Origin of the sequence: Thermobifida alba (assembly GCF_023208015.1) — a bacterium.
GTDB classification, from domain to species: Bacteria; Actinomycetota; Actinomycetes; order Streptosporangiales; family Streptosporangiaceae; genus Thermobifida; species Thermobifida alba.
The window spans coordinates 3,822,903-4,734,544 of record NZ_CP051627.1 but is presented as its reverse complement, the minus strand read 5'-3'; the positions used below and the strand labels follow the sequence as shown (position 1 = coordinate 4,734,544).

The 911,642-nt window shown below is 71.4% G+C and carries 812 protein-coding genes, 11 tRNA genes, 1 other RNA gene, 10 pseudogenes, 2 CRISPR repeat arrays and 5 riboswitches (2 of these 841 cut by a window edge); of the genes and pseudogenes, 375 read left to right on the top strand and 459 right to left on the bottom strand.

The genetic code is table 11. The features are described 5' to 3' along the window. Window positions 1-40: the start of a fumarylacetoacetate hydrolase family protein gene (locus FOF52_RS21150; RefSeq protein WP_248591637.1), read on the bottom strand. It extends 758 nt beyond the left edge of the window; 40 of the gene's 798 nt are visible here — the first part of the coding sequence; the start codon lies at window positions 38-40; its stop codon lies beyond the left edge, outside the window. Between the two features lie 570 nt (window positions 41-610). Here FOF52_RS21150 and FOF52_RS21145 point away from each other — a divergent pair. The 3 genes from FOF52_RS21145 to FOF52_RS21135 all read left to right on the top strand — a co-directional run bounded on the left by FOF52_RS21145 (window position 611) and on the right by FOF52_RS21135 (window position 4,002). After that, complete coding sequence (locus FOF52_RS21145) at window positions 611-2,443, top strand: glycoside hydrolase family 6 protein (RefSeq protein WP_282573783.1); 1,833 nt, start codon at window positions 611-613, stop codon at window positions 2,441-2,443. A 306-nt stretch (window positions 2,444-2,749) separates the two neighbouring features. After that, the gene (locus FOF52_RS21140; protein ID WP_248591636.1) at window positions 2,750-3,100 is read left to right on the top strand and encodes an antibiotic biosynthesis monooxygenase family protein; all 351 of its coding nucleotides are present in this window, start codon (window positions 2,750-2,752) and stop codon (window positions 3,098-3,100) included. 191 nt (window positions 3,101-3,291) lie between these two features. Continuing rightward, window positions 3,292-4,002, top strand: coding sequence for a DUF3152 domain-containing protein (locus FOF52_RS21135; protein WP_248591635.1), 711 nt, complete (start codon window positions 3,292-3,294; stop codon window positions 4,000-4,002). A gap of 104 nt (window positions 4,003-4,106) precedes the next feature. Here FOF52_RS21135 and cimA read toward each other — a convergent pair whose 3' ends face one another. From cimA to gatB, 9 genes are all read right to left on the bottom strand, one after another. Then, window positions 4,107-5,690: a citramalate synthase gene (cimA, locus tag FOF52_RS21130; protein ID WP_248591634.1), complete on the bottom strand. Its 1,584-nt coding sequence runs from the start codon at window positions 5,688-5,690 to the stop codon at window positions 4,107-4,109. 283 nt (window positions 5,691-5,973) lie between these two features. Continuing rightward, entirely contained in the window at window positions 5,974-7,089 is a 1,116-nt protein-coding gene (locus tag FOF52_RS21125) for a branched-chain amino acid aminotransferase (protein WP_248591633.1), read from the bottom strand. Between the two features lie 207 nt (window positions 7,090-7,296). Next, on the bottom strand, window positions 7,297-8,361 hold the full coding sequence (locus FOF52_RS21120; protein ID WP_248591632.1) for a 3-isopropylmalate dehydrogenase: 1,065 nt from the start codon (window positions 8,359-8,361) through the stop codon (window positions 7,297-7,299). 679 nt (window positions 8,362-9,040) lie between these two features. Then, window positions 9,041-10,627, bottom strand: coding sequence for a phosphoglycerate dehydrogenase (serA, locus tag FOF52_RS21115; RefSeq protein WP_248591631.1), 1,587 nt, complete (start codon window positions 10,625-10,627; stop codon window positions 9,041-9,043). Between the two features lie 242 nt (window positions 10,628-10,869). Next, window positions 10,870-11,865 carry a ketol-acid reductoisomerase gene (gene ilvC / locus FOF52_RS21110; protein ID WP_248591630.1) on the bottom strand — a complete coding sequence of 332 codons (996 nt, stop codon included), beginning with the start codon at window positions 11,863-11,865 and terminating at the stop codon, window positions 10,870-10,872. A 117-nt stretch (window positions 11,866-11,982) separates the two neighbouring features. Then, window positions 11,983-12,507, bottom strand: a complete 525-nt coding sequence (gene ilvN, locus FOF52_RS21105; protein WP_248591629.1) for an acetolactate synthase small subunit — start codon at window positions 12,505-12,507, stop codon at window positions 11,983-11,985. 12 nt (window positions 12,508-12,519) lie between these two features. Further along, the gene (locus FOF52_RS21100) at window positions 12,520-14,289 is read right to left on the bottom strand and encodes an acetolactate synthase large subunit (protein WP_248591628.1); all 1,770 of its coding nucleotides are present in this window, start codon (window positions 14,287-14,289) and stop codon (window positions 12,520-12,522) included. Window positions 14,290-14,637: 348 nt separating this feature from the next. After that, window positions 14,638-17,295, bottom strand: coding sequence for a putative bifunctional diguanylate cyclase/phosphodiesterase (locus FOF52_RS21095; RefSeq protein WP_248593966.1), 2,658 nt, complete (start codon window positions 17,293-17,295; stop codon window positions 14,638-14,640). Between the two features lie 467 nt (window positions 17,296-17,762). Continuing rightward, window positions 17,763-19,316 (bottom strand): Asp-tRNA(Asn)/Glu-tRNA(Gln) amidotransferase subunit GatB, encoded by a 1,554-nt coding sequence (gene gatB, locus FOF52_RS21090; RefSeq protein ID WP_248591627.1) that lies wholly within the window; start codon window positions 19,314-19,316, stop codon window positions 17,763-17,765. Window positions 19,317-19,676: 360 nt separating this feature from the next. On the opposite strand from gatB, the gene FOF52_RS21085 reads away from it, so the two are divergent. Both FOF52_RS21085 and FOF52_RS21080 read left to right on the top strand, forming a co-directional pair. Beyond that, window positions 19,677-20,849, top strand: coding sequence for a thioester domain-containing protein (locus FOF52_RS21085; protein ID WP_248591626.1), 1,173 nt, complete (start codon window positions 19,677-19,679; stop codon window positions 20,847-20,849). A gap of 604 nt (window positions 20,850-21,453) precedes the next feature. After that, the gene (locus FOF52_RS21080) at window positions 21,454-22,638 is read left to right on the top strand and encodes a thioester domain-containing protein (protein ID WP_248591625.1); all 1,185 of its coding nucleotides are present in this window, start codon (window positions 21,454-21,456) and stop codon (window positions 22,636-22,638) included. A gap of 166 nt (window positions 22,639-22,804) precedes the next feature. Here the strand turns inward: FOF52_RS21080 and gatA are convergent, their stop codons facing one another. From gatA to mnmA, 7 genes are all read right to left on the bottom strand, one after another. After that, on the bottom strand, window positions 22,805-24,301 hold the full coding sequence (gatA, locus tag FOF52_RS21075) for an Asp-tRNA(Asn)/Glu-tRNA(Gln) amidotransferase subunit GatA (RefSeq protein WP_248591624.1): 1,497 nt from the start codon (window positions 24,299-24,301) through the stop codon (window positions 22,805-22,807). Next, window positions 24,298-24,597 (bottom strand): Asp-tRNA(Asn)/Glu-tRNA(Gln) amidotransferase subunit GatC, encoded by a 300-nt coding sequence (gatC, locus tag FOF52_RS21070; RefSeq protein ID WP_248591623.1) that lies wholly within the window; start codon window positions 24,595-24,597, stop codon window positions 24,298-24,300. The genes gatA and gatC overlap by 4 nt, the downstream gene beginning before the upstream one ends. Window positions 24,598-24,639: 42 nt before the next feature. Continuing rightward, window positions 24,640-26,742 (bottom strand): putative bifunctional diguanylate cyclase/phosphodiesterase, encoded by a 2,103-nt coding sequence (locus FOF52_RS21065; protein ID WP_248591622.1) that lies wholly within the window; start codon window positions 26,740-26,742, stop codon window positions 24,640-24,642. A gap of 336 nt (window positions 26,743-27,078) precedes the next feature. Further along, the gene (gene ligA, locus FOF52_RS21060) at window positions 27,079-29,274 is read right to left on the bottom strand and encodes an NAD-dependent DNA ligase LigA (protein ID WP_248591621.1); all 2,196 of its coding nucleotides are present in this window, start codon (window positions 29,272-29,274) and stop codon (window positions 27,079-27,081) included. Window positions 29,275-29,290: 16 nt separating this feature from the next. Next, complete coding sequence (locus FOF52_RS21055; RefSeq protein ID WP_248591620.1) at window positions 29,291-30,319, bottom strand: methionine synthase; 1,029 nt, start codon at window positions 30,317-30,319, stop codon at window positions 29,291-29,293. A gap of 117 nt (window positions 30,320-30,436) precedes the next feature. Further along, complete coding sequence (locus FOF52_RS21050; RefSeq protein ID WP_248591619.1) at window positions 30,437-30,955, bottom strand: DedA family protein; 519 nt, start codon at window positions 30,953-30,955, stop codon at window positions 30,437-30,439. 108 nt (window positions 30,956-31,063) lie between these two features. Then, window positions 31,064-32,146 (bottom strand): tRNA 2-thiouridine(34) synthase MnmA, encoded by a 1,083-nt coding sequence (gene mnmA, locus FOF52_RS21045; RefSeq protein WP_248591618.1) that lies wholly within the window; start codon window positions 32,144-32,146, stop codon window positions 31,064-31,066. 113 nt (window positions 32,147-32,259) lie between these two features. On the opposite strand from mnmA, the gene FOF52_RS21040 reads away from it, so the two are divergent. Further along, window positions 32,260-33,414 (top strand): DUF695 domain-containing protein, encoded by a 1,155-nt coding sequence (locus FOF52_RS21040; RefSeq protein WP_248591617.1) that lies wholly within the window; start codon window positions 32,260-32,262, stop codon window positions 33,412-33,414. 89 nt (window positions 33,415-33,503) lie between these two features. On the opposite strand, the gene FOF52_RS21035 is transcribed toward FOF52_RS21040, so the two are convergent. After that, entirely contained in the window at window positions 33,504-34,676 is a 1,173-nt protein-coding gene (locus tag FOF52_RS21035; protein ID WP_248591616.1) for a cysteine desulfurase family protein, read from the bottom strand. 348 nt (window positions 34,677-35,024) lie between these two features. Between FOF52_RS21035 and FOF52_RS21030 the strand changes: the two genes are divergently transcribed. The 4 genes from FOF52_RS21030 to FOF52_RS21015 all read left to right on the top strand — a co-directional run bounded on the left by FOF52_RS21030 (window position 35,025) and on the right by FOF52_RS21015 (window position 39,288). Beyond that, entirely contained in the window at window positions 35,025-35,678 is a 654-nt protein-coding gene (locus FOF52_RS21030) for a Crp/Fnr family transcriptional regulator (protein WP_248591615.1), read from the top strand. Between the two features lie 106 nt (window positions 35,679-35,784). Continuing rightward, window positions 35,785-36,558: a hypothetical protein gene (locus tag FOF52_RS21025; protein ID WP_248591614.1), complete on the top strand. Its 774-nt coding sequence runs from the start codon at window positions 35,785-35,787 to the stop codon at window positions 36,556-36,558. Then, on the top strand, window positions 36,558-38,486 hold the full coding sequence (locus tag FOF52_RS21020) for a hypothetical protein (protein ID WP_248591613.1): 1,929 nt from the start codon (window positions 36,558-36,560) through the stop codon (window positions 38,484-38,486). The genes FOF52_RS21025 and FOF52_RS21020 overlap by 1 nt, the downstream gene beginning before the upstream one ends. 190 nt (window positions 38,487-38,676) lie before the next feature. After that, the gene (locus tag FOF52_RS21015; protein ID WP_248591612.1) at window positions 38,677-39,288 is read left to right on the top strand and encodes a hypothetical protein; all 612 of its coding nucleotides are present in this window, start codon (window positions 38,677-38,679) and stop codon (window positions 39,286-39,288) included. A 59-nt stretch (window positions 39,289-39,347) separates the two neighbouring features. On the opposite strand, the gene FOF52_RS21010 is transcribed toward FOF52_RS21015, so the two are convergent. From FOF52_RS21010 to glgP, 9 genes are all read right to left on the bottom strand, one after another. Continuing rightward, window positions 39,348-40,292 carry an electron transfer flavoprotein subunit alpha/FixB family protein gene (locus tag FOF52_RS21010; protein ID WP_248591611.1) on the bottom strand — a complete coding sequence of 315 codons (945 nt, stop codon included), beginning with the start codon at window positions 40,290-40,292 and terminating at the stop codon, window positions 39,348-39,350. A gap of 27 nt (window positions 40,293-40,319) precedes the next feature. Further along, a complete protein-coding gene (locus FOF52_RS21005; RefSeq protein ID WP_248591610.1) occupies window positions 40,320-41,099 on the bottom strand; it encodes an electron transfer flavoprotein subunit beta/FixA family protein in 780 nt (259 codons plus the stop codon). A gap of 242 nt (window positions 41,100-41,341) precedes the next feature. After that, a complete protein-coding gene (locus FOF52_RS21000) occupies window positions 41,342-43,156 on the bottom strand; it encodes a serine/threonine-protein kinase (RefSeq protein ID WP_248591609.1) in 1,815 nt (604 codons plus the stop codon). Window positions 43,157-43,546: 390 nt separating this feature from the next. Continuing rightward, window positions 43,547-44,089 carry a YbaK/EbsC family protein gene (locus FOF52_RS20995; RefSeq protein ID WP_248591608.1) on the bottom strand — a complete coding sequence of 181 codons (543 nt, stop codon included), beginning with the start codon at window positions 44,087-44,089 and terminating at the stop codon, window positions 43,547-43,549. A 3-nt stretch (window positions 44,090-44,092) separates the two neighbouring features. After that, window positions 44,093-44,881, bottom strand: a complete 789-nt coding sequence (locus FOF52_RS20990) for an enoyl-CoA hydratase/isomerase family protein (RefSeq protein WP_248591607.1) — start codon at window positions 44,879-44,881, stop codon at window positions 44,093-44,095. 240 nt (window positions 44,882-45,121) lie between these two features. Then, entirely contained in the window at window positions 45,122-45,901 is a 780-nt protein-coding gene (locus tag FOF52_RS20985) for an energy-coupling factor transporter transmembrane component T family protein (protein WP_248591606.1), read from the bottom strand. After that, a complete protein-coding gene (locus tag FOF52_RS20980) occupies window positions 45,898-47,439 on the bottom strand; it encodes an ABC transporter ATP-binding protein (protein WP_248591605.1) in 1,542 nt (513 codons plus the stop codon). The genes FOF52_RS20985 and FOF52_RS20980 overlap by 4 nt, the downstream gene beginning before the upstream one ends. Before the next feature lie 4 nt (window positions 47,440-47,443). Then, window positions 47,444-48,049 carry an ECF transporter S component gene (locus FOF52_RS20975; protein ID WP_248591604.1) on the bottom strand — a complete coding sequence of 202 codons (606 nt, stop codon included), beginning with the start codon at window positions 48,047-48,049 and terminating at the stop codon, window positions 47,444-47,446. Window positions 48,050-48,151: 102 nt separating this feature from the next. Further along, window positions 48,152-48,257, bottom strand: a riboswitch (TPP riboswitch). A 126-nt stretch (window positions 48,258-48,383) separates the two neighbouring features. Next, window positions 48,384-51,005 carry an alpha-glucan family phosphorylase gene (gene glgP, locus FOF52_RS20970; RefSeq protein ID WP_248591603.1) on the bottom strand — a complete coding sequence of 874 codons (2,622 nt, stop codon included), beginning with the start codon at window positions 51,003-51,005 and terminating at the stop codon, window positions 48,384-48,386. Between the two features lie 568 nt (window positions 51,006-51,573). On the opposite strand from glgP, the gene FOF52_RS20965 reads away from it, so the two are divergent. The 4 genes from FOF52_RS20965 (at window position 51,574) to glgB (ending at window position 59,128) form a co-directional block, all read left to right on the top strand. Continuing rightward, window positions 51,574-53,541, top strand: coding sequence for an alpha-1,4-glucan--maltose-1-phosphate maltosyltransferase (locus FOF52_RS20965; RefSeq protein ID WP_248591602.1), 1,968 nt, complete (start codon window positions 51,574-51,576; stop codon window positions 53,539-53,541). A 76-nt stretch (window positions 53,542-53,617) separates the two neighbouring features. Further along, complete coding sequence (gene treS / locus FOF52_RS20960; RefSeq protein ID WP_248591601.1) at window positions 53,618-55,453, top strand: maltose alpha-D-glucosyltransferase; 1,836 nt, start codon at window positions 53,618-53,620, stop codon at window positions 55,451-55,453. Between the two features lie 21 nt (window positions 55,454-55,474). After that, entirely contained in the window at window positions 55,475-56,869 is a 1,395-nt protein-coding gene (locus FOF52_RS20955; RefSeq protein ID WP_248591600.1) for a maltokinase N-terminal cap-like domain-containing protein, read from the top strand. Window positions 56,870-56,950: 81 nt separating this feature from the next. After that, window positions 56,951-59,128 carry a 1,4-alpha-glucan branching protein GlgB gene (glgB, locus tag FOF52_RS20950; RefSeq protein WP_425265509.1) on the top strand — a complete coding sequence of 726 codons (2,178 nt, stop codon included), beginning with the start codon at window positions 56,951-56,953 and terminating at the stop codon, window positions 59,126-59,128. Between the two features lie 35 nt (window positions 59,129-59,163). Here glgB and FOF52_RS20945 read toward each other — a convergent pair whose 3' ends face one another. After that, a complete protein-coding gene (locus FOF52_RS20945) occupies window positions 59,164-59,925 on the bottom strand; it encodes a hypothetical protein (protein ID WP_248591598.1) in 762 nt (253 codons plus the stop codon). A 106-nt stretch (window positions 59,926-60,031) separates the two neighbouring features. Between FOF52_RS20945 and FOF52_RS20940 the strand changes: the two genes are divergently transcribed. The 3 genes from FOF52_RS20940 to FOF52_RS20930 all read left to right on the top strand — a co-directional run bounded on the left by FOF52_RS20940 (window position 60,032) and on the right by FOF52_RS20930 (window position 63,507). Next, the gene (locus FOF52_RS20940) at window positions 60,032-61,231 is read left to right on the top strand and encodes a glycoside hydrolase family 18 protein (RefSeq protein ID WP_248591597.1); all 1,200 of its coding nucleotides are present in this window, start codon (window positions 60,032-60,034) and stop codon (window positions 61,229-61,231) included. A gap of 75 nt (window positions 61,232-61,306) precedes the next feature. Further along, window positions 61,307-63,019, top strand: a complete 1,713-nt coding sequence (gene sppA, locus FOF52_RS20935; protein ID WP_248591596.1) for a signal peptide peptidase SppA — start codon at window positions 61,307-61,309, stop codon at window positions 63,017-63,019. Then, window positions 63,016-63,507, top strand: a complete 492-nt coding sequence (locus tag FOF52_RS20930) for a flavin reductase family protein (RefSeq protein ID WP_248591595.1) — start codon at window positions 63,016-63,018, stop codon at window positions 63,505-63,507. The genes sppA and FOF52_RS20930 overlap by 4 nt, the downstream gene beginning before the upstream one ends. Window positions 63,508-63,592: 85 nt before the next feature. On the opposite strand, the gene FOF52_RS20925 is transcribed toward FOF52_RS20930, so the two are convergent. Both FOF52_RS20925 and FOF52_RS20920 read right to left on the bottom strand, forming a co-directional pair. Next, window positions 63,593-64,249 (bottom strand): HAD family hydrolase, encoded by a 657-nt coding sequence (locus FOF52_RS20925; RefSeq protein ID WP_248593965.1) that lies wholly within the window; start codon window positions 64,247-64,249, stop codon window positions 63,593-63,595. Between the two features lie 57 nt (window positions 64,250-64,306). Continuing rightward, window positions 64,307-65,011, bottom strand: coding sequence for an NUDIX hydrolase (locus tag FOF52_RS20920; protein WP_282573782.1), 705 nt, complete (start codon window positions 65,009-65,011; stop codon window positions 64,307-64,309). Window positions 65,012-65,185: 174 nt separating this feature from the next. Between FOF52_RS20920 and nadA the strand changes: the two genes are divergently transcribed. The 5 genes from nadA (at window position 65,186) to FOF52_RS20895 (ending at window position 71,428) form a co-directional block, all read left to right on the top strand. Next, on the top strand, window positions 65,186-66,184 hold the full coding sequence (gene nadA, locus FOF52_RS20915; protein ID WP_248591594.1) for a quinolinate synthase NadA: 999 nt from the start codon (window positions 65,186-65,188) through the stop codon (window positions 66,182-66,184). 237 nt (window positions 66,185-66,421) lie between these two features. Continuing rightward, window positions 66,422-67,879: an RNA polymerase sigma factor gene (locus tag FOF52_RS20910; RefSeq protein WP_248591593.1), complete on the top strand. Its 1,458-nt coding sequence runs from the start codon at window positions 66,422-66,424 to the stop codon at window positions 67,877-67,879. A gap of 386 nt (window positions 67,880-68,265) precedes the next feature. Continuing rightward, window positions 68,266-69,543, top strand: a complete 1,278-nt coding sequence (locus FOF52_RS20905; RefSeq protein ID WP_248591592.1) for a glycosyltransferase family 4 protein — start codon at window positions 68,266-68,268, stop codon at window positions 69,541-69,543. Between the two features lie 74 nt (window positions 69,544-69,617). Continuing rightward, complete coding sequence (locus tag FOF52_RS20900) at window positions 69,618-70,349, top strand: class I SAM-dependent methyltransferase (protein WP_248593963.1); 732 nt, start codon at window positions 69,618-69,620, stop codon at window positions 70,347-70,349. Then, complete coding sequence (locus FOF52_RS20895) at window positions 70,346-71,428, top strand: prenyltransferase/squalene oxidase repeat-containing protein (RefSeq protein WP_248591591.1); 1,083 nt, start codon at window positions 70,346-70,348, stop codon at window positions 71,426-71,428. Before FOF52_RS20900 ends, FOF52_RS20895 begins: the two co-directional genes overlap by 4 nt. A gap of 76 nt (window positions 71,429-71,504) precedes the next feature. Here FOF52_RS20895 and FOF52_RS20890 read toward each other — a convergent pair whose 3' ends face one another. From FOF52_RS20890 to FOF52_RS20870, 5 genes are all read right to left on the bottom strand, one after another. Beyond that, a complete protein-coding gene (locus FOF52_RS20890; RefSeq protein ID WP_425265508.1) occupies window positions 71,505-74,912 on the bottom strand; it encodes a transglycosylase domain-containing protein in 3,408 nt (1,135 codons plus the stop codon). 160 nt (window positions 74,913-75,072) lie between these two features. Beyond that, window positions 75,073-75,705: a class I SAM-dependent methyltransferase gene (locus FOF52_RS20885; protein WP_248591589.1), complete on the bottom strand. Its 633-nt coding sequence runs from the start codon at window positions 75,703-75,705 to the stop codon at window positions 75,073-75,075. 68 nt (window positions 75,706-75,773) lie between these two features. Further along, window positions 75,774-76,949 carry a pyridoxal phosphate-dependent aminotransferase gene (locus FOF52_RS20880; RefSeq protein ID WP_282573781.1) on the bottom strand — a complete coding sequence of 392 codons (1,176 nt, stop codon included), beginning with the start codon at window positions 76,947-76,949 and terminating at the stop codon, window positions 75,774-75,776. Between the two features lie 77 nt (window positions 76,950-77,026). Continuing rightward, window positions 77,027-77,407: a BlaI/MecI/CopY family transcriptional regulator gene (locus FOF52_RS20875; RefSeq protein ID WP_248591588.1), complete on the bottom strand. Its 381-nt coding sequence runs from the start codon at window positions 77,405-77,407 to the stop codon at window positions 77,027-77,029. 189 nt (window positions 77,408-77,596) lie between these two features. After that, window positions 77,597-78,466: an SDR family NAD(P)-dependent oxidoreductase gene (locus FOF52_RS20870; protein ID WP_248591587.1), complete on the bottom strand. Its 870-nt coding sequence runs from the start codon at window positions 78,464-78,466 to the stop codon at window positions 77,597-77,599. A gap of 609 nt (window positions 78,467-79,075) precedes the next feature. On the opposite strand from FOF52_RS20870, the gene FOF52_RS20865 reads away from it, so the two are divergent. The 4 genes from FOF52_RS20865 to FOF52_RS20850 all read left to right on the top strand — a co-directional run bounded on the left by FOF52_RS20865 (window position 79,076) and on the right by FOF52_RS20850 (window position 84,882). Beyond that, window positions 79,076-82,768, top strand: a complete 3,693-nt coding sequence (locus FOF52_RS20865; RefSeq protein ID WP_248591586.1) for a multifunctional oxoglutarate decarboxylase/oxoglutarate dehydrogenase thiamine pyrophosphate-binding subunit/dihydrolipoyllysine-residue succinyltransferase subunit — start codon at window positions 79,076-79,078, stop codon at window positions 82,766-82,768. Window positions 82,769-82,780: 12 nt separating this feature from the next. Further along, a complete protein-coding gene (locus FOF52_RS20860; RefSeq protein ID WP_248591585.1) occupies window positions 82,781-82,957 on the top strand; it encodes a DUF6104 family protein in 177 nt (58 codons plus the stop codon). 204 nt (window positions 82,958-83,161) lie between these two features. Then, window positions 83,162-84,016 carry a DUF4097 family beta strand repeat-containing protein gene (locus FOF52_RS20855; protein WP_248591584.1) on the top strand — a complete coding sequence of 285 codons (855 nt, stop codon included), beginning with the start codon at window positions 83,162-83,164 and terminating at the stop codon, window positions 84,014-84,016. Then, entirely contained in the window at window positions 84,013-84,882 is an 870-nt protein-coding gene (locus tag FOF52_RS20850; RefSeq protein WP_341849702.1) for a PadR family transcriptional regulator, read from the top strand. The genes FOF52_RS20855 and FOF52_RS20850 overlap by 4 nt, the downstream gene beginning before the upstream one ends. A 143-nt stretch (window positions 84,883-85,025) precedes the next feature. Here FOF52_RS20850 and FOF52_RS20845 read toward each other — a convergent pair whose 3' ends face one another. Next, entirely contained in the window at window positions 85,026-86,204 is a 1,179-nt protein-coding gene (locus FOF52_RS20845; RefSeq protein WP_248591583.1) for an NAD(P)-dependent malic enzyme, read from the bottom strand. A gap of 437 nt (window positions 86,205-86,641) precedes the next feature. Here FOF52_RS20845 and FOF52_RS20840 point away from each other — a divergent pair, with 437 nt between their 5' ends. From FOF52_RS20840 to FOF52_RS20815, 6 genes are all read left to right on the top strand, one after another. Continuing rightward, entirely contained in the window at window positions 86,642-87,526 is an 885-nt protein-coding gene (locus FOF52_RS20840; RefSeq protein ID WP_248593961.1) for an ABC transporter substrate-binding protein, read from the top strand. Between the two features lie 9 nt (window positions 87,527-87,535). Then, window positions 87,536-88,501 (top strand): amino acid ABC transporter permease, encoded by a 966-nt coding sequence (locus FOF52_RS20835; protein ID WP_248591582.1) that lies wholly within the window; start codon window positions 87,536-87,538, stop codon window positions 88,499-88,501. Between the two features lie 9 nt (window positions 88,502-88,510). Further along, a complete protein-coding gene (locus tag FOF52_RS20830; RefSeq protein ID WP_282573780.1) occupies window positions 88,511-89,299 on the top strand; it encodes an amino acid ABC transporter ATP-binding protein in 789 nt (262 codons plus the stop codon). 118 nt (window positions 89,300-89,417) lie between these two features. After that, window positions 89,418-89,900 (top strand): GNAT family N-acetyltransferase, encoded by a 483-nt coding sequence (locus FOF52_RS20825; RefSeq protein ID WP_248593959.1) that lies wholly within the window; start codon window positions 89,418-89,420, stop codon window positions 89,898-89,900. A 340-nt stretch (window positions 89,901-90,240) separates the two neighbouring features. Beyond that, window positions 90,241-90,666 carry an ATP-binding protein gene (locus FOF52_RS20820; protein ID WP_248591581.1) on the top strand — a complete coding sequence of 142 codons (426 nt, stop codon included), beginning with the start codon at window positions 90,241-90,243 and terminating at the stop codon, window positions 90,664-90,666. Further along, a complete protein-coding gene (locus tag FOF52_RS20815) occupies window positions 90,663-91,466 on the top strand; it encodes an RNA polymerase sigma factor SigF (RefSeq protein WP_248591580.1) in 804 nt (267 codons plus the stop codon). The genes FOF52_RS20820 and FOF52_RS20815 overlap by 4 nt, the downstream gene beginning before the upstream one ends. 51 nt (window positions 91,467-91,517) lie before the next feature. Here the strand turns inward: FOF52_RS20815 and FOF52_RS20810 are convergent, their stop codons facing one another. After that, a complete protein-coding gene (locus FOF52_RS20810; protein ID WP_248591579.1) occupies window positions 91,518-91,919 on the bottom strand; it encodes a hypothetical protein in 402 nt (133 codons plus the stop codon). 108 nt (window positions 91,920-92,027) lie between these two features. Here FOF52_RS20810 and FOF52_RS20805 point away from each other — a divergent pair, with 108 nt between their 5' ends. After that, window positions 92,028-92,963 carry a diacylglycerol/lipid kinase family protein gene (locus FOF52_RS20805; RefSeq protein WP_248591578.1) on the top strand — a complete coding sequence of 312 codons (936 nt, stop codon included), beginning with the start codon at window positions 92,028-92,030 and terminating at the stop codon, window positions 92,961-92,963. Window positions 92,964-93,308: 345 nt separating this feature from the next. Continuing rightward, window positions 93,309-93,572: a WhiB family transcriptional regulator gene (locus tag FOF52_RS20800; protein WP_248591577.1), complete on the top strand. Its 264-nt coding sequence runs from the start codon at window positions 93,309-93,311 to the stop codon at window positions 93,570-93,572. Between the two features lie 20 nt (window positions 93,573-93,592). Here the strand turns inward: FOF52_RS20800 and FOF52_RS20795 are convergent, their stop codons facing one another. After that, complete coding sequence (locus FOF52_RS20795) at window positions 93,593-95,155, bottom strand: sensor histidine kinase (protein WP_248591576.1); 1,563 nt, start codon at window positions 95,153-95,155, stop codon at window positions 93,593-93,595. A 163-nt stretch (window positions 95,156-95,318) separates the two neighbouring features. Between FOF52_RS20795 and FOF52_RS20790 the strand changes: the two genes are divergently transcribed. Continuing rightward, entirely contained in the window at window positions 95,319-96,065 is a 747-nt protein-coding gene (locus FOF52_RS20790) for a GntR family transcriptional regulator (protein ID WP_248591575.1), read from the top strand. Between the two features lie 139 nt (window positions 96,066-96,204). After that, on the top strand, window positions 96,205-97,866 hold the full coding sequence (locus FOF52_RS20785) for an acetolactate synthase (RefSeq protein WP_248591574.1): 1,662 nt from the start codon (window positions 96,205-96,207) through the stop codon (window positions 97,864-97,866). A 15-nt stretch (window positions 97,867-97,881) separates the two neighbouring features. On the opposite strand, the gene FOF52_RS20780 is transcribed toward FOF52_RS20785, so the two are convergent. The 6 genes from FOF52_RS20780 to FOF52_RS20755 form a co-directional block, all read right to left on the bottom strand. Continuing rightward, window positions 97,882-98,268 carry a thioesterase family protein gene (locus tag FOF52_RS20780; RefSeq protein WP_248591573.1) on the bottom strand — a complete coding sequence of 129 codons (387 nt, stop codon included), beginning with the start codon at window positions 98,266-98,268 and terminating at the stop codon, window positions 97,882-97,884. Window positions 98,269-98,299: 31 nt separating this feature from the next. Continuing rightward, the gene (locus FOF52_RS20775) at window positions 98,300-98,512 is read right to left on the bottom strand and encodes a biotin/lipoyl-binding carrier protein (RefSeq protein WP_248591572.1); all 213 of its coding nucleotides are present in this window, start codon (window positions 98,510-98,512) and stop codon (window positions 98,300-98,302) included. A gap of 179 nt (window positions 98,513-98,691) precedes the next feature. Beyond that, window positions 98,692-100,017, bottom strand: a complete 1,326-nt coding sequence (locus FOF52_RS20770) for an HD-GYP domain-containing protein (protein WP_248591571.1) — start codon at window positions 100,015-100,017, stop codon at window positions 98,692-98,694. Beyond that, window positions 100,014-101,417 (bottom strand): HD-GYP domain-containing protein, encoded by a 1,404-nt coding sequence (locus FOF52_RS20765; protein ID WP_248593958.1) that lies wholly within the window; start codon window positions 101,415-101,417, stop codon window positions 100,014-100,016. Before FOF52_RS20765 ends, FOF52_RS20770 begins: the two co-directional genes overlap by 4 nt. A gap of 737 nt (window positions 101,418-102,154) precedes the next feature. After that, window positions 102,155-102,439, bottom strand: coding sequence for a mycothiol system anti-sigma-R factor (gene rsrA, locus FOF52_RS20760; protein WP_248591570.1), 285 nt, complete (start codon window positions 102,437-102,439; stop codon window positions 102,155-102,157). Further along, window positions 102,436-103,065 carry a sigma-70 family RNA polymerase sigma factor gene (locus FOF52_RS20755; protein WP_282573779.1) on the bottom strand — a complete coding sequence of 210 codons (630 nt, stop codon included), beginning with the start codon at window positions 103,063-103,065 and terminating at the stop codon, window positions 102,436-102,438. The genes rsrA and FOF52_RS20755 overlap by 4 nt, the downstream gene beginning before the upstream one ends. A 450-nt stretch (window positions 103,066-103,515) precedes the next feature. On the opposite strand from FOF52_RS20755, the gene FOF52_RS20750 reads away from it, so the two are divergent. After that, window positions 103,516-104,379, top strand: coding sequence for a methyltransferase domain-containing protein (locus tag FOF52_RS20750; protein WP_248591569.1), 864 nt, complete (start codon window positions 103,516-103,518; stop codon window positions 104,377-104,379). A gap of 269 nt (window positions 104,380-104,648) precedes the next feature. Here FOF52_RS20750 and FOF52_RS20745 read toward each other — a convergent pair whose 3' ends face one another. After that, the gene (locus FOF52_RS20745) at window positions 104,649-105,506 is read right to left on the bottom strand and encodes an SOS response-associated peptidase (protein WP_248591568.1); all 858 of its coding nucleotides are present in this window, start codon (window positions 105,504-105,506) and stop codon (window positions 104,649-104,651) included. A gap of 168 nt (window positions 105,507-105,674) precedes the next feature. Here FOF52_RS20745 and FOF52_RS20740 point away from each other — a divergent pair, with 168 nt between their 5' ends. Further along, window positions 105,675-106,202 (top strand): DoxX family membrane protein, encoded by a 528-nt coding sequence (locus FOF52_RS20740; protein WP_248591567.1) that lies wholly within the window; start codon window positions 105,675-105,677, stop codon window positions 106,200-106,202. A 57-nt stretch (window positions 106,203-106,259) separates the two neighbouring features. On the opposite strand, the gene FOF52_RS20735 is transcribed toward FOF52_RS20740, so the two are convergent. After that, window positions 106,260-106,745, bottom strand: coding sequence for an OsmC family protein (locus tag FOF52_RS20735; RefSeq protein ID WP_248591566.1), 486 nt, complete (start codon window positions 106,743-106,745; stop codon window positions 106,260-106,262). A gap of 125 nt (window positions 106,746-106,870) precedes the next feature. Here FOF52_RS20735 and aroA point away from each other — a divergent pair, with 125 nt between their 5' ends. From aroA to FOF52_RS20705, 6 genes are all read left to right on the top strand, one after another. Beyond that, entirely contained in the window at window positions 106,871-108,145 is a 1,275-nt protein-coding gene (gene aroA / locus FOF52_RS20730; RefSeq protein WP_248591565.1) for a 3-phosphoshikimate 1-carboxyvinyltransferase, read from the top strand. Beyond that, the gene (gene rsgA, locus FOF52_RS20725; RefSeq protein WP_248591564.1) at window positions 108,142-109,197 is read left to right on the top strand and encodes a ribosome small subunit-dependent GTPase A; all 1,056 of its coding nucleotides are present in this window, start codon (window positions 108,142-108,144) and stop codon (window positions 109,195-109,197) included. Before aroA ends, rsgA begins: the two co-directional genes overlap by 4 nt. 67 nt (window positions 109,198-109,264) lie before the next feature. Beyond that, window positions 109,265-110,071: a histidinol-phosphatase gene (gene hisN, locus FOF52_RS20720; protein WP_248591563.1), complete on the top strand. Its 807-nt coding sequence runs from the start codon at window positions 109,265-109,267 to the stop codon at window positions 110,069-110,071. A 153-nt stretch (window positions 110,072-110,224) separates the two neighbouring features. Then, window positions 110,225-111,418 carry an ABC transporter permease gene (locus tag FOF52_RS20715; protein ID WP_248593956.1) on the top strand — a complete coding sequence of 398 codons (1,194 nt, stop codon included), beginning with the start codon at window positions 110,225-110,227 and terminating at the stop codon, window positions 111,416-111,418. A 13-nt stretch (window positions 111,419-111,431) separates the two neighbouring features. After that, entirely contained in the window at window positions 111,432-112,442 is a 1,011-nt protein-coding gene (locus FOF52_RS20710) for a permuted SH3 domain-containing protein (RefSeq protein WP_248591562.1), read from the top strand. 4 nt (window positions 112,443-112,446) lie between these two features. Continuing rightward, window positions 112,447-113,157, top strand: coding sequence for an ABC transporter ATP-binding protein (locus tag FOF52_RS20705; protein ID WP_248591561.1), 711 nt, complete (start codon window positions 112,447-112,449; stop codon window positions 113,155-113,157). A gap of 95 nt (window positions 113,158-113,252) precedes the next feature. Here the strand turns inward: FOF52_RS20705 and FOF52_RS20700 are convergent. Beyond that, window positions 113,253-113,326: transfer RNA gene (locus tag FOF52_RS20700), tRNA-Met, on the bottom strand. Window positions 113,327-113,592: 266 nt separating this feature from the next. Here FOF52_RS20700 and FOF52_RS20695 point away from each other — a divergent pair. Next, window positions 113,593-114,078 (top strand): DUF4383 domain-containing protein, encoded by a 486-nt coding sequence (locus FOF52_RS20695; protein WP_248591560.1) that lies wholly within the window; start codon window positions 113,593-113,595, stop codon window positions 114,076-114,078. Between the two features lie 70 nt (window positions 114,079-114,148). Here FOF52_RS20695 and FOF52_RS20690 read toward each other — a convergent pair. Then, window positions 114,149-114,222 (bottom strand) — tRNA-Met (locus FOF52_RS20690). A gap of 136 nt (window positions 114,223-114,358) precedes the next feature. Beyond that, window positions 114,359-117,376, bottom strand: coding sequence for a UPF0182 family membrane protein (locus FOF52_RS20685; protein ID WP_248591559.1), 3,018 nt, complete (start codon window positions 117,374-117,376; stop codon window positions 114,359-114,361). A gap of 374 nt (window positions 117,377-117,750) precedes the next feature. On the opposite strand from FOF52_RS20685, the gene FOF52_RS20680 reads away from it, so the two are divergent. Next, window positions 117,751-118,272 (top strand): PPA1309 family protein, encoded by a 522-nt coding sequence (locus tag FOF52_RS20680; RefSeq protein WP_248591558.1) that lies wholly within the window; start codon window positions 117,751-117,753, stop codon window positions 118,270-118,272. A gap of 88 nt (window positions 118,273-118,360) precedes the next feature. On the opposite strand, the gene FOF52_RS20675 is transcribed toward FOF52_RS20680, so the two are convergent. From FOF52_RS20675 to FOF52_RS20665, 3 genes are all read right to left on the bottom strand, one after another. Further along, entirely contained in the window at window positions 118,361-119,404 is a 1,044-nt protein-coding gene (locus FOF52_RS20675) for a YlbL family protein (protein WP_248591557.1), read from the bottom strand. A 56-nt stretch (window positions 119,405-119,460) separates the two neighbouring features. Continuing rightward, window positions 119,461-119,892, bottom strand: coding sequence for a molybdenum cofactor biosynthesis protein MoaE (locus FOF52_RS20670; RefSeq protein ID WP_248591556.1), 432 nt, complete (start codon window positions 119,890-119,892; stop codon window positions 119,461-119,463). Between the two features lie 85 nt (window positions 119,893-119,977). Next, window positions 119,978-121,048: an NAD-dependent epimerase/dehydratase family protein gene (locus FOF52_RS20665; protein WP_248591555.1), complete on the bottom strand. Its 1,071-nt coding sequence runs from the start codon at window positions 121,046-121,048 to the stop codon at window positions 119,978-119,980. 115 nt (window positions 121,049-121,163) lie between these two features. Between FOF52_RS20665 and FOF52_RS20660 the strand changes: the two genes are divergently transcribed. The 3 genes from FOF52_RS20660 (at window position 121,164) to FOF52_RS20650 (ending at window position 124,558) form a co-directional block, all read left to right on the top strand. Then, a complete protein-coding gene (locus FOF52_RS20660) occupies window positions 121,164-122,573 on the top strand; it encodes a zinc-dependent metalloprotease (RefSeq protein ID WP_248591554.1) in 1,410 nt (469 codons plus the stop codon). Beyond that, window positions 122,570-123,127, top strand: a complete 558-nt coding sequence (locus tag FOF52_RS20655; protein ID WP_248591553.1) for an NUDIX hydrolase — start codon at window positions 122,570-122,572, stop codon at window positions 123,125-123,127. Before FOF52_RS20660 ends, FOF52_RS20655 begins: the two co-directional genes overlap by 4 nt. A 129-nt stretch (window positions 123,128-123,256) precedes the next feature. Then, window positions 123,257-124,558 (top strand): cryptochrome/photolyase family protein, encoded by a 1,302-nt coding sequence (locus tag FOF52_RS20650; protein ID WP_248591552.1) that lies wholly within the window; start codon window positions 123,257-123,259, stop codon window positions 124,556-124,558. Here the strand turns inward: FOF52_RS20650 and FOF52_RS20645 are convergent. The 6 genes from FOF52_RS20645 to FOF52_RS20620 form a co-directional block, all read right to left on the bottom strand. Beyond that, complete coding sequence (locus tag FOF52_RS20645) at window positions 124,531-125,175, bottom strand: glycosyltransferase family protein (RefSeq protein ID WP_248593955.1); 645 nt, start codon at window positions 125,173-125,175, stop codon at window positions 124,531-124,533. The two genes, FOF52_RS20650 and FOF52_RS20645, sit on opposite strands and share 28 nt — an antisense overlap. 30 nt (window positions 125,176-125,205) lie before the next feature. Continuing rightward, window positions 125,206-125,766 (bottom strand): M48 metallopeptidase family protein, encoded by a 561-nt coding sequence (locus FOF52_RS20640; RefSeq protein WP_248591551.1) that lies wholly within the window; start codon window positions 125,764-125,766, stop codon window positions 125,206-125,208. A gap of 486 nt (window positions 125,767-126,252) precedes the next feature. Then, a complete protein-coding gene (locus FOF52_RS20635; protein ID WP_248591550.1) occupies window positions 126,253-126,531 on the bottom strand; it encodes a WhiB family transcriptional regulator in 279 nt (92 codons plus the stop codon). A gap of 208 nt (window positions 126,532-126,739) precedes the next feature. Continuing rightward, window positions 126,740-126,973, bottom strand: a complete 234-nt coding sequence (locus FOF52_RS20630) for a hypothetical protein (protein WP_248591549.1) — start codon at window positions 126,971-126,973, stop codon at window positions 126,740-126,742. 166 nt (window positions 126,974-127,139) lie between these two features. After that, window positions 127,140-128,036: an acyl-CoA thioesterase II gene (tesB, locus tag FOF52_RS20625; RefSeq protein ID WP_248591548.1), complete on the bottom strand. Its 897-nt coding sequence runs from the start codon at window positions 128,034-128,036 to the stop codon at window positions 127,140-127,142. Then, complete coding sequence (locus FOF52_RS20620) at window positions 128,033-130,114, bottom strand: ATP-dependent DNA helicase UvrD2 (protein ID WP_248593954.1); 2,082 nt, start codon at window positions 130,112-130,114, stop codon at window positions 128,033-128,035. The genes tesB and FOF52_RS20620 overlap by 4 nt, the downstream gene beginning before the upstream one ends. Window positions 130,115-130,515: 401 nt before the next feature. Here FOF52_RS20620 and FOF52_RS20615 point away from each other — a divergent pair, with 401 nt between their 5' ends. Next, window positions 130,516-130,776, top strand: coding sequence for a mycoredoxin (locus tag FOF52_RS20615; RefSeq protein WP_248591547.1), 261 nt, complete (start codon window positions 130,516-130,518; stop codon window positions 130,774-130,776). Window positions 130,777-130,842: 66 nt separating this feature from the next. Further along, a complete protein-coding gene (locus tag FOF52_RS20610; protein WP_248591546.1) occupies window positions 130,843-131,337 on the top strand; it encodes an ANTAR domain-containing protein in 495 nt (164 codons plus the stop codon). Between the two features lie 35 nt (window positions 131,338-131,372). On the opposite strand, the gene nudC is transcribed toward FOF52_RS20610, so the two are convergent. The 8 genes from nudC to moeZ all read right to left on the bottom strand — a co-directional run bounded on the left by nudC (window position 131,373) and on the right by moeZ (window position 143,990). Next, entirely contained in the window at window positions 131,373-132,353 is a 981-nt protein-coding gene (gene nudC / locus FOF52_RS20605) for an NAD(+) diphosphatase (protein WP_248591545.1), read from the bottom strand. Beyond that, window positions 132,353-133,750: a dipeptidase gene (locus FOF52_RS20600; protein WP_248591544.1), complete on the bottom strand. Its 1,398-nt coding sequence runs from the start codon at window positions 133,748-133,750 to the stop codon at window positions 132,353-132,355. The genes nudC and FOF52_RS20600 overlap by 1 nt, the downstream gene beginning before the upstream one ends. Before the next feature lie 128 nt (window positions 133,751-133,878). Beyond that, window positions 133,879-134,634 carry a VIT1/CCC1 transporter family protein gene (locus FOF52_RS20595; protein WP_248591543.1) on the bottom strand — a complete coding sequence of 252 codons (756 nt, stop codon included), beginning with the start codon at window positions 134,632-134,634 and terminating at the stop codon, window positions 133,879-133,881. Window positions 134,635-135,249: 615 nt separating this feature from the next. Further along, a complete protein-coding gene (locus FOF52_RS20590) occupies window positions 135,250-138,573 on the bottom strand; it encodes an ATP-dependent helicase (RefSeq protein ID WP_248591542.1) in 3,324 nt (1,107 codons plus the stop codon). 150 nt (window positions 138,574-138,723) lie between these two features. After that, the gene (locus FOF52_RS20585) at window positions 138,724-141,864 is read right to left on the bottom strand and encodes an ATP-dependent helicase (protein ID WP_248591541.1); all 3,141 of its coding nucleotides are present in this window, start codon (window positions 141,862-141,864) and stop codon (window positions 138,724-138,726) included. Between the two features lie 69 nt (window positions 141,865-141,933). Continuing rightward, window positions 141,934-142,251, bottom strand: a complete 318-nt coding sequence (locus FOF52_RS20580; protein WP_248591540.1) for an MGMT family protein — start codon at window positions 142,249-142,251, stop codon at window positions 141,934-141,936. Window positions 142,252-142,298: 47 nt separating this feature from the next. Next, the gene (locus FOF52_RS20575) at window positions 142,299-142,703 is read right to left on the bottom strand and encodes an SPW repeat protein (RefSeq protein ID WP_248591539.1); all 405 of its coding nucleotides are present in this window, start codon (window positions 142,701-142,703) and stop codon (window positions 142,299-142,301) included. Between the two features lie 126 nt (window positions 142,704-142,829). Continuing rightward, complete coding sequence (gene moeZ / locus FOF52_RS20570) at window positions 142,830-143,990, bottom strand: adenylyltransferase/sulfurtransferase MoeZ (protein ID WP_248591538.1); 1,161 nt, start codon at window positions 143,988-143,990, stop codon at window positions 142,830-142,832. Window positions 143,991-144,244: 254 nt separating this feature from the next. Between moeZ and FOF52_RS20565 the strand changes: the two genes are divergently transcribed. The 3 genes from FOF52_RS20565 to FOF52_RS20555 all read left to right on the top strand — a co-directional run bounded on the left by FOF52_RS20565 (window position 144,245) and on the right by FOF52_RS20555 (window position 146,237). Then, entirely contained in the window at window positions 144,245-144,469 is a 225-nt protein-coding gene (locus FOF52_RS20565; protein WP_248591537.1) for a hypothetical protein, read from the top strand. A 167-nt stretch (window positions 144,470-144,636) separates the two neighbouring features. Next, entirely contained in the window at window positions 144,637-145,257 is a 621-nt protein-coding gene (locus tag FOF52_RS20560; RefSeq protein ID WP_248591536.1) for a TetR/AcrR family transcriptional regulator, read from the top strand. A 164-nt stretch (window positions 145,258-145,421) separates the two neighbouring features. Then, on the top strand, window positions 145,422-146,237 hold the full coding sequence (locus tag FOF52_RS20555; protein ID WP_248591535.1) for a mechanosensitive ion channel family protein: 816 nt from the start codon (window positions 145,422-145,424) through the stop codon (window positions 146,235-146,237). Between the two features lie 86 nt (window positions 146,238-146,323). Here FOF52_RS20555 and FOF52_RS20550 read toward each other — a convergent pair whose 3' ends face one another. Beyond that, the gene (locus FOF52_RS20550; RefSeq protein WP_248591534.1) at window positions 146,324-146,566 is read right to left on the bottom strand and encodes a hypothetical protein; all 243 of its coding nucleotides are present in this window, start codon (window positions 146,564-146,566) and stop codon (window positions 146,324-146,326) included. A 287-nt stretch (window positions 146,567-146,853) separates the two neighbouring features. Beyond that, window positions 146,854-147,558, bottom strand: a complete 705-nt coding sequence (locus FOF52_RS20545) for a ferritin-like fold-containing protein (RefSeq protein WP_248591533.1) — start codon at window positions 147,556-147,558, stop codon at window positions 146,854-146,856. A 534-nt stretch (window positions 147,559-148,092) separates the two neighbouring features. Here FOF52_RS20545 and FOF52_RS20540 point away from each other — a divergent pair. Then, a complete protein-coding gene (locus tag FOF52_RS20540) occupies window positions 148,093-149,610 on the top strand; it encodes a DEAD/DEAH box helicase (protein WP_248591532.1) in 1,518 nt (505 codons plus the stop codon). 108 nt (window positions 149,611-149,718) lie between these two features. Beyond that, window positions 149,719-150,591: an alpha/beta fold hydrolase gene (locus FOF52_RS20535; RefSeq protein ID WP_248591531.1), complete on the top strand. Its 873-nt coding sequence runs from the start codon at window positions 149,719-149,721 to the stop codon at window positions 150,589-150,591. Window positions 150,592-150,656: 65 nt separating this feature from the next. Here the strand turns inward: FOF52_RS20535 and FOF52_RS20530 are convergent, their stop codons facing one another. The 4 genes from FOF52_RS20530 to FOF52_RS20515 all read right to left on the bottom strand — a co-directional run bounded on the left by FOF52_RS20530 (window position 150,657) and on the right by FOF52_RS20515 (window position 154,239). After that, window positions 150,657-151,496 carry an MBL fold metallo-hydrolase gene (locus FOF52_RS20530; protein ID WP_248591530.1) on the bottom strand — a complete coding sequence of 280 codons (840 nt, stop codon included), beginning with the start codon at window positions 151,494-151,496 and terminating at the stop codon, window positions 150,657-150,659. A 196-nt stretch (window positions 151,497-151,692) separates the two neighbouring features. Continuing rightward, on the bottom strand, window positions 151,693-152,553 hold the full coding sequence (locus FOF52_RS20525) for a PHP domain-containing protein (protein ID WP_248591529.1): 861 nt from the start codon (window positions 152,551-152,553) through the stop codon (window positions 151,693-151,695). A gap of 26 nt (window positions 152,554-152,579) precedes the next feature. Then, window positions 152,580-153,236: a DUF6758 family protein gene (locus FOF52_RS20520; protein WP_248591528.1), complete on the bottom strand. Its 657-nt coding sequence runs from the start codon at window positions 153,234-153,236 to the stop codon at window positions 152,580-152,582. A gap of 46 nt (window positions 153,237-153,282) precedes the next feature. Continuing rightward, window positions 153,283-154,239 carry a CPBP family intramembrane glutamic endopeptidase gene (locus tag FOF52_RS20515; RefSeq protein ID WP_248591527.1) on the bottom strand — a complete coding sequence of 319 codons (957 nt, stop codon included), beginning with the start codon at window positions 154,237-154,239 and terminating at the stop codon, window positions 153,283-153,285. Window positions 154,240-154,558: 319 nt separating this feature from the next. Here FOF52_RS20515 and FOF52_RS20510 point away from each other — a divergent pair, with 319 nt between their 5' ends. Next, the gene (locus FOF52_RS20510) at window positions 154,559-155,698 is read left to right on the top strand and encodes an Mrp/NBP35 family ATP-binding protein (RefSeq protein WP_248591526.1); all 1,140 of its coding nucleotides are present in this window, start codon (window positions 154,559-154,561) and stop codon (window positions 155,696-155,698) included. A gap of 82 nt (window positions 155,699-155,780) precedes the next feature. On the opposite strand, the gene FOF52_RS20505 is transcribed toward FOF52_RS20510, so the two are convergent. The 6 genes from FOF52_RS20505 to FOF52_RS20480 form a co-directional block, all read right to left on the bottom strand. Continuing rightward, window positions 155,781-157,250, bottom strand: a complete 1,470-nt coding sequence (locus FOF52_RS20505; protein WP_248591525.1) for a trypsin-like peptidase domain-containing protein — start codon at window positions 157,248-157,250, stop codon at window positions 155,781-155,783. Between the two features lie 118 nt (window positions 157,251-157,368). Then, window positions 157,369-158,445 carry a sigma-E factor regulatory protein RseB domain-containing protein gene (locus FOF52_RS20500; RefSeq protein ID WP_248591524.1) on the bottom strand — a complete coding sequence of 359 codons (1,077 nt, stop codon included), beginning with the start codon at window positions 158,443-158,445 and terminating at the stop codon, window positions 157,369-157,371. Next, complete coding sequence (locus tag FOF52_RS20495) at window positions 158,442-159,074, bottom strand: anti-sigma factor family protein (RefSeq protein ID WP_248591523.1); 633 nt, start codon at window positions 159,072-159,074, stop codon at window positions 158,442-158,444. The genes FOF52_RS20500 and FOF52_RS20495 overlap by 4 nt, the downstream gene beginning before the upstream one ends. After that, on the bottom strand, window positions 159,071-159,646 hold the full coding sequence (gene sigE / locus FOF52_RS20490; RefSeq protein ID WP_248591522.1) for an RNA polymerase sigma factor SigE: 576 nt from the start codon (window positions 159,644-159,646) through the stop codon (window positions 159,071-159,073). Before sigE ends, FOF52_RS20495 begins: the two co-directional genes overlap by 4 nt. Window positions 159,647-159,822: 176 nt before the next feature. Beyond that, window positions 159,823-161,322: a leucyl aminopeptidase gene (locus tag FOF52_RS20485; RefSeq protein ID WP_248591521.1), complete on the bottom strand. Its 1,500-nt coding sequence runs from the start codon at window positions 161,320-161,322 to the stop codon at window positions 159,823-159,825. 134 nt (window positions 161,323-161,456) lie between these two features. Then, window positions 161,457-161,624 (bottom strand): DUF3117 domain-containing protein, encoded by a 168-nt coding sequence (locus FOF52_RS20480; RefSeq protein WP_248591520.1) that lies wholly within the window; start codon window positions 161,622-161,624, stop codon window positions 161,457-161,459. Between the two features lie 341 nt (window positions 161,625-161,965). On the opposite strand from FOF52_RS20480, the gene FOF52_RS20475 reads away from it, so the two are divergent. Then, a complete protein-coding gene (locus FOF52_RS20475) occupies window positions 161,966-162,757 on the top strand; it encodes an enoyl-CoA hydratase-related protein (RefSeq protein WP_248591519.1) in 792 nt (263 codons plus the stop codon). A 21-nt stretch (window positions 162,758-162,778) separates the two neighbouring features. Here the strand turns inward: FOF52_RS20475 and FOF52_RS20470 are convergent, their stop codons facing one another. The 7 genes from FOF52_RS20470 to FOF52_RS20440 form a co-directional block, all read right to left on the bottom strand. Beyond that, the gene (locus FOF52_RS20470; RefSeq protein WP_248591518.1) at window positions 162,779-164,170 is read right to left on the bottom strand and encodes a serine/threonine-protein kinase; all 1,392 of its coding nucleotides are present in this window, start codon (window positions 164,168-164,170) and stop codon (window positions 162,779-162,781) included. A gap of 64 nt (window positions 164,171-164,234) precedes the next feature. Next, complete coding sequence (locus FOF52_RS20465) at window positions 164,235-164,795, bottom strand: hypothetical protein (RefSeq protein ID WP_248591517.1); 561 nt, start codon at window positions 164,793-164,795, stop codon at window positions 164,235-164,237. A 205-nt stretch (window positions 164,796-165,000) separates the two neighbouring features. Further along, window positions 165,001-165,660 carry a DNA-3-methyladenine glycosylase I gene (locus FOF52_RS20460; protein ID WP_282573777.1) on the bottom strand — a complete coding sequence of 220 codons (660 nt, stop codon included), beginning with the start codon at window positions 165,658-165,660 and terminating at the stop codon, window positions 165,001-165,003. Further along, window positions 165,657-166,130, bottom strand: a complete 474-nt coding sequence (locus FOF52_RS20455; RefSeq protein WP_248591516.1) for a hypothetical protein — start codon at window positions 166,128-166,130, stop codon at window positions 165,657-165,659. The genes FOF52_RS20460 and FOF52_RS20455 overlap by 4 nt, the downstream gene beginning before the upstream one ends. Window positions 166,131-166,185: 55 nt before the next feature. Beyond that, on the bottom strand, window positions 166,186-166,995 hold the full coding sequence (locus FOF52_RS20450) for an LOG family protein (protein WP_248591515.1): 810 nt from the start codon (window positions 166,993-166,995) through the stop codon (window positions 166,186-166,188). A gap of 84 nt (window positions 166,996-167,079) precedes the next feature. Beyond that, complete coding sequence (dapE, locus tag FOF52_RS20445; RefSeq protein ID WP_248591514.1) at window positions 167,080-168,144, bottom strand: succinyl-diaminopimelate desuccinylase; 1,065 nt, start codon at window positions 168,142-168,144, stop codon at window positions 167,080-167,082. Between the two features lie 91 nt (window positions 168,145-168,235). Further along, the gene (locus FOF52_RS20440; RefSeq protein WP_248591513.1) at window positions 168,236-169,072 is read right to left on the bottom strand and encodes a 2,3,4,5-tetrahydropyridine-2,6-dicarboxylate N-succinyltransferase; all 837 of its coding nucleotides are present in this window, start codon (window positions 169,070-169,072) and stop codon (window positions 168,236-168,238) included. Between the two features lie 243 nt (window positions 169,073-169,315). Between FOF52_RS20440 and FOF52_RS20435 the strand changes: the two genes are divergently transcribed. Next, a complete protein-coding gene (locus tag FOF52_RS20435; RefSeq protein ID WP_248591512.1) occupies window positions 169,316-170,161 on the top strand; it encodes a hypothetical protein in 846 nt (281 codons plus the stop codon). A 39-nt stretch (window positions 170,162-170,200) separates the two neighbouring features. Here FOF52_RS20435 and dapC read toward each other — a convergent pair whose 3' ends face one another. Both dapC and fdxA read right to left on the bottom strand, forming a co-directional pair. Then, a complete protein-coding gene (gene dapC, locus FOF52_RS20430; protein WP_248593952.1) occupies window positions 170,201-171,313 on the bottom strand; it encodes a succinyldiaminopimelate transaminase in 1,113 nt (370 codons plus the stop codon). A gap of 203 nt (window positions 171,314-171,516) precedes the next feature. Then, window positions 171,517-171,837, bottom strand: coding sequence for a ferredoxin (gene fdxA / locus FOF52_RS20425; RefSeq protein ID WP_248591511.1), 321 nt, complete (start codon window positions 171,835-171,837; stop codon window positions 171,517-171,519). Between the two features lie 232 nt (window positions 171,838-172,069). On the opposite strand from fdxA, the gene FOF52_RS20420 reads away from it, so the two are divergent. From FOF52_RS20420 to FOF52_RS20410, 3 genes are all read left to right on the top strand, one after another. After that, complete coding sequence (locus FOF52_RS20420; protein WP_248593951.1) at window positions 172,070-172,321, top strand: putative acetyltransferase; 252 nt, start codon at window positions 172,070-172,072, stop codon at window positions 172,319-172,321. 52 nt (window positions 172,322-172,373) lie between these two features. After that, entirely contained in the window at window positions 172,374-173,708 is a 1,335-nt protein-coding gene (locus tag FOF52_RS20415) for a hypothetical protein (RefSeq protein ID WP_248591510.1), read from the top strand. A gap of 105 nt (window positions 173,709-173,813) precedes the next feature. Then, entirely contained in the window at window positions 173,814-174,650 is an 837-nt protein-coding gene (locus FOF52_RS20410; RefSeq protein WP_248591509.1) for a site-2 protease family protein, read from the top strand. On the opposite strand, the gene FOF52_RS20405 is transcribed toward FOF52_RS20410, so the two are convergent. Both FOF52_RS20405 and mshB read right to left on the bottom strand, forming a co-directional pair. Next, the gene (locus FOF52_RS20405) at window positions 174,616-175,107 is read right to left on the bottom strand and encodes a hypothetical protein (RefSeq protein ID WP_248591508.1); all 492 of its coding nucleotides are present in this window, start codon (window positions 175,105-175,107) and stop codon (window positions 174,616-174,618) included. The two genes, FOF52_RS20410 and FOF52_RS20405, sit on opposite strands and share 35 nt — an antisense overlap. A 53-nt stretch (window positions 175,108-175,160) precedes the next feature. Further along, complete coding sequence (gene mshB / locus FOF52_RS20400) at window positions 175,161-176,021, bottom strand: N-acetyl-1-D-myo-inositol-2-amino-2-deoxy-alpha-D-glucopyranoside deacetylase (RefSeq protein WP_248591507.1); 861 nt, start codon at window positions 176,019-176,021, stop codon at window positions 175,161-175,163. Between the two features lie 110 nt (window positions 176,022-176,131). Between mshB and FOF52_RS20395 the strand changes: the two genes are divergently transcribed. The 3 genes from FOF52_RS20395 (at window position 176,132) to FOF52_RS20385 (ending at window position 180,186) form a co-directional block, all read left to right on the top strand. Further along, window positions 176,132-178,267: a S9 family peptidase gene (locus FOF52_RS20395; RefSeq protein ID WP_248591506.1), complete on the top strand. Its 2,136-nt coding sequence runs from the start codon at window positions 176,132-176,134 to the stop codon at window positions 178,265-178,267. A gap of 240 nt (window positions 178,268-178,507) precedes the next feature. Further along, window positions 178,508-179,653, top strand: coding sequence for a S1 family peptidase (locus FOF52_RS20390; RefSeq protein WP_248591505.1), 1,146 nt, complete (start codon window positions 178,508-178,510; stop codon window positions 179,651-179,653). 158 nt (window positions 179,654-179,811) lie between these two features. Further along, on the top strand, window positions 179,812-180,186 hold the full coding sequence (locus FOF52_RS20385) for a DUF3054 domain-containing protein (protein ID WP_248591504.1): 375 nt from the start codon (window positions 179,812-179,814) through the stop codon (window positions 180,184-180,186). A 61-nt stretch (window positions 180,187-180,247) separates the two neighbouring features. Here the strand turns inward: FOF52_RS20385 and FOF52_RS20380 are convergent, their stop codons facing one another. Then, entirely contained in the window at window positions 180,248-180,946 is a 699-nt protein-coding gene (locus tag FOF52_RS20380) for a hypothetical protein (RefSeq protein ID WP_248591503.1), read from the bottom strand. Window positions 180,947-180,958: 12 nt separating this feature from the next. Further along, window positions 180,959-182,407: a C2 family cysteine protease gene (locus FOF52_RS20375; RefSeq protein WP_248591502.1), complete on the bottom strand. Its 1,449-nt coding sequence runs from the start codon at window positions 182,405-182,407 to the stop codon at window positions 180,959-180,961. A 1,071-nt stretch (window positions 182,408-183,478) separates the two neighbouring features. Between FOF52_RS20375 and FOF52_RS20370 the strand changes: the two genes are divergently transcribed. Beyond that, entirely contained in the window at window positions 183,479-186,616 is a 3,138-nt protein-coding gene (locus FOF52_RS20370) for a DEAD/DEAH box helicase (protein ID WP_248591501.1), read from the top strand. Window positions 186,617-186,696: 80 nt separating this feature from the next. Here FOF52_RS20370 and FOF52_RS20365 read toward each other — a convergent pair whose 3' ends face one another. Continuing rightward, the gene (locus tag FOF52_RS20365) at window positions 186,697-186,972 is read right to left on the bottom strand and encodes a GntR family transcriptional regulator (RefSeq protein ID WP_248591500.1); all 276 of its coding nucleotides are present in this window, start codon (window positions 186,970-186,972) and stop codon (window positions 186,697-186,699) included. 151 nt (window positions 186,973-187,123) lie between these two features. Between FOF52_RS20365 and FOF52_RS20360 the strand changes: the two genes are divergently transcribed. Both FOF52_RS20360 and FOF52_RS22065 read left to right on the top strand, forming a co-directional pair. Continuing rightward, on the top strand, window positions 187,124-187,510 hold the full coding sequence (locus FOF52_RS20360) for a hypothetical protein (protein WP_157080030.1): 387 nt from the start codon (window positions 187,124-187,126) through the stop codon (window positions 187,508-187,510). Then, window positions 187,510-187,935, top strand: a complete 426-nt coding sequence (locus tag FOF52_RS22065) for a hypothetical protein (protein ID WP_341849700.1) — start codon at window positions 187,510-187,512, stop codon at window positions 187,933-187,935. Before FOF52_RS20360 ends, FOF52_RS22065 begins: the two co-directional genes overlap by 1 nt. A gap of 53 nt (window positions 187,936-187,988) precedes the next feature. Here the strand turns inward: FOF52_RS22065 and FOF52_RS20350 are convergent, their stop codons facing one another. The 11 genes and pseudogenes from FOF52_RS20350 to ychF form a co-directional block, all read right to left on the bottom strand. Then, window positions 187,989-189,137, bottom strand: coding sequence for a zeta toxin family protein (locus tag FOF52_RS20350; RefSeq protein WP_248591499.1), 1,149 nt, complete (start codon window positions 189,135-189,137; stop codon window positions 187,989-187,991). Between the two features lie 36 nt (window positions 189,138-189,173). Further along, the gene (locus tag FOF52_RS20345) at window positions 189,174-189,896 is read right to left on the bottom strand and encodes a hypothetical protein (protein WP_248591498.1); all 723 of its coding nucleotides are present in this window, start codon (window positions 189,894-189,896) and stop codon (window positions 189,174-189,176) included. Next, a complete protein-coding gene (locus tag FOF52_RS20340) occupies window positions 189,889-191,052 on the bottom strand; it encodes a C40 family peptidase (RefSeq protein WP_248591497.1) in 1,164 nt (387 codons plus the stop codon). The genes FOF52_RS20345 and FOF52_RS20340 overlap by 8 nt, the downstream gene beginning before the upstream one ends. Next, the gene (locus FOF52_RS20335) at window positions 191,052-191,699 is read right to left on the bottom strand and encodes a hypothetical protein (RefSeq protein ID WP_248591496.1); all 648 of its coding nucleotides are present in this window, start codon (window positions 191,697-191,699) and stop codon (window positions 191,052-191,054) included. Before FOF52_RS20335 ends, FOF52_RS20340 begins: the two co-directional genes overlap by 1 nt. Window positions 191,700-191,784: 85 nt before the next feature. Further along, a complete protein-coding gene (locus FOF52_RS20330; protein ID WP_248591495.1) occupies window positions 191,785-194,145 on the bottom strand; it encodes a type IV secretion system protein in 2,361 nt (786 codons plus the stop codon). Then, a complete protein-coding gene (locus tag FOF52_RS20325; RefSeq protein WP_248591494.1) occupies window positions 194,142-196,625 on the bottom strand; it encodes an ATP-binding protein in 2,484 nt (827 codons plus the stop codon). Before FOF52_RS20325 ends, FOF52_RS20330 begins: the two co-directional genes overlap by 4 nt. 46 nt (window positions 196,626-196,671) lie before the next feature. Beyond that, window positions 196,672-198,909 (bottom strand): hypothetical protein, encoded by a 2,238-nt coding sequence (locus FOF52_RS20320; RefSeq protein ID WP_248591493.1) that lies wholly within the window; start codon window positions 198,907-198,909, stop codon window positions 196,672-196,674. A gap of 941 nt (window positions 198,910-199,850) precedes the next feature. Further along, window positions 199,851-200,096: pseudogene (locus tag FOF52_RS20315) on the bottom strand (conjugal transfer protein); the annotation flags it as partial. A gap of 12 nt (window positions 200,097-200,108) precedes the next feature. Then, window positions 200,109-200,420 carry a hypothetical protein gene (locus FOF52_RS20310; RefSeq protein WP_248591492.1) on the bottom strand — a complete coding sequence of 104 codons (312 nt, stop codon included), beginning with the start codon at window positions 200,418-200,420 and terminating at the stop codon, window positions 200,109-200,111. Between the two features lie 97 nt (window positions 200,421-200,517). After that, window positions 200,518-201,495, bottom strand: coding sequence for a conjugal transfer protein (locus tag FOF52_RS20305; RefSeq protein ID WP_248591491.1), 978 nt, complete (start codon window positions 201,493-201,495; stop codon window positions 200,518-200,520). 813 nt (window positions 201,496-202,308) lie between these two features. Further along, on the bottom strand, window positions 202,309-203,403 hold the full coding sequence (gene ychF, locus FOF52_RS20300) for a redox-regulated ATPase YchF (RefSeq protein ID WP_248591490.1): 1,095 nt from the start codon (window positions 203,401-203,403) through the stop codon (window positions 202,309-202,311). 114 nt (window positions 203,404-203,517) lie between these two features. On the opposite strand from ychF, the gene FOF52_RS20295 reads away from it, so the two are divergent. Further along, window positions 203,518-204,807, top strand: coding sequence for a DNA recombination protein RmuC (locus FOF52_RS20295; RefSeq protein ID WP_248591489.1), 1,290 nt, complete (start codon window positions 203,518-203,520; stop codon window positions 204,805-204,807). 28 nt (window positions 204,808-204,835) lie between these two features. Beyond that, complete coding sequence (locus FOF52_RS20290) at window positions 204,836-205,351, top strand: DUF6542 domain-containing protein (RefSeq protein ID WP_248591488.1); 516 nt, start codon at window positions 204,836-204,838, stop codon at window positions 205,349-205,351. A 4-nt stretch (window positions 205,352-205,355) separates the two neighbouring features. Here the strand turns inward: FOF52_RS20290 and FOF52_RS20285 are convergent, their stop codons facing one another. Further along, window positions 205,356-206,357 (bottom strand): 4-hydroxy-3-methylbut-2-enyl diphosphate reductase, encoded by a 1,002-nt coding sequence (locus FOF52_RS20285; RefSeq protein ID WP_248591487.1) that lies wholly within the window; start codon window positions 206,355-206,357, stop codon window positions 205,356-205,358. Window positions 206,358-206,615: 258 nt separating this feature from the next. Here FOF52_RS20285 and FOF52_RS20280 point away from each other — a divergent pair, with 258 nt between their 5' ends. The 4 genes from FOF52_RS20280 (at window position 206,616) to FOF52_RS20265 (ending at window position 209,924) form a co-directional block, all read left to right on the top strand. Further along, window positions 206,616-207,377: a DUF8129 domain-containing protein gene (locus FOF52_RS20280; RefSeq protein ID WP_248591486.1), complete on the top strand. Its 762-nt coding sequence runs from the start codon at window positions 206,616-206,618 to the stop codon at window positions 207,375-207,377. A gap of 205 nt (window positions 207,378-207,582) precedes the next feature. Then, a complete protein-coding gene (locus FOF52_RS20275; protein ID WP_248591485.1) occupies window positions 207,583-208,410 on the top strand; it encodes a patatin-like phospholipase family protein in 828 nt (275 codons plus the stop codon). Window positions 208,411-208,458: 48 nt separating this feature from the next. Then, window positions 208,459-209,682 (top strand): exodeoxyribonuclease VII large subunit, encoded by a 1,224-nt coding sequence (gene xseA / locus FOF52_RS20270; RefSeq protein ID WP_248591484.1) that lies wholly within the window; start codon window positions 208,459-208,461, stop codon window positions 209,680-209,682. Continuing rightward, window positions 209,679-209,924, top strand: a complete 246-nt coding sequence (locus FOF52_RS20265; RefSeq protein WP_248591483.1) for an exodeoxyribonuclease VII small subunit — start codon at window positions 209,679-209,681, stop codon at window positions 209,922-209,924. Before xseA ends, FOF52_RS20265 begins: the two co-directional genes overlap by 4 nt. 792 nt (window positions 209,925-210,716) lie before the next feature. On the opposite strand, the gene FOF52_RS20260 is transcribed toward FOF52_RS20265, so the two are convergent. The 5 genes from FOF52_RS20260 to FOF52_RS20240 form a co-directional block, all read right to left on the bottom strand. Further along, window positions 210,717-211,622: a hypothetical protein gene (locus tag FOF52_RS20260; RefSeq protein ID WP_248591482.1), complete on the bottom strand. Its 906-nt coding sequence runs from the start codon at window positions 211,620-211,622 to the stop codon at window positions 210,717-210,719. A gap of 34 nt (window positions 211,623-211,656) precedes the next feature. Further along, a complete protein-coding gene (locus FOF52_RS20255; protein WP_248591481.1) occupies window positions 211,657-211,902 on the bottom strand; it encodes a hypothetical protein in 246 nt (81 codons plus the stop codon). Then, window positions 211,878-212,561 (bottom strand): hypothetical protein, encoded by a 684-nt coding sequence (locus FOF52_RS20250; RefSeq protein ID WP_248591480.1) that lies wholly within the window; start codon window positions 212,559-212,561, stop codon window positions 211,878-211,880. The genes FOF52_RS20255 and FOF52_RS20250 overlap by 25 nt, the downstream gene beginning before the upstream one ends. Window positions 212,562-212,663: 102 nt before the next feature. Further along, window positions 212,664-213,236 carry a DUF4245 domain-containing protein gene (locus FOF52_RS20245; RefSeq protein WP_248591479.1) on the bottom strand — a complete coding sequence of 191 codons (573 nt, stop codon included), beginning with the start codon at window positions 213,234-213,236 and terminating at the stop codon, window positions 212,664-212,666. Window positions 213,237-213,303: 67 nt separating this feature from the next. Continuing rightward, window positions 213,304-213,909 (bottom strand): TetR/AcrR family transcriptional regulator, encoded by a 606-nt coding sequence (locus tag FOF52_RS20240; protein ID WP_248591478.1) that lies wholly within the window; start codon window positions 213,907-213,909, stop codon window positions 213,304-213,306. 160 nt (window positions 213,910-214,069) lie between these two features. Between FOF52_RS20240 and glpX the strand changes: the two genes are divergently transcribed. Further along, complete coding sequence (gene glpX / locus FOF52_RS20235) at window positions 214,070-215,095, top strand: class II fructose-bisphosphatase (RefSeq protein ID WP_248591477.1); 1,026 nt, start codon at window positions 214,070-214,072, stop codon at window positions 215,093-215,095. Between the two features lie 416 nt (window positions 215,096-215,511). Further along, a complete protein-coding gene (locus tag FOF52_RS20230; RefSeq protein WP_248591476.1) occupies window positions 215,512-216,918 on the top strand; it encodes a DUF3352 domain-containing protein in 1,407 nt (468 codons plus the stop codon). Window positions 216,919-217,066: 148 nt separating this feature from the next. On the opposite strand, the gene FOF52_RS20225 is transcribed toward FOF52_RS20230, so the two are convergent. Both FOF52_RS20225 and FOF52_RS20220 read right to left on the bottom strand, forming a co-directional pair. Then, complete coding sequence (locus FOF52_RS20225) at window positions 217,067-217,888, bottom strand: ABC transporter permease (protein WP_248591475.1); 822 nt, start codon at window positions 217,886-217,888, stop codon at window positions 217,067-217,069. Next, window positions 217,885-218,844: an ABC transporter ATP-binding protein gene (locus tag FOF52_RS20220; RefSeq protein WP_248591474.1), complete on the bottom strand. Its 960-nt coding sequence runs from the start codon at window positions 218,842-218,844 to the stop codon at window positions 217,885-217,887. The genes FOF52_RS20225 and FOF52_RS20220 overlap by 4 nt, the downstream gene beginning before the upstream one ends. A gap of 86 nt (window positions 218,845-218,930) precedes the next feature. On the opposite strand from FOF52_RS20220, the gene FOF52_RS20215 reads away from it, so the two are divergent. Together FOF52_RS20215 and FOF52_RS20210 are read left to right on the top strand one after the other, a co-directional pair. Next, window positions 218,931-219,521, top strand: coding sequence for a DUF1707 SHOCT-like domain-containing protein (locus FOF52_RS20215; RefSeq protein WP_425265563.1), 591 nt, complete (start codon window positions 218,931-218,933; stop codon window positions 219,519-219,521). Between the two features lie 108 nt (window positions 219,522-219,629). Beyond that, window positions 219,630-221,018 carry a class II fumarate hydratase gene (locus tag FOF52_RS20210; RefSeq protein WP_248591472.1) on the top strand — a complete coding sequence of 463 codons (1,389 nt, stop codon included), beginning with the start codon at window positions 219,630-219,632 and terminating at the stop codon, window positions 221,016-221,018. 115 nt (window positions 221,019-221,133) lie between these two features. On the opposite strand, the gene FOF52_RS20205 is transcribed toward FOF52_RS20210, so the two are convergent. The 4 genes from FOF52_RS20205 to FOF52_RS20190 all read right to left on the bottom strand — a co-directional run bounded on the left by FOF52_RS20205 (window position 221,134) and on the right by FOF52_RS20190 (window position 225,313). Further along, entirely contained in the window at window positions 221,134-221,784 is a 651-nt protein-coding gene (locus FOF52_RS20205) for an aggregation-promoting factor C-terminal-like domain-containing protein (RefSeq protein WP_248591471.1), read from the bottom strand. A 346-nt stretch (window positions 221,785-222,130) separates the two neighbouring features. Beyond that, window positions 222,131-223,396 (bottom strand): RNA 5'-3' helicase PhoH2, encoded by a 1,266-nt coding sequence (locus tag FOF52_RS20200; protein ID WP_248593949.1) that lies wholly within the window; start codon window positions 223,394-223,396, stop codon window positions 222,131-222,133. 348 nt (window positions 223,397-223,744) lie between these two features. Next, the gene (locus FOF52_RS20195; RefSeq protein WP_248591470.1) at window positions 223,745-224,509 is read right to left on the bottom strand and encodes an isoprenyl transferase; all 765 of its coding nucleotides are present in this window, start codon (window positions 224,507-224,509) and stop codon (window positions 223,745-223,747) included. Window positions 224,510-224,713: 204 nt separating this feature from the next. Further along, complete coding sequence (locus FOF52_RS20190) at window positions 224,714-225,313, bottom strand: RNA polymerase sigma factor (RefSeq protein ID WP_248591469.1); 600 nt, start codon at window positions 225,311-225,313, stop codon at window positions 224,714-224,716. A 195-nt stretch (window positions 225,314-225,508) separates the two neighbouring features. On the opposite strand from FOF52_RS20190, the gene FOF52_RS20185 reads away from it, so the two are divergent. Next, window positions 225,509-226,903, top strand: a complete 1,395-nt coding sequence (locus tag FOF52_RS20185; protein WP_248591468.1) for a serine/threonine-protein kinase — start codon at window positions 225,509-225,511, stop codon at window positions 226,901-226,903. Window positions 226,904-227,257: 354 nt separating this feature from the next. Here the strand turns inward: FOF52_RS20185 and FOF52_RS20180 are convergent, their stop codons facing one another. From FOF52_RS20180 to mca, 4 genes are all read right to left on the bottom strand, one after another. Next, entirely contained in the window at window positions 227,258-227,905 is a 648-nt protein-coding gene (locus FOF52_RS20180; protein ID WP_248591467.1) for a hypothetical protein, read from the bottom strand. 217 nt (window positions 227,906-228,122) lie between these two features. Further along, entirely contained in the window at window positions 228,123-230,120 is a 1,998-nt protein-coding gene (locus tag FOF52_RS20175) for a thioredoxin domain-containing protein (protein WP_248591466.1), read from the bottom strand. A 102-nt stretch (window positions 230,121-230,222) separates the two neighbouring features. Beyond that, complete coding sequence (locus FOF52_RS20170; RefSeq protein ID WP_248591465.1) at window positions 230,223-230,450, bottom strand: hypothetical protein; 228 nt, start codon at window positions 230,448-230,450, stop codon at window positions 230,223-230,225. 10 nt (window positions 230,451-230,460) lie between these two features. Beyond that, window positions 230,461-231,333, bottom strand: a complete 873-nt coding sequence (gene mca, locus FOF52_RS20165; RefSeq protein WP_248591464.1) for a mycothiol conjugate amidase Mca — start codon at window positions 231,331-231,333, stop codon at window positions 230,461-230,463. A 156-nt stretch (window positions 231,334-231,489) separates the two neighbouring features. On the opposite strand from mca, the gene FOF52_RS20160 reads away from it, so the two are divergent. From FOF52_RS20160 to FOF52_RS20150, 3 genes are all read left to right on the top strand, one after another. Further along, window positions 231,490-231,921 (top strand): DUF4307 domain-containing protein, encoded by a 432-nt coding sequence (locus tag FOF52_RS20160; RefSeq protein ID WP_248591463.1) that lies wholly within the window; start codon window positions 231,490-231,492, stop codon window positions 231,919-231,921. 211 nt (window positions 231,922-232,132) lie between these two features. Next, the gene (gene greA, locus FOF52_RS20155) at window positions 232,133-232,636 is read left to right on the top strand and encodes a transcription elongation factor GreA (protein ID WP_248591462.1); all 504 of its coding nucleotides are present in this window, start codon (window positions 232,133-232,135) and stop codon (window positions 232,634-232,636) included. 582 nt (window positions 232,637-233,218) lie between these two features. Beyond that, window positions 233,219-233,809: an RDD family protein gene (locus FOF52_RS20150; protein ID WP_248591461.1), complete on the top strand. Its 591-nt coding sequence runs from the start codon at window positions 233,219-233,221 to the stop codon at window positions 233,807-233,809. A 42-nt stretch (window positions 233,810-233,851) separates the two neighbouring features. Here FOF52_RS20150 and FOF52_RS20145 read toward each other — a convergent pair whose 3' ends face one another. Beyond that, window positions 233,852-235,012 carry an FIST signal transduction protein gene (locus FOF52_RS20145; RefSeq protein WP_248591460.1) on the bottom strand — a complete coding sequence of 387 codons (1,161 nt, stop codon included), beginning with the start codon at window positions 235,010-235,012 and terminating at the stop codon, window positions 233,852-233,854. A gap of 208 nt (window positions 235,013-235,220) precedes the next feature. Between FOF52_RS20145 and FOF52_RS20140 the strand changes: the two genes are divergently transcribed. Then, window positions 235,221-236,633 carry a sigma 54-interacting transcriptional regulator gene (locus FOF52_RS20140; protein ID WP_248591459.1) on the top strand — a complete coding sequence of 471 codons (1,413 nt, stop codon included), beginning with the start codon at window positions 235,221-235,223 and terminating at the stop codon, window positions 236,631-236,633. An 18-nt stretch (window positions 236,634-236,651) separates the two neighbouring features. After that, complete coding sequence (locus FOF52_RS20135) at window positions 236,652-238,592, top strand: vWA domain-containing protein (protein ID WP_248591458.1); 1,941 nt, start codon at window positions 236,652-236,654, stop codon at window positions 238,590-238,592. 9 nt (window positions 238,593-238,601) lie between these two features. On the opposite strand, the gene FOF52_RS20130 is transcribed toward FOF52_RS20135, so the two are convergent. Further along, window positions 238,602-239,345, bottom strand: a complete 744-nt coding sequence (locus tag FOF52_RS20130) for a hypothetical protein (RefSeq protein WP_248591457.1) — start codon at window positions 239,343-239,345, stop codon at window positions 238,602-238,604. Window positions 239,346-239,552: 207 nt separating this feature from the next. Here FOF52_RS20130 and FOF52_RS20125 point away from each other — a divergent pair, with 207 nt between their 5' ends. Beyond that, window positions 239,553-239,846, top strand: coding sequence for a hypothetical protein (locus tag FOF52_RS20125; protein WP_248591456.1), 294 nt, complete (start codon window positions 239,553-239,555; stop codon window positions 239,844-239,846). A gap of 69 nt (window positions 239,847-239,915) precedes the next feature. Here FOF52_RS20125 and FOF52_RS20120 read toward each other — a convergent pair whose 3' ends face one another. The 4 genes from FOF52_RS20120 to FOF52_RS20105 all read right to left on the bottom strand — a co-directional run bounded on the left by FOF52_RS20120 (window position 239,916) and on the right by FOF52_RS20105 (window position 242,783). Beyond that, window positions 239,916-241,061 carry a cystathionine gamma-synthase gene (locus tag FOF52_RS20120; RefSeq protein WP_248591455.1) on the bottom strand — a complete coding sequence of 382 codons (1,146 nt, stop codon included), beginning with the start codon at window positions 241,059-241,061 and terminating at the stop codon, window positions 239,916-239,918. 92 nt (window positions 241,062-241,153) lie between these two features. Further along, window positions 241,154-241,828, bottom strand: coding sequence for an acyltransferase (locus FOF52_RS20115; RefSeq protein ID WP_248591454.1), 675 nt, complete (start codon window positions 241,826-241,828; stop codon window positions 241,154-241,156). Between the two features lie 131 nt (window positions 241,829-241,959). Next, the gene (locus FOF52_RS20110) at window positions 241,960-242,451 is read right to left on the bottom strand and encodes an ATP-binding protein (protein WP_248591453.1); all 492 of its coding nucleotides are present in this window, start codon (window positions 242,449-242,451) and stop codon (window positions 241,960-241,962) included. Further along, window positions 242,451-242,783, bottom strand: coding sequence for a hypothetical protein (locus tag FOF52_RS20105; protein WP_248591452.1), 333 nt, complete (start codon window positions 242,781-242,783; stop codon window positions 242,451-242,453). Before FOF52_RS20105 ends, FOF52_RS20110 begins: the two co-directional genes overlap by 1 nt. A 211-nt stretch (window positions 242,784-242,994) precedes the next feature. On the opposite strand from FOF52_RS20105, the gene FOF52_RS20100 reads away from it, so the two are divergent. Beyond that, a complete protein-coding gene (locus FOF52_RS20100) occupies window positions 242,995-243,843 on the top strand; it encodes a helix-turn-helix domain-containing protein (protein WP_248591451.1) in 849 nt (282 codons plus the stop codon). After that, window positions 243,836-244,048, top strand: coding sequence for a DUF397 domain-containing protein (locus tag FOF52_RS20095; RefSeq protein WP_248591450.1), 213 nt, complete (start codon window positions 243,836-243,838; stop codon window positions 244,046-244,048). The genes FOF52_RS20100 and FOF52_RS20095 overlap by 8 nt, the downstream gene beginning before the upstream one ends. Window positions 244,049-244,240: 192 nt before the next feature. Here the strand turns inward: FOF52_RS20095 and FOF52_RS20090 are convergent, their stop codons facing one another. Next, on the bottom strand, window positions 244,241-245,608 hold the full coding sequence (locus FOF52_RS20090; RefSeq protein ID WP_248591449.1) for a cystathionine beta-synthase: 1,368 nt from the start codon (window positions 245,606-245,608) through the stop codon (window positions 244,241-244,243). A 245-nt stretch (window positions 245,609-245,853) separates the two neighbouring features. On the opposite strand from FOF52_RS20090, the gene FOF52_RS20085 reads away from it, so the two are divergent. The 3 genes from FOF52_RS20085 to FOF52_RS20075 all read left to right on the top strand — a co-directional run bounded on the left by FOF52_RS20085 (window position 245,854) and on the right by FOF52_RS20075 (window position 248,681). After that, complete coding sequence (locus tag FOF52_RS20085; RefSeq protein ID WP_248591448.1) at window positions 245,854-246,900, top strand: SGNH/GDSL hydrolase family protein; 1,047 nt, start codon at window positions 245,854-245,856, stop codon at window positions 246,898-246,900. 77 nt (window positions 246,901-246,977) lie between these two features. Next, on the top strand, window positions 246,978-248,201 hold the full coding sequence (locus FOF52_RS20080) for an acetyl-CoA C-acetyltransferase (protein ID WP_248591447.1): 1,224 nt from the start codon (window positions 246,978-246,980) through the stop codon (window positions 248,199-248,201). 234 nt (window positions 248,202-248,435) lie between these two features. Further along, window positions 248,436-248,681, top strand: coding sequence for a DUF4287 domain-containing protein (locus FOF52_RS20075; RefSeq protein ID WP_248591446.1), 246 nt, complete (start codon window positions 248,436-248,438; stop codon window positions 248,679-248,681). A gap of 84 nt (window positions 248,682-248,765) precedes the next feature. On the opposite strand, the gene FOF52_RS20070 is transcribed toward FOF52_RS20075, so the two are convergent. From FOF52_RS20070 to eno, 9 genes are all read right to left on the bottom strand, one after another. Further along, window positions 248,766-249,680 (bottom strand): Bax inhibitor-1/YccA family membrane protein, encoded by a 915-nt coding sequence (locus FOF52_RS20070; protein WP_248591445.1) that lies wholly within the window; start codon window positions 249,678-249,680, stop codon window positions 248,766-248,768. A gap of 84 nt (window positions 249,681-249,764) precedes the next feature. Continuing rightward, entirely contained in the window at window positions 249,765-250,721 is a 957-nt protein-coding gene (locus FOF52_RS20065) for a proline dehydrogenase family protein (RefSeq protein ID WP_248593948.1), read from the bottom strand. A gap of 24 nt (window positions 250,722-250,745) precedes the next feature. Then, window positions 250,746-252,374, bottom strand: a complete 1,629-nt coding sequence (gene pruA, locus FOF52_RS20060) for an L-glutamate gamma-semialdehyde dehydrogenase (protein WP_248591444.1) — start codon at window positions 252,372-252,374, stop codon at window positions 250,746-250,748. Window positions 252,375-252,686: 312 nt separating this feature from the next. Then, window positions 252,687-252,760: transfer RNA gene (locus tag FOF52_RS20055), tRNA-Leu, on the bottom strand. Between the two features lie 129 nt (window positions 252,761-252,889). Continuing rightward, window positions 252,890-254,266: an NAD(P)/FAD-dependent oxidoreductase gene (locus FOF52_RS20050; RefSeq protein WP_248591443.1), complete on the bottom strand. Its 1,377-nt coding sequence runs from the start codon at window positions 254,264-254,266 to the stop codon at window positions 252,890-252,892. 366 nt (window positions 254,267-254,632) lie between these two features. After that, window positions 254,633-255,622: a Ppx/GppA phosphatase family protein gene (locus tag FOF52_RS20045; protein ID WP_248591442.1), complete on the bottom strand. Its 990-nt coding sequence runs from the start codon at window positions 255,620-255,622 to the stop codon at window positions 254,633-254,635. Beyond that, entirely contained in the window at window positions 255,619-256,188 is a 570-nt protein-coding gene (locus FOF52_RS20040) for a DUF501 domain-containing protein (RefSeq protein WP_248591441.1), read from the bottom strand. Before FOF52_RS20040 ends, FOF52_RS20045 begins: the two co-directional genes overlap by 4 nt. Window positions 256,189-256,242: 54 nt before the next feature. Next, window positions 256,243-256,581, bottom strand: coding sequence for an FtsB family cell division protein (locus tag FOF52_RS20035; protein ID WP_248591440.1), 339 nt, complete (start codon window positions 256,579-256,581; stop codon window positions 256,243-256,245). Between the two features lie 177 nt (window positions 256,582-256,758). Beyond that, window positions 256,759-258,042 carry a phosphopyruvate hydratase gene (gene eno, locus FOF52_RS20030; protein WP_248591439.1) on the bottom strand — a complete coding sequence of 428 codons (1,284 nt, stop codon included), beginning with the start codon at window positions 258,040-258,042 and terminating at the stop codon, window positions 256,759-256,761. Between the two features lie 412 nt (window positions 258,043-258,454). On the opposite strand from eno, the gene FOF52_RS20025 reads away from it, so the two are divergent. Together FOF52_RS20025 and FOF52_RS20020 are read left to right on the top strand one after the other, a co-directional pair. Then, window positions 258,455-259,357 carry a sulfite exporter TauE/SafE family protein gene (locus tag FOF52_RS20025; protein WP_248591438.1) on the top strand — a complete coding sequence of 301 codons (903 nt, stop codon included), beginning with the start codon at window positions 258,455-258,457 and terminating at the stop codon, window positions 259,355-259,357. A 112-nt stretch (window positions 259,358-259,469) separates the two neighbouring features. Next, window positions 259,470-260,918: an FtsW/RodA/SpoVE family cell cycle protein gene (locus FOF52_RS20020; protein ID WP_248591437.1), complete on the top strand. Its 1,449-nt coding sequence runs from the start codon at window positions 259,470-259,472 to the stop codon at window positions 260,916-260,918. On the opposite strand, the gene FOF52_RS20015 is transcribed toward FOF52_RS20020, so the two are convergent. After that, window positions 260,860-261,603, bottom strand: coding sequence for a MazG family protein (locus FOF52_RS20015; protein WP_248591436.1), 744 nt, complete (start codon window positions 261,601-261,603; stop codon window positions 260,860-260,862). The genes FOF52_RS20020 and FOF52_RS20015 overlap by 59 nt on opposite strands. A gap of 44 nt (window positions 261,604-261,647) precedes the next feature. Next, window positions 261,648-263,132 carry an adenylyl-sulfate kinase gene (gene cysC / locus FOF52_RS20010; protein ID WP_248591435.1) on the bottom strand — a complete coding sequence of 495 codons (1,485 nt, stop codon included), beginning with the start codon at window positions 263,130-263,132 and terminating at the stop codon, window positions 261,648-261,650. A 316-nt stretch (window positions 263,133-263,448) separates the two neighbouring features. On the opposite strand from cysC, the gene mfd reads away from it, so the two are divergent. Both mfd and FOF52_RS20000 read left to right on the top strand, forming a co-directional pair. After that, complete coding sequence (gene mfd / locus FOF52_RS20005) at window positions 263,449-267,033, top strand: transcription-repair coupling factor (protein WP_248591434.1); 3,585 nt, start codon at window positions 263,449-263,451, stop codon at window positions 267,031-267,033. Between the two features lie 122 nt (window positions 267,034-267,155). Next, entirely contained in the window at window positions 267,156-267,464 is a 309-nt protein-coding gene (locus FOF52_RS20000) for a hypothetical protein (protein ID WP_248591433.1), read from the top strand. A 65-nt stretch (window positions 267,465-267,529) separates the two neighbouring features. On the opposite strand, the gene FOF52_RS19995 is transcribed toward FOF52_RS20000, so the two are convergent. Both FOF52_RS19995 and FOF52_RS19990 read right to left on the bottom strand, forming a co-directional pair. Then, a complete protein-coding gene (locus FOF52_RS19995) occupies window positions 267,530-268,714 on the bottom strand; it encodes a globin domain-containing protein (protein WP_248591432.1) in 1,185 nt (394 codons plus the stop codon). A 124-nt stretch (window positions 268,715-268,838) separates the two neighbouring features. Then, entirely contained in the window at window positions 268,839-269,291 is a 453-nt protein-coding gene (locus FOF52_RS19990) for an RrF2 family transcriptional regulator (RefSeq protein ID WP_248591431.1), read from the bottom strand. A 120-nt stretch (window positions 269,292-269,411) separates the two neighbouring features. Between FOF52_RS19990 and FOF52_RS19985 the strand changes: the two genes are divergently transcribed. Further along, the gene (locus FOF52_RS19985; RefSeq protein ID WP_248591430.1) at window positions 269,412-269,876 is read left to right on the top strand and encodes a hypothetical protein; all 465 of its coding nucleotides are present in this window, start codon (window positions 269,412-269,414) and stop codon (window positions 269,874-269,876) included. A gap of 15 nt (window positions 269,877-269,891) precedes the next feature. On the opposite strand, the gene cysN is transcribed toward FOF52_RS19985, so the two are convergent. The 8 genes from cysN to FOF52_RS19945 form a co-directional block, all read right to left on the bottom strand. Continuing rightward, window positions 269,892-271,160: a sulfate adenylyltransferase subunit CysN gene (gene cysN, locus FOF52_RS19980; RefSeq protein ID WP_248591429.1), complete on the bottom strand. Its 1,269-nt coding sequence runs from the start codon at window positions 271,158-271,160 to the stop codon at window positions 269,892-269,894. 57 nt (window positions 271,161-271,217) lie between these two features. Next, entirely contained in the window at window positions 271,218-272,147 is a 930-nt protein-coding gene (gene cysD, locus FOF52_RS19975) for a sulfate adenylyltransferase subunit CysD (protein WP_248591428.1), read from the bottom strand. A 46-nt stretch (window positions 272,148-272,193) separates the two neighbouring features. Continuing rightward, window positions 272,194-272,985 carry a 3'(2'),5'-bisphosphate nucleotidase CysQ gene (locus FOF52_RS19970; protein WP_248591427.1) on the bottom strand — a complete coding sequence of 264 codons (792 nt, stop codon included), beginning with the start codon at window positions 272,983-272,985 and terminating at the stop codon, window positions 272,194-272,196. 148 nt (window positions 272,986-273,133) lie between these two features. Continuing rightward, window positions 273,134-273,712 carry an aminoacyl-tRNA hydrolase gene (gene pth / locus FOF52_RS19965; RefSeq protein WP_248591426.1) on the bottom strand — a complete coding sequence of 193 codons (579 nt, stop codon included), beginning with the start codon at window positions 273,710-273,712 and terminating at the stop codon, window positions 273,134-273,136. Between the two features lie 110 nt (window positions 273,713-273,822). Continuing rightward, window positions 273,823-274,407 (bottom strand): 50S ribosomal protein L25/general stress protein Ctc, encoded by a 585-nt coding sequence (locus FOF52_RS19960; RefSeq protein ID WP_248591425.1) that lies wholly within the window; start codon window positions 274,405-274,407, stop codon window positions 273,823-273,825. Between the two features lie 263 nt (window positions 274,408-274,670). After that, a complete protein-coding gene (locus FOF52_RS19955; RefSeq protein ID WP_282573756.1) occupies window positions 274,671-275,639 on the bottom strand; it encodes a ribose-phosphate diphosphokinase in 969 nt (322 codons plus the stop codon). Window positions 275,640-275,720: 81 nt separating this feature from the next. After that, window positions 275,721-277,175, bottom strand: a complete 1,455-nt coding sequence (gene glmU, locus FOF52_RS19950; RefSeq protein ID WP_248591423.1) for a bifunctional UDP-N-acetylglucosamine diphosphorylase/glucosamine-1-phosphate N-acetyltransferase GlmU — start codon at window positions 277,173-277,175, stop codon at window positions 275,721-275,723. 558 nt (window positions 277,176-277,733) lie between these two features. After that, a complete protein-coding gene (locus FOF52_RS19945; RefSeq protein WP_248591422.1) occupies window positions 277,734-278,693 on the bottom strand; it encodes a hypothetical protein in 960 nt (319 codons plus the stop codon). Window positions 278,694-279,071: 378 nt separating this feature from the next. Between FOF52_RS19945 and FOF52_RS19940 the strand changes: the two genes are divergently transcribed. The 4 genes from FOF52_RS19940 (at window position 279,072) to FOF52_RS19925 (ending at window position 282,313) form a co-directional block, all read left to right on the top strand. Further along, the gene (locus FOF52_RS19940; RefSeq protein WP_248591421.1) at window positions 279,072-280,022 is read left to right on the top strand and encodes an acyl-CoA desaturase; all 951 of its coding nucleotides are present in this window, start codon (window positions 279,072-279,074) and stop codon (window positions 280,020-280,022) included. Window positions 280,023-280,036: 14 nt separating this feature from the next. Further along, the gene (locus FOF52_RS19935; RefSeq protein ID WP_248591420.1) at window positions 280,037-280,696 is read left to right on the top strand and encodes a TetR/AcrR family transcriptional regulator; all 660 of its coding nucleotides are present in this window, start codon (window positions 280,037-280,039) and stop codon (window positions 280,694-280,696) included. A gap of 51 nt (window positions 280,697-280,747) precedes the next feature. Continuing rightward, a complete protein-coding gene (locus FOF52_RS19930) occupies window positions 280,748-281,242 on the top strand; it encodes a MarR family winged helix-turn-helix transcriptional regulator (protein ID WP_248591419.1) in 495 nt (164 codons plus the stop codon). A gap of 177 nt (window positions 281,243-281,419) precedes the next feature. After that, window positions 281,420-282,313, top strand: coding sequence for an SGNH/GDSL hydrolase family protein (locus tag FOF52_RS19925; RefSeq protein WP_248591418.1), 894 nt, complete (start codon window positions 281,420-281,422; stop codon window positions 282,311-282,313). A gap of 78 nt (window positions 282,314-282,391) precedes the next feature. Here the strand turns inward: FOF52_RS19925 and FOF52_RS19920 are convergent, their stop codons facing one another. Beyond that, window positions 282,392-284,170: an ABC-F family ATP-binding cassette domain-containing protein gene (locus FOF52_RS19920; protein ID WP_248591417.1), complete on the bottom strand. Its 1,779-nt coding sequence runs from the start codon at window positions 284,168-284,170 to the stop codon at window positions 282,392-282,394. A gap of 141 nt (window positions 284,171-284,311) precedes the next feature. Between FOF52_RS19920 and soxR the strand changes: the two genes are divergently transcribed. Continuing rightward, complete coding sequence (gene soxR / locus FOF52_RS19915) at window positions 284,312-284,773, top strand: redox-sensitive transcriptional activator SoxR (RefSeq protein ID WP_248591416.1); 462 nt, start codon at window positions 284,312-284,314, stop codon at window positions 284,771-284,773. Between the two features lie 30 nt (window positions 284,774-284,803). Here soxR and FOF52_RS19910 read toward each other — a convergent pair whose 3' ends face one another. Next, window positions 284,804-285,727, bottom strand: coding sequence for a 4-(cytidine 5'-diphospho)-2-C-methyl-D-erythritol kinase (locus FOF52_RS19910; RefSeq protein WP_248591415.1), 924 nt, complete (start codon window positions 285,725-285,727; stop codon window positions 284,804-284,806). A 241-nt stretch (window positions 285,728-285,968) separates the two neighbouring features. On the opposite strand from FOF52_RS19910, the gene FOF52_RS19905 reads away from it, so the two are divergent. Continuing rightward, a complete protein-coding gene (locus FOF52_RS19905) occupies window positions 285,969-287,840 on the top strand; it encodes a serine/threonine-protein kinase (RefSeq protein ID WP_248591414.1) in 1,872 nt (623 codons plus the stop codon). Window positions 287,841-287,868: 28 nt separating this feature from the next. Here FOF52_RS19905 and rsmA read toward each other — a convergent pair whose 3' ends face one another. Continuing rightward, a complete protein-coding gene (gene rsmA, locus FOF52_RS19900; protein WP_248591413.1) occupies window positions 287,869-288,732 on the bottom strand; it encodes a 16S rRNA (adenine(1518)-N(6)/adenine(1519)-N(6))-dimethyltransferase RsmA in 864 nt (287 codons plus the stop codon). A 34-nt stretch (window positions 288,733-288,766) separates the two neighbouring features. Next, window positions 288,767-289,090, bottom strand: a complete 324-nt coding sequence (locus tag FOF52_RS19895) for a CU044_2847 family protein (RefSeq protein ID WP_248591412.1) — start codon at window positions 289,088-289,090, stop codon at window positions 288,767-288,769. Between the two features lie 156 nt (window positions 289,091-289,246). On the opposite strand from FOF52_RS19895, the gene FOF52_RS21985 reads away from it, so the two are divergent. Beyond that, window positions 289,247-289,579 (top strand): DUF397 domain-containing protein, encoded by a 333-nt coding sequence (locus tag FOF52_RS21985; protein WP_341849699.1) that lies wholly within the window; start codon window positions 289,247-289,249, stop codon window positions 289,577-289,579. Window positions 289,580-289,641: 62 nt separating this feature from the next. Here FOF52_RS21985 and fxsT read toward each other — a convergent pair whose 3' ends face one another. From fxsT to FOF52_RS19870, 4 genes are read right to left on the bottom strand one after another with little or no spacing between them, the layout of a single operon-like run. Continuing rightward, window positions 289,642-294,102 carry an FxSxx-COOH system tetratricopeptide repeat protein gene (fxsT, locus tag FOF52_RS19885; protein WP_282573747.1) on the bottom strand — a complete coding sequence of 1,487 codons (4,461 nt, stop codon included), beginning with the start codon at window positions 294,100-294,102 and terminating at the stop codon, window positions 289,642-289,644. Then, window positions 294,099-295,265, bottom strand: a complete 1,167-nt coding sequence (locus tag FOF52_RS19880; RefSeq protein ID WP_248591409.1) for a MoxR family ATPase — start codon at window positions 295,263-295,265, stop codon at window positions 294,099-294,101. The genes fxsT and FOF52_RS19880 overlap by 4 nt, the downstream gene beginning before the upstream one ends. 29 nt (window positions 295,266-295,294) lie before the next feature. Next, a complete protein-coding gene (locus FOF52_RS19875) occupies window positions 295,295-296,803 on the bottom strand; it encodes a VMAP-C domain-containing protein (protein WP_248591408.1) in 1,509 nt (502 codons plus the stop codon). Beyond that, window positions 296,800-297,756: a trypsin-like peptidase domain-containing protein gene (locus FOF52_RS19870; RefSeq protein WP_248591407.1), complete on the bottom strand. Its 957-nt coding sequence runs from the start codon at window positions 297,754-297,756 to the stop codon at window positions 296,800-296,802. Before FOF52_RS19870 ends, FOF52_RS19875 begins: the two co-directional genes overlap by 4 nt. Before the next feature lie 291 nt (window positions 297,757-298,047). On the opposite strand from FOF52_RS19870, the gene FOF52_RS19865 reads away from it, so the two are divergent. Then, window positions 298,048-299,145 carry a CaiB/BaiF CoA transferase family protein gene (locus tag FOF52_RS19865; RefSeq protein WP_248591406.1) on the top strand — a complete coding sequence of 366 codons (1,098 nt, stop codon included), beginning with the start codon at window positions 298,048-298,050 and terminating at the stop codon, window positions 299,143-299,145. A 22-nt stretch (window positions 299,146-299,167) separates the two neighbouring features. Here the strand turns inward: FOF52_RS19865 and FOF52_RS19860 are convergent, their stop codons facing one another. Continuing rightward, the gene (locus FOF52_RS19860) at window positions 299,168-300,088 is read right to left on the bottom strand and encodes a TatD family hydrolase (protein WP_248591405.1); all 921 of its coding nucleotides are present in this window, start codon (window positions 300,086-300,088) and stop codon (window positions 299,168-299,170) included. A 111-nt stretch (window positions 300,089-300,199) separates the two neighbouring features. Between FOF52_RS19860 and FOF52_RS19855 the strand changes: the two genes are divergently transcribed. From FOF52_RS19855 to FOF52_RS21980, 3 genes and pseudogenes are all read left to right on the top strand, one after another. Beyond that, entirely contained in the window at window positions 300,200-301,273 is a 1,074-nt protein-coding gene (locus FOF52_RS19855; RefSeq protein ID WP_248591404.1) for an AAA family ATPase, read from the top strand. 386 nt (window positions 301,274-301,659) lie between these two features. Continuing rightward, window positions 301,660-302,889, top strand: a complete 1,230-nt coding sequence (locus FOF52_RS19850; RefSeq protein ID WP_248591403.1) for an AAA family ATPase — start codon at window positions 301,660-301,662, stop codon at window positions 302,887-302,889. A 191-nt stretch (window positions 302,890-303,080) separates the two neighbouring features. Next, window positions 303,081-303,191: pseudogene (locus FOF52_RS21980) on the top strand (HNH endonuclease); the annotation flags it as partial. Between the two features lie 323 nt (window positions 303,192-303,514). Here the strand turns inward: FOF52_RS21980 and metG are convergent. Then, complete coding sequence (gene metG, locus FOF52_RS19840) at window positions 303,515-305,332, bottom strand: methionine--tRNA ligase (protein WP_248591402.1); 1,818 nt, start codon at window positions 305,330-305,332, stop codon at window positions 303,515-303,517. Between the two features lie 187 nt (window positions 305,333-305,519). Here metG and FOF52_RS19835 point away from each other — a divergent pair, with 187 nt between their 5' ends. After that, window positions 305,520-305,903 (top strand): hypothetical protein, encoded by a 384-nt coding sequence (locus FOF52_RS19835; protein ID WP_248591401.1) that lies wholly within the window; start codon window positions 305,520-305,522, stop codon window positions 305,901-305,903. A gap of 80 nt (window positions 305,904-305,983) precedes the next feature. Beyond that, window positions 305,984-308,719, top strand: coding sequence for a protein translocase subunit SecD (gene secD, locus FOF52_RS19830; protein WP_248591400.1), 2,736 nt, complete (start codon window positions 305,984-305,986; stop codon window positions 308,717-308,719). A gap of 67 nt (window positions 308,720-308,786) precedes the next feature. Here secD and rsmI read toward each other — a convergent pair whose 3' ends face one another. Further along, window positions 308,787-309,656, bottom strand: a complete 870-nt coding sequence (gene rsmI, locus FOF52_RS19825) for a 16S rRNA (cytidine(1402)-2'-O)-methyltransferase (RefSeq protein WP_248591399.1) — start codon at window positions 309,654-309,656, stop codon at window positions 308,787-308,789. A gap of 350 nt (window positions 309,657-310,006) precedes the next feature. On the opposite strand from rsmI, the gene FOF52_RS19820 reads away from it, so the two are divergent. Both FOF52_RS19820 and FOF52_RS19815 read left to right on the top strand, forming a co-directional pair. Further along, window positions 310,007-311,827 carry a dolichyl-phosphate-mannose--protein mannosyltransferase gene (locus FOF52_RS19820; protein WP_248591398.1) on the top strand — a complete coding sequence of 607 codons (1,821 nt, stop codon included), beginning with the start codon at window positions 310,007-310,009 and terminating at the stop codon, window positions 311,825-311,827. A 307-nt stretch (window positions 311,828-312,134) separates the two neighbouring features. Next, window positions 312,135-312,338, top strand: coding sequence for a cold-shock protein (locus tag FOF52_RS19815; RefSeq protein WP_068687417.1), 204 nt, complete (start codon window positions 312,135-312,137; stop codon window positions 312,336-312,338). Here FOF52_RS19815 and FOF52_RS19810 read toward each other — a convergent pair. Further along, entirely contained in the window at window positions 312,335-313,267 is a 933-nt protein-coding gene (locus FOF52_RS19810; protein WP_248591397.1) for an ion transporter, read from the bottom strand. The genes FOF52_RS19815 and FOF52_RS19810 overlap by 4 nt on opposite strands. A 257-nt stretch (window positions 313,268-313,524) precedes the next feature. Between FOF52_RS19810 and FOF52_RS19805 the strand changes: the two genes are divergently transcribed. Together FOF52_RS19805 and FOF52_RS19800 are read left to right on the top strand one after the other, a co-directional pair. Beyond that, window positions 313,525-314,295, top strand: a complete 771-nt coding sequence (locus tag FOF52_RS19805) for a phosphatase PAP2 family protein (RefSeq protein WP_282573737.1) — start codon at window positions 313,525-313,527, stop codon at window positions 314,293-314,295. Window positions 314,296-314,339: 44 nt separating this feature from the next. After that, window positions 314,340-314,660, top strand: coding sequence for a sec-independent translocase (locus FOF52_RS19800; RefSeq protein ID WP_248591396.1), 321 nt, complete (start codon window positions 314,340-314,342; stop codon window positions 314,658-314,660). A 27-nt stretch (window positions 314,661-314,687) separates the two neighbouring features. Here the strand turns inward: FOF52_RS19800 and FOF52_RS19795 are convergent, their stop codons facing one another. From FOF52_RS19795 to galU, 9 genes are all read right to left on the bottom strand, one after another. Beyond that, a complete protein-coding gene (locus FOF52_RS19795) occupies window positions 314,688-315,197 on the bottom strand; it encodes a transcriptional regulator (protein ID WP_248591395.1) in 510 nt (169 codons plus the stop codon). Window positions 315,198-315,552: 355 nt separating this feature from the next. Next, window positions 315,553-315,774 (bottom strand): hypothetical protein, encoded by a 222-nt coding sequence (locus FOF52_RS19790; protein ID WP_248591394.1) that lies wholly within the window; start codon window positions 315,772-315,774, stop codon window positions 315,553-315,555. 637 nt (window positions 315,775-316,411) lie between these two features. Continuing rightward, a tRNA-Ala gene (locus tag FOF52_RS19785) sits at window positions 316,412-316,485 on the bottom strand. Between the two features lie 133 nt (window positions 316,486-316,618). Next, a complete protein-coding gene (gene sepX, locus FOF52_RS19780) occupies window positions 316,619-317,176 on the bottom strand; it encodes a divisome protein SepX/GlpR (RefSeq protein WP_248591393.1) in 558 nt (185 codons plus the stop codon). 460 nt (window positions 317,177-317,636) lie between these two features. Further along, window positions 317,637-318,320: a GNAT family N-acetyltransferase gene (locus FOF52_RS19775; protein ID WP_425265507.1), complete on the bottom strand. Its 684-nt coding sequence runs from the start codon at window positions 318,318-318,320 to the stop codon at window positions 317,637-317,639. Window positions 318,321-318,410: 90 nt separating this feature from the next. Beyond that, window positions 318,411-318,920, bottom strand: a complete 510-nt coding sequence (locus FOF52_RS19770) for a MogA/MoaB family molybdenum cofactor biosynthesis protein (RefSeq protein ID WP_248591391.1) — start codon at window positions 318,918-318,920, stop codon at window positions 318,411-318,413. Then, complete coding sequence (gene moaC / locus FOF52_RS19765; protein WP_248591390.1) at window positions 318,917-319,405, bottom strand: cyclic pyranopterin monophosphate synthase MoaC; 489 nt, start codon at window positions 319,403-319,405, stop codon at window positions 318,917-318,919. The genes FOF52_RS19770 and moaC overlap by 4 nt, the downstream gene beginning before the upstream one ends. Window positions 319,406-319,446: 41 nt before the next feature. Further along, on the bottom strand, window positions 319,447-320,679 hold the full coding sequence (gene glp / locus FOF52_RS19760) for a molybdotransferase-like divisome protein Glp (protein ID WP_248591389.1): 1,233 nt from the start codon (window positions 320,677-320,679) through the stop codon (window positions 319,447-319,449). Window positions 320,680-320,709: 30 nt separating this feature from the next. After that, the gene (gene galU / locus FOF52_RS19755; protein ID WP_248591388.1) at window positions 320,710-321,639 is read right to left on the bottom strand and encodes a UTP--glucose-1-phosphate uridylyltransferase GalU; all 930 of its coding nucleotides are present in this window, start codon (window positions 321,637-321,639) and stop codon (window positions 320,710-320,712) included. Between the two features lie 146 nt (window positions 321,640-321,785). Between galU and FOF52_RS19750 the strand changes: the two genes are divergently transcribed. Beyond that, on the top strand, window positions 321,786-322,373 hold the full coding sequence (locus tag FOF52_RS19750; protein ID WP_248591387.1) for a 5-formyltetrahydrofolate cyclo-ligase: 588 nt from the start codon (window positions 321,786-321,788) through the stop codon (window positions 322,371-322,373). A 189-nt stretch (window positions 322,374-322,562) separates the two neighbouring features. Continuing rightward, the gene (locus tag FOF52_RS19745) at window positions 322,563-322,823 is read left to right on the top strand and encodes an FmdB family zinc ribbon protein (RefSeq protein ID WP_425265506.1); all 261 of its coding nucleotides are present in this window, start codon (window positions 322,563-322,565) and stop codon (window positions 322,821-322,823) included. A gap of 96 nt (window positions 322,824-322,919) precedes the next feature. Here the strand turns inward: FOF52_RS19745 and FOF52_RS19740 are convergent, their stop codons facing one another. Then, window positions 322,920-323,207 carry a DUF1540 domain-containing protein gene (locus tag FOF52_RS19740; RefSeq protein WP_248591385.1) on the bottom strand — a complete coding sequence of 96 codons (288 nt, stop codon included), beginning with the start codon at window positions 323,205-323,207 and terminating at the stop codon, window positions 322,920-322,922. A 256-nt stretch (window positions 323,208-323,463) separates the two neighbouring features. Between FOF52_RS19740 and FOF52_RS19735 the strand changes: the two genes are divergently transcribed. Both FOF52_RS19735 and mscL read left to right on the top strand, forming a co-directional pair. Next, on the top strand, window positions 323,464-324,111 hold the full coding sequence (locus FOF52_RS19735; protein ID WP_248591384.1) for an SAF domain-containing protein: 648 nt from the start codon (window positions 323,464-323,466) through the stop codon (window positions 324,109-324,111). Between the two features lie 78 nt (window positions 324,112-324,189). Continuing rightward, the gene (mscL, locus tag FOF52_RS19730) at window positions 324,190-324,597 is read left to right on the top strand and encodes a large conductance mechanosensitive channel protein MscL (RefSeq protein WP_248591383.1); all 408 of its coding nucleotides are present in this window, start codon (window positions 324,190-324,192) and stop codon (window positions 324,595-324,597) included. Window positions 324,598-324,664: 67 nt separating this feature from the next. Here mscL and FOF52_RS19725 read toward each other — a convergent pair whose 3' ends face one another. Further along, window positions 324,665-325,774 (bottom strand): M15 family metallopeptidase, encoded by a 1,110-nt coding sequence (locus FOF52_RS19725; protein ID WP_425265505.1) that lies wholly within the window; start codon window positions 325,772-325,774, stop codon window positions 324,665-324,667. Window positions 325,775-326,134: 360 nt separating this feature from the next. On the opposite strand from FOF52_RS19725, the gene FOF52_RS19720 reads away from it, so the two are divergent. The 6 genes from FOF52_RS19720 (at window position 326,135) to FOF52_RS19695 (ending at window position 331,923) form a co-directional block, all read left to right on the top strand. Beyond that, window positions 326,135-326,207, top strand: a tRNA-Arg gene (locus FOF52_RS19720). A gap of 630 nt (window positions 326,208-326,837) precedes the next feature. Continuing rightward, a complete protein-coding gene (locus tag FOF52_RS19715) occupies window positions 326,838-328,223 on the top strand; it encodes an MFS transporter (protein ID WP_248591381.1) in 1,386 nt (461 codons plus the stop codon). A gap of 124 nt (window positions 328,224-328,347) precedes the next feature. After that, the gene (locus FOF52_RS19710) at window positions 328,348-328,875 is read left to right on the top strand and encodes a methylated-DNA--[protein]-cysteine S-methyltransferase (protein WP_425265562.1); all 528 of its coding nucleotides are present in this window, start codon (window positions 328,348-328,350) and stop codon (window positions 328,873-328,875) included. A 93-nt stretch (window positions 328,876-328,968) separates the two neighbouring features. Continuing rightward, window positions 328,969-329,421 (top strand): type II toxin-antitoxin system PemK/MazF family toxin, encoded by a 453-nt coding sequence (locus FOF52_RS19705; RefSeq protein WP_248591379.1) that lies wholly within the window; start codon window positions 328,969-328,971, stop codon window positions 329,419-329,421. A gap of 34 nt (window positions 329,422-329,455) precedes the next feature. Continuing rightward, window positions 329,456-330,082 carry a hypothetical protein gene (locus tag FOF52_RS19700; protein ID WP_248591378.1) on the top strand — a complete coding sequence of 209 codons (627 nt, stop codon included), beginning with the start codon at window positions 329,456-329,458 and terminating at the stop codon, window positions 330,080-330,082. A gap of 200 nt (window positions 330,083-330,282) precedes the next feature. After that, window positions 330,283-331,923: an alkyl sulfatase dimerization domain-containing protein gene (locus FOF52_RS19695; protein ID WP_248591377.1), complete on the top strand. Its 1,641-nt coding sequence runs from the start codon at window positions 330,283-330,285 to the stop codon at window positions 331,921-331,923. A gap of 273 nt (window positions 331,924-332,196) precedes the next feature. Here the strand turns inward: FOF52_RS19695 and FOF52_RS19690 are convergent, their stop codons facing one another. The 6 genes from FOF52_RS19690 to FOF52_RS19665 form a co-directional block, all read right to left on the bottom strand. Next, window positions 332,197-332,862 carry a hypothetical protein gene (locus FOF52_RS19690; RefSeq protein WP_248591376.1) on the bottom strand — a complete coding sequence of 222 codons (666 nt, stop codon included), beginning with the start codon at window positions 332,860-332,862 and terminating at the stop codon, window positions 332,197-332,199. A gap of 190 nt (window positions 332,863-333,052) precedes the next feature. After that, complete coding sequence (locus FOF52_RS19685) at window positions 333,053-333,685, bottom strand: DNA primase (protein WP_248591375.1); 633 nt, start codon at window positions 333,683-333,685, stop codon at window positions 333,053-333,055. Between the two features lie 24 nt (window positions 333,686-333,709). Then, a complete protein-coding gene (locus tag FOF52_RS19680) occupies window positions 333,710-335,131 on the bottom strand; it encodes a hypothetical protein (protein WP_248591374.1) in 1,422 nt (473 codons plus the stop codon). 782 nt (window positions 335,132-335,913) lie between these two features. Further along, window positions 335,914-336,390 (bottom strand): DUF3592 domain-containing protein, encoded by a 477-nt coding sequence (locus FOF52_RS19675; RefSeq protein ID WP_248591373.1) that lies wholly within the window; start codon window positions 336,388-336,390, stop codon window positions 335,914-335,916. Between the two features lie 71 nt (window positions 336,391-336,461). Then, entirely contained in the window at window positions 336,462-337,250 is a 789-nt protein-coding gene (locus FOF52_RS19670) for an SDR family oxidoreductase (protein ID WP_248591372.1), read from the bottom strand. Window positions 337,251-337,374: 124 nt separating this feature from the next. Beyond that, a complete protein-coding gene (locus tag FOF52_RS19665) occupies window positions 337,375-338,370 on the bottom strand; it encodes an NADPH:quinone oxidoreductase family protein (protein ID WP_248591371.1) in 996 nt (331 codons plus the stop codon). A gap of 133 nt (window positions 338,371-338,503) precedes the next feature. Here FOF52_RS19665 and FOF52_RS19660 point away from each other — a divergent pair, with 133 nt between their 5' ends. After that, window positions 338,504-340,132 (top strand): peptide chain release factor 3, encoded by a 1,629-nt coding sequence (locus FOF52_RS19660; protein WP_248593946.1) that lies wholly within the window; start codon window positions 338,504-338,506, stop codon window positions 340,130-340,132. A gap of 61 nt (window positions 340,133-340,193) precedes the next feature. On the opposite strand, the gene FOF52_RS19655 is transcribed toward FOF52_RS19660, so the two are convergent. Beyond that, entirely contained in the window at window positions 340,194-340,991 is a 798-nt protein-coding gene (locus tag FOF52_RS19655; protein WP_248591370.1) for a dioxygenase family protein, read from the bottom strand. A gap of 102 nt (window positions 340,992-341,093) precedes the next feature. Then, window positions 341,094-342,026 carry a S1C family serine protease gene (locus tag FOF52_RS19650; protein ID WP_248591369.1) on the bottom strand — a complete coding sequence of 311 codons (933 nt, stop codon included), beginning with the start codon at window positions 342,024-342,026 and terminating at the stop codon, window positions 341,094-341,096. A gap of 159 nt (window positions 342,027-342,185) precedes the next feature. Between FOF52_RS19650 and FOF52_RS19645 the strand changes: the two genes are divergently transcribed. From FOF52_RS19645 to FOF52_RS19625, 5 genes are all read left to right on the top strand, one after another. Beyond that, complete coding sequence (locus FOF52_RS19645; RefSeq protein WP_248591368.1) at window positions 342,186-343,088, top strand: universal stress protein; 903 nt, start codon at window positions 342,186-342,188, stop codon at window positions 343,086-343,088. A gap of 118 nt (window positions 343,089-343,206) precedes the next feature. Beyond that, window positions 343,207-343,572, top strand: coding sequence for a hypothetical protein (locus FOF52_RS19640; protein ID WP_248591367.1), 366 nt, complete (start codon window positions 343,207-343,209; stop codon window positions 343,570-343,572). Then, on the top strand, window positions 343,565-344,017 hold the full coding sequence (locus FOF52_RS19635) for a hypothetical protein (protein WP_248591366.1): 453 nt from the start codon (window positions 343,565-343,567) through the stop codon (window positions 344,015-344,017). The genes FOF52_RS19640 and FOF52_RS19635 overlap by 8 nt, the downstream gene beginning before the upstream one ends. Window positions 344,018-344,026: 9 nt before the next feature. Continuing rightward, entirely contained in the window at window positions 344,027-344,884 is an 858-nt protein-coding gene (locus FOF52_RS19630; RefSeq protein ID WP_248591365.1) for a sulfurtransferase, read from the top strand. A 233-nt stretch (window positions 344,885-345,117) separates the two neighbouring features. Further along, the gene (locus FOF52_RS19625) at window positions 345,118-346,791 is read left to right on the top strand and encodes a S1C family serine protease (protein ID WP_248591364.1); all 1,674 of its coding nucleotides are present in this window, start codon (window positions 345,118-345,120) and stop codon (window positions 346,789-346,791) included. Here FOF52_RS19625 and FOF52_RS19620 read toward each other — a convergent pair. Both FOF52_RS19620 and FOF52_RS19615 read right to left on the bottom strand, forming a co-directional pair. Continuing rightward, window positions 346,693-347,778, bottom strand: a complete 1,086-nt coding sequence (locus FOF52_RS19620) for a DMT family transporter (protein ID WP_248591363.1) — start codon at window positions 347,776-347,778, stop codon at window positions 346,693-346,695. The two genes, FOF52_RS19625 and FOF52_RS19620, sit on opposite strands and share 99 nt — an antisense overlap. 237 nt (window positions 347,779-348,015) lie before the next feature. After that, window positions 348,016-348,459 carry a MarR family winged helix-turn-helix transcriptional regulator gene (locus tag FOF52_RS19615; RefSeq protein ID WP_248591362.1) on the bottom strand — a complete coding sequence of 148 codons (444 nt, stop codon included), beginning with the start codon at window positions 348,457-348,459 and terminating at the stop codon, window positions 348,016-348,018. Between the two features lie 117 nt (window positions 348,460-348,576). Between FOF52_RS19615 and FOF52_RS19610 the strand changes: the two genes are divergently transcribed. The 6 genes from FOF52_RS19610 to mnhG are packed head-to-tail and all read left to right on the top strand — an operon-like array spanning window position 348,577 to window position 355,162. Next, window positions 348,577-351,516, top strand: a complete 2,940-nt coding sequence (locus FOF52_RS19610) for a Na+/H+ antiporter subunit A (RefSeq protein ID WP_248593945.1) — start codon at window positions 348,577-348,579, stop codon at window positions 351,514-351,516. Further along, on the top strand, window positions 351,513-352,322 hold the full coding sequence (locus tag FOF52_RS19605) for a Na(+)/H(+) antiporter subunit C (RefSeq protein WP_248591361.1): 810 nt from the start codon (window positions 351,513-351,515) through the stop codon (window positions 352,320-352,322). The genes FOF52_RS19610 and FOF52_RS19605 overlap by 4 nt, the downstream gene beginning before the upstream one ends. 2 nt (window positions 352,323-352,324) lie before the next feature. After that, entirely contained in the window at window positions 352,325-353,959 is a 1,635-nt protein-coding gene (locus tag FOF52_RS19600) for a Na+/H+ antiporter subunit D (RefSeq protein WP_248593944.1), read from the top strand. Continuing rightward, the gene (locus FOF52_RS19595) at window positions 353,956-354,531 is read left to right on the top strand and encodes a Na+/H+ antiporter subunit E (RefSeq protein ID WP_248591360.1); all 576 of its coding nucleotides are present in this window, start codon (window positions 353,956-353,958) and stop codon (window positions 354,529-354,531) included. The genes FOF52_RS19600 and FOF52_RS19595 overlap by 4 nt, the downstream gene beginning before the upstream one ends. Beyond that, window positions 354,528-354,818 (top strand): monovalent cation/H+ antiporter complex subunit F, encoded by a 291-nt coding sequence (locus tag FOF52_RS19590; RefSeq protein WP_248591359.1) that lies wholly within the window; start codon window positions 354,528-354,530, stop codon window positions 354,816-354,818. The genes FOF52_RS19595 and FOF52_RS19590 overlap by 4 nt, the downstream gene beginning before the upstream one ends. Continuing rightward, window positions 354,815-355,162, top strand: a complete 348-nt coding sequence (gene mnhG / locus FOF52_RS19585; protein WP_248591358.1) for a monovalent cation/H(+) antiporter subunit G — start codon at window positions 354,815-354,817, stop codon at window positions 355,160-355,162. The genes FOF52_RS19590 and mnhG overlap by 4 nt, the downstream gene beginning before the upstream one ends. 90 nt (window positions 355,163-355,252) lie before the next feature. Here the strand turns inward: mnhG and FOF52_RS19580 are convergent, their stop codons facing one another. The 3 genes from FOF52_RS19580 to FOF52_RS19570 are packed head-to-tail and all read right to left on the bottom strand — an operon-like array spanning window position 355,253 to window position 356,099. Next, window positions 355,253-355,402 (bottom strand): hypothetical protein, encoded by a 150-nt coding sequence (locus FOF52_RS19580; protein ID WP_248591357.1) that lies wholly within the window; start codon window positions 355,400-355,402, stop codon window positions 355,253-355,255. Then, complete coding sequence (locus FOF52_RS19575) at window positions 355,399-355,653, bottom strand: hypothetical protein (RefSeq protein ID WP_248591356.1); 255 nt, start codon at window positions 355,651-355,653, stop codon at window positions 355,399-355,401. The genes FOF52_RS19580 and FOF52_RS19575 overlap by 4 nt, the downstream gene beginning before the upstream one ends. Beyond that, window positions 355,653-356,099, bottom strand: a complete 447-nt coding sequence (locus tag FOF52_RS19570; protein WP_248591355.1) for a hypothetical protein — start codon at window positions 356,097-356,099, stop codon at window positions 355,653-355,655. Before FOF52_RS19570 ends, FOF52_RS19575 begins: the two co-directional genes overlap by 1 nt. Before the next feature lie 341 nt (window positions 356,100-356,440). Here FOF52_RS19570 and FOF52_RS19565 point away from each other — a divergent pair, with 341 nt between their 5' ends. Then, entirely contained in the window at window positions 356,441-357,181 is a 741-nt protein-coding gene (locus FOF52_RS19565; RefSeq protein ID WP_248591354.1) for a GntR family transcriptional regulator, read from the top strand. Window positions 357,182-357,261: 80 nt separating this feature from the next. Here the strand turns inward: FOF52_RS19565 and FOF52_RS19560 are convergent, their stop codons facing one another. After that, window positions 357,262-358,716, bottom strand: a complete 1,455-nt coding sequence (locus FOF52_RS19560; protein ID WP_248591353.1) for a HAMP domain-containing sensor histidine kinase — start codon at window positions 358,714-358,716, stop codon at window positions 357,262-357,264. After that, a complete protein-coding gene (locus tag FOF52_RS19555) occupies window positions 358,713-359,411 on the bottom strand; it encodes a response regulator transcription factor (RefSeq protein WP_248591352.1) in 699 nt (232 codons plus the stop codon). Before FOF52_RS19555 ends, FOF52_RS19560 begins: the two co-directional genes overlap by 4 nt. Before the next feature lie 142 nt (window positions 359,412-359,553). On the opposite strand from FOF52_RS19555, the gene FOF52_RS19550 reads away from it, so the two are divergent. After that, window positions 359,554-359,979 (top strand): hypothetical protein, encoded by a 426-nt coding sequence (locus FOF52_RS19550; protein WP_248591351.1) that lies wholly within the window; start codon window positions 359,554-359,556, stop codon window positions 359,977-359,979. Between the two features lie 54 nt (window positions 359,980-360,033). On the opposite strand, the gene FOF52_RS19545 is transcribed toward FOF52_RS19550, so the two are convergent. Continuing rightward, complete coding sequence (locus FOF52_RS19545) at window positions 360,034-360,990, bottom strand: HpcH/HpaI aldolase/citrate lyase family protein (protein ID WP_248591350.1); 957 nt, start codon at window positions 360,988-360,990, stop codon at window positions 360,034-360,036. Between the two features lie 123 nt (window positions 360,991-361,113). Between FOF52_RS19545 and FOF52_RS19535 the strand changes: the two genes are divergently transcribed. From FOF52_RS19535 to FOF52_RS19500, 8 genes are all read left to right on the top strand, one after another. Further along, window positions 361,114-363,444, top strand: coding sequence for a molybdopterin guanine dinucleotide-containing S/N-oxide reductase (locus FOF52_RS19535; RefSeq protein ID WP_282573724.1), 2,331 nt, complete (start codon window positions 361,114-361,116; stop codon window positions 363,442-363,444). 57 nt (window positions 363,445-363,501) lie between these two features. Next, window positions 363,502-364,788 carry a hypothetical protein gene (locus FOF52_RS19530; RefSeq protein WP_248591349.1) on the top strand — a complete coding sequence of 429 codons (1,287 nt, stop codon included), beginning with the start codon at window positions 363,502-363,504 and terminating at the stop codon, window positions 364,786-364,788. 159 nt (window positions 364,789-364,947) lie between these two features. Continuing rightward, window positions 364,948-366,033, top strand: a complete 1,086-nt coding sequence (locus FOF52_RS19525; protein ID WP_425265561.1) for a FecCD family ABC transporter permease — start codon at window positions 364,948-364,950, stop codon at window positions 366,031-366,033. Then, window positions 366,030-367,070, top strand: a complete 1,041-nt coding sequence (locus FOF52_RS19520; RefSeq protein WP_248591348.1) for a FecCD family ABC transporter permease — start codon at window positions 366,030-366,032, stop codon at window positions 367,068-367,070. The genes FOF52_RS19525 and FOF52_RS19520 overlap by 4 nt, the downstream gene beginning before the upstream one ends. A 16-nt stretch (window positions 367,071-367,086) precedes the next feature. Further along, window positions 367,087-367,923 (top strand): ABC transporter ATP-binding protein, encoded by an 837-nt coding sequence (locus FOF52_RS19515; RefSeq protein ID WP_248591347.1) that lies wholly within the window; start codon window positions 367,087-367,089, stop codon window positions 367,921-367,923. Window positions 367,924-368,020: 97 nt separating this feature from the next. Next, on the top strand, window positions 368,021-368,509 hold the full coding sequence (locus tag FOF52_RS19510; protein WP_248591346.1) for a DUF6069 family protein: 489 nt from the start codon (window positions 368,021-368,023) through the stop codon (window positions 368,507-368,509). An 86-nt stretch (window positions 368,510-368,595) separates the two neighbouring features. Then, on the top strand, window positions 368,596-370,953 hold the full coding sequence (locus FOF52_RS19505) for a hypothetical protein (protein WP_248591345.1): 2,358 nt from the start codon (window positions 368,596-368,598) through the stop codon (window positions 370,951-370,953). A gap of 381 nt (window positions 370,954-371,334) precedes the next feature. Next, complete coding sequence (locus FOF52_RS19500) at window positions 371,335-371,685, top strand: STAS domain-containing protein (RefSeq protein ID WP_248591344.1); 351 nt, start codon at window positions 371,335-371,337, stop codon at window positions 371,683-371,685. A 25-nt stretch (window positions 371,686-371,710) separates the two neighbouring features. Here the strand turns inward: FOF52_RS19500 and FOF52_RS19495 are convergent, their stop codons facing one another. From FOF52_RS19495 to FOF52_RS19480, 4 genes are all read right to left on the bottom strand, one after another. Next, on the bottom strand, window positions 371,711-372,427 hold the full coding sequence (locus FOF52_RS19495) for a M50 family metallopeptidase (RefSeq protein WP_248591343.1): 717 nt from the start codon (window positions 372,425-372,427) through the stop codon (window positions 371,711-371,713). 135 nt (window positions 372,428-372,562) lie between these two features. Next, window positions 372,563-373,486: a DUF4097 family beta strand repeat-containing protein gene (locus tag FOF52_RS19490; RefSeq protein WP_248591342.1), complete on the bottom strand. Its 924-nt coding sequence runs from the start codon at window positions 373,484-373,486 to the stop codon at window positions 372,563-372,565. Window positions 373,487-373,517: 31 nt separating this feature from the next. Then, on the bottom strand, window positions 373,518-374,177 hold the full coding sequence (locus FOF52_RS19485) for a response regulator transcription factor (protein ID WP_248593941.1): 660 nt from the start codon (window positions 374,175-374,177) through the stop codon (window positions 373,518-373,520). Window positions 374,178-374,179: 2 nt separating this feature from the next. Next, window positions 374,180-375,487, bottom strand: coding sequence for a sensor histidine kinase (locus tag FOF52_RS19480; RefSeq protein ID WP_248591341.1), 1,308 nt, complete (start codon window positions 375,485-375,487; stop codon window positions 374,180-374,182). Window positions 375,488-375,654: 167 nt separating this feature from the next. Between FOF52_RS19480 and modA the strand changes: the two genes are divergently transcribed. Genes modA through FOF52_RS19465 form a run of 3 tightly spaced genes read left to right on the top strand, consistent with a single transcriptional unit; the run spans window position 375,655 to window position 378,288 of the window. Further along, on the top strand, window positions 375,655-376,422 hold the full coding sequence (modA, locus tag FOF52_RS19475) for a molybdate ABC transporter substrate-binding protein (RefSeq protein WP_248591340.1): 768 nt from the start codon (window positions 375,655-375,657) through the stop codon (window positions 376,420-376,422). After that, a complete protein-coding gene (locus tag FOF52_RS19470) occupies window positions 376,400-377,230 on the top strand; it encodes an ABC transporter permease (protein ID WP_248591339.1) in 831 nt (276 codons plus the stop codon). Before modA ends, FOF52_RS19470 begins: the two co-directional genes overlap by 23 nt. Further along, the gene (locus FOF52_RS19465; RefSeq protein WP_248591338.1) at window positions 377,227-378,288 is read left to right on the top strand and encodes an ABC transporter ATP-binding protein; all 1,062 of its coding nucleotides are present in this window, start codon (window positions 377,227-377,229) and stop codon (window positions 378,286-378,288) included. The genes FOF52_RS19470 and FOF52_RS19465 overlap by 4 nt, the downstream gene beginning before the upstream one ends. A 540-nt stretch (window positions 378,289-378,828) precedes the next feature. On the opposite strand, the gene FOF52_RS19460 is transcribed toward FOF52_RS19465, so the two are convergent. From FOF52_RS19460 to FOF52_RS19430, 7 genes are all read right to left on the bottom strand, one after another. Continuing rightward, window positions 378,829-379,269: an SRPBCC family protein gene (locus FOF52_RS19460; RefSeq protein ID WP_248591337.1), complete on the bottom strand. Its 441-nt coding sequence runs from the start codon at window positions 379,267-379,269 to the stop codon at window positions 378,829-378,831. A gap of 50 nt (window positions 379,270-379,319) precedes the next feature. After that, window positions 379,320-380,129, bottom strand: a complete 810-nt coding sequence (locus FOF52_RS19455; RefSeq protein WP_248591336.1) for a TrmH family RNA methyltransferase — start codon at window positions 380,127-380,129, stop codon at window positions 379,320-379,322. Window positions 380,130-380,146: 17 nt separating this feature from the next. Further along, complete coding sequence (locus FOF52_RS19450) at window positions 380,147-381,130, bottom strand: NUDIX hydrolase (protein WP_248591335.1); 984 nt, start codon at window positions 381,128-381,130, stop codon at window positions 380,147-380,149. Continuing rightward, entirely contained in the window at window positions 381,123-383,180 is a 2,058-nt protein-coding gene (locus FOF52_RS19445; RefSeq protein ID WP_248593940.1) for an RNA degradosome polyphosphate kinase, read from the bottom strand. Before FOF52_RS19445 ends, FOF52_RS19450 begins: the two co-directional genes overlap by 8 nt. A gap of 203 nt (window positions 383,181-383,383) precedes the next feature. After that, a complete protein-coding gene (locus FOF52_RS19440) occupies window positions 383,384-383,521 on the bottom strand; it encodes a hypothetical protein (protein ID WP_248591334.1) in 138 nt (45 codons plus the stop codon). A 132-nt stretch (window positions 383,522-383,653) separates the two neighbouring features. Then, a complete protein-coding gene (locus FOF52_RS19435; protein ID WP_248591333.1) occupies window positions 383,654-384,571 on the bottom strand; it encodes a CPBP family intramembrane glutamic endopeptidase in 918 nt (305 codons plus the stop codon). A gap of 84 nt (window positions 384,572-384,655) precedes the next feature. Continuing rightward, window positions 384,656-385,135 (bottom strand): flavodoxin family protein, encoded by a 480-nt coding sequence (locus tag FOF52_RS19430; RefSeq protein WP_248591332.1) that lies wholly within the window; start codon window positions 385,133-385,135, stop codon window positions 384,656-384,658. A 215-nt stretch (window positions 385,136-385,350) separates the two neighbouring features. Continuing rightward, a riboswitch (cobalamin riboswitch) is annotated at window positions 385,351-385,522 on the top strand. Window positions 385,523-385,553: 31 nt separating this feature from the next. Here FOF52_RS19430 and FOF52_RS19425 point away from each other — a divergent pair. The 4 genes from FOF52_RS19425 to FOF52_RS19410 are packed head-to-tail and all read left to right on the top strand — an operon-like array spanning window position 385,554 to window position 389,155. Further along, entirely contained in the window at window positions 385,554-386,555 is a 1,002-nt protein-coding gene (locus FOF52_RS19425) for an ABC transporter substrate-binding protein (protein WP_248591331.1), read from the top strand. Between the two features lie 8 nt (window positions 386,556-386,563). Continuing rightward, on the top strand, window positions 386,564-387,616 hold the full coding sequence (locus tag FOF52_RS19420; protein ID WP_232306561.1) for a FecCD family ABC transporter permease: 1,053 nt from the start codon (window positions 386,564-386,566) through the stop codon (window positions 387,614-387,616). Further along, window positions 387,609-388,415 (top strand): ABC transporter ATP-binding protein, encoded by an 807-nt coding sequence (locus tag FOF52_RS19415; RefSeq protein ID WP_232306562.1) that lies wholly within the window; start codon window positions 387,609-387,611, stop codon window positions 388,413-388,415. Before FOF52_RS19420 ends, FOF52_RS19415 begins: the two co-directional genes overlap by 8 nt. Beyond that, window positions 388,412-389,155, top strand: coding sequence for a (2Fe-2S) ferredoxin domain-containing protein (locus tag FOF52_RS19410; RefSeq protein WP_068753576.1), 744 nt, complete (start codon window positions 388,412-388,414; stop codon window positions 389,153-389,155). The genes FOF52_RS19415 and FOF52_RS19410 overlap by 4 nt, the downstream gene beginning before the upstream one ends. Window positions 389,156-389,162: 7 nt before the next feature. Here FOF52_RS19410 and cobF read toward each other — a convergent pair whose 3' ends face one another. Together cobF and cobN are read right to left on the bottom strand one after the other, a co-directional pair. Then, a complete protein-coding gene (cobF, locus tag FOF52_RS19405) occupies window positions 389,163-389,954 on the bottom strand; it encodes a precorrin-6A synthase (deacetylating) (RefSeq protein WP_068753578.1) in 792 nt (263 codons plus the stop codon). Further along, window positions 389,951-393,571 carry a cobaltochelatase subunit CobN gene (cobN, locus tag FOF52_RS19400; RefSeq protein WP_248591330.1) on the bottom strand — a complete coding sequence of 1,207 codons (3,621 nt, stop codon included), beginning with the start codon at window positions 393,569-393,571 and terminating at the stop codon, window positions 389,951-389,953. Before cobN ends, cobF begins: the two co-directional genes overlap by 4 nt. 106 nt (window positions 393,572-393,677) lie before the next feature. Beyond that, window positions 393,678-393,871, bottom strand: a riboswitch (cobalamin riboswitch). Window positions 393,872-393,905: 34 nt separating this feature from the next. Between cobN and cobG the strand changes: the two genes are divergently transcribed. The 3 genes from cobG to FOF52_RS19385 are packed head-to-tail and all read left to right on the top strand — an operon-like array spanning window position 393,906 to window position 397,275. After that, on the top strand, window positions 393,906-395,078 hold the full coding sequence (cobG, locus tag FOF52_RS19395; protein WP_068754499.1) for a precorrin-3B synthase: 1,173 nt from the start codon (window positions 393,906-393,908) through the stop codon (window positions 395,076-395,078). After that, complete coding sequence (locus FOF52_RS19390) at window positions 395,075-395,749, top strand: precorrin-8X methylmutase (protein WP_248591329.1); 675 nt, start codon at window positions 395,075-395,077, stop codon at window positions 395,747-395,749. Before cobG ends, FOF52_RS19390 begins: the two co-directional genes overlap by 4 nt. Beyond that, window positions 395,746-397,275, top strand: a complete 1,530-nt coding sequence (locus FOF52_RS19385) for a precorrin-2 C(20)-methyltransferase (RefSeq protein ID WP_248591328.1) — start codon at window positions 395,746-395,748, stop codon at window positions 397,273-397,275. Before FOF52_RS19390 ends, FOF52_RS19385 begins: the two co-directional genes overlap by 4 nt. A 659-nt stretch (window positions 397,276-397,934) precedes the next feature. Here FOF52_RS19385 and cobM read toward each other — a convergent pair. After that, complete coding sequence (gene cobM / locus FOF52_RS19380; protein ID WP_068753587.1) at window positions 397,935-398,705, bottom strand: precorrin-4 C(11)-methyltransferase; 771 nt, start codon at window positions 398,703-398,705, stop codon at window positions 397,935-397,937. Further along, window positions 398,702-399,919, bottom strand: a complete 1,218-nt coding sequence (cbiE, locus tag FOF52_RS19375; RefSeq protein WP_248591327.1) for a precorrin-6y C5,15-methyltransferase (decarboxylating) subunit CbiE — start codon at window positions 399,917-399,919, stop codon at window positions 398,702-398,704. Before cbiE ends, cobM begins: the two co-directional genes overlap by 4 nt. 73 nt (window positions 399,920-399,992) lie before the next feature. Then, a riboswitch (cobalamin riboswitch) is annotated at window positions 399,993-400,187 on the top strand. A gap of 81 nt (window positions 400,188-400,268) precedes the next feature. On the opposite strand from cbiE, the gene FOF52_RS19370 reads away from it, so the two are divergent. Genes FOF52_RS19370 through FOF52_RS19360 form a run of 3 tightly spaced genes read left to right on the top strand, consistent with a single transcriptional unit; the run spans window position 400,269 to window position 404,249 of the window. Then, window positions 400,269-402,218 (top strand): VWA domain-containing protein, encoded by a 1,950-nt coding sequence (locus tag FOF52_RS19370; RefSeq protein ID WP_198156320.1) that lies wholly within the window; start codon window positions 400,269-400,271, stop codon window positions 402,216-402,218. Then, window positions 402,218-402,832, top strand: coding sequence for a cob(I)yrinic acid a,c-diamide adenosyltransferase (gene cobO, locus FOF52_RS19365; protein WP_068753592.1), 615 nt, complete (start codon window positions 402,218-402,220; stop codon window positions 402,830-402,832). Before FOF52_RS19370 ends, cobO begins: the two co-directional genes overlap by 1 nt. Continuing rightward, entirely contained in the window at window positions 402,822-404,249 is a 1,428-nt protein-coding gene (locus tag FOF52_RS19360) for a cobyrinic acid a,c-diamide synthase CobB (RefSeq protein WP_248591326.1), read from the top strand. The genes cobO and FOF52_RS19360 overlap by 11 nt, the downstream gene beginning before the upstream one ends. A gap of 86 nt (window positions 404,250-404,335) precedes the next feature. Here FOF52_RS19360 and FOF52_RS19355 read toward each other — a convergent pair whose 3' ends face one another. The 12 genes from FOF52_RS19355 to ectA form a co-directional block, all read right to left on the bottom strand. Further along, complete coding sequence (locus tag FOF52_RS19355; RefSeq protein WP_068753594.1) at window positions 404,336-405,079, bottom strand: cobalt-precorrin-6A reductase; 744 nt, start codon at window positions 405,077-405,079, stop codon at window positions 404,336-404,338. Then, a complete protein-coding gene (locus FOF52_RS19350) occupies window positions 405,076-406,581 on the bottom strand; it encodes a cobyric acid synthase (RefSeq protein WP_068753596.1) in 1,506 nt (501 codons plus the stop codon). The genes FOF52_RS19355 and FOF52_RS19350 overlap by 4 nt, the downstream gene beginning before the upstream one ends. Next, window positions 406,578-407,384, bottom strand: a complete 807-nt coding sequence (locus FOF52_RS19345; RefSeq protein WP_083947906.1) for a CbtA family protein — start codon at window positions 407,382-407,384, stop codon at window positions 406,578-406,580. Before FOF52_RS19345 ends, FOF52_RS19350 begins: the two co-directional genes overlap by 4 nt. Next, window positions 407,375-407,575: a CbtB domain-containing protein gene (locus FOF52_RS19340; RefSeq protein WP_068753598.1), complete on the bottom strand. Its 201-nt coding sequence runs from the start codon at window positions 407,573-407,575 to the stop codon at window positions 407,375-407,377. Before FOF52_RS19340 ends, FOF52_RS19345 begins: the two co-directional genes overlap by 10 nt. A 272-nt stretch (window positions 407,576-407,847) precedes the next feature. Further along, window positions 407,848-408,657, bottom strand: a complete 810-nt coding sequence (gene ehuA, locus FOF52_RS19335) for an ectoine/hydroxyectoine ABC transporter ATP-binding protein EhuA (RefSeq protein ID WP_248591325.1) — start codon at window positions 408,655-408,657, stop codon at window positions 407,848-407,850. Next, a complete protein-coding gene (gene ehuD, locus FOF52_RS19330; protein WP_248591324.1) occupies window positions 408,644-409,282 on the bottom strand; it encodes an ectoine/hydroxyectoine ABC transporter permease subunit EhuD in 639 nt (212 codons plus the stop codon). Before ehuD ends, ehuA begins: the two co-directional genes overlap by 14 nt. Beyond that, window positions 409,282-410,007 carry an ectoine/hydroxyectoine ABC transporter permease subunit EhuC gene (gene ehuC / locus FOF52_RS19325; protein ID WP_248591323.1) on the bottom strand — a complete coding sequence of 242 codons (726 nt, stop codon included), beginning with the start codon at window positions 410,005-410,007 and terminating at the stop codon, window positions 409,282-409,284. The genes ehuD and ehuC overlap by 1 nt, the downstream gene beginning before the upstream one ends. 14 nt (window positions 410,008-410,021) lie before the next feature. Next, window positions 410,022-410,912, bottom strand: coding sequence for an ectoine/hydroxyectoine ABC transporter substrate-binding protein EhuB (gene ehuB / locus FOF52_RS19320; RefSeq protein WP_248591322.1), 891 nt, complete (start codon window positions 410,910-410,912; stop codon window positions 410,022-410,024). Between the two features lie 182 nt (window positions 410,913-411,094). Continuing rightward, a complete protein-coding gene (gene thpD / locus FOF52_RS19315) occupies window positions 411,095-412,003 on the bottom strand; it encodes an ectoine hydroxylase (RefSeq protein WP_248591321.1) in 909 nt (302 codons plus the stop codon). A 61-nt stretch (window positions 412,004-412,064) separates the two neighbouring features. Then, window positions 412,065-412,469, bottom strand: a complete 405-nt coding sequence (locus tag FOF52_RS19310; RefSeq protein ID WP_248591320.1) for an ectoine synthase — start codon at window positions 412,467-412,469, stop codon at window positions 412,065-412,067. A 168-nt stretch (window positions 412,470-412,637) separates the two neighbouring features. Further along, entirely contained in the window at window positions 412,638-413,903 is a 1,266-nt protein-coding gene (ectB, locus tag FOF52_RS19305) for a diaminobutyrate--2-oxoglutarate transaminase (protein ID WP_248591319.1), read from the bottom strand. Between the two features lie 75 nt (window positions 413,904-413,978). Continuing rightward, a complete protein-coding gene (gene ectA, locus FOF52_RS19300; RefSeq protein WP_282573721.1) occupies window positions 413,979-414,485 on the bottom strand; it encodes a diaminobutyrate acetyltransferase in 507 nt (168 codons plus the stop codon). A gap of 720 nt (window positions 414,486-415,205) precedes the next feature. Between ectA and FOF52_RS19295 the strand changes: the two genes are divergently transcribed. Both FOF52_RS19295 and FOF52_RS19290 read left to right on the top strand, forming a co-directional pair. Further along, window positions 415,206-415,472, top strand: a complete 267-nt coding sequence (locus tag FOF52_RS19295) for a WhiB family transcriptional regulator (protein WP_248591318.1) — start codon at window positions 415,206-415,208, stop codon at window positions 415,470-415,472. A 207-nt stretch (window positions 415,473-415,679) separates the two neighbouring features. Further along, window positions 415,680-416,303 (top strand): copper resistance CopC family protein, encoded by a 624-nt coding sequence (locus FOF52_RS19290; RefSeq protein WP_248591317.1) that lies wholly within the window; start codon window positions 415,680-415,682, stop codon window positions 416,301-416,303. A gap of 64 nt (window positions 416,304-416,367) precedes the next feature. On the opposite strand, the gene FOF52_RS19285 is transcribed toward FOF52_RS19290, so the two are convergent. Together FOF52_RS19285 and FOF52_RS19280 are read right to left on the bottom strand one after the other, a co-directional pair. Further along, complete coding sequence (locus FOF52_RS19285; RefSeq protein ID WP_068753613.1) at window positions 416,368-417,132, bottom strand: PP2C family protein-serine/threonine phosphatase; 765 nt, start codon at window positions 417,130-417,132, stop codon at window positions 416,368-416,370. A 405-nt stretch (window positions 417,133-417,537) separates the two neighbouring features. Continuing rightward, on the bottom strand, window positions 417,538-418,353 hold the full coding sequence (locus FOF52_RS19280) for an SDR family oxidoreductase (protein WP_248591316.1): 816 nt from the start codon (window positions 418,351-418,353) through the stop codon (window positions 417,538-417,540). A gap of 448 nt (window positions 418,354-418,801) precedes the next feature. Here FOF52_RS19280 and FOF52_RS19275 point away from each other — a divergent pair, with 448 nt between their 5' ends. Both FOF52_RS19275 and FOF52_RS19270 read left to right on the top strand, forming a co-directional pair. Then, window positions 418,802-420,043 (top strand): glycosyltransferase, encoded by a 1,242-nt coding sequence (locus tag FOF52_RS19275; protein ID WP_248591315.1) that lies wholly within the window; start codon window positions 418,802-418,804, stop codon window positions 420,041-420,043. Window positions 420,044-420,112: 69 nt separating this feature from the next. Beyond that, window positions 420,113-421,066 (top strand): sensor histidine kinase, encoded by a 954-nt coding sequence (locus tag FOF52_RS19270; protein ID WP_248591314.1) that lies wholly within the window; start codon window positions 420,113-420,115, stop codon window positions 421,064-421,066. A 16-nt stretch (window positions 421,067-421,082) separates the two neighbouring features. Here the strand turns inward: FOF52_RS19270 and FOF52_RS19265 are convergent, their stop codons facing one another. Further along, window positions 421,083-421,424, bottom strand: a complete 342-nt coding sequence (locus tag FOF52_RS19265) for an STAS domain-containing protein (RefSeq protein ID WP_248591313.1) — start codon at window positions 421,422-421,424, stop codon at window positions 421,083-421,085. A gap of 280 nt (window positions 421,425-421,704) precedes the next feature. After that, window positions 421,705-422,454: an ANTAR domain-containing response regulator gene (locus FOF52_RS19260; RefSeq protein ID WP_248591312.1), complete on the bottom strand. Its 750-nt coding sequence runs from the start codon at window positions 422,452-422,454 to the stop codon at window positions 421,705-421,707. Between the two features lie 230 nt (window positions 422,455-422,684). Here FOF52_RS19260 and FOF52_RS19255 point away from each other — a divergent pair, with 230 nt between their 5' ends. From FOF52_RS19255 to FOF52_RS19230, 6 genes are all read left to right on the top strand, one after another. After that, complete coding sequence (locus FOF52_RS19255) at window positions 422,685-423,821, top strand: GAF domain-containing protein (RefSeq protein WP_248591311.1); 1,137 nt, start codon at window positions 422,685-422,687, stop codon at window positions 423,819-423,821. A gap of 116 nt (window positions 423,822-423,937) precedes the next feature. After that, window positions 423,938-424,909, top strand: coding sequence for an ABC transporter ATP-binding protein (locus FOF52_RS19250; RefSeq protein WP_248591310.1), 972 nt, complete (start codon window positions 423,938-423,940; stop codon window positions 424,907-424,909). Window positions 424,910-424,928: 19 nt separating this feature from the next. Then, window positions 424,929-425,777 carry an ABC transporter permease gene (locus FOF52_RS19245; RefSeq protein ID WP_248591309.1) on the top strand — a complete coding sequence of 283 codons (849 nt, stop codon included), beginning with the start codon at window positions 424,929-424,931 and terminating at the stop codon, window positions 425,775-425,777. An 80-nt stretch (window positions 425,778-425,857) separates the two neighbouring features. After that, window positions 425,858-427,135 carry a sensor histidine kinase gene (locus FOF52_RS19240; protein ID WP_248591308.1) on the top strand — a complete coding sequence of 426 codons (1,278 nt, stop codon included), beginning with the start codon at window positions 425,858-425,860 and terminating at the stop codon, window positions 427,133-427,135. After that, the gene (locus FOF52_RS19235; RefSeq protein ID WP_248591307.1) at window positions 427,132-427,737 is read left to right on the top strand and encodes a response regulator transcription factor; all 606 of its coding nucleotides are present in this window, start codon (window positions 427,132-427,134) and stop codon (window positions 427,735-427,737) included. Before FOF52_RS19240 ends, FOF52_RS19235 begins: the two co-directional genes overlap by 4 nt. 160 nt (window positions 427,738-427,897) lie before the next feature. After that, complete coding sequence (locus tag FOF52_RS19230) at window positions 427,898-428,311, top strand: ester cyclase (protein WP_248591306.1); 414 nt, start codon at window positions 427,898-427,900, stop codon at window positions 428,309-428,311. 21 nt (window positions 428,312-428,332) lie between these two features. On the opposite strand, the gene FOF52_RS19225 is transcribed toward FOF52_RS19230, so the two are convergent. Continuing rightward, on the bottom strand, window positions 428,333-430,525 hold the full coding sequence (locus FOF52_RS19225) for a SpoIIE family protein phosphatase (protein ID WP_248591305.1): 2,193 nt from the start codon (window positions 430,523-430,525) through the stop codon (window positions 428,333-428,335). Between the two features lie 300 nt (window positions 430,526-430,825). Between FOF52_RS19225 and FOF52_RS19220 the strand changes: the two genes are divergently transcribed. Both FOF52_RS19220 and FOF52_RS19215 read left to right on the top strand, forming a co-directional pair. Further along, window positions 430,826-435,073 carry a HAMP domain-containing protein gene (locus FOF52_RS19220; RefSeq protein ID WP_248591304.1) on the top strand — a complete coding sequence of 1,416 codons (4,248 nt, stop codon included), beginning with the start codon at window positions 430,826-430,828 and terminating at the stop codon, window positions 435,071-435,073. 2 nt (window positions 435,074-435,075) lie between these two features. Continuing rightward, window positions 435,076-435,696, top strand: coding sequence for a response regulator (locus tag FOF52_RS19215; protein ID WP_248593938.1), 621 nt, complete (start codon window positions 435,076-435,078; stop codon window positions 435,694-435,696). Window positions 435,697-435,760: 64 nt separating this feature from the next. Here FOF52_RS19215 and FOF52_RS19210 read toward each other — a convergent pair whose 3' ends face one another. The 6 genes from FOF52_RS19210 to FOF52_RS19185 all read right to left on the bottom strand — a co-directional run bounded on the left by FOF52_RS19210 (window position 435,761) and on the right by FOF52_RS19185 (window position 442,933). Further along, a complete protein-coding gene (locus FOF52_RS19210) occupies window positions 435,761-437,182 on the bottom strand; it encodes an NAD(P)/FAD-dependent oxidoreductase (protein ID WP_248591303.1) in 1,422 nt (473 codons plus the stop codon). A 41-nt stretch (window positions 437,183-437,223) separates the two neighbouring features. Then, on the bottom strand, window positions 437,224-438,051 hold the full coding sequence (locus FOF52_RS19205) for an ABC transporter permease (RefSeq protein ID WP_248591302.1): 828 nt from the start codon (window positions 438,049-438,051) through the stop codon (window positions 437,224-437,226). Beyond that, window positions 438,048-438,911, bottom strand: coding sequence for an ABC transporter permease (locus tag FOF52_RS19200; RefSeq protein WP_248591301.1), 864 nt, complete (start codon window positions 438,909-438,911; stop codon window positions 438,048-438,050). The genes FOF52_RS19205 and FOF52_RS19200 overlap by 4 nt, the downstream gene beginning before the upstream one ends. A 7-nt stretch (window positions 438,912-438,918) precedes the next feature. Then, on the bottom strand, window positions 438,919-440,157 hold the full coding sequence (locus FOF52_RS19195; RefSeq protein WP_425265504.1) for a polyamine ABC transporter substrate-binding protein: 1,239 nt from the start codon (window positions 440,155-440,157) through the stop codon (window positions 438,919-438,921). A gap of 68 nt (window positions 440,158-440,225) precedes the next feature. Continuing rightward, entirely contained in the window at window positions 440,226-441,377 is a 1,152-nt protein-coding gene (locus FOF52_RS19190; protein WP_248591300.1) for an ABC transporter ATP-binding protein, read from the bottom strand. Between the two features lie 101 nt (window positions 441,378-441,478). Beyond that, window positions 441,479-442,933 carry a gamma-aminobutyraldehyde dehydrogenase gene (locus tag FOF52_RS19185; protein WP_248591299.1) on the bottom strand — a complete coding sequence of 485 codons (1,455 nt, stop codon included), beginning with the start codon at window positions 442,931-442,933 and terminating at the stop codon, window positions 441,479-441,481. Between the two features lie 238 nt (window positions 442,934-443,171). Here FOF52_RS19185 and FOF52_RS19180 point away from each other — a divergent pair, with 238 nt between their 5' ends. After that, window positions 443,172-444,560, top strand: coding sequence for an aspartate aminotransferase family protein (locus FOF52_RS19180; RefSeq protein WP_282573709.1), 1,389 nt, complete (start codon window positions 443,172-443,174; stop codon window positions 444,558-444,560). A 102-nt stretch (window positions 444,561-444,662) separates the two neighbouring features. Here the strand turns inward: FOF52_RS19180 and FOF52_RS19175 are convergent, their stop codons facing one another. Further along, the gene (locus FOF52_RS19175) at window positions 444,663-444,926 is read right to left on the bottom strand and encodes a hypothetical protein (RefSeq protein WP_248591297.1); all 264 of its coding nucleotides are present in this window, start codon (window positions 444,924-444,926) and stop codon (window positions 444,663-444,665) included. Between the two features lie 197 nt (window positions 444,927-445,123). Next, on the bottom strand, window positions 445,124-445,615 hold the full coding sequence (locus FOF52_RS19170; RefSeq protein ID WP_248591296.1) for an ATP-binding protein: 492 nt from the start codon (window positions 445,613-445,615) through the stop codon (window positions 445,124-445,126). A gap of 179 nt (window positions 445,616-445,794) precedes the next feature. Between FOF52_RS19170 and FOF52_RS19165 the strand changes: the two genes are divergently transcribed. The 3 genes from FOF52_RS19165 (at window position 445,795) to FOF52_RS19160 (ending at window position 447,151) form a co-directional block, all read left to right on the top strand. Continuing rightward, window positions 445,795-446,664 (top strand): helix-turn-helix domain-containing protein, encoded by an 870-nt coding sequence (locus tag FOF52_RS19165; RefSeq protein WP_248591295.1) that lies wholly within the window; start codon window positions 445,795-445,797, stop codon window positions 446,662-446,664. A 1-nt stretch (window position 446,665) separates the two neighbouring features. Next, window positions 446,666-446,857 carry a DUF397 domain-containing protein gene (locus FOF52_RS22215; protein WP_425265503.1) on the top strand — a complete coding sequence of 64 codons (192 nt, stop codon included), beginning with the start codon at window positions 446,666-446,668 and terminating at the stop codon, window positions 446,855-446,857. 81 nt (window positions 446,858-446,938) lie between these two features. Continuing rightward, window positions 446,939-447,151 (top strand): DUF397 domain-containing protein, encoded by a 213-nt coding sequence (locus tag FOF52_RS19160; RefSeq protein WP_341849698.1) that lies wholly within the window; start codon window positions 446,939-446,941, stop codon window positions 447,149-447,151. A 166-nt stretch (window positions 447,152-447,317) separates the two neighbouring features. On the opposite strand, the gene FOF52_RS19155 is transcribed toward FOF52_RS19160, so the two are convergent. From FOF52_RS19155 to FOF52_RS19135, 5 genes are all read right to left on the bottom strand, one after another. After that, window positions 447,318-448,175 (bottom strand): phosphotransferase, encoded by an 858-nt coding sequence (locus FOF52_RS19155; protein ID WP_248591294.1) that lies wholly within the window; start codon window positions 448,173-448,175, stop codon window positions 447,318-447,320. A 9-nt stretch (window positions 448,176-448,184) separates the two neighbouring features. Continuing rightward, a complete protein-coding gene (locus FOF52_RS19150; RefSeq protein WP_248591293.1) occupies window positions 448,185-449,060 on the bottom strand; it encodes an aldo/keto reductase in 876 nt (291 codons plus the stop codon). Continuing rightward, window positions 449,057-450,265 carry a cupin domain-containing protein gene (locus tag FOF52_RS19145; RefSeq protein WP_248591292.1) on the bottom strand — a complete coding sequence of 403 codons (1,209 nt, stop codon included), beginning with the start codon at window positions 450,263-450,265 and terminating at the stop codon, window positions 449,057-449,059. The genes FOF52_RS19150 and FOF52_RS19145 overlap by 4 nt, the downstream gene beginning before the upstream one ends. A 288-nt stretch (window positions 450,266-450,553) precedes the next feature. After that, window positions 450,554-451,357, bottom strand: coding sequence for a helix-turn-helix domain-containing protein (locus FOF52_RS19140; protein WP_248591291.1), 804 nt, complete (start codon window positions 451,355-451,357; stop codon window positions 450,554-450,556). Beyond that, window positions 451,305-451,997, bottom strand: a complete 693-nt coding sequence (locus tag FOF52_RS19135) for a DUF6879 family protein (RefSeq protein ID WP_341849697.1) — start codon at window positions 451,995-451,997, stop codon at window positions 451,305-451,307. Before FOF52_RS19135 ends, FOF52_RS19140 begins: the two co-directional genes overlap by 53 nt. A 968-nt stretch (window positions 451,998-452,965) precedes the next feature. Here FOF52_RS19135 and FOF52_RS19130 point away from each other — a divergent pair. Continuing rightward, window positions 452,966-453,124 (top strand): LPXTG cell wall anchor domain-containing protein, encoded by a 159-nt coding sequence (locus FOF52_RS19130; RefSeq protein WP_248591290.1) that lies wholly within the window; start codon window positions 452,966-452,968, stop codon window positions 453,122-453,124. 75 nt (window positions 453,125-453,199) lie between these two features. On the opposite strand, the gene FOF52_RS19125 is transcribed toward FOF52_RS19130, so the two are convergent. Together FOF52_RS19125 and FOF52_RS19120 are read right to left on the bottom strand one after the other, a co-directional pair. Continuing rightward, complete coding sequence (locus FOF52_RS19125; RefSeq protein ID WP_248591289.1) at window positions 453,200-453,964, bottom strand: crotonase/enoyl-CoA hydratase family protein; 765 nt, start codon at window positions 453,962-453,964, stop codon at window positions 453,200-453,202. A gap of 11 nt (window positions 453,965-453,975) precedes the next feature. Continuing rightward, a complete protein-coding gene (locus FOF52_RS19120; protein ID WP_248591288.1) occupies window positions 453,976-454,749 on the bottom strand; it encodes an SDR family NAD(P)-dependent oxidoreductase in 774 nt (257 codons plus the stop codon). Window positions 454,750-455,079: 330 nt separating this feature from the next. On the opposite strand from FOF52_RS19120, the gene FOF52_RS19115 reads away from it, so the two are divergent. Together FOF52_RS19115 and FOF52_RS19110 are read left to right on the top strand one after the other, a co-directional pair. Next, the gene (locus tag FOF52_RS19115; protein ID WP_248591287.1) at window positions 455,080-455,913 is read left to right on the top strand and encodes a hypothetical protein; all 834 of its coding nucleotides are present in this window, start codon (window positions 455,080-455,082) and stop codon (window positions 455,911-455,913) included. An 11-nt stretch (window positions 455,914-455,924) separates the two neighbouring features. Continuing rightward, on the top strand, window positions 455,925-457,022 hold the full coding sequence (locus tag FOF52_RS19110; protein ID WP_248591286.1) for an ROK family glucokinase: 1,098 nt from the start codon (window positions 455,925-455,927) through the stop codon (window positions 457,020-457,022). On the opposite strand, the gene FOF52_RS19105 is transcribed toward FOF52_RS19110, so the two are convergent. Beyond that, window positions 456,993-458,336 carry a KamA family radical SAM protein gene (locus FOF52_RS19105; protein WP_248593935.1) on the bottom strand — a complete coding sequence of 448 codons (1,344 nt, stop codon included), beginning with the start codon at window positions 458,334-458,336 and terminating at the stop codon, window positions 456,993-456,995. The two genes, FOF52_RS19110 and FOF52_RS19105, sit on opposite strands and share 30 nt — an antisense overlap. 408 nt (window positions 458,337-458,744) lie before the next feature. On the opposite strand from FOF52_RS19105, the gene plsX reads away from it, so the two are divergent. From plsX to FOF52_RS19085, 4 genes are all read left to right on the top strand, one after another. Further along, window positions 458,745-459,833 (top strand): phosphate acyltransferase PlsX, encoded by a 1,089-nt coding sequence (gene plsX, locus FOF52_RS19100; RefSeq protein WP_248591285.1) that lies wholly within the window; start codon window positions 458,745-458,747, stop codon window positions 459,831-459,833. Window positions 459,834-459,902: 69 nt separating this feature from the next. Then, window positions 459,903-461,210 carry a hypothetical protein gene (locus tag FOF52_RS19095; protein ID WP_248591284.1) on the top strand — a complete coding sequence of 436 codons (1,308 nt, stop codon included), beginning with the start codon at window positions 459,903-459,905 and terminating at the stop codon, window positions 461,208-461,210. Between the two features lie 70 nt (window positions 461,211-461,280). Beyond that, entirely contained in the window at window positions 461,281-463,011 is a 1,731-nt protein-coding gene (gene argS / locus FOF52_RS19090; RefSeq protein ID WP_248591283.1) for an arginine--tRNA ligase, read from the top strand. A 158-nt stretch (window positions 463,012-463,169) separates the two neighbouring features. Then, window positions 463,170-463,769, top strand: coding sequence for a YceI family protein (locus FOF52_RS19085; protein WP_248591282.1), 600 nt, complete (start codon window positions 463,170-463,172; stop codon window positions 463,767-463,769). A 58-nt stretch (window positions 463,770-463,827) separates the two neighbouring features. Here the strand turns inward: FOF52_RS19085 and FOF52_RS19080 are convergent, their stop codons facing one another. Beyond that, window positions 463,828-464,745 carry an alpha/beta hydrolase gene (locus FOF52_RS19080; protein WP_248591281.1) on the bottom strand — a complete coding sequence of 306 codons (918 nt, stop codon included), beginning with the start codon at window positions 464,743-464,745 and terminating at the stop codon, window positions 463,828-463,830. 148 nt (window positions 464,746-464,893) lie between these two features. On the opposite strand from FOF52_RS19080, the gene FOF52_RS19075 reads away from it, so the two are divergent. Then, window positions 464,894-465,625 carry a TetR family transcriptional regulator gene (locus FOF52_RS19075; protein WP_248591280.1) on the top strand — a complete coding sequence of 244 codons (732 nt, stop codon included), beginning with the start codon at window positions 464,894-464,896 and terminating at the stop codon, window positions 465,623-465,625. Between the two features lie 131 nt (window positions 465,626-465,756). Here FOF52_RS19075 and FOF52_RS19070 read toward each other — a convergent pair whose 3' ends face one another. The 4 genes from FOF52_RS19070 to FOF52_RS19055 all read right to left on the bottom strand — a co-directional run bounded on the left by FOF52_RS19070 (window position 465,757) and on the right by FOF52_RS19055 (window position 467,348). Beyond that, window positions 465,757-466,089, bottom strand: coding sequence for a hypothetical protein (locus FOF52_RS19070; protein WP_248591279.1), 333 nt, complete (start codon window positions 466,087-466,089; stop codon window positions 465,757-465,759). 38 nt (window positions 466,090-466,127) lie between these two features. Further along, the gene (locus tag FOF52_RS19065; RefSeq protein ID WP_248591278.1) at window positions 466,128-466,457 is read right to left on the bottom strand and encodes a hypothetical protein; all 330 of its coding nucleotides are present in this window, start codon (window positions 466,455-466,457) and stop codon (window positions 466,128-466,130) included. Next, a complete protein-coding gene (locus tag FOF52_RS19060; protein WP_248591277.1) occupies window positions 466,454-466,735 on the bottom strand; it encodes a hypothetical protein in 282 nt (93 codons plus the stop codon). The genes FOF52_RS19065 and FOF52_RS19060 overlap by 4 nt, the downstream gene beginning before the upstream one ends. Window positions 466,736-466,919: 184 nt before the next feature. Continuing rightward, window positions 466,920-467,348, bottom strand: coding sequence for an ATP-binding protein (locus FOF52_RS19055; protein WP_248591276.1), 429 nt, complete (start codon window positions 467,346-467,348; stop codon window positions 466,920-466,922). A 407-nt stretch (window positions 467,349-467,755) separates the two neighbouring features. Here FOF52_RS19055 and FOF52_RS19050 point away from each other — a divergent pair, with 407 nt between their 5' ends. The 3 genes from FOF52_RS19050 (at window position 467,756) to FOF52_RS19040 (ending at window position 469,153) form a co-directional block, all read left to right on the top strand. Next, entirely contained in the window at window positions 467,756-468,610 is an 855-nt protein-coding gene (locus FOF52_RS19050; protein ID WP_248591275.1) for a helix-turn-helix domain-containing protein, read from the top strand. Between the two features lie 5 nt (window positions 468,611-468,615). Then, window positions 468,616-468,807: a DUF397 domain-containing protein gene (locus FOF52_RS19045; protein ID WP_425265502.1), complete on the top strand. Its 192-nt coding sequence runs from the start codon at window positions 468,616-468,618 to the stop codon at window positions 468,805-468,807. 94 nt (window positions 468,808-468,901) lie between these two features. Continuing rightward, window positions 468,902-469,153, top strand: coding sequence for a DUF397 domain-containing protein (locus FOF52_RS19040; RefSeq protein ID WP_248591273.1), 252 nt, complete (start codon window positions 468,902-468,904; stop codon window positions 469,151-469,153). A gap of 55 nt (window positions 469,154-469,208) precedes the next feature. Here FOF52_RS19040 and FOF52_RS19035 read toward each other — a convergent pair whose 3' ends face one another. From FOF52_RS19035 to FOF52_RS21975, 3 genes are all read right to left on the bottom strand, one after another. Then, window positions 469,209-469,595, bottom strand: coding sequence for a restriction endonuclease subunit S domain-containing protein (locus FOF52_RS19035; protein WP_248591272.1), 387 nt, complete (start codon window positions 469,593-469,595; stop codon window positions 469,209-469,211). 401 nt (window positions 469,596-469,996) lie between these two features. Then, on the bottom strand, window positions 469,997-470,431 hold the full coding sequence (locus FOF52_RS19030) for an ATP-binding protein (protein WP_248591271.1): 435 nt from the start codon (window positions 470,429-470,431) through the stop codon (window positions 469,997-469,999). Next, window positions 470,428-470,550: a hypothetical protein gene (locus FOF52_RS21975; protein WP_282573703.1), complete on the bottom strand. Its 123-nt coding sequence runs from the start codon at window positions 470,548-470,550 to the stop codon at window positions 470,428-470,430. The genes FOF52_RS19030 and FOF52_RS21975 overlap by 4 nt, the downstream gene beginning before the upstream one ends. Before the next feature lie 228 nt (window positions 470,551-470,778). Between FOF52_RS21975 and FOF52_RS19025 the strand changes: the two genes are divergently transcribed. The 3 genes from FOF52_RS19025 (at window position 470,779) to FOF52_RS19015 (ending at window position 472,118) form a co-directional block, all read left to right on the top strand. Continuing rightward, window positions 470,779-471,588 (top strand): helix-turn-helix domain-containing protein, encoded by an 810-nt coding sequence (locus FOF52_RS19025; RefSeq protein WP_248591270.1) that lies wholly within the window; start codon window positions 470,779-470,781, stop codon window positions 471,586-471,588. Further along, window positions 471,585-471,773: a DUF397 domain-containing protein gene (locus tag FOF52_RS19020; RefSeq protein WP_248591269.1), complete on the top strand. Its 189-nt coding sequence runs from the start codon at window positions 471,585-471,587 to the stop codon at window positions 471,771-471,773. The genes FOF52_RS19025 and FOF52_RS19020 overlap by 4 nt, the downstream gene beginning before the upstream one ends. 93 nt (window positions 471,774-471,866) lie before the next feature. After that, complete coding sequence (locus FOF52_RS19015) at window positions 471,867-472,118, top strand: DUF397 domain-containing protein (protein ID WP_248591268.1); 252 nt, start codon at window positions 471,867-471,869, stop codon at window positions 472,116-472,118. Between the two features lie 1,032 nt (window positions 472,119-473,150). Here FOF52_RS19015 and FOF52_RS19010 read toward each other — a convergent pair. After that, window positions 473,151-475,208, bottom strand: coding sequence for an N-6 DNA methylase (locus FOF52_RS19010; protein ID WP_248591267.1), 2,058 nt, complete (start codon window positions 475,206-475,208; stop codon window positions 473,151-473,153). 229 nt (window positions 475,209-475,437) lie between these two features. Here FOF52_RS19010 and FOF52_RS19005 point away from each other — a divergent pair, with 229 nt between their 5' ends. Next, window positions 475,438-476,055: a DUF4352 domain-containing protein gene (locus FOF52_RS19005; protein ID WP_248591266.1), complete on the top strand. Its 618-nt coding sequence runs from the start codon at window positions 475,438-475,440 to the stop codon at window positions 476,053-476,055. A gap of 707 nt (window positions 476,056-476,762) precedes the next feature. Here the strand turns inward: FOF52_RS19005 and rbsK are convergent. Continuing rightward, window positions 476,763-477,662, bottom strand: a complete 900-nt coding sequence (gene rbsK, locus FOF52_RS19000) for a ribokinase (RefSeq protein ID WP_282573702.1) — start codon at window positions 477,660-477,662, stop codon at window positions 476,763-476,765. Between the two features lie 25 nt (window positions 477,663-477,687). Continuing rightward, window positions 477,688-478,482 carry an exodeoxyribonuclease III gene (locus FOF52_RS18995; protein WP_248591265.1) on the bottom strand — a complete coding sequence of 265 codons (795 nt, stop codon included), beginning with the start codon at window positions 478,480-478,482 and terminating at the stop codon, window positions 477,688-477,690. A 347-nt stretch (window positions 478,483-478,829) separates the two neighbouring features. On the opposite strand from FOF52_RS18995, the gene FOF52_RS18990 reads away from it, so the two are divergent. The 4 genes from FOF52_RS18990 to FOF52_RS18975 all read left to right on the top strand — a co-directional run bounded on the left by FOF52_RS18990 (window position 478,830) and on the right by FOF52_RS18975 (window position 483,109). After that, window positions 478,830-479,552, top strand: coding sequence for a response regulator transcription factor (locus tag FOF52_RS18990; RefSeq protein WP_248591264.1), 723 nt, complete (start codon window positions 478,830-478,832; stop codon window positions 479,550-479,552). Beyond that, on the top strand, window positions 479,549-480,973 hold the full coding sequence (locus tag FOF52_RS18985) for a sensor histidine kinase (protein ID WP_248591263.1): 1,425 nt from the start codon (window positions 479,549-479,551) through the stop codon (window positions 480,971-480,973). Before FOF52_RS18990 ends, FOF52_RS18985 begins: the two co-directional genes overlap by 4 nt. Before the next feature lie 364 nt (window positions 480,974-481,337). Continuing rightward, window positions 481,338-481,859 (top strand): hypothetical protein, encoded by a 522-nt coding sequence (locus FOF52_RS18980; protein WP_248591262.1) that lies wholly within the window; start codon window positions 481,338-481,340, stop codon window positions 481,857-481,859. 38 nt (window positions 481,860-481,897) lie between these two features. Further along, window positions 481,898-483,109 carry a winged helix-turn-helix domain-containing protein gene (locus FOF52_RS18975; RefSeq protein ID WP_248591261.1) on the top strand — a complete coding sequence of 404 codons (1,212 nt, stop codon included), beginning with the start codon at window positions 481,898-481,900 and terminating at the stop codon, window positions 483,107-483,109. Window positions 483,110-483,152: 43 nt separating this feature from the next. On the opposite strand, the gene FOF52_RS18970 is transcribed toward FOF52_RS18975, so the two are convergent. Continuing rightward, window positions 483,153-484,295 (bottom strand): acetyl-CoA C-acetyltransferase, encoded by a 1,143-nt coding sequence (locus tag FOF52_RS18970; RefSeq protein WP_248591260.1) that lies wholly within the window; start codon window positions 484,293-484,295, stop codon window positions 483,153-483,155. A 272-nt stretch (window positions 484,296-484,567) separates the two neighbouring features. On the opposite strand from FOF52_RS18970, the gene FOF52_RS18965 reads away from it, so the two are divergent. Both FOF52_RS18965 and FOF52_RS18960 read left to right on the top strand, forming a co-directional pair. Further along, the gene (locus tag FOF52_RS18965) at window positions 484,568-484,738 is read left to right on the top strand and encodes a hypothetical protein (protein WP_248591259.1); all 171 of its coding nucleotides are present in this window, start codon (window positions 484,568-484,570) and stop codon (window positions 484,736-484,738) included. An 83-nt stretch (window positions 484,739-484,821) separates the two neighbouring features. Continuing rightward, complete coding sequence (locus tag FOF52_RS18960) at window positions 484,822-485,817, top strand: YihY/virulence factor BrkB family protein (RefSeq protein WP_248591258.1); 996 nt, start codon at window positions 484,822-484,824, stop codon at window positions 485,815-485,817. A 61-nt stretch (window positions 485,818-485,878) separates the two neighbouring features. Here FOF52_RS18960 and FOF52_RS18955 read toward each other — a convergent pair whose 3' ends face one another. From FOF52_RS18955 to pdxH, 3 genes are all read right to left on the bottom strand, one after another. Beyond that, window positions 485,879-488,128, bottom strand: a complete 2,250-nt coding sequence (locus FOF52_RS18955; RefSeq protein WP_248593933.1) for an ATP-binding SpoIIE family protein phosphatase — start codon at window positions 488,126-488,128, stop codon at window positions 485,879-485,881. Window positions 488,129-488,314: 186 nt separating this feature from the next. Then, window positions 488,315-489,025, bottom strand: coding sequence for an iron-dependent transcriptional repressor DtxR (locus FOF52_RS18950; RefSeq protein WP_282573701.1), 711 nt, complete (start codon window positions 489,023-489,025; stop codon window positions 488,315-488,317). A gap of 254 nt (window positions 489,026-489,279) precedes the next feature. After that, on the bottom strand, window positions 489,280-489,945 hold the full coding sequence (pdxH, locus tag FOF52_RS18945; protein WP_248591257.1) for a pyridoxamine 5'-phosphate oxidase: 666 nt from the start codon (window positions 489,943-489,945) through the stop codon (window positions 489,280-489,282). Between the two features lie 140 nt (window positions 489,946-490,085). Here pdxH and FOF52_RS18940 point away from each other — a divergent pair, with 140 nt between their 5' ends. Next, window positions 490,086-491,192 (top strand): citrate synthase 2, encoded by a 1,107-nt coding sequence (locus tag FOF52_RS18940; RefSeq protein ID WP_248591256.1) that lies wholly within the window; start codon window positions 490,086-490,088, stop codon window positions 491,190-491,192. Between the two features lie 51 nt (window positions 491,193-491,243). Here the strand turns inward: FOF52_RS18940 and FOF52_RS18935 are convergent, their stop codons facing one another. Next, a complete protein-coding gene (locus FOF52_RS18935) occupies window positions 491,244-493,445 on the bottom strand; it encodes an ABC transporter substrate-binding protein (protein WP_248591255.1) in 2,202 nt (733 codons plus the stop codon). Beyond that, on the bottom strand, window positions 493,391-494,413 hold the full coding sequence (locus FOF52_RS18930) for a hypothetical protein (RefSeq protein ID WP_248591254.1): 1,023 nt from the start codon (window positions 494,411-494,413) through the stop codon (window positions 493,391-493,393). The genes FOF52_RS18935 and FOF52_RS18930 overlap by 55 nt, the downstream gene beginning before the upstream one ends. A gap of 240 nt (window positions 494,414-494,653) precedes the next feature. On the opposite strand from FOF52_RS18930, the gene serC reads away from it, so the two are divergent. The 3 genes from serC (at window position 494,654) to FOF52_RS18915 (ending at window position 497,600) form a co-directional block, all read left to right on the top strand. Continuing rightward, window positions 494,654-495,775: a phosphoserine transaminase gene (gene serC, locus FOF52_RS18925; RefSeq protein ID WP_248591253.1), complete on the top strand. Its 1,122-nt coding sequence runs from the start codon at window positions 494,654-494,656 to the stop codon at window positions 495,773-495,775. A gap of 94 nt (window positions 495,776-495,869) precedes the next feature. Continuing rightward, on the top strand, window positions 495,870-496,865 hold the full coding sequence (locus tag FOF52_RS18920; RefSeq protein WP_248591252.1) for a glycerophosphodiester phosphodiesterase family protein: 996 nt from the start codon (window positions 495,870-495,872) through the stop codon (window positions 496,863-496,865). 144 nt (window positions 496,866-497,009) lie between these two features. Further along, window positions 497,010-497,600, top strand: coding sequence for a Uma2 family endonuclease (locus FOF52_RS18915; protein ID WP_248591251.1), 591 nt, complete (start codon window positions 497,010-497,012; stop codon window positions 497,598-497,600). 3 nt (window positions 497,601-497,603) lie between these two features. On the opposite strand, the gene FOF52_RS18910 is transcribed toward FOF52_RS18915, so the two are convergent. The 5 genes from FOF52_RS18910 to FOF52_RS18890 all read right to left on the bottom strand — a co-directional run bounded on the left by FOF52_RS18910 (window position 497,604) and on the right by FOF52_RS18890 (window position 502,960). Next, a complete protein-coding gene (locus tag FOF52_RS18910) occupies window positions 497,604-498,653 on the bottom strand; it encodes an esterase-like activity of phytase family protein (protein ID WP_248591250.1) in 1,050 nt (349 codons plus the stop codon). Window positions 498,654-498,948: 295 nt separating this feature from the next. Continuing rightward, entirely contained in the window at window positions 498,949-499,500 is a 552-nt protein-coding gene (thpR, locus tag FOF52_RS18905) for an RNA 2',3'-cyclic phosphodiesterase (RefSeq protein WP_248591249.1), read from the bottom strand. Between the two features lie 9 nt (window positions 499,501-499,509). Next, window positions 499,510-500,772, bottom strand: a complete 1,263-nt coding sequence (locus FOF52_RS18900; RefSeq protein ID WP_248593931.1) for an MFS transporter — start codon at window positions 500,770-500,772, stop codon at window positions 499,510-499,512. Between the two features lie 143 nt (window positions 500,773-500,915). After that, the gene (locus FOF52_RS18895; RefSeq protein WP_248591248.1) at window positions 500,916-501,365 is read right to left on the bottom strand and encodes a MarR family winged helix-turn-helix transcriptional regulator; all 450 of its coding nucleotides are present in this window, start codon (window positions 501,363-501,365) and stop codon (window positions 500,916-500,918) included. Between the two features lie 143 nt (window positions 501,366-501,508). Beyond that, window positions 501,509-502,960, bottom strand: coding sequence for an NCS2 family permease (locus FOF52_RS18890; protein WP_248591247.1), 1,452 nt, complete (start codon window positions 502,958-502,960; stop codon window positions 501,509-501,511). A gap of 161 nt (window positions 502,961-503,121) precedes the next feature. Here FOF52_RS18890 and FOF52_RS18885 point away from each other — a divergent pair, with 161 nt between their 5' ends. The 3 genes from FOF52_RS18885 to FOF52_RS18875 all read left to right on the top strand — a co-directional run bounded on the left by FOF52_RS18885 (window position 503,122) and on the right by FOF52_RS18875 (window position 508,209). Further along, window positions 503,122-503,472, top strand: coding sequence for a DUF2530 domain-containing protein (locus FOF52_RS18885; protein ID WP_248591246.1), 351 nt, complete (start codon window positions 503,122-503,124; stop codon window positions 503,470-503,472). Window positions 503,473-503,512: 40 nt separating this feature from the next. Next, window positions 503,513-504,997 (top strand): DUF7059 domain-containing protein, encoded by a 1,485-nt coding sequence (locus FOF52_RS18880; protein ID WP_248591245.1) that lies wholly within the window; start codon window positions 503,513-503,515, stop codon window positions 504,995-504,997. Window positions 504,998-505,149: 152 nt separating this feature from the next. Beyond that, entirely contained in the window at window positions 505,150-508,209 is a 3,060-nt protein-coding gene (locus tag FOF52_RS18875; protein ID WP_425265501.1) for a sacsin N-terminal ATP-binding-like domain-containing protein, read from the top strand. A 10-nt stretch (window positions 508,210-508,219) separates the two neighbouring features. Here FOF52_RS18875 and FOF52_RS18870 read toward each other — a convergent pair whose 3' ends face one another. The 4 genes from FOF52_RS18870 to FOF52_RS18855 form a co-directional block, all read right to left on the bottom strand. Further along, window positions 508,220-508,879 (bottom strand): AIM24 family protein, encoded by a 660-nt coding sequence (locus FOF52_RS18870; protein WP_248591244.1) that lies wholly within the window; start codon window positions 508,877-508,879, stop codon window positions 508,220-508,222. Window positions 508,880-508,956: 77 nt separating this feature from the next. After that, complete coding sequence (locus FOF52_RS18865) at window positions 508,957-509,823, bottom strand: alpha/beta hydrolase family protein (protein ID WP_248591243.1); 867 nt, start codon at window positions 509,821-509,823, stop codon at window positions 508,957-508,959. Between the two features lie 69 nt (window positions 509,824-509,892). Then, window positions 509,893-510,711, bottom strand: coding sequence for a DUF3027 domain-containing protein (locus FOF52_RS18860; protein ID WP_248591242.1), 819 nt, complete (start codon window positions 510,709-510,711; stop codon window positions 509,893-509,895). 134 nt (window positions 510,712-510,845) lie between these two features. Then, window positions 510,846-511,229: a cold-shock protein gene (locus tag FOF52_RS18855; RefSeq protein WP_248591241.1), complete on the bottom strand. Its 384-nt coding sequence runs from the start codon at window positions 511,227-511,229 to the stop codon at window positions 510,846-510,848. 596 nt (window positions 511,230-511,825) lie between these two features. On the opposite strand from FOF52_RS18855, the gene FOF52_RS18850 reads away from it, so the two are divergent. From FOF52_RS18850 to FOF52_RS18835, 4 genes are all read left to right on the top strand, one after another. Then, on the top strand, window positions 511,826-514,018 hold the full coding sequence (locus FOF52_RS18850; RefSeq protein WP_248591240.1) for a helicase-associated domain-containing protein: 2,193 nt from the start codon (window positions 511,826-511,828) through the stop codon (window positions 514,016-514,018). A gap of 93 nt (window positions 514,019-514,111) precedes the next feature. Continuing rightward, complete coding sequence (locus tag FOF52_RS18845; RefSeq protein ID WP_248591239.1) at window positions 514,112-514,519, top strand: hypothetical protein; 408 nt, start codon at window positions 514,112-514,114, stop codon at window positions 514,517-514,519. 61 nt (window positions 514,520-514,580) lie between these two features. Continuing rightward, entirely contained in the window at window positions 514,581-514,982 is a 402-nt protein-coding gene (locus FOF52_RS18840) for a hypothetical protein (protein WP_248591238.1), read from the top strand. A gap of 135 nt (window positions 514,983-515,117) precedes the next feature. After that, complete coding sequence (locus FOF52_RS18835; RefSeq protein ID WP_248591237.1) at window positions 515,118-516,767, top strand: DNA repair helicase XPB; 1,650 nt, start codon at window positions 515,118-515,120, stop codon at window positions 516,765-516,767. A gap of 232 nt (window positions 516,768-516,999) precedes the next feature. On the opposite strand, the gene FOF52_RS18830 is transcribed toward FOF52_RS18835, so the two are convergent. Further along, the gene (locus FOF52_RS18830; RefSeq protein ID WP_248593929.1) at window positions 517,000-517,236 is read right to left on the bottom strand and encodes a hypothetical protein; all 237 of its coding nucleotides are present in this window, start codon (window positions 517,234-517,236) and stop codon (window positions 517,000-517,002) included. 214 nt (window positions 517,237-517,450) lie between these two features. Here FOF52_RS18830 and FOF52_RS18825 point away from each other — a divergent pair, with 214 nt between their 5' ends. Continuing rightward, on the top strand, window positions 517,451-517,876 hold the full coding sequence (locus tag FOF52_RS18825; protein ID WP_248591236.1) for an NUDIX hydrolase: 426 nt from the start codon (window positions 517,451-517,453) through the stop codon (window positions 517,874-517,876). Between the two features lie 82 nt (window positions 517,877-517,958). Here the strand turns inward: FOF52_RS18825 and groL are convergent, their stop codons facing one another. The 3 genes from groL to thrC all read right to left on the bottom strand — a co-directional run bounded on the left by groL (window position 517,959) and on the right by thrC (window position 521,513). Further along, window positions 517,959-519,584 (bottom strand): chaperonin GroEL, encoded by a 1,626-nt coding sequence (gene groL, locus FOF52_RS18820; protein WP_248591235.1) that lies wholly within the window; start codon window positions 519,582-519,584, stop codon window positions 517,959-517,961. A gap of 328 nt (window positions 519,585-519,912) precedes the next feature. Further along, the gene (locus FOF52_RS18815; protein ID WP_248591234.1) at window positions 519,913-520,191 is read right to left on the bottom strand and encodes a MoaD/ThiS family protein; all 279 of its coding nucleotides are present in this window, start codon (window positions 520,189-520,191) and stop codon (window positions 519,913-519,915) included. Between the two features lie 53 nt (window positions 520,192-520,244). After that, window positions 520,245-521,513 carry a threonine synthase gene (gene thrC / locus FOF52_RS18810; RefSeq protein ID WP_248593928.1) on the bottom strand — a complete coding sequence of 423 codons (1,269 nt, stop codon included), beginning with the start codon at window positions 521,511-521,513 and terminating at the stop codon, window positions 520,245-520,247. 11 nt (window positions 521,514-521,524) lie between these two features. Then, a riboswitch (SAM riboswitch) is annotated at window positions 521,525-521,664 on the bottom strand. Between the two features lie 267 nt (window positions 521,665-521,931). On the opposite strand from thrC, the gene FOF52_RS18805 reads away from it, so the two are divergent. Together FOF52_RS18805 and FOF52_RS18800 are read left to right on the top strand one after the other, a co-directional pair. Continuing rightward, entirely contained in the window at window positions 521,932-523,371 is a 1,440-nt protein-coding gene (locus FOF52_RS18805; protein ID WP_248591233.1) for an alpha,alpha-trehalose-phosphate synthase (UDP-forming), read from the top strand. Window positions 523,372-523,498: 127 nt separating this feature from the next. Continuing rightward, window positions 523,499-524,116, top strand: a complete 618-nt coding sequence (locus FOF52_RS18800; RefSeq protein WP_248591232.1) for a Uma2 family endonuclease — start codon at window positions 523,499-523,501, stop codon at window positions 524,114-524,116. Window positions 524,117-524,138: 22 nt separating this feature from the next. Here the strand turns inward: FOF52_RS18800 and otsB are convergent, their stop codons facing one another. Together otsB and FOF52_RS18790 are read right to left on the bottom strand one after the other, a co-directional pair. Further along, window positions 524,139-524,957, bottom strand: coding sequence for a trehalose-phosphatase (otsB, locus tag FOF52_RS18795; RefSeq protein ID WP_248591231.1), 819 nt, complete (start codon window positions 524,955-524,957; stop codon window positions 524,139-524,141). Between the two features lie 129 nt (window positions 524,958-525,086). After that, a complete protein-coding gene (locus FOF52_RS18790; RefSeq protein WP_248591230.1) occupies window positions 525,087-525,407 on the bottom strand; it encodes a DUF3263 domain-containing protein in 321 nt (106 codons plus the stop codon). 71 nt (window positions 525,408-525,478) lie between these two features. On the opposite strand from FOF52_RS18790, the gene FOF52_RS18785 reads away from it, so the two are divergent. Together FOF52_RS18785 and FOF52_RS18780 are read left to right on the top strand one after the other, a co-directional pair. Then, window positions 525,479-526,324, top strand: coding sequence for an SAM hydrolase/SAM-dependent halogenase family protein (locus tag FOF52_RS18785; protein ID WP_248591229.1), 846 nt, complete (start codon window positions 525,479-525,481; stop codon window positions 526,322-526,324). 71 nt (window positions 526,325-526,395) lie between these two features. After that, complete coding sequence (locus FOF52_RS18780) at window positions 526,396-527,616, top strand: S8 family serine peptidase (RefSeq protein ID WP_248591228.1); 1,221 nt, start codon at window positions 526,396-526,398, stop codon at window positions 527,614-527,616. Here the strand turns inward: FOF52_RS18780 and FOF52_RS18775 are convergent. Continuing rightward, on the bottom strand, window positions 527,606-528,625 hold the full coding sequence (locus tag FOF52_RS18775; RefSeq protein WP_248591227.1) for a serine hydrolase domain-containing protein: 1,020 nt from the start codon (window positions 528,623-528,625) through the stop codon (window positions 527,606-527,608). The genes FOF52_RS18780 and FOF52_RS18775 overlap by 11 nt on opposite strands. Before the next feature lie 317 nt (window positions 528,626-528,942). Between FOF52_RS18775 and FOF52_RS18770 the strand changes: the two genes are divergently transcribed. Continuing rightward, window positions 528,943-529,248, top strand: coding sequence for a nucleoside triphosphate pyrophosphohydrolase family protein (locus tag FOF52_RS18770; RefSeq protein ID WP_248591226.1), 306 nt, complete (start codon window positions 528,943-528,945; stop codon window positions 529,246-529,248). A gap of 1,623 nt (window positions 529,249-530,871) precedes the next feature. Here the strand turns inward: FOF52_RS18770 and FOF52_RS18765 are convergent. The 3 genes from FOF52_RS18765 to cysS all read right to left on the bottom strand — a co-directional run bounded on the left by FOF52_RS18765 (window position 530,872) and on the right by cysS (window position 533,444). Then, window positions 530,872-530,947, bottom strand: a tRNA-Thr gene (locus FOF52_RS18765). A gap of 40 nt (window positions 530,948-530,987) precedes the next feature. Continuing rightward, entirely contained in the window at window positions 530,988-531,962 is a 975-nt protein-coding gene (rlmB, locus tag FOF52_RS18760; protein ID WP_248591225.1) for a 23S rRNA (guanosine(2251)-2'-O)-methyltransferase RlmB, read from the bottom strand. A gap of 81 nt (window positions 531,963-532,043) precedes the next feature. Then, entirely contained in the window at window positions 532,044-533,444 is a 1,401-nt protein-coding gene (cysS, locus tag FOF52_RS18755) for a cysteine--tRNA ligase (protein ID WP_248591224.1), read from the bottom strand. Between the two features lie 304 nt (window positions 533,445-533,748). Here cysS and FOF52_RS18750 point away from each other — a divergent pair, with 304 nt between their 5' ends. Continuing rightward, a complete protein-coding gene (locus tag FOF52_RS18750) occupies window positions 533,749-535,023 on the top strand; it encodes a DUF2637 domain-containing protein (protein ID WP_248591223.1) in 1,275 nt (424 codons plus the stop codon). A 78-nt stretch (window positions 535,024-535,101) separates the two neighbouring features. Here FOF52_RS18750 and FOF52_RS18745 read toward each other — a convergent pair whose 3' ends face one another. From FOF52_RS18745 to dnaK, 12 genes are all read right to left on the bottom strand, one after another. Then, the gene (locus tag FOF52_RS18745) at window positions 535,102-536,925 is read right to left on the bottom strand and encodes an acyl-CoA dehydrogenase (RefSeq protein ID WP_248591222.1); all 1,824 of its coding nucleotides are present in this window, start codon (window positions 536,923-536,925) and stop codon (window positions 535,102-535,104) included. Between the two features lie 114 nt (window positions 536,926-537,039). Continuing rightward, entirely contained in the window at window positions 537,040-537,561 is a 522-nt protein-coding gene (locus FOF52_RS18740) for a hypothetical protein (protein WP_248591221.1), read from the bottom strand. A 115-nt stretch (window positions 537,562-537,676) separates the two neighbouring features. Next, complete coding sequence (locus FOF52_RS18735) at window positions 537,677-538,441, bottom strand: ABC transporter permease (RefSeq protein ID WP_248591220.1); 765 nt, start codon at window positions 538,439-538,441, stop codon at window positions 537,677-537,679. Further along, a complete protein-coding gene (locus tag FOF52_RS18730; RefSeq protein ID WP_248591219.1) occupies window positions 538,438-538,647 on the bottom strand; it encodes a hypothetical protein in 210 nt (69 codons plus the stop codon). The genes FOF52_RS18735 and FOF52_RS18730 overlap by 4 nt, the downstream gene beginning before the upstream one ends. After that, entirely contained in the window at window positions 538,635-539,402 is a 768-nt protein-coding gene (locus tag FOF52_RS18725; RefSeq protein ID WP_248591218.1) for an ABC transporter ATP-binding protein, read from the bottom strand. The genes FOF52_RS18730 and FOF52_RS18725 overlap by 13 nt, the downstream gene beginning before the upstream one ends. 163 nt (window positions 539,403-539,565) lie before the next feature. Then, the gene (locus FOF52_RS18720) at window positions 539,566-539,874 is read right to left on the bottom strand and encodes a winged helix-turn-helix domain-containing protein (protein WP_248591217.1); all 309 of its coding nucleotides are present in this window, start codon (window positions 539,872-539,874) and stop codon (window positions 539,566-539,568) included. A gap of 406 nt (window positions 539,875-540,280) precedes the next feature. Then, a complete protein-coding gene (locus FOF52_RS18715; RefSeq protein WP_248591216.1) occupies window positions 540,281-540,484 on the bottom strand; it encodes a hypothetical protein in 204 nt (67 codons plus the stop codon). A gap of 242 nt (window positions 540,485-540,726) precedes the next feature. Next, on the bottom strand, window positions 540,727-543,333 hold the full coding sequence (gene clpB / locus FOF52_RS18710; protein WP_248591215.1) for an ATP-dependent chaperone ClpB: 2,607 nt from the start codon (window positions 543,331-543,333) through the stop codon (window positions 540,727-540,729). A gap of 92 nt (window positions 543,334-543,425) precedes the next feature. Beyond that, entirely contained in the window at window positions 543,426-543,860 is a 435-nt protein-coding gene (locus FOF52_RS18705) for a heat shock protein transcriptional repressor HspR (protein ID WP_248591214.1), read from the bottom strand. 5 nt (window positions 543,861-543,865) lie between these two features. Continuing rightward, complete coding sequence (gene dnaJ, locus FOF52_RS18700) at window positions 543,866-545,005, bottom strand: molecular chaperone DnaJ (RefSeq protein WP_248591213.1); 1,140 nt, start codon at window positions 545,003-545,005, stop codon at window positions 543,866-543,868. 90 nt (window positions 545,006-545,095) lie between these two features. Further along, window positions 545,096-545,836, bottom strand: coding sequence for a nucleotide exchange factor GrpE (gene grpE, locus FOF52_RS18695; protein WP_248591212.1), 741 nt, complete (start codon window positions 545,834-545,836; stop codon window positions 545,096-545,098). Window positions 545,837-545,865: 29 nt separating this feature from the next. Beyond that, window positions 545,866-547,707 (bottom strand): molecular chaperone DnaK, encoded by a 1,842-nt coding sequence (dnaK, locus tag FOF52_RS18690; RefSeq protein ID WP_248591211.1) that lies wholly within the window; start codon window positions 547,705-547,707, stop codon window positions 545,866-545,868. Window positions 547,708-548,151: 444 nt separating this feature from the next. On the opposite strand from dnaK, the gene FOF52_RS18685 reads away from it, so the two are divergent. Then, window positions 548,152-550,296 (top strand): (Fe-S)-binding protein, encoded by a 2,145-nt coding sequence (locus tag FOF52_RS18685; RefSeq protein WP_248591210.1) that lies wholly within the window; start codon window positions 548,152-548,154, stop codon window positions 550,294-550,296. A 191-nt stretch (window positions 550,297-550,487) separates the two neighbouring features. Further along, window positions 550,488-550,652 (top strand): DUF397 domain-containing protein, encoded by a 165-nt coding sequence (locus tag FOF52_RS18680; protein ID WP_248591209.1) that lies wholly within the window; start codon window positions 550,488-550,490, stop codon window positions 550,650-550,652. A 207-nt stretch (window positions 550,653-550,859) separates the two neighbouring features. Here the strand turns inward: FOF52_RS18680 and FOF52_RS18675 are convergent, their stop codons facing one another. The 3 genes from FOF52_RS18675 to FOF52_RS18665 all read right to left on the bottom strand — a co-directional run bounded on the left by FOF52_RS18675 (window position 550,860) and on the right by FOF52_RS18665 (window position 553,319). Continuing rightward, on the bottom strand, window positions 550,860-552,116 hold the full coding sequence (locus FOF52_RS18675; RefSeq protein ID WP_248591208.1) for a tetratricopeptide repeat protein: 1,257 nt from the start codon (window positions 552,114-552,116) through the stop codon (window positions 550,860-550,862). A gap of 95 nt (window positions 552,117-552,211) precedes the next feature. Continuing rightward, window positions 552,212-553,045, bottom strand: a complete 834-nt coding sequence (locus tag FOF52_RS18670; protein ID WP_248591207.1) for a tetratricopeptide repeat protein — start codon at window positions 553,043-553,045, stop codon at window positions 552,212-552,214. A gap of 103 nt (window positions 553,046-553,148) precedes the next feature. Beyond that, complete coding sequence (locus tag FOF52_RS18665) at window positions 553,149-553,319, bottom strand: hypothetical protein (protein ID WP_248591206.1); 171 nt, start codon at window positions 553,317-553,319, stop codon at window positions 553,149-553,151. Window positions 553,320-554,047: 728 nt separating this feature from the next. Between FOF52_RS18665 and FOF52_RS18660 the strand changes: the two genes are divergently transcribed. From FOF52_RS18660 to FOF52_RS18650, 3 genes are all read left to right on the top strand, one after another. After that, window positions 554,048-554,476 (top strand): hypothetical protein, encoded by a 429-nt coding sequence (locus FOF52_RS18660; RefSeq protein ID WP_248591205.1) that lies wholly within the window; start codon window positions 554,048-554,050, stop codon window positions 554,474-554,476. 73 nt (window positions 554,477-554,549) lie between these two features. Further along, the gene (locus FOF52_RS18655; protein WP_248591204.1) at window positions 554,550-558,944 is read left to right on the top strand and encodes an HAD-IC family P-type ATPase; all 4,395 of its coding nucleotides are present in this window, start codon (window positions 554,550-554,552) and stop codon (window positions 558,942-558,944) included. 91 nt (window positions 558,945-559,035) lie between these two features. Beyond that, on the top strand, window positions 559,036-559,176 hold the full coding sequence (locus FOF52_RS18650) for a hypothetical protein (RefSeq protein WP_248591203.1): 141 nt from the start codon (window positions 559,036-559,038) through the stop codon (window positions 559,174-559,176). A gap of 73 nt (window positions 559,177-559,249) precedes the next feature. Here FOF52_RS18650 and FOF52_RS18645 read toward each other — a convergent pair whose 3' ends face one another. Continuing rightward, window positions 559,250-559,789, bottom strand: a complete 540-nt coding sequence (locus tag FOF52_RS18645; protein WP_248591202.1) for a gamma carbonic anhydrase family protein — start codon at window positions 559,787-559,789, stop codon at window positions 559,250-559,252. 339 nt (window positions 559,790-560,128) lie between these two features. On the opposite strand from FOF52_RS18645, the gene FOF52_RS18640 reads away from it, so the two are divergent. After that, complete coding sequence (locus tag FOF52_RS18640; protein ID WP_248591201.1) at window positions 560,129-561,220, top strand: hypothetical protein; 1,092 nt, start codon at window positions 560,129-560,131, stop codon at window positions 561,218-561,220. Between the two features lie 66 nt (window positions 561,221-561,286). Here FOF52_RS18640 and FOF52_RS18635 read toward each other — a convergent pair whose 3' ends face one another. Continuing rightward, window positions 561,287-561,736, bottom strand: coding sequence for a GNAT family N-acetyltransferase (locus FOF52_RS18635; RefSeq protein WP_248591200.1), 450 nt, complete (start codon window positions 561,734-561,736; stop codon window positions 561,287-561,289). A 699-nt stretch (window positions 561,737-562,435) separates the two neighbouring features. Here FOF52_RS18635 and FOF52_RS18630 point away from each other — a divergent pair. The 3 genes from FOF52_RS18630 to FOF52_RS18620 all read left to right on the top strand — a co-directional run bounded on the left by FOF52_RS18630 (window position 562,436) and on the right by FOF52_RS18620 (window position 564,795). Further along, window positions 562,436-563,014 (top strand): C40 family peptidase, encoded by a 579-nt coding sequence (locus FOF52_RS18630; RefSeq protein ID WP_248591199.1) that lies wholly within the window; start codon window positions 562,436-562,438, stop codon window positions 563,012-563,014. 163 nt (window positions 563,015-563,177) lie between these two features. Next, window positions 563,178-564,197, top strand: coding sequence for a sugar kinase (locus tag FOF52_RS18625; protein WP_248591198.1), 1,020 nt, complete (start codon window positions 563,178-563,180; stop codon window positions 564,195-564,197). 4 nt (window positions 564,198-564,201) lie between these two features. Then, a complete protein-coding gene (locus FOF52_RS18620) occupies window positions 564,202-564,795 on the top strand; it encodes a bifunctional 4-hydroxy-2-oxoglutarate aldolase/2-dehydro-3-deoxy-phosphogluconate aldolase (protein ID WP_248591197.1) in 594 nt (197 codons plus the stop codon). 64 nt (window positions 564,796-564,859) lie between these two features. On the opposite strand, the gene FOF52_RS18615 is transcribed toward FOF52_RS18620, so the two are convergent. Continuing rightward, a complete protein-coding gene (locus tag FOF52_RS18615) occupies window positions 564,860-565,216 on the bottom strand; it encodes a hypothetical protein (protein ID WP_248591196.1) in 357 nt (118 codons plus the stop codon). A gap of 214 nt (window positions 565,217-565,430) precedes the next feature. Between FOF52_RS18615 and hemC the strand changes: the two genes are divergently transcribed. The 3 genes from hemC (at window position 565,431) to yidC (FOF52_RS18600) (ending at window position 567,597) form a co-directional block, all read left to right on the top strand. Beyond that, complete coding sequence (hemC, locus tag FOF52_RS18610) at window positions 565,431-566,378, top strand: hydroxymethylbilane synthase (RefSeq protein WP_248591195.1); 948 nt, start codon at window positions 565,431-565,433, stop codon at window positions 566,376-566,378. Between the two features lie 99 nt (window positions 566,379-566,477). After that, window positions 566,478-566,765: a DUF6412 domain-containing protein gene (locus FOF52_RS18605; protein ID WP_248591194.1), complete on the top strand. Its 288-nt coding sequence runs from the start codon at window positions 566,478-566,480 to the stop codon at window positions 566,763-566,765. Window positions 566,766-566,865: 100 nt separating this feature from the next. Then, the gene (gene yidC / locus FOF52_RS18600; protein WP_248591193.1) at window positions 566,866-567,597 is read left to right on the top strand and encodes a membrane protein insertase YidC; all 732 of its coding nucleotides are present in this window, start codon (window positions 566,866-566,868) and stop codon (window positions 567,595-567,597) included. 42 nt (window positions 567,598-567,639) lie between these two features. Here the strand turns inward: yidC (FOF52_RS18600) and FOF52_RS18595 are convergent, their stop codons facing one another. The 3 genes from FOF52_RS18595 to FOF52_RS18585 form a co-directional block, all read right to left on the bottom strand. Continuing rightward, window positions 567,640-567,792: a DUF7554 family protein gene (locus FOF52_RS18595; RefSeq protein ID WP_248591192.1), complete on the bottom strand. Its 153-nt coding sequence runs from the start codon at window positions 567,790-567,792 to the stop codon at window positions 567,640-567,642. An 18-nt stretch (window positions 567,793-567,810) separates the two neighbouring features. Beyond that, a complete protein-coding gene (locus FOF52_RS18590; RefSeq protein WP_248591191.1) occupies window positions 567,811-569,661 on the bottom strand; it encodes a BCCT family transporter in 1,851 nt (616 codons plus the stop codon). A 75-nt stretch (window positions 569,662-569,736) separates the two neighbouring features. Next, window positions 569,737-570,489 (bottom strand): exonuclease domain-containing protein, encoded by a 753-nt coding sequence (locus FOF52_RS18585; RefSeq protein ID WP_248591190.1) that lies wholly within the window; start codon window positions 570,487-570,489, stop codon window positions 569,737-569,739. Window positions 570,490-570,618: 129 nt separating this feature from the next. On the opposite strand from FOF52_RS18585, the gene FOF52_RS18580 reads away from it, so the two are divergent. Then, window positions 570,619-570,852: a hypothetical protein gene (locus FOF52_RS18580; RefSeq protein WP_248591189.1), complete on the top strand. Its 234-nt coding sequence runs from the start codon at window positions 570,619-570,621 to the stop codon at window positions 570,850-570,852. Between the two features lie 91 nt (window positions 570,853-570,943). Here FOF52_RS18580 and FOF52_RS18575 read toward each other — a convergent pair whose 3' ends face one another. From FOF52_RS18575 to FOF52_RS18560, 4 genes are all read right to left on the bottom strand, one after another. Then, on the bottom strand, window positions 570,944-572,299 hold the full coding sequence (locus FOF52_RS18575) for a dihydrolipoamide acetyltransferase family protein (protein ID WP_248591188.1): 1,356 nt from the start codon (window positions 572,297-572,299) through the stop codon (window positions 570,944-570,946). Between the two features lie 10 nt (window positions 572,300-572,309). After that, window positions 572,310-573,293: an alpha-ketoacid dehydrogenase subunit beta gene (locus FOF52_RS18570; RefSeq protein WP_248591187.1), complete on the bottom strand. Its 984-nt coding sequence runs from the start codon at window positions 573,291-573,293 to the stop codon at window positions 572,310-572,312. Beyond that, window positions 573,290-574,402 (bottom strand): pyruvate dehydrogenase (acetyl-transferring) E1 component subunit alpha, encoded by a 1,113-nt coding sequence (gene pdhA, locus FOF52_RS18565; protein WP_248591186.1) that lies wholly within the window; start codon window positions 574,400-574,402, stop codon window positions 573,290-573,292. The genes FOF52_RS18570 and pdhA overlap by 4 nt, the downstream gene beginning before the upstream one ends. 388 nt (window positions 574,403-574,790) lie before the next feature. Continuing rightward, a complete protein-coding gene (locus FOF52_RS18560; RefSeq protein WP_425265500.1) occupies window positions 574,791-575,390 on the bottom strand; it encodes a sigma-70 family RNA polymerase sigma factor in 600 nt (199 codons plus the stop codon). Between the two features lie 452 nt (window positions 575,391-575,842). Between FOF52_RS18560 and purS the strand changes: the two genes are divergently transcribed. The 6 genes from purS (at window position 575,843) to FOF52_RS18530 (ending at window position 579,597) form a co-directional block, all read left to right on the top strand. Then, window positions 575,843-576,085, top strand: a complete 243-nt coding sequence (gene purS, locus FOF52_RS18555; protein WP_248591185.1) for a phosphoribosylformylglycinamidine synthase subunit PurS — start codon at window positions 575,843-575,845, stop codon at window positions 576,083-576,085. A 108-nt stretch (window positions 576,086-576,193) separates the two neighbouring features. After that, window positions 576,194-576,637 (top strand): ATP-binding protein, encoded by a 444-nt coding sequence (locus tag FOF52_RS18550; protein WP_248591184.1) that lies wholly within the window; start codon window positions 576,194-576,196, stop codon window positions 576,635-576,637. 84 nt (window positions 576,638-576,721) lie between these two features. After that, on the top strand, window positions 576,722-577,549 hold the full coding sequence (locus tag FOF52_RS18545; RefSeq protein ID WP_248591183.1) for an SDR family NAD(P)-dependent oxidoreductase: 828 nt from the start codon (window positions 576,722-576,724) through the stop codon (window positions 577,547-577,549). Between the two features lie 121 nt (window positions 577,550-577,670). Then, window positions 577,671-577,934 carry a phosphoribosyl-ATP diphosphatase gene (locus FOF52_RS18540; RefSeq protein WP_248591182.1) on the top strand — a complete coding sequence of 88 codons (264 nt, stop codon included), beginning with the start codon at window positions 577,671-577,673 and terminating at the stop codon, window positions 577,932-577,934. 81 nt (window positions 577,935-578,015) lie between these two features. Continuing rightward, complete coding sequence (hisG, locus tag FOF52_RS18535; protein ID WP_248591181.1) at window positions 578,016-578,870, top strand: ATP phosphoribosyltransferase; 855 nt, start codon at window positions 578,016-578,018, stop codon at window positions 578,868-578,870. 28 nt (window positions 578,871-578,898) lie between these two features. Beyond that, the gene (locus FOF52_RS18530; RefSeq protein ID WP_248591180.1) at window positions 578,899-579,597 is read left to right on the top strand and encodes a spermidine synthase family protein; all 699 of its coding nucleotides are present in this window, start codon (window positions 578,899-578,901) and stop codon (window positions 579,595-579,597) included. On the opposite strand, the gene FOF52_RS18525 is transcribed toward FOF52_RS18530, so the two are convergent. After that, on the bottom strand, window positions 579,587-580,801 hold the full coding sequence (locus FOF52_RS18525) for an FAD-dependent oxidoreductase (protein ID WP_248591179.1): 1,215 nt from the start codon (window positions 580,799-580,801) through the stop codon (window positions 579,587-579,589). The genes FOF52_RS18530 and FOF52_RS18525 overlap by 11 nt on opposite strands. A gap of 76 nt (window positions 580,802-580,877) precedes the next feature. Here FOF52_RS18525 and FOF52_RS18520 point away from each other — a divergent pair, with 76 nt between their 5' ends. Next, entirely contained in the window at window positions 580,878-581,387 is a 510-nt protein-coding gene (locus FOF52_RS18520) for a MarR family winged helix-turn-helix transcriptional regulator (RefSeq protein WP_248591178.1), read from the top strand. A 31-nt stretch (window positions 581,388-581,418) separates the two neighbouring features. Here the strand turns inward: FOF52_RS18520 and trxA (FOF52_RS18515) are convergent, their stop codons facing one another. After that, complete coding sequence (gene trxA, locus FOF52_RS18515; protein WP_248591177.1) at window positions 581,419-581,799, bottom strand: thioredoxin; 381 nt, start codon at window positions 581,797-581,799, stop codon at window positions 581,419-581,421. Between the two features lie 201 nt (window positions 581,800-582,000). Here trxA (FOF52_RS18515) and FOF52_RS18510 point away from each other — a divergent pair, with 201 nt between their 5' ends. Together FOF52_RS18510 and FOF52_RS18505 are read left to right on the top strand one after the other, a co-directional pair. Further along, a complete protein-coding gene (locus FOF52_RS18510) occupies window positions 582,001-582,372 on the top strand; it encodes a YidH family protein (RefSeq protein WP_248591176.1) in 372 nt (123 codons plus the stop codon). Continuing rightward, window positions 582,369-582,713, top strand: a complete 345-nt coding sequence (locus FOF52_RS18505) for a DUF202 domain-containing protein (RefSeq protein ID WP_248591175.1) — start codon at window positions 582,369-582,371, stop codon at window positions 582,711-582,713. Before FOF52_RS18510 ends, FOF52_RS18505 begins: the two co-directional genes overlap by 4 nt. A 51-nt stretch (window positions 582,714-582,764) precedes the next feature. Here the strand turns inward: FOF52_RS18505 and FOF52_RS18500 are convergent, their stop codons facing one another. The 3 genes from FOF52_RS18500 to FOF52_RS18490 form a co-directional block, all read right to left on the bottom strand. Beyond that, window positions 582,765-583,724 (bottom strand): NAD-dependent epimerase/dehydratase family protein, encoded by a 960-nt coding sequence (locus FOF52_RS18500; RefSeq protein WP_248591174.1) that lies wholly within the window; start codon window positions 583,722-583,724, stop codon window positions 582,765-582,767. A gap of 83 nt (window positions 583,725-583,807) precedes the next feature. Then, a complete protein-coding gene (locus FOF52_RS18495; protein ID WP_248591173.1) occupies window positions 583,808-584,521 on the bottom strand; it encodes a PIG-L deacetylase family protein in 714 nt (237 codons plus the stop codon). Between the two features lie 89 nt (window positions 584,522-584,610). Further along, window positions 584,611-585,318 (bottom strand): WbqC family protein, encoded by a 708-nt coding sequence (locus FOF52_RS18490; protein ID WP_248591172.1) that lies wholly within the window; start codon window positions 585,316-585,318, stop codon window positions 584,611-584,613. A gap of 363 nt (window positions 585,319-585,681) precedes the next feature. Here FOF52_RS18490 and FOF52_RS18485 point away from each other — a divergent pair, with 363 nt between their 5' ends. Continuing rightward, window positions 585,682-587,232: a glycosyltransferase family 2 protein gene (locus tag FOF52_RS18485; protein ID WP_248591171.1), complete on the top strand. Its 1,551-nt coding sequence runs from the start codon at window positions 585,682-585,684 to the stop codon at window positions 587,230-587,232. Between the two features lie 165 nt (window positions 587,233-587,397). After that, a complete protein-coding gene (locus FOF52_RS18480; protein ID WP_248591170.1) occupies window positions 587,398-587,817 on the top strand; it encodes a DUF3817 domain-containing protein in 420 nt (139 codons plus the stop codon). Here the strand turns inward: FOF52_RS18480 and FOF52_RS18475 are convergent. After that, window positions 587,787-588,620 carry an SURF1 family protein gene (locus FOF52_RS18475; RefSeq protein ID WP_248591169.1) on the bottom strand — a complete coding sequence of 278 codons (834 nt, stop codon included), beginning with the start codon at window positions 588,618-588,620 and terminating at the stop codon, window positions 587,787-587,789. The two genes, FOF52_RS18480 and FOF52_RS18475, sit on opposite strands and share 31 nt — an antisense overlap. 769 nt (window positions 588,621-589,389) lie before the next feature. Between FOF52_RS18475 and FOF52_RS21970 the strand changes: the two genes are divergently transcribed. Next, entirely contained in the window at window positions 589,390-591,237 is a 1,848-nt protein-coding gene (locus FOF52_RS21970) for a serine/threonine-protein kinase (RefSeq protein ID WP_341849696.1), read from the top strand. Window positions 591,238-591,332: 95 nt separating this feature from the next. Further along, complete coding sequence (locus FOF52_RS18465; RefSeq protein ID WP_248591168.1) at window positions 591,333-592,118, top strand: alpha/beta fold hydrolase; 786 nt, start codon at window positions 591,333-591,335, stop codon at window positions 592,116-592,118. A 33-nt stretch (window positions 592,119-592,151) separates the two neighbouring features. Here FOF52_RS18465 and FOF52_RS18460 read toward each other — a convergent pair whose 3' ends face one another. Next, window positions 592,152-592,544: a VOC family protein gene (locus tag FOF52_RS18460; protein ID WP_248591167.1), complete on the bottom strand. Its 393-nt coding sequence runs from the start codon at window positions 592,542-592,544 to the stop codon at window positions 592,152-592,154. 196 nt (window positions 592,545-592,740) lie between these two features. Here FOF52_RS18460 and FOF52_RS18455 point away from each other — a divergent pair, with 196 nt between their 5' ends. The 8 genes from FOF52_RS18455 to FOF52_RS18420 all read left to right on the top strand — a co-directional run bounded on the left by FOF52_RS18455 (window position 592,741) and on the right by FOF52_RS18420 (window position 602,425). After that, window positions 592,741-593,709, top strand: a complete 969-nt coding sequence (locus FOF52_RS18455) for an ABC transporter ATP-binding protein (RefSeq protein WP_248591166.1) — start codon at window positions 592,741-592,743, stop codon at window positions 593,707-593,709. Between the two features lie 5 nt (window positions 593,710-593,714). Continuing rightward, the gene (locus FOF52_RS18450) at window positions 593,715-594,572 is read left to right on the top strand and encodes an ABC transporter permease (protein WP_248593926.1); all 858 of its coding nucleotides are present in this window, start codon (window positions 593,715-593,717) and stop codon (window positions 594,570-594,572) included. A gap of 7 nt (window positions 594,573-594,579) precedes the next feature. Next, window positions 594,580-594,840 carry a helix-turn-helix transcriptional regulator gene (locus FOF52_RS18445; protein ID WP_248591165.1) on the top strand — a complete coding sequence of 87 codons (261 nt, stop codon included), beginning with the start codon at window positions 594,580-594,582 and terminating at the stop codon, window positions 594,838-594,840. Window positions 594,841-595,217: 377 nt separating this feature from the next. Then, entirely contained in the window at window positions 595,218-596,675 is a 1,458-nt protein-coding gene (locus tag FOF52_RS18440) for an aldehyde dehydrogenase family protein (protein WP_248593925.1), read from the top strand. A gap of 66 nt (window positions 596,676-596,741) precedes the next feature. Continuing rightward, window positions 596,742-598,304, top strand: a complete 1,563-nt coding sequence (locus FOF52_RS18435) for a GMC family oxidoreductase (RefSeq protein ID WP_248591164.1) — start codon at window positions 596,742-596,744, stop codon at window positions 598,302-598,304. Between the two features lie 134 nt (window positions 598,305-598,438). Further along, window positions 598,439-599,476, top strand: a complete 1,038-nt coding sequence (locus FOF52_RS18430) for a quaternary amine ABC transporter ATP-binding protein (protein WP_248593924.1) — start codon at window positions 598,439-598,441, stop codon at window positions 599,474-599,476. Between the two features lie 12 nt (window positions 599,477-599,488). After that, window positions 599,489-601,405 (top strand): ABC transporter permease, encoded by a 1,917-nt coding sequence (locus FOF52_RS18425; protein ID WP_248593923.1) that lies wholly within the window; start codon window positions 599,489-599,491, stop codon window positions 601,403-601,405. A 45-nt stretch (window positions 601,406-601,450) separates the two neighbouring features. Next, window positions 601,451-602,425 (top strand): ABC transporter substrate-binding protein, encoded by a 975-nt coding sequence (locus FOF52_RS18420; protein ID WP_248591163.1) that lies wholly within the window; start codon window positions 601,451-601,453, stop codon window positions 602,423-602,425. A gap of 54 nt (window positions 602,426-602,479) precedes the next feature. On the opposite strand, the gene FOF52_RS18415 is transcribed toward FOF52_RS18420, so the two are convergent. Next, window positions 602,480-602,710: a hypothetical protein gene (locus FOF52_RS18415; RefSeq protein WP_248591162.1), complete on the bottom strand. Its 231-nt coding sequence runs from the start codon at window positions 602,708-602,710 to the stop codon at window positions 602,480-602,482. 82 nt (window positions 602,711-602,792) lie between these two features. After that, the gene (locus tag FOF52_RS18410; RefSeq protein WP_248591161.1) at window positions 602,793-603,905 is read right to left on the bottom strand and encodes a baeRF2 domain-containing protein; all 1,113 of its coding nucleotides are present in this window, start codon (window positions 603,903-603,905) and stop codon (window positions 602,793-602,795) included. Between the two features lie 253 nt (window positions 603,906-604,158). Here FOF52_RS18410 and FOF52_RS18405 point away from each other — a divergent pair, with 253 nt between their 5' ends. Beyond that, window positions 604,159-604,344, top strand: a complete 186-nt coding sequence (locus FOF52_RS18405; RefSeq protein ID WP_248591160.1) for a hypothetical protein — start codon at window positions 604,159-604,161, stop codon at window positions 604,342-604,344. A gap of 89 nt (window positions 604,345-604,433) precedes the next feature. Here the strand turns inward: FOF52_RS18405 and purL are convergent, their stop codons facing one another. From purL to purQ, 3 genes are read right to left on the bottom strand one after another with little or no spacing between them, the layout of a single operon-like run. Continuing rightward, entirely contained in the window at window positions 604,434-606,734 is a 2,301-nt protein-coding gene (gene purL / locus FOF52_RS18400; RefSeq protein ID WP_248591159.1) for a phosphoribosylformylglycinamidine synthase subunit PurL, read from the bottom strand. A gap of 40 nt (window positions 606,735-606,774) precedes the next feature. Next, the gene (locus tag FOF52_RS18395; protein ID WP_248591158.1) at window positions 606,775-607,251 is read right to left on the bottom strand and encodes a hypothetical protein; all 477 of its coding nucleotides are present in this window, start codon (window positions 607,249-607,251) and stop codon (window positions 606,775-606,777) included. 36 nt (window positions 607,252-607,287) lie between these two features. Continuing rightward, a complete protein-coding gene (purQ, locus tag FOF52_RS18390; RefSeq protein ID WP_248591157.1) occupies window positions 607,288-607,995 on the bottom strand; it encodes a phosphoribosylformylglycinamidine synthase subunit PurQ in 708 nt (235 codons plus the stop codon). A 191-nt stretch (window positions 607,996-608,186) separates the two neighbouring features. Between purQ and FOF52_RS18385 the strand changes: the two genes are divergently transcribed. Both FOF52_RS18385 and FOF52_RS18380 read left to right on the top strand, forming a co-directional pair. Further along, window positions 608,187-609,149 carry an alpha/beta hydrolase gene (locus FOF52_RS18385; RefSeq protein WP_248591156.1) on the top strand — a complete coding sequence of 321 codons (963 nt, stop codon included), beginning with the start codon at window positions 608,187-608,189 and terminating at the stop codon, window positions 609,147-609,149. Between the two features lie 36 nt (window positions 609,150-609,185). Then, complete coding sequence (locus tag FOF52_RS18380) at window positions 609,186-609,875, top strand: class I SAM-dependent methyltransferase (RefSeq protein ID WP_248591155.1); 690 nt, start codon at window positions 609,186-609,188, stop codon at window positions 609,873-609,875. 139 nt (window positions 609,876-610,014) lie between these two features. Here FOF52_RS18380 and FOF52_RS18375 read toward each other — a convergent pair whose 3' ends face one another. The 9 genes from FOF52_RS18375 to FOF52_RS18335 all read right to left on the bottom strand — a co-directional run bounded on the left by FOF52_RS18375 (window position 610,015) and on the right by FOF52_RS18335 (window position 619,052). Then, complete coding sequence (locus tag FOF52_RS18375; RefSeq protein WP_248591154.1) at window positions 610,015-611,364, bottom strand: pectate lyase family protein; 1,350 nt, start codon at window positions 611,362-611,364, stop codon at window positions 610,015-610,017. 256 nt (window positions 611,365-611,620) lie between these two features. Continuing rightward, complete coding sequence (locus tag FOF52_RS18370; RefSeq protein ID WP_248591153.1) at window positions 611,621-611,860, bottom strand: hypothetical protein; 240 nt, start codon at window positions 611,858-611,860, stop codon at window positions 611,621-611,623. A gap of 35 nt (window positions 611,861-611,895) precedes the next feature. Further along, the gene (locus FOF52_RS18365) at window positions 611,896-612,210 is read right to left on the bottom strand and encodes an SHOCT domain-containing protein (protein ID WP_248593983.1); all 315 of its coding nucleotides are present in this window, start codon (window positions 612,208-612,210) and stop codon (window positions 611,896-611,898) included. A gap of 105 nt (window positions 612,211-612,315) precedes the next feature. Further along, window positions 612,316-613,146: a class I SAM-dependent methyltransferase gene (locus FOF52_RS18360; protein ID WP_248591152.1), complete on the bottom strand. Its 831-nt coding sequence runs from the start codon at window positions 613,144-613,146 to the stop codon at window positions 612,316-612,318. A gap of 106 nt (window positions 613,147-613,252) precedes the next feature. Next, on the bottom strand, window positions 613,253-613,825 hold the full coding sequence (locus FOF52_RS18355) for a hypothetical protein (RefSeq protein ID WP_248591151.1): 573 nt from the start codon (window positions 613,823-613,825) through the stop codon (window positions 613,253-613,255). A gap of 310 nt (window positions 613,826-614,135) precedes the next feature. Then, entirely contained in the window at window positions 614,136-614,936 is an 801-nt protein-coding gene (locus FOF52_RS18350) for an SURF1 family cytochrome oxidase biogenesis protein (protein WP_344983806.1), read from the bottom strand. A gap of 65 nt (window positions 614,937-615,001) precedes the next feature. Beyond that, window positions 615,002-616,981: an endonuclease/exonuclease/phosphatase family protein gene (locus FOF52_RS18345; protein WP_248591149.1), complete on the bottom strand. Its 1,980-nt coding sequence runs from the start codon at window positions 616,979-616,981 to the stop codon at window positions 615,002-615,004. Between the two features lie 225 nt (window positions 616,982-617,206). Next, entirely contained in the window at window positions 617,207-617,992 is a 786-nt protein-coding gene (locus tag FOF52_RS18340) for a chaplin (protein ID WP_248591148.1), read from the bottom strand. A 640-nt stretch (window positions 617,993-618,632) separates the two neighbouring features. Next, window positions 618,633-619,052 (bottom strand): Fur family transcriptional regulator, encoded by a 420-nt coding sequence (locus FOF52_RS18335; protein WP_248591147.1) that lies wholly within the window; start codon window positions 619,050-619,052, stop codon window positions 618,633-618,635. A 264-nt stretch (window positions 619,053-619,316) separates the two neighbouring features. Here FOF52_RS18335 and FOF52_RS18330 point away from each other — a divergent pair, with 264 nt between their 5' ends. Further along, window positions 619,317-620,459, top strand: a complete 1,143-nt coding sequence (locus FOF52_RS18330) for a CapA family protein (RefSeq protein WP_248591146.1) — start codon at window positions 619,317-619,319, stop codon at window positions 620,457-620,459. Between the two features lie 48 nt (window positions 620,460-620,507). Here FOF52_RS18330 and add read toward each other — a convergent pair whose 3' ends face one another. After that, the gene (add, locus tag FOF52_RS18325; RefSeq protein ID WP_248591145.1) at window positions 620,508-621,536 is read right to left on the bottom strand and encodes an adenosine deaminase; all 1,029 of its coding nucleotides are present in this window, start codon (window positions 621,534-621,536) and stop codon (window positions 620,508-620,510) included. A 436-nt stretch (window positions 621,537-621,972) separates the two neighbouring features. Here add and FOF52_RS18320 point away from each other — a divergent pair, with 436 nt between their 5' ends. After that, complete coding sequence (locus FOF52_RS18320; protein ID WP_248593922.1) at window positions 621,973-622,554, top strand: TetR/AcrR family transcriptional regulator; 582 nt, start codon at window positions 621,973-621,975, stop codon at window positions 622,552-622,554. 309 nt (window positions 622,555-622,863) lie between these two features. After that, complete coding sequence (locus FOF52_RS18315; RefSeq protein ID WP_248591144.1) at window positions 622,864-623,763, top strand: alpha/beta hydrolase family protein; 900 nt, start codon at window positions 622,864-622,866, stop codon at window positions 623,761-623,763. On the opposite strand, the gene FOF52_RS18310 is transcribed toward FOF52_RS18315, so the two are convergent. Beyond that, window positions 623,757-625,130, bottom strand: coding sequence for an FAD-dependent oxidoreductase (locus tag FOF52_RS18310; RefSeq protein ID WP_282573684.1), 1,374 nt, complete (start codon window positions 625,128-625,130; stop codon window positions 623,757-623,759). The genes FOF52_RS18315 and FOF52_RS18310 overlap by 7 nt on opposite strands. Before the next feature lie 221 nt (window positions 625,131-625,351). Between FOF52_RS18310 and FOF52_RS18305 the strand changes: the two genes are divergently transcribed. Continuing rightward, window positions 625,352-625,978, top strand: a complete 627-nt coding sequence (locus tag FOF52_RS18305) for an HD domain-containing protein (RefSeq protein WP_248591143.1) — start codon at window positions 625,352-625,354, stop codon at window positions 625,976-625,978. Between the two features lie 10 nt (window positions 625,979-625,988). Here the strand turns inward: FOF52_RS18305 and FOF52_RS18300 are convergent, their stop codons facing one another. Both FOF52_RS18300 and FOF52_RS18295 read right to left on the bottom strand, forming a co-directional pair. Beyond that, window positions 625,989-626,741 carry a sulfite exporter TauE/SafE family protein gene (locus FOF52_RS18300; RefSeq protein WP_248591142.1) on the bottom strand — a complete coding sequence of 251 codons (753 nt, stop codon included), beginning with the start codon at window positions 626,739-626,741 and terminating at the stop codon, window positions 625,989-625,991. Between the two features lie 114 nt (window positions 626,742-626,855). After that, window positions 626,856-627,641, bottom strand: a complete 786-nt coding sequence (locus FOF52_RS18295) for an ABC transporter ATP-binding protein (protein ID WP_248591141.1) — start codon at window positions 627,639-627,641, stop codon at window positions 626,856-626,858. Window positions 627,642-627,752: 111 nt separating this feature from the next. On the opposite strand from FOF52_RS18295, the gene FOF52_RS18290 reads away from it, so the two are divergent. From FOF52_RS18290 to serB, 4 genes are all read left to right on the top strand, one after another. Next, window positions 627,753-628,538, top strand: a complete 786-nt coding sequence (locus FOF52_RS18290) for a hypothetical protein (protein WP_248591140.1) — start codon at window positions 627,753-627,755, stop codon at window positions 628,536-628,538. An 81-nt stretch (window positions 628,539-628,619) separates the two neighbouring features. Next, the gene (locus FOF52_RS18285) at window positions 628,620-629,246 is read left to right on the top strand and encodes a DUF1707 SHOCT-like domain-containing protein (protein WP_248591139.1); all 627 of its coding nucleotides are present in this window, start codon (window positions 628,620-628,622) and stop codon (window positions 629,244-629,246) included. A 29-nt stretch (window positions 629,247-629,275) separates the two neighbouring features. Next, window positions 629,276-629,902 carry a DUF1707 SHOCT-like domain-containing protein gene (locus tag FOF52_RS18280; protein ID WP_248591138.1) on the top strand — a complete coding sequence of 209 codons (627 nt, stop codon included), beginning with the start codon at window positions 629,276-629,278 and terminating at the stop codon, window positions 629,900-629,902. Window positions 629,903-630,065: 163 nt separating this feature from the next. Next, window positions 630,066-631,289 carry a phosphoserine phosphatase SerB gene (serB, locus tag FOF52_RS18275; RefSeq protein ID WP_248591137.1) on the top strand — a complete coding sequence of 408 codons (1,224 nt, stop codon included), beginning with the start codon at window positions 630,066-630,068 and terminating at the stop codon, window positions 631,287-631,289. Window positions 631,290-631,347: 58 nt separating this feature from the next. On the opposite strand, the gene FOF52_RS18270 is transcribed toward serB, so the two are convergent. From FOF52_RS18270 to FOF52_RS18250, 5 genes are all read right to left on the bottom strand, one after another. Then, entirely contained in the window at window positions 631,348-631,821 is a 474-nt protein-coding gene (locus FOF52_RS18270) for a SixA phosphatase family protein (RefSeq protein ID WP_248591136.1), read from the bottom strand. Between the two features lie 229 nt (window positions 631,822-632,050). Then, complete coding sequence (locus tag FOF52_RS18265; RefSeq protein WP_425265560.1) at window positions 632,051-634,375, bottom strand: sodium-translocating pyrophosphatase; 2,325 nt, start codon at window positions 634,373-634,375, stop codon at window positions 632,051-632,053. A 528-nt stretch (window positions 634,376-634,903) separates the two neighbouring features. Then, on the bottom strand, window positions 634,904-635,401 hold the full coding sequence (locus FOF52_RS18260) for a DUF309 domain-containing protein (RefSeq protein ID WP_248591134.1): 498 nt from the start codon (window positions 635,399-635,401) through the stop codon (window positions 634,904-634,906). Continuing rightward, window positions 635,382-636,317 (bottom strand): alpha/beta fold hydrolase, encoded by a 936-nt coding sequence (locus FOF52_RS18255; protein ID WP_282573683.1) that lies wholly within the window; start codon window positions 636,315-636,317, stop codon window positions 635,382-635,384. The genes FOF52_RS18260 and FOF52_RS18255 overlap by 20 nt, the downstream gene beginning before the upstream one ends. Continuing rightward, window positions 636,314-636,748 (bottom strand): phage holin family protein, encoded by a 435-nt coding sequence (locus tag FOF52_RS18250; protein WP_248591133.1) that lies wholly within the window; start codon window positions 636,746-636,748, stop codon window positions 636,314-636,316. The genes FOF52_RS18255 and FOF52_RS18250 overlap by 4 nt, the downstream gene beginning before the upstream one ends. A 185-nt stretch (window positions 636,749-636,933) precedes the next feature. Here FOF52_RS18250 and FOF52_RS18245 point away from each other — a divergent pair, with 185 nt between their 5' ends. The 8 genes and pseudogenes from FOF52_RS18245 to FOF52_RS18210 form a co-directional block, all read left to right on the top strand. Then, window positions 636,934-637,746: a Fic family protein gene (locus tag FOF52_RS18245; RefSeq protein ID WP_248591132.1), complete on the top strand. Its 813-nt coding sequence runs from the start codon at window positions 636,934-636,936 to the stop codon at window positions 637,744-637,746. 736 nt (window positions 637,747-638,482) lie between these two features. Beyond that, complete coding sequence (gene ssd / locus FOF52_RS18240) at window positions 638,483-639,577, top strand: septum site-determining protein Ssd (protein WP_248591131.1); 1,095 nt, start codon at window positions 638,483-638,485, stop codon at window positions 639,575-639,577. Continuing rightward, on the top strand, window positions 639,574-640,770 hold the full coding sequence (locus FOF52_RS18235; protein ID WP_248591130.1) for a TadA family conjugal transfer-associated ATPase: 1,197 nt from the start codon (window positions 639,574-639,576) through the stop codon (window positions 640,768-640,770). The genes ssd and FOF52_RS18235 overlap by 4 nt, the downstream gene beginning before the upstream one ends. After that, complete coding sequence (locus FOF52_RS18230) at window positions 640,767-641,525, top strand: type II secretion system F family protein (RefSeq protein ID WP_248591129.1); 759 nt, start codon at window positions 640,767-640,769, stop codon at window positions 641,523-641,525. The genes FOF52_RS18235 and FOF52_RS18230 overlap by 4 nt, the downstream gene beginning before the upstream one ends. Next, window positions 641,522-642,277, top strand: coding sequence for a type II secretion system F family protein (locus tag FOF52_RS18225; protein WP_248591128.1), 756 nt, complete (start codon window positions 641,522-641,524; stop codon window positions 642,275-642,277). The genes FOF52_RS18230 and FOF52_RS18225 overlap by 4 nt, the downstream gene beginning before the upstream one ends. A gap of 542 nt (window positions 642,278-642,819) precedes the next feature. Further along, window positions 642,820-643,020, top strand: coding sequence for a DUF4244 domain-containing protein (locus FOF52_RS18220; protein ID WP_248591127.1), 201 nt, complete (start codon window positions 642,820-642,822; stop codon window positions 643,018-643,020). A 3-nt stretch (window positions 643,021-643,023) separates the two neighbouring features. Further along, entirely contained in the window at window positions 643,024-643,425 is a 402-nt protein-coding gene (locus FOF52_RS18215; protein ID WP_248591126.1) for a TadE family type IV pilus minor pilin, read from the top strand. A gap of 24 nt (window positions 643,426-643,449) precedes the next feature. Continuing rightward, window positions 643,450-643,776 (top strand): annotated as a pseudogene (locus FOF52_RS18210) (Rv3654c family TadE-like protein); the annotation flags it as partial. A gap of 48 nt (window positions 643,777-643,824) precedes the next feature. On the opposite strand, the gene FOF52_RS18205 reads toward FOF52_RS18210, so the two are convergent. Continuing rightward, window positions 643,825-646,110, bottom strand: a complete 2,286-nt coding sequence (locus tag FOF52_RS18205) for a DEAD/DEAH box helicase (RefSeq protein ID WP_248591125.1) — start codon at window positions 646,108-646,110, stop codon at window positions 643,825-643,827. 219 nt (window positions 646,111-646,329) lie between these two features. On the opposite strand from FOF52_RS18205, the gene FOF52_RS18200 reads away from it, so the two are divergent. Both FOF52_RS18200 and FOF52_RS18195 read left to right on the top strand, forming a co-directional pair. Then, window positions 646,330-646,683 carry an STAS domain-containing protein gene (locus FOF52_RS18200; RefSeq protein WP_248591124.1) on the top strand — a complete coding sequence of 118 codons (354 nt, stop codon included), beginning with the start codon at window positions 646,330-646,332 and terminating at the stop codon, window positions 646,681-646,683. Between the two features lie 7 nt (window positions 646,684-646,690). Continuing rightward, window positions 646,691-647,236 carry an ATP-binding protein gene (locus tag FOF52_RS18195; protein ID WP_248591123.1) on the top strand — a complete coding sequence of 182 codons (546 nt, stop codon included), beginning with the start codon at window positions 646,691-646,693 and terminating at the stop codon, window positions 647,234-647,236. A gap of 100 nt (window positions 647,237-647,336) precedes the next feature. On the opposite strand, the gene FOF52_RS18190 is transcribed toward FOF52_RS18195, so the two are convergent. Genes FOF52_RS18190 through nth form a run of 3 tightly spaced genes read right to left on the bottom strand, consistent with a single transcriptional unit; the run spans window position 647,337 to window position 649,891 of the window. Beyond that, window positions 647,337-648,515 carry a MarP family serine protease gene (locus tag FOF52_RS18190; RefSeq protein ID WP_248591122.1) on the bottom strand — a complete coding sequence of 393 codons (1,179 nt, stop codon included), beginning with the start codon at window positions 648,513-648,515 and terminating at the stop codon, window positions 647,337-647,339. A 36-nt stretch (window positions 648,516-648,551) separates the two neighbouring features. Next, entirely contained in the window at window positions 648,552-649,217 is a 666-nt protein-coding gene (locus FOF52_RS18185; protein ID WP_248591121.1) for an NUDIX hydrolase, read from the bottom strand. Beyond that, on the bottom strand, window positions 649,214-649,891 hold the full coding sequence (gene nth / locus FOF52_RS18180; protein WP_282574081.1) for an endonuclease III: 678 nt from the start codon (window positions 649,889-649,891) through the stop codon (window positions 649,214-649,216). Before nth ends, FOF52_RS18185 begins: the two co-directional genes overlap by 4 nt. Before the next feature lie 358 nt (window positions 649,892-650,249). On the opposite strand from nth, the gene FOF52_RS18175 reads away from it, so the two are divergent. Then, window positions 650,250-650,936 carry a Crp/Fnr family transcriptional regulator gene (locus tag FOF52_RS18175; RefSeq protein ID WP_248591119.1) on the top strand — a complete coding sequence of 229 codons (687 nt, stop codon included), beginning with the start codon at window positions 650,250-650,252 and terminating at the stop codon, window positions 650,934-650,936. A 174-nt stretch (window positions 650,937-651,110) separates the two neighbouring features. Here FOF52_RS18175 and FOF52_RS18170 read toward each other — a convergent pair whose 3' ends face one another. The 4 genes from FOF52_RS18170 to sp36 are packed head-to-tail and all read right to left on the bottom strand — an operon-like array spanning window position 651,111 to window position 653,576. Further along, window positions 651,111-651,926 (bottom strand): MBL fold metallo-hydrolase, encoded by an 816-nt coding sequence (locus FOF52_RS18170; RefSeq protein ID WP_248591118.1) that lies wholly within the window; start codon window positions 651,924-651,926, stop codon window positions 651,111-651,113. Window positions 651,927-651,964: 38 nt separating this feature from the next. Continuing rightward, window positions 651,965-652,894, bottom strand: coding sequence for an NUDIX hydrolase (locus FOF52_RS18165; RefSeq protein ID WP_248591117.1), 930 nt, complete (start codon window positions 652,892-652,894; stop codon window positions 651,965-651,967). 44 nt (window positions 652,895-652,938) lie between these two features. After that, window positions 652,939-653,406, bottom strand: coding sequence for a RidA family protein (locus FOF52_RS18160; protein WP_248591116.1), 468 nt, complete (start codon window positions 653,404-653,406; stop codon window positions 652,939-652,941). Then, window positions 653,403-653,576, bottom strand: a complete 174-nt coding sequence (gene sp36, locus FOF52_RS18155) for a Sp36 family protein (RefSeq protein ID WP_248591115.1) — start codon at window positions 653,574-653,576, stop codon at window positions 653,403-653,405. Before sp36 ends, FOF52_RS18160 begins: the two co-directional genes overlap by 4 nt. A 123-nt stretch (window positions 653,577-653,699) precedes the next feature. On the opposite strand from sp36, the gene bagA reads away from it, so the two are divergent. Continuing rightward, window positions 653,700-654,719 (top strand): ATPase BagA, encoded by a 1,020-nt coding sequence (gene bagA, locus FOF52_RS18150; RefSeq protein WP_248591114.1) that lies wholly within the window; start codon window positions 653,700-653,702, stop codon window positions 654,717-654,719. After that, window positions 654,716-655,855: an ATPase BagB gene (gene bagB / locus FOF52_RS18145; RefSeq protein ID WP_248591113.1), complete on the top strand. Its 1,140-nt coding sequence runs from the start codon at window positions 654,716-654,718 to the stop codon at window positions 655,853-655,855. The genes bagA and bagB overlap by 4 nt, the downstream gene beginning before the upstream one ends. Before the next feature lie 269 nt (window positions 655,856-656,124). On the opposite strand, the gene FOF52_RS18140 is transcribed toward bagB, so the two are convergent. Further along, window positions 656,125-656,433, bottom strand: coding sequence for a WhiB family transcriptional regulator (locus tag FOF52_RS18140; RefSeq protein WP_248591112.1), 309 nt, complete (start codon window positions 656,431-656,433; stop codon window positions 656,125-656,127). A 453-nt stretch (window positions 656,434-656,886) separates the two neighbouring features. On the opposite strand from FOF52_RS18140, the gene FOF52_RS18135 reads away from it, so the two are divergent. Further along, entirely contained in the window at window positions 656,887-659,262 is a 2,376-nt protein-coding gene (locus FOF52_RS18135) for a penicillin-binding protein (RefSeq protein WP_248593919.1), read from the top strand. 103 nt (window positions 659,263-659,365) lie between these two features. Here the strand turns inward: FOF52_RS18135 and FOF52_RS18130 are convergent, their stop codons facing one another. Then, window positions 659,366-659,818, bottom strand: coding sequence for a GatB/YqeY domain-containing protein (locus tag FOF52_RS18130; protein WP_248591111.1), 453 nt, complete (start codon window positions 659,816-659,818; stop codon window positions 659,366-659,368). Window positions 659,819-659,958: 140 nt separating this feature from the next. Between FOF52_RS18130 and FOF52_RS18125 the strand changes: the two genes are divergently transcribed. The 6 genes from FOF52_RS18125 to FOF52_RS18100 all read left to right on the top strand — a co-directional run bounded on the left by FOF52_RS18125 (window position 659,959) and on the right by FOF52_RS18100 (window position 669,356). Continuing rightward, entirely contained in the window at window positions 659,959-660,894 is a 936-nt protein-coding gene (locus FOF52_RS18125; protein WP_248591110.1) for a metallophosphoesterase, read from the top strand. A gap of 68 nt (window positions 660,895-660,962) precedes the next feature. Then, a complete protein-coding gene (locus FOF52_RS18120) occupies window positions 660,963-662,990 on the top strand; it encodes a SpoIIE family protein phosphatase (protein ID WP_248591109.1) in 2,028 nt (675 codons plus the stop codon). A 131-nt stretch (window positions 662,991-663,121) separates the two neighbouring features. After that, window positions 663,122-665,254 carry a SpoIIE family protein phosphatase gene (locus tag FOF52_RS18115; RefSeq protein ID WP_248591108.1) on the top strand — a complete coding sequence of 711 codons (2,133 nt, stop codon included), beginning with the start codon at window positions 663,122-663,124 and terminating at the stop codon, window positions 665,252-665,254. A 40-nt stretch (window positions 665,255-665,294) separates the two neighbouring features. Continuing rightward, window positions 665,295-666,323, top strand: coding sequence for an NAD(P)-dependent alcohol dehydrogenase (locus FOF52_RS18110; RefSeq protein WP_248591107.1), 1,029 nt, complete (start codon window positions 665,295-665,297; stop codon window positions 666,321-666,323). A 144-nt stretch (window positions 666,324-666,467) separates the two neighbouring features. Beyond that, window positions 666,468-666,544, top strand: a tRNA-Pro gene (locus FOF52_RS18105). A 360-nt stretch (window positions 666,545-666,904) separates the two neighbouring features. Then, window positions 666,905-668,460: direct repeats of the CRISPR family, unit length 29 nt; unit sequence CGGACCATCCCCACGTGCGTGGGGAGCAC. 350 nt (window positions 668,461-668,810) lie between these two features. Further along, a complete protein-coding gene (locus FOF52_RS18100; protein WP_248591106.1) occupies window positions 668,811-669,356 on the top strand; it encodes a helix-turn-helix domain-containing protein in 546 nt (181 codons plus the stop codon). On the opposite strand, the gene FOF52_RS18095 is transcribed toward FOF52_RS18100, so the two are convergent. The 4 genes from FOF52_RS18095 to FOF52_RS18080 form a co-directional block, all read right to left on the bottom strand. Further along, window positions 669,316-669,543, bottom strand: a complete 228-nt coding sequence (locus FOF52_RS18095; RefSeq protein ID WP_248591105.1) for a hypothetical protein — start codon at window positions 669,541-669,543, stop codon at window positions 669,316-669,318. The genes FOF52_RS18100 and FOF52_RS18095 overlap by 41 nt on opposite strands. After that, window positions 669,536-669,799, bottom strand: a complete 264-nt coding sequence (locus FOF52_RS18090) for a hypothetical protein (protein WP_248591104.1) — start codon at window positions 669,797-669,799, stop codon at window positions 669,536-669,538. The genes FOF52_RS18095 and FOF52_RS18090 overlap by 8 nt, the downstream gene beginning before the upstream one ends. Window positions 669,800-669,880: 81 nt before the next feature. Then, window positions 669,881-671,068, bottom strand: a complete 1,188-nt coding sequence (locus tag FOF52_RS18085; protein ID WP_248591103.1) for a helix-turn-helix domain-containing protein — start codon at window positions 671,066-671,068, stop codon at window positions 669,881-669,883. 495 nt (window positions 671,069-671,563) lie between these two features. Continuing rightward, window positions 671,564-672,994 (bottom strand): DHA2 family efflux MFS transporter permease subunit, encoded by a 1,431-nt coding sequence (locus tag FOF52_RS18080; RefSeq protein ID WP_248591102.1) that lies wholly within the window; start codon window positions 672,992-672,994, stop codon window positions 671,564-671,566. 358 nt (window positions 672,995-673,352) lie between these two features. On the opposite strand from FOF52_RS18080, the gene FOF52_RS18075 reads away from it, so the two are divergent. Beyond that, a complete protein-coding gene (locus FOF52_RS18075) occupies window positions 673,353-675,041 on the top strand; it encodes an ABC-F family ATP-binding cassette domain-containing protein (protein ID WP_425265559.1) in 1,689 nt (562 codons plus the stop codon). Window positions 675,042-675,127: 86 nt separating this feature from the next. On the opposite strand, the gene FOF52_RS18070 is transcribed toward FOF52_RS18075, so the two are convergent. From FOF52_RS18070 to FOF52_RS18050, 5 genes are all read right to left on the bottom strand, one after another. Beyond that, window positions 675,128-675,880 carry an ABC transporter permease gene (locus FOF52_RS18070; protein ID WP_248591100.1) on the bottom strand — a complete coding sequence of 251 codons (753 nt, stop codon included), beginning with the start codon at window positions 675,878-675,880 and terminating at the stop codon, window positions 675,128-675,130. A gap of 15 nt (window positions 675,881-675,895) precedes the next feature. Then, window positions 675,896-676,687: an ABC transporter permease gene (locus FOF52_RS18065; protein ID WP_248591099.1), complete on the bottom strand. Its 792-nt coding sequence runs from the start codon at window positions 676,685-676,687 to the stop codon at window positions 675,896-675,898. Then, window positions 676,684-677,400: an ABC transporter ATP-binding protein gene (locus tag FOF52_RS18060; protein ID WP_248591098.1), complete on the bottom strand. Its 717-nt coding sequence runs from the start codon at window positions 677,398-677,400 to the stop codon at window positions 676,684-676,686. Before FOF52_RS18060 ends, FOF52_RS18065 begins: the two co-directional genes overlap by 4 nt. Before the next feature lie 72 nt (window positions 677,401-677,472). Next, on the bottom strand, window positions 677,473-678,132 hold the full coding sequence (locus tag FOF52_RS18055) for a response regulator transcription factor (protein ID WP_248591097.1): 660 nt from the start codon (window positions 678,130-678,132) through the stop codon (window positions 677,473-677,475). After that, complete coding sequence (locus FOF52_RS18050) at window positions 678,129-679,268, bottom strand: sensor histidine kinase (RefSeq protein WP_248591096.1); 1,140 nt, start codon at window positions 679,266-679,268, stop codon at window positions 678,129-678,131. Before FOF52_RS18050 ends, FOF52_RS18055 begins: the two co-directional genes overlap by 4 nt. A gap of 161 nt (window positions 679,269-679,429) precedes the next feature. Between FOF52_RS18050 and FOF52_RS18045 the strand changes: the two genes are divergently transcribed. Continuing rightward, window positions 679,430-680,056, top strand: a complete 627-nt coding sequence (locus tag FOF52_RS18045) for a class I SAM-dependent methyltransferase (RefSeq protein WP_248591095.1) — start codon at window positions 679,430-679,432, stop codon at window positions 680,054-680,056. 72 nt (window positions 680,057-680,128) lie between these two features. Next, window positions 680,129-680,518 (top strand): MmcQ/YjbR family DNA-binding protein, encoded by a 390-nt coding sequence (locus tag FOF52_RS18040; protein ID WP_248591094.1) that lies wholly within the window; start codon window positions 680,129-680,131, stop codon window positions 680,516-680,518. A 45-nt stretch (window positions 680,519-680,563) separates the two neighbouring features. On the opposite strand, the gene FOF52_RS18035 is transcribed toward FOF52_RS18040, so the two are convergent. The 5 genes and pseudogenes from FOF52_RS18035 to FOF52_RS18015 all read right to left on the bottom strand — a co-directional run bounded on the left by FOF52_RS18035 (window position 680,564) and on the right by FOF52_RS18015 (window position 689,407). Continuing rightward, window positions 680,564-682,636, bottom strand: a complete 2,073-nt coding sequence (locus FOF52_RS18035) for a WD40 repeat domain-containing serine/threonine protein kinase (RefSeq protein WP_248591093.1) — start codon at window positions 682,634-682,636, stop codon at window positions 680,564-680,566. Between the two features lie 549 nt (window positions 682,637-683,185). After that, a complete protein-coding gene (locus tag FOF52_RS18030) occupies window positions 683,186-685,384 on the bottom strand; it encodes a WD40 repeat domain-containing serine/threonine protein kinase (protein ID WP_248591092.1) in 2,199 nt (732 codons plus the stop codon). Window positions 685,385-685,701: 317 nt separating this feature from the next. Next, a complete protein-coding gene (locus FOF52_RS18025) occupies window positions 685,702-686,553 on the bottom strand; it encodes a WD40 repeat domain-containing protein (protein WP_248591091.1) in 852 nt (283 codons plus the stop codon). Between the two features lie 502 nt (window positions 686,554-687,055). Further along, a pseudogene (locus FOF52_RS18020) lies at window positions 687,056-687,709 on the bottom strand (serine/threonine-protein kinase); the annotation flags it as partial. A 216-nt stretch (window positions 687,710-687,925) separates the two neighbouring features. Beyond that, on the bottom strand, window positions 687,926-689,407 hold the full coding sequence (locus FOF52_RS18015; RefSeq protein WP_248591090.1) for a PucR family transcriptional regulator: 1,482 nt from the start codon (window positions 689,405-689,407) through the stop codon (window positions 687,926-687,928). Between the two features lie 213 nt (window positions 689,408-689,620). Here FOF52_RS18015 and speB point away from each other — a divergent pair, with 213 nt between their 5' ends. The 3 genes from speB (at window position 689,621) to FOF52_RS18000 (ending at window position 694,157) form a co-directional block, all read left to right on the top strand. Further along, complete coding sequence (gene speB / locus FOF52_RS18010; protein WP_248591089.1) at window positions 689,621-690,571, top strand: agmatinase; 951 nt, start codon at window positions 689,621-689,623, stop codon at window positions 690,569-690,571. A gap of 209 nt (window positions 690,572-690,780) precedes the next feature. Further along, window positions 690,781-692,175: an FAD-binding oxidoreductase gene (locus tag FOF52_RS18005; protein WP_248591088.1), complete on the top strand. Its 1,395-nt coding sequence runs from the start codon at window positions 690,781-690,783 to the stop codon at window positions 692,173-692,175. Window positions 692,176-692,450: 275 nt separating this feature from the next. Continuing rightward, on the top strand, window positions 692,451-694,157 hold the full coding sequence (locus FOF52_RS18000; protein ID WP_248591087.1) for a BCCT family transporter: 1,707 nt from the start codon (window positions 692,451-692,453) through the stop codon (window positions 694,155-694,157). 110 nt (window positions 694,158-694,267) lie between these two features. Here FOF52_RS18000 and FOF52_RS17995 read toward each other — a convergent pair whose 3' ends face one another. Together FOF52_RS17995 and FOF52_RS17990 are read right to left on the bottom strand one after the other, a co-directional pair. Beyond that, window positions 694,268-694,690 carry a hypothetical protein gene (locus FOF52_RS17995; protein WP_248591086.1) on the bottom strand — a complete coding sequence of 141 codons (423 nt, stop codon included), beginning with the start codon at window positions 694,688-694,690 and terminating at the stop codon, window positions 694,268-694,270. Window positions 694,691-694,924: 234 nt separating this feature from the next. Continuing rightward, window positions 694,925-695,116: a UTRA domain-containing protein gene (locus FOF52_RS17990; protein ID WP_248591085.1), complete on the bottom strand. Its 192-nt coding sequence runs from the start codon at window positions 695,114-695,116 to the stop codon at window positions 694,925-694,927. Between the two features lie 361 nt (window positions 695,117-695,477). Here FOF52_RS17990 and FOF52_RS17985 point away from each other — a divergent pair, with 361 nt between their 5' ends. After that, window positions 695,478-696,281, top strand: a complete 804-nt coding sequence (locus FOF52_RS17985; RefSeq protein ID WP_248591084.1) for a hypothetical protein — start codon at window positions 695,478-695,480, stop codon at window positions 696,279-696,281. 59 nt (window positions 696,282-696,340) lie between these two features. On the opposite strand, the gene FOF52_RS17980 is transcribed toward FOF52_RS17985, so the two are convergent. The 4 genes from FOF52_RS17980 to FOF52_RS17965 form a co-directional block, all read right to left on the bottom strand. Then, a complete protein-coding gene (locus FOF52_RS17980; protein ID WP_248591083.1) occupies window positions 696,341-696,871 on the bottom strand; it encodes a tetratricopeptide repeat protein in 531 nt (176 codons plus the stop codon). 932 nt (window positions 696,872-697,803) lie between these two features. Continuing rightward, entirely contained in the window at window positions 697,804-698,475 is a 672-nt protein-coding gene (locus FOF52_RS17975) for a hypothetical protein (protein ID WP_248591082.1), read from the bottom strand. A gap of 25 nt (window positions 698,476-698,500) precedes the next feature. Then, a complete protein-coding gene (locus FOF52_RS17970) occupies window positions 698,501-699,076 on the bottom strand; it encodes a DUF6879 family protein (RefSeq protein WP_248591081.1) in 576 nt (191 codons plus the stop codon). Between the two features lie 18 nt (window positions 699,077-699,094). Then, on the bottom strand, window positions 699,095-699,310 hold the full coding sequence (locus FOF52_RS17965; protein WP_248591080.1) for a hypothetical protein: 216 nt from the start codon (window positions 699,308-699,310) through the stop codon (window positions 699,095-699,097). 486 nt (window positions 699,311-699,796) lie between these two features. On the opposite strand from FOF52_RS17965, the gene FOF52_RS17960 reads away from it, so the two are divergent. Beyond that, window positions 699,797-700,276 (top strand): hypothetical protein, encoded by a 480-nt coding sequence (locus FOF52_RS17960; RefSeq protein ID WP_248593982.1) that lies wholly within the window; start codon window positions 699,797-699,799, stop codon window positions 700,274-700,276. Window positions 700,277-700,350: 74 nt separating this feature from the next. Here FOF52_RS17960 and FOF52_RS17955 read toward each other — a convergent pair whose 3' ends face one another. From FOF52_RS17955 to FOF52_RS17940, 4 genes are all read right to left on the bottom strand, one after another. Further along, window positions 700,351-700,659 carry a transcriptional regulator gene (locus FOF52_RS17955; RefSeq protein WP_248591079.1) on the bottom strand — a complete coding sequence of 103 codons (309 nt, stop codon included), beginning with the start codon at window positions 700,657-700,659 and terminating at the stop codon, window positions 700,351-700,353. After that, complete coding sequence (locus tag FOF52_RS17950) at window positions 700,656-701,105, bottom strand: hypothetical protein (protein WP_248591078.1); 450 nt, start codon at window positions 701,103-701,105, stop codon at window positions 700,656-700,658. The genes FOF52_RS17955 and FOF52_RS17950 overlap by 4 nt, the downstream gene beginning before the upstream one ends. 97 nt (window positions 701,106-701,202) lie before the next feature. After that, complete coding sequence (locus FOF52_RS17945; RefSeq protein ID WP_248591077.1) at window positions 701,203-701,355, bottom strand: hypothetical protein; 153 nt, start codon at window positions 701,353-701,355, stop codon at window positions 701,203-701,205. Further along, on the bottom strand, window positions 701,352-701,975 hold the full coding sequence (locus FOF52_RS17940) for an SDR family NAD(P)-dependent oxidoreductase (protein WP_248591076.1): 624 nt from the start codon (window positions 701,973-701,975) through the stop codon (window positions 701,352-701,354). Before FOF52_RS17940 ends, FOF52_RS17945 begins: the two co-directional genes overlap by 4 nt. A 236-nt stretch (window positions 701,976-702,211) precedes the next feature. Here FOF52_RS17940 and FOF52_RS17935 point away from each other — a divergent pair, with 236 nt between their 5' ends. Next, on the top strand, window positions 702,212-702,976 hold the full coding sequence (locus tag FOF52_RS17935; protein WP_248591075.1) for an enoyl-CoA hydratase: 765 nt from the start codon (window positions 702,212-702,214) through the stop codon (window positions 702,974-702,976). Window positions 702,977-703,039: 63 nt separating this feature from the next. Here the strand turns inward: FOF52_RS17935 and FOF52_RS17930 are convergent, their stop codons facing one another. Then, the gene (locus tag FOF52_RS17930; RefSeq protein ID WP_248591074.1) at window positions 703,040-704,215 is read right to left on the bottom strand and encodes an acyl-CoA dehydrogenase family protein; all 1,176 of its coding nucleotides are present in this window, start codon (window positions 704,213-704,215) and stop codon (window positions 703,040-703,042) included. 78 nt (window positions 704,216-704,293) lie between these two features. On the opposite strand from FOF52_RS17930, the gene FOF52_RS17925 reads away from it, so the two are divergent. Beyond that, window positions 704,294-704,899, top strand: coding sequence for a TetR/AcrR family transcriptional regulator (locus FOF52_RS17925; RefSeq protein ID WP_248591073.1), 606 nt, complete (start codon window positions 704,294-704,296; stop codon window positions 704,897-704,899). A gap of 198 nt (window positions 704,900-705,097) precedes the next feature. Here the strand turns inward: FOF52_RS17925 and FOF52_RS17920 are convergent, their stop codons facing one another. The 4 genes from FOF52_RS17920 to FOF52_RS17905 form a co-directional block, all read right to left on the bottom strand. Continuing rightward, a complete protein-coding gene (locus FOF52_RS17920) occupies window positions 705,098-705,430 on the bottom strand; it encodes a DUF4333 domain-containing protein (protein ID WP_248591072.1) in 333 nt (110 codons plus the stop codon). A 151-nt stretch (window positions 705,431-705,581) separates the two neighbouring features. Further along, window positions 705,582-705,995 (bottom strand): hypothetical protein, encoded by a 414-nt coding sequence (locus FOF52_RS17915; RefSeq protein ID WP_248591071.1) that lies wholly within the window; start codon window positions 705,993-705,995, stop codon window positions 705,582-705,584. Between the two features lie 1,579 nt (window positions 705,996-707,574). Then, window positions 707,575-708,132 carry a bacterial proteasome activator family protein gene (locus tag FOF52_RS17910; protein WP_248591070.1) on the bottom strand — a complete coding sequence of 186 codons (558 nt, stop codon included), beginning with the start codon at window positions 708,130-708,132 and terminating at the stop codon, window positions 707,575-707,577. 51 nt (window positions 708,133-708,183) lie between these two features. Continuing rightward, window positions 708,184-709,185 carry an NAD(P)H-quinone oxidoreductase gene (locus tag FOF52_RS17905; protein ID WP_248591069.1) on the bottom strand — a complete coding sequence of 334 codons (1,002 nt, stop codon included), beginning with the start codon at window positions 709,183-709,185 and terminating at the stop codon, window positions 708,184-708,186. Between the two features lie 216 nt (window positions 709,186-709,401). Here FOF52_RS17905 and FOF52_RS17900 point away from each other — a divergent pair, with 216 nt between their 5' ends. The 7 genes from FOF52_RS17900 to FOF52_RS17870 all read left to right on the top strand — a co-directional run bounded on the left by FOF52_RS17900 (window position 709,402) and on the right by FOF52_RS17870 (window position 717,295). Continuing rightward, a complete protein-coding gene (locus tag FOF52_RS17900; RefSeq protein WP_248591068.1) occupies window positions 709,402-711,210 on the top strand; it encodes a MinD/ParA family ATP-binding protein in 1,809 nt (602 codons plus the stop codon). A 322-nt stretch (window positions 711,211-711,532) separates the two neighbouring features. Then, window positions 711,533-712,717: a substrate-binding domain-containing protein gene (locus FOF52_RS17895; RefSeq protein ID WP_248591067.1), complete on the top strand. Its 1,185-nt coding sequence runs from the start codon at window positions 711,533-711,535 to the stop codon at window positions 712,715-712,717. Between the two features lie 4 nt (window positions 712,718-712,721). Then, entirely contained in the window at window positions 712,722-713,516 is a 795-nt protein-coding gene (locus FOF52_RS17890; protein ID WP_248591066.1) for an ABC transporter ATP-binding protein, read from the top strand. Further along, window positions 713,513-714,265, top strand: a complete 753-nt coding sequence (locus FOF52_RS17885) for an ABC transporter ATP-binding protein (protein WP_248591065.1) — start codon at window positions 713,513-713,515, stop codon at window positions 714,263-714,265. The genes FOF52_RS17890 and FOF52_RS17885 overlap by 4 nt, the downstream gene beginning before the upstream one ends. Then, window positions 714,262-715,158: a branched-chain amino acid ABC transporter permease gene (locus tag FOF52_RS17880; protein ID WP_248591064.1), complete on the top strand. Its 897-nt coding sequence runs from the start codon at window positions 714,262-714,264 to the stop codon at window positions 715,156-715,158. Before FOF52_RS17885 ends, FOF52_RS17880 begins: the two co-directional genes overlap by 4 nt. Beyond that, on the top strand, window positions 715,155-716,282 hold the full coding sequence (locus FOF52_RS17875; RefSeq protein ID WP_248591063.1) for a branched-chain amino acid ABC transporter permease: 1,128 nt from the start codon (window positions 715,155-715,157) through the stop codon (window positions 716,280-716,282). Before FOF52_RS17880 ends, FOF52_RS17875 begins: the two co-directional genes overlap by 4 nt. Before the next feature lie 143 nt (window positions 716,283-716,425). Further along, window positions 716,426-717,295 carry an alpha/beta hydrolase gene (locus FOF52_RS17870; protein WP_248591062.1) on the top strand — a complete coding sequence of 290 codons (870 nt, stop codon included), beginning with the start codon at window positions 716,426-716,428 and terminating at the stop codon, window positions 717,293-717,295. Here FOF52_RS17870 and FOF52_RS17865 read toward each other — a convergent pair. Both FOF52_RS17865 and FOF52_RS17860 read right to left on the bottom strand, forming a co-directional pair. Then, on the bottom strand, window positions 717,233-719,176 hold the full coding sequence (locus FOF52_RS17865; protein ID WP_248591061.1) for a helix-turn-helix domain-containing protein: 1,944 nt from the start codon (window positions 719,174-719,176) through the stop codon (window positions 717,233-717,235). The genes FOF52_RS17870 and FOF52_RS17865 overlap by 63 nt on opposite strands. Beyond that, window positions 719,161-719,979: a 3-hydroxybutyrate dehydrogenase gene (locus FOF52_RS17860; protein ID WP_282573664.1), complete on the bottom strand. Its 819-nt coding sequence runs from the start codon at window positions 719,977-719,979 to the stop codon at window positions 719,161-719,163. The genes FOF52_RS17865 and FOF52_RS17860 overlap by 16 nt, the downstream gene beginning before the upstream one ends. 235 nt (window positions 719,980-720,214) lie before the next feature. Here FOF52_RS17860 and FOF52_RS17855 point away from each other — a divergent pair, with 235 nt between their 5' ends. Continuing rightward, window positions 720,215-721,462: an extracellular catalytic domain type 1 short-chain-length polyhydroxyalkanoate depolymerase gene (locus FOF52_RS17855; protein ID WP_248591060.1), complete on the top strand. Its 1,248-nt coding sequence runs from the start codon at window positions 720,215-720,217 to the stop codon at window positions 721,460-721,462. A gap of 480 nt (window positions 721,463-721,942) precedes the next feature. Next, window positions 721,943-723,757, top strand: coding sequence for a phosphoenolpyruvate carboxykinase (GTP) (locus FOF52_RS17850; RefSeq protein ID WP_248591059.1), 1,815 nt, complete (start codon window positions 721,943-721,945; stop codon window positions 723,755-723,757). 112 nt (window positions 723,758-723,869) lie between these two features. Here FOF52_RS17850 and FOF52_RS17845 read toward each other — a convergent pair. The 4 genes from FOF52_RS17845 to FOF52_RS17830 all read right to left on the bottom strand — a co-directional run bounded on the left by FOF52_RS17845 (window position 723,870) and on the right by FOF52_RS17830 (window position 725,305). Further along, window positions 723,870-723,959: transfer RNA gene (locus FOF52_RS17845), tRNA-Ser, on the bottom strand. 247 nt (window positions 723,960-724,206) lie between these two features. Continuing rightward, window positions 724,207-724,641: an ATP-binding protein gene (locus FOF52_RS17840; protein WP_248591058.1), complete on the bottom strand. Its 435-nt coding sequence runs from the start codon at window positions 724,639-724,641 to the stop codon at window positions 724,207-724,209. Continuing rightward, window positions 724,638-724,892, bottom strand: a complete 255-nt coding sequence (locus FOF52_RS17835) for a hypothetical protein (protein ID WP_068754044.1) — start codon at window positions 724,890-724,892, stop codon at window positions 724,638-724,640. Before FOF52_RS17835 ends, FOF52_RS17840 begins: the two co-directional genes overlap by 4 nt. Beyond that, window positions 724,892-725,305 (bottom strand): hypothetical protein, encoded by a 414-nt coding sequence (locus FOF52_RS17830; RefSeq protein ID WP_248591057.1) that lies wholly within the window; start codon window positions 725,303-725,305, stop codon window positions 724,892-724,894. The genes FOF52_RS17835 and FOF52_RS17830 overlap by 1 nt, the downstream gene beginning before the upstream one ends. Window positions 725,306-725,502: 197 nt before the next feature. Here FOF52_RS17830 and FOF52_RS17825 point away from each other — a divergent pair, with 197 nt between their 5' ends. After that, on the top strand, window positions 725,503-726,333 hold the full coding sequence (locus FOF52_RS17825; protein WP_083947938.1) for a helix-turn-helix domain-containing protein: 831 nt from the start codon (window positions 725,503-725,505) through the stop codon (window positions 726,331-726,333). Window positions 726,334-726,347: 14 nt separating this feature from the next. Beyond that, window positions 726,348-726,539 carry a DUF397 domain-containing protein gene (locus FOF52_RS17820; RefSeq protein ID WP_068754048.1) on the top strand — a complete coding sequence of 64 codons (192 nt, stop codon included), beginning with the start codon at window positions 726,348-726,350 and terminating at the stop codon, window positions 726,537-726,539. A 177-nt stretch (window positions 726,540-726,716) separates the two neighbouring features. Here the strand turns inward: FOF52_RS17820 and FOF52_RS17815 are convergent, their stop codons facing one another. After that, the gene (locus FOF52_RS17815) at window positions 726,717-727,448 is read right to left on the bottom strand and encodes a PIG-L deacetylase family protein (RefSeq protein ID WP_068754050.1); all 732 of its coding nucleotides are present in this window, start codon (window positions 727,446-727,448) and stop codon (window positions 726,717-726,719) included. A gap of 111 nt (window positions 727,449-727,559) precedes the next feature. On the opposite strand from FOF52_RS17815, the gene FOF52_RS17810 reads away from it, so the two are divergent. The 3 genes from FOF52_RS17810 (at window position 727,560) to FOF52_RS17800 (ending at window position 731,492) form a co-directional block, all read left to right on the top strand. After that, complete coding sequence (locus FOF52_RS17810) at window positions 727,560-728,015, top strand: DUF4442 domain-containing protein (protein WP_248591056.1); 456 nt, start codon at window positions 727,560-727,562, stop codon at window positions 728,013-728,015. A 1,145-nt stretch (window positions 728,016-729,160) separates the two neighbouring features. Further along, complete coding sequence (gene dnaN / locus FOF52_RS17805) at window positions 729,161-730,294, top strand: DNA polymerase III subunit beta (protein WP_248591055.1); 1,134 nt, start codon at window positions 729,161-729,163, stop codon at window positions 730,292-730,294. Between the two features lie 205 nt (window positions 730,295-730,499). Then, complete coding sequence (locus FOF52_RS17800; protein ID WP_248591054.1) at window positions 730,500-731,492, top strand: malate dehydrogenase; 993 nt, start codon at window positions 730,500-730,502, stop codon at window positions 731,490-731,492. 82 nt (window positions 731,493-731,574) lie between these two features. Here the strand turns inward: FOF52_RS17800 and FOF52_RS17795 are convergent, their stop codons facing one another. From FOF52_RS17795 to FOF52_RS17785, 3 genes are all read right to left on the bottom strand, one after another. Continuing rightward, entirely contained in the window at window positions 731,575-732,063 is a 489-nt protein-coding gene (locus FOF52_RS17795; RefSeq protein ID WP_248591053.1) for a PPOX class F420-dependent oxidoreductase, read from the bottom strand. Between the two features lie 139 nt (window positions 732,064-732,202). Beyond that, window positions 732,203-733,015 (bottom strand): DUF2786 domain-containing protein, encoded by an 813-nt coding sequence (locus FOF52_RS17790; RefSeq protein WP_248593917.1) that lies wholly within the window; start codon window positions 733,013-733,015, stop codon window positions 732,203-732,205. Between the two features lie 172 nt (window positions 733,016-733,187). After that, window positions 733,188-733,607, bottom strand: a complete 420-nt coding sequence (locus FOF52_RS17785) for a hypothetical protein (protein ID WP_248591052.1) — start codon at window positions 733,605-733,607, stop codon at window positions 733,188-733,190. A gap of 355 nt (window positions 733,608-733,962) precedes the next feature. On the opposite strand from FOF52_RS17785, the gene FOF52_RS17780 reads away from it, so the two are divergent. Both FOF52_RS17780 and FOF52_RS17775 read left to right on the top strand, forming a co-directional pair. Continuing rightward, complete coding sequence (locus tag FOF52_RS17780; RefSeq protein WP_248591051.1) at window positions 733,963-734,928, top strand: ABC transporter ATP-binding protein; 966 nt, start codon at window positions 733,963-733,965, stop codon at window positions 734,926-734,928. Beyond that, window positions 734,925-735,725 (top strand): ABC transporter permease, encoded by an 801-nt coding sequence (locus FOF52_RS17775; RefSeq protein WP_248591050.1) that lies wholly within the window; start codon window positions 734,925-734,927, stop codon window positions 735,723-735,725. Before FOF52_RS17780 ends, FOF52_RS17775 begins: the two co-directional genes overlap by 4 nt. A gap of 43 nt (window positions 735,726-735,768) precedes the next feature. Here FOF52_RS17775 and FOF52_RS17770 read toward each other — a convergent pair whose 3' ends face one another. The 3 genes from FOF52_RS17770 to FOF52_RS17760 form a co-directional block, all read right to left on the bottom strand. After that, window positions 735,769-737,055, bottom strand: a complete 1,287-nt coding sequence (locus tag FOF52_RS17770) for an alpha/beta hydrolase family protein (RefSeq protein WP_248591049.1) — start codon at window positions 737,053-737,055, stop codon at window positions 735,769-735,771. A gap of 77 nt (window positions 737,056-737,132) precedes the next feature. Further along, the gene (locus tag FOF52_RS17765; protein WP_248591048.1) at window positions 737,133-737,807 is read right to left on the bottom strand and encodes a response regulator; all 675 of its coding nucleotides are present in this window, start codon (window positions 737,805-737,807) and stop codon (window positions 737,133-737,135) included. Window positions 737,808-737,866: 59 nt separating this feature from the next. Then, the gene (locus tag FOF52_RS17760; RefSeq protein ID WP_248591047.1) at window positions 737,867-739,501 is read right to left on the bottom strand and encodes a sensor histidine kinase; all 1,635 of its coding nucleotides are present in this window, start codon (window positions 739,499-739,501) and stop codon (window positions 737,867-737,869) included. Window positions 739,502-739,591: 90 nt separating this feature from the next. Here FOF52_RS17760 and FOF52_RS17755 point away from each other — a divergent pair, with 90 nt between their 5' ends. Continuing rightward, window positions 739,592-740,395, top strand: coding sequence for a PhzF family phenazine biosynthesis protein (locus FOF52_RS17755; protein ID WP_248591046.1), 804 nt, complete (start codon window positions 739,592-739,594; stop codon window positions 740,393-740,395). Between the two features lie 10 nt (window positions 740,396-740,405). Here the strand turns inward: FOF52_RS17755 and FOF52_RS17750 are convergent, their stop codons facing one another. Next, the gene (locus FOF52_RS17750; protein ID WP_248591045.1) at window positions 740,406-741,287 is read right to left on the bottom strand and encodes an NUDIX hydrolase; all 882 of its coding nucleotides are present in this window, start codon (window positions 741,285-741,287) and stop codon (window positions 740,406-740,408) included. Window positions 741,288-741,960: 673 nt separating this feature from the next. Between FOF52_RS17750 and FOF52_RS17745 the strand changes: the two genes are divergently transcribed. Continuing rightward, window positions 741,961-744,303, top strand: coding sequence for a Tex family protein (locus FOF52_RS17745; RefSeq protein ID WP_248591044.1), 2,343 nt, complete (start codon window positions 741,961-741,963; stop codon window positions 744,301-744,303). 71 nt (window positions 744,304-744,374) lie between these two features. Here FOF52_RS17745 and FOF52_RS17740 read toward each other — a convergent pair whose 3' ends face one another. After that, on the bottom strand, window positions 744,375-745,118 hold the full coding sequence (locus tag FOF52_RS17740) for a DUF2306 domain-containing protein (RefSeq protein ID WP_248591043.1): 744 nt from the start codon (window positions 745,116-745,118) through the stop codon (window positions 744,375-744,377). A 134-nt stretch (window positions 745,119-745,252) separates the two neighbouring features. On the opposite strand from FOF52_RS17740, the gene FOF52_RS17735 reads away from it, so the two are divergent. The 4 genes from FOF52_RS17735 to FOF52_RS17720 all read left to right on the top strand — a co-directional run bounded on the left by FOF52_RS17735 (window position 745,253) and on the right by FOF52_RS17720 (window position 748,180). Continuing rightward, window positions 745,253-745,885, top strand: coding sequence for a MerR family transcriptional regulator (locus FOF52_RS17735; protein ID WP_248591042.1), 633 nt, complete (start codon window positions 745,253-745,255; stop codon window positions 745,883-745,885). A gap of 126 nt (window positions 745,886-746,011) precedes the next feature. After that, the gene (locus FOF52_RS17730; protein ID WP_248591041.1) at window positions 746,012-746,188 is read left to right on the top strand and encodes a hypothetical protein; all 177 of its coding nucleotides are present in this window, start codon (window positions 746,012-746,014) and stop codon (window positions 746,186-746,188) included. Window positions 746,189-746,813: 625 nt separating this feature from the next. Next, on the top strand, window positions 746,814-747,023 hold the full coding sequence (locus FOF52_RS17725; protein WP_248591040.1) for a hypothetical protein: 210 nt from the start codon (window positions 746,814-746,816) through the stop codon (window positions 747,021-747,023). A gap of 707 nt (window positions 747,024-747,730) precedes the next feature. Next, window positions 747,731-748,180 (top strand): DoxX family protein, encoded by a 450-nt coding sequence (locus FOF52_RS17720; RefSeq protein WP_248591039.1) that lies wholly within the window; start codon window positions 747,731-747,733, stop codon window positions 748,178-748,180. A 453-nt stretch (window positions 748,181-748,633) separates the two neighbouring features. Here FOF52_RS17720 and FOF52_RS17715 read toward each other — a convergent pair whose 3' ends face one another. The 12 genes from FOF52_RS17715 to FOF52_RS17660 form a co-directional block, all read right to left on the bottom strand. After that, complete coding sequence (locus tag FOF52_RS17715; RefSeq protein WP_248591038.1) at window positions 748,634-750,034, bottom strand: DUF6177 family protein; 1,401 nt, start codon at window positions 750,032-750,034, stop codon at window positions 748,634-748,636. Between the two features lie 12 nt (window positions 750,035-750,046). After that, window positions 750,047-754,024: a type VII secretion protein EccCa gene (gene eccCa, locus FOF52_RS17710; RefSeq protein WP_248591037.1), complete on the bottom strand. Its 3,978-nt coding sequence runs from the start codon at window positions 754,022-754,024 to the stop codon at window positions 750,047-750,049. 493 nt (window positions 754,025-754,517) lie between these two features. Beyond that, entirely contained in the window at window positions 754,518-755,111 is a 594-nt protein-coding gene (locus FOF52_RS17705; protein ID WP_248591036.1) for a hypothetical protein, read from the bottom strand. Between the two features lie 542 nt (window positions 755,112-755,653). After that, a complete protein-coding gene (locus FOF52_RS17700; RefSeq protein ID WP_248591035.1) occupies window positions 755,654-756,124 on the bottom strand; it encodes an antitoxin YezG family protein in 471 nt (156 codons plus the stop codon). A gap of 42 nt (window positions 756,125-756,166) precedes the next feature. Continuing rightward, window positions 756,167-756,670 (bottom strand): hypothetical protein, encoded by a 504-nt coding sequence (locus tag FOF52_RS17695; RefSeq protein WP_248591034.1) that lies wholly within the window; start codon window positions 756,668-756,670, stop codon window positions 756,167-756,169. Between the two features lie 493 nt (window positions 756,671-757,163). Then, entirely contained in the window at window positions 757,164-758,126 is a 963-nt protein-coding gene (locus FOF52_RS17690; protein WP_248591033.1) for a hypothetical protein, read from the bottom strand. A 495-nt stretch (window positions 758,127-758,621) separates the two neighbouring features. After that, window positions 758,622-759,101, bottom strand: a complete 480-nt coding sequence (locus FOF52_RS17685; protein ID WP_248591032.1) for a toxin-antitoxin system YwqK family antitoxin — start codon at window positions 759,099-759,101, stop codon at window positions 758,622-758,624. A gap of 80 nt (window positions 759,102-759,181) precedes the next feature. Next, window positions 759,182-760,129 (bottom strand): hypothetical protein, encoded by a 948-nt coding sequence (locus FOF52_RS17680; protein ID WP_248591031.1) that lies wholly within the window; start codon window positions 760,127-760,129, stop codon window positions 759,182-759,184. Continuing rightward, window positions 760,126-760,719: a hypothetical protein gene (locus tag FOF52_RS17675; RefSeq protein WP_248591030.1), complete on the bottom strand. Its 594-nt coding sequence runs from the start codon at window positions 760,717-760,719 to the stop codon at window positions 760,126-760,128. The genes FOF52_RS17680 and FOF52_RS17675 overlap by 4 nt, the downstream gene beginning before the upstream one ends. A 7-nt stretch (window positions 760,720-760,726) precedes the next feature. Further along, the gene (locus FOF52_RS17670; RefSeq protein ID WP_248593981.1) at window positions 760,727-763,948 is read right to left on the bottom strand and encodes a hypothetical protein; all 3,222 of its coding nucleotides are present in this window, start codon (window positions 763,946-763,948) and stop codon (window positions 760,727-760,729) included. Between the two features lie 175 nt (window positions 763,949-764,123). Then, on the bottom strand, window positions 764,124-764,468 hold the full coding sequence (locus FOF52_RS17665) for a DUF6507 family protein (RefSeq protein WP_248591029.1): 345 nt from the start codon (window positions 764,466-764,468) through the stop codon (window positions 764,124-764,126). Window positions 764,469-764,536: 68 nt separating this feature from the next. After that, window positions 764,537-764,875, bottom strand: coding sequence for a hypothetical protein (locus FOF52_RS17660; protein ID WP_248591028.1), 339 nt, complete (start codon window positions 764,873-764,875; stop codon window positions 764,537-764,539). A gap of 200 nt (window positions 764,876-765,075) precedes the next feature. Here FOF52_RS17660 and FOF52_RS17655 point away from each other — a divergent pair, with 200 nt between their 5' ends. The 6 genes from FOF52_RS17655 (at window position 765,076) to FOF52_RS17630 (ending at window position 770,828) form a co-directional block, all read left to right on the top strand. Continuing rightward, window positions 765,076-765,417, top strand: coding sequence for a hypothetical protein (locus FOF52_RS17655; protein WP_248591027.1), 342 nt, complete (start codon window positions 765,076-765,078; stop codon window positions 765,415-765,417). Between the two features lie 25 nt (window positions 765,418-765,442). Beyond that, the gene (locus tag FOF52_RS17650) at window positions 765,443-765,748 is read left to right on the top strand and encodes a pore-forming ESAT-6 family protein (RefSeq protein WP_248591026.1); all 306 of its coding nucleotides are present in this window, start codon (window positions 765,443-765,445) and stop codon (window positions 765,746-765,748) included. A gap of 116 nt (window positions 765,749-765,864) precedes the next feature. Next, window positions 765,865-766,857, top strand: a complete 993-nt coding sequence (locus tag FOF52_RS17645) for a TNT domain-containing protein (RefSeq protein WP_248591025.1) — start codon at window positions 765,865-765,867, stop codon at window positions 766,855-766,857. Between the two features lie 60 nt (window positions 766,858-766,917). Continuing rightward, the gene (gene eccD / locus FOF52_RS17640) at window positions 766,918-768,240 is read left to right on the top strand and encodes a type VII secretion integral membrane protein EccD (RefSeq protein ID WP_248591024.1); all 1,323 of its coding nucleotides are present in this window, start codon (window positions 766,918-766,920) and stop codon (window positions 768,238-768,240) included. A gap of 27 nt (window positions 768,241-768,267) precedes the next feature. Next, complete coding sequence (locus FOF52_RS17635) at window positions 768,268-769,170, top strand: MinD/ParA family ATP-binding protein (protein WP_248591023.1); 903 nt, start codon at window positions 768,268-768,270, stop codon at window positions 769,168-769,170. 851 nt (window positions 769,171-770,021) lie between these two features. After that, on the top strand, window positions 770,022-770,828 hold the full coding sequence (locus tag FOF52_RS17630; RefSeq protein ID WP_248591022.1) for a hypothetical protein: 807 nt from the start codon (window positions 770,022-770,024) through the stop codon (window positions 770,826-770,828). Between the two features lie 163 nt (window positions 770,829-770,991). Here the strand turns inward: FOF52_RS17630 and FOF52_RS17625 are convergent, their stop codons facing one another. After that, entirely contained in the window at window positions 770,992-771,276 is a 285-nt protein-coding gene (locus tag FOF52_RS17625) for a hypothetical protein (protein WP_248591021.1), read from the bottom strand. A 14-nt stretch (window positions 771,277-771,290) separates the two neighbouring features. Continuing rightward, window positions 771,291-771,701, bottom strand: coding sequence for a hypothetical protein (locus FOF52_RS17620; protein WP_248591020.1), 411 nt, complete (start codon window positions 771,699-771,701; stop codon window positions 771,291-771,293). A 200-nt stretch (window positions 771,702-771,901) separates the two neighbouring features. Here FOF52_RS17620 and FOF52_RS17615 point away from each other — a divergent pair, with 200 nt between their 5' ends. The 3 genes from FOF52_RS17615 (at window position 771,902) to FOF52_RS17605 (ending at window position 773,494) form a co-directional block, all read left to right on the top strand. Further along, window positions 771,902-772,744, top strand: coding sequence for a helix-turn-helix domain-containing protein (locus FOF52_RS17615; protein WP_248591019.1), 843 nt, complete (start codon window positions 771,902-771,904; stop codon window positions 772,742-772,744). Window positions 772,745-772,754: 10 nt separating this feature from the next. Beyond that, window positions 772,755-772,946, top strand: coding sequence for a DUF397 domain-containing protein (locus tag FOF52_RS17610; protein WP_248591018.1), 192 nt, complete (start codon window positions 772,755-772,757; stop codon window positions 772,944-772,946). A 416-nt stretch (window positions 772,947-773,362) separates the two neighbouring features. Next, window positions 773,363-773,494 carry a DUF397 domain-containing protein gene (locus FOF52_RS17605; protein ID WP_425265558.1) on the top strand — a complete coding sequence of 44 codons (132 nt, stop codon included), beginning with the start codon at window positions 773,363-773,365 and terminating at the stop codon, window positions 773,492-773,494. A gap of 90 nt (window positions 773,495-773,584) precedes the next feature. On the opposite strand, the gene FOF52_RS17600 is transcribed toward FOF52_RS17605, so the two are convergent. From FOF52_RS17600 to FOF52_RS17575, 6 genes are all read right to left on the bottom strand, one after another. Continuing rightward, window positions 773,585-775,390 (bottom strand): site-specific integrase, encoded by a 1,806-nt coding sequence (locus FOF52_RS17600; RefSeq protein ID WP_248591017.1) that lies wholly within the window; start codon window positions 775,388-775,390, stop codon window positions 773,585-773,587. Window positions 775,391-776,962: 1,572 nt separating this feature from the next. After that, entirely contained in the window at window positions 776,963-777,412 is a 450-nt protein-coding gene (locus FOF52_RS17595; protein WP_248591016.1) for an NUDIX domain-containing protein, read from the bottom strand. 216 nt (window positions 777,413-777,628) lie between these two features. Further along, entirely contained in the window at window positions 777,629-778,126 is a 498-nt protein-coding gene (locus tag FOF52_RS17590) for an NUDIX hydrolase (protein WP_068754125.1), read from the bottom strand. A gap of 25 nt (window positions 778,127-778,151) precedes the next feature. After that, window positions 778,152-778,766, bottom strand: a complete 615-nt coding sequence (gene tmk, locus FOF52_RS17585; RefSeq protein ID WP_083947944.1) for a dTMP kinase — start codon at window positions 778,764-778,766, stop codon at window positions 778,152-778,154. Then, entirely contained in the window at window positions 778,763-780,226 is a 1,464-nt protein-coding gene (locus FOF52_RS17580; RefSeq protein ID WP_248591015.1) for a B12-binding domain-containing radical SAM protein, read from the bottom strand. The genes tmk and FOF52_RS17580 overlap by 4 nt, the downstream gene beginning before the upstream one ends. Beyond that, entirely contained in the window at window positions 780,201-780,767 is a 567-nt protein-coding gene (locus FOF52_RS17575) for a DNA glycosylase family protein (protein ID WP_248591014.1), read from the bottom strand. The genes FOF52_RS17580 and FOF52_RS17575 overlap by 26 nt, the downstream gene beginning before the upstream one ends. Window positions 780,768-781,295: 528 nt before the next feature. On the opposite strand from FOF52_RS17575, the gene FOF52_RS17570 reads away from it, so the two are divergent. Then, window positions 781,296-781,805 (top strand): NsdA family TPR-like regulatory protein, encoded by a 510-nt coding sequence (locus FOF52_RS17570; RefSeq protein ID WP_482258133.1) that lies wholly within the window; start codon window positions 781,296-781,298, stop codon window positions 781,803-781,805. Here FOF52_RS17570 and FOF52_RS17565 read toward each other — a convergent pair. Further along, window positions 781,799-781,945 carry a hypothetical protein gene (locus FOF52_RS17565; protein WP_248591012.1) on the bottom strand — a complete coding sequence of 49 codons (147 nt, stop codon included), beginning with the start codon at window positions 781,943-781,945 and terminating at the stop codon, window positions 781,799-781,801. The two genes, FOF52_RS17570 and FOF52_RS17565, sit on opposite strands and share 7 nt — an antisense overlap. A gap of 124 nt (window positions 781,946-782,069) precedes the next feature. Here FOF52_RS17565 and FOF52_RS17560 point away from each other — a divergent pair, with 124 nt between their 5' ends. After that, window positions 782,070-783,440 (top strand): helix-turn-helix domain-containing protein, encoded by a 1,371-nt coding sequence (locus FOF52_RS17560; RefSeq protein WP_248591011.1) that lies wholly within the window; start codon window positions 782,070-782,072, stop codon window positions 783,438-783,440. Window positions 783,441-783,505: 65 nt separating this feature from the next. Further along, window positions 783,506-784,357 carry an aminoglycoside phosphotransferase family protein gene (locus FOF52_RS17555; RefSeq protein WP_248591010.1) on the top strand — a complete coding sequence of 284 codons (852 nt, stop codon included), beginning with the start codon at window positions 783,506-783,508 and terminating at the stop codon, window positions 784,355-784,357. A gap of 88 nt (window positions 784,358-784,445) precedes the next feature. Here the strand turns inward: FOF52_RS17555 and FOF52_RS17550 are convergent, their stop codons facing one another. From FOF52_RS17550 to FOF52_RS17520, 8 genes and pseudogenes are all read right to left on the bottom strand, one after another. Continuing rightward, window positions 784,446-785,105 (bottom strand): hypothetical protein, encoded by a 660-nt coding sequence (locus FOF52_RS17550; protein WP_248591009.1) that lies wholly within the window; start codon window positions 785,103-785,105, stop codon window positions 784,446-784,448. Next, window positions 785,102-786,343, bottom strand: coding sequence for a methyltransferase, FxLD system (fxlM, locus tag FOF52_RS17545; protein WP_248591008.1), 1,242 nt, complete (start codon window positions 786,341-786,343; stop codon window positions 785,102-785,104). The genes FOF52_RS17550 and fxlM (FOF52_RS17545) overlap by 4 nt, the downstream gene beginning before the upstream one ends. A gap of 134 nt (window positions 786,344-786,477) precedes the next feature. Then, complete coding sequence (gene fxlM, locus FOF52_RS17540) at window positions 786,478-787,689, bottom strand: methyltransferase, FxLD system (RefSeq protein ID WP_248591007.1); 1,212 nt, start codon at window positions 787,687-787,689, stop codon at window positions 786,478-786,480. Beyond that, window positions 787,686-788,372 carry a lanthionine synthetase LanC family protein gene (locus FOF52_RS22210; RefSeq protein ID WP_425265557.1) on the bottom strand — a complete coding sequence of 229 codons (687 nt, stop codon included), beginning with the start codon at window positions 788,370-788,372 and terminating at the stop codon, window positions 787,686-787,688. Before FOF52_RS22210 ends, fxlM (FOF52_RS17540) begins: the two co-directional genes overlap by 4 nt. Beyond that, window positions 788,291-788,914: pseudogene (locus FOF52_RS17535) on the bottom strand (lanthionine synthetase LanC family protein); the annotation flags it as partial. The gene FOF52_RS22210 and the pseudogene FOF52_RS17535, both read right to left, overlap by 82 nt. Continuing rightward, window positions 788,911-789,741, bottom strand: coding sequence for a thiopeptide-type bacteriocin biosynthesis protein (locus FOF52_RS17530; protein WP_282574080.1), 831 nt, complete (start codon window positions 789,739-789,741; stop codon window positions 788,911-788,913). The pseudogene FOF52_RS17535 and the gene FOF52_RS17530, both read right to left, overlap by 4 nt. Window positions 789,742-789,957: 216 nt before the next feature. After that, window positions 789,958-791,957: pseudogene (locus FOF52_RS17525) on the bottom strand (lantibiotic dehydratase family protein); the annotation flags it as partial. 81 nt (window positions 791,958-792,038) lie between these two features. After that, window positions 792,039-792,209: an FxLD family lanthipeptide gene (locus FOF52_RS17520; RefSeq protein ID WP_248591005.1), complete on the bottom strand. Its 171-nt coding sequence runs from the start codon at window positions 792,207-792,209 to the stop codon at window positions 792,039-792,041. 395 nt (window positions 792,210-792,604) lie between these two features. Here FOF52_RS17520 and FOF52_RS17515 point away from each other — a divergent pair, with 395 nt between their 5' ends. Next, window positions 792,605-794,164, top strand: a complete 1,560-nt coding sequence (locus FOF52_RS17515; RefSeq protein ID WP_248591004.1) for an NsdA family TPR-like regulatory protein — start codon at window positions 792,605-792,607, stop codon at window positions 794,162-794,164. Window positions 794,165-794,181: 17 nt separating this feature from the next. Beyond that, a complete protein-coding gene (locus FOF52_RS17510; protein ID WP_248591003.1) occupies window positions 794,182-794,559 on the top strand; it encodes a hypothetical protein in 378 nt (125 codons plus the stop codon). 387 nt (window positions 794,560-794,946) lie between these two features. Continuing rightward, window positions 794,947-795,583: a CRISPR direct-repeat array (repeat unit 29 nt; unit sequence CGGTCGTCCCGCGCGCGTAAGGCCCGCAC). A gap of 29 nt (window positions 795,584-795,612) precedes the next feature. Here the strand turns inward: FOF52_RS17510 and FOF52_RS17505 are convergent. Next, a pseudogene (locus tag FOF52_RS17505) lies at window positions 795,613-795,900 on the bottom strand (zinc ribbon domain-containing protein); the annotation flags it as partial. Window positions 795,901-796,004: 104 nt separating this feature from the next. Further along, window positions 796,005-796,089, bottom strand: a tRNA-Ser gene (locus FOF52_RS17500). Between the two features lie 126 nt (window positions 796,090-796,215). Here FOF52_RS17500 and ffs point away from each other — a divergent pair. After that, window positions 796,216-796,311: signal recognition particle sRNA small type (gene ffs / locus FOF52_RS17495), an RNA gene on the top strand. Between the two features lie 131 nt (window positions 796,312-796,442). Further along, complete coding sequence (locus FOF52_RS17490) at window positions 796,443-798,533, top strand: DNA polymerase III subunit gamma and tau (protein WP_248591002.1); 2,091 nt, start codon at window positions 796,443-796,445, stop codon at window positions 798,531-798,533. A gap of 12 nt (window positions 798,534-798,545) precedes the next feature. Here FOF52_RS17490 and FOF52_RS17485 read toward each other — a convergent pair whose 3' ends face one another. Beyond that, the gene (locus FOF52_RS17485; RefSeq protein WP_248591001.1) at window positions 798,546-799,334 is read right to left on the bottom strand and encodes a sporulation protein; all 789 of its coding nucleotides are present in this window, start codon (window positions 799,332-799,334) and stop codon (window positions 798,546-798,548) included. 255 nt (window positions 799,335-799,589) lie between these two features. On the opposite strand from FOF52_RS17485, the gene dnaE reads away from it, so the two are divergent. Further along, window positions 799,590-803,150 carry a DNA polymerase III subunit alpha gene (gene dnaE, locus FOF52_RS17480; protein WP_282573652.1) on the top strand — a complete coding sequence of 1,187 codons (3,561 nt, stop codon included), beginning with the start codon at window positions 799,590-799,592 and terminating at the stop codon, window positions 803,148-803,150. Here dnaE and FOF52_RS17475 read toward each other — a convergent pair. Beyond that, the gene (locus FOF52_RS17475) at window positions 803,144-805,051 is read right to left on the bottom strand and encodes a glycoside hydrolase family 15 protein (protein WP_248591000.1); all 1,908 of its coding nucleotides are present in this window, start codon (window positions 805,049-805,051) and stop codon (window positions 803,144-803,146) included. The genes dnaE and FOF52_RS17475 overlap by 7 nt on opposite strands. Then, window positions 805,048-805,413, bottom strand: a complete 366-nt coding sequence (locus FOF52_RS17470) for a hypothetical protein (protein WP_248590999.1) — start codon at window positions 805,411-805,413, stop codon at window positions 805,048-805,050. Before FOF52_RS17470 ends, FOF52_RS17475 begins: the two co-directional genes overlap by 4 nt. Before the next feature lie 209 nt (window positions 805,414-805,622). Here FOF52_RS17470 and FOF52_RS17465 point away from each other — a divergent pair, with 209 nt between their 5' ends. The 8 genes from FOF52_RS17465 (at window position 805,623) to FOF52_RS17430 (ending at window position 811,534) form a co-directional block, all read left to right on the top strand. Then, entirely contained in the window at window positions 805,623-805,955 is a 333-nt protein-coding gene (locus tag FOF52_RS17465; protein WP_248593914.1) for a YbaB/EbfC family nucleoid-associated protein, read from the top strand. A gap of 90 nt (window positions 805,956-806,045) precedes the next feature. Then, window positions 806,046-806,645 carry a recombination mediator RecR gene (recR, locus tag FOF52_RS17460; RefSeq protein WP_248590998.1) on the top strand — a complete coding sequence of 200 codons (600 nt, stop codon included), beginning with the start codon at window positions 806,046-806,048 and terminating at the stop codon, window positions 806,643-806,645. 223 nt (window positions 806,646-806,868) lie between these two features. Continuing rightward, window positions 806,869-808,140, top strand: coding sequence for an aspartate kinase (locus tag FOF52_RS17455; RefSeq protein ID WP_248590997.1), 1,272 nt, complete (start codon window positions 806,869-806,871; stop codon window positions 808,138-808,140). Continuing rightward, the gene (locus FOF52_RS17450) at window positions 808,137-809,198 is read left to right on the top strand and encodes an aspartate-semialdehyde dehydrogenase (protein WP_248590996.1); all 1,062 of its coding nucleotides are present in this window, start codon (window positions 808,137-808,139) and stop codon (window positions 809,196-809,198) included. The genes FOF52_RS17455 and FOF52_RS17450 overlap by 4 nt, the downstream gene beginning before the upstream one ends. Before the next feature lie 496 nt (window positions 809,199-809,694). Further along, entirely contained in the window at window positions 809,695-809,922 is a 228-nt protein-coding gene (locus FOF52_RS17445; RefSeq protein WP_248590995.1) for a hypothetical protein, read from the top strand. A gap of 299 nt (window positions 809,923-810,221) precedes the next feature. Beyond that, entirely contained in the window at window positions 810,222-810,452 is a 231-nt protein-coding gene (locus FOF52_RS17440) for a hypothetical protein (protein ID WP_248590994.1), read from the top strand. Between the two features lie 310 nt (window positions 810,453-810,762). Then, on the top strand, window positions 810,763-810,990 hold the full coding sequence (locus tag FOF52_RS17435) for a hypothetical protein (RefSeq protein ID WP_248590993.1): 228 nt from the start codon (window positions 810,763-810,765) through the stop codon (window positions 810,988-810,990). Window positions 810,991-811,306: 316 nt separating this feature from the next. Beyond that, window positions 811,307-811,534 (top strand): hypothetical protein, encoded by a 228-nt coding sequence (locus FOF52_RS17430; protein ID WP_248590992.1) that lies wholly within the window; start codon window positions 811,307-811,309, stop codon window positions 811,532-811,534. A gap of 529 nt (window positions 811,535-812,063) precedes the next feature. Here FOF52_RS17430 and FOF52_RS17425 read toward each other — a convergent pair. Beyond that, window positions 812,064-812,900, bottom strand: a complete 837-nt coding sequence (locus FOF52_RS17425) for a GntR family transcriptional regulator (protein WP_341849695.1) — start codon at window positions 812,898-812,900, stop codon at window positions 812,064-812,066. Window positions 812,901-813,080: 180 nt separating this feature from the next. Next, window positions 813,081-813,683 carry an HXXEE domain-containing protein gene (locus tag FOF52_RS17420; protein WP_248590991.1) on the bottom strand — a complete coding sequence of 201 codons (603 nt, stop codon included), beginning with the start codon at window positions 813,681-813,683 and terminating at the stop codon, window positions 813,081-813,083. Between the two features lie 207 nt (window positions 813,684-813,890). Between FOF52_RS17420 and FOF52_RS17415 the strand changes: the two genes are divergently transcribed. Next, the gene (locus tag FOF52_RS17415) at window positions 813,891-814,487 is read left to right on the top strand and encodes a PLD nuclease N-terminal domain-containing protein (RefSeq protein ID WP_248590990.1); all 597 of its coding nucleotides are present in this window, start codon (window positions 813,891-813,893) and stop codon (window positions 814,485-814,487) included. A 72-nt stretch (window positions 814,488-814,559) separates the two neighbouring features. Here FOF52_RS17415 and FOF52_RS17410 read toward each other — a convergent pair whose 3' ends face one another. Further along, window positions 814,560-814,745: a hypothetical protein gene (locus tag FOF52_RS17410; RefSeq protein ID WP_248590989.1), complete on the bottom strand. Its 186-nt coding sequence runs from the start codon at window positions 814,743-814,745 to the stop codon at window positions 814,560-814,562. A 248-nt stretch (window positions 814,746-814,993) separates the two neighbouring features. Between FOF52_RS17410 and serS the strand changes: the two genes are divergently transcribed. Both serS and FOF52_RS17400 read left to right on the top strand, forming a co-directional pair. Next, window positions 814,994-816,262 (top strand): serine--tRNA ligase, encoded by a 1,269-nt coding sequence (serS, locus tag FOF52_RS17405; protein ID WP_248590988.1) that lies wholly within the window; start codon window positions 814,994-814,996, stop codon window positions 816,260-816,262. A gap of 395 nt (window positions 816,263-816,657) precedes the next feature. After that, entirely contained in the window at window positions 816,658-816,969 is a 312-nt protein-coding gene (locus FOF52_RS17400) for a type II toxin-antitoxin system VapB family antitoxin (RefSeq protein WP_248590987.1), read from the top strand. Here FOF52_RS17400 and FOF52_RS17395 read toward each other — a convergent pair. Then, window positions 816,936-817,853 (bottom strand): LysR family transcriptional regulator, encoded by a 918-nt coding sequence (locus FOF52_RS17395; protein ID WP_248590986.1) that lies wholly within the window; start codon window positions 817,851-817,853, stop codon window positions 816,936-816,938. The two genes, FOF52_RS17400 and FOF52_RS17395, sit on opposite strands and share 34 nt — an antisense overlap. A gap of 83 nt (window positions 817,854-817,936) precedes the next feature. Between FOF52_RS17395 and FOF52_RS17390 the strand changes: the two genes are divergently transcribed. Continuing rightward, window positions 817,937-819,004, top strand: a complete 1,068-nt coding sequence (locus FOF52_RS17390) for an aminotransferase class V-fold PLP-dependent enzyme (protein ID WP_248590985.1) — start codon at window positions 817,937-817,939, stop codon at window positions 819,002-819,004. A gap of 255 nt (window positions 819,005-819,259) precedes the next feature. After that, the gene (locus FOF52_RS17385) at window positions 819,260-819,712 is read left to right on the top strand and encodes a macro domain-containing protein (RefSeq protein ID WP_248590984.1); all 453 of its coding nucleotides are present in this window, start codon (window positions 819,260-819,262) and stop codon (window positions 819,710-819,712) included. A gap of 28 nt (window positions 819,713-819,740) precedes the next feature. On the opposite strand, the gene FOF52_RS17380 is transcribed toward FOF52_RS17385, so the two are convergent. Genes FOF52_RS17380 through FOF52_RS17365 form a run of 4 tightly spaced genes read right to left on the bottom strand, consistent with a single transcriptional unit; the run spans window position 819,741 to window position 822,932 of the window. Then, entirely contained in the window at window positions 819,741-821,885 is a 2,145-nt protein-coding gene (locus FOF52_RS17380; RefSeq protein ID WP_248590983.1) for a serine/threonine protein kinase, read from the bottom strand. A gap of 14 nt (window positions 821,886-821,899) precedes the next feature. Next, window positions 821,900-822,265, bottom strand: a complete 366-nt coding sequence (locus tag FOF52_RS17375) for a hypothetical protein (protein WP_248590982.1) — start codon at window positions 822,263-822,265, stop codon at window positions 821,900-821,902. Window positions 822,266-822,286: 21 nt separating this feature from the next. Beyond that, the gene (locus FOF52_RS17370) at window positions 822,287-822,580 is read right to left on the bottom strand and encodes a WXG100 family type VII secretion target (RefSeq protein ID WP_248590981.1); all 294 of its coding nucleotides are present in this window, start codon (window positions 822,578-822,580) and stop codon (window positions 822,287-822,289) included. Window positions 822,581-822,593: 13 nt separating this feature from the next. Then, on the bottom strand, window positions 822,594-822,932 hold the full coding sequence (locus tag FOF52_RS17365; protein WP_248590980.1) for a hypothetical protein: 339 nt from the start codon (window positions 822,930-822,932) through the stop codon (window positions 822,594-822,596). Window positions 822,933-823,219: 287 nt separating this feature from the next. Here FOF52_RS17365 and FOF52_RS17360 point away from each other — a divergent pair, with 287 nt between their 5' ends. After that, a complete protein-coding gene (locus FOF52_RS17360; RefSeq protein WP_248590979.1) occupies window positions 823,220-823,432 on the top strand; it encodes a hypothetical protein in 213 nt (70 codons plus the stop codon). 200 nt (window positions 823,433-823,632) lie between these two features. Next, window positions 823,633-826,191 carry a TPR repeat domain-containing protein gene (locus tag FOF52_RS17355; protein WP_248590978.1) on the top strand — a complete coding sequence of 853 codons (2,559 nt, stop codon included), beginning with the start codon at window positions 823,633-823,635 and terminating at the stop codon, window positions 826,189-826,191. A gap of 348 nt (window positions 826,192-826,539) precedes the next feature. Here FOF52_RS17355 and FOF52_RS17350 read toward each other — a convergent pair whose 3' ends face one another. The 3 genes from FOF52_RS17350 to eccD (FOF52_RS17340) form a co-directional block, all read right to left on the bottom strand. Continuing rightward, window positions 826,540-828,369 carry a PQQ-binding-like beta-propeller repeat protein gene (locus FOF52_RS17350; protein ID WP_248590977.1) on the bottom strand — a complete coding sequence of 610 codons (1,830 nt, stop codon included), beginning with the start codon at window positions 828,367-828,369 and terminating at the stop codon, window positions 826,540-826,542. Between the two features lie 68 nt (window positions 828,370-828,437). Continuing rightward, window positions 828,438-829,544, bottom strand: coding sequence for a PQQ-binding-like beta-propeller repeat protein (locus FOF52_RS17345; protein ID WP_248590976.1), 1,107 nt, complete (start codon window positions 829,542-829,544; stop codon window positions 828,438-828,440). A 478-nt stretch (window positions 829,545-830,022) separates the two neighbouring features. Continuing rightward, window positions 830,023-831,342: a type VII secretion integral membrane protein EccD gene (eccD, locus tag FOF52_RS17340; RefSeq protein WP_341849842.1), complete on the bottom strand. Its 1,320-nt coding sequence runs from the start codon at window positions 831,340-831,342 to the stop codon at window positions 830,023-830,025. A 289-nt stretch (window positions 831,343-831,631) separates the two neighbouring features. Here eccD (FOF52_RS17340) and eccCa (FOF52_RS17335) point away from each other — a divergent pair, with 289 nt between their 5' ends. Further along, window positions 831,632-835,513, top strand: coding sequence for a type VII secretion protein EccCa (gene eccCa, locus FOF52_RS17335; RefSeq protein ID WP_248593912.1), 3,882 nt, complete (start codon window positions 831,632-831,634; stop codon window positions 835,511-835,513). A gap of 188 nt (window positions 835,514-835,701) precedes the next feature. Here eccCa (FOF52_RS17335) and FOF52_RS17330 read toward each other — a convergent pair. From FOF52_RS17330 to FOF52_RS17315, 4 genes are all read right to left on the bottom strand, one after another. Continuing rightward, window positions 835,702-835,789, bottom strand: a tRNA-Ser gene (locus FOF52_RS17330). A gap of 10 nt (window positions 835,790-835,799) precedes the next feature. Continuing rightward, window positions 835,800-836,285: a nucleoside deaminase gene (locus FOF52_RS17325; protein ID WP_248590974.1), complete on the bottom strand. Its 486-nt coding sequence runs from the start codon at window positions 836,283-836,285 to the stop codon at window positions 835,800-835,802. Then, the gene (locus FOF52_RS17320) at window positions 836,282-836,773 is read right to left on the bottom strand and encodes a tRNA adenosine deaminase-associated protein (RefSeq protein WP_248590973.1); all 492 of its coding nucleotides are present in this window, start codon (window positions 836,771-836,773) and stop codon (window positions 836,282-836,284) included. The genes FOF52_RS17325 and FOF52_RS17320 overlap by 4 nt, the downstream gene beginning before the upstream one ends. A gap of 64 nt (window positions 836,774-836,837) precedes the next feature. Next, entirely contained in the window at window positions 836,838-837,341 is a 504-nt protein-coding gene (locus FOF52_RS17315) for a tRNA adenosine deaminase-associated protein (RefSeq protein WP_248590972.1), read from the bottom strand. A 306-nt stretch (window positions 837,342-837,647) separates the two neighbouring features. Here FOF52_RS17315 and upp point away from each other — a divergent pair, with 306 nt between their 5' ends. The 4 genes from upp to FOF52_RS17295 all read left to right on the top strand — a co-directional run bounded on the left by upp (window position 837,648) and on the right by FOF52_RS17295 (window position 839,767). Further along, window positions 837,648-838,301, top strand: coding sequence for a uracil phosphoribosyltransferase (gene upp / locus FOF52_RS17310; RefSeq protein ID WP_248590971.1), 654 nt, complete (start codon window positions 837,648-837,650; stop codon window positions 838,299-838,301). 397 nt (window positions 838,302-838,698) lie between these two features. Continuing rightward, the gene (locus tag FOF52_RS17305; protein WP_248590970.1) at window positions 838,699-838,923 is read left to right on the top strand and encodes a hypothetical protein; all 225 of its coding nucleotides are present in this window, start codon (window positions 838,699-838,701) and stop codon (window positions 838,921-838,923) included. Window positions 838,924-839,068: 145 nt separating this feature from the next. Further along, complete coding sequence (locus FOF52_RS17300) at window positions 839,069-839,236, top strand: hypothetical protein (protein ID WP_248590969.1); 168 nt, start codon at window positions 839,069-839,071, stop codon at window positions 839,234-839,236. A 15-nt stretch (window positions 839,237-839,251) separates the two neighbouring features. Beyond that, window positions 839,252-839,767, top strand: a complete 516-nt coding sequence (locus FOF52_RS17295; protein ID WP_248590968.1) for a PH domain-containing protein — start codon at window positions 839,252-839,254, stop codon at window positions 839,765-839,767. Window positions 839,768-840,310: 543 nt separating this feature from the next. Here FOF52_RS17295 and dnaB read toward each other — a convergent pair. Both dnaB and FOF52_RS17285 read right to left on the bottom strand, forming a co-directional pair. Then, entirely contained in the window at window positions 840,311-841,660 is a 1,350-nt protein-coding gene (dnaB, locus tag FOF52_RS17290) for a replicative DNA helicase (RefSeq protein WP_248590967.1), read from the bottom strand. Window positions 841,661-842,301: 641 nt separating this feature from the next. Beyond that, window positions 842,302-843,102, bottom strand: coding sequence for a hypothetical protein (locus FOF52_RS17285; protein WP_248590966.1), 801 nt, complete (start codon window positions 843,100-843,102; stop codon window positions 842,302-842,304). Between the two features lie 325 nt (window positions 843,103-843,427). On the opposite strand from FOF52_RS17285, the gene FOF52_RS17280 reads away from it, so the two are divergent. From FOF52_RS17280 to FOF52_RS17265, 4 genes are all read left to right on the top strand, one after another. Then, entirely contained in the window at window positions 843,428-844,843 is a 1,416-nt protein-coding gene (locus FOF52_RS17280) for an LCP family protein (RefSeq protein ID WP_248590965.1), read from the top strand. Between the two features lie 425 nt (window positions 844,844-845,268). Further along, window positions 845,269-846,534, top strand: coding sequence for a mannose-6-phosphate isomerase, class I (gene manA, locus FOF52_RS17275; RefSeq protein WP_248593911.1), 1,266 nt, complete (start codon window positions 845,269-845,271; stop codon window positions 846,532-846,534). Between the two features lie 67 nt (window positions 846,535-846,601). Further along, window positions 846,602-847,633, top strand: coding sequence for a hypothetical protein (locus FOF52_RS17270; RefSeq protein ID WP_248590964.1), 1,032 nt, complete (start codon window positions 846,602-846,604; stop codon window positions 847,631-847,633). After that, complete coding sequence (locus FOF52_RS17265; RefSeq protein ID WP_248590963.1) at window positions 847,630-848,895, top strand: DUF6716 putative glycosyltransferase; 1,266 nt, start codon at window positions 847,630-847,632, stop codon at window positions 848,893-848,895. The genes FOF52_RS17270 and FOF52_RS17265 overlap by 4 nt, the downstream gene beginning before the upstream one ends. Window positions 848,896-849,136: 241 nt before the next feature. Here the strand turns inward: FOF52_RS17265 and FOF52_RS17260 are convergent, their stop codons facing one another. The 3 genes and pseudogenes from FOF52_RS17260 to FOF52_RS17245 all read right to left on the bottom strand — a co-directional run. Continuing rightward, on the bottom strand, window positions 849,137-849,709 hold the full coding sequence (locus FOF52_RS17260; RefSeq protein ID WP_248590962.1) for a hypothetical protein: 573 nt from the start codon (window positions 849,707-849,709) through the stop codon (window positions 849,137-849,139). A 201-nt stretch (window positions 849,710-849,910) separates the two neighbouring features. Further along, window positions 849,911-853,036: a hypothetical protein gene (locus FOF52_RS17255; RefSeq protein WP_248590961.1), complete on the bottom strand. Its 3,126-nt coding sequence runs from the start codon at window positions 853,034-853,036 to the stop codon at window positions 849,911-849,913. 382 nt (window positions 853,037-853,418) lie between these two features. Further along, window positions 853,419-854,495, bottom strand: a pseudogene (locus FOF52_RS17245) (glycosyltransferase family 4 protein); the annotation flags it as partial. An 825-nt stretch (window positions 854,496-855,320) separates the two neighbouring features. Here FOF52_RS17245 and FOF52_RS17240 point away from each other — a divergent pair. The 3 genes from FOF52_RS17240 to FOF52_RS17230 all read left to right on the top strand — a co-directional run bounded on the left by FOF52_RS17240 (window position 855,321) and on the right by FOF52_RS17230 (window position 856,826). Continuing rightward, on the top strand, window positions 855,321-855,671 hold the full coding sequence (locus FOF52_RS17240; protein ID WP_248590959.1) for a hypothetical protein: 351 nt from the start codon (window positions 855,321-855,323) through the stop codon (window positions 855,669-855,671). Continuing rightward, window positions 855,668-855,814: a hypothetical protein gene (locus FOF52_RS17235; protein WP_248590958.1), complete on the top strand. Its 147-nt coding sequence runs from the start codon at window positions 855,668-855,670 to the stop codon at window positions 855,812-855,814. The genes FOF52_RS17240 and FOF52_RS17235 overlap by 4 nt, the downstream gene beginning before the upstream one ends. A 253-nt stretch (window positions 855,815-856,067) precedes the next feature. Further along, window positions 856,068-856,826 carry a metal-dependent hydrolase gene (locus FOF52_RS17230; RefSeq protein WP_248590957.1) on the top strand — a complete coding sequence of 253 codons (759 nt, stop codon included), beginning with the start codon at window positions 856,068-856,070 and terminating at the stop codon, window positions 856,824-856,826. Between the two features lie 6 nt (window positions 856,827-856,832). Here the strand turns inward: FOF52_RS17230 and FOF52_RS17225 are convergent, their stop codons facing one another. The 5 genes from FOF52_RS17225 to FOF52_RS17205 all read right to left on the bottom strand — a co-directional run bounded on the left by FOF52_RS17225 (window position 856,833) and on the right by FOF52_RS17205 (window position 863,489). Then, window positions 856,833-858,920: an acyltransferase family protein gene (locus FOF52_RS17225; RefSeq protein WP_248590956.1), complete on the bottom strand. Its 2,088-nt coding sequence runs from the start codon at window positions 858,918-858,920 to the stop codon at window positions 856,833-856,835. A gap of 122 nt (window positions 858,921-859,042) precedes the next feature. Beyond that, window positions 859,043-860,368 (bottom strand): alpha-2,8-polysialyltransferase family protein, encoded by a 1,326-nt coding sequence (locus tag FOF52_RS17220; protein ID WP_248590955.1) that lies wholly within the window; start codon window positions 860,366-860,368, stop codon window positions 859,043-859,045. A gap of 2 nt (window positions 860,369-860,370) precedes the next feature. Continuing rightward, on the bottom strand, window positions 860,371-861,333 hold the full coding sequence (locus tag FOF52_RS17215) for a glycosyltransferase family 2 protein (RefSeq protein WP_248590954.1): 963 nt from the start codon (window positions 861,331-861,333) through the stop codon (window positions 860,371-860,373). Window positions 861,334-861,419: 86 nt separating this feature from the next. Further along, window positions 861,420-862,331, bottom strand: a complete 912-nt coding sequence (locus FOF52_RS17210) for an N-acetylneuraminate synthase family protein (protein ID WP_248590953.1) — start codon at window positions 862,329-862,331, stop codon at window positions 861,420-861,422. 6 nt (window positions 862,332-862,337) lie between these two features. Next, entirely contained in the window at window positions 862,338-863,489 is a 1,152-nt protein-coding gene (locus FOF52_RS17205; protein ID WP_282573624.1) for an acylneuraminate cytidylyltransferase, read from the bottom strand. A 324-nt stretch (window positions 863,490-863,813) separates the two neighbouring features. Between FOF52_RS17205 and FOF52_RS22060 the strand changes: the two genes are divergently transcribed. From FOF52_RS22060 to FOF52_RS17185, 6 genes and pseudogenes are all read left to right on the top strand, one after another. Beyond that, a complete protein-coding gene (locus tag FOF52_RS22060; RefSeq protein WP_341849694.1) occupies window positions 863,814-864,563 on the top strand; it encodes a helix-turn-helix domain-containing protein in 750 nt (249 codons plus the stop codon). Then, window positions 864,470-865,134: pseudogene (locus FOF52_RS22205) on the top strand (MmyB family transcriptional regulator); the annotation flags it as partial. The gene FOF52_RS22060 and the pseudogene FOF52_RS22205, both read left to right, overlap by 94 nt. Window positions 865,135-865,411: 277 nt before the next feature. Then, window positions 865,412-865,816: pseudogene (locus FOF52_RS22200) on the top strand (MFS transporter); the annotation flags it as partial. A gap of 16 nt (window positions 865,817-865,832) precedes the next feature. Then, window positions 865,833-866,771 carry an MFS transporter gene (locus FOF52_RS17195; protein ID WP_282574079.1) on the top strand — a complete coding sequence of 313 codons (939 nt, stop codon included), beginning with the start codon at window positions 865,833-865,835 and terminating at the stop codon, window positions 866,769-866,771. A gap of 630 nt (window positions 866,772-867,401) precedes the next feature. Beyond that, the gene (locus FOF52_RS17190; RefSeq protein ID WP_248590951.1) at window positions 867,402-868,352 is read left to right on the top strand and encodes a sensor histidine kinase; all 951 of its coding nucleotides are present in this window, start codon (window positions 867,402-867,404) and stop codon (window positions 868,350-868,352) included. 160 nt (window positions 868,353-868,512) lie between these two features. Continuing rightward, the gene (locus tag FOF52_RS17185; protein WP_248590950.1) at window positions 868,513-868,899 is read left to right on the top strand and encodes an ADP-ribosylation/crystallin J1; all 387 of its coding nucleotides are present in this window, start codon (window positions 868,513-868,515) and stop codon (window positions 868,897-868,899) included. A gap of 516 nt (window positions 868,900-869,415) precedes the next feature. Here the strand turns inward: FOF52_RS17185 and FOF52_RS17180 are convergent. The 9 genes from FOF52_RS17180 to dnaA all read right to left on the bottom strand — a co-directional run bounded on the left by FOF52_RS17180 (window position 869,416) and on the right by dnaA (window position 881,881). After that, a tRNA-Ile gene (locus FOF52_RS17180) sits at window positions 869,416-869,489 on the bottom strand. Between the two features lie 162 nt (window positions 869,490-869,651). Next, window positions 869,652-870,338: a DUF3566 domain-containing protein gene (locus FOF52_RS22195; protein WP_248590949.1), complete on the bottom strand. Its 687-nt coding sequence runs from the start codon at window positions 870,336-870,338 to the stop codon at window positions 869,652-869,654. A gap of 203 nt (window positions 870,339-870,541) precedes the next feature. Then, the gene (gene gyrA, locus FOF52_RS17170) at window positions 870,542-873,082 is read right to left on the bottom strand and encodes a DNA gyrase subunit A (protein WP_282573618.1); all 2,541 of its coding nucleotides are present in this window, start codon (window positions 873,080-873,082) and stop codon (window positions 870,542-870,544) included. A 56-nt stretch (window positions 873,083-873,138) separates the two neighbouring features. Continuing rightward, a complete protein-coding gene (gene gyrB, locus FOF52_RS17165) occupies window positions 873,139-875,076 on the bottom strand; it encodes a DNA topoisomerase (ATP-hydrolyzing) subunit B (protein WP_282573615.1) in 1,938 nt (645 codons plus the stop codon). A 360-nt stretch (window positions 875,077-875,436) separates the two neighbouring features. Next, window positions 875,437-875,913, bottom strand: a complete 477-nt coding sequence (locus FOF52_RS17160; protein ID WP_248590947.1) for a DciA family protein — start codon at window positions 875,911-875,913, stop codon at window positions 875,437-875,439. Window positions 875,914-875,950: 37 nt separating this feature from the next. Then, complete coding sequence (recF, locus tag FOF52_RS17155) at window positions 875,951-877,081, bottom strand: DNA replication/repair protein RecF (RefSeq protein ID WP_248590946.1); 1,131 nt, start codon at window positions 877,079-877,081, stop codon at window positions 875,951-875,953. A 101-nt stretch (window positions 877,082-877,182) separates the two neighbouring features. Then, on the bottom strand, window positions 877,183-878,064 hold the full coding sequence (gene gnd, locus FOF52_RS17150) for a phosphogluconate dehydrogenase (NAD(+)-dependent, decarboxylating) (RefSeq protein WP_248590945.1): 882 nt from the start codon (window positions 878,062-878,064) through the stop codon (window positions 877,183-877,185). Window positions 878,065-878,125: 61 nt separating this feature from the next. Then, complete coding sequence (gene dnaN / locus FOF52_RS17145; protein WP_248590944.1) at window positions 878,126-879,268, bottom strand: DNA polymerase III subunit beta; 1,143 nt, start codon at window positions 879,266-879,268, stop codon at window positions 878,126-878,128. Window positions 879,269-880,033: 765 nt separating this feature from the next. Continuing rightward, window positions 880,034-881,881, bottom strand: coding sequence for a chromosomal replication initiator protein DnaA (dnaA, locus tag FOF52_RS17140; protein WP_282573610.1), 1,848 nt, complete (start codon window positions 881,879-881,881; stop codon window positions 880,034-880,036). Window positions 881,882-882,678: 797 nt separating this feature from the next. Between dnaA and rpmH the strand changes: the two genes are divergently transcribed. The 8 genes from rpmH to FOF52_RS17100 all read left to right on the top strand — a co-directional run bounded on the left by rpmH (window position 882,679) and on the right by FOF52_RS17100 (window position 888,308). Next, complete coding sequence (gene rpmH / locus FOF52_RS17135; RefSeq protein WP_248590943.1) at window positions 882,679-882,822, top strand: 50S ribosomal protein L34; 144 nt, start codon at window positions 882,679-882,681, stop codon at window positions 882,820-882,822. Window positions 882,823-882,906: 84 nt separating this feature from the next. Beyond that, a complete protein-coding gene (gene rnpA / locus FOF52_RS17130; RefSeq protein ID WP_248590942.1) occupies window positions 882,907-883,350 on the top strand; it encodes a ribonuclease P protein component in 444 nt (147 codons plus the stop codon). Continuing rightward, entirely contained in the window at window positions 883,347-883,664 is a 318-nt protein-coding gene (yidD, locus tag FOF52_RS17125; protein ID WP_248590941.1) for a membrane protein insertion efficiency factor YidD, read from the top strand. Before rnpA ends, yidD begins: the two co-directional genes overlap by 4 nt. A 26-nt stretch (window positions 883,665-883,690) precedes the next feature. Next, window positions 883,691-884,620: a membrane protein insertase YidC gene (gene yidC, locus FOF52_RS17120; protein ID WP_248590940.1), complete on the top strand. Its 930-nt coding sequence runs from the start codon at window positions 883,691-883,693 to the stop codon at window positions 884,618-884,620. Window positions 884,621-884,797: 177 nt separating this feature from the next. After that, a complete protein-coding gene (locus tag FOF52_RS17115; RefSeq protein ID WP_248593907.1) occupies window positions 884,798-885,292 on the top strand; it encodes a Jag family protein in 495 nt (164 codons plus the stop codon). Window positions 885,293-885,557: 265 nt separating this feature from the next. After that, window positions 885,558-886,271 (top strand): 16S rRNA (guanine(527)-N(7))-methyltransferase RsmG, encoded by a 714-nt coding sequence (gene rsmG, locus FOF52_RS17110; protein ID WP_248590939.1) that lies wholly within the window; start codon window positions 885,558-885,560, stop codon window positions 886,269-886,271. A gap of 215 nt (window positions 886,272-886,486) precedes the next feature. Continuing rightward, complete coding sequence (locus FOF52_RS17105) at window positions 886,487-887,320, top strand: ParA family protein (RefSeq protein WP_248590938.1); 834 nt, start codon at window positions 886,487-886,489, stop codon at window positions 887,318-887,320. 34 nt (window positions 887,321-887,354) lie between these two features. After that, window positions 887,355-888,308 (top strand): ParB/RepB/Spo0J family partition protein, encoded by a 954-nt coding sequence (locus FOF52_RS17100; RefSeq protein WP_248590937.1) that lies wholly within the window; start codon window positions 887,355-887,357, stop codon window positions 888,306-888,308. Between the two features lie 152 nt (window positions 888,309-888,460). On the opposite strand, the gene trxA (FOF52_RS17095) is transcribed toward FOF52_RS17100, so the two are convergent. From trxA (FOF52_RS17095) to FOF52_RS17065, 7 genes are all read right to left on the bottom strand, one after another. Then, window positions 888,461-888,784, bottom strand: coding sequence for a thioredoxin (gene trxA / locus FOF52_RS17095; RefSeq protein WP_248590936.1), 324 nt, complete (start codon window positions 888,782-888,784; stop codon window positions 888,461-888,463). 70 nt (window positions 888,785-888,854) lie between these two features. Continuing rightward, a complete protein-coding gene (gene trxB / locus FOF52_RS17090; protein ID WP_248590935.1) occupies window positions 888,855-889,787 on the bottom strand; it encodes a thioredoxin-disulfide reductase in 933 nt (310 codons plus the stop codon). A gap of 164 nt (window positions 889,788-889,951) precedes the next feature. Then, the gene (locus FOF52_RS17085; protein WP_248590934.1) at window positions 889,952-890,815 is read right to left on the bottom strand and encodes an anti-sigma factor family protein; all 864 of its coding nucleotides are present in this window, start codon (window positions 890,813-890,815) and stop codon (window positions 889,952-889,954) included. Then, window positions 890,812-891,441: an RNA polymerase sigma factor SigM gene (sigM, locus tag FOF52_RS17080; RefSeq protein WP_248590933.1), complete on the bottom strand. Its 630-nt coding sequence runs from the start codon at window positions 891,439-891,441 to the stop codon at window positions 890,812-890,814. The genes FOF52_RS17085 and sigM overlap by 4 nt, the downstream gene beginning before the upstream one ends. Beyond that, the gene (locus FOF52_RS17075) at window positions 891,438-892,958 is read right to left on the bottom strand and encodes a protein kinase family protein (protein WP_248590932.1); all 1,521 of its coding nucleotides are present in this window, start codon (window positions 892,956-892,958) and stop codon (window positions 891,438-891,440) included. Before FOF52_RS17075 ends, sigM begins: the two co-directional genes overlap by 4 nt. Window positions 892,959-893,504: 546 nt before the next feature. Further along, window positions 893,505-895,247: a murein biosynthesis integral membrane protein MurJ gene (gene murJ / locus FOF52_RS17070; RefSeq protein ID WP_248590931.1), complete on the bottom strand. Its 1,743-nt coding sequence runs from the start codon at window positions 895,245-895,247 to the stop codon at window positions 893,505-893,507. A 111-nt stretch (window positions 895,248-895,358) separates the two neighbouring features. Next, window positions 895,359-897,794 carry a DUF6049 family protein gene (locus FOF52_RS17065; RefSeq protein ID WP_248590930.1) on the bottom strand — a complete coding sequence of 812 codons (2,436 nt, stop codon included), beginning with the start codon at window positions 897,792-897,794 and terminating at the stop codon, window positions 895,359-895,361. A gap of 382 nt (window positions 897,795-898,176) precedes the next feature. On the opposite strand from FOF52_RS17065, the gene FOF52_RS17060 reads away from it, so the two are divergent. The 8 genes from FOF52_RS17060 to FOF52_RS17025 all read left to right on the top strand — a co-directional run bounded on the left by FOF52_RS17060 (window position 898,177) and on the right by FOF52_RS17025 (window position 906,885). Further along, window positions 898,177-899,628, top strand: coding sequence for a CCA tRNA nucleotidyltransferase (locus FOF52_RS17060; protein ID WP_425265556.1), 1,452 nt, complete (start codon window positions 898,177-898,179; stop codon window positions 899,626-899,628). A 664-nt stretch (window positions 899,629-900,292) separates the two neighbouring features. Continuing rightward, a complete protein-coding gene (locus FOF52_RS17055; protein WP_248590928.1) occupies window positions 900,293-901,717 on the top strand; it encodes a sensor histidine kinase in 1,425 nt (474 codons plus the stop codon). Then, window positions 901,714-902,136, top strand: coding sequence for a roadblock/LC7 domain-containing protein (locus FOF52_RS17050; RefSeq protein ID WP_248590927.1), 423 nt, complete (start codon window positions 901,714-901,716; stop codon window positions 902,134-902,136). The genes FOF52_RS17055 and FOF52_RS17050 overlap by 4 nt, the downstream gene beginning before the upstream one ends. A 35-nt stretch (window positions 902,137-902,171) precedes the next feature. Further along, window positions 902,172-902,537 carry a DUF742 domain-containing protein gene (locus FOF52_RS17045; RefSeq protein WP_248590926.1) on the top strand — a complete coding sequence of 122 codons (366 nt, stop codon included), beginning with the start codon at window positions 902,172-902,174 and terminating at the stop codon, window positions 902,535-902,537. Continuing rightward, window positions 902,512-903,108, top strand: coding sequence for a GTP-binding protein (locus tag FOF52_RS17040; RefSeq protein ID WP_248590925.1), 597 nt, complete (start codon window positions 902,512-902,514; stop codon window positions 903,106-903,108). Before FOF52_RS17045 ends, FOF52_RS17040 begins: the two co-directional genes overlap by 26 nt. 15 nt (window positions 903,109-903,123) lie before the next feature. Next, window positions 903,124-904,353 carry a styrene monooxygenase/indole monooxygenase family protein gene (locus FOF52_RS17035; RefSeq protein ID WP_248590924.1) on the top strand — a complete coding sequence of 410 codons (1,230 nt, stop codon included), beginning with the start codon at window positions 903,124-903,126 and terminating at the stop codon, window positions 904,351-904,353. Between the two features lie 22 nt (window positions 904,354-904,375). After that, entirely contained in the window at window positions 904,376-905,623 is a 1,248-nt protein-coding gene (locus FOF52_RS17030) for a styrene monooxygenase/indole monooxygenase family protein (protein WP_248590923.1), read from the top strand. A gap of 35 nt (window positions 905,624-905,658) precedes the next feature. Continuing rightward, entirely contained in the window at window positions 905,659-906,885 is a 1,227-nt protein-coding gene (locus tag FOF52_RS17025; RefSeq protein ID WP_248590922.1) for a styrene monooxygenase/indole monooxygenase family protein, read from the top strand. A gap of 25 nt (window positions 906,886-906,910) precedes the next feature. Here the strand turns inward: FOF52_RS17025 and FOF52_RS17020 are convergent, their stop codons facing one another. The 5 genes from FOF52_RS17020 to FOF52_RS17000 form a co-directional block, all read right to left on the bottom strand. Next, the gene (locus tag FOF52_RS17020; RefSeq protein ID WP_248590921.1) at window positions 906,911-907,723 is read right to left on the bottom strand and encodes an alpha/beta hydrolase; all 813 of its coding nucleotides are present in this window, start codon (window positions 907,721-907,723) and stop codon (window positions 906,911-906,913) included. 65 nt (window positions 907,724-907,788) lie between these two features. Then, a complete protein-coding gene (locus FOF52_RS17015) occupies window positions 907,789-909,093 on the bottom strand; it encodes an MFS transporter (RefSeq protein ID WP_248590920.1) in 1,305 nt (434 codons plus the stop codon). 18 nt (window positions 909,094-909,111) lie between these two features. Continuing rightward, window positions 909,112-909,717, bottom strand: coding sequence for a hypothetical protein (locus FOF52_RS17010; RefSeq protein ID WP_248590919.1), 606 nt, complete (start codon window positions 909,715-909,717; stop codon window positions 909,112-909,114). A gap of 418 nt (window positions 909,718-910,135) precedes the next feature. Further along, window positions 910,136-911,215 carry an inositol-3-phosphate synthase gene (locus FOF52_RS17005; RefSeq protein ID WP_248590918.1) on the bottom strand — a complete coding sequence of 360 codons (1,080 nt, stop codon included), beginning with the start codon at window positions 911,213-911,215 and terminating at the stop codon, window positions 910,136-910,138. Window positions 911,216-911,309: 94 nt separating this feature from the next. Beyond that, window positions 911,310-911,642 carry the 3' portion of a PadR family transcriptional regulator gene (locus tag FOF52_RS17000; protein ID WP_248590917.1) on the bottom strand. It continues 234 nt past the right edge of the window, so 333 of the gene's 567 nt are visible here — the last part of the coding sequence; its start codon lies off the right edge, out of view; its stop codon occupies window positions 911,310-911,312.

Sequence of the window (911,642 nt, the reverse complement as noted above, 5' to 3'; positions counted from 1 at the left end):
AACCGACCTCATCACCGGCCGAGAATCTCGCGATGCGCACGGGATTCCCCCTCATCCTTCAGGTGCTGTTGGTTCCCCCAAGGCTACCGACGCCCCTATTTCGGACCGCTATTTCTGGCAGCCAACGATGTCCGTATCCCCTTTCTCCGCTCTCCGGGGACGGAGACTCGCGAACCCCCAGGGGAAGCACGTGGAGAGACGGGACGGATACGGTGCGCTTCGCCCACCAACCGTATAAGCCCATTTAACGGAGTATTTACATCCGGTCATGAAGTGGCTACCCTCTTTTGGGAGCGCTCCCGTGCAGCCCGTCACACAAAGGAGTGAACGGCGTCACGGAAGGGCTCACGTGTGACACGCATTTTGGACCCTCCCTTTGGGTCCGTGGGTGGGAGCGCTCCCAGACACGGACCTCCTCCCGGCCCGGACCGTCCGACCTCGCTCCCCTCCCCCGTTCCCAGTCGGAGGCAGCAGTGTTCAGCATCCCCCGCGCCCCTCCGGGGCGCCCGACTGTCCGCGCCCCACGCGGGCCAGTCACCCGAACGCCGTTGCGTCCGGTTCTCGACTGACCCCCTAGCGAGAACATCCACCAACCAAGGAAGACACCAAGATGAGTAAAGTTCGTGCCACGAACAAGCGTTCGTGGGTGCGGCGCGGCCTGGCAGCCGCCTCCAGCGTGGCGCTCGGCGCCTCGATGGTGGGGCTCGCCGCTCCGGCCCACGCCGCCGGCTGTTCGGTGGACTACCAGGTCAACTCCTGGGGCTCCGGCTTCACCGCCAACGTGACCATCACCAACCTGGGCAGCGCGCTCAGCAACTGGACCCTGGAGTGGGACTTCCCGGGCAACCAGCAGATCACCAACCTGTGGAACGGCTCCTACTCGCAGTCCGGCCAGCACGTGTCGGTGAGCAACGCCCCGTACAACGGCTCCGTTCCCGCCAACGGCAGCGTCGAGTTCGGGTTCAACGGCTCCTACTCGGGCAACAACGACGTCCCCACCTCGTTCTCCCTGAACGGTGTGACCTGTGACGGCTCCAGCGACCCGGGCGGCGGCGACCCCGGCGGCGGTGACCCGGGCGGCGGCGACCCCGGTGGCGGTGACCCGGGCGGCGGCGACCCCGGTGGCGGCGACCCCGGTGGCGGCGACCCCGGTGGCGGCGACCCGGGCAACCCCGGTGACAAGGTCGACAACCCGTTCGCGGGCGCCAAGGGCTACGTGAACCCGGTCTGGTCGGCCAAGGCCGCCGCCGAGCCGGGCGGCGCCGCGGTCGCCAACGAGTCCACCGCCCTGTGGCTGGACCGCATCGGCGCCATCGAGGGCAACGACAGCCCCACCACCGGCAACATGGGTCTGCGCGACCACCTGGACGAGGCCGTCAACCAGGCCAACGGCGAACCGCTGGTCATCCAGGTCGTCATCTACAACCTGCCCGGCCGCGACTGCGCCGCGCTGGCCTCCAACGGTGAACTCGGACCGGATGAGCTCGACCGGTACAAGAACGAGTACATCGACCCGATCGCCGACATCATGTGGGACTACGCGCAGTACGACAACCTGCGCATCGTCAACATCATCGAGATCGACTCGCTGCCGAACCTGGTCACCAACACCACCGACAACGCCGGTGGCACCGAGCTGTGCGACCAGATGAAGCAGAACGGCAACTACGTCAACGGTGTCGGCTACGCCCTGAACAAGCTGGGCGAGATCCCGAACGCCTACAACTACATCGACGCCGCCCACCACGGCTGGATCGGCTGGGACTCCAACTTCGGTCCCTCCGCCCAGATCTTCTACGAGGCCGCCAACGCCTCCGGCGCCACCGTGGACGACGTGCACGGCTTCATCGCCAACACGGCGAACTACTCCGCCCTGGAGGAGCCGTACATCAACATCAGCGGCACCGTCAACGGCCAGATGATCCGCCAGTCCGACTGGGTCGACTGGAACCAGTACCTCGATGAGCTGACCTTCGCCCAGGACCTGCGGCAGGAGCTGATCTCGATCGGCTTCAACTCCGACATCGGCATGCTCATCGACACCTCCCGCAACGGCTGGGGCGGCCCTGACCGGCCCACCGGCCCGAGCTCGTCGAACGACCTGAACACCTTCGTCAACCAGAGCCGCATCGACCGCCGCATCCACCCCGGCAACTGGTGCAACCAGGCCGGTGCGGGTCTGGGTGAGCGTCCCACCGCCAACCCCGAGCCCGGCATCGACGCCTACGTGTGGGCCAAGCCTCCGGGCGAGTCCGACGGCTCCAGCGAGGAGATCCCGAACAACGAGGGCAAGGGCTTCGACCGGATGTGCGACCCGAGCTACGGGGGCAACGACCGCAACGGCAACAACCCCTCGGGTGCGCTGCCCAACGCGCCCATCTCCGGCCACTGGTTCTCCGCCCAGTTCCAGGAGCTGCTGGCCAACGCCTACCCCCCTCTGTAACGAGGAGCCAGGCGCGAGCTGACAGTCCCTTCGGGAACTGATCGGTACCGGGAACCGGAACAGGCGCCCGCCCACCGCGACGGTGGGCGGGCGCCGCCCTGTGACGGCCCGTGTCCCGCGGTGCGCGGGACACGGGCCGTCCTGCCTGTTTCGGCGATGTCGGACACGGTGACCTACCACACGGAAACGCCGAGAAGGTCCGCCCTGAAACGGTCCTCTCCCAACGCTGCATTAGGTTGGGCCGGAGTCCGACCCACCAGCAACGACCGGGCCGGAATCCGACCCACCGTCAATGAGAGGTGTCGCATGGCCAGTGTGGTGAAATTCAACGTTCTGACGGTGCCCCCGGGCGCCGGTGCCACTCTGGAGGAGCGTTTCGCCAAGCGCGCGGGCCTGGTGGAGAACCAGCCCGGCTTCGAGGAGTTCCAACTGCTGCGACCCGTCGAGGGGACCGACAAGTACCTGGTCTACACGCGCTGGCGCTCCGAGGAGGACTTCCAGAACTGGCTGAACAGCCAGTCCTTCCAGCAGGGGCACGCCCAGGCGGCCGAGGAGTCCCGCCAGAGCGGCCACGGTCACGGCCACGGCGGACCGGCCGCGACCGACAGCGAACTCTGGAGCTTCCAGGTCGTCCAGCACGTCCGGGCTCGGGACTAGCCCTGCCCACCGGTCCCCGGCCCGATGCCGGGGACCGCTCTCCCGCTCTCCCCTTCTCCCTCCCCCGCACCCCTCTGACCTGCAATGATGGAATGATTTGCAACTTTCGAGAAAGGCCGATCTTGTCCATGACTGCGCAGAAGGCAGGACGACCGCGCCGTGCCGGTCGGCACCGACGGCGCCAACTGCCGGTGGGGACGATTGCGGGGCTGGTCGTCGCTCTGTCGGGGCTGGGAATCGTGTCGGCCAACGTGTTTCCCCTGGAACCGTCCGAACCGGCGTCGGCGGTCCCCGCCACGTCGCGCGACAGCGGTTCCCCGCACGCTGCCGCCCCCTCCCCGTCCCCGGTGCCTCCGCTGCTGCGCTCGGTGGAGGAGGAGGTGACCGGTGCGAGCGGCAGGCTGCGCGTGGTCGAGGGCGAAGGGGAGGTGGCCGGTGACGGCACACTCCTGCGCTACCTGGTGGAGGTCGAGGAGGGGCTCCCCGGGGACCCCGCGGACTTCGCGGCCGCGGTCGAGCAGGTGCTGAGCGATCCCCGGAGTTGGACCCACGACGGCGCGCTGGCCCTGCAGCGGGTGGACGAGGGGCCGGTGGACTTCCGGGTCACCCTGGCCTCCCCCGAGACCGTGGACGAGCGGTGCGCGCCGCTGCAGACCAACGGCTACGTCTCCTGCTTCTCCGGGGAACGCGCGATGATCAACCAGAACCGCTGGGTCTCGGGAGTGCCGCACTTCGAGGGCGACCTGGAGACCTACCGCACCTACGTGATCAACCACGAGGTGGGCCACGCCCTGGGCTACGGCCACGTGGACTGCCCCGCTCCCGGGGAGCCCGCGCCGGTCATGCAGCAGCAGACCTTCAGCCTCCAGGGCTGCGAGGCGAACGGATGGGTGAACCCCTGAGCGGCCGTGCGTCTCCACTCCACGGGGGCGCGGCGGCCCGGCCGTCCTGACCGCTCGGCGCGGCCGGCGGCCGGGCGGAGCACCGTCCCGGCCGCCGGCTCCGCTCAGATCTGCTGGTAGCCCCTGCGCAGCAGCCCGTAGGTGAGGGCCTGCTCCAACGCGGTCCACGACGCCTCGATGACGTTCTCTCCCACCCCGACGGTGGTCCACTCGCCGTGCCCGTCACTGGAGTCGATGAGCACCCGGGTGACCGCGTCGGTCCCGGAGGTGCCCTCCAGGATGCGGACCTTGTAGTCGGTCAGCTCCATGGTGGCCAGGTCCGGATAGACGCCCTCCAGCGCCGAGCGCAGTGCCCGGTCCAGGGCGTTGACCGGGCCGTTGCCCTCGCCCGTGGCGATCACCCGCTCGCCCTTGACGTGCAGTTTCACCGTGGCCTCGCTGACGCTGGACCCGTCGGGGCGGCGCTCGGAGATGGTGCGCCACGACTCCACCTCGAAGTAGCGCACCGGCTTCCCGATCTCCTCGCGCAGCAGCAGCTCCAGCGAGGCGTCGGCCGCCTCGAAGGTGTACCCGGCCAGTTCCATGTCCTTGACCCGCTCCACGATCCGGCCCAGGGTCCCGCGGTCGCCGGACAGGTCCACGCCGAGCTCCTTGGCCTTCAGCTCCACCGAGGCGCGTCCGGCCATGTCGGAGACCAGCATGCGCATGTCGTTGCCGACCAGGGCCGGGTCGATGTGCTGGTACAGGTCCGGGTCGACCTTGATGGCGGAGGCGTGCAGCCCGGCCTTGTGCGCGAAGGCGGAGACGCCGACGTAGGGCTGGTGGGTGGCCGGGGCGATGTTGGCGATCTCGGCGATGGCCTGGGAGACCCGGGTCATCTCGCGCAGGCAGCCCTCGGGCAGCACGCTGCGGCCGTGCTTGAGGACCAGGGCGGGGACCACCGAGAACAGGTTGGCGTTGCCGACCCGTTCGCCGTACCCGTTGGCGGTGCACTGCACGTGGGTGGCGCCCGCGTCGACGGCGGCCAGCGTGTTGGCCACCGCGCAGCCGGAGTCGTCCTGGGCGTGGATGCCCAGCCGCGCCCCGGTGGCCTGGCGGACCTCGGTGACGATCTGGAAGACGTCGGAGGGCAGCATGCCGCCGTTGGTGTCGCACAGCACGACCACGGAGGCCCCCGCCTCGGCCGCGGTGCGGACCACGCTGAGCGCGTAGTCGGGGTTGTGCCGGTAGCCGTCGAAGAAGTGCTCGCAGTCGACGAAGACACGCTGCCCCTGTTCCCGCAGGTAGGAGACGGTGTCGGCGATCATCGCGAGGTTCTCGTCGAGCGTGGTGCGCAACGCCAGCTCGACGTGGCGGTCGTCGCTCTTGGCCACGAGGGTGACGACGGGGGCCCCGGAGTCGCGCAGCGCGAGCACCTGGGGGTCCTCCGACGCCTTGGTCCCGGCCCGCCGGGTCGATCCGAACGCGGTGAGTTGGGCGTGTTGCAGTGACAACTCTGTTCGCGCCCGCCGGAAGAACTCCGTGTCCTTGGGGTTCGCGCCGGGCCAGCCGCCCTCGATGAAGCCCACGCCGAACTCGTCGAGCAGCTTCGCGATCGCCAGTTTGTCGGCGACGGTGAGGTTGATGCCCTCGCGCTGTGCGCCGTCGCGCAGTGTGGTGTCGAATACGTGGAAACCGTCGTCCAGCATGTGGGAACTCCCGGGATCGGTCTGTGTCACCTGGTGGCCGGTCCCGCCAACAAAAAAGACCCCTCGTGGACACGAGAGGTCAGCGCGCTGGCGGGGTCCGTTTCAGCCAGCGCGCCTCACGATAATGATCGCCTGAGGCAGCATGGCACCAAGTCTGCCACACGCGCCTCACCGAGCGCACCCGGGGGCTTCCCCCGAGCAGTGCCGCTCGGGGGAAGCCCGCGGGACCGTCGCGGTCGGCGTCCGTTGCGGACGCTCGTCGGCTCGGGCAGCGGCCCGGCGGTCAGAACCTGCGGACCCAGCCGTGGCTGTCGGGGCGGCGTCCGTACTGCAGGCCGACGAGTTCCTCACGCAGCCGCAGGGTGACCGGACCGGGCTGGCCGTCGCCGATCCGGAACTCGCCCTCACGGCCCTTGACGTGCGAGACCGGGGTGATGACGGCGGCGGTGCCGCAGGCGAACACCTCGGTGAGCTCTCCGCTGAGCGCGGCGTCGCGCCACTGGTCGGTGGAGATGCGCCCCTCCTCGACCTGGAGGCCGAGTTCGGGGGCCAGCTTCAGCAGCGAGTCGCGGGTGATGCCGGGCAGCAGGGTGCCGGTCAGTTCCGGGGTGAGCAGCCGGGCGTCCTCACCGGAGCCGAAGACGAAGAAGAGGTTCATGCCCCCCATCTCCTCGACCCAGCGGTGCTCCACGGCGTCGAGCCAGACGACCTGGTCGCAGCCCTGCTCGACCGCCTGGGCCTGGGCCAGGAAGCTGGCCGCGTAGTTGCCGCCGAACTTGGCCGCCCCGGTGCCGCCGGGCGCGGCCCGCGTGTAGTCCTCGCACAGCCAGACGGTGACCGGCTTGACCCCGCCGGAGAAGTAGGCCCCCGACGGTGAGGCGATGAGGACGAACAGGTAGCTGCCGGACGGGCTGTTGACGCCCAGACCCACGTCGGTGGAGATCATGAAGGGGCGGAGGTACAGGCTGGTGTCGGCCTGGGTGGGGACCCAGTCGCCGTCGTGGGCGAGCAGGGTCTCGATCGCCCCGAGGAACAGCTCCTCGGGCAGTTCCGGCATCGCCATGCGCGCGGCGCTGGTGTTGAACCGCGCCGCGTTGGCCTCGGGCCGGAAGCAGGCGATGGCGCCGTCGGGGTGGCGGTAGGCCTTGAGTCCCTCGAAGATCTCCTGGGCGTAGTGCAGGACCGAGGTGGCCGGGTCCAGCGACAGCGGCCCGTAGGGCTGGAGCCGGGCGTCGTGCCAGCCCTTCTCCGGGGTGTAGCGGATGGTGACCATGTGGTCGGTGAACACCTTGCCGAACCCGGGGTTCTCCAGGATCGCCTCTCGCTCCTGCGGGGTCCTCCGCTCGGTGGAGAGTTGGATGTCGAACGTCAACCCGCTTGTGGTGGTGCCGTTGCTCATGTGCTGCCGATCCTCTCGGATACTTCGGAACGGCGACACTGCCGTTCCGAGAACTAGTGTGACGGAAACGACGCACCCGGAGCCAGAGCCAGACCCGAAGCTGTGGACACGGCGACGGGCGCGCCAGGGGCGCGCCCGTCGCATCAAGGGGTACTCGTGCTCAGCCGCGCCGCGCGAAACCAGCAGGGCGTGAGCGGTGGTGTCCGCCTAGCCCTGCTCCGCTACTCGCTGCGCGATGTCGTCGCCGATCTGGACGGTGGAGCGGGATCCGCCGTCCTTGGCCCGTGCCTGCAGGTCCTCGGCCACGGCCTGCTCCACCTGGGCCGCGGCCTCGGCGTAGCCCAGGTGGTCCAGCATGAGCGCCGCGGACAGGATGGTCGCGGTGGGGTCGGCCTTGCCCTGCCCCGCGATGTCGGGGGCGGAGCCGTGCACGGGCTCGAACATGCTGGGGAAGTCCGCCTCGGGGTTGATGTTGCCGCTGGCGGCCAGGCCGATGCCGCCCGCGACGGCGGCGCCGAGGTCGGTGATGATGTCGCCGAAGAGGTTGTCGGTGACGACCACGTCGAAGCGCCGCGGCTGGGTGACGAAGAACATGGTGGCGGCGTCGACGTGCAGGTAGTCGACCTCGACCTGGGGGTACTCGGCGCCGACCTCGCGGACCACGCGCTGCCACAGCTCACCGGCGTAGGTCAGCACGTTGTCCTTGTGGACCAGGGTGAGCTTGCGGCGGGGGCGCTCGGCGGCCTTGGCGAAGGCGTAGCGGACGACGCGCTCGACCCCGAAGCGGGTGTTGACGCTGTCCTGGGTGGCGATCTCGCCGGGGGTGCCCCTGCGCAGCACTCCGCCCATCCCGGCGTAGGGGCCCTCGGTGCCCTCCCGCACGACCAGCATGTCGACGTCCTCGGGCGCGACGCCGGCCAGCGGGGTGGTCACCCCCGGGTAGAGCCGGACCGGCCGCAGGTTGACGTAGTGCGAGAAGTTGAAGCGCAGCCGCAGCAGCAGCCCGCGCTCCAGCACACCGCTGGGCACCGTGGGGTCGCCGACCGCTCCGAGGAGGATGGCCTCGTGCTGGCGCAGCTCCTCCTCCACCGAGTCGGGCAGGGTCTCGCCGGTGGCGTGCCACCGGCGGGCGCCCAGCTCGTACTCGGTGGTGTCGAGGGCGAGTCCGTGCCGGGGGGCGACGGCGGCGAGGACCTTGAGCCCCTCGGCGACGACCTCGGGGCCGATGCCGTCACCGGGGATCACGGCCAACTTCACGGTACGAGCGGACATATGGAGCCTTGCCTTCGGGATTGACGGTGTCTCGGCTGCGCGTCCGGCGCGCCGGATCTCTCCGGGGCGCGGTGGGCGCGACCTCGTGTCTCATGTGTTGAGACAGCTGACAACAGGGATGAGACAAGGGTACCGAAGCGGAACACCACTCGGGAGGTCAGCACGCTCCCGGCCCCGGTACGGAATCGCCGGGGCCGTCGGCACGCCGCGGAGCGGGACGGGCTGCGCAGGCCGTCAGTGGCCCGCCGGTCCCCCGTTGTCCCGCCGGTCGAGTGCGGTCTGCAGGGCTTCGCGGGCCTCCTCGGCCCCGTCGGTGGTCGTGGTCTCGTACATGGTCGGTCCTCGATTCGCGATCCGGGCGGCCCCGGAACAGGGCGCGCCCACGGCGGGGTCGTGGCGCTCCGGCCGGACTCCGGGATCGCGGACACGGCCGGCTCGGGCGGGAAGACGCCTCCGGTGGGATCACCTGACCGGTACGGAGTGCCGACGTCCTGGTCGAGGCGGCGGCACGGCGTTCCGCGGTCTCGGCGACCACTGTGCGGTCGCACAACCGGACGGAACGCTGTCTACTAGGAAGACAGAATATCGGAAGGCCAACTAAAAAGCCCTCGGCGGGGGCCGGAAAAACCGGAAAGGGCCCGGTTCCCGCAGGGGGCCGGGCCCTGGACGCCTGCGACGGTCAGTCGACCAGGTCCACCCGGCTGATCTCGGCGCCGATCTCGGCGGAGATGGTGCTGAGGGTCTCGTCGGGAATGGCCGAGTCGACGGTCAGCGCGATGAGCGCCTCGCCCCCCTCCTTGTCCCGGCTGACCTGCATGCCCGCGATGTTCACCTGGGCCTGGCCGAGCAGCTGGCCGACCACGCCGACCACGCCGGGGCGGTCGTCGTAGGAGAAGAACGCCATGTGCTCGCTGGGCGCGATCTCCATGGTGTAGCCGTTGACCTCGACGATCTTCTCCAGCTGGCGCGGGCCGGTCAGGGTGCCCGACACCGAGACGCGCCGGCCGTCGGCGAGGATGCCGCGCACCGTGATGAGGTTGCGCCAGTTGGGGCTCTCCTCCTCGGTGGTGAGGCTCACCTCCACGCCGCGCTCCTTGGCCACCAGCGGCGCGTTCACGTAGGTCACGGCCTCTTCCACGATGTCGGTGAAGAGGCCCTTGAGCGCGGCCAGCTCGATGATCTTGACGTCGTGGGCGACGATCTCGCCGCGGACCTCGACCTCGACGCGGGTCACCGCGCCGTCGGCGAGCGCGGCGAGGATGCGGCCGAGCTTCTCCGCCAGCGGCAGGCCCGGCTTGACGTCCTCGGCCACGCCCTTGCCCTGGATGTTGACGGCGTCCGGCACGAACTCGCCGGCCAGCGCGAGCTTGACGGACCGGGCCACCTGCGTGCCGGCCTTCTCCTGCGCCTCGTGCGTGCTGGCGCCCAGGTGCGGGGCCACCACGACGTTCTCCAGCTCGAACAGCGGGCTGTCGGTGCACGGCTCCTTGGCGAACACGTCGAGGCCCGCGCCGGCGACCCGGCCCTCCTTGAGGGCGTGGTAGAGGGCGGTCTCGTCCACGATCCCGCCGCGCGCGGCGTTGACGATGCGCACGCTCGGCTTGACCTTGCGCAGCGCCTCCTCGCCGATGAGGCCGATCGTGTCCTTGGTCTTGGGTAGGTGCACCGTGATGAAGTCGCTGCGCTCCAGCAGCTCGTCCAGTTCGACGAGTTCGACGCCCAGCTGCGCGGCGCGGGCGGGCTGCACGAAGGGGTCGTAGGCGATCAGCTTGGTGCCGAACGCTTCGAGCCGCTGGGCGACGAGCACGCCGATGCGCCCCAGCCCCACGACGCCGACGGTCTTGTCGTACAGTTCGACGCCGGTGTACTTGGAGCGCTTCCACTCGCCCCGCACCAGGGCGGCGTGGGCGGGAGCGGTGTTGCGGGCCGTCGCCAGGAGCAGGTTGATGGCCTGCTCGGCCGCGCTGATGATGTTGGAGGTGGGCGCGTTCACGACGAGCACGCCCGCCTTGGTCGCGGCCTCGACGTCGACGTTGTCCAGTCCGACGCCCGCACGCGCCACGACCTTCAGGGCGGGTCCCGCGGCCAGCGCCTCGGCGTCCACCTTGGTGGCGCTGCGCACGATCAGCGCGTCGGCTCCGGCGAGCGCGGGGAGGAGCTGGGAACGGTCGGCGCCGTCGACGGTTCGGACCTCGAAGTCCTCTTCCAACAGCGCGATTCCGGCGGGCGAGAGTTCTTCCGCGACCAGGACGACTGGCTTGGGCACAGCGAATTCCTTAGAGGGAGTGCGTGTGGTTCGACTGCGGCGGCACCGCAGTCATGGCATGACGGCGTCGGCTCCGACCAGGCGCCAGAACGAGGAGAAGTCTAGCGCCGGGTTGCTCCGCTGTTACAGGAACTCCAGCTTAACCGACCCCCGACCGCGTCCACTGGTGTGGACCACCGCGGAAGCGGAGCGGGGCCGTGGGGCGCGCGGGCGCCCCGGAACCCCGCTCCGTTCCGGTTCGGTCAGCCCTTCAGCCAGCTCATGAGCGGACGCAGTTCGGCGCCGACCTTCTCGATCTGCTCGCCCTGCTCGGCCTCACGCCGCTTGAGGAAGTTCGGACGGCCGTTGTCGAACTCCTCGACCAGCTCGCGGGCGTAGGTGCCGTCCTGGATCTCGCGCAGGATCTTGCGCATCTCCTCGCGGGTGGCCTCGGTGATGACGCGCGGGCCGCGGGTGTAGCCGCCGAACTCGGCGTTGTCCGACACCGACCAGTACATCTTGGAGATGCCGCCCTCGTACATGAGGTCGACGATGAGCTTCATCTCGTGCAGGCACTCGAAGTAGGCCACCTCGGGCTGGTAGCCGGCCTCGACCAGGGTGGCGAACCCGGCCTTGATCAGCTCGGACACCCCACCGCACAGCACGGCCTGCTCACCGAACAGGTCGGTCTCGGTCTCCTCGGTGAAGGTGGTCTTCAGCGCGCCGGCGCGGGTGCCGCCGATGGCCTTGGCGTAGGACAGCGCCAGGTCCCAGGCGGAACCGGAGGCGTCCTTCTCCACGGCGACCAGCACCGGGACGCCGCGTCCGGCCTCGAACTGGCGGCGGACCAGGTGGCCGGGGCCCTTGGGGGCGACCATTGCCACGTCGACCCCCGCCGGCGGCTCGATCAGGCCGTAGCGGATGCTGAAGCCGTGCCCGAAGAACAGCGCGTCGCCCTCGTTGAGGTGCGGAGCGATCTCGTTGGCGTACAGGTCGCGGTGGATGTGGTCGGGCACCAGGATCATGATGAGGTCGGCCTCCTGGGCCGCCTCCGCCGGGGTGACGACCCGCAGGCCGTCCTCGGCGGCCTTGGCCCGGCTCTTGGACCCCTCGGGCAGGCCGACCCGCACGTCGACGCCGGAATCCCGCAGCGACAGCGCGTGCGCGTGCCCCTGGCTGCCGTAACCGATGACGGCGACGGTGCGTCCCTGGATGAGGTTCAGGTCGGCGTCGTCGTCGTAGTACATCTGTGCTGCCACTTCGGCTTAACTCCTTGCTGAGAGATCTGTCGTCTGCGACGCGGCGGACGGAACCGGGCCGGACGCCGCCGCGCCGGGACGTTCGGGGTCCCCGGCGGGAATCCCCGGGATACAGGGTCAGGCGCTGCGCTCGACCGCGCGCAGCGACCGGTCGGTGATGGACCTGGGACCGCGGCCGAGGGCGACCACCCCCGACTTCACCAGTTCCTTGATCCCGAACGGCTCCAGGTTGCGGATCAGCGCTTCGAGCTTGTCGGGCTGGCCGGTGGCCTCGATGACGACCACGTCCGGGTTCACGTCGACGACGTTGGCGCGGAACAGTTGGGCCGTCTCCAGCACGTGGGACCGGTTGCTCGGGTCGGCCTTGACCTTGACCAGCAGCAGTTCCCGGCGCACCGACGCCTCGGGGTCCATCTCGACGATCTTGATGACGTTGACCAGCTTGTTGAGCTGCTTGGTCACCTGCTCCAGGGGATGGCGGTCGCAGTTGACCACGATCGTCATGCGGGACAGTCCCTCGTACTCGGTGGGTCCCACCGTGAGGGAGTTGATGTTGAAGCCGCGACGGGAGAACAGGGAGGCTGCGCGGGCGAGCACTCCGGGCGTGTCCTCCACCAGGACGGACAGCGTGTGCAGACTCATCCGGAACCTCTCCTATTCCTCGTCGTCGTCCCAGTCGGGCGCCATGTCGCGCGCGTACTGGATGTTGTCGTTGCTGACTCCGGCCGCGACCATCGGCCAGACCATCGAGTCGTGGTTGACGGTGAAGTCGATCACCACGGGCACGTCGTTGATCGCCATGGCCTTCTCGATGGTGGCGTCCACGTCCTCCGCGCGGTCGCAGCGCAGTCCGACACAACCGTACGCCTCGGCGAGGCGGGCGAAGTCCGGAATGCGCACCTTCTTGGTCTCCGGCAGCGGCGCGGTCTGCAGGTCGGTGTTGGAGTAGCGGCCGTCGTAGAACAGGGTCTGCCACTGCCGGACCATGCCGAGGTTGCCGTTGTTGACCACCGCGACCTTGATCGGGATGTCCTCCACCGCGCAGGTGGCCAGCTCCTGGTTGGTCATCTGGAAGCAGCCGTCGCCGTCGATCGCCCAGATCGCCCGGCCGGGGTCGCCGACCTTGGCGCCGAGGGCGGCCGGGACCGCGAAGCCCATCGTCCCGGCGCCGCCGGAGTTGACGAAGGAGCCGGGGCGCTGGTGGTCGATGAACTGGGCGGCCCACATCTGGTGCTGGCCGACCCCGGCGACGTAGGTGGCGTCGGGGCCGACGATCTGGCCGATGCGCTGGATGACGTGCTGCGGGGCCAGGGAGCCGTCGCCGGGCTCGTCGTAGCCCAGCGGGTAGGTCTCGCGCATCCGGTTGAGCTGGTCCCACCACGCGGCGTAGTCGCCCTGGCGTCCGGCGGCCTGGTCGGCGCGGACCGCCACGACCAGGTCGGCGATGACCTCCCGGCAGTCGCCCACGATGGGCACGTCGGCGTGCCGGTTCTTGGAGATCTCCGCCGGGTCGATGTCGGCGTGCACGATCTTGGCGTGGGGGGCGAAGGAGTCGAGCCTGCCGGTGACGCGGTCGTCGAAGCGGGCGCCCAGCGCCACGATGAGGTCCGCGCGCTGCAGGGCGCCGACCGCGGCGACGGTGCCGTGCATGCCCGGCATGCCGAGGTTCTGGGGGTGGGTGCTGGGGAAGGTGCCCAGCGCCATCAGGGTGGTGACGACCGGGATGCCGGTCAGTTCGGCCAGTACACGCAGTTCCTTGGCGGCGCCCGCCTTGAACACGCCGCCGCCGACGTAGAGGACCGGGCGCTTCGCCTCGGCGATCATCCGCGCGGCCTCGCGGACCTGCTTGCCGTGCGGTTTGGTGACCGGGCGGTAGCCGGGCAGGTCCAGCCGCTGCGGCCACTCGAAGCGGGTCTGGGCCTGGAGCGCGTCCTTGGCGATGTCGACCAGGACCGGGCCGGGGCGGCCGGTGGAGGCGATGTGGAAGGCCTCGGCGATGGTGCTGGCGATCTTGGCGGGGTCGCGGACCAGGAAGTTGTGCTTGGTGATCGGCATGGTGATGCCGCAGATGTCGGCTTCCTGGAACGCGTCGGTGCCGATCGCCGGGCCGGCCACCTGTCCGGTGATCGCGACCATCGGGACCGAGTCCATGTAGGCGTCGGCGAGCGGCGTCACCAGGTTGGTCGCCCCGGGGCCGCTGGTGGCCATGCACACGCCTGGTCGTCCGGTGGCGTAGGCGTACCCCTCAGCGGCGTGCCCGGCCCCCTGTTCGTGGCGCATGAGGATGTGGCGCACCTTCGCGGAGTCGTACAGCGGGTCGTAGGCGGGGAGGATCGCCCCCCCGGGGATTCCGAACACGACATCGACGCCGACGTGCTCCAGCGACCTGATGAGCGATTGGGCTCCGGTCATCTGCTCGGTCATCACTTGATCCTTCAGAGAGGGCGGGTAACGCGTGACTGGCAACAAAAAACCCCCCACCGCCCAGGCGGTTGAGGGGAGCGCGCAGCATCGACTCGGTCAGCGGGCTGCGCGCTGACCAAGTACGAGAATCAGGAAGTTGCTCTGCACGTCATCAACAATGACCGAGCCGGGGGCGCCACGTCAAACAGAACACTGTTTCATCTCAGGATGTGAGATATTTGGATCACCATTCGAACCGCTGCGGGCGCGCCGGGACGGTGTGCCGCGACGGCCTTCCCATCATGCCATCCCGGCCGGTCGCGAGCGTGCACCGGGCCCGCCGACACGGCTTCGCGCGTGGCGGGAATCTCACAGCGCGGTGGCGCTCGTCTCTCCGCCGACCAGGGCCTCCACCCCCGCGGCGTCCATCGGCCGCCCCACCAGGAACCCCTGCCCGTAGGCGCAGCCCATCTCCCGCAGCCGACGCAGCTGCCAGTCGTGCTCGACGCCCTCGGCGACCACCTGCACCCCCAGGTCCTGCCCCAGGCGGATGATGGTCCTCGTCAGCAGGGTGACGGTGTCGTCGGAGTCCAGCTCCCGGACGAACGACGGGTCGATCTTGATCTCGTCCACCCGCAGCCGACGCAGGTGGGACAGCGAGGCGTGGCCCCGCCCGAAGTCGTCGACGGCCAACCGGACCCCCAGCCCCCGCAGCTTGGTGAGGCGCTCCACCGCGACGACCGGGTTCTCCAGCAGGATCTCCTCGTCGACCTCCACCGTCAGCGCCTCGGCGCCCAGCCCGCTCTCGGCGAGCACGTCCTCCACGCTGCGCACGAACCCCGGCGACAGGACCTGCCGCACCGACACGTTCACCGACAGGCCGATGTCCAGCCCGGTGGTGGCGCGCCACACCGCGACCTTCTGGCAGGCCTCGCGCAGGATCCACTCCCCCAGCGGAACGATCAGCCCGGACTCCTCGGCGGGGCCGATGAACTCCTCCGGCGGCACCAGCGTCCCGTCCTCCCGCTGCCACCGCACCAGCGCCTCCACCGCGGTCACCTGGGACGTCTCCAGACTGACCACCGGCTGGTACTCCAGGACGAACGTGCGGTCGGCGAGCGCCCGGCGCAGCTCGGCCTGCAACTCCAGCCGCCCCACCACCTGGGCGTGCATGTGCGCGGCGTAGACCTCCACGTGACCGCCGCCCTGCTCCTTGGCCCGCGCCATGGCCATGTCGGCGTTGCGCAGCAGCTCCGCCCCGTCGACCCCCGGTTCGGCGAAGGCCACGCCCACGCTGGCCGTCACCACCACGTCGCGTTCGGCCACCTGGAACGGCTCGCCCCCGATCACCCGGATCATCCGCTCCGCCAGGTCGACCACGCTGTCGGCGCGGGGACGCTCCTCGACCAGCGCCACGAACTCGTCGCTGCCCCACCGGGCCAGCGTGTCGCCCGCCCCCAGGACCGCGCGCAGCCGGTGGCCGACCTGGGCGAGCAGGTAGTCGCCGAAGGCGTGCCCGGCCGAGTCGTTGACCGCGGTGAAGCCGTCCAGGTCCAGGAAGACCACGGCGGTCTGCGACGCCTGCTGGCCCTCCCCGGCCTCCGCGCGCCTGCCCAGCACCTCGCGGACGCGCTCCTCCAGGTAGGCGCGGTTGGGCAGGCCGGTCACCCCGTCGTGGAAGGTGAGGTGGTCGACCTGCTTCTGCAGTTCCACCTGGGCACTGATGTCGCGGGTGGTCAGCAGGAAGCGGTTGGGCTCACCGGGGCGCTCGTACAGCGAGGCGGTGGACGTGGTGTGCCGCCACGTACCGTCGGCCGCGCGGACCCGGGCCCGCACCCGTACGCTCTCCGCGCCGCGCCGGAACTCGGCGGCCGCGGCGGCCAGGCGGGGCAGGTCCTCCGGGTGGACGAGCGAGGTCACGGGATTGTCGAGCAGCGGATCTCCGCTGCGGTACCCGAACATCTCGACGGCGCCGGGACTCATGTAGAAGATCCGGCCGTCCGCCTCCAGGATCACGATGATGTCGCCGCTGTTCTCGGCCAACTCGTGCAGGTGCCGCTCCCTGGTGTGCACGATCCGCCCCAGGACGGCCGCCTCCTCCATCATGCCGGCCACCCGCACCACCAGTACGAGGACGGCCGACCCCACGGCCAGCGGCAGCACCGGCGCGATCCCGTCCGCGCGCAGTCCGGCGACGGTCATGACCAGCGCGGCGATGCTCAGGGCCGTGACGGCGGCGATCTCCGGGGCCACCCGGTACAGGCCGCGGCCCGTGATCCGCCGCGGTGTCGTTCCCGCGTTCTTCCTGATCATCCAGGGAACCGCGGCCAGGAGCAGGAAGCCGAGCAGCCGCACCGGGTACTCGATGCCCCCCGCCACCGGTTCCCCGGAGAGCCGGCTGACCGCCCCGATGAGGTCGGCGGCGCAGATGGTGACGAACGCGCCCGCCGCCAGCAGCACCGCGCGCCTGGTGCTGTGCGGCGAGGTGAGCACCAGCGGCCCCAGCAGGCACAGCACGGCGATGTCGGCGACCGGATAGACCAGCGCGAACGCCACGACCCCCGCGCCGTCGCCCAGGTCCTGGTAGAGCGGTTGGAAGAGCAGCAGCCACACGACGCTGAACACCGCGGCCGCGCACACGTAGCTGTCCGTGAAGTGCCGGACCAGCGAACGCGCCCGCCGGGGCAGCGGCGCGAACCGGAGGAAGCCCAGCGTGAACAGCGGCAGCGCCACCAGGGAGAACAGGTCTCCGAAGGTCAGTGAGAAGGCACCGGCGTTGAGCAGGCCGGTGACCCCGTAGGTGATCGCGCCCGTGCACCAGGCCAGGGCGGCGAAGCCGAACAGCCGTAACGCGGCGGCGCTGTCGGAGTCCTCGGTTCCCTCCGCCCCGTCGGCGCGCGTCTGCGACCGGGCGGCGTGCAGCAGCGCCGCCGCCGCGACGGCGGCGGCCGCCGCCGTCGGCCAGGTCCCCGCCCAGACGGCCAGGGACACCCCGCCGACCTGGGGAAGAGTGCCCAGCGCGTACATCAGGAACAGTCCCAGGATCGCGCCGAGCCACACCCGTGTACCGCCCCTCACGGCGCCCTCCTCGACCGGAGACTCCCCCGAGGTACGCACGCGCCCCCGCGAAGGTGTCTCCTGGTGTTGCCGACCGCAGCCATGGGCACCCCTCCGTTGACGGCACTGGAGTCCTGCGGACTCACACTCCGGGATGCGCACCGACGCACCGCCGGGGATCGGATCCGGGTGGTCTGCCGGGCTCACGTCGCTTCGTCCGGCCCTGCGGGACCGAAGGCCGCGGGGCCGGGCAGACCGCGCGCCCGATGCGGGGTGCGAGGTCCTCTCACGGCTTCCTCAGTCCCCTCACGCTATTCGACCAAGGTCACGGAGAGGTTGAGAGCACGACGAGAGTCGGTGACACATTGATCACCGTCAGTAGCCGCCCTCTCGGGTGCTCCGGTCCCTCCCCGGACCGGTGCGGCGGTGTCGGCCCCTCAGCCCGCGACCCCCAGGCGCTCCAGGATGAGCTGCCGCGCCCGTCCCGCGTCGGCCTGTCCGCGGGTCGCCTTCATGACCGCGCCGACCAGCGCGCCCACCGCGGCGACCTTGCCGTTGCGGACCTTCTCCGCGGCGTCGGCGTTGTCGGCGATCGCCTGGTCGACGACCGCCCCCAGGGCGGAGTCGTCACTGACGACGCGCAGTCCGCGCGCTTCCACCACCTCGTCCGGCTCCCCCTCGCCGGCGAGCACGCCGTCGATGACCTGCCGGGCCAGCTTGTTGGTGAGCGTGCCCTCGGCGACCAGCGCCACGACGCGGGCCACCTGGGCGGGCGTGATGGGCAGCGCGTCCAGCCCGGTCCCGGTCTCGGTGGCGCGCCGGGACAGCTCGTTCAACCACCACTTGCGCGCCTCGGCCGGAGCGGCGCCCGCCGCGACGGTCTGCTCGACCAGGTCGACGGCGTCGGCGTTGACGAGGTCGCGCAGCTCCTCGTCGGTCAGGTTCCACTCGGCCTTGACCCGGCGCCGCTTGGCCGAGGGCAGTTCCGGCAGGGTGTCGCGGAGCTTCTCCACCCACTCCCGGTCGGGCGCGACCGGAACCAGGTCGGGGTCGGGGAAGTAGCGGTAGTCCTGCGCCTCCTCCTTGCTCCGCCCCGAGGTGGTGGTGCCGGTGTCCTCGTGGAAGTGCCGGGTCTCCTGCACCACGCGCCCGCCCGCGGCCAGCACCCCGCCCTGGCGTTCGATCTCGTGGCGTACGGCACGCTCGATCGAGCGCAGCGAGTTGACGTTCTTGGTCTCGGTCCGGGTCCCCCACTCCGCGGAGCCGCGCGGCATCAGCGAGACGTTGACGTCGCAGCGCAGCGAGCCCTCCTCCATGCGCACGTCGGAGATGCCGAGGGCGCGGATCAGGTCGCGCAGTTCGCTGACGTAGGCGCGGGCCACCAGGGGGGCCAGGTCGCCGGTGTGCTCGATGGGCTTGGTGACGATCTCCAGCAGCGGAATACCCGCGCGGTTGTAGTCGACGGTGGAGTACTCGGCGCCGTGGATGCGGCCGGAGGCCCCGCCGACGTGCGAGGTCTTGCCGGTGTCCTCCTCCATGTGGACCCGTTCGATGTCGACCCGGAACTCGCGCGGCCCGTCCGGGGTGTCCACCGTGACGTCGATGTGGCCGTCGTAGCACAGCGGCTCGTCGTACTGGGAGATCTGGTAGTTCTTCGGCATGTCCGGATAGAAGTAGTTCTTCCGGGCGAACCGACACCACTCGGCGATGGAGCAGTTCAACGCGAGTCCCAGGCGGATCGCGCTCTCCACGGCCGCGCCGTTGACGACCGGCAGCGCGCCCGGCAGCGCCAGGCACACGGGGCAGACCTGGGTGTTGGGGGCGGCGCCGAAGTCCGTGGCGCAGGAGCAGAACATCTTCGAGCGGGTGCCCAACTCGACGTGGGTCTCCAGTCCCAGCACCGGCTCGTACCCGCGCAGCACCTCGTCGTAGGGCATAAGCGCCGGAGCGCCGCCCGTGGCGGAGTGGTTACTCGTCACCGCGCTACCCATCGCCGCACAACCCGCTTCCGTTGTTCCCGAACCGTTCCCGTCCGGCGCTGCCCCACCGAACAGGACACTCGTCGTCCAGCACACGTGGCCCGCCGTCCTGGGCAGCGCACCGACGGGCACCCTTCCGAGCCTACCGATGCCCGGGCGTGCAGGTGACCCTCCGGGCCGCCGCGTCCGGGTTCTGGAGATGTTACGGGAAGCACACGATTGTTCTGCGGTTTCGTTGGTTCCGCGATCGTCCGGCGCCCCTGCGGTTAGGCTTTTGGCGGACTCTCCCGACCCGTGTCGGCCCGTCCCGCGGCCCCGTATCGGGGCACCGCGCATCCCCTGCCACCGGATCGCTCTCCTCTGGAAGACATCGTGTCAAGCCTCCTGTCCCGCGTGCGGCGCGGACTGGCCGCCTCGGCCGCGGCCGTCCTCGTCTGCTGGGGGTGTCCGCTCCCCGCGGCGGCCGAGTCCACCTCCATCGCGCGCGTGGACCGCAACGGCGTCCCAGGCGAGAACGTCCACTTCACCTCCGGGGAGTCGGCCGCCACCACGCTGTTCGACCTACGGGTCGACGGTGCCACGACGGTGGCCGCCTACTGCGTGGACGTCAGCCGCAACGTCGACCACCGGGCCGCCTACGCCGCGGCCCGGTGGGAGGACCTGCCCGGGGCCGCCCACTCCGGCGAGATCGTCTGGATCGTCCGCAACTCCTACCCCGTGCTGCCGTTGGAGCGGGTGGCCGCGGAGAGCGGGATCACCGACCTCAGCGCCGCACAGGCGATCGCCGGCACCCAGGCGGCGATCTGGCACCTCAGCAACGGCACGCGACTGCGGTCCGACGGTCCGGGCGGTCCCAACTCCCAGCAGGTGCGCGCGCTCTACCAGTACCTGCTGGACAACGCGACCGACGCGGCCGAGCCGGACAGCGCGCTGGGGCTCACCCCCGCCGAGGTCGTGGGCGAGGACTCCGCGCCGCTGGGGCCGCTGACCGTGCGCACCACGAGCGAGGAGCCGGTGTGGCTGACCGTGAACGGGGCCGGGGAGGCCTCCCTGGTCGCTCCCGACGGCTCCCCGGTCACCCAGGCCCGCGACGGCGAGGAGTTCCTGCTCGTCCCGCCCGTGACCGAGGAGACCGGAGCGGCCACCGTCTACGCGCACGCCAAGGAGGCGGAGATCCTGCCCGGCCTCGTCTACTCGGGCAAGGACGGGGTGCAGACCCAGCCTCTGGTGGTCGCCGGCAGGGCGACCGTCTCGCTGACCGTCTCGGCGAAGGTGAGCTGGAACGCGGCCGACCCCTCCCCGGCGGCCTCCCCCTCCGGTTCCGCCCCTGTCGCGCCGACGGCGCCGCCGACGCCGTCGGCCTCCGCGGCGCCCTCCGCCGCGTCCCCGCCCGCGCCCGCTCCTCCGGTCGTCGCCGAGGACAAGCGCGTCGAGGCGGACCTGCCCCTCACCGGGACCTGGCTGGGGGCGGTGGTGGTCGCCGCGCTGGTGCTGCTGGGCGCGGGGACGGCGGTGGTGCTGCTGACCCGGCGCAGGCGGCGCTGACCCGTCCGGCGGGCCCGGCAGGCCGGAACCGGTCACCCTCCCGACGGCTCCGCGACAGAAAACGACAACTTCCGGTAATCCATCGGTCTCTTTCGCGCGTCCTCTTCTCTCGGAGCTCAGGCTGCATCATAAAAATTGATGACGCCACTCCGTGGAAGCCCGCAGTTTGACATTCTTCGATCCCACGTCTTCGCAGTTCGGAGCGGGAGACGAAAAACCGGAACCGGTTCATCGGCCAATAGCACTCCACCGCCTGCGCCACAAGAGCCAAAAGCTCGTCCGGAATTTTTTCCGCTCCGCCTTGGAAAGATCGGATAAAGATCGCTATTATCTGGCGGTGCGGTGATCGACCGCCTGGCGCCTCCGGTGTCGGTGTGCTGGCGAACGACGACTGACGTCACACGCAACGACAACCACTGTCCTTCTACTCCAATCGGACGCCCCTACCGAGACATCGGGCACCGGACCGCCCCTCTGGCGTGATCCCCGCGCGAGCAGTCGCCGCACGCAGCGTCCCGCGCGGCTGGACCGCCTGTCCACCCCCTCAACAACTCTGGGATACGACTTGTTGACCACAGATTCTTCCTTCCGCCCCCGTCACGGTGTGCGGCGTGCGCTGATCACCGCCGCCACCGCCACGACGGCCGCGTTCCTCGCCTTCGGCATGTCGGCCGCCCCCGCCCTCGCCGAGCCCACCCCCTACTCCGGCGGCGCCGACGCCAAGTACACGGGCAACGCCGAGAGCGGCCACTCGCTGAAGTTCGACCGCGGCCGGGTCGGCACCACCCTGTTCGAGCTGACCTTCACCGACGGAAACAAGATCTCCGCGTACTGCATCGACTTCGAGACCCCCATCCGCGGCGGGGCCAAGTACGTCGAGGGCGACTGGAGCGAGTACCCCGGCGAGGGCGAGTTCGCCAGCTCCCAGCCCGGCAAGGTGCTGTGGATCCTGCAGAACGGCTACCCCGAGCTCTCCGCCGAGGAACTGGCCGAGAAGTCGGGTGTGGCGGGGCTGAGCAGCAAGGACGCACTCTCCGCGACCCAGGCCGCCATCTGGCACTTCAGCAACGGCGTGAACCTGACGAAGGACAACCCCAAGAAGGTCCGGGACCTCTACGCCTACCTGCTGGAGAACGCCACCGAGATCGAGCAGGCCCCCGCCTCCCTGGCGATCAGCCCGAACGAGGCGTCCGGCGAGTCCGGCGGCCCCATCGGCGAGTTCACCGTCTCCACCACCGCCGACTCGGTTCCGCTGACCCTGAACGGCCCCGAGGGCGTCCAGACCGTCGACCTCGACGGCAACCCGGTGTCCCAGGCCGGCGACGGCGACCAGTTCAGCGTCCTGGTCCCGGAGGGCACCGAGGACGGCGAGGCCACCGTCAGCGCCTCCGTGACCGCGACCGTCGAGATCGGCCGCCTGTTCCAGGGCCTGCCGGGCGACCCGAAGACCCAGACCCTCATCACCGCGGACGAGTCCTCGACCGAGGCCAGCGCCGAGGTGAAGGTCACCTGGACCGCTCCCACGGCCCCGCCCGAGGAGCCCACTCCGACCCCGACCACGCCCGAGGAGCCCACTCCGACCCCGACCACGCCCGAGGAGCCCACTCCGACCCCGACCACGCCCGAGGAGTCGCCGAAGCCCACTCCCCCGGCTGACGACAAGCCCGGTCTGCCCGTGACCGGTGCCGCGCTGGGCGGTCTGATCGCCGCCGCGGTCGTCGCGGTCGGCGGTGGCGGCACCGCGATGTTCCTGGCCCGCCGGCGCAAGAGCAACGCCGACGACGCCTGATCCGCTCCGCCGGCCCGGCCGGTGACGCGGGTTGAGCCCCGGGGGCCCCGCCGCTGATGCGGCGGGGCCCCCGTCGTGTCGGCGGGCTCCCCGGCCGGGGAGCCCGCCGACACGACGGCGCCCCCGGGGAGATCCCCGGGGGCGCCACGGTATCCGCGTCCGGCCGTCAGACCGCGTAGGAGCACCGGGACAGCAGGTCGCCGCCCCACCGGTCGCGCAGCGCCGCCTCCACGGCCGCGCCCACCTGGTAGGCGCGGTCGTCGGCCAGCGTCGGCGCCATGATCTGGAGCCCCACCGGCAGGTCGTCCTCCGGGGCGAGCCCGCACGGCACCGACAGCGCCGCGTTGCCCGCCAGGTTCGTCGGAATCGTGCACAGGTCGGCCAGGTACATCGCCATCGGGTCGTCGGTGCGCTCGCCCAGCCGGAACGCCGTCGTCGGCGTGGTGGGCGAGACCAGCACGTCGACGTGCTGGAAGGCCGCGTCGAAGTCGCGCTTGATGAGCGTGCGCACCTGCTGGGCCGAACCGTAGTAGGCGTCGTAGTAGCCGCTGGACAGCGCGTAGGTGCCCAGGATGATGCGGCGCTTCACCTCCGGCCCGAAGCCCTCGGCGCGGGTCAGCGACATGACCTCCTCGGCGCTGCGGGTGCCGTCGTCGCCGACCCGCAGGCCGTAGCGCATCGCGTCGAAGCGGGCCAGGTTGGACGAGCACTCGCTGGGCCCGATGATGTAGTACGCCGCGAGCGCGGCGGTGAAGCTCGGACAGGACACCTCGACGACCTTGGCGCCCAGGGACTCCAGCAGCTCGACCGCCTCGGTGAAGCGCTGGAGGACACCCGGCTGGTAGCCCTCGCCGGACAGCTCCTTGACCATGCCGATGCGCATGCCGGAGACGTCGGCGCGCCGGGCCGCCTCGACCACCGGGGGAACCGGCGCGTCCACCGAGGTGGAGTCGCGCGGGTCGTGCCCGGAGAACGCCTCGTGCAGCAGGGCCGCGTCCAGGACGTTGCGGGCGAACGGGCCCGGGGTGTCCAGGGAGGAGGCGTAGGCGATCACGCCGTGCCGCGAGGAGCTGCCGTAGGTGGGCTTGACCCCGACGAGGCCGCACACGGCCGCGGGCTGGCGGATGGAGCCGCCCGTGTCGGTGCCGGTGGCCAGCGGGGCCTCGAACGCGGCCACGGCGGCCGAGGAGCCGCCCGAGGAGCCGCCGGGGACGCGGTCGGTGCTCCACGGGTTGCGGGTGGGGCCGTAGGCGGAGTTCTCCGTGGAGGACCCCATGGCGAACTCGTCCATGTTGGTCTTACCGAGGATGACGAGTCCGGCGTCCCGCAGGCGTTCGGTGACGGTGGCGTCGTAGGGCGGCTGCCAGCCCTCCAGGATCCTGGAGGCCGCGGTGGTGGGCATGTCCTTGGTGGTGAACACGTCCTTGTGGGCGACGGGCACCCCGGCCAGCGGGCCGAGTTCCTCGCCCGCGGCGCGCCGGGCGTCCACCGCGCGGGCCTGGTCCAGCGCCTTTTCGGCGGCAACGTGCAGGAACGCGTGGATCTGGCCGTCGACCGCCGCGATCCGGTCCAGGTAGGCCTGGGTGGCCTCGACCGCGGAGGTCTCCCCCGAGGCGATGGCCGCGCCGAGTTCGGCGGCGCTCAGCCTGATCAGCTCGGTCATTCTTCCTCCCCCAGGATCTGCGGCACCCGGAACCGGCCGTCCTCCACCGCTGGGGCCTCCGCCAGCGCCTGGTCGTGGTCGAGACCGGGCCTGACCTCGTCAGGACGGTAGACGTTGGTCAACGGCAGGGCGTGCGAGGTCGGCGGGACGTCGCCCTTGGCGACCTCCTGCACCTTGGCCACAGCGGAGATGATCACATCGAGCTGGGCGGCGAGCTGGTCGAGCTCGTCCTCGGGCAGCGCCAGCCGCGCCAACCGGGCGAGGTGCGCGACCTCATCGCGGGTGATGGCGGACATGGATTGCAAACCGTTCCTTCGGCAGATTCGGACAGGTCAATCCTATGGCTGCCGCGGGGTGGTCGGTGGTCTCACGCCGCTCCGGGGCCAGGCCGGGCCGGCGTGGCCCGTCGTCGGAGAGGTCTCCAGGCCGCCGTGTTCGAGCAGCCATCCGGTGACGGCTCCGGCGTCCAGCGGCGGGGTGAAGTACCGGCCCTGCGCCGCGTAGCAGCCCAGGGAGCGCACGGCCGCGGCCTGTTCCGCGTTCTCCACCCCCTCGGCGATGGCGCGCAGCCCCAGGGCGTTCATCAGGTCCACGGCGGCGGCCACGACCACCTTGCCGTCGGAGTCGTCGGTCACGTGGCGGACGAACGACCCGTCCACCTTGACCTCGGTGACCGGGAGCCCGTTGAGCCGGGCCAGGGTGAAGTAGCCGGTGCCGAAGTCGTCCAGGGTCACCGCGACACCCAGTTCCGCCAGGGCCACGATGACGGGGACGACCGCCTCGGCGTCGGAGACCAGGACGCGTTCGCTGATCTCCAGCCGCAGCGCCCTCGGCTCCAGCCGGTGCCGCCGCAGCCCGGCCTCGATGCTCTCGGGCAGGGTCGGGTCGAGCAGTTCCCGGGCGGACAGGTTGATCGCCACCGGGAGCGCGATGCCCTCGCTCCACCAGCGGGCGGCCTGTGCGCAGGTCTGCTCGATGACCTCGTGCGTGAAACTGCGCATCAGGTAGGACTGCTCGATCATGGGGACGAACTCCTCCGGCGGGAGGACGCCCCGGCTGCTGTGCCGCCAGCGCACCAGTGCCTCCAGCGCCACGACGCGTTCGTCGTCCAGGGAGACGATCGGCTGGTAGAACATCTCCAGCTCGCCCTCGATGAGCGCGCGGCGCAGTTCACCGAACAGGCTCAGCCTGGCGGTGGAGTTGCGGTCCTTGTGCGGGGCGTACACCTCGACCCCGGTGCGCTGCTCCTTGGCCACGTACATGGCCACGTCGGCACGCTGCATCAGCAGTTCGAAGTCGGGGGCGTGGTTGGGGTACAGCGCGATGCCGATGCTGGCCTCCAGGTCGAAGTCCATGCCGTCCAGGCGCATCGGTTCGGCCAGCGCGACCCGCAGCCGGGCGGCGACCTCCCGGGCCGAGGCGGTGTCGCGGATCTGGGGCAGCAGCACCGCGAACTCGTCGCCGCCCAGCCGCGCCACCAGGTCGCCGGGGCGCACGCTGTGGGTGAGGCGGTGCGCGACCGTCTGCAGCAGCCGGTCGCCGGTGGGATGGCCGAGGGTGTCGTTGACCTCCTTGAAGCGGTCGAGGTCGAGCAGCAGCAGACCGACGCGCTGCCTGCGCTCCTGGGCCTCGACGAGCGCCTCCTGGGTGCGCAGGATCAGCAGTTTGCGGTTGGCCAGTCCGGTGAGTTCGTCGTGGTTGGCCTGGTACTCGCGTTTCACCGACAGCGAGGCGCTGCTGTACAGCGCGGCCAGCGGGAAGAAGAACAGCGGGACCAGCCAGACCGAGTGCGCCATGGCGACGACCACCAGCGGCGCCAGGCTGAGCAGGACGCCGGCGACGAAGAGGCGGTAGCCGAGGTCCTTCGTCAGCACCCGGTGCAGCGGGGTGCGTTCGTGCATGGCGACCGCGCACTCGACCAGGAGCAGGTTGGCGACGAAGTAGGCGCCCGCGGCCAGGACGAGCACCACCAGTCCGACGCCCTCGGGCACCCAGGGCACCAGCGGGGAGCGGGGGTAGGCCAGCTGGATGACGGCGTCGGCGACGCCGAAGCTCAGCGTGTACTGGGCGATGTTGAAGGCGATGCGGTGCGGCGCGTGGCCGCGGGCCGCACCGGCCAGCAGGGAGCCCACCGCCTGGGCCAGTCCGGCGACCGGCAGCCCGTAGTAGATGACGAGGGCGAAGGCGAAGGGCAGCGAGGTGGGGGCGCTGCCGCCCGCGGGCCGTTGCGCGGCGATGGGACGCAGTTCGCCGATGATCACCATGCACAGCAGGACCCACACGAGCGGCTCGGTAGCGAACACCTGGAGTCGGTCGGCCCCCAGCCAGATCAGGGACACGACGAGGAGAACGCAACCAGCCACCGTGGTACTGGCAAAGTACAGCCACAGCGGCGTCCCGACCCGGGGGCCGACATCCCGGGTGCTGTTGGGATCTTTCATGACGTCCTCGGGATGGTTCATGGAACGCGCGGACGGCTGAGTTCCCCCTCCGCCCCCTCGCGCCCCGCACGGGTTCTGACTCGACGGTTCCGGCCATCCCCCATGGCCGGAAACGGTCGTGAACGGCTTGTACCGCTGCTGGTCAGCTTACGCCGTTTCGTCACGAGGTGTCGCCGGTCGCAGACTTTAGGTAAACCGAAGACCGCTGCGGACAAGCCCCTCCCTCCACGGCGGCACCGGCTGGGTGATCTTCTGAACGCGTATCGTATTACTTCACTGGCCAGGTCAAACCGGCCCCCGGGAGTCCGGGGGCCGGTTTGTTCCGAAAAGGACGGTTCAGTCCTCGGGGGTCTCCCCCACGGCCAGCCGTGCCGCCGTGGCCGCTTCCGGCCCCTGGGTGAGCAGCACCCGGAACCCCGCCTCGTCGAGGACCGGCACACCGAGCTTGACAGCCTTGTCGTACTTGCTGCCGGGGTTCGCGCCGACCACCACGAAGTCGGTCTTCTTGGACACCGATCCGGTCACCTTGCCGCCGAGTTCCTGCACGGCCTCCTTGGCCCCGTCCCGGCTGTAGTCCTCCAGCGAACCGGTGACGACCACGGTGACGCCGTCCAGCAGCCGGGGGCCCTCGTCGGCGCCCTCCTCCGCCATGCGGACCCCGGCGGCCCGCCACTTCTCGACGATCTCGCGGTGCCAGTCGACCGCGAACCAGTCGACGATGGAGCGCGCGATGGTCGGGCCGATCCCGTCGACCGCCACCAGCTCCTCCTCACTGGCCTGGGCGATGGCGTCCAGGGAGCGGAAGTGGCGGGCGAGGTCCTCGGCCGCGCGGGGGCCGACGTGCCGGATGGACAGCGCGACCAGCACCCGCCACAGCGGGCGCCGCTTGGCCTCCTCCAGCTGCTCGAACAGCTTCTCGACGGTCTTCTTCGGCTCGCCCTTCTGGTTGGCGAAGAAGGTCACCACCTTGGGCTCGCCGGTTTTCGGGTCGAGTTTCGGCTCGGCGGTGTCGGGGTCGAGGACCAGGGTGCGGATCGGCAGCAGCTGCTCGACGGTGAGGTTGAACAGGTCGCCCTCGTCGCGCAGCGGCGGCTCGGCCGGTTCCAGCGGCTGGGTCAGGGCGGTGGCCGCCACGTAGCCCAGCGCCTCGATGTCGAGGGCCTTGCGTCCGGCGATGAAGAACAGCCGTTCACGCAGCTGCCCCTTGCAGTAGCGGGTGTTGGGGCAGCGCAGGTCGACGTCGCCCTCCTTCTGCTGGCCGAGCGGGGTGCCGCACTCGGGGCACTCGGCGGGCATCACGAAGGGCCGCTCGGCCCCGGTGCGCTTGTCCAGCACCGGCCCCACGACCTCCGGGATGACGTCCCCGGCCTTGCGCACCACCACGGTGTCGCCGATCAGCACGCCCTTGCGGGCCACCTCCTGGGCGTTGTGCAGGGTGGCGAACTCGACCTCGGAGCCGGCGACCCGCACCGGCTCCAGCACCGCGTACGGGGTGACCCGGCCGGTGCGGCCCACGCTGGTCTTGATGTCGAGCAGCGTGGTGGTGACCTCCTCGGGCGGGTACTTGTAGGCGATCGCCCAGCGCGGGGCGCGGCTGGTGGAGCCGAGGCGGCGCTGCAGCGCGACGTCGTCGACCTTGACCACGACGCCGTCGATCTCGTACTCGGGGTCGTGGCGGTGCTCGGCGTAGTGGGCGATGTAGGCGCGGACCTCGTCGAGGCTGGAGACCACCCTGGTGCGGTCGCTGACCGGCAGCCCCCAGGCCGCCAGCATCTCGTAGGACTGCGACTGGTGGGTGAAGGCGACCCCGCGGTGCGCGCCGACGCCGTGCACCAGCATGCTCAGCGGCCGGGAGGCGGTGACCCGCGGGTCCTTCTGCCGCAGCGACCCGGCCGCGGCGTTGCGGGGGTTGGCGAACGGCGGTTTGCCCTCGTCGGCGAGCCGGGCGTTGAGCTCCTCGAACGCCGTGGCGGGCAGGAACACCTCACCGCGCACCTCCAGCAGCTCGGGCGCGGGGTGCACGGACTCGTCCAGGCGGAGCGGGACCGCGTCGATGGTGCGGATGTTGAGGGTGATGTCCTCGCCGACCCGGCCGTCCCCGCGGGTGGCGGCGCGCACCAGGCGGCCCTTCTCGTACACCAGGTCCACGGCCAGGCCGTCGATCTTGAGTTCGCACAGGAACGCCTCGACCGGGACCTCGGCGCCGACCCGGTGCGCCCAGGCCGTCAGCTGCTCGTCGTCGAACGCGTTGTCCAGGCTCTGCATCCGCTCCAGGTGCTCGACCGGCGCGAACTCGTTGCTGATGGGGGCGCCGGCCTTCTGGGTGGGCGAGTCCGGGGTGACCAGCGACGGGTACCGGTCCTCCAGCTCCCGCAGCTCCGCCATCATCCGGTCGTACTCGGCGTCGGAGACGATCGGCGATCCGAGGTAGTAGCGGTAGCTGTGGTCGTCGAGGTCCTGGCTCAGCCGCGCGTGCCGTTCCCGCACGTCGGCGGGGATGTCGTCGGCGGGGGTCGGGTGTGGTGCGCTCACGCACGCGTCCTTTCGTTCACTGCCGGGCCCGCGGCTCCTCGCGCAGCACCCGCGCTGCCTCGCGGCACAGGTCGAGTGCGGCACGGGCATGGCCCGGCGAAGCCCCGGCCAGCCCGCACACGGGGGTGATGACCACGTCGCGGGTGGCCTGTTCGGGGTCGAAACCGATCCGGTGCCACAGTTCACGTACTGGTTCGACAGTATCGACAGGGGGTGACAGCCGCCGGTCGACGGCGGGGACCACGCCGAGCAGGAGGCCCACCCCAGACTCCACCGCCACCCCGAGGGGCTCGTCGGACTCGCGGGTCAGGTGGGTGGCGTCGAGGCTGAGGGCGCGCGCCCCGGAGCGGCGCAGCAGGTCGACGGGGACCCGGGGGGCGCAGCAGTGCGCCACGGGATGGCCTCCCGCGTCGCCGATCGCGGTGAACAGCGCGCGCAGCCGCTCCTCGACCACGACCCGGTCCACCGCGCGCAGCCGGCCGTAGCCGCTGGCGGTGGGCACCGATCCGGTGAGCACGGCGGGCAGGGACGGCTCGTCGACCTGGACGAGCAGGTCCGCTCCGGGCACCCGGGCCCGCACGTCGGCCAGGTGCGCGAGCAGCCCCTCGACCAGCGACTCGCACAGGTCCGCGACGGCCCCGGGGTCGGCCAGCATCTTCTCGCCGCCGCGCAGCTCCACCGAGGCGGCCATCGTCCACGGCCCCGCCACCTGGATCTTCAGTGGTCCGGTGTACTCGGCGGCCTGCTCCTCCAGGGCGTCCAGGTCCCAGGAGAGGAAGCTGCGCGCCCGCACCAGGTCGCGTCCCGCGCGCTGGGTGACCCGCCACCCCGAGGGCTGCACCTCGACGGGCAGTTCCACCAGCAGTGCCCCGGTGCGGCCGATCATGTCGGCTCCGGCGCCCCGGCCGGGCAGTTCCGGCAGGTGCGGCAGGAGGGGGAGTTCCCCCAGGACGGTGCGGACGGCTTCGGCCGGGTCGGTGCCGGGCCAGGACCCGATTCCGGTGTAGGACCCCGGCTGCCAGGGGTGGCGCTGCTGCTCGTTCACGAGGCATCAGACTAGACGACTCACGCCCGGGAACCGCGACGTCCGGGTCCTCGGGGCCATGCTCGACCGCGGGGCATGGCCCTGCGGACACGATCACCGACGGCGGGCGCGGCTCCGCTACTCCGCCGGGGCGGTCGCCGGTTCCGTCCGCCCGGTGCCGGCGGGCTCCTCGGGCGGCCTGCGGCGCCGCCACGCGACGAAGGCCGCGGCCGCGGCGAGGACCAGGACCGTGGCGGCCGCGGCCAGCCACGGCGAGTGCAGGAACAGCCCCCACCAGGCGGCGAGGACCGCCATGCCGCCGAGGCTGTAGATCGCGGCCCAGGCCAGGCAGCCCGGGAACATCGCGGCCAGGTAGCGGGTGAAGCGCATACGCATCGCGCCGGAGGCGAGGTTGACCGCGGTCTGGACGCCGACCGTCAGGAAGCAGAGGGTGACCGCGGGCGGGCCGAACCGGTTGATGAGGTTCTCCGCCCGGGCCAGGCGGGGACCGATGCGCCGGCCGATCCGGGAGCGGTGCACTCCGGCGCCGAGCCCCCGGCCGAGCCAGTAGGTGGCCTGTGCCCTGGCGAAGACGATGCCGAGCAGGGAGAGGTAGACCACCCAGAACGGACGCCCCTCCAGGAACTCGTACGGCACCGCAACCCTCCCTACACTCGGGAGAACTATGCTATGCCTTACCTAACTTGAATGACAGAGCCGGAGGAAAGGAACATCCGGGACTTTTGACATGGTCCGCCCGGCGGTTCAGCCCACCGCTGCCCGTTCCGCCCGTGAGGTGGCGGCGATCGTCGCCGACCCCATCACCACGTCGCCGTCGTAGAGCACCGCGGCCTGCCCCCGGGCCACCCCGGTGGCGGGCGTGTCGAGCAGGATCTCCACCTGTCCGTCGTGCTCCCGGGCCCGGCAGGAGTACACCTCGCCGTGGGCGCGCAACTGGACGGTGAACGGCGTCCACTCCCCCGGCGGCTCGCACCCGGACCACACCGGCCGCTCCCCGACGATGCGGTCCACCGCCAGCGCCTCGCGCGGTCCCACGGTCACCGTGTTGCTCACCGGCTCGATCGACAGCACGTACCGGCGGTTGGGCGCCCCGCTGAGGTTGAGCCCCCGGCGCTGGCCGACGGTGAAGGCGTGCGCGCCGTTGTGCTCGCCCACCACCTGGCCGGTCTCGTCCACGATGGGACCGGGGGCACTGCCGAGCCTGCGCTCCAGGAAACCGCTGGTGTCGCCGTCGGCGATGAAGCAGATGTCGTGGCTGTCTGGCTTCTCGGCCACGGCCAGGCCCCGGCGCGCGGCCTCGGCGCGGACCTCCGCCTTGGTGCAGTCGCCCAGCGGGAACATGGAGTGCGCGATCTGCTCGCGGGTGAGCACCGCCAGCACGTAGGACTGGTCCTTGGCCGCGTCCACGCTGCGCCGCAGCCTTCCGTTGTCCAGCCGCACGTGGTGCCCGGTGCACACCGCGTCGAAGCCGAGCGCCAGCGCCCGCTCCAGCACCGCCTGGAACTTGATCTTCTCGTTGCACCGCAGGCACGGGTTGGGGGTGCGTCCGGCCGCGTACTCGGCGACGAAGTCCTGGACGACGTCGCGGTCGAACTCCTCGGCCATGTCCCAGACGTAGAACGGGATGCCGATCACGTCGGCGGCCCGGCGCGCGTCCCGGGAGTCCTCGACGGTGCAGCAGCCGCGCGCACCCGTCCGGTAGGACTGTGGGTTGGCCGACAACGCCAGGTGCACGCCGGTGACGTCGTGCCCGGCCTCGACGGCGCGTGCGGCGGCCACAGCGGAATCCACGCCGCCCGACATGGCGGCCAGTACTCGCAGAGTCATAGCGGTTCCAGCCTAAGCGCTCCCCCGGACCGCACCCACCCATTCGGCGTCCGCAACGCGGCGGCACGCCGCCCACGGCCGGAAGCACCCGGGGACTCTGCGAAAATCGAGGTATGGCTCTGTTCCGTCGCCGCCGCTCAGCCGACTCCGAGTCCGCCGTCGCCATCGACGACTTCTGGTCCGCCTGGACCGACGTCCGCGACGCCCTGGCCTCGTCCGTGGACGAAGGGGCCCCCGTCGCCGCCGAGGCTGCCCAGCGCCTCGACGAACGGGTGCGGCGCATCCACCCCTCCCTGTCCTGGGAGGTGTCGCGCGCCCCCGAACCGGGTCCCACCGACCTGGCCTCCCTCGGCTCCCTGGACAGCCCCGAGGCGCTGCTGGCCAGCCTGGAGGACGAGCCCGCCTCGGCGCGTGCGTCGTACGCGCTGACCCTGCGCGCCGGGGCCGACGACGAGGCCCGCGTCCTGGCCGAGCGCTGGTACCGCGCCGCCCCCGAGGACGCCGACTGGGCGTTCTTCCCCGCGCGTCCCGCCGACCACGCCCAGCTCACCCGGGCGACGACCTGGGACGACCACGAACTCGACCTGGCGCACACGTCGGTGTCGCTGCGCGTGGACCACTCCAGCGGACAGATCGAGGTCGGGGTCTACCACCCGGACTTCATGTTCCTGCCGGAGGAGACCCGGCGCGAGGTCGCCGAGCACGTGGTGCTGCTGGCCGTGGGCGAGGACGACCTGGTGCGCTGGATCGGCTCGGTGCACCCGCTGGTGGAGAAACCGCTGGACCCGCTGCCGCCGACCTCGATGCCCTCGGTGGTGCGGCAGCTGTCCGGGATGGGCGGCGGAGGCGGCTGGGTGACCCTGCAGGGCCGGATTCCGCTGCGGGGGGCGCTGCAGTTGTCGGCGCGCTATCCGCTGCACCGCCGCGACTACCCCGCGCTCACCCTGTACGCGCAGGTCATGGTCTCCTACGCGGAGACCGACGAGGACCGCCTGCCCACCGGGGCGTCGGCCTCGGCGCTGGAGGCCTACGCCCTCGGGCTGCGCGAGATGCTCGGCTCCAACGGCGCGCTGTTCGCCGTGCAGACGGTCGGCGGCCAGCGGGTCCTCCACTTCTACCTGGACCCGGAGTCGGGCATCCTGCCCGAGTTCGAGAAGGCCGCCCGGGGCTGGTCGGAGGGCCGGGTGTTCGTCACCAGCGCGCTGGACCCCGAGTGGCGCACCATCGACCAGATCCTCAAGCCCATCCGCAAGCAGTTGGGGCGCTGAGCCCCGCCGGGGCGCCGCGCCGCCGGCGGTCCGGTCCCCGGAGCCGTTTCCGGCCCTCCCGATGACGTCGGGACCAGGGTCGTGGCCGGTCAGCTCCGGCGGCGGGCGCGGGCCTCCCGCGCCCGTGCCACGGCCGGGCCGATGGCCTCCGCCAGGGCCTTGACGTCGGCGGAGGTGGAGCCGCGGCCCAGGGAGAAGCGCAGCGCCTCCCGCGCGGTGTCGGGATCGGCGCCCATCGCCAGCAGCACGTGGCTGGCTTGGGAGACCCCCGCCGAGCAGGCCGAACCGGTGGAGCAGCAGATGCCCTGGGCGTCCAGCAGCATGAGCAGGGCGTCGCCCTCGCAGCCGGGGAAGCCGAGGTTGGCGATGCCCGCCAGGCGCTCGGCGGGGTGGCCGTTGACCCGGACGTCGGGGACCGCCGCGCGCACCGCGTCGACCAGTTCGTCGCGCAGTGCCGCCAACTGGGCCGCGTGCTCGGCGCGTTCGGCGACCGCCAGGCGCACCGCGGTGGCGAAACCGCGCAGCAGCGGGGTGGTCAGCGTCCCGGAGCGGACGTCGCGTTCCTGGCCGCCGCCGTGCAGCACCGGCACCGGGTCGACGCCGCGGGCCAGCAGCAGCGCCCCCACGCCGACCGGTCCGCCCAGTTTGTGCCCGGTGACAGTGAGCGCCGACACCCCGCTGGCGGCGAAGTCGACCTCTTCGACGCCCACCGCCTGCACCGCGTCGGTGTGGAACCAGATGCCGTGCTCGGCGGCGACCGCGGCGAGTTCCGCGACCGGCTGGACGGTGCCGACCTCGTTGTTGGCCCACATCACCGAGACCAGCGCGACGCTCGCGGGGTCGCGTTCGATCGCCGCGCGCAGCGTCTCGGGGGAGAGCCGCCCGCAGGCGTCCACGGGCAGCTCCTCGACGAGCGCGCCCTGGTGGTCGGCCATCCAGTGGGCCGGGTCGAGGACGGCGTGGTGCTCAACCGCGCTGACCAGGATGCGCCGCCGCGCCGGGTCCCGGGCGTGCCGCGCCCAGTACAGGCCCTTGACCGCGAGGTTGTCGGCCTCGGTGCCGCCGCTGGTGAACACCACCTCGTGCGGGGTGCAGCCCAGGGCGTCGGCGAGGGTCTCGCGGGCCTCCTCCACCACCCGCCGGGCCTGCCGCCCGGCTCCGTGCAGGGAGGACGCGTTTCCGAGAACGCCGAACCCGTCCGTCAGGTCCGCGAGCACCTCGGGACGCACCGGAGTCGTGGCGGCGTGGTCGAGATAAACCATGACTTCTCCAGGATACGGCCGAGAGCCGGACGGGGGGTTTTCGACCTCATGGCGGACGGCAGACCCCGCGGGCTGTTCCGTTCGACCAGGTTTCCGGCCTCCCCTCCCCGGCGTACCGCTGCGATCGCAACGCGTTCGGCTTCCCCGTGCCACCACACCGATGTCCTGACGAGCCCCGACGAGTGCTCTGAAGGGCCGATGACGGCACACCTGAAGTCAATTTGACAACCGAAAACCGGTTTTTCTCCTCAGGCGAAATCTGGAACTCCATCCGAATTCACCATGTTTGTCGGCCCGCCCTGGCAGAATCTTCTGTAATTTCCTCGTCGTCCCGGAGATCCGGCATCCATGAAGCTGCGCCAATTGATCCCCCCTGAAACCTGGGATGAACTGCTCCGCATCGGCACACGTCGCGTGTTCAGGGCCGATTCCCCACTCATGCTCCAGGGAGAGCCGCCCACCTTCGTCCTGGCCCTGACCGAAGGAACCGTCAAGATCACTGAAGACACCGACGATGGCCGACAGGTTCCTCTGGCTCTACGCGGCCCCGGCGACCTCTTCGGTGAGACCGGAGTGCTCCTCGAACAACCTCGCAGCGCAACGGCGTGGACCACCACCAGGTGCGTCGGCCATGCCATTCCCGCACCAACGTTCCGCTCCTTCGCCGAGCGCTGCAAACTGCACACCGACATCTACCGCCTGTCCGTGGCCCGTTTCCTGCAGCGCGAAGAGCACCTGAGCAACCTGCTGTGTCACACACCCGACGTACGCATGGCCCGTCTGCTCGGCCACCTGGCTGACGAGGTGGGAGAACCGCAGGGTGCCAACGTGGTCATCCACATCGGCATGAGCCGCGAAGAACTCGGACTCATGGTGAGGATGAGCAGGGCCACGGCCATCGACACCCTCCACCGGCTCCAGTCCCTCGGGCTCATCAGGTGCGGCAGGAAACGGATAGAGGTACTGAACCGAAGCGCTCTCCAGCGTTATTCCTCCGACTGACCCCGTGGTGTGATCCGACCCACTCGACAGGGTCCAGAATTCGACGGTCCCGCCAACAGATCCGGGAGACCCTCTTTTCACCCAACAGAACGGTTTGGAGGAAGACGTGAGTATTCCCCACTGGGAGAAACTGCCGCCCTACCGCGCCGTGGTCGCGGTGGACGCCCGCGACTTCAGTTCCCTGGACAGTGCCGGCATGCAGCGGGTCAACGAGAGTATCCGGGGCCTGCTCGCCCAGGCCATGTCCGCCATCGGCCTCAGTTCCTCCTGGGAAAAGCACTACTTCGGCCAGCACACCGGTGACGGGTACGTGGCGGGGCTCGACCCCGAGTACCTGCCCGCACTGGTCGGTTGCTTCCCGGAGGCACTGTGCGCCCTGCTCCGCGAGCACCCGCGTCCCGACGGGAAATCCTTCCAGCTGAGAGTGAGCCTCCACATCGGCCCGCTGCCGGACGACGGCCTCGGCGTGCCGATGGTGGAGACCCACCGTCTCCTGGATGATGACGGCCTCCGCCGCCTCCTGGCCCGTGCCACCCCGCGGCGCACCCCTTTGGCCATGATCGTCTCCGACCGGGTGTACGAGGACGTGTTCTCCAGCGGCCGGGCCACGGGCGGTGTGAGCGCGGAGGAGTTCACCCGGCATCTGGTCCGGGTCAAGACCTTCGAGAAACCCGCCTGGGTCCACATTCCGGGCATCGACTGGAACCTGGTCGACCGCGGACTGCTGCTCTCCGGCTCTCCTTCCCAAGAAGACCGGGGGCAGAAAGTGTCTCCCCCGGAAGGACCACAGCAGGCGCCATCGGCGGGGGGCATCGTCGCGAGCCGCGGCGACCGCAACTTCGTGGGCTACAACCAGACCATCCACGGTGGAGGCCACTGATGAGCGACGACCTCACCCCGTCCCCCGCTAATCCCAGCGGCGTTCACGACCACCCAACGGTCTACGCCCGGGGAGACAACAACATCCTGGGTATCAATCAGGAGATCAGGCAGTACATCTTCGACCAGGGTTTTCTTCCTGTCACGGAGATCTCGGACACCGCGTTGGCCCCGATCCGCGAGGGCCTCTACGTGGCGCCCCGCTCCACCGAGAACTGGGACGACCTTCCCGAACTCCTGGCTGCTCACGGGGTCCTGGTGCTGGTCGCCCCTCCCGGAACTGGTCGGCGTACCACCGCGCTGCACCTGCTGTCCGAACTCCTCCCCGAGGATCCGACCGTGGAGTTCTGGGCTGACTGGGACAAGCCCGAGGTGAAACGCCTCCCCTCACTCGACGGACACGGATGTGTCCTCGACCTCTCCTCGATCAACGAAACCCCGGACGTCCGTTTCGGACAGGCCCTCGCCGAGTACGGCGGGGAGAAGCGCGAGAACCGGCTCCTCGTCGTCCTCACCACTCCCGAGACCTGGCGTGGCCAGTGGACCGAAGGAACTCATGCCTTCACGGTCGAGCTCGCCCCTCCCGACGCGCGTGAGCTGGTTCGCCGTCGACTCCTCTTCCACCGCCGGGACGACCTCCTGCCCTACCTCGACAGCGAGCAGCTCAAGCAGGTGTGGCAGGAGAGCCTGCGTGCGGGCGAAGCCACGGAGCTCAGCGATCACCTGCTCCGTCTGAAGCACCCGACCGAGCTTGACCACCTCAAGGAGCGGTTCACCGGCTGGCGCGCACGCGTCGAGAAACTACTGACTCCGCCAAACGACTTCGACAGGCTCCGACACGGTCATGTCGTCGCCCGTTCCGTCGTCTGGTCAGGTGCTCTCCACGAGGGCTGCCGAACCCGTTCGGTCATCCTCGGCTCAGAGGACTTCCTGGCCACGGCGGGGGTGGAGAGAGAGTCCGCGACAGTCTTCGCCGAACCCACGTCGAGGCGCAAGCTCGAACTGGCGGAGATGACCGAGGAGAACGGTCTCGCCTGCTTCAAGGACCGTCCGGCAGGACTCGACCAGGCAATCCTGAACCACCTGTGGAGGGGATACCCGAAGCAGCACCCCCTGCTCAACGAATGGATCAGGAGGGTGCTGGAATCCGGCGAGCTGAACAGCAAGGAGACCGCACTGGTCGCGCGGCGCGTGCTCAACCTCGCCGTCACGCACTCCGACACCAAACTCCTCGACTCCCTGCGCTCCTCCCTCGGCGAAAAGCACCGTCCGCTGGCGGTGGAACTCTTCACCGACGCGGCCCTGTCCCCCTCCGCTGGTGGGTCCTTCATGCGCCTCCGGCTCTACAACTGGGCCAAACACTCCGATCCCGAAACCCTCGCCCTCGTCTCCGAGATCTGCGGTGGCAAGCTCGGCGTCCAGATGCCGAAAATCGCGCTGACCAGGCTCACCCGGGTGGCAGAGAACGCTCCGTTCGGTTTTGCCCCCCTCCAGGACGCTCTCTCTACGTTGTTGGCGGAACAACCCCGCATCGCCGAACTGCTCGACCGGTGGCTGTGGAGGAGCGACACGGACACCGACCCTGTCCGGCTCCGTTTCCTGCTCGCTCTCGCCCACAGCGACGCGGGTCCCAGACTCCTCCTCGGGGACAACGCCGAACACGTGGCGGACCCTGCCAAGCGGAAGATCCTCGTCTCCTCCTTCCGGAGACTCATCAGCAGCCGGGACTCCGGTCCCAGCACACAGACGGCCGTGGACCGGTGGGGGGAACTGGAGAAAGCCGGACACCTCGGCCCCGAAATCACCGAACTGCTCGTCGACATCTACGACACTCCCCTGCCCCCCTCGGTCAGTGCGGCCTACCGGTACAACGACCCCTACTGGCGCCGCATCTGGGACCGGATCGTCGAGCGCAACCTGAGGGAATGACCCGGACACCGGAATGAGCATGTCCGTTACCAGGGCCTTGGGCGGGCGCGCACGGATCCGTACGCGCCTGCCCACCGCAATCCCCGGCGTCTCCGTGCGACTGCGCGGTGTTGCCCGCTACCGAGTGGAACCTGAGCGGCGGCTGACCCGCTCTGCCCGCTCAGAGCTGCGTCTGGTCGCGGTCCAGTCGGTGTACCTGATCGCCCGCGGCCTCACCCGGACCGCTGTCCCCGGAGAGGACCACGACATCGGCAACCGGGTCTCCCTGGCTCTGGCTCTCTGGCGGCAGCCGCCCTTCGGGGAACACCCCGATCTTCGGGAGCACCCCGCGTTTCAGAAGTATCCCGGCCTCCAGGTCTGTGCCCGGGTACGGCTGGGTCTGTCGCGCGCGGACCGAAAGCGGGTGTCCAGCTACCATGCGGAGCGCCGCCTCAAGCACAGTGAGGTGGCTTTCCACCGCGACCGACTCGACTACCTCCTGCGCGACACCGCCACCGCCCGGGCGTGGTGGACCGACCGTCACGGGATCTCCGAGGAGTCCCAGGAAGTGTTCGACCGGTTCTTCCTCCCCCTGCTCCGCGACGGGAGCGAACCCCGGGACAAGGCCATCAGGATCTCCGCCATCCTTGCCTCAGCCATCCGTCGCCTGGAGAACTCGTCGGCTGACTATCCGGGGTTCCTTCGAACCGCAGACGCGCTTCTCCGGCGTTACGGCCAGACGGACCTGGCCGACCAGCTCCCCGGCCTCTCCCAAGAGGCGGAAGGACTCGCCACACCCCGTTTCCCCGAAGAGCTCGACTGACAGGCGGCGGCCCCGGACGGAGGATCCGTCCGGGGCCGCCGCCGTGGAACGTGGCGCGCCTACTTGCGCTTGTTGATCTCCTCGGTCAGCTGCGGGGCGACCTTGTGCAGGTCGCCGACGACCGCGAAGTCGGAGATCTCCAGGATCGGAGCCTCGGGGTCCTTGTTGACCGCGACGATCGTCTTGGAGGTCTGCATGCCCGCCCGGTGCTGGATCGCGCCGGAGATGCCCAGGGCGATGTAGAGGTTAGGCGAGACGGTCTTACCGGTCTGGCCGACCTGGAAGGCGTGCGGGTACCAGCCGGCGTCGACGGCGGCCCGGGAGGCGCCCACGGCGCCGCCGAGCGCGTCGGCGAGGTTCTCCACGACGGAGAAGTCCTCACTGCCCACACCGCGGCCACCGGAGACCACGACAGCGGCCTCGGTGAGCTCCGGACGGGCGCCCTTCTCCTGCTTGACGCGGTCGGTGATCCGCGCGGCCTTGGCGGCGTCGGAGATCTCGATCTCGACGGCCTCCACCGCGGCGGCCCCGGAGGAGGGCTCGGCCGGAATGGCGTTGGGGCGTACGGCCACCACGGGGACGCCGCTGGTGACCTTGGCGTGGGTGATGACGGCGCCACCGAAGATGGAGTGCTCCGCGACCACCTCGGGGGTGACGTCCACCACGTCGGTGAGGACACCGGAACCCAGTTTGACGGCGGTGCGTCCGGCGACCTCCTTGTTCTCGGCGGTGGCCGAGACGAGGACGGCGGCGGCGGACTTGTCGGCGGCGAGCTTGGCCAGCAGTTCGGCCTTGGGCGCCACGACGTAGTCGTCGATCTCGGCGGGGGCGGTGTAGATCTTCTCCGCGCCGTACTCGCCGAGCTTGGCCTTCAGCTCGTCGGTGGCCTCTCCCACGACCACCGCGGAGGGCTCTCCGATGCGGCGGGCCGCGGTCAGCAGCTCCAGCGTGACCTTCTTGACCTGTCCGTCGACGTGGTCGACGAGGACGAGGACCTCAGCCATGTTCTCTATCCCTCTCTCGTCTCGCCGTTACACGAACTTCTTGCTGGCCAAGAAGTCGGCGATCTGCACGCCGCCGCTGCCCTCGTCCTTGACGACGGTGCCCGCGGCACGCGGCGGAGCCGGCGCGAAGTCGACGACCTGGGTGGTGGCGTTGGCCAGGCCGACCTTGGCCGCGTCGATGCCCGCGTCGGCGATGCCGAGCTTGGCGACCGGCTTCTTCTTCGCGGCCATGATCAGCTTGAACGACGGGTAGCGCGGCTCGTTGATCTTCTCGACCACCGAGATGACGGCCGGCAGGGTGGCCTCGACCACCTGGTAGCCGTCGTCGGTCTGGCGCTGGATCTTCACCGAGGAACCGTCGATGTCGACCTTGTTGGCCAGGGTGAGCTGCGGCAGCCCCAGGTACTCGGCCAGGGCCGCACCCACCACGCCGGTGCGCGCGTCGGTGGACTCCGACCCCAGGATGACCAGGTCGTACTCAAGGGTGCCCAGCGTCTGCGCGATCGCGTAGGCGGTCTGCAGCGCGTCGGAGCCGGCCAGCGCGTCGTCGCTGACGTGCACCGCCTTGTCCGCGCCCATGGAGAGGGCCTTGCGGATGGAGTCCGTGGCCTGCTCGGGGCCGACGGTGAGGATGGTCACCTCGCCGCCGTGCTTCTCCTTGAGGAGCAGCGCCTCCTCGATGGCGTACTCGTCGAGTTCGTTGATCACGCCGTCGGACGCGGCACGGTCGACCGTGCTGTCCGCCGGGTTGAGTTTGCGTTCGGTCTCGGTGTCCGGGACCTGCTTGACCAAGACGACAATATTCATGTCGGTGGTCGACCTCCCTGCCCTTGTCTGCGCCGCCCTCGTGGACGGTCGGGGACGCGGGCGCGTCCGTGGTTTCTCCCCAAGAGTGCCAAACACCCGAACGGAATTCGGAGGCGGGTGGGCATTAACGCCCTCCCCTACCGCGGTGTCCTGTGCTCTTGCTCTCCACACCAAATGTTACTGGCTAGTAGCATTTGGCGCGACCGCACTCCGCACACCCTTATGGGAAGGATATGACCAGGTCAGGAGCCGAACCACTCCGACGGTCCGGAGATCGGGTCCCAGGCCGGAACCAACTGCACCCCGAACACCACCAGGAACAGCGCGACCAGGCTGACCGCGACGATGGTGCCCCAGTAGACGTAGGGATTGCGGATGGTGATCTTGCTGACAAGCCACCGCGACTGGCGCTGCGCTCCCCGGGCGTGCGGACCGAACAGGAAGTTCATCAGCACCACGACGCCCAGCGCCCAGGCCCCCACCGCGTTCGCCGAACTGTTCCCGCTGACCATCCCGATCGCGATGCCCACCACGATCCCGGCGAGCAGGTAGCCCAGGCCGTAGAGTGCCGCGTGCCCCAGGGTGCGCAGCAGCGCCCACGGCATGCTCAACGCCACGACCACGTTGTCGGAACTGCGCGGACCGCGCTCGTGCAGCCGGCGGGCGTGCTCCCGCCTGGCGAGGTCCAGACCCCCCAGGACGGTGACCGCGAGGGTGCCCAGGAACAGGCCGATGGTCGGCAGCATGAGGGTCAGGCCGACGATGCCCAGCGCCACCGGGATCACCATCACCCACGGCAGCCGCCTGGCCTCCTGCTCGTCGTAGTACCCGTCGTCCTCGTCGTCCCCGAAGTAGTCGGAGATCCGGTCCTCGCCCCTGCGCCGGGCGCGGAACCGCTCCAGCAGGCTCGGCGGCTCGTCGTCGTAGTCGCCGCCCCGGTTCCGCCCGTCGTAGTCGACGGGGGTCAGGATGTCGCGGAACTCCTCGGGATGCAGCGTGGCGTCGTAGTAGTGGGCGTCGGAGCGGCGGCCTCTCCCGCCGTCGTCCTCGTCCTCCTCGGCGAAGCCCTCCGGGGCGACCATGGTGCTGTCCGGGGCCGCCACCTCCGCCACCGCGGTCCGGGGGCCCGGGTTCTCCTCGGGGTCCGCTTCCGGCGCGCGCTCCGGCAGGTCGGCGGCGACCGTGTGCGTGCCGGTGGCCCCGGACGGCCGGTACTCCTCCTCCATCCAGGGCAGGTCGAGGTTGAGCTGCTCGGTCTGGGCCACCAGCTCGGCCGCGGTGGGACGGGACCGGGGGTCGCGCCGCACCGCGGCCTGGACGATCGGGCGCAGCGCGTCCGGCACCCCGTCGAGGGTGATCTCGCCGTTGAGGATGCGGAAGAAGATCACCTCGAAGGCGCCCGCGCCGTACGGCGGGTTGCCGGTGGCGGCGAACGCGACGGTGGCGCCCCAGGCGTGGATGTCGGTGGCCGGGCTCAGGTCCGAGCCCTCGATGACCTCGGGCGACAGGTAGCTGGGAGTGCCGACGAAGGTGCCGGTCTGGGTGAGCTTGGAGCCGTCCACCGCGTACGCGATGCCGAAGTCGATGATGATCGGCTCGCCGTTGGAGATGATCACGTTGCCGGGCTTGAGGTCGCGGTGGATGACCTCGGCCTCGTGGATGTCGCGCAGCGCCCGGGCCAGGCCGGTGACCAGGCGGGTCAGCGCGCGGCCGCGCAGCGGACCGTGGTTGGTCACGGTGGAGTCCAGGGTGGGGCCGGGGATGTACTCGGTGACCACCCAGGGCAGGGGCGCGGTGGTGTCGGCGTCGATGACCTCGGCGACGTTGCGGCTGCGCACCCGCTGCATGGTCATGACCTCGCGGGCCAGCCGCGCGCGGGCGATGTCGTCCCCCGCCACCTCCGCACGCAGCACCTTGACCGCGACCAGCCGGTCCTGGGGGTCTACGGCTTGATACACGACACCCATGCCGCCGTGGCCGATGCGCCGACGGATCTTGTACGGGCCGATGTACTCCGGCAGCTCCTCACCGTCGGGGAAACCTGCCGCCATTGCCATAGTGATCTCATCCCCTCGAACACCGCTTGGTGCAGCCTATCGGCCGGGATCCCCCGGACTCGTGCGGTAATGCCCGACTGCTCGGGAGCCGTGACCGCACAGGCCCGACGACACATCTTCTCGGTGACACCGGACTGACGGCGCGGTACCACCGCGGTCTCTCACGCTAGCCGGATCGCGTACAGCCGCAAAGGGTGCGTTCGTGCGGCCTCACCCGTCCGGTGGAGTTGACTCCATGAGTATGACGGAAAAACCCGGGACGGGGTTCCGCCCGATCCCGCCGTCCGACCGTCCCGTTCCGGCCTCCCCGCCCCTGGCCTGCGGCCGGTACGTGCGGTAGGGGGATTCTCATCCTGGGTGAGGGGAGGGGCGGGGCGTCCGCCCCTCCCGTCAGGCCGGTCGGGCCAGGCCGTCGACGACCTCCGCGCCCGGCAGTTCGGCCAGGGCCGTGCCCGGCAGGACGAGCTTGGAGCGGCGCAGCCCGCTGCCGACCACCACGAAGGGCTGGGCGACCACGGCGGCGTCGACCAGGATCGGCCACTCCTCCGGCAGGCCCACCGGGGTGATGCCGCCGTACTCCATGCCGGTCTGGCGCACCGCCTCCTCCCGGGGGGCGAAGCTGGCCTTGCGCGCCTCCAGCCTGCGGCGGACCACCCCGTTGACGTCGGCGCGGGTGGTGGCGAGCACCACGCAGGCGGCCAGCCGGGCCTCCCCGCCGCGCCGGGCGGCGATGACGACGCAGTTGGCCGACGCCTCCAGGGGCACCCCGTAGGCTTCGCAGAAGTTCGCGGTGTCGGCCAGTTCCGGGTCGATGGCGGCGACCCGGAGCCGCTCCACCGGGGTGGTGTGCTTCCACGCGGCGATCGCGGCGGCGACCGGATCGGCCAGCAGGTCGGGCCGGTCAGCGGCGGCGTGGTCGGTCAGCTGCCACATGGCTCACCTCCCGGAGAACTCGGCCTTGCCGGGGCCCTGCTCCATGAAGCTGCGCATGCCGGTCTTCTGGTCCTCGGTGGCGAACAGCGCGGAGAACTGCAGCCGCTCGATCTCCAGGCCGGTGTCCAGGTCCACCTCCAGTCCGGCGTCGATGGCCTGCTTGGCGGCGCGCAGCGCGACCGCCGGACCGCCCGCGTAGCGGGCCGCCCGGGCCACCGCCGTGCGGTACACCTCCTCGGCGGGCACCACCTCGTCCACCAGGCCGATCCGCAGCGCCTCCGCGGCGTCGACGTGCCGCCCCGTGTAGATCAGGTCCTTGGCCTTCGCCGGGCCGATGAGCCGGGGCAGCCGCTGGGTGCCGCCGGCGCCGGGGATGATGCCGAGCTGGATCTCGGGCTGGCCGAGCTTGGCGTTGTCCGCGGCGATTCGGAAGTCGGCGCACAGCGCCAGTTCGCAGCCGCCGCCGAGGGCGTACCCGGTGATCGCGGCGATGACGGGCTTGGGGATGCGGGCCACGGCGGTGAAGCAGTCCTGCAGCGTGCGGGAGTGCGCGGACATGGCGGCGTAGTCCATGTCCGCCATCTCCTTGATGTCGGCTCCGGCGGCGAACACCCGCTCACCCCCGTAGATGACCGCTGCGGCCACCTTCGGGTCCGCGCCGACCTGGGCGGCGGCCTCGGCGATCTCCCGCTGGACCTGGCTGTTGAGCGCGTTCATCTTGGGCCGGTCGAGTCTGATGACGGCGACCGCCGGGTGCTCGGTGTCGGTCTCCACCCGTACGAACTCCCCCATGTGTCGCTCCTCTCTCTCGGTTCTTCGGTCCCTGCCGTTTCTGCCCTTCTCCCTATCACCTGCGGTTCCGCGGTCAGGGCAGCGCCCCACCCCGACGGGGGAACGCCAACGGTTGGCCCGGTCTGTCCCCCGAAACGGTCACCGGCGGGTGCGGCCGCTTCGCGGGGTCCGGCCCCGTGGACAGAATCGCGGGGAGGGGACGCCCCCGGTCCGGTGACCCCGGGGGCGTCCCCTCCCTGCTCAGCCGAACAGCAGACGCAGCGTGCCCAGGTGGGCCGAGACCGCGTAGGCGGCTCCGAGCAGCAGCGGGCCGGCGACGACGAGCAGGGTGTCGGCGGTCCGCCAGCGGCTGACCCGGGCGTGCGACCGCGGACCGGTGCCGAACGCGCGGGCGTCCATCGCCGTCGCCAGCAGTGTGCCGGTGCGAATGGCGCGGACCAGCAGCGCGAACAGCTTGCCCAGGAAGATCGAGAGCGCGGCCAGCGGGTTGCGTCCGGCTTCCAGGCCGCGGGCCCGGCGGGCCAGGGTGACGGTGCGCCACTGGTCGGCCAGCAGCGGCGCCAGACGCAGCGCGGCGAGCACGCCCATCGCGGGCCGCTCCGGCACCCTGAGCCGCTGCACCAGGGCGTCGGCCAGGTCGGTGGGGTCGCTGCTGGCCGCGGCCAGCAGCCCGGGCAGCGCGATGGCCAGCAGGCGGACCGCCGCGCCGAACGCGCCCCAGGCGCCCTCCTGGCCGTAGAGCAGGTTGACCACTCCGGTGGAGACGCCCATGAGCAGGAACGGAACGCTCAGGACCAGCAGGGTGGACCGGCCGATGCCGCTGAACGGCACCACCGCGGCCGTGACGGCCAGCACCACTCCGCCGGTCACCGGGTCCACCGCGGGGATCAGGCCGAGTGAGAGGACGACCGCCGTGATCAGCTTGGCCGCCGGGTTGACGCCGAGCAGCCAGGACCGGACGCCGCCCGGCCGGCTCCGCCCGGAGGGCGGACCGGTCTCGGTCAGGGGTGCGGAGTTCACCGTGTGTTCTCCGTTCCGGTGCGCAGGACCTCGGTGACCGCGCCGTCGGCGACCCGCAGTTCGACGTCGGCGAGGTGGCGCAGCAGCAGCGGGTCGTGGGTGGCCAGCACGATCGCCCGGCCCTGGGCGCGCAGTCCGTCCAGCAGTTCCACGAGTTCCACCCAGGTGCGGGTGTCCTGCCCGAACGTGGGTTCGTCGAGCACCAGCACGTCGGGGGCGTGCCGGGGGCCGGAGCTGAGCGCGGTGGCCACCGACAGCCGCCGCTTCTCCCCGCCGGACAGGGTGTAGGGGTGCTTGTCGGCGAGGTGGGCCAGCCGCATCCGGTCCAGCAGCTCGTCCGCCCGCGCGGCGGCCTCGGCCTCGTCCGCTCCCGCGCGCAGCGGCGCGAACCGCAGTTCGTCGCGCACGGTGGCGGTGACGAACTGGTCCTCGGCGTGCTGGAACACCGTGCCGACGTGCCGGGCGAGGCGCCGCGCCGGCCACCTGACCAGCGGGCGCGGGTCGGCGTCGGCGAGCGGGCCGCGCGGCAGCACCTGCCCCGCGGCCGGTTTCGCCAGCCCGGCCAGCGCCGTCAGCAGGGTGGACTTGCCCGCGCCGTTGGCCCCGGTGAGCGCGGTGGCGCTGCCCGCCGCGACCGTGACGTCCACGTCGCGCAGCACGGTCGCGGCCCGCCTCCGCCGTCCCAGGGGGGCCGGGGTGCGCAGGGCGCAGCCCACGGCCTCGACGAGGGCGGGACCGCCGGGGGCGCGCCCCGTCCGGGGGGCGGGGTCGACGCCGGGCACCCACACGCCCCGCTCGGCCAGGGCGCGGCCGTGGTCGGCGAACACGGTGCGGGGCGCCCCGTCGGCGACCACCCCGCCTCTCGGTTCCACCACCACGACCCGGTCCACCAGGTCCACCACGTCGGCGACGCGGTGTTCGACGAGCACCAGGGTGGCCCCGGTGTCGGCGAGCAGGCGGGCGAGGACGCCGCGGACCAGCCGCGCGCCCGCCGGGTCGAGGTTGGCGGTGGGTTCGTCCAGCAGCAGCAGGCGGGGGCGCATGGCGAGCACCCCGGCGATGACCAGGCGCTGCTTCTCCCCTCCGGACAGCGCCGCCGTGGGGTGGTTCCGCCCGTGGGGGAAGCCGACGCGGGCGAGCGCCTCGTCCACCCGGGCCCAGATCCGCTCGCGGGGCACGCCGAGGTTCTCCAGCCCGAAGGCGACGTCGTCCCCGGCGCGGGCCATCACCAGTTGGCTCTCCGGGTCCTGCGCGACCAGGCCGACCGCGCCGCGCCGCCGGTTCGCCGGTTGCCCGTCGACCAGCAGCCGCCCCTCCTCCTCCCCGGTGAGGGCGCCGTCGGGTCCGGTGAGTCCGGCGAGCGCGTGCAGCAGGGTGCTCTTGCCCGCTCCGGAGGAGCCCAGCAGCAGCACGCGTTCGCCCGGCTCGATCACCAGGTCGACGCCGCGCAGCGCGTACTCGGCGCGTCCGGCGTGCCGCCATCCCCAGCCGGACAGTTCGACGCGCGCGCCGGCGCCGTCGTGGTTCGCGGTGCGCATCGGACTACCCCCGCGCCGAGGGGAAGGGGGCCAGCGCCCCGGCCGCGGCCAGGCGCGTGGTGAGCAGCCGCGACCCCGCCCCCGCGATGACTCCCGCGCTGATCAGCACGATCACCCCGTAGGTGACCTGGTGGGACAGCGGCCAGGTGATGTGGGAGGTGAGGTTGTCCCGGATGGCGGGGGAGATGCCCCCGGCGACTCCCGCCAGCACGGCCACGCCCATGCCCCAGTGGCGGTAGCGGAAGGCGAGGAAGGTCAGCTCGCTCAGCAGTCCCTGCAGGGCTCCGGAGACGAGGACGGACACTCCCCAGCCGGTGCCCAGCAGCATCTCCAGGGAGGCGGCCGCGAGCGAGGTCAGCAGGGCGGCGCCGGGTTTGCGGATGACGAGTCCGCCGAGGACTCCGGGGACCAGCCACATGCCGTAGAGGACGGCCTGGGCCGGAGGGAAGAAGGCGAACAGTCCGGTGGTGGCGCTCCACAGGGCGCTCCACAGCCAGAAGACGAGGCCGACGGCGACACCGATGACGGCGGACACCACGATGTCCACGGTGCGCCAGTGCAGCGGGGTGGTGCGGTCGTGCCCGGGCCGGGGGGCGGCGGGGCTGGTCATGGTCGTGATCCCTTCGCGTATCACGGAGGGCTCTGCGGCCAAGAGCGCACACCGGTGAGCCGGCGCCCGCCGGAGGAACCGGCGCGCGGGCGCACGCCACCGGCGGCGGTTCCCACGACTTCCTTCGCTGGCATTACCCAGATCAGGTGTGTAAGGGTCTGCGGCTGTGCCGCACTCTCAGCGCTGAGGCGCTCCCCTGTCGTTCGTTGTGCTCCCCCATTATGGCCACGGGGGAGCAACCGGGACCAGTGGCCTCCGCCGTACCGGGGCCGGCCACGTGCCCGGGCGGGCCGCGTCCCGGCTGCCGCCCCGGACACGGCCGCGGTCCTCCCCGTCAGCGCAGCACCAGTCCGCCGATTCCCGTGGCGGGCTCGGGCACCACGGCCAGCCCCGTCTCGGCCGGGTGGGTCAGCAGCGGGTGCCGGGGGCGCACCCGGACCGTGTAGCCGCAGGCGCCCGCACGGTCCAGCGGGACCGTCCCGGTGAAGCGGACCAGCGGCCGCGCGACGTCCTGGGTCTCCAGCGGCGCCAGTTCGGTGTAGGAGGGGTCCACCAGTTCGTCGGACTCGTCGACGCGGCCCAACGCCACCTCCACGCACAGGTCGTCGGGGTCGACGTCCCCCAGCACCAGGGTGGCGCGCACCACCAGTTCCCCGCCCAGCTGCGGCGGCTCCCCCTTGCCGGACACCTCGACGTGCTCGATGCGCACCCCCGGCCAGGCCCGGCGCACCTTCCGCTTCCAGGCGGCCAGTTCCCGGGCGCCGCGCTGCCCGTCGGCGGCGAGCCGCCGCGCGGAGAGCGCCGCGGGCTGGTAGAGCCGTTCCACGTACTCGCGGACCATGCGGGTGGCCAGCACCTTGGGTCCCAGCGAGACCAGGGTGTGCTTGACCATCTCCAGCCACCGCCTGGGCAGCCCCGCCTCGTCGCGGTCGTAGAACAGCGGCGCGACCTGCTCCTCGAACAGGTCGTACAGCGCCGCGGCCTCGATGTCGTCGCGCCGTTCGGGGTCGCCCACCCCGTCGGCGGTGGGGATCGCCCAGCCGTTGGAGCCGTCGAACCACTCGTCCCACCAGCCGTCGCGGACCGACAGGTTGAGGCCGCCGTTGAGCGCGGACTTCATCCCGGAGGTGCCGCACGCCTCCAGCGGACGCAGCGGGTTGTTCAGCCACACGTCGCAGCCGCGCACCAGCGCCCCGGCCAGCGCCATGTCGTAGTCGGGCAGGAAGACGATCCGGTCCCGCACCCGGGGGTCGTCGCTGAAGCGCACGATCTCCTGGATGAGCCGCTTGCCGCCCTCGTCGGCGGGGTGCGCCTTGCCGGCGATGACGATCTGGACGGGGCGTTCCGGGTGGCGCAGCAGCGCGGTGAGCCGCTCGGGGTCGCGCAGCATCAGGGTGAGCCGCTTGTAGGAGGGCACCCGCCGGGCGAAGCCGACGGTGAGCACCTCCGGGTCGAGCGCCTCGTCGATCCAGGTGAGTTCCGCCTCGGTGGCCCCGCGCTGCCGCCAGGAGGCGCGCAGCCGCCGCCGGGCCTCGACGACCAGCCGCTCCCGCAGGGTGCGGCGCATCCGCCAGAGCTCCTCCCCGTCCTTCTCGACGATCCGCTCCCAGCCCTGCGGCGTCTCGAACTCCTCCGGGTCGGTGACCAGGGACCGGGCCGTCTCCAGGGCCTCCTCCGCCACCCAGGTGGCGGCGTGCACCCCGTTGGTGACCGAGGTGATGGGGACCTCGTCGACGTCGAACCCCGGCCACAGCCCGCCGAACATCTCCCGGCTGACCGCCCCGTGCAGCCTGCTGACCCCGTTGACCCGCTGGGCGAGCCGCATCCCCATCACGGCCATGTTGAACACGTCGGGGTCCCCGCCCGGGTAGGTCTCGGCGCCCAGTGCCATGACCCGTTCCACCGGCAGGCCGGGGAGTGCGACGGGGCCGCTGAAGTGGCGTTCCACCAGTTCCCGGGGGAAGCGGTCGATGCCGGCGGGCACGGGGGTGTGGGTGGTGAACACGGTGCCCGCCCGGGTGGCTTCCAGCGCCTCGTCGAAGTCCAGGCCGGCGGTCTCGATGTACTCGCGCAGCCGCTCCAGGCCCAGGAACCCGGCGTGCCCCTCGTTCATGTGGAAGACCTCGGGTTCGGGGTGCCCGGTGCGGGCGCAGTAGGTGCGGACCGCGCGCAGCCCGCCGATGCCCAGCAGCAGTTCCTGGCGCAGCCGCTGCTCGTTTCCGCCGCCGTAGAGGCGGTCGGTGACGCCGCGCAGCTCCGGTTCGTTGTCCTCCTGGTAGGTGTCCAGCAGCAGCAGCGGCACCCGGCCCACGCGCACCACCCACACGTGCGCGGTCAGCAGGTGGTCGTCGGGCAGGGCGACGGTGACCCCGACCGGGTTGCCGTCGTCCTCCAGGCGGGTCATGGGCAGGCCGCGCGGGTCGATCTCGGGGTAGCGCTCCAGCTGCCACCCCTCGGGCGACAGCGACTGGGAGAAGTAGCCGTGCCGGTACAGCAGTCCCACGCCGATCACCGGGACGCCCAGGTCGCTGGCGCTCTTGAGGTGGTCCCCGGCGAGGATGCCCAGTCCCCCGGAGTACTGCGGCAGCGCGGCGTCGAGTCCGTACTCGGCGGAGAAGTAGGCGACCGCCGCCGGCGGCGTGGCCTGGGCGCCGTCGGCGAACCGCTGGTACCACAGCGGGGCGTCGAGGTAGCGGTCCAGGTCGGCGGCGGCCTCGTCGAGACGGGTTCGGAACTCCGCGTCGCCGGAGAGCTCCCGGAGGCGTTCCGGGGGGACCTCGCCGAGCAGCCGGACCGGGTCGTGGCCCACGGACTCCCAGAGTCCGGGGTCGACCGCGGCGAACACGGCACGCGTGGGGGCGTGCCACGCCCAGCGCAGGTTGGCGGCGAGCCTGCCCAGGGCAGCCAGCTCGTCGGGCAGAACGGTGCGGACGGTGAACCTACGAATGGCCTTCACGAAACGGGAGGCTAACCAACAGACCGACCGCATGCGAGCCTTCCACGCCGCCGCACCGCAGATGTCGGCAAATCACGCCTCCCGCCTGGAAATCGCCACACCGGAGATCCTTCGGGAAAAAGATTTACCGCCGCTTTGAATGATCGTGGCAGAAGCGTGAAGAACAGCCGGAGGCAGCGTCGGAACACCTCTTATGTGACATGAAGAATTCCTCTGTGTTTCGAGCTGTTTACCCGTAGATCACGTTGATCACGCAGATGGGAGGGGAGGGGTTGGGGGTCCCGCTTCTCCTGCTCCCTTCCGCCCTTTTTGCTTCCCTACCCTTCGGGTGTGCTACTTGCCCACCGGGCGGATATGTGACTAGCCTCACAAAAATAAATCCGTTCGGACTGTCGGAGAGTGGAGAATTCAGCCCGACTATAGACACAGGAGCGACTCACCCACACTCAGCCCCAAAGCACCTCTTGAAGGTTTCTTGGGCGATTTTTGACAGCTAGGCCCGCCCTCTGCCGCACAACCGCCACAACCCGCCAAACCACCCGGACCTCAACATCTCGATGGTGCACCCGTGATCGGACGATTTCCCATTCTCGACGTCTCGCCCGTGGTCGAGGCCGGGACGGCCAAGGCCGTCGTCGGCGAGACCTTTCCCGTGCGTGCGACCGTGTTCCGCGAAGGCCACGAGGCACTCGGTGCGGGCGTGGTCCTCTACACCCCCGAGGGGCAGCGCCGGCCCCTCGTCCCGCTCCGCGAGGTCGCCCCGGGCACCGACCGCTACGAAGCCGAGGTCACCGTCACCTCGGAGGGGCGCTGGCACTTCGTCATCGAGGCGTGGGGCGACCCGTACGCGACGTGGCGCCACGACGCCGAGATCAAGATCCCGCTCGGCCAGGACGTCGACCTGATGCTGGAGGAGGGCGCCCGCCTGCTCGACCGCATCGCCCGCCGCGTCCCGCGCCGTCCCGCGATCGCCGAGATCGCCGCCGCCCTGCGGGACGAGTCCCGCCCCGCCCACGAACGGCTGGAACTCGCCGTGTCCGACCTCGTCCTCAGCGAACTGGCCGAGCGCCCGCTGCGGGAACTGGTCACCCGGTCCAAGCGCTTCCCCGTGGTGGTCAGCCGCCGGCGCGCGCTGTTCGGCTCCTGGTACGAGTTCTTCCCGCGCTCCGAGGGCGCGGTGCTCGACACCGAGGACGGCGAACCCCGCTCTGGCACGTTCGCCACCGCGGCCAGGCGCCTGCCCGCCATCGCCGACATGGGGTTCGACATCGTCTACCTGCCGCCCATCCACCCGGTGGGCCACTCCTTCCGCAAGGGGCGCAACAACTCGCCCCTGGCCCAGCCGGGCGACCCCGGGTCGGTGTGGGCGATCGGCTCCTACGAGGGCGGCCACGACGCCGTCCACCCGGACCTGGGCACCATCGAGGACTTCGACGCCTTCGTGGCCCGCGCCCGCGAACTCGGGCTGGAGGTCGCCCTGGACCTGGCCCTCCAGGCCTCCCCCGACCACCCGTGGGTCAAGGAGCACCCCGAGTGGTTCACGGTCCGCGCCGACGGCTCGATCGCCTACGCGGAGAACCCGCCCAAGAAGTACCAGGACATCTACCCGCTCAACTTCGACAAGGACCCCGAGGGGATCTTCGCCGAGGTGCGCCGGATCGTGCGGTACTGGATGTCGCACGGTGTGCGCGTCTTCCGCGTGGACAACCCGCACACCAAGCCGGTGTCGTTCTGGGAGCGCCTGCTGGCCGACATCGCCGCGACCGATCCCGACGTCATCTTCCTCGCCGAGGCGTTCACCCGGCCGGCGATGATGCACACCCTGGCCAGGATCGGGTTCCACCAGTCCTACACCTACTTCACCTGGCGCAACACCAAGCAGGAACTGGAGGAGTACCTCACCGAGCTCACCGGTGAGGCGGCCGCCTACATGCGCCCCAACTTCTTCGTCAACACCCCTGACATCCTGCACGCCTACCTGCAGCACGGCGGGCGCCCGGCGTTCGAGGTCCGGGCGATCCTCGCCGCCACGCTCTCCCCGACCTGGGGCATGTACTCCGGCTACGAACTGTGCGAGAACCGCGCGCTGAAGCCGGGCAGCGAAGAGTACCTCGACTCGGAGAAGTACCAGTACCGGCCGCGCGACTGGGACGCGGCCGAGGAGGCCGGGATCACCATCACCCCGCTGATCCGCAAGCTGAACTACCTGCGGCGCAGCCACCCGGCCCTGCAAGAACTGCGCAACCTGCGGTTCCACCACGCCGACCAGCCCGAGATCATCTGCTACTCGAAGCGGTTGGCCTCCGCCGACCAGGGGCGTGACGACACCGTCCTGGTCGTCGCCAATCTCGACCCGCACCACACGCGCGAAGCGACCGTCTGGCTCGACATGCCGGCGCTCGGCTTCGCCCCCGGCGACCACATCACGGTCACCGACCAGTTGTCGGGAGATTCGTATCACTGGGTAGAGGCCAACTACGTCCGCCTCGACCCGCACGTTCAGACCGCTCACGTATTCACAGTCACCTCTGCCTAGGGCCCCGAACCGAATCACGCCCGCATCCGGGGTCCTGTGGGAACGCAGTGGACAGCCAACACAGGTGGAGAAGTCGATGACCACACCCGAGCCGGTTCCCGGCACCAGCCGCACACCCCTCGTGTCCGTCCCGGACACGTTCACCCATGAGAAGCCGCGCGATCCCTACTGGTACAAGCACGCGGTGTTCTACGAGGTCCTGGTCCGCGGCTTCTACGACTCCAACGGAGACGGCACCGGCGACCTGCGCGGGCTCATCGAGAAGCTGGACTACCTCCAGTGGCTGGGCATCGACTGCCTGTGGCTGCTGCCGATCTACGAGTCCCCGCTGCGCGACGGCGGCTACGACATCTCCGACTACATGAAGATCCTGCCGGAGTTCGGGCAGATCGCCGACTTCATCGAACTGGTGGAGAAAGCCCACGAGCGCGGGATCCGGGTCATCACCGACCTGGTCATGAACCACACCAGCGACCAGCACCCGTGGTTCAAGGCCTCCCGGGAGGACCCCGACGGCCCCTACGGCGACTTCTACGTCTGGTCCGACACCACCGAACGGTACGCCGACGCGCGCATCATCTTCATCGACACCGAGCAGTCCAACTGGGCCTACGACGAGGTGCGCGGGCAGTACTACTGGCACCGCTTCTTCTCCCACCAGCCCGACCTCAACTTCGAGAACCCGGCGGTGCAGGACGCCATCCTGGAGGTGATGCGGTTCTGGCTGGACCTCGGCATCGACGGGTTCCGCCTGGACGCCGTGCCCTACCTGTACGAGCGTGAGGGCACCAACTGCGAGAACCTCAAGGAGACCCACGAGTTCCTCAAGCGGATCCGCGCCGAGGTGGACCGCCTCTACCCCGACCGGGTGCTGCTGAGCGAGGCCAACCAGTGGCCCGCCGACGTCGTCGACTACTTCGGCGACTTCGAGTCCGGCGGCGACGAGTGCCACATGAACTTCCACTTCCCGCTGATGCCGCGCATGTTCATGGCGGTCCGCAGGGAGCAGCGCTACCCCATCTCCGAGATCCTCGCGCAGACCCCGCGCATCCCGCGCAACTGCCAGTGGGCGATCTTCCTGCGCAACCACGACGAGTTGACGCTGGAGATGGTCAACGACGAAGAACGCGACTACATGTACGCCGAGTACGCCAAGGACCCGCGGATGCGCGCCAACGTGGGCATCCGGCGCCGCCTGGCCCCGCTGCTGGAGAACGACACCAACCAGATCAAGCTGTTCACCGCGCTGCTGCTGTCGCTGCCCGGCTCCCCGGTGCTGTACTACGGCGACGAGATCGGCATGGGCGACAACATCTGGCTGGGCGACCGCGACAGCGTGCGCACCCCCATGCAGTGGACGTCCGACCGCAACGCCGGGTTCTCCCGCTGCGACCCGGGCCGGCTGTACCTGCCGCTGATCATGGACCCGATCTACGGCTACCAGGCGATCAACGTCGAGGCCCAGCTGGACAACCCCAGCTCCCTGCTGAACTGGACGCGCAAGATGATCCAGATCCGCAAGCGGCACCCCGTCTTCGGCACCGGGCAGTTCACCGAACTGCACGCGAGCAACCCCAGTGTGCTGGCGTTCGTCCGCGAGTACGGCAACGACCGGATGCTGTGCGTCAACAACCTGTCCCGTTTTCCGCAACCGGTCGAACTGGACCTCCGCCGCTTCGAGGGGGTCACGCCGATCGAGTGCACCGGAGGAGTGCATTTCCCCCCCATCGGGGAACTGCCCTACCTGTTGACTCTTCCCGGGCACGGCTTCTACTGGTTCCAGCTTCCGCCGGTCCCCGAGGAGCAGCCCCTGGCCAGTCCCGTGACCGCTATCACGGCCGTCCTGCCGGAGCCCGGCGCCGCGGACGACACGGCGTCCGACCCGACCCAGCGGTCCGCACAACGGTCCTGAGGAGAAACGGATCTGTCTGTCATGACTCGGCTTGAGGAGCTACTGACCACCTGGCTTCCGACCCAGCGCTGGTTCGCGGGCAAGGGGGTGGCCGTCGACGCCCTGCGGATCGAAGCCGCGCACGTCGTCGTCCCCGGCCTCCCCGGCCTGCGCATACTGGTGGTGGCGGTCACCCAGGACGGCAGAACCGACCGCTACCAGGTGCTCCTCGGGCTGCGCAGTCCCGGCGCGGTTCCGGACGAACTCGCACACGCCGTCATCGGCGTGTGCGAGTCCCCCGCCGGCCTGGACGGCCCGTCGACCGTGGCGGCCTACGACGCCGCGCACGACACGGTCATGACGGCGCACCTGCTGTCCGGGATCGCGGAGAACCGCGACGTCGGCGCGGTGCGGTTCCGCACCACGCCCGGGACCGGGGTGCACACCGGGCTGCGCAGCCTGGTGCTGACCGGTGAGCAGTCCAACACCACCCTCGTCTACGGCGAGGAGTACGTGCTCAAGACGTTCCGGCGGCTGTGGCCGGGACTCAACCCGGACCTGGAGCTGACCTCGGCGCTGGCCGGGGCGGGATCGGAGTTCGTCGCCCGGCCCCACGGCTGGATCGAGGTCGACGTGGCCGACCCCGCCACCGGACGGACCACGCCCACCACGCTGGCGATGCTCCAGGAGTACCTGCGCAGCGCCACCGACGGCTGGGTGCTGGCCGCGACCAGCGTGCGCGACCTGTACGCCTCCCCGGGGCTGCCGCCCGGCGAGGCGGGCGGCGACTTCGCGGGCGAGGCCCAGCGGCTGGGCGCCGCCACCGCCGCGGTCCACCGGGACCTGGCCCGCGTCCTGCCCACGGACGTGCTCGGCTCCGAGGCCCAGTCGCGCCTGGCCGACGCCATGACGGCCCGGCTGCACACGGCGGTGGCCGAGGTGCCGGAACTGGCTCCGCACGCACAGACGCTGTACGCGGCGTTCGAGGCGCTGCGCGACTCCCACGCCGACCTGCCGGTGCAGCGGGTCCACGGCGACTACCACCTGGGCCAGGTGGTGCGCACCGACTCCGGGTGGGTGCTGCTGGACTTCGAGGGCGAACCCGCGGTCCCGGTCGGCGAACGGCAGAAGCTGTCCAGTCCGCTGCGGGACGTGGCGGGCATGCTGCGGTCGTTCGACTACGCCGCCCGGTACCAGCTGGTCGGCCATACCGACGATGCCGCCCTGGTCACGGCGGCACGGGCGTGGGCGCAGCGCAACCGCGAGGCGTTCTGCGAGGGCTACGCCTCCGGCGGCGGGGTCGACCCGGAGAAGCACCAGGTCGTGCTGCGCGCGTTCGAGTACGACAAGGCGGTCTACGAGGTGATGTACGAGGCCCGCCACCGACCGCACTGGATCAGCATTCCACTGGACTCGATCACGGCACTGACCGGGTGATCCCGGTCTCCCTGGTCCGTCCCGTCCTCTCCGCGGGGCTCCGACCCCCTTCTCCCGATCCTTCGACCGTTACGGATGACCATGACCGACGCACTCCTCGCCGAGATCGACACCCTCGTCTCCGGAGCACACCACAACCCGCACGGCCTGCTCGGAGCCCATCCGGGACCGGAGGGGGTCCACGTGCGCGCCCTGCGCCCGCTGGCCCGCTCCGTGCACGTCCTGCTGCCGGACGGCAGCCGGGTCGAACTGCCCCACCTGCGCAGCGGGGTGTTCGCCGGCACGGTGCCGGGCACGCAGGTCCCCGACTACCGACTGGTGGTCCGCTACTCCGACGACGGCGAGGAGCTCGTCGTCGACGACCCCTACCGGCACCTGCCCACCCTCGGTGAACTGGACATCCACCTCATCTGCGAGGGGCGGCACGAAGAACTGTGGCGGGCCTTGGGCGCCCACACCAGACGTTTTCCCTCGGTCTTGGGCGAGACCGCCGGGACGGCGTTCGCGGTGTGGGCGCCCAACGCCCGCGGCGTGCGTGTCGTCGGGGACTTCAACCACTGGGACGGCACCGGGCACCCGATGCGCTCCCTGGGCGCCTGCGGCGTGTGGGAGCTGTTCGTTCCGGGGGTCGGCGACGGCACCCGCTACAAGTACCAGGTGCTGGGCGCCGACGGCGTGTGGCGGGAGAAGGCCGATCCGATGGCGTTCGCCACCCAGGTGCCGCCGGAGACCGCGTCGGTGGTGTTCACCTCCCGCCACGAGTGGCACGACGACGCCTGGCTCGCCGAACGCAAGACCGCAGACCTCACCCGGGAGCCGGTGAGCGTCTACGAGGTGCACCTCGGCTCGTGGCGGCCCGGCCTGTCCTACCTGGAGCTGGCCGACCAGCTGGTGGACTACGTCCGCGAGATGGGCTTCACGCACGTGGAGTTCCTGCCCGTCGCCGAGCACCCGTTCGGCGGGTCCTGGGGCTACCAGGTCACCTCCTACTACGCGCCCACCTCCCGCTTCGGTTCCCCCGACGACTTCCGGCACCTGGTGGACCGGCTGCACCAGGCGGGCATCGGGGTGCTGCTGGACTGGGTTCCCGCGCACTTCCCGCGGGACGAGTGGGCGCTGTCCCGCTTCGACGGCACCGCCCTGTACGAGCATCCCGACCCGCGGCGCGGCGAGCACCCCGACTGGGACACGCTCATCTTCAACTACGGCCGGACCGAGGTGCGCAACTTCCTGGTCGCCAACGCGCTGTTCTGGCTGGAGGAGTTCCACGTCGACGGGTTGCGGGTGGACGCCGTGGCCTCGATGCTCTACCTGGACTACTCCCGCGATTCGGGCCAGTGGGAGCCCAACGCCTACGGCGGCCGGGAGAACCTGGAGGCCATCGACTTCCTCCGCGAGCTGAACGCCACCGCCTACCGGCGCAACCCGGGGATCACCATGATCGCCGAGGAGTCGACGGCCTGGCCCGGGGTGACCCGCGCCACCGACACCGGCGGCCTCGGCTTCGGCTTCAAGTGGAACATGGGCTGGATGCACGACACCCTGGCCTACCTGCGACACGACCCGGTGCACCGGCAGTACCACCACAACGAGATCACCTTCTCGATGGTGTACGCCCACAGCGAGAACTACGTGCTGCCGCTCTCCCACGACGAGGTGGTGCACGGCAAGGGCTCCCTGCTGTACAAGATGCCCGGGAACGAGTGGCAACGCTGCGCCAACCTGCGGGCGCTGCTGGGGTACATGTGGGCGCACCCCGGCAAGCAGCTGCTGTTCATGGGGGCCGAGATCGCCCAGGGCGAGGAGTGGTCGCACGACGCCGGGGTGCCGTGGTGGCTGCTGCGGTACCCGCACCACGCCGGGGTGCGCCGTCTGGTGGCCGATCTCAACCGGCTGTACCGGGACACTCCGGCGCTGTGGAGCCAGGACACCGTTCCCGAGGGCTTCACCTGGCTGGACGGCGGCGACGCGGGCGGCAACACGCTGTCGTTCCTGCGGTGGGGCGACGACGGCTCGGTGCTGGCCTGCCTGGTGAACTTCAGCGGCGGTCCGCACCCGGAGCGCCGGGTCGGCCTGCCCCGCGCGGGCCGGTGGCGGGAGGTCCTCAACACCGACGCCGTGCTCTACGGCGGCAGCGGGGTCTCCCAGCCGGGGGTCATCGAGGCCTCCGAGGAGACCCCGTGGCAGGGCCAGCCCGCCTCCGCCCTGGTGACCTATCCGCCGCTGGGGGTGTCCTGGCTGGTGTTCGACGGGGAGTGAGCCCCGGGGAGGCGGCCGCCTCCCCGGGCGCCCCGCTAGTCGTCGTCGCGGTCCTCGTCCTCGTCTTCGTCCCGCCGTTCCTGCTCGCTGTTGCGCTGCTTGTACTCGGTGACGTCCATCGACTCGGCGACCGTGAGGTAGAGGCTGTCGTAGCGCTGGTCCACCGACCAGGCGTAGACCAGCACGTCACTCTCCGGGAGGAACCACAGCCGCACCTCGAAGACGTCGTCGTTCTCGCAGGTCACCTTCCAGGTGGAGTAGTGCGACCGGAGTCCGTCGGCGTGGGTGGTCAACCCGTCGCCGACCAGGTTCAGCTTGGACTCCCTGATCCCGACGTTCCCGGCCTCGGCGGTGTTCAGGCTGCGGCAGGTGTCGGGTTCCGCGGCCCAGCCGTCGTCCTTGTGGAAGGCGCTGTCCTTCTTGGGCCAGTTGGCGGGGTGCCGCTCGGCGGCCTTGGGCCGCACCTCGATCGCACCGTAGCCGCAGGTCGCCTGCCCGGGGGGACGCATGCACAGCACTCCCTCCCCCTGGTCGACCTCCCATCCCTGGGGTGCGTTGATCTTGACCCCCTCGATGTTGAGGGGGGTGAACCCCGCGGGCGGGGGAGCCTCGGCGGCCGTGAGGACACCGCCGTACGTGGCGTCGGGTTCGGGAACGGGGGGACGCTCCGACGAGGCCGAGTCGGAGCCGCCGCACCCCGTCACGGCCAGCGTCGCGGCGGCCAGGGCCGCCGCCGCACGGACGGGGGGACGCTTCCGAGGGGCTTCGAACCGCGCTCGGCTGGGGATGCCGGACATGCGATTCCCTTCTCTACACGCTTGACCTCAACGACGATAGCGGGCGAATCTGGCGTTCTGCGCCACACTCCGTGACACCGACCGCCCAGACGCGAGAGGACCCCCGGTGCGCATCATCGGCTACTTTCCCCAGTGGGGCATCTACGACCGTCACTACTTCCTGCGTGACGTCCACTCCAGCGGACAGGCCGCCAAACTCACCCACCTCACCTACGCCTTCGGTGAGTTGGACGAGCAGGGCGTCTGCGTCATGACCGACGAGGCGACCGGGGACGCCTGGGCGGACTACCAGTGCCGGTTCAGCACTTCGGAAAGCGTAGACGGCAGGGGCGACTCCTATGAACAGCCCCTGGCCGGAAACTTCAACCAGCTGCGGAAACTGAAGAAACGGCACCGGCACCTCAAGGTCGGCATCTCCTTCGGCGGCTGGAACGCCTCCAAGTACCTGTCCAACGCCGCGCACACCCCCGAGTCGCGGGCGGCCTTCGCCTCCTCACTGGTCTCCCTCTACTTCGACGGCAACCTCCCGGTGCTGCCGGGCGAGCCGCAGGGCGGTCCGGGAACCGCCGCGGGGATCTTCGACTACGTCGACTTCGACTGGGAGTGGCCGGGCTCCGACGGGCACGAGCACAACGTGGTCCGCCCCGAGGACCGGCGCAACTACACGCTGCTGCTCGCTGAGACCCGCCGCCAGCTGGACGACTTCACCGCGCGGACGGGCCGCCCGGTGGAGATCAGCGCCTACCTGCCCGCCGACGCCGAGCGCATCGCGGCGGGAATCGAACTGGAACTGTTCGACTACCTGGACTTCGGGATCGTGCAGGGCTACGACTTCAACGGCGACTGGGACCTGACCACCAACCACGCCTCGCAGCTGTACACCCCCCGCGACGATCCCTCGCCGCGGAAGCTCAGCCTGGACACCGGCGTGGTCAACTACCTGGAACTGGGCGTGCCCCCGGAGAAGCTGGTCATCGGCGTCCCCGGGTTCGGGCGGGGCTGGCGCGGCGTCCGCGGCCGCCGCAACGGCCTCTACCAGCGCGCCCGGGAGGTGGCCCCGGGCACCTGGGAACCGGGCGATGAGGACTACCGGACCCTGGCGCGCCGCCCCGGCAGGCGGTTCCGCGACCGCGAGCACGGGGCGCTGTGGCTGTACGACGGGGACGAGTTCTGGAGCTACGACGATCCCGAGGTGATCCGGCAGAAGGCCGCCTACGCCAAGGACCTGGGACTGGCCGGGCTGAGCCTGTGGTCGCTGGACAACGACGACTCGCACGGCTCCCTGGTGCGCGCCATGCACGGGTGAGCGGCCGCGCGCGCCGCCCAAGCCCGGTCCCGTTCCGGAGATCTCGGGAGGAACCGCTCGTCTAGGCTGAGGACCATGGTGGATGTCGCGAAGCTGTTCGACCCCGTGACCGCGATCCGGCGGCGGCGCAGTGCCCCGCTGGTCCTCGAACTGGACCTGACCGAGGGAATCACCGACGAACCGCCCGGTGATCCGCTCGGCCAGCTCATGGCGATGCGGCGGCAGCGGCTGTTCGACGTCGTCGAGGGCATCCGGCGCGGCGCCCGCGACCCCCGGGTCCGGGCGCTGGTCGTCAAGATCGGCTCCCACCCGATCGGCATGGCCAAGGTGCAGGAACTGCGGCAGGCCGTCGCCGTGTTCCGCCGCGCCGGCAAGGCCACGGTGGCGTGGAGCGAGTCGTTCGGGGAGTTCGGCCCCGGCTCCCTGCCCTACTACCTGGCCACGGCGTTCGAGGAGATCGTGCTGCTGCCCTCGGGGTCGGTGGGGCTCACCGGGGTGAGCGCGGAGAACACCTTCTTCGGCGAGGCCGTGGAGAAGCTCGGCGTCGAGTACCAGGCCGGGGCGCGGCACGAGTACAAGACCGCCGTCAACGTGTTCACCGAGCGCGGCTTCACCGAACCGCACCGGGAGGCCAGCGGCCGGATCGTCGAGTCCTTCACCGAACAGCTCGTGGCGGGCATCAGCGCCGGCCGCGACCTGACCGAGGACACGGTGCGCGCGCTCATCGACCGGGGCCCGTTCCTGGCCGCCGAGGCCCTGGAGAGCCGTCTGGTCGACCGGATCGCCTACCGCGACGAGATCTACACGGAGCTGCTGGACCGCTGCTCCGCCCCCGGCGCCCCCGCCCACCTGCAGTACGTCTCCCGCTACCAGCGGACCCGCTCCCTGGCCGACCGGGTCCCGGCCGCGCACCGCGGCGGCTACGTGGCGCTGATCTCCGGGGTGGGGCAGATCGTGCCCGGGCACAGCCGCCGCTCGCCGCTGGGCGGGGGCGCGGCGATGGGCTCGGAGACCGTGGCGGCGGCGTTCCGCGCGGCCCGCCGGGACCCGCACGTGCGCGCGGTGGTGTTCCGGGTGAACAGCCCCGGCGGCTCCTACACCGCCTCCGACGTGATCTGGCGCGAGGTGGTGCTGACCAGCCGGGCGGGCACCCCGGTCGTGGTGTCGATGGGCGAGGTCGCCGGCTCGGGCGGCTACTTCGTCGCCGCGGGCGCCGACGTGATCGTGGCGCAGCCGGGCACGATCACCGGTTCGATCGGCGTGTTCGTGGGCAAGGCGGTGCTGTCGGGCCTGCTCGACCGGCTGGGGATCGCCAGCGACGCCGTCGACGGCGGCCGCCACGCGGGCATGTTCAGCAGCAACCGCCCGTTCAGCGACACCGAGTGGGAGCGCGTCAACACGATGCTCGACCACATCTACGACGACTTCGTCGGCCGGGTCGCCGAGGGGCGGGGGATGACCCGCGAGCAGGTGCACGAGGTGGCCCGGGGCCGGGTGTGGACCGGCCAGGACGCGCTGGCCAAGGGCCTGGTGGACGAGGTGGGCGGACTGGAGACCGCGGTGCGGCTGGCCCGCGACCGGGCCGGTCTGCCGCCGTTCGCCCCGGTGCGGCACTTCCCGCGGCTGGGGCCGCTGGAGCGGCTGGTTCCGGCCGAGTCGAGCGAGGACAGGGCGGCGCAGGCACGGCTGCGGCTGAGCGCGTGGGGTCCGCTGGCCGACCTGTCGGCCCGGCTGGGGCTGCCCGCGGCGGGTCCGCTGGTGATGCCGGGGACGTGGGAGATCCGGTGATCACGAGCGCGGAGTTCACCGAGACCCTGGCCCGTTTCGCCACCGGGGTGACCGTGGTGACCATCGCCGAGGGCCGCGACGACATCGGCAGCACGATCAACGCGTTCGCGTCGATCTCGGCGGATCCGCCGATCGTCATGGTGAGCGTCACCTCGACCAGTTACCTGGCCGAGGTGATCGACCGGCAGGGGCGGTTCGCGGTGAACGTGCTCAGCGCCCGCCAGAAGGCCATCGCGGGCCGGTTCGCCGCCGCGGGCCGTCCCAGCGCGCGGCTGCTGCTGGCGTCGGAGCCGCACCACCGGGGGGAGCGGACCGGCGCGCTGGTGCTGTCCGCCGCGGCCGCCGCGTGCGAGTGCGAGGTGGCGCAGCGCATCGTCGCGGGCGACCACACCGTCTACCTCGCCTCCGTGGTGGCCCTGCCCCGGGTGACCGGGGAGGCCGACGGTCCGCTGGTCCGCTACGGCCGCCGCTACCGGACGCTGGGCTGAGCGCCGCCCGACCGGGCTCGGACCGCGCCGCCGGTGGGCGCGCAGGCGCGGCCTCCCGGGAGGGCGGGGGGTGCCGGGGGCGGGTTCACCGGACGTTCGCCGCCAGCCAGTCCGCGAGTTCGGCCAGGCTGGACACGATCACGTCGGCCTGGGCGGCCTCGGGGCGCTCGGCGTGCAGGTAGCCCCAGGGGCCGCGGCGGAGCAGGGCGGTGCGCAGGCCGGCGGCGCGGGCCGGGATGACGTCGTTGTCGACGCGGTCGCCCACGTAGAGGATCTCCTCGGCGGCGTGTCCGGCCTCCTCGATCACCCGGGTGAAGAACGCCCGTTCGGGTTTGGCCACGCCCCACGCGGCCGAGACGTGGATCTCCTCGACCGGAAGGTCCATGGCGCGCAGCGCGTCCTCCGCCTGGGCGGGCTGGTTGCCCGCGACGAGCACGCGCAGGCCCTGGGCGCGCAGCCGCTCCAGGGTCGGACGGACGTCGGGGTAGAGGTCGTCCGCGTCGAAGTTCTCCCGCAGCGAGTGGGGTTCGTCCCGCTGCCACGCGGTGATCTCGGCGTCCAGGTCGAAACCGGGCTTGACCAGCCGGAAGGCGTCGAGCATCGGGCGCCCCTCGGCGAGTACCCCGCCCAGGGTGCCGAAGAAGGTGAGGTGGGGGACCCCGAGGCGGTCGGCCCAGCGGCCGAAGATCCGGGTTTCGTCGATCAGGGTCTCACCGACGTCGAAGACCACGCTGCGAATCATCACAAAAAGGACGCTAACACAACGCCTTCCCAGGTGGTCCGCCTGTGCGGGAGGCGGTCAGCTCGGCGGGCGCAGCACCGCGAAGGCGTCGGTGATCTCCAGTTTGCGGGTGCGGAACCGGAAGAGCGCCGCGGGACGGCCGCCGGAGCGTCCCGAGGGCACGCTTTGGCCGGTCTCCTCGATCTGCCCCCGGCGCAGCAGTACCCGGCGCAGGTTGGTGGCCGCGACGTCGTGGCCCAGGGCGGCGCGGTAGTAGCGGGCGAGCTGGGACATGGTGAACTCGGGCGGAGCGAGCGCGAACCCGATGTTGGTGTAGGAGAGTTTGGCGCGCAGCCTCCGTCTGGCCGCGCCGACCATGACCGCGTGGTCGAACGCCATGGGCGGCAGTTCCGAGACCGGCCACCACTCGGTGTCGTCGGGGACGAGCGGGTCGATCCCCGCGGGCACCAGGCCGAGGTAGGCGGTGGCCAGGACGCGGCCGAAGGGGGCGCGGTCGGGGTCGCCCCAGGTCTCCAACTGCTCCAGGTGGGCGAGTTCCCGCACGTCGACCTTCTGGGCGAGCTGGCGGCGGATCGACTCGCCCAGCCCCTCGGTGGTGCCGAGCCGTCCGCCGGGCAGCGCCCACAGCCCCTCGCACGGAGGGCGGCCGCGCCGCCAGACCAGCACGCACAGGCGGTCGTGGCGGATCTGGAAGACCACGGCCAGCACCTCGTGGGCGCTCCCGGGGTCGCCCCCGGTCGGATGCGCCTGGGCGGGTCTCACGAGACTTCCTCCGACCCCGTCCAATATCCACCCCCGGTTCCTTCCGTCCACTGGGAATCATGTTAAGCTTCCCCGAGTTTTTGCCTATGAGACAAAAACCATCCGGCCCACCGGCACCCGACAGCCCGCCCCACCGGGCGGGCGCCCGGTCCATCTGAAGGAAGAAGCACCGACATGGCAACGGTCACCGCCCCCGCGGACACCATGACCCGACAGGAGTGGGCCGAGGAGGTCCGCCGCCTGGCCAGGGAACGCGACGCGGTCATCCTCGCGCACAACTACCAGCGCCCCGAGATCCAGGACATCGCGGACCACACCGGCGACTCCCTGGCCCTGTCCCGCCTGGCGGCCAGCGTCGAGGCGAGCACCATCGTCTTCTGCGGCGTGCACTTCATGGCGGAGACGGCCAAACTGCTCTCCCCGGAGAAGACGGTCCTGCTGCCCGAGCCCGAGGCCGGCTGCTCCCTGGCCGACACGATCACCGCCGAGGACGTGCGCGCCTGGCGTGCCGAACACCCCGACGCGGTCGTGGTCGCCTACGTCAACACCACCGCCGCGGTCAAGGCCGAGACCGACATCTGCTGCACCTCCTCCAACGCGGCCGACGTCATCCGCTCGATCCCCGAGGACCGGGAGATCCTGTTCCTGCCCGACCAGTTCCTGGGGGCGCACGTCAAGCGGGTCACCGGCCGCGACAACATCCACGTGTGGATGGGCGAGTGCCACGTGCACGCCGGGATCGACGGCCACACCCTGCGGGAGCGGGTCGAGGCCGAACCCGACGCCGAGCTGTACGTGCACCCCGAGTGCGGCTGCGCCACGTCGGCGCTGTACCTGGCCGCCTCCGGCGCGGTGCCCCAGGAGCGGGTCAAGGTGCTGTCCACCGGCGGCATGCTCAGCGCCGCGGAGAAGACCGACGCGCGCAAGGTCCTCATCGCCACCGAGACCGGCATGCTGCACCAGCTGCGCGCGGCCAACCCCACGACCGTCTTCGAACCGGTGAACTCCCGGGCGGAGTGCCACTACATGAAGATGATCACCGCCGAGAAGCTGCTGTCGTCCCTGCGCGACGGCACCACCGAGATCACGGTGCCCGAGGACGTGGCGGCCCGGGCCCGCACGTCGGTGGAGCGCATGATCGCCATCGGCTCGCCCTCGCGCGGCGGCGAGTGACCCCCGTCGCGGCGGGGCCGGCACGGGTGACCGGCCCCGCCGCGACGCCGGAGAAACCACGACACCCCTTGCTTTTTAGACAAATATTCCGAAAAGCAGAGACAAGCCCCGCCCTGGTCGCTACCGTCTCAAAGAACCCCGGCTTTTCCCTCGATTAGGGACAGACCGGAAAGCGACCGAGGAAGCGATGCGAGCGGAGGGGCTTTGACTGCGTCGCAGAGACCGGACCGACAGCGGGTGAGCGAGGACCACGCGTTCGCGACGCTCCTGCGGGAGGGGCAGGGGTACGAGCGGTGCTACGACGCGTTCGCCGCCTCGCTCTACCGCTACTGCTGGACCCTGCTCGGACCGCGGAGCGAGCAGGAGGAGGACGCCGTAGCGGCGGCCGTGCACGAGACCTTCCTGGCCGCGGTCGAGCTGCTTCCCCAGCTCCAGGACCTCGACCTGTTCCGCTCCTGGCTCTTCGCGCTGGCCAGGGCCGCGTGCGAACGGCGCGGACTCACCCCGGACTCCCCGTACGCCCTGCTCTCCGTCCACGAGGAGGAGCAGCCCTTCGTCGAGGTGCTGGGCACGCTCCCGCCCAGCCAGCGGGAACTGCTGGAGCTGTCCCTGCGGCACAGCCTGTCGCACACCCAGACCGCCGTCGTGCTGGGCCTGGACCCGGAGACCGTGAGCGACCTGTGCCGGTCCGCCGCCCAGCGGGTCGCGGACCTGGTCACCGAGAAGAACCAGGCCGAGGACGGCTCCGGGGCCCGGTGGATCATCGCGGACGTCCCGCTGGCCCTGAACTCGGTCGCGCTGCCCGGGCCGCCGCGGCACCTCCGCGAGCAGGTCGTCGCCGACTGCTCCGCCTCCGAGGCGGCCCCCCGGCGCCAGGCGGCGGCCGCCCTGGTCCGCCCCCTGGGCGCCAACGGCTTCCCCCTCCAGCGGGTCCGCGGGACCGACCCCGGCACGGCCGGTCCCGACGGTCCGGAGGCGGCGGCGGCCCCGGAGGAGCACACGGCCCCCGCCTCCTCGCTCGACGCGGACGCCGAACCGCTGTCCGCCCCCGCCGCCGCTCAGGCCTCCGAGGAGCCCCAGCGCCTGTCCGGATGGCTGCTTCCGGCCACGGCCGGGCTGGTCACCGCACTGGTCGCGTTCACCCTGTGGGGGCTCGGCGCCTTCCTGAACAGCTCCGACGACACCCTCGCGGGGGCGCTGCCGCCCGTCGACGGGGTGACCGCCAGTCCCATGTCCGAGCACGCGCCCCAGAGCACCGAACCCGACTCCGGCGGTGCGCCCCCCGTCGAGGTCTCCGAGCCGGCGTTCGAGCCCCCGCCCGCGGTGGAGCCCGAGCCCGCCGCCGAACCCGAGCCGGCACAGCCCGGCGGAGCGGACGGCGGAACGGGCGGCGGGACAGACAGCGGGACGGGTGGCGGTGCAAGCGGCGGTGCGGGCAGCAGCACGGGCGGCGGTGCGGAGTCCGGCGGCTCCGCCCCCTCGACCGGGGGAGCCGAGCCCGCGGCTCCTCCCGCGCCCCCTCCCGCACCGGCCGCCCCGCAGGAGCCGGTGTCCGAACCCCGGGAGGAGCCGGTGTCCCAGCCCGAACCGGCTCCCGCCCCCGCCCCGGAGGAGTCCCCGCGCCGGCCGGGCAGCGGGGTGGTCTCGCTGCTGGAAGGGGTGCTGGGGCTGCTGGGTCTGAGCGGCAGGCGCTGACCGCTCCACTTCCGGCGGGCGGCCCCGAGCTCCGGCTCGGGGCCGCCCGGCCGTCTTCCGGACCGCTGCCCCGCGGCCCGGGCCTCCCCCGAGCCGATGTTTTCGGTGAGCGACCGGAGGGTAACGGAGGTAGCCTCCGCCCCCGGCCGTCCGGTACCCCCGGGAAGAGCCCGGGAGCGAACTGGTGGGTAATATGCGAGGCGGGTGACGGACAGGTGGCTTGTCGACAGTGTCGGAACGGGGGGCAGCCAACACGTCGCGTCATGGACACCGCCCGACGTCCCCACCGCCCCGAGTGACTCCGCCGCCATCGTGAGCGTGCGGGACCCCGCCCGACGCCAACGGGTCGGCCCGCGGCTCCTCGCCTGTGATGGGTTGTCTGCCACATGCCTCTTGACCGTCCTCTGCGCATTGCCCTGCTCTCCTACCGAAGCAAGCCGCACTGTGGCGGCCAGGGTGTCTACGTCCGACACCTCTCCCGAGAACTCGCCGCGCTCGGACACCAGGTGCGGGTGCTGTCCGGCCAGCCCTACCCCGTTCTCGACGACGGCGTCGCACTGGACCGGATCGCCAGCCTGGACCTGTACAACGACGCCCACCCGTTCCAGGCCCCGCCGATGCGCCAGTGGCGGGACTGGATCGACGCGCTCGAAGTCACCACCATGTGGACCGCGGGCTTCCCCGAACCGCTCACCTTCTCCCTGCGGGCCCTGCGCGAACTACGGGCCCGCCGTGACGAGTTCGACGTGGTGCACGACAACCAGACCCTCGGCTACGGCCTGCTCGGCGTCCAGGCGGCCCTCCCCCTCGTCACCACCATCCACCACCCCATCACCGTGGACCGCCGCATCGAACTGGAGTCCGCCACCGGCTGGCAGCGCCTGTCCAAACGCCGCTGGTACAGCTTCGTGAACATGCAGGGCCGGGTGGCCCGTCGGCTGCGGTCCATCCTGGTTCCCTCGCGCTCCTCCGCCGAGGACGTCGCCCGCGAGTTCCGGGTGCGCCCCTCCGTCATCGACGTGGTCCCGCTCGGCGTGGACACCAGGTTCTTCCACCCCCGTCCCGACGTCTCCCGTGTCCCCGGCCGGATCGTCTGCGTGGCCAGCGCCGACAGTCCGCTCAAGGGGGTCGCGACGCTGCTGCGGGCCGTCGCCAAACTCGCCACCGAACGCGACGTCGAACTGACCGTCGTCAGCAGGCCCCAGCCGGGAGGCCCCACCGAGCAGCTCGTCGACGAACTGTCGCTGCGGGACCGCGTCACCTTCGTCAACGGCATCGACGACACCGAGCTGGCCTGCCTGCTGTCCAGTGCCCAGATCGCGGTGATCCCCTCGCTGTACGAGGGCTTCTCCCTGCCCGCCGTGGAGGCCATGGCCACCGGGACCCCGCTCGTGGCCAGCCGGGCGGGCGCCCTGCCCGAAGTGGTCGGTGAGGACGGCGCCGGACGCCTGGTGCCTCCCGGCGACGCCGAGGCGCTCTCCGCAGCGGTGGCCGAACTGCTGGACAACGACGCCGAACGCGCCCGGATGAGCGAGGCCGCCTGGCGGCGCGTCCAGGAACGCTTCACGTGGCGGGCGGTGGCCGAGGCGACCGCCCGCCACTACGTCTCCGCCATCGAGGCCGCCCGACACACCCGGACGGACCGCTCCGCCCGGGCCTCGTAGTTTCCCGTGACCCCACCGTGAACGCGTGTTCTCCGCACACGTGACACCGCAGGTACGACCAGAAGGAGCGTCCTCTGATCACCGTTGACTTCACTCTGTTCCCCGTCGGTCCCGGCAAGCGGGTGTTGGACCTGGGCTGCGGTGGCGGCCGGCACGCGTTCGAGGTCTACCGCCGAGGAGCCGACGTGGTGGCCTTCGACCAGAACGAGAACGACCTGGCCGAGGTCTCCGCCATGTTCGCCGCCATGCGCGCCGAGGGGGAGGCCCCCGCCGAGGCCGCGGCCGAGACCGTCAAGGGCGACGCGCTGGCCATGCCCTTCGACGACAACTCCTTCGACCGGGTCATCGCGGCCGAGATCATGGAGCACATCCCGCACGACACCGCCGCCATGGCCGAGATGTACCGTGTGCTCCGCCCGGGCGGCATCGCCGTCGTCACCGTGCCGAGCTGGCTGCCCGAACGTGTCTGCTGGGCGCTGTCGGAGGAGTACCACACCGTCGAGGGCGGCCACATCCGCATCTACACCCGGGCCGAACTGGAGGCCAAGCTCAAGGCCACCGGGTTCGAGATCGGCCCGCACCACCACGCGCACGCCCTGCACTCGCCCTACTGGTGGCTCAAGTGCGCGGTGGGCACCGACAACGACTCCCACCCGCTGGTGCGCGCCTACCACGACCTCCTGGTCTGGGACATGCTCAAGGCCCCCCGCCTCACCCGCCTCACCGAACGCGCGCTCAACCCGCTGATCGGCAAGAGCGTCGTCGTCTACCTCCGCAAACCACGGCACGGCGGGGACACCGGATGAGCGCGCACGACCTTCCGGAACTGCCCGGCGTCCTGCGGGCCGACGACCTCGTGCGCAGCGCCGACTACCTGCTCAACACCCAGGAGCCCTCCGGGGCGATCCCGTGGTTCCCCGGCGGCCACCTGGACGTGTGGGACCACGTCGAGTGCGCCATGGCGCTGTCCACGGTCGGCCACCACGCGGCGGCCGTGCGCGCCTACGACTGGTTGACGACGGTGCAGAACCCGGACGGCTCCTGGCCCGCGAAACTGCGCCAGGGCAGGGTCGTCGATCCCCTCCGGGAGGCCAACCACGCCGCCTACGTCGCTGTCGGCGTCTGGCACCACCTGCTGGTCAGCGGTGACGACGCGGTCGCGGAGCGGCTGTGGCCCACCGTGCGCGCCGGGATCGGTTTCGTGCTGGGCCTGCGCACCGAGCGGGGAGAGATCCTCTGGGCACGCGACACCGACGGCCGTCCGGGCGACCACGCACTGCTCACGGTGTGCGCGAGCATCCACCACTCGCTGCGCTGCGCCGTCGCGCTCGCCGAGTACCTGGACCGCCCCCAGCCGGACTGGGAGTTGGCCGCCGCGCGCCTGGCGCACCTGATCTGCGACCACGAGACGGTCTTCGCCGACCGCAGCCGCTACTCGATGGACTGGTACTACCCGATCCTGGGCGGCGCGATGCGCGGCGAGCGGGCCGAGGAGCGCCTCGCGGAGCGTTGGGACACCTTCGTGGTGCCCGGTCTGGGCATCCGCTGCGTCAGCGACCAGCCGTGGGTCACCGGGGCCGAGACCTCGGAGCTGGTGCTCGCGCTGGCCGCGGTCGGCGAGTACGACCGGGGGGCCGAACTGCTCGACTCGGTCCAGCACCTGCGCGACCCCGACGACGGCGCCTACTGGACGGGTTACCAGTTCGTCCACGACGTGCGTTGGCCGGTGGAACGCAGCACCTGGACCACCGCCGCGATGATCCTGGCCGTCGACGCGCTGTGCGGGGCCACTCCCGGAGCCCGGGTCTTCACCGCTGTCCCCGGTGCGGCGGAGCAGAGCGCCGAGGGCTGCTGCGACCGGCCGGTGGCGCTTCCGGTCAGGTGACCGGCCGGCTCCGGTGCCGGGACCGTGCAACAGGGTGCGGGCCGCCTCCCCTCCCGGGAGGCGGCCCGCACCCCTGTCAGCCTGTCGGCGACCACCCCTCGGTCGTTCCGCTTCCGGGGTCTCCGGGGGGCGGGATGCCGGGCTGGGGCACCTCGGGCTCGGGGACCACGGGCTCGGGGACCACGGGCTCGGGAACCACGGGCTGGGGCACCTCGGGTGCGGGGACCGCGGGCTGCCCGTTCTCCGGAGCCGACTCCTCGGAGGTGCTCTCGTCCGTCGTGGTTTCCTCCGGTTCGGGCGCCGGCGCCCAGTTCGGCGATGATCCGCCGAACGTCGGCGAGGGGAAGTCCTTGACGGGTTCGCCCTCCAGTGCCTTCTGCATGAAGGTGCGCCACACCGTCGCCGGGAGGGTGCCGCCGGACAGGGTGCCCCAGCCGGGCACGGAGAACCTCTCGTTGTCGCCGCTGTAGATGCCCACCGCCGCGGACAGCTGCGGCGTGTAGCCGACGAACCAGGCGGCGACGCTGCCGTTGGTGGTCCCGGTCTTGCCCGCCGCGGGGCGTCCGATACCGGCCGCGGTGCCGGTACCCGAGTTGATCACCTGGCGCATCGCATAGGTGGCGTCGGCCGCCTGCTCCTCGGTGAGCACCCGCTTGCGTTCCGGTTCGGGGCGCTCCTCCTCCCCTTCCTTGTTGATGATGGAGGAGACGACGTGCGTCTCGATGTGCTCGCCGCCGTTGGCGAAGGTGGCGTAGCCGCCCGCCTGGTCGGTGGGGCTCACGCTGTTGGCGCCCAGCGGCAGCACCGGCACCAGGTCGATGCTGCCCTCGGGCAGCCCCATGTCGTAGGCGGTCTCGGCGACCTTCTCCAGTCCGACCCGCTCGGCCAGGTCGATGTAGCCGAGGTTGTTGGAGACGGTGGTGGCCTGGATGAGGTTCATCGCGCCACCGGGGGCGTTGCCCGCGTTCTGGATCATGGTGCCGTTGATGTACCGCGGCCCGTTGCCGTTCACCACGGTGTACAGCCCCAGCCCGTCCTTGAGGGCGGCGGCCAGCACGTACGGCTTCATCGCCGACCCCGCCTGCGCGGTGCCCAGGAACGCGCTGTCGTACTGGTTCTCGAAGTAGTCCTGGCCCCCGTAGAAGGCCACCACTCCTCCGGTGGACGGGTCGACCACGCTGAGTCCGACCCGCACCCCCTCCGGCAGGTCGTCGACGGGCACGGTCTCCTGCACGGCCTCGTAGGCCGCCTCCATCAGGTCCGGGTCGAAGGTGGTGTGGATCTCGTAGCCGCCCCGGTTGATGTTGTCCTCGCTGTAGCCGAGCTCCTCCAGCTCCTTCATGGCCTGCTGGAACATGTAGCCCTTGTAGCCGCTCAGGTCGATGTTGTCCTGGGGCCGTTCCGGCAGCGGCTTGGGGAACTCGTACTCCGCGGCCTCGGCCTCGGTGATGGACCCCATGTCCACCAGGCCGTTGACCACGTACTCCCAGCGGTTCTCCATCTCGGGCGTGGTGTCGCTGTCGGCGAACCCGAACTTGGTGGGCTGCTGGATGGCCGCGGCCAGGAACGCCGCCTCGTCGGGGGTGAGGTCGCCGACGTTCTTGTCGTAGTAGGCCTCGGCTGCGGCCTGGATACCGTAGGCGTTGCGCCCGAAGTAGATGGTGTTGAGGTACTGCTCCAGGATCCACTCCTTGGGCTGGGAGCGGTCGACCTTGAGCGCGATGATGATCTCCTTGAGCTTGCGCTCGATGGTCTGCTCCTGGCTGAGTCCCTCGTAGTAGTTGCGCACGAACTGCTGGGTGATGGTGGACCCGCCCTGGACCTGCTTTCCGGTGACGGTGGACCAGACCGCGCGCGCCGTACCGGTGAGGGAGACGCCCGGCTCGTCCCAGAAGCCGCGGTTCTCCGCGGAGAGGATGGCGTTCTGGACGTGTTCGGGAACGCTGTCGAGGGAGACGGGCTTGCGGTTGACGCCGCGTTCGGTGAGGACCGAGCCGTCGGCGTAGTAGAAGACGGAGCCCTGCGCGGTGGCGTCGGCCTGGGCGGCGTCGGGGACCTCGAAGGCCGTGTAGGCGTAGGCGAAGCCGCCGGCCACGAGGCCGACGAGGAGCACCGCCGCGATCAGCCCGACACGGGTGATGCGCCACCACAGCGGTTTCTTGCGTTTGGGTTTGCCCTTCTTGTTCTTGCCTTTGCCGTCAGGGCCGGCGCCGCCCGCCGCGGTGGTGGTGGGCGGGGGCGGGGTGGCGGGTCCGGAGTCGCCCGTCCGCCCGGCCGACTTCATGAAGCGTGGGGGCAGGGGGCGCCGTCGGGAACCGGGGTCGGCCGGGTTGTGGCTGAAGACCGCGGTGGTCTCGGAGGTCGGTGCGGAGGGGGGTGCGGGCTGTTCCGGGGCCGCTCCCACGGCCGGGACCTGGATGGTGGCCTCGTCGAGGCCGGAGGACTGTCCGGCGGCCGGTGCGGACGGCTGGATCCGCTCAGTCTCCTCCTCATCGACCGACCCGGAGCCCGAACCGATCCGCTCAGTCTCCTCCTCGTCAACCGACCCGGAGCCCGAACCGATCCGCTCAGTCTCCTCCTCATCGACCGACCCGGAGCCCGAACCGATCCGCTCAGTCTCCTCCTCATCGACCGACCCGGAGCCCGAACCGATCCGCTCAGTCTCCTCCTCGTCAACCGACCCGGAGCCCGAACCGATCCGCTCAGTCTCCTCCTCGTCAACCGACCCGGAGCCCGAACCGATCCGCTCAGTCTCCTCCTCGTCAACCGACCCGGAGCCCGAACCGATCCGCTCAGTCTCCTCCTCATCGACCGACCCGGAGCCCGAACCGATCCGCTCAGTCTCCTCCTCGTCAACCGACCCGGAGCCCGAACCGATCCGCTCAGTCTCCTCCTCGTCAACCGACCCGGAGCCCGAACCGATCCGCTCAGTCTCCTCCTCATCGACCGACCCGGAGCCCGAACCGATCCGCTCAGTCTCCTCCTCGTCAACCGACCCGGAGCCCGAACCGATCCGCTCAGTCTCCTCCTCGTCAACCGACCCGGAGCTCTCGGCCTCCTGGTCGGTGTCCTCCGCCGGCGGCGTGGTCCCGGCCGGTCCGTCCTGGTCGTCGGACCGCTGCTCGTCCCCGCCGTCGGCGTTCACGGGATCGGTACCCTTCCCTCCGTTCTCGTCGAAGTCGAGTCCGTACTCCTCGGCCAGGCTGCGTGCCACCCTGTCCCGGAAGAAGCTGCCGCTGTCCTTGAAGGCGCTGGCCTCAAGGTAGGGGGAGTCGCCGTCCGAGGCGAACCATTCGGGCTCGCCTTTGTCCTCGGTCGCGTCTCCGTCCTCGGCGACACGGTCGGCGTCGTCCTCGGAACCGGACTCGTTGCCGTTCACATCGTCTCTTGTCACGGAAGAATCGGCGACAGTCGCTTCCTCGGTCTCAGGGCGCGGAATGTTGTCGCCGTTGCTGCTCTCGCTCAGTTCGTCGCCCCCTGGCATCGTCGCTCCCCACACTTTGCAAGCGCTAACGATTTGACGCGCAGACGGGGGCGATGGGTTCACGAAAAGGTCGTTTTGAGACAGGCGTTACTGGGGGCCGCCTGCTCCCTGCCGTTTACGATACCGGCCTTCGGTGACGGAGCGGCCATCCTGCTGTTACTCAGCGTTGACGATGCAGCACCCGTAGCGATCCCTGGGCCCGTACCTCGACGAACTCCCCGGAGTCCAACGCCCGCCGGTAGATGTTGTAGGGCGGCCGTCCGCCGTCCGCCGGATCGGGGAACACGTCGTGGATGACCAGGGCGCCTCCGGGGCGCACGTGCGGACTCCACCCGGCGTAGTCGGCCTGGGCGGCCTCCTCGGTGTGCCCGCCGTCGATGAAGAGCATGCCCAGCGGGGTGTTCCACAGGCGCGCCACCTCGGCGGAGCGGCCCACCACCGCGATCACCTGGTCCTCCAGGTCGGCGGCCGCCATGGTCTCCCGGAAGGCGCCCACGGTGTCCAGTCGTCCGGTCGTCGGGTTCACCAGGGAGGGGTCGTGGTACTCCCAGCCCACCTGGTGCTCCTCGGAGCCGTGGTGGTGGTCCACGGTGACGACGACGCCGCCGACCTGGCGGACGGCCGCGCCCAGGAACACGGTGGACTTGCCGCAGTAGGTGCCGATCTCCAGCACCGGCCCCAGGTGGGCGTGGGCCAGCGCGGTCTCGTACAGGACGAGCCCTTCGTCCGTCGGCATGAAGCCCTTGGCGTCCTCGGCCACGCGCAGCAGGTGGTCGGGCATGGGTGTGGTCACGGCCGTCCTCTCGTCCCCGGTCCGCCGCGTCCCGCCGGCGGACCCGCGGTCCTCTTCCGCCGGGTACGCTACCGGCCGCCCCACGAACGCAGTCGGGCGGCGGCCTCGTCCAGCACCTCGTCCCGTTTGCAGAAGGCGAACCGGACCAGGTGGCGCCCCTCGCGTTCGTCGGCGTAGAAGACCTGCGCCGGTACGGCCGCGACCCCGGCCTGGCGGACCAGGGAGCGGACCAGCCGGGCTCCGTCGTCGTGGCCGAGCGGGCGGATGTCGGCCATCACGAAGTAGGAGCCCTGGGTGCGTCCCACCCCGAAGCCCGCGGCGGCCAGTCCGGCGGCCAGCCGGTCGCGTTTGGCCTGGAGCGCGTCGCGCTGGGCGCGCACCCAGTCCATCCCGTCGCGCAGTGCGTCGGCGACGGCGAGCTGCTGGGCGCCGTTGGCCGCGTAGGTCAGGAACTGGTTGACGGTGCGCACCGCCCGCACCAGGGGTTCCGGTCCCGTGACCCAGCCGACCTTCCATCCGGTGACGGAGAAGGTCTTGCCCGCCGAGGAGACGCTGAGCGTGCGCTCGGCCATGCCGGGAAGCGCGGCCAGCGGCAGGTGCGCCACCCCGTCGAAGGTCAGGTGTTCGTAGACCTCGTCGGTGAGCGCGATGACGTCGTTCTCCCGGCACAGCTGCGCGATCAGCGTCAGCTCCTCCGCGGTGAACACGGTGCCCGTGGGGTTGTGCGGGGTGTTGACGATGATCATCCGGGTGCGGGGGGTGATCGCGGCGGCCAGTTCGTCGGGGTCGAAGGTGTACCTGGCGTCGTCCGCGGACGGCCGCAGCGTCACCGGGCGTCGCACTCCCTGGGCGAGTGCGATGACGGCGGAGTAGGAGTCGTACATCGGCTCGAACAGCACGACCTCGTCGCCGGGTTCGACCAGGGCGAGCACGCTCGCGGCGATTCCGGCGGTGGCTCCGACGGTGACGTACACCTCGGTCTCGGGGTCGTGGGTCAGGCCGTAGCGCTCCGCGCGGTCCGCGGCGACCGCGGCGCGCAGTTCGATCCGCCCGTACCCGGGCGGATACTGGTTGACTCCCTCCCGGATGTGCCGGGCCGCCCCCTCCAGCAGGGAGTCCGGTCCGTCGGTGTCCGGGAAGCCCTGTCCCAGGTTGATGGCGCCGGCCTCCTCGGCCAGCCGGGTCATCTCGGCGAAGACGGTCTCGCCGAACCCGCTCATCCGCGTCACCAGAGGTTCGTCCACGGCCCCACCCTAGTCCGCCTCTCCCCCGGACCGGGTTGTGTGCCGCGGCGGTCCGGTGCGGGCCTACCGCGTCCCGGTCACGACGCGATCCCCCGGCGCAGGCGGACCTCGGCGAGCGCCTCGTGCAGGCGCGCCATCTCCTCGTCGCTGAACCCCTCGATGAGGCGGATCATGGTCGCTTCGCGGTCCCCTCCCTCGCGCAGCACTTCGCTCATGACCCGCGCGGTGTGCTCCTCCCGGCTCTCCCGAGGCTGGTACCGCCACGCCCGCCCCACCTTCTCGCGGTGCAGCACCCCCTTGTTGAACAGGATGTTGGCGACGGTCATGACGGTCGTGTAGGCGACATCGCGCCGGTAGGTCATGGTTTCACGGATCTCGCGGACCGCGAGTGCGCGGTCCGCGGTCCACAGGGCGTCCATGATGGCGGCCTCCAACTCGCCGAACTCCCTCGTCTTCATTTGTCCCCACCTCCAGGGCAGCATGCTAGAAGCGGGGATGCGCCAATCAGGGCGGAACGCGGCCTGGCGCACCGATCCGTGCCCTTCTCCGGACAGAACCGCCGTTTTCACCGTCGCGGGGGCGATCCAGCCCGTGAATTCGGGAACCGGGGACGCGTTTCCGTGCCCCGCCCGGCGGCCGGGGCCCCCTCAGAGCAGTCCCCGGATGTGGAGGTCGGTCTGCTCCGCCAGGTTGCGCGGGATGACGTAGGGGCGTTCGGCGTTGATGTCGGGCCAGTTGTCCTGGACCTCCTCGGCGGTACCGCGCTCCAGCACCACGCCCGGGCCCTCGGCCACGAACACCCGGGCGATCCGGCCGCCGCCCACCGAGTAGACCTCTCCGGTGGTGGGGCAGTCCTCGTGGGCCAGCCACAGCACCAGCGGGGTGACCTTCTCCGGGCTGAGCACGGCCGCGGCGTCCGCGGGGAACAGGTCCTCGGTCATCCGGGTGTAGGCGATGGGGGCGATGGCGTTGGCGTTGATGTCGTACTTGGCGCCTTCGATCGCCAGGGTCTTGGTGAGTCCGACGACGCCCATTTTGGCGGCCGAGTAGTTGCTCTGCCCGAAGTTGCCGAACAGCCCCGAGGGCGAGGTGGTGTTGACGATCCGGCCGTAGCCGTACTCCCGCAGGTGTCCGAAGGCCGCGTGGGACACCAGGAAGGAGCCGCGCAGGTGGACGGCCAGCACCTCGTCCCACTCCCGGGGGGAGATGTTCTTGAAGGACCGGTCGCGCAGGATTCCCGCGTTGTTGACGATCACGTCCACCCGGCCGAAGGTGTCGGTGGCCTTCTCGATCAGCGACTGCGCGCCCTCCTCGGTGGAGATGTCCGCGGTGTGGACCAGGGCGCTGCCCCCGTGGGTGCGGATGCGGGCCGCCACCGTGGCGGCGGCCTGCGCGTCGAGGTCGTTGACCACCACCTTGGCCCCGCGCGCGGCGAACCCGAGGGCGTGGGAGCGGCCCAGTCCGTGTCCGGCTCCGGTGATGACGGCGACTCTTCCGTCGAACCGCAGCTCGCCCATTGCTTCCTCCTCCGTGAGGCGTCCGGGATCGGGGTTCCCCGGGCGCGGGGTCGGGGAAACCGGCCGGTCGCCGGTCGTCCCCTCGCGGTGCGCGGGCGCGGTCGGCGCAGCACCGCCGTCCGCCGCGGCACCACGGGGCCAGAGGAAAGTACCCGATCCGCGCCCGGTGCGCGGTCGTTTTGGGACACGGTTTCGACACGGGGCGCTCCGCCCCGGGCGGGACGCGCCGGAACCGGCGCGATGTCCGCTTTTGAGCTGCTTCGACGGCCCTCCCCCACCACCTGTGCAAAAATGTGAAGCAGATCACAGGATTAGCCGCAAGCGGAGGTGGGGATGTTGCACGGGACACCGCCCAACTCCGCTCTCCAGCAGCAGGGCACCGGCGATCCTCGCTGGTGCCTCCCTTGATTTGTGAATAAATGTTAGGTATATCCCAGCGTGGCACTGTGCTGGAGGTGCCGCGGGTGCCTCTGGCAAAGTAGCCTGTTACCACGAGACGGGCCGCTGGGGCCTGCCCTGGCGTGGTCACACGCAGTACAGCCACATCCACCTGACCACCCGTCTCACCATCAATTCACAAGCGAGCTGCGGAAGAGGGCGATCTCCGCCGTGTCGTCTGAGGCATCCCAACCCCTGACCGATTTCGGCCCGAACGAGTGGTTGGTCGACGAGCTTCACCGGAAGTACCTCGCCGACCCCAACTCTGTTGACAAGGCATGGTGGAACTTCTTCGCGGACTACAAGTCCGGATCCGCCGCCGACGGGGCAACCTCCCCTGCCAAGGGCACCTCATCCGTCGGAAACGGTGCCAGCGGCGCGGCCAAGGCCGCGGCCCCGAAGGCAGCCACCGGCGGCGCGGCCAAGGCCTCCCCCGCCCGATCTGCCGCGACCACGTCCGCATCCGCCACGAAGCCCGAGGGCGCTGCCGGTGAGGCGCTCGCGGTGTCCGAGGAACGGCTCCGCGGAGCGTCGGCGCGCACCGCCGCCAACATGGAGTCCAGCCTCGCCCTGCCCACCGCCACGAGTGTGCGGTCGGTGCCGGTGAAGCTGCTGTTCGACAACCGCATCGTGATCAACAACCACCTGCGGCGCGGACAGGGCGGCAAGGTCTCCTTCACCCACCTGATCGGCTACGCCATGGTCAAGGCGCTGGAGTCGGTCCCGGTGATGAACTACTCCTACACCGAGATCGACGGCAAGCCCGCCGTGGTCAAGCCCGAGCACGTCAACTTCGGGCTGGCGATCGACCTGGCCAAGTCGGACGGCTCCCGGCAGCTGGTGGTGCCGAACATCAAGGCCGCCGACACCATGAACTTCAAGGAGTTCTGGAGCGCCTACGAGGAGGTGGTGCGCAAGGCCCGCACCAACAAGCTCACCGTGGCGGACTTCCAGGGCACCACCATCAGCCTCACCAACCCGGGCGGTATCGGCACCGTGCACTCGGTGCCGCGGCTGATGCCGGGCCAGGGCACCATCCTGGGCGTGGGCGCCATGGAGTACCCGGCCGAGTTCCAGGGCGCCTCCCCGGAGACCCTGAACGACCTGGCCATCAGCAAGGTCATGACGCTGACCTCCACCTACGACCACCGCATCATCCAGGGTGCGCAGTCGGGCGAGTTCCTGCGCACCATCCACCAGCTGCTGCTCGGCGAGGACGGCTTCTACGACGAGATCTTCGAGGCCCTGCGCATCCCCTACGAACCGGTGCGCTGGGTGCAGGACATCTCGATCAACCGGGACAGCCAGCTCGACAAGGCCACCCGGGTCCAGGAGCTCATCCACGCCTACCGCGTGCGCGGGCACCTGATGGCCAACACCGACCCGCTGGAGTACAAGCAGCGCCGCCACCCCGACCTCGACGTCCTGGAACACGGCCTCACGCTGTGGGACCTGGACCGCGAGTTCCCCACCGGCGGCTTCGGCGGCAAGCCGGTCATGACGCTCCGCGAGATCCTGGGCGTGCTGCGCGACACCTACTGCCGCACGGTGGGTATCGAGTACATGCACATCCAGAGCCCCGAGGAACGGGAGTGGATCCAGGCCCGCGTCGAGCGGGAGCCGGAGAAGATCAGCCGCGAGGAGCAGCTGCACATCCTGCGCCGCCTCAACAGCGCCGAGGCGTTCGAGACCTTCCTCCAGACCAAGTACGTGGGTCAGAAGCGCTTCTCCCTGGAGGGCGGAGAGTCCCTGATCCCGCTGCTGGACGGGGTGATCTCCAAGGCCGCCAAGGCCCAGCTGGACGAGGTCGTCATCGGCATGGCGCACCGCGGCCGCCTCAACGTGCTGGCCAACATCTGCGGCAAGTCCTACGCGCAGATCTTCGGCGAGTTCGAGGGCAACCTCGACCCGCGCAGCGCCCACGGGTCGGGCGACGTCAAGTACCACCTGGGCACCGAGGGCACCTTCACCACGCCCGACGGTGAGAAGATCGCGATCACGCTGGCCGCCAACCCCAGCCACCTGGAGACCGTCAACCCGGTCGCCGAGGGCATCGTGCGCGCCAAGCAGGACGTCCTCAACAAGGGCTCCAACGGCTTCACCGTCCTGCCGATCCTGATCCACGGCGACGCCGCGTTCGCCGGTCAGGGCGTGGTGGCCGAGACCCTGAACCTGTCGCAGCTGCGCGGCTACCGCACCGGCGGCACCGTGCACATCATCGTCAACAACCAGGTGGGCTTCACCACCTCGCCCAAGGACAGCCGCTCCAGCGTCTACGCCACCGACGTGGCCCGCATGGTCCAGGCGCCGATCTTCCACGTCAACGGGGACGACCCCGAGGCCGTGGTCCGGGTGGCCCAGCTGGCCTTCGCCTACCGGCAGGCGTTCAACAAGGACGTCGTCATCGACCTGGTCTGCTACCGGCGTCGCGGGCACAACGAGGCCGACAACCCCTCGTTCACCCAGCCGCTGATGTACGACGTGATCGACGCCAAGCGGTCCACCCGCAAGCTGTACACCGAGGCGCTGATCGGCCGCGGCGACATCTCCGTGGAGGAGGCCGAGCAGGCGCTGCGCGACTACCAGGAGCAGCTGGAGCGCGCCTTCACCGAGACCCGCGAGGCCGCGAAGAACCCGATCGAACCGGGGTCGGTGATCAAGCCCGAGGTGTTCACCGAGGGCAGGATCGACCACTCCGCCACCGAGACGGCGGTCAGCGAGGAGGTCATCAAGCGGGTGGTGGAGACCCAGGTCTCGCTGCCGGAGGGCTTCACCGTGCACCCGAGGCTGCTGCCCCAGCTGCAGCGCCGCGTCCGGATGGTCGAGGAGGACGCGATCGACTGGGCGCTCGGCGAGACGCTGGCGTTCGGCTCGCTGCTGATCGACGGCCACCCGGTGCGCCTGGTCGGCCAGGACAGCCGCCGCGGCACCTTCGGCCAGCGGCACGCCGTCCTGGTGGACCGCAAGACCGGTGCGGAGCACACCCCGCTCAAGGCCTTCGACCGGGGCACCTCGAAGTTCTACGTGCACGACTCGCTGCTGAGCGAGTACGCGGCCCTGGGCTTCGAGTACGGCTACTCGTTGGAACGCCCCGACGCCCTGGTCGCCTGGGAGGCGCAGTTCGGCGACTTCGTCAACGGCGCGCAGACCGTCATCGACGAGTACATCAGCTCGGGTGAGCAGAAGTGGGGCCAGCGCTCCAGCGTCACCCTGCTGCTGCCGCACGGGTACGAGGGCCAGGGACCGGACCACTCCTCCGCGCGCATCGAGCGCTTCCTGCAGCTGTGCGCGCAGGAGAACATGACGGTCACCATCCCGACGACCCCGGCGAACTACTTCCACCTGCTGCGCTGGCAGGTGAAGTCGCCGTACCAGCGTCCGCTGATCGTGTTCACGCCCAAGTCGATGCTGCGGCACAAGGCGGCGGTCTCGGCGGTCTCGGAGTTCACCTCCGGATCGTTCCAGCCGCTCATCCCGGACACCAGCGGTATCGCGCCGGACGACGTGCGGCGCGTGGTGCTGTGCTCCGGCAAGCTCTACTACGAGCTGGACGCCGCCCGGAAGAAGACCGGGGACACCCACACCGCGATCATCCGGGTGGAGCGGCTCTACCCGCTGCCGATCGACGAGATCCGCCAGCAGCTCAAGGCCTTCCCCAACGCGGGCGAGGTGCTGTGGGTGCAGGAGGAGCCGGCGAACATGGGGCCGTGGCCGTTCGTGGCGCTGGTCTTCTCCGAGCAGCTCGACCGCCCGTTCACCCGGGTGTCGCGTTCCGCGAGCTCCTCTCCCGCCGCGGGTTCCGCCAAGCGGCACGAGGTGGAGCAGCAGGCTCTGGTGAACACCGTCTTCCCGCCGACCGCCTGAGGCAGGAGGCCGATGTACTTCACCGATCGCGGAATCGAGGAGTTGGAGAAGCGCCGCGGCGAGGAGGAGGTCAGTCTGGCGTGGCTCGCCGAGCAGCTGCGGACCTTCACCGACCTGCACCCGGAGTTCGAGACCGCCGTCGACCGGCTGGCCACCTGGCTGGCCCGCGACGATGAGGACGACGAGTAGCGCGGCCTCCGCGTGACTCTCCAGGCCCCCGGCCACTGCGGCCGGGGGCCTTTCGCGTTCTCGGGGCGAGGCCGTCCCCGGTCCGGGGTAGGGGACTCCCGGAGGGGAGGTCGGGGACTTCCCCGGTATCTCGCGACATATCTTGAGACTGGCGCCATCGCGACATATCGTGTTTCCAGAGGCGCTTACCAGAAGGGGACCGCGATGGCACGTTGGACCATCGACCAACCAACCACACGCACACTCGACGGGATCGTGGCCCTGCGCGTGCGCGTCATCGGCGGCCACGTCAACATCCTGCCGACGGACGACCCGGTGACCTTCGAGGTCTCCGAACTCTCGGGCGAACCGCTGCTGGTCTCGCACGAGGCCGGAATCCTCACCATCACCTACGACGACCTGACCCGCGACGGAGTCCTGGACCGGTTGAAGCCGATCCAGCTGGGCAGCTACCGGGACCTGCCCCGCCGCAGCGCGACCGTCAGCGTCCGCGTTCCGCACGACTGCCCGGTCGAGGTCACCGCGGCCACCGCGTCGGTCGTGGTCGCCGGGATGAGTGCCAAGACCCAGCTGCGCGGCGGATCGGGCGACGTCACCCTGGACGGCGTGGGCGGTGAGATGGAGGTCAGCACCGTCTCCGGAGACCTGGAGGCACGCAACCTCACCGGCAGGCTCTCCTACAAGAGCGTCAGCGGCGACCTGGAGGTCGCCGGCGGTCAGTTCGCCGAGCTGTCCGCCAAGACCGCCTCGGGGGAACTGCTCGCCGACGTCGACCTGGCCCCGGCCGCCCGGGTCGCCCTGGGGACCGTCTCCGGCGAGGTGGCCCTGCGCCTGCCCGCCGACACCTCCGCCACGGTCGACCTGCGCTCCGCCACCGGGACCCTGGACTCGGCGTTCAGTCTGGACCGGAAGGACGCCCGCGGACTCAGCCGGCTCAGCGGCACGATCGGCTCGGGGATCGACCCCGCCACCGTCACCACGACCACCGTCTCCGGCGCCGTCTCACTGCTGCGCCGTGCGGCCGACACTCCGGCCGCAATCCCGAAGGGGGACGCATGAGCACCATCTTCGGCCACGGCCGACTCCGCCTCTACCTGTTGAAACTGCTGGACGAGAGCCCCCGCCACGGTTACGAGATCATCAGTCTGCTGCGGGACCGGTTCCTCGGCATCTACTCCCCCTCCCCCGGCACCATCTACCCCCGCCTCGCCCGCCTGGAGGAGGAGGGGCTGGTCACCCACGAGGAGGTCGACGGACGCAAGGTCTACCGGCTCACCGACAAGGGCCGCGCCGAACTGCGCGACCGCAGCCGGGACCTGGAGGACCTGGAACGGGAGATCACCGAGTCGGTCCGCGACATCGCACAGGCCGTGCAGCGCGACGTCCGCGACACCATCAGCCACCTGCGGGAGGAGTTGAAGTACGCGGCCCAGAGCACCCGGCGCGTCCGCTCCGAACAGCAGAAGGCCGGGAAGGCCGGAAAAGCCGGGAAGACCGGTGACGTCTGGAGCCGGGTCGCCGACGAGGAGGAGCGGACCGGCGGGGACCGCCGACGGGACCGGGGGGAACGCGAGCACGGCTTCCAGTGGGGCCGCGAGTGGAGCCGCGAGTGGGAGAAGTTCGCGCACGGCTTCGGCTGGGTCTCCTGGGGCCGGGGCCCCCGGGAGCGCGCGGCGTTCGGCGACTTCGAGCAGACCCTGCACGACTTCACCGAACGGGTCCGCGGCCTCGTCCGCGAGGCGGGCAGCGTCAGCGAGGCCGCCGTCGCCGACCTGCGCCGCATCCTGGACGAGACCTTCGAGGTCATCCGCCGGGACACCGCCAACTGGGGGCCTCCGGCCCCCGACTCCGCCTCCCGGCGCTCCACCGAGGGCACGGAGGGGGCGGACGGCTCCGAGAAGGGAACGGACGACTCCACGAGCTGAGCGGCACGCACCCGCGGCCCGCTCCGAGGAACCGTGACCCCCGGGGGCCGGGGAGGGCCCGCCCCGGCGGTCCGGTGCCCGTGACGGGGAACGGCCCGGAGGGAGAACCCTCCGGGCCGTCCGCTGCTCCGGACTTCCGGGCGTCAGGCCCGGGCCACCCCGTCCTTGCGGGCCTGGTCGGCGACGGCCGCGGAGACCGCCGGGACGACCCGCTCGTCGAACGGGCTGGGGATGATGTAGTCGGGCGCGAGGTCGTCGCCGACCAGGTCGGCCAGCGCGGTGGCCGCCGCGAGCTTCATGTTCTCGGTGATCTGCGTGGCCCGCACCTCCATCGCGCCGCGGAAGACGCCGGGGAACGCGAGCACGTTGTTGATCTGGTTCGGGAAGTCGCTGCGCCCGGTGGCCACGACCGCCGCGTACCGGTGGGCCACCTCCGGGTGGACCTCCGGGTTGGGGTTGGCCATGGCGCAGATGATGGCGTTGTCGGCCATCGTGGCGACGACCTCCTCGGGCACCTCGCCCGCCGACAGGCCGACGAACACGTCGGCTCCGACCAGCGCGGACTCGATGGACCCCTGAAGTCCGGCCTTGTTGCTGATCGCGGCGAGCTCCGCCTTGTACTGGTTGAGCCCGGGCCGACCCTCGTAGATGAGGCCCTTGCTGTCGGCCACCGCGATGTCGCCGATCCCGCCCCTGATCAGCATGCGGGAGACCGCGATCCCCGACGCCCCGGCTCCGGACACCACGGCCCGCAGCTCGCCGAGCTCCCGACCGGTGACCCGGGCCGCGTTGCGCATCGCGGCCAGCGCCACGATGGCGGTGCCGTGCTGGTCGTCGTGGAAGACGGGGATGTCGAGACGCTCCCGCAGCCGCCGCTCGATCTCGAAGCAGCGCGGAGCGGAGATGTCCTCCAGGTTGATCCCGCCGAAGGACGGCGCCATGCGGACCACCGTCTCGACGATCTCGTCGACGTCGGTGCAGGCCAGCGCGATCGGCACCGAGTCGACCCCAGCGAACTGCTTGAACAGCAGCGCCTTGCCCTCCATGACGGGCAGGGAGGCCTCCGGGCCGATGTCCCCCAGTCCGAGCACGGCGGTGCCGTCGGTGACGACGGCGACGACCTTGTTCTTCCAGGTGTAGGTGTCCACCAGTTCCGGGTTGTCGGCGATGGCGGTGCAGACACGCGCCACACCCGGTGTGTAGGCCAGGGACAGGCCCTCCTGGTCCCTGACCTCGATGGTGGAGTGGACTTCCAGCTTGCCGCCGCGATGCAGAGCAAACGCGGGATCGTCGTCAAGCCGGGAACTGTGGTCGCTGGTCACGTGAAAACCCCTCAGTGAATCCGTGCGCGTCCCCCTCGGCGTTGACGGGGACAGTGATGCGGTGGGAAGCAGCGAGCGGAGAGGGTCGAAGAGGCGTGTGGGGGGACTCGTCCACACCGATCGTCTGCGACCGGTTGCGGCGGTCGGACTCTCCGCAACGGTTGTGCGGAAGCGCTGCCAGCGGTACGGGGGGTGGCCCGTTACTCAATCATCTCACAACGGTGACCCCAGACCCATGCCAGGAGGGGACGATTGACATCTATCACCCCACAACTCGGTGTGCCATGCGACGCTCTCACAGCTTCCGCACGCGACAGATCGGCCCGCTCACCGGCAGGCCGGCACCTCAGAAGGAGGAAACCGACGTGAAGGACCTGCGGTACCCCGCGGAATCCGCGACAGACCGGGACACGCAGCTCTCCGCTCTCCGCAGCCGCCTGCCCTACCTGGTGGCGTTGCCCACGGCGGCCGTGCTGACGCTGAGCGCCTGCGGAGGCGGAGGCGAGGAGGCGGCCGAGGGAGGCGGCTCCCCGGCGGTGGCCGTCGACGAGGAACTCGCCGCGATGGTCCCCGAGGAGATCGCCGGGCGGGGCGTCATCACCATCGGTGTGGACAGCGAGTACCCGCCGGCCGAGTTCCTGGACACCGACGGGCAGACCGTCCTCGGTTTCGACGTGGAGCTGTTCGACGCCGTCGCGGGCAAGCTCGGTCTGGAGACCAAATGGCAGTCCGCCCAGTTCGACTCCATCATCACCGGCGTGAACTCCGGCAAGTACGACGTCGGGGTCTCCTCGTTCACGATCACCGCCGAACGGCTGGAGAACGTGACCATGGTCAGCTACCTCGTCGTGGGCACCCAGTGGTTCGGGCTGGCGGGCAACCCCGAGGGGGTCGACCCCGACGACGCCTGCGGCAAGCGGATCGCGGTCCAGGCCGGCACCATCCAGGTGGACGACATCGAGGCGCGCAGCGACAAGTGCGTCGACGAGGGCAAGGACCCCATCGAGATCCAGCAGTTCGAGAGCCAGACCCAGGCGACCTCGTCGGTGGTGTCGGGGCAGAGCGACGCCAGCCTCGCCGACCTGCCGGTGGCCGCCTACGCGATCGAGCAGACCGGCGACAAGCTGGAGACCTACGGGGAGCAGTACGAGGCCGCCCCCTACGGCGTGGTGCTGCCCAAGGAGGAGACCGAACTGGCCGAGGCGATCCGGGCCGGCTTCGCCGCCATCATGGAGGACGGCACCTACGACGAGATCCTCGCTGAGTGGGGCATCGCCAGCGGCGGTATCGAGACGCCCGAAGTCAACCCGGACGCGGAGTAACGGTCGACTGTGAACACGCGAACCGGTCCGTCCCGGGCGGAGACCTCCCCGCCCGGGACGGGCGCCCCCGAACTCATCCGGGCCGTTCCGGTCCGGCACCCCGGCCGCTGGGTCGCCGCCGGGGTGCTGCTGGTGCTCACCGCCATGTTCGTGCACATGCTCGTCACCAACGAGGCGTTCAACTGGCCGTTCATGGCGGCGAACATGTTCTCCGAGCCGGTGCTCCTCGGGGTGCGCACCACGCTCGTGCTGACCGTGCTGGCGATGCTCATCGGCGTCCTGGTCGGTGTCGTCGTCGCGATCATGCGGCTGTCCGGCAACCCGGTGCTGGCCGGGGTCGGCTGGCTGTACACCTGGTTCTTCCGGGCGGTGCCGCGCCTGGTGCTGTGCGTGCTCTTCGGCAACCTGGGAGTGCTCTACAACCGCATCGACCTGGGCCTGCCGTTCGACCACTACTGGGCGCCGCTGCTGGGCCTGGACACCGGTGCCCGGTTCTTCTCCTTCGACACCCGGGACCTCCTCACCCCCTTCGTCGCGGCCCTGTTGGCGCTCGCGCTGTCGGAGGGCGCCTACATGGCCGAGATCGTGCGGGCGGGCCTGCAGTCGGTGGACCCGGGCCAGACCGAGGCCGCCCAGGCACTGGGCATGCGGCGGTTCACGGTACTGCGCCGGATCACGCTGCCGCAGGCGCTGCGGGTGATCGTGCCGCCGACCGGCAACGAGGCCACGGCGATGCTCAAGGACACGTCCCTGGTCGCCTACGTGCCGCTGACCACGGAGCTGTGGTTCCAGTTGCAGGCCATCGGCAACCGTACCTACGACCCGTTCCCGATGCTGGTCGCCGCGTGCCTGTGGTACCTGGCGATCACCAGCGTGTTCATGATCGGCCAGTACCTGCTGGAGCGCTCCTTCACCAAGGGCGACCGGCGGGCGGGGGCCGGGGTGAGGCTGCTGCGGGTCCAAGCCAGGAATTGAGGCGCTTCGATGGTCGAAGACAACACTTCCGCGGCGGACAGCCGCATGGTGGTGGCCGACAACGTCCACAAGCACTACGGGCGGACCCACGTGCTGCGCGGGATCGACCTGGAGGTGCGGCGCGGCGAGGTGTGCTGCGTGATCGGGCCGTCCGGCTCGGGCAAGTCCACCTTCCTGCGCTGCATCAACCACCTGGAGAAGATCAGCGCCGGCCGGCTGTGGGTCAACGGCCAGCTGATGGGCTACCGGGAGAAGGGCGGCAGACTCCACGAACTGCGCGAGTCGGAGATCGCCGCGCAGCGCCGGGAGATCGGCATGGTGTTCCAGCGGTTCAACCTGTTTCCGCACATGTCGGTACTGGCCAACGTGATGGAGGCGCCGGTCCAGGTCAAACGGGTGCCCCGGGACGAGGCCCGCGGCATCGCGATGGACCTGCTGGAGCGGGTCGGCCTGGCCGACCGGGCCACCGCCTACCCGGAGCAGCTGTCGGGCGGACAGCAGCAGCGGGTGGCGATCGCCCGGGCCCTGGCGATGAGCCCCTCGCTGATGCTGTTCGACGAGCCCACCAGCGCGCTCGACCCCGAACTGGTCGGCGAGGTCCTGGACGTGATGAAGGACCTCGCCGAAGGGGGGATGACCATGATCGTGGTGACCCACGAGATGGGCTTCGCCCGCGAGGTCGGCGACACCCTCGTCTTCATGGACGGCGGTGTGGTGGTGGAGCGCGGCACTCCCCGGGAGGTCCTCGGCTCCCCGCAGCACGAACGGACCCAGGCGTTCCTGTCCAAGGTGCTGTGAGGCCCGTCGGGGCCGCGGGGGCGGCGGGAAGCCGCCGCCCCCGCGGCCCCGACCGCCCGGCACCGGGGTTAACGTGGACGGGTCGTCGGCACCGACTCGTCATGCTGTGAGGTCTGCTGTGATCCGTCCCGCCCGGCCCGAGGACGTTCCCGTCATCGCCCAGCTGGTTCGCGATCTGGCGGAGTACGAGAAGGAACCGGAGTCCGCGACGGCCACCGAGGAGGACTTCGCCGCCGCACTGTTCGGCGCGCATCCGGCGGCCTTCGCGCACGTCGCCGAGCACACCGCTGAGGACGGCTCCACCGAGGTCGTGGGGATGGCCCTGTGGTTCCGCAACTTCTCCACCTGGACCGGACGCCACGGCATCTACCTGGAGGACCTGTACGTGCGCCCCGAGTTCCGGGGGCTCGGCTACGGCAGGGCGCTGCTGACCGAACTGGCCCGGATCTGCGTGGCCCGCGGATACCGGCGGCTCGAATGGTCGGTACTCGACTGGAACGCCCCGTCCATCGAGTTCTACAGGTCGCTCGGCGCGGTCCCCATGGACGGGTGGACGGTCTACCGCCTCGACGGGGACGCACTGCTCAAGCTGGGACAGTAGCCGACCCCGGCGCGGCTGCCCCGGGAAGCACCTCCCCGGGGCAGCGGTCGGGAAGCCGCTCGCGCGCGGTTCCCGGACGGCCCGCCGGGCCGCGGCACCGTCCCGCTCTCGCGTCTCCCGCTCGACGAACGCCTCGCGGGCCGCGTGCATGCTCCGTGGCGGTGGTCCGGGAAACCCCCTCCCGTCGACGCTCCGGCCCGCGGCCCCAGCGGATGGCGCCCGCGGCGCAGACCTCCTCACCCTGCGTGAGCGGAAACGGATCAGCGCGCACCTGTCACGCACCCGGGGGGAACAAGATAGATTGCTTACAAGCGGCAATCTCGCTTCCCTAAGGAGGGACGTGACCGAAGACACCGCTGTACCGACGGCGGACGCCATGAGCGTGAGAGACACGGTGACGGTCCGTATGCCCGCGGACAGCGCCTATCTCTCCGTGCTCCGCACGGCCACAGCAGGGCTCGCCGCCCGTCTCGATTTCACGCTGGACGAGATCGAGGATCTGCGCATCGGTGTGGACGAGGCGTGCGCGATGCTCCTCACTCAGGCACTGCCCGGTACAGACCTGACCACGGAGTTCGAACTCACCGGGGACGGGATGCGCATCAGCGTTTCGGTGCTGACCACGGACGGTCGGCCGCCGGCGCGCGACACCTTCGCATGGACCGTGCTCTCGGCGTTGGCCGGTGACGTCGACGCTGTCGTCGGCTCTGATGACCGGGTATCCATCGTCCTGCACAAACGCCGCGACCCGGTGGAGTCGGTGTGAGTGAAAGGGGGCCCGCTCTGACGGCGCAAACGGAACACTCAACGCCTGACCGGGCCCGTGCGCGGGAGCTGTTCGAACGTCTGGGAGAACTCGACCCGGACTCGCCGGAACGCCAGCGCATCCGGGACGAACTCGTCGAATTGCACCTTCCCCTGGTGGAATACCTCGCCCGGCGGTTCCGCAACCGGGGCGAGTGGCTCGATGACCTCACCCAGGTGGCCACGATCGGGCTGATCAAGTCCATCGACCGCTTCGACCTGAGCCGCGGGGTGGAGTTCTCCACCTACGCGACCCCGACCATCGTCGGCGAGATCAAGCGGCACTTCCGGGACAAGGGATGGGCGGTGCGGGTTCCGCGCCGTCTCCAGGAGCTCAAGCTCTCGCTGACCAAGGCCGTCAGCGAACTGTCCCAGCGGCAGGGCCGCGCTCCCACGGTCGCCGAACTCGCCGAGTACCTCAAGATGACCGAGGAGGAGGTGCTTGAGGGGCTGGAGTCGGCCAACGCCTACTCCACCGTGTCCCTCGACGCCCCCGACAACGGTGACGAGGACGCTCCCGCGGTCGCCGACTCGCTGGGGATCGTGGACGAGTCCCTGGAGGGCGTGGAGTACCGGGAGTCCCTCAAGCCGCTCCTGGAACGGCTGCCTCCCCGGGAGAAGCGCATCCTGCTGCTGCGTTTCTTCGGCAACATGACCCAGTCGCAGATCGCCGCGGAACTCGGCATCTCGCAGATGCACGTGTCCCGGCTGCTGGCGCGCACGCTCGCGCAACTGCGTCAGGCTCTCACCACAGACGACTGACCGATACGTTCCGCCCGCGTCACGGTCACCGGCGCCCGTGGCGCGGGTCTGTCATCTCCGGTTGCGGGAACCGCCCTCCGCCGGGAAGAGGGTCGCCGTCGTCGGCGGGGCCAGCACCAGGGCCAGGGTGAGGAGCGCGAAGGCCCCCAGGCCGAGGCTCATCCGGGGCTGCTCGCTGGTCCACAGGTAGTAGGCGACCACCAGGGCGAAGATCTGGGTCAGCACGACCGGGGTGCGCGCCCAGTCCCTGAGGTTGAACAGGCCCCAGGAGACGTAGCAGAGCGCGGCGCCGCCGCCGAAGGCGAACACCGCCAGGGGAAGCGCGAAGCTGATGTCCGTCGCATGGCCCAGCAGCGTGTTGACCAGGACGTAACCGCCGAGGACGAGCAGCAGCAGCCCGAGCAGCGCTTCACACGCCACGGCGAGGACAAGGGTGATCGGTCGTCGGGACACGGCTTCACTGTAACCCGCTCCCTCCGGCCCCCGTGACGGGACCTTCGGCCCCCCGAGGGGGTCCCCTGCCCGTGCCCCGTGCCCGCGGGCGGTCAATAGACTGGCCGGGTGCGCGCCCTGTTCATCTCCAACCCCCAGGCCACCACGACGACCCCTCGTTCGCGTGAGGTGATCGTCCGTGCGCTCGCCAGCGACATCAAACTCGACACCGCCCTGACCGAGTACCGGGGCCACGCCGTGGAACTGGCCAGGCGGGCCGCCGAGGACGGCTACGACATGGTGATCAGTTTCGGCGGCGACGGGACTGTGAACGAGGTGGCCAACGGCCTGCTCGCCGTTCCCGAGGAGCAGCGGCCGATCTATGCCGCCCTGCCGGGCGGCAGCGCGAACGTGTTCGTCCGCGCCCTGGGGCTGCCCGTCGACCCCGTGGAGGCCACCGGGGCGATGCTGGAGGCGCTGCACACCGGGTCGCGGCGCACGGTGAACCTGGGGCACATCGACGGTCCGGACGGGGGGCGCTACTTCACCTTCTGCGCGGGGTTCGGCTGGGACGCCGACGTGGTGCACGAGGTCGAACGGCAGCGGCGGCGCGGCCGCCGGGCCTCCCCCGCCCTGTACGTGGCCATCGCGCTGAACCTGTTCCTCCGGGGCGGTGTGGGCGGCGACCCGTCGCTGAGCGTGCGGATGCCGGGGCGCCCCCCGGTGCCGGACCTGTACTTCGCGCTGGTGACGAACACGACCCCGTGGACCTACGCGGGGCCGTCCCCGGTGCAGCCGACACCCCGGTCGCGTTTCGAGCTGGGCCTGGACGTGTTCGCGTTGACCAGGGTGGACACGATGACCACGGCCAACGTGCTGCGCATGATGTTCTCGGCGAAGGGGGTGCCGCCCCGGGGGAGCGGCTACCTCACCTGGCACGACCGCGCGGAGTTCACGATCCAGTCGCGGCGGCCCCGAGCGTTTCAGATCGACGGAGAGTACCTCGGGCACCGACAACAGGTCAATTTCCGATCGGTTCCGAAGGCGTTACGAATTGTGGCTTAAGGGGACATAAAACCGCAGGTCAGGGCGCCTGTGACGTACGCGACACCCTATAACGGGCTTTAGTGCGCCATCTCTCTTGAAAGCTTCTCTTAACCCTGCCACGCTCAAAGTATCGCCGCACGTTACGGGCACGTTAACGGTTGGTTCCGGGTTCGACGGTCGCGGATTCCTCGGCATCCGCGCGTAGCGACCGTCGCAGACCACCGCGACGTCCCGTGTGGGGCGTGCGAAGAAAGGGAGCGGGGACCGTTGGACACACCATCACTGCGGCCCCGAAGCGCCCTGCTTCGTGAACTGTTTCACAAGGTTGACGCCCCGACCGCCTCACCGTGAGGAGTGACCCGCATGGACTGGCGCCATCACGCTGCCTGCCGTGACGAAGACCCCGAACTGTTCTTTCCGATCGGCACCTCCGGTCCGGCTCTGATCCAGATCGAAGAGGCCAAAGAGGTATGCCGCCGTTGCTCTGTCAGCACCGCCTGTCTGCAATGGGCTCTGGAGACCGGCCAGGACGGCGGAGTCTGGGGCGGTATGAGCGAGGACGAGCGCCGCGCCCTGAAGCGCCGCCGCTCCGTCCTTCCCGCCGCCCGACTGCGTACCGCGGTCTGACCAGTCCGTCTCGTCTCGTCTCAGTTGTAGTACTGGACCTCGTGGTCCACCGGCAGATCCAACAGGACCTTGGTGCCGCCGCCCTCCTGGGGAGTCATCTCCAGACGGCCCGCGAGTTCGCCCGTCACCAGGGTCCGAACGATCTGCAGTCCAAGGCTACTACTGGTTTCCAGGTCGAAGTCGGCGGGGAGGCCTGATCCGTTGTCGACGACCTCGATGATCAGTCGCCCCGTCCCCCTCCCACCGTCGTCCGTTCCCGGCACCGGCGCCTGACGGCGCACCCGCACCTCGATGGTGCCGGGACCGTACTCCAGTCCGTGCTCGACCGCGTTCTGCACCAGTTCGGCCAGGACCATGGACAGCGGGGTCGCGACCAGTGCGGACAGCAGGCCGAAGTGCCCCACCCGGCGCGGCGCCACCGCCGCGCCGGTGGAGGACACCTCCGCGGCCATCTCGATGACGCGGTCGGCGATGTCGTCGAAGTCCACCGTCTCGTCCGGGGTGTGGGAGAGCATCTCGTGGACGATCGCGATCGACCCGACCCTGCGCACCGCCTCCTCCAGCGCCGCCCGGCCCTCGGGGTTGTGCAGCCGGCGGGCCTGCAGCCGCAGCAGGGCCGCGACGGTCTGCAGGTTGTTCTTCACCCGGTGGTGGATCTCCCGGATGGTGGCGTCCTTGGTCATCAGCTCCCGCTCCCGGCGGCGCAGCTCGGTGACGTCGCGCACCATGACCAGCGCCCCGATCCGCTCCCCGCTGACGGTCAGGGGGATGGCGCGCAGCTGGACGGTGGTCCCGCGGGCCTCCACCTCCGCCTCCAGCGGCACCCGGCCGCCCGCGGTCCAGCTCAGGGATTCGTCCCGGGGGTCGGGGTCCGCGGACAGCTCCACGGTGGTGCGCGCCAGCGACGTTCCGACCAGGTCCGTGGCCAGCCCCAGACGGCGGTAGGCGGACAGGGCGTTGGGACTGGCGTAGACCACCCGGCCCTCGCGGTCCAACCGGAGCAGGCCGTCCCCGACCCGGGGGGAGCGGACCATCAGCGGCCCCTGCTCACTGAACGGGAAGCCGCCCTCGGCGATCATCTGCGCCAGGTCACTGGCGCTCTGCAGGTAGGTGAGTTCCAGGCGGCTGGGAGTGCGTGCGGCGCTGAGGTTGGTGCTGCGCTGGATCACCCCCAGCATGATCCCGTCCCGACGCACCGGGATCGTCTCCTCCCGTACCGGGACGCCTCCCGACCAGTCGGGGTCGCCCTCCCGGCAGATCCGTCCCTCGCGCCAGGCGCGGTCGATCAGCGCGCGCTTGGTCCGCATCGGCGGGGGCACGGGGTCCTGCTCCTCCGGGCCCTCGGGCGCGTCGGGCAGGACCGTCTCGACGAGGTCGTCCTGGAAGGCGGTCGGCCCGGTGGTCGGCCGCATCTGGGCGACCGCGATCCACCCGTCGTTCTCGCGCAGCCGCGTCCAGAGCAGCAGATCCGCGAAGGACAGGTCGGCGAGCAGCTGCCAGTCGGAGACCAGGGCGTGCAGCCACTCCAGGTCAGCCGTGGTGAGCGCCGTATACCGTCGGATCAGATCGCTGAGGTGAGGCACTCACAAATCATCCCACGGGGGAAGGCATACTCAAGAGATGCATCTTTCTACCAATGGCCTAGACCAGTCGCCGCCTTCCGGCGTCCCGACTACGCGTCGGACCGCCGGCACTGCGAAGATGCGTCAAACGCCGAACGGGCGGGGAGTGGTGGAGGAAATCGACGTGACGGGTCAGCGAACTGTTGAGGACAGCCCCCGGGTTCCGAAGTACTACCAGGTCAAAAAACAGCTCCTGGAACTGATCGAGACGATGCCCGCCGGCAACCCGGTGCCACCGGAGCGTACGCTGGCGACCCAGTTCGGCACGTCCCGCACGACGGTGCGGCAGGCGCTCACCGAGATGGTGGTGGAGGGACGCCTGCTGCGTATCCAGGGCAAGGGGACCTTCGTCGCCAAACCGAAGGTGACCCAGGTGCTGCAACTGACCAGCTACACCCAGGAGATGCGCTCGCACGGCCTCCATCCGGACACCCGGATCCTCGACGTCAGCTATGTCAACGCGGACGAGGAGCTGGCCGGCCTGCTGGCCATCCGGCTCGGCGGCCGGGTGCTGCGCATCGAGCGGCTGCGGCTGGCCAACGGCGAACCGATGGCCGTGGAGACCGCCCACCTGCCCGCGCGCCGGTTCCCGGGACTGCGCCGCCGCCTGGACCGGCACGCCTCGCTGTACGAGGCGCTGGCGACCGTCTACGACGTGCACCTGGCCGAGGCCGAGGCGACGATCGAGACCGTGCTGGCCACCCCCAGCGAGGCCCGGCTGCTCGGGGTGGACGTCGGGCTGCCGCTGGTCCTGCACTGCCAGCACAGCTTCGACGCCGAGGGCCACCCGGTGGAGTGGGTGCGGTCGCTGTACCGCGGCGACCGGTACAAGTTCGTCACCCGCCTGCGCCCCCCGAAGGAGCGGAACTAGGGGACGGATCCCGCACGGCTCCCGGGGGACCGAATCCTGTGAGGCACCTCACCCACGAGTGCTACTCACTGGTAATTTACTGGTGGGCGGACCTCTTCCGCCCCCATTCGGTTACCGCACCCAAGGAGCGTGACGGCACATGGGCTCCTCTCCCTTCTCCGGGCGACTCACCGGCCACGGCGGCAGGCACGCCGTGGAGGTCGCCCGCCACCACGGCGTGGACACCATCTTCACGCTCTCGGGCGGGCACGTCTTCCCGGTCTACGACGGCGCGGTCCAGGCCGACCCCCCGATGCGCCTGCTGGACGTCCGCCACGAGCAGACCGCCGTGTTCGCCGCCGAAGCCGTCGGCAAACTCACCCGACGGGCCGGCTGGGCGGTGCTCACCGCCGGGCCGGGAGTCACCAACGGCGTCAGCGGGGTGGCCACCGCACACTTCAACGGCTCCCCCCTGGTCGTGGTCGGCGGACGGGCGCCGGACAGCCGCTGGGGCCAGGGCCTGCTCCAGGAACTGGACCAGCCGCCGCTGTTCTCCCCGATCACCAAGCGCGCGTGGACCGTCCACGACCCCGCACTGATCGGCCCGGCCCTGGACGAGGCGTTCACCCTCGCCAACGCCGCGCACCGGGGCCCGGTGTTCCTGGACATCCCGATGGACCGCCTCTACGACCAGGCCGAGGTCACCCTGGAGGGAGACGGCTCCGCGGCCGACCGCTCCCCCGACCCCGACGCGGTGGCCGCCGTCGCCCGCCTGCTCGGCGAGGCACGGCGACCGGTGCTGGTGTACGGCTCGGACGTGTGGCTGGACGGTGCCGAACAGGTCGCCCTGGAGGCCGCCGAGGAACTGGGCGTCCCGGTGATCACCAACGGCCAGGGACGCGGCGTGCTCCCCGCCGGACACCCGCTGCTCGCCACCCGCGCCCGGGGGCTGGCCCTGGGGAGTGCCGACCTGGTCGTCGTCGTGGGCACCCCGCTGGACTTCCGGCTCAACCACGGCCTGTTCGGCGGCCGCGACGGCGCCCCACTGGCGCGCACCGTGCACATCACCGACTCCCCCGCCCAGCTCGCCACGCACCTCACCCTGGCGGGAGCGGTCTGCGGCGACCTGGCACAGATCCTGCGCGCCCTGGCCGAACAGGCCAGGCCCCGCCCCGAGGTCGCCCAGTGGCGGACGGAGGTGGCCGAGGCGGCCGCCGCGACCGCGGCCAACGACCGCGAGGCCCTGAACAGCGACGCCTCCCCCATCCACCCCGCCCGCATCTACGGCGAACTGAACCGGATCCTGGACGACGACGCGGTGGTGATCGGCGACGGCGGCGACTTCGTCTCCTACGCGGGCAAGTACGTGGAGCCGCGCCGCCCGGGCCACTGGCTGGACCCGGGACCGTTCGGCTGCCTGGGCACCGGGATGGGGTACGCGATCGCCGCCCGCCTGACACACCCCTCCTCCCAGGTGGTGGCCCTGTTCGGGGACGGCGCCCTGGGCTTCTCCCTGGCGGACGTGGACACCCTCGTCCGGCACGACCTGCCGGTGGTCATGGTGTGCGGCAACAACGGCATCTGGGGCCTGGAGAAGGCGCCGATGCAACTGGTCTACGGCTACGACGTGGTCGCCGACCTGGCCCCGCAGACCCGCTACGACCAGGTGGTCACGGCGCTGGGCGGCGGCGGGGAACTCGTCACCGACCCCGCCGAGATCGGTCCGGCGCTGCGCCGCGCCTTCGACTCGGGCGTCCCCTACCTGGTCAACATCGTCACCGACCCGGAGAACGTCTACCCCCGCAAGACCATGGGCGTGTGAGCTCCGGGGCCGGGCTCACTCGCCGCGGCGCGCCCCGGCGAGGAAGCGTTCGCGGTGGACGACGACGCGCTCGACGGTTCCCACGGCCACCTGGCGGCCCTCCTGGGTGACGGCGACCTCGAAAGCCAGCCGTCTGCCCTCGACCCGGACCAGGTGCGCCGTGGCCACCACCCGCGCCCCCACCGGCGTGGGCGCGGTGTGGGCGAGCCGGACCTCCGTGCCCACCGTCGTCCGCCCGGCGTCCAGGCGCCCGGCGAGCGCGGCGACGGTGGCGGCCTCGGCCAGCGCCAGCACCCGCGGGGTGCCCAGGACGGGAACGTCTCCGCTGCCCAGCGCCGCGGCGGTGTCGGCGTCGGTGACCGTCAGTTCCGCGGTGCCGGTCAGTCCGGCGTCGATCGGCATGGGGCCGCCTTCCACTCGTGTGCCGTGCTTCCTACTCGACCACCGCGAGCAGGTCGCCCTCCCGGACGACGTCGCCCTCGGCGACGGCGATGTCGACGATCCTGCCCGGATCCTCGGCCAGTACCGGGATCTCCATCTTCATGGACTCCAGGATCAGCAGCGTGTCGCCCTCGGCGACCGTGTCGCCCGCCCGCGCCGTCACCTTCCAGACGCTCGCGGCCGTCTCCGCGCGGATCTCGGCCATCGCCCGCTTCCCTCCCGTGTTCGTCGGCCGGTCGGTTCCGGGGGATCCGGGGGACACCTGTCGTCGGCTGCTTCCCGCGAGGGCGGAGGCGGGTGGGCCGCACCGCGTCGGGCCCCAGCATAGCGACGCGCCCTCCGCTCCCCGCCTCCCACAGCGCCCGCGGCGCGGGCGCTGTGGCCTCAGTCGCCCCGCCAGTGGAAGTCCGGCCGCTGCAACACCGTCGCCAGCGCCTCGACCACCACGGGGTCGTACTCGTGCCCGGTGTCCATGCGCAGCCGCTGCAGCACCGCCTCGACGCGGTCGCGGTCCGCGGAACCGCCGACCAGGTCGTCGAAGGCGTTGGCCACCTTGATGATCCGGCTGCCCAGCGGGGGCGGCCCCGCCTCGCCGTCGCCGGTGTACGGCTCGCACTGGCGGCGGACCAGTTCGGCCACTCCGTCGAGCACCCCGGTCTCGCGGACGATCGCCGCACCGAGTTCGGCGATGCTGCGCTGCTCCCGGGGGGAGGCCAGCACGGTGGCGCCGCTGGGGATGGGATCGCGCAGCGACAGCTGGCCGATGTCGTGCATGAGGGCGGCGTACTCCAGCTCCAGCAGCTCCGACTCCGACATCCCCAGCTCGCGGCCGATCCCCTGGGCCAGCCGGCTGACCCGGTGGGAGTGCCCCGTCTCGACGTAGCCGCCGACCTCGGTGACCCGGGACAGCGCCCGCACCGTCTGCAGGTAGGTGAGCCGGATCTGGGCGTAGCGCCGGAAGGCCACCTGGGTGACCAGCAGCGGCGCGGTGAACACCAGCAGCGTGGTCAGTCCCATGACGTGGACGGACAGCGCCATCAGGATGGCCGAGGCCCCCACCGCCATGCCGATGGCCACCTGGGCGCGCATCTCGTCGCGCACCGTGACCCCGAAACGGGTGCGCAGGCGGTCGGCGCGGATCGCGGCGGCGGCCACCGAGTCGGCCGCCCACACCCCCACCACGATCACCGCCATGAGGAGCAGGGTCATCCACCACAGCGGCCCCTCCAGGTCGATGAGGGCCACCAGGGGGCGGAAGAGCAGGGCGATGATCGCGACGTTGAGCAGCCTGCGGGCCAGGTCCCCCCAGTGCGGCGGGCGGCCCACCATGACGTGCGGCAGTTCCCCGAGCGCCATGCCCACCGCGACCACCGCCACGACCTGCACCCCCGAATGGGGGACGGGGTCGCCGGCGATAGTGAAGAGGAAGGCGTAGGACATGGCGGAGGCCGAGGCGATGGGGGCGGCCTCGCGTCCGCCGGGCAGTGCGATGCGCGCGAACTCCCCCAGGGCGACCAGGACTCCGAAGGCCAGCGTGACCCGCGGCTGTTCGAAGCCGCTCACGGCGGCCGTCCACAGCAGTGAGCCCGCCGCACTGACCAGCGCCGCCCCGATCAGCAGCGGGCGGGTCCAGCCGACGGCCCGCCACTGCCTGCCGTGGCGGGCTCCCCGGGATCTGTGCGGTGAGACGGTCGGCGCGCTGTTCATCATGATCCGGCCGTCTCCTCCACGACCCCGACCGCGACGTCGGCTCCCGTCTCGGCCGCGCCCGCCGGCACGACCTCGGCCGGCGCCTCCTCGGCTCCGCCCTCCGCCCCGGTCGGCGGCGTCTTGGCCGCGAGGCTCTCGCACTCGTCCTTCAGCGGCTCGACGAGGTCGGGCACCTCCCAGCCCTCTCGTTCGACCGCGCGGACCAGGGCCTCGACCATCCGCGGATCGAACTGGGTGCCCGCGCACCTGCGCAGTTCGGCGATGGCGTCCTCGGCGCTCCACGCCGTGCGGTAGGAGCGCGTGGAGGTCAGGCAGTCGAACACGTCGGCCACCGAGACCAGCCGGGCTGCCTCGGGGATGTCCTCGCCCGCCAGTCCCTTCGGGTACCCGCCGCCGTCCATGCGCTCGTGGTGGTGCAGGATTCCGGCCAGCGCCTCGTCGAGGAAGCCGATCTCCCGCACGATCTCGTAGCCCCGCATGGGATGCAGTTGGATGGCCGCGAACTCCTCCTCGGTGAGCTTCCCGGCCTTCTGGAGGATCTTGGTGGGCACGCCGAGCTTGCCGATGTCGTGGAGCATGCCCGCGTAGCGCATCGTCTGCACCCGCTCGGCGGACATGCCCAGCTCCTCCGCGATCATCGCGGCGGCCTTGGCCACCCGCATGCAGTGGCCCCGCGTGTAGTAGTCCTTGGTCTCCACCGCCTGGCACAGCGTGGCCAGGGTGGCCTCGTGGGCGCGCTGCTGGAAGACGTACTGGTCGAAGGCCCAGCGTGCGATGAACAGCGGAAGCAGGACCAGCAGCACGGCGAACGGGCCGACCGCGCCCCAGATGGCGGCGATGAACAGGCCGAGCATGGCGTAGCCGATGGAGGACAGCTCCAGGGTGGCCAGCGGCCGCCACCGCATGTGGCGGGGGCGTTTCAGCCGCAGCTCACCCAGGGACCGCATCAGCCCGGTCATCAGCAGTGTGTTGCACAGGGAGAACGTCAGGACCGCTGCGGTGAAGGGGAGGATGATCCACGGGAACATCTCCGGTTCCGGGACCCCCATCCTCCCACCGAGCAGTTGGAACACCGTCCCCGAGGCGTATCCGGCGACCACGAACTGCGCTCCGTTGAAGAGCCGTTTGACGAGGTCCTGTCTCCGGATGACCAGCCCCGAGGCGATACCGACAACGGCGGCGCCCACCGGTCCCACCAGGACGACAGCGGCAAGAGAGGCCGCCGAGGCCGGCGAGATCCCCGTCTTGCCGCTGTCGACCATCGTGGCGATCGATTCGGCGATCACGAACAGGATCGCCAGAAGCAGGAGAGTGCCCAGGTCGACCTCTGCTATGGGGCCGAGGAGCACTCCCAGGAGTATGACGGTGGCGGCACCGAGCACGACAAGGCCCACGTACAACCGCGCGGCCACGGGTAGGGCACGCAATTCCCGCTCCTTCTCGTCGTCCTGCAGCCGACCATTCCGCCATGCTCCCAGAGATCCGGACCTACCACCAGGTCCATCCGGTGACCGTCGTGACGAACATGGCCACGGCGGCCAGGTGCAGCATGAGACCGTTGAACAACCAGAACATCCCTATCCCCGCCTTTCTAGCGCCCCCCGCGCTTTTCGCCTCGCAAACGAAGGCATGAAATTTCCTCCCTGAAGGGGATGTGGCGGCTAGTTTAACGGCAATCGCGGCGTGCGACATTCAATCGCCCCGAACTCACCCCGATCGGTGGCGAAGAAGCGCGGTTCCGCTTCCAAATTACGGAATTACGAATCTGCTTCGTAATGAGCGGAGTGACGCTCCGCAATCAGTCAACTATTTAAAGATAGCTCAATATCGCCCCTCCGGACGCACTCCCCCAGGGCAGCGGAAGGACCGGTGGACCACCGGATATCACTCTGCGTAGCAGAATGTAACTTTCCAGCCAAGAACCGGTCGGACCCTTTCTCGGCGGGGCTCCGCCGTCCGCCGTGCGGGACCGGGACGACACGCCCGTCCCGGAAGGAGGGGCCAGAAAACCAGACACCACCCCACCCACCCGACAATCACCACAAAACAGTCACCCAATAACAAAAGCCGGGGCGCCGTGCGGATGGTCCGCACGGCGCCCCGGCTTCTCCTCCGGCCTCCCGGAGGATCGGCGGGGTTACTCGACCACGCTCTCCGGCTCGCGCAGGCCGGACCGGGCCTGCTCCAACTGCGCCAACAGCCTGGCCCGCAGCTGCACCGGGGCCGGATCGCACCCGCAGCACTTGGCCAGGACCTTCTTCACGGCCTCTTCCAGGCCGTACTCCTCCAGACAGGGGGCGCACTCCTCCAGGTGCTGCCGAATGTCGTCGCAGTTGGCCTCCTCCAGTTCGCCGTCGAGGTAGGCGTAGACCTTGTCCAATACCTCACTGCACGGGGTGGCGTGCGGTTCCTCGCAGCTCATCGCCGGTCCTTCCCACCATTCGCCGCGCCCACGGACTCCCTCTCCGAAGCGGAGAGGAAACCGCGCTCCAACGCGTACTCCTCCAACAGAGAACGCAGCTGACGTCTGCCGCGATGCAGCCGGGACATCACGGTGCCGATCGGAGTGTCCATGATCTCGGCGACCTCCTTGTAGGCGAAACCCTCGACATCGGCGAGATAGACCGCGATGCGGAAGTCCTCCGGCAACTCCTGGAGAGCCCGCTTGACATCGGTGTCCGGAAGGTGCTCCAGCGCCTCGGCCTCGGCGGACTTCAGTCCGCTGGAGGTGTGGGAGGCCGCTTGGGCGAGCTGCCAGTCCTCGACGTCCTCGGTGCCGGCCTGCCGCGGCTCACGCTGCTTCTTGCGATAGGAGTTGATGAAGGTGTTGGTGAGAATCCGGTAAAGCCACGCCTTGAGGTTCGTTCCCTCCTTGAACTGGTGGAACGACCCGAACGCCTTGGTGAACGTCTCCTGCACGAGGTCCTCGGCGTCCGCCGGGTTGCGCGTCATGCGCAACGCGGCCGAGTACAACTGGTCCAGAAGCGGCATGGCGTCCCGCTCGAACCGAGCCACCCGTTCGTCGATGGTCTCCTGCCTCTGACTCAACCCCGTCGGCCTCCTAGCACGGTTCTCCCTGGTGGCAACCGCAACCTCACCATATGTGGGGAGCGATTCGAACCGCACATGCGCCGGGCCGGCCGCACCCGCGGACCGCTCCCGTTCCAGGGTTCCCGTGGAAACCGACATCAACCACTCCCGCGCCGCGCCCCACCGTCCGGATGGGGATGTTTCCCGATGACGTGGATAGGAACAACATCGGGGACGGCCTGATTCCTGGTCCGCCGCGGCTCGTCCGACGACCCGGTACCGCACGACACCCACAAGATTCTTCCGGCATCGGCTGTATCCGCCGGTCACATCGTGCGAAAGTGGGGTGAGACCCCCAGACGGCGACATTCGGCGAGGTCCGACAGGGCGGGCCCCGACCCCGTGCGCGGGGTACGGCCGTCTGGGGCGTCGGGCGCCCCGTGCCCACCGGACAGGAGAGGAGTGTGCGTGCGTCTCACCGGTTCCGCACCCCAGCCTGCGACATCACAGCTGTCCGCCGACTCCGCGGCCGACACCACGATCTCCCGCCTCACGGCGAGCCATCCCGCGACGGCCGGCTCCCCATCGGCCTACTGGAGGTTCTACTGGGCGGTGGCCGCCGCCCAACTCACCCGCTGGCTCCCCCGTGAGCCGGGGCGTATCCTCGACCTCTCCGGCCCCGGCTTCCGCGCCTCCTCGCGCGCGGTGGCCGCCGGACACGACGTCGTCGCCCTGCTGCCCTCGGTGGACTCGGCCCCGAAGCGGACGCTGACCCTGGTCAACGGCCACGCCCCCGTCCGCCCCGACCGCCGCCCGGGCCGCCTCCGCTCGGTCGTGGGCGACTCCGCCCTGCTGTCCGGCTTCGCCTCGGAGGTCTTCGACGGCGTCATCGCCGACAACCGGGTGCTCTCCCAGCACCTGGTGGCGGAGGCGAGCCTGGCCGAGATCGCGCGGGTCCTGCGTCCGGGAGGCCGCGTCCTGCTGTGCGTGGACTCGGTGGTGCTCGGCATGGCCGTGCTCGCCGAACAGGACTGCTGGCCCGAACTCAGCTACGCGCCCAACGCCGACGTCCTCCTGGTGCCCTGGCCGGACGGCACCATCACCCGGTGCTTCACCGGTGAGCAGCTCGGCGAACTGCTCACCGAGGCGGGCCTGGAACTGGAGTGGATCAAACCCCGCACCGTCCTGTCGGCGTCCACCGTGGAGAAGGTGCTGAACGACCACCCCAGGGCCCTGAACCGGCTGGTGGAGATGGAACTGAAGGCCGCCGACTCCGGCGAGGGCGAGGACGTCAGCATGCACCTGCTGGCCAGCGCCCGCAAACCCCGGTGAGCCGCCTGCCGTGACCGGCTCCGGTCCACCGCTGAAAGACCGGAGCCGACCACGCGATCCGCCCGGCGCGGCGCTCGAACACCGGTTCCGGACAAGGGAACGGCGACCCTCGGCGCCACTCCTCCGGGCGTGGCCACCCTACTGCGGCCCCCGTCCGGGATTCCACCGCTCCCCCCGCCCCGGCGGCGCCCCGACACGGCGCGGGCCACGGTTTCCGCAGCTCACCCAGGGAAGGGAAAATCCTGGTAAAAAGCTTGCCGGGGTCCTCGTCAGAACAGTGTCCCCGAACCGCCTTCGGATTCCGTGGCAGCCGGGGCGAGCAGGTGCGGGCCGTTGTTGCGCACCGTGTTCACCTCGGGGCCCACCTCGTAGACGGTGAAGTCCGCCACCGGCGTGGCGTCCAGGACCGGCAGCAGGTCGTCGGGGGTCGCCTCGGGGTCCAGCCAGACGTCCCAGTCGCGCTCCCCCACGACCACCGGCATGCGCTCGTGGATGTGCGCGAGTTCGGGCGCGGCCTGGGTGGTGACGACCGCGAAACTCCACAGCCAGGCGGCGGGGTCCTCCTCGGGGAGGCCCGGATCGCGCCACCGCTCGAAGATCCCCGCCAGAGCCAGCGGCGCGTCGTCGGCGTAGCGGACCGCGAACGGGCGCTTGCGCGTCTTCGCCTTGCGCGACCGGTGCTGGGGGTCGGTGGCCGGGGAGGTGCCCGGCTGCGCCTCACCGGAGGAGTGCAGCAGCTGCCACTCGTAGTAGGCGTCGGCGGGCAGCAGGCAGCGGCGGCGCGCGAACGCCGCCCGGAAGGCCGGCCGCTCCATGACGGTCTCGGCCCGGGCGTTGATCATCCGGTAGCCCACGTTGGCGTCCTTGGCCCACGACGGCACCAGCCCCCAGCGGAGCGTGGCCAGGTGCCGCGGCCCGGGCCGCCCGGCGTCCGGCTCGCCCGGAGCCCGTCCCAGCACCGCGTAGGCGTGCTTGCCGGGGGCGACGTTGTAGTCGGGCGCGAGTTCCTCCCGGGGCGGCCAGGCCCTGGGTGCGTCCGCACCGGGCACCGGGGCCTCCGACTCCGTGAAGCCGAAGGCGAGCTGGATCTCGTCCCTGCCCCGCGCCAGGGCGTACCTACCGCACATGCTCCCAGCTTAAGGACCGGGCGACGGCGTTCGGTCAAAACCCCGGCAACCTCTGCCATGACACACCCGGCGGACGCGGATGTTCCCGGCGCAGGCGGGTAGAGCGGTGTCCATCACCCCGGTGCGCACCGGGGTCCCCGTCCTGCCCGCGTCAAGGAGAGAGACACCGTGGGAGTACTACGCACCCAGGCCCGGCGCCTGCTCGCCGTCCCGTTCGTCCTGGAGGGGATCACGGTCCTGCGCGACCCCGTCCCGCGCGCCAAACAGCTCGCGCCGGTCGTCCGCGGCCTCGCCGCCCGCTACCCGAGCGTGCCGGAGGCCCCCGAGGCCCTGGTCCGCCTCCAGGGCGTACTGGGCGTCGCCGGCGGGGCGCTGCTGCTGGCCGGCCGCGCGCCCCGCACCGCCTGCGTCCTGCTGGCGGTGCAGTCGGTGCCGACCGTGCTGGCCGAGCTGCGTGAGGCCCGCGAGGGAGACCCCGACGACCTCGGACGGCGCCGCTCGACCGCGGTCAAGGACCTCAGCCTGTTCGGCGCGCTCGTGCTGTCGGCCACCGAACCGAAACGGCGTCCCTCCCGGCTGCGCCGCCAGGCCGCCGAGGCGGTCGGACAGCTCCGCACCGGGCCCGCCCGCTCCCGCCGCCGGGCCCGGCACCGCACCCGCCCGGTCCCCGTGCGGGTCCCGCGGCCGCGGCGGTGACGTCCGGCTCCGCGCCGGAACGGCGCTCCGGCGCGGAGCCGTGCCCGCGGCCGCGGCTCACCCCGCCGCGCGGACCGTCGGCTCGTGGTGGACGGGGAAGTCCAGCGACCTCGCGACGAAGCAGAGCTCGCGGGCCCGGTCGTGCAGCCCGCGCGCCGTCTCGACCATGTCCGGGGAGGCCACCGTCACCGCCGGACGCAGGGTGGCCGAGGTGAACTCCCCCGACCCGTCCGGATGGGTGACCATCTCGGCGGTCGCGGTGTCGGCGTAGTCGACCACGACGACCTCGGACGCCGCGGCCACCGCCAGGTAGGACAGCATCTGGCACTGCGACAGCGCGGCCACCAGCAACTCCTCCGGGTTCCACCGGGAGGGGTCGCCCCGGAAGGCCGAGTCCGCCGATCCCGGAATCGTCGGCTTCCCGGCGGCCGCGACGTCGTGGGAGCGCTCGTATCCCCGGTAGCTGCCGGTCCCCTCCCCGGTGTTGCCGGTCCAGCGGACCCTGACCTCGTAGTGGTGCTGCTTGGCCCTGCCGATCACCACGGCGGCCCCCTTCCCTGTCCGAACGGGCTGGCTTCCGCCCCCCGACTACCACCCGCCGGCCCTCCCTATCCACAGCTCCCCGTCCGCTTTCCCCGCCGGGCCGCGTTCCCGGATAACCTTCAGGCATGGCTGAAACCGCGTCGCACTGGCCCGCCCCGACCGTGTCCCGTCCCGTGGACGCCACGGTCAGCCTGCCCGGCTCCAAGTCGATGACCAACCGAGCGATGATCCTGGCCGCGCTGTCGGAGACCCCCAGCGTGGTCCGCCGCCCCCTGTACAGCCGCGACACCGTCCTGATGGCGGGGGCGCTGCGCGCGCTCGGCATCGCGGTGGACGAGGTGGACGGGGACTGGGCGGTCACCCCCGCGCCGCTGGCCGGCCCTGCCACCGTGGACGTCGGCAACGCCGGGACGGTGATGCGGTTCGTGCCGCCGGTGGCCGCGCTGGCCCGCGGCGACGTGTCCTTCGACGGTGACCCGCGGGCCCGGGAGCGGCCCGTCGGCCCCCTGCTCGCGGCGCTGCGCGCGCTGGGCGCCGACATCGACGACGGCGGACGCGGCGCGCTGCCCATGGTCATCCGCGGCCGGGGCGAACTGCCCGGCGGCGCGGTCACCCTGGACGCCTCCGGCTCCTCCCAGTTCGTCTCCGCCCTGCTGCTCAGCGGCGCGCGGTTCGCCAAGGGCGTGGAGGTGCGGCACGTGGGGCCGCCGGTCCCCTCCCAGCCCCACCTGGACATGACCGTGGAGATGCTGCGCGCGGCCGGGGTCGAGGTGGACACCGACACCCCCGACGTGTGGCGGGTCGCCCCGGGAGCGGTCCGGGTCACCGAGATCGCGGTCGAACCCGACCTGTCCAACGCCGCACCGTTCCTGGCTGCCGCCCTGGTCACCGGCGGACGGGTGACGGTCCGCGACTGGCCGCAGCGCACCACCCAGCCGGGGGACGCGCTGCGCTCCCTGTTCACCGAGATGGGCGGCCGTGTGGAACGCACCGCCGAGGGACTGACCCTGCACGGCACCGGCGAGGTCCGCGGGATCACCGTCGACCTGCACGACGTCGGCGAACTCACCCCGACGATCGCGGCCGTGGCCGCGCTGGCGTCCACCCCCTCGCGCATCACCGGTATCGCGCACCTGCGCAGGCACGAGACCGACCGGATCGCCGCGCTGGTCCGTGAGATCAACCGGCTCGGCGGCGACGCCGAAGAACTCCCCGACGGCCTGGTCATCCGCCCCCGCCCGCTCCACGGCGGCGTGTTCCACTCCTACGACGACCACCGGATGGCCACCTCCGGCGCTGTCATCGGGCTCGTGGTGCCCGGGGTGGAGGTGGAGAACATCGCGACCACCGGCAAGACCCTGCCGGACTTCCCCGGCCTGTGGAGCGGAGTCGCCTCTTGAGGGACGGCCGCCACCTCGACGAGGACGATGTCCGGGTGCGTGCCCGGGGAGGTTCCCGACCACGCACCCGCAGGCGTCCCAAGCACGAGAACGCCCAGCCGGCGTTCGTGACCGGCGTGGACCGCGGACGGTACCGCTGTCTGGTGGGCGACCGGTCCGTGGTGGCCATGAAGGCCCGGGAACTCGGCCGGGGCAGCATCGTCGTGGGCGACATCGTCGCTCTGGTCGGCGACCTCTCGGGACGGCCGGGCACCCTGGCGCGGGTGGTGCGGGTCGAGGAGCGCTCCTCGGTGCTGCGCCGCACCGCCGACGACACCGACCCGGTGGAACGGGTCATCGTCGCCAACGCCGACCAACTGGTCATCGTGGTGGCCCTGGCCGACCCGGACCCGCAGCCGCGGTTCATCGACCGCTGCCTGGTGGCGGCCTACGAGGCGGGACTGGACCCGCTGCTGTGCCTGACCAAGTCCGACCTGGCCCCGCCCGATCCCCTGGTGGAGACCTACGCCCCCCTGGGGCTGCGCTGGGTGGTGACCCGCCGGGACGGCGACCTCTCCGCGCTGCGCGCCCACCTGACCGGCCGGATCAGCGTGTTCGTCGGCCCCTCCGGAGTGGGCAAGTCGACCCTGGTGAACCTGCTGGTCCCCGAGGCGCGGCGGGCCGTCGGCCACGTCAACGCGGTGACCGGACGGGGACGGCACACCTCGACCTCGGCGGTGGCGCTGCCCATCGGCGCTCCGGCCAGCGCCGAGAGCCTGGAACAGCTGCGCGCGGCCCGCGAGGGCACCGTCGACCGGGAGGAACTCGACCACGGCTGGATCATCGACACCCCGGGGGTGCGCAGCTTCGGGCTGGCCCACGTCTCCCCCGACGACCTGGTGGCGGCCTTCCCCGACCTGGTGGACGCGGTGACCGAGTGCCCGCACCACTGCTCCCACCTGGACGGCGACTGCGCCCTGGACCGTTGGCTGGCCGACAGCAGGCTCACCCCGGACCGCGTCGCCTCCTTCCGCCGCCTGCTCGCCAGCCGGGAGGGCGACCTCCAGCGCTGAGTCCGTGTCCGCGCCACGCGGGGCGGACCTGGCCGCCGTCCGGGGAAGGACGGTAGCGTTACCGGCCATGGCGGCCTTTGATGATGACCTGCGTCTCGCCCACGTCCTCGCCGACGCGGCGGACGACCTCTCGCTCCGGCACTTCCGCTCCCTCGACCTGAAGGTCGACACCAAACCCGACCTGACCCCGGTGACCGAAGCCGACCGGGCCGTCGAGGAGACCCTGCGTTCGGTCCTCTCCCGTGCCCGTCCCCGGGACGCGGTGGTCGGCGAGGAGTACGGCAGAACCGGACACAGCGCCCGCTGCTGGGTGCTGGACCCGATCGACGGCACCAAGAACTACGTGCGCGGGGTCCCCGTGTGGGCGACGCTGATCGCGCTGCTGGAGGGCAACCAGCCCGTGGTGGGCGTGGTGTCGGCGCCCGCCCTGAACCGCCGCTGGTGGGCCTCGAAGGGCGGCGGCGCCTGGACCGGCCGCAGCCTCACCAAGGCCACCCGCTGCCAGGTGTCCGCGGTCTCCCGCCTGGAGGACGCGTCGCTGTCGTTCTCCTCGCTGACCGGCTGGGAGGAGCAGGGGCGCCTGGACTACTTCCTGGACCTGACCCGGTCGGTGTGGCGCACCCGCGCCTACGGCGACTTCTGGTCGCACGTGATGGTCGCCGAGGGCGCCGTGGACCTGTCCATGGAGCCGGAGCTGTCGCTGTGGGACGCCGCCCCCCTCCCGCTCATCCTGGAGGAGGCGGGCGGCCGGGCGACGGACCTGCGCGGCGGTCCGTTCACCGACGGAGGGCCACTGGTGTGCAGCAACGGAGTGCTGCACGACGCCGTGCTGACCCAGCTCAACGGCGGCCCCACCCCGCTGCGGCCGGTCTGAGCCCTGCGGCCGGGCCGGTTGTCGGGGACACGCACCGCGCACGTTCCACTACTCTGATTCGTGCTCGGGGCTGCCGTGCCCACGCAGCCCCGGCAGCGTGCCCCCTGGGGCCCCGTGCCTCCTGCGCCCCGGCCGAGAAAGGGCTTCCTCGACGTGCTGCGCTCCATCACCGCCGGGCTGGTACTGGCTTTCGCCGGCTCCCGCGCCAACGTGGCCCGCACGATCCTGTCCTGCGCCGGGATCGTCATCGGCATCGGCGCCCTGATCACCGTGGTGACGGTCGGCGACGTCGGCGAACGCTACGCGCGGGCCTACAGCGAAGCCGTCGCCGGCCGGGCCGCCACGCTCCAGGTGGATCTCATGGTCCGCCCCGGGAACCTGGAGGCGTTCGAGGCGGACCTGCTGCGCGCCGGGGGCAGCGCGGTGTCGCTGGACACCTGGCTGGGCGGTCCACTGATCCGCAGCGCCGGCACGACCGTGCCGGAGGCCTCGATCACCGCCGTCGACGCCTCGCTGAGCGACATCCGCAGGCTGGAGATGGTGCGGGGGCGCTGGTTCGCCGAGCAGGACCGGGCGTCCCTCGTCCCGATGCTGGTGGTCAACGAGGAGCTGGCCGACATCCTGGGGGACGGGACCGACGTGCAGATCGGCTCCCGGCGCTGGCTGGACGCCCGCGTGGTCGGGGTGGTGGAGTCGAACGCCTTCTCCTCCTACCCTCAGGCCTACCTGCTCCGCGCGCCCGCCTCCGCGGAGCTGCTGTCCTCCTCCGAGGAGGACATGCAGTCCTACAGCGTCCTGCTCCCGCCGGACGACGCCGACCCCGAGGCCTTCCTGGCGCGTCTGGAATCGGCCGCATGGCGCTGGGACCTGCCGGCGTCGAGCGTCCGCGAGGCGGTGTCGGTCTGGCGCTCCGACGACGCCGCGGAGGTCCAGGAGATACTCGACTACCTGTCGCTGGGACTGCTGGGAGTGGCTTCCATCACCCTGTTGACCGGGCTGTTGGGGGTTCTCAACGTCGGCCTGGTCACGGTCCGCGAACGCCGTCGGGAGCTCGCGACCTACCGGGCGCTGGGCGCCAGTTCGCTGACCCTGTTCGTCGCGGTCGTCACCGAGGCCGTCGTCGTCTCGGTGGTGGCCGGGGCGATCGCGCTCGCCCTGTGTCTCGCGGGTGCGTGGGGCGTCGACCTCCTCGCCTCCCCGTACCTGCCCTCTGACGTGTCGGTCTCCGTACCGCCCGAAGCGGCCCTGGTGGGCCTGTCCGGAGCGGCGTTCGTCGGCCTGCTGGCCGGAGTCATCCCCGCCTGGCGTGCGCTGCGCGCGTCCGTGGTGGCCGGGCTGCGGGAATAGGAACGGTGGAAACGTGAAGAAGTGGATCACTCTCGGCCTGACCGTGGCCGTGCTCCTGGGCGGTCTGGGATTCGGCGGCTACGTGCTGTTCTCCTCGGTCGTCCCCCCGCCCGAGCCGGATCCCCCCGGAACCGAGCCCCTCACCGAGGGGCAGCCGGTCGAGGTACGGCGCGCGGACATCGAGTCCCGCATCGTGCTGGACGCCACGATCGTCGCGGAGCCCGGGGTCGCGGTGAAGGTCCGGACGGCGGGAACCGTGGCCCGCGTGTGGCTGGCCGACGGGCAGCGGGTCGAGCGGGGCGCCCCTGTCGTGACTCTCACCGTGCCGGCCGCGGACGGGGAGGCGGCCGGTGCGGAGGATTCCGGGGTCGCCCCCACCACCGAGACGGTCGTTCGGGCCCCCGCCAGCGGGACCCTCTCCGGGCTGGGCGACCTCGCGGTCGGCGACCCGGTGGACCCCGGGGAGATCGCACAGATCACCGAGGACGAGTTCCGCGCGGTGGCCTCGATCGCCCCCAACGACGTCTACCGGTTCTACGAGGAGCCCGAGGAGATCCTGCTGCAGATCGACCGGGGTCCGGCTCCCGAGGCCTGCGAGTTCCTCTCGCTGGAGGCGGGCGGCACCGTTGCGGAGGACTCCGGGGACGGCGGGCCGGGCGGCGGTTCGGCGGGGGCGCTCGAACTGGCCTGCCGGGTCCCCGACGGGCTGCGGGTGTTCCCCGGCGTGCGGGGCCAGCTGTCGGTCGTGACCGGTCAGGCGAGGAACGCGCTGGTCATTCCCCTGACGGCGGTACGGGGGTCGGTGGACGAGGGCGAGGTCCTCCTCGTCTCCGAGGACGGGTCGACCCAGGTCCGCGAGGTCGCGTTGGGCATCTCCGACGGGGAGGACGTCGAGGTGCTCTCCGGGTTGAGCCTCGGCGACCGGGTGGTGGACCCGATTCCGCTGGTCGAGGAGTTCGACGTGCCGACCTTTCCCGGCGCCGAGGAGTACGGGGAGCCGGACCTCTGGACGTCGGAGGAGTGACCCGGTGGACGATCTCTTCGCCTTCGAGGAGCCGGAGGTTCCGTCCGGCCCCCTGTTGCGCCTGCACGACCTGCGGCGCAGTTTCACGGTCTCGGGGACCACGATCGACGTTCTCAAGGGATGCTCTCTGGAGGTCGCCCGGGGCGAGGTCGTGGCCGTGGTCGGACAGTCCGGGTCGGGCAAGTCCACGCTGCTCAACATCATCGGGCTGCTGGACAGCGCGGATTCGGGAGAGCACCTGTTCGACGGTGTCGACGTGTCCCGGCTGCGTGAGGGGCAGCGGGCCCGGCTGCGCAACGAGCGGATCGGTTTCGTGTTCCAGCAGTTCCACCTGCTGGAGCGGCGCAGCGCACTGGCCAACGTGAGCGTCCCCCTGGTGCTGGCGGGGGTGCCGCTGGTCCGGCGCCGTGCGCTCGCCCGGCAGCTGCTGGAGTCGGTCGGACTGGGGGAGCGCCTCTCCTCCCAGCCGCACCAGCTGTCCGGCGGTGAGCAGCAGCGGGTGGCGCTGGCCCGGGCGTTGAGTCTGAACCCCGCGCTGATCCTCGCCGACGAGCCCACGGGCGCCCTGGACCGGGACAGCAGCACGATGATCATGGACCAGTTGCTCGGCCAGGCCCGTTCCCGCGACACCGCTGTGATCGTGGTGACCCATGATCCGGAGGTGGCCGCCCGTGCCGACCGGACCGTCACCATCGTCGACGGGGTCATCCGCTAGCCACCGCGGCCCCCGGGCTCTTGGACGTTTCCTCCCCGGGCCGCCGACACGACTCGGGCCGACCGCGATACCGCGATCGGCCCGAGTCCGCTGAGTAGCGGGGACAGGATTTGAACCTGCGACCTCTGGGTTATGAGCCCAGCGAGCTACCGAACTGCTCCACCCCGCGTCGGTGTGCTCACCACATTAGACGCGGTTTCCAGCAGACGCAAATCAGGAACCGCGGCGGCCCCTCCCGCCCCCGCCGGCCGCATAACGCCCCACCCCGGGGGTAGAGGGGACACGCCGACACCGGCAGACGGACAGCACGTCCCCCGCACGCTCTCCCCGGACCCTGCTGACCGCCGACCGGCGGCGATCCGCGCCGCCCTCCTGCGACGGCACGTCCGACGCACACAACGGTGAACGACGATCATCACTGTGAGGGAGAAGCAGATGTCAGTTCCCGGAGCAAACCGTGGCTTCTCGGCCTTCGACTCCCCGGTCCAGAAGGCGGCGCTCGCGTTCAGCGCGGTCTTCCTCCTGATCGGTGTCCTGGGGTTCATCCCCGGCATCACCACCAACTACGACCAGATGCAGTTCGCCGGACACCACTCCGAGGCGATGCTGCTGGGACTGTTCCAGGTGTCGGTGCTGCACAACATCGTCCACCTGTTGTTCGGGGTCGTCGGCCTGGCCCTGGCCAGGTCCTTCAACGGGGCCCGGGGCTTCCTGATCGGCGGCGGCCTGGTCTACCTGGTGCTGTGGCTGTACGGCCTGGTCGTCGGCGAGGAATCGGCGGCGAACTTCGTGCCGCTGAACAACGCGGACGACTGGCTGCACCTCCTGCTGGCCATCGGCATGCTCGCCCTGGGGTTCTACCTGGGACGGCGTTCCGTGGGCGCAGGACCGAAGCGCACCCCGGCGGCTCCGCGCATGTAGGGAGGAGCGTGGAAAACACCGTGGCCCCCACGATGTCGTGGGGGCCACGGTCGTGCCCGGGGCACTGTCGTAGCGGGGACAGGATTTGAACCTGCGACCTCTGGGTTATGAGCCCAGCGAGCTACCGAACTGCTCCACCCCGCGTCGGTGTTTCCCAACGTTAGCGCGCTCCGGCGCCAACGCCAAATCGATTCCGCCGCGGGGCGCCCGGCTCCGGGGCTCCCGCGGTGGCGTGGGGAGCGGCTCCCCACGCCACCGCGGCCGGACCGGTGGGGGAGGGCTACTCGCCCCCTCCTCCGTCTCCGGCTGCCGCCTCGGCGCGGTCCAGCGCCTCCTTCAGCCGTTCGTTGGCCTCGCCGTAGGCCGCGAAGTCGCCTTCGCGCAGCGCGGTCTGGCCGTCCTCGTACGCCGCGGCGGCGTCCTCCAGGGCCTGGGCGAGGTCGCCGTCGGCCGGAGCCTGCTCGCCCTCCTCGGCGGTCCCCTCCTCGGTCGTGGGCTCCTCCAGCGGCGCCTCTCCCCCGTCGAAGAGGTTGTTCAGCGCCTCCTGGAGGTTGCTGCCGATGGCGACCTGGTCTCCGAAGCCCACGAGGACCTGCTGCAGCAGCGGGTAGGAGGCATCGCTGCCGCCGGCCTGCACGTAGAGCGGTTCGACGTAGAGCAGGCCGCCCGCGAACGGCAGGGTGAGCAGGTTCCCGTAGGTGACCTGGGCGGAACTCTGCTCCAGGGGGAGCAGCACCTCACGGACCTCCGCCGAGGACTGGAAGGTGTTCTGGATCTGCCCCGGCCCCTGGACCGCGGTGCTCCGCGGCAGCTCCAGGACGCGCAGCTGGCCGTAGCCCTCGGAGGTGGCGTCGCTGTTGACCGCCATGAACGCCGCCAGGTTCTCCCTGCCCCGCGGAACGAAGGTCGAGGTCAGCGAGTACATGGGCGCCTCGTCGCCGGGGAAGCGGATGGTCTGGCGGTAGGGCGGCTCCGGGTTCTCCCCGGCCTGGGGCTTCGGGTCGTTCGGAACGGTCCAGAAGTCCTGCCCGCCGTAGAAGGCGTCGGCGTTGGTGATGTGGTAGCGCTCCAGGATCTTGCGCTGCACCTTGTACAGGTCGTCCGGGTAGCGCAGGTGCGACAGCAGGGTGTCGCTGATCTCACCCCGGTCGGTGACGACTCCGGGGAACGCCTTGGACCAGGTCTGCAGGACCGGGTCCGTCTCGTCCCAGCCGTACAGGGTCACGGTGCCGTCGTAGGCGTCGACGGTGGCCTTGACCGAGTTGCGGATGTAGTTCACCTGGTTGCCCGGCAGCGCGTTGACCGCCGTGGTGTTCTCGGTGAAGGTGTCCGTGGTGGCCTGGGCCAGGTCGATCGGGGTGGAGTACGGGTACCGGTCGGAGGTGGTGTAGGCGTCCACGATCCACACGATCTTGCCGTCCACCACCGCCGGGTACGCCTTGCCGTCCACGGTGAGGAAGGGAGCCACCTTCTCGACGCGCTCGGCGGGGTCGCGGACGTAGATGATCTGCGACTCGTTGCTGATCGCGTTGTTGAGCAGGATGTTGACTTCCTGGTACTTCACCGCGTACATGAGCTTGTCGAAGAAGCTGCTCAGCTGTACGCCGCCCGCGCCGTCGTAGTAGTTGTTGGCCTGCCCGCTGCCCCCGCCGGGCTGCTCGGAGGAGCCGGGCTGCTCCGCTTCGGGGCTCGGCTGCTCCTCCTCACCCGCCTGCTCCTGCGCGGGCTGCTCCTCCTGGCCGTCGGCGGGCGCCCTGGCCTCGTCGGCCTCGGGCGAGGGGGACGGCGTCGGGGTGACCGCGTCCTCGGTCGTGGGGACCTCCGGCGCCTCGGAGTCGACCGGGTAGTCGTACTCGGCCTCGGCGTTGACGATCACGTAGTCGGCGCCCTCGCGGCCGAAGTAGATGCGCGGCTCGTAGCCCTCCCCGGTCTGGGACAGCTCACCGGTGGGCGGGATGTTGTACTCCAGGAACACCGGGCGGCCCTCGGAGTCCACCTGGTTGCCCGCGGCGGCGACCATGCCGAAGCCGTGGGTGTAGACCAGGTGCCGGGTCAGCCACCGGTCCTCCTGGCTGGGCGGGCCGTCGAGCTCACGGGCGGCCACGATGGTGTCGACCGTCTCGCCCTCCGAGGTGGTGTAGCGGTCGACCTCCAGGACCTGCGGGAACTGGTAGAAGCCGCGGACCTGCTGGAGCTGCTGGAAGGTCTGGGAGACCACGGCCGGGTCCACCAGGCGCACGCTGGGGATGGTCTCGGCCTCCGCGGCCAGTTCGGAGGTGGTCAGCTCGGTCTGCGCGTCGTAGTCGATCACCTCGATGTCGTCGACGCCGTACGCGCTCCGGGTGGCCTCGATGTTGCGCTGGATGTAGGGGTTCTCCAGCCGCTGCTCGTTGGGGGAGACCGTGACCTGCTGGACGATCGCCGGGTAGACGCCGCCGATCAGCACCGCGGAGAGGAGCAGCAGCCCCAGGCTGACCAGCGGCACCATGGCGTTCTTGAAGTAGATGTTGGCGAAGAACAGCACCGCGCACACCAGCGCGATGATGAACAGGATGATCTTGGCGTACAGGACCGCGTTGACGTCGGTGTAGGAGGCACCGAAGGTGTAGCCGCGAGTGGAGAAGACCAGGCCGTACTGCTCCAGCCAGTAGTCGGCGGCCCGCAGCAGCACGAAGACGCCCAGCAGGACGGACAGGTGCACGCGGGCCGCCGGGGTGACGCGCTGCCCCTGCGACTGCAGTCGCACCCCGCCGTACAGGTAGTGCACCACCACACCGGCGATGAACGCGATGACCACGGCGGTGTACAGGTAGCCGAGGAGCACCTGGAGGAACGGGTAGACGAACGTGTAGAACGAGATGTCCCACCCGAACTGGGCGTCCTGGGAGCCGAAGTCGGTGGAGTTGGCGAACTGCAGGTAGGTCTGCCACTCGGCGGTCGCGGAGGCCCCGGTGAGCAGCGCGAGGCCGCCGACGAGCCCCCAGAAGAAGACCTTGCGGTGGGGGTCGATGGAGGACCGGTAGCGGTCCAGCCCCTGCTGTTCCAGGCTGAACGGCCGGTAGGCGGGTCTGGTCCGGTAGGCGAAGTAGACGCTGAGGCCGACGGCGAGGGCCATCAGCAGCGCTCCCCCGACGAAGAGCAGCGCCCGGGTGCGCAACTCCGTCCAGAAGACCGTGGTGTAGCCGACCGAGTCGAACCACCGGTACTCGGTCCAGAAATTCGCGGCGAACATGATGCCCGCGATGATGACGACCACGGCCGCGCCGACCGGCGCGAGCAACCGGGACCGTCGGGGCATGCGCGCGGTCGGCGCGCCTGGCGATCGGAAGCTCACGCCTCCCCCTCGTTCCTACTGGTTATCGTTGCACTGGTCCCCGGGAGGAACCGGAGGCGGACCGGGCCGTACGGCCGTCCGCCCTCGCCTCCGCCGGGGGACTCGGTGCTGGTCGAATGTGCGGACATGGCGTCCCCTATACAGTGGCAACTTACCGAGACCCCGTCGGGTTCCCGCTTCACCGCGTCGAAACCTGGCCGAGACGGCTTCGACACCCCGTCCGCGAGGATGGCTGAGTCCCCTGGGACGACCCTTCACCTCGACCATACTTCGCACCGCACGGGAACGTGTGCCGATCCGTCCCCCGACAACCGCTCCGAGGGCAGGAGACAGAACAGGTGTCCTTCAACATTCGCGAAGCCGTGCTGAGCCTGGAACGCCACGCGTCCGAGCAGGGATGGGACCAGCCCATCCGGATGTACGCGCTGGTGCCGACCGCCGACCTGGTGGCGCGGGAGCCCCACCTCGCCGAGATGCTGGGCCTCCCCGGGGAGGCGGACCCCGGCGACCTGACCCCGGTGGAGCAGGAGCCGCTGCCCGGCGACGTGCCGCTGGAGGAGGTCCTGGGCAGGATCATGTGGCCCGAGGCGGTGGCGGGCTGCGCGCTGGTGATGGAGCGGCTGGTCGTCCGGGGGTCGGACGAGACCCTGGACCCGCCCCGGGAGGGCGACGCCGCGGCCTGGGCCAGGGAGCAGCCGGGGGCCGAGGAGGTCCGCATGGTGGCGGGTGTGCTCCGGGACGGCGGCCGGTACTCGGCCCTCCGGATGCGCGCCCACGACTCCGCGGACCAGGTGCTCAACGGGGAGGACCTGATCCCCGGCCTGACCGCGGCGCTGGCCCTGACCTTCGAGGAGGACTGACCGGGGCGGCGCGGGCCGACGCGCCGGCGGTGCCGAGAGGCCGCGGGGCGCGGCCGGGCGGGCCCACCGGGGCGGCGCGTCCGGTGGGTCAGCAGCGGGGGAGCGCGTCGGTGTCGCCCGCGCGGATGGCCTCCAGCGCGTCCACGGCCTCGCCGAGCGTCTCCACCCGGACCACCTCGATCTGGCCGGTGACCGCGGACTCGAAGGTCTGGTCGCAGCTCTCCGCGGCGACCAGGAAGTACTCGGCGCCCTCGCGTTTGGCGCTGACCATCTTCTGCTGGACCCCGCTGACCCCGCCCACGTTGCCCTGGGGATCGATCGTCCCGGTGCCGGCGATCCGGTGCCCCCCGGTGAGCCCCTCGGGGTCGAGCCGGTCCATGATCCCCAGCGCGAACATCATCCCCGCGCTGGGGCCGCCGACCCGGCCGACGCTGATCTCGACCTCGAAGGGGAAGGTCATGTCGGTCTCGACCGTGACACCGATCACCGGCTCCCCGGCGCCGGACTCGACGGTGCCGACCTCGACCTCCTCCTTCCCGCCGTCGCGTTCGACGAGGAGGCGGACCGGGTCTCCGGGGGAGCGGTCCTTGACCGCCGCCACCACCTCGTCCTTGTCGGCGACGGGCTCGCCGTCGACCTCCACGATGACGTCGCCCGGGCGCAGGACCCCCTCGGCCGGGTGGCCCTGGCTGACCGTGTGCACCGTCGCGGCGGTCTCGTAGGCGATCCCCAGCTCGTTGAGCGCCGCGGCCACGGCCGCGTCCTGGGAGTTGTCCATCTGGGCCGCCTGGGTCTGGGTGACCTCCTCGGCGCTGGTGTCGGGCGGGAACACCGCCTCCTCCGGCAGCACGGCCTGGCTCGGGGACAGCCACGCGCTCAACGCGGTGAACAGGTTCATCCGCGCGTCGGGGCCGCCCGAGTACTGGACGGTGACCATGGACAGCGCTCCGTCGTGCTCGTGCACGGGGTGCCCCTCGATCTGGATGACCTGCTCCCCGTCGAGTTCACCGAGCGTGTTCAACGCCAGCCCGGGGGAGGCCACCACGTACGGGACGGGGACGGCCAGCGCTGCGAGCGTGAACCCGACCAGCAGGACCGCGGACACGATCAGAGTCATCGCACGACGGAGCATGGCCGCAAGCCTATGCGGACCGGCCTTCCGCCGTGACACCGTGGCGGGGTCGGGCGTCAGCAGGCCCCCACCCATTCGCTGTCGCCCCCGGTGAACGTCTGGTGCTTCCAGATGGGCACCTCCGCCTTGATGTCGTCGACGAGCCGGCGGCAGGCCGCGAACGCCTCCTCCCGGTGGGAGGCCGCGGCGGCGACCACGACCGCCAGGTCGCCCACCGCGAGGTCGCCGACGCGGTGCAGGGCCGCGACCCGGTGGAGGGCGCCCTCCCCGGCGTCGGCCACGACCTTCTCCATGACCTCGCGCATCCGCTGCCCGGCCGTGGGATGGGCGGAGTAGGACAGCGCGGTCACCCCGCGACCGCGGTCGTGGTCGCGGACGGTCCCGACGAAGAACGCGGTGCCTCCCGCCCGGGGGTGTGCGACGGCCGTGAGGACCTCGTCGACCGAGAGCGGGGTGTCGCGGATCTCCGCGAGTGCGATGGCTTCCACGCCCCAGACAGTACCAATCGCCCCCGCGGACGCGCCGACACGCCGCGGGGGTGTGGACGGCGCGGCGCGCCGGGACGGCCCAGCCTCAACTCCTGCGCCGTTTGCGCAGGTGGTGGGCTGCGACCGCGGTTCCGATCGCGGCGACCGCCGCTCCGGCCGCCCCGGCCGCGGTGATGGTGACCTCCTTGCGGCCGAGGGTGCGGCCGACCAGGGCGGGGGTGCCGGAGCGGTGGTCCAGCAGCGTCCGCAGCGCCCCGACGTTGTCGTGGGCGGGGCGCCACCCCGCCTCGTGCAGCGTCGCGCAGTCCACCACGCACGGGTAGACCAGGAACTTCAGTTCGCTGGCGGGCGCAGGCGTGATGCCCACCCGGTGCAGTCGCTGGGTGGCGCCGAAGGCCAGGTTCGCGGGGAGTTCGAAGGAGCGCATCTGGGCGATCTCCTCGACCTCCGCGTGGTCGAGGAAGCCGTCGCAGCCGACGGCGAGCGCCCCGCCCTTGCCCTCGGTCTCGGTGCGCACCACGAAGGCCAGGGCGCTGGCCAGGTCCTCGACGTGGCAGAACTGCCACTTCGGCGCGCACCCCTTGACGGTGAGCAGCCGGGGCGCCGAGAAGTGCCTGCTGAGCAGGGTGTCCATGCCGGGGCCGACCAGCGGGGCGGGGCGCAGCACGGTGACCGACAGCCCCGGGTGGGCCCGGCGGGCCAGGGCCGCCAGCTCCTCGATCTCGACGAGGTCGCCGACCAGGCCGGGTTCCGCCTCGCTCTGGAACGGAAGGGTCTCGTCGAGCGGGACCTCGTTGTCGGGGGCGGCCCCGTAGACCATGGTGCTGGTGACGAGGACCACCCGGGGGACCCGCTGCGCGGCCGCGGCGGTCAGCACGGTCTGGGCCGCGCGGATGTTGTGGGTACGGCGTTGCCGGTGCGGAGTCTCCAACGAACGGTCGACGTCGGTGTGGACGAGCACGTCGACCCCGGTCAGCAGGGTCGCCAACCGCGGGTCGCACACGTCGGCGACGTGCCAGGAGACGCCGTCGGCATCCCCCCGCCGCGAGTCGATGCCGACGACTCGGGCGATTCTCCTGGAACCCTCGTCGGTCAGCAGACGTTCCACCAGTAGACGGCCGACGCCGGAGGCCGCGCCCGTCACCGCGACGACCAAGCCTTCGGTGGACCGGCTGTGCTGTGGGCGAACCTGGCCAGATTGAGTATTCACTCCGGGCGGCTCCCAGCTAACGTGACAGTGGAGACGTTCCTATCCTGCCCGAGGTCTGATCGTGAGCGACCTACCTTTCGGTTTCAGCATGTCAAACGATCCGGACGACGAGTCCGGCCGTGGCCCGAACGATCCCGGCTCGGGGGCCGGCCGAGGCGGCTCGGGCGGTGATTTCCCCAATATGCCGCCGGGCGGCTTCCCGTTCGGGGACCCCCAGCAGATCGCCCAGATGCTCCGCCAGTTCGCCGACATGATGTCCGCCGCGCAGCCGGCCTCCGGACCGGGGCAGGAGTCCGGTGCGGGCGGGGTCAACTGGGCTGCCGCCACGAACATCGCCCGGCACGTCGTCTCGCGGTACGGCGACCCGAGCGTCGGCCCGGTCCACTACGCGCAGGTCCAGGAGGCGCTGCGGCTGGCCGACCTCTGGTTGAACGAGGTCACCGCGCTGCCGTCGGGACTGCACACGATGGAGGCGTGGAGCCGGGCCGAGTGGGTCGAGAAGACCATGCCGACGTGGGCGAAGCTGTGCGAGCCGCTGACCGGGCGGGTCGTCGAGTCCATGGGCCAGAACCTGCCGCAGGAGATGGCGGCGATGGCCGGTCCCCTGCTGGGGATGCTCCGGCAGATGGGCGGCGCGCTGGTCGGCCAGCAGGCGGGCCAGGCCATCGGCGAGCTGGCCCGTGAGGTGGTGGGCTCCACCGACGTGGGGCTTCCGCTGGCGGGCGAGGGCCGCGCGGCGCTGCTGCCCGAGGGGGTCAAGGAGTTCGGCGAGGGCCTGAACGTCCCGCTGGACGAGGTCCGCCTGTACCTGGCGGCCCGGGAGGCCGCCCACCACCGGCTGTTCGGTCATGTCCCGTGGCTTCGCTCCCACCTGTTCTCCCTGGTCGAGGAGTACGCGGCGGGCATGTCCTTCGACGCGAGCGGGTTGGAGGAGCGGCTGGGCCGCCTCGACATCACCAACCCCGAGTCGTTGCAGGAGGCCCTGTCCAGCCTTGAGGGCCAGGGGCTGTTCCAGACCGAGGACACCCCGCGGCAGAAGGCGTCGCTGGCCCGCCTGGAGACGACCCTGGCACTGGTCGAGGGCTGGGTGTCGACCGTGGTCGACGCGGCGGTGTCCCAGCGGCTGCCGCAGTCCGCGGCCCTGGGCGAGGCGCTGCGCCGCCGCCGGGCCTCGGGCGGTCCGGCGGAGCACACCTTCGCCGCCCTGGTGGGGCTGGAGCTGCGGCCCCGCCGGCTGCGCGACGCCGCGGCGCTGTGGGGCGCCCTCACCGAGGCGCGCGGCATCGACGGACGCGACGCCGTCTGGGAGCACCCCGACCTGATGCCCTCCGGCGCGGACCTGGACTCCCCGGACGCCTTCGTCCGCGGTCCCGACTCCTCCGAGCACCTGGACCTGTCCCGGCTGACCGAGGACCCGTCGCCCGAGGAGCGGCGCGGCCAGGACGACGGAGACGACGAGGACGGCCGTTGAGCCTGCACGCCGACGCCCGCGCGGTGCTGGCGTCCTGGACCGCCCCGGACCCCGCCCAGGAGCAGCTGCGCCGCGCCTACCTGGACCACCTCGACCGCTATCCGGACGCCCTGTGGCGGTCCTGCCGGCCGGGGCACCTCACCGCGAGCGCGGCGGTCCTGGACTCCTCCGGGAGGCGTACGGTGCTCACCCTGCACCGCAAGATCGGACTGTGGCTGCAACTGGGCGGGCACTGCGAGCCCGGCGACTCCTCGCTGGCCGCGGCGGCGCTGCGCGAGGCCACCGAGGAGTCGGGGATCCCGGGCCTGCGCCTGCTGCCCGTGCCGGTCCGGTTGGACCGGCACGCGGTGCCGTGCGGCGGCGGGTCGTGGCACCTGGACGTGCAGTACGCGGCGATCGCCCCGGCGGGCGCTGAACCCGTCCTGGACGCGGCCGAGTCCGACGCTCTGGCCTGGTTCGACGTGACCGCGCTGCCCGAGCCCTCCGACGACGCCTGCCGCGCCCTGGTCGCCGCGGCCGTCCGGGCGGTCCGCGCCGCCGAGGGGGTGCGCTGACCCCGGGGCCTGCCGGTCCCGGCTCCCGGACGCGGGTTGTCCACAGCCGCCCGGAACGCGTGGTGCGGGCGGCTGCGGTTCCGGTTCACTGGGTGGGCGCAACCGGATTCCGCGCCCCTCGGAGGAACCGTGTCCACGATCGTCGTCCTGTTCACCCGTGATCTCCGGCTGTCCGACCATCCCGCCCTGCACGCCGCCGTCGCCGAGGCCGACCGGGTGGTGCCGTTGTTCGTCCTCGACCCCGCCCTGTTGCGCGTCTCGGCGCGCAACCGGATCGCCTACCTGGTCGAGGCCCTGGCCGAGCTGCGCACCCTGCTCCGCGAACGCGGCGGGGACCTGGTGGTCCGGCGGGGCGACACGGCGGCCGAGACCGCCCGTGTGGTGGCCGAGACCGCTGCCCGGGCGGTCCACCTCAGCGAGGACGTGGGCGCCGTGGCGGTGCGGCGGGAACGGCGGCTGTCGCAGGCCGTGGGCGCCTCGGGGGCGCGGCTGCGCACCTTTCCGGGGGTGACCGTGGTGCCGCCGGGCTCGCTGCGGCCCGCGCACGGCGACCACTACCGGGTCTTCACCCCCTACCTGCGCGCCTGGGAGTCGGCCCGGTGGCGTGCCCCGCTTCCCGCCCCCGAGCGGATCGCCCTCCCCGACGCCCTGGCTCCGGGGCCACTGCCCGGACCCGACCTCGTCCGCACCGGGATCGGAGTGCTGTCGCCGCACCGGCCGCGGGGCGGGGCCGGCGCGGCCCGGGCCCGGCTGCGCGCGTGGCTCTCCGCAGCGGCGCACGCCCGGGGCCGTCCCGGCTCCTCCGCCGCGGAGGAGGACTCGCGGCTCGGCTGCCACCTGCGGTTCGGCTGTGTCTCCCCGCTGGAGGCGGCCCTGCTGGCACGGGACCGGCCCCACGGTGCGGCGTTTCTGCGACGGTTGGCGCTGCGGGACTTCCACCACCAGACCGCCCGGGCCTTCCCCCGGCTGAACCGGGTGGACTGCCGCCCCGGGCCGACCCGCTGGCGGCGTGACGACTCCGGGTTCGCGGCCTGGTGCTCCGGCACGACCGGGGTGCCGATCGTGGACGCGGGCATGCGCCAACTGCTGCGGGAGGGGTATCTGCCGGGGCGCGTCCGCACGATCGCCGCCGCCTACCTGACCCGGGTGCTGCGCATCCACTGGAAACGGGGGGCGGACCACTTCCACTCCCTGCTGGTCGACGGTGACGTCGCCGTCAACTACGGCAACTGGCAGCAGGTCGCGGGCACCGGGGGTGTTCCGCGGCCCGCGCACCGCTTCGACCCGCTGCGGCAGGCCCGGCGCTACGATCCCGACGGCGTCTACGTGCGCCGTCACGTGCCCGAACTCCGCGGGATCGCCGGAGGCCAGGTCCACGACCCGCCTCTGCCGCGCCCCGGAGGCTATCCGCCGCCGCTTTCCCGGCCGTGAGGCCGTCCTGTCGACGCCGCCGGTGCGAGCAGCGCGCGGGTCGCCTCCCAGCCCTCCAGGCCGGGGTCGAGCGCGGCCAGGTCCTCGGGGCTGCGGATGCGGTGCCATCCCGGTGCGGTGGCCAGGGCCCGACCGTCGGGGCAGGCCGCGGCCAGTTCGCGGACCGCGTCGGGGTGGTCCAGGGTGGCGGGGGCGAGCCATCCGGGCAGGGGGAGTCGCACGGCCAGCGCCACCAGACCGCCGCCGCGGGCCGGGCAGAGCGCCGCCTCGGCGCTGCCCAGGGCCCGGAAGAGTGCGCCCACCAGCAGCGGCGGCAGGTCGGGGGCGTCGGCGGCGAGGAACACCGCCTGGTCGACACCGCTGTCGGTGAGCACGGCGCAGGCGTCGCGGAGGGGATCGGCGGCGCGCACGGCGAACACCGGGGTGTCCGGCCAGGTGAACTCGGCGGCGCGGGCGGTGAACCCGGCGTCTCCGCAGCAGGCCAGCGCGGTGCCGCTCAACCGGACCTCGGCGGCCGTCTCGTAGACGTCCTCGGCCATCGCCAGCCGGAACTCGACGGGGTCGACCTCCGGCGGGCAGGCCGGGGACGGTTCGGCGGTCACGACGACCACGGTCATGCGTCTCACGTCGCGCTCCAGGAGGCTGGGTCAGTCCCCTCCGTCGTCCCCGGTGTCCGGGGCGTGTTCGTCCCGTCCCCGCTCCTCGGCGATCAGCCGCGGTGCGTCGCTGACGCCTTCCAGGTAGCCGCGGGCCCGCTCGCTGCGGGGATAGCGGTTCACGAGCTGCCAGAACTCCGGTCCGTGGCCGGGGACGGCGAGGTGGGCGAGTTCGTGGATGAGCACGTAGTCGACGACCCAGCCGGGCATGCGCGACAGCCTGCGCGAGATCCGGATCGATCCGTCGGCCGGGGAGCACGAGCCCCAGCGGGTGTTCTGGTTGTCCACCCACCGCACGCTGGAGGGGCGCACCTGTCCGCCCAGGTAGCGTTCGGCGAGCTCCAGCGCCCGGGTGCGCAGCGCCGTGTCGCTGGGGCGGCGGTGCGCACCGTTGCGCAGCCGTCGCAGCATGAGTTCCACCCACCGCTGCTCTTCGGCGGCGGACAGGCCCGCCGGCACCAGGACGACCGTCCTGTCCCCGTCGCGATAGGCCGAGACGGTCCGCCGACGACGGGAGCTCCGGCGCACCTCAACTCGCGGTTCTGGAGGCACGGTTTTCACGTTAGCCCAGAGTCGTGCGGCCCTCCGGGGGCGAGGGCGCCGTCCCGGCCGGATCGCCGTGACCGTGTCCGGCAGGAACGCGTGTCCCGCACCGCCTCGGGTGCTCCGGACCGGTGGCCGTTTTCCGTTCCCTTCCGCCGGGGCCGATTCCGGCCACGTTCGAGTGTGTCGAAAATCTCTTTTTCTGACAGGGCGATAGGAGGAGGTGGGACGGTCGTGGACCGTCCCACCCGTTCGGCGGTGACAGCAGCGGCGTCAATACCGGTGTGTCACCCGTGTTTGTACGGTCTGCCTCTCGGTACGGCGCCGCTCCCGCAGCAGGGCGCGCAGCTGCCGGGCCCCGATTCGGCGGCGTTGACGTTGTGCTCCGAGGTCGGAGGTTCTCTGCTGGGACCGGTTGAATTCGTGCAGCGGCATGGTGGCTCTCTTTCGTGGCTTGGTCGTGGGGCGTCGTGGACAACCGAGAAACGCTGGAGACTACGCGGCGATCGGTTCGGCGTTCTTGCGGGGACGGCCGCGCGGGCGCTTGCGGGCGACCACCTGGCCGCTCACCAGCAGCTGTCCTCCCCACACTCCCCAGGGCTCACGGCGCTCCAGCGCACCGGCGAGGCACTGTTCCCGGACCGGGCAGTCCACGCACAGCGCCTTGGCCGCCTCGACGTCGGCCGGCGCCTCGGCGAAGAAGAGGTCGGGCTGGGAGCGGCAGGGGATCTCGACCCCCTCCAACCACGGGGACTCAAGGACCGACGCAAGCATCGGCGTCCTCCCTGTTTTTTCTTTGGTATCAACGCGGTAGGCAACAAGGACACCGGGCCTTTTCGGCCCGGTTTTCCGGGGCCTCGGCCTACACGCGTTCCGACACTTCCGCTCTTTCGCTGGAGAGGGAGGATTCGGAACACCAAAAAGGCCGCGGCCCCGTGTGTGGGGACCCGCGGCCACTGGGAGGACTACCCGGCCTGGACCGTCAGACCGGATGTCTCAGTGGACACTTCCCCACTGCGCCCCGGGGGCGCCGGGCTCCTGCAAACTGCTGCGTCTCCTGGCGGTGCTTGACGCGGAGGCTTCCCGACTCTTCCGGTTCACCGGTGGTCGAGATCCTGCCGGACGCATACGACACATTCGCGCGCGCACCACTGCCGATGGCGGTGCTCCAGGCATCGCCCATGGGCATATCGAGACCATTGATCAGCGTTGCCATTTGATCGGAGCACCTCCTTTGCTGTGCGGTCACCGGGATCTTCTCCCGTGACGGGCGCGGACTCGATGAGTTCAGACTAGAACGGGTCGCCGAAAATCGGCAACCTATTTTTGACCTGGGACAGTGTCCGGATCCGGCCGCGGAATCACCCCCGCCGCCACCGGCGTCACTCGTCGTCCACGATCCTGATGAGCCCCTCCTGGACGACCGAGCAGACCAGTTCTCCGGAGCGGGTGTAGACCAGCCCGCGCGCCAGTCCGCGCGCTCCGCTGGCCACCGGGGTCTCCTGGGCGTACAGCAGCCACTCGTCCGTGCGGAACGGGCGGTGGAACCACATGGCGTGGTCCAGACTCGCCATGGAGATGCCGGAGAAGGTGCGTCCGTGCGCCAGCAGGACCGTGTCGAGCAGGGTCATGTCCGACGCGTAGGTCATCAGGCAGACCTGGAGCAGCGGGTCGTCGGGCACCTTCCCGTTGACCTTGAGCCAGACCGGGTTCTCGGTGCGGATGAGGCTCCGGTCACGCTGCACCTCGTAGGAGAGCGGACCGACCGGGCGCCACTCGATGGGATGCCAGTCGGCCGACTTGGGCACCCGGCCGAGCACCTGGAGCAGCCGCTCCCGCATGGTGGGCAGTTCCTCGGGCGGAGGCACCTGCGGCATCGGGACCTGGTGCGACAGCCCAGGTTCGGACCGGTGGAAGGAGGCCGACAGGGTGAAGATCGCCTTGCCGTGCTGGATCGCGGTGACCCGGCGGGTGGTGAAGGAACGCCCGTCCCGAACCCGGTCGACCTCGTAGATCACCGGGACGGAGGGGTCCCCGGGGCGGATGAAGTAGGCGTGCAGCGAGTGGACGAACCGCTCCTCGGTGACGGTGCGTCCCGCCGCGACCAGCGCCTGCCCCGCGACCTGTCCGCCGAAGATCCGCTGCGGCCCCTCGGCGGGGCTGCGGCCGCGGAAGATGTTCACCTCGATCTTCTCCAGATCGAGGATGTCCAGCAGTTCCTGCAGGTCCTGGTTGGGCTCGGCGGGGTGTGCGGACTCCCGCCCCGGTGGTTCGCTCACGGCGTCTCCTCTCTGTCGGCCTTGCTGACCTGCTCGGGCGTAGCACCCGCACAGAGCGCCAGGATTGCTTCACCGTAGCGTTTCAGTTTCGCCTCCCCCACACCGGATATCCGCGCCAGCTGCGCCGTGTCGGGCGGCTCCTGCTCGGCGATCGCCTGCAGGGTGGCGTCGGTGAAGACGACGTAGGCCGGCACCTTCTGCGCGGCGGAGACCTCGCGCCGCCACTGCCGCAGCCGTTCCAGCAGCTCCTCGTCGTAGGGGGACGGGCAGTCCAGGCAGCGCCCCAGTTTGCGTTCGGCCGCCTCCAGCAGGGTCGCGCCGCACACCCGGCACCGCAGCACGCGGTCCTTCCTCCTGCGGGGTTCGCCACGCCGGCCGGCCGGGGACGGCGACTCGGGCCGCAGCCCGTCCAGGAAACGCGAAGGCTTGCGGGTCCGGCGGCCGCCCGGGGAGCGGGCCAGCGACCACGACATGTGCAGGTGCTCCCGGGCCCGGGTGACGCCGACGTAGAAGAGGCGGCGCTCCTCCTCGACCTGCTCGGGGGTCTCCGCGTAGACGATCGGCAGCATGCCCTCGGTGAGTCCCACCAGGAACACCGCGTCCCACTCCAGGCCCTTGGCCGCGTGCAGCGAGGCGAGGGTCACCCCCTCGAACCCGGGGGCGTGCTCGGTGGCCGCGCGGGCCTGGAGTTCGGCGACGAAGTCCGCGAGCCCCGCCCCGGGCCGCTGGGCGGCGACGTCCTCGGCGAGCTGGGCGAGCGCGGCCAGCGACTCCCACTTCTCGCGCGCCTGGCGGCCCTCGGGGGGCTGCTCGGTCAGGCCGAGCGGCTGCAGCAGGTGCCGGACGGTGGCGACCATCGGCGCGCCGTCGTCGCCCCGGGCCGCGCCGTGCAGCGTGTGCAGGGCCGCGCGGATCTCGGGACGGTCGAAGAACTGGGCGGCGCCGCGCACCGTGTAGGGCACTCCGGCGTCGCCGAGCGCCTGCTCGTAGGCGGCGGACTGGGCGTTGGTGCGGAACAGCACCGCGATCTCCCGGGCGGGCACCCCCGAGTCGATGAGCGCGCTGATCTTCCCGGCCACCGAGGTGGCCTCGGCGGGCTCGTCGTCGTACTCGGTGTAGGAGGGCTCGGGGCCGTCGGGGCGCTGGGCGACGAGTTCGATGCGGTGCTCGCGGGGGGCCGCGCCGGAACCGGCCGCCCGGAGCACGGTGTTGGCGACCCTGACCACCTGCGGCGTGGACCGGTAGTCGCGCACCAGCCGGACGAACGTGGCGTGCGGGTAGGCCTCCCGGAAGCCGGTGAGGTAGGCGGGGGTGGCTCCGGCGAAGGTGTAGATGGTCTGGCTGGGATCGCCGACGACGCAGATGTCGTCGCGGTCCCCCAGCCAGGCGTCCAGCAGCAGCTTCTGCAACGGGTTGACGTCCTGGAACTCGTCGACCACGAAGTAGCGGTACTGGCTGCGGATCCGCTCGGCGATGTCCGGCCGCTCGTGGATCATCGCCGCGGTGAGTTCCAGCATCGACTCGAAGTCGAGCAGGTTGTGCTCGCTGCGCAGCTCCTCGTAGGCCTCGTAGACGCGGGCGACGTCGCGCGGCGGCATCGGCGGGGTGCGCCCCTCCTTGGCGACGGTGTTCTCGTAGTCGACGGGGCGCGTCTGGGTGACCTTCGCCCATTCGATCTCGGTGGCGAGGTCACGCAGTTCGGAGCGGTCGACCTGGAAGCCGCAGGAGCGCGCGGCCGAGGCGACCGTCCTGATCTTGCTGTCGATGAGGGTGGGTCTGGGGCCGCCGACCGCGTCGGCCCAGAAGTAGGAGAGCTGGCGCAGCGCGGCGGCGTGGAAGGTGCGGGCCTGCACCCGGGGGGCGCCCAGCGCCCGCAGCCTCCCCCGCATCTCCCCCGCGGCCCGCGTGGTGAAGGTCACGGCGAGGACCTGCTGTTCGGGGACGACACCGGTGGCCACGGCGTAGGCGATGCGGTGGGTGATGGCCCGGGTCTTACCGGTTCCGGCCCCGGCGAGGATGCACACCGGGCCGCGCACCGACCGGGCCGCCTCCAGCTGTTCGGGGTCGAGGCCGCGCAGGAGCTCCTCCGCGGAGGGCGTCCCTCCCCGCGGGACGGCCGTGTCCGCCGAGGCTCCCGTCGGACGTGGCACACCCGCTCCGTCTGACCCCATGAACGCCCCTCTCCCTCCGTCCGGTTCGGTCCGGGCCCCTGCGACCGACACACGCTCCGCATCCGTCGCCGCGCCCCGACCGTCCGCCCAGCCCCTCCAGTATCCCCGTGTTCCACGGTGCGCCGGTGTCACTTCGGCGGCCTGTGGACACCGCGGTCGCCGAGGGCAATTCGTCGGAACCGCAGCGCGACCAACGGCGTCAGACAGGGCATGCGAACCGCTCGGGGAAGCGGAACGTGGTGGTTCGTGTTGGGGCAATTGGCGTCCAACGCCGAAACCAGGTGACAGCAAAGGAGAGCCGACACGCTATGGCGACCCCCACCACCGCACAGATCACCATGTACACGACTCCCTGGTGCGGCTTCTGCAAGAGACTGAAGAGCCAGCTCGCGCGCGAGGGCATTCCCGTCACGGAGGTCGACATCGAGCGCGACCCAGAGGCGGCGGAGGTCGTGATGCGGGTCAACGGCGGCAACCAGACCGTTCCGACCCTGGTCTTCGCCGACGGTACGGCGCTGACCAACCCGTCGCTGGCCGAGGTCAAGCAGAAACTCGCAGCCCAGTCGTGAGGGTGTGCCGCCGCCCGGTGCCGGGCGGCGGCACCCCACCGCCGCAGAGGTACGGGGAGGGAAGGCGTGACAACACACACATCGGCTCGCCGCGGACATGACCGCAGGACCGCAACCCGGGGTGCTCTGATCCGTCGGGAGTCGACGGGCTGGCGGGTCGACGGCACCGAGGAGGAACTCCCCGATCTGCTCAACGCCATGATCCTCGCCGACCTGCTGGCCGACGGGGTCTGGTCGACCGGCCTTCCCACACCGCCCAAGGCGACGTCCGGCCTGTCCGAGACGGAGCGGCTGCGGGTGACGGTGCTGCAGCTGGAGCACGCGCTGCGCACCCGGGTGGCGGTCGAACAGGCCATCGGGGTGCTCGCCGAACGGCACCGGATCTCCCCGCGCACGGCCTTCGAACGGCTGCGCCGCGCCGCCCGCTGCCGGGGGAAGAAGGTGGCCGTACTGGCCCAGGAAGTGGTGGACAGCACCCGCAACCCGCTCATCGCCCTTCCCGAGGAGTTGGCCCGGGAGGGGTCGGCGGTCCAGGCGCGGCAGTCGCGCCGCGCCGGCTAGGCGGGTGCCGCGCCGCCTCCCGTCCCGGCGGCCCCCTACCGGCTCGTCCACTCGCTGTGCGGGAGCCGCCCCCCGTACCAGCGTTCGATGAGCTTGTGGGCGATGGAGACGGGGCCGGGCAGCAGGATCTCGCCGCGCTCGACCGCGTCGCGCAGTTCCTCCCGGGCGAACCAGCGGATGTCGGCGATCTCCTCGTGGTCGGTGCGGGGCGCGCTGCCCACGGCCCGGGCGAAGTAGCCGACCATCAGGCTGCGCGGGAACGGCCACGGCTGCGACCCCGCGTAGACGGGGCCGGCGACCGCGATCCCCACCTCCTCGGCGACCTCCCGGGCCACGGCCTGCTCCAGGGACTCGCCGGGTTCCACGAATCCGGCGAGGACCGAGTAGCGCCCCTCGGGCCAGGCCGGGTTGTGGGCGAGCAGGCACTGTTCGACGCCGTCGACCTCCCGGTGGACCAGCATGATCACGGCCGGGTCCATCCGGGGGAAGTGCTCGCCGCCGTCCCTGTCGCAGATCCGCACGTGTCCGGCGGCCTCGATCCGGGTGGGCGATCCGCACCGGGAGCAGAAGCCGTTCTCCGCGTGCCAGTTGGCGAGCGCCACGGCGTGGGTGGCCAGTCCCGCGTCGCGTCCGCTGAGGAGCGCGCCGACACGGCGCAGCGAGGCGGGTTCGGTTCCCGGCGGGATGTCCGGCTCCGTTCCCGGTTCGGCCCGCACCGCGAAGTAGGCGGTGCCGTCGGTGTCCTCCGCCAGCAGGTAGCGCTCTCCTTCGGGGGCCTGCGCGGGACTGCGGAACACCAGTTCGGGGTGGGGGGTGCCGGTGGTGACCAGGAAGCGGGCGTGGCGTTCCAGGGCCCGCCGCCAGCCGTACCGCTCCGGGTCGCCGCGTTCCAGCACCAGGACGCGGGTGCGCTCGTCGGCCCAGGCATCGGCCAGCCACCGCTCGTCCCTGCGTCGGCTTCCGGCGCTGTCCAGCGTTCCCCGGGACAGGGCGGGGAGCAGGAGCTGTTCGTCCATCATCTCCCCCCGTCCCGGCCGCGCAGCACGGTGGCGTAGGAGTCCCACAGGTAGGCGACGGTCTCGGCGCCCTTGAGCAGCAGCGGGATCTCCACCTTCTCGTTGGGGGCGTGGATGCGGTCGGAGTTGAGGCCCGCCGCGACGAACACCAGGGGCGCTTCCAGGATGTCGGCGAGGTCGGCCTCGGGGCCGCTGCCGCCCTCCCGGGTGTAGTGGACCTCGGTGCCGAACGCCCGGCTCATGGCCTCCCGGGCGGCGCGTACCGCCGCCGAGTCCAGGTCGGAGGCGCACGGACGCACCCCGGGGCCGTGGAAGCGGACCTCGGCGCGCACCCCCGGCGGCAGGTTGTCGTGCACGTAGCGGCGGACCCGTTCCTGGATGAGCGCCGGTTCCTGGTCGGGGACGAGGCGGAAGCTGAGCTTGGCGTGGGCCGAGCGCGGCACGATCGTCTTGCCGCCCTGCCCGGTGTACCCGCCCCATACGCCGTTGACCTCGGCGGTGGGCCGCAGCCAGACCCGTTCCAGGATGCTGTAGCCCTTTTCGCCGACCGCCGCGTCGCTGGCGGCGTCGGCCAGCCATTCGGACTCGTCGAAGGGGAGTGCGGCGATGCTGGCGCGCTCGGCCTCGGAGGCCTCGACGACCTCGTCGTAGAAGCCGGGGATGGCGACCCGGCCGTCGGCGTCGTGCAGTCCGGCCAGCAGCGCGGCCAGGGCGCGCGCCGGATTGGGGGCGGCTCCGCCGAAGGAGCCGCTGTGCAGGTCGGTACGGGGGCCGTAGACGTCGATCTGGCAGTCGGTGAGTCCGCGCATGCCCACGCACATCGACGGGGTGTCCGCCCCCCACATGGTGGTGTCGGAGATCACCACGACGTCGCAGGCGAGCCGGTCGCGGTGGCGGGTGAGCAGGTCCGCGAAGTGCGGTGAGCCGGACTCCTCCTCGCCCTCCACCAGGAGTCTGATCGTGACCGGCGGGGCGTCGGCCCCGGAGGCGGCCAGGTTGGCGCGCAGGCCCAGGGTGTGGAAGAGGACCTGCCCCTTGTCGTCGGAGGCGCCGCGGCCGACCAGTTGGTCGCCGCGCACCGTGGGGGTGAACGGGTCGGTCTGCCACGCCTCGACGGGGTCGACCGGTTGCACGTCGTGGTGTCCGTAGACGACGACGGCGGGGGCGTCGGGGTCGGCCGCGGGCCACTCGGCGAAGACCGCGGGCAGTCCGGGGGTCTCCCAGATCTCGACCGTGGGGAAGCCGGTCCGCCTGAGGTGGTCGGCCAGCCATTCGGCGGAGCGGCGCACGTCGCCGTGGTGGGCGGGGTCGGCGGAGATCGACGGGATGGCGAGCCACTCGCTGAGCGTGGCGACGAACTCGTCCCGGTTCGCCTGGATGTGGGCTCGCACGTCCATCGTGTCGTCTCTCCTCTCGGTACGGCGCCGGTGCCGTACCGAGCCTACGACCGGTCGGAGCGTGCGACGGACCGCGCCCCCGCGCCTGGGGCGGCGCGGGGAGCGGCCGCCGGCGTCGTGCGGGACGGTCAGACGACGCCGGCGGTGCCGAGCAGCGACCCGATGAGGTAGGTGGCGGCCAGGGCCAACGCGCCGCCGACGGTCACCCGTGCCGCCGCGCGCAGTTGCGAGCCGCCGCCGATGCCGGCGGCCACCGCTCCGGTCAGCGCCAGGCCCAGCAGGGTCGCGCCGAACGCCACCGGCACCCGCAGTTCGGGGGGCGGCAGCAGGATCGCGAGCATCGGCAGCAGCGCGCCGACCGTGAAGGCCAGGAACGAGGCGAGTGCGGCGTGCCAGGGGCTGGTGACCTCGTCGGGGTCGATGTTGTGCCGCTCGCGCATCTGGGCTTCCAGGGCGTCGCGGGCGAAGAGCTCCTCGGCGGCGCGCCGCGCGGTGGCCGCCGAGATGCCGCGTTCCTCGTAGCTGCGGGCCAGGGCACGCAGTTCGCCCTCGGGGTCGGCGGCCAGGGCCCGGCGCTCCCGCTCGATGAGGTGGCGTTCGCTGTCGCGCTGGCTGCTGACGGAGACGTACTCGCCGAGCGCCATGGACACGGCGCCGCCGATCGAGGCGGCGAGGCCGGCCGTGAGGATCGGCCCCGTGTCGGTGGTGGCTCCGGCCACGCCGACGACGACGGCCGCGGTGGAGACGATGCCGTCGTTGGCGCCGAGGACCCCCGCACGCAGTGCGTTGAGCCGCTGTGCGAGTCCGCCGGTACGGGTCCCGCGGTGGTCACCGGTCTGCACGGTGGTGTCCGGACGTTCTGTGAGCTGCACGGTCCCCTTCATGTCTGCGCTGCGTTTCCCTTCTCCTCCGGGCCCGGGCAACGCGTCCCCGACGCGGCCCCGGGCGGTTCCCGGAACCACCGGGAAACCACCCCTCGGACTCTCTGTGAAAATAACACGGAAAAAGAAATGGAGAAAGCGGGGGAATAATGATTCCTGCCACTGAGGAAAGCCTTTGTTAACTGTTTTCAGGATAGGCGAACCAAAGTTAGGCAAGCCTGGTCGAAGTTCTTTCTCCGCGACGGCCGCGCGAGGTGCCCCGCTCCTCGACTGCCCCGAGAAAACCGGGAGGAGCTGGGCTCACGGGGCTCCGTCGGGCACACTCCGTCGGGCGCGGGCCGCTGCGGAGACCTCCCGCGCAGCCTCTTCCCGCTTTTTCTTCCGTTTTTTGGACGATACCCGGGGACAACGCGGGTACACATTTTCTCCAGGACGTCAGGAGGCGCCGGAACCCCCGCCCGGGAAAACCCAGTCCCGGTCAGGCAAGGCTCACCTCAAAAAAGCAGGGCTTTCCCTGTCCGGTCGTGCCGGCGGGATTCTCGCGCGGCGTCGGGGACGCCCGGTCGGCTTCGGAACCGGGCCGCCGCGCCCCGGTCGGCGGGGCGGGACCGGAGGCCCTCAGCCGTCCGCCGGCCCGTCCCCGTCCCCCGGTCCCGCTCCGGGTTCGGGGACCGCGTTGATGAGCGCGGCCAGGCCCGCGGCGTCCAACAGGTCCGCGGGGCGGACCGTCTCGTCGTGGCGGACGTAGTGGAAGGCGGCGCGCACCCGGTCCAGGGGCACGTCGGCGATCCGGGCCCAGGCCACCCGGTAGGCGGCCAGTTGCACGGCCACCGCGCGGCGCTCCCGGGCCGTGGTGGGCGGCTGCCCGGTCTTCCAGTCCACCACGTCGTAGACGTCGTTCTCCGGGTCGTGGAAGACCGCGTCCATCCGGCCCCGCACCAGCCGGTCGCCGATGCCGGTCTCGAAGGAGACCTCCACGTCCAGCGGGGTGCGGTCGGCCCACTCGCTCTGCTCGAAACGGCGCTGCAACTCCTCCAGCTCGGTGTCGACGTCCACGGGGCCGTCGGCGGCGCCGGGCAGTTCGTCGGGGTCGACCAGGCTCTGCTGGCCGAAGCGCCGTTCCAGCCAGGTGTGGAAGGCGGTGCCCCGGCGGGTGTGCGGCGCCGGCGGCCGCGGCAGCGGACGGCGGATCTGCCGGGCCAGCGCGGCGGGGTCGCGGGCCAGCGACACCAGCGCGGACACGGTCAGGTGGGCGGGCAGCTCCACCTCGACGGCCCGCCCGTCGTGCGGCTCGGCGGCGCGGTGGCGCAGCAGCAGCTCCACGTCGCGCGCCCAGTCGCGGATCCGGCGGCGCGCCGCCGGCCGCAGCACGGCGCGGTCCAGCAGGCCCAACTCCCGTTCCCAGGCCCCGTTCCGGTAGCGCGTCACCAGGTCGGCGGCCCGTGCGGCGGCGTCGCGGCGGGTGTCCCCGTCCGACGGCCAGACCACGGGGGCGTCCTCGACCAGTTCGGGGTTGTGCTCGTCGTCGCCGGGCGGGTCGGTCCACAGTGCGACGCGGCCCGCGCCCGCCTCGCACACCTCCCGCACCTCCTCCAGGAAGACCGAGGGGCCGCGTCTGCGCTGGGCCTGCCGCCCCCACCAGTGCCCGGTGCACAGCAGCGCGAACGCGGCGCGGGTCACCGCCACGTAGGCGAGGCGGCGCTGCTCCATCAGCTCGCGGTCGCGTTCGGCCGCGGTGAAGCGCTTGAGGTCCTCGGCGGTCACGTCCGGCAGGTCGGGCAGGCCCGCCCGGTCGCCGCGCAGCGCGAACGGCAGTTCCGCGGCCTTGCCGGTCCAGCTCTTCACGGTTCTGGCGACCCCGGGGAACTGGCCCTGGCTGAGCCCGGGCACGACCACCACCGGCCACTGCAGCCCCTTGGCGGCGTGCACCGTCATGAGTTTGACGGTGTCGCTGGAACCGATCCGCTCGCCGGGGGCCAGGCCGTGCTCGGTGTCCTCGGCGGAGTCCAGGTAGGCGAGGAACGCGTGCAGGGTGGGCGCGTCGGTGGAGCCGGAGAAGCGCACCGCGGCGTCCACGAACGCGTCCAGGTCGGCGCGGGCGGCGGCCTGGTCCCGGCCGGGCCGTGCGCCCACCTCCACGTCGAGGCCGAGGACCCGCTCCACCTCGGTGATCAGGTCGGGCAGCGGTTGGGCGACCTGGCCGCGCAGCGTCCGCAGCTCCTCGGCGAGGGCGCGCAGCCGCCGGTAGCCCGCCTCGGAGTAGCGTTCGGCGGGGCCGAGGTCGTCGAGCGCGTCGACGAGGCTTCCCGTCTCGGCGGTCAGGTCCAGCACGGTCCGCCGCAGCGGGTCGGCCTCCTCCTCGGCCTCCTGCGCGGCCGGGCCGCGCAGGTCGCGGCGGGCCTCCCGGGCCAGCTCCACGGCGCGCTTGTTGAGCGCGACCAGGTCGCGCGGCCCCAGCCGCCAGCGCGGCCCGGTGAGCAGCCGGGCGAGTTCGTGCCCGGCGGTGGGGTCGTGCAGCACCCGCAGGGTGGCGACGATGTCGCGCACCTCGGGCACCTCGATGAGCCCGCCCAGCCCGACGACCTCGACGGGGATGCCGCGCTCCTCCAGCGCGTGGCGGATCACGGGGAACTGGGAGCGTTTGCGGCACAGCACCGCGACGTCGCCGTAGCCGAGCGGCCCCCGGGCCTCCTGTTCGGGCCAGGGCAGGCCGTCGGGCGCGGTGTGCCGGTCCGCCGACTCCCGCAGCGCCAGGTCGATCTGCTCGGCGATCCAGGCGGCCTCCTCGGTCTCGGTGCGCAGCAGGGCGCAGGTGACCCGGCCCCGGCCGACGCGCGCCGGCCCCGGGTAGAGCACGGGGACGTCCTCGGCCTCGGCGCGCAGCGGCTCGGCGATGCGCTTGGCGACCTCCAGCACCCGTTCGCCGTTGCGGAAGCTGGTGGACAGCTGGCGGACCGCCGCGGGCCTGCCGGGCCGCTCCGGGAAGTGGGTGGGGAAGCTGACCAGGTTGCCCGCGCTGGCGCCGCGCCAGCCGTAGATGGACTGGCAGGGGTCGCCGACCGCGGTGACCGGGTGGCCGTCTCCGAACAGCGACCGCAGCAGCACGAGCTGGGCGTGGCTGGTGTCCTGGTACTCGTCGAGCAGCACCACCTGGTAGCGGCCGCGTTCGATCAGGCCGACCTCGGGGTGGCGCTGCGCGATGCGGGCGGCCAGCGCGATCTGGTCGTCGTAGTCCATCACCTCGCGGTCCGCCTTGAGCTGGGCGAACCGCTCCAGCAGCGGGAGCAGCTGCTCGCGGTGGTTCTGGGTGGCGAGCAGGTCGCGGACGGGGGCGGGGATCTTCTTCAGGCCCGCGGCGCGCGAACGCAGCCAGGAGCCGAACTCGCGCACGTCGTCGGGGGTGCGCAGGTGTTCGGCGAGTTCCCCGGCCAGGGCGAGGACGTCGCGGACCACGGTGGAGGGGGCGGAGGTGACCGCGTCCATCGGCCCGTCGTAGGTGCTGACCACGCGGTGGGCGAGCTGCCAGGCCACGGCCGGGGAGACCAGGCGGGTGTTCGGTTCCACGGCCTCGCGCAGCGCGTGGTCGCCGACCAGGCGGATGGCGTAGGAGTGGTAGGTGGCGACGGTGGGTTCGCCGTCGAGCACCTCGTCGGGCACCGCGCCCGCGCCGCGCAGCTGGTCGAGCCGTTTGCGGACGCGTTCGGCGAGTTCGGCGGCGGCCTTGCGGGTGAAGGTGAGGCCGAGCACGTGCTCGGGGCGCACGTGCCCGTTGGCGACCAGCCACACCACCCGGGCGGCCATGGTCTCGCTCTTGCCGGAGCCGGCCCCGGCCACCACCAGCCCGGGACGCAGCGGTGCGGCGATGACGGCGGCCTGCTCCGGGGTGGGTTCGGGCAACCCGAGCAGCCGCGCGAGCTGCGCGGGTCCGTAGACGTCGGTCATGGGGGGTCCTGCCCTGTCTGCTGTGCTGACCCGGGCATTCTCGCAGACCACTCCCCGGCGGGCACCGGTCGGCGGTGATCAGGGCCCCGGAGCCGGGAACGCCGCCGGTTCCGGTTCCAGGGCCGTGACCACTGTCCTTCGGGGCCCGCGTCACTCCACGCGGTCGCCCTCGCTCTGGGCCGGGCAGCTGGCGCGGACCGAGCAGTGGCGGCACGAGGGGCCGGCCGTCGCCCGGAACCGCGCCCCCGCCATGCCGGAGGCCACCTCGCGGACCAGCCGCTTCGACCAGTCCGGGTCCGGGTCCTCGGCCAGTGCGGGCTGCGCCTGCTCCTTCGCGGTCCGGCGCCCGTCGCCGATCTGCACCAGGGCCGCGCCGCCCGAATCGGTCAGGCCGTAGTGCTCGAACGCCGACATCAGCACCGCCAGCTGGTAGACGCCGAGCTGCGGGTGGCGGCCGATCTCCCGGTCCGGCACCGCCGTCCCGGTCTTGATGTCGACGACGACGCCGCGCCCCTGGTCGTCGCGTTCCAGCCGGTCCACCCGGCCCACGATCTCGATGCCGTCGACCTCGACCCGGAACCCCTCCTCGGTGGCGACCAGCTCCCGGGGGTTCTCCTTCTGCCAGCCCAGGAACCGCCGCAGCATCTCCTCGGCCCGCTCCCGCTGCTTCTCCGCGTACCAGGGGCCGCCGAAGTCCAGGTCCGACCAGATCTGGTCCATGCGCCGCAGGATCTCCGGCAGGCCGGCGTCCTCGGCGGCCAGCACCGTCAGGGCGTGCACGATGCTGCCCAGCCCGGAGGAGGTGTGCGGTTTCTGCGCGCCCGCCGCCGTCTCCAGCATCCACCGCAGCTCGCAGGCGCCGAACTTCTCCACCTGGGACGGGGAGACGCGGATCTGCTCGCCGTCGAGCACCAGCGGGGAGTCGTCGGACAGTTCGGTGAGGGCGTACCACTCGGCGGGATCGGCCCCCCGCACCCCCTCGTCGGCCAGCCGGGCCAGGTGGGCGGCCGCGGCACGGCGCACCGGCGCCTCGCTGCGCGGGTCGAGCAGGGCCGAGCGCAGGTCGGCGACCAGTGCGGGCAGCGACAGCCACCGCCGTCCCGGCGCCAGCCGTTCGGGGTCGCCGAGGCCGAGCTCGGCGAGGAAGCGGGAGGGCCGCTCCTCGGTGTCCTCGCCGCCGACCGCGGTGACCACCAGTTCCCGCCGGGCCCGGGTGAGCGCGACGTAGAACAGCCGCCGCTCCTCGTCCAGCAGCTTGGACACCACCGCGGCCGGGGAGGTCTCGGCGAACCCGGAGACCGTGTCCAGCAGGTGCTCGACACCCAGCAGGGAGCCGCGCAGCCGCAGGTCCGGCCAGTCGCCCTCCTGCACCCCGGCCACCACGACCAGGTCCCACTCCAGTCCCTTGGAGCGGTGCGCGGTGAGGATGCGCACCGCCTCGCCCTGGGGGGCGTGCTCGGCGAGCGTGTCGCCGGGGATCTCCTGGGCCTCCAGGTCCTCCAGGAACCCCTCCGGGGTGCCGGGCGGCAGCCGGTCGCAGTAGCGCGCGGCGTTCTCGAACAGCGCCACCACCGAGTCCAGCTCCCGGTCCGCGGCCGCACCGCGCCGCCCGCCCGCCTGGCTGGCCCGCAGCAGCCGGTCGGCCAGCCCCGAGTGGTGCCACATCCGCCACAGCACCTCCTCGGCGGAGGCGCCCTCGGCCGTGCTGTCGCGGACCAGGCGCAGCAGGGTGGCGACACGGTCGGCGGGCGCCCGCACCTCGGGGTCGACCATCACCAGGTCGCGGGGGTCGCGGAGGATCTCGGCGAGCAGGGCCGCGGCGGGGCGGTTGCCTCCGGCGTCCAGTTCCAGCCGCCGCAGCGCCCGGCCGAGCCGACGCAGCCTGATGCCGTCGGCCTCCCCGAACGCGCTGGTCAGCAGTTCGCGGGCGGCGTTCTCGTCGAGGCTGTCGGGGTGCAGCGCGCAGCGCAGGAGCAGCAGCATGGACCGCACCAGCGGTTCGGCGGCCAGCGGCAGTTCGTCGCCGCTGACGACCACCGGGACGTCGGCGGCGATCAGGGCGCGGCGCAGCACCGGCACCTGCCGTGTGGCCGAACGTACCAGCACCGCCATACGCGACCACGGCACGCCGTCGATGAGGTGGGCGCGGCGCAGGATGTCGGCGATGACGGCGGCCTCCTGGGCGGGGCTCTCTGCGAGCAGCACCCTGGCCCGGCCCGGTTCGGCGTCCTCGACGGGGACGAGCCGGCGGTGGGCGTTGACCCCCTCCCCCTCGGGGCCGGGCACGGCGGGCAGCCGCTGGGCGAGGCTGCGGGAGGCTTCCAGCAGTGCGGGGCCGCTGCGGCGGCAGGTGCGCAGCGCCACCACGGGGGCGGGGTCGCCCGCCGCGGTGCGGAACCGGTCCGGGAAGTCCAGGATGTTGCGCACGTCGGCGCCCCGGAAGCCGTAGACGGACTGGTCGGGGTCGCCCACCGCGACCAGGTCGCGCCCGTCCCCGGCCAGCGCGCGCAGCAGCTCCTCCTGGGCGGGGTCGGTGTCCTGGTACTCGTCGACGAACACGATCTGCCGCGCGGCGCGCTCCCGCGCCTGCACCTCGGGGTCGTTGAGCAGGTTGGCGGCGATGCGGACCAGTTCGGCGTAGTTGAAGGTGGGCACCGGGGCGACGTCGAACCGCCCGGTGTAGCGCTCCAGGAAGCTCCCGGCGGCGATCCAGTCCGCCCGCGCGTGGCGGCGTCCGAGCTCCCGGATGTCGTCGGCGCCCAGTCCGCGTTCCTGGGCGCGCATGAGGAAGTCGCGCAGCTCCTCGGCGAAGCCGCGGGTGTGCAGCATGGGACGGAGCCGTTCGGGCCACTCGGCGGCGCCGTCGGCGAGTTCGCCCCGCAGGAGTTCGCGGACCTCCATCAGCTGTTCGGGGCCGGACAGCAGGCGGGGCGCCTGGTCGCCCGCGAGCTGGAACTCGCGGCGGATCAGGGCGTAGGCGTAGCTGTGGAAGGTCAGGGCGAGCGGTTCGCGGGTGGTGCGCCGCAGCCGCGCGGTGATGCGCTGCCGCAGTTCCTGGGCCGCCTTGCGGCTGAAGGTGAGCACGAGCACGCGCGAGGGGTCCACGCCCCGGCGGTCGACGCGGTCGACGACCGCCTCGACGATCGTGGTGGTCTTCCCGGTTCCCGGTCCGGCGAGCACGAGCAGCGGACCGCCCCGGTGGTCGACCACCCGGCGCTGGTCGTCGTCGAGGTCCGGGGCGGGTGCGGCGCGCTGGGCCCGGCGTACGAGGCGGTACGGGGGGGTGTTCACCCGACCTAGTTCACCAGACGGCGACGACAACCGCGTCGTGTCCCCGTCCCACCCGGGAGTCGGGCGGGTTCAGGGCCTGCCGTCCCAGCGGGCCCGGCCCAGGTCGACCCGGGTCCGGTCGGCGAGCAGCGGGGTGTCCTCCGCCGTGTAGCGCCGCAGCGCCCGCTCGGGGCGGCTGGAGGGCGGGGTGCCGTCCGCGAACACCACCCGCCACCAGGGCGCGTCCGCTCCCCAGGCGGCCATGACCGCCCCCACCGAGCGGGCGCTGCCCGCGCCGAGGTACTCGGCGACGTCGCCGTAGGTCATGACCTTCCCCGCCGGGATGGTCCGGACGAATTCGAGGACCCGCTCCGCGTACTCGCTGGGACAACCGTCGGATCGTGGCATGCCGCACACTGTAGTGCGGGCCGCCGACGGAAACGGGCGCCGAATCCTCAGACCGGGGCGACCGGGGAGTGCGCCGTCGGCGAGCGTGTCCACGACCCGTCGGGGCCGTGCGGTTCCTGGGTGCGGCGGGCCCTGCGGCTCGGCGGCAGCCCCACCACTCCCATGACCGCGATGACGGCTCCGGTGATCCAGGCGGTCCACGCTCCGACGGGCTTCCCGGCGAAGCCGATCAGCCAGGGAGTGAGGAACACCAGGACGCCCAGCGCCGCCAGGAGCGCCTCGCCGAGGACCAGTCCCGGCCGGGTGAGGCAGATCGTCGCGGTGAACACCGTGGCCAGGCCGAGCAGGAACAGCGCGACCATGGCCGGTCCGAACATGCCGTGCCAGATCCAGCTGAGGGCCGTCGCGATCCCCGCCGCCAGGGCCGCCCAGTCGCTCCAACGTCCGCCCATCGTGCACCTCCCGGTCCGTACTCCCGTCGTCGACGGCAGCTACCCGGATCGGCGCGGAACTCACGTCGGCGGACACGAGCACGTGGGGCCGCCGCGGTGTGCGGCGGCCCCACGCCACGGCCGGTGTCAGTACCGGGGCAGGCTCGGGTCGACGGTCTCGATCCAGGACAGCACGCCGCCGCCGACGTGCACGGCGTCGGCGAAGCCCGCGTTCTTGACCGCGGCCAGGGCCTCGGCCGAGCGGCCGCCGGACTTGCAGTGCAGGATGATCTGCTTGTCCTGGGGCAGCTTGGCGAACGCCTCACCGGTGAGGAACTCGCCCTTGGGGATGAGGACCGCGCCCGGGATGTTGACGATCTCGTACTCGTTCTTCTCCCGGACGTCGACGAGGAAGAAGTCCTCGCCCTTGTCCATCTTCTCCTTGAGTTCCTTGGCGGTGATGGTGGAGCCCATCGCGGCCTGCTGGGCCTCCTCGGGGATCGTCCCGCAGAACGCCTCGTAGTCGATCAGCTCGGTGATCGGCTCGGCGTTGGGGTCCTTGCGGATCTTGACGGTCCGCCAGGTCATCTCCAGGGCGTCGTAGATCAGCAGGCGGCCGACCAGCGGATCGCCGATGCCGGTGATCAGCTTGATCGCCTCGTTGGCCATGACCGACCCGATCGCGGCGCACAGCACCCCCAGGACGCCGCCCTCGGCGCAGGAGGGGACCATTCCGGGCGGCGGCGGCTCGGGGTACAGGTCGCGGTAGTTGGGTCCGTGCTCGTTCCAGAACACGCTGACCTGGCCGTCGAAGCGGTAGATCGACCCCCACACGTACGGCTTGTTCAGCAGCACGGCGGCGTCGTTGACCAGGTAGCGGGTGGCGAAGTTGTCCGTTCCGTCCAGGATCAGGTCGTAGCCCGCGAAGATCTCCAGGGCGTTGCCGGAGTCCAGGCGCTCCTGGTGCAGGGCGACCTTGACGTACGGGTTGATCTCCTCGATGCTCTCCCGGGCGGACTCGGCCTTGGGCTTGCCGAGGTCGCTCTGGCCGTGGATGACCTGGCGTTGCAGGTTGGACTCGTCCACGACGTCGAAGTCGATGATGCCCAGGGTGCCCACGCCGGCGGCGGCCAGGTACAGCAGCGTGGGGGAGCCGAGCCCGCCCGCCCCCACGACCAGGACCTTGGCGTTCTTCAGACGCTTCTGACCGTCCATGCCGACGTCGGGGATGATCAGGTGGCGTGAGTACCGTTGCACCTCGTCAACGGTCAGCTCGTCGGCTGGTTCGACCAGCGGCGGCAGCGACACAACAGCTCCTCAAACGATCGGTGACGCGGCGTGCCCACGGCGGGCGCGGACCTTCACCGCCTCGCACGCTACGGGCTTGCTCATTATCCCAACCCACGGGGTGGGGTTTATCATTCCCGGGTGGGGATACGGGAACGGAAGCGTTACCCGCCTGACTGTTTCCCCGCAGGTCACCACCGATTCGTGGTACCCCGCCGGCCCACGGGGCGGCGGGGCGGCAGCGATGTCGACCAGCGCCCACCACGGGAGGCCCCATGCCGGATGAAGCGGAGCGTCCCCGCGTCGCACCGAACGTCCCCGACGACGAACACCCCCTCGAAGCGCCTGAGGCCGACGTCGTGGACCAGCGGACCGCCGACGACGAGGAAGAGTCCTTCGACCTCGCCGCGGAACTGGAGAGGGGGTGGGAGGTCCCCGAGGCCGACGCGGTCGAACAGGCGTTGGAGGTCCCCGAGGACGAGGACGACTACTACCGCTGAGCGGTGAGCCGGATTCCCGTCCGCGACCTGGGCAGACCGGCCCAGCTCATTACGGCCGAGTAAGATGGCCCGGTACGCACTCTGGCCGCCGGCGGGCTTCGGGCCCGTCGGGACGGCCAGACCAGGACGCGGCGCACGGCGCCGCGAACAGTTCGGAGGGTGTGGCGGTGACGGCTCCTTCAGAAGCCCGCCCACGGGGAAACCGGCTCCCCCGGGTGGCCCGGCGACGGCAACTGCTCGCCGCGGCCCAGCAGGTCTTCGTGGAACGGGGATACCACGCCGCGGCGATGGACGAGATCGCCGAACGCGCCGGGGTCTCCAAACCCGTGCTGTACCAGCACTTCCCCGGGAAGCTGGAACTCTACCTGGCGCTGCTGGAGCAGCACTCCGAGGCCCTGGTCGAAAAGCAGCGTGCTGCGCTGCAGTCCACCGACGACAACCGTCAGCGGGTCGTCGCGAGCTTCCAGGCGTACTTCGACTTCGTCTCCGGCGAGGGCGAGGCGTTCCGCCTGGTCTTCGAGTCCGACCTGCGCAACCTCCCGGCGGTGCGGGAGAAGACCGAACAGACCACGCTCCGCTGCGCGGAACTCATCGGCGAGGTCATCCGGCAGGACACCAGCGTCTCCGACGAGGAGGCGCACCTGCTCAGCATCGGCCTGGTCGGCATGGCCGAGACCAGCGCACGCTACTGGCTGAGCAGCGGCACCATCCCCAAGGACGCCGCCGAGCAGCTCATCGCCCGCCTGGCCTGGCGCGGCATCAGCGGGTGGGACCTCACCCGCAGCTGACCCCGCTCCCCGCTCCTCCCCACGGCCCGATGGTTCACCGCCTGTTTCCCGGGTAGCCGCCGGACGACAGGCGTTCTCCCGGTTCGGTCGGGCACGACGGCACGCCGTCGGGAGACTTCCCGGCTGCCGCCGACCGGCGGAACCGCTTCGGGGGAGGAGATGAGATGTTCACACCACTGGCCGTGACCGACCTCGGGCAGGGCGTCGGCAATGTCTGGGGGACCGTGGTGTCCTTCATCCCCAGGCTCGCCGTCTTCCTCGTCGTCCTGATCCTGGGCTGGCTGATCGCCAAACTCGTCGGCCGCCTGGTCGCCAAGGGCCTGGCCCGGGTCGGCCTCGACCGGGCCCTGGAGCGCGGCGGGCTGGGCAGCTACTTCCAGCGCAGCCGGTTCAGCGCCAGCGACCTGGCGGGGAAGTTCGTCTACTACGCGGGTGTGCTGATCGTCCTGCAGTTGGCGTTCAGCGCGTTCGGCCCCACCAACCCGATCACCCAGCTGCTCAACAACGTGGTCGCGTGGCTGCCGCGGCTCGCCGTGGCGCTGATCATCGTGGTGGTGGCGGCGCTGATCGCGCGGGCGGTCCGCGACCTCGCCGCGGACGCGCTCGGCGGTCTCGGCTACGGCAGGCTGCTGGCCAACACCGCGGGTGTGTTCATCCTCGGTCTCGGCGTCATCGCCGCACTGAACCAGATCGGCGTGGCCACCACGGTGACCCTGCCGGTGCTCATCGCGGTGCTGGCCGCGGTGGTGGGCATCCTCGTCGTCGGGGTCGGCGGCGGTCTGATCCGCCCGATGCAGCAGCGCTGGGCCGACTGGCTGGACCGCGCCGAGAACGAGACGCAGCGCCTCCGCCAGCAGGGCGGCGGCCGGGTCGGTGAGACGGTGGCCGCCCCGCGGCAGGAGACGGCGCCGACCGAGCGGGTCGCGCCTCCTCGGCGGAGCGAGTCCGGTACGTACCAACGCCGCCACGAGCGCCGCTGAGCCGGGACACGCTCCGCCCGACGCCGTCGCGACGGCGTCGGGCGGAGCCTTCGGGCACGGTCCGCGCCCCCGGCGGGGCGGGATGGTCAGAGCAGGTCGTCCCCGGCGAGTTCCTCGCGGGCCAGGCGGTCGATACGCCGGAAGAAGAGGACGACACCGGCGAACAGCAGCAGGAAGCACAGCCAGAAGGCCAGGCTGCCGGGCCCCGTGGCGACCATGATGACCAACGCGATCACCGCCTGCAGACCGTAGATGGAGAAGTCGACGCGATCCCGGTGGATCAGGACTCCGATCGGTGGACGCGCTGCTCCGTGCCGACCGCTCCCCATTCGTTTTTCCTTTCTCGCGGCGCGCTGGTGGCCGCCTCTCGGTCGTCGGGCTGGAAGTCCCAGCCTGTCGCGGCGGAGTTCACCTCTGGTCCGCGCCGTCCCGTCCCCCTCCCACGGGCCGGTAGGAAGGCGCGGCCGTGTGCGGACAGGGCTTAGCGTACGCCTACCGCGGGAGACTTTGTCGCCACTTCACAGATCGCCACGGTGACATTCGCGGCACGAACCGCAGAACCTCCCCGGCGGGGCCCCGTTCCCCGGCCGGTCGACCGACCGCTCCGGAAGGCCCGTCAGCCCGCCAGGCCCATCGCCTGCAGCCGGGAGTTGTGCGCGTCGGTGAGCCTCGCGAAGATCCGGCTGACCGCGGCCAGGTCCCCGTTGCGCCCCGTCTCGCCCGACTCCCCCTCGGCCAGCAGCTCGGCGAGCCGGGGGCGGTCGACGGCCACCCGCTGCGCCTGGCTGAGGGCCTCACCGACCAGGCGGCGCGCCCACAGCGCGAGCCGTCCGGCCAGCGTGGGGTCGTCGGTCACCGCCTGCTTGACCTTGGCCGCGATGAACTCGGCCCGCCCCTCCTCGGAGAGCACTCCGGCGACCAGTTCCCGGGTCTCCTCGTCGGTCAGCTCGGCGATCTGCCGGTAGAAGTCCGCCGCGATCCCGTCCCCGATGTACGCCTTGACCAGGCTCTCCACCCAGGTCTGCGGGGTGGTGCGGGCGTGCCAGGCGTCCAGGGGGGCGACGAACGGCCGCATCGCGTCCTCGGGATCCACCCCCAGCTCCACGAGCCTGCGCCGCAGCAGCTGGTGGTGGGCCTGCTCGGTGGCCGCGAACGCCGCGAGCTCGGCCTTGTCCTCCAGGGTGGGCGCGAGTTCGGCGTCGGAGGCCAGCCGGAAGAACGAGACCAGCTCGGCATAGGCCAGCAGTCCCAGCAGGTCGATCACGCCGCGCTCGGCGGGGGCGGCGGCCCGGCTGGGGTCGGGAGCGGCTGCGGAACTCATGTCCCTCAGCCTAGCGCCCCCGCCGGCGGCCTCCCTCCGGCTGCCGGGGCCCGGGACTATTCGAGTGTCCTTCCGCGTTCTCCTCCACAGGTGGACAAGGCACGGAAGTCGCGTTCTATCCAGCATTGATCACGCAGGCTAGACTCGTAGCCGTGGTCGGCGCCCGCCGGTCGCACGTCAAGCGCCCCGTCGCAGCCGGTCGCCCCGCTACGGAGGCCCGCGCAGTGATGATGCACCGACCTGTTCGGCAGCGGCTCTGTGCCCCGGTGCGAGCGCACAGAACCGCGGCAGGGAAGAGGACGCCGCTTCCCCCGGCGGCAGCCGCTTCCGCCGAGGGCGGCAGCACACCGTGGACAGACAACGACAAGCGGACGGCCCGGGACCGGTCGCGTACCACACCCGACGGCCCCGCCCAGGAGCACCGCGGCGCCGCGCGGACTCCCAGATCCGACGAACCGCGCCGACCCGCCGCGACCACGGCGTGTCCGCCGCCGAACCCGTCCGCCCGATCCGCCGCGTACGCGGCCCGCCCAGATGGAGGCATGGACCCTGACCACCACCGAAAACACCACAGGTAAAGAACAGACCACCTTCCGTGACCTCGGTGTCATCGACGACATCGCCGACGCCCTCGAAGCCGAGGGCATCGTCACTCCCTTTCCGATCCAGTCCCTGGCCCTGCCCCTGGCGCTGACCGGGACCGACATCATCGGCCAGGCGCGCACCGGCACCGGCAAGACCTTCGCGTTCGGCCTCCCCCTGCTCCAGCGGGTCCACGCCCGGCCCGGCTCGGCCAAGCGGCCCCGGGCCCTGGTGATCGTGCCGACCCGCGAACTCGCCATCCAGGTGGCCGCGGACCTGACCACCGCGAGCAAGCGCACCGACGCCCGGATCGTCACCGTCTACGGCGGCCGCGCCTACGAGCCGCAGATCACCGCGCTGCGCGACGGCGTGGACGTCGTCGTGGGCACCCCGGGCCGCCTGCTGGACCTGGAGAAGCAGCGCCACCTCGACCTGTCCGACGTGGCCGCGCTCGTGCTGGACGAGGCCGACAAGATGCTCGACCTGGGCTTCCTGCCCGACATCGAGCGCATCCTCGCCAAGACCCCCGAGCAGCGGCAGACCATGCTCTTCTCGGCGACGATGCCGAGCGAGATCGTGGCCCTGTCCCGCAGGTACCTGCGCCGCCCCACCCACGTGCGGGCCGAGGACGACACCGGGCAGTCCGACTCCGAGCAGGTCACCCAGCACGTCTTCCGCACCCACCCGCTGGACAAGCTGGAGATGCTCGCCCGTCTGCTCCAGGCCCGCGACCGCGGTCTGACCATGGTGTTCTGCCAGACCAAACGGGTCTGCGACCAGGTCTCCACCGCGCTGCGCGGACGCGGTTTCGCCGCCGCGGCCGTCCACGGCGACCTCGGGCAGAGCCAGCGCGAGCGGGCGCTGCGGGCGTTCCGCAACGGCAAGGTCGACGTGCTGGTCGCCACCGACGTGGCCGCCCGGGGCATCGACGTCGACGACGTGACCCACGTGGTCAACTACGAGTGCCCCGAGGATGAGAAGACCTACACGCACCGGATCGGCCGCACCGGCCGGGCCGGGCGGTCGGGCACCGCCGTCACGTTCATCGACTGGCAGGAGGTCGCCCGCTGGAAGCTGATCAACAAGGCGCTGGGGCTGCCCTTCACCAACCCGGAGGAGACCTACTCCACCTCCGCCCACTTCTTCGAGGCGCTGGGGATCCCGTCGGACGCCAAGGGCGTGCTCGCCCAGGAGCAGCGGGAACGCGCCGGCCTGGAGGCCGAGGAGGTGGAGGACATCGGCGAGACCGGACGGGCCTCCCGCGACCGGGGCGGGCGGGAACGCCCCCGGCAGCGGCGGTCCCGCAACCGCAGGCGCACCCGGCGCGGTGTGCCCACCGCGCCGTCGACCACGGAGGCCGCCGGCGAGCAGACCGCCGCGGCCGAGGGGGACGCCCCCGCCCGCCCCCGCAGGCGCACCCGACGCCGCAGCCGGGGCGGCGCCGGAACGGGCGGCGAGCAGAAGAACTGAGCCACCGGAACCGCCGGTGCACCGGGCCGGGTCCCCGCCGCCGCGCGGTGCGGCCCGGCGTGGCACGGACGCCGTCGCGCGCACCGTGTTCGTCTAGGGTGAGTGCACGTGAGCACTCCTCGGTTCCTGACCCTCCCGCCCGGGGTCCGACGTGTCGACGTCTCCACTCCGTCCGGACCGATCGCGGCTCTGGCGGCCGCTCCGGTCGTCGGGGGGTGCGAACTCCACGCGGCGGTCCTGGTCCCCGGGTTCACCGGGAGCAAGGAAGACTTCATCGCGCTGCTGCAGACGCTGGCCCAGGCGGGACGCCGGGTGTACGCGATCGACCTGCCGGGCCAGTACCAGTCGCCCGGCAGCGACCACCCGGACGCCTACTCGTGCGCGGCGCTGGGCCGGGTCGTCGCCGACGTCGTCGACGCCGTCGGCCAGGGACCGGTCCACCTGCTCGGGCACTCCTTCGGCGGCCTGGTCACCCGCGAGACCGTGCTCGCGGGCACGGCCCCGCTGCTCTCCCACACCCTGATGAGTTCGGGCCCCTCCGGGGTGGAGGGCCCCCGCCGCACCGAGGCCCAGCGGCTGATCTCCGTGCTCGGCGGCTCCCCGACCCGGGAGCTGATCAACCAGGTCTGGTGGGCGCACTTCGAGGAGCCGCAGAAGGCCCGGGGGCTTCCCGAGGAGATCCACGTGTTCCTGCGGGAGCGGATGCTCGCCAACCACCCGCTGGGACTGCTCCGCATGGCGCAGGAGGTGACCTCCGCGCCGGACCGCACCGCCGAACTGGCCGCGGTCGACCTTCCCCAGCTGGTCCTCTACGGCGAGAACGACGACGCCTGGTCGCCGGGGACCCAGTCGGAGATGGCCGAGCGGCTGGACGCGCGCCGCGTGGTCATCCCCGCCGCGGCCCACTCGCCCAACGTGGAGGCCCCCGAGGCCACCGCGGCCGCCCTCACCGACTTCTGGAACCGCGCGGAACCCCGGTGAGGTCCGCTCCGGCCGTGGCACCGGCGACGGCCGGTCGAAACCGCCGGCGCCACGGCCGTCCGGACTCACTCCCCGGCGACCCAGGCGTCGAAGTTCTGGGACTCCGCGCCGATGGTGGTCTCCTCGCCCGTGGAGGGCAGCACCCGGGTCTGCTCGGGCAGCGCCAGCAGGACCTCGCCGACGGAGGCGAGCTGGGTGGTGTAGTCCATGTAGCCGTCGCCGACCGTGCCGAGCTTCCCGGCGAGCAGGGTGTCGCCGCTGCACACCGCCTTCAGGTGGGGGAAGTAGTAGGACAGCGAGCCGGGAGCGGTGCCGGGGGTGGGCAGGATCTCCAGCTCGACGTCGCCGATGGTCAGCCTGCCGCCGCCCTCGGCCTCGATCTCGGGGGTGTGCTCCACACCGTGGACCTTGCGCCAGCGGCGCAGCTCCTTGGGGTGCACGGCGATCGGCGCCTCGTCCCGTTCGGCGACCTCCACCGCTCCGGCGATGTGCGGCCGGTAGCCGTTGGTGCAGGCCACGAGGTAGATCTCGCGGTCGCCCACCGCCTCCAGGACGGCCTTGGCGTCCTGGCCGGGGTTGACGACGACCACGCCGTCCTCGTCGATCTGGACGATCCAGGTGTTGGTGACGACCTCGTACTCCTCGCCGTCGACCTCCAGGGTCCCGGACATCTCGATCCGCTCGACGGGGAGGTCGCCGTCGGAGCCCTCGGCCGCGGACTCCGCCTCCTCGGCGGCGTCCCCGTCCTTTCCGGCCTCCGCCTGCTCACCGCCCGCGGCGTCCTCGGCCGCCCCGGCCGCACCGTCGGAGTCGGCCTCCGCGGCCTCGTCCGCCTCCTTGACGGTGGTCGCAGCGGCGTCCGCCTCGGCCTCGTCCTTCTTCTTGGCCTTCCGCTTCCAGAACACGTGCCGCCCCTTCGGTTCGCTTACGGCTCACAACTGGTGCGGGCCTATTGTGGCGGCCGGACGCCGTTCATGGGTATCCGCCGAGGTCGCGCGGGGATGCCGGGCAGGCGTCCGGGCTCGTCGCGACCCGTGTCCGACCAGTCCGGAGCCAGTATCGGATGGAATGGTTAAAAGTACTCAAGAGTCCCCGGCGGCGTCAGCCCGTGTACGGAGCGGCCCCGGTCGCCTGGGCCACCAGCGCGGCGTAGGCGTCGGGGTCGGTGGTGGAGCAGCCCAGCCGGCGGCCGGTCAGCTCGCCGTGGTCGTCGCTGGAGCCCGTGACCACCAGGCCCAGTTCCGCGGCGCGCCGCCGCCAGTGGGCCCGCTCGGCCTCGTCGTGCGAGGGGTGGTCGGCCTCGATCCCGTTGAGCCCCGCCTCGGCCATGCGTTCCACCAGTTCGTCGGGGACCGCCCTGGTCAGCTCGCCCTCGCCGCGGGCCGGGTGCGCGAGCACGCACACCCCTCCGGCCGCCCGGACCAGCCGCACCGCCCGCACCGGGTCCAGGGCGTAGCGGGTCACGTGGGCGGGCTTGCCCGACCCGATCCACCGGTCGAAGGCGTCCTGCACGTCCTCGGCCGCCCCGGCCTCGACGAGGGCCCGGGCGATGTGGGGGCGTCCGACCACGTCCCGGCCGTCCACGTCCCCGGCGATGGCGCGGACCCGGTCCCAGGTGACCGGCACCCCCAGGTCCCGCAGCCGCTCGACCATGGTCCTGGCGCGCACGACCCGGTCGTCCCGGACACGCCGCAGCTCGGCGGTCAGCTCGGGGTCGTCCGGGTCGAACAGGTAGCCCAGCAGGTGCACGCTGGAGCCCCGGTGGGCGCAGGACAGCTCGATGCCGGGGACCAGGGTGAAACCGGGCGGCAGGTGCGCGGCGGCCTCGGCGATCCCGGCCGTCGTGTCGTGGTCGGTGAGCGCCAGGACGTCGACTCCGGCGGCGACGGCGTGCTCGACGACGGCCGCGGGGGCGTCGGTGCCGTCGGAGACGGAGCTGTGGGAGTGCAGATCGATGCGCATCGCCCCGATCATAGGCCAGCGTCGTCTCAGCCGACCGGTTTGAGCGCCTCGGTCAGGAACGGGGACGGCGCCCCGAAGGGAAGGGCGGGAAAGGGGCCGACGTCGCGGGCGTCGCGCAGGTCGCGGACGGAATCGATCTCGCACATGAGAATCCCGGCGTCAGCCGGGCTGAAGACGAACCACAGCCACTGCGCCATCGCCTCCCCGACGTAGAGGGCGCGCTCCGGTCCCGTGTCGACGCTCCACAGCGGGATCTCGTGGCCGTCGTTGCGGACCTTGGCGTCCGGCGGGTCGCGGTCGAACCCCTCTCCCGGATCGGGGCCGTCGACCCGCGCGATCCGGGCGGCCAGGCCGATCCCCGGCTCCTCGGCGACGATCACCAGTTCCCCGACGCCGCCCAGCGGGGCCGGCCCGGACAGGGCGACCGCGGCGGCGAGGGTGCCGGTGCGTTCCTCACCGACGTCGGCGAAACCGGTGATGACCCAGCCGTTCGGCAGCGGCCAGGGCAGCCAGACGGGCACCCTCGCCTCGTCGAGCACGATCTCCAGGGAGGTCACGCTGGGTTCGCGTACCCCCTGCAGGGGCGTCACCGGTCCGTGCGCGTCGCACCGCCACGCGCTCGACCACAGATCGGGTTCGTGGACGGCGCGCCCACAGCGCGGGCACGAAGGAGCAGTCTTCATGGTCCTCCGGGTGCTACCCGGAGGACCAGGGAGGAAACGTGACGCCTCAGTACGGGCGGGAACCGGAGGGGACGGTGTCGGCCGGCTGGGGAGCGGGGCCGCCCGCCGTGGTGTGGCGCACCCCGTACCTGCGCCGCATCCAGACCACCACCAGGCAGAACAGTCCCACCTCGACCACGGTGGCGAGCAGTCCCTGCCAGCTTCCGCTGGTGCCCGACTGGTCGAGCTCCCCCGCGTAGGCGGCGAAGGAGAACGCCACGACGTTGTGGATCACGTGCAGCGCGATCGCCGCCTCCAGCCCGCCGGTGTACCAGGTGATCCAGGCCATGGCCAGGCCGAACACCGCGACGTCCGCCAGCGCCCAGTCGAAGTAGTCGTGCATGACGGTGAAGACCAGGCCGCTCACCAGGATCGCGGGCACCGGACCGGCGAAGACGCGGTTGACCCAGGCGGCCGGCGCGGACCTGCGGGGCCTGGACGCGTCCCCGTAGCCGCCGACCAGCTGCATGAGGAACCCGCGCAGGGCGTACTCCTCCGCGGCGGCCTGGAAGGGCACCAGCAGCACGACGACCACCATGGTCGAGACGAACAGGCCGGTCCCCACGTACTCGCCGAGCACGTCCTCGCCCGGTTCGGTGACCAGCAGCAGCGCGACGAGTCCGGCGAAGGAGAGCGTGACGCACAGCGCGGCCACCGCCGTACAGCGCAGCAGCCACCGCCAGCGCAGCCGCCCCTCCACCGAGGACAGCGAGCCGCCCCGGCGCTTCTGCACGAACCGCACCGCGAACAGCACCGCCGGGATGAGCAGGACGACCAGCAGCAGTTCGAACGCGAGGTCGGCCACGGGGTGCCCGGTCTCCGCGACGTCGGCGGGGATGCGCTGGACGGCCTTGCCCAGTTCCACCACGATCACCAGGAGGATGTTCAGCCCCAAAAACAGCGGTACCGCGCAGCCCAGGGCCAGCGGCGGCCGCCACCAGCGGTGCCGCTCGGTGCGGGCCATCCGGTGGTAGGGGACGCCCGGCGGCGGCTCGTCCGTGCGCGGCCGGGGCGGCTGGACGGGCGGCGGCCACGCCCACACCGTGTTCGGTTCCCCCGGGCCCGCCGCGCGGCCGGGCGACGCCCACGTCTGGGAATACTGCGGAACCGACCGCTCCTGCGGATCGGGTTCGGACGGCCATGGTGGTGACACATTTCCCATCGTCCGTCCGACACTACTAGCGGACCGTGTATCACCGGCGTTAAGAACGCTCCGCCGCGGCCCGTCACCGGGGCGAGGCCGCCTGCACGTTTCACACCTGGGCTTTCGTACCATTGATGGCATGTCCACCACACCCACCACCGAGCAGGTGAACGCGGCTCTGGCCACCGTCCAGGACCCGGAGATCCACCGCCCCATCACTGAACTCGACATGGTCAAGAGCGTCGAGATCAACGACGACGGCACAGTCGCTGTCGGCATCTACCTCACGGTGGCCGGCTGTCCCATGCGCGGTCGCATCGAAAAGGACGTCGCCACCGCGGTCGGCAAGGTGCCCGGTGTGACCGGCGTGCGCGTCACGCTCGACGTCATGAGCGAGGAGCAGCGCAAGGCCCTGCAGGCCAAGCTGCGCGGCGGCCAGGCGGAGAAGGAGATCCCGTTCGCCAAGCCGAACTCGCTCACCAAGGTGTTCGCCGTCGCGTCCGGCAAGGGCGGGGTCGGCAAGTCCTCGATCACGGTGAACCTGGCCGCCGCCATGGCCGCCCAGGGGCACAAGGTGGGCGTTGTGGACGCCGACATCTACGGCCACTCCGTGCCCCGGATGCTGGGCGCCAGCGACCGCCCCACCAAGGTCCAGGACATGATCCTGCCGCCGACCGCGCACGGCATCAAGGTCATCTCGGTCGGCATGTTCACCCAGGGCAACCAGCCGATCGTGTGGCGCGGCCCGATGCTGCACCGGGCGCTGCAGCAGTTCCTCGCCGACGTCTACTGGGGTGACCTGGACGTCCTGCTGATGGACCTGCCCCCGGGCACCGGCGACGTCGCGATCTCGGTGGCCCAGCTGCTGCCGAACGCCGAGATCCTGGTGGTGACCACGCCGCAGCAGGCCGCCGCCGAGGTCGCGGAGCGCGCCGGGTCGATCTCCGCGCAGACCCACCAGCGGGTCGCGGGCGTGATCGAGAACATGTCCTACTACCAGGCGCCCGGCAGTGACGAACGGGTCTACCTGTTCGGGGAGGGCGGCGGTCAGGCCGTCTGCGACGGGCTGTCCCGGACCCTGGGCACCAAGGTTCCGCTGCTGGGGCAGGTGCCGCTGGAGGTGGCGCTGCGTGAGGGCGGCGACCGGGGTGTCCCGCTGGTGATCGACGCCCCCGACAGCGAGGCCGGCAAGGTGCTGCGCTCCATCGCCGAGGAGCTCGTCGGCAAGCCGCGCGGCCTGGCCGGAATGATGCTGGGGCTGAGCCCCACCCGCCGCTGACCGAAGGACCACGGAGTCCGCGGCCGGGGTCGCGGGTCCCGCCTCGCGGGCCTGCGACCCCGGCCGCGTGGCGTGGGCGGCCTCAGCTGTTGGACGACCCCAGGGTCATGACCGTGGTGCGCTCCTCCCCGTCGCGGACGTAGCGGATGTGCACCCGGTCCCCGGGGGCCTTGGTGTGGATCAGGGTGACGAGCTGGTTGGCGTCCCGGACCGGGGTGTCGTCGAACTCCACGATGACGTCGCCGGGGCGCAGCCCCGCCTGGTCGGCCGGCCCTCCCCGCACCACGGTCTCCTCGTCCCGCCCCTCCCGCGGCTCCATGATCAGCGCACCCTGCTCCGGGTACCGCAGGTCCAGGACCGCGCCGATGACCGCGTGCGGCGCCTCACCGGTCTCGATGAGCTGCTCCACCACCCGCGAGGTCTGGTTGGACGGGATCGCGAACCCCAGGCCGATGCTGCCGCTCTGCTCCCCGAACGCTCCGCCCATGGTGGCGATCGCCGAGTTGACCCCGATCACCATGCCCTGCTCGTTGACGAGCGGTCCCCCCGAGTTCCCGGGGTTGATGGCTGCGTCGGTCTGGATCGCGCTGATGTAGGCCTCCTGACCGCCCTCGCCGACCGTGACGGGACGGTTCAGGGCGCTGACGATTCCCGAGGTGACGGTGCCCTCCAGGCCGAGCGGCGCGCCGATCGCGATGACGGTGTCCCCGACGGTCACCTCGTCGGAGTCGCCGAACTCCAACGGCTCCACGTCCAGCGGGTCCATCAGGCGCAGGACCGCCAGGTCGGAGGAGGCGGCCGCGCCCACCACCTCGGCCCGGCTGACGTGGCCGTCGCTGTAGACGACCTCGATTCCGCCCTGTTCCACCGCGTCGACGACGTGGTTGTTGGTGACCACGTAGTCGTCCTCGATGACGAACCCGGAACCGTTGCCGCTGAGCTGCGGGCTGGTACTGCGGATGGACACCACGCTCGGGCTGACCCGCTGCGCGACCCCGGCGATGGTGTCGGGGGCGCGGCTGGGCACGTCGCTGGGCACGTCGTTGTTCAACGCGTTGGCGCCCTGCGGCGTCGGGGCGTCCTCCCCGGTCAGGGAGGCCCCCACCACGCCGCCCACCCCGGCCGACACCGCCGCCACGACCGCGACGACGAGCAGCACCGCCCACAGGGGGAGGCCGCCGCTGCGGTGCCGCGGCGCCGACGCGTGGGAGCCGTGGGGCGTCGCCGCGGCGGGCCACGGCCCGGTGGGCGGCCCGTACGGGGGCTGCCACGGCCCGGGCCCGCCCGCCGAGACGGGAGTGGGCCCCCAGGTCTGGACGGGCGGGTGGGGTCCCGCCGCTCCCGTCTCGGGGGCGGGCCCCCAGGGCGCGGCGGACTGGTCCGGTTCGGCGGACCGGGACGGTTCCTGAGGTTCCCCGCCCGGTCCGGAGGACGGGAGGTGCCCTCCGAGGGCCGGCGACGGTCCCGAGTGCGGCTCGGGCTGCCGCGCCGGGCCACCCACCGGGTCCTCCGCTTCTCCCCCGAGGTCGCGGCGTCCGGTTTCGTCGGTCATCTGCTCTCCGTCTGTCGCTGCCCGATCCATCCTGGCGCGCACCACATAAACGTCGGTTAACGGGGTCCGACGGGGCCGGAGCGCCCGTCTGCCCGCACCTCCCCCGCTGGGACGCGCACTACCCCAGCCAGGTTCCCATCCGCTCCAGTCCTCTGCCGATCCTCGCCCAGAAGCCGGCGCCGTCCGGCGGGGGCAGCGCCTCCAGGGCGTCGGACACGATCCCCGCGGGGGCGTCGGCGAGCACGGTGTGGACGAACCCGTCCGCCTCCCACATCCGCTGGTGCTGACCGCCCTCGTCGGCGACGTGGACGGGCGCGCCGTCCCATTCGGCCTCGCGCAGTCCGGCGACCGCACCGCCGCCCAGGCTGCCGCGCTGGGTGAACACCGAGATCACGCTGATCCCGTCGGAGTAGGTCAGGTGGGTGACCCGGTCGTTCCCGCTGCCCGTGGAACGCGCCTCGACCAGTACGAACCCCCAGAACAGCTGTTCGGGCAGGGTCCAGCCCTCGTCGCGCAGCAGGGCCAGCTCGTGCGGGTCGAGCCGGTCCCCCCAGGGTCGGCTCACCACGTCGGGCCGTGCCGTCTCACCGGTGTCGGCGACCGCGTCGGCTCCGAACCGGACCGACTCGAAGACGCTGGTCTGGGCCACTTCCCCGGTGATGTCGTACACCTCCCGGCGCAGCAGCAGCCCGGTCCGCTCGTCGACCCAGAAACGGGCCGCGACCTGCCCGCTGTCGCGGTGGACGACGACCCGCAGCGCGGGGCGTCCCCCGACCGTCGCCGCCCCGTCGGCGTGCACCCAGAAGTTGGCCTCCAGCACCGCGAGCACCTCCTCGCCGGTCTCCTCCCAGGACCCCGCGCCGACCAGGACGTCGGCGCCCCCGGCGGTTCCGTGGAGCGGACTGACCAGCAGCCCCACCCCCGGCCGGTGCAGGACGTCCAGTCGGGCCGTCCCGGTGCGGCCCGCGCTGTCCACCCAGGACACCGAGCGCACCCCCTGGTAGTGGAGCCGGACGCTGTTCTCCGCCGCGCGGCGCAGGATCTCCATCCCGTCTCCACCGCGTCGTTCGGCGGGCCGGAAGCCGGGCGAGTCCGCGGCCGCGGTGACGGCGACGAGGCACAGCAGCAGGCACAGCACGGCCGCCGAGGCCGTCGCGGGCCACCGGGGTCCGGCCCCGTCACGGCCCCCGCTCACCGGTGACTGGAGGTGTCCGGCCGTGTCGCGTCGCTGTTGACCGGTTGCACGCCCCGGACCGCCGTGCCCTGCGGGGACGTCGGTGCGACCACCGGAACCGTGACGGGGTCGCCCAGCGGGGTCTGCCCGGACACGGCCGCGTGCTCGATCGCGTAGTCGGTGAGCGCCGGGGTGACCACGGGCTGCTCCGCGCGTTCCCCTCCGGCGACGAAGGCCGTCCCCAGGGTGACCGCCACGATCGAGACGCCGGCCACCGCGTAGCGGGCCCGTCCCCATTCCGGACGGAACCGGGAGAGTCCGCGGGGCGGGGCGGGGCGCGGCTCCGCCAGGCGGGCGGGCGCGCCGCCGAGGGGGCGGCCCGAGCCCAGCGGAGGGGTCGTTCCGAATCCTCCGCTGTTCGGGGGGCCGCCGGGGAAGGTGTCGCCGGGTGGGGAGAGCAGCCGGCCGAGGAAGTCGGGGGCGGGCTCCGGGGTGCCCAGGGCGCACAGCCGCTGCTTGATGCGGCGCAGCATCTCGGCCTCGAACCGGCAGGTCTCGCATCCGGCCAGGTGGCTGAGGACCCGTTCCCGGTCGCTGTGGCCCAGTTCGCCGTCGACGAAGGCGGACAGCCGCTCCTCCAGGTGGCTCATGCTTCCGTGACCTCCCCCGCTCGTTCGGCGGCCAGCCGGCGGTGTTCCAGCGCGGCGCGCAACTGGGCCCTGCCGCGGTGGATGCGGCTGCGCACCGTGCCCAGCTTCACTCCCAGGGTGGCCGCGATCTCCTCGTAGGAGAGGCCCTCGATGTCGCACAGCACCACGGCGGCGCGGAATTCGGGAGGCAGGGCGTCGAGCGCGGCCTGCACGTCGGCGTCGAAGTGGCGGTCGTCGTAGGCCTGCGCCGGGGAGGGCTCGCGGCCTTCGAGGCGGTCGTCGGCGGACTCGGCCAGTCCCTCGAAGCGGATCCGGGCGCGGCGGCGCGCCATGTCGAGGAACAGGTTGGTGGTGATGCGGTGCAGCCACCCCTCGAAGGTGCCGGGCGTGTAGTTGGCCAGCGACCGGAAGACCCTGATGAAGACCTCCTGGGTGAGGTCCTCGGCGTCGTGCTGGTTACCGGTCAGCCGATAGGCGAGCCGGTAGACCCTGGCCGAGTGGGTGCGGACGACCTCTTCCCAACTGGGCGGCTCCCAATGGCCGAAGTCGGCGGCAGAAACGGGATCTGCCACTGGCGCTCCCTTCGTTCGGCGCTCGGTCCACGCGGCAGAGCCGGGGCGTGGTCAACCTTTCTGCCTTTCTAACACCGCGGCGGGCGATTAAGTTCCACACCCCGCGCACCAGCGGCTTTCCGGACCGGTCCGGGCGGACCGCGCGGGGCGCGTGCGCGCCCCGCCGCCGGGTGGGGCTACCGCTCGGCCAGCCAGCGCAGCAGCAGGCGGGTGCTGAACGCGGTGCCGCCCTTGCTGAGCACGCCCTCCTCGCTCGTCGACCGCCCCGGTCCGGCGATGTCCAGGTGCGCCCAGGGCACGGAGCCGACGAACTCGCGCAGGAACAGCGCGGCCTCGGTGGCTCCGGGGTGGCCGTAGTCGGTCTTGACGCCGATGTTGGCGAGGTCGGCGACCGGCGAGTCGAGCGTGTCGCGGTACTCCTCCTGCAGCGGCAGCCGCCACAGCGCCTCGCCCGACCGTTCGCCCGCGTCGAGGAGGGCGGCGGCCAGGTCGTCGTCGGTGGCGAACAGCGCGCCGATCCCGGTGCCCAGCGCGACCTTGGCCGCGCCGGTGAGCGTGGCCACGTCCACCAGGACGTCCGGCGCCAGTTCGGCCACGGCGTAGCCGATCGCGTCGGCGAGCACGAGACGTCCCTCGGCGTCGGTGTTGAGCACCTCGACCGTGCGGCCGCTGTAGGTGGTCAGCACGTCGCCCGGCCGGGTGGAGCTGCCGGAGAAGGCGTTCTCCGCGATCGCCATCAGCCCGGTGACCGCGGTCCGCACCCCCAGGTCGCGCAGGGCCGCGAGCACGGCCAGGACGATTCCGGCGCCGCTCATGTCGGTCTTCATGAGCTTCATGTTGTCGTTGGGCTTCAACGACAGTCCGCCGGTGTCGAAGGTGATGCCCTTGCCGACCAGCACCACGTGCCCCGTGGCGTTCTCCGGACGGTAGGAGAGCTCGACCAGCCGCGGCGGCCGGGCCGCCCCCTGGCCGACCGCCAGGATCGCGCCGAACCCCTCGTGTTCCAGGGCGGCCTCGTTCCGGATCCGGACGGACAGGCCCGCCTCCCCGCCGATCTCCTCGGCCCGGGTCGCGAGCCAGGCGGGGCTCTTCTCCGCGGCGGGCGTGTTGATCAGGTCCCGGGCCGTGGCGGTGGCCCGGGCCAGGAGCGTGCCGCGCCTGACCGGTTCGGCGGCCTCCCCCGCTGCCGAACCGGTCAGGTCGATCCGTGCCGCGGGCGCGGCGCCCTTGGCCGTCTCGGTCAGGGTGAACGTGTAGGAGGCCAGCAGCGCCCCCTCCACGAACGCGGTCAGCGCGGCCGGGTCGTGCTCCGCCGTGGCGGCGTTGACCGCCGCCCGGGTGCCTCCCCTGACCGAACGCGCGAACGCCGCCCCCGCCCTGCGCATCTCCTCGGGTGCGGCGTCGCCGATCCCGAGGAAGGACAGGCGGACCAGCCCCCTGCCGAGATCCACCGGGAACTCGACGACCTGCCCCGGTCTCCCGCTGAAGTCGTAGGTGTCGAACAGCTGCGCCACCGGGGCGGGGAGTCGGGCGTCGAGATCGGTCGGGCTCAGCCCCGCCCCGTCCACGACGGGCCGCGGCCCGTCCGCTCCGGTGCGGACGACGAGCGCGAGACGGTCAGCCGTGGAGTCGGCGAGGACGCCTTCGACCGGGTGGATCTCCGTTGCGAGAGGCACGGACACTCCCAATCTTCGTGGACTCGGGTATCGCGTGGCCGGGACGGACGCCCGCGCCGGCTCCTGAGGTGGGGGCGGAGGCCGCGCAGGTCCGGTTGCCCGGCAGCACGCTGGGACAATGGTGGGACCGGTCGTTAACCGACGACTTCGTTGAGTGCGTTGGCGAGTTCACCGGCCTCCGCCGGGGTCAACTCGACCACCAGACGCCCACCGCCCTCCAGCGGAACCCGCATGATGATGCCGCGACCCTCCTTGGTGACCTCCAACGGTCCATCTCCGGTCCTCGGCTTCATCGCCGCCATGCCGTATCCCCTTTCCTAGACGATGGTCGCGCGTGTGTGTGAGTCGGTCCATCGGCGTCCCGGATCGCCGCGACGAGTCCGGAGTGCGGAGCGGGCCGAATCCGCGTGACTCAGTGAACGAATCACTGATCTGTCATTATCTCGGTTTTGGCCCCTGGTTGGAAACGACCGGGAGCCCGCGAACCGAACGAAACCCGAAGATCGCACGACGGTTACTGTGGTAGCCCCGCTGTCCGAGGACTTCTCCGGCCCCGTTGGCTCCCTGGCCCCCACCAGGCGGGACGGTCCCAGACGCGGACCGCACCTCGTGATTTCCGGACCCACCGCAGCAGGGAGTGTTCATGTCCGACAAAGAAAGCGTCCGTTACGGGACTTCCGACGGGGTCGCCACCATCACGCTGAACCGGCCGGAGTCGCTGAACGCGCTCACCGTCGAGGCCAAGGAGCAGCTGTTGGAGTGCCTGGAGCGGGCCCGCGCCGACGCCGCGGTCCGGGCGGTCCTGCTCACCGGTGCGGGACGAGCGTTCTGCGCCGGACAGGACCTGGACGAGCACGGTCGGCGGCTCAGTGAGAACGAGGGCCTCGGGGACACCGTGCGCAGGTACTACAACCCCATTGTGTTGACGATGACCCGGATGCCCAAACCGATCGTCGCCGCGGTCAACGGCGTGGCCGCGGGCGCGGGCGCGGGCCTGGCGTTCGCCGCCGACCTGCGGATCGCCTCCACCCGGGCGTCCTTCCTGACGGCCTTCGCCAACGTGGGCCTGGGCGCGGACTCGGGGACCTCGTGGACGCTGCCGCGCCTGGTCGGGCAGGCGCGGGCCATGGAGATGCTCCTGCTGGGCGAACCGGTCACGGCGGACCGGGCGCTGGAGATCGGCCTGGTCACCCGGGTGGTCGAACCGGAGGACCTGGAGCGCACCGCTCGGGAGTTCGCCGAACGGCTGGCCTCCGGGCCGACCGTGGCCTACTCCGCGATCAAGGCGGAGGTGGCGTTCGGCGCGGCGCTGGACCTGCCGGGAGCGCTGGACATCGAGGCCAACCTCCAGGACCAGTGCGTCGAGACCGCCGACCACCTGAACGCCACCCTGGCCTTCCTGGAGAAGCAGCGGCCGACCTTCCGGGGGCGCTGACCGGGCGCCGCGGCCGGCGCCTCAGCCGAGGTTGCCGATCGCCAGGAACACCAGGATGAAGAGGAGCACCCCCACCACGACGGCGACGGCGACGATGCCGATCACCATGCCGGTGCCGGTGCCCTCGGGCTGCTGCGGGTAGGGCAGCTGCCCGGGATGGTCGGGATAGTGCGGCTGCTGCGGCGCCGGGGGGTAGCCCGGGGGCGTCGGCGGCCCGGGGGCCGGCGTCCAGGGCTGGACGGGCGGGTAGGGGCCGCTCGGCTGCGCGGAGGGCGGGACCGTGCCCGGGGGCTGGAGCGTCGGATACCCGGGCTGCTGCGGGCCGGTCGGATACGGGTATCCGGCCCGCTGCGGCCCGGTCGGGTGCTGGGGCGGCTGCGGTCCGGTGGAGTACGGGAGCCGCGGGTGCCCCGGCGGCGCGGGCGGCGGTCCCACGGGCCTTCCGGCGGCCGGGGAGGGGTGCACCGGCGGGTAGGAGCGGTAGAGCTCGGCCGCCGCGCTCTCCTGCTCCCCGGTGTCGGCGGCGGCGATCGCGCCGGCCACGAGGGTCTGGTGGGCCACCGGCACGGCCGTGCCGGTGGCGGGCTCCTCGGGCGGCGGCTCCTCCTCGACCCCGAGGACCAGCATCAGCGTCTCGGCCGCGGTGGGGCGCTGGGCCGCGTCCTTGTCCAGGCAGCGCTCGGCGATCTCCCGCAGCGGCCCGCCCAGCTCCCCGAGGTCCGGCTCCTCGCTGATCACCCGGTTGACCACGGCTTTCAGCGAGTCGTGCCCGAACGGGCCGCGCCCGTTGGCCGCGTAGACGATGGTGGCGCCCCAGGCGAACATGTCGACGGCGGGTCCCAGCGGGCCGCCGGTGATCTGCTCGGGGGCCATGTAGGCCGGCGTCCCGGCGATCCTGCTGGTCAGGATCGCCGTGCCTTCCAGCGCCCGGGCGATGCCGAAGTCGATCACCCGGGGCCCGCCCGGCGCCATCAGCACGTTGCCCGGTTTGAAGTCGCGGTGCACGATTCCGGCCTGGTGGATGGCGGCCAGCGCGGTGAGGGTGCCGACCGCGAGCCGTTCCAGGGAGGCTCCGCCCAGTGGTCCCTCCTGGCGGACCACGGCCTGCAGCGTCCGGCCCTCCACGTACTCGCTGACCACGTAGGGCGGGTCGGACTCCAGGTCGGCGGCGAGCACCTGCGCGGTGCAGAACCGCGCGACCCGGCGGGCCATCTCGACCTCCTCGGCGAGCTGGGCGCGCAGGCCGGGCAGGTCGAGGGCGTCGGCGTGCAGCGTCTTGACCGCCACCCGGGTCCCGTCGGGGCCGCTTCCGAGGTACACGACTCCCTGACCTCCCTTCCCGAGCCTCCCGAGCAGCGTGTACTCCCCGATTCGGGTGGGGTCGGTGTCGATCAAGGGGGCCGGATCGGCCATCGGTCCTCCCGGTCGTGTGGGCCCGCCGCCGTACTCCTGGGTGCGCGGCGGGCATGGGACGAACCTACTTGAGGGTACCCGTGGAGGTCATCACGGTCCCCTCGCGCGAGGTCCCCTCCCACTCGGCCTCCAGGGCCCCCGGGATGCGTTGGCGCAGGGTCAGGACGCTCTCGTCGATGCAGCGGTCCTCGGGGTCGTAGGTCTCCGCGTACTCGAACACCAGGGAGCGGTCGGTCTGCTCGGTCAGGACGATGCTGCCCCGGCAGTCGAGGGGGATCAGCTCCGCGCTGCCCCGGTCGGTCCCCTCGTCGAGTTTGAGGCGGACCACCCATTCGGCGACCGGTTCGCCGTTCTCGTCGCGCTGGGCCATCTCCCCGCTCCAGCTTCCCGCGTAGCTCTCGGGGATGCCGTCGGTGACGGCGGCCTGCTCCGGCTCGGGGCGCAGCGCCCAGAGCACGCCGCCGGCCACGGCGGCCAGCGCCACCGCGGCCGCGCCGAAGACGAGCGGCAGCCTGCCCCGTCGGCTGCTGTGCCGGGTGGACCGCGGCGGGGGCCACAGCGACATCTCCCGGATCGGGGAGGCCGCGGGGCGGGCGCTCCGCTCCGAGTCGGGGGGCGCGGTCACCGCTGTTTCCTGGGGGGCGGTTCGGGGCGAGGACTCCGGCGCGAATCGATCATCGCTTCCTCCAACGGTGCGAACGTGCGCTGAAGGGCCGTTCGCGATACAGCGAATCAGGATAAGCCACGCGAACCACCCCCACGCCGTCCAATACTGTGACGAAAGCCACACGGCAGGGTGGTCGAGGTCTACTCCCGTACGGCGGCGCTGCTCAGCGCAGCGCACCAGCGGCGGGACCGTCCACCGCCGCGGCGACGCCCCGGCGGTGGCAGTCCGCCAGATGGTCGTCGACCATGCCCACCGCCTCCATCATCGCGTAGGCGGTGGTCGGGCCGACGAAGCGGAAACCGCGCCGCTTCAGCGCCCCGGCCAGGGCCGTGCTCTCCGGGGTGAACGCGGGGACCTCGGCGGCGGTTCTCGGCGCGGGCGGCGCGACGGCGGGCGCGTACCGCCACACGAACTCCGCCAGCCCTTCCGGCAGCTCCAGGGCGGCGCGGGCGTTGCCGACCACCGCCTCGATCTTGGCGCGGCTGCGGATGATCCGCGCGTCGGCGAGCAGCCGTGCGACGTCCCGTTCGGTGAAGGCGGCCACCTCCGGGAGGTCGAAGCCGCGGAAGACCTCCCGCAGCGCCGCACGTTTGCGCAGCACGGTCAGCCACGACAGCCCGGCCTGGAACGCCTCCAGGCTGATCCGTTCGAACAGGCCCCGGTCGTCGCGGACCGCGACCCCCCACTCCAGGTCGTGGTAGCGGGTCAGATCCGCGGCGCCCAGCGCCCACGGGCAGCGGCGCAGCCCGTCCGCTCCGCTGCGGGCCGCGCCCTCGGGAACGTCCGCCCCGGCCGCGGGCCGGGGCGGGTCGCCTGCGCTCACCGCCGGCCACCCCCGACCCCGTGGTGCCCCTCGGCGTACTCGGCGCCGTGCTCCGGGACCGGCCAGGGGTCGGCGTCGGACTCCTCGGGATCAGGGGTCTGCCGCCCCTCCTCCTCGGCGGAGGCCTCCCGGGGGGAACGCGGGTACCACACCCGCGGCCGCTCCGGGAAGGAGATGTGGCCCCCCAGCCTCGCCTCAAGTTGGGCGATGCGCGCGTCGCGCTCCTCGATGTCGGTGGCCATCCGGTCCAGCACCTCGTCCACGGCGCGCACGTGGTACCCCCACAGCGCCAGGGGAAGCCGGATCCGCGCCACGTCGCGGCCGGTCACCGGACGGTCCGTGGGCAGGGCGAGCGGGGGGTGGTCGGCCTCGAACCGCGCCAGTTGCCCGCCGTACCCCATGACCAGCGCCGCCACGGCGACGAGCACCGCGAAGGCGGCCAGTGCCGTCAGGATCAGGATGGCTATCACAGTGTCGATCGTGCCATATCCGCTCCCCCGGAGGGGAGGGCGCGCGGTCGGCCGGTCAGGCGCTCTCGGCCTCGTGCAGCGCCTCCTCCAGTTCCGCCACCGCCTCTTCCTCCTCCAGCGCCCGCGCCCACTCGGCGTGCGCCTGCCGGATGGTCTCGACGACCTCGTCGGGGTCGTCGGTGAGGCAGAACAGGTCGGGGTCGTGCGGGGAGATCATCCCCTCGGCGAGCAGCCGCTCGTGGATCCACTCCACCAGGCCGCCCCAGAAGTCCGTGCCCACCAGGATCACCGGGAAGCGGGTGACCTTGCCGGTCTGCACCAGGGTGATCGCCTCGAACAGCTCGTCGAGCGTGCCGAAGCCGCCCGGCAGCACCACGAACGCCTGGGAGTACTTCACGAACATCGTCTTGCGGACGAAGAAGTACCGGAAGGTGACGCCCAGGTTGACGTACTCGTTGAGGGACTGCTCGAACGGCAGCTCGATGCCCAGGCCGATCGAGGTCCCCCCGGCCTCGGCCGCCCCCTTGTTGGCGGCCTCCATCAGCCCCGGCCCGCCGCCGGTGATCACCGTGTACCCGGCCTGCACGAGCTTGTCGCCGATGGTCTCGCCCAGCTTGTAGTAGGGGCTTCCGGGCTTGATCCGGGCCGAGCCGAACACGCACACGGCCCGGCCCACCTCGGAGAGCATGCCGAAGCCCTCGACGAACTCCGACTGGATGCGGAGCACCCGCCAGGGGTCGGTGTGCACCCAGTCCGTGGGGCCGCGGCGGTCCAGCAGCCGCTGGTCGGTGGTGCTCCTGGGAATCTCCTTGCCCCGGTAGGTGAGGGGGCCTGCCTGTCGTTCCACTGATCGAGAATCCGTCATGTCGCAACGTTACCCACTCCAGGTTCTCCCGCACCGAAGTCCAGGTCACGTTGCGGTGTCCGGATGCGGTCCGATCAGCACAGGTCAGGCCGCTCCGGTCAGCCAGGCGGCCATCCGCCGCTCCGCGGTGACGACCTCCGCCAGGTCCACCCACTCGTCCCTGGTGTGCGCCAGCATGGGGTCGCCGGGGCCGTAGTTGACCGCGGGAATGCCCAGCTCGGCCATGCGCGCCACATCGGTCCAGCCGAGCTTGGCACGGGCCTGTCCGGCGCCGACGGTCGCCACGAACGCGGCCGCCGTGGGATGGTCCAGCCCCGGGCGGGCCCCCGCCGCGACGTCGGTGACCCGCACGTCGAACCCGTCGAACACCTCCCGCAGGTGCGCCTCGGCCTGCTCCGGCGTGCGGTCGGGGGCGAACCGGTAGTTGACGGTGACGATGCAGGAGTCGGGGATGACGTTGCCCGCCACGCCCCCGGTGATGCCGACCGCGTTGAGCCCCTCGTGGTACCGCAGGCCGTCGACCTCGGGCCGGCGCGGCGTGTAGGCGCGCAGCACGTCCAGGATGCGTCCGGCCTCGTGGATGGCGTTGCGGCCGGCCCAGGACCGGGCGCTGTGGGCGCGGACCCCGCGCGCGGCCACCTCCACCCGCATGGTGCCCTGGCAGCCGCCCTCGATCTGGCCTCCGGTGGGCTCCAGCAGCACCGCGAAGTCCCCGCGCAGCCACTCGGGGTGGCCGGCCGCCAGGCGCCGCAGCCCGTTGCGCTCCGCCTCGACCTCCTCGCAGTCGTAGAAGACGAAGGTGAGGTCGTGGACCGGCTCGGTGACGGTCGCGGCCAGCTTGAGCTGCACCGCCACCCCGCTCTTCATGTCCGAGGCGCCGCAGCCGTAGAGCCTGCCGTCCACCACGCGGGAGGGCACGTTGTCGGCGGTCGGAACGGTGTCGAGGTGGCCGGCGAGCACCACGCGGCGCTCCCGTCCCAGCTCGGTGCGGGCCACCACCGCGTCGCCGTCGCGCAGCACGGTCAGGTGCGGAAGGGGCCGCAGCGCCTGTTCGACCGCGTCGGCGAGGGGTTTCTCCGCCCCGCTGACCGACTCGATGTCGATGAGGCGTGCGGTGAGGTCGCGGACGTCCGCGGTGAGATCCAGCATGGCTGCGCTTCCGGTCTGGGTCGAAGGGGCGGGCGGACGCCGGTCCCGGCCCGTCGCGCGAGGCGGTCGGGACCGGCGGGAAGAGGAGCGGTCAGGCGTTGACGCCGTGCTCGCGGAGCAGGTCGTTGAGCGCGAGCTTGTCGTGCTCCTGGCCCTCCTCCAGGCGCTTGAGGACCAGCAGGCAGGGCATGCCGAAGTCGCCGCCGGGGAAGCTCTTGACCCGGTTGGCGGTAACGCACACCGACCACGCCGGGGCCTCGCCGCGCTTGAGTTCCTCACCGGTCTCGGCGTCGAACACGCGGGTGGAGGCGGTGAGGATGGTGCCCGCGCCGAGTTTGGCGCCGCGGCGCACCCGCGCCCCCTCCACGACCATGCTGCGCGAGCCCAGGAACGCGTCGTCCTCGATGACGACCGGGGAGGCCTGCGGCGGCTCCAGGACGCCGCCGACGCCGACGCCGCCGGACAGGTGCACGTTCTTGCCGACCTGCGCGCAGGAGCCGACCGTGGCCCAGGTGTCGACCATGGTGCCGGAGTCGACGTAGGCGCCGATGTTGGTGAACGACGGCATCAGCACCACGCCGGGCGCGAGGTAGGAGCCCCACCGGGCGATCGCGCCGGGCACCACGCGCACCCCGTCCAGGCGGGTCTTCAGCGGGATGCGGTCGTGGTAGTGGAAGCCGCCCACCGTGGCCTCCTCCATGCCCAGCACGCGGAAGCTCAGCAGGATCGCGCGCTTGGCGCGCTGGTCCACGACGACCTCGTCGGTGGCGGCGTCCACGTGGGCGACGCGGGCCTTGCCGGTGTCGATCTGGTCGACCGCGCCCACGATGACGTCGCGGGCCTCGGTGTCGTCGGGCGTGAGTTCGGCGCGGCGCTCCCAGAGCTCGTCGATGCTCTCGGGCAGCGGACTGGTGTACGAGGTGGTCATGGCTGGGAGCCTACTGGGTTCCGCCCTGACCGGGAAAAACCGGACGCGCCCCGTGGTGTCGGTCACGGTGTTCCCCCGCCACCGCGCCGGTCGGACCCGTACCATCGACCATGGAAACCCCTGAGCCGCGGCGGGTGCGGACCCGTGCGTCCGTCCCGGACCTCCGCCGTCCGGACCCCTGTCGCGCCGGGGAAATTTATCGTCTCATAGCAGGATTTCATCCGAAATCTATATGGTCAGCTCGTGCCCAGAAAGCGTCGAAGGATTTCCGCGTTCGTCAAGATCCTGATCGTCCTGGCCCTCACCTGCGGTCTGCTGGTCGCCGCAGGTATCTACGCCATACGCTCGATCAAGCCTCTTGACCTGTCCCCACCGCCCCCCGAGGAGGGCTGCCGGCTCGCCACCGAGGAGGACACCGACACGCTGGAGGTGGAACAGGCCGCCAACGCCGCCACCGTCTCGGGCGTGGCCTTCGCCCTGGACCTCCCCCCGCACGCCGTGGTCGTCTCCTACGCGACGGTGTGGCAGGAGTCGAAGTTCTACAACATCGAGTACGGCGACCGCGACTCACTGGGCCTGTTCCAGCAGCGCCCCTCCATGGAGTGGGGCTCCCCCGAGGAGATCATCGACCCCGTCTACGCCAGCACCCAGTTCTACGAGGAGCTCGTGCAGGTCGAGGGCTACCTGGACCTGCCGGTCTACGAGGCGGCCCAGGCCGTGCAGCGCAGCGCCGACGGCTTCGCCTACGACCAGCACGAATCCCGCTCCCGGGTCATGGCCGACGCCTTCACCGGCGCCGAGGGAGCCGTGGTGACCTGCTGGTTCCCCGAGGAGCAGGCGGGCGACACCGACGTGGCCGCGGCCGTCGAGGAGATGCGGCGCGTCTTCGGCGTCGGCCCCGAGGAGGTGCCGATCGCGCAGCGCCAGACCGGCGACCTCGGCTGGGCGATGGCCCAGTGGGCGGTCGCCCACGCCGCCACCTACGGCCTCACCTCGGTGACCTATCTCGACCGGCAGTGGACCGCCGCCTCCGGCGAGGAGGGCTGGCAGGCCACGGAGACGGTCTCGGAGGAACTCGTCCTGCGGTGACCCGCGCGGCCCCGGCAAGCTGCTGCCGGGGCCGCGGTGTCACAGCTGCGCGAGGCGTTTGGCCGCCGCCGCCACCCGCTCGTCGGTGGCGGTGAAGGCCACCCGGACGTGCCGGGCGCCCGAGGGGCCGTAGAACTCCCCGGGAGCCACCAGGATCCCCTGCTCCGCCAGCAGCCGCACCGACCCCCACCCGTCGTACTCGGGGTGGCTGGCCCACAGGTACAGGCCGGCCTCCGAGTGGGTGATGCGCCAGCCCGCGCCCTCCAGCGCGTCGCGCAGCAGGGTGCGGCGGGCCGCGTAGCGCCGCTTCTGCTCCGCCGCGTGCGCGTCGTCGTCGAGCGCCGCGCGCATCGCCGCCTGCACCGGGGCGGGCACCATCATCCCGGCGTGCTTGCGCGCCGCGAGCAGCCGCTGCACCAGGTCGGCGTCGCCGGCCACGAACCCCGCCCGGTAGCCGGCCAGGTTGGAGCGCTTCGACAGGGAGTGCACGGCGAGCAGCCCCTCGTGGGAGCCGCCGCACACGTCGGGGTGCAGGATCGACAGCGGCCGCTCCCCCTCCCAGCCCAGGTCCAGGTAGCACTCGTCGGAGGCGACGACGACGCCGCGCTCCCGCGCCCAGGCCACCACCTTGCGCAGGTGCTCCACGCCGAGGACCCGGCCGGTGGGGTTGGCCGGGGAGTTGATCCACAGCAGTCCGGGACGCGCGGGCCCCAGCTGCGCCAGTCCGTCGGCCGCGACCGGGGTGGCCCCCGCCAGGCGCGCACCGACGTCGTAGGTGGGATAGGCCAGTTCCGGGAAGACCACGGTGTCGCCCGGTCCGAGTCCGAGCAGGGTGGGCAGCCAGGCCACCAGCTCCTTGGAGCCGATGGTCGGCAGGGTGGCATCAGGGTCCACCCGTACCCGGTGGCGGCGCTCCAGCCAACCGCTGACGGACTCGCGCAGCGCCCGCGTGCCGTAGGTCTGCGGATACCCGGGCGCGTCGGCGGCCTCGGCCAGCGCCGCGCGCAGTCCGTCGGGCACCGGGTCCACCGGGGTGCCCACGGACAGGTCCACGATGCCGTCCGGATGCCCCGCCGCGGTCTCCTTGTACGGAGCCAACCGGTCCCACGGGAAGACCGGCAGCCGGTCGGCCACCGGACGCCGCTCGGCCATGATCGCCACGTCCCCTCATCACGCCGCTTCCCGCGCCGTTTCCGCCGGTGGGAGCGGGCCCTGCTCTGTCTTCTGCCGTGTCCGCCCCGCTTCGGGGCACAGACCGGCCACGCCGCCGCCCTGGTCCGCTGCGCACTGCGGGGACCGGCGACGGCGTGGCCGCCGCTCGGCCACCGCGAAGGCGGCGGCCGGACCCGTACCGGTTACTCGCCCTGGGGCGGAAGGGCCACGATCAGCGGGTGGTCCCGGTCGATCTTGCCGACCTTGGAGGCGCCGCCGGGGGAGCCGAGCTCGTCGAAGAACTCGACGTTGGCCTTGTAGAAATCCGACCACTCGCTGGGCAGGTCGTCCTCGTAGTAGATGGCCTCCACCGGGCACACCGGCTCGCAGGCGCCGCAGTCGACGCACTCGTCGGGGTGGATGTAGAGCATGCGCCCGCCCTCGTAGATGCAGTCGACGGGGCACTCCTCAATGCACGCCTTGTCGAGTACGTCGACACACGGCTGCGCGATGACGTAGGTCACGTCGTATTCCTCCTCGGTCTCGCCACGTGGACCGCGTAAGTGGCTGCTACGTCGCGATACTTCTGACCGACCACCACCGAAGTGGGCTACCGGGGCTTGGCGCGCTCGCGGGACGGCCAACGCGGAAGAACCGGTAGCGTCCCGGAACGGGTCTCACGGCCAGAGGACACGGGTACCGCTGTCTCTAGTATTGCGGTGCAAGAAGCGTGGATCACAATCGGGGGTGGCGACATTGGGATACGTCGCTCGACTGGTTCACTCCGTGACCAAGGACGACGTCGGTCAGCGCGTCACCGTGCGTTTCCGGCTGCCTGACGGGAGATTCCGGGATATCGTCGGGGTACTGGAGTCATGGCACGACGACGTTCTGGTCCTGCGCCGCCGCGACGGGTCCGTGGCGCAGGTCGCCGCCGGGGACGTGGCCGCCAGCCGGGTCGTGCCGCGACAGCCGCCCCGACGCCGCGGCGCACCGGATTCCCCGTGATCCGGAACGGCCGGCCCGGGGCGGGACGAGGCAGGAGGTGGGGGACCGCGTCATGCAGGAGACCGTGGCAGCCGCCATCGCCCACCTCGCACGCACCGATCCCGCCGCGGCACGCACCGCGGAGAGCGCACTGGACACCCTCGTCTCCGGGCGGCGGCTGGAGTCGCTGACCCAGCGCGCGGTCCAGGAGTTCTGCTGGCACGTGCTCCCGGTGCGGTTCTCCTCCGAACCCAGCGAGTGGCAGTTCGTCACCGACTCGCTCAGCTGCCTGTTCCGCCTGCTCGACCTGGACCGCTACGCCGACATCTGCGTCTCGGAACGCACCCGCGAGGTGCTGCGCGCCTACGCGGTGTCTTACGACACCGGGGTGGCGGCCTACGAGCGCAGCATGCGCTCCTCCGGGGTCACCCCGCCCGACCTGCCCGAACTGACCTGGGGCACCGCCCTGGGCAGCGCCGAGATCGAAGCGTACCGGGAGACGTCGGCGGCGCTGGAGCTGGCGATCGCCGCGGGCGAGGTGCGTCCGGGGGCGCGGGGGTGGCGATCCGCCCAGGAGGAGCGCGCCCGCAGCTTCCTCACCCAGCCCGACCCGAGCGGGCTCAGCTACCTGGACAAGATCCGCCAGGAGCGGGTGGCCGAGTGGCTGGCCTCCCGCTCCCACCCGCACCGCGAACACCTGATCCCGCTGCGCGGCCAGCTCGCGGCGGGCGCGGAGGTCCCGCACGACGCGCCCAAGGCGCTCGCCCCGGTGCGGCGGCTGCTCGACTACGCCGCCGAGGGCATCAGCCTCACCCAGATCGGCTACATGTCGCCCACCGTGGTGCGGGCGCTGTGCGAGGAGTTCGACTGGGAGACCTCGCCGTCGCCGCCGCGCAGCGAGACCGACGCCATGCAGCTCATCGCGCTGCACAAACTGCTGCGCACCATGCGGGCGGTACGCCGGTCGGGCCGCCGTCTGGTGCTGACCCGGCACGGCCGGCAGCTGCGCGAGGACATCGACGAACTGTGGCGGGCGGTCGCCGAGAGCGTGCTGATGACCGACGGTTTCGAGCAGGCCGCCACCGAGACCCTGCTGGGGCTGCTCCTGCTGCGCTCCCCGCGTTCGGTGGTCACCCCGCGCCGGGACGAGGACGTCGACATCGCTGACGAGGCCTGCAAGCTGCTGATCCAGGCCGGCTGGGAGGACGACGTCACGGGCGGCCGGCCGCGCACCGACCAGGTGCGGTCGGTGCTGATCACCGTGGTGTGGCTGCTGGAGATCCTGGGCTGCGTGGCCGGCCCCGACCTGCTCGGCGAGGGGCGCGCCAAACGGTTGACCAAGGTGGGGCGGGCCTTCGCGCTGACCGCGATCCACCTGTCGGCGACGTCCCCGTCGGCGTCCATCTGAGCTCCGGTTCGGTCCTCCCGGACGCGGCGCGCCGCCGGGACCCTCTAGCCTGGCAGTAGTCCCCTTCCTGTCCGTTCCATCCGTTTCGTGACCAGCGGGAGCAGCATGTCCACGCCTGATCCGGCACCGCAGTCGGCGGCCGAGGAACCGACGGCCGCCGCGCCCGACCCCGCCCCCAGCAGGACGGACTTCCTGCCCAGCCCGGTGTTCCTGCTGCTGGTCGGGGTGACCGCGCTGGCCGGGTGGCTGTCGTGGACCCGCGCCGAGGAGACCGTGCTCGGCTGGGGCAGCGCCTTCGCCCCGTTCCTGTTCATCCTGGGCGGCTGGGTGGTCTGCCTGACCCTGCAGCAGTACGTGCGCTCGCTGCTGGCCCACCGGTTCGGCGACCGGGCCCTGCGCGGCAGCGGCTACCTGCGGCTCAACCCGTTCGCGTTCCGGGAACTGGGCGCCACCCTGGTACTCCCGGTCGCGTTCCTGCTGGTCGGCACGTTCGGTCTGAACGGTCCCGCGGTCCAGGTGGACCGCTCGGCCATCCGGGGCCGCTCCCGCCGCGCCCTGGTGGCCCTGGGCGGCCTGCTGACCAACGCCGTGCTGGCCGCGGCGCTGGCCGTCGCGGTGATGCTGCTGGCGCCGGAGGGGTCCATCACGAACAACTGGACCATCGTGGCCCTGATGTTCCTGTGCTTCCTCAACGCCAGCGCGGCCCTGCTCAACCTGCTGCCCGTGCCCGGCACCGACGTCTACGACGCCCTCGCCGAGGCGCTCGACCGGTGGCGGCCCAGCCGCAACGCGGCGATCTTCGGCACGGTGGCGCTCTTCGCCGTGGTGTGGTGCCCGCCGGTCCACGCCGTCTTCATGGACGGGATGTTCGCCCTGTTCGACCTGATCGGGGTGAACGCGCTCTACCTCAGCTGGGGGCAGACGTTCGTGCGTCCCTGGTGACCTCCCGGCCCGTCTCGGGGGTGAGCACGGTGCCCAGGATCACCGCCCCCACCCCGCCGTAGAGGAACAGGTAGTTGGGGACGGCGGAGGTCACCAGGACGTCGCCGCCGGAGCTGTACCCGGTCAGGGCGACGCCGGCGAGCAGCCAGCCCGCCGCGAACGTCCCCGGTCCCCACTTCGCACCGGTCGCCCAGCCGACCGCCCGGGTCCCGGAGAAGAGGACCGCCAGGAACAGCAGGACGGTGACCACGCCGAGGACCCGGCCGACCGTCCCGGTCAGCCACAGCCACGACGTCCAGCTGGCGCACAGGCCCAGCACGATCCCGCCGGCGAAGCCCAGCGCCGCCAGGAAGACGCCGTTCAGCACGGCCAGCGCGCCGTGCAGGCGGCGGTCGAACGCCTCGGTGTCCGCCGCGGCCTCCGGTCGTGGACTGGTGTGCTCTGCCGAGGAAGTCACACCTGGCAGCCTAGCCGCTCCCCGGGCCGCGGCCCGGTTCCTCCCGGGCCGCCTCAGGCGAACAGGTCGGTCTCGTAGCCGTCGGCCTCCGGGCGGGGCGCGGGGCCGCGCAGCAGGGTGAAGTACTCCACGGCGTGGATCTCCTGGGCGATGTCGTTGGACAGCGCGAACCGCTCCCCCGCCACGGTGATCTGGGTGGCGTGCGCGCGCATGGCCGCCGCCTTGGCCGCCCAGTGCGCGGAGGCGTCGACACGGGTGGTCACCTGGTCGTCGGGGGTGCCGGGGGCGACGTCCTCGACGGCCTTGGGCGCGGTGAAGGGGCCGGGGTCGGCCTGCATGCGCGCCACCGACTCCTCCAGCAGCGTCCGGGGCTGGGCGATCGCGTACAGTTTGCGGGTCCGCCAGGGGGTGCCGGCCAGGGAGCGGTCGGCGGCCAGGTCGAAGGCGCGCACGGTCACGCGGTGCGTCTGGATGTGGTCGGGGTGCCCGTAGCCGCCGTTGGCGTCGTAGGTGACGACGACGTCGGGGCGGACCTCGCGGATGATCAGGGCGAGTTCGTGCGCGGCGGTCTCCACGTCGGCGCGCCAGAAGCACGCGGGATGGTCGTTGGTGGGCGCGCCCATCATCCCGGAGTCGCGGTAGCGGCCCCTGCCGCCGAGGAACCGCTGGTCCCGGACGCCCAGTTCGGCGCAGGCGCGGCGCAGTTCGGTGACGCGGTACTCGCCCAGCCCGCCCTCCCGGTCGCTGGCCAGGTGCGCCAGTTCCGGCGGGATGACCTCGCCCTCCTCACCGAGCGTGCAGGTCACCAGGGTCACGTGGGCTCCTTCGGCCGCGTACTTGGCCATGGTCGCCCCGGTGACGATGGTCTCGTCGTCGGGGTGGGCGTGCACCAGCAGCAGGCGACGGTCTCTCATGCCGGTGACGATACCCGCGCCGCCCCGTGCTCTCCCGGACGCACCGCGCCGAAACGCCAGCGGCCCGCGGGCGCCCCGGGCCGCCGTCCCGGGCTGTCAGAATTCGGTGCATGAGCTTCCCACGTCAGTACGCCCGTACCCAGCGTTTCAGCATCGGCGTGCCCCGTTCGTTCCAGATCTCCCCCGACGGCCGGCGGGTGGCGTTCCTGCGGGGCCGGCACGGCACGGACACCGCGACCTGCCTGTGGGTCGCCGAGCCGGACGGCACGGAGCGGGTGGTCGCCGACCCGCGCACGATCGGCGACACCGGTGAGGACCTGCCGCCGGAGGAGCGGGCCCGGCGGGAACGGCTGCGCGAGGCGGGCGGCGGCATCGTCTCCTACAGCGTCGACGAGGCGTTCACCCGCGCGGTCTTCACCCTGTCCGGCAAGCTCTACAGCGTGGAGCTGGACGGCTCGGCCGCTCCCCGGGAGCTGCCCGCGGCCTCCCCGGTCATCGACCCGGTGCTGGCGCCCACGGGCCGGTCGGTGGCCTACGTCAGCGGCGGCGCGGTCCACGTGCTGGACGTCGCCGACGGCGGCGACCGGGTCGTGGCCGCCCCCGACGGGCAGAACGTCACCTGGGGCCTGGCCGAGTTCATCGCCGCCGAGGAGATGGGCCGCTACCGGGGCCTGTGGTGGTCCCCGGACGGGACCTTCCTGCTCGCCGCCCGCGTCGACGACACCCCGGTGCGGCGCTGGCACATCAGCGACCCGGGCAGCCCGGAGACCGCCGCGCAGACGGTCGCCTACCCGGCGGCGGGCACGGACAACGCCGAGGTGCGGCTGGCGGTGCTGCGCGCGGACGGCTCCGGGGAGCCGGTGTGGGTGGAGTGGGACCGTGCGGAGCTGCCGTACCTGGTCACCGCGGGGTGGACGGACCGGCTGGACGGCGCCGCGACGGTGGTCCTCACCGTGCAGGACCGCGCCCAGCGCACCCTGCGCGCGTTCGCCGCGGACCCGCTGACCGGCTCCGTGCGGGACCTGTGGACGGAGACCTCCGACGTCTGGGTGGAGATCATGCCGGGCGTCCCGGCGTTCGACGCCTCGGGCGCGGCCCTGCGCTTCGGGGTGGACGCCTCCGGCGAACGGGTGCTGTACCGGGGCGACCGGGTGGTGAGCGCTCCCGGCCAGTACGTCCGGGCGGTGCTGGACGTGGACGGCTCCCGGGTGCTGTACTCGGCGTCGCCGCCGCAGGAGCCGCAGGACGTGCGGCTGTGGCTGTACGACGGCCGCGAGGACACCCGCGTCGAGGTGGGCTTCCCCGGCGCCGACGACCCCGCCGGGGTGCACTCGGGGCGGCTGCGCGGCGGCACCCTGGTGGTGCAGCGCCGCGACCTGTCCGCCCCGGGGGTGCGCACCGCGATCGTGCGGGGCGCGGCGGCGGAGCAGCCGGTCGTCGAGGTGGCGAGCCTCGCCGAACGCCCCGAACTGCCGGGGGTGAACGTGCGGCTGCGGCGGCTGGGCGAGCGGCGCATCCCCGCCGCGCTGGTGCTGCCGTCCTGGCACACGCCCGACTCCGATCCGCTGCCGGTGCTGCTGGACCCCTACGGCGGTCCGCACGCCCAGCGCGTGCTCGGCGCCCAGGGCGCCTACCTGACCTCGCAGTGGTTCGCCGAGCAGGGGTTCGCGGTCCTGGTCGCCGACGGGCGGGGCACCCCCGGCGTCGGCCTGGCCTGGGAGCAGGCGATCCACACCGACATGGCGGGGACGGTGCTGGAGGACCAGGTGGCGGCGCTGCAGGCCGCGCCGGAGGCGTTCGGGGTGCGGCTGGACCTGACGCGGGTGGGCATCCGGGGCTGGTCGTTCGGCGGGTACCTGGCGGCGCTGGCGGTGCTGCGCCGGCCGGACGTGTTCCACGCGGCGGTGGCGGGTGCGCCGGTCACCGACTGGCGGCTGTACGACACCCACTACACCGAGCGCTACCTGGGGCACCCGGACGCCGACCCGGAGCGCTACGCCCGGGAGTCGCTGCTGGCGGACGCGCCCGGGCTGGAGCGTCCGCTGATGCTGATCCACGGTCTGGCCGACGACAACGTGGTGTTCGCGCACACGCAGCGGCTGTCCTCGGCGCTGCTGGCGGCGGGGCGTCCGCACACGGTGCTGCCGCTGTCCGGGGCCACGCACATGGCCAGCGACCCGACGGTCTCGGAGAACCTGCTGCTCCTGCAGGTGGAGTTCCTCCGTGACGCACTGCGACTGGGCTGAGCAGCCGTTATGCACCGCCCCCAGCGGGATTGACCTGTGATTTCAGTCCCCTGGGGGCAGGTCGGCGAAAGCAGCCAGCATGCTTTTGGCTACGGAGGGTAAATAGGGAATTACCAATTGTCCGTTGGGTGGACCGGTACCCCCTATGCGGGGAGATCGGCCCACCTGGGAAGTGCGCCAACCGACCGGTCGGCCTCCTCTTCCCGCCGCGGACCCCGACACCTCAGAAAGGAACGGGTCGTGAAGCCACCCTCCGCCCACACAACCGCTCGCACCCTCCTCGCCTGCGCGCTGGCGGCGACCACGCTGGCCGCCTCGACCGCCCCCTCCTCCGCCCAGGAGACCCCCCAGGACGCCACCCAGGAGGCCACCCAGGAGGCCGCGCTGCGACGCGACCTCGGTCTGTCCGACTCCGAGGTCGCCCAGTTGCGCGCCGCCGAGTCCGAGGCGATGGACCACGCGGAGGAGTGGCGCGCCGCCCTCGGCGACGACTTCGGCGGCGTCTACCTGGACCCCGAGAGCGGGGAGGTCACCGTCGCGGTCACCGACCCCGCCGCCGTGCCCGCCGTCGAACAGGCGGGGGCCGAGCCCGAGGTCGTCGACTTCGGCGAGGCCGCGCTGAACGACTTCGTGGACTCCCTCAACGCGGTCGCCGACGAAGCCGACCCGCAGATCACCGGCTGGTACACCGACCTCGCCAACGACTCGGTGGTCATCACCACCTACCGGGGCGGCACCGCGGCCGCCGAGGAGCTGGCGGCCCGGGCCGGAGTCGACGAACGCGCCCTGCGGATCACCGAGGACACCGGGCAGCCGCGCCTGTTCGCCAACATCATCGGCGGCAACCCCTACTACTTCGGGGGCTACCGCTGCTCCATCGGCTTCTCGGTCCGCAGGGGCTCGGAGGCCGGCTTCGCCACCGCCGGCCACTGCGGCTCGACGGGCACCACCGTCAGCAGCCCCAGGGGCACCGTCGCCGGATCGTACTTCCCCGGGCGGGACATGGGCTGGGTGCGCATCACCAGCGCCGACACCGTCACCCCCCTCGTCAACCGCTACAACGGGGGGACCGTGACGGTCACCGGATCGCAGGAGGCCGCCGTCGGCTCCTCCGTCTGCCGTTCCGGCTCCACGACCGGGTGGCGCTGCGGCACCATCCAGTCGAAGAACCAGACCATCCACTACGCCGAGGGCACGGTCACCGGCCTGACCCGCACCACCGCCTGCGCCGAGGGCGGCGACTCCGGCGGCCCCTGGCTCACCGGCTCCCAGGCCCAGGGCGTGACCTCGGGCGGCACCGGCAACTGCCGGCTCGGCGGCGTCACCTACTTCCAGCCCATCAACCCGCTCCTGTCCTACTTCGGCCTGCAACTGGTCACCGGCTGAGCGGTGCCGGACACTCCCCGGGGCCCGGCGGCCCGCAACCGCCCGGCCCCGCCCGGGAGCCCTCCCCGCGCCGTCGCGGCGGTCCACCCGGCCGCCGCGACGGCGTCGGAGGCCCACCCCGGACCGGCGCACCGGTCACCCACGGTTAGGCTGACAGCATGCGTTCTCTTCCGGCCGCCGTTGTCGACGCCGCCGTGGTCCTCCTGTTCGTGCTGATCGGACGGTCCAGCCACGGTGAAGCCAACACGCTGCTCGACGTCGTCGTCACCCTGTGGCCGTTCGCCGCCTCCCTCACTCTGGGTTGGCTGGTGACCAGGGCGTGGCGCCTGCCCATCGCTCCGCTCCGCACCGGGCTGGGCGTGTGGGCCATCACCGTCGCCGCGGGCATGGCGCTGCGCGCCCTGTCCGGCGGCGGCATCGCCGTGTCGTTCATCGCGGTGACCTCGCTGTTCCTCGCCGCCGGGCTCATCGGCTGGCGCGCCGCCGCCACCCTGGTGCTGTCCCGCCGCACGACCGCCCCCAGTCCTCGGTGATCTCGACATCGGCGGGCCGCTTCGCACGGATGCGCGCCCGCTGCCGTCAAGGCCGTCGTGGTCACTGGTCGACGCGGAAGTAGAGGACGCCGTCCCCGACCTCCACGATGGTGACGGTGTGCCCCGCCGTCTCGACCTCGTCGCCCGCGCGGACCTCCTTCTCCTGGCCCTCTCCCTCATCGGGGGTCAGCAGGATGCGCGCGGTGTCGCCCACGGTGGTCCCGAGTCCGATGCGCAAGCCCGGGGCGGCGACAACCTGGCGGCCCAGGCTCACCGCCTGGACCTCGGGATCGTCCATGGGGTCCCCGCCGCTGTCGGCCGCACCGCCCTCGGACGGGGACCGCGGTTCCGCGGAGGGCTCCGGCGCCCGGGGGTCGACCACGTCCAGCAGCACCCCGTCCGGATCGGTGTCGACCCGCACCACGGTGACCGACCGGCGCCCCACCTGGAAGGTGTCCCCCTCCTCGGCGCGGACGACCTCGCTCTCGGCGTCGTCCGCGTACACCTGCAGGAGCGCTTCCCCCTCAGCGGAGACGTCCATCAGACCGATCAGCATGTCCTCGTAGGCGGTCTGCGTCCCCTGCTTCACGTACCGGAGTTCCCCCGAAGCCTCGGGCACCGGCTCGGCGGGGGTGTCGTCCGTACAGCCCGCCACCGCCAACAGCACCACCGCCACGACCGCGACGAGCCCCGCCCACCGGGACCGCCGGACCCGTCCGGGGGTGGTGGGGGACGCCGGGAGAAAACGAAACCGGGACATGGTCGCAGCCTCTCATCCGAGCCGGGTGGCGTGCATCGCGGCGAAATTCTCGTTGACCTCGTCCATGCTGAGCACGATGTCCTTGGTGTGGGGACCCCACGGGTTGCGGAGCGTCACCTCGTCGGCTTCGGCGTCGACTGCGATGACGAAGTAGACGTGGCCTGGGATCAGGGGCTGCCCGTCCCGGCCCACGAGGTCTCCCTTTCCGGTCCCGTCCTTGGGGAAGCCCCCCCACTGGATCTCCGGTGGGGTGGAGAAGGTGATCGCCTCCCCCGAGTCGAACCGGTCAGCCAGGTCGTCGAGGTCGACGTCGGTGAAGTCCGGCACATACCCCTGCATGAAACCTTCCGAGAACAGGTCCATCGCCGCGCCCGCGTGCCAGTTCTCCAGGTTCGCGTAGTCTCCGCCCTGCAACTGCGCGTAGGCCTTCTCCAGGACCGCGGGCCAGATCACCGGGGGATGCTCCAGGGAGCCCGCGAACGCGAGGTTGCCGTTCGCGTCGAGCGGGAAGTCGGGGGTCACCGTGATCGGCTCCCGCCCGGGGAAGGTCACGGTGAAGGTGCCGTTGAGGTTTTCCCGGATCATCTCGTCCACCAGTTCCGGACTCTGCACCGCCATCGCCCCCAGGGTCGCCATGAACCAGCAGTCGCCGAGCGCCCGCTGGTTGACGTGCTCCCAGGAGACCTGGCCGTCCTCCCCGTACAGGCGGTACTCGTCGAGCTGACCGTATTCGACCCGGTTGGGGCTCGCCCCCGAGGCCCTGTCACCGTTCACCCTGTCCAGTGAGGGTTCGGCGAACATCTCGACGCCGCTGTCCCGCAGCCGGCGGATCGTGTCCAGCGAGGCGGTCCGCCGGATCTCCTCGATCAGGTCGAAGTACTCCTGCTCCAGGGGGATCGGTCCGGAGGCGAAGAGCTGCCCCAGCTCCTCCTCGGACAGGGCCGCCACGACGGCCGCGAACTCCTCCGGGGAAAGGTCCGAGTAGAGGTCGTAGGCACAGGTCCCGGTGAACCAGGGGGCGTCCGCGTTCCACCGGTCCAGGCACCCTTCGAGCTCGTCGAGGACGGCTTCCACCACTTCGGGGTCCGCGTCCGCCGGGTCGGGGCCGGTGTAGGGCTCGGCCGGCGGACCCGCCGGATGCCCGGGCGGCGGTCCCCGGTGGGAAACCGGAGGTTCCGGGTCCGCGTTGCCCTGACCATTGCCGCCAGTGTCGGGATTCGACTCGTTCCAGTACTGCTGCCCGCCGTCCCGGGGCGGTGTCCCTCCCGCCGTCGTCTCCGCACCGGTGCCGTCAAGGATGGCCGCGACCGTGTTCTGCGTCCCCGCCGCGATCCTCTCGGCGATCCCGGAAGCGAAGAGGACGAGCGCGATGGCCGCGACGAGGGCGATCACTCCCGCGTATTCAACGAACGAGGCACCGGAGTCGCCTCTGTGGGGGCTTCGGGACACGGTCGACGCCACCGCCTGTCCTGTTGGGCCGGCCGGTTTGCGGGCAACAGTGACGCATCATACTGATCAACCGGTTTTTCCGATCTGGCCGCTGTCCGGAACGAGCGCGGCGCCGTACGCCCCCGGTGAACTGTGAAATCCCTGGTGGTAGCGGGTTTCAGGGAGCTTGGCGGTTCCGGGCCGCCCGCCGCGCCGCCCCATCAGGCCGTGACCACAAGCGGCCAGTCCACGGACCGGCGGTCGGACCTCTTCCACTGCCGGCAGGATGCCTCTTCTTCCTCAGCAGCGGCGGCCGCCGTTCCCGCTGACGTTCCCCTCCGGCACGCTCGTCCTGATCTCTGGTTGCCCCCGAAGGCGTCTTCTGTTTCGGGCTCCGGCTCCGCGGTGGGCCGCCGGGACGGCGACCCGTCAGGAGCGGGCGTGTCCTCGGGGTCCACGATGCCCAGCAGCACCCCGTCCGGATCGGTGCCGACCCGCACCACGGTGACCGACCGGCGCCCCACCCGGAAGGCGTCCCCGCCACAGCCGTCACGATCTCGCTCTCGACGTCGTCTGTGTGGACGTGGAGGGTCGCCTCCCCCGCGGAGGAGGCGTCCATCAGACCGATCAGCATGTCCTCGTAGACGGTCTGCGTCCCCTGCTTCACGTACCGGGATTCGCCCGACGCCTCGGGGAGCGGCTCGGCGGGGGTGTCGTCCGCACAGCCCGCCACCGCGACCGCGACGAGCCCCGCCCACCGCAACCGCCCGATTCGTCCGGGGACACGGCGCGACGGGGGAAACGGAACGGCGGCATGGTCCGGCCTTCTGTCCGAGCCGGGAGCGTGCACGCGCCCCGGTACCGTCGTCCACCGCCACCGGCCCTCGTGCGAACCGTCGAAACCACGCCCCGGCCTCCCCTCCGGGGAACACCGTGGCCGGATACGGCCATGCCCGGCCTCCGCCGGCCGGTCTTCTCTCGTCGAAGGACGAGCGAACGCTCGTCCGCCCCCGGCCGCCGCTCCTCCGCCCGGGACGTCCACCGCACCGGCCCCCGCGGGCACGGGTGGCATAATCGCCTCGCATCCCCCCACGGAGGACCCCGGTGCCCCATCCCCCACGAGGCTCCCGCCCGGCCGCCGGGCTGTACGAGAGCCTGCTCACCGACCGGCTCGAACAGTACGTCGAAACCCTGTCCGCACAGGGTTGGCAGGCGGTACGCGAAGAGGTGGGCGACCACTCCGCCCCGCACGTCCTGGCCCGCTACGTCGCCGACCGGGTGGAACAGGCCCTGCACCGCCTGGAACCGGAGGAACGGGTGGCCGCCGCCAACCGCCTCCTCGACCTGCTCGACCCCCTGGACGGCACCGGGGACGACCGTCCAGAACGGGTGGCCGACGGCCCCCGGCGGTTGCTCGCCCTCGTCGGCGGGGAGGAGGACGCACCGCCCAGGCGTCCGGCCATCCCGCTGTCGGAGGCCGCGCTGCTCACCAACGCGCCCGACGAACCCCGCCTCGGCTCGGAACTGCGCCGGGAACTGGACACCGCCGACCGGGTCGACCTGCTGTGCGCCTTCATCAAGTGGCACGGGCTGCGCTGGCTGGAGCAGCCGCTGCGGGCCGCGCACGCCCGCGGGGTGCCGGTCCGCGTTATCACCACCACCTACCTCGGGGCGACCGAACGCCGCGCCCTGGACCGGCTGGCCACCGAGTTCGGCGCCGAGGTGAAGGTCAACTACGAGACCCGCGCCACCCGGCTGCACGCCAAGGCGTGGCTGTTCTGGCGCGACAGCGGCTACCACACCGCCTACGTCGGCAGCTCCAACCTGTCGCGGACGGCCCTGCTGGACGGCCTGGAGTGGAACGTGCGCCTGTCGGCGGTGGCCACCCCGGCGGTGCTGCGGAAGTTCGCGGCCACCTTCGACTCCTACTGGAACGACCCCGCCTTCGAGGCCTACCGGCCGGACCGCGACACCGCGCGACTCGACGAAGCCCTGGCCGAGGCGGGCGGCCGACGCCCCTCCGACCGCCGCATCACCCTGTCCGGGCTGGCGGTCCGGCCGTTCCCGCACCAGCGGGACATGCTGGAACGGTTGGAGGTCGAACGCGCCGTCCACGGCCGGAACCGCAACCTGCTGGTCGCCGCCACCGGGACCGGCAAGACCGTCCTGGCCGCCCTGGACTACCGGAACCTGCGCCACCGGTACGGGGAGCGGCCGACCCTGCTGTTCGTCGCGCACCGCCGGGAGATCCTGGAGCACGCGCGCCGCACCTACCAGGAGGTCCTCGACGACGCGGAGTTCGGGGAACTGCTCGTCGGCACCGAACGGCCCCGCGCCTGGCGGCACGTGTTCGCCGGAATCCAGGCCCTCACCGCGCGCCGCCCCTGGCCCTTCGCCCCCGACCACTTCGACGTGGTGGTGGTCGACGAGTTCCACCACGCGCAGGCCGCGAGCTACCGGGCGCTCCTCGACCACGTGCGCCCCCGCGAACTGCTGGGCCTCACCGCCACCCCGGAGCGGGCCGACGGCGTCAACGTCCAGGACGCGTTCTTCGACGGCCGCATCGCCGCGGAACTGCGGCTGTGGGAGGCCCTCGACAACGACCTGCTCAGCCCGTTCCACTACTTCGGGGTCACCGACACCACCGACCTGAGCGGGGTTCCCTGGCGGCGCGGCGACTACGCCGCGGACGCCCTGGACCGGCTGTTCACCGGCAACGACGCCCGCGCCCGCCTGGTGCTCAGGGCAGTGCGGGACAAGGTCGCCGACCCGCACCGCATGCGCGCCCTCGGCTTCTGCGTGTCCGTCGCGCACGCCGAGTACATGGCGGAGTTCTTCCGCAGGGCGGGCCTGAACGCCCGGGCCCTGTCCGGCAAGACCCCCGAACGGGAGCGCCGCGAGGTCCTCGACGGGCTGCGCGGCGGCACCGTCCAGGCGGTGTTCTCCGTCGACCTGTTCAACGAGGGCGTCGACCTCCCCGACGTGGACACCCTGCTGCTGCTCCGCCCCACCTCCAGCGCGACCGTGTTCCTCCAGCAGCTCGGCCGCGGCCTGCGGCGCACCCCGGACAAGGCGGTGCTGACCGTCCTCGACCTCGTCGGCCAGCACCGCCGGGAGTTCCGGTTCGAGAACCGGTTCCGGGCCCTGACCAACCTCACCCGCCGCCGCCTGGTCGACGCGATCGAACGGGACTTCCCGCACCTGCCGTCGGGCTGCCAGATCGTGCTGGAACCCAAGGCCAAGGAGACGGTCCTCGCCAACATCAGGGAGCGGATCGCCCTCAACGCACGACAACTGGTCCGGGAGATCCGCGACCACGGCACCACCGACCTGGGCGAGTACCTCGCCGAGAGCGGCCACGACATCACCGAGGTCTACCGTTCCAAGCGGTCGTGGACGGGCCTGCTGCGCCTCGCGGGCCTGCTGCCGGGCCCCGCCCCCGACGGGGAGGCCGCCCTGCTCCGGCGGGTGACCGGGTTCCTGCACGTCGACGACCCGGTGCGGGCCGCCGCCTACACGCGTCTGCTGGCCGACGACGCCCCCGACTACGCGGACCTGGACGAAGGCGACCGGGCTTTCGCCCGGATGCTGTTCTTCTCGCTGTGGCCGAACGGCGGCGGCTTCGCCACCTACCAGGAGGGGCTGGACCGGCTCCGGCGCCACCCGGCGGTCCGCGACGAACTGCGCCAGGTGGTCGCGTACGGCCTGGCGCACACCCGGCACGTGCCCGTGCCGCTGCTGCTGGACACCGCGCCCGGCCTGCCGCTGGCGGTGCACGCCTCCTACAGCCGCGAGGAGATCCTGTCCGCGCTGGGCCAGAGCCGCCTGGGCGGCGGACTGCTGCCCGCCAACTTCCGCGAGGGGGTGCGGTGGTGCCCGGACATCGCCACCGACGCGCTGCTGATCACCCTGGACAAGGACGAGAAGGACTTCTCACCGCAGACCCGCTACCGGGACTACGCGCTGAACGAGCGGCTGTTCCACTGGGAGTCGCAGAACCGGACCGCCGACACCTCCGCCACCGGGCAGCGCTACCAGCACCACCGGGACATGGGCAGCCACGTGCTGCTGTTCGTGCGCCGCAGCAAGAGCACCGAGGTCGGCTCCGCCGCACCGTGGATGCTGCTGGGCCCGGCCGACTACGTGGAGCACACGGGCAGCAGGCCGATGGCGGTCACCTGGCGGCTGCACCACGCGATGCCCACGGACGTGTGGACGTACTCCACGGTCCGGGCGGGGTGAGAGGCGGGTCGTTGATCTTGTACCCAGGGGCATCCGGGCGTGCCTAAATGTCCCTGGGCACAAGATCAACAAAGTTGGAATCACTTGCGAGGGAGGACATAACTCCCCTTGCCGGGGACGGTGCGCACATACCCCTGTGCCTCCAGCAGGGCGACGCTCTTCCGTACGGTTCCCCTCGCCAACCCGAACTCCTGGACGAGCTGGGTGATGCTGGGGATCGGGCGATTCGGCTGGTAGTCCCCTCGTCCGATCCGTGCGATCAGGACGGCTGCGAGTTGCAGCCACACGGGGTCGGGTCCCTCGTAGTCAAGCTCGCTGTCTGGTCCGTATCCGTCGGGTATAGACCTCTGGTCCATAGCCAGACAATGCCAGACCTAGGAAGAGCTGCTTAGTTTGTGTCATGCCATAGCAGGGCATGACACGGTCAAGGTAAAGTTGCAAACAAAAGGCTCCCGCGACCGCTGGCACGGCCCGGGAGCATGGCCAGCACTGCCTTGGAGCGCTGACATGAGAACTCTACTCGGCGTGTGCGCTTTGGCGCTGCGCATGATCCGTCCGTCCCGAGGGCTGCACCGGGTGTCCCGGCGGGACCAGTGGGAGTGGTCCGCCCCGTCCGGTGACGGGCAACGACCCCGGCCTGCGGCGGCCCGCCGCACTTCCCCGGCCGCTCCCTCCCGGGTCCGCCCCTACGCGGCACGGGTGCCGCTCGCCACCGCACTGCCGCCCCGACCCGACCTGCCCTGGGCTCCGCGCGTCCCCGCCGAGGACAGCCTGCCGCAACCGGCCATGATCCGGCCCTACCTCCTCGCCCACGAGGAACGGGAGCGGGCACGCGCCCGCGCGGCCCGGGTCCAGCGGCCCGGCTCGGACCTGCTCATGGCGGAGGCGTCCTGATGCGGAACTACGAAGTCAACCCGGTTCCGGAACTGTGCGAGGACGCCGCCGGAGACCCCGCGCACTACGTCGTCTCCGACTCACTGGGCCGCACCCTCGGCTACGTCACCCGCGATCTGGACGGAGCCTGGCTGGTCTCCGCCGTCGGCCACGGCCCCGGACCGGACACCCGCGACCTGGCCGAGGGGGCGCGGTGGGTCGCCGCACACGCGCACCTGGACGAGGAGGCACCCGAGATGGCACTGCCGGACCGCTCCTGGGAGGCCGACCACGCCGACCTGCTCTACGACGCGCTCTCCGACGCGCTGCGGGAACGCGCCCGGGAGGCCGCCGACCTGGCGTTCACGGCCCTGGACGAGTGGCTGCGCCAGGGTCGGACCCTGCCCCGGCCGTGGCAGCGGGCTGTCCTGTCACTGGAGGAGTGACCACCGCACCGGTGCGGGTCGCGCGACGGCCCGCACCGGGCTCCGGCATGCCCCTAGGCAGCGACGGCCCGGTGCCGCCGTTCGGCGTCGACAAGCACCGGTTGCGCCCAACTCGGGGCGGTGCGCCGCAGGCGGCGCAGGCGCGCCGCGAAGTCCGCGATCTCCTGGGAGGTCCGGCGGCGGTTCCGTTCAGTCTCGATGGCTCGGCGGGCGCCGAGCGCGTCACGCATCCGCCCGTCGGGGCCGAGATGGTTCTCGTACAGCACCCGCCCGTCGCGGGAGATCACGCGCATCGAGTCGACGTAGCCCTCGGCTTCCAGCGTGTGCGCGGTGTCCGGCACCAGGCGGTAACTCGCGTCGTGCGACTCCGGTTCCACCCACCGGCCGAAGCCGTACCGCTCCCGCCAGTCGGTCTGGAAGCGGTCCACGGTGGCGAGCAGACTCGTGGACTCGTGCACGGCCAGGTAGACGACGCTGACGTGGTACCCGGCATCCCGGAACCGGTCCACCCACAGGCGTGCCCACTCCAGGCGTTGCAGGGGGTGGCTGGCCACCGTGTCGTAGCGGTGTGCGGTGACGTGGTCCAGGACCATGTCGTGCAGCGGACTCGTCAACTCGGCGAGCAGCGGTTGCACGTTGACGTCGTCCGCGCGCATCAGGTCCTCGTAGTCGGGGTGGAACTCGGCGTTGTCGTCGCCGTCGTAGCTCACCGCGCCCCGGCCGAGGACGCGCAGCGCGTCTTTTTGCATCTCGGTCTTGCCCGAACCCTGCTGCCCGCCGAACAGGAACACGCGGGGGGTGGTTCTGGGCTCCCCGGTGACCTTGGCCCGGTAGTGGTCGGCGAAGATCTCGGCCAGTTCGGCGTCGGACGGCTCGCGAACCTCGGAGACGGGGGCGCGGCCCTCGGCAACCAGGGAGTCGGCGACGGCCGGATAGTCGCGCAGAATCCGCTGCTGGTCCTCAGGTGAGAGGAAGACCAGGTCCTTGAGCTCATCCTGATAGGGGCGGGCCTGAGTCAGGAGCTCCCGCCGCTCCGCGGGAGTGGCGGCACGGGACCACAGACTTCGATGGCGGCCGAGGATGGTCTTGAGGAGGCGTTCTAGTTCGTTGCGGTGGTGGCGTTCTTGGGAGGCCAGCCGGGGAGTACCACCATCAACGAAAGGCTTCCTGATGCCTTCATCGCCCAGAGCAACGGTACTCAACAGTCCTCCAGAACAACCAAAAAGCTCTACAATTAATCAATCTGGAATTTGTGCAGTAAAGGCTCCCACAAGATGAGGGGCAGCCTTACCAACCGCAGTTTTAAAATCCTTCTCCAGGACAGGAATTCCCTCCCTTCCAGAGATTCTTATCTCAAAGATCCCGCTCTTGACCTCCTGCACCGCCACATACCCATCAACTTCTTCATCAAATTCCCCATAGGCAAACCATTCCCCATTTCCAATAGATCCACTTTCACTAGAAATTGACAAGAAGAGGTCCGACGCCCTTTCGACCCTCCTTTCAAATTCCATTCGAGACATGTCTTCCTTTGAAGAGTCCTCTCCATCTTCAATAAAGGCGACATAAGAGAGATTCAAGTCCCATAGATGCCCACCAGTTCCAACCACCTCCCAAGTACAATCATCCACCACAGTCCTCACACCGAATTCCAGATCATTACCATCTCGATAAAATTTCCGAGAATCCACGCGATTCATCGAAGAAGCTGACATCAATCCTTTTCCTTCAACTATCTCACATAGATCTATGACGCCAGGGGCTATACTCTCCCTCGGCTTCCTCGGTTCAACCGAATTCCCCCCTACACCACCCCCGGATGAAGAGAGCGAGGTTTCACTAGACAAAAGACTTCGCACACCACCAAAAGCAACTGCTACAAAGAGGACTCCCGCAAGACCCCCCGAAAATACGATGACCAAAAATGCTCGCCAGCCGTGGAGCCCCTGCTTCTTACTCACGATTCTCCAACTGCGCCTTAGCTTCCGGTGCTTCCAGTGGCCGGGTGAATCCCATGATCGGTGATCTGTTGGGACTGTCGTATTCGCGGACCGCGATCGGCCCGCAGTTGGTGCACCACGCCTCGACCATCAGGCCGTCGCCGATGACCATGCCGACGTGTCCCGGCCCCGGGGGTTCTCCGGGGCGCTGCACGTCGAAGAAGACCAGGTCTCCCGGCTGCTCCTGTCCTTTGGGGATTCTGGGGCCGTAGTTCCACTGGTCTTGGGAGACGCGTGGGATCGTCACACCGATGCTCTCGTAGGCCCGCATCACCAGTCCGGAGCAGTCGAATCCGTTCGGACCGGTGCCGCCCCACACGTAGGGCTTGCCGCGCTGGGCCAGCGCCCAGTCCACCACCGCCTGGGTGAGGTCGTCCGGCGCGGTGCCGATGATGCCACCGTCCGCGGTCAGCGTGCAGTTGACCGCGGTGGCGACCGAAGCGCCTGCGGTGTAGTCGCCATCGGCGTACTTCTCCGCCCACTCCAGCACATCTTCCACATACCACCAGGCGTGGTTGTAGGCGTAGATCGCCTGGCGGAGGTCGTCCTCGGCGCCGTGGGCGAGCAGGTAGTCGGCCGCAGCCGGGATGGCGTCCGCCGGGTCGTACACGTTCACCACGCCGTCGCCGTTGCCGTCCTGGCCGTAGCCCTCCTCGGGACGGTCCTCGACCGGCATGATCGGTTCGCCGCCCCAACTGTTGCCCGCCGCCGATCCGTCCAACGCACCGAACTGCATCGGCCCGGCGGCACCCCAGTCGTTGTGGCCCTCGGTGATGCCCGGCCCCTCCCAGCGGCCGTGATGGCTCTCCACCTGGCCGATCCCGGCGAGGACGTTCCAGGGAACGCCCTTCTCCTCGCCGACCTGCTGGTAGATCTCCAGGTAATTCTCGGGGATGGAGTCCTCGGCGTATCCGGAGGCCGCCACCTGCTCGGTCTCGCTGGTGCAACTCAGACCGCCAGCGGTGAGGTTGGCGACGCTCTGGTTGACCGTGGCCAGCGGAATGACGATCACCGCGATGCCCACCACGCCCGCGGCGAGCAGTCCCACGCCGAGCGCGAGGCGGGTGGCGCAACTGCCGTCGTCGGACGGGGGCATGCGGACGAACATCCTGAGCATCAGCCGCCTCCCAGGTTGCCCGCGTCAGCCGGTTGGAAGTCGTAGACCCGCCACTCCCCGCCTTCCCTGACCATGGTGACGGCGAAGTCGCCGAGGTTCTGGGACTCGCCGTCGTTGCCCTCGGTGATGGACTGCACCCTGAGGACGAAGATGATCGACCCCTCGTCGAAGCCGCGAACCGACTCCACGGCCGCCCGGCCGGTGGAGACCGCCTCCTGCTCGGCGCGCTCCCCCCACAGTGCCTCGGCCCCGGAACTCTGCGTGAGGGTCCGGGCGTACTCCTCGGCAGCGTACCGGCCGAGCCGGTCGTAGTACTCCTCGGGCGGCTCGGAGTAGTCGACGGTGCCGTAGTCGGCGGCGAACGCCTGCGCCACGGCCGCCGCCGCGACAAACTCCTCCTCGGTGAAGGGCAACCAGTCGGCGAGTGCCATGTCCTCGGCCGCCACCGTGGGGAGGGGCACGGCGGGATCGTCGGCCTCGTCTCCCCCGCCCGCGTTGTTTCCGTCGCCTTCCCCGGTCTGTTCCTGCTGCTCCGGGTCCGACGTGCCGGGGCCGCTCACGCTCCAGTAGATGCCGAAGGACACGAGGACCACGATCAGGACGCCGAAGACGAGACGCTGCGCACCGTCGGAGAGTGGCTTGGGCATGGGGGCTTCCTGCTGGTGAGGCGGGGTCGGGGGTTACGGGTGGCGGCGCGGGGCCGCCACGGCCCCGCGCTTTCCACGGGTCGGGTCAGTCATCGCTGTCCAGCCAGAAGGGGACGTCCCGCGTGCGGTCGCGGCGCGCGGACTCCCCCGTCCAGAACGGGCTGATCGGCGCGTCGTTGTCCTTGCGCGATCCGGTCAACCAGGTGTCGCCGTCGCCGCCGCTCCGCTCGGTGGGCGCGGAAGCCGGGGCAGGTCGGGCGGGCGGCGGGGTGCGCTTCTCCCCCCGGGTGCCGGGCCCCGCCCAGCGGGAGGGGCGGGGCAGTGTGCTGCCCTGCGGCGGAGTCTCCGTGCGTCCGCCGAACAGACCGGTTCCCGAGGCCGCGGAGTCCGCTCGCGGCGGGGGTGCGTCCCCGCTGTTCCGCGCGGGAGCCTCGGCCCGGTGGGCATTGCCGGAGGAACCGGTGCCGAACACCGAACTCCACCCGGTGTCCCCGACCCCGGTGTATCCACCGGAGGGGCGCGGCGGGATGGCACCGCTGCTCGCACCGCCGCCTGTTCCCTCGAAGAGGCCGCCGCTGGCAGCGGCCGTGGTAAGCCTCGGCGCCTGGGAGGAGTCCCGCTGCGGCGCGGCACCAGACCGGGCCGCGCCTCCCGAGCCGCCGTCGAGGTTCAGCGGCGGCGGTGTCGCCCTGCCCTGGGTCCGGCCGTAACCCGCAGCGCCCCGTGCGCGGGCGCGCCCTCCGCTCTCGGTGGCACCCTCGCCCTCGGTCTCCGCCCCGGTGTCGCCGCCCGCCGCGTCGGCCGCCTCTGCCGTGGCCGCCGCGCCCGCCGTGGCAGCCGCACCGGCCGGAATCGCCGCGGCCCCCGCGGCCAGTTGCGGTGCCCGGTTGAGGCCCCACTTCTGCGCCTTCATGTAGGCGACCGGCGGCAGCACGTTTGCGCTGGCCTCCAGCACCCTGCTGTTGACCGCGTCGCTGACCATGCGCGAGGTGAAGGTGTTGGCGTTCACCGAGGCGAACAGGTTCGCGAACGGCCTGCGGTAGATGAACAGGGCCACGGTGAACAGGGCCAGCAGGATCATCTGGAGGCCCCAGCCGAGGTCTGTGGCCATCACCAGGCCGTAGCACATGACCAGTAGTGAGATGAGCAGAACGATGAATACCTGCTTGAGCAACAAGCCGAGGAGCATTTCGAACCATCTGACCAGGACAGTCCGCCCGTATCCTGGATGGATACCGATCAGAAGGAAGATCGGAGCCAGGAGGAGCAACAGAAGGAAGCCAATCTTAAGGACGATAAGGGCAACCGACCCAGCGAGTATCAGTCCACCCGCGAAAATCGATGCAAAGAGAGCCAGAGAGGCAATACCCAACCGGCTTCCTTGCTGACTTCCTTCAAAGAGCGGGTAAATCGCTGGATAATTGTCTTGAATTCCTTCGGCTATACTCTGATAACCATCCTGCTTCTCTTGGATCAGCTCAGAAACGGCAAGTTCGCCTTCAGCGATTCTCTGCTGCTCTATCCGACTTATTCCTTGAGCCTCGAGAAGAGCAACACCGTACTCCTGTTCGGCCGCACTACTCACAGCGGGGTCGGTTCCAAACTCTCCAGCAACCCACGGACGACACACCAACCCCGACCAGAGCATCTGCGAGTTTTGTCTTACTGCAAAATCATTATCGCTTTCCCATTCCGCCTTCTCCAGCCCAGGAGCCCCCAAAGGACAAGCACTAGCCACCCCAGAATAGGAAATCCTAGAAAGAGCAGAATTGACCAGTTGACCCCCCGCATTAACCACCGTGCTCGCATACCCGAGAATCTGTCCCGGGTTGACCAGAATCCAGATCCCCAGAGTCGTGGCGAGCACCATCCACACCGCGCTCTCGAGGGTCAGGGTGACCCGCTTGCGGATGAGGCCGTACCAGCCCAGCCATACCGCACCGAGGATGATCACTGTCGGCAGGAGCGGACGCCAGATCCCCTCGCGGAGTTCGGCGACGACGCTCTCGACCAGGCGGTTGAAGCTGTCCAGCAGACCGTCGGAGGTGGCGGCCTGGTAGACCGTGATCGTGGACTGGTTGATGGTCTTGGACAGGTCCCAGGCGGTGTTGCTCAGCGTGGCGACGGCACTGGAACTCAGTTTGTCCACGCAGGATTCACGGATGGTGTGCCACTGCTGTCCGGCGGTTCCGTATTGGCCGTAAAGGCTGGCGTCCGGGGGAAGGCCGTCAGGGGAAGCGGCGGCGGCGTCCGCCGCCTGGGGCGGCACCAGCAACCCGTCCGCGCCCGAGCCCGCCGCCTCCGGTTGAGGCGCCGGTTCTCCCTCGCAGCCCGGAACGGCGGCCTGGACCGAACCTATTGGAACCAGCACAAAAGCTAACAACAGCGCGGCCAAAAAAGCGACCCGTCGCAGGTCGAGCCGCCGAACCCGGCCCAACAACGTCATGACAGCGGCTCCCGAATGTCCCGCGCGGTGCTGCCCACCAAAGCGCCGTCCTCCTCAACCTGGGGCTTTCGCCGTGTCGGGTTGGTGTCGAGCCACCGAAGCAGCTCTTCTGAGACGAGGTCGACGGCGATACGTCCGGCTCGCCCGTCGAGATCCCGGAAAATGCATTCCCCGTTCCCGAGGTTGCGCAACGCGGCAATGTGCTCTTCGGACGGTTCGATTCCGAGCAGCGCCATGACGTCGCGCACCTCGACCCGCTCGGTGGAGCGGAACGCGAAGACGCTGGAGAGGCAGTTGGTGACCTGCTCGTTGAGGAGGTCGCCGGCGTTCTGGCTGACCAGGATGAGCGCGGTGTTGCGGGACCGGCCCATGCGGGACACCTCGGGCACCAGTTTGGCGCCCTCCGGAGTGGAGGTCACCGCCCACGCCTCGTCGAGGAAGATCGCCTTGGGCAGCCGCCGGTCCAGGCCGTTCATCAGGCGGCGGGCGAACTGGCTGACCAGGTAGAGCAGGGCCACGCTGAGCCGCTGCTCGTAGCTGTAGTCGTCGCGGTGGATCGTGGAGTCCGGCAGGGTCAGGCCGCCCAGGGTGAACACGGTGGTCCACCCCTCGGTGTCGACCTGGGTGTCGCCCTGCGGGTCGAAGCAGAGGCTGGCCAGCCGCATCTCCGACATGGACCGCAGGACCGCGCCGAGGTTGCGGGAGGCCGCGTCGTCGGCGGACTCCAGGTGGGTGACGACCTTGCCGAGGCTGGGCTGCGGCTGGTTGGCGACCGCCGCCACCGCCTGGATCATCGCGGACTCGCGTTCCTCGCTCATGCGGGGCAGCAGCAGCCGCAGCGTCTCGGTGGCCATCGTCTTCTTCGTGGGCAGGTCGTCGCCGAACCCGAACGGGTCGAGCAGTCCGGCCTGCGCCGACTCCAGCGACATGATCCGCGCCTTGCGGCCGCGCCGCCGCAGCAGCTGCACCAGGGACTCGGCGTCGCCCTTCGGGTCGATCGCGGCGACCGTGACCCCGCGCAGCGCCAGCTGGTAGATGAGCAGCAGCGCCAGCGTGGTCTTGCCGCCGCCGGGCTCGCCGGTGATGGCGATGGCGGTGGGCCGGTTGCGGGCCGCGGCGACCATCGGGTCGAAGTGCACGATGGAGCGGGCGCGGCCCAGGGTCTCCCCGATGTAGGGGCCGATCCAGCCCGCGCCGTCGGCGTCGCGGCGGTCCCCGAGTTCCACGGTGGCGGTGGGCATGCCGCCCGCGACGGTGCGCAGCGGCTGGCGCTGCACGTACGCCTCCAGCCGCAGCCGGTCGCCCGGCAGCGACTCGCAGAACAGCGAGAACTGGTCGCCGGTGGACTGGGTGATGTCGATGCCCATGTCCCGGTAGTGCTCGACGACCGCCTCGACCCGCTGCACGAGCAGGTCGTGGGTGGGGGCGGCCACCATGAGCCGGTACCAGCCGTACACGAACGGCAGCCGCTCCTTGGTGATGCCGTGCTCCAGCATGCGCGCGGCGTTGATCTGCTCCACCAGGGCGATGTCGGGTTCGGCGCCGGCTTCGCTCATGTGGGCCTGCATGTCGCGGGCGTGCGCGAGGCGGCGGGAGACGTCCCGGCTGGCCTTGGCGGGCGGCACCAGTTTCATGCGCAGCGACGCCTCCACGGGAAACGGCAGCGCGTCGGCGTAGTGCAGCCACGGCTCCCCGTCGGGGAACGGCATCAGGTCGGGGAAGCGGGAGAACGACAGGTACGACACGTACGCTTCGCCGCCGGCCTGTTCCAGGCGCAGGTGGGAGCGTCCGTTGTGGATCACGCCGTCGACGAGCGCCTCGATCTCGCCGCGGCCCCAGCGGCGGCGGCCCGCGGCCGACTCGCGGGGCTCCTCGATGGTGGCGGTGACGGCGTGCCGCAGCAGCCAGGCCAGTTCGGCGGCGCGGGCGTGGCGGGCGTGCAGGGAGCTGGCGGCCAGCGCCCGGCCGAGGCGTTCGGCCTGGTCGGTCCAGCGGGCGATCTCCCGGTCGTCGACGGCGTCGTCCTCCAGGCCGAGGACCTGTTCGGTGCGCTGGTAGACGCCGAACAGCTGCGCGAACACGCCCTGGGAGAGCTGGGCGCGCACTCCGCGCTGCCCCAGGCGCACCCCCAGGTAGACCTCCTTGGTCCAGAAGTCCTTGGCCCACACGTGCCGGTACATCTCGTCGAGGTAGTCGTACCAGCCGGGGCCGGAGTCGGAGGTGGCGTCGAGCCGGGTCGCCCACTCCGCGGCCGGGTAGGTGCGGTGGGCGATGCGCAGGTGCACCTCGGCGTCGTTCATCCGGATCGCGGCCAGCGCGATCGTGATGTTGGTGGCCAGGGCCTCCCGTTCCTCCGGGGTGGAGAACTCGTAGGAGATCGTGGGCAGGCGGAAGTAGGCCCAGGCTTCGGTGTCGCTGAGCAGCACGCGATCGTCGAAATAGCGGACCGCCAGCCTGCTGGCGCGCCTGCTGACGTTCATCGGCTCTCCTCCTGCGCGGGTGTGGGGCGGTGGAACGGTGCGGGGGTCACCGTTTCGGCTCGGTGGTGTGTGCGGCGAGGTGGGCGGCCACCACCGCCGCCAGGGCGGCGTGGGCGCGGCGCGTGGTCTGGCGCAGCGCCTTGACGTCGATGACGGACCGGGCGGCGGCGATGTGGTCGTCCCAGGGGACCCGGACGATGGCGCGGCAGTTGCCGCGGGCGACCTGTTCGGCGGCGTCCACGTCGGCGAGGCTGCGCCGGCTGACGCCGTTGATCACGACGATCGCGCGGGACCGCAGGTCGGCGTAGCCGTGGCCGTCGAGCCACTCGAAGGTCAGCGCCACCGAGCGGGCCGCGTCGGCGCTGGCGGGCGCCACCAGGACGAGTCCGTCGACCACGGGCAGGGCGCGGGCCACGCCGGTGGCGGCCGGGTCGAGCAGGGTGATCTGGTAGTGCCGCCGCAGGGTGCCGGTGAGGGTGACGTAGTCGCGGTCGTCGAGGGTCTGCACGTAGGGGTCGTCCAGGGTGGCCACGACCTCCAGGCCGCTGGGGGTGCGGGAGGTGTAGCCGCGCAGGGTGGAGTAGGCGTGCAGCGCGTCGGTGTTGGCGAGCAGGGAGGTGAGGGTCTCGGGGGTCTCGGTGCGGACCCGCCGGGACAGGCTCTGCGGGCCCGGGTTGATGTCGACGGCGACCACGCGGTCGTCGCGGTAGGCGGCCAGGGTGTGGCCGAGCATGAGCGTGGTGACGGTCTGTCCGGCGCCGCCGGTGCAGCCGAGCACGACCAGGCCGCGGGGGGCGTTCAGCGGGGTGCGCAGCCGCTCCAGTTCGGCGGGCGGCAGCTGGGGCCTGCTGACGGAGTTGCCGCCGGTGACCACGCGGGCCAGGCGGCGCCAGCCGCGGGTGCCGCCGCCGGGGGAGTTCTCGGCGTGTGCGGGGACGGGGCCGCCGTCGGACGGGGCGGCGGGCGGGGTGCTGCCGCCGCCGGGCGTGGTGGAGCCGGAGAACAGCTGCTGCTCGCCGGTGCCGTGGTCGAGTTGCAGGTCGGGTTTGTGGTCGGCGGGCCGCTGGGGGGACGCCTCGGCGGGGTCCTGTCGCGGGGTCGCGGTGCCGCGGGCGGGGGTGAGGGCTTCGCCGACTCTGCGGGCGTTGTCCACGAACCGGGTGAGCAGGCCGCGTTCGGCCGCCGGCGCGGCGGGCCGCTCCTCCCGCTCCCGGGGGTCGGGGGTGTCGCCGCCGGGGGTGCTGCCCGATGAGCGCACCCCGCGGGCGAGCCGGCTGGACTGGCGGGACGGCGGTTTCGGGGCGCCGCGGTCGGCGCCGTCGTCGGCCGGGGTGTCGTCGGTCGCGGCGTCGGTGTGCTCCGCGGGCCCGGTCGGGCCGCGGCGGCGCAGCGCGGCCTGTTCGATGGCGGCCAGTTCCTCCTCGGTGCGGCGGGGCCGGGTGACGTCGGTGAAGCTGTCGTGCTCGCCGGTGCCGTGGTCCAGCTCCAGCGGAGGCTTGGGGGGCGGCGCGGGGGGCGTGGCGGGCGCGGGCCGTTCGGGGGCGGGCTCGGGTTCTGCGGGCTCGGCGGACGCTCCGCGCAGCGCGGTGAGCTCCTCCCACGCGCCGGTGCCGTGGTCGAGCTGCAGGGGGGACTTGCGCGGCGGGGCGGACGTGTCCTCGCCGGAGGAGCCGCCGACCGAGGACTCCGCCGTCGCGGCGTCGCCGGGCGCCTCCGGTTCGGCGGGCGCGGGCTCCGGCTCGGCCGGCCGCTCCTCGGGGCGGGGCCGGGTGACGTCGGTGAAGCTGTCGTGCTCGCCGGTGCCGTGGTCCAGCTCCAGCGGAGGCTTGGCGGCCGCGCTGGCGCGGATCTGCTCGGCGAGGGAGGGCAGGTCGGCGGAGAGGTCGGCCGTCCAGGTGTCGGGCTCGCCGGGGTCGGCGGCGGGCGACGGCTCGTCGTCGCGCCGGTCCGGGGCGGTCGCACCACCGGACGGGGTGTCCGCGGCCGCGGTGTCGTCGGGCTCGTCCCACAGGGACGGCGCGGTGGCCGGGGCGGATTCGGGGACCCCGGTGTCGCCGGTGCGCGCCACCGGCGGCAGGTCCCAGGGGGCGGCGTGCGGGCGGGGACGCGGCCGGGAGGGGTCGGGCTCCGGCCGGGTCTCCTCCTGCGGGGCGGGCAGCCCGGCGCCGTACCCGTGCGCGGGCGGGCTGGACGGCTCCGCCTCGACCCGGGCCTGCTCCGGCTCTGTCCGGGTCTGCTCCGCTGCGGCACGGGCCTGTTCCGCCGCGGCGCGGGCCCGTTGCATCCGCCGGGCGATCGTCCGGCTCTGCGGTGGGCTTTCTCAGCGGCGACGTCCGCGAGGTCCTCGACCCGGGACGGCTGGGTGGGGACGTCGGCGGGGGAGGTCTGCTCCGCCCGCTCCGGTTCCGGGACGGCCCCGGGGTCGGCGTCGAGTGTCGGCTCCGGTTCGGGTGCGGCCATGATCTCCTCGGCTCGGCGGCGCGCCACGGCGCGGTCCTCGGCCGTCCTGCGTTCCGTTTCGGCCCGTGCCGCCGCGCCCTCCGGTTCGGCGGTCCGGGGCTGCGGTCCGGGGGCGTCGGCGTCCCCGACCATCCACTCGGACTCCGGCCACGGCGTCTGCCCCGGGGCCACCTCGGGGGCCGCCTCGGCGTCGGTGTCCTCGCGCGTTCCGTCCGCGCCGTCCGGCCGGTCGCGTTCCCGCAGGAACAGCGGGCTGGGCGCGTCGTCGCGGCTCCGGGCGGACGCCAGTCCCGCCCGCCGGTCGGCGGCTGCTCCCGGCTCCGGGCGCGGGAGGGCGGGGGGCTCCTCCCCGGCGGTGGAGGGGGGTTCCGGTCGGAGCCCGAAACCGAAGTAGTTGAGGACGCGCCGGGACAACGGCGGCCGGGGGGCCCGCCGCTCCCCCGCGTCCCGGCCGCTCTCCGCGAAGTGGTGCGCGGCCACCGGTTCGGCGGCGGGCGCGTCGCCGGAGCCGGCCGGCTCCGGCGCCCCGGCGGGGTCGGGCCGTTCCACCGCCTCGGGTTCGGCGGCCTCGGCGTGCGGGGCACGCTGCTGCTCGGCGCTCCGGGCGGTCTGCCCGCCAAGGGCGGGCAGCGGCCCGGCGGCCGGGTCGCGGCGCCACACCCGCGCCGTGACGACCACCCGGTCCGACTCGTACTCGGGGGCGAGCCGGGTGTAGACCCTCGCCTCGGCGGCGTAGACGAGCTGGGAGCGCAGCAGTTCGGTGAGGCTCTTGCCCTCGATGACGGGGCGGGTCGCCAGGAACGTGATCACCCCGGGAGGGACGAGCCACACCACGTGCCAGGGGGTCTGGAAGGGGACTCCCAGCAGTCCCATCAGCAGACACCAGACGACGGACGTGCCCACGAAGACACCGATGGTGACGAGTGAGACCGGGACCGGCAGTCGGAAGTCGTACAGCTTGTACAGCCGCTTCTCGATACGCCAGATCCTGGTGTATGTGGGCAGATCCACGTCCCCGGCCTCCTACTCGGTGTTCACGCCCATGGCTCGCGCGATCGCCACGGCGAGAACCTCGATGATCCCGGGAACGTAGAACACGATCCCGATGAAGATCGCCAGGATGATGAACTGCGCGAACCGCGTGATCTCCCTGGTGAAGAGGAAGAAGATCGCGACGATCGACACGATCACCAGGAACAGCGGCCCGAAGAAGCCGCGGAGCCAGTCGGCCAGCCCGGTGGTGTTGGGGCTGTCGGTGACCTGGGCCGCCCACAGCAGCGCGGGGGACGCCGTGTCGGCCAGGTCGACCGCGGAGCCGGTGAGGAGGGAGAGCATCTAGCCGACCCCCTCCGTGTCCTGGGTGCTGTCCTGCATGGTCCTTGCCTCTCCTTGAACGGTGGCTGGGCCGGTCGCGACCATTGTGGCGCGCCGGTCACCCGAACGAGTTGAGCGCGCCCCGGATGTCGCGCACGCGCCAGTCCCCGTCGTCCCCGACGACGGTGACGTCGTAGCTCTGGGTGAGTTCGGCGGCGTCCTCCTCGCCCTCTCCGGGAAGCAGCCACACCACGGTGACCTGGGCGACGCGCACGTCCTGCGCGGCGTCCCGGACCGCGGCGGGCACCTTGACCTCGGTGACCGCCCCGAACCGCAGGAGCCCGTCGGGGAGCGCGGCGATGTCGGCGCCCCGTTCGAGGTAGGGGTCGAGGTGTTCGTGGTTCTGCGCGTAGGCCTCGAAGAACCCCTTGAGGGTCGGTTCGAGCGCGGCCCGGGCGTCGGGGTCGGTCTCGAACGAGGTGTCGGGCAGGACGGCCTTGTCGGGGGCGGCCAGCAGCGCGGGGCGGCCCGACACCACCAGCGCGGTTCCGTCCTGGTCGGCGTAGACGGGCACGTCCAGGGTCATGGGTTCGCCGTTGACGTCGGCGGCCAGGCGCACCAGCGCGTTGTGCTCGTCGCGGACGTCGACGACGAGCACCTCCACGCCGGTGGCGGACAGGTGCGCGCCGGGCAGGTCGAAGGCGGTGGCGCGGCCCTCGGGGACGAACTCGGCGAGGGCTTCGGCGCGTTCACCGGCCCTGTCGGGGTCGGCGTTGAGGTAGACCTCGGCGAACCGCACCGCCAGGGAGGCCGCGGCGGTCTCGGGGAAGTCCACGGTGTCGTCGACGACCGGTTCCTGGGCGGCCCGGGGGAAGAAGTTCTCGCGCAGCGGCAGCCACAGGCCGTTGAAGAGCACCACGATGATGAATGCCCACAGCACGGCGCGGCCGACCCACACCCACCAGCGCCCTCCCGCCCCGGCGCGGGGCCGCCGTGTCCCGCCGCGTCGGGGGGCGGCGTCGAGGGGCTCCTCCGCCGCGGCGGAGGAGCCCTCGTCGATGACGCTCCCGCGCCCAGCGGCCGACCTGCCAGCCATCGCGCCTCCATCCACACACGGGCGCCCCCCGCCGCGGGGGCGCCGGTTCCGCCATCCGTCTGTTGTTTATCCCATCTTCCATGGTGCGGCATGACCCGGGATCTACGGCAGCATTACCAGATCGTGTTTTCTCCCCGACTCGGCGTCTCTACCCGAGGTGGTCCGCAAGGAAACGGCATGACTGGGTCAATGTTCTACACCATAGAGGGATTGGACAAGATCAAGACGCGATTTACGGGTTGTCCGGAAATAGGGAAATGTCAGTTCGGATAGCGGGTTCCGGTGGAGGCCGCCGCCCGTGGTCCGGCCGCTCTGCGGGGCCGGAGGTCCGGCCGGGAGCACGTCCGGAGTCCGCGCTCCCGGCCGGACCAGCCGTCCGGGCGGTTTCTGCTCAAGCCGGAGAACGGCCCCGGACAGCGAACCGGAGGAGGCTTCGGTCTCGTCCGTGTTCGAGTGGCGGATCCCGGTCCCGCCCCGGAGCGGTTCGAGTTCCTCGGCGGACGGCGTCGTGGTTTCCACCGCCGACGGCATCGATAGCGCTTCCGGCACGCCCGCCGCCGTGCGGGAGAGAGGGATCCTGACGCTCTGCGGTTTCCGGGACCGGTGTTTGCGCAGGCGGCCGAGAAAAAGGCGTCGAACCTTTCGCCCGCTTTGCGGCGAAGGGGCACCTCGACCGGTCACCGGGGTTCCGCCGCGGGGCCGGAGCGCCTCGGCCCGGTCGGCGGGCGGGGCGGCTCCGCCCTTCCCCGCGTCGCCGCTGTCCGCCGCGGCCCCGGCCGTCCCGGTGCCGGATGCCCTGCCCGGTCCGGGGGATCAGACGTTGAAGCGGAACTCCACGACGTCGCCGTCGGCCATCACGTACTCCTTGCCCTCCATGCGGACCTTGCCCGCAGCCCGGGCCGCCTGCATGGAGCCCGCCTCCACCAGGTCCGCGAAGGAGACCACCTCAGCCTTGATGAAGCCGCGCTGGAAGTCGGTGTGGATGACGCCCGCCGCCTCCGGCGCGGTGGCGCCCTTGCGGATGGTCCAGGCGCGCGCCTCCTTGGGGCCCGCCGTCAGGTAGGTCTGCAGCCCCAGCGTGGCGAAACCGACCCGGGCCAGCTGCGCCAGACCGGACTCGGTCTGGCCCATCGACTCCAGCAGCTCGGCCGCCTCCGCGTCGTCGAGCTCGGTCAGCTCCGCCTCGATCTTGGCGTCCAGGAAGATCGCCTCGGCCGGAGCCACCAGGTCGGACAGCTTGGCGCGCAGCGCCTCGTCGGCGAACTCCTCCAGGTCCACGTTGAACACGTAGAGGAACGGCTTGACGGTGAGCAGGTTCAGCTCGCGCAGCAGCGAGACGTCGAGCCCCGCCTCCTCGGCGCCCGCGAACAGGGTCCGGCCCCCGTCGAGGACCTCGCGCGCCGTCTCGGCGGCGGCCAGGACCGCCTGCTTGTCCTTGTCCCTGGCGTTGGTCTTCGCCTCCTTGGCGAGCCGCGGCAGCGCCCTCTCCAGGGTCTGCAGGTCGGCCAGGATCAGCTCGGTGTTGATGGTCTCGATGTCGCGCGCGGCGTCGACGCCCCCTTCCACGTGGGTCACGTCGGGGTCCTCGAACACCCGGATGACCTGGCAGATCGCATCGGCTTCCCGGATGTTGGCGAGGAACTTGTTGCCCAGGCCCTCGCCCTCGGAGGCGCCCCGGACGATCCCCGCGATGTCCACGAAGGTGACGGTGGCCGGGACGGTCTTGGCCGACCCGAAGATCTCCGCCAGGGTGTCCAGGCGCGGGTCGGGGACACCGACCACGCCGATGTTGGGCTCGATGGTGGCGAACGGGTAGTTCGCGGCCAGAGCGTCGTTCTTGGTCAGTGCGTTGAACAGCGTGGACTTGCCGACGTTCGGCAGACCGACGATCCCGATAGACAGACTCACGACAATCGAGTCTAGATCGTCGCCAAGCACCCCCGTGCTGGTCGGCGCGGGCACGGACCGTCCCCGCGTGGCGTTCGCCTCCCCGTCCCGCCGGGCTTGGCAGCATGGCTGGACATGGACGGGATCTCCGTGGTTCTCGCGCTGCTGGTGGGGCTGGGCGCGGGAGCGGCCCTGGGCTGGGCGCTGGCGCGGTCGCGGGGGGCGGGGGCCGAGGCGCGGGCCCGGGCCGCCGAGGAGCGGGCCGCCTACCTCGAAGAGCACCTGGAGGAACGGTTCCGGTCGCTGGCGGCGCTCGCCCTGGACGGCGCCAACCAGCGTTTCCTGGAACTGGCCGAGGGGCGGTTCCGGGCGGCGCGGCTGGCGGCCGAGAGCGACCTGGACCACCGCCGCGAGGCGATCGAGCACCTCCTCGCCCCGCTGCGCCACACGCTGTCCCGGGTGGAGGAGCAGCTGCGGGAGGTGGACGCGGGCCGCCGCGCCGCCCACGCCGAACTCGTCAAGCAGGTCGAGCTGGTGCGGGAGGGCTCCGAGCGGCTCCGGGACCAGACCGACGCCCTGGTCACCGCGCTGCGGCGGCCGGAGGCCCGCGGCCGCTGGGGAGAGCTGCACCTGCGCCGCGCCGCCGAGCTGGCCGGCATGGCGGCCCACTGCGACTTCGAGGAGCAGGCCCACGCCGCCACCGACGACGGTGTGCTCCGCCCCGACATGGTGGTGCGGCTGGCGGGCGGCAAGAACGTCGTCGTGGACTCCAAGGTGCCGCTCTCCGCCTACCTGGAGGCCGTGGAGAGCGACTCCCCCGAGGCGCGCGAGGACCGGCTCGCCGCGCACGCCCGGCAGGTCCGCGCGCACGTGGACCGGCTGGCCGCCAAGGCGTACTGGGCGGCGTTCTCCCCCGCCCCCGAGTTCGTGGTGCTGTTCATCCCCGGGGAGGCGTTCCTCGCCCCGGCGCTGGAACGCGACCCGGACCTGCTGGAGTACGCCCTGGCCCGGCGGGTGCACATCGCCACGCCCACCACGCTCGTCTCGCTGCTGCGCACCGCCCGGTACGCGTGGCAGCAGGAGGCGCTGAGCCGCAACGCCCGCCAGGTGTTCGAGCTGGGCAGGCAGCTGCACGCGCGGCTCGCCACCCTCGGCGGGCACATGGGCGGGCTGGGGCGGGCGCTGTCGCGCGCGGTCACCTCCTACAACCAGGCCGTGGGCTCCCTGGAGAACCGGGTGCTGGTGACGGCGCGCCGGTTCGGGGAACTGGGACTGGTGGACGGCGACCTGGACGCGCCGCGGGGGGTGCGGGAGCAGCCCCGGTCGTTGACCGCGCCGGAACTGCTGGACGGGACCGTCGCGGAGGGAAACGGCGACACGGCGGGTACCGGAGAACCGGACACCTCGCCCGAAGTGAGACACTGATCACCACTGGTGACAGGAGGGAGGCGCGATGACGACTCGGCGGGACACCCACGCGCCCCGGCGGTCCGCTCGCGCGCCCCGGCACCGCAGCGGTGCGCCGCCCTCTCCGGGCGGGGCCCCGCTGCGGCTCACCGCGCGCGGCGCGGTCCTGTGCATCGTGCTGGCCAGCCTGGTCTCGGCGCTGGCGGCCACCGCCGTCGGGCACTCCGCGGTGAACGGGGCCGCCTTCGCGGCCGCCTGCGTGCTGGCCGCCCTGACCGTGCGCTCCAGCGACCTGCTGGCGTTGAGTGTGAGCCCGCCCCTGGCCTACTTCTGCGGCGCGCTGGCCGCCGAGTGCCTGCTGACCCTGGGCGGCGACAACTTCGTGCGGGGCGTGGCCGTCGGCCTGGGCGCCCGGCTCGCCGAGGCCGCCCCCTGGCTGTTCGGCGGGACCGCGCTGCTGCTGGTGATCACCGTGCTGCGGGGCCTGGCGCGCAATGTGCGGGAGCTGGGCGACGAGCTGAACGGCCGCCGTCGCCGCAGGCCCCGGCGCGGTCCCTCCTGAGCGGTCAGGCGGGGGAGACCGGAAGCGGCCTGCCGACCAGGGAGCCGTTGTCCCTGGCCCGCCGGGAACGCAGTTCCTTGGGCAGGGCGAAGGTGAGCTTCTCCCGTTCGGTCTCGATCTCCTCCACGTCGGTGAAGCCGTACGAGGCCAGCCGGTCGAGCAGTTCCTGCACCAGGATCTCGGGCACCGAGGCGCCGCTGCTGACGCCTATGGTCGTGACGCCCTCCAGCCACTCCTCCTCCAGGAAGGTGGCGTTGTCGACCAGGTAGGAGGCGCGGGCCCCGGCGTCGCGGGCCACCTCCACCAGGCGCACCGAATTGGAGGAGTTGGCGGAGCCGACCACGACGAACAGGTCGCACTGCGGCGCGATCGCCTTGACCGCGGCCTGGCGGTTGGAGGTGGCGTAGCAGATGTCGTCGCTGGGCGGGTCGATCAGGTTGGGGAAGCGTTCCCGCAGCGCCTCCACGGTGGCGTTGGTCTCGTCGACCGACAGCGTCGTCTGCGACAGCCAGGCCACCCGGTCGGGGTCGCGGACCTGGATGGAGGCGACCTCCTCGGGGCCGTCGACGATCTGGATGTGCTCGGGCGCGTGTCCGCTGGTGCCCTCGACCTCCTCGTGGCCGGTGTGCCCGATGAGGATGATGTCGAGGTCCTCGGCGGCGAAGCGCTGCGCCTCCTTGTGCACCTTGGTGACCAGCGGGCAGGCGGCGTCGATGGTCCGCAGGTTGCGCTCGGCCGCCTCCTGGTGCACCTGGGGGGAGACCCCGTGGGCGGAGAAGACCACGGTGGCGCCCTCGGGCACCTCGGAGGTCTCCTCGACGAAGATGACGCCGCGCTCCTCCAGCGTGCGCACGACGTGGGTGTTGTGCACGATCTGCTTGCGCACGTAGATCGGCGCCCCGTACTGTTCGAGGGCTTTCTCGACCGTGATGACAGCGCGGTCGACCCCGGCGCAGTAACCACGGGGCTTGGCGAGGAGGACACGGCGGCGGTTCGTCGCAGTCATGCCCCCCATCCTACGGGCCGTGCCCCTCGACCGGGCCAGCCGGGGAACCAGCGCCTTCCGGGGGTCACACCGAAGGCTCGCGCCGGTCCCGACCTGGCGAACTCTCTTGCGCCCTCCGGCTGCGGCGAGGGAAACTCCCCTATTCTGGCTATCTGCGCAACACAACACATCACTGCCGTCCCGACAGCGTCCCGGAGCGACTCTGTCGGATGTGCCCGCACCGTTTTGACCGTGACCACTCAGGAGCCTCCGAGTCCCATGTCGAAGCCCTCCCTGACCAGCAGAATCAGTGACGCGTTCAAGCGTCTGTTCGGCAGGTCCACCCGTCCCGTGGTGTCCAGCAAACCCGCGGACATGGCCGCCGGCGACGTCCCGGCGGAGCGCGCCGAGGGCGCCGTCACCGAGACGACCCCGGCCGAGACCGCCGACGCCGACGCCGCCGCGGAGTTCGCCACCGAGGCGGTCTCCTCCGGCGAGCAGCAGCCCAGCCAGCCGCCCGCGCCCGTCAAGCCGCTGGAGACCGCGCAGGCCCCCGAGGCCGCGGCCGCCCCCGGACAGGCGCCCGAAGAGCCCTCCGCCGACGCCGGAGCCGAGCCCGCGAAGGACGCGGAGCCGGAGAAGAAGGCGGAGCCGGAGACCGCCGAACCGTCCGGCGCCGAGTCGTTGACGGCCGAGGAGAAGGCGGAGATCGCCGAGACCCTGAACGTCGCGGAGGCCACCACCGTGGCGGCGCCCACCTCGGCGTTCACCGGGGCCGTGCAGGAGGCCGAGAAGGCGGAGGCCGCCGGGGAGGAGCCGGCCGGGCAGGCCGCGGCCCCCGAGCAGGCGCCCGCCGAGGCCCCGCTGCCCAACTACGACTCCCTGACGCTGCCGTCGGTCCGCGCCCGGCTGCGCAAGCTCACCATCGACGAGGTCCGGCAACTCCGCGCCTACGAGGCCGCCCACGCCAACCGGCCGGAGTTCGTGCGCATGTTCGAGAACCGGGTGAAGAAGCTGGAGGCCCAGCAGTCCGCCGAGTAAGGGTTCCACACGGGGGTGACGGCGCCGGACCGGGGCCGGGCGGTGAACCGCCCGGCCCCGATTCCGTCCAGCCCCGGTTCCGTCCGGTCCGACCAGCGCGGCCGGGCGCGTGTCCGCCGCCGGACCACCGTTCCACCAGTGTGACCTCCGACTCGTATCGTGGGAACGACGCGAGCGGGACGCGGACGCGAAGGAGTGCTCCCCCATGGGCAAGGCGCTGGTGCTGGGCGGTGGCGGCATCGTCGGGCTCGCCTGGGAGATCGGGATTCTCGCGGGTCTGGGCGACGCGGGGGTGGACCTGCGCGACGCCGACCTGGTCCTGGGCACCTCGGCGGGCGCCTCGGCGGGGGCGCAGCTCACCTCGGGTCTGGACCTCGACGAACTGTACGAGCGGCAGCTCGCTCCGGCGGACGCCGAGATCGCGGCCCGGCCGCGGTGGTGGAGCACGCTGCGGGTGGCGGGCGCGCTGCTGACGGCGCGCTCCCCGGAGGCGGGACGCGCCCGCGTCGGCCTGATCGCCTCGACCACGGCCCGCTTCTCCCAGGCGGTGCGGGAACCGGTGATCGCCGCCCGGCTGCCCGTCCCCGCCTGGCCCGAGCACAACCTGGTGGTCACGGCGGTGGACGCGCGCTCCGGGGCGCTGCGGACGTTCTCCCGCGCCGACGGCGTCGACCTGGTGCGGGCGGTCGCGGCGAGCAGCGCGGTGCCGGGGCTGTGGCCGCCGGTGGAGATCGACGGCCGGTGGTACGTCGACGGCGGTGTGCGGTCCGCGGCCAACGCCGACCTGGCCGCCGGCCACGATCGGGTGGTGGTGCTGGCCCCCGGCGCGACGGGCCTGCGGCCCCGGCCGGAGGCGGAGCTGGCGGCGCTGCCCGACGGCACCCGGCACACGCTGGTCGTCCCGAGCCCGGAGGCCCGCGCCGCGTTCGGCCGCGACCCGCTGGACCCGGCCCGGCGCGCCGCGGCGGCCCGGGCGGGGCGGATGCAGGCGGTGGAGGTGGCGGTCCGCGTCGCCAAGACGTGGGGCGTGTGAGGACGCACTCCCGCGACGCTGTCACCGGCTGCGTCTAGGCTCGTCGTCATGGGCATGGAGAGTTCCCCGGAGTCCCCGCAGCCGGTGCGGGTGGTCCTGCAGGCCGTCGGCGGCTGGATCGGGCGGCTCGGCCGCATCTGGGTCGAGGGGCAGATCGCGGAGCTGAACCGGCGCGGCGGCATGGCCTACCTCACGCTGCGCGACCCGGTGGCGAACGTGTCGGCCCGGGTGACCTGCCCGATCCGGGTGCTGCGGGCCGCCGATCCCGCCCCCGAGCCGGGCGCCCGGGTGGTCGTCCACGCCAAACCCGACTTCTACGTGCCGCGCGGCACCTTCGCGCTCCAGGCCCTGGAGATCCGCCACGTCGGCCTGGGCGAACTGCTGGCCCGGCTGGAACGGCTGCGGCAGACCCTGGCCGCCGAGGGCCTGTTCGCGGAGTCCCGCAAGCGGCGGCTGCCGTTCCTGCCCGGCGTGGTCGGCCTCATCTGCGGGCGCGACTCCGCCGCCGAACGCGACGTGCTGGAGAACGCGCGGCGGCGCTGGCCCGCCGTCCGGTTCGAGGTGCGCGAGGTCGCGGTGCAGGGGGACCGCGCCGTGGGCGAGGTGCTGGCCGCGCTGGAGGAGCTGGACGCGCGCCCGGAGGTCGACGTCATCATCATCGCGCGCGGCGGCGGCTCCCTGGAGGACCTGCTGCCGTTCTCCGACGAGGCCCTGGTGCGCGCGGTCGCCGCCACCCGCACGCCGGTGGTCAGCGCGATCGGCCACGAGCAGGACTCCCCGCTGCTGGACCACGTGGCGGACCTGCGCGCCTCCACCCCCACCGACGCCGCCAAGAAGGTCGTGCCCGACGTGGGCGAGCAGGTGCAGCTCGTCCACCAGCTGCGGGACCGGGCGCGTCGGGTGCTGCAGGGCGGGATCGCCCGCGAGGAGGCATGGCTGGCGGGGGTGCGGTCCCGTCCGGTGCTGGCCAGCCCGACGCGGGAACTGGACCGGCAGATCGAGCAGGTGCTGGGGTTGCGCGACCGGGGCCGCCGCGCGCTGACCGCGTCCCTGGACCGGGCGGGCGACGACCTGGCGCACACCCGTGCCCGGCTGCACGCGCTGTCCCCGGCCACCACCCTGGCGCGGGGGTACGCGATCGTGCGGCGCGCCGACGGCACGGTGGTGCGGTCGGCCTCCGAGGTGGCGCCGGGCGAGGAGCTGCGGTTGCGGTTCGCCGAGGACGGACTGGTCGCGATCGCCAAGGACCGAGAGGATGATGAGGAAGCATGACGACGGGCGAGAACACGGCGGCCGAGCCGGAGCTGAGCTACGAGGAGGCCCGCGAGGAGCTGGCGACGGTGGTGCGCCGCCTGGAGTCGGGCGGGTTGACCCTCAAGGAGTCGCTGGCGCTGTGGGAACGCGGCGAGGAGCTGGCGAAGACGTGTGAGGCGTGGCTGGAGGGGGCCCGTGCCAAGCTCGCCGCGGCCCTGGCCGAGGACGCCCCCGGGGAGGACGGCGACACCCCGTTCTGAGCGTTCCCACCGCCCGGGCGGGGCTCTCAGCGGGGCTCCTCGGTGTCGCACAGCACCTCCAGGCTCCCGTGCCGCGGCGCGCGGCCGGGCGGAGGCGGAGGAGTCCCACCGGCCGAGCACCGGTACGGCGCGCGGGAAGAACAGGGCCGTCAGCACGGCCCTGACGACGGGCACGGGAAGGCCGAACTCGCCGATGAGCAGGGCGGGGACGATCCCGTAGCACCGCAGGACGATCCCGACCTCCTCGGCCGCCACCGTCCACGCCGGCATCCCGCGCTGCGCCGCGGTCCCGGGGGTGGGGGGCCGCTCCTGCCCCGGTCCGGCCGCGGCCGCTTCCCCGGCCCCGGGAAGCGGGCGGGCGGTCCCGCCGTGCGTTCGGCGTGCCCCCACCGGGTCCTGGCGGTCGCGTAGGAGGCCACGACCACCAGCGCGAAGCCGCCCAGGAGGGGGCGGCGACCTCCCCCAGCCGGGTGAAGGGGGCGGTGCGTCGGCCGTGGTCGCGGCGAGCGACAGGAAGTTCCGTACCGCGGCGACGGGGTCGACCGGTCCCGGGCCGCCGGCAGGACCGCGGCGGCGCCGGGTGAGTCGCGGCAGAGCCGGGTGAGCGCGTGGGGGGCGCCGCTCCCGGCCGCCCGCATCCGGCGCGTGGTCCGGCGCTCCCGCCACGGTTCCACCGTGACCGCGGTGACCCGCAGCACCAGGGTCAGCGTGAGCGCGACCGGGCCGAACCCGACCTCGCCGGGGACCCCGTCCACGGCATGGGGATGCTCCTCTCCGAACGGGCCCGCGGCCTCAGCGGGGTTCCTCGGTGCCGGGGGTCTCCGCGGTCCCTTCCGGGTCCGCTCCGGCGACCGGGGACAGGGCCGTGTACAGGCTGTTGCCGGCGGTCGCCAGCAGCGGTACCAGCAGGCTGCCGGGCAGGAAGAACAGGTACAGCGCCATGGCCGCGACGTGGACGTGGGCCTGGAGGGCGGCCTCCCGCCAGTCCTCGGCGAACGGCCGGTAGGACAGGAGGAAGTACGCCGCCAGCACGGCCCAGGCGACGGGCACGGGAAGGCCGAGCTCGCCGATGAGCAGGGCGGGGAAGATCCCGTAGCACCGCAGGGCGGTCTCCGCCTCGCCGAGTGCCGTCACCGCCGTGGCCCGCCTGCGCTGGGCGACCGTCCGGGGATAGGCGGCCCGGGCCGCCCTGGCCCGCTCCTCGGGCGAACTCTCCCGCGCCGCCTGGAACAGCACGTCGAAGGGCAGCTTGGCCTGGCGCTGGAGGCGGACCGCCCAGATCTTGACGGCCCCCTGGGCTGCCACGACCCCCAGCGCGAGGAGTCCCAGGAGGGCGACCATGACGGACACGGACCAGATGATGGGCGGCGGGACGCCGTCCAGGACCGCGGCGAGCGACCGGAAGGTGTGCACGGTGGCGGACAGGTCGACCGGGGCCCACCCCACCGCCTCCGGCGGCAGCGACACGGCCGTGGCCAGCACCGCGACCTCCACCGCCAGCAGCGCCGTGTACACGAGGATCCGGGTCCGGTGGAACCGGAAGAGCTCGTCGGGGACGCTCTCCCAGGACCGCACCGCCGCCACGATCCTCCGGTGTTCCGGCCACAGCGACAGCGCGACCGCGGTCGCCAGCAGCACCAGGGTCAGCGTGAGCGCGACCGGGCCGAACTCGACCTCGCCGGGGACCGTCCACGGCATGGGGGATGCTCCTCTCCGAACGGGGCCCGCGGCCTCAGCGGGGTTCCTCGGTGTCGGGCAGTACTTCCAGGACCCGCGGCGGCGCCTGCGGTCCGGCCAGCGGTGTCAGGGCCGCGGCCGGGCCGTTGAGGGCGGTCACCAGCAGCGGCACCAGCAGGCTGCCGGGCAGGAAGAACAGGTACAGCGCCGCGGCCGCGGCGTGCGGCGGGACGCTGTGGGCGGCGGTCCGCCAGCCTCCGGGGCCCCGGAGGACGCTCAGGAAGAACAGGCCGACCAGCACCGCCCAGGCGGGCAGCGCGGGGAGTCCGAAGTCGCCGACGAGCAGGGCGGGCAGGAGGGCGTGGAACCGCAGGACCACCTCGACGTCCCGGGCGGCCGCGGACAGCGTCGCCCACCCGCGCTGCTGCCGGGTGCGGGGGTGAGGGCCCGCAGCGCGCCGAGGTCCGGGTGGTCGGGTTGCGCGGCCTGGACGAGCAGGAGGAGCGGCTGTCCGGCCCGGCGCTGGGTGCGGAGGTCCGACACCGTGTTGAGCACGGTGAACGCCGCGACCAGGGCCGCCGCGAGGACCGCCGCGACCGCCAGGCCGTGGCCCAGTTCGCCGAGGGGCGGCGGCAGGGCGGCCGTCGCCTCGCCGAGCGTCAGGAAGTTCCGTACCGCGGCGGCGGTGTCGACCGGCCCCAGTCCGACCGCGGCCCACGGCAGCGACACGGCCGTGGCCAGCACCGCGGCCTCGGCCGCCAGCAGGACCGCGCTGGAGGCCGCGGAGCGCCGGTGGAACCGCAGGAGCGCGGCGGGGTCGTGGGCTGCGGCGGTCAGCAGTCGCGCGTACTCCCTGCGTCCCACCCACGGCTTCACCGTGACCGAGGCCGCCAGGAGGGTGATGGCCAGGAGGGTCGCGACCGGGCCGAACTCGATCTGGCCGGGGACCGTCCACGGCATGGGGGTGCTCCTTGTCGGCGGGCGCGCGTGGACGCGCACCGGGACCGCTGACACCTCCGTCCGGCGTCAGCACGGAGACACTAGCCCCTTATGTCCGTAATGTCATTCTTGTGGGGGCGTCTGCGGCTCCAGTGTCCCCGCGAGCGTCTCCAGTTCCTCGTAGGAGGCGCCCCCGCTGACCACGAGGACGGCGTCGTCGGCGCGCAGCACCAGGGAGCGCTCGTCCTCGGCCTCGTTGTACCGGCGCTCCCAGGTCCGGCCGTCCACCGTGGACTCCCCGTCGGCCTCGCCCTTCATGGTGACCTCGGCGACGAAGCCCTCCGCGTCGGCGTCGCCGATGTGGAACGCGGCGTGCCGGTCCTCGGGGGTGGCGAACCCCACCGACCAGCGGATCGGTTCGGTCGGCTCCTCGCCCGCCAGCGCGCCGCCGTCCCGCAGCCGCGAACTGGTCGGCGTCCAGCCCTCGGGCAGCTGCTCCCGGTCGGGGGCGTACGCCTGGTACGGCGCGATCTCGCTGAGGGAGAGCGCGTCGGCGGTGTAGTCGACGGCGGGGATCCGCTCCTCCCGCCGCGCGTCCACCACCACCGTGACCAGCACGACCAGCAGCACGAGCGCGCCCAGCACGATCGTGTAGCCCAGGAAGGTGTTGTCGGTCCGGCGACCACCACTGCTCATGCGGTTCTTCCCACTCCGTCCCCGCGTCTCGGTTCTGTCGCCTCCCAGCTTGCCCGATGGTCGCGGGTCACTCCGCCCGGGGTGCGAGTGAGCTGAGCCGCTCCACCACCGCGTCGGCGAGCTCCCGGGCCTCCTCGCGGTCCTCCCGGTCGATGACCTCGGTCGCCGCGAGCGAGATCGAACCGGTGACGATCATCAGCAGCGCCTCGTCCACCGGCTCGTCGGCCTTGCGGAACAGGGCGGCGTTGCGGCCGGTCCACTCCCGCAGCTGCCGGCGCATGAGCGCCTCGAACCCGGGCGGGCTGTCACCGCTGTAGAAGAGCCGGGTGATCTCCCGCTCCTCGATGCACCCCTCCAGGTAGGCGCGCGCAGCGATGTTCATGAGCCGGCGGGGGTCGCTCTCCCCGGCCTCCCGCGCCCGGACCACCGCCTGGTGCGTCCTGTCCTGCTGGCGCTGCTGAAACTCCTCGTACAGCGCCAGGTAGAGGTCCGCCTTACCGGTGAAGTGGTGGTACAGGCTGCCGACGCTGGCCCCCGCGTGGGCGACGACCTCGCTGACCCCGGCCTTGTCGAAACCGACCGTGCGGAACACGTGCGACGCCGCTTCCAGCAGCGCGCTGCGTGTGGCCGCGCCCCGGGCCGAGACACGCACCGGCTTTTCCACCTTCTCCACTGTCAACTCAATCGTCCCCAATCGCCTGCGAAAGGCTCGCCTAGTGTTGAAGAGAGTACGCCAGCGGGTCCCGCACGACCCAGCGGCGACCGAGGCTGAGAGAATCAGCGCGTTCTCCGCACCCACCCGGGCGGAAGAGCCGAATCGGAAAGGGCTTGCCATGACCACTGCGAACGCTCCGGTACCGATCCCGCACGACGCTCCCGACCGCAACCTGGCCCTGGAACTGGTACGGGTCACCGAGGCCGCGGCGCTGGCCGCCGCCCGCTGGGTGGGCCGCGGAGACAAGAACGGCGCGGACGGCGCCGCCGTCCGCGGCATGCGCCACCTGATCAGCACCGTGTCGATGCAGGGCACGGTCGTCATCGGTGAGGGTGAGAAAGACAACGCCCCCATGCTGTACAACGGCGAGCGGGTCGGCGACGGCAACGGCGCCGAGTGCGACGTCGCGGTGGACCCCATCGACGGCACCCGGCTGACCGCGATGGGCATGCCCAACGCGATCTCGGTGATCGCGGTGAGCCCGCGCGGCTCCATGTTCGACCCGTCCGCCGTGTTCTACATGGAGAAGCTGGTCACCGGACCGGCCGCGGCCGACGTCGTCGACATCAACGCCCCCGTCGCCGACAACATCCGCGCGGTGGCCCGGGCCAAGGGCGGCGACCCGCAGGACATCACGGTGGTCATCCTGGACCGGCCCCGGCACGAGCAGCTGGTCCACGAGGTGCGCCAGACCGGCGCCCGCATCAAGTTCATCTCGGACGGCGACGTCGCCGGGGCGATCATGGCGGCGCGCGACGGAACCGGCGTCGACCTGCTGCTGGGCATCGGCGGCACCCCCGAGGGCATCATCGCCGCGTGCGCCCTCAAGTGCCTGGGCGGCGTGATCCAGGGGAAGCTGTGGCCGAGCAGTGACGAGGAGCGGCGCAAGGCCGAGGCCGCGGGACACGACCTGTCCCGGGTGCTGCTCACCGACGACCTGGTCTCCTCCGAGGACGTGTTCTTCGCCGCGACCGGGATCACCGGCGGGGAGCTGCTCAGCGGGGTGCGCTACGCCGACGGCGGCGCCGTCACCGAGTCCCTGGTCATGCGCGGCCGCAGCGGCACCATCCGCCGGGTGAGCAGCGAGCACCGGTTGAGCAAGCTGTCCTCCTACAGCGGCGTGGACTTCTCCGGCGCCCGCTGACCGCGGAACGCCCCCGACCGGGCCCGGCCGCCGCGACCGGGCCCGGTCACTTTTCAGGCACAAACCGGTGGTGGGAGGAACCGGAAAATCCCACGTGGGATCAGACCACCGGAAGAGTTCTGTGTGACGATCCCCGCGTGTCCGGAGGTCCCATGTCCTACCCTGACCAGCCCAACCAGCCACCCCAGTGGGGTCAGCAGCCGCCGGGCCAGCCGACCGGTCCGGGGCACCCTCCGCTGGGGCAGCCGCAGCCCGTGGGACAGCCGCCGGCGGCCCCCTCGGGGCCGCCGGTGGGACAGCCGATGGGTCCGCCGCCGGGGCAGCCGATGGGACCGGGCGGTCCCGGTTTTCCGCCGCCCGGGCAGCCGGTGTACGGCGGTCCGGGGGGCCCGCCGCCCCGCAAGAAGCCGGTCTGGATGATCCCGCTGTCCATCGTGCTGGCGGTGGCCCTGGTCGGCGGCGGCGTGTGGGCGTCGATGGCGCTGGTGAACAACCTGTTCGGCGGACCGCAGCCCGAGTCGGTGCTGCCCGGCTCCTCCCTGGCGTTCGCCAAGGTCGACCTCAAACCCAGCGGCGGGCAGTGGGCCTCCTACGCCCAGTTCTACGAACGGCTGCCCGACACCGTGAAGGACGACCTCGGCGGCTCCGACGAGGACTTCGGCGAGGAACTGTTCGAGGAGCTCTACCCCGACCTCAACCTCGACTACGCGACGGAGGTCGAGCCGTGGCTGGGGCAGCGCTTCGGCGTCGCCGTGTGGGTGAGTTCCCAGGAGGAGTTCCTGTACGCGGTGGCCGTCGCCGTCGAGGACGAGGACCGCGCCGAGGAGACCCTCACCCGCATCCAGACCGAGGACGACCGCCTCTTCTTCGACATCGTCGACGGCTTCGCGATCCTCACTGACTCCCAGGAGGCGCTCAACGACCGGAACTCCCAGGTGGAGCAGCACGGGTCGCTGAAGGACAACGAGACCTTCTCCGCCGACCTCCGCGAGATCGGCGACGGGATCGCCATGCTGTGGGCCGACTACGGGGCGATGGCGCGGGACGAGACGGCCGCAGCGGAATTCGACCTGGAGGACCTGTCCGAGGTCGGAGAGGTCACCGGCCGCTTCGCCGCGGTCGTGCGGATGGAGAGCGAGTACCTGGAGTTCGAGGCCAACGTGTTCGACGCGGGGATCGACGGCAACACCCTGTTCGCCGACTCCGTTCCCCCCGGGGGCATCAGCGCACTGCACGACCTGCCGGACAACTCCGTCATCGCGCTCGGCGGCGACGGCCTGGACTCCGTGGCGCAGGCCGTGTGGGAGGCCAACAGCGCGAGCATCGAGTCCACCCCCGACTACGACGACTTCGACGGCATCATGCGGGAGCTGGGCGTGCGGCTGCCCGCCGACTTCCACAAGATCCTGGGCACCAAGACCGCCCTGGGCATCACCGACCTGGAGGGCCTGGACTTCTTCGGCACCGGCGACGTCTCCTTCGACCTGCGGCTGACCGGTGCGGACCACGACCTGTGGAGCGACCTGATGGCCCCCTCCGACTACACCTACGGCCCCACCCCCACGGTCACCGCCGACGGCGACACCACGGTGGTCTCCCTGGGGACCGCCGGGACGGGACGGCTCGGCGACGATCCGGTCTTCCAGCAGACGATGCGGGGGCTGGAGGAGGCGCACCTGGCGCTCTACATGGACCTGCGGGTCGTCGCGGAGGAGTCGGAGGACTCCTGGCCCGAGCAGTGGGGCGGCCTGGGGGGCGCCCTGACGTTCCACGAGGGCGGCTCGATGTCGCTCAACCTGCGCTGGGTGCCCAGCCCGGCGTGACCGCGGGCGGGGTCCGTCCGGCGGCGCGGACGGACCCCGCCGCAGCGGGCAGAGGACCGGGCCGCTCCAGGAGGAACTGGAGCGGCCCGGTCCTCTTTCTCCGCTGGTACCGGTCGTGCCGGTGGCCGCCGCCGGGGCGGCCGCCGCGTCAGTCGATGAGCCGGCGGTGCATCCGGTGGACCGCCAGGAACCACACGAGCACGGTGAAGACGGCGATCACGGCGAGGTGCCCCAGGGCGGGCAGGAGGCCGATGCCGAAGGCGAGGCCGCGCACCAGCTCCACACAGTGGTAGAGCGGGTTGACCTGGGCCGCCGTCTGCGCCCATCCCGGCAGCTGGTCGATGGGGAAGAACGTCCCCGCGACCAGGAACAGCGGCGTGATGAGCCCGGAGATGATGTAGTCCATCATCCGGATGGACGGGATGACCGCCGCCAGCAGGATGCCGAGCAGCGCGAACCCGAACCCGGTGACCACCCCGACGAACGGGACGAGCAGCATCGCCCAGGTGGGGTCCAGGCCGAACACGATCGCCACCAGCAGCGGGGCGCAGCCGTAGACGCCCGCCTTCAACGCGATCCACAGCGCCTCGCCGGTGACCAGTTCGCGCACGTCCACCGGGGCGGCCAGCACCCCCTCGTAGGTGTGCTGGAAACGGCGGCGCACGAACGTGTTGATCAGTCCCGGGAACATGGACGAGAACAGCACCGACATCGCGACGATGCCGGTGCCCAGGAACTCGATGTAGTCGTAGCCGCCGATGCTGCCGATGAGCGCGCCCATGCCCATGCCGAAGGCGAGCAGGTACAGCACCGGTTCGACGATCGCGGAGAAGGTGATGGGCGCCCAGGTGCGCCGGTACAGCGCCCACTCGCGGGCCAGGACCCCGGCGATCGGTGCGAACTCGAAGCCTCCGGGTCGGGTGCGCAGGTCGGTGGCGCGCGGGGCGGCGGTGTCCTCGGTCGCCGTCATTCCACTGTCTCCCCTGTCAGGGTCACGAACACGTCCTCCAGGTTGCTGGCCCGGCGCATGCCGGGGCCCAGCCGGTCGCGCAGCGAGTCGGGCAGCTCCTCGGCCCGCAGCACCGACAGCGCCGATCCGGTGCGCCGCGTGGTGAAGCCGGCGTCGTGGACGATCTTCTCCAGCTCCTCGATGCCGTCGAGGCCGACCGCGTACTCCTCGACGGTCTTCCCGGCGTACTCGGCGATCAGGTCGGCGGGGACGCCGCGCCGGACGACGCGTCCCTTCGCCATGAGCGCCACCTCGTCGGAGAGCCGTTCGGCCTCCTCGATGTAGTGGGTGGACATCAGGACCGTGACGCCCTCCTCCCGCAGGGCGGTGATCAGCCCCCACAGTTCCTGGCGGACCTGCGGGTCCAGGCCGACGGTCGGTTCGTCGAGCAGCACCACGCGGGGCCGGTGCACCAGGCCGCGGGCGATGAGCAGCCGGCGGCGCATGCCCCCGGAGAGGTTCTCGGTGAACGTGTCGCGCCGGTGCTCCAGGTGGGCGATGCGCAGTGCCCGCTCCACCGCGGCGGCGCGTTCGCGGCGCGGCACTCGGTACAGGTAGGTGAAGCTGTACAGGTTCTCCTCGACGGTGAGCTCCTCGTCGAGGTTGTCGTGCTGGGGCACCACCCCCATGAGGGAGCGCGCCCACTTCGACTCCTTGGGGACGGGGTGGCCCAGGATGCTGATCTGTCCCGCGTCGGCCCGGCTCTGCGCGGTGAGCATGCGCATCGTGGTGGACTTGCCCGCGCCGTTGGGGCCGAGCAGGCCCAGCACGGTGCCTTCGGGGACGTCGAGGTCGAGACCGTCCACCGCGGTGATGTCACCGAAGCGTTTGACCACTCCGCGCAGGGAGATCGCCGGCGTCGCGGAGGGGGATCCGGGGTGGAGCGCCGACCGGCCGGACTGTGGTGACGAAGTCATGTCCTTCACCGTAGTTGGCGGTTGTGGGCCGTTCCTAATGGTTTTCTCCTGCCGTGGGGGTGTCGGGAAGTACCGTTGACGGTGTGATCGAAGGACCTCCCCCGGAGCGGCTGCGCGCCTCCGACGCCGACCGGGAACGTGTGCTGGCGGTACTGCGTGCGGCGGTCGAGGACGGCCGTCTGGACCTGGAGGAGTTCCAGGAGCGCAGCGACCGCGTCCACGCGGCGCGTCGGCTCGGCGACCTGGTGGGGATCACCGCCGACCTGGTGCCGCCCGACGCCCAGCCGCTGCGTCTGGGCTCCGGCCCGGTCTCCGCGCTGTTCGGCAGCGAGCGGCGCGCCGGCCGCTGGGTGGTGCCGGTGCGCCAGTTCGTGTTCTCCCTCTTCGGCACCGCCGAGGTGGACCTGCGGGACGCGCTGCTGTCCCGGGACCGGGTGGTGGTGACCGCCTCCGCGCTGTTCGGGCGGGTGGTGATCCGGGTGCCCGAGGGGATGGAGGTGCGCCTGCGCGGCCGCTCCTTCCTCGGCCGGCGCAGTGCCGCGGTCCGTCCCTCGCCGCTGCGGGACGCCCCGGTCCTGGAAGTCGACGGGTTCTCCCTGCTGGGTTCGGTACGGGTCAGCGCGCCCCGGCGGCGCCGGCGGCTGGGCCGCGGACGGCGGCCGCGGGAACTGGAGTGACCGGGACCCGCCGCGTTCTCCCACGTTGCGGGAGGGTTGGCCGCGGGGGTCACGTGCGGGTCTGGCAGTCTTTGGTCTGAGGTTTTGTCCTGGAGGTGTCTTTCAACGATGACTGAATTCCGCGTCGAGCACGACTCGATGGGCGAGGTCAGGGTTCCCGTCGAGGCCAAGTGGCGGGCGCAGACCCAGCGCGCGGTCGAGAACTTCCCCATCTCGGGGCAGGGCCTGGAGGCCGCGCACATCGCCGCGCTGGGCCACATCAAGGCCGCCGCCGCCACGGTCAACGCCGAGCTCGGCGTGATCAAGGGGGACGTGGCCGCGGCGATCCGCGAGGCGGCCCTGGAGGTCGCCGAGGGCAAGTGGAACGACCACTTCCCGGTGGACGTGTTCCAGACCGGTTCGGGCACGTCGAGCAACATGAACACCAACGAGGTCATCGCGACGCTGGCCACCGAGCGGCTGGGCGAGCCGGTCCACCCCAACGACCACGTCAACGCGTCGCAGTCGTCCAACGACGTGTTCCCGTCCTCGATCCATATCGCGGCGACCTCCGCGCTGATCAACGACCTGGTTCCGGCGTTGCGGCACCTGGAGGAGGCGCTGTCGGCGAAGGCGTCGGAGTTCGCCACGGTGGTCAAGAGCGGCCGCACCCACCTGATGGACGCCACCCCGGTGACCCTGGGCCAGGAGTTCGCCGGATACGCCGCGCAGGTGCGCTACGGCATCGAGCGGGTCGAGGCGGCGCTGCCGCGCGTGGCGGAGCTGCCGCTGGGCGGTACGGCGGTGGGCACCGGCATCAACACGCCCGAGGGCTTCTCCGCGAAGGTGATCGCCGAGATCGCGCGGGCCACGGGGCTGCCGCTGACCGAGGCGCGCGACCACTTCGAGGCGCAGGGCGCGCGGGACGGCCTGGTGGAGCTGTCCGGCCAGCTGCGGACGATCGCGGTGAGCTTCTGCAAGATCGCCAACGACATCCGGTGGATGGGCTCGGGGCCGCGCACCGGTCTGACCGAGATCTTCCTGCCCGACCTGCAGCCGGGCTCCTCGATCATGCCGGGCAAGGTCAACCCGGTGCTGTGCGAGGCGATGCTCCAGGTGGCCTCGCAGGTGGTCGGCAACGACGCGGCGGTGGCGTTCGGCGGTTCGACCGGCAACTTCGAGCTGAACGTGCAGCTGCCGCTGATCGCCCGCAACGTGCTGGAGTCGATCCGGCTGCTGGCCAATATCTCCCGGGTGTTCGCCGACCGGTGCGTGGCGGGGATCACCGCCAACGAGGAGCGCTGCCGCGAGTACGCGGAGTCCTCGCCGTCGATCGTCACCCCGCTCAACCGCTACATCGGCTACGAGGAGGCCGCGAAGGTCGCCAAGCAGTCGCTGGCGGAGCGCAAGACGATCCGCCAGGTCGTCATCGAGCGCGGGTACGTCGCCGCGGGCAAGCTGACCGAGGCCCAGTTGGACGAGGCGCTCGACGTGCTGTCGATGACCAACTCGCAGTAGTGGTGTGACGTGACGAGGCGGCGGTGGCTCCGGAGCCGGAGCCACCGCCGCCTCGTGTGCGGCGCGCGTCCGGCGGTGCGCCGGACGCGCGGTGTCCAGGATGCGGCGGGACGGGTCAGTACCAGCCGACGCTCTGCGAGTGCTCCCAGGCCGCGCACGGGCTGCCGTAGCGGTCCTGGATGTAGCCCAGCCCCCACTTGATCTGGGTGGCGGGGTTGGTCTGCCAGTCGGCTCCGGCGCTGGCCATCTTGCTGCCGGGCAGCGCCTGCGGGATGCCGTACGCACCGGAGCTGGGGTTCTGCGCCAGGTGGTTCCAGTTGCTCTCCCGCTGCCACAGCGAGTCGAGGCAGCTGAACTGGTCGGCGCTCCACCCGTAGTCGGCGAGCATGGCCTGGGCGATCCCCCTGGGGTCTCCGGTGGGGATGGATTCGGGCTCCGGTTCCGGTTCCTCCTCCTTCTCCTCCTCCAGGGTGCCGTTGGCCGTGGCGAGGGCCTGGCCCAGTGCCTGGTCGCGCTGGCTGCTGGCCTGTTCGAGCCGGCCTGCGGGGATCCCCTCGCCGTTGTCGGGGAAGAAAGGCTCTGCGTCCGCCTCGTTGGGCAGGACGGCGGCCGAGGCGGCCTGCTCCGGCGCGGCGCCGGTGTCGGCGGCGAAGGCGGAGAAGCCGAACGTCGCGCCCGCGACGGTGAGCGCCGCCGTCCCTGCCGCGGTGGCGAGCCGCAGCGAAATCCGGTTCTTCAGCAAGGATCGGCCTTTCGACGGTCGCATGCCCGGTGGCCTCGCATGCGCTCGAACGTGCCCCGGATCTTTCGGAGTCGATGTCGGGGGCGACGGGCGGACTGGCCTGGGCCACCGGCCGCCGTGTCGCCGGAAGATCACCGCGCGCGGTGTGTTCGGGGAGTCACCGCAGACGTCTGCGGGATGCGCGCTCGGGGCACCTGACGGAACAGGATCAACCTTGCCGCATGATCTCAGGTCCGTAACACCAGAACCGTGGGTGACATGGATCACATTATCTATGGGGATTTTTCCGACAACCAATCCCACGGCATCTGCGTCCAAAAAAGATGGCGCCCGACCGGAACCCCGGCCGGGCGCCCGGAACCGACGGCGGTCAGCCCTCCAGCATCTCGGTGACCAGCGCGGCGATCGGGGAGCGCTCCGAACGGGTCAGCGTGATGTGCGCGAACAACGGGTGCCCCTTGAGCTTCTCGATCACGGCGACCACCCCGTCGTAGCGGCCCACCCGGAGGTTGTCACGCTGCGCGACGTCGTGGGTGAGCACCACCCGGGAGTTCTCGCCGAGCCGCGACAGCACGGTCAGCAGCACACCGCGCTCCAGGGACTGCGCCTCGTCCACGATCACGAAGGAGTCGTGCAGGGAGCGGCCCCGGATATGGGTGAGCGGCAGGACCTCCAGCATGCCCCGGTCGACGACCTCGTCGATGACGTCCTGCGTGGTCAGCGCCGAGAGGGTGTCGTGCACCGCCTGCGACCACGGCGTCATCTTCTCGTACTCGGTGCCCGGCAGGTAGCCCAGGTCCTGGCCGCCCACCGCGTACAGCGGCCGGAACACCACGACCTTGCGGTGCTGCCGGCGCTCCAGCACCGCGTCCAGACCGGCGCACAGCGCCAGCGCCGACTTGCCGGTGCCCGCCCGACCGCCCAGCGAGACGATGCCGACCTCGGGATCGGTGAGCAGGTCCAACGCGATGCGCTGCTCGGCACTGCGGCCGTGCAGCCCGAACACGTCGCGGTCGCCGCGCACCACCTTGACCGACTTGTCGGGCAGCACCCGGCCCAGCGCCTTGCCGCGCTCGGAGACCAGCACCAGACCCGTGTGGCAGGGCAGGTCGCGCGCCTCGTCGATCTCGGTGGTGCCGTGGGCGAAGAGTTCCTCGATCCGGTACGCCGGCACCTCCAGCTCCGCCATGCCGGTCCACCCGTGCTCGATGGCCAGTTCGGCACGGTACTCGTCCGCGGCCAGTCCCACCGACGACGCCTTGATCCGCAGCGGGAGGTCCTTGCTGACCAGCACCACGTCGTGGTTCTCGGCGGCGAGGTTGCGCGCCACGGTCAGGATGCGGGTGTCGTTGTCCCCCTGCCGGAACCCGGCCGGCAGGATCTCGGGATCGCTGTGGTTGAGTTCCACCCGCAGCGTGCCGCCCTGGTCGTTGACCGCCACCGGGGAGTCGAGGGCGCCGAAGGCGACCCGCAGGTCGTCGAGCTTGCGCAGCGCCTCGCGGGCGAAGTAGCCCAGTTCGGGGTGGTGCCGCTTGCTTTCGAGTTCGGTGATGACGACGATCGGCAGGACCACCTCGTGCTCGGCGAAACGGGTGATCGACAGGGGGTCCGCCAGCAGGACGCTGGTGTCGAGCACGTAGGTGCGCCGGTTGCTCCCCTCGGCGGAGCTGAGGTGGGCAGGGTCGCGGTGAACGGTCGAGGAACTAGCCACTCGTTCTCCCCCTGGGCGCGGCGGAGCGCCCTAGACTCATGGGAATCCAAGGACCGGGACCAGCCCCGCGAGGGCCGGGACCGGCCCCCGTCGTGATGGTTTCCTGTCGTGCCAGGAGCATCAATGAGTCGGGGCCTCCCGAGTGGCAGGGATGCGCACCCCGCCACTGCTATCGACGGTACCCCGCTCACCTGAAAGAGCAAGACCTTTGTTCGACCTGTTCGTGAACAACTCGTGACCCTCGCCCTCCGGCGCCCCCGGAGAGCAGAGCCGTCAGGAGCCGAAACGCCGCTGCCGCACGCTGTAGGAGCGCAGTGCGCGCAGGAAGTCGACCTTGCGGAACGCGGGCCAGAAGACCTCGCAGAAGTAGAACTCCGAGTGCGCGCTCTGCCAGAGCAGGAAACCGGAGAGGCGCTGCTCCCCCGAGGTCCGGATGAGCAGGTCGGGATCGGGCTGGCCGCGGGTGTAGAGGTGCTCGGCGATGTGGTCCATGTCCAGCCGCTCGGCCAGCTCCTCCAGCGTGGTGCCCTTGGCGGCCTCCGCCAGCAGCAGCGACCGGACGGCGTCGGCGATCTCGCGGCGCCCCCCGTAGCCCACCGCGACGTTCACGATCAGGCCCGGGTTGTGCGCCGTGGCGTCGCCGGCCTCCTTCATCGTCCGGGAGGTGGAGTCGGGCAGCAGGTCGAGGGCGCCCATGGGGTTGACCCGCCGCCCCTCCTCGCGGAGCCGCCGCACGGTGTTCTCGATGATCTCCAGCAGCGGTTCCAGCTCCTCGCGCGGCCGGGAGAGGTTGTCGGTGGACAGCAGCCACAGGGTGACCACCTGCACCCCGACCTCGTCGCACCAGCCGAGCAGCTCGAAGATCTTCTCGGCTCCGGCCCGGTGCCCCTCCCTGGGACTGGACAACCCGCTGAGCTTGGCCCACCGACGGTTCCCGTCGAGGATCACTCCCACGTGCCGGGGCTTCTCGACCGTGCTGAGCGCCCGCTCCAGACGTCGCTCGTACAGCCGGTAGAGAGGGATGCGCAACAGCCACATGGACGGTCTACCTCTCCTGATGCGCTCAAGGCCGCGGACACGGCACCGGATACCGCGGGTCCCCGACACGGCACCGGGCCGGGACACCACCGCTGGCATGGTCACCCGACGGGCTCGGGGCCGCCGGTCAGTCCCCAACAGTAGTCAAGGAAGCGGACCACCGACGACCTCCGGCCCCGGTCCGCCGGAACGGGACCGCGCGGTTCAGTTCACCGCGAGGGCCTTGCGGACCCGCTTGCGGCCCTCGTGGATGCGTGACTTGACCGTGCCGAGGGCCAGGTCGAGCTGGGCGGCGATCTCCCCGTACTCCATCTGGCACAGGTCCCGCAGCACCAGCGGCGCCACCAGGTTGGGCCGGTCGCGCTCCAGCTGGTCGAGCGCCTCCAGCAGGTCGATCCGCGAGCCCGCGATGACGCTGGTGGTGCGCGGGTCGCTGCGGTGCGGGAGGCGGTCGGCCTCGGTGGGCAGTTCCGCGGCCCGCCGCTTCAGCGACCGGTAGGTCTGCCGCGCGGAGTTGGAGACCACGGTGTAGAGCCAGGTCGTGAACATCGAGTCGCCACGGAACCGGTGGATGTTGGCGGCCACCCGCATCAGCGCGTCCTGACACGCCTCCTCCGCGTCCTGCCGGTAGGGCAGGAAGCGGGCGCAGCGGCGCAGGACATCGGGTTGGATACGGCGCAGGAGTTCTTCGAGCGCGGCCTGGTCCCCCTCCTTGGCACGCAGCGCCAACTGCTCCAGGGACTCCTCCTCGCCCGGGGCGGGGGCAGGATGTATTGATCCGGAAGACTGGTCTGCTTGGGTCACGGCGGACACTCCCCACTGACGATAGTCTCGTCCAGGTATTACACGCATACCTCCGCAAAAAGGTTGACACATTTCCGCGACGCCCGACCCCGCCGTGACAGAATTCCGCGCCGAAGACGGGGTGCACCCCCCGGTTCCCCGTCCCGGTGACCGGATCACGGTGTTGACGTCACCAAGACGTGGTAAGCAATACCTGTGGCACAACCGGAACGTTTCGGGCGTTACCGCGTCCTACGGCGACTGGGTTCGGGCTCGTTCGCCACGGTCTGGTTAGGACACGACGACCTGCTCGACACCCCGGTCGCAATCAAGGTGCTCGCCGAGAACTGGGCACACAACCTCGACATCCACCAGCGTTTCGTCGAGGAGGCGCGCATCCTGCGCCAGGCCGACTCCGAGTGGCTGGTGCGCGTCCACGACATCGGGACCCTGCCCGACGACCGCCCCTACTTCGTCATGACCTACGCCGACCGGGGCAGCGTCGCCGACCGGATCGCCGCGGGCCCCCTGCCGATGGACGAGGCGCTGCGCCTGCTCACCGAGATCGGCCAGGGCGTCACCGTGCTGCACCGGCACGGCACCATCCACCGCGACATCAAGCCGTCCAACGTACTGCTGCAGTCCAGTCCGGTCGGCGAACGGGTGCTCGTCGCCGACCTGGGATTCGCCAAGAGCATCGACGAGGCCTCCGGGTTCACCGCGTCCGCGGGCACCCCCGGCTACATGTCCCCCGAGCAGAGCGTCATCGGCGGCGACATCGACGTGCGCGCGGACGTCTACTCGCTGGGCGCGGTCGCCTACGAACTGCTCACCGGAAAACGCCCGCCGCGCCCGCCGGTACGGGTCCCGCCGAGCCGGCTGCGCCCCGGCCTGCCGCCCGCCCTGGACGAACTGATCATGTCGGCGCTCTCGCCGAACCGCGGCGACCGTCCCCCCGACGCGGCCACCTTCACCTCCCGCATCCGGGAGATCCGCATGTCGCCCGACCTGGCTCTGGCCACGCCGTGGTGGCAGCGGTACCGCACCGCCTGGACGCGCCTGGGCGCCGCGGTCGCGGTGGTGGCCGCGGTGCTCGCGACGACCTCGGCCGCCGCGGCCTCCCCGCGGCTGCCGATGATGGAGGTCTACGACTCCAGCGGCGAACTCCGCGTCCGGATCCCCACCCCGTGGGTCCGCCAGATGCAGCTCAACGGCTGGTCGCCGCGGGAGTTGGGCGTGCCGGGCGGCCACGAGCCGGGTCTGCTGGTCGCCACCGACCTGGCTGCCTGGCCCGACCCCGAACAGGAGGTGTCCGGCCTGTTCGCCGGCCTGTTCGCCGCCGACTCCCAGCCTCCGGACCTGGACCTGCTGATCTCCGCCGACCTCTGTGCGGGAGAGCCGCAACAGCAGCACTTCACCAACGACCACTGGGACGGTGAGCTGTGGCAGTGGTCGGACTGCGTCCCCGACGGCCCTGCGGGAGGCGCGTTCACCGCGGCCGCCCTGCGGCACCGCGACCACGAACGGACCCTGTACCTGGAGATCCGCCAGTCCGAACACCAGCCCCGGACCGTGGCGGAGATCCTGGAGGGCGTCCGGCTGACGTCGTGAGCCCCGGACGGCCCGGCAGCCGCCTGGTCGGTCACGCTGAGTTCGCCGCCCCGGTCGGCGGCTTCCGCGCCGCCCTGTCCTCCGATAGTGCGCAATTCACTCTGAACCGTGGCTGACGGGTCCATGACGCGGAAGTCCATCAGCTCCCTGACCAGGCCGCGCAGGCCCGTGCGGGCGACGGGGGAGGCCTCCCCGGGCTGCCCCGGTCCACACGGTGACGCCCCCGGTCATCGGGAAGGGCACCCGACTCCCCCGCCGCCTCGGGACACGGGTCTGCGCGCCCTTCCCGGTTCCCGCCGGTGCTCCCGGGGCGTCCGCCTGACGGCCTTCCCGCCCTGCGCCGTCACGCGGCCGTCAGGAGATCGTCTTGTACCGGGACAGGTCGGTGGAGCGGACGATCGCGTCGTACTCCTCGGCGGCCCCGTCCAACATGGCGGGAACGTCGAACTCCAGGTCCACCTCGGCGACGTACCAGGCCCGCGTGCGGAACGTCCCACCGCCCGTGCAGGTGACCATCCACTCGCTGTACCTCGCCTCCTCCCCGCTGACCAGCGTGAACCTGCCGTGCTCGGTGATCTCGGCGTGCTCCGCCCGGATCTGGCTCCCCGAGTCGGGACCTTTCGGGCAGGAGGCCCAGGGCCGCCGCCACTTCTCCGGATCGGTCAGGTCGTCGCCCCGGGAGTCGATCAGGCCGTCCTCGGCCGCGTGGGGGCGGATGCGCAGCGCCGCGGACGGACAGCTGCCGCCCGGCGTGGGGGGCACCCCCGGCGGGGAGAGGCAGTTGTCCGCGACGTCGACGTGCCAGCCGTCCGGCAGCACCAGGTTGATCCCGTTGTAGTCGTGCAGGGTGGCCTCGTCGGAGACGTGGAACCCCTCGTCGGACGAGGCCATCGGGTGCGCGAGCCCCGGCAGCACCTGTGAGGGCGTGCCGAAACCGCACGCCGGGGCCGCCAACAACGCCGCAGCGGCCAGCGGGAACGCCGCAGCCCTGGTCGTCCGCACGCGCTCCTCCTCTCGTCGTCCGCCGCCCGCGGGCCCGCGAGGCGAACGGACGGAATTCACGGTATCCGTCCGTAAACCATTCGGCTGTTTCCTGCATCCCATCAGACAGGGAGCACGCTGGCGAGAGGTTTCCTCCGCCGCGCACCCGTGATCGCGTCCTCCCGGAGCCTGCGTGGGGGCTTGCTCCGGGAGGGCGCCCTCCTCCGCGCCCCGCCGCTCATCCTCCGGCGAGTTGCGCGGTCAGCGCCTCGGCGGTGGTGACGGGCAGCCGGCAGGTGAAGTTCCGGCACACGTAGGCCGCGGGCTTCCCGTCCACCAGCGACCGGCCCCGCAGCAGCCCGATCCCCCCGTCGTCGACGCCGTCCCCCCGGCTCACCACCGTTCCGGGCACGGCGGCCAGCAGCGCGGCGCGGTGCAGCTCCTCGGCCGCCGGGTCCCCCTGCGGGCCGACCACCGCCACCTCCAGGGGACCGGCGAGGAACGCCTCCGCCACCGCCAGCCCCCACCCGGCGAACCTCGGGGCCTTCTCCGCGAGTCTGGCCACCACCCCGAGCGCGGCCTCGGCGGCGTCGCGGTGCCGCGTCGAGCCGGTGAGCGCCGCATAGCCCAGCAGGGCGCCCGCCGCCGCCGACCACCCCGACGGGGTGGCGTTGTCCGTCACGTCCCGGGGCCGGTTGAACAGTGCCTCGGCGTCGTCGGCGGTGTCGTAGAAGCCGCCCGAACCGTCGGAGAAACGGGTCAGCACGGTCTCCAGCAGCGCGCCGCACACCCCCACCCACTCCGTCTCGCCGGTGACGGCGTGCAGGACGAGCAGCCCTTCGGCGAGGTCGGCGTAGTCCTCCAGCACCCCCGCGCTCTCCCCCGCGACCCCGCCGAGCGAGGCCCGGACCAGCCGTCCGTCCACGTGGTGGTGCTCCACCAGCAGCCGGGCCGCCTCCCGGGCGCGTTCCACCAGGTCGGCGCGGTCCAGCAGGACTCCGGCCTCCGCGAGTCCGGCGATCGCCAGCCCGTTCCACGCCGTGACCACCTTGTCGTCGCGGGCCGGCCGGACCCGTCCGGCGCGGACGCGGCGCAGCCGGTCGCGGACGCGGGCGTACCGCTCCGCGTCGTCGGGGTCGGCGCGCAGCTGCAGCACCGACGTGCCGTGCTCGAAGGTGCCCTCCTCGGTGACGCCGAACAGGTCGGCGGCCCACTCCCCGTCCGCATCCCCCAGGGCCTCCCGCAGCTGCCGACGGGTCCACACGTAGTAGCGGCCCTCCTCGCCCTCGCTGTCGGCGTCCAGGGCGCTGGCGAAACCGCCCTCGTCGGTCCGCAGTTCGGCGACCATCCAGTCGGCGGTCTCCAGGGCCACCCGGCGGGCCAGCGCGTCCCCGGTCTGCCGCCACAGGTGGGTGTAGCCGCGCAGCAGCAGGGCGTTGTCGTACAGCATCTTCTCGAAGTGCGGCACCGTCCAGGCCGCGTCCACCGAGTAGCGCGCGAACCCCCCGCCGAGCTGGTCGTACATGCCGCCGCGGGCCATCGCGTGGGCGGTGTGGCGCGCCATGCGCAGCGCCTCGGCCCCCGCCTCGTCGCCGACGCGGGCGTGGTGGCGCAGCAGGAACTCCACCACCATCGACGGCGGGAACTTGGGGGCGCCGCCGTAGCCCCCGTGGACGGGGTCGTAGTCGGCCGCCAGCAGCTCCACGGCCTTGGCGAGCGTCTCGGCGGTCGGCGGCGGGCCGCCGGGCAGGGGGCGGGGGGCGCTCAACGCGTCGACCACCCGCTTGCCCTGCCCCACCACGCCCGAACGGTCGGCGCGCCACGCGTGGCTGATCCCCAGCAGCAGCCGCTGGAAGTGCTCGCGGGGGAAGTAGGTGCCGCAGTAGAAGGGGGCGCCGTCGGGGGTGGCGAAGACCGTCATGGGCCAGCCGCCCTGCCCGGTCATCGCCTGGGTGGCCTCCATGTACACCGCGTCCACGTCGGGCCGCTCCTCGCGGTCGACCTTGACGTTGACGAAGTTGGCGTTCATGATCCGCGCGGTCTGCTCGTCCTCGAACGACTCGTGCGCCATGACGTGGCACCAGTGGCAGGCGGCGTAGCCGACGGAGATCAGCACGGGCACATCGCGCCGCCGTGCCTCGGCGAACGCCTCCTCCCCCCAGGGGTACCAGTCCACCGGGTTGTCGGCGTGCTGGAGCAGGTAGGGACTGGTGGCTCGGGCGAGACGGTTCGACATGTCCCCTACTCTGCCCGCTACACGGGCACGGGACACCCCCGAACGGCCGGCGCGGCCCGGCCTCCCGGACGGGGGCGGGGCCGCGCCGGCCGTTCGGGCGGGTCAGTCCGCCCGGCCGTCCGCGTCGTTCCGCGCGTCCCGCTGGGAGGCGCCCGCCTCGACGGGGTCGGTGCCGAAGTCCTGCGAGCGTGCGACGTCCAGGTGCCGCCGCATGGAGCGCATGAGCAGGAACAGCACCCCGCCGATGAGCGCGATGACGGTGAATCCGAGCAGACCGGGGGTCGCCAGGTCGTTCACGGAGTCTGCGAACTGGAACGCCGAGAGGTTCATGGCTCCATTCTCACACCGCGCCGCGGATGCCCGCGAAGAGGTCGTCCTCGGGCAGTTCGGTGTCGACCAGGGAACGTGCCAGGTGGAAGTCCTCGGTGGGCCACGCCTCGCGCTGGATGTCGTTGGGCACGGCGAACCAGAAGCTGTTGGGGTCGATCTGGGTGGCGTGCGCCAGGAGCGCGCGGTCCCGGGTCTCGAAGTACTCGTCGCACTTCACCCGCGTGGTGATCTCCCACCGCGGGGAGTCGCGCTTCTCCATGCGCTCCATCCACTCGGCGAACGGGTTCTCCAGCCCCCGGTCGGTGAGGACCTTGGCGATGGCCTCGAAGCGTTCCCGCGGGAAGGACACGTGGTAGTAGAGCTTGCTCGGCTGCCACGGCTCCCCGGTGCCGGGGTAGCGCCCCGGGTCGGCGGCGGCCTCGAAGGCCTCCACGGAGACCTTGTGGCACATGATGTGGTCGGGGTGCGGATAGCCGCCCTGCTCGTCGTAGGTGATCATGACGTGCGGCCGGAACTCGCGGACCATGCGGACCAGCGGTTCGGCGGCGACCTCCAGCGGCTGCAGGGCGAAGCAGCCCTCGGGGAGCGGGGGCGGGGGGTCGCCCTCGGGCAGACCGGAGTCGATGAACCCGGCGAACTGCTGTCGGACGCCGAGGATGCGCCGGGCCTCCTCCATCTCCTGGCGCCGGACCTCACCGATGTTGGCCAGGATCTCGGGACGGTCCATCGCGGGGTTGAGGATCGATCCCCGCTCGCCACCGGTGAGGGTGACGACCAACACGTCCGCGCCTTCGTTCACGTAGCGGGCCATGGTGGCCGCGCCTTTGCTCGACTCATCGTCGGGGTGGGCATGCACGGCCATGAGCCGCAACCGGTCAGACAATTGGGAAGCCCCTCGATGTCGTGGTCGGACGGCGTTCACCGCCCCGCCGGTTCGCCACTCCGCGTTGGCTCGACGCGAAACGGCACGGGCGGAGTGTGAGCCTGTGGAGGCAGGGATATCTTAGACAACGTAGGCCCCACTCCCGGAGATTCCTTTATGCCGCCCCAGCCCGACAACTCCACGCCCACCGCCCGGCCGGTCTCGGGCACGCGGCGACGCCTGGGCAACCAGCCGTTCTTCTTCGTGCTCGGCGTCATCGCCGCCGTCGTCTTCACGATCGGCTGGGGGATCGCGCTGTTCAGCTACAGCGGAAACACCCTGGGCCAGGTCCACTACCAGACGTTCGCCTGGCGGATCGTCTCCGACTCCGAGGCCCGCATCTCCTTCCAGACCACCAGTGACTCCGGGGCGCTCTGTCTGATCAGCGCCTACGACGACCAGCACGTCCCGGTCGGGGAGACCGAGGTGTCCGTCGAGGGCGGCCTGCGGGACGTGGAGGCGACGATCGACACAGTTCGTCGCGCAACGACGGTACAAGTCGTCTCCTGCAGGGAACAAGCTTTCACAAGCGAGTCAGTCAACCAGTAGTTCCCAACCGCTCCTCCAGAACGGGGAGCACCGGCACCGAGCCCCCGAGCACGACCACAGCCTCGGTGCGCATGTCACGCTCCGCTCAGCGGAGACATGTGTGCCGTGGTGCCGTTTTCCGTGGTCATCCTGCTTGGAAAGCGCGGTGCTACTCTCGTAATTTCATCTACCGCGCCCCGGCGCGGTCCCTAGAACCATCGAGGGAGTTGCCGTGACCGAGACCCGTGATGACAACGTCACCTGGCTCACTCAGGAGGCGTACGACCGGCTCTCCGCGGAGCTGGAGTACTTGTCAGGGCCTGGTCGCATCGAGATCGCCGACCGGATCGAAGCCGCTCGGGAAGAAGGCGACCTGAGGGAGAACGGCGGCTACCACGCCGCCAAGGAAGAGCAGGGGAAGATCGAGGCCCGTATCGCCCACCTGCAGGCGGTCCTGAACAACGCCCGCGTCGGCCAGGCCCCGCAGCGCGAGGGCGTGGTCAGCCCCGGCATGACGGTGACGATCAAGTTCGAGGGAGACGACGAGGAGATGACCTTCCTCCTGGCCTCCCGCGAGGAAAGCGGGGCGCCCATCGACGTCTACTCCCCCAAGTCCCCGCTGGGTGAGGCCATCAACGGCAAGAAGGCCGGCGAGAAGGCCACCTACAAGCTTCCGAACGGCAAGGAAGCGACGGTGGAGATCATCGACGCCGTGCCCTACAACGGCGGCTCCTGACCCCGAAAGCGCAACGCGGAAGGGGTGGCCGAGAGCCACCCCTTCCGCGTTGTGCGGGGTCGGGCGGGCGACCGGGAGCGGACAGCGCCTCGTCCGCACCGGCCGCGCCACCGCGGGGCAGCACCACCGCCTCCGCTCCCCGTCCCCGACCGCGAGTGTCGTGAACCGCGTGTCCCCTCCCCTTCCCCTCCGCCGACGGCGACACGGCGTCCCCGGCTGCCGCCGCCGTCGTGGTCGTCCCCTGGCCGTCGCGTTCGCGGTGCGCTCCACCCACCGGTGGCCGCCCCACGCCAGGTCCGGCCGGACCGTCGGCACACGGCTCATGGGCGTCCGGGTGGTCGCGGCGCGCACCGGAACGCCTCCGGGCGTGCCCCGCGCGCTGGGACTGCCCCTGTTCCTGCCGGTGCTCCCGCTTTCGGCGGTCGCCTTCATCCCCCGACCGCCTGCGGCCGCTGTGGGACTCCCGCGGCCGGTCCCTGCACGACCCGGCGGCGGACCCCTGCGTCCCCCGCGGGGGAACGGTCCCCTCCGGGCCTGCGACCGGTGGCTGCGCCCACTGGGGCCACCAGCGATAATGTCGGCGTGACTACTCCCCCTTGGAACAACCCGCCGCAGCAGCCGTACGGGATTCCGCACCCCCACCCCGGTGGAGGAGGCGGAGGCTATCCGGCGCCGCCACCGCCCGCCAACGCCCGCATCCACCCCGCGACCGGACTGGTCCTCGCCGGGTTCGGGCACCGGCTGGGCGCGCGGATCATCGACTACTTCCTCGTGAACATCCTGGTGTGGCTGCTCACCTTCGGCATCCTGGTCTTCATCGCCGCGGCCTACCCGGACATGGAGGAGACCTCCGACGCCTTCAACACCACGTTCGGCCTCCTGTTCCTCTTCGGCTGGGGCGTCGCCGTCTTCCTCTACGACTGGTTCTTCATCGCCGCGACCGGCCGCACTCCCGGCAAGATGATGACCAGGCTGAGAGTCGTCAGCGCCGACGGCGCCCCCCTGTCGCAGGGACAGAGCGCGCTGCGCAGCGCGGCATTCGGCCTGCCGCACTCGCTGCCGTGCCTGGGGCACCTCTTCGTCTTCGTCTCCGGCCTCGTGGCGTCCGGCGACGACAACGCCCAGTCGCTGCACGACAAGATGGCGCGGACGGTGGTCGTGGTCGCCCGGTAGTCCGGGCGCCCGCGGCCGCCGCCGGACGGGACGGCTCCGCCGTCACCCCCGGAAGGCCAGCATGCAGGCGGTGAAGCCGTGCAGGTGGTTGCGTCCGGCCACCGGGCCGATCTCCCCCGCGGCGAAGAAGCCGCCGACCGCGTCGATCCCGAGGGTCTGCCGCACGCAGCGCACGTCGTGGTCGGCGGAGGGGAACATCGTGCTGCCCCGGCCGTTGCAGGAGAACAGCAGGGCGCCCTCGGCCGCTCCCCCGGTGTCGCGGGCGAACAGGCTCAGCCGCTCCAGCAGGTCGCTGTCCGCGGTGTCGTGGTCGCGGACCTGGAAGCGGACCGTCTGGCCGACTTCGACGACGTCGCCGATGGTGACCGACCCCTGCTCGGGGTCGGCTTCGAGCACCCCGCGGATGAGGAAGTCGCCGCTCTCGTGCCGCTCGGCGTACTCGTCGATGGCGATGCCGATGTGCAGCCCCTCGGCGGCCAGCTCCTGCTCCTGAGGGCTGAGGGCGCTGACGATCTCCTCCAGTTTCTCGTAGGCGGGGGTTCCCGCCAGCTCCAGCAGGACGTTCTCCTCGGCCTTGGTCACCGCCATGGACGGGCCGACGGGACGGCACCCCTGGCTCACCACCGTCCCCAGCACCCCCTCCCCGCCGATCAGCAGTCCCACGGCGCCCGCCTGCACGGTCTCGCCCTGCAGGAACAGCCGGACGCTGTCACCGCCGTAGGCCCCGTCGGCCAGGCCGCCCACGATCGGCAGGTCGCCCAGGACCGTGTCGCTGCGCCGCACGAACGAGTGCGTGGGGAAGACGTACGGGTTGGTCAGCAGCAGCGCCGCCCGGTCCACGGGCGTGGGCTGGAGCACTCCGACCACCGCGAGGTGGTCCCCCTCGGGCACCGCGGCGAGTTCGAACGGGGTCATGGTGACCCCCGGCAGCATCGCCGCCCACACGCTCACCGCCCCCTGCCCCTCGGCGCCGCGCCCCCCGCCGATGACGCCGTCGGCGCTGCAGCCGATGGTGGTCGCGTCCTCGGCGAGCGTCATGGCGCGTTCCCCGGCGAGCCCCACCTCCTCCGGGTCGAAGCCGCTGACGAACACGCAGACGAGGTCGGCTGGGCCGTCGAGTTGACCGAGTGCCTGCCTGGTCGCGCGTTCGGCCGCGCTCACCAGGTCGACCCCGGTCGCCAGTGCGTCGCTGAACCGGGCCACTGTCGCCTCCTCGCCGTCCACCGCGAGCGTGTGCTCACGGGCACCGCCATTCTCTCTGTTGACGGTTCCCCGTGCGGGCAGAACATTCCCACCGTCCCCCGGGGATTCCGGAGATCCCGCCGCATCCCGCGGGACGGCCCCGTTCGGGGCGCGGAATCCGCACACCGGCGGGGTCCACAACCGGCGTCCGGTGAATAGACTCGACCGTGTGCCCGATCACGTCGACCTTCCACACACCCTGGGCGCGCTGCGCGCTTCGGGGCACCGCTACCGGACCGTCAAGGACGAGGTCCGCGAGAACCTTCTGCACCGGATGCGTTCCGGCGAGGAACGCTTCCCGGGCATCGTGGGGTTCGCCGAGACCGTGCTGCCGCAACTGGAGCGGGCGCTACTCGCCCGGCATGACGTGGTGCTCCTGGGCGAACGCGGCCAGGGAAAGACACGGCTGATCCGCACCCTCACGGGCCTGCTGGACGAGTGGAGTCCGGCCGTGGCGGGATGCGCCCTCAACGACCACCCGTACGCGCCGGTCTCCCCGCAGGCCCGCCGCATGGCCGCGGAGTACGGCGACGACCTGCCCGTCGTGTGGCGGCACCGCGACGAGCGCTACGGCGAGAAGCTCGCCACTCCCGACACCGGTGTCGCCGACCTCATCGGCGACGTCGACCCGGTCAGGCTCGCCGAGGGCCGCAGCCTGGGCGACCCGGAGACCGTGCACTACGGTCTGGTGCCGCGCTCCAACCGGGGCGTGTTCTGCCTGAACGAGCTGCCCGACCTGGCCGCGCGCGTCCAGGTGGCGCTGTTCAACGTGCTGGAGGAGCGGGACGTGCAGATCCGCGGCTACCAGCTGCGGCTGCCGTTGGACCTGCTGGTGGTGGCCAGTGCCAACCCGGAGGACTACACCAACCGGGGTCGGATCATCACACCGCTCAAGGACCGGTTCGGCGCGGAGGTCCGCACCCACTACCCGGTGGAGCTCGACGACGAGATCGCCCTGGTCGAACAGGAGAGCGAACTGCCGCCGGGGGTGCGCGTCCCCGGGCACCTGGTAGAGGCCGTGGCCCGGTTCACGCGGCTGGTGCGCGAGTCCCCGTCGGTGGACGAGCGCTCCGGCGTGTCGGCGCGGTTCGCGATCGCGGCGCTGGAGACGGTCGCCGCCGCCGCGGAGCGCCGTGCCGCGTTGGCCGGCGAGCGGCGGGCGGTGGCGCGCGTGTGCGACCTGCCGTCGGTCACGGGCGTGCTGCGCGGCAAGGTGGAGTTCGACGTCTCCGAGGAGGGCCGCGAGGCCGCGGTCCTGGAGCACCTGCTGCGCCGCGCCGTCTACGACACGTTCCGCCGCGTGCTGGGCGGGGTGGACCTGGGGCCGCTGACCGAGCGCTTCTCCTCCGGCGCGACCGTGGAGTCGGGGGAGCTGGTGGGCGCCGAGGAGCTGCTGAAGCGGGTCGGCCCGTTCACGGGCCTGGCGGAGCTGGTCAAGCGGGTCGCCCCGGACGGCGACGACGACCCGGCGGCCGCCCCCGGCTACGCGGCGGCGGCCGTGGAACTCGCGTTGGAGGGCCTGTACCTGAGCCGGCGGCTGTCCAAGGACGCCCTGCCGGACGGGGCGCGGTACCGGACCTGACCGAGGAGGGGCTGCGACATGCGCGGATTCCGCTACGGACGCTACGACGACGGTCCCGACCCGCTGCGCGCCCCCTACGACGCACGTTCCGCGCTGGACGAGCTGGGGCGTTCGGTCATGGCCGGCTCCTCGCCCACGCGGGCGCTGCGGGACCTGCTGCGCCGCGGTACGCGCGGTCTGACCGGGCTGGACGACCTGGTGCGCCGCATCCGGGAACGCGGCCGGCAGCTGCGCTCCCGGGGCAGGCTGGACGGCACGCTGCGGGAGGCGCGCAGGCTGCTGGACCAGGCCGTGGGCCAGGAACGCGCGGCGCTGTTCCCCGACCCGGGCGACGACGCGCGACTGCGGGAGCGGGAACTGGACGACCTGCCGTCCGACCCGGCCGCGGCGATCCGGCGGCTCGCCGACTACCGGTGGCGCTCCCCCGAGGCCCGCGAGACCTTCGAGCGCCTGCGCGACCTGCTGCGCCGCGAGGTCCTGGACGCCCAGTTCCGCGGCATGAGGCAGGCCATGTCCGGCGGCACCCCCGAGGACCTGCGGCGGGTGGGCGCGATGGTGGAGGCGCTGAACGCGATGCTGGACGCCGACGACCGCGGCGAGCACACCCGGGCCGACTTCGACCGGTTCCTCGCCGAGTTCGGCGACTTCTTCCCCGACAACCCGCGCGACCTGGACGAACTCGTGGACTCGCTGGCGCGGCGCTCGGCGGCCACCCAGCGCCTGCTGGACTCGCTCACCCCCGAGCAGCGCGCCGAACTGCTGGAGCTGAGCCGCCAGGCCATGCGGGAGGCGGGGCTCGACGACGTGCTGCAGCGGCTCGGCGAGCGGTTGCGCGCCCGCCGCCCGGACCTGGTCTGGTCGGGGGGCGTGGACGTGGCCGGCGAGGCAGAGCTGGGGCTGGGGGACGCCACCACGGCCGTGGCGGAGCTCGCCGACCTGGCCGAACTGGAGGAGGCGCTGGGGCAGGGGTACGCGGGCGCCCACCTGGACGACATCGACGTCGACGCGGTGTGGCGCACCCTGGGCCGGTCGGCGGCCGAGGAGCTGGAGCGGCTGCGTGAACTGGAACGGGAGCTGCGCGACCAGGGGTACCTGTCGGGGTCGCGCGGCCGGCTGGAGCTGACCCCGAAGGCGGTGCGCAGGATCGGTGAGACGGCGCTGCGCGACGTGCTGTCCGCTTCGGGGGGACGGCCCGGCGGGCACGAGACCCGGGACGTGGGCGCGGCCGGGGAGCTGACCGGGACCAGTCGGCCGTGGCGCTTCGGCGACGAGCAGCCGCTGGACGCGGTGCGCACTCTCGCCAACGCGGCCCGGCGCGGTTCGGAGGACGGCGGCCGGCTGCGGCTGCGCGTCGAGGACTTCGAGGTGGCCGAGACCGAGCGGCGCGACGCGGCGGCGGTGTGCCTGCTGGTGGACCTGTCGTACTCGATGGTGCAGCGCGGCCTGTGGGGGGCGGCGAAGCAGACCGCGATGGCGCTGCACGCGCTGGTGTCCACCCGGTTCCCGCAGGACGCGGTCCAGATCATCGGGTTCGACGACCACGCCCGGGTACTGGCCCCGCGGGAGCTGGCGGAGCTGTCGCTGGAACCGGTGCAGGGCACCAACCTGCACCACGCGCTGCTGCTCGCCGGGCGGCACCTGGACCGGCACCCGGAGTTCGAACCGGTGGTGCTGGTGGTGACCGACGGGGAGCCGACCGCGCACCTGGACGACGACGGCCTGCCCCACTTCTCGTACCCGCCGGCGCCCCGCACCACGGAGCTGACGTTGGCGCAGGTCGACCGGATGACCCGGCGCGGCGCCCGGCTGACCGTGTTCTCCCTGGCCGACGACCCGCGCCTGGAGGAGTTCGTCTCCGCCCTGGTGGCCCGCAACGGCGGCCGCACCGTCCGCCCCGACCCCGACCGGTTGGGGTCCTACGTGGTGCGGGACCTGCTGTCGCGGCGTTCCCGCCGGTGACCCGGCGGGTCACTGCTCGGCGGCGACGACCTGGGTGAGGGTCCAGCCGTCCCCGGTGTGCTCCGCGAGCAGCCGGTGGACCGGCTCGCCGTTGCGGGTGACCAGGACCGAACTCCCGTCGGCGGGCGGGTCCTCCTCGTGGTCGGGGAACTCCACCCGCGCACACCAGGCGCCCTGTTCCGGGTAGGCGCCGCCGGTGGAGTCGCAGTCCAGCGGCAGGTAGCGGTCGGCCAGCCAGGTCTCGGCGACCCCGGTGAGGGTGGGCGCGGTGACCTCCCACCGGGCGGGGTCGTCCTTGGCCATGATCGCCTCGGTCAGCCAGTCGGGTCCGGGGGCGTAGGGGTCCTCGATCACGAAGTTCTCCGCCAGTGCCCAGTGCGTTCTGTCGGGGGTGGTCAACCGCAGCGCCTCGAACGGTTCGGAGGCGGGCGGGCCGAGGGCGAACACCGTGCTGTCCTGCCAGTCCGCGAACAGGGCCAGGCACACTCCGTTCCGTTGGCCGAGGTCGAGCTGCTCGGAGTCGCTCAGCGCCTCGCAGCGGCCGCCGTACTCGGGCTCCTGGGCCCAGGTGTCGGCGATGTGCGCGCGCACCAGTTCGTGCAGGGTCGGCAGGTCGGGGCTGGGGGAGGCGGACGGGCTCGGGGAGGGCGTCGGCCGCGGCCCGGCGCCGGTGTCGGGCAGCAGACCGCACGACGCGGTCAGCAGCAGGGTGGGGAGGGCGGCCAGGACCGCTCGGTCGGGAAGAACACGCATGGGGCCTGCCTCGGGTGTGCGGGACGGAACGGCTTCTCCTATTCTCTCGGCCGCCGTCCGCACTTGCTTACCCCCACAATTCGGGATTGCCTGCGCGGGGACGTCGGCCGCACTGTTGAGTTGACCCCACGGGTGAGCAGCACAGCCCCGACAACCCCCTGGAGTCACGGTCATCGCGGTTTCCGGACAGGAGAGGAAGGTCCTCCGATGGTGGACTGGGAGCGGGTGCTCCAGGGCGCGGGCGCGTTCGTGCAGGGAGTGACGTACGGCATGACGATCAGCCGCTGGCTGGAGCTGGACGACGAGTCGGCCTACGCCGAGATCGTCAGCTACGTGAACGGCTCGTCGACCGGCGACGTCGACGGGATGGACGCGGTGCTGCTCCAGACGGCGTCCACCAACTTCATCCCGGAGCAGCGCAACCGCCTGGTGCGGTTCTACGCGCTGTTCAAGGTGGTGGAGTACAACCGGTTCGGCCAGTTCCGGGGCTTCCCGGCGTGATCTCCACCCCCGGTGGGAGAGGCCGGGAGGGAGCGGCTCCCTCCCGGCCTCTCCGCTCGTCTCCCCCGGCTACGGCTCCAGGGCCTGGAGCAGGTCATTGACCAGATCATCCGCTGTTTCGATGCCCACGGAGAGACGGACCAGGTCGTCGGGCACCTCCAGCAGCGAGCCCGCGGTCGAGGCGTGCGTCATCTTCCCAGGGTGCTCGATCAGGGACTCCACGCCGCCCAGGGACTCGGCGAGCGTGAACACCTTCGTCCGCGCGCACACCCGCAGCGCCGCCTCCGCGCCGCCCTTCATCCGGAACGACACCATGCCGCCGAAGCCGCGCATCTGGTCGACCGCCACCTTGTGGCCGGGGTGCTCGGGCAGGCCCGGGTAGAGCACCGAGGCCACCTCGGGGTGGCCCAGCAGCGCGTTGACGACGCGTTCGGCGTTGGCGTTGTGCCGGTCCATGCGCACGCCCAGCGTCTTGATGCCGCGCAGGGTCAGCCAGGCGTCGAACGGTCCGGCGACCGCGCCCATCGAGTTCTGGTGGAAGGCGAGGCGCTCCCCCAGTTCGGCGTCGGCCACCACCAGTGCGCCGCCGACCACGTCGGAGTGGCCGCCCAGGTACTTGGTGGTGGAGTGCACCACCACGTCCGCTCCCAGCGTGAGCGGGCGCTGCAGGTAGGGCGAGGCGAAGGTGTTGTCCACCACCAGCAGCGCGCCGGAGGCGTGCGTGATCTCGGCGAGCGCGGCGATGTCGGCGATGTTCAGCAGCGGGTTGGTGGGCGTCTCCACCCAGACCGCGACCGTGGTGGGGCGCAGGGCGGCGCGCACCGCCTCGGTGTCGGACAGGTCGACCGCGTCCCAGGCCAGGCCCCACCGCTCGAAGACCTTCGACACCAGGCGGAACGTGCCGCCGTAGGCGTCGTTGGGGATGATCAAGTGGTCGCCGGGCTTGGCGATGGTGCGCAGCAGCGTGTCCTCGGCGGCCATGCCCGACGCGAACGCCAGGCCGCGCACGCCCGCCTCCAGTGCGGCCAGGCACTCCTCCAGGGCCGTGCGGGTCGGGTTGGCGGTGCGGGAGTACTCGTAGCCGCCGCGCAGTCCGCCCACGCCGTCCTGGCGGTAGGTGCTCGTCTGGTAGATCGGGACCACCACCGCCCCGGTCTCGGCGTCGGCCTCCTGACCGGCGTGAATGGCCAGTGTCTCAAACCCCTCGTAGCTCATGGGGCCACAGTAGTACCGGGTCGCCGCTTCCCCGCTCCTCCGCTCCGCGCCGTGGCCGCTTCCTCACCGGGCGGTGGGCGTCGGGGGCGGGGTCACCCCGCGGCGGGTTCGGTGTCGGCGTCGTCGCGGCGGACGACCAGGTCCTCGCGCATCGGGGGGTGCCAGCCGGTGTCCGGATCGTAGCGGCGCACCACTTTCCCGGGCACGCCCGCGATGACGCTGTGGTCCGGGTACTCGCCGGGGCGCACCACCGCGCCCGCCGCGACCACGCAGTTGCGGCCCAGGGTCACGCCGGGCAGGATCACCGCGTTCGCGCCGATCCAGGAGCCCGAGCCGATGCGGACCGGAGCCTCGGTGGGCCACTGGTATCCGATCGGGGTGTCGGGGTCGGCGTAGCCGTGGTTCTGGTCGGTGACGTAGACGTAGGGGCCGGTGAAGACGTGGTCGCCGAACACGATGGACCGGTGCGCCACCACGTGCGAGCCGCGGCCGATGGTGCAGCCGTCGCCGATGGTCAGCAGCGGCCGGGGGCCGAGGTCGAGTCCTGGCACGTACCCGGCGCTGAGGGTGATGTCCGCGCCGATCAGGGTGTGCGAGCCCAGTTCGATCCAGGGTTCGCCGAAGATGGTGGCGGGGGGAAAGGCGATGGAGGTGCCCTCGCCGTAGGAGGCGAAGCGCGCGGCGGCGCGCGAGCCGTGGCGGATGTCCGCCCTGCGCCGAGCCCACGACCAGGCCGTCCGCACCATCCAGGAAAGCAGCCGCGACACCGGGTCTCCGTCTTTACTCGCTGGTAATACCGAGGAGAACACTAGACGACGCGCCCGTTGCCGCCCAGGGGGTGGCCCCCGGAAATCCCGGAAACCGGAGGAGGTCTGCGGGCGGGGGCCACCGGGTCGGGTCAGGGTTCGTGGGGGAGGTAGGCGTAGGCGGGCAGCGGGGGTTCGAAGACGGCCCAGACGGTGTGGCCGCCCTCGTCGGTGGCCCAGTGGCCCCAGTCGGTGGTGAGCGCGGCGACCAGGCGCAGGCCGCGCCCGCCGGGGGTGAGCGGGTCGCCGGGCGGGCGGACCTGGGGGACGCGGGGCCCTCCGGTGGCCGGGTCGGCTTTGGGGCCTTGGTCGGTGACGGTGACCAGGACCAGGCCGGTGCGCAAGCCCGACAGGCTCACCGAGACCTTGCCGCCGTCGCCGCTGAGGGAGTGGCGGCAGGCGTTGGCGAACAGTTCGGCGGCCACGAGTTCGGCGTCGGCGGCGGTGTGCGGGAAGCCGGTGAGGCTGGCGCGGACGCGGCGGCGCAGGCCCGGGCAGAGCGCGGGATCGCCGGGCAGTTCCCAGAATTCGGAGACCGCGCACAGGCGGCCGGAGGCGGACTCGCCGGTGCCGTTGTCGGTCATCAGGCGGCGTCCTTCCGTGCGGCGCGGCGCGCGGCCACCGGGGCGGTCCGGGACCGGGCGGGCGGGGGCTCCAGCCCGCACAGCACGGCGGCGGCCCCCTCCACGTGGCTGGCGGGCGCCTGACCGGTCCGCCCCCAGATGAACCACCGGTGACCGGAGGCGTCCCGCACCACCACGACCGGAACCAGGCGCCCCCAGACGCGGACGTAGAGCACCGGATGCGCGGTGGCGGACAGGGCGAGCAGGGCGGATGCCCCGAGCCGGTGAAGCTCCTCTTGCAGGCGGGCGAGCAAGGACCGGCGGGAGTCGTCGGTCGGGAGGAATGCGGACATGGCTCTCCCAAGGAAGTGACGTGACTGACATGCACAGTCACCGGAGGACAGCGGGCTCCGTGACTGGATGACTCCAAGTTAAATGCATGCCCTGTAAGTTACAAGCCTTGCAAGATAACTAGCCTGCATTGTTGAGGTATGTCTGATTTCGTGCGATGGGATGATGGCCACGGCACTCAGAAGCAGGGTCGGCCAAGTGAAGGAGACTGTCGTGACCCAGGGCTCCCCGGTGCGTAGGCACTATCTGGTCAGCCAGCTCAAGCGATTGCGCGCGGAGGCAAAGCTGTCCCAGGAGCAAGTCGCCGATGAGATGGGCTGGGACGTCAGCAAGCTTTACCGGATCGAGAACGGCCGGTTCGTCCGACTCAACACCGAGTCGGTCGCCGCGCTGTGTCGACTGTACAAGGCCAGTGACGCCCTGCGAGAGGAACTCATCAGCATCGCCAAGGCCGCACGCAGGCACAAGCCCTGGTGGTTCCAGTACGAGGAGGTCGCGGGGAATGCCTTCTACGGTCTGGAGAACGAGGCAACCAAGATCCAGGACTACGCCGTCGGTCTCATTCCAGGGCTGCTCCAGCACCCGGACTACATCAACGCTCTGATGAGTCGAGGACTACTCAGCGATCCAGAGGAACGCAGACAGCGGATCGACGCACGCATCCAGCGGCAGGCCAACATCTTGGGACGGGACAACCCGTTACAGATGTGGTCGGTTATCGACGAGTCGGCCCTGCGCTGCCTCATCGGCGGTCCGAAGGTCATGCGCACTCAACTGGAACACCTCATCGAACTGGCAGACCGTCCCCACTTGGACATCCAGGTACTCCCCCTGTCGAAGGCCATGACCCAGCCCTATAACTTCACGCTTTTGAGTCTCGGAGAGACTGAACGGGTGGGGTACATCGATGTTCCGCCCAACGGGCACTTCTTCGAGGGCGCGAACGAGGTCGCCAACCACACTCGGATCTTTGAGTACGTCCAAGCGGCAGCACTGCCGCTTGGCGAGACCCCCGCTTTCCTCCGCCGAGTGATCACCGATCTGGAAGGTACCGATGCCTGAGAACAGAATCGCTTCCCGACCGCTCACCACGGTCCGCCAGTGGCACACCGCCAGCTACACGCATGAACAGTCAGCCTGCGTCGAGGTGTCAGAAGGCCCGGTCACCGGCATCCGCGACAGTAAGAACCGCGACCTCGGCGCGCTGTTCTTCCCCGCTGACGAGTGGGCCGCGTTCGTGCGGGCGGCCCGAGGCGAACGCCTCTAGAACGTCTGGCCCGCGAAGCCGGGCGACCGGGACGGCGAGGCATTCCAGGCAAGCCTCCAGGGCGGCCCGCCACCGCCCCCGCGGACAGACGGGCGAAGCAGCCCGGCGTCCCCGCCGCGGCCGTGTCCCCGGGCCGCCGGCACCCGCCGAAGCGACCCCGGGGACACGGCCACTGCCGCCTCCTGCGGCCGGTCAGCCCGCCAGGTGGGCCAGCAGGTCCTGGCGGGTGAGCACGCCCGCGGGTTTGCCGTCGACAAGAACCACCACCGCGCCCGAGCCCTGGAGCAGTTCCACGCAGCGGCTCACCGGCTCGCCGGAGCCGACCACCGGCAGCGGCGGGCTCATGTGGGCCTCCACCGGGTCGCCGAGCTGGGCGCGGCCGTTGAACAGCGAGTCGAGCAGGTCGCGTTCGGCGATGGCGCCCACCACCTCGGCGGCCATCACCGGCGGCTCCTCCTTCATGACCGGCAGCTGTGAGACGCCGTACTCGCGCATGATGGCCACGGCTGTGCCGACGGTCTCGTGCGGGTGGGTGTGCACGAACTCGGGCAGGGTGTCGTCCTTGGCCGCCAGCACCTGGCCCGCGGTGGCCTCCTCGGTCTCGGCGGCCAGGAAGCCGTAGTCGGCCATCCACTCGTCGTTGAAGATCTTGCCGAGGTAGCCGCGGCCGCCGTCGGGCAGCAGCACCACGACGACGTCGTCGGGTCCGGCACTGGCCGCCGCCTTGAGCGCGGCCACCACGGCGAGCCCGCAGGAGCCGCCGACCAGCAGCGCCTCCTCCTTGGCGAGGCGGCGGGTCATGAGGAAGGAGTCCTTGTCGCTGACCGCGATGATCTCGTCGCAGATCCCCGTGTCGTAGGTGCTGGGCCAGATGTCCTCGCCCACGCCCTCCACCAGGTAGGGGCGCCCGGTGCCGCCGGAGTAGACCGAGCCCTCCGGGTCGGCTCCGATGACCTTGACCCGGCCGCCGGAGACCTCCTTGAGGTAGCGTCCGGTGCCGCTGATGGTGCCGCCGGTGCCGATGCCCGCGACGAAGTGGGTGATGCGGCCCTCAGTCTGCTCCCAGATCTCGGGGCCGGTGCTGTGGTAGTGCGACTCGGGGTTGTTGGGGTTGGCGTACTGGTCGGGTTTCCACGCGCCGGGGATGGTCGCGGCCAGGCGGTCGGAGACCGAGTAGTAGGACTCGGGGTGGTCGGGGGCGACCGTGGTGGGGCAGACCACCACCTCGGCCCCGTAGGCGCGCAGGACCGCGAGCTTGTCGGCGCCGACCTTGTCGGGGCAGACGAACACGCAGCGGTAGCCCTTCTCCGCGGCGACGATGGCCAGACCCACGCCGGTGTTGCCGGAGGTCGGCTCCACGATGGTGCCGCCGGGTCTGAGCAGGCCCCGCCGCTCGGCGTCCTCGACCATGCGCAGGGCGATGCGGTCCTTGACCGATCCTCCCGGGTTCAGGTACTCCACCTTGGCCAGCACGGTCGGCGCGAGCCCGGCGGCGACCTTCTTCAACCGAACCAACGGTGTGTTGCCGACCAGTTCGATCAAAGAGTTGTAGACCCGCATCAACGGTTCCCTTTCCTCCCCTGGGGCCACCGCGCCGCCGTGTGGTGGGGACGGCTGCGCGGACAGCGGCCGGTGTCGTGCGGTCACCGGTCCTCCGGTGTCCGTCCGACCCTATACGCCCTGCTCCCGCCGGTCGCGGCCGCGGGGGCGGGCGGCGGCCCGTGGTCTCCGACTGGCACCCGCTGTCTCCGGGTACTACCGGAGGGTAGGGAAAGTTCCTGACTCTCGCGGTGGGAGGCGACGGCATGGCGCTCAGCGCGGCACAGGCCCGCCGGATCGCGGCGGCGACGGTGTTCGGCGGCGGGGGGTTGACCCTGCTGGCCGCCAGCACCGTCGCCCTGCTGTACCTGCAGGCCAGGATCGCGGCCCGGACGATCGGGGTCACCCCCTGGAAACGTCCCCGGGTCGACGGGGTCTACGGCGTGGGCGGGGGCGAGCCGCTCACCCTGGTGATGATGGGCGACTCCACCGCCGCGGGCTTCGCCGTGGCCGATCCCCGGCAGACCCCGCCGGTGCAGCTCGCCTCGGGGCTGTCGACCGCCGCGGACCGGCCGGTGCGGCTGCGCGACGTGTCGAAGGTGGGCGCCACCTCCAAGGGGCTGGCGGGGCAGTTGGCGCGGGTGCGCGGCCACCGGGTGGACCTGGCGGTGGTCTTCATCGGCGCCAACGACGTCATCGGCCGGGTCCGTCCCGCTGACGCGGCCGCCCAGTTGCGCGCGGTGGTGCGGGAACTGGTGGCCTCCGGCGCGGCGGTGGTGGTGGCGACCTGTCCCGACCTGGGCACGGTGCAGCCGATCCCGCAGCCGCTGCGCGCCATCGCGCGGCGTGCCTCCCGGCAGATGGCGGCCGCGCAGACGGTCGCGGTGGTGGAGGAGGGCGGCAGCACCGTGGCGTTGGGCGACCTGCTCTCCGACGAGTTCCTGCGCTACCCCGACGAGATGTTCGGGCCCGACCGTTTCCACCCCTCGGCCCGCGGGTACGCGCGGGCCGTGGCCGTGGTGCTGCCGGCGCTGTGCGCGGCCCTGGGCCTGCTGCCCGAGCCGGTGGATGCGCACCGGTCGGAGCGGGTGGAGGTGCTGCCGGTGGAGCGCGCCGCGGCGGCGGCCGTGGAGGAGCCCGGAAGCGAGGTCCGGCAGGCCGGACGGGCGGAGGGCGGTCGCGGTCCGCGCGGGCTGTGGGTGCGGCTGCTGCGCCGCGGCGCGGCCCCCTCCGGGGAGCCCGACAAACTAGAAACCGATTCCAATTCGGTTAAAGCCACCCCGGACGCGCCCGCAGGGAGCCGTATTGGCTAGCGTTTCGGGGTAACGAGGTCGCAGCCGCCCGTGACCTGCGGGCGTTTCCGTCAAGCGCTTCCCAGAAAGGCCGAGGTATGCCTGAAGCCGTCATCGTCGCCACAGCGCGCTCCCCGATCGGACGGGCCTTCAAGGGCTCGCTCAAGGACATCCGGCCGGACGACCTGACCGCGCAGATCGTCTCCGCGGCCCTGGCCAAGGTCCCGCAGCTGGACCCCACGACCATCGACGACCTGATGCTGGGCTGCGGCCTGCCCGGCGGCGAGCAGGGCCACAACCTGGCCCGGGTGGTCGCCGTGCAGCTGGGCCTGGACTCCGTGCCGGGCACCACCGTCACCCGCTACTGCTCCTCGTCGCTGCAGACCACCCGGATGGCCTTCCACGCCATCAAGGCCGGCGAGGGCGACGTCTTCGTCTCGGCCGGCGTGGAGATGGTCAGCCGCTTCACCAAGGGCAACAGCGACTCGCTGCCCGACACCAAGAACCCGCTGTTCGCCGCCGCCGAGGCGCGCACCGCCAAGCGCGCCGAGGGCGGCGCGGAGCCCTGGCGCGACCCGCGCGAGGACGGTGAGCTCCCCGACGTCTACATCGCCATGGGGCAGACCGCGGAGAACGTGGCGCAGCTGCGCGGCATCTCCCGGCAGCGCCAGGACGAGTTCGGGGTGCGCTCGCAGAACCTGGCCGAGAAGTCCATCGACAACGGCTTCTGGGCGCGTGAGATCACCCCGGTGACCCTGCCCGACGGGACCGTGGTCTCCGCCGACGACGGTCCGCGGCGCGGCACCACCTACGAGAAGGTCGCCTCGCTGGACCCGGTCTTCCGTCCCGACGGCACCGTCACCGCCGCGAACTGCTGCCCGCTCAACGACGGCGCGGCCGCGCTGGTCATCATGAGCGACACCAAGGCCGCCGAACTGGGCATCACGCCGCTGGCGCGGATCGTGTCGACCGGGGTGAGCGGGCTGTCGCCCGAGATCATGGGCCTGGGCCCGGTGGAGGCGTCCCGCCGGGCGCTGGCCCGCGCCAACATGTCGATCCGCGACATCGACCTGGTGGAGATCAACGAGGCCTTCGCCGCGCAGGTGCTGCCTTCCGCCGACGACCTGGGCATCGACATCGACTCCCAGCTCAACGTCAACGGCGGCGCGATCGCGGTCGGCCACCCGTTCGGCATGACCGGGGCGCGGATCACCACCACCCTGATCAACGGACTGCAGTTCCACGACAAGACCTTCGGTCTGGAGACCATGTGCGTGGGCGGTGGGCAGGGCATGGCCGCCGTCTTCGAGCGGCTGAGCTGACCCTGACGGCGGTGGAACCGCCGGACGGACCCCGGGCGGGGCATTCACGACGAATGCCCCGCTTTGTCATTTTTTGGAGGTGTTTCCCGAACCGGTCGACGCTGCTCCGGCATTCCCTTCGGAGCACAAAAGTTCATTTACGCGACAGACCGTAAAAAGTTTCACAAATCCCTTGCCCGCCCCGGAGCCGTCCTGCAGTGTCCTTGATAAGTGCCGCTCACCTTGGAGGTGCCCATGCCGGTAAGCCATTCGCCGGAGATCCACGCTCGGCTGCTCGCGCGGATCCCGGACACGACCGGATACGAACTCCACGAGTGGTTCGACATCCTGGAGCGGGGCCCCGCGCTGACCAACTGTCTGGAGCGGGCGCACTGGCTGGCCGACGAGTACGGCCTGACCCACGGGTACGCCACCGCGATCGTCCAGGAGTTCGACCGCCGTCGCCGCAGCCACACCCCGGTCCCGCAGCCGCGCTCCTGAGCCCGCGGCACCACCCTGGCCGCAGGAAGCAGAAACGCCTCTTCCCGGTACGGGAAGAGGCGTTCCGTCACGCCGGGACGGCGCTTAGTCTCCGCTGAACAGCGCCTGGATCATCCACAGCAGGCGCAGGATCTCGATGTACAGCCAGACCAGCGAGAGGGTCAGGCCGAACGCGAGCTGCCAGGAGACCTTCTCCGGCAGGCCCATGGAGATGGCGTCGTCGACGTCCTTGAAGTCGATGGCCAGCACCAGCGCGGCCAGGATGATGGCGATGGCGCTCACCGCCAGGCCCAGCGGACCCGCCGAACGCAGCCCCAGGCCGCCGTCGATGAAGAAGCTGAGCACGAAGTTGGCCAGGATCAGCACGGCGAAGGCGATCACCGCCGCGGTCACGACCTTCACGAAGGTGTTGGTGACCCGGATGACCTTGAACTTGTAGAGCGCGAGCATGGTGCCCGCCACGAACAGCGTGCCGAAGATCGCCGGAACCACCAGGCCGCCGGGCGACACCCCGCTGCCGTAGAGCGACAGTTCCAGCATGAAGCTGAACCCGCCGACGAACAGGCCCTCCAGCGCCGCGTAGGTGAGGATCAGCGCGGGGTTGGCGGACCGGGTGAAGGAGATGATCAGGCCCAGGACCAGGGCGCCGATCGCACCGACGACCAGCAGTCCGATGCCGAGGGCCGGGTTGACCATCGCCGCCAGGAAGTAGGTGACGACGGCCGCCAGGACGACGGTGCCGAGCGTGAACCCGGTGCGCATCACGACGTCGTCGATGGTCACCGGACGGTAGTTGGCGTCCCGGTAGCCGGGGCCGACCGGACCGTAGCCCGGCTGGGCCGCGTACGGGTCGGGACCGTAACCCGGCTGCGGGTAGGGCTGACCGTAGCCCTGCGGGGGGTAAGGCTGACCGTAGCCGGGCTGCGGGTAGGCGCCCGCGCTTCCCGGAGCGGCAGCCAGGGCCCGCTTGATCACGGGGTTGGAACTGCGCTTCCGCATGTTTGTGTTTGCACCTTTCAAGGGTGTGACAGCACTGGCATCAACGTAACGGATCCCGCCGTCGAACAGGTTCCCATATTTCCCTCACACCGCGCTCGGTGACCATACCGTGCGGTTCCCGACATCGATCAGTGAGCGGGCGAGGAACGCCACGTTCGCCGGGCGCTCCGCCAGACGCCGCATGAAGTAGCCGTACCACTGCCCGCCGTAGGGCACGTACACCCGCACCCGGTGCCCCCGCGCCGCCAGTCCGGCCTGCGCGTCGGCGCGGACGCCGTAGAGCATCTGGTACTCGTAGGAGTCCGCGGCGCGCCCGGCCCGCTCCGCCAGGTGGGCGGCGATCCGGATCATCCGCGGATCGTGCGTGGCCACCATCGGGTAGCCGGGGCCGTCCATGAGGATGCGCAGGCAGCGCACGTAGGAGCGGTCAACCTCGCCCCGGTCGCGGTAGGCCACCGCGGCGGGCTCGTCGTAGGCGCCCTTGCACAGCCGCACCCGCGCCCCCGGCACGGCCAGGTCCCGGCAGTCGGCCTCGGTGCGCCGCAGGTACGCCTGGAGCACCGCGCCCGTCCCCGGGAAGTCGACGCGCAGCCGGTGCAGGATCTCCAGGGTGTCGTCGGTGGTGGTGTGGTCCTCCATGTCCAGGGTGACCGTGGTGCCGACCGCCTCGGCCGCCGCGCAGACCCGCCGGGCGTTGTCCAGCGCGATCCGCGCCCCGTCGGCGGGCAGTGCCAGTCCGAGCGCGGACAGCTTCACCGACACCTCGGCCCGCTCGGCGAGGCCGTGGACCCCCAGTTCGGCCAGCAGGCGGACGTAGGCGTCCACGGTGTCGGCGGCCCGCTCCGCGTCGGTGACGTCCTCCCCCAGGTGGTCGAGGGTGACCAGGCGGTCCACGGTGAGGCGGCGGGCGACGGGCAGCACCTCCTCCAGGGTCGCCCCGGCCACGAACCGGGCCACCACCCCCCGGGTGAGGGGGGCGTGCTCCACGAGCGCGCGGCAGCGTTCGGAGCGTGCGGCCAGCAGCAGCGCGGTGCGGAGCACCGCGCGGTCCTGTCCTCCCACGGCCTACCCCTGGTGCGGGTAGCGGTGGTCGGTGGGCGGCACGAACGTCTCCTTGATCACCCGGGGACTGGTCCACCGCATGAGGTTGGCCACCGATCCGGCCTTGTCGTTGGTGCCGCTGGCGCGGGAGCCGCCGAACGGCTGCTGCCCCACGACCGACCCGGTGGGCTTGTCGTTGACGTAGAAGTTGCCCGCCGCGAACCGCAGCCGCCGCGTCGCCTCGGCGATCGCGGCGCGGTCGGTGGCGACGACCGCGCCGGTCAGCCCGTAGGGCGCGCCGCTGTCGACCGTCGCCAGCACCTTGTCGTAGGCGTCGTCGTCGTAGACGTTGACCGCCAGCACCGGGCCGAAGTACTCGGTGGAGAAGACCTCGTGGCCGGGATCCCTGCCGAGCAGGACGGTGGGGCGCACGAAGTAGCCGACGCTGTCGTCGGCGGTGCCGCCCGCGAGGACCTCGATGGAGGGGTCGGTGCGCACGCCGTCGAGCAGGTCCGCCAACCGGTTGTAGGCCCGGCGGTCGATGACGGCGCCCAGGAAGTTGCGGAAGTCGGTGACGTCGCCCATGGGCAGCGCCTCGACCTCGGCGAGGAAGTCGTCGCGCATCCGCTCCCACACCGAGCGCGCGACGAACGCGCGGGAGGCCGCCGAGCACTTCTGCCCCTGGTACTCGAACGCGCCGCGCAGCAGGGCGGTGCGCAGCACGTCGGGGTCGGCTGAGGCGTGCGCGACGACGAAGTCCTTCCCGCCGGTCTCCCCGACGACGCGCGGGTAGCCGCGGTAGCGGGTGATGTTCTCGCCGACGGTCCGCCACAGGTACTGGAAGGTGCGGGTGGAGCCGGTGAAGTGGACGCCCGCCAGGTCGGGGTCGGTCAGCGCCACCTCCGACAGCGCCACCCCGTCGCCGGTCACCAGGTTGACGACGCCCGGGGGCAGTCCGGCCTCCTCCAGCAGCTGCATGGTCAGGCAGGCTGCCAGCGTCTGGGTGGGCGACGGCTTCCACACCACGGTGTTGCCCATGAGCGCGGGCGCGGTGGGCAGGTTCCCGGCGATGGCGGTGAAGTTGAACGGGGTGATCGCGTAGACGAACCCCTCCAGCGGTCGGTGGTCGATGCGGTTCCACGTGCCCGGCGCGTTGACCAGCGGCTGCTGCGCCGTGATCTGACGGGCGAAGTGCACGTTGAACCGCCAGAAGTCGACGAGTTCGCACACCGCGTCGATCTCGGCCTGGACCACGGTCTTGGACTGGCCCAGCATGGTCGCGGCGTTGATCCGCTGCCGCCACGGGCCCGACAGCAGTTCCGCGGCGCGGAGCAGGACCGCGGCGCGTTCGTCGAAGGGCGTCTCGCGCCAGGCGGGGGCGGCGCGTTTGGCCGCGGCGACCGCGGCGCGGGCGTCGTCGTGGGTGGCGTTGCCGAGGGTGCCCAGGACGGAGGCGTGGCGGTGCGGCTGCACCACGTCGACGCGTTCGCCGCCGCCCATCCTGTGCTGCCCGCCGATGGTCATGGGCAGTTCGACGGGGTCCGCGGCCAGCTCGGCGAGCCGGCGGGTGAGTTCGGCGCGTTCGGGACTGCCGGGCGCGTAGGTCAGGACGGGTTCGTTCGCGGGTGCGGGAACGTTCGTCACGGCGTCCATGAGGTGACCCCCTGGTGTGTTGTCGTGGTCGGACTGGGCCGACGCCTGGCGGGCTCCTTGTGGGAGTCCGTGGGGGCGGCGTCTCGGGTCGGACGGGTCGGTTCGCGGCCGGGGACGGGCTGTGCGGCGGCCGCCACTGGGATTCCTACCCGCGAAGTGCACTCCGCCAGCGTGGAGATCACGTCCTGGTGGCTTCTTTGCCGGACGGTCGCGTGCGGGGGTTGGGGCCGCGACGGAAAAAGGCCCGGACCCCGTGGTCGGGGCCGGGCCTCGGAGGTTCGCGGGCCGCCGGGTCGGTGGACCGGGGCCGGGTACCCTCGGTCGGATTCGAACCGACACTTGTGACCCTTTTAGGGGGCCTGCCTCTACCATTGGGCTACGAGGGCTTATCCAGCATACCGGTCACACGGCGCTTTTTCCGTGGCTCGGGGATTTACCTCCCCGACACGCACGGTGGGCCGCACCCCGAGGGGTGCGGCCCACCGTGTCCGGTCGCCGGGGAGCCCCGGTCCGGTTCAGGAGACGCGGCGCAGGTGGCCGTCCTCGACCTGCGGGCGGGCCGCCTCGGTGAACGCCTGGCGGGGCTGGCTCATCTCCGGGATCGACGCGAAGTCGCGGCGCAGGAAGAAGCCGAGCGTCCAGTCCGACAGGACCCGCAGCTTGCGGTTGAAGGTGGGCACCGCCAGCAGGTGGTAGCTGCGGTGGGCCAGCCAGGCCGGGAGGCCGGTCAGCTTGATCCTGCCGAGCAGCTGGGCCGCCCCCTTGTTCATGCCGAGTCCGGCGACCGCGCCCAGGTTCTTGTGCCGGTAGGGCTTGAGTTCCCCGCCGCGCAGGGTGGCGATGACGTTGTCGGCGAGGACCGGGGCCTGGCGGACCGCGTTCTGGGCGTTGGGCGGGTAGTAGCCGCCCTCGCCGTCGGGCACCTGGGCGTTGTCGCCGCCTGCGAAGGCGTTCTCCACCCCGTTGACGGTCAGGTACTCGCTGGTGTCCACGTGGCCCTTGGGGCCGAGCGGCAGGTCGGAGGCCTGCACGACCGGGCTGGGCTTGACCCCGGCGGTCCACACCAGGGTGCCCGCCTCGAACTCGGTGCCGTCGCTGAGCTTGATGCGCTGGTCGACCGCCGACTCCAGGAAGGTCGACAGGCGCACGTCGATGCCGCGCCGCCGCAGCTGGTTGAGCGCCTTGGTGCCGACCTCGGGGCCCACCTCGGGCAGGATGCGGTCGGCCGCCTCGATGAGGTAGAAGTGCAGGTCGTCGATACTGATCGACGGGTAGATCCGGGTGGCGTCGCGGGCGAGGTCCTCCAGTTCCGCGACGGCCTCCGCCCCCGCGAACCCGCCGCCGACGAACACGAAGTTCAGGGCCTTGCGCCGCACCTCGGGGTCGTCGGTGGAGTCGGCGATGTTGAGCTGCTCCAGCACGTGGTTGCGCAGGTAGGCGGCTTCCTGGACGGTCTTGATGCCGATGCCGTGCTCGGCCAGGCCCGGAATGGGCAGGGTCCGCGAGACGGCCCCGGCGGCCATGACGAGGTAGTCGTAGGCGATGTCGCGGAGTTCGCCCTGGTTCGACTCGAACTCGACCCTGCGCTTGGCGTGCTCGATGCGGACGACCCGGCCGGTGAGCACGCGGGTCCGGTGCAGGACCTGGCGCAGCGGGACGACGACGTTGCGCGGGGAGATGCTTCCGGCGGCCGTCTCGGGCAGGAAGGGCTGGTAGGTCATGTAGGAGTTGGGGTCGACGATGGTGATGCGGGCCTCGCCGGGACCCAACTTCTTCTCCAACCGCTTCGCGGTGTACATGCCCAGGTACCCACCGCCGACGATGAGCACGTGCGGGATCTCCGATTCGTCACCACCGCCGTGCACCAGCCGGTAGTTCCTGCTCTCGGTCATCGCTGCTCCGCCCCTGCTTCCCCGATCCCGCCTCCCTTGCAGAGCACGAAGATCGGCAAGTCTTCTTTGACTGTCACCCTTGGCAGTGATTTCACGCGGAAATCATGCACTTTTTAAGCCAGGGCGAGATCTCGCCTCTCTCGTCCTGCTTGTGCATTCTTTCACAAGCACCTCCCGTCGTCCAAGACACACTTTGGAAAGGTTTAGACCAGGATAAAACGCCCAAACGACCTGTTTGGCCAGGTCAGAGCATATGTGAAAGGATTCACAAGCCCGGGACAGCGTGATCCGGTTCACGTGTCCCCGGGACCGATGGCCTGCCGAAAGCCCCTGGTCATCCCCCGGGGTCACCGGTCCCGACGCGCGCTACGCCTCCGGAGGCGCCCCCAGGGCCAGACTCCAGGCGATGCCGTCCAGGATGTCATGCTCGCTCGCCACGAACTCGGCCGCCCCCGTCCGGGCCAGCACCCGCTCCAGGATGAGCGCGCCCGCACCGATCACGTCCACCCGTCCCGGGTGCATGACGCCGATCGCCGCGCGCCGCTCGTGCGGCATCTCCAGCAGCTCGGCGGTGATCGCGCGGAGCCGGTCGACCGGGACCCGGGAGTGGTGGATGCGCTCGGGGTCGTAGGCGGCGAGCCCTTGCGCGATCCCGGCCACCGTCGTGGCCGTCCCCGCCACGCACACCACCGTCGCGGCCTGGTCCAGGGGCACGGTCTCCGCGGCCGTGTCCAGCGCCGCCTCGATGTCGGCGGTGGCCGCCGCGACCTGCTCGGCCGTGGGCGGATCGGAGCGGAAGTGCCGCTCGGTCATCCGCACGCAGCCGATGTCGACCGAACGGGCCGCGCGCACCGCGCCGTCGCCGCCGTCGTCCCCGCCGAGCACGAACTCGGTGGACCCGCCGCCGATGTCCACCACCAGGTAGGGGCCGCGCAGCCCGCTGTCCTCGGCGGCCGCCAGCTCCGCGGTCGCCCCCACGAAGGACAGTTCGGCCTCCTCCTCGCCGCTGATCACCTCGGGCTCCACCCCGATGGCCGCGCGCACGCCCGCGACGAACTCCCCGCGGTTGGCGGCGTCCCGGGTGGCGCTGGTGGCGACCATGCGCACCGAGTCGGGCCCCGGCTCGACGCCGTAGCCGCGCATCAGTTCGGCGTACTCGGCCAGCGTCTCGAAGGTGCGCTTGAGCGCCTCGGGCGCGAACGCCCCGGTGCGGTCCACCCCCTGGCCCAGCCGGACCACCTCCATGCGGCGGTCCACGTCCAGCAGCTGGACGTCGTCGCCTTCGGCGTCCAGCACCCCCGCCACGAGCAGCCGGAGGGAATTGGTCCCGCAGTCGATGGCCGCGACCGTTCTCACTGGCCCTCGCCGTTCCTCTCGGTCCTGTCGGTACTGTCGTCCACGCACACGCACGGGCCCCGGTCCCACCAGTCGGGCAGCCGCTCCAGGGCCTCCCGTCCGAACGGGTTGGCCCCGGGGACGGCGAGCTCGTGCGCGACCAGCGCGTGCAGGCACTTGACCCGCCGGGGCATGCCGCCGGCGCTCTGCATGCCCTCGGGCAGCGGCTCCAGCCCCAGCTCGCGGGCCAGGGCGTCGCGCTCGGCCACGTAGGACTCGTGCGCCTCGGTGTAGGCGGCGCGCAGGTCGGGATCGTGCGCCAACCGCTCGGTCATCTCCCGCATCAGCCCGCTGCTCTCCAGCGTGCCGATCGCGGAGGCCGCGCGGGGGCAGGTCAGGTAGTACAGCGTGGGAAACGGGGAGCCGTCCGCCAGGCGCGGGGCGGTGCGCACCACGTCGGGCAGCCCGCACGGGCACCGGTGCGCCACCTCGTGGACGGCGCGCGGCGGCCGCCCCAGCTGGAGCCGGACGGCCTGGACGTCCTCGGCGGCGACCCGCCTGTCGGGAACCTGGTCTGCGGAACTCATGGCCCCCTCAGCCTACTCCCGCCGCGGCCCCCTCCGGGCCGCTCCCCGCGCCGCTCAGTCCCGCGGGCGGTCGGCCTCGACCACCGAGTCCCACAGTTCGACGAACCACGGGTCGACGGGGCCGGTCTCCTCGGCGGTCTCCTCCTCCGGGGTGCCGCCGAGGATGATGTAGGCCTGTTCACCCGGGTACTGGTAGTGCAGCCGGGACCGGGCCTCCCGCTCGATGTAAGCGGGGTCGCGCAGCTCCTCGTAGCGTTCGGCCAGCTCCGCGACCGCCTCCCGGGTGCGTTCGCGCTCCTCCTTGAGCTGGGCGATCTGCGCGCGCTGGGCGATGTACTCGCGCAGCGGATAGGCCAGGCTGAGCGCGATCACGCAGACCAGCAGCGCGAGCACGGCGGCCCGGCTGGTCAGCGCGGGCCTGCCGGCCGGCCGCGGGGCGGCCGGGGACCGCGGGCGGCCGCCGGGGGCACTCCTCCCGGCGGCCCGGGACGGTCGGGAGGCGCCGGAGGCCCGGGCCCCCGTCGTGCGCGGACGGCGGCCCTTCGGCGGTTCCGGCGCCTTCGCCACGGATCAGCCCTGCCGTGCGAAGCGCGGGAACGCGCCGGCTCCGGCGTAGACCGCCGCGTCGTCGAGCTCCTCCTCGATCCGCAGCAGCTGGTTGTACTTGGCGACCCGCTCGCTGCGGGCGGGGGCGCCGGTCTTGATCTGCCCGGAGTTGGTGGCGACCGCGATGTCGGCGATGGTGGTGTCCTCGGTCTCGCCGGACCGGTGGCTGATCATCGCGGTGTAGCGGCTGTACTGGGCCAGCGCCACGGCGTCGAGGGTCTCGGTGAGCGTGCCGATCTGGTTCACCTTGACCAGCAGCGAGTTGGCGGCGCCCTCGTCGATACCGCGCCGCAGCCGCTCGGGGTTGGTGACGAACAGATCGTCGCCGACGAGCTGGACCCGGTCGCCCAGGGCGGCGGTCAGGGCCTTCCAGCCCTCCCAGTCCTCCTCGTCGAGCGGGTCCTCGATGGACACCAGCGGGTAGGAGTCGACCAGTTCGGTGTAGTAGGCGGCCATCTCCTCGGCGCTGCGGCTGGTGCCCTCGAAGCGGTAGGCGCCGTCGGAGTAGAACTCGGTGGCGGCGACGTCCAGGGCCAGCGCGATGTCGCGGCCGGGGGTGTAGCCCGCCTTGGCGATGGCCTCGCTGATCAGGTCGAGCGCGGCGCGGTTGCTGTCGAGGTCGGGGGCGAACCCGCCCTCGTCGCCGACGCCGGTGGCCAGGCCGTGGGTCTTGAGCACCGCCTTGAGCGCCTGGTAGACCTCCGCGCCCCAGCGCAGCGCCTCGCGGAAGCTCGGGGCCCCGATGGGGGCGATCATGAACTCCTGGATGTCGACGTTGGTGTCGGCGTGCGCGCCGCCGTTGAGGATGTTCATCATCGGCACCGGCAGCACGTGGGCGTTGGGGCCGCCCAGGTAGCGGAAGAGCGGGAGCCCCGTGCTCTCCGCGGACGCCCTGGCCACCGCCAGGGACACGCCCAGGATGGCGTTGGCGCCCAGGCGGGACTTGTCCGGGGTGCCGTCCAGGGTGATCAGGGCGTTGTCGATGAGCCGCTGCTCCTCGGCGCCGTAGCCGGTGACCTCCGCGGCGATCTCCTCGTTGACCGCGGCGACGGCCTTCTCCACGCCCTTGCCGCCGTAGCGGTCGCCGCCGTCGCGCAGCTCGACCGCCTCGAACTGGCCGGTGGACGCGCCGCTGGGGACAGCCGCCCGGCCGATCGTCCCGTCGTCGAGTGCGACCTCGACCTCGACCGTCGGGTTACCGCGGGAGTCGAGAATCTCCCGTGCGTGTACTGCCTCGATCGACGCCAACGTAGTACTCCATTTCCTCGCGTCTGTGCGTGGTCCCGGTCGGTCCGCGCACTGCGCTGTCCGAGACCCGGCGGTGGGGTATGCCTCGGCCGCCCGGTGTCTTGGGAAGGTGCTCCGGATCACCGCGCGAACCACCCAGAGCCTACCGATCCGGGTACCGCCGCGTCTCCCCCCGCGACACGGATTGGTTTAGTCCATTTCTCCTAATCCCCTGATGGGCGGGGATATCCGCTTTCATGGTTGTGAGACGCACCTCACACGTCGGCCGCCACGCCCCGGCACGCCGCGGCCCGCGGTCTCCTCGATACCCACAAAGCCGGACCGACACACGACGTCCTCTGGGCAGAGGAGGAGACGTTCGTCTACGATTCCTACCGAACAAGTAGAAAAAATCAGGAAGGCTCCCTACGCGATGCAGACCCTCATCCTGCTGGGCGTGGTCGGCCTGCTGGCGCAACTCGTCGACGGCAGCCTCGGCATGGGCTACGGCGTCACGTCGACCACCCTGCTGCTGGCGATCGGCGCGACCCCGGCGGGCGCCTCCGCCACCGTCCACCTGGCCCAGATCGGCACCACGCTCTCCTCGGGTCTGTCGCACTGGCGGCTGGGCAACGTCGACTGGCGGGTCGTGCGGCGCATCGCGATCCCCGGCGGGATCGGCGCCTTCCTCGGCGCCACCGTCCTCAGCACCCTGTCCACCCGGGCGGCCGCCCCCCTCATGTCCGGCCTGCTGCTCCTGCTGGGCTGCTACGTCCTGCTCCGCTTCACCGTCCGCGGCCTGCCCCGCGGCGGCCTCGGCCGACCGCTGCGCGGCCGCTTCCTCACCCCGCTGGGCCTCGTCGGCGGCTTCGTCGACGCCACCGGAGGCGGCGGCTGGGGACCCATCGGCACCTCCGCGCTGCTGGCCAGCGGCCGGCTGGAACCCCGCAAGGTCATCGGCTCGGTGGCCACCGGCGAGTTCATCGTGGCCCTCGCCGCCAGCGCCGGCTTCCTCACCGGCCTGGGACACTCCGGAATCAACCTGCCCTGGGCGGCCGTCCTCCTGCTCGGCGGCGCCCTCGCCGCCCCCTTCGCCGCCTGGATCGTGCGCTACGTGCCCCCGCGCGTCCTGGGCTCGGTGGTGGGCGGCATGATCATCCTGACCAACGCCCACACCGTGCTGGACGGCGGCCTCCTGCCCCTCACCCCCACCGGACAGGCCGCCGGCTACCTGCTGATCCTCGCCGTCTGGACCGCCGCGGTGGTCCACTCGGTGCGCGCCCACCGGGCCGACACCGCCGCGCGCGCCGCCGAACCGGAGGCCGTCCGCGGCTGATCCCGGCCCACCACCTGCGGTGACTCACCCCCCGCCTCGCGAAGCAGGCCCCGCGGTCCGCCTATAGTTCGCTATGTCCGCTGTGCCACCGCACAGACCAACGAGGCGGGACATGACCGACGAGACCACGCCCCGCCACGGGCGGCGGCGCAACACCGAACTCGCCATGCTCACCGTGGCGCTCGCGGCCTTCGTCACCGGCCTCTGCCTGACCGGGTTGCAACTGCACGGACACGTCCCCGGCGTGCTGTGGCCGTTCACCGCCGTCCTCGGCGGCGGCGCCCTCGCCGTGCACACGGCGCTGCGCTTCCTCGCCCCCTGGGCCGACCCGCTGTTCCTGCCGGCGGCGGTCCTGCTCAACGGGATCGGCCTCACCCTCATCTGGGGCCTGAACGCCGAAACCGACGGCCCCGCCACCATCGCGCTGCGGCAGCTCCTGTGGACCGGCCTGGGCCTGCTCACCTGCCTGGCCACGCTGCTGCTGGTCCGCCGCCCCCAGCGCCTGCAGCGCCACCCCTACGTGATGGCGCTGGCCGGACTGGCCCTGCTCGCCGCGCCCATGCTGCCCGTCATCGGCCTGGACCAGTACGGCGCACGCCGCTGGCTGTCGTTCGGCGAGTTCACCGTGCAGCCCTCGGAGTTCGCCAAGATCCCGCTGGTGCTCTTCCTCGCCGCCTACCTCGGCAGGAAACGGGACGCCCTGTCCCTGGCCGCCACCCAGATCACGGTACGCGGCGTCAAGGTCTTCAGCGTGCCGCGGATGCGCGACATGGGGCCGATGACCGCGGCGTGGGGCGTCGCCATCCTCATCCTCGTCGGCACCCGGGACCTCGGCACCTCGCTGCTGCTGTTCACCCTGTTCCTGGCGATGCTCTACACCGCCACCCAGCGCAAGTCCTGGGTCGGTATCGGCCTGGCCATGTTCCTCGTCGGGGCCTACGCCGCCCACCTGCTCTTCTGGCACGTCCGCCAGCGCGTGACGATCTGGCTGCACGCCTTCTCCCCCGACGTCTACCACTCCCCGCAGGGCAGCGGGCAGGTGGTGGAGGGACTGTTCGCGCTCGCCGACGGCGGACTGCTCGGCATCGGCTTCGGCGAGGGCCGCGCCGCCACCCTGTTCGCCGCCGACAGCGACCTGATCATGGTGTCGCTGGGCGAGAAGTTCGGCCTGGCCGGGGTGACCGCGGTCCTGGTGACGACCCTGCTGCTGGTGGAGCGCGCCTTCCGGGCCGCCCTGGCCGCACGCGAGACCTTCGTCAAGCTGATGACCACCGGCCTGGCCTTCCTCTGGGCCTTCCAGGTGTTCGTCGTGGTGGGCGGGGTCACCCTGCTGATCCCGCTGAGCGGCATGACCACGCCGCTGCTGGCCCTCGGCGGCTCCTCACTGGTCACCAGCTGGATCACGGTCGGCCTGTGGCTCCGGGTCAGCAGCGAGGTCCGCCGCGCCGCCGTCCCGGTCGACCGGGACGGCGCGGCCACCGTGGAGCTGCCGCGCACCGCGGTCAGCGAGGCGCGCGACCGCGCTCTCGCCGCCAGTAGGAACGCCACTGCTCCGGAGTGAGCTGCCGCGGGTCCAGCCCGTCGGCGCGGGCCGCCTCCTCCACGGCGCGCACCGCGGCGTCGAACCGGCGGGCCGCGGCGCGCAGGTCCAGTTCCGGGTCGCGGGAGCCGCGCCGCTCGCGGGCCACCGCCGCGAACAGCTCCCCGCCGGGACCGCCGTCGTCGTCGATCAGGTCCTCCGGCACCCCGTTGCGGGCGGCGCGCTTCTGCAGCTCGTAGGCGAGCAGCGCGGCGGGCTGCGCGAACGGCACCCCCGCCAGCACCGACACGTCGGCCCGCTCCCCCCTGGCCTCCCGCTCGGCGGCCTTGATGGCCTCCCAGTTGGCCCGGACCTCGTCGGCGCCGGCCACCTCCGTGTCGGAGAACACGTGCGGGTGGCGGCGCACCAGCTTGTCGATGATGGCGTCGGCCACGTCGTCGATGGTGAAGCCGTCCGCGCCGCGCTCGGCGGCCACCCGGGCGTGGAACACCACCTGGAGCAGGACGTCGCCCAGCTCCTCGGCGAGGGTGCCCCAGTCCTCGCGCTCGATGGCCTCCAGCGTCTCGTAGGCCTCCTCGACGAGGTACTTGGCGAGCGACTGGTGGGTCTGCTCGGCGTCCCACGGGCACTCGCGCCGCAGCGTGTCCATGACCTCCACCAGCGCGACCAGCCGATGCCCGGGGGGAGTGCCGTTGTGCTCGCTCATACCCCCATTGTGGGGCACGCCCCGCGCTCCGCCGACCGGCCGGTTCAGCGCGGCAGCCAGCCGCCGTCGCGCAGCGCCGCCACCACCCGCGCCACCGACTCCGCCTCGCTCTCCGCCGAGGTGTCGATGACCAGGTCGGCGTCCCCGGGCGCCTCGTACGGGTCGGAGACCCCGGTGAACTCGGGGATCTGCCCGGCGCGCGCCTTGGCGTACAGCCCCTTGCGGTCCCGGGCCTCGCACACCTCGATCGGGGTGGCCACGTACACCAGGAAGAAGTCGCCGGTCTCCTCCGCCATGCGCCGCACCTCGGCGCGGGTCGCCGCGTACGGCGCGATGGGCGCGCACACCGCCACACCGCCGTGCCGGGCGACCTCGGCGGCCACGTACCCGATCCGGCGGATGTTGAGGTCGCGGTCGGCCCGCGAGAACGTCAACCCCGACGACAGCAGGCGGCGCACCACGTCGCCGTCGAGCAGGGTCACCGTGCGTCCGGCCCGGCGGACCTGCTCGGCGACGCCGCGGGCCACCGTGGACTTGCCCGACCCCGACAGCCCGGTGAAGAAGAGGACGAGACCGCGGTCGGTGCGGGCGGGACGCATCCGGGCCAGCTCGGCGGCCACCGGCTCGGGGGTGAGCCAGGCGGGCAGCGGCCCGCCGCGGGCCAGCGCCTCCGCCACCGCGTCGGCGCCCCACTCGGCGCGGGCGTTCCCGGGCGCGACCTCGTCGGCGGGGCACCACCGCCGCCGCGCGGTGTCGTACACCCACTCCCCGAAGGACAGCGCCTTCACCGGGGCGTCCGCCAGGGCCCCGGCCCCGCCCGCCCCCTCCAGTTCCAGCAGGACGTGGGTGGCGCCGTAGGCGGCGGCGACGTGCGCGGCGAGCAGGCCGCGCCGCTCCGCCGGCCAGGCGGGAGCGCCGTCGGCCGCCGCGGTCGGCAGGGTGACGGCCGCGAACCGGGTGCCCCGGGGCAGCAGCTCCCGGGCCGCCAGCACCGCGGGCGCCGCCCCCTCGGCGTCCAGCGGCACGTCCACCAGGACCAGCAGGTCGGCCTCGCCCAGCCCGGCCAGCGCGGCGCGGACCTGGGCGAGCGCGCGGTGGTGCAGCGGCCGGTCGGTGACCACGGCCAGCAGCGGCCGCCGCTCGTCGCGCGCGGACCGCACCCGCTCGACGGGCAACCGCAGGGAACGCAGCGAGCCGTACACGGGCGCGGCCGCCGGACGGACCGGCCCGGCCAGGCGGACCGTCCCGTCCCGGTGGGCCTCGGTGACCGTCAGCTCCGCCAGCGGCGCGCCCTCGGGGTCGGCCAGCACCACCTCGCGGGCGTCGGCCGGCGCGTCGGGAGCGGTCAGCACGACCGGCACCGGCCACGGCGCCCTCGCCGGGGGCGGCCCCGGCCGGTCCAGCCGGTCCGCCTCCTCGCGCGTCATGAACCCCGGCAGCGGACAGACCCCGGCCAGCAGCAGCTCCAGGTGGGCCAGCCCCTGCGGCCCCGGAGTGAGGACGGCGCGTCCTCCGGTCGGGTGGGTCATCGCGGCTCCCTCGTCGAACGGACTTCCCGCCCAAGAGTAGGGGCGGCGCGGGCCCGCCGGGGGCTCGCCCCGGGCCCCGGGGGCGGCGGCAGGCCCGGGATTTCCCGCGGGTCCCGGGAACACCGCGGCCGTCCGCGACGTTTCCCCCTGGGTGGGCCTCTCCGGCGTCCGCCGTCGACCCCGTCCACAGGTCCGCCGATTTCTGATGCGGCCGCCGCGGCGCCCCGCGTAGGCTGTATCGGGGAACACCGACTCCGCCTCCGTCCCGCGCCCGCTGCTCGGCGGGTGTCCGCCGTCACACGCCCCACCTGGTGATATGAGCCTCAATGGACTTCTCTCCGTCGTCACCGGCGACCCGGCCCTGAACCGCGCGATCGAGACCGCCCGCAGCGGCCACGATCCCCACCTCGACCTCGTCGCACCTCCGGCGGTGCGCCCCCTCGTCGTGGCCGGACTCGCCGCCGACGCCCCCGTGGGCGCGCAGCGCCCCGTCCTGGCCGTCACCGCCACGGAGCGCGAGGCCGCCGACCTCAGCAGCGCCCTGGGGTCGCTGCTGCCCGCCGATTCGGTGGCCCTGTTCCCCGCGTGGGAGACCCTGCCGCACGAACGCCTGTCCCCCCGCTCCGACACCGTGGGCCAGCGCCTGGCGGTCCTGCGCCGTCTGGCCCACCCCGATCCCTCCGACCCGCTCACCGCCCCGCTGCGGGTGGTGGTCGCCCCCGTGCGCGCCGTCCTGCAGCCGCTGGTGGCCGGTCTCGGCGACCTCAAGCCGGTACGGGTGCGCGCGGGCGACTCCGTGGAACTGGACGAGGTCGTCCAGGCCCTGGTCGACGCCGGCTACGCGCGCGTCGACCTGGTGGAGAAGCGCGGCGACATCGCGGTGCGCGGCGGCATCCTCGACGTGTTCCCGCCCACCGAGGAGCACCCGCTGCGCCTGGAGTTCTGGGGCGACTCCGTGGAGGAGATCCGCTACTTCCAGGTCGCCGACCAGCGTTCCATCAGCAAGCCCGGCCACGTCGGCGGCACCGCCGAGGCGGGCCTGTTCGCGCCGCCCTGCCGGGAGCTGCTGCTCACCGACACCGTGCGGGAACGCGCCCGCGCCCTGGCCGCCGAGCACCCGGCGCTCGCCGAGGTCCTGAACAAGATCGCCGACGGTGTGGCGGTGGAGGGCATGGAGGCGTTCGCCCCGGCGCTCTGCGACCGCATGGAGCTGCTGCTCGACCTGCTGCCCGAGGGCACCCACATCGTGGGCTGCGACCCCGAACGCATCCGCACCCGCGCCGAGGAGCTGGTCGCCACCAGCCAGGAGTTCCTCGACGCGTCCTGGATCAACGCGGCCTCCGGCGGTGAGGCCCCCATCGACCTGGGCGGCTCCGCCTACCAGTCGATCGCCGAACTGCGGTCGCGCGCCCACGAACTTGGACTGCCGTGGTGGACCGTCACCCCCTTCGACCCGGGCGCCCCCGCCGACGCCGAGGAGGACGACTCCGTCCTGCTCGGTGCGGCGGCCGCGGACGCCTACCGGGGCGACACCGAACGCGCGATCGCCGACGTCAAGTCCTGGCTGCACGAGGGGTGGCGGGTGGTGCTGCTCACCCCCGGCCAGGGACCGGCCGAACGGCTGGCGTCCATGCTGCGCGACGCGGGCCTGGGCACGCAGCTGCGCGAGTCCTTGCCCGAGCCGCCCGACCCCGCCGTGGCGACGGTCACCACCGGGCTGATCGAGCACGGGTTCGTGTGGCGGTCGGTGCGCACGGTGGTGCTCACCGAGACCGACCTGGTCGGGCAGCGCTCCTCCACCCGGGACATGCGGCGGATGCCGAGCCGCCGCCGCGGCGTCGACCCGCTCCAGCTCAAACCGGGCGACTACGTGGTGCACGAGCAGCACGGCATCGGCCGCTACATCGAACTGGTCAGCCGCAGCGTCCAGGGCGCCACCCGCGAGTACCTGGTCATCGAGTACGCGCCGTCCAAGCGCGGCCAGCCCGGCGACCGCCTGTTCGTGCCCACCGACCAGCTCGACGAGGTCACCCGCTACGTCGGCGGCGACTCCCCCACCCTGTCGAAGATGGGCGGCGCCGAGTGGACCAAGGCCAAGAACCGGGCGCGCAAGGTCGTCCGCGAGATCGCCGGCGACCTGATCCGGCTGTACTCGGCGCGCCAGGCCTCCCCGGGCCACGCGTTCTCCCCGGACACCCCCTGGCAGCGGGAGCTGGAGGACGCCTTCCCCTACGTGGAGACGCCCGACCAGCTCGCCGCGATCGAGGAGGTCAAGCGCGACATGGAGAAGCCGGTACCGATGGACCGGCTGATCTGCGGCGACGTCGGCTACGGCAAGACCGAGGTCGCGGTGCGCGCGGCGTTCAAGGCGGTGCAGGACGGCAAGCAGGTGGCGGTGCTGGTGCCCACCACCCTGCTGGTCCAGCAGCACCTGTCCACGTTCACCGAGCGCTACGCCTCCTTCCCGGTGACGGTCCGCCCGATGTCGCGGTTCCAGACCGACGCCGAGATCGAGCAGACCCGCGAGGGCATGCGCACCGGCGAGGTCGACGTGGTCATCGGCACGCACCGGCTGCTCTCCCCGGAGACCCGGTTCAAGAACCTGGGCCTGGTGATCATCGACGAGGAGCAGCGCTTCGGCGTCGAGCACAAGGAGTCCCTGAAGCGGCTGCGCACCCAGGTGGACGTGCTGGCCATGTCGGCCACCCCGATCCCGCGCACCCTGGAGATGGGGTTGACCGGCATCCGCGAGATGACCACGATCCTCACCCCGCCCGAGGAGCGGCACCCGGTCCTCACCTTCGTCGGCCCCTACGACGAGAAGCAGATCGCCGCCGCCATCCGGCGGGAGCTGATGCGTGAGGGCCAGGTGTTCTTCGTGCACAACCGGGTCGCCTCGATCGACCGGGTCGCCGCCACGGTGAGCCGCCTGGTGCCCGAGGCGCGGGTGGCCTACGCCCACGGCCAGATGAACGAGAACCAGCTCGAACGGGTGATGGTCGACTTCTGGGAGAAGAACTTCGACGTCCTGGTGTCCACCACGATCGTGGAGTCCGGGCTGGACGTGCCCAACGCCAACACCCTGATCGTGGACCGCGCCGACACCTACGGCCTGTCCCAGCTGCACCAGTTGCGCGGCCGGGTGGGCCGCGGCCGGGAGCGCGCCTACGCCTACTTCCTGTACCCGCCGGACAAGCCGCTCACCGAGACCGCGCACGAGCGGCTGGCCACGGTCGCCCAGCACACCGAGACCGGCGCGGGCATGTACGTGGCGATGAAGGACCTGGAGATCCGCGGCGCGGGCAACATCCTGGGCACCGAGCAGTCCGGCAGCATCGCGGGCGTCGGCTTCGACCTGTACGTGCGCATGGTCGGCGAGGCGGTGCGCGAGCTGAAAGGCGGCCAGGAGGCGGCCGAGGAGGTCGAGACCAAGGTCGAGCTGCCCATCGACGCCCGCATCCCGCACGACTACGTGCCGGGGGAGCGGCTGCGGCTGGAGGCCTACCGCAGGATCGCCGAGGTCGCGGGGGAGGACGACATCGCCGCGGTGCGGGAGGAGCTCCTCGACCGCTACGGCGAGCTGCCGCAGCCGGTGGACAACCTGCTGGCGGTGGCGCGGTTCCGGGTGCTGGCCCGCAGCGCCGGGCTGACCGACGTGGTCCTGCAGGGCAGCCAGATCCGGTTCGCCCCGGTGGAGCTGCGCGAGTCGCAGCAGCTGCGGCTGCGGCGGCTCTACCCCAAGGCGGTGTTGAAGAACACCACCCGCACCCTGCTGGTCCCGGTGCCCAAGGCCGGCGGGATCAGCGGCAAGCAGTTGCGCGACCGGGAGCTGCTGAAGTGGTGCGCCGAGCTGGTGGAGGCGGTCTTCGAGCCGGGGCGCCGGCCGCGTCCGCGGGAGTGACCGCCCCCGGCCACCGACTTCCCATTTCTACCGTCGGTCCGCCTCCCTACACTCGTCCCGACAGTTCGGACGCGGCGTCGCGGACGGGAACGTTCCACGCCGCACCAAGGTGAGGACGACCGATGGAAATCCTGTGGACGGTCCTGGAGTTCCTGGGGGCGATTCTGGGGGGTGTCGCGTTCCTGGCGGCCCTCTTCGCCGCTCTCGTCGTCGCGGCTCTCCTCGGCCTGCTCTTCGTGCTGACGAGGGGGACGGTACGGCGCGGCCGCCGGAGCGGCCGCCGCGCCTCCGGCGGTACCGGCCGCACGACCAACAGGGTCGCGGGGTCCTGGGACGGCTCCGGCGGAGAGTGGGGCCTCCTCCACCGGGGCGGCGACGACAACGGCCACAGCGGCGGTGACAGCGGTGGCGACGGGGGCGGCGGGGACTGAGCCCCGCCCGCGCCGACCGGGCGGCCGGCGCGGGCTCGGGGCGGCCCGGAAAGCCGCGGCCGGCGTCAGTCCTGCGGCAGCCACAGGTCGGGGCCGAACACCTCGTAGTGGATGTCCCTGGCGGCCACGCCCGCGGTCAGGAACTGGGCGCGGACGTGGCGCATGAAGGGCAGCGGTCCGCACAGGTAGACCTCGGCGTCGGCGGGGATCTCCAGGCCGCCCAGGTCCATCTGCCCGGCCAGGCCGCCCTCGCCCTCCTCGTACCAGACGACCTGCTGCGCGTTCGGGAGCGCGGCGACCAGTTCGGAGGTCTCCTTCCACAGCGCGTGGACGGCACGGGAGCGGTCGGCGTGCAGGGCCAGCACCCGGCGGGTCGCGCCGGTGGCGGCGAGGTGGTGCAGCATGCCGACGACGGGGGTGCAGCCGATGCCCGCCGTGGCGAACACGAGCGGACGGTCGCCGTCGGACAGGACCACGTCGCCGAAGGGCGCGGAGACGGTGAGCGTGTCGCCCACCCGGGTGTCCGTGTGCAGCAGGGTGGACATCTCCCCCTCGGGGGCGTTCTCCGTCGCGCGGACCCGCTTGACAGTGATCCGCCGGGTGTGCGCGTCCCCGCCGGAGACGGAGTACTGGCGGATCTGGTGGATGCCGTCGGGCATGCGCATACGGACGCTGACGTACTGGCCGGGGCGGAGCGCGGGCAGGGGGTCGCCGTCGCTGGGCCGCAGGACGAACGAGACCACGTCGGGGGTCTCCGCACGGCGGTCCACGACGGTCCACTCCCGCCAGGTGCGGCCGTCCGCGACGCCCTTCTCCGCGTAGAGTCGCGCCTCCATCGCGATCAGCGCGCCTCCCATCAACCAGTACACCTCGTCCCAGGCGGCGACGACCTCGGGGGTGGCGGCCTCGCCGAGGACGTCGGCGATCGCGCCGAACAGGTACTTGTGCACGATGACGTACTGGTCGTCGGTGACCGCGAGGGAGGCGTGCTTGTGCGCGATCCGCGACAGCAGCGCGTCGGGGCGTTCATCGGGGTGGTCGAGCAGCGCTGCGGCGAATCCCGCGATGGATCCGGCGAGCGCCCGGCGCTGCTCCCCGTTGGCCTGGTTCGCCCGGTTGAACAGGCCGTCGAGGAGTTCGGGGCGGTCGGCGAACATCGTCGTGTAGAAGCGCGCGGTGATCTCGTCGAGGTGGGCTCCGACCACCGGCAGCGTGGCGCGGACGATCTCGGCGGACTGGGTTGACAGCATGCGCCCTCCAAGGGGTCGGGGAGCCGGAACGCCCCCTTAATTTGCATCTGAGATGCATATTAAAGAGCGCCTCACACCGTCCCCCTTTGCCCCCCACCTAGCTACAAAGTACTGTTTTCGCAGGTCAAGAGCTGTTTTGCGAACTTTCGGGCGGTTGCAGCGCCACCAGGACCGGGCCTGTGGGACTCGCCACAAGCGACTCGACGGTCACCTCGTCCAGAGCGGCGAAGAACGCCTCCTGCGCCCGACGCAGCTCCCAACGCAGCCGACAGGCCGCCCGCAGCGGACACGGCGGATCGTCCTCGCAGGCCACGACGTCGCCACCGCCCTCCAGCTCCCGGACGATCGAGCCGACCCTCGCCGCACGCCCCGCCTGCGTGAGCCGCAGCCCGCCGCCACGCCCCCGCCGCGCCTCCACCAGCCCCATCTCGCTCAGCCGCGCCACCACCTTGGCGGCGTGCGTGTAGGGGACGGCCAGCATCCCGGCCACCGAACGCGTGGTGAGCACCTCCTCGTCGGCGACGGCCAGACGCATCACGATGCGCAGCGACAGATCGGTGAAGGCGGTCAGACGCATGCCACCACGGTATGCGCTCCACCGGCACGCCCCGGAAGCACGGCGATCACAACCCCATCACCAGCACATCGACACTCGAAGTCACAGATGAATCACTATGAGTTATGCCATGATGGGGTCATGACCGCTTCACCTGTCCTCCTCGTCGCCACCAACGGCGGACACCCCGCCCAACTGTGGCCTCCGCGTCCCTGGTGGCACGTGCACGAACGGTTCTGGGTCACCCTGCGCACCGCCGACCTCGCCGCCCGGGAGCCCTCCGCCCCGCTCCCCCTGTCGCGCCGCCCCGCCCTCCGCCGCCTCACCGCCCTGCTCGACAACACCCTCACGGCGGTCCGCGTGTTCACCCGCCACCGGCCCGCCGTGGTCGTCTCCACCGGCGCGCGGGACACCCTGCCGTTCCTCCTGCTCGCCCGCCTCCTGAGGGTGCCCACCCTCCCCGTCGAGGTCCACGACCGGGTCACCACCCCGACCCGCACCGCACTGCTGTGCCGCCCCTCGACCGAGCCCTCCCCTCTGGGCCGTCTCCGCCGCAGACACGGCAGCGCCGCGACAGGGCCCCGCAGGACCCCGTCACGGCGCTGAGAACGGCGGGGGTCGTCACTCCGTCCGGAGGACCATGCCCGCACCCACCGTGGCGTTGGTGCCCTCGTCGATGAGGATGAACCCGCCGGTCAACCGGTTGCGCTGGTACTCGTCCACGAAGAGCGGCTGGGTGACCCGCAACGACACCCGGCCGATCTCGTTCAGCGACAGGGCCTCCGCCGACTCGTCCCGGTGCAGCGTGTTGACGTCCAGCCGGTACAGCAGGTCCCGCACCATGACCTTGGCGGTACGCGTGGTGTGCTTGACCAGCAGCTTCGTCCGCGGCGTGAGGGTACGGCCCTCCGCCATCCAGCACACCATCGCGTCCAGGTCCTGCGTGACGCTCGGCCGGTTGTGCGGGCGGCAGATCATGTCCCCGCGCGAGATGTCGATGTCGTCCTCCAGCAGCAGCGTCACCGACATCGGCGCGAACGCCTCGGCCACGTCCCCGTCCGCGGTGACGATCCGCCGGATCCGGGTGGTCAGCCCCGACGGAAGGTGCACCACCTCGTCCCCCGGCTTGAGCACCCCGCCCGCGACCTGACCGGCGTACCCCCGGTAGTCGTGCAGGTCCGGGTCGTCGGCCCGGTGCGGCCGGACCACGTACTGCACCGGGAACCGCACGTCGATCAGATTGCGGTCGGAGGCGATGTGCACGTGCTCCAGGTGGTGCAGCAGCGACGGGCCGTCGTACCACGGCATGTTCAGCGACCGCTCCACCACGTTGTCGCCGTGCAGCGCCGAGATCGGGATGAACGTCAGGTCCGGGATGTCCAGCTTGGTGGCGAACGCGGTGAACTCCGCCTTGATCTCCTCGAAACGCTCCTCGGAGTAGTCCACCAGGTCCATCTTGTTCACCGCGAGCACCAGGTGCGGTACCTGCAGCAACGTGGCCAGGAAGGCGTGCCGGCGGCTCTGCTCCTGCAGGCCCCTGCGGGCGTCCACCAGGATCACCGCCAGGTCCGCGGTGGAGGCGCCCGTGACCATGTTGCGGGTGTACTGCAGGTGCCCGGGCGTGTCGGCGATGATGAAGGTCCGCCGCGGGGTCGCGAAGTACCGGTAGGCCACGTCGATCGTGATGCCCTGCTCGCGTTCGGCCCGCAGGCCGTCGGTGAGCAGCGCCAGGTTGGCCTGTTCCTCCCCGCGGGAGCGGCTGGTGCGCTCCACCGCGTCGAACTGGTCCTCGAAGATGGACTTGGAGTCGTACAGCAGTCGGCCGATCAGGGTGCTCTTGCCGTCGTCGACGGAACCGGCCGTGGCGAACCGCAGAATGTCAGTACTCATGGTCAGTGGTCCAAGTGCGTAGGCGCGGATGGGTGAAGTGGGAGGGCGCACAACCGGCTAGAAGTAGCCCTCGCGCTTGCGCTCCTCCATGGCGGCCTCGCTGCTGCGGTCGTCGGCGCGGGTCTGGCCGCGCTCGGTGATCCGCGTCGCCGCGATCTCGGCGATCACCTCGTCGAGCTCGGTCGCCGTGGAGAGCACCGCGCCGGTGCACGTCATGTCGCCCACCGTGCGGTACCGGACGGAGGCCTCGAAGACCTCCTCGTCCTCGTCTCGTGTGACGTAGGGGCTGTCGGGCAGCAGGATGCCGTCACGCTCGAACACCCGGCGCCGGTGCGCGAAGTAGATGGAGGGCAGTTCCAACTCCTCGCGGCGGATGTAGTGCCACACGTCCAGCTCGGTCCAGTTGGACAGCGGGAACACCCGGATGTTCTCCCCCCGGTTGACCCGGGTGTTGTAGAGGTTCCACAGCTCCGGACGCTGGTTCTTGGGGTCCCACTGGCCAAACTCGTCGCGGAACGAGAACACCCGCTCCTTGGCGCGTGCCTTCTCCTCGTCGCGCCGCGCCCCGCCGAACGCCGCGTCGAAGCTGTGCTCCTCGATCGCCTCCAGCAGCGCCGCGGTCTGCAACCGGTTGCGGCTGGCCCACCGGCCGGTGGGCTCCACCACCTTCCCCGCGTCGATCTGCTCCTGGACCGAGGCCACCACCAGCCGCACCCCCAGCTCGGCCACCCGCTTGTCGCGGAACTCGATGACCTCGGGGAAGTTGTGCCCGGTGTCCACATGCATCACGGGGAACGGGATGGGTGCGGGCCAGAACGCCTTCTCGGCGAGCCGGAGCATGACCACGGAGTCCTTGCCGCCCGAGAAGAGCAGCACCGGACGCTCGAACTCGGCCGCGACCTCCCGCATGATGAAGATCGCCTCGGCCTCAAGGAAGTCGAGTTGCGAAAGCTGGTACCGTCCGACGGTGTCGCTGACCTGACTCATGAAACCCGCCTCGTGCTCGCTGCGTCCGCCGAGCCGAGGCGCGGCCTCAGGCTCCGGCGTGGGGACCCGCGTTGTCCAGATCCGCTACGTTGCGGATACTGGCCAACAACATACTCGACAACTCCGGTCGACATACTAGGATATCCGGCAGGTAGGGGTCCGGCCGGTTGTAGGCCAACGCACTCCCGTCGATCCGGGACGTGTGCAGGCCGGAGGCCCGCGCCACGGCCACCGGGGCCGCACTGTCCCACTCGTACTGGCCGCCCGCGTGGATGTAGATGTCGGCGATCCCCAACAGCACCGAACAGATCTTCGCGCCCGCCGACCCCATCGGAACCAGCTCGGCACCCAACCGGTTCGCCAGCCGCCGCACGAACTCCGGCGGCCGCGTCCGGCTCGTGGTGATCCGCAACCGCTGCTCCGCGGGACGCTCCTCCGGCAGCCACGGCGGATCCACCGTCGACAGCGTGCTCCCCTGCGCGGGCAGCGACACCGCCCCCGCGACCAGCTCCCCGTTCTCCCACAGCGCCACGTGCACCGCCCAGTCCACCCGGCCGGCCTCGGCGAACTCGCGGGTGCCGTCCAACGGGTCGATGATCCACACCCGGCGCGCGCCCAGCCGCCGGGGGTCGTCCGCCCCCTCCTCCGACAGCACCACGTCACTGGGCCGCAACCGTCCCAGCGCGGAGAAGAGGAACTCGTGCGACACCCGGTCCCCCAGGGTGCGCAGCACCTCCGGCTCGTCGAATCCGTTGCGCTCCCGCAGCCGCAGCAGCTGCTGCCCCGCCTCGAACGCCAGGTCACGCGCCACTTCGTGATCGTTTCTGATGGTGCTCACCAGGTTCAGTACGCTCCCGTCCCGGACCCCGGACCGTCACGTCCGGCATCACCCACCCGGACCACCACCAGTCTGGCACGCCCCGCGCCCCGGAGCGGCGACTCGCCCCCGAAACCCCGCGCCGCGGCCCCCGCCGCTCCCGCTCCGCTCAGGCCGCCGTGTGGTAGACCAGCTGGGCCTTCTCCAACCCCGCCGTCACCACCGTCTCCACCGCATCGGCCGCCCGCGCCACGTGCACGTCCAGCTCCCTGCGCTCCACCGTGGAGAAGTCCCGCAGCACGAACGAGGCCGCGTCCATCCGCCCCGGTGGACGGCCGATGCCCACCCGCACCCGCACGTAGTCCGGAGAGTCCAGCGACGCCGTGACCGACCGCAGCCCGTTGTGCCCGGCCGACCCCCCGCCCCGCTTCAGCTTCAGCGAGGCGAACGGAATGTCCAACTCGTCGTGGACCACCACGACCCGCTCCACCGGGACCTTGTAGAAGGAGCACAGGTTCGCCACCGGCCCCCCCGACAGGTTCATGTACGACCTCGGTTTGGCCAGCACCACCGGCACGTTCCCCAGGCGCGTCTCCACCACCTCGGCGTGCGCCTTGTGCGACCGCCAGCGCTCGCCCCGCTGCGCGGCCAACTCGTCCACCACCATGAAACCCACGTTGTGGCGGTTGCCCGCGTACTTGGGCCCCGGGTTGCCCAATCCGACGACCAGCCAACGCTCGCCGCTCACCGCACCACTCTCCACCGCTCGCGTGTCAGGCCCCGCAGACGCGGACGCGCGGCCTCCCCACAACCGGGTGAGAAGACCGCGCACCACCACAGAAACCTTCCGGCATCGCCCTACTCGGCAGCCTCACCCTCCGCCTCCTCGGCGGCGGCCTCCGGAGCGGCCTCGGCGACCACGGACATGACGATCATGTCCGCGTCCATGGCCAGCTCGACCCCCTCGGGAAGCTTCAGGTCGCCGGCGGTGATGTTGGTGCCGACCGGAAGCCCGGCCACGTCCACCTCGATCCCCTCGGGGATGCGGGTGGCCTCGGCTCGCACCTCAGCCTGCGCCATCTCCAGGTTGAGCACCCCGCCATGACCGACGTCGCCCTTCACCAGCAGCGGGACCTCGACCACGACCTTCTCGCCCTTCTGCACGGCCAGCAGGTCCACGTGTTCCAGGAAACCCTTGATCGCGTCGCGCTGCACACTCTTGGGCAGCACGAGGCTGGCGCTCTCCTCGACCCCCTCCAGACGCAGCAGCACGTTCGGGGTCTTCAGAGCGAGCATCAGGTCGTGACCCGGCAGGTTGAGGTGGAGAGGGGCGGAGCCGTGGCCGTAGAGGACGGCCGGCACCTTGCCCGCGCGACGGGCGCGGCGCGCGGCGCCCTTACCGAACTCGGTGCGCGGCTCGGCAGCGATACGTACCTCGGACACGACGAAACTCCTTGGTGGATCATCCCCCGCAGTGACGGGGAGACACGGCTTCTACGGAAAACAGCCCCGCTCCATACCAGCGGGAAACCCCCACACACGCGGGGAACACACGATCTCGCCGTGCCACTGCCACAGCGGCCCGCGCGAGCACGGAGATCGCCCCGCACACGCGGGGAAGCTCATAGCAGTCTAACGGTTCACCCGGCACCTCGCGCACAGCAGGCCGGTCAGCGGAGCGCGCACCCGCCGACCGGCCGCGCACGTCACTCGAACAGGCTCGTCACCGAACCGTCGCTGAACACCTCGTTGACCGCCCTGGCCAGCAGCGGCGCGATCGACAGCTGGGTCAGCTTGTCGAACTGCCGGTCCTTGGGCACGGGCAGCGAGTTGGTGATGACCACCTCGGTGATCCGCGAGTCACGCAGCCGGTCCACCGCGGGCCCCGACAGCACCCCGTGCGTCGCGGCCGCGATCACCTTGGCCGCGCCCTGCTCGAACAGGGCGTCCGCCGCCTTGACGATGGTGCCCGCCGTGTCGATCATGTCGTCCACCAGGATGCAGGTGCGGCCCCGCACCTCACCGACGACCTCGTGCACCCGCACCTCGTTCGCCACGTCCGGGTCGCGCCGCTTGTGGATGATCGCCAGCGGGGTGCCCAGCCGGTCCGCCCACCGGTCCGCCGTCCGCACCCGGCCCGAGTCCGGGGACACCACGGTCGCGTTGGCCAGGTCCACGTTGGCCGCCACGTAGTCGGCGAGGAGGGGAAGCGCGAACAGGTGGTCCACCGGACCGTCGAAGAACCCCTGGATCTGGTCGGTGTGCAGGTCCACCGCCATCAGCCGGTCCGCCCCGGCCGCCTTGAACAGGTCCGTGATCAGCCGGGCCGAGATCGGCTCCCGGCCGCGGTGCTTCTTGTCCTGGCGCGCGTAGCCGAAGAACGGCGTGACCACGGTGATGCGCTTGGCCGAAGCCCGCTTCAGCGCGTCCACCATGATCAACTGCTCCATGATGGACTTGTTGATCGGGTCGGAGTGGCACTGGATGACGAAGGCGTCGCTGCCCCGGACCGACTCCAGGTAACGGACGAAGATCTCCCCGTTGGCGAAATCCTGGAACCTGGTGGGAACCACCTCGATACCCAGCTCCGCCGCGACCTCCGCCGCGAGGTCGGGGTGGGTACGTCCCGAGAAGAGCATCAGTTTTTTCTGACCCGCGGCTTTCATGCCGGTCACGTTAACATCCCCCATAGTTCCGGTCGTTCTCTCTTCGCCTGCCCGGGAGCCCGTCCGGTGCCAGGCGTGTCAGAGCCGTGCTCACCGGTCCTCCTCCGAGCGGGCCCGGGCCTGCGCCGCGGCCTCCGCGGCAGGGGTGCCCGGACGTTTGCGTTCCACCCAGCCCTCGATGGTGCGCTGGGCCCCCGCCGAGACGGCCAGCGCCCCCGGCGGTACGTCCTCACGGACCACGGTCCCCGCGCCCGTGTAGGCGCCGTCGCCGACCCGCACCGGAGCCACGAACATGTTGTCGCTGCCGGTCCGCGCGTGGTCGCCGATCACGGTGCGGTGCTTGCGCACGCCGTCGTAGTTGACGAACACCGAGGAGGCCCCGATGTTGACCCCCCGGCCGATGTCGGCGTCGCCCACGTAGGTCAGGTGCGGCACCTTGGAGCCCTCGCCCACCGCCGAGTTCTTCACCTCGACGAAGGTGCCGATCTTCACACCGCGGTCCAGCCGCGCGCCGGGACGCAGGTAGGCGTAGGGGCCCACGGTGGCCTCCGGGCCGATCACCGCCTCGCGGGCGACCGTGTGCGAGACCACGGCGTCCTCGCCCACCTCGGTGTCGTACAGCACCGTGGAGGGGCCCACCTGCGCGCCCTCGCCGACGACGGTGCGCCCCTGCAGCTGGGTCTGCGGTTCGAGCACCGCGTCCCGCCCCACCTGGACGTCGACGTCCACCCAGGTGGAGGCCGGGTCGACCACGGTGACGCCGTCGCGCATGAGCTGCTCCAGCAGCCGGGCGTTGAGCAGCCGCCGCGCCTCGGCGAGCTGCACCCGGTCGTTGACGCCCTCGACCTCGGAGCGGTCGGCGGCGGTGTGCGCGCCCACCCGGTGGCCGTCGCCGCGCAGCAGGGCCACCGCGTCGGTGATGTACTCCTCGCCCTTGGCGTTGTCCGCCGAGAGCCGGTGCACCACCTGCGACAGCAGCGCCCCGTCGAAGGCGTACATCCCGGAGTTGATCTCGTCGACCGCGCGCTGCTCCTCGGTGGCGTCGGCGTGCTCGACGATCGCGGTGAAGGCGCCGTCGGCGTCGCGCACCACCCGGCCGTACCCCGTGGGGTCGGGCACGCGGGCCGACAGGACGGTGACGGCGTTGCCCTCCTCCTCGTGGGCGGCGACCAGGCCGCGCAGCGTCCGGCCCCGCAGCAGCGGAGTGTCGCCGCAGGTCAGAACGACTGTTCCGGAGAGCTCCACGCCCTGGGCGCGCAGCGCCTCGACCGCCATGCGCACGGCGTGGCCGGTGCCCTTCTGCTCCTCCTGGACCGCGGTGACGGCGTCCGGGGCGATGCTCTTGAGATGCTCGGTCACCTGTTCGCGGGCATGGCCGACGACCACGACGGTGCGCTCCGGGTCGAGTTCGGCGGCGGCTGCGAGGACGTGGCCCAGCAGGCTCCGGCCGCAGATCTCGTGGAGGACCTTGGGGTGCCTGGACTTCATACGGGTGCCCTCGCCCGCCGCGAGGACGATGACGGCAGCTGGACGGCTCGCGCTCACTGGCGGCGACTCCTCACGTCGCTGGCGGATGAACCGGGAATCGGGTGTTGTGCGTGCGCATACGCGGCGGTCGGCGGCCCCGTGCACGACACGCGGTGTCGGCGAAACGGTGGAACGGGGACCCACTCAGGGCATGCGGAACTCACGTCCTGGACCGACACAGGCAGCATACATCCGGGTCGGGAGGTGTCCTGGGGCGGCTCGGCGGGTGGGTCGCGAAAGCGGGAACGGCGCGGGCAGCACGGCCGGGGAACGGGGGGCCGAGCCCTTGGGGAGCCGCACCCGACGTCCGGTTGATGAGGTTTCCCACTGGGGGTGTTCTCGCCGGTCGGTGGAGGTGCTCCCGGACCAGGACTCGAACCTGGACGATGGGGACCAAAACCCCACATGCTGCCAATTACATCATCCGGGAATAAAGCGGACATCTTGCCTGTCGGCTGGAGTCCGTCGACACTCTCGTCCGCCCAGGGACCAAGATAACCCTTCCCCGAACCCTAAGGCATCCTGATAAGTCTTCCAGTCCTCAGCCCGCCCCGGCCCCCTCCGCCCGGTCGGCGGTCAGGACGGCCCCTGAGCTGCGCCGTCCCACCCTCCGACCTCCTGCTCCTCCGCGGCGGCGCTGACCCGCCTGGCCGTCTCGGCCGCTCCGATCATGGCTCCCATGGCCAGCCCCTGGACACACCGGTAGAGACCCGCGCTCTTCCGCGCGTAGACGACCAGGCATCCCCGGTAGGACGCCCCCTTCCTCCTCCGCACCGTCTTCGGGTTGTGCTTCTTCAACGAGGTCTTCCTGAACCGGTCCGGCGGAACACCGACCGTCTTCGCCCAGAAGCGGACCGCCCCCTCGACGCCGGCGCTCTCGTGGATGCTCACCCGGAAGGTCAGGCGGTCGGTCCCCCAACCGAGGAGTTCGAGGAAGCGCAGGAACAGGCGGATCAGGTCAGGGTCACTGTTGATGAGAACCACCGAAGCGCGGCGGTTCCACGGCTTGGTCTTCGCCCCCTCCGCCCAGTAGACCATCGCCCCCGCGATGAGCAGCTCACGGTCCGTCAACTCTCCGACCTGTCGGGCCGCGGCGACGACCTCTGCCCGACGCTCCTCGGCTCCACGGCGCTGGTGGGCCGCCCAACGGTTGGCGCAGTGGTCCTCCCACTCCTCCTGGGTCATGTTCCGCTCCTTCGGCACCGGCCCGGGGTGGGGCCTCTCCGGTTTCGGCAGGTCGCGCAGCCAGAGGGACAGGCTGCTCTTGGAGACCCGCAGTTCTCGGGCGATCGCGTCGTAGCTCCAGCCCTGTACGCGCAGGTCGCGGGCCTGGGCGCGCAGGTCGGGCCGGGCCCGGTGGGCGAGGTTGGGATGGCGGGGCTCGACGTGGCCGTGGAGGAGCTGGGTGAGCTTCCAGCTGCTCAGGCCCAGTTCGGCGCGGATGTCGGGGTTGCTCCACCCCCGCGCGCGCAGGTCGAGCGCGCGGGTGCGGAGGGAGTCGTCACCGTCGGTGTCGGGAGGCCTGTTCCGTGTCATGCGTCCAGCCTGGCGGGGGCCCGCGGGACGTCACCAGACCTTCCCCGGTTGTCCACAGGTGCAGTTCGTGCAGGTAAGCACCTTCTGTCGCCGAAGTGACACTTTTGTCCACATCTTCCCCGGTGGAGCGGGGTAGCGGAGGCGCATCGAGAATCACCGTCCCCCGCCTCTTGCCAAACCTACGACCCCGTAGGTTACGGTTACGTAGGTATAGGTTGTCCGACCGCCGGTGGTCGGACGGGCGTCACACCTGTCCGCCCGTCCGGCCTCTTGACCAGGATTCGCCTGGTGAGGTGGGGTGCGGCCACCCGCGAGGAGCGGAGTGGCCGTCCGGGGGCTCCCTTCCAATCCGTACGGCCGTCCAGAACGGGGTGGGCAATGTCCGCGACATCCGAGAGAATCCAGACACGACGGGCTCCCGAGCCGGAGATCCTGGAGGAGAAGCGCTCCAGAACCGAGCGCTACACCGTCTTCACCTTCGTGTTCGTGCCACTGCTGGCGGTCGCCGCCGCAGTGCCCTTCGCCTGGGGCTGGGGGCTGACCTGGCTCGACATCGCCATCGGCGCGGTCTTCTACCTGGTCGGCGGGCTGGGCATCACGGTGGGCTACCACCGCCTGTTCACGCACGGCTCGTTCCGGGCCAACCGGCCGCTGAAGATCGCCCTGGCGATCGCCGGCTCCATGGCGATCGAGGGCGGAGTCATCAAGTGGGTGGCCGACCACCGCCGCCACCACAAGTACTCCGACCACGAGGGCGACCCGCACTCGCCGTGGCGGTTCGGCGACGACTGGCGCTCGGTGGCCAAGGGCATGGTCTACGCGCACATGGGCTGGCTGTTCCTGGACGAGCAGAAGACCTCGCCCAAGCGGTTCGCCCCGGACCTGCTCAAGGACCGGGACCTGGTCCGCATCGACCGGTACTTCTGGGTGTTCGTGCTCGCCTCGCTGCTCATCCCGCCGGTGATCGGCGGTCTGGTGACCATGTCGTGGTGGGGCGCGTTCACCGCGTTCTTCTGGGCGAGCCTGGTGCGGGTCGCGGTGCTGCACCACGTCACCTGGTCGGTCAACTCGATCTGCCACACCATCGGCGAGGAGAACTTCGCGGTGCGCGACCGCTCCCGCAACGTGTGGTGGCTGGCGATCCCGTCCTTCGGGGAGTCCTGGCACAACCTGCACCACGCCGACCCGACCTGCGCGCGGCACGGGGTGCTCAAGGGGCAGATCGACATCTCCGCCCGGACCATCTGGGTCTTCGAGAAGCTGGGGTGGGCCACCAAGGTGCGCTGGCCCGACCCGGAGCGGCTGGCTGCCAAACGTGTTGCGGCCTGACCGGATCGGTCATCATGGAAGCCGTGAGCGAACAGAATTCCAGAACCCGCAAAAAGCAGCGCATGACCGGCAAGGAGCGCCGGGAACAGCTTCTCGCGATCGGTAGGGAACTGTTCGCCGAACGCGGCTTCGCCGCCACGTCGGTGGAGGAGATCGCGGCGCGTGCCGGGGTCTCCAAACCGGTGGTGTACGAGCACTTCGGGGGCAAGGAGGGGGTCTACGCGGTCGTGGTGGACCGCGAGATGCAGTGCCTGCTCGGCCTGGTCAGCGACGCGCTGGTGGAGGGCAGCCCGCGGCAGAAGCTGGAGGGGGCCGCCCTGGCGCTGCTGCGGTACGTGGAGGAGCACAGCGAGGGGTTCCGGATTCTGGCGCGCGACTCGCACGCGGCGTCGGGGACGGGCAGTTTCGCGAGTCTGATCAGCGACATCGCCACACAGGTGGAGCACGTGCTGGCGGAGGAGTTCCGCGCGCGCGGCTACGACCCGAAACTGGCCCCGTTGTACGCGCAGGCACTGGTGGGCATGGTCGCGTTGACCGGCCAGTGGTGGCTGGAGGTGCGCCGTCCCAAGCGGGAGGTGGTGGCGGCGCACCTGGTGAACCTGGCGTGGAACGGTCTGTCCCGGCTGGACGCCAAGCCGCGGGTGGATGTGGCGCGGTCGCGTCGGCGGGAGTGACGGGGCCCCGCGACCGCTGATTATCTTGATATCAAGAGATATGCTGGGTTCATGCGTGATGAGGTTGACGGTCTGGTCGAGGCGTGGCGCACCGAGCGTCCCGACCTCGACGTGGAGCCGCTTCAGGTGCTGAGCCGGGTCTCCCGGCTGGCCCGACACCTCGACCGCGCGCGCCGTTCGGTGTTCGCCGAGCACGACCTGGAGCCGTGGGAGTTCGACGTCCTCGCCGAGCTGCGCCGTTCGGGCGCGCCGTACGAGCTGAGTCCGGGGCGGCTGCTGCGCGCCACGCTGGTGACCTCGGGGACCATGACCAACCGGATCGACCGGCTGGCCGAGGACGGGCTGGTGCGTCGGCTGCCGGACCCGGCGGACCGGCGCGGGGTGCTGGTCCGGCTCACCGACGAGGGGCGGGAGCGGGTGGACGCGGCCCTGGCGGACCTGCTGCGCTACGAGGAGTCGCTGCTGGGGGTACTGGGGCCGACCGAGCGCGACCGGCTGGCCGCACTGCTGCGGACGGTCCTGGCGCCGCTGGACGAGCCGAACTGACGGCCGCCCGGCGTTTCGGGACAGGGCGTCCGCCACGGCCACAGGCCCCTCACACGTCACGGTAACGGACAGAAGTCGTGATCCGTTGATGACTAGCTTTTTGCGGTCTGTTACCGGCATGCTACGCAGGGGGCTCGCTCAACCGATTCACCTGCGAGAGAAGAGACGTGAGAGACGATGCGCCGGTTTTCTTGGACATGCGCCGCCGCGGTGGCGCTGCTGGCCTCGGCATGCAGTTCGGTCGACGCGGAGACGCAGTACTACCTGTCGCTGGGTGACGGCCTGGCGGTCGGAGCGCAGCCCGACGAGTCGGGCACGCCCGCCGAGACCGAGAAGGGCTACACCGACCTGGTGGCCGCGGCCCTGTCGGACGAGCCCCCGGGGGTGGAGCACGTGAAGCTGGGGTGCGTCGGCGAGGACACCGCCACCTTCGTCGACGGCGGGGCCGAGGGCTGCGACTACGAGGAGGGGTCGCAGCTGGCCGCCGCCGAGGCGTTCCTGGAGGAGAACCGGGACCGGGTGCGGCTGGTGACGGTGAACATCGGCGGCGAGAACCTGTTCGCGTGCGCCCGCGGCGAGGACGGCGCCCTGACGACCGCCATCGACCGGGAGTGTGTGGCCCAGAGCCTGGAGCAGGTGGCGCAGGACGCTCCCGTGATCGCCCAGCGGCTGCGTGCCGCCGCCGGCGAGGACGTCGAGATCGTCGCGGTGACCTCCTACAACCCGCTGCTGGCGATGTACCTGGCGGAGGAGGTGACGGCCGTCGTCGCCGCGGAGGACGACGACGAGCGGACCTACCAGGACACCGCCAACTACACCAACGGCATGCTGGCCGCGATCAACGGCACCCTCACCGACGCCTACAACGCCGAGGGCATCACCGTGGCGAACATGGCCCCGCGGTTCGCCATGGAGGACTTCGAGGAGGGCGAGGACGGGCTTCCGGTCAACACGGACCGCGTGTGCCAGTACACGTGGATGTGCGACACCGAGCGGGGACCCGACGTCCACCTCAACGAGGCCGGGGCGCAGGCGGTCGCCATGGTCGTGGAGGAGGTCCTGCGGGACTGAGCCGCGGCGGTCCGCCCCCTCCGGGGCGTTCCGCCGTGCCGCCCGCGCGGGGATGACGCGGGCGGCACGGCGGAACGGTCACTCTCCCAGCTTCTCCGCCTCGACCAGCCAGGCCTCCTCCAGGTCCGCCTTCTCGGCGGTGAGGGCCTTGAGCTCGGCGTCGAGCTCCGCCAGGCGGGTGTAGTCGTCGGCGGCCTCGGCCATGAGCGCGTGGAGTTCGGTCTCGCGCGCGTCGATCCGGTCGATGCGGCGTTCGATGCGCTGCATCTCCTTCTGCGCGGCCCGGCGTTCGGCCGCCGTCAGCCCTGGGGACTCCTGTCCGGTGCGGGCGGCGTCCCCGGTGGAGCTGTCCCGGGGGACCTCTCCGCCGCCGTCGGCCTCGGCGCGCCGCCGCAGGTACTCGTCCACGCCGCCGGGCAGGTGGCGCAGGGTGCGGTCGCCGAGCAGGGCGAAGACCCGGTCGCAGATGCGCTCCAGGAAGTAGCGGTCGTGGCTGACCACCACCAGCGACCCGGGCCAGCCGTCGAGCAGGTCCTCCAGCTCGGTCAGCGTCTCGATGTCCAGGTCGTTGGTGGGCTCGTCGAGGAGCAGGACGTTCGGCTCCGCCATGAGCAGCCTGAGCAGCTGCAGCCGCCGCCGTTCGCCGCCGGAGAGGTCGCCGACGGGGGTCCACTGGCGTTCTCCCCGGAAGCCGAAGCGCTCCAGCATCTGGCTGGCGGAGTACTCCCGCCTGCCGATGGTGACGTGCTGGCGGACCTCGGTGACCGCCTGCAGCGGCCGGGCCTCGGGGTCCAGTTCCGCGAGGTTCTGCGAGAGGTGGGCGAGGGCGACGGTCTTGCCGTGGCGCACGGTCCCGGCGTCGGGGTCGCGTTCCTTGGCGAGCAGCCGCAGCAGCGTCGTCTTCCCGGAGCCGTTGACGCCCACCAGGCCGATCCGGTCGCCGGGGCCGAGCTGCCAGGTGAGGTGTTCCAGCAGGACGGTGTCCCCGGCGCGGAGGGTGACGTCCTTGACGTCGATGACCGTCTTGCCGAGCCGGGAGCTGGCGAAGCGGACCAGTTCGACGGTGTCGCGGGCGGGCGGCTCGTCGGCGATGAGCGCGTTCGCGGCCTCGATGCGGAACTTGGGCTTGGAGGTGCGGGCGGGCGGTCCGCGGCGCAGCCAGGCGAGTTCCTTGCGCATGAGGTTCTGGCGGCGCTCCTCGGCGGCCCGGGCGAGGCGCTGCCGTTCGGCCTTGGCGAGCACGTAGGCGGCGTAGCCGCCCTCGTAGCGTTCCACCCGGCCGTCCACGACCTCCCAGGTGCGGTGGGTGACCGCGTCGAGGAACCAGCGGTCGTGGGTGACGACGGCGACGGCCTCGCGGCGCCGGTTGAGGTGGTCGGCGAGCCAGGCGATGCCCTCGATGTCGAGGTGGTTGGTGGGTTCGTCCAGGATGATCAGGTCGTGGGTGTCGATGAGCATCCGGGCGAGTCCGGCACGGCGGCGCTCCCCTCCGGACAGGTGGGCCATCCGGGTGTTGAGGTCCCAGCCGGACAGCAGGCCGCGCAGCACGTCGCGGATCCGCGCGTCGCCCGCCCACTCGTGTTCGGCCCGCCCGTCCAGGACGAACCGGCCGACCGTGGTGTCGGGGAAGCTGTCCTGCTGGTGGAGGAAGCCGATCCGCAGTCCGCGGTTGTGGACGACGCGTCCGGAGTCGGGTGGGAGCCGTCCGGCGAGGACGGACACCAGGGTGGACTTGCCGCCGCCGTTGCGGCCCACGATGCCGATCCGGTCCCCCTCGTCGATGCCGAGGGAGACGGAGTCCAACAGGACCAGGGGACCGTAGGCCAGTGTGACGTCTTGGAGGTTGACGAGGTTCATCTCCTCCATTGTCGGGGGTACGGCGGGGTGCGGCGGCCATCCGGGGCCGGACCGTCCGGGAGGGGTGCGCCGCGGTGGCACGGCCGACCGGAACCTCAGGTTAGGTTGAGATCGGCAGACCACCCGAGAGGAGGCTGGAGCATGGCGCACCTTCCGGTCCGGCTCACCATCGGCCAGCTCGCCGAACGCAGCGGGATGTCGCACAGCGCGCTGCGGTTCTACGAGGCGAAGGGGCTGATCCGCGCCGAACGGACCGCGGGCAACCAGCGCCGTTACCACCGCAGCACGCTGCGTCGGCTGGCGTTCATCGCGGCCGCCCAGCGGGTGGGGTTGACGCTCACCCGGATCCAGGAGGCGCTGGCCACGCTTCCCGACGAGCGCACCCCCACCGCCGAGGACTGGGCGCGGCTGTCCCGCGCGTGGCGGGACGAACTGGACACCCGGATCGACGCGCTGCAGCGGCTGCGGGACCGGTTGACGTCGTGCATCGGCTGCGGGTGCCTGTCGCTGCGCTCGTGCGGGCTGCGCAACGGCGACGACGCGCTGGCCACGCTGGGGCCGGGCGCTCCGCTGCTCCGCCCGGCCCGGGAGGGCGGGGTGTGAGCGGCGCCCCCCGCGGGGCGGCGGGGCGGCTCACAGCACGGTGGCGCCGGGGACGGGGCCGTGGGCGGTGACGGTGTCGGCGCACTCGTCGAGGCCGCGCAGGGCGGCGGCGAGCCCGCGGGCGTGCTCCGCGGACCCGGCGAGGAAGGCGCAGGTGGGTCCGGAGCCGGACACGACGGCGCCCAGGGCTCCGGCGGCGCGTCCGGCGTCGAGGACCGAAGCCAGGCCGGGGCGCAGGGACAGGGCCGCCGGTTGCAGGTCGTTGGTGAGCGCCGTGCCGAGCCGGCGGGGGTCTCCGGCGGCGAGCGCGGCCGCCAGGTCGTGGTCCAGGCGGGGTTCGGGGGCGTCCGGGCGCAGCCGGTCGTACTCGGCGAACACCGCCGCGGTGGACAGGCCGCCCTCGGCCAGGGCGAAGACCCAGTGGAACGTGCCGGGGGTCGGCAGCGGGGTCAGGAGCTCGCCTCGTCCGGTGCCGACGGCGGTGTGGCCGAGCAGCGGGAAGGGCACGTCGCTGCCGAGGTCGGCGGCGAGCTCCAGGAGCTGTTCCCGGGGGACGCCGCTGTCCCAGAGCGCGTCGCAGGCCACCAGGGCGGCCGCGGCGTCCGCGCTGCCGCCGGCCATGCCGCCGGCGACGGGGATGGCCTTGCGCAGGTGGATGTGGACCCCGGTGGCCCGCGGGGTGTGCCGGGCCAGCAGGGCGGCCGCGCGCGCCGCGAGGTTGCCCTCGTCGAGGGGGACGCGGGCGAGGTGGTCGGGCCGTTCGCCGTCGGCGCTCAGCACGGCCTGCCCCGGCGGCAGGTCGGTGCGGGCGGAGACGGTGACCTCGTCGAAGAGGGAGACCGCGTGGAAGACGTTGACCAGGCCGTGGTACCCGTCGCCGCGGGCGGGCCCCACCGCGAGTTGCAGGTTCACCTTCGCGGGGACCCGTACGGTGACGGAGGTCGTGGCGTTCACGAATCCTAGATCGTACGGGAAAGCCCGCCTCTGTGATTCTGGGCGTCCAGTATGGGATTCTTGTGTGGGTCACTCGTCGCCCTCGGGACGGTTGATCCGCCAACAGCAGCGATTCTCGTGTCACCGACGTCGCTTGCGTTGCCACATCTGGACCTGACGGTCCGTGTGGGTGGGTATCGGGGGACAAACCTCGCTACCGTTGAGGCCGAGACGGAGTTTGGACACCGTCGGGGAGGATCGCTTGCCGTCGGATGGGCTCCCGAAGAACCTGGAACCGCTGGCCGCCGGAGACCCGGCGACCATCGGTCCTTATGTGCTGGTCGGACGACTGGGCAGCGGAGGCATGGGGACGGTCTACCTGGGCCGTGCCCCGGAGAAGGGAACCCATGTAGCGATCAAGGTCATCCGCCCCGAACTGGCCTTCGACGAGGCCACCCGGGCGCGGTTCCGCGACGAGATGGAGAACGCCCGCAAGGTCGCCTCCTTCTGCACGGCCAAGGTGCTCGACCACGGAACGTTCGAGAACCGGCCGTACATGGTCACCGAGTACATCGCCGGGACCGCGCTGGCCGAGCACATCGCCGAGCACGGGGCGCTCGACTCGGGGACGCTGCACGGCTTCGCCCTGGGGGTGGCCGCGGCGCTGGCCGCCATCCACAAGGCCGGCCTGGTGCACCGCGACCTCAAACCGGCGAACGTGCTGCTGTCGCTGTCGGGGCCGCGGGTGATCGACTTCGGCATCGCCCGGGCGCTGAACACCTCCACCAGCCACACCCAGACCGGGATCGTGATGGGCAGCCCGGGGTGGATGGCCCCGGAGCAGCTGCTGGAGGAGAAGGTCACCACCAAGGCCGACATCTTCGCCTGGGGCTGCCTGGTGGCTTTCGCGGGCAACGGCAGGCATCCGTTCGGCAACGGCGACGCCATGACGCTGGGCAAGCGGATGCTGTTCGCCGAACCCGACATCGGGAGCCTGGACCCGCCGCTGGACCGACTGGTCGCCCGAGCCCTGGCCAAGGACCCCGACCAGCGTCCGACCGCCCAGGAACTGCTGCTGGAGCTGGCCGGCGGCGCGGCGGACAACGACGCCAACGACATGGTCAGCCACGCGCTGCACCAGTCGTGGCGGCCGAACCTGCCGCCGGTGCCGCCGGGGTATCCGCCGCCTTCCCCCCAGACGCACACCGGGCTGCGCCCCCCGCAGGGGCCGGTCCCGCCGCCGGGGCAGACCTCGGTGGCGCCGCAGCCCTACTCCCCGTCCCGGCAGGGGGGTTCGGGGCCGATGCCGCCGCTTCCGCCCGCCGGTGTGCAGCCGGCGCCGCAGAACCCGCCGGCGTCGCAGCGGCCGGGCGGGCAGGCCCCGCACCACACGGGGCAGTTCCCGGTGGTTCCGCCGGGCACGGGCGGCGGGCAGCCGCCGAACGCGCCGCAGGGCCAGGGCTCCGCGGGCGGCCCCCAGGCGCGCCCGTACGTGCCGCCGAATCCGCTTCCCCCGCCCCGGCCGCTGCGTCCCGACCACTCCCGCACCCGGTGGATCATGATCGCGATGGCGGCCGGGGTGGTGGTGCTGCTGGTGGTGCTGGGGCTCGCCGTGGCGTCCGTGACGAAGGGCTTCCCGTTCGGCGGGGACGCCCCCGCCCAGGAGCAGGACCAGGAGCAGCCGGCCCCCAAGGAGCCGGAGGAGCCGAACAAGCCCGAACTCCCCCCGGACTCCGACGCGGCTCCGCCGGAGGAGCCGGAGTTCGAACTCATCCGCTGGTACTGCGACAAGCAGGTCCTGACCCGCTCCCGCATCCTCGACGAGGTGGACAAGGAGTACTGCGTCGCCGACGTCGAGGTGACCAACTCCACGGAGCGTTCGGTGGAGTTCCGGCACGACCTGCAGACCCTGGTCTACACGAGCGGTGAACAGGTGGAGGCCCAACTGCCGTTGCACGGCGAGAAGGACGCGGACCTGTGGTCCGGCGCCGTCCGGCCGGGGGACGTCGTGCGCGGGTCCGTCGTGTTCATCGTCGACTCCCGCCTGGTCCCCGAGTCCCTGACGCTCCGCAGCGCGCCGGACAGCCCGGGGTACTCCATCTCCCTGTCCTCCTCCGCGGGACAGCCCGCCTGACCTGAACGGGGGCGGACGCCGTCCCCGCTCAGGGCCGCTGTTCGGCGATCCGGGCGAAGTCGGTGATCTCCAGGGCTTCCCCACGGGTCCTGGGGTCCACTCCGGCGGCGCGCAGGGCCGTCTCCGCGGCGGCCGCCGAGCCCGCCCAGGCGCTCAGGGCGGCGCGCAGGGTCTTGCGCCGCTGTGCGAAGGCGGCGTCGACGACCGCGAAGACCTCCTCGCGGTCGGCCTTGGTCTCGGGAGCGGGACGGCGGCGCAGCGCGACCAGTCCGGAGTCGACGTTGGGGGCGGGCCAGAAGACAGTGCGGCCGATCGCGCCGGCCCGGCGCACCTCGGCGTACCAGGCGGCCTTGGCCGACGGGGCTCCGTAGGAGCGGCTGCCGGGGCGGGCGGCGAGCCGGTCGGCGACCTCGGCCTGCACCATGACGAGGCCGCGTTCCAGGGTGGGCAGCCGGTGCAGCAGGTGCAGCACCACGGGGACCGCCACGTTGTAGGGCAGGTTGGCGACGAGTGCGGTGGGCTGCGGGTCGGGCAGTTCCGTGATCCGCAGAGCGTCGTCGGCGACCACCCGCAGCCGGTGGGCGTACCCGGGGGCGTGGGCGGCGACGGTGCGGGGCAGTGCCTCGGCGAGCCGCCGGTCGATCTCCACGGCGGTGACGTGCCGCACGTGCGGCAGCAGCGCCAGGGTGAGCGAGCCGAGGCCGGGGCCGACCTCGACGACGACGTCGTCGGGGTCGACCTGCGCGGCACGGACGATCCGGCGCACGGTTCCGGGGTCGATGACGAAGTTCTGGCCGAGGGTCTTGGTGGGGCGCACCCCCAGGTGTTCGGCGAGCCGCCGCACGTCGGCGGGGGTGAGCAGGCGGGCGTCGGCACTGTCGGGTTCGGTCACCCGCCCATTGTGGCAGGCGGGCCGGGGGCGGGGCTCACTCCTGCGGGGCGGCCGCCTTCCAGGTGAGCTTCACCTTGAGAGCGGCGTTCGCGGTGGACTGGGCGATGAACACGTCGGCGGTGGCGGTGAGGCCCACACCGAGTTCCACGGCGACCTCGTCGGGGCGTCCCGGGAGGTCCCGGATGCTCTCGGCGACGGTCTCGGCGATCTGCCGGACCTGGCCGAAAACCTGGTCGAAGTGTTTCTGCACCTTCCTGGTACCGGGTTTGGCCACATTGACGGGACCGCCGCGGTCCCCGGCGGGTTCGATGAGGATTTCCGTCTCGTTGTCAATGGCAAGGGCGACGAGTTGACTCACTCACACTCCTCATTCCCGCTGCTGTCTGGGAAAACAGCAGACGCGGCAGAGTTTCCAGGGATTCCCCAGCTTCCAGGATGACATGAAGTTTACTGTTCCGGGGGATATACCCCGTTAGTCGCCGACCGACAGGAATTTCTGAGTCAGGGGAGGACCGTGCACCGCACTGGCGCTGCCACGGACCAGGAACGGTACAGCGGGATACCGGCAGCGGGAGGAGGTCCGACGGTGTCCGGTTCCGGAGGGGACACCGGCCACGCGGAAACCGGGGGCCCGGTTTCCGGTTCCGGTCCCATCAGGGACGAAACTCCCTGGTGGAAATCGAGCCATTCCGATCCGGACAATGGATCCGCGTGCGTTGAGGTGCGGTTTCTGCGTGCCGGGGGTGTGGAGGTCCGTGATTCCACCCACCCCGACGGACCGGTGCTTCCCGTCTCCTCCGAGGCGTGGCTGCTGTTCGTCCGCCAGGTGAAGCGGAACGCCCTTTGACTCCGCTTCCGTGGCGCCCCTGTTTTCCCGTTCGCTACTCCCGTTCCCGTTTCCGCCGCCCGTCACAGCCCGCTGAGGAAGAGGTCGGCGTTGCCCCGCTCCCTGCGCCGCATCGACAGCGTCGCGGGATGCTGGTCCCCCATGATCTCGGCGTAGGCCCGCTCGACCGCGGCGAGCTCCGCGGCGACGTCCTCGTCCGCCGCCATGCGGTTGAGGGCGAGGTTGCGCCGTGCCAGCAGGGTGAGCGGGTGCTGGTCGGAGAGGGCGTCGCGGCAGCGCTCCAGGGTCTCGGAGTCGCGGCGTAGCGCCTCGGCGGCGTTTCCGAGGGCGAAGAAGTCGCTGGCCAGGTTGAGCGCGCAGGAGAGGGTGCTGGTGTGGGTCTCGCCGAGCTGCTCGACGAGCACCCGCAGCGCCCGCTCGTCGATCTCGCGTGCCTCGGCCACCCTCCCCAGCTGGCGCAGCACCACCGCCCGGTTGACGTTGACCGCCGCGACGTGCGGGTGGTTCTCGCCGAGGAGTTCGGTGTAGCGGCGGCTCGCCTTCTCCACCAGGTCCAAGGCCTCGTTGTAGCGGTTGACGGAGCGCAGGGCCGCGGCGTGGTTGGCCGCCGCGACCACCGCGATGGGGCTCTCCTCACCGAAGCGGTCGCTGGCCTCCCGCCAGACGGTCCCCGAGACATCGACCGCCTCGTCCAGGTTCCCGGTGCGGCGCAGCATGACCGCGAGCGCCGCCATGTTGTTCAGCGTGCCCCGGTGGTTGATGCCGAAGAGGCTCCGGATCCGTTCGGTGTTCTCCCGCTGGTACCGCAGGGCCCTGAAGTAGTCCCCGGACTCCATCAGCGCGTCGGCGTAGCCGTCGACGGCCGCCAGCGTGGCGGGGCTGTTGGGCCCCAGGATCATTTCGTTGCTCTGGTAGACCTCCCAGAACAGCGCGGCGGCCTCCCGGTGGTGTCCGGCGAGCAGCAGGGCGTAGGCGTAGTTGTGGGCGGCGGTGAGCGCCTCGGGGTCGTCCGGCCCCAGGAGTCGCCGGTAGCGGTCCCGGACGTCCCTGGCGAGTTCCACGGACTCCCGGAAGCGTCCCGCGTAGCGGAGGTCGCGGATGAACTCGGTGCCGGCCCGCAGCGTCTCCTCCGAGTCCGGTCCGTGCTGTTCGATGAGGGTCGACAGCACCCGCTCGCACAGCTCGTAGGCCGGCTGCCGCTCGCCGAGGTTGCGCAGCGCACGCACCAGGCGGAGTTCGGCGCGCAGGGTCTCCGGGGCGTTCTCCCCCAGTTTCTCGCGCCACACCCGCAGCGCCGCCTCCGCGATCCGCTTGCTGTCCTCGTGCTCCCCGTTCAGGTCGGTGACGTAGATCTCCTGGATGACGAGTGAGCGGGCCCAGGGGTCGGTGCAGTCCCACGCCTCGGTCTCCCACACGTGCGGGAACAGTTGGGCGTACCGCGCCCGCGCGCCCGCGGAGGAGGTGTCCTGCGGGTCGCTCTTGGCCAGCAGCAGGTGGGCGCAGTGCCGCAGCCGCTCCTGCTCCTCGTTGGACAGGGGGAAGCGCAGCGCCCGCTGCGTCAGCCGGTGCAGTTGGAAGGTGCGGTTCCGGTGGTTGAGCAGCGCCAGTCCGTAGCGGCCGATGTCGCTGAAGGCGCGGTTCAGCTTGTTGGGGTCCCGCAGCGCGTCCTCCAGGTCCGCGGGCGCCTCCACGTTCTGGACCTGCCGGAAGAGGAAGCGCGGAATGGGCGCGGTGGAGAAGAACGCGCAGACCTGGAGCAGCTGCAGCGCCGCCGGGTTGGTCATGGCGAGCCGGTCCAGGGAGACGTTCAGCGCGGTGATCACCGTCTCCGGGTAGTCGGGGTCGGCGGGGGCGAACATGGGCAGCAGCTCGGCGCGCTTGCCCCGGTAGGAAGCCAGGTATTCGGCGACGGAGGTGGCGCTGTCGTTCATCCAGGCCGCGGCCTGGCGCAGGGCGATCGGCATGTGGCCGAGCTCCTCGGCGAGTTCCGCGGCCTCGCTCTCGGTGAAGTCCTCCAGGCCGCACCTGCGCAGCAGGGCGACGCTCTCCCGCAGGCTGAAGACGTCCACGGTGAGCGTGTTGTAGTAGCCGCCCTCCGGCCAGGTGAGGTTGCGCGAGGTGACGATGACGTGCCCGTCGCCGTCGACCGGGAGGTAGCGCTTGATGTCGTCGGGCTGCCGGACGTCGTCGAAGATGAGCAGCCACCGGGCCCTGGGGTTCCCCCGGCGCAGCGCCTCGCGCACGGTGTGGATCGTGCTGTTGATCGAGGTGTCGCTGCGGAACACGCCCAGCTCCTGGGCGAGCAGGGTGTACGCCTGGTTGATCTGGCTGGTCTGTCCGGCCCGCACCCACCAGACGAGGTCGTACTCGTCGCGGAAGCGGTACAGGTACTCCGTCGCCAGCTGGGTCTTGCCGATGCCGGGCATGCCCTTCAGCACGCTGGGGGTCATCCACCCCTGTTCGGTGCTCGAACGCAGTCGTTCCCGCAACCTGAGGAGCAGGTCGTCGCGACCGGTGAACAGTGCGTTGCGGGGTGGGATGTCCCCGCCCCAGACGGCGGCGGGGGAGGCTCCCCGCACCGGACCGATCCCTCTCGGTCCGGCTCCACCCACGAAGTTGTCAGACATCGGAACGGGCCCCTGGGACATCATGCTGTTCTCACCTGTGAGGATCGGAGGCGGGTCGGTCGGGTGCGGTGCGCGGGCCGTGTGCTCGGAGCTCCCTCCGACACCCCGGCTCCGCCGTGTCTCGGCCACGGGAACCGGCTGCCTGGACCGGTCGGCTGCCCGGAAGCCGCCGGGGCCGCTTCCCCTCCGGGCCAGCGCCTGTTCCCTGACGCGGTGCACCAGTTCGCGGTGGGGGTCGGCCAGTCCGAGGCTCTCCAGCGCGGGAAGGGTGTCCTCGGCGAGCCGCAGTGACGTCTCGTCGAGTCCGGAGGCCTCGACCTCGTCGTGCCCGTCGAGAATCCGGCGCAGCGTGGAGAACCAGGGGTCCTGGTCCTCGAACTCGGCGGCGAGGGCCGCCAGGGTGCGTCGGATCCGGGAGCGGCGTCCCCCCAGGGACAGCAGTGCTCCGCGGATCCCCTCCCGGTACTCCCAGCGGAGCCGTCTGGCCGGGGTGACCACGGCGGAGTCGACTTCGTGCACCAGGCCGCTGAAGAGCACCTCGACGAGTTCGGGCACCTGCGGGCGGCCCGCGAACCGCTGGCACACGGCGGCGACCGCGGGTTCGGTCAGCGGCACCGCGGCCAGGTCCACCGCGAGCCGGAAGGCCGCCTCGGAGGAGTCGCGGTAGAAGCGCCGCACCATGTCGTCCGGGGTGTCGGGGGCGGTCTTCCGCTGCGGCGCGGTCGCGTTGGCGGCCGCGTCGTCGGGCACCACCCGCAGCGCTCCGGCGTTCAGGGTCCGAGCCTGCTCTCCCATGACGAACTCCGCCCAGGAGCGGATCGCGTCGGGCCGCGGCGCCAGCACGGGGAGCACGATGGAGACCGCCGCCCGCCGGGTCTCCGACTCCGGGAGGGGCAGCCCTTCGGGCCACTGGAACGGGCGTGCGGTGTAGTGGCGGTTGGCCGGGGCACGGCCGACGCCCGCGGCGACGGTCATCTCCATCGCCGTGGGCCGGATGCCGGTCCGGCGCCACTGCCGGGGGTCGAGGAGGTGGACGACGGCGACGGGCAGGTGCCGGGCCACGGTTCCGAGCCAGCTCTGCACGCTTCCCGTCTCCCATCCCTCGCCGATGCCGTCGCTGAGCACCACGGCGACGTGGATCCCGGCACGGTCGGGAGGAACGGCGGCGGGGTCCGGGCCGTGGACGGTGACCCGGGAGGGGGTGGCGGTGTCGGACTCGAAACGCCGCAGCCGCACCGAGCGGAACACCCCCGACGACCGCAGCAGTCCGAGGAAGTCCCTGACCATCTGCTGCTGGAAGAGCATGGAGACGCTCTCGTCGACGAGGACGGTGAGGTGCACGCCCGGTCGCAGGAGCGGTGCCGGCCGCGGGAGGACCGGGACCGGGAGGCGGCCGCGCCCCCCGCGGGAGGCGAACCGGGCGGCCAGCAGGTTCCGGGCGTAGTCGCGTGCGGTCTCCTCGACGTCGTACCCGTGCCCCCGCGCGTCGGGGACCCGCAGGCGGAAGGGGCGCAGGGCCCGGTACAGCTCCTGGCGGTGGGACAGTGCCGGGAAGGCCCCGTTCACGGGCGTGTCGGTGCCGGGCGCGGGCGGGGCCTCGGAGTCGTGCGGGGCCGGCGGCGGTTCCCGGAGGGCCGCTGGGCCTTCCGGGGCGGCGGAGCCGTCCTCGCCGGACCCCGGGGGCTCTCCGGCGTTCGTGTCCCGTCCCCCCGTTTCCGGTGCCGGTTCGGGAGGCTGCGCCTCCCGTTCCCGGTGGTCCCGCCATGCCGCGAGGTAGATCGCGTCGGCCAGCTCCCATCCGGTGGCCGGCCCCGGCGCACCGCGGCCGGCCCGGGGCGGCTCGGGGCCGCGGGCTCCTCCTCCGCGGGACGGCTCGGGGCCTGGGTGCGAGGTCATCCGGGTGTTTCCGTGAGTCGGTGCCACAGCAGCCCGGACAGCTCGCGCAGGAATTCGGGTTCCGGGTCCTCCGGTCCGGGTTCGATGACCGTGGCCATGTGGACCGCGTTCAGCAGTTGGTCGATGGCCAGCGGGGAGCCTTCGGCGCTGCGCCGCACGAAGTCGGCGATGACGGCGCCGGCGGGGCCGGAGGGGACGCCGGAGAAGTGGGCCGCGACGATCCCGGTGAGCTCCTCCGCCGAGGGCGGGGTGAGGCGCAGGGGGATGCACCGGCGCAGGAACTCGGGCGGGAAGGGGCGCTCCTCGCCGGCGGTGATGACCACGATCGGGTATTCGGTGCAGCGGACCTCCCCGTTCACGATCGTCACGGTCCGGTCCGGGTCGTCGGTCGGCACGGTGATCCGGGATGCCGCCGAACGCAGCCGGCACAGTTCGGGAACGGTGTAGCGGCCGTGTTCCAGCAGGTCGAGAAGGTCTCCGACGAGGTCGTAGTCGCTCTTGTCGAGTCCGTCGACGAGCAGGACGCGGGGCAGCCGGTGGGGCAGGAACGCGGTGCCGAGCGGGCCGATGCGCAGGTAGCGTCCGATCCGCCGGGCGCTGCTGCGCAGCCGGGCGGCCTCCTCGTCTTCAACGGTACGGCCGTCCCCCGCGGGTTCGTGGCGGGGGTGCTCCAGGTTCAGGTCGTGGATCTGGGCCAGCGGGTCGTAGTCGTAGAGGCCGGAGCGGAGGGTGCTCCGGCTGTCGACGGTCCAGCGCAGCACCCGTCCCAGGTTGAGTTCCCGGGCGATCTGGTCGGCCAGGGCGGACTTGCCCACGCCCGGGGGGCCGGTGACCAGCAGGGGGCGGCGCAGGTACAGGGCGGCGTTGATCTTGGACAGGCGCTCCCTGCGGTCCGCGGTGAGGGGGCTCCACCGCGCGGAGAGCTCCGGCTCGGCGCCGAGCGCCCATCCGGCCTCGTCGTCCTGGTAGGGCGGTGCTTCCAGGGCGTCTGCCGGGGTCTCCCCGCGGTGGCGGCGCCACGGCGGGGGAGGGGGCAGGACCGCCGCGAGGTCGAGGTGGGGCCGCGGTCTCCCGGTCCCGTGAAAGACCCACCAGCGTGGAGCCTCCGCCTCTGCTCCGGGGGAAGAGGGCGTTCCGGAAGGGGGGATTTCTGACGCGGCCATTCTTGTGCCCCTTGTTCCGATCTCCAGGTCTACCTGATGTTGCCGCCGGAGAGTGTCTGTCCCTGTGCTTGGGGTTCCTGCTGGTAATCGTGGTAAATGACCGACAGGTCGTAACTCTGCCCGGACCTGTCGCGCTGCTCCGCCGTACCCCTGTCGACGCGGGAGCGGTACAGGTTCCTGGTCAGGTTCTTGATACCCTCCTCCCGCACTTTCATCTCCTGTTCCTTCCGCGTTGTCCCCTCCTCACCTCGGAGGACGGACAGGAAATGGGCTTCGGGGTCGCCGTTTCGCCCCGTCCACCGCCACGCCACCACGGGCACTCCGCCGACCACGGCCGCGTACACCTGTTCCCGCCATTCGACGCCGGGCAGGGCGTAGGCGACGAATGCCACAATATCCTCGTTTCCGAGGTAATCAGACACATTCTCCCAGCCCTGTTCCCGCACCACGGAGGAGCTTCCCACCCTCCCCCGCCCCACGCGCAGGTTCTCCCAGCGCCGCCGGCACGCCCGCTGCGCCCTGGGGCTGTGCGCGAATTCCTCGCTTCTGATGACTATCTCATATTGGGATCCCAGACTCGGCGAAGGAGCGTCTCTGTGCACCTCCAGGGGCCACTTCTGGACAATGAACCTGAAAAGCAGAGAAAACGGAAATATGAACTCCAGGCGGATTTTTTCATGATTCTCCGCCTGCTGTCTTTCGGCCCAGGCGATCAGCTCGGAGACCCTGCGGGGCAGCTCCTGCGCGGTGACCTCGGTCAGCGCCTCGGCCTCGCTGACGTCCATCCAGTCCTCCCCGGGGGCCGTGATCAGCCTGTGGGCGATCCAGAACCGCTCCACGTTTCCCAGGTCGTGCTCCACCTTGATGACGAGTCGCGGCGGAGGCTGCGGCCGGACCGGTGAGCGCCCGGCCGCCGCCTCGGCCCGCTCCGCTCCCCCACGGCTCCTGCCGCCGGGAATCCAGTCCCGCACCGCCTGGACGACCCCCTCCTCGGCCGCGTGTCGGGCCAGGAGCCGGAGGAAGCGCTCCCCCGGCGGCTCCTGGCCCGAAGGGCCGAGCGGAAGCTCCTCAAGGTCGAGGAACGCCTCCCACGCGTCGCGCGGAGCCGGAACCGTGACCTCCTCGGCCGACCGGCGGTCCACGGCCCGGTAGACGTCGGCCACCCGCTCGTCGTAGGGGACCTCACGCAGCGCCTTGCGGAGCCGCTCCCACGCCGTCCGCCCCCTCCCCGGCCCGCTGAGCTGCCACTCCTCCGCCGTCAGGAGGCCCTCGGCGCGCTCACACGCCCGTTCCGCGGGCTCCGAGCCGCCCTCCAGCCGGTGCAGCCAGCGCAGCATCGGCCCCAGCCACCGCTGCTCACAGCACTGGACCACCAGGGAGAGCGCGAACCCGTACGGGGGACCCGCCACGTTGAGCCGGGCGCGCACCTCCGCCGGAAGGCACCACCAGAGCTGTCGGCGCTGCTCCTCGTCGTACACCGACGCCACGCGGCACAGCGCGTCCGCCAGTTCCTCGTGGGCACGGGTGATCCTGGTCACCAGTCACCCAGCGCTTCCGCGGCCTCCCACGCCCTCCGCATCGGCGCGCTCCCCTCCTCGACCATGTCGAGCACGGTGAACACCTCCGCCAGGAGTCCGTGGTCCCGCGCCTGCCCGACGAGCCGGGACGCGAAGAGCAGGGGCGGCAGGTCGGTGCGGAGGCGGCGCCGGACGCGGGAGTCGAGCAGGGCGCAGAACTCCTTCCGGGCGTCCGGATCGGCGACCGTGGGCACCTCGCTCAACGCGACGGCCAGGTCGTGCAGTGCGCGGGGACTGTCCCGGGGCGGCGGCGAGGCGCTCTCGATCCTTCCCCGCCACACGTTGGGGACGGCCTCGACCGGGATCATCCAGCCGCTCACCCCGAAGCCCCTGTCGTCGTGGTCGGCGTCGCAGACGATGCCGATCAGCGCCCCGCTGCGGTTCTCCCGGACCCCGCTGCCGCTGAAGCCGGGAGCGATCCGGGTCGTCGTCGGGGACCGGACGTCGAACTGGACGTGCTCGTGGTGGCGTCCGCCCCGCCCGACCAGGATCCCGTGCGACCAGGTCCCGGCCGGCAGCTCGTCGTGGGCGAAGCCCACCATGCTCACCGCCCGGCCCGGCCGGTCCACGTCGCCGCAGCGCCGGATCCGGGGCGGGGTGGCCGGGGCGGGACCATCGAGCAGGAGGACGGCCGCGTCCCACGGGGAGCGGTCGGCGAACCAGCCGTCGTCGAGAACGGTCGCGTCGGCCTGCCAGGAACCGCCGCCGCGGGGCGCGTCCACCGTGACCGGTTCCCCCGGGCGCGGCGTGGTCGCCTCCTCCCAGGGGACCCCCAGGGCGGCGCAGACCACATGGGCGCAGGTGAGCACGTGACGCGGGGAGACGAGGACTCCGGCGCCCGCCGTGCCGCCGTCGGAGCTCCGGACGCGCAACTGCCAGTCGGACGGGAACGGTGCTGCGGGGGGATCGGACACGGCAACTGGTCTCTTTCTGCGTCGTCGCGGATTTACCGAAGAAATTGACCGTAGGACTCGCGCTTCCCGGAAACAGTTCCATTCCCGGAGGAATTCCGCCTTCTCCGGCAATGCTACCCACCGTTGTTGTTCCCGGACGGGCGTTCCTCTCACCCCGTCTCGGAAAGCCCGTGTCCCCGCCCCTTTCCGGGCCGTGCCCGCCGCCCCGGGGACACCCCGCGCACTCCCCCGGCGGAGCAGAATGAGACCGTGTCCTCATCCGTTCCGTCGTCACACCTCGGAGGCTGCTGAATGGGACCGCTCGACGGGATCCGCGTCGTGGAGTTCGCCGGGATCGGGCCGGGGCCGATGGCCGCCATGCTCCTGTCCGACCTGGGGGCCAGCGTGGTCCGGGTGGACCGGCCCGGCTCTCCCACACTCGCTCCGGGAGCCCAGCGGCCGCAGATGAGCGCGGGGCGTCCGGTACTGGAGGCCGACCTGAAGTCGGAGGAGGGCCTCACCCGGGTGCGCGCCGTGGTCGCCGCCGCGGACGTCCTGCTGGAGGGGTTCCGGCCCGGGGTGATGGAACGGCTCGGCCTGGGCCCCGAGGAGTGCCTGGCGGCCAACCCGGGGCTGGTGTACGCGCGGATGACCGGCTGGGGACAGGACGGGCCGCTGGCACGGCGGGCCGGGCACGACATGAACTACATCTCGCTGACCGGGGCGCTGTACAGTGTGGGCCGCCGCGGGCAGGCGCCCGTGCCGCCGGTCAACCTGGTCGGCGACTTCGGCGGCGGCACCATGTTCGTGGTCACCGGCATCCTCGCCGCCCTGCTGGAACGCACCCGTTCGGGACGGGGGCAGGTGGTGGACGCGGCCATGGTGGACGGCAGCGCCGTGCTGATGTCGATGATGTACGAGGACCGCGCCCAGGGGCTGTGGAACGACGAGCGGGGCGCCAACTACCTGGACACCGGTGCGCCGTTCTACGACGTCTACGAGTGCGCCGACGGCTGCCACCTGGCGGTGGCCTGCCTGGAGCCGCAGTTCTACGCGGTGTTCGTGGAGCGGACCGGGCTGGACGCGGCCGAACTGCCCGAGCAGTGGGACCCGTCGGGCTGGCCGGTGCTGCGGGAGCGGTTCGCCGCCGTGCTGCGCACGCGGACCCGCGACGAGTGGGCGGAGGTCTTCGCCGACACCGACGCGTGCGTGACCCCCGTGCTGAGCATGGCCGAGGCCGCCGACCACCCGCACGTCCGGGCGCGGGGCTCGGTGGTGCGCGACGGCGACGTCGTCTACCCGGGGCCCGCGCCGCGGTTCAGCCGCACCCCGGGCCGCAACACCCGCGTTCCCGGCACGCCCGCCCCCGACCTGGCGGAGACCCTGAAGGAGTGGGGCGTACAACCGTAGGCCCCGCTCCCGGCGCCGCGGGTCAGGGCAGGTCGAAGGCGCGGCGGGCGTTGGCGGCCACGGCTTCGGCCAGCTCGTCCTCGGCCGTCCCCCTGACCTCGGCCAGCGCACGCAGGGTGTGCGGGACGAGGTAGGGGGCGTTGGGGCGGCCCCGGTGCGGCCTGGGGGTGAGGAACGGCGCGTCGGTCTCCACCAGCAGCAGTTCCGGCGGGACGACGGAGGCGGCGTCCCGCAGCTGCTGGGCGGTGCCGAAGGTGACGTTGCCCGCGAAGCTCATGTAGTAGCCGCGGTCCGCGCAGACCTTCGCCATCTCGGCGTCCCCGGAGAAGCAGTGGAACACCACCCGCTCGGGGGCGCCCTCCTCCTCCAGGACCCGCAGCACGTCGTCGTGGGCGTCGCGGTCGTGGATCATCAGCGCCTTGCCGTGCCGCTTGGCGATGGCGATGTGCGCGCGGAACGACCGCTCCTGGGCGGCCCGCCCCTCCACTCCGGTGCGGTAGTGGTCGAGTCCGGTCTCGCCGACGGCGCGCACCCGCTCGTGGGCGGCGAGCGCGTCGATCTCGGCGAGCGCCTCGTCCAGGGCGGCCTCGCCTCCGGCGGGGCGCACCGGATCCCACTCGGTGGCCTCCTCTGGGGTGACGCCGTGCACGATGCGCGGGGCCTCGTTGGGGTGCAGCGCCACGGCCGCCCACACCGTGTCGTGCTCGGTGGCCGCCTGCACCGCCCAGCGCGATCCGGGCAGGTCGCAGCCGACCTGGATGAGCGGGGTCACCCCGACCGAGGCGGCTTTGGCCACGATCGCCGCGACGTCGCCGCCCTGCATGTCCATGTGGGTGTGGCAGTCGGGCACCGCCACCCGCAGCGGCTCGGGCAGCGGCGGCGGCTCGGTGCGGGCCCGGTCCCGGTTCTCTCGCTGGCGCTTGCTCTTACTCACGGAAGGCAAGTCTATGGAGGCTGCGGCTTCCCGGTTCCGCGGCGGGGCGCGGAGAGCCCTCCGGGGCGCGCCTATCCTGGCGGGGTAACGGTTTCTCCCCCTCCGTGCTCGGAGCGTTTCTTGTACGTCGCAGAGTTGGCGGTCTCCGGAATCCGCGGGTTCCGCGGTGCGCGCGCGGTCGACCTGGGGTTCACCCGCCCCGACGGCGCCCACGCGGGCTGGACGGTGCTGGCCGGGCCCAACGGTGCGGGGAAGAGCACACTGCTGCGCGCCTTGGCGTTGGCACTGGTGGGCCCGTCGGTGAGCCGCAGTCTGGTGACAGACTTCCGGGGCTGGCTGTCGCGGGGGGAGACGGACGGCCGGGTGCGCGCGCTGATCCACCCGGACCCGGAGTGGGACCGTGTGCCCCGGGGGCGCGACGTGCTGCGGGAGCCGTTCGAGGCCGAACTGCACTGGAGCGACTTCGGCGGGGTCCGGCCGCAGTTCCTCATCGAACCGGACCGTACGGTCCTGCTGGAGAACGGGCCGTGGACGGAGGAGCCTCGGGGCTGGTTCGTGGTCGGCTACGGGCCGTTCCGGCGGCTGGGCGGGAACTGGTCGCGGCCGGTGCCCGTGCCGGGCGCGGTGTCCCGGCTCGCCAACCTGTTCGGTGAGGACGCGTCCCTCGCCGAGGGGCTGCGGTGGCTGACCGGCGTCCACCTGGGGTGGCGGGAGGGCTCCGCCGACCTGCCGGGGTTCGTGCTGTCGCTGCTCGACGACGGTCTGCTGCCCGGCGGCCTCCGGGTGGCGCGGCTGGACGGCGACGGCCTGTGGGTGGCCCACGGCGGTGAGGAGTTCCTGCTCGGGGAGTTGGGCGACGGCCACCGCGTGGTCGTGGCGCTGGTGGTGGACCTGGTACGGCACGCCTTCGAGGTGTTCGGCCGCGCGGCGCTCGGCGAGCACGCCGGCGCCCCGGCCGTGCTCTGCCCCGGCGTGGTGCTCATCGACGAGGTGGAGGCGCACCTGCACGCGGGCTGGCAGCAGACCATCGGCGACTGGCTGACGCGCCACTTTCCGCGGATCCAGTTCGTCGTGACCACGCACAGCCCGCACGTCTGCCGGAGCGCCGACCCCGGCGGGCTGGTCCGCCTGTCCGGCGTGGACCGGGAGGAGCCGCCCCGGGTGGTCTTCGAACCCCGGGGCCTCGCCTCCTGACCGCGGCCCTGTCCCCGGGGCCGCAACGGACGCCCTCCATGACCCTGGGGGCATGGTCCCTGTCCTCGGGTTCCCGCCTCCCCGGAGGCTGCTGCGGGCTGCAGTAGAGTGTGCCTCGCCAGCCCCGGTGTGGCCTCTGCTCGCACGCTCCCCGGGGCACAGCCTTCTCCGGACTGCTCCACCACGCACCTGCCCCCTGCCGAGGCGGGCCTGCACCAGGACGACCCGGTAAGGATCTCGGGCTTGCCCACGTTCTTCTGTCCGCCCACGCTCGGAGCGTTCCTTGTACGTCGCGAAGTTGGAGATCTCTGACATCCGCGGATTTCACGGCGCGCGCAGCGTCGACCTGCGTCACCCGACCCGGTGGTGAGCACGCAGGATGGACCGTGCTCGCCGGACGCAACGGCTCCGGGAAGACCACGCTGCTGCGGGCACTGGCACTGGCACTGGTCGGTCACCTGTCCGGGCGCAGCCTGCTCCCCGACTTCCAGGGATGGCTCTCCTCCGGCAGGCCGCAGGGGCAGGTCAACGCGCTGGTCCACCCCGACCCGGAATGGGACCACCCGAGCGGTGACCACGGCCTCCAGAACCCGTTCAATGCCGTGTTGACCTGGGAGGACCTCGGCGACGACCGTCCCGGGAACGTCCCCCGGTCAACGCTCGTCGTCGACGTTCCAGCAGACCGCCCCCTTCACCGCGGCCCCTGGTCGGACAATCCTCAGGGCTGGTTCGTCGCAGGATACGGGCCTTTCCGACGGTTGGGCCGAGGGTCGTCGGAGGCCCAGCGGTTGATGCTCGCCACGGGGCCGGTTTCCCGGCTCGCCACTCTCTTCAACGAGGACGCATCCCTGACGGAAAGTATCCAGTGGCTGATCAGCCTGCATCTGAGGCGTCTGGAGGAGCGGGAGGGCGCTGCAGAGCTCCTGGAGTTCGTGCTCTCCCTGCTCAACGACGGCCTGCTGCCCGACGGGTTCCGGGTGCTGCGGGTGGACAGCGAAGGTCTGTGGGTGGTCCGTGACGGCGGAGAGATCCCGTTGCGGGAGATGAGCGACGGCTACCGCACTGTCACCGCCCTGGTACTGGATCTGGTTCGCCACGCCTTCGACGCTTTCGGCACTGAGGCTCTCGGCGAGCGGGACTCCGTTCCGACCGTGGTCTGTCCCGGAGTGGTACTGATCGACGAGATCGACGCTCACCTGCACGTGAGCTGGCAGAAGGTGATCGGTGACTGGCTGAAGCGGCACTTCCCCCGCATCCAGTTCATTGTGACCTCGCACAGCCCCTACATCTGCCAAAGCGCCGATCCGGGAGGCTTGATCAGGTTGCCCGGCGTGGACGAGGACGAGGCTCCCCGTGTGGTCTCCGAGGAGCTGTACGAGCGGGTGGTGTACGGCAGCGGTGACGATGCACTGCTTACCGAGCTGTTCGGAATCGACTCGCCCTACTCGGAACGTGCCGAGGAGAAACGTCGGCGACTGGTACGTCTGGAGTCTGCCGTACTGCGCGGAACGGCCACTCCCGAAGAGGTGAGTGAATACGAGGACCTGCAAAGGACTCTGACCAGTTCGTTCACCGCACGGGTGGACGAGGTTGCGGGACGGATCAACCGGGCTTGACGTGATTCGTATTCGCCGGGCGAAGCTGCCCGAACCGTTACGTCACCAGTTGGCCAGGAAAACTGAAGAACTCCGTGCCTCTAAAGCTGGCCCCGGGGAGGCGCGAAGCGATTGGAAGAGGGCGGATAACGTCCGCCGGTCGGTGCGAGAACTGCTCGCCACGATGGCCACCGACCGGTATCAAGCGGTGCATGTACTGCGGCGACAACCAGGGTGATGCCATCGACCACTTCGAGCCGATCGCTCAAGCTCCACTGCGCACCTTCGACTGGTACAACCATTTCCTCGCCTGTTCCCACTGCAACAGCCACCAGAAGCGTGATCTCTTCCCCCGTGCTGCCGACGGGACCCCGCTGCTGGTCGATCCAACCGCCGAAGGCCCCTACGAACACTTGAGGCTGCTGCTGAGCATCGGGGAGTACGAGGCGCTGTCTGAACGGGGCGAGGCAACCATCAAGGTCTTCGGACTCAACCGCACCGTCCTCACCCGGGGCCGCGCCTCCTTGTCCCCGGGGCCACAACGGACGCCCTCCATGGCCCTGGGGCCATGGTCCCCGCTTCCCGGACAGTACCGGGGGCGGCCCCGCGGTGGGACCGCCCCCGGTACTGCTCTGCGTCCGGGCCGCTACCCGGCCGCCTCCTCCAGGCGGGCCAGCTCCTCGTCGACCACGGACTGGTCGAGCTTGCGGAACAGCGGTGTCGGCGGCTCCAGCGGGGTGCCGGGCACGATCGGCACCGACTCCCAGCGCGCCTCGTTGTCCGCGTAGTCGCCGGTGATCACCGGGTAGGCGGACACGCCGTCCTCACCGCCGATGGAGTCGGTGGCCTCCTCCAGGCGCGGCATCCCCGTCCACGTGCCCTGGCCGCCGAGCATCTCGTACACCTTGTTCGACGAGGCGGGCAGGAACGGGGTGAGCAGCGTCTTGGCGTCGTCCACCAGTTGCAGGGCGACGTGCAGGACGGTCGCCATGCGCTCCGGGTCGGTCTTCTTCAGCTTCCAGGGCGCCTGGTCGGAGATGTACTTGTTGGCCTCGGCGACGGCGCGCATGGCCTCCTGGAGCGCCGCCTTGAACTGCGACCGGTTCAGCCGCTCCCCCACGGTCGCGAACGCGGCCCGCGACGCGTCCAGCACCGCGCGGTCGACGTCGGTGAGTTCGCCCGCCTCGGGGATGTGGCCGATGTTCTTGGCCGCCATCGAGATGGACCGGTTGACCAGGTTGCCCCAGGCCGCCACGAGTTCGTCGTTGTTGCGGCGGACGAACTCGGCCCAGGTGAAGTCGGTGTCCTGGGTCTCGGGCCCGGCCGCGATGATGTAGTAGCGCAGCGCGTCGGCGTCGTAGCGCTCCAGGAAGTCGCGCACGTAGATGACGACGCGGCGGGACGAGGAGAACTTGCGGCCCTCCATCGTCAGGAACTCGCTGGAGACCACCTCGGTGGGCAGGTTCAGCGCGCCCAGCGCTCCCGGTTCGCCTCCCCTGGCGCCCCGGCCGCTGTAGCCGAGCAGCATGGCGGGCCAGATCTCGGAGTGGAAGACGATGTTGTCCTTGCCCATGAAGTAGAAGGCCTCGGCCTCGCCGTTCTGCCACCACTTCCGCCACGCCTCGGGGTCGCCGCTGCGCTTGGCCCACTCGATGGAGGCCGACAGGTAGCCGATGACCGCGTCGAACCAGACGTAGAGGCGCTTGTTGGGCTGGTCGCGCCACCCCTCCAGGGGGATCGGCACACCCCAGTCGAGGTCGCGGGTGATCGCCCGGGGCTGGAGGTCGTCGAGCAGGTTCAGCGAGAACTTCAGCACGTTGGGCCGCCACTGGCCCTCCTTGCCCTTGAGCCACTCGCCGAGGAGTTCGGCGAACGCGGGCAGGTCGAGCATGAAGTGCTCGGTGTCGACGAACTCCGGGGTCTCGCCGTTGATCTTCGACCTCGGGTTGATCAGGTCGATCGGGTCGAGCTGGTTGCCGCAGTTGTCGCACTGGTCGCCGCGCGCGCCGTCGTAGCCGCAGATGGGGCAGGTGCCCTCGACGTAGCGGTCGGGCAGGGTGCGGCCCGTGGACGGCGAGATCGCGCCCTTGGTGGTCTTGCTGAAGATGTAGCCGTTGCGGTGCAGGCCGGTGAACAGCTCCTGCACCACCGCGTAGTGGTTGGCGGTGGTGGTCCGGGTGAACAGGTCGTAGGACAGGCCGAGCGCGACGAGGTCCTCGGCGATGATCCGGTTGTAGCGGTCCGCCAGCTCCCGGGCGCTCACGCCCTCCTGGTCGGCCAGCACCTGGATCGGCGTTCCGTGTTCGTCGGTGCCACTGACCATCAGCACGTTGTTGCCGGACATTCGCTGGAAGCGCGCGAAGACGTCGGAGGGGACTCCGAACCCGGAAACATGTCCGATGTGGCGGGGGCCGTTGGCGTAGGGCCAGGCCACCGCAGTCAGAATGTGGCGTTTCGACGACATGGTTCAAGCCTAGGGCCAAGTCGGTCACGCTTCATCCGGTTACCCGCCCGTAGGTCGCCGCGGATTCCGCTTCTCCGCGGCGAAACGTCCGCAAATCGGTACCCAACGGCCCGTCTCTTTTCTTCTGTCACACGGATAGGGTGTGTGTCCGTAACCTCACTGTCCGTTCGTCACGTGCTGGAAGAAGGTGGTCACCACGGTCTCCCGTGTCCTGGCCGCGCTTCTGGCCGTGCTGCTGGCCTTCGGGCAGTCCCCCTCGGAGCCGGAGCCCCGGGCGCCCCGCGGTTCCGTGCCGTCCACCGTGGTCGCCACGGTCAAGCCGTGGCCGCACGAGGTGGTCAAGCCCGCTTCGGACTCCACCACCATCGCCCTGGCCCTGGCCCAGTGGCAGGGCAAGCAGAGCGCCCACCCGCGCGACCTGCCGGACGGGTTCCTGCCGTCCCCGGTGGCTCTTCCGGCACCGGGCGGCGCCTGGCGGTTCTCGCCGCGCACCGGCGGCCCCGGCCTGCTCCCCGACGCGCACGTGGGCCTGCCCCGACTCCGGGCCCCGCCCCTCACGACGCTCGGCTGAGCACGTCCGAACGGCGCGCGGTTCCCCCGTGCCGCCGTGTCCCCCCGTTCCCCTTCGAAAGTCGTGAGAGGTAGTCCGTCTTGACCAGTTCACCGGGGTCCGGCGCGCGCTGGCTGCGCGCGCTCGTATCCCTGCTCATCATGGTCGGCGCGTTCGCCGCCGGCTGGTTCATGAAGCCGACGCTGGGGCTCGACCTCAGCGGCGGCACCCAGATCGTCCTGGAGGCCCGGGACGCCGACGACGGCACCGAGGCCAACGCCGCGAACACCGACCGGGTCGTCGAGGTGCTGCGCAACCGCGTCGACTCGCTCGGGGTCGGCGAGGCCACGCTGTCCCGTTCCGGGGAGAACCGGATCATCGTCGAACTCCCCGGCGTGCAGGACCCCACCGAGGCCGCCCAGGTGCTCGGCCAGACCGCCCAGCTGACCATCCACCCGGTGCTCGGCGTGGACCAGAGCATCGGCACCACGAGCGGGATGTTCGGCGACTTCGGCAACGCGCCCGCCGACGAGGCCAACGCCCCCGCCGACGGCACCGAGGAGGCCCCGGAGGAGGAGGCGTCCGCCGGGGGCGAGGAGTCCGGTGGGGCTTCCCAGCAGGAGGCTCCGGCCGCCGACCCCGTCGACCCGGCTGACATCGCGTTGACGCTGCCCGACGAGTCCGGCTCCATGCTGCAGCTCGGCAAGGCCGCGCTCACCGGTGAGCAGGTCGCCAGCGCCGAGGCCGGGCTCAACGAACTGCAGACCGAGTGGATGGTCAACGTCGAGTTCCGGGGCGACGGCCGCGACGCCTGGAAGGAGCTGACCGGCGACGCCGCCTGCAACCCGTCCGGCGACCCGAAGCGGCGCATCGCGATCGTGCTGGACAACGAGGTCATCTCCTCGCCGGAGGTCACCACCGACGTCGCCTGCGACGTCGGCATGTCCGGTGGCCGCACCTCGATCACCGGCAGTTTCGACAGCGAGGCCGCCAACGAGCTGGCCCTGCTGATCGAGGGCGGTTCGCTGCCGCTGCCCGTCGAGGAGGTGCAGCGCCAGACGGTCGGCCCGACCCTGGGTGCCGAGGCCATCAAGGCCAGCTTCATCGCCGGTCTCATCGGTGTCGCGCTGACCGCCGTCTACATCAGCGTCGCCTACCGCTTCGCGGGTTTCCTCGCCTCCATCGCGCTGCTGTGCTACACCGTCCTCTCCTACGCGGCGCTGGTGGCGCTGGGCGCGACGCTCACCCTGCCGGGTCTGGCCGGTTTCGTGCTGGCCATCGGCATGGCGATCGACGCCAACGTGCTGATCTTCGAGCGGACCCGGGAGGAGTACCAGCGGCAGGAGAAGGTCTACCAGGCCAACAAGTCCGCGGGCATGGTGGACGCCACCGAGAAGGAGCAGGACGAGGCCGCGGCCGGGGTGCTGACCCGGCGCCGGCGGCGTGCGATCCCGCCGAACCTGCTCAAGGCGTTCACCATCGGTTCGCAGAAGGCGTGGAGCGCGGTGCTGGACACCAACGTCACCACGCTCATCGCGGCGGCCCTGCTGTTCTTCCTGGCGTCGGGCACCGTCCAGGGCTTCGGTGTGACCCTGGGACTGGGCACGATCGCGTCGATGATCTCGGCGCTGCTCATCGCCCGGGTGCTGATGGAGTGGGCGGTCTCCCGCGCCACCCCGGCGCGGCGGCTGTGGCTCATCGGCGCGGCGGCGCTGGTCGTGGCGCTGGTGGCGGTGCTGTCCGACGGGCTGAGCCTGGACAACGTGCTGCTCCTGGTCGCCGGCGCGCTGGGCGTGCTGGCGGTGTCGGTGGCGGTCATTCCGCTGATCGTGCGGAAGTTCCCGGCCAGCAGCGGTATCGCCCACATCAGCGCGGTCCGCAGGTGGCTGGTGAAGCACAACCCGGACCTGATGAAGCGCAGCGCGCTGTGGCTGGGGGTCACCGGCGCCGTCACGCTGCTGGCGCTGCTCGGCCTGGTCGTGCGCTCCCCCAACCTGGGTGTGGAGTTCACCGGCGGCCGGGTGATGACCTTCTCGGTGACCGAGGAGCTCAACGCCGACCAGGCGCGGGAGGTCGTCGCGGACGCGGGCTACCCCGGGGCAGTGGTCCAGGAGGTCGAGGGCGGCGCCATCTCGGTGCGCACCGGGCAGATCTCCGACGGCGAGGCCGCCGAGATCGAGGAGGCCATCTCCGAACAGGGCGGTGACGTCCAGCGGACCAGCGACGAGAAGATCGGCCCGAGCATGGGCGACGAGCTGCGCAACAAGGCGCTGATCGCGCTGATCGCGGCGCTGGTGCTGCAGATGGCGTACCTGGCGTGGCGGTTCCGCTGGTCGTTCGGCCTGTCCACGATGCTGGCGCTGGCCTTCGACATCGTGCTGGTGGTGGGTCTGTTCGCGTGGCTGGGCAAGCCGATCGACGGCGTGTTCCTCGCCGCGCTGCTGAGCATCATCGGTTTCTCGGTGAACGACTCGGTGGTGGTGTTCGACCGGGTGCGCGACGAGTGGGCGCACACCCCGAAGGCGCCGTTCCGCCAGATCGCGAACACGGCGATCCTGCATACGCTGCCGCGTACCGTGAACTCCGGTATCGGCGGCCTGTTCATCCTCGCCGCGCTGGCGGTGCTCGGCGGGTCCTCGCTCACCGACTTCTCGGTCGCGATGCTGGTGGGCCTGGTCTCCGGCATGTTCTCCACGGTGTTCGTGGCGGTGCCGCTGGCGATCTGGCTGCAGCGGTTCGACCGGACGCCGCCGCCGCACGTGGTCAAGGAACGCAAGACCAAGCAGCGCAAGGAGCTGCGGGTCGCGCGGGAGAAGACCGACGGCGCGGTCGTGTAGTCGGCCGGGGTTTTCGGTGGCGGGGGCGTGGTCCGTGGCGGGCCGCGCCCCCGTCCGCGTCCCGGGGTCAGTCCCGAGGGGTGCGGTGCACCGCGTCGTAGACCTCGCGTTTGGGGAGGCCGTGGTCCTTGGCCACCTGCTGGATGGCCTGTTTGCGGGGGACGCCCCGGTTCTCGTGGGCGGCCACGGCCGCCGCCAGCCCTTCGGGGGTGGCTTCCGCGGCCGTCCGCTCCGCTCCCCGCACGACCAGGGTGATCTCGCCGCGGGCGTGGTCGGCGGCCCACGCGGCGAGTTCGGCGAGGCCGCCCCGGCGGACCTCCTCGTAGGTCTTGGTGAGTTCGCGGCAGACGGCGGCGGGCCGGTCGGGGCCGAACGCCTCGGCCATGGCGGTGAGGGTGGCGGCCAGCCGGTGCGGCGCCTCGAAGAAGACCATGGTGCGGCGTTCGTCGGCGAGTTCGGCGAGGTAGCCGGCCAGGCCCCGGCGGGGTGGGAAGCCCTCGAAGCAGAACCGGTCGGTGGGCAGTCCCGACAGCACCAGGGCGGTGGTGACCGCCGAGGGGCCGGGGATGACGGTGATCGGCACGTCGGCGGCCACGCACGCGGTGACCAGGCGGTATCCGGGGTCGGAGACGCCGGGCATGCCCGCGTCGGTGACCACCAGCACGTCGTGTCCGGCTTCGAGGTCGGCGAGCAGTTCCGCGGCCCGGTCGCGTTCGTTGGCGTCGTAGTAGGAGACGATCCGGGCGCCGTTCTCCCCGCCGGGGCGTACCCCCAGCCGGGCGGCGAACTGGCGTAGCCGCCGGGTGTCCTCGGCGGCGATGATCTCGGCGTTCTCCAACGCCGCGCGAAGCCGCGGGGTGGCGTCGTCGCGGTGTCCGATCGGCAGTCCGGCCAGGGTCAGGGTTCCCGGCCGGGTGTCGCTGTGCTGGTCGGCCACTGGCCCTCCGTCCACGGTCGGGTAAGAGGTCGGTTCGAGCATGTCCCGCCCCCTGCTGCCCGCCCTTCTTTCGCTCTAGTATGGCCGGGATGGCACTGTTGCTTCGACTGGTGACGGAAGGCCCGGCTCTCCCGCCGTGACTTTCCGACACCCTGTCAGGACACTGCGCGATCTGGCGTGACCGAAGCGTGCCCCCGCATCCACCAGGCCCGTCCCGCTTCCCTCGGTCGGACGGGGCGCGGCGCCCCGTCCGACCGAGGGGCGTGGCCCGCCACCGGGTCGACGGAAAGGAGTCGGCGTCTTTCCCTGGCGTGTCGAGCGCCGCAGGGACGTACTCGCCTACCAAGCGCATGAGCACCACAGCCCTACTGGACGAGGTTCCTCCTCCGCCTTCGAACCGGCCGTCGCTGCGTGAGCGGCTGGTGCCGGCCATGCCCTCCCCCGCCTGGGTGGGCTGGGTGGCCGCCCTGCTCGTCGCCGCGTTCGCCGGAGCGCTGCGGTTCATCCGGCTCGGGGAGCCGGCCCAGATCTACTTCGACGAGACCTACTACGCCAAGGACGCCTTCTCGCTGCGCCGGTACGGCTACGAGCACGAGACCGTGGACAACGCGGACGAGCTGCTGCGCCACGGCATTCCGGACATCTTCACCGGCGGCGGGGACTTCGTGGTGCACCCGCCGTTCGGCAAGTGGCTGATCGCCCTGGGCGACACCGTGTGGGGGCTGCTGCCGTTCGGGGCGACCTTCAGCCCGGCGGGGTGGCGGTTCGCGGCGGCGCTGTTCGGCGCGCTGTCGGTGCTGCTGCTGGTGCGCATCGCGCTGCGGATGACCCGTTCGGTGCTGCTGGGGGCGTCCGCCGGGCTGATCATGGCCTTGGACGGGCTGCACTTCACCCTGAGCCGGATCGCCATGGTGGACGTCTTCCTGACCTTCTGGATCCTGGCGGGGTTCGGGTGCCTGGTGGTCGACCGGGACCGGGCCCGGGCCCGGCTGGCCGAGGCCACCGAGGCGGGGCGCGCCACCGTCAGCGCGCTCTCGGTGTCCTGGTGGTCGGCGGTGGCCGACGTGACGCGGGCGCTGGCGCCCGCTCCCGCTCCCGAGCTGGCCGTGGGGCAGACGGGGCAGCACTCCCGGCCGGGGGTGCGGGAGCGGTGGGCGGCCGCCGCCGAGGCGCGCCTGGAGCGGGCGCGCTCCCCGGAGGCGGCCGCGGTCCGCTGGCTGGGGGTGCGCTGGTGGCGGATCGCCGCGGGGGTGTGCCTGGGGCTGGCGTGCGGCACGAAGTGGACGGCGCTGTTCTACCTCGCGGCTTTCGGGCTGCTCACGGTGGCGTGGGACTACGGGGCCCGGCGCAGTGTGGGGCAGTGGCGGGTGTGGGGGCGCTGGCTGCTCTTCGACGCGGTCCCCGCGTTCTTCCAGATGGTGGGGACGGCCCTGGTCGCCTACCTGGTGACGTGGAGCGGCTGGCTGTTCACGGACGGGGGATGGGGCCGCCGGTGGGCCGACCACACCCCCGAGGTCGGCTCCTTCACCGGCTTCCTGCCCGGCCCGCTGCGCGAGGCCGCGAACGCGCTGGTCAGTCTGGGCTACTACCACTGGCGGATGTGGACCTTCCACAGCGACCTGGACGCCCAGCACGACTTCGCCTCCCAGCCGTGGGAGTGGCTGGTCATGCGCACCCCGGTGGCGTTCTACTACGACGGGGGCGGCACCGACTGCGGGGCGGCGACGTGCTCCAGCGCGATCCTGAGCGTCGGCACCCCGGCCGTGTGGTGGCTGTCCATCCTGGCCTGCCTGGTGCTGCTCGGCTGGTGGGTGACCTACCGGGACTGGCGGGCCGGTGCGGTGCTGCTGGGGGTGGTCGCCGGATGGCTGCCGTGGTTCGCGTTCCCGACGCGCACGATGTTCCTCTTCTACGCGCTGCCGATGCTGCCCTTCCTGGTGCTGGCGATCGTGCTGATGATGGGGCTGCTGCTGGGGCCGGCCGGGGAGCGTCCCGGTTTCTCGCCGTGGTCCCGGGTGGTCGGCGGGGTGGTCTACGGGGTGCTCATGCTGCTGGTCATCGCGAACTTCGCCTACCTGTACCCGGTGTTGAGCGCCGAGACGATCCCGCACGGGGAGTGGGCGGACCGGATGTGGTTCCCCACCTGGATCTACGGCAACGGCGGGGGCTGATCCTCCGTCGGCGGGAGCCTCCGGCCGCCGGGGGCTCTCTAGCACAGAACCCGCGTCCGGCAAATGTTAGAAAGGCCACCCTGGCAAATTCGGACTTTTCCCCGGAAATCGCAGCCTGGGTCTCTGCGCATTCCGGGTTTGCGGCTGGTAGTGTCGGAGCCGGTTGCGGTTGTAGTTTCGGATGCCCTAGGCGCCTCGCGGAACTCACGTGGGCGCTGGTCGATTGGGTGGCGACTCCCGGGGACGGGCGCTCAGCAACCCGGGACCAGCAGAGTGCGGTCCCGTTGTAGTCCCCAAGGGAGAGCAGATGGCTCAGGGCACCGTGAAGTGGTTCAACTCTGAGAAGGGTTTCGGGTTCATCGCCGTTGACGGTGGCGGCCCGGACGTGTTCGTGCACTACTCGGCGATCGCGGGTACTGGCTTCCGGAACCTGGAAGAGAACCAGGCTGTCGAGTTCGAGATCACCCAGGGGCCCAAGGGTCCCCAGGCGTCCGACGTGCGCGCGCTCTAGGCGTCACGTCGCCTGTGCCTTCTTCTGGCCCTTCGCCTTCTCGCGGCGAGGGGCCGTTTTGCGCGCCGTACGGCGTCCTGGCCGTCCGCCCGCTGGACGGTCACCTCCTCCACGGCCACGCCGAGCGTCCGCAACTGGGCGGACAGTACGGCGACCTGCTCGCCGAGCTGCTCCAGGCGGAGCATGACCTGCCGGTGCTGCTCCAGTTCCAGCTCCTGGTCCTCGGCCCAGCGGTGGGCATTGACCTCCTCCTCCATCGTGGTCACGATCACGCCGATGATCAGGTTGAGCACGATGAAGGCGCTGACCACGATGTAGCTGACGAAGAAGATCCAGGCGTAGGGCGCGTCCTTGATCACCGAGTCGGAGATGTCCGGCCAGTTCTCCGTGGTCAGCAGCATGAACAGGGTGTAGAGGGTGGTCCCCAGGTCCCCGAAGTAGTCGGGAGAGATCTCCCCGAACAGCTGCTCGCCCATGACCGCCGCGGTGTACATGACGACGAACAGCAGCGCTATGACGGTGCCCAGCCCGGGAACGGACCGGAACAGCGCGTTGACGATGTGCCGCAGGCTGGGGACCACGCTGACCAGGCGGAGCAGACGCAGCACCCGCACCAGGCGCAGCACCGCGAAGCTCCCGGTCAGCGGGATCAGGGCGACCCCCACCACGACCAGGTCGAACCAGTTCCAGACGTCCCGGAAGAACGCGGTCCCACGCGCGAAGACCTTGAGCGCCAGCTCGGTGACGAAGAAGGCGAGGAAGCAGCCCTCCACCAGGATCCAGTTGTCGTCCAACCACCAGAACTCGGTCTCGTAGGTCTCCAGCCCCAGGATGACCCCGTTGACCAGGATGGCCACGATGACGATGTTCTGGAACCAGCGCGAGTCGACGAGACAGGTTGCCCGGCGTCTCAGCTCCCAGTTCGCCACCTGGTCTCCCCCGCCCGTCCCGTGCGTGTTGTCCGCGGGACACCCTAACGTGCCAGCGTGTCCGCTTTTGCGGCGCCCGGCTTCTCGGGCGCCGCGTCCCGTTTCGCGGCGGTTGCTGCTGCGGCCCGGTCCGCCTCGTCCGGACTCGGCGAGGCGGTTGCCCGGTCCGCGGCGGGTGCGGGCCCTAAGCTGAACCCCGCCGGGTCGATCCGTGGGGAGGGCAGGCAGTGACGTCGCACCGGACCGTTCTCCCGAACGTGTCCGCCACCCGGTCGCCGGCGGTGTGGCTGGTCGTGGCTGCGGCGGCGCTGGCGGCGGTGACCTGGCAGGTGCTGGCGGGGGGACCGGTGACGGCGCTGGACTGGCCGGTCCACGCCTTCGTCGACCCGCGGCAGCCCGAGGGGCCGCTGCTGGCGGCCGCGGTGGCGGTGGCCCGGCTGGGGCAGCGGCTGGTGACGGTTCCGCTGCTGGTGGGGCTGGCGCTGTGGGCCGCGCTGCGCGGACGCGGGTTCCGCCCGGTGCTGGCCGTGCTGACCGGCCTGGGGTCCCTGGCGGTGCTCGGCACCCTGTTGAAGGTCGCGGTGGGGCGTACTCCTCCGGTGCTGGGGGTGGACGTGGTCACACCGGGGCTGGACAACGTCGCGGTCTGGGCGAGCGCCGTGCTCGTGCCCGGCGCGGCCCCGTTCGAGGGGTACGTCTCCTTTCCGTCCGGGCACTCGGCGAACGCGGCCCTCACCTACCCGCTGGCGGCCTGGCTGCTCTTCGGCGCCAACGGGGTGTTCCCCCACGCCCGGCGGCTGCGGTTCGCCCTGGGCTGCTCGCTCGTTCCCGTGGCCGCGGTGGGCACGATGATGACCGTTCTGGACTACCACTGGCTCAGCGAGTCGCTCGGCGGCTGGCTGCTGGGCGCGGTGGTGCTGCTGGCGGCGCGGCTCGTGCTGGGGGCGGACGGTTCCGCTCCGGCGGCCCGCCGGAGGGCGTGGACGGAGCGTCGGGCGGTGGCGGGCGGCCCTCCCGGCAGCGGTTAGTCTGCTATCAGGCCGGATCGTGTGAGGTCTGTGGAGGAAGACGCATGTTCAACATCGGGGCGGGCGAGTTCCTCGTCCTGGGCGTTCTCGCGCTCCTGGTCCTCGGTCCCGACCAGCTTCCCAAGGTGGCGGCGCAGGCCGGTCGGGCGCTGCGGCAGCTCCGGCGGATGGCCGACAACGCCAAGAAGGACATCCGGGAGGGGCTGGGCCCCGAGTACAAGGACTTCGACGTCGCGGACCTCAACCCGAAGCGGTTCGTGCAGAAGCACTTCTGGGAGGCCTCGGACGAGGAGGAGTCGGCACCGCTGAGCGTGTCGGCCCGGTTGAACGGCCGCCGCCCGCCCTTCGACGACGAGGCGACCTGAGCCCCGCCCTCCGGGGCGGCTCCGCCGTCATCCCAGCATGAGCAGGATGAGCACGACCACGGACAGCACCACCGCCGAGCCGACGATGACCACGGGCGAGCTCACCGCCGCGACGAGCACCTCCACGGCGAGGGTGCCGCAGATCAGCGCGGCCGCCCACGGCCACCGGGGCGCGGGATCCCACCCGTGGGCCCGTTCCCGCTGGAGGGTCACCAGCAGTGCCGCCCCGAGGGCCAGCCAGAACAGGACGTGGCCGACGAGGCGCACGCTGAGGGGGAGGTAGTCGGCGCTTCCCGCGGAGCACATCACGTACAGCCCGGTTCCGCTGATCAGCCCCCAGCGGCCCTTGGGGCGCTCCGGGCGGATGGTCTTGAGCTTCGCCGGAGTGGTGCGGCGGAAGTCCCGTGCCGGAGGGGGAGGGTCCGGTTCGCGCGGCGCGTCGGGGGGCTCCTCGCCGGACGGGACGTCGCGGGGGCGGGGGGCGTCGTCGGCGAAGTAGTACCCGCCCTCCTCGTGCTGCTCCGGCCGGTCTGTCACGTTGTCCCTCCCGTTCCGTGGCCGCGCCGAGCGGAAGCGTCGTCGACGGGGCCGCCGTCTGGTCGCGCCCCCTCGTGTCGAGAAGCCGTCTAGAAGCATGACCCGTGGACGCGTCGGTCAATCCACCCGCGGCCGAGGGCGTCGCGGACGCCGACGGTCCGGGCAGGCCACGACGGTGCGGCGCGCGCGGACGCGGATTCCCGGGAGGCGGCGGCGATGGTTACGGTCCCCCGTTTTCGACGGTTCGGTCGCCGCCGTTGGGGTGCCCCGCCGTTCCGCGGCGGTGGGCCGGGCGCCCGGCCCCGTGGGGGCGGGGCCGGGCGCCGCAGTCACAGGCGCGGGAGAAGTGTGATCCCTACCACCAGGTCCAGCCGCGGAGGATGGTGAACACGCCGCCGTCGTCATCGGTCTCCGCGATGGCGTCGGCGACCTCTTCGGCGATCTCGGTGACCTCGGTTCCCAGCCACCAGGTCCAGCCTCTGAACTCGGTCCCCGGTGCGTCAGCCGACGCCGCGCCGGCCGAGCCGAAAATGGCCGCGGCGGTCAAGGCGGCCACTGCGCAGATCTTCTTGATCACAATGCATCCTTCGGTTGCGACTCGTGTCCATCCCCGAGTCACAAGATTGCCCATAAGGCATGAAGTACACAACACCCAGAAGGGTCACTTTTCGCCCATTGCCTCCCATCGGGATTCTTTGCTCAGATGCTGACTATTCCGCTCACCTGGTCCTCCGTACCGCGGGACCGCGGAAAGTCCACGTCCCCGCCGTGGAGGTTTTCCCGCCCCGCCGGGCCGGCCGGTACCGGCCCACGGGAGCCGCACAGCCCCTGGGGCGCCGGGGGAACGCGCTCCGGTGCGGGTCCCGGCAGCCCTACGGCCACGGCCGCCGCGCACTCCGACCACGGAACAGCTCTCCTCCGAATGAGCAGCGATTTCCTTTGCGAAAGACAGTGATGGCAAAAGTTTCAGTGGACGGAACCGATGGTGATCACCGTAATCCGTTGATCACTATTCCCCTGTGGACGCCCCGCCGAAGCCCGCCCGTTTCGCCTCCGCCGGAGGGCGGAATTCGACACCGTTTCCGCCGGTCACGGAGGAGGCATTTCCACAGCCGCCGCACGGCGCCGGTGGACGTCGCCGGCGCTTCCGCCGGAGGGGGCGGTGGGAGAAAAGCCGAAGCCCGCCCCACCCACGGGTGGAACGGGCTGTGATGTGGAGCTAAGGGGATTTGAACCCCTGACCCCCTCGATGCGAACGAGGTGCGCTACCGGACTGCGCTATAGCCCCTCATGGCTGTCGCCGTGCGACGACGTCTAAGAGATTACCAGCTTTGGAGCGCTGCTTCGAACGGATGGCGTCCGCCGCGGCGGGCGGGGCACGGCTCCGCTCCGCGCGGCCCCACGCCTCCGACGCCCTCCGGTCAGTCCCCCGCGGCACGGCGCTGCGCGTCGGTGTACTGGTCGTAGACCTGGTTGCGCCGGTCGGTGAGCTCGACCACCTCCGCCTGCCGGGCCGCCTCCGCGGAGCGGCGGGCCCGCCGGAGCGCGCGGCGGCGGGCCTGCCGGGCCGCGCGCTGCTCCGCGTCGGCCTTGGCCGCCTCACGCAGCAGTACCAGGTGCCCCGCCATCAGCAGGACGGGCGGGGCGAGCACCCACCACGGCCCCAGACCCATGACCACGGCCGCCCCCGTGGCGAGCAGCAGCAGGGCCAGCGCACTGGTGCGGCGGCGGCGGCGCGCGATGATCCGCGCCCGGCTGACCCGGGCCGGCCGCGGGAGCACCGGAGGCGGCTCGGCGTGCGTGACGTGCTCGACCTCCGGCTCCGCGGTTCCGGCCTCCCCGTTGGACGCCTCGTCCTCGGCCTGGTCGCGGCGCAACCCGTCGGCCGCCGGGTCCGCGGCGTCGCGACGCAGCAGCATCGGCACGAGGACCAGGATCCACACGGCCACGATCGCCAGGTACAGAGGAGAGCTGCTCACCGCTCCTCCTCGGGTCGCCGATCCACGAACGTCGCCCGGCGTCTTCCTCGCGTGCCCTCCGGTACCGACTCCACGGGCGCTCTCATTCCGCGAACGGGCGGCCCGCAGCCGACGGCACGACCGGACCACCCGGAGTCGCCCTGCCAGTCGTCATCCCGCCGTCCCCAACGCACCGCACCTACACACTGCCCGCATCAGTGATGCGCCCTCAACGCACCGTACGACCCGGTGTCCAGGAATGCGCGGTATTGGAACCGGAGTGTCGTGAGATCTGTTCTTGTCCTTTATCTCCGGACCATGTTCCCATTGAGGAAACCGCTGGTCAAAGACGAACTGGACAGAAAGCCGCCCGATAGATACGGAGAGTAGCAAACGGTGGCCCGCCACGCCCGGAACTCGGGCGGACCGGATTCCGTCCCGGCGCGGTCCCGCTCCCCCTCCGACTCGGGGGCCGGCGTCCTCAGCGGGGCCGGTCGGACCGGCTCCGCGGCATCCCGCGTGTCTCCTCCGGGGCGGCCCGCCCGTGCCGGCCGTCCCCGCTGCGCTGCTCCCGCACCTTCCGCCACCGGGTGAGCAGGCCCCCCGGGACGTCCTCGACGGTGAGGGCGTAGCAGAGGTGGTCCCGCCACGCGCCGTCGATGTGCAGCTGGCGCTTGCGCAGCCCCTCCTCGCGGAAACCGAGCTTCTCGACCACCCGCCGGCTCTTGTGGTTCTCGGGGCGGATGCTGGCCTCCACCCGGTGCAGTCCCACGGTGAAGAAGGAGTGGTCGACCGCCAGCGCGACCGCGGTGGGCATCACCCCGCGTCCGGCGTAGGCGCTGTCGAGCCAGTAGCCGATCTGCGCCGAACGCGCCGACCCCCAGGTGATCGAGCCGACCGTGACCTGGCCGACGAACCGGCCCTCCCAGGTGACCGCCCACGGCATCGCGACGCCGTGCCGGGCCTCCCGGCGGACCGCCTGCACCATGGCCAGGTAGGGGAGCAGGCCGTCGCTCTGCGCCGGCAGCTCGGGGTGGGTGGGCTCCCAGGGGCGCAGCCACTCGGCATTGCGGGCGCGGGTCTCCCGCAGCACCGCGGCGTCACGCAGTCTCAGCGGGCGCAGTCCGACCTCCCCCTCTGCCAGGGACACCGGCCAACCCCGCATCCGTCTCACCGTCCCTCGTGCCTCCCACCAGGACCCATCATTCTCCTTCACACCCTGCCCGGGAAGGCAAACCCGGAAAATTCCCCGCCGTCACGGACGGCCGTGGCCACCGCCCCGGATCTGGTCGACGGCGTGGACGAGGACCGGGGCGAGCACCGCCATGCCGTCGCGCACCCCGCCGGTGGAGCCGGGCAGGTTGACCACGAGCATGCGGTGGCTTCCGGCGCGGGCCACGCCCGCCAGTCCACGGGAGAGCACCGCCGCGGGCACCCCCCGGTCGCGCCCCGCCGCGCGCAGCGCCTCGGCCAGGCCAGGAATCTCGTACTCCAGCAGCGGCCGGGTGGCCTCGGGGGTGGCGTCGCGCGGGGCGAGTCCGGTGCCGCCGGTGGTCAGCGCCGCGTCGTAGCCCTCGGCCAGCGCCCGGCGCAGCGCCTCGGTGACGGGCGGACCGTCGGGCACCACCCACGGGCCGTCGACCGCGCATCCCGCCTCCGCGGCCAACTCGACGAGCAGCGGCCCCGAACGGTCCCGGTACACTCCTGCGGCCGCCCGGTCCGAGACGGTGACGACGACCACGCGGGGGACGGTCGCCTCGCTCACCCGGACCGCCGCCAGTGGCCGGTCCTGCCGCCGGTCTTCTCCTCCACCCGCACGTCGGTGACGACCGCCTCCGGGTCGAGGGCCTTGACCATGTCGATCAGCCCCAGCGCCGCCGTCATCACACAGGTCAGCGCCTCCATCTCCACCCCGGTGCGGTCCGCGGTGCGCACGGTGGCCCTGATGTCGACACCGCTGTCCACCACCGTCAGCGCGACGTCGACGCCGTGCACCGCGATGGGGTGGCACAGCGGGACCAGGTCGGGGGTGCGTTTGGCGCCCTGGATGCCGGCGATGCGGGCCACGGCGAGCGCGTCGCCCTTGGGCACCTCCCCCTCCCGCAGGGCGGTGACCGCCTCGGGCGACAGCAGGACCCGACCGGTCGCGACGGCGGTGCGGGCGGTGACCTCCTTGGCGGACACGTCGACCATGCGCGCCGCGCCGGAGGGGTCGAGGTGCGGGAAACCGGAAGGGTGCGTGTCGGACATGGGTGACCGTGCTCTCCTGGACGGGGACGTCAGGCGGGAGCCTACCGGTGGGGGAGCCGGACCGCCTCGACGACGTCGCCCTCGGCCAGCTCGGTGACCTGTTCGGGCACCACCACGAGCGCATTGGTCTCCGCGAGCGCGGACAGCTGGTGCGACCCCTGCCGACTGACGGGCAGCGCCGTGTAGGCGACGTCCCCGCCCGCCGCGTCGTAGTCCAGGACCGCGCGCAGGTAGGAGCGCCTGCCCCGGGGCGACGAGGGGACGGGGGCCAGCAGCCGTGCCCGCACCGACGGCAGCTGCTCCTGGGGCAGCCCGCTCATCTTGCGCAGCGCGGGCAGCACGAACAGGTAGAAGGAGACGTAGGAGCTGACCGGGTTGCCCGGCAGGGTGATGACCGGGACGCGCTCCTCCCCCACGGTGCCGTAGCCCTGCGGCATCCCCGGCTGCACGGCCACCTTCTCGAAGCGGACCGTGCCCAGGCGCAGCAGCACCTCCTTGACCGCGTCGTAGGCGCCCATGCTGACACCGCCGCTGGTGATGACGATGTCGGCCTGCACCAGGGCGTCCTGGACGGCGGCGAGCACCTCGGAGGGGTCGTCGCCGACGAAGCCGTACCGGTAGCCCTCGCAGCCCGCCTCGATGGCGGCCGCGGTGAGCATGAAGCTGTTGGACTCCCAGATCTGTCCGGGGCCGAGGGGGCGGCCCGGTTCGACCAGTTCCTCCCCGGTGCCGAGCACGACGACCCGGGGACGCGGGTAGACCGCCACCGAGCGGCGTCCGACCGCGGCGAGCACCGCGGTCTCCGCGGGGCCGATCCGGACTCCGGGAGGGAGCACCTCGGCGCCCTCCTTGACGTCGCCGCCCGCCGTCCGGACCGCGTCGCCGGACTCGGCCGCGCGCCGGACGGTCACCGTGGCCACGCCTCCGTCGGTCCACTCCACGGGCACCACCGCGTCCGCGCCCGCGGGCAGCGGGGCCCCGGTCATGATGCGCGCGCAGCAGCCGGCGGGAATGGCCGAGGAGAAGGAGTCCCCCGCGGGGATGTCCGCCACGACCGGCAGCGTCACCGGGGTCTGCGGGGTGGCCGCGGCCACGTCCGCGGCGCGGACCGCGTAGCCGTCCACGGCGGAGTTGTCGAACGGCGGAAGCGGGACCTTCGCCGTCACCGGTTCGGCGAGCACCGCCCCGTGCGCGCGGAGCAGGTCCAGCTCGATCGGTTCGGGGCGGGACACCACCGCCAGGATGTCGCTGACGTGCTGTTCGACGCTCTTCATCGGTTCCCCCCGCCGGATCGGTCCGTTCGACTACCTGGTGGAGCCGGCCTCGTGCCTCGCGAGGAAGTCCCGCAGCCACGGCAGGAACTCCTCGGCCAGGTCCGGGCGCTCGCAGGCGAACTCCACCACGGTGCGAAGGTAGTCGACCTTGTTGCCGGTGTCGTAGCGTTGGCCGCGGAACAGCACGCCGTGGACGGGTCCGCCCTCGGCGGGGCCGCGCCGGGCGAGTTCGCGGAGCGCGTCGGTCAGCTGGATCTCGCCGCCGCGTCCGGGCGGGGTCTTGCGCAGCACGTCGAAGATGCCGGGGTCGCAGATGTAGCGGCCGATGATCGCCCAGCGGCTGGGCGCCTGGTCCACGGCGGGCTTCTCGACGAGGTCGGTGACGGTCACGACGTCGGGCTCGTCGGTGGGCTGGATCGCGGCGCAGCCGTACAGCGACACCTGTTCGGGTTCGACCTCCATGAGGGCGATGACGCTGCCCCCGTAGGTCTGGCGGACCTCGATCATCCGCTTGAGCAGCGTCTCGCGGGCTCCGATGAGGTCATCGCCGAGCAGCACCGCGAACGGTTCGCCGCCCACGTGGGCGGCGCCGCACAGCACGGCGTGCCCCAGGCCGCGCGGCTCCCCCTGGCGCACGTAGTGGACCTGGGCGAGGTCGCTGGACTCGCGGACCGCGTTGAGCCGGTCCGTGTCGGCCTTGACGCGCAGCGCCTCCTCCAGTTCGTAGGCCCGGTCGAAGTGGTCCTCGATGGAGCGCTTGTTGCGCCCGGTGATCATCAGGACGTCGTCGAGGCCCGCGGAGACGGCCTCCTCCACGACGTACTGGATCGCCGGCTTGTCGACGATCGGCAGCATCTCCTTGGGCGTGGACTTGGTGGCGGGCAGGAATCTGGTGCCCAGTCCCGCGACGGGGATGACCGCTTTGGTCACCTGAGTTACAGAGCGCTGTTCATCTGCCATGTTCCGCACCTTAGGACACTGCCATGTCCGGCACGTGTCACACGCGGTCACCGGCGTTTTCGCGTCGTCATTTCAGCGTCGCGTCGCCCGGGGTTCACCTCGGCCGCCGTCCGGTCCGGCGGGCGCACCTGGCAGACTGGCCCCTCGTGGACGGTACGCAGAGCAAGCGCGACCTGCGGCGGCGGGTGCTCGCCGCGCGCCGGGGGCGGTCCGAGCGGGAGCGCGCCGCGGCCGGCGCGAAGATCCGGGACGCGGTGCTGGCGCTCCCCGCGACAGCCTCCGCGAGCACCGTGGCGGCCTACTACGCGGTGGGTTCCGAGCCGGACACCCGTCTGCTGGTGGCGGCCCTGTTCGAGCGCGGCCACCGCGTGCTGCTCCCGGTCTTCCTGGACAGCGGGGAGCTGGACTGGGCCGCCTACACCGGCCCGGAGTCGCTGGCACCGGCCGGGCGCGGCCTGGTCGAGCCCGCCGGTCCGCGGCTCGGGGTGGACGCGGTGCGCGGAGCCGGTGTGCTGGTCTGTCCGGCTCTGGCGGTGGACCCGGCGGGCCGCCGGCTCGGCAGGGGGGCGGGCTGCTACGACCGGGTGCTGGCCCTCGTGGGGGCGCAGGCGCTGTCGCTGGCCGTGGTCTACGACGACGAACTGGTGGACGCGGTGCCCGTCGAACCGCACGACCGTCCGGTGCGGGCGGTGGTGACTCCCGGCCGCGGCGTGGTGTGGTCGACGGCCCGGTAGCGTGGGGAGCCCGGCCTCCGGGGCTCCGTTGTCCGGTGGGCGGCCCGGGCCGCGTTACCACCCCCGTTGTCGCGTCCAGGTGGGCCGACGGCGTACTATTTAGCAGTCGTCGGGTGAGAGTGCCAGCTAGGAGGACCCGTGCCTACGTACCAGTACGCTTGCACCGAGTGCGGCGCCGACCTTGAGGTCGTGCAGAGCTTCAGCGACGATCCGTTGACCACCTGCCCCGAGTGCCAGGGCAGGCTGCGCAAGGTGTACTCCGCGGTCGGCATCGTCTTCAAGGGGTCGGGTTTCTACCGCACCGACAACACGTCCAGCTCCAACAGCTCCGCGCTGACCTCCTCCGCCAAGAGCGACACGTCCGCCAAGGCCGAGTCCTCCTCGTCCTCGTCGGAGTCCGGCTCCTCGTCCAGCGACTCCGGCAGCTCCAAGGCCGCCTCCGCCGCCTGATCCGCGCTCTGGCGCACCGAGCCCGTCCGCGAGGGCCGCTCCCGCACCGGGAGCGGCCCTCGCGGTGTGTCCGGCCGCGCGGTAGCGGAGCACGGATCAGGCCGGTGCGTAGGTGAGGCAGTCCGCGTGGTTCGCCGTGAATCCGACGCTGATGGCCGGGGCCTGGCACTCGAACCGGACGTTGTGCTGGCAGGCGGCCATCTTGCAGGCGCCGACGTGGCCGGTGGCGGCGGGGTCGCCTCCCTTGGCGGACGAGTCGGTGAAGAAGGTGTCGCAGTAGGCACTGCGCTCACTGCCCACGGTGATGGCCAGTGCCCGGCAGGAGTGTTCGATGTTGTAGACGCAGGCGTCCGCCTCGCACGAGTTCACCACTGGCATATCCATCGCGGTCCTCCAGAACCTCGACGACGCATTCGCAACCTCTACGGCAGTGTGTCCGTTACGCGGCGGATTCCTCCGTGCCGCCACGAGGGGCCGGGAAAGTCTTGACGCTGCTTTGGCCGGGAGGCGCCCCGAGCCGCCTTTGCGCCCCGCCGCGGTGGACTCCGCCGCCTGCGGACGCGCCCGGCGGCAACGGCGCGAGGACCCCCTGTGGACGGCCTTGCCACACGCTGCGGCGGCCCGCCTAGCGTGGGCTCCCATGAACACCACATCCACCCCTTCCGGGCGCCCGTTCCGCTTCCGCTGGTACCGCTGGCGGCGGCGGTTGGCCGCGGCATCCGCAGCGGTGGCGGCGGCCGGGGCGCTGCTGGTGCTGCGTCCCCCCGCCCCGCCCACCGTCGAGGTGCTGGCCGCCTCCCGTGACCTGTCCGGGCTCGCCCCGCTGACCGGGGCGGACACCGTCGTCCGCGAGGTTCCCGCGGCGCTGGCGCCCGAGGGGGCGCTGGCCCCGGACCATCCCGTGGAGGGGGTGTCGCTGCGGTCGCCGGTGCACGCCGGGGAGATCCTCACCGAGGCCCGGCTGGCCGACCCGCCCGCGGCGGGCTACGGCGCCGACCTGGTGGCCGCTCCGGTGCGGCTGGCCGACCCCGGGGTGGCCGCACTGCTGCGGCCGGGCAGCCGGGTCGACGTGTTCGCCGCCGGCGACCCGTCGACGGCGGAGTTCCCCGGACCGGCCGCGGCCCCGGCCCGCACGGTGGTGACGGACCGTCCGGTGATCGCGGTGGCGGACGCGGAGGGCACCCCGGCCGGGGCGGGGCCCCTGGTGGTGCTCGCGGTCACCGGGCCCGAGGCGCGTTCCCTGGCCGGGCACTCCGCGGACCGACTGTCGGTCGCCATCCGGGGTTGACGGCTACGCTGGAGCGCCGGACGCCGCCGCACGGCGTCCGTATCCCCCGTACCCCCTCCAGAAAGCGAGCCTGTCCCGATGAGCGGGTTCAAGAAGTTCCTCTTCCAGGGCAACCTGGTGCAGTTGGCGGTGGCGGTGGTCATCGGAGCGGTCTTCTCCGAACTGGTCACCGCGTTCACCACCGCCTTCATCACCCCGCTGCTGGGAGTCTTCGGCGGAGTGCCCAAATTCGCCGACCTGAGCTTCACCCTCAACAACAGCGAGTTCCAGTACGGCGCGTTCATCGACACCCTGATCTCGTTCGTGCTGACCGCCGCCATCCTCTACTTCTTCATCGTGCTGCCCATGAGCAAGGTCATGGAGCGCTTCTCCCGGGACGAGGAGGCCACCCACCGCGAGTGCCCGGCCTGCTGCAGCGAGATCAGCCGGAAGGCCACCCGGTGCGCGTTCTGCACCAGCGAGGTCGTACCCGAGAAGACGGGGTGACCCCGACACGCCGACGGCGGCCCGCCCGGTTCCGGGTGGGCCGCCGTCGGCGTGTCGGGAGCGTCCGCTAGGACGGGTCGTACTCCCAGTGCCAGGGCTCGAACGGGTTGGAGTAGGCCCAGGCCGGATGGAACCAGTTGTACTCGCGGGAGTGTGCCTCCAGCCAGTTGAACTGCGGCGATCCCTGGTTCTGCACCCCGCCGCACAGGTCGATCGCCATGCCGAGGCCGTGGTTGCTGGTGCCGGGCACGGCCGCGTAGCCGGGCGGCTGCTGGGCGTAGACGCGGTGCTGGTTCTGCAGGTCGCGGTAGGAGCTGGTGACGCACATGTCCGTGCCGAACTCCTGGGCGTAGGCCTGGTTCATCTTCAGGAAGTCCACGGCGGCGTCGGCGCGCAGGTAGTGGCCTTCGACGTGCAGGGCGCACAGGGCGTCGCTGGGCAGCAGCCCGTTGGCGGCTCCGGCCGCCTTCTGGGCCGCGCTGGGGTCGCACTCCACTCCCGCCAGGTAGGCGTCGACGGACAGCCCCAGGTCCTCCAGTTTCTGGGTGAGCGCCTCGGTGCTCTCCTCGGACTTCTTGCGCAGCTCCTCCAGGTCGTCTTCGAGTTCGACCCGCTCCAGCTGGGTCTGCGACTGCAGTTCCTGGGCCCGGCTCGTCAGCTCGATCTGCTCGTCGCGCAGCGCGTCGGCCTCGTCCAGCATCTGCTCCTGGTCGTGGGAGAGCTTCATGACGTGCGATTCGGCCCGCAGGTCGTCCTCGATCGAGTCGGACGCCAGGAAGCCCAGGACTCCGACGTCGGGCTGCTTGTACAGGGTGATGGCGAGTTCGACGAGGGGGACGCGCATGTCGGCGATCTGGCCTTCGATCTGCTGCAGTTCGTGCAGCGTCTTGACCAGTTCGTCCTGGGCCTCCTCCAGCGCCTCCTCCCGTTCGAGGTACTCCTCGGTGGCCTGCTCCAGTTCCTCTTTGGCCTGTTCGGCCTCTTCCCTGAGGGAGTCCAGTTCGTTGTCGGCGTGGGCGGACGGCGGTGGCGCCGCGATGTTCACCAGCATCGTGAGGATGAGGGTGAGCACCACTGTCACCACAGTCCGCGACCGGGATCGGCCGTTCGAGACGGACGGTGTCCCGTTCCTCGTCGCGCGGCAACGATTCCGCCCGGCATCGAGAACGAACGGCACGTGGTTCCTCCGCTGCCTTGGCTCTGATGGTTCGCGTGACCGGGTCGCAACATACTCCATGACCGCCTGCGGCCACGGCGTTGAAGCGAAAGCCCGTGTGGTCGGGTCGGCCCCTGTTTGCGGGCAGAGCGCCGTTCCCACCGTGTCTGCTGATCAAGGGTGCTTTCGGGGGTGTGACACGGGTCCGTCCCCCGGAGCCGTCGCGTGGGGGACGCCGCCCAGCCACGGTGTGTGGCAGACATCACCTGACGGTCATGACAACCTGATCGATACGAAGATTACTCAACGATTAGCCCTGCTTGTCCCTTCCCCGCCACCCCGCCGCATCCGCTCGCCGTTTCCGTTACCCTAGGGGTGTCCGGCCTCATAGCTCAGGGGACAGAGCACCGCTCTCCTAAAGCGGGTGTCGCAGGTTCGAATCCTGCTGGGGCCGCCGTTCGCGCCGCATCCGGAGCCGCTCCGGATGCGGCGTTTCGTATGTTCCGGACCGTCTCCGCGGCACTCCCCCGCCCCCGCCTCCCGGTCCGTCCCGTGTCCGATCCCACATCCCCGCGTCCGCGTGACGGCCGCCACGCGCTCGCGCCTCCGCGGGCCCGCCCCCGCCGACAACCCGGTCAAAACACTCGCCGATCGCTGTTCCCCATAATTTCCAGCCAATTGGCCAAAATCGTCAAACCACACAAAGAACGCATCAGCCGCCCGTGTCGCATATCGCTTCTCCAAACATCGGGAAGCCGGGGTCGGCGATAGATTTAATTCACTCTTCCAGACTCGTTTGCTGGCACGGCTTTCCGGGCATCTTCCCTGTTCCGAAGCCCTCTCAACGCGGAAGTTTTCTTCCCGTTCCGGTTACCTCGAAGCCAATGTCTAGGTAGCCTCGTTGTTTGCCGGGGACTTTGAAGAGCACGCAGGAATCCATCACAAAACCCGGATATTCCCCTGGAAGCGGCGTCCGACTCGGACCTGTCACCGTCGCCGCGCCCCTCGCTCCTGGACAACCACCGCCGCACTCGACGCAGTGCGCCGTGTCCAGAATCTGTCCTTTCGAGAAGGTGATGAGCGCATGCCGGAGAGTCAGCCCGTCGGCCCCTTCCGCCCCCACGGGGAACGCCCGATTTCACGTCGGCTACGACGTGCCAGGATCGCGCTGTACGTGTACTTCTTCATCACCGGATCGGTCATCTCGATCTGGGCCTCACGGATTCCCGCGGTGAAACGCCAGACCGGGGTCGACGAGGCGGAACTGAGCATCGCCCTGTTCGCCCTCGCGCTGGGCGGGGTGCTGACCATCCGACTGATGGGCGGTCTGCTGGACCGGTTCGACGGTCGGACCGTGGTACCGGCCACCGCCCTGGCCACCAGCGCCGCGCTCGTCGCCCCCGGGTACGCCACCGACCAGGAGCAGCTGGTGCTGTCCCTGCTCCTGCTGGGGTCGAGCCACGCCCTGCTCAACGTGTCCGCCAACCTCCAGGCGGCCCGGCTGCAACGCGAGTGGGGACGTCCGATCATGGTCTCTTTCCACGCCGTGTGCTCGATCGGCGGGGGCCTGGGCGCCATCGCGGGCACGCTCTGCGTGCGGGCCGGACTGGAGGTCACGACCACCCTCATCGGAGCGGCGTCGCTGCTGGCGTTCCTCTCGCTGGCCGTGCGCAAGTGGCTGACCGACCATCCGCTGCCCCCCGTCCAGAGCACGCGCACCCCGGTACGGCTCCGCCGCCTCTCCCTGCCCCGCGGCAGGATCGTGCTGCTGGGCGTCCTCGCGCTGTGCTGCATGCTCGCCGAAGGCGCGGCCAACGACTGGAGCGCCCTGTACACCCGGGAGACCGTGGGCGGCTCCGAGACCGTCGCGGCGGCGACCTATGCGGCCTACGCCACGATGATGGCCGCCGGACGACTCGTCGGAGACCGCCTGGTCGCCCTGGCCGGCCCGGTCACCGTGGTGAGAACCGGCGGCCTGCTCGCCTCGGCCGGCCTGTTCCTCGCCCTCGCCGTGCCCCTCCAGATCCCGGTGGTCCTCGGTTTCGCCCTGGTCGGCGTGGGCCTGTCCGGTATCGTGCCGCAGCTGTTCAACGCCGCGGCCAACGACAACCCGGCCCGGTCGGGCCGGGACCTGTCCACGGTCGCGGCGATCGGCTACTTCGGACCGCTGCTCGGCCCTCCCGCGATCGGTTTCCTCGCCGACCACTCCGGACTCTCCGTCGCCCTCCTGCTGCCCGCGTTCCTGGTGCTGCTCATCCCCCTGGGGGCGGGGACACTGCGCTCCCCCGCCGGGGAACGCCCGGGCTCCGTACGGCGGTCCGCCGCCCCCAGAAGACGCCTCGGCGGCGGCATGCGCCTGTGGGTGCCGCCGCTGCGCTCCCCGTCCGAGACGGTCAACGGCCACCGCGACGGGCAGCCCGAGGAGACCCTGCCCAACAACAACCACGACTCCGGCAACGAGCACCGCTGACCGGCCCGCACCGCGTCCCGGGACCGGTCGCGCCGGACTCCTCCCGGCGACCCGGCGGCGGGCTCCGCACCTCCGATACTGGAGGGACGGCGCCCGCCGCCGAGTACGCCCGAGCCGAGGAGTGATCGTGACCGCCGTGATCCCGGCGCGAGAACGCGTCCACACCGTCGTCGACAGCCCCGTCGGCCCGCTGACCCTGGTGGCGGCCGACGGCGCACTGGTCGGCCTGTACCTGGCCGAGCAGCGGCACCGTCCCGCCGAGGAGTCCTTCGGCGCCCCCGACCCGGAGCCGTTCGACGAGGTCACCGCCCAACTGGCGGAGTACTTCGCGGGGCGGCGGACCGAGTTCGACGTGCCGCTGGCGCCCGCGGGCACCCCGTTCCAGCGGACGGTGTGGCAGGCCCTCCTGGAGATCCCCTACGGCCAGACGGTCTCCTACGGCCGCCTCGCCGCCCGGCTCGGCAGGCCCTCGGCGTCCCGGGCGGTGGGGCTGGCCAACGGCCGCAACCCCATCGGCATCATCGTGCCCTGCCACCGGGTGGTGGGCTCCTCCGGCGACCTCACCGGGTACGGCGGCGGCCTGGAACGCAAGAAGTGGCTGCTCACCCTGGAGCGGGGCGGGACCGGACAACTGTCCCTGCCGGGCCTGTGAACCGGTCGGCGGACGGGTCCGGGGCGGGACGGCCTCCCGTCCCCTGGAGGGCAGAGGTGGAGTAATCCCCCCGCACGCTTCTAAGATCGCTCCGTGACCAACCGCTACACCGACGCCGGGGCGCGGCCGCCCCACCCCCACGAGGGCGCGATCCGTGAGGTGCCCACCCGACGCAACGCCACGGTCCTGACCTACGCTCCCGAACGCGACGGCCTGGCCGACGCGGGCGAGATCGTGTGGACCTGGGTGCCCTTCGAGGAGGACCCGACCCTGGGCAAGGACCGCCCCCTGCTGGTGGTGGGCCGCAAGGGCGACGTGCTGCACGCGCTGATGCTCTCCAGCCAGGAACCCGACCACTGGGAGGAGCAGGACTGGCTGCTGCTCGGCTCGGGCCCCTGGGACCGCGCGGGACGGACCTCCTACATCCGGCTGGACCGCCTGTTCGAACTGGAGGAGCACGAGATCCGCCGCGAGGGCGCGGTCGTCGACCGCGACACCTTCTGGCGCGTGGCCGAGGTGCTGCGGGAGCGCTACGGCTGGACGTAGACGCGACGCCGCGCCGTCCCCGAACGGAGGCCCCTTGACCGACCCTCCTCTTCCGTTCTTCCTCCGGTACGCCGCGTTCGTCTTCCGGCACCCGCCGCTCCACGGCGCGCTCCTGGGCTTCCTCCCGGGGCTGTTCCCCGCCTTCTTCGTCTCGGATTTCGTCGCCCCCGATGTGTCCGGAACGCCCGTCGAGGGCGCCCTCCTCCTCGTCGGGGCACTGCTCGGCATGGCCGGCGGCGCCGTCGTGGCAGCGGTGGGCTCCCTGCTCACGCGCCGCTTCCCCGACCGGCTCGGCCCCTCCGCGAAAGCCCGGCGACTGCTGCTGCGCGGCGAGGTCGGCGACGACCCCGAGGTCGCCGCGCACGTGGTCCGCCTGGCGTACCTGATGCTGGACCAGCAGTTCTCCTCCATACTGGACCCGCCGCTCTGCCGGTGGGTGATGGCGTTCTGGCTGCTCGGCTCCGCGTCGGGCGGCTTCCTGGCCTACGACGCCCTCACCGGCGGCGACAGCGGCGGCGCGTTCTACTGCGCCGTGATCGCCCTGATGGGCCTCCTCCTCGCGCTCCTGACGCCGCTGGCGACCTACCGCCGCTTCCAGGCCCGGCGGGCGCTGGCCGCCTACGGACAGCTGGGGCCCCGAGGAGCGTTTGGGAATTCATAGGACGAATCTGACGCCTCTCTGACCCTCCGCCGACCAGCATGGATGCCGACGGGCGACCGCCCGGCCCCGGCCGCGCGGCACGGCTTCGCCGCCGACCGGCCGCAGCAGCCGCGCGGCCGGTCGGCGGACCGCACCAGGGAGGAACGTTGGCCTATCCGTCTCCGCACTCCAAACAGACGCGTGAGGTGTTTCCCCCGCCCGTGCCGCGGAGGAGCGGCGCGGCGCCCCCCGAACTCGTCCGGGTCGAGGGCACGCCCGTGTGGAACCTGCGGGCCGCGGACGGCTCTGCGCTCAACTGCGCGGTCGTCGAGGGCCCGGACGGGCTCGTCCTCCTGGGCACCGGGGCGAGCGCCCGGCAGGGACGGGACATCGTCCGACTGCTCGACGCCCGGTTCGGCACACCGGTCTCGGCCGTGGTGCTGGGGGAGCCGACCCGCTCCCACTGCGGGGGACTCGCGGCGGTCCTCGACGCGCAGCAGGGCCACGAGACGCCCGTCATCGCCCACGAGTCCTGGGGCCGCCACCCCGAGGCGCCGCTCCGCGAGGTCATCTACCTCAAGGTGACCCTGGCCGCGCTCCAGCACGGCCCCGAGCTGTGGGAGACCGACGACCCCGCCCGGCTGCTGCGCCGCAGCCTCGCCGAGAACCTGCCTCCTTCCCCCTCCCCCGTGCCCTCGACCCGGGTACGCGACGGCGACGAACTCGAACTGGCCGGGCTGCGCGTCGGCTTCCTCGGCACCGACCTGCCCCTCGACGTCTCGCTCGGCGTCCACCTGCCCCGGCACCGGACCGTGCTCGTCCCCACCGCCCTCCACGCCACCCCCGGCAACCTCATGGCTCTCGAGGGGGCGCCGCCCGAGTACTCGGCGGTCTGGCACTCCCTGCTCACCCGCATGTCCGCACTGGACGTCGACCACCTGACGGGCACCCGCATGGAGCCGCTGCACGGCAAACGGCACATCCGCACCCTGCTCTCCACCTACGAGGACTTCATTGTCTACCTCCACGACCAGACGATCCGGCACCTCCTGACCGGGCGGCCCAGGGAGGACCTCCTCCACCGGCTCCTCCTCCCCGAGGAGCTGGCCGAGGGTCCGTTCTCCCAGCCGTTCCACGGCAATTTCGCCGGGACCGCGCTGATGTACCACACCAGGTACACGGGGTGGTTCTCGGGCAACGCGGTCGACCTGGCGCCCACCCCGCGCGTCGAACGCGCCCGGCGCAGCGTGGCACTGATGGGCGGCGCCGAACGGGTGCTGGAGACCGCGGCGCAGGCCCTGGACGACGACCCGCAGTGGGCGGCGGAACTGGCCCGGACGGTGGTGGAGGCCCTCCCCGACAGCGAATCCGGCCGCGCCGTGCTGGCCCGTGCCCTGCGCGCGCTGGGCGACCGCGACCCCAACCCGCTGCGCCGCAACTGGTACCGCTGCGCGGCCCTGGACGTCTCCGGACAGTTGCGGCTCTCCGACGTCCGCGACACCGTCCAGCGGATGTTCCCGCTGCCGGCGCGCGTGCTGCTGGAGAGCCTGCGGTTCCGGGTCGAGCCGGAGAAGGCCGGGGACCGGACGGTGAGCATCGGTGTGGAGATGAGCGACACCGGCGAGCACTTCGGTCTGCTGCTGCGCAACAGCGTGCTCCGGGTCCACGACGGGGTGCCCGCCGAGTGGATCGCCGGGATGCGGCTGTCCACGGAGGCGCTGACGCGACTGGTGTTCGGCGAGGTCTCACTGGAGGAGCTGACCGCCCGGAACGAGGTCGAACTCCAGGGGGTCTCCGACTCGGTCGAGGAGCTGTGGTCGGTCATCGGCCCGCGTCCGGAACTGTCGTTCCACCGGGAGTGACCGGGGTTCCGTTTCCCCCTCCGAGCGGCCCGGGACGTCCGCGGCGCCGTCCTCCGGGCCCCCGCACCCCACTGGATGCCGTTCTCACCGGATCCCCGGTCCTGCCGCTGTCCGCCGCCCGCCACCGCGTCGCCGGTCTGCCGCCGGCCGGCGTCCCCGTCCCCTCCGAGCGGCGGGGCGGCATCTTGCGCCCCCGGTGGCGGGCCCCGGCCCCGTCGACGGCGTCCCGGCGGGGAGGCGCAGTGGAGGACGCCCCCGAGCGGACGGCGGCGTTCACCGCCCCGCCGTCGGGGAACGTTCCCGAGCCGTGGTCCTGCCGCGGCGGGGTCGTCTGCGGACCGCGTGCCGGCCTCGGGATCTGCGCGGACGGCGCAGCAGGAGCAGGGCGGCGACTCCGGCGAGGAGGGCGATCGCGGCCGCGACGGCGAGGCCGGTGAGGAAGGGCCGGAGCGGGATTCCGCCGTCCTCGGCGGCCACCGCGGTCTCGTCGTCCACGCAGACGAGGGGGTTGGGCTCGTCCGGCCGTCCCGCGCAGACGGTGGTGGCCACGCGGTCCTGGTCGGGGCGTTCGACGAGGGTGGCGGTGACCGTGCGCGCCGCTTCCTGGCCGGGGTCGAGGGAGAGCAGCCAGACCACCGTGTCGCCTTCGACCACGCCTCCTCCGTCGGCCTCGTGGAAGTCGAGCGGAGCGGGTGCGGTCTGCGCCACCAGGAGGTCGGCGACGGCCTCCTGGCCCTCGTTGCGTACGGTGACGGTGTAGGCGGTGTCCTCGCCGACGGCCAGACGGTCGCGGGAGTCGGTGACGGTCAGGGCGATCCCGCCGTTGCGTGCGGTGTCGGCGTCCTCCGGGGAGGGCGAGGCCGCGGCGGTGGACGGCACCGCGGCGAGCACGGCCAGTCCTCCGAGGACCGCTGCGGTGGTGCTGCTCCGCACGGCCATGCGCGCCACTCCCCGTCGTATCCCGTTCAGACAGCACGAGAGTAACGCAGAGTAGTTGAAACGGTGCGGGATGACACCGTGTCGCCGATGAGAGCGGCACGGTGGAAAGCCGGAGCCCCCCGCGCGGCGCGCGCACGCGGGGGGCTCTGCGGTCAGGGTCCGGTCACGGTCGACCGGGCCCGGTCAGCCGTCAGTTGCGGACCTGGACCGGGCGGCGGGAGGCGAAGACGGTGATCGCGCCGACGGCGGTGATGACGGAGGCGCCGAGCACGAAGCCGCTGAGGTCCACGCCGGTCACCGGCAGTTCCTCGTCGGCCTCGTCCTGCTCGCCGTCGCTGTCGTCGTCACCGTCGCCGCTGCCGCCGTCGGTGTCGTCGCCGTCGTCACCGTCGCCGCTGCCGCCGCCGTTGCCGCCGTCACCCGGCCGCTGGCCCGGGTTCTTGTCGTCCGGGTCCCCGCCACCGGCGCCCGGGTCCGGGGTGGGCTCGGGCTCGGGTTCCGGCTCCGGCTCGGGTTCCGGCTCGGGCTCCGGCTCCGGCTCGGGCTCCGGCTCCGGCTCGGGCTCCGGCTCCGGCTCGGGCTCCGGCTCCGGCTCGGGCTGCGGTTCGGGCTCGGGCTCCGGGTCCGGCTGCGGTTCGGGCTCGGGCTGCGGCTCGGGCTCGGGGTTCTCACCGCTGAGAATGCTGAGGTCCAGGGAGGCGGTGGCGATGCCGCCGAGGTCCAGCTCGACGTCCGCTTCCGCAGCGGAGGCCGGGGCCGAGGCGAAGCCGAAGGCCAGCAGGCCCGCGGCCGTCACGCCGATGGCGCGTGCTTTGTAGGACATGTATCTCCTCACTGAAGTGGGGGGTTAACCCGGTAGTAGGGCATAGAGGTTGGCGTCGGCCAGCACCACCGCGTTGCCGTCGAGCAGGCCCCACGGGCGGGCGGTGTCCGGCTCCATGTCGGTGATCTCTCCCGCGGCGTTCACCGCGACCTGGTTCTCCTCCAGTTCGCCGTAGACCACGCCGCCGGTGGCGCTGAGCGGTCCGAACCCCGGCAGCAGCTGGGTCTCCCCGGAGCCCAGGTCGACCAGGATCGGTCCGTAGGCGGCCACCGTCTCTCCTTCGATCCAGGTGGCGTCGGCGAGTTCTCCCGCCGTGACCTCCGTCTCCGCGAAGACCGAACCGTCGTGGGCGTCGTGCACGGCGAGGACGACCCGGTCTTCCTTCTCGCTCTGCCACCGCACGATGACGTACCTCTCGGAGGCGGTGATCACGCGGTCGAGTCCTTCGGAGCCCTTGGGCTCCACCGCGGAGACCTTCCGCGCCTCCTCGCCGGGAGCGGCCCAGTACCAGGGCCCCTCGGCCGAGGCGAGGAGCACCTCGCCCCCGTCCACGAGCATTCCGCCGGTCCCGTCGGGCACCTCGACCTCGACCAGTTCCCCGTCGCGGGGCAGCATGGCCTTGTCGTCGACGGTGACCAGCGGGGCCGATCCCGCGAAGGTGACCACGCCGCCCTCGGGCAGCGCGTACTCCACGGGTTCGCCGCCGTCGACGGGCCAGATCCACAGCGTCTGGGAGCCCGCGACGGCCACCTGCCACCCGTCGCCGTTCTCGACGAAACGCACCGGGCCCTCGATCTCGGCGGGCTGGAGGGGGAGTTCCGCTTCCCAGAGCCGTTCCCCTTCGGGACCGGCGACCGCGAGCTTTCCGTCGGCTCCGATGAACGCGACCCGGCTGCCGTCGTCGGCGACGGCCGGGCGGGTGCCGTCGGTGACGGGGATCCTCCACAGCGCATCGGTCGAGAATCCCGGAGGCGCGGGCCGTGCCTCGAAGGGGACGGTCTCGGTGGGGGCGACCGTCTCGTCGGGGGGTGTCGCCGTATCGGAGCCGAGCCGCGGCACCACGAGCACGACGGCCGCCACGACCAGGACGACCACGGCCAGGCCGCCTGCCGCGGCGAGGAGCAGTGCCCTGCCCCCGCTCCTCTGCCGCTTCCCGCCGACTCCGGGCGGAGGCGGGGTCTCGGCGACCCCCCGGACCACGCCTCCGGGCAGCGCCTCCAGCCGCTGGACACCGAACGCGTCGCGCGCCTCGACGAGCACGGGGCGGCCGATGTGGGTGGCGTATCCCGCGACGTAGTCGAGCGCGGCCCGTCGGGTCGCCTTGGCGTCGGCGCCGTGGACCACCTGTCGGGTGTCCTGGAGGAAGACCTCGGCGCTCAGGTCGTCGGGGGCGATGGCGATGACCGCGGTCTCCGGTCCGAAACGCGGAGTGCCACTGGTGTTCATGACGCCTCCGGTCCGAATCGAATGGTCGGGCAGAACACGGGCGAGGACGCACCGCGGTCCTCGGGAAACCGGAACACTGTGGTCATCGGTGCTGCGAACCTGCCCGTGCACGGTGCATGCGCATTCCCGGCTTCCGGAGCAGCGGAACGTCTCCGACCTGGCCTGGCAGTGGAGTGACGGGGGAATGGGACGTTGGGGAGAAGTGCTTGCCGACAGGGAGAATGATACCCGTCCAAAATCGCGATTTCCGGTGATCGGCCCAAGTCGGCTCCGGCCGCCGGGGCCGCGCGGAAAGACGGTCGACCGCTTCCTTCAGGCCCCCGGAAAACCTTCGCTGATCTGCGTGGATGGAGGACACGCGACTGTCGGGCGAGCACTCTGTCAACAAACCGATCCCACCTTTTCCAGCGCTGTCGCGGCCTGTCAGCGCGGTGCGACTGGCCACAACCGGCCTTTTTGCGATCTGTTGTAAACCTGACCGGAACCCGAGGGGTCCTCCAGGACCACCGTGGACAACAGGGCACGGCACACCGGTGTGCGCCGCCTTGCTCCCCAACGTCGCGTCCCGGTACAGGAACATATCGAACGTGCCGGTCAGGGGCCCGCACGGCAGTGAGGGGGCCGGGAACCGCGGCGGCCAGGAAGAGGCGACATCCTGTGCGACGCCGCACCGCACCGGAAGGTTCACCTCATCCGGCAAAAATCATGAATTCTCGTGAAAGGTTTTCGCCTCTGCTCCAGCCGGGCCCGGCGCGCGGGAACGCCCTGCGCGCCGTCCGCACTCAGGAGAACCGGCTCCGCAGGAAGAGGACCGCGGCCCAGACCACGAGGCCGGCCCCGACCGCGGCCAGCACGGCCCCGAGGACGCGGAAGACGTGGAACGCCCCCTCCTCGGTGCTGCGCACGGTGACGGGGTCCCCCGGGCGGTCGGGGTGGTAGGCGATCTGGAGCCGCTCGCCCTCCTCGTGCTCGGACGGGTTGAGCCCGCCCAGTTCCGCGTGCTCCACCTGCGTGCCGTCCTCCGTCCGGTAGCTGACGTAGACGTCGACCTCGCTGCGCCTGCTTCCGTTCGGCGAGCGCCGGTGGTCGACGTCCCGCTCGACGACCACCGCGTCGGCCCGACCGGTGTAGTCGGTGTAGTCGGCGCCGCCGACGAGCACGAAGACCACGCCGAGGAGGAGCAGGACGGCTCCGGCTCCCCCCAGGACCAGGGAGCCGATGCCGCGGGGGGAGCCGGAGCTGTCAAAGGAGGATTTCATGGCGTTTCCTTCACCGGGGAGGGGTTTCGACGTCCTCGTCTGTGACGTGCCCTCCCCGATGGAGGTTCCGGTCAGCCGCCGCCCTTGAGCCGTGCCTTGGCCCGGCGCATGCCGGACAGCCAGCGGTCGCGGTCGGAGGCGCGGCGCTGCTCCATGACCGCGGCCTGGGGGTGCGGCAGGATGAGGAAGCGCCCCTCGCCCAGCGCCTCGACCACGGACTGGGCCACGTCGGCGGGTTCGATGTAGTCGCCGCCGAGGCGGGTGGCGGCGTCGGGGCCGTCCTTGGCGGTCATGGCGGTGTTGACGCCGAGCGGGCACAGGCAGGACACGTCGATGCCGTCCTCCCAGTGCCGGATCGCCAGCCACTCGGCGAGGGCGACCGCACCGTGCTTGGTCACCGAGTAGGGGGCCGAGTCGATGTTGGTGAGCAGGCCCGCGGCCGAGGCGGTGATGAGCAGGTGCCCGCTGCCGCGTTCGATCATGCGGGGCAGCAGCAGGCGGGCGACGTGGACGTGCGCCTGGACGTGGACGCGCCAGGTGAGGTCCCAGTCGGCGTCGCTGCCCAGGCCGCCGCCGGTGCTCACACCGGCGTTGGAGCACCACAGGTCGATGGGGCCGTCCTGCTCGACCCGCTCGACGAGCGCGGCCACGGCCGCGGGGTCGGTGACGTCCAGCGCGTGGCCCCGCGCCCGCTCGCCGAGTTCGGCCGCCGCGCTCTCGGCGCGTTCCCCGTCCAGGTCGGCGATCACCACCCGGGCCGCCCCCTCGGCGAGGAAGCGTTCCGCGAGCGCGTAGCCGATGCCGTTCGCGCCTCCTGTGACGACGATCGTCCGGTCGGGGAAGGTGAACGGTCTCCCCATGGGTCTTCCTCTCTTGTGACCCCTGCGGGCTTGGCCCGCCCGCAGGTCGTGCTGTCAGGGCGTCGGCGGGGAGACGGCGCCCGGAAGCGGGGCCGCCATGGTCGGGGGAGGCGGGACCGGGAAGTCAGCGGTCCGCGTGCGGGGTGGCCACCAGCCGTCCCACGGTGCTGCCGTCCGCGAGGCGCTGCACCCCGTCGGGCAGCTCCTCCAGGCTGAGGACCTCGCTGACGGCGGGCTTGATCAGGCCCCGGTCGGCCAGGGAGGTGAGCTCCTCGTGGCACCGGGCCACCAGCGCGGGGTTGCGCTTGTTGTAGAGGCCCCAGTGCAGCCCGAGCAGCGAATAGTTCTTGACCAGGGCGTGGTTGAGGCCGGGGGTGGGAATGGTCCCGCTGGCGAACCCGATGACGAGGATGCGGCCCTCGAAGGCGATGCACTTGGTGGAGCGGGTGTAGGACTCGCCGCCCACGGGGTCGTAGACGACGTCGGCGCCGCGCCCGTCGGTGGCCTCCTTGACCACGGTGACGAAGTCCTCGACGTGCCGGTCGACGACGATGTCGGCGCCGAGCCGGCGGGCGTACTCGGCCTTGGCCTCTCCTCCGACGACGCCGATCACCCGCGCGCCGGCGGCCTTGGCCAGCTGGACCGCGGCGCTGCCGACCCCGCCCGCGGCGGCGTGCACCAGGACGGTCTCGCCCTCGCGCAGCGCGGCGCGGCGGTGCAGCGCGAACCAGCCGGTCTGGTAGCCGATGAACAGCGCCGCGGCCTCGGCGTCGGTGAGCGCTTCCGGCGCGGGGAAGACCCGGCCGATGTCCATCGGCGCGTACTCGGCGAACGACCCCAGGGGCAGCACCGGGGAGCCGATCACGCGGTCGCCCTCGGCCACCGTGGTGACGCCCTCGCCCAGGGCGACGACCTCGCCGCACAGCTCCACCCCGGGGGTGAAGGGCAGCGGCGGCTTCTCCTGGTAGAGCCCACGGCACAGCAGCGCGTCGGGGAAGTTGACCGCCGTGGCGAGCACCCGGACCACGACCTGGCCGGGGCCGGGCTCGGGGACGGGCCTCTCCTCAAGGCGCAGGACGTCCTTGGGTTCGCCCAGTTCGTGGACCCGCAGCGCTCTCACCGTCGTTCGCCTCCCACACCATTGGATACCGACTGGTCGGTTGTGAGTGAATCGTCTACCGACCGGTTTCGTCAAGGCGGGCTGTTCAGAGCAGGTGGGGTAGCCTCGCTCAGGTACTCGACGAGGAGAGGATCTGGTGTCTGTCGCAGCGCATACCTCCACCGGACAGCACGAGGTCACCAGCGAGGCGGCGCGACGGCGCACGTTCGCGGTGATCTCGCACCCGGACGCCGGCAAGTCCACGCTGACCGAGGCGCTGGCGCTGCACGCGGCGGCGATCACCTCGGCCGGGGCGGTGCACGGCAAGGGCGACCGCAGAGGCGTGACCTCCGACTGGATGGAGATGGAGCAGGCCCGCGGGATCTCCATCACCTCCGCGGCGCTGCGCATCGAGTACGACGGCCGGGTGCTCAACCTGCTGGACACGCCCGGCCACGCCGACTTCTCCGAGGACACCTACCGGGTGCTGGCCGCCGTGGACTGCGCGGTGATGCTGCTGGACTCGGCCAAGGGCCTGGAACCGCAGACGCTGAAGCTGTTCGACGTGGCGCGCGGCCGGGGCATTCCGGTCATCACGTTCGTCAACAAGTGGGACCGGCCCGGCCGGGAGCCGCTGGAGCTGCTGGACGAGATCGAGCAGCGCATCGGGCTGCGCCCCACCCCGCTGAACTGGCCGGTGGGCATCGCCGGGGACTTCCGCGGGCTGATCGACCGCACCGCCGGCGACGCCTACACCAAGCTGCACCGCACCCCGGGCGGGGCCACCAGGGCCCTGGAGGAGCCCCTGGACGCCGCGCGGGCGGCCGAGGTCGAGGGGGCGGCCTGGGAGCAGGCGGTGGAGGAGCTGGCGTTGCTGGACGAGATCGGCGCCGACTACGACGAGGAGTCCTTCCTGGCGGGCAAGTCCTCGCCGGTGCTGTTCGGCGCGGCGCTGCCCAACTTCGGGGTCTCCCACCTGCTGCGCGCCCTCGTCACGCTGGCTCCGGCCCCCTCGGCCCGGCTCGACGCCTCGGGCACGCCGCGCCCGGTGGACGCGCCGTTCTCCGGGTTCGTGTTCAAGATGCAGGCCAACATGGACCGGGCGCACCGTGACCGGATGGCGTTCGTGCGGGTGTGCTCGGGCCGCTTCGACCGGGGCATGGTGCTCACCCACGCCGCCTCGGGGCGCCCGTTCGCCACCAAGTACAGCCAGGCGGTGTTCGGCGCGGAGCGCCAGACCCTGGACACCGCGTTCCCGGGCGACGTGATCGCGCTGGTCAACGCGCAGTCCCTGCGGGTGGGCGACACCCTGTACGAGGGGCCGAAGGTGGAGTTCCCGCCGATCCCCAGCTTCGCCCCCGAGCACTTCGTGGTGGCCCGCGCCCTGGACTCGGGCCGCTACAAGCAGTTCCGCCGCGGCATCGAGCAGCTCGACAGCGAGGGCGTGGTGCAGGTCCTGGTCTCCGACGTGCGCGGCGAGCAGGCCCCGGTCCTGGCCGCGGTGGGACCGCTCCAGTTCGACGTGGTCACCCACCGCATGGAGCACGAGTTCCGCGCCCCCGTGGAGCTGTCCCCCCTCGACTACAGCGTGGCCAGGCGCACCGACGCCGCCTCCGCGCCCGTACTGCACGGCCTGTCCGGGGCCGAGGTGCTCACCCGCCGCTCCGACGGGGAGCTGCTGGTGCTGGTACACAACAAGTGGCGGCTGAAGGTCATCCAGCGCGACCACCCGGACCTGCTCATGGAGCCGTTGCTGGCCGGCGGGATCGAAGAGGAGGGCTGAGGCCCGCGCGGCGGCCCCGGCGCCGCGGGACGGCCTGCCCGGTGCCGGGACCGCACGGGGGTCAGTCGAACTGGAAGGCGCGTTTGGCCAGCCCGTACCAGAAGCCGTCGATGACGCTGCGGGCGGTCTCGGTGGTCTGGTGGGCGGCGCCCAGGGCGACGAACAGCGGGGCCAGGTGCTCGCTGCGCGGGTGCGCGATGGCGGCGGCCGGTCCCTTGTTCTGCCAGTCCAGCAGGGCGTCGATGTCTCCGGCCTGGGCGGCGCGGCTGGCCCAGTCGTCGAACTCGGCCGACCAGGACGGCGGCTCGTGGTCGGGGCCCCGGCTCATGTCGACGCAGGACAGGTTGTGGGTGAGGAAGCCGCTGCCCATGACGAGCACGCCCTCCTCCCGCAGCGGGGCCAGGCGGCGGCCCAGGTCGAACAGCTGCCGGGGGTCGAGGGTGGGCATGGAGACCTGCAGCACCGGCACGTCGGCGTCCGGGTACATCTCCTTGAGCGGCACGTAGGCGCCGTGGTCCAGGCCGCGCGCGGGCGCCTCGGCGAGGGGGATGCCGGAGCCGCCGAGCATCGAGCGGACCGAGGCGGCGAGGTCGGGCGCCCCGGGAGCGGGATAGGTGACCCGGTAGTAGCGCTCGGGGAAGCCCCAGAAGTCGTAGACCAGAGGGACCGTGGTGGTCGCGCCGATGGTGAGGGGGGCGGACTCCCAGTGCGCGGAGACGATGAGGACGGCCCGGGGCCGCGGCAGCTCCGCCGACCAGGCGGCGAACTGGCCGGTCCACAGTTCGTCGTCGGCCAGCGGCGGCGCCCCGTGGCCGAAGTAGAGCACGGGGAACTTCTCGGGCGTCTCAGCGGTGGTCATGATCTCCTCCTCGTGGTGGACCCGCCATAAGTCTATCCAGAAAAAATCTTCCTGGAAAGATTTATGGCTGTGAGATGTCCCCGTCCGGACCCCTCGGAAGCCTCAGGAGGCGAGTTCCACCGGCACCGCCACCACGTCGACGAACGCGCCGCGGCGCAGCAGCGTGACGGGCAGCCGGGCACCGATCGCCGACCCCAGCATGAGCCGCTGCAGGACCTGGACGCCGTCCAGCTTCCGTCCCGCCGCGGAGACCAGGATGTCGCCCAGGTAGATCCCGGCGGTTCCGGCGGGACTGCCCGGCACCACCTCCACCACGCGCAGCCCCGTCCGCTGCCCCAGGCGTTCGGCGACCTCCGGCGGCAGCGGCGCGGGCACCCCCGCCACCCCCAGCCAGGCGCGGCGCACCCGCCCGGTGGCGGAGAGCTCCCCGATGATGTACCGCGTCGTCGGGTTCACCGGGACGGCCAGGCCGAGCCCGTAGCCCGCCACCGCCGTGTTGACCCCCACCACGCGGCCGCGCGCGTCGGCCAGCGCCCCGCCGGAGCTGCCCGGGTTGAGTGCGGCGTCGGTCTGGATGACGTCGTCGATCAACCGGATGTGGCGGCCCTCGCGCGCGGGCAGCGCGCGGCCGAGCGCGGAGACCACCCCTGCGGTCACCGAGCCGGCCAGCCCCATCGGATTGCCGACCGCGACGACGAGCTGTCCGATGCGCAGCCGGTCGGCGTCCCCCAGCTCCGCGGCGGGCGTCTCCGCCGCCGCACACCGCAGCACCGCCAGGTCCGACAGCGGGTCGGCGCCGACCACGTCGAACCGGGACCCGACACCGTCCTGGAACACGGCGGTGCCGTCCCGCACGCCCTCCACCACGTGCGCGCTGGTGAGCATCAGTCCGTCGGCGGTGAACAGCACCGCCGACCCGGCCCCCGTCCCGCGGGGGCCGGGCACGGACAGAGCGGCCACGCTCGGCCTGAGCCGCTCGGCGACGGTGGTGACGATCCTGCTGTAGGCGTCCATGGCCCCGTGTTCGGCTTCCACACCGCTCACAACACGCCCGGCCCGCCGAGCATGCCGAAGGTGACTCCGCCCACAGCGAACGGGACCTTCCGCCCCGCCCGGAGGGCCGACGGCCTCCCGTGAACCGCCGCGCACCGGGTAGGGGCCCCGGTGCAACACGGCGAAAGCGAGGAAGAGCACATGGAACGCAGAGAGCCGGGCTGGGTCGTCGTCGGGGTCGACGGCTCCGCCTCCAGCAGGTACGCGCTCGAATGGTCGGCGCAGGAGGCACAACTGCGCGGACTGGGGCTGCGGATCGTCACGGCCGTGGAGATCCCCGATCCGCGGGACCCGCTCGCCGGTCCGGCCATCCCCGCCAACGTCGAGGCGTCGCCCCTGTTCCGGGACGCGCGGGCGCTCCTGGACTACGCCGAGGAGTGGATCGGGCGGCTCTACCCGGAACTGGAGACGCGCACCCGGCTGGTGCTGCGCCGCCCCGCCGAGGCACTGCTGGAGGTCGCCGAGGAGGAGGGGACGGCGGTGATCGTGGTCGGCTCACGGGGGCGCGGCACCCTGGCGTCGGCCTTCGCCGGATCGGTGGGGGTGGAACTGGCCGCGCACTCTCCGGTGCCGGTGGTGGTGCTGCCCAAGCAGCACGAGACCGCGCCCGGGGCGCGCGAACGGGTCGTCGTCGGCGTGGACGGCTCACCCGCCAGCCGCAACGCCGTCGGCTTCGCCTTCGCCGAGGCCCAGCGGCGCGGCACCGAACTGGTGGCGGTCTGCGCCTGGCAGCCCGTCACCGCCTTCGCCCTGACGCTGGGCCCGCTTCCCCCCGAGGTCTTCGACGACGAGCCGCTCACCGAGGCCGCCCGGCAGACCGTGGAGGAGGCCCTCGCCGAACACCGGGAGCGCTACCCCGACGTGTCCGTCGACATCCGCCCCGTCCGCGCCCACCCGGCCGCCGCCCTGCTGGAGACCGCCACCCCGGCCGACCTGATCGTCGTGGGCTCCCGCGGCCGGGGAGGCTTCACCGGCCTGCTGCTCGGTTCGGTGAGCCAGTCGGTCCTCCACGGCGCGCGCGGCCCGGTCGCGGTGGTCCGCTGACCCCGCCGCGCCCCCGATCCGGCCCCCGGTGCGGGACGGGCCGGAACATGTACTACATTGCGTCGCAGTGGTCAGGCTTACCTGCTGGAAGGTGGACGGATGAGACGCGGAGCCGACCGTGGTTGACCTCTGGACCACGGTGGTCCAGCTGGCCTCGCTGGCGTTGGCCGTCTGGTGCGGGATCTCGGCCTTCCGGGGCCAACCGATGCTGGTACCGCACCTGGTCGGCATCGCGGTGCTGGAAGTGCTGCTGCTGGTGCAGCTCGTGCTGTCGATCGTGCTGCTGGTGCGGGGACCGCAGCCGTCCGACACCGTCACCTTCGTCAGCTACCTCGTCACCCTGGTCCTCGTCCCGCCGGCCTGCGCGGTGTGGGGGTTCATGGAACGCAGCAAGTGGGGCCCCGCGGTCATCGCGTTCGCCTGCCTCGTCCTGCCGGTCCTGATGGTCCGGCTCGAACAGATCTGGAACGCGCCCGTTGCCTGAGACCGAGCACGACACCACCGGCACCACGCGCGCCAGCGGCCCCGGACGGCTGCTGATCGCCGTCTACGCCCTGTTCGCGGTGGCCGCGACGGGACGCTCCACGGTGCAGATCCTCACCCGCTTCGAGGAGGCCCCGCTGGCCTACTCGCTGTCGGCGCTGGCCGCCGTCGTCTACGTCGCGGCGACCGTGGCCCTCGCCCGCGCCGACCGCGTCTCCCGCGCGGTGGCCCTCGCCTCCTGCACCGTCGAACTCGTCGGCGTGGTCGCGGTCGGCCTGTTCACCCTGCTGGTCCCCGAGGCGTTCCCGGACGACACGGTCTGGTCGCTGTTCGGCAGGGGCTACGGGTTCGTGCCGCTGGTGCTGCCGGTGCTGGGGCTGCTGTGGCTGCGCCGGTCCCATCCACGGCCCGCGGCATCCACCGGAGAACCGGCCGGGCGCGGATAACCTGAGGACATGGCACGCTCCGAGTCCGCCGCGTCCCCGTCCTTCCCGGTCGTCGTCACCGCCGACTGGCTGCGCGCGCACGCCGACCAGGTCGTCCTCGCCGACGTGCGCTGGTACCTCGACGGACGCTCCGGCCGCCAGGCGTACGCCGAGGGGCACCTGCCCGGGGCCGTGTTCGTGGACGTCGACACCGACCTGGCCGCCCCGGCCAGTCCCGAAGGCGGACGGCACCCGCTGCCCGACCCCGCGGACTTCGCCGCCGCGCTGTCCGCGCTGGGCATCGGCGACGACACCGCGGTCGTGGCCTACGACGACGCGGGCGGCTCCACCGCGGCGCGCCTGGTGTGGATGCTGCGGGTCCTGGGGTCGCGGGCCGCGCTGCTGGACGGCGGCCTCCAGGCGTGGCCGGGACCGCTCGAACCGGGCGAGGCGACCCCCGCGCCGCGCCGGCGCACCCCCGTGCCGTGGCCCGCGGACCGCGTCGTGGACACCGCGACGGTCCGCGCGCAGCTCGGCGACCCGGCCCGGCTGCTGCTGGACGCCCGGACGGCCGGACGGTTCACCGGTGCGGCGCCCGCCCCCGTCGACCCGCGGCCGGGGCACATCCCGGGCGCGCGCAGCGCCGCCTGGCAGGACAACCTCGACGGCACGGGACGTTTCGCCGCCCCCGAGGCGCTGCGGGCCCGGTTCTCCGCGCTCGGCGCCGACACGGCCGCCACCGTCACCGTCTACTGCGGTTCCGGGGTGACCGCCTGCCACGACCTGCTGGCCCTGGAGCACGCCGGCTTCACCGGGGCCCGGCTCTACCCGGGGTCGTGGAGCGCCTGGGGGGCCGACGCGTCCCTGCCCGCACAGACCGGAGACTGACCGGTGTCCCGGTCGGCGCCGCGGAGGCCGCGGGGACGTACCGGCGCCGGGAGGCGGGGCCCGCGGTCCGCCGCTCGGCTCCGGACGGCGTCGACGGCACACCGGACCGGGACGGACGGCCGCCCCGCGACCCGTGAACTCTTCGAAACCGGACCTTTCCGCCGTCTCACCGTGTTCTAACCCTGGATGCCGATTCTGAAGACAGACCCGTAGATGTCCGGAAGGAAACTCGAATGAGCGCGATCGACCGCGGTAGCGGTTCTTCCATGGAAGAACCAGAGCGCCCCGAGGGCCCGCCGGCCGACGCAGAGGGCCGGGACAACACCACGGACGCCCGGGAGGACACGGAGACCGGCTCCGCCGCCCACAGCGAGGTCCGCTCCGAGCCCCGGTCCGCCCCGACCGCTTCCGACCCTTCTCCGTCCGCCGCGCCCGCCCCGGACCCCGCCGCCCCCGCGTCCGATCCGCACCCGGACCCCCGGGGGACCCCCGGCGCCGAGAGCTCCGGGGTGCCGTGGCACCCCGCACCGCACCAGGCCCCCGTCCCCCCGGGACACGCCGCGTACCAGCCCGCCCCGGGGCAGGGCGCCGAGTTCCACGGCTCCAGCCCCTACCCCGGACAGGGCGCGGCCCCTCCGGCCGACGGCGCCCCGTGGTCCCGCCAGCCGGAGTGGTTCGAGCGGGCCGCCGCCCACCAGGCCCGTCAGGACCAGCCCACCGGAGGCTGGTCCGCGCCCCACCAGACCGGGGCGTTCCCCGCGTACGGCGGGGGGTTCCCGCCGCCGCACGGCGGCCCCGCCCCCGGCGCGGCGCCGCGGCGCGGCGGCCGCGTGGTCCTGGTCGCCGCCGTGACCGCGCTGCTCACCAGCCTGGTCGTCGGCCCGACGGCATCCGTGGCGACCGCCTACCTCCTCGACGAGAGGACCGACAACGGCCCCGCCGCCGCCTCGACGGCCTCGGGCGACGTCACCGGGGTCGCGAACCGGGCCCTGCCGAGCGTGGTGTCCATCGCCACCGCCGAAGGCGGCGGCAGCGGGTTCATCATCAGCGACGACGGGCTGATCGTCACCAACAACCACGTCGTGTCCGGTCCCCGGGAGCTGACCGTGCTGTTCAACGACGGCTCCCAGGCCCCGGCCGAGGTCGTGGGCACCGACCCGGTGTCCGACCTCGCGGTGATCCAGGCCGAAGGGGTCTCCGGGCTCACCCCGGCGTCCCTGGGCGACTCCGACCAGGTGGAGGTCGGCGCCAAGGTGGTGGCCATCGGCTCGCCGCTGGGCCTGTCCGGCACCGTCACCTCAGGCGTGATCAGCGCCCTGGAGCGGCCGGTCAACACGGGCATCAGCGGGCAGCAGCCGGACGACCCGTTCGCGCCGCGGCCCGACCAGGACGAACCGCAGGCCACCACGTCCACGGTCATCGACGCGATCCAGACCGACGCGCCGATCAACCCGGGCAACTCCGGCGGCCCGCTGATGAACATGGACGGCGAGGTCATCGGGATCAACACGGCGATCGCGACGACGAGCGGCAGCCCCCTGGCGCAGTCCGGCTCCATCGGGCTCGGCTTCGCCATCCCGATCAACCAGGCCAAACCCATCATCGACGAGCTCGTCGCCACCGGCGAGGCCACCTACGCGGCGATCGAGGCGTCCGTCACCGCGGCCGAGAGCGGTCCCGGCGCGGAACTGGTGGAGGTGAACCGGGGCGGTGCGGCCGACAAGGCCGGGCTGCGCAGCGGCGACGTCATCATCCGGGCCGCCGACCGCACGGTGACCGACCCCAACGTGCTCATCGCCGAGATCCGCTCACACCGTCCCGGAGACACCATCACCGTCACCTACAAACGTGACGGCAGGACCGGCAACACCCAGGTGACCCTGGCGGCCCAGTCGCTCGGGAACTGACCGCCCCGCCGGGGCCGGTCCCCGGACGTCGCGGTGCTTCCCCGGCCGGTCGTCCACACGGCCCGCATCCTCCTCCGGCCGGGGAGCGGACCGCGGGCCGCCACCCGCTGGGGAGGGGGCGGTCCGCGGTTTCCCCGCCCGCCCGCGGGCCGCGGAGGAGCGGGCCAGCGTCACCGTGCCCCCCACGATGGCCAGGGTGCTCACCGTGATCGCGGTGATGGGAAGCACTCCCGTGGGCAGCGACTCGCCCAGCAGGGTCAGGCCGACCAGCACCGCCATGAGGGGGTCGCTGATCAGCAGGGTCGCGTAGGCCAGGGGGAAGTGGTCACCGCGGTAGGAGTTCTGCACCAGCAGGGCGCCGCACGCCCCGATGACCAGGGTGACCAGGGTGAGCGGGCGGAGCACGGACAGCGGGTCGTCCAGCGCGGCCTCCCCGATGACCTTGGCCAGGGCGGAGATCGTCGCGAAGCTGATCCCCCCGGCCAGGGCGAGCGCCCCGGCCCGCAGGGCGCCGGAGACGAAACGGGAGAGGACCAGGCTGCCGAGCATGGCGGCGCTCGTGCCCGCGCACAGCGCCCACACGGCGGAAGAGGACGGCTCGTCGCGCGGACCGGGGTGCCCGGACAGCATCCCCACCAGGATGACGAGGCCCAGGGTGACCGCGAGGCAGCCCGCGACCTCCGTTCCGGTGAGCCGCCGCCGGTGCAGCACCGCCGAGGCCACGACCGCGCACAGCAGGCCGCTGACCCCGATGGGCTGGACGACCGTGAGCGGGGCCTGGGTCAGCGCCCAGACGTGGGCGGCCGTGCCGACGCCGCTGAGCCCGGTGCCCGCCAGCCACACGGGGTCGCGGACCAGGCGGAGCAGGAGCCGCAGCTGGCTGGAACCCGTCTTCGGGGCGCTCACCAGGATCGCTCGTTCCTGGAGTGCCGCCCCGGTCGCGAAGGCGACCGCGCCCAAGGCGGCAGCGATGATGGCCCCCGTCATGTACCAGCCCCTTGCCTGAAATCGGCGCACGGCGAGCGGCGCTTCCGGTGGAGCCCCGCGGCTGCCGGCGTGCGGCGGCTCCAGCGATCGCCCCCCGTGTCGGGCGAAACCGATTGGGACCCAGCTAAGGGGGACAAAGGGGAGGGTACTGGCTCGGGAGGCCCATGTGACACACCGCACCCGCAACTCCCCGGAATTCCCGGTGTTGACCTGCGGAAATTCCGGGGAGTATCCGGTTCACAGCCGACCGGCGAGGTCCCGCATGGTGTGCAGCAGTTCGACGAGCACGGGGCGCAGCCGCGGGTCCACCCGCTGGAAGAGGTCGTACAGTCGGTCGTGGACGTGGGCCTGGTGCGCGTCGAGTGCCCGCCTGCCCTCCGCGGTGACGCTGACGACGGTGGCGCGCTCGTCCTCCTCGGAGCGGCGGCGGCGCACCATGCCCTTGCGCTCCAGCTGCTGGAGCATGCGGGTGGCGGACGGGGAGGAGATGCCCGCGGCGTGGGCGATCTCACCGACCGTGGGATGCCCCACGGCGAGGGCGCTCTCCAGCAGCAGCGCCTGGGCCAGGGTGAGGCTGGGCTCCACCCCGCTCGGACCGCGGCTCCGGGCACGGGCGACCGCTCGCACCAGCTCTCCCCACGCGTGTGAGAACTCCGCGAACTCCGCGTCGCTGCGCTCCACTCCTGAACCTCACTCGACGGTCACTCTCCGCTTTTAGTTAGCATAGACAATAATTAGCCATGACACGTAAGAGGGACGAAAAACCGACCACTGTGAGGGGGGCGCATATTGATATGGCTGCTGATCGCGCACTTCGCCGCTGCGGCTCTGGCTCCGGCCCTGGTCCGGAGGTGGGGACGTAACGCCTTCCTGGCGCTCGCCCTGGTCCCGGCGGTCACCGCCACCTGGGCGCTGGCCCGGGGGCCCGGAGTGGTCGCGGGCGAGCCGGAACAGCTCCTCGTTCCCTGGGCGCCCGAATACCACCTGGCCCTGGCCTTCCGGATGGACGCGCTGGGACTGGTCATGACCCTGATCGCGGCGGGGGTCGGCGCGCTGGTCCTCGTCTACTGCGCCCGCTACTTCGACGACGACGAACCCGGCCTGGGCCGCTTCGCCGGAGTACTCACCGGTTTCGCGGGCGCGATGATCGGCCTGGTCCTGGCCGACGACCTGATCCAGCTCTACCTGTACTGGGAACTGACCACGGTCTTCTCCTATCTGCTGATCGGCCACTACACCGAGCGGCGCGACAGCCGGCGCGCCGCGGCGATGGCGATCAACGTGACCACGCTGGGCGGCCTGACCATGCTGGTCGGCCTGATCATGCTGGGCGAGGCCGCAGGCACCTACCTGATCTCCGAACTGCTGGCCGACCCTCCCGACGGAACCCTGGTGTCGGTGGCGCTCGTGCTGATCCTGGTGGGCGCGCTGTCGAAGTCGGCGATCCTGCCGTTCAGCCTGTGGCTGCCCGCGGCCATGCAGGCGCCCACCCCGGTCAGCGCCTACCTGCACGCCGCCGCCATGGTCAAGGCGGGGGTGTACCTGATCGCGCGGTTCACGCCCGCGTTCGGGGACGTCACGGTGTGGCGGTACACGGCGCTCGCCTTCGGCACGGCGACGATGGTCGCCGCCGGGTGGAAGGCGCTGCGCCAACACGACCTGAAACTGCTGCTGGCCTACGGAACAGTGAGCCAACTGGGCTTCCTGACCGCGACCTTCGGCGTGGGCACCCGCGACGCCGCGCTCGCCGGGCTGGCCATGCTGTGCGCGCACGCCCTGTTCAAGGCCCCCCTGTTCCTCGTCGTCGGCATCATCGACCACAGCACCGGCACCCGGGACCTGCGCGAGCTGTCCGGGCTGCGGACCAGGATGCCCGTGGTGTTCTGGACGTCGGTGGCGGCGCTGGCGTCCATGGCGGGCCTGCCGCCGCTGGCCGGGTTCGTCGCCAAGGAGTCCGTGTTCGACGCCTTCCAGCACGCCGGCGACCCCGTCGTGGTGCTCGGCCTGGCCGGGGTGGTCCTCGGCTCCGTCCTCACCGTCGGCTACAGCCTGCGGTTCCTGTGGGGCGCCTTCCTCGACAAGCAGAACGTCTCCCCCACCCCCCTGCACCCCCCGGGTCCGCTGTTCGTCGCGCCCGCCGTGGTCCTCGCCGCGCTGGGCCTGGCGGGCGGCCTCGGTGCGGCGCTCGTGGACCCGGTGCTGGCCGCCTACGCCGACACGGTGGCCGGCAACGCCGGACGCGCCCCGGCCCACCTGGCGCTGTGGCACGGCCTCTCGCTTCCGCTGCTGCTGTCGGCGCTGTGCCTGGTGGGCGGTCTGCTGCTGTTCCAGCGGCGGGTGCTGGTGTCGTGGCTGGGCGCCCGGTTCGCGCTGCCCGACGCCGGAAACGTCTACCGGCGCATCGTCTACTACGTCTCCAGCTTCGCCACCCAGGTCACCGGCCTCACCCAGCGCGGTTCGCTGCCGCTCTACCTCGGCACGATCATGGTGTCGCTGCTCGTGGTCAGCGCAGTGCCGATCGTGTGGGGACAGCTGTGGACCCTGGAGACGCCGCCGGTGCGCTGGATCGACTCCTACGCCCAGCTCATCCCGGCCGCCATCATCATCGTCTCGGCGCTGTGGACCCTGATGGTGCGCGGCCGCCTGTACGCGGTGGTGCTGGCGGGGATGACCGGCTACGGCACCGCGACCCTGTTCGCGCTGCACGGCGCCCCCGACCTGGCGCTCACCCAGTTCCTGGTCGAAACCGTCAGCCTGGTGGTGTTCGTGCTGGTGCTGCGCCGCCTGCCGCCGCGCTTCTCCACCCCGGTGCTGCGCAGCCGCCGCCTGGTGAACCTGGGCATCGGCGTGACCACCGGAGTGCTGGTGTCGATGATGGCCTACCTCACCCTCGCCGGGCGGCGCGCCGAGTCGGTCTCCGGGCAGTTCCCCGCGGCGGCCGAGGAGGCGGGCGGGCGCAACATCGTCAGCGTGCTGCTGGTGGACGTGCGCGCCTGGGACACCATGGGGGAGATCTCGGTGCTGGCGGCGGCCGCCGCGGGGGTGGCGAGCCTGCTGTTCGTGCGCCGCCGCGCCCGGCTGCCCCGCACCCGCGTGGAGACCGGGCGGATCGTGGCACGGATTCCCCAGCTCCCCTCCCCCGAGGAGGTCGAGTGGAACCCGCTGCCCCTGGCCCGCGCGGACGACGTGATCACCCCGCGTGTGGCGCACAAGCCGCTGTGGCTGCCCGGCGTGCTGTCCCTGGCCCAGGAACGCCGGTCGGTCATCTTCGAGGTGGTGGCCCGCCTGCTGTTCCCCGTGACCATCGTGCTCTCGGTCTTCCTGCTGTTCACCGGCCACACCCAGGTCGGGGGCGGGTTCGCGGGCGGCATCGTGGCGGGTCTCGGCCTCGTCGTGCGCTACCTGGCGGGCGGGCGCCACGAACTCTACCTGGCGCTGCGGCTGCCCCCCGGCCTGCTGATCGGCCTGGGGCTGGCGATCACCACCGGAACGGCGCTGGCCGGGGCGGTGTTCGGCACCGAGATCCTCGCCGGGGGCGCCTTCGACCTGCACCTGCCGTTCCTGGAGCCGGTGCACCTCACCTCGTCGCTGGCCTTCGACTTCGGCGTCTACGTGCTGGTGATCGGCCTCATCCAGGACATCCTGTACAGCCTCGGCGCGGGCATCGACGAACAGGCCGAGAAGGCCAGCCGCACCGGTCAGGCCCCCAGACACGAGAGCGAGGAGGTGACCGCGTGAACGACACCCCCACCGTCCTGCTGATCGTCGTGATCGGCGTCCTGGTGGCCGCGGGGGTGACGCTGCTGCTGGAACGCAGCCTCACCCGGATCCTGCTGGGAGTGATCCTCCTCGGCAACGGGGTCAACCTGATGATCCTGTCCACCGGCGGCACGGCGGGCGGTCCCCCGCTGCTCGGCTTCACCCCGCCCGAGGAGATGTCCGACCCGCTGCCGCAGGCGATGATCCTCACCGCGATCGTCATCACCCTGGGGGTGACCGCGTTCCTACTGGCCATGGCCTACCGCAGCTGGCAGTTGCAGGGCCACGACGAGGTCCAGGACGACGCGGAGGACCGGCGGATCGCCACCGGCGGGGAGCGGCGCCGCGCCCGGCAGTACATCCGGGCGCAGAAGCGGGCGCTGCGCCGCACGATCCGGGCGCAGCGGTCGGCCCTGGAAGCGCAGATCGACGCGCAGGACGAACTGGAGGAGGCCCAGCGCGCCGTGATCCGCGAGCAGATCGCCCAGGCCCGCCGCGACCTGGAGGAGCGGCTGGAGGACGCCGACGACGAGGCCCGCGCGCGGCTGCTCGACTCGCAGGCCGCGGACGCGCGCGCCGCCATCGAGGAGGCGCGGCGCCGGGTGCGGGAGGCCCGGCAGGAACTCGCCGAGCACCTGCGCACCGACCGCGAGAACGAGCGCCGGCTCCGGCGTGAGCTGCGGCAGCGCATCCGCGCGCAGAAGCAGCAGCTGCGCGCCAGCATCCGCGCCGAACGGGAGCGCCTGGCCCGCGCCGAGGACAGCGACATGCAGGGGGTGGACTGATGATGGAGGCGCTCCTTCCCTACCTGGTGCCGCTCCCGATCGTGGTCCCGCTGTTCGCGGCCGGTCTGAAGTTCGCCCTCGGAGTCCGCTGGCAGGGCCTCAACCAGCTGATCAGCGTGGTCGCGCTGGCGCTGGTGCTGGCCACCGGCGTCGCGCTGCTGTTCGGAGTGGCCGCGCACGGGCCCCAGGCCGTGCAGGTGGGCGGCTGGGAGTTCCCGATCGGCATCACCCTGGTCGCCGACCGGCTGTCCGCGCTGATGGTGACGGTCTCTTCGGCGATCACGCTGGGCGTGCTGGTGTACTCCATCGGCCAGGGCACCGCCGACCAGGAGGAGGCCACGCCGCTGGCGATCTTCTACCCCTCGTTCCTCATCCTGGTGGCGGGCGTGTCCAACGCCTTCCTCACCGGTGACCTGTTCAACCTGTACGTCGGCTTCGAGATCCTGCTGACCTCCAGTTACGTGCTGATGACCCAGGGCGGCACGGTCGCGCGCATCCGCGCGGGCTCCACCTACGTGGTGGTGTCGCTGCTGTCGTCGGTGGTGTTCCTCATCGCGATCGGCCTGACCTACGCGGCCACCGGGACCGTGAACATGGCGCACCTGGCGACGCGGCTGGCGGAGCTGCCGACCGAACTGCAACTGGTCCTGCAGGTGATGCTGCTGATGGCGTTCGCGATCAAGGCCGCGGTGTTCCCGCTGTCGGCGTGGCTGCCGGACTCCTACCCGACCGCGCCCGCGCCGGTCACCGCAGTCTTCGCGGGCCTGCTCACCAAGGTCGGCGTGTACGCGATGATCCGCGCGCAGACCCTGCTGTTCCCCGACAACAACGCGGTGGACGTGCTGCTGCTGTGGGCGGCGCTGGCCACGATGGTCGTCGGCATCTTCGGGGCGATGGCGCAGACCGACATCAAACGCATGCTGTCGTTCACCCTGGTCAGCCACATCGGCTACATGGTGTTCGGGATCGGGCTGGCCAGCGTGCACGGCATGTCGGGCGCGGTGTTCTACGTGGCCCACCACATCACGGTGCAGACCACCCTGTTCCTGGTGGCCGGGCTGGTGGAGCGGCGCAGCGGCAGCACCTCCCTGCACGACCTGAGCGGACTGGCGAAACTGTCGCCGGTGCTGGGCGTGCTGTTCTTCGTCCCCGCGATGAACCTGTCGGGCATCCCGCCGCTGTCGGGCTTCCTCGGCAAGCTGGGGCTGATCCAGGCGGGCGTGCAGGACGGCTCCCCGCTGGCGTACCTGCTGGTGGCCGGGTCGGTGGCGACCAGTCTGCTGACCCTGTTCTCGATGGTGCGGCTGTGGAACTACGCGTTCTGGCGCGCCCCCGAGGAGGGCCGTCCGGTGGCGCTGGGCACCCTGCTGGAGAGCTCCGAGGACGAGACGTCCGCCCCGGACACCGCGCCGATGGCGGTGGGCCGCGCGCCCACCGGGATCAGCGGCAAGGCCGTGGTGACCTCCGACGTGTTCCCGCCGCTGATGCTGGGTGCGACGGTGGCGCTGGTGCTGCTGGGCGTGGCGTTCACGGTGTTCGCGGGACCGCTCATCGGCTACAGCCAGGACACCGCCGTCGAACTGATGGCCCGGACCCCCTATATGGACGCCGTCGTTCCGGGAGGTGCTGCCCCGTGAGTTCACCGCCTGTACGTCCCGAACGCTCGCCGCTGGACATCAGGATCGGACGGCGGCTGATCAACCTGCCGACGCTGCTGGCCCTGACCATCGTGTGGGCGCTGCTGTTCGGCGACCTGTCCCTGACCACGGTGCTGGGCGGGGTGCTGGTCGGGCTGGCGACCATGCTGGTCTTCCCGCTGCCGTCGGTGGCCCTGGGGATGCGGCTGCACCCGATCGGCCTGGTGGTGTTCCTCTGGCACTTCGTGGTGGACCTGGTGCTGTCCAGCGCCCGGGTGGTCGCGCAGTCCTTCGCCCGTCGGCCGCCGCGCAGCTCCATCCTCGCGATCCCGCTGCGTACCCGGTCGGACCTGCTGCTCACGATCACCGCCGTGTGCGTGTCGGTGATCCCCGGAAGCGTGATCGTGGAGGTCCGCTCCGGGACGTTCACCCTGTTCGTGCACATGCTGGGCACCGACGTCGACGACGCCGAGCAGGCGCGGCGCGACGTGTTCGCCCTGGAGGAGCGGGTGGCGCGGGCGTTCGGCACCCGCGAGGAGATCGAACGGGTCGAGGCGGGAGGCGTCGCATGACCTACCTGTGGATCGTGATCGGGGTGCTGCTGGGACTCGCCTCGCTGTTCAGCATGGCCCGGCTGCTGCTGGGGCCGACCATCCTGGACCGGGCGCTGGCGGTGGACGTGCTGCTGGCCTCGGCGATCACGGGCATCGGGGCGTACGCGGCGTTCCACCGCGACCCCACGGTGCTGCCGATCCTGCTGGTGCTGGCCCTGCTGGGATTCGTGAGCTCGGTGAGCGTCTCCCGGTTCGTGGCGCGGCGGCAGCGGGGGATCGACGAGTCGGAGAGGGTCGAACTGTGACGACGGCAGAGATACTGGACTGGATCGCGGTGATCCTCCTGCTGCTGGGGGCACTGCTGTCGTTCGCGGCGGGGGTGGGCCTGGTGCGGTTCCCCGACCTGCTGTCCCGGCTGCACACCGCCGCCAAACCGCAGATCCTGGGGCTGGTGCTGATCTCGGTCGGGCTGGGGCTGCGGCTGTTCCCCGACTCGCGCATCGGCATCCTGTTCCTGGTGGTGCTGTTCCAGATCCTCACCGTCCCGGTCGCCTCGCACATCGCGGGCCGCGTCGCCTACCGGACCGGCCGCATCCGCCGCGACCTGATCGGCGTGGACGAACTGGAGGAGCAACTGGACCGGCACTGACCGGCAACTGACCTGCGGCGACCATGTCCCCAGGGCCATCAGCCACGCCGATTCTGGCCCCAGGGGCATGGTCGCCGCGCTTTGCGGGGGTCAGGTGGTGGAGGTGAGCAGTGCGGCCCGGTCCACCACCTCGTCGGGGGTGGTGGTCTCGGGGCAGGCGTGCAGTACGCCGGTGACGAACCTTCGGGCGGCGGCCACGCTGGCGGGCAGGCCGGGCAGGGTGGTGAAGGCCACGGTCACCGAGCCGCCTCCCCACGAGACGGACCACTCCAGGGGCGGGTGCGCCGGTACAGGGCGACCGCCGACAGGGCTGCGCCGAGCAGGCTGTCGAGGTTGGCCAGTGCGGTGATCGTGGTGGACACGTCGTGGATGGGCAGGATGAGCCGGTCGGCGCCGAGGACGACGGCTAGGCCCTGGTCGTGGTCCTCCACACGGGCGCGCCCGTCGGCCAGCAGGGCGAGTTGGTCGGGGGTGAGGGTGTGGTCGGCCATCACCGGCCCCTGTTCGGGTGGCTGTCCAGGTAGGTGCGCACACGTCCGCGGGCTTGTTGGCCGTAGTAGCCGCGCACGGGGTCGGGGTGTTCGTAGGTGGCCAGGATGTGGTCGAGCAGGTCCACGTCGTCCACCGCCACCGTGCTGCCGGTCACCCGGTTGCGCGCCACATACGGGCAGGGGGAGGCGTGGGTGTAGGTGATCTCCCACAGTGCGGAGTACCGGCGCGCACAGGCGGCGAACACCGGGTAGTTCGGGATGCGGGGTGGGAGGGCCCGCGCCTGCCGAGGCGGCGGCGCGGCATGCCGCGGCCGGTGCACCACCGGCCGACGCCGGGGTGAAGGGGAACCGGGAACAGGTCGGAAGGCCGCCAGCAGCAGCACGGCGATGCCAAGGAGAAGGCCCGTCACACCGAAGAAGGAGTGTCGTGCGGCGGGCGTGTTCATCGTGCCACCGTCTTTCCGGCTGGAGCGGGCTGCGCGGTCGGGGCGGATGCGGGCACTTCGCCGCATTCCGGGTACGGGCGGGGCAGTAGCCTTACTCATGAGTCACCACCTGGTTTCGGCAGGTTGGGGGCTAAGGCCCTGTTCGGTGTTGGCGCACCGGGCAGGGCCGCTTGCATTTCTCGGCATACGCTGACTCCACCGCAGCGCATGTCAAGGCATATATATACCCTATATATATGCCTATTGGAATGGGATTGCTAGAACAAGAGGAAGATCAAAACCAGTCAGTCCGTCTCCGCAGAATCGCGCTTGGACATGTGCGCGTGTGAGGAAGGAATGCCATGCCGCCCCGCATCGAACGGTCCCGGCCGCCCTACGTCCAGATCGCAGACCACTACCGCGACCTGATCTCCAGCGGTCAGCTCGCCGAAGGCGACCGGCTTCCCACCGTCACCGAACTGGCCGCCGAGTTCTCCGTCTCACCCGGCACCGCACACAAGGCGATCCGGCAGCTCCGCGGCGAGGGACTGGTGCGCACCACCCAGCAGGGCTCCACCGTGCTGAGCCAGCGCGCGGTGCCCACCACCCCGGAACGCGTCCGCAGACCAACCCCGGCCAGCGGCGACGTGATCGACATCAACGAGGTGGGTGTGGTGCCGATGCTGCCCAACGTGGGAGCCGCCCTCGGCATCAACGCCGACGCGCTGAACATGACCGTGCTGCGCCGCCAGGCCGTCACCTACCGGAAGAACCAGCCCTACCGTCTGTCCGTGAGCTGGCTGCCGGTCGCCTTCACCCACGACATCCCCGAACTGCTGGAGCCCTTGCCGATCCCGAACATCCTCCACCTGCTCGCCGCACGCACCGGCCGCCAGGCCACCTACGGCCGGGACTACTTCGAAGCCCGCTACGCCGACCAGCGGGAAGCCGACGCACTGAAGATCACCGAAGGCTCGGCGGTACTGGCGGGCACCTCGGTGTGGGGAGACGAACAGGGACCGATGTACTACTACGAGTTCGTGCTCCCACCCCACCACGCGGTCACCAACGACTACGAATGGCACAAAACCGAGCGCTTGTAACCGGCACTGGTCCGTGGCGACCATGTCCCTGGTGCCGGAATCGGCTGCGCCGATGGCCCCGGGGGCATGGTCGCCGCCGGTTATCGCTGCCGCTGGTCCTCCTCCGCCGCCGGGAGGGTCGGCAGGCGCAGGCCGATGACCGCGCCGCCGCCCTCGCGGTTGTACGCGAAGACCGTGCCGCCGTGGGCGGCGGCGATGTCGTGGACCATGGACAGCCCCAGCCCGGAGCCGGGCAGGCCGCGCGCGGACGGGGCGCGGTAGAAGCGTTCGAAGATGTGCGCGAGTTCGGCCTCCTCGATGCCGGGGCCCCGGTCGCGGATCTCCACCACCCCGCCGCGGATGTGGATCTCGATGGGGGCGGTGCCGCCGGGGTCGAACTTCGCGGCGTTCTCCACCGGGTTGGACAGGGCCCGCTCCAGCGCGCCCGGCCGCCCCAGGACCGCGCTGTCGTCGGCGTCCACGACGACCTCGCGGCCGGTGCGGCGGCGGCCGCGTGCCGCGACCCGCTCGGCGACCTCGCGCAGCACCACCTCCTGCACCGGTTCGTCCTGGTAGGTCTCGGTGGCCAGGCTGACCAGCTCGTTGACCAGGTCGGTCAGCTCCCGGGTCTCCCCCTGCAGGTCGTCGACGAGCCGCTGCTGCGCCTCCGGGGAGAGCCGGTCGAACCGCTTCATCACGCTGACGTTGGTGCGCAGACTGGTCAGCGGGGTGCGCAGCTCGTGGGAGGCGTTCTGCACCAGCCGCCGCTGCTCCTCCTTGGCGGCGGCGAGCCGCCCCAGCATCTCGTTGAACGCGACGCCCAGACGGCCCACCTCGTCGCGGCCGCCGCTGCCGCCGCTGCCGCCGTCCGACACGGCCCGGTCGAGGCGGCCCGTGGAGGTGACGTACTCGGCGGCCTCGGTGAGGCGGACCAGGCGGCCGGTGATGCGGCGCGCCACCAGCCAGCCCGCCAGCCCCGCGCCGAGCAGCGCCACCACGCCGACCACCACCATCTGCGCGGCCAGCGTGTCCAGCAGCCGCTCGGTGGGTTGGAGGCGCTGCACGATCTGCACCGCGCCGAGCCCCTGCCCGAAGGAGACCGTGGCCACGCGCAGCGGCTCGCCGAGGGACTCGTCGTCCCGCAGGTGCACCAGTCCCCCGGCGTAGTGCCCGGCGACGGCGCGGTCGGCCTCGGTGACCGGCAGCGCGCCCGAGGCCCGGCCGCCGCCCAGCGGCACCATGATCTCGCCCTCGCCGTTGACCAGCTGGAACGAGAAGGTCTCCGAGTGCACCAGGGTGAACTCGTTGAAGCGGCTGCCGCCGGCCGAGGAGTTGCGCAGCGTCTGCGCGACGTTGGAGACGGTGGCGTTGAACTCCTGCTGGGCGCTGTCGCGGACCAGGGTGGCGGCGGCGCTGTAGGCGAGCGACCCCACGAGCACGATGACCGCGGCGGCGACCGCCGCGAACGTCACCGCGAACCGGGTGCCGAGACTGGTCGCGTTGAAGCCGCGCAGCCAGCCGCGGACCCGCTCCGCCAGGGCGGTGGCGGCGCTCATTTCGGCCGCAGGGTGTAGCCGACGCCGCGGACCGTCTGGATCAGCGGCGTGGTCCCCTCCGGTTCCAGCTTGCGCCGCAGGTAGCTGATGTAGACGGCCAGGTTCTTCGACTCGGGGCCGAAGTCGTAGCCCCAGATCCGGTCGTAGATGGTGGCGTGGTCCAGCACGATCCCCGCGTTGCGGGCCAGCAGTTCCAGCAGGTCGAACTCGGTCTTGGACAGCTCCACCTCGCGGCCGGCCCGCCAGACGCGCCGCGCGCCCGGGTCGATGCGCAGGTCGCCGACCTGGATGAGCGGTTCGGCGGCGCCCTCCCCGCTGGTGGGCGCGGCCCGACGCAGCAGCGCCCGTATCCGGGCCAGCAGTTCGTCCAGGTCGAAGGGTTTGGGCAGGTAGTCGTCGGCTCCGGCGTCCAGTCCGGCGACCCGGTCGGGGGTCTCCACCCGCGCGGTGAGCATGAGGATCGGGGTGCGGTCGCCCTCGGCGCGCAGCACCCGGCACACCCCCAGCCCGTCCACGCCCGGCATCATCACGTCGAGGATGAGCAGGTCGACGGGGTCGGCGTGGACGGCGGTGAGCGCCTCCACACCGTCGGCGGCGGTGCGGGTCCGGTACCCCTCCAGTTGCAGTGCCCGTTCCAGGGAGTCGCGGATGGCGCGGTCGTCGTCGGCGATCAGCACGGTGCGGGCAGGGCTCATGCCCCCATCGTCACCCATCGGGGTTAGCGGCCGGTAAGAGGACGCGCTCCGTGCGCAGAGAAGCGCCGGGCATGCGGTTCTTCCGGGGAAAACGGGTAGTGGGGGGGCCGTTTCCGGTCCGTCAGGTTCCGTGGAGGAGCACATGGCTTTCCGTATCGCCCACCTGCCCGTCCGGTTGACCGCGGGCGCGTACATCCTCAACTCCGGCCTCGGCAAGCGGGGCGCCGACGCGGACACCGCGGCCTACCTGCACCAGGCGGCCTCCCGGGTGTTTCCCACGGTGCGGGACATGCCGCCGGAGCGGTTCGCCAGGCTGCTGAGCGGCAGCGAGATCGGGCTGGGCGCGGCCCTGCTGCTGCCGTTCGTGCCCAGCGCCCTGGTGGGCGCGGCGCTCACCGGGTTCGGCGCCGCGCTGCTGGGCCACTACTTCACCGAGCCGGGCGCGCGCATGGAGGACGGTATCCGCCCCACCCCGCAGGGCATCGGCCTGGCCAAGGACGTGTGGCTGGTGGGGATGGGGCTGACGCTGCTCATCGACGGCATGCGCCCGCCCTGCCCGGTGCGCTGAGCGGACCCGCCGGGGCGGGGCGGCGGCTTCCCGCCGCCCCGGTGCCGCTCCCGGTCACCCGGGTTCGGGCGTGAACTCCTTGGTCCGCTTCATTCCGGCGGCGCGGCCCTTCGCCGCGACGACCAGCGCCATCTTGCGGGACGCCTCGTCGAGCATCTCGTCGCCGAGCATCACCGCGCCGCGGCGCCGCACCGTGGTGGCGTACTCGTAGGCGTCGAGGACCAGTTCGGCGTGGTCGTAGTCCTCCTGGGTGGGGGCGTACACCTCGTTGGCGGCGGCCACCTGGCCGGGGTGCAGCACCCACTTGCCGTCGAAGCCGAGGGCGGCGGTGCGCCGCGCGGAGCGGGTGAACGCCTCGACGTCGCGGACCTTCAGGTAGGGGCCGTCGATGGCCTGCAGGTCGTGGGCGCGCGCGGCCGTGAGGATGCGCATCAGCACGTAGTGGTAGGCGTCGCCGACGTCGTAGCCGGGCGGCTGCTCGCCCACCGTCAGCGTTTTCATGTTGATGCTGGCCATGAAGTCCGCGGGACCGTAGACGAGGGTCTCCAGGCGGGGTGAGGCGGCGGCGATCTCGTCGACGCGGGCCAGCCCGCGGGCGTCCTCGATCTGCGCCTCGATGCCGATGCGGCCCACCTCCAGGCCGACGGCGCGTTCGATCTGGGTGAGCAGGGTGTCCAGCCAGAGCACGTGCGCGGGGTCGGTGACCTTGGGCAGCACCAGGCAGTCCAGGTCGGCTCCGGCGCCCTCGACGACCGTGATGACGTCGCGGTAGGCCCACGCGGTGGTGGCGTCGTTGACGCGGACCGTGCGGACCTTGCCGTCCCAGCCGCCCTCGGTGAGCGCGGCCACCACGGCCTGCCGGGCCTTCTCCTTCTCCAGCGGGGCGACCGCGTCCTCCAGGTCGAGGAAGAAGGCGTCCACGTCGAGACCGCGGGCCTTCTCGATGAACCGTGGGTTGGACGCCGGGACCGCCAGCACTGACCGCCGCGAACGCGACGCGACCGCATCCATGATCGACTCCTGACCGAAAGACCGGGGTGTTACCGCTCCCATCCTGGCAAAACCCGGTTGCCGGGCCGGGACCGCGGTGCCTCTAAGCTGGCGCGGAGCAGTCGACCGGAAGGTGTGGAGGCGATGGCGGGGAAGCCGGACCGGGGGGCGGCGTATCCGACGAGCGCGCACTGGGGCTCCTTCGAGGTGCTGGTGCGCGACGGCCGGGTGGTGGGGGTGCGGCCCGACCCGGCCGACCCCGCGCCCTCCCCGCTGATCGAGAACACGCCGGACGCGCAGCACCACCCCACCCGCGTGGACCGGCCCGTGGCGCGCAGGCGCTGGCTGGAGCGCGGCCCCGGCCCCGATCCGCGGCGCGGCGCCCCCGACGACGAGTACGTGGCGCTGGACTGGGACACCGCGCTGGACCTGGTGGCCGCCGAACTCGACCGGGTGCGGCGCGACCACGGCAACGCGGCGGTCTTCGGCGGCTCCTACGGCTGGGCGAGCGCGGGCCGCTTCCACCACGCGCAGAGCCAGCTGCACCGCTTCCTCAACACGATCGGCGGCTACACCCGTTCGGTGACCACCTACAGCCACGGGGCCGCGGAGGTGCTGCTGCCGCACGTGGTGGGCGCGGCGGGCACCCGCGACCTGCTGTACCGGCCGCCGACCTGGGAGGCGATCGCCGAGCACACCGACCTGCTGGTCAGCTTCGGCGGGCTGCGGGTGTCCAACACGTGGGTGTCGTCGGGCGGGCGGGCCGCGAACACCGCGGAGGGCGGCATGCGGGAGGCGGCGCGGCGGGGCACCGAGTTCGTGTCGGTCAGCCCGCTGCGCGACGACACCGCCGCGGAGCTCGGCGCCCGCTGGGTGTCCGCGGCGCCGGGCACGGACACGGCGATCCTGCTGTCCCTCATCCACGTGCTCCTCGTCGAGGACCTCGCGGACACCGCGTTCCTGGACCGCTGCACCGTCGGCTGGCGGCGGCTGCGCGACTACGTGCTGGGCCGGACCGACGGGACGCCGAAGAGCCCGGAGTGGGCGGCGGCGCTCAGCGGGGTGGCCGCCGCGGAGCTGCGGGACCTGGCGCGGCGGATGGCGCGCGGCCGCACCCTGGTCAACGTGGGCTGGTCGGTGCAGCGCGCCCGGTACGGGGAGCAGCCGCTGTGGGCGGGCATCGCGCTGGCCGCGTTCCTGGGGCAGATCGGCCTGCCCGGGGGCGGGTTCGCCACCGGCTACGGGTCGATGGGCAACTACGGCGGCGGGTCCACCCGGCTCGCGCTGCCCCGGCTGCCGCAGGGCCGCAACCCGGTGGACTCGCTGATCCCGGTGGCGCGGATCGCGGACATGCTGCTGCATCCCGGGGAGCCGTTCGACTTCGACGGGCGGCGGCTGCGCTACCCCGACGTGCGCCTGGTGTACTGGGCGGGCGGCAACCCCTTCCACCACCACCAGGACCTGGCGCGGCTGCGGCGGGCGTTCGCGCGCCCCGACACGGTGGTGGTCAACGAGACGCACTGGACGGCCACGGCCCGCCACGCCGACGTGGTGTTCCCGGTGACGACCACGCTGGAACGCGAGGACTTCGCGGCGAGCAACGGGGACCTGCGGCTGCGGGTGATGCGGCGGGCGGTGCCGCCGCACGGCGCGGCCCGGGACGACTACGCCGTCTTCACCGGTCTGGCGGAGCGGCTGGGCGCGGCCGGGGAGTTCACCGAGGGTCGGGACGCCCGGCAGTGGCTGCGGCACCTGTACGAGGAGTGGCGGGGCCGGCAGGGACCGGAGGCCGGGCTGCCGGACTTCGACGGCTTCTGGGCCGACGGCGGGGTGGACATCCCGCACCGGGTGGCGGACACCACGCTGTTCGGCGGCTTCCGCGCCGACCCCGAGGCGGCTCCGCTGGGCACGCCGAGCGGGCGGATCGAACTGTACTCGGAGACGGTCGCGGAGTTCGGCTACCCGGACTGTCCGGGGCATCCGGTGTGGCTGGACCCGCCGGAGCGGCCGGGGACGGAACTGGCGCGGCGGTGGCCGCTGACGCTGGTCGCCAACCAGCCCCGGGACCGGCTGCACAGCCAGCAGGACATGGGGGCGCACAGCCGCGCGGGCAAGGTCGCCGGCCGGGCCCCGGTGCGGCTGCACCCGGACGACGCGGCGGCGCGCGGCATCGCCGACGGCGACGTGGTGCGCCTGTTCAACGACCGGGGCTCCTGCCTGGCGGGCGCCGTGCTGGACGACGGCGTGCGGCCGGGCGTGGTGCAATTGTCCACGGGCGCCTGGTTCGACCCGTCCGCGCCGGAGGTGACGTGCGCGCACGGCAACCCGAACGCGGTCACCGCCGATGTGGGCACGTCGCGGCTGGCGCAGGGGTGCACCGGCCAGTTGTCGCTGGTCCAGGTGGAACGCTTCGACGGCGTGCCGCCGCCGGTGCGCGCGTTCGTCCCGCCGCGTATCGTCGAACGGGCCCGCTGACGGGGTGGACTTTTCCCCTCCCCGGGCTCCCCCTGATCCCCTAGAGTGCAAACCACAATGAAACGTCGAACCTCTTCGCGGTCCTCGCGACCCGCACGGCCCTCGTCGCGGCGCCAGCGCTCCGGCGACGCCCAACGTTCCCTCGGCCCGCTGCTGCGCCTGGCCCTGCCGGTGCTGGCCACCGCGCTCACCCTGGGTTCGCTCCTGGTCAACACCATGTCGGGCGGTTCCACCACGGCATGGGTGATGACCGGGGTCAGCGCGCTGGTGTGCGCGAGCGCCTGGTGGACCCACTACGCGGCCTCCGCCGTTGAGAAGGCCGAACGGCGCGCCGCCGAGCAGCCGCCTCCGCCGGAGGACGGTCCCGGCTACGACGACTACGACGAGCGCGGCGGGTACGAGGACGACCGCGGGTACGAGGACCGCGACGGGTACGGGGACGGTCCCGGCTACCGGGACCGCGGCGAGGAGGACGGTCCCGGCGACGGCCGCGGCTACGTCGACGGCGGTGCCGCCACCGCGGTCCACGACGCCGGTGCCGCGACGGCCGCCTTCCCAAGCGCTCCGGGCCCCGAGGGCGGCGACGCCCCGGCCTGGGCCGCCCGGGACAACGCCCCCGATGCCACCGCCGTGTGGAACCCCGCACCGACCGGTGGCGCCGCGGCCCCGCACGACACCGGCGGCTTCCCGACCATCCCGCCGCCGCCCTACGGCACCGCCCCCGCCCCCGGCTACCACCAGGAAGGCCCCGGCGGCCACGACGACCCGCTCGGCGGCCCTGCCCGGGACAGCGCCCCCGATGCCACCGCCGTGTGGAACCCCGCGCCGACCGGTGATACCGCGGCCTGGTCCGCCCCGGGCCCCGGACACGACCAGAGAGGCCCCGGCGGCCACGACGACCCCCTCGGGGGCCCCGCCCGGGACAGCGCCCCTGATGCCACCGCCGTGTGGAACCCCGCACCGACCGGCGAGGCCGCGGCCCCGCGCCACGACACCGGAGACACCGGCGGCTTCCCGACCATCCCGCCGCCGCCCTACGGCACCACCCCCGCCCCCGGCTACCCCCAGGAAGGCCCCGGCGGCCACGACGACCCCCTCGCCCCGCCGCCCGCCCCCGGCGGTGCGGCCCCGGGTTACCGGCTTCCCCCGGACCCCGCTCTCGGCGGTCCTCCCGGCGGCGGCCACCCCGCCCCGGGCGACGGCCCCGCCGACCGCTACGGCACCGGCTCCAGCTACTACCCGGGCTACCGCGGCGACCTCTTCTCCTCCGACGCGGAGCACGACACGGATGGACGGGCCCGCCGCGAGGACCGCCCGTGGCCGGAGCCGCCGGACCACCGCTGACCGGAACGCCTGGGGTTCCGGCGTTCCTCCCCTACACCGAGGACCACACCATAGGTTAGCCTTGTCTAAGTTCTCGACGGTGTGCCTACGGAGGACGACGGTGCCCCAGCGGCTGCAGCACTCCCCTGCCCGGATCGGCGTCCGGTGAGCCTCGACCGGCTGGCCACGGTCGACGGCGACCGCACCGACCTCGACGACACCTCCGCCGCCCGCGCCGCCCTCACCCGGCGCACCTCCGCGCGGGCCGCCTCCCACGTCCTGCGCGCCGGCGGCCTGCTGCTGGCCCTGGGGGTGCTGGCGCTGACCGCGCTGCTCAGCCTGGCGGTGGGCGCCAAGGCCATCCCCCCGGAGGTGGTGTGGGACGCGCTGTGGCGTTTCGACGACTCCTACGACCACAACGTCGTCCTGGGGCTGCGCGTCCCCCGGACCGTGCTGGGCGTCGCGGTCGGCGCGGCCCTCGGCCTGGCCGGGGCGCTCATGCAGGCGCTGGTGCGCAACCCGCTCGCCGACCCCGGGCTGCTCGGCGTCAACATGGGGGCCACCACCGCCGTGGTCGCGGCCGTCTACCTGTTCGGGCTGACCGGTGTCGGCGCCTACGTCTGGTTCTCCTTCGGCGGCGCCGCGGCGGCCGCCGCCTTCGTGTACTTCCTGGGCTCCCGGGGCCGCACCGGCGCGACCCCGGTGCGGCTCGCCCTGGCCGGGACCGCCGTCAGCGCGGTGCTGCTCGGCCTGACCAACGGCGTCGTGCTGTTCCACGACTTCGTCTTCGAGGAGATCCGGTTCTGGCAGGTCGGCTCCCTGGCCGGGCGGGGCGTGGAGGTCCTCGTCCCGGTGGCGCCGTTCCTCGTCGTCGGTGCGCTGGTCGCGGTGACGCTGGGCCGGTCGCTGAACGCGGTCGCGCTGGGCGAGGACCTCGCCGCCGCGCTGGGCGCGCGCATCGGCCGCATCCGGTTGCGGACCGCGGCCGCCGTGGTGCTGCTGTGCGGGGCGGCCACCGCCGCGGCCGGGCCGATCGCCTTCGTGGGCCTGGCCGTGCCGCACGCGGCCCGCCTGCTCACCGGGCCCGACCAGCGTTGGCTGCTGCCCTACTCCGCGGTGCTGGGCGCGGTCCTGCTGGTGGCCTCCGACACGCTGGGCCGGGTGGTGCTGCCCACCGGGGAGCTGGAGGTCGGCATCATCACCGCGCTGGTCGGCGCCCCGGTCTTCGTCGCCCTGGTCCGCCGCACGAGGATGGTCCGGCCATGACCGCCGCCCCGCTCCGCTCCGTCCGCCTGGGCCCGGTGGCGTTCCGGCTGCGCCCCCGCGTGCTCGCCGTCTGCCTGGCCCTGGGCACGCTGGTCGCCGCGGCCCTGGCGGTCTGCCTCGTGGTCGGCGACTACCCGGTCCCGCTGCCCGCCGCGCTGGCCGCGCTGACCGGCCGGGGGGAGCGGCTCGACGTGTTCTTCGTGCGCGAGGTCCGGCTGCCGCGGGCGTTGACGGCGGCCCTGGTGGGCGCGGCGCTGGGCATGGCGGGCGCGGTGTTCCAGAGCCTGTCCCGCAACCCGCTGGGCAGCCCCGACATCATCGGGTTCACCGCGGGCGCGTCCACCGGGGCGGTGCTGACCATCCTGGTGTTCGGCGGCGGCATGCTGCCCACCGCGCTGGGGGCGATGCTCGGCGGGGTGGGCACGGCCGTGCTCGTCTACCTGCTGGCCCTGCGCCGGGGGGTGCAGGGGTACCGGCTCGTCCTGGTCGGCATCGGGATCAGCGCGATGCTGGGCGCGGTGACGCACTACCTCATCACCCGTGCCGAACTCACCGACGCGCTGACCGCCCAGGTGTGGCTGGTCGGTACGCTCAACGCGCGGGAGTGGTCGCACGTCGCCGCGGTCGGCGCCGGTTCCGCCGTGCTGTTCCCGGTCCTGCTGCGGCTCGGTGCGCGGCTGCGGCTCATGGAGATGGGCGACGACACCGCGCGGGCGCTCGGCGTGTCCCCCCAGCGCACCCAGACGCTGGCGCTGGTCGCGGCGAGCGCGCTGACCGGGGTCGCGATCGCGGTGTCCGGGCCGATCGCGTTCGTCGCCCTGGCCGCCCCGCAACTGGCCCGGCGGCTGACCCGGGCCGACGGCACGACACTGGTGGCCTCCGCGCTCATGGGAGCGGCGCTGCTGCTCTGCTCGGACCTGGTGGCGCTGCGGCTGCTGGCGCCCGTGCAGCTCCCGGTGGGCGTGGTCACCACGGTCGTCGGCGGAACCTACCTGGTCTGGCTGCTGTACGCGGAGTGGCGGAGCGGCCGTGCCTGACACGCGAGGTGAGAACATGTCCCAGTCCTCGTCCCCCCGGCTGCGGGGGGAGAACCTGACGCTGGCCTACGACCAGCGCGTCGTCTCCCGCGGCCTGGAGGTCGCCGTCCCGGACCGCTCCTTCACCGTGATCGTCGGCCCCAACGCCTGCGGCAAGTCCACGCTGCTGCGCGCGCTGTCGCGGATGATCCGGCCGGCGGCCGGGTCGGTGTACCTGGACGGCAAGCTGATCCACTCGTACCCGTCCAAGGAGGTGGCGCGGCGGCTGGGCCTGCTGCCGCAGACGTCGGTCGCTCCGGACGGCATCACCGTGGCCGACCTGGTGGCGCGGGGCCGCTACCCGCACCAGCGGTTCCTGCGGCAGTGGTCGCGCACGGACGAGCGGGTCGTCGCCGAGGCGATGGCGGCCACCCGGGTCGACGACCTCGCCGACCGGCTGGTGGACGAGCTCTCCGGGGGGCAGCGCCAACGGGTGTGGCTGGCGATGGTGCTCGCGCAGCAGACCCCGCTGCTGCTGCTGGACGAGCCGACCACGTTCCTGGACATCGCCCACCAGCTGGACATGCTGGACCTCTGCGCCGACCTGCACCACGAGCGCGGCCACACGCTGGTGGCGGTGCTGCACGACCTGAACCACGCCTGCCGGTACGCCACCCACCTGATCGCGATGAAGGACGGCGCGGTGGTCGCCCAGGGCGACCCGCACGAGATCGTCACCGCCGACCTGGTGGCGGAGGTCTTCGGGCTGCCCTGCCGGGTCATCCCCGACCCGGAGACCGGGACCCCGCTGGTGGTGCCGAGCGACCGGCGGAGGCGGTCGGGCCGGTGGGCGGAGGCCCGCCAGGCGGGGTGAGGCCGCGCCACCAGCGGACTTGCCGTGGGGTTACCACTTGTATACAGGGGGTATATACCGAAACGACCATATAGGTGCCGTATCGGGGGGTAACGGCATGACCGAATATGGATTCGGCGCCGGGAGTGCGCGGCGCGTCAACACGGCACGCCTGTGGGCCGGAGGACTGGCCACAGCCGTGGTCGCGGCACTCGTCACCCTCGTGGGAAGCCTGCTCGCCAACGGCCTCCTCGGCACGGCGGCGCTGTCCCCCGAGGACTCCTGGCGCTTCGGCGGCGCGGGCGTGACCGCCTACGCGACCCTGGCCGCGTCCGGCGCCCTGGCCGCCACCGGCCTGCTGCACCTGCTGCTGCCGAACACGCCCCGGCCGCTCACCTTCTTCTGCTGGATCGTCGGCCTGGCCGTGGCCGTCGCCACGGTCACCCCGTTCACCCAGGGCGGCCCGGCGGTCGTCGCGGCCGTGACGGCGCTGATCAACCTGGCGGCCGGAACCGCCATCCTCTCACTGCTCAGCGGCGTGGGCGCGGCCGCGCGCGCCGAGCACCCCGCCGAACCTCCGAAACCCGCTGCACCGTGGAGGAACTGACGCCTCCCGGGTGGCGTTGCCCTCCCTGTCACGCCGCGGTGACTTAGGGTGGTCTCCACGGCCTGATCGTGTGAGGGGGACCCGGCGTGGCTGTAGGCAGGTGGCTCGCCCATGTGCTGACCACGCTGGCCGCCCTGGTCGTCCTGGTCTCGGCGGCTCCCCCGCCCCCGGGCACGGCCTCCGCGCCCGGGGCCGCGCCCCGGCGGGGACCGGTGGTCCTGGTCGGCGTCCCCGGCCTGCGCTGGCACGAGGTCACCCCGGAGACCACTCCCCACCTGTGGGACCTGGCGCACCGCAGCGCCATCGGCAACCTGTCGATCCGCACCGTCACCTCGCGCACCTGCCCGGTCGACGGCTGGTTGACGGTCTCGGCCGGCCAGCGCGCCGCGAGCGAGCGCCAGACCTACTCCATCTGCGAACTCCCGCTGCCGCCGGAGGCCGACGGCGCCGGCGCGGTCGTCCCCCACTACGCCGAACACGTCGCCTACAACGCCGAGTCCCGGTTCGGCGCACGGGTGGGCCTGCTCGGCGACACGGTCCGCGCCCACGGCGGCACCACCCTGGCGGTCGGCCCGGGGGCCGCCCTGGCCGCCGCGGGCAGCGACGGCCGGGTCGACCGCTACCTGGACGACACCGCCGCGCTGGCCCCCGGCTCCTGGGACGGCGTCGCCCTCGGCGTCGTCGACCTGAAGGACCTGGCCGACCTGTACCTCGACCCGCCGGCGCCGACCACCGTGGTGGAGGAGCCGGTCGCGGACGGCGCCGGCACGGTCGACGGGATCCCCCGGGACCCCCAGGTCCCCCTGCGCCTCCCGGGGGTCCCCGACGCCCCGGACGCCCTGGACGACCTGCTCACGGAGGAGGACGAACCCGAACCCGACCTCACCGAGCACAGCGAACTGCGGGAACGGCGGGAGCGCCTCGCCGCGATCGACGACGGCCTGGCCGCGGTGCGCGCCACCCTGCCGCCGGAGTCGACCCTGCTGGTCGCGGGCATCTCCGTGGAGGCCGGGGCCTCCAGGCTGAACGCCGCGCTGCTGCACGGCCCCGGGCCGGGCGGAACCGGCTTCGACGGGGGCTACCTGGTCTCCGAGTCCACCCGGCGGGCGGGGCTGGTGGCGCTGACCGACATCACCACCACCCTGCTGCACTCCCTGGACGCCCCGCCGGACCGGGGGACGGTGGGACGGGCCTGGCGGCAGACCCCCCGCCCCGCGGCGCTGGACGCGGCCGTGGACCGCCTGACGCAGTTCGCCACCGCCGCCGAGGTGGTGGAGTCGCTGGTGCCCGGCTTCTTCAGCGGGCTGGTGGCGACCCAGCTCCTCATCTACGTCTGCGCCGCCTACGCCCTGAAGCGCTACGGCGGACGGGACCTGGCCAAACGGCACCTGGTGCTGTCGGTGACCCGGGTGGTGGCGCTCGCCGGGGCCGCCTTCCCGGTCTCCAGCTACCTGGTCAACCTGGTGCCGTGGTGGTCGGCCGACTTCCCGCAGGCGGCCCTGCTGGGCGGCGTGCTGCTGGCCGACGCGGCGATCGTGGCGGCCGCGCTGGCCGGACCGTGGCGGCGGGACATCCTGGCGCCCACCACGATCGTGGCGGCCGCCACCACCCTGGTGCTCTTCGTCGACCTGTGCACCGGATCGGACCTGCAGATGAACTCGCCCACCGGCTACACCCCGATCGTGGCGGGCCGGTTCTACGGGCTCGGCAACATCGCCTTCGCCACCTTCGCCACGGGCATGCTGATGACCGCCGCGGGAATCGCGCACCACCTGCTGGCGCGCGGACGCCGCTCCTGGGCGGTGGCGGTGTCCCTGGCCCTCGGGGCGGCGACGCTGTTCGCGACCGGCTGGCCGGGGCTGGGCACCGACTTCGGCGGGGTGCTGGCGCTGGTGCCGGGGCTGTCGGTGACCGTGCTGATGATCGCCGGACTGCGGGTGACCCCGGCGCGGCTGGCGTTGATCGGCGGCGCCGCCGTGGCGATGATCACCGCCCTGTCGTTCCTCGACTACCTGCGTCCGCACAACGAACGCAGCCACTTCGGCCTGTTCGCGGGCCAGCTGCTGGACGGCACGGCGTGGCCGGTGGTCTCCCGCAAACTCGACGCGATGCTGGGGTCCCTGGGCAACTGGCAGTTGACGCTGCTGGCGGCGGGGGCGCTGCTGTTCCTGTTCGTCGTGCTGAACAACCCGACCAACTGGCGGGTGGGCGTGCTGTGGCGGGTCTACGAGCACGCGCCGACGCTGCGGGCCGGGCTCACCGGATCGCTGGTGACCGGTCTGGCGGGGTTCGCGTTCAACGATTCGGGGATCGCCATCCCGGCGCTGGCGCTCACCGTGGCGGTCCCGCTCACCCTCGCCGCCTGCACCTGGGTGCTGCAGCGCACCGCGCCGCCCCCGGACCCCCGGGTGGTTCCGGTGCGCGGCCGAACCGCGACCGTGTGAGTAAAACCGGCGGGAAAAGCCCAAATTCGCCGACTGCCGTGTGATATCGTCCGGGACGGACGTCCCCCGCTGACGTCCTGTACGAGCAACGATCAGGCGCAGCCGTGCCGCGTAGGACCACTTCGAGAGTCCACCACCGCGCCGGGAGCGAAACGCCCCAGACGACTGATCACCACGGTCCGCGAAAGACTCGTAGGCGTTCGGCGATCCCGTATCGTCGAAACGAGGAGTGGCACACGAATGAGACAGACCTCCCGGCCGGTCCGTATGCCTGCCCGTGGGTCCGCACGTGCCTCGTCCCCGCGTTCCGGTCAGTGGAAGGTCTGTTTCACCGCGTCCCCCGGCCGCATGCCAACATCGGCGTACCCTTCCGGAGTCAGCATGTCCGCGTTGCAGATCACCGTTGACGAGCACGACGACACCGCCGTCATCGTGCTCGACGGAGAGATCGACATCGCCACCGAGAACGACTTCCGGGACACGGTCATCGCCGCCCTGGAGAAGCACCCCGGTGGCCGTGTCGTGCTGGACTGTACCGGTCTCGCCTTCATCGACTCCAGCGGTCTGCGGGTGCTGGTGCAGAGCTACAAGACCGCCCAGGAGCACGGCTGCCGGCTGCTCATCGCGGCGCCGTCCGAACGGGTCGCGAAAATCCTGCGGGTCACCGCGCTCGACACGCGCATCCCCGTCCACCCGACCGTGGAGGCGGCCCTGGCGTTCCCCGCCGCGTGACCCGGCACTCGGCCCCGCCCCGCCGTCAGCGGAACAGCAGCAGCCAGACCCCCAGCACCACCACGGCCATGTTGAACAGGGCGAAGAACATCACCCAGACGGTGCCGGGCACCCCGGTCAGCCGGTCCAGCTGGTCGGCGTCGGAGTGCGGCGACGGCTGGCGGCGGCGCTGGGACTGCAGTTCGAACACCGGGCGCACGCTCGCGAACAGCATGAACCAGGTGAACAGGTAGGCGAAGAAGCTCTGCACCTCGGCGGGCGTGAACCAGGAGACCAGGAAGACCACCGCGCCGGTGCCGACCACCGACACCACGCCGTAGACGTTGCGGATGAGCAGCAGCATCGCCGCCAGCAGCAGGATGCTGATCCACAGCAGGGCGGTGATCCGGCCGGCGGTGAGCAGCACGATCCCGACCAGTCCCACCACGGCGGGAGCGGTGTAGCCCGCCAGGATCGTCATGATCATGCCGAGGCCGTCGGGGCGGCCGCGGGAGACAGTGACGCCCGACGTGTCGGAGTGCAGCCGGACTCCGGTCAGCTGGCGTCCGCTGAGCAGCGCCACCACCGCGTGCCCGCCCTCGTGGGCGATGGTCACCACGTTGCGGGCCACCCGCCACGCCCGTCCTCCCGCCGCCACCACGAGCAGCGCGACCGCCCCGGCGGCGATGACGATCCACAGCGGGGGGTCGGGCTGCACGGTGAAGACGTCCTGCCACACCTGGGCGAACGAGTTGGCTTCCATCGGCCCTCTTCTCCGTCTCGGCTGCTACGCACTCTAGCCATTTCGACGCCGGTGCGGCGGTTCCGGATCTGCCCGAAGAAGCGGAACACACGCCGAAAAAGCCCGCTCCGCCCCGGGGCGGAGCGGGCGGCCGGATCAGCTCGGGCCGACGCTGATCGACCCGGTGTCACTGCGGGCCTCGATGACCGCCTCGGCGTCGGGCGACCGGTCCACCCTGACCTCCTCCGTGCCGATGTCGCTCTCGACGCTCACCCGGTAGACGGCGTCGGGCACCCGCAGTTCGACGTCGCCGATGTCCGTGGTGGCCGTCAGCGCCCGGAACCCGGTGTCGGTGTCGACCCGGACCGTTCCGGCGTTGCTGCGCGCCGTGGCGGTCTCGAACCCCGAACCGATAAGGATGTCGCCGATGGCGGTCGTCGCCTGGATCTCGGCGGCCCGGAAGTTCTCCAGGTTGATCGTGCCGGCGTCGCTGTCCGCGACCGCGGCGGGGCCGGACCCCTCGGCGGTGATGTCGCCGAGGTCGCTCTGCAACGAGATCTCGCCGACGACCCGCGACAGCCGGATCTCCCCCGTGTCGGTGGTGACGTCCACGTCCGCGACGATCCCGGTGACCTCCACGTCCCCCGTGGCGGTGGCCACCGAGACCTCGGTGCCCTCCGGCACGGTGACCACGTAGTCCGCCGAGCAGCGGCCGAAGACGTTGAGGAAGCCGCCGCAGTCGGCGGAGAGCCACAGCCGGTCGCCCTCCGTCTCGGCGTTCCGTCCGAGCCGGGCGGTCATGGAGGACCACATCCGCAGTCGCACGCTGACCGTGTCGCCGTCCCCGGCGATGACGGTGACGTTTCCCTCGGTGTAGTTGTCGATCTCCAGCCGGGCCGGGGCGGGAAACTCCTGCGACTCGGTCGCGGTCGCCACGGCGACGCTGTTGAGGACGCCCAGCGCGCCCACGCCGAGCGCGGCCAGGCCGATGAGCGCGCCGACGAGCAGCCAGCCCCGGCCCCGTCGGCCGCGCGGTGCCTTGCTCGACGAGGCGTAGAGTCCTCTGGCGGTGAAGGTCATCGCGGTGTTCGCTTTCTCGTGTGCGGGATGGTCACGACCGTCCCGAACTGGCTCGCAGGTACTGGAGGACGGCGAGCACCCGCCGGTGGTCGTGCGTGTCGGGCAGCAGGTCTAGCTTGGTGAAGATGGAGCGGATGTGCTTCTCCACGGCGCGTTCGGTGATGAACAGCCGGGCTGCGATGCCCGCGTTGTTGAGCCCCTCGGCCATCGCCGCGAGCACCTCGGTCTCGCGGGGGCTCAGACGGTCCAGCACGTTGTCGGTGTTGCGGCTGAGCAACTGCGACACCACCTCGGGGTCGATGGCGGTCCCCCCGTCCGCGATGCGGCGCAGGGTCTCCAGGAAATCGTCGATGTCGGCCACCCGGTCCTTGAGCAGGTAGCCGACCTTCGCCGCGCCGCCGCCCAGCAGTTGCGCGGCGTAGGTGCCGACGACGTGCTGCGACAGCAGCAGGACCGCGACTCCGGGATGTTCGGCGCGGATGCGGATCGCCGCGTGCATGCCCTCCTCCGAGTAGGTGGGCGGCATGCGGATGTCCACCAGGCACAGGTCCACGTCGCTGTGCTCGGTGACCGCGGCGAGCAGTGCCTCGGCGTCGCCGACCTGGGCGACGATCTCGATGCCCGCGTCCTCCAGCAGGCGGGCCATGCCGCCGCGCAGCAGTACCGAGTCCTCAGCGATGATCACACGCACGGTCACGCCTCCCAGGGGATGTCGGCGGTGAGGACGGTCCCCTCACCGGGTGGGCTGTGCACGAACAGTTCACCGTCGACCGCGTGCACCCGGTCGGACAGCCCGTGCAGCCCGGTGCCCGCGTCCGGGTCCGCGCCGCCGCGCCCGTCGTCGGTGACCGTGAGGCGGAGCAGGTCGCCGCGGCGGCGCGGGACCCGTTCGGCCCGCACCGTCACCGCGGTGGCTCCGGCGTGTTTGGCGACGTTGGTGAGCGCCTCGCAGGCCACGTAGTAGGCGACGCCCTCGGCGCGCGGCGACGGCCGCTCGGCCAGGTCGACGTCGAGGCGGACCGGCACCGGGCAGCGTCCGGCGGCGACCGGGAGCGCGGCGTCGAGTCCGTGGTCGGTGAGCACCCTCGGGTGCAGCCCGCGGGCCACCTCCCGCAGGTCGGCCATGACCGCCCGGGACTCGCGCTGGGCCTCCTCCAGCAGGGCCCGGGCCTGCTCGGGGTCGCGTTCGAACTTGGCGCGCGCCCGCGTCAGGGTCATGGTGAGGGCCAGCAGCCGCTGCTGCGCCCCGTCGTGCAGGTCGCGTTCGATACGGCGGCGTTCGGCCTCGGCCGCGTCCACCATGCGGGAACGGGTGTCGCTCAGTTCGAGCAGCCGTCGGCGGACCCGCACCTGCGGGGAGTCGAACAGGACCCGCCGCATGATGCCGGTGTCGAGGCGGACCAGCCACGGGGCGGCCCACAGGCCGCCCACCACCAGCGGCGGTCCCGCCAGGACGCAGAGCAGGACCGTGGTCAGGCCGGTGTTCTGCACGGACACGTCGCTCAGGAAGGTGATGGCCAACGCCAGGACGCCGCCGACCACTCCGCCGGTCCCGTAGGCGACCAGCAGCACGGTGAGGCCCCCGGCCAGCAGGCCGGTGAATCCGGCGACGGTGCTGTACAGCACCGTGGTCCAGGCTTCCCGGCCGAGGACGTACCGCAGGCCGCGCAGCAGCGGCGGCGCGTCGTCCGGTTCGGGCACCGTGGTCTCCACGATGCCGAACAGGGCCCCCACCCGCTTCTTCTGGATGTGGGTGCACAGCCGGGACAGCAGCGTGGCCACCGGCAGCGACACCAGGGTCAGGGCGGCCAGCACGGGCAGCTCCCAGTCGACGGGCACCAGTCTGAGCATGATCTCGGCCACCGTCGACGACAGGGAGCCGGCCATCAGCACCAGCAGCGCCGCGGGAACCAGGTAGAGCAGGGACAGCGCGAACGAGGTGAACAGGTGCAGCACCGAGATCAGGCGTTCCCGCCACGCCCCGAGCCCACTGTCCGCCATCCGTCTCCGCCTCGTCGTCCCACGGTCCGTCGACGGTCTCCCACCGTAGGCGGAGGCGGCGCGGACCGCACTGGCGACAGCACTCCGGATCACGGTGGTGGCAGCACTACCGGGCCGCCCCGGGACGGGCCCGGGGCCGGTGCGGGCGGGGGCGGTAGGGTGCTGCCGTGAGACTCTCCCGCCTTGTCGCACCGCTGTGCGTCGCGGTCGCGGCCTGCGCGTGCGCCCCCGGCGGAGGCGGTCCGCCCGCAGCGGGCGGGGAGCGGACCCTCACCGTGTTCGCCGCCGCCTCCCTCACCGAGGTCTTCGGCGAACTGGGCGCGCGGTTCGAGGCCGAGCATCCCGGCACCGCCGTGGAGTTCTCCTTCGCGGGCAGTCCCGCCCTCGCCGCACAGCTCGCCCAGGGCGCGTCCGCCGACGTGTTCGCCGCCGCCGACACCGCGAGCATGGACCTGGTCGCCGACGCCGTCGGCGTGTCCCGCGGGCCGGTGGTGTTCGCGCGCAACACGCTGCGGATCGCGGTCCCGGCGGACAACCCCGCCGGGATCGGCTCGCTCGGCGACCTCGCCGCCGACGGCGTCGACGTGGCGCTCTGTGCCGCACAGGTGCCGTGCGGCGCCGCCTCCCGCGCCGTGCTGGACGCCGCCGGGGCCGAGGTCGAGCCGGTGTCCTGGGAGGAGGACGTGAAGGCCGCGCTGGCCCGGGTGCGGTTGGGCGAGGTGGACGCCGCGCTGGTGTACCGCACCGACGTGGCGGCCGCCGGCAGCGCGGTGCGCGGCCTGGACTTCCCGGAGGCCGCGCAGGCCGTCAACGACTACCCGATCGCGGTGGTCGACGGCGCCTCGGAGGCGGACCTGGCCGAGGCGTGGATCACCCTGGTCACGTCCCCCGAAGGGGAGAAGATCCTGGACGATGCCGGTTTCGACCTTCCCTGAGCGGGAGCGGCGTCCGGGGCGGCCGTCCGCGGGCCGCGTCCCCTGGCCGCTGCTGCTCCCCGCGCTGCTCGGCCTCGGTTTCCTGGTGCTGCCGCTGGTCGGGCTGCTGGTCCGCGCGCCGTGGCCTACCCTGGGCCGCCGGCTGCTCTCCGCGGAGGTGCGGGACGCGCTGGTCCTGTCGCTGACCACGGCGACCGCCGCGACCGCCGTGTCCCTTCTGCTGGGGGTGCCGCTGGCCTGGCTGCTGGCCCGCACCCGCTTCCCGGGGCGGCGCGTGGTGCGGGCGCTGGTGACGGTGCCGCTGGTGCTGCCGCCGGTGGTGGGCGGCGTGGCGCTGCTGCTGGTGCTGGGCCGCAACGGCCTGCTCGGCCGGTACCTGTACGAGTGGACCGGGTACTCGCTGCCGTTCACCACGGCCGGGGTGGTGGTGGCGCAGGTGTTCGTGGCCATGCCGTTCCTGGTGGTCAGCGTGGAGGGGGCGCTGCGCGGGACGGACCGGCGCTACGAGGAGGCCGCGGCCACCCTGGGCGCGACCCGCTGGACGGTGTTTCGCCGGGTGACGCTGCCGATGGTCGCGCCGGGGGTGCTGGCGGGCGCGGTGCTGTGCTGGTCGCGGGCGTTGGGCGAGTTCGGCGCGACCATCATGTTCGCGGGCAACTTCCCCGGCCGCACCCAGACCGTGCCGCTCGCGGTGTACCTGGCGATGCAGCGCAGCCCGGAGGCGGCGATCGTGCTCAGCCTGGTGCTGCTGGCGGTGTCCGTGCTGGTCCTGGTGCTGCTGCGGGACCGGTGGACGGGGGCGCCGTGACGTCCGGAAAGGCCGTGCTGGACGCGCACCTGGTGGTGCGCCGCCCCGGTTTCGGGCTGGACGTGCGGCTGCGGGTGGGGCCCGGCCGGGTGCTGGCGCTGCTCGGCCCCAACGGGGCGGGCAAGTCCACGGCGCTGCGCGCCCTCGCCGGGCTGCTCCCGCTGTCGGGCGGGCACGTCCTGGTGGACGGCGGCGACGTGACCGCCGAACCTGCCGAGCGGCGCCCGGTCGGCGTGGTGTTCCAGGACTATCTGCTGTTCCCGCACCTGAGCGTGGTGGAGAACGTCGCGTTCGGGCCGCGCTGCCAGGGGATGCCGGCGCGGCGGGCCCGCCGCCTCGCCCTGGACCTGCTGGCGGAGATGGGCCTGGACGGGTGTGCGGCGGCGCGGCCGCGGACGCTGTCCGGCGGGCAGCAGCAGCGGGTGGCGCTCGCCCGGGCGCTGGCGGTGCGGCCGCGGCTGCTGCTGCTGGACGAGCCGCTGGCCGCGCTGGACGCGCACACCCGGGTGTCGGTCCGCGCGCAGCTGCGCCGCCGTCTGGCGGCCTTCGCCGGCGCGACCGTGCTGGTCACCCACGACCCGTTGGAGGCGATGGTGCTCGCCGACCGGGTGCTGGTGCTGGAGGACGGCGCGGCCGTGCAGGAGGGGACGCCCGCCGAGGTGGCCCGGCGGCCCCGCACCGGGTACGTGGCCCGGCTGGTGGGGGTGAACCTGTACCGGGGCCGCGCCGCGGGCACGCGGGTGCGGCTGGCGGGGCCGCCGGGCACGGAGGTGCCGTTGACCGTGGCGGAGCCTCAGGCGGGCACGGTGTTCGCCGCGTTCCCGCCGCGCGCCGTCGCCCTGTACCGGGACCGCCCCGGGGGCAGCCCCCGCAACGCCTGGCCGCTGACCGTGGACGGTGTGGAACGCTTCGGCGACCAGGTGCGCGTCCACCTCACCGGTGTCCTGGAGGTGAGTGCCGACATCACGGCGGCCGCGCTCGCCGAACTGGCGCTGTCCCCGGGGCGGCGGGTGTGGGCCGTCGTGAAGGCGACGGAGGTGGAGTGCTATCCGGCGTGACCGGCGGACGGTGCCGCGGCGCCGCTGCTCGGCCCCCTGGCGCTGCGCTCGTACAGCACGCTGCTCCCAGGAGGTCGGCCTGCCGGTTCCCGGGCTTCCGGAAGAGGTCGAACGGCGTCCCGCCGCTCCCGCCCGGGAGCCTCTCCGCGCGCGGAGCCGTCGTGGCCCGCCTCGACGACCTGGCAGGCGTCCACCTGGCCGAGCACCGGATCGAGGACCCGCGGCCGGACGCAGTCGCACCGTCCCGTTGAGCGACGCCATGGCCGGGTACGGCCCGGACGACCGGGTCCGACGGAGCAGCCCGCCGCGGCCTCGGCACACCCGACCGGCGGGAAGCCCGGCGCACACTCCGCTTCCCGGCCGAACGGACCGCTCCCGCCGAGGCCCCGGGGCCTCGGCGGTGCTCTGCGGGGAGCGCGGCTCGCCGGGTCGTGGCGCCACCGGGTCGGAGACAGCCGGACCACCGTGGAGATCCGGGACCGGACGGTCCGCGTCCTCGTGGTGCGGACCGGTCACCGGCGGGAGGCCCACCGTTCCCGACTACGCTTCCACCAGCTTCTTCAGCCTCGGCAGGGTGGCCTCGATGGCGCGGGCGTTGCGCGAGGGGTAGCCCGCGAGCTGGTAGAGGACGGCGAAGGGGCCCGTGGTGGAGTAGTCGAAGGTCTCGGTGACCCGGGTGGCGCCGCCGTCCAGCGGCTCCAGTTCCCAGCGCCAGCGGTGCGCACCGATGTGCCGCCAGGCGATCCGGCGGTCCTGCTCGTACTCCACCACCCGGTTGGTCATCCGGTAGGACACCCCGAACATCTTCATGTCCATGCCGAACTCGGAGCCCGCGACCAGCCGCTCCGGGCCGTGCAGGGGGCCGCGGACCGTGGCGGAGCCGTCGATGTCGGCGTGGCGGCGCGGGTCGGTGAGGAGCGCGAAGACCCGCTCGGCGGGGGCGTGGACGACGATGCTGCGGGACACCTGCTGCTTGGCCATGACCGCCAACCTACCGAGCGCGCCCGGGCGCCGGGACGCGCTCCCCCCGGTCAGCCGCCGAGGTCCGGGGCGTGCCGCCGGGCCTCGTACAGCATCACGCCCGCGGCGACGGCGAGGTTGAGCGACTCGGCGGTACCCGTCATGGGGATGCGCACCCGCAGGTCGGCGCGGTCCAGCAGGTCGTCGGGCAGTCCGTCGCCCTCGCTGCCGAGCAGCACGGCCAGCGGCGGCCGGTAGGCGGTGCGCCAGTGGTCGGCGTCGGCGTACCCGGAGGCGGCCACCACCTGCACGCCGTTCCGTTTCGCCCAGTCGAGGAAGGCCTCCGCGTCGGGGGCGCGCGCCACGTCCACGGCGAACAGGGAGCCCATGCTGGCCTTCACCGCCGCGGGGGCGTACGGGTCGGCGGTCTCCCCCACCAGCACCACGCCCGCCCCGCCGACCGCGTCCACGGTGCGCACGACCGTGCCGAGGTTGCCGGGATTGCCCACGCGGTGCAGCGCGGCGAAGACCGCGCCGGGCCGGACCGCGAGGTCGTCCAGCCGCGTGGTGCGGCTCCGGACGACCGCGGCCACCCCGGCGGGGCCGTCCCGGTCGGACAGCCGCGTGAACAGCTCGGCGCTGAGCCGCGCCACCCGCGTCCCCCGCGCCTCCTGCTCGGCGACCATTCCCGCGACCGGCCCGGTGAGCAGGTCGGGGGCGACGACCAGGGTCTCCACCGCCCAGCCGGCCTCCACGGCACGCCACACCGGCTGCGCGCCCTCCACGAGGAACACGCCCTCCCTGCGCCGGTACTTGCGGGAGGACAGCTGCCGGATGCGTTTCACCAGCGGGTTGGCGGCGCTGACGATCATGTCGCTCATCACGTCCCCCCTCGCGGTCATCCGGCCCGGGTGTGGCGTTCCACGGCGGCCAGCGAACCGTCCGCGGCGTCCACGTGCACCACCCAGAAGGTGCCCTTGCGCAGCGACAGCTGCTGGGGGACGGGGGAGCCCGTGCGGGCGAACGCCTCGCGCATGAGGTCGGCCACCAGCTCCCCGTGCGTGCACACCAGGGTGGGCCGCCGCTCCTCCAGCAGGTCCCCGAACGCCCGGCGGGCGGCCTCCCGGTCGTAGGGGCCGTCCTCGGAGTGGAGCGCCCCGACGGTGAAGGCGCGTTCGGTGCGGATCTCCGCCGCGCGGGTGACCGCGTAGGGCACCACGGTCTCGGTGCAGCGCGCGGCCGCCGAGGAGACCACCCGCAGCGGGCCGAACACGGCGAGCACCTCGGCCAGGGTCAGGGCGTCGGCGCGGCCGGCCTCGTCCAGGGGGCGCAGCAGGTCGTGGTCGTTCCACTCGCTCTTGTCCCCCGCCGAGGCGTGCCGCAGCAGGATCAGCGGCACCGTCCGCGCCGGACCGGCCCGGAAGTGGTCCAGCACGTGCACGTCGTGGTCGTAGGTGAGGCGGTCGCGGGCCTCGGCCACCGGAAGCCACTCCAGCGCGTCCACCTCCTCGTTGGGGGCGAACCGCGGGACGGCGGCCGGTTCGGGGGTGGCCGCCCACCACTCGACCTGCTTGGGCCAGCCGTCTTTCAGGTAGCGCTGCGAGGGCAGGCGGCGGCCCAGCACCGGGGCCAGGCCGGTCTCCTCGCCGACCTCGCGCACCGCCGCGGTGAGGAGGTGCTCGCCGTTCTTCAGCTTGCCCTTGGGCAGCGTCCAGTCGTCGCGGCCCGGACGGTGGATGAGCGCCACCTCGCTGCCGCGGCCGCCGTCCCGCCACAGCACCGCTCCCGCCGCCCGGATGGGCTCCAGGTAGCCGCCGGGCGCGGTGTCCTGCGGCGAAGAGGCGCCGGCGGCGGGTTCTTCGGGGGTTTCTGGTTCAGCCATCGACGACCCGCAGGTGGCGGTCGCCGCGCAGGGTGCTCTGCAGGTCCAGCAGCCGGGTCCCCTCCTCGTCGTGGGTGAAGCGGGTCCAGCTCCCGTCCGGGTTGAGGTGCCACGTCGACGTGCTGTCGGCCATCGCCAGGTCCATCAGGCCGACGAGTCGGGCGCGCTGCCCCGGGTCGACGACGCGGATCAGCGCCTCGACCCTGCGGTCCAGGTTGCGCGGCATGAGATCGGCGCTGCCGATCCAGACCTGCGGTTCCCCTCCATTCTCGAAGACGAAGACTCGGGAGTGTTCCAGGAACCGTCCGAGGATACTGCGCACCCGGATCGTCTCCGACAGCCCCTCCACCCCGGGACGCAGCACGCAGCTGCCGCGGACCCACAGGTCGATGGGGACTCCGGCGCGGGAGGCGGTGTAGAGGGCGTCGACGATCTCCTCGTCCACCAGCGAGTTGGTCTTGATCCGGATGCGCGCGGGCAGCCCCTGGGCGTGGTTGTTGATCTCGTGCTGGATCTGGCGCATCAGCGCCTCGCGCAGCGCGTGCGGGGCGACCAGGAGCCGCCGGTAGTGCTTCTTGCGGGAGAAGCCGGTGAGGTGGTTGAACAGGTCGCTGAGGTCCTCCCCCACCTCCTGGTCCGCGCTGAACAGTCCGAAGTCCTCGTAGATGCGGGCGGTGCTCGGGTTGTAGTTGCCGGTGCCGATGTGGCAGTAGCGCCGCAGGCTGCCGTCGTCCTCCTGGCGGACCACCAGTGCGAGCTTGCAGTGCGTCTTCAGGCCGACCACGCCGTAGACCACGTGGCAGCCCGCCTCCTCCAGCTTGCGCGCCCAGCGGATGTTGTTCTGCTCGTCGAAGCGGGCTTTGATCTCCACCAGCACGACGACCTCCTTGCCCGCGCGGGCGGCCTCGATGAGGGCCTCCACGATCGGGGAGTCGCCGCTGGTGCGGTACAGGGTCTGCTTGATCGCCACGACCCTGGGGTCGGCGGCGGCCAGGCCGATGAACCGCTCGGTGGTGGTGGCGAACGACTCGTAGGGGTGGTGGACGAGCAGTTCGCGGCGGCGCAGCACCTCGAAGAAGTCGTTCTGGGCAAGGGCCCGCGGCTCCACCGGCACCATCGGCGGGTACTTGAGTTCGGGCCGGTCCAGCTTGTGCAGCTGGGACAGTCCGGCGAGGTCCAGCGGGCCGGGGACGCGGTAGACCTCCTCCTCCACGGCGCCCAGCTCCTCCCGGAGGATGCCGAGGATCTCCTCGGAGATGGTCTCCTCGACCTCCAGGCGCACCAGCGGGCCGAAGCGGCGGCGCAGCAGCTCCTGCTCCAGGGACTTGACGAGGTCGTCGGTCTCGTCCTCGTCCACTTCCAGGTCGGCGTTGCGGGTGACCCGGAAGGCGTGGTGCTCCTGGATCTCCATGCCCTCGAACAGCTGCGGCAGGTGCGCGGAGATGACGTCCTCGACCGGCACGAAGCGCTGGCCGTCGAGTTCGATGAAGCGCGGCAGCACCGGGGGGACCTTGATGCGGGCGAACGTCTGCCGTCCGGTGTGCGGGTCGCGCACGGTGACCGCGAGGTTGAGGGAGCGTCCCGAGATGTAGGGGAAGGGGTGGGAGGGGTCCACCGCGAGCGGGGTGAGCACCGGGTAGATGGCGCGGCGGAAGAAGCGGTGCATGCGCTGCGCCTCGGTGCCGGTGAGGTCGTTCCAGCGCACGATGCGGATTCCGGCCTCGGCCAGCGCGGGCGCCACCGAGGAGTGGAAGCACCGGGCGTGCCGCTCCATCAGTTCGTGCGTGACCGCGCTGATCTCGTTCAGCTGCGCGCGGGGGCTCCACCGGGAGGAGACCGCGACCCCGGTGGCCAGGCGGCGCTTCAGCCCGGCGACACGGACCATGAAGAACTCGTCGAGGTTGCTGGAGAAGATGGACAGGAACAGGGCGCGTTCCAGGAGCGGCAGCGTGGTGTCCTCCGCCAGTTCCAGCACCCGCTGGTTGAAGCGGAGCCAGCCGATCTCGCGGTTCATGAAGCGGTCGGCGGGCAGCGGGGCCTCCTCCCGCACCGGGGGCGCCGCCGTCTCCGCGGTCGCAGACCTCTTCTTCTCCACGCTCAGTCCGTCCCCCGATCCTCCGGCGTCCCCGAGTCCGCGCGCTTCACCGGTCCGCTGTTGCACTCAGGCAACATGCCCGGTAACGGTTTCTCCCAAAACACGCCCCTCATGACTTTTGGTGCATACCTCGTGACGTTCGGGTGGCGGCGGCGTCCTCACTGGTAGCCGCGGATCTCCCGGAACACCTCGGCGAGCGGGGCCTCGCGCGCGTCGAGGACGGCCCCGCCCGCCGGTGCGGAGAGCCCGGCCGCCTCCGCAGTGCTGGAGGGGGAGCGGTCCCGCACGGCGGGCACCGCGACGAGGACGACGGCGGCAGCGCGGCGATTCCCCCTCGGCCGTCGGCGCGAGGCGGGGGACCCGGCGGGTCTCCGGCCCTGCGGGAGGCCGCGCACGCCGGGGTGGGCGGAACGTGACCGGAGGGCGTCTCACATGGTGATCGCGGGCCCGACGATCAGGGTGAGCGCCCCGGTCCGCAGCGCGACGTTGAGCCACAGGTTGCGGTAGCGCGTCCACAGGTAGCCGTAGAGCAGTCCGACGACTCCGTACCCGGCGACGGCCACCGCGTAGTCGCCGGCCACGGCGTGCGTGTCGAACCGGAAGAAGTCGGCGTATCCGCCGAGAGCGGCGTAGGCGACCGCGAACAGCAGCGCGACCAGCACGATCCCGGCGCCTCGGCCCAGTACCGCCTCGAGTCTGGTCTGCAGCAGGAAGCGGAAGAAGACCTCCTCCGGCAGTGCGACGAGCAGCAGGACCACCAGGGCGCCGAGCAGCAGCCCCCCTGCGCCCGCACCGGCGAGCGCCTCCCACCGGTAGTACAGGACGACGGCCAGGACCACGGCCACCGGCACCGCTCCCCACCAGCGCCAGGGCTCCCCGACCCGTACCGCCAGGGCCTGCAGCTGCGAGACCCGGCCCACCCGCGGCTGTCCGGCCCGGTCCACCAGCAGGACGGGCAGGAGGCCCAGGAACACCACCCGGGCCACCGGGGTGCCCAGGACGTGCAGGGCGCCGCCGAGGGCTTCGAACAGCCAGGCGAGCAGGACCGCGCTGAGCAGGAAGGCGAGCAGGCACAGCAGCAGCCGGGTCAGTTCGCGGCCGATCGGGCGTCCCCCGAGCGCCAGGGCGACCCGGTCGTCGAGCGCGGTCCTGCCGTGGCGCGGCGGCAGCAGCCGGACCAGGGCCAGGCCGAGGGCGGTGGGCACCCAGTACACCCGCGGCAGGAGGACCAGGCTGTGCGGGTCGATCCAGTCGACTCCGGCGGCGGAGGCGGCGGCCACGACGAGCACGCAGGCCGCGATCAGGGCGACCCCCGCCCAGAGCACCCACACGCGTACCCGTTCCACCGGTCCCCCTCGACAGCCGGACCTCCAGTCTGCCCCGGAGCGCGCCGACTGCCGCGGAACGTCCGCGGAATGTCGGTGCCCCGGTCAGGCGCCGTCCGGTGCGTCCGCCGCGCGTTCGGCGGCGGCCAGGGCGGTGACCGCGCCCAGTTCCCAGCACGCCTCCCGGTCGGCGCGGGAGAGGTCGCCGACGACGGTGACCGGCGGCCGGTGCCGGTGCCAGGACAGGCCCTTGGCGATCGACTCGACCGCGCGGACCGCCCCGGCGGTGTCGTTGTTGCCGTGCACGTACAGCGCGTAGGGCAGGCCGGCGGTCTCGGACAGGCACGGGTAGTACACGGTGTCGAAGAAGTGCTTGAGGGCTCCCGACATGTAGCCGATGTTGGCGGGGGTGCCCAGGACCACCGCGTCGGCGGCGAGCACGTCCACGGCGGTGGCGGCCAGCGCCGCGCGGGTCACCACCTCCACGCCCTCGACCTCGTCGGTGCGCGCCCCGTCCAGCACCGCCTCCAGCATCGCCTGGGTGGAGGGGGACGCGGTGTGGTGCACGATCAGCAGGCGGGCCATGGTTCCAGTATCCCGATCCCGCGACGACCGCGCCGGGAAGGGGCCGTGGCACGCGGTCCGAAGGGCACCAACCAGTGGCGATCCTGTTTCCAGAGCCATTGGAGCGACCGGGAATGACCTTGGAAACAGGATCGCCGGTGGCTTCTCTCCCCCGGCACCCCGGGGACTGACCCGGTTCTACCAGGGGCGAACGGGACACCGAAACGGCGCTGCTGTACTGTCTCTGGTGCCGCGGTGCTCGGGAAGTCCGGTGCGAATCCGGACGCGGGACTCGCCACTGTATTCAGGTACTCCGCCGGTACGACGCCACTGGACACACCAGGTCTGGGAAGGCATCGGCGGGGGATCCCTGTGAGCCAGGAGACCGGCCGCGGTGTTTGCCCGACTTCCACGAGTTCCTTGGAAAGGCGGACCACCGGTGCACACCCGTGTCCCCCCTCCCCCGTCCCCGCTGCCGCGCCGCTTCCCCCTCCGCGCCCTGCCCCTGGCACTGCTGGCCCTGACCGCGTGCGGCGACCAGACCCCCGATTCCGGCCCCGCGCCCGCCGCGGCGGCCGTCACCGTGGCCAACTGCGGCCACACCGTCGCACCGGAGACGACCCCGCAGCGCGTCATCACCCTCAACCAGGGAGCGACCGAAATCGTCCTCGCCCTGGGCGCCGAGGAACAACTGGCGGGCACCGCCTACCTCGACGACGAGATCAGCGCGGAGTGGGCCGACGCCTACACCCGGGTTCCCGTCCTGTCCGAGGAGTACCCCAGCCGCGAGGCGATCCTGGAGCAGCACCCCGACCTGGTCGTCGGCTCCTACGCCAGCGCGTTCACCGACCGGGCCGCGGGCGACCGCGAATCCCTCGACGAACTCGGCATCGCCTCCTACCTGTCACCGTTCGCCTGCCCCGACGCCGCCGACGTCCCAGAAGTCAGCTGGGACACCGTCCACCAGCAGATCGAGGAGTTGGCACTGCTGCTGGACCGGGAGGAGGAGGGCGACGCGCTGGTCGAACAGCAGCGGGCCACCCTCGACGAGATCCGCGGCCGGTCCCCCGCCGAGGGCCTCTCCGTACTGTGGTGGGACGGCGGCACCGACACCCCGATGGTCGGCGCGGGCGAGGGCGGACCTCAGCTGGTCCTCGACGCGCTGGGCGCCACCAACGTCTTCGCCGACCTGGCAGGCGAGTGGGCGACGACGAGCTGGGAAGCGGTCCTGGAGGCCGACCCCGACCTGATCGTCCTCGTGGACGCATCGTGGGACACCGCCGAGGAGAAGACCGCATTCCTCCGCGAGGACCCGGCGCTGCGCGACCTCACCGCCGTACGGGAGGAGGCGTTCATCACCGTACCCTTCTCCACCAGCACTCCCGGGGTGCGCAACGTGGAGGCCGTGCAGCTGATCGACGCCCAGCTGGCCGACGGCTGAGGCCCGCGGTGAGCGTCCTCGTGAAGGCACGGCCCGGTGCCGCACCCCGGCTCACCGTTCTCGTCGGCGCGGCGGCGCTGGTGCTCAGCGCCGCCCTCGGCGTGGTGATCGGCACCGCGGACCTGTCCGTGGCCACCGTGTTCCGGGCGGTCGCCGCGCAGCTCGGCGCCGAGACCGGAATCGACACCCTGACCCGGCACATCGTCGTCGACCTGCGCGCGCCCCGGGTGGCGGCCGCGATACTGACGGGCGCCGGGCTCGCCGTGTGCGGCGGGGTCCTGCAGTCCCTCACCGGCAACCCCCTCGCCGACCCCTACCTGCTCGGCCTGTCGTCGGGGGCGCTGCTCGGCGTCTCGCTGAGCCTCTTTTTCGGGCTGGGCGCCGCCGGGGTGGCGGGATTCGGCGCGACGTCGGTGGCCGCGTTCCTCGGCTCGCTGGCCGCGCTGGCGCTGGTGTTCGCCCTGGCCTCCGCGCGGACGGGGGCACTGCCGACGTCGCGGCTGGTCCTCGCCGGGATCGCGGTGGGCCAGCTCGGCAGCGCGGTCGCCTCCGGCCTCGTCCTGGCCTCCGACCGGGACGCCGCCCGCAGGATCACCGAGTGGACGCTCGGCTCGGTCGCCGGGGCACGCTGGAACTCCCTCGCCGTCACCGCCTCGGTGGTGGCGGTGACCCTCGCCGTCGTCCTCTGGTACTCCCGGGACCTGGACTCCTTCGCGTTCGGGGAGCGCGCGGCGACGAGCCTCGGCACCGACGTGGCCGGCGTGCGCCGGGTGCTGTACTGCGCGGTGTCGCTGTGCACCGCGGTCCTCGTCGCGCAGGCGGGGATCGTCGGCTTCGTCGGCTTGGTGGTCCCCCACATCGCCCGGTTCCTCACCGGCGCGGGACACCTGCGCCTGCTGCCGGCGAGCGCGCTGCTGGGCGCGCTGCTGCTGGTGTGGACCGACGTGCTGTGCCGCAGCGCGCTGCCCGACCGGGAGCTTCCGCTGGGGATCGTCACCGCCGTGCTCGGCGTGCCCGTGTTCGTCGTCCTGTTCCGCCGTCGGGGAGGCGCCCGTGGCTGACCTCCGTCCACCCGAGGTGGCGCTCCGCCGGGCCTCGTGGACCGTCGACGGCACTCCCGTCCTCCGGGAGGTCACGTTCACCGCTCCGGCGGGGCGGACGACCGGGCTCATCGGCCCCAACGGGTCGGGCAAGACCTCCCTGATCTCCCTGCTGGCCCGGTGGACCCGGCCGACGTCGGGGAGGGTACTCCTCGACGGGGTGGATGCGGGCTCCGTTCCGCTGCGGGAGTTCGCGCGACGCGTCGCCGCCCTGGAGCAGCACACCGCGACCGAACTCGACCTGACCGTCCGACAGGTCGTCGCGATGGGACGCGTCCCGCACAGCCGCCGTCTCGGCTTCGACCTGGACGGCGGGGACGACCCCGTGGTCGCCCGCGCCCTCGCCCGCGTCGGCGCGGCCGGGCTCGCGGACCGCCACTGGCACACCCTGTCCGGTGGGGAACGCCAGAAGGTGCAGGTGGCGCGGGTCTTGGCGCAGGAGCCGCGGGTCCTACTCCTCGACGAACTGGCGAACCATCTCGACCCGGCGGCCGGACTGCGGCTGCTCGACCTGGTGCGCGGGCTCGGACTCACCACGATCGGCTCGTTCCACGACCTCAACCTGGCCGCGATGTTCTGCGACCACCTGGTCGTGCTGCACCGCGGACGCGTGGTCGCCGAGGGAACGCCGCGGCAGGTCCTCACGCCCGCCCTGCTGGGCGAGGTCTACGGGGTGGAGGCGGTGGTGGACGACCACCCCGCCACCGGCGGTCCGCTCGTGGTGATGTGCGGCGCGGCCAGAGAGAAGGAGGAGGGATGAGCGCACCGGAGTGGATTCTCCTCACTGCCCCCGGCGACCTGGCCGTTGACCAGGAGGAGGTGCTCCGGCCACTGGCGGAGCGGCTCGCGGAGCGCTTCCCCGGCGTCCGCGTCCGCACCGCGCTGCTGCTGGGGAACGGGCCGACCGTCACGGAGGTGCTGGACGAGGCCGCCGCCGCGGGGGTGGCGGCCGTGACGGTCGTACACCCGCAGACGGTGGAGGACCGGGCGACCGCCGCGTGGCTGCGCCGGGTGGTCAGCCACTGGCTGCGGGAGGCGGACCCCGAGCGGGTGCCGCTGGTCCGGCTGGCACCGCCGCTGACGGGCGTGTCCGTGCTCGCCGACGCGGTGGGGCGGGCGGTCGAGGAAGCGGCGGAGTTCCCCGCGACGGGCGCGCCGCTGCTGTCGCCGGCGTGGCTGGCCCCACCCGACTTCACCCGCCACCTGCTGCTGTGCCGGGGGCCGCGCTGCTGTGCGCTGGGCGCGGAACGGGTCCACGTGGAACTGGTCCGCGCCGTGGAGCGGCACGGCGCGGCCGAGGACGACCACGTGCTCCTCACCCGCACCGGCTGCCTGTTCCCGTGCACGAACGGCCCGGTCGGCGTGGTCTACCCGGACGGCGTCTGGTACCGGCTGGCCGATGCGGACACCGTCGACCGGGTCGTCCGCGACCACCTCGTCGGGGGTGTGCCGGTCGCCGACGCCGCGTTCGCCCGCCGGCCGTCGGGGCCCGGGGAGTGAGCCGGGGTCAGTCCGCAGCGGCCCGGCGCAGCAGGTAGGTGTCCATCACCCAGCCCCGGGCCGCGCGGGCCCGCTCCCGGGCGGCCCGGACGGCGTCGAGGACCTCGCCGAGCCGTCCCGCCACCAGCTCCTCGTGTTCGGTGCCGAGGTTGGCCCCCCACCACAGGTCCCAGGCGTCACCGTCCAGGTCGGCGCAGGCCAGACCGCCGTCGAGCATCACCACCAGGTTGTCGGCACCGGAGGCGACGTCGGCGGCCAACCGCCGGCCGGTGGTCACCGTGACCGGGCCGCCGATACGGTTGAGCACCAGCCGGTGCCGGGCCGCGAGCAGCTGGACGCTGCTCACCCCGGGGATTACCCGGTAGTCCAGGTCCACCCCGCCGACGGTGCGGATCTGCTCCACCACCCGGATCGTGCTGTCGTAAAGGCTCGGGTCGCCCCACACCAGGAAGCCGACGGTGTTGCCGGGCCGGGTGTGCTCGACGACGGCGCGCGCGTAGGCGCGGGCCCGGGCGGCGTGCCAGTCCCGGACCTCCGCACCGTAGACGCGGTCGGTCGCGGGGGCGCGGTCGCGGGGCGGGTCGGGCACCGTGACGACCCGGTAGCCGTCTCCGGTGATGTGGCGGCGGCAGATCTCCTCCCGCAGCGCCACCAGGTCCCCGGTGCCCGCCCGGCCGGCCTCCGCCTCCTTGTCGGCGACGAGGAAGACGTCGACCTCGTTGAGGGCGTGCACCGCCTCGACGGTGAGCTGGTCGGGGCCGCCCGGTCCGATACCGATGAGCAGGGCCCTGCGGGTCATGGGCGGCCCGTCCCCCGGTCCTCCAGGTCACCCTCGACGTCCAGGTAGACCTGGCGCAGCGCGTCCATCGTCGCCGGGTCGGGCTCCTCCCACAGGCCGCGGTCGGCGGCCTCGGAGAGCCGCTCCACGATGCCGCGCAGCGCCCACGGGTTGGCCTCGCGCAGGAACTCCTGGTTCTCGGCGTCCAGCACGTAGGTCTGGGCGAGCGTCTCGTACATCCAGTCGGCGACCACCCCGGCGGTCGCGTCGTAGCCGAACAGGTAGTCGACGGTTGCCGCCAGTTCGAACGCGCCCTTGTAGCCGTGCCGGCGCATCGCCGCCAACCAGCGGGGGTTGACCACGCGGGACCGGAACACGCGGGCGGTCTCCTCCCGCAGCGACCGGGTGCGCACCCGGTCGGGGGTGGTGGAGTCGCCGATGTAGGCCTTCGGGTCGGCGCCGGTGAGGGCGCGCACGGTGGCGACCATGCCGCCGTGGTACTGGAAGTAGTCGTCGGAGTCGGCGATGTCGTGCTCGCGGGTGTCGGTGTTCTTCGCGGCCACCGCGATCCGCCGGTAGTTGGCGCGCATGTCCTCCGCGGCGGGTTCGCCGTGCAGGTCGCGGCCGTAGGCGAAACCGCCCCACGCGGTGTAGACCTCGGCGAGGTCGGCGTCGGTGCGCCAGTTACCGGAGTCGACGAGCTGGAGGAGTCCCGCGCCGTAGGAGCCGGGCGCGGAACCGAAGATCCGCCGCACCGCGCGGTCGGCGTCGCTGTGCTCGGCGAGGTCGGCGCGCACGTGGGCGCGCACGTAGTTGTCCTCGTCCGCTTCGTCCAGCTCCGCGACCATGCGGAAGGCGTCGTCGAGCATCGCGACGACGTGCGGGAAGGCGTCCCGGAAGAACCCGGAGATGCGGACGGTGACGTCGATGCGGGGACGGCCCAGCTCCTCCAGCGGGACGACGGCCAACTCCCGCACGCGGCGGGACTCCTCGTCCCACTCGGGGCGCACCCCGATGAGCGCCAGCACCTCGGCGATGTCGTCGCCGGAGGTGCGCATGGCCGAGGTGCCCCACACCGACAGGCCCACCGAACGCGGGTACTCGCCGGTCTCGGCCCGGTACCGGTCGATCAGGGCGTCGGCCAGCGCGGCCCCCGTCTCGTAGGCGAGGCGGCTGGGCACGGCGCGCGGGTCGACGGTGTAGAAGTTGCGGCCGGTCGGCAGCACGTTGACCAGGCCGCGCAGCGGCGACCCGGACGGCCCCGCCGGAATGTAGCCGCCGTCCAGGGCGTGCAGCACGGCGTCGAGCTCCTGGCCGGTCCCGGCCAGGCGCGGCACGACCTCCTCGGCCGCGAACCGCAGGACACGGACGACGTCGGGCGCGGTCTCCCCGAGCCGGTCGGCGACGGCGCGGGCCGCCTCCGGGGCCCAGCCGGCCTCTTCCATGCCCTCCACCAGGGCGCGGGCGCGCGCCTCGGCCGCGTCGACCTCGGCGAGGTCCCCGGTGTCGCCGTCCAGGCCAAGCGCGCGGCGCAGCCCCGGAACCGCCCCGGCCTTCCCGCTCCACACCTGGGAGGCGCGCAGGATCGCCAGCACCAGGTTGACCCGGGCCTCCCCGGTGGGCGCCTCACCCAGCACGTGCAGTCCGTCGCGGATCTGCGCGTCCTTGACCTCGCACAGCCAGCCGTCGACGTGCAGCAGGAAGTCGTCGAACTCGGCGTCGTGCGGGCGTTCGGACAGGCCCAGGTCGTGGTCGAGTTTCGCGGCCTGGATCAGGGTCCAGATGCGGGCGCGGATCGCGGGCAGTTTCGCCGGATCCATCGCGGCGATGTTGGCGTGCTCGTCGAGGAGCTGCTCCAGTTTGGCGATGTCGCCGTAGGATTCGGCGCGCGCCATCGGCGGGACGAGGTGGTCGACGATGGTGGCGTGGGCGCGCCGCTTGGCCTGCGCGCCCTCCCCCGGGTCGTTGACCAGGAACGGGTAGACCAGCGGCAGCGAGCCGACGGCCGCGTCGGTGGCGCACGCCGCGGACAGTGCGGCGTTCTTACCGGGCAGCCACTCCAAGGAGCCGTGTTTGCCGAGGTGGATGATGGCGTGCGCGCCGAAGCCGCGTTCCAGCCACCGGTAGGCGGCCAGGTAGTGGTGCGGCGGCGGCAGGTCGGGGTCGTGGTAGATCGCCACCGGGTTCTCTCCGAAGCCGCGCGGCGGTTGGATCATCAGCACCACGTTGCCCGCCTGGAGGGTGGCCAGCACGATGTCGCCGTCGTCGACGAAGAGCGTGCCGGGCGGCTCCCCCCAGTGTTCGGCCATCGCGTCGGTGAGTTCGGCGGGCAGGTCAGCGATCCACTCGCGGTAGCGTTCGGCGGGGATGCGGACCGGGTTGCCCGCCATCTGCTCGGCGGTCAGCCACTCCTCGTCCTGGCCCCCGGCTTCGATGAGCGCGTGGATGAGCGCGTTGCCCGCCTCGGTGTCGTCGGCGAGGTCCAGCCCGGGCAGTCCGTCGCCCAGGTCGTACCCGGCGTCGCGCAGGGCCCGCAGCAGCCGCACCGCCGAGACGGGAGTGTCCAGGCCCACAGCGTTACCGACGCGGGAGTGCTTGGTGGGGTAGGCCGACAGCACGACCGCGATGCGGCGCTGCGCCGGAGGGGTGTGGCGCAGGCGGGCGTGGGCGACGGCGATGCCGGCGACGCGGCGGCACCGTTCGGGGTCGGTGACGTAGTGGGGCAGGCCCTCGTCGTCGAACTCCTTGAAGGAGAACGGCACGGTGATGATGCGGCCGTCGAACTCGGGGACGGCGATCTGGGAGGCGGAGTCCAGGGGGGAGGTGCCGTCGTCGGAGGCCGCCCACTGGTCGCGCCCCCAGGTCAGGCAGAGCGCCTGGAGGATCGGGATGTCAAGCCGCGCCAGTTCGCCGACGTCCCACGCCTCGTCGTCGCCTCCGGCCGAGGCCGCGGCCGGGCGGGTCCCCCCGGCGGCCAGCACGGTGACCACCAGTGCGTCGAGGGTGCCGAGTGTGGCGAGGAGGTCCGCGGGTGCGCCGCGCAGCGAGGAGCAGTAGAGGGGGACCGCGACGGCTTCGCCGGTGGCGTCGACGGCGTCGGCCAGGTCGTGCACGAAACGGGTGTTTCCGCTGGCCTGGTGGGCGCGGTAGTACAGGATGCCGACCCGGGGCAGTCCGTCGCGCTCCGGGGCGGGCCGCTCCGACAGGCCCCACTCGGGCAGTTCGGTCGGCGGGTCGAAGCCCTCACCGCCCAGCAGCACGGTGTCGCTGAGAAACGCGTGCAGCGCGGCGAGGTTGGCGGGACCACCATAGGCCAGGTACCGGTGGGCCTCGGCGGCGGTGCCGAGGGGCACGGTGGAGTGGCTCATCAGCTCCGCGTCGGGGGTCTGCTCGCCGCCGAGCACCACGACGGGCACGCCATGCGCCAGGACCCGGTCGAGGCCCTCCTGCCAGGAGCGGACGGACCCGAGGATGCGCACGACCACCAGGTCGGCGCCGTGGAGGAGCGCGTCGAGCGAGCCGGGGCCGTCGCCCGTGACGTCGAGCCGCGACGGGTTGCCCCAGACGTAGTCCGCGCCGCTGGCACGGGCCGACAGCAGGTCGGTGTCGGAAGTGGAGAGCAGCGCTACGCAAGGCATCGGCGACCCGCCTGAAAGCCGATGGCCGGAAAAGGCGGCGGGGACGCCGAGGGCGGCGCGGGTCGCGGAACGGCACAGGCCATGGTCGATGTCTCCAAAACCCTCGTGGACATGACGTGCCGTGGCCGGTCTCCTGGCTGACGAGTCACCGCCGGCGGGCCGACCTTCCCGGGTGGTCACCCAGTGGTCCCCGGGGTGGTCTCCCAACCCGGGTGAGGCCCGACGACTCCTCGATCACAGTGGCGAGGGCCGCGCCGGTTTCGCACCGGCTTCCCGTTCACCACGGCCCGCCCACCTTAGCGCACCAGTTGAGGGCGTATGCAACCATGTGCCGGTGTTCGACCCACAACCACCCGACCGCTGTCCCGGCGTGCTGCGGCCGCATCTGGCGGCCGACGGCGCGCTGCTGCGGATCCGTGTCCCCGGAGGCCGGACCGACCGCCGCGGACTGGCCGCGCTCAGCCGGATCGCGGCCGAATTCGGCGACGGCGACCTCCATCTGACCTCGCGCGGAAATGTGCAGATCAGGGGAATTCCCACTACGGCCGGAGAACAGATTCCGGACGAATTGCCGGACGCTGTGGCGGCCGCCGGATTCCTGCCGTCCCCCGCCCACGAGCGGGTGCGCAACATCGTCGCCTCGCCGCTTTCCGGAATGGTCGGCGGACGTATGGACGTGCGTCCCGTGGTCGCCGACCTGGACCGGGCGCTGTGCGCCGATCCGCGTCTGGCAGAACTGCCGGGGCGGTTCCTGTTCGGCCTCGACGACGGCCGCGCCGACCTCGCCGACATGCCCTGTGACCTGGGTGCACGAGCGATCGACGGGAAGTCGGCGCAGGTGCGGGTCGGTGCCTTGCCCGGTCCCGTGGTGGCGGGCGCGGACATCGTCACGGCACTGACCGCGCTGGCCCACCGGTTTCTCGACGTGCGCGGGGACCGGTGGAATGTGCACCGGCTCCCCGGGAAAGGCCGGGAGCTGCTCGACGGAAAGGAATTCCCGGAAAGGACCGGAGACCCCGCCGGGTCCGGCGGACCGGGAGCCGTGGAACGGCGGCGCAGCGAACTCCACGGCATTCTCCGCATCGCGGGATCCGCGACCGCGGTGGCGGGTTCGGTGCCGCTGGGCGTTCTCACCCCGCCCCTGCAGCGGGCGCTCGCCGACGCGGCCGACGCGGACTCGGGCACGGTCGTCCTCACCCCGTGGCGGGGCGTGGTCGTCGCCGGAATCCCCGCGGACCGCGTCGAGCGCGTCGCGGCCTCGCTCACCGAGGCGGGACTAGTCCTGGACCCGGATTCCCCGTGGAGCCGGGTCAGCGCCTGCGTCGGCTCCCCGGGTTGCGCGAAGAGCCGGGGCGACACCCGGTCGCACGCGGCCGGCCTGGTCCGACGCCTCACCACCTCCGACGTCCGCGACGACGGACGCCCCGTCCACGTCGCCGGATGCGAGCGCGCCTGCGGCGCCCCGCACACGCCCCACACCCTCGTCCTGCTCGGGAGGACCACGTGACACCGCATTCCGACAGCCGCACCCCCCTGGCTCCGCCGCCCCGCCGCTACGACTATGAGACCGATGGCGCCGCCATCTACGCGCGGTCCTTCGCCACCATCCGGGCCGAGGCCGACCTGTCCGGCTTCGACGCCGACGCCGAGAAGGTCGCCGTCCGCATGATCCACGCCTGCGGGCAGCCGGACCTCAGCCGTGACCTGGTCATCCACCCGGACCTCGTCGCGGCGGCCCGGGGCGCGCTGCGCGCCGGGGCGCCGATCCTCACCGACGCGCGCATGGTGGCCTCGGGGGTGACACGGTCGCGGCTGCCCGCCGACAACGAGGTGCTGTGCATGCTGCGCGACCCCCGCGTCCCGGAACTCGCCGCGAAGTGGCGCACCACCCAGTCGGCGGCGGCGGTGTCACTGTGGGCGGACCGCCTGGAGGGCGCGGTCGTCGCGATCGGCAACGCCCCCACCGCCCTGTTCCACCTGCTGGAGATGATCGACGCGGGCGCGCCCCGGCCGGCCGCGATCATCGGCGTCCCCGTCGGGTTCGTCGGCTCCGCCGAATCCAAGGAAGCCCTGGTCGCGCACCCGGCAGGCATCCCCTACCTGGTGGTGCGCGGCCGCCGCGGCGGTTCGGCGATGGCCTCCGCAGCGATCAACGCCCTCGCCCAGGAGAAGGAATGAGCAGCTCTTCCGGCCACCTGTACGGAGTCGGGCTGGGCCCCGGCGACCCGGAACTGATCACCCGCAAGGCGGCCCGCCTCATCGCCGAGGCCGACGTGGTCGCCTACTACTCGGGTACCCACGGCCGCTCCATCGCGCGGTCCATCGCCGCCGACCTGATCCCCGAGGGGGTGGTCGAGGAACGGCTCGTCTACCCGGTCACCACCGGGACCACCGACCATCCCGGCGGCTACGAGGGCGCCATCGCGGAGTTCTACGATGCGTCGGCGCGCCGCCTGGCCGCGCACCTGGAGCGGGGACGCGACGTGGTCGTGCTGTGCGAGGGCGACCCGCTGTTCTACGGCTCCTACATGTATCTGCACGACCGGTTGGCGCCGCGGTTCCCCGCCACCGTGGTGCCCGGGGTGACCTCGGTGTCCGCGGCTTCCGCTGCGGCGGCGCGCCCGCTGGTGCGCCGCACTGACGTGTTCACGGTGCTGCCCGGCACCTTGCCCGTGCCGGAACTGGCCCGGCGGCTGGCCGACACCGACGGCGTGGCGGTCATGAAGCTGGGCCGGACCTTCGAGGGGGTTCGCGAAGCCCTGGCACAGGCCGGACGGCTCGACGACGCGGTCTACGTGGAACGCGCCTCCATGTCTGGGCAGCGGATTCTGCCGGTGCGGGACGTGGACCCGGCGAGCGTCCCCTACTTCTCGCTGATCCTGAGCACCGGCGACGACGCGCCCCGCAACCGGGGGTTGACCACCCGGGCGCACACGGCCGAGGCGGCCGCGGCGTCCGGCCGCCCGGCGCCCGCCGAACTGCTCGTGGTGGGGCTGGGGCCCGCCGGCGAGCAGTGGCTGACCCCGGAGGTGGAGCGGGTGCTCGCCGAGGTCGACCACGTCGTCGGCTACGGCCCGTACGTGGACCGGGTTCCGGTGCGGCCCGGCCAGCAGCGGCACTCCAGCGGCAACACCGTGGAAGTGGACCGGGCGCGGCTCGCCCTCGACCTGGCGCTGGCCGGGGAGCGGGTGGCCGTGGTGTCGGGCGGGGACGCCGGGGTGTTCGGCATGGCTTCGGCGGTGTTCGAGGCGGCGCAGGACCCCCGCTACGCGGACGTTCCGGTGCGGGTGCTGCCCGGGCTGACGGCGGTGCAGGCGGTCGCCGCGCGGGCGGGCGCGCCTATCGGCGGGGACTTCGCGGTGCTAAGCCTGTCGGACCGGCTCAAGCCGTGGGAGGTCGTCGAGGCCCGGCTGGAGGCGGCGGCCCGCGCCGACCTGGTGATCGCGGTCTACAATCCCGCGTCCCGGTCCCGCCGCACGCAGGTGGCGCGGGCCCGGGAGGTGCTGCTGCGGCACCGTCCGGGCGACACCGTGGTGGTGGTCGGCCGCGACGTGGGCCGTGCTGGCGAGTCGGTGGAGGTCACCACCCTGGAGAAGCTCGCCCCGGACAGCGTCGACATGCGCTGCCTGCTCATCGTGGGCTCCTCCGGCACCTCGGTGACCGCCTCAGGCGCGGTGTGGACGCGGCGGTACGTGCCGGACTAGCGGGCGGGGACCGAAAACGTCGGTGATCATGTCCCCAGCGCCACCGGCCCGGCCGATTGCGGCGCTGGGGACATGATCACCAGGTTTTCCGGGGGTAGATCCCTGTCCGGTCTCCGGGTGGCTTGGGTGGTGGAGGATCTCAACCCTTCCGGTCTGCCTCAGCCGCGAGGCGCGGCAGCCCTGACCGCTCCCCGGGTGCGGGAGGGGTTGCCGGGCGGCGGGTATCCAATGGCAAAGTGCTACAGGAGGGTGGCCATCCCTCCGAGACCGGAGCAAGCGTCAAGGCTGCCGGGCCTCCCGGCCGAAACCAACCAGCCACCCCACCACCTGCCCGGCCCCCGAATGGCTTGGGCTGGTGGAGGATCTCAACCCTTCCGGTCTGCCTCAGCCGCGAGGCGCGGCAGCCCTGACCGCTCCCCGGGTACGGGAGGGGTTGCCGGGCGGCGGGTATCCGGTGGCGAAGCGCTGCGGAAGGATGGCCATCCCTCCGAGACCAGAGCGGGGGTCAGGGCTGCCGGGCCTCCCGGCCGAAGCAGACGGAGACTGTCAGCGCAGCACGGAACCATCCGCAGCCTGGAGACAACCCCCGCCCGCCACCCCGCGATGATCTTGACACGAGGGGGCACCAAACCGCAGATCATGGCCCCTTTCTGTCAAGATCATCGGGGTGTGGTGCCGCGGTCGCGGGCCGGGTCGTACAGGTGCGAACCGACAACCTGGCAGACGTCCAGCTCCCGGCTGGCCACGGCCGGACCCACCAGGATGACCGCGGCCTTGCGCAGCCCGGCCGCCTCCACCTGGTCGGCGATGTCGGCGAGGGTACCGCGCAGCACCAGCTCGTCGGGGCGGGTCGCGTGCGCGACCACCGCCACGGGGCAGTCGGCCCCGTACTCGGGCACCAGCTCCTCGGCGAGGGCGCGGACCCGCCGAATCGCCAGGTGCAGCACGAGAGTGCCGCGCACCTTCGCGACGTTCGCCAGCGCCTCCGACTCCGGCATCCGCGTGGAGCGGGCCTGGGTGCGGGTGAGCACCACGGTCTGCACCAGTTCGGGAACCGTCAGCTCGGTGCCGAGCAGGGCCGCCGCCGCCGCGTACGCGGGCACACCGGGGGTGACGTCCCAGGCCACGCCCGCCGCGTCGAGCCGCCGGGTCTGCTCGGTCAGGGCGCTGTAGACCGACGGGTCGCCGGAGCAGAGCCGGACCGCGTCCAGACCGCGCCGGTCGGCCTCGACCAGGTGGGCGGTGATCTGGTCGAGGTCGAGGTGCTGGGTGTCCACCAGTTCGGCGTCGGCGGGGCAGTGCGCCAGGATCTCGGCGTCGATGTAGGTGCCCGCGTACAGGCAGACGGGGGTGGTGCGCAGCAGCTCCACCGCGCGCAGCGTCAGCAGGTCGGCGGCTCCGGGGCCGGCTCCCACAAAGTGGACGGTCATGGCTGGTCCTCCTGATCTGTCTTGGTCGCGGCCCACTGGACGACCGGGCGGGCCGGGCTCCATCCGGTGAAGGCGCCCAGCGGCGCGGCCCGTTCCACCGCCAGGCGGGTCAGGTCGCCGCCGTGCCGCTTCCACCGCTCCACCAGGGCGGCCTCCGTCTCCAGCGTCACCGCGTGGACCACCATCCGGCCGCCGGGCCGCAGCGCCGACCAGCACAGGTCCAGCACGGCCGGGTCGGAGGCCCCGCCGCCGACGAACACCGCGTCCGGCGACTCCAGGCCGGCCAGTGCCTCGGGGGCGGCGCCGTGGACCACGCGCAGGGACGGCACACCCAACCGGGCGGCGTTGCGGGCGATGCGGCGCACCCGTTCGGGGTGCCGCTCGACCGCGACGGCCCGGCACCGGGGGTCGGCGCGCAGCCACTCCACGGCCACCGACCCCGCTCCGGCCCCGACGTCCCACAGCAGCGCCCCGGGACGCGGGCCGAGCGCGCACACCGCGGCGATCCGCAGCTCCCGCTTGGTGAGCTGGCCGTCGTGGTCGAAGACCTCGTCGGGCAGTCCGGGCGTGACGGGATGCCCGCCGTCCGTCGCGACCTCCACGCACACCACGTTCAGCGCGGGCGCGGCCCGCCCGCCCCACTCCGCCGCGGTGGCGTCCCGCCGTGTCTCGTGCTCGGCGCCGAGGTCGGCCAGGACGGTCATCCGGCTGCCGCCCAGACCGTCCTCCACCAGCCGCGCGGCCACCCGGGCGGGGGTGGTGCCGTCGGAGGAGAGCACGACCAGCCGCCGTCCGGGGGTGAAGTAGCGGCGCACCGCGTCGACGTCGCGTCCCACGAGCGTCACCACGTCCACGGACTCCGCGCTCCACCGCATCCGGGCCCGCGCCAGGGCGACGGAACTCACGGCGGGCAGGATGCGCACCCGGTCCGCGCCGAGCAGGCGCACCAGGGTGGTACCCACCCCGGACAGCAGGGGGTCGCCGGAGGCGAGGACCGCCACCCTGCGGCCGCGGTACCGATCCAGCATCGCCGGAAGGCCGCTGAGCAGCGGAGAGGGCCAGGGTTCGCGTACCGCCCCGGTGTCGGGGACCAGGGCCAGGTGCCGGGCGCCGCCGATGACCACCTCGGCGTCGCGGATCGCCACGCGGGAGGCGGGCGGCAGCCCCTCCCAGCCGTCGGCGCCCACGCCGACCACGGTGACCGGTGTTTCCATGGCGGGCAACCCTAACCGACCGGGGAAGTGACCCCGCCCTCCGGGCACCCGCACCGCCACCGGCTAGACTCGGCCGCGGCAGAACCACCGAGGTGCCCCGGCCACGGGGATAATCGGGAAGCCGGTGCGAATCCGGCACAGGCCCGCTGCGGTGACCTGGGAACCGCCGATCATGCGCGTGAGCGCAGCCACTGGACGAGGGTCCGGGAAGGCGATCGGACGGTGCTGATCAGGAAGTCCGAAGACCGGCCTCGGCACGGCTGCCGCTTTTGCCCACCCCCAGCGGGAGCCTGTGGAGGAACGCGTGCACGTGTACCCGTTCAGCGCCGTCGTCGGTTCCGACGACCTGATGCTGGCCCTGATCCTGACCGGTGTTAGCCCCGAGATCGGGGGTGTGCTCGTCCGGGGTGAGAAGGGCACCGCGAAGTCGACGGCGGTGCGCGCGCAGGCCGCCCTGCTCCCCCCGGTCACCGTGGTCGCCGACTGCCGGTTCTCCTGTGATCCCGCCGCCCCCGACCCCGCCTGCCCGGACGGGCCGCATCCCCCGTCGGCCGCCTCTGTCAGCCGCCCGGTGCGTCTGGTGGAGCTGCCGGTGGGTGCGGGCGAGGACCGGGTGGTGGGCTCCCTGCACCTGGAGAAGGCCCTGTCGGGCGGCGGCGTCGAGTACGAGCCGGGGCTGCTGGCCCGCGCCCACCGCGGCATCCTCTACGTCGACGAGGTCAACCTGCTCCACGACCACCTGGTGGACCTGCTGCTCGACGCGGCGGCCATGGGCCGCGCCACCGTGGAGCGCGACGGGGTGTCGCTCACCCACGCCGCGCGGTTCAGCCTGGTGGGGACGATGAACCCGGAGGAGGGCGAGCTGCGTCCGCAGCTGCTGGACCGGTTCGGCCTGTCGGTGGAGGTCGCCGCGCCCCGCGATCCGGCGCTGCGGGTGGAGATCGTGCGGCGGCGGCTCGCGTTCGACGCCGACCCGGAGGGCTTCACCGCCGCCTACGCCGCGGCGGAGCGGGAGCTGTCCGAGCGCGTGGCGGCGGCGCGCGCCCGCCTGCCGGAGGTGGTGCTCGGCGAGGACGCGCTGCTCGCCGTCGCCGAAGTGTGCGCCGCGTTCGACGTGGACGGCATGCGCGCCGACCTGGTGTGCGCCCGCGCGGCCGTGGCCCACGCCGCCTGGTGCGGCCGCACCGAGGTCACCCGGGCCGATGTGCGCGCCGCCGCCCGCCTCGCCCTGCCGCACCGGCGTCGGCGCAACCCGTTCGACAGTCCCGGCATGGACGAGGACCTGCTCGACGAGGTGCTCGGCGACGACCCGGATCCGGGTCCGGACGATCCGGGCGGGGGAGGCGGCCCCGCCCCGGAGGACGGACCGGACTCCCCCGTCCCGTCCGACGCGGGCTCCGCTTCCTCCGCGCCCGCGGACCCCTCCGGTGCTTCCGCCCCGCCCGACGCCGAGCCCCGGCCCGACGTTCCGGCGCCGGTGTCCGTCACCGCCCCGGAGGAGGCGTACCGTGCCCGGCTGTTCACGGTCGCCGGAACCGGCAACGGCACGCTGGGCCGCCGTTCGCGGGCGGTCACCACGGCGGGCCGCACCGTCGGCGACGTTCCGGCGGACCGGGGGACGGGACCGATCCACCTGGCCGCCACGGTCCGTGCCGCCGCGCTGCGCTCCGCCGCGTCCCGACCCGCCCGGCTGTCCCTCGTCCCCGCCGACCTGCGGCGGGCCGTGCTCGAGGGCCGGGAGTCCAACCTGGTGCTGCTGTGCGTGGACGCCTCCGGCTCCATGGCTGCCCGGCGGCGCATGGCCCAGGTCAAGACGGCTGTCCTCGCCTTGCTGCTGGACGCCTACCGCAGACGCGACCGGGTGGGGCTGGTGACCTTCCGGGACCGGGACGCCACCCTGGTGCTGCCGCCCACCGGGTCGGTGGACGTGGCGGCGGCCCGCCTGCGGGAGCTGCCCGCCGGGGGCCGCACCCCGCTAGCCGAGGGCCTGCTGGAGGCGGCGGAGACGCTGCGGCGGGAGCGGCTGCGCGACCCCGACCGGCGCGCCCTGCTCGTGGTGGTCACCGACGGTCGGGCCACCGCCGGACCCGCCGCGGTGGAACGCTCCCTGCGCGCCGCCGACCACCTGGCCCGCGAGGGGGTCGCCGCGCTGGTCATCGACTCTGAGACGGGCCGGTTCCGGATGGGGCTGGCCGCCGCCCTGGCCCGCCGCATGGGGGCCGAGTACACCCACGTCGGCGAGGTCAGCGCCGAATCGATCACGTCCGCCGTTGCCGAGGCCACTGGGAGGGCCGCCTGATGCCCAAGGGACAGCCGACCGTCGTGCCCGACGACGGGCTCACCACCCGCCAGCGCCGCCACCGGCCGCTGCTCATGGTGTACACCGGTGACGGCAAGGGGAAGTCCACCGCCGCGTTCGGGTTGGCGCTGCGCGGCTGGAACCAGGGCTGGCGCATCGCGGTGTTCCAGTTCGTGAAGTCCGCGAAGTGGCGGATCGGGGAGCAGACCGCGTTGGAGGCGCTCGCCGGGGTGCACGCCGAGAAGGGCGTGGGCGGTCCGGTCGAGTGGCACAAGATGGGGTCGGGCTGGTCGTGGTCGCGGAAGGCGGGCACGGAGGCCGACCACGCGGCCGCGGCTGCGGAGGGCTGGGCCGAGGTCAAGCGCCGCCTCGCCGAGCAGCGGCACGACCTGTACGTGCTCGACGAGTTCACTTACCCCATCGCCTGGGGCTGGGTCGACGTCGACGACGTGGTGGCGGCCCTGCGCGACCGCCCCGGGCACCAGCACGTGGTGGTCACCGGCCGCCGCGCCCACCCCGCGCTGCTGGAGGCGGCCGACCTGGTCACGGAGATGACGAAGGTGCGGCACCCGATGGACGCGGGCCAGAAGGGGCAGCGCGGCATTGAGTGGTGAGCCCCCGTACGACGATGCGGTGACGCCGCTGCCCCGACTGGTGGTCGCCGCCCCCGCCTCGGGGGCCGGCAAGACCACGGTGGCCACCGGGCTCATGGCGGCGCTGCGTGCCGCCGGCTACGAGGTGTCGGGGCACAAGGCCGGACCGGACTACATCGACCCCGGCTACCACGCCCTGGCCACCGGGCGGCCGGGCCGCAACCTCGACGTGCACCTGCACGGTGAGGAGCTGCTGGCCCCGCTGCTGCTGCACGGCGCGCGCACCCCGCGGCCGGCCGACCTGGCCGTGGTCGAGGGCATGATGGGCCTGTACGACGGGCGGCTCGCGGGACGCGGGTTCGCGTCCACCGCGCACGTGGCCACCGTGCTCGACGCCCCCGTGGTGCTGGTGGTGGACGTGTCCCACACGTCGCGGTCGGCGGCGGCAGTGGTGGCGGGCATGGCGGTGTTCGACCGCCGGGTGCGGGTCGCCGGGGTTGTGCTGAACCGGGTGGGGTCGGACCGGCACGCCGCCGAGGTCGCCTCCGCGATGGAGGAGATCGGTGTTCCGGTGCTGGGGGCGCTGCGCCGCGACGACGGGATCGCCGCCCCCTCGCGGCACCTGGGGCTGGTGCCCGCCCAGGAGCGGGCCGAGTCGGCGGCGGTCCTGGACCGGTTGGCCGAACGCATCGCCGCGCAGGTGGACCTGGCCGCGGTGGTGGAGGTCGCGCGGTCCGCGCCGCCGCTGCGCGCGCGGGCGTGGTCGCCGGAGGAGGCGCTCGCCGCGGCGGGTCTGCCGAGCGCGTCCGAGCAGGGTGACGGGCCGGTGGTGGCGGTGGCCGGGGGGCGGGCCTTCACCTTCCGCTACGCCGAGACCGAGGAGCTGCTGCGCGCCGCGGGCTGCCGCCCGGTGGTGTTCGATCCGACGTCTGAGCCCGCCCTGCCCGACGGTACCGCCGGGCTCTACCTGGGCGGCGGTTTCCCCGAGGTGTACGCGGCGGAGCTGGCGCAGAATACGGCGCTGCGCGCGGCCTTGCTGGAGGCGGTACGGTCGGGGGTGCCGACGGTCGCCGAGTGCGCGGGGCTGCTGTACCTGTGCCGCGAGGTGGACGGCGCGCCGATGGTGGGCGCGCTCGACGCGGTGGGGGCCATGACGCCGAAGCTGGCCTTGGGCTACCACGCGGCGCTGGCCCCGGAGGAGACCCTGCTGGCGGAGGCGGGGGACCGGGTGTCCGGGCACGAGTTCCACCGCACCGGTGTCGCGTCCACCGGGGAGCGGGCGGGTCCGGCCTGGCTGCTGGACGGACGGCCCGACGGTTTCTCCGCCGACCCGGCGGGCCTCGGCCGTCCCACGCTGCACGCCTCCTACCTGCACACCCACTGGGCGGGCTGTCCGCGGGCCGCGGCCCGGTTCGCGGCGGCGGTCCACGCCCGGTGACCGGGAGCGGGTACCGGATCGGTTGGCTTAATGATCTTGGCGGGAGTGGGGTGTCACCCGCGGTTGCGCCCCCGCTACCGTCAAGATCATCGTCTTGTGGGTCCTAGCCACTCCAGGACGGCGGGGACGTCCGTGACCTCGGGGGCGTTTCCACCGTACCGGGGGCGGCGCACCACCACCACGGCGACGCCCAGCTCGTCGGCGGCGTCCAGTTTGGCACGGGTGTAGGAGCCGCCGGAGTCCTTGGTGACCAGCACCTCCACGGAGTGCTCGCGCATGAGTGTCCGCTCACCGTCGAGGGTGTAGGGGCCGCGGTCGCGCAGCAGCGTCCACGTCGGCGGCAGTGCGAGGTCCACGGCCTCCACCACCCGGGCCAGTACCGTGTGCCGGGCGAGCGGGGCGACGAAGCGGTGCAGGGTCTGCCGTCCCGTGGTGAGGAGGACACGGCGGCCCAGCGCGGCGGCGTGTCGGGCGGCCTCGTCGTGGTCGTCCACCCAGGTCCAGCGGGCCGCGCCCGCCTCGTCGGCCCAGCCGGGGCGGACCAGGCGCAGCAGCGGCACACCGGTCCGCGCGCACGCCTCGGCCGCGTTGGCGGAGATCCGCGCGGCGAAGGGGTGGGTGGCGTCCACCACCCGGGTGATCCCGTTGCCGCGCAGGAAGTCGACGAGTCCGCCGACCCCGCCGAAGCCGCCGATGTGCACCCCGCCGACGGGCAGGCGCGGTCGGCTGACCCGTCCGGCGAGGGAGGACAGCACCGGTGTCCCGGCGGCGACGAGCGCCTCGGCGAGGGCGCGCGCCTCGGCCGTGCCGCCGAGGACGAGCACCGTCACCGCAGCTCTCCCCGCACGGTCGGCAGGACCGGGGGTCCCTCGGCGATCAGGCGCAGCACGGCGTCCATGTCGAGGTGCTCCTCCACGAGGTCGGCGAGCAGGTCGAGGCGGGCCTCGCGGGCGGCGGCGAAGCTGACCCGCCCGAACCGGCCGCCGTCGCGTCCCGCGTGCTCGGCGGCTGCCGCCAGCCACGCGCCCCGGAACGCGTCGTGTTCCAGGCTGCCGTGCCACATCGTGCCGTACACGGAGCCGTCGCGCAGTCCGCCGGGGAACGCCTCGCCCCGGCCGGTCCGGACGCGGCCGTGGTGGATCTCGTATCCGCCGACGGGCACGCCCCGCCACTTCCCGGAGGGCAGGCGCAGCACCTTGTCGCGGGTGAAGACGGTCTCCAGGTCGAGCAGGCCCAGTCCGGCGGCGGTGCGCCCGGCCGAGCCCTCCACGCCGTCGGGGTCGCGAATCGTACGGCCCAGCATCTGGCAGCCGCCGCAGAGGCCCAGCACCGTGCCGCCCCGGCGGGCGTGGCCGGTGATCGCGGTGTCCAGGCCGCGGGAACGCAGCCACTCCAGGTCGGCGAGGGTGGCGCGGGTGCCGGGCAGGACGACAACGTCGGCGGAGGCCAGCGGCCGGGGGTCGGTTACGAAGTCGACGCGCAGGTCCGGTTCCAGGCACAGGGCGTCGACGTCGGTGAAGTTGCTGATCCGGGGCAGCATCACCACGGCCACCCGCAGCGCGGGGGCGGCCGCGGCGTCCGCCTCGCGGGCGGTGAGGGCCAGCGAGTCCTCGGAGTCCAGCCACAGGTCGCGCTGCCAGGGCAGGACGCCGAGTACGGGCCGGCCGGTCAGGTCCTCCAGGGTCTTCAGCCCCGGGTCCAGCAGGGCCGCGTCGCCCCGGAACTTGTTGATGACGAACCCGGCAACCAGGGCCTGGTCGGCGGGGTCGAGTAGGGCCAGCGACCCGTACAGCGCGGCGAACACGCCGCCCCGGTCGATGTCGCCGACCACGACGACGGGCAGGTCGGCGGCGCGCGCCAGGCCCATGTTGACGTAGTCGTGGGCGCGCAGGTTGATCTCGGCGACGCCGCCCGCGCCCTCGCAGACCACCACGTCGTAGCGGGAGCGCAGCTCCGCCAGCGCGGCGTGCGCGGCCTCGGTGAGCGTGGCGCGCCCGCCCGCGAACTCGCCTGCCCGCAACCGGCCGGAGGGGCGGCCCCGCAGCACGACGTGGCTGGTGCGGTCGCCGCCGGGTTTGAGCAGCACCGGGTTCATGGCGGTCTCGGGTTCGGCGCGCGCGGCGAGCGCCTGGACCCACTGGGCGCGGCCGATCTCGGCGGCCCGCCCGTCGGGGTCCGCGACCACCATGGAGTTGTTCGACATGTTCTGCGCCTTGAACGGCGCCACCCTGATCCCGCGCCGGGCCAGGGCCCGGCACAGGGCGCTGGTGACCACGGACTTGCCCGCGTCGGACGTGGTCCCGGCCACCAGCAGGCCCCGTGCCGTACTCATCGGTCTCCTCGCGTTCCGGCCGCCGACCGGCGGTCGAACCGTTCGGTCAGCCAGGCGAAGGCCACTCCCAGCACCAGCCAGAGGCTGGCCTGGGTGGCCAGCGAGGCCGTGCGGAATTCCCACAGCAAGGTGGCGGGGAAGTCTTCGCCGACCTCGTCGATTCCGGGGAGGGCGAGGTAGCCGACACAGACCACCGCGAGGAACACGGCGAGGGGGGCCGTGAGACGCGAGGCGAGCGACGTCCCGGACGGCAGTGCGCGCGCGGCGGCCACGGCGGCCGCGGCCGCGGCGAGGCCGAGGAGCACCGCGGCCGCCCAGAGCAGGGTGCGCTGGTCGATCGTCTCGGGGGCGCCCACCGCGGGCGGGTTGGCGGGGTACTTACCGAACGGCACCGCCGCGACGGCCGCCCATCCCAGTCCGGCGGCGACCAGCGCGAGCACCGGTCCGCTGAGCCGGCTGCGGTGCCGGGCCGCGGAGAGCACCGAGGCGTAGAGCGCTCCCAGCGCCATACCCGCAAGGCCGGTGGCGAGGAACAGTCCCACCTGCTGTCCGGTACGGCTGACCAGTGCGTCCTCTCCGTGGGAGTGGGCGTGGCCTTCGTCTGCTCCGTGGTCGTGGGAGACGGCTGCCTGCTCTTCCAGGGCGATGGCCGCCTCGATCTGGGGTTCGCCGAGGAGGAAGGCGACGGCGCCCGCGACCAGCCCGGCCAGCAGTCCGGCCAGCAGCCCGCGGAGCAGCAGTTGCAGGTAGGTGCCCCGCAGCGGACGGACCGGCGGGGAGACGGCGGGGGAGGTCAGTGACACGGGACCCCCATGAGGTGGCGGCCGTCGTGCATCAGTTCGTGCAGGTACATTCCCGTGCGGGAGACGGCTCCCTGGTCGAAGCCGACCAGGTAGAGGACGAGGAGGGCGAGGACGGTCACCGCAGTGGCGGTGAGCGCGAGCGGGACGGGGCCCAACTCCGCGCCGACCCGGGGGGCATGGACGGCTGACATGGTCACTCCTTACAGGATTACGCGTCCCACAGAGACCACACGCGTCGGGTGAGTTTTCTGGCTCACGGGCTTGTGCCCGTCCACAGTGGCGCGACCGCTCCGGGTTTCGACCGGATTGCCTGCACCAGACGCATCCCTGTTCTCTTGTCCGGGGGGAGTGTACCCAGCCGCGTGGTGGGTCATGCCGGGCGGGGAACCCTTCCCGGGGCTCCTCCTCGTCCGCGCCGCCGGGCCGGTGCCGCGGGGGTGCGCGGTACCGGCCCGGCGGGGCCCTAGTCCAGGACCGCGTGCAGGAAGGCGCGGGTGCGCTCCTGGCGGGGGTCGCCGAAGATCTGCTCGGGCGGCCCTTCCTCGACGATGCGGCCCTGGTCGAACATCAGCACCCGGTGGGAGACGTCCCGGGCGAACTGCATCTCGTGCGTGACCAGCAGCATGGTGATGTCGGTGGTCTCGGCGACGGTGCGCAGCACGTCGAGGACTCCGGTGACCAGTTCCGGGTCGAGGGCGGAGGTGACCTCGTCCAGCAGCAGGATTCTCGGGCTCATCGCCAAGGCGCGCGCGATGGCGACGCGCTGCTGCTGGCCGCCGGACAGCTGGGTGGGGTGGGCGTCGATCTTGTCGGCGAGGTCCACCATCTCCAGCAGTTCCGCGGCCCGCCGGTCGGCCTCCACGCGGGGCACGCCCAGGCTGTGGACGGGCCCCTCGGTGATGTTCTGCCGCACGGTCATGTTCGGGAACAGGTTGAACTGCTGGAAGACCATGCCGATCTGCCTGCGCACCCGGCGCTGGTGCTGCTCGTTGGCGCGGACCAGGCGGCCGCCCCGGTGCATGTGGCTGAGCGGTTCCCCGCCGACCCAGATGACGCCGTTGGTGACCTGCTCCAACGTCATCAGCAGACGCAGGATGGTGGTCTTGCCGGAACCGCTCGGGCCGATGAGGGTGACCCGTTCGCCGGGGGCGACGGTGAAGTCCAGGTGGTCGAGGACGGTGTTGGCGCCGAACCGCTTGACCACCCCGTCGAAGCGGATGAGCGGCTCCTGCTCGTGCTGGTCGGTGCCGGGGGAGGGTTCAGACTGCGGCATAGCGTCGCTCCAGTTGTCGGATGATGATGGCCGAAGGCACGCTCACCAGGAGGAAGAACAGGCCGACCAGGGTCATGGCCTCCAGGTAGCGGAAGTGCACGCCGCCGATCCGCGAGGCCTGGTACATCAGTTCGCCGACGGTGATCGCGAACAGCAGGGGCGTGTCCTTGAACATGGCGATCAGGTAGTTGCCGAGTGCGGGGATCACCTTGCGGACCGCCTGCGGCAGCACCACCGCGCCCCAGGTGCGGTGCGCGGGCAGGCTCAGCGCCCGGCACGCCTCCCACTGTCCCGGCGGCACGCCCTCGATCCCGGAGCGGTACACCTCGGCGGTGTAGGCGGCGTAGTGCACGCCCAGGACCGCGACGCCGACCGTGAACGCCGAGACGTAGCTCGGCGCCAGGTAGAACACGAAGACCAGCTGCACCAGCAGCGGGGTGCAGCGGATGAACTCCATGACCGCGAACACCGCGGTCCCGAGCACCGGCACGCGGCGCGCCAGCGCCACCGCCAGTCCCAGGACGAGCGCCAGCACGTAGCCCAGCAGGGTGGCCTGGACGGTGACGACCAGCCCGTCGAGCAGGTCGGGGACGATCTTCCCGGTGAACTCCCAGTCCCAGGTCATCAGCGGCCACCTCCGGCGGCGGTGACGGGCGGGGGCCGCAGCAGGGACCACAGTCCGCTGTCGGAGGCGGGGAGCCGCCCCAGCCTCCGGTTGGCCCGGCGTTCCAGCAGCCGCATGCCGATGATGAGCAGCTGGGCGAGCACGAAGTAGACGACCAGGGCCCCGGCGAAGGCCGCGATCGTGTCTCCGGTGGCGGCCCGCTGCTCCTGGGCGATGCGGGTCAGGTCGGCGACCCCGATCAGCGACACGATGGCGGTGGCCTTCATCAGTTCGATGACGAGGTTGCCGAAGGTGGGCAGCATCTGCGCCCACGCCTGCGGCAGCACCACCGCCCACGTGCGCCGCCACCACGACATGTTGAGCGCGACGGTGGCTTCGATCTGCGTCGGGGGCACCGCGTTGACGGCGGCCCGCACCACCTCGGCCCCGTAGGCGCCGACGTTGAGGCCGAGCGCCAGCACCGCGGCGAACACCGGGTCGATTTCGTAGGGGGTGAGCTGGGGGATCGCGAACGCCATCCAGTACATCAGGACCAGCGCGGCCACACCGCGGAACGTCTCGGTGTAACAGGTGGCGACGGCGCGCGCGGCCAGGTTGCGCAGGGTCCCGAGCAGGCCCACGACCATGGCGAGGACGAAGGCGAGCGCGGCCCCGAGCAGGGTGATCACGAGGGTGGTTCCGGCCCCGCTCAGGTAGAGCGGGAGCCGGTCGATGAAGAAGTCCACGTCGGCTGCCGCCCTCAGGCCTGGCAGAGCTGTTCGATGGTCAGGTCGCCGGGCAGCTCCTGCTCGGTGAAGCCGAACGGCTCGATGATCTCCAGCAGCCGGCCGTTCTCCTTGAACTCGGCGAGCACCCGGTTGACCTCGTCGAGGAGTGCGGTGTCGCTCTTGCGGAAGGCGAGGGCTCCGGCGGGGGTGACCTCCTCGCCGTCCACCACCGGGATGAAGCCTTCGGTGACCTCGAAGTCGCCGCCGCGCTGCTCCAGCAGCCGGTTGAGCGAGATGGTGCTCAGCGCGACCGCGTCGACCCGGCCCTTCTGCAGCAGTTCGTAGGCGCTGACCTGGTTGTCGACGGTCTCGATCTGGTCGGCGGGCACGCCCGCGCCCTCGGCGTAGCCCTGCTCCACGGAGGCGTTGAGCACGGCCACCGTGACGTCGGGGTCGGCGGCGATGTCGTCGAAGGTGCTCAGGCCGTGGGGGTTGCCGGAGGGGACGAGGAACGCCTGGAGGATGCGGTAGTCGGGTTCGGCGAACGCGACCTCGGCGCACCGCTCGGGGGTGACGTACATTCCGGCGGCCACCGCGTCGAACCGCTTGGCCTTCAGTCCGGGGATGAGTCCGTCCCAGGCCACGGACTCGGCTCGGACGTCGTCGACGCCCAGTTCCGCGAAGATGGCGCGGAGCAGCTCGGGGGAGGAGCCGGTCACCTCGCCGTCCTCGCCGATGTAGCCGAAGGGGGCCTCGTTGTTGATCGCGACCCGGATGTAGCCCTGTTCCCGCAAGCTGTCCAGGGTCACGGTGTCCTCGGTGCGGGAGCAGGCAGCCAGGGCGGGGCCCAGGGCGACCGCGGCCAGTCCGATTCCTCCGGCGCGGAAGAGGCCGCGGCGGTCCAGGTTCTTGTGATCGGTCATGGTGTCGCTCCTGTCCGTGAGCGTTGGCGGCGACGGGGGGCCGCAACGCTCGGGTGGGGGGTGGGGGGTTCGAAGGGGTAGGCCCTCGCGGGGGCGGTTGTCGGGGATCCGGCCGGGGGGGCCGCGTCGGCGGGTCGGGGGCGGCGGCGTCCCGCGGGGTGCGGGACACCGCCGCCGGTCCGCTACATCACGGGTGTGAAGTCACGCGCCCCCAGGAATGCGGGGCGCGGACGGGGTGCGGAGAACGGTGCGCCGCAGGTGTTCTCGACGCTGTTGAACACGATGAAGATGTTCGACCGCGGGAACGGCGTGATGTTGCCGCCGGATCCGTGCATGCAGTTGCAGTCGAACATGATCGCGCTGCCAGCCGGGCCGGTGAGCACGTCGATGCCGTGCTTCTCGGCCAGGATGGTGAGGCTGTTCTGGTCGGGAACGCCGATCTCCTGCTTCTTCAGGGACTCCCGGTAGTGGTCCTCCGGGGTCCGGCCGACGCACGAGACGAACGTCTTGTGCGAGCCGGGCATGATCATCAGCGCGCCGTTGTGCACGTAGTTCTCGGTGAGCGCGATGGAGATGCTGGTCGCCCGCGGCTGCGGCATCCCGTCCTCGGCGTGCCAGGTCTCGAAGTCGGAGTGCCAGTAGAAGTCGCCGCCGCCGAAGCCCGGCTTGTAGTTGATGCGGCTCTGGTGCACGTAGACGTCGGAGCCGAGGATCTGGCGGGCGCGGCCCACGACGCGCGGGTCGCGCACCAGGTCGGCGAAGAGCGGGCTGATCTTGTGCACGTCGAAGACGGAGCGGACCTCGTTGGAGGTGCGCTCGACCACGACGCGCTCGTCGCGCTTGAGTTCCTCGTCGGAGCTCAGCCGGTCCAGTTCGGCCCGGCAGGCGGCCAGTTCGTCGGCGGTGAGCAGCTGCTCGACCTGCAGGTAGCCCTTGGCCTCGTAGCTGTCGAGGGTCTCGGAGTCGATGGGGCCCTCGCGGTCTCCCCAGACGACCGGGTGCTTGCGGTAGAGCAGGGCGGGCTCGCTCGCCTTGCGGGTGGGGTAGTCGTCGGCGGTCTGTCGTGCAGCCTCGTTGGTCAGAGCAGTCATTCGGTTCCCCCTCACGGGTTCTCTCTTGTCTGCGAACGGTTCGACGCGCACGGATTCCGTATCAGTCGGCGGCTACGGCCTCCTCAGTCAGCAGCGGGTAGGCGCCGTTCTCGTCGTGCACCTCGCGTCCGGTGACCGGCGGGTTGAACACGCACAACACCCGGAAGTCGGTCTTGGGCCGAACCGTGTGGTGCTCATGCCCGTCAAGCAGGTAGAGCATGCCTGGCTTGATGAGGAACGTCTCGCCGGTCTCGTCGTTGGTGACCTCGGCCTCACCCTCGATGCAGTGCACCAGTTCGATGTGGTTGGCGTACCACATCGACGTTTCGGTGCCCGCGTACAGGACGGTTTCGTGGAACGAGAAGCCGACGCCGTCCCGGGCCAGGACGATGCGGCGGCTGCGCCAGTTCTCGGTGACGATGTCGGCGTCGGTGCCGTTGACGTCGTCCAGACTGCGCACGATCATGCGGTGGTTTCCTTTCGGTGGTGGTGACGGCTTCCGGCGGGAGGCGGCCCCGCACAACCGCCCTGGATGCATATGCACCTGCATGTGCATCCAGGCGACCGCGCAGGACCGCCGGGAACGCGCCCCGACCGGGGCCGTCGGGAACGGTGGCCTGCCCGCGGGGACGGGTCAGGCGGGCTGGGGAGTGCGGATCGCCGCGCGCACCGACTCGGCGAGGATGTCCAGGCCCTCCTCCAGTTCGGTGACGGAGGTGGTCAGCGGCGGCAGCAGTTTCGCCACCTCGTCCTCGGGGCCGGAGGTCTCCATGAGCAGGCCGCGCTCGAACGCCTCGGCGCACACCCGCTTGGCGTCGCCCTCGCCCGGGAGCACCAGGCCGCGCGCCATGCCGCGGCCGCGCGTGGTCGCTCCGGCCTCGGCGTGCTCGTCGGCGATCGCGTCGAGCCGCTCGGCGATCAGGTCTCCCTTGGCCAGGGTCTCCTTCTGGAAGACCTCGTCCCGCCAGTAGGTGTCGAGCGCCACGGTCGCGGTGAGGAAGGCCGGGTTGAACCCGCGGAAGGTGCCGTTGTGCTCACCGGGCTCCCACACGTCCAGCTCCCGCTTGAACAGCGTCAGCGCCAGCGGCAGGCCGTAGCCGCTGATCGACTTGGACAGGGTGACGATGTCCGGCACGATCCCGGCCTCCTCGAAGCTGAAGAAGGGACCGGTGCGGCCGCAGCCCATCTGGATGTCGTCGACGATGAGCAGCAGCTCGTACTCCTGGCACAGCTCGGCCAGGCCGCGCAGCCACTTGGCGCTGGCCACGTTGATGCCGCCCTCGCCCTGGACCGTCTCCACGATGACCGCGGCGGGCCGGTCCAGTCCGCTGCCGCTGTCCTCCAGCAGGCTGCGCAGCCACAGGAAGTCGGGCACCTGGCCGTCCATGTAGTTGTCGAACGGCATGGTGGCGGTGTGGCTGAGCGGCACTCCCGCGCCGCCGCGCTTCATCGAGTTTCCGGTCACCGCGAGCGCCCCCAGCGTCATGCCGTGGAAGCTGTTGGTGAAGCTGATGACCGTCTCGCGGCCGGTGACCTTGCGGGCGAGTTTGAGGGCCGCCTCGACCGCGTTGTTGCCCGCTGGGCCGGGGAACTGCACCTTGTAGTCCAGGCCCCGGGGTCGGAGGATCACCTCCTCGAAGGTGCTCAGGAAGTCGCGTTTGGCGACGGTGTAGGCGTCCAGGCTGTGCACGACCGAGTCGCTGCCCAGGTAGTCCAGCAGCGCGGACTTGAGCGCGGGGTTGTTGTGGCCGTAGTTGAGCGACCCGGCTCCGGCGAAGAAGTCGAGGTAGTCGCGGCCGGAGGTGTCGTAGACGCGGCTGCCGCGCGCCTTGTCGAAGAGGGTCGGCCATCCCCGGCAGTAGCTGCGGACTTCGGACTCAAGGTGGGAGAAGGTTTCCATCACGGATCTCCTTTTTCTCCTGGTTTTCAGGGCACGCTTGCGGCGGTCGGAACCGCCCGGGCGGGTCCGGGTCCGTCAGCTCAGGGGGCCGATGCGGACGAGGTCCTCGCGTTCGTGCTGCTCGGAGTTCTCTGCCGGGAAATGTCCGCGGTCAAACAACGGGGACCAGGAAAGGTCGGCTGACCTGGCACGGGCGAAGGAGGTGAAGAGGGCCCGCGACGCCGTGTTGTCGGGGGTGACCGTGGCTTCGAGGTAGCGGATGCCGCGTTCGGCGATGCGGGCTCCGACGCGGTCGAGCATCCTGCGGGCCAGTCGGCGGCCGCGGAACGCGGAGTCCACCGCGACCTGCCAGAGGAAGTAGGTGTCGGGCGCCTCGGGTCGCACGTATCCGGTGACGAACCCGCGCACGGTGCCCGCGCTGTCGCGGGCCACCAGCGATGTGGCGGCGAAGTCGCGGCACCACAGCACGTAGGCGTAGGGGGAGTTCACGTCCAGGCCCGAGTCCCTGGCGAGCTGCCACAGTCGCCGGCCGTCGTCCAGCGAGGGCGGTTCCAGGAGCACGTCGCCGGTCTCGGCGGCCACAGTCGAATGGTTACACTCTGTGTCCAGGCTATGTCGGTCGACCGGTGGGGTCGTTTGTTCAAACACGTCGAAGGACCCTAGCGAACGTTTCTGAGCAGGATTTTCGTGACAGACCCGGCATATGTTTCGCTGGTGTTGCCGCCGGGTAGGACAGGACCCTTTGCCTGGGGCCGCTACTTTGCGCCACCGTCTCCCCCTCTCGCAGCGAGCGCCGCCCCCTCTTCTGCCCGGTGGCTCACCAGGGGATACCGCCGGTCTTCCCAAGTCTCCGGAAGCTCGTGGTGTGAACCGCCGTCCCACGGGTAGTGCGGGCCCCACGCTTACCTGTGAGAAATCCAAGAGAACTTTAAGGGTGAATTAGCTCACACGAATTCGGTGCAAAGGACCGATCAATCACGGCCGCCACCGCCGCGCTGATTCCCCGCCCTGCCAGGGCTTCCCGGCCCGTGCGGGAGAGGGGTCTCCCGGCCGCACCAGCACGACCTTTGGGCCGACTTTTCTAGGACTTTGCGTAGTACGACCGAACGTAGTACTACAATCGGTCGACAGGAGGCGCTGAGGCGCCCTACCACCTGTCGCCGCGGCCGGGGCGCCCGACCGTACACCGACAACGACAGCCGCACCACGGCCGACGGAGTCAGAACCAGCCGCGACAGGGCCACGGTCCCCGACGGTTCCGCCGGGGAGTCAGAGCCACGAGCCAGGGATCGGAGGCGCCTGGTGAACCGCCTTTACCACGAGAGCGAAGACTGGGTCCGGCAGGGAGCGTGCCGCAACTACGACCCCGAGCTTTTCTTTCCGGTGAGCACGACCGGCCCCGGACGCGAAACCGTGGAACTCGCCAAGGCCATCTGCCGCAGCTGCACTGTTCGCCAAGAATGTCTGCGGTGGGCCCTGCGAGCCGGTGAGGCACACGGGGTGTGGGGGGCGACCACCCCCGAGGAGCGCCGCTATCTGCGCAGGGAGCTGCTGCCAGCGGCAAGCTGACTCCAGCCTCGGAAAGGTCGTGCGTGAGCCGCCGGGTGGTCGGGCCCGGCGGCTCACGCGTGTACCGGCCCGGTTCTTCCCGAACGGCATGACGGCGGCCCGGGGGGTAGCGTCGGGGGTGACGGGCATCCTCCCGGAGAAGCGTGCCCTGCGGTGGACACGTGTCCTCCGCCCGATCACGACGCAGACATCGGAAAGGTCCAGTCGATGCCAGCTACTTCCGCTTCGTCCCCCGGCGGTCGGATCACCGCGCTGCTGACAGGTCTCCTGCTCGCCCTGGCGCTGTCGGTGGGCCTCGCCCCCGCCGCGCAAGCGCACAACACCCTGGTCTCCTCGTCCCCCGAGGACGGAGCCACGCTCGACGCCCCCCCGGAAGAGGTGGTGCTGACCTTCAACGCCAACGTCATGGAAGGCGGCAACGGAATCGTGGTGACCGGCCCGGACGGGACCGACCACGCTGACGGAGAGGTCGTCATCGACGGGGTGACCGCCTCCGTCGGCCTGACCCCGCTGACCCAGCCCGGCGAGTACACCGTCGAGTACCGGATCATCTCCGCCGACGGCCACCCGCTCTCGGACTCCCTGAGCTTCACCCTGGACGAGTCCGCCGTCCCCGAACCCGCCGAGAGCGAAAGCCCGTCCCCGGCCGAACAGCCGGGCGAGGACGACACATCGTCCCCCGTCTCGGACGAAGAGGAAGCGGCGACCGACGCCCGCTCCCTCGCCGGCCCTCTCGCCCCGGTCCTGGGTGTCCTCGCGGCCATCGGCGGCATCGCGGTGATCGCCATCATCGTCATCCGCCTGCGCCGCCGCCCCGGTTCCGGGGACTGACGCCGCGAACGCCCCCTCCCTGCCCCCACCGGAGGGGGTACCACCGGTACCGCGGGACCGGAGGTCAGGAGTGGCGGCGCACCAGCAGGATGCTGATGTTGTCGCGCCCGGACGCGTTCATTGCGGCCTTCCACAGGTTGTAGACGGCGATGTTGTCGTCGCCCGCCTCCGCGATGATGCGCTCCATCTCCTCCAGCGGTACCAGGTCGGACAGTCCGTCACTGCACATCAGCCAGGCACCGGGCCCCGGCTCGGTGTCCTGGCCCACGTGCGGCACCATGGCGGTGTTGCCGCTGCCGCCCAGCGACTGGGTGATGTAGTTCGTCGTGACCGGACGGCCGTCCTCCGCGGGCGGCAGCACCGGGGAGTCGTCCTCGGACAGCTGGATCAGCCGGGAGTCCTTCAACCGGTACGTCCGGGAGTCGCCGACGTTGAACCAGTAGTTCGCGTCGGGTGTCAGCAGCACCCCCGCGACCGTGGTCCCCATGCCCGAGAACTCCACGTGCTGCCCGGCGTGCTCCTTGATCTCGTCGTCGATGTGCTTGAGGAGCAGGTCCACCGACTCCGGACCGGTCAGCTGGGGGCCGCTCTCGGCCATCCGGTGGACCGCGTGCTCCGAGGCGATCTCACCGGCGGCGTGTCCTCCCAACCCGTCGGCGACCGCGATGATGACGGGATCAGCGATGGGCAGCCAGCAGTGTGCCGGTGCGTTCATCTCGGCGCCCGCGACCGTGAGCGCGCCCATGACCACGGCGTCCTCATTGGCCTGGCGGACAGCGCCTCTGTGCGTGAGGACCGTGACCTCGACTGCCCCACGAGCGACACCCATGCGCCCTACCTCCTGTTTCGTCGGCATTGCAGCCGAACAGTGCCAAGCGGCGCCCCAGCTGGACGGCAACCGAGGCGCATTGATCATGTAACCGTACCGATGGACGGTCGGCCGTGGTCAAAATCCGTGTCCATCATGGCGGAAATCGTGCTGGTGCGCAGTCCCCGGCGCCTTCACCTCCGAGATCGCCTCCCGGCGGTGCGCCACCGCCGTACGAGACGACCGCCACCTTCCTTACCGCCGTATCCGGCCGACGGTTCCTGGCCGTCCTCCACGCGGGAACCACCGGACCGCTCCGGGCCCCCGACTCCCTACGGGGAGTGTGATGCCCGGCGGGGCACAGTGGTTCACCCCCTTTCGGGGATGTTTTCCTCTCCGTCCCGGTGCGGGCCGGGCGGTGGAATCCTACGCCGTGGAACGGCGGATTCCGGGGACCGTGCGGATCGCACCGCTGTCCGGGCCGGGCGCGGCGGTCGCCAGGTCGAGGTAGGCCCGGGCGGTCCGGTGGGGCTTCTCCTGCCCGTCGCGGACCAGGCAGTTGATCGCGATGCCGCGCTCCCGCATCGGCTCGGCGAGCGAGCGGGTCAGATTCACCACCCCCGCCTCGCCCACGGCGCGGCCGACGTGCCCGGCGGCCCCGAAGCGTCCGGCGCTGTGCGAGGTCACCACCACCGCGGCCCCCCGCGGCATGTACACCGCGGCCGCCTGGACCAGCCAGAACGTCGCCAGCACGGAGGTGCGCGGACAGCTCTCCGGCTGCGGGGTGTCGACCTCCGCCGCCCCGGCCGCCGGGGCCTCCCCGCCGCAGGTCACCAGCAGGTCCACACCGCCGAACTCCAGGGCCGTGCAGGCGACCGCCCGCCGGCAGGCGTCCTCGTCGTCCAGGTCGCAGCGGAGCGGCAGCGTGTGCGCCCCCAGTTCGGTCAGGAGCACGGCCGTGGCCAGCACCCCGGGACCGGTGTGCGGCACGGCCGTCCACTCCTCCCGGCCCGGAGAATCCCCCGGCCTCCCCTCCGCGGGCCCCGCGACCGCGACCGCGGCGCCCTCCTTGGCCAGGGCCGCGGCGACGACCCGGGCGACCCCTCCCTCCGGGGCGAAGTGCCCCACCACCAGGGCCCGACGGTCCCGCAACCGTCCCGTGCCGACGTGGTCCGGAATCGGATCGGCGCCTCCCGGCTCGGCCTCCGCGGTCCGGACCCACGCCGGAAGCCACCGTTCCATGAAACCCCTCCGTCTGGCTTTCTCTGCTCGGTCACTCTCTGCCAAAAGCGCGTGCCCTTCTCTGAACAGGCCAAACACCGGGCTGCGAGCGGCCCGCGATCCGGAACACGCCACCGGGGCTTGTCGCCTTCCCGCGCATCTGGCAGAATGACCGGCGTTGGGTGTCTAAGACGCAGACACACCTTCGCCTCAGTGCGCTCGCACCTGGCCCCGGCCAGTGGTTCTGGACGAGCGCTTTTTGTGTTTTCCGCAATGGCCAAAGGTGTGATCGGTGTGCGTCTGCCCTCTTCCGTTTTCTCGTTCTCGTTCCGCCACACGAGTCGTCGCCCGTCCGGGCTCCCGCCGGCATGCCCTTCCCGCGCTACTGCCCAGCGCGAATCCCTTCGGCACCGCCACGTCGCCATGAGGACGACCGGCATGCCCAGCCGCTTTTGCTGAGGAGTCGCACGTGAAGATCGCCCTGATTTCCGAACACGCCACCCCGATCCCCGCACACCGGGGTGAACCCACCGACGCCGAGAGTCTGCACCTGTGCAACCTGGCTCGCAACCTGGCCCGGCTGGGGCACCGGGTCACCGTCCACACCCGGTGCACCGATCCGCGGATCAGCGGACGCACCCGCATGGGACGCGGCGTCGTCGTGGAACCCGTCACCGCGGGACCGCGGCGGCCGCTGCGGGCCGACGAGCACGCCGAGCACACCGCGGCCTTCGCCCGCGGGCTGACCGACCGGCTGCGTTCCGATCTCCCCGACGTCGTGCACGCGTTCGGGTGGAGCAGCGGTCTCGCCGTGCTCGCCGCGACGCGCGACCTCGCATGCGGTCTCCCCGTCGTGCAGACCTTCCACTCCCTGGGCGTCAGCGAGCAGCGGGTGGGCCTGCCCGCCCCTCCCCAGCGGCTCCGGCTGGAGGCCGCGCTCGCCCAGCACGCCGGGGCGGTCCTGGTCAACTCCGCCGACCAGCGCTTCGAACTGGCCCGGATGGGGGTGCCGCGCAGCCGTGTCCACGTCGTCCCGTTCGGGGTGGACGTCGACCACTTCACCGTCGAGGGCGCCGCGCACGGGCCGTGGCAGCGGCGGCGGCCCACCGCGGACCGGCAGCTGCGGGTCATCGCGGTCACCCGCCTCGACCCGCTGGGCGGCGCCGACGCGCTGATCGACATGATGGTGCGGGTGCCCGACGGGGAACTGCTCGTCGTCGGCGACCCCCACCCCGACCACCTCGCGATCGACCCGAACGTCCAGCGCCTGGAGCGGCGGGCCAAGGAGGCGGGCGTCAACGACCGCGTCACCCTCACCGGAGCGGTCAACCGCCGGGAACTGCCCCGTCTGCTGCGGTCCGCCGACGTGTTCGTGTCCACCACCGCCTACGACCCCTACGGGGGAGCCGTCCTGGAGGCCATGTCCTGCGGGCTTCCGGTGGTGGCCCGCGCGGTGGGCAGCGTGACCGGCGCCATGCTCGACGGCACCACCGGCGTGCTGCTGCGCTCGGCCCGTCCCGGAGCCCTGGCCCGCGAGCTGCGGCACCTGGCGGCTGACGGCACCCAGCGCACCGCCTACGGGATCGCCGGCGCCGACCGCGCCGCCTCCCGCTTCAAGTGGCCCCGGGTGGCCGCGGAGACCGAGCGGATCTACGAGCGGCTGCTGTCGACCGCCTCCAGGCTGCCGTTGGCCGCCGGAGACCATGCCTAGGAGGCGCGGGGGGAACACGGGGTCGTCCCGGAGGACTGCGGAAGCGAGGCGCCGGATCCGGACCGCGGCATGACAGCTCGGAGCGAGGCGGAACGCCCCAGGCCGGAGGAGTTCGTCCACACCGGCCTGGTCTTCCGTACCCTGCGGGAGCTGACCGCCCGGGTCCTGCCGCTCGTCGAGGACTCGGTGCGCGAGGGGGACCGGGTGCTCCTCGCCCTCGCCGGCGCCGCCCGGGACGCCGTGCGCACGGGCCTGCCGCCACCGCTCCGGCACGGTGTCGAGTTCCTCGACAGGTCCTCCTTCTACCGCAGTCCGGGGCGGACCCTGGCGCTGCTGCACCGGACCGCGAACGCCTCCCCACGACGGCGGACCACCGTCGTGGGGCAACCGCTCCTCCCCGCGGAGGATCCGCTGGCCCTGCGCGAGTGGCGGCTGCTGGACTCCGTGCTGAACCTGGCGCTGGCCCGGCACCGGGTCCGGCTGCTGTGCGTCCACGACGCGCGGTCGACGCCCGCTTCCGCGCTGGAGGGCGTGTGGCGCACCCACCCCGCGGTGGTCACCGGCCGCGGCCCCCGCCCCAGTCCGCACTACCGCACCCCGGACGAGGTGGGGGCGGAACTCGCCGCCCACCCGCTGCCGCCGCCCGGGGAGTCCGCGCACCGGATCAGGATCTCCGCGGACCTGGGCGCCGTGCGCGCCGAGGTGGCCTGGCTCGCCGCCCTGCTGGAGGTCCCCGACGCGCTGGCGGAGGACGTGGTGGCGGCGGTCAACGAACTGGTCGCGAACGTCCTGGAGCACGGCGCGGGCAGGGGGACGGTCGCCCTGTGGCGTCAGAACGGCCGGATCGTGTGCGACGTGTACGACGAGGCGGGGCGGTTGACCGACCCGCTCAGCGGCTACCGGACGAGCGGGGCGCTGGGCACCCGCGGCTACGGTCTGTGGATCACCCGCCAGATGTGCGACTTCATGGAGGTGCGCGGCGGACCCGAGGGGTCGGTGGTGCGTGTGCACTTCCGACTGTGACCGCCGGCCGCGCCGCCTACCCCGCCGTCACCGCTTTGACGGCGCGTCCCAGGTCCTCCTCGATGGTGATCACCTGGTCGATCCCCGCGATCACGAACAGCCGCTGCACCGCTCCCCGCGGGGCGGCCACGGCCATGCCGATGCCGCGGTCCCGGGCCTGCCGGTAGCCGGCGACCAGCACGCCGATGCACCGGGAATCGCAGAACCCCACCTCCGAGAAGTCCACGACGACCCCCCGGCAGGGGTTCGTCGCGCCGAGGTGCTCCTCCAGCACGGCGGCCAGCACCGGGGAGGTGACGGCGTCCAGGTCCCCCCTGGGGACGACCACGACCACGTCCCCCTCGGTCCTGGTCGTCATGCCGAATTCCGCACTCACATCTCTCGCTCACTTGACCGCCGCGCTGCCGCGGCTTCCGACGGAACTCCTCACAACTCCTGGAAAGGGGTGCGGGAGGGCCTGGTCCGGGATTCCTGCCGCAACCTTAGCGCCAGAAGGCGGCGCGAAACAGATTGACAGCTACGCTTTGACCACTCCGATACCGTCAGCACATCCTCATTCTTGATGATTTTCACCTTCGGGGATCACCGGGGGCGCCCGGTGGCGGCCCCGCCGCACATTCCGGCCGCCCCGCCCCTCCTCATCGGTGTCCATTGCTGACGGCCTGTTCGGCCATGAGCCGCCGGGCCACGTCCGCCACCTTCATGCCGTTGCGCTGCGCCACCCTGCGCAGCTCCTCGAAAGCCTGCTGGGAGGTGAGTCCCCGGGCGTGCATGAGGATTCCCTTGGCCTGGTCGATGACGGTGCGGGCGGACATCGCCCGGCGCATGTGCACGGCCTCCCGTACCGCGGCGGCGTCCCGGCCGAGGCTGCGCAGCGTGGTCGCGGTGTGCTCGGCGAGCATCGCCAGGGGCGGCGCCACCTTGTCGAGGACGAACTGGCGCGCCCGGCAGGAGTGCACCCCGAAGGTGAGGATCTCGCCGTCCAGGTCGCACGGGTAGGTCACGGACGAGCGGTCCCCGCACTGCACGGCCATGCTGGTGTATCCCGGCCACCGCTCGTCGGTCAGCGTGTCCTCGACGAGGACGGTGCGGCGCTCCCGCACCGCCTGGACCGTCGGCCCCTGGTCGGTGGCGTACTGGTGCTCGAAGGCCGCGGCGAGGTCGGAGTGGGAGGCGGCGTAGTCCACGACCACGTGGCGCCCCCGGAAGTCGACGCCCGGGTCGCGCTCCTCGGGGTGCGTGTCGCGCCAGACCACCACGAGCGCCGCGGAACACCCGGGCACGTGCCGCGCCGTCAACTGGCTGACCTGGTCCAGCACCCGGTCCCGGGTCCCCTCCGAGTTCTGGGCCAGTGCGCCGATGTCCCGTGCCAGATGCTCGACCCACATCGCTCCTCGGCCCCCTCACCCCCGTACGGGAGACAGCGCTGCCGCCCGCCGCTTCCACCGTAGCCACTGCGGCCGTCCCCGTGGCGTTCTTGACCGTTGGAGCGACCAACTGCTGTTTCTTCCGCGTCATCGTCAAGACTGTCCCGGTGAACGCGGCGTCTCGACCCACGGCCCATGAGCTAGCGTCAATCTTGCCGGAGACCCCGGAACCCGAGTCAGGAGCCATCAGCGTGCCGGAACACCTCGCGAAGTTGGAAGACGCGATCGCGGATCTGCACGACCGGGTCGCCGCACTGCGGGCCACGCACTCGATGTACCCGGACGACGCGGCGGCCACCGCCGAGGCCGCGCTGGCCGAACTGGGGTTCGCGGAACGGCTGCTGCGGGAGTGCGGGGAGCGGCTGGCCACCCTGGTCGACCCGGCCACCACGCGCCGCAGCGACGACGAGCGGGCGCTGCTGCGCGCCGTGTTCCACGAACTCAGCATCCCCGTGGTGCTGCTCGACCACGGCGGCTACATCCGCAGGATCAACGCCATCGGCGCGGAACGGCTGGGCAGCACGCCCGGCTTCCTGACCGGCAAACCGTTCTCCATCTTCGTGGACCTGCGGTCCCGGGCGGCCATGCGCAGCTGGCAGGCCGCGGTGCTGCAGGGCGGGGAGACCGCGTCGTTCGACTCGCGGCTGGCCCGGCGCGGCTACGTCGAGGACGTCCGGCTGACCGTGAGCAGGCTGGACGTGCCGAGCGAACCCAACCCGCTGCTGCTGGTGGTCATGTCGCCCCCGCTGCACAGCACCGCGGACTCCGGGCCGGCGCCGCTGGAGACCGAGGTCGAGGACCAGGTGGTGGTGCTCGCCGCACGGCGGCTGGACGTGCTGACCCGGATGACCAGGCTGCTGCTGGGCAGCGCGGGCCGGCCGCTGGCCCTGGACGAGGCGGCCGGGCTGCTCGCCGACTCCTACGCGGACTGGGTGGTCGTCGACCTGTGCGAGACGCCCGGTGTCCCCGACCGCCCCCGCCGCGCCGTCGTGTGCGGCCCGTCCGGCTCCGCACTCAACGAACTGGTGCGTTCCCTGGACCCCGGGGCCGCGCCGCTCCCCCGCGATGTCCTCGTCCACAGCAAGGCCGTGCTGCGGCAGCTCATCGAGGACGAGGCGGAGTTCGGCCGCACCCCCGAGGGCATCCCGGTGCTGAGCGCGCTGAACGCGCGCTCCCTGCTGTGCGTCCCCCTGCGCGGCCGCGAGGGGGTGGTGCACGGCGCGCTCACCCTGGTCCGGCGCAGCAACCGCACCTCCTTCCGGCTGGCCGACCAGGGCCTGTTGGAGGAGATCGGGGAGCACATCGGGCTGGCGCTGTCGGCCGGCTGAACGCCGGGCCCCGCCCCGCGACCTGACGTTCGTCACACCCGGTCCGTGGATTCCTCACGGCCACGCGGTGACAGCCGCGTCTACCCCGGTCCTCGGCGTTCCAGCAGGCTGAGGGCATGACCACGACACATCACGACGGCGGCGTCGCGATCGACGTACGCGACCTGCGCCAGTCCTACGGCAGCTTCGAGGCGGTCCGGGGTGTCTCGTTCACGGTCGCCCCCGGGGAGCTCTTCGCGCTCCTGGGCACCAACGGGGCCGGCAAGACCACCACCATCGAGACCCTTGAGGGATTCCGCCGCCCCACCGGCGGGTCGGTCCGCGTCTTCGGAACGGACCCGTTCGGCCAGCCCGCCGCGCTGCGCCCGCGCGTCAACGCGGTGCTCCAGCACAGCGGGGTGTTCGAGGAGCTCACCGTCGCCGAGACCATCGACCTGGCCCGGGACCTGGCGGCCGACCCGCTGGACACCGCCACGGTGCTGGACACGGTCAGCCTGGCCGACAAGGCCGGGGTCACCGTCCGCAAGCTGTCGGGCGGTGAGCGGCGCCGCCTCGACCTGGGGCTGGCCATCCTCACCCGCCCCGAAGTGCTCTTCCTGGACGAGCCCACCACCGGCATGGACCCGGAGATGCGCCGGGAGACCTGGAAGATCATCAGCGACCAGGTCGCCGCCGGGGTCGCGGTGGTGCTCACCACCCACTACCTGGAGGAGGCGGAGCGGCTCGCCGACCGGCTCGCCATCATGCACCGGGGCGAACTCCGGGTCGCGGGCACGCTCAGCGAGGTCGTCGCCGCGTGGGGCGACCGGATCGGCTTCCGCCTGCCCGCCCACGTCCGCTCCCGGGACCTGCCGCGGCTGCCCGGCGCCGAACTCTCCATCGACGTGCGCGAGGGCGACCCGTGGGCGGTCTACACGGTCACCGGCGCCGACGTCGCCACACGCACGCACCGGGCGCTCGCCCCGCTGCTCGCCTGGGCCGAGGAGCGCTCCCTCAGCCTGGAACGGCTGGAGGCGCGCTCGGCCTCCCTGGAGGACGTGTTCCTCTCCGTCGCCCAGGGCGACCTCGCCGACCTGCCCGGCCACTGATCCCCGAAGGAATCCTCCCATGACGACCTCGACCACCACGTCCCCGACCACCCGGACGCCGCGCGCGCCCGTCGGCGTCCTGCGGCAGACCCTGCGCCTCACCCGCACCGAGTTCACCCTCTTCTACCGGTACCGGATGGCGCTCTACATCGCCGTGCTCCCCGCGATCTTCCTGCTTCCCCTGGCCGTCTCCGACCCCGTCGAGGTGCTGCCCGGCGTGGACACCGCGGCCCTGTCCCTCGCCCGGTTCTTCGCGCTGGCCGCGATGACGGTCGGGGTGGCGCACGTCTCCAACATCTACGCGGCGCGCCGCGAGCAACTGGTGCTCAAGCGCTTCCGGATCTCCGGGGTGCCGCCGGCGGCGCTGTTCGGGGCCACGACCCTGTCGGTGCTCGGCGTCGTCTCGGTGCAGTCCGCCGCGGTCGTGGCCTTCCTCGGCGCGACGGCGGACACGCTGCCGACCGACCCCGTGCTGCTGGTGCTGTCCATCGTGCTGATCACCGTCGTCATGTCGCTGCTCGGGGCGTTCATCGCCCGGTTCGCGCGCAACGCCGAGAGCGCGCAGATGATCTCGATGGTGCCGTTCCTGCTCCTGCTCGCCGTCAGCGGCTTCGTCATCCCGCTGGAGGCGCTGCCGGACGGTGTGGTGTTCGTGCTCGGGCTGCTGCCGATGGTTCCGGCCATCGAACTGGCCCAGTCCGCCTACTTCGGCTACGACCTGTTCGGCGGGTTCGAGGGCGCCGAGCGGGCCGCGGGCCTGGACCTGTGGCTGGCGGCCGCTCCCTCCGTGCTCGTCCTGGCCGCCTGGGCCGTGGTCATGGCCCTGCTGCTGCGCTCCTTCCAGTGGGACCCGCGCGGCGCCCGGTGAGCCGCACGGGGCGGTGCGCGCCGGGGAGGACGGACCCCGGCGCGCACCGCCCCGCTACCCTTCCCGGGAAAGGAGGTCCGATGCCACAAGCAGCGTCCGGGTGGCCGCCCGCCGCGGTGCCGCAGACCGACGAGCGGAGCATGCGGCGGCTGCGTTTCTCCCACGGGGTGGTGTTCGCCTCCCTCGGTCTGTGTGCGCTGGTCATCCTGCTGATGGGCCTGCTGCAACTGGTCGTCGACGCCCCCTCCCCCGGCGCTCCCCGGGGGGTGTTCCAGCTGCTCGGTCTGGACTGGGCCTGGTACGCGGCCGCCGTCCTGGTGCTGACGGTCGCGCTGGCGTGGCTGACCGCGCGGATGATCGGTTCCCGCATGGCGGTGGGGCGGGACCGGACCGGACTCAGCGCGCTGCTGCACCGGTCGTTCGGACTGCTGCTCGGGCTCCTCGCGGTCATGGACGTGACCATGTGGTCGGTCACGGTCGCCGCGGTGTGGTGGTCGGCGGCGGTCCTGGTGGCCACACGCCGCCGGATCACGGTCCTCACCGCGGCGCTGGTGGTCTTCCTCGCCGGCTACGTACTGCTACTGCCCTCGCAGCAGCCGGGCCTGGTGCTGGTGTTCGTCGGCTACGGCTGCTTCCTGGCCGCGCTGTTCGTGGCGGGCAACCTCACGATGCTGTGGCTGTGGGAGATCGCCCGCGAGGCCACCCTGGCCCGGGAGGCCCGGGCCAGGCTCGCCGTCAGCGAGGAGCGGCTGCGGTTCGCCCGGGACATGCACGACCTGCTCGGCCACAGCCTGTCCGGCATCGCGGTCAAGAGCGAGCTGGCGGCCCGGCTGTCCGCGCGCGACCCCGAGCGCGCCGCGGCGGAGATGGCCGAGGTGCAGCGGATCGCCCGGGAGGCGCTGCGCGAGGTGCGCGCCGCCGTCAGCGGCTACCGCGCCGTGGACCTGGCCGACGAACTGGCGAGCGTGCGCTCCGTGCTCACTGCCGCGGGCGTCCACACGGCCGTGGCCGGCGACCCCGCGGCGCTGCCCGCGCGGTTGCAGCCCCTGGTCGCGTGGCTGGTCCGGGAGGGCGCCACGAACGTGCTGCGGCACAGCGCCGCCCGGCACTGCGACATCACCCTGACCGCACGGGACCGCGCCTGGGTGGTGGAGATGTGCAACGACGGGGTGCGCGCGGGACGGGACACGGTGTTCGGCAACGGGCTGACCGGCCTGTCCGAGCGGGTCGCCGCGGTCGGCGGCACGCTGTCGGCGACGGGCACCGGAGACGGCGGCTTCCTGCTGCGCGCCGTGCTTCCGGTGCCCGGCGAGGCCGCCCCGCGGGAACCGGAGGGGACGAGGGGGGCCGCCGCGTGATCCGCATCGTGCTCGCCGACGACGAGCGCCTGGTTCGGGGCGCCATCGCGGCGCTGCTCACCCTGGAGGAGGACCTGGAGGTCGTCGCCGAGGTGGGACGCGGTGACGAGGTCGTGGCCGCCGTGGCCGAGCACCGCGCGGACATCGCCGTCCTGGACGTGGAGATGCCCGGCCTCACCGGTCTGGAGGCCGCCGCCGCGCTGCGCGGGGCGGCCCCCTCCTGCGGCATCCTCATCCTCACCAGCTTCGGCCGCCCCGGCTACCTGCGCCGGGCGCTGGCGGCCGGGGCGCGCGGCTTCCTGGCCAAGGACGCCCCCGTCGACCAGTTGGCCGGGGCCATCCGCACGGTGCACCGGGGCGGCCGCTTCATCGACTCCGAACTCGCCGCCGACGCGATGACCGCCGGGGAGAACCCGCTGACCGCCCGGGAGACCGACGTGCTGCGCGCCGCCGCGACCGGGGCCTCCGCGGCGGCCATCGCCCGCACCCTGCACCTGAGCGAGGGCACCGTGCGCAACTACCTGTCCAGCGCCATCACCAAGACGGGGGCGGACAACCGCATCGCGGCGATCCGGAAGGCCGACGAGATGGGCTGGCTGTGACCCCGGGGGTCCGGTCCTGTTCCGGCCTCCCCGGCGCCCCACCGAAACTTTCCCCAACCACGACGGTCGGCGGATTCCCCGGCGCCCCGCACGGGCGTAGCGTCGACGGCGGGTCGGCCGCACCGGAGCCGACCCGGCGGAGCACCCGAGGGGATCTGCGATGTCCGAGGCCACCGAACTGCAGAGGCGGATGTTCGAGGCGGTCCGCGCCTACGACCTCGCGGCGCTGCGGTCCCTGTACCACGCCGACCACGTCTACCGGGGACCTGACGGCGTGGTGCAGGCGGGCGCGGACGCCGGCGTCGCCGCGGTGGAGTCCTACCGGGGCGGCTTCCCCGACTGGGACTTCGACCTCCTCTCCACCTACGAGTGCGGCGACGTCGCGGTCTCGGAGGTGCGCACGCGGGGCACCCACCTGCGGGACCTGGCGGACCTGCCCGCCACGGGCAACCGGTTCGAACTCCTGGCGTGCAACGTCGTCGAGGCGCGGGACGGCCGGATCCACCGGGAGCGGGACTACTACGACACCCTGCTCCTGATGCGGCAGCTGGGCATGGTCCCCAGCCTCCGGTGACCGGGGCGCGGGGCCGCCGGGTCAGGTGAACCGCAGCACCAGCATCGCCGTGTCGTCGGTGTGCCCGCCGGGGGCGAACTCCTCCAACTCCCGGTCGATGCGGGAGATGACGGCCTGCGCGGTCAGCCCGGAGCAGCCGGAGAAGATCTTCTCCAGTCCCTCGTCGCCGAGCATGTCGTCGCCGTTGCGCCGCTCGGTCACCCCGTCGGTCACCGCGAGCACCACGTCGCCGGGCGCCACCTCGACGGTCTCGGTGAAGAACTCCACGTCCTCGAAGGCCCCCAGCAGCGGCTGCGAGGTCGCCAGGGTGGTGACCTCGCCGCGCCGGTCCAGCCGCAGCGGCAGCGGATGCCCGGCGGAGACCAGGCGGAGGCGCATGCCCCGGCCCGCGTCCGGGCCGTCGATCGGGGCCATCTCCCCGTACAGCATGGTCAGGAAGCGGGTGGTGAGGCTCTCCTCCAGGATGGCGAGGTTCAGGCGGTGCATGATGTGCGCCGGGGAGAACCCCTCCCGGGCCAGGGCGCGCAGGGTGTGGCGGGCCAGTCCGGTGACGGCGGCGGCCTCGGGTCCGGTGCCGCAGACGTCGCCGATCGCGAAGCACCAGCGTCCGTCGGTGGCGAACAGGTCGTAGAAGTCCCCGCCGACCACGGTGCGCTCCCCCGCGGGCTGGTAGAACACCGCGTAGTCCACCCCGGGGATGGCCGGCTGCTTCTCCCGGGCGGGCAGCAGGCTGCGCTGCAGCGCCTCGCTCATGGAGGTCTGGGCCGAGTACAGCCGCGCGTTCTCCATCGCCGAGGAGACCCGCTGGGCGAGGTCGGCGGCGAGGTCCACGTCCTCCTTCGGGAAGTCCTCGCCCACGCCCCGGCCGATGGTGATCCGGCCCAGGGTGCGGCCGTGCGCGGTCAGCGGGAGGCTGATGCCCGGCCCCCGTGCCAGTTCCAGGCTCAGTGCGTCCCCCAGTCCCGCCGCGACGACCTCCCCGATCGGCCACAGCGGCCCGGGCTCCCTGCGCTCGGCGGGCATGAGCGCGCCCACCAGGTCGCGCAGCACGTCGGTGACGTTCTCGTGCCGGTGCATGGCGAACGCCAGGCGGTCGACGCCCAGTTCGTCGGTGGTGTGCACCACGCACCAGTGCCCCAGCCGCGAGGTGCTGAGCTGGGCGGCCAGCGCGGCGGTCATCTGCTCGTCCAGGGTGCCCGACAGCAGGTCGTTGGCTTCGGCCAGGAAGCTGAGGGAGGCGCGCCGGTCGACCTCCACCTGGGCCAGGCGGGCGCGTTCCACGGTGAGCGCGAGGCGGTCGGCGCCCTCCTGGAGGCGGCGGGCGGCGCCCTGCCCGAAGTGCCGGACCCGTCGGGAGGCCACCCCGATCAGCCCGGTGATCCTGCCGTCCACGCTGAGCGGCGCCGTCACCAGGGAGCGCATCCCCGCGGCGGCGAGCACGCCGCGGTGCGCGCGGGCGATCATCAGGTCGTCGTTGATGACGGGCCGGGGCTCGGGGGTCGTGGAGGGGAAGGTCTCCTCGGTGCGGCTGCGGAAGGGCCGCCACGGCCCGGAGGACAGTCCGACGGCGGCGGCCATCTCCCATTCGGTGTTGTCGGCGGCGATCAGCGCGATGTAGGCGGCGTCCCCGCCGAGCACCACCCGGACGTGCTCCACGATCTGCTCCAGCAGTTCGGAGAGGGACAGCCGCGCGGAGAGCAGCGCCTCCAGGCGCGCCCACGGCTCGGGCTGGCCGGCCCGGGAGCGGCTGACGGCGGTCGACGGCGGCGTCAGGGGGGTGCGCGCGTCCTCCCCGGTCCGCTCGTCGACCGCGAGCCGGAACCAGACCGCCTTGTCGTTCCTGCTGTAGCTGACTCCCCAGGCGTCGGCGACCGTCGCCGCCAGCGCCAGGCCGAGGCCGCCGCGGTGCACGTCCGCACCGGGGGACAGGGTGACGCGCAGCGGTCCGGCCTTGGGCAGGGCCCGCTGCGGCACCCGGTCGGCGACGACGATCTCCAGGTCGTCGTCGACCAGGCGCACCGTCAGCTCCAGCGTGGTTCCCGCGTGCACCACCGCGTTGGTGACGAGTTCGCTGGTGAGCAGGATCGCTTCGTCCGCGCTCCGCCGCACGCCCCAGTCGCGTAGCGTGTCACGCACGAACACGCGCGCTTCGCCCACCGTCTCCGGGCTGGGCGAGAATTCTCGGTGGACGGTCCTCGTAGCATCGTGTGGCATGGCGGAGCCGTGGATTCCTTCGGCTGGCAGAGTGGTTTGTCGGACGGGTCGCCCTCGTCCCGTCCGAGAGCGGGCAGCGGTGTCCGGTTGCGGGGCGGCGTCGGGGACCGGGACGCCCGTGCCGGTTCGTCCCGGCGGAGAAATTCCATCACGCTGCCGAAACGTCATAGTAATGAGCAGGTGTCTGATTAACGTAGTGCACCGTGGTCGTGGGTGGGCTCTGGGGCCGGAGACTCTCCTGGGTGACGCCGCACGCCTGGCCGCACACAGCAACGCTTCAGCCGGTGGAGGAGGGGATCGATGCCCAGGTTGGTGCCCAGAGCGAAGAACCGGACCATGACCGAGGGCGAACTGGACACGCTCCTCGACGCGCTCTACAAGATGCGCGACGGGGATTTCAGTGTCCGGCTCACCCCCCGTGGCCAGGGCAGGTACAGCGAGGTCACCCGGGTGCTGAACGAGGTCCTGGACCACTGCGAGCAGCTGAGCGACGAGCTCCAGCGGGTCAGCGGGACGGTCAGCGCCGACGGGCGGCTCTCCGAACGCGTCTCGATCAGTCCGGCGCGCGGCGCCTGGGGCAAGAGCGTACGGGCGCTCAACCAGATGCTGGACGAGGTCAGCGAGCCGGTGACCTCGGTGGCGCGGATCCTGGACTCGGTGGCCAACGGCGACCTCTCCCAGCGGGTGGACCTGACCAGCCGGCACGGGGAGCTCCACGGCGACCTGCTGCGCCTGGCCACCTCGGTGAACCGGATGGCCGACCAGATGTCGGAGATCACCGACGAGGTGACGCGGGTGGCCCGCGAGGTCGGCACCGAGGGCAAGCTCGGCGGACGCGCCAACGTCAAGGGCGTCTCCGGCATCTGGAAGGACCTCACCGACAACGTCAACTCGATGGCCGACAACCTCACCAACCAGGTGAGGGACATCTCCCAGGTCACCACCGCGGTCGCGCGCGGCGACCTCACCAAGAAGGTCACCGTGGACGTCCAGGGCGAGATGCTCCAGCTCAAGGACACCGTCAACACGATGGTCGACCAGCTCTCCGCCTTCGCCGACGAGGTCACCCGCATGGCCCGCGAGGTCGGCACCGAGGGCAAGCTCGGCGGACGCGCCAACGTCAAGGGCGTCTCCGGCATCTGGAAGGACCTCACCGACAACGTCAACTCGATGGCCGACAACCTCACCAACCAGGTGAGGGACATCTCCCAGGTCACCACCGCGGTCGCGCGCGGCGACCTCACCAAGAAGGTCACCGTGGACGTCCAGGGCGAGATGCTCCAGCTCAAGGACACCGTCAACACGATGGTCGACCAGCTCTCCGCCTTCGCCGACGAGGTCACCCGCATGGCCCGCGAAGTCGGCACCGAGGGCAAACTCGGCGGACGCGCCAACGTCAAGGGCGTCTCCGGCATCTGGAAGGACCTCACCGACAACGTCAACTCGATGGCGAACAGCCTGACCCACCAGGTGCGCAACATCTCCCAGGTGACGTCGGCGGTGGCGGCCGGCGACCTGACGAAGAAGATCACCGTGGACGCCCAGGGCGAGATGCTGGAGTTGAAGGACACCGTCAACACGATGGTCGACCAGCTCTCCGCCTTCGCCGACGAGGTCACCCGCATGGCCCGCGAAGTCGGCACCGAGGGCAAACTCGGCGGTCAGGCGCACGTGAGCGGGGTGTCGGGGGTGTGGAAGGACCTCACCGACAACGTCAACTCGATGGCGAACAACCTGACCCACCAGGTGCGGCAGATCTCCGTGGTGACCACGGCGGTGGCGCGCGGCGACCTCACCAAGAAGGTCACGGTCAACGCCAAGGGCGAGATCCTGGAGTTGAAGGACACCATCAACACGATGGTCGACCAGCTGGACTCCTTCGCCGACGAGGTGACGCGGGTGGCCCGCGAGGTCGGGACCGAGGGCAAGCTCGGCGGACGCGCCAACGTCAAGGGCGTCTCCGGCATCTGGAAGGACCTCACCGACAACGTCAACTCCATGTCGCACAACCTGACCACGCAGGTGCGCAACATCTCCCAGGTCACCACCGCGGTGGCGCGCGGCGACCTGACGAAGAAGATCACCGTGGACGCCCAGGGCGAGATGCTGGAGCTGAAGGACACCATCAACACGATGGTCGACCAGCTGTCCACGTTCGCCCTGGAGGTGACCCGGGTCGGCCACGAGGTGGGCAGCGAGGGCAAGCTCGGCGTGCAGGCGAAGGTCGCCGGGGTGTCGGGGGTGTGGAAGGACCTCACCGACACCGTGAACGAGCTGGCCAAGAACCTCACCACGCAGGTGCGCGCGATCGCGTCGGTGGCCAGCGCCGTGGCGCGCGGCGACCTGACCCAGTCCATCCAGGTGAGCGCGCGCGGCGAGCTGGCCACGCTGAAGGACAACGTCAACCTGATGGTGTCCAACCTGCGGGAGACCACCGCGGCGCAGCGCGACGAGGACTGGCTGAAGAGCAACCTGGCGCGGCTGTCCGGCCTCATCCAGGGCCACCGCGACCTCAACGACCTGGCCCGCCTCATCATGACCGAGGTGACCCCCCTGGTGGACGCCCAGCACGGCGCCTGCTACCTGCCCGAGGACGAGAACGACACCGAGACCTTCCGCCTCTACGCCGGGTACGGGTACCAGCCCAGCGAGCAGCGGCGCCGCATCACCGCGGGCCGGGGCCTGGCCGGGGAGGCGATCGCGCAGCGCAAGGAGATGCTCGTCCGCGACGTTCCCGGCGACTACGTGCGGGTCGAGTCGGGGCTGGGCGAGGCGCCGCCGCTGAGCCTCGCGATCTTCCCGATCCTGTCGGAGGACCGGGTGCTCGGCGTGATCGAGCTGGGCTCCTACGGCGAGTTCCGGGAGATCCACCTCAACTTCCTGCGGCAGCTCGTCAGCCTCATCAGCGCGACGATCACCACGATCCTGGCCAACTCCAAGACCGAGTACCTGCTGGCCCAGTCCCAGCAGCTGACCACCGCACTGCAGGAGCGCTCCAACGAGCTGCAGCGCCAGCAGGAGGAGCTGCGCCGCAAGAACGCCGAGCTGCACAGCAAGGCGGGCCAGCTGGCCAGCCAGAACCGCGCCATCGAGCTGCAGAACCGGCAGATCGAGCGGGCCCGGCGGTCCCTGGAGGACCGGGCGCACCAGCTCCAGGTGTCCTCCAAGTACAAGTCGGAGTTCCTCGCGAACATGTCGCACGAGCTGCGCACCCCGCTCAACAGCCTGCTGATCCTGGCCCGGCTGCTGGCCGACAACAGCGAGCAGAACCTCACCCCCAAGCAGGTGGAGTTCGCGCAGACCATCCACAAGGCGGGAAGCGACCTGCTGCAGCTCATCAACGAGATCCTGGACCTGTCCAAGATCGAGGCGGGGCGCATGGAGCTGAGCCCGAGCAACGTGTCCATCAGCCAGCTGGTGGACTACGTGGAGGCGTCGTTCCGGCCGATGGCCAGCGAGAAGGGGCTGGCGTTCGCCGTGGAGGTGTCCCCGGACATCCCGGACCACCTGTGGACCGACGAGCAGCGGCTCCAGCAGGTGCTGCGCAACCTGCTGTCCAACGCGGTGAAGTTCACCAGCAGCGGCGAGGTGCGGCTGCTGATCGAACCGGCGTGGGCGCTGGACGACGCCGACCTGGACATGTTCGCCGACACCGACGAGGTCATCGCGTTCTCGGTGACCGACACCGGCATCGGCATCCCCGAGGACAAGCTCCAGTTGATCTTCGAGGCGTTCCACCAGGGCGACGGCGGGACCAGCCGCCGGTTCGGCGGGACCGGCCTGGGCCTGTCCATCAGCCGCAACATGGCCGAACTGCTCGGCGGGGAGATCCGGGTGAACAGCGTGCTGGGGGAGGGCAGCACGTTCACGCTGCTGCTGCCGGTGCGGCTGCCCGAGGGCACCACCGAGCGGCTGTACCACTCGTTGAACGGCGCCGACGTGTTCACCCCGTTCGAGTCGCCGCCCGCCGAGCCGATCGCGCTGCCCGAGGGGGCGCCCGCGGCGGCCCCGGTCTCCGAGGCCGAACCTCCGGCCCCGGACGAGGGCGAGGCGCCGGTGCCGGTGTTCACCTCGCCCGCGCCGGTCCCGTCGTCGCGGGCCGAGGAGGCGGGGCGGGACGCCCCGCAGCGGGACGAGGTGCTGGCGGGCAAGCGGGTGCTCATCGTCGACGACGACATCCGCAACGTCTTCGCGCTCGCCAGCGCCCTGGAGGCGCACGGGCTGCGGGTGCTCTACGCCGACAACGGCCGCGAGGGGATCGCGAAGCTGGAGGCGAACGAGGACATCGACCTCGTGCTGATGGACATCATGATGCCGGAGTTGGACGGCGACGCGACCACCCGCGCCATCCGGGAGATGCCGCAGTTCGCGGACCTGCCGATCATCTCGCTCACCGCCAAGGCCATGCGGGGCGACCGGGAGAGCAGTCTGGAGGCGGGCGCCTCCGACTACGTGAGCAAACCGGTGGATCTCGACCACCTGCTGGATGTCATGCGGCGGTGGTTGGATCGCGACGACAGCGACAGCGACACGAGCCGGGAGCAGTGACCGTGCCCTACAAGGCCAACATCCTCCTCGTCGACGACCGTGAGGAGAACCTCACCGCCCTTGAGGCCATCCTCACCTCACTGGACCAGAACCTGGTCCGCGCGAACTCCGGCGAGGCCGCGTTGAAGGCGCTGCTGGAACGGGACTTCGCGGTGATCCTGCTCGACGTGGTCATGCCGGGGATGGACGGTTTCGAGACCGCCACGCACATCAAGCAGCGGGAGCGGACCAAGGACGTCCCGATCATCTTCCTGACCGCCGAGGGGATCGACCGCCACCGGGTCTTCCGGGGCTACGCCAGCAGGTTCGTCGACTACATGACCAAGCCGCTGGACCCGTGGCTGCTGCGTGCCAAGGTGGAGGTGTTCCTGGAACTGGACCGGCTGCGGCGGCAGCTGCAGAGCCAGAGCGACTGGCTGCGCCGCGACCTGTCCCAGGACTCCGCGGGGGTGGGGACGGTCGTCGCCGAACTGTCCGCGCTGGTCAACGAGATCAACGACACGCTGGAGGGGGTGCGGGAGAACTCCGTGGACGACGAGCGGCTGCTGGGCGTGGTCCGCGAGCTGAACGATCCGGTCCACCGGCTGACCCGCCTGGTCCAGGCGCTGCGGGCGCAGCGGTGAGCGCTGTCGGGCCGGACGTGCCGGGGGCCGGTACCGGCCCCCGTTCCTCCCGCCGGTCGGCGGCCTAGCTGTCGAAGCCCATGCCCACCGCGTCCAGGGTGCGCAGCCACAGGTTGCGTCGGCCGTTGTCGCGGTCGGCGGCGGCGATGGACCGGCGGGTCAGCTCGATGCCGGCGTAGCGGAGCGGTTCCGGCGGGAACGGGATCGGCTTGCTGCGGACCATCGCGGTGCGGGTGCGTTCCGTCTCCGCGCCCGCGAGCCGGTCCAGCATGACCTCCGCCCCGAACCGGGTCGCCGCCACTCCCAGGCCGGTGAACCCGGCGGCGTAGGCGAGCCGTCCGCCGTAGGCGGTGCCGAAGTAGGCGCAGAACCGGCTGCACGTGTCGATCATCCCGCCCCAGGTGTGGGTGAACCGCACGTCCTCCAGTTGTGGGAAGGTCGTGAAGAAGTGCTCGGCCAGCTTCTGGAAGGTCTCGGGCCGCTGGTCGTACTCGGGGCGCACCCGGCCGCCGTAGTGGTAGACGACGTCGTAGCCGCCCCACAGGATGCGGTTGTCGGCGGTGAGCCGGTAGTAGTGGAACTGGTTGCCGGCGTCCGACATCCCGGCGCGGCCGGACCAGCCGACGGCCGCGCGCTGCTCGGCGGTCAGCGGCTCGGTCATCAGCGCGTAGTCGTACACCGGCACCACGAAGGCGCGGAGCCGCCGCAGCGGGCCGGGGAACGCGCCGGTCCCCCATGCGACCTGCCGGGCCGCCACCGAGCCGCCGCGGCTCTCCAGGCGCAGCCGCCCCGGTTCGGCGCGGACCGCCCGCACCGGGGTGTGCTCGAAGATCCGCACGCCCAGCCCCAGGCAGGCCCGGCGCAGTCCCCAGGCGAGTTTGGCGGGGTGCAGCATGGCCACCCCGTCGCGGTCGTGGATGCCGCCCAGGTAGGTGGGCGAGTCCACCTCGGCGCGCATCTGGTCGGCGTCCAGCTCCACCACGTCGTAGCCGAGGGCCCGCATCCGCCGCGCGTCCTCGGCCAGCTCGGCGAGCTGCCACTCCTCGGTGGCGACGGTGATGCCGCCGGTGCGTTCGAACTCGCAGTCGATGCCGTACCGCTGCACGGTCTCGGCGATGCGGTCCAGGTTCTGGTGGCCCAGCCGCTCCAGTTCGGCGATCTCGTCGGGCCACCGGTCCACGCCGTTGGCGTGGCCGTGGGTGAGGCTGGACTCGCAGAACCCGCCGTTGCGTCCCGACGCCGCCCAGCCGACCGTGCGCGCCTCCAGCAGCACCACGTCGCGGCCGGGGTCGCGCTCCTTGGCGAGCAGCGCGGTCCACAGGCCGCTGTAGCCTCCGCCGACCACGGCCAGGTCGGCGGCCAGGTGCCCCTTCAGCGCCGGCTCCGGTTCGGGGACCGTGTGGCCCCCGATCCGGGGGTCCTGCCAGAACACCCGGGGTTCGGCGGTGGCCAGCGCGGCGGCGGCCAGGCGTGCGGTAGCGGACACGGGATATCACCCTTCTCGGCGGGTCGGGCGGCGCCCCGGGGTCAGGAGCGCCGCCTGGCGAGGACGACGTTGGCGACGGCGAGCAGCACGCCCACCGTGAAGATCAGCGTGCCCATCACGTTGACCTGCGGGGGGATGCCGACCCGGGTGGAGCCCCAGATCCACAGCGGGAAGGTGGTGAGGTCGCCGCTGACGAAGGTGGTGATGATGAAGTCGTCCACCGACAGCGCGAACGACAGCAGGCCGCCCGCCATGATCGCGGGGAACAGCATGGGGAAGGTCACCAGCCGGAACGTGGTCCAGCTGTCGGCGCCCAGGTCGCGTGCCGCCTCCTCGATCCTCGGGTCCATCGTCATGACCCGGGCCCGTACCGTGATCGCCACGAACGAGATGGAGAACATGACGTGCGCGATGATCACGGTGACCAGGCCGGTGGTCAGGTTGAGGGTGAGGAACAGCGACAGCAGCGCCGCGCCGATGACGACCTCGGGGGCGGAGATGGCCGCGAACATCACCAGGTTGCTGGCCCGCTGGCCGCGGAACCGGTAGCGGCCCATCGCCAGGCCGAGCAGGCTGCCGGTGAGGCCGGCGATGAGCATCGTGGCCACCCCGATGACCAGGGTGTTGAGCAGCGCCTCGTTGAGGTCCGGGTAGACGAACGCCTGGCCGTACCACTTGAGGGTGAACCCCTGCCAGGTGACGTTCTGGCGGCCGGAGATGTCGTTGAAGCTGAACGCGATCATGCCCGCGATGGGCACGAACAGCCAGACCAGGACGGCCCAGGTGAACAGCTTGCCGAAGCTGATCCGGAACCGCCGCCGGGGCGCGGCCGCCGCGGCGGTGTGCTTCTTCGTGGCGGTGGCGCTCATCCCGCCTGCACCTCCATCACCCGTTCGGTGCCCAGCGCCCTGGCGTAGCTGAAGATCCCGATCAGCAGGACCGCCATCAGCACGAACGTGATGGCCGCGGCGGTCGGGTAGGCGTTGTTGACCAGGTACTGCGACTGGATGATGTTGCCGATCATGGTGTTGTTCGTGCCGCCGAGCACCGAGGCGCTGACGTAGTCGGCGCTGCTGGGCACGAAGACCAGCAGCACTCCGGCGAAGACGCCCGGCAGCGACAGCGGCAGGACGACGTGGACGAACGCGTGGAACCGGGACGCGTACAGGTCGTGGGCGGCCTCGACGACCCGGTGGTCCAACTGCTCCAGCACCGCGTAGATCGGCAGGATCATGAACGGCAGGAAGTTGTAGGCCAGGCCGAAGACGACCGCGACCGTGGTGCTGAGGACACGCGCGTCCTCGGGCAGCAGCCCGAGGGTCTTGAGCGGCCCCAGCACCAGGCCGTTGTCGGCGAGCAGGAACTTCCAGGAGATGGTCCGCAGCACCTGCGTCACGAAGAACGGCAGCAGCACCAGCAGCAGGTAGGTGGACTTGTGGGCGCCCCCGTGGAAGGCGATCCAGTAGGCCACCGGGTAGCCGATGACGATGCACAGCAGGGTGGCGGCCAGTCCGTAGCCCAGTGAGCGCAGGATCTGCTCCCAGTAGGTGGTGACCACCTCCGGGTAGACCGCGACGTTGAAGGTCGGCCGGAACCCCGTGATGATGTTGCCGGTCATCAGGGACATCCACAGCAGTCCGACGACCGGCACCACGAAGAAGGCGCCCAGCCAGAGCCACGCGGGCAGCGCCAGCAGGTACGGGGCAGCCCTGTCTCGCAACCGTGTCATGGGTGTCCTACGCCTGGGTGATCGCCTGGAAGATGGAGTTGAACTCCTCGTCCTCCCCCGACTCCACGTCCAGGACCACGTAGTTGTGCAGCTTGGCGTAGTCGCTGTCGGAGGGGAAGACCAGCGGGCTGTTCGCCAGGTCCTCCAGGGCCTTCTTCTCCTCGCCGCCCAGTTCCGCGGCCCGGTCGAGCAGCACCTCCTTGGCGTGCGGCACCGGGCAGATGTAGTTGATGTACTCGGCGAGGCTCGCGGCGACGTCCGGGTCGTAGAGGAAGTCCATGAGCATGAGGGCGTCGACCGGGTTCGGCGCGGTGATCGGGATCGTCAGGTTGTCCGTCCACAGCGTGCCGCCCTCTTCGGGGATGACGAACTTCAGGTTGCTGCCCTCTTCGGCGTTGACCTGGAAGATGTCACCGGACCAGGCCATGGTGATCCAGATGTCGCCGTTGGTGAGCGGCTGGATGTAGTCCTGCTCGTAGTAGGCGCGCACGATCCCGTCGTCGCGCTGCTGCTTCAGGGCCTCGGCGGCGGCCTTCCAGTCGTCGACGGTGGAGTCGGCGGGCGAGACCCCGGTGTAGAACAGCCCGAAGTTGGAGATCTCCTGCGGGTCGCGCATCATGCCGACCCGGCCCTTGAACTCGGGGTCCCACAGGTCCTTGATGGAGGTGATCTCGCGTCCGACGCGGTCGGGGTCGTAGGCGATGCCGGTGATGCCCGAGGCGTAGGGCACCGTGTACTTGTTGCCGTAGTCGTAGGCCGACATCGTGTGGTACTCGTCGGTGAACTCGGTGAAGTTCGTCAGCTGCTTGCGGTCGAGCGGGGCGAGGTAGCCCAGCGCGATGAGCTTGGTGAGCTCCTGACCGTTGCTGATGACCATCAGGTCGGCGCCGACGTCGTCGCCGTTGGCGAGCAGCGGCTGGATCTGCCCGAACCACGACGGCATGTCCTGGATGGCCTCGTTGTACTCGACCTCGATGCCGGTCTGCTCGGTGAACCGTTGGAGTTCCGGTTTCTCGGGGTCCATGTACAGCGGCCAGTTGGCGAAGCGGACCTTGCCGTTGCTCTTCTTGTCCGCCCAGAAGTCCGCCGAGGTGGTGCCTCCCTGGCTCTGGCCCTCGACACCGCAGCCGGCGAGTGCCAGAGCGGCGGCGGAGAGTCCGGCGAGCCTGAAGGTGTCGCGGCGGCTGTAGCGGGCCTGAGTGAGGCCGCGGAGTTCTGCAGGGGTGATGGATCGGTTCTTACGCACGATGTCGTACCGCTCCTGGGATATGAGGGCTGGGAGCTCTATGGGGAAAAGGAAGACCGGCCGACCGCTCAGCCGGGAAGCACGTAGGAGTGCTCGGGACGCCAGGACAGCCACGCGGTGTCGCCGCGTTCGGCGAGATTGCTGGCGTCGGAGGAGTTCTGCTGGAACACCACGATCTCGGTGTCGTGGACGGTCCGCACGGTGTAGTGCGTGGCCGACCCCAAATAGACAACCTCGCGTACCGTACCGCGAACACGACTCAGATTCGCATTTGGTTCCTCTGTGCCCAGACGGATCTTTTCGGGACGAACGGTAATGACCAGCTCCGTTCCGGAAGCCGCCTGCTCCGCGTCGGCCAGGACGTGCTGGCCGTCACCGTAGTCGATCCGGGCACGGCCGTCGGAGGAGTCGCGGACCGTTCCGGTGAGGATGTTGGAGGTGCCGATGAACCCCGCGACGAACCGGGTGGCGGGCGTCTCGTAGATCTGCGCCGGGGTGCCGAGCTGCTCCACGAGCCCCTTGTTCATGACGGCGATGCGGTCGGACATGGTCAGCGCTTCGCTCTGGTCGTGGGTGACGTAGACGAAGGTGATGCCGACCTCGCGCTGGATGCGCTTGAGTTCCAGCTGCATGGCCTGGCGCAGTTTCAGGTCGAGCGCGCCGAGCGGCTCGTCCAGCAGCAGCGCGCTGGGCCGGTTGACGAGCGCGCGGGCCAGTGCCACGCGCTGCTGCTGCCCTCCGGAGAGCTGGGTGGGCTTGTGCTTGGCCCGGTCGCCCAGTTCCACGAGTTCGAGCATCTCGGCGACCCGGGTCCGGATCTCGGCGGCGGGCACCTTCTTGCGCTTCAGTCCGAAGGCCACGTTCTCCGCAACGGTCATGTGCGGGAACAGGGCGTAGCTCTGGAAGACCATGTTGACGTCGCGGCGGTTCGGCGGCACGCCGGTGACGTCCCTGCCCGCCAGGCGCACGGTTCCCGTGGTGGGCTCCTCGAACCCGGCGATCATCCGCATGGTGGTGGTCTTGCCGCACCCGGAGGGGCCGAGCAGGGAGAAGAACTCCCCCTGCCGGATCTCCAGGTCGACCCGCTCGACCGCGGTGGTCGTGGTCGGCCCTGAGCGGTAGGTCTTGCTGACTCCTTCCAGACTGATGGCGGGGGCCGCCCGGACGCCCGTCGTCTCTGCGCCGTACGCGGCCGGTGTCTCTTCCGTCGTGATCGCCATAGTCGGGTGGTCCTTTTGGGTGGGGGTCGTACCTCGCGGCGGGCCCGGCGCCGGGCCCGCCGCACACTTCCGCTGGTCCGGGGGGCGGACCAGCCGCTGTCTCAGTCTCTGCCGATGTAGCTCATCACGTGCTTGACGCGCGTGTACTCCTCCAGACTGTAGAGGGAGAGGTCCTTACCGTAGCCGGAGTGCTTGAAGCCGCCGTGCGGCATCTCCGCGACGATCGGGATGTGGGTGTTGATCCACACGCAGCCGAAGTCGAGGCGGCGCGAGACCCGCAGGGCGCGCGCGTGGTCCTTCGTCCACACGCTGGAAGCCAGGCCGTACTTCACCGAGTTGGCCCAGGCCACGGCCGTGTCCTCGTCGTCGAAGCGCTGGACGGTGATGACCGGGCCGAAGATCTCGTCGGTGACCATCTCGTCGCCCTGGCGCAGGTTCGACACGACCGTGGGGGAGAAGAAGTAGCCGGAACGGTCGACCCGGGAGCCGCCGGTGAGCACCTCGGCGTGGTCGGGGACACGGTCGAAGAAGCCGCTGACGCGGGCCAGCTGGTCGGGGTTGTTCAGCGGGCCGTAGTAGGCGTCGGTCTCGTCCGGTCCGGCGGTCTTGGTCTTCTTGGCCTGCTCGGCGAGGGCGGCGGCCAGGTCGTCGTGGACGCCGGGGGCGGCGAGCACGCGGGTGGCGGCGGTGCAGTCCTGTCCGGCGTTGAAGTACCCGGCCGCGGCGATGTCCTGGGCGGCCTTCTCCACGTCGGCGTCGTCGAAGACGATGACGGGGGCCTTGCCGCCCAGTTCCAGGTGGAGCCGCTTGAGGTCGACGGAGGCGGCCTGGGCGACCTCGTATCCGGCGCGGGTGGAGCCGGTGAGCGAGATGAGCCGCGGGATCGGGTGGTCCACGAGGGCGCGGCCGGTGTCGCGGTCGCCGGTGACCACGTTGAACACGCCGGGCGGCAGGAACTCCGCGGCGATCTCGGCGAGCAGCAGGGTGGACACGGGCGTGGTGTCGGACGGCTTGAGCACGATGGTGTTGCCCGCGGCCAGCGCCGGGCCGATCTTCCACGCGGCCATCGCCATCGGGTAGTTCCAGGGGGTGATCTGCCCGACCACGCCGAGGGGCTCCCGGCGGATCCAGGAGGTGTGGTCGGCCATGTACTCCCCGGCCGCCTTGCCCTCCAGGACGCGCGCGGCCCCGGCGAAGAACCGCAGCGCGTCGGTGACCTGCCAGATCTCGTCCTCTCTGGTGGACTGGACGGGTTTGCCGCAGTTCTCGACCTCTGCGGCGACGAGTTCGTCGGCGCGCGCCTCGACCGCGTCGGCGATCTTGTTCAGGGCGATCTGCCGTTCGGCCGGGGTGGAGTCGCGCCAACCGTTCTCGAAGGCGTCGTGCGCGGCGCGGAAGGCGCGGTCGACGTCCTCCGCGGTGGAGACCGGGGCTTCGGCGTAGGGCTCTCCCGTAGCGGGGTTGACGATCGGAGCGGTACGACCGTCGACGGAGTCCACGAACTCGCCGTTGACGAAGTTACGCAGGCGGCGCAGGCCGTCGGAGTGGCTGGTCACTTTCTCTCCCTGGTCGACTGCGTCACGACAGACGCAGGGCTGTTACGGAAACAGTGGCAGAACCCCCACCGTAAGACAAGGGATTCCGTCGTAAACATTGGATTTCACGACTAATACTTGACATGTCCGCTTTGGATGCAACTATTTCATTGGGGGCATCACGCGCTCCCGACTCTCTGCGCGGAGGGCGCCGCCGGTCGGCCGCTCCTCCGCTGGAACGCAGCTCTGGGGGAACCAAGTGACAGTGCGGTCAGGTAGCGGACTCGCGGCGAACGAGCTCCAGCAGGCGGCCAGGGACCACCTGTGGATGCACTTCACCGAAATGGCGACGTACCAGGACGCCGACGTCCCGGTGATCGCGCGGGGCGAGGGCCCCTACGTCTACGACGTCAACGGCAAACGGTACCTGGACGGCCTCGCCGGCCTGTTCGTCTCCCAGGTCGGGCACGGCCGCGCCGAGATCGCCGAGGCGATCGCCGAGCAGTCCCGGAAGCTGGCCTACTTCCCGATCTGGACCTACGCCCACCCCACCGCCATCGAGTTGGCGGACCGCCTCGCCGACCTGGCGCCGGGCGACCTCAACCGGGTCTTCTTCACCACGAGCGGCTCCGAGGCCGTGGAGTCCGCCTGGAAGCTGGCCCGCCAGTACTTCAAGCTCATCGGCCAGCCCACCCGGCACAAGGTGATCAGCCGCCGCATCGCCTACCACGGCACCAGCATGGGCGCGCTGTCGATCACCGGGCTCCAGGCGATCAAGACCCCGTTCGAACCGCTGGTGTCGAGCACCATCCAGGTGCCCAACACCAACTTCTACCGCGCCCCCGTGCACGGCGACGACCCCGAGGCGTTCGGACGCTGGGCCGCCGACCAGGTCGAGGAGGCGATCCTGCAGAACGACCCGGAGAGCGTGGCGGCCGTCTACGTCGAGCCGGTGCAGAACTCCGGCGGCTGCTTCCCGCCGCCGCCCGGGTACTTCCAGCGGCTGCGCGAGATCTGCGACCGCTACGGCGTGCTGCTGGTGTCGGACGAGGTCATCTGCGCGTTCGGACGGCTGGGCGCGTACTTCGGCGCGCAGCGGTTCGACTACCTGCCGGACATGATCACCTTCGCCAAGGGCGTCACCTCCGGCTACGTGCCGATGGGCGGCCTGATCGCGCGCGAGAAGCTGATGGAGCCGTTCCAGGAGGCGGGCAACACCTTCCTGCACGGCATCACCTTCGCCGGGCACCCGGTGGCCGCCGCCGCGGCACTGGCCAACCTGGACGTCTTCGAACGCGAGGGCCTCATCGGACACGTGCAGGCCAACGCGCCGGTGTTCCGGTCGACCCTGGAGAAGCTGCTGGACCTGCCGATCGTCGGGGACGTGCGCGGCGAGGGCTACTTCTACGGCATCGAACTGGTCAAGGACAAGGAGACCAAGGAGACCTTCACCGACGAGGAGGCGCACCGCCTGCTCAGGGAGTTCCTCTCCCCCGCCCTGTTCGACGCGGGCCTGATCTGCCGCGCCGACGACCGCGGCGACCCCGTCGTGCAGCTCGCCCCGCCGCTGGTCTGCGGCCCCGAGCACTTCGCCGAGATCGAGGGCGTGCTGCGCGAGGTGCTCACGGAGGCGTGGCGCCGGATCTGACCCTCTCCCGGGGACCGGGAAGCGGTGGGAGGACTTCCCGGTCCCCTCTCTCCCCCGCGGGCTCCCGCGGCCGCGCTCCGGGACCTCCCGGCGGGGCCGGTGTCAGGCCGCCAGCAGCTCCCGGAGGAGCCGGGCGAGTTCGTCGAACTCCCCTGGTTGTCCCGGGACTGACACGGGTTCGGAGGGCTGCAGGCCACCGGGGCCGGAAACGCGCGCGGAGCGGCACCGCCGGGCGGCGAGGGCCCGCTCGTGGTGGACCAGGTAGGGGCGGACCAGCGCGACCTCGTCGGCGTCCAGCCGGTGTGCGGGTTCCTGCGGCGCGGGCGCGGAACTGGGCGGACGGGAAGCGTTCGGCGGCGTCGGCACGGGAAGGGGAAGTCGGCCGCGCGCATGGCGGCCGGGGCGGTGCGGCCCGAAGACCTGGCTCAGCCAACGGACCAGACGGGCGACTGGATGCGGCATGTCGGCAAGCTCCCGAGATTGCTGACCACGCTCCGGGGGTGCGGGTGCACCCGCCGGGGCTTTTTCCGTGTTCGGGGTGGACCGGACGGTGCGGCACACGGTCAGGGGAGGCCCGGGAGGTCGGAGCGGACTCGGGAGTCCACGAAGGCGGTCAGAGCACGGGGACACACCAGCGGGGAGTCGGCAGCCAAGGCAGCCCACACGCTCTTGCCCGCGGCAGCCAGGGGCACGGTTCCGCAGTAGCCGCCGCTCAACTCGGTCACCAGCGCCAATCCCCGTCCGGACTCGGTCCACGGAGTGAGATCCCACGGTGCCACGGGCGAGGGCAGGGGCAGGGGGCAGTCCTTGGCGTCGCGGACCTCCACCACCACGCACCGCAGTGGACACGGCCACACCCGCAGCTCCACCGGTGCGGCCCCGTGCCGCAGCGCGTTGGTCACGAGTTCGCTGACCACCAGTTCGGCCTGGTCAGCCCGCTCGGCGCCGAGCCCGAACCGTTCCAGGTAGACCCGCGCCACCTGTCGCGCGACCACCACGTCATCCGGCACCGGCAACCGCCATCGGGCCAGGGCACCGTGATCTGCACCGTCCACGACTCCTCCTCCACGAGTACAGCGAGCAGCCGCCTGAGCCACTCAGAGTGATCTCATGGTGCATGATAAAATTTCTTCATGCAATATTTCATCAAGAAAAACCTCCGTTCCTACCCGACGCTGGTGTGGCCCGGCAGTAGCGATCTGGCACACTGAAGCCGCTGTCGAGGAGGAAGCACGTGAGCGAAGCCAGTTCTGGTCCTTCTGTCCGTCAGCGGTGGCTCGGTGAACGCCTCATGGAAATGCGTCTGGCCGCGGGACACTCCTCGTTGTCCTCAGCAGCCAAGGTGCTGAGGCGTTCGGCTCCTTCCATCAGCCGTCTGGAGAATGGACAGGTCGTTCTTCCGGTGAGGGACTTCCCACCGATCCTCGACGCCTACGGCGTCACCGACACGCAGACCCGGGAGCGCATTCTCGCTGTCGCCAGTGAGATCCAGCAGGAGCGGCGTGGTTGGTGGGTCGAATACGCCGACCGCCTCGCCCCCAGCTACATCGACCTGGTCAGACTCGAAGCGAGCGCGCGTCGGGCGAACAGTTGGGAGATGCAGTACGTTCCAGGACTGCTACAGACCCGTGAGTACGCCGTTGACCTCGGCAGGGCGCTCAAACAGCACCACACAGAAGAGGAACTGGAGCAGTTTGTCGAAGCCCGTATGAACCGGCAGAGCGTACTTGAACGCCAGAACGGCCCCCTGCATCTCCACGCAGTGCTCTACGAGGCGATACTGACTCAGCCTGTGGGCACACCCGCAACGTTCGCCCGGCAGTTGCAGCACCTCCTCGTCAAGAGCCAGATGCCGAACGTCACGCTCCAGGTTCTGCGGCAGCCCAGCCGACCGCATGCCTCGATGACGGGTTCCTACACACTGCTGGAGTTACCCAGCCTCACCGTGGTCCAGGTCGAACTCATGACCAGCACCGTCTACGTCGAGGACGAGTCCGATGTCGCCCGATATGAGCGAGCGTGGAACGATTTGGTTGATCAGGCGTTGGACGTCACGGAGTCCCGCAGACTGATCGAACAGACCATCGACCACCTGGAAGCCTGACATGGTACTTGGCAGAACCTGGCGTAAGAGCAGTTACAGCGGCCCTCAGGGATGTGTGCGTGTCCGCCTTCTCGACGGTGAACGCGTCGAGATCGGTGACACGAACAACCTCGACGGCCTGTCACTGGTCGTTTCGGGCACTGCCTGGGAATGCTTCCTCGCCGTTCTGAAACAGGAAGGGTCCGACCGCTAGCCGGATGGTTCTCCGGGGAGACCCGAAACTCTCGCCGAGAGAATCGCGCACGCTCACCGAGAAGATCCTGAAGGAGTTCACTTGACGCGCTCCGGCGCTCGTCGCAACTCTGACGAGACGATGACCTGGGTGAAGTCCAGCTTCAGCACCGGTTCCGCGAACTGTGTGGAGGTGGCGGCCCCGAGGACAGGGGCAGCCGTCCGCGACTCCAAGAACGCCTGCCTCGGCCACCTGACCTTCGGCAACGCCGAGTGGAGCGCCTTCGTCGAAGCGGTCAAGACGACAGGTTTTTGAGCCTGCCGTCAGCCCGTCCCCTCCTCAGGAGCCGATCGGGGTGTTCTTGAGCAGCCGTCGGGGCCTGAGGTACCCGCGTCCATACTCACGGTGTGCGACACAGCCCAACAAGCGGCATCGAGAATCAGCTCACCGACGCCCCTGCGGCAGACGAGGCACAGCCCCCTCATCGACGCAACAGGACCCGGGCATGGTCGAGGACGAGCGGGGCGAGACGGGCGTGGACGGGGTCGCGCTGCCCGGCTTGGACGATGGTGGCGGCTGCGACCAGTTCGGCCAGCAGCCCGTCGGGAGTGTCCAGGACAGAGGCGAAAGCAGTGCGGACACGGGCGGCGGTCTCGGGCACTGCCAGGGTGTAGGCATACAGCAGGGCTGCGTCGAACCCTGCAGGAGCCAGTCCCCAGCCTTCCCAGTCCAAGATGGCCAGTGGAGTACGGGTGAGGTTGGCCCAGTGCAGGTCGCCGTGGGCACTGCACCAACGGCGCACCGTGGTGTCAAAGCCGAGCCGGACAACGTCGGGGATAAAGGCACCGATGCGGTGGATGTAGTCCTGTGTCAGCACCAAGCGCTTACGCGGAACCTCAACCTCGGCGAGCACGGTCATGGCGTCGACGAGTTGGCTCCACCAGGCGTCATCCAGATCGACCGGACAGGCCAAGTCAGGACTGGGGCTGATGACCGGCTGGGCCAAGTAGGTCCATACCGTGGCCTGATACCACCGCTGTCCCTCGGACCACTCATAGCTGTCCACCAGATGCGGCCGGGGCAGGGTGTCCGGCAGGGCTTGGTCTGCCGAATAAGGGCCATCCCACAGTTTGCCGCCCCGTCGGCTGGCGAAAACCAAGCGCAGCCATCGCAGGCGACCGTCGGCGTCGATGACGGTACAGCCGAGCGACCGCCCGCCGTGCCCGTAGACCACAGAACCATTGTTGCCCGCAGGCGCGAACTGGAGCACTCCGCAAGCCCGCTCCAGCGCTGCTGTCAGCGATCCGTCTCCGTGGTCAGCCGCGAGTGAGGAGGTCACAGAGTTTCCTTATCTTGTCGTCATCCAACGAGGGACGCGCGACTGCCGCCAACGCGGTGTCCCAGTGTTCCCGAGTACTGGTTGAGACCAGGACCCCGTGGCCGGTGTAGCGGCAACCGCCATCAAGGCTGCAACCACCGGGGGCACTCCCGGAGCGATGAAGTCGGCCAGACTTCGATTGACCAGGCTGACAAGCTCACCGCCGTGCAGTGGAGCCGCCGCCCACACCTCCAAGCCTCGATCAACCGCTTCAACAATTGGTCCCCGCTGGTGGACCGCCTCTTCCATCGCTGTGATCTCCACGAGGCTGACCGGGAGCTGGACGGCGGTCAGTCCCGTCTCGGGACTCCCGGCAGCCTCTTGCGCCAACTTCGCCAACCGCGGCACGGTGAAAGCACCGTCCTTGAACCCCGACCAAGTGGCTACGCCGTATCCATCGATGACTCCATCCGCACAGGCTTTTTCCAAGCGTTCGAAAGCGGATCGAAGCGCGGTGTGCAACAGTTCGGGATCGGTGTCCCCGAAACGCTCAGGATTGTGCAGGTAGACGAGGTCGATAGCTGGTCTTCCGAGTTCGGCGATGTTCTCCCGCAGTTGGAAGTCGACGTAGTCGGGATGAATGCTGTGGCCGTTGTGGACCTCCTCTTGTCGAATCGCTCCCGCTCGCACAGCTCGCCTCGCCTGCTGCACCGTCATGTGGCCGATCTTCGTGGACACCCGCAGCTTGGGATACGCGGCTAGCACAGGAGCCAACTGCTGCTGGGCCGCACCGTTTCCGTAGACAGGGGCAGTATCAATGAGAGGACAGCCTGCCGCTGCCGCGATGCCGGCAGCTTTCCGGACGTCACGGCAGCGGTAGGTTCCCAGCCCGAGGAGGCAGTTCACGGCTTCGCGCTCCGCGGTGTCTCGGCAATGGTCAACACTCCGTCGTGAAGCAACCTCTCCAAGGTGCTCCTCAAGGCTGCGACAGGGATGTCGGGAACAATCCCGTGAAGACTGACCGCATCCGACACCGCACCGTTCGCCAACTGTTCCAAGGCGGGACGGATCACACCAGCCAGCGTCCAGCGTCGCCCCTGAGCTGCCAGGACCACAGTTCCATCGGGGCCACCCTCCAGACGGGCACGGTGCGACGCCAGCCTGATCGGAGTCCGGGCATCCAGTTCTCCGACAACAGCCGTTGGAAGAGAGAAGGATGGACGTGCCTGGGCAGTCGTGTCCAGATAGGTCCGGTACTCCTCGACGATGTCGGGACGGGCGAGATGGTCGGAGAGGATCTGGGAGAGTTCAGCAGCCCACTTCCGCTGCTCTACGGGCGTGGAGAAGCGGGGAACATCCCGGCGGACGTGGACGTGCTCGCGCAGGACTCCACTCAGCCAAGCCAAGAAGTCGACCCCGGTCGTGGTCGTCAACCCGCAGGTGAGGTGCAGACTGGGTTCTCCTTCGGAGGCAGCGGCAGCGTGCCAGCATCCACGTGGTACGTGGAGGATGTCCCCAGCCTCCATGACGAACTCGTCGATCGGTGCTTCAGGGATGTCGGTGGCGAAATCCACATCGTAGTGGAGTGGTGCCTCGCGGGTCGTTCCGTAGATGCGCCAGCGTTTACGGCCCGAAATTTGAAGGACAATCACGTCGTGGTCGTCCCAGTGGACTCCAAAGCCCTCCTTGGCGGTCCACGATGCGTAGGCATTGACCTGGATACGGGTGCTGAGCCAACGTTCCAGAGCACAAGTCATCCGGGCGATCGGCGGGTGCATCTCGTCGATCGCGTCCAACACGAGCGTGGCTCCTTCCCGCAGTTGCTTGTGAAGTAGGTGCGGGACTGGCGCCTGCCATTCAGGCATCCGCCGGTAGATGCGGCGCTCGCAGTAGGCGGAGACGTCCACCGAGGAGTTGTCGAGCGCCAGGCGCAACCGAGGCGGATTCAACCGATGCGTGGCCAGCAGATGGTTCAATGCGTCCCAGGTCAGCAAGTGGGAGAGGGCGTCCCGATCCTCTTCGGGGGCTTTCCACACTCTGTGTTCGCGACCCAGAACCTGGGCGGGGAAGGAATCCCCGCCCAGGCGGTCGCTGATCAGGTCAGCGATCATTGTCCGGCCTTCTCCTAGTGGTGGGCGTTGTCGTTCAGGTCGGACCTGCCGGTTCCGCCACCGTCTGAAGGCTGTTCCCCCCGACTGCGAGCGACGGCGATCTCCTCTACCGCCACGAGCAGCTCTCCGCCGTGGTCATTGCGGTCCATCTGTTCTCCTCTCAGGCGCAGGCAGAAGGGAGCCCTCGGACACTGATATGTGCACCGGTGGTGTGCGACCGCCTACATAACGACGCTAAAGAGGCGTGCTGCCGTGCCTCAACGAAGTTGCATGAGGTTGCACTGATTCTCAGTCGAGGGTGTTGATCGCGGACGTGATGAGAGCCCTGGCTTGCTGCCCGTAGACTGCGAGCCGGTGCAGTTCGGTGAAAGCCTTCACATAAGTGGCGACTTCGGTGGGGGTACTGACCGTCACCTCTGCTGTCAGCAACTCCACCTGCACCAGGCGGTCGTCGAAGATGTAGCAAGCCTCCAGTGGCCACATGCGCCGAGACGCAGTAAAGGGGATGATCCCCAGAGAAACATTTGGCAGCGACGCCGTGGAGCGAAGGTAGTCGAGCTGCTCAGACATGATTTCGGCATCGCCGATGCGGTAGCGCAGCGCCGACTCCTCCACGAGGAACGCGAATCTGCGCTTCCCGTCGTGAAGGATTCGGGAGCGGGTCATGCGTGCCCGGACCGCTTCGGCAACGTCGTTGGGAATACCCCGGAACTCGGTGATCGCGGACAGCAGCGCAGTGGCGTACGCGGGGGTCTGCACGAAGCCGGGAACGATGTCTGGGGAGTAGACGCGGAAGCGGGTGGTCCGTTCATACAGCGGAACGTAGGACTCCTGGAGTCGTCGTAGCCCGGTCCGCTGTCTGCGTCGCCACTCCACGTACATCGACTCGGCGGTGCGGGATGCGGCGATGAGATCGGCGATCTGGTCCTCCGCCCCGCAGGCCGTGCACCAAGCACGGATGTCGGCGTCGGAAGGTGGGGTACGTGCGTTCTCGATCCGGGACGTCTTGGCCTTGTGCCAACCGCAGCGGACAGCCAGGTCATGCCCGGTTAGACCGGCGTCCAGCCGCAGTTCCCTGAGCCGCGCCGCCACAGCTTGGCGTGCAGCTTGGGCGCTGGACGACGGGGACGAGGGCATGCCTGGCTGTCCGGATCCGGCGCTCAGACCTGGTAGTCCTCGTGGGGATCGCCCGGTCCCACACCGCCTCGAAGGCGGTGGTGCAGAGTTTCGCCACGGCCGGATCGTCGATGATCTCCTGCCCCAGGAGGACGCCGTCGCCGCTGAAGTGGTTGACCCGCACGAGCCGGTCGTCGAACAGCCAGAAGTCGTTGCCGGGCAGTGCGAGGTCGGTGGCACGGCGGCGGGGCAGCCAGCGCACCTGTTCTCCGGCGATGACGTTGGCCCGGGTGATGTGGTGCTCGTAGCGGATGTACTCGCTCACCGGCTCCGACACCACACGGGCTCGACGCACGACCACGCCGCGGGCCACGGCGTCGGCGACGGCCTGGTAGAAGGGATGCCACCAGGTGGAGCGGTCGTTCCAGTCAGTGCGGTGACCGCGTTTCCACGCCTCGAAGTCGTCCACCTCGTCGCCGACGGCGTAGACGTCACGCATCTCCAGATGCACCGCCGAACGCCGGCAGGCAGCCAGTTGGTCCACGAACGCGGGAACGCTCTGCGCCATCACACGCCTCTCGAACTCGAAGCCGACACCGTGGGAAGGTCCGGACAACGGGACGATCGTGCCACGGACGGGAGCGGAACGGCGGTTCACGGGCCGTTTCTGTCCAGATCATCCTCTGGTCAAGACTGGGGCGGCGAGGCCAATGGTTGGGTAAGGGTGCCGCGCGGCGGGTTTCAGATCTTCCCTCCACGGATTGTTGTTTGGATTGCGCACCCGGGATCCCCGGGGTGCGCGATCGGCAGCGCTCACTCCTGGGGGGAAGGTTGAGTCTTCTGGTGAGGGGAATCGTGGCGTCCGGTTTGTCGGCCGCCCTGGCTTTCTCCGCGATATCGTTCCTGGCCTGGCAGACGGCCGACCATCCGGTCGGCGAACCCGCGACCGATCCGTCGACGGTGCTGGTCCACGACGCCTCGGGGGTCACCGAGTGGGAGTGCTTCGCCGAGTCCTCCGTGGGGTCCAGTGCCGCGAACTGCTCGGGGCGGGCGGAGAGCCTTCCGGCCACGCCGGAGTTCGACCTTCCGTCGGGGGGATGGGAAGCAGTCGCGGGCCCCGCGGTCCCGCACGGTCCCGACGCCTCCTGGCCTGCCGAGTGGCCTCCTCCCGCAGCGACCCGACTGGACGAGGAGATCCTCGGCTCGCCCGACGGGAGGCCGACGGACCGGCCCACCGCGTCGCCCACCGACCGGCCGACCCACTCGCCCACACACCACCCGACGCACCGGCCGACCCACCGGCCGACGGACCGGCCCACCGCGTCGCCCACCGACCGGCCGACCCACCGGCCCACCCACTCACCCACGCACCACCCGACACACCACCCGACCCACCGGCCCACGCACCACCCGACGCACCACCCGACGCACCGCCCGACCGCGTCGCCCACCCACCGGCCCACGCACCACCCGACGCACCGACCCACGCACCGGCCGACCCATCACCCGACGCACCACCCGACCCACAGCCCGACCGCGTCGCCCACACAGAGTCCCACCGGGTCGCCGACGCACAGCCCGACCGTGTCGCCCACGCGTCCCCCGTCGGGCGGCGGGTCCCTGCCGGTGACCGGCGTGGAGACGATGGCGTTCGCCGCGATCGCCGGCGCGGTGGCGCTCGCCGGCGCCGCGCTCATCGCGGGCAGCCGCCGCCGTCGCCCGGTCCGGCACCGGCTCAGGTGACCGCATGACAGCGGCCGTGCCGTGGACGGGGTGGTCACCCACCGCCGTCGCGGCACGGCCGTGCTGCTGTGCGGGCTACTCGCCCTTCCAGACGGGCTTGCGCTTCTCCGCGAAGGCCGCCGCGCCCTCGGCCGCGTCATGGCTGGTGAAGACCTGGCTGACGATGTCGTCCTGCCGCTGCCACCGCTCCTCGCCCGGCCAGTCGTCGGACTCGACGATGACGCGCTTGGAGACGGCGACCGCCATCGGGGCGTTCTCCGCGATCCGCGCGGCGAGTTCCCGCGCCCCCTCCAGCGCCTGGCCGCTGGGGGTGATCCGGTTGACCAGCCCCAGTTGGGCGGCGCGCGGGGCCTCGACGAAGTCGCCGGTCAGCGCGAACTCCATGGCGATGTTGCGGGGGATGCGGTGCTGCAGGCGGAGCAGTCCGCCCGCCGCGGCGACCAGGCCGCGTTTGACCTCGGGGATGCCGAACCGGGCGTCCTCGGCGGCGACCACCAGGTCGCAGGCGAGCACCGCCTCGAACCCTCCGGCCAGCGCGTAGCCCTCGACCGCCGCGATCAGCGGCTTCTTCGGCGGGCGCTGGGCGAAGCCGCCGAACCCGCGCCCCTCGATGATCGGCACCTCGCCCGCCAGGAACGCCTTGAGGTCCATGCCCGCGCAGAAGGTGCCGCCCGCCCCGGTGATGATCCCGACGGTGAGGTCCCTGCGGGAGTCGAGGTCGTCCAGGGCTGCGGCGATCTGCTCGGCCACGGCCCGGTTCACCGCGTTCCTGGCCCGGGGCCGGTTGATGGTGATGACGGCGACGCCGTCCGCCGCCTCGTAGAGCACTTCGTCGGCCACGCTGTCGCCCCCTACTTCGGCTGCATGCGCAGGCCGCCGTCGATGCGCACGACCTCGGCGTTGATGTAGCTGATCTCCAGCAGTGCACGGGCCAGCCGCGCGAACTCCGCCGGGGTGCCCAGCCGCTTGGGGAACGGCACCGGCGCGGCGAGGCGGCGCTTGAACTCCTCGGCCTCCGGCCCCTGGCCGTAGATGGGGGTGTCGAGGATGCCGGGCGCGATGGTGTTGACGCGCACCCCGATCGCGGCCAGGTCGCGCGCGGCGGGCACGGTCATGCCGATGATGCCGCCCTTGGAGGAGGAGTAGGCGATCTGGCCGATCTGTCCCTCGATGCCCGCCAGCGACGCGGTGTTGACGATCGCGCCGCGCTCGCCGTCCTCGTTGACCGGTTCGGTCTTCGCCATCGCGGCGGCGGCCAGCCGCACCAGGTTGAAGGTGCCGATCAGGTTGACGTCGATGACCTTCCGGTAGGAGGCCAGGTCGTGCGGTGTGCCGTCGCGCGCCACGGTGCGGGAGGCCCAGCCGATGCCCGCGCAGGACACCACCGCCCGGAGCGGCCGGCCGGTGTCCACCGCGGCCTGCACCGCCGCCTGCACCTGCTCCTCGTCGGAGACGTCGGTGCGGACGAAGACGCCGCCGACCTCCTTGGCCAGGGCCTCGCCGCGTTCGGCGTTGAGGTCCGCGACGACCGGGGTCGCCCCCGCCGACGCCAGTTCCCTGACGGTTGCCTCTCCCAGACCGCTCGCCCCGCCGGACACGAGGGCGGCTACTCCGTTCAGTTCCATGTGGCGCACTTTACAGAGACGGGGTCCAAAAAACTAGAACGGCGTTCGGTATTTTCGGGCAAAACTCCGCGTGGCGGCGGCCGCCGCCCACCGCCGCCGTGATCCGGCTCTCGTCCCCGGCCGCGCGGAATCCCCGCGCCCTCCGGAGGGTTTCCAGGACAGCAGGGGTGTCCGAGGAGAACCGCCGACCGTACACTTGCCTCTACCCACCGGGACTCCCGGCCGGACGTGCCCCCCTCCGTCCGACAGGCCCGCGGGTGCGCCGCGCGCCCCCGTACTCCCCTCTCCCCTGGTTGTCGACCGCGCCCGTCCCGGACGAAGGAGGCATGTGTGAGCGATTGGTTCGCCGTCCACATCGTGGCCACCGGCCGGTTGCCGCTGTTCAGCTTCTTTGTCGCGTTCGTGGCCGGTTTCCTGCTGATCCGCTGCAGTGTGCGGATGATCCGCGCCCAGGTGCGGTGGTGGCCCGGCAACGTGACCCCGGGCGGCCTGCACATCCACCACGTCGTCTTCGGGGTGGCGTTCATGCTGGTCGGCGGGGTCTCCGGGCTGCTCATCACCGACCGCGACGGGGCGGCCCTGGCAGTCTCGGCAGCCCTGTTCGGGTTCGGCTCCGCGCTGGTGCTCGACGAGTTCGCGCTGATCCTGCACCTGCGCGACGTGTACTGGACCGAGCAGGGGCGCACCTCCGTCGACGCGGTGTTCGTGGCGATCGCCCTGAGCGGGCTGCTGCTGACCGGACTGCGCCCGGTGGGGTGGAGCGAGTTCTGGGGCGCCGCGCCGGGCGCCGCGTTCGCGCAGGCCGGAATGGCCGCGCTCATCGTGGTCAACTTCGCGGGCGCGGCGGTCAGCCTGCTCAAGGGCAAGATCTGGAGCGGGATCATCGGGGTCTTCATCCCGGTGATCAGCATCGTCGCCGCGGTGCGCCTGGCCGTCCCCGGTTCCCCGTGGGCGCGGTGGCGCTACCCGGAGGGATCGGCCAAGCTCGCCGCCGCCGTCCGCCGCGACCAGCGGCTGCGCCGTCCGCTCATCCGCGCCAAGATCCGCTTCCAGGAACTCATCGCCGGACGCCACGACCTCGTCCTGGAGACCGCGCCCGTCCTCGACCGGGTGCTGCCCGCCCTCCCGGACCGGCGTGACCAACCGGTGGGCCACCTCGACTAGGGTCACTCTGCGTGGTCTTCACTCAGACAGCGGGCCGTCGGCTGCGCGGACTCGTCATCGGCATCGACATCGGCGGCACGAAGGTGGCGGGGGGCGTGGTCACCCCGACCGGCCGGGTGCTGTCCCGGTTACGCACCGAGACGCCGGACCGCAGCAAGGCCCCCGAGGTCGTCGAGGACACCATCGTCGACCTCGTGGAGCAGCTGCGCCGCGGCCACCGCATCCGGGCGGTCGGCGTCGGCGCCGCCGGATTCGTCGACGAGCGGCGCACCCGCGTGCTCTTCGCCCCGCACCTGTCCTGGCGGGACGAGCCGCTGCGGGAGTCGCTCCAGGACCGCCTGGGGCTCCCCGTGGTCGTGGAGAACGACGCCAACGCCGCGGCCTGGGCCGAGACCCGTATGGGGGCGGGGCGCGGGGTGCGCGACGTCGTCGTGGTGAACCTGGGCACCGGGATCGGCGGGGGCATCGTCATCGACGGCGCGCTGCGCCGCGGGCGGCACGGTCTGGCCGGAGAGTTCGGCCACATGGTCGTGGTGCCCGACGGGCACCGCTGCGAGTGTGGCAACCGGGGCTGCTGGGAGCAGTACGCCAGCGGCAACGCGCTGACCCGCGAGGCCCGGGAACTGGCCGCGGCGCACTCGCTGACGGCCTCCCGGCTGCTGGAGGCGGCGGACGGGGACCCCGCCCGGATCACCGGTCCGCTGGTGACCGCGCTGGCCCGCGAGGGCGACCGCGCCTGCGTCGAACTGCTGGAGGACATGGGCGCCTGGCTGGGCGCGGGACTGGCCAACCTGGCCGCGGCCTTCGACCCGGAGCTGTTCATCATCGGCGGCGGGGTGTGCGAGGCCGACGAACTGCTGCTCGCGCCCGCGCGCGCCCACTTCCGCCGCGCGCTCACCGGCCGCGGCCACCGCCCCGAGGCGCGGATCGTGCGGGCGGCGCTGGGCAACGAGGCGGGTCTGATCGGCGCCGCCGACCTGGCCCGCGACGTTCCGTCGCACCGCGGGCCCAGGCGGCCCGGGAGGGCGGCGCGGTCCCGACTCCTCTTCTCCAGAGGGTCGGGACCGCGTCCGCGTCGGTCAGGGATGCGCTCCGGTGGCCGGCTCTGAACCGTCCACGGCCGGCTCCGTCTCGTAGGGGAACCGGGTGGCGCCCAGCGCCGGCTTCAGGTCGAACAGCCAGACCGCCTTCTCGTCGTACTTGGCGAAGAACGGCCGGTTGACCAGTTCGGGGTCGCGCGCCTGGATGAAGTGGAGCAGGAACACCTTCTCGCCGTTGACCTCGGTGACGCCGTCCACGCACACCTTGCCGGGGGTGGCCGACATGGACGGGCCGCGCACGGTCCGCGCCAGTCCCGAGACGCTGTTGTAGGCCCTGCGGAAGATCTCGTAGGCCTCCGCCAGCGGTACCGCGAAGTAGTCCTGCGGTCCGGTGTCGCGCTCCACGAACATGTAGTAGGGGATCATCCCGTGCCGCACGTGGGTGCGCCACATGCTCGCCCAGGTCTCGGGATCGTCGTTGATCGTGCGGATCAGCGGGGCCTGGGTGCGGATCACCGAGCCGGTGCCGCGGATGCGCCGCACCGCCTCCTGCACCATGTCGGGCTCCATCTCCCGGGGGTGGGAGAAGTGCGCCATGAACGCCAGGTTCTTGCCGGCGTTCACGACCTGCTCGAACAGGCGGAGCGTGTCGTCGGCGTCGGGGTCGGTGACGAACCGCTGCGGCCAGTAGGCCAGCGACTTGGTGCCGATGCGGATGGACTCCAGGGTCTCCACCTCGAGCAGCGGTTCGATGTAGCGGCGCAGCACCGCCTCACCCATGATCATCGGGTCGCCGCCGGTCAGCAGGACGCTGGTGACCTCGGGGTGCTGGCGCAGGTAGGCCACCAAGCGGTCGATCTCGTCGGTGGCCATCTTCAGGTCGGGTTCTCCCACGAACTGCGCCCAGCGGAAGCAGTACGTGCAGTAGGAGTGGCAGGTCTGCCCCTGCTTGGGGAAGAACAGCACGGTCTCGTGGTACTTGTGCTGCACACCCGGCATGGGCTCCTCGCCGATCTTGGGCAGGTTGAGCTGCAGCTGCCCGGCCGGGTGGGGGTTGAGCCTGGCCCGCACCTCGTTGGCGGCCCGGTTGATCTCCTGGCGGGGGGCGTCCCGGCGCAGCAGGTCGGCGATCCTCGCCACGTCCGCTTCGGGGAGCATGTCCGCCTGCGGGAAGGTGAGCCGGTAGATGGGGTCGTCGGGAGCCGCGTCCCAGTCGATCAGCTCGTCGATGACGTAGGAGTTGACCCGGAACGGCAGGACGGTGGCCACCGCGCGGATCGCGAGCCGCTCCTCGTCCCCGAATCCCGCACGAGCGGTCAGCTCGTCGAGGTGTTTCGACGTGTAGGCACGGAAGCGGCGGCCGGCGGACGCCTGGGGTGCCATGTCGTGCGTCAAGCTCACGCGTCTCCTCTCGTGTCACATGTCACGCAGTCAAGCGGTCGGCCGACTCTGCGTGACACTGCGGTCGCACTCTGTGCGCATATCGGACTCGCCGCTGACCTTGTCGGCGCGGTCCAGGGGGCTGACAGGGGCCGCGTTGCCCCTCGTCACGTGCGGAGTCCGATTCCGGCAGACTCCTTACCCTATTCGTCCCCTTCTGAGGTGAGAATTCCGAGTACGGCATTATCCGGGAAACACAGTGATTTCCCAGCTTTCCCCCCATCTATCGACGGTACCTTCCGTGCCGGGACCCCTGTCTCGCCGCCCCGCTCCCCGGCCAGGCGGAATACCCTGGCCCCGGGGGTGCACCGGAGCCGTCCGCCGCCGCGCCCCGCCCGCACGAGGAGCCCCATGAGCAGCGCAGCCACCGCCCAGCGGTCTTCTTCCGCCCCGCCGCCCCTGATCGCGGTGGACGCGATGGGCGGTGACCACGCGCCCCGCGAGGTCGTCGCGGGCGCGGCGCAGGCCGTCCGCGAGCACGGCCTGCGCCTGGTCCTGGTGGGACGCACCGCCGAACTGGCCCCGCTGGTCGCCGCCGAACAGGCCGCCCGGGAGCTCCCCATCGTGCACGCCGAGGAGGCCCTGGCCATGCACGAGGGCGCGCTGGCGGCCTGGCGGCGCGCCCGCTCCAGCGTCGCGGTGGGCTGCAAACTGATCCGGCAGGGCACCGCGGCGGCACTGGTCTCGGCCGGCTCCACCGGCGGGGTGGTGTCGGCCGCCACGGTCCGCCTGCGCACCCTCCCCGGCGTGCTGCGCCCCGCACTGGCCCTGGTCCTGCCCACCCGTCCCACGCCGACGGTCCTGCTGGACGCCGGGGCCAACGCCGACGCCAAACCGGAGATGCTGGTGCAGTTCGCCCACCTGGGGGCGGCCTACGCGCGCACCGGCCACGGCATCGCCGAACCGCGGGTGGGCATCCTCACCATCGGCGCCGAACCCGGCAAGGGCAACAAACTGGCCCGCCGGGCGGCCGAACTGCTGTCCGCGCACGCCGCCGAGGAGCCCCGCCTGGACTTCCGCGGCAACATCGAGGGCCACGACCTGCTCGCCGGCCTCGTGGACGTGGTCGTCACCGACGGGTTCACCGGCAACGTGGCGCTGAAGTCGGTGGAGGGCGCGGTGAGCTTCGCCTTCGAGGAGATCCGCGCGGCGCTCACCTCCAGTCCGCTGGCGCGGCTCGGCGCCCTGTTCCAACGCCGGGCGCTGCGGGAGCTGCAGGCCCGCTTCGACTCCGAGACCTACGGCGGCGCGGTGCTGCTCGGCCTGAACGGGACCGTGGTCATCGCGCACGGCGCCAGCCGCGCCCAGGGGATCGCCCAGGCCTGCCTGCTCGCCCACCAGCTGGTGGTCGGCCGCATCACCGACCAGATCCGCCGCGGCGTCGCAGGCGTGAGCCGCACCCCGTCCTGGCTGCACCGGCTCAACCCGGCCGAGGAGTGAGGCCCCGCGCCGCGATCCGTTCCCGGTGCACGGTTCCGCTCACCCCCCGTGAGACGGCATGCTGGGCGGGTGCCCGACGAACCTCCCCGCCGCTCCCCCGCCCGCACCGCCGCGGCGCTGCTGCTGACCCTCACCACCGTCGTGGTCACCGGCGCCGCGACCCTGACGAGCGTCCGCTCCCACACCCCGTCCCCGCTGGAGCGCACCGACGCCGAGGTGGTCGCCGACGTGCTGCCCCGCCTGGCGTTCCTCCGGGACGCGCTGGACGAGGGAGCGGGCACGGACATGCAGGCGCTGTTCCCCGAGGGCTACTTCTTCACGCACGCGCTGTACGGCCTGACCTGGCTGTCGGTGGCCCAGCGCGACCCCGGCCTGCGGGACCGGGCGCTGCAGGAGGCCCGCTGGGCCCTGGAGCGGCTGTACTCCCCGGCGGGCACCGCGCCGTTCTCCGCCGCGACCGTCCCCGCCTACGGGGTGTTCCACGCGGGCTGGAGCGCCTGGCTGCGCGGGCAGACCGTGGCCGTGGCCGGCGGACCGGAGCGGGCGCCCGAGGAGATGGCCGCCCTCGACACCGCCGCCGAGGAGCTGGCCGCCGCCTTCGAGTCCTCCCTCGCCCGCGGCACCCCGTTCCTGGCCGCCTACCCGGGGCAGGCGTGGCCGGTGGACAGCGTCGTGGCCATGGCGGCGCTGCGGCTGCGCGACCACCTGGCCGGGGAGGACCGCTACGCGCCGCTGTTCCGGGTGTGGATGACCGAGGTGCGCGCCCGCCTGGACCCCGCGACCGGGCTCGTCCCGCACCGGGTGGACGCCGTGCACGGCCGCGTGGTCGAGGGGGCGCGGGGCTCCTCCCAGGCGCTGCTGCTGCGCTTCCTGTTCGAACTCGACCCCGAGTGGGCGGCGGCCGACTACACGGTCTTCCGTGAACTGTTCGCCTCCGACGTCGCGATGCTGCCGGGCGTGCGCGAGTACCCCCGGGGCGACGACTCCCCCGGCGACGTCGACTCCGGCCCGCTGGTGTTCGGCCTGTCCGCGTCGGCCAGCACGGTCGCCCTCGCCGACGCCGTGCTCGCCGAGGACACCGCCACGGCCGCCGCGCTCACCGGTTTCGCCGAGGCCGCCGGCATGGCGGTGGAGTGGCGCGGGCAGCGCCGCTACCTGGGCGGGACGCTGCCGGTGGGCGACGCGTTCCTGGCGTGGGCGCTGGCCACGACCCCGACCGTGTCGGGGCGGGTCCCCGCCGCGCCCACCGACACCGTCTCCCCGTGGTGGCGGCTGCCCTGGTACGCGCTGACCCTGCTGCCCGCGGCGGCCCTGGCCTGGGCCACGGCCCGGGTGTGGCGTCCGCACGCCCCGCCCCGCCGCGACGGCTCCCCGTAGCGGCCCGCCGACCGGGCCCGGGGCCACCGCGCACGACCATCCAGTGGAAGGCACTCACTAAGCTGTGGGCATGGCCGATCCGCAAGAAGTTCTCGCCCGACGGGTGCAGTCCGCGCTCGGCGCCGCCTTCGGCTCCGAGTACGCCGACGCCGACCCCGTCATCCGTCCCTCGCAGTTCGCCGACTTCCAGGCCAACGTCGCGCTGGCACTGGCCAAGCAGCTGCGACGTTCCCCGCGCGACGCCGCCACCGCGATCGTGGAGCACCTGGACGTCGCCGACGTCTGCCGCGAGGTCGAGATCAGCGGACCGGGCTTCATCAACCTGGCGCTGCGCGACGAGTGGATCGCCGAGCGGGTCCAGGACCTGCTCTCCGACGACCGGCTGGGCACGCCCGTCCAGGAGCGGCAGAACATCCCGATCGACTACTCCGCGCCGAACGTGGCCAAGGAGATGCACGTCGGGCACCTGCGCACCACCGTCGTCGGCGACGCGCTGGCCCGCACCCTGGAGTTCCTCGGCCACCACGTCATCCGGCAGAACCACATCGGCGACTGGGGCACCCCCTTCGGCATGCTCATCGAGCACCTGCTGGAGGTCGGTGAGGACTCCGCCGACGCCGCGCTGCTCAAGACCGACCCCAACGCCTTCTACCAGGCGGCGCGCGCCAAGTTCGACGGCGACGAGGAGTTCGCCGCCCGGGCGCGGCAGCGCGTGGTGGCGCTGCAGGGCGGCGACGCCGAGACGCTGCGGCTGTGGCACGACCTGATCGGGCTGTCCAAGGTCTACTTCAACCGGATCTACGACCGGCTCGACGTCACCCTCACCGACGACGACCTCGCCGGGGAGAGCACCTACAACGACATGCTCGGCCCGATCTGCGACGAGCTGTCCGAGAAGGGGCTGGCGGTGGTCAGCGACGGCGCGCTGTGCGTGTTCCTCGACGGCTTCACCGGCCGCGAGGGCAAGCCGGTGCCGCTGATCATCCGCAAGAGCGACGGCGGGTACGGCTACGCCACCACCGACCTGGCCACCATCAAGTACCGGGTCGAGCAGCTCAAGGCCGACCGCATCGTCTACGTCATCGGCGCCCCGCAGTCCCTGCACCTGCGCATGGTGTACGAGACCGCTCGGCAGGCCGGGTGGCTGGGCGACGCCGAGCCGATCCACGTGCAGATCGGCAACGTGCTCGGCTCCGACGGCAAGATCCTGCGCACCCGCAGCGGCGCGCCGATCCGGCTGATGGCGCTGCTGGACGAGGCCGTGGAGCGCGCCTCCGCGGTGGTCGCGGAGACCCGCCCCGACCTGGACGACGAGACGCGCGCCGCGATCGCCCGCGACGTCGGCATCGGCGCGGTCAAGTACGCCGACCTGTCGATCGCGCACGACACCGAGTACGTGTTCGACTTCGACCGCATGCTGGCGCTCAACGGCAACACCGGCCCCTACCTGCAGTACGCGGTCGCGCGCATCCGGTCGATCTTCCGCCGGGGCGGGGTCGACCCGGCCCAAGCCGCCGGACCGGTCCTGGTCACCGAGCCCGCCGAGCGCGCCCTGGCGCTCAAGCTGCTGGGCTTCGGTCCCACCGTCGCCCAGGTGGGCGACACCCTGGAACCGCACCGGCTGTGCGCCTACCTGTTCGACCTGGCGCAGGCGTTCACCGCCTTCTACGAGGCCTGCCCGGTCCTCAAGGCCGACCGGGACGAGGTGCGCGCCTCGCGGCTGGCGCTGACCGCCGTCACCCTGGCCACCCTGGTCAAGGGCCTGGACCTGCTCGGCGTGCGGGCCCCCGAGCAGATGTAGCCGACTGTCCGTCCGTGCTGCGGGCCGCCTCCGTTCGCGGGGCGGCCCGCACGCGTCGGACCGCGTTCTCCCGCCCCGATCGGGGGGTCCGTCCACCCACCGGCATACTCGCTAACGGACGTCCGCCCTCTGTTCACCTCGTCATCAGAAAGCAGACCATGACCGTACAGGTGGAGAACGCACAGCAGGTGGGTCCCCGTCCGGGGACGTGGTATCTGGACCCGTTGCACTCCAATCTGATCTTCGTCGCCCACTACCTGCGTTTCGGTCGCGTCCAGGGCACCCTCAACCGGGCGCGCGGGACGGTGGTGGTCGCCGAGGACCCGCTCGACTCCACGGTGGAGGTGACGGTGGAGACCGGCAGCCTCAACACCGGGGTGCGGGCCCGCGACGCGCACCTGTGCTCGGCGGAGTTCCTCGACGCGGAGACGTACCCGCGGACGCGGTTCGTCAGCACCGGCGTGGAGGAGCACGCGGACCGCAAGGCCAACGCGTTCGTCCTGCACGGGGACCTGTCCCTGCACGGGGTGACGCGGCCGGTCTCCCTGGACTGCCAGTGGGTCGGCGAGGCCCCGCACTACCTGGGCGCCGAGCACGGGCACGGCCACTTCTTCAGCGGCAGCACGGTGCTGCGCCTGTCGGACTTCGGCATCAGCGACGGCGGCGAACTGCCCTGGGGCGGCCGCCTGATCGGCGACGAGGTCGACATCGTGCTGGAGATCCGCCTCCAGGACCGCGAACCGGAGGACGTGGAGTAGCTCCGGAGCCGACGCCGTCGGGCCCCTGTCCCGCACGCACCGCCCGCCGGCGTCGCCCTCACCGCAGCAGGTGGCGGCGGAGGAACGCGATCTGGTCGGCGACGGCCCGCTCGTGGGAGGCCCCGCCCCGGTAGATCTCGAAGTGCCGCCCGGGGTAGCCGCGCACCTGGATCCCGGGGTTGCGCGCCGTCACCCTCGTCAGGTGGTCGAACGGGACCTCCCGGTCCCCCTCCGCCGCACAGACCAGGACGGGGACGGTGATCCGGTCGACCACCGCACCGGGTTCGTAGCGGGTCAGGTCGAACACGGCCCTGGGGGCGAACTCGTTGCGCCACAGCGTGTCCTCGGTGTCGTTCACGTCGAGCGCCCGCCGGGCGTGGGGGTCGGTGAACATCGCGGTGTCGCCGGGTTCGCCGACGGCTTTGACCAGGATCGGGTCCTTGCCACGTCGGGCGCGCAGCAGGTCGCGCACGGCGGCCGCGGCCAGTCTGAGCGTGCTCGGGTCGGTCAGCGAGCGGAGTTTGTCGCCGGTGGTGCGCCAGTCGCCGAGCCAGGGGATCTGCGCGACGGCCGCGGCGAGGTGGGGGTCGTCGGCGGCGACGGACAGCACGTGCCCGCCGCCCAGCGACGACCCCCACAGCGCGACGCGGTCGGGGTCGAGGTCGGCGCGGGAGCGGGCGAAGCGGATCGCGGCGCGCCAGTCCTCCTGCTGCCCGTCGATGTCGACGAGCTGGCGGGGCTGTCCCCCGCTGGCGCCGAAGTTGCGGTAGTCGAAGGCGAGGACGGTCAGGCCCGCGTCCGCGAACCGCCGTGCGTAGTGGGCCAGTCGGTCCGCGGTGCCGGTGAAGCCGTGCGCCATCACCACGCACGGCTGCCGCCCGGTGGCCGCACCGGGGGGCCGGTGCAGGACTCCGGCGCACGTGGTGCCGCCGGAGTCGAAGGCGACCCGTTCCGGTCGTGCCGGTCCGTCCACCATGCGTGCCGTCTCCCCACCCCGCTGCTGACCGTCGGTCAACAACATACCCGAGGAACTGACCTAAGGTAAAGAGCGTCGGAGGCGGCGCGCCGGCGGCGGCGCACGACGCGGGAGGGAAGCGGTGGCGGTCCCGGAGCACCCCCCGGGCATGGCGGGGCGGATTCTGGAGGCGGCCCGGGCGCTGTTCGCGGAGCAGGGCTACCGGGCCACGTCGATGCGGCAGATCGCCGAGCGGGTCGGCGTCACCAAGGCCGCGCTCTACTACCACTTCCCGGCCAAGAACGAGATCCTGCACCACCTGACCGGGCCGCTGCTGGACGAGCTGGAGGCCGCGCTCGCCGACGCGGAGCGGCACGCCGACCCCGAGACGGTGCGCTGGCGGGCGATCGAGGGCTACCTCGACGTCTTCCTGCGCCACCGCGAGACGCTGCTGGTCCTGGTCCGGGACATGTCGCTGCTGGTGGAGGCGCCGGTGGCGGACCGGTTCCGCGCCGCCGTCGCCCTGGCGGGCGACCTGGTCGCCGGCCCCGACCGGAGCCTGGCCAACCGGGTGCGCTCGGCGCAGGCGGTCGCGGGCCTGGGCGACGCGGTCGCGATCTTCGCCGACGTCGCCCCCGAGGTGGTCCGGGAGCACGTCCTCGACGGGGTGCGCGCCCTGCTCGGCCCGCCCGCGCGGCGGCCGGAGGGGGAGCCGCCCGCCGTGCCCGTCCGCCGGGGCCGCCCCCGGGGCCGCGGCGGCGGCCGCCCCGCCGCGCTCACCCCGGCCCAGGCCGCCCGCGCCCGGGAGCGGTACGCCTCCGGACAGCACACCGTGGAGCGCATCGCCGCGGAACTGGGGGTGTCGCGGTCCACGGTGTACCGGGTGCTCAGAACCGGCTAGTTTTGAAACATAGATTTCGAAACTACTGGAGAGTACGGCGATCTTGGCCCCAGAGCCATAAAAGGGTTCCGACCATGCCTCCAGTCCCAGAAAGCATGGCTGCTCTGGCCCTGGGGGCATGGTCGGGACAGTCACAGGGGGCAGGTGGCGCTGAGGGAGGCGCAGCCGTGCAGGGCCGTGCTGACGAGGAGCGCCACGGTGGCCAGCGCGGTGAGGGCGCGCGGGCCGTTCCGGGGACGGCGGTGGGCTCCGGGGCGGCCCGGCTGCCGGGGGCGGGGGCGGTCCGGCCGGTCGTCCCCGGGCCGGGCGGCGCGGTGCTCGGCCGGGCGGATGACGCGGTGCGGGAAGTGCGGTTCCCGACGGGCGTACATCCAGGCGGGCAGCACGGTTTCGGGCGGGTCGTCGGGGATCCAGGGCCGCGGCGGGCGCATGCGGGGCCGGGGCGGGTGGACGGTCGTGGTCATGGTGGACCTCTCTGATCGGAGAAGCGTGGCGTGCCGGATCAGGCCGGGGGTGTGCGGGTGACCTGGCCGGGGCCGGCGATGACGTGGCCGGACAGGCGCAGCGAGGGCGGCAGCCCGCGCGAGTCGGTGTAGCCGGTGACGGTGCGGGGCAGCGGGTCGCCCTTCAGCCACACCCGGCTGCCGACCGGGTAGGCGGCGCGCAGTTCGGCCTGCCGGCGGGTGCGGGCCGCGGCGGCCAGGCGGGCGGCCAGTGCCTCGACCTGCGCGGTGGTCAGCTCGACGCCGTCGCGCCAGACCCGGTCGCCGCACACCCGGTACGCGGTCTCGGCGGGCTCCCCGACGGGATCTGTAGTGCGGCGGCGGCTCATGCGGGCTCCTCTGGTGGGGTGGGCGGCTGGTCGGGGGTGTCGAGCAGGTGCGGGGTGGCGTAGACCCACCGGTCGCCGACCTGCTGGTAGAGGCCGGAAACGCCGTGGCTGGTGAGGAACACGAAACGTTCGGTTCCGTAGTCCTGCACGAGGGCGGCCAGGTCGGCGGTGGTGAGCGCCAGTCCGTCCAGCGGTCCGGCGAACAAGGTCACGGTGGTGTCGTGGTCCATGCGGGTGGTGTGCTTTCCGGTGGTGGAGCGCTGCGGGAAGGCGACCATCCCTCCGGCGCCCCGGGGCGGGAGGGATGGGAAGAGCGCGGGTGGTCCGCGGGCCGGGGCCGGGGAAGGAGCAGCCCCGGCCCGCAGGTCGAGGGAACCGCCGGGAGTGCGGCGGTTTTGTCCCCAGGGCCATCAAGGCGGCCGAGAAGGGCTCTGGGGACAAGATCGCTGGGGCTTCCCCCGGTCAGGGGGTGAGCGGGAGGCCGTCCCAGGTCAGGTGGAAGTAGACGCCGTCCTCCCAGGGGGCGAGAGTGCCCCACATGGTGGCGAGCTGGTCGACGAGGAACATGCCCCGGCCGTGCTCGCTGAACGGGTCGTCGGACCGGACGACCTGGGGGACGGACTGCCGGAGGCGCGGGGGAAGGGTGCGCACCTCGACGTGGACGCCGCGCGCATCCGTGCACACGTGGACCCGGAAGGTCTGGCCGGGGTCACCGGACCGGGTGTGCCGAATCGCGTTCGTGACCAGCTCGGACACGATCAGCTCGGCCCGGTCCACCACCTCGTCGGGAGCGGTGGTCTGCGGACACAGCCGGAGCGCACCGGTGACGAACCGGCGGGCGGCAGCCACACTGCCCGGCGTGCCGGGAAAGGACGTGAGGGAGATCGTCACCGGGCCACCCCCTGAGCGGAGGAGGGGGAGGGCTGGACAGCCAGGGCGAGCAGGACGTACGGGCGGACACGGGACGTCCGCCGCGATCCGGACACGGGCGGGGCAGTAGCCTTGGGCATGAGTCACCACCTGGGTTTGGCAGGTTGGGGGCTAAGCCCCGGCTCGGTGTCGTCACCACCGAGTCGGGGCGCTTACGTACGCCAAATGCGCCCACCTGCTGTTGTCGAGGGCCTCAACAGCGCACCAGAGTCTTGGCAATCCCCATCAGTACCTACGGGCCCGCCGGAACCATGTGCGCCACCTCCCCAGCGGGGTGGGTGACTGGCATCACCCATCATGGATGGCAATCGCCATCCATGCAACCACTTTCCAGCAATTGCCAGAGAAATTGTCGCTACCATCGACCTATGAGACGCATGCACAGCCCTACTGTCCGACGACGGCGACTTGCTGCTGAACTGCGAAAACTACGACTGTCAGCAAAGCTGGGAAGCGCCCAAGCGGCGAAGAAGTTGGGGTGGCCAGCTTCCAAGCTCACAAGGATCGAGCGGGCTGAACGAGGCGTGGCCGCTCCAGATCTGGCGGCACTTCTGGAGCTCTACGAGGTCAACGACCCGCAGACGCGGAACGGACTCGCAGCTCTCCAGAAGCAGTCCAAAGAGCGGGGCTGGTGGTACGACTACCGAGATGTGTTCGGAGGCAGCGCACTCCCGGACTTTGAGTCGGAAGCAAGCCACATCCAGACCTTCGAAGGGCTTGCGGTACCCGGACTTCTGGAGACCCCGGCCTACATCAAAGCGGCATTCCGAGCGGGTGACGCGCTACCCGACAGCGTGGTGGAACGCCACTTGGAAGCACGTCTGGAACGCCAACGCATCCTCGAAGGCCACAACCCTGCAAAGTTGACAGCGATCATCGACGAGGCTGCACTGCGGCGCATGGTCGGTGGCACCAAGGTGATGTACGAGCAGATTCAACACCTGGCGCACATGGCCCTCCGCCACAACGTGGACCTTCGGGTACTGCCGTTCTCTGCTGGAGCCCACGCAGGGATGCTGGGAGCGTTCACCCTGCTCCACTTCCCGGACCCTCTCGACACCAGCCTTGGATTCATCGAATCGGTCGCTAGTACCCTAATCGTGGAGGAACCCCACCAACTGGAGCGTTTGAGCGAGGTATTCGGACACCTCCAAGGCTCCGCTCTGCTACCGAACCAGACAGTGGACTTCCTTCATCGAATGCTGGACGATATCCCCGTTTAGAGGGAGTGGTACCCGTGGAGAGCGTTGAGTTCCGAAAGTCTTCATACTCGGCCAACGGCGTGAACTGCGTCGAGGTGGCCGAGACCCCCGCCGCTGTCTTGGTTCGTGACACCCAGCACCGCCACCTCGGCCACCTGGACTTCACCCCTTCCGAGTGGGTGGCCTTCCTCGCCGACCTCAGGGCCGGACGCCTGTAGTCAGTAGGTTCTCACCGGTCTGGCCGCCATAGTTGTACTCGTTCACGGGCATGACTACGGCGGCCTCACTGCCGAAGTAATCAAGGGGCGACCGATGGGTGTTCTCACAAGCGCCTGGCGCAAATCCAGCTACAGCGGTGGCGACGGTGGCAACTGCGTCGAGGTCGCTGTCCCCTGGCACAAGTCCAGCTACAGCAATGACACCGGCGGCGAATGCGTCGAGGTTGCCGAGACCCCCGCCGCTGTCTTGGTTCGCGATACCCGGCACCGGGAGTTGGGGCACCTGGGATTCACCCCGGGGGCATGGGCTGCCTTCCTCGCGGACATCAAGGCTGGGCACCTGTAGCAGCCACACCCCGGCCCTCGGAATCAATTCCGGGGGCCATCGCCTTCCCCGGTGCTCACACCGAGACGACAGCCTCCCCGGCACGCCCGGCCGTGGTGACGTCGAACTGCCCGGTGACCGCAGCCGTGATGAGCGCTTGGCGGCGTTCGACCAACACCTCAATTTGGCGCTGAAGCACCGACTTCGCCCGTTCCATCTCGTCGAGCGCGCGATGTATCTCAGCCACGACCTGTCGCTGCTGTTCGAGTGGGGGCAGCGGGATGGGGAAAGCAAGCACCTTACTGCTGCTCGTCGACGCCAGATTGGTGCTGCGTACCCCCGTGCTCTCGAAGTAGCAGCGGCCATGAAGCGATCGGGTGAGCAGCGCCAGATACTCCGCATCCAGTCGATCAGTGTTGGGACGAAGTGCAAAAACGTGGTTCTGGTGGAGTGCTCCCGGCAACTCCCCGTGCCAAACAGTCCCCCTGCCCAACTTGTCGATGTCTCCCCCCTCCGTCATGAGAACGTCGCCAGGACGGAGCGTTGACCGGGCGGCCACCGCCCGCCCGGCCTCCAGGTGGCTTGGGCTGGTGGAGGGTTGCGGCGCTTCCGGTCTGCTTCGGCCGCGAGGCGCGGCAGCCTTGGCCGCTCCTCGGGTGCGGGAGGGATGGGAGGAGCGCGGGTGGCCTGCGGGCCGGGGCCGGGGAAGGAGCAGCCCCGGCCCGCAGGTCGAGGGAACCGCCGGGGTGCGGCGGCCTTGTCCCCAGGGCCACCGGGGCGGCCGAGAAGGGCTCTGGGGACAAGATCCCTGCGGCTTCCTGACGGGGTGCGGGTGGGCGCGCCCCCGCGCGCCCACCCGACGGGTCAGGCGACGAGGTCGGGCGGGTCGTCGTCCCAGCGGAGGTGGAAGTAGACGCCGTCCTCCCAGGGGGCGAGAGTGCCCCACTTGGTGGCGAGCTGGTCGACGAGGAACATGCCCCGGCCGTGCTCGCTGAACGGGTCGTCGGACTGGACGACCTGGGGGACGGACTGCCGGAGGCGCGGGGGCAGAGTGCGCACCTCGACGTGGACGCCGCGCGCATCCGTGCACACGTGGACCCGGAAGGTCTGGCCGGGGTCACCGGACCGGGTGTGCCGAATCGCGTTCGTGACCAGCTCGGACACGATCAGCTCAGCCCGCTCCACCACCTCGTCGGGAGCGGTGGCCTGCGGGCACAGCCGGAGCGCACCGGTGACGAACCGGCGGGCGGCAGCCACGCTGTCGGGCAGGCCGGGGAAGGACGTGAAGGAGATCGTCACCGGGCCACCGCCTCAGCGGAAGAGGGGGAGGGCTGGGCGGCCAGGGCGAACAGGACGTACGGGCAGACACGGGACGTCCGCCGCGATCCGGACACGGGCGGGGCAGTAGCCTTGCTCATGAGTCACCACCTGGGTTTGGCAGGTTGGGGGCTAAGGCCCTGGTCGGTGTTGCGAGCACCGGGCAGGGCCGCTTGTGTTCTTGGAAGAACCCTGTAGCCGGGTTCTACGAACTCTTAGTGTCTACAATGTCGCTACATATCTGAGTCGGCTAGTGGTTCCAGATAAGTGGAAACGAAAAGTCCGAACTTGTAGCCAAGTGTTTCCAAAGTGTGTTCAAATGTAGAACTGTGGTGCACAAGAACAAGAACCGGTGGGTCAAGATCGGCCGCCAGATCCGCGCGAACCGCGAACGAGCTGGGCTCTCACAGCGCGAGCTGGCCAAACGAGTCCTGATGTCCCCCGCGATGTTGAGCGCAATGGAGCGAGGCGCACGAGGGATCAAACGGGAACATTTGGAACGTCTCGACAAGGCGCTGGGCACAGGCGGCACACTCATCGACTCCTGGGACACCTCGTCAGACCTGGGACTGCCGGAGTGGTACCAGGACGGAGCCGAGCGGGAGCGCGCCGCGTTCGAGATCCGTGAGTACAGTCCACTACTCGTCCCTGGACTGCTTCAGACGGAGGAGTACGCGCGGACGATTCTCCGGGCCGGGCTGCCCACCAAAACGCCAGCCGAAATCAAAGAGCTGACCCGCGGCCGCATGGAACGGCAGGCCACCCTGAAAGCTGAATGTCCTCCTCGTCTGCTGGTGATCCTGGACGAGGGGATGCTCCGCCGCCCCATCGGCGGGCGTGAGACCATGAGGGGACAGCTCGCCCGCCTCCTGAAAGCGTCCAATGAGCCGAACATCTCCATTCAGGTGGTCCCCTACGAGACAGAGCACCACCCTGGACTGTCCGAGGCGTTCACGTTGTATGCGATCCACGACAAGGGCACCGTCTTGTACATCGAGACACGACGGACGGGAACGGTGACGGACTCCCCCGACGACGTGGACGACTACTCACGACTGTTCGGCGACCTGCTCGGCGCTGCGCTCCCTGTGGCGGCATCCCGGAAGCTGATTGAGCAGATCCAAGGAGAGTTCTCATGAAAGCCGACCTGAACTGGCACAAGTCCAGCTACAGCAACCAGACCGGCGGTAACTGCGTCGAGGTCGCCGAGACCCCCGCCGCTGTCTTGATTCGTGACACCCAGCACCGCCACCTCGGCCACCTGGACTTCACTCCTGCTGAGTGGGCGGCGTTCCTGGCTGACCTCAGGGCGGGGCGTCTGTAGTCAGTAGGTTCTCACCGGTCCGGTCGCCATAGTTGTGCTCGTTCGCGGGCATGACTACGGCGGCCTAACTGCCGAAGTGATAGGGGGCGACCGATGGGTGTTCTCAAAAGCGCTTGGCACAAATCCAGCTACAGCAATGACACCGGCGGGGCTTGCGTCGAGGTGGCCGTGCGCTGGCACAAGTCCAGCTACAGCGGTGGCAACGCGGGAGCCTGCGTCGAGGTCGCCGAGACTGCAGACGCAGTGCTGGTCCGAGACACCCAGCACCGTCACCTCGGCCACCTGGACTTCGCCCCGGAAGCGTGGGCCGCCTTCCTCGCGAACGTCAAGTCAGGGCGTCTGTAACAGGCACACACTCCGGCCCTCGGAACCAGATCCGGGGGCCGCTGCTTTCCCCGGACTCACACCGAGGCGACAGCCTCCCCGGCACGCCCGGCCGTCGTCACGTCGAACTGCCCGGTGACCGCAGCCGTGATGAGGGCCTGGCGACGCTCGGCGGGGAGTGCGAGTTGGCGTTCCAAAGAAGCTTTAAGATCTGCTGTTCGCTCCTGGTATCTCTCCCATGCTCGAACGACTTCTCCCTGTTCCTCTTGCCCCGGGAGAGGAATCTCCAAATTTCGCACCACCCCCGAAGGGAGATTATTTGCAAGGCCACCAGCACCAGAAACACCCGTTTCTATTTGCTGGCGCACTTGAGGAGAAGAAGCCGCAAGAGCGACGTATTTAGGGAGAATTCTCCCTCCGCCTACCTTTCACCGGGTTCTTACTGGACAAATAGGAATAAACCTGAGATGTCCAGGAACTACTTCTGAGTGAAAGTAGTTGCATCTGCCTGGCACGGTGGTGCGCAAGCATGCCGATCCGAGCCGTCTCAACGTCAAGGAAGTCCGCGATCCTCCGCTGCTCCTCCAGTCCTGGAAGCACCGCAGGCGCACCGGCAAGGCGGTCGTTGCTCAGTTCGATCTGGTTCGTGGCCCCCACGGCCAGCGCGGAGTAGATGTACCCGTAGAAGGGGTCGCTGCTGAGGTAGTAGTAGGCGAACCGGGAGTGCCAGCGGTGTCAAGATCATCGCGGTCGGGGGGGTGGTCACGGGCCGGGGTGCGGGCGTGCGGTGAACCAGTGGGTCTGCTTCGGCCGGGAGGCCCGGCAGCCCTACCCGAGCCCCGGGGTCCTGGAGGGACTGCCAGGCGACGGGTATCCGGAAGTGAAGCGCCGCGGGGGTGGGAAGGCGAAGCGCTACGGGACGACGACCATCCCTCCGGGACCGGAGCGGACCTCAAGGCTGCCGCGCCTCGCGGCCGAAGACATCGGCCAGTTCACCGCCCGCCCCACACCCGTTGATCTTGACGGTATGGGGCAGAAACGCGGATGGGTCCCTCAGGTGTCAAGACCATCGGTGCGTCCCGGGCGCAGCGTGCCCACCGCCAGGCCTTCGGTGAGCAGCCGCCACAGGCGGTCGCCGACCTCGGTGGTGCGGCGCAGGGTGCGGCGGAACTCGGTGAGGCGGCGGAACGCCTCGCCGTAGGCGCGCTGGTCGGCCAGCGGCAGGCGGGGCACCTCCACCTTGCGCAGCTCGGTGACGCGGGTGACGCCGGGGCGGCTCGTGGAGGCGGCCGCCGCGCAGGCCCCCGAACCGGTGAGGAACCCGGCGAGGAACCACGGGTCCACCACCTCGGGGTCGGGGCGCAGCAGGTAGGTGCTGCCGTGCAGGGCGGCCTGCTCGTCGGTGACCACGCGCGCCACCGGCCGCCGCGCGATCCGGGGCAGCACGACGTCGCCCGGCCGGAGCCGGACCGTGTTCTCGTCCAGGCGCACCCGGCCCGAGGGGGCGGCGTCGTGCTCGACGTCCTCCCCGGTGAGGGCGGGCAGGGAGGGCCCGTCGTCCCCGGGGTCCTCCCCGGTGCGCCGGTACACGACCTCCAGTCCGCCGATCCGGCTCAGCTCCCCCAGCGTGGTCATCGCCTGGTGCAGCGTGCCCGCGGCGGGCCGCAGCCCCGGCAGCGAGGTGACCAGGTCCTCGGAGAGCCGCATCAGGTCGTCGCGGGTCTCGGTGAGCCTGCCGGCGTCGGCGCCGGGCCGCTGCACGTGGCGGCCCGGGGAGACGTCCACCGCCTCGTCCAGCAGGTCGGCCAGCGGCACCACCCGGTGGCTGCCCGGGACCTCCGCCACCGACTCCGGGTCCTCGGCGAACGCCCGGTAGACGGCGGCGACGCGCTCGGCCGTCGCGGGCCACGGCCGGGCGGTCTCGCCCCGCAGGTCGTCGGCGCGGCCGTCGGAGGCGTCGAACAGCAGCACCCCGCCCGCCGGGGCGGCGCCGTCCTCCGGGTTGCGCAGCACCCACAGCATCAGCGGCACCCCCATCGGCGGGGCGAGTCCCGGGGGCAGGGCGATCACGGCGTGCAGCGCCCCGCGCCGGATCAGTTCGCGGCGCACCCGGCGGCCGCTGCCGCGCGACGCCACCGTGGGGGGCAGCACCACGACCGCGGTGCCGCCTGGCCGCGTGTGCGCCAGGGCGTGCTGCACCCAGGCGAGTTCGGGTTCCTTGCGGGCGGGGGTCCCGTACCGCCACCGCGGGTCGAGGCTGAGCTCCTCGAAGCCCCAGTCGGCCTGGTTGAACGGGGGGTGGGCGACCACCGCGTCGGCGCGGAGGCCGTCGAAGGCGTCCGCGCGCAGCGAGTCGCCGACGCGGATGTCGAGCCGCGCTCCCGCCAGCTGGAGGCGGACCGCGGCGAGGCGGGCGGCTCCCGGGTCGATCTCCTGGCCGCGGAGCGCGGCGCCCGGCGCCCGGCCCGCGACCGCGTGCAGCAGCGTCCCGCTGCCGCACGACGGGTCGAACACGGTGCCGCCGGCGGGGGCCGCCAGCTCCGCGATCAGCGCGCCGATCTGGGGGGTGTCGGCGAAGAAGTGGCGGGCGACCGAGGTGAGGTAGCGCTGGTGGAGGCGTTCGAAGGCGTCCGGTGCGGGGCCGAGCTCCCCCAGCCGGTCGGCCGCGTCGAGCAGGGGCTGCCGCCACTCCTCGGCGCCGGGCAGTTCGGGGGGCGCGGTCCCCGTGTCGAGGCAGGCGAGGAGCTGCCCGCGCAGTTCCCCGTCGGGCAGCGCCGCCGGGTCCGCGCCGCGCTCCCGCACCGCCAGGGCGGCGCCCAGCAGCGCCACGGCGTCGGCCCCGCCCAGGCGCTCCCGCAGCGGGTCGAGGAGGTTCCACACCGCCTCGACCGCGGCCTCCGGGCTCTCGTCCGCGGCGAGCTTGTTCGTCCTGCGCAGCCACTCCCGGACCTCGTCGAGGTCGAAGAGCGGGCTGCCCGCGGCTCCCCCGACGGGCGCGGGGAAGTCCGGGTAGCGCCGCCGCCAGTTGCTGACGGCGGCCCGCCCCACGCCGGCCAGACGGGCGATTCCGACCGAGTTCACGGTGGTGGTCCCCGCGGGGGAGTGTGGCATCGCGGCTCCTGCGGTTGCTGGGGGTTTGCTGGTGGCACCCTACCGCGCAGTCAGTACACAGGTCACAAGGAAGACCAAAAAACAACCACGTTGACTGTGTACACAGTTTGTGTTTACATGTCTTTCGCTTTCTACTGGAGTTCGCGCGTGAACACCTCTGCACTGTTCGACCGTCGCGATCCGTCCACGTCGTCGGCCCCGACACTCCCACCAGCGAAGGAACACCGCCATGAGCTACCCCGCACCCCAGCAGCCCCAGCCGCAGCCGAAGAAGAGCCGCGGCTGCCTGTGGGCCGTCCTCATCGCCCTTGGCCTCTTCGTGCTCTTCGGGTTCGTCGGCTGCGCCGCGCTCGTCGCCAGCGTCGGCTCCGACTCCTCCGGCTCCGGCCAGAGCGCCTCCTCCTCGGACGGCGGCAAAGGCGGCGACGAGGACGGCTCCGGGGACGAGCCGACGGCCGGGATCGGCGACACCGTCGAGGACGGCGCGTTCGCCTTCACCGTGACCGACGTCGAGACCGGCGTGTCCAGCGTCGGCGGCGACTTCCTGCGGGAGGAGGCGCAGGGCCAGTACGTGATCGTCCACGTCACCGTCGAGAACATCGGCGACCGGGCCGAGATGTTCGACGGCTCCAACCAGAAGCTCTTCGACGCCGAGGGCAGGGAGTACTCCAACGACTCCGCGGCCGAGATCTCGCTGGACAACTCCGACGCGTTCCTCACCGACATCAACCCCGGCAACACGATCGAGGCGCAGGTGGTCTTCGACATCCCCGAGGACGTGGAGCCCGTGTCGATCGAACTGCACGAGTCCGTCTTCAGCGGCGGCGTGACCGTCTCGCTGTCCTGACGGAGCCTCCCGTGCCGCACACGGGACACGAACCCCGCCCGGGACTCTCCCTCACCCGGGCGGGCCTCGGCGTCTCCGGCGGGGCCGCCGCTCCCGCCGACCGGAACTCACTGGGGTTTGAGTGCCCACGTTCCGGGTCGGCCCCGGCCCCTGGTTTGACGATCCTGCCGGAAGTGGGGTGCATCAGCCGACCCGCGTGCACCCACCAGTTGACACCAAGGCTGAGGTGCGCCCCTACCTGTCAGGACCATGGTCGTGTAGGGGGTGCGTCGGGAGTGGTTTTTGGGGAGGGTTGAGGAAGGCGGTCGGGTGGCCGGTGTGCTTCGGCCGCGAGGCGCGGCAGCCTTGAGCGCCGCCCCGGTCCCGGAGGGGTTGCCGTCCTCCCGTAGCGCTTCGCTCTCCCCTCCCCGCCTCACCCGCGCCTCCCGGCCGAAGCTGGACGGACGGCTCAAAGCACCCGCTGAGCCGCAGCCCAGCGACGCCTCACCCCCGGATGCCCGCCGCCCGGCCATCCCCCCGGCACCCCAGGGCTCGGGCAAGGCTGCCGGGCCTCCCGGCCGAAGCAAACCCGCTGGTCCGGCGCCCACCCGCACCTCGGTCCGCGGCCGCCCGCCGACCCGCGTGCACCCACCGGTCGACACCAGGGCGGTCAGGTGCCCCACCGTCAAGACCAGCGTCTTGGCGGTACCGCGAACCCGAAACCCCGATCAGAACGCGTCGATCTCGGCGCGGGTGGGCATCGACGTGCTCGCCCCCTGGCGCCGCACCGACAGGGCCGCCGCCCGGGCCGCGAACCGCAGCGCCTCCTCGGGATCCCGGCCCTCGGCGCGGGCGACCGCGAACGCGCCGCAGAAGGTGTCGCCCGCCCCGGTGGTGTCCACCGGCTCCACCCGCACCGCCGGCACCCGGACCGGCTCGCGGCCCCGCGCCCCGTAGAGCGACCCGTCGCCGCCGAGCGTGACGACCACCTCGGGCACCGACTCCAGCAGCGCGGCCAGCGCCCGCTCGGGGTCGTCGTGGCCGGTGAGCGCCGCCGCCTCGTGCTGGTTGGGCAGCAGCACGTCCACGCACTCCAGCAGCTCCGCGGGCAGCGGCCGGGCCGGAGCGGGCGTCAGCATGGTGGTCGCCCCCAGGGAGCGTCCCGCCCGCGCCGCCGCGACCACCCCGGACATCGGCGTCTCCAACTGCAGCAGCAGCACCCGCGCGCCGTCCAGCAGCCGGGTGTCGCCCTCCCGCAGCGCGGTGACCGTGCCGTTGGCGCCCGGGATGACGATGATGGAGTTGCTCCCGGCGGCGTCCACGACGATGTGCGCCACCCCCGAGGCGCCCGCCACCGTGCGCAGCCCCGACACGTCGACGCCGCTGTCGACCAGCGTGGTGCGCAGCTGCACACCGAAGGCGTCGTCGCCCACCGCGCCGAGGAAGGCCACGTCCGCCCCGGCCCGGGCCGCGGCGATCGCCTGGTTGGCGCCCTTGCCCCCGGGAATCTGGCGGAACTGGCGCCCCTGGACGGTCTCCCCGCTGGCGGGCACGGTGTCCACGTAGGCCACCAGGTCCATGTTGACACTGCCGAATACCGCGATCCGCGGTGCCGCTGCTCGGTTCACGCCCCTCACGTTACCGGGGCGTTGTTCACTCCGGCCGCAGGTCCACGATGACGGGGGCGTGGTCGGAGGCGCCCTTGCCCTTGCGCTCCTCGCGGTCGACCGCCGCGCCCGCGGCCCGCTCCGCCAGCGCGGGCGAGGCCAGCACGAAGTCGATGCGCATGCCCTTGCGCTTGGGGAAGGACAGGCCCTTGTAGTCCCAGTAGGTGTAGACGCCGGGTCCGGGCGTGTACGGCCGCACCACGTCGGTGAAGCCGGCGTCGACCAGCGCCTGGAAGGCGTCCCGCTCGGGCTTGGTGACGTGGGTGCGGCCCTCGAACTCCGCCATGTCCCACACGTCGTCGTCCCGGGGGGCGATGTTGAAGTCGCCGCACAGCGCGATCCGCGCCCGCGGGTCCTCGGCCAGCCAGCCCTCCCCGGCCTCGCGGAGCCGCTCCAGCCACTGCAGCTTGTAGGTGTAGTGCGGGTGGTCGACCTCGCGGCCGTTGGGGACGTACAGGCTCCACACCCGCACCCCGCCGCACACGGCGCCGAGCGCGCGGGCCTCCGCCTCCGCCGGGTCGCCCCAGCCGGGCTGTCCGGGGAAGCCGACGCGCACGTCGTCCAGCCCCACCCGGGAGGCGATCGCGACCCCGTTCCACTGCGACAGCCCGTGGTGGGCGACCTCGTAGCCGAGTTCGGTGAAGACCTCGGTCGGGAACTGGTCGTCCCGGCACTTCGTCTCCTGGAGGGCGACGACGTCCACGTCGCTCCGCTGCAGCCAGGCGGCGATGCGCTCGCTGCGCGCCCGCACACTGTTCACATTCCACGTCGCCAATCGCACACCGCAAGGCTAGCGCCCGCCGCCCGCGGCACCGCGCGCCCCACGGGGAGCGGACACCTCCCCGGCCTCCCAGATCTCAGCGTTTTCCCAGCGTGTACCAGTCTGGGTCTCAGGAACGGGAGGTTGTATGGGTGGCGTCGGCTTGAATCTCCACAGACGACCGACTCACCTCAGGGTCCCGCCCCGCGGGGCAGTGACGGCGGCGGGATGTCAACGGGGGCGGTGGGCGAGGCGTGCGCCCACCGCCCCCGTGTGCGTCCAAAGGCCCGGGAAGTTCCCGGTTCAGCCTCGCGGACCGGCGCGAATACCATGACAGAGACCCCCGAAGTCTTCCGCTAGGTGGATCGATGACGGAATCAGAGACCACGGCGCGCCCCCATGTACTCGTGATCGACGACGAACCCAACATCCGGGATCTGGTTCAGGCCGCCCTGCGTTTCCACGGTTTCGAGGTCAGCACCGCCGGTTCCGGAGGGGAGGGCCTCGCCCTCGCCCGTTCGGAACGGCCGGACCTGATCCTGCTGGACGTGCTGCTGCCCGACATCAGCGGCTTCGACGTCTGCCGCCGTCTGCGGGACGAGGACGACGACGTCCCGGTGATCTACCTCACCGCCCGGGACACCCCCTCCGACACGGTCACCGGCCTGTCCCTGGGCGGCGACGACTACGTCACCAAGCCGTTCTCGGTGGAGGCCCTCATCGCCCGGGTGCGCGCGCTGCTGCGCCGCGTCAAACGCGACCCCAACTCCGCGCAGTCCCCCGACGGGGTGCTGCGGGTCGCCGACCTGGAACTGGACGAGAAGACCTGGACGGTGCGCCGCGGCGGCGTGCCCATCGACCTGTCGCCCACCGAGTTCCGCCTGCTGGCCTACATGATGAACAACGCCGGGCGGGTGCTGACCCGCGCCCAGCTCCTGGAGAACGTCTGGGGGTGGGACTACGCGGGCCAGTCCCAGATCGTGGAGACCTACGTCAGCTACCTGCGCCGCAAACTGGAGCCCTTCGGCCCCAACCTGATCCACACCCAGCGCGGAGTGGGGTACGCGCTGCGCGCCCCAGAGGAGAGATGACCGTCAGCGGGCCGTTCGCCCCTCCGGGCACCCTGCGGTCCCGGCTGCTGGCCGGGCTGCTGGTGGTGACCGGGGTGGGGCTGCTCGTCAGCTCGCTGGTCAGCGTGCTGACCCTGCGTGCCTTCATCACCGAGCGGCTGGAGGCCCAACTGCTGCTCACCACCGAGCGGGCCATGGTCCGGCTGGACAACGACACCCCGCCGGTGGGGGTGGACGCGCCCAGCCCGTCCCCGTACTTCGTGGTGCTGCTCGACCGCGAGACCGGCGAGATCAACCAGATCTACGGCGACACCTTCCGTGAGGACGTGGTGTTGAGCCGGATCGCCCTGCTGTCGCTGTCCGAACTGCGCTCCTACGCCTCCACGCAGGAGATCGTGGAGCTGGACACCCCCGACGAGTCGGTTCCCCCGCACCTGGTCACCGTCCGGACCCGCACCAACTCGATCATGGTCAGCGGGGTGCCCACCGTCGAACGGGAGGACTACCCGCGCCAGCTGGTCACCGTGCAGTTGATCACCGCGGTCCTGCTGCTGGGGGCGCTGCTGCTGGTCGGGGGCCGCCTGATCGTGCGCGCCCTGGCCCCGCTGGACCGGATGGCGACCATCGCCGGACAGATCAGCACCGGCTCCGATCTCGGCGACCGGATGCCCGACGCCGACCCCTACAGCGAGGTGGGACGGCTCGGCATGGCGATCAACACGATGCTGGGCCGCCTGGAGAGCGCGTTCCGGGCCAAGGCGGAGTCGGAGCAGCGGGTGCGCAACTTCGCCGCCGACGCCTCCCACGAACTGCGCACCCCGCTGACCACGATCCTCGGCTACGCCGAGCTGTACCGGCAGGGCGCGATCCCCGACGAGGAGCTGCCCGAGGCCATGCGGCGCGTGGAGGGGGAGGCCACCCGCATGTCCAAACTCGTGGGCGAACTGCTGGAGCTGGCCCGGCTGGACCGCGCCGGATCGCTGGAGCTGGCCACCCGCGACCTGGCGGAGCTGGTGCGGGACATGACCGGGGACGCGGCCTCCCTGGAGCCGGAGCGGGAGTTCACCCTGGACGTGCCGGACCGGCTCTTCTGGCAGATCGACGAGACCCGGTTCCGGCAGATCCTCGCGAACCTGCTGGGCAACGTACGGGAGCACACCCCGTCGGACACCCCGGTGACAGTGCGGTTGCACGCCGACGGCGGCGAGGTCGTCCTGGCGGTGACCGACGCGGGGCCCGGCATGTCCGCCGAGGACGCGGCCCGCGTCTTCGACCGCTTCTACCGGGGGACCCGGGCCCCGGGGGGAGGCAGCGGCCTGGGGCTGCCCATCGTGCAGGCGATCGCCGACGCCCACGGCGGCACGGTCACCCTCGACACCCGTCCCGGCGAGGGCACGACCGTCACTGTGCGTATTCCGGCGGCGGACCGTTCGAGGGACTGAGCCAGTCACCGCATCCCCTGCGGCCTGTCGGATTCAGCAGCCAACCTTTAGATTTGGCTCATGGACGTTGCGATCGTGTGCCAGGATTGCCACGGCAGTGGTTACCGGGTTCGGATCTACGGCTTCTTCTCCGTGACGGAGGGTCATGCCGAACTCCTCGTTCCCCGGAACTGCGTGCCGTGCAGCGGCTCGGGGCGTTTGCTGACCCCGGGCTGGTCCGCGAAGGACTGACCTTCCCCTCCTGAAGCACCGGGGCGTACGACCACCCACGGTGACTACGGAGAGTCCTCCCCCAGTCGCGGACCGTTGTGACCTACGTCGTCCGGTGGTTTCCACCGTCTCTCCTGGGAGGAGACATCTCTTCATGCGCCTAGCCTTTTCCCGTCGGCGGGGCTGGCGGCCTCGGCATGCACGTCCGTCGTGGATCGCCCGCACCCCCCTGTCGCCGCGCTGGCTGGTGGCCTCCCTGGTCGTGTTCTCCCTCACGGGCGTGGCCGCCCAGCTGTCGCCGCACCCCGAGGAGTCGGCCGCGCAGCACACGGCCGCCGCCGCACCAGCCTCCGTGACCTCGTACTTCGCACCGCGCCGCACCACGCCGCCCCCCGCGTCGCGCATCCCCGCCGCCCGGCCCCTCACCCACGCCGTCGACGTGCGGGCCGCGGCCCTCCCCAGCACACCGGAGCCCTCCCCCGTTCCCGCCGCGTCGCCCGGCGGCGGGAGCGGGGAGGGCGGCCGGAGCGACGTCGCCGGGCAGTCCGGCCCCGACCGCTGGTCCCCCCGGTTCGACGAGCCGCACCCCTCCCCCTCCTCTCCCGGCGCGCAGGAGCGGTGCGGCGACTCCTTCATCGCGCTGTGGTCCGACTGCGGCGGAGAGGACGGCTCCTGAGCACCGGAGCGGTCATCCCCGGCCGCTAGGTTGTACACGTGTACGAATCAACGACGCTTCCCCGTCCCCGACGCGACTCCGTGCTCTCCCGCGCCCAGGCCCGCCGGGTGGCGCTGGCCGCCCAGGGCTTCACCGACCGCCGCCCCGCAGGCGACGCCACCATGCGGCACCTGCGCCGGGTGGTCGACCGGGTCGGCGCCCTCCAGATCGACAGCGTGAACGTGCTGTGCCGCAGCCACTACCTGCCGGTGTACGCGCGGCTGGGGCCCTACGACCGCGCCCTGCTGGACCGGGCGGCCACCGCACGCGGCCGCTCCCTGGTGGAGTACTGGGCGCACGAGGCCAGCCTCATCCCGCCGGCCACGCACCGGCTGCTGCGCTGGCGGATGGCGGACGTCACCAAGGCGTGGAGCATGGTGCGGCGGGTCGGCGAGGAGCGGCCCGAACTGGTCCGGGCGGTGCTCGACGAGGTCGCCCGGACCGGTCCGGCCACCGCGCGGCAGGTGGAGGCCGCGCTGCAGCACGACGAGCCCCGCGCCGTCCAGCAGTGGGGGTGGAACTGGTCCGCGGTGAAGACCGCGCTGGCGTACCTGTTCTGGTGCGGGGAGATCACCGCGGACGGACGCACCCGGCAGTTCGAACGCCGCTACGACCTGACCTGCCGGGTGCTGCCCGCCGAGGTGCACGACGCGCCCGACCCCGATCCGGACGACGCGCGGCGCGAACTGGTGGCCATCGCGGCCCGCGCGCACGGGGTCGCCACCGAACGGTGCCTGCGGGACTACTTCCGGCTCGGCGCGGCCCAGTGCCGTGCGGCGGTCCGCGACCTGGTGGACGCCGGGGAACTGGTTCCGGTCCGGGTCGAGGGCTGGCGGCAGCCCGCCTACCTGCACCGGGACGCGCGTTTCCCGCGCCGGGTGGAGGCGCGGACGCTGCTCAGCCCGTTCGACTCGCTGGTCTGGGAGCGGGCGCGCACCGAGGCGCTGTTCGGTTTCCGCTACCGCCTGGAGATCTACGTGCCCGCGCCCAAGCGGGTGCACGGCTACTACGTGCTGCCGTTCCTGCTGGGCGAGCGCCTGGTGGCGCGGGTGGACCTGAAGGCCGACCGGACCTCGGGCCGGCTGCTGGTGCGGCGCACCACGGTGGAGGCGGACGCGCCCGCCGAGACCGCCTCCGAGCTGGCCGCCGAGCTCGCGCAGCTGGCGGAGTGGCTGGGCCTGGAGCGGGGCGTGGTGCACGCCGCGGAGTGAGCGTCCGGGACGGCCCGGCGCGGGGCCGTCCCGGTGGCTCGGGTCAGACCCGCTCGATGATGGTGACGTTGGCCTGCCCGCCGCCCTCGCACATGGTCTGCAGCCCGTAGCGGCCGCCGGTGCGGCGCAGTTCGTGGACGAGCTTGGTCATGAGCACGGCCCCGGTGGCGCCCAGCGGGTGGCCGAGGGCGATGGCGCCCCCGTTGGGGTTGACCTTGGCGGGGTCGGCGCCGAGTTCGTCGATCCAGGCCATCGGGACCGGGGCGAACGCCTCGTTGATCTCGGTGACGTCGATGTCGTCGATAGCCAGTCCCGCCTTCTCCAGCGCGATGCGGGTGGCGGGGATGGGGGCGGTGAGCATGTACACCGGGTCGTCCCCGGCCAGGGCCAGCTGCACGATCCGCGCCAGCGGGGTGAGGCCGTGCTCCGCCACGGCCCGTTCGGAGGCGATGAGCAGCGCGCTCGCGCCGACCGAGATCTGGCTGGCCACGGCGGCGGTCAGCGCCCAGCCCTCGCGCAGCGGCTGGAGTCCGGCCATCTTCTCCAGGGAGGTGTCGGGACGGACCCCCTCGTCCTGGCTGACTCCGGCCAGCGGTGCGATCTCGGCGTCGAAGCGGCCCGCCTCGATTGCCGCCGCGGCGCGGCGGTGGCTCTCCAGCGCGAACCGCTCCAGCTGCTCGCGCGTGTAGCCCCACTTCTCGCACATCAGCTGGGCGCCGCGGAACTGGGAGATCTCCTGGGTGCCGTACCGCTCGGTCCAGCCCTGCCCGTAGATGGGCAGCCCGTTGTCGACGGCGAACTGCGCGTTGGCCCCCATGGGGACCATGCCCATGTTCTCCACGCCCGCGGCGACGACGAGGTCCTGGGTGCCGGACATGACGCCCTGGGCGGCGAAGTGCACGGCCTGCTGGGAGGAGCCGCACTGCCGGTCGATGGTGACGCCCGGGGTGCTCTCCGGCAGCCCCGCGGACAGCCACGCGGTGCGGGCCAGGTCGAGCGCCTGCGGGCCGACCTGGGTGACGCAGCCCATGATCACGTCCTCGACCGCGGCCGGGTCGATGCCGGTGCGGGCCACGAGTTCTCTGAGCACGTGGGCGCCCAGGTCGGCCGGGTGGACCGCGGCGAGCGCCCCCTTCCTGGTTCCGATCGGGGTGCGCACGGCTCCGACGATGTATGCCTCGGCCACGGTTCCTCCTTCGTCCGCGGGGTCAGACCCTCTACACCGAACGATATTCGGTCCCGGGGTGCGGGCAACCCCTCGACCGCACTCCGTCTCCGGCTGTTGCCCGCGCCGCGCGGGCGGGTAGGAATCCGTGATGGACTACCCCCGTGGCCGACGCCCCGGCGGGGCCTCCGGCCGACCGTCCCCGAGCCCCCGCCGGGCCGGGAGGAGGACCGCGGGGTCCCGTCCCGGACGGCGGCCCCGCCCCCTACGGAACTCAGCGGAAAGGTCATCTCATGAGCGGCGCGTACGACGGCGCGATCCTCCTCGGCCTGCTGGTCCTCTTCGTCGTCCTCGGAATCCGCTGGCTCCGCAAGCGGGTCCACGTCCCCTGGACCACCAGCGGGATCGCCGTGTTCTTCGTGGTCCTGGTGCTGCTGCTGTGGGCGTACCAGACCACCACGTGACCGGGACGGTTCCCGCCGCGCCGTGATTCATCGCCGCCTCCCCGGGCAGTCGGGCCTACAGGACACAAGGACAGGGGAGTGGGATGAGCGAGCGCACCTCCGCATCGAGTCGGTCCCCGGCCGCCGGCGCCGGCGCCGCGACCCCCGAATCGCCGACCGACCTTCCCGCGACGTCGTGGTGGGCGTCCCTGAAGCGCACGGTCGTGGAGTTCAAGGAGGACAACCTGACCGACCTGGCCGCGGGCCTGACCTACTACGCGGTGCTGTCGGTCTTCCCGGCACTGCTGGTGCTGGTGTCCCTGCTGGGCCTGGCCGGGCAGTCGGCTACCAGCGCCATCAGCGGCGAGCTGGGCGCGGTGGCCCCCGCCGAGACCGTGGAGCTGGTCACCGGCGTGCTGGCCACCCTCCAGGCCAACCAGGCGGCCGCCGGACTGTTCGGCCTGGTCAGCTTGGCCCTGGCGGTGTGGTCGGCCTCCGCCTACATCGCCGCCTTCATGCGGGCCTCCAACGTGGTCTACGACGTCCGCGAGGGGCGGCCCGCCTGGAAGGCCCTGCCCATCCGGGTGGGGGTCACCCTGCTCCTGCTGGTGCTGGTGACCCTCGGCGCGCTCACCGTGATCCTCAGCGGCGGGGTCGCGCGGTGGGTCGGCGACCTGGTGGGGCTCGGTTCGACGGCCGTCGCCGTCTGGGACGTCGCCAAGTGGCCGGTGCTGGTGCTCCTGGTGAGCTTCATGATCTCGGTGCTGTACTGGGCCGCCCCCAACGCCAAGCGGCCCTTCCGCTGGGTGAGCCCCGGCGGCCTGCTGGCCGTCCTCATCTGGCTCGCGGCGTCGGCGGGCTTCGCCTTCTACGTGGCGAACTTCGGCAACTACAACCGCGTCTACGGCAGCCTGGCCGCCGTCATCATCTTCCTGGTCTGGCTGTGGATCTCCAACATCGCGATCCTGCTGGGCTCGGAGTACAACGCGGAGATCGAGCGGAGCCGGGCGCTGAAGGCCGGCCAGCCCATCACGGTGGAACCCTACGTCGAACCCCGGGACGTGCCGAAGCCCCGGCCGTTCCACCACCGCCTGGGATGACCGTCCGCCGCTCTCGTCCCGGGGACCGCGGCAGCGGTCCGCCGCGGTCCCGGAAGCGGGATCACCCGTCGGTCGGGTGCATGGAGATCTGGAACCACACCGCCTTGCCGTCCGGGGTGGGCCGGGAGCCCCAGCGCTCCGCCAACTGGTCGACCAGGTAGAGGCCGCGCCCGCCCTCGTCGTCGGCGCCCGCGGTGCGGATGCGGGGCAGCCGCAGGTCGTGGTCGAAGACCTCCACCCACACCGAGGACGCGCCGCGGCGCAGCCGCAGCAGGAACTCGCGGCTGGCCGGAGCGGGCTCCTCGTCCTGCTCCGCCGCCTCCTCCAGCAGGTCCGACCAGTCCTCGTCGAACTCGTCGAAGCCGTCCAGCGGCAGCTGCTCGTCGGAGTCCTTGACGCCCTCGTCGGTGAACTCGCGGGTCACCGGGTGCGGGGTGGCGTGGATGACCACGTTGGTGACGATCTCCGAGACCAGCAGGCAGGCCAGTTCGGCCTGGTCCCGGTCCATCCCCCACTCCTTGAAGGTGTCCGCGGCCAGGTGCCGGGCCTCGGCCACGGTGGGCGCCTCGGCGGCGAACCACTCCTGCTTCAGCGCCAGCTCCTCGGGGTGGGAGCGGACCACCAGCAGCGCGGTGTCGTCGTCGGTCACGCCGGGGACGGCCCGCTTGGCCACCTCCATGATCTGGTGGACGTCCTTGTTGGCGACCTCGCGGACCCGCGCCCGCAGTTGGCCCAGCCCTTCGGCCACGTCGATCTCGCCGCCGAGCGGCCGGCGCGCCACCAGGCCGTCGGTGTACAGCAGCAGGGTCGCCCCCGGGGGGAGGGTCAGCACGTCCTGCCGGTACACCGAGTCGCCCGGCACGCCCTTGGGTTTGACGCCCAGCAGCTTGTCGCGGATCGCCATCTCCAGGTCGCCGACCTTGCCGTCGCAGATCAGCAGCGGCGGCTGGTGGCCCGCGTTGGCGTACGACAGTTCCCGCGACCAGGCGTCGTAGGCCATGTACAGACAGCTGACGCTGGGCACCCAGGTGCCGCCGTCGTCGTCGGGGCGGCCCAGCCGGCGCACCCACTCGTCGAGTTCCCGCAGGATCTCGGCGGGCTCCCGGTCGGCCTGCGCGAACGCCCGCAGCGCCGCCCGCAGCTGGCTCATGACCGCGGCCGCGTGCGGGCCGCGCCCCTCGACGTCGCCGATGACGATCCCGACCCGTCCGGCCGACAGCGGGATCACGTCGTAGAAGTCCCCGCCGACCTGGGTCTGGATGCCCTGGCCGTGCGCCTCCAACGGCTTGGCCGGAATGTAGTCGTGGGCGATGGACAGCCCGTCGAACTCGGGGAACTCCCTGGGCAGCAGACTGCTCTGGAAGGCCAGCGCGGTGTCGCGCTCCTCCTCGAACAGGCGGGCGTTGTCGATGGCCACGGCGACCCGGGAGGCGATCGTGCCGACCAGGTCGCGGTCGAAGCTGTCGTAGTCGGTCTTGTCGCGGGAGGTGAGGCCGGACAGGGCCAGGGTGAGCACTCCCAGGGTGACGCCGCGGGCCCGCAGCGGAGCCGCGATCACGGAGGTCACCCCCACCTGCTCGGAGACCCGCATCGAACGGCGGTTGGGGAAGACCCCGCCGGGATTGGAGTAGTCGCTGACGACCACCGTCTCCGTGCGACGCAGCGCCTTGGAGACGAAGTGCCGCTCGGGGTAGTGGACCTCCTCGCCGACGTCGGGCCAGCTGCCCGGCGGCGGAGTCCAGCCCTCGGCGTGCACCGAGACGCGGCGGACCAGCCTGCCGTGGTCCTGCAGGTCGATGAAGCAGTGGTCGGCGAACTGGGGGACCAGGATCTCGGCGACCGCCTTCACCGTGGCCTCGAACTCCAGCGAGCCGGCCAGCCTCCGGCCGATGCGGTCCAGCAGGCCGTACTGCTCCTCGACCCGGCCGCTGCGCAGGGCCTCGTTGGCGAGGACCACCACGCCCTCCACGGCGCCGGAGGAGGATTTCAGGGGGACCGCGCTGGCCCTCAGGTGCATCCAGGTGGAGTCGCCGCGCAGCACCGCGAAGGTGCCCTCCCAGGAGTCGCCCTTGAGGACCCGGCGGGCGAGCTGGGCCAACTGCTCGTGGTCGGCCTCGTGGATGCCGACGTCCACGAGGGGGGCGCCGAGGTAGTCGCGTCCGTCGTCGAGCCCGAAGAGTCTGCTGGCGTAGGCGTTCCAGTAGCGGAGGTTGCTGAAGCGGTCCGTCACCACCACGGCGATCTGCACCTGGTCCAGAACATCGGCTCCCGACAGTGCGTCGTCGTAGAAGGCTTCCCCCCACCGCTTCATCACGCAGCCACCTCGCCGTCACGGACCGTACTGATGACCGACGAGACCCGCATCGGCCTCCGTTGGACAGGCACACGCGGTTTCATTCGTTCCGGTCCACGCCATGTGGCGAGACTAGCAACTGTGGGGATGTGCGCGCAGAGCAACGGGTGATCTCGTGGTCCCCGCGCGCAACAGGTGTTCCACTCAGACCTGGGTGACGAAGATATGACTGGCGACCTGCCGGGACAGTTCGATCGACTCGCCATCCTCGTGGCTACCACCAATCACTCGCACACCGTCGTCGCTCGCGAAGAGCGTCACTTCCTTGTCGGGTTGTACCCCGGCGCGCTTGAGGGCGAGCATGACATCGGTGTCACTTTGGATCTGTTCGCTGATGCGGCGAACCGTCACCGTGGTCGGGGTCTCCGCGACCACCTCGGGGATCGGCACGATGGAGCTGTCCGCGAACGGCTCCGGCGAGTAGTCCTCGACCCCCAGCTCGTCCAGTCCGGGAATCGGGTTGCCGTGCGCACAGGTCCACGGCGCCTTGAGCAGCCCGATCAGTCGCTCCTCCACCGCCTCGGAGATCACGTGCTCCCAGCGGCAGGCTTCGACGTGGACGTCCTCCCAGGGCAGCCCGATGATGTCCACCAGCAGCCGCTCGGCCAGCCGGTGCTTGCGCATGACGTGGGTGGCCAGGCGGCGCCCCTGCTCCGTCATGACCAGGTGGCGATCGTTCTCCACGCGGACCAGACCGTCGCGTTCCATGCGGGCGACCGTCTGGCTGACCGTGGGGCCGCTCTGTCGCAGGCGCTCGGCGATGCGCGCACGCAGCGGCACGATCCCCTCTTCTTCGAGCTCGAAGATCGTCCGGAGGTACATCTCCGTGGTGTCGATAAGTCCGTGTGCGGTCAAGGCTCCCTCTCCCCTTCTGAGCCCGGTTGAGAGCGGCCAACGGCAGTTGTCTCAACACAAGTCAGTGCGCGCCTGTTCCGGCGATCGCACGCTCGGGTGAGGGTGGCTGCCTGCTGTGGGACTGCAACGCGCATCTGACCGTGGAAACGGCCACCGTCCACCACAATCATAGCGTGGCGACGTTCAACCCCCTTTCCGAAAAAGTGACGTACACCACTTAACAAATTGGTGAATTCGTTGCCTTCGCCCGCCCGTCAGGGGGAGAGCCGGTCGATCCGCCACTCCCCGTCGGCCGGGGTCCCCGCCACCAGCAGGTACCGGAAGCGGTCGTGCATCCGGTCGGCGCGGCCCTGCCAGAACTCCACCTCCTGCGGCACCAGCAGGAACCCGCCCCAGTAGGCGGGCCGGGGCACCTCCGTCCCCGGCGGCCAGAGCCGGGCGAAACGCGCGTACAGCCGGTCCAGCTCCGCCCGGTCGGCCACCGGCGAGGACTGGAGTTCGCTGGCCCACGCGCCGAGCTTCGACCCGTGCGGCCGCCGCGCGAAGTACGCGTCGTTGTCCTCGTCGCCGAGCCGCTCCACGTACCCGCTCACGATGACCTGGCGCCTGATCGGGTGCCACGGGAAGACCACGCAGGCGCGCGGCTCCTCCGCCAGCGCCACCCCCTTGCGCGACCGGTAGTTCGTGAAGAACCGCAGGCCGCGGTGGTCGTACCCCTTCATGAGCACGGTCCGGGCCCGCGGTGCTCCGCTGGGCTCCACCGTGGACAGCACCATCGCGTTGGGTTCGGCCAGCCCCGACTCCTGGGCACGGGTGAACCAGAGGTGGAACTGGTCCATGGGCCGCGGCGCCAGGTCACAGCGGCCCAGCGGGGCTCCCTCGTATGATTCGCGCAGCTCAGCGGGGTCAGAATAGTCCACAGTGGTGCATCCTCACACGATCTACGGGGTAGCCGCCAACGATGGGCGGGCCGTTAACGGCACCTCGCATGTCAGTAAAAGATCCCGGACCGGTTCAATGGATTACCAATCCGAGGACCGAGGAGACGGAGGAAGCCGGTATGTCGGACTTCAAACCCGGGCTCGAAGGAGTCGTGGCGTTCGAGACCGAGATCGCCGAACCGGACAAGGAGGGCGGTGCCCTCCGCTACCGGGGCGTCGACATCGAGAACCTCGTCGGCCATGTCACCTTCGGGCGCGTGTGGGGGCTGTTGGTCGACAACAGCTTCAACCCCGGACTTCCCTTCGCGGACCCGATCAACCTTCCGGTCTCGACCGGCGACGTGCGCGTCGACGTCCAGAGCACGCTGGCGACCCTGGCACCGCTGTGGGGCTTCAAGCCGCTGCTGGACATCGACGACGCGGAAGCGCGCGACAACGTCGCCCGCGCCGCCTCCGCCGCTCTGTCGGTGATCGCCCAGTCCGCCCGCGGGGACCAGCCCAAGGTTCCGCAGAGCCGCATCGACGAGGGGAAGACCATCGTCGAGCGGTTCATGATCCAGCTCCGTGGCGAGCCTGACCCCCGCCACATCAAGGCCGTGGACGCCTACTGGACGTCCGCCGCCGAACACGGCATGAACGCGTCCACGTTCACCGCCCGCGTCATCGCCTCCACCGGCGCCGACGTGGCCGCGGCCCTCTCCGGAGCGGTCGGCGCCATGTCCGGTCCGCTGCACGGCGGCGCTCCGGCCCGCGTCCTGCACATGCTGGACGAGACCGAGCGCCTCGGCGACGCGCGCAAGTACGTCACCCAGGCCCTCGACAAGGGCGAGCGCCTGATGGGCTTCGGCCACCGCGTCTACCGCGCCGAGGATCCCCGGGCCCGCGTGCTGCGCCGCACCGCCAAGGAACTGAACGCGCCCCGCTTCGAGGTGGCCAGCGCCCTGGAGACGGCCGCCCTGGAGGAGCTGCACGCCCGCAAGCCCGACCGGGTGCTCGCCACCAACGTGGAGTACTGGGCCGCGGTCGTGCTGGACTTCGCCGAGATCCCGGCGTCGATGTTCACCTCCATGTTCACCTCCGCCCGCACCGCCGGGTGGTCCGCGCACATCCTGGAGCAGAAGCGCACCGGCCGCCTGGTCCGCCCCAGCGCCAAGTACATCGGCCCCGCCCAGCGCGACATCATGACCGTCGACGGCGCCCGGGAGGCCCTCGCCGCCGGCGTCTGAGCGCTGTCCTTTCCGCCCCTGTGAACCCCGGAGCCCGGCAGGGCCCGGGGTTCACTCCGTTCCTTCTTCGCGCAGCGGCAGGCAGTCCTGTCCCAGCCCCTTCTGGCCGTCGGTGATCCAGCCGCATGTCTCCTCCAGGTGCGGCTTCCCTTCCTCATCCACCCTGACCAACTGCACGAGTTTGTCGTCGTACCAACGACCTTCCGCGCTGAAGGACAACTCTCCGCTGACACCGGCCAAATTTTCGATCTCCTGAATCTTGGGCAGCAACAGCATCCTGGGCTCCACCGGCCACTTGGCGCCGGTCGGCGGCGGCGAGACCTTGGCAAAGGCGGTGGAGACCACGGTGAGTGCGTCATAGGCCATCGCGGCGTGCGCGGCGGACAGGCCGTCCTTCTCATCGTCGCCCAGGTTGTCCCATAGTTCAGTGTAGAAGTCATCTCTGTCCTCGACCGCCCCCTCCATGGCCAGCGGCGTGTAGTAGACGGAGACGTTGTGCCTCTTCAGCTCGTCCGCTTCTTTAACGACGTACTGGGCGATGTCGTCGTTACCCAGAACCGTGACCTTGCCGTCGCAGCGGCTGTCGTTTTTGAGCCCGTCGAGGAAGCTCTCGAAGTCGGCGGACCGCCCGGCGTAGTAGACGAGGTCGGGCCGGTTGGCACAGACCTGTTCGACCGCCCTTTCCAGGGACGAACCGTCATCTTTATAGCTGATGACATCTCCCTCGGATCCCGACTTCGTCAACAATTCTGTCCCTGCAGAGCTGTGCCCGACGTTGAACTGTTTCATGAACTTGTCCGCCAAGTCCTTCCCGTAGAGTTCGGAGTCGTTGGTGTACGCAACCGCGAGCGCCGTCTCGATGTCTTCACCGAACACGCTGCCGCGCGCCCATGCGGCGGCCTGGCTGGCCAGTCGGGTGTTGGAAGGCGCGACAGGGAAAAAGAAATCGCTGGGGATTTCGTTCTTGAGATAGGCGATCTCGTCGAAGGTCGCGGTGGAGGAGACCATCGGCAGCGCGTACCTGGAGAGCTCCCTGATTGTCTTTCTGGTCGTGGTCAGACTCTGCCCGAAACCGACGGCCGCCACGATGTTCTCCGCGCGCATCCGTGGAACGATCCGCTTGACCACCTCTTCCCAGTGCCGCCAGCCGGGACCGGCGTTGGCGATCAGCAGCCGAATACGGGGGACTCCCTTGTCGGCGGCTTTCTTGTTGTGTTCCCACTGACGCATTGCCAGTCCCCTCAGCTCGCCCTGCACCCCGGCGAGTCTGCTGTTTGTCTTCTGGGGGTCGCTGACCGAGAGCTGGCCGAAGTAGACCACCGTCACATAGGGCTGCTTCTTGTCGAGGATCTCGTCATTCTGCTCCTCGATCTGCTTCTGGGCCGCTTCCAGGTCCTCGTGGAAGACGAATGAGCCGTCGGTGTAGCCCACGCAGTCCCGTTTGCCGCCCTCCCCCTTGGCGCTAAACACCCCCGGATCGGTGAGCAGCGGCCGCCAGCACTTGTTTTCTTTTTTGAGGTCCAGCACCACGACCGTGCCCACCAGCAGCAGGGCCGCCATTCCGACGCCCGCGGCTGCCGCGGCGTCCCGCCACCGCTGGGCGGTGGCGGGTTCGGTCCGCTCTGCCCCGCGGACCTGTCCGCGGCGCCGCGCCCGCTCCACCGCGTCGGGGCCGATGTCGACGGAGACGGTACGGCTCGGCCCCAGGCGGGCGACGCGCCGACGGCGGTCGGCCCAGGCGGTCAGCTCCCGCGCGGCGGAACCGGTCTCCCGGCCGGCCGACGGGGCGGGGTCGGCCACGACCTCCACGACGACCAGGGGGTCCGGCGCGTACTGTTCGGCGCGGACCCGCTCGATCAGCCGGACGAGGTCGGCGTCCCGCTCCGGGGAGTCCCCGCCGCCCCGCCAGCGGGTCGCGTACCGGTCCGCGACCAGGGCCGGGCGGTGGAACCCGGTGCGGTAGCGGTGCTCGGGATAGACCTCGGCCAGGTCCTCCAGCACCGCGTTGACCAGGAGCAGCCGCAGGGTGCGCGCCTGGTCGTGCCACGCCCGGCGGTTGCCTTCGGCGTGCGCGATCCGCAGTCTCCGGTACGTCTCCCCGACGTGCTGGGTGACGGCGCGGTGGTGTCTTGGATCGGGGACGCCCTCGGGCAGGTAGGGCTGGCGGACCAGCCACCGGTAGGGCCGCCACGGCCGGCTCAGCCCCAGGTGGAGCAGGGTCCGCACCAGCACCAGCACCAGCAGGAGCAGCACCGTGAGGACCTGTTCGAGGCTTCCAGGCTGGGGATGCCTTTCAGGGTGGGGATGTTCCGCACCCCCAGCAGCAGGGACAGGCCGAGCAGGAAGTTGATGAGCAGCCCCAAGGGGGTGATCATCCACCGGTCGAACCGGTCGAAGGTGAGTCCGGTACCTGTCCGGCCCGCGCCCAGCAGCCGCAGCAGCCGACTGGTGCCGAAGTACAGCCCCGTGTAGCCCTTCCCGACCAGTCCAACCACGTCGTCCAGGGCCTTCCGCACGGAGCCGCTGATCCGGCGCAGGGACCGCCGCTCGGGCTTCCCGTCTTCCTGCCCCTCCCCCGTCCGCTTCTCTTCCCGTTCGAGGGCCGCTTTTCGCGCCTCCCGGCTCTCACGGGCTTTTCGCCACAGGGCTTCGGCGACCACCAGAGGATTCCGGTGGTCCCGGTAAAGTCCGGCGTATTCTTCGTCCTCTTCCCGATATTGCTCCCGGTACGTTCTGCCGTACACGGCGAACAGGTCGAGCAGGGACCGGGTGCGGGGGAATTCCAACGGCCGGACCGAACGCCGGCGGGGGCCGTCGATCAGCCTGCCGCGCCGCCTCCGCAGTTCGTCGACGAGCGCGGCCACGTCCGCCTCGGTCCGCCGCACCTTCTCGTAGGCGGTGGACTCGGCGTGCGGCGGTGCGGCCTCTCCCCGGGACTCACACCTGGAGAGGACCGCGACGGGGTCGTTGCCGCTGTGCTCCTCCAGCATCCCGGTGACGATCCCGGCGTCCTCCGCCGAGGCGGCCCGCAATTCCAGCAGCGGCGCCGGGCGCTGCTCCCGGACCGGATCGTCGTCGTCCAGCAGGCTCCGCCAGGGGCGGCGGCGCCGGACCAGGCGGGAGACCCGACGCCGGTTGTCGAATTGTCGGCGCTCGTCGAACGGGGCACGCATGCGGTCGTAGGTTTTGAGGAACTCGGGGGCGTAACCAGCGCTTTCCACTGGTGAACTGTCTGAGGGGGACCGATCCGGCATCACGAATTCCGTGCCCTCTCTCGCGGCGCGCTCTGCTGAAGGACCAATTTCTCTTATCGGCCACTCCGTGAACCAGCGCCGTGACAGTATTGCAGCTTTCCCATTTCACCAATAAGGCCCCGGAGGTTCCGCCCCGGCACGGAAACCCGCCGCGGTTTCCGCCCCTCCGCCGACGCGGCGGCGGTCGAGCCGAGTAGGCTTGGCCGGGTGACCGAGATCCACATTCCAGAGAACCTGCTGCCCGGCGACGGCCGCTTCGGTTGCGGCCCGTCCAAGGTCCGTCCCGAACAGCTGCACGCGCTGGCCTCCTCGGGTGCCGCCTACCTCGGCACCTCGCACCGCCAGAAGCCGGTGAAGTCGCTCGTCGGCCGGGTGCGCTCCGGACTGGCCGACCTGTTCTCCCTGCCCGACGGCTACGAGGTGGTCCTGGGCAACGGCGGCACCACCGCGTTCTGGGACATCGCCGCGCACACCCTGGTGCGCAACAAGTCCCAGCACCTGTCGTTCGGCGAGTTCTCCTCCAAGTTCGCCAAGGTCACCAAGGGCGCCCCGTGGCTGGCCGAGCCCACCGTCATCACCGCCGCCCCGGGCACCTACGCCCCGCCGCGGGCCGAAGCCGGGGTGGACGCCTACGCGCTCACCCACAACGAGACCTCCACCGGCGTGGCCGCACCGATCGCGCGGGTCGCGGACGCCGACGAGGACGCCCTGGTGCTGGTGGACGCCACCAGCGGCGCGGGCGGCCTGCCGGTCGACGTCGGCCAGACGGACGTCTACTACTTCGCGCCGCAGAAGTGCTTTGCGGCCGACGGCGGGCTGTGGATCGCGATCATGTCGCCGCGGGCGCTGGAGCGGATGGCCGAGATCGCGGCCTCCGACCGCTACATCCCGGAGTTCTTCTCCCTGACCACCGCGGTCGACAACTCCCGCAAGGACCAGACCTACAACACCCCGGCCGTGGCCACGCTGCTGCTGTTCGCCGAGCAGATCGAGTGGATCAACGGCCAGGGCGGCCTGGACTGGGCGGTGCGCCGCACCGCGGAGTCCGCGTCGATCCTGTACGGCTGGGCGGAGAAGTCCGAGTACGCCACCCCGTTCGTCGCCGACCCGGCGCACCGCTCCCAGGTCGTGGGCACGATCGACTTCACCGACGAGGTGGACGCCGCCGCGGTCGCCAAGGTGCTGCGCGCCAACGGCGTCGTCGACACCGAGCCGTACCGCAAGCTCGGCCGCAACCAGCTGCGCATCGGCATGTTCCCGGCGATCGAGCCGGACGACGTGCGCGCGCTGACCGAGTGCATCGACCACGTGGTGAGCAAGCTCAGCTGAGTCGGCCCGCCCCTTCGCAGTCCCTGTCGGCCGGTCCGGAGGAAGTCCGGGCCGGCCGGCGTTTCCGCAGCACGGATCACGAACGGTCTCGGCCATGCGCAGGAACAAGCAGCTTCCGCACATCAAGATCATCTCTCACCGGGGCGCGTCCGGGCACCGCCCCGAGCACACCCTGGCCTCCTACACGCTGGGGGCGCGCTACGGCGGCGACTTCATCGAGGTGGACCTGGTCGCCACCAGGGACGGGCACCTGATCGCCCGGCACGAACCGGAGATCGGGCAGACCACGGACGTGGCGTCCCGCCCCGAGTTCGCCGACCGCCGCCGCACCCTGACCATCGACGGCCGCGAGGTCACCGGGTTCTTCGCGCAGGACTTCACGCTGGCGGAGATCAAGACGCTGCGCGCGGTGGAGCGGCTGCCCGAGGTGCGCCCGTACAACGCCGAGCACGACGGCGAGTACGAGATCCCCACCCTGGCGGAGATCATCGACCTGGCCGAGGATCTGACCAGGCAGTTGGGGCGGCCGATCGGGATCTACCCGGAGACCAAGCACCCCGCCCACCACGAGTCGGTCGGCCTGGAGCTGGAACCGCCGCTCATCGCACTGCTCCGGGAGCGGGGCCTGAGCGGCCCGGAGCCCCGCCTGCCGGTGTTCCTCCAGTCCTTCGAGGCCGACAGCCTGCGCAAACTCCGGGAGTTGGAGGTGCCGCTGGTGTTCCTCATGGGCGCGGAGGAGCCGTGGCTGCGCCACACCACTCCGGAGGGCCTGGCGGAGGTGGCCTCCTTCGCCGACGCGATCGGCCCGGAGAAGTCCCTCGTCGTCCCGGTCACCGACGAGGGCGCGCTGGGGGAGCCCACCTCCCTGGTCGCCGACGCCCACGAGGCGGGCCTGCTCGTGCACCCCTACACGTTCCGCAGCGAGAACCACTTCCTGCCCCCGGCGCTGCGCTCCGGTGACGACCCGACCGCCTACGGGTCCTTCGCCGCCGAGTACGAGGCGTTCTTCGCGGCGGGGGTCGACGGGGTGTTCACCGACCACTCCCGGCACGCGTTCCTGGCCCGGGAGGTGTTCCTGGAACAGGGCTGAGCCCGGGAAAGCGGGCCGTCCCCGAAGCGTCGACCTGGTTGTCCGGTCGGCGCTTCCCTATTCTCGGAAACGACGGGTGGGCGGGAAGCGGCTCGACCACGCTCCTGGCCCAGGAGGTGACGTAGCGAAATGAGTCTCGCTGTGATGGAAACGAGTCCCCGTTCTGCGGCGACCGACCCAGAGGACGTGCTGCGCGCCTGGCAGGAGTTGGACGTGCCCGACGGTTGGCGGGCCGAGATCATCGATCCGGGAAAGATCAGCCTGTTGTCCCCTCCCTCGAACCCGCACAACTTCATCGTCGAACTCCTCCAGGAGGCCCTCTTCCCGGCCAGACCGGCGGGCACCGGCCTCTACCAGACCGTGGGGCTGTGGATCGCGTCCATCGGCAGGCTCTTCATTCCCGACCTCACCGTGGTCCCGCGGTCGGTCATCCGCACGACGAAGGCCCCGACCGCGGCGGAGCACGCCCTGGTCGTCGTGGAGGTCACCTCCCGGGACAACGCCGACGACGACCGGGTCAAGAAGCTCGCCGGGTACGCGCGCGGCATGGTCCCGCTGTACCTGCTCGTCGACGCCTGGGACCCGTCGGGACCGTCGGTGACCCTGTACGAGAACCCCCGCAGCGGGGGCTACGACCTGGCGCACAGGGTCCCCTTCGGCCGACCGATCACGCTGCCCGCGCCGTTCGACGTGGAGATCGACACCACCGAGTTCCCACCCGGCGCGGACTGGTGACCGCTACCCCCTGCGCGCCAGCCAGACGATGGCGAGGATGGCCACGACCGCCACGCCGATCCCGATGAGGATGAGGCCGCCCGCACCGCCTCCTCCGGAGAGGTCCGCCTCCTCGGTCGCACTGGGCGACGGCTCCTCCTCCGGGGCCGGCAGCACCTCGTCCAGCGGCACCCGCCACACCGGACTCTGCACGCCTTCGCTGCCCACCAGCAGCGCCCTGCCGTCGGGGGTGAAGGCGAGCGACTCGCCCTGCTCGCTCTCGGGCAGGGCCACGGTGGCGATCCGCCGTCCCGGCACGCCCGCGGAGGCGTCGTAGACGGTCACGCTCCAGTAGGTGCGGATGGCGTAGTACTCCCCGTCGGGGGAGAACGCGGCGTCGGTGGCGAACAGCGGGGCGGCGCCGACGCGGGTGAGAGTGTTGACACCGTCGGGGTCGAGGGGGTCGGGGGCCGCGTACAGGCCGCCCGCGAACTCCTTGGTGACGACGTAGAGGCGGTTGTCGCGCGGATCGACGAGCAGGCCCTCGGCGTCCCGGCCGCCGTCGGCGTAGCTGAAGGTGAACGTGGTGGCGGTCACGGTCTGGTCGACCAGGTTCCGCGGCTCCGGGATCCGGTAGACCCGCACGTTCGGCCAGCCGCCCTGGTAGTTGTCGCCGATGTCGGCGACGTAGATCGCGGGCTCCCCGGCCTCGTCGGCGCCGAGCGCGACGGCCTCCCAGTCGCGGGCCTCCACGCCGTCCCCGGCCAGCCAGACCGTGGCCACCGTGGCGCCGTCGCCGTCGACCGCGTACAGGGTGGGCCCGTGGTCGGGACCGCTGTCGTTGTGGGTCCAGTACACGCCCTCGTGGCGCCGTGAGGCGGCCAGCCCGCTGGACTCGGTGATCCGCGGGTCGGTGAGGGTGAAGACCTGTTCGGTGCCCTCGGGCACCGCCTCGCTCGCCGAGGCGTCGGGGGACACCGGTTGGCCCGGTCCCCCGGGGTCGGTCGCGGCTCCCGTGACGGCGGGAGCTCCCAGGAGCACGGCTGCCAGCCACACACGGGCGCCTCGGGTCATGGGGACATCTTGCCATCCGCAGCGCGCCGGGTGCGGACTGCTTCCGGCCACGGCGGCGCCGGAGGCGTCGGGGCACCGCTCCGGGGGCCGGAGGCGTCCGCCGCCCGCTGCCCGGCGGCGGCACGGAGCCGCCGCGCGGGCTCAGGACAGCAGCGACCCGATGACCACGATCAGCATGATCACCGCGAGCACCGTGGGCAGGAGCCAGCGCTGCTTTCGGTTGTTGGTGAGCATGCTCATGGGTCGCTCCGTTTTCTCCTGGTCGCCGCCCGGCACTCGGTTCGGGGTGGTTCCCTCAGGCTAGTTCCCAGGTGGCGATGGTCCGGTACCGGGGGGTGCCGCCCAGTCGGCTGTGCACCAGGTGCACCTCGCCCGCCCGCCAGGGCTCGGTGGCCAGGGTGTCGAGGCGGGCGTGCGGGGCGGTGAGGTTGGTGGTGATGCGGGCGCGGGCCACGGTCAGGTGCGGGGTGTAGCGGCGGTCCTCCACCGGGATGCCGAGTCCGGCGGCGGCGTCGCGCAGGTCGTTCGCCAGCGCGGTCAGGGCCTCGGTGTCCCCGTCCAGTCCCGCCCACAGGACGCGGGAGCGGACCGGTTTCGTCGGGAAGGTGCCGCCGCCGCGCAGGCTGAGGGACATCGCGGGATGCCGGACGGCCACCCGGCCCAGCTCCTCGGCCACCGCGTCGACCCGTTCGTCCGGCACCTCGCCGAGGAACAGCAGCGTCACGTGCCACTGCTCGCGGGGCGCCCAGCGCAGGGCGCGGGCCGTGGGACGCGCGGCCTCCACCGCCGTGCCCAGGGCGTCGAGCACGGCGGCGGGCGGGACGACAGCGGTGAACAGGCGCATCATGCCTCCGAATCAGGCCGGTGGTGCCGCGGCCCCGCCCCGGACCACCTCGACGAAGGGTCGGTGCGCGGTGAGACGCACCCTCGCCCTGAGCCTACGGCCCAGGACGGCGGCGGCGGTGGCGGCGACGGCGGCGCTCACCGTGCCGCCGACGGCCATGCTGACCGCGGGGCCGAACAGGTCGGCCAGCACCCCCACGACGGGGGCGCCGATGGGCGCGACCCCGAGGAACACCAGCATGTACATGGCCATGACCCGGCCGCGCATCTGCGGTTCCACGTTCAGCTGGAAGTAGGCGTTCATGGAGGTGGTGAAGGTCATGAAGCTGACGCCCATCGGCACCAGCGCGACGAGCAGCGCCGCGTAGCCGGGCATGAGGCCGGCGACGATCTGGAGCACCCCGAACAGGAACGCGCCCAGGATCACGGTGCGCAACCGGGGCGCCTCGCGGCGGGCCGCGAGCAGCGCCCCGGTGAGGGAGCCGATCGCGAGGAACGTCGCGGCCAGTCCGAACGCCTCGGAGCCCGCCTGGAAGACGTTGTTGACCATGAGCGCGAGCTGGTTCTGCACGTTGGAGCCGAACAGCTGCACGAAGGCGATCACGGTGAGCAGCAGGAGCAGGTCGCGGCGTCCGGCGACGTAGCGCAGCCCCTCCCGGACCTGGCCCTTGGACCGCGACGCGGGTTCGCTGACGTGCAGTTCGTCGGGGCGCATCAGGAGCAGGCCGGTGAGGACCGCGACGAAGGACGCCGCGTTGATCAGGAAGACCGGTCCGGTGCCGATGAGGCCGATGAGCAGGCCCGCGGCGGCGGGGCCGGTGACCCGGCCCAGTTGGAAGCTGGCGCTGTTCAGTGCGACCGCGTTGGGAAGGTCCTGACGTCCCACCATTTCGACCACGAAGCTCTGCCGGACCGGGGTGTCCACCACGGTGACCAGGCCGAGCGCGAGGGCGAACACGTAGACGTGCCCCACCTGGGCGGTGCCGAACGTGACGAGCAGGCCCAGGCCGAGGGCGAGCAGGCCCATCAGGGTCTGCGTCAGGATGAGCAGGCGGCGTTTGGAGAACCGGTCGGCGAGTGCGCCGCCCCACAGGCCGAGGACGAGCGTGGGCAGGAACTGCAGGGCGGTGGCGACGCCGAGCGCCACGCCGCTGCCGCCGCTCAGTTGCAGGACCAGCCACTCCTGGGCGATGCGCTGCATCCAGGTGCCGGTGTTGGAGACGACCTGGCCGAGGGCGAAGAGGCGGTAGTTGCGGATGGCCAGCGACCGGAACATGCCGGGGCGGCGCCGGGGTTCCTCCTCCGCGGGCGGGTCGGCGGGCGGAACCTGCGCGTTCGTCGCCGCGCGGCGGTCCGGGGAAGGTGCTCTGCTGATGGTGGCGTGCTCCTCCGTGTCGGCCCCCTCCCCGCCGCCCCCGTTCACGACTGGCTCAGGCGGTCCATGATCTCCGCGGCCCGGCGCAGGACCTCCTTGTCCTCCCGGTCCAGTTCCGCGAGCCGACGGGTCAGCCATGCCTCCCGGCGCTGGTGGTCGGAGTCCACCAGCCGGGCGCCCTCCTCGGTGATCTCCACCAGCTGCTGGCGGCCGTCGTTCGGGTGGCGCATCCGGCGGACCAGGCCCCGCGCCTCCAGCGCGGCGATGATCCGGGTCATCGACGGAGGCTGCACCTTCTCGTGGTCGGCGAGCGCTCCGGGCGTCATCTTCCCGTGTCGGGCCAGGGTGAACAGCACTCCTCCCTGTCCCAGGGACAGGGAGGAGTCGGGCCGCTGCGCGCGCAGCCGGCGGGCCAGCCGCCCCACGGCCATGCGGAGCGTCGCGGCCAGGCCGGCGTCCGTTCCGGTCGGCGGGGAAGGGAGGGAACTATTCATTAGCGTGACTCATTACTCTTGCTAACCATATCCCGTGAGCGGGTATTCCCCCAGAACACGGCGGGCAACCCGGTTCACAGGAACGGGTTCGGCGCCCCACCCGGAGGCGGGACGCCGAACGGTACCGGACGGGTCCGGCGGCCTCAGCCGAGGAGGCCCTGGATGGGCGCCTCGGCGAAGTGGATCAGGAAGACCACGGAGACCACCAGCATCAGCGGGTGCACGTCGCGCCAGCGGCCCTGGGCCAGGCGGACGACCGTGTAGGCGATGAACGCGACGCCGATGCCGTTGGCGATCGAGTAGGTGTAGGGCATGACCACGATGGCCAGGAAGGCCGGGATGCCGATCCCCAGGTCGGTGAAGTCGACCCGGGTGACCTGGGTCATCATCATGAAGCCGACGACGATCAGCACCGGCGTGGCCGCCTCGAACGGCACCAGGGCGGCCAGGGGCGTGATGAACAGCGCCCCCAGGAACATCAGGCCCGTGACGATCGGCGCGACACCGGTGCGCGCGCCCTCGCCGACGCCCGCCGCGGACTCGGCGTAGGTCGTGGCCACCGAGGCCGACGCGGCGCCGCCCACGATGGTGCCGATGGCGTCGGCCACGAGCACCCCCTGGGTGTTGGGCACGTTGCCCTCCTCGTCGGTGAGCCCCGCCTGGCTGGCCACGCCGACCATGGTGCCCATGGTGTCGAAGAAGTCCGCCAGCAGCAGGGTGAGCAGCAGCATGAGCACCGTGGCGACGCCCAGGCTCCGCCAGTCGGCGAGCAGGTTGAACTGGCCGATCAGGCTGAGGTCCGGCAGCGACACCAGGTCGCCGACCGAGGTGGGCACCTCGGGCACGGTCAGCGACCAGCCCAGGTCGTTCACCTCGCCGTCCGCGCCGGTCTTGGGGCCGACCTTGGCCACCGCCTCGATCACGATGCCCAGGACCGTGGCGAAGACGATGCCGATCAGCACCGCCCCCTTGACCCTGCGCACCATCAGGATGATGGTGGCCACCAGGCCGAGGACGAACACCAGGATCGGCCATCCGTCCAGGGAGCCTCCCACCCCCAGCTGGACGGGGGTGCCGCTGCCGGGCCGCACGAAACCGGCGTTGACGAAGCCGATCAGGGCGAGGAACAGGCCCACCCCGACCGCGATCGCGCTCTTGAGCGAGGGGGGCACGGCGTTGAAGACCGCGTTGCGGAAGCCGGTGAGCACGAGCACCAGCATGATGACGCCCTCGATGACCACCAGGCCCATCACGTCGGACCAGGTCATCATGGGCGCCAGTACGTAGGCGACGATCGCGTTGAGGCCCATGCCCGAGGCGATCGCGAAGGGGTAGCGGCTGATGACGCCCATCAGCATGGACGAGATCGCGGCGACGAGCGCGGTCACCGCAGCCACCTGCGGGATGCCCAGGGTGTCGCCGTTGATGTCGGGCGCCGTGCCGATGATCAGCGGGTTGAGGACGACGATGTAGGCCATCGCGAAGAACGTGGCCAGACCGCCGCGGACCTCACGGGCGAAGTTCGAGCCGCGCTCACTGACCTTGAAGTAGCGGTCGAGCGTGGCGGGGAGACCGGTGCGCTTGGAGGAGGGCACTTCGGAGACTGGGGTAGAGGACTCACTCACTCGCTCTAATCTGACAGCCCCTGGTCACGGCCAAACATCAGATCCGTTCCGAGTTCTCACACGTCAGCGAGGTCACACTCGGGACACCCGCGGCGGGCGGCGACCGCGCGCGGATCGTCTAGCCTGAAAACGTGCGTAAACCCCGGCAGCCCGACCCCGAGGTCCACGAGTCCGACTACCGCGTCCCGGCGGCGGTGGGCACGGCGGCGTGGACCGTCGCCCTGATCGTCCTCCTCCTCCAGGGCGACCGGCTTCCCGAGGACGACCGGTGGTGGATCTGGGTCTGCGTGACCGGAATCACCCTGGGCGTGTTCGGTTTCTGGTACGTCCCCCGCCTGCTGCGCAGCCGCGCCGAGGCCGAGGAGCGCCGCCGGGCCCGGCGCGCCGCGGAACTCCCTGAGGGCCCCGCCCCGGCCCCCCGGCCGGAGTCGGCCCCCGACCGGGGGGAGGTCGGCGAGGTTTCCGGGCAGTCCCAGCCCTGATCCGCCCCCGCTCCACGAGAATGTCCTCGATAATGAACGGGTGTCCGAAACGTTCCGCCCGTTGTCGCCGCACCTCGCCGACCGGCTGCGCGGCATCCTGCTCGACGCCGACTACACCGTCTCCGGGGTCCGCGACCGGCTCGGTGACACCGCGGCGCGGGCTCTGGCACGTGAACAGCTGATCCCCGCCCTGCGCGCGACCGGCGGCGAGGAGCGCCTCGGCCTGCTGCTGCGCCTGTGGTGGCTGGGCGAGGCGGTGCCGGAGGCCGCGCTGCGCGCCCTGCCGCTCGCCGAACTCGCCGAGGCGGGCCTGCTGACGGTGCGCGACGGCCGGGTGCGCGCCCTGGTGCAGGTGAAACCGTGGGAGCTGGCCGACGGCCGCCCCGGCTACACCGTCTCCGATCCGACCGTCCGCCCGGGGCGGGGGCAGCCCCGCCCGGACCACGTGGTGGGCGCGGGCGGGGCCTCGGCCACCCTGGCCCAGCTCGTCGTGGACGGTCCCGTGGACCGCGCCCTCGACCTGGGGTCCGGCTGCGGCGTGCAGTCGCTGCACCTGGCGGAGCGGGCGGACCGGGTCTGCGCCACCGACGTCAACCCGCGCGCCCTGTGGATGACCCGGATCAGCTGTGCGCTGTCCGGTCTGGACAACGTCGAGACCCGCGAGGGGTCGCTGTACGCACCGGTCCGCGGGGAGCGGTTCGACCTGATCGTCTCCAACCCGCCGTTCGTGGTCACCCCCGGTGCGGCCCGCTACGCCTACCGGGAGTCGGACCTGCCCGGCGACTCGGTGTGCGCCGAGATCGTCTCGGCCGCCCCGGCGTACCTCACCGACGGCGGCTGGTGCCAGCTGCTCGCCAACTGGCTGCACGTCGACGGCGAGGACTGGCGCGACCGCGTCGGCGGCTGGGTCGCGGGCACGGGGTGCTCCGGCTGGGTGGTCCAGCGGGACGTGCAGGACCCGGCCGAGTACGTGGAGCTGTGGCTGCGCGACTCCTGCGAACAGGACAGCCCCGAGTACACGGCGCGCTACGACGCCTGGCTCGACTACTTCGAGCGGGAGGGCGTCAAGGGCATCGGCTTCGGGTGGATCTGCCTGCGCAACGACGCCGCCCAGGACGCCACGGTACGGGTGGAGGAGCTGCGCCACGAGATCGACCAGCCGGTCGGCCCGTACCTGCCGGACGTGGTGGACGGGGCGATGACCGCGCACCGCCTCACCGACGCGGCCCTGCTGGCGGCCCGGGTGGCCCTGGTGCCGGGGGTCCGGGAGGAGCGGATCAGCGTGCCGGGCGCCCCCGACCCGGAGCGGATCCTGCTCCGCCAGACCACGGGGCTGCGCCGCGTGGCGCAGGTGGGCACGGTCGAGGCCGCGTTGGCGGGGGTGTGCGACGGCACGATCCCGGTGGGGCCGCTGCTGGACGCGATCGCGGAGCTGATCGGCCAGGACCCGGCGGCGCTGCGGGAGCGGACCCCGGCGTCGCTGCGCGGGCTGATCGCGGAGGGCTTCTTCCGCGTCGCCCGGTGACCCCGGCGCCCCGGCCGTGCCGGGGAGGCCCGCATCGCCCCGGTGCGGGATCTCGGGGTTTTCCGAGATTTCACCGGGGAAGGACACCGCGCGCATCCCCCCGTCGGAACCGTCGTCTACGGTGGTGCCGCACCGGTTCTGGGGAGGTCTCCTTGACACACACGATGGCCGACCCGTTCGGCGTGACCGAACTGCGCACGAGGGTCCTGGACAGCTGGGCCGCCTCTCCTGCGCGCTTCCGCGAGGACGCCAACGCCGAGGAGGACTACGCCCTCGGCGGCTACCGGGACCGGGTGGTCGTGGAACTGGCGCAGAACGCCGCCGACGCCGCCCAGCGCGCGGGAGTGCGGGGACGGCTGCGGCTGGTGCTGCGCGGCCGCGAGTTCACCGCCGCCAACACCGGCGCCCCCCTCACCGCCGAGGGCGTGGAGTCGCTGTCCACCCTGCGCGCCTCCGCCAAACGCGACGCCGCCGCCGTGGGCCGCTTCGGCGTCGGCTTCACCTCGGTCGCGTCGATCAGCGACGACGTGGTCCTGGCCTCCCGGGACGGCGCGGTCCGGTGGAGCCGGGAACGCGCCGCCGCCCTGGTCCACGACGCGCTGGTGGCCACCGGACGGGCCCGCCCCGAACTCGCCGAGGAACTCGCGCGGCGCGACCGCCGGGTGCCGCTGCTGCGGCTGCCGTTCGCCGACGGCACCCGCCCGCCCGAGGGCTACGACAGCGCCGTCGTCCTGCAACTGCGCGACGCCGACGCGGGCGCGCGCCTGGCCCTGCAGCTGGCCGAGGCCGGGCAGGCGCTGCTGCTGGCCCTCCCCTGGCTGGCCGAGATCGAGATCGACGCCGACGGGCAGGTCCGGTCCCTGTACTCCGCGCCCGGCTCCGACGGCACGGTCACCGTCCGCAGCGTCGACGCCGGAGGCGAGCACGTCACCCACTGGCGCACCCTGACCAGGTCGGGCCGGTTCACGCCCGAGGAGCTGGCCGACCGCCCCGTCGAGGAACGCGACCGCCGCGACTGGTCGCTGACCTGGGCGGTGGCGCTCGACCCGACCGGAGGCGCGGCCGCGCTGCCCGCGGACGTGCCCCGCGTGGTGCACGCCCCCACCCCCAGCGACGAGGAACTGCCCGTTCCCGCCCTGCTGATCGGCACGTTCCCGCTGTCCCCGGACCGCCGCCGCATCGCCCCCGGTCCGGCGGCCGACACCCTGCTCGACGCCGCGGCCACCGCCTACACCGAACTGCTGTGCCGCCTGGACGCCCCCGCCACCTGGGACCTGGTCCCCCTGGAGCGGCTCGGCGGCGCCGAGTTCGACGCCCGCTTCCGCGCCCGCGTGACGCGGCTGCTGCCGGACGTCCCGTTCCTGCGGACCGTCACGGGCGACCCCGTCCGCCCCCGCGACGCCGTGGTCGTCGAGGGCGGCGACACCCTGCTGGAGGTGCTGGACGACCTGGTGCCCAACGCGCTGCCCGGGGACGCCGACCTGCACCACCCCGGACTGCGCGCGCTGCGGCTGCGCCGCGTCTCCCTCGCCGACCTCGCCGACCTGCTCGCCGGCCTGGACCGGCGGCCCGCCTGGTGGGCGCGGCTGTACGCGGCGCTGCGCGCGGCCGGGCAGCGCGGCGCGGACCTCGGCGAGTTGGGGGCGCTTCCGGTGCCGCTGTGGGACGGGCGGCTGGTGCGCGGCCCCCGCGGCCTGCTGCTGCCCACCGGGGCGTCGTTCACCTCGGGCGCGCTGGACGCCGCGGCGCTGGAGCCGCTGGGGCTGCGGATCGTGCATCCCGAGGCGGTCGACCCGCTGCTGGTCCGGCTCGGCGCGGTCGAGGCGAACGAACGCGCGGTCCTCACCGATCCGATGACCCGGGCCGCCGTCGAGAACTCGCTGGACTCCGACGACCCCGACACGATCGCCCGGGCCGTGCTGGAGCTGGTCGCGGCGTCGGCCACCACGGTCGACGACGAGCCGTGGCTGGCCGAACTGGCGCTGCGGGACACCGAGGGCGACTACTCGCCCGCCGCCGAACTGCTGCACCCCGACAGTCCGCTGCTGGACCTCCTCGTCGAGGACGCGCCCTTCGGGGTGCTCGCCGACGACCTGGCGGAGGCCTACGACACCGAGACGCTGGAGTCGGTGGGCGTGGTGCGGCTGTTCACCGTGCACCGTGCGCACGACGTGACGCTGGGCGCGGTGCTGGCGGAGAACCCCGACGAGGTCCCGCTGGACGGTGTGGCGGAGTGGGCGGCCGAGGTCTCGGCGCTGCTCGGCCACCCCGAACTGCCTCCGATCGTCCCCGAACTGGTGGGCGTGCGCGACCTGGAGTTCGTCCGGGAGGACCGCTGGCCGCGGGTGCTGGAACTGCTGGCGGCCCCCGGTCCCCGCGCGGCCGTCGTCGAACCGGCCCGGGTGTTCACCGGCGACGGGCGGGTGGTGGACGTGCCCTCCTACACGGCGTGGTGGCTGCGCACGGGTGCGCTGCTGGGCGGCCGCACCCCCGTGGAGTCGCGCACCGCCGACGCGGATCCCGCGCTCGTCGGCCTCTACGACGAGATCCCCGTGGCGCTGGACCCGGAGTTCGCCCGCGCCCTGGGGGTCCGCTCGGACCTGGACAGGCTGCTCGCCGATCCGGACGGTCCCGACGACCTGCTGGACCGGTTGGGCGACCCGGAGCGCCGGGTGCCCCGCGCCGTGCTGCGCCGGCTGTGGGCGGCGCTGGCCGAGGTGCCCGCCGACCGGGTGTCGCCGCCGGAGCGGGTGCGCGCGGTGCGGGGTGGGGCGGTGGTGGTGGCCGACGCCGAGGACACCGTGGTGGTGGACGCGCCCGACCTGCTGCCGCTGCTCACCGGGCGGCCGGTGGTGCTGGGGCCGGTGGAGCGCGCCGCGGCCCTGGCCGACGTGCTCGACCTGGACCTGGCCTCCGAGGTGGTCGAGGGCCGCGTCACCTCCTCGGGGGAGGTCCGGCAGGTCCCCGACGAGGTGCGGGCGTTCCTCGGCGAGACCCCGCTGACCTACCTGCACCACGAGGAGCTGCGGGTGGACGGGGTCGCGGTGGAGTGGCGCTGCGTGGACGGCCACCTACACGCCTCGACCACCGACGGGCTGGCCCGCGCCCTGTGCTGGGCCACCGGCCAGTGGGCGCGCCGCCACCTCGTCGCGGCGCTGCTGCGCGACCCGCAGACCCTGCCGGTGCTGCGCGCCGAGGCCGACCTGGAGTGACGGGCTCCGCTCAGCCCTGCTGCACCGCCCGCACCGCGCCCTCGGACGCCTGGACCAGGACGAACCCCCGGCCCTCCAGGACGAGCTGGAACGCCTCTCCGCTGCCGCGGCCGATGAGCGCGCCCGCCTTCACGGTGCTGCGCAGGCTGGTGTCCAGCGAGGTGGACCAGGCGACCGCGGCCTTGGTGTCGACGTAGGTCGGCTGGTCGACGTTGAGCAGGACCGGGGTGCCGTGGCAGGCGATGGCGACCCGCCCCCGGCCGGTGAAGACCGTGTTGAACAGGCCCCCGGCGATGATGCCCATGCCCCGCACCCGGTGGATGTTCCACTCCAGTCCGCTCTCGAAGGCGAGCACGTTCTGGCCGTTGACGGTGATCGACTCGTCCTCCAGGTCGAGGATGTGAATCTCCCAGGCGTCCCGGGCCAGGAAGACGTCGCCCTTCCCGAAGACCCGCATGAGCGGCAGGCCTTCGCCGGTGAGCATCTTCTTGGCGAACCGCCTGGCCCCCGACCCCTGGAAGGCGAAGTCGATGTCGCCCTGGTAGGCCACCATCGCCCCCCTGCGCGCGTAGAACTCGCCGTCGCAGGCGACCCGCAGCATCCGCGGGTTCTGCAGGGACATGCCCGGCAGGTCGTTCTCCTGGGCCTGGCTGAACAGTTCACTGCGCACGCGCTTGCTCCTCGGCTGTGTGGGGCGGCCGTCCGGGGACTCCGGCCCCGGTCGGCCCTCGGTCGACCAGAGCGTCATCATTCCAGGTGGCGCCGGAAGAATTCCACGGCCTCGGCCGCCACCGCGGCGCGGACCGGCTCCCCCGACCGGACCGCCTCGTACAGCGGGCTTCCCGGCTCGGCCAGGCACAGGAACTCGTAGTGGCCGACGTCCGCGCCGACGGAGCGCCCCTCTGCCCCGGGCAGGGCGTCGAGGTACCCGCGGACGGTCTCGGGCGGTACGACGGTGTCGGCGTCGCCCCAGCGCACCGCGACCGGTCGGCGCACCCGTGCGGGGGAACCGGTGTCGAGAATCCCGCCGGAGGCCGGGGCGACGAGGAAGGCGCAGCGCACCCGCGGGTCGGTGTGGTCGGCCGCCAGTCTCTGCGGCCAGGAGGCGGTGGTCTCGGCGGGCAGCGCGAGGATCTCCTCGGCCAGGGTCGGGTACTCGGGAGGGGACGGCAGCGGGTGGTCGCCCCGCAGGACCGCCTCGATCGGCTGCCGCGCCAGGCGCGCGCCCACGAGGGCGGCGGCGGTGTAGCCGCCGAGGGAGAACCCCGCCGCGCCCACCGCGCCGACCTGCTCGTGGTCGAGGAGGTGGTCCAGGGCGAAGGTCAGGTCCCGGGGCCGGTCCGCCCAGAAGGCGAACCCCGGCACGGTGAAGCCGTCGCGGTGGTTGTTGCCGTGGTGGTCCACCGCCGCGACGAGGAAGCCCGCCTCCGCCAGGGGTTCGGCCAGCCAGGACATCTGCTCGGCGGAACCGCCGGTGCCGTGCGACAGCAGCACCAGGGGGACGCGCCCCGCCCGTTCCGGCCTCGCCAGGTGGAGCCGGACCGGGCGGGGGCCGGCTGCCGTGTGGTGGGGGCGGCCCGGGTCGAAGAGTTCCCGTATCTCATTGAAAGGCATGGGCCCGCAGCGTAACTGAACCGTTTCAGTACGCGAAAGGGCCTGACCGGAAACGGTCAGGCCCTCCGGTTATTTCCGGGTCTGCTGCTCCGAGGAGACCAGTTCCAGTTCGCTGGTGTCGTCGAACACGATGGTGTCGTAGCCCATCTCGTCGACCACCGGGGTGAGCGGTTCGGACCCGGTCTCGGGCAGCGCGGCCTCCGAATGCGCCCCGCAGCCGTGGTCGAGGGAGACCACCCGGCCGTCGTCGGGCGCGTACTCGTTGGCGCACACCCCGAACATCTGCCGCAGCTCACCCGCCAGCGGAACCATGAACCCGCAGGTGGCGCACTTGGCCGGGGCGGCGCTGGCGATGGGGCTGTGCGGCCCGGACGGACCGGAGTACCAGCGCTTGGCCGCGGCCTCGCGCCCCGCCTCCGACAGCACTCGGGCCCGGCCCAGCCCCAACTCCCACAGCATCTGCTTGTCCTCGCCGTCCTCGGCGAGCTCCTCGTCCGCGATCTGGGCGTAGCCCGGCATCAGCCGATCGTCGTCGGCGGGAGCGGGCAGCAGGTCGCCCACGCCGAGGTCGCCCGGGCGCAGGCGCTCCTTCCAGGGCAGCCACTCGGGTGCGATGAGCGCGTCCGGTCCGGGCAGCAGCACCGACTCGTTGACGGTGACGTACTTGGCCCGGGCGGCGCGCACCACCGTGACCGCGTAGTGCCAGCCCGGATAGGCGGGATCCAGGCACTCGAAGAAGTGGGTGACCAGGCGGTTGTCCTCGACCTGGGTGCCGAGGTGCTCACCGACCCACTCGGGGCGTCCGATCTCGGCGGCCGCCGCACGAGCGAGATCCTGCGCCTCGATACACGCCTTGTCTGGTACGGGGGATCGACGGGTGCGTCTCACATCTCCATTTTCGCTGATTACGAGCACCGGCTTGACCACAGGGGGGATCGATAGCCGACCGTTACCGGCTCATCCCCTCCGAAAAGCGCGGACGCGCCCTGTGGCGTCTGCCACAGGGCGCGTCCGTGCGGGGATCAAAGTTCCATGTCGTCGGCGACCACCCGCAGCACCTGGGCGATCTTGGCCGCCTCCCGGCGGTCGGGATGCTTGTTCCTGCGGTAGGTGTTGGACACACCGTCGAGCAGTTTGATCAGGTCCTCGATGATGACCACCATCTCGTCCGGCTTCTTGCGCAGCGCCTTGGCCACCGACCGCGGTGTTTCGAGCAGTCGGACCTGGAGCGCCTGGGAACCCTTGCGCCCCTCCACGACCCCGAACTCGACCCGCTGCCCGGGACGGAGCGTGGTCGTGCCAGGCGGAAGCGCCGAGGCATGCAGGAAGACCTCGCCGCCGTCGTCTTTGGTGAGGAAACCGAAACCCTTGCCCGCGTCGTACCACTTGACCTTGCCAGTGGGCACGTGTGACCTCTTCGCTTTCGCAGTCGAAACACCGGGGGACCGGACCCACGCCGGTCTCACCGGGACCGCAGGCCACGGACCCCCGCCCCTCCAACATCGGACGGGTCTTTCAGGCTAACCGCGGCTGTCGGGGACAGCCACCGTATAACTCTCTTAAAACAAACAAAAAGCAAGTTAATTCCCACTGACGCCGTTTTCCGGAACCTGCCTTCCGTCCCCTCCCGCGGAACGGACGAGAGGCCCGGAAAACCGTTGTTCCGGGCCTCTCACTCGCGGCATCCGCGTACCACCGGTTGCGGAGTTGTGGGACGGGATCCGGCGGTCCCGGACTGCCGCCGCGGTCGGCGGCCGCTACGGTGACGGGCTCCACCGGCGGTCGCCGCCGCCGTCCACTGGCCTCGGCACGTACGGGACGGACCTACCGAGACAGCCGCACGCCAGGGCTGGGACGCGTGACCATCCTCCGTCGCCGCGGCCGAGCGACACGACCGCCAACCGCGGATATGCGGGGATATTCCGGATCGTTTGCCCCGGGTTGGCGGGACGCGCGCCCGCCCGCGCGACCGTGCGCGGCGATGGCATAGCGTGAGACAACGATGAGCGACGACACCGAGCCTGCGACCCGCCGGGACACGGGGCGCGTCCCCACCTACACCTCCTGGTTGCGGGGCCTGTCGGACGCCGAACTGGACGGGCTGCTGGAAACACGCCCCGACCTGGCCGCCCCCGTCCCCGCCGGGTTCACGGAACTGGCCGCGCGCGCCGCCTCCCGCCTCTCGGTGCTGTGCGCCCTGGACCGCCTCGACCGGTTCAGCCTCCAGGTGGCGGAAGCACTGCTGGCCCTGGGCGACCCGCTGGGCTCGGGGCCCCCGCTCGGCACCGACCGGGCCGCGCTGGCCGCCGCCCTGGACCTCCCGGAGAGCGCCCTGGCCCCCGCCCTGACCCGCCTGCGCACCGCCGCCCTGGTCTGGACCGACGGGGCGGTGCTGCGGCCGGTCGCGGTGCTGCGCGACCTCCTCGACCAGCCCGCCGGCCTCGGGCCTCCCCTGGCCGCCCTGCTCTTCGGCCACCCCCTGGACCGGCTCAACCGCCTGGCCGCCGACCTGGGCCTGCCCACCGGGTACGCCGAAGGCGAACCGGCGGCGCGGATCACCGCCGAACTCACCCGGCCGGGACGGCTGGACGGACTCCTCTCCGCCGCCGGCGCCCCGGCCCGCACCGTGCTGGACCGGCTGCTGTGGGGCCCGCCGCACGGCAGCGTCGCCAACGCCCGACGCAGCGTGTCGCTCGCCTCGGCGGCCTCCCCCATCGACCGCCTGCTGGCGCTGGGACTGCTCGTCGCCACCGACGACACCACGATCACGCTGCCCCGGGAGGTGGCCCTGCACCTGCGCGGCGGCCGGGTGTTCCCGAAGGTCGAGGCGGCCGCCCCGGTCCTGTCCGCCGTCGCCCGCCCCGCCGCGTCGGTGGTCCGCGCGGCGGCGGGGCAGGTCTTCACGGTGCTGCGCGCGGTGGAGGAACTGCTGACGGCGTGGGCCGACGATCCGCCGGGGATGCTGCGCAACGGCGGACTGGGGATGCGCGACCTGCGCGCCGCGGCCCGCCTGCTGGACACCGACGAGCGCGGTGCCGCGGTGCTGCTGGAGACGGTGCACGCGGCCGGGCTGCTCGGCCGCGGCGGCGGGAACGCCGAGTGGCTGCCCACCGCCGAGTACGACGCGTGGCTGGCCGAGGAGCCCGCCCGCCGCTGGCTGCGGCTGGCCTCGGCGTGGCGGCGCTCCCCCCGGGTGGCGGGCCGCTGCGTGGCGAAGGACGCGCGCGGCAGGAGCCGCAACGTCCTCGGCGAAGGGCTGGACCACCGGTGGGCCCCCGAGGTACGGCACGACGTGCTGGCGGCGCTCGCCGAACTGCCCGCGGGGCACGCGCCGTCGACCGAGTCGCTGGTGGAACGGCTGGGCTGGCTGCGGCCGCGCCGCCACGGCCCGGTCGTCGCGGAACTGGTGCGCCACACGCTGGACGACGCCGCCGTCCTGGGCGTGACCGGCCGCGGCGCGCTCGCCCCGTACGCGCACGCCCTCCTGGCCGACCCCGGCAGCGCGTCCGCGTCCACCGCACTCGCCCTGCTCGCCGCCGAACTGCCCGAGCCGGTCGACCACATCCTGGTGCAGAGCGACCTGACCGCGGTCGCCCCCGGCCCGCTCACCGCCCCGCTGGCCCGGGAGCTGGCGCTGCTCGCCGACGTGGAGTCGACCGGGGGAGCGACCGTCTACCGGTTCGGTGAGGCTTCGGTCCGGCGCGCCCTGGACGCGGGCCGCGGCGCCGACGAGATCCTCGCGCTGCTGGAGCGGCACTCCGCCACGCCGCTGCCGCAGCCGCTGCGCTACCTGGTGGCCGATGTGGCCCGCAGGCACGGCCGGCTGCGCGTGGGCGCCGCCTCCAGTTACCTGCGCTGCGACGACCCCGCGGTGCTGGGCCAACTGCTCGGCGACCGCCGCGCCGCCGACCTGGTGCTGTTCCCGCTCGCTCCGACCGTCGTGGCGTCCCGGGTGAGCCGACCGGTCCTGCTGGACCGGCTCTCCGCCCTGGGCTACCACCCGGTGGCCGAGACCGCGGACGGATCGGTGCAGTTGACCCGTCCGCCGATCCGCCGCGCCGCCGAGGTCCCGGCGGACGCGCACCCCGCCGCACCGCGGCCGCTCGGCCCCCGGCAGCGCGCGGCGGCGGTGCGCGCGATCCGCGCGGGCGAGGCGCGCGGTCCCGGCGGGGAGGAGCCGCGGCCCCGCTCCTGACCCGGCGCGGTGTGCTCCTCTCGGCACCGGAACACGGATTCTGATGAGATGGGACCAGCCACTGCCGGTGTACGGAATCGAGGTTTCTCCCCCATGAGCAACCCGTCGCTGCCCCCCGGAGCCTCCGACCCCCGCGACCAGCCGCCGCCTCGGGTCCGCCGGGTCGCACGCGAGCGGGACGGGGACCGCTCCGAGAGCGAGGCGGGGCCCCGGCCCTCCGGTTCGAGCAGTTCCACGATGGCGCTCATGCTGCACGCGCTCACCTTCCTGTGCTGCGCCAACTGGCTGTTCGGCGTCCTGGGCATCGTCTTCGCGGTACGTGCCGCGCACAAGCGGGATCAGGGGCTCTACACTCAGGCCGAAACTCTTACCAGGTATTCCTGGTACTGCCTCGGCGCCGGCGCCGTGATGCTCCTGGTCATGCTCATCTCCTTCGGCGTGCTCCTCACCCAGGCGGGCTCCTGGGTGGAAGGGGTGGTCTCGCCGGAGCTGAACTACTGACCGACATCGCGACCTGCGCTCCGCCATGTGGAGAACATGGATCGAAGAGAGGGCGGAACTCATGAACAGCCAGTGGCCCGACTCGGGTGACTTCTGGGGCGGCCGCTCCGGCCCCCAGCCCCCGAGTCCGGGCGGTGGCGTCTCCGGTGCTCCCGGCTTCTCCTGGCACTCCGCTCCCCCACCCGGGTTCCCGCCCGTCCCGCCCGGGCAGCCCTCGCACTCCGGTCCCCCACTGGCCAGGGGCAACGCGGTCCTCGCGCTGATCATCGCGATCATCCTCACCCTGACCTGCGTGGGGGTCACCGACGTCATCGGGATCGTGCTGGCCGCCGTGGCCCTCAGCAAGGACCAGGACCCCGAGGAGTTCGACCGCTACGTCCGCTGGGCGTGGCTGAGCAACTTCATCCACATCGGCTTCCTGGTGCTGCTGCTCGTGCTGTTCGTGACGCTCAGCACGGTCTGAGCAGCGCCGGCCCGCGTCCGCGCCCCCCGGCGCGGACGTAGACTCCGAACACGACGCCGGCCCGCCGTCCGCTCCCGTACCGGGGCGCCCGGTCCGGTGTCGGTTCGCCGTCTCCGGCTCCTGTGCGAGGTCCACGTGTCCGGTCCGCTCATCGTCCAGTCCGACAGGACACTGCTGCTGGAGGTCGACCACGAGCTGGCCGACGAGTGCCGTCGGGCCGTCTCGCCGTTCGCGGAGCTGGAGCGCGCACCGGAGCACGTGCACACCTACCGGGTGACGCCGCTGGCGCTGTGGAACGCGCGGGCCGCCGGGCACGACGCCGAACAGGTCGTGGACACGCTCCTGACCTACTCGCGCTATCCCGTGCCGCACTCGCTGCTGGTGGACATCACCGAGACGATGGACCGCTACGGGCGGCTGCGGCTGCTCGCCCACCCCGCGCACGGCCTGGTGCTGGAGGCGTCGGACCGGGCGGTGCTGGAGGAGGTGGTGCGCTCCCGCAGGCTCAGGCCGATGCTGGGGGAGCGTCTCGGGGACGACACCGTGGTGGTGCACCCCAGCGAACGCGGCAACCTCAAACAGGCCCTGATCAGACTGGGCTGGCCCGCCGAGGACCTGGCCGGGTACGTCGATGGCGAGGCGCACCCGATCGACCTGGTCGAGGACGGCTGGCGGCTGCGCGACTACCAGCGTGCGGCGGTCGACAGCTTCGCCGCGGGCGGCTCCGGCGTGGTCGTGCTGCCGTGCGGAGCGGGCAAGACCGTGGTGGGCGCGGCGGCGATGGCCCGGGTCGGGGCCACCACGCTGATCCTGGTGACCAACACCGTGTCGGTGCACCAGTGGCGGTCCGAGCTGCTGCGCCGCACCTCGCTCACCCCCGAGGAGGTCGGCGAGTACTCGGGCTCCCGCAAGGAGATCCGTCCGGTGACCATCGCCACCTACCAGGTCATGGCGTTGCGCCGCGGGGGCGCGCACACCCATCTGGAGCTGTTCGAGGCGCGGGACTGGGGGCTGATCGTCTACGACGAGGTGCACCTGCTGCCCGCGCCGGTCTTCCGGATGACCGCCGGCCTCCAGGCGCGCCGCCGGCTGGGGCTGACGGCGACGCTGGTGCGCGAGGACGGCCGCGAGGACGACGTGTTCTCCCTGATCGGCCCCAAACGCTACGACGCCCCCTGGAAGGAGATGGAGAACCAGGGCTGGATCGCCCCGGCCGACTGCGTGGAGGTGCGGGTCACGCTGAGCGAGTCCGAGCGGCTGGCCTACGCCACCGCCGACCCGGAGGACCGCTACCGGTTCTGCGCCTCCACCGCCGCGAAGACCTCGGTGGTGCGGGAACTGGTACGGCGGCACGCCGCCGAGCGGACGCTGGTGATCGGCTCCTACCTCGACCAGTTGGACGAGATCGGCGCGGAGTTGGGCGCACCGGTCGTCAAGGGGGACACCCCGGTGCGGGAGCGGGAGCGGCTGTTCGACGCGTTCCGGTCGGGGGAGCTGCGCCTGCTGGTGGTGTCCAAGGTCGCGAACTTCTCCGTGGACCTGCCCGAGGCGTCCGTGGCCGTCCAGATCTCCGGGGCCTTCGGCTCCCGCCAGGAGGAGGCGCAGCGGCTGGGCCGGGTGCTGCGGCCCAAGGGCGACCGCCGCTCCGCCCGCTTCTACGCGGTGGTGGCCCGCGACACCCTCGACCAGGACTACGCGGCCCACCGCCAGCGCTTCCTCGCCGAACAGGGCTACGCCTACCGGGTCGTCGACGCCGGCGACGTGCTGGCGGGCGGCGACCTCTGACCCGTGGCGACCATGTCCCCAGGGCCATCGGCCACGCCGATTCTGGCCCCGGGGACATGGTCGCCGCGCTTGGCGGGGGGGCAGGTGGTGGAGGTGAGCAGTGCGGCCCGCTCTGCGACGTCTTCTCCGCACCCTGGGCATGAGCGCGCTCAGCCGGAACCGGCCGTGATCTTGACACGAACGGGCACGAAACCGCAGGCCGGGGGCCATCCCTGGCAAGATCGTGACGCGCCTAGATCGCGGGCAGCCAGCCCATCAGCACGGTGCCTCCCGCGATCACCCAGGCCACCAGCGAGTACCCGAGGGTCTGGGCGCGCAGGGCCGGTTTGGCTCTGAGAACGGGGGCGGTGAAGGCGGCCACCATGAGGACCAGGGCGAGCACCGCGGGGATCAGCGAGGCCCCGGCGAACAGCTCCATCTGGTCGACGCACTTCTGGTAGCCCTGCTCCAGCGGGTCACCGCAGAACACCTTGTCTCCCGATTCCGTGAAGGCCAACAGCAGGTACGCGGCCGCCATCACGCCGTCCGCGGCCGCCAGTGCCGCCAGCGCCGCGACCACCGCGGACGCGGTCCCGGTCCGGGCTGTCAAGGACGACACTCCTCGACGGTACCCCGGAAAGTCCGACTCGGGCGCCCGGTTCCCGGCAAACCGGGTGGACCGCGGAGGGGCCTAGGGTGGGGGCATGGGCTTCTCCGACTCCGCCGCGCCCGCCGTTGTGGACGCGCTGGCCTGGGTGTACGTCCGCGACGGGAGGGTGCTCAAGGTGCGCCCCAGGGGCAAGGAGGTCTTCTACTTCCCGGGCGGCAAACGCGAACCGGGGGAGAGCGACGCCGAGGCACTGGTCCGCGAGGTCGCCGAGGAGGTGTCGGTGCGGCTCGATCCGGCGACGCTGCGGCTGTTCACCGTGGTCGACGAGGCGGCGCACGGCTATCCGGAGGGCACCCGGGTCCGGTTGGCCTGCTACACCGCCGCGTTCACGGGGAGCCTCGCCCCCCGTTCCGAGATCGCGGAACTGGCCTGGTTCACCCGGGCCGACGCCGGCCGGTGCGCCCCGGCGGGCGTGCGGGTGCTGACGGAGCTGGCCCGGCGGGGGCTGGTGTCGGGCTGAGCCCCGCGTCCGGGGAGAGACAGCGGAAGGGGACGGCCCCGACGGGGCCGTCCCCTCAAGGAGGCAGACGAGGTCGACCGGACTAGAAGTCCATGCCGCCCATGTCACCGCCCGGAGCGGCCGGAGCGGGCTTCTCCGGCTTCTCGGCGATGACGGCCTCGGTGGTCAGGAACAGACCGGCGATGGAGGCGGCGTTCTGCAGCGCGGAGCGGGTGACCTTGGTCGGGTCGATGACGCCGTCCTTGAACAGGTCGGTGTACTCGCCGGTGGCGGCGTTCAGGCCGACGCCGGGCTCCAGGCTCTTCACCTTCTCCACGACGACGCCGCCTTCGAGGCCGGCGTTGATCGCGATCTGCTTCAGCGGCTCCTCGACGGCGCGGCGGACGATGTTGGCGCCGATGGCCTCGTCGTCCTCCAGCTCCAGCTTCTCGAAGGCGGTGACGCTGGCCTGCAGCAGCGCGACACCACCACCGGGCAGGATGCCCTCCTCGACCGCGGCCTTGGCGTTGCGGACGGCGTCCTCGATGCGGTGCTTGCGCTCCTTGAGCTCCACCTCGGTGGCGGCACCGGCCTTGATGACGGCCACACCGCCGGCCAGGCGGGCGAGACGCTCCTGCAGCTTCTCGCGGTCGTAGTCGGAGTCGGTGCGCTCGATCTCGGCGCGGATCTCGTTGACCCGGCCGGCGATCGCGGCGGCGTCACCGGCGCCGTCGACGATGGTGGTCTCGTCCTTGGTGACGACGACCTTGCGGGCCCGACCGAGCATCTCCAGCTCGGTGTTCTCCAGCTTGAGGCCGACCTCCTCGGTGATGACCTGGCCGCCGGTCAGCACGGCGATGTCGCCGAGCTGGGCCTTGCGGCGGTCGCCGAAGCCGGGGGCCTTGACCGCGACGGACTTGAAGGTGCCGCGGATCTTGTTGACCACCAGGGTCTGCAGCGCGGTGCCCTCGATGTCCTCGGCGATGACGACCAGCGGGCGGCCGGACTGCAGGACCTTCTCGATGACCGGAAGGAACTCGTTGTTGTTGGAGATCTTCTGGTTGGCGATGAGGATGTACGGGTCCTCCAGGACCGTCTCCATGCGCTCCAGGTCGGTGGCGAAGTAGGGCGAGATGTAGCCCTTGTCGAAGCGCATGCCCTCGGCGAGCTCCAGCTCCAGCCCGAAGGTCTGGCCCTCCTCGACGGTGATGACGCCTTCCTTGCCGACCTTGTCCATCGCCTCGGCGATGTACTCGCCGATCTGGGTGTCGCCCGCGGAGATGGAGGCGGTCGAGGCGATCTGCTCCTTGGTCTCGATCTCCTTGGAGAGGTTCGCCAGCTCCTCGCTGATGCGGGCCACGGCGGCGTCGATGCCGCGCTTCAGACCGACCGGGTTGGCGCCGGCGGCCACGTTGCGCAGACCCTCGCGCACCAGGGCCTGCGCCAGCACGGTGGCGGTGGTGGTGCCGTCACCGGCGACGTCGTCGGTCTTCTTCGCGACCTCCTTGACCAGCTCGGCGCCGATCTTCTCGTAGGGGTCTTCGAGCTCGATCTCCTTGGCGATGGAGACACCGTCGTTGGTGATGGTCGGCGCGCCCCACTTCTTCTCAAGGACGACGTTGCGGCCCTTGGGGCCGAGCGTCACCTTGACGGCGTCCGCGAGCTGGTTCATACCGCGCTCGAGGCCGCGCCGGGCTTCCTCGTCAAACGCGATCAGTTTGGCTGCCATAGAGTTCTAGTCCTCCCGAGACCGGGCTGATACGCGAGGGAACGAGCCGACGCCCGCGACGGATGGCCGCGGCGAACCGGCACCCGTCTGCCGGAAGTCGCGACCTCATCGTCTCGATCCGAGATTTAGCACTCACATCCTGAGAGTGCTAACGGTCTCTTTTTAGCACTCCCCGGATGCGAGTGCAAACGTCCGGCGCCTCCTCCCCGCCCTCGCTACCCGCAGGTCAGAGCGGCCCAAACAGATCCCCGAAAACTTTTGTGCGCCCCGGGAAAACGGTACGGCCGGAGCGCGACGCGCTCCGGCCGTACCGCACGGGTGTGCCTGCTCAGCAGCCGCCGGCGACCGCCGGGATGATCGACACCTGGACGCCCTGCGGGGTCTGGGTGTCCAGGCCGTCGGCGAACCGGACGTCCTCGTCGCCCACGTAGACGTTGACGAAGCGGCGGACGGCGCCGCTGTCGTCGAGGATGCGGGCCTGGATGCCCGGGTGGTTGGCCTCCAGGTCGGCCAGCACCTCCTTGAGGGTGGCCCCCTCGGCCGTCACCTCGGCCTGCCCCTTGGTGTAGGTGCGCAGAATGGTCGGAATGCGGACACTGACGCTCATCGCTGTGGACTCCTTGGTTGGTTTCGACGCGGCGGGAGGAATGGATCGGCGCCTCAGAGCAGCCCGGCGTCCTTGAAGGCGCGCAGCGACGGCTTGATCGTCGCGGTGACGCCGGTGCCGGACACGGCGTTGAGCGTCTTGAGGCCGTCCCCGGTGTTCAGCACCACGGTCTCGGCCTCGGGGTCCAGCGTCCCGGCGGCCAGCAGCTTGCGCAGCACACCGGTGGTGACCCCGCCCGCGGTCTCGGCGAAGATGCCCTCGGTACGCGCCAGCAGCCGGATCGAGTCGACGATCTCGGGGTCGCTGACGTGCTCGACCGCTCCCCCGGTGCGGCGGCAGACGTCGAGCACGTACGGCCCGTCCGCCGGGTTGCCGATGGCCAGCGACTTGGCGATGGTGTCCGGCTTGACCGGCTGGATCACGTCGTGGCCGTTCTCCCAGGCACGGGCCACGGGGGAGCATCCGGTGGCCTGCGCCCCGAAGACCCGGTACGGCTTGTCCTCGACCAGGCCGAGCCCGATCAGCTCCTGGAAGCCCTTGTCGATCTTGGTGAGCTGGGAGCCGGAGGCGATGGGGATGACAATCTGGTCGGGCAGGCGCCATCCCAGCTGCTCGGCGATCTCGTAGGCGAGCGTCTTGGAGCCCTCGGCGTAGTAGGGGCGCAGGTTGACGTTGACGAAGCCCCAGTCCTCACCGGCCGGGTCGCCGATGAGCTCGGAGCAGAACCGGTTGACGTCGTCGTAGGTGCCGTCGATCGCCACCAGCTGGCCGCCGTAGACGGCCGCCATGACGACCTTGGCCTCCTCCAGCCCCGCCGGGATGAACACGCAGGAGCGGAACCCGGCCCGGGCCGCGGCGGCGCCGACCGCCCCGGCGAGGTTGCCGGTGGAGGAGCAGGACAGCGTGGTGAAGCCGAAGGCGCGGGCGGCCTCGACGGCCATCGCCACGACGCGGTCCTTGAAGGAGTGCGTCGGGTTGCCGGAGTCGTCCTTGACGTACAGGGAGCGCAGGCCCAGTTCGGCGGCGAGCCGGTCGGCCCTGACCAGCGGGGTCAGGCCGGGGTTCATGGTGGGCAGGTTCTCGACGTCGGCCGGGACCGGCAGCAGGGCCTTGTAGCGCCAGATGTTCTTCGGGCCCCGCTCGACGGACTCGCGGGTGACGGTTCCGAAGTCGTAGGCGACCTCCAGCGGCCCGAAGCACTCGACGCAGGCGAAGACGGGGCCGAGGTCGTAGCGCGCGCCGCACTCGCGACAGGACAGCGCGACGGCGGGGCCGAAGGAGTTGGCGGTGGACGTGGCTGATTCCGTGGCGGTCAGCGCCATGAGGCGTTCTCCCCTCATCTTCCCCGCGCCACCTTGGCGACGGGACGGAGTTGGCACCTGTCCCGGCCGCCTCGCACCTGACGAGAAACGTCCACCGGGATGGTTGCCGGGGCTTCGCAGGGCCGTGTCCCTCCACCCCTCTGGATGAGCAATCTGAAGTTTTCCGCTCGGTTTCGTACCGAGACCTGTCGGTCACCATAACGGATCGCGTGTCGATTTTTCCATCAGGGGTAGTTCGTCCGCTACTTCCCCCAGGTCCAGCCGACTGTGACGGACCGCAACCCGGCGGACTGGTTTGCGCGGGGGTGCGGCGGGCGAGACTAACCAGAACGTGGGACGTGCCCCGCCTCCTGCCGACTCATGGGCCGTGTAGTCAAATGGGGCATCGGACTCCGACCGCTGAGAGGTGGACCAACAGGTGGACAAGGCACAGATCCTCGTCGCTTCCAACAGGGGACCAGTGTCCTTCTCGATCGGGGACGACGGCGCCGTCAGGTCCCGGCGCGGTGGCGGCGGCCTGGTCTCCGGGCTGAGTTCGGTGGCGGCCGAAATCGAAACCCTGTGGGTGTGCGCGGCGCTGTCCGACGCCGACCGCAAGGCCACCGCGGCCGCTCCCGAGGGCCGGCTGGACAAGGCCGGCTACGACGTGGGCGGGGCCAGCGTGCGCATGCTGGACATTCCTCCCGAAGTTTTCGCCAACGCCTACAACTCTGTGGCGAACTCCACACTGTGGTTCGTTCACCACATGCTCTACGACACGCCCAACAAGCCGGCGTTCGGCACCCGGTTCCGCGGCGAGTGGGCGGACTACCGGACCTACAACTCCGCCTTCGCCGAGGCGCTGCTCACCGGCGCCGACGAGGGGGCGAAGGTGGCCGTGCAGGACTACCACCTGGCGCTGGTGCCCCGGATGCTGCGGGTGCGCCGCCCGGACCTGCGCATCGCGCACTTCTCGCACACCCCGTGGGCTCCGCCGGAGTACTTCCGGATGCTGCCCGCCGAGATCGGCCGGGAACTCCTGGAGGGCATGCTCGGCGCCGACTACCTGGGCTTCCTCAGCCTGCGCTGGGCCGACGCGTTCCTGCGGTGCTGCGAGGTGTTCCTGCGCGCCCCGGTGAACTGGGGCACCCGGACCGTCGAGCACGGCGGCCGGGTCGTGCGGACCGGCGTGCACGGTCTCGGCGCGGACGCCGAGGGGCTGCGCCAGCGGGCCGCCGCCGAGGACGTGGCGCGGTGGCGGGAGCGGCTGCGCGAACGGGTGGGCGACCGCAAACTGGTCGTGCGGGTGGACCGCACCGAGCTGTCCAAGAACATCGTGCGGGGCCTGGAGGCCTTCGGCGAACTGCTGCGCGAGCGCCCCGAGTGGCGCGACCGCGTCACCCACCTGGCGTTCGCCTACCCCAGCCGGGGCGCCGTGGCGGAGTACCGCGCCTACACCGAGTCGGTGCGCGCCACCGCCGAGGCGATCAACGCCGAGTTCGGCACCGACGAGTGGACGCCGGTGGTGCTGGAGGTCAACGACGACTACCCGCGCTCCCTGGCGTCCTACCAGCTCGCCGACGTGCTGCTGGTCAACCCGATTCGCGACGGCATGAACCTGGTCGCCAAGGAGGGGCCGGTGCTGTCGCTGGACGGGGTGGCGCTGGTGCTGTCCACCGAGGCGGGCGCCGCCGACGACCTGGGCGCCGACTCGCTGCTGGTCAACCCCTACGACGTGACCGAGACCGCCGACGCGCTGCACCGGGCGCTGAGCATGGACGGCGAGGAGCGCAGGCGGCGCACCGAGCGCCTGGCGGAGGCCGCCGCGGCACTGCCCCCGCAGCGCTGGTTCGCCGACCAGCTGCGGGCGCTGGACTGACCGCCTCCCTCCGGCGCCGGACGCGGTGCGGATCCGGCGCCGGAGAACGTGTCCACAGATTCCGGAAAAGCGTCTCCGCTGTCACCCTCCGTCGCCATACTGGCCTCCATGAGCGATGGGAGGCACTATGACACTCATGAGCCTTGGCGAGACACGCACCCCGCAGCGGCCGCTGACCGTGGAGGACCTGCGGCGGATGCCCGACGACGGCCGCAGGTACGAGCTGGTCGGGGGGCGGCTTGACGTGTCGCCCGCACCGGTTTACCTGCACACCCTCATCGAGTCTCGGCTGACCTTTCACCTGACCGCCGTGGCCCCCGACGACGTCACCGTACTGACCGGCCCGGGAATCAACCTCAGCGCCGAGGGCACCCACCACCGCATCCCCGACCTCGCGGTGATCCGCACCGAGGACGCCACCCGGCCCTACCTCACCCGGCCGCCGCTGCTCGCGGTCGAGGTGGTCTCGCCCGAGAGCGTGTTCCGCGACCACCACACCAAGCTGCGCGAGTACGCCGAGTTCGGCATCGCCTCGTACTGGATCGTCAACCCGTCCGCCGACAAGCCCGGCATCGCCGAGTTCCGGCTCGACGGCGACCGCTACGTCGAGCACGCGCAGGTGTTCGGGGAGAACGTGTTCGCCACCGACGTGCCGTTCCCGGTCCGGATCGTCCCGCACTGGCTGCTGGCCGAGGGCCCGTGGCGGCGGCTGATCGGCGGCGCCGAGACCGACGCCGCCGACTGATCCGGTACCGACAGGCGTGTGCTCAGCCGCCCAGGGCCGCCACGAGTTCCTCCAGGAACGCCACCACCCCCGACGGTCCGGCCACCACCAGGTCGGCGCGGCGGGCCAGCTCGGTGACCTCGGTGGAGCCGCTGCACAGCTTGACCCCGGCCACACCCTGCTCGCGCAGCCGCTCCACCGCGTCGTAGGCGGCGAGGTCGCCCAGGTCGTCCCCGGCGTACAGCACCGCCTCCGCCCCGGTGCCGGAGACCAGGTCGGTGAGCGCCGCCCCCTTGTCCACCCCCGGTGGACGCAGTTCGATGACCATGCGCCCGGGCTCCACCGCGAGCCCCGCCTGTTCGGCGAGGTCCGCCAGCGGCGCGCGGAGCAGCTCCAGCGCCGCCTCGGGGTCGGCGGTGCGCCGGGTGTGCACGGCCAGGGCGTGGTGCTTGTCCTCGATCCAGGTGCCGTCGGGCGCACCCAGTTGCTTGAGCAGCCCGGGCAGGGCCTCCCGCACCGTGGACACCCCGGGCGGCGGGTCGGGCACGGTGAGCCGACCGTCCTCCCAGCGTTCCCGGCCGTACTGGCCGAGCACGGTGATGCCCGGGACCGCGTCGAGCCCGCCGTACTCGACGGCCACCGCGGCGGGGCGTCCGGTGACCACGGCCACCGCGCGCACCCGCCGGGCCAGGGCGCTCAGCGCCGGGACCGCGCCGGGGTGTGCGCGGGAGTCACGCGGATCGGGCACGATCGGGGCGAGCGTTCCGTCGAAGTCGAACGCGAGGAGCGCCCGCTCAGGCGCGTCGCGGATACGGTCGAGCGCGGTCCTGCCGCTCTCCGTCGTCGGATTGAGAAGAGACATGGACGGCTTTCCACTCGGTGGACTGGACGCTGGGGGTATGCCCCGAACCGGTCGCGGCGGAACCCCGCCGGAGTGTGCCGCGCGCCGCACTCCCGGCCGGTGTCCCGGCCCGCTCCCGCGCGGTCGGGCCTAGAGCTGGATGCCCAGGGCGCGGGCGGTGCGCTGCCGTTGCCGGTCGGCGCGCCTGCGGCGGAGCCGCCGGACGGTCATCGGGTCGAAGACGAGCGCTTCGGGACGGTCGATGAGCCTGTTGAGAAGCTGGTAGTAGCGGGTGGGGGAGAAACCGAACTCGTCGCGGATGGCCTGTTCCTTGGAGCCCTCCAGCTTCCACCACTGCCGTTCGAAGGAGAGGATGCGCTGGTCGCGTTCGTCGAGCTGGGTCTGTTCGGGGTCCGGTCCCGGCGGGGCGGGATCGGACGGGTCCTGGGCGCTGGGTCCGGCATCTGACATTGGACGCCTCCTCGTCCGGATGGGGCGACCTATCGTAGCGACTCCAGGTGAAAGATCGAGGGGAACTCCACATGACTGACCGTGAGGGCCACAGTTGCCTGTCCTTCCTCACCGACTACGGGACCCAGGACGGTTTCGTGGCCGCCTGCCGGGGCCAGATGCTGCGGCACGCCCCGCACCTCCCGGTGATCGACATCACCCACGAGATCCCGCCGGGGGACGTGCGGCGCGGCGCGACCGTGCTGGCCGACACCGTCCCCGAGTTCCCGGACGCGGTGCACGTGTGCGTGGTGGACCCGGGCGTGGGCACCGAGCGGCGCAGTGTGGCGCTCGCCGCCGGAGGACACGTGCTGGTCGGCCCGGACAACGGGCTGATGATCTGGGCGGCCCAGTCGCTCGGCGGGATCGACGCGGCCGTGGAGCTGACCAACGAGTCGCTGTGGCGGCACCCGGTGTCGCACACCTTCCACGGCCGGGACGTCTACGCCCCCGTCGGGGCGCGGATCGCCGCCGGGCTGCCGCTGGCCGAGGCCGGACGCGCGGTGGACCCGGCGGGACTGGTGCAGCTCCCCGAACCGTTCCGGGAGGTCACCGCGGGCACCGCCCGGACCGAGGTGCACGCCGTCGACCGGTTCGGCAACTGCCAGCTCTCGCTGATTCCCGAAGACCTGGTGACCGCCCTGGGGCCCGTGGCGCCGCCCGACCGGGTCACCGTGCACCTGCCCGGCGGCGCGCACAGCGTCGCCGTCGCCCCGACCTTCGGCGCGGTCCCCGTCGGCGCGCCGCTGTTGCTCACCGACTCGGCGGGGCTGCTGGCCCTGGCCGTGCACGGCGGAAGCGCCGCGGAACGGTTCGGCCTGCGCGTGGGAGTACCGGTGGAACTGACACTGACCAGCACAAAGCACATGAAAGAATGACGTGCGCCCACAGCAGTCTCGGCCGGAGCGCCTCCCCGGAGGTCACCGGCTGTCGGGAGGTTGAAGCCGCCATGCGCACGACACGGAGCCGGACGGTCGCCGCTCTGGGGGTCTGTTCGGCGCTGGTCGCCGGCCCGCTGACCGCTCCGGCAGCGGCGGACGTCGCGGACCTGCGTCTCGACCAGTGGGGGCTGGACACGGTCGGCGCGGCCGAGGTGTGGGAGGAGACGCGGGGCTCGGGGGTCACCGTCGCCCTGCTGGACACCGGGGTGGTCACCGACCACCCCGACCTGGACGAGGTCACGGTCGGCCCCGACCTCACCGGCCAGGACCTGTCTCCCGACAGCGACGGCTACGGCGTGCACGGCACCATGATGGCCGGGATCATCGCGGCGAGCGGGCACGGCATCGAACACACCGGCGGGGTCATGGGGGTGGCGCCGCAGGCGGAGATCCTGTCGATCCGGGTGGCGGCGGAGGCCGACGCCGCGGGAGGCGGCGAGACGGATCCGGGGGCGCTCGCCGCGGGCATCCGCCACGCGGTGGCGGAGGGCGTCCAGGTCATCTGCATTCCGCTGCCCGACGCCGCGTTCTCCGTGCAGGGCGACGAGGCCGAACGGGACGCCGTCGCGCACGCCGTGGACAACGGCGTGGTCGTGGTCGCCTCCGGTGGCGCGGACGGCGAGGCCGTCTACCCGGCCGCCTATCCGGGGGTGCTGGCGGTGGGATCGGTCGGGGCCGACGGCGCCCTCTCGGAGTTCTCCAGCCGCGGCGAGCACATCGCGTTGACCGCGCCGGGCGAGGAGGTCACCGTGCTGGACGCGGACGGCGGGTACACCACCGTGACCGGAAGCGACGCTGCCGCGGCGTTCACCGCCGGGGTGGCCGCGCTGATCCGCGCCGAGTACCCGCAGCTCCAGCCGGAACAGGTGGCCGAGGCGCTCACCGGCGGGGCCGTGGCCCCCGCCGCCGGAGCGGAGCAGCCCGGCCACGGGGCGGGGGTGCTGAGCGCGCCGGGGGCGATGGCCGCCGCCGGGACGACCGCCGAGTCCGTGCCGCCCTTCGATCCGGAGTTGGCCGAGCAGCTCGCCGACGATCCGCTCGTCCCCCGCTGGGTGCTGTGGACGGGCGGCGCCGTGCTTCTGGTGCTGCTGGCCGTGGTGGGCCTGGTGGTGCTCCGGCGGCGCTCGGCCGACCCCTACGGCCTCGGCAGGCGGACGCCGGAGACCGAGCGGCGTCCGGTGCGGGGCCGCCGTCGCCGCGGCCGCGGACGGCGCGGCGTCAGCAGGTGAACGCCGCCCGGACGGTCGCCCTGAGGTCGCCCAGCCCGGGGCGGCGGCGGCCGTAGTGGACGGCGTTGGTGAGCAGTCCGACGTAGCGTCCGGTGGGCGGGTGCAGGAACAGGCTCGTTCCGGTGAACCCGTTGTGGTGGACGAGGCCGTCGGCGGTGACCTTCCAGGCCAGGCCGCGGGCGAAGCGGTCGTCCACCGTCTGGTGCGGCAGCCAGCTGTGCCGCACGAAGTCGGTGAACCGGGTCACGCCGTGCTCGCCCGCGTGCCACGCCAGCAGTTCACGGGCGAAGACGCCCAGGTCGGCGGCGGTGCTGAAGACCCCCGCGTGCCCGGCGACACCGCCCATCAGGGCCGCGTTCTCGTTGTGCACCACGCCCCAGGTGGCCGCCGCGCCCGGGATGCGGCGCTCGGTGGGGGCGACCGACGGGGTGCGCGGCAGCGGACCGTACCGGGTCGCCGACAGGCCGACGTGCCGCCACAGGTCGTCGGCGAGCCGGTCCAGGGGCTGCCGGTGCAGGCGTTCCAGGAGCAGGCCGAGCAGGATGAATCCCCGGTCGGTGACACGGTATCCGGGCTCCTCCAGTTCCTCGTCGAGGATCGCCTCGGCCAGCGGCCGGTCGGTGCCGACGTAGCGTTCCAGCCAGGTCACCGGGTTCAGGCGGGAGGTGTGGGTGAGGATCTGCCGGGCGGTCACCCCGCCCCCCGGGTGGCGGCCGGGAAAGTAGTGCCGCATGGGCGCGTCGAGGTCCAGCAGCCCTTCGGCGACCGCCCGGCCGACCAGCGGCCAGGTGGCCATGACCTTGGTGAGTTCGGCCACGTCGTAGCGTGTGTCGGGCGCGGTGACCGCCTCCCCGCACTCGATGCCGACGCGGCCGACCGCGACGAACTCCCACAGTCCTCCCGCGCCGACGACCGCCACCCCGCCGGGCAGCCACCCGGCGTCGACCATGACCTTGAGGACTCCCCGCAGTTCCGTGCCGGTGTCGGCTACCCACTCCCCGTCACGCACACGTTCTCCCCCTTCCGCCTCCGACCTGGCGGAGGCTCCTGCCCGGCTACCCCTGCCGGTGGGGCTCTCATACCGCCGTGGTCCGGATGCTTCTCCCACGGCGGGTAAAAATTCGCTCGTGTCCGGGCAGGGCCGCGCCGATCGGGGGGAGCAGCAGGCCTTCCTGACACGGCCGCGGCGCACGCCCGCACGGCAGAGCGGACGCCGCCGTGCGGGTGTGCGGGGAACGGGTTTCGGACACCGCGGTGTGCGGTGGCGGCGACCGCGGACTAGGCTCCGCTCCCGGCACAGCACTCCGGCGTGAAGGCGGTGGCCGTATGGACCTTGAGCGACTCTCCGCCCTGGTGGAGGAGGTGTCGAAACGGTACGCCGCCCGGCACGGCATCACCCGGGATGCCGACTGGTTCGTCCTGAAGCTCCACGAGGAGCTGGGGGAGCTGACCCAGTGCCACCTGATGGCCACCGGTCAGGCCCGCACGAAGGGCCGCTCCCCCGCGGAGATCGACGACGCGTTCCGCGCCGAACTGGCCGACGTGTTCAGCCACGTCCTGCTGCTGGCCCGCCACCACGGCGTGGACCTGGAGGCGGAGGTCGCCCGGAAGTGGCTGAGCCGCCTGGGGTGACCCTTTCCGGACGGTCCCTGCGCCCGCGGTGACGTGTCCGCGAGGCCGGCAGGCTGTTGCGCGAAGCTTCCGGCGCGACAGCGCGTCCTCGGCACCTCCCCGAGAATGAATGCCCGCAACCCGACCTGGTGGTCCCAGTCGCCGCGTGGGCGTGCTCCTGCAGGGCCCCGATATGGGCGGTACGGAGATCCCCGAGGTCACTGACCACGGCCGACCGTTGGGCGGCCGGCCACTGTTCGCCGGACACCCGGGAGAAACCGGAGACGGCCTCAACCGCCGCCCGCCGGGCCGCCTGCTGCGAACTGCCGCCCATGGCGCGGACGACGACCTCTCGACCTGTGTCCGGCACCGTGGCCTGGCCGCAGCGGTGGATGTCCGCACCGGCGCTGTCCGCCACCGCTGCACGCTCTTCGACCCGAAGCCCCGAGACGACCTCGGTGCGCGGCCAGTCGACCACCCTGTCCGAAAAAGGCTGACGCTCCTCCGTGACCGCGTTGACGTGCACCAGCGTGTCCCGTGCGACAGCCGCACCGGCAGGACGCCGCACCATCGACGGCAGCCGATCGCTGTCCCCCGGATGCAGATCCTTCCGTTCGGTTCCTCGGCCCCGTAGGCCCGGCGGGTCTCCGCCCAGACCCGCCCCGTCCGAACGGATTCCCGGTCCCAGGGAACGTTGCTGAGGCCGAGTCGTCCGCTGACCGGTCCACCGCCGCTGACGACGACGCGTCCGTCGGCGGCACGACGGATCATCGCCGAGACCACGTCACCGTCGGCGAAGAGGCGGTCAGTGGTGACGAGCAGCGTTCTGCCGTCGGGCAGGACCATCGCACGTCCATGCGAGCGCCTCCCGGACGGGCACCATGCTCTCCTCACACAGAGTCATGGGACACCACCTTCCAACTGCTGGTCGTCAACCTCGCTGTCCAGCGGCGGACCGATCCAGCCGAAGTCCTCACCTCTCTCGATGGCCCGGTGAGCACAGAATCTCGCGAAGATGAGGCGTGGTTCTCCCGGCTTCAGCTGACGGCCGTCATCGGACCACTCCTGCAGCGGAAAGTCAGTGGCACGCTTTTCCCCGCACCCTTCACTCCAGACGTGAAGACGGGTCCCGTTCCGCCAGCTCCGCTGGTCGGTTCCGGCACTGTCACGGCTGTCTCTGACAGCCGACCGGGTCACGGTCGTGTGCGTGACCACATCCCGCAACAGGATGTGTCCCCGCCACGGGATGACCGGTGTCCCGCTGATGATCGGTTCGGTTCGTCGCCCCCGGTTGTTGGCGATGTCCCGGCGCGCGGCCGCCCGCGTTCCAGCCACGCGCCGGTTCGGAGGACGGCTCACCCGTTCGGAAGCGGACGGGTCGAGGACCATCGACCTCAACGAGTTGGTGAACCGTTGCCCCACCCCTCCACCCTTCCGGACGAACGTGGGCAGCCCGCAGCACCACGCTCCGAAGTCACCCCGTAACAGAGTGAGAAACGCAAGACCAGGAGTAGTGCACCTTCCTCCCGGAGGGGAGGGCTTCTTCTGCTGCCCGACCGTTCCTGGAGGAAAAAGCGACGATCCCGACTTCTGAGGAGCCTTCTCGGGGCCTCCTCGGTCAGGATCATCGCTGCGGGGTGGTGATGGAGCCGACAAGGGGACTTGAACCCCTAACCTGCCGCTTACAAGGCGGCTGCTCTGCCAATTGAGCTATGCCGGCCGGTGTCGGGACACCCAGGGGAATGGTACCGGTTCCGGACTCACTCCGCTGCCGTGCGGCGGCGCGCCACCTCGTACAGGGCGACTCCGGCGGCGACCGACGCGTTCAGGGACTCCACGCCGTGGATGGGAATGGAGACCACGACGTCGCAGGTCTCGCGGACCAGGCGGGACAGCCCCCTGCCCTCGGAGCCCACCACGACCACCAGCGGTTCGGTGGCCAACTCCAGCTGGTCGAGTCGGGTGTCGCCGTCGGCGTCCAGTCCGGCGACGAAGAACCCGGCCTCCTGGTACTGCTTGAGCGTGCGGGTCAGGTTGACGATCTGCGCCACCGGCAGACGGGCCAGCGTGCCCGCCGACGCCTTCCACGCGGCCGTGGTCACGCCCGCCGCGCGGCGCTCGGGCACCAGCAGCCCGTTCGCGCCGAACGCCGCCGCCGACCGCGCGACCGCGCCCAGGTTGTGCGGGTCGGTGACCCCGTCCAGGGCGACCACCAGCGGGGTAGTCTCGCCCTTCTTGGCCTCGTCCAGCAGGTTCTCGGCCGTCTCGTACTCGTAGGGGCGCACCTGGAGGATCAGGCCCTGGTGGGCCGCCTTGGGCAGCCCGTGGCGTTCGCAGCGCCGGTCCAGCTCGGGGCGGGCGACCTCGGCGATCGCGATGCCCTGCTGGCCCGCGAGCTGGGCGGCCTCGGCGATCCGGTCGTCGGGGTCGAGGCTGTTGGACAGCAGCAGCCGGGTCGCCGGGACCTTGGCGCGCAGCGCCTCGACCACCGGGTTGCGGCCGATCAGCAGTTCCGATCCGTCCCGGTTGCGCACCGACGCCCCGTGGAGGTCGTCCGTGACGCGCACCGGTCTGGTCGGCCTGTTCTGGGCGCGTTCGGCGGCCCTGGCACGCTGCTTGTCGGCGTACCAGTGCCGCTTCTCCGCGGGAAGCGTGCCCTTCTTGCCCTCAAGCGCGCGGCGGCCCTTGCCGCCGCTGCCCTTGGTGGGACCCTTCTTCGTCCTCTTCGACGGCATGTCCTGTCCTTCGGCGAAGGCTCCGACGGCCGAGCGGCCCGTCCGGGATCGGGGACCGGGCCGCCGTCGGAACCGGATGTCCTAGTCGCGCTTCAGCTCCCAGCGCGGGCCCTCGGGGGTGTCCTCCACGGCGATACCCGCCGCGGCGAGCTGGTCGCGAAGCTGGTCGGCGGTGGCGTAGTCCTTGCGCGCGCGTGCGGCCTGGCGCTGCTCCAGCACCACCGACACCAGCGAGTCGACCACGTCGCGCAGTCCCGAGCCCTCGCTTCCGGCCCACTGCGGCGACAGCGGGTCCAAGCCGAGGACCGCGAGCATCGCCCGCAGCCCTCCCGCGATCTCGACGGCGCGTTCCTTGCCGCCCTCGGCGAGCGCGGAGTTGCCCTCGCGCACGTGGCTGTGGGCCACCGCCAGCGCCTGGGGGACGCCCAGGTCGTCGTCGAGGGCGGCGGCGAACTCCTCGGGCACGGGCACGCCCTCGGGCACCGGGCCGGCGATCTCGTTGACCCGGACGAGGAAGTTCTCGAAGCGCTGGTAGGCGGTGGCGGCCTCGCGCAGCGACTCCTCGGTGTAGTCCAGGTTGGAGCGGTAGTGGGCCTGGCCCAGGTAGTAGCGGAGTTCGACCGGGCGGACCCGCCGGATGACCTCCGGGATCAGCAGCGAGTTGCCCAGCGACTTGCTCATCTTCTCGCCGCCGGTGGTGAGCATGCCGTTGTGCAGCCAGTAGCGGGCGAAGCCGTCGCCGGCCGCGTTGGACTGGGCGGCCTCGTTCTCGTGGTGCGGGAAGACCAGGTCGACGCCGCCGCCGTGGATGTCGAACGTGGGGCCGAGGTACTTGGTGGCCATCGCCGAGCACTCCAGGTGCCAGCCGGGGCGTCCCGGCCCCCACGGGGTGGGCCAGGAGGGCTCGCCGGGGCGGGCGCCCTTCCACAGCGCGAAGTCGCGCGGGTCGCGCTTGGCACGCGCGTCGCCGTCCTCGGCGGCGCGCATCTCGTCGACGCGCTGGTTGGACAGCGAACCGTACTTGGGGTAGGAGGCGACGTCGAAGTAGACGTCGCCGGAGCCGTCCTCGGCCGGGTAGGCGTGTCCGCGTTCGATGAGCCGCCGCATCAGCTCGATCATCTCGGGGACGTGTCCGGTGGCGCGCGGCTCCACGGTGGGCGGCAGGCAGCCCAGCACGTCGTAGGCCCTGGTGAAGGCGCGCTGGTTGCGTTCGCTGACCTCCCACCACTGCACGCCCTCGGCGGCGGCGACCCGGAGGATCTTGTCGTCGATGTCGGTGACGTTGCGGCAGAAGACGACCCGGTAGCCGCGGTAGGTCAGCCAGCGGCGGAGGATGTCGAAGCTCACGCCCGAGCGGATGTGCCCGATGTGCGGGGGAGCCTGCACCGTGGCGCCACACAGGTACAGCGAGACGCATCCCTCGCGCAGCGGGACGAAGTCGCGGACCTGGCGGGCTCGGGTGTCATAGAAGCGCAGACTCACGGTGCCAAGGGTATCCGTTCTCCGGCCGTTTCGGCGATCCCCGCGGCCCGTCGGCCGTCAGTTGCCGAGTCGCTCCGACGGCCCCGCCGGGTGAAGCGGTCACCCGTAATGGCCCGCACCGCCGTACCCGAAGTCGTGACGCGGTGTGCGGGCGCGGTCGACGCCACGGGCGTCTCCCGTTCACCGGAGCCCTTGCCAGCTGGGCGGACCGGGGTCGGACCGGGACGGCCGGCACCGTCCGCACGCTGCCGCTTTCGGCCACAAGCCTCGTACGAACAGGCGTTTCTGGGCTAGCCTGCGCACGATGGCAGCTCAACCCTCCCACCCTCCTCGGACCGCCCGCCGCACGGTCTCCCCGACCGCCTCGGGCGGGGCGTCGCGCGCGGCTGTCATCACGATGGCCGTGCTCGGTGTCGCCGCGATCGCGGCCTGTGCCGTCCTGCTGTCCTACAACGGCATCTACCAGATCGCCGTGCGGGGCGGCGCGGCCGGATGGACCGCGCACCTGTACCCGGGGCTGTTCACCCTGCTGCTGCTGATGGCCTTCTGGGCCACCTACCTGCTGCGCGAGGCCCCGCGGCGCCGCCGGGTCTGGGTGGACGCCCTCGTCCTGGTGATGATCCTGTCGGCGGCGGCGGCCAGTGCCCTGCGTTCGTTCCGCTACGAACTGCTGGAGTGGGCGGCGACGCTCGTGGTCGCGGTCACGCCGTGGCTGGCGCTGCTGGTCTCGTTCCGGCTGCTGCTGTGGATCGTGGCGCAGGTCCGCGGCGAACGCGTCCCCGCGCCGCGGAGTTCCGCCGGGGACGGGACCGTGGACCGGGAGGCCGTGGACCGGGAGGAGGCGCGGCACGCTCCGGACGTGGCCCCCTCCCCCGAGGGGGCCTCCGGGCGCGTGCCGGTGCCGCAGGAGGCGGCGCCCGCCCTCGTCCTGCCTCCGCCGCCCGAGCCGGTGGTGGACAGCACGCCGTCCCCCGCTCCCCTTTCGGAGGAGGACGCCCGGGCGGCCGCTGCGGCGCCGACCGCGCCGGACCCGTTCGACGACTTCTTCCGGGAGGAGCCGGTGCAGCGGCCCGACCTCCCGGAGCCGGCCCCCGCCGGTCCCGCCCCCGACGGCGGAGGTCTGCCCAAGCGTGTCCCCTCGACGGGCGGCAGCGCGATCCGGCAGGCCGCGGGAGCCCGCGGCCGGGAGGAGCCCGAGGAGCCGGCCGGGCCTTCCGGCCCGGCGCACGCGGACCCCGTGGACGCCGAGGCGGACGACGCGGACTGGGAGAGCATCACCGACCCGGAGGACGACTGGGAGACGGGCGACTCCTCACTCGTGGACGATCCCGCCGGGGACGAGGCGCACCGCTGGGAACCGGAGCCCGCCGTCGCCGCGCCCCCGGCCGCCCCCGCGGAACCGGTCGCCGCAGAGCCCGCCGTCGCGTCCGGGGCCGACGCGGACGCCGTGCCGTCCGAGCCCGCGAAGCCGGCGCTGCGGAGCCGCCCCGTGGCGCTCAGGCCCCGCCGGAGCGGCATCCCGCCGCTGCGTCCCCCGTCGAGCGAGGTGCGCAGCAGTCCGGCGCCACCGGAGGAATGAGCGGAGGCGGGGGCCGTGCGACCCCCGCCTCGTGGTGCCGGGACGGCGCCGTCCTCCGTCGGGCCGGTGCCGGACGCGTCAGAACGCGGACTCGGGCAGGTCCATCAGGTCGAGCGTGGTGCGCTCGGCGATCTTGCGCTCGACGGACAGCCGGGGCAGGACCTGGTCGGCGAAGAACCGCGCCGCGGCGACCTTGCCGGTGTAGAAGTCCCGGTCGGCTCCGCTGGCGCCGTCGAGGCGGGCCAGCGCGACCTCGGCCTGGCGCAGCAGCAGCCAGCCCAGCACCAGGTCGCCCAGGGCGAGCAGCAGGCGGGTGGTGTTGAGGCCCACCTTGTAGATCTCGCGGGGCTCCTCCATGGACCGCATCGCGTCGCCGACCATGGTCTCCACCATCGCCTGGACGTCCGCGGCGGCCTCGGCGAGCAGCGCGCGCTCGTTCTTGAGCTGGCCGTTGCCCGCCTCGCTCGTGGCGAACGCCTGGATCTCGCCCATGAGCTTGCCCAGCGCCTGGCCGTTGTTCTTCACGATCTTGCGGAAGAACAGGTCCATGCCCTGGATGGCGGTGGTGCCCTCGTAGAGGGTGTCGATCTTGGAGTCCCGGATGTACTGCTCGATCGGGTACTCCTGCAGGTAGCCGGAGCCGCCGAGGGTCTGGAGGGACTCGGCCAGCAGCGCGTAGGAGCGCTCCGAGCCCACGCCCTTGACCAGCGGCAGCAGCAGGTCGTTCATGGCCTCGTACTCGCCGGCGTCCTGGCCGTTGGCGGCGGCGAGCTGCACCGCGTCCTGCTGGGTGGCGGTGTAGATGACCAGGGCGCGCAGGGCCTCGGCGTAGGACTTCTGCAGCATCAGGCTGCGGCGCACGTCCGGGTGGTGGGTGATGGTGACCCGGGGCGCGGTCTTGTCGGCCTGCTGGGTGAGGTCGGCGCCCTGGACGCGCTCCTTGGCGTAGGCCAGCGCGTTGAGGTAGCCGGTGGACAGGGTGGCGATGGCCTTGGTGCCGACCATCATCCGGGCGTACTCGATGATGAGGAACATCTGCCGGATGCCGTCGTGCTTGTCGCCGACGAGGTAGCCGATGGCCGGGTGCTTGGCGCCGAAGGTCACCTCGCAGGTGGTGGAGACCTTCAGGCCCATCTTGTCCTCGACGTTGGTGACGTAGACGCCGTTGCGCTCGCCGAGCGAGCCGTCCTCGTTGACCAGGTACTTGGGGACCAGGAACAGCGACAGGCCCTTGGTGCCGGGGCCGTGGCCCTCGGGACGGGCGAGCACGAGGTGGAAGATGTTCTCCGACATGTCGTGCTCGGCCGAGGTGATGAAGCGCTTGACGCCCTCGATGTGCCAGGTGCCGTCGTCCTGCTTGATCGCCTTGGTGCGGCCGGCGCCCACGTCGGAGCCGGCGTCGGGCTCGGTGAGGACCATGGTGGCGCCCCAGCCGCGTTCGATCGCCAGCTTGGCGAACTTCTTCTGCTCCTCGTTGCCCTCCTGCCAGAGGACGTTGGCGAAGCCGGGGCCCGCGGAGTACATGTGCACGGCGGGGTTGGCGCCGAGGATCATCTCGGCCACGGCCCACACCAGGGAGCGGGGGGCGCCGGTGCCGCCCAGCTCGGGGGGCAGGTCCAGGCGGTACCACTCGGCGTCCATGTACGCCTGGTAGGACTTCTTGAAGCTCTCGGGGATCGTCACCGAGTTGGTCTCGGGGTCGAACACCGGGGGGTTGCGGTCGGCGTCCGCGAAGGACTCCGCCACGACTCCACTGGCCAGCCGGTTGACCTCGGCCAGGATGTCACGGGCGGTGTCCTCGTCGAGGTCCTCGAAGGGACCGGAGCCCATGATCTCCTGGCGGTTGAACACCTCGAACAGGTTGAACTCAAGGTCCCGGAGGTTGCTCTTGTAGTGTGTCATGCCCGCGCTCCGCTGTGTCACTACCGCTGTTCACACACAGCGATCTACTGACTGGTAACAAAACAATGTTACTACTCGGTAGTAGTGGAGTGCCAGGGGGACTGGGTGACGGCCCTATGACCCGATGGACATCACCCGGACGATCGCGTCCAGCACCGCTCCGACCTCGGGCAGCGGCCCCTCGCCCAGGTCGAGGCTGCGCCCGTCGCGGGTCCAGCGGACCAGTCGGGTCCGGCGCTCGGTGCTGTTGCCGTGGAACGTGCGGTCGGCCTCCAGGACGTGGAAGTCCGGGTCGGTCGGGCCGAGGAACGGGTCGTCGCCGCGGGTCCCGCACACCAGGTACGCCTCCTTCGGCCGCATCGGCTGGGGCAGCACCACCACGGCGGCCTCCAGCGTCCCGCGGACGGTGAAGATCGTGGTCAGCCCGGCGGACGGCAGCCGCTGCTCCTCGGGCAGCGCGGCCCCGGTGCGCTGCCACGCGCCGAGCAGCCCCTCGGCGAGCCGCTTCTCCCTGGCCAGGGTGAAGAACCGGGGGCCCAGTTGGCACGTGATCGCACGCAGCACGACGTTGGTGAACTCGTGGTGGTGACGCCGAGGCGTGTCGTCGTCCCGGCGCGGCACCTGCCTCGCACGCATGCCTGCTCCTCCCAGCCGAAGCGCCTGGAAGCCATTGTCCTCCTCTTCGGCGGAACAGCAGGAAACCTCCCGGGAGCGGTCGTCCTTCCGCCCCCGGGAGGTCCCGGTTTCCCGGTCAGCCGGCCTCGCCCTGGTCCCACCGGAAGGTACGGACCGCCAGCAGGATGCAGACCGCCGTCGTGGCCAGGACCACGGTCACCGACAGCCAGACCGGGTGCACCGCCTCTCCTCCGGGCAGCTGCGTGGCCATCAGGTCCGCGAAGAAGGTCGTCGGCAGGTAGCGGAGCACCTGCGCGGCGGGGTCGGGCAGCAGGTCCAGCGGGAAGACGAAGCCGCTGAGGAAGAGCGCGGCCAACTGCACCAGGGTGCTCACGTTGGCGGCGACGTCCGGGGTGGCCAGCAGTCCGCCCATCAGGTAGCCCAGCGCGCCGAACATGGCCAGGCCGAGCAGGCTGACGCCGAACAGCGCGGGCACCGCCGACAGTTCCGCCGCACCGACGGCCACCCCGACCGCGAGCATGGCCGCCACCTGGGCCAGCACCAGCCCCAGCCGGGCGGGCATGTGGCTGAGGATCACCTGGGCCCGGCTCACCGGGGTGGTGCCCAGCAGCCGCAGCGTCCCCTTGCTGCGCATCGCGGCGAGCGGGGCCGCGGTCGCCATGAAGCCGACGCTGGTGAGGGCCATGAAGATCGCCATCGGCACGACGATCCCCCGCAGGCTGAACTCCGGGTCGGGCTCGCCGGGGAAGAGCAGGGCCATCCCGAGGAACAGGCCCATCATGCCGAGGGGGAAGATCAGCGCGAAGTAGAAGTACCTGCGGTCACGGACGAACTCGCGGGTCTGCAGCAGGGTCAGCTCCCGCATCAGGGACGTGTTCACGCGGCCTCCTCAAGGCTCTCGGCTGCGGCGAAGGAGCGTCCGGTGACCCGGCGGAACACGTCCTCCAGTCCGGCCTCCCGGGTCTGGATGCGGCGCACGCGCAGCGGGCCGGTGAGCACGTCCATGAGGACGCGGTCGGGGTCGAGGGTGCGCAGCCGCACCCGGACGTCGCCGCCGGACAGCTCGGTGGTGGTCATCTCCAGCACGTCGGCGCGTTCCCCGAGTCCGGCCAGGTCGCTTCCGGAGGCCGTGGTGAACAGCACCTCCTGTTCGGGGACGTGCTCGTGCACCAGTTCCTCGGGGGTCCGCAGGCGACGATCCGCCCCCGGTCGACGATGGCGACGCGGTCGCAGAGCGCCTCGGCCTCCTCCATGGAGTGGGTGGACAGCAGCACCGTCCCCCCGGCGTCGCGGTGGGCGCGGACCGCGGCCCACAGCTCCTCGCGGGAGTTGGGGTCCATGCCGGTGGACGGCTCGTCCAGGACGAGCAGCCGGGGTCGGGAGACCAGCGCGGTGCCGACCAGCAGCCGCTGCCGCTGTCCGCCGGAGAGCTTGGCCGTCCGCACGTCCCGCGACCCGGTCAGCCCCATCCGCTCGATGATCTCCTCGGGGTCGGCGGGGTCGGGGTGGCAGGAGGCCCAGAAGTGCAGCAGCTCCGCGACGGTCTGGAACTCGAACACCGACGCCTGCTGGGGCTGGACGGCCACGACGCGGCGGACCTCCGCACGCTGCCGGACCGGGTCGAGGCCCAGGACGCGCACCGTGCCCTCGGTCGGCCTGCGCAGTCCCACCAGGGTCTCGATGGTGGTGGTCTTGCCCGCACCGTTCGGTCCGAGCAGTCCGAAGATCTCTCCGTCGGCGATCGTGAGGTCGATCCCGGCCACGGCGGTGACTCCGCCTCCGGGGCCGGGGTAGCGCTTGACCAGTTTCTCGATGACCACCGCGGGGCCGGTCGGCGTCATGGGCAACGGCCCTCCCGTCGTCTGCCACGCCGAGGCGCGGAACTACTTTCCTTATCGGATGTTTTCTCAAGATTGGCATGTACTTTCCAGATTGGCAAGTACATGCCAATAAGAAAGCCCGACCGGCCCGGGTGACGGGCGCGGACGGGCCGCGAAGACGGGGTCAGGGCGTCTCGACCGCCCCCGCCGCGATCTCCTTCAGCGCGTTGATGTGGCGTGTGAGCGCGCGCCGCCCCTCCTTGGTGAGGGACAGGTAGGTGCGCGGCCGCTTGCCGACGAACGTCTTGCGCACCTGGACGTAGCCGGCGCCCTCCAGGGTGGAGACCTGCTTGGACAGCGTCGAGTCGGTGACCTCCACGGCCTCGCGCACGGTCTTGAAGTCCGCCGACTCCACCGCGGCCAGGGCGGCCATGATGGAGAACCGCACCGGGGCGTGGATGACCTCGTCGAGCGACTTGCGCGGATGCGTCATGGCCGCGTACTCCCCCCATGATCCGTGCTCTCCTCGTCGCCGCGGCGTACGGCGTCCCGGGGCGGGCCTGCGACGAGAGGACCGCACGCCGCCGGTGGTACGCCCCGGTCACCACCAGTACAGCACTTCCGGCGGACGGGCCGCGCCGGACGGCCCCCTCCACCCCGCCGCGCGGCCTCCTCCCTCTCCCTCCGGCAGGCGCCGCCACCGTGCCGGAAACGGTTCGGCCGCCCCGGGACGACGTCCCGGGGCGGCCGTGCCCTCTCCGCCCGCCCTCCCGCCGCGGTCCGTCCCGGGGTCCCGGCGGAACATCCCGCCCTCCCCTTACACCCCCGGACCGGATCCGCGTTCCCGCGGTGTCGACCACTTCCCCTCATCAGCGGTCAACGGCGAGCGGCCCGCGTCGTCAGGAGTTCTTCTGCGCCTTGGCGTTGGCCGAGATCCGGTAGAGGCCCCACAGGGTGGCCGCGATGGCCACCAGGAGGACGGGGGACACGTACCAGGAGAACTTCTGCACCAGGAAGGAAGCGGCAAGGGCGGCTGCGGCCATCAGGCCGGTGAAAGGCCCGACCTTGGCGTTGTCGTGGTGCCAGGGGACCTGCTTCTCCATGAGGGGACTCCGTTCTTGACATGCGCTGACGCAGCAAAAGCATCAGCCGCACGCTGACTATAACTTTCTACGAATAAAGGACAAATCATCCATTTTTCGCAGAGAAGGAATCCTGCCCCTCCAGCACCACAAGAGAAACCGATTCGATTCCCGTTTTCAGGTGCCCGCGGGCCGCGGCGCGGACACGACCGGGGGCGGCGGCGCTGCCGCGCCGCCGCCCCCCGTGGTCCTCAGGCCGCCCCTCACCCGGTGGACACGGCGTCCTCCGCCCGGCCCACCGACAGCGCGTCCGCGGACTCGTTCAGGTCCACGCGGACGGTGTCGCCCTCGACGAGTTCACCCGACAGCAGTTCACGGGCCAGCGGGTCGCCGATGGCGGTCTGCACCAGCCGGCGCAGCGGACGGGCACCGTAGAGCGGGTCGTAGCCGGTCAGCGCCAGCCACTCGCGGGCCGCCGGGGTGACCTCCAGCTTCAGCCGCCGGTCCGCCAGCCGCCGGGCCAGCCGGTCCACCTGCAGGTCGACGATCTTGGTCAGCTCGTCGGTGGACAGCGCGTCGAACACGATCACGTCGTCCAGCCGGTTCAGGAACTCCGGCTTGAAGGTGCTCCGCACCACCTGCATGACCTTGTCCTGCCGCTGGGCCTCGTCCAGCGTGGGGTCGATCAGGAACTGCGACCCCAGGTTGGAGGTCAGGATCAGGAGGGTGTTGCGGAAGTCCACGCGGCGGCCCTGCCCGTCGGTGAGCCGACCGTCGTCGAGGACCTGGAGCAGGGTGTCGAAGACCTCGATGTGCGCCTTCTCCACCTCGTCCAGCAGCACCACCGTGTAGGGGCGCCGCCGCACCGCCTCGGTGAGCTGGCCGCCCTCCTCGTAGCCGACGTACCCGGGGGGCGCGCCCACCAGGCGGGCCACCGAGTGCTTCTCGGCGTACTCGCTCATGTCGAGGCGCACGATCGCGCGCTCGTCGTCGAACAGGAACTCCGCGAGCGCCTTCGCCAGCTCCGTCTTGCCCACGCCCGTGGGCCCGAGGAACAGGAAGGAACCGGTGGGCCGGTCGGGGTCGGAGATCCCGGCGCGCGCCCGGCGCACCGCGTCGGAGACCGCGGCCACCGCGCGCCGCTGCCCGATGAGGCGCCGTCCGAGCTCCTCCTCCATGCGCAGCAGCTTGGCGGTCTCGCCCTCCATCAGCCGGCCCACGGGGATGCCGGTCCACGACGACACCACGTCGGCCACGTCGTCGGCGCCGACCTCCTCCTTGACCATCGTGGCCTGCCGCTCGGCCGAGCCCTCCTCGGACGCGGCCTCCGCCAACTGCCGCTCCAGCTGCGGGATCTCCCCGTACATCAGCCGGGAGGCCTCCTCGAAGTCACCGTCACGCTGGGCGCGTTCGGCCTGGCCCCGCAGCTCGTCCAGCTGCTCCTTGAGCTCGCCGACCCGGTTGAGTCCGGCCTTCTCCTGCTCCCAGCGGGCGACCAGCGCGCTGAGCTGCTCCTGCCGGTCGGCGAGATCGGCGCGCAGCCGCTCCAGCCGCTGCTTGGAGGCGGAGTCGGACTCCTTGCTCAGCGCCATCTCCTCCATCTTGAGGCGGTCCACCACGCGCTGCAGCTCGTCGATCTCCACCGGCCGGGAGTCGATCTCCATGCGCAGCCGCGACGCCGCCTCGTCGATCAGGTCGATGGCCTTGTCCGGCAGGAACCTGGCGGTGATGTAGCGGTCGGACAGGGTGGCCGCCGCCACCAGCGCCGAGTCGGCGATCTGCACCTTGTGGTGCGCCTCGTAGCGGCCCTTGAGCCCGCGCAGGATCGCGATGGTGTCGGCGGCCGACGGCTCGCCGACCATCACCTGCTGGAACCTCCGCTCCAGCGCCGGGTCCTTCTCGATGCGCTCGCGGTACTCGTCCAGGGTGGTCGCGCCGACCATGCGCAGCTCGCCGCGGGCCAGCATCGGCTTGAGCATGTTGCCCGCGTCCATCGCGCCCTCGGCCGCGCCCGCGCCGACCACGGTGTGCAGCTCGTCGATGAACGTGATGATCTGCCCGTTGCTCTGCTTGATCTCGTTGAGGACGGCCTTGAGCCGCTCCTCGAACTCGCCCCGGTACTTCGCGCCCGCCACCATCGCGGGCAGGTCCAGCGAGATGAGCCGCTTGTCGCGCAGCGACTCGGGGACGTCGCCGGCGACGATGCGCTGGGCGAGCCCCTCCACGACCGCGGTCTTGCCCACACCGGGCTCGCCGATGAGCACCGGGTTGTTCTTGGTGCGCCGCGACAGCACCTGCACCACCCGGCGGATCTCCGCGTCACGGCCGATCACCGGGTCCAGCTCGCCGTCGCGGGCGCGCTGGGTGAGGTCCACCCCGTACTTCTCCAGCGCCTGGTAGGTGTCCTCGGGGGTCTCCGAGGTGACGCGGGCGCTGCCGCGGACCCGCTCGAACGCCTCCAGCAGCGCCTCCGGTGTGGCGCCCGCCTCCCGCAGCAGGGTCGCGGCCGTGCCGCCGTCGGTCGCCAGCCCGACCAGCAGGTGCTCGGTGGAGACGTACTCGTCCTCCAGCTGTTTGGCGCGCTGCGCCGCGGTGTTCAGCGAGACGATGAGCTGCCGGGAGCTCGCCGGCGCGCTGACCGTGGATCCCGACGCCCGGGGAAGCGCGGCGATCGCCTCCTCCACCCGGGAGGTGAGTCTGCCGGGATCGGCGCCCACCTCCTTGAGCAGGGGACGCACCACCCCCTCGGCCTGGCCGACCAGAGCGGAGAGCAGGTGCACCGGTTCGACCTGCGGGCTTCCGTCCGCGGTGGCCCTCCGGATCGCCGCCGACAGCGCCTCCTGGCTCTTCCTGGTGAGCTTGTAGTCCATTTTGCCGCCCCTTCAAGGCACAGAACAGTGAGACGTATGCGCTGACCAGCCGACGGCCCGAGGGAGCCCGGGGCCTGGGGCGGCCCGGGCTGCTACTGCGTCTCGGGGGGCTGGGTCGTGGTGTGGTTGAAGATGGTGACGCGGGTGCGGTGGACCGGGATCAGTTCACCGCCGCCTCCGGAGGGCCGGGCGCTGGTGGCGCGCCGGGCCACGGCGGAGCGCGCCGCGTTCAGTTCGTTGTGCAGGTGGAAGATGTGCTCGCGCAGCTCGGCCACCTCACGCTGCAACTCCAGGATCCGCTTGATCCCCGCGAGGTTGATGCCCTCCTCCTGGGACAGGCGCTGCACCTCGCGCAGCATCTGGATGTCGCGCATCGAGTAGCGTCGGCCGCGGCCCGCCGTACGCCCCGGACTCACCAGTCCGAGCCGGTCGTACTGGCGCAGGGTCTGCGGGTGGAGTCCCGACAGCTCCGCCGCGACCGAGATGACGTAGACGGGAGTGTCGTCGCCGAACGTGGCGTCGTTCATGGTTCTCACGCCCCCTTCGCCCGAGCTTCCAGGTCGGCGCGCGGGTCGTGGTCGGCTGTGGCGGCCCGGAACCGCTCCAGCGCCTCCCGCGCCTCTCTGTTGAGATTCTGCGGCACCGCCACCTCGACGGTCACCAGCAGGTCTCCGGTCGTTCCGTCGCGCCGGGGGGCGCCCTTGCCGCGGACGCGCAGCACGCGCCCGTTGCGGGTGCCCGGCGGAATCTTCACGGTGACGGGCAGTCCGCCCAGGGTGGGTACGCGCACCTCCGCGCCCAGCACGGCCTCGGGGAAGGTCACCGGGACGGTGACGGTGAGGTTGTCCCCGGATCGGCCGAACACGGGATGCGGGGTGACCCGGACCGTCACCAGCAGGTCGCCGGCGGGGCCGCCGCGCTCCCCCGGTTCGCCCTTGCCCCGCAGCCGGATCTTCTGGCCGTCGGACACGCCCGCGGGGATGCGGGCCTGCACGGTGCGGGTGCTCTTCACGTTCCCGGAGCCGGAGCAGGTGGTGCACGGGTCGTCGGCGAGGAAGCCGCGGCCCTTGCACAGGCTGCACGGTTCCGACAGGGAGAAGCCGCCGAGGTTGGTGCTCTCGTGTCCGGTGCCCGCGCACTTGGGGCAGACCCGCGGGGTGGTCCCGGGCTTGGCTCCGGTGCCCCGGCAGGTGGGACACGAGGCCGTGGTGGTCAGTGTGAAGGTCGTGGTGGTGCCCTTGACCGCCTCGGTGAAGCTGAGTGTGGTCTCGGTCTCCAGGTCGGCGCCGCGCCGGGACTGGCTGGAGCGGCCGCGGCCGCCGAACAGCCCGCCGAACAGGTCGGTGAGCCGCTCGCCGCCGCTGGCCGCGGTCTGGCCGAACAGGTCGCCGAGGTGGAAGTCGCCGACGCCGCCCCCGCCGGGCCGGTAGGCGCCGCCGAACAGCGACCGGGCCTCGTCGTACTCCTTGCGGCGCTTCTCGTCGGACAGGACGCTGTACGCCTCGGAGATGTCCTTGAACCGGCTCTCGGCCTCGGCGTCGCCCTTGTTGGCGTCGGGGTGGTACTTGCGTGCGAGCTTGCGGTAGGCACTCCTGATCTCGTCCGCGGTGGCCGTCTTTGAGACTCCGAGGACCTTGTAGTAGTCCTTCTCCAGGTAGTCCTTGGTGCTCATCGACGTCTGCTTCTCCCGCTCCGTGCTCAGGTGGTGGATGGGTCGCGTGTCCCGGGCCGCGGCCCGGGACACGGCTTCCTACCGCTCGCGCTACTCGTCGCCCGCGGTCTTCTCGTCTTCGTCGGACCGGTCCGACGTGTCGGACGTCCCCGTCGGCTCGGACGCCGCGGGCGCCTCTTCGGTTGCGGCCTCCTCCGTGGAGGCGCCCGCGTCCTCCTCGGTGGGGCCGGCCACGACCACGCGGGCCGGGCGGACCACCCGCTCACCCATGAGGTACCCCGGTTGGAACACCTCGACGATGGTCGGGACGGTCACGTCGGCCGAGGGCACCATGGTCAGGGCCTCGTGGACGGTCGGGTCGAACTCGTCGCCCTTCTCCCCGTACTTCTTCAGCCCCATCCGGGAGACCAGGGACTCCAGCGCCTCGCCCACCGACTTGAAGCCGCCGACCAGTTCGTTGTGCGCGCGGGCCCGGCCGATGTCGTCCAGGACCGGCAGCAGCTCGGTGAGGACCTGGGCGAGCGCCTGCTCCCGCACCGCGGCCCGGTCCCGGTCGACCCGTCGGCGGTAGTTGACGTACTCGGCCTGCAGCCGCTTGAGGTCGTCGGTGCGTTCCGCGACCTCCTGCCGCAGCCGCTCCAGCTCCGCGTCGTTCTCGGCGGGCGCCTGCGCCTCGGTGGGCTCGGCGGCCGCGGCCTCGGAGTCCGGGGAGGACTCCTCGGCCGTCCCCTCCGGGACGCGCGGCTCGCCGGTCTCGGGGTCGATGCGCCGGTTGTCGCGGATCACCGGCCCCTCCTGCTCTTTGCTGTGCTCGTTCTCCGGCAGCGCCATTAGCTACGCCTCCTCATCCAGAGCCGGTCTCAGGCGTTGCCTTCGCGCTTGGGCTCCTCGTCGACGATCTCGGCATCCACGACGTCGGCGTCGTCGGCGCTCTGGCCGCCCGCGCCGTCCCCGCCGGAGGCCTGCTGGCTCTGGCTGTAGATCGCGGAGCCGATCTTCTGGCTGGCCAGGGCGACCTTCTCGCTGGCGCTGCGGATGGCCTCGATGTCGCTGCCCTCCAGGGCCTTCTTCAGGTCGCCCAGCGCCTCCTGGGTCTCGCTCTTGACGTCGGCGGGGATCTTGTCCTCGTTGTCGGCGATGACCTTCTCGGTCTGGTAGACCAGCGACTCGGCGTTGTTGCGGACCTCGGCTTCCTCGCGGCGCTTGCGGTCCTGCTCGGCGTACTCCTCCGCCTCGCGGATCATCCGGTCGATGTCCTCCTTGGGCAGGGCGGACCCGCCGGAGATGGTCACCGACTGCTCCTTGCCGGTGCCGAGATCCTTGGCGGTGACGTTGACGATGCCGTTGGCGTCGATGTCGAAGGTGACCTCGATCTGCGGCACGCCGCGCGGCGCCGGGGGCAGCCCGGTCAGGTCGAACACACCCAGCTTCTTGTTGTACTGGGCGATCTCGCGCTCACCCTGGTAGACCTGGATCTGCACCGAGGGCTGGTTGTCCTCGGCCGTGGTGAAGATCTCCGAGCGCTTGGTCGGGATGGCCGTGTTGCGCTCGATGAGCTTGGTGAACACGCCGCCCTTGGTCTCGATGCCCAGCGACAGCGGGGTCACGTCCAGCAGCAGCACGTCCTTGACGTCGCCCTTGAGCACACCGGCCTGCAGGGCCGCGCCGACCGCGACGACCTCGTCGGGGTTGACGCCCTTGTTGGGCTCCTTGCCGCCGGTCAGCTCGCGGACCAGGTCGACCACGGCGGGCATGCGGGTGGAGCCGCCGACCAGCACCACGTGGTCGATCTTGCTGACGTCGATGCCGGCGTCCCGGATGACCTGGTTGAACGGGCCCTTGGTGCGTTCGAGCAGGTCGGCGGTGAGCCGCTGGAACTCGGCGCGGGTGAGCTTCTCGTCCAGGTGCAGCGGGCCCTCGGACGAGGCGGTGATGTAGGGCAGGTTGATCGAGGTCTCGGTGGAGCTGGACAGCTCGATCTTGGCCTTCTCCGCGGCCTCGCGCAGCCGCTGCAGGGCCATCTTGTCCTTGGACAGGTCCACGCCGTTGCTGCTCTTGAACCGCTCGACCAGCCAGTCGACCACGGCCTGGTCCCAGTCGTCGCCACCGAGGTGGTTGTCACCGTGGGTGGCCTTGACCTCGACCACGCCGTCGCCGACGTCCAGCAGCGAGACGTCGAAGGTGCCGCCGCCCAGGTCGAAGACGAGGATGGTGGCCTCGCCCTCCTTCTCCAGGTGGTAGGCGAGCGCGGCGGAGGTGGGCTCGTTGATGATCCGCAGCACGTTGAGGCCGGCGATCCTGCCCGCGTCCTTGGTGGCCTGCCGCTCGGCGTCGCTGAAGTAGGCCGGAACGGTGATGACCGCGTCGGTGACCTCCTCGCCGAGGTAGGCCTCGGCGTCGCGCTTCAGCTTCTGCAGCACGAAGGCGCTGATCTGCTGCGGGTTGAAGTCCTTGCCGTCGATCTCGGTCTTCCAGTCGGTGCCCATGTGGCGCTTGACCGAGCGGATGGTCCGCTCGACGTTGGTGACCGCCTGGCGCTTGGCGACCTCACCGACGAGCACCTCACCGTTCTTCGCGAAGGCCACGACGGACGGGGTGGTCCGGGCGCCTTCGGCGTTGGCGATGACCGTGGGCTCGCCGCCTTCCAGGACCGCGACGACCGAGTTCGTTGTTCCCAGGTCGATGCCGACCGCACGTGCCATGAGTGCTTCCTCCGTCAAAGTTGAGCCTGTCTAACGCAATATTGCTTCGGGACGGACTCACTGTCAAATCAATTGAGTCGACCTGACTCAAGTTTCATTCGCACCCAGGACAACGCAGGAGACACACCGGTTGTTCCCGGTGATCGCGACTTCTCCTCCCAGATCACCCCGGTTCAGGGACATCCCCGGGGAAGCCTTGGCCCGCCCCTCAGGGAAACCCCGAGGCCGCACCGGGACCGCGGCGCCTCCCCCGGACCGGCTACCCACCCGAAGAGGCCGCATACCCTCTTCACTAACCTTGACAACCAGCCATCCCGCCCGGTCGGTCAACCGGCGGGGCCGGCGGAGTGTTGACCCGTCGGGTATTACTCGCTAGTAACATTGAGTGGATCCCTGGTGTGGCCGCACACCAGGACACGACATCACGTTGGGAGGCCGCGGGCGATGCTCTACCTGATACTGGGGATCATCACGACCGCCTTCGCCGTGGTCGGAGTCGCCGTGTGGGCCTACGGCATCAGCCGGATGGTCCGCGTCCTGCGCGTCGGCCGTCCGGTGGAAGCCGCTCGAAAGGCAGACTTCGGGCGACGCATCACGAACACGCTGATCGAGACCGTCGGTCACACACGCATGCTCAAGTGGCGCTGGATCGGCATCGCCCACTGGTTCATCATGGTGTCGTTCCCGGCACTGGTGTTCACGGTGGCCGAGGCGCACGGCGAGGTGTGGGACCCGCGCTTCCACCTGCCGATCATCCACGACTGGACGATCTACGGCCTGTTCATCGAGGTCATCGCAGCCCTGAGCCTCGCCGGCATCATCGGGCTGACGATCTACCGCCAGCTGCGCGGGCCGCGCGTCCTGGGCCGCAGGTCCAAGTTCGCCAACTCCCGACACTGGACGGCCTACTACGTCGAGGCCTACATCATCGCCCTGCTGGTCTCGATCTTCGTGATCCGCGGCGTCAAGGTCGCCATGGGCGACTTCGCCTTCCCGGTGTGGGCCACCCCGGTCTCGCACGCCTTCGGTGCGGTCCTCCCGGCCAGCGAACCCCTGCTGGCCTCCGTCGCGGCCTTCAAGCTGATCATCTCCTGGCTGTTCTTCATCGCCATCGGCGTGTTCCTGACCATGGGTGTGGCCTGGCACCGCTTCACCGCGCCGGTCAACATCTACTTCAAGCGCAACGCCGACGGCTCGGCCGCGCTCGGCCCGGCCAAGCAGATGCTCAACAAGGACGGCGAGCCGCTGGACTTCGAGGAGGCCGACCCCGACGAGGACCCGTTCGGTGTCGGCAAGATCGAGGACTTCACCTGGAAGGGCCTGCTCGACTTCACCACCTGCACCGAGTGCGGCCGCTGCCAGTCGCAGTGCCCGGCCTGGAACACCGGCAAGCCGCTGTCTCCCAAGAAGCTGGTCATGGACCTGCGGGAGCACGCCTACGCCAAGGCCCCGTACCTGATGCAGGGGCTCACCGAGGAGACCCCCGACCTCCACGACGACGTGCTGGCCCTGCTCAGCCGCCCCCTGGTGGGCACCGAGGAGGAGAACGGCGTCATCCACCCCGACGTGCTGTGGTCCTGCACCAACTGCGGCGCCTGCGTCGAGCAGTGCCCGGTGGACATCGAGCACATCGACCACATCCTCGACATGCGCCGCTACCAGGTCATGATCGAGTCCAGCTTCCCCTCCGAGGCCAACACCCTGCTCAAGAACCTTGAGAACAAGGGCAACCCGTGGGGGATGAGCGAGTCCAAGCGCATGGACTGGATCTCCGAGGTCGACTTCGAGGTCCCCGTCGTCGAGGACAAGCTGCCCGAGGGCACCGAGTACCTGTTCTGGGTGGGCTGCGCGGGCGCGCTGGAGGACCGCGCGAAGAAGACCACGAAGGCGGTCGCGGAGCTGCTGCACATCGCGGGCGTCAAGTACGCGGTACTGGGCGGCATGGAGATGTGCACCGGCGACTCGGCGCGCCGCCTGGGCATGGAGTTCGTCTTCCAGATGCTCGCCCAGCAGAACATCGAGACGCTCAACGAGGTCGGCGCGACCAGGATCGTCGTCACCTGCCCGCACTGCTTCAACACCCTGGGCAACGAGTACCCGCAGCTCGGCGGCAACTACGAGGTGGTCCACCACACCAAGCTGCTCGCCCAGCTGGTCAAGGAGGGGCGCCTGGCGCCGATCGAGCGGGTGGACAAGAACGTCACCTACCACGACCCGTGCTTCCTCGGTCGCCACAACAAGATCTACGAGCCGCCGCGTGAGCTGATCACCGGCGTGCCCGGGGTGAACAAGACCGAGATGCCCCGCAACCGGGAGCGCAGCTTCTGCTGCGGCGCGGGCGGTGCGCGCATGTGGATGGAGGAGCGCATCGGCAAGCGCATCAACACCGAGCGGGTCGAGGAGGCGCTGGCCACCAAGCCGGACCTGATCGCCACCGGCTGCCCGTTCTGCCAGGTCATGGTGAGCGACGCGGTCAACGAGAAGAAGGCGAAGAAGGAGGCGGCCGAGTCCGTGGAGGTCATGGACGTCGCCCAGCTCCTGCTCCAGTCGGCGAAGAAGGAGGGGGAGCAGCCCAGGGAGACGGTCTGACCCTCCCGCCTCTCCGCCTGACCACGGCTTCCGGCACAACCGGATGAGGGCCGCGGTGCCCGGGGTGACCCGCCCCGGACGCCGCGGCCCTCCCTTGTTCCGCGGCCCCGGGCCCGTGGGCGGGCCAGCAACTGACCGGCGGCGACCATGTCCCCAGGGTCATCGGCCACGCCGATTCTGGCCCTGGGGGCATGGTCGCCGCGTTTTGCGGGGGCGGGTCAGGTGGTGGCGAGCTGGTCGACCAGCAGCCGGCCGCGGCCGTGCGCGACTCGAAGCATCCGGAGAAGGGACACCTGGAGTTTCCCGCCTCCGAGTGGGCGGGGCTGCTCGGAGCCGTGCGCACCGGGCGTCTGTGACCCGTGACGCGAAGAAGCCCCCGAGCGTGGCCGCCGGGGGCTTCTCGTGGTCCTGATCGAGACCAACCACCAGGCTGCCAGACCTGGGGCACCCGCCCACGCTAACCCGCCCCGGTCACAGCAGAAACCGTCATGACCTTGCCACGAGTGGTCGCGAAATCGCAGATCATGGCCCGTTCTCGTCAAGATCGTCTCTGTCGTCCCGGGCTACTCCGTGAGGCGTTCGAGGTGGGCCCGGGCGCCCGGGTGGCCGGTCTCGGCGGCGCGGCGCAGCCAGGACTCCGCCTCCTTTCGCTCGCCCTCCCCGTGCAGCAGCAGCCCCAGGTTGGTCATGGCGTCGGTGTCGCCCGCCTCGGCGGCGCGGCGGTACCAGGCCTCGGCGTCCCGGGGCCGTTCCGTCCGCTCCAGCAGCACGCCCAGGTTGACCGCGGCCTCGCCGTGCCCGGTCTCGGCGGCGCGGCGCAGCCAGGATTCCGCCTCCTTTCGCTCGCCCTCCCCGTGCAGCAGCAGCCCCAGGTTGGTCATGGCGTCGGTGTCGCCGCCCTCCGCGGCCCGCCGCAGCCAGCCCCGCGCCTCCTCGCCCCTCCCGGTCTCCTGGAGGAGCGAGCCGAGGTTGGCCGCGGCCCTGGTGTGGCCCGCCTCCGCGGCCTGCCGCCACCACGTCTCGGCCTCGGCGGCGTCTCCCGTCCGGTAGTGGAGGAGCGCCAGGTGGTCCATGGCGAACAGGTCACCGGTCCCAGCGGCGCGCCCCAGCCAGTACAGCGCCTCGGTGGCGTCGCCGCTGCGGGCGAGCAGCAGCCCCAGGTTGGTCATGGCCATGCCGTGGCCCGCCTCCGCCGCCCGGTGCCACCAGGCGCGCGCCTCCTCCGCCGCCCCCGCCCCGGCGTACCGCACACCGAGGCTGGTCATGGCCTCCACGTGGCCCGCCTCGGCGGCACGGCGCCACCACAGTTCCGCCTCACCGGCCTCACCGCGCCGGTCGTGGAGGGCGCCGAGGGTGAACATGGCGCTGCTGTTGCCCGTCCCGGCAGCCCTGCGCCACCACTCCTCGGCCTCCGCGGGGTTCCCGGCCCGGTGCAGGAGGACGCCGAGGCTGACCATGGCGTCGGGGTGGCCCGCCTCGGCGGCCTGCCGCAGCCGGGGTTCGGCCTGCGCGCCCTCCTCGGCCAGGCGCAGCGCGTGGCCGAGCACGTACCGCCCCTCCGTCCGCAGCGGGTGGCCGTCGTCCAGGCGGGCGTCGACCTCGGCGGCCGCCTGGCGGGCCAGTTCCACCGCCAGCCCGTGCTCCCCCAGCTCGCCGAGGGCGCGGGCCAGCAGCAGCCGGGCCGCCAGGACGTGCTCGTGGTGCTCGCCGAACTCCGCGACCAGGCTCGGCAGCGGTTCCTGGACCGTTCCGGCCGCTTCGGAGTACCTGGCGGCGGCGCACAGCTCCCGCGCCCGAGACAGTTGTTCCGGCAGCCCCATGTCGCCTCTCTTCCCGGGTTCGTTTCGACCACTGGGGCCTCAACCTAGGGTTCCGCCGTCCCCGCCTCAATCCTCGAAGTCACCGGTTGTGCGGCTCAGTGGTCCGCTTCGGCGGCGCGGCGGGACCACTCTTCGGCCCGGTCGGCGTCGCCGGTGTCCCGGTAGTACCGGGCGAGCTCGTGCATCGCGTGGGTGTCGCCCGCCAGGGCGGCCCGGCGGAGCCACCGCTCCGCCTCGTCCGGGTCGTCCGTGTGCCAGTGCAGCAGACCCAGGTTGACCATGGCGGAGACGTTCCCCCGGTGGGCGGCGCGCCGGAACCAGGACCCGGCCTCCTCGGCCTCTCCCTCCTCGAAGAGGAGGCAGCCGAGGCTGTTCATCGCCTCAGGATTTCCCCGGTTGGCGGCCCTGCGGTACCACGCCTCCGCGCGTCCCGGGCTCCCCTCCTGCCGGTGGAGGTAGCCGAGGTTGCTCATCGCCCTGTCGTTGCCCGTCCCGGCGGCACGGCGCCACCACACCGCCGCCTCCAGCCGGTCTCCCCGCTGGTAGCGGAGGAGGCCGAGGTCGACCATCGCCTCGGGTTCGTCCACGGCGGCCCGCCGGTACCATTCTTCGGCCTGGTCGATCCGGTTGAGCTGGACCAGTCCCCGAGCGATCACCAGTTGCGCGCGGGCGCGCAGCGGGTGGTCGGCGCCGAGGTGCGCCTCGATGTCGGAGAGCGCCCGCTGTCCCAGCGCCAGCGCCCGCTCCGGTTCGTTCGCGCTGTTGTGCGCCTGGGCCAGCACCACCCGGGCGTGCAGCACGTCCTCGTGCTCCTCTCCCAGGGCCTCCGCCAGCCGCGGGAGCAGTGCCCCGAGGACGCCGGCCGCTTCGGTGTAGTCCTCGGTGTCGAAGAGTTCGTGGATCCGGGCGAGTTCGTCGGAGAATTCCATGCTCCCTCTCTGCCTCCCGCCGTTGCCGACGCCCCTTTTCGACGCCGAGCGCAGAGCAGTGCCCCGCACGGACACCCCCGTGTCCGCTCCGTCGGGAAAGCGGTCAAGCCAGGGACACCCGGGCGGGGGCGGGGGAGGCGGTCGTGCGCGGGCGCACTCCGAGGACCCGGTCGAGTTCCTCGGTGGTGAGCGGGGCGTCGGCTTCGCTCACCGCTGCCAGGACGTCGGTGTACAGGTCGATCTCGGCCAGGGCCACGGCGTCGTGGAGAGGCACGCAGGGATTGGTGTCCACCCGTGTCACCTCCGTTCCGAGTCCTGTCGCAGGCGTGTCCGGGACCGCGCCCCCATCACCGTCCCACCCAACATTACGCGGCAGTAGCCAGCGGGACATGGCCCATAGGGACCATTTTCCGGCTGTCCGGAAGCCTAGTTATCCAATGTCACGGATTCAGTGTTTCCGGTGACCGAACGGACTAGCTCATTCCCTCTTCCACCCCGTTCCCGTTACTCTCCGAAAGAAATGGGGAAACCCCGAATAACAGTGGTGACCTGCGCCGACAACGGTACGGGAAGAAGATCGTCCCGGCTTTCTCCCGCCGCCGGCGTCCACCGCTCCGCAGAACGGGGCGGCGCCCGCTCCCAGCAGGGGATTCACCGGCTTCCGCCCTCCCCCGCGGGGGCTCGGCGAGGTCCCGGGCCGCCGCCCGGCGGCCCCGTCCCCCGGACGGCGGCCCCGGTCCGCCGCTCCGGCACGGGGTCCGCCCCCGCACATTAACGGACATGGGGAATTTCTTTACCGACTGCTCCCCGTCCGGGGGGTAGGCTGTCTAGGAATAGAAGAAGAAAATTCCACCCACAACGCTCTTCGAGTCAGCCCCGACTCGACAGGAGTGGTCCGCACGGGAGGCCGGGAAAAAGCCACCGAAACTTCCGTTGGCCGTACGGACGAACCACTTGCGGCGTCCGGTGCGATGCGGCCGCGGAGAAAGAGGAGAACGAAATATGGCGATCACCATACCTGTCGTCGCTCCTGAGTTCAAAATCCACAAACTCAGGATTCCTGTTCCCCGCGTACCGAAGGTGAACAAGGAGGAGGTCTCCTCGGCCGGGCGTACCGCAGCGGGCTACCTGCCCCCGAAGGACCAGTTCGTCTACTACGCGGGACTGGGCGCACTGGCCGCTTTCGGCGTCATCGAGTGGCCGGTGGCCGCCGCGATCGGCGTCGGCACCGCGATCGCCCGACGGCCCCTGCAGGGCGGGGAGCACCAGCCCTCCTTCGAGCGCCTGCTCGGCCAGAAAACCGAGGGCGGGGCGGAGGACGAGAAGAAGGAGTCCGCGAAGTCCTCCGACGACCGAAAGACCAAGTCCCAGGCGACCCCGGAAACCGTGGCCGAGGTGGCCGAAAAGAAGAGCCGGGGCAAGAAGTCCTGAGATTCGCGGACGGGCTGCGGCTGGCGTGTTTCGGCCGCAGCCTTTTTGTGGTCAATCACCGTAACACTGCGGAATGGATATGTCACTGAAAGAGTTGTTCGGCGGCGTCGCCCGGCTCGCCCGGTCGCTTCCCGGCGCCGCGGACTCCCGTCAGGCCCGCCGCGGGGCCGGCCACACCGACCTGCGGGTCAGGGGCGTCCACCGGCCCGGGACCGAGCGTATGGCGCGCGCCCTGGAGAACCGGCTGGCCCGGATCGGCGGGGTGCACCGCGCGGAGGTCAACGCGGTGCTCGGCCGGGTCAGGGTCTTCCATGAGGACAAGGTGCCGGTCGACGACCTCGCCGCCGCCGTCGCCGAGGTGGAGCAGCGGTACGGCCACGAAACGGCGGAGTTCGCCCCCGTCCCGCACCCCGGCGACGAGCGGACCGTGCTGCGCGAGGTCGCGCTCGTGGGCGCCGACGTCGCGGGCTTCGCGGGCGCCCTCCTCGGCAGAGCGCTGCGCGCCGCCCCGCTCCCCTCCGCGGTGACCCCCTCCCTGGTGCTGGCCGGGATGACCCCGCGCATCCGCGGCGAACTGGAACGGAGGATCGGTCCGCGCGCCACCGACCTGGTCTTCTCAACCGGGGTCACCCTCTCGCACACCCTCGCCCAGGAACCCACCGGGCTGGCGATCGACGCCCTGCACCGGCTGGGCCGCCTGGTGGAGAACCTGGCGCACCAGCAGGCCTGGCACCGCGGGGACGACGACCTCGCCTCCGCCCCCGGCGCCTTCCGCACGGACCCGGTCGCCGCCGGAGAACGCCCGGTCCCGCTGCCGCAGGGGCCCGTCGAGAAGGCCATCCGCACGGCACCGTTCACCTTCGCGGCCTTCGGAGCGACCTACGCGATCACCCGGGACCTGCACCGGGCCGAGGGCCTGCTGGTCTCCGGCGTCCCCCGGGCGGGGACGCTGGGGCGCGACGCGTTCGCCATCCAGTTCGGCCGCGCCCTGGCCTCCCGGGGCGTCCTCGTCCGCGACGTCGAGGCCCTGCGCCGTCTGGACCGCGTCAACCTGGTCGTCCTCGACGCCTCCGTGCTGGCCACCGGCGATCTGGCGCTCGAGGAGGTGGTGCCGCTGACGGAGGAGGTCACCGCCGAGGAGGCGCTCCGCCGGGCCCACGGACTGATCGACCTGACCCGGATCGAGCGGCGCCACGAACGCGACGGCTGGTCCGCGGTCAGGGCGTCCCCGGCGCAGATCCCCCGGGAGTTCAGGGAGTGGGCGCGCGCCTGCCGCGACCGGGGCGCCCGACTGCTTCTCCTCTCCCGCGGCGACGAGGCCGTCGCCCTGGTCTCGGTGCTGCCCGAACTCGACCCGCTGGCCGAAGCCGTCGTCGAGTCCGCCCGGAAGGTCGGCCCGGTGGTGGTCGCCGGGGTGCGCAGCCGTCTCGGTGAACGGCTGCGCGCCGACCGGACCGTCCCGGGCGGCACCTCCCTGGCGGAGTCGGTGCGCTCCCTCCAGGAGGAGGGGTACGGGGTGATGCTCGTCAGCGCCCGGGAGCAGGCCGCGCTGGCCGCCTCCGACGTGGGCATCGGGATCACCGGACGCTCGGCCGCCCCCGCCTGGGCGGCCCACCTGCTGTGCGGTCCCGACCTCGCCGGGGCCTGCCTGGTCGTCGACGCGGTGCGGACCGCGCGGCGGATGAGCGAGATCGGCGTGCGGATCGCCGCCCTGGGGGCGACGGCCGGGGCACTGCTCACCGCGGCGGGCCCCGCGGCGACCGCCGACCGGAGAGCGTCCACGGCGGTCAACACGGCGATCCTGGTCGCGATAGCCCGGGGCGCCTGGGCCGGCGTCGAGGCGGCACGGCGTCCCGACCCGGTACCGCAGGAGCGCGTCCCCTGGCACGCCTGGTCCGCCGAGGCGGTGCTCTCCAGACTCAGGTCCTCGACGACGGGACTGAGCGAGGACGAGGCGACCCGGCGGCGCCCTGCCGAGGCCGACGGCGAACGGGACCGCGCCCCCGGCTTCGGCCAGCTCATGGTGGAGGAGTTGGACAACCCCCTGACGCCCGTGCTCGCGGTGGGGGCCGGACTCTCGGCCGCGGTGGGCTCGGCCGTCGACGCGCTGCTCATCGTCGCGGTGCTCGGGGTGAACGCGGTCGTCTCCGGCGCCCAGCGGATCGGCGCGGACCGGGCACTGCGCAGACTCGTCGACCTGAGCGCGGTCCGGACCTCGGTCCGGCGTCCGGACAGTCCGGAGCCGGTCGCGGAGACCGCCGACCGGCTGGTGCCGGGTGATGTGATCGCGCTCACCGCCGGGGACGCCGTCCCGGCCGACTGCCGCCTGCTGGCCGCCGAGGCCCTGGAGGTCGACGAGTCCGGTCTGACCGGCGAGTCGCAGCCGGTCGCCAAGAGCGCCCGGCCGAGCGCCGCGCGGGCCGTCGCCGACCGGCACTCCATGCTGTACGAGGGGACGGTCGTCGCGGCGGGTGACGCCGTCGCGGTCGTCGTCGCCACCGGGGAGCGCACCGAGGTCGGCCGCACCATGCGCGCGCGGGCGGGGGAGGGCCCCCGGGGAGGGGTGGAGGCCCGGCTCCGGGAGCTCACCGCCGTCACCCTGCCCCTCTCCCTGGGGGCGGGAGCCGTGCTCATGGTGGGACAGCTGCTGCGCGGGCGGAGCCTGGCCCAGGCGCTGGGCCCGGCGGTGGCACTCACCGTGGGCGCCGTGCCGGAAGGGCTGCCCTTCCTGGCCACGGCCGCCCAGCTCGCCACCGCGCGGCGACTCTCCCGCCACGGCGTGCTCGTCCGGGACCCGACGACCATCGAACCGCTGGGCCGGGTCGACGTCCTCTGCTTCGACAAGACCGGGACGCTGACCGAGGGGCGGCTGCGGCTGCGGCTGGTCTCCGACGGCGTCGAGTCCGCTCCCGTGGGCAAGCGCACGAGGCCCCCGGAGCGGATGCGTCCCGTCATCGCCGGAGCACTGCGGGCCAACCCCGAGCGCAACGGGAGCGCCAAGCTGGCGCACCCCACGGACCGGGCGGTCGCGCGCGGCGCGAAGTGGCTGGACATGGCCCCCGACGAGGGGGTGGGGGCCTGGGAGCGGGTCGACGAACTGCCCTTCGAGCCCGGACGCGGCTACCACGCCGTGCTCGGCCGGACCCCCGGGGGGCAGCTGATCGCGGTGAAGGGCGCGCCGGAGGTCGTTCTGGAGCGCTGCGACACCTGGACGGAGCAGGGGCGGACGGCGCCCTTCGACGCACGCGCCCGGGCCACGGTGGCCCACGAGGTGGAGCGGCTGGCCAGACAGGGCTACCGGGTGCTGGCCGTGGCCGAGCGGGCCGCCTCCGACCGGAGCGACCTGGAGGACGGACGCATCCGGGGCCTGCGGCTGCTCGGCCTGGTCGGGATCTCCGACCCGGTCCGCTCCGCCGCGGCCGGTGCGGTGGAGCGGCTGGCGTCGGCGGGGGTCAGGGTGGTCATGGTCACCGGCGACCACCCCAGTACCGCGGAGGCCGTCGCGGCCGAACTGGGCCTGCTGGACGGCAGGACCATGACGGGGGCGGAGCTGGCGGAGCTCTCCGACGAGGCGCTGACCGGGGTGGTCTCCGAGGTGTCCGTGTTCGCCCGGGTCAGCCCGGAGCAGAAGGCCCGGATCGTCCGGGCGCTGCACGAGGACGGGCACGTGGTCGCCGTCACCGGCGACGGCGCGAACGACGCCCCCGCGATCCGGCTGGCCGACGTGGGGATCGCGTTGGGCACGCGCGCCACCCCCGCGGCGCGCGCGGCGGCGTCGGTGGTGGTCACCGACAACCGGATCGAGACCATCGCGCACGCCATCGCCGACAGCCGGGCGATGTGGCGGTCCACCCGCAACGCCCTGTCGGTGCTGCTCGGCGGCAACCTGGGCGAGGTCGCTTTCACCGTCGGCGCGGGACTGCTCAGCGGCACGATCCCGCTCAACGTGCGGCAACTGCTCCTGGTGAACCTGCTCACCGACATGCTGCCGTCCATCGCCCTGGCCACGCGGCGGCCGTACGGGGTGCGCGAGGAAGAGCTGCTCGACGAGGGGCCGGAGCAGTCCCTGGGGTCGGCGCTCAACCGCGACATCGTGATCCGCTCGGTCACCACCGCCTCGGCCGCGCTGACCGCCTGGCTGCTCGGCGGTGCCGGCGGGCAGGCGAACACGGCGGCACTGGTCGCCCTGGTGGGCGCCCAGTTGGCCCAGACCGTCGCCGCGGGCGGGCGGGATCCGGTGGTGCTCGCCTCGGGGGCGGCGTCCTTCGCCGTCCTGGGCGCCATCGTGCAGTGGCCGGGGGCCAGCCGCTTCTTCGGCTGTCGGCCGTTGACGCCGTACGGCTGGCTGGTCGGACTCGGCGCGTCGGCGGGGTTCGCCGTCGCCGCGTCGCTGCTCGGCCGGTGGCTGCGCGACCGGGAGGAGCGGCGGGAGGTGCAGACAGAGGGGAAACCTGCTGGTCAGGGATGATTCACTCGTTGGACAGCGGTCGGTTGACGCACTGGTCTTCGCCATCGGTTATAAAAGGGGCGTACTTACCCAAACCGTCAAAGGATCGTCCGTGTCCGACTTCCTCTCGACACTGCTCGCCAAGACCCTGGCCCTGCTCGTCGAAGCACTCGTCGCCCACATCGCCACCCTGGTGGTGCGCTACGTGCGGCACCGGTGGTTCTCGACGCCGGGGCTGGTCGCCGCGGTCTGATCCCGACGGCCTCTGACGTCGTCCTGCGGCGGGTCCGCGGCGCGGTCCCGCCGACGGGCTCGTCCGTACGGGATCAGCGCCACTCGACGCCGCGGTGCTGCGCGGCGTACCCCGTGTACCGTTCGGAGGTCCCCACCAGGTTCTCCCGCTCGGCGTCGGTCAGCTCCCGGACGACCCTGCCCGGTACGCCCGCCCACAGGGTCCCCGCGGGGACCCGTTTGCCCGGAGGCACCAGCGCGCCCGCGGCCACGAGCGCTCCGGCCTCCACCGTCGCCCGGCCCAGCACGACGGCGTTGATCCCGATCAGCGCGCCGTCCTCGACCACCGCGCCGTGCACCATCGCCTTGTGGCCGAGGCTCACCCCGTCGCCCAGGATCGCGGGCTCCCCCGGATCCGCGTGCAGGCAGCACAGGTCCTGGATGTTGCAGCGCTCCCCCACGACGATGTCCTCGGTGTCGGCCCGCAGCACCGACCCGTACCAGACACTGCTGCGGGCGCCGATCCGGACCCGTCCCACCACCACGGCTCCCGGCGCGATCCATGCCTCGGGGTGGATCACCGGCTCGCCGAAGTCAGCCGATCCGATCCGCGGACCCGCTCCGCCGCCGGACATGCGACCTCCTCCTGAACAGGACCACGTGCGGACAGGGAAGATGACCGATACCGTCCATGCACGGGCGTGATCGCCCATACTTTAGTGGGGTGGCCCCTGGCCGGTTCGACGGGGGCTGCGCGCACGCCGCCGCCGAGCGGTCCGGACACGTCACCGCCGGGACGCCTCCGCCGCCCCGCGGTCACGCCCGCACCCCGTCCGGCCCCCGCTCGCATATCGCATTCCCCCGTTGCGAACTAGGATTCCCCCACCTCGTACCGGAGGCGTTATGGGAACGATAGGCAGAGAGTAAAAGCCCATCCCCCCGATCCGACCACTGTCGACCTGGTGATCAAGGACATGAACGAACACAGCCCAGAGATACTCCCCAACCTGCTGCGCGAAGACGCCTTCCCGACGGTCCGCAAGGGCGGATACGACAAGCGTCAGGTCGACGACTTCGTCGTCCGCAACCACAACCAGCTCCGTGACCTGCAGGAGCGGCTGGCCCGCGCCCACGACGAACTGGAGCAGCTGCGTCGTGAGCTCGCCGAGGCCAAGGCCAAGGCCGCGGTCAAGCCGGAGCACGAGCAGATCAGTGAACGGCTGGCCAACATCCTGCGCATCGCGGAGGAGGAGGCCGCGGACAAGCGCGCCCAGGTCGACAAGGAGGTCGAGGAGATCCGGGCCAAGGCCGAGGAGGAGGCCAAGGCCAAGGTCAAGAGCGCCCAGGAGCAGGCGGAGCGGATCGTCAACGGCGCCCGGGACGAGGCGAAGGAACTGCTCACCTCCACCAAGCAGGAGGCGGAGCGGCTGCGTGACGAGGCCGCCAAGGAGGCCGAGCGCAAGCTGAACGAGGCCGAGACCCGCGCGAACAAGATCCACGACACCGCGGACCGGCGTCTGAAGCGGCTGACCGCGACACACGGGGAGGCGCTGCGCCGCCTCAACGACATGCGCGACACCCTCGCCGAACTGCTCCAGGCCGAGGCCAAGGCCGGGGTGCTGGACGCCGGGCTCAAGCGCTCCGACTTCGAGAGCGGCTCCGCGGACGCGGCCAAGCCCGCGGCCGCCAAGCCGTCCGAGTCCGCGCCCGTGAAGCCCGCCGAGTCCGCCGGCCCCGCCCAGGAGGCCCAGCGCGCGCCGGCCTCCTCCGACGACGAGGCCACCACCCGACTGGCCCCGGCCGACAACGAGGCCACCACCCGACTGGCCCCGGCCGACAACGAGGCCACGGTGAACCTGGCTCCTGAGGAGCAGCCGAAGACCGGTCCGACGTCGCAGCCGGTGCGTCCGCTTCCGGGACGCCCGCACGGCTTCCGCTACGCGGGCCCGGCGCCGACCGACGACGAGGCCACGGCTCCCGTGCCGCCCTCGGCCGCCGGGCTCACCGGCGTGTACCGCCACCCCGCGCCCACGGAGCAGACGGGCACGGACTCCAACTCCTCGTGACGCGCGGCGTCGCGGCACGGCGAGGGGGCGGGACCCGTCGGGTCCCGCCCCCTCGCCGTGCCGGGGTCACAGGTAGCGGCGGAAGCCCTCGGCGGACACGCTGAATCCCATGGCCAGGCAGAACTCGCGGGCGCTGCCCTGACTCTCGTGGGCGAGCATCTCGATCTTGTAGCAGCCGGCCCGGACGGCCCGGTTGACCGCGTCCTCCAGCAGTGCCCGGCCGATCCCGGTGCGCCGGTAGGCCGCGTCCACCACCACGTTGTCGATCACCGCCCACGGCTGGGCGTCGTGGGTGAGGTTGGCGATCACGATGAGGTCGAGGGTGCCGATGATCTGTCCGCGGCGTTCGGCCACCAGCACGGTGCGTTCGGGGTCGTTCTCGATGCGGGTCCAGGCCCGGACGGTGGCCGAGGACATGCGAACGGTGCCGCTCTGCGTGGGGGCAGCCTCCCCCAGGTCACGCAGGAGCCGCAGGATCGCGCCGAGGTCAGACCGGATGGCCGCACGGATAATCATGGCTCCCGGAATCGTAGCCCACAGCGGTCACAAGCCGGACGATGCCCCACATCAGCCCCATACTCACGGTGACGGGAAGTGGACCGGAGCACTGCGGGGAGTCCCGGTTCCGGATGGCAGCGGGGAACCGGGCACCGACCAGGGATTCCGGCACTCCACCGGGGCGCGGCCCGGAGAATTCCCCCGTACTTTTCCGAAAAATCCCTTTGGCGAGGTTGTCGAATTTCCCGCTTCCACCGGTTTCCCGGGAGTCAAGAGAGGGCCAATAAATCACAGGAGGCACTTTTTCCGAGCCGATTCCATCGACGTCCTCCCCGGGCCCCCGGTGACCGATTCGGATCAGTTCCCCAATCCTCCGATTCATGGGATGACCGGATGTATAAAGTCCACGTTAACTCGCCCTGTGACCTCTCCGTGACACTCCCGAACCCGCCTGCTGACAGGGCATGGCCCGATAACGGGCGAACCGGCGCCGACTCTCCCCGGCCAGATGCCCCGACCGCTTCCACCGCTCCCCGGCCCGCCCATCCAGACCTTCCGATCCGCTCGCGTCGAGACCCCCGCGACGATCGTTTCGGCGAGACACGCCGATCTGCTTTTTATATCCGTCAATCAGAGCACCCCTGTGTTTCGGTGGGCAGCGTCATCCCCTTCCGCACAACGAATGTGTCCTTTGTCCACAAATCGAGGGAAGACACCATGTTCTGCAACGAGGGTTTCGGTCGGTCACAGAGAGAAAACGCCCCGCGCCTCATCGGCCGGGCCGCCACGGCCTTCTCCGCGCTGACGCTGGCCGCCACGGTCAGCATCGCGACCGCCACCCCGGTCACGGGTGCCGCGTACCGCGTGGACCCGGGAGCGGACTCCTCTCAGGAAGAACAGCACGTTCGAGGCAGCCGGGGCGGTGACAGGAGCCGCAGCAGCACCGCGGAGGAGGCGCTGCGCCACGCCGAGAGCAAGATCGGAGCCCCCTACCGCTGGGGGGCGGCCGGCCCGGACTCCTTCGACTGCTCCGGACTCGTACAGTGGTCCTACAGACAGGCGGGGGTGACGTTGAAACGCACCACCCACGACCAGGTCACCCAGGGCAGGCCGGTCTCCCGGTCGCAACTGCGCCCCGGTGACCTGGTCTTCTTCTACTCCGGCCCGAGCCACGTGGGGATGTACGTCGGCGACGGCAGGATGATCCACGCGCCGCGGCGCGGCAAGAACGTCCAGGTCGTCCGCATGTCCGGCCACTTCGACCAGAACTTCCACTCCGCACGCCGGGTCGCCTGATCCACGCCGAAGCACCCGCCGCCCCGCCCCGAGCGCATGCCGAGTCGCCCGGAGCGGTCCCGGCGGGGACCCCGCGCCGCCGCCCGTCACGCGCACCGGCCCCTCCCTGAGCGGATCGGAGGACGCTAGTGTGACGGGCGGCGGTGCGGAGGGTGGTGGCACGGTGACCGGAGCCGATTCCTACGACGTGATCTGCGTCGGCGAGACGATGGGGCAGCTCTCCCCCGCCTCGCCGACCCCGCTGGCCGAGCAGCCGCCGCTGCTGCCGCGGATCGGCGGCGCGGAGTCCAACGTCGCCTGCGGGCTCGCCGGACTCGGCCACCGGGTCGCCTGGATGAGCCGGGTCGGCGACGACCCCTTCGGGCGGATCATCACCCGGACCCTGGCCCGCTACGGGGTGGACGTGACGCTGGTGGAGACCGACCCCGAGCGCCCCACCGGCCTCTACCTCAAAGACCCCGCTCCCGGCGGCACCTCGGTGTACTACTACCGGCAGGGCTCCGCCGCCTCCGCGCTCGGCCCGGACCTGGCCGAGCGGCCGGAGCTGCGCGACGCGGCACTGCTGCACCTGTCCGGCATCACCCCGGCGCTGTCCCCCGACTGCGCCGCGTTCACCCGGCGCCTGCTCGTCGAACGGCTCCCCGGCCTGCCGCCGGTCTCCTTCGACGTCAACCACCGTCCCGCGCTGTGGTCGGCCGAGACCGCGGCGCGTCCCCTCCTGGAACTGGCCCGCGCGGCCGACCTGGTCTTCGTCGGCCGGGACGAGGCCGAACGGCTGTGGCGCACCGCCACCGCCGACGACGTGCACGCCCTGCTGGGCGGCGCCGTCCGCCTCGTGGTCAAGGACGCCGAGGTCGGCGCGGTCTACTACGGGGAGGGGGAGCGGGTCTTCGTCCCCGCGCCCCGCGTCGAGGTGGTCGAGGCGGTCGGGGCGGGCGACGCCTTCGCCGCGGGCTTCCTCTCCGGCCTGCTGGACGGCCGCGACCCCGAGTCGTGCCTGCGGCTGGGGCACATCATGGCCGCCGCCACCCTGCTCAGCGTCGCGGACCTGGCGCCCTTCCCGCCGCGCACGGCCCGGGAACGCCTGCTCGCCCTGTCCGCGTCCGACTGGGCGGCCCTGCGCGTGCCCGACCCGGCGCTGTTCCCCCTCGACCCGTCCGCCCCTCTCTTCTCCGGAGCGTGATCCCGTGGACTTCACCGACCTCTTCGCCGGTCAGCAGGTCATGGCGATCCTGCGCGGCATGTCCGAGCGCGCCACCGTGGAACTGGCCAACCGCGCCTGGGACCTGGGCATCGGCCTGGTGGAGGTGCCCATCCAGTCCCCCGACGCGGTCCCCGCGCTGCGTGCCGCGGTGGCGGCCGGCCGCCGACGCGGCCGTGTCGTGGGCGCGGGGACCGTGACCACGCCCGCCCGGGTGGCCGCGGCCGTCGAGGCGGGGGCCGCGTTCACCGTCGCCCCCGGCTTCGACGGAGAGGTCCTGGCCGCCTCGCTCGCGGCGGGCCTGCCGCACCTGCCCGGAGTGGCGACCCCCGGCGAGATCCAGCAGGCGCTGCGCCACGGTGTCACCTGGCTGAAGGCGTTTCCGGCCGCGCAGCTGGGCGTCGGCTGGTTCGCCGCCATGCGCGGCCCCTTCCCGGAGGCCAACCTGGTGGCGACCGGCGGGGTCTCGGCGCACGACGCCGCGGACTACCTGACGGCGGGCGCCCGAGCGGTGGCGGTGGGGTCGGCTCTGGCCGACGAGGCCCAGTGGGAGAAACTCGCCGGGATGGCCGGAGGATGATTTCCCCGCAAAGGGAAAATACCGCGCCGAGCGTCACGGAAGAGCACGGGAAAAGAGCGCTCCGTCACCCTCGGCCGGGTCGGATTCGCCCCGAGGAATGGATCGCTGAATCCTCGATCCGGATCGATCCGGCCCGGACCGGAATGTCGAACTCGGCCCCGCCCCGCTCCGCACGCAGGATCAGCGTCGGATGCCAGGCCGTTCCCGCGTAGAGGGCGTAGCCGGTGTCCGCGTCGGCCTCCACCGCCACGACACCGCCCTGGTCCCGCAGCAGGCGGTGGGCGACCACCGCCTCGCACACCTGCCGGCGGCCCGACTCGTAGCGGACGGTCACCGGTCCGCCCGTGCGCGCGGCGAGGCCGCCCACGGCCCAGGCGAGGGTGGCGGACATGGCGGCGAGATGGTGCGGACGGATCGGCACGGCTGGCTCTCCACCTCCTGGAAGCGCAATTCCCACCCCAATGGTCATCCCCCGCACACCCCGTGTAAACAAAAGCCGCGTGAACGGCGTGTCCTCCTTTCCGCTCCGGACACCGCCGCGGGGGCCGGGACACGGTGAATCATTGCCGAGTTTTCATGTTTCGAGCTTGTTAAATTCCTGTTGATATGCGCGTAACATGCTTATCTTGGAGGTTGTGCTTCTCGTAGAACAGCAACGTTTACGGATCGGTACCCGCGTCTCCCCCACCGCCCGGGTCCACGCACTCCACGTGCGCGACCTGCTGGCCAAAACCCTTCCCGAGACTCCCGTGGAGATCATCCCCGTGGAGACCCCCACGGAGCGCCGCGTCGGCGGATTCGCCTCACCGCACGGTCGTACCGCCGCCAAACGGGAACTCGACAGGCTCCTGCTCTCCCACCAGATCGACCTCGCCGTGCACTGGATGAAGGAGGTCCCCGGCGACTCCCCCCTCCCCGAGGGCATCACCTTCGGCGCCTACCTCCGCCGCGAGGACGTCCACGACGTCGTCGTCTTCCGCGCCGGCTCCCCGTACCGGGCGCTCGCCGAACTGCCCGCGGGAGCCGGTGTGGGCGTCTCCTCCGTCCACCGCTGCGGGCAACTGCTGCGTCTCCGTCCCGACCTGCGCGTCCACACCACCCACGGGGACGCCGACAGCCAGATCGACGCCCTCGACGCCCAGGACGGGTACGAGGCGGTGATCGTGGCCCGCTCCGAGATCGCCCGCCCCCACCCGCCGCAGGAGCGGGCCGTGCAGACCCTCGACCTGGAGACGATGTGCCCGCCCATCGGGGCGGCGGCCATCGGGGTGACCTGCCGGATCGACGACGCCCCCCTCGTCGACCTGCTCTACACGCTCGACGACCCGGCCACCCGGGCCCGCGTCACCGCGGAACGCGCCCTGCAGCACGGTCTGCGCGCGCACTACGACAGTCCCGTCGCCGGTCACTGCCGGTCCCTGCCGGACGGGAGGCTCTCCCTGCGCGGAATGGTCTTCACCCGCGACGGCAGGCACCTGGTCGACGTGTGCGAGCAGGACGCCGCCAACCGGCCGACCCGCCTGGGCACCCGTGTCGCCGCAGCCCTGCTCAGCCGCGGCGTGGGCGCTCTCATCTCGCACTGAGCGCCCCCGCGGCCGGGGCACGCCCCGGCCGCGGGAACCTTCTCCCCTTCCCGCACGTCTGTTACAGCAGATCCGTTCGGGAGCGGGACAGGAGGTGCCGTGGCGTTCGTTCTCTTCCTCGCCGAAGCCCTCCTGTTCGTGGTGGACGGCGCCCCGCTGAGCCTGGGGCCGCTCACCGTGCTGGCGGCGCTGGCCGTCGGTGCGACCCTGCTGTGGCTCGCCGTCGCCGGCCACCGCCTCCGCACGGCGCCCGAGACCGAACCCCACGCCCGGGCCGGCGCGCTGCGCCGACGACACCAGCGCATCGGCGTCGTCGTCTCCGTGGCCCCCAACGTGCCCGGCAAACCCCGACCACGGGCTCCCGGCGCGGCCGTCCCGGCCGCGTAACCGCACGGGCCCGCGCCGTCCCCCGTCCTCACGGACGGGGCGGCTCCCCCTGCCCTGCGCGGCCTTTCGCCGATCACCCGTTCCCGTGACGAAAGGCCCCATGACCGTGTTCGGTCCGTTCACGGCGGTGCTCGCCGCCGCCCACACCCTGACCATGACCGTGAGCGACGCACTGGCCCCGTTCCTCGGCACGGCGTCGGCCGCGGCGGCGGTCGCCTGCCTCACCCTCGGCGTCCGCCTGCTCCTGCTTCCCCTCAGCTACCTCCAGGTCCGCGGGGAGAAGACCCGCGCCCGGCTGGCCCCCCGACTGGCCGCCCTCCGGGAACGGCACGGCCGTGATCCGGAGCGCCTGGTGGCCGAGACCCGGGAACTCTACGCCCGGGAGGGCACCTCGCCCTTCGCCGGCTGTCTGCCCGCGCTCGCCCAGGCTCCGGTGTTCACCGTGCTCTACGGCCTGTTCACGATCCCGGAGATCGACGGCGCCGCCAACGCCCTGCTCGCCCTCCCGCTGGCGGGGGCTCCGCTGGGGACAACCCTGCCGCAGGCGGTCGCGGGCGGGGCCGCCGGCTCCGTCCCGGTCTTCCTGGTGCTGCTCGCCCTGCTCGCGGCCCTCGCCTGGGCCACCCGGCGCTGGCTGACCCTGCCCGCCCTCGTCCAGCAGGCGTCCGGCGGACCGCAGGCCCCCGCCCCGGGCCTCCTCACCTACCTGCCGTTCACGACAGTGCTGGTCGCCGTGTTCGCCCCGCTGGCGGCCGGGATCTACCTGGCGGCGTCCACAGCGTGGACGCTGCTGGAGCGCCTCGCGCTGCGCCGGCTCGTCCGGGTCGGCTGAGGAGGCGGGGTGCGGGACCGGCCCGGCCCCGCACCCCGCGCCTCACCGGGTCCGGTTCTGGATCCACCCCCAGACCGCGGTCGCCGCGAACAGCACGGCTCCGATGACGAACAGCCAGAACAGTCCTTCGATGACCAGGCCGAGGATGGACAGCACCAGCCAGACGGCCAGCAGCACCAGGATGAGCTTCAGCATCGCGCCCTCCGGGAGTCGTCACGTCGGGGGTGGTTCACTCCGCCGTCCACTACCCCCGGTGTCCGTGTCATGCGGGCGGTCCGGCCGGATTTCCCTCCCCTCCTCCCGTGGGGACAGGACCGGCTGCTGGGCCGGGGCCACCGAGAGCTGGAACTCCCCCTCGTAGGTGCGCGCACCGGTGATGACCGCCTCGTTCATCAGCTCCTGGGCCTTGCGGGCGCGCATCGCGGTGGGGTCGCGGCGCAGCCCCTTCAACAGCGCCACGCACAACAGGAGCATCACGATCAGCCACGGCGCGGACCCCAGGATGGTGATGTTCTGCAGTCCGTCGATGGCTGTGCTGCCCCCCTCGCCGACGAGCAGCATGATCGCGGCGACCGCGGCGATCAGCAGCCCCCACAGCACCGTCATGGGCAGCTGCGGTTTGTCCACACCGCGTTGGGTGAGGGTGCCCATCACGATCGACGCCGAGTCGGCCCCGGTGATGAAGAAGATCGCGACCAGCACGGCGACCAGCACGCTCACCGCCGTACTCCACGGGAAGTAGCCCAGCATCCCGTAGAACTGCTCCTCGATCGCCCCCGAGGCGGCCAGGTCGATCCCCGACGACTGGAGGTGGATCGCGGCGCCGCCGAAGACGGAGAACCAGATCAGGCTGACCGCGCTCGGCACCAGGATGACGCCCGCCACGAACTCCCGGATGGTGCGTCCCCGGCTGATCTTGGCGATGAACAGTCCCACGAACGGAGCCCAGGAGATCCACCAGGCCCAGTAGAACACCGTCCACGTCGACAGCCACTCGGCGGTGGCGCCGCCGACCGCGTCGGTGCGCCCCGCCATCTGGAAGAAGTCCTGGAAGTAGGTGGCCAGCACGCTCGGGACCAGGTCCAGGATGTACACGGTGGGCCCGGCGACCAGGACGAAGAGCAGCAGCACCACGGCCATGACCATGTTGGTGTTGGACAGCCACTTGATGCCCCGGGAGATCCCCGACACCGCGGAGGCCAGGTAGCAGGCCATGATGATCGCGATGATCAGGAGGAGCAGGCCGATCGTCGTCTCCTCCGTCCAGCCCAGGCTCTGCAGGCCGCCCCCGATCTGCAGCGCGCCCAGTCCCAGCGAGCACGCCGACCCGAACAGGGTGGCGAGGATGGCGATCACGTCGATGGTCCTGCCGAGCGGCCCGCTCGCGGCCCGCTCCCCGATCAGCGGGATGAACGCCGCGCTGATCAGTTGGCTGCGGCCGTGGCGGAAGGTGGTGTAGGCGATGGCCATGCCGACCACCGCGTAGATCCCCCACGGGTGCAGCGACCAGTGGAACAGCGTGGTGGCCATCGCGGTCAGCGCGCGCTGCGACTCGCCGCCCCCCTCGGTGCCCGGCGGCGGGTCGACGTAGTGGGCCAGCGGTTCGGCCACACCGTAGAACATCAGCCCGATGCCCATGCCGGTGGCGAACATCATCGCGATCCACGACACCGTCGTGTACTGGGGCGGTTCTCCCTCCCGGCCCAGGGTGATACGGCCGTATCTGCTGAAGGCCAGCCACAGCGCGAACACCACGAACACCGAGGCGGTGAGCACGAACACCCAGCCGCCGTAGCGCATCAGACCGGCCAGCAGGCTTCCGGCGACCCCGGCCAGCGACTCGTCGGAAATCGCTCCCCACAGCACGAAGGCCACGGTGATGGTCGCGGCCGCGACGAAGACGACCCTGTCCGTCCGCGGGGCCCGTTCGGCCTCGGCGACCAGAGGCGGTTCCCACAGCAGGGCCCGGTTCTCGACCGGGGCGGCCGCGTTGTCGGATGATTGGTCATTTGATCGAACCACGACGAACCGGCGCGGGTGCGCCGCCTCCTTCGGTGAGAGCACGGAGCAGGAAATTGTGCCTCTCCCGACTTCCCCGGCCGTCCGCCGTTCATGCGTCCCGCTCCGAATCGTTCCTGCTCACACCGGGTCCGCCGACGCCTCCTCCAGCGGGATCAGCGGCCAGGACCGGCTGATCCGCGCGTCGGTCCGCCCCTTGCGCCGCAGGAACTCCTCGAAGGACGCGGCCTGGTCGGCCGCCGCGCGCACCTGGAGTTCGTGCAGCTCCTGGGGGGACAGGGCGGCCAGTCGCGCGGCGGAGCGGCCGATGCCGCGGGCCACCGCCGCGGCCGCCGCCGCGTCCGCGCCCGCTTCGTGGGCCCCGCCGTGGCGCACCCGGTAGTGGGTGCACAGCGCCTCCAGGTTGCGTTTGCCCCGGCGGTAGCGGTCGATGTGCCGGTCCAGGATCAGCGGGTCGATGACCGGGGCCACCGCGTCGACCCGTTCCGACAGCGGGACGACTCCGTGGCGGCGGCACTCGCGGTCGAGGATGGTGAGGTCGAAGGGGGCGTTCATGATGACCAGCGGGATTCCCGCGACCAGGATGCGTTCCAGGGTGTCGGTGATCTCCGCCACCGCGGCGGCGGCGGGCCGCCCCTCGGCGGCGGCCTTCTCCGTGCTGATGCCGTGGATCGCGGACGCCGCGGCGGGGATCTCGGTTCCGGGGTCGACCAGCCAGGTCCGCCGGGTGCTGAGGGAGTCGTCGGCGACCGTCTCGATGACCGCGGCGGTCACGACACGGTCGCGTTCGAGGTCGATCCCGGTCGTCTCCAGGTCGAAGGCAGCCAGGGGGCGCAGGTGCCAACCGGGAGAGGTCGGGCTGTTGTCCGTCATGCCGCGACTCTACTGGGCGACGGTGACAGAAAACTCCTGTTCACCGGGTCGAATGGGGCAGGGTGAATACCGTCGGGCGCCCCGGGGATACTCCCGGGCACACCAGGAGACCGTTCTCGGGGGGAAACCATGCACGTCGGCCTCGAAGAAGCCGCACGCCAACTGGAGCAGGCCATCCACGACGCCCGGGTGTCGTTCGACTGCATCGCGCTCGGGAATCTGGACCGCGCGCACACCCATGCCATCACCGCCCGCGCCGCGATCGACGCCGCCGAGAACGCCATCCGCGTGGCCCTCGACGCCCAGCGCTCCGAGGAGGACACCCGGCAGTCCGAGGGGACCGCTGAGAATCCCCCCTCCTGACCCGCCCTCACCGCGGCCCCGGGAGGGCACCGGCCCCCGGGGCGGGCGCATGCCCGCGCCCGGGGGCCGGCGACTCCTCGGCCGTGCCCGGTCAGCCCCAGGCCAGGGCCATCTCCTCGGGGTTCTCCAGCACCGCGCCGACGTCGCGCAGCACCTTCGAGCCCAGTTCTCCGTCGATCAGGCGGTGGTCGAAGGAGAGCGACAGCGTCGTCACCTTGCGGATCCTGATCTTGCCCTTGTGCACCCACGGCATGTCGCGGATCTGGCCGAACGCCAGGATCGCGGCCTCCCCGGGGTTGAGGATCGGGGTCCCCCCGTCGACGCCGAAGACGCCGATGTTGGTGATGGTGATGGTGCCTCCGGTCAGGTCCGCCGGCGGGGTGCGCCCGGCCCGCGCCGTCTCGGTGAGGCCGTTCAGGGCCCGGGCCAGTTCCGGCAGCGGCAGCCGGTCGGCGTCCTTGATGTTGGGCACCACCAGGCCGCGTTCCGTGGCCGCCGCGATCCCCAGGTTCACGTAGTGCTTGACGACGATCTCCTGGTTCGCCTCGTCCCAGGAGGCGTTGATCCGCGGGTGGCGGCGTACCGCCATGAGCAGCGCCCGGGCCACCAGCAGCAGCGGGGAGACCTTCACGTCGGCGAACTCCGGCCGCTGCCGCAGCCGTCGCACGGCCTTCACCGTCCTGGTGACGTCCACCTGGAGGAACTCGCTCACGTGCGGGGCGGTGAAGGCGCTGTCGACCATCGCCGTCGCCATGTGCTTCAGCACACCCCTGATCGGGATGCGCTCCTCCCGCGCGGTGCGGTCGGCGGCGGCCGGCGCCGGTTCGGCGGCCGCCGGCTCGGGGGCGCGGGGGGCCGGGGCGTGCGACTGGACCTGCTCCGCGTGGCGCCGCACGTCCTCACGGGTGACGGTCCCGTTCGGTCCGCTGGGGGTCACGGCGCGCAGGTCCACGCCGAGGTCCTTGGCGAGCTTGCGCACGGGAGGCTTGGCCAGCACCACCCTCCGGGCCGTGTCCCGTTCCGGCGTGGCCGGGCGGGGTACCGCGGCCGGTCCGGTGCCGCGGCGGGGGCGGCGCCGGGTGGCCCCGCTCTTCACCCCGTAGCCGACGAGCACCGGTTCGCGCTTCTCCTCCGCCGGCTGGTCGGGGGCTGGTGCGGTGGTCCGGGACTGGGCCGTCCGGGGAGCCCCGTCCGTGCCGCCGGTGTCCACCGCGATGATCGGAGTGCCCACCGCCACCGTGGTTCCGGCCTCCACCAGCAGGTCGCTCACCCGGCCCGCGAACGGGCTGGGCAGCTCCACCACGGCCTTGGCCGTCTCGATCTCGCAGATGACCTGGTTGACCTTGACCTCGTCACCCGGTTGCACGTTCCACGACAGGATCTCGGCCTCGGTCAGGCCCTCGCCCACGTCGGGCAGCGTGAACTGACGGATTCCCTGTTGAGTCATGCCCAGCCCCTCAGAACGCGAACGAGCGGTCGACGCCGTCCAGGACCCGGTCCAGGTCCGGCAGGTAGTGCTCCTCCAACCGCGACGGCGGATAGGGGGTGTCGAACCCGCCGACCCGGATGACCGGGGCTTCCAGGTGGTAGAAGCAGGACTCGGTGACCCGGGCGGCGATCTCCGCGCCCAGGCCGCTGGTCACCGGGGCCTCGTGGGCGACGACGAGCCGCCCGGTGCGGCGGACCGACTCGAAGACGGTGTCGTAGTCCACCGGGGAGAGCGACCGCAGGTCGATGACCTCGATGGAACGCTCGGTGTCGGCCTCGGCGGCCTGGAGCGCGACCTTGACCATCGGCCCGTAGGCCACCAGGGTGACGTCGCTGCCCCGGCGGGCGATGCGGGCGGCGCCCATCGGGGTGGCCGTGCCCGGGGTGCCCTCGGTGCGCACCGTGGCCTTGTCCCAGTAGCGGCGCTTCGGTTCCAGGAAGACCACCGGGTCGTCGCAGGCGATGGCCTGCTGGATCGTCCAGTAGGCGTCCTCGGGGGTGGCGACGGTGACCACCCGGAGCCCGGCGGTGTGGGTGAAGTAGGCCTCGGGCGACTCGCTGTGGTGTTCCACCGCGCCGATGCCGCCCCCGTAGGGGATGCGGATGACGACGGGGAGTCGCAGCCGCCCCTCGGAGCGTGCCCGGAGCTTGGCGAGCTGGGTGAAGGTCTGGTTGGTGGCCGGGAAGAAGAAGCCGTCGAACTGGATCTCGCAGACCGGGCGGTAGCCGCGCATCGCCAGGCCGATCGCGGTGCCGATGATGCCGGACTCGGCCAGCGGGGTGTCGATCACCCGGTCCGCGCCGAAGTCCTTGTGCAGGCCGTCGGTGATCCGGAAGACCCCGCCGAGCCGGCCGACGTCCTCGCCCATGACGAGGACCTTGGGGTCGTCCTCCATGGCGCGGCGCAGCCCCGCGTTGATCGCCCTGCCCAGGGTGAGTTCGGTTCCGCTCATCGGGCCGCTCCTTCCGCGTCCTCGAAGGAGGCCAGGTAATCCGCGAATTCGGCGCGCTGCCGGTCCAGCTCGCTGTGCGGTTCGGCGTAGACCTCGCGGAAGATGTCCAGCGGTGCGGGGTCCGGCAGGGCGCGGCACTCGGCGCGCACCTGCTCTCCCAGCTCCTCCGCCTCGGCGTCGACCGCGGCGAAGAAGTCGTCGTCGGCCATGCCCTCGCGGACCAGGTAGGCCCGCACCCGGGCGATCGGGTCCTTGCGCCGCCACTCCTCGTCCTCCGCCGACGTGCGGTAGCGGGTGGGGTCGTCGGAGGTGGTGTGCGCGCCCATCCGGTAGGTGAACGCCTCGATCAGCGTGGGCCCCTGTCCCTCGCGGGCGCACTGCAGCGCCTCCCGGGTGACCGCCAGGCAGGCGAACACGTCGTTGCCGTCCACGCGCAGTCCGGGGAAGCCGAATCCGGCGGCCCTGCGGTAGATCGGCGCCCGGCTCTGGCGGTCCGACGGCTCGGAGATGGCCCACTGGTTGTTCTGGCAGAAGAAGACGACCGGCGCGTTGTTGACCGCGGCGTAGTTGAACGCCTCGTTGGTGTCGCCCTGGCTGGTGGCGCCGTCGCCGAAGTAGGTGATGACGGCGGTGCCGTCCGCGCCGAGCGCGCCGTCCCGCTGGACGCCCATCGCGTATCCGGTGGCGTGCAGCGTCTGGCTGCCGATGACGATCGTGTAGAGGTGGAAGTTGTACTTGAACGGGTCCCAGCCGCCGTTGGTGACGCCCCGGAACATGGCCAGCAGGTCCCGGAAGCCGACTCCTCGGCACCAGGCCACTCCGTGGTCCCGGTAGGACGGGAAGACCATGTCCTGCGGTTGCAGGGCGCGGCCCGAACCGATCTGGGCGGCCTCCTGGCCCAGCAGGGAGGCCCACAGGCCCAGTTCGCCCTGCCGTTGCAGGGCGACGGCCTCCGCGTCGACGCGGCGGACCAGGACGAGGTCGCGGTACAGGTCGCGGACCTGTCCGGCGTCGGGGTCGAACGGGTAGTCGGGGTGCGGGACGTACTCTCCGCCGGGGGTCAAGAGCTGGATGAGCTCTGGCTCTTCACGAGCGGTGCTGTCGGACACCTGTCGCTCCTCGGTCTCGTGGCCGACTGGCGGGGTGCCGCTGGTCGGCCTGCTGTCCGCCCGATCCGCCCGGGGTAACGGGTGCGGTCGGGCAGCCCTACCGCCATCGTGACAGATATCACTATGGACAGCGCAAGACCCCAGCGCCACCTCGCGTCGTCCGGCTCATGATCCCGCAGAACGAGAAAAAGCCCAAATACCAGGTCTTCCTAGAAAATACAAGGGAATCCGAATAAAAAATCGGCCGTCCTAGTACTTTCTGGATCGCGGATGGTCCGGGAGGCGCCGACGGCGGGAGCGACCGGTGCGGACACCACGGCCTTCCGGCCGTCTCGTGAGGAGTCGGGGGAAGGGAGCGGCACGGTCGCCGCACTCCGGAGGGGCCGGGTCACCCCGCGTGCAGACCGCACTCCCTGGCGTAGTCGGCGAGGAGGACGCGCAGCTGCCGGCGCGCCCGGTGCAGCCGGGACATGACCGTCCCCAGCGGGGTGTCCATCCGCTCGGCCACCTCCTTGTAGGAGAAGCCCTCGACGTCGACCAGGTAGACGACCAGACGGAACTCCTCGGGCAGGCGGGCCAGCGCCGTGCGCACCGCGGAGTCGGGCAGCCGGTCGAGCACCTCGGCCTCCGCCGAGCGGGAACCGGTGGACGCGTGCGTGTCGGCCGCGGCGAGCTGCCAGTCCTTGATCTCGTCGGTGATCTCCTGGCGGGGCTCGCGCTGCTTCTTGCGGTAGCCGTTGATGAACGTGTTGGTGAGGATCCGGTAGAGCCAGGCGCGCAGGTTGGTGCCCGCCCGGAACTGGTGGAAGTTGGCGAACGCCTTGGTGAAGGTCTCCTGCACGAGGTCCTCGGCGTCGGCCGAGTTCCTGGTCATCCGCAGGGCCGCCGGGTAGAGCTGGTCCGCGTAGGGCGTGACGGCCTCGATGAAGTCGGGAGCCTCCGCGGCGGCGGTGGCATCCGCTGGGCGGTCGAGTTCAATGGTCGCCAAAGTTTCCCCCTCACGACGACCGAGGATGCTGTTACTTGGTGAGACGCGCTCCGAACCGATCGGCGATGCTCGGACCCCGGGTGATTAAGGTCACGAACACCCCACGTCAGGGGCTGCTCACGTCAGGAGTCCGGTAAAAAGGAGCGTTGGCGCTGCCTCAGGGGCGGACTCACACCGTCGGCGCCGGGCGCAGCATCCACGGATTTCCCCTCCTGTGGTCCGCCTGTCCGGCACCACGGATCCGCTTCCCGGGAGAGGGCGTCGCACACATGCCGCTGCCGAACAGCCGGTTTCCTCCCGTGCTGGCGGTGCCGTACGCTCTGGTTGTCCGGGCCGTACCCGAGCCGCAACCGGGACCTGCCGGTCCCCGCTCGGCGACCGGCCCCGCGCCCCGTGTCCCGCTGACACGGACGGCGCCTCCACCACCGGTGCGGCACAACCCTGGAGGACCCGTGGCCCGCGTCATCGTCGATGTCATGCTCAAGCCCGAGATCCTGGACCCGCAGGGACAGGCCATCATGGGCGCCTGCGGACGACTCGGCTTCTCCGGGGTGACCCAGGTCCGCCAGGGCAAGCGCTTCGAGATCGAGATCGAGGGGGAGGCCGACGAGGAGCGCCTCGCCGAGGTCCGCAAACTCGCCGAAACGCTGCTCGCCAACCCCGTTATCGAGGACTTCTCGCTCCGCGTGGAGTGACGCAGCGTTATCAGACCGCCTTCGCCATCTGTCCGGAATTAAGCGGTTTCACAGGAAACGCCTCGGGAAAGTCTCTAACCGTGCCAACGGGTTTGGGGGCTGACTCGGATGGATGAGCGATTCCTGGTCGCGCTGCCCAGGGCGGCGTACACCGTCCCCGTGCTGCGCAGTTTCCTGGGCAGCACCCTGCAGATCCACGGCGTCTGTCCCGAGTGCCGGCGCGACATCCTGGTGGCGGCCTCCGAGGCGTGCGCGAATGTCGTCGACCACGGCGACCCGGCTCCCAACTACCAGGTTTCGGTCCGCATCGAGCGGAGTTTCTGCACCCTGAGGATCACGCACACCGGCCGTCACTTCACCCCGGCGGCCGTGCCGTCCCGTCCCACCGCGGACGCCGAGTCGGGACGGGGCATCTTCCTGATGCACTCCCTCATGGACGAGGTCGCCTTCGACGTCGAACCCGACGGGCGGACCACGGTGCTGCTGGCCAAGCGGCTGTGCCTGCTGCCCGCGGCCGAACTCCGGCTGGCCGCCGCCACGGCCGGAGGGTGACCCGCGGGAGGCGGATCCCCGCTTCCCGGACCCTTCGGGCAACCGTCTCGCATCGGGCGGAGAGCAGCGATACCATCCGTGGCCATGAGCGACCACCGCGCACACCCCCGCACCGCGCTGATCACCGGGGCCTCCGCCGGAATCGGCGAGGAGTACGCCCGGCAGCTGGCCGAACGCGGCTACTCCCTGGTGCTGGTGGCTCGCAGCGCCGACCGGCTCACCGCCCTCGCCACCGACCTGGCCGACCGCTACGGGGTGCGGGTGCAGCCCCTGCCCGCCGACCTCACCGCCGACGCGGACCTGGCCGCGGTGGAGGAGCGGCTGCGGGCCGCCGGCGACACCGCCGACGCCCCCGTCGACCTGCTGGTCAACAACGCCGGCCAGGGGCACGGCGGCACGTTCGCCACCCAGCCCGTCGAGGCGGTCGACAGCACGATCGCGCTGAACATCCGGGCGCTCACCCGACTGGCGCGCGCCGTGCTGCCGCCCCAGATCGAGCGCGCGGAACGGCTGCGCTCCGCCGGACGCCTCCGGCCGATCGGCGTGATCAACGTCGCCTCGGTGGCCGGCCTGCTCCCCTCCTCCCCGGGCGGCGCGGTCTACGCCGCCTCCAAGTCCTACGTGCTGTCCTTCACCGACACGCTCGCGGTCGAGACGGCCGGCAGCGGCGTGCGGGTGACCGCCGTGGTCCCCGGCTACGTCCGCACCGACATGACCCGCTACGTCCAGGAGATGGGCCTGCCCGACGTCGCGTTCGTCCCCCGGGAGCGCGTGGTCGCCGACTCGCTGCGCGCCTGGGCCGCGGGACGCGCCCGGGTGGTGCCCGGGCCGCAGTACAAGGCGGTCAACGCCCTGCTGCACGCCCTTCCGTCCGGGCTGTTCAACACGGTGGCCAAGCGGATCGGCCGGTGACCGCCCGGTTCGGCGTACGCCGCCGCGCGAAGACTGTTCACCTCCGCTTCGGCCTCCTCCGGTTCCCGTCCGCGTCCGGCTGCGCCTACCCTAGGAGGGCACGCAGTCGAGGAAAGAGACCATGAAGACCTTCGAAGAGCTGTTCGCCGAACTGTCCGAGAAGGCGCGGACCAGGCCTGCCGGGTCGGGTACGGTCGCCCAGTTGGACGCCGGTGTGCACGCGATCGGCAAGAAGGTCGTCGAGGAGGCGGCCGAGGTCTGGATGGCCGCCGAGTACGAGAGCGACGAAGCGACCGCCGAAGAGATCTCCCAGCTCCTCTACCACCTCCAGGTTCTGATGCTGGCGCGCGGCCTGCGCCTGGAGGACGTCTACCGGCATCTCTAGGTCGGTCCCGCCCCTCCCGTGCGCGACCGACCCGCTCTGGCGTCCCCTGTCCGGAACCCCCCGTGAGCTGAGGAAGCACCCATGAACGACCTGCTGCGCATCGCCGTGCCCAACAAGGGCCAACTCTCCGAACCCGCCGTCGCCATGCTGCGCGAGGCCGGGTACCGCCAGCGCAAGGACTCCCGCGACCTGGTCATGCTCGACCCCGACAACGGGGCCGAGTTCTTCTTCCTGCGTCCCAAGGACATCGCCGTCTACGTCGGCGAGGGCATCCTCAACGTCGGCATCACCGGCCGCGACATGCTGCTCGACTCCGGCGCCCCGGTCGAGGAGCTGCTGCCGCTGGGCTTCGGCGGCTCCACGTTCCGCTTCGCCGCGCGCAACGGCTCCTCGATGACGGTCGAGGACCTCGCCGGGAAGCGCATCGCCACCTCCTACGAGGGGCTGCTCACCGCCTACCTGGCCAAGCGCGGTATCGACGCCCGGGTGATCCACCTGGACGGCGCGGTGGAGAGCTCGATCCAGTTGGGCGTGGCCGACGCGGTGGCCGACGTGGTGTCGACCGGCACCACCCTGCGCCAAGCGGGACTGGAGCCGTTCGGCGAGCCCATCCTGGAGTCCGAGGCCGTGGTCATCCGCCGCCAGGGGGCGCCCGACGATCCGAAGGTCGAACAGCTGCTGCGGCGGCTGCGCGGTGTGCTCGTCGCCCGTGACTACGTGATGATGGACTACGACGTGCACGCCGAGCGCCTGGAGGCCGCCGTCGCGCTCACCCCCGGCATGGAGGGGCCCACGGTCTCCCCGCTGCACCGGGAGGGCTGGGTGGCGGTGCGCGCCATGGTGCCGCGCCGCAAGGCCCAGCGGATCATGGACGACCTCTGGGAGATCGGGGCGCGTGCCATTCTGGTCACCGACATCTACGCCTGCCGCCTGTGACGGGCGGCCGGGAAGGTCCGCAGGAGGAATGCTGTCTCCCACCGATTCCGACGTGCCCGTGGTCGTCGACCGCGCCCCGGGGGTGAGCGGCGGGGAACTGGTGCTGCGGCGGGTCGGCTCCGACTACGAGATCATCAGCAACGGCGTGTTCCTCATGGACACCCGGGACGGCCGGTCCGAACGCGAACTGGTCCGCGCCTGCCTGCGCGCCCTTCCCGCCGGGCGCACCGGCCTGCGGGTCCTGGTCGGCGGGCTCGGCGTGGGGTTCTCCGCGGCCGAGGCGCTGGCCTGTCCCCGGGTCTCGCTGGTGCGGGTGGTCGAGGTGGAGCCACAGGTCGTCGCCTGGCACTCCGGTCCGCTGGGAGAGGTCGCGGGGCGTCCGGTCGACGACCCCCGCTGCCGGGTCTCCCGTGCCGACCTGGTCGAGTGGCTGTCCACCGCGACGGAGACCTTCGACGCCGTGTGCCTGGACATCGACAACGGACCGGACTGGACCGTGGTCGAGGGCAACCGGAGGCTGTACGGCCCGGACGGGCTGGACCGGGTGGCGCGGATCACCGCTCCCGGCGGTGCCGTGGCGTTCTGGAGCGCGATGCCCGCGCCGGACTTCGCGGCACTGCTGGAGCGCCGGTTCGGCACGGTCGAGGAGATCCGGGTTCCGGTGCCCCGGGGCGAGCCGGACGTGGTGTACCTGGTCCGCCCCGGCGCCGCGGAGCTCAGCCGCTGACCGTCTCCCGCACCGGGTCGGCGAGGTCGACCCGGTGGTCGAACATCCAGGAGTGCCCGCCGCGCATCGCGATGAGCCGGAAGACCAGCGGGAGCGTCAGGTCGCGGAAGAGCACCCCGATCCGGCTGGTGACGAGTTTCTGGCCGCCCCTGCGCCGGCCCTCGGCGACGATCCGCTCCACCCGGCCGCGGCGCAGCCTCTCGTAGGTGCGCAGGGCCGCGGCGGGGTCGGCCACGTCGCGCAGGCAGGCGGCGAGGAGCACGGCGTCCTCCACGGCCAGGGAGGCGCCCTGGCCGCTGGAGGGGGACACCGCGTGCGCGGCGTCGCCCAGCAGCGCGACCCGCCCCGAGGTCCAGCGGGGCAGCGAGGCGATGTCGTAGACGCCGACCGGGCGGAAGCCGTCGACCGGGGAGGCCCGCAGGATCTGCGTGATGGCGGGGTGGTCGTCGGCGAACAGGGCCAGGACGTGGCGCCGCCACTGCTCGGCGTCCCGTTCGGCGATCGCGGCGCGGTCGAGTTCGGGGTGCGGGAAGTTGACGAACCAGTGGGTCCGGCCGTCGGCGGCGGTCTGGTGGCCGAAGAAGGCCCGCCGGGCGAAGACCATGCGCATCGTCCGCTCCGGTGTGGCGGGGACCGGCAGGGGCGGAGCGGATCCGCCGAGGTTGAGCAGCCCGGTGTAGGCGGGGCGGGGAGCGGCGGGGTCCATGATGCGGCGCACCGGCGAGTGGAGGCCGTCCGCTCCGATGAGGACGTCGCCGTGCGCGGTGCTCCCGTCCGCGAACTCGGCGGTGACGCCGTCGTCGGTGGCGGTGAAGCCGACCAGGCGCCGCCCGTACTCGATGCGCGCCCCCTGGGCGCGGGCGGCCTCGGCGAGGACGCGCTGCAGGGTTCCGCGCATCACGGTGACGGTCTGGAGGCCGTCGTCCAACTCGTCGGAGCCGTCGTCGAGCAGTCCGAGCCGGCGTCCCGAGCCGTTCTGGAACTCGATGCGGGTGCTGGGGAACAGCGCGGCGGAGCGGACCGGGGCGAGCAGGTCGAGCGTGCGCAGGGCGGCCAGGCCGTTGGGGGCCAGGGTGAGGAAGCTGCCGAGGCCCTCGGCGGGGCCGTCGTGCGCCTCGTGGACGACCGCCTCCACCCCGACCCGGCGCAGGGCCGTCGCGACGACCGGCCCGCCGATACCGGAGCCGATGACCAGTGCTCTCATAGCGGGGCTCCCGATAGGATCGACATCGCAGATTTATTTCTTTCGTACGAACGAAATATATGTCGAGAGGAGAACCATGTCAACGGACCCCTCCCCCCGCCGGGACTCCGGCCACCGGGCCGCCCTGGTCGACCGGATCAGCGCCGGAGGCCGGGAACTGGGCAACGCGGCGGTCGTGTTCCACACCGTGCTGGCCGAACGACTGGGCCTGGGAGCCACCGAGTGGAAGACCCTCGACCTGCTGGAACGGCACGGTCCCATGACCGCGGGAGAACTGGTGCGCCGCTCCGGGCTCGCGCCGGCGTCAATCACCGGGGTGGTGGACCGCCTCCAGCGCCGCGGCTACGTCCGACGCGACCGGGACCCGCAGGACGGCAGGCGCGTCGTCGTACGGATCAGCGACACGGACGCGCTGCACCGGGACGTCGGGTCGGCCTTCACCGGACTGCTCACCCGCCTGGAGAAGCTCTACGAGCACTACACCGACGAGCAGTTGGAGACGATCGAGGGCTTCCTGCGCGAGGCCGCGCGGCTGCAGCGCGAGGCCGCGGCCGAGCTGGCGGGGGGCGGCGGGGACGACCGCTGACCGCTCCCCGCCGCCCCCGGCACCGCGCCGCTCACTCCTGGGCGGCGCCGTTGCCCTGCTGCTGGGCGATCTGCTTGCGGACCTCGTCCATGTCCAGATCGCGGGCCTGCTGGATCAGGTCCTCCAGCGCGGCCTCCGGCAGGGCTCCCGGCTGGGCGTAGAGCACGGTCCGGTCGCGCACGATCATCAGCGTCGGGATCGACTGGATGTTGAAGCTGGCGGCCAACTCCTGCTGGGCTTCGGTGTCGACCTTGGCGAAGACCAGGTCGTCGTGCTTCTCCGAGGCCCGTTCGAAGATCGGGGCGAACATCTTGCACGGCCCGCACCAGGAGGCCCAGAAGTCGATGAGGACGAAGTCGTTCTCCTGGAGCGTCTGGTTGAAGTTGTCCTTGGTCAGTTCGATGGTGGCCACAGGCCCTCCTGATCGTGGCGTCGGCAACGGTCTCTCTGCGTAGAGCGGTTCTGCCCGCTCGTTTGTTCCGCACGCCCCGAGGCGGCCGCGCCCTCTCCCGTTGAAACCGACAAAACCCCAGACCAATACCGATTTGGGAGGAAAAAACGTCGGCGCGTAGATTCGGTGGCTGGAACGGTGCCGCCGGGGAAGGGGGGACTCGTGGGCGTGCTCTCCGGTACGGGTCGCGGGGCGGACGACGGGGACGGCAAGGAGCCGGACTACCGTTTCACCCTCGCCAACGAACGCACCTTTCTGGCCTGGATCCGCACCGCCCTGGCGCTGGTGGCCGGGTCGGTGGCGGTCCTGCACCTGGTTCCGCTGCGGTGGCACGACAGCACCCAGGTCTCGGTCGGACTGGCGCTCGCCGTGCTGGCCGTGGTCATCACCGGCTACGCGCCGGTCCGCTGGCGCCGGGTGCAGCGCGCCATGCGGCACGACCGACCCCTGCCGACCACACCGCTGCCGCTGGTCACCGCGGTCGGCGTCGGACTGATCTGCCTGGCCGTCGTCGTGGGGAACTACTGGCCGTGAACCGTCCCCCGGAGCGCGACAGCGGCCTGCAGCCCGAACGCACCCTGCTGGCCTGGCAGCGCACCCTGTTCGGCCTGGCCGTGGTCACCCTGCTGTACCTGCGCGTCCCGGTCGAGGACGCTCCCGGCGGCCTGGCCGGCCAACTGGCGGTGGTGGCCGTCCTGCTCGGGGTCTGCGCCGTGCTCCTCCTGCACCTGCGGCGGCGCTGGCGGCGCACCGCCCACACCCGCGCCCGGGGCCGGCCGCCCGCGCCGCTGGCCCGGCCCTGGACGCTCGTCCTGCTGGGCGTCGCCGTGATGGGCCTGGGCGCGGCCACCGCCCTGTCCGCGCTTCCCCGCTGACGCCGGCGGCCGTGGCACCGGACTCCCCGGTGCCACGGCCGCCGCCCGCGGTCAGGACCGCTTGGACTCGATGATGGAGTTGATGATGTCGTCGAGGCGGAGCGTCGGCTCGTAGCCGATGAGCTCCCTGGCCAGCGAAGTGTCGGGCATGCGGCGGCGCATGTCCTCGTAGCCCTCGCCGTACGCCTTCTCGTACGGGATGTACTCGATGGTGCTGTCCGACCCGGTCAGTTCGATGACCCGCTCGGCGAGCCCGCGGATGGAGACCTCCTCCAGACCGCCGAGGTTGACCGCCTGGTTGTACGCCTCCGGCGTGTCCATCAGTTTCACCACGGCCGGAACGACGTCGAAGACCGAACCGAAACAGCGCCGCTGGGAGCCGTCACCGTAGACGGTGATCGGTTCGTTCGCCATCGCCTGTCCGACGAACCGCGGGACGACCATGCCGTAGCGGCCGGTCTGGCGCGGGCCGACGATGTTGAAGAACCGGGTGATGACCGTCGGGATGCCGGTCTCCTTGCCGTAGACGTAGGCGACCAGTTCGTCCAGTCCCTTGGCCGCCGCGTAGGACCAGCGGCTCTTCAGCGGCGACCCGAGGATGCGGTCGGCGTCCTCGCTCAGGCCGTCCGCGTCGTTCTTGCCGTACACCTCGCTCGTGGAGGCGACCATGATGCGCGCCCCGTGCCGGGCCGCGGCGTCGACCACGTTCTCGGTGCCGTGCAGGTTGGTGCGCAGCGACTCCAGCGGCTTGTCCACGATGGTGTGCACACCGACCGCGGCGGCCAGGTGGAACACGGTGTCGCACGAGCCGACCAGGCTGTCGACCAGAGCGGTGTCCAGGATGGATCCCTCGACGAACTCGAAGTTGGGAGCGTCGGAGAGCTGGACCAGGTTCTCCTTGGAACCGGTGGAAAGGTCGTCGAGCACCGTCACCTGGTGCCCGTGAGCGGTCAGGTAGTCGCACAGATGGGAGCCGATGAACCCGGCGCCGCCAGTGACCAGGGCTTTCACGCTGTTTCTCCTCCGAAAAGACACGGCCCGGGAAGGGCGTTGACTGTTCACGGCATCCGCGCGGCGGCGCCGTGCCGCGACGGTCAGGCCAGCCAGCGCATCATGTGGTAGGCCTCCGCGTAGGGCACTCCCGCGTGCATTCCGCGCAGCGCCGCCAGGCTGCGCAGGGTCAGGTCGGAGCGGGTGTGCGGGTGGTCGTGGGTCTGGGTCCCGTACAGGTGCATCGCCTGGATCTTGGCCTCCACCTGCTCTTCGGTGAGTTCGACGAAGAAGTTGGGCGGCGGCGCGGCGTCGTAGCGCCACTGGTCGGCGGCCTGCTCGTAGGCCAGGACCAGACGCGGGTGGTGGCGCAGCCGGGTGTTGGACGGCCGCAGCGCGGTGTGCAGGGCCTCCGCGGTGACCTGGTGGTCCTGGTTGTAGCTGGTGCGGTGCGGCGCGATCACCGTGGTCGGCCGCAGTTCCGCGATGGACAGCGGGCTGTTCCGTTCGAGTGCGTTGGCCAGCTCGAAGCGGGGCAGGGCGTCGAGCTTCAGGTGGTAGCGGTCGCCGGGGAAGGCGAACTCCCAGCCGTCCCACGCGAAGAACTCGGCGACCTGCTTGACCTCCCCGTAGCGCTCGTCCGCGGTGGACAGCCCCTTGGCGGAGAGGTCCGCGGTGTCTCCGACCGTGATGAACTGGATGTAGACCTCGGCTCCCGCGTCCTTGGCCTTGCGCATCAGGCCCCCGCAACCGAGCGTCTCGTCGTCGGGGTGCGGCGCGAGAATGAGAATCCGCTCACGGGACCAGTCGATCGTCATTCGGCGTCCTTAAATGCAGATAGGGCATTGGGTGAAAAGGCGACCCGCACGGGCCGCGCGGACTCGGTGACGGGGACGGGCGGTGGGAGTCAGGAGGCGGTACGGGCGGCACGAACCAGGTCCATGCCTTCGGGTCCGACGTTCAGCAGCAGGTCCACGGCCGCCATGCGGGGCAGGAACTCCTGCCCGCGCCGGTTGTGCTGCGGGTACTCCGGATGCCGGAAGTCCTGCCACTCGATCTCGATCCCGTACCGCTGGAACACCTCCGGGTCGAGGTAGTCGCGGGCGCCCTCGCCGGAGAGCATGGTCGTCGCCCCCGCCTTGGCGCTGATCTGCGCGATCAGTTCGCTCTTCTGCGCGGTGAACTCGCCCAGTTCACTGGAGCGGACCACGGGAGTGGTGATCCCGAACGCGTTGAGCACGAACTCGGTGGTCGCCATGGAAAGGTCGACCAGCCGCTCCCAGCGGCGCTCGTAGATCGCCGTGATCCCGGCCCCGAACTCCTCCCAGAACGGAGCCCTGCGGTAACAGTTCTGCTCCAGCGTCCTGCTGTGCCTTTCCCACCACGGTGAGCCGTTGCTGACGGCCTTGTCCATGATCCGCTCGTCCCGGCTGCGCTGCACGACCGGAACCGTGAGCAGGATCGGGCCATTTTTCGAGGCCACGTAGTTGCGGTGCTGCCATCCTCTCCGTTCGAACTGAACGTGATCGAGCACTACGAACAGGTCACAGCGGTCAATCTTGTCCAGAAGGCCCAACCAGGGCAGGTAGTGCGGCTGGTGCAAGGCAACACGCACGGCGATTCCCCTTCAAGCAGACTGTCGAGCGCTCGTGGTCCGTGTCGAGATTACGGGACCTGCGGCCGGGACGTCCTCTTCTTGACCCGACGCAGGCTCTTTCATCACCCAAGTCATATATCCGTGACCCAACTGATCGATGCATCCCCAATTACGACGATGTTTTGTGCGGGACAATCCATAAGGTGAGCCGCCGATCCCGGATTACCGGAGCAATGGTGCAGACTTGCGCCGAGTTCGCACACGAGTTTTCCGCGGTCTGGTTCCGCTGCTCACGCAGGGCAACTGGTCGTGCCGTTGAAACGTCCCTACAACGGTGGTTCCGTCATCCTTTGTCGCCCCGTCACCCTTCGGAGGTCCCCAGTGCGCACCGCCCGTTTCATCGGAAGCTGGCTCGCGGGCCTGCTCTCACTGTCGACCGCGGCCCTGCTCTTCGTGTTGTGGCTCAGGTTCGTACTCGGCTCGGCCGAAGACACCCCGATCATCCTGCTCCTGCTCATCGGGGTGGGCCTCAACCTCATGGTCTGGTCGGTCATCGGCCTGATCAGGCTGGTGGACGAGGGGATCCACAAACTGCTGGGACGCGGCAACGCCACGCTCCTGCCCCGCAGGGAAGCTCCGCTTCCCGCGGGCACCCGCATCCGGGACGAGGACAAACGGGTGACGGTCGCCACCCGCTCCCGTGAGGACGGCCGCCGCGCCAGACGCCGCGGCGACCTCGCCCCGGTCCTCAACCCCGACACCGGACAGTTCGAGATCCCCAGGGTCAACACCGACCCGGACACGATCACGCTGGCGGTCATCATCCCGGCGCACAACGAGGAGCCGGTCATCGACGGGGCGATCCGGTCCGCGCTGCGCCTGTTCGACCGCTGGGACATCTACGTGGTGTCGGACAGCTCCAAGGACGCCACGGCCGAGATCGCCGCGCAGACCGGCGTCAACGTCCTGGAACTGCTGACCAACCGCGGCAAGGCGGGCGCGATCGAGGCGGTCATCCAGGAGTTCGACCTCATCGAGAACTACGACGGCGTGGTGATCCTGGACGCCGACACCGAACTGCACGAGGACTACGTCAGGGGCGTGCGCGACCAGCTGCGGGACCCCACGGTCGCCGCCGTCGCCGGGTTCGTCGTCGCCGAGTGGAAGCCGCAGCAGCGCACCGTCGTCGGCCGGCTGATCGCGGCCTACCGCGACCGGCTCTACTGGCTGCTGCAGTACATGCTCCGGTTCGGTCAGACGTGGCGCTTCACCAGCGTCACCTTCATCGTCCCGGGCTTCGCCAGCACCTACCGCACCAGCGTCCTGAAGCACCTGGAGATCAACCCCAAGGGGCTGGTCATCGAGGACTTCAACATGACCTTCGAGGTGCACCACAAGAAGCTGGGCCGCATCTCGATGCGGCCCGACACCAAGGCGTACTCCCAGGACCCCTTCACCCTGCGGGACTACAAGAGCCAGGTGCGGCGGTGGAGCCTCGGCTTCTGGCAGACGGTGCGGCGCCACGGCATCTGGCCGAGCCTGTTCTGGTTCTCGCTGTTCTTCTACATCCTGGAGGTCGTGCTCGTCGCGGCCATGCTCCTGGTCACCGCGCTGATCTTCGTGTTCGTGCTGCCTCCGGCGCTGTTCGGGGACGGCGTGCTCGCCGTGGACTGGTACGCCGAGGGGTACACGGCGGTGACGTCGGTGCTGCCGCTGAGCACGGTGGCGGTCGGCCTCTTCGTCCCCGACTACATCCTCACCTGCGTCATCGCGATGGTGCGGCGGCGTCCCGGCTACCTGTTCTACGGACTGTTCTTCCTGCCGCTGCGGCTGCTCGACTCCTACCTGACGCTGCTCACCATCCCGCAGGCGTGGACCGCCAAGTCCGACGGCCGCTGGAAGAGCCCCGAACGCGTGTCGATCAAGACCTGACCGGGACCGTCCGGGCAGCGCCGACCGCCACCCGGATCACGGTCGACCCTCCCAGCACTTAGGCTCGAAGAGAAGAACAGCCCGGACCCGGCCGTCCGGCGGTACGCCAGGCGGCGCCGCCCGGACAGCCGGGTCCGGTCGCGAGATCCGAGCCGAGGTGCCCCGTTGGAGAACAAGCGTCTTCCACTCACGCTCTACCGCGTCCTGGCCTACGTCACCTCGACGTGGCTGCTGCTGCTGACCTTCGTGGCGATGCCCGCCAAGTACCTCGTCGGGGAGACCGCGCGGTTCTCCCTGGCGGACGCGCCCGCGGGCATGGAGCAGTGGTTCGGCGCGGACACCCCGCTGATGATGTACATCGCGATCCCGCACGGCTACATCTACATGGTGTTCGTGCTGTCGGTGCTGTGGCTGGCCCTGAAGCGCCGGTGGAACGCGTCGAAGACCGTGGGAGTGATGCTGTCCGGAACGATCCCGGTGGTGGGGTTCTTCGTGGAGCACAGGGTCGCGGCCACGGAGAAGGCCGCGATCGACGCCGAGGAGAGGGCAGCCGCTCAGTCCGCGGCCGCGTCCGCCGAGGGCTGAGCCGGTTCGGCGGTGGGAGCCGCGGCCCCGTCGCTGCCGCCGCTCTCCCGCCCCGCGCGCTGCTCCTCCCGTTCGCGCCGCACCAGTGAGACCCAGAACACGATGGCGGCCGCCCCGAACACCCACCACTGGGCGGCGTAGCTCAGGTTCCTGAAGTTCCAGACGGTCTCCTGCGGCGGGTCCGGTGGCGGGATCTCCTTCAGTGCCACGTCCGCTCCGGCGGGGGTCGGCGGCGTCTGCTCCCCCAGGGTGACGTACCCCTCATAGAGCCGGTAGGGCCACTCGTTGACCAGCAGGGCCGAGGAGATCCGCGCGACCTGCCCCTCGGGGACGATCGGCGAGTAGCCCCGGTACGCCTCGTTCTGGGGCATCTGCAACCACCCCCGGACGGTGACCTCGCCCTGCGGCGCGGGCGGGACCGCGTCGACCGCGTCGACGGGGATCCACCCCCGGTTCACCACCACCGCGACGCCGTCTTCGACCACCAGGGGGACCACCACGTAGTAGCCCTCCTCGCCCTCCGGGGACAGGGCCGGGGCGAGCAGCTGGCGCCCGGTGTCGTAGGTTCCGGTCGCGGTGACGGCCTCGTTGGCGATGGCCTGGGGCATGTACTGCCCGGGTTCGAGCAGCGTGTCGATGCTCTCCGCCGAGGCGAGGTCCTCGACGGGATTGGTGATCGTCTCGCGGTCGGGCCGCTGGGCGCGCTCGTACTGCCAGTAGCCCAGCAGGAAGCAGACGAGCACCGCGACCAGCGCGACCAGGTGGATGCCGAGCCAGTGGGGCCGCAGAAGTGGGAAACGCACGTTCCCAGGCTATGCGTGCCGGGCGGGGATCCCGCGGCGCCCCCGCGTCCCGGCGGAAGTTGACGGGGGACTGAGGAACGAATAGCCATCACTTTAAGTGCCACTCGGTGACGTACGGTTGTTTCACCAGATGGGCGTAGGTAATCTGGGTGTCACCACGGTGAGAGAGCCACAGACTCCCGTGATGCGGACCTTTCCGAGGCCGCCGACTTCTGGGGGGAGGAGCCGGCGGCCGTTCCCAAGCGAAGGCCGCCTCCGTGCTTTGAGGGGGGACACGGAGGCGGCCTTTGCGCTTCCTCCGCACGGTCGGCCGAGGCGCCCGGCCGGCCGCCGTCCGGCCGGGCGGAGCCGAGCCCCGGTCCGCAGGCGGACTCCCGGCGGGCGCGCACCGCCCCTTCCCCGCCCGGACACTTCTTCGCCGGTTCGGGCGGCAGCGGCCACGGGGCGGCGGCCGATCGGCCCGCAAAGGCACGGCCGGCCGCCTCGCCCGCGGCGCCGGGGCGGAAAACGGCTCCGGTATCGGACAGCCGGTTCGTGGTGTTCGGGGCCGAAAAGAGGGTTCGCCCCTTTCGACAGAGCGAACCGTTCTGTGATTTCGTGCATCTGTTCCCATGGGGTGCGTTGCGCCTGCGGGGAATGGGAATGTGCCCTGGCAGGGCTACTCACAGTGTGGTTCGCTGGTGGGGCACGATCGTTCCAGCGGCCATCCACCCGGTCTGCCCCGCTCATTCCCGGACGGTTTCCGGTGTGACGCGGTTCGGAGCCGTCCATGCTCGGTGGAGTGGAGGGAGAGAGCAGTCGAATGACGAGTCCGCTGCGACCCGAGGATCCCGCTCGGATCGGGGATTACGAAATTGTCGCCCGGATCGGTAAGGGTGGCCAGGGCGTGGTGTATCTCGGTCAGGCTCCGGACGGCACCCGGGTCGCCGTGAAGGTCATGGAGACTTCCTGGGCGTCCGACTCCCGGGCGCGCAACCGGTTCGCCAAGGAGATCGAGACCGCCTCCAAGGTCGCCCCCTTCTGCACCGCGGCGCTCCTGGACGCCGACATCGACGCGGAACCGCCCTACATCGTCAGCGAGTACATCGAGGGCCCGTCGCTGCGTGAGGCCGTGCTCCGCGACGGGCCGCGCTCCGGTGCCGCGCTGGACCGGCTCGCCATCTCCACCGCCACCGCGCTGGTCGCCATCCACCAGGCGGGCGTGGTGCACCGCGACTTCAAACCGGCCAACGTGCTCCTGGGGCCGGACGGCCCCAGGGTGATCGACTTCGGCATCGCCCGGTCCGCGGAGGCCACGGTGACCGCGACCAACTCCATCGTGGGCACCCCCGCCTACATGGCTCCCGAACAGGTGGAGGGCCGGGAGCTCACCCCCGCGGTGGACATCTTCGCCTGGGCCGGGGTCATGGTGTTCGCCGCCACCGGGGAATCCCCGTTCCACGACGAGACCCTGCCCGCGATCATCAACCGGGTGCTCAACCGCCCGCCCCGCCTGGACGGTGTGGACGAGCGCCTGCGGCCGCTGCTGGAGGCCTGCCTCGCCAAGGAGCCCGAGCGCCGTCCCACCGCCGTACAGGTGCTCGGCGCGCTGGTGGGCCACGACCCGGCGAACGTGGCCCAGGTGCCGGTCGAGGAGGTCCTGGAGAACGGCTACACCGCGGCCCTCAGCGAGCAGACGCAGATCGCCGCCACCGCGGTACTGCCGATTCCCACGGCCGAGGAGGTGGCGGGGGCGGCCCCCACCGCGGTCCTGTCCGCGGCCGAGGAGGCCACGGACACCGACGCTCCGGAGCGGCCGACGGCCGGCGGCCTGGCCGCGCTGGCCACGGCCCGTCCGACCGACGGCGCCCCGGACGGGGCCCCCGACAGCGGCCCCGCGAGCGGCCCGATGCGCACCACGAGCGGCCTGGCCGCGCTGGTCGACACGGGGCCGACCAAGCAGGTCGGTGCGGCGGCTTCCGGCAGGACCACCCCTCCGGGCGGCACCGCCGGACCCCGGCACGGCGCGGTCGGCGGTACCGCCGAAGCCGTCCCCGGGCAGGCCGGCGGTCACGGCGGCGGTCACGGCCTCGACTCCGGCGGGGCCGTCCCGCCGAGTGGTCAGCCGTCGCTGCCCCGGCGGTCCGAGCACGGCGGGGGAAGTGCCCAGCGGACCCTGTCCTGGATCATGGCCGCGGGGATCCTCATCGTCGCCCTGGCGGGCGGCTGGTACCTGATCAGCGCCTTCCTGTCGTTCGACGGCGGACGGTCCCCCGAGGCCACGCCGGTGGACGGCGCCACGACCGACGTCTCCGGGCAGGAGGGCGACGACCGTCCCGACTCCACGCCGTCCGTGGTGGACCACGAGACGGAGGCCGACGTCGGCGGGGACACCTACGCCCCGAACGTGCCCACCGACGGCCACTCCACGCACCCCCCGGTGGACCCGCACCCCGATCCCACCGTCTCCGAGGAGGAGCAGTGGACCGACACCCCCGGGTGGGAGGAGAACTCCGAGCCGACCGAGGAGACCGGAACGCAGGAGACCGGAACGCAGGAGGGCGCGCCGACCGGGAACAGCAGTTCCTGGGGGAGCGGGGAGGCCGGACGGGTGGCCGTCTCTCCGACCGGCCAGTGACCGCGGGGGTCCGTTCCGTGCGGGGCGGGCCGAAACCCCCTTTCGGCCCGAGGGAATGTCGGTAGGCTTTGGCTCGCTGTCCCAGGAGGTCCCAGATGGCCGTTGTCCCCCTTCAGCACCGCTTCGACGGGCCGCGGACCGCGCCGGTGGTGGTGCTGGTCCCCACGCTCGGCGCGAAGTGGTCGGTGTGGGAGCCGCAGATGCCGGAGCTGACCCGACGCCTGCGGGTCCTCCGGGTCAACCACCGCGGACACGGCTCCTCTCCCGCACCCCCCGGTCCCTACTCCGTGCCGGAGCTGGGCGGCGACCTGCTGGCGCTGCTCGACCGCTACGAGCTGGAGCAGGTCTCCTTCATCGGCGTGGGTCTGGGGGCGATGGTGGCGTTGTGGACGGCCGCGGCCGCCCCCTCCCGGACCACCCGGCTGGCGCTGGTGTCCACCACCGCCTGGACACCGCCGTCGCCGCGCTGGCAGAACATCGGCGAGCGGGTGCGCCGCTTCGGCGTGGCCTCGGTGTCCGACGAGGTCACCCGCTCGTGGTTCACCCCCGGTTTCTGCGAGCGGCGGCCCGACATCGCCGAGCGGTTCCTCGAAGAGTTCGAGAAGACCTCCCCGGAGGGCTACGCCGGATGCTGTGACGCGGTCGCGAACGTCGACCACCGTCCGCTGGCCCGGCGGGTGCACGCGCCCACGGTGGTCATCTCGGGGGCACACGATCCGCAGACTCCCCCGGGCCACGGCCGCAGACTCGCCGGGCTGCTTCCCAACGCCCGCTTCGAGGTGGTCGGCGGGGCCGCGCACCTGGCCAACGTGGAACGCGCGGACCTGGTCAACGACCTGCTGCTGCGGCACCTGGCCCCGGCCGCGGTCCGCTGGCCCTGAGGCCGGCGCCGGACCGGGCCGGTGGGGCGCCGCTCACAGCAGCGGCTGGTTGAGCTCCAGCAGGTAGCCGTCGGGATCGCGGAAGTGCGCCGCGCGGATGCCGAGCGCCGTCCACTCCTTGACCGGGGAGACCAGGGGGACACCCGCCGCGATGAGTTCGGCCGCCTTGGCGTCCACGTCGTCCGCCTCGAAGATCACCGCTACCCGGTCCTGGCGGGGCAGGTAGGGGTCTTCCATGTCGGTCTCCAGCGCCTCGGCGACCACCTCGCGCTGGTTCAGCGCGAGCTTGGTGTTGGCCCCCGTCTCGAACTCGGCGTAGCGGGTGAGTTCAGATCCCCGTAGCACGGGGAGTTTCAGCACGTCAGCGTAGAACCGGAAGCACGCCTCGTAGTCGTCTGCCAGAAGTCGGACGTAGCTCATTCGCACGGGCGTCTCCTCCAGAGCCGCCGGACAGGTGTTGCACCACATTCTGCCGCTCCACCGGTCCCGCTCCAAGCCCTCGAAACGGTCTCGACCATTTTCGTAGGCTTTCCACCACACTGCGTAGCATAGCAGGGGATTGCCGTCATGTAGTACTTGTGCTATCTCTTTCTATAGAACAACAACAGTGAGGAGAAGGAATATGGCGGCGGCCCCCCATCCCGTCACCGCCTCCCCAGCACCCGGCTCCGCCGACCAGCCCGTGATCGAGGTCCACGACCTGCGGATGCGCTACGGTTCGACGGACGTGCTCAAGGGGGTGACCTTCCGGGCCGAGCGGGGCGAGGTGCTGGCCCTGCTGGGTCCGAACGGCGCGGGAAAGACCACCACTATCGAGATTCTCGAAGGCTTCCGGATGCGCTCGGCCGGACAGGTGAACGTGCTGGGCTCCGACCCCGCCCACGGCGACGAGCGGTGGCGGGCCCGCCTGGGCGTGGTGCTGCAGTCCTGGCGCGACCACGGCAAGTGGCGGGTCGCCGAACTGCTGGAGCACTTCGGCCGGTACTACCGCCCCTACTCCACGGCCGAGATCAGTCGGCCACGCGGCACCGCGGAACTGCTCGACATCGTGGGCCTGGCCGAGCATGCCAACAAGCAGGTCAGGACGCTCTCCGGGGGCCAGCGCCGCCGACTCGACGTCGCGATCGGCATCGTCGGCCGTCCCGAACTGCTCTTCCTCGACGAGCCGACCGCCGGGTTCGACCCCGAGGCCCGCCGGGACTTCCACGACCTGGTGCACCGCCTGGCCGACCTGGAGGACACCACCGTCCTGCTCACCACGCACGACCTGGACGAGGCGGAGAAACTGGCCGACCGCATCCTCATCCTCGCGGGCGGCCGGATCGTCGCCGACGGCAGCGCGGACCAACTCTCCCGGCAGGTGAGCCGCAAGACCGAGATCCGCTGGACCCGCGGCGGCCAGCGGTTCGTGCACTCCGCCGACGACGGCACCGCGTTCGTCCGCGAACTGTTCGCCCAGTACGGCGAGGAGATCGGCGACCTGGAGGTACGCCGCGCCACGTTGGAGGACGTCTACATGGCCATGGTGCACCGGCACGAGTCCGGTGTCGCGGGCGACGACGAGCCCGGGTTTGGAGGGGAGAACCGGTGAACACGATGCTCTTCGCCCTCCGTCTGGGGCTGCTGCGGGGCTGGGCCGAGTTCCGCCAGACCTTGACCATCCTCTCCGAACTCGGCTCCTACCTGCTCAACAGCGTGATCTTCGTGGCCGTCCTGCTGTTCATGGACGGCAACGAGATGGAGAACACCGCGCTGTTCGGAACGGGCATCACCCAGGCGACGCTGGCGATGCCCGGCGTGCTGGCCACGATGCTGGTGTTCGGCGGGATCGTGTCCATGGCCCAACTCCTGTCCACCGACCGGGAGGACGGCACCCTGCTGCGGGCCAAGGCCCTCCCCCGGGGCACCCAGGGCTACCTGGTCGGCAAGGTGGTCTCCGTCTCCCTGATCACCCTGCTGAGCATGCTGGTGATCCTCGTGCCGGCGGTGCTGCTGATCGACGGGTTCCAGTTCACCGTGCAGGGGTCGCTGACCCTGCTGTGGGTCACCGCTCTGGGTCTCCTGGCGACCCTCCCGGCCGGCGCGATCCTGGGGTCGCTGTTCACCAACCCGCGGGCTATCGTAGGCGTCCTGGTGCTGCTGCTCATGGGCCTGATGATGGTCTCCGGCATCTTCTTCCCGATCTCCATGCTCCCCGAATGGCTGCACTGGGTCGTCCAGGTCTTCCCGATCTACTGGCTCGGCCTGGGCATGCGCTCGGGGCTGCTGCCCGACACCGCCGTGGTGGAGGAGATCGGCGAGTCCTGGCGGACCCTGGAGACCGTCGGCGTGCTGGGCGCGTGGGCGCTCGTCGGTCTGCTCTTGGCCCCGATCGTGCTGCGGCGGATGGCCCGGCGCGAGTCCGGTAGCAGCCTGGAGGAGCGGCGGCACAAGGCGATGCAGCGAATCGGGTGATCCGGGGATGAGCGGAGGCAGGGCGATGGGCGGCGAGACCGTCTACAACCGCATCGCGGTGCTGCGCGTCGAGCGGGGCGTGTCCCGCCGCCAACTCGCCGAGGCCCTGGGGGTGCACTACCAGACCATCGGATACCTGGAGCGCGGCGAGTACCGTCCGAGTCTGTACCTGGCGCTGCGGATCGCCGAGTACTTCGAGGTTCCCGTGGAGGTGGTCTTCTCGACCACCCCGTTCCCCCGGATCGGCAGCACGGCGGGGGCGGAGTGACCGGCGGGGCGGGGCGTCCACCGCGTCGAGCCCGCGGCCGCCTGCCGCTCCACCACTCGGTGGAGCGGCAGGCGGCCGCCGCTTTTGGGAAGAAATGCGTCCGGTCCCTTCCGCCGCCCCCTTTTCCAGGGCGCGGAACGTGTCCGCAGAACGGCGTCCCGAGGGATTCGGTCAGGAAGAAATACGCAAAAAAGTGACCTCGGCCACATTTCCACAGGTCACGCCGTCATAGAGAGCCTGCCTCAGAGCCACAAAAAAGAGAAAAGTTCTGTTTGCACCCTTTTGCCCGGGGCAGACAGGCCGCCGTGACCGAAACCTACGCAGCACTCCCTGACAAGCCCTACCTGTCCGCCCCCGGGTCGACCACGGCGGTCGGGTTGCACATCGGCGGATCCTGGCGGCCCGCCTCCGACGGAGGCGTGCGCCAGATCACCAACCCCTACGACGCCAGTGTGCTGACCGTGGTGAGTGAGGCCACCGCCGCGGACGTGGACGACGCCGTCGCCGCCGCACGCGCCGCCTTCGACGGCGGCCCCTGGCGGTCCGTGTCCGCGGGTGAACGCGGTGAACTGCTGCACCGCGTCGCCGACCTCCTGGTCCGCGACCGCGCCGAGATCGCGCTGATGGAGTCCCTGGACACCGGGAAGACCCTGCGGGAGGGCGAGATCGACGTCGACGACGTCACCGCCGTCTTCCGCTACTACGCGGGCCTGGCCGACAAGGACGCCGGACGGATCGTCCCCGCCCCCGAGGGGGTGCTCAGCCGCGTCGTCTACGAACCCGTCGGCGTGTGCGCGATGATCACCCCCTGGAACTACCCGCTGCTCCAGCTCTCCTGGAAGGTCGCCCCGGCCCTCGCGGCGGGCAACACCATGGTGGTCAAACCCAGCGAGGTCACCCCGGTGACCACCCTCAAACTCATGGAACTCCTGGTCGAGGCGGGAGTCCCGGCCGGCGTCGTCAACCTGGTCCCCGGGGCGGGAGCCACCGTCGGCGCGGCCCTGGTCGCCCACCCCGACGTGGACCTGGTCTCCTTCACCGGAGGACTGGCGACCGGAAGCGGGATCATGGCCGCGGCGGCGCCCACGGTCAAGAAGGTCGCCCTCGAACTGGGCGGCAAGAACCCCAACATCATCTTCGACGACGTCGACCTCGACACCGCCGTGGACTACGCGCTCACCGCCGCGTTCCTGCACTCGGGCCAGGTCTGCTCGGCGGGGGCCCGGCTCATCGTGCACGAGGACGTCCACGACGCCTTCACCGCCGAACTCGCCCGGCGAGCCGAGGCCATCACCCTCGGACACCCCCTGGCCGCGGGGACGGAGTGCGGCCCGCTCGTCTCCGCCGAGCACCGCGCGAAGGTCGAGGCGGCCGTCGCCCGCGGAACCGAGGAGGGCGCCCGGATCATCGCCGGAGGACACCGCCCCGACGACCCCGAACTGGCCCGGGGCTACTTCTACCGGCCCACCCTGTTCGTCGACTGCCACCGCGGCATGTCCATCGTGCAGGAGGAGGTCTTCGGACCGGTCGCCACCGTCGAACGGTTCCGCACCGAGGCCGAGGCGATCGAGCTGGGCAACGACACCCGGTACGGGCTGAGCGGCGGGGTGTGGACCTCCGACGTCGCGCGCGGTGAACGCGTCGCCGCGGCACTGCGGCACGGAACAGTGTGGATCAACGACTTCGGCCCCTACATCCCCGGCGCCGAATGGGGCGGGTTCGGCCGTTCCGGGATCGGACGGGAACTCGGCCCCGCCGGACTGGACGAGTACCGGGAGGCCAAGCACCTCTACCGCAACCTCGACCCCCGCCCGCAGCGCTGGTTCGGTTCCTGACCCCGGCGGACCGCAGCCCGGACCGCAACGGACATCCCCCGAGTGACGAGAAGCGAGGAGAGACCTGTGGCAGCATCCGAATCCACGTTCGACTACGTCGTCGTCGGCGGCGGCACCGCGGGATCGGTGATCGCGGACCGGCTCACCGAGGACCCCGACACCACCGTGTGCGTCATCGAGGGCGGACCGTCCGACGTGGGACTGGAGCGGGTCCTGAAACTGCGTGACTGGCTCAGCCTGCTCGGCAGCGACCTCGACTACGACTACCCGACCGTGGAGCAGCCGCGCGGCAACTCCTTCATCCGCCACTCGCGGGCCCGCGTCCTGGGCGGCTGCTCCTCGCACAACACCCTGATCAGCTTCCGCCCGTTCCCCGAGGACCTCGACGACTGGGTGGCCGCCGGAGCCGCCGGCTGGGACAACGCCACCGTCCAGTCCTACGCCGACCGGATCAAGTGCAACATCGTCCCGGTGGCCGAGAAGGACCGCAACTCCGTCGTCCGGGACTGGATCACCGCCGCGTCCGCGGCCACCGGCGTCCCCGTCATCGAGGACTTCAACGCCGCCCTCTCCCACGGAGGCGGCTTCCACGACGGAGGCGGCTTCCACGACGGCGTCGGCTTCCTGTCCATCGCCTACGACCCGTACACCGGCTACCGCTCCTCGGCGTCGGTCGCCTACCTCCATCCGATCATCGGACGACGCGCCAACCTCACCCTGATGGTGGAGACCTGGGCCGACCAGATCCTGTTCGACGGCGACCGCGCCACCGGGGTGCGCGTCCACCCGCCGTCGGGCGGTCCGGTGACCGTCCGCGCCGAGCGGGAGGTCATCCTGTGCGCCGGCGCCATCGACACGCCCCGACTCCTCCTGCTGTCGGGGGTGGGCCCCGCCGGGGACCTGACCGACGTGGGGATCACGGTGCGCCACGACCTTCCCGGCGTCGGCGAGAACCTGCTCGACCACCCGGAGTCGATCATCATGTGGGAGACCGACGAACTGCCGCACAACACGGTCATGGACTCCGACGCGGCCCTGTTCATCAGGCGCGACACCAGCGACCCGCGTCCGGACCTGATGTTCCACATCTACCAGATCCCCTTCGCCGACAACATCGAGCGACTCGGCTACCCGCGCCCCGAGCACGCGATCTGCATGACGCCCAACATCCCCCGCTCCCGGTCCCGCGGCAAACTCTGGCTGACCAGCGCGGACCCCTCGGTCAAACCCGCGTTGGACTTCCGCTACTTCACCGACCCGGACGACTACGACGCCACCACCATCGTGGACGGGCTCAAGATCGCCCGCGAGATCGCGCGGACCGAACCGTTCCGGTCCTGGCTCAAGCGCGAGGTCGCTCCGGGACCGGACATCACCACCGACGAGGCGCTGAGCGAGTACGGCCGCCGCGCCGCGCACACCGTCTACCACCCCGCGGGCACCTGCCGTATGGGAGCCGCCGACGACCCCATGGCCGTCGTCGACCCGGCCCTGCGGGTCCGCGGCCTGTCCAGGCTGCGCATCGCCGACGCCTCGGTGTTCCCGACCCTGCCCACCACCAACCCGATGGTCACCGTGCTCGCTGTCGGGGAACGCGCCGCCGACCTGATCCGCGCGGACGCCCGCTGACCGGCAGCCCCACCCTCCCGGTTCCCCGGCGAAGAAGGCACGAAGGAGCAGATGTGATTCCCTCCAACACCGCAACCGCCGACCGAAGACCTTCGGAGGTGAACACCAAGATCGCCGTACGCGGCCTGTAGAAGATCTTCGGCCGGAACGCCGACTCCGTCGTCGGCACCGAACTCCAGCACCTCGACCGCGACACCATCAGGGAACGGACCGGTTGCACCGTCGCGGTGCGCGACGTCTCCTTCGACGTCGCCCCCGGGGAGGTCTTCGTGGTCATGGGACTGTCCGGGTCCGGCAAGTCCACCCTGGTGCGCTGCATCACCCGCCTCATCGAGCCGACCAGCGGCCAGGTGCTGCTCGACGGGGACGACATCGGCCAGGCCGACCCGCAGCAACTGCGTGAGCTGCGCAGGCACAAGATCGCGATGGTCTTCCAGCACTTCGGTCTGCTGCCCAACCGCAGGATCATCGACAACGTCGCCTACGGGCTGGAGATCCGCGGTATGAGCCGCTCGGAGCGCTACGCCAAAGCCCGGAAGATGATCGAGATGGTCGGCCTCTCCGGCTACGAGAACTCCCGTCCCGGGCAGCTCAGCGGCGGTATGCAGCAGCGTGTCGGCCTGGCCCGCGCCCTCGCCGTCAGCCCCGAGGTGCTGCTGTTCGACGAGCCCTTCAGCGCCCTGGACCCCCTCATCCGCCGCGACATGCAGAACGAGGTCATCCGGCTGCAGCGGGAACTGGACGTGACCGCGGTCTTCATCACCCACGACCTGTCCGAGGCGCTCCGGGTGGGCGACCGGATTGCCCTCATGCGCAACGGTGAACTCGTCCAGGTGGGCACCGCCGAGGAGTTGGTCGGCCGCCCCGCCGACGACTACGTGCGCGACTTCGTCTCGGACGTCCCACGGACCGATGTGCTCACCGTGCGCTGGCTGATGCGCGATCCCCGCCCCGACGAGCCGCTGGACGGGCCCGTCACCGCCCCCACGACCGTGGTGCGCGACATCATCCCCCAGCTCGCCACGAGCACCGCGCCGGTGCGGGTCGCCGACGGCGACCGGGTCCTGGGCGTGGTCGACCGCTCCGACGTGCTGCGCGTCATGGCCGAGGACCAGAGCGCGGACGGCGACACGGACCACCCCGCGGTCCCGCTTCCCGGAGAGGGAGGCTGAGCGGTGTCCACGATCGACACGGTCTCCCCGACCGGTTCGGGCAGCCTTCCCGCCTGGGTGACCAGCCGCTGGGTCCAGGCGGCGCTCGTGGTGGCGGTCCTGCTCGCGGGGTTCGCCCTGGTGAAGGGGCAGGGCAGTTTCCCCGAACTGCCCGAGGCGCTCCAGGTCGCCCCGTTCCTCGACCGCGTCTACGAGTGGGTGGTCACCCACCGCAACACCAGTCCGCTGTTCCTGTACGGGTTCAACTACCTCTCGGTGGGACTGGGCTCGGCGGTCATCCTGATCAACCTGGTGCTGACCTGGCTGACCTGGCCGGGAGTGGTGGTCGCGGGGGTCTTCACCGCGTGGCGCGTCGCCGGGCCGCGGGTCGCGGCGTTCGCCCTCCTCACCTTCACGACGTTCGGCCTGCTCGGCCTGTGGACCGAGGCGATGACCACGCTCGCGCTGCTCATCACCTCGGTGCTGCTCGCGCTCCTCGTCGGCATCCCGCTGGGCGTCGTCGCCGGACGCAGCGACCGCTTCGACCGGGCGATCCGGCCCGTGCTGAACTTCCTGCAGATCATGCCGGCGTTCGCCTACCTCATGCCGATGCTGCTGCTGTTCGGGATCGGCAACCCGGCGGCGGCCGTGGCCACCACCGTCTACGCATTCCCTCCCGCGGTCCGCATCACCTCCCTGGCCATCCGGGGGGTCGACCCGGGAGCGGTCGAGGCCGCCGTCTCGCTGGGGTCCACCCGCTGGCAGACCCTCACCAAGGTGCAGTTGCCGCTGGCCAGGCGGACCATCATGCTGGGCGTCAACCAGGTGATCATGCTGGCGGTGTCCATGGTGGTCATCGCCTCGGTGATCGGCGCGGGCGGCCTGGGGGACGCCATCTACCAGGCGCTGAACAAGGTCAACGTGGGCCGGGCGTTCGAGGCCGGACTCGCGATCGTGTTCCTGGCGATCGCTCTGGACCGGGTCACCGCCGCGGCCGGCAGGGAGCGGAACGTCCCCGGCCCCGACCGCACGGGCCGTCTGCCGGTCGTCGCGGCGGGGGTGGCGGCGACCGCCGCCGCGTCCGTGCTCGCCCGGCTCCTCGGGGTTCCGGACTGGCCGCGGGAGTGGACCCTCAGCATCGCCGGACCGGTCAACGCGCTCAACGCCGCGGTGCAGGACCTGGTCGGCGGCCTCACCTCGGCGCTGGGCACGCTCACCCTCGACTGGGTCCTGGATCCGCTGCGCGCGGTCCTCACCGACTCGCCGTGGTGGCTGGTGGTGCTGGCCGCCGCCGCGCTCGGGGCGGTGCTGGAGGGATGGCGCACCGCGGTCGTGGCGGGGCTCTCCCTGCTCGTCATCGGGGTGCTGGGCGTCTGGGACCTCAGCATGGACACCCTCTCCCAGGTACTGGTGGCGGCCCTGCTCACCACCGTGGTGGGGATCGCCGTGGGCATCGCGGCGGCACGCTCCACCGTGCTGTCCCGGGTCCTGCGCCCGGTGCTGGACGCGATGCAGACGCTGCCGCCGTTCGTCTACCTGATCCCGGCGGTCGCGCTGTTCGGCATCGGCCGCGTCCCCGCGCTGGCGGCCGCCGTCATCTTCGCGCTGCCCCCGGTCATCCGCCTGGTCGAGAACGGCATCCGCGGTGTCTCGCCCGCCGCGGTGGAGGCGGCGGTCTCCCAGGGCTCCACCCGGCTCCAACTGCTCGCCAAGGTGCAGCTGCCCCTGGCCCGCGCCTCGCTGCGGCTCGCGGTCAACCAGGGAATCATGATGGTCCTGGCGATGGTGGTGATCGGGGCGCTGGTCGGCGCCGGAGCCCTGGGCTACGGGGTCGTGTTCGGCCTGGGCCAGAACCTGCTGGGTCTGGGGCTCACCTCGGGCCTGGCCATCGTCTGCCTCGGGGTGCTCCTGGACCGGCTCACCCAGGGCGCGGCGCGGCGGGAGGGATGAACCGTGCCTCTGCCTCCCTCGCTCCCCGGCATCACAGGAGGAACCATGTCCACCGCCACGGGCATCGGGCGGCCGCTCCGGACCGCCGCGCTGGTGCTGGCACTACTGGTGACCGTCGCGTCGTGCGCGGTCCGCACCACCTCGATGCTGCGTGACCCCAACACGGTGCGGATCGCGTTGAACGGGTGGGTCGGCTACGAGGCCAGTGCCGTCGTCATCGAGTACCTGCTCGAAGAGGAGCTCGGCTACCAGGTCACCCTCGTGCAGATCGACGAGCAGCCCTCGTGGCAGGCCCTCGACCAGGGCGCGCTCGACGTGATCCTGGAGAACTGGGGCCACGAGGACCTGATGGAGCTCTACGGGCCCGGGGGCAACGGGACCGTGGTCGACGGCGGCCCCAACGGCAACATCGGGCAGATCGGCTGGTACATGCCCGCCTACATGGCCGAGCGGTACCCGGACATCACCACCGTCGACGGGCTCCGGGAGCACGCCGAGGTCTTCCGCACCCCGGAGAGCGGCGACCGGGGCGAGTTCCTCTCCGGCGCGCCGGGGTTCCTCACCCAGGACCAGGGCATGATCAACCACTTCGATCTCGACTTCACGATCGTCTACGCGGGATCGGAGGCCGCGGAGGTCACGGAGGTCCGCAACCGCTACGCGAAGGGCGAGCCGGTGCTGTTCTACTTCAACGAGCCGCACTGGCTGTTCACCGAACTCGACCTGGTCCGCGTGGAGTTCCCCGAGGCCACACCGGGGTGCGCGGCCGACCTGTCCGACGTGGGCTGCGACTATCCGCGGCAGGAGCTGAACAAGATCTACCGGGCGGGCTTCGCCGAGGAGGGCGGTCCCGCGTTCGAGCTGATCGACGCCTGGCAGTGGACCAACGAGGACCAGAACACCGTCGCCCGGCTCCTCGCCTACGAGGGGCTGGACCGGGAGGAGGCCGCGGCCCGGTGGATCGAGGAGAACCCCGAGGTGTGGCGGCCGTGGATCCCCGAGGGCTCGGGGAGGCGGTGAGGTCCGCGTCCTGTTCCCCGCGGACGGCGTCCGCGGGGAACAGGACGGGCGGGGTCAGCGCTCGTAACGGCGGCGGCGACTGACCCAGTAGACGTTCAGACAGGCCGCGAGGAATCCGGAGGTCAGCACGATCGTCAGCGGCGCGGAACGCGCCCACACGGCGGCGAGCACCGCCCCCACCAGCAGGACCGTCGCCCCGAACACGGCGAGGACCAGCCGGAACGTCAGTGCGCTCGCCGGCCGGTCGTGGCTGCCCAGCGGTCCCTTCAGCCGCCCGCGTCGCATGCCTCCCCCTTCCGGACACACGTCGGGCCCCCGGAACGGTCTCTTCCGGGGGCGGGTGCGGCAACCGCGAAGCCGCCGCTCCTCACCGCTCCTCGGCGGTGACGAACCTCAGGACCGCGCCGACTCCCCCCGCTGCCTCGGTGTCCGCGAGCTCCACGAAGCCGGCGTCGGTCTGGGTGGCCGCACGCAGCAACAGCGTACTGGCGGGCGCCTGGAACGCGGAGTCGGGGTCGCTGAGCCGCTCCCGCTCCACCGACACCTCCAGCGGATCGGACCGGGAGGCCCAGATCCGCGGTTCCTCACCGGGGTCCGCGGCCAGCAGCAGGACCTGGACCTGGGCGCGCCGCAGCGCCTCGGCGGTCTCCGCCACTCCCTCGACGGCGCCTTCACCGCGCGCCAGCGCCGTGGTGAAGGCGGCCCGCTCCCGCCTTCTGGCCTGGGCCACCGCCCGTTCCAGGGCCCGGTCCACCGCCTCGCGCAGGCTGGCGAGCGCCGCGGCGTCGGAGCGTCCCCCGCCGGGCTGTTCCACGAGGATGTCGAGGACCGTCTTGCTCAGGTGGTCGCGGAGCTTGCCGATGGCCCGCTCGTCGCCGCCGACGAACACGACCTCGGCGTCCACGTCGGCGACCGCCGCCTCCACGTCCTTGGCTGCTTCCTGGGCGTTGGCCTCCCACAGGTTCTCCGCCCTGCGCTGGTACTGCTTGTGCGTCCACCCGCCGACGCGCACCTTCTGGATGTGCAGGGTGCTGCCGCTGAAGCTCCGTTCGGACTCGGGTTCGTGGTGGGCGACGGTGTAGGCGGAGACGTCGGCGCCCTCCCGGTCCGCCGCGACGACCACGTAGGGGACCTGGCGGTTGCGGTCGACGGCCAGTTCGAGGGGGTCGGCGACCGGAAGCAGGACGGCCCGGTCCCGCAGCGGCGGCCGGGACAGCGTGAAGGCGCCCAGCAGCCGCCCCTCGGCGGCGAAGAGCGCCTCTCCCTGGGGGCCGGGGATCCCCGGCTCCCCTCCGGCCACCGCGTCCAGGGCGCGCAGGGTGTCCTCGTCGGCCCCCTGCTCGGCGAGGCTCTCCCGCAGCCCGCGCCAGCGCAGTTCGATCTCCTTGGCGGCGCTCTCCGACGCCCGGGTGGTGTCCAGGTAGACCGAGGCCACCGGGGCGGCCGTCTCGTACAGCGGTCGCAGAAAACCAAGATCCATGCGCCGCGGGCCCTGGTCGGCGGCCCGCTCACCCCCTCCGAACTCGGTGTTCGCCTCGTCCGGGGCCGCTGCCCGGCCCCGGGTGGGGCATGCGCCAGGTAAGGAACCCCTGTCCGGGGAGTTAGTCCGGGGGTGGTGCCCCCCGGGGGGCACCACCCCCGGAGGTCAGCGGTGACGTGCGCGTTTCCCGTTCCCGAGCTGGGGTAGTGCGGTGGGTCCAGCCGGTTCAGGAGGCGGAAGGGAGACGCCCCTCATGGAGCGCGGCAGCGACAAGCACGGTCCCCGGATCGACGAGGACCTCAAACAGGAAGTCGACGGGGCGCTCAAGAGCGGCGGCCCCACACGGGCCCGGGAGGACCGCGAACCCGAACCCCTGGTCGACGACCAGGGAGTCCCGGCCACCGACCGCGAGGCCGTCCAGAACGAGCGGAGCGAGTAGGACCGGCCGGGCACCCGTCCGGCACCGGTCCGCACGGCGTACAGACTCCGGCCCGGCCCCGACTCGGCGGGGGCCGGGCCGGACCGCGGTCACTCGCCGCCGAAGACGGCGGGCAGCGTCGACTCGTAGGCGGTGCGCAGCTCCGTCAGCTCGATGCTGATGCGGCCGTCGCGGTGCGTCATGCTCAGCGCGGATCCGCCGACCGTGCCGATCCGCGCCGCCGTGACCCCGTGCTCGGCGCACAGGTCCGCCAGGGCGCCCTCGTGCTCCGGCCGCACGCTCACCACCGCGCGCGCCGCGGACTCGCTGAACAGCGCGGTGAACGCGTCCTCACCGAGGTCGACCTCGCAGCCGACGCCGCCGCGCAGGCAGGACTCGGCGAGTGCCACCGCCAGGCCGCCGTCGGAGACGTCGTGCGCCGACGCCAGCACCCCCGCCGCCGCGCCGTCGACCAGCACCCGGCCCAGCGCCGCCTCGGCGTCGAGGTCGACCCTGGGCGGCCGGCCGCCCAGGTGCCCGTGGATGGCGTCGGCCCACGCCGAACCGCCCAGCTCCGGTCGGGTCTCCCCGAGCAGGAAGACCGCGGAGCCCTCGGTCTCGTGGCTGAACGCGCTGGTCAACCGCTTGTGCACGTCGTCGATGACACCGAGCACGCCGATCACCGGGGTCGGATTGATCGCGGTGCTGCCGGTCTGGTTGTAGAAGCTGACGTTGCCGCCGGTCACCGGGGTCCCCAGCGCCTGGCAGGCGTCCGCCAGGCCCCGCGTGGCCTCGGCGAACTGCCACATCACCGCGGGGTCCTCGGGGGAGCCGAAGTTGAGGCAGTTGGTGACCGCGATGGGGCGGGCGCCGGTGGCCGCGACGTTGCGGTACGCCTCGGCGTAGGCCAGCTGGGTGCCGGTGTAGGGGTCGAGGCGGGTGTAGCGGCCGTTGCCGTCGGTGGCCAGCGCCACCCCGCGGTCGCTGTCGTCGGTGATGCGGATCATGCCGCCGTCGTGCGGCGCGGCCAGCACCGTGTTGCCCATCACGTACCGGTCGTACTGGCTGGTGATCCAGCTCGGATCGCAGATGCCGGGCGACGACAGCACCCGCAGCACCTGGTCGCGCAGCTGGTCGTCGCCCTCGGGGCGGGGCAGCGCGGCGGGGTCGGCGGCCAGCAGGTCGTCCTGGTCGGCGGGGCGCGCGATGGGCCGCTCGTAGACGGGGCCCTCGTCGGCGGCGGTGCGCGGCGGCAGGTCCACGATCGTCTCGCCGCGCCAGGTCATGACCAGCCGTCCGCCGCGCGCGTCCTCCTCCGGAGTGACGTCGGTGACCTCGCCGATCACGCTGGCCAGGATGTCCCACTTGGCGCAGACGGCCAGGAACTCGTCGAGCTTGGCGGGCTCGACGATCGCCATCATCCGCTCCTGCGACTCGCTCATCAGGATCTCCTCGGGCGTCAGCCGAGGGTCGCGCAGCGGGACGCGGTCCAGGTCGATGCGCATGCCTCCGGTGCCGCCCGCCGCGAGTTCGGTGGTCGCGCAGGAGACGCCCGCCGCCCCCAGGTCCTGGATGCCCACCACGAGATCCCGGGCGTACAGCTCCAGGCTGCACTCGATGAGCAGCTTCTCCATGAACGGGTCGCCGACCTGGACGCTGGGCCGCTTGGCCTCGCTCTCGTCGTCGAAGCTGGCGCTGGCCAGGACGGACGCGCCGCCGATGCCGTCGGGGCCGGTGGTCGCACCGAACAGCACGACGTGGTTGCCCGGGCCGGGCGCCTGCGCGAGCTTGATGTCGTCGTGCTTGAGCACCCCCACGCACAGGGCGTTGACCAGCGGGTTGCCGGAGTATCCGGCGTCGAAGCCGATCTCACCGCCGATGTTGGGCAGGCCCAGGCAGTTGCCGTAGAAGGAGATGCCCGACACCACGCCCGGCAGCACCCGCCGGGTGTCGGGGGCGTCGACGGGGCCGAACCGCAGCGCGTCCATGACCGCGACCGGGCGTGCGCCCATGGTGAGGATGTCGCGCACGATGCCGCCCACACCGGTGGCCGCGCCCTGGTGCGGCTCCACGTAGGAGGGGTGGTTGTGCGACTCGATCTTGAAGGTGACCGCGTAGCCGTCGCCGACGTCCACCACTCCCGCGTTCTCGCCCATGCCGACCAGCAGCACGTCGCTCTCGGGGGCCTTCTCCCCGAACTGCCGGAGGTGGACCTTGGAACTCTTGTAGGAGCAGTGCTCGCTCCACATGACCGAGTAGATGGCCAACTCGGCGGAGGTGGGACGGCGGCCGAGGATCTCGCGGACCCGCGCGTACTCGTCGTCCTTCATGCCGAGTTCGGCGTAGGGCTGCGGCAGGTCCGGGGTGGCCGCCGCCTTGGCGACCGTGTCGAACCGGGGTTCTTCAGACATACGTGCTGTTTTCCGTTCGGGAAGCGGAGCGGATCGGAGTTCAGGAAGCGGGGGACGGCGGCACGAGGTGCGCCAGCAGCAGTCCGGCGGTGGTGCCCTCGACATAGGGTTCCAGGCTGCCCTGGACCATGACCGCGCCGTCGCTGAGCGCCGACTCGGCGTAGGGCACCTTCTCGGGGTCGGTCTCCCCCTCGGGCAGCAGGCGCCCCCACCCCTGGTCGAGCAGGTGCGTGTAGACCGTCTCGACTGCCTCCTCGGCGTCGAGCCCCGCGGCGGTGACCGCGACCGGGCGGTAGCACTCCTGCGGGGTGCACTGCTGGCCGAGGTCGGTGTAGGTCACTCCCTCGGGAGCCGCCCCCAGGGCCTCCACCGACGGTGCGGCCGGGGGCGCGGGCGGGGCGCTGTCGGAGGCCCACGGCTGGTACAGCAGGGTGACGACCATCGTGCCCAGCAGCGCGAGCACCCCCGCCACCGCCAGACCGGCCTGGACCCTCCTGGACCGCAGCAGCGCCATCATCGAGACATCATCCCCGAGCCCTCCGGGCGGGCGTGGTCAGCCGGCGGCCGCGGGCACCGGAGCACCGCCGGTCAGGTGGGCCAGGATGGAGGTGAAGAAGCCGAGACCGTCCGTCGACGGACCGGTCAGCGCCTCCACGGCGTGCTCGGGGTGCGGCATGAGCCCCACCACGTTGCGGTGTTCGTTGGTGACCCCGGCGATGTCGTCGGTGGAGCCGTTGGGCGCGGCGTCGACGTAGCGCACCACCACGCGCCCGTCGCGTTTGAGCTCGGCGAGGGTCTCCGGGTCGGCCACGTAGTTGCCCTCTCCGCTCTTGAGCGGGATGAGGATCTCCTGGCCCGGGGAGTAGCCGCCGGTCCAGGCCGTGTCGGCGGCCTCCACGCGCAGCAGCTGGTCGCGGCAGAGGAAGTGCCGCGAGGAGTTGCGGGTCAGCGCACCGGGCAGCAGGTGGCTCTCGCACAGGATCTGGAACCCGTTGCAGATGCCCAGGACCGGGAGGTTTCCGGACCGGGCGGCGGGCACGATCTCGGTCATGATCGGCGCGAACCGGGCGATGGCCCCACAGCGCAGGTAGTCGCCGTAGGAGAAGCCGCCGGGCAGTACGACCGCGTCGACGCCCTTGAGGTCGGCGTCGCCGTGCCACAGGGAGACGGGTTCGGCGCCGGCGATCCGCACCGCGCGCGCGGCGTCCCTGTCGTCAAGGGAACCGGGGAAGGTGACGACGCCCACACGAGGGGCAGCCATATGGGCACTCTCCGAAAATGTCGATGGGAGCAAGGCCTGGGCCGAGTCTCGTCCCGAACAGCTCGACCATCTACGAGACTACCCGCTGCGCGGGGTGGCGGTCGTGGCGCTTTCCCCGCACCACGTCACCAAGGGACCGCCCGGGCTGGGCGGTTATCGTCTGGATGTCCCTCGACGGAAGGTCCGCCCCCATGCCGCTCAGTCCGGAGACCCGCCGGTTCATCGACGAACTCACCGCCTCCTCCCCCCGGCCCGGCGCCGTCGGGGTGGACGCCGTGCTGCTGCGCTCCTCGCGGCGCGACCGCAGAGTCGTGGGAGCCGACGTCGCCCTGGTGCGCGACCTCGCCGTGCCCTCCCCCGCGGGCGCCGTCCCGGTCCGGCTCTACCATCCGGCGCCGGACGGTCCCGCCACGGGCTGCGCGGTGTTCCTCCACGGCGGCGGCTACGTCGTCGGCGACCTCGACACCCACGACCACGTGGCCCGACTGCTCGCGGCGGAGAGCGGGGCCGCCGTGATCGCGGTGGACTACCGGCTGGCCCCCGAGCACCGGTTCCCGGCGGCCGTCGAGGACGCCTTCGCGGCCACCCGCTGGGTCGCCGACCACGCGGCGGACCTGGGCGTGGACCCCGCCCGGCTGGCGGTCGTGGGGGACAGCGCGGGCGGCGGACTCGCCGCGGTGGTCGCCCTGCTGGCCCGGGACGGCGGCCCACAGCTCGCCGCGCAGGTGCTGATCTACCCGGTGACCGACCTGAGCGGCTACCCGGTGTCCGAGGACACCCCCTACCCGTCCCGGATCGACAACGGCGAGGGCTACTTCCTCACCTCCGAGGGGATGCGCTGGTTCGCCGGACAGTACCTGGCCGATCCCGCCGACGCCGAGGACTTCCGCGCCTCCCCCATCCGCGCGGCCGACCTGTCCGGCGCCCCGCCCGCCCTGGTGGTCAGCGCCGACTTCGACCCGCTGCGCGACGAGGCCGAGGCCTACGCCCGGGCGCTGGCGGCCGCCGGGGTCCCGGCCACCACCGTGCGGATCAACGGCGGCTTCCACGGAATGTTCGGCCTGGGGTCGCTGCTTCCCCCCGGCCGTCAGGCCGAACTCCTGGTCGTCGCCACCCTGCGGGACACGATCGGCGCGACACGGCGGGCCGGTTGACTCCCGTCTTACCCCCTCGGGCAGTAGCGTGCAGTCATGGCAGCCAACCGTGACCCCCAGCCCTCCCCGCTACCCGGGTTCATCCGGGACAGCGGCCTCTTTCTCCGGCAGGCGGTGCAGACGTTCCGCGCCACGGGCGCCGTCACACCCAGCGGGACGGCGCTGGCCAACTCGCTGGCCCGCTACGTCACCCGGCGGGAGGACCCGAACTCCCCCGTCACCATCCTGGAGGCGGGCCCCGGAACCGGTCCGGTCTCCCGCGCCGTCGCCGCGCGCATGCGCCCCGGCGACACCTTCGACATGGTCGAACCCAACCCGGTGTTCGTGGAGCACCTGACCGGGCTGGTCAAGCACGACCCGGTGTTCGTGCCGGTCGCCGACCGCGTCACCATCCACCAGGCGCTGGTCACCGACCTTGGCACGGACCGCCGGTTCGACGTGATCATCTCCGGGCTGCCGTTCGCCAACTTCACCGCCGACGAGGTCCGCACGATCATGGAGTACTACTTCACCGTGCTGCGGCCCGGCGGCCACCTGTCCTTCTTCGGCTACCTGTACACCAAGCAGGTGAAGGCGGTCATCGCCCCGCTCGACGACTACCTGCGCCAGGTGCAGTCCGGCTGGGAGGTGCAGAAGTGGGTGAACCGGTACGCGGTGGACCGGGAGCACGTGTACCGCAACCTTCCCCCGGCCTGGATCCACCACCTGCGCAAGCCACTGGACTGACCGGACGGCGACGGCCCCGGCGTCCGAGGACGCCGGGGCCGTCGGGGGCTGCGTTCCCCGCGGAGTGTGGGAGGAGGGGACGGGGACGAGCCGTGGCGGCGGGCTCCGCTCGGGGACGCGGAGTCACCGCCGGGGAGGGTCAGAGGAGGCAGCCGACGCCCGCCGTGCGCACCTTCGCCGGCACCGACTGGGCCGGGTCGATCCGGCCGTGGAGCTGGGGCTCCCAGGTCGCCCGGTTCTCGATGGCCGGGGTGTGCACCGCGTTGTACGCCTCCAGGAAGCTGGTCCGGTGGTGCCGGGAGCGGCCGTTGGCGTAGCTTCCCGTCTCGTACATCCGCGTGCCCTTCCAGTAGGCGACGACCTGGGAGAAGTCGACGGACGGGTCGATGTCGAAGTAGTTGTTCTCCGCGTACAGCGACGACTCCATCCCCACGCCCCAGGAGTACTGGTAGGTCTTCTCCCCCTCAGGCGTGGCGGGGACCACGTAGTGGTTGTTGTAGGCGTGCACCTGCCCGTAGCGGACGCGGGGGGCGCGCTGCAGCACGTTCTCCCAGCGGTTGTGGTGCAGGGTGACCCGCAGCTTGCCGACGTCGTGGGTGGGTGAGTCGGTGCTGCCGATCAGCATGGTCTTGTCGTGGTCGCGCAGCACGTTGTAGGAGACGGTGACCAGGTCGGAGCCGTGGGTGATGTCCAGCAGGCCGTCGTGGACCTGGAACTCGCGGCCGAAGTACTCGGGCAGGTCGCGGTCGAGCACGTCGCCGTCGCTGAACTCGTTGTGGTCGATCCACACGTGCGTGGAGCGGCGCACCGAGATCCCGTCGAACTCGGAGTTCCAGTTGCCCTCGGCGCCGTCCGTGGGGTCCCACTGGGGGAAGCAGTCCTGGGCGGTCTCGAAGGAGATGTTGCGGATGATGACGTTGTCGACGCTCTCCACCATCATCTGCGCGCCGACCAGTGCGGCGTCGTCGCCGAGGCCGATGATGGTGGTATTGGAGCCGACCTCGAAGACGATCTGTTCCCGCTGGTTCTGGTAGGAGCGTTCCCGGGCCTCTTCCAGGGGTCCGGACGGCTCGGTGTCCCACCCCCAGACGTCGGGGTGGTAGGCGGCCAGGTAGGCGTCCAGGTCGTATTCGGGGTCGGCGTAGTCGTCGCAGGTGAGCCGGTTGCCCTGGGCGTCGGTGTTGGCGTCGATCCGCCCCTTGAGGAAGACGATCTTGGGGGTGTCGTTGTGGCGGCCGCCGTCCAGCGCCGCACGCAGTGCGGCGTAGCTGTCGACGACGTGGACCTGGTCGGCGTCGGCCGCGGAGCCCCCGGTGGTGCCGGTGCCGTGTGCGGCCCAGCCGTCGTTGGGGGCGAGCACCTCGCGGGCGATCCGCTCGGCCTTGGGGGACACTCCGGGATGGTGGTGGGGACGGGCCAGGGCGCTGCCCGGGACGACCAGCGTGAGCGGCAGCGCGAGGGTGACGCCGAGGGTGACAACTCTTCGCATGGGACTCTCCTTGCCGCCCGGTGGGGGAAGCGGAGGAAGGGTGGGGCGGCGGGTGTGGGGATCGCTCTGGAAAGCGCTTGCCGTGACAGTAGTCACAAAAAGAGCGCAGTGTCAACAGTCCACCACGCCCCCAACGCCGGAATCGTGGAGCTTTTCCCGAGCACCCCTTGCCTCCACAGAGGAAAGCCCTTACCCATCGTGCCGACCGGGATGCTCCCGCCCCACGCGGACCCCGCGGTGTCAGGACCTCCCGCCGTCAGCCGCCCAGCCCCGCCACCGCCGTGTCGAGGTTGCGCGCCAGGGCGGCCGGGTCCCGCCCGGCGGTCCGTCCTTCCAGCTCCCCGCGGCTCACCACCTCAAGCGCCCCCCGGTACCCGGGGTCGCCGAGCCTGGCGCGCGGGACGACCTCGACCGCACCGCCCCGGACCACGAGCACCGCCTCGGCGTCAACCGAACGCAGCAGCTCCTCCACGTGCTCGGCGCGGATGACCCCCATGACCGCTCCTCCCTGTCCGCCTGGCCCCTCGGTCCTCACGCGCCGGACGCCCGGTGTGCCTCGACGCGGTACCTCGCCCGGAGCCGCTCGTACTCCCGCCGGTCGATCTCCCCCTCGGCCAACCGCCGGTCCAGGTCCTGGACGAGCGAGTCGCTCTCCAGCCACCGCCGCTTCCGGTACTCCGGCGAACGCACCTGCCGCTCGGCGGACCGCTGCGCGTGCCACAGCACCGCCACGACCGCGAGGATGACCCCCACCGGCACGACCACGCCCAGCAACGCCATCAGCAGCAGCCCGAACTCCACTCCGCCCATGCCGTCCGCGTCCCTCCCGACGTCCGACCGTGTCACCGCCCACCGCTACCCGCACGTCGGCGGAGCACACCTCCGTCGGCCGGAGCACGGGCCCCGCCCCGGCTGCCCCGGCCGCTCCCGGAGGCCCCTGGGGAGGGACCGCTACGGGCGGTCGGCGACGAAGATCGCGGTGCCCGGCAGGATGCGGCCCCGCAGCGGGCTCCAGCCGCCCCACGTCCGGGTGTGGTGTTCGGGCCACTCGGGTTCGACGATGTCGCGGAGCAGCAGCCCGGCCCCGGTGACGGCGCGCACCCAGTCGCCGATCGTGTGGTGGGCCTCCACGTACAGCGCGCGCCCCTGCCCGTCCTCCTCCACGTAGGGGCGGCGGTCGAAATAGGAGTCACGGGCCCGGAGCCCCTCCTCCCCCGGGTCGTCGGGGAAGCACCAGCGGATCGGGTGGCTGACCGAGAACGCCAGCCGCCCGCCCGGACGCAGCACCCGGGCGGCCTCCGCCAGCGCGGCGCGGGCGTCCGGGATGAACGGGAAGGCGCCGTAGGCCGAGCAGACCACGTCGAACGCGGCGTCGGCGAACGGCAGCCGCTGGGCGTCGGCCTGCACGACGGGCAGCGCGCACCCGGTGGCCTCGTCGATGCGGCGCGAGTGCCGGAGCTGGCGCCCGGACACGTCGATCCCGACCACCTCGGCCACCCCCTGGTCGCGCAGCCACCGGCCGCACTGCCCGGCGCCGCAGCCGATCTCCAGGACCCTCCGGTCCACCAGCTCCGCCGGGGCCCCCAGCAGCCGCGCCTGCCGCTCGGTCAGTCCCTCGGGTCCCCACACGAACTCGGCGTCGCCGAGGAACTCGCCGTGCTCGTCCTGGTACTCGTCGGCCGCGCGCTCCCACCACAGTCTGCTGGCCCGCGCGCTCTCCCCCGCGTCGGCCGGTCTACGCGCGATCCGCTCGACGGTCGCGGTGCTCAGGTCGTCGGTCATGCCCCCATCCTCGCACCGGCGCCGCCGCGGGAACGGGACCGCACAGCCGTCGTGCGGTCCCGTTCCGGCCCGGCGGACCGTGCGGCGCCGCCCCGCCGGGCGGGCGTCAGCGCAGCACCGGCAGTCGGCGCACGATCCCCAGACGGCTCCACCAGCCGCCGAGGCCGGCGGTGTCGCCCGCGTCGGTCAGCGCGAGGAGGACGACGGTGAGCGCCATGACGATGTGGTCGTCCATGAAGGGGTTGGTCTGCGGAGGCAGCACAGCGGTCCACATCAGCACGAGCAGGAGCGCTCCGGTGGCCGCGGCGACGCGCATCCCGATGCCGAGCAGCAGCGCCGTTCCGATCCCCAGCAGACCGGCCATGAAGAGGACGTCGGCCCAGAGCGCGCCCGCGAAGGACCGGTAGAGCTCCGCGAAGGGCCCCGACACGGCGTTGGTCAGGTACCCCTCGGTGGGGCTGCCGCCGTTGACCCAGGCGCCCTCCGCCGGGGTGGCGAAGCCGAGGCCGAACAGTTTGTCCAGGAACGCCCAGAGGAAGATCCAGCCGATCGACAGCCGGACCGCGGCGAGGACACCCCGCGCCGCGGACGAGGCGACCACGGGGCGGGGACCGGCCGGCGCGCGGTCGCCGCGGGCGGGGGGCGGGATCGTCCGAACCTCGGTGGCCTTCTCCGACATCGCACACACCCTTTCGTGGGGGACCGGTGGTGGCTCCAGTCAACGCCTGCTCCCCCGGGGCCGCCAGGGACTCCGGTACGGGGGAGCGGCGCGGAAGGTCATCGGAGCCGGCCGTCCCGGCTGATGGCGCGGAGCCGTGTCCGTCCGTGCTGACCAGCACGTTTCCACCGAACACGGAAACGGCGGCCACCGCCGCCCCGCTGACCGAGGTCCCGGGCCGAACGCTCCTTCCTGGGGTTTCTCCCCTGTCCGATCCCCGACGAAGGTCCTTCGCGGCGCGGCGTCCACCGGCCGGACGCGCCGGTCCCGGTCAGGTCCGGGAGACGGGGCCGGACGCGGCGGACGACTCCTCCCGCGGCACGGACGCGTCCTGGGCCGCCTCCTGGAGTTCGCGGCGGATCAGGAAGACCCATCCGCCGACCGCGATGACGGTGAAGGCCCACCACTGGACCGCGTAGGAGAAGTTCATCCCCGTGTCGACCTCGGCCACCTCGACCGGTTCGGGCGCGGCCGCCGGCGCCGGGGTCTCCTCGACCAGTTCCACGTACCCCTCGTACAGGTCGTAGGGCAGGTCCTCGGCGATGGCGGCCACGTCGATGAGCATGATCTGCCCTTCGGGGAGGCCGTCCCGGGGGCGGATCCCGGTGTTCTCGGGGGTCTCCGAGAGCTGCAGCCGTCCGACCACCGTGACCTTCCCCTCTGCGGCGGGCGGCACCTCGGGGCGCGCGGTCGCGGTGGGCGGCTGTGCCACCCAGCCCCGGTTGACCAGCACCGCGGTGCCGTCCTCGGTCACCAGGGGGGTGAGGACGTGCATGCCGACCCCGCCGGAGCCGTTCCGGTTGCGCACCAGGAGCTCCCGCCCCGCGTCGTAGGTCCCCGTGACGGTGACCCGCCGCCAGCGGTCCTCGCGGGCGACCTCGCCGCCGACCGAGGTCAGCTCGTCGATCGGCACCGGGTCCGCGGCGAGGTTGCTCTCCTGCTGCTCGACCGCCGCGGCTTTGTCCTCGGCACGTCCGTACTGCCAGAAGCCCAGGGCGATGAACGAGGGCACCACCACGAGCAGCAGCGCGTGGAAGGCCAACATCCGAGGTGAGGTCAGGACACGAAGCACACCATCGAGGCTAGGGGACCGCCGCCGGTCTTCCGCACCGGCCCGACCGCTTCGCCCGGCGGCCCTCAGGTCCCGTACACCGCGGGCCGTTCCACCCGCAGCACGGCCATGACGGCGAGGTGGTCCGAGTAGGGGGCGTCGAGTACCGCGCCCTGCTTCCGGTCGAGGCCGCCGGTGGCGAAGATGTGGTCGATCTCCTGCTCCGGGTCCTCGGCCGGGAAGGTGGGGGAGGGACGCACCCGGAACAGTGCGTCGTAGAGTCCGGCGCGTTCCATCTCCCGCCAGGCCACGCCGTTCGGCGCGAAGTTGAAGTCGCCGCCCACGACGATGGGGCGTCCCTGCCCCGCGCGTTCGATGACGATGTCGGCCAGGTCCGCGGCCTGCATGGTCGGCTCCTTGCCCGGCTCGGTGTCCGACTCGACGGCGGACGGTTGCAGATGGGTGGCGATCACCTCGATCTCGGTGGTGCCGTGCTGGACCACCACGGACAGTGCCTGCGCACCGATCGGGGCGCCGTAGGAGCGCAGCGGGTGGCCGACGGTCTCCACGATCGGCAGCCGGGTCAGTACGGCGTCGCCCCAGACCTGGTCGGCGGCGGGGGCGAACACGGCCTGCATGTCGAGCGCCGCGGCCAGCACGCTCAGGGTGTCCTGTCCCCCGTTGAGGAACCAGCCCCGGTCCACCTCGCTGAGCAGGACCACGTCGGGGTCGGCCCGCTGGATGGTCCTGACCGCCCCCTCGATGTCGTAGGTGCCGGTGATGCCGTACCCCATGCGCAGGTTGTAGGAGACCACCCGCAGTTCGTCGGCGTTGCCCCGGCCGATGCTGTAGAGGGGCGGGGGGATCGCGTGCACCGCGACGAACTGCGGGAGGAGGGCGGCCGCGACCGCCGCGGCCGTCGCGAGCACCGCTCCCGGCCAGCGGTAGAACACGGACCGGCGGACCCGGCTGCCCGAGTCGCGGTCCTTGAGCCGTCCGTGCGCGGTCGCCACCACGGCGATCAGCAGCGCCACGGCCACCAGCAGGGCGTCGGCGCGGTAGCCCAGGTCGTAGCCGGCGTAGTAGCCGAAGAGGCCCCCCAGGAAGACGAGGTTGCCGCAGAACACGGCCAGGCCGGCGTTGGTGGCCCGGGGGGAGCGTCCCCGCGCTCCCGGCCAGTCGGCCCAGACCAGGCAGGCGACGAGGGCGACCGCCCCCACCGCCTGGGCGACGACCGCGTAGGGCGGCAGCAGCCCGGGCACCCCCTCGTGCACCGTGGTGGCGAAGAGCGCGACGGCGACCGAGGCGACCAGTGCCACTCCGGGAAGGAGCGGCGTGCGTCCGGGGGTGGCGGACGCTCCGGCGACGACGGCGGCCACCGCCACCGCGACCGCGACGAGCGCCGCGGCCCAGCCGTCCGGCCAGCCGACGGCCGCCTCGGCTCTGGCCGGCGAGGCCGTGACCGTGCCGGCGATCAGCAGCGCGGGCGGCAGCAGGAGGCACAGCACCGGGTCCGCGGCCTGTCCGTCGAGGTCGTCCCGGGTGAGCCGGGGTGTCCTGGTCAGCATCCAGCCGAACAGCAGGACCTGCGCGGCCGCGACCGCCCAGCCGAGCACTCCCGGACGCCACACCGCCGCGTAGGTGCCGAGGGCGGCGTGGGTGAGAGTGGCCAGGGCGATGCCGCACGCGACCCCGCGCAGCAGGGAGCGCCTCGTCCGCACGACGATCGTGGCCAGCCAGGTCAGTCCCGCGAAGACTCCGACGGAGGCCGCGTACAGCTGGAACTGCTCTCCGTCGGCGGCCTGGAGCGCCAGTCGCACCGCGCCCAGCAGGATCGCGAACCACAGGTCCAGCGGAAGCCGGGCGGACTGTTCGGCCGTCTTGCTCCTGGCGGACAGGGAACGCAGGAACAACACCGGCAGGGGAGTCAGGAACCAGCCGAGCGCGAAGAGCCCGGGGGCCTGCGGTGGTGTCGTCCCGGCCTGGCCGAAGATCGTGATCAGCGACGGGAGCCACACCCGGAGGATGTCGAGGAGAAGCCAGACTCCGACTCCGATCGTCACCACGGGGACGAGTCCACGGTCAGCACAGCTCTTTGGAGCGCCCATAAGAGTTCTTCTCCTGGTCAGACCCCCCGAACTCCCCCGTCCAGCAGAGAAATTGTGTCTTATGTCACTGGAAATTCCAAGTCACTTCCCGTGCCCCAATGGTGACGAATCTCGCCTTTCCCGAACATGGCACGTGCCCCCCGGCCGATGGCCGGGGGGCACGGAATTCGGAGGGGACGAAACTCAGTTCTTGGCCGCGGCCTTCTTCCGGCGGGCGAGGTACATGGCCGCGCCGCCACCGCCGAGGGCGGCGACCGCGGCGGCGACCAGACCGCCGAGGGCCGCACCGGTCACCGGAAGGGTGCGGTCGTTGGACGCGGTGTTCACCGGGGCCTCGGCGTCCTCGGCGGGCTTCTCCGCGTCCCTGCGGGGAGCCTCGGTCTCCTCGGTCCCCGTCTCCTCGGTCACCTGGGTCCGCTCCTCGCACTCGGCCCCGCCGGAGCCCAGGACGGCGACCGCGTTGCCGCAGACGTCGACGTCGGCGTCGACCGGGACGTTGACCTCGTTGCCGCTGAGGATCCTGTCACCGGAGCCGCCGGCCTCTCCCCTCTCCTGGCGGATCTCCTGGCTCCCGGAGTCGTCGGACGCCTCCTGCAGCGCCTCGACGACGGTGGTGCAGGAGGCTCCGGCCGGGTCGCCGAGGACGGCGACGGTGTTGCCGCAGAGGTCGAGGGCGGCGTCCACCGGAATGGTGATGGTGTTGTCGCTGGCGAGGCTGTCGCCCTCCCCCGACTGGCTCGTGTCGGCCTCCGCGCCGGACGACTCCTGGAGGGCTTCGATGAACTTCTGGCACGCGGCCTCGGCGTCGCCGACAGCGGTGATGGTGTTGCCGCAGACGTCGAGGGCGACGTCCACCGGAATGGTGATGGTGTTGCCGCTGGCGATCTGGTCCGCAGCGGCGGGGGAGGCGATCCCGGCCGCCAGCCCTGTCACGAGCACGGCGGTCGAGGCGAGCATCGTCTTACGCATGTTCCGGTATGACCTTTCGCTAACTGCTACCCGGAGCGAATGACAGAGCACAAAGAGTCACCGTGAGCGGGATCGGTGAACCACGGCCCGACATCCAAAGCTTGAGGTTGTCTTTCCAGCGGCGGGGGCGACCTGACCGGTCGACGGTGGACCCACCAGAAAAGAGCATGGTCCACTCAGGGCCGCTGACAGACCGCAACGTTAGCAGCTCGTTGGGTTTCCGTGAGGGTTTCCGAGGGAGCTTTTGAAGATTTCACGGGACGGCCGGGAGATTTTTCTCCCCGCCTTCCCCGAAACATCCCCGTATTCCGCCAGAACCTCTCTCACCAGCACGTATGTCGCCGAGTTCCCCACAACGGACCGGCAACCGCCCTCTTTGGAGGGAATGCCGGAAATCATCCGCAACTACAGCGGAGGAGGGACTTTCCCAGGTTTGGGGCAAATCGCCCGGAAAACCGAAATCACGGTTCTCGACAGCGCCGCCCACCGGATCGGAGCGGACTCCGGTCCAGCACTTGACGACGCGCCTCCCGGGCCGCCGGTGCCCTCGGGAACCGGAACACGACCGGGGGCGTCGGCGCGGCCGGTGTTCCCGGGCCGGGGCGCCCACGGCGCGGAACCAGCCCGGTCGGGCAGGTGGTCAGTCCCGCCGCGCCGACTGGCAGGCGGGGCAGGTCCCCCAGAACACCACTTCGGCCTCGTCGACGGCGTAGCCGTGCGCCTGCGACGGCGTCAGGCACGGGGCCTCCCCCACCACGCAGTCGACGTCGGTCACCTCACCGCAGGCGCGGCAGACCAGATGGTGGTGGTTGTCTCCCACACGGGTCTCGTACCGTGCGGGGGAGCCGGCGGGTTCGATGCGGCGCAGCAGTCCGGCCGCGGTGAGAGCGTGCAGGCTGTCGTAGACCGCCTGGGTCGACACGTGTCCGACCTGCTCCCGGACAGCGCGCGCCACGCGGTCGGCGTCCAGGTGGTTCCCCTGGCGGACCGCGTCGAGGATCGCCAGGCGGGCGGCGGTCACCCGCAGCCCGGCCGCACGGAGGGAAACGGCGTCGTCCATGGCTCCACACCCCAGGGAACTACCTGGAATTGATCAAGAAAACGAATACATCAATTTTATTGTGCAGCATGTCGCCGGCTTGCCCCAGGGTGCCCGACCCTCCGTCGCGACATCGCTACTCTTGGTAGCGGCACTGGTGCGTTTTGACGACGCCAAGTCCGACATATGTAACAAATCAGATTCATCACCCGAGCTTCTCACAACGGTCGGCCCGCTCCCCGCGTCCTACCCATGTCGGCCGAACCAGCCTCTCAGGAGACACGTGTGACCCCGCTTTCCCCGACGTTCCTCCCTCACGGTCGTCCGCTCCGCTTCGGTGCGCTGCTGCTGACCACGGCCCTCCTCGCCACGGCCTGCGGGTCGGACTCCGAGGAGCCCGCCGCCGCGGACCGGCCCGACACCGCCGCCGAACCCTCGCCGTCCGCCTCCGCCGAACCCCCCAAGGAGCCGTACACCGTCGCGATCGGCGGTGACGTCATGTTCGAAGGAATGCTCCGACAGCGGTTGGACGCCGATCCGGCCACCGCGATGGGACCGGTCGCCGAAGTCTTCCAGGAGGCCGATGTCAGCGTGGTCAACCTGGAGACCGCCGTCACCGACGGCGGCACCCCCGCGCCCGGCAAGCAGTTCGTGTTCCGCGCCCCGGCCACCGCCTTCACCGCCCTGGAGTCGGCCGGGATCGACGTGGTGACCGTGGCCAACAACCACGGCATGGACTACGGGACCGACGGCCTGCTCGACACCCTCGACAACGCCGAGGCCGCGGGCTTCCCGGTGATCGGGGCGGGCCGCGACCTCGCCGAGGCCTACGAGCCCGAGTTCTTCGAGGTCAACGGGAACACCCTGGCCATCATCGGCGCCACCGACGTGCTGGACGACCACCTGATCCCCGAGTGGACCGCGGGCGAGGGCAAACCCGGCCTGGCCTCCACCAAGGGCGAGATGCTGCCCCACGCGCTCCGGGCCGTCGAGGAGGCCCGCGCCGAGGCCGACGCCGTCATCGTGTTCCTGCACTGGGGCCTGGAGGGCGACCACTGCCCGCTGCCGCACGCCCCCGACCTCGCCCGGCAGCTCATCGACGCCGGCGCCACCGCCGTGGTGGGCGGGCACGCGCACGTGGTCAGTCCGGGCGGGTACATGGGCGATGCCTACGTGCACTACGGTCTGGGCAACTTCGTCTTCTACAACTTCAACGGCCCCACCGCCGAGACCGGTGTGCTCCGCCTCACCCTCCAGGGCGACGAGATCGTCGACGACGAGTGGCTGCCCGGCCAGATCCAGGGCGGCATCCCGATCCTGCACGAGGACGAGTCCGCCGTCGCCCAGGGCGTGGCGAGCTTCGAGGGCTACCGGGAGCAGTGCAGCGGGATCAACCTGACCGCCGAACCCGGCGAGCCGGCCGTCTGAGCCGGCCGGGGCGCGCCGTGCGTCCCGGCCGTCCTCCGGAGCCGACCCTCACCCCCGCCGCGCGGCCGCCAGGACCGCGTCGACCTGTGCGGCCAACTCGCGTTTGGCCGCGGCGTCGAGGTAGGAGGCCGCGACCCCGTTGCGGGCCAGCAGGGCCAGGTCCGGCAGGTCCAGACCGAGCGCGTAGGCGGTCCGGTACTCGTTCACCAGGTCGGTGCCGAACATGGGCGGGTCGTCGGAGTTCAGGGTGACCACCAGGCCCGCCTCCAGCATGCGCGGCAACGGGTGCTCCGCGATGTCGGCGACCGCCCGGGTGCGCACGTTGGACGTGGGCGCCACGTCCAACGGGATGCGCTCGCTGCCCAGGTGGTCGACCAGACGCGGATCCGCCATGCTGCCGATGCCGTGCCCGATGCGCTCGGCGCCCAGGAGGGTGAGCGCCGTCCACACGTTCTGCGGCCCGCCGGTCTCCCCCGCGTGCGGCAGGCTGTGCAGCCCGGCGGCCCGGGCCCGGTCGTAGACCTCCCGGAAGGGGGCCCGGTCGACCTCCACTCCGCCCACGCCGAAGCCCACGACGCTGGGGGGACCGTCGGCGAGCACCGCGTCCAGCGTCTGCTCCCCGGCCTCCGCCCCGTAGTCGCCGGGGAAGTCGGGAATCCAGCGCAGCCTGATGCCGTGGCGGCGTTCGGCCTCCCGCCGCCCGTGTTCCACTCCCGCGAAGACCACGGCGGCGGGGATGCCGCGGGACAGGTGGTTGTAGAGGCTGATGTGCACCTCGGCGTAGCGGACGTTCTGGGCGGCGAGCCGCTGCGCCGCGTCCACGGTGAGCAGCGCGAAGTCCTCCTCGTCGCGCAGCACCCGCACCGAGGCGACGTAGACCTCGATGAAGCGGGCGAAGTCGCGGAACTCGTAGTGGGCCGCCACTTCCTCGGGGGTTCTCGGGAGTCCGGGAATCCCGTGCTTCTCGACGAGCCGCAGGAAGACCGGCGGGCTCATCGACCCTTCGAGGTGGACGTGGAGTTCCACCTTCGGCAGGTCCTGGATGAATCTTTCGACCGGGGGGCTGAAGGGCTTCACGGTTTGACGCTATCGGACCGGAAACCGCTGCCCAGCCGCCCTGCTCCCCGAGCCGAACTGCGCGGATGTCCGCGCTCCGGGAAGCTCCCGACCGGTCGTGGGGATCAGGACCGCCTCTTTTGCGATATCCGGACATCGAGGCATTCGAAAGAATCGATGATCACCACGGCCACAAGTGGCCAAAATTCATGAAACGGACCATCCATACCCGGGAGTCGGAATAGTACATAACCAAGCAATCAAGAAAGGCATCACAGAGATCGTGACCACCGATTCCCGATCTTCCTCATCCTCGCCCCCCACCCCACCTCCCCGTCCCGGTCCCGGCACGGCGGAGGAACCGTCCGACCGCTCCCCCCGGAGCGGGCCGGCCGTCCTCACCACCCCCTTCCTCGCCCACGCGCCGCTGCGCCGCCTTCCCGCGCAGCAGCGCAGCATGGCCCGGGTGCAGCGCATGCTGGACGCCTGTGCGGAACTCCTGGACGAGGGCGGGTACGCCGAGCTGACCACGACCAAGATCGCCGAACGCGCCGGGGTCGCCATCGGTTCGGTCTACCAGTTCTTTCCCGACAAGAAGGCGATCACCCAGGCGCTGGGCCTGCGTTATCTGGACGTCTTCAGCGCGCGGATCGCCCAGCGGATCGCGGAGCAGGACTTCGACCACTGGACCGAGACCGTCGACGCGATCATCGACGAGTACGTCACCATGCACCGCCAGGAGCCGGGGTTCCGCAGTCTGCACTTCGGCGACGTGGTCGACCCCCGACTGCTGGACTCCAGTCGCGAGAACAACAAGGTCATCGCGACACGCCTGCGCGACCTGCTGATTTCCGCCGCCGGAGCGGTCCGGAGTGAGAAGCTTGACCTCGCGGCCCTCGTCTCGGTCGAGGCCGCGGACGCGGTGCTCAAAATGGCTTTCCGCGAGGACCCCAACGGCGACCCCCGTCTCGTCTCCGCGGCCAAACTGCTGGTCCGCAGCTACCTGGAGCAGCTTTTCGCGACAGAACCGGAAAACTAGGACATTCCCCACAAGGGCGAAGAAGCCGGCAAAGCACCGCTAAAATGACTGTTCGCCATTCGGCCGACACCATCCTGTGCCGCTGTCCCTCCGACCGCGGTCCAGCCGACGGTCCGCGACAATGGCGTGCGAGCCGCTCCCCGATGCGGAACGGCGACTCGTCCGCCCCCGGACGGCCATCCCGACTCCTTCGACGGCCGTTCTCGTCCACAGCCCTTTCATCCGCTTCACACCACGAGGTTCGCAACGCGCCGGCACGCCTGTCCCCCTCGGTCGGCGAAGCGCGTCTGAACAGGGGAGGAACTCTCAGTGGTAGCCGACAGCACACTTGCCGAACCGTTGACCGGGATCGCCGCCGGAGTGCCCTATCTCGCGTTCCCGCCGCCCGACCCGGCCCGGCCCGCGCCGATGGTCGTCGGCCTGCACGCCTTCGAACCCCCGCGCAGTGAATCCGCCCTCGCCGGAACACTGCCGCTGTTCGGACTGCCCGCCTGGAGGTTCTACCTCGGGCTCCCCCTCTTCGGCCACCGGCTTCCCGAGGGCGGAGTCCCCGAGGTCAACCGCCTCGGCCAGGAGGACTACCTGTCCCGGTTGTACGGCCCCGTCGTGGAGCAGGCCGCCGCCGAACTGCCCCGGGCAGTCGCCGAACTGCGCCGCTCCTTCCCGGTCCCCGAGGCCCCCCTGGGCCTGCTGGGGGTCGGCGCGGGCGGAGCCGCCGTGTTCCTCGCCCTCGCCGAGAGCGACCTGCCCGTCGACGCGGTGGGCGTGGTCAATCCCGTGATCGACCCGGCGCAGGTGCTCGCGGCCCGGGAACGCCACCTCGGCGTCGCCTACGAGTGGAACGACCGGTCCCGCGAGATCGCCACCTGGCTGGACTTCACCGAACGGGCCGAGGAACTGGCCTCCCGGAGGCCGCGGACGCCGCTGCTCATCGTCAACGGCGAACAGGACGAGGTCATCCGCCCCGGCCACGGCCGCCTGCTGCACGACGCCCTGGCCTCCCACCACCGGCCGCACACCCTGCGGCACATCGTGGTGCCCGACCTCGCCCACGCGCTGGGCCCCGAACCCGGACTGGACCCCGCTCCGCCCACCCCCGGCACCGTGCTGGCCGACCGCGCCCTCGCCGAGTGGTTCCACACCCACCTGGTCGCCGACCCCCCGGCCGCCGTCCCGCCGGCCCCGCGGTCGGCGTCGGAGGATCAGTAGGCGCGTTCGGCGAGTCTGCGCGCGGTGATCAGCACCGGGTCCCACGTCGGGGAGAACGGCGGCGCGTAGGAGAGGTCCATCCCGGCGACCTCCTCCACCGTCATCCCGTTCCACAGCGCGGTGGCCAGCACGTCCACCCGGTGGGCGGCCCCCTCGCCGCCGACGACCTGACCGCCCAGCAGGCGGCCGGTGCGCCGTTCCGCGAGCAGTTTCACGGTGATCGGCAGCGCCCCGGGGAAGTACCCGGCGCGGGTGGTGGAGTCCACGGCCACCGACTCGAACTCGAAACCGGCGGCCCGCGCCTGGGCCTCGTTCAGCCCGGTGCGTCCCACCTCCAGACCGCAGATCTTGGTGACGGCGGTGCCCACGACCCCGCCGAAGCTCGCGTACCCGCCGCCGATGTTGGTCCCGGCGACCCGGCCCTGCTTGTTGGCGTGCGTCCCCAACGCGATCGCCACCGGCGCACGCGAGACCCGGTGGAAGGTCTCCACGCAGTCCCCGGCCGCCCACACGTTCTCCTGCGAGGTCCGCATGCGCCGGTCCACCGCGACACCCCCGGTCGACCCGATCCGCAGTCCGGCCGACCGGGCCAGTGCGCTGTCGGGTCGCGTTCCCAGACCCAACACCACCACGCCCGCGGGGTGGGCGGCGTCCTCGGTCACCACAGCGCTCACCCGGCCCCGGTCGGTCTCGAAGCCGATCGCCCGCGTCCACGGCCGGAAGTCCACCCCCGCGCGGACCATCCCCTCGCGCACCAGCGCGCCCATGTCCTCGTCCAGGGTGCCCATCGGCTCGGGCCCCGCCTCCAGCACGGTGACCGCCATGCCGTGGATGAGGAACGCCTCGGCCATCTCCAGACCGATGTACCCGGCCCCCACGACCACGGCGCGGCTCGGCCGGTGCTCCTCCAGATAACCGCGGAGCCTGACCCCGTCGTCGAGGGTCTGCACTCCGAAGACCCCCTCCGCGCGGCTTCCCGGCAGGTCCGGGCGGTTCGGCACGGCCCCGGTGGCGATCACGAGGAAGTCGTACGGCTCCTCCCGCTCCCGTCCCGCCGCGTCGACCGTGTGGACCCGCTGCGCCCGCAGGTCGATGTCGGTGGCCTCGGTCCGGGTGCGCACCTGGATCGCGAAGTCCCGCTCGAAGGTCTCCGGGGTGCGGACGATCAGGTCCTCCGGCCTCGGCACGATCCCCGCGACCAGGTAGGGCAGGCCGCACGCCGCGTACGAGGTGACGCTGCCGCGCTCCACCGCGAGGATCTCCAGGTCCTCGGGGCCGACGCGGCGCGCCTGTGCCGCGGCGCTCATCCCCGCGGCGTCCCCGCCGATGACGACCAGTCGTCGGCCGCCGTTCACCGTTCGCTCCACGGTGTCTCCCCTCCCGGTCGTCTCCCCGTCAGCGTGCCCCTCGCCTGGAGTCCCCACTTCCCCGATGCAGGAGCGGACATCCCTCCGCTGGCCTCCGTCACCGTGATGAATAATCACCTGGTGTCCCCCACGCTGCGGCTACTCTCCTCGCTGGACGCCCGTTCGGAACGGGCGTCTTCCCGTGGGGCTCGCGTGTGACAAGTTCTAGGAGGGCGACTCACGTGACCGAGCCGGCGCCGGTGTTCACCAGCGGTATCGACCATGAACGGCTCACTTCCCAACTCCGGTTCGTCCTGGAGGTCGACAAACTCAAGCGCGTCCTGCGCCGTTCCCTGCTCATCGACGGGGCCCGTCGGGAGAACTCCGCCGAGCACTCCTGGCACGTGACGGTGCTCGCCCGGGTGTTCGCCGAGTACGCCCCCGAGGGCACCGACATCGATCACGTGGTGAACATGCTGGTCGTCCACGACATCGTGGAGATCGACGCCGGGGACACCTTCGTCTACGACCGTGCTGCCGTCCGTTCGCAGGCCGAGCGGGAACGGGCCGCCGCGGACCGCATCTTCGCGCTGCTGCCCGAGGACCAGGCCGCCTGGGCGCGGAGCCTGTGGGACGAGTTCGAGGAGCGCAAGACCCCCGAGGCGCGGTTCGCCCGGGCCGTCGACCGCCTCTCGCCGCTGCTCGCCAACTGGCACACCGAGGGCGCCATGTGGCAGCAGTTCAGGGTCTCCAAGGACGACGTGCTGGAGAACGTGAAACTCATCGCCGAGGGGTCGAAGCCCCTGGGCGCCTACGCACTGGCGCTGGTCGACGACGCCGAGCGGCGCGGCTACCTCGGCCGGGGCTGACCGTCCGGCCTCACCGCAGCACCAGTTGGACCGCTGCGGTGAGGCCGATGAGCACGACCAGCACCCGCAGCCCGGTCGCACTGAGCCTGCGTCCGAACCGCGCGCCCAGATAGCCGCCGACCACCGAACCGGTGGCGATCAGGGCCGCCGCGGTCCAGTTCGGTTGGGCGAAGACGAGGTAGAACGTGGCCACGGAGGCGTTGACGATCAGGGCCAGCACGTTCTTCAGCGCGTTGAGGCGCTGCATGTCGTCGTTGAGGGAGCTGCCGAGCAGACTGATCAGGATGACGCCCTGCGCCGCGGTGAAGTAGCCGCCGTACACCCCCGCCCCGTAGACGCCGAGCTGGAGCAGCGGGCCGCCGTTCGGACGCGCGGCGCGGCGGGCCCGGGTCCACGCGTTGATCCGCGGCTGGAAGATGATGAGCGTACAGGCCAGCAGGATGAGGACCGGCGCGACCGAGGTGAAGACCCGTTCGGGGAGGTTGAGCAGCAGAGTTCCGCCGGTGAGCGCGCCCAGGAGGGACATCGCGCCGAAACGCAGCACCCGGGCGCGCTGCCCGGAGAGCTCCCTGCGGTAGCCGAACACACCGGCGACAGACCCCGGAGTCAGTCCGATGCTGTTGGAGATCGCGGCCGTCACCGGCGGGACCCCGCAGGCCAGCAGGACCGGGAAGGTGAACAGCGTACCGGAGCCGACCAGCGTGTTGATGGCTCCCGCCCCGGCTCCCGCCGCAAGGACGGCGATGGCCTCCCACGCGTTCATGCACGCCCCCGGACCGGTGTTGCGGACATCCGAATCGCGTGCAGTCTATGGACCGCCGCTCCGGCGCCGGGGACCGGGGCGGCCGTCCCGGGACGTCCGGCGCCGGGACGCCGGTCAGGCCGCCCGGGCGGACCAGCGCTCCCCGTCGTGCTCCACCTTCAGCTCGATCCCGAAGGCCCGGCTGAGGTTCTCCGCGGTCATCGCCTCCTCCAGCGGCCCCGCGGCCACGACGCTGCCGCCGCTCAGCAGCAGGCCGTGGGTGAAGCCCGGAGGGATCTCCTCCACGTGGTGGGTGACGACCACCATCACGGGCGCGCTGTCGTCCTGCGCCAGGGTCCCGAGCCGGCGCACCAGGTCCTCCCGGCCGCCCAGGTCGAGCCCGGCGGCGGGCTCGTCCAGCAGCAGCAGTTCCGGGTCGGCCATCAGCGCGCGGGCGATCAGCACCCGTTTGCGCTCCCCCTCCGAGAGCGTGCCGAACTCGCGGTCCTCCAACCGCAGCACCCCCCACCGGGCCAGCAGCGCGCGGGCCCGCGCGTGGTCGGGGGTGCCGTACTCCTCCCGGCCGCTGCCCAGGTAGCCGTAGGCGGCGCTGACGACCAGGTCCCGGACGACCAGGTCGTCCTCGATCTGGGCGGCGACCGCGGAGGAGGCGAAGCCGATCAGCGGCCGCAGTTCGAACACGTCTCCCCCGCCCAGCCGCTCGCCCAGCACGTGCACCGTGCCCCGGCTGGGATACAGCTGGGTGGCGGCGATCCTCAGCAGCGTGGTCTTGCCCGCGCCGTTGGGGCCCACGACCACCCAGCGCTGCCCCTCCTCGACAGTCCAGTCGACCCCGTCCAGCAGGTCGGTCTGACCGCGGCGTACTCCGACACCGCTCATGTGCAGCACGTAACCGTTCATTGCTCTCCTTCTTCACACCCGAGGCGAACATACTGGACGCCGAAGCGCCGTCAACGCCGGATTCCGCTCCGGTGCCGGTGCGCGGGCCGCGGACCGTTCTAGGCTGGACCGGTGCTTGCAGAACTGTCCTCAGCGACTCTGGTGGCCTGGGGGAACGCCTGGCTGGCGGGCCAGGTGGGGCTCGACGACACCGTGGACGCGGTGGAACGGCACACCGGTCCGCACCTGACCGAGGCGACGGTCGAGCCCGGGCTTCCCTTCGAACCGGGCGTGCCGCTGCGCAGCGCACTGGCCCGGCTGCGCGGCCTGGGCCTGTCGGAGTTCCGGCTCTGCCTCCCCGTGCCCGGCGACCCCCTCGGCCTGACCGGCGGCAGGGAGCTGGCGGCCGCCGCCATCGAGGCCCGGGAGGCGGTGCTGATCCGCCTGGCGGACCGGAGGATCGGCCTGGTCCCCCGCGCCGACCTGCGCGGCTCCTCCTACCGGGGGGTGGCCTGGCGGCCGTATCCGGCTGCCGACTCCCGTCCCGAGTCGATCCCGCTGGCGGAGGCCGAGCACGACCTCAACACCGCGATCCGGGAATCGGCCGCGCTGTTCGGACGGACCGGCGACGCCCACTCGTGGGGACCGGAGGTGCAGCGGGCGCTGACCGCGCTGCGCGACCCGGAACGCCCGCCCACCACGGGGCTCGCCCCCGGCTACCCGCAGCGGGCACACCGCGTGGCCGCGCTGGCCGACCGGCTGGCCGTCGTGGTCCGCCTGGCCGGCGACGAGGGCGGGCACGGGCTGAGCGGGGCGCAGACGGAGTCCCGCCGCACCGCGCTGCGCCTGCTGGACCGGGCGGTGCGGCGGGCCCGCGTCGCCGCCTACTGCGCCGTTGTGGAGCAGCCACCGGGGTGATCTCAGGGTCGGCCGTGCGGAAACTCCGGGACTCTTCAGGGTGGTTTCCCGATTCGCCTACGCTGGTCTGGAAGAATAATCATGACCATGGGAAACGCCGTGAACCACCCGAAACCTCCGGGACCGGACCGGTTGCGCGCCTCCGACGCCGACCGCGACCGCGTCGCTCAACTCCTCGGCGACGCTCTGGCCGACGGCCGGTTGAGCGCGGAGGAGCACTCCGAACGCCTGGACGCCCTCTACGCCGCCAAGACACTGGGGGAGTTGGAGCCGATCACCGCGGACCTGGGCGCTGCCCCGGCGGCCTCCTCCGCCGCGGAGCTGCCCGCCTCCTCCGAGGGGTCGGAGAACATCGTCGCGGTGTTCGCCTCCGCCGACCGGAGCGGACGCTGGCTGGTGGAGCCGCGCACCAACGCCTCCGCGCTGTTCGGCTCCGTGTCGCTGGACCTGCGTGAGGCGGTGCTGACCCAGCGCGAGGTCGTCATCCAGTGCGCCGTCACCTTCGGCGAGCTGAAGCTGACGCTTCCGCCCGGCGTGCGGGTCGTCAACCGGACCACGCCGATCTTCGGCGAGGTCAACCTCAAGAAGGCCGACTCTGCGGTCCCCGTCGACGCGCCCACCGTCCGCCTGACGGGAACGGTGATCTTCGGTTCCGTCAACGTCAGGACCCGCGCCCCGGGGGAGAAGAAGTTCCCCTGGTCCCGTTGACCCCGCACCCAGAATCGAGGAACTCCGCCATGGAGCCGGACCGCCTCCGCGCCTCTGACGTGGACCGGGAGCACAGCGCCGCGCGGATCCGCGAGGCGCTCGCTGAGGGCCGCATCGACCAGGACGAACTGGAGGAGCGGCTGGACCGGGTGTACCGGGCCAAGACCGTGGGCGAACTGGCCGAGGTCACCCGCGACCTCCCGCTGTCCGGCGGCTCGTCCGCGGTCGCCGGCGAACCGGTGGGCATGCCGTCGGTCTCCACCGAGGAGGCCCGTCGGCTGGCGGCCGAGGGGCGGGGACGGGAGACCATCTCCGCGGTGTTCGGCGGCGTCGAACGCGGCGGGCGCTGGCTGGTCGAACCGCACACCAACGTGTCCGTGCTGTTCGGCGGGGTGGACCTCGACCTGCGTGAGGCGGTGCTGGCCCAGCGCGAGGTCGTCATCCAGTGCGCGGTCATCTTCGGCGGGCTGTCGGTCACGGTGCCCCACGGCGTGCGGGTGACCAACCAGACCAGCGCCTTCCTGGGCGGAGTCGACCTGGGCAAGGTGGACAGCGCCACCGACCCGAACGCCCCCACGGTCCGGCTCACCGGCACCTGCCTGCTCGGCGGCATCGAGGTGCGGACCAAGGCGCCCAAACGGAAACGCGGCCGCTGACCCCCGCCGTCCCCGCGCTCCCCGCCCGCCCGGTAGTGACATGGAACACAGGGGCACCGGTCCGGGAGGGCTTTCACCGCTGATGAGCAGGGTAGGAGCGACACGGGGTGTTCGGCGCCCTGGTCTACTCCGCGGTGGCCCGGCAGAGTACCGTAGAGCCGTCATGACTTTCGCGAACTCCGTGCCCGAAACGCTTCTGGTGACGGTTACCGGCAGGGACCGCCCAGGGATCAGTGCTCGACTGCTGAGCACTCTGTCGGTCTTCCCGGTCACCGTCGCCGACCTGGAGCAGGTGGTCATCGGCGGGCGTCTGCTCCTGGGCGCACTGCTGTCGGTCGACGAACGGGTCGCTCCCGGAGTCCGCCGGGAACGCCTGTTCGAGGAGATCCGCTCGGCCGTCTCCAAGGTCGCCGTCGATCTGGACATGGTGGTCGACTTCACCGTCGACGGCGAACGGGTCCGCCCCAGCGGGAACCGACTGGACGTCACGATCATGGCCGACCCGCTGCGTCCGGGAGCCGTCGGCGCGATCGCCTCCTGCGTGGCACGGGCAGGAGCCAACATCGACCGTATCGAGCGGCTGGCGAGCTACCCGGTGACCGCGCTGTCGCTCTCCCTGGCCGGCGCCGACCTCGACCAGCTCCGCACCGACCTGGCCCTGGAGGCCGCCACCCAGTCGGTCGACGTGGCCGTGCAGGCCAGCGGACTGCACCGGCGCTCCAAGCACCTCGTGGTGATGGACGTCGACTCCACGCTCATCCAGTGCGAGGTCATCGAACTGCTGGCCCAGCACGCGGGCTGCGGCGACGAGGTCGCCCGGGTCACCGAGGAGGCCATGCGCGGTGAGCTCGACTTCGAGGAGTCGCTGCGCCGCCGCGTCGCCCTGCTGAAGGGCCTGGACGCGAGCGTGCTGGAAGAGGTGCGGGAGAAGATGGTGCTGACCCCGGGGGCACGCACCCTGGTCCGCACCCTCAAGCGGCTCGGCTACGAGTGCGCGATCGTCAGCGGCGGCTTCACCCAGCTCACCGACTACCTGGTGGAAGAACTCGGGATCGACTACGCGGCGGCCAACGTCCTGGAGATCGTCGACGGCAAACTCACCGGCGAACTGGTGGGACCGATCATCGACCGCAAGGGCAAGGCCACGGCCCTGGAGCGGTTCGCCGCGGAGGCGGGGGTGCCGCTCAGCCAGACCGTGGCGATCGGCGACGGAGCCAACGACCTCGACATGCTCCGGGTCGCCGGGCTGGGAGTGGCGTTCAACGCCAAGCCGGTGGTCCGTGCCCAGGCCGACACCTCGGTGAACGTGCCCTACCTCGACACCGTGCTCTTCCTGCTGGGCATCTCCCGCGAGGAGGTGGAGGCCGCCGACCGAGTCGACCTCTGACAGCATCCGCCCCGCCGGACACCGGCGGGGCCGCGGGTGCCACGCGGACGGCCTCGGTTCAGTTCAGCAGTCTGAGGCTTCCCGTGCCCGGGGCGGCGTAGAGCCAGTCGACCTCCAGGTCGATCACCGCCGCCGAGGCGGGCGGGAAGGACAGGTACCCGGATTCGCTGTCGAACGCCGCGGCGAGCTGCGCCACCGTCGGGTTGTGGCCGACCAGCAGCAGCGTCCGCACCTCCGGGCCGACCAGGTTGACCAGCCGCAGCGCGGTGTCCACGTCGGCGGTGTACAGCTCCGCGTCGAAGTCGACCTCCGGTTCGCAGGGCAGTTCCCCCGCGACCAGGCTCCAGGTCTGCCGGGTGCGCCGCGCCGTGGAGCACAGGACGTGTTCGGGGAGCAGTCCCTCGCGCGCCAGCAGCGCGCCCACCGCCCTGGCCTGCTTCTGGCCCTCACCGGTGAGGGGGCGCTCGATGTCGAGCAGGGAGGCGGAGTGCTCCGCCTGGGCGTGTCGCAGCACGACCAACCGACGGCTCATGACGAGACCACCGTTGCCACGATGGCCAGCAGGGCGATGAAGGCCAGCATCGCACCGACGATGACGGCGAGCCCTCTCATACCGGTCATGCAGCCAGTCTGCCACGTGCCGGACACCGTTCCCAGATCACCTCCGGGGTTGCCGCCTCCCGGAAAAGGCGTCGCGCCGGGAAGGGGAGCCGCGTGCTTCCCGGCGCGACGGGTCGTCGACTGGCGGGGAGGGCCGCCGGTCACTCCTTGACCGGGGTGCCTCCTCCCTGGCCGACGGGGGCCCGCTCCGAGGCGTCCGCCCCGCCCTGGGGCGGGACGCCCTGCCCGGAGTCCAGGGCTTCCGGCCGCTCCCCGGCCGCCTCCTCGGAGGCGAGGCCGTCCGTGCCGCGCCGCTTGCCCCACACGATGGCGCCGACGAGGACGGCCACCGCGACAGCGGTCACCCCGATCCGCAGCGCGAGGTTGTCGGCGTACATGACCACGCTCGGCGCGATGAGCAGAGCGACCAGGTTCATCACCTTGAGCAGCGGGTTGATGGCCGGGCCGGCGGTGTCCTTGAAGGGGTCGCCGACGGTGTCGCCGATGACGGTGGCCTCGTGCGCCTCCGACCCCTTGCCGCCGTGGTGCCCGTCCTCGACGAGCTTCTTGGCGTTGTCCCAGGCCCCACCGGAATTGGCGAGGAACACCGCCATGAGGGCCCCGGCGGCGATGGCGCCGCCCAGGAACGCGCCCAGCGGTGCGTAGCCGAGGGCGAAGCCGAGCGCGATGGGGGTGAGCACCGCGAGCAGGCCGGGGGTGATGAGTTCGCGCAGCGAGTCGCGGGTGCAGATGTCGACGACCCGGCCGTACTCGGGCTTCTCGGTGCCGTCCATGATCCCCGGCCGGGTCCGGAACTGCTCGCGGACCTCGTACACGACGCGGCCCGCAGCGCGGCCCACCGCCATGATGGCGAGCCCGGAGAACAGGAACACGACGGCCGCGCCGACGATCACGCCGACCAGGACGTCGGGCCGGTCGACGGAGAGGCTGAACTCCGCGGCCCCCAGTTCGCCCTCGACCGCGGTGCGGAACGCGCCGAACAGGGCTGTGGCGGCGAGCACCGCGGTCGCGATCGCGATGCCCTTGGTGATCGCCTTGGTGGTGTTCCCGACCGCGTCCAGGCTGGTCAGCACGTCGGCTCCGGGGCCCTGCACGTCCCCGGACATCTCGGCGATGCCCTGGGCGTTGTCCGCGACCGGGCCGAAGGTGTCCATGGCCACGATCACCCCGACGGTGGTGAGCAGTCCGGTTCCGGCCAGCGCCACCGCGAACAGGCTGATGGTGATGTTGCCGGTGCCGAGCAGGAAGGCCGCGTAGACGGCTCCGGCGATGAGCAGCGCGGAGTAGACGGCCGACTCCAGGCCCACCGAGATGCCGGAGAGCACCACGGTGGCCGCTCCGGTCCGGGAGCTCTCCCCGATCTCGCGGACCGGGCGGCGGTTGGTCTCGGTGAAGTACCCGGTGAGCAGTTGGATCGCCGCGGCGAGGAGCAGGCCGATGAGGACCGCGCCGATCGCGATGAGCCGGGGGTTGCCGTCCAGGGCGGCGATCTGGGGGGAGACGCCCTCCAGGTCGGCGAAGGTGGCGGGCAGGTAGAGCAGGGCCGCGACCACCACGAGGACGGCGGAGATGACCGACGAGACGAAGAAGCCGCGGTTGATCGCCGCCATGGCGTTGCGGTCGCGGGAGCGGGGCGCCACCACGAAGATGCCGATGATCGCGGTGATGACGCCGATCATCGGGACCAGCAGCGGGAAGACCAGTCCTTCGACGCCGAAGGCGACCCGGCCCAGGATGAGGGAGGCGACGAGGACCACCGCGTAGGACTCGAACAGGTCGGCGGCCATTCCCGCGCAGTCGCCGACGTTGTCGCCCACGTTGTCGGCGATGGTCGCGGCGTTGCGGGGGTCGTCCTCGGGGATCTGCTGCTCGACCTTGCCGACCAGGTCCGCGCCGACGTCGGCGGCCTTGGTGAAGATACCGCCGCCGACCCGCATGAACATCGCCAGCAGGGCCGCGCCGAAGCCGAAGCCCTCCAGGACCAGGGGGGCGTCCGCGCGGTAGACCAGGACCACGACCGCCGCGCCGAGCAGGCCCAGGCCGACGGTGAACATGCCGGCCACGCCGCCGGTGCGGAAGGCGATCCGCATGGCGGAGTGCTCCTCCCCGGCACGGGCGGCCGCGGCCACCCGGACGTTGCCCCGCACGGCCAGCCACATCCCCAGGAAACCGGTCATCGCGGAGAAGAGCGCGCCCACCGCGAAGAAGATCGAACGCCCCCAGCGGACGGCCTCCGAGTCCGCCGGAAGCAGCAGGAGCAGCAGGGGAATGACGATGACGAAGACACCCAGGGTGCGGAATTGGCGTTTGAGATAGGCGGCCGCTCCTTCCTGGACCGCTCGTGCGATATTCTGCATGCGCTCTGTGCCCTGATTCGCGGTGAGAACCTCACGCACCAGCGCTCCTGCGACGGCCAGCGCGAGCAGCGCCACCGCCAGGACCACGATGACGAGGGTGAGATCCATGCCGTGCAGAGCGAGCCCTGTGCCGCTGTCGGCGGCGAGGTTGAGCCCGGTCAATCCGTCCTCCTCCAGACGGGCAGGGCCCCGCCTGGGCGCGTGTGCCGCCGGCCGGGGCGGTCCGGACGGTTCGCCCGAGAGCGCGTCAGACGGGGTCTTGCCGGTGCCTCCATGATCGGGAAAGTCCCATCGTTTTCATCGCGTCAGTGAATGCGATGTGCCGGGAGTCTACGCATCGTTACCCGAAAAAGTGAGGCCCCAAAGAAGCTTTTCGAGAAATCCCTGGAACCTGTGACCCGACAGCAACCCAGGGAATACGACATCAATCTTGAAAGGAGGAGGAATTATTTATATCTCGCTTTTCTCACAAAAGCGGAGAAAGTGTGATAAAGAACACATAAGGAACATGCGGCGCAGTCGGCCGGGGCGCGGCGCCGCGGCACGGCCGGACGCCGGCGGGCGCCGACCGGCGGCCGTCCGCCGTCCGACCGGAGACGCCCTCCGGGGAGGCCGCCTTCTCAACGACGGGGTCCGTCACACCCCCGGGTCCCGGACGAGTCGCAGTCCGGCCGGGTCGACCCGGTCCGCCTCCCCCGCCTCGACGCGGTCGGCCGCGGCCCGTGCGTACGCGGCGACCCCCGGCGCGTCCACCCCGTGCGGGGCGGCGGCGCCGTACTCGGACACCCGCTCCGCCCCCCTGCGCAGCAGCCGGGCGGCCCCCAGGGCGTTGCCGCGCTGGACGTGCGTCAGCCCCACAGCCACCTGGGCCAGACCGCGCCACAACTCCCGTTCGGGCCCCTCGGCCGCCTTCCACACCGCCTCCAGCACCTCGTGGGCGTGGAAGGCGTACCCCTGCTCCAGCAGCCGCTGGGCCTCGGCCAGCCCCTCGGCGGGCGCGAACACCGCGTCGTCGGGGATTCGGGGCACCCCCGGCGTCCCGTACGGCAGCGGACGCCCGTAGCGGTCCCGCGGCCGCTGGTTCTGGGCCCGGCCGTCCGCCCCGCGATCCCGGTCACGTGTCTGGTCGGTCATCGGAAAGCCACTCCACGAGCAGTGCGTTCACCTGGTCGGGACGTTCCTGGTGGGGAAAGTGCCCGGCGCCCTCCACGAACCGCAGCCGGTAGGGCGCGCGCACGTGCCGCTCCAGTCCGTGCGCCGCCGCCGGCAGGACGAGGGGATCGGCGGTGCCGTGCGCGTACAGCGTGGGGACGGTACTGGGCTCACTCATGCGTCGCAGGTAACGATAGCCGTCCGGCCGGAAACGGGACCGGAAGAGCCACCGGTGGTACTCCAGCGAGCAGTGCGCCACCAGGGGGATCCGGAACGCCTCGCGGAAGCGCCGCTCGGTGCGCGCGTCCGGCCAGCCAGGCCCCGACCAGCGGCGCAGCAGGCGCGCCACGGCCTCGGCCCCGTCGGCCACCAGACGGCGTTCCGGAAGGATCGGCGCCTGGAAGGCGAGCAGTTCCCGCATCGCCCACCCGCGGTGCCAGTTCGACAGCGCCGCCGCGACCAGCCGCACCGGATGCGGCGCCGACAGCGCCGCCAGCCGGCGGACGGCGCGGGGGTGGCAGACGCTCATCGTCCATCCGACCAGACCGCCCAGCCCGTGGCCGACCACGGCCGCGTCGGCCTCGCCCAGCACCCGGACCAGTCCGGCGACGTCGGACGCCGCGGTGAGGAGGTCGTAGCCGCGGGGCGGCTTGTCGCTGGCGCCGTAGCCGCGCAGGTCCACCGCGACCGCGCGGTGGCCCGCCTCGGCCAGCGCCGTGATCTGCCGTTCCCAGGCCCACCAGAACTGCGGGAAGCCGTGCAGCAGCAGGACCAGCGGCCCCGTCCCGGCCTCGACCACGTGGAACCGGATACCGCCGGCGCTGACCGTCCGGTGGGACCACGGGCCGTCGATCAGGACCGCCGTCTCGTCGGGAACGCCGCTGACCCTGCTGGTCACCGTTCGGCCGCGGGTTCGCGGCGCAGCACGGCCCTGGTCCTCGCGAAGGTCTCCTTGGTGCGCGGCATGCCCTGGATCTTCTTGTAGGCGCGGCGCCCGAAGAAACCGAGAACGGCCGCGACGACCGTGTAGAAGAGGGTGACGATCAGGAAGGCCAGCCACTCGGACAGTCCGACCGCGACCAGTGCGAAGGCGATCGTGACAGAGGCCAGGATGAGGATGAGGTGCGCGATCAGCGCGGCGACCACGAACAGTCCCGTCCCCTGGGCGACCCTGCGGGCGTCCGCGGCGAGTTCCGTCCGGGCTAGTTCGAGTTGCAGGCTCACCAGGTGGCTGAGGTTACCGGTCACCTCAGAGGTGAGTTCGCCCAGTGAACGTCCGGAGGCGCCGACGTCCACCGACTCCCGGCCACCCGTGTTGGTTTCGGACACCGAGGCGGCTCCTTCCATCGGACACATTTCTTGGGAATCTTCGCACAGTTCCCCTCGGGCGGCCCGGTGCGCCACCGGCGCACGACGCGTGTCCCGTGGTGCCGTGACCGCTGCGGGGGTGGTGGCCGACACGGGACGCCACCCGGTTGCACTCCCTTCCACTACCCGGACGTAGGGTTCGTAACGTGAACGCTGTGCCGACCGATCCCCTCCTGCGGATCGCCGAACTTCCCGAGGTCGCCCAGGCCGTCGACGAGACGCGCGGCCTCGTCGACATGCTGATCGGACAACGGGTGCTGCGCCGCCGCGGCAGCGACGTCTCGATGGAGGCCGCGCTGCGCGGCGCCCGCGCCTCGGCGGTGCTCGAAGGAGCGGACATCACCCTGGAGCAGATGCGCTCGGGAGAGAGCGAGGACCCCCGGGTCAAGGGGTCGCTGCGGGTCTCCGGAGAGTTGGGGCTGCTGGTGGAGACCTGGTCCAGGGCCCCCCGCCAGGTGCTGGCCCGACTGCACGTGCTGGCCGCGGCCGACGCGGTCGGCCCCGCGGCCCTGGGGCGGCCCCGCCACGACGGTGAGGAGGTGACCGACCCGCTGGGGCTGGGCGCCCCGCCGAGCGCGGCCGAGGTCACCGCCCGCCTGTCGGCCCTGTCCGCCCTGCTGGCCGCGCGGACCGAGGCTCCCGCCCTGGTAGTCGGCGCGGTCGTGCACGGCGAACTGCTGGCACTGCGCCCCTTCGGCTGGGGCGACGGCATCGTCGCGCGGGCCGCGGAACGGCTGACCCTGCTGGAGCGCGGACTGGATCCCAACTCGCTGGTGCCCACCCAGCTGGGCCACGAACAGCGCAGCGCGGAGTACGTCTCCGCCCTGCGCGGCTACCTGACCGGGACCCCCGAGGGGGTGGCCGGATGGGTGGTGCACTGCGCCCGCGCGGTCATGGACGGCGCCCGGGACTCCCTGGCCACCTGCGAGGCCATCCGGCGCGCCACCACCCGGTCCTGAGGTGCCCGGGCCGCCGCTTCGCGCGGCGCCGGGAGCGGGGATCGCGGCGTCCGCCTCCGGTCCGGGGCGGTCGACCACGCTGCGGAAGCGGAAACGCACGGTGAAGGGCGGCACCCGAGACATCCGGTGCGCGGATGTCCAAGCGCCGCCCACGACACACCGGACCGGGTTAACATGCGTGCATTGTCTCTAGTCCGACCAGGTGGCACCTGGCCTGGACGGGCCGCTCGCGGCGTGGTGACGCGTGGGTACCCGGTGGGCGTGTCCGATGGGTCGCTCCCCATCGACGTACTTCCTTTCTACGCCCGACCGGGCTTCCCGGAAAGAGAGCGGAAGGCCATTTTTTCGTCAAGTGGGCAAAGTACCGCGATAACTTTACGTATATTATCTATTACTCGGAGGGTCGATCCGACCGGGTGACGCGGAGATCTCCGGGGCCACGCCCCCGGGCGGCACCCCGTACGGTCCTCTCCCACCGGCCTCACCGGATACGGAACCGGCTCTTCCCCCCAGAGCCGGACCGTCAGACGGCCCCCGCCCTTCCCCCCTGGCGGGGGCCGTCGCCTTTCCGGCGCCGCTCACGGGCTCCCGGCACGGGCGGGGCCGGCCCGTGGTCCACGGGCTCCTCCGCCGGGATCGCCGGGGTTGTCCACAGGCCGGGAAGTCCGGCTTCCCACAGCCCACGCGCTTCCCGGAGCGTGGAGACCAGCACACCGCCGTCTCCGGGAGGCCCGCCATGCCGTCCGCCGATTCCGCCCGCCCGCTGTTCCTCACCGACGACGACGCCCTCCTCGACGACCTGCTGCGGCTGGCCGCCGCGGCGAACGTCGAGGCCGCGGTGATCCCGTCGGTGGCGCGCAGCGGCCGTTACTGGGCCGACGCCCCGCTGGCCGTCGTGGGCGCGGACCTCGTCGGCGCGCTCGCCCGCACCGAGCCGCCCCGGCACCCCAACGCGGTGGTGGTCGGCCGCCTCCCCCTGTCCTCCGGGCCGGACGTCGGCGTCTACACCGACGCGATGCGGATCGGCGCACGCGACGTCCTCACCCTGCCCGACGCCGAACGGCACCTGGTGGAACTGCTCACCGAATCCGCCGAACACGCCGCGGGGGAGGCACCGGTCGTCGCGGTGGTCGGAGGACGGGGCGGCGCCGGAGCCAGCCTGCTCGCCGTGGCGTTGGCGCTGGCCGGCCGCCGGGCCCGGCTGCGCACCGCACTGGTCGACGCCGACCCCCTCGGGGGCGGCCTCGACCTGCTGCTCGGCGCCGAACACGCGCCCGGTTCCCGGTGGGAGGAATTCAGCGGCCGTCAGGGGCGGATGCTCTGGCCCGCGCTGCGCGACGCCCTGCCCCACGCCCACGGCATCCCCGTCATGACCTGGCACGCGCGTCGTCCTTACGCCCCTGTTCCCCCGTCGGCCATGCGCACCGTGCTCAGCGCCGCCACCCGGGGGTGCGAACTGCTGGTGGCCGACCTTCCCCGGACGGTGGACGCCGCGGCCGAGGAGGTGCTGCGCCGGACCACCGTCACCCTGCTGGTGCTCCCCGCCGACGTGTACTCGGTGGTCGCCGCCGAACGGCTGGTCCCCCTGCTCCGCGAGTCCGTCTCGGACCTGCGCCTGGTGGTTCGCGGCGCCTCCTTCGACGGCCTGTCCGCCGAGACGGTGGCCTCCTCGCTGGGGCTTCCCCTGGCCGGGGAGCTCTCCGACGAACCCGGGCTGTCCCGTCTCCTGGACCGCGGCGATCCCCCAGCCCGTCAGGCGCGTTCCCCGCTCGCCTCCTTCAGCGACGCGTTCGTCTCCCGCCTCCGCGCCGACCTGGCCCTGTCGGCGTGAGCGGCCGGATCCCGTCTCCCGCACCGCCGGGAGCGCACCTGCTCGAAGCGGTCCGGGCGCGGTTGCTGCGCGAGTCCTCCGAGCCGACCCTCGCCACGGTGGCCGCCGCGGTCCGCGCCGAGGGCGCGATCCTCGGCGACGCCGAGGTCCTGGCGCTCTCCCGCACTCTCCGCGCGGACCTGACCGGGGCCGGACCGCTCGAACCGCTGCTGGCCGCTCCCGAGATCACCGACATCCTGGTCAACGGCCCCCGCGAGATCTGGGTGGACGACGGTGTCGGACTGCGTCGGGTGGACGAGGTCGGCTTCCCCGACGAGGACGCGGTCCGCCGTCTGGCCCAGCGGCTGGCCGCGCAGGCCGGACGGCGGCTCGACGCGGCCGAACCGTGGGTCGACGCGCGGCTTCCCTCCGGAGCCCGCCTGCACGCGGTCCTGCCCCCGGTGTCGCCCGAGGGCACCCGTCTGTCGCTGCGGCTGTCCCGGCCCCGGGTGTTCTCCCTCGCCGAACTGGTCGAGTCGGGTTCCCTGCCTCCCGCGGGGGCGCTCCTGCTGCGTTCCCTGGTGGAGTCCCGGTGTCCGTTCCTGGTCTCCGGAGGCACCGGGACCGGGAAGACCACTCTGCTGTCCACCCTGCTCTCGCTGGCCGCCCCGGGGGAACGGCTGCTGCTCGTCGAGGACTCCGCCGAACTGCGCCCCGAGCATCCCCACGTGGTCCGGTTGCAGTCGCGGCCGCCCAACATCGAGGGACGCGGCGGCGTGGAACTGCACCAACTGGTCCGTCAGGCGCTGCGGATGCGTCCCGACCGGCTCGTCGTCGGTGAGGTGCGCGGTCCGGAGGTCGTCTCCCTGCTGCACGCTCTGAACACCGGCCAGGAAGGCAGTTCCGGTACGCTCCACGCCAACACCGCCGCCGACGTCCCCGCCCGTATCGAGGCCCTGGGCTGTGCGGCCGGGCTGAGCCGCGAGGCCGTGCACAGCCAGCTCGCCGCCACCCGTGCGCTCGTCGTCCACCTGGTCCGGGATCCGGGCGGTCCACGCCGTGTGGCCCAGCTGTGCGTACTGCGCCGCGATCACGGCGGTCTGGTCACGGCGGTTCCGGCGGTCACCTTTCCCGCCGGGGGCGGGCTGCTGCGCGACACCGCCTTCGCGGAGCTGCACGACCGGATCGCCCCGCGCTCGGGGAGCCCGCGGTGACCGCCGCGCTCGGGTGGGCCGCGCCGTACGGGGCGGCGCTGTGGCTGGCCGGTTGCCTGGGGTGCGCCGCGGTGTGGGCGCTGCCCTCCACCGCCGAACTCCGCCTGCGGTCGCTCACCGCGCCGCGAGGCCCGCGACCGACGGTCCACAGCCTGTGGACAGTCCTGCGCCGCCGCCTCGCCGACCGCCCCGGGCGGATCCGCCGGCGCCGCCTGAGCGGCTGTGTGGACGTGTGCCGCGCGGTGGTCGCGGAACTGCGCTGCGGAAGCGCCCCGGCGACGGCCCTGGCCGCGGCCGTCCAAGGCGCCGACCCGCTGTTGGCGGCCGAGTTGGCCGACGTGGCGGCGCTCGCCGAGGCGGGACACGATCCGGTTCCCGCACTGCACGCCGCGTCCCGCCTGCCGGGCGCCTCCGGGCTGGCCGGCCTCGCGGTGTGCTGGCAGGTCGCGGCCTACTCCGGCACCGGTCTCGCCGCGGTGGTGGAACGCCTCGCCGAAGGACTCGCCCAGGAGGACGCCCTGCGGCGGGAGCTCGACGCCCAACTCGCCGGACCGCGCACCACCGCCGTCCTGCTCGCGGGTCTTCCGGTGGTGGGACTGCTGATGGCGGGGGCGTTGGGGGCTTCCCCGCTGCTCTTCCTGCTGACCACTCCGGTGGGACTGGGCTGTCTGGTGTCGGGGACCGCCCTGAACGCCGCGGGCCTGTGGTGGACCCGCCGCATGGTGCAGCGGGCCTCGCGCACGGTACGGACGTGAGACGGAGGACGGACGTGGGACCGCTCGACATCGCCGTGGTCGCCCTGGCGGCACTCGCGGGGGCACTGTTCGCCGGGGACGGACGCTCGATCGCGGAACGGAGGCTGGCCGCGCTCGCACCCCCTCCGCCCCGCCGCCCGCGCCGACCGCCAGGGCGTACCGCACGCGTCCTCCTGGCCGGTGTGCCGTTGGCTGTCTCCTGGCCGCTGCTGGGCGCACCAGCCGGGGTTCCGGTGGGGCTGGGGGTGGGGGCCCTGGTGTGGTGGCGGCTCGGCCGTGCCGTTCGGGCCCCGGGGCACGAGCGCGGCGACGCGGCTGCGGTGGCACTACCGCTGGTCGTGGACCTGCTGGCGGCGGGACTCCGGTCGGGGGCGCCGCCCACCGAAGTCGTCGAGGCGGTCGCGCGGGCCGTGGGCGGCCCGCTGGGGGCCGAACTCGGCGGGACCGCCCACCGGCTGCGGCTGGGCTGCGACCCGGCCGACGCCTGGCGCGGTCTGCGGGGCCCCGAGGAGCTGGCCGCTCTGGGCCGGGCGCTGGCCCGCGCGAGCCGCACCGGCGCCCCGCTGGCCGACGTCCTGGAGCTGCACGCCGCCGACTGCCGCCGCGCCGCGCGGGCCAGGGCCGTGGCCGCGTCCCAGCGGACCGCCGTCGCCGTGGTCGTCCCCCTGGGCCTGTGCTTCCTGCCCGCCTTCGTCCTCATCGGCATCGTTCCCCTGGCCGCCGGCCTCCTCTCCGGCCTCTCCCTCCCCTAGGTGGCCCCGGCCTTGCCGGGGCCGGGACCGCCGCCAGCGGCGCTCAGCGCTGCGGTGCCTCCGGGGAGCGGTCCCGGCCCGCTCCCCGCTTTCCGGGCACCGGCTCACCGGAGTGCCGAAATCCCTCGGACGGCTCCTCCGAGAAGACCGGCAGGCTGTCCGGGAAGGCCCACGGCGTCCCCGGGGCGCTGTGCCGGTCCGGGCCCCTGGGGCCGTGCCGGACCTCGCACGGGAGGAAGCAGCCGTCGTCCCCGTGGAGGCGGTACGCGAGCCCTCCGCGGAAACCGTCCCGGCACACGCCCCGTCCGCCTCCCCGCGCCGTGCTCCGCGCGGTGGACGCCACGGGGCCGCCGGAGGGCCGTGCCGGCGGCAAAGCCCCCGCGGCGGGCGGACGCAACCCCCTCCCCCGGCCTGTGGACCGCCTGTCCCCCCTTGTCCACAGGCGAGAATTTCCCCGGCGTGCTTGCGGCGGCGCGCCCGCATCCTGGTTCCGGGCCGCTCGTTCGGCCCCGCCCAGCATCCTGTCGTCCGAGGGGGTCTCCTTGTCCGTCCGCACCGCACCGCCGCTCCGGCTCCGTCCCGCGGCCGGCGACCGCCAAGCCGGGATGGCCACCGCCGAGTACGCGCTGGCCCTGGTCGCGGCCTGCGCCTTCGCCGCCGTCCTCTACGCCGTTCTGACCAGCTCCGAGGTCCGCGACCTCCTCACCCGCATGGTCGTCGACGCGCTCGGCGCCGGAGGCTGAGCGATGAGCCGCCGCTCCCGCGTCCGTCCCGGTGCCCCGTTCCGCCGCCGCGGGAGCGGCCCGCGCCGCGACGGTGGAACGGTCACCGCCGAAACCGCCGTGGCACTGCCCTGCCTCGTCCTCGTCCTGAGCGTCTCGCTGGCCTGCGTGCACGCCGCCGGTGCCCACCTCGAATGCGTGGACGCCGCCCGGGTGGGGGCCCGCGCGTTCGCCCGAGGCGAGGACGAGGCCACGGTCAGATCCCTGGTCTTCGGGGTCGCTCCCCCCGGCTCCGCGGTGGAGCTGTCTCGCGAGGCCGGATTCGTCCGCGTCTCGGTCACCGCCGCGGTCCGCATCGTCCCGGGTCTGCCCCCGCCCCTGCACGTCACCGGTTCGGCGGCGGTCCCCGCCGAACCCGACCACTGAGGACCGGCTGCAAGGAGGTTTCCGGTGCGTCCACAACCCACACCCGACCGCGGTTCGGGCACCGTCTGGGTGCTCACCCTGTGTGCCCTGATCTGGTTCTGCGCCGTCGCCGTCGTGACGGCGGCGGGCGTGCGCACCGACCGGCACCGGGCCGCCACCGCCGCCGACCTCGCCGCGCTGTCCGGGGCGGGCGGGGCCGCGCGGGGTGCCGAGCACGCCTGCGCACTCGCCCGGCGCACCGCTGCGGAGAACCGGGCCCGCCTGACCGACTGCGTGCTCTCCGGCCTCACCCTGACCGTCACCGTCGACGTGCCGACACGGCTGTGGTCGATGCGGGTTGCGGCCAGCGCCCGGGCCGGCCCCGTCGGCTCGGCCGCCGCCCCGGGGGCCGGGGCCCGCTCAGGCCGCCCCCAGCAGGGCGTCCAGGAGCCGGACGGCGCCCGGCTTGCTGAGGGGCTCGTTACCGTTGCCGCACTTGGGGGACTGGATGCAGGAGGGGCACCCGGCAGCGCACTCGCAGGCGGCCACGGCGTCGCGGGTGGCGCGCAGCCAGTCCCGCGCGGCGGCGTAGCCGCGTTCGGCGAACCCCGCGCCTCCCTCGTGACCGTCGTAGACGAAGACGGTGAGCAGTCCGGTGTCGGCGTGCAGGGCGGTGGAGACCCCGCCGATGTCCCAGCGGTCGCAGGTGGCGAACAGCGGAAGCAGGCCGATCGAGGCGTGCTCGGCCGCGTGGGCGGCGCCGCGCAGCTCCACTCCCTCGGCCCGCAGCCGCTCCTCGGCCTCCCGGCCGACCGTCCACCACACCGCACGCGAGCGCAGCACCCGTTCCGGCAGCTCCAGCGGCTGCTCGCCCAGGACCGCCCCGGTGCGCAGGTCCCGTCTCAGGTAGCCGACGACCTGCCGGGCCACCCGCACCTCGCCGAAACGCACGGCCGCGTCCCCCCACGCCTCCTCGCGCAGCGTCTTGAGGATCTCGATCTCGGTGACCTCGCGCGCCCACGTGCTGTAGTCGGGGTTCTCCCCCCGGACCAGCGCGATCCCGCCCTCCAGGTCCAGTTCGGAGACCACGTAGGTCAGCCCCTGGTGCAGGTGGACCGCGCCGGGGTGTACGGCCGTGTGCGCGGCGGCCTCGTCGACGGACCCCAGCAGCAGTCCGCTGTCCTCCTCCACGATCTGCACCGGAGGCCCGCCCGCCCCCCGGATGTCGGCCAGGTCGCACGCGTGCTCCCGGCGGGTCCAGAACCATCCCCGGGGACGGCGGCGCAGCATCCCGCGGTCCACCAGGTCCGCGAGCACCTCCGCGGTCGCCGGGCCGAAGACCGCCAGGTCCTCCGGGGTCAGCGGGAGTTCCTCGGCGGCCGCGCACAGGTGCGGCGCGAGCACGTAGGGGTTGTCCGGGTCCAGTACGGTCGCCTCCACGCCCTGCCCGAAGATCGCTTCGGGATGGTGCACCAGGTAGGTGTCGAGCGGGTCGTCGCGCGCGACGAACAGCGCCAGGGCGTCGCGGCCGCCCCGGCCGGCCCGGCCGACCTGCTGCCACAGCGACGCCCGGGTGCCCGGCCAGCCCGCCAGCAGCACCGCGTCCAGGCCGGTGACGTCCACTCCCAGTTCCAGGGCGTTGGTGCTGGCCAGGCCGAGCAGTTCCCCGGAGCGCAGCCGCCGTTCCAGGCTCCTGCGGTCCTTGGCCAGGTATCCGCCCCGGTAGGCGGCCACCCGCCGGGACAGGTCGGGTCTTCCGGCGTCGGCCAGGGCCCGCTGGGCCGCCATCGCCACCAGTTCCGCTCCCTGCCGGGACCGTACGAACACCAGGGTGGAGACTTCCTGGGCCACCAGGTCGGCCAGCAGGTCCGCCGCGACGGCCGTCGCGGCGCGGCGCACCGGCGCGCCGTGCTCCCCGGTCATCTCGGTCAGCTCCGGCTCCACCAGGGCGAACCGCAGCGAGGCGCGCGCCGAGGCGTCCTGCGTCACCGCCACCACCGGAAGGCCGGTCAGCCGCTGCGCCGTGTCGGCCGGCGCCGCCGAGGTCGCCGAGGCCAGGACGAACCGCGGCGCGGACCGGTAGCGGGCGCACACCCGCCGCAACCGCCGCAGGATCTGCGCCACGTGCGAGCCGAACACCCCCCGGTAGTGGTGCGCCTCGTCGACCACGACGTACCGGAGGCGGCGCAGGAAGCCCGCCCAGGCCGCGTGGCGCGCCAGGATCGAGCGGTGCAGCATGTCGGGGTTGGTCAGCACGTAGTTGGCGTGCGCCCGCACCCGGCGGCGCTCCTCGGCGGCGGTGTCGCCGTCGTAGGTGGCGGCCCGCACCCCGGGCAGCGCCAGCTCCGACAGCATCCGCGCCTGGTCGGCCGCCAGTGCTTTGGTGGGTGCGAGGTAGAGCACGCTCCCGCCCTCGGCGACCGCCGCCGCTGCCGGGAGCAGAAAACCCAACGACTTTCCGGAGGCAGTACCAGTGGCTATGATCACATTGTTGCCACCGTGAGCCAGGTTCGCCGCCCGCACCTGGTGTGACCAGGGCTCTGGCATGCCTGACTCGGCCATACGCTCCACCACCGCAGGGGACACCCAGCCCGGCCAGTCTTCCCTTACCCCGGGGCTACTTGTCAGGCTCTCCACATGTGTCACCTGCGAGGTACGGGTATGGTCACGCCACAGCCGTTGGAGGACCGGCTCCCAACGGTTCAAACCCGACACCCTCCACAGGATCACGCGTCTTCGCTCAGGACGGCAGTTGACGACCGACGATTTCAGTGTGACATCTGGGGGTAAGACTGGCGCGGTGGCGTGGTTTTCTTGACATGGCAACCAGATAACAGGGCCAGGCGTGATTGAATTTCGCCCCGAGGGGGTAACGCCCGGCAGAGGATCCCTCGCGAGTTTTCGCGGTTCGGTGCTGGAGGACTAGTGGACTTGAAGCTTGATCACCACACCCAAGACGACACCGAGATCGTCGTCGTCGAAGGTGAAATCGACGTCTATACGGCGCCTCGCCTGAGGGAGCTCCTCATCGACCTGGTGAACAAGGGCAACCACCACCTCGTCGTCGACATGGAGAAGGTGGAGTTCCTCGACTCGACCGGACTCGGTGTGCTCGTGGGCGGTCTCAAGCGCGTGCGTGCCCACGACGGCACCCTGGACCTGGTCTGCACCCAGGAGCGCATCCTGAAGATCTTCCGGATCACCGGCCTGACCAAGGTCTTCGGTATCTACGAGTCGGTGCAGGAGGCCATCGACAGGCGCAAGTCGAAGCAGTCGTAAGCCAGCGATGGCCATTGTCCAACTGACGATCAGTGCGCTGCCCGCGCACGTGCGCACCGCCCGGCTCATGGCCACGGCCGTGGCCCGGCGCGCGGGTGTCAGTGAGTCCACCCTCGACGAGATTCGCCTGGCCGTGGGCGAGGCGTGCTCCCGTGCTGTGGAGGCGCACCGCACGCACTGCCCCGAACAGCCGATCCAGTTGGAGTTGAGCGACAGTTCCGGCCCCACCGGCCCGGGCGGTCCCACGGGCCCCGACCGGATCAACGGCAGCAGCCCCGACCGCTTCGAGGTGGTGGTCTCCGACCGCGCCCCGGCCAAGGAAACCGGCACCCCGGTCTTCAACGGCTTCGACAGCGGCGCGCACGCCTATCTCGGCGAGTCCGTCTCTTCGGGCGGGTTCGGCGGCCTCTCCCCCGACGTCGGCCTGGCCGTCATCCTGGGACTGGCCGACGAGGTGAGCATCGAGCCCAGTGAGAACGGCACGGTGGTCCGGATGAGCTGGCCGCTGGCCAAGGGCGGGGCCGGAGACTCCAGCCCGCCCGGACTCGGCTGACCCACAGAAATCCCGCCGCACGGGCGCCTCCCTCCGGAGGCGCCCGTCGTCGTCGCGGCGCCGGGCTCCGAACGCCTGCGGCCCACCCGGCGTCGGCCGTTCAGTCGCACTCCTGGGTGGACACCGGTTCGGTGGCGTGGATCCCGGCCTCCGCGTTGGCCGCGACCTCCTCCGCCGTCAGCACGTAACCGGTCTCCTCGTCGTTGGTGGCGGCCGCGAAGACCACCCCGTAGACGGTTCCCCGGGGCGACAGCAGCGGTCCACCGGAGTTGCCCGGCTGGATCACCGCGCGCACCTGGTAGATCTCGCGGCTCACCTGCTGGGAGTGGTAGAAGTCGGGTCCCCGCGCGGTCTGCTCGGCGCGGATGCGGGCGGGTACCACGGTGAATCCGCTGTCCCGGGGGAAGCCCGCGACCACGGCGTCGTCGCCCTTCTCCGCCCGCATCTCGAACTCCAGCGGCTCCAGGTCCAGGCCGGGAACCGACAGCACGGCGAGGTCCTGCTGCGGGTCGTAGAGCACGACCGTCGCGGAGTACTGCGTGCCGTCCCGGGCGACGACACGCAGCTCCTCCTCGACTCCCGCCACCACGTGCGCGTTGGTCATGACGCGTTCGTGCGCGTAGACGAACCCCGTCCCCTCGACCCGGCGCTGGCAGGACGGCGCGTTCCCCAGCACCTTGACGACGCTCTCGCTGGCCCGTTGCAGTTCCTCGGTATTGAGCACGGCGGGGTCGGGTTCGGCCACCTCCGCCGGTTCGCTGCTGCCCAGTCCGCTGAACACCTGCGGGAAGGCGCTCTGGTCGACGATCCTGCGGAAGGTGGAGAACCACGTCTGGGCGGCGTCGGGCATGAGCCGGTCCACGGTCTGCAGCACGCGGGAGTTCTGCACCTGGTTGGCGACCAGCGGAATCGCCGAGTTGGCGACCGCGCTGCCGATCAGCCACGACACCAGCAGCACCGACAGGACGCTCACCAGCGCGCCGCCCAGGGCGTCGACGACCCGGGCCGAGTCCCAGGTGACCCTGTTGCGGATCAGCGCTCCCAGGTAGGAGGTGAGGAACTGGCCCAGGGCGGCGAACAGGAACACCATCGCGATGGCGATGAGCGCCTGCTGGGTGGGGTTGGGGACGAAAGCCTGGATCACCGGAGGCGCGCCGAGCGCGGCGAGCACTCCCCCGCCGATGAAGCCCGCGAAGCTCAGGATCCCGACGATGAACCCCTGCCGGTAGCCCGAGAGCGCGAAGACCACGACGAGCACGACGAGGATCGCGTCCAGCACACCCCACTCCTCTCCGCTGTCGTCCCCGGGGTCTTCCTAAGGTGTGCCGCCGCTGTCCCGGGCGAGAATCCGGAACACGTCGATGTCCTCGACGTCCCGGTCAAGCCACGGCCGTTCCCAGCCCCCCAATACAAGCAGGCGATCCAGTATCCCCGCGGTAAAGCCCCACACCAGCATGCCCCGCACCCGAAACGCCGGACCGGTGTGGCGGTTGGACAGGACCGTGCGCGCCCGGTTGGCCGGGTCGGCGAGTTCGGCGATGGGGACGCGGGTGACCGAGGCGACCTCGTCGGTGTCGACGGGACGCACCTCGGTCGGGGTGTGCCACCAGGCCAGGACCGGGGTGACCCGGAATCCGGTACGGGAGATGTAGAGCTGCGGCAGTGTGCCGAGCACCTGGACGCCGTCGCGGACGACTCCGGTCTCCTCCTCTGCCTCGCGCAGCGCGCAGTCCACGGGGCCGGTGTCCCCGGGGTCGATCGCGCCGCCGGGGAAGGCGGGCTGCCCCGAGTGCCGCCGCAGGCCGGTGTTGCGCTGGATGAGCAGGACGTCGGGGCCCGCCTCGCCCTCTCCGAACAGCACCAGGACCGCGGAGTCGCGTCCGCCGACGGCCGGGGGGCGCATCTCCTTGGGGACCGGCATCCGCTGTGCCGCCTCGGACAGTGACAGCAGCCATTCCGGGGCGGTGACGTCCGACCTCATGAGAACGGCCCCGTCCGAACCAGCCGCCGCGCGGTCTCCTCGTCCATCGGCCCCTCTCCGTAGGAGGGGCACAGGTGGTGGACCTCGCAGGCGCCGCAGGCCGGGCGGCGCGCATGGCAGACCCGGCGGCCGTGCCAGATGAGCCGGTGTGACAGCATCGTCCACTCCTTGGGGGGAAACAGGGCGGCGATCTCCTGCTCGACCTTCACCGGGTCGGTCTGCCGGGTCATGCCGAACCGGCGCACGAGCCGCCCGAAGTGGGTGTCCACGGTGAGTCCGGGCACGCCGAAGGCGTTGCCCAGCACCACGTTGGCGGTCTTGCGTCCGACCCCCGGAAGTTTCACCAGGTCCTCCAGGGTGTCGGGCACCTCGCCGCCGTGTTCGTCGCACAGCTGCTGGCCCAGGGCGATGATGTTGCGCGCCTTGGACCGGTAGAAGCCGGTGGAGCGGATGATGCCCTCCAGCTCCTCCTGGTCGGCCGACGCGTAGTCGGCTGCCGAGGGGTAGCGGGCGAACAGCACCGGGGTCACCTGGTTGACCCGCCTGTCGGTGCACTGGGCGGAGAGGATGGTGGCCACCAGGAGTTCCAGGGGAGTAGTGAAATCAAGCTCACAGTGTGCGTCGGGATACATCCGCGCCAGTTCCCGGTTGATTCGTCGGGAACGTCTCACCAGAGCGAGACGGGTCTCACCCGTGGGGGTGTCGCGCTCCGTTGAGGGCGCGTCGCCGCCGGCCGACGGGGAGGAGGAGGAAGTGTATACGTCGCGGGACACTGTTCCAGCCTACGGATCATTCCTTCGTCGTGCCCCGCTGACGTCTGATTCCGTGGAGGTCCGCGGTTCTGCCGGCCGCGGGTCCCGGCCCGCTCGGGTGAAGCCTGCGGCCCCACCCCCCGGAGAACAACTAGGATCGAACTGCTGACGTCGGCTGTGACGAGCTGCTCATACTCCCGGTGCACCCACCAGGGAACACGCTGGTTTCACAGCTGGTGCGCTTTGCGTCACACTGTTGACGGTCAGGCTGCGAGGAGGAATGGTGGACGAGACCAACGAGGTGCTGAGCAAGGCTCCCCTGTTCGAGGCACTCGACGAGGAGGGCGCGGCCGCGCTGCGCTCCTCCATCACCGAGGTCCGGCTCGGCCGGGGCCAGACACTCTTCTCAGAGGGGGACGAGGGCGACCGCCTCTACGTGATGCTCAGCGGAAAGGTCAAGCTCACCCGCACGTCCGCCGACGGTCGGGAGAACCTGCTGGCCGTGCTCGGCCCGGGCGAGATGCTGGGTGAGCTGTCCCTGTTCGACCCGGGGCCGCGTACGGCCAGCGCCGTCGCGGTGACCGACGCGGTCCTGGCCGGGCTGGGCCACGACGACCTGCGCCCGTTCATCACGAGGCAGCCCGAGGTCGCGGTCCACCTGCTGAAGGCCCTGGCCACCCGGCTGCGCCGGACCAACGACGTCGTGGCCGACCTGGTCTTCACCGACGTTCCCGGCCGCGTCGCCAAGGCCCTGCTCGACCTGGCCCAGCGTTTCGGCAAGGAAGGCGAGGACGGCCTGCACGTCCACCACGACCTCACCCAGGAGGAGCTGGCCCAGTTCGTGGGCGCCTCCCGGGAGACCGTCAACAAGGCGCTGGCCGAGTTCGCGTTGCGCGGCTGGCTGCGGATCGAGGCCAAGGCCGTGGTCCTGCTCGACATCGAACGGCTGCGCCGCCGCGCCCGCTGACCGTCGGGGCCCTTTCGGCCCCCTCCGCTGTCTCCACGGTCCGGCCGCCGTTCTTCGGAGGCGGCCGGACCTGCCGTGGGGGAGGGCTTTCGCACCGCCCCCCACGGCCGAACCCGCTGTCTCGCGGGTCCCGGGGCCGTCTCGGAGTGACCGCGCCGGCGGCCGCCGGCGCGGTCACTCCGGCAGGATCTCCGGCGGCACGTCCCCGCGCCTGATCAGGTAGCGCAACTGGGCGCGGACCGACTCCTCGGCCGCGAACCGTATCGCCTCGTCGACGTCCGCGTACACCCTGGCCACGATCTCGTCCGGGGAGTCGGCTCCGGCGGCCACGGCGTCGCTGATCTGCCCCAGCCGTTCCTCGCGGTGCTGGATGTAGTGGTTCAGCTTCAGCAGCGGCTCGGTGCAGACGGGGCCGTGGGCCGGGAGCAGCGCGCGGATGTCCGCGCTGGCCACCAGGTCGCGCAGCCGGGTGAGGGACTTCAGGTAGTCGCCGAGGTCACCGCCGTCCTCGTCGACGATCACCGCGGTGCCCCGGCCCAGGACGGTGTCGCCGGTGATGATGACGTCGTCGGCGGGCAGGTGGAAGCTCACCGAGTCGGCGGTGTGTCCGGGGGTGTGCAGCACCCGCACCTGCAGTCCGTCCGCCTCGATGACCTCCCCGTCGGCGAGTCCGTCCCCGCTGATCCGGTGCTGGGGGTCGACGGCGCGCACCTGCGAACCGGTCAGCTCGGAGAAGTAGCGTGCTCCCTCGGCGTGGTCGGCGTGTCCGTGGGTGAGGAGGGTCTGTGTCACCTGCGACCCCTGCTCCTGGACCATCCGCGCCACCCGTTCCAGGTGCCGTTCGTGGTCGGGGCCGGGGTCCACCACCAGTACGCTGCGGGCGCCGGGTTCCCGCAGCACCCACGTGTTGGTTCCGTCGAGCGTCATCGGGCCGGGATTCGGGCACAGAACGCAGCTTGCGCGCAGGGTCCCGGAACCGTCGATCCTCATCGCACCTCATTTCGCGACATGCCCGACAAGGGGGGCGGTCAGAGCGGGTAGTCGACACCATCAGGAACGATCAGTGTGATTCCCCCCGCGGACTCCCGGAACTCGGGCTGGACCGGAATGATCTCGCGTTCGACCTCCAGGACCTCCTCGGGGGTGGCACATCCGGTGAGGCCGTTGAGGTTGGCCACCGTGGGCGGCAGCATCGCCAGTTCCCCCGCCCGCCACCGGCGGACCGCCTCGTCCGGAGCCATCCAGGCGACGTGGTCGGCCTCCCCTCCGACGTCACGGGTCTGCTGCCCCTCGGGCAGCACCGCGACGAAGAACCGGGTGTCGTAGCGGCGCGGCTCCATGACCGGGGTGATCCACCGCGACCACGGGCGCAGCAGGTCCGCGCGGAGGACGAGGTTCCGCCGGTCCAGGAACTCGGCGAGGGACAGCGAGTGGTCGACGAGCGCCCGGCGGTCCTCCTCCCAGTCGTCGCCCCGGGTGTCGGCGACCACCTCGGTGGCGGAGGGGCCCGCCAGCAGGACCCCGGACTCCTCGAAGGTCTCGCGCACCGCCGCGCACACCAGGGCGCGCGCCGACGCCTCGTCCACGCCGAGCGTGCGGGCCCACTCCCGGGGGGAGGGGCCGGCCCAGCGGATGCCGTGGTCGCGGTCGCGCGGATCCACCGACCCCCCGGGGAAGACGTACATGCCCGGGGCGAACCGCATCGAGGGGACCCGCCGCAGCAGGTACACCTCCAGGCCCGGGTCCGCCTGGCGCACCAGCAGCACCGTCGCCGCGTCCCGGGGCTCCACGGGGGTGATCCGCCCGGTCAGGACGTCCCGCATCCGGGGGGTGATCTCACCGACGCCGAGATGGCGGACGATCTCTCCTTCCGGGAGGGTCGTCTCCCTGGCGGTCGGCGTCGCGGTCAGGGGGGTCCTCTCGCCCTCCCGCCGGCATTCTGGACGGTTCACTGACATGGGCTCCTCCCCGGGGGCGGTGGGATGCTCTGGCCACGGTCGCGCTACTCGACCTCGACGATCACCTCGACCTCGACCGGGGCGTCCAGCGGCAGCACGGCCACGCCCACCGCGCTGCGGGCGTGCTTGCCCGCCTCGCCGAACACCTCGCCGAACAGCTCACTGGCCCCGTTGACGACCTGCGGCTGGCCGGTGAAGGAGGGGTCGCTGGCCACGAACCCCACGATCTTGACCACACGCCTGACCCGGGACAGCTCGCCCACCTCGGCCTTGATCGCGGCGAGCGCGTTCAGCGCGCACACCGCGGCCAGCTCCCTGGCCCGTTCCGGGGTGACGTCGGCGCCCACCTTGCCGGTCGCGCCGAGTTCGCCGTCGACCACCGGGAGCTGTCCGGAGACGTACACGTGGTCCCCGCTGCGCACGGTCGGCAGGTAGTCGGCCACCGGCGGGACGACCTGGGGCAGGGTGTGCCCCAGGTCGGCCAACCGCTCCTCGGGGGTCGCCGCCGTCATCGCTTCTCGCGCTTCAGGTAGGCGACCAGCTGCTGGTTGCGCGGATCGTCGCCGATGGTGGGGCCGGGGATCACCGTGACGAGCTCCCAGCCGTCCTCACCCCAGTTGTCCAGAATCTGCTTGGTCGCGTGCGACAACAGCGGCACGGTCGCGTACTCCCACTTCGTCATGGCGCCACCTTATAGCGACCGCCCCGGCGGTTCCCACGGCGGCGGGCCCGTCGCCGCCCCGCGTCCTCGTCCCGGCCGGCGGCGGCTCCGGGCGGAGACACCGCGCTGCATAGACTCCGTGGGGTGAGCTCACGCGATCGCGATTGGGACGGGGTCCGCCTCCACGTCGTCACCGGCAAGGGGGGCACCGGTAAGACGACCGTCGCCGCCGCGCTGGCCCTGGCACTGGCCGCGGAGGGCGGCAGGGTGCTGCTGGTGGAGGTCGAGGGACGCCAGGGCATCGCCCCTCTCTTCGGCGTTCCACCGTTGTCCTACGAGGAGCGCGCGGTCGCCGTCACCGAGGACGGCGGCGAGGTCCACGCGTTGGCCGTGGACGCCGAGGAGGCGTTCCTGGAGTACCTGGAGATGTTCTACGGGCTGCGCCGCGCCGGGGGCGCGCTCCGGCGGTTCGGCGCGGTGGACTTCGCCACCGCGGTCGCGCCGGGCGCGCGCGACGTGCTGCTGACCGGCAAGGTCACCGAAGCGGTACGGCGTCGGGCCGCTTCCGCCCGCAGGGGGCGGCGCGGCGCCCAGGGGCCGCACGTCTACGACGCCGTGGTGCTGGACGCCCCGCCGACCGGCCGCATCACACGGTTTCTGAACGTCACCGCCGAGGTCTCGGGGCTGGCCCGGGTGGGGCCGGTGCGCGACCACGCCGACCAGGTCATGGAGGTCATCCGTTCTCCCGAGACGGTGGTGCACTTCGTGGCCCTGCTGGAGGAGATGCCGGTGCAGGAGTGCCTGGACGGCATCGCGGAGGCGCGCGAGGCGGGACTGGAAGTGGGGGGAATTCTGGTGAACATGGTCCGGCCCGTGCTTCTGGAGGAGGCCGTGCTGGCCTCGGCGGCCGACGGCGTGGTCGACGTCGCCGTGCTCGCCCGCGGCCTGCGGGCGGCCGGCCTGCCCGACCACGAACGGCTGGCCCGGGAGTTGTCCGGGGAGGTGGTGGAGCACGCCCGGCAGGTGCGGATGGCCGCGGAGGCGCGGAAGCGGCTGGCCACCGCCGAACGGCCGTGCTACGACGTCGCTTTCCTGGAGGAGGGTGTGGACCTTCCGGGGCTGCATCGGCTGGCCGGATCGCTGCGCGCCCAGGGGGCCGTGTGAGTACCGGGCGCCCTCCCGTCCTCGACGTGGACGCGCTGCTGGACGATCCCGCCACCAGGATCGTGGTGTGCTGCGGTTCCGGCGGCGTCGGCAAGACCACGACCGCCGCGGCACTGGCGCTGCGCGCCGCCGAACGCGGTCGGCACACCGTGGTGATCACCGTGGATCCGGCCCGCCGTCTCGCCCAGTCGCTGGGGTTGACCGAACTGGACAACACTCCGCGCCCGGTCGCGGGTGTCGCGGACGGCGGCGGGTCGCTGCACGCCATGATGCTCGACATGAAGCGCACCTTCGACGAGACCGTGGTGGCGAACGCGGATCCCGAACGGGCGGCGCAGATCCTGGACAACCCCTTCTACCAGTCCCTGTCCTCCAGCTTCTCGGGCACGCAGGAGTACATGGCGATGGAGAAGCTGGGGCAGTTGCGGCGGTCCGAGGAGTGGGACCTGATCGTCGTGGACACCCCGCCGAGCCGTTCCGCGCTGGACTTCCTGGACGCGCCGAAGCGGCTCGGCAGGTTCCTGGACGGGCGGCTGGTCAGGTTTCTGGGCGCCCCGGCCCGCAACGGCGCGTTCCGGCTGCTCGGTGCGGGGGTCGGCCTGGTCACCGGAGTGATCACCAAGATTCTGGGCACGCAGCTGCTCCGGGACGTGCAGTCCTTCGTGGGGATGTTCGACGCGGTCTTCGGGGGGTTCCAGGAGCGGGCCGACCAGACCTACCGGGTCCTCCAGGCGGAGGGCACCGCGTTCGTCGTGGTGGCCGTGCCGGAGCACGACGCGCTGCGGGAGGCCTCCTATTTCGTGGACCGGCTCCGTGCGGAGCGGATGCCGCTGGCCGGCCTGGTCCTCAACCGCACCCAGCGTGTCCTCGCCCCGGAGCTGTCGGCCGAGCGGGGGGCTGCGGCCGCGGAGGCGTTGGAGGCGTCCGGTGAGCACCCGCTGGCCGCCGCGGCGCTGCGGCTGCACGCCGAGCGGGTCCGGCTGCGGGATCGGGAGCGGCGGCTGTGGGAACGGTTCACGGCGGCGCATCCCGAGGTCGGGGTGGTGGAGGTCCCGGCCCTCGCGGAGGACGTCCACGACCTGGATGCCCTCCGCGAGATCGGTCGGGTCCTCGGCGATCCCGGTCCCGTGTCCTGAGGAGGTCGGCCCCGCCGCGGTGTTCGGGCGCCCGCCCTCCCGGTGGCCGCCGGGTCCCGCCCGCGTCGGCCGCCCGGAAGGGGAACGGCCCGCCCAGTATCCTCCCGCTGTCCCGGGCGGGCGTACCCTGCGGGGCCGGGCGGCCCCGCCTGTCGGACGGCTCGTCCGCGGCCCCTGCGGTGTCGTTGCGGAAACCGCCCTCCGAGGTCTCCGCTACGGCTGCCGGGGCCGCGGGTCGCCCACGGGCTTCCTCCCTGCCCGTGGTCCGGTCAACCGGTGACGAGCTCGTCCCTGGTGGTCCCGGCCTGCTGGTAGCGCTGCCGCGCGTCCTCCAGCAGCGCCCGCCACGAGGTCACCTCGGGGCGGCGCCGCAGCAGTGCCCTCCGTTCGCGTTCGGTCATCCCTCCCCAGACCCCGAACTCAATCCGGTTGTCCAACGCATCGGCCAGGCATTCCGTACGAACAGGACATCCCCGGCAGATGAGTTTGGCTCGGTTCTGGGCAGCTCCCTGCACGAACAGCGAATCGGGGTCGATCTCCCGACACGCGGCCCGCGAGGCCCAGTCTGTGCTCCACATGTGCCCCACTCCCAAGATCATCATGTGTCGTGTTGTGGCGTGTTCCCGCCGAAGGGCGCGGACGTCGGCGGGACGGAGGAACAGAGACGGCCCTGCGGGCACACCGGGTTGGCTCAGAAGGTGACGGGGTGCGGGGCCCGTAGGAGATGTACCGTCTCTTGCATCTCCGCTGGTAAAGAAATTACGGTCCGCGCCCGGAAGTCAACAGTCCCCATTGGGCCCATTTCTGGTATAGCCCAGGTGGACCATTAAAGGCTTGAAAACTAGTCACCTAATGACTACAGAGAGTAATAAAACGCTAGTGGGCGGCGTACCCCACGCAAGTCCCTGATCATGGAAAGATGGGGGGCAGGGCTCGCAGATGGCCGAAACCGACGACGATGCGGAGCCCACGGCGGTTCGCCGCTGTTTTCTCGCTTCCGAACGTAATCTGGACGGGTGGGTCAAGGGACATTGCTGCAGAAACTCGGTCAGTTGTTCGGGGTCTCGGTCGCTGCCGGGGTGCTGGTGGCCGCACTCGTCGCTCCTGTACTCGGCGGTATCGGCATCACCGCCCGCAACGTGGCGACCGGCTTCCTCAACATGCCCAGTGAGTTGGAGACCCCGCCGCCGCCGCAACGCTCGATCATCTACGACGCCGAGGGCGGCGTGATCGCCGAGGTCTACGACCAGAACCGGGAACTCGTCGAACTCGACCAGATCGCACCGATCATGCAGGAGGCGATCATCGCGATCGAGGACAGCCGGTTCTACGAGCACGGCGGCCTCGACATCATGGGCACCTTCCGCGCGGCCCTGCGCACCATCGCCGGACGCACCCAGGGCGGCTCCTCCATCACCCAGCAGTACGTCAAGAACGTGCTCATCGAGAGCGCCACCTCCCAGGCCGAGCAGGAGGAGGCCCGCGAGACGACCCTGGGCCGCAAGGTCCGCGAACTGCGCTACGCCATCGCGCTGGAACAGCGGATGAGCAAGGACGAAATCCTCGAAGGCTACCTGAACATCGCCTACTTCGGCGACGGCGCCTACGGCGCGGAGTCCGCGGCCCAGCACTTCTTCAGCGTCAGCGCCAGCGAGCTGACACTGAGCCAGGCCGCCACCCTGGCGGGCCTGGTCCGCTACCCCGAGCTGTACAACCCGCGCCTCAACCCCGACCAGGCCCAGGAGCGCCGCGACGTGGTGCTCGACCGGATGGTGGACACCGGAGTGATCACCGCCGAGGAGGCCGAAAAGGCCAAGGCCGAGGAGCTGGAACTCGACATCACCACGCCCAGCAACGGGTGCGTGCCCAGCAAGCAGCCGTTCTTCTGCGACTACGTGATCCAGGAGATCGAGAAGAGCGAGCAGTTCGGGGAGAACGAGACCGAACGCGCCCGCTGGCTGCGCACCGCGGGACTGGAGATCCACACCACGCTCGACCCGGACATGCAGAAGGCCGGCCAGAAGGCCGTGGACAAGTGGGTGCCGCGGGAGAACGAGGCCCGCAAGGTCGCCGCCCAGGTCTTCCTGGAACCGGGCACCGGGGCGATCCGGGTCATGGCGCAGAGCCGCAACTACGGCCCCGACGAGAGCAAGATCGGCGAGACCTCCATCAACTTCACGGCCAACGCCGACCGCGGCGGCAGCACGGGCTTCCAGGCCGGATCGACGTTCAAGGCCATCACCCTGGCCGCCGCTCTGGACAAGGGCCTGCCCTACAGCACGTCCTTCTCCTCCGGCAGCACGATCACCATCACCGGCCAGAAGGCCTGCAACGGCGGCAACCTCGCCCCGTGGACGGTGAGCAACTCCAGCGAGAGCGGCGGCTCGGCGACGCACAACATGGTGTCGGGCACCAAGGGCTCGGTGAACACCTACTTCGCGCAGCTGCAGAAGCGCGTCGGCCTGTGCGACGTGATCAAGATGGCCGAGAACCTCGGCGTCACCCGCGCCGACGGCCAGGACTACGACAACCCCCGCACCCAGGGGAACAACTCCTTCACCCTGGGCAGCGAGGAGGTGTCCCCGCTGAACGTGGCCGGCGCGTACGCGACCTTCGCCTCCCGCGGCATCTACTGCAAGCCGATGGCGATCACCAAGATCGTCGACCGCCAGTCGGGCCAGACCATCGAGCTGGAACCGGAGTGCGAGCGCCGTCTCGACCAGGACGTCGCCGACGGTGTGAACTACCTGCTCCAGCAGACCTTCAAGGGCGGCACCGCCTCGGGCCTGGGCATCGGACGCCCGGTGGCGGGCAAGACCGGGACCACCGACAACTCGGCCAGCGCCTGGTTCGCGGGCTACACCCCGAACCTGGCCGGCGCGGTGTTCGTCGGCGACCCGCGCGGCCCGAACCAGTACCCGCTGCGCAACGTCACCCTGGCCGGGCGCTACTACCCGGTGGTCTACGGCGCGACCATCCCCGGTCCCATCTGGCGGGACACCATGGTGGAGGCGGTGAAGAAGCTGGACGCGAAGAGCTTCGCGAGGTCTCCCGCGAGGTTCGGGTCCACCAGCGAACCGGCCCCGCCGCGTCGGGAGGACGACGACACCGACGCCAACCCCGCCGCCCACCGGGGCGGTGTGCCGAACGTGGTCGGAATGTCGCAGGGGGAGGCGGTGGCCGCGATCGAGTCCGCCGGCTACCGGGCGAACGTGTCCGACCTGCGGCTGCCCTCCGACCAGCCCGAGGGCGCGGTGGCCGTCGTGGAACCGGGGGCGGGTTCCCGGCTGCCCGAGGGGTCGGTCGTCAACGTCTTCCTGAGCCGCGGCTCCGACGGCGGAGGCGGCGGTCTTCCCGACAGCGGCTGGGACCTCCCCGGTTTCGACAACCGGTGGGGCCTGTTCTAGCCCCGACCCCGTCGAGAGGCCCCCGGGACACCTCCCGGGGGCCTCTCGGTGTTTCCGTCCGTCCGGCCGGCGGGCCCGCTCCGGGCCGCGGCTCCCCGTCCGGTCAGGACAGCTGGCTGCGCACCTCGTCGGCCACCCGACGGCCGTCGGCGCGTCCGGCCGTTCTGGGGGTGAGGATCTTCATGACCCTGCCCATGCCCTTGACGTCGCTCACCCCGGCCTCCGCGATCGCCTCCCGGACCAGTGCGGCCAGCTCCTCGTCGCTCAACGGGGCGGGCAGGTAGGCGGCCAGCACCTCCCCCTCGGCCCGCTCGTCGGCGGCCTTGTCGGCGCGTCCGCCCTGCTCGAAGGCGTCGGCGGCCTCGCGGCGCTTCTTGGCTTCCCGGGTGATCACCCTGATGACGTCGTCGTCGCTGAGTTCGCGGGCGGAATCGCCCGCCACCTCCTCGTTGGAGATCGCGGTGAGCACCATGCGCAGGGTCCGGGTCCGCACCTGGTCCCGTGCCTTCATCGCGGCGGTGAGGTCGGCTTGCAGGCGGGTCTTGAGTTCGGCCATGCAAGGGATGATAGAGTTCCCGTCCCCCGGATCCCCAGGAGTTTTCTCCGATGTCGCCGCCGCGGCGCCCGCCGGTGCCGCGGCCCGTGGTCCTCCCCGAGCGGGACCGGGCACCGCCGAGAGTCTGACACCATCGTCACATGGCAGCTTCGGCGGTGATGAACAGAGCGGGCAGGATAGCGCGCGGTGTCGGTACAGCGGTGGCGGTCGCGGGCGCCCTCGGCGTCGCGGGCCTCACGTACGCCTCGGTGGTGGAACGCAACTGGTTCCGGTTGCGCCGCTACGAGATCCCGGTCCTCGCCCCGGGCAGCGGCCGCCTGCGGGTGCTCCACCTGTCCGACGCGCACCTGACGCCGGGCCGCCGCCTGCTCATCGACTGGATCCGCGGACTCGACGCCCACGAACCCGACCTGGTGGTCAACACCGGCGACTCCCTGGCCCATCCCGACGCGGTGGGCCCGTTCATCGACGCGCTCGGACCGCTGCTGGACCGGCCCGGCCTGTTCGTCTACGGCTCCAACGACCTGTTCTCGCCGCAGTTGAAGAACCCGCTCCGCTACCTGTGGCGCAGCAGCAGGACCGACTACTCCAAGCGCAAGGTCCCCGACCTGCCGTGGCGGGAACTCGGAGCGGCCATGAGCGATGCGGGCTGGCTGGACCTCAACAACCGGAAGGGCGGCGTCGAGGCGGGGGGCCTGCGGATCGCGGTGGCCGGGGTGCACGACTCCCACATCGGTCTGGACCGCTACGAGAAGGTGGCGGGCCGCGCCGACCCCGACGCCGATCTGCGCATCGGCGTCATGCACTCGCCCGAGCCGCGCAACCTCGACCGGTTCACCGCCGACGGGTACGAACTGCTGCTCGCCGGGCACACCCACGGCGGCCAGGTCTGCCTGCCGTTCTACGGCACCCTCGTCACCAACTGCGGCATCGACCGCGCCCGCGCCTGGGGGCTGAGCCGCAACGGGGCGTCCTGGCTGCACGTGTCGGGAGGCCTGGGCACCTCGCCCTACGCCCCGGTCCGCTTCTGCTGCCGCCCCGAAGCCGCGATCCTGGACCTCGTCCCCCGTTCCTGAGACCCTGCTTCCACCGTGCCGGTGCGGCGGTGCGGTGGGAAGTTCGACTCAAGACGGTTCCGGTACCGGTGGACAGTGCGGAAGAAGCCTCGACAGCTGTCGGCGGCGGGGCCCGACTCGGCGCCCTGCCGCTGGGGATGCTGGACAACGCTCCCGTCGGGATAGCGGTGGTGCACGGCCCCGACCACCGCCTTCTCTACGTCAACGCCGCCTACCGGGCCATGTTCGGCTCCCGCCCGCTGGGCAGGCCCTTCCTCCAGACCTTCGGCGACCTGGCCCAGTCCGGGTACGACCTGCTGACCGGCCAGGTCATGGACACGGGTGAGCCGGCGGTCCTCGCGGAGGCGCCCATCACCGTCGACTATCCCGACACCGGACGCCAGGAGCGCTACTTCAGCATCAGCATCTTCCCGGTCACGATGGAGGACGGGGCGCCCGCCGTACTGTCGATGATGCTGGACGTCACCGACCGGGTCGACGCCGCACAGCGCAGACAGGCCCTCCAGCGCTACTCCACCCTGGTCCGGGCCGGGGCGCTGGTCGAGTGGACCGCCTCCCCCGCCGACGGTTCCGTCCGGTGGAGCCGGGGCTGGCAGGAGATCACCGGGCAGCAACCGGAGGAGTACCTGGGCCACGGCTGGCTGGACGCTGTGGCCCCCGACGACCGACCGGGACTGGAGGCGGCCTGGGTCACGGCGGTCACCCAGGACACCGACCTCTTCGAACACACCTTCCGGGTGCGGATGCACGACGGCACCTACCGGCGCTTCCACGTCCACGCCGTACCGGTCCGCGAGGACGGGACCGTGGTCGAGTGGACGGGGATCTGCACCGACGTCGAGCGGCGGTGGCGCGAGCAGCGCCGCGGGGACCTGTCCACCCGCGCCTCCGCCGCCATCTCCGACGCCACCCGCATCGACGACGTGCTCACCGCGCTCGTCCGCGTGGTCGTGCCGGAGCTGGCCGACGCCTGCGCCGCCCACCTCGTGCCGGGCACCGAGGTGGGCGGCACGGGCCCGCGGTCCGACGTCGAACGCGTCGCCTGGACTGGGCGGGAGGACCTCGCCCTCACGCCCCCGCCGCCCCCGTGGGACCGCTCCGCCGCCCGCGACGTGTTCGCCCGACCGGTCCACCGGACGTTTCCGCCGGGGCGGCCGCCCGCGGACCTCTTCCCCTCCGACACCGTGCGCTGGCTCCGCGCCAACCGGGTCAACAGCGTCGTCGTGGCGCCCCTGACCGTCGAGGGATCGGTGGCCGCCGTACTGACCGCGGCCGTCTGCGGGGAGCGTGAACCGCTCGACCGGGACGACGTCGCCCTGCTCACGGGCATGCTCGACCGCATCCAGCCGGTCGTCGACGCCGTGGCCGAGTTCCAACGCACCAAACACGTCGCGTCGGCCCTGCAGCACAGCCTGCTCGGCCGCCTGCCGGAGGTTCCCGGCCTCTGCCTCGCCGGCCGCTACCGGAGCAGCCCCACCTCCGCCGAGGTGGGCGGCGACTGGTACGACGCCTTCACGGTGGACGGCGCCGTCATGCTCGCCATCGGCGACATCGCCGGACACGACCTGGCCGCGGCCATCGCCATGAGCCAACTGCGCAACATGCTGCGCGCCTTCGCCGTGGACCGCCCGCAGGACCCCCAGGAGGTACTGCGCCGCCTGGACAGCGCCGTGGCGCGGTCCGGGGAGTACCAGGGAACGGCCACCAGCGTCCTCGCCCGCATCGCACCGGGCCCCGACGACTCCTGGCGGGTGACCTACTCCGTGGCCGGACACCCGCCGCCGCTCCTCGTCCTCCCCGACGGGGACACCCGCTTCCTGGAAGAAGCCCACGACCTGCTGCTCGGCCTGGACCCCGGGGCCCCGAGGAGCAGCGCGGTGGAGCCGCTGCCGCCCGGGGCCACCCTGCTGCTCTACACCGACGGCCTGGTGGAGCACGCCAGCGAGCCGCTCGACACCGGTCTGGACCGGTTGGCCCGCCACTGCGCGGCGATGGCGGACACCCCCCTCGACCGGTTCTGCGACCGCCTGCTCACCGAACTCCCCGTCGCCGGGAACGACGACATCACACTGATCGCGCTGCGCCCGGCCCCCTGATCCGGCTCGGCTCCCCCGTCCGGTCGGCACTCCGGGGAGGCGCCTCGTCTTCTTCGGCCCCGAGCACGCATAGATGTCCCGGTGTGAGGCATACAAGCTGGTGAAACGCTCTCTGGCCAGAGGCGGTGCGAATGTCCGTGCCGAAATCGACGAAGACGAACACGCCGGGGGTCGGCGGCGAGACCCGCATCACCGACACCGCGCTGAAGGTGTTCGACCCGGTCCCGGTCGGTGTGGCCGTCACCCGCGGTCCCGACCACCGCCTGGTCTACGTCAACGCCGCCCAGCGGGCCATGTTCGGCCCCCGTCCGCTGGACAAGCCCTTCCCGCTGGCCTTCCACGACCTGGCCGAGTCGGGATACGCCCTGCTGCTCGACCGCGTCATGACCACGGGCGAGCCCACATTCCTGCCGGACGCCCCCGTGACCGTCGACTTTCCCGAAGGCCGACGCGAACGCTACTTCAACATCAGCTTCTCCCCGGTCGTGCTGGAGGACGGCGAGCCCGCCGTGCTGTCGATGATGCTGGACGTCACCGACCGGATCGATGCCGAGCAGCGGGAACGTGCCTTCCAGCGCTACGCCAGCCTGGTGCGGACCGGGGTGGTGGTCGAGTGGACCGCCTCCCCCGTGGACGGCTCCATCCAGTGGAGCCACGGCTGGGAGGGGATCACCGGCCAGAGTCCCGAGGAGTACCTGGGCTACGGCTGGCTGGACGCCGTGGCCCCCGAGGACCGCCCCGCGCTCGTGCTGGTCTGGTCCCAGGCGATCGACCAGGTCCCCGACTCCCTGGAACACACCTTCCGGGTACGGGTGCGCGACGGCACCTACCGGCACTTCCGGGCGCGTGCCGTACCGGTCCGCAAGGACGGGAAGGTCGTCGAGTGGACGGGCACCTGCGCCGACGTGGAACAGCAGTGGCGCGAGCAGCGGCGCCTGGACCTGTTCCGCCGCGCCTCCGAGGCCATCGCCCACACCACCCGCGTCGAGGACATGCTCGAAGCGCTGACCCACGTGATCGTGCCGGAGCTGGCCGACGCCTGCGCGGTCCACCTGACCGCCGAGACCGAGCCCCGATCGGTCAGGAGCCCGTTCATCGTCGAACGGATCGCCCTGACCCTCCGGGAGGGCCTTTCCCACCCGACCCAGCCGCGCGGGACGCGTTTCGCCGTCCACGGGGCGTTCCTCCAGGCGATCCAGCACCACCCCATCCACGAGGTGTTCCCGGCAGGGAAGCCCCCCACGGACTCCCTCTCCCCGGAGTCGGTGCGCTGGCTCAGTGAGGTCGGCGCCAACAGCGTGGTCGTCCTCCCCCTGACCTCCGAAGGGAAACTGATCGCCTCACTGTCCGTGGTGGTCTGCGGGGAGCGTGAACCGCTCACCCAGGACGACGTGGACCTGCTCGCCGACCTGCTGGACCACATCCGGTCCACGCTCGACACCTTCGCGGAACTCCAGCGCACCCAACGTGCGGCGCTGGCCCTGCAGCACAGCCTGCTCAGCGAACCGCCCACGATCCCGGGCGTGCCCATCGTCGGCCGCTACCGGAGCAGTCCCACCTCCGCCGAGGTGGGCGGCGACTGGTACGACGCCTTCGTGGTGGACGGCGCCGTCATGCTCGCCATCGGCGACATCGCCGGACACGACCTGGCCGCGGCCATCGCCATGAGCCAACTGCGCAACATGCTGCGCGCCTTCGCCGTGGACCGCCCGCAGCATCCCCAGGAGGCGCTGCGCCGCCTGGACAACGCGGTGACACGGTCCGGGGAGTACCAGGGAACGGCCACCAGCGTCCTCGCCCGCATCGCACCGGACGACGCCGGCCGTTGGTGGGTCGACTACTCGGTGGCCGGACACCTGCCGCCGCTCCTCGTCCTCCCCGACGGGGACACCCGTTTCCTGGAAGAAGCCCACGACCTGCTGCTCGGCCTGGACCCCGGGGCCCCGAGGAGCAGCGCGGTGGAGCCGCTGCCGCCCGGGGCCACCCTGCTGCTCTACACCGACGGCCTGGTGGAGCACGCCAGCGAGCCGCTCGACACCGGTCTGGACCGGTTGGCCCGCCACTGCGCGGCGATGGCGGACACCCCCCTCGACCGGTTCTGCGACCGCCTGCTCACCGAACTCCCCGTCGCCGGGAACGACGACATCACACTGATCGCGCTGCGCCCGGCCGCCTCCCCTCCCGACCTCCCCTCGGTGCGGCGGAGTCTGTCGGCGCAGGGGAACAGTTCCTGGCCGCCTCTCCCCACACAGCCGGACGAGTGATGCAGATCACCGAAATGTCACCGTGTTCCCAGGGGGATCCATGCGAGCGGTCCGAGTCCACCAGTACCAGCAGTCGCCGTCGATCGACCAGGTGCCCGAACCAGTGGTCCGCGGACCACTGGACGTACTCGTCGAGGTGAAAGCGGCGGGCGTGTGCCGCACCGACCTGCACATCATCGAGGGGCAGTGGGCGAAGCTCAGCGGCGTCACCCTGCCCTACACCATCGGCCATGAGAACGCCGGAACCGTCCGCGAGGTCGGCCCGGCCGTCAGCACCGTCGCCCCCGGCGACACCGTGATCCTGCACCCGCTGGTCACCTGCGGCCTGTGCCACGCCTGCCGAGCCGGAGACGACTCGCACTGCGAGAACTCCGCCTTCCCCGGCATCGACACCGACGGCGGAATGGCCGACCTGCTGCTCACCAATGCCCGCGCGGTCGTCAGACTCGACCCCGGCCTGGAGCCCGCGGACGTGGCGGCGCTCGCCGACGCCGGCCTCACCGCCTACCACGCGGTCCGCAAAGCCGTCCCGCTGCTGCCCCCGGGCACCCACGCCGTGGTGATCGGCGCGGGCGGCCTCGGCCACATCGGCCTGCAGTCCCTGACAGCGCTGACCGCGGCGGAGGTCACCGTCGTGGACCGCTCCCCCGAAGCCCTGGAGCTGGCCTCCCGGCTCGGCGCCGACCACACGGTGCTCTCCGACGGCGACCAGGTGGCCGCGGTGCTGGACCTGACCGGCGGAAAGGGCGCGCACGTCGTCTTCGACTTCGTGGGCGAGAACGGCACCGAAGCCGAGGGCGTGGCGATGACCCGCGACACCGGCAGCTACTTCGTCATCGGCTACGGGGGACGCGTCGACGTGCCCACGATCGACATCATCTCCCGTGAGATCAACATCATCGGCAACCTGGTCGGCACCTACACCGACCTGGTCGAACTGATGACGCTGGCGGCGCGCGGCCGGGTCACGCTGCGCACCCGCACCTACCCCCTGGACGCGGCGCTCGACGCCCTGGCCGACCTGGACGCGGGCCGGATCCCGGGAGGCCGGGCGATCCTGGTCCCCTGACCCGACCCGGTCCGCACCCGGCGGGCACGGTGGCGGGGGCGGTCGCGGTCGGCCTTCCCCGGGCGTGATCACGTGTCCGGGAACGTCCTGTCACAACCGTTGTGCGAGCACCCCGAAGTGTCCGCTAGACTGGCACCGGTGCCTCGGGGTGTGGCGCAGCTTGGCAGCGCGCTTCGTTCGGGACGAAGAGGTCGTGGGTTCAAATCCCGCCACCCCGACCAGGTCAGAAGGCCGGTTCAGAAGAACCGGCCTTCTTGGTGTCTCCGGGGTGGGTGTTCTTCGGGAGAAGACACCGCGCCGCCTTCCCCTGCCGGGGTCGCTGTAAGCGGTGAACCGCCCCCTCTGCTTCGGCCGCGAGGCGCGGCAGCCTTGCCCACCCCACAGGCACAGGAGGAATTGTCGGCCGCCGGGTTCCCGGACGGCGAAGCGCTACGGAAAGCCGACAGCCCCTCAGCGACCGGAGCGGCGGTCAAGGCTGCCGTGGCTCGCGGCCGAAGCAGACGAAAACCATCACCACAACACAGACATCCCCGCATGCGTGAGGGGCAGTCCGTGCGTCACTCGTGCGTCAAGACGCTCCGCAGACCATCCCCACGTGCATGGGGAGCACTCCAGGCCAGTGGCGCGGATGCCCACGTACAGCGGACCATCCCCACGTGCGTGGGGAGCACTAGGCGGGGCTGCCTCACAGGCCCTCCCGCGCCGGACCATCCCCACGTGCGTGGGGAGCACCCGCCGGACGCCAACTGTTTAGGGCGCATGAACGGACCATCCCCACGTGCGTGGGGAGCACTGCACGGACACGCCCAACTCGTCCAGTGTGTCCGGACCATCCCCACGTGCGTGGGGAGCACGCCTCAGCAGCGGGCTGCCCCTCCGCCTTGGCCGGACCATCCCCACGTGCGTGGGGAGCACGACCCCGCGTTGCACAACGTGTTGCAGGACGACGGACCATCCCCACGTGCGTGGGGAGCACGCCCGGCCGACCAGCCCGTCGTCGGTCAGGCCCGGACCATCCCCACGTGCGTGGGGAGCACGTCCTGGTCCGCGATCGTCGGCACGAAATAGACGGACCATCCCCACGTGCGTGGGGAGCACGGCGTAGCTCTCAAGGGCAGCATCGTCGATGTCGGACCATCCCCACGTGCGTGGGGAGCACAGCTCCTCCAGCGTAGCCACCCGTCATCTCCCCGGACCATCCCCACGTGCGTGGGGAGCACCCCACTCCACCAGCGGACGGAACGCCTCGCTGACGGACCATCCCCACGTGCGTGGGGAGCACGGCAACGTCACCTTCACCGGCTGACCAGCCGTCGGACCATCCCCACGTGCGTGGGGAGCACGAGAAACACAAATGTCAGAAGAGACGTGGAATCGGACCATCCCCACGTGCGTGGGGAGCACGTCGTGGCGGTACGACGCGCCCGGCATCGTGCGCGGACCATCCCCACGTGCGTGGGGAGCACCGCCGACGACCCCCGCTGGCCCTGTTCGGGGGCGGACCATCCCCACGTGCGTGGGGAGCACAAATTCCGGCGGCGGCCAGAACGGCGGTTCTACGGACCATCCCCACGTGCGTGGGGAGCACAACGTGATTTCCGCGCGCTTCCTCCGGCAAGAAGGACCATCCCCACGTGCGTGGGGAGCACGGGCCGCCTGTCGGGGCGGCCCGCGTACAGTGCGGACCATCCCCACGTGCGTGGGGAGCACGTCCCTGTTGTAGTACTCCTCCCGGTAGACCCCGGACCATCCCCACGTGCGTGGGGAGCACAATCGCCCCACCCCCGTGGAGGGGCGCGCAGATGGACCATCCCCACGTGCGTGGGGAGCACATCGCCGCCTACAACGAGGAGGGCATGCTCGACGGACCATCCCCACGTGCGTGGGGAGCACTGCGCGTCGGACGTCTTAGCGTCCTCCGCGTCCGGACCATCCCCACGTGCGTGGGGAGCACGACGGGCTGCTCACGCAGATCGGCGAGATCGACGGACCATCCCCACGTGCGTGGGGAGCACAACCCCGGATCTCGGGTGGAGTGAATCTCTTACGGACCATCCCCACGTGCGTGGGGAGCACAATGTCAGAATCGTGTGCAACACTGGGCTTGCCGGACCATCCCCACGTGCGTGGGGAGCACAGAAGCTGACCTGCGGCTTTTCGAGACGTTATCTCGCCGTGATCAGCTTCGCAGGCAAAGCCAGCTTGGGGTCACTCTAAACCAGATTCGCAGAAGAGTCGGGATGTCCTGCCCCTCCACAGGACCTCCCCGAAGGCGATGGGCGGCCGCGCTGCCCAATCCCCGGGACCGGGCGGGGAAGGACTGGAGAAAGCCGGCCCCGGGAGACTTCCTACCGGTGCAGCAGAGCCGCTTTCAGGGCCGCGCCCAGCAAGAGTGTCGAGGTTGGCAATCGCGACGACCGCACGCGCCGAGTCGCCGATCGGCAGGATCAGAAGGACGACACGAAGAGACGACGACGGAGGCGCTGGATGGCCAGTCCCACGGTGCGCCGACGCCAGCTCTCCGCGGTCCTCCGTCAGATGAGGCAGTCCGCTGGCCTCAGCCTCGATGCCGTGGCTGCGCGCCTGGAGTGGTCGCGTGCGAAGGTCGGTCACATCGAGACCGGTCAGAGAGAACGACCCAGCGTGGTCGAGGTCAAAGCCCTGATGGCCGAGTACGGGGTGACGCCCGACGACCCTCGGTACGAGACCGTGCTGACGCTGACCCGGCAGGCCCAAGCGCGCGGCTGGTGGCGCCGGTATGACGACCTGTTCTCCGGGGCGTACATCGAACTGGAGGCTGAGGCATCCGAGATCCGCGTCTACGAGGCGTTCGCGGTTCCGGGGCCCGGTTGCAGACACCTGGATATGCGCGGCTGCTCCAGCAGGCCCGCCTCGACCGCGCCCCGGACGGTGTCGAGCGCGCTGACGTCTGGTGCGAATGCCGGAGCCCGCGCACCGGCCGCATGGGGGAAGGAACCGGTGCGCGGTCGCTTCACCGCTGCTGCCGCAACCGCCCGCGCTGCGTCTCGATGACCGTGTTGAACGCCTGCCCCATCAACCCCTCGACCCTGGTGATCGCGGTCAACAGGTCCGGGCACTCGGGCAGGACGATCCGGTCGCCATCCAGCACCAGAGCGATCCCGTCTTCGCAGGGTTCGGCGCGAGCACGGCCGCGGGCGAGTGCGGAGACCTGCTCGGCGGTGAGCCGGTGGTCAGCCACGGGCCGTCACCCCCCGTAGAGCGTCCTGGGCACGCTGCTCCGCGCCGAGGTCGGCGAGCAGCTGGTCCACGGTCGGCGCGCTGATCTCCTGCCGCCGCCCCTGCCGTGCCTCGACCTCGGTGAGCGGGATGCGCCTTTGAGCCCGCCATCGTTGCCGTGGTTCCCGGTTCGGCGAGCAGGTGATCTCCCAGAGCGGGAAGTCACCCTGGACGCGTGCGAGGATCTCCGCTGTGTCGCTGCTGGGTGTGGCACTCATGAGGCACAGCGTCACCCGCGCTGATCTGGGCGATGTTCCATGTTGGAACAATCCGGGGTTTGCCCGGAACGGGTCGACGGGTCAGACACGCATCCGAGAGTGCAGGCCCCGCAGCGGCTCCGGCAGGATTCGGCGCACGTCCACCAGATGGCGCACCACCAGCCGCGCCGTGGGATGGTGGCGGGTCATCTGCGGTGCGATCCATTCGGCTGACAGAAGCCGTTTCAGCGCCGTGTCGTAGTCGCCGAGTTCGGTGAGCGCCCGGGACATGTCGATCTCGTGGTGGGCACGCCGTTCCGGCACCAGACCGGCGAGAGTGCGCTCTCCGATCTGCCGGTCCCGGCGCGCCGCTTCGTCGAGGTCACCGAGTTCGACCGCGACCGCGGCCCCGTGGATCGCGACGTTCGCCGCGCCGAACTGGGTGCCGTGCACGTCGGTACGCGCCCGACCGGCCCTGACCAGGTCGTCGGCGCGTGCGAACTGCTCCCACGCCGTGTGGGCGTCTCCGGAACGGGCCGCGACGATCGCCGACCGCAGCGCCAACGCCCCGGCGACCTCGCCCGCGTCCTGCCTGCTGTCGTCGACCCGGGCAGCGGCACGGTCCAGCAGAGCCAGCGCCGGCTTGTACTGGCCCATGTTCATCAGCAGCAGCGCGCGGGGCAGGTGGGCGACCAACGGCAGGTGCGGGTCCTGGGACCGGCGCGCGGCGTCCTCGGCGCGCTCCAGGAGCGCCAGGGCGTCGCCCGCGTAGCCGAGACGGCGAGTCAGGCTGACACCGGAGGACAGGGCACGGTTCAGCAGTGCCCAGGCACGGGGTTTGTCGGTGGTGTAGGCGTGCCAGGCGAGTTCTTCGCACACGGAGGGCAGGGCCTCGCCGATCCGGGTGAGCTTCGCTGCGGGCAGCAGGCCGCGGATGGTGGCGACTTCGGCGGAGAGCTGGTCGAGGCTGCGAGGCGGGGCATCGAGGTCGGGGCCGACACCGACGTAGGCGAGCACTCGACGGAGTTCCGGGACGGCGGCGTGGACCTGGTCGTCGCGGGGTGTGTCGCCACGGTAGGGCTGCCCGTACAGTTCGGACGGGTCGACGCCGAGGGCGGCCGCGACAGCGGCGACGAACGCCGGGGTGGCGACCTTGTGGCCCTTCTCGACCTGGGCGATGTGGGATCGGGAGTAGTTGGCACGGGTGGACAGTCCGTGCTGGGTGAGGCCGCGGCGTTTCCTCGCCCGGGCGATGCGCACGCCGATGGGCTCGCGGGTAGTGTCGTTCATGGTGGCTCTGCCTCCCGCTGGTCGGTCGCACTCCCAGCGTAGGAGGCAGGGCCTTTCGTGTCCCCGCGGTTCGCGCACTGGCTCGCGTTTCGGTTGCCCGAGTGCCTGCGGGGTGACGGGAAACGCCCCTCGGAAGCGTTCTGAGGGGCGTTGGCGCTTGTCTGCGGCTCCCCCGAAACCTGGTATCAGACCAGCCGTCCGTGCTCTCGGAGCACGGCAGCGCAGACGCCCTGTCCCCGCCCGCGTGGCATGTTGGGAGGAGTCCGCGGCCACGGCACCGGCCCTGTGGACAGGCCGGATACCGAGCCGACTGGAAGTACGGAGCCGCCGCCGACCCGGTCCGGTCGCACGCACCAGAGGTCGACCGCCAGATGTGAGAAGGCACGAGGTCGACCTGGTCCCCAGGAGTGTTCGGGCGCAAGCGCCCCCGCGTCGCTCCGCCGCCTCCCAGCGGGGGCACTGGCCGGGGGCCACGCGGTCGCCGCCGTGTCCCGGCTAACCGGACGTGCTGCCGGACGTGCCCGGAGCCGCCTCCGCTCGGTCGTCGCGGAAGTTCGAGACCATGACGAGGCCGAAGACGAGGACCGCGACGTGCAGGACCAGGGAGAACCCCATCGCGTTGGCGAAGGTGGTGTACTGCAGTCCGATCTGCATGGCCGCGCCGAGTGCGGCGGCCCCCAGCACCGCCCCGACCTGGCGGGAGGTGTTGTACACGCCGGAGCCGGCCCCCAACAGGTCGGTGGGGAGCGGGCGCATGCTGATGGTGGAGTTGGCCGACCAGCACAGGGCGTTGGCGACCCCCATGAGGACCAGGGGGACGAGCAGCCAGGCGAACGGGACCTCCTGGCTGATGAGCACGACGAACAGCGTCATGGCGGTGATCATCGCGGAGAACCCGAGTTTCGAGATCCGTCCGGGTTCCAGCCGGTCCGTCAGACGTCCGACCACCGGGGCCAGCGCCACCGAGACGAGGCCTGTCGGCAGCAGCAGCACCCCGGCGGCCTGGGCCGATAGTCCGGCCCCCAGTTGCAGGTACAGCATGACGGGCAGGTTCACCGAGTAGACGGCGAAGCCCAGCGTGGTGACGGCCAGGGAACCGAAACGGAAGTTGCGGATGCCGAACAGCCTCAACGGCACCAGGGCGTCGGCGCCGCGCAGGTCCGCCCGTTTCTGCAGCCAGACGAAGAGGAACAGCGCGAGGACTCCGAGGGCGAGGACCCCCCACAGCCACAGCGGCCAGCCCAGTTCCGGTCCCTGCTGCAGCGTGAACACGATCCCCGACACGGCGACCAGCGAGACGACGGCGCTGAGCGGGTCGATCCGTCCCGCACCGGTGGGCAGTCGCGGCACCCAGCGTGCGACCAGGGCCAGGGAGAGCAGCCCCAGCGGGAGGTAGAGGAGGAAGACCCAGCGCCACCCGGCGCCGCCGGCCAGCAGGCCGCCGATGAGGGGGCCGAAGAGGCCCGCGGAGCTGGCCACCGCGCTCCAGACCCCCATCGCGGCGCCCCGGCGGTTGCGCGCGAAGACCCGGTTGATCACGCTCAGGGACTGCGGGTTGAGCAGGGAGGCGCCGAAGCCCTGGACGGCCCGCGCCAGGATGAGGGCCTCGATCGTCGGCGCGAAAGCGCACGCGGCCGCGGCCGCGGTGAACAGGGCCATGCCCGCCAGGTACATGGTGCGCTGCCCGAACCGGTCGCCCAGGCGCCCGGTGACCAGCAGGGGGACCGCGAACGTCAGCAGGTAGCCGGCGGAGACCCAGACCGCCTGGTTGACGCTGGCTCCGAGGTCCTCGGTGATCCGGGGCAGTGCGACGGCCACCAGGGACTGGTCCAGCAGGGTGATGAACAGTCCGACGCACAGCGCGCTGAGCGCTTTCCACGCCTGCTTCTCGGGGATCGGCGGTGCGGAGAAAGCGGAAGAAGGCATCCTCGGCACGCTATTGCGCCCCCTGGGGGAAGTCAAAGAACAGCGGATGCGGGGGACGGCCTCCCCCTGTCGGCTCCCCCGGGACGCGGCGGACCGGCCACGGCACGGCTCCGGGTGGGCCGTCCCACACCGAAACCCCTTGCCTCCGGGAGGCCGCCAGCGGGTACCGTGGTCGACGTGTACAGGGGTACCGCTTCTGCCATGAGGCCCTGGACCCGCGCCTGACGGCGCGGCACCGAGCCTCTTCTTTCCGTGTGTCCGCCGTCTCGGTCGTCCTGCCGGGCGGTTTCTTCGTGCTGCCCGGCTCCGCCGCGAAACGTGGAGCACACCTGTGGAAGCACTCCCCTCACGCGACCGGCTGTCCAGCCGCTCGCTCCCCGCACTCCTCCGTGAACTGAACACGGCCGGACGCCTCCCGGCCGGCGCGAGCGCCCACGTCCGCGCTCGCGGAATCCGGGTCGTCCTCGGCGGACGCCCGGTCCTGTCCGGCGTCGACGCCACGGTCTCCGCACGGTCCCGCACGGCGCTCGTGGGCGAGAACGGCCGGGGCAAGACGACGCTGCTGCGTGTTCTCTCCGGCGACCTCGCCCCCGACGACGGCCGGGTGGAACGCGCGGGCACGGTCGGCGTCGTCCACCAGTCGCTCGCGTTCCGCGACGGCGAGACCGTCGGCACCCTGGTCGCCGAGTCGACGCGCCCCGCACGCCTCGCCCTGCGCGCGCTGGACCTGGCCGCCGAAGGCCTGGAGAACGGCGACGAGGACGCGGAAGCCCGGTACGCGGCGGCACTGGACGCCGCCATGCGGCTCGACGCCTGGGACGCCGACCGCCGACTCGACGTCGCCCTGGACGGGCTCGGCGCGTGCACCGACCGGGACCGGGAACTCGCCACCCTGTCCGTCGGCGAACGCCACCGGGTGCGGCTGGCGTGCGTGCTCGGCGCGAACCACGACATCCTGCTGCTGGACGAGCCGACCAACCACCTGGACGCCGAAGCCCAGGCGTTCCTGGCCGCGCGCCTGCGGTCGCGTCCCGGCGGTCTGGCGATCGTCACCCACGACCGGGCGCTGCTGCGCGAGGTCGCCGACGAGTTCCTCGACCTGGACCCGAGCATGGACGGGCGGCCGCGGGTGTTCGCCGGGGGGTACGCGGGCTGGCAGGAGGGCCGCCGCCGCGAACGCGAACGGTGGACCCAGGAGTACGAGACGCAGCAGGCCGAGCACACCCGGCTGGCCCAGGCGGTGCAGGAGGCGCGGAGCCGGCTGTCCACCGGGTGGCGGCCGGACAAGGGCACCGGAAAGCACCAGCGCCAGTCCCATGCCCCGAGTGTGGTGCAGAGCCTCAGACGCAGACAGGAGGCGCTGGAGGCGCACCGGGTCACGGTTCCCCGGCCGCCGCTCGCGCTGCGGTGGCCGCACCTGCCGGTCGAACCCGGCGCTCCCCTGCTGAGGTGCGACGGCGTGACCGTCGCACACCGTCTGCGCACACCGGTCTCCCTGGTGGTCGAGGGCGGCGACCGGCTGCTCGTCACCGGGGCCAACGGGGCCGGGAAGTCGACGCTGCTCGACGTCCTGGCCGGGGTCCTCCCCCCGACGGGCGGGAGGGTGCACCGGTCCGCCGGCGTGCGGATCGCGTACCTGACCCAGGAGACCCCGGCCTGGGAGGAGGGCCTCCAGGCGCACGAGGTCCACCGGCGGCACACGGGACGGCTCGTGGCGCGCGGCGAGGTGGCCGAGTCCGACCTGGTGCCCCTGAGCGGCACGGGCCTGCTGGACGCCGAGGCGCTCCGCACACCCGTCGGGCGGCTGTCGGAGGGGCAGCGCCGCCGCCTGCACCTCGCGCTGCGCCTGGCCGAGCGGCCCGACCTGCTGATCCTCGACGAGCCCACGAACCACCTGTCCCCGCTGCTCGTCGACGAGCTCACCGAGGCCCTGCGCGGCACCCCGGCGGCCGTCGTCGTCGCCACGCACGACCGCCAGATGCTCGCCGACTTCGCGGCCTGGCCGACCGTGACCGTCTCCGCCTCCCCCAAGGAGGCCGACGCGTGACCCGCCGTCCCCGCACCGCTCCGCCGGTGCGGGGACGGCGGTCTCGCCGGTCCCGTCCGCCGTGGCGCCGACGACCGGTGCCGCCCTCAGGCGTCCCGCCGGTGGAACACCGCGGCCGCCACCGCGAACGCCGCAACCGTCCACCCGGCCATGACGGCCCCGCCGAGCAGCGGCCCCAACGCGCCGTCCGGCACCGGCCCCGGCTGGTACATCTGGGCGCCCGCCGGGGAGGGGAGGTACTCGGCGTGGTCGGTGACCGCGTCCAGCAGGGGCGGGACGAGCAGCAGCACGGGCAGCAGGACCACGAGCGCCGTGACGGGGCTGCGCGCCGGAACCGCCACGGCGTAGCCGAACAGGCCGACCAGGACGAGGTAGGCGACCGCTCCTGCCAGGGGGCGCACGCCGACCTCGGCGAACTGCTCCCCCAGCGGCTGGGCCCGCTCTCCCAGGACGAGCTGGACGGCGGCGACGGCGACGGCCACGGCGGCGGCCGCCGTGGGCAGCGCGGCCCCCAGCAGGGCGGCGGTCTTGCCGGACAGCAGCACCATGCGGCGGGGCACGCCGGCCAGACTGGCGTGGATCTGCCCTCCGGAGTACTCGGTGGTGATCGTGAGAACACCCAGCAGGACGAAGCCGACCTGCGTGTACCCCACGGTCTGCAGGGCGGTGTGCAGTGCGGGGACCGTTTCCGCGCCCGCCGTGTCGCGGGCCGCGACCGCGAGCAGTGCGGCGAGCCCAGCCGTCCCCGCGACGGTGACGGCGACCGTGACGAGAGCGGCGGGCAGGGTGCGCAGTTTGACGGTCTCCGCGACAACAGCGTGTCCGAGACTGAGGTTCATGGCGGTATCCAGCGGTCAGGCGTCACGGCGGATGAACACGGCCGCGGCGACGGCGAGGAACAGGGCGGTCCACGCGGCCATGACCAGGCCGCCGGCGAGCGGGCCGAGCGGGTCCTCCACCGGGGAGTAGGCGGCGAACATCTGGCCTCCGGCGAGGTCCGGCAGGTACTTCGCCAGCGGGGTGACCATGGACAGCAGCAGGGAGAACGACACGAGCGAGGCGTTGACGATCAGCACGATCAGCGGAACGATCCCGTTGCGGACCAGCACGGTGACGGCGAACGCGAGCAGCGCGGTGAGGACCGCGTAGCAGACGCCGCCGAACACAGACCCGCCGACCTCGGCGAACACCTCGTCCAGGGGATGGCCGTGCTCGCCCAGCACCGTCTGGGCCACCACGACCGAGACCGGGATCGCCACGGCCGTGGCCAGGGCGGTCACCGTGCTCAGCACCAGTGCCTTGGCGGCCAGCAGCGGCACCCGCCGGGGCAGTCCGGTGAGGGTGGCGGTGATCTGGCGGCCGCCGCCCGCGCCGCGCCGGGTCGCGGTGTACTCGCTGCTGATCACGGTCACGCCGAGGACGATCGCGCCGATCGCGCCCACGGGGATGCCGTCGAGGCCCGCGTCGATCGTGGACAGGTCGACCAGCGCGCCGGTGTTGCCCGTGTCGAGGGCGTGCCGCAGCGCCGACGTGTTCAGCGCGGCCACGCCCGGCGTCACGAGCAGGACCAGGCCCAGTGCGACGAACACGGACGGCAGCGAGGCCAGTTTGGTGAACTCGGCGGCGACGGTGTTGCGGAAGCTCACGCGCCACCTCCGGGGGTCGCGGCCGTCCCGGTGAGGGCGAAGAACGCCTCCTCCAGGGAGGAGTGCCCCGCGGTCACCTCGGCTACCGTTCCCCGGGTGACGATCCGGCCCCGGTCGATGACGACCAGATCGTCGGCGGTTTCGGCGACCTCGCCCATGAGGTGGCTGGAGAGCAGCACGGTGCGGCCCGCCGCGGCGTAGTCCCGCAGGAAGCTGCGCATCCAGCGGATCCCCTCGGCGTCCAGGCCGTTGACCGGTTCGTCGAGGACGAGCACCTCGGGGTCGCCGAGCAGCGCGGCGGCCAGGCCGAGACGCTGGCCCATGCCGAGGGAGAACGCGCCGATCCGTTTCCGTGCCGCGTCGGCCAGGCCGACGGTGTCGAGCACCTCGGCCACCCGGGAACGCGGGATGCCGTTGCTGCGGGCCAGCCAGGTCAGGTGGGCCCGCGCGCTACGGGAGGGGTGTGCTCCGGCGTCCAGCAGGGCGCCGACCGTGCGCAGGGGGTGGCGCAGCTGCCGGTAGGGGACCCCGTTGACCAGGGCGGTGCCCCCGTCGGCGCGGTCCAGGCCGAGGAGGACGCGCAGGGTCGAGGTCTTCCCGGCGCCGTTGGGTCCGAGGAAGCCGGTGACCCTGCCGGGGGAGGCGGTGAAGCTGACGTCGTCCACGACGGCTCTTCCGCCGCGGCGTTTGGTCAGGTGTGCCACGTCGATCATGCGCCCAGCGTCGCAACGGGGCGGTCCGGCGCGCATCGGCCGAAGGTTGACACCGGTGCGGCCGGGTCCGGCCTACCGGATCTCGGCGATGTACCCGGACTCGTAGACGAGGATGACCAGTTGGGTTCGGTCGCGCACGCCCAGTCTGGTGAAGAGCCGGCTCAGGTAGGTCTTGACGGTGGCCTTGCTGAGGAAGAGTTCGGCGGCGATCTCCTCGTTGGACAGTCCCCGGGTGATCGCGGCGACGACGTCCCGTTCCCGTTCGGTGAGGCCGCGGAAGCGGGAGCGGTCGGCGGTGCGGTGGCGCGGCGCGACGTGGGCGATCATCCGCCGCGTCACCTCGGGGGCGAGCATGGCGTTGCCGTCCCGCGCGGTGCGGACGGCCCGCAGGATCTCCTCGGGGGGCGCGTTCTTCAGCAGGAAGCCGGAGGCGCCGGCGCGCAGCGCCTCGTAGACGTACTCGTCCAGGTCGAACGTGGTCAGCACGACGACCCTGGTGCCCGGGTGGTGGTCGCAGACCAGCCGGGTCGCCGCCAGGCCGTCCAGGACCGGCATGCGGATGTCCATGAGCACGACGTCCGGCCGGTGCTCCCGGACCGCAGCGACGGCCTCCCGCCCGTTGCGTGCCCGTGCCCGGACGGCCATGCCGGGGGCGCTGTCGACCAGTTCCGCGAGGGCGGCGCGGGACAGGTCGTCGTCCTCGGCGACGACCACACCGATGGGGTCGCTCATGCGGCCTCCCGTCCGTGCGGGTCGGCGGGCAGGCGGACGCGGAGGGCGAACCCGCCGTCGGGGCGCTTCCCGGCGGTGAACTCCCCGCCCAGCAGTTCGACGCGCTCGCGCAGCCCCACCAGACCGAAGCCGGGAGCGTCGCCGGGGCGCGGCCGGCGGGCGGGCGGGTCGTTGACGACTTCGACGTCCACCTGTTCCCCAGCGGTGGCGACGGTCACCGCGCACCGTGCCCCGGGGGCGTGCCGGACCGCGTTGGTCAGCCCTTCCTGCACGATCCGGTACACGGCCCGCTGCGTGCCCGCGGGCAGCGGGCGGGAGCCGGTGACCGTCAGCGTGGTGGGGGTCCCCGCCCGCTCGGCGCGGGCGACGAGCGCGTCCAGGTCGTCGAGCCCGGGCTGCGGGGCGCGCTCCCCCGGGCCGGCGTCGGCACGCAGGACGCCGAGCACGGAGCGCATGTCGTCCAGTGCGGCCCGGCTGGTCTCCTCGATGGTGGCGAGTTTCTCGCGCAGCGCCGCGGGGTCGTCGGTGGTGCTGTGCCGTCCCGTCCCGGAGACGATGGCGATCGTGCCGAGCGAGTGCGACACGACGTCGTGCAGTTCCCGCACGACCCGCAGCCGCTCCGCGGCCACGGCGCGCTCCCGTTCGGCGCGGGCCGCGTGCTCGGCCTCCAGCCGCTTCTGCCGGGTGACACTGCCCAGCGTCCACGCTCCGAGCAGCGCCAACCCGCTCACCAGCAGGTAGCGGAGCAGGTCGAGGACGTGGTCGCTGCCGCTGACCGTGGCCAGGACGGTGACCGCCGCGAAGGACGCCAGCAGCACTTTCGGCAGCCGTCTGGTCTCCCCCCGGAGCAGCGCGACCTCGTACAGGATCCACGCGCAGAGCAGGAACGGTTCCCGGGTGACGCCGAGGAGCAGACCGGCCAGGGTCGTTCCGGCGACGACGGCGAAGGCGCGCAGCGGCCACCGGAAGCGGAGCAGGGTTCCCGCCGCGACCAGCAGGACCGCCGTGACGTGCGCCGTGGTCAGCCACACCGGGCCGCCGATCGGGAGCCAGAACACCAGCACGCACAGCAGGACGGCGGCCGCGTCGACGGCGAGCCACCAGCGCTCACGCTCGGGGACACCCCGCTGACCCATGCCCCCGATGGTAGTGGGATGCGGGGGCGGTCCCTTCCGCCGCGGAGGCGGTCCTTCGGGCGGGGCCCGCCGTCGGCGTCGCGGCACGGCTTCGGCCCCGGTTCCGCGGAGAATCGACGGGAACGGGCACGGACCGGGCCGCCGGGGGAAGGAGAGAGGGCATGGACGCGCACGAGTGGGACCAGCGCTACCGGGAGCGGGAACTGGTGTGGGGTGCGGAGCCGAACCGGTTCGTCGTCGAGGTGGTCGCCGACCTGCCGCCGGGTCGGGCGTTGGACGTGGCCGCCGGGGAGGGACGCAACGCGGTGTGGCTCGCCGAGCGGGGATGGCGGGTCACGGCCGCCGACTTCTCCTCGGTGGCGGTGGATCGGGGCAGGCTCCTCGCCCGTGAGCGGGGGGTGGAGGTGGAGTGGGTGCACGCCGACGCCCGCGACCCCGCACCCCTGCGGGAGGCGTACGACCTGGTGCTCCTCAGCTACCTGCACCTGCCACCCGACGACTGGCGGCGTGCGCTCACCGAGGCGGTGCGGGCGCTGGCTCCGGGAGGGCGGCTGGTGAGCGTCGGCCACGCCCTGGACAACCTCACCCGCGGCACCGGCGGGCCGCAGGACCCGCGGGTCCTGCACATCCCCCAGGACATCGCCCTGGCCGTGGCCGAGATCGCCGCCGGGGCGGGCTTCGCCGTGCGCGTCGAACGCGCCGAACAGGTGACCCGCGGGGTCGACACCGACGAGGGGCCGCGCACCGCGATCGACTCCCTGGTCGTCGCCCACCGCGCCCGCCGGTGAGACCGCGGAGTGTCACCGTCGGCTGCCACCATGCCCGGGGATGCCCGCCCACCTGATCGAGGAGGCCCTCACGTGACCCCGCAGCAGTTCATCGACGCGGCGCTGTGGTTCCCCGAAGCGGTCGAGACCGAGCCGTTCGGCCCGGGGACGCTGGTGTACAAGGTGGCGGGCAGGATGTTCGCGCTGCTCAGTGAGCGCAACCGGGAGGGGGTGCCGTTCGTGACGCTCAAGTGCGACCCCGACCTCGCCCTGGAACTGCGCGCCGAGTTCGATGCGGTGTTCCCCGGATACCACACCGACAAACGCCATTGGAACAGCGTGCTGCTCGACGGCACGGTGCCCGACGACGAACTGCTGGAGATGCTGCGCCACTCCTACCAGCAGGTGGTGGCGCGGCTGCGCAGGGCCGACCGGGAGCGGCTGCTCGCCGTGCTGGGGGAGGACGCGCCGCCGCTGCCCTGAGCCGGTCGGCGGATCCGCGGCCGGTGTCACGCGGCCCGGACGGGATCACTCCGTGCCGAGCGGCCACAGGTGGATGGTGCCGTCGTCGCCGGCGCTGGCCAGCAGCGAACCGTCCGGACTGAACGCCACCGACCGCACCCAGTCGGAATGCCCCTCCAGCACGACCCGCTCCCTCTCCGCGACGTCCCACAACCGGACCGTGCCGTCCTCGTAGCCGCTGGCCAACAGCGAACCGTCGGGACTGAAGACCGCGGAGAGGGCAAAGCCGGTGCCCCCGGCCCAGGCGTCCCGTTCCGCTCCGCTCGCCACGTCCCACAACCGGACCGTGCCGTCCTCACCGCTGGCCAGCAGCGAGCCGTCCGGACTGAACGCCACCGACCGCACCCAGTCGGAATGCCCCTCCAGCACGGCCCGCTCCTCCTCGTCTTCGACATCCCACAGGCGGACCGTGCCGTCGTCGCTCGCACTGGCCAGCAGCGAACCGTCCGGACTGAACGCCACCGACCACACCCAGTCGGAATGCCCCTCCAGCACGGCCCGCTCCTCCTCGTCTTCGACATCCCACAGGCGGACCGTGCCGTCGTCGCTCGCACTGGCCAGCACCGAACCGTCCGGACTGAACGCCACCGACCGCACCCAGTCGGAATGCTCGTCCAGCTCAGCCCGCTCTGCTCCGCTCACCACGTCCCACAACCGGACCGTGCCGTCCTCGTAGCCACTGGCCAACAGCGAACCGTCGGGACTGAAGACCGCGGAGAGGGCAAAGCCTGCGTACCCGTCCCAGACGTCCCGTTCCGCTCCGCTCGCCACGTCCCACAACCGGACCGTGCCGTCGTCGCTCGCACTGGCCAGCACCGAACCGTCCGGACTGAACGCCACCGACCGCACCCAGTCGGAGTGCTCGTCGAGGACCACGGGCTCGGGCGGTTCCGCCATGTTCTGGGCGGAGTTCCCGCCGGTCGGGGAGAAGTCCGCCGACGTTGCCCAGAACCAGATGGCCAGGGAAGCGGCGAGACCGACCACGGCTGCTGTCACCGCTCCGCCGAGCAGGCCCCTCTGCGCGGGGGAGAGTCGCTCCCACGACGAGGACTGCATGCCCGGGAGCGGCTGGTCGGAGGGTGGGACGACCTGGCCGGGGCTGGGCGGAGGGTTGTTCCTCTCGCCGCCCGGGCCGGGGGGCTGGTGCGGCGGTGTCGGCGGGGCGTGCGGCCGCGGCGGCTCCGCCATGGTGAGCGGCCGCTTCGAGGGGGGCGTCGTACCGGGGAGTGCCGAGTCGATCAGGTCGGCCAGGTGGGACGGGGGCCAGTCGTCGCCGGTCTGGTCGGTGCTGAGCCGGGCGAGCAGCTCCGCCGTGGTGGGCCGCCGGTCGGGGTCCTGCTCCCAGCACGCGTGGACCAGCCGTTTCAGGTCGTCGGGAAGTTCCGCCAGGTCGGGAGGCTTACCGACGATGCGCATGACGACCTCCCCGATCGATTCGGCCGCGAACGGGGAGCGGCCGGTGGCGGCGAACGCCAGCACGGTGCCGAAGGAGAAGATGTCGCTGGCCGGCCCAACCGGGCTGCCTCCGATCTGTTCGGGGGACATGTAGGACAGGGTGCCGATCACGGCTCCCGTCTGGGTCATGGTGCTGGCATCCGTCGGCCTGGCGATACCGAAGTCGATGATGCGCGGCCCGTCCGCGGCCAGGATGATGTTGCCGGGCTTGAAGTCGCGGTGCACCAGACCGCAGCCGTGGATCGCGGCCAGCCCCTCGGCGAGCCCGGCGGCCAGGGTGCGCAGAACCTGCTCGTCCAGCGGCCCCCGCTGGTGGACCGCCTGACTCAGGGACGGACCGGGCACGTAGGCGGTGGCCATCCACGGCGGATCCGCGTCAGGGTCGGCAGCGACCACCTGGGCCGTGTGGAAACCACCCACCCGGCGCGCCGCCTCCACCTCACGCGCGAACCGTGCCCGGTACTCGGTGTCAGAGGCGTACTCGGGGAGGATGACCTTGACCACCACCGGCCTTCCCCCGGGGGACCGGGCCAGGAACACCTGCCCCATCCCACCCGCACCCAGACGGCCCACCAGCCGATAGGGGCCCACCCGCTCCGGGTCTCCCAACTGCAACGGATGCATCAATCCCGTCCTCACCGAAATTGCCCTGACCACTATTCATCGAATTTCTCCGCGGCATTATGTCAAGAATTCCTGCTGTTCCCGGGTGCTCGCGGACGTCTCTGCTTCCGCCGTCCCGCCCCCGCAGACGCCGTGTCCTGAACAGGTAAGAGAACGGCACCGCGGCCACCGGGACCGGGGCGGAGGACGTTTCGGAGCGGGGGCTGCGCTCCTCTTCCCGGCCTTTTCCGACGTTTTCTCGGCGTTCTCCGTTCGGGGGCGCGTGTTCGCGGTGCCGTCTTCTGCGGTTCCGCCGTTTCCCGGTCCTTGCCGGGCGGGGCCGACGCGGTGCGTGCGTTCGGACGGGCACGGTCCGTCCTCGCCCCGCCACCACGGATCCTTCGGCACCAACGGCTCCCGACCGCCCCGGGCAGGCACCGAACGCCCACCGGTCGGTGGGGTGCCACGGTCTCCGAGCGGAAGCGGCGGACCGCCGTGCCGGGTGAGGACGCGCCGCCGCTGCCCTGGGTCGGACGGCGGGTCCGCGGCCGGTGTCGGACACGGAGGGGATCACCCCGTGTCGAGCGGCCGCAGGCGGACGGTGCCGTCCTTGCTGGCGCTGGCCAGCACCGAACCCTCCGGGCTGAACGCCACCGACCACACCCGGTCGGTGTGTCCGTCGAGGATTTCCCGTTCCTCCCCGTCCGGGGTGTTCCACAGGCGGACGGTGCCGTCGTCGCTCGCGCTGGCCAGCAGCGAACCGTCCGGGCTGAACGCCACCGACCGCACCCAGTCGGAATGCCCCTCCAGCACGGCCCGCTCCTCCCCCGCCGCGACATCCCACAACCGGACGGTGTGGTCCTCGTTCCCGTTGGCCAGCAGCGAACCGTCGGGACTGAACGCCACGGAGAGGGCGTTGCCCGCGTTTCCCTCCAGGGCGGCCTGTTCCTCTCCGTCCGGGGTGTTCCACAGGCGGACGGTGTCGTCCTTGCTCGCGCTGGCCAGCAGCGAACCGTCGGGACTGAACGCCACCGCGAGGACCTGGTGGGTGTGCTCGTCCAGGGTGTTCCGCTCTTCTCCGCCCCCGGTGTCCCACAGGCGGACCGTGCGGTCGTCGCTCGCGCTGGCCAGCACCGAACCGTCCGGACTGAACGCCACCGACCGCACCCAGTCGGAATGCCCCTCCAGCACGGCCCGCTCCTCCCCCGCCGCGACATCCCATAACCGGACCGTGCCGTCGTCGCTCGCGCTGGCCAGCACCGAACCGTCCGGACTGAACGCCACCGACCGCACCCAGTCGGAATGCCCCTCCAGGACCGCTGGTTCCTCCCCGTCCCCGGCCTTCCACAGGCGGATGGCCCCGTCGGCGCTTCCGCCGGCCAGCACCGAACCGTCCGGACTGAACGCCACCGCGAGGACCTGGTCCCCGACGTCGAGGACCCGCGGTTCGGTCAGCCCGGACCACTCGGCGGGGCCGGAGGGCGCCCCCGTCTCCGGTGGGGTTTCTCCGCTGTACAGGCCGGACGGCGTCCAGAGCCAGACGAGCAGGGACGCGGCGACCCCGAGCACGGTTGCCGTCACAGCCGCGCCGACGAGGCTTCTCCGTTCCCGGAGGAACCGCTTCCACCGTGGTGGTCGCACTCGCGGAGGTGACCAGCCGGGGTTCGGGACGGCCGGACCGGGTTGCCTCGGGCCGTCCTCTTCCGGGACGACCGGGACGGGGGACCTCAGCCCGTCCTCTTCCGGGGTGACCGGGCCGGGGGGCCTCGGGCCGTCCTCCGTTCCGCCCCCGGGATCGGGGGGTCGGTCCGGCAGCGGAGGGCTGTGCTGTCGCGGAAGTTCCGGGGGGCCGTGCGGTTCCGGGGATTCGACCGCGGTGATCGACGGATTCGGGGAGGTCACCACTCCGGGGGAGAGGACCGAGCCGATCAGGTCGGCCAGGTGGGACGGGGGCCAGTCGTCGCCGGTCTGGTCGGTGCTGAGCCGGGCGAGCAGCTCCGCCGTGGTGGGCCGCCGGTCGGGGTCCTGCTCCCAGCACGCGTGGATCAGCTCTCTCAGGTCATCGGGGAGTTCGGTCAGTTCGGGTGGCGGGCCGACGATGCGCGCGACGATCGCCCCGATCGAGTCGGCCATGTACGGGGAGCGGCCGGTAGCCGCGAACGCCAGCACGGTCCCCAGGGAGAACACGTCGCTGGCCTGCCCCACCTGGCCGCCCCCGACCTGTTCGGGGGACATGTAGGCCAGAGTGCCGATCACCGCGCCGCTCTGGGTCATGCTGCTGCCGTCCAACGGCCGGGCGACACCGAAGTCGATGACGCGCGGCCCGTCGGCGGCCAGGATGATGTTGCTCGGTTTGAAGTCGCGGTGCACCAGGTCGCGGGCGTGGATCGCGGCCAGCCCCTCGACCAGTCCGGCCGCCAGGGTGCGCAGGTTGCGGTCCCGCAGCGGGCCGCGTTCCGTCACCGCCTGCCGCAGGGAGGGGCCGGGCACGTAGGCGGTGGCCATCCACGGCGGATCGGCGGTGGGGTCGGCGTCGACGACCTGGGCCGTGTGGAAGCCGCCCACCCGGCGCGCCGCCTCCACCTCACGGGCGAAGCGGGCACGGTACTCGGCGTCGGAGGCGTACTCGGGGAGGATGACCTTGACCACCACTGGACGCCCGCCCGGGGACCGGGCCAGGAACACCTGCCCCATCCCACCCACACCCAGGCGGCTCACCAGCCGGTACGGACCGATCCGTCCGGGATCTCCCGGCTGCAACGGCTCCATCTACCCCGTCCTCACCGCGAAACCGCACAGACAGCCACGATCGTGTCCCTCTATGTCATTATGTCAAGAACCTTGCTCACGTTCCGCTGTCGACGAACATCCCTGACCGCATCGTGACCTGCCCCGCGGGAGACCGCGTCTGGGAGGCCGACACCGCGGCTCGGCGAGGCGGGACCGGACGGACCACGGCCACCGGGACCGGAGGGGGAGGACTCTTCGGAGCAGGCTCCGCGAACAGCCGCTCCCGGCGTTCTCCGCTCGGGGAGGCGCGTTCACGGTGCCGCCTCCCGCGGTCCCGCCTTCTCCCGTTCCCCCGGTCACCCGTCGTCGGCGGTCTCCAGGACGTGCAGTTCGATGGCGCCCTTCTCGTCACCGCTGACCACCAGGGAACCGTCCGGGTGGAATGCCAGCGCGGTGACCTCGCTGTCGTGGAGGTCCAGGAACTCCCGGTCCCCGCTTCCTCCGGGAGCCACGTCCCACAGGATGATCCGGCCCTCGCTGTCGCTGCTGAGCAGCCGGGAACCGTCCGGACTGAGAACGAACTCATCGATCCGCGCCGAGGAGCCGCCGTACGGGACGACGGCCAGGCTCCTGCCGGACTCGACCTCCCACACCTCGATCACCTCATCACCACCGCTGGCCAGCACGGAGCCGTCCGCGCTGAACGCCAGGGCGTCGACCGAGAGGTTGGCACCCGATCCCTCGAAGGTGGCGCCTTTCTCCCCGCTCTCCGTGTCCCACAGCCGCACGTGCTCGTGGCCGTACTCGGTGGCCAACACGGCCCCGTCCGGATGCAGCGCCTCCGGATACCCCGGGGTGTACTCCATGTGCTCGGGATCGGAGGGGCCGGCAGCGGAGAGCAGCTTCCCGGTCGCGACATCCCACCTCTGCACCACGTCGTCCCTCGCGGCACCGGTCACCACGGCCCCGTCCGCGTCGAACGTCACCGAGGTGATCCCGAACTCGTACGTATCGGACCGGGCCGGGTCGATCAGGGTGGCCACCTGCCCCCCGCTCTCCATGTCCCACAACCGGAGACCGCCGTCGGTGCAACCGGCGGCCAGCGCGGTCCCATCCGGGCTGAACGCCAACACGGAGACCTGGTCGCAGCCTCCGTCCTCGTCCCAGTCGAGGAAGTGCAGGAAGTCCCCGCTCTCGAAGTCCCACACCCGAATGCCCTCGGCGGCGACGACCAGCCTGGAGCCGTCCGGGCTGAACGCCGCCGCGTACCCTCTCCTCGATATCGGTGACCAGCGGCACGCCGGGAGAGCGCTCCGTTCCGGGCAGGAACAGATCGGGGGTCGCGGGGAGGGAGGCCAGCCACATCCCGGGGAGTATCAGGGCCGCCACCAGTACAGGACCGACCCAGGCCCACCACGGCATCTTCTCCTCCCCCTGGGCCTGCCCCGTCTCCTGGGCGGTGTTCTCGGTGGGTTGTCGAGGCGTCGCGGCTCTCCCCGCCGACCCGTTTCTCCCCGTTTCCCGGTCCGGCGTGCTCTCCGGGGACTCGGCCTCGTCCGGTCCGAGCGGGGCGGTCGAACCGGCGGGCAGTGCCGTCTCGGCCAGGTCGGCGAGGTGCGGCGGCGGCCACTCGCCTCCCGCCCGGTCGCTGAGCCGGTCCAGCAGGTCGGCCGCCGTGGGCCGTCCGTCGGGATGCTGCACCCAGCAGGCCCGGACCAGTTCCCGCAGGTCCGGGGGGAGTTCCGGGAGCTCCGGGGGCGGGCTGACGATGCGCATGACGATCGCGCCCAGCGTGTCGGCCGCGAACGGGGAGCGGCCGGTGGCGGCGAACGCCAGCACGGTGCCGAAGGAGAAGATGTCGCTGGCCGGCCCAACCGGGCTGCCTCCGATCTGTTCGGGGGACATGTAGGACAGGGTGCCGATCACGGCTCCCGTCTGGGTCATGGTGCTGGCATCCGTCGGCCTGGCGATACCGAAGTCGATGATGCGCGGCCCGTCCGCGGCCAGGATGATGTTGCCGGGCTTGAAGTCGCGGTGCACCAGACCGCAGCCGTGGATCGCGGCCAGCCCCTCGGCGAGCCCGGCGGCCAGGGTGCGCAGAACCTGCTCGTCCAGCGGCCCCCGCTGGTGGACCGCCTGACTCAGGGACGGACCGGGCACGTAGGCGGTGGCCATCCACGGCGGATCCGCGTCAGGGTCGGCAGCGACCACCTGGGCCGTGTGGAAACCACCCACCCGGCGCGCCGCCTCCACCTCACGCGCGAACCGTGCCCGGTACTCGGTGTCAGAGGCGTACTCGGGGAGGATGACCTTGACCACCACCGGCCTTCCCCCGGGGGACCGGGCCAGGAACACCTGCCCCATCCCACCCGCACCCAGACGGCCCACCAGCCGGTACGGACCGACCCGTTCCGGATCTCCCGGCAGCAACGGCTCCATACCCGCCCGTCCTCACCGAAACCGTTCGAACAGGCACCGAACGTATACCCGTCCGACACGGTGTCAAGACCGCGGACCGTATCCGGCCGTCCGCCGGTCCGTCCCGCGCGGCAGAGGTCGCCGCGTCCCGGCCCGTCCGCGTCACGGCGCCTCCTCGTCGAATCGGGACAGGGCGAACCACAACCGCATCCGCTGTTCCGGGTCGGACAGGTCGACGCCCAGGTCGCGTTCGATGCGGTTGATGCGGTAGCGGACGCTGTTGCGGTGCGCACCCAGGTCTGCGGCGGCCCGGTCCCAGCTGCCGTGGCGGGCCAGCCAGGCGCGCAGGGTCGCACGCAGGGTGCGGGAGGGTCCGTCACGGCCCGCCAGGGGCCCCAGCAGCGTCCGCGCCGCCGCCCGGGCCTCCTCCCCTTCCAGCAGCGCGTCGAACGGGTCGGGCTGCGTCTCGGGAAGCAGCGGGCGGTCCGCGGCGTGCGCGCGGACCAGGAGCATCGCGGCCTGCCGGTCCGCCTCGGCCAGTGCGTCGCCGGGGACCGGCCCGCTCACCGCGGCCAGCCAGCCGGCCGCGCGCAACTCGTCCAGCAGGGCCAGATGGGCCTCCTCGTCGCCCTGGTCGGCCAGCACGGCCCGCACCGGTTCGCCGGTGTCGTCGACGAGGCGGGTGCCGAAGAGCGTGGGCGAGGGGGCGGGCCGTGTCCCGCGGCGTGTCCAGCGCGCGTGCAGCACCCGGTACACGTCCGCCCGTTCCCCTCCGGACAGCAGGGTCCGCAGCAGCGGTTCCACGGCCGGGTCGGGCGCCGCACCGGACAGCAGCAGCCGGGCGGCGAGCCGTCCCGCGTCGTCGACCACGGCCGGCTGCGACCGGGACAGCAGTCCCAGCAGGGCCACGGCGATCCCCAGGATCGCGCGGTCGGTGGCGTCCAGCGGCCGGGGCCGCCCCAGCAGCAGCACCGACCGGTCACGGGTGTGCTCCCCGACCGCGTGCAGCACCACCTCGTCCGGAGGGGCCTGGAGTTTGGCGCTGAGCGGGCCGCCCGCCGCCCGCACCTTGCCGATCAGCTCCCGCGTCTCGGCGGGGAGCGCGGGGACCCGGCCGACCCGCCCCAGCGGGCGCGAGCCGACCAGTTCCGTCCAGCAGCCCAGCGCGCTGCTGAGCGTGGTCAGCACCTCCTGCACCGGGGTGGCGCCGACCGCGGCCCTGGTCAGGGAGCGTCCGGCGGTGGTGAACCGGCGCTGCCCCGCCATCCGCAGCCGTTCCAGTTCCTCCCCGACGGCCTGGCTGACCGCCACGAACGGTGTTTCACGTGGAACCACCAGCAGCGGCAGCCCCCGGGCACGGCAGTGTTCGACGAGCGCGGCGGGGACCGTGTCGTGCACGGGGGTCACCCCGAAGCCGAGAGCGGCGACCCCGGCGGCGGACAGTGCCGCCACGTAGCCCGCCAGCGTGCCGCTCTCTTCGGGCAGGTTGGTTCCGGCGGTCAGCAGCAGCTCTCCGCCCCTCAGGTACGGGGCGGGGTCGAGCAGTTCGCTGACCGTCGCCCAGCGCACCTGCGCGTCCGGGGCGGCGGGGACGAGCGTGTCCAGCGCGAGGTCGCGCCGGGCCAGGATCGCCCGGAGCGGCACCGTCTGGGAAGCGGAAACGCCATCGCGGCGGGGTACAGGAGACAAGTGGCTGTTTCGTCCAGGAGAAGAGGATCGGCTGTGCGGGGCGCCCACCTGTTCGGCGCTTTTCCGAGTCTATGGTGTTGGCGGCCTTGACCTGCGCCTTCGGCGGATCGAGGACCACACTCCCCGAGCCGTGCATCCGGTCCGACAGTGAAGGAAGGCGGTAACCCCGTGAGCACCCCGATCGGCCCCACCGACTCCAGCCTGGTCCCCCGGTTCGCCGGTCCGGCGACCTTCGCCCGCCTGCCCCGCGCCGACGAGGTGGAGAAGACCGACATCGCCGTGGTCGGCATCCCCTTCGACAGCGGCGTCTCCTACCGTCCCGGCGCCCGGTTCGGCCCGGCCGCCATCCGGGAGGCCAGCCGTCTGCTGCGGCCCTACCACCCCGGACTGGACGTCTCCCCGTTCGCCGAGGTCCAGGTGGCCGACGGCGGCGACATCGCGGTCAACCCGTTCGCGATCGGCGACGCCATCGAGACCGTGGACGAGTCCGTCAGCCGCCTGCTGTCCGCGGGCACCCGGGTGGTCACCCTCGGCGGGGACCACACGATCGCGCTGCCGCTGCTGCGCGCGGTGCACCGCGTCCACGGCCCGGTCGCGCTGCTGCACTTCGACGCGCACCTGGACACCTGGGACACCTACTTCGGGGAGCCCTACACCCACGGCACCCCCTTCCGCCGCGCCGTGGAGGAGGGCATCCTCGACACCGAGGCCCTCTCCCACGTGGGCATCCGGGGGCCCCTCTACGGCAAGAAGGACCTGGAGGACGACCGCCGCTTCGGTTTCGGCATCCTCACCTCCGCCGACGTGATGCGGCGCGGCGTGGACGAGGTCGTCGACCTGCTGCGCCAGCGGATCGGCGACCGGCCGCTGTACGTGTCGGTGGACATCGACGTCCTCGACCCGGCGCACGCCCCCGGCACCGGCACCCCCGAGGCGGGCGGGCTGACCAGCCGGGAACTGCTGGAGATCCTGCGCGGGCTGGCCACCTGCAACCTGGTCGGCGCCGACGTCGTCGAGGTCGCTCCCCCCTACGACCACGCGCAGATCACCGCGACCGCGGCCGCGCACGTCGCCTACGACCTGGTGTCGGTGCTCGCGCTGCGCGCGAAGAACCGCTGACGCGCAGGCCGGGACGCGTCGGCGTCGCCGCGTCCCGGCTTAAAGAATGACCTGGACAACCGTGGCCAAAAGAATGTTGGCAGCTCCGGTGCCAGGTTCTAGTGTTGCTGCCGTCCGAGCCTGAAACCAGGACGACGGTCCCGACCGGGGGCCGCCGCGGACCGGGGCTCGGGCCCCCGGTCCGATCCGCGTCAACGGGGGAGGTCCCCATGACCCGGCTCACCGGCACAACACTCACCGGCACCGCGCTCACCGAACTCCGCACCGGCTTCTCCGGCCGGGTCCTCGACCCCGGCGATCCCGACTACGCGCAGGCCAGAACCGTCTTCAACACCATGATCGACCTGCGTCCGACGGTCATCGCCCAGTGCGCCACCGTCGACGACGTCGCCCGGGCGGTCCGGTTCGGCCGCGACCACGGCCTGGAGATCGCGGTCCGCGGCGGCGGCCACAGCGTCGCGGGCAGCGCTCTCACCGACGGCGGCATCGTCGTCGACCTGCGGATGATGAACGAGGTCACGGTCGACCCCGAACAGCGGACCGCACGGGTCGGCGGCGGCGCCACCATGAGCCACCTGGACCGCGCCACCCAGCCGTACGGCCTGGCCACCACCGGCGGCCGGGTGTCCACCACGGGGGTGTGCGGGCTCGTCCTGGGCGGCGGCAGCGGCTGGCTGGAACGCCGGTTCGGCCTGGCCTGCGACCACCTCCTCGAAGCCGAACTGGTCACCGCCGACGGCGACCTCGTGCGCGCCTCCGCCACGGAGAACCCCGAACTGTTCTGGGCGCTGCACGGCGGCGGCGGCAACTTCGGGATCGCCACGTCGATCACGCTGCGCCTGCACGAACTGTCGACGGTCACCGTGGACCTGCTGTTCTGGGACGCCGAGGACGGTCCCGAGGTGGTGCGCGCCTACCGCGACTTCATGGGGGCGTCCACCGACGACGTGGGCGGCGCCGTCATCTACCTCACCGCGCCGCCCGAGGAGTTCGTGCCGCCGCGGCTGGTCGGCCGACTGGCCTGCGCGGCGCTGGTCATCCACACCGGCGGGGACCACGAGGAGGCGATGCGTGACATCCGGCCGATGCGGGAACTCGACCACGTCGCCGAGGTGACCGCCGAGATGGCCTACGCCGACCTGCAGTGCATGCTCGACGACCCGCCCGGCTACCGCAACTACTGGTCGGCGGAGCACCTGAACGCGCTGCCCGACGCGGCGGTGGACCGGTTCTGCTCCGGGGGTGAACGGATGCTCGTCCCCTCGCCGTCGCAGTACCTGCTGGCGGCGCAGGGCGGCGCGGTGTCGCGGACCACGACCGACTACCCGGTGCCGTGGCGGCACGCCGCGTGGGTGGTGCACCCCTTCGGCATGTGGGAGGACCCCGCCGACGACGAGCGCGCCATCCAGTGGGCCCACAGCACCCGCGCGGACATGAGCCCGTGGGCGATCGGGTCGGTCTACCTCAACTTCATCGGCGACGAGGGGGAGCAGCGGACCGTCGCGGGCTTCGGCCTCGACAACTACCGCCGCCTGGCCCGGGTAAAGGCCCGGTACGACCCGGACAACGTCTTCCACCGCAACCACAACATCAAACCCGCCTGATCCCGCGGCCGCCTCCCCGGGAACGGCCCCGTCCCGCCGTCGGGGCCGAAGCGCCGCGGGTGCTCCTCCTCCGCCAGGCGGTGGACGTCCCGACCCGGTGCACGGTGCGGAGCCGATGCACGGCGTTCCTGCTCACAGAACGTTTCATCACGCTCTGTATGTGAAACTATGACGCTGTGTATGCGGCGGGGTTTCCGTCGGAAGCGGGTCCACCGTCCGACTCCCGTCCGCGAACCGGTCCGTCCGGTCACCCGGCACGAGGAGTCGAGAACCAGATGTCCCTGCTGCACAAACTGGGCCTGCGCACGGACCCCGTCATCTTCTCCGTCTCGGTGGCGTTGACGGTCCTGTTCGTGGGGGCCTCCATCGTCTTCACCGCCCCCGTGGACGCGCTGTTCGGCACGATGTCCGCCTGGATCATCACCAACCTCGGCTGGTTCTACATCCTCGGCGTCACCACGTTCCTGATCTTCCTGGTCTGGATCTGCTTCAGCCGCTACGGCCGCCTCCGCCTCGGCCGCGACCAGGACCGCCCCGAGTACAGCAGGCTCACCTGGTTCGCCATGCTCTTCGCGGCGGGCATCGGCACCATCCTGATGTTCTGGGGGGTCGCCGAGCCGATCAGCCACTTCGCCAACCCGCCGCAGAACAACGTCGAACCGCAGTCCGTCCCCGCCGCCCAGCAGGCGATGGGCTACACCCTCTACCACTTCGGCCTGCACACCTGGACGATCTTCTGCCTGCCCGCGCTGTGCTTCGCCTACTTCGTCTACCGGCGCGGACTGCCGATGCGGGTCAGTTCGATCTTCCACCCGTTCCTCGGCGACCGCATCCACGGCCCCCTCGGCCGGGCCATCGACATCCTCGCCGTCCTCGGCACCGTGTTCGGCGTCGCCGTCTCCCTCGGCCTGGGCACCCTGCAGATCAACAGCGGCCTGACGGCGCTGTTCGGCGTGGAGTTCAGCAAACCGGTGCAGGTCCTGCTCATCGCCGTGACCACCGCCCTCGCCACGACCTCGGTGGCGCTGGGCCTGGACCGGGGCATCAAGCGGCTGTCCGACCTCAACATCGCCCTGGCGGTCGGCCTGCTGCTGTTCGTCCTGGCCACCGGCTCCACCCTGTACCTGGTCCGGGGCTCCATCGAGATGGTCGGGGTGTACCTGAACTGGCTGGTCCCCCTGGCGTTCTGGAACGACACCTTCGGCGACACCGGCTGGCAGGGCGACTGGACGGTGTTCTACTGGGCGTGGACCATCACCTGGGCGCCGTTCGTCGGCATCTTCATCGCCCGCATCTCCAGGGGCCGCACCATCCGCGAGTTCGTCCTCGGCGTGCTGGGGCTGCCCACCGCGTTCACCCTCGTCTGGTTCAGCGTGTTCGGCCTGTCCGCGTTCGACATCGAACTGAACGGCCCCGGCGGGCTCGTGCAGACCGTGGTGGTGGAGGAGGACATTCCCGGCGCGCTCTTCGCGTTCCTCGACAACTTCCCGTTCGCCTCGGTCGTGTCGGCGGTGTCGGTACTGATCGTGATCATCTTCTTCACCACGTCGGCGGACTCGGCGGCGCTGGTGGTCGACATGCTGTCCTCCCGCACCCAGGAGGGGACGACCCCGGTACGTCAGCGCGTGTTCTGGGCGGTCACCTCGGGCGTGGTGGCGGCCACCCTGATCACCGCCACCGGCCGGTCGGGCCTGGACGCGCTGTCGGAGGTGGTCACCGTCATCGGGCTGCCGTTCTTCGCCATGGGCTTCCTGATGATGGTGGCCCTGCTGCGGTCGCTGAACGACGACACCGTTCCCGAGGCCGTCCACCATCTGCCGACGCTGCGGGTGCACCTGCCCCGCCGCCGCATGCCGCGCATCCCCCGCATCCCCCGCCCGGCGGACGGCGAGCCCGCTCCGGGCTCCCCGCGGTGGATCATCCCGCGTCCCGGGGGGCCGGGGACGGAACGCCCCGGCCCCGAACGGGACCACAGCGAGTAGGCGCGCGACCGTCCACCGCCGGATGGTCCACCACGATTTTGACGCCAGGGCCACACTCGGAAACCGAGTATGACCCTGGCGTCACTGTGGTTGTCGGTTATCGGTGTCTTTCACGCGGCCTTCCGCGCCTTGCTCCGCAGGATGAGGTCGATGCCGACGATCGCCGTCACGTTGGCCGCGACCGCCGTGCCCCACACCCACACGCCGTAGGTGTCGGCGAGGAAGGACCCGGCCAGCAGTCCGGCGAGGACCACCGCCACTCCCGCCACCAGGAGGGTGCTCTCGACCGGGCCGAAGCGCATTCCGGCGTCGGGCCGCTGCCGGGACGCCCATGTGAGCAGTCCCAGGAGCAGGGGTCCGCCGAGGAGGGCCAGCGGCACCCAGTCGACACCGAACACCGGGGCCAGCGGCATGGCGCTGAAGAAGACCGCGATGAGGAGGGTGGTCCACCACGGATTGAGGACGGAGTAGTAGGAGGAGGACCGGGTCTGCTCGGGGGTGGGCTGGGGGGAGGTGTTCTGCTCTCTTTCCATGTCGGAAAGTCAACCACTCACTTTCCACCTTGCCAACTCAAGAGTTTCCGCCACGGAAACACCACTCCGGCGGTCTTGACGGAAACGGGTCACGACCTGCGGTTTGGTTCCCCCTCGCGTCAAGATCATCGTGGTCGAGCGGGGAGTGGTGGTGTGCCTGCGAGAGGCCGGACGGTGCACCGCCCGCCCCGGTCTGGGCCGGGCCGGGGTTGTGTGGCGGCTGTGGTCGGTGGGTCACTCGGGGTCCGGGTTGACCGGGATGGTGTAGGCCAGTTCGTAGCGGTCGGGCGGGACCACGATGCCGGCGGTCTCCATGGGGCGTTCCGCAGTGGAGTAGGTGCGGCGGATGACCATCACCACCGCGCCCCGGCCCAGTCCCAACCGGTCGGCCTCCTCGGCCGTGGCCGCGGCCCGCCGGTTCGTCACCGGAGTACTGCACGCCTGCCCCGAGGCCACCGCACCCGACGACATGGTGGACCAACCCGCCCAACCACATCCCTGACCCCCGGAAAGCGCGGTGGCCATGTCCCCAGAGCCACAATCGGCGTGGCCGATGGCCCTGGGGACATGGCCACCGCGGGCCAGCCCCGGCACGCAGCCGTCCGCCCGCAACGCTTCACCAGCAGCCACCCGCATGGACGACACCCCGACCTGCCGCCCACCCCACCCGAGGAGCCCGTATGAGCCGCCCCGCTACCGGGTCCCCCTCTCCCCCTGCCGGCAGTGCCCCGTCACACCCCCGTGGCAGGGTGGTCGCCGTCGGCAACGGCCCACCCCCGGAGGACCCATGAACGCCTTCTCCTCGGATCCCCCCACCCCGCAACAGGTCGTGGCGGCGCTGCGCGCGGCGGCGGAAGCCTCGGACGGCGGAATCGTCCTGCTGCCCGGGATCAGCGACAGCGCCATGGACGCCTGGGATGCCCCCGTCCCCGAGGACATCCGCGCCATCGCCCGCGAGATCGGCGGGTTCGCCCCCGTGAGAGGGGGGAGCCCCGACCTCTTCGAGGCGTTCGGCTTCGAGAACGAGTTCAACGCCGAACCCGACCACCGCTGCGGCCCACCCGGCACCTTCCGCGTCCTGCACACCAACGGCGTGGCCGAGGCCTACTACGTGGACGTCGACCCGGACACCGGCGATTGGCACGGCGTCTTCGCCCTCTGGGACAGCCTCAACGCCCGCTTCGAGGCGCCCAGTCTGGCGCACTGGCTGCTCGACCTGGCCGACGGCGTCCGCCGCGCCGCCGACGCGGTCCGCGCGGGCTGCTACGAGGACTTCGACGACGCGTTCTCAGAGTGGTTCTTCGGCCAGCCCGCCGACCCCGATGCCGAGGCCGTCCGCGGCTGGGCGGACCGGGAGGAGCTGCGCCTCCCCCGGGCGCCCGTCGTCGACGCGCCCACCGCCCGCGCCTCCGCCGACCCCGTCCTGGCCGAGGCCGCAGCCCAGCTCCCGGACTGCGCCTCGCTCGCCGACCTGCGCAAAGCCGTCGGCCGCACCTACGTCAGCACCCTCAAACTCCCCGGCATGGGCATCGACGCCGCGTTCCGCCGCTTCCACCGCGGCCGCATCCTCGCCGCCGTCCCCTGGGACTGACCCCCACCCCCGGGAACAGGGCCGGGGAAGCGCCCCTCCCGGCAGGTCCACGGGGGCCGCTACTCACCGCCGACGTCAAGTCCTCTGAGGCGTTCCGCGAGGTCGGCGGCCTGCTCGCTGCCGATCTCGTCCAGCAGCGCCTTGGCGGCCCCCAGGTGCTTCCGGGCGCCCCCGGTCCGTCCCAGTGCCGCACACGCCTCCCCCATGCCGATCAGCGCCCGCGACTCGTTGCGTCTGTTGCCGAAGGAGCGGAACGTGGCCAGCGCCTCGCGGTACCGGTCCAAGGCCTCGGACCACCGGCCCAGGTCGGCCAGGGCGCGTCCCAGCGCGCAGCGCCCCCACGCGACACTCCACGTGTCGTCGATGGCGCGGAACAGCTCCAGCGCCCGCTCGCAACTGCCGACGGCCTGCTCCGGTACCCCGCGTTCGCGCTGGCAGTCCCCCAGGGTCAGCAGGGCCATGCCCGCGCCCCGCCACTCTTCCCCGCGCTCGAAGACCGCCAGCGCCCGCTCGGCGACCCCGCTCGCCTCCTCGTACCGCCCCTGGTCGTGCAGCAGGACCGCGGTCTGGCGCAGCGCGAACCCCTCCACCCACCGGTCCCCGCAGCGTGCCGCCCCCCTCCGCGGCGGCCCGATAGCACTCGAACGCCTCGTCGGTGCGTTTCAGCAGCCAGTTGGCGTCCCCCAGCCCGAGCCGGTTGCAGGCCAGCCCGTGCTCGTCGCCGATCCGCTCGGCGGCCCCCACCCCCAGCAGGTGCAGGTCGCGCCACTGCGGCCAGTAGCCGCGCATCTCGAAGAACCCGTACATGACGGCGGGCAGCCGCCACGCCAGGTCGTCGGCGCCGTTCTCCCCTGCCACGCGGACCGCCGCGACCAGGTTCTCCCGTTCCCTCTCGAACCAGTCCATCGCCTCGTCCACCCCGCCGAACACCATGGGACCGACCGGCAGGTCGGCCTCGGGAAGGGGAACCCTGTGGAAGGCGGGCAGGACCACGCGGTGCCCGTTGTCGACGCTGCGCAGATACCAGAGCAGCACCCGGCGCAGCACCCGTTCGCGCTCGTCCGGCTCCTCGTCCCGTTCGGCCCGTTCCGCCGCGTACAACCGCAGCAGGTCGTGCAGCCGGTAGCGGTCGCGGCCGACCTCGGTGACGAGGTGGACGCGGGCCAGCCGCTCCAGCATCCTCCGCGTCCTCGGCACGGTCGTCCCCGCCAGCACCGCGCAGGCGGGCACCCCCGCCTCCGCACCGGGATGCAGGCCCAACCGCCGGAACAGGCGGGCCGCCTCGGCGTCGAGTTCGTTGTAGGAGGCCGTGAAGACGGCCCGCACGTCGCTCAATTCGTCGTCCTCGGTGCGTAGTGCGTCCAGGCGTTCCCTCTCATCGTCCAGTTCGGCGACGAACTCGGCGAGCGGCGCACCCGGGCGGGCGGTGACGCGTTCGGCGACGATCCGCAGGGCCAGCGGCAGGAACACGCAGTGCCGCACCAGCCGCCGCGCCGCCTCACGCTCGGCGTCGACCCGTTCGTCACCCACGATCCGCCGCAGCAGCACCAGCGACTCCTCCGGGGTGAGCGCGTCCAGCACCAGCCGCCGCGCCCCCCTCCCGCGCGGTCAGCCCGGGAAGGCTGTTCCGGCTGGTCACGATCACCAGGCAGTGCGGCGAGGCGGGCAACAGCGGACGGACCTGGTCGGCGCTGGCCGCGTTGTCGATGAGCACCAGCATCCGCCTGCCGTCCAGCAGCGACCGGTACATCGCGGCACGGCCGTCGAGGTCCGCCGGTATCCGGTCGGGGGCCACGTCCAAGCCGCGCAGCAGGGTCTCCAGTGCCTGCGCGGCCTCGACTCTGGGCCCGGGACCGTACCCGCGCAGGTCCACGTACAGGTCGCCGTCACGGTACCGGGCCCGTTCCCGGTGCGCCCAGTACACGGCGAGCGCGGTCTTGCCGCCCCCGGGCGCCTCGGCGATGGTGGACACGGTCACCGGCCGGACCGGCTCGGACGGGTCGTCGGCCTCCCGGGCGAGCGCGTCCAGCGCGGCGAGCTGGGCTTGGCGGTTGACGAAACCGCGCATGGCGAGCGGCAGTTGGCGGGGTACGGGAGGACCGGGGGGTTCAGGAACGCCGACGTGGACGCCGCCGTGGACCACCCCGGCCTGGACGACCGCTCCGGCGTCGCCCGTGATCTCGTTGTCGGTCATCAGCCTGTCGGGGCGGGGGACATGGTCAGGAGCCGGTCCGGGCCGGCCGCATGAGGCCGTCGAAGCCGGCGGCGTACTCGGCGAACGGCACGGACAGGTGGACGGCCTGGTCGCGCCAGGCGTTGGCCTGGACGACCTGTTCGGGGTCGTCGACGAGTTCGGCGGACACGAACGTCCCGTCGTCGGCGTAGTTCATGCGCACCAGGACCGAGGAGTCGAACAGCCAGTAGTCGAAGCGCGGCAGTCCGTCGGGCCACTGCCCCTCCGGTACGGCGGCGATCCGCACGTCCTCCCCCGCCGCAACGGTGTGGCGGTATGCCCACGCGCATTCGAAGCGCACGTAGTCGGAGAGCGGTTCGGTCACCACGTGGACCCGGTGGAACCGTTTGCCCGCGCGGACCCCTCGGGCGACCCGGTCGGCCCAGCGGGCGATTCCGGGGAACTCGCCTCTCGCCTCACCCGCCTGGAACCGGGCGAACTCCGCCATCTCGTACGGCACGCCGTACACCTGGAGCGCTTCCAGCCGGTAGGCGGTGTAGCGGAAATCGTCGAACAGCCGTTGGAATTCCGGGTCGCTCAGCGACGTGAAAATCGTGCCCACCGCGGTTTTCTCCGCCGTTCACCGGTCGGCCTGGTACCGCTGGAGCGCCCCGATCAGCACGTCGGGGCTGATGCGGACGGCGGTCTCTCCGGGCAGCGGGTTCTCCAGTTTGGCGAGGTCCTCCGAGTCGAGCTGCACGCCCTGGACGACGAGTTCCCCGGTGTCGGCGAGGTAGACGCTGGGGCAGCCCTCCGCGCCCGATCCCCCGTCCTTGTAGAGCATCGTCAGTTCCATCCGGCCCTCTCCTCGGCTGGGGACAGTTGTCGTCGCGAAGCCATTCCCGGAAATGGTCCCGGATAATCTCCGACCATGATCTTGACAAAAACGGGCCATTTTTCGTGTTCCACTCCCCGATGGCGTCAAGATCATCGCGGGGTTTTCCACAGGGTGGGGACAGGGTGGGGCGCGCATCCCGGGGTGGCGCATTCTCCGGGACATGGCACACTCCAGAAAGGTCCCCTCCGTTCTGCTGTCCGGGCCGTTCCGGGGCAGCGAGGTCTGCCGGGCCGGGCTGCTCACCCGCGACCAGCTGCGCAACCGGCGCTGGCGGCGGCTCCTCACCGACGTCTACGTCTCCGCGGACCTGCCCGACACCCCGGAACTGCGGTTGCGCGCGGTCCAACTGGCCGCTCCGCCCGGTGCGGTGGCCAGCGGAGCCACCGCCGCCTGGCTGTACGGCGCCGACCTCCTCGACCGTTCACCCAGGCCACCTCTTTCCAGGTGCGCGACGCCTTCCAGCGGTTCGGGGAACGCGACCTGCCCGGCCCGTGGGACGGCGACCACGAACGCTTCGACCCGAAGTCGCGCGGACCCCGCGACCGCTACCTGGTGGGCATGCTCGGCCCCCGGCACCACGCGCCCCGGCGCGGCGAGTCCGCCATCACCCCCGACACCTCCGCCGGTGTCGCGGGTGAAGCACGCGGCGAGGAGGGCGCGGAACTGCCCGAGGTGCTGCCCGCACAGCCCCTGGGCCGCCTGTGGGCCTCGTCCATGGGACTGTCCTGCCGCGTGGCCGCCGACACCGACGGGCTCGTGGTCACCGACGGGTTCTCCGCGCTGTGGGAGCGGGGCCGCCTGGACCTCACCGTGGAAGCGGTGGTGTGCGAGGCCCGCTTCGCTCCGCTGTTCAGCGACGGGGAACTGGAGGTGGCCCGCAAGCGCCTCAGCCAGTTCGGATATCCCGTCGACGGCGCCGCCTGACGCTCAACCACGCTCTTGACGCCAGGGCCACACTCGGAGACCGAGTATGACCCTGGCGTCACTGTGGTTGTCGGTTACTGGTGGCCTTCGACGATCGCGCGGAGTGCGGCGATGTGGTTGCGGTAGGCGGTGCGGCCCTCGTCGGTCAGGGACAGCCACACCCGCTGCCGGGTGTCGCGTACCGCGCGGTGCTGGCGGACGTATCCCGCGTTGACCAGGACGCCGACGTGCTTGCTGAGCACCGAGGCGCTGACGCCCAGCTGCTTCTGGACGGTGGCGAACTCGACCTCCTCACCCACGTCCAGCAGGGCGCAGATCCGCAGCCGGTTGGGGGCGTGGATCGTGTCGTTGAATCCAGAGGTGGCGAGGTCGGTGTCTTTCATGCCGCCCTCCGCGCCTTTCGCCGCAGGATGAGGTCGATGCCCACGATCACCGCCACGTTGACCGCGGCGGCCAGGCCCCACACCCACACGCCGTAGGTGTCGGCGAGGAAGGACCCGCTCATCAGTCCGGCGATCACGATCACGGTGCCCACCAGCAGAAGCGTGATCTCGACCGTGCCGAAGCGCACTTCGGCGTTGGGGCTGCGGCGGGAGGCCCACACCAACGCGCCCAGGCCCAGCGGGCCGCCCAGGAGGGCGATGGTCTTCCAGTCGATACCGACGAGCGCGGACAGCGGTACGGCGCAGAAGAACGCGGCGATGATCGCCGTGGTCCACCACGGGTTGAGTTCGGCGTAGTAGGAGGACCGGGTCTGCTCGACATCGCGGAGGGCGGCCAGGGCCTGCTCGGGGGTGGGTTGGGGGGAGGTGTTCTGCTCTCTTTCCATGCCGGAAAGTCAACCACTCACTTTCCAACTTGTCAACTCAAGAGTTTCCATCTTGGAAACGGCGAGGGTTCCCGTCCGCCCGGTGCCGCCGCCGTGGTCAGTAGCGGTCGCCGCGCAGGACCGCGTCGGCTCCGCCGTCGACGTAGAGGACCTGGCCGGTCATGAAGGAGTTGTCCGGGCTCACCGTCCACTCCAGGGCCGCGGCCACGGCCGCCACCGGGCCGGGGAAGCCCATCGGCTGCGGCATCATGGCCTGCGCTGCCTCCCTGGCCGCCGGGTTGTCGAGGATGGCGGCCCGGGGGTGGCGGTGTCGACGACGCCGGGGGCGACCGCGTTGAGGGTGATGCCCGCGCCCGCCCAGTCCGCGCTCGGCGCGGTCCGGCGCACCCAGAGGTTGAGCGCGCGCTTGGTCGAGTTGTCGACGGTCATCATCCGTTCGGGGTCCGTGGTGTCCGCCTCGGCGACGGCCGCCTCCTCGTCCCCGGCGAGGCACGCGTCGACGATCGCGTCGTTCACGGCGATGGCGCCGCCCAGCGAGGAGACGACCACCGCCCCGGGCCGGTCCCCGGCGGCGAGCAGCGGACGCAGCCCCTCCAGGCAGGCGACGGTGCCGAAGTAGTTGAGGCGCACCGCGGTGGCGAGGGGCAGGGCGACCCCGGCCACGGCCAGCAGTCCGTCGACGGCCCCGCCCGACGCCTCGGCCACTCCGGCGACCAGCGCCCGCCGCCCCTCGGGGGTGGTCAGGTCGGCGTCGACGTCGCTGTCGCTCAGGTCGCAGCGGATCACCCGGGCTCCCGAGGCGGTCAGACGCGCGACGGCGGCGGCCCCGATCCCGGAGTTCGCCCCGGTGACAACGTAGGTACGGGTCATGTGTCTCGCTCCTGTGGCCCGTGCTCCGGGATGCCGCGGTCCGTGGCGGCGGTGGCTCCGCCTGCCTTCCGACCAAGCATGCGTGGCGCGCACCGGCCCATCAAGCGGGATTCGCGGACCGCGAAGGCCGTACCGCGCCCCGGGAAGCGCGGGGGCACCCCGCGACCACGGTGCGCACAGGGCTACGCTGCGGTCTCGCGCCGTGGGAGACGGCGGTGGAGCACCGTGGAGGAGCAATGGGGGAGTTCATCGGATTCGAGTCGGACGGCCCGGTGCGGCACATCGTCCTCAACGCGCCGCAGCGGCTCAACGCGCTGGACCGGCCGATGCTGGCGGAACTCGCCGAGGCGGTCCGCACGGTCGCGGCCGACGAGGCGGCGCGGGCGCTCGTGGTCAGCGGCGCCGGCCGGGCGTTCTGCGCGGGAGCCGACGTGACCAGCCTGTTCGGGGACACCACGCGTCCGCCCGCGGTGATCCGCGACGAGCTGAAGCAGGTGTACGCGAGCTTCCTCGGCATCGCCGACCTGACCATCCCCACGATCGCCGCCGTGGGCGGAGTGGCGGTCGGCGCCGGGGTGAACATCGCGATGGCCTGCGACGTCGTCGTCGCGGGACCGCGTGCCACGTTCGCGATCACCTTCGCCGACATGGGCCTGCACCCCGGCGGCGGGTGCAGCTGGTTCCTCACCCGCCGCATGGGCGGCCACCGGGCGCTGGCCGCCATCCTGGGCGCGGAACGCATCGATGCCGAGGAGGCGTTCCGCACCGGCCTGGCCACCCGGCTGGCGGAGGACCCCGTCGCCGAGGCGCTGGAGCTCGCCCACCGCTACGCCCAGCGCGACCCCGCCCTGGTCAGGGACATGAAGCGGGCGGTGCGCATGGCGGAGACCGCCGAACTCGACGCCGTGCTGGAGTTCGAGTCGTGGGCGCAGGCCTCGTCGGTGAACTCGCCGCGCTTCCAGGAGTTCCTCACCGAGTTCGTCGAACGGAAGAAGAAGTAGCGCGGCGCATCCGGCGCGGGACGGCCCTCCCCGAGCCGTCCCGCGCCGTTTCCCTTCCCCCGGTCAGTCGGCGACCGCGACCGTGCTCCCCGCTGTGCCGCGGGCGAGGTGGCGGCCGATCACCAGGCGCTGGATCTGGTTGGTGCCCTCGAAGATCTGCATGACCTTGGCCTCGCGCAGGTAGCGTTCGACCGGGAAGTCGCGGGTGTAGCCGTAGCCGCCGAGGACCTGTACGGCGTCGGTGGTCACCCGCATCGCGTTGTCGGTGGCGACCAGTTTCGCGATGGACGCCTCCGCGCTGTAGGGCAGGCCGTGGTCCCTGAGCCGGGCCGCGCGCAGGGTGGCCGCGCGGGCGGTCTCCACGGCGGCGGCCATGTCGGCGAGCAGGAACGCCAGGCCCTGGTGTTCGATGACGGGCTTGCCGAAGGCGGTGCGCTGCCGGGCGTAGTCGACCGCGGTGTCCAGGGCGCCCTGTGCCAGGCCGGTGGCCACGGCGGCGATGCCCAGCCGGCCGGAGTCGAGTGCGGACAGTGCGATGGGCAGGCCCTGGCCCTCGGCGCCGATCCGCTGGTCGACGGGGACGCGGACGCCGTCGAAGCGCAGCATCGTGGTGTGCGACCCGGTCAGTCCCATCTTCCGTTCGGGGCGGTCGGCGCTCAGGCCCGGGGTGTCGGCGGGGACCAGGAAGCAGGAGACGCCGTGGGAGCGGTCCTCGCCGGTGCGGGCCATGACGGTGTAGAAGTCGGCCTGTCCGCCGTGGGTGATCCAGGACTTCACGCCGTCGATGACGTAGTGGTCGCCGTCGCGTCGGGCCCGGGTGGTCATGGCGGCGGGGTCGGATCCGGCGTGCGGCTCGGACAGGCAGTACGCGCCGAGCAGGTCGCCGCCGAGCAGGTCGGGCAGCCACCGCCGCCGCTGCTCCTCGGTGCCGTGGACGGCCAGGGCGTGGCAGGACAGCACGTGCACGCTGACGCCCACGCCGACCGACGCCCAGACCGCCCCGATCTCTTCGAGGACCTGCAGGTAGACCTCGTAGGGCTGGCCGCCCCCGCCGTACTCCTCCGGGTACGGCAGGCCGAGGACGCCCAGTCCGCCGAGTGTGCGGAACGCCTCACGGGGGAAGCGTTCGGCCTCCTCGGCCTCGGCGACGTGCGGAGCGAACTCCCGCCGCGCCACCTCCCGGACGAGTCCGACCAGGTCGGCGGCTTCACGGGACGGCATCAGGCGTGTGACGGTCATGATCCCACCCTCGTACTCTACTCAGTACCAGAGTACTGATTTGGGTACCGAAAAGACAAGATCGGTACCCTGGAGCGCATGCCTGCCCTCCAGAACCTGTCCGAGAAGACCCGCGCGCGCCGCGAGGAGCTGCTCGACGGTCTGCGGCGCCTGTTCCTGGCCGAGGGATTCTCCGAGTTCAGCGTGAGCGACATGGCCGAACGCCTGCGCTGTTCCAAGAGCACCCTGTACCTGGTGGCGCCGAGCAAGGAACAGATCGTGGTCGCGGCGGTGCGCTCCTACTTCAAGAGGGCGGCCGAACGCATCGAGGCCCGCGTCACCGAGTCGCGGGAACCCCAGCGGCTCGCGGTCTACCTGGAAGCCGTCGCCTCGGAACTGGAACCGGCCTCGGAGCGGTTCTACGCCGACCTGGCCGCGTTCGCGCCCGCCAACGAGGTCTACCAGGAGAACACGCTCGTGGCGGCCCGCCGCGTGCGGGAACTGGTCGCCGAGGGCGTGGCGGCGGGGGTGCTGCGCCCGGTGAACGCCGCCTTCGTGGGGTCGGCGGTGGCCCGGGTCATGACCGGGATTCAGGACGGCACGATCAAGGCGGCCACCGGGCTCGACGACGCCGAGGCCTACCGCCACCTGGCCGACCTCGTCATGGCCAGCCTCACCCGGGAGCCGGCCGACCCCCGGGGCTGACCCCCGCCCCGGGCTCGCTTCGGGGGAGTTCGGCGGGGCGAGGTGTCTCCACTCCGGCTCTTGGAGCGTCTCGGCGGCGGGCCTCTCCCGCGGGGACCGGGCGGGAGTGCTCCGACCGGTCGGCCGCCACGGCGGGACTGTTCCGCCGTGCCCCCGGTCGGTGGAGGCGCCCCGCTGCGGTCGGGGCGCCGTGATCGGTCAGCGCATGGGCGTCTCGTCGACGACGATGTCGAACTTGACGTCCCCGTCCTCGACACTGGTCGCGGTCACGGTCACGCCGTAGACCCCGTCTCCGCTGTCCAGTTCGCAGCGGACCTCCGCGCCGACCCTGGCGGGCAGGTCCTCCGGGCAGGTGACGCTCTCAGGATGCTGGCCCACCTCGGCCGCCAACTGGGTCTCCACCACTCGGGCGAGTTCCTCCCCGTCGACGCTCGCCGACCCCAGGCTGAAGCTGAAGCTGCACGCCCCGGAGAGGAGCAGCGCCGTCGCCGCCGCCATCCCGGCGGCGCTCCGCCGAACCACAGTGCGCATCCGTCCTCCTTTCGCGCGGGCCCGTCTCTCGTTCCCGCACCCTTTGGATGGACAGACCGCGTGGTTCGTTCCCCCGGGAGCGACCATCGCCGAAAAGAGTGGTGGTGACACGCCTCGCTTGCGCCGGCCGCGGCGGAACGGTGCGGCCGGGTCACCGCGGCCGGAGCAGTGCGCGGAGCACGTCCGGGGAGGCCGCGATCCGCTCCCGCGCCTCGGCGGGGACCGCGCCGCCCACCGGGTCCTCGACCTCGCCCGCCCAGCGGTGCAGCACCTTGAGCGGGCTCAGCCCCTCGCGCGCACACCGGGCGATCCGGTCCGTCCAGAAGCGCTCTGCCGGACCGCCGACGGCGTCCCGCGTGACGAAGCCCGCCGCGTCCTCGGCTTCGGCCGCCCACAGACAGCCCAGCAGCACCCCCTCGCGGACGATCGGGAGGTAGCGCACCGGCGCGTCGGTCGAGGCCGCGTAGCGGCGGGGGGTTCCGCCTCCTCGCGGGGGCGGGGGAGTCGCCGGGGCGGGAGCCGTTCCGTCGGTCCGTGCGGTCAGGTCGTCCACCAAGCCGTCCACCGGTCCTGTCTCTTTCGTCCGCTGATCCGGGGACGCGACCGGGTCGGTGCGGGAGACGCTCGCCCGTTCTCGGTCCCGCCCGCCCTCTTCTGCCGACCGGGGTCTCCCGGCCGCCACGGCAGCGTCCCCTCCACCGACAACAAGGACAGATTTCATCTGGCGTCGAAGATGGGACTTCGTCGGCAAATCCTGTCCAGGAAGTGAAACACTACCAGATTCGACCTGATTGGCTCCCCATCATGGACAGAATCCGACAAACCCTGTCGTAGTGGACATTTCTCCAAATCAGGAGCGATTCAACCGCCCACTCCGTCCGTCCACGGAAAGGCCACGGGCACCCCCCACTCTGCCCCTTCTCCGCAGCGCCCCCTCTTTTCTGCCGTCACCGGCGGCCGTGGCCGGAATTCCAGCGCGGGAACCCCTCCCGGCCGCACGCCGCCTTCCGGCGCACCGGCTCCCACCCCTCCCCGGGAAAGCAATCCTGAATTTATGCCGAGAATCCTCATCCTGTTCTGTCCCATCCCGACCGCCACTACTAAGTTATTTCGTGAGACCTCCCAGGAGAAAAGAGAAACTGTTTTCATTTTCACTGTCCGGGGGCAGCACAAAGGCCACGGGCGGGTCCCGCCTGGCTGGCGGGTCCGCCCGTGGCCCTCTCCCCCCTGTCTCCCCCCTCGGGATGGCTCCTGGATGGTCTCAGGTGTCGGGTGTCCGACAGCGGCGCACCGGAGCGTCAGGGCGGCCGAGCCACGCCGCCTGCTCCTCGGGGGGCACCGTCCCTCCGCAAAGCCCCCGGGCCGGGCCGTCGAGCCGCAGCCGCCGCGAGGGCGCCTCCCCCGCCTCGCGTCGCAGCCTGCGCGGCCCGTGCCCGTGCACCGCGGACTCCCCCGCCGTCCGCGCGGTGACGGCCGCTGTCGGGCCGCCGGCGCCGTCCCTTCGCGTCCCCGCCGCCCGGCGGGCAGCGGCACCGGAAGCGTCCCGGTGCGGCCGGGGGGCGTCGGGGCCCTCCCGGCCGTCACCGATCCGGAGCACGGCCGGCACCTCGCAGCAGAACCGCTGCGGCCGGACCTGCGCCCCGGCGGTGCGGCCCCGCCGGACGCCCCCGCCCCACGCCGGGCCCGGAGCGCCCCCCGCGACGAGTCGCGCAAGCATTCGGCGGTGTTCGCAGACCACCATTTCGCTTCCCCTCGCCTCTGGCTCTCCGGACACGACGACACCCGTTTCGGACGGCGGCGGCACGCGCACTCCCCTCCGCCGTAGCGAAATTCTAAAAATAGAACATCTTGTTTCGCAGGGGGTTTGCTCAGGTTCCCACTGTCTCGATCAAAAAAAATCGGGCTTTGAGCGCAAAAAGCACTAAAAGTTCATCAATCAGAACGCTGCTCTGCTTATTGTCGTCGTCCCAAACCCCGAACCAGACGGGAAGAAACCGGGCCCCGCGTCGAACGCCCCGGCCCCGTGACCGAACAGACGGCGGGGCGGGGACCCGAACGGTCCCCGCCCCGCCGTCTCACCTCCCGCCCGGAACGGGCGGACCGGGCCACTGGGACGGGAACCCGCTCCCGCCCCCGCCGCGGAACTACAGATACGGTCCCGAACTGCCCTGCACGCGCCCCTGCGACTGCTCGCCCTCCCCGTGCTGGTGCAGTCCGGCGGGCAGCGCCCGGCGCATGTTCTCCAGTTGGGCACGGGCCGCCATCTGCTGGGCGAACAGGGTCGTCTGGATACCGTGGAAGAGGCCCTCCAGCCAGCCCACGAGCTGCGCCTGCGCGATGCGCAGCTCGGCGTCGCTGGGCGTCTCCCCGTCGGTGAACGGCAGGGAGAGCCGCTCCAGCTCCTCCACCAGCTCCGGCGCGAGCCCGTCCTCCAACTCCTTGATGGAGCTGGCGTGGATCTCCTTCAGCCGGGCCCGGCTCGCCTCGTCCAACGGGGCGGCCTTGACCTCCTCCAGCAACTGCCGGATCATGCTGCCGATCCGCATGACCTTGGCGGGCTGCTCGACCATCTCGGTGACGGGACGGTCCTCCGACTCCTCCTTGTCCTCACCGGACGAGACGGGAGGCACGGTCGTCGGTCCTCCCGGTCCCAGCACCAGGACCTGGGGCTGCTGTTCTTCCTGACTGGGTCCGTTGTTCATCGCATCTCCCACCTTGCGGCTGTTGACGTTTGGAGACACTACGCCGATATTTCACGGTGAGTGCTGTGGATCGGTGACGAGCAGGATCTTTCCGACATGCTCGCTGGCCTCCAGCACGCGGTGCGCCTCGGCGGCCCGGCTGAGCGGCAGCACCCGGTCCACGACCGGTCGGATCGTCCCCTTCTCGACCAGGGGCCACACCTGTTCCGCCACCTGTGTGACAATCGCGGCCTTCTCCTCCAGGGGACGCGACCGCAGCGTCGCGGCGTGCACGGACAGCCGTTTGACCAGCATCCGCCCCAGGTCGAGCTCGGCCCTGCGCCCTCCCATGAGACCGATGACGACCAGCCGTCCGCCCACCGCGAGCGAACGGAGGTTGGCGTCCAGGTAGCTGCCGCCCATGATGTCGAGCACCACGTCCACCCCGCGGCCGCCGGTCTCCTCCCGCACCCGTGCCGCGAAGTCCTCGGACCGGTAGTCGACGGCGACGTCCGCGCCGAGTCGGCGGCAGCGCTCCAGCTTCGCCTCGCTGCCCGCGGTGGTCAGCACACGGGCGCCGAACGCGCGGGCCGCCTGGATCGCGAAGGTGCCGATGCCGCTGGCGCCGCCGTGCACCAGCAGGGCCTCCCCCGCACGCAGCCCGGCGGTCAGGAACACGTTGGCCCACACCGTGCAGGCCACCTCGGGCAGGGCCGCGGCCTCGACCAGGCCGACCCCCGCCGGGACCGGCAGCACCTGGCCCACGGGAACCGCCACCAACTCGGCGTAGCCGCCGCCGCTCAGCAGCGCGCACACCTCGTCGCCGACCCGGTGGCCGGAGTCCTCCGTGCCGGGGCCGAGCGCGACGATACGGCCGGAGCACTCCAGCCCGAGGTACTCGGAGGCGCCGGGCGGCGGCGGGTAGTGCCCCTGCCGCTGACTGATGTCGCCCCGGTTGACCGCCGTGGCCGCGACCTCGACGAGAACCTCCCCCGGCCCCGGCTCGGGGTCGGGCACCTCCCGCCAGTCGAGGTTCTCGGGGCCTCCGGGGGCACTGACGACTATCGCTCGCATGAAAACCACGCTACCCACCCCCGCCGGAACGGGGTCGGGGCGTCGGACTGCACCGGGACGGGGGGATCGCTCCCTTCTCATCTCACGACCGCTGGTTCTATCGTTGGTGCCCAGGTACCTGAAGAGCACGGAGGCGGCGCGCCGCCTCCACCGGTGGAGCAGCCGAGTACCACGCATGCCCGGTACGGTCTGCGGAGTGTCCTGAGGAGTGGCGCGGTGGCCTACGAAGAGCACGACGGTTCCGAACACTTCGGTGCTCGTTCGCCGCGCTCGCAGCACGGGGATCCCACGGTCGACGCCGAGCCGGGAGAGGACCGCTACGAGGAGTCCGACGAGTGGTTCGGCGACGACGACTTCGACCTGGACCTGATCGCTCCCCCGCCGCCCTACGCCCAGCACCCGGCCCCCGACCCCGGTCCGTCCGCACCGCTGCCCCCGGCCCCGCCGCCTCCCGGAGAGCGTCCGCGCACCGACGTCGCGGGGCACGGCCCGCTCGACCCGCAGCCCGCGGCCGCCGCGCCGCGGCCGCCGGAGCCGTTCCCGGAGGAGCCCCCGTCCCCGACGCACCCCGGGCCGGGCCCGTCCGTCCCGTCCGCCGCCCCCGACCCCGGTCTCCCGCACCCCGGAGCGCGCCCGGACGCCGAGGCGGCGCCGTCCGCCGCCTCCCGACCGGCCGGACCGGACGACGCCCCGCAGCGGGGCCCGGCGGACCAGGACGCCGCCGCGGAGCCCCCGGCCCCGTCCGCGCGATCGCGGTTCGGCCGCAACCGGCCGCAGCTCCGGCAGTTGCTGGAGGAGTCGCAGCAGCGGTCCGCGCCTCCCCCGCCGCCGGCGGAGGACGTTCCCGAACCCGAACCGCTGCCTCCGTTGGACCTCCCGGAGTTCCTCCCCTCGGCGTCCCCGGGACCGGAGCCGTCCGCTCCGGCGTGGCCCGCCGGTCCGAGCGGCCCGCACCCCTCGGTGCGGGCGGAGGAGCGCCCGGAGCCGCGTCCCGCCGACCCCGTCCCCCACCGGGCCGCTCCGGCGTCCCCGCCCCCGCCTCCCGCCCCGCCGCAGCCGCCGGCGAGGCGGGCGGTCACCCCGCCGGGCGGTGTCGCCCCGCCCGTGGTGACCCCCGGCCGGGAGTGGAGCGGCGGCCACCGCACCGGAACCGCCTCGGGGTGGCGGCGGGCCGTGCGGTCGCTCACCTTCGGTCTGGTCACCCCGGGCGAGTCCCGGGCCGGACGCCGCCGCCAGGAACTGATCAGCCGGGCGTGCACCCACGTGGTGGGCGGGCACCACCGGGTGGCGGTGCTCTCCCTCAAGGGCGGGGTGGGCAAGACCACGACGACCGCCGCCCTGGGCTCCACCCTGGCGTCGCTGCGCGGCGACCGGGTGCTGGCCGTGGACGCCAACCCGGACCGGGGCACCCTGTCGGACAAGCTGCACCTGGAGACCCCGACGACCATCCGGGACCTGCTCAACGAGAAGGACACGATCTCCCGGTACGCCGACATCCGCGCGTTCACCTCCCAGGCCCCGTCCCGGTTGGAGGTGCTCGCCTCCGACCAGGACCCCGCCGTCTCGGAGGCGCTCAGCGAGTACGACTACCGGGAGGTCTCCCGGATCGTGGAGCACTTCTACTCGATCACGCTCACCGACTGCGGGACCGGTCTGCTGCACTCGGCGATGCGCGGCGTGCTCGGCCTGGCCGACCAGATCATCGTGGTCTCCACCCCCTCGGTGGACGGTGCGCGCAGCGCGTCGGCCACCCTCGACTGGCTGGACGCCCACGACTACGGCCCGCTGGTGCGGGGCGCGGTGGTGGTGCTGTCGATGGTGCGCCGCAACCACCGGTCCAACGTCGACCTGCAACGCCTGGAGGAGCACTTCGCCTCCCGGTGCCGCGCCGTGGTGCGCGTCCCGTGGGACCCGCACCTGGAGGAGGGGGCCGAGATCCACCTGGACCGGCTCCACCCGACGACCCGCGACGCCTACCTGGAGCTGGCCGCCACCGTGGGAGAGGCGTTCGCCTGGCCCCGGTGACCGCCCGCCCCGGGCGGACCTCCCGGCGTGTATGGGCGTGCGACACGGCGCGGCCGGAGCCCCCGCCGCCGGACACTCTCGGCGGGCGCGGACGTGACCTGGCGCAGGAAGGGAAACCGCCTCCTCCGAACCCGCGGGGCCCGCCGCCACCGGACGGCGGGCCCCGCCCTTCTCCGATGGGTGCGGAAGACACCGATTCACGGCCCAATATGTGCTACGGCAACATGTGAATCACGTCACCTCTTCTCTAGCTTCGGTGGCACACCCCTATCCCGCCGTCCCCACCGCCGCCCGCAGGGTGGCGGGGACACCTGGAGGAGACATGCGCTACCCCCCCTTCGTGCCCCTCGTGACCGTCCTGAGCGCCGGCGCCCTCGTCCTCACCGCCTGCGGCAGCCCGGAGAGCGCCGCCGGGGGCGACGCGGACGGCCCGATCAGGATCGGCCTCGTCTACTCCGTCAGCGGCCCCCTGGCCACCTACGGCGAGCAGTACTACCAGGGCTTCGAAGCCGGACTGGAGTACGCCACCGGCGGCACGATGGAGATCGACGGCCGCCCCGTCGAGGTCACCACGCGCGACGACGCCGGAGACCCCACCAAGGCGGTGTCCGCGGCCCGCGAACTCATCGGCGAGGGCTACGACATCATCGCCGGGTCCACCGCCTCCGGGGTGGCGGTCCAGGTCGCGCCGATCGCCGAGCAGAACGACGTGCTGTTCATCTCCGGCCCGGCCGCCACCGACGCCATCACCGGCGTCAACGACCACACCTTCCGCTCCGGCCGCCAGACCTACCAGGACATCCTCGCCGCGGGCTCCTTCATGGACGACCCCGAGGGCAAGAAGGTCACGGTCTTCGCCCAGCAGAACGCCTTCGGCCAGGACAACGTCGACGCCGTCACCGCCGTCCTGGAAGCGGAGGGCGCCGAGGTGGACAGCGTCCTCGCGCCGCCCGACACCACCGACCTGACCCCCTTCGCCGAGCAGGTCCGCCAGGCCGAACCCGACCTGCTGTTCGTGGCGTGGGCCGGCGAGACCGCCTCCGCCATGTGGAAGTCCCTCAACCAGCAGGGCGTACTCGACGCCACCGAGGTCGTCACCGGCCTCGACATCAAGGCGTCCTACCCGGTGTTCGGCGAGGCCGAGGGCAAGATCTCCTTCCTGTCCCACTACTTCGACGGCGCCGCCGAGACCGAGGCCGCGCAGATGATGCAGGAGTTCGTCGAGGGCAACGGCGGCGAGGTGGACCTGTTCACGCCGGACGGCTTCACCGCCGCGCAGATGGTCGTGCACGCCGTCACCGAGGGCGACACCACCGAGGAGCGCATCAGGGCGCTGGAGGGCTGGACCTTCGAGGGGGTCAAGGGCACCCTGACCATCCGCGCCGAGGACCACGCGCTGCTCCAGCCGATGTACCAGGTGCGCCTGGTCGGCTCCGGCGCGGACGCCGTCCCCGAGCTGATCGCGGAGATCCCCGCCGCCGACGTCGAGCCCCCGGTCGCGGAGTGACGCGATGACCTCCCCCACCCCCTCCGCCACGGCCCCGCGCAACGGACGCGCCACGGCGCCGATGCTGGTCCTGGACGACCTGAGCTGGTCGGTCGGCGGCGCCGTCATCGTCGACGGCGTGTCCATGACGGTCGACGAGGGCGAGTTCCTCGCCGTCATCGGCCCCAACGGAGCCGGCAAGACCTCGCTGTTCAACCTGGTCTCCGGTCTGACCCGGCCCACCCGCGGCCGACTGGAGCTGGCCGGGACCGACATCACCCGGCTGCCGCCGCACCGGAGGGCCCGCCTGGGCCTGGGCCGCACCTTCCAGACCTCCAGCGTCTTCGCCGACCTGTCCGTCGGCGCGAACGTGGGGCTGGCGGTCCAGGCCCGGTCGGGGGAGTCGCGCCGCTTCTGGCGGCGCGCCGCCCCCGTCGGCGGCCCCGAGATCAGCCGGGTCCTGGACCTGGTGCGGCTGTCGCACCGCGCCGAGGCGCTCGCCGGGGACCTCTCCCACGGCGACAAGCGCAAGCTGGAACTCGCGCTGCTGCTGGCCCGCGAGCCCCGCGTCATCCTGCTCGACGAGCCCATGGCCGGGGTGAGCGCGGGCGAGATCGGCGAACTCGTCGAGGTCATCCGGACCGTGCACCGCGAACAGGGCTGCACGGTCCTCATGGTCGAACACCACATGGAGGTGCTGCTCGATATGGCCGACCGCCTGGCCGTCATGCACCACGGCGCGCTGCTGGCCCTGGCCGACCCCGACACCGCCATGGCCGACCCGCAGGTGCAGGCCGCCTACCTCGGGGACGCGCTGTGAGCGCCGCGCCCGCCGCACCGCTGCTGGACGTCGCCGACCTGCACGTGTGGATCGAGGGCTCGCACATCCTCCAGGGCGTGTCGTTCACCGTGGCCGACCACGGCGTCACGTCGCTCCTCGGCCGCAACGGCGTCGGCAAGACCACCACCGTCAAGGCGGTGCTGGGGCTGGTGCCGCGCACCGGCCGGACCGTCTTCGCGGGCCGCGACATCACCGCCGACCCCACGCACGCCATCGCCTCCCTCGGCATCGGCTACGTGCCGGAGGACCGGGGCGTGTTCGCGGGGCTCACCGTCGCCGAGAACCTGCGGCTGGCGGAGCGGCGCGGCCAGACGCCCCGCTACGAACTGGTCCACGACCTGTTCCCGGAGCTCGCCAAGCGGGCCGCGCAGCCCGCCGGGACCCTCTCCGGCGGCCAGCAGCAGATGCTCGCCATCGGCCGGGTGCTGCTCAACGAGAACCGGCTGCTCATCGTGGACGAACCCACCAAGGGCCTGGCGCCGCGCGTCGTGGCGGAGGTGGCCGACGCGGTCGCCCGCGTCGCCGAGGAGGTGCCGGTGCTGCTGGTGGAGCAGAACCTGGCGCTGGTGCGGCGGGTCGCGGGCCAGGCCGTCGTCGTGGACGCCGGCCGGGTCGTGCACACCGGGGCGGTCCTGGACCTGCTGGACGACGCCGAACGCACCCGGGAGCTGCTCGGCGTGTCCCGGACCTCCGCCCCCGCGACCCACCCGCAGGGAGGAACCGCATGAGTACCGTCGTCCTGCTCGTCGTGACCGGCCTGGGTCTCGGCGCGCTCTACTTCCTCATCGCCTCGGGCCTGTCCCTCATCTTCGGCCTGATGGACGTGCTGAACTTCGCGCACGGCGCGTTCCTGTCCATCGGCGCCTACGCCACCTGGTGGGCCAGCGGCCACCTGCCCGGCGCCGGCTCCGACGGGTTCGGCTTCCTGGTGTCGGTGGCGTTCGGCGTCGCCGCCGGAACCCTCGCCGCGACCCTGGTGGAGCTGGGGGTGATCCGTCCGCTGTACGGGCGGCACCGCGAACAGATCCTGGTCACGGTGGGACTCAGCCTGGCCGTGCCCGCGCTGATCCAGGCGGTCTGGGGCGCCGACCCGCTGACGTTCCCGCGTCCGGAGCTCGTCTCCGGCACCGTGTCCCTGCTGGGGGCGGCCATCCCCACCGACCGGTTCCTGCTCATCGCGGTCGCCGGACTCGTCCTCGCCGGCCTGCTGCTGTTCGGCTCCCGCACCCGCTACGGCCTCATCGTGCGCGCCGGCGTGGAGGACCGGGCCATGGTCACCGCGCTCGGCATCGACGTGCGCAGGTCCTTCACCCTGGTCTTCGCGATCGGCGGTGCGGCGGCGGCGCTCGCGGGCGCGCTCGGCGGCCTCTACTTCGGCGTGGTCACGCCGTTCCAGGGCACCTCGCTGCTGATCTTCGCGTTCATCGTGGTCGTGATCGGCGGCACCACGTCCACCGTGGGCTGCGCGGTCGCGTCGGTGGCGGTCGGCATGGTCCAGCAGTTCGCCAACTACTACACCGTCGCCGGGCTCGGCGACATCGCCGTGGTCATCGTGCTCGCCGCCGTGCTGCTGACACGGCAGGGCGGGCTGGCCGGAGCGACCGCCGGGAGGGTGGCATGAACGTCGACACCGAGCACGCGCCGCGGACGTCCGCGCCCGCGGCGGCGCAACCGATCGTGGACGTGCGGCGGACGCGCCGCGTCCCCGGCTGGGCGGCCCCGGCCGTGGTCGCGGTGCTGCTGCTGAGCCTGCCGTTCTCCACGCTGTCCCTGCCCGGACTGTTCGAGGGCACCCTGAACAGTCCCTCCACCCTGCACCTGCTCGCCACGTGCCTGGTGTTCGGCGGACTGGCCACCAGCTACGACCTGCTGTACGGACGGGTGGGCCTGCTGTCGTTCGGGCACGCCCTGTACTTCGCGGCGGGCGCCTACCTGGCGGCGCTGCTGATGTGGACGCTGGAGCTGCCGCTGCTGTGGTCGGCGCTGATCGCGGTCGTCTCCGGCACCGCGCTGGCCCTGGTGCTGGGCGCGATCTCGCTGCGCGTGTCCGGGATCGCGCTGGCCATGGTGACCCTGGCGTTCGCGCAGGCCGGGTCGATCCTGGTGATCCGCGACCCGGGACGGATGACCGGCGGCGAGGAGGGGCTGGCGCTCAACCCGGACACGGTGCCCGGCGCGTTCATCGGCGTGGTCAACACCGTCAACCTGTACTGGCTGGCCGTCGGGTACGTGGTCGTGGCGGTGGGCGTGGTGTGGTGGCTGGGCGCCACCCCGGTGGGCCGCGTCTGGCAGGGCATCCGCGCCAACGAGCAGCGGGTGTCGGTGCTGGGCGTCAACCCCTACCCGTACAAGCTGGCGGCGTTCACCGTCGCGGGCGCCCTGGCGTCCCTGGGCGGCGTGGTCTACCTGCTGGTGTCCGGCGGTGTCACCCCGGCCATCACCACCGCCGAGTTCACGCTGACCCTGCTGGTCATGGTGTCCCTGGGCGGTGCGGGCACCCGGTGGGGGCCGCTGCTGGGCGCGGTCGTCTACACCTACGTCGACCACCGGCTGCTGCAGCTGGCCGCCTCCGACGTGTTCGACACCCTGCCCGCGGTGGTGCGCGCGCCGCTGAGCCAGCCGCTGTTCATCCTCGGCACGCTCTTCGTGCTGCTGGTGTTCTTCTTCCCCGGCGGACTGACCGCCCTGCCGGGGCGGATCAGGGCCGCGCTGCGCGGTCGCGGCCGCGCGGCCGCGGCCTCCTGAGACCGGGTTCCGGCTCCTTCCGTCAGCTCCCTCACCTGTTCGGGGCCGGAACCCGCCGCCGTGCCCGGGCCCTCCCCCTGCCGGGGGCGGAGGGCCGGGGCCGGCCTGTGCTGTGCGACCGTCAACCGTTGAGGAGTCCTCTCGTGACCGGAACCGAATTCTCCGTGGCCGTGGCGGGCGGCGCGCTCACCGTCACCCGCTGGGGGGCCGCCGACGCGCTGCCCGTGCTGGCCCTGCACGGCATCACCGCCAACGGGCACTCGTTCGCGAGGGTCGCCGCCGAACTGCCCGACGGTCTGGCGCTGCTCGCCCCGGACCTGCGGGGCCGGGCCCGCAGCGCGCACCTTCCCGGCCCCTACGGGCTGGGCGCGCACGTCGCCGACCTGGTGGCGGTGCTGGACGCGGCGGGGGTGGACCGCACCGTCGTGGTGGGGCACTCCATGGGCGCGTTCGTGGCCTGCCTGGCCGCGGTGTGCCACCCCGACCGGGTGGCGGGCGTGGTGCTCGTCGACGGCGGGTTCGGGCTGCCCGCCCCGCCCGGCACCGACATCGAGGCGGTGATCGGACCGGCGATGGCCCGGCTGTCCATGACGTTCGCCGACCGGGACGACTACCGCGCCTTCTGGCAGCGGCATCCGGCGTTCGCGGGCCGGTGGAACACGTGGGCCGACGACTACGTGCAGCGCGACCTGGTGGGGGAGCCGCCCGAGATGCGGTCGAGCTGCGTGGCCGAGGCGGTGCGCGCCGACGGCGCCCAGGTGCTGGAGGACCCGGAGACGCTGGGGGCGATCCGGGCGCTGCCGTGCCCGGCGTGGCTGATGTGGACGGACCGCGGGCTCATGGACGAGCGCCCCGGCCTCTACACCCCGGAGCGGCTCGCCGCCCTGGACGGCAGCGGGGTGCACCTGGTGGCGCTGCCCGAGGACAACCACTACACCCCGCTGTTCTCGTCAACCGCCGCCACGGTCGCCGCCCAGGTCCACGCCGCCGTCCAGCAGACCGTGCAGGCGTAGCGCCAGCTGGATCTCCAGGGCGCGGCCGGGTTCCTGCCAGTCCGCGCCGATGAGCTGGGAGATCCGCTCCAGCCGCTGGGAGACGGTGTTGACGTGGACGTGCAGCGCGTCCTTGGCGCGCGACAGGTTGCCGCCCGCCGCGAAGTACGCGCGCAGCGTCTCCACCAGCACCGTCTTCCGTTTGGCGTCGTACTCCAGCAGCGGCCCCAGGGTCGCGGTGACGAAGCCGTCGACGTCGCGGTCGTCACCGAGCAGCAGACCGAGGAAGCCCAGGTCGCCGGGGGCGGCGACCTCGCCGTCGCGGCCCAGCGCCCGCAGGGTCTGCAGGCAGCGCAGCGCCTCGGTGAAGGCGGAGCGGAACCCGGGCAGCGTCTCGGCCGGTCCGGCGACCCCCACGGTCACCGCGCCGTTGGCGGCCGTCGTCAGGTCCGCGGCGATGCGGCGGCCGACCGGGGTGGGTTCGGTGCCGGGCAGCACCAGCACGACCCGGCCGCCGCGGGTTCCGGCGAGTCCGCCGGCGACCTCGGCGATGTGCATGGCGGCCAACCGCAGCCGTCCCGGGTCGGCGCCCGGCGACTCGGCGACCGCGACCACGTGCGGGACGTCGAGGTCCGCGCCGAGGCGGGCGGCGCGCTGCCGCAGCGACTCGGGGTCGCGGCCGGGGGTGTCCAGCAGTTCGTCGAGCAGGTCGCCGCGCACCCGGTGCTCGGCCTCGGTGGCGGAGCGGCGGATCAGCAGCAGCAGCGCGGTGACCACGGCGGCGCGTTCCAGGATGCGCTGGCCGGTGGTGTCCAGTTCCACGCCGCGCAGTTCGAGGGTGCCGAGCAGTTCACTGCCCGCGGCAGCGGCGGCCACCCACGTGTCGCCGACCCGGGCGGTGCGGCCGCTGTGCAGGGCGGTGCGCACCGCCTCGGCCGTCTCCGGGTCCTCGCAGCCCGGGGGCGTGCCCGTGGAGTTGAGGTCGTGGATACGCACCCGGCCGCCGAGGACGTCGCCGACGGCGGCGGCCACGTCCTCGATGCCGCCGCCGCGCAGCACCAGGTCGGTGAGCCGGTCGTGGGCCTCCGCGGCGCGCTCCACCGACGCGGTGTGCTCCTGCAGCCGCTGGTTGACGGTGTTCAGTTCGGCCAGCGCCCGGCGGGTGTCGTCGATCAGGTTGGCGTTGTCGATCGCGATGGCCGCGTGGGTGGCCAGGGAGCTGAGCAGCGCCACCTCGGCGTGGGAGAACGGCCGTTCCCGCCGGTTCGCGGCGAACAGCACGCCGATGACCTGGCCGTTGAGCTGGAGGGGCACGCCGAGGATCGCGACGAGCCCCTCCTCGCGCACGCCCGAGTCGATCTGCTCGGTGTGCTGGAAGCGGGAGTCGGCGAAGTAGTTGGCGGTGACGTAGGGCAGGGAGGTCTGGGCGACCAGCCCGCCCAGGCCCTCGCCGTGCCCCAGCCGCAGCCGCTGGAAGCGGGCCGACACCGACCCGGACGTCACCCGCATGTAGGTGTCGCCGCGTTCCGGGTCGCTGAGCGTCAGGTAGGCGACGTCGGTGTTGAGCAGGTTGCGGGCGCGGTCCACGATGGCGCGCAGCATCTGGTCGAGGCTGCGCATGCCGGTCAGGTCGTTGGCGGTCTCGAACAGGGCGGTCAGTTCGGACTCGCGGCGCTGCAGGTCGCGCAGCACGGTGCGGACCCGCAGCGCCAGCAGTTTGGCGCGTTCCAGCCGGGCCAGGAGTTCGGCGTCGTCGCCGCGGGCGCGGGCCTCCAGCAGGGGCCGCTCGTACTCGACCGAGGGGGCGTCGCGCAGCAGCAACTCCAGGAAGACCGACTGGGCCTGGGCGGCCCAGGGGTCGTCCTCCGGGGGGACGTCGGTGTCGTTCAGCTCGCGCTCCATGCTCCGTCGACGGTCAGGGAGGCGCCGTTGACGAAGGACGCCTCGGGACAGCACAGGTAGGCCACCATCTCGGCGACCTCCGCGGGTTCGATGAGCCGCTTGATCGGGCTGCGGGCCAGCAGCACCTTCTCCACGACCTCCTCGGCGGGCACGCCGTGGGCGCGGGACTGGTCGGCGATCTGCTTCTCCACCAGGGGGGTGCGCACGTACCCGGGGTTGACGCAGTTGGAGGTGACCCCGTGCGGGGCTCCTTCCAGTGCGACGACCTTGGAGAAGCCCTCCAGGCCGTGTTTGGCGGCCACGTAGGCGGACTTGTAGGCGGAGGCCCGCAGCCCGTGCACGGAGGAGATGTTGACGATCCGGCCCCAGCCGCCGGCGTACATGTGCGGCAGCGCGGCCCGCACGATCCGGAACGGCGACTCCAGCATGAGTCTCAGGATCAGGGAGAAGCGCTCCGGGGGGAAGTCCTGGACGGGGCTGACCGTCTGCACCCCGGCGTTGTTGACCACGATGTCGACGCCGCGCGCCACGTCCTCGGCCGCGTCCAGGTCGGTCAGGTCCACGGGGCAGGGTTCGCCCACGCCGCGTTCGGCCAGCTCGTCCAGTGCGGCCCGGTCGAGGTCGGCGAGGCGGACGGTGGCGCCGGCGGCGGACAGGCGGACGGCGCAGGCCCGGCCGATCCCGCTCGCCGCTCCGGTCACCAGGGCGGTCCTGCCCGTGAGGTCCACGTCAACGGACGTCCCGGCCGCGGCGGGGGCGCCGGGGGGCGCGGCCGTGTCGGAACGGATGTCATGCGTCGTCATGGGCCTCAATCTAGGTTTCCCGAGGCTGGTCGCTGATATGGCCGACCACCACAGGAAAGAGCTTTTCTGTGTGGTTCCCCGCCATGTGGCCCACCGCTGTGTGGTTTTCCCACGCGTCGCGTCCCGCGGATCACCACTCCGAGCACATGTTATGCAGATCACATCACTCGTAGTCTTCGAGCACCGGTGTTCGGCCGAACCCGTTTCCCCACAGGGTCTCTCGACCGGAGGCACCATGCTGCACCTGACCCGACGGATACCCGCCCGGGTACTGGCGGCGCTGACCGCCGTACTCGGACTGTGCGCGGCGGTGATCGGCGCCGCCGCGCTGGCCCCCCGCGCGGAGGCCGCGACGCTGACCCAGGTGTCCGCGTTCGGCTCCAACCCGGGCAACCTGAACATGTACGTCTACGTTCCCGCCACGCTCCCCGACGACGCGCCGCTGGTGGTGCTGCTGCACGGCTGCTCCCAGGACGCCGCGACCTACCACCGGCACGCGGGCTGGGCGTCCTACGCCGACAGCCTCGGCCTGGCCCTGGTCTACGCGGAGCAGAAGCGGGCCAACCACGGCTCCGCCTGCTTCCACTGGTTCCAGAGCAGCGACACGGCCCGCGGCTCGGGGGAGGCGCTGTCCATCCGGAACATGGTCGACCACGCGGTCCGGACCTACGGCCTGGACGAGGACCGCGTCTACGTCTCCGGCCTGTCCGCGGGCGGCGCGATGGCCTCGGAGATGCTGTCGGCCTACCCGGACGTGTTCGCCGCGGGCAGCATCGTCGCCGGACTGCCCACCGGCTGCGCCACCAGCCTGCTCGACGCCTCGATGTGCATGAACCCCGGCCGGGACCGCACCCCCGAGCAGTGGGGCGACCTGGTGCGGGCCAAGAACCCGGGCTGGACCGGGCCGTGGCCGCGGGTGGCGATCTGGCACGGCACCACGGACTACGTGGTGACCTCCGTCAACGCGCGGGAGTCCCGCGACCAGTGGACCAACGTGTGGGGCCTGGGCCAGACCCCGACGGAGACCGCGTCGCTCGGTTCGAACACCACCGTCGAGTTCTACCGGACCGACTCCGGCGTGGACGCGGTGGCGCGCTACCTGGTCTCCGGCATGGGGCACGGCACCCCGGTGGACCCGGGGACCGGCGAGGGGCAGTGCGGCACCGCCGGCGCCTACTTCCTCGACACGATCTGCTCCACGTACCACACGATCCAGTTCTGGGGCCTGGACGAGCCGCCGCACCCCTCCCCGTCGCCGACCGCCACCCCGACGGCAAGCCCGTCGCCGACCACTCCGCCGCCCGCGGGTGAGTGCGTCACCTCGAACAACTACCAGCACGTGGCGGAGGGCCGCGCCTACGTCAGCTACGGCTCCGCCTACAGCGTGGGCGGCGACGACCTGCTGGGCCTGTGGAACATCTACGTCACCTCCTCGGTGCAGGAGACCTCTCCCGGCCACTGGGAACGCGTGACCGGCTGTTGAGCCGCGCACCGGTACGCGGGCGGGGCGGCCGACTCCCGTGGGGTCGGCCGCCCCGCGGTGTGCGCCGCCCCTCCGGGAAACCGCCACGGAAAACACAGGAATGATCGCCGAGAGTTTTCCCCACCCCCGGTGAGCGGCTTTCGGACGGGTCGACTAGGCTTCTTTGCAGGGCGTCCCCGCACGGCGCCCAGGAATTCCCTGGCTTTATCCTCGAAAAAGCAGACTGCGGGAACTCCTCCAGCATTCCCCAATATTGTGATTCATATCTCAGAATTCCACGTGCAACCCCTGTGACGTGGGCAGTTACTAGAGGAAAGACGCACGGCCAGGAGTACGGAACAGGCCGGGGAACCCATTGCCCCACCCTCCGAATGGTCTAGTCCAGAAGCGCGGCAGAGGTCTAGTCCAAGGTCTATGCCAACTGGTCGGAATAAGGGTTTGTCGTCCATCATTTGGACCAACCCCTGAGGAGGAGGAATCGTGACTACTGCGGTCCACGGAAATAACGTGGCTCCGACCAGCCATCAGGAGTTGGTCGACTGGGTGCGCGAGATCGCGGAGCTGACGCAGCCGGACGAGGTGGTCTGGTGCGACGGCTCGGACGCCGAGTGGGAGCGACTCACCTCCCAGCTTGTCGAGCAGGGAACGCTGATCCGGCTCAACGAGGAGCTCCGTCCCAACAGCTTCTACTGCCGCTCCGACCCCAGTGACGTCGCCCGGGTGGAGGACCGCACGTTCATCTGCTCGGAGCGCGAGGAGGACGCCGGCCCCACCAACAACTGGGTCGCCCCCGACGAGATGCGCGCCACCCTCAAGGACGTCTTCACCGGCTGCATGCGGGGCCGCACCATGTACGTGGTGCCGTTCTGCATGGGCCCCCTCGGCGGCAACATCTCCCAGCTGGGCGTGGAGATCACCGACTCCGCCTACGTCGCGGTGTCGATGCGCATCATGACCCGCATGGGCGCCCCCGCACTGCGCCTGATCGAGGAGCGCGGCACCTTCGTCAAGGCCGTCCACTCCGTGGGCGCCCCCCTGGAGCCCGGCCAGCAGGACGTGCCCTGGCCGTGCAACTCCACCAAGTACATCACCCACTTCCCGGAGACCCGGGAGATCTGGTCCTACGGCTCCGGCTACGGCGGCAACGCGCTGCTCGGCAAGAAGTGCTACGCGCTGCGCATCGCCTCGGTGATGGCGCGCGACGAGGGCTGGCTGGCCGAGCACATGCTCATCATCAAGGTCACCCCGCCCTCCGGGGAGCCCCGCTACATCGCCGCGGCCTTCCCCAGCGCCTGCGGCAAGACCAACCTCGCCATGCTCCAGCCGACCATCCCCGGCTGGAAGGTCGAGACGATCGGCGACGACATCGCGTGGATGCGCTTCGGCGAGGACGGCCGCCTCTACGCCATCAACCCGGAGTACGGCTTCTTCGGCGTCGCCCCCGGCACCGGCGAGTCCACCAACGCCAACGCGATCAAGGCGCTGTGGGGCAACAGCATCTTCACCAACGTGGCGCTGACCGACGACGGCGACGTGTGGTGGGAGGGCCTCACCGACGAGCCGCCCGCGCACCTCACCGACTGGCGGGGCCGCGACTGGACGCCGGACTCCGACGAGCCCGCCGCGCACCCCAACGCCCGCTTCACCACCCCCGCCTCCCAGGCGCCCACCATCGCGCCCGAGTGGGAGGACCCCAACGGCGTGCCGATCTCGGTGATCATGTTCGGCGGCCGCCGCGCCTCCGCGGTGCCCCTGGTCGTCGAGGCGTTCGACTGGCAGCACGGCGTCTACCTGGGCGCGAACGTGGCCTCCGAGCGCACCGCCGCCGCCGAGGGCAAGGTCGGCGAACTGCGCCGCGACCCCTTCGCGATGCTGCCGTTCTGCGGCTACAACATGGGCGACTACTTCGGCCACTGGCTGAAGATCGGCAAGCAGGCCGACCCGGAGAAGCTGCCCCGGATCTACTACGTGAACTGGTTCCGCAAGAACGCCGAGGGCAAGTTCGTCTGGCCGGGCTTCGGCGAGAACAGCCGCGTGCTGAAGTGGATCATCGAGCGGCTGGACGGCACGGCGGAGGCCGAGGACACCCCGATCGGCCGGGTCCCCGCCCCGGGCGCGCTCGACACCGAGGGCCTGGACCTGCCCGCCGAGGACCTGGAGCTGCTGCGGTCGGTGGACCGGGAGGTCTGGCGGCAGGAGGCCGACCTGGTCCCCGAGTTCTTCAAGTCCTTCGGTGAGCGCCTGCCCGACGAACTGTGGGAGGAGTACGAGGCGCTGCGCCAGCGGCTCGGCTGACCCCGTCAGCCGTGACGTCGACGGCCTCCCCGTGGTTTCGAACCCGTCGGCGTCGCGGTGAAGAAGACACCGGCCCCCTCCCGCGCTGCCGGGAGGGGGCCGGTGTCGTCGGCGGAGGGTGTGGGATTTGAACCCACGAGGCCGGGGCTACCGACCTAACGCTTTTCAAGAGCGTCGCACTCGGCCGCTATGCGAACCCTCCAGGGACCACGAGTCCTCCAAGCGATGGTAACCCACCGGGGGCGAAGACGCGCGACCGCATGATCAGCGGTGATCTCGGCACCGTGGCGGCGTGCTCTTCCTCTGGTGTCGACTGGTGGGTGCACGTGGTCCGGCGGACGGCTGTGGGCCGGGGAAGGTCCGGGCTTGACCTGCGGCGGCCATGTCCCCAGGGCCATCGGCCACGCCGATTCTGGCTCTGGGGGCATGGTCGCCGTGTTTTGCGGGGGTTAGGTGGTGTGGTTGGGCGGGTTGGTGGTCCAGGTGAGGTGGAAGTAGACGCCGTGCTGCCAGGGGGCCAGGGTGCCCCAGGTGGTGGCGAGCTGGTCGACCAGCAGCAGGCCGCGGCCGTGCTCGGCGAACGGGTCGGTGGGCGCGGCGATGTGTGGGAAGGTCTGCCATTGGCGTGGGATGCGGGTGTGGACCTCGGTGCGTAGCCCGTAGGCATCCACGGTGAGGTGGACGGTGAAGGTTTCACCGGGGTCGCCGGAGCGGGTGTGGCGCAGCGCGTTGGTGGCCAGCTCGGAGGTGAGCAGTGCGGCCCGGTCCACCACCTCGTCGGGGGCGGTGGCCTCGGGGCAGGCGTGCAGCACGCCGGTGACGAACCTTCGGGCGGCGGCCACGCTGGCGGGCAGGCCGGGCAGGGTGGTGAAGGCCACGGTCACCGAGCCGCCTCCCCACGAGACGGACCACTCCAGGGGCGGGTGCGCCGGTACAGGGCGACCGCCGACAGGGCTGCGCCGAGCAGGCTGTCGAGGTTGGCCAGCGCGGTCACCGTGGTGGACACGTCGTGGATCGGCAGGATGAGCCGGTCGGTGCCCAGCACCACGGCCAGGCCCTGGTCGTGGTCTTCGACGCGGGCACGCCCGTCGGCCAGCAGCGCCACCTGATCAGGGGTGAGGGTGTAGTCGGCCATCACCGGCCCCCGTGCGGGTGGCTGTCCAGGTAGGTGCGCACACGCCCGCGGGCTTGTTGGCCGTAGTAGCCGCGCACGGGGTCGGGGTGTTCGTAGGTGGCCAGGATGTGGTCGAGCAGGTCCACGTCGTCCACCGCCACCGTGCTGCCGGTCACCCGGTTGCGCGCCACATACGGGCAGGGGGAGCCGTGGGTGTAGGTGATCTCCCACAGTGCGGAGTACCGGCGCGCACACGCGGCGAACACCGGGTAGTTCGGGATGCGGGGCGGGAGGGCCCGCGCCTGCCGAGGCGGCGGCGCGGCATGCCGCGGCCGGTGCACCACCGGCCGACGCCGGGGCGGTCGCGGGGGCGGGCTGGCGAGCTCGGCCAGCAGGACCAGGGGCAGTAACAACCAGAACAGCAGGACGCGCACGAAACCTCCCAGAAGCGAGAGCCGCTGGACAAGGGCGGCAGCGGATGATGAGCACTACCATCTTGTGATCGAAAATTTCGAATCGCAAGTCTTATGACAAGATTCTTGAGACGAATATCCTGATCAGAAAGTCACGAATGTCCAGATCAGACCCCTCGGCGATACCATCTCCTCGACGCGAGAGGGGAGAGGACCACATGCACAAGGCACCACAGGTCCGACGTGAGCTGTCAGTGCAGATGCGCGCCCGCCGTCTCGCAGCAGGCATGACCATCAGCCAGGTAGCGGAAGCACTGGAGTGGTCCGAGACGAAAATCTCGAATGTGGAAACCGGCCGCACCAAACATCCGGCCGTGTCCGACATCGGGTTGATGCTCGGCCTCTACGGAGTCACCGGCCCCGAACGCGACGCCATCCTCGACCTGGCCCGCAAGTCTCGCCGCCGCGACTGGTGGGCTGACTACGACGATGTGCTCACCGGCGCCTACGCCTCGTTGGAGTCTGGGGCCTCCAGCGTGCGCAGCTATGAACCCGCCTATATTCCCGGCCTGCTGCAAACCACCGACTACATGGCCGCAATCTCCCAGGCCACACTCATCCGCGACCCCGCCGCGATCGACCGCATGGTGGAGGCACGGACGAAGCGGCAGGAAATCCTGGAACGCCCCGACGCGCCCGACGTGTGGGCGATCATCGGACAGCACGCCCTGGAACTGCTGATCGCCCACGATCGGGAGTTGGCACATCACCAGATCGAGCATCTGCTGAACATGGCCGACCGGCCGAACATCACCATCCAGGTTCTCCCGACCTCGGCGGGCTTCCACCCCGGTATGGGAGGTGCCTTCACGATCCTCGGCTATGCCTCCAGCAGCGAGGGCATCGTCTTCATCGAGGCCGACGTTGACGGTCTGTACCTGGTCAAGGACGAAGAGCTGGAACGCTACCGCAAGTACCACGACCGGTTGGTCGCCAAGGCGCTCGACCCCGATGACGTCTCCGGCTACCTACGGGGACTGATCACCTGAAAGGAGACCCCGCGATGGGCTCGCCCGAGCTGAAGTTCCGCAAGTCCTCCTACTCCAACCCACAGAACTGCGTCGAGGTCGCCACCATCCCCGAGAGACCCGCCGCTGCGGTGCGTGACTCCCAGAACCCCCACCTCGGCCACCTGGTCATCCCCGGCCGGGAGTGGGCCGCGTTCCTGGACGCGGTACGCAACAGCGAACTGTAGGACCACAGCGAAAAGGCCCCGACGGAATCCCGTCAGGGCCTTGCTCATATCGCCGCCGAGCCCACCCGCTCCAGGGGACCCGAACAGATCGCCAGCCCGGCACCGACCACGATGATCTTGACGCGAATGGGCGTGAAACCGCAGATCATGGCCCTTTTCTGTCAAGATCATGCCGGTTCAGCGCGGGAAGACCTCGAAGGTGACCGCCGGACGCCCGCCGAAGGAGGCGGCGTTCGCGGACAGCATCTCGTCGAGGAAGGACCGCGCGTAGGTCTCCGGGTCCTCGTCGGTGAGGCCCTCGATGTAGGCACGGTGCTCCAGCAGGGAGCGGACCGCGCGTTCGTAGCCCGCGGTGGCGTCCACGGCGTGGGTGGGCCTCGGGGAGGCCGCGACCGCCACCCAGCGCACTCCGTCCCACGGTTGCAGGCCCTGCTCGACGAGCTCCGGGAAGATCCACCGGTTGCCCGCGTCGGCGGCGGCGTCCAGCGTGGCCCGGCCCACGGCCTTGTGGTCGGGGGTGTTCCAGAAGGTGTCGCCGAAGGTGTCGCGGTGGTTGAGGGTGACGACGAGTTCGGGGCGGTGCCGCCGGATCGCCGCGGCGATGTCGCGGCGCAGCGCCGGACCGTACTCGATGACGCCGTCGCGGTGGTCGAGGAACTCGACGGTGGTGACGCCGACCACGGCGGCGCTGGCGATCTGCTCCCGTTCCCGCAGCGGGGCCGCCTCGGCCGGACTGATGCCGTCGATCCCCGCCTCGCCCCGGGTGGCCAGCAGGTAGGCGACCTCCTTGCCTGCGTCGGTCCAGGCGGCGATGGCCGCGGCGGCCCCGTACTCCAGGTCGTCGGGGTGGGCGACGACGGCGAGGGCGCGCTGCCAGTCCTCGGGCATGGGAGCGAGCTGCTCGGTCACGTGCCTCTCCTGTCCGTTGGTTCGGATGGGTCTTCGATGATTCCAGGGAACACGGGAATCCGCGCGGTGCGGAGTACCCAGACGACTTACCCGCCAGTAATATCTGCGGCCATGACCATCAGTGACGCTGATTTCGCGAAGTCGTCCATTCTCGCGGCGATGCCGTTCGCCCGCGCCCTGCGCCTGGAGTTCGTGGAGTTGACGGGCGAACGGGCCGCGATGCGCCTGCCCGACAACCCCGACCACCACAACCACGCCCGGAGCCAGCAGGCCGGGGCGCTGCTGGCGCTGGCCGAGACCGTCTCGGGCGCGGCGGTGTTCAACGCCCTCGGCGACCGCCTCAGGCTCGCCCTGCCGCTCTCGGTGCGCGCCGAACTCGACCACCGCCAGCCCTTCGAGGGGCCGGTGCTCGCCGAGGCGGTGCTGGGGGAGGAGTGGACCCGGGCCGTCGCCGAACTGGAGGCGGGCGGCCGACCGGAGTTCCCGGTGGAGGTGGCGCTGCGCGCCGAGGACGACACGGCCGCCGGCACCGCGACCGTGGTGTGGACCCTGCAGCCGTACCGCTGACCGCCGCGCGGGACTTCTGGCAGTCCCGCGGGGCGCCACCTGCTGGACCAGCCGTGAAACCGTCCCCGGCCGTGCGTGGCCGACTGGTCCACACCAGAAGCTTCATCTCCTCGGAAGGGGCCGGCGTCCGTCAGGAGCCCGTCCACGTCCAAAGGCTGAGAAACACTCGGATGCGCTGATCGGTCCCCCCGACAAGCAGCACTTTCCGGTGTTTCCCCACTGGCGGCTCCGAACGGAGCGAGTCAGGAACGGGACGTTTTGCCAACCGTTGCTGGAATGCCGGTAGGCACGCACGTTTTCGTGGACGAGACCGAGAACCGCGGCTACCTCGTAGCCGCGGCCGTCATTCTTCCTCCCCATGTGACCGTCGCACGCCGGACGGTCGACAGCCTGTGCCGCTCCGGCCAACGGCGCGTCCATGTCACCGGGGAGAACAACGCCCGCCGATGGCCGATCAGCGCAGCGATGACCGGTCCCAGGGCGCGTGGAGATCGACGACGCCTCCGACCGCCATCTTCGGGAAGCCCGCACACGCTGCCTGGATGCCACCACCGAGGCCTGGCGGGGGGTGGCAGGGGCATCTGGTTCTGGAGCGCGATGACTCGGTCCTGAACCACGACAAGCGTGGCCGCGCGAGCGTGTGCGCAAATTCGGTGCTACCGAACTGGAGTACGTGTTCCTACGCGCCCACGAGGAGTGCCTGCTGGACGTCCCCGTTGCCGTCGCCCTGCTCTGGGCCAAAGGAGGCTCCTGGCGCTCAGCCGTGGAATCTACGGTTGACCAGCCCCACCGGCTCTGAAACCCCGAACACGCGAAAGGCGGCCCACCAACCGTCCGGATGGCTGCCGCCTTCACTTCATCGGAGCTAGTGCCCCGTGCAGTGCCGATACTGCGGCTCCGTGTGGGCTGGGTGCCCCCTCCTTCCGACAGCGGGTTGCGAAAGCAGGTGCGACCCCCTGGCCGTGGTGTGGACCCTGCGGCCGTACCGCTGACCGCCGCGCGGGAAACCGGTCGGAGCGGGGTGAGCTGCGGGAACCCGGCTGCGAAGCCGGTCCGCACGCTGCGGGCGGCCTCCCGGGGAATGTCGTACCCGCCGGGTAGGGTCCTCCCCGACTCCGGAACTCCGGACGGACAGGGAGGCCCCAGTGAGATTCCGAGCTGACCGCGACGCCTTCGCGGACGCCATCACCTGGACGGCGCGGGCGCTGCCCGCACGCCCGGCCGTCCCCGTTCTCGCGGGGATGCGCCTGGACATCGCCGACGCCGCCGACACCCTGCACCTGTCCGGGTTCGACTACGAGGTCTCCGCCCGCGCCTCCGTGGACGTGCAGGTGGAGGAGGCGGGCAGTGTCCTGGTGTCGGGCCGGCTGCTCGCCGAGATCGTCCGCAACCTGCCGCCGCACCCGGTGGAGCTGCGTGTGGAGGGGTCGCGTGCCCTCCTCACCTGCGGCAGTACCAGGTTCACCCTGCTCACCCTGCCGCTGGAGGACTACCCGAGCCTGCCGCCCATGCCGCGCACCACCGGTTCGGCGCCCGCCGACGTGTTCGCCACGGCGGTGCGCCAGGTGCTGCCGTCGACCAGCCGCGACGACACGCTGCCCATGCTCACCGGCGTGCACCTCACCTTCCGGGGCGACACGATCCTGCTGGCCGCCACCGACCGCTACCGCATCGCGGTGCGGGAGATGTGGTGGAAGCCGGAGCAGGCCGACATCGACGCCTCCGCCCTGGTGCCGGCCCGCACCCTCGGCGAATTCGGCCGGGCGCTGGCGGGCGGCAACGTCGACATCGCGCTGTCCGCGGTCGGCGACTCCGCGGGCGAGGGCATGATCGGCTTCGAGCACGCCGGGAAGCGCACCACCACCCGCCTCATCGACAGCGACTTCATCAAGTACGAGTCGCGTTTCCCCACCGACTTCGCGGCCCGCGCCGAGGTTCCGGTGGCGTCCCTGGTCGACTCGGTGAAACGGGTGGCCCTGGTCGCGGACCGCAGCACCCCGGTGCGGTTCTCCTTCAGCTCCTCCGAGGTGGTCCTGGAGGCGGGTTCCGGCGAGGACGCGCAGGCCGTGGAGGCGCTGGACGCGAAGTTCGAGGGCGAACCGATGCGCATCGCGTTCAACCCGCAGTACCTCCTCGACGGCCTGACCGGCGTGCAGTCGGAGAACGCGCTGCTCAGTTTCGTGGCCCCCACCAAACCGGCGGTCATCACCGGTGTCCCGAGCGCGGAGGGGGAGCGGCCGGACTTCCGGTACCTGGTGATGCCGCTGCGGGTGTCGTAGGGGAGGCCGGACCGCCGTCCGACGCCCCGGGACCGCGACCGCGGGGCGCAGCGACACAGGGGCGCAAACAGGGGGTGGTACCCGACCGCCGGAACCCCGGTTGGAAGACTGGTCGCAACACGATTCGGGCGGGGCTCCCTGCGTTCGACGCCCACCGGCTCGGCGCTGTTCCCGCACACTTCCGAGCGACCAGGAGAGACAAGTCATGGCCAAGGCCCCAGTCAACGTCACTGTCACCGGCGCGGCCGGACAGATCGGCTACGCGCTGCTGTTCCGGATCGCCTCGGGCCAGCTCCTCGGCGCGGACACTCCCGTCAAGCTGCGGCTGCTGGAGATTCCGCAGGCGGTCAAGGCGGCTGAGGGCACCGCGATGGAGCTCGACGACTGCGCGTTCCCGCTGCTCGCCGGGATCGACATCTTCGACGACGCCCGCAAGGCCTTCGACGGTGTGAACGTGGCCCTGCTGGTCGGCGCCCGCCCCCGCACCAAGGGGATGGAGCGCGGCGACCTGCTGGAGGCCAACGGCGGCATCTTCGGCCCGCAGGGTGAGGCCATCAACGCGGGCGCCGCCGACGACGTACGCGTCCTCGTCGTGGGCAACCCCGCCAACACCAACGCGCTGATCGCGCAGGCGCACGCCCCGGACGTCCCCGCCGAGCGGTTCACCGCGATGACCCGCCTCGACCACAACCGTGCGCTGTCGCAGCTCGCGGCCAAGCTGAACGTCACGGTCAGCGACATCAAGAAGATGACGATCTGGGGCAACCACTCCGCCACCCAGTACCCGGACATCTTCCACGCCGAGGTGAACGGCCGCAACGCCGCCGAGGCCGTCAACGACGAGGCGTGGCTGCGCGACACGTTCATCCCGACCGTCGCCAAGCGCGGCGCGGCGATCATCGAGGCCCGCGGTGCCTCGTCGGCCGCGTCGGCCGCCAACGCCGCGATCGACCACGTCTACGACTGGGTGAACGGCACCCCCGAGGGCGACTGGACCTCGGTGGCGCTGCCCTCCGACGGTTCCTACGGCGTGCCGGAGGGGCTGATCTCGTCGTTCCCGGCGGTGTCCCGCAACGGCTCCTGGCAGATCGTCCAGGGCCTGGAGATCAACGAGTTCTCCCGGGAGCGCATCGACGCCTCCGTGCGGGAGCTGGAGGAGGAGCGCGACGCCGTCCGCAAGCTGGGCCTGATCAAGTAGTCGGGGTTCCCGCCGGACAGGTTGTCCACAGTTTGTGGACAACCTGTCCGAAAAGCAGTCCCGGACAGGGTCGGAGGGCTGGTCAGTCGGGCCAGCCCTCCACGCTTTCCACAGGGTCGTCCACAAGCAGGCGCAGTTCGTAGTGGACGGGTTCGTAGCGCAGCATCCGGTAGGACAGCGGCATCGCCCAGCGCTGCGTCATGGGGGTGCGGCGGCTCAGCAGCCGTGCCGCCTGCCGGGCCTCGCCGTCGTCGAGTGGTCGGACCCGGCCGCGCACCGGAGCACCGGTGGGCTCGCCACGGAATGTGCATGTGCGCAGGTCAACGAGGGGGTATGCGGCCATTCTCGCGGCCGTGCTGGAATTTTTACCGACCCGGAAGAGCAGTCGGTCGCCGTCCAGGACGATGCTCACCGGAGTGTGCACCGGCGTCATACCGTCGTCCAGGTAGGTGGTGAGCAGTGCGATACGGGAGTTTCGGAATTCTCGGAGAAGCGCGGTCCTGGGCATCCTCTCCCCCTCCTGAGCAGGCGCGTCGTCGGTGTCCTCCTTCCCGGTTCGGGGGATCGCCACCGTGGGCCGCTCCGTTGCGGACCAAGTTATCCACAGATTTCCACAGGTTTATCCACAGCCTTTGGGAAACTGGGGATAACCGTTTCCGGCCCCGTGGAAAAAACCGGAACTCCGCGGTGGAGGCCCCGCGCCGCCCCGGTCAGTCCGCGTCCGCCCGCTCCGGCAGCGAGTGGCCCCCGCCCCCGCCCACCGCGGTCTCCATCCCCAGCTGCGCCTTGCGTCCACGCAGGTAGCCCGCACGGTACCCGGCCCGGTGGTGGGTGCGTTCGGGACGGGTGGGCCGCAGTTTCGGGAAGCGGCGCTCGAACTCCTCCTGCACCCGGTCGACGTCGGTGCGCAGCACCAGCTCCGCACCGGTGGTCGGAGTATCCTCCGCCGCGCCGACCCCGTTCCCGCCGCCCGCGGCGTTCTCCGCGAGCCGGGCGCGGAACTCGCGGATGCGTTCGGCGACCGCCGCACCGTAGGCACGGATGAACGACCGGTAGAACCGGTTGCGTTCGGTGGCCAGCGTGGACCGGTCGTAGTTGCGCAGCTCCCGCAGGTTCGCCACGTGCTCACGCGCGGAGAACCGGGCCGACGACTCCATCTGCATGCTGATGGACGGCAGCAGCACCCGCAGCGAGTCCAGCGCGGTGACCGTGCCCACGATGATCAGCGTCCGTTCGGTGTTGGCCGACGTGTTGCCGCGCACCGCCGACTGGCATCCGTAGGCGGACGCGATCGCCGCCAGCGCCTTGACCCGGGCCTTGCCGTGCCCGCCGACACCGGAGACCGGGAAGTCCAGCCGGGTGATCTCCTCGACCCCCTCACCGCGCTGCGCCCGCGCCTCGGCCTCGGCGATCGCGTGGCGGGTCATCAGTTCGGCGGCCTTGGCGGTGAACGCCTGGCTCTCGGCGTCGGTGACCGCGGGGTCCTCCGCCATGCGCAGCAGCCCGCGGACCCGTTCGATCATCTTCTTCCGGGCGTCTCCCCCGGTGCGTCCCCGTGTGTCAGACGCCATAGGCACAGCTCCGTTCCCCGAGTGGCGGCGGTCAAAAACCGCTCCGGGGGCGTGCGTTCCCCGGAGCGGTGCGGTTCGTCGGCGGTCCCGCCGACCGCCTGGGTTGTCACGTGCTGTTCAGAGACTACTTCCTGTTGCCCACCACCATGGCGACGATCCCCAGGATGACCCAGAGCACCGCCGCGCCGGCGGCGCCACCCATGATCCCGAGGAACAGCCCGTCGCTGAGCACGCCGCCCACCGCCATGCCGACACCGCCCAGCAGTGCGGGAGCCGCGGCGAACCGCCACGGGTACTGGGCCGCGTAGCGGCGGGCCCGCCGGTCGCCCTTGCTGCCGACGACACCGACCACACCGCCCACCAGCGCGAAGAAGAAGGCCGCGGTGCCGAAACCGCTGCCCAGCGCGCCGAGCACGCCCTCGCCCAGGCTGGTCAGGAGGGAGATCACTCCGGTCACGCCGCCGGCGATCACGGAGCTGCGCCACGGCCAGATGAGCGTCGCCGAGGCGACGGGAGTGAATGCGTTGCCGCGCTCCAGCGTCATGTCTGCTCCAAGTCCGTCGTGAGCGGTCCGGACGGTACGACCCGGACGTTCTCGTCTTCCACCATGCCCCGAAACGGTCCGGGGCACATCGGGCTTCGACCCTGACTTCCCCCTGAACCTTCGCGGTAGGGGCGGAAACGGTCGTCGACCTGGTTGTCCCGGCCCGCTCCGACAACGAACCGGACCGGGGAAAAGTGCCCGTTCATCCCCTTCGACAGTTCACGTCCCGACAACGGTTCCACCGGCGACTACACCCTTGGGCATAGCGCGCCGCCCACGAAACGCCGATGTGCCGCCCCGGCCCCGCCGCCTACCGTCGGCATGTCAGAGCTTCCCGAACCGGAACGGTGCAGCAGTGCTCACAGCGCGTGAACTCACCAAACGCTACGGCGGGACCACCGCGGTGGACTCCCTCACCTTCGACGTCCGCCCCGGCCTGGTCACCGGATTCCTCGGCCCCAACGGCGCCGGGAAGTCCACGACCCTGCGGCTGCTGCTGGGACTGGACCGGCCCACCTCGGGCGAGGCCCTGGTGAACGGCCGCCGCTACGTCCGGCTCCCGCAGCCCGCACGGCAGGTCGGGGCGCTGCTCGACGCCTCGGCCGGGCATCCGGGGCGCAGCGCCCGCGCCCACCTCCTCGCCCTCGCGCGCGGTGGCGGGATTCCCCGCCGCCGCGTGGCCGACGTGCTGGACGAGGTCGGGCTGTCCGACGTCGCCGACCGCCGGATCGGCGGATTCTCGCTGGGGATGCGGCAGCGGCTGGGCATCGCCGCCGCCCTCCTGGGCGACCCCGGCGTCCTCGTCCTCGACGAGCCGCTCAACGGACTCGACCTGGACGGGGTCCGCTGGGTGCGCGGCCTGGTGCGCGCCCTCGCCGACGAAGGCCGGACCGTGTTCGTGTCCAGCCACCTGATGAGTGAGATGCAGCTCGTGGCCGACCGGCTCGTGGTGGTCGGCGGCGGCCGGCTCGTCGCCGACGCGCCCACGGCGGAACTGATCGCCTCCTGGTCGGACCCCCGCGTCGTGGTGCGCACCCCCGACCCCGCCCCGCTCGTCGAACAGCTCCGCCGGTCCCCCCGGGGACCGGTCACGGTGGCTCCCGGCGCCGACGGCGCGCTGCTGGTGCGGGGGGCGACCCCGGAGGAGGTCGGCGACGCCGCCCACGCCGCCGGGGCGCGCGTGCACGCCCTGTACCGCGAGGAGGCGTCACTGGAACGGGTCTACCTCGACCTCACCGGGGCCGAGGTCCGCCACCGGGCCGCACCGCCGCGGAGCCGTGCCGCCGCGCACGGCGGCACCGCCCGGAAGGAGGACCGGTGACCTCCCCGTCCGTGCCGGCCCGGCGTGTCCTCGCCCGGGCCGTGGCCATGGAGTGGACCAAACTGGCCTCCGTGCCCGCCACCTGGTGGTGCCTGGGCCTGGGAGTCCTCGGGATGGCCCTGTTCGCCCTCTTCATGGGGGCCTCGGCGGCCGACCGCATCGCCGAGGACCCCGACTCCGCCACCGGCTTCTCCTACTCCCGGACCGCCTCCCACGGCGTGTTCTACCTGGTGCAGTTCGTCGTCCTCACGCTGGCCGCGCTCGCGGCCACCAACGAGTACGCCAACGGCGGCATCACCGCCACCCTGCTGGCCGTGCCGCGCCGCGGCGTGCTCCTCGCGGCGCGCACCGCGGTCTCGGCCGGGCTCTCCTTCGCCGCGGGCGCCGGCACGGCGGCGCTGGGCCTCGGGGTGCTGTGGCTGCTGCTCGGCGGCCACGTGTCCCCCGATCTGGACCGCGCCGCGCACACGGTCCTGGGCGCGGGCGTGTGCATGGCCCTGCTCGCGGTGCTGTTCACGGGGCTCGGCACGGCACTGCGCGGCACCGCGGGCACCCTCGCCGCCGGTTTCCTGCTGCTGCTCGGACTGCCGCTGGTGTTGCAGCTCAGCCAGACGCAGTGGCTGAACGACCTCGCCGCCTGCCTGCCCGGACTCGCGGGGATCGAGTTCTACGCCTCCGGGGACGTCGGCTTCTACACCGCGCCCCACGACGGCGCGGTGAACCTGTGGACGGTGCTGGGCTGGGCGGTCGCGGCGCAGTGCGTCGGCTACGCGGAGCTGTGCGCCCGCGACGCCTGACCGGGACGGCCCCCGGCGCGGGGGCGGGGGCCGTCCCCGCCGCTCAGTCGACGAACACGACGTCGGGATGCTCGGGGGAGGGGCCGTCCAGGAGCGGCCGTTCCACGCCCCGCAGGTGCTCGTCGAAGAAGGCGGTGAGGTAGGCGCGCTGCGCGGCCACGCTCCGGTCGGGGTCGACGGCGCCCACCGCGCCCTCGACCGTGTCCGCCCAGGCCGGGCCGTCGGGCCGGAGCCCCTCCCGAAGCTGCGGGACCTGCCACTGCAGATCCGTGAAGCTCATGTGCTCCCCCTCCGGCAGGTGCAGTTCCAGCACCGGGCCGGTGGACGCCTCCCGGAACATCCGCCAGTCGGGGGCGTCCCGGCTGGTGTGCGGCTTGCCCTCCGGTCCGCTGCGGCCCGCGCCGAACAGCAGGAACGGCCGGTCCACGCCGCGCAGCGCGGCCTCGGCCCAGTCCTCGTCGCCGATGTGGTAGGCGATGCTGCCGTCGAGGTCGGCCCCCGCGTCGACGCGGTCGTCGTCGAGCATCACCTCGGCGGCGGCGAGCCCGCCCGCGGAGTGTCCGAACACGCCGACCCGCTCCGGGTCCAGGGCCTCACCCAGTCCTTCGGGCAGCGGCCGCCCGGCGGCGTCGGGGTTGCCGCCGTCGGCGAGCTCCACCACGGCGTCCAGCACGAGGCGGAGGTCGGCCACCCGCGTCCGGAGTGCGGACCGCAGTGTTGACGCGTCGCCGCCGGGAACGCTGTCCCGCACCACGCGGCCGTCGGGGAACTCCACCGCCGAGGTCTCGTGGGGGTGGTCCACGGCCGCCACCGCGTACCCCTGGCTGGCCAGCTCCTCCAGGTGCGCGACGGCCTGGTGGCGGGACTGGTTGAAGCCGGGCGAGTACAGCAGGACCGGCAGCGCCCCCGCGTCGGCGGCGACGTCGGCTCCGTCCACGGCGTTGGTGGACGAGCCCGCGAAGTCGACGGCGCCGCGGGACAGGCCCACCTGTTCCAGTTGCCCCGCGAGGACGTCGGCCACCGCGTCGGGCACGTAGCGCGCCCGCTCGCCGCCGTCGTCCTCGGCCGGGTACCACAGCGTCACCATCAGCTCCCGCTGCTCGACCCCCTCCGCCCAGGGGTGGCCGCGGTCCCCGTCGACCAGGTGCAGGTCGACCCGGCCGACGGCGTGGGGGCCGGTGGGTTCGGGCGGGACCAGCCGGACCGGGTCGGGTGCGGTGAGCGCGGCGACCGCGGGGGGAAGGGAGCAGCACACCGCCAGGACGGCGGCCGCCGCCCCGTAGGCCGGGAGCCGACCGCGGTGGGTGGAGAACCATTGCTTCGTCACCATGTCCGGGAGCATCGCCGTTGCGCGGCCCGAGCGCATCGGCCGAACGTCAACCGCGCCCTCCCCCGATCGTCACCCGCTCACCACGGGCCGCCCGCGACCAGGCCCGCCTCGTAGGCGAGGACCGCCGCCTGGACCCGGTTGCGGACCTCCAGACGGGTGAGGACGGAGCCCACGTGCACCTTGACGGTGCCCGCGGCGATCCCGAGCCGGGCGGCGATCTCCTCGTTGGACAGCCCTTCCCCGACGAGGGCGAGCACCTCGCGTTCGCGGGCCGTCAGCCGCTCGACCCGCTGCCGGGCGGCCGCTCCGCGCGACATCCGGCCGCCGGCGCCGGTGGTGCCGAGTTCGGCGATGATGCGGTGCGCCACCTCCGGTGACAGGTAGGCGCCGCCGTCCGCGACCGCCCGCAGCCCGGCGACCAGCTCCCGGGGGTCGCCGGTCTTGAGCACGAACCCGGAGGCGCCGCCGCCCAGCGCTCCCGCGATGTAGGCGTCCTCGGAGAAGGTGGTGAGGATGACCACCGCGGTGTCGGGGAACTCGGCCGTGATGGCGGCCGTGGCGGCCAGTCCGTCGACCCCCGGCATCCGCACGTCCAGCAGGGCGATGTCGGGGCGGTGGGCGCGGACCAGTTCGACCGCCTCGGCCCCGTCGGCGGCCTCGCCGACCACCTGGAACCCCGGGGCGGCCGTGAGGATCGCGCGGATCCCCGCGCGGACCATCCGTTCGTCGTCGGCGAGCACGATCCGGATCACGCCTGTTCCCGTCCCCGTAGCGTCCGTCGAACCGTCGGCAAGCCTATCCGCCCGGCGGTTCACTCCCGGGCGACCACGTCCTTGTCCACCAGGACCCCTCCCGCGAAGCACAGCCGGTACAGCGGTGTCCGGCCGCCGCTCCCCTCGGCCAGGTAGTAGCGGCAGTCGGCGCCGGGCGGGGCCGGGGGCTCCCCGGGGATCGGGCCGGGACGGTGGTCGAACCGCGGCAGCCGCTGCTCTACGGCGGTCCGGTCCGCGCCGACGCGCAGCCGGTCGTAGTCGGCGCGGGGCAGCACGGTGTTGGCCTCGGCGTACCACAGGGTGAGGAAGCCGAGCGCGGTGACGGCCACGGCCAGCCCCGACGGCACGACCAGCGCCGCCGCCAACCGGCGCCGGGCACTGTCCCGCATCCGGTTCCAGTGGCGCGCCGTCTCCGTCGCCTCCCCGGCGGGCTCCTCGGCAGGCGCGGTGGCGCCGCCGGCGTCCGCGGTCTCGGGGATCCGCGCGGTCACGGTGAAACCGCCCGCCGCGCCGTCGCACCGGTCGGGACCGGCCTCGAACGCGCCGCCCATCCCCTCGACGAGGGCGCGCAGCCCGGCCAGTCCGGAGCCGTTGCCCGCCGCACCGGCGCCGCACCCCCCGGTGTCGGCGACCCGCACGGTGGTCGTGCCGTCCTCCCGGACGATCCGCACCTCCACGCGCGCGCCGGGGGCGTGCCGGGCGGCGTTGGTCAACGCCTCCTGGACGACACGGTGGACGGCCCGGCCCACGGGAGTCGCCGGATCCGGGTCGGGGCCCTCCCGGACGAGGCGGACCGGCATCCCCGCGTCCACGGCCCGCGCCACGACGTCGGCGGCGGTCTCGGCGGCGGGTTCGGCGGCGGGCGTCCCGTCCTCTCCGCGCAGCACGCCGATGATCTCGCGCAGCCGCAGGGTGGCCTGGTGCGCCGCGACGCGGAGTTCGGACGCGGCGGCCCGCGTCCCCTCCTCCCCGGAGGTCATCTCCAGGGCCGCGGCGCGCACCGCGATCAGGGCGAGGTCGTGCCCCAGGGAGTCGTGCATCTCGGTGGCGATGCGGGACCGCTCGCGCAGTCGGGCCCGTTCGGCGTCGCCGGCGCGGGCCCGTTCCATCCGTGCGGCGATCTCCCAGCCGGCGGTGCGCCACTGCGCGTGCCGCTTGTGGTACCGGCCCAGCAGCCACGGCGCCACGACGGCAGCGATCAGCACGAGCACGCCCCCCGCCCAGTCGGTGATCCCGGTCAGCGCCGCACGCGGATCGCCGTCGGAGGCCCACGCCGCCACGAGCGCCGACAGCATCGTCAGCGCCGCGGTGGCGGTCAGGACGACGACGGGGGCGGCGCTGCCGTCCCGCCGTCCCGCGAGGAACGCCAGCACGACGCTGGGCAGCACGTAGGTCGGGGTGAAGACGTCGACCATGCCGACGGCGACGGCCGCGCTGTGCAGCACCCCCGCGCCGACGGTGAGCCCGAGCGCGGTGAGGGGGCGTTTCCGCCGGACTCCGAAGGCGACCGCCAGCAGCAGCGCCATGACGGCGGTCTCGGCGGTCGGCGCGGCGCGGACGCCGGCGAGCTCCGCCGCCAGCACCCCGGTCAGCGCCGCCCACAGCACGAGGTCGGCCGCCCACGCCGCCCGGGGAACCGGACGGCCGACGCGATCAGGCCACCGCTCACGCATGCCGTTCAGTGTAGGAGGGCGGAAACACCCGTCCCGGACCGTTCCGGCCGCGCCCCGGCGCCCTCCGCAGGCCCTCCTATGCTGGGCCGCATGCACCGTTTCCACGTGGTGGACGCCTTCACCGACCAGCCCTTCCGGGGCAATCCCGCCGCGGTCCTCGTCCTCGACGGACCCTACGACGACGCCTGGGCGCAGCGGGTGGCCGCCGAGTTCAACCTGTCCGAGACCGCGTTCGTGCGGCCCGTGACCGCCGACGGCGCCGACTACGAGCTGCGCTGGTTCACCCCGCGGACCGAGGTGGACCTGTGCGGGCACGCCACCCTCGCCGCCGCGCACGTGCTCGTGGAGCACGGCGCGGGCGGACCGTTCCGCTTCACCAGCCGCAGCGGCGTACTCACCGTCACCGTGCGCGACGGCATGCTGTGGCTGGACTTCCCCGCCAACCCGCCCTACGCGAAGGAGGCCCCCGACGGTCTGCTGGCGGCGCTCGGCGGCGAACCGGTGTGGGTGGGTTTCAGCGACGTGGGCGACTACTTCGTGGTCTACCCGGACGAGGCGGCGGTGCGCGCGCTCGTCCCCGATCTGGCCGCGGTGGAGCGGTTCACCGTGCGCGGGGTGACCGTGACCGCTCCCGCCGACGCCGCGCAGTCCCACGACTTCGTGTCGCGGCTCTTCGCCCCCGCGGTGGGGGTGCCCGAGGACCCGGTGACCGGCAGCGCGCACACCGCGCTCGGCCCCTACTGGGCGGGTCGGCTGGGCCGCACCCGGCTGGAGGCGGTCCAGTGTTCGGCGCGCGGCGGCCGCCTCACCGTGGAACTTCCCGACGACGCCCCCGGCCGGGTCCGTATCGGCGGGAAGGCCGTCACCGTCAGCGAGGGGACGCTGCGCCACTGAGGGGCGCCGCTCAGCCCGACAGTTCCGCGCCCCGGTCCGCCACGAGGCCGCGGGCCCAGGAGAACGGGACCGCGTGGGCGCCTTCGGCCGCGGCCCGGGCCCGCGCGTCGGGGTCGTCGGTGGCCACCACCACGCGGGACCGTGACGCGTGCGTGCGGGTGAGGCGGGCGACGGCCGCGGCGCTGCCGTCGAAGACCGGGACCACCTCGACCCCGGGCGCCGGTGCGGGCGCGGTGACGTGGGAGCGGGCGTCCACGAGCAGCAGCACACCGGGGAAACGCCGGTGCAGCGGCGCGAGCGACAGTCCGGGGGGCAGCGCGTCGTCGGTGAGGCCGCCGCGGGCCAGTCCGGCCAGCCCGTCGCGCAGCGGTTCGACCGCTTCGGCGGGCCGCTGCGGGGCGGTGGTGTCCACGACCAGCAGCAGCCGCTCCGGCAGGGCGGCCGCCACCTCCGGCCACACCCGTCCGAAGGCGGGGAGGAGCGGCATCGACGGCACCTCGGGCACCGGGACCCAGCGGATGCTCTCGCTCTCGGGGTTGCCGGGGGTGAAGAGGCGCCGTTCGGGGACGGCGGCCAGCACGGTGTCGAACGTCCAGACCTGGTGGTCCTGGCGGTGGATGCCGAACAGCGACAGCGCGTCCAGCTCGCCCGCGACCTCCTCGGAGAACTCGCGGAGCGCGGCCTCGACGGACGACTCGTCGCTGTTGCGGGCGCCGCCGGGCAGCCCCCAGGTGTCGCCCTGGTGGGTCCACGGGGCGCGGTGCTGCAACAGCACGTGTCCGACCCCGGACTCGTCGACGCTGTACAGCAGCAGCCCGGAGGCTCCGTGCAGCCCCCACCGTCGCGAACCGTCGGCCAGCGTCACCCAGCCGTCTCCGTCGCCTGTGAACATCCGACCTCCTGCTCCGCCCCGCCGGGCCCTCCCGCCAGGCCCCACGTCGCACAACCCAGCATGCCTGGTCAAAACTTCCGCAGGGGGGATTCGGAAAAATCCGTGGCTGACCCGGGACCTCCGGGGCGGCGGCGGTCCGACCGTCCAGTTCGTCGTCCTCGCGGGTTTTCTGCGGCGGCGCGGGCGGCATCGGGGCCCGGACGCACGTCGTGAACCGCCCGGCCGCCGGGACGCCGGCGGCGGGGCCCCGATGGTTCCGCCTGGGACGAGGACGCACGCCGGTGGACCTTGGGGAAGGAGATCCGCGGCGCCTGGCTCGTCGGTGCGGCCGCGACGGGCCGCACCGAAATTCTAGACCTTCCCGTACAAACCAGGTGCCGACGGCTCTGCCGTCTTCTCCGCCGGATGTCCGGCCGGTCCCCGGGAATCCACAGCGCGGGGGTCGGCAGGAGCGGGAACCGCATGACGGGAGGTATCTTCTGAGCCACCCGGCGTCGGGGCCAGGTGCGCGGGACGGCGGAGGCCGTGCGGACCGGTCCGGCCACCGGACGCCACGCCCGACCCGTACCCCGACCGGCCCACCCGGTTTCCCCGGTGGAGCCCCGGTCGCGGCGGGCGCGGACAGGCGGCACAATGCCCCCTGTCTCACCTCAGGGAGAAAGCGGATCAGATTGTGACGACGTCCATTCACCAGCGGATCGCCGAGGAACTCGGGGTGCGCGAACGGCAGGTGGAGGCCGCGGTCGAACTGCTCGACGGCGGCGCGACAGTGCCGTTCATCGCCCGGTACCGCAAGGAAGCCACCGAGATGCTCGACGACGCCCAGTTGCGGGCACTTGAGGAGCGTCTGCGCTATCTGCGGGAGTTGGAGGAGCGCCGCACCGCCGTCCTGGAGTCGGTGAAGGCCCAGGGCAAGCTCACCCCCGAACTGGAAGCCACGATCATGGCCGCCGACTCCAAGGCGCGCCTGGAAGACGTCTACCTCCCCTACAAGCCGAAGCGCCGCACCAAGGCGCAGATCGCGCGTGAGGCCGGACTGGAGCCGCTGGCCGACGCGCTCATCGGCGACCCGTCCCGCGACCCGCAGGCGGAGGCCGCCGCCTACGTCGACGCGGAGAAGGGCGTGGCGGACGCCGCCGCCGCGCTGGAGGGCGCCCGCGCCATCCTGGTGGAGCGGTTCACCGAGGACGCCGACCTCATCGGTGAACTGCGGGAGCGCATGTGGCAGCGGGGCCGTCTGGTGTCGCGGGTGCGGGAGGGCAAGGAGGAGGCCGGTGCGAAGTTCGCCGACTACTTCGAGTTCGCCGAGGCCTTCACCACGCTGCCCTCCCACCGGGTGCTGGCCCTGTTCCGCGGGGAGAAGGAGGAGGTCCTCGACCTCACCCTGGAACCCGAGGAGGAGCCGGAGGACCCGACGGCCCGCAGCGGCTACGAGGTCCGCATCGCCCAGCACTTCGGCGTCGCCGACCGGGGCCGTCCCGGTGACCGCTGGCTGCTGGACACGGTCCGCTGGGCGTGGCGCACCCGCATCCTGGTCCGCCTCGACATCGACCTGCGCGCCCGCCTGTGGCAGGCCGCCGAGGACGAGGCGGTGCGCGTGTTCGCCGCCAACCTGCGCGACCTGCTGCTGGCCGCGCCCGCCGGGGCACGGCCCGCCATCGGCCTGGACCCGGGGCTGCGCACCGGGGTGAAGGTCGCCGTGGTGGACGGCACCGGCAAGGTGGTGGACACCGCGACGATCTACCCGCACGAGCCGCGCAACCGCTGGGACGAGTCCATCGCGGTGCTGGCGGCGCTGGCGAAGAAGCACGGCGTGCAGCTGGTCGCGATCGGCAACGGCACCGCCTCCCGGGAGACCGACCGGCTCGCCGCCGACCTGGTCAAACGCCATCCGGAACTGAAGCTCACCAAGGTGATGGTGTCGGAGGCGGGCGCGTCGGTGTACTCGGCGTCGTCCTACGCCTCGCAGGAGCTGCCCGACCTGGACGTGTCGCTGCGCGGCGCGGTGTCGATCGCGCGGCGGCTCCAGGACCCGCTGGCCGAACTGGTGAAGATCGACCCGAAGTCGATCGGTGTGGGCCAGTACCAGCACGACGTGTCCGAGGTGAAACTGTCCCGTTCGCTGGACGCGGTCGTGGAGGACTGTGTGAACGCGGTCGGCGTGGACGTCAACACCGCGTCGGCGCCGCTGCTCAGCCGCGTCTCCGGGATCGGCGCGGGGCTGGCGCAGAACATCGTGGCGCACCGGGACGCCAACGGCCCGTTCCGGTCCCGCGCGCAACTGCGGGACGTGCCGCGGCTGGGACCGAAGGCGTTCGAGCAGTGCGCGGGCTTCCTGCGCATTCCCGGCGGCGACGACCCGCTGGACTCCTCCAGCGTGCACCCGGAGGCCTACCCGGTGGTGCGGCGCATCCTGGAGGCGACCGGCCGGGACGTGCGGTCGCTGATCGGTGACGCGGACACGCTGCGTGCGCTGCGCCCCGACGACTTCGTGGACGAGCGGTTCGGGCTGCCCACCGTCACCGACATCCTCGCCGAACTGGAGAAGCCGGGACGGGACCCGCGCCCCGAGTTCCAGACGGCGGCGTTCCGGGAGGGCGTGGAGGAGATCACCGACCTGGAACCGGGCATGGTGCTGGAGGGCGTGGTCACCAACGTGGCGGCGTTCGGCGCCTTCGTGGACGTGGGGGTGCACCAGGACGGCCTGGTGCACGTGTCGGCGATGTCGAAGAGCTTCGTCAAGGACCCGCGTGACGTGGTCAAGCCCGGCGACATCGTGCGGGTCAAGGTGCTGGACGTGGACGTGCGGCGCAAGCGCATCTCGTTGACGCTGCGTCTGGACGACGAGGTCGACGGACGCGGCGGGGAGCGGGGACGCTCCGGCGGCCAGCGGCGTGACCGTGACGGCGGCCAGCGGCGCGGCGGGGAGCGACGGCAGCGCGGCGGAGGCGGCCGCGGCGGGCAGCAGCCCTCCGGCGCGATGGCGGAGGCGCTGCGCCGCGCGGGCCTGGCGTAGCGGCCGGGGCGGGCGGTGGGGACTCCCGCCCGCCGTTCTCTCGGGTTGTGGGGCCGCGCCCGGGCGCGGCCTCACACGTGTTCGTCGGAGCGGTCCGGCAGCGCCGCGGTGCGGGACCGGCGGGCCTCACGGGCCAGGTAGACCTCCGCGAGCAGCAGGTTGGGCACCCACGACACCCAGTGGGTGATGGCGTAGGCGGTGTCGAAGAGCCGCTCGAAGTCGCCGTTGTAGACGGAGTCCAGCCACGGCAGCTGCACCACGACGAGGAGGTTCAGCCAGATCCGCAGGGTGACCGCGGCGAGGGTGAGGGCGAAGTTGCGCAGCATCCACCTGCGGTGCTCGGCGTACCGGCGGGTCCGAGCCGTGCGGTAGGCGAAGAGGGCCGTGGTGATCCAGAAGAAGTCCAGGGCGAGGAACGCGACCGTCGACACCGGACCGCTGGAGGTCAGCAGGGCGGCGACGATTCCGGCGAGGGCCGAGGGCAGTACTCCGGCGAAGAGGTAGACGCGGCCGATCCAGCGGTGCCAGGCTCCCCGGCGGCGCAGCCGTCCGATGAACTGCAGCGGTCCGGTGAGCAGGGCTATCCCGCCGGTTGCCGCGTGGACGACCAGGGCGGGGAAGTGCGGTGCCGCGTCGGGGCGGAGTTCGACCCTGCTGGCGTCGGGGTCGAGGGTCAGGTAGGGAGGCACGAAGACCAGGGTGACGAGGATGCACGCGGCGGCGGTGACCGTCACGGCCAGCGAGGCACGGGTCCAGCGGACGGGCGGGGGGCGGCGGGCGGCACGGGAGGGCGGGGCGGTGTCGGAGTCGGTCATCGTCGGTCCTTGCTCCTGAGTGGCTGGGGAGGGGCGGAACACAGCAGAGCCGATAAACCAGGTATCGATAGTGCGATTATCGATAATTAATTTATCGGCATGGTGCCGGGAACGCAACAGCGAAGGAGTCGAGGATGCGCATCGGCGAACTGAGTCGGCGCAGCGGTGTGTCCGTGCCGACGATCAAGTACTACGTGCGGGAGAAGATGCTCCCCGAGGGCGAACGGACCGCCGCCAACCAGGTCAGCTACTCCGAGGAGCACCTGCGCCGCCTCCGCCTGATCCGCGGCCTCATCGACGTCGGCGGTCTGCCGGTGCCCGCCGTCCGCGAGGTCCTCGCCGAGATCGACGCACCGGAACCCTCGACCCACCGGGCCGTCGCCGCCGCCCACCGCGGACTGACCGTCCTCACCGGGGAGAGCACCGACCAGTTGCGTGAGGAGGCACGACGCACGGTCGAGTCGGTGTTCGCCGAACGCGGCTGGTCCCCCGGCGAGGACAATCCCGGGATCCCCGCGCTGGTCGAGGCGCTGGCCCGGATGCGCCTGCTCGGCCAGGACAGCTTCGTCGACTGCGTCAGCCGCTACGCCGAGGCAGCCGAGGCGATCGCCGAGATCGACATCGACCTGCTCTCCCGGCGCACGAACGTGGCCGACGCAGTCGAGAACGCGGTGCTGGGCACGGTGCTCGGCGACGTGGTCATCGCCGCGTTGCGGCGCATCGCCCAGGAGCAGGTGTTCAACCGCCACACCGAGGGGGACGGCTGACCCGTGGCGCGACCGCGCGGTGGCCATCGGCCCGCACCGCACGGAAACCGCACGGAACAGGTGTGCCCACGCGGTCGGAGGGTAGCCAGGGGCAGCAGGAATCCACAGGTCGAGAAGGGAATGGCTGTGACCACGCCCGAGGAGAACAGGCCCAAGACCCGCGTCACCGACCCGACGCTCCCGAAAGCCGACGAGCAGACGCCGAAGCCTCCCCAGCCCCGTCCCACCCTGGGCGCGGAGTTGGAGGACGCGATGAGGAAGTCCGGCGTCGCCCGCGAGGACTTCGGCGAAGAGCAGCGGTAGCCCTCGTCTGCGGCACACCGCCGACTCCGAGTCCGTCGGGGCGGGCGCGCGGTGGCGCGTTCCCGCCCCGACGGTGACCGCCCGGTCCGGGCCCGCGTGGATGTTTCCCGGCGGGGCCCGCCGGAGTCCGCTTTCCGCCCGTCGGAGCGGGCGGGCCACCGGTCCCGAGCACTTTTCCGTTCCGTCGACCGGGTGCCCCGTCCTGCCGCTGTCTTCCGGCGTCGCAGGCCCGGTTCGTTGTCCACAGGCTGTGGACAACGAACCGCCACCACTCCGCAGGCGTCCGTTCCCGTCGCACCCCGGCGACACTTTCCCGCCTGGAGAATTAGCTTTTGACGGATTCTGCGTCCGTTTGTTGACTTTCCGTCATGAAGGTCGAGAGTAGCGACGACCCCACTGTTCCGCTCCGGGGGGACGCCCTCGCCGCCCTCCGGGAGGCCGACCGGGTGCGCGCGGTCTTCGAACGCACGACACTCCCGGGTGGTTCTCGTGCGCACTCGCCGCCACCACGGCAGCGAACTGCCTGGTCCACCCCCTGCCCGGACGCCGGACCCTGATCGCCCTGCCGTCCCTGCCGGCGGCGACCATGGTTCTTTGCGTGGTCGGACTCCGGAGAACCGGGTTCATGCCGCGACCGCGCGGCGTCCGCCTGGCAGTGGTAGCGGTGACCCTGGTGATCTGCACGACCGCCTTCGCGCCGGGAGCCCTCCTGGAGGAGCGGTACGGCCACGCCTGGGGCTGGTACCTGGCGGCCGCGGCCAACGGGGCCGCGACCCTCGGCTGCGACCTCTTCCACCGGACACGCCGCCTCCCCTCCCGCGACGCCGCGCGATGACGAGGGAGACCGCGGAGAGCCGGACGTCCGGGCGGCAGCACCGAGCCTGAGCGCCTTCCCGCGCCGAGCACGGGGGACACCACCGTCCCGGCTGATCCTCTCCACTCCACGCCCCGGGACGACCGCCGCCCGGAGGGTTGTGCGGAGCCCGTACTCCCATTGGTCTTTACACTCCGTTGACATTCGTCAAACGAAGAGTCACTATTTGATACGGCCACATTACGGGCACACCAGGTCATCAACCGCATTCCACGCGACCCACCCATCGTCTCGGGAATGCCTCTCGCCCCAAAGGCGATGCTCGGCCGCCTGGTCCCCCGTTTCCCCGGGGTGCCCGAAACAGTGAAGGAGCAGTCGCGTCCCCGCGAAGAGCCACGCCCACGACCTGCGCCATGACGGTTACCCAGCGCGCCGGAGCAACGACCGTGGGCAGCGGCTCCGCTCCCGCTGTGGACGGGTGACGGCTCCGACCCACCACACACGGCTGCCCCGGGGGCCCGGAGACACCGCAACGCCGCGATGTCCCGAAGCGGTTCGAACACGGTGACGTCCCGCGGTCACAGCCCTTCCCCGGGCACGACAACGATCACGGCACAGTGGCGGGCTTCCGGCCGACCGGGCCGGCGAAGGCCGCCCCGCTCCCCCGGCCCGGGCTGTCCCGTGACGTCCCTCCCCTCCTCCCCCTCTCCCTTCTTCGAGGTGATTCCATGAACCTGGACCGGTTCCGCGGACCGGCACTCGCCCTGTTCCGCATGGTCGTAGGCCTGTTCTTCCTCTGCCACGGCCTGGCCTCCCTCTTCGGCATCCTCGGCGGCAACCAGGGCACCGGACAAGCCGTCGAATTCGCCTCCTGGCCCGGCTGGTGGGCCGCCCTCATCCAGCTCCTCTGCGGCGCCCTCGTCCTGGTCGGCCTGCTCACCCGCGCCAGCGCCACCCTGGCCTCCGGCTCCATGGCCTACGCCTACTTCGTCGTCCACCAGCCCAAGGGCCTGCTGCCCCTCGTCAACGGCGGCGAACTCGCCGCCATGTACAGCTGGACCTTCCTCCTCATCGCCGTCCTCGGCCCCGGCGCCTGGGCCCTGGACCACCTCATCCAACGCCGGTCCGGAACCTCGGAGCAGCGGCCGTTGACGGCGGACGCCTCCCCCGCGAGCTGACGACGGCACCGTGGCCGACGGCCGCTGAGGAGGTCCCGGAACGCCCCCCACACGTTCCGTGGCCGAACCAGTCCGAAAAGGCGCCGGCCGCGTCCCTTTCCCCTCCGCGCGGCAAGGGACGCGGCCGGTCCCCGTGGCACAGCACGTCACGGTGCCCGTCGGCCCCCGCCGGGCACACCGGAACCGGAGACCGTCCCGTCAACCGGCACACGCTCCGGCGAGACCGGCAGAACGACCGGGGCACTCGTCGGCTCCCCGACCGCGGACGTTCCGCTCCCTCTCCCGTCCGGGCGGCGGGGACGCCTGTCGGGAGGCTTCCCTCACACCCGGGGCGCGGGCGTTCGATACCGCGGTGGACACAGGCCGGGCCGGAAAAGCAGGAACCGGGCCCGGTCCCGGAAGGCTCCCGTCGGCCGGGCCCGGTCGGGCGCAGCCCGCCCGTGGGGCTCTGCCCTACTCCCGCGCGAGCCCCTGCGGACGCAGATACTTCAGCAGTCTGTCGAGGTCGCGCCAGGACTCCGTGTCGGTACCGTCCCCGAAGCGGTACCACACCGCCGGTGAGTTCACCGGACCGAGCACCTTTCCCGGCACGGGAGCGGCGAGCGCGCGTTCCCGACCGATCTGGGCCACCCCTTCGGCGCCGACCGCCATCCCCACCGGAACCGGCACTCCCGACCAGCGCGGCGCATAGGTGACGTCGTCGCGCCCGGCGTACCGGTGCACCGTCATGGTCTGCAGGATCCGCTGGTCGGCGAAGCGCCCCACGAGCTCCGCGAGCTGGTCGAGCGCGGGCTCCTCGTCCTCGGCGTAGCCGACCGCGAAGGAGACGCTCTCCTTCACCCCCTCCATCACCCGCGTCACCCGCTGGGTGCCGACGAAACGCCGCTCCCGTCCACCGGGACCGGCGAACACCAGCCAGGTCGGTTGGGGCGAGCGGCGGCGGCACTCCTCGGTCAACGCGGACCGGTTCCACGAGGACAGAGCCGGTTCGGCGAACCCCCACGCAACCGGTTCGGCTCCGCCGAGGGTCCGGGCGAGGGCCTCCGCGGCCCCGCCGAGCCTCAGATGGTCGGACGCGGTGTGCCGCACCTTCAGGTCGACGAGGAGTTGGCAGCCCGGGACGTCGCCGTCCCCGGCGAACCCGGTGACCGGACCGGCCGCGGGTTCCTTCATCGGGGCGGGTACGAAGCCCGCCTCGTCGTTCCAGACCAGCGGGATCCCGGAGAAGCCGTCGTAGTGGCCGCCGGACGGGTGCTCCACCACCCAGCGGGCCTTCGGACTGTTCAGCAGGAGCCGCAGCGGGAACGTGATCCTGGCGTCCGCCGGAGTGACCACCTGGAGGCCCCGTCCGGTCTTCCCGCACTGCGCGAGAGCATCCACCACCCAGGAGGACATCGGCACCACCGGGCGGTCCTGCACGATCACCCACGTCTTCTCGGTCTCCGCGGCGACCGCCGGATGGCGTTCGGCGTCCTGGCCGAGATGGTCGCGCAGCCGAGGCGGCGACGACCAGACCGTGCCGCCGAGCCTCCGCGTCATCTCGTCGGCGAACCGGTGGGCGACGGCGACGGAACGCTCGTCCGCGTCCACCGCCCGGGCCTCCACCCACCAGCAGGGGTCGGGCGTCCGACGCGCGGTCTCCGCCCCCAGCAGCCGTTCGACCTCGTCGGGAACGTCGACCCGCTGTGCGGCCTCCACCCCCACCAGGGGGCGTCCCCGGTCGTCGCACAGCTGGATGACGGCGCCTCCGCCCGCACCCTTGACCTTCAGTTCCCGACCGGCCTCGGCCATCCCCCTGACCAGGGAACGCAGATCCGGGGCCTGTTCAACCAGCGCCACCACGTCGTAGGTCAACGTTTCTCCTCGTCAGCGTTCCAGCAGTCCGGTCTGGATGAGGCGGGGAGGTTCACCGCGTCTGATCCAGCGGCCCCGTCCCGGCGGTTGCGCGTTGGCGTACACCCGGGGGAAGAGCTGTCCCTCGCTCCGGTCCCCGGACATGAGCACCACGCCGGTGCCGCTCTCCCGCATGGCCTGGACCAGCGGGTCGTACAGGCCGCGGCTGGCGCCCGCGACCCTGCGCGCCACCACGAAGTGCAGTCCGATGTCGCGCCCGTTGGCCACGAACGGCACGAAAGGCGTCAGCGGTTTCTGTCCCGCCGTGGTCAACAGGTCGTAGTCGTCCACGAGGACGACGATGCGGGGGCCGACCGGCCCCTGGTTCTCCAACGTGTCGGGGTCGGCGTCGTCGGGCATGCGCCCCTCCAACTCCTTGGCGACCCCGCCGGAGAGTCCCGCGCACACCCGCGGGTTGCTGGCGTAACCGCCGAGGTAGGGTTCCGGGATCGCGTCGCGCAGCGTCCGCCGCGGGTCCATGACCGCGAACACGATCTCACCGGGGGCGTGGCGGGCCATCAGTCCCTCGGCGACCAGTCTGAGCAGGTTGGTCTTGCCGCACTCCCCGTCGCCGAGCACCAGCAGGTTCTGGTCGCGGTCGAACAGGTCGAGCAGCACCGGTTCGAACCTGCGCTCGTCCACGCCGATCGGGACCAGGCTGCTCTCCTCCGGTCCGGGCAGGGTCGAGGCCGGCAGCTGGTACGGCAGCACCCGCACCGGCGGCGCGACGGGCCCCCGCCAGGCGCCGCTGATCGCCCGGCACGTCTTCGCCACGACCTCGCCCAGATCCTCGTCGCTGGGCTTGGAGTCGATACGGGGCAGGGCGATCTGACCGAAGAGTTTGGTGTCGGTGAGCGCCCGGCCGGGGGTCTCGGCGCTGATCGTCTCGGCGAGCTTGCGGTTGATCGACGAGTCCGAGGGGTCGTTGAGCCGCAACTCCACCTTCTGCCCGAAGTTGGCCTGCATGGCGATGCGCACGTCGTTCCAGCGCAGCATCGCGGCCACCACGTGGATGCCGTACCCGCCTCCGCGTTGCAGCAGGTCGGAGACCGCCTCCTCGATCTCCTCGAAGTCGTTGCGGATCTCACCGAACCCGTCGATGCACAGCACGACGTCGGCGCACGGCAGTTCGGGCACCTCACCTCTGGCGTGCATCCGCCGCAACTGCTGGACGGAGTCGATGCCGCGTTCCCGGAAGACCTCCTGGCGTTTCTCCAGCATGTCCCGGACCTCCTCGACCGTGCGGCGGATCCGCTCGGCGTCGGTCCGGACCGCGACCCCGCCGACGTGCGGAAGGTCGGCCAACGCCTGGAGGCCGCCGCCGACCAGGTCGAGCGCGTAGACCGCCACCTGGCTGGGCGTGTGGGTGAGGGCGGTGGACAGGACCAGGGTGCGCAGCAGTGTCGTCTTCCCGGTCTGCGGACCGCCGATGATCGCCAGGTGGCCGCCGGACGCGGTCAGGTCGATGTTCCACAGCCCCTGCCACTGCTTCGCGGGGTCGTCGAGCAGCCCGATGGGGACACGCAGCGTCCCGGCGTCCGCCGGAAGCCGCATCGCGTCCCCGGTGATCTGCACCGGCCCGGTGACCCGGTCGAGGGTGGTCGCCGCCGGCAGGGGCGGCAGCCAGATGCCGCGGGTCGGTTCGCCGTTGCGGGCCAGTTGTCCGACCATCACCTCCAGCAGCGTCGGGCCGGAGGAGCGTTCCGGCATCGGCTCGTCGGCGGCCGCCGGTGACGCGTCCCGCTCGGAGTCCTCCGTGTTGTAGGCGGAGTACCTGCGCACCGGCGGGGGTCCCTTGCGGGTCTCCTCCTCGTCCTCCGCGACCGGCCCCCGGTAGGGCCCGGAGACGTAACCGGCCTTGAACCGCTGGTAGACGCTGGTGTCGACCTTGAGGTAGCCGAAGCCGGGCAGTGCCGGAAGGTGGAAGGCGTCGGGGGTGTTGAGGACGGTGCGGCTCTCCTCCTCGGAGAAGGTGCGCAGCCCCAGCCGGTAGGACAGGTAGGTGTCCAGTCCCCGCAGCTTTCCCCCCTCGATCCGCTGACTGGACAGCAGCAGGTGCACGCCGATGCTGCGGCCGATCCGGCCGATCGACAGGAACAGTTCGATGAAGTCGGGGCGCGCCGTGAGCAGCTCCCCGAACTCGTCGATGATCACCAGCAGGTGCGGCAGCGGCGGCAGGTCGGGGTTCTGGCTGCGCAGGTAGGCGTAGTCGCCGATGTTGGCCACGTTGCCCGCGTCCCGCAGCACCTGCTGGCGGCGCTGCACCTCCCCGGAGAGGCTGGCGTGGACCCGCTCGATCAGCGCGGCGTCGTCCTCCAGGTTGGTGATGACCCCGGCGACGTGCGGCAGCTTCTCGAAGGGCGCGAACGTGGCGCCGCCCTTGTAGTCGACCAGCACCATGCTGACCCGGTCGGGCGGGTGCGTGGCGGCGAGCGCGATCACCAGCGTGCGCAGCATCTCGCTCTTGCCGGAGCCGGTGGCGCCCACGCACAGCCCGTGCGGTCCCATGCCGAGCTGCGCGGCCTCCTTGAGGTCGAGGATGACGGGCTGGCCCATGTCGTCGACGCCGATGGGCACCCGCAGGAACGCGCGTTCGCTGCGGGGCGCCCACAGCCGGTCGACCTCCATGCTCCCCGGGTCGGGCACCCCCATCAGGGTGGTGAAGTCGACGCTTCCGCCCTCGGCGGCCGTCTCCTCGATCGACTCGGCGGACAGCCGCAGCGGGGCGAGCATCCGCGCCAGTCCGTCGAGGGTGGCGGCGGGAACGTCGTCGACGGTGCCGGAGAACCCCGCCGGTGTAGAGGCGCGCAGGTCCTCCACCCGCACCTGGTCGCCGGAGACGGTCAGGCGGATGCTGACGTCCCCCGGCTCGTCCACCTGGTCGGCGACCAGGTGGACGACGGTGACGCCGAGGTCGGCCGGGGCCACCGCCTCGTCGGGACGCACCAGCTCGTGGGCCACCCCGCCGTGGGTGTCGTGCACCACCAGCAGACGGCGCATCATCCGGTAGGCCTCGCGTTTGCCCATGCCGCGGCGGACCTCGGCGGCGAAGTCGGTGCGGGAGCGGAGTTCGTCGGACAGCAGCGTCCCCAGTTTCGCCGGGGTGGGCGCGATGAGCCGGGCAGCGACGCCGTTGTCGCGCCGCTGCGGGTCGAGGACCTGCGGCAGCCACTTCAGCCAGGCCCAGTCGTCGGCCCGGTCCGCGCCGTGCATCACCGCCAGCGCCGCGTCCTCGGGGGCGTGGAACACGCTGAAGTGGGCGATCAGCGCCCGCATGAGGCGCAGCACGTCCTCGCGCTCCCCGACCACGCTGACGTTGCCGGCCATGTCGAGCGGAACGGTGAGCGGCATGTCGGGAAGCGTGGTGAAGCGCCGGATCGCGGCCTGGGCCTCCGACAGCATGAACGGGTCGGTGGGCGCCAGCGCGGTGCCGCGTTCGGCGAGCCGCAGCGGCTGCCCCGGCATGCGGCCGACGCCGATCCGGACCCGCAGGAAGTCGTCGTCCCTGCGGCGGCGCTCCCACAGGCGGGTGGGGTCGCGCACGATGTCGTAGAGCGCCTCGGGGGGCGGGTTGAGTAGGCGGGCGCGGGCGTGGATCTCCTGCTCCTGCTCGCTCAGCTCCTCCCGCAACTCCTCCAGGTACTCCAGGTACCGCTCCCGTTGGGTGCGGCGCTGCCGGGCGGCCTGGCCGCGACGGGAGAAGATCATGACCGCGCCGCCGAGCAGTGCGACGACGAGCACCACCGCGCCCAACGCCATGAACGCGGGGTTGCGCAGCACCATCATGATGGTCAGCGAGGCCATCATGCCGACCATGGGCAGCAGGGCCAGCAGGGGGTTGCCCTGGGCGTTCCCCTCGGGCAGGGTGGGCGGCGCCTCGACATCGCGGGTCTCGCGCTGCACGGGCGGGTGGACCGTCCGTGCCGGCCGGTGCACGATGCGGGTGGTCACCAGCGCTCCCTTCCCCCTGGACGGCTCGGTGGTTTCGGGGCCTGAACGGGGCAGGCACCACACGTACTGTATATAAGGCGTTCCGGACGGCATCCTCCGATTCCGTCCGGCTGTGGACAACGGCGGAAGCCCCCGACTGTCGCCCGCTTCCCCGCCCTTTCCCAACGGCTCCGACGCCGGACCGGCCCCAGCCTCCGGGGGCGTCGGAACAACGGTTCCCGCCTCTGCCTCCGGAGACGTGTCATCACCTTTCGACACCGGCGCCGGGCTTTCCATTCGCCGTTTCCGCACCGCGCCCGGCCTTTTCCCGAACGGCCCCGCCTTCCCTTCCGAGTACCCCGTACCGCACGGACCGTCCGCGGGAGGAGACAATGGTGAACAGCCTGGCCGGCCCCCGATCCGGAGGAGGCGGCCGAAAGGCTGCACGCGGCGGCCCGGACCGGAACCGTCCGGCTTCTGCTCTGCTACGGCCGCCTCTGCGGAGGGTGCCCGGTCAATGCTTCTCAGCCCATTCATCCAGTAAGTCGTACGCCTCGTAGTAGAGCCGCCGCTCCCGCTCCTCCCGGCTCATCCCCTGCTGTTCGGGTGCCCGCCACCACCAGTGCGACTCCGGAACCCAGCCGGGGACGTCCTCTTCGGCGACGGGAGGAGCCTCGTCCGCAACTCTCTCGATCATCCCGTCGATCTCCTCGAGTTCCGCCAACTCCTCCCGGATACCCGCGCTGGAGGGACGCTCCCAGGCGACGCACTCCTCCTTCAACACCTCCAGCCCCGTACGCATCCAGCAGGCACTCTCGAAACCGTCGAGACGGCCACGCTGCGCGTAGAGGGAGCACTGGTGGAGGTACCTCCGCAGACCGGTGAGGTTGGGCTCACGGCCCAGCAGATCGGTGAGACGGTTCCTGAACTCCCGCAACTCCCCGTTCCCCGGAGGGGCCTCCCGGAACAGACGCCCCAGATCGGCCATCCACTCCATCGCCCCTTCCGCCCTGGAGGCCCCCGCACCGGAAACCCCGCCTTCGAGAAGCAGGAGAACGTTCCGCATCAGCTCCGATGCCGAGGAAAACCCACTCTGCGTACCGGACACACTCCACCCGCCTTCCGCGTAGTCGCCCAGCGTCCGGGCTGCTCTCGCCATGACCGTTGCCGGGTCGCCGGTGGAGCGTCCCAGCCCGTCCGTGCACACGAGGGCCCCGTGACAGTCGTGCATGTCCGTGCCCCGGGAGAACGTCCAGCGGAGACCTTCTCCCCTCCGACGCCGCTGCCGCCCGTGCCCTCAGTGGGAGGCGGTGAACACCCCGGCCTCCCGAGGAGAGGCCGCGAGACCGCACGCGGCGCCCTCGCCGCGATCCCCTGACCGCAACAGCCCCGACCGGGCCCCGACCAGGAGTCGTGTCCGGCTCGGTGCTCCGTCCCCACGGACGCCTGGACGGCCACGTCCCGTCCGGGAAGAACCCGCTGCCGCGCTCGTCCGTCAACAGCAGCGACTCGAACGGATCCGGGAAGGCAGGCCGTTTCGCCCCGGACCGCCGCAACTCCGCGAAGTGCAGCGCCCACACACACGTGTGGTGCACCGTGGGGCAGAGCCAGTCGGGCAGCCCTGCTCTTCCGTTCCGAGGTGTCCGGATGTCAGAGCTGGTCGGCCCGCCCCTCGGCCTCCTCCCGCAACTTCTCCCGGAGCCATTCGGGGATGTTCGCCTCCTCGCGCGGGAAGTACCGCAGGTCCTTCGTGAACCCCTGGGAGGTGGGGAACGTGATGCCCGGGTCCTCGTCGTGGTTGAAGTCGACGTTGAACTTTCCGGGCCGGCTGATCACGTACCGCATGGAGAACCAGGTTCCCTTGCCCTCCTGGTACATCCCCGCCCGGAGTTCGTCCGTCAGGGAGAACACCTCCGCGGGAAGGGACTCCCTCCGGCTCGTGCCGTCCGGGAACTCGACCACCACCTCCGCACTGGAATGGTCGACGACGGACTGGATGAAATAGGTGACCCTCTCCCAGTCCTCCGGAACCTCCACAAGGAGTTTCGTTCCGATCTGCGTGAGGATCTGCTGCTGTTCAGGAGGGCTCAGATGCCCCCGCCGGAAGCGAGAGACCGCCATTGGTCCTCCTTGCCGTCCGCATCTCCGTCTGGTCCCGTGGAGTCAGTTGTCCATGTCGTCCAACTGTTCTCGGTCCATGGGAGCAAAAGGCTCGGAGCTGAGGTATTCGTCCTTACTCCATTTTGGTATCGCCGTGGTTCCAACCTCCACGTACCCTGTACCTTCCATGCTGAACGAGTTCCCGCGCTCGTACATGAGCAGCAGCGGTTCGAACGGATCCGGCAGGTCGGGGATCTGGATCTCAGCATCCCGCAGGGCTTCGAAGTGCAGCGACCAGGAACACGTGCGGACGACCATGGGGAAAACCAGGGTGGGGAGGCTTTCCTCCATCTCTTCCACGATCTTCTGGTCGGCTCGTACGTCGGGGTCGACCCGCCGAGCGAAGTCGTCGAAGGGCCACAGCGAACCGATCTCCTCAGACCACCAGGCAGAGCGACGCAGGTACTCCCGCATGAGGTTCACCTGGGAGAGCCTGTTTCCCGGTTTCTCGGTCCAGTCGATGTTCATTATCCGCCGGGCGAGACGCGCAGCCGATCCGTCCGTCACTGGAATTCCTCCCTTGTTTTCTCCACCAGTTCGTCACGGAGTGCAGCGTCCGGGAGAGCACATGCGGACAACCACGGGGAAATCAGAGCGGGATCCTCTCCCCCGCCTCTTCCACGATCCTTCTGGTCGGCTCGTCCATCGGGGGCGAGCGGACCGTGCCCGCAGTCGTTCCGGTTCGTCGGCGCAACGACCCGCCCCGTCACGGTGGTACTCCACAGCCCACACGGTGAACGGCTTCTCGGTACACGGCCATGTCGTACTCGAATGTCGAGGTCCTCCCCGTCGCCCCTGACCGTTCCGGGGTTCTCGGACGGCTCCGCCCCCGAACAGAGCGGTCCGATCAACGGTCCGCGCCACGCCGCCATCGAGCAGGAACCCTGCGGACCGTCTCACCCGACCGAGCGGAACCGGACGGCGATTCACCGGCACAACCGCGGTCAGGGGCTTGCGTTGGTCATCCGTCGTCGGCGCCACGCTGTTCCCCCCGAGGGGGTCAGGAGCCTCCACGGACCTCGCCGAACGCCTGCCGCAGCAGAGCACCCCATGCCCCGCTGTCCGCGGGGAGGGCCGCACGGAGCACCTCGCGACCGGGGCCACCGGACGCCCCGGCACCTCCCCGGAAGCGCCACGAAGCGACCGCCGCCTCCCCGCTCCCGACCGTGACCAGGAAGCAGGACGCCTGGTCCGTGAAATTCTCGGGCGTCGTCCCGATCGTCGTGGCGATCACTCCGAGGGGGTCGTCCACCCGCCCGCCGAGTTCTCCTCCGGACAGGTAGTCGACCACCGCCTCCGCCGCGTTCCCGACCAGTTCGGTCTCCTCCGGGGAGGACCTGAGTTCGATGATCGGGCCGAGTGCGGCACCGCCGTCTCCCTCCAAGGGCTCGAAAATCACCAGCCTGCCGAAGGAGGAGACCCTGAAGGACACGTTCGCGGCCGTCGGGCCGGGCTTTCCGGGGGAGGGCCTGGGCACGGGCGAGGAGAGCACCGACTCCGCTTTCAGCGACTCGTCGGTGATGTCCACGGGGGGCGTGAAGTCCCGTACCCCGTTTTCGGGGGAGAACTCCGCGGCGAGCGCCTCCGCGTCGCGTACCGCATAGACCATCGGAGTGTTGAGGGCGACGAGCCGCTGGAACAGCTTCCGCCCGATGCTCCGCCCCTGCCCGGGAGCCTCGGCCTCGGTACGGCGGCTGAACTCCACGGAGATCTCGTACCTGCAGGACTCGAGGACCGTGCCGGAGAACATCTCTTCTCCTTCGCCGCTCTCGTCCAGCAGCTCCTCGACGGTCACCTCGGCGCTGCCGGGGGCACCGACGAGGGCTTCGAGGTCGACGGAGAAACGCGCCTCTTCGGCGCCCGCCATGAGCGCGGGAGAGCGGAAAGCCCTGGCGGCCGCCACGGAAAGCCGCACCAGCCCGGGGAAGTCCCGGACGTAGAAGTCCACAGTTCCACCCACCATCCGTCCTCCCACGCGGTCGCGTTCCGCGAGAATTCTCCCGGGACTCCCTGACGGAGCCGGTCCCGGACCTCCTGGAGGGCAGCATCGAAACCCGACGGTCTTCCGGCCGTGCCGTGCGGACCGTCCACGGGAGAAAACATGGCGAACATCCTGGTCAGCGCCCCCGACCCGAAGGAGGTGGCCGAAAGGCCGCGCGCGGCCGCGGCCTCCGCCCTGGAAGGGAGCGTGGCCCTGCTGCCCGGACTGACCGACGAGGAGATGGACTCCTGGAAGGCACCGGTCCCCGAGGAGATCCGCGTCCTGCTGCGCAGCACCGGAGGCCTGCGGATCCAGCGGTCCGCGGCAGCCGACCGTTCCCCGCCCGGGAAGAACGAGGACTCGGCGCCGAGGGGCCCTCCGCTTCCTCCGCCGCGCTCTTCTGGTCAGCGCGTGCACCGGGCTTCCGACGCCCCGCCCGCCCCGGCCGGGAGCCGTGTCCGGCTCGGTGGGCCGTCCTCACGGACGCCTGGACGGCCACGTCCCGGCTTCTTCGACGGACCCGGGGTAGGTCTCGTCCTTCACCAGGTTTCCCGCGTCGTCCCACTCGCGCAGGGCGACAACAAAACCTTTCTCGTTGAACTCCCTCTCACTGATGAGATTCCCCTTCGGCCCCCATTCCTTCCAGAGCCCGACCGCTCCGACCCCGTAGGAGGTCGCTCCCTCGACCCGCAGGGTTCCGTCCGGGAACCACTGTTTGGCCGGACCGTCCTCGTAGCCGTTCCGGTAGGTCGTCAAAGCGACCATTTTTCCGTCGCGGTCGTACTCCACCGCCTCCCCGGTGAACGGCTCCCCCTCGTACACGGCCATGTCGTACTCGAAGTCGAGGTCCTCCTCGTCGCCCCTGACCGCTGCTGGCTCCTCGGACGGCTCCGCCCCTACCGGAACCGTCCGTCCTCTGCTCTGCCGCGGCTTCCTCCGCGAAGGGTGCTCGGTCAATGCCTCTCAGCCCACGACGGCTCACCCCCACGGGTGATGTCGTGGGCGGGGATCGCCGGGTTCTCCACTCCCTCCAGGCGTCACTCCCGTACGGCGGTTTCCCACCACCAGTGATGCTCCGGAATCCCGGACAGCACGGCAGCAGCGGACGCGGGCGCCTCGGGAAGGCGTCTCCTCAGCTGTTCGTCGATCTCGTCGACCACGGCCATGTCGACCAGTGAGAAGGCGGCACTGCCGAGAAAGTTCTCGAACACCGCTTCCAGGGCCGAACGGTAGAGGCAGGCCCCGAACCATCCCTCTTCCCCGGCTGCGCGGGCGTAGGTCTGCGTCTGGTACAGGTAACCGGCCAGCCCTCCGTGCTGGACCAGTTCCCCGGCGACCTCCAGTCGCTGTCCGTCCCCCAACGGACTCCCGGCTGTGCCCAGTGTGCTGGCCAGCAGCATCAACATCGTCCGGTCGAACGGCACTGCTCCATCGCGCAGGTCTGCCAGCGCCTGTGCGACATACTCCTGCACCGACTCGTTGAAGGAGTACACCGGGCAGTCTCCAGACAACACCGGCCATCCGAAGGAGTCCAACCACACCGCTCCATCGGATTCCACGCGCACGCGGGCTTCCAGCGTCACAGTGGTTCCCGCCGCCTCGTCAGCCGTGCGTCGGAAAGAAAACAGCCGGGAATCCTCAGATTTCCGGTAGCCGACGAACTCTCCGGACAAGAGAGTCCGAGAGGCTGCTCGATGGTACGCCTCGATCGCAGTACCGGCTTCGCGTTCCACCACAGGAATCTCACGCAACCGCCGACGGGAAAGGGCAGCCGCCTCGATCGGGGATTGGAAACCCACGCGATCGGCGTACTCACGTACCGTTGCCGCCAGTTCCGCGACGTCAGCCGCGACGTCGACGTGTATCCCGCCGCGCCCCAACGCTTCGACCGCAGCCAGGTCCGCGGCCAGTCGCCGTCTGACCAGATCGGGGTCGGCCAGTATCCGTGCCGCCGCAGCTTCTTCGGCAGAGGGTTGCTCGGTCAATGCTTCTCAGCCCATTCGTCCAGTACGTCGTACGCCTCGTAGTAGAGCCGCCGCTCCCGTTCCTCCTGGCTCATCCCCTGCTGTTCGGGTGCCCGCCACCACCAGTGCGACTCCGGAACCCAACCGGGGATGTCCTCTTCCGGGATGGGAGGAGCCTCGTCCGAGACTCTCTCGATCATCTCGTCGATCTCCTCGAGTTCCTCCAACTCCTCCCGGATCCCCGCACTGGAGGGACGCTCCCACGCGACGCACTCCTCCTTCAACACCTCCAGTCCCGTCCGCATCCAGCAGGCACTCTCGAAACCGTCGAGACGGCCACGCTGCGCGTAGAGGGAGCACTGGTGGAGGTACCTCCGCAGACCGGTGAGGTTGGGCTCACGCCCCAGCAGATCGGTGAGGCGGTCCCTGAACTCCCGAAGCTCCCCGTCCGCCGGAGGGGCCTCCCGGAGCAGACGCCCCAAGTCGGACATCCACTCCATCGCCCCTTCCGCCTCGGAGGCCCCCGCACCGGAGCTCCCGCCTTCGAGAAGCAGGAGAACGTTCCGCATCAGCTCCGATGCCGAGGAAAAACGACTCTGCGTACCGGACATACTCCGCTCACCCTCTGATCGCTCCGTACGTCGGCATGATCAAATCTCCGTTCGGCGCGACGACGACCACTGCGCGAAGTATTCTGACCCGTTCGGCCCCTGTCCCGTCTGTCTCGACCACCTCACGCCGATAGTTGAGAATCTCACCGCCGCCGTCCCTCTTTATACGATCCGTCAACTCTCCTTCACGGATCGTCCTCTCCGCGCTGTTGTGGTAATCGGCAACCGGATTTCCGGTCTGTTCGATCTGAGGAATCTCCCGGTAATGCTTTCGGACGTGGTAGGCGGCCGACAGTTCGTTCCCCATGCTGATCTCTCCCGCGCGTTCCCTCACCGCCTGGTCGATCTCAGTATCGGGAGTTTTCGGGTCGATACTCGCCGTCCCGCTCCGATTGTTCCTCACTTCTTCAAGGTCGGCCTCGAGTTGGGCGAAAACGTCTCGCTGCAGGAGATTATCCGCCGCGACGACAGGAACCCTCTTCTTCGGAATCCTCGGTTGCTCCGGAGTCTCAGGAGCGTTCCTGAGATTCGCCACCTCCTCATCGAAGAGCGCGTGGTAGTACTCGTACCGGTAGGCGAACTCCTTCGGATTCGAGGCCCCTTCCAAAGCGAACTTCGTCGCTGCCGGGTGCATCTTGTCCGCGACCTTCGCGCTGAACTCCTGCCCCACCGCCTTCGCCGCCCGCTGCCAGGCGTGCCCGTCACGGGGGTTGTCCCCTCGAAGCTGGGCGATCTGCTCGTCGCTCAGCCCCGCTCTCCGCAGGCTCTCCTCCAGTTTCTCCGCCCGCGCGAGCAATTGTTCCCGTTCTGGGTCGGGAGACTCCTGTCCGTTCTCCCTTCCGGCCCCGTCTTCCCTGTCGTTCGTCTCCCCTCGGTCACCGCCGCGCTCTTCGGAGCCGCCGCCCGCGTCTTGGGGCCTCTCCTCGATTTCGGCGGCATCCCGGCTCTCCGACGTGCCGGAGCGGTCCTGGCCTTCTCCGTCCCTGTTCCTGTCTTCGGCGCTGCCGTCCAGCTCTCCTCGCTGTTGCGGCGAAGTACGGGAACCGGTGCCGTCTCCCGCGGAACCGGAACCGCTGTCGCCCTCTCTACCCAGTCCGGGTCCGTGGTTCCCATTCGACCCACCAGGGCCGCCATGCCCATCCAACCTGGCACTGTTGGGGCCGCTACCTCCATCCGGCCCATGGGAACCGTCCGGCCCGTGGGAACCGTTCGGCCCTCCGGGACCACCGGGCCCGTTCGGCCCGCCAGGCCCGCTGGGGCCGCTGGGGCCGCCAGGCCCGCCAGGCCCGCTGGGGCCGCTGGGGCCGCCAGGCCCGCCAGGCCCGCTGGGGCCGCCAGGCCCGCTGGGGCCTCCGGGGCCTCCGGGGTCGCTGTGGTGGGCGCTGGGGGAGAGGTCGAAGGAGTCGCCGCCTCCACCGGAACCGCCGGGGTCGCTGTGGCGGGCGCTGGGCGAGAGGTCGAAGGAGCCGCTGCTTCCGGAACTGTGGCCGCCCATCTCCATACGGGCCTCGGGGGCGCCGGCGTGGACCAGGGCGGGCTGGCGGTCCTCGGCCAGACGGTTGGCGATGCCGCCGTCCACTTCGGCCAGGTCGAGTTCACTGCGGAACTGGCTGACCTGGTTCTCGATCCATTCGGTGGTGGGCAGGTCGGCCGCCGCGTCAGCGGTGTCGCGGTCACCGGCACGGTCGCCACTCCCGGAACGGTCGGCCCCGGGAGCATCCGCGTGGGCGGTGGCGGGGGTGTCCGTGCTGGGCGAGGCCGCGCCGGTGTCACCCGCGTCGGTGGTGGGGGTGCCGTCCCCACCGCGGGTGGGTGCGGGCGTGTCGGCGGTCACGGTCCCCGGAGCGTCACCGGTGTTATCCGGCTTGCCGCTGGGCGTGTCGGCGGTCGTACCGCCCGGGGTGTCACCGGTGCCGCCGGGCGTGCCGGTGCCGCCGTGGGAGGTCTGGGTGGAGGAGGGCCCGTCGGAGCCCCCGCCGGCGGGCGAGGTGCCGCCGCCGGTCGGGCTGGGCGACGAACCGGAGTCGCCGAAGGCGTCGGCCCTGGCCAGCGCGTTGTTGAGGTCGCCCAGCCGGGAGGTGTCGATGTCCAGCCCGTCCACGGCGTCGCCCAGGTTCGCCCGGAGTTGGCCGGAGTCCAGGCCGCCGGACAGGTCGGAGGCGTCCACCCGGCTCAACGACGGCGCGTCCACGTCCGGGGCGTCCGGGCCCCGGCCGCCGACGCGGCGCGCACCCTGCGCCAGCGCCTTGACCACGCCGGAGCCGCCCACGAACATGCTGCCGATGTTGAGCACGCTCTGCGTGATCACGTAGCCGGGCCGGTCGCCCCACTCCCGCCACGGCACGATGGCGTGCGCGAACTCGGTCCAGCCGGTGGAGAAGTTGCCCCACCACTCCCCGAGCGAGCCTACGCCCCAGCCGTTCTCGCCGTAGAAACCGACCAGGCTGCCCAGGCCCTCCAGGGTTCCGCCCCAGTACTCGCCCAGGTTGGAGCCCCACTCGCTCCACGAGCCGGCGCCCCAGCCGCCTTCCTCGCTGTACAGGCCGACCATGCCCGCCAGGTCCTGGGCGATGCCGACCCCGAAGTCGGCGATGCCGTTCCAGGCGTCCTCCCACCAGGGGGCGTCGTACTCCTGAGGTTTGGCCCACGGCGTCTCCACGCCCTCCGGAGCCTCGGTGAAGCCGTAGACCTGCTCGCCGTCGTCGGCCACGGTGGAGCCGTCGGCGGCCCCGGCGATGAAACGGGTGCCGCCGAACAGTGCGGTGATCTTGTTGGCGCACTCCCGTTCGGCCGTCATGTAGTCGTTCTGCACGGCCAGCAGGTCGTCGTTGAGCTGGTTGTGCTCCTCGACGGTGTCCTCGTCCTTGCGCCAGTCGTCGTCGCCCTTGATCCGCTCGGACAACTCCACGGCGTCGGCCTTCAGGGTCTTCCACCGGGACAGGATGGGGCGGATGTCGGCGGCGAAGTCGACGAGCGCCTGGCCCACGGTCCGGATGTTGGTCTCCATGTCGTCGGCGTCGTCGGCCACCGGGTTGACCGCCGCGAGCAGTTCCTCGGACTCCGGCGCGATGTAGTTTCCTTCCAGCCCCGACCAGGCGGCTTTGATGTCGGCGCCGGCCTGTCCGATGTCGGAGCCGTCGTCCTTGAGCGCCTTTCCCACGGCCTCGATCTCGTCCGGATCAGCGTTCGGAATCGAGATCTTCTCCGGATCGATCACCCCGTCGCTCATCACAGCACCCCAGAGTCCCGTGGGCCGACCCCGTCACGTTCCGGTCAGCCGTTCCGACTTCGTCTGTTTGGACACTCTTCGTCGCCGCCGGGTTCCTCTTTTTTTTCGCCCTTTCCGAAAAGTGCCGCTGACCTGGGAAAACGCAGAGTCGAGAAAAGCGGGTCCGTTGACCGGCTCAGAGTCCGAGCTCTTCCGGGGTCTCGTTGATGCCCCGCTGCGCCTTCGCCGCCATTTCGAGGTTGCCGTTCACATACGCCATGGTCGCGTCGCTGCATCCGGTGATGGCGCTGATGCTCTTGTCGACCATCCCCTTCAGCCTGTCGGTGTACTCTTCCATGAACTCCCCCAGGGCTGTGCCGATGGGGACGCTGTCGCACTTGGTGCCCGCTTCCTCGACGTGGGTGCCGAAGGTGTCGAGCAGGCCGACCAGGCCGCCTTTGCCGTCCTCACCGCCCACGTGGTTCCCGACGCTCTGCAGCACCACGTTGATCTCTCCGGGGTTGAGGTCCCATCCGGACATGCGTGACCGTCTCCTTTCCTCTCAACTCGTCCGACGCGTCCGGGCCGGGCCGGGATCGGTGTCCGGCCTCACCGTCCGGACGCGCCGAACCTCTCCGCCCGGAAACTGCTGGGGGGACGGACCCCGGCGCCGTGGCCGGAACCGGCCACACCGGAGTCGAGCGAGACGACGCACTCCCGCAGCCGGGCCAGAACCGGGCCGAGTTGCGCCGCACTGGCCCTGACATGGGTTTTCAATTCCGCCGTGGCGGTTCTCAGGCGGTCCGTCGGGGACGTTTCGGACCCCTCTTCGCCCGCCTCGGCGTTTTCCTCGGGGGAGTCGCCGGTCTCCTCCCGCGCCTCGTCAGCGGATTCCCCCTGCTCATCCGCGCTGTCCCAGTCAGCGGGTTCCACCAGCTCGAACTTCATTTCACCGCCTCCGGGAGCCCGTTCCGACGCCGGTTCTCCGGCCCGTTTTCCCCCTGTATTATGCAGTCCTTTGCACTGCCTTCCAGGGCCTCATCTCCCTCCGATAAAATCCGGGTGGCCTTCCGGAAACCGAACGCTCCCCGCGAGCGTCTCACCCTGCAGACGTCCCGCCGCAGGTTCAGCGAGGAGTAGGTGAACAGATGTCGTCATCCCGTTGGGACTTCGGTGATCAGACCCTGACCACCCTGGCGCAGAACACCTCGGGCTCCCAGGACGAGCTGGGTGACCTGATCAAGCAGCTGATCGACGCCGCCGAACCGCTGTCGGGGAAGTTCAACGGAGCCGGGAAGGCCGCCTTCGACTCGTTCAAGAGTCGCGCCGACCAGATCACCGCGGACCTCAACGCCGGACTCGGGTCGATCAACCAGGGACAGCGCGGAATGCAGTCGGCCTTCTCCGAGGGCAGCCAGTCCATGGCCGACGAAGCCAACCGCAACATGAGCGCCGCCAACTTCGACGCCGCCAAGTTCCGCACGGCCTGACCCCCACCGACCAGAGAGGACTCCGATGAGCGGCACCGGACGCAACAGCTACGACCTCGGCGCCTCCCAGGAGGCGCAGGGCAACCTCCACACCATCATGAGCCGCCTGGAGGCGATCATCGGCGAGCGCGACGCCGACGTCGACCGGGCGCTCGCCGACTTCGAGGCCACCGGCGTCTCCGAGGAGTACAGCGCCAAGGAACTGAAGTGGCACAGCGCCGCCAACGAGGTGCGCGACATCATCGACCTGGTGCGCAGCACCCTGGAGGCCAACGACGGCACGGCGCAGTCGGCACTCAGCAAGGCGCAGGCGGCCGTGCAGGCCATCTGACCGGGCGCCGCGCCCGCACCGTTCTTCTCCACTCTTCCGGGAGGGGCTGACCGGCCCCTCCCCCAGCCTTGTCCGGACCTGTTCGGCGGTCCGCACGTCCCCGGAAGGGAGGCCCGATGGCCCGCGACTACGACAGCCAGTTGCTGGAGTCGGTCGCGGTCCGTCGCCAGCGCCTCCGGGAAGCCGTGCTCTTCGGCGGGCAGCGCACACGCAGGCGCCTGGACGAGGGCATCTCCAAGGTCGTCGCGAGCGTGTGCCTGGCGGCGGTGGCGTGCGGCGGCACCGTCGGCTGGTCGTTCGCGAGCAGCCAGTTCCGGAGCCAGCAGGAGGAGCAGCAGCAGCTCGCGTCCGGTCCGTCCAGCACCGCCACGGCGCCGCTGCCCGCCGACTGGGTGGGCACGCAGGTCACCTTCGAGATGCTGGTGGAGGAACTCGACCGGGCGGGGGTCCCCGAGGACCTGTACGTGCTGCCGGACGAGCCGCGTCCCGACGCCGGCAGCGTCCCGAGCTACTACCTGGTGACCGGGGGAGCCGACGGCTACTCCGTGAGCATCATCGAGTTCCAGCAGGGCCGCACCGGGGCGGAGTTCCGCACCGAGGACGAGACGGCCCGCTGGCTGCACCAGGAGCTGGCGCTGGTGGAGACCGCCCCCGACCGGCTCACCCCCGAGGAGGAGCAGCAGGCCGCCGAACAGGGCGCCGAGTTCGTCGCGCAGGTCGAGACGCGGCTGTCGGAGAACCCGGGCAACTCCGCCAAGGTGACGTTGGAGACCGGGCAGATCGTGGACGCGTTCGGCCCGGAGAGCGGCTCCCTGCTGTTCCCCGACGGGATGCCGTTCGGGCAGCGGGGGCTTCCCGAGTACGCCCGCACCCCCGCAGAGGCGGCCGACTCCGCGGCGGTTCCGCCGGTCTACCATCGGTACCGCGTCATCTACCCGTTCGTGGTGAACGCCTCGCTCTCCCCCGCCTCCGGGCCGCATCCGGGCGGCGGTGTTCGCTACGCCGTCGACTCCCACGGCTTCACCCAGGTGGTGCCGCTGCCGAGCATCCGCTGGCTGCTGCGCAACGGCTACCTGGAGCGGGTCGAGGTGACCGGTGTTCCCGACTAGACCGACATCCGAGGAGCCTCCGGGGCCGAACGGGGCCCGGAAGAAGATTGGAAGAGCCCGATGACGTCTTGGAGCCGGGTGACGCTCGTCGGCGAACGGCGGCGGGTCGACGCCGTTCTGCCCGCCCAGGAACCGATCGGGGCGCTGCTGCCCGAGGTCCTGGAGCTGCTCGGCGACCCGGTGGAGAACCCGCCCCGGCTGCGCCACCTCACGACGTCCTCCGGTGTCATCCTCGACGGCGACGCCACGCTCGCGGACAAGGGCGTAACGGACGGGGCGGTGCTGCGTCTGGTGAGCGCCGACGACCCGCTGCCCGCTCCGGTGGTGCACGAGGTGCCCGAGACGGTGAGCGACGCGCTCGACGAGCACCGCGGCCGGTGGACGCCGGACGCGGCCCGGTGGACCGCCACCGCGGCCGCCACGGCGTTGTCCCTCGCCCTGGGCGGCGTCGTGTGGACGGGGTCGGGCGGCGCGACCGGCCTGTGGGTGGTCGCGGGCGCGGCGGCGCTGCTGTTCGTCCTGGGGCCGCTGCTGGGAAGGTTCTGGCGGGAGCCGCTGGGCACCGCGCTGTCCTTCGCGGGCAGCGCCCTGGGCGGGCTCGCGCTGTGGTACGCCGTACACCTGCACGACCTTCCCGCCTGGACGCTGTGGGGCGGGTGGACCGCGGTCGCGGCCCTGCTCGTGCTCGGTCTCGGCCTCGGCCCGCTCGGCAGGGCCGGCCTGGTCGGAGGCGGTCTGGCGCTGCTGCTGACCGTGCTGTGGTCGGCGGCGCAGCTGCTGGGGTTGGCGTCCGCGCACATCGCGGCGGTGACGGCCGTCGCCTGCGTGGTCCTGCTGAGCGTGCTGCTGCGGACCGCGTTGGCGCTGTCGGGGCTCTCCGCGCTCGACGACCGGCGCAGCGCGGGCACGGAGGTGGGCCGCTCCGACGTACTGGGCGCGCTGACCGAGGTGCACCGCAGCATGGTGCTCGCGACCGTCGCGGTGGCGGTGTTCGCGGCGACCGCGGGGGTGGGGCTGGCCTCGGAGTTCAGCGGGTGGACGGCGGCGCTGGCCGGGCTGCTCGCGATCGTGGTGGCGAGCCGGTCCCGCATGTTCCCGCTGGTCGTCGAGAAGGCGTCCCTCTTGGCGGCGGCGGTGGTGGTCCTGGCGGTTCCCGCGCTCGCCTGGGCCGACGAGACGTGGTGGACGGTGTGGCCCGCCGCGGGGGTGCTGGGGGCCGCCCTGGTCTTCCCGGTCCTGGCGCTCATGACGGACCCGCCCGAGCACGTCCGCGCACGGCTGCGGCGGATCGCCGGACAGGTCGAGGCGGTGGCCCTGGTGGCGCTCGTCCCGGTGGCTCTCGGGGTGGTCGGCACCTACCAGCGTCTGCTCGGCACGTTCTGATCCGCTGCGCCCGGGGAGGGAGACGAGATGGGCCAGGTCCTGGAGTCGCGTGGCGGCGGCGACGCTCCGGCGGCCGTGCACGGGGACCCGCTGCCCCGTCGCGCCGGCCGGTGGCTCGTCCGCGTGTTCGGCCCCGTCGACGACGTCCGCTCCGCCGTGGAGACGGGCGCGGCGGTGCAGCGGCCGATCGTGACCGGCCGCCGGATCGCGGTGCACGGTCCGCGCGACGGCGTCGACGGGGGCGCCATGGCCGCGCTGCTCTCCCTGGCGTTCGCGCACTACCGGCAGGACCGGGTGCTGGCCCTGGACGTCGACCCGGGCACGGCCCCGTTGGCACGGCGGTTCGGGGTGCGGGCGCGGCGGTCGCTCGCCGACGTCGCGGACGGCAACCCGCCGGACTCGTTCGACGCCGTCGAACCGCTGCTGTGCGCCGTCCGGGAGCGGCTGTGGCTGCTCCCGGGGACTCCGGGCGACGACGGGAACGGCCTGGACGCCCGCGCCTACCGGGGGGCACTGCTTCCGCTGTCCCGGTTCTTCGGGGTCACCGTCGTCCGTTCGGGGAGCGGCCTGCCCGCAAAGCTCCGCGACTCCGTGGCCGCCGGCGCGCACGCCCACGTGGTGGTGGCGGAGGAGACCAGGGACGGGGTGGTCGGCGTCGGCCGGACGCTCGACCGCCTGATCGCCGCCGGCGACGACTCGTCGCCCTCGCGGACCGTGGTGGTCCTCGTGGCCGGGGAGGCCGGCTCCGATCCGACGTTCGACCTCGCGGGCGCGCTCGACCTGCTGCGCGGGGACGGGATCGGCGTGTTCCGGCTGGGCCGCGACCGGCACCTGTCGGCGACCTCAGTGATCGATCCGCGCCGCCTCGCCCGGGCCACGCACACCACCGTGACACGGGTGGCCGCGGAGGTCCTGCGCCGGTCGTTGTGAGACGGTTTCGGGGAAGTTCCGGAAGGAGTGAGGAGACGATGGCACGTCCTCCCGCTGGTCCGCCGCCGGACCAGCCCGCGCCCGGCGGCCGGGGACCGGTTCCCGGGGAGCCTCGACGGCACGGGCCGGAGCAGGGGGCGGCGTCCGACACCGGTCCGCAGGGCCCGCCGCGCGTCCCCGGGCCGTATCCGCCTCCCACGACTCCTCCGGTCCACCACCCGGCCCCGGAACCGGTGCCCCCGTATCCCACGGGGCCGCAGACCGGCCCACGGGCTGCGGCGTCGTCGTGGCCGACCGGGCCTTCCGCGTCCTGGGCGGGCAACCGGCCGCAGGAGGCGCAGACCGGCCCGCAACGGGGACCGCAGACCGGGCCGCAGGCGAGCCACCAGCCGGGACCGGACACCGGGCCGCAGACCAGCCCGCGCGCTTCCGCGTCCTCCTGGTCGACCGGGCCTTCCGCGTCCTGGGCGGGCAACCGGCCGCGGGTGACTCCGCTGCCCCCGCCGTGGGGCAGGCCCGAGCCGCCGCCGCGGCCCCGCCCGCACCGCCGGGGTGCCTCCGACCAGCCTTCGGGCCCCCAGGACGCGAGGGGGGCGACGAATCCTCTCGGCTTCACCCCGATCACGGCGGTCCCCGCGGACTCCGCGGCGGAGGCGTTCCTCTCCGGCCCGGCGGTGCCGCGGCACCCCGTGTCGCCGCCGGAGCCGCTGTCTCCCGAACCTCCGCGGTACCCCAGGTCCGCGGCGCACACCGCTCCTCCGCCGAGCCCGCCGGTCGAGGCGCAGCCGACCCAGGTGGCCTTCCCGCCTCCGGTTCCCACGCCGCCGCGGTCCCCGGAACCGCCGAAGACGGTGGAGCAGCCGGTCCGCGAGCCGGTGGCGGACGTGCCGCCGTCCCCGGAACCCCCGCAGGTGCCGCAGCCTCCTGCCCCGCCTCCCGTCCCTGTTCCGGAGCCGGAGGCGGTCCAAGAGCCGGAGACCGAACCGGTCCAGGATGTCGCACCGCAGTCCGCCGAGCCGGAGCCTGCCCCGCAGCCGGAACCGGAACCGGCCCCCGAGCCGGAAGCGGAACCGGCCTGGGAGACCGTCAGCGTCACCGATCCGACTCCCGAACCGAAGGCTGCTCCCGAACGGGAACCGGAGCCGGAAGCCGCCCGGGCAGTCGCGCCGTCTCCCGAGCCCGTCACCGAACCCGAACCCCAGCCGGAGCCCGAACCGGAACCGGCCCAGGAGACCGCCCGGATCACCGCTCCTCCCCCGGAGCCTGAACCGGAGCCCGTCCAGGAGACAGCCCGGACCGTCTCCCCGGCTCCAGAACCGGAACCGGCCCCCGAGCCCGATGCGGGACTGGTCCAGGAGTTCACCCGGATCATCGATCCGAATTCCACGCCGGGCCCGGAACCCGCCCAGGAACCCTTCCAGGCCGTCTCTCCGCTACCGGAGCCGGACGACGTCCCGACGGCGGTCCAGTTCACCGGGTTTCTGCCGGAGCCTCCCCCGGTCGTGCCGAACCCGGTCGCCTCCTCGGCGCCGGAGGACCTGTGGGACCTGAACCGTCCCGGGTACGAGCGGAGACTGGCCAGCCTTCCCCCGCTGCCGCGCGCCCGGTGGCGGCGGGCGATCTACCGGGTCACCCGCCGCAAAGTGCGGCTGGGGTGATCCAGGCCCCGACGCCCTCAAAACAGACGCCACATCGGAGCCCCGGGCCCCGAACGTCCCGGGGCTCCGCGCTGTCCGGCCCATGACCGGAGGTGTCTAAGAGCGGGCCGCGCCCCAGCGCCTGTCGGGTCTCCCCAACCGCTGGGGCGCGGCAGCTCGGCGGCTACGGCTCCGGTTCCGGTTGCGCGATCCCGTGCTGGCCCTGGGGCCACAGGTGGCCGAACACGTCGGTGTGGAAGCCGACGTGGCCGTCGGGACGGACGCACCCGGTGCCGGTGAGCGGGTGGCACTCGCCGCAGGACTCGCCCAGCCACAGGGCGATCTGGTGCAGCAGCGCCAGGCAGGTGTGCCGCACTCCGGTGAGCCAGTAGGTGCGGTCCCGCGTGCCCGACACGAGGCTGTCGGCGAGTTCGCGCAGCAGGCGCGCTTCTTCAGGGGTGAGGTCCATGTCGTCCGCCCCTCTCACCGGTGGCGGCCCAGGTAGGCGCGGGCGTAGCCGGGCGGCGTGAACTCGGTGAGCGTGAAGTCCAGGGCGTCCAAGTCGGTGCAGCCGATCAGCAGGTCGCCCAGCACCCGGTGGCGCGCCAGGTAGGGCACGAGGTCGTGCGGCTCGTAGCTCAGTTGCCACAGCGGCGCGTGCCGCCGTGCGACCCGGTGGAACTCGGCTTCGTCCGCCGTCGGCGGCACGGCGTGCCGGGGCACGTAGGGGCGGGGCCGCGGAGCGCGGCGGGGCACGGGGCGTTCCTGGGGCCGCCGGGCACGGCGCAGAGCAGGCCGGTCGGCGACCCGCCGCCGCGTTCGCGGCAGGGCGGTGCGGGCCAGCAGCAGCGGAAGCGCCGCCAGCAGGGGGACAAGGGTGCGGACCAGACGCATGGGCGTCCTCCTCGCGCATGACTGAGCCGTCTGGAACGGGACGGCAGGAGAACGAGTACACACCCATAGTGAATGCTAGAAATCTAGATTTCAAGCTCTAGCCTTTGAATGTGAATCCATAGATTGCTAAATGTCCGTTTTCTCGCCAGGAGGCTACGATCAGCACGTTCAGGAACCAGCGTGGGAGAGGAAGCAAGCGCATGGCGGCAAGCCCGACAGTTCGGCGGCGCCAACTCTCCGCGATCCTCCGGCGCCTGCGTAAAGACGCCGGATTGAGTCTCGAAGAGGCAGCCCGGCGGCTCGAATGGTCAAGAGCCAAGCTCGGACACATCGAGACGGGTGAACGGAAGAGGCTCAGCGTCGTCGAGGCCAAAGCGCTGTTGCAGGAGTACGGCGTAACCCCTGACGACCCCAGGTACGACGCCGTGCTCACCCTGGTTCGCCAGGCCCAGAAGCGCGGCTGGTGGACGCGCTACGACGACATCCTCACCGGCTCATACGTCGAGTTGGAGGCGGAAGCTACCCACATCGCCAACTACGAGGCTTCCGGCATTCCCGGACTGTTGCAGACTCCCGGCTACGCTCATCTCCTTCAACGCGCACGGCTGTCGCGCAACCCTGAAGACATCCAGCGCGCGGTTGAAGCCCGTATGAAGCGCCAAGAGATTCTCACCGGTGAGAACCCTCCGGAACTTTGGGCTGTGATCGAGGAGCACGCTCTCCAACGTCTGGCTGGCGCTCCTGATGTGATGAGGGAGCAGATCGAGCGCCTGATCGACCTCGCCGACTCGTCCAACCACGTCACCATCCAGGTACTGCCTACCAGCGCTGGAATCCATGCAGGCGTGACCGGGCCGTTCGTGATCATGGAGTTCTTGGAACCCGCATCTCCGATCGTCTACCTGGAGACGTTCACCGACGGCTTGTACCTGGAGCGACCCGAAGAAATCGCCCTATACAGGAAGCTGTGGGATCACATACGCAGTTCCGCCCTGGACGAGGAACGAACGATCCCCTATCTGAAGCAGATGATCAGACATTAGAGAGAACACCATGCACGTGTTTCCTGAAGGTGCTTGCTGGCGTACTTCGAGTTACACCCAGCAGCAGAACTGCGTCGAGGTGGCCGACGCCCCCGGAGTCACCGCTGTCCGCGACACCAAGAACCGTGACCAGGGAAGCCTGCTCTTCTCCTCCGCCGAGTGGCGTGCCTTCATCGACGCCGTCAAGCAGGACACATTCTGACCAAGAGCGGAAGCCCTCGGCGACCGACGTCGCCGAGAGCTTCCATGTACTCGTTCCACGGCCATGCTATCCCGAACTGTGGCCCTGAAGAAGGCCCCCATGACCTGGCAGGATGAGGGGAAGCGAGCCCAGAGGACGTGAACTGGGGGACGCCGGTGGCGGGCCGGAGGACAGGTCAAGGGCTGTTATGCCTGACCGACGCCCCCACCCCGCAGGCCGCGCCGCGCTTGGACAGATACGTCATCGAGGTGCTAGGGCGGCACAAGCACGCGATGCCACGCGAGGACTTCCTGTCCCGCCTGGCACAGAACAGCTCCACGGCGGCCTGACGCAGGAGATTAGGAGGCCACGATGGGCAACCTGGTTCCAGACGGTGAACTGCGGTTCCGCAAGTCCAGTTACAGCGACCTGAACAACTGCGTCGAGGTGGCCCGCTTCAAGCGGGGGCCGCTGTCCGCGACTCCGAGCACCGCGAGCTCGGACACCTGGTGTTCGACACCGCAGAGTGGCAGGCGTTCCTCACCACGCTCAAGAACAACGAACTCTGAAACACCGCGAGGTCCCGGCCTGGCCGGGACCTCGCGCAACCTATTCCCGCCGCCATGCTGTCCCCTCTGGGACCAGAGGAAAAGTCTTCGTCACCCTCCGGCGACGGCGTAGACCCGCACGCGGGGCGGCCCGTCCGCCCCGGGAAACGGCACCGCGTGCAGCCGGGTACCGAACGGGGGCAGCGCGTCGAGGTTCGCCAGTCCCGTCACCACCGGGACTCCGGCCCGGGGCAGCAGGTCCGGCACCGGGCCTCGCGCGTCGGAGGCGACCAGGGCCGCTCCCCACTCCACCAGTAGTTCCGCGGCCTCGTCGGTCAGGAAGGGGCCGTCTGTTCCCGTGTGGACCAGGACCGCGTGCCCCGCAAGCTCCAGGGCGGCGAGGGCCAGCCGGTCCGCGACCGGCTTCTCCGCACCGAGCAGCCGCACCAGAGCGACAGGCAGGTCCACCGACCGTTCCAGTTCCAGGCCGTTGGGCAGGGCGGCCGTCGTCGCCTCACCGGTGAGGTCGACGACCGTCCGCTCCCCGTTGCTGCCCTCGGTGCCCCGGGAGCCCTTGTGGGGTTCCCGGATGAGCTGTTTGCGGGTGATAGTCGTCCGTTCGACCATCAGGAGGCCGAGGTGGCGCACCAGCAGTTCGCCCAGTTCGGCGTCACTGATGTCGTCACCGGGGATGTCGAGGCGGAAGCCCTCCGTCCGCAGGGAACCGCCGTTGCTGAAGACCACTTCCGCGTCGAACTCGACCCGACACTGAGCCGCAGGATCGCTCGTGCCCACCGCTTCCCGTCCTCGTCCACCGGACCAGAGGGGACAGGGTAACCCGTCGCGGCACTCGGGCCGCGGCCGCTCGGGGCCTTCGCACCGTGCCGTCCGACCACCACGGTCCTGACAGCGGTGGCCCGTGATCTGCGGTTCCGCGCCCGCTGCCTCGGGCGGGGCCCCGTCCACGTGGGGAGGAGCGGACGGTCGGCCATCGGTGGAAGGCGAACCGCTGCGAGGGAGTTCCTGCTGCCTCCGCTGCGTCAACTGGTATTCCGACGCCACTGACCGCCATTCGCTCTTCAGCGCTGGTCGACCGTTGCGAGCGGCGTGCATGCGGCGCCTTTCCCTGGCCTGTCGGGCCGGGTCGGCGAGACGCAACGAGGTGGTGGACAGGCCACGGAGGTCGAGACCGGCCTGGGCACCGCGGGTGCGCACGATGCCGTTGTACCCCCGCACGCTGAGGCGGCCGTCTCCGGCCGACCGGCCTGCCGGAATCCGGTCTCCTCCGAAGACGCGTCCGTGGCGGTCGATCCGGCGGAACAGCGGCCCCTCGTGGATGCCCTGTGCGGCCAGTTGGCGCTTCCACTCCTGCACGGCGATGAGGGGGTTCAGTTCCGCCATGTCCGGGAGGGCGGAGAGTACAAGCGGCGTGTTTCTCCTGCTGCCTCGCCGGCTGGGGAGGGGGGCCCAGGGGTCGGGGGCGTGGATCGGGTGATCGACGTCGAGGAGCAGCAGTTCGCGGGGGCGGGCCGAACTGAAGAAGCCCAGCAGGAACAGGGCGCGGTCGCGCAGGCCGGCGGGGGTGTCCAAGGGGAGGGAGTCGACGAGGCGCCTCAGCTCCTCCAGTCGCAGCGGGCGCGCCCGTCCGGAGCTGTTGCGGGTGCGGGGCGGCGGGGCCAGGACGACGGGGCAGTCGGGGAACGCCAGTCCGTGTGCGCGGTGTGTGTACCGGATCGCGGTGAGCGCCCGTTTGATGGTCGCGGCGGCTCTTCCATGCTCTCTCAAGTGGGCTACATAGGATCTGATGGTCGTTTCACTGGCTGGAAGCGGATCTTCTCCTCTTTTCCGACACCATTCGGCGAAACGCCGCGCATCAGACTCGTAGAAGTTCCGACTCCGCTCCGCCAACCACGACATCCCATCCCCTTTTTGCACATGTGCGAACGTCTGACGCTTCTTGTCCGGTTTTCACTATGACTTTTCATCTCGGATCAGGAAGTCAGCAACGTGCAGTTATAAGTATATCTCTAGCATATGCACGTGCATATGCATCAAAGGGACGAGTGGGGCAAAGCGGTAAGATATGATCGTCCGTCAGGTAGCAACGTCCCACGGAAAGGACATCGAGGAAAACTGTGTGGACCGCCGGGGTCCGTCGGACCGGGAGCGTTCTCGGACGGAATACCCCCTCTTTGCACCTAGACCCGTGCAGGCCCGCAGGGCGCTGGAAGACCTCCGGGTGAATCGGAGGACTCCGGGACCCTGAAAGCTGGGAGTGCCTCCCGTCTCCCCAGACAAATTTCCTGACACCCCGTCAACAAAGGGAAGAGCCGGTCTTGCTTTCCTGTACCCGCCTCCGGGACGGGAAGGTGACACAGGCCCTCTCCTGGAAAGTCCCTTCTCCGCACCGCAAACAGTGAAGTCCTGGTTTTCTCCGGCATCCCAGCCCGAGAAAGCGGTCGGCCGTCCGGTCGACCGAGCGGTCATAGAGAGAGGGGAACAGGGTGCGAAGAACCCGTTACATCGGAAAGCACCGCAAGAAGTCGGTGAACGTATGGTCTGACTATTTGGAGGCCGTCCGTTACGGGAACTACGTGGCACGTTTGATCGTTGACGTGATCAGCGTGTACGACCGCACCCAAGAAGGAGGCCTCGGCCTCGGAGACCTCCTGGAGATCCTCACCCGCTGGGCGATGATCCTCCTGGGGCTCTGAGACCGAGGCCCCGGCAAGGGCTCTCAAACGCTACGGTTTCCAGGCCAGGCGTTTGGGGGCCCTTCTTTTGCGCGCACGACAGCACCCGCGACCGTCTCCGGCCGCAGTGCGTCCCACGCGCGGTCTGTGAGCACCGGCCTGCGCGGCAGTGACGATTGGTCTCCTACCGCAAAACGGCGGAACGAAACATCCTTCCCGCCCTAACCGCAGATTCTCGGTTCCTTTTATAGAGAGAACTGCTCTGTGCCTCACAGGAAGAAATTCGGACGGCACCAAACGTTATTGTACACAGCAAAAAACTCGTGCGACAGCCACTGCGACCGGCAACAGCCCACTACGTTGCGTGCATCCTCCGGCAACGCCACGGAAAAGGGCGCGACCGCAAACCCTCCAGTGGACCGCCACGTCTCGACGAGGCGACCGGTCATCCCCACGGCGGACAGCGCCGAGACACCGAAGCACAGCGCCCTGCGGGACGGGCTGCCCCAGAGGTGGCCTCGGTCAGGGGCGGCTGCGTCGGGGTTTCCTCCCCCAGTCCCGGAGCCTTCGGCCGGGAGAGACACCCCGGAGGGCGCGAGGACCAGGCGGGCGAGGGCGGGCTCACCGGGCTAACTCGGGTGGGTTCCGGACAGCGAGGGGCACTGGCCAGCGGCAGGGCGGGCAGTCGGCCGCAAAGACGAGGGATTCTCCCTAACCGGATGCGACAGCCCAGAGCCGCCTCATCCCGTTCTGCTGCTGAACAGAGCAGCACCCGCAGATGCCGAGGGGCAGAGACTCAGCCGCCGACAACCTCCCGGTACCTGCTCAGCACGTCCTTCACGGCATCGGTGACGGGCGGGTCCTCGGTGAGGGCTGCCCAGGTGTAGGCGTCGTGCTCCTGGAGAACGACCGGCCCCGGTTCGCGCACGTCCACCGCGAAGTTGAACTGTCGGCTTTTCTTACCGCTGCCACTGGTGTAGTCGAAGCTGCCGAGATACTGCCGGACGGCGACGAGGTCCAGGCCGGTTTCTTCTCTGACCTCGCGGGCCAGCGCGGCGTCAAGCTGTTCGCCCGCCTCAACCTTGCCGCTGGGGAGTTCGAAGATGCCGGGCATGAAGTCGTCTTCAGGACGTTGGAGAAGCAGCACCCTGCCATCGTGCTGGACGACTGCACCGACGACGAGTTGTTGTACGCCGTCGGTCTCGGCCTCGGCAGTGAGTCGAGCGAGAAACGAGTGGTCAACCATACGGATCATCCTTGCCGGTTCGGTAGTAGCAAGCTGCTTCGCAGCAGCCGCAGGAGTGATAGACCAGCTCAATAGCGGACGTAATAACAGACAGGGACAAGCCGGGACTCCGCCTCTTCATGACAGCTTCGGTCACACCCGGCACAGGAGCTCCCAACCAATATCGCCCTCGACCAGCAGATACGGGCCCTGACCATCACAGGTGCTCCGGTGCTGTCAGGAAACGGGCCTCTTCTTCCTCTCCTCCAGATCAATGAGTCGACCGCCGACGGAAGACGGCCAGTTGTGGGGCGCGTACCCGGTGCCGGCGAGCCAGGCGCGGATGCCCTGGGCGGGGTAGTCGATGGTGTTGTGGGGCAGCAGGTGGGGATCGGCCCACACGAGTTTGCCGCACTTGTGGGGTTCGGCGTTGTAGGGCTCCCCCTCCCAGTTCCGGGCGGTGAAGAACACGCCGATGCGGGCCAGGTCGGGGCGTTGGCGGTGGTGGAGGACCGCGGCCAGGGCGAGGTCGTCGGGGTCGACGGCGACCCCGACTTCTTCTCGGGCCTCGCGGGCCGCGCCGTGGTGGAGCGGTTCGCCCTCCTCCAGGTGGCCGGAGGGCAGGTGCAGCATGCCGTCGCAGTATCCGGTGTTCTGCCGCTCCAGCAGCAGGATCTCCCCGTCCCGGTGCAGGATGACGTGGACGTCGACAATGCTGCGGTAGCGCTCCGGCATGGCTGGCCTCACCTGGGATGGCTTACTAGAGATGTCGGTGCGACCATAGCGCCTGGATGGTTGCGGCGAGACGGGAAACCGTTGTTCCCACATCAGAACCGGTGTCGATCACCAGTGTGGGAACGCCGATACCCTCCAGCATGGCAAGCACTTCCTGGTAGAGGACGAACTCCCGGTCGGTGTTGGCGGGATCGTCCTCGAAACGGCCGTGGGAGCCGCGTGTGGTCAGCCGCTCGCGGAGCACATCGGGTGGGGCCGTCATGATGACGTTCAGGTCGGGAAGATCGACGTGGGTGTTGAGGGCGCGGACGAATTCGGGGGGAACGCCGTCGATTCCGGCTTGCAGGACCAGGGACGAGGCAAGGTAGCGGTCACACAGCACCAACTGTTCTGCTGCCAGAGCAGGGCGGATCTCGGTGTCGAGGTGGTGGTAGCGGTCGGCGGCGACCAAGCAGGCCAAGGACAGGCCGCGGTAGTCGCCGGTGTGGGCACGGGTGAAGCGGCCCAGTGCGGAGTGCGACGGTTCGGTGGTGGCGACCACCGGCAGCCCTTCCTCGGAAAGTCGCTCGCGCAAGAGTCTCACGGTGGTGGATTTCCCAGCGCCTCCGGGACCGTCGAAGGCAACGAACAGACCGCTCACGCCGCCCTCCGCATGTACTCGCTGCGGGACAGTTCCACCAGCGCAGCGCGTACTTCCTCGACGGTGGGCTCGCCGAACTGGATGCCGGTGGAGAAGTTGAATTCGTCGCGGTGGTGCAGGGCCACGTCCACTCCCTGATCGGTCAGGTCCACCGCCGTGTAGTTGAGCAGTTGTGTGGGGGTGTAGCGGCCAGTGGCGAGCAGTCGGCGCCATTCGGGTGTGCCAGGGTAGGGCCGGAACTCGAACACAGAGGAGCGGAACCGGCCCGGAGCTCTGTCGGCGAGGTCCCACAGTTCGTGGACCAGGGCGACAGTCTCGGCCATCTCTTCGCGGGTTTCGGTGGGAAATCCTAGGATGAAGTAGCCCTTGACGTTGATTCCGCGAGAAAGGAGGCGGACGATCACAGAGCGGACCATGTCGCGGGTGATGCGTTTATCGATGTAGGTCAGCACCCGTTCACTGCCGGACTCGATGCCCAAGGCGACCTCACGCAGCCCGTTGGCTGCCAGCAGGTCCAGGGTTGCTTCGTCGAGCCGGTGCAGTACGTTGATGCGGCCGGTGGCGTCCCACACCGCCCAGTCACCGATTCGCGCCTTGGTGAAGCAGACTGTCATCTGGTCGATGACGCGCCGGGCGCCCAGGAACAGGTCGTCGACGAAGCGGAACGCCGTCACGCCGAGGTTGTCGCGCAACTGCTCCATCTCGGCGACGATGCCCTCGGCGCTGCGCACCCGGATGGTGACGTCAGGATTGGCCGAGACAGCGGCACCGCAGAACGAGCAGTCGTAGGGGCATCCACGCGCTGCGACTATGGCGGCCTCCCATCGCCCTGCGTCAGAGTAGGGGTCTTGGACGAGGTAGCGGCGGTCCACGAACGGTAGTCCGTCGACGGGCGGGGCGAGGTGGTGGCCATGTCCGGGACGTCCTCCGGTGACCGGGGTCTTCAGCAGGGGGTCGAGCCACATCACGCCGGGCAGGTCGGCGCGGCGGTGGTGGTCGTCCAGCAGTTCAGCGACACGGGTCTCGGCCTCGCCGATGACCAGGGCCGCACAGCGGGCCATGCGTTCATCGGTGAGGATCTGGGTGGGCATGGCCTTGGCCTGGTGGCCGCCCACCATCACCTTGATGTCGGGATCGAGGCCCGAGGCGATGGTCGCGGAGATCTCGTAGGTGGGGGCCAGCAGGTTGAATCCGACCCAGCGGGGCCGTGCCCGGTTGACCGCGGCGACAGTGTCGGCGACCGACAGGCCGAGCGCCTCGGCGTCGAGCACTCCCACGTTGAACCCGCGGTGGGCGGCGTAGGTGGCGATGTAGCCGACACCCAGCACGGGAAGGGTGAAGTCGTTGACGCGGGGACGCTGGGCGTAGTCGCGCAGCGGGGTGTTAACGAACAGGGCGTCTAGGGCGTGGTCGGGATTGTGACCGCGGATGGGGTCAGTCGGGGGCGTACTCCTGTGCACGGCGTCCTCCCAGAGCCAGGGTGAGCACGGTGAGGGTCGACAGTTCGCGGGGAGTGGTGGTGCAGCGCTTCCAGCGGGCGGCGAACTCGGGTTCGCTGTCGGGCCAGGCCAGGCCAGGGGCAGCCTGAGCCGCATAAGTACGGACCGCCAGGTCGCCGCAGGGGTAGCGGGAGAAGTCGCCGGTGTGGTCGGCGACAGCGGCACCGGCGGTCCACGGGCCGATCCGGTGTACCGACTGCACTTCGGTGACCAGGTCGGTGGGGGGCAGACTCGCCCATTTGTCACCGAGGTCGAGGAACGCCTCGGCGGCGGCGCGCAGCGGACGCCGTTTGAACGCCATGCCCAGGCGCGCGTACTCGGCGTCGCTCACCGCCAGAACCGTCTCCGGGGCGGGAAAGGCGCGTAGCCGGTTTCCATCGCGGGTGACGCTCTCACCGAAAGCTGCGCTGAACCGCTGATACATGAGACGGGCCTGGCCGGCGCGGATGACCTGTCGGATGATCGCGGTGGCCAGGGCATCCCACAGGTCGGGGTTGCGCAACCGAGCGACCGGTCCCCGCCCGTACAGCACTTTCCGCAACCGCTCAGGGACGCCTTCGCCAAGGTTTACGGGATCGTGGACGTCAACCATGAGTCCGGCCGTTCTGTCCCGGGGCTGGAGCGGCAGAGTGGCAGCGGAGACGATTCGCGGCCCGTCGCTCGTGCGGACGACGCGGACTCCGGAGTCGGTCCAGCCCGGATGATCGGTCAACAGGTGCACGGCCTCTCCTCGGCTCAGGGCGAGTTGGTCTCAGACTCTGGCACATCGTGCCGCGCTTTCAGCAGGACGTCACAGAACTGGTCTCTCTCCGGGCCGCACGACCGGTGCTCCCGTATGAGGGGCGATGACGCCTTGCTTCTGAGTAGAACGTTTTTCCTGTCGGTGCTCTACAGCGTTCCTCGAACCGCTGGATCGGACAAGCACAACTCCGGTAATGATTGCAATAAAGTGTGATGACTCTAATGTCTCAAACATTGGAATAACCACTAAAACCAGTAGAGATGCCAGTGGCGGGGCTAACGCGGATCGATCAAGGCGCGGTTCCTCATAATGGAGGCCCGTGCGACCGCCGCTGCCGGAGACGCGGCGGCCTGCACCCGGGCGATGGCCGCGGCCGAGACGGAGTTCGTCCGCAGCAGGCCGGAGGAGGATCCTGAGTGGATCGGATACTTCGACGCCTGCGAGTTCACCGACGAACTCGCCCACTGCCACCGCGACCTCGGTCGCGCTGCCGCAGCTCGTACCCATGCCGAGGAGTGCCTGAGGCTGAGCACGGGGGACGACTACGCGCGCAGCCGCTCCTTCTCCCACATGGTGCGTGTGGCGGCGGTACTCGCTCAGAACGAACTCGACGAGGCCGCCGCACTCGGCACAGCTGTCCTTCCGCTGGTCGAGCGGACCGCTTCGGCCCGTGTCCGCGGCTATCTCGACTCGCTCGTCCGACGCTTCACCGCGCACTCTGCCCACCCGGCGGTGCGAGAATTCCTGGACCGCTCAGTCCCGGTCGTCGGCAGGTTGCCGATACGGCGGGGTCAGTAGGGGTGCCAGTGGCGGGGACGGCTCGGGTCGGCCAGGTCGGTGATCCTGCGGTGGATCTCCTCGTCGATCCGAGGATTCTCTCCGGCTCCGCGAACCCAGCAGGCATGCGGCCTCCCCAACTCGTTCCGGTCCTCGTCCACTGAAGAAGAACGTGTTGTGTGCTCGCACAGTCTGGCTGCGCTGGTTTGCGAGGGCTGGGAGACCCGAGCCCAGGCTGCAGGCCGTAATAATCTGTTATGGAGTACCTGGCTTCCTTAGGAGATCATGGCCTCCGTGATCTGCGGCCACTGCGGGCACGACCGTGCCGAGGGGAGATGCGAGTGCATTCCCGTCGCTTTCTGGCAGCGCGCTGACGTCCGCGAGGCGGTGGCGCGCTCGGATGTGACGCGGATCGTGCGACTGCTGCGCGCCCGCACCGACCTCACCCAAGAGGCGATCGCGAACATGACCGGCCTGTCCCAAGGCATGGTCTCGCAGATGGAATCCGGCAAGCGCTCCCTGCGATCCCCCATCAAGAAACGCCGAGCCTTGGAAGGACTGGGGACGCCTCAGCCAGTCCTCGAATATGTCACCCACTTCTCTGGACCAGAGGTATGCAGCGAAACCACGGAAGTGCATGACCTGATCGCCTATGCAGCCCAGGTCACCATGGGAGTGGTTCCCCAGACACCAGACCGGTGGACTTCACCGTTCACCATAGAAGCGGCTCAGGTTCCACAGCGAGTCACCATGGCCAACGTGGAACACCTCGAAGCAGTGACCCACTCCTTGAGGGCCGCAGACTACCGGTACGGCGGTGGAGCATGCCGCGACGCGATCAACGCTCACACCGCCCACGCCCGCCGTTTCCTTACCGCGGCCTCGGAGAACGATAGGGTCAAAGCTCGACTGCACCTCGCTCTGGCCGATCTCCACAACCTGGCGGGATGGACAGAGTTCGACATCGGCGGCCACTCCACCGCACGGTGGCACTTCGCCCGTGCCCTGGAACACGCTCACCATGCCCAGGAGCCTTCTCTCTCCGCCAACGTCCTCTACCGCATGGGACGCCTCCACCTCCACCGTGGACTGATCAGCGACGCCCTGCGCTTCTTCCAGTTAGGACAGATCGCCGGACAGAACTCCGGTTGCGGGGTAACCGTGGCGATCCTGCACGCCAACGAGGCCTGGGCCTATGCCCTGACAGGAGACCCAAGCCGCGCGCTCCAAGCGCTGGGACGTTCCCAGGACGAATTCACCCGTACCGACCACACCCGTGTCCCGTCCTGGGCCCGTTTCTTCGGCACTGCCGACCTGGACGCCATGACCGGCGTGGTCAACGCCTCTCTAGTGGAGCTCGTTCCCCGCGCCTACAACCAGGCGACCACGAGTCTCACCCGTAGCCTCTCCCAACGAGGACCGGAAATGAGTCGGAGTCGCGCGTTTGAACTAGCGGCTTTGGCTACTGCCCACATCACAGGCGGAGATACCGCGGAAGGCGTGGAGGCCGGTTATGCCGCTGTCGACTTGGCTGAGCGTCTGTGCTCTGCCCGGGTCATCGACCGGCTTGCCCCTTTGGCTGCTGCAGCACAGGCAGTACACACCATCGATGCCGCCGACCTGGTGGAACGGATTGCTACGCTGCGGACACGATGAGCACACCACCTTCTGCACCAACGGCTTCCGCAGGCGGTCTCACGCTGGCCGAGCTCCCCACGGTCGTGGCAGCCCTGTGCGACCGTGTCGGCCTCGATCCGACCGGCGCCCAGTTGATCAAGTTCACCAACAACGCCGCACTGCGGCTGGCCACGGCTCCGGTGGTGGTGCGCATCGCCGGTTCCCGCGCCGCTAGGGCCAGCATCACCACGGTCGTGCAGGTGGCCCGCTGGCTGACCGGCCAAGACATGCCCGCTGTGCGCCTGCTGTCCGGCATCGACCAACCCGTCGAGGCCGCAGGCCACGTGGCAACGTTCTGGGAGGAAGTACCCGTCACCGGTCCCGCGCCCACAGGGGCCGACCTGGGACGCATTCTCCGCCGGTTCCACGCCCTGCCCGAACCCGACTTCGCACTACCCGACTGGGCTCCATTTCCCCGTATCCGCGCACGCATCGCCGACGCCCAAGGCATCAGTGCCCGCGACCAGGAATGGCTGCTGGAACAGTGCGCCGCAGTGGAAGCCGAGGTCCGGTCGTTGGACTACGTGCTGGAAGCGGGTCTGATCCACGGCGACCCGTTCCTGGGCAACCTGATCCCTGGTCCTGACGGTCCCGTGCTGTGCGATTTCGACGGCGTCTCTTGGGGGCCGCGGGAATGGGACCTCACCCCTGTCGCGGTGGGACGGCTGCGCATGAACTATCCCGAGGACCACCACACCCCGCTGGCCGACGCCTACGGCTACGACGTCACCGCCTGGGTCGGCTTCCCGGTCTTCCGCCGTCTACGTGAACTCGTCCTGGTCACCAGCGTGCTTCCACAACTGGCCGGCAACCCCGGCATCCGCGCCCAGTGGGAGCCCCGCTACGCGAGCTTCCGCGCAGGCGACACCCGCACCCGGTGGGACACCTACCACTGACAGGACTCCAACAGGCTCAACACCCCTTGGACAGCTTGGCCCCCACAAGCCCGGGACTGTCCCGCGTCGGCCATGCCGACATGATCGTTCACCTCCGGCTACGGGGCCCGCCGCGGGCCTGCCCGATCCCCATGCGGAGTGTGCGTGTGAGCGTGGCCTCGCTTGTCGCCACCGCCTCGGTCAGAAGGGCGTGCAGAGCCTCGGGTAGTCGTCCGGTTCCCAATCCACAGGAGGCTGTCACTTCGGCGAGTTCGTCCCTCACCGGTTGGGCGGCCCCGCTCGGGTGCGTCAGGATCTCCCTGGCGCGGTAGCCGTCACGTTCCTCGATCGCGCGGCGGATGAGGTCGGTGGCGATGCGGCCCCCTCGGGGGTGGTCGGTACCTCCGAGAGCATCGACCACGGTCAGTCCCAGTCGTGTGTGAAACACCGCCGTACGGCCTGGGCACTCAAGCGCCTGGTAGAGGCCGAGCATGGTGTGGACGTCCCGGTCCGCCACCCGCTTCCCGCAGAACAGAAGGATCGCATGCCGGTGACACCAGGTGCGCGCCAGCTCCAGCAGTCCTGCGTCCGAGGCCAGGAGGGCGGCCTGGTTGTACACGGCTGAGGCGGCTGTCGGGTCGGTGCTGCGTGCCGCCGAGTCGGCGAGCCTGCACAGCTCGCCGACTCGGGCGTCGAGCGGGGCACACGGTGGACGCGACCGCGCGACCAAGGGAAAGCGCCGTGCCAGGGCAACGGTGTCTGTGATCATTCCCAGATGACGGTGACGGGGTGGCGGGGGCGGTCCAGGACGTAGCGGCCCGCCTCCGGATCGGAGACCACCGCAGTGTCGGGGAGTTCGAAGCGCGCCTGGTGGTTGCGGTGGTCGCGGTCCCAGACCCGCACCTCCTCGACCACTTGGTACGCCAGTTCCTCGGCGCCGGGACCGTGGCCGATGACGCCGACCTCGTACCGTCTGGCACTGTCGGGACCGGGCTCGGCTGCTCGGATGGTGAGGTAGGCGAGGTCGCCGCCGCGGGTGGTGGCCATGGCCGTGGTGGGAAACATCGGCGCGACCAGTCCGCTGTCCCGGGCGGCGGGTTCGACGTTCATCCGCATCAGCGGGTTGGCCAGGCGGCAGGACAGCCACAGGTACAGCCACTCGAACGACTCCCGCGGCACGAAGCACACCCCACTCCACGCCTCGCAGCGGCCGGCGCCCAGCACACCGGCCAGCCCATCGGCATCGGCGTCGGTGTTGTCCCCGTGGGTCTGCAGGGTCACCTGCCCGTCCCCGGTGAGGTCGATGACGCGGCGCGCGTCGTCACCGATCCCGCGCAGCGGCATGAACACCGCCAGTTCGCTGCCGCGGCTGGTCCAGCCACGCTCGGCGCGCTCGAAGACGATACTGCGGGAGACGGCGCCACTCAGACGCAGCGGCACCACCAGGCGCCCGCCGGGAGCCAGTTGTTCCAGCCAGGCCGTGGGCACCTCGTAGGCGCCGACGGTGGCGATGATCCGGTCGTAGGGGGCGCTGTCGGGGTGGCCGAGGGCGCCGTCGCCGAGGACCGCTTCGACGTTGGGCGCGCCCGCGGCGGCCAGGTGGTCCCGGGCCCCCGCGACAAGGTCGTCGTCCACGTCCACCGTGGTGACGCGGCCCTCCGGCCCGACGAGGGCGGCGAGCAGGGCCGCGTTGTAGCCGGTGCCCGCGCCCAACTCCAGCACGCGCATGCCCGGCGCGGCCTGGAGCTGCTCCAGCATCATCGCCACGATCCTCAGCTGGGAAGCGGCACTGATGGAAGCCCCCGTGTCAGGGTCGCGCTTGGTGTAGACGGCCTCATCGGCATAGGCCTCCTCCAGAGACGTCCCCGGCACGAACAGATGCCGGGGCACCCGGCGCAGGGCCGCCTCCACCGCAGCGCTGCGGACCACGCCGTCCCCGCACAAACGGTCGACCAGGACGGAGCGCAGCTCCTCGGCGCGGGCGGCCTCGGCGGAGCCGCGGTTCACAACAGTGCTTGTCACAGAAACCTCGTGGTCGGAGTGGCCCAGGACCACTACGCCAGAGCAACGAACCGGCAGTACCCGGTTCCGCTGTCCTGACGACTCCCAGCCCTTGCAATAAGCGGTGAAGACGGCTAGCGCTAGCGGTGTGTGAGCACCAGTCGGACGTGTTCCTTGTCAATGACCACCCCTTCGTGGTGCTGCGGGTCCGCGTGCCCAACAGCAGTCGGCCAGACGGTGATGACGGGCTGGGCGTCGCGATCGCGGTCCCACAGGCGGATGCTCGCGCAGAGGCGTTCGGCGAGGTCGGTTCCTGCGGGACCGTGTCCAGTGGCCCCCAGCTCGAAGCGGGGCTCGTCGTCCTGGTCGACGGGACGGGGCCTGGTCAGGTAGGCCAGGGAGTCGCCTTCCACGATCGCGGGAGTGCGGTAGGGGAACACGGCGTGGCAGACGCCGGCGTCGATGGCGGCGGGCTCTGCGGCGAGACGGCAGGTACCTGGCTCGGTGGCGCTCAGCCACAACCAGACATGGTCGAAGGGCTCATTGGCGGCCACGGTGACACCGGACCACACGGTGCTCTCCGAGCGGGTGAACACGCTGTGCAGGGCGGTCGGGCTGATGTCCTGGCCCGCGTCCCAGTACAGGGCCACATGGTCAGTGATCTCTGCGGTGCGTTCACCGTCGCTGTTCCCGACCATGGGGATGAATCCGCAGAGCCGACTGTCGGTGGCACGCAGCTTGTCGGCGTAGCGGGTGAAGGCGATACTGCGGGACTGGCCCCGCCAGTGCAGCGGCACCACAAGGCGCCCGCCGTCGCGGAGTTGGTCGAACCAGGCCCGGGGCAGGTCCCACGGTCCGACCGTGACGATGATCCTGTCGTAGGGGGCGTCCTGCGGGTAGCCGAGCACGCCGTCCGCGTTGACCACCCGGACCCGGGAGTAGCCGGTCTCGGCCAGGGTGCGCCGCGCGTGGTCGACGACGTCAGAGTGGATGTCGACAGTGGTGACCCGGCCTTCCGGCCCGACCAGTTCGGCCAGCAGAGCGGCGTTGTACCCGGTGCCGGCGCCGATCTCCAGGATCCGTTCGCCGGGCTGCGGGTCGAGTTGGTCGAGCATCATGGCCACGACGGTGGGCACGGAGATACAGCTGGCCGGCCGGTCGGTGCCGGGTTTGATGGTAATGGCCTTGTCGGCGTAGGCGTCCTCTGTGGAGGCTTCGGGGACGAACCGATGCCGGGGAACGGTTCGCAGGGCGTGCTCGACTCGTGGAGAGCGGAGGTGGCCTGCGGTCCTGATGCGGTCGACCATACGGTCGCGCAGCTGTTCGGGACGTGTACCGGCTGCGTTGGTCATCGTGGTCCTTCCGGGTCCGTGGTCGTGACAGGTGCGGTGGTCAACAGGCAGGCGTCCCACCAGGAGGCGGGCGAGGAGGGGGAGACAGGATGCTCACCACCGTGGTGGACCAGCATGGCCCCCACTGTGCCTTCCAGCAGACCTTTGTGGTCGGGCGTGTCTGGCAGGTATGGCCAGCGTCGGCTCCAGAGCTCGTGAAGGCGGGAGAACGCCAGGGTGAGCACACTTCCGCGAAGGGAGTCCTCCGCGGCACGTCGGCTGGTGTGGACGAGTCCGGCCCAGCCGTGGCACAGCGAGTCGTCGCGGAGCTGGTCGAGTTGGGCTTCATCGGTGATGCAGGAAGCCAGAACGGTCTCAGCGGTGTGCTGCCGTTCCGGGGTGTTCAGGGCGAGAGCAGCGAGCTGCCGAGCGCGGGCCAGACCAGGAGTTCCGTAGCACCAGGACGGTCGTTGCGGGCCGGTTTGGTGAAGGGTTTCGCTTTCCCATTCCCGAGCGGAGACGGCCCCTGGCCACCAGGGGCGATGGGGAAAGTCACGAAGCCAACGATCCAATACCCTGTTGATGTCAGCGATGGCTTCTGCCTGGCTGGCACGGTGATGCCGTGGAGCATCGTCTGGGCCAGCAGTGCCAGCGGACCGCTGATGCCGTGAGCCAAGCCCAGGTTGGCGTGACCGCCGGGCCATCGGGGATCCGGGCGGTCGGAAGGGCCATGAAGTGTCCACCAGCCGGGAAGGCGACGGTCTCCGATGGTGACCGTTGCGGTCAGTCGGACCAGGTAGGCCAATACTTCCCGCAGTAGATCGGCATTCTGGGCCTGAAACAGGTATACACCGATCCCGGTCAAACCGCTGATCAAGTCGTATTCCCCCAGACGGGGAAGTTCTCCGCGGCTGATCCGAGCGTAGGCCTGGTCCAGTCGGGCCCGGGTGAGCGCAGTGATGTGGTCATCGAGTGCAGCCAAGACAGTCGTGTGGCTGCGCTTGGCAGCGATACGCAGCACGAACGCGACTGCGGGCGCCCCGTAGAACAAATTGGCTTCGGTATGGGCGGCTACCGGGCCGCGAGTCACAGTGGTCACCCACTGATGGGCAGTATCCCACTCCTCTGCACCGGTGCAGGCACGAACGATGTGGAGGAGGGCTGTGCCAAGAGCACCGAAAGCCAGGGACTGTCGTTGAGCGGGGGCGAGTCCGCTTTGGGGAACGTGCCGAAGGACGTTGGTCACCGGACACCGTTTCCTTTCCTGGCCAGCCAGGAGAGGGAGGCCTGTCGTGCCAGGCGACGGCAGGTGCGCTCGTGCTCCGGGCCAATGCCTACGGCACGGTTGTGGTGCATGTGCAGCAGCGACTCCACCACGATGTTGATATTCGCGTCCGCTGGCAATGCCATGCGATAGGCCTTCAAAGCGTCGGCGCGTCTCTGCCACAGCGCATCGAGTTCGTGGCTTCGACCCCATAGAGACCGGGCGCTGGTCTCGGTGCTGATTCGGATGGCCTCGTCGGCCACTCTGCGGTCGATTGCAGGAGCGGTAGGAGTTGGGCGTTGCGCCAACCAGTTCATCGCTGCTGTGGGATCACCGTAGAAGCCGGTGACGATGGCCACCATGTTTGCCACCACTGACGCGGTGGGATCCACAGGGCTTGTGGCCTGCTGGCGCAGCAGGGCTGCCACGAGTTCGGCGTCGGCGACGAAGACCTCTTCTGCCGCGTTCAACGCTGGGCCTGCCCCGTAACGTCCGATCTCCGGAGAGTAGGTGTCAAAGGACAGGGCACCGGCCACTCCTGTCCGCCGCAACTGTTGAGCCCACTCGGCGACTTTCCGCACCTGTCGGCCGTAGCGGTCCGGGGAGGTGCGGATGCGAATGCGCAGGTGGTCGGTTTCTCGCGAACTTCGGTAGCGCAGCCACCAGCATGGGGGGGAGTTGAGCTCGGCCAGGAGAGCGGGGAGTTGCTCGGTGACGATCTCAGTCATTCTCTCGGGATGGGTGAAGAGCTTCGTGGACAGCCAAATGGCTTCCGCAGCCCCCGAAAGTTGCCCATGCGTGTTGGTCACCGTCGGCAGAGGGCCGCACAGCGGGTTGGGGGCCTCCGGAGATACGGCGGCCAACGGCAGTGCGATTTCGTGAGCGTGGCCATTGATCCATCCGTATTCCTTGAGGGGGGTGGCCTGGTAGAGGATGGCTTGGCCGTGTCGGCTGAGATGGGCATGCAGCAAAGCCACGTGGGCAGGCTCTTGGAGCGTGAGGCGCAGTGTGCGGTCGGCTTCACGCAACTCCACCACGTTCGGGCAGTTCCAGCGTTGCCGCCACTGATCGAGTGCTGTCTCCCAGTCACCTCCTCGTGGTGGCAGGTCGGCTTTGGTCAGGCGCCACTGGGCCGGGGACAGTATGGTGCGCCGGTAGCGGACCTGAGGCAGAAACGGCAGTGTGGCGTGCGGTCCCCAGTCGAACTGATACCAGGAGGCCAGACCTGCGCGGGGTAGGTGGGCGAGAAACCGGGCGAGCAACGGGGCTTGTTTGTCCAAGGCGAGAGCGTGGAACACCTGGGGTTCCACAACCCTGCGGTGGGTAAGGCTGACCAGGTACAGGCGGTCACTGGTAGCGGTGATCGCCAGGTCGTCCACGGTGATCAGTGTCTGTTCGGCACTGGAAGATGGATACTGTCCGAGCGGAAGCAAGTGGTCCAGGTAGGCGGGGACGCGGCAGACGTTTTCGGCGTGTGCGTACAGCGGCCCGAAGCTCATCTGGACGCGGAGTGCTCCCCTGATCGAGCAGGGCAGGGCCCGGTAAACCTCGGCCAGGCCGCTGCCGGTGGCGATGGGGGTGAAGCGAGAGGTCAGTGTGCCCGCAGACCGAGCGGGGGCCACGGTGATGAGGAAATCGCCGCGGTTCAGTGCTTCGGTGTCGGCTGCGTGGATGCGTGCGGAGAGTTCGACATGTGGAGGAATGCGGTGGGGGTCGCAGTCTCCGTTGCTCAAAGCGTCAATGTCTGCGTCGGTAAGGACGATCTCACGGCTGTCTGTAGCCACAGCCTGCCAAGCCATGGACAGCAGTCGTTCATCTCGTGTCGTGGATCCGTCTCCTGGTAGGGGGAACACGCTGCCGCGGTATCCAGCCGGGTAGCCGAGTCCGGAGTCGGGGTTGAGGACATCGGTGAGTGGTACGAGGGTTCCTGTGCCGTAGCGCTCGACGAACGCCGCATGGTAGTCGTGCCAGGCTTTTCTCCGGTGGGTTGACGGGTCAGCCGCAGCAGTGCGCTTGCTGCTCGCTCCATCTCATGCGCTACTTGACGGGGAAGTCGGACCTGGCAATCCAGCAGCAGGTCCAGTGCCAGCGGCATGCGTCCAGCCCGGGACAGTTCTCTCATCGCGCTGGTGACCAGTGCTCGGGAGTGTTTCTGATCTTGCGGGGTGGTGGCTGGATGATTGTGGTGTTGCAGTTCGTTTTGGATTTCCTCAAGGGCGCGGAGTAAGGGGGCTGTGTGTGCCACGGTGTCGGCGCCAGCCTCGCGGAGTTGGTCCACAACGTGGGCTAGCGGGTCGGTAACTGTAAACGGGGCGCGCAAGTTGGTGATCAAGCAGCCGTTTTTTACCAGTTCTGTGAGCGTGCTTCGAACTCTGTCCCGATCAACGGCGAATTCTTCGGCAAGCATGTCGACGAGAGCAGCGAAACGGATCGGGGTGGTGGCTCTGTCGCAGAGTACGGCAACGACACGGGTGTAGTTCAAGGTCACCCGGTTCGGTCCTCGCGGCACTTCGAGTCGCCGGCCACGGCGGTGAGCGAGGTCTGAGAGCACAACGAAGAGTCGGTCCAGTAATTCGGGGCAGCTTTCGGCCTGTTCGATGATGTCGATCAGCCATTCGGTGTTGACACGAGCAGCGGCCCGGTGGTTGTGCCCCCAGGCCACCTTTGCGGTTGGGCCCAGTTTGACTGGAGCAACTCCTGCGAACAGTCCAAAGGGTGTCGGACGACCGATGCTACGAAGTAAGTAGCGGACGGTGGACAGGGAGGCGCTACGGACCTGCTTGTCTCGAACGGGGTTCCCAGTTCGAAGGACTGCAACAGTCTTTTCCAGTGAAGGGCTGGCTTGTCCCACGGCTTCCGCGAGACGCGGATCATCCCACACCCGTGCCAGCCAAGCTCGGCTTGCTGTGGGGTCGGTGAGATCCGGCCAACTGAGGGAAGAGGTGGACAAGGGGACGGCGGCGGCCCGCAACAGCGCCGCACCGGTGTGTCGGTACAGCCTTGCCAACTTGGTGGTGGCACCCATTTCGTCTCTCCAAGCAATGAGAGGAAGAGGCTGCCTGGAGCTCGGCCCCCTCGCCCCGGGCAGCACCCAGATCAGCAGGCATCAGACTCCACCGGTGACGCAAGCCGAGGCGCAGGTCGGTTGGCAGCCGTCGTTGGTTCCTTCCCCGCAGGCGAACAGGGGATCTCCCGGGGGAATGTCGGTGACAATCTGCACATCGAGCGCGAAGGGGTCTTCGGAGACAGACGGTTCAGCAGCAACCGTATTACTCATTTCGTTCTCCTTATTCTGACCAGTTTGTTGAAGACACTTGCTTCTGAGTCGAGCGAGCATCCCGCCAGCGCTCTACACTGTCCCCCCGGGCACCGCATTAGACAAATACAACTCCAGCAATAAATGCAATAAATTGCAATATTCCTATCGCCTCGATCTTCGAAAGAAACCCCCTAGTAGATCCCCTTGTCGACCTAGAGAGCTTCTCCAGCTTTTACGCCAGCCAGGCCACACTCAACGGACATGTGAACCCCGTCTCGGTCCCCGCCTACTGAAGCAGAACCTGTTGTGTGCTCGCACAGTCTGGCTGCGCTGGTCTGCGGGGCTGGGAGACTCCAGGCCAGGCTGCAGGCCGTAATAATCTGTTATGGACTCCCCGGATCCTGTAGGAGATCATGGCCTCCGTGATCTGCGGCCACTGCGGGCACGACCGTGCCGAGGGGAGATGCGAGTGCATTCCCGTCGCTTTCTGGCAGCGCGCTGACGTCCGCGAGGCGGTGGCGCGCTCGGATGTGACGCGGATCGTGCGGCTGCTGCGCACCCATACGGAGTTGACGCAAGAGGCCATCGGAAACATGACCGGCCTGTCCCAGGGCATGGTCTCGCAGATGGAATCGGGGAAGCGCTCCCTGCGCGATGCGGCCAAGAAGCGCAGGGCTCTGGAAGGCCTCGGTATCCTCCCTCCAGCTTCCACTATGAGGGCGGGACCATCGGGTGCAGGCGCACCGCTCGACACGTCGGATACTGAGGACATCTCAGCGAGAACCTGTACCACTCCCGCCGTCGAGGGGTTTCACTCGAACGGTCCCGTGGGACAACCACTCCCCCAGCGCCCTCTCTCCAGGAAGGCCAGCCCGGATCCGCAAAACGACCGCAGTCTGCTCCCGGTGTGGCCCGGCCAGACGGGTGCTCCGGAGAATGACGACATGAACCGCCGTGAACTGCTGCGCCTGTTCAGTGTCACTGGCACACTGCTGGCCCTGCCATCTGCCGGGTTCGTACCGGGCATCGACCAAGCGATCAGTTCTATTCCAGGACGGTCGGGGCACCTGGATGCCACCGCGCTGGACGAGTACACGCAGTTGAACAGCAACCTATGGCGCGTCTTCGGGTTGACCCCGTCCAAAAGCCAGGTGCTGCCCCTGGTGCGCACCCAACTCGACGTGCTGACCGACAAGCTCAAACAGCCCCACGGCGAGGCCGCCCGCCAGCGGCTCTGTCTTCTGACCGCGGACCTGTTCCAGTTGGCTGGAGAGATCTTCTTCGACGGCAACCACTACACCGACGCCGCCCACTGCTACTCCCTCTCCGCTTCTGCGGCCAAGGAGGCCGGAGCGTTCGACCTCTGGGCGTGCGCACTGACGCGGCACGCGTTCGTTGCGGTCTATGAACGGCAGTTCCCCCAAGCGGTCCCTTTGCTGGAACTCGCCACGGCCCTTGCACACCGCGGGGACTCGACACTGTCCACCCGATACTGGGTCGCTGCCGTGCAGGCTGAGACCTTCGCCGGTCTCGGAGACCAAGACGCCTGCCAGCGGGCTTTGGACACCGCAGAGCAGGTCCTGGACCTGCCCGGCCAGGTCCACAACGGTGGCTGGCTGCGCTTCGACGGCTCGCGCCTGGCTGAGGAGCGCGGCACCTGCTATGTCGCACTGGGACGGTCCGACCTCGCCGAGACAGCGCTCACCAAGGCCCTGACCGGACCCCTTACTGTGCGACGCCGTGCAGGCGTGCTCACCGACCTCGCGCTTCTCGGCGTCCAGCGTCGAGACCCAGAGCAGGTGGTGGCCTTCACCGCCGAGGCGGTGGAGGCGGCTCGCCAGACCGGATCGGGTGTGATCAACCGCAAACTGCGAGGGCTCCAGCAGTATCTGCTACCGCTGCTCCGCGACAGACGCATCCGTCGGCTCAACGACGACATCACCGCCCTCACCAGACCTGCAGTTTCCGGATAATCGACAGAGGAGTTGAAGTGCACGACGAGCGAGGCCGGCTGTTTCGCGACGCGTGGATCGCCGGGGTAAAGAACCACTATCCCGGCGACCCCAAACCGGGTTACATCGCTCCCTGGGAAGACACTCCCGACTGGGAACGGGCCGCCGCGGCCGCCGTCTACGACCAGGTCGCCGCCTTCGTCGAGACGACCAACGGCGCCACCGCCAAACTCACCCGATCCCAGAAGGGCCGGTTCGTCGCCCTGTGCTGGATCGGCCAGATCTACAAGCACTTTCCCGACCCCAAGCCCTCCTATGTCGCCGACTGGGACGACCTGCCGGCCTGGCAGCAGGAAACCGACGCCGACATCTTCGAACAGATCGAAATACACGTCAGGGCCGACAAGGCCGTGTGACGGGTGCGAAGCCCTCAGGGGGCGTGACAGCCCCCTGAGGGCCTTCCCGAGACCGGCGTCTCACCCATCAGCGGACCACTCTGCCCCCGGCCCTGGCCGACCACCTACACCGGCTGCTGGAGCTGCGAGATCCCCACAACCGGTCGCTGGGCATGCAGACGCTGCACATCGGCCTCATCGACGCCGATCTTTTCGAACGGTTCTTCATCACCTCAGAGAAGGCCGCCGTTGTCCCGTTACCGTCACTCACCTTTGTGTACAGTTTCGACTCCGGTGTGGTGCTGGGGCCGCGAATCGCCGAACGGTTGTTGGACCACGCCCGGCAGGGCTACGCTGCCGCCACCCGTGTCGAGACCACCGCAGCACCGTGGACCCTGGAACTCGCCCCGGTCGTCCCGCGCGCGTAAGGCCCGCACGACGGGCGGCCGGTCCGCTACATGGTCACCGTCGGTCGTCCCGCGCGCGTAAGGCCCGCACCCATCAGGCGTACACCTCTTCCTCGTCGTGGGCGGTCGTCCCGCGCGCGTAAGGCCCGCACGCCACCGCAGGCGGCGCCCCCTGGCCACACGGCGGTCGTCCCGCGCGCGTAAGGCCCGCACTCCGCCTGCCGGGTGGCGCGGTCGGCCTCAGCCGGTCGTCCCGCGCGCGTAAGGCCCGCACGCTGCCTCCTCGGGCGCGATGAGCCCCCGGGACGGTCGTCCCGCGCGCGTAAGGCCCGCACTGATGCGCACCCCCCCACGGGGCGGGGTGCGGTCGTCCCGCGCGCGTAAGGCCCGCACTCAGCCAGAACGGACTGGTCATGAGGGGCCTCCGGTCGTCCCGCGCGCGTAAGGCCCGCACGGGGTGGCGGGGCGTGGGGGCTGTCCTGGCGGCGGTCGTCCCGCGCGCGTAAGGCCCGCACACGACCCCGGCCCGCAGCGCGTCCGCCAAGACCGGTCGTCCCGCGCGCGTAAGGCCCGCACGCGGGCCACGGACCCGCGCCGGGTCGCGGTGTACGGTCGTCCCGCGCGCGTAAGGCCCGCACAGTTACTGACCTGCATCTAAGCAGAAGCTTTACCGTTTTGAGATACGCGCGAGAGGGACGTCGGCGGATTGCTCCGCCGAGGTGGCGCTGGCCCGCAGAGGCCAGCGTCTTCCCGCTTCGATGACTGTTGCCCGCTCTCCCTTGAGGAGGACAGGACTGACACGGTCTCCACGGGCGTTTAAGGGCTCCCCTCTACCAGGGGCGCCCGTGCCAGGCGGCACAATTTCCGCATGGGCAGCGATGTTGCGTGCCGCGTTGAGATCACGGTCGAGCTGTAATCCGCACTCGGCACACACGAACTCCCGATCGGCGAGCGTTTGGCTTGGGTTTCGCCGTCCGCATGCTGAAACTGAGACGGAAGCACGACGAGGCCCCGGGGCGCTGGGCGCTCCGGGGCCTCGTGCTGCCTGGTCAGGCGGTGCGGAGGATAAGGGATTCGAACCCTTGAGGGGTTGCCCCCAACACGCTTTCCAAGCGTGCGCCCTAGGCCACTAGGCGAATCCTCCGCAGAACACTCTACATGGAATCGGACAGTGCTCCGAACCGGTTCCCCGTCCCGGCCGGGGAAGTACCGGTCCGAGCTGCGGAACGTCCGGGTTCGCGAAACCCGTCGGGGGCCTATAGACTCTCGGACAGACCCCTCGTGCGGCGTCATCCTACGAACCTCCCCAGGGCCGGAAGGCAGCAAGGATAAGTAGGCTCTGGCGGGTGCGCGGGGGGTCCTTTCGCGTTTGGGGCCGCCGATCGCGCGGAGCAGCCCCTGACTGTCATCGGAACGGGGTTGAATGGATGGCGTGGACGCCACCGAGGAGCCTGTGACCCCACAGCGCCGGTCCGCGGAGGGAGCAGTGAGCGCGCCGTGAGCATCGCCCTGTACCGCAAGTACCGTCCCGCGACCTTCGCCGAGGTGCGCGGCCAGGAACACGTCACCGAGCCGCTGCGCCAGGCGCTGCGCAACGGGCGGGTCAACCACGCCTACCTGTTCAGCGGTCCGCGCGGCTGCGGCAAGACGTCCAGCGCGCGCATCCTGGCCCGCTCGCTCAACTGCGTGCAGGGCCCCACCCCCGACCCGTGCGGGGAGTGCGAGTCGTGCGTGGCGCTGGCCCCCGACGGCGGCGGCAGCATCGACGTCATCGAGATCGACGCCGCCTCCCACGGTGGTGTCGACGACGCGCGTGACCTGCGAGAACGCGCGTTCTTCGCGCCGGTGAACTCGCGGTACAAGGTCTACATCATCGACGAGGCGCACATGGTGACCCGCGAGGGTTTCAACGCGCTGCTGAAACTCGTCGAGGAGCCGCCGCCGCACCTGAAGTTCGTCTTCGCCACGACCGAGCCCGAGAAGGTCATCGGCACGATCCGGTCGCGCACCCACCACTACCCGTTCCGGCTGATCCCGCCGAGCACGCTGCGCGAACTCATGGAGGAGATCCTCACCGAGGAGGGCGTGCCCTACGACCCGGCGGCGCTGCCGCTGGTGGTGCGCGCCGGCGGCGGCTCCGCGCGTGACTCGCTGTCCATCCTCGACCAGCTGCTCGCGGGCTCCGACGAGCGCGGCATCACCCGCGAGGGCGCGGTGCAGCTGCTCGGCTACACCGACTCCAGCCTCCTCGGGGAGATGGTCGACGCGCTCGGCGCGCGCGACGGGGCCGCCGTGTTCGGCCTGATCGACCGGGTGGTCGAGGGCGGCCACGACCCCCGCCGGTTCGCCGCCGACCTGTTGGAGCGCGTCCGCGACCTGGTGGTGCTCAACGCGGTGCCCGACGCGTTGGACAAGGGTCTGATCAACGTGCCGCCCGACGCGGTGGAGCAGATGCGCGAGCAGGCGGGCCGGCTCGGTGCGGCACAGCTGACCCGCGCCGCCGAGATCCTCAACAAGGGGCTGACCGAGATGCGCGGCACCACCGCGCCCCGGCTGCTGCTGGAACTGATGTGCTCGCGCATCCTGCTGCCCGCCGTCGACCCCGGTGACGAACTGGCGCTGGCGGCCCGGCTGGAGCGCTTGGAGCGCGGCGGTGCCGCGGCGGCCCCCGCGGCCGCTGCGGTCGCGCCCGCCCCGGCGGGAGGCGCGCCGTCCGCGGCCCCGCCGCCCGCCCCGGCCGCACCGGACCGTCCGGTCGCGCCGCCGCCCGAGGCACGGCCGCAGCAGCCGCCCGCGGCCCCGTCCCGGCCCCAGCCGCGTCCGGCCCCGGCCGACGACTGGGGCTCCCCCGCACAGCCGGGCACGCCCGCGCCCGCCGCGCAGCAGCGTCCCCAGGTCCCGGCCGGGGGCGGGTCGTTCGACGACCGGTGGCCGCACATCCTGGAATACCTGGCGAGCAACCGGAAGCGGGCCGCGCACGCCATCGTCCGCGACGGGGTGCGCACCACCGTGCTGAACGGGCGCACCCTCACCCTCTTCTTCGAGACCGACGGCCTGATGCGCAGCTTCGTCACGGGCGGGCGGGCCCGGGACATCGCCGAGGCGGTGCAGCGGGTGTGCGGTCTGGAGGTCTCCGTGGAGGCGTCCACGGGGAACCCGGGCAGTGCGGCGCCGCGCGCCCCGCAGGCCGCCGCGCCCCGTCCGCCGCAGCCGGTCCGGGAACCCGCCGCACCGCCCGCACCCCAGCCGGACCGGGACGCCCCTCCAGCGCCGCCTTCCGCGCCCTCGCCGGGATCCGCGTCCCGGGGGGCGGCGGAGACCGGGTGGGACGACGTCCCGGTGGCCTTCTCCCGCCCCGAACCGGCGGGCGTCCAGCCCGCCCCGGAGCCGCCCGCGCCTCCCGAGCCGGCCCCCCGGCCCCAGCCGGGACCGGCCGAGGCGGCCGACTCCGGACCGGCCGGCGATTCCTCGCTCGCCCCCGAGGACGCGGCGGAGAACGACCTGGACGAGAGCGCCTTCACCGGTTCCCTGCTCATCGAGAGCGAACTGGGCGGCCACCTCATCGAGGAGATCGACCACACCAAGTAGTCCGCCCCGCGGTCAGCGGTTCATCGCGGCCTCCAGTTCGGAGGCGAGCCGCTCGGCCCAGTCGGTGGTCTCGGCCTCGGCGTGGGAGACCCGGAAGGTGTGGCCGCGGTCGTCCAGGCCGTCGAGTTGGAAGACGACGTGGGCGCCCTCCTCGTCCGTGACGAAGGAGACCTCCAGGTCTCCGACGGCCTCGTAGCGGGGGCTGGCCCCGAACTCGATCTCCTGGTGGAAGGGGAGCGTCTGGTCGGTGCCGATGAGTTCTCCGGGCTCCAGGTCGGATTCGACGAGCTGGAACCCCAACTCGTCGAGGGCGGTGAGGATCCGTTCCTGCACCGGCAGCGCGTGCACGGCGAGCGGGTCCAGGTCCCTCTTGTCGAACGCCCGGTCGACGTGCAGCCGGGTGCGCACGCCGACCTTCGGCCCGTTCAGCGGGGTCCCGCCGGAGACGGTGAGGGGCGCCTCGAACGGGACGGGCAGCTCGAACCCGAAGACCCGGTGCTCCCCGGCGGGCAGGGAGAAGGCCTCGCAGACCAGGAGGCGGCCCCAGGAGCGGGTGGCGGTGTACTCGCCCTCGTGCTCCACCTCCTCGCCCTCGGAGTCCTCGGTCGTGTACTCGTACTCGTGCTCGACCTCCGCCTCCAGGGTGAGGGTGATCTTCTCGATCTCGGTGTCGTGGTCCCCGCCGGTGACCTCGACCCGTCCGGTGAGGGTCCCGCCGGGGGCCACCTCGGTGGAGTCGAACACGGTCTCGACGGTGGGGCCGCCGACGCCGAAGACGCGCATGAGGCGCTTGAGGACCATCGGCATCCTTCCGGGGGTGGTGGGGTGGACGCGTACCAGATTCGCAGAATCCCCGGTGGTTTGTTGGGGTTCTGCCGGTTCCGGCCGCAGGGTCGGACGTTCCGGCACCACGGGCCCCGGTGGACGGCGTCCTGGGGAAAAGCCGTGTCCGTCGCGTTCCGCACCTGTGGATGGCGTCCCACGGGGCATGGGAGAGTCGTAGGCTCATGAGCCACACCCGTCTCTTCTCCAAGTCGCGTTGGGAGTAGTCGCACCGTGACGAACGATCCCTTCGTCCACCTGCACGTCCACACCGAGTACTCGATGCTGGACGGGGCTGCCAAGCTCAAGCCGCTGTTCGCCGAGGCGGCCCGGCTGGGCATGCCCGCCGTGGCGATGACCGACCACGGCAACATGTTCGGCTCCTACGAGTTCTGGCAGACCTCCAAGGGCACCGGGGTCAAGCCGATCATCGGGATCGAGGCGTACGTGGCGCCCGAGTCCCGCTTCCACAAGCAGCGGGTGTTCTGGGGGCAGGGCAAGACCGGCGACGACGCGGCCGAGGGCGGCAAGGACGTCTCCGGCGGCGGCCGCTACCTGCACATGACCATGTGGGCGAAGAACGCCAAGGGGCTGCGCAACCTCTTCCGGCTGTCGTCCCTGGCCTCCATCGAGGGCTACTACACCAAACCGCGCATGGACCTGGACCTGATGGCCCAGTACAGCGAGGGCATCATGGTCACCACCGGATGCCCCTCCGGCGGCGTGCAGACCCGGCTGCGGCTCGGCCAGGAACGCGAGGCCATCGAGTACGCGGGCAAGCTCCAGGACATCTTCGGCCGCGACTCGGTGTTCCTGGAGCTGATGGACCACGGCATCGACATCGAACGCGAGGTCCGCTCCGGCCTGCTGTCCGTCGGCAGGAAACTGGGCCTGCGCCCCCTGGTCACCAACGACTCCCACTACGTCACCGAGGACCAGGCCGCCGCGCACGACGCGCTGCTGGCCGTGGGCGTCGGCAAGAACCTCGACGACCCCACCCGCTTCCGGTTCAACGGCACCGGCTACTACCTCAAGAGCGCCGACGAGATGCGCGACCTCAACCACTTCGATGAGTGGGCCGAGGGCTGCCGCAACACCCTGTGGATCGCCGAGCAGGTCGAGGACGGCGCCTACGACGAGGTGTTCCAGCCCCGCGACCTGATGCCCAAGTTCCCGGTGCCGGAGGGCGAGACCCAGGCGAGCTGGCTGCGCAAGGAGGTGGAGCGCTGCATCCCCAGCCGGTTCCCCGACGGGCCCGACCGGGAGACGCGTGAACGCATCGAGTACGAGCTGAACGTCATCGAGAAGATGGGGTTCCCCGCCTACTTCCTCGTCGTCGCCGACATCTGCCAGTACGCGCGCCGCTCCGGGATCGCGCTGGGCCCGGGGCGGGGCTCCGCCGCCGGGTCGATGATCGCCTACATCCTCGGCATCACCGACCTCAACCCGATGCCCTACGGCCTGCTGTTCGAGCGGTTCCTCAACCCCGAACGCGTGTCGATGCCCGACATCGACCTGGACTTCGACGAGCGTAAGCGCGGCGACATGATCCGCTACGTCACCGAACGCTACGGCGAGGAGCGGGTCGCGCAGATCCTCACCTTCGGCACCATCAAGGCCAAGGCGGCCATCAAGGACGCCACCCGCATCCTCGGCTACCCCTACGCGCTCGGCGACAAGATCACCAAGGCGTTCCCGCCCGCCGTCATGGGCAAGGAGATCCCGCTCTCCGCGGTCTTCGACGAGTCGCACCCCCGCTACCACGAGGCGGTCGAGCTGCGCCAGCTCATCGAGTCCGACCCGGACGTCCGCAAGGTCTACGAGACCGCCAGCGGTCTGGAGGGCCTGACCCGGGGCACCGGTGTGCACGCCGCGGGCGTCATCCTCTCCTCCGAGCCGCTGCTCGACGTCATCCCGCTGCACAAGCGCGACACCGACGGCGCCATCATCACGGGCTTCCCGTACCCCCAGTGCGAGGAGATGGGCCTGCTGAAGATGGACTTCCTGGGCCTGCGCAACCTGACGATCATCGACGACGCGGTGCAGAGCGTGAAGGCCAACGAGGGCAAGGAACTCGACCTGGCGAACCTGCCGCTGGACGACAAGAAGACCTACGAACTGCTGTCCCGCGGCGACACCCTCGGCGTCTTCCAGTTCGACGGCGGTCCCATGCGCGCGCTGCTCAAGCGCATGCAGCCCAAGTACTTCAGCGACATCTCCGCGGTCAGCGCGCTGTACCGGCCCGGTCCGATGGCCGCCAACGCGCACAACGACTACGCCGACCGCTCCAACGGACGCCAGGAGGTCACCCCGATCCACCCGGAGCTGAAGGAGGCTCTGGACCCGATCCTCTCCGAGACCTACCACCTGCTCGTCTACCAGGAGCAGATCATGGCGATCGCCCAGCAGCTCGCCGGGTACACGCTGGGCGGCGCGGACCTGATGCGCCGCGCGATGGGCAAGAAGAAGAAGGAGGTCCTGGAGAAGGAGTACGAGACGTTCCGTTCGGGCATGCTGGAGCGCGGCTTCTCCGCGGAGGCCATCCAGACGCTGTGGGACGTCATGCTCCCGTTCTCCGGCTACGCCTTCAACAAGTCGCACTCCGCCGCCTACGGCGTGGTCTCCTACTGGACCGCCTACCTCAAGGCCAACCATCCCGCGTCCTACATGGCGGCGCTGCTCACCTCGGTGGGCGACGACAAGGACAAGATGGCCGTCTACCTGGCCGAGTGCCGCAAGATGGGCATCCGGGTGCTGCCGCCCGACGTCAACGAGTCGGGCCTGCGGTTCACCCCGGTCGGCAGCGACGTCCGCTTCGGCATGGGCGCGGTCCGCAACGTGGGCGCCAACGTCGTGGAGTCCATCATCAAGACCCGCGAGGAGAAGGGGAAGTTCACCTCCTTCGTGGACTTCCTGTCCAAGATCGAACTGGCCGTCTGCAACAAGCGCGTCATCGAGTCGCTGATCAAGGCGGGCGCGTTCGACTCGCTCGGCCACTCGCGCCTGGACCTGTACCGCCACCACGAGGCGGCGGTCGACGCCGTCATCACCTCCAAGAAGCAGGAGGCCAACGGTCAGTTCGACCTGTTCGGCGGGGACGACGAGGAGGAGGGGGCCGCGCCGATCGGCCTCACCATCAACTGGACCGGCGAGGAGTGGGACCGCAAGACCAAACTCGCGTTCGAGCGGGAGATGCTGGGGCTGTACGTGTCCAGCCACCCGCTGGCGGGCGCCGAACGCATCCTGGCGCGGTCCAGGGACGCCTCCCTGCTGGAGGTCGTCAACGGCGAGCGCCGCAACAACGACGAGGTACGCATCGCGGGCCTGATCTCCAAGGTGGAGAAGCGCATCAACAAGGCGGGCAACCAGTGGGCGATCGCCACGATCGAGGACCTCGACGCCTCGATCGAGGCGCTGTTCTTCCCCAAGACCTACCCGCTGTACGTGGACGCCCTGGTGGAGGACACCGCGGTCACCGTCAAGGGGCGGCTCAACGACCGGGAGGGCACCTATTCGATCTTCGTGTCGGAGATGTCGATCCTGGACATCTCCCACGTCTCCGAGGGGGAGCCCCCGGTCCTGCTCACGATCCCGGAGAAGCGGATCACCAGGGAGCTGATCAACGACCTCAAGCAGGCGCTGCGCAGCCACCGCGGCGACACGCCGGTGCGGATCCGGGTGGACAACCCGCTGCGGTCGCGGATCTTCGCGGTCGACGACTACCCGGTGCGGGTCAGCCCCGAGTTCTCCGGTGAGATCAAGGGCATCCTGGGGCCCGAGGCGATCACCTACTGACCTGGTCGACCGGGGGGCGCGGGGCCTGCCGTGACGGTCTCCGCCCCCGGTCGTCCGCGCACTCGGCCGCGGCGGTGCGCCCTGGCACGGAGGGAGTCCCCGCGGAGCGCCTCGTCCAGGTTGGTCGCCGCCTCGATCAGCGCCAGGTGGACGAACACCTGCGGGTAGTTGCCGAACATGGTCCCGTCCGCGGCCATCTTCTCGGAGAACAGCCGGAAGGGTCCGGCGCGGGCGCACAGGGCGTCGAAACGCCGCCGCGCCTCCTCCACCCGGCCCGCCATCACCAGCGCCGACACCATCTCGAAGGAGCTGAGCAGGAACGCCTCCTCGGGGCCGTCGTCGACGCCGTCGCGGGTCGCGGAGGGGTCGTAGCGGTGCACCAGGAAACCGGCTTCGCCCAGCTCGGTGTCGATGCGGTCGATGGTGGCCAGTACCCGGGGGTCGTCGCCGGGGAGGAACCCCGCCAGCGGGATGCGCAGCAGCGCCCCGTCGACGTCGGCCGAGCCGTAGGACTGCACGAACCTGCCGAGACCGGGGTGGTATCCCTTGGCCATCAGGTCGGCGCGGACCATGCCGCGTTCGGCGCGCCACGCGTCCAACGTGTCGGCGGAGACGCCCCCGGTCCGTTCGAAGAGGCGGACCGCGCGGTCGAAGCACACCCACGCGTACAGTTTCGAGACGGTCCAGTGCCGTTGGCCGCTGCGGACCTCCCACATCCCGGAGTCGGGCTGGCGCCACAGTCGGCGTGCCGCCTCCACCACCGTGCGCAGCTCGTCGAGGTCGGCCGCGCAGAGCCGTCCGGTGACCTCGTGGTAGTCGAACGCCACGTCGAGGATGTGCCCGTAGACGTCGAGCTGGTGCTGCCTGTAGGCGTTGTTGTGGATGCGCACCGGGCGGAGGCCGCGGTAGCCGCCCAGGTGCTCCAGCACGATCTCGTCGGGGACCGGGCCCTGGTCGATCCGGGCCGTCGGCGGTACCCGGCTCTCCTTTCTGATGCAGTAGTCCAGCAGGAAACGCAGGTAGCGGCCGGCTTCCTGGTGGTGGCCCATGCCCAGCAGCGTGAGCACCACCAGGGCGGAGTCGCGGTTCCACACGTAGCGGTAGTCCCAGTTGCGCCGCCCTCCCCACCGCTCCGGCAGCGATGTGGTGGGGGCCGTGACGAGGCCGCCGCTCTCCTCGAACATGAGGCCCCGCAGGACGACGGTGCTGTGCCGCACCCAGTCGGCCGCCACCCCGTCGTAGTCGGTGGTGGACGACCAGGTCCGCCAGGCCCGCACCGAGCGGTCGAGCAGGTGGTGCGCGCTCGCGGCGTCGACCCGGCGCAGCGTGTCCCCCGTGTAGTCGAGGCCGAGCGCCAGCGACTCGCCGGCGTGCAGAACGGTCTCCGTCACGACGCCCCCTTCCCGGCCGGGGACGGCTCCGCCGTGGCCGGACAGCAGGATGCCGCTGCCGTCCTCGACGAGTACGCCGTCCCGCGCCTCCCAGCGGGGGTCGCGGGCACCGTAGTCGGGACGGGCCAGGACCCGGGAGCGGACCCGAACCGTGCCCTGTTCACAGTGGACCAGGCGGACCAGGATTCCGGCGGACACGACGCCCTCGGGGCCGCGGGGGAGGACCGCCAGGAAGTCGTGGCCCACCGCACTCCCCTGCGGGGCCCGCCAGCGGGTGCGGAGCACCAGCGTCTCTCCGACATAGCCCCGTTCGACCGGGGTGGCGTCGGGCACCGTCAACTCCCAGGCCCCGCCGCTGCGCCGGTCCAGCAGCCGAGCGAAGACGCTGGGGCTGTCGAAGCGGGGCGCGCACAGCCACTCCACCGCACCGTCCGGGGCGACGAGTGCGGCGGTGCGGCAGTCGGACAGCATCGCATACTCACTGATCGGTGGAAATTCCGTCGTGTTCATGGCCGCCACTCCGATGGCACGTGTCTGTCGAACAGGCCGGTGGGGAAGTACTGCTCTCCGCTGACGTGGCGGACCGCCGCCCTGTCGGAACTGTGGTGGGCCTGTCCGTGGCGCAGCACCGTCCGGGGCTGTCCGGAAGACACGCGTTCCGGGACGGCGGACCGGACCACGGTCACGGAGCGGGCGCGGCGTCCCGGCTCCGGGGCCGCCCGGACCGGACGGTCCCGGTGGATACTCCATGGCGCGCAGTGGCCGGAGCGCACGTCCTCGACGAGTCCGGCCTCCCGTGCCGTGCACGCCTTGCCCGCCGGGGCTTCGGGGGGAAGCTGCTCGTGGGAGGAGGGAGAACCGTACGTCGTCATGGGTGCTTCCCGTCTGCTTCGAGGCCCTTTCGGGTGTGTCGACGTCCGTGACCGTTGCGCGGGTCGGATGTTTCGGCTATCCCCGCCACCGGCCCGTAAACCCGTGGCGGGGCCCGTCGGAGGCGGAGTTGTGGACCGGTGGAACGGCTAGGCTCGCAGGCACGGACAACCCCGGACCAAGGAGGGAAACAGTGAATCCCGGCGGCGGAATGGACATGCAGGCGATCCTGCAGCAGGCGCAGCAGATGCAGCAGCAGCTCATGGCGGCCCAGCAGGAGTTGGACGAAACCAGGGTGACGGGTTCCTCCGGCGGCGGCCTGGTCAGTGTCACCATGAACGGACGCGGACAGGTCGAGGACATCTCCATCGACCCGAAGGCGGTCGACCCCGACGACGTGTCCGACACCGCGCAGACCATCGCCGACCTGGTGCTCGCGGCCATCCGCGACGCCGAGCGCATGGTGGAGGAGATCCAGCAGCAGAAGATGGGACCGCTCGCGCAGGGGCTGGGCGGCGGCATCCCGGGACTTCCCGGTTTCTGAGCGGGACGACCGGTTCTGGCGAGGGTGGGGTCCCCACCGGTCGGGTGACTCCACTACGGTGGTAGCAAGCACTCCACGAGTAGGCGGGACATGTACGAAGGCGCGGTTCAGAATCTGATCGACGAACTCGGGCGGCTGCCTGGCGTCGGTCCGAAAAGCGCGCAACGTATCGCCTTCCACCTGCTCTCGGCGGAGACCGCCGACGTCAAGCGCCTGGTCAACGCGCTTGTCGCGGTCAAGGAGCGGGTCCGGTTCTGTTCCGTGTGCGGCAACGTCGCCGAGGAGACCCAGTGCCGGATCTGCCGCGACCCGCGCCGCGACGACGCGGTCGTCTGCGTCGTCGAGGAGCCCAAGGACGTCGTGGCCATCGAGCGGACGCGGGAGTTCCGCGGCCGCTACCACGTGCTGGGCGGTGCGATCAGCCCCATCGAGGGTGTCGGCCCCGACGACCTGCGTGTCAAAGAACTGATGGCGCGCCTCTCGGACGGTCGGGTCACCGAGGTGATCCTGGCCACCGATCCGAACCTGGAGGGAGAGGCGACCGCCACCTACCTGGCACGCCTGCTCAAACCCTTGGGGCTGAAGGTCACCCGGCTCGCCAGTGGCCTGCCCGTGGGAGGCGACCTCGAATACGCTGACGAGGTCACCCTGGGTCGGGCCTTCGAGGGCCGCCGCGCCCTCGACTTCTGAGAGTCGGACCTCAGCCCCCTCGCCCCAGCGGCCGTGGCGGATCACCCGGCCGGGCGAGAGCCGTGTCCGGGTGGTCGCTGTCCGCGGCTTTGTGGATATCCCTGTCCCCTTCGCGGGTACCTCCCTGCCTTGGCCCCTGTCGGAGTGCTGGGAGCCGCGAACAACCCGATCACTAGACTGGCTGGTCGATTATTGTGAACCCGATTCCTCAGGAGCGCCGACCGTGGCTTTGATCGTGCAGAAGTACGGCGGATCGTCCGTGGCTGACGCGGAGGCCGTCAAGCGAGTGGCCCAACGGATCGTCGCTCAGAAGAAGGCCGGATACGACGTGGTCGTCGTGGTCTCCGCCATGGGCGACACCACCGACGAACTTCTCGACCTCGCGGAGCAGGTGAGTCCGCTTCCCCCGGGGCGGGAACTGGACATGCTGCTGACCGCCGGGGAGCGGATCTCGATGGCGCTCGTCGCGATGGCCATCGGGAACCTGGGCTACGAGGCCCGTTCCTTCACCGGTTCGCAGGCGGGTGTCATCACCACGTCCCTGCACGGCAACGCGAAGATCATCGACGTCACCCCGGGCCGGATCAAGGACGCGCTCGCCGAGGGCGCGATCTGCATCGTCGCCGGCTTCCAGGGGGTGTCGCAGGACAGCAAGGACATCACCACCCTGGGGCGCGGAGGTTCGGACACCACGGCCGTCGCGCTCGCCGCCGCGCTCAACGCCGACGTGTGCGAGATCTACACCGACGTGGACGGCGTGTTCACCGCTGATCCGCGTATCGTCCCCTCCGCCCGGCGCATCCCCAAGATCTCCTACGAAGAGATGCTGGAGATGGCGGCCTCCGGCGCCAAGATCCTGCACCTGCGCTGCGTGGAGTACGCCCGACGGTACGGCATCCCGCTGCACGTGCGCTCGTCTTTCAATCAGAAGCCCGGTACCTGGGTCGTCTCGGAAGTTGAGGAAACCGAAGGCATGGAACAACCGATCATCTCCGGCGTGGCGCATGACCGGAGCGAGGCCAAGATCACGGTCGTGGGCGTGCCCGACCGCGTCGGGGAGGCGGCGGCGATCTTCAAGGCCCTGGCCGATGCCGAGATCAACGTCGACATGATCGTGCAGAACGTGTCCGCGGCGTCCACCTCGCGCACCGACATCTCCTTCACCCTTCCTTCCGACTCGGGGCAGAGCGCGTTGGCCGCGCTGAAGAAGATCCAGGACAAGGTCGGTTTCGAGTCGCTGCTGTACAACGACCGGATCGGCAAGGTGTCGCTGATCGGTGCGGGCATGCGCTCCTACCCGGGGGTCACCGCCCGGTTCTTCGACGCCGTGGCCCGGCAGGGCATCAACATCGACATGATCTCCACCTCCGAGATCCGCATCTCGATCGTGGTGGAGCAGGACGACGTGGACGCCGCGGTGGCCGCCGCGCACAGTGAGTTCCAGTTGGACGCCGATCAGGTAGAGGCCGTCGTTTACGGAGGTACCGGCCGATGAGCAACCGTCTTCCCACTCTCGCCGTCGTCGGGGCTACCGGCGCCGTGGGCACTGTCATGCTGGACATCCTCTCCACCCGCGAGAACGTGTGGGGGGAGATCCGCCTGGTGGCGTCGGCCCGTTCCGCGGGCAAGCGGCTCACCGTGCGCGGTGAGGAGGTCGAGGTCCAGGCACTGGCTCCGGAGGTCTTCGACGGGGTGGACGTGGCGATGTTCGACGTCCCCGACGAGGTGTCGAAGGAGTGGGCTCCGGTCGCGGTGGCGCGGGGCGCGGTCGCCGTCGACAACTCCGGCGCGTTCCGGTTGGACGACGACGTGCCGCTGGTGGTACCCGAGGTCAACGGCGAACAGGTCCGGAACCGGCCGCGCGGCATCATCAGCAACCCGAACTGCACCACGCTGTCGATGATCGTGGCGATCGGCGCGCTGCACCGGGCCTACGGGCTCACCGACCTGGTGGTCAGCTCCTACCAGGCCGCCTCCGGTGCGGGCCAGGAGGGGGTCGACACCCTGCACGACCAGATCGCGAAGGTCTCCACGGACCGCACTCTGGGCTCCAGGGCGGGCGACGTGCGGGCCGCGGTCGGCGAGCTGGGGCCGTTCCCCGCCCCGCTGGCCATGAACGTGGTGCCGTGGGCCGGGTCGCTCAAGGACGACGGCTGGTCGTCGGAGGAGCTGAAGGTCCGCAACGAGTCCCGCAAGATCCTCGGTCTTCCGGATCTTCGGGTGGCGGTGACCTGTGTGCGCGTGCCGGTGGTCACCACTCACTCGCTCGCGATCCACGCGACCTTCGCCACCGAGGTGGACGCCGACGAGGCCCGTCGGCTGCTGGCCTCCTCTCCCGGGGTGGTCGTGCAGGACGATCCGGCCAAGGGGGAGTTCCCGACCCCGGCCGACGTGGTCGGCACCGACCCGACCTGGGTGGGGCGCATCCGTCGTTCGATCGACGACCCGCGGTCGCTGGACCTGTTCCTGTGCGGGGACAACCTGCGTAAGGGTGCGGCGCTGAACACCGCGCAGATCGCCGAACTGCTTGCGGCGGAGTTCACCGCCGGTTAGTTCGGAGTCCCAGCGGGGGCCTGTTTCCGCGTCTGCGGTCGGGGAGGGTTGGTCGCCTGGCCGACCCGGTGAACGTGTCCGGTTCGCCGGTGTCGGGTGGGCTCCGCCCTCCCCGTTTTCTGTTCCCGGCCCGGCCGTGTCCGGTCGGGTGTCTCGGGTCGGCCGGTGGTCGTCGCCTCCCGCTCCCCGGCCCCGGTCCGGGACCCCTTTTTTCGGAAAGAGAATTTCTGTTCCGCTTCGCGTTCCCACGGAACCTTTCTCCGGCTCTCCCGGGAATTCGGGGGAACCACAGCCCTCCTTCCAGAGGAGAAGCCATCGGAACCGCCTCCGCAAGAACAGTAAAAGGATGGCAAGAAAAGACGAGGAGAGGTTTCTGCGGAGCCGCTCAATGGGCATCGCCCTTCTGGGTGACATTCGGCATCCGAAGTGGATTGGTCGACGAGATCCGTATCGTCGGCGATCTTTGACGAAAGGTATGTCTCAAATGCGGCGAATCATGAAGCTGGCTGCCGTGGGCGCGATGACCGCCGGCCTGGTCGGCGCCGGGGCCTCGACCGCCCTGGCCGGCGACTACACCGAGGTCACCGCCACCGAGGTCGCCCAGTGCATCTCGACGCAGGAGGCCACTGGCGTCGGCCTGCTCCTGGGCCTGGGCCTCAACCTGAACCTGCTCAACTCCGCAGCCTGCTCCGGCAGCGTCAACGTCAACGACATCAACGACTAGGACCGAACCCGGTTCTGGCTCGGAGACGTTTCCTGCCGCACAGCGGAACAGCCGCCTCCCACGGAAACCCCGCGGGAGGCGGCCTCGTTTTTCCCCCGAATCCCCTCGGTAACCAGAAGGCCAACAGGCGCAAAGAGAGTCCAGGACACAGGATTTCCGGTCCTGTCCGGCAGACGGGTGGGGCATTGTTTGTGGTGCGCGGTTCAGAGAGACGTTCTGAAGAACGCGCTGACGATGGGTGGCTTCTTCTCCAGCCACCGACGACATCAGAGAAAGGTATGTCTCAAATGCGGCGAATCATGAAGCTGGCTGCCGTGGGTGCGATGACCGCCGGCCTGGTCGGCGCCGGGGCCTCGGCCGCCCTGGCCAGCGGCGACTACACCGAGATCACCGCCACCAAGGTCGCCCAGTGCATCGAGGCCCAGGAGGCCCTCGGCGCCGGTCTGCTCGTGGGTGCGGGTCTGAACGCGAACCTGCTCAACTCCGCAGCCTGCTCCGGCAGCGTCAACGTCAACGACATCAACGACTAGGACCGAACCCGGTTCTGGCTCGGAGACGTTTCCTGCCGCACAGCGGAACAGCCGCCTCCCACGGAAACCCCGCGGGAGGCGGCCTCGTGTTCTCCGCCGTCCGATCGGCAGACACCGGCGGTAACAACATTGCCCTCCGACGCAAAGAAATGACAAGGAACGAGTTCTTGCAGCGCTCGGGAAGATTCTCGTGGCATTGTTGTCGTGCGCGGTCCGGGAATCCCTCTCGACCAGCGTGAAAAGTGGATTCGACAGCTTTTTCCGGCTGTCACTACCGTCATCGAAAGGTATGTCTCAAATGCGGCGAATCATGAAGCTGGCTGCCGTGGGCGCGATGACCGCGGGCCTGGTCGGCGCCGGGGCCTCGGCCGCCCTGGCCGGTGACTACACCGAGATCACCGCCACCGAGGCCGCCCAGTGCATCGCCGGCGAGTCCGCTCAGGGACTGAGCCTGCTGATCGGCCTGGGCGCGAACGTCAACGCCCTCAACTCCGGGGCCTGCACCGGCAGCGTCAACATCAACGACATCAACGACTAGGACCGGATCCCAGTTCTGCTTCGGAGACGTTTCTCTGCTGTCTTCCGAGCGGCCGCTCCCCGCACGCTCCGCGGGGGGCGGTTTCCGTTTCCCATTCCCCCCACTTCTCGGCCATTCCTCCACAGAATGGACAGTAATGAAACTGCCAACGGAAGTAAAGGAATGGCATGACGCGCGTTGCTTCATTCAGGGGCGCCGACGGTGGGGCATTGTTGCAATGCGCGACCGAGCGATCGGATCGACGCGACCGTTGGAACGACGGCCTTTCCGGCTGTCGCTACCGTCATTGAAAGGTATGTCTCAAATGCGGCGAATCATGAAGCTGGCTGCCGTGGGCGCGATGACCGCGGGCCTGGTCGGCGCCGGGGCCTCGGCCGCCCTGGCCGGTGACTACACCGAGGTCACCGCCACCGAGGCCGCGCAGTGCATCTCGGCGCAGGAGGCCACCGGTGCCGGCCTGCTCCTGGGCCTGGGCCTCAACCTGAACCTGCTCAACTCCGCAGCCTGCGCCGGCAACCTCAACGTCAACGACGTCAACAACTAGGAGCGCGCCACCGGTCCGTACGGATCGGTAACCCCACTCCACCGGCCGCCTCCCACGGCACCTGCCCGGGAGGCGGCCCCGGCACTCGACCCACGCCGCTTGGCGGCGTGGGCCAGCGGCGTTTCCAGCACGGGAAAGCATCCGGCAGCCTTCCCGCGTGACTCGGTCCGACCTCACCCGCCCCGGCCGTCGACTGTCGCCGAGAGACGACGCCCGGGCACGGAGCCGTCGTTCGGCGGCTGCCCCGGACCGTTGACGGACCACGTCGCAGGATGCCGTGCCCCTGCGCAGGTGACGGAGCCGGTCACGGCGGGCGTGACGCCCCGGCCCCGTCCAGCGGCAGCGACCAGCCCTCCTGGTCGGCGGCCGCCACGACCCCTCCGGCGAGGCGGCCGTACCCCTGGTGCGGTGCGTGTCCAGCCCGGGGTTGGCCGTCGTGGAACCGGCTCCGGGCTCCCGCCGCTCCGCCTCCGCCGCCCTCGGGCGTGCCCCTGCTCGACGAGCCCCCGGACGACACCGTCGGAGGGGGTCACCCCTGGACGCGCTCCTTCCCCGGCGGCCCCTCCGGCCCCGCCACCCCCGCGGAGGAGGAGTCCGCCGCCTCCTGAGGAGCCGCGGGAGACGGCTTACCGCTGTGCCGGAACGTCTGTTCCCCACCGCGCGACGGAGCCAACCGGTAACCGAGACGACAGTGGTCCGCCGAGACGATGAGGTCGGAGGTCTCCACGGGACACCGTCCGGCGAAGTGGGTGCGCTGGACCACCAGCATGGACGCGCCCGGCGCCAGAGCGAGCCGCCGCGCTTCCGGTTCCCGCAACCCCCGGACCGACACCTCCTCCTCGACCCGGTCCACGGTGATCCCCACCCCGGCGAGACGGTCCGCGACACCGAGCCCGGGAAGCTCTCCCGGGGTCCGCCCGGTGTTGAGGGTGAGCAGGGCCGGCTCCCACGCGATGTGCAACGCGACCGGCGTGCCCTGCGCGTACCCCAGACACTCGGTCTGGTACAGCGGCTCGCCCTCCCGCACCCCCAACCGCCGCGCCACCGCGGCGGACGCGGTCTCGGTACGGGCCCCCAGCCGTTCGATCCGCAGCGGGTCGAGATCCGGGCCGGGGCAGGTCCGGGACAGCAGGAACTCCGCCGACGGTGCACGCACGTAGTACCCGGATCCGGCCCGCCCCTCGATCAGTCCCTCCTCCACGAGGAGCCGCAACGCGCGGCGGGCCACCTGGTCGCTCACCGAGTGGCGGTGGGACAGCTGGGCGCGGGACGGCAGCCGCGTCCCCGGAGGCATCTCCCCGTTGAGGATGGGCTCCCGCAGACTGTCGGCGACCCGCAGATAACCCGGCTTCTCGATCACGACCACTCGCGCGGACGGAACGTGCTTCCACAAAGGCGACCGGCCCCCTCAGCCGGGACGGTTTCCCCGAAGCACCCGGAACCCCCCGCGAAAACCTGTCGACGCTCGCCCATAGAGCCCAGTAAAGCAGCAGGTCGTGCCCTCGCGCAGACAAACCGAGCAGGAGGTCCGCACTTCCCCGCCGGGTCAGCGGGCCGACGGACGGCGGACCGCCGCGGCTGCCCCCGCTCCCCTCCGGGAGCGGCGCCGCCACCGGTCCCGAGCGGCGAGCAACGCAGCGGCCGTTCCGTGCACTCCGGCCGCCAGCGGCACGAACAGCAGGGCCGCGGCCGGCGAGACCGCGGCGCGGGGAACACCCGCGCGGCGCAGCTCCCGGCGCGCCCACAGCGCGAACGGCGCCGCCACCAGTGGCGCGGTCACCATCCCCGGCGTGTAGCCCCTCGTCGCGACCGCCGAGGCCACGTGCGAGACGGCGTGCAGTCCCAGGGCGGCCAGCGTGGCCTGGTAGAAGACGCTCCGGCCGTTCGTGCGGGCGCCGTCAGCGGCGGCTGCCGCCACCACACACCCCACCAGCCCGATGGACAGGTTCACGTGCTCCTGGGAGAGGTCCATGCGGTCCCACACCGTCGGCGGCACCCACGGCAGCGTCCTCTCCAGACGGGGCCGCGCCCGCCTGGACCAGTGCGCCATGGTCGCCAGTTCCTCGGCGTCGTGGATCGCCCAGGCCACGAACAGCCCCCAGGTCGCCGCAGCGGGCACCCTGGACTCACCGACCGGGCTCTCCATCATCGACGCACTCCCTTCCCACCGGGGATCCGTCTCCGTCAGCGGACCGCGGACCAACGGTACCGGTACGCCGCTCCGCCTCCACCGGTCCTCCGCCGTCGGCGTTCGCGGGGAGTTTTACCGGGGGCTGGCCTTGCCGCTGGCGTGCGTTGGGCAGCGACTCCTCATGCTGGAGACAACGGACTGGAGGAGTCGCAGGAGGAGTCGCCCATGGGGAGGGTCACGGCAGCCGTGACGCAGCAGCCGATGTCGGACGGCACCGCCATGCTCCTGGGAGTGCTCGGCGGTCTGCTCACGATCGCGCTGCTCACACTGGTCATCGCGGCCCTGGCCTCCGTGCTGTCCGCCCGGACGCTCACCCGGGGCGGCAAACTGCTGTGGTCGCTCACGGTTCTCCAGTTGCCGGTCCTCGGTGCCGTGGCGTGGTTCGTCATCGGCCGCCAGGGACCGCTCAACAGCCTGCTCGGGCTGGTCCGGAGCGGACGGCACGAAGCGCTCGGCAGTGGCGAGCACGTCCGTGACGACCTGCTCGGAGACCGGATGGAACGGGTGTTCGCGGGGTACCAGCCCGACGGGACGGAGTCGCGGGTGAACGGACGTTCCGGCGGCTCTTCCCGCGGCTCCTCCCGCCTCGCCGCCGCGGAGTACGACCGCAACGGCCACCCGTGGCAGACGGTCGACGGACTCCACGACCGGACCACGCTCGGAACACACGCCAAACCGGTGTCCACCGCGGCGAACGGCAACTCCGTCCCACGGTTCCACGACACGCGAACCCGGATTCCGCGCTCCCGGATCCCCAGGTGAGAGACGCGGAGACGAAGGGACGCCGCCGGAGAGCCCTCGAACGGCGGCGTCGACCCGCAGATCCGGCCGGTCTCAGCCCACCAGGACCGAGTCCTCGTCGAACATCCAGTCCTCGGAGGCCACCCGGTACAGCTCGCGCCGCAACGCCAACTCCAGGGCGGTGTCCCCGGGTGCGACCTCGTCGAGCCGATCCAGTGCCGCACAGATCTCCGTCGCGGTCATCGAGCTGACCGGCTTCATCCCCCAGTTCTGCGTCATGGTGTTCTTCCCCCTTTCCGCTCCGCTGCCGCACCGGCGCGGAGCAAAGGCCGGTGTCCTTGGCCGGCCGAAGCGAGACCCGTCCCACGAGGGACCTCGCTGTTCCCCCCTGTCTCAGTTCCTCCACTCCGTGCGTCGTGTCCCCGTGACAGGTCCGTCGACCTCATTAGATGCGGTCGACGGCCTCATCGTTCCAGAACCGTATGACACGGTGTGCTGAAAACCGCGATACCGGTACCCTGCTCAACGTGATCGACCTTCGAGCTCTACGGGATGACCCTGACCGTCTGCGCGCGTCGCAGCGTGCCCGTGGCGAAGACGACTCCGTCGTCGACCGGCTGCTGGACCTGGACTCGCGGCACCGCGCCGCCCTGGCGCGTTTCGAGTCGCTGCGCGCCGAGCAGAAGAGTGTCGGCAAGTCCGTCTCCCGCGCGTCGGCGGACGAGCGTGAGGCGCTGCTGGCCCGGGCCAAGAGTCTGGCCGCCGACGTCAAGTCCGCCGAGGCCGAGGCCGAGGCGCTCTCCGGCGAACTCTCCGCGCTGCTGCGTTCCGTGCCGAACCTGGTGGAGAGCGAGGCGCCGGTGGGCGGCGTCGACGACTTCGTGGTGGTCGAGGAGGTCGGCACGCCGCGCGAGTTCGACTTCACCCCGCGCGACCACCTGGAACTGGGGGAGATGCTCGGCGCCATCGACACCGACCGGGGCGCCAAGGTGTCCGGGGCGCGGTTCTACTTCCTCACCGGTGTCGGCGCGATGCTGGAGCTGGGCCTGCTCAACCTGGCCATGCAGCGGGCGACCGCCAACGGCTTCACCCCGGTGATCCCGCCGGTGCTGGTCAAGCCCGACACCATGGAGGGCACCGGTTTCCTCGGGGAGCACTCCGCGGAGGTCTACCACCTGCCCGCCGACGACCTGTACCTGGTGGGCACCTCCGAGGTGCCGCTGGCCGGGTACCACGCGGACGAGATCCTGCCCGCCGACGCGCTGCCCACCCGGTACGTCGGCTGGTCCTCGTGCTTCCGCCGCGAAGCGGGCTCCTACGGCAAGGACACGCGCGGCATCATCCGGGTGCACCAGTTCAACAAGGTGGAGATGTTCGTCTACGCCCACCCCGACCAGGCGCACGAGGAGCACCTGCGGCTGCTGGCGTGGGAACGCGAGATGCTCGACCTGCTGGAGGTGCCCTACCGGGTGGTGGACATCGCGGCGGGCGACCTGGGAACGAGCGCGGCGCGCAAGTACGACTGCGAGGCGTGGATTCCCAGCCAGGGGCGCTACCGCGAACTCACCTCCACCTCCAACTGCACGGACTTCCAGGCCCGCCGCCTGAACATCCGCTACCGCGACGCCGACGGCAGGCCGCGGTTCGCCGCGACGCTCAACGGAACACTGGCCACCACGCGCTGGATCGTCGCGATCCTGGAGAACCACCAGCGCGCGGACGGTTCCGTGGCGGTCCCCGAGGCCCTGCGTCCGTTCGTCGGCCGCGACGTGCTGGAACCGATCGACAAGAAGTAGTCGGCGGCCGGGCCCGGTTTCTCGCGGGGCCGGGCCCCGGCCCCGCGACATCGTTCCGCTCTTCCCGTGGGTCACGGCGCCGCGTCCCTGCGGCGCCGTGACCGTTTCCGCTGGGACGCGGCCGCAGACGCGCTTCCGCCGGCGGTCTGGACGGGAAAGAGGCGCCCAACGGCCGCGCTCGTCCGCGTCCTTTGCCAACCGTCGGTCCGCTTCCGGTGGAGGGGCGGTCACCGCGGACGCCGGTGCGGCCCCGCCCGTTCCCGCTCCGGCGTCGGCCTTCCCGTCCCCTTCGGACCAGGGGCGCGCCGTCCGCCGCCCGGGAAGCCCTCCTGGATACGGGTGTCCGTTTCCCGATCGTCCCTCACCGACTGTCCGGTTCCACTTACTATTGGCGCATGGTCTTCAAGCGGGTCGGCAACGGCCGTCCTTATCCTGATCACGGCCTGTCGCAGAGCGCGTGGACACGGATCGCGCCGAGCCAGGTGCGGCTGGACGAGCTGGTGACCACCAAGGCCAGTCTGGACCTGGAGCATCTGCTCGCCAAGGACTCCACCTTCTTCGGCGACCTGTTCCCCCACGTGGTGCGGTGGAAGGGCGAGCTCTACCTGGAGGACGGCCTGCACCGGGCACTGCGCGCCGCCCTGCAGCAGCGTGACACGGTGGTGGCCCGCGTCTACGACCCGACCTGGTTCCCGGAGCTGAGCTGACCCACCGCGGCGGCGAGCTCGTCCACGAGCGCGGCGGCCGCGGGCGGTACCGGCCCCGCGGCGGCCACCGCGAACAGACGGCGCCACCCCAGTTCCGGGGAGTCGGCCACCGCGACGTTCTCCCCCCGGTGCAGCGACAGCGCGAGCTGCGGCAGCACTCCGACCGCCAGGCCGAGGGAGACCAGGCGCTGCACGGCCAGGTGGTCGTCGGTGGCGTAGGCGACGTGCGGCTCGAAACCCGCCCGACGGCAGACGTGGACGAGGTGGGACCGGCAGCGCTCGCACCCCGCCACCCAGGTCTCACCACGCAGTGCCGCCAGTTCGACGGTGTGCTCGGCGGCGAGCGGATGGCCTCCGGGAAGCAGCAGCCGCACCCGTTCCCGGGAGAACGTGACCTCCCGGATCCCGGTGTCCGCGTCGGGGGGCGTCTCGTCGTAGGCGAAGGCGACCGCCACGTCCACCTCGCCCTCCCGGACCAGGGCCAGCGACTCCGGCGGCTCGGCCTCGACGAGGGTGACCGTGACGCCGGGCGCGCGTTTCCGCAGCGCGGCCAGGGCCTGCGGCACGATTCCGGCGGTGGCCGTGGGGAAGGCGGCCAGCCGGACCCGGCCCGCCCGCAGCCCCGCGATGGCGGCGACCTCCTCCTCGGCGGCCGCCAACCGGGTCAGGACGGCGTCGGCGTGGCCGACCAGGACCCGGCCCGCCTCGGTGAGGCGCACTCCCCGTCCGTGCCGCACCACCAGCGGTGTGCCCACCTCCGCCTCCAACCGGGCGACGTGGTGGGAGACGGCGGGCTGGGTGTAGGAGAGGGCGCGCGCGGCCGCGCTCATCGAGCCCAGCCGGGCCACCTCACGCAGCACACGTAGTCGGGTCAGGTCCAGCACAGCCCCAAGATATCAATTCCTTTTATGGGAAATGACGAAAAAATCTTCTTGTGCTTTTGTCTGTGCTCGCTGAAGATCCAGACATGGACACCGCGCCGCTGCTTCCCGCCTCGATCCGCGACCAGTTCACCCGAGACGTGGTCTACCTGAACACCGCCTCCTACGGACTGCCGCCCCGCGTCGCCCACGAGGCGACGCTGGCCGTCGAACGCGACCGCGCGGCGGGCCGCCTGACCCTGGCCTTCTGCGACGAGGCCGTGGAGCGGTCGCGTGCCGCCTACGCCCGGCTCGTGGGCCTCCCCGTGTCCCGGGTGGCGGTCGGCTCGCAGGCCTCCCAGTTCGTCGGCCTGGTCGCGGCGTCGCTGCCCGCCAGGTCGACCGTGCTGGTCGCCGAGGAGGACTTCACCTCGGTGACCTACCCCTTCCTGGCCCTGACCGGGCGCGGCATCACGGTGCGGTCGGTACCGGTGGCCCGGATCGTCGACGCGGTGGACCCGACCGTGGACCTCGTCGCGGTCTCGGCCGCGCAGTCCGCCGACGGCCACGTCGTCGACGTCGCCGCACTGCTGGCCGCCGCCTCCGCGCACGGGGCGCGGGTGCTGTTGGACACCACCCAGTCGGCCGGGTGGCTGCCCGTTCCCGCCGACCGGGTGGACTACCTGGTGTGCAGCGCCTACAAATGGCTGCTGGGGCCGCGGGGCGTCTGCTTCTTCGCCGGAACCGAGGAGGCCCTGGCCGACCTGACCCCGGGCGCCGCCAACTGGTTCGCGGCCGAAGAGGGCGCGGAGTCGTTCTACGGGACGGAGATGCGCCTGGCCTCCGACGCCCGCCGGTTCAACCTGTCCCCGGTGTGGGCGTCCTGGGCGGGCCTGGCCCCGGCCCTGGAGATGCTCGCCGACCTCGGCGAAGCGGCGATCGGAACGCACAACGTCGCACTGGCCAACCGGTTCTGCGCCGCGCTGGGGCTGCCCCCGACGGACTCCGCGATCGTCAGCCTGCGGGTCGACGCCAAGGCCGAGGCCGCCCTGGCCGAGCAGGGCGTCGTCGCGACCATGCGCGCGGGGCGCCTGCGCTGCGCCTTCCACCTGTCCACCGACGCCGCCGACGTGGACCGCGCGGTCGAGGCAGTCGGCGCCCACCTGCGCGGGTAGCGCCCCCGGGACGCTCGCGGGACGCCGTCGGCAGGCCACGCCGACGTCCACGAGCGGATCACCGGTACCGCGTGCGTGCGGCCGCGGGCGGTCCGCGCACTCCCGCCCCCGCCCGCGCAGGCGGCCCCGCGGTATCTCCCGCCGACTGTCGGACCGGCCCGCTACAGATCGTGGTGGAACTCCCGCCCTCGGGGACGGAAGCGGAACCTCGGCCCCGTCCCACCGCGGTGGGGTGCGGCGAAGGGAGACGGCACCTTGATCACCCCCGGCCACGGCGACCTGCTCGACGCGGACGTCGACGCCCTGGTGAACGCGGTCAACACCGTGGGCGTCATGGGCAAGGGCATCGCATTGCAGTTCAAACGCGCCTTCCCGGAGAACTACCGGGACTACCGGGCGGCCTGCGAACGCGGCGAGGTCACGGTCGGGCGGATGCACGTCCACGCACTGGCCCGCCCCGGACGGCCCCGGTTCGTCGTCAACTTCCCCACGAAACGCCACTGGCGGTCGCCCTCGCGGCTCGACGACATCGAATCCGGCCTGGCCGCCCTGCGGGACACGATCACCGCACTGTCCATCGGCTCCGTGGCCGTGCCACCACTCGGCTGCGGCCACGGCGGACTGTCCTGGGCCGAGGTGCGTCCCCTGGTGGAGCGAGCCCTCGGCGACCTCCCCGGGGTGGAGGTGCGCCTCTGGGAGCCCCGGTGAGCCTCCCGGCCCCGGCCGGCGTCCCCGGCTACTCCCCGGTGTCGGAGTCCGGGCTCTCCTCCTCCGTCGCGGAACCGTCCTCCTCGGCGGACCCCTCCGCTTCCTCCTGCTGGGCCAGCAGGTCCTCGGCGCGTGTCGTGCAGATCACCCCGGAGTGGACGATCTGCTCCTCGCTCTCCCCCGCCACCGCAGCGATGGTGAAGCAGTACTCCAGGGCGGGGTCGAGGCCGCCGACGACCGCGGTCTCCGCACCGGGTTCGGCCTCCAGCACAGAGGCGCGGGGCAGGCCCTCCGGTGCGCCGAACACGTGGTGGGGAACACCGCCCTCGGTGTTGTCGATCCAGAACAGCTGGACACTGCCGCCGTTGTCGTACATCCAGATACCGGTGGGTTCGGCCGCCACCAGGACGGGTTCGCTGGGCGAGGGGGAGGGGGTCGGCGACGGCTGCGCCGACGGGCCCGGTTCCGCCGCAGCCTCCGGAACCAGGCTGCCGTCCCACCACGGGCCGGGGAACAGCAGGGACAGCATGCCCGACGTTCCGGAGAAGAACACGATGGCCAGCACCACCGCCGCCACGTACAGCGGACGCCGTTCACGCCCCACCGAACCGACGGGGGCGGCCACCGGGTCCTCGGCCTCGTCGTCCCGGCGGACGCCGTCCGGGTGGTCGGCGTCGTCGCGCGGCAACGCCGCCGTCTCGGCGGTCCCGCTCCACCCCTCCAGCCGGGTCCACGTCCACTCGCGTACGTCGCCGTCTCGGAGGCGTCCCGGTGCGGGGACCGGGGCCGCGGTGGGGGCGGGGGGCACCGGCGCCGGAGCCGGAGCCGGCGGTTGGGGACGGTGGTCGACCGGCTCGGAGGAGCCCGCGGGGAACGGGGCCGGGGCGGGGACGGGGCCGGTGCGGGGAGCGTCCTGCCTCCCCTGCCGCGGGGTGGCACCGCCCGGGAGCGGGGACGGCCCGGTGGGCGCGTCGGGGACGGGCGGCGGCGCGGGCGCGGGCCGCTCCGGGGAGGTCCGCACCGGCCCCGGTGGAGCCTGCGGAGCGGTGGCGGCGGGCGGTTCCGGAGAGGTCCGGGCACGCGGACGGTCCGCGTGCCCTCCGGAAGCGGGAGGGGGAGGCGTCGGCGGTGCCGCCACGGGAGGGGGGAGGCTCGGCGCGTTCGGGCCGGTCGGTGCGGACAGGACCGTGGGCGGCGACGGCGCGATCCAGTCCGGAGCGGCCGCGAGGTCCGCTTCGCCCCGGTTGGGCGGCAGCCCTCGCCCCCGCAACCGGGGAGAGAGCGGTCTGGCCGTGCTCCCGGACGCGGAAGCTTCCGGCGGCGGTTGCCCTCCCCGCACCGGGGCGGGTGGCGGAGAGGGCGCCGCGACCCGGGCCTCCTCCAAGGCGGCGGCGAACTCCGCCGGAGTGGCGTACCGGTCTGCCGGGGCTTTCGCCAACGCGCAGAGCAGCACCTGCTGCACCTGTTCGGGCACGTCCGGGGCGGGCACCGGGTGGGCGGGCATCGACAGCACCCGGTCCCGGTAGCCCTCGGGGCCGGGAGGGCCCTCCCGCACGGCGAACGGTGCGCGCCCGGCGAGCAGCGCCCACAGGGTGGAGGCCAGTCGGTAGACGTCGGAGGCCACGGACAGCGGTTCGCCGCGCAGCGCCTCGGGTGGGGCGTGCAGCGTGGTCTCCGACCGGAGGTCGCCGGGTATCGGCGGCTCCCCGATCCGGCCGACCGCTCCGAAGTCGCTGAGTACCGCCCCCGACCCGGCGCGCAGGATGTTGCCGGGGGTGACGTCGTTGTGCAGCAGTCCCTGCGCGTGCACGGCGGTCAGCCCGGCCGCGACCGCGCGCCCCACCGCGGCCGCCTCCCGGACCGTGAGCCGCCCCTCCGGGGTGGCGACCGCCGCATAGGAGCCCTCCGGGTAGTGGGGCATCGCCAGGAACGGCTCGCCCGTGGCGGTGCGGCCCAGATCGAGCAGGGTCACGATGCCGGGCTGTCCCGCCACCGCACGCGTGGCGGCGATCTCGCGTTCCGTCCACCCGTCGTCGCGCATCACCTTGAGCACGGTGTGCGCTCCGGTGCTGGACCGCACCGCGCGGTACAGCACCGCGGTGCGTCCCCGGTACAGCTCTTCCAGGCTGTGGAAGCCCGTCACCCAGTCAGTGCCGTGCTGGCGGCCCGTCACCCGTGTCCCCCCTCTCACTGCGTCGCCGGAGAGGGGGCGGCCGACGGTTCCACCGGGCCGGCCGAGGGGTCCGGCGGTCCGTACTGCTGGAACCGTTCCTCGTTGATGGCCTGCTGCTTCTCGAAGGCGCTGGCGACCACGATGCCGCCGGACACGACCGCGACGAGGATCGCTCCCGCGATCATCGCGGGCCAGACCCGCTGACGCCGCCGCCAGTAGCGGCTCGACCCGTACAGCAGCGCCGCCCGCAACTGCTGGCGGCGCAGTGCGTCGGCCTGGAGGACGTACCGCTCGGCGTTGGGGGTGGCGTGGAACGCCTCGGGGACCGCGGGCGTGTCAGCGCCTCTGGCGGGTGTGTCGGTTCCTGTGGTGTCGGGCATCGCGAGTGGCCGCTACGGCTTCTAGAACAGTCCGTTCAGGTAGTTGGAGAGCTTGGCGTAGTTGTTGGCCGCGCCGTCGGTGGCGTCGATGAGCTTGGCGAAGGCGTCGTTGACGGCGGAGAAGTGTGTGTTGTACTCCTCGGCCTTGGCCTGGAACTCGGGGCTGCCCGACCCCTCCCACTTGCCGACGGTGTCCTTCGCCTGGGAGTCGATCTGCTCCATGATCCCCTGGAAGCGGCCCAGGTACCCCTGCTGGGTGGCCGCCAGGTCCTGGAGCCCGCCGACGTTTCCGTAGACCTCGTACTGGTTGCCCACTGCTGTCCTCCGCTCAGAGGTTGATCGGACGTGCGAGGCCGCCCAGTCCGCTTCCGGCCCCGGAGAACTCCTCACCGGAGGTGTCGTCGGTCTGGGTCACCTGGGTCTGGGCCTCACCCAGCTTGATGCCGTTGTTGTTGCACCAGGCGATGAGTTCGTCGAAGCGCTGGTTCAGTTCGGAACGCGCCTTGCGGAATTCCGCCAGCGCGCTTCCCTGCAGCGACTGGCCGTCGTTCTCCATGTCGGCGATCAGGTTGTTCAGCTGGCCGCGCAGCCCCTCCGCCTCGATCCCGAGCTGCTGCCCACCCGTCCCGAGGGCATCGGCCTGGGTCAGGCCGACATAAGCGTTCATGGTTGTCCTCTCCGCAAAGAAAGCCGGTGACCAGGGGGTTCGTACACGTGCGGAAGCGTTCTTCCGGCGGCTCTCGTCCTTCGGACGTCCTTCACCAGCCTGGCTTTTCGTGACGCTAGTGACGCGGTAGGTGACGAGTCAATTCGGTGGCCACATGTGGCAACCGGACTTAAAAGCAACTTTCTGGACAATTTCCACGGTTACCCTGCGACCTCAGAGCGACACAGATCTCTTTCTGAACTTTTGGCGCATTGTCCGCCTCGGATCAGGGGAACAGGAGCACAGACGTGGGTAACGAAGCGGGAGCCAATCCCGGAGCGGCAGCCAGCGGGGGAGCAGCGGCCGAGGAAATGGCCAACGCGATGGCTGGGCTGGCCGACACTTTCGAGGACCTGATCACCGAGGTCCGTGACGCTGCCGGTATCTACGTCCGCAACGGCTACTCCTGTTCCCGCGACGACCACTACGACAGCATCAAGAAAGTCAGGACCACGGTCTGACCCTGGCCAACAACATCCAGGCGGGAGCGGCCGAGGCCGCCCTGACCGACCTGGACACCTCCGAGGGCTACCAGGGTGCCTGGCCGTCGTTGTCCCGCGACATCAACGAGTCATTCGGCCTGCCCGGCACACCGAACTGACCGCGTTTCTCCATCCTCCACCGAAGAACCGCGAAGCACGCAGAAGGACATCACGCCACCATGGGAGTCGACCTCTCCTTTGATCCCGCGGACATCGACGCCAACGGCGGAACCGTGCGGGGCTGGGCGAGTTCGCTGGACATGTTCTGCGCCCGCATCCTCGGCAACTCCGAGGACCTGAGCGCGCAGTTCGACGACAGCGCCAAGGAGTTCGGCGAGATCACCGGTTGGAACCTGGAAGGCGCCTCCGAGGAGGACCGCCAGGCGTGGCGGGACGCGGCCGGAGCGGTGCGCTACTGCGCCGCGGTCACCGAGCACTGGGCCGACAACATCGACGAGTTCAAGCGGGAGCGCAACCGGCTCATCGGCCTGTGGCGCGACGAGAAGCAGGACGCCGAGGCCAGGATCGCCGCCCTGGACGACGGCAACTGGTTCTCCTCCCTCTTCTCGGCCGACAAGGACCAGATCATCGCCGAGCTCAAGGACCGGCTCGACGAGCTCAACGCCCAGGCCCGGACCAACTGGGACACGCTGATGGACCACGCGGACGACCGCCGGCAGGAGCTCACCGACGGTCCCACCCCCGCGAACATCCGCAGCCTGATCGACGCCGGGTACGTCAACTGGTCGCTGTTCAACATCGACCCGGTCCGCTACGCCCCGGAGATCAGCCCGCACGAGGCGGACGAGTGGGGGCAGAAGCTCTCCGAGGCGTGGAAGACCGGCCGACGGGGCGAAGAGTACGACAACCTGATGATGATGCTGACCATGCTCTCGGCCAAGGTCCTGGACTCCGAGCAGCGCGGTCTGGGCGTCAACAGGGCGGACCAGGACACCCTGAAGGCGATCTTCGACGCCATCGACGAGCACTCCGGCGGCATCCTCAACGTCCCGCGCTACCTGGACGTGCTCGGCGAGAGCGACGAGGGGCGCGCCCAGATCCTCGGCACGCTGGCGGACGGGATCCTCGTCCTCTCCAGGGAGGACCTCCACGGCGGCTACGAGAACCTTCCCGAGGACATCCGCACGGCTCTGGGCTCCGGCTCCTGGGCCAAGGGGGGCGACGCCACCAAGGGCTGGGGAGCCGACATCGAACCGCTGGCGTCCATCCTGGAGCACGCCGACGGGGACCTCATGGGCGGCAAGGACTTCTCGGCCCTGCTGACCGCGGTCGTCGGCGCCAACGCGGCCCCCGAGTTCCTCCACCCCGAGGGCAAGGAGTTCTTCGAGCGGAACGCCCAGATCCTGCTCGACGTCTCGACCCGCAACAACGAGGCCAACCACGCGATCCTGACCGACAGCTTCTACCACCCCGACCACCGCAACGACGAGGCCCACAAGGAGGACTACAAGATCGACGCGGTGGGGGTCATAGAAGGGCTTTTCATCTACGACTGGCCGGACGAAGCAGAGGCTGATGGGCTTCCCGTGCACAACCTCATCGACTGGATCAGCGAGTACGGGGGGAGCTCTGACGAAACTCAGCGGACCATGGCTGGAGAGGCAGCAGCGGGCCTGATACGGATAACGACGTCGAATGACATGTTCGACAAACTGACCGACACGGTTCACTCGGTCTCCTACGGCGACGGAGAGGGCTCGTACACGAATCAGCGTGCTTCCTTCGGCCAGGTCAATCCGTCACTCTCGGCCAGCCTCTACGGAGTTTTCTACACCTACCTAGAAGAGTTTGCTTCGGAAGACGGAGTCAACTTCCTCTTGAACGAGGACGGGGAGACCCTCAGAACCTGGTCGCTCTGGGATTCAAAGAAAGAGCAGCTTCAAGTCGACCCGCTGAGCCGTGTACGGTTCCTCCAGTACATCGCCGCAAATGAAGAATATGCAGGGCTCCTGCAGTCTGCGGCCTACACCTACAACAACGACCAGCTCACGGAATACCTCTACACGTCCAGCGGCCAGCGACCGACGGCCGGAAGCGCCGGGATCCTCCAGGGGCTTGTGGACGCAGCCGTGTACAACGAGAGCATGGACCGCCTCGGAGACTCCGACGAAGCGAGACAGAACACCTACAAGCTAAGGAAACTCGGCGTCGACATCGGCGCGGGGATCATCTCCTCCCTCCCGCCCGGCAAGGAACTCTCACTCACCGGAGAGATACTTTTCAATTCAGGAAAAGTGGGGGTTTCAGAATACCTGAAATTTGCCCTGGATAATACAATAAAGCCCGGACCCGAGAGCTACGGGGGAGTATCTCTCGACCAGCTCGAAAACAGAGAGATAGTCGCAAACGGCGCCCAGTTGAAAATCCTTGAATACATGCTCGAAAGCGGAACCGTCTCGACAGGAGAAGTCCCCCAGGGGGTTCTGGTCGAGACAGAGGACGGGACTGTCCGGGTCGCCACCGAGAGAGAGATACGAGAGTCCCACTCAGACCGAGAAAGATCAGAGGTGATCGGCCAGGTCCAGAACCTGATCAAGAGGGAGGAGCAGTGGCCCGGGGGAGCAGTCGAAACCGGGTCCTCCTTCGTCGATGACTATCTCGACGAGCACAATCTCTACTACGAGACAGTGGTCAAGAACCTACAGGCAGAGAATTCTGATGAATACGACAACATGAGAGCGGGAGGACCGGCAGACCGCCCGCGGAAGAATCCGTGACCCTGTCGGCCCTTGTTCCAGGCAGGATTCCATGCCGCTCGGCCGTGATCTGTACCCCGCCGGAGCCGTTTGCCCGGCGATAAGGCGCGGTCGTCTCGGGCAAACGGCAGTCCCGCCACGAAGGCGGGACACCGTACGGCCCGGCTCAGAGGATGTCGGAGGACGGCCACCGAACATTCTCCAGGACAGCAGGAGCGGCGACCAGGAACCTCCCACAGCTTCAAGCCCTTGGTCAGGCAGTTGCTGTGAGCAGCACTCCGTCGCCCAAGGGCTTCGCTGTCTCGAGGCAACCACACTCCCGGCATCGTCGGGAGACCAACGGCCCCATCTCCACAGACGGCCTTCGGGTCAGGAGAGGCCGAGCACCACTCCTCCCTCAGGTTCCTCCCCTTCTTGCTCACTGCTCCTCGGGTACACGACCAGGCTCCCCGGGGCCGGCAGGAGCCCGAGGGGTCCCGTCACGTCCCGCCCTTCCAGCGAGCCGCGCAGATCGACCGAGCTCGCCTCTCCCTCCTCGGACCACGGAGTGATGTGGACGGCCCCCTCCTCCGCGCTCAACCACGCCACCGCGCCGGGGAGGAACGCGATCCCCGCTGCTGCCCCGGTCGCCGGTCCGGGGAGCGCGAGAGTCCTCCGGGCCTCTCCGTCGAAGGACCTCCACTCCACGCCGGAGGCCTCCCCCTCGCCACCGACGACGAGTGAGTCCCCGGTCGCGTGGAGGACCGGGTTCCCGTCCCCTCCGGAGGCGTGTCCCAGGTCGTCGGCGAGCACCTCCCCGGTCTGCGGGTCCAGGATCTTCCCGGACGTCTGCCCTGAGCTCCCGGTCGTGCTCTCCACCACGAGAAGGGTCTCCTCGGGGCTCTGGTACCCGAGAAGGCCGACGAGGCTCCTCCTGATTCCCGGAAAGAAGACCCTCGGGTAGAAGGACCTGGTCCTCCAGGACCGGCACCACACCTCCTCGCCGGTCCGTGCGTCCAGCGCCACCACCCTGGTCTCCGCCTCCGCCGAGTCCAGGTACTCGGTTCTTTCCGTCGGGCTGTCGGTCTCGAGTTCATCGGCACAGGTGACGGCCTGGAAGAGGAGGTCGCCGAGCGCCGTCCTGGAGTGCTCGACACACCGCGGGTCGCCCTCCCGCGTCCAGAGAAGGCTGTTGTCCGCCAGGTCGCGGGCCGAGAGGGCGCCGCGTTCGCTGTCCGCGACGCCCCGCGCCCCCGACGTCAGGGTCTCCACTCCCTGAATGTGGAGATAGCCGAGGTCCTGCTCCCCCCGGCCGTCCTCCCCGGCGTCCTGGTAGACGCCGACGGTGACGTCGTACTCCCCGAGCAGGCGACCGCTCCGGGCGTCGAGAACGAACCTCCGGGTCTGGAACCCCCGCTCCGCGGTGAAGTAGGAGAGGACCACGGTCTGCCCGTCCGGGGCGACCCCGAACCGTGCCACCTGCCCGGGCCTGCGGTAACGCCAGCGCTCCTCGCCGGTGACCGTGTCCAGTGCGATCACCCCGTCGCCGACGTCGACCAGAGCGCCGCCGGGCACGGGGTGGACGTCGTGGACGGCGACGCCTTCGGGCGCCTCCCACACCCAGGTGACCTCCTCGGCCGAGGCGGGCACCGCCGCGGGGGTTCCGGCGGCCTCGTGGGTGGTGTGCTCCACCTCTTCGTACACGGTGGCCGCTGCTCCTCCGGCCGCCACCACGGCTGCGGCCGCGACTCCGGCCACCAGTCCTGCGAGGAACCGCCGCCGGGACCGGGCCTTCCGGGCACCGGAGACCAGGACCAGCAGAAAACCCAGGGCCGCGGCGGCCGTTCCCGCCCAGGCGACCGCGGAGAGCAGCGCTTCCGAATCCGCGAAGCCGAACCGCGTCCACCAGAAGCTCTCGCTCGGGAAGCCCACAAGACACAGCACGACCGCGCCGAGCAACGCGAGGCAGGCCCACAGTCGCACCGCTCCCGTCCGGGGAGCCGCTTCCCCGTCCTTCTTCCGGAACGAGGTGTAAGCACTGACCAGGAGACCGGCGACCGCAACACCCAGCAGCCCCCAGAGCACGAAGGACCAGGCACCGGACTCCCTCCCGCCACCGAGGAGGAGACCTGCCGCGGCAGTCAGCAGACCGGTCGAGAGCATTCCGGTCCCGCACCAGAAGAGGAAGCCGTACCCCACTCCGTTGCGCTGTTCTGTCATCGCTTTTCTCCTGTCTGTTCCGCCAGACCCGCGGCCGAGCACCGAAACGAGGAAGGCGCGAGGAATGATCAGACAAGCCCGACGACGGCCTCCGAGGTTTCGGGGAAGACGTACGGGGACATTTCACCGACCCCTGCCGGAAGCATCTCCAGGCCGTAGTCGGTCTGGTGGACGACGACCGCCCCGGGCACGGGAATCTGGGCATCGGTGCGGATGGACATCTGCGGGTCGAGAAGACCGTTGAGCGGGATGCTCTCCTCAGGTCCGCTCCCGTCCCCGGGAAGCAGCACGGCGTCGATCCGTTCGGCCTCGGAACCGCCACCGGTGCCGCATTCCCGGTCGCAGGTGAGGAGGACGATCCCGTCCTCCAGGACCGCCGCCGTGGTCCGGTGGTCGAAGTTGTTCCTGATCTGTCCGTAGTAGCCCCGGCCCCTTCTGGCGACCCCCTCGGGCAGCACGGCCGAGGCCAGCACCTCGCCGTCGAAGGAGAGCCGGCCGTACTCGACCGTGGCATCCTCCCCCTCCCCCGAGACGCTGGCGTAGGTCAGCGTCCGCGCCGTGCCGTCGACCTGGAAGACGTCCCTTCCGTCCGCGACCTCGTCCACGGACGCGACCAGGACCTCGCCCGTGGCGAGGTCGAGGATCCTGCCGTCCCCGGGCAGCGGATAGTCCGTACCGTTCAGGTTCTGCTCGGCGATGGTGAGGACGGTTCCGTCCACCGAGGCCCGCAGGTCCGGGGAGGTGTCCCCGGCGTCCTCGGTGTTCTCGTACCGCCAGACTTCCCGCCCCGTCCCGGCGTCCAAAGCCACCACCAGAGACGAGGTGTCCGGGTCCGTGCCGGGCCCGATCTCGCCGACATCGTCCACGCCGGGCACGCACACCAGCGGAACCACCACCAGATCGGGATGGAACAACGCCCCCCACCCGTCACCCGTGCTCGTGGCCGGACCATGAGTACACCCCGACGGAACGGAGAACCGCCACACCTCCTCGTTGCTCTCCAGGGCATAGCCCACCAGGTCCGTGCTGTCAGGCTGCACCCGCACCGCAGAGGTCAACAACCGCACCTCCGGCAACGCGGCTGTCTCATCCACATAGCTGTCTCTCTCCTCCCCTGTCAGGGGGAACTCGTGGTCGTGGCGGATCTCGCCGGTGGCCGCGTCCAGCACCAGCATCCTGCCCCCGGCCCCCAGAGACGCTCCTCACGGAAGGCCACCACCACGGCCTCCCCGTCCGGCGTCACCCCCGAAGCCACCACACCACCGGGACGCCGGAACCGCCACAACTCCTCACCCGTCCCCCCGTGCACGGCAACCACCCCGTCGTCCAAGGCCGCCACCATCCCGGCCACTCCCCGATAGACCCGGTAGAGCCGAGCACCCTCCGGAGACTGCCAGGTCCACCCCACCCCGCTCACCGACCCCGGCACGACCAGCTCCTCCTCAAGCGGCGCAGCAGTGGTGTGCTCGGTGCTCCTCCCCAGCCACACCACCGCTCCCAGAGCCGCGACCGCCACGACCGTCGTACCTACCAGCGGCGGCACCCATCGCGAACGGCGACCGCCAGGCATCACCCACGTCTCCTCTCAGCGGCGGGGAACCGGCACCGCACCCGAACCGAACACCGCCCACAGGACCACGGCCGCCGCCACACTCACTCCGCCAGCGTCGCGACCAGGCCGAACAGGCCCATCGACCAGGCCAGGGTCACGCACAGGGCCATCACCACCGCGACCTCCACGCCGTTGAGGAGACGGCGCAGGCTGGCGCGGGGCACGTCCGCCAGGTCGACCCAGCTGATCGCGGCGACCGACACCCCGACCACCAGGGCGATGCCCGGCACCCACGGCAGCAGCACCGGCAGGCGGTCCAGCACCGCCACGACACCGACCACCGCCAGCCCCGCCACTCCGCCCAGGCGCAGCGGCAGCACGTGGGCGACCCGGTCGAAGAACCGCGAACGCATGATCAGCAGCAGGCCGACCAGCGCGGCCAACACCAGGTCGGGCAGCCCTCCGGTGGACACCAGCAGCGGGACGGTGGCGGTGGCCGCGACCGCCGCACCCACCACCGCGCCGAGCAGCAGCAGGTCGCTGTCTCGCAGGCTCTCCTCGAACTGTTCGGTCCGGGTCGCCCCCGAATGGCGGACCTCGTAGTCCAGGTTCGACAACCCGCCCAGGGCCAGCGCGATCCGCGGCAGCACGCCCACACACACCGCCAGCAGCAGAGCCAGGACCCGAACCGCCTGGGCGACGTCGACGAACAGGCTCACCGTGCACGCCACACCGACCGCGACCGTGATCAACGCCAGCCCCGACAGGTACGGCAACGCCAGCGGGTGGATCCGCCACCCCCACACGGCCACGGCCGACAGGCCCACGCAGGCGAACGCCGCCACCACGGCCGGCGCGGGGTCCTCGGCGACCACCGGCACCGGCAGCGCCGTGCTCAACGCCCCCCAGATCGCCGCCGCCACCAGCAGGAAGTGCGCGGACACCCACATCGAGCGGCGGCACGCCACCCACATTCCGACAAGTGAGAAAACCATTCCCACCGGAGCGACCAGCAAATGCAATCTCGACGGGTGGAAGAAAAGCATCGCTGTCAAGACCAGAAGGGGGCCGATTGTGGCCAAAAACAATCCGAATGTGAATGTCGTCCGAGAACGCCAGATCCGCGCGGTCTCGTCCACCCGGTCCTCGACCGCTCCGCGCACGTCGTCGATGTGCGCGGGCTGGATCCGGCGCACATCGCGGCGGAGCAGCAGCACGTCGCCGTCCAGCACCCCCGCCGCGGCAAGGGTCCCCTCCGGCGCCACGACCTCGCCATCGACCGTGGTCAGCGCCCATCCGGCGGGTTCTGTCCCCTCCGTCTCGGGAGAACACACGCGGAGCACCTGCGGCAACAGGGACGCCACCGGAACCCCGCTGGGCAGGGCCAGGTCGGCCCACCGGCCGGGGCCCGTGACCGTCACCCGGCAGTATCCGCTCACGAATTATCCACCCATCGTCGAGACGGCGACCGATTAGTCCGTGTCCATCGGTGATAGCACGCAGAATTATGCTTTGTGCGTACCGCACGGAATCATCACCGTAGCAACAGTGCGCCCCTGATTCCCCCAATACCGAAAGGGCTTCTCTGTGACGACGACGCCGGTGCAGCGTCCCGCGCGGCACCCGGTTCCCGATCCCGGCAACGGCCCCCTGGTCATCGCCTCTCCACCGCAACTGCCGGAGAATCCCCCGGCGACCAGTTCCACGGCGATGATCATCATGCCGATCATCACCGGTTCGGGATCGCTGCTCATGACGATCACCATGGGCAACCGGCCCCTGTACGCCGCCGCCGGACTGATGATCATGCTGGCCAGCGTCGCGGTGGGGGTCGTCATGTTCGTCACCCAGCAGAACGGTCCCCGCCGCCGCATCCGGGAGCAGCGCGAACGCTACCTCGACTACCTCGACCAGCTCCGCGAGACCATCCGGGACGTGGCCGCCACGCAGCGCCGCGCCGGCGCGTTCCGCCACCCCGCGCCCGCCCACCTCACCGACCTGGTCCGGCTGCCCGCCCGCCGGTGGGAGCGGCGCGCCGCCGACCCGGACTTCCTGCACCTGCGTGTCGGCGAGGGCGTGCGCCCCCTGGCACGGCCGTTGAGCCTGCGCGTGGACGACTCCAACCCGCTGCTCGTCTACGACCCTGTCTGCCGGGGCATCGCCGAGCAGCTCGTGGGGCTCTACGCCGAGGTTCCCGAGGAACCGCTGGTCCTGCCCCTGCGGGACCTGGGCGTGGTGTCGATCGTCGGGGACCGCGCGGTCGGACGCTCCCTCGCCCGTTCCCTCGTCGCCCAGCTCGTCACCTTCTCCGCGCCCGAGGACGTGCGCCTGGGGGTGGTCCGGCACCCCCGGCTGCTCGCCGAGTGGGACTGGGTCAAGTGGCTGCCGCACAACGCCGCCGAGGACCTCACCGACGGCCCGCTGCCCGCCCGGCTGGTCGCGCACAACACCGTGGAGTTCGCCGAGCTGCTGGAGTCCGAGATCGAACGGCGCACCGTCGAGTGGCAGCGGCGCCACGGCCGCCCTCCCGGCCCCGGCACCGACCGCCTCGTCATCGTCGTCGACGGCGAATACCAGTCGACGCTGTCCGGGCTGGCGGCCGAACCGCCCGTGACCTCCCTGGCCGATCTGGGCATCCACCTCGTCGTCCTGGTCGGGGACCGGCGCGAGGAGCCCGAGGCGGTCGATCTCCGGCTGCTCGTCGACGCCGACGGCTCCCTCCGCGAGGACGCCGGCCCCGCCCCGGAGACCGGGCACGTGCCGCTGTCGGGCACCGCCGACCGGTCCGGTGTCGCCCGGCTGACCACGCTCGCCCGTGCCCTGGCGCCGCTTCGGCTGTCCGCCGACGACGCCGCCGACGCGCTGCACTCCACGGTCGGCCTCGCCGAGATCCTGGGCGTGCCCGACGTCGCCCGCCTCGACCCCGCGAAGACGTGGCGGCGGCGCAGCCAGAGCGACTTCCTGCGCGTTCCCATCGGCGTGGGCCCCAACGGCACGCCCGTGCTGCTGGACCTGAAGGAGTCGGCGTTCGGCGGCATGGGACCGCACGGACTCGTCGTCGGCGCGACCGGTTCGGGCAAGTCGGAGATGCTGCGCACCCTGGTGGCGTCCCTGGTGATCAACCACCCGCCCGAGCAGCTCGCCCTGCTGCTGGTGGACTTCAAGGGCGGTGCGACCTTCGCCGACACCGATCCGCTGCCGCACAGCGCCGGGCTGATCACCAACCTGGCCGACGACGACACGCTGGTGCTGCGTTTCCGGGAGGCGATGTTCGGGGAGCTGACCCGCCGCCAACAGGTCCTCAAGGAGCACGGGAACCTGCCGAACGTGCACGCCTACGAGGCGTTGCGCGACTCGGGGCGCACCGACCTGCCTCCGCTGCCGCACCTGCTCGTCATCATCGACGAGTTCTCCGAACTGCTCACCGCCCACCCCGACTTCGCGGAACTGTTCATCGCGATCGGGCGTATCGGCCGCTCCATCGGGGTGCACCTGCTGCTGGCCACCCAGCGTCTGGAGTCCGGCAAGATCAAGGGCCTGGAGTCGCACCTGTCCTACCGGATCGGGCTGCGCACCTTCTCCGAGGCCGAGAGCCGCGAGGCCATCGGGGTCGCCGACGCCTACCACCTGCCGCCCGACCCGGGATCGGGGTACCTGAAGGTCGACACCTCCGTGTTCGAACGCTTCAAGGCCGCCATGGTCTCCCAGCCCTACCAGCCGCCCGGCGACGACGAACCCGAAGCCGAGTCGGTGGTTCCGCTGCTCTCCTACAACGGCCTGCACACCCTCGACGCGGTGGACTCGCTCGTCGACGCCGTGGCGTCGCGCCTCGGGGAACGGAAACAGCCCCGGGAGGAGACGCGCAGCACCCTCCAGGTGGCGGTGGAGCGGCTGCGGGCCGCGGGCGCGGAGCGGGTGCGGCCGGTGTGGCTGCCGCCGCTGCCGCCCGCCCTGCCGCTGGACGCGCTGCTGGCCCGCGACGCCGGCGCCGAAGGCGTCGACGGTCCGGTCGAACCCGACCCGGCCGAGGCGATGGCCGTGATCGGTCTCACCGACACCCCGCGTGAACAGCGCCAGGAGCCCACCGTCCTGGACTTCACCGGCGGGGAGGGCAACATCATCGTGCTGGGCGGCCCCCAGTCCGGCAAGTCCACCCTGCTGCGCACCATGATCGCGAGCCTGGCGTGGCGGTACCCGCCCGGGCGGATCGCGGTCTACGGCATCGACTTCGGCGGCGGCTCGCTAGCCGCGCTGGAGGAACTGCCGCACGTGGCGGGGATCGCCGGACGCTCCGACCCGGAGCGGGTGCGGCGGGTCCTGGCGGACGTGCGCCGCCTGCTCGACGAACGCGAGCGGCTCTTCCGCCGGTTCCGGTTGGACTCGCCGGCGGCGCTGCGCCGAGCACGCGCCGAGGGCACGGTGCCCCGCAGCGTCTTCGCCGACGTGTTCCTGCTGATCGACGGCTGGGCGTCGGTGCGCGAGAACCTGGAGGACGCCGACGACGCCGTCGTCGACATCGCCTCGCGCGGTCCCTCCCTGGGGGTGCACACCGTGCTGACGGGAGCGGCGAGTTCCCAGATCCGCGCCAAACTCCAGGCGCTGTTCGGGGGGCGGTTGGAGTTCCGGCTCAGTGACCCGTTCGACTCCCAGATCGGACGGAAGAAAGCCGAGGAGCTGCCCCGGGACGTGCCGGGGCGGGCGCTGCTGTCCGACGAGAACACGGCGCAGATCGCGCTGCCCCGCTTGGACGGACGGGCCGACGCCGACGACCTCAGCGGCGAAGGGGTGCGCGACCTGGTCCGGCGGATCGCCGAACGCTGGCCGAGCCGGCGGGTCCCGACGGTCCGGACCCTGCCCGACCGGGTCGGCCTGGACGAACTGCTCCACAGCCACCGGGGCGCCGACCTGGTGCTGGGGATGGGGGAGCGCGACCTGGCGCCGGTGACGCTGTCGCTCGACGACGAACCGCACCTGCTGGTCTACGGCGACCCGCAGACCGGGAAGAGCACGCTGCTGCGCGCCCTGCTGCGACAGATCGCGTCGCGTCCCCCCGAGGAGGTGGGGATCGTGCTGGTCGACTACCGCCACGCCCACCTGGGCCTGGTGGGGGAGAAGCACCTGCTGGCCTACTGCACCGGACCGCAGCACACCCAGGCCGCCGCCACCGAGCTGGCGAACTCGATCAGGAAGCGGCTGCCGGGACCGGACGTCACCCCCCGGCAGCTGCGGGAACGCAGTTGGTGGAAAGGGCTGGAGATCTTCGTGGTCGTCGACGACCTGGACCTGGTCAGCAACCGTTCCGGCAGCCCGCTGGCGCCGCTCGTGGAGTTCCTGCCGCAGGGACGGGACCTGGGGCTGCACCTGATCGTGGCGCGCCGTACGGGCGGTGCGGCGCGGGCGATGTACGAGCCGCTGCTGCAGACGCTCAGCGACACGGCCATCCCGGCCATGCTGTTCTCCGGCGACCGCATGGAGGGGCGTCTCGCCAACGGGGTGGCCTCGCGCAGGCTTCCGCCAGGCCGGGCGCTGCTGGCGCGCCGGGGTCGCTCTCCCGAGCAGGTGCAGGCGCCGTGGAGCGCTCCGGCGGAGTGAGGGTCGCGGTCCCGACGCGAAGGGCTCGCGTTCCGTGGGCGGCCTTCCGGCGGGCAGGAGCGGGGTTTCCCCGCCCTGTCCGCCGGGGAGCCGCCCGGGGCCGTCCCGGTCCGTGGTCCGGGCGGTGTGCGGGACGGTCCCCTGCCGTCGGGACAACAGAAGAAGGCCGGTCCCGAAGGACCGGCCCGTGGCGGTGGAGGTGGGATTTGAACCCACGGAGGGTCGCCCCTCACACGCTTTCGAGGCGTGCGCACTCGGCCGCTATGCGACTCCACCGCGGACAACTCTACCGGACACGGCGGTGTGCGAAGAACTCGACGAGGAGTCGGCTGCACTCCTCGGACAGTGCCGGGTCGGCCAGTTCCGGGGGAACGACCTCGGGGCGGTGGTTGAGGCGGCGGTCGCGGACCACGTCCCACAGCGAACCCACCGCTCCGGCCCGGTCGTCGCGCGCGCCGTAGACGAGCCGTTCGACGCGTGCCAGCACGGCCGCGCCCGCGCACATCGTGCACGGCTCCAGGGTGACCGCCAGGGTGCAGCCGCTCAGCCGCCAGCGGCCCAGCCGCCGGGCCGCCGCACGCAGGGCCAGCACCTCGGCGTGCGCGGTGGGGTCCCCGGTGGCTTCGCGTTCGTTGTGTCCGGCGCCGACGAGCGCGCCGTCCGGGTCGAGCACGACGGCTCCCACCGGGACATCGCCGCTGGAGGTGGTTTTCCGGGCCTCCTCCAGGGCCAGGCGCAGCGCGGCGTCGACTCCGTTCCGTCCCGTGCTCATGTCCGCAGCTCGTCCAGCAGTTCAGCGAATCCGGCCCGGTCGGCGACGGTGGTGAGCGCGTCCGCGGGCAGCACGCCCTCGCGCAGCGTCAGGGCCAGCAGCTCCGAGCCCGGGGTGCCGAGGTCGGCGAGCAGCTCGGCGTCTCCCGCGGGCTCGGGGTAGGGGGGCTGTCCGGTCCCCTCGGCCTCCTCGTCTCCCGGGCCCCGGCCGTCCTCCAGGAACAGGCGGGCCGCCGGGTGCCCGTACACCACCCGCAGGTCGGAGAGGAAGGCCCGGGGATCGCCGGTGTCGTCGATCCGGGCGATACCGAACCACTCGTCGTCGGCCTCCGCCACCAGCACCACGGCGGTCTCGTCGGCCTCCACCGCGGCGGCCACGTCACGCATCAGATCGGCGACGTCGTCGATCTCGTCGAGATCCGCCACATCCACCTCGGTCCCCGTCCACCCGTCGGCCGAACGGGAGAAGACCGCTGCGAAAACCGGCACCCCGGGACTCCTTCTCCTGCGCTCCTTCGGACACGTGCGGGGCGGCACCGCACCGCGCTGGGTCCTACCCCATCGCATCGAGCGCGCGTTGGAAAGCCGCCTGGAACCCGAGGCGCTCGGAGATGCTGGCCAGGACCTCGTCCGGGTACAGGTCGAGGTCGCCGGCCAGCGCCCCCAACTCCATCTCGTCCAGGCCCAGGTCGGCGAGGATCGACATGTCTCCCGCAGGCAGCACCTGGTCCACGTCCTCCTCGTCGGGGATGTCGATGTCCAGGTATTCCAGGACGTCCCGGGCGATCTTCCAGTCGGCGGAGGCTGTCACGTCGGAGAGGAAGAGGCTGACGTTGTCACGTCCGTAGACGCGGGCGAGGACGAAGAAGTCGTCGGCCACCGAGACCAGGCCGATCGCCCCGCTGATACTCGGCTGCTGGTGCAGGGCGTGCAGCAGTCCCCTGAGGTCGCGGGTCAGCGCGACCGGAAGCAGGTCGACATCCCAGTAGTCTTCTTCGCGGTAGGCGACGGCGGCGAAGTCGCCCGAGCCGTCGTCGTCCAGTTCGAGTTCCGTCATCGTCGCTCCACCCGGCTGGCCCTGATCGGACCAGAATCGCAGATCGTCTCTTGCCTCGTCACCGAAACGGCCGCCTTCGTCCGCGCTCCGCTCTTCTCGCGGGGATGCCGGTCCGTTGTAGAAGTCCGCGCTCACGTCTCCTATTAGAACGGACGCCCCATCCGGAACAGAACGCGCTCCGCTCCTTGACCGCGAGGAACGCGGCGACTCCGGGCCCCGAAATGACTACTCACCGTGAAAACCCTGGTGAGGAACGCTTTCCGGCGGAGGTGTTCGCGACGGTCCGGAACGATAGTTTGGTCTCCCATGGAGATCTTCGTCGCGGACCATCCGCTCATCGCCCACAAGCTCACGACCCTGCGGGATGTGCGTACCGACTCTCCCACCTTCCGCCGGCTCACCGACGAACTGGTGACCCTCCTCACCTATGAGGCGACCAGGGACGTCCGGGTCACGAAGGCCACCGTGCGGACGCCGTTGACCGAGACGGTCGGCGTCCAGCTCTCCCGCCCTGCTCCGCTGGTCGTCCCGATTCTGCGCGCGGGTCTGGGCATGTTGGACGGCATGACGCGGCTGCTGCCCACTGCCGAGGTGGGTTTCCTGGGGATGGCACGCGACGAGGCGACCCTGCAGCCCGTCACCTACGCGGACCGGCTGCCCCAGGACCTCTCCGGGCGGCAGTGCTACGTGCTCGACCCGATGCTGGCCACGGGCGGCACCCTCGCGGCGGCACTGCGTCTGCTGGTCGACCGCGGTGCCGACCATGTCACCGCGATCTGCCTGCTGGCCGCTCCCGAAGGGGTGGAACGCGTGCGCGCCGAACTGGGCGCGGTCCTCCAGGAGCGCGGGGACCTGCGACTGCGCGTGGTCACGGCTGCCCTGGACAAACGGCTCAACGAGGAGGGGTTCATCGTTCCGGGGCTGGGCGACGCGGGAGACCGGCTGTACGGCTCCGTGTGACCTTCACGGAACTTTCCTTCAGGGGTTCCTCATATCATTGAGGAAACATCTGGTTTCAACCATCGGAAACAGGGGAATGAGGCATTTTTGGCCAAAATCAGAAATGCCATCGTTGCCGCAGCACACGGGGCTTCTTGCGTCACTCGAACTCGTATTGAGACACATATGTGACACGTTGTGGTAATGATAGTTCTGACCCCCCAATAATCCCCCACTCCAACCAACCGAAAAGCCGTGACCCCTCTCACTCATCCCCCCGGCTCCTGATCCGGCGCCGTGGGGGACGACGTGGCCCCGCGCACCCCGCGGGGCGACGCCGCACCCCGCCCGAGACCATGCCCGCCGCGCAGGAGAGACCGGAGCACCGCAACCGCTCTCTGCCTTTCCGAGGAGTGACATGTCCCAGACCTATGACGCGACCCCGCGCGACTTCGCCTCTGTCGCCACGCGACTCCGCGCCGAGTTCAAGGACGTGCACCAGGAGGCGATCGTGTCCCGCTGCATCGACGCGGCCCGGCACGGCGCCGAGGACGTGGTCGGCCACGCCACCCCCGAACTGGTGGAGCGGATCGCGCGGCAGCACCTGAAGGTCCTCGCCCTCGCCCTGGCGGAACGACGCTGACCGAATACCGGGAGAGGACCTCGACCCCAACTCCCTGACCTGGGACGGCACGCCGACGACACACCTTTGCCTTTACGCGGCACGTCCACGATGCAACAATCGTGGTGGGTTAGTGGGTCTTCACGTTCTAGTGGGGAGTGCGTTCATGCCGCCGAAATTGAAGAAATGGCTGGGGTACGCCCTCATCGCCTTCGTCATCTTCTACCTGCTGACTCAGCCGGCGACCGTGGGCACCCTGGTCCTGAACGTCTTCGCCGGCCTGGGCGGGGCCGCCAACTCGCTCTCCACCTTCGTGAACACCATCCTGCTGTGAGGGGCGTGAGCCCGGATGAAGCTCGTAACGCCGGGTGACTCGGCGCCCGCTTCGGTCAACCGTTACCTGCTTCCCCACGAGCAGCAGGTCATCACGATCCGCCGGCATCCCGCCGTCCTGCTGGGGCCGGTGGGAATCGTGCTGGGCAGCCTGATCGCCGCGGGGCTCCTGAGCAACACCTCGATCGTGACGGGCGGGGCGGTACTGGCGGTCATCTGGTGGCTGTGGCTGCTGGTGCTGGTGTGGTTCGTGTGGAAGGTGGCGGAGTGGTCGGTCGACTACTTCGTCATCACGTCCGCGCGTCTGCTGGGGACCAACGGTCTGATCACCCGGCAGGTCAACATGATGCCGCTGGGCAAGGTCACCGACATGCGCTTCGAACGCACGCTGCTGGGCCGCCTCCTCGGCTACGGCACGTTCGTCATGGAGTCCGCCGGTCAGGACCAGGCGCTCAGCAAGATCGACTTCATCCCCTACCCGGAACAGCTCTACCTGGAGGTGGTCGGCCTGATCTTCCCCGACAAGGAGTGACCGGCCGCCGCACGACCCACGACGTACGGAGCGCCCGCCCTCGGCGGGCGCTCCGCCGTTTCCCGCCAGATGCGCATCACAGTGGACCCAACTTGACGACAAGGTGAACGGAAGGTTAACTTAAGCCATCGTCAGATTGAATGAGGGGGTGACGTCATGACTCGGAGAGCGAGCAAGGCGCCATCGACCACCCGCCCGTCCCAGACTCGACGCCGTCGCCGACTGACCCGCGTGGCGGGTGCCATGCGGCCCACGTCCTTCGTGCCGTACCAGCGAGACGCCACCGAGGCGGAGACCCTCTCGGACCAACCGAAGCTGACCTGGGTTCTTCTGCCCGACAGCACCGGGCGTATGCGCCCTCAGGCGCGGTGGAGCTGAGCTGACCACCTGAGCGGGTGAGGGACCGACCAGCGTATGGTCGGTCCCTCACTCGCTGTGGGTCTTGGTTTCCACCCCGGGCGGTGACGCCCGCGCCGCCGGACCGGAGAGCACTCCGTCCAGGGGCGAGGCCCGCCCGGGGCACGTCGGCACGGCCCCCGGTGGCTATCCCGGGGCCATGTCGACGAAGCGGCTGTAGTGCCCCTGGAACGCCACGGTGACGGTGGCCGTGGGACCGTTGCGGTGCTTGGCCACGATCAGGTCGGCCTCACCGGCCCGCGGCGACTCCTTCTCGTGGACGTCCTCGCGGTAGAGCAGGATGACCATGTCGGCGTCCTGCTCGATGGAGCCCGACTCACGCAGGTCGCTGATCTGCGGTTTCTTGTCGGTCCGCTGTTCGGGGCCGCGGTTGAGCTGGGACAGGGCGACCACGGGGACCTCAAGCTCCTTGGCGAGGAGCTTGAGCGACCGGGACATCTCGGAGACCTCCTGCTGGCGGCTTTCCACCCGGCCGGTGGAGCTCATCAGCTGGAGGTAGTCGACGATGACGAGTTTGAGGTCGTGCTGCTGTTTGAGCCTGCGGCACTTGGCGCGGATCTCCATCATCGACAGGTTCGGGGAGTCGTCGATGAACAGCGGTGCCCCCGCGACCTCTCCCATGCGTCGTGCCAGTCGGGCCCAGTCGTCGTCGGTCATCATGCCCGACCGCATGGTGTGCAGCGGCACCCGCGCCTCGGCTGACAGCAGCCGCATGACGATCTCGTTGCGCCCCATCTCCAGGCTGAAGAAGACGGTGGTCAACTGGTGCTTGATCGCCGCGGCCCGGGCGAAGTCGAGGGCGAGGGTGGACTTTCCCACCGCGGGGCGGGCCGCGATGATGATCATCTGGCCCGGGTGCAGGCCGTTGGAGAGGGCGTCGAAGTCGGTGAACCCGGTGGGGACTCCGGTCAGGGTGTCGTCGTGGGAGGAGATCGCCTCCAGTTCGTCCAGCGCGCCCGGCATGATGTCGCTGAGGGGCAGGTAGTCCTCGCCGGTGCGCTTCTCGGCCACCTTGTAGATCTCGGCCTGGGCCCGGTCGACGAGGTCGTCGATCTCGCCGTCGCCGGAGTAGCCGATCTGCGCGATGCGGGTGCCCGCCTCGACCAGGCGGCGCAGGACCGCGCGGTCGGCGACGATGCGCGCGTAGTACCCGGCGTTGGCCGCGGTGGGCACCGTGTCGGTGAGCGTGTGCAGGTAGGGGGCGCCGCCCACCCGGGTGATCTCTCCCCGTTTGGTGAGTTCGGCGTTGACGGAGATCGCGTCGACCGGTTCCCCCCGGGAGAACAGGTCGATGATCGTGTCGTAGATGGTCTGGTGGGCCGGACGGTAGAAGTCGGAGGAGCGGACGATCTCGACGACCTGGGTGATGGCCTCCTTGGACAGCAGCATGCCGCCGAGGACGCACTGCTCGGCCATGATGTCGTGGGGCGGGGTCCGGTCGTACCCGGCCTCCTCGACTGGATGGACGACGCTCATGGCTTCCCCCCGGCTGACTCCATGCCTGAACGCGACATGTCCGAACCTGGATTGTCGCCACTTCGACGGGCAGTCGCAAAGGCAGCCTGTGGATAAACCTGGGGACATCCTGTGGATGACTGGCGTCTACTTGGGGATAACCTGTGCACTCAGCCTGTGGATAACTTCTCCACCCCCCATGGTCATGCACTCTGAACTGCAAAAACATCATCCACTGGCTGTGCACAAAAGAAATTTCGCAGATAGATATCCACAAGTTATCCACAGGTTCGGCCGACACCTGTGGATGATCTTGCCCCTCCTCCCCGCGTGTGCCAGCCCCGGCCGGCCGCCCCCTGTCGCTGAGTGCCGCGGTACTGCTGGTGGCGGTGATCGTCCTGACCGCCGTGGGCAGCCCCCCCTTCACCCGACTCGTCGACCGCCTCGCGGCCGGACCGGCATCGGCGAGACACCGGCCGGCGTCATCCTGATCGGCGCAGTGACCGCACCGCCCGGCCTGAGCACCAGTGTTCTCGGCGCGGCCCGGGGCGATGCCGTGCTCGTCGGCGTGTGCCCCCGGGGCATGGTTCGGTCGTCCCCGATCCTCCTCCCGGACCGGAGACGACCGAACCACGGGGACGGCGCCGTGGACACGGCGCCGACTACTCGGCGGTCCCGGCTCCGTCGCGGCCACCGCGGCGCCGGTACAGCAGCAGCCCGCCCGCACCGACCGCGGTGAGCAGCCCTCCCACGCCCGCGACCAGCGCCAGCCCGGGACCGGTCACCGGCAGGCCGCCCCCCGGGCGCGGCGCGGCGCCGGGCTCGTCCCCGGGCGTGGCACCGGGCTCGTCCTCAGGGGTGGTACCGGGCTCGTCCTCCGGCTCGTCCCCGGGCGTGGTGGGCCGGCACTCCGCGGAGACGTGCGTGATGGGGCAGTCGGGGCCGCCGTCGACCGGGCACTCCCCCGCACCGCACGGCTCGGGCTGACCCCCCGGAACCTCCCCCAGGCAGTGAACGCGGCCGTCGTGCTCGTAGCAGCCGTCCTCGTCGAGCGGAACAGGGTGCTCCTCCCCCGGGCAGTACACGTGGCCGGGGCTGCCGCTGTACCAGAAGCACCCGCTGTCGAGTTCGGTCCACTCCTCCTCGGGGTCGCACGCGTCCCCGACGCAGCCGTCGACCGGCCACTCCTCCTCGTCCTCCCCGTCACCGCCGCTGGTCCAGCAGCCCTCCTCCGGGCAGGGCGGCACGGGAACGTCCCCGCCGCCGTCGGACGGCAGCGGCTCCTCACCGGGCAGGAGCGCCTCAGCGCTGGGCCGGGGCATCGCCGCCGCGGAGGGGGTGTGGGAGGGGAGGGCGTCGGAGTCGGCCAGCGCCGCGGAGGACACGGCCAGTGGGGCGAGACCCGCGCCGAACACGAGAGCCGCGGCGGCGAGTACCCGCCGGACACAGGGGGTGATGGTCATCGTGACTCCTTCTCGGGATGCGTCTTCACTGCGCGTTCACCGGTAAGAGCCACGAGTCCCGGACAGGACAACGATTTCTCCGCGGAGAATCCGAAAAGAATCCGCCCCGGCGGCCCATCCGGCGCCGGCCGGCGCGCCCTGGAGAGCGGCCTCTGACACTCCATGCCACCATTTCCGGACACACAGTGACAATCCATGCCCATCCGGCATCCGTCGCGTCGAGGCCAAGATTCGGCATCACGCCACAAAAGGGGCGGCAGGGACCCGAGTGACCGCCACGCTTCTCGGTAGTCGGTGGCCAGCGGATGCTTGGGGGTGGTTGACCGTGGCATATCCAGCGGAGAAGGCTCGACGAGAGCGGCCCGGCACAGCCGTGCGCGCAGCACTGTGGACCGCGGGCGCGGCACTGCTGCCCGGAATCGCCCACCTGCGCGTCGGACGGCGCACCGCAGGCATGGGCATCCTCGGTGGCTTCCTGCTGCTGGCCGCCGCGGCGGTGGCCGCGGCCCGCACGCTCCACGCCGACCTGTCCTGGCAGGCGTGGCTGGTCACCCAGCCGTACTGGGTGGAGGCCGTCTCGGTCGGCTCCGTCGCCGTGGCCGTGCTGTGGTCGAGTGTCGTCCTACGGTCCTGGCAGCTCACCCGGCCGCGACCCGGCGGCTGGGGCACGCGGGCCGTGGGCACGGTGCTGCTGGCCGTCCTCTGCACGCTGCTCGTCCTGCCCTCCGCGCTGGTCGTGCGTACGGCCGTCACGGCCCGCGACACCCTGTCGACCGTGTTCGCCCCGGCGGAGTCGCCCCAGGACGCGGCCACGGCCGACCCGTGGCGCGGCCGCACCCGGATCAACATGCTGCTGCTCGGCGGCGACGCGGGCGACAACCGGTACGGGCTGCGCACCGACACGATGATCGTGGCCAGTGTCGAGATCGACAGCGGGGACACGGTTCTGATCGGCCTGCCCCGCAACCTGGAGAACGTGCCCTTCCCCGAGGGCACGGCGCTGGCGGAGCGCTATCCGGCCCCCGAGGGCTTCGACGACCTGCTCAACGAGGTCTACCAGACGGTGGCCGAGGAACCGGAGGAGCTGGCGGTCGACCCGAGGGCCGCCAATCCGGCCGCCGACACCCTGAAACTGGTCATCGGCGAGGCGATCGGCCTGCCGATCGACTACTACGCCCTGGTGGACCTCCGCGGGTTCGCGGACCTCATCGACGCCATCGGGGGAGTCGTCGTCCCCATCGAGGAACCCATCCGCTACGGCCGCCGCGGCGAGGGCCTGCTGGAGCCGGGGGAGCGGCGCATCAGCGGACAGGAAGCGCTGTGGTACGGCCGCAGCCGGACGGACAGCGACGACTACACCCGCATGGGACGTCAGGGCTGCCTGTTGAAGTACGTCGCCGAGCAGGCCGACCCGGTGACCGTGCTGCGCGGTTTCGAGGAACTCGCCGACGCCGCGCAGCGCACCCTCGACAGCGACGTCCCCCGGTCGCGCCTGCCAGCCCTGGTCGACCTGGTCGGCCGGGTCTCCGACGCGCGGATGCGGACCCTGCAACTGTCCCCTCCGCAGGTCACCACCGCCCACCCGGACTGGGCGGAGATCCGGGACCTGGTCGACGAGGCGATCCGCGACCTCGACGACCGGGACGCGCCCACCGCCCCCGACCGCCCCCGGCCGTCACCGTCCAGCCCGGGCCGTCAGATCGGCGAGAAGCCGGTCTCCCTCGACAAGCTGTGCCCGTGATTCCGGCCCTCGACCACCCCGCGCACGGTGGAGCCGCCGGGCTGCAGGGGCCGGTCGCTGCCCCGCCCGTCTCCGGTCGTCGGACCGGCCGACGCCCCGACGGTGGCGGGCAGGTCCGGGCGCACTCCGGCGGCGCCGTCCTCGGGGCGGCCGCCTCGACCGAGCCGGCCTCCGATATGCCCGGAGCGGTCCTCCCGAAGCCACCGTCGAACTGATTGGCCGGAAACCGGCGCCCCGCCCGTTCCTGGCCTAACCTACAGATTCCCTACTAGTGAGTTAAATCTTCCTGGCGCGAGTACGAAATTCGGGGGGAACACCTCCCTGATCACGGTTTTCACCTGCTTATCGGGGTTAGCGTGGCGGCTACCGCGTCCCGGTGGACCGAGTTCGAGGGCGCGCTGTTCCGCCTCACGGAGGGACTGACCATGTGGCGACTCGCCAACCACGTTCGGCGGTACGCGTGGGGATCGACGACCGAGATCCCCCGACTGCTCGGAACCGAGCCGGACGGACAACCCCAGGCAGAACTGTGGCTGGGGGCCCACCCCAGCGCTCCCAGCAGGATCGCCGACGGCGCGGCCCCGGTCGGGCTCGACGCGGCGATCGCCGCCGACCCGGTCGCGGCCCTCGGCTCCGACGTCGCGGAGAACTTCGAGGAGCGACTGCCCTTCCTGCTCAAGTTCCTCGCCGTGGACCAACCGCTGTCCCTGCAGGCGCATCCCAGCAAGGAACGCGCCCGGGCCGGGTTCGCCGCGGAGGAGGCCGCGGGGGTTCCCGTCGACGCCCCGCACCGCAACTACCGGGACGCCAACCACAAACCGGAACTCGTCCTGGCGTTGGGCGAGTTCGAGGCGCTGTGCGGATTCCGGTCGCCTTCCGCCGCAGCCGCCGACCTCGCCGGACTCGCCTCTCCCCTCGCCCGGGCGCTCCTGGCCGACCTGTCCGCCTCCGACCCGTCCGAGGCGCTGCGCTCGGCGATGACCCGGCTGCTGACCCTGCCCGCGGACGACCGCGCCGCGCTCGTCACCGAGACGACCGCGGAGCTGGCCGGACGCGCCGCACCGCTCCCCCGTCACCTGCGGGCCGTGCTCGACCTCGCCGAACGCTACCCCGGCGACCCGGGAGCGGTGGCGGCGCTGCTGCTGAACCACGTGGTGCTCCGCCCCGGCCAGGCGCTGTTCCTGCCCGCCGGGAACGTGCACGCCTACCTGGGCGGGGTCGCGGTGGAGGTGATGGCGGCCTCCGACAACGTGCTGCGGGCGGGACTGACCGCCAAGCACGTGGACCCCGAAGAACTGCTCAGGGTGCTCGACTACACCGTGCTCCCCGTTCCCTACGTGGAACCGGTGGTGCGGGACGGGCTGTTGGAGTACCGGCCCGAGATCGACGACTTCGCGCTCGTCGTCGCCGAACCCGGCGACAAGGCGGTGTGGCTTCCCGAGGGGCCCGCGATCGCCCTCGTCCTGGACGGTTCGGTGGAACTGCACGCCCCCTCCGAGGAGATTCTCGCCCTGTCCCGGGGCGAGTCGGTGTTCCTGTCCGCCGAGACCGGTTCGGTGCTGGTCTCGGGACGGGGCCGCGTGGTCGTGGCGACGGTGGCGCACCCGCCGACCGCCGCGCGGAGCACACCGCGAGACGACAACCGTTGGCCCGCCGTTCACCCGGCCCTGGACCCTGTTAACCCTCGATGAGTACCGTCCGAACCGCTCCCCTTCTCTCTCCCCCGGTGTCGACATACCGGGACGGCAGGTCGGCATCGTGAAGCACACGTCGCTCCCCGCCTCCTCCCAGGCCCGCGCCGGCGACCCCGTCACGGCCACGGCCTGGGTCGAGACCCCGCTGCAACTGCTGTCCGTGCTGGAAGCCCACCACGCCGGCCGCTTCGCACGGCACACCCGGGTCCTGCCCCGCTCCGGGGCGGGCGCGCTGGTGGACACGGTGGCCGCCCTCACCGACGCCGGCCTGCCCGACGGTCTCGCCGTGCTGCCCCCCGCACCGGCCCCGGCACGGCACCAGAACGACTCCGGCGTCTGGTTCATCGGCGACGCGTTCTCCGGCCAGGTGCAGCGGACCCTGGTGGGCGACCGGAACCGCGACTACGTCATCGTGGACGACGGCCTGGCCACCCTCCACCTGCTCCGGCTCCTCAGCCGCCGCAGAGCGGCCCCGCTGGAGCGGGCCAGGGTGCGTTCCTCCCCGCTGCGCCGCGCCCTCGGCCTGGCATCCGCGGTGAAACTGCGCGCCGCGGCGCGCGCCGGGCGGGTCACGGTGTTCACCGTGCTCCCACTGCCCGAACCCCTGGTCCACGACGCCGCCGCGGCCGGCATCCGCGTGGTCACGCACGACTTCCCCTGGCTGCGCTCCCTGCCGGGCGGGTCCGCTCCCGCCGAGGACCGGGTGGTGCTCGGCTCGGCGATGGTGCGCGACGGACTCGTGCACGCCGAGCCCTACCTGGCGTGGGTGACCGAGCAGGCCCGGAACGGAGCCGTCCTGTACCATCCGCACCGGCGCGAGGACGCCCGCACCCTGGAACCGCTGAACGCCGCCCCCGGGGTGCGCGTCGCTCCCCGGGGACTGCCCGCCGAACTCGCGTTGCGCGGGCTGCGCGCCCGCCACCGGGTGGTGAGCCTGCCGTCGACGGCCGTGACCTCCCTGCGTGTACTGCTGGAACGGCACGGCACCACCGTCGAGGCGGTGCCGGTCCCCGAACCGTGGTGGACCGACCGGGCAGCCCCCGAACTGCGCGCACACCTGAGCACGTTCGTCGCCGACCAGAAGGGCACGTCTTGACCGACCGTGGAACCGTGCACGTCATGGCGATCGCCGACTCCGACTCCTACCTGAAGTGGGCGGCGGGGCTGCTGGACGCGCTCCCCGAGGGATGGTCAGGCGAGTTGGCGGTGGTCCGCACCCCGATCGCGCCGTCGCCGTCGCAGATGCGCGGCGCGGTTCAGGGCACCCGGAACGGCATGGCTCTGCCGCCGGTGCTGTCCGCCACGGCGCTGCGCCGTGCCGTGCGCCGCGTCCGACCCGACGTCGTGGTGGCCGCGTGCACCGGACCGGTGGTGGACGTCCTGGTCAACGACCTGTTCTCCGGGCTGTCGCCGCGTCCGGTGCTGGTGTCGGGCCTGCCGGGCGTGTCCGTTCCGGCCACGGAGCGGGCATGGCTGTACCGCGCCCCGGTCGACCTGTTCATCCTGCACAGCCACCGCGAGGTCGCCGAGTTCCGTGAACTGGGGGTGCGCCTGGGCGTGACCGGGGAGGTGGGGTTGGCGACGCTGCCGTTCCTGGCCGGCGGCCCCGCCCCGGGGTCGGACGCGCCGACCATCGCCGATCCGGCCGAGGACGCGCCGCGCAACCGCGTGGTGTTCGCGACCCAGGCGAAGGTCCCGGTGGAACGTGCGGAGCGGGAGTCGATCCTGCGCGCTCTCGCCGACCTCGCGGTCCGCCGCCCCGATCTGGAGGTGGTGGTGAAGCTGCGGGCCCGCGCCCACGAGCAGCAGACCCACCGGGAACGCCACCACTTCGAGACCCTGTGGAACGACCTGGTGGCCGCCGGGGAGGTTCCCGCGGACGCGGTGTCGTTCGCCGACGGGTCGATGCGGGAGCAGTTGGCGCACGCCGTCGGCTTCGTCACGGTCAGTTCCACGGCGGCGCTGGAGGCGATCGCGCAGGACGTGCCGCTGCTGATCCTGTCGGACTTCGGGGTCTCGGCGGAGATGATCAACCTGGTGTTCGAGGACAGCGGCGCCCTGGGCACCCTCGACGACCTGCGCGCCGCCGAGTTCCGGGAACCGGACAAGGAGTGGTGTGCGGCGAACTACTTCCACGACGCCGCCGACAACGACTGGGCGCGGCGACTGGCCGCGCTGGTGGAGCGCGCCCGCGGCGAGGGGCTTCCGGTGCGCCCGCCGCTGCTGACGGCGCCGGAGGACCTCGCCCGCCGCCGTCGGGGCCGGCTGCGCATGGACGTGCCGCCGGGTGCGCTGCGCACCATCGGCCGGTTCCGCAAACGCCTCAAACGGGTCCGCCGCCGTCTGACCTCCCGCTGAGGCGGCCGCACCGGGCAACCGGCCGCACACGGGGCCGGACGGCCCGACGGGGGTTCCGGAAAACCTCCGGAAACGCCGGGGCGGCCCGCACCGGGTGTCCGGCACGGCCCGCTCCGGAGGCCCTGGGCGGCGTGCGCGGGGCACGGGAACACGATCCGACCGGCCGTTCCCCCGTCAGCAGAGGACGGCGGGGCGCCGGCGTCTCCCGCTCGGGGCTGCCCCACCGTCGTCCTGCCCGGGGTCACAGGTCGCGGAGGAACTCCTCGGCCTGGCTGCGCAGCGGCTCCGGAGCCGCCTGCCAGACCGGGGTGCGCATCAACGCGCGCAGCTTGACCGCCTTGACCTCCCGGGGAGCGTCCCGACGCAACCCCAGGTGCATCCACGCCTGGTCCAATTCCCGGTACGGCAGCTCCCAGGACACCCCGATCCCGCCCTCGGGCTGGTCGGACGGTTCTTCCGCGGGGGCGTAGACCTCGTCCGCGGTGGCGGGCGGCTCCACTTCGACGAGCCTCAGCCCGAACCGGTCGATCACCCCCCGGAACAGGGCCCGGTACTCCGCGACAGTGGCCTCCGAAGGCCGCTTGCCCTCGAAGAACAGAGCGAACGCCCACCCTGCTTTGCCGGTGTGGGCGAGGTCCACGACCAGCCGGGATCCCGTGGCCTCGTCGACGGAGGAACGGTGCGCGACGCTCTGCTCCTTTCCGAGCCCCTCGGTTCGGGGACGCCGCTCCAGTTCCAGCGCGTCGGCCAACTCCCGTTGCCGCTCAGCGGTCAGCTCCCCGTAGGCGATGGCCCGAAGCGCGGGCAAGAGCATGACACACACTCCCTTTCTGGATTGTCATCACGTGGGAGGAACCCCGCCTCCGAGAGTTCCTCGCGGTCGACTCCGCAGAACCGCGGCGCCGCCCTCCCCCTGGGGCCGGGCGCCGTCGAAGGCGCGGTTCCGTGCCGCCCTCCCGGGGACCCGCCCCGCACGGGGGATTCCCTTCCTCCCGTGCGGGGCGGGAACGGCAGGTCACAGTCCCCTGCCGCTGCCGCGCCCGTCGCCGTGCCGTCTGTTCCTCCGCACGTCTTCCCCCTCGCGTTTCGCGGTGCTGTCGGTGCCGCCCCGGCGGGGCAGCCGTCCGCGGGTCGGCGTGTCCAGCCGGGTGAACCGGACCGCGTCGGAGACCTCCCCCGTGCTCCTGCCTTCCCCCTTTCCCTTGGTCGGAGGCCCGCCGGTCGGACCCGACCTCCTGGGCACGGCGTCTGGTGCGCCGATCGGACGGGCGGTGATCCTGGACTCGGGCCTGCGCCATGCCAGGGGCTTGGCGGGGCTGTGGATGATCCAGTCGGTGTCGCGGTAGTGGGAGGAGATGGTGCGGCCGATCGCTTCCGCGTTGAACGGTCCGCTGCTCTCGAAGACTCCCAGGGACAGCGGCCTGCCCAGCACCCCCTTCCACCGGTCCGCCCACTCGGCCAGCGCCGGGAACACCTCCGTCACCGTCTGCTTCTCCAGATAGCCGTGGCCGCCCATGAAGTCGCCGGAGAACCGGTCGGAATGGCGGGTCCTCCAGTGTTCACGGGCCGCCCGGACCATGGCGGTGCTGTTGATGTCGAGATCGATGTCGCTGGGCTCCGCTTCCAGACCGAGACGCCACATGAGGTCGTAGGGGCGCCGTCGCGGCCGGTCCTGGCTGTCGCCGAGCCACTCCCGGAACCGCTGCGCCGCCTCCGGGTTGTCCGCCAGCTCCCTTCGTCCCGGCAGCGCCTTGTGCTTTCCGGCGAAGAAGCCGGCTCCGGTTCCCTTGATGCGGATGTCGACCTGGTTCGCCGCGATGCCGTCCCGTTGCAGCGCCTCCAGCATCTCCGCGCAGAACTGCTGGTAGAGCTGTGGAGTCATGCCCAGGGGCGCCTCACCGGTGAGCATCCACTTGAGCTGGACCGGATTGACACCGAGGAACTCCAGGTCGCGCTTGGTGATCGCGTAACCGGAGTCGTCCCGCGGCCACCAGCCCGGGGTTTTCTCCTCACCGTCGAGAACCCGGAGGATCCACCTGTCGGTGGGGTCGGTCGGGTCCAGCGAGTCCGTGACGGTGAGGGGCCGCCACCGGTCGTCGGCCTCCCGGGGAGCCGGCTCCGTCTTCTGCACCGCGTTGTCCGCACGGTTCTCCGCGGCCTCGTCCAGGGCCGGGGCGCCGAGGGTGACGCTGCTCGCCGCGGTCTGCTCCACGGCGGTCTCCTGGCTTCGCCCGGCGAAGGAGCCGTCCAGGATGACCGGGCGGTCGCCCGGAAGCACGACCACCTCCTGCTGGCCGAAGAAGCCGATGCCCGTGGCGGGGACCGCCAGGACGTACTCCGCGGGCACGCGGTCGGCCAGGACCACGCCGGGACCGCCGCGCTGTTCCAGCCAGTCGACGACGGTCTGGCGGTTCACCGACCAACTGGCCAGCGGCCGGTGCCGTATCTCGACGGCGTCGCCGACGTCCGCATCGGCCCAGTCCGGCCGTACCGCCCCCTCAGCCCAGGTCATCGCCCGGTAGGCGACCACTTCGGTGATGCGGCGGCTGGCGAGGACCTCCTGGGTCAGCGTGTGCTGGGTGCTCAGGAACTCCCGGAGTGCGCCGCGGTTGTAGGCGAGTTCGATCTGCAGGGCCTCCTCGTGCTCCGGGGCGACTCGCCACTCCAACACCCCGGTGAGGCCGAACTCCTCCTTGGCGGCCTCCTGCATCGCGAGCACGCGCACGTTGTTGTTGGAACCGTACGCCCATGCGTGCATCAGTTCGCTCACCGCGATCCAGCGGACCAGGGTGTCGGCGTACGGGGTGTCCATGCGCACCACCCGGTCCGGGGCGTGCCGGGGGTTGTTCTGGTCGAGTTCGCTGACGTGGAGGACGTCGGCCCCGAGCGAGGGGTACTGCGCATGGTGCGGCACGAGAACGTGGTCGCCCTCCCCCAGCTTTCCCACCATGTCCGTGCCGACCGTCAAACCGAACGCGGCCAGGGCCAGTTCGGGCGTCGAGAGGCTCATCCGCGCGGCGACCGCCTGGATGGCTATGGTCTTGGCCTCACTGGTGTGGGTGATGCGGCCGTCCTCGCTCAGCAGCGCCTCGCCGATCCGCTGCTGCTCGGCCCGTTCCTGGGAGCTCAGCGGCGGCGGGAGGGGCCGCCGCCGGGACACCGGTTCCGGCAGGGCGACACGCTCGCCGGGCGCTCTGGACAGCAGGGGGTCCGTGCCGTTCGCGTGCTCCGCCACTCGGTCGAACCGCTCCATGACCGCGGTGTACAGATCGGACCGGCCGAACTGGCTGAAGAGGGGACGCAGCCCGTCGAGCCGCCGGCGCATGACCGCGATGTCGCTCCGGGGAACCGGGTTGTCCACCCAGTCGAACACGTGCGGGTCGACCTGCCGGTAGAAGACGCGGACGAACGGGTTCTCGGCGTCCGGGCGGGGGCCGTACGATGCGGCGCCGTCACCGGCCGGGATCAGACTCTGCTGCTCCCCGAGGACGATCTGGTCGGCGGTGACCCCGTGCACGGCGGTCAACGCGTAGTACAGGCCGAGGAGCACGCCGTCGCGGGTCGCGGGCAGGCCCCGGTCCGCGATCTCGGCCAGGTCCCGGTAGTGCTCACCGGCCGGTTCGCCGGGCATGTGGTCGGTGTAGACCTCCCGGAGGCCCAGCGGGTGCGACAGCGGGACCCGGGCCCCCACCGCCTGGCCGACGCGTGAACCGAGCACCCTGTCCCGTGCGTCCTCGGTCCGTTCGTACTTCTCGTAGACGGCTCGGGCACCGTCGGAGAACGTGACCAGTTCCCTGTTCGCGATGCCGCTGCCACGGGCGAGCGTCTCCCTGGCGGTCACGCGCGCCCCGGTGACCGGATGCGGCGGCAGGGGGATCGCGTGCAGGGGGGACGGGGTGACGGCCACGGCATCGGCGGCGGGCGGCGTTCCGTTCAGCACCGCGCCGAGTTCGGCCTGGACTCTCGGCCAGTTCGCGGCGAGGTCGGGATGCAGTTCCAGGTCCTGGACCTCCGAGAGCGGAACCCAGGCCGGCGCCGCGGGTTCGCCCTCGACCGGCGGGACCGGTACCTGCTGGTCGACCGAGGCGACCACGGTGCTGTACGACCAGCCGCCGTGGTCGTCCCGGACGACCCGCTCCACCCGGAGGCCTCCGGTGTCGAAAGCGCCTCTTCCGGCGGCCCCGCGCAGGGCGGCCTCCGCTGCGGACTCGTGGCTGTTGCGTTCGCCTCCCAGCAGCGTCCAGGTCTCCCCCCCCCCGGCCGGTGTCCGGCCCCCGCCGCATGAGCACGTGCGCTTCGCCGTTCGCGGCGCGGTGGACGAGAAGCAGTCCGGCGGCCCCGTACCGTCCCCGGTGCTCGTGGCCCCGGGCGCAGTTCACCCGGTCCTCCTCCGCCGTCGCGGGCAGTCGGGGCGCCGCGGGCCGGGGGGCGCTGCGGTCGGGGATCGCCTGGACCGCGGCGGCCAGGGACTCGGCCGCGCCCACCCACGTCGTACCGGACTCGCGCAGGAGTCGTTGCAGGGTGAGCGCGTCCTCCCGGGCCGCTGGAATGTCGAGCAGGATCTCTCGCAGCTTGCTGGTCCAGCGCGGCAGGTAGACGTGGTCCTCGAATCCCTGCTCGACCAGGCTGCGCCGGGTGACCTCGGGAGGGAAACGGTTCGGGTCGCCGAGGAAGGCTCCGACGCCGCTCGTGTCGGGCACCAGGATGGGCAGTCCGGCGCCCAGGGCTTCCAGTCCGACCAGCCCGAAGCCCTCCGCCTGCGAGGGCATGACCATCACGTCGGCCGCCCGCTTGTCGGCCAGGATCTCGTTCCGGTCGTTGGTGAACGGTTTGACCGCGACGTCCGAGCCGGAGATGTCCTCCAGCCTTTCCCGTATTTACTCCAAGATCTGGGGAGCGGCACCACGGACGGTGAGCCGGACGTCGAGGCCCTCCTCGCGGAGTCGGCGGACCATGAGCGCGGCGTGGTGGGCGCCCTGCTGCGGGGCGTCGGCGCGGCCGACGAACAGCACGTTGCGGGGCCGCTCCCCGTCCCAGGGCAGGAGCCGCTGCTCTTCGAAGGGCACTCCGGGGATGATCGAGGCGACCCTGGGGAGGTGGTCGCCCGGATTGGTGGCGACGAGCCGACGGGCCTCGTTCTCCAGCACCGGACCGATGCCCAGGACCATGTCGGCGGCGGCGGTCATGCGGCGTTCGATGCCCTCGAACTCCACCTCCAGGTCCGGACGGTCCGCCACTCGGGCGAGTGCGCCGGTCACCATGTGGATGGTGTGGACGAACGGCGTGTCCGGATACAACTGGTCGCGTACCCGCAGCGCCGCGGGACCGGAGTAGCGGCTGTGCCCGATGATGGCGTCCACGCGGGACGGCAGTTCCTCACCGTCGTAGTCGAGTTGTTCCTGCTCGCCTCGGCCGGGGTCGTACTGCCGGGGGCCGATCAGGTGGATGCGGTCGCCGGGGGAGTACGACGTCACCTCGTGTCCCACCCGGACGAAGACTTCGTGGCCGGCTTCGGCGAGCCCCTCGGCGAGGTTCCGGTTGACGGCCACGATGCCGCCCTTGTGGGGGTCCCATTCGGTGCAGTAGAGGAGGAAACGCATACTGAACCGGCCGTTGTACCGCTGGGCCAACCGCGCCTGTCCCTCGACGTACTCCTGCCAGATCGCCTCGTGGTCGGCGACAGGTGCTTCGTCCAGGCGCTGCCGGTAGGTGCGGAGCAGCCGCTCACGTTCCTGGAGGTAGGCAGCCCGCGTTGTCTCGTCACCGCTCAACGGGTCACTTCCCTTCCCCGGGGTGCGTGTGTTCGCGCATGTGGTCCGGCCTGTCCCGGCGGCTCCTCCGAGTCCCGGGCGACGCCGGGTCCCCGGGTTCGGCGTCCCGTTCCGCGCCGTTCCGGAGAACGGTGGCTCTCCGCATCGCAGCCGCGGCCTCGGGACGACGAATGCGTGCCGACTTTTCCGTCCTCGCTTCGGGGAGGGGGCGCACCACAGGAGGAATAGGTGAAAAGACCGAGAAATTTCTCATGTTTTCGCATTCGACACAGCGGCCGACAGATATCTCGAGAGACTCGCCCGGACGGACCGCCGGACCGGTATTCCGGTCCGTATTGACGGAGCTGAACCCGTTCCGAGCCCAAAAGGCCAGGTCATGGCGGAGATCGCCTCCGGTGCGCACAACCGCGGGCAGCACCAGCGTCCTCTCTGTCGTCCACGGGACAGGACCCGTTCGCTTTTGTGTGGCAACAGTCCAGGATCACCCATAAATCAAGCTGATAAGGCATCATACGTAAGGAAACGGTCCAATTGTCCACAGTTGGACGGTGCCCCCGTCGTTTACCGCAGGACCGGGAAGTCCGGAGAATGGCACGGGGTGTCAAAGACACGGACGGACACCGAGACGATGGGGGACAGTACAGAGGAGTGACGGTGCAGGACGAGCCGGAAAAAGACGCGTACACACGGCTGCGCGAGGCCGCGATCGAGGTGCTCAACGCGGTGCCGAAGCCGGGGGACCCGCCGGAGCGGTTCGAGAGTGCACTCCACGAGCTGCGCGCCGCCCTCAGCGGCGACGCACCGCACCACTCCGCACCCGGTTCCGTGGTCCTGGACCCGTTCCAGCACGCACTCGCCAGGAAGCGCTACGCAGACGGCGGGTTGGAGCCGATTCCTCTTCCGCAGCACGCCGAAGACCTGCGGGAACACCTCGCCGGAGACCGGAAGATCCACCAACTGCCCCCGGCGCCCGCAACGTGGTCATCACGGAGCTGCGCGCGATGATCGCCGCCGACCTCCTTGAAGAACTGGCCGCCCGACTGGCCCCGGGAGCCGCGTTCGGTCCAGGACACGCCGGCGAAGACCTGTCCCGCCTGGCCACGGACCTGGCCAAGGAACTCCTGGCCCAGACCTTCCTCGCCGAATGACCGCCTCCGCCGTCGTCCCGGCCCCGGGCCCGCCGCTCGGGGCCGCAGGTCGCGGAGGAATCCCCGGTCCGGGGATGTTCCGACGCCGCCCCGGGCGCGTGCACGCCCGGTCCACCTCCCGCCCCGGCGACTCCCGGCACACCCCGATCCCCCGGAGTGACCGGACAGCGGCAGCCATCAACTCTCCGGCGAACGGGTAGGAGACCGTCGGTTCTGCTTCCCCCCGGCAACCGGAGAACGGGAGTCCGCCACGATGATGGGCTTCAGCCACGCCACCACCGGAGTGCTAGTTGGAGTCGCCGTCGCCACCCCGCTCGCCGCCGCCACGGGGACCCCGCCCACCCCGGTGGGCCTGCTGGTCTGGGCGCTGCTCGGAGCGGGAGCCGCCCTGGTCCCCGACCTCGACCACCCGTCCTCCACCGTCACCCGCTCCCAGGGGTTCGTCACCGGCCTGCTGTCCCGGGGAATGCGCGCGCTGTCCCTCGCCGTCTACGAGCGCACCCGGGCCCCGGCCGACCGCTCCGACGGCGAACACCGCCACCTCGGGCACACCCCCGCCTTCGCGGTCGCCGTCGGCACCGCGGTCGGCCTGCTCTGCCACCTGTCGTGGTGGGCGAGCGCCGCCGCGGTGTGGTTCCTGTCCTTCGTCGGCCTGCGCGCGCTCCGCCGGGCCACCTGGGGGTGGCTGCGCGCCACCCTCGGCTCCTGGACGGGCGCGGCCCTGGGGGCGCTCGGTGTCACCGCGCTCTTCCTGACCGCCTGGGACGACCGCCCTCCCGGGTGGACCGTCGGCCTGCTCGTCGCCCTGGGCATGGTCGTCCACTCCCTGGGCGACGCGCTCACCTCCTCCGGCGTGCCACTGGCCTGGCCGGTCAGGATCAACGGCCGCCGCTGGGCGATGCTCGGAGCCCCCCGCTGGATGCGTTTCCGCACCGGGACCTGGCCGGAGTGGGTGGTCACGGCAGCCTCCCTGACAGGCGCCGCCGCCGTGGGCTGCGCTCTCCTCACCTGACCGGCGTCACCAACCCGTGACCCGCAGGATCTCCTCCTCGACGATCGGTGCGAGAGTCGCCGAGTAGGTGGCGGTCATGTGGGAGTCGTCGTAGTAGACCATGACGTTGCCGATCACCGCCGGGCAGCGCCCGTCCGGGCAGACGTAGTCGCTGAAGTCCAGGAACTCCGTGGACTCCGGGATGCCCGGTTCCGTCTCGTACGGCGGCCGTTCGGCGAGCGAGCGGCGGAAGTCGGTGGTGCATGCCGCCGGGTCGTCCAGGTGCCGTGCCACGCAGTCGGAGGTGTCGAAACCCATGCGGGGGGTGTCCCTGATCCCGATCACCGGAATGCCCATCGCGTCGAGCTCCCGCCAGCGCGGCACGTAGCCGTCGAGGACGCGCTCGCCGTTGCCCGCGCTCGACCGGGTCGCGGTGGTCACCACCACGTCGGGCCGCAGGTCGGCGAGGATCCGCATGACCCCCTCGTTCCACACCGCACACTCGGTGTACTCGGTCTCGCCCCGGTAGGAGGGTTCGGTGCTGAACTGGCAGGCGTCCTTGGTCATGGCGACCAGCCGCCACCCCTGGTTGCGGGAGGCGCCGCGCAACGCCGTGTACCAGTGGGCGGCGTGCGACTGCCCCACCAGGGCGACGGTGTGCTCGGCGTCGGCGGGACCGTCCTCGCAGACCGCCACCTCGGTGTCGGAGAAGGAGAGGTGGCAGCCGTCCTCGCCCTGGTTGTCGCCGCGGTCCCGGTCGGCTTCGGTGGGATAGGGCAGCACCGGCACCTCCGCCGGGGGCTCGGCTCCGCTCCGCGCCGTCCCCGGTCCGGCCTCGACCAGTACGAGCGCCCCCGGATAGTTGGCGGGGTCCTTCGCCAACTCCTGCCGGATCTGCTCCTGCCGGTCCAGGTAGTGGTGGCCTCCACCGACCGTGGCCCCCACCGGCAGCAGGCACCCCGCCGCGACCAGCAGCGTCCACGCCGGGGTGGCCCTGGTCCGGACGAGGTCGCGGACGCCGCCCTCGACCAGCCGCCTGGTGGCCGCCGCCAGCACCGCGGAGACCGCGACGACGCACAGCCCGCCCACCGGTGAGGCCAGGGTGCGGCCGCTCACCTCCAGGTAGACCACCAGCACCGGCCAGTGCCACAGGTACAGCGCGTAGGCGTGGTCGCCGACCACCGCGAGGGGCCGCCACGACAGCAGCGCCCCCGCGCCCAGGCGGCCGCCCGCGTCCCCGGCGACGATCACCAGCAGGGCCGCTCCCGTGGGCCACAGCGCGATCCAGCCGGGAAACAGCGTCGACACCTGCAGCACGATCCCGCAGGAGACCAGCGCGACCAGTCCGATCCAGCCGAGCGGGGCGCGCACCGCACCGGGCAGCCGCAGTCGGGGCAGCAGCACGGCGGCGACCCCGCCGAGCGCCAACTCCCAGAACCGCGCACCGGAGTCGAAGTAGGCCCACGCCTGGTCGGTTCCGGTGATCCACACCGAGTAGGCCAACGAGACCGCGCCCACCGCGCCCAGCAGCAGCGCGACCGGACCGGCCGGGTCGCGCCCCGACCGTCGGACGGTGTACGCCGCCACGGTGACCAGCACCGGAAGCAGCAGGTAGCTCTGCCCCTGGATGGCCAGGGACCAGAAGTGCTGGAGCGGACTGGTGGCGTCGTCCCGCGCCAGGTAGTCCACCGCGTTGGCGGCCAGGCGCCAGTTCTCGTAGTAGAGCGCGGAGGCCGGCGTGTCGGCGAGCACGTCCCGCCACCGCGACTCCGGCAGCCACAGCACCGTGGCGACCAGTGTGCCCAGCAGGGTCACCGCGGCGGCCGGGGTGAGCCGCCCCAGCAGCCTGCCCCAGAACGCGAGGAAGTGGACGCGGCCGTGCCGCCGCACCGCGCGCACCAGACTCCCCGTGATCAGGAAACCGGTGAGCAGCAGGAAGACGTCCACTCCGCCCGACACCCGGCCGAACCAGACGTGGTAGGCGACGACCAGGAGCACCGCGACCGCACGCAGTCCCTGGATCTCCGGTCGGTGGTTCGACCTCTGCAGCGTGGACGGCGGTGCGGTGTCCTCCGGGAGACGCGTGGCGGGGGCGCTCGGAGCGGAAACGGACACGGATCTTCCCATTTCGGTACAGGCGGCCCGGCCCTGGGACGGGACCGGGCCGGGGAGTGGTGTTCGGCGGGTGCTCCCGACCGGGAATGCGGACCGTGCCGGGGCGGTGCGTACCTGCCGGGTCAGGAACCGCGCAGGCGACGCGCCCCGGCCGCCAGCCATGTCGCGTAGCGCGGCCTGGGCTGGGACGCCCCGGGCAGGCGCAGCGCGGCGAGCCGCCGTTTCTTGAAGTAGCGGCCGGTGTCGTCGTTGAGGTTGCGCCGCAGGTAGGCGGCGGCCTCGTCCCGCAGGTGCGGGTAGGCGCTGTTCTGCATGCAGTAGCTCACCGCGACCAGCAGCGGCAGCAGTTCCTCCCGTAGGCGGTCGGCGGGGATACGCGGCGGATGGACCGTGCCGTCCTCGGACAGCCGCGGCATGGTGGCGTCGGCGAGCGTGACGGGGATCCGGTTGCTGTTCTGGTAGGGGGTGATCCGCTCCAACAGCAGTTCGGTGCCCACGGCCGCGATCGGGATGCCGTAGTAGCGCGACGCCGTGCTGAGCCCGGTGGAGAACGCGCCCACCACCAGGGAGGGCCGCAACGTCTCGTACCAGACCTCCACGGGAACCGGGTCGTTGAGCATCACCAGCCGCACGCCCGACCGTTCGGCGGTGGCGCGCAGCGCGCTGAAGGTGCGCGTGGTGGTGGACGGGTGCGGTTTGAACAGCACCGTGCGGCTGCCCTGTGCGGCCACGCCGCGCAGCATCCGCGCGTGCAGCTCGTCCTCCTCGGCCGCGGTGACGATGTTGAGCGCCGCGAGGTACTGGCCGAGAAGCATCGGAGTCCCGGCCAGTTCGTCCCGGTCCACGACCCCGTCGACCGCCTTGGCGACCTCGGCGACCACCGAACGGAACGCCTCGCCGCCGATCGTGGCCCGCGCGATGTCGTACTCGCTGAGCAGCAGGGGCTCCAGGTCGGGTACCAGGTCGAGGTAGAGGACCTGGTCGATGCGGGTGGCGATGTCGCGCGGCGGTGACTCCCGGGTGGGGCCGTAGCTCATCAGCCCGTCGGAGTAGACGGTGATCGCGGCGTCGTCGAAGATCCCGGCGAATACCCGCGCCGGCGGCACCTGGATGGACTCCACCACCAGGTGCAGCGGTTCGTCCTGCGCGAGGTTCCAGTAGTGGCGCAGCAGCCGGTTCAGCAGCGGCCACTCCTGTTCGCGTGGCTGCCAGGTGGAGGGGTGGAACGGCCACAGCAGGTCGTTCCAGGAGATGACCTCGTCGAAGCGGGAACGCAGGGTCTCGAACCCGGGTGCGGCGTCCAGCGGGGCGACCACTTCGGGCGCGGTGGCGTTGTTCGACACGAGGAGGATCCGCCGCTGGTCGGCCGGACCGAACTGCCCCGAGTCGAGTGCGGCGGCCAGCGACATCGCACCGAAGAAGGTGCTGGCGACGAAGAGTTGCGCCACGGTCAGACCACCACCGTTTCCAGGTCGACCAGTTCCGCCAGGAGCTGTTCGCGTTCGGGACCGAGTGCGGGCAGTGCCCGGGCCAGCAGGCCGCGCGGCATGGCGGACAGGGTGTCGACGGCCCGGGACCGCAGCGCCCGGCGGACCCGGGGTGTCAACCGTTCCGCCCGGTCGAGGTGGAAGGCGATCAGCGCACAGTAGGTGCGGATGAGTTTGGGCAGGTAGCGTTCCCCGTCGGGGTGGGCTTCCAGTTCCTCGCGGATGCGGTCGTGGGCGTCGAAGAACTGGAGTTGGCGTTCGTCCCCGACCTGGGTCAGCGACTGGGCGACCTCACGCCGGTAGAAGACCCCGACCAGGGGCACGGCCGCGTAGGTGTCGGCGTGCAGGTGCAGCCGCCAGGTCCACAGCCGGTCCTCGGCGGTGTGCAGGTCCTCGTCGAAGGAGAGCAGGCCCCGCTCGTACAGGCTCCGGTCGTAGACGCCGGACCACACGTTGGGGTAGTCGACCATGGTGGTCGCGTTCTCGGGCGGGATACCCGAGCGGGCGGGAAGCGCGACCCAGCGCCGCCCTTCGGGGACGCGCACCCTGCTCCGGGCTTTTCCGGTGGCTTTGACGTGGTCGGTCTTGATGAAGTCGACTCCGAGTCCGGCGATCGCCTCGACCGCGGCGGGCAGGTGGTCGGGAGCCAGCCAGTCATCGCCGTCGAGGAAGGTGAGGTACCGGCCCTTCGCCTCGGCCATGCCCCGGTTGCGTGCCGCTGAGGGGCCGGTCGGCTGGTCGGAGCGGAGCAGGGTCAGTCCCGGCAGTCCCGATTCCTCGACCACGTCGGGGGTTGCGTCGGAGGAGCCGTCGTCGACGACGATGAACTCGAAGTCGGGGCGCGCGTTGCGACGCAGGCTCTCCAGGGTGTCTGCGATGAACGGTTCGACGTCACGGACCGGAACGATGACCGACAACGTGGTCACTCGGAGTCTCCAAGGGAGGGAGTGGAAGACGATGGCGTTCGGGAGGCTCGAAGCCTCCCGAACGCGTGTCCGGGAGCGGCACCGGATCAGGCGGTGGTGCGGCGCAGGCGCTTGCGGGGCTCCTCTTCCCCGGGGAAGACGCGCTTGACGCCGTCTCCGAGGGCCTTCTCGATCACCCGGATGTCACGGATCAGGTGCTGCAGCCCGGTGGGCTCCAGGGAGGCGGCGTGGTCGGAGCCCCACATGGCGCGGTCCAGGGTGATGTGCCGCTCGACCGCCACCGCGCCCAGGGTGACCGCGGCCAGGGAGATCTGCAGGCCGCGCTCGTGGCCGGAGTAGCCCACCGGAACTCCGTAGCGTTCCCGCAGCGTGATGATGGTGCGCAGGTTGGCCTCCTCCTCCGGCATCGGATAGGTGGAGGTGGAGTGCAGGATGATGAGCTTGCTGCGGTCGAACAGCTCCACCGCGGCGTCGATCTCCTCGATGGTCGACATGCCGGTCGACAGGATGATCGGCTTGCCGGTCGCGGCGAGCGCGCGCAGCAGTTCGTGGTCGGTGATCGACGCCGAGGCGACCTTGTGGGCGACGACGTCGAAGGACTCCAGGAACTCCACCGAGGGCACGTCCCACGGGGAGGCGAACCACTGCAGGCCGTTCTCGTCGCAGATCTTGGCGATCTCGGTGTACTCGTCCCGGCCGAACTCCACCCGGTGCTTGTATTCCAGGTAGGTCATCTCGCCCCACGGCGTCTGCCGCATCTTGGTCTGCTGTTCCTTGGGGACGCAGATCTCGGGGGTCCGCTTCTGGAACTTGACGGCGTGGCATCCGGCTTCCGCCGCGACCTCGATCAGCTGGCGAGCGATGTCCACGTCGCCGTTGTGGTTGATTCCGATCTCGCCGATGACGTAGGTGGGCTGGCCGGGGCCGACCAGGAGGTCGCCGATCGCCACGGGAGCCGGAGCAGACACGCTGAGGTCGGTCGTTGCGTTCTGGGTCATAGCTACCTATCCTTTGCGTGCCGCGAGGACGCGTTCACACACCTCGCGGACCGCCCCGGAGCCTCCGGGACGGGTCAGAACAAGCCGGGCCGCGGCCAGGACGTCCGGGTGGGAGTCCGGGACCGCGATCGGCCATCCGACCTCGGCCAGGCAACCGAGGTCATTGACGTCGTTTCCGACGTAGGCGACGCGGGCCGGGTCAAGACCCTCGTCGTCCATCCACTGGCGCAGGGCTGCGCGCTTGTCGCTCAGCCCGTGCGTCACAGGGACACCCAGTTTCCGTGCGCGCGCCCGTACCACGGGGTTGGTCTCGGTGGAGAGGATGCACACCCGGATTCCGGCCTCCAGCAGCAGGCGCACGCCCATGCCGTCGCCGCGGGTCACCGCCACCGTCTCGCGTCCGTCCTGGTCCACGTAGGCGCGGTCGTCGGTGTGCACGCCGTCGAAGTCGGTGACCACGGCGTCGACGTCCAGGGGCTCGTCCCGGTCCAGGGTCCGGGCGATCGCGCGGACCAGGTCCAGCTCCTCGGCGGAGTCGACCTCGACGGCGTGGGCCGGGTCGACCGGCTGCACCGCGATGCGTCCGAAGAAGCGGTGCCGGTGTTCGCGGAAGCCGTCGACGCGCATGACGTAGAAGGCCCCGGTCTCGCGGTGGTGCGGTTCGCGGTCCTGTCGGCGCGGCCGGTGGAGGTGCTCGTGGTTGACGCCGCGGGCCCCGTGGGGGGTGATGCGCCAGAGGAACTCGTAGGTCTCGACGGCGGAGAACACCGAGTCGGCGAGGTCGTCACGGACCTGCCGCACCGCGTCGTCGAGGTCTCCGGGGTCGATGAACGGGCTGGTGCACTGCACGAAGACCAGGATTCGGGGGTCGACGCCGTCCTCGGCGAGCCGGTCCAGGGCGTGCAGCAGCGCCGACTCCGAGGAGGCGGTGTCTCCGCCCAGTTCGGCGGGGCGCCTCACCACGGCTGCCCCGGCGTCGCGGGCCGCTCTGGCGATGCCTTCGTGGTCGGTGGAGACGACCACCGTGTCGATCAGTTCCGCGCGGCGGCAGGCGTCCACCGCCCGTGCCACCAGGGGGCGGCCGCCCACTCTGGCGAGGTTCTTGAGGGGCACCCCCTTGGACCCCCCTCGTGCGGGTATGACGGCGACAACGCTCACGGGCTGGACTCCAGGGTCGGGAGAAGAGAGAAGAAGGCTCCGCCCGCGGTTCCGGAAACCGGGCAGAGGCCACCGACAGTAGTTGGACTTCCCAACAAGCCGGTGAACGGCAACCCCGCAAACAGTGAATATGAGCCCCTATTCCGGCACAGGGGATGCATGGGTACCTTTCGCCGCAAAACCGCATGCGATGCAGGCCGAAGAGACGGCTTCCCCCACCGGCACGGCCCTCTCAACCGTTCACTTGCCGTTCACGGACGACACAGTGCGGAGGCGGACCACTCCGATGAGTAAGGACTTGGTGCGAAGGTCCCCAAAACCGGTGTGTCGCACTCCACAGGAGAAGGGCCGGCCGTCCCGCCCCGACGGCCGCTGCCAGGGGGAGTGCCGCCCCAGGCCGGTGCACGCCCATCGAGGCGGGCCCGCTCCCCGCCCGAAACACTCCGAGGACCGCAAAACGCGACACCTCTCACCGCCTCCCGACGTACGGCACCAAAGATTTCCACCGAGAAGGAATCTCTTCCTCCGCGACCACACCAAAGCTCGGGAACGCCACCCCGAGGAACAGACCCCGAAAAGGAAATCAATATCATTGACTACAGATGCAGCGATATTGACCATCCCGTGGGTGGCTGGAAATACCGCTGTACGTCGCCCCTCTCTCCGCACCCCGTCGAACTCGGGGATTTCCTGAAAGCCCACCGCACCGAAATCACCCCGGCCCAGGTGGGGCTCCCCACGTCCGGCACCCGGCGCACTCCCGGACTGCGCCGGGAGGAGGTCGCCCTGCTCGCCGGTGTGGGCGTCTCCTGGTACACCTGGATCGAGCAGGGGAGGGCCGCCAACGTCTCCGGAGAAGTGCTGGACGCCTCGCCCGCGCCCCCGACTCGACCAGATGCAGCGGCTCTACCTCCGACGCCTCGCCGGCGTCGGCGCAGACCCCGAACCGGCGGAGTCACGCCCGGACCCGAAAGGCGTTCCAACCGTTCGTCGACAACTGGCTGCCGAACCCGGCCTACGTGGCCGGCCGCTACCGGAACCTGGTCGCCGTCAACGAGGCGGCCCGCCACCTGATGCGTCTGGACGTCTCGCAGAACCTCCTCCAGGAGTTCTTCACCGACGAGCAGGCCCGGAAGCGACACCCCCACCGGGATGACGACGCGCCCGTCGTGGTGGCGCGGTTCCGCTCCCAGGCCGCCCGCTACAGCGGCGACCCGGGATTCACCGCCTGGTCTCCCGCCTGCACCGGGACAGTCCGGAATTCGCGGAACCGTGGGACCGCCACGAGGTTCTGGAGGGCTCCTGCGGGACCGAGCTCCTGCACCACCCGGCGCTCGGGAACCTCTCGTTCACCCGGACCACACTGGACTTCACCTCCCGCCTCGCCCTGCGTCTCACCGTTGTCATCCCGGTCTCCGGAACCGGCGCGGAAGAGGCCCTGGAATCCCTCACGTGCTCTCCCCGCGAAAAGCACCTTTTCCTCCGGAACGGGAGGACAGCGCCGCCGGTCCCTCTCCTCCGGCGCCGAGGACGAGGAAGGAGTCCCCCCCACATGCCTGCCCCACCGGTGAGACGCTCCGACGGACCTCCCCCACCCGCACCTTCCACTCGGGCGATCACCGTCCCCCTCCCCACCTGTCCCTGACGGGCCCGTCCCGCAGACCGGCGGGCACCGGTGGATGCCGGTCGGCTGATCAGCCGCCGACGGCGTGTCCTCGGTGGACACCGAGCACCGTCCACCGAGGACACGCAACTCCCCCAACGTCCGCGGATCCCGGTCCACCGTTCCCCCGGAGAACAGACCGGGCCCCGGGATCCTGTTGGCGGCAACACCATGACGAGCAAACACTGGTTGGCCGCGCCACGCCCGTCAGTGCTCGGGGCATGTCCACGTCGACAGCGCCCCGCACGGGGCCCCACGCATGACCGGTCGGCAGAAGGCCGCTCCCGCGGTCCTTCTCGGCGCACAGTTCATGTCCGCCGTCGACTTCTCCATCCTGACCGTCGCGCTTCCGCAGATCGGTGACGACCTCGGTTTCAGCATCGACAGCCTGCAGTGGGTCGTCGCCTCGTTCGCCCTCATGGCAGCGGGGTTCATGCTGCTCTTCGGCCGGATCGGGGACACCTTCGGACGCAGGAGGCTGTTCCTTTCCGGATTGGCTCTGCTCACCGTCTCGTCCGCGGTCGGCGGTTTCGCGGAATCCCCCGAAGTCATGCTGATCGCCCGTGCCACCCAGGGACTCGCCACGGCGGTCGTCACGCCCTCCGGTCTCGCCCTGATCACCACGTCGTTCGAGGAAGGACCGCTGCGCAACAAGGCTCTGGGACTCAACGGAGCCCTCCCTGTCGCTCGGCTTCGCCTCCGGGGCCGTCCTCGGCGGCGTCCTGACCGATCTCCTGTCCTGGCGCTGGGACTTCTTCATCAACGTCCCGATCGGCGTGCTCCTGTTCCTCGGCGGCGTCGCCTCCATCCGGGAGTCTCCGGTCGGCCCTCCGCCCGAAGCCGGACGTCCCGGGCGCTGTCACCGTCACCCTCGGACTGCTGGCCTTCACCTTCGGCGTCACGGGTGGCGAACGCGACGGCTGGGCCGCCCCTCAGACGTGGGGGCCCTGCTCTTCGCCGCCGTCATGTTCGTCGCCTTCCACGTCATCGAACTGAGGACTTCCGAGCCGCTGGCTCCCGTGCGCATCCTCCACGCCAACACCGTCAAGCGGGGCAATCCCGGCGGCCTGGCGACCTTCTCCATGGAGTCGGCGCTGTCATTCCTCCTCACCCTCTACATGCAGCAGGTCCTCGGGTTGACGCCTTTCCAGACCGGACTGATGTTCGGCTTCCTCGGCCTGGGCGCCTTCATCGGAGGAACGGTCGCCCCCAGGATCATCGGCCGTACCGGAGCCAAGGGCGCCCTGGTCCTGGGACTCCTCATCCAGGCCGTGATGACCGGCGTACTGTTCTGGCTCGGCGACGACATGACCGTGAGCATCACCGCCATCCTCGTCACCACCTTCATCGGCGGATTCGGGCGCGTCCTGGCGATCGTCGCCTACACCGTGACCGCGACCTCGGGGGTCCCCGACCACGAGCAGGGGCTCGTCACCGGACTGGCGACCATGACCCAGCAGATCGGTTTCACCATCGGCATCCCAATCATGTCCGCAGTCGCGGCCACCCGGTACGGGTCTCTCACTGACGGCGTCGCTTCCGTGGAAGGCGTACTGGAGGGCACCCCACGTTCGGCATGCTCGTCGACGGCCTCATCGTGTTCGCGGTCGCCCTGCTGATCCTGCTCTTCCTGCGCGCGCGGCCCTCCTCCGCCGAACCGCGGACGGAGAAGCAACCCGCCGTCCACTGACCCCGTCCCCGGGGATCGTGTTCTTCCCCGCGACAGCCCGGCCCCGCCGGCGCCGTGACGCCTTCCGGAAACAGGCGCGGACCCGTCCGCAGCCGCCCCGAAGCGCCCCGTCTCCCCTCCCGGGTGTTAACGTTCTTCCTAACCGGACACTCTCTCGACAACAATCTTCGGTTCACGGGCACACCGGAAGGGGTCTGCGGGTGGTTGGCGGTCGGGAACCCCGTCTGTGTGTCCCACCAGTCCGTGATCTGCCCGGCCTGCACCTGCCGGAACACCTTCGGCTCGTCCACGCGGAGCAGGACGGCCGGAGCGTCGGACGGCCCCGCCGCGGGCTTCCCGTCCCGGACGGCCGTCGACCGTGGACGTGACCGAACCGACCTCCGACGCCTCCATCGCGTACCCGCCGGCGGGGCCGCACCAGTGGCCCCGCCGGGCCGGAAACCGTTGGCGCCTCTCCGCCGACGGTGGACGTGTTCCGCTTCACCAGTGCTCTCGACCTGTCCGGAACGGCCCCTGCGACGGACGCCAGCGGCCTCTCAACCGTCAGGAAGCACCTCGCATGAGCAGTACCACCGGCCCCGCAACGGACGGCCACCCGTTCCACCACGTCGCGCTGGTGTACCACACCGCAGCGGACTACGTGGCCGGCACCGTGTCGTTCGTCCGAAGCGCCCTGTCCCGCGGCTCCCCGGTCCTGGTGGTCGTTCCCCCGGACAACCTCGACCTCATCCGCACGGCTCTCGGCGACGACACGCGGCGGGTCTCCTTCGCCGACATGACCGTGGTGGGCCGCAATCCCGCCGCGCTCCTGTCCGGCGTCGTCTCCGACTTCGTCGCCGCCCACCCCGGACAGCGGACGGCCATCATCGGGGAACCCGTCTGGCCGGAACGCACCGAGGTCGAGTACCCCGCCTGTGTCGCCCACGAAGCGCTGGTCAACACCGTGCTCGCCGGACACGACCTGGAAACCCTGTGCCTCTACGACGCACGCCGCCTCGACACCCGGATCGTCGCTGACGCCTACCGCACCCATCCGCTCCTGGAGCAGCGGGGGAAGCGCCGCCGCAGCACGGCCTACACCGATCCGCTGGCGTTGGTCGACGAGTTCAACCTGCCGCTGCCCCCTCCACCGGCGGACGCGGCCGTCCTCGACTACACCGACCGGTCGGCGCTTCCCCGGGTGCGTCTCTTCGTCTCCAGGCAGGCCGAGGCTGCCGGACTGGCCGAGGAAAGGGTCCGGGAGGTGGTCGTGGCCGCCAACGAACTGGCCTCCAACACCGTTGAGCACACCGCGGAGGGCGGCCGGGTGGTCGTGTGGACCGACCCGGGTGTCCTCGTCTGCCAGGTCGAGGACACGGGCTACCTCCCGGATCCGCTCGTCGGTCGGCTCCGCCCGGACGTCACCCGCTCCCGCGGCCGGGGACTGCTGTTCGTCAACCAGTTATGCGACCTGGTCCGCGTCCACACCCGACCGGGGTACACCGGGTTCCGCCTGCATTTTCTCCTGTGATCGAGACCGCGGCCGCCGAGGGCCGCCGGGACGGCCGGTCCCCCTCCCACCGGATCTCCCGCGGTTCGGAGCCGCGGTGGACGGCTCCGGAAGCCCCGTAATCGGGTGGCGGAACGTGGTGGGGTCACCGATCATGGGTTCTCCGGGAAGGCGGTGTGGTGTGAACGAAGACGTCAGACTCCTGTGGCGTCCGACGGGCCCCGAGGAGTTGGAGCTGGTGCGCGGATCAGGATGGCGCGAGTGGCCCCCGCGCCTCCCGGAGCAGCCGATCTTCTACCCGGTGCTGAACGAGGACTACGCGGTGCGGATCGCCCGGGACTGGAACGTCCCCGCGCACGGCGTGGGATACGTGACCAGGTTCCGGGTGCGCCGGTCCTTCCTCGACTCCTACGAGGTCCACCAGGCCGGCGGCAGCAGCATCCTGGAGTACTGGATCCCGGCCGCGGACCTCCCCGCTCTCAACGCCAACATCGTGGGGCTGATCGAGGTCGTCCGCGAGTTCCGTCCCGGAGGGGAGGTCACTTGGGGGGTCGGGGAGAGCCGCTGAGCCGGAGGCTCTTCCCCACGCCACGTCCGCGGCCGGGGCGTCGCCCTCCACGATCGCGGGGGTGCGGTGGTCAACAGGCAGACGTCCCACCAGGACGCGGGCAGAAAGCAAGGGGAGACGGGGTGCTCGACGCTGTGGGCCGGCAGGGCCTCTGCGGAGCCCTCCGGCAGCTCCCGTGGTCGAGAGGAACGGGCGAGTACAGGGAAGGCGTCGGCGACAGGATCTTGAAGACGGGAGAGCACCGGGGTGAGCGCACTGCCGCACGGAGCGTCTCTCCCGGTACCAGGACGGTCGTTGCAGGCCGATCCGGTGAGGAGAGTTCCGCCTCCGGGCGGAAACCGGCCCAGGCGCCAGGGGGCGGCGGGGAGGACCACGTCCGTCCACTGCCGCCGGGCACCGCTCCGTTGCGGCCGCTGACCGGGACTCCCGGGCCGTCCTCACGGTCAAATGACGGTCAAACGATCAAGAGCCCGGTCTCCCTCAGGGGAGAACCAGGCTCTGAACCGGGAAAACAAGTGGGCGTACCTGGACTTGAACCAGGGGCCTCATCCTTATCAGGGATGCGCTCTAACCGACTGAGCTATACGCCCTTGCTCGTGAGGAACTCTATCGCATCCAGGGGAGTGGGGCGAACCGAAAACCCTTGGTGGATGAGAGTGGGAGGACGCTGGAGTGCGCCTCTGACTCCGTCATTCTACCTGCTTCCGGATGCTCTCCGGACCCGTGGCGGGGCACGGGCCCGGAGAGAGAGGTCACTCGGTCTCGCTGAGGGTCACGTCGAGGCCGCCCACGAGGTCGGCGGCGAGGTTGTAGAGCATCGCGCCGATGGTGGCCAAGGCCGTGATGAGGATGACGTTCAGGGCGCCGATCAGCGCCGTGTAACCGAGCACCCGGGTGGGCGAGAACCACTCTGCGGGGTTGAGGTTGAGGTCGTCCCCGCCGTCGTCGCCCTCGGTCAGCGACGTGATCAACTCGGTCACCGCGTCGAAGACCCCCAGGGAGGCCAACCCCGTGTAGAGGACCGCGACCGCCACGAACAACACGATGAAGCAGACCAGTGAGATGACGAAGCTGAACTTCATCACCGACCACGGTTCGATCCGGCTCAGCGTCAGATGCGCCTTGCGAGCCGTCTTGACGGTTTTGCCACCGGTAGCCGGCGGCACGGCGGCCGCTTCTGCTGCCATACCCGAATCCCCCTGTGCAGCTTCCGAGGCCGATGACTCGGCCGCGTCCGTATCGTCCCGAGCCTCCTCGGCGGCCGTGGCGGGCTCGGAGCCCGCTGTCCCGCTCGCCGCGTCGGAGCCCGCAGCCGTCTCGAACGTCTCGGTCTCGGGAGGGTCGACCTCAGAGGTCATTGCGGCATCTGCTCCACTCTGCTCGGAACCGGTGTCACTCGGCCCCACCGCAGCGGGCTCTCGTTGCGCATTGTCGGACATAGCCACGTTACCGCTGAACTCTCCATATAACAGTGGAATCCGGGGAGATCGGGGACAGCAGCACCGAACTCCACGAGACGAATGTCGCTTATGACAGACAGCCACTCTATTGAGTGGCTGCCACGACCGGCCAGTGGCACGCGCGAGGGGCGGGTAATACCTTTCCCTCGCGCGTGCGGGTGCGTTTCACGTGAAACGTGGCACTACTCTGCGTCGTCGACGTCGACCTCGTCGCCGCCGTTCTCCGAGTCCTCGTCCATACCCTCGGCGTTGCGCGCGATGGCGACCACGTGACTGCCCTTGGAGAGGTTCATCAGCCGGACCCCCATCGTGGCCCGCTGCGACTGCTTGATCTCCGCGCACTTGGTGCGGATCACGCCGCCGTTGGAGGTGATCGCGAGGATCTCGTCCTCACCCGGGTCGACCATCAGCGCACCGACGAGCCTGCCGCGGGTCTCCACGATCTTGGCCGTGAGCACCCCCTTGCCGCCGCGCTTCTGGAGCGGGTACTGGTCGGCCGGGGTGCGCTTGGCGTAACCGCCGTCGGTGGCCACGAGCACGTCCGTGGCGCCCTCGCCCTCCCTGATGACGTCCATGCTGAGCAGGTAGTCGCCGTCCGAGAAACGCATGCCGATCACACCGCTGGTGGCCCGTCCCATCGGACGCAGCGACTCGTCCGAGGCGGAGAACCGGATGGCCTGGGCGTTGCTGCTGATCAGCAGCAGGTCATCGGTCGGGAAGACCAGTCGGGCGGCGATCAGTTCGTCGTCCTCCCGCAGGTTGATGGCGATGATGCCGGAGGAGCGCGCGGAGTCGAAGTCCTCCAGCCTGGTCTTCTTCACCAGGCCGGACCTGGTGGCCAGGACCAGGTACGGCGCGTCCCCGTAGTCCCGCAGCGCCAGCACCTGGGCGATCTCCTCGTCGGGGAGGAACGGCACCAGGTTGGCCACGTGCTGTCCCCGGGAGTCCCGGGCGAGCTCGGGCAGCTCGTACGCCTTGGTGCGGTACACCCGGCCCTTGTTCGTGAAGAAGAGGATCCAGTGGTGCGTGGTCGTCACGAAGAAGTGCTGGACGATGTCGTCCTGCTTGAGCTGGGCGCCGCGCACGCCCTTGCCGCCGCGCTTCTGGGCGCGGTAGCTGTCGAGGCGGGTGCGCTTGGCGTACCCGCCGCGGGTGATGGTGACGACAACGTCCTCTTCGGCGATGAAGTCCTCCATACGCATGTCGCCCTCGTAGGGGACGATCTCCGTACGGCGGTCGTCGCCATACTTCTCGACGATCTCGGCGAGCTCGTCGCGCACGATGCCGCGCTGCCGCTCAGGCGAGGCGAGGATCCCGTTGTAGTCGGCGATCTGCGCCATCAGCTCGTCGTACTCGCTGGTGAGCTGCTGCCGCTCCAACGCCGCGAGCTTGCGGAGCTGCATGTCCAGGATGGCCCGCGCCTGGAGGTCGTCGATGGCCAGCAGCTCCATGAGGCCGTTCTTCGCCGCGTCGGCCGAGGCGCTGCCCCGGATCAGCGTGATGACCTCGTCGATCCGGTCGATCGCCTTGAGCAGCGCACGCAGGATGTGGGCGCGCTCCTCGGCCTTGCGCAGCAGGTAGCGGGTGCGCCGGACGATGACCTCGATCTGGTGGGCCACCCAGTGGCGGATGAGCTGGTCGAGTCGGAGCGTACGGGGCACCCCGTCGACCAGGGCCAGCATGTTCGCGCCGAACGTCTCCTGCAACTGGGTGTGCTTGTACAGGTTGTTCAGCACGACCTTGGCGACCGCGTCGCGTTTGAGGACGATCACCAGCCGCTGTCCGGTGCGGCCACTGCTCTCGTCCTTGACGTCGGCGACCCCGCTGATCTTGCCGTCCTTGACGAGTTCGGCGATCTTCAGGGCGAGGTTGTCGGGGTTGACCTGGTAGGGGAGCTCGGTGACCACCAGGCACTGGCGGCCGCGCTTGTCCTCCTCCACCTCGACCACGGCGCGCATGGTGATCGAACCGCGCCCGGTGCGGTAGGCCTCCTCAAGGCCGCGCCGGCCGACGATACGCCCGCTGGTGGGGAAGTCGGGTCCCTTGATCCGTTCGATGAGGGCGTCGAGCAGTTCCTCGTCGGAGGCCTCGGGGTTCTCCAGGTACCAGTTGACGCCGTCGGCCACCTCGCGCAGGTTGTGCGGGGGAATGTTGGTGGCCATGCCGACCGCGATTCCGGCCGACCCGTTGACCAGGAGGTTGGGGAAGCGCGCGGGCAGGACCACCGGTTCCTGGGAACGGCCGTCGTAGTTGGGGCGGAAGTCGACGGTCTCCTTGTCGATGTCGCGCAGCATCTCCATGGCCAGCGGCGCGAGCTTGCACTCGGTGTAGCGCATGGCCGCCGCCGGGTCGTTGCCCGGCGACCCGAAGTTGCCGTTGCCGTCGACCAGCGGCATCCGCATCGCCCAGGGCTGCGCCAACCGCACCAGGGTGTCGTAGATGGCGGAGTCACCGTGCGGGTGGTAGTTGCCCATGACGTCGCCGACGACGCGGGCGCACTTGAAGTAGCCGCGGTCGGGACGGTATCCGCCGTCGTACATGGCGTAGAGCACCCGCTGGTGGACGGGTTTCAGGCCGTCACGCACGTCGGGCAGGGCGCGGCCGATGATGACCGACATGGCGTAGTCGAGATAGCTGCGCTGCATCTCGACCTGGAGGTCGACCGGTTCGACCCGGCCGGTGGGGTTCTCGGGGGCCTCGGGAGTCGTGTTCGCATCCGTCACTGGATGTCGATCCTTTTCTGATGGGTCGTTCGCTGCCGGGGAACGTCAGGCTCGGGCTAGATGTCCAGGAAGCGGACGTCCCGGGCGTTGCGCTGAATGAAGGAGCGCCTCGACTCGACGTCCTCTCCCATGAGCACGCTGAACATCTCGTCCGCCTGGGCTGCGTCGTCGAGCGTCACCTGCAGCAGCACCCGGCGCTGGGGGTCCATGGTGGTCTCCCACAGTTCCCCGGGGTTCATCTCGCCCAGGCCCTTGAACCGCTGGACGAGGTCGCGGGGCCGGGGATCCTTCTTGCCCGCGGCGATGCCCGCGGCGATCTTCTCGTCGCGCTCGCGGTCGGAGTAGGCGTAGTCGACGTCGGTGCCCCGGGAGTCCCACTTGATCTTGTAGAGCGGAGGCTGCGCGAGGTAGACGTATCCGGCTTCGATGAGCGGTTTCATGAAGCGGAACAGCAGGGTGAGCAGCAGCGTGCGGATGTGCTGGCCGTCGACGTCGGCGTCGGCCATCAGGATGATCTTGTGGTAACGCAGCTTCTCGATGTCGAAGTCGTCGTGCACGCCGGTGCCCAGCGCCGTGATGATCGCCTGGACCTCGTTGTTCTTGAGGATCCGGTCGATGCGGGCCTTCTCGACGTTGAGGATCTTGCCGCGGATGGGGAGGATGGCCTGGTAGTGGGGGTCGCGTCCGCCCTTGGCGGAGCCGCCCGCGGAGTCTCCCTCGACGATGTAGACCTCGCAGCGCTCCGGATCGGTGGACTGGCAGTCCGCCAGTTTGCCGGGCAGCGAGGTGGACTCCAGCAGTGTCTTGCGCCGGGTGAGTTCCCGGGCCTGGCGGGCGGCGATCCGGGCGCGTGCGGCCTGGCTCGCCTTGGTGACGATGTCCTTGGCCTCGCCCGGGTTGCGGTCAAACCAGTCCCGCAGGTGCTCGTGGCACACCTTCTGGATGAACGACTTGGCCTCGGTGTTGCCGAGCTTGGTCTTGGTCTGGCCCTCGAACTGGGGATCGGTGAGCTTGACCGAGACGATCGCGGTGAGCCCCTCGCGGACGTCGTCGCCGGTGAGGTTGTCGTCCTTGTCGCGCAGCAGTTTCTGGTCGCGCGCGTAGCGGTTGACGATCGAGGTGAGCGCCGCGCGGAAGCCCTCCTCGTGGGTGCCGCCCTCGGCCGTGTTGATGGTGTTGGCGAAGGTGTGCACCGAGGAGGTGTACGACTGGTTCCACTGCATCGCGATCTCGGCCGCGATGCCGTCGCCGGAGTCCTCGAACGCGATGATGGTGGAGTGTGCGGGTTCCTTGGTCGCGTTGATGTGGCGGACGAAGTCCGCCAGGCCGCCCTCGTAGTGGTAGGTCTGCGTGACGGGGGAGTCGCCGACGAACTCGGGCCGCTCGTCGCGGATGGTGATGGACAGCCCCTTGTTGAGGAAGGCCATCTCCTGGAGCCGCCGCGACAGGGTCTCGAAGTTGTAGGTGGTGGTCTCGAAGATCGAGTCGTCGGCCCAGAAGGTGATCTGGGTACCGGTCTCGTCGGTGGGCTCGCCCTTGATGAGATCGGTCACCGGATGGGTCATCTCGTAGCGCTGCGTCCACACGTATCCGTCTTTGCGGATCTCCACCTCAAGCCGGGTGGACAGGGCGTTGACGACGGAGACGCCGACCCCGTGCAGACCGCCGGAGACCGCGTAGGACTTGCTGTCGAACTTGCCGCCCGCGTGCAGGGTGGTCAGGACGATCTCCACCGCGGGCCGCTTCTCCACCGGGTGGGGGTCGACCGGGATTCCGCGTCCGTTGTCGGCCACCCGAACCCCGCCGTCGGCCAGCAGTGTGACCTCGATGGCGGTGGCGTGTCCGGCGAGCGCCTCGTCCACGGAGTTGTCCACAACCTCGTAGACAAGGTGGTGCAGTCCGCGCTCGCCCGTGGAGCCGATGTACATGCCGGGGCGTTTGCGTACCGCTTCGAGGCCTTCCAGAACCGTGATTGATCGCGCGTCGTAGGCCAAGTTGGAAACACCCTCCTGCCGGGGACGCCGACCAGCCGCAAGACAATCGGCGGACACACGGCGACCCAGGCGAAACGCGCTGCCACGCCCCCGCCAAGACGCTGCTGCGACCCCGATTCCCGGTACCCCGCTCTTAGTGCGGTCTCTGCCGGTGGAGGCGTCCAAAGAACTGTCTCCATGATACCGCGCACGCGACCTGAAAGTCGCATCTACGGCCCTGTGATGGCCCCCAACGAACGAACGGAGCGGGAGCCGAGTCCCTACACGCACCCCACCCCGGTGTGAACGCCGCGATCGAATCAGTGCTGTCCGCACCTCCGCCGCCGACGGGTCGCCGCGCGACGGCTCCGTGACCTCGGATCAACGCACCCGCCACTGGCCTCGCTGCCCGCGTCGCCCCCCTCCCGGACCGCTGACCCTGATGGACCGCACGGTTCCGTGACCGAGCTCCTCGTTGAGCCGTCGCACCAGTTGGGGGGCCATCGCACGCATCTGGGTGGCCCAGGCGGGGGAGTCGACCGCGACCACCAGCTCCCCCTCGGCGTAGGTCTGGGGGCGGACGTGCTCGGCCAGGCGTTCACCGACGATCTGGGGCCAGCGGCCGAAGACGCCGCCGACGGCCACCTGTTCCTGCCAGCCGTGCTCGATCAGCCAGGCGCGCACGGCGTCGCCGAACGTCTGCGGCTCGCTGCGTCGGCGCGCCGGAGCCCGCCGGGGCCGGCGGGACTGCCCCTGGGGAGCGGCGCCGCGTTCCCTGGCTTCGGCGCGTGCCCTGGCCAACGCCTGGCGTGCCAGTTCCACGCCGCTGAGGCCGTCGGAACCCGCTCCTCCGTCCACAGGCTGTGGAGAGTCGGCTCGCCGCTCCGGCCGGTGCTCACCGTTCACGTTCCACCCTCCCGTCTCCGACCCGGAACCGCGCTCCCGACAGTTCTCCCGGAACGTCGCTGGGCACCGCGGCGCTCACCAGGACCTGTTCGGCGGTGCGGACGTGCTCGGCCAGGCGGCGCCGGCGTTCGGCGTCGAGTTCGGCGAAGACGTCGTCGAGGATGAGCACGGGATCGTCGCCGTCGGCGCGCAGCAGTTCGAATCCGGCGAGCCGCAGCGCCAACGCGTAGGACCACGACTCGCCCTGACTGGCGTAGCCCTTGGCGGGCAGGTCGTTCAGGTGCAACTGGAGGTCGTCGCGGTGCGGCCCCACCAGGCTGACGCCGCGCCGCAGCTCGTGGGGACGGGCCTCGGCCAGCGCGGCGCGCAGGATATCCACAAGCTGTGGACGGTCGGCGACCGAGAGGCCCCCCTCGGTCGCCGAGCAGCGGTAGTGCAGGCTGGGCGGCCCTCCCGAGGAGGTGAGTTCGCCGTAGGCCTTGGCGACCAGGGGCTGCAGTTCGGCCACCAGCATCAGCCGCGCCGCCAGCAGTTCGGCCCCGGTCTGCGCCAGGTGCTCGTCCCACACGTCCAGGGTGGACAGGTCGGGTTCGCTCCGCTGGAAGTACCGGGCCGAGGCCGACTTGAGCAACGCGTTGCGCTGCTTGAGCACGCGCTCGTAGTCGGAGCGCACTCCCGCGTACCGGGGGGCCCGTGCGGTCAGCAGGTCGTCCAGGAAACGGCGGCGTTCCCCCGGATCGCCCTTCACCAGGGCCAGGTCCTCGGGGGCGAACAGCACGGTCCGCAGGATGCCCAGCACGTCCCTGGGGCGGGTGCCCGCGGAGCGGTTCAACCGGGCACGGTTGGCCCGTCCCGGGTTGATCTCCAGTTCGATGAGGGTGCGCTGGTCGTGCCGGACGACGGCCGTCCGGATGATCGCCCGCTGTGCCCCCCGGCGGACCAGGGGGGCGTCGTGGGCGACGCGGTGGCTGCTGTGCGTGGCGACGTAGCCGACCGCCTCGACCAGGTTCGTCTTGCCCTGCCCGTTGGGTCCGACGAAGGTGCTGATCCCCGGCTCCAACTCCAGGTCCACGGTCTCGTAGGACCGGTAGTCGGCCAGTTGAAGGTGGGAGACGTACATCTGGCTGCTCCTACAGAAGCGGACCGGGTCCGCGCGGCCGTGTGCGCGAACCCGGGAGGTGCGGGGCGACCATGTCGTCCACAGGCTGTGGACCGCGGGACCTACTCGGCGGCCTTGGTCACCGCGTGTCCTCCGAACTGGTTGCGCAGCGCCGCGATGACCTTCATCGCGGGGCTGTCCTCCTGTCGGGAGGCGAACCGGGCGTACAGCGCGGCGGTGATGACCGGGGCGGGGACCGCGTGGTCCACAGCGGCCTGAACGGTCCAGCGCCCCTCGCCGGAGTCCTCGGCGTAGCCGCGCAGCCGGTCCAGTCCGGGGTCCTCCTCCAGGGCGCGGACCAGCAGGTCCAGCAGCCAGGAGCGCACCACGGTCCCCTCCCGCCAGCTGGCCAGGGTGCCGGGGACGTCCTCCACGATCCCGGAGGCGGCCATGAGCTCGTAGCCCTCGGCGAACGCCTGCATCATGCCGTACTCGATGCCGTTGTGGACCATCTTGACGAAGTGCCCGGCGCCGACCGCCCCGGCGTGCACGAAACCGCCGCCGCCGTCGGGGGTGAGTGCGTCGAAGAGGGGCTTGGCCCGCGCCACGTTCTCGGGGCTGCCGCCGACCATGATGCCGTAGCCGTTCTCCCGCCCCCAGACACCGCCGCTGACACCCGCGTCGAGGTACTCGATCCCGCGCCGGGAGAGCTCCTCGGCGTGCCTGCGGTCGTCCTGGTAGTGGGAGTTGCCGCCCTCGATGACGAGGTCGCCCTCCTCCAGCAGCGCGCCGAGCTCCCGGATGCTGCTCCGGGTGGGCTCGCCGGCGGGGACCATCAGCCAGACGATCCGCGGGGCCGACAGCCGCTCGACGAGTTCGGCGACGGACCCCACATCGCGCACGTCGGGGTTGAAGTCGAAACCGACGACGTCATGGCCCTTGTCGCGCAGCCGCGCGGCCATGTTGCCGCCCATCTTTCCGAGGCCGATCATGCCGAGTTGCATGCTCGCGTTTCCTTACTCGTACCCAGGTTGTGGATCGGTGGGGTGGCCGGCGCGGTCTCGGTCAGTTGGACAGCCGCACGGGCATGATCAGGTACCGGTAGTCCGACACGGTGCCGTCGTCGGCGGCCTTGCCGGTGATGACGGCCGGTTTGGTGGAGGTGGTGAACTGCAGGCGGGCCACGTCCGACTCGATCGCGTTCAGCCCGTCGAGCAGGAAGGTGGAGTTGAAGGCGATCTGGATGTCGTCGCCCTCCAGGTTCGCCTCCAGTTCCTCGACGGCCTGGGCCTCCTCGCCGGTTCCCGCCTCAAGCACCAGCCGGCCGCTGTTGAAGGCCAGCCGCAGGGGGGTGTTGCGCTCGGCGACCAGCGAGACGCGCTTGACGGCCTCGATGAACTCCGCCTTCTGCACCTCGGCCACGGAGTTGAAGGACTCCGGGAGCAGCTTGCGGTACTTGGGGAACTCCCCGTCGAGCAGCCGGGTCGTGGTACGCCGTCCCCCGCCCTCGAAGCCGATCATGCCCTCTCCACCGTTGTCCGCGGTGGACAGCGCGATGGACACCTGGGCTCCGCCGGTCAGCGACTTGGCGGTGTCGGCGAGGGTCTTGGCCGGGACGAGCGCGACCGCGGACACGTCGGGGTCCTCGGGGGTCCAGGTGAGCTCCCGGACGGCCAGGCGGTAGCGGTCGGTGGAGGCCAGGGTCACGGTGGAGCCCTCGATCTCCACACGCACGCCGGTGAGCATCGGCAGGGTGTCGTCGCGTCCGGCGGCGACCGCCACCTGGCTGACCGCGGCGGCGAAGGCGTCGCTGAGCACCGATCCGGTCAGCGCGGGCATGGCGGGAAGCGTCGGGTAGTCCTCCACGGGGAGGGTGAGGATCGTGAACCTCGCGCTGCCGCAGGAGACGACGACCTTGGCCCCGTCCGTGCTGACCTCCACAGTCTGTGGAGGGAGGTTGCGCACGATCTCGGCGAGCAGTTTGCCCGACACGAGGATCCGGCCCGGCTCGTCGATGTCGACGTCGACCGATACCTGGGCGGAGACCTCGTAGTCGAAGCTGGACAGCTTGAGCCGCTGCCGTTCGCCCTCGTCCTCGGCGTCCAGCAGCATCCCCGCGAGGACGGGCACCGACGGGCGGACCGGCAGAGTGCGAGCGGTCCAGGCGACAGCCTCCGCGAGCACGTCGCGTTCGACCCGGAACTTCACGATCGGTCTCTCTTTCCTCGACTACCACGAAACCGCCGACCGACGCCCTGGGCGCACGTGTCGGCGCTCCCGGGGCCGACGGACGGGAGCGTCCGCGTCGGGTTGTCGGTCAGAGCATCAGGGGTGAGTTCACCACGGTACCCCGATTCGGGCGCGAGTGTACGCCTGTCGGATGTCGAGTCGGAGCCGACTCTCCTGCGAAGACAGGGGTGGGGGAGGAGGCCGCGCGGAGCGGAGCGTTATCCACAGAAATGGGCCGAGCCCGTTTACTGAGCCACGAGATCTCTCTCTGTGGCGCAGTAGTAATAGGGGCTGTGGATACTGTGGACAACCCTTGTTTCCGCAGCTCACTGCAGAGATTTCTGTCCACAGAGCATGTGGACGATGCGTGTGGAAAACTCGGCGTCCTGTGGACGGGGAACGGTTGTCCCCAGGTCATCCACAAGTCGTCCACAGGTTATCCACGGCTTTACCCACAGATCCACTCATGGGATGACTGGATGTCAAGGTGGGTTATACACAGCGTATCCACAGGCTGTCCACAGGAAAACGTGACTTGTCCCCAGGGTTATCCACGGCTTATCCACAACTTGGGATGTGCTAGACGCCCGCCGGGAACAGCGGACCGGAGCGGGGTCCGGGAGCACGGGCCGCGACGAGGTGAGTGGATTCACAGTGGTGGCCGCGGCCTTGGTCCGCCCGTGACGCTTCCGTGGGGGACCGTCCCGGGGCGCGGACCAGGACGCGCCCCGGGGAGCAGCGGGGTCAGATGTTGTGGGACTGCTGCTTGATGCGGTTGGTGAGTTCGGTGACCTGGTTGTAGATCGAACGGCGCTCCGCCATCAGGGAGCGGATCTTGCGGTCGGCGTGCATCACCGTGGTGTGGTCCCGGCCGAACTGCTGACCGATCTTGGGCAGCGACAGGTCGGTGAGCTCCCGGCACAGGTACATCGCGATCTGCCGCGCGGTGACCAGGACCCGCGAGCGGGAGGTGCCGCACAGGTCCTCGGGGGTCAGACCGAAGTACGAGGCGGTCTGCGCCATGATCTCCGCTGCAGTGATCTCGGGGACCTCGTCGCTGGGGATCAGGTCCCGCAGCACGATGCCGGTCAGGTGCAGGTCGACCGACTGCCGGTTCAGGCTGGCGAACGCGGTGACCCTGATCAGGGCGCCCTCCAGCTCCCGGATGTTGGTGGAGATCTTGCTGGCGATGAACTCCAGGACCTCCGGAGGCGCGGCCAGCCCCTCCTGGGCCGCCTTCTTGCGCAGGATCGCGATCCGCGTCTCCAGCTCGGGCGGCTGGACGTCGGTGATCAGCCCCCACTCGAACCGGTTGCGCAGCCGGTCCTCCAGGGTGACGAGCTGCTTGGGGGGCCGGTCCGAGGAGATGACGATCTGCTTGTTGGAGTTGTGCAGGGTGTTGAAGGTGTGGAAGAACTCCTCCTGCGTCTGCTCCTTGTTCTCCAGGAACTGGATGTCGTCGACCAGCAGCACGTCGATGTCCCGGTAGCGGCGGCGGAACCCGTCGGCCTTGCCGTCCCGGATGGAGTTGATGAACTCGTTGGTGAACTCCTCGGAACTGACGTAGCGGACCCGCGCGCCGTCGTAGAGCCGCTGGGTGTAGTGGCCGATCGCGTGCAGCAGGTGGGTCTTGCCCAGTCCGGAGCCGCCGTAGACGAACAGGGGGTTGTACGCCTTCGCCGGCGCCTCGGCCACCGCGACCGCAGCGGCGTGCGCGAAGCGGTTGCTGGAGCCGATGACGAAGGTGTCGAAGGTGTACTTGGGGTTCAGCTGCCCGGGGCCGCCCGGTTTGCTGGCCGAGGACCCGTCCCCCGGGTCGGGGGCGCCCGGCGGAGGGGCCACGGGAGGCTGGTCCGGGACGGGGACGCCGTGCTCCGCCCCGGCGTCCTGCGGACGGTTTCCGGGGTCCGGGTGGCGGACGTTCTCCCAGGGGCGCGGGGTCTCCCAGCGGTTGGGGGGATCCCAGTGGGCGGAGTGGTCCCAGCTCCGGTAGCGGGGGTCGGGCTCGGCCTCGGGGACCGGCGGGGGCGGGGTGGGGCGGCCGTGGTCGGCCGGGGAGTCGTGCCACCCCGAGGCGAGCAGGTCCTGGCCGTGGGGAGGGGTGGGCTGGCGTCCGGGGAGCGAGCCCTGGGGGCCGGTCTGGTCGAACTGGGGAGAGTGCGGCGGGTCGGGCAGCAGCGGAGGCTGCTGCGGCCAGGAGGGACGGCGGGCCGCGTCGTCGCGGGGGCGGCTGTCCCAGCCGGGAGGCGGCAGCTGCTCGGGACCGGGGGGCTGACTCTCCGGGGAGCCGGTGCCCGGTGTCGGATCGGCGGGCGCGGACGGCGGCACCGCGGTGGGGTCCACGGTGACAGCGACCCGGATCTCCCGGCCCAGCTCGGCCGAGAGCGCCTGACTGATGGCCGGCCGCAGCCGGGTCTCCAGGATTTCCTTGGCGAACTCGTTGGGGGCGGCGAGCAGTGCGGTGTCCTCGATGAGTCCCAGCGGCCTGGTCTGCGGCAGCCAGGCCCGTTGCTGGGGGGGAAGGCTGTTGTTGTCGAGGTTCTCCAGCACGCTCGACCACACCATCGCGAGGTTGATCTGTCCCTCAGACACGGCGGCCTTCCATGCTTCGCCCCTTCCAGCGGTGTCCTACCGGCCGAGTCCCCGTCTCCCAGCGGATGACACGGGTGACACGGCAACCCATTGTGTCGGCAAACACGACGGCTCCCCTCGGTCCAGGGCTCCGGGAAGCGACGTGATCAAAACGTGATGATGAACGGCGTTCTGTGGGTAACTCAACGTCTTCTGTGGAACCTGCTGTGTATGACGATCCGCCCTCCCCGCTCCGGGTGGCCCCCGCAGGGGAACGACAGTCCACAGGATCTCCGTGTTGTCCACAAGTTATCCACTGCGTTATCCACAGCCTTCCGCGGTGTTGTCCACAGCCTGTGGTTATCCACATTTCCCAGCTGAGACCTTGTGCGCAACCTCGGTGATCATGGCTTTTCCGGGGGGTCGGAGGGGGCGGAGCGGTCCTCGTGCGGGGTCGAGGTTATCCACAGCTTAGGTCCCGGTGTGGGGAACTCGCAGCCTGTGGACAGAGGTTTTCCACAGACCGTCTGGTTCGTGGATAACTCCGCCCGGACGGCTTCGGGGGGCGCGTGGACGATTTGACCTGCACAGGCTCAGCCCGTATCTTCTTTGTGCTTACGTCGGTATCCGTCTGTGCGCTGGTGCCAAGAGACCGGACACCAGTCCGTGACTCGCACCACACGGTTCACGGCGGAGCGGCCTGAGCGGGCGATGTTCCAGCTGAGCGTCCCCGCGACAGCAGCAGGAACACACGGACCGCCGGCACGGTCGGCTGGTTCGTCGTCGTTGTACTTCCGGAACGCCCCTGGAGTTAAGCAGTGAGCAAGCGTACGTACCAGCCGAACAATCGGCGTCGCGCCAAGACCCACGGTTTCCGGCTGCGCATGCGTACCCGTGCCGGTCGCGCGATCATCGCTGCGCGTCGGCGCAAGGGGCGCGGAGCGCTGACCGTCAGCCACTAGGCGTCAGCAGTCAAACGTTCAACGGACCGGTCTGCCCGCTTCGGCAACCGGTCCGCTTGTTGTGTCCGGGGGTGTTCTGAACCGATGCTGTCCCCACGCAACCGAATGCGGCGCAGTGCCGACTTCGATCTCACCATGCGCAAGGGACGTCGGGCCGGTCGGAACGCTCTCACCGTCATCCTGTTCGTTCCACGGGAAGCCCGGGACGAGTCAGGCGACGCCGCACCTCCCCGGGTCGGATTCATCGTCAGCAAGGCGGTGGGGGGAGCGGTCGTCCGCAAACGCGTCCAACGGCGGCTACGTCACCTGATGCGGGATCGGCTCGACTCCCTGGCCGCGGGTAGCCTGCTAGTGGTACGGGCCAAACCCGGATCCGCGCTTCTCGGATACGACGAGCTGGCAGCCCAGCTGGACAGTGCGCTGAGCGCGGTGACACGCCCCCGCGGACGGTCGGCACGCCGTACCCGCGCACCGCGCGAGGCCGCGCCCGCGAACGTCCCGGCAGCTGGAGAACGGCCGACCCCATGACACGCGACAGACCCACCTTCCTGGCCCGGGTGCTGATCCTGCCGATCCGCGGCTACCAACGTCTGATCAGCCCGCTCCTTCCCCCCGTCTGTCGCTTCTATCCCTCGTGCAGCAGCTACGCGGTCGAGGCGCTTCGGGTACACGGGGCCGGGCGCGGACTGTGGTTGACCATCCGCAGACTTGGCAGATGCCATCCGTTCCACCCCGGGGGGCTTGATCCGGTCCCGCCACGCAGGGGCGAGAGCGGCACAGAGATCGATGACGCGAGGCTCGGGAGCGAGGGGGAGACCCCGCCCGGAGCGTCGGGTCTGTGAAGTCAGCGAACCAAGGGAGATAGCCGGTGCTGGACTGGCTCTACAACATCGTCGGCCAGGTGCTGGTCTGGATCCATTCCGGTCTCAGCATCTTCCTCGACCCGGACAGCGGATGGGCCTGGGGACTGTCCATCGTCCTCCTCACCGTCCTCGTGCGTGTCCTGATGATTCCGCTGTTCGTGAAGCAGATGCACACGCAGCGGAAGATGCAGGACCTGCAGCCCAAGCTCCTCAAGGTGCGTGAGCGCTACAAGAACGACAAGCAGCGCCTGCAGCAGGAGCAGATGAAGATCTACCAGGAGAGCGGAACCAACCCGCTCATGGGCTGCCTGCCGCTGCTGCTGCAGATGCCGGTCTTCTTCGCCCTGTTCAACGTGCTCCGCGAGGTCGCCGAGGGCGAGGCCAAGTACGGATTCACCCAGGAGCTGGCCGACAGCGCACAGAGCGCCCTGATCTTCGGCGCGCCGGTCGCCGCGCACTTCACCTCCTCGGCTGATGAGCTGGCCGCTTTCGGCGCCGACCCGATCATGGCCAAGGTGATCATCGCGATCGCCTGCGTGATCATGGGGACCACGACCTTCCTGACCATGCGGCAGAGCATGAACCGCACGCTCAAGCAGCCGGGCATGGAAGACAACCCGATGATGCAGTCGCAGAAGATCATGATGTACATCGCGCCTGGATTCGGGTTGTTCGGCCTGGCCATGCCGGTCGGTGTCCTGATCTACTGGGTCACCTCCAACATCTGGACCATGGGGCAGCAGCACTTCCTCTACCGCAAGTTCCCCGCCCCCGGCAGTGCGGGAGAGAAGAGCAAGGCCGAACCGTCCGCCACCGGCAAGGGTCTCTTCGCGAAGCACGGCCAGCAGCAGCCGACTGGGAAGCCGGAAGAGCCTAAGATCGAACGTAAGCAGCCGAAGAGGCAGCCGAGGTCCAAGAGGACCGGCGGTAAGTAGGTCCGGCGGATTCCCGAGAGATCCTTGTACTCACCGCCCGCTGCGTGGACGCGTAGGCGAGAGCCCTTGGCACGCGTCCACGCAGCGGACCGCGTACAGGGCCGCGACATAAGGAGAAAGCTTGTCGTGAGCGACAGCAACACCGGAGGCGGGGCGAACTCCAGCACAGCTGTGGCGGTGGCCGAAGAGCCGGAGGAGACCGCCACCATCGATATCGAGGCGCTCGAACGGGAAGGCGACATCGCAGCCGACTACATCGAGGGCCTGCTCGACATCGCCGACTTCGACGGTGACATCGACATGGATGTCGAAGGCGACCGTGCCCTGGTCTCCGTTGTGGGGGCGACACTCAAAGAACTGATCGGAGAGCGGGGCGAGGTGCTGGAGGCGCTCCAGGAACTGACCCGCCTCGCCGTGCACCGCACCACCGGCACCCGCAGCCGGCTCATGCTCGACATCGGCGGCTACCGTGAGTCCCGGCGTAAAGTTCTTCGGAAGCTGGGGACCGAGGTGGCCAACGAGGTCAAGCGGACCGGCAGGGCCAAGGAACTCAACCCCATGACTCCTTTCGAACGGAAGGTCGTGCACGACGCCGTGGCGGCGGCCGGCCTGCACAGCGAGTCCGAGGGGGAGGAGCCCAGCCGTTACGTGGTGGTCTACCCGGTCGACTGAACCACAGCACTTCCCGATCGAGTGCCGCATGTTTCACGTGAAACATGCGGCACTCGATCTTTCCGGATCCCTTCGACCGGTCGGGCGGGCGGCGGACGGAAAACCTCCGGCGCCGCGGCTTCGCGGGACTGCCCCCGAAAGAGGGGAGGGAACCCGCATAAGATCGTGAGAGGTGGGCGTCTCTCGGTCGGTCGATTCGTGGACCTTCTGTCGCTGACTCCGCTCATAGCTGCTGACCCCGCTGAAGAGGCCAAGGTGGTGACTGATGACCGGGCATGTCGTCCTGTCCGATGCGGCTCGGGAGTTGTTCGGTGAGACATTGCCGGTGGCGCAGCGGTACGCCGAACTGCTCGCGGACGCGGGGGTGACACGCGGACTGATCGGTCCGCGCGAGGTCCCCCGCCTGTGGGAGCGCCACCTGATGAACTGCGCTGTGGTCGAGGAACTGATCCCCAGGGGAGCAGACGTCATCGACATCGGTTCGGGGGCCGGGCTCCCCGGAGTGGTGCTGGGAATCCTGCGGCCGGACCTGTCGGTGACACTGCTGGAACCGCTGCTCCGGAGGACGGTGTTCCTGCAGGAGTGCGTGGAACTCCTCGACCTGGACAACGTCACGGTCCACCGGGGACGCGCCGAAGAGGTGCGCAAGAAGTTGAGAGCGGATTTCGTCACAGCGCGGGCGGTCGCTCCGCTGCCGAAGCTCATCGGCTGGGCCCTGCCGCTGCTCCGCAACCGAGGGAGTCTGCTCGCGCTGAAGGGGGAGCGGGCCGAGGCCGAGTTGGAGGCCGCTCGCCAAGAATTGTCCAAACAGCGTCCTAACACCGCAGACGTTGTCCGAGTGGGGAGCGGTAAAGTCAATCCAGCTACCACGGTCGTTCGCGTCACGGTCACGACTGATCTTGAGGCCGGAACCAAGGCGGCCCCGTCCAAGTCCCAACGCACGCCTGGCGGTAGGAAGAAGCGCGGACGGAAGAGGTGAACTCATTCGTGCCCCACAATCACTCCGACGGCGCCCATGTTCCACGTGAAACCTTCCACTACTACGAGGGGCAGGGATCCGTCCCGGCAGAGATCGAGATGTCCGGTGCGCATGTTTCACGTGAAACCGCGCTTGACAGAAACCCCTCCCAAGCGGTCGGCGAGGACCTTGTCGCTGACTTCGACACACCGATAGCCCGCGCAGCCCGCGCCGCGATGAGCGCGCGCGGACGTACGGGGGAGACGTGGCCGCGTCCCGAGCGGTGCCGCATCATGAGTGTGGCCAACCAGAAGGGCGGCGTCGGCAAGACGACCACCACGGTCAACCTCGCGGTGGCACTCGCGATGCACGGCAACCGGGTGCTGGTGGTCGATCTGGACCCGCAGGGGAACGCGTCCACAGCCCTGGGCATGGAACGCGCGGTTGATTCCCGCTCGATCTACCATTGCCTGGTGGAGGACGAGGAGCTCCGGGAGCTGGCGCGGCCGGTGCCGGACGTGCCGAACCTGTGGTGTGTGCCGGCCACGATCGACCTGGCGGGAGCAGAGATCGAACTGGTCTCCCTGGTGGCCAGGGAGTCGCGACTGAAGCGGGCTTTCAGCGCCTACGATGCCAAAGACCTCGACTACATCCTGATCGACTGCCCGCCCTCCCTGGGGCTGCTGACGGTCAACGCCATGGTCGCCTGTGAAGAGGTGCTGATTCCCATCCAGTGCGAGTACTACGCGCTCGAAGGTGTGGGGCAGCTGCTGCGCAACATCGAACTGGTGAAGTCGCACCTCAATCCGGAGCTCTTCATCTCCACGGTTCTCCTCACGATGTACGACGGTCGGACGCGGCTGGCGTCACAGGTGGCGGAAGAGGTCCGGGGGCACTTCGGGGACCTGGTGCTGAAGACGATGATCCCCCGGAGCGTCCGTGTGTCCGAAGCGCCCAGTTACGGTCAGTCGGTCATGACCTACGACCCGGGGTCGACGGGAGCCATGGCCTACCTGGACGCCGCTCGTGAACTGGCCTTCCGGACGCAGAGCCACAGGGAGAACCGGTGAGGCGAACCGCTATGGGAGCTGAAGGGAGACGGCGTTGAGCCAACAGCGGCGCGGTCTTGGCAAAGGACTGGGAGCGCTCATCCCGCAGGGGCCGTCGGTGGCCCCCGGGACCACCCGGGGCACTGTGCTGGGAGCTCAGCCACCCTCCGCCCCCCAGACCGTCGACGGGGCCTACCTGGAGAAGATTCCGGTCGATGCGGTGCTCCCCAATCCCCGGCAGCCGCGGCAGCACTTCGACGAGGATGCACTCGCCGAGCTGACCGCGTCGATCACCGAGGTGGGGCTGCTCCAGCCCGTTGTCGTCCGCAGGGTGAACCGCAGCGTGAGCGGTGCCGCCAGGTACGAACTGATCATGGGAGAGCGGCGGTGGCGGGCGAGCCAGCGCGCCGGCCTCAAGGAGATTCCGGCGATCGTCCGCGAGACCTCCGACGACGAGATGCTGCGGGACGCACTGCTGGAGAACCTGCACCGGCAGGAACTCAACCCGCTGGAGGAGGCCGCCGCCTACCAGCAACTGCTGGACGACTTCGGGGTGACCCACGAAGAGTTGGCCAAGCGGATCGGCCGTTCCCGGCCGCACATCAGCAACACGATCCGGTTGCTCAACCTGTCGCCCGCGGTGCAGCGCAAGGTCGCCGCCAGAGTGATCACTGCGGGCCACGCCAGGGCGCTGCTCGCGGTGGAGGATCCCGAACTCCAGGAGCGCCTCGCGCACCGCATCGTCGCGGAGGGGCTCTCCGTGCGCGCACTGGAAGAGATCATCGCGTTCGGCGACCTGGAAACCCCCGTGAAGCGCCAGAAGCCGGCGCGCAAGGAGAACGCTCCGGAACTCGAAGAGGTGGCCAACCGGCTCTCCGACGTCTTCGACACCCGGGTGAAGGTCGACATGGGGCGGAACAAGGGGAAGATCGTCGTGGAGTTCGCCACCAAGGAGGACCTGGAACGCATTCTCGCCACGATGGCTCCGGGACTGGTCACCGAGAACTGACCCGTCCCGCCCCGAAGAGGAACGGGCCGCGAGACACGGTCGTGGACGGCTGCCGAAGCAACCACGCACGTTTCCGTGTTTCGCGGCCCGAACTCATTCAGGGTTTCACGTGAAACACCGCCCCGCCGACCGTCCGCGGGCGGCTCGGGAGGTCACAGGAACTCTTCGAGTTCCTTCTCCAGGACGCGCTTGGGCTTGGCGCCGACGAGCTGCTTCACGACCTCGCCGTTCTTGTAGAGGTTGAGGGTGGGCAGGCCCATCACTCCGTACCGGCGCACCGTGTCCGGGTTCTGGTCGGCGTTCAGCTTGACGATGGTCAGTTTGCCTTCCTGCTCCGCGGCGATCTGCTCCAGGACCGGAGCGATCATCTTGCAGGGGCCGCACCAGTCGGCCCAGAAGTCGACCAGGACAGGAAGGTCGCTTTTGAGGACGACCTCGTCGAAGTTGGCGTCGGTGACGTCCTGAATGGCGGCCATTCAGTTGCTCCTCTTCTTCGGCGGAGGGACAGGACAACGGTCAGACAGGAAAAGAAAGAACGACCCGCGCTCAGTCTGCCAGTTCGGCCAGGTAGCGCTCGGCGTCCAGGGCGGCGGCGCATCCGGTTCCCGCTGCGGTGACGGCCTGACGGTAGGTGTGGTCGACCACGTCACCGCAGGCGAACACGCCGGGGAGGTTGGTCCGGGTGCTGGGCGAGTCGACCTTCAGGTAGCCCTCCTCGTCGAGGTCGAGCTGACCCTTGAAGAGTTCCACGCGGGGGTCGTGGCCGATCGCGATGAACAGTCCGCTGACATCGAGGGTGCTCTCCTCACCGGTCACCCGGTTCCGCAGTCGGACCGCGTTGACCCTGGTGTCGCCGAGGACCTCGGTAACCTCACTGTTCCACACGAACGAGATCTTCTCGTTGGCGAACGCACGCTCCTGCAGGATCTTGCTGGCACGCAGTTGGTCACGGCGGTGGATGACCGTCACGGAACGGGCGAACCGGGTGAGGAAGATCGCTTCCTCCATAGCGGTGTCGCCACCGCCGACAACGGCGATGTCCTGCTCCCGGAAGAAGAAGCCGTCGCAGGTGGCACACCAGGAGGTGCCCCGTCCGGAGAACTCCTCCTCGCCGGGAACGCCGAGCTTGCGGTATCCGGAACCGGTGGCGATGATCACCGTGCGCGCGTGGAAGGTCTGGTCGCCGGCCTTGACCACCTTCGGGGTGGCGGTGAGGTCGACTTCTGTGACGTCCTCGGGGAGGAGTTCGGCACCGAACCGCTCGGCCTGCTTGCGCATGTTGTCCATCAGTTCGGGACCCATGATCCCGTCGGGGAAGCCGGGGAAGTTCTCCACCTCGGTGGTGTTCATCAACGCGCCGCCCGCTGTGATGGAGCCCTCGAAGACGAGAGGCTTCAGTTCCGCGCGGGCCGCGTACACGGCTGCGGTGTAACCAGCAGGCCCGGAGCCAATGATGATGACGTTACGGACGTTACTCACAGCGGTCAGACCCCTTGCACACTCGTGCTGTCGTTGGGACAGGAAAACCGTTCACTTCAACCGATGGTAGGCGTCGGTGATTCCCGGGAGCACGGTGAGAGGGAAGGCCGGCCGCCGCCCGACCCGGTTTCTCCGAGGAATGTCGGAGAAACCGGGTCAGACGGTCACTGCTGACTGCGGAGAACCGCGGTGTCGACCACCGCGGAGTCCGGATCGTCCTCTTCCGCGCAGCCCGGCTCGACCACCCAGATCGCGTAACCTTCCGCTCCGGTGCCGGACGTTGCGGGGAAGAACATGATCCACGCCGGCTGTCCCTCGTAGGAGGCGATGTCCACCAGGGTCGGGGTGCCGTAGGCACCGCTGAGCGCTTCGGCGCACGAGGTGACCTCGGCGGGGATGGCCTCGTCCGTCCGGGGGACGAGAGACTCGGACTCCTCCGTGCTCTCGCCGAAGTCGGACAGGGCGGAGCGGTCGAGGACCGACGCTCCCTGCGTGGCGAGGCCGTCCGCGGTGTAGTCGGTGCCACTGGACACCACGGCGAGCCGGTAGGGCAGCGCGGCCTGGGGCGAAGGAGCCGGAGGCGGCGCGAGCACCGTCCCGGAACCGGTGGTTTCGGGAGCGGTGAACAGACCGCTGACCACGGCCGTGCCGGCACCCAGCACGAAGACCGCCGCCGCGGCGGCGACCAGGAACGGCATCCAGCGGGCCGGTCCGCGAGGCCGGTGGAGCGGACGCACCTTCGTGTCCTGGTCGGGTGGGGCCAGCGGAGCGACCGTGGGACGGGAAGGAACGGGATGCTTCTTCGCCTCGGTCCGCAACGCTTCGTCGATGCGGTCGATCAGCCCTTCGGGCATGGGTGGCACCGGGGCGGAGGCCAGGATCTGCGACACTTCCCGCAATTCCGCGAGCTGAGCCCGGGCTTCCTCGGACTCGGCGAGCCAGGCGCGTACCTCCTGCTCCCTGTCCTTGTCCCTCAGCTCTCCTTCGGCGAATAACGCGAGTGTCTCGGGGTCCACATGAGACGTCACGATCTCCTGCCACCTCCTTTCGGAGATGGGACGTCTGGGGAGTCGCCAGGGTTCCTGAGATGGGCAAGATATGGGAGAAGCCGAGCGCGCCCCCTAGCACACCGGCTCTTCACCGTGCCCGGTGCGATCTCCAGGATCCTCGCGGCGTCCTCCACCCGGTAGCCGAGCATGTCCACGAGGACGAGGGCGAGCCGCTGCTCGACGGGGAGGTACTCCAGGGCGGCGTGGACGTCGAGGGAGGTGTCGCTGCGGCCGGTGGGGTCGGGGGCGGGCCCTCCGCGTTCGTTGGAGAGGATGTCGAGGGTGTTGTCCTCGGTGGGCACCGCGGGACGGACCATCCTGCGGCGCAGCCGGTCGTGGCAGGCGTTGACGACGATCCGGTGCAGCCACGTGCTGACCATCGCCTCGCCGCGGAACCGGTGAGCGCCGCGGAAGGCCGACAGGAAGGCGTCCTGCAGCGCGTCGGCGGCCTCCTCCTGGTCGCCCAGTACGCGAATCGCCACGGCCCACAGCCGTGCGTGGTGCCGCTTCACCAGTTCGCTGAAGGCGTGCTCATCACCCTGGTTGTGTCTGAACAGCAGCTCTTTGTCGGGGATCTCCTGAACCGCGTCGGTCACCGTGTTCACTGAATTCCGCGTAGTTCGACCTCGTTGACAGTGCCCCGGTATTTACCGCCGTCCTCAGAAAGGGGGGAGACGAACCAGACCACCACATACCGCCCGGTAGCGGGTTCGTCCAGCTTAACGGGGACCGCTCCGGATACTCCAGAGCCCTGCCAGACAGGTTCCTCGTCCTCCCCCGGGGCTCCGCCGGACTCACTGCGCACGTACAGCTCGGCACTGTAGGTGCCGCTGCCGAAGGTGAGGTCCGCCTCGTGGATCTCCACCTCGGCACCCATGTCGATGAGCAGGCCGACACCCTCCTTGAAGTTGCCGAACTCGGCGCTGTTGTACCCCTCGGTGTTCCAGTGGGTCGAGGGGTCGCCGTCGATGGTGTTCGGAGCCTTGTCGTTGTGTTCGTTGTTGTCGCCCGCCGGAGGCGGGTCGAAACCGGTCGCGCTCGCCGGGGTGAGCGTCACCAGTTCGACCTCTTCGCTGCCGTCGGGGACCTCCGCGATCTGCGGCCCGGAGCCGCCGTCCCTCATGTTGCTGCCGAGCAGCCACGCGCCCATCACCACGGCGACGAAGACCAGCAGGGCCACGACTCCGATCAGGATCCGGTTGGTCAGGGATCCCTCGGACGGCGGCGGGGTGCGGCGGCGGGACGGACGGGGAGCCCGGGGGGCGGGCGGTGCGGCCGCGGCCACGTCGAGCTGTCCGGAGATACGGGAGGTCCCCACCGGCGGCGGAGGCGGGGGAGCCGCCTGGGCCATCGGGATCGGAACTACCCGGGGCACGTCGGCGAGGGCGTCGGCGAACTCCTGCGGGGTGCGCAGCGGCCCCTCGCGGCCGCTGGTCTGGAAGGCCGCGCGGCAGACGATCTCGTTGAGCTGGTCGGGGATGCCCGCGATGATCTGGGAAGGCTCGCACGGGCGTCCCGAGACGAGCGGGGCGGGACGCAGGCCGGTCGTCTCGGGACCCGGCCAGTACCCGGTGAGGGCGGCGTACAGCAGCCGTCCCAGACCCTGCGCGTCCACGGTCTGCGGGTGCTCGACGGTGATGTCGTGCAGTGCGGCGTCGAGCCCGAGGCCGGTCACCTTGACCGCGCCGCCGACACTCCACACCAGCTTGTCCGGGGTCAGCCGCAGGTGGTGGATGCCCATCTGCGCGGCCGCGGTGAGTGCCTCGGCGGCCTCGGCCACGAGACCCGCGGCACGTTCGGGTTCCAGAGGACCGTTGCGCAGCAGGTCCGACAGGGTCGTGCCGGAGATCCACTCCTGGACCACGTAGGGGGTGGCACCGGAGTCGTCGGCATCGAACACCTGGGTGACGCGGGCGTCGGAGACACGGCTGGCCGCGCGGGCAGCACGGACCGCCTCGCCGGTGCGGCCGAAGCCGTCGGCGAACGTCCAGACCCCGACGGGGCGCGCGAGAGTTTCGTCGGTCGCCTTCCACAGTGAGGCTCCGCTGGTCTCGCTCACCAATTCGTCGAGTCGATAGCGATTGGCGAGCCTCGCACCGGGCTCAATCATGAAGGTGCTCATACCGGGAGTGACGGACGGGAGGGCCGACGTGAGGCTGTCCTCCCTGCTGCCGGGCCATAGCGCCTGTCCCCGACCTCCCTTCGGGCAGCTGAGAAGAAACCGAACTTTGGGGCAGAGTCACGCCGTTCCATGCTAGGACGCTCGACCATGCCTTCTGGAGGACATGAGTCGGGAACATTCGGAAACATCTCGTACAAGCTGGGGCCTCCGTGGTCGGGGAGGGTGCCGGGCTTCCGGTAATCAGCGTCCGAACAGGCGGACGTGTACCGTTTCCGCGGTTGGTGTGACTTGCGTCACTATTGCTGTTCTGGTGGTGAGGAGACGGGGGGCGGGCTGGTGCGGACACCCTCCGAACGCGGTGAGGACCGGATCCCCGCGGGACGTGCCCCACTGACCCGAGCACCGCGTTCACCGCCACACCGAACACTACGCCGGGAACCGCGATCGTGGGCAATACCGCCGCGTCCGCAGTGTGGCGCGTCCCGGCCGAACAGGCCCGCGGACAGCGGGGGCGGCCCTGCCGGAGAACCCGCCCGGACGGGGCCGTCAGCGCCGCAGGCGGGACCTGACCAGGTCCAGCACCGACCGCAACTCCTCCACCCGCAGCAGTTTGGCGGAGACCAGGAACACCGGCAGCGCCAACAGGCAGCCGACCACCGGCGCACCGATGTTGACGACCAGCCCCGGGGCGAACCACGCCCGGAACAACTCCAGCACGCCCCACCCGACCAGGACACTGGGGGCGGACGCCAGGTACAGCCGGACCAGCGTGCCCGCGATGCGGCGCCCGTCCAGACCGCCCAGCCGACGGCTGAGGACGAAGCCTCCGACCAGCAGGCCCACCAGGAAGGAGCACATGAACCCGCCGGCCACGCCGACGACCACCAGCCGGGGCGGCAGCAGCCAGGACGCGGTCAGCGCCAGCACACCGTGCACGGCGATGTTGCCGATGCCGAGGAACGCGGGGGTGCGGGTGTCGCCCAGCGCGTAGAACACCCGCAGCATCAACTGGAAGATGGTGAAGGGCAGCAGCCCGAGCGACATCACCATCAGGATGTTGCCGATGTTCGCCGCGTCGCTGTCACCGGTGTTGCCGTGCGCGAACAGCAGCACCGCGACCTCCGTGGCGTACAGCGCGATCGCCAGCGACAGCGGGATCAGGATCAGCGCGGAGACCCGGAGAGTGCGGGAGAAGCCGGCACGCACCTCGTCCCACCGCTTGTCGACGGCGAACGCGCTCATCTGCGGCAGCAGCACCGTGATCAGGGAGACCGCGATGATCGCGTACGGCAGCTGGAAGAGCTGGTAGGCGTAGCTGTAGGCGGTGAGGCCGGCGCCCGCGTCCCCGTCACCCTGCAGGTTCGCGGCAACGTTCGCCCCGGTGGCGATCTGGGAGGTGATCACGAAACCCAGCTGGGTCGTGAGGGTGTACAGGAACATCCACCCGGCCGTGCGCAGCGCCTCGCCCAGCCCGGAGCCGCGCAGGTCCAGCCGGGGCCGCCACCGGTACCCGGACCGCCACAGCGACCCCAGCAGGACGACCGTCTGCAGGACCATGCCGCAACTGGTGCCCGCTCCCAGGAGGATCTTGTCGGCGGTGGTCACCGTCTCCACCGTGTCGCCGGTGCCGACGAACAGGAACAGCACGCCGACGGTGATGATCACCAGGTTGTTGAGCACGGGCGCCCACACCGGAGCGCCGAACCTGTCCCGCGTGTTCAGCATGGCGCTGATCAGACCGCTCATACCGACGAAGAACACCTGGGCGAGCAGGAAACGCGCCAGGAACACCGACACCTCGGCCTGCGCGGGCAGGAAGTCGCTCGCGTACAGCTGGATCAGCGGCCCCGCGAGGAGGACCGCGACCGCCGTCACCACCAGCAGCACCACCACGGCGCTGGTGAACAGGCGGTCCTCGGTGGCCTTGCCGCCGTCTGCGTCCTGTTTGCGCCGCCGTACCAGGAACGGCACGATCACGCTCGCCATCAGACCGCCGATGAGCAGGTCGTTGATGATGAACGGAATGGTGTTGGCGACGTTGTAGGCGTCCCCGAGCAGCTGGGTGCCCAGGGCCGCGGCGAGCACGACGGTGCGGAAGAACCCCGTGACCCGGGACACCATCGTCCCGACCGCCATGACCATGCTGGAGCGCATCATGCCGCCCCGGGGCGAGGAGCTCTGCTCCGACGGTTCGGCGGCAGCGGGATCGGGCGTGGGAGGGCGGGACCCCGCGTCCCCGGCGGGGCCGCCGGTGTGGTCGTCGCTGTCGCTGGTGATGTCGGTCGCCACCGGCGTGGCTCCTTTCGATGGTGTCAGCGGGCAGGCCGCCGCAACCGAGGCGTCGTGATCGGAAGGTCTTGTCGTGGCGGAGATCAGCGTCGGGAGACGGAACCGTGCGGCTCAGGAACGGGCGTCCCCGGGGCTCTCTCCGTCCTGTCCGGCACTGACCTGATCCTTGTCATTGTCGTTCATCGTGTTGTCGGCGTGCTCCTCGCCGGCCGGAACCGGCCCCTCCAGGGCGGGGTCTGCGGCGGACGCCGTCTCGGCGGTCCGGTTCCGCTCCCGCCTCCACTTGCGGACGGCGCGCGGGGTCAGGGCGGTGACCAGCACCAGGGCGGCGATACCGCTGATGACCAGTGCCCCGCTGCCCAGTCCGGTGGCGTTGACCGGAATGGTGGTCTGCTCGTCGGTGATCGGCTCGCCGTCGGCGTTGTGCAGACTCAGGTGCAGCACGGTACGGCCGTTGACGGTGGCCGAGAGCGGCACGTACACGGTGGTCTTGCCGCCGGGGCCGATCTCCATCGACTTGGTGTAGTCGCCGATCGACAGGCGTTCGGAGTTCTCCGAGAAGATCGACAGGTGCACGGTCACCGAGTGGTCGCTGAGGTCGTTGGCCACCAGCACGCCGAGGGTGCCGTTCTTGCTGGCCAGCGTAATGGGGTCCCCGGGGATGACGTAGACCTTGGCCTTGTGCTCCTGGACCGCCTGGTCCACCCGGTCCAGTGCGGCCTCGGAACCCTCGGCGTCACCGCGCCACCACGCCGACTCCAGGCGCAGCACGGCGGGGCGGAACGGGTCCCCGTCCTCGGTCAGCACGCTGTTGAACAGCCGTATCTGGCGGCGGACGGCCCGGACCCGGTCCAGGTAGTCGTCGGTGAGTTCGGAGTCGGCGGCCCCGTCCGGATAGGTGAGGCCCTGCCGTTCGTCGCCGTCGTCGGCGTCGGCGCGGACGCCGGCGAGGGACACCGCGGACAGCCAGGGCAGGTTCTCGGTGGCGTCGAGCAGGCCGGTGGCGTAGGCGGTGCTGGGGTCCCAGTCCTGGGGGGGAGCCAGGACGAGGGTGCGTTCGGTCTCGGGGGCCTCCGCGGCGATCACCGCGGTTTCCGCGGCGAACCGCTGTTCGGCCAGGGCACTGGAGCCGGGGGTGTGGGTGTCGGCGCCCAGGACCCGGGTGAGTCCGCGGTCGACGACGAGGGCGGTTCCCTTCTCCCCTCCGGGCAGGGGCAGCGGGGCCACGCCGCTGGGGGTGTGACCGAGCCAGTTCTGTGCGGGCATCGCCGACTCGTCGAGGAGGAAGGTGGTGGCACCGCGGGAGTGCAGGAAGTCGCGGGTGGCTTCGTCCATGACGCCGTCGGCGGGCCAGGCGAGTTCGGTGTCGGCTTCGCGGCCCAGGAGTTCCACCACGGTGGAGTGTCCCAGGTCGGCCGCTGTCTCGGCGTCGACGGTGAGGTCGGCGTCGAACAGCGCGGACAGGTCGGGGTTGGCGTAGGGGACGGTCAGCAGGGGGTCCTCGGCCAGCCACAGCCGTGCATGGGCCAGCCACACCTGCGCGTCGGGGCTGGCCTCGTGCTCTTCCAGGGCCGGTCCCGATCCGGTGGCGTTGGACAGGGACCAGTAGCTGCCCTCGCCGAGGCGCCGGATGTCGTCGAGCAGGGCCGGGTCCACCGCCCAGGTGATGGGGACCGGGTCCGCGGGGGTGGGGGACTCCTCGGGGGTGGGGCCGGGCGGCGTCTCGGTGTCGGGGGCCTCGGTGGGGGAGGCGGAGGGGTCGGTCGAGGGAGAGGCGTCGGGGGCGGGGCTCTCCGCGGTCTCCTCGTCGGGGGCGGGGGTGGGGCCGGTGTAGGTCGAGTCGATCTCGCCGTCCTGGGCGCCGATGGTGAGCAGGCGGCCCAGCCGTCCGTCCTCGGCCAGTTCCGCGGCGAGGCCGGGGGAGAGGTAGGTGTCGTCGTCAGCGCGCTGCGGGCTGTCCATGAGCGGCCACACCCAGGCGACCCGGAGTTTCTCCACCTTCTCGGTTCCTGTGTAGGGCAGGAAGGTGTGGACCTTCCCGAGGCTGCCCGCGCTCCCGCTGGTGGCGGCGATGGTCAGCGGGTAGACCCCGAACCCGCCCTGCAGGTCCAGGTCCTCGGTGTCGACTTCGAGTTCGAACGAGATCGCGGAGCCCGGGGGCAGGGCCATGTCGACGGTGGTGGAGGGGCCCGACTCGTAGGGCTCGGGGCCCGAGCCCTCGGCGTGCCGGTCCAGGGCCTCGCGGTCGGTCAGCGGGTAGGGCGTGTAGCGCAGGTGTACGGCGATGTCGTCGAGGGGGCCGTCGGTGGTGTTGGTGACCAGTCCTCTGACGGTGACGGTGTCCTTCTCCTTGACGGCCGTGGGGGTGATCTCGGATACGGCCAGGGCGGGGAGGTCGGTGCCGTCGTCCGCGGGGAGGACCGTCGCGGTCCCGGACATCGACTCGGTCGCGGCCTCGGCCGACGGAGTGGACTGGGTCGGGGTCAGTGCCGGAAGCACCGCCAGGGCGGTGGCAACGACCACGCCCAGGTGAGCAATTCGACGCACGCCTCTGGGTCTTCCGAATCGTTGGACGGTCGGCTGGAGTCGCCGTACGGATGGCTCCACAGGATAGAAGAGTCCCTGGGTGACCGCGATGACCGCGGAACGGTGCCCGTGGGGTCTCCTCCACCGACCGCCGCGGGGCGGTTGTGGGTGGGGCAGACGCGGTGGGAAACGCGTCCCGTCCGAAAACGACGATACCTTCTGTCCTCTTCTCGGGGCAGCGGAAGCCGTGGAGCGGGCGGCACGCCGTCCGCTGCCGCGCCCGGACGCGGTGCACCCGTGGGGCGCGTCACTGTTTCCCGGCGGGGAGCGGAATCGATTCGCCAGGGCGGAGTGTGGCCACCTAATCTCTGTGCCTGTGTCGAACAGTGCGTTTCCGGATCGGATCTCTGACTCCCAGGCCGCCGAGGCCACGCTGACGGACGAGCAGCGCTCCGCGGTCGACCGGCTGCTGCGCTCGGTCGGGTCGGTCGTGACCGAACTGGGTGAGCGGTTCGCCGCGGCGGGGCATGAGTTGGCGATCGTCGGCGGCCCCGTGCGCGACGCGCTGCTGGGGCGTCCGGTGCACGACATCGACCTGACCACCGACGCGGTGCCGCAGCGTGTCCTGGAACTGGTGGACGGCTGGGCCGATGCGGTGTGGACGATCGGCATCGAGTTCGGCACCGTGGGGCTGCGCAAGAACGGGCAGCAGGTGGAGATCACCACCTACCGGAGCGAGTCGTACCAGGTCAAGTCGCGTAAGCCGGAGGTCAGCTACGGCGATTCGCTCTACGGGGACCTGGTCCGCCGGGATTTCACCGTCAACGCCATGGCGGTGCGGCTGCCCGGCGGGGAGTTCGTGGACCCGTTCGGCGGTCTGGCGGATCTGGCCGACCGCAGACTGCGGACGCCGGGGAGGGCCGAGGACTCGTTCAACGACGACCCCCTGCGGATCATGCGCGCGATGCGGTTCGCGGCGCAGTTGGGGTTCTCCCTGGACGAGGGGGTGCGTACCGCCGCGACCGCCATGTCGGACCGGCTGCGGATCGTCTCGGCCGAGCGGATCCGCGACGAACTCGTCAAGCTGATGCTGAGTCCGAACCCGCGGGTCGGTGTGGCCCTGATGACGGACCTGGGGGTGGCCGACCACGTGCTCCCCGAGATCCCGAAGCTCAAGCTCACCGTTGACGAGCACCACCGGCACAAGGACGTCTACGAGCACTCGTTGACCGTGCTCGACCAGGCCATCGACCTGGAACGGGCCCGCGGCATGGAGCCCGACCTGGTGCTGCGGCTGGCTGCGCTGCTGCACGACATCGGCAAGCCCAAGACCCGCTCCTTCGAGCCGGGGGGCAAGGTCACGTTCCACCACCACGAGGTGGTGGGTGCGTCGATGAGCAGGAACCGGCTGAGCGCGTTGCGGTTCCCCAAGGACGTCGTCAACGACGTCAGCAAGCTGGTCTCCCTGCACCTGCGGTTCCACGGGTACGGCAAGGGGGAGTGGACCGACTCCGCGGTGCGTCGTTACGCGCGTGACGCCGGTCCGCTGCTGTCGCGGCTGCACATCCTGACCCGCGCCGACTGCACCACGCGCAACCGGCGCAAGGCCGCGGCGTTGGCCCGTGCGTACGACGACATCGAGCGGCGGATCGAGCGGCTGGAGCAGGAGGAGGAGCTGTCCAAGATCCGTCCGGACCTGGACGGCAACGAGATCCAGGAGGTGCTGGGGATCGGGCCGGGGCCGCTCGTCGGGCAGGCGTGGCGGTTCCTGCTGGAGTTGCGGCTGGAGAACGGCCCCCTGGGCAAGGAGGCGGCGACCGAGGCCCTGCGCCGCTGGGCGGCCGAGCGGGAGTGAGGCGCCGGACCGGGCTCCGGTCGTCCCCCGTTCCGGAGGGGCGGGGGCACGGTCCGTGGGATCGGCGGGCGGCGGAGTTCACGGCGACGGAACGTGACGGGGCTGGGGCGAGAGCGCTCCTGGTCGGGGACACCCGGGCGGTTTTCCTGGTTACCCAGCAGTGTTTTCCCTTTTGTGCCCTTGCTTTCCGTGACCTTCCTGGTAAGAGGTATCCCCAGGTCTACTGATTCGTGGAGCGGCGCCGCCGTCGCTCTCCTTCCCTGTGCCAGCACGACATTTCATGAGGATGATCTCTGTCACGTGTGGCGGGTGGGGAGAGGGAATCTCCGGCGCATCAGGCTCCGGAGTGGGAAGGGAGGGCCGCCTTTGGTTACTCAGAGTAACTCTCCTGAAAATGGAAATCAGATTCCCCTTTCTGGGGACCTCTTCACTTCAGGCATTGTGACCTGGGAGAACGGTGAACCCCACGAGACTGGGACAGGAAAGCGGAGACAAGTCGGATTCCCCCGACCAGGTCTCGAAAAACTCTCATAGGTCCTGCTAGGGTCACCCATCATCCTGTTTCCCTGGTAGATCCGTCCCGCACGGCGGCCCCGGGAGCGCGACAGGAAGCGACCCGAGGGTCGAATGGTCGGATCGATATCACGGAGCGTAAGGGGAGGGCGTGAGAGGTCAGCCCACCGAAGGTGGAGACGCGTACCCTCAGGGAACCCCGCCCAGCGGTGTTGAGCCCGGGGACCAGCACCGGCAGCCGTTCCGGTCCTGGTGGCGCAGGCTGACCGGGGGCCGCAGGACGCGGACCGCCGCCACCGCGCAGGCGGCCGCGGCCCAGCCGACGGGCCCCGCGGCCCGCGACTCCGGGACCGCCCGGGGCGCGACGCACGACGTCACCGACACCGGGCCCCAGGCCCTGCTCCACGAGGACCCGCAGAACCTGCTGCCCACCGCCCTGGCGTCCCTGGCCATGCGCGACCTCACACTCGTCGACTCGCTGCTGGCTTTCGTCGAACAGCTCGAACGCCAGGAAGAAGACCCCGAACAGCTGGAAGTGCTGTTCCAGATCGACCACCTCGCCACCCGGATGCGGCGCAACGGCGAGAACCTGCTGATCCTCGCGGGCCACGGAGGACAGAGCAAGCACGCCGACCCCGTCCCCCTGCTCGACGTCGTCCGCGCCGCGATGTCCGAGGTCAGCGAGTACACCCGGGTCCGGGCCCAGGAACTCCCCGAAGACGTGGCGATCTCCCCCGACGCCGCCGACGACCTCAGCCACCTCATCGCCGAACTGCTGGACAACGCCACCGCCTACTCCGCGACCAACCTCCCGGTCGCCGTCCGCGGGCGGTCGGGCGAGGACGGAACACTCCTGCTTGAGGTCATCGACGACGGCATCGGCATCCCCCAGGACCGCCTCGACCAGCTCAACCGGTGGCTCGCCACCCCGCCGCAGCTGAGTGAAGAGGTCATCCGGCACATGGGGCTCTACGTCGTCAGCAGACTCGCCGCCCGCCAGGGCGTCAACGTGCAGCTGCAGACCCGCCCCTTCAACGGCACCACCGCCTACATCCGGATTCCCGCCACGCTGGTCGTCACGGCGTCGGAGTCCCAGCCTCCCCCGCAGGGCCCCGCCGAGGTGCAGGCCCTCCCAACCGTCAGACAGCGCGGTCCCCGCCCCAGCCCGCCCTCCACCGCACAGGAGGGACCCAACGGGCTGCCCCGTCGGGAGCCCAAACGGGGCCGAAGGACAGCCGCAGGACCCAGATCTTCCTCCCCCCGGCAGGTCGCCCCGGTGCAGTCCACCGCGCCGGCAGCCGACGGTGAACTGTGGGAGCTCCCCCAGCGCCGCCGCACCCCGGACGGACCTTCGAGCCGCCGCGGGGGCAGCACGGAAGAAACGGGTCCGGTACGCGGTCAGCGTCCTCGGAACACCGCCCCCGAGCCCTCCACCGGGCAACCGCCGGGATTCGCCGAACGCATCCGCGCCGATCTGGACGGGCTCCTCAGCGGACAGGCCGAGGCAGCCCGGGAGATTGCCGCCAGGAGTGAGGGAAACCGCGCCCCAGGTGCAGAAAGAGCGATGGAGAAATGACCGATTCCCGTTCCGAGGTAGAGAAGTTCAACTGGGTCATTGACAATTTCGTCCGCGACGTTCCCGGCGTGAACCATGCCGCGGTGGTCTCGGCCGACGGACTGCTGCTCGCCCGCTCCCAGGGACTGTCCCTGGAGGAGGCCGAGCAGTTGGCCGCTGTGGCCAGCGGGATGCTCAGCCTCGCCCAGGGCACCTCGCGCATGTTCAACCAGGGCGAGGTCGAGCAGACCATCGTCCGCATGCAGCAGGGCCACCTCTTCCTCACCTCGATCGGAGACGGTTCGTGCCTGACCGTCCTGGCCGCCAGCGACTGCGACATGAAGATCGTGGGCTACCAGATGGCGCTGCTCGTGGAGAACACCGGACACGTGCTCACCCCCAAGCTGCGCGGTGAACTCCGCGAAGCGATCCTCAACTGACGGCGGCCGAAGAAACCATCTGGGAAGGGCGCAGCATGATCCCCACGCCACCGCCGGGGGCGAGCCGGCGGGTCCGTTCCTACGCGCTGACGTTGGGACGGACCCGACCATCCCTGCCCCTGCTGCTGGAAACGCTCGTCACCGCTCTGGACCCCGGGCCCGGCGGTCTCTCCGGGATGACCCCGGAACAGCGGAACATCTACCTGGCCTGCACCGAGTCGCGGTCGGTCACCGAGATCGCCACGACGGTCCAGTTGCCCATCGGTGTGGTGCGCGTGCTCATCAGCGACCTCGCCCAGCAGGGCAAAGTGGAGATCCACCGCACCGTCGGCAGCGGTCCGCAGGCGGACACCGAACTCCTGGAGAGGATTCTTCATGGGCTTCACGCCATCGCCGGGTAGCGCCCCCAAGAAGGTGTCGGCGAAGATCGTCGTGGCCGGCGGCTTCGGGGTCGGCAAGACGACGCTGGTCGGCTCGGTCTCCGAGATCCCCCCGGTCAACACCGAGGCGATCATGACCCAGGCCAGTGTGCCCTACGACGATCTCTCCAAGACGCCCGACAAGCAGACGACCACCGTCGCCATGGACTTCGGGCGCATCACCATCGCCCGCGACCTGGTCCTCTACCTGTTCGGCACGCCCGGACAGTCCCGGTTCTGGTTCATGTGGGAGGACCTGACCCGCGGCGCGATCGGCGCGGTCATCATCGTCGACACCCGCCGCCTGGAGGACTCCTTCCAGGCCATCGACTACTTCGAGAAGTACACCGATCTGCCGTTCCTGATCGCGGTCAACCACTTCGAGGGGGTGCCCATGCACCCGGTCGAGGACATCCGCAACGCGCTGGCCCTGGAAGACGACGTGCCCATCGTCGTGTTCGACGCCCGCGACCGGCGGCAGTCGGCCGGAGTCCTGGCGAAACTGGTCGAGTACACCATGAACTTCAACGCCGAGACGGCGCTGAGCCGGTGACGGTCCCGGAGTGACATGCGCAGGATTCTGATCGTCGGCGCCGGGCAGTCAGGACTGCAGTTGGGCCTGTGCCTGCTGCAGCACGACTACGACGTCACCATCATGACCGCACGCACCGCCACCGAACTCGCCTCCGGGCGCGCGGTGTCGGTGCAGCTGCTCACCAGCGACCAGGTGGACCTGGAGCGCGCCTACGGGCTGGACCTGTGGCAGGACAAGGCGCCGCCCATCCGGGGCAGCCGGCTGAGCGGCGGGAGCAACGACGGCAGCGTCTCCTACGACTGGACCGGCTACTACAAGAAGCCCGCACTGTCGGTGGACGAGCGGGTGAAGATGTCGGTGTGGCTGGACCTGTTCGAGCAGATGGGCGGCCGGGTGGTCATCCATCCGGTGACCGTCTCCGACCTGGACCACCTGGTCGGCATGTACGACCTGACCGTCATCGCGGCGGGCCAGTCCGGCCTGGCCGAGATGTTCCCGGTCCGGCACGAGTGGACGGCGCGGGGCAATCCGGGGTTCCTCACCGCGATCGCCTACGTCACCGCGGTCGAGGACGACCCCTACGCCGACATCCAGACGGGCGGGTGGATCCCCGGGGTCGGCCACCTGGTCAGCCTGCCCAGCTACTCGGTGAACGGCCCCTGCCGCCTGCTGGCCATCAGCGCCCCGGCGGTCGAGGGGATGGCGATGCCGTCGTGGCCGTCCCGGATGCGGCCCCGGCAGCAGCTGGACCTGATGCTGGAGGCGATGCAGCAGCTTCCCGAGCTGTACGAGGTGTACCGGGACGTCGAACTCGCCGACCCCAAGGCGGTGGCCATGGACCCCACGGTCCCCCTGGTGCGGGAACCGGTGGCCACGCTGCCGTCGGGCGGGAAGGTGCTGGGCATCGGCGACACCCTCATCACCACCGGCCCCGGATTCGCCCAGAACGGCAACAACGAGTGCCGCAGCGCCGCCCTCTACCTGAAGGCGATCCTGGAGCACGGCGACCGGCCGTTCGACGAGGACTTCATGCGCGCCGCCTTCGCCGAGTTCGACGCGTTCGCGCGCCCCTTCTACAGCGATCTGGTCGTCCTCATCACCACGACCCCCCCACACGTCTGTGAGGTGTACGAGACCGCCAACACCTGCCAGGCGGTGGCCGACCGGTTCGTGGAGGGCTTCAACGACCCGGCCGACCTGCTGAGCTGGTTCGGGGACGAGAAGGCCACCCGGGAGTTCCTCGCCGAGGCCACCGGGCGCTGATTCGGTGACGGACTGGGGGCGGATGCGCAGGATTCTGATCGTCGGTGCCGGGCAGGCGGGGCTGCAGTTGGGTCTGTGCCTGCTGCAGCACGACTACGACGTCACGATCATGACCGCGCGCACCGCGCAGGAGGTCGCCTCCGGGCGCGCGGTGTCGGTGCAGCTGCTCACCGGAAGCCACGTCGCCCTGGAACGCGCCCACGGGCTGGACCTGTGGACCGCCGAGGTGCCGCAGATCCGGGGACACCACGTGCGTGGCAGCGGAGAAGCCGAGGGGCCGGCCTACGACTGGGTCGGCTACTACCGGGAACCCTCGCTGTCGGTGGACGAGCGGGTGAAGATGTCGGTGTGGCTGGACCTGTTCGAGCAGATGGGCGGCCGGGTGGTGGTGCACCCGGTGACCACCTCGGACCTGGACCACCTGGTCGGCATGTACGACCTGACGGTCATCGCGGCGGGCCAGTCCGGCCTGGCCGAGATGTTCCCCGTCACCGACGCGTGGATGCGGCCGCTGGCCAGGACCAGCATCACGGCGATCGCCTACGTCACCGCGGTCGAGGACGACCCCTACGCCGACATCATGACGAGCGGACGCGTCCCGGGACTCGGCCAGCTCACCACCCACCCCAGCTATTCGCTGCACGGCCCGTGCCGCCTGATCGCCATCAGCGGCCCCTCCACCAGCGGCCTGGGATCGTGGCCCACCCGGATGCGGCCCCAGCAGCAGTTGGACCTGATGCTGGAGGCGATGCGCGACCACCTGCCGCACCTGTACGAGGTGTACGGAGGCGTCCGGCTCGTCGACCGCCGAGCGGTGACCATGGACTACTCGCCGCCGCTGATGCGGGACCCGGTGGCGGTGCTGCCGTCGGGCGGGAAGGTGCTGGGCATCGGCGACACGGTCATCGCCCCCCTCCCCGCGTTCGGGCAGAACGCCAACAACGAGTGCCGCAGCGCCGACCTCTGCCTGAAGGCGATCCTGGAGCACGGCGACCGGCCGTTCGACGAGGACTTCATGCGCGCCGTCTTCGCCGGCTTCCGGGAGTTCGCGATGCCGTTCTACCGAGACCTGGCGGTGCTCTTCGGCACGGTCCCGCCGCACCTCCGCGAGGTGCTCGCGGCGGGCAGCACCTGCCAGGCGGTGGCCGACCGGTTCGTCCAGGGCTTCGACGACCCCGTCGACATGGCGAGCTGGTTGGTCGACGAGAGGACCGCCCGAGCCTTCCTCACCGAGGCTGCTGGAGCACAACCGGCGGGAGGGACCAGGTGAGGAGCCGGACAGGAGACCCAGGGGGAAGAGGACGGATGCGCAGGATTCTGATCGTCGGTGCCGGGCAGGCGGGGCTGCAGTTGGGTCTGGGCCTGCTGCAGCACGACTACGACGTCACGATCATGACCGCGCGCACCGCGCAGGAGGTCGCCTCCGGGCGCGCGGTGTCGGTGCAGCTGCTCACCAGCGACCAGCTGGACCTGGAGCGCGCCTACGGGCTGGACCTGTGGCAGGACAAGGCGCCGCCCATCCGGGGCAGCCAGATCACCGGCGAGGAGAGCGACTGGTGCCCCGCGCACGACTGGACCGGCTACTTCAAGAGGCCCGCGCTGTCGGTGGACGAGCGGGTGAAGATGTCGGTGTGGCTGGACCTGTTCGAGCAGATGGGCGGCCGGGTGGTGGTGCACCCGGTCACCACCTCGGACCTGGACCACCTGGTCGGCATGTACGACCTGACGGTCATCGCGGCGGGCCAGTCCGGCCTGGCCGAGATGTTCCCCGTCACCCACGACTGGTCGCGGTACGGCATGAGCGGATTCCTCACGGCGGTCGCCTACGTCACCCCGGTCGAGGACGACCCCCACGCCGACATCGTGGCGGGTGGGTGGATCCCCGGGGTCGGCCACTTCAGCAGCCTGCCCAGCTACTCGGTGAACGGCCCCTGCCGCCTGCTGTACATCAGCGGGACGGACACCGACGCGATGGCCTCCTGGCCGTCCCGGATGCGGCCCCGGCAGCAGCTGGACCTGATGCTGGAGGCGCTGCGGGAGCACCTTCCCGACTTCTACGAGGTGTACAAGGACGTCGAACTCGTCGACCCCAAGGCAGTGACCATGGACAACACCGCGCCACTGGCGCGGGAGCCGGTGGCCACGCTCCCGTCGGGCGGGAAGGTACTGGGCATCGGCGACACCCTCGTCGTCACCGCCCCGGGCTACGCGCAGGACGCCAACAACGAGTGCCGCAGCGCCGCCCTCTACCTGAAGGCGATCCTGGAGCACGGCGACCGGCCGTTCGACGAGGACTTCATGCGCGCCGCCTTCGCCGAGTTCGACGCGTTCGCCCGCCCCTTCCACCACGACCTGATCATGGTCTTCGGCAGGGGGGAGCCGCACATCCGCGAGGTGTACGAGACCGCCAACACCTGCCAGGCGGTGGCCGACCGGTTCGTGGAGGGCTTCAACGACCCGGCCGACCTGATGAGCTGGCTGGGGGACGAGAAGGCCACCCGGGCCTTCCTCGCCGAGGCCACCGGGAACTGACCCGGACGCCGCGCAACGGCGGGGTTCAGAGGCGGGCGTCGAACCAGGCGGCCAGTTCCGCGTCCACGGCTTCGGTGTGCGGGGACGACGCCGCCGCGGCGGCGTCCGCCTCGTCGGTCAGGGCGTGCGCCAGTCCGGGCACCGTGACGAGCACCGTGCCCAGGGCGTCGCGCAGCAGGGCGGCGTCACGGCGGAACTCGGCGTGGTCGGCGCCCCCGCTGACCAGGAGCACCGCCGACGCGGGAACGCGCTCGGCGATCTCGGCGGCGCGGGCCACGAAGTCCCACCGGTCGGAGGCCTCCACGGCTTCGGGCGTCCACGGGTAGACCACGCCGAACTCGCGTTCCGCGACCGCGACGAGGCTCCGTGCGGTGAGCACCGGGTTGACCAGCGCCACGGCGGCGACCGGGACCGTCGTGGCGGTCAGCGCGGTCAACGCGACCGCACCGCCCAGTGAACCGCCGACCAGGCCGAGCGGTCCGGTGGCGCCCAACTCCGCGCGCAGTCCCGCCACCACCTGGGGAAACTCCCGCACCGCCTGCCGGACGACCGGGACGTGCAGCCTCAGCAGCGGGTCGGTGAGCGCTTCACCGAGGACGCGTTCGAAGTCGTCGGGGGTGCGCGCCCCGTGGAGCGGCAGGTCCACGAAGACCCGCCAGGCGTTGGAGCCCGCCAGCGGCAGTGCGGCGGCCAGCTCCGCGGCCGAGCGCGGGGAGTCCAGCATGGGCCAGCCGACGATCAGGGGCGCGGATCCGGGGTCGCCTTCGGGAGGCAGGGCCACGTAGGGAACACCGGCGGCCCTGCCGGTGCGCTGGTGCGGTAGACGGAGAGCGGACATGGGGACTCCTCCCGTGGATTCGCGACACGACGATCGTTCCCGACGAACCTGACAGGTCCCGGCAGTTATTCGACGGAAACCGAGTCTTTCCGTCCCGTTGCCGTCCCGCTCCGCTCCGGGACGGCCCAGGAGAGGGCCAGCCCCCCGTAGCCGACAGCCATCGCCAGCACCACCGGGACCGACACCCCCGACGGGGGGACCGCCAGCGCGGCGACCGCCGCGGCGGCGACGAACGCGGCGTTGAAGAGCATGTCGTAGACGGAGAAGACCCGTCCCCGGTAGGCGTCGTCGACGTGCCGCTGGACCAGGGTGTCCACGGTGACCTTGACGCCCTGGGAGACCACGCCGAGGACGAACCCCGCCACGGGGAACACCGCGGCGTCGAACGGAAGCCCGAACACCAGCAGCGCTCCCGCCCCGGCGGCCAGCAGCGCGGCGATCCACGTCCGCGACCGCATCCGCTCCCGCGCCCACGGGGTGGCGACCGCGCCGGCCAGGAAGCCCACGGCGGAGGCCGCCATCGTCACACTGAACGAGGCGAATCCCGCCACGCCGCCCTCGGTGAAGGTGTTGTTGTACAGCAGCAGCGTCATGATCGTGGAGACGCCGTACAGGAACCGGTGCCCGGCGATCGTGGCCAGACCGTTCCGGACCGGACGGCGGCCCCAGATGTGCCGTGCGCCGTCGGCCAGGCCCGTCGCCACGTTCCGCAGCGCCTCCCGCACCCGGGGGGACTCGGCGGCCAGGTCGGGGCCCAGTTCGGTACGGCCGAGCGTCAGGGAGAGCAGCCCGGCCGCGGCGAAGCCGGCGCCCGCGCCGGCCAGGATCAGCGCGGTGCCCAGGGGGCCGTCCCCGCCGAGCAGGCGCAGTCCGGCGCCCGCGCCCGCGCCGAGGAAGGCGGCCGCCGTACCGCAGGTGGGGGTGACCGCGTTCGCCATGACCAGGCGGTCCCGTGACACCACGTGCGGCAGCGCGGCCGACAGCGCGGCGAGGAAGAAGCGGTTGAGGCTCAGCAGGAGCAGCGCCGCCAACAGGAACGGCGCCCCGTCCGAACCGAGGGCCACCAGTGCCGCCGTGGCCGCCGCGAGAGCCGCTTTGCCCAGCGAGGAGAACAGGAGGACCTGGCGGCGCGCCCACCGGTCGATGAACACCCCGGCGAACGGTCCCACGACGGAGAACGGCAGGAGCAGGACGGCGAACGCCGCCGCCACCGCTCCCGCCGTGGTGTGCTGTTCGGGGGTGAAGAAGACGTATCCGGCCAGCCCGGCCTGGTAGACGCCGTCGGAGAACTGCGAGGCCACCCGGGTGCCGAAGAGCCTGCGGAACCGGGGGCCGCGCAGCACTTCGCGCAGATCACCGTGGAAGGACACCCGACCAGGGTAGGCCGGTCAGTACCTGGTCAGTACACCGTCCGCGGTGCTGAGCGACCCGTCGGGCTGCTCGGAGGCCACGCCGACGTACAGGTTGTCGCCGTCCACGATGAAGTGGAGGTAGCCGAACGGGGTGCAGCTGCCGTTGCCGTCGTCCGTGGTGTGGTACTCCAGATCGACGGTGTCCTCGGTGTTGCCGGTGGTGATGATGTCCCACTGGCACGACCTGTCGTTCTCCAGGGAGAGCTCGGCGCTGCCGGTGCTCTCCCCGGCGGCCATGTGGACGTCCAGGACCCAGGTGGACTGGAAGGTGCCGTCCAGGCCGTACTGGGTCATGGTGCCCTTCCAGTCGCCGTCCATGTCCTCGGGGAACTCCCCGGCGGCCAGGCCCCCGCCCGGGGCCTCCGGGACGTCGTCGGGGATGTCGTCGGGAATCCAGTCCGAGTCGTCCCCGAGAACGTCCGGGGTCGAGGCGTCGTCCTCCGGCGTCCGGTCGGAGGTGCTCTCCTGCGGACGCGGGGAGTCGGCGGTCGGGGTGCCGCCCGAGCCGCTGCCGCCCAGGGTGAAGACCAGCACGATCGCCACGACCAGGACGACGATGACCACGCCGCCGACGACGAGCACGACGACTCCGGCCGAGTTCCTGGGTGGCGGAGGAGCGGGAGAGTGCTGCGGGGCGTAGCCGCCGCCCTGCCACTGTGGTCCCTGGCCAGGTGGAAAGGGAGGGGGTTGGGGGTAGCTCACGGACGTGCCGTCCCTTCCGGTGAAACCCGATGACGGGGCGCCTGAAACCAGGAAAGCGCCGGCCACAGTGGGTGAGAAAGGTGCCGTGGTGGTTCTTCCGACCATTCCCCGAAAACTGCGGGAACAGCGGAAGGTGACGGTGTTGTCACCTTTCTGTCTCCTGGTCTTCCTGCGTTTGTTGAGATGGCGGCGGCCCGCTTTTGGTTCCGCGGGGACCCGGGCCCGGGGAGAGGAAAGCGGCGCCGGGATGGTCCAGACCATCCCGGCGCCGCTTTCCTCTCCCCGGACGGAGTCCGGCTCAGCGCTCGATCTCCCCGGCGATGAACTTCTCCACCGCGTCGTGGGCCTCGGCGTCGGAGTACTGCACCGGCGGGGACTTCATGAAGTAGGAGGAGGCCGACAGGATCGGACCGCCGATGCCGCGGTCCTTGGCGATCTTGGCGGCGCGCACGGCGTCGATGATGATGCCCGCGGAGTTGGGCGAGTCCCACACCTCCAGCTTGTACTCCAGGTTCAGCGGGACGTCACCGAAGGCGCGCCCCTCCAGGCGCACGTACGCCCACTTGCGGTCGTCCAGCCACGGCACGTGGTCGGACGGGCCGATGTGCACCGACCTGGCGTTGAGCTCGTGCGGGATCTGCGAGGTGACCGACTGGGTCTTGGAGATCTTCTTGGACTCCAGCCGCTCCCGCTCCAGCATGTTCAGGAAGTCCATGTTGCCGCCGAAGTTCAGCTGGTAGGTGCGGTCCACGATCACCCCGCGGTCCTCGAACAGCTTCGACAGCACCCGGTGCGTGATGGTCGCGCCCACCTGCGACTTGATGTCGTCCCCCACGATGGGCACACCCGCGTCGGTGAACTTCTTCGCCCACACGGGGTCGGAGGCGATGAACACGGGCAGCGCGTTGACGAACGCCACACCCGCGTCGATGGCGCACTGGGCGTAGAAGCGGTCGGCCTCCTCGGAGCCGACCGGGAGGTAGGAGACCAGCACGTCGGCACGGGCGGCCTTGAGCGCCGCGACCACGTCGACGGCGTCCTCGGTGGACTCCTCGACGGTCTCCCGGTAGTACTTGCCCAGTCCGTCGAAGGTCGGACCGCGCTGCACGATCACCCCGGTCGGGGGAACGTCGCAGATCTTGATCGTGTTGTTCTCGCTCGCGGTGATCGCCGCGGCCAGGTCCTGGCCGACCTTCTTGGCGTCCACGTCGAACGCCGCGACGAACTCGATGTCCCGGATGTGGTAGGGACCGAACTCCACGTGCATGAGGCCGGGCACGCGGGAGGCCGGATCGGCGTCCCGGTAGTAATGGACGCCCTGGACGAGCGAGGCGGCACAGTTGCCCACGCCCACGACGGCTACGCGTACCGAACCCATGTCAGTGGTCTCCTTCTGTTGATTCTGAAAATCCCTGAGTGCGTGGGGCATGTCTGTCGCGGCGGCACCGCGGGTCCGGGGCTGGTCGGGAGGATCATCCCGGCGATCCCGGCTGTGGCGGGGACGGCGCAGCGCTGCGCTGTTCCCGCGCGATGAGCTCGTCGAGCCAGTGGATCTCCCGCTCCACGGACTCGGCGCCGTGGCGGCGTAGTTCCCGCAGGTAGTCGTCGGCGGTGTGCGACGGACGAGAGCGCAGTTCCTCCAGCCGGGAGAGCAGCCGGTCACGGCGGCCGTGCAGGATGCGCAGCCGGAGGTCCGACCTGGCATGTCCGAACAGGGCGAAGTACACGCCGAAGCACTCGTCGTCGCAGGCTGCCGGGGTGACGTCGGCGAGCATGCCGTGCAGGTGCTCGTGCCCGGCCTCGGT

What these genes read in the sequence shown, in the direction of transcription:
- FOF52_RS18085 (WP_248591103.1), bottom strand. Translation starts at nt 671,068, where the DNA reads ATGAACGACACTACCCGCGAGCCCATCGGCGTGCGCATCGCCCGGGCG.
- FOF52_RS17735 (WP_248591042.1), top strand. Translation starts at nt 745,253, where the DNA reads ATGCGCATCGGCGAACTGAGTCGGCGCAGCGGTGTGTCCGTGCCGACG.
- cobM (WP_068753587.1), bottom strand. Translation starts at nt 398,705, where the DNA reads ATGACCGTCCACTTTGTGGGAGCCGGCCCCGGAGCCGCCGACCTGCTG.
- eccD (WP_248591024.1), top strand. Translation starts at nt 766,918, where the DNA reads ATGACGTCTTGGAGCCGGGTGACGCTCGTCGGCGAACGGCGGCGGGTC.
- FOF52_RS20130 (WP_248591457.1), bottom strand. Translation starts at nt 239,345, where the DNA reads ATGCGTGTTCTTCCCGACCGAGCGGTCCTGGCCGCCCTCCCCACCCTG.
- FOF52_RS18640 (WP_248591201.1), top strand. Translation starts at nt 560,129, where the DNA reads ATGAACGAACACAGCCCAGAGATACTCCCCAACCTGCTGCGCGAAGAC.
- FOF52_RS18090 (WP_248591104.1), bottom strand. Translation starts at nt 669,799, where the DNA reads ATGAGTGCCACACCCAGCAGCGACACAGCGGAGATCCTCGCACGCGTC.
- hisN (WP_248591563.1), top strand. Translation starts at nt 109,265, where the DNA reads ATGGCGGCCTTTGATGATGACCTGCGTCTCGCCCACGTCCTCGCCGAC.
- FOF52_RS19280 (WP_248591316.1), bottom strand. Translation starts at nt 418,353, where the DNA reads ATGGAACGGTGGCTTCCGGCGTGGGTCCGGACCGCGGAGGCCGAGCCG.
- FOF52_RS21140 (WP_248591636.1), top strand. Translation starts at nt 2,750, where the DNA reads ATGGCCAGTGTGGTGAAATTCAACGTTCTGACGGTGCCCCCGGGCGCC.
- galU (WP_248591388.1), bottom strand. Translation starts at nt 321,639, where the DNA reads ATGGCAGATGAACAGCGCTCTGTAACTCAGGTGACCAAAGCGGTCATC.
- FOF52_RS18285 (WP_248591139.1), top strand. Translation starts at nt 628,620, where the DNA reads ATGACCATGGGAAACGCCGTGAACCACCCGAAACCTCCGGGACCGGAC.
- FOF52_RS19620 (WP_248591363.1), bottom strand. Translation starts at nt 347,778, where the DNA reads ATGACGGGGGCCATCATCGCTGCCGCCTTGGGCGCGGTCGCCTTCGCG.
- mnmA (WP_248591618.1), bottom strand. Translation starts at nt 32,146, where the DNA reads ATGACTCTGCGAGTACTGGCCGCCATGTCGGGCGGCGTGGATTCCGCT.
- FOF52_RS20525 (WP_248591529.1), bottom strand. Translation starts at nt 152,553, where the DNA reads ATGCGCATCGATCTGCACTCCCACAGCTCCGTCTCCGACGGCACCGAC.
- FOF52_RS17635 (WP_248591023.1), top strand. Translation starts at nt 768,268, where the DNA reads ATGGGCCAGGTCCTGGAGTCGCGTGGCGGCGGCGACGCTCCGGCGGCC.
- FOF52_RS20415 (WP_248591510.1), top strand. Translation starts at nt 172,374, where the DNA reads ATGCAGGAGACCGTGGCAGCCGCCATCGCCCACCTCGCACGCACCGAT.
- FOF52_RS17440 (WP_248590994.1), top strand. Translation starts at nt 810,222, where the DNA reads ATGAAGCTGGCTGCCGTGGGTGCGATGACCGCCGGCCTGGTCGGCGCC.
- FOF52_RS18410 (WP_248591161.1), bottom strand. Translation starts at nt 603,905, where the DNA reads ATGGATCTTGGTTTTCTGCGACCGCTGTACGAGACGGCCGCCCCGGTG.
- plsX (WP_248591285.1), top strand. Translation starts at nt 458,745, where the DNA reads ATGAGCAGCGCAGCCACCGCCCAGCGGTCTTCTTCCGCCCCGCCGCCC.
- FOF52_RS20070 (WP_248591445.1), bottom strand. Translation starts at nt 249,680, where the DNA reads ATGCGGAAGCGCAGTTCCAACCCCGTGATCAAGCGGGCCCTGGCTGCC.
- FOF52_RS21125 (WP_248591633.1), bottom strand. Translation starts at nt 7,089, where the DNA reads ATGAGCAACGGCACCACCACAAGCGGGTTGACGTTCGACATCCAACTC.
- FOF52_RS19560 (WP_248591353.1), bottom strand. Translation starts at nt 358,716, where the DNA reads ATGAGCGCCGCCACCGCCCTGGCGGAGCGGGTCCGCGGCTGGCTGCGC.
- FOF52_RS22065 (WP_341849700.1), top strand. Translation starts at nt 187,510, where the DNA reads ATGCGGAACTACGAAGTCAACCCGGTTCCGGAACTGTGCGAGGACGCC.
- FOF52_RS20860 (WP_248591585.1), top strand. Translation starts at nt 82,781, where the DNA reads ATGTACTTCACCGATCGCGGAATCGAGGAGTTGGAGAAGCGCCGCGGC.
- FOF52_RS18360 (WP_248591152.1), bottom strand. Translation starts at nt 613,146, where the DNA reads ATGACCGACGACCTGAGCACCGCGACCGTCGAGCGGATCGCGCGTAGA.
- FOF52_RS17025 (WP_248590922.1), top strand. Translation starts at nt 905,659, where the DNA reads ATGCGCAGGATTCTGATCGTCGGTGCCGGGCAGGCGGGGCTGCAGTTG.
- FOF52_RS19920 (WP_248591417.1), bottom strand. Translation starts at nt 284,170, where the DNA reads ATGAACCTCGTCAACCTCCAAGACGTCACACTGGCCTACGGTCCCCTG.
- FOF52_RS19645 (WP_248591368.1), top strand. Translation starts at nt 342,186, where the DNA reads ATGGAACGCAGAGAGCCGGGCTGGGTCGTCGTCGGGGTCGACGGCTCC.
- FOF52_RS22210 (WP_425265557.1), bottom strand. Translation starts at nt 788,372, where the DNA reads ATGGCCCGGCGGTCACGCCAACCTGGGCTTGGCTCACGGCATCAGCGG.
- FOF52_RS18050 (WP_248591096.1), bottom strand. Translation starts at nt 679,268, where the DNA reads ATGGGTCAGCGGGGTGTCCCCGAGCGTGAGCGCTGGTGGCTCGCCGTC.
- FOF52_RS18260 (WP_248591134.1), bottom strand. Translation starts at nt 635,401, where the DNA reads ATGACCGACCAGACACGTGACCGGGATCGCGGGGCGGACGGCCGGGCC.
- FOF52_RS19735 (WP_248591384.1), top strand. Translation starts at nt 323,464, where the DNA reads ATGAACACCACATCCACCCCTTCCGGGCGCCCGTTCCGCTTCCGCTGG.
- FOF52_RS22215 (WP_425265503.1), top strand. Translation starts at nt 446,666, where the DNA reads ATGGTACTTGGCAGAACCTGGCGTAAGAGCAGTTACAGCGGCCCTCAG.
- FOF52_RS18080 (WP_248591102.1), bottom strand. Translation starts at nt 672,994, where the DNA reads ATGCCTTCTTCCGCTTTCTCCGCACCGCCGATCCCCGAGAAGCAGGCG.
- cobN (WP_248591330.1), bottom strand. Translation starts at nt 393,571, where the DNA reads ATGCCTTGCGTAGCGCTGCTCTCCACTTCCGACACCGACCTGCTGTCG.
- FOF52_RS19085 (WP_248591282.1), top strand. Translation starts at nt 463,170, where the DNA reads ATGACCGTACAGGTGGAGAACGCACAGCAGGTGGGTCCCCGTCCGGGG.
- FOF52_RS19310 (WP_248591320.1), bottom strand. Translation starts at nt 412,469, where the DNA reads ATGATCGTGCGCAGTCTGGACGACGTCAACGGCACCGACGCCGACATC.
- FOF52_RS18965 (WP_248591259.1), top strand. Translation starts at nt 484,568, where the DNA reads ATGAGCGGCGCGTACGACGGCGCGATCCTCCTCGGCCTGCTGGTCCTC.
- FOF52_RS18720 (WP_248591217.1), bottom strand. Translation starts at nt 539,874, where the DNA reads ATGACGCATCCGCGCAAGTCGCTCGACGAGGTCATCCACGCCCCGGTG.
- FOF52_RS17935 (WP_248591075.1), top strand. Translation starts at nt 702,212, where the DNA reads ATGGGGGAGTTCATCGGATTCGAGTCGGACGGCCCGGTGCGGCACATC.
- recR (WP_248590998.1), top strand. Translation starts at nt 806,046, where the DNA reads ATGTACGAAGGCGCGGTTCAGAATCTGATCGACGAACTCGGGCGGCTG.
- FOF52_RS18595 (WP_248591192.1), bottom strand. Translation starts at nt 567,792, where the DNA reads ATGCTGAAGCTCATCCTGGTGCTGCTGGCCGTCTGGCTGGTGCTGTCC.
- FOF52_RS18170 (WP_248591118.1), bottom strand. Translation starts at nt 651,926, where the DNA reads ATGAGGATCGACGGTTCCGGGACCCTGCGCGCAAGCTGCGTTCTGTGC.
- FOF52_RS20095 (WP_248591450.1), top strand. Translation starts at nt 243,836, where the DNA reads ATGCCTGAGAACAGAATCGCTTCCCGACCGCTCACCACGGTCCGCCAG.
- FOF52_RS20335 (WP_248591496.1), bottom strand. Translation starts at nt 191,699, where the DNA reads ATGCCCAAGCCACTCTCCGACGGTGCGCAGCGTCTCGTCTTCGGCGTC.
- FOF52_RS17945 (WP_248591077.1), bottom strand. Translation starts at nt 701,355, where the DNA reads ATGATGCCGCAGCCGATGGGCTTCCCCGGCCCGGTGGCGGCCGTGGCC.
- FOF52_RS18630 (WP_248591199.1), top strand. Translation starts at nt 562,436, where the DNA reads ATGTTCTGCAACGAGGGTTTCGGTCGGTCACAGAGAGAAAACGCCCCG.
- FOF52_RS21035 (WP_248591616.1), bottom strand. Translation starts at nt 34,676, where the DNA reads ATGGTTTATCTCGACCACGCCGCCACGACTCCGGTGCGTCCCGAGGTG.
- FOF52_RS18785 (WP_248591229.1), top strand. Translation starts at nt 525,479, where the DNA reads ATGACTGACCGTGAGGGCCACAGTTGCCTGTCCTTCCTCACCGACTAC.
- FOF52_RS20555 (WP_248591535.1), top strand. Translation starts at nt 145,422, where the DNA reads ATGTTCACACCACTGGCCGTGACCGACCTCGGGCAGGGCGTCGGCAAT.
- FOF52_RS18990 (WP_248591264.1), top strand. Translation starts at nt 478,830, where the DNA reads ATGACGGAATCAGAGACCACGGCGCGCCCCCATGTACTCGTGATCGAC.
- FOF52_RS19350 (WP_068753596.1), bottom strand. Translation starts at nt 406,581, where the DNA reads ATGAGTACGGCACGGGGCCTGCTGGTGGCCGGGACCACGTCCGACGCG.
- FOF52_RS17905 (WP_248591069.1), bottom strand. Translation starts at nt 709,185, where the DNA reads ATGCGAGCGATAGTCGTCAGTGCCCCCGGAGGCCCCGAGAACCTCGAC.
- FOF52_RS18815 (WP_248591234.1), bottom strand. Translation starts at nt 520,191, where the DNA reads ATGAGCGTCAGTGTCCGCATTCCGACCATTCTGCGCACCTACACCAAG.
- FOF52_RS19510 (WP_248591346.1), top strand. Translation starts at nt 368,021, where the DNA reads ATGACCGAATATGGATTCGGCGCCGGGAGTGCGCGGCGCGTCAACACG.
- FOF52_RS17610 (WP_248591018.1), top strand. Translation starts at nt 772,755, where the DNA reads ATGCACGTGTTTCCTGAAGGTGCTTGCTGGCGTACTTCGAGTTACACC.
- dapE (WP_248591514.1), bottom strand. Translation starts at nt 168,144, where the DNA reads ATGCTGGATCTCACCGCGGACGTCCGCGACCTCACCGCACGCCTCATC.
- FOF52_RS21120 (WP_248591632.1), bottom strand. Translation starts at nt 8,361, where the DNA reads ATGTCCGCTCGTACCGTGAAGTTGGCCGTGATCCCCGGTGACGGCATC.
- FOF52_RS17210 (WP_248590953.1), bottom strand. Translation starts at nt 862,331, where the DNA reads ATGACCCAGAACGCAACGACCGACCTCAGCGTGTCTGCTCCGGCTCCC.
- FOF52_RS19740 (WP_248591385.1), bottom strand. Translation starts at nt 323,207, where the DNA reads ATGGATATGCCAGTGGTGAACTCGTGCGAGGCGGACGCCTGCGTCTAC.
- FOF52_RS17300 (WP_248590969.1), top strand. Translation starts at nt 839,069, where the DNA reads ATGCCGCCGAAATTGAAGAAATGGCTGGGGTACGCCCTCATCGCCTTC.
- glp (WP_248591389.1), bottom strand. Translation starts at nt 320,679, where the DNA reads ATGAAGAGCGTCGAACAGCACGTCAGCGACATCCTGGCGGTGGTGTCC.
- FOF52_RS20295 (WP_248591489.1), top strand. Translation starts at nt 203,518, where the DNA reads ATGGACGGGATCTCCGTGGTTCTCGCGCTGCTGGTGGGGCTGGGCGCG.
- FOF52_RS20875 (WP_248591588.1), bottom strand. Translation starts at nt 77,407, where the DNA reads ATGAAGACGAGGGAGTTCGGCGAGTTGGAGGCCGCCATCATGGACGCC.
- FOF52_RS19205 (WP_248591302.1), bottom strand. Translation starts at nt 438,051, where the DNA reads ATGAGCGCCACCGCCACGAAGAAGCACACCGCCGCGGCGGCCGCGCCC.
- FOF52_RS19680 (WP_248591374.1), bottom strand. Translation starts at nt 335,131, where the DNA reads ATGAACACCAGTGGCACTCCGCGTTTCGGACCGGAGACCGCGGTCATC.
- FOF52_RS17295 (WP_248590968.1), top strand. Translation starts at nt 839,252, where the DNA reads ATGAAGCTCGTAACGCCGGGTGACTCGGCGCCCGCTTCGGTCAACCGT.
- FOF52_RS17230 (WP_248590957.1), top strand. Translation starts at nt 856,068, where the DNA reads ATGATGGGCTTCAGCCACGCCACCACCGGAGTGCTAGTTGGAGTCGCC.
- FOF52_RS21975 (WP_282573703.1), bottom strand. Translation starts at nt 470,550, where the DNA reads ATGAGCAAGGCTACTGCCCCGCCCGTGTCCGGATCGCGGCGGACGTCC.
- FOF52_RS20495 (WP_248591523.1), bottom strand. Translation starts at nt 159,074, where the DNA reads ATGAGCCACCTGGAGGAGCGGCTGTCCGCCTTCGTCGACGGCGAACTG.
- FOF52_RS19010 (WP_248591267.1), bottom strand. Translation starts at nt 475,208, where the DNA reads ATGCCACACTCCCCCGCGGGGACCACCACCGTGAACTCGGTCGGAATC.
- FOF52_RS18840 (WP_248591238.1), top strand. Translation starts at nt 514,581, where the DNA reads ATGAACAGCCAGTGGCCCGACTCGGGTGACTTCTGGGGCGGCCGCTCC.
- ssd (WP_248591131.1), top strand. Translation starts at nt 638,483, where the DNA reads ATGCCGTCCGCCGATTCCGCCCGCCCGCTGTTCCTCACCGACGACGAC.
- FOF52_RS18705 (WP_248591214.1), bottom strand. Translation starts at nt 543,860, where the DNA reads ATGAACGACGCCACGTTCGGCGACGACACTCCCGTCTACGTCATCTCG.
- FOF52_RS18660 (WP_248591205.1), top strand. Translation starts at nt 554,048, where the DNA reads ATGGCGATCACCATACCTGTCGTCGCTCCTGAGTTCAAAATCCACAAA.
- FOF52_RS17035 (WP_248590924.1), top strand. Translation starts at nt 903,124, where the DNA reads ATGCGCAGGATTCTGATCGTCGGCGCCGGGCAGTCAGGACTGCAGTTG.
- FOF52_RS18525 (WP_248591179.1), bottom strand. Translation starts at nt 580,801, where the DNA reads ATGAGAGCACTGGTCATCGGCTCCGGTATCGGCGGGCCGGTCGTCGCG.
- FOF52_RS19080 (WP_248591281.1), bottom strand. Translation starts at nt 464,745, where the DNA reads ATGGTGGACGGACCGGCACGACCGGAACGGGTCGCCTTCGACTCCGGC.
- FOF52_RS21040 (WP_248591617.1), top strand. Translation starts at nt 32,260, where the DNA reads ATGGCTCTGTTCCGTCGCCGCCGCTCAGCCGACTCCGAGTCCGCCGTC.
- FOF52_RS17785 (WP_248591052.1), bottom strand. Translation starts at nt 733,607, where the DNA reads ATGACGCTGGAGCGCGGCAACGCATTCACTCCCGTCGCCTCGGCGACG.
- FOF52_RS17030 (WP_248590923.1), top strand. Translation starts at nt 904,376, where the DNA reads ATGCGCAGGATTCTGATCGTCGGTGCCGGGCAGGCGGGGCTGCAGTTG.
- mscL (WP_248591383.1), top strand. Translation starts at nt 324,190, where the DNA reads ATGAGCGGGTTCAAGAAGTTCCTCTTCCAGGGCAACCTGGTGCAGTTG.
- FOF52_RS18385 (WP_248591156.1), top strand. Translation starts at nt 608,187, where the DNA reads ATGCCGCTCAGTCCGGAGACCCGCCGGTTCATCGACGAACTCACCGCC.
- FOF52_RS18415 (WP_248591162.1), bottom strand. Translation starts at nt 602,710, where the DNA reads ATGCGACGCGGGCGGCTGAAGGGACCGCTGGGCAGCCACGACCGGCCG.
- FOF52_RS20320 (WP_248591493.1), bottom strand. Translation starts at nt 198,909, where the DNA reads ATGCAACGGGCCCGCGCCGCGGCGGAACAGGCCCGTGCCGCAGCGGAG.
- pruA (WP_248591444.1), bottom strand. Translation starts at nt 252,374, where the DNA reads ATGGACGCCGTGACGAACGTTCCCGCACCCGCGAACGAACCCGTCCTG.
- FOF52_RS20380 (WP_248591503.1), bottom strand. Translation starts at nt 180,946, where the DNA reads ATGTCCCGGTTTCGTTTTCTCCCGGCGTCCCCCACCACCCCCGGACGG.
- FOF52_RS19815 (WP_068687417.1), top strand. Translation starts at nt 312,135, where the DNA reads ATGGCTCAGGGCACCGTGAAGTGGTTCAACTCTGAGAAGGGTTTCGGG.
- FOF52_RS21030 (WP_248591615.1), top strand. Translation starts at nt 35,025, where the DNA reads ATGAAGCTGCGCCAATTGATCCCCCCTGAAACCTGGGATGAACTGCTC.
- FOF52_RS17190 (WP_248590951.1), top strand. Translation starts at nt 867,402, where the DNA reads ATGAGCAGTACCACCGGCCCCGCAACGGACGGCCACCCGTTCCACCAC.
- FOF52_RS20945 (WP_248591598.1), bottom strand. Translation starts at nt 59,925, where the DNA reads ATGTCCGGCATCCCCAGCCGAGCGCGGTTCGAAGCCCCTCGGAAGCGT.
- FOF52_RS19590 (WP_248591359.1), top strand. Translation starts at nt 354,528, where the DNA reads ATGACCTACCTGTGGATCGTGATCGGGGTGCTGCTGGGACTCGCCTCG.
- FOF52_RS17410 (WP_248590989.1), bottom strand. Translation starts at nt 814,745, where the DNA reads ATGACGCAGAACTGGGGGATGAAGCCGGTCAGCTCGATGACCGCGACG.
- FOF52_RS17895 (WP_248591067.1), top strand. Translation starts at nt 711,533, where the DNA reads ATGCGCTACCCCCCCTTCGTGCCCCTCGTGACCGTCCTGAGCGCCGGC.
- FOF52_RS19880 (WP_248591409.1), bottom strand. Translation starts at nt 295,265, where the DNA reads ATGGCCGCGTCAGAAATCCCCCCTTCCGGAACGCCCTCTTCCCCCGGA.
- FOF52_RS18115 (WP_248591108.1), top strand. Translation starts at nt 663,122, where the DNA reads ATGTCCGTGCCGAAATCGACGAAGACGAACACGCCGGGGGTCGGCGGC.
- FOF52_RS19550 (WP_248591351.1), top strand. Translation starts at nt 359,554, where the DNA reads ATGGCTTTCCGTATCGCCCACCTGCCCGTCCGGTTGACCGCGGGCGCG.
- FOF52_RS17615 (WP_248591019.1), top strand. Translation starts at nt 771,902, where the DNA reads ATGGCGGCAAGCCCGACAGTTCGGCGGCGCCAACTCTCCGCGATCCTC.
- FOF52_RS17650 (WP_248591026.1), top strand. Translation starts at nt 765,443, where the DNA reads ATGAGCGGCACCGGACGCAACAGCTACGACCTCGGCGCCTCCCAGGAG.
- FOF52_RS19065 (WP_248591278.1), bottom strand. Translation starts at nt 466,457, where the DNA reads ATGAGCCGCCGCCGCACTACAGATCCCGTCGGGGAGCCCGCCGAGACC.
- FOF52_RS18895 (WP_248591248.1), bottom strand. Translation starts at nt 501,365, where the DNA reads ATGAATAGTTCCCTCCCTTCCCCGCCGACCGGAACGGACGCCGGCCTG.
- FOF52_RS20575 (WP_248591539.1), bottom strand. Translation starts at nt 142,703, where the DNA reads ATGGGCGGACGTTGGAGCGACTGGGCGGCCCTGGCGGCGGGGATCGCG.
- FOF52_RS20085 (WP_248591448.1), top strand. Translation starts at nt 245,854, where the DNA reads ATGGCGCTCAGCGCGGCACAGGCCCGCCGGATCGCGGCGGCGACGGTG.
- FOF52_RS18750 (WP_248591223.1), top strand. Translation starts at nt 533,749, where the DNA reads ATGGCAGCTCAACCCTCCCACCCTCCTCGGACCGCCCGCCGCACGGTC.
- FOF52_RS19565 (WP_248591354.1), top strand. Translation starts at nt 356,441, where the DNA reads ATGCCGCCCCGCATCGAACGGTCCCGGCCGCCCTACGTCCAGATCGCA.
- FOF52_RS17955 (WP_248591079.1), bottom strand. Translation starts at nt 700,659, where the DNA reads ATGAAAGACACCGACCTCGCCACCTCTGGATTCAACGACACGATCCAC.
- FOF52_RS20105 (WP_248591452.1), bottom strand. Translation starts at nt 242,783, where the DNA reads ATGTCCGCATTCCTCCCGACCGACGACTCCCGCCGGTCCTTGCTCGCC.
- FOF52_RS18910 (WP_248591250.1), bottom strand. Translation starts at nt 498,653, where the DNA reads ATGACCCGAGGCGCCCGTGTGTGGCTGGCAGCCGTGCTCCTGGGAGCT.
- FOF52_RS20580 (WP_248591540.1), bottom strand. Translation starts at nt 142,251, where the DNA reads ATGCCACGATCCGACGGTTGTCCCAGCGAGTACGCGGAGCGGGTCCTC.
- FOF52_RS18520 (WP_248591178.1), top strand. Translation starts at nt 580,878, where the DNA reads ATGTCAACGGACCCCTCCCCCCGCCGGGACTCCGGCCACCGGGCCGCC.
- FOF52_RS20075 (WP_248591446.1), top strand. Translation starts at nt 248,436, where the DNA reads ATGCCGGTAAGCCATTCGCCGGAGATCCACGCTCGGCTGCTCGCGCGG.
- FOF52_RS18825 (WP_248591236.1), top strand. Translation starts at nt 517,451, where the DNA reads ATGGGCTTCTCCGACTCCGCCGCGCCCGCCGTTGTGGACGCGCTGGCC.
- FOF52_RS18320 (WP_248593922.1), top strand. Translation starts at nt 621,973, where the DNA reads ATGGCCCGGGTGCAGCGCATGCTGGACGCCTGTGCGGAACTCCTGGAC.
- FOF52_RS18725 (WP_248591218.1), bottom strand. Translation starts at nt 539,402, where the DNA reads ATGACGCCGACCGGCCCCGCGGTGGTCATCGAGAAACTGGTCAAGCGC.
- FOF52_RS18900 (WP_248593931.1), bottom strand. Translation starts at nt 500,772, where the DNA reads ATGTTCCGGTCGCTGGCCATCCGCAACTACCGCCTCTTCGCCCTCGGC.
- FOF52_RS18270 (WP_248591136.1), bottom strand. Translation starts at nt 631,821, where the DNA reads ATGAGCCGTCGGTTGGTCGTGCTGCGACACGCCCAGGCGGAGCACTCC.
- FOF52_RS20195 (WP_248591470.1), bottom strand. Translation starts at nt 224,509, where the DNA reads ATGTGGCTGTTGCGCATCCCTCTCTACCGGCTGTACGAGCGACGTCTG.
- FOF52_RS19245 (WP_248591309.1), top strand. Translation starts at nt 424,929, where the DNA reads ATGACGACCTCGACCACCACGTCCCCGACCACCCGGACGCCGCGCGCG.
- ehuA (WP_248591325.1), bottom strand. Translation starts at nt 408,657, where the DNA reads ATGCCGCAGTCTGAACCCTCCCCCGGCACCGACCAGCACGAGCAGGAG.
- rsrA (WP_248591570.1), bottom strand. Translation starts at nt 102,439, where the DNA reads ATGAGCTGCGAGGAACCGCACGCCACCCCGTGCAGTGAGGTATTGGAC.
- FOF52_RS20135 (WP_248591458.1), top strand. Translation starts at nt 236,652, where the DNA reads ATGCGCGGATTCCGCTACGGACGCTACGACGACGGTCCCGACCCGCTG.
- FOF52_RS19460 (WP_248591337.1), bottom strand. Translation starts at nt 379,269, where the DNA reads ATGGCCAAGCAGCAGGTGTCCCGCAGCATCGTCGTCCACGCCCCCGCC.
- FOF52_RS20275 (WP_248591485.1), top strand. Translation starts at nt 207,583, where the DNA reads ATGGGCAAGGCGCTGGTGCTGGGCGGTGGCGGCATCGTCGGGCTCGCC.
- FOF52_RS17305 (WP_248590970.1), top strand. Translation starts at nt 838,699, where the DNA reads ATGTCCCAGACCTATGACGCGACCCCGCGCGACTTCGCCTCTGTCGCC.
- FOF52_RS20205 (WP_248591471.1), bottom strand. Translation starts at nt 221,784, where the DNA reads ATGCGACCGTCGAAAGGCCGATCCTTGCTGAAGAACCGGATTTCGCTG.
- trxA (WP_248590936.1), bottom strand. Translation starts at nt 888,784, where the DNA reads ATGGCCGCCATTCAGGACGTCACCGACGCCAACTTCGACGAGGTCGTC.
- FOF52_RS19450 (WP_248591335.1), bottom strand. Translation starts at nt 381,130, where the DNA reads ATGGCTGAACCAGAAACCCCCGAAGAACCCGCCGCCGGCGCCTCTTCG.
- clpB (WP_248591215.1), bottom strand. Translation starts at nt 543,333, where the DNA reads ATGGACTACAAGCTCACCAGGAAGAGCCAGGAGGCGCTGTCGGCGGCG.
- FOF52_RS17365 (WP_248590980.1), bottom strand. Translation starts at nt 822,932, where the DNA reads ATGAACGCTTATGTCGGCCTGACCCAGGCCGATGCCCTCGGGACGGGT.
- FOF52_RS17690 (WP_248591033.1), bottom strand. Translation starts at nt 758,126, where the DNA reads ATGGTGGGTGGAACTGTGGACTTCTACGTCCGGGACTTCCCCGGGCTG.
- FOF52_RS18340 (WP_248591148.1), bottom strand. Translation starts at nt 617,992, where the DNA reads ATGCGTAAGACGATGCTCGCCTCGACCGCCGTGCTCGTGACAGGGCTG.
- FOF52_RS20360 (WP_157080030.1), top strand. Translation starts at nt 187,124, where the DNA reads ATGAGAACTCTACTCGGCGTGTGCGCTTTGGCGCTGCGCATGATCCGT.
- FOF52_RS17725 (WP_248591040.1), top strand. Translation starts at nt 746,814, where the DNA reads ATGCCGCGACCGCGCGGCGTCCGCCTGGCAGTGGTAGCGGTGACCCTG.
- FOF52_RS18780 (WP_248591228.1), top strand. Translation starts at nt 526,396, where the DNA reads ATGCGCACGACACGGAGCCGGACGGTCGCCGCTCTGGGGGTCTGTTCG.
- FOF52_RS19495 (WP_248591343.1), bottom strand. Translation starts at nt 372,427, where the DNA reads ATGGAAGCCAACTCGTTCGCCCAGGTGTGGCAGGACGTCTTCACCGTG.
- FOF52_RS17355 (WP_248590978.1), top strand. Translation starts at nt 823,633, where the DNA reads ATGGGAGTCGACCTCTCCTTTGATCCCGCGGACATCGACGCCAACGGC.
- glgB (WP_425265509.1), top strand. Translation starts at nt 56,951, where the DNA reads ATGACCGACGCACTCCTCGCCGAGATCGACACCCTCGTCTCCGGAGCA.
- eccCa (WP_248593912.1), top strand. Translation starts at nt 831,632, where the DNA reads ATGATCATCATGCCGATCATCACCGGTTCGGGATCGCTGCTCATGACG.
- FOF52_RS18380 (WP_248591155.1), top strand. Translation starts at nt 609,186, where the DNA reads ATGGCAGCCAACCGTGACCCCCAGCCCTCCCCGCTACCCGGGTTCATC.
- FOF52_RS17620 (WP_248591020.1), bottom strand. Translation starts at nt 771,701, where the DNA reads ATGCGTCTGGTCCGCACCCTTGTCCCCCTGCTGGCGGCGCTTCCGCTG.
- FOF52_RS17790 (WP_248593917.1), bottom strand. Translation starts at nt 733,015, where the DNA reads ATGATCGAACGGGTCCGCGGGCTGCTGCGCATGGCGGAGGACCCCGCG.
- FOF52_RS18465 (WP_248591168.1), top strand. Translation starts at nt 591,333, where the DNA reads ATGGCCGTTGTCCCCCTTCAGCACCGCTTCGACGGGCCGCGGACCGCG.
- FOF52_RS20210 (WP_248591472.1), top strand. Translation starts at nt 219,630, where the DNA reads ATGACTGAATTCCGCGTCGAGCACGACTCGATGGGCGAGGTCAGGGTT.
- FOF52_RS17445 (WP_248590995.1), top strand. Translation starts at nt 809,695, where the DNA reads ATGAAGCTGGCTGCCGTGGGCGCGATGACCGCCGGCCTGGTCGGCGCC.
- FOF52_RS19230 (WP_248591306.1), top strand. Translation starts at nt 427,898, where the DNA reads ATGTCCGAGGCCACCGAACTGCAGAGGCGGATGTTCGAGGCGGTCCGC.
- FOF52_RS19690 (WP_248591376.1), bottom strand. Translation starts at nt 332,862, where the DNA reads ATGGCCGTGCGGAGCAGCACCACCGCAGCGGTCCTCGGAGGACTGGCC.
- FOF52_RS18550 (WP_248591184.1), top strand. Translation starts at nt 576,194, where the DNA reads ATGGATGAGCGATTCCTGGTCGCGCTGCCCAGGGCGGCGTACACCGTC.
- FOF52_RS20510 (WP_248591526.1), top strand. Translation starts at nt 154,559, where the DNA reads ATGTCCACCACACCCACCACCGAGCAGGTGAACGCGGCTCTGGCCACC.
- FOF52_RS20980 (WP_248591605.1), bottom strand. Translation starts at nt 47,439, where the DNA reads ATGCGCACCGCGAACCACGACGGCGCCGGCGCGCGCGTCGAACTGTCC.
- FOF52_RS17950 (WP_248591078.1), bottom strand. Translation starts at nt 701,105, where the DNA reads ATGGAAAGAGAGCAGAACACCTCCCCCCAACCCACCCCCGAGCAGGCC.
- FOF52_RS20955 (WP_248591600.1), top strand. Translation starts at nt 55,475, where the DNA reads ATGACTCGGCTTGAGGAGCTACTGACCACCTGGCTTCCGACCCAGCGC.
- FOF52_RS20800 (WP_248591577.1), top strand. Translation starts at nt 93,309, where the DNA reads ATGGACTGGCGCCATCACGCTGCCTGCCGTGACGAAGACCCCGAACTG.
- cbiE (WP_248591327.1), bottom strand. Translation starts at nt 399,919, where the DNA reads ATGGAAACACCGGTCACCGTGGTCGGCGTGGGCGCCGACGGCTGGGAG.
- FOF52_RS20260 (WP_248591482.1), bottom strand. Translation starts at nt 211,622, where the DNA reads ATGCCGTGGACGGTCCCCGGCGAGGTCGAGTTCGGCCCGGTCGCGCTC.
- FOF52_RS20830 (WP_282573780.1), top strand. Translation starts at nt 88,511, where the DNA reads ATGGTCGAAGACAACACTTCCGCGGCGGACAGCCGCATGGTGGTGGCC.
- FOF52_RS21145 (WP_282573783.1), top strand. Translation starts at nt 611, where the DNA reads ATGAGTAAAGTTCGTGCCACGAACAAGCGTTCGTGGGTGCGGCGCGGC.
- FOF52_RS20330 (WP_248591495.1), bottom strand. Translation starts at nt 194,145, where the DNA reads ATGACGTTGTTGGGCCGGGTTCGGCGGCTCGACCTGCGACGGGTCGCT.
- FOF52_RS17985 (WP_248591084.1), top strand. Translation starts at nt 695,478, where the DNA reads ATGAACGCCTTCTCCTCGGATCCCCCCACCCCGCAACAGGTCGTGGCG.
- FOF52_RS20895 (WP_248591591.1), top strand. Translation starts at nt 70,346, where the DNA reads ATGAGCGCGCACGACCTTCCGGAACTGCCCGGCGTCCTGCGGGCCGAC.
- rsmG (WP_248590939.1), top strand. Translation starts at nt 885,558, where the DNA reads ATGACCGGGCATGTCGTCCTGTCCGATGCGGCTCGGGAGTTGTTCGGT.
- FOF52_RS18130 (WP_248591111.1), bottom strand. Translation starts at nt 659,818, where the DNA reads ATGGCCGAACTCAAGACCCGCCTGCAAGCCGACCTCACCGCCGCGATG.
- FOF52_RS20290 (WP_248591488.1), top strand. Translation starts at nt 204,836, where the DNA reads ATGACGACTCGGCGGGACACCCACGCGCCCCGGCGGTCCGCTCGCGCG.
- FOF52_RS17470 (WP_248590999.1), bottom strand. Translation starts at nt 805,413, where the DNA reads ATGACGACGTACGGTTCTCCCTCCTCCCACGAGCAGCTTCCCCCCGAA.
- FOF52_RS18265 (WP_425265560.1), bottom strand. Translation starts at nt 634,375, where the DNA reads ATGGATCTCACCCTCGTCATCGTGGTCCTGGCGGTGGCGCTGCTCGCG.
- FOF52_RS20635 (WP_248591550.1), bottom strand. Translation starts at nt 126,531, where the DNA reads ATGCTTGCGTCGGTCCTTGAGTCCCCGTGGTTGGAGGGGGTCGAGATC.
- FOF52_RS18675 (WP_248591208.1), bottom strand. Translation starts at nt 552,116, where the DNA reads ATGGGGCTGCCGGAACAACTGTCTCGGGCGCGGGAGCTGTGCGCCGCC.
- FOF52_RS20745 (WP_248591568.1), bottom strand. Translation starts at nt 105,506, where the DNA reads ATGTGCGGTAGGTACGCCCTGGCGCGGGGCAGGGACGAGATCCAGCTC.
- FOF52_RS19470 (WP_248591339.1), top strand. Translation starts at nt 376,400, where the DNA reads ATGCCGGTTTCGACCTTCCCTGAGCGGGAGCGGCGTCCGGGGCGGCCG.
- upp (WP_248590971.1), top strand. Translation starts at nt 837,648, where the DNA reads ATGGAGATCTTCGTCGCGGACCATCCGCTCATCGCCCACAAGCTCACG.
- FOF52_RS17485 (WP_248591001.1), bottom strand. Translation starts at nt 799,334, where the DNA reads ATGGTCCTCAAGCGCCTCATGCGCGTCTTCGGCGTCGGCGGCCCCACC.
- sppA (WP_248591596.1), top strand. Translation starts at nt 61,307, where the DNA reads ATGGTGGATGTCGCGAAGCTGTTCGACCCCGTGACCGCGATCCGGCGG.
- FOF52_RS19775 (WP_425265507.1), bottom strand. Translation starts at nt 318,320, where the DNA reads ATGCGGGGTTGGCCGGTGTCCCTGGCAGAGGGGGAGGTCGGACTGCGC.
- mfd (WP_248591434.1), top strand. Translation starts at nt 263,449, where the DNA reads ATGAGCCTCAATGGACTTCTCTCCGTCGTCACCGGCGACCCGGCCCTG.
- FOF52_RS18335 (WP_248591147.1), bottom strand. Translation starts at nt 619,052, where the DNA reads ATGGACGACGCCGTTTCCCTCCGTGCGGCCGGGCTGCGGGTGACCGCC.
- FOF52_RS20160 (WP_248591463.1), top strand. Translation starts at nt 231,490, where the DNA reads ATGCCGCCCCAGCCCGACAACTCCACGCCCACCGCCCGGCCGGTCTCG.
- FOF52_RS19685 (WP_248591375.1), bottom strand. Translation starts at nt 333,685, where the DNA reads ATGTCCTACAAAGCACGCGCCATCGGCGTGACGGCCGCGGGCCTGCTG.
- FOF52_RS17965 (WP_248591080.1), bottom strand. Translation starts at nt 699,310, where the DNA reads ATGGAACTGACGATGCTCTACAAGGACGGGGGATCGGGCGCGGAGGGC.
- FOF52_RS18125 (WP_248591110.1), top strand. Translation starts at nt 659,959, where the DNA reads ATGGCAGCTTCGGCGGTGATGAACAGAGCGGGCAGGATAGCGCGCGGT.
- cobO (WP_068753592.1), top strand. Translation starts at nt 402,218, where the DNA reads ATGCCCAAGGGACAGCCGACCGTCGTGCCCGACGACGGGCTCACCACC.
- FOF52_RS20110 (WP_248591453.1), bottom strand. Translation starts at nt 242,451, where the DNA reads ATGACCGACAACGGCACCGGCGAGTCCGCCTCCGGCCGCCTGTGCGCG.
- FOF52_RS18845 (WP_248591239.1), top strand. Translation starts at nt 514,112, where the DNA reads ATGAGCAACCCGTCGCTGCCCCCCGGAGCCTCCGACCCCCGCGACCAG.
- FOF52_RS21095 (WP_248593966.1), bottom strand. Translation starts at nt 17,295, where the DNA reads ATGTACGCGCTGGGCACTCTTCCCCAGGTCGGCGGGGTGTCCCTGGCC.
- FOF52_RS19990 (WP_248591431.1), bottom strand. Translation starts at nt 269,291, where the DNA reads ATGCGTCTGACCGCCTTCACCGATCTGTCGCTGCGCATCGTGATGCGT.
- grpE (WP_248591212.1), bottom strand. Translation starts at nt 545,836, where the DNA reads ATGGCGCTGCCGGAGAACGAGCACAGCAAAGAGCAGGAGGGGCCGGTG.
- FOF52_RS18530 (WP_248591180.1), top strand. Translation starts at nt 578,899, where the DNA reads ATGCTGTCTCCCACCGATTCCGACGTGCCCGTGGTCGTCGACCGCGCC.
- FOF52_RS18160 (WP_248591116.1), bottom strand. Translation starts at nt 653,406, where the DNA reads ATGACGGCGGCGACCCCCGAGGAGCGGTTGGCCGACCTGGGGCACACC.
- FOF52_RS17940 (WP_248591076.1), bottom strand. Translation starts at nt 701,975, where the DNA reads ATGACCCGTACCTACGTTGTCACCGGGGCGAACTCCGGGATCGGGGCC.
- FOF52_RS20995 (WP_248591608.1), bottom strand. Translation starts at nt 44,089, where the DNA reads ATGTGGCAGCTGACCGACCACGCCGCCGCTGACCGGCCCGACCTGCTG.
- FOF52_RS20395 (WP_248591506.1), top strand. Translation starts at nt 176,132, where the DNA reads ATGAGCTTCCCACGTCAGTACGCCCGTACCCAGCGTTTCAGCATCGGC.
- FOF52_RS18985 (WP_248591263.1), top strand. Translation starts at nt 479,549, where the DNA reads ATGACCGTCAGCGGGCCGTTCGCCCCTCCGGGCACCCTGCGGTCCCGG.
- FOF52_RS17655 (WP_248591027.1), top strand. Translation starts at nt 765,076, where the DNA reads ATGTCGTCATCCCGTTGGGACTTCGGTGATCAGACCCTGACCACCCTG.
- FOF52_RS18370 (WP_248591153.1), bottom strand. Translation starts at nt 611,860, where the DNA reads ATGGGGGTCATCCGCGCCGAGCACGTGGAGGAGCTGCTGCGTTCGGTT.
- FOF52_RS19260 (WP_248591312.1), bottom strand. Translation starts at nt 422,454, where the DNA reads ATGTGGGTCGAGCATCTGGCACGGGACATCGGCGCACTGGCCCAGAAC.
- FOF52_RS17390 (WP_248590985.1), top strand. Translation starts at nt 817,937, where the DNA reads ATGGACACCGCGCCGCTGCTTCCCGCCTCGATCCGCGACCAGTTCACC.
- FOF52_RS20695 (WP_248591560.1), top strand. Translation starts at nt 113,593, where the DNA reads ATGTCAGTTCCCGGAGCAAACCGTGGCTTCTCGGCCTTCGACTCCCCG.
- FOF52_RS19555 (WP_248591352.1), bottom strand. Translation starts at nt 359,411, where the DNA reads ATGAGCCCTGCCCGCACCGTGCTGATCGCCGACGACGACCGCGCCATC.
- FOF52_RS20630 (WP_248591549.1), bottom strand. Translation starts at nt 126,973, where the DNA reads ATGGCAACGCTGATCAATGGTCTCGATATGCCCATGGGCGATGCCTGG.
- FOF52_RS20265 (WP_248591483.1), top strand. Translation starts at nt 209,679, where the DNA reads ATGACGACGGGCGAGAACACGGCGGCCGAGCCGGAGCTGAGCTACGAG.
- sp36 (WP_248591115.1), bottom strand. Translation starts at nt 653,576, where the DNA reads ATGACGAAGTGGGAGTACGCGACCGTGCCGCTGTTGTCGCACGCGACC.
- FOF52_RS17810 (WP_248591056.1), top strand. Translation starts at nt 727,560, where the DNA reads ATGACCATCAGTGACGCTGATTTCGCGAAGTCGTCCATTCTCGCGGCG.
- FOF52_RS22195 (WP_248590949.1), bottom strand. Translation starts at nt 870,338, where the DNA reads ATGTCCGACAATGCGCAACGAGAGCCCGCTGCGGTGGGGCCGAGTGAC.
- FOF52_RS19500 (WP_248591344.1), top strand. Translation starts at nt 371,335, where the DNA reads ATGTCCGCGTTGCAGATCACCGTTGACGAGCACGACGACACCGCCGTC.
- FOF52_RS18055 (WP_248591097.1), bottom strand. Translation starts at nt 678,132, where the DNA reads ATGAGCGACCCCATCGGTGTGGTCGTCGCCGAGGACGACGACCTGTCC.
- FOF52_RS20225 (WP_248591475.1), bottom strand. Translation starts at nt 217,888, where the DNA reads ATGACGGCGACCGAGGACACCGCCGCCCCGCGCGCCACCGACCTGCGC.
- FOF52_RS18745 (WP_248591222.1), bottom strand. Translation starts at nt 536,925, where the DNA reads ATGACACACTACAAGAGCAACCTCCGGGACCTTGAGTTCAACCTGTTC.
- FOF52_RS18685 (WP_248591210.1), top strand. Translation starts at nt 548,152, where the DNA reads ATGCTCTACCTGATACTGGGGATCATCACGACCGCCTTCGCCGTGGTC.
- FOF52_RS20280 (WP_248591486.1), top strand. Translation starts at nt 206,616, where the DNA reads ATGTCGAAGCCCTCCCTGACCAGCAGAATCAGTGACGCGTTCAAGCGT.
- thrC (WP_248593928.1), bottom strand. Translation starts at nt 521,513, where the DNA reads ATGGCGCTGACCGCCACGGAATCAGCCACGTCCACCGCCAACTCCTTC.
- FOF52_RS19935 (WP_248591420.1), top strand. Translation starts at nt 280,037, where the DNA reads ATGGAAGCCGTGAGCGAACAGAATTCCAGAACCCGCAAAAAGCAGCGC.
- FOF52_RS19930 (WP_248591419.1), top strand. Translation starts at nt 280,748, where the DNA reads ATGCGTGATGAGGTTGACGGTCTGGTCGAGGCGTGGCGCACCGAGCGT.
- FOF52_RS20245 (WP_248591479.1), bottom strand. Translation starts at nt 213,236, where the DNA reads ATGAGCAGTGGTGGTCGCCGGACCGACAACACCTTCCTGGGCTACACG.
- fxlM (WP_248591007.1), bottom strand. Translation starts at nt 787,689, where the DNA reads ATGACCAACGCAGCCGGTACACGTCCCGAACAGCTGCGCGACCGTATG.
- FOF52_RS18375 (WP_248591154.1), bottom strand. Translation starts at nt 611,364, where the DNA reads ATGCGAAGAGTTGTCACCCTCGGCGTCACCCTCGCGCTGCCGCTCACG.
- recF (WP_248590946.1), bottom strand. Translation starts at nt 877,081, where the DNA reads ATGTACGTCTCCCACCTTCAACTGGCCGACTACCGGTCCTACGAGACC.
- FOF52_RS19050 (WP_248591275.1), top strand. Translation starts at nt 467,756, where the DNA reads ATGAGACGCATGCACAGCCCTACTGTCCGACGACGGCGACTTGCTGCT.
- FOF52_RS17260 (WP_248590962.1), bottom strand. Translation starts at nt 849,709, where the DNA reads ATGCTCTTGCCCGCGCTTCGGGCCATCGCCTACGGGGAGCTGACCGCT.
- FOF52_RS19945 (WP_248591422.1), bottom strand. Translation starts at nt 278,693, where the DNA reads ATGACACGGAACAGGCCTCCCGACACCGACGGTGACGACTCCCTCCGC.
- FOF52_RS19925 (WP_248591418.1), top strand. Translation starts at nt 281,420, where the DNA reads ATGCGCCGGTTTTCTTGGACATGCGCCGCCGCGGTGGCGCTGCTGGCC.
- FOF52_RS20125 (WP_248591456.1), top strand. Translation starts at nt 239,553, where the DNA reads ATGGTGGACTGGGAGCGGGTGCTCCAGGGCGCGGGCGCGTTCGTGCAG.
- FOF52_RS18280 (WP_248591138.1), top strand. Translation starts at nt 629,276, where the DNA reads ATGGAGCCGGACCGCCTCCGCGCCTCTGACGTGGACCGGGAGCACAGC.
- FOF52_RS19040 (WP_248591273.1), top strand. Translation starts at nt 468,902, where the DNA reads ATGGGTGTTCTCACAAGCGCCTGGCGCAAATCCAGCTACAGCGGTGGC.
- FOF52_RS17880 (WP_248591064.1), top strand. Translation starts at nt 714,262, where the DNA reads ATGAGTACCGTCGTCCTGCTCGTCGTGACCGGCCTGGGTCTCGGCGCG.
- FOF52_RS17625 (WP_248591021.1), bottom strand. Translation starts at nt 771,276, where the DNA reads ATGGACCTCACCCCTGAAGAAGCGCGCCTGCTGCGCGAACTCGCCGAC.
- FOF52_RS17045 (WP_248590926.1), top strand. Translation starts at nt 902,172, where the DNA reads ATGATCCCCACGCCACCGCCGGGGGCGAGCCGGCGGGTCCGTTCCTAC.
- FOF52_RS17860 (WP_282573664.1), bottom strand. Translation starts at nt 719,979, where the DNA reads ATGACGACGCATGACATCCGTTCCGACACGGCCGCGCCCCCCGGCGCC.
- FOF52_RS19985 (WP_248591430.1), top strand. Translation starts at nt 269,412, where the DNA reads ATGACCGCTTCACCTGTCCTCCTCGTCGCCACCAACGGCGGACACCCC.
- FOF52_RS18715 (WP_248591216.1), bottom strand. Translation starts at nt 540,484, where the DNA reads ATGGAGAAGCAGGTCCCCTGGCACCACGACAACGCCAAGGTCGGGCCT.
- FOF52_RS21065 (WP_248591622.1), bottom strand. Translation starts at nt 26,742, where the DNA reads ATGAAAGATCCCAACAGCACCCGGGATGTCGGCCCCCGGGTCGGGACG.
- FOF52_RS17020 (WP_248590921.1), bottom strand. Translation starts at nt 907,723, where the DNA reads ATGTCCGCTCTCCGTCTACCGCACCAGCGCACCGGCAGGGCCGCCGGT.
- FOF52_RS17835 (WP_068754044.1), bottom strand. Translation starts at nt 724,892, where the DNA reads ATGGCCGACTACACCCTCACCCCTGATCAGGTGGCGCTGCTGGCCGAC.
- FOF52_RS19120 (WP_248591288.1), bottom strand. Translation starts at nt 454,749, where the DNA reads ATGGAACTGAACGGAGTAGCCGCCCTCGTGTCCGGCGGGGCGAGCGGT.
- FOF52_RS20025 (WP_248591438.1), top strand. Translation starts at nt 258,455, where the DNA reads ATGCAGACCCTCATCCTGCTGGGCGTGGTCGGCCTGCTGGCGCAACTC.
- FOF52_RS20520 (WP_248591528.1), bottom strand. Translation starts at nt 153,236, where the DNA reads ATGAAGACTGCTCCTTCGTGCCCGCGCTGTGGGCGCGCCGTCCACGAA.
- FOF52_RS18540 (WP_248591182.1), top strand. Translation starts at nt 577,671, where the DNA reads ATGAAGACCTTCGAAGAGCTGTTCGCCGAACTGTCCGAGAAGGCGCGG.
- FOF52_RS19145 (WP_248591292.1), bottom strand. Translation starts at nt 450,265, where the DNA reads ATGATCGCTGACCTGATCAGCGACCGCCTGGGCGGGGATTCCTTCCCC.
- FOF52_RS20230 (WP_248591476.1), top strand. Translation starts at nt 215,512, where the DNA reads ATGATCCCGCTGTCCATCGTGCTGGCGGTGGCCCTGGTCGGCGGCGGC.
- gatA (WP_248591624.1), bottom strand. Translation starts at nt 24,301, where the DNA reads ATGACCGAGCTGATCAGGCTGAGCGCCGCCGAACTCGGCGCGGCCATC.
- FOF52_RS21020 (WP_248591613.1), top strand. Translation starts at nt 36,558, where the DNA reads ATGAGCGACGACCTCACCCCGTCCCCCGCTAATCCCAGCGGCGTTCAC.
- FOF52_RS18395 (WP_248591158.1), bottom strand. Translation starts at nt 607,251, where the DNA reads ATGATGGCGCTGCTGCGGTCCAGGAGGGTCCAGGCCGGTCTGGCGGTG.
- rnpA (WP_248590942.1), top strand. Translation starts at nt 882,907, where the DNA reads ATGCTGTCCCCACGCAACCGAATGCGGCGCAGTGCCGACTTCGATCTC.
- FOF52_RS20615 (WP_248591547.1), top strand. Translation starts at nt 130,516, where the DNA reads ATGGCGACCCCCACCACCGCACAGATCACCATGTACACGACTCCCTGG.
- yidC (WP_248591193.1), top strand. Translation starts at nt 566,866, where the DNA reads ATGACCGTGTTCGGTCCGTTCACGGCGGTGCTCGCCGCCGCCCACACC.
- FOF52_RS17825 (WP_083947938.1), top strand. Translation starts at nt 725,503, where the DNA reads ATGCACAAGGCACCACAGGTCCGACGTGAGCTGTCAGTGCAGATGCGC.
- FOF52_RS20550 (WP_248591534.1), bottom strand. Translation starts at nt 146,566, where the DNA reads ATGGGGAGCGGTCGGCACGGAGCAGCGCGTCCACCGATCGGAGTCCTG.
- FOF52_RS17675 (WP_248591030.1), bottom strand. Translation starts at nt 760,719, where the DNA reads ATGTCCGGTACGCAGAGTCGTTTTTCCTCGGCATCGGAGCTGATGCGG.
- yidD (WP_248590941.1), top strand. Translation starts at nt 883,347, where the DNA reads ATGACACGCGACAGACCCACCTTCCTGGCCCGGGTGCTGATCCTGCCG.
- FOF52_RS20365 (WP_248591500.1), bottom strand. Translation starts at nt 186,972, where the DNA reads ATGGACCAGAGGTCTATACCCGACGGATACGGACCAGACAGCGAGCTT.
- FOF52_RS19535 (WP_282573724.1), top strand. Translation starts at nt 361,114, where the DNA reads ATGGCGGGGAAGCCGGACCGGGGGGCGGCGTATCCGACGAGCGCGCAC.
- xseA (WP_248591484.1), top strand. Translation starts at nt 208,459, where the DNA reads ATGGGCATGGAGAGTTCCCCGGAGTCCCCGCAGCCGGTGCGGGTGGTC.
- FOF52_RS18185 (WP_248591121.1), bottom strand. Translation starts at nt 649,217, where the DNA reads ATGAGGTCGGACGTCACCGCCCCGGAATGGCTGCTGTCACTGTCCGAG.
- FOF52_RS19020 (WP_248591269.1), top strand. Translation starts at nt 471,585, where the DNA reads ATGAAAGCCGACCTGAACTGGCACAAGTCCAGCTACAGCAACCAGACC.
- FOF52_RS17520 (WP_248591005.1), bottom strand. Translation starts at nt 792,209, where the DNA reads ATGAGTAATACGGTTGCTGCTGAACCGTCTGTCTCCGAAGACCCCTTC.
- FOF52_RS19265 (WP_248591313.1), bottom strand. Translation starts at nt 421,424, where the DNA reads ATGACGACCAGGACCGAGGGGGACGTGGTCGTGGTCGTCCCCAGGGGG.
- FOF52_RS17285 (WP_248590966.1), bottom strand. Translation starts at nt 843,102, where the DNA reads ATGACCATCACCCCCTGTGTCCGGCGGGTACTCGCCGCCGCGGCTCTC.
- FOF52_RS19240 (WP_248591308.1), top strand. Translation starts at nt 425,858, where the DNA reads ATGCCACAAGCAGCGTCCGGGTGGCCGCCCGCCGCGGTGCCGCAGACC.
- purL (WP_248591159.1), bottom strand. Translation starts at nt 606,734, where the DNA reads ATGTCTGAAGAACCCCGGTTCGACACGGTCGCCAAGGCGGCGGCCACC.
- FOF52_RS17995 (WP_248591086.1), bottom strand. Translation starts at nt 694,690, where the DNA reads ATGGAAAGAGAGCAGAACACCTCCCCCCAGCCCACCCCCGAGCAGACC.
- FOF52_RS20385 (WP_248591504.1), top strand. Translation starts at nt 179,812, where the DNA reads ATGCGTTCTCTTCCGGCCGCCGTTGTCGACGCCGCCGTGGTCCTCCTG.
- FOF52_RS20925 (WP_248593965.1), bottom strand. Translation starts at nt 64,249, where the DNA reads ATGATTCGCAGCGTGGTCTTCGACGTCGGTGAGACCCTGATCGACGAA.
- FOF52_RS19105 (WP_248593935.1), bottom strand. Translation starts at nt 458,336, where the DNA reads ATGGCACCCCAGGCGTCCGCCGGCCGCCGCTTCCGTGCCTACACGTCG.
- FOF52_RS21010 (WP_248591611.1), bottom strand. Translation starts at nt 40,292, where the DNA reads ATGGCTGAGGTCCTCGTCCTCGTCGACCACGTCGACGGACAGGTCAAG.
- gatB (WP_248591627.1), bottom strand. Translation starts at nt 19,316, where the DNA reads ATGGGTAGCGCGGTGACGAGTAACCACTCCGCCACGGGCGGCGCTCCG.
- FOF52_RS18850 (WP_248591240.1), top strand. Translation starts at nt 511,826, where the DNA reads ATGAGCGACGACACCGAGCCTGCGACCCGCCGGGACACGGGGCGCGTC.
- FOF52_RS20595 (WP_248591543.1), bottom strand. Translation starts at nt 134,634, where the DNA reads ATGAAGGGGACCGTGCAGCTCACAGAACGTCCGGACACCACCGTGCAG.
- FOF52_RS17345 (WP_248590976.1), bottom strand. Translation starts at nt 829,544, where the DNA reads ATGCTGGTGCTGGACGCGGCCACCGGCGAGATCCGCCACGACCACGAG.
- FOF52_RS19715 (WP_248591381.1), top strand. Translation starts at nt 326,838, where the DNA reads ATGCCGGAGAGTCAGCCCGTCGGCCCCTTCCGCCCCCACGGGGAACGC.
- FOF52_RS18800 (WP_248591232.1), top strand. Translation starts at nt 523,499, where the DNA reads ATGACACTCATGAGCCTTGGCGAGACACGCACCCCGCAGCGGCCGCTG.
- FOF52_RS17920 (WP_248591072.1), bottom strand. Translation starts at nt 705,430, where the DNA reads ATGCGCACTGTGGTTCGGCGGAGCGCCGCCGGGATGGCGGCGGCGACG.
- FOF52_RS18955 (WP_248593933.1), bottom strand. Translation starts at nt 488,128, where the DNA reads ATGAAGCGGTGGGGGGAAGCCTTCTACGACGACGCACTGTCGGGAGCC.
- FOF52_RS19530 (WP_248591349.1), top strand. Translation starts at nt 363,502, where the DNA reads ATGAAACGTCGAACCTCTTCGCGGTCCTCGCGACCCGCACGGCCCTCG.
- FOF52_RS20090 (WP_248591449.1), bottom strand. Translation starts at nt 245,608, where the DNA reads ATGCGGGTCTACAACTCTTTGATCGAACTGGTCGGCAACACACCGTTG.
- FOF52_RS21100 (WP_248591628.1), bottom strand. Translation starts at nt 14,289, where the DNA reads ATGACCGAGCAGATGACCGGAGCCCAATCGCTCATCAGGTCGCTGGAG.
- FOF52_RS18920 (WP_248591252.1), top strand. Translation starts at nt 495,870, where the DNA reads ATGCGCAGGAACAAGCAGCTTCCGCACATCAAGATCATCTCTCACCGG.
- FOF52_RS19675 (WP_248591373.1), bottom strand. Translation starts at nt 336,390, where the DNA reads ATGAAATCCTCCTTTGACAGCTCCGGCTCCCCCCGCGGCATCGGCTCC.
- FOF52_RS18585 (WP_248591190.1), bottom strand. Translation starts at nt 570,489, where the DNA reads ATGACGGACAACAGCCCGACCTCTCCCGGTTGGCACCTGCGCCCCCTG.
- FOF52_RS17430 (WP_248590992.1), top strand. Translation starts at nt 811,307, where the DNA reads ATGAAGCTGGCTGCCGTGGGCGCGATGACCGCGGGCCTGGTCGGCGCC.
- FOF52_RS18960 (WP_248591258.1), top strand. Translation starts at nt 484,822, where the DNA reads ATGAGCGAGCGCACCTCCGCATCGAGTCGGTCCCCGGCCGCCGGCGCC.
- FOF52_RS17645 (WP_248591025.1), top strand. Translation starts at nt 765,865, where the DNA reads ATGGCCCGCGACTACGACAGCCAGTTGCTGGAGTCGGTCGCGGTCCGT.
- FOF52_RS19545 (WP_248591350.1), bottom strand. Translation starts at nt 360,990, where the DNA reads ATGGATGCGGTCGCGTCGCGTTCGCGGCGGTCAGTGCTGGCGGTCCCG.
- FOF52_RS17465 (WP_248593914.1), top strand. Translation starts at nt 805,623, where the DNA reads ATGGACATGCAGGCGATCCTGCAGCAGGCGCAGCAGATGCAGCAGCAG.
- FOF52_RS20480 (WP_248591520.1), bottom strand. Translation starts at nt 161,624, where the DNA reads ATGGCGGCGATGAAGCCGAGGACCGGAGATGGACCGTTGGAGGTCACC.
- FOF52_RS17050 (WP_248590927.1), top strand. Translation starts at nt 901,714, where the DNA reads ATGACCGATTCCCGTTCCGAGGTAGAGAAGTTCAACTGGGTCATTGAC.
- FOF52_RS20780 (WP_248591573.1), bottom strand. Translation starts at nt 98,268, where the DNA reads ATGCCGATCGACGCCGGACTGACCGGCACCGCGGAACTGACGGTCACC.
- ilvN (WP_248591629.1), bottom strand. Translation starts at nt 12,507, where the DNA reads ATGAGTCTGCACACGCTGTCCGTCCTGGTGGAGGACACGCCCGGAGTG.
- FOF52_RS20250 (WP_248591480.1), bottom strand. Translation starts at nt 212,561, where the DNA reads ATGCCGTGGACGGTCCCCGGCCAGATCGAGTTCGGCCCGGTCGCGACC.
- FOF52_RS17040 (WP_248590925.1), top strand. Translation starts at nt 902,512, where the DNA reads ATGGGCTTCACGCCATCGCCGGGTAGCGCCCCCAAGAAGGTGTCGGCG.
- FOF52_RS18355 (WP_248591151.1), bottom strand. Translation starts at nt 613,825, where the DNA reads ATGTCGGAGAAGGCCACCGAGGTTCGGACGATCCCGCCCCCCGCCCGC.
- FOF52_RS18670 (WP_248591207.1), bottom strand. Translation starts at nt 553,045, where the DNA reads ATGGAATTCTCCGACGAACTCGCCCGGATCCACGAACTCTTCGACACC.
- FOF52_RS20080 (WP_248591447.1), top strand. Translation starts at nt 246,978, where the DNA reads ATGCCTGAAGCCGTCATCGTCGCCACAGCGCGCTCCCCGATCGGACGG.
- purQ (WP_248591157.1), bottom strand. Translation starts at nt 607,995, where the DNA reads ATGGCTGCCCCTCGTGTGGGCGTCGTCACCTTCCCCGGTTCCCTTGAC.
- FOF52_RS17315 (WP_248590972.1), bottom strand. Translation starts at nt 837,341, where the DNA reads ATGACGGAACTCGAACTGGACGACGACGGCTCGGGCGACTTCGCCGCC.
- FOF52_RS17550 (WP_248591009.1), bottom strand. Translation starts at nt 785,105, where the DNA reads ATGATCACAGACACCGTTGCCCTGGCACGGCGCTTTCCCTTGGTCGCG.
- FOF52_RS19410 (WP_068753576.1), top strand. Translation starts at nt 388,412, where the DNA reads ATGAGCGCACCGGAGTGGATTCTCCTCACTGCCCCCGGCGACCTGGCC.
- FOF52_RS20850 (WP_341849702.1), top strand. Translation starts at nt 84,013, where the DNA reads ATGAGCACCATCTTCGGCCACGGCCGACTCCGCCTCTACCTGTTGAAA.
- FOF52_RS19625 (WP_248591364.1), top strand. Translation starts at nt 345,118, where the DNA reads ATGAGCGCGATCGACCGCGGTAGCGGTTCTTCCATGGAAGAACCAGAG.
- FOF52_RS20770 (WP_248591571.1), bottom strand. Translation starts at nt 100,017, where the DNA reads ATGATGAACAGCGCGCCGACCGTCTCACCGCACAGATCCCGGGGAGCC.
- FOF52_RS18100 (WP_248591106.1), top strand. Translation starts at nt 668,811, where the DNA reads ATGGCCAGTCCCACGGTGCGCCGACGCCAGCTCTCCGCGGTCCTCCGT.
- FOF52_RS20775 (WP_248591572.1), bottom strand. Translation starts at nt 98,512, where the DNA reads ATGGCCGAGATCCGCGCGGAGACGGCCGCGAGCGTCTGGAAGGTGACG.
- cysC (WP_248591435.1), bottom strand. Translation starts at nt 263,132, where the DNA reads ATGACCCACCCGACCGGAGGACGCGCCGTCCTCACTCCGGGGCCGCAG.
- FOF52_RS19430 (WP_248591332.1), bottom strand. Translation starts at nt 385,135, where the DNA reads ATGGCCCGCCTGCTGATCGTGCACCACACCGCGTCCCCCTCCACCCAG.
- FOF52_RS18000 (WP_248591087.1), top strand. Translation starts at nt 692,451, where the DNA reads ATGTCCCTGCTGCACAAACTGGGCCTGCGCACGGACCCCGTCATCTTC.
- FOF52_RS18215 (WP_248591126.1), top strand. Translation starts at nt 643,024, where the DNA reads ATGAGCCGCCGCTCCCGCGTCCGTCCCGGTGCCCCGTTCCGCCGCCGC.
- FOF52_RS20855 (WP_248591584.1), top strand. Translation starts at nt 83,162, where the DNA reads ATGGCACGTTGGACCATCGACCAACCAACCACACGCACACTCGACGGG.
- FOF52_RS19290 (WP_248591317.1), top strand. Translation starts at nt 415,680, where the DNA reads ATGCCAGCTACTTCCGCTTCGTCCCCCGGCGGTCGGATCACCGCGCTG.
- FOF52_RS19800 (WP_248591396.1), top strand. Translation starts at nt 314,340, where the DNA reads ATGTTCAACATCGGGGCGGGCGAGTTCCTCGTCCTGGGCGTTCTCGCG.
- FOF52_RS17595 (WP_248591016.1), bottom strand. Translation starts at nt 777,412, where the DNA reads ATGGTTGACCACTCGTTTCTCGCTCGACTCACTGCCGAGGCCGAGACC.
- moaC (WP_248591390.1), bottom strand. Translation starts at nt 319,405, where the DNA reads ATGTCCGACACGCACCCTTCCGGTTTCCCGCACCTCGACCCCTCCGGC.
- FOF52_RS21970 (WP_341849696.1), top strand. Translation starts at nt 589,390, where the DNA reads ATGCTCGGTGGAGTGGAGGGAGAGAGCAGTCGAATGACGAGTCCGCTG.
- FOF52_RS20310 (WP_248591492.1), bottom strand. Translation starts at nt 200,420, where the DNA reads ATGCTCTCCCTCCTCACCGGCTCCGCGGTCGACCTGGCCGACACGGCG.
- FOF52_RS20450 (WP_248591515.1), bottom strand. Translation starts at nt 166,995, where the DNA reads ATGACGGATTCTCGATCAGTGGAACGACAGGCAGGCCCCCTCACCTAC.
- FOF52_RS17925 (WP_248591073.1), top strand. Translation starts at nt 704,294, where the DNA reads ATGCCTGCCCTCCAGAACCTGTCCGAGAAGACCCGCGCGCGCCGCGAG.
- FOF52_RS18060 (WP_248591098.1), bottom strand. Translation starts at nt 677,400, where the DNA reads ATGATCGACGTGGCACACCTGACCAAACGCCGCGGCGGAAGAGCCGTC.
- FOF52_RS17740 (WP_248591043.1), bottom strand. Translation starts at nt 745,118, where the DNA reads ATGACCGACTCCGACACCGCCCCGCCCTCCCGTGCCGCCCGCCGCCCC.
- FOF52_RS19455 (WP_248591336.1), bottom strand. Translation starts at nt 380,129, where the DNA reads ATGAGCGACATGATCGTCAGCGCCGCCAACCCGCTGGTGAAACGCATC.
- dapC (WP_248593952.1), bottom strand. Translation starts at nt 171,313, where the DNA reads ATGGCCGAGCGGCGTCCGGTGGCCGACCGGCTGCCGGTCTTCCCGTGG.
- FOF52_RS18005 (WP_248591088.1), top strand. Translation starts at nt 690,781, where the DNA reads ATGACCCGGCTCACCGGCACAACACTCACCGGCACCGCGCTCACCGAA.
- FOF52_RS20040 (WP_248591441.1), bottom strand. Translation starts at nt 256,188, where the DNA reads ATGAGTTCCGCAGACCAGGTTCCCGACAGGCGGGTCGCCGCCGAGGAC.
- cysD (WP_248591428.1), bottom strand. Translation starts at nt 272,147, where the DNA reads ATGAGTCAGGTCAGCGACACCGTCGGACGGTACCAGCTTTCGCAACTC.
- FOF52_RS20870 (WP_248591587.1), bottom strand. Translation starts at nt 78,466, where the DNA reads ATGGGCGAGCTGCGGTTCGACGGAAGAGTCGCCGTCATCACCGGAGCC.
- dnaJ (WP_248591213.1), bottom strand. Translation starts at nt 545,005, where the DNA reads ATGAGCACCAAGGACTACCTGGAGAAGGACTACTACAAGGTCCTCGGA.
- FOF52_RS17375 (WP_248590982.1), bottom strand. Translation starts at nt 822,265, where the DNA reads ATGCCCGACACCACAGGAACCGACACACCCGCCAGAGGCGCTGACACG.
- FOF52_RS18790 (WP_248591230.1), bottom strand. Translation starts at nt 525,407, where the DNA reads ATGTCAGATGCCGGACCCAGCGCCCAGGACCCGTCCGATCCCGCCCCG.
- FOF52_RS20175 (WP_248591466.1), bottom strand. Translation starts at nt 230,120, where the DNA reads ATGTCGAACCGTCTCGCCCGAGCCACCAGTCCCTACCTGCTCCAGCAC.
- FOF52_RS20990 (WP_248591607.1), bottom strand. Translation starts at nt 44,881, where the DNA reads ATGGGGGAGTTCGTACGGGTGGAGACCGACACCGAGCACCCGGCGGTC.
- FOF52_RS20590 (WP_248591542.1), bottom strand. Translation starts at nt 138,573, where the DNA reads ATGACCGACGTCTACGGACCCGCGCAGCTCGCGCGGCTGCTCGGGTTG.
- FOF52_RS20440 (WP_248591513.1), bottom strand. Translation starts at nt 169,072, where the DNA reads ATGACCACCTCGTACACCAGTCCGCTGCCCGAGAGCATCGACGAGCTC.
- FOF52_RS19060 (WP_248591277.1), bottom strand. Translation starts at nt 466,735, where the DNA reads ATGGTCGCCTTCCCGCAGCGCTCCACCACCGGAAAGCACACCACCCGC.
- FOF52_RS17755 (WP_248591046.1), top strand. Translation starts at nt 739,592, where the DNA reads ATGCACCGTTTCCACGTGGTGGACGCCTTCACCGACCAGCCCTTCCGG.
- FOF52_RS19220 (WP_248591304.1), top strand. Translation starts at nt 430,826, where the DNA reads ATGCCCAGGTTGGTGCCCAGAGCGAAGAACCGGACCATGACCGAGGGC.
- soxR (WP_248591416.1), top strand. Translation starts at nt 284,312, where the DNA reads ATGGCGCACCTTCCGGTCCGGCTCACCATCGGCCAGCTCGCCGAACGC.
- FOF52_RS19480 (WP_248591341.1), bottom strand. Translation starts at nt 375,487, where the DNA reads ATGGCGGACAGTGGGCTCGGGGCGTGGCGGGAACGCCTGATCTCGGTG.
- FOF52_RS19670 (WP_248591372.1), bottom strand. Translation starts at nt 337,250, where the DNA reads ATGGGGAGACCGTTCACCTTCCCCGACCGGACGATCGTCGTCACAGGA.
- FOF52_RS18045 (WP_248591095.1), top strand. Translation starts at nt 679,430, where the DNA reads ATGGACGCGCACGAGTGGGACCAGCGCTACCGGGAGCGGGAACTGGTG.
- FOF52_RS17855 (WP_248591060.1), top strand. Translation starts at nt 720,215, where the DNA reads ATGCTGCACCTGACCCGACGGATACCCGCCCGGGTACTGGCGGCGCTG.
- dnaB (WP_248590967.1), bottom strand. Translation starts at nt 841,660, where the DNA reads ATGAGCGTCGTCCATCCAGTCGAGGAGGCCGGGTACGACCGGACCCCG.
- FOF52_RS20475 (WP_248591519.1), top strand. Translation starts at nt 161,966, where the DNA reads ATGTCCGACAAAGAAAGCGTCCGTTACGGGACTTCCGACGGGGTCGCC.
- FOF52_RS19285 (WP_068753613.1), bottom strand. Translation starts at nt 417,132, where the DNA reads ATGGGTGTCGCTCGTGGGGCAGTCGAGGTCACGGTCCTCACGCACAGA.
- FOF52_RS20785 (WP_248591574.1), top strand. Translation starts at nt 96,205, where the DNA reads ATGGGCTCCTCTCCCTTCTCCGGGCGACTCACCGGCCACGGCGGCAGG.
- FOF52_RS17665 (WP_248591029.1), bottom strand. Translation starts at nt 764,468, where the DNA reads ATGTCCGGATGGGACCTCAACCCCGGAGAGATCAACGTGGTGCTGCAG.
- FOF52_RS18680 (WP_248591209.1), top strand. Translation starts at nt 550,488, where the DNA reads ATGGTCGCCGCGTTTTGCGGGGGCGGGTCAGGTGGTGGCGAGCTGGTC.
- FOF52_RS18195 (WP_248591123.1), top strand. Translation starts at nt 646,691, where the DNA reads ATGGCCATTGTCCAACTGACGATCAGTGCGCTGCCCGCGCACGTGCGC.
- metG (WP_248591402.1), bottom strand. Translation starts at nt 305,332, where the DNA reads ATGTCGTCGAAACGCCACATTCTGACTGCGGTGGCCTGGCCCTACGCC.
- FOF52_RS19370 (WP_198156320.1), top strand. Translation starts at nt 400,269, where the DNA reads ATGCTGGCCCTGATCCTGACCGGTGTTAGCCCCGAGATCGGGGGTGTG.
- FOF52_RS20050 (WP_248591443.1), bottom strand. Translation starts at nt 254,266, where the DNA reads ATGACCGAGAGCAGGAACTACCGGCTGGTGCACGGCGGTGGTGACGAA.
- FOF52_RS19070 (WP_248591279.1), bottom strand. Translation starts at nt 466,089, where the DNA reads ATGACCACGACCGTCCACCCGCCCCGGCCCCGCATGCGCCCGCCGCGG.
- FOF52_RS17560 (WP_248591011.1), top strand. Translation starts at nt 782,070, where the DNA reads ATGGCCTCCGTGATCTGCGGCCACTGCGGGCACGACCGTGCCGAGGGG.
- FOF52_RS20340 (WP_248591497.1), bottom strand. Translation starts at nt 191,052, where the DNA reads ATGCTCAGGATGTTCGTCCGCATGCCCCCGTCCGACGACGGCAGTTGC.
- FOF52_RS19005 (WP_248591266.1), top strand. Translation starts at nt 475,438, where the DNA reads ATGAGCTACCCCGCACCCCAGCAGCCCCAGCCGCAGCCGAAGAAGAGC.
- treS (WP_248591601.1), top strand. Translation starts at nt 53,618, where the DNA reads ATGACCACACCCGAGCCGGTTCCCGGCACCAGCCGCACACCCCTCGTG.
- FOF52_RS19340 (WP_068753598.1), bottom strand. Translation starts at nt 407,575, where the DNA reads ATGTCAGCCGTCCATGCCCCCCGGGTCGGCGCGGAGTTGGGCCCCGTC.
- FOF52_RS21005 (WP_248591610.1), bottom strand. Translation starts at nt 41,099, where the DNA reads ATGAATATTGTCGTCTTGGTCAAGCAGGTCCCGGACACCGAGACCGAA.
- rlmB (WP_248591225.1), bottom strand. Translation starts at nt 531,962, where the DNA reads ATGCCGTCGAAGAGGACGAAGAAGGGTCCCACCAAGGGCAGCGGCGGC.
- FOF52_RS19995 (WP_248591432.1), bottom strand. Translation starts at nt 268,714, where the DNA reads ATGCTGTCAACCCAGTCCGCCGAGATCGTCCGCGCCACGCTGCCGGTG.
- FOF52_RS17235 (WP_248590958.1), top strand. Translation starts at nt 855,668, where the DNA reads ATGATCGCCGCCGACCTCCTTGAAGAACTGGCCGCCCGACTGGCCCCG.
- FOF52_RS17670 (WP_248593981.1), bottom strand. Translation starts at nt 763,948, where the DNA reads ATGAGCGACGGGGTGATCGATCCGGAGAAGATCTCGATTCCGAACGCT.
- FOF52_RS17325 (WP_248590974.1), bottom strand. Translation starts at nt 836,285, where the DNA reads ATGAGCACGGGACGGAACGGAGTCGACGCCGCGCTGCGCCTGGCCCTG.
- FOF52_RS20645 (WP_248593955.1), bottom strand. Translation starts at nt 125,175, where the DNA reads ATGACCGTGGTCGTCGTGACCGCCGAACCGTCCCCGGCCTGCCCGCCG.
- FOF52_RS18450 (WP_248593926.1), top strand. Translation starts at nt 593,715, where the DNA reads ATGCTCTTCGCCCTCCGTCTGGGGCTGCTGCGGGGCTGGGCCGAGTTC.
- FOF52_RS19600 (WP_248593944.1), top strand. Translation starts at nt 352,325, where the DNA reads ATGGAGGCGCTCCTTCCCTACCTGGTGCCGCTCCCGATCGTGGTCCCG.
- FOF52_RS19225 (WP_248591305.1), bottom strand. Translation starts at nt 430,525, where the DNA reads ATGCCACACGATGCTACGAGGACCGTCCACCGAGAATTCTCGCCCAGC.
- FOF52_RS20545 (WP_248591533.1), bottom strand. Translation starts at nt 147,558, where the DNA reads ATGAGTTCCGCAGCCGCTCCCGACCCCAGCCGGGCCGCCGCCCCCGCC.
- FOF52_RS20020 (WP_248591437.1), top strand. Translation starts at nt 259,470, where the DNA reads ATGACCGACGAGACCACGCCCCGCCACGGGCGGCGGCGCAACACCGAA.
- FOF52_RS20305 (WP_248591491.1), bottom strand. Translation starts at nt 201,495, where the DNA reads ATGGCTGGCAGGTCGGCCGCTGGGCGCGGGAGCGTCATCGACGAGGGC.
- FOF52_RS18140 (WP_248591112.1), bottom strand. Translation starts at nt 656,433, where the DNA reads ATGTGGAGCACAGACTGGGCCTCGCGGGCCGCGTGTCGGGAGATCGAC.
- FOF52_RS20505 (WP_248591525.1), bottom strand. Translation starts at nt 157,250, where the DNA reads ATGACCGACGAAACCGGACGCCGCGACCTCGGGGGAGAAGCGGAGGAC.
- FOF52_RS18165 (WP_248591117.1), bottom strand. Translation starts at nt 652,894, where the DNA reads ATGTCAGTGAACCGTCCAGAATGCCGGCGGGAGGGCGAGAGGACCCCC.
- FOF52_RS19190 (WP_248591300.1), bottom strand. Translation starts at nt 441,377, where the DNA reads ATGGCGATCACGACGGAAGAGACACCGGCCGCGTACGGCGCAGAGACG.
- FOF52_RS18740 (WP_248591221.1), bottom strand. Translation starts at nt 537,561, where the DNA reads ATGCGTGCGAGGCAGGTGCCGCGCCGGGACGACGACACGCCTCGGCGT.
- FOF52_RS18575 (WP_248591188.1), bottom strand. Translation starts at nt 572,299, where the DNA reads ATGACTCAACAGGGAATCCGTCAGTTCACGCTGCCCGACGTGGGCGAG.
- FOF52_RS17400 (WP_248590987.1), top strand. Translation starts at nt 816,658, where the DNA reads ATGGTCTTCAAGCGGGTCGGCAACGGCCGTCCTTATCCTGATCACGGC.
- FOF52_RS17865 (WP_248591061.1), bottom strand. Translation starts at nt 719,176, where the DNA reads ATGGAGCGCGAGCTGAACGACACCGACGTCCCCCCGGAGGACGACCCC.
- FOF52_RS20515 (WP_248591527.1), bottom strand. Translation starts at nt 154,239, where the DNA reads ATGGCCCGCACCGAGCGGCACCGCTGGTGGCGGCCGCCGCTGGCCCTG.
- nudC (WP_248591545.1), bottom strand. Translation starts at nt 132,353, where the DNA reads ATGGACGAACAGCTCCTGCTCCCCGCCCTGTCCCGGGGAACGCTGGAC.
- mshB (WP_248591507.1), bottom strand. Translation starts at nt 176,021, where the DNA reads ATGAGAGACCGTCGCCTGCTGCTGGTGCACGCCCACCCCGACGACGAG.
- FOF52_RS20975 (WP_248591604.1), bottom strand. Translation starts at nt 48,049, where the DNA reads ATGACCAGCCCCGCCGCCCCCCGGCCCGGGCACGACCGCACCACCCCG.
- FOF52_RS17750 (WP_248591045.1), bottom strand. Translation starts at nt 741,287, where the DNA reads ATGTTCACAGGCGACGGAGACGGCTGGGTGACGCTGGCCGACGGTTCG.
- FOF52_RS17890 (WP_248591066.1), top strand. Translation starts at nt 712,722, where the DNA reads ATGACCTCCCCCACCCCCTCCGCCACGGCCCCGCGCAACGGACGCGCC.
- FOF52_RS18175 (WP_248591119.1), top strand. Translation starts at nt 650,250, where the DNA reads ATGGTGGACGAGACCAACGAGGTGCTGAGCAAGGCTCCCCTGTTCGAG.
- FOF52_RS17975 (WP_248591082.1), bottom strand. Translation starts at nt 698,475, where the DNA reads ATGACCGACAACGAGATCACGGGCGACGCCGGAGCGGTCGTCCAGGCC.
- FOF52_RS17770 (WP_248591049.1), bottom strand. Translation starts at nt 737,055, where the DNA reads ATGGTGACGAAGCAATGGTTCTCCACCCACCGCGGTCGGCTCCCGGCC.
- FOF52_RS17660 (WP_248591028.1), bottom strand. Translation starts at nt 764,875, where the DNA reads ATGAAGTTCGAGCTGGTGGAACCCGCTGACTGGGACAGCGCGGATGAG.
- FOF52_RS17475 (WP_248591000.1), bottom strand. Translation starts at nt 805,051, where the DNA reads ATGAACACGACGGAATTTCCACCGATCAGTGAGTATGCGATGCTGTCC.
- FOF52_RS18545 (WP_248591183.1), top strand. Translation starts at nt 576,722, where the DNA reads ATGAGCGACCACCGCGCACACCCCCGCACCGCGCTGATCACCGGGGCC.
- FOF52_RS20325 (WP_248591494.1), bottom strand. Translation starts at nt 196,625, where the DNA reads ATGAACGTCAGCAGGCGCGCCAGCAGGCTGGCGGTCCGCTATTTCGAC.
- FOF52_RS17435 (WP_248590993.1), top strand. Translation starts at nt 810,763, where the DNA reads ATGAAGCTGGCTGCCGTGGGCGCGATGACCGCGGGCCTGGTCGGCGCC.
- FOF52_RS18030 (WP_248591092.1), bottom strand. Translation starts at nt 685,384, where the DNA reads ATGGAGCCGTTGCAGCCGGGAGATCCCGGACGGATCGGTCCGTACCGG.
- FOF52_RS18070 (WP_248591100.1), bottom strand. Translation starts at nt 675,880, where the DNA reads ATGAACCTCAGTCTCGGACACGCTGTTGTCGCGGAGACCGTCAAACTG.
- thpD (WP_248591321.1), bottom strand. Translation starts at nt 412,003, where the DNA reads ATGACTGCTCTGACCAACGAGGCTGCACGACAGACCGCCGACGACTAC.
- FOF52_RS19075 (WP_248591280.1), top strand. Translation starts at nt 464,894, where the DNA reads ATGGCGGGGCGGATTCTGGAGGCGGCCCGGGCGCTGTTCGCGGAGCAG.
- FOF52_RS18110 (WP_248591107.1), top strand. Translation starts at nt 665,295, where the DNA reads ATGCGAGCGGTCCGAGTCCACCAGTACCAGCAGTCGCCGTCGATCGAC.
- FOF52_RS19820 (WP_248591398.1), top strand. Translation starts at nt 310,007, where the DNA reads ATGAGCACCACAGCCCTACTGGACGAGGTTCCTCCTCCGCCTTCGAAC.
- FOF52_RS18940 (WP_248591256.1), top strand. Translation starts at nt 490,086, where the DNA reads ATGTCGGACTTCAAACCCGGGCTCGAAGGAGTCGTGGCGTTCGAGACC.
- manA (WP_248593911.1), top strand. Translation starts at nt 845,269, where the DNA reads ATGTGGCGACTCGCCAACCACGTTCGGCGGTACGCGTGGGGATCGACG.
- cobF (WP_068753578.1), bottom strand. Translation starts at nt 389,954, where the DNA reads ATGACCCGCAGGGCCCTGCTCATCGGTATCGGACCGGGCGGCCCCGAC.
- FOF52_RS19515 (WP_248591347.1), top strand. Translation starts at nt 367,087, where the DNA reads ATGTCCCAGTCCTCGTCCCCCCGGCTGCGGGGGGAGAACCTGACGCTG.
- FOF52_RS17875 (WP_248591063.1), top strand. Translation starts at nt 715,155, where the DNA reads ATGAACGTCGACACCGAGCACGCGCCGCGGACGTCCGCGCCCGCGGCG.
- ectB (WP_248591319.1), bottom strand. Translation starts at nt 413,903, where the DNA reads ATGGAAACCTTCTCCCACCTTGAGTCCGAAGTCCGCAGCTACTGCCGG.
- FOF52_RS18980 (WP_248591262.1), top strand. Translation starts at nt 481,338, where the DNA reads ATGCGCCTAGCCTTTTCCCGTCGGCGGGGCTGGCGGCCTCGGCATGCA.
- FOF52_RS18635 (WP_248591200.1), bottom strand. Translation starts at nt 561,736, where the DNA reads ATGATTATCCGTGCGGCCATCCGGTCTGACCTCGGCGCGATCCTGCGG.
- gnd (WP_248590945.1), bottom strand. Translation starts at nt 878,064, where the DNA reads ATGCAACTCGGCATGATCGGCCTCGGAAAGATGGGCGGCAACATGGCC.
- FOF52_RS19630 (WP_248591365.1), top strand. Translation starts at nt 344,027, where the DNA reads ATGGCACGCTCCGAGTCCGCCGCGTCCCCGTCCTTCCCGGTCGTCGTC.
- FOF52_RS18580 (WP_248591189.1), top strand. Translation starts at nt 570,619, where the DNA reads ATGCACGTCGGCCTCGAAGAAGCCGCACGCCAACTGGAGCAGGCCATC.
- FOF52_RS20905 (WP_248591592.1), top strand. Translation starts at nt 68,266, where the DNA reads ATGCCTCTTGACCGTCCTCTGCGCATTGCCCTGCTCTCCTACCGAAGC.
- FOF52_RS17600 (WP_248591017.1), bottom strand. Translation starts at nt 775,390, where the DNA reads ATGTCGTGGTTGGCGGAGCGGAGTCGGAACTTCTACGAGTCTGATGCG.
- FOF52_RS18405 (WP_248591160.1), top strand. Translation starts at nt 604,159, where the DNA reads ATGGAGCGCGGCAGCGACAAGCACGGTCCCCGGATCGACGAGGACCTC.
- FOF52_RS19575 (WP_248591356.1), bottom strand. Translation starts at nt 355,653, where the DNA reads ATGGCCGACCACACCCTCACCCCCGACCAACTCGCCCTGCTGGCCGAC.
- argS (WP_248591283.1), top strand. Translation starts at nt 461,281, where the DNA reads ATGGCCGATCCGCAAGAAGTTCTCGCCCGACGGGTGCAGTCCGCGCTC.
- cysN (WP_248591429.1), bottom strand. Translation starts at nt 271,160, where the DNA reads ATGAGTACTGACATTCTGCGGTTCGCCACGGCCGGTTCCGTCGACGAC.
- nadA (WP_248591594.1), top strand. Translation starts at nt 65,186, where the DNA reads ATGGCAACGGTCACCGCCCCCGCGGACACCATGACCCGACAGGAGTGG.
- FOF52_RS17075 (WP_248590932.1), bottom strand. Translation starts at nt 892,958, where the DNA reads ATGAGCACCTTCATGATTGAGCCCGGTGCGAGGCTCGCCAATCGCTAT.
- FOF52_RS18295 (WP_248591141.1), bottom strand. Translation starts at nt 627,641, where the DNA reads ATGAACGGTTACGTGCTGCACATGAGCGGTGTCGGAGTACGCCGCGGT.
- hisG (WP_248591181.1), top strand. Translation starts at nt 578,016, where the DNA reads ATGAACGACCTGCTGCGCATCGCCGTGCCCAACAAGGGCCAACTCTCC.
- FOF52_RS19520 (WP_248591348.1), top strand. Translation starts at nt 366,030, where the DNA reads ATGACCGCCGCCCCGCTCCGCTCCGTCCGCCTGGGCCCGGTGGCGTTC.
- FOF52_RS17820 (WP_068754048.1), top strand. Translation starts at nt 726,348, where the DNA reads ATGGGCTCGCCCGAGCTGAAGTTCCGCAAGTCCTCCTACTCCAACCCA.
- serB (WP_248591137.1), top strand. Translation starts at nt 630,066, where the DNA reads ATGACTTTCGCGAACTCCGTGCCCGAAACGCTTCTGGTGACGGTTACC.
- FOF52_RS18915 (WP_248591251.1), top strand. Translation starts at nt 497,010, where the DNA reads ATGGAAACGAGTCCCCGTTCTGCGGCGACCGACCCAGAGGACGTGCTG.
- fxsT (WP_282573747.1), bottom strand. Translation starts at nt 294,102, where the DNA reads ATGACCTCGCACCCAGGCCCCGAGCCGTCCCGCGGAGGAGGAGCCCGC.
- FOF52_RS17800 (WP_248591054.1), top strand. Translation starts at nt 730,500, where the DNA reads ATGGCCAAGGCCCCAGTCAACGTCACTGTCACCGGCGCGGCCGGACAG.
- FOF52_RS17005 (WP_248590918.1), bottom strand. Translation starts at nt 911,215, where the DNA reads ATGGGTTCGGTACGCGTAGCCGTCGTGGGCGTGGGCAACTGTGCCGCC.
- aroA (WP_248591565.1), top strand. Translation starts at nt 106,871, where the DNA reads ATGGCTGAAACCGCGTCGCACTGGCCCGCCCCGACCGTGTCCCGTCCC.
- FOF52_RS19250 (WP_248591310.1), top strand. Translation starts at nt 423,938, where the DNA reads ATGACCACGACACATCACGACGGCGGCGTCGCGATCGACGTACGCGAC.
- FOF52_RS19385 (WP_248591328.1), top strand. Translation starts at nt 395,746, where the DNA reads ATGAGCAGCTCTTCCGGCCACCTGTACGGAGTCGGGCTGGGCCCCGGC.
- FOF52_RS19200 (WP_248591301.1), bottom strand. Translation starts at nt 438,911, where the DNA reads ATGACACGGTTGCGAGACAGGGCTGCCCCGTACCTGCTGGCGCTGCCC.
- FOF52_RS19570 (WP_248591355.1), bottom strand. Translation starts at nt 356,099, where the DNA reads ATGAACACGCCCGCCGCACGACACTCCTTCTTCGGTGTGACGGGCCTT.
- otsB (WP_248591231.1), bottom strand. Translation starts at nt 524,957, where the DNA reads ATGTCTCTTCTCAATCCGACGACGGAGAGCGGCAGGACCGCGCTCGAC.
- FOF52_RS20685 (WP_248591559.1), bottom strand. Translation starts at nt 117,376, where the DNA reads ATGCCCCGACGGTCCCGGTTGCTCGCGCCGGTCGGCGCGGCCGTGGTC.
- FOF52_RS20170 (WP_248591465.1), bottom strand. Translation starts at nt 230,450, where the DNA reads ATGAACCTCTCGGCGTTCCAGTTCGCAGACTCCGTGAACGACCTGGCG.
- FOF52_RS17420 (WP_248590991.1), bottom strand. Translation starts at nt 813,683, where the DNA reads ATGATGGAGAGCCCGGTCGGTGAGTCCAGGGTGCCCGCTGCGGCGACC.
- FOF52_RS17105 (WP_248590938.1), top strand. Translation starts at nt 886,487, where the DNA reads ATGAGCGCGCGCGGACGTACGGGGGAGACGTGGCCGCGTCCCGAGCGG.
- FOF52_RS20015 (WP_248591436.1), bottom strand. Translation starts at nt 261,603, where the DNA reads ATGAGCGAGCACAACGGCACTCCCCCCGGGCATCGGCTGGTCGCGCTG.
- FOF52_RS21000 (WP_248591609.1), bottom strand. Translation starts at nt 43,156, where the DNA reads ATGGCAATGGCGGCAGGTTTCCCCGACGGTGAGGAGCTGCCGGAGTAC.
- FOF52_RS20285 (WP_248591487.1), bottom strand. Translation starts at nt 206,357, where the DNA reads ATGACTGCGACGAACCGCCGCCGTGTCCTCCTCGCCAAGCCCCGTGGT.
- FOF52_RS19655 (WP_248591370.1), bottom strand. Translation starts at nt 340,991, where the DNA reads ATGACCACCGCTGAGACGCCCGAGAAGTTCCCCGTGCTCTACTTCGGC.
- ehuB (WP_248591322.1), bottom strand. Translation starts at nt 410,912, where the DNA reads ATGACCGATCACAAGAACCTGGACCGCCGCGGCCTCTTCCGCGCCGGA.
- FOF52_RS18455 (WP_248591166.1), top strand. Translation starts at nt 592,741, where the DNA reads ATGGCGGCGGCCCCCCATCCCGTCACCGCCTCCCCAGCACCCGGCTCC.
- FOF52_RS20470 (WP_248591518.1), bottom strand. Translation starts at nt 164,170, where the DNA reads ATGGCCGATCCGGCCCCCTTGATCGACACCGACCCCACCCGAATCGGG.
- FOF52_RS17515 (WP_248591004.1), top strand. Translation starts at nt 792,605, where the DNA reads ATGGCCTCCGTGATCTGCGGCCACTGCGGGCACGACCGTGCCGAGGGG.
- FOF52_RS20120 (WP_248591455.1), bottom strand. Translation starts at nt 241,061, where the DNA reads ATGAGCTACGAGGGGTTTGAGACACTGGCCATTCACGCCGGTCAGGAG.
- gatC (WP_248591623.1), bottom strand. Translation starts at nt 24,597, where the DNA reads ATGTCCGCCATCACCCGCGATGAGGTCGCGCACCTCGCCCGGTTGGCG.
- FOF52_RS18655 (WP_248591204.1), top strand. Translation starts at nt 554,550, where the DNA reads ATGGATATGTCACTGAAAGAGTTGTTCGGCGGCGTCGCCCGGCTCGCC.
- FOF52_RS18570 (WP_248591187.1), bottom strand. Translation starts at nt 573,293, where the DNA reads ATGAGCGGAACCGAACTCACCCTGGGCAGGGCGATCAACGCGGGGCTG.
- FOF52_RS17590 (WP_068754125.1), bottom strand. Translation starts at nt 778,126, where the DNA reads ATGCCGGAGCGCTACCGCAGCATTGTCGACGTCCACGTCATCCTGCAC.
- cimA (WP_248591634.1), bottom strand. Translation starts at nt 5,690, where the DNA reads ATGCTGGACGACGGTTTCCACGTATTCGACACCACACTGCGCGACGGC.
- glpX (WP_248591477.1), top strand. Translation starts at nt 214,070, where the DNA reads ATGACCACTGCGAACGCTCCGGTACCGATCCCGCACGACGCTCCCGAC.
- FOF52_RS17760 (WP_248591047.1), bottom strand. Translation starts at nt 739,501, where the DNA reads ATGCGTGAGCGGTGGCCTGATCGCGTCGGCCGTCCGGTTCCCCGGGCG.
- FOF52_RS19865 (WP_248591406.1), top strand. Translation starts at nt 298,048, where the DNA reads ATGGGACCGCTCGACGGGATCCGCGTCGTGGAGTTCGCCGGGATCGGG.
- FOF52_RS18645 (WP_248591202.1), bottom strand. Translation starts at nt 559,789, where the DNA reads ATGTCCGGCGGCGGAGCGGGTCCGCGGATCGGATCGGCTGACTTCGGC.
- FOF52_RS20675 (WP_248591557.1), bottom strand. Translation starts at nt 119,404, where the DNA reads ATGCTCCGTCGTGCGATGACTCTGATCGTGTCCGCGGTCCTGCTGGTC.
- FOF52_RS18300 (WP_248591142.1), bottom strand. Translation starts at nt 626,741, where the DNA reads ATGAACGCGTGGGAGGCCATCGCCGTCCTTGCGGCGGGAGCCGGGGCG.
- FOF52_RS20540 (WP_248591532.1), top strand. Translation starts at nt 148,093, where the DNA reads ATGGAGGCATGGACCCTGACCACCACCGAAAACACCACAGGTAAAGAA.
- FOF52_RS20565 (WP_248591537.1), top strand. Translation starts at nt 144,245, where the DNA reads ATGCCGGATGAAGCGGAGCGTCCCCGCGTCGCACCGAACGTCCCCGAC.
- FOF52_RS17700 (WP_248591035.1), bottom strand. Translation starts at nt 756,124, where the DNA reads ATGGCGGTCTCTCGCTTCCGGCGGGGGCATCTGAGCCCTCCTGAACAG.
- FOF52_RS17910 (WP_248591070.1), bottom strand. Translation starts at nt 708,132, where the DNA reads ATGAACAACGGACCCAGTCAGGAAGAACAGCAGCCCCAGGTCCTGGTG.
- FOF52_RS18495 (WP_248591173.1), bottom strand. Translation starts at nt 584,521, where the DNA reads ATGACGATCGACTGGTCCCGTGAGCGGATTCTCATTCTCGCGCCGCAC.
- FOF52_RS17415 (WP_248590990.1), top strand. Translation starts at nt 813,891, where the DNA reads ATGGGGAGGGTCACGGCAGCCGTGACGCAGCAGCCGATGTCGGACGGC.
- FOF52_RS20220 (WP_248591474.1), bottom strand. Translation starts at nt 218,844, where the DNA reads ATGACTTCGTCACCACAGTCCGGCCGGTCGGCGCTCCACCCCGGATCC.
- FOF52_RS20000 (WP_248591433.1), top strand. Translation starts at nt 267,156, where the DNA reads ATGGAAATCCTGTGGACGGTCCTGGAGTTCCTGGGGGCGATTCTGGGG.
- FOF52_RS17450 (WP_248590996.1), top strand. Translation starts at nt 808,137, where the DNA reads ATGAGCAACCGTCTTCCCACTCTCGCCGTCGTCGGGGCTACCGGCGCC.
- FOF52_RS17930 (WP_248591074.1), bottom strand. Translation starts at nt 704,215, where the DNA reads ATGACCGTCACACGCCTGATGCCGTCCCGTGAAGCCGCCGACCTGGTC.
- groL (WP_248591235.1), bottom strand. Translation starts at nt 519,584, where the DNA reads ATGGCAGCCAAACTGATCGCGTTTGACGAGGAAGCCCGGCGCGGCCTC.
- thpR (WP_248591249.1), bottom strand. Translation starts at nt 499,500, where the DNA reads ATGATGCGCCTGTTCACCGCTGTCGTCCCGCCCGCCGCCGTGCTCGAC.
- dnaK (WP_248591211.1), bottom strand. Translation starts at nt 547,707, where the DNA reads ATGGCACGTGCGGTCGGCATCGACCTGGGAACAACGAACTCGGTCGTC.
- FOF52_RS19490 (WP_248591342.1), bottom strand. Translation starts at nt 373,486, where the DNA reads ATGACCTTCACCGCCAGAGGACTCTACGCCTCGTCGAGCAAGGCACCG.
- FOF52_RS18420 (WP_248591163.1), top strand. Translation starts at nt 601,451, where the DNA reads ATGTCCACCGCCACGGGCATCGGGCGGCCGCTCCGGACCGCCGCGCTG.
- FOF52_RS18445 (WP_248591165.1), top strand. Translation starts at nt 594,580, where the DNA reads ATGAGCGGAGGCAGGGCGATGGGCGGCGAGACCGTCTACAACCGCATC.
- FOF52_RS18770 (WP_248591226.1), top strand. Translation starts at nt 528,943, where the DNA reads ATGGACCTTGAGCGACTCTCCGCCCTGGTGGAGGAGGTGTCGAAACGG.
- FOF52_RS20890 (WP_425265508.1), bottom strand. Translation starts at nt 74,912, where the DNA reads ATGCCAGGGGGCGACGAACTGAGCGAGAGCAGCAACGGCGACAACATT.
- FOF52_RS17350 (WP_248590977.1), bottom strand. Translation starts at nt 828,369, where the DNA reads ATGACAGAACAGCGCAACGGAGTGGGGTACGGCTTCCTCTTCTGGTGC.
- FOF52_RS18865 (WP_248591243.1), bottom strand. Translation starts at nt 509,823, where the DNA reads ATGCCTTTCAATGAGATACGGGAACTCTTCGACCCGGGCCGCCCCCAC.
- FOF52_RS20600 (WP_248591544.1), bottom strand. Translation starts at nt 133,750, where the DNA reads ATGGACGTGCGAGCCCACATCCAGGCGAACCGGGACGAGTTCGTCGCC.
- ehuD (WP_248591324.1), bottom strand. Translation starts at nt 409,282, where the DNA reads ATGACCTGGGACTGGGAGTTCACCGGGAAGATCGTCCCCGACCTGCTC.
- FOF52_RS19940 (WP_248591421.1), top strand. Translation starts at nt 279,072, where the DNA reads ATGTCCGCGACATCCGAGAGAATCCAGACACGACGGGCTCCCGAGCCG.
- FOF52_RS18035 (WP_248591093.1), bottom strand. Translation starts at nt 682,636, where the DNA reads ATGCATCCGTTGCAGTTGGGAGACCCGGAGCGGGTGGGCCCCTATCGG.
- FOF52_RS20410 (WP_248591509.1), top strand. Translation starts at nt 173,814, where the DNA reads ATGTCCACGCCTGATCCGGCACCGCAGTCGGCGGCCGAGGAACCGACG.
- FOF52_RS19015 (WP_248591268.1), top strand. Translation starts at nt 471,867, where the DNA reads ATGGGTGTTCTCAAAAGCGCTTGGCACAAATCCAGCTACAGCAATGAC.
- FOF52_RS19270 (WP_248591314.1), top strand. Translation starts at nt 420,113, where the DNA reads ATGACAGCTCGGAGCGAGGCGGAACGCCCCAGGCCGGAGGAGTTCGTC.
- FOF52_RS17720 (WP_248591039.1), top strand. Translation starts at nt 747,731, where the DNA reads ATGAACCTGGACCGGTTCCGCGGACCGGCACTCGCCCTGTTCCGCATG.